Annotated in this window: 858 protein-coding genes, 3 tRNA genes, 1 other RNA gene, 2 pseudogenes, 3 riboswitches and 3 other annotated features (2 of these 870 only partly in view); of the genes and pseudogenes, 155 read left to right on the top strand and 709 right to left on the bottom strand. The window is 45.3% G+C overall.

Features of this window, described 5'->3' with window-relative positions:
- From ACKTT9_RS20055 to ACKTT9_RS20065, 3 genes are all read right to left on the bottom strand, one after another.
- Nucleotides 1-438: the 5' portion of a DUF1003 domain-containing protein gene (locus ACKTT9_RS20055; RefSeq protein ID WP_127458603.1), read on the bottom strand. The gene continues 75 nt to the left of window position 1, outside the view; the window shows 438 of its 513 coding nt (coding positions 1-438); its start codon is at nucleotides 436-438; the stop codon falls past the left edge of the window.
- 582 nt (nucleotides 439-1,020) lie between these two features.
- Nucleotides 1,021-1,788, bottom strand: a complete 768-nt coding sequence (locus ACKTT9_RS20060; protein ID WP_407867283.1) for a nucleotidyltransferase domain-containing protein — start codon at nucleotides 1,786-1,788, stop codon at nucleotides 1,021-1,023.
- 294 nt (nucleotides 1,789-2,082) lie between these two features.
- Nucleotides 2,083-2,406, bottom strand: coding sequence for a hypothetical protein (locus tag ACKTT9_RS20065; protein WP_407867284.1), 324 nt, complete (start codon nucleotides 2,404-2,406; stop codon nucleotides 2,083-2,085).
- Between the two features lie 296 nt (nucleotides 2,407-2,702).
- Between ACKTT9_RS20065 and ACKTT9_RS20070 the strand changes: the two genes are divergently transcribed.
- Nucleotides 2,703-3,491 (top strand): alpha/beta fold hydrolase, encoded by a 789-nt coding sequence (locus ACKTT9_RS20070; RefSeq protein WP_407867285.1) that lies wholly within the window; start codon nucleotides 2,703-2,705, stop codon nucleotides 3,489-3,491.
- A gap of 680 nt (nucleotides 3,492-4,171) precedes the next feature.
- On the opposite strand, the gene ACKTT9_RS20075 is transcribed toward ACKTT9_RS20070, so the two are convergent.
- The 3 genes from ACKTT9_RS20075 to ACKTT9_RS20085 all read right to left on the bottom strand — a co-directional run bounded on the left by ACKTT9_RS20075 (nucleotide 4,172) and on the right by ACKTT9_RS20085 (nucleotide 7,067).
- Nucleotides 4,172-4,903 (bottom strand): CAP domain-containing protein, encoded by a 732-nt coding sequence (locus ACKTT9_RS20075; RefSeq protein ID WP_407867286.1) that lies wholly within the window; start codon nucleotides 4,901-4,903, stop codon nucleotides 4,172-4,174.
- A gap of 576 nt (nucleotides 4,904-5,479) precedes the next feature.
- Nucleotides 5,480-6,187, bottom strand: a complete 708-nt coding sequence (locus ACKTT9_RS20080; RefSeq protein WP_407867287.1) for a class I SAM-dependent methyltransferase — start codon at nucleotides 6,185-6,187, stop codon at nucleotides 5,480-5,482.
- An 82-nt stretch (nucleotides 6,188-6,269) separates the two neighbouring features.
- Nucleotides 6,270-7,067 carry a Cof-type HAD-IIB family hydrolase gene (locus ACKTT9_RS20085; RefSeq protein WP_407867288.1) on the bottom strand — a complete coding sequence of 266 codons (798 nt, stop codon included), beginning with the start codon at nucleotides 7,065-7,067 and terminating at the stop codon, nucleotides 6,270-6,272.
- A gap of 293 nt (nucleotides 7,068-7,360) precedes the next feature.
- Here ACKTT9_RS20085 and ACKTT9_RS20090 point away from each other — a divergent pair, with 293 nt between their 5' ends.
- Entirely contained in the window at nucleotides 7,361-7,684 is a 324-nt protein-coding gene (locus ACKTT9_RS20090) for an NIPSNAP family protein (RefSeq protein WP_407867289.1), read from the top strand.
- 17 nt (nucleotides 7,685-7,701) lie between these two features.
- A complete protein-coding gene (locus ACKTT9_RS20095) occupies nucleotides 7,702-7,920 on the top strand; it encodes a nitroreductase family protein (RefSeq protein WP_407873082.1) in 219 nt (72 codons plus the stop codon).
- Between the two features lie 280 nt (nucleotides 7,921-8,200).
- Here ACKTT9_RS20095 and ACKTT9_RS20100 read toward each other — a convergent pair whose 3' ends face one another.
- The 8 genes from ACKTT9_RS20100 to ACKTT9_RS20135 all read right to left on the bottom strand — a co-directional run bounded on the left by ACKTT9_RS20100 (nucleotide 8,201) and on the right by ACKTT9_RS20135 (nucleotide 17,884).
- A complete protein-coding gene (locus ACKTT9_RS20100) occupies nucleotides 8,201-8,578 on the bottom strand; it encodes a hypothetical protein (protein ID WP_407867290.1) in 378 nt (125 codons plus the stop codon).
- A gap of 134 nt (nucleotides 8,579-8,712) precedes the next feature.
- Nucleotides 8,713-9,381: an HAD family hydrolase gene (locus tag ACKTT9_RS20105; RefSeq protein WP_407867291.1), complete on the bottom strand. Its 669-nt coding sequence runs from the start codon at nucleotides 9,379-9,381 to the stop codon at nucleotides 8,713-8,715.
- A 412-nt stretch (nucleotides 9,382-9,793) separates the two neighbouring features.
- Complete coding sequence (locus ACKTT9_RS20110; RefSeq protein ID WP_407867292.1) at nucleotides 9,794-10,597, bottom strand: carbohydrate ABC transporter permease; 804 nt, start codon at nucleotides 10,595-10,597, stop codon at nucleotides 9,794-9,796.
- Nucleotides 10,594-11,544: a carbohydrate ABC transporter permease gene (locus ACKTT9_RS20115; protein WP_407867293.1), complete on the bottom strand. Its 951-nt coding sequence runs from the start codon at nucleotides 11,542-11,544 to the stop codon at nucleotides 10,594-10,596. Before ACKTT9_RS20115 ends, ACKTT9_RS20110 begins: the two co-directional genes overlap by 4 nt.
- Nucleotides 11,545-11,629: 85 nt before the next feature.
- Nucleotides 11,630-12,997: an ABC transporter substrate-binding protein gene (locus ACKTT9_RS20120; protein WP_407867294.1), complete on the bottom strand. Its 1,368-nt coding sequence runs from the start codon at nucleotides 12,995-12,997 to the stop codon at nucleotides 11,630-11,632.
- Nucleotides 12,998-13,127: 130 nt separating this feature from the next.
- Entirely contained in the window at nucleotides 13,128-14,828 is a 1,701-nt protein-coding gene (locus ACKTT9_RS20125; RefSeq protein ID WP_407867295.1) for a sensor histidine kinase, read from the bottom strand.
- Complete coding sequence (locus ACKTT9_RS20130) at nucleotides 14,825-16,396, bottom strand: response regulator (protein WP_407867296.1); 1,572 nt, start codon at nucleotides 16,394-16,396, stop codon at nucleotides 14,825-14,827. The genes ACKTT9_RS20125 and ACKTT9_RS20130 overlap by 4 nt, the downstream gene beginning before the upstream one ends.
- 348 nt (nucleotides 16,397-16,744) lie before the next feature.
- Nucleotides 16,745-17,884: an aldo/keto reductase gene (locus tag ACKTT9_RS20135; RefSeq protein ID WP_407867297.1), complete on the bottom strand. Its 1,140-nt coding sequence runs from the start codon at nucleotides 17,882-17,884 to the stop codon at nucleotides 16,745-16,747.
- A 109-nt stretch (nucleotides 17,885-17,993) separates the two neighbouring features.
- Here ACKTT9_RS20135 and ACKTT9_RS20140 point away from each other — a divergent pair, with 109 nt between their 5' ends.
- A complete protein-coding gene (locus tag ACKTT9_RS20140; RefSeq protein ID WP_407867298.1) occupies nucleotides 17,994-19,778 on the top strand; it encodes an ABC transporter substrate-binding protein in 1,785 nt (594 codons plus the stop codon).
- 49 nt (nucleotides 19,779-19,827) lie between these two features.
- On the opposite strand, the gene ACKTT9_RS20145 is transcribed toward ACKTT9_RS20140, so the two are convergent.
- The 3 genes from ACKTT9_RS20145 to ACKTT9_RS20155 all read right to left on the bottom strand — a co-directional run bounded on the left by ACKTT9_RS20145 (nucleotide 19,828) and on the right by ACKTT9_RS20155 (nucleotide 22,873).
- Nucleotides 19,828-20,223, bottom strand: a complete 396-nt coding sequence (locus tag ACKTT9_RS20145; RefSeq protein ID WP_407867299.1) for a VOC family protein — start codon at nucleotides 20,221-20,223, stop codon at nucleotides 19,828-19,830.
- Between the two features lie 108 nt (nucleotides 20,224-20,331).
- Entirely contained in the window at nucleotides 20,332-22,188 is a 1,857-nt protein-coding gene (locus tag ACKTT9_RS20150) for a histidine kinase (protein ID WP_407867300.1), read from the bottom strand.
- Nucleotides 22,115-22,873: a response regulator gene (locus ACKTT9_RS20155; protein ID WP_407867301.1), complete on the bottom strand. Its 759-nt coding sequence runs from the start codon at nucleotides 22,871-22,873 to the stop codon at nucleotides 22,115-22,117. Before ACKTT9_RS20155 ends, ACKTT9_RS20150 begins: the two co-directional genes overlap by 74 nt.
- A 222-nt stretch (nucleotides 22,874-23,095) precedes the next feature.
- Between ACKTT9_RS20155 and ACKTT9_RS20160 the strand changes: the two genes are divergently transcribed.
- From ACKTT9_RS20160 to ACKTT9_RS20175, 4 genes are all read left to right on the top strand, one after another.
- Nucleotides 23,096-24,454: an ABC transporter substrate-binding protein gene (locus tag ACKTT9_RS20160; protein ID WP_407867302.1), complete on the top strand. Its 1,359-nt coding sequence runs from the start codon at nucleotides 23,096-23,098 to the stop codon at nucleotides 24,452-24,454.
- Nucleotides 24,455-24,542: 88 nt separating this feature from the next.
- The gene (locus ACKTT9_RS20165) at nucleotides 24,543-25,424 is read left to right on the top strand and encodes a carbohydrate ABC transporter permease (RefSeq protein WP_407873083.1); all 882 of its coding nucleotides are present in this window, start codon (nucleotides 24,543-24,545) and stop codon (nucleotides 25,422-25,424) included.
- 1 nt (nucleotide 25,425) lies between these two features.
- Nucleotides 25,426-26,319 (top strand): carbohydrate ABC transporter permease, encoded by an 894-nt coding sequence (locus tag ACKTT9_RS20170; RefSeq protein ID WP_407867303.1) that lies wholly within the window; start codon nucleotides 25,426-25,428, stop codon nucleotides 26,317-26,319.
- An 18-nt stretch (nucleotides 26,320-26,337) separates the two neighbouring features.
- Nucleotides 26,338-27,711 carry a sulfatase-like hydrolase/transferase gene (locus ACKTT9_RS20175; protein WP_407867304.1) on the top strand — a complete coding sequence of 458 codons (1,374 nt, stop codon included), beginning with the start codon at nucleotides 26,338-26,340 and terminating at the stop codon, nucleotides 27,709-27,711.
- Nucleotides 27,712-27,756: 45 nt separating this feature from the next.
- Here ACKTT9_RS20175 and ACKTT9_RS20180 read toward each other — a convergent pair whose 3' ends face one another.
- The 10 genes from ACKTT9_RS20180 to ACKTT9_RS20225 form a co-directional block, all read right to left on the bottom strand.
- Nucleotides 27,757-28,380, bottom strand: a complete 624-nt coding sequence (locus ACKTT9_RS20180; RefSeq protein ID WP_407867305.1) for a DedA family protein — start codon at nucleotides 28,378-28,380, stop codon at nucleotides 27,757-27,759.
- A 30-nt stretch (nucleotides 28,381-28,410) separates the two neighbouring features.
- Nucleotides 28,411-28,938 (bottom strand): phosphatase PAP2 family protein, encoded by a 528-nt coding sequence (locus ACKTT9_RS20185; protein ID WP_407867306.1) that lies wholly within the window; start codon nucleotides 28,936-28,938, stop codon nucleotides 28,411-28,413.
- 397 nt (nucleotides 28,939-29,335) lie between these two features.
- On the bottom strand, nucleotides 29,336-29,800 hold the full coding sequence (locus ACKTT9_RS20190; RefSeq protein WP_127456198.1) for a phage tail protein: 465 nt from the start codon (nucleotides 29,798-29,800) through the stop codon (nucleotides 29,336-29,338).
- Nucleotides 29,801-29,864: 64 nt separating this feature from the next.
- On the bottom strand, nucleotides 29,865-30,287 hold the full coding sequence (locus ACKTT9_RS20195; protein ID WP_407867307.1) for a DoxX family protein: 423 nt from the start codon (nucleotides 30,285-30,287) through the stop codon (nucleotides 29,865-29,867).
- A 184-nt stretch (nucleotides 30,288-30,471) separates the two neighbouring features.
- The gene (locus ACKTT9_RS20200; protein ID WP_407867308.1) at nucleotides 30,472-30,726 is read right to left on the bottom strand and encodes a hypothetical protein; all 255 of its coding nucleotides are present in this window, start codon (nucleotides 30,724-30,726) and stop codon (nucleotides 30,472-30,474) included.
- On the bottom strand, nucleotides 30,723-30,989 hold the full coding sequence (locus ACKTT9_RS20205) for a hypothetical protein (protein ID WP_407867309.1): 267 nt from the start codon (nucleotides 30,987-30,989) through the stop codon (nucleotides 30,723-30,725). The genes ACKTT9_RS20200 and ACKTT9_RS20205 overlap by 4 nt, the downstream gene beginning before the upstream one ends.
- Nucleotides 30,986-31,882: a DUF2167 domain-containing protein gene (locus ACKTT9_RS20210; protein ID WP_407867310.1), complete on the bottom strand. Its 897-nt coding sequence runs from the start codon at nucleotides 31,880-31,882 to the stop codon at nucleotides 30,986-30,988. The genes ACKTT9_RS20205 and ACKTT9_RS20210 overlap by 4 nt, the downstream gene beginning before the upstream one ends.
- 157 nt (nucleotides 31,883-32,039) lie before the next feature.
- Nucleotides 32,040-33,953, bottom strand: a complete 1,914-nt coding sequence (thrS, locus tag ACKTT9_RS20215; protein WP_407867311.1) for a threonine--tRNA ligase — start codon at nucleotides 33,951-33,953, stop codon at nucleotides 32,040-32,042.
- A 442-nt stretch (nucleotides 33,954-34,395) separates the two neighbouring features.
- Nucleotides 34,396-36,072, bottom strand: coding sequence for an ABC1 kinase family protein (locus ACKTT9_RS20220; RefSeq protein ID WP_407867312.1), 1,677 nt, complete (start codon nucleotides 36,070-36,072; stop codon nucleotides 34,396-34,398).
- A 6-nt stretch (nucleotides 36,073-36,078) separates the two neighbouring features.
- Nucleotides 36,079-36,375 (bottom strand): phasin family protein, encoded by a 297-nt coding sequence (locus tag ACKTT9_RS20225; RefSeq protein ID WP_407867313.1) that lies wholly within the window; start codon nucleotides 36,373-36,375, stop codon nucleotides 36,079-36,081.
- Nucleotides 36,376-36,527: 152 nt separating this feature from the next.
- On the opposite strand from ACKTT9_RS20225, the gene ACKTT9_RS20230 reads away from it, so the two are divergent.
- The 3 genes from ACKTT9_RS20230 to ACKTT9_RS20240 are packed head-to-tail and all read left to right on the top strand — an operon-like array spanning nucleotide 36,528 to nucleotide 40,202.
- A complete protein-coding gene (locus ACKTT9_RS20230) occupies nucleotides 36,528-37,952 on the top strand; it encodes a spore germination protein (RefSeq protein ID WP_407867314.1) in 1,425 nt (474 codons plus the stop codon).
- A 15-nt stretch (nucleotides 37,953-37,967) separates the two neighbouring features.
- Nucleotides 37,968-39,068, top strand: a complete 1,101-nt coding sequence (locus ACKTT9_RS20235; protein WP_407867315.1) for a GerAB/ArcD/ProY family transporter — start codon at nucleotides 37,968-37,970, stop codon at nucleotides 39,066-39,068.
- A gap of 15 nt (nucleotides 39,069-39,083) precedes the next feature.
- Complete coding sequence (locus tag ACKTT9_RS20240) at nucleotides 39,084-40,202, top strand: Ger(x)C family spore germination protein (protein WP_407867316.1); 1,119 nt, start codon at nucleotides 39,084-39,086, stop codon at nucleotides 40,200-40,202.
- Nucleotides 40,203-40,299: 97 nt separating this feature from the next.
- Here ACKTT9_RS20240 and ACKTT9_RS20245 read toward each other — a convergent pair whose 3' ends face one another.
- The 21 genes from ACKTT9_RS20245 to ACKTT9_RS20345 form a co-directional block, all read right to left on the bottom strand.
- Complete coding sequence (locus ACKTT9_RS20245; protein WP_407867317.1) at nucleotides 40,300-42,231, bottom strand: fructose-1,6-bisphosphatase; 1,932 nt, start codon at nucleotides 42,229-42,231, stop codon at nucleotides 40,300-40,302.
- Between the two features lie 180 nt (nucleotides 42,232-42,411).
- Nucleotides 42,412-42,831, bottom strand: coding sequence for a GNAT family N-acetyltransferase (locus ACKTT9_RS20250; protein ID WP_407867318.1), 420 nt, complete (start codon nucleotides 42,829-42,831; stop codon nucleotides 42,412-42,414).
- 344 nt (nucleotides 42,832-43,175) lie between these two features.
- On the bottom strand, nucleotides 43,176-43,886 hold the full coding sequence (locus tag ACKTT9_RS20255; protein ID WP_407867319.1) for an MOSC domain-containing protein: 711 nt from the start codon (nucleotides 43,884-43,886) through the stop codon (nucleotides 43,176-43,178).
- Nucleotides 43,887-43,992: 106 nt separating this feature from the next.
- On the bottom strand, nucleotides 43,993-45,117 hold the full coding sequence (locus tag ACKTT9_RS20260; RefSeq protein WP_407867320.1) for a hypothetical protein: 1,125 nt from the start codon (nucleotides 45,115-45,117) through the stop codon (nucleotides 43,993-43,995).
- Nucleotides 45,118-45,291: 174 nt separating this feature from the next.
- The gene (locus ACKTT9_RS20265) at nucleotides 45,292-46,101 is read right to left on the bottom strand and encodes an ElyC/SanA/YdcF family protein (RefSeq protein WP_407867321.1); all 810 of its coding nucleotides are present in this window, start codon (nucleotides 46,099-46,101) and stop codon (nucleotides 45,292-45,294) included.
- Nucleotides 46,102-46,438: 337 nt separating this feature from the next.
- On the bottom strand, nucleotides 46,439-46,867 hold the full coding sequence (locus ACKTT9_RS20270; protein WP_407867322.1) for an NUDIX hydrolase: 429 nt from the start codon (nucleotides 46,865-46,867) through the stop codon (nucleotides 46,439-46,441).
- Nucleotides 46,868-47,025: 158 nt separating this feature from the next.
- A complete protein-coding gene (locus ACKTT9_RS20275) occupies nucleotides 47,026-47,904 on the bottom strand; it encodes an NAD-dependent epimerase/dehydratase family protein (protein WP_407867323.1) in 879 nt (292 codons plus the stop codon).
- A 730-nt stretch (nucleotides 47,905-48,634) separates the two neighbouring features.
- Complete coding sequence (gcvPB, locus tag ACKTT9_RS20280) at nucleotides 48,635-50,194, bottom strand: aminomethyl-transferring glycine dehydrogenase subunit GcvPB (protein WP_407867324.1); 1,560 nt, start codon at nucleotides 50,192-50,194, stop codon at nucleotides 48,635-48,637.
- A 28-nt stretch (nucleotides 50,195-50,222) separates the two neighbouring features.
- The gene (gene gcvPA, locus ACKTT9_RS20285; protein ID WP_407867325.1) at nucleotides 50,223-51,623 is read right to left on the bottom strand and encodes an aminomethyl-transferring glycine dehydrogenase subunit GcvPA; all 1,401 of its coding nucleotides are present in this window, start codon (nucleotides 51,621-51,623) and stop codon (nucleotides 50,223-50,225) included.
- A gap of 95 nt (nucleotides 51,624-51,718) precedes the next feature.
- Nucleotides 51,719-52,501, bottom strand: coding sequence for an SDR family NAD(P)-dependent oxidoreductase (locus ACKTT9_RS20290; RefSeq protein ID WP_407867326.1), 783 nt, complete (start codon nucleotides 52,499-52,501; stop codon nucleotides 51,719-51,721).
- A 22-nt stretch (nucleotides 52,502-52,523) separates the two neighbouring features.
- The gene (locus tag ACKTT9_RS20295; RefSeq protein WP_407867327.1) at nucleotides 52,524-55,667 is read right to left on the bottom strand and encodes a glycoside hydrolase family 2 TIM barrel-domain containing protein; all 3,144 of its coding nucleotides are present in this window, start codon (nucleotides 55,665-55,667) and stop codon (nucleotides 52,524-52,526) included.
- Between the two features lie 20 nt (nucleotides 55,668-55,687).
- Complete coding sequence (locus ACKTT9_RS20300) at nucleotides 55,688-56,500, bottom strand: carbohydrate ABC transporter permease (RefSeq protein ID WP_407867328.1); 813 nt, start codon at nucleotides 56,498-56,500, stop codon at nucleotides 55,688-55,690.
- Entirely contained in the window at nucleotides 56,497-57,450 is a 954-nt protein-coding gene (locus ACKTT9_RS20305) for a carbohydrate ABC transporter permease (protein ID WP_407873084.1), read from the bottom strand. Before ACKTT9_RS20305 ends, ACKTT9_RS20300 begins: the two co-directional genes overlap by 4 nt.
- A 69-nt stretch (nucleotides 57,451-57,519) precedes the next feature.
- Nucleotides 57,520-58,800, bottom strand: a complete 1,281-nt coding sequence (locus ACKTT9_RS20310; protein WP_407867329.1) for an ABC transporter substrate-binding protein — start codon at nucleotides 58,798-58,800, stop codon at nucleotides 57,520-57,522.
- A gap of 118 nt (nucleotides 58,801-58,918) precedes the next feature.
- Entirely contained in the window at nucleotides 58,919-60,142 is a 1,224-nt protein-coding gene (locus ACKTT9_RS20315; RefSeq protein ID WP_407867330.1) for a response regulator, read from the bottom strand.
- On the bottom strand, nucleotides 60,120-61,808 hold the full coding sequence (locus tag ACKTT9_RS20320; protein WP_407867331.1) for a sensor histidine kinase: 1,689 nt from the start codon (nucleotides 61,806-61,808) through the stop codon (nucleotides 60,120-60,122). Before ACKTT9_RS20320 ends, ACKTT9_RS20315 begins: the two co-directional genes overlap by 23 nt.
- Before the next feature lie 225 nt (nucleotides 61,809-62,033).
- A complete protein-coding gene (locus ACKTT9_RS20325) occupies nucleotides 62,034-63,737 on the bottom strand; it encodes an amylo-alpha-1,6-glucosidase (RefSeq protein WP_407873085.1) in 1,704 nt (567 codons plus the stop codon).
- Between the two features lie 171 nt (nucleotides 63,738-63,908).
- Nucleotides 63,909-65,774 carry an ABC transporter ATP-binding protein gene (locus tag ACKTT9_RS20330; RefSeq protein ID WP_407867332.1) on the bottom strand — a complete coding sequence of 622 codons (1,866 nt, stop codon included), beginning with the start codon at nucleotides 65,772-65,774 and terminating at the stop codon, nucleotides 63,909-63,911.
- Nucleotides 65,771-67,531: an ABC transporter ATP-binding protein gene (locus tag ACKTT9_RS20335; protein WP_407867333.1), complete on the bottom strand. Its 1,761-nt coding sequence runs from the start codon at nucleotides 67,529-67,531 to the stop codon at nucleotides 65,771-65,773. Before ACKTT9_RS20335 ends, ACKTT9_RS20330 begins: the two co-directional genes overlap by 4 nt.
- Nucleotides 67,532-67,760: 229 nt before the next feature.
- On the bottom strand, nucleotides 67,761-68,321 hold the full coding sequence (locus tag ACKTT9_RS20340; protein WP_407867334.1) for a hypothetical protein: 561 nt from the start codon (nucleotides 68,319-68,321) through the stop codon (nucleotides 67,761-67,763).
- Between the two features lie 36 nt (nucleotides 68,322-68,357).
- Entirely contained in the window at nucleotides 68,358-69,326 is a 969-nt protein-coding gene (locus ACKTT9_RS20345) for a helix-turn-helix transcriptional regulator (protein ID WP_407867335.1), read from the bottom strand.
- Between the two features lie 146 nt (nucleotides 69,327-69,472).
- Between ACKTT9_RS20345 and ACKTT9_RS20350 the strand changes: the two genes are divergently transcribed.
- Nucleotides 69,473-69,952: a hypothetical protein gene (locus ACKTT9_RS20350; RefSeq protein ID WP_407867336.1), complete on the top strand. Its 480-nt coding sequence runs from the start codon at nucleotides 69,473-69,475 to the stop codon at nucleotides 69,950-69,952.
- A gap of 77 nt (nucleotides 69,953-70,029) precedes the next feature.
- A complete protein-coding gene (locus ACKTT9_RS20355) occupies nucleotides 70,030-70,506 on the top strand; it encodes a GyrI-like domain-containing protein (RefSeq protein ID WP_157320383.1) in 477 nt (158 codons plus the stop codon).
- Between the two features lie 49 nt (nucleotides 70,507-70,555).
- Here ACKTT9_RS20355 and ilvD read toward each other — a convergent pair whose 3' ends face one another.
- From ilvD to ACKTT9_RS20405, 10 genes are all read right to left on the bottom strand, one after another.
- Nucleotides 70,556-72,238, bottom strand: a complete 1,683-nt coding sequence (gene ilvD, locus ACKTT9_RS20360) for a dihydroxy-acid dehydratase (RefSeq protein WP_407867337.1) — start codon at nucleotides 72,236-72,238, stop codon at nucleotides 70,556-70,558.
- 14 nt (nucleotides 72,239-72,252) lie between these two features.
- Nucleotides 72,253-72,924 (bottom strand): GntR family transcriptional regulator, encoded by a 672-nt coding sequence (locus ACKTT9_RS20365; protein ID WP_407873086.1) that lies wholly within the window; start codon nucleotides 72,922-72,924, stop codon nucleotides 72,253-72,255.
- Nucleotides 72,925-73,080: 156 nt separating this feature from the next.
- Complete coding sequence (locus tag ACKTT9_RS20370) at nucleotides 73,081-74,709, bottom strand: P-loop domain-containing protein (RefSeq protein WP_407867338.1); 1,629 nt, start codon at nucleotides 74,707-74,709, stop codon at nucleotides 73,081-73,083.
- 280 nt (nucleotides 74,710-74,989) lie between these two features.
- Nucleotides 74,990-75,739, bottom strand: coding sequence for a LamG-like jellyroll fold domain-containing protein (locus ACKTT9_RS20375; protein ID WP_407867339.1), 750 nt, complete (start codon nucleotides 75,737-75,739; stop codon nucleotides 74,990-74,992).
- Between the two features lie 25 nt (nucleotides 75,740-75,764).
- Complete coding sequence (locus ACKTT9_RS20380; protein ID WP_407867340.1) at nucleotides 75,765-77,276, bottom strand: extracellular solute-binding protein; 1,512 nt, start codon at nucleotides 77,274-77,276, stop codon at nucleotides 75,765-75,767.
- Nucleotides 77,277-77,340: 64 nt separating this feature from the next.
- Nucleotides 77,341-78,207, bottom strand: a complete 867-nt coding sequence (locus ACKTT9_RS20385; RefSeq protein WP_407867341.1) for a carbohydrate ABC transporter permease — start codon at nucleotides 78,205-78,207, stop codon at nucleotides 77,341-77,343.
- Nucleotides 78,208-78,226: 19 nt separating this feature from the next.
- Nucleotides 78,227-79,177 carry an ABC transporter permease gene (locus ACKTT9_RS20390; protein ID WP_407867342.1) on the bottom strand — a complete coding sequence of 317 codons (951 nt, stop codon included), beginning with the start codon at nucleotides 79,175-79,177 and terminating at the stop codon, nucleotides 78,227-78,229.
- A 165-nt stretch (nucleotides 79,178-79,342) separates the two neighbouring features.
- Complete coding sequence (locus ACKTT9_RS20395) at nucleotides 79,343-80,941, bottom strand: response regulator (RefSeq protein WP_407867343.1); 1,599 nt, start codon at nucleotides 80,939-80,941, stop codon at nucleotides 79,343-79,345.
- Nucleotides 80,938-82,677, bottom strand: a complete 1,740-nt coding sequence (locus ACKTT9_RS20400) for a sensor histidine kinase (protein WP_407867344.1) — start codon at nucleotides 82,675-82,677, stop codon at nucleotides 80,938-80,940. The genes ACKTT9_RS20395 and ACKTT9_RS20400 overlap by 4 nt, the downstream gene beginning before the upstream one ends.
- Nucleotides 82,674-83,453: a helix-turn-helix transcriptional regulator gene (locus ACKTT9_RS20405; protein WP_407867345.1), complete on the bottom strand. Its 780-nt coding sequence runs from the start codon at nucleotides 83,451-83,453 to the stop codon at nucleotides 82,674-82,676. Before ACKTT9_RS20405 ends, ACKTT9_RS20400 begins: the two co-directional genes overlap by 4 nt.
- 145 nt (nucleotides 83,454-83,598) lie before the next feature.
- Here ACKTT9_RS20405 and ACKTT9_RS20410 point away from each other — a divergent pair, with 145 nt between their 5' ends.
- Together ACKTT9_RS20410 and ACKTT9_RS20415 are read left to right on the top strand one after the other, a co-directional pair.
- Nucleotides 83,599-83,982 carry a Rieske (2Fe-2S) protein gene (locus ACKTT9_RS20410; RefSeq protein ID WP_407867346.1) on the top strand — a complete coding sequence of 128 codons (384 nt, stop codon included), beginning with the start codon at nucleotides 83,599-83,601 and terminating at the stop codon, nucleotides 83,980-83,982.
- The gene (locus tag ACKTT9_RS20415; protein WP_407867347.1) at nucleotides 83,979-85,046 is read left to right on the top strand and encodes an amidohydrolase family protein; all 1,068 of its coding nucleotides are present in this window, start codon (nucleotides 83,979-83,981) and stop codon (nucleotides 85,044-85,046) included. Before ACKTT9_RS20410 ends, ACKTT9_RS20415 begins: the two co-directional genes overlap by 4 nt.
- 78 nt (nucleotides 85,047-85,124) lie before the next feature.
- Here ACKTT9_RS20415 and ACKTT9_RS20420 read toward each other — a convergent pair whose 3' ends face one another.
- Both ACKTT9_RS20420 and ACKTT9_RS20425 read right to left on the bottom strand, forming a co-directional pair.
- Nucleotides 85,125-86,810 (bottom strand): hypothetical protein, encoded by a 1,686-nt coding sequence (locus tag ACKTT9_RS20420; RefSeq protein ID WP_407867348.1) that lies wholly within the window; start codon nucleotides 86,808-86,810, stop codon nucleotides 85,125-85,127.
- A 214-nt stretch (nucleotides 86,811-87,024) separates the two neighbouring features.
- A complete protein-coding gene (locus ACKTT9_RS20425) occupies nucleotides 87,025-87,855 on the bottom strand; it encodes an SDR family oxidoreductase (RefSeq protein ID WP_407867349.1) in 831 nt (276 codons plus the stop codon).
- Between the two features lie 96 nt (nucleotides 87,856-87,951).
- Between ACKTT9_RS20425 and ACKTT9_RS20430 the strand changes: the two genes are divergently transcribed.
- Nucleotides 87,952-88,365, top strand: coding sequence for a MerR family transcriptional regulator (locus tag ACKTT9_RS20430; protein ID WP_407867350.1), 414 nt, complete (start codon nucleotides 87,952-87,954; stop codon nucleotides 88,363-88,365).
- 49 nt (nucleotides 88,366-88,414) lie between these two features.
- On the opposite strand, the gene ACKTT9_RS20435 is transcribed toward ACKTT9_RS20430, so the two are convergent.
- The 3 genes from ACKTT9_RS20435 to ACKTT9_RS20445 form a co-directional block, all read right to left on the bottom strand.
- Nucleotides 88,415-90,280: an S-layer homology domain-containing protein gene (locus ACKTT9_RS20435; protein ID WP_407867351.1), complete on the bottom strand. Its 1,866-nt coding sequence runs from the start codon at nucleotides 90,278-90,280 to the stop codon at nucleotides 88,415-88,417.
- Between the two features lie 116 nt (nucleotides 90,281-90,396).
- The gene (locus tag ACKTT9_RS20440) at nucleotides 90,397-90,849 is read right to left on the bottom strand and encodes a VOC family protein (RefSeq protein WP_407867352.1); all 453 of its coding nucleotides are present in this window, start codon (nucleotides 90,847-90,849) and stop codon (nucleotides 90,397-90,399) included.
- A gap of 55 nt (nucleotides 90,850-90,904) precedes the next feature.
- Complete coding sequence (locus tag ACKTT9_RS20445; protein ID WP_407867353.1) at nucleotides 90,905-91,252, bottom strand: hypothetical protein; 348 nt, start codon at nucleotides 91,250-91,252, stop codon at nucleotides 90,905-90,907.
- Nucleotides 91,253-91,459: 207 nt separating this feature from the next.
- On the opposite strand from ACKTT9_RS20445, the gene ACKTT9_RS20450 reads away from it, so the two are divergent.
- Nucleotides 91,460-92,917 carry a hypothetical protein gene (locus ACKTT9_RS20450; protein ID WP_407867354.1) on the top strand — a complete coding sequence of 486 codons (1,458 nt, stop codon included), beginning with the start codon at nucleotides 91,460-91,462 and terminating at the stop codon, nucleotides 92,915-92,917.
- A gap of 13 nt (nucleotides 92,918-92,930) precedes the next feature.
- Here ACKTT9_RS20450 and ACKTT9_RS20455 read toward each other — a convergent pair whose 3' ends face one another.
- The 8 genes from ACKTT9_RS20455 to ACKTT9_RS20490 all read right to left on the bottom strand — a co-directional run bounded on the left by ACKTT9_RS20455 (nucleotide 92,931) and on the right by ACKTT9_RS20490 (nucleotide 105,417).
- Nucleotides 92,931-93,938 (bottom strand): hypothetical protein, encoded by a 1,008-nt coding sequence (locus ACKTT9_RS20455; protein WP_407867355.1) that lies wholly within the window; start codon nucleotides 93,936-93,938, stop codon nucleotides 92,931-92,933.
- Nucleotides 93,939-94,017: 79 nt separating this feature from the next.
- On the bottom strand, nucleotides 94,018-95,997 hold the full coding sequence (locus tag ACKTT9_RS20460; RefSeq protein ID WP_407867356.1) for an RICIN domain-containing protein: 1,980 nt from the start codon (nucleotides 95,995-95,997) through the stop codon (nucleotides 94,018-94,020).
- Between the two features lie 48 nt (nucleotides 95,998-96,045).
- Entirely contained in the window at nucleotides 96,046-98,457 is a 2,412-nt protein-coding gene (locus ACKTT9_RS20465) for an RICIN domain-containing protein (RefSeq protein WP_407867357.1), read from the bottom strand.
- A 79-nt stretch (nucleotides 98,458-98,536) separates the two neighbouring features.
- Nucleotides 98,537-100,144: an extracellular solute-binding protein gene (locus ACKTT9_RS20470; protein WP_407873087.1), complete on the bottom strand. Its 1,608-nt coding sequence runs from the start codon at nucleotides 100,142-100,144 to the stop codon at nucleotides 98,537-98,539.
- A 64-nt stretch (nucleotides 100,145-100,208) separates the two neighbouring features.
- Nucleotides 100,209-101,081 carry a carbohydrate ABC transporter permease gene (locus ACKTT9_RS20475; protein WP_407867358.1) on the bottom strand — a complete coding sequence of 291 codons (873 nt, stop codon included), beginning with the start codon at nucleotides 101,079-101,081 and terminating at the stop codon, nucleotides 100,209-100,211.
- Entirely contained in the window at nucleotides 101,078-102,052 is a 975-nt protein-coding gene (locus tag ACKTT9_RS20480; RefSeq protein WP_407867359.1) for an ABC transporter permease, read from the bottom strand. Before ACKTT9_RS20480 ends, ACKTT9_RS20475 begins: the two co-directional genes overlap by 4 nt.
- 189 nt (nucleotides 102,053-102,241) lie before the next feature.
- The gene (locus ACKTT9_RS20485; protein ID WP_407867360.1) at nucleotides 102,242-103,657 is read right to left on the bottom strand and encodes a response regulator; all 1,416 of its coding nucleotides are present in this window, start codon (nucleotides 103,655-103,657) and stop codon (nucleotides 102,242-102,244) included.
- A complete protein-coding gene (locus ACKTT9_RS20490; RefSeq protein WP_407867361.1) occupies nucleotides 103,657-105,417 on the bottom strand; it encodes a sensor histidine kinase in 1,761 nt (586 codons plus the stop codon). Before ACKTT9_RS20490 ends, ACKTT9_RS20485 begins: the two co-directional genes overlap by 1 nt.
- Nucleotides 105,418-105,635: 218 nt before the next feature.
- Here ACKTT9_RS20490 and ACKTT9_RS20495 point away from each other — a divergent pair, with 218 nt between their 5' ends.
- The gene (locus tag ACKTT9_RS20495; RefSeq protein ID WP_407867362.1) at nucleotides 105,636-106,922 is read left to right on the top strand and encodes a galactokinase; all 1,287 of its coding nucleotides are present in this window, start codon (nucleotides 105,636-105,638) and stop codon (nucleotides 106,920-106,922) included.
- 167 nt (nucleotides 106,923-107,089) lie between these two features.
- Here the strand turns inward: ACKTT9_RS20495 and ACKTT9_RS20500 are convergent, their stop codons facing one another.
- The 3 genes from ACKTT9_RS20500 to ACKTT9_RS20510 form a co-directional block, all read right to left on the bottom strand.
- Entirely contained in the window at nucleotides 107,090-107,545 is a 456-nt protein-coding gene (locus ACKTT9_RS20500; RefSeq protein ID WP_407867363.1) for a DinB family protein, read from the bottom strand.
- Between the two features lie 64 nt (nucleotides 107,546-107,609).
- Nucleotides 107,610-108,164: a hypothetical protein gene (locus ACKTT9_RS20505; protein WP_407867364.1), complete on the bottom strand. Its 555-nt coding sequence runs from the start codon at nucleotides 108,162-108,164 to the stop codon at nucleotides 107,610-107,612.
- Between the two features lie 193 nt (nucleotides 108,165-108,357).
- Nucleotides 108,358-108,987, bottom strand: coding sequence for a 2OG-Fe(II) oxygenase (locus tag ACKTT9_RS20510; RefSeq protein ID WP_407867365.1), 630 nt, complete (start codon nucleotides 108,985-108,987; stop codon nucleotides 108,358-108,360).
- A gap of 172 nt (nucleotides 108,988-109,159) precedes the next feature.
- Here ACKTT9_RS20510 and ACKTT9_RS20515 point away from each other — a divergent pair, with 172 nt between their 5' ends.
- Nucleotides 109,160-109,645: a heme-degrading domain-containing protein gene (locus ACKTT9_RS20515; protein WP_407867366.1), complete on the top strand. Its 486-nt coding sequence runs from the start codon at nucleotides 109,160-109,162 to the stop codon at nucleotides 109,643-109,645.
- 198 nt (nucleotides 109,646-109,843) lie between these two features.
- On the opposite strand, the gene ACKTT9_RS20520 is transcribed toward ACKTT9_RS20515, so the two are convergent.
- From ACKTT9_RS20520 to ACKTT9_RS20590, 15 genes are all read right to left on the bottom strand, one after another.
- Nucleotides 109,844-112,408, bottom strand: a complete 2,565-nt coding sequence (locus ACKTT9_RS20520) for a BclA C-terminal domain-containing protein (protein ID WP_407867367.1) — start codon at nucleotides 112,406-112,408, stop codon at nucleotides 109,844-109,846.
- 21 nt (nucleotides 112,409-112,429) lie between these two features.
- Nucleotides 112,430-112,774, bottom strand: coding sequence for a hypothetical protein (locus tag ACKTT9_RS20525; RefSeq protein ID WP_407867368.1), 345 nt, complete (start codon nucleotides 112,772-112,774; stop codon nucleotides 112,430-112,432).
- Between the two features lie 291 nt (nucleotides 112,775-113,065).
- Nucleotides 113,066-113,527, bottom strand: a complete 462-nt coding sequence (locus tag ACKTT9_RS20530) for an SMI1/KNR4 family protein (RefSeq protein ID WP_407867369.1) — start codon at nucleotides 113,525-113,527, stop codon at nucleotides 113,066-113,068.
- A gap of 27 nt (nucleotides 113,528-113,554) precedes the next feature.
- Nucleotides 113,555-114,160 (bottom strand): DUF1349 domain-containing protein, encoded by a 606-nt coding sequence (locus ACKTT9_RS20535; protein WP_407867370.1) that lies wholly within the window; start codon nucleotides 114,158-114,160, stop codon nucleotides 113,555-113,557.
- 38 nt (nucleotides 114,161-114,198) lie between these two features.
- The gene (locus ACKTT9_RS20540; RefSeq protein ID WP_407867371.1) at nucleotides 114,199-114,549 is read right to left on the bottom strand and encodes a hypothetical protein; all 351 of its coding nucleotides are present in this window, start codon (nucleotides 114,547-114,549) and stop codon (nucleotides 114,199-114,201) included.
- A 143-nt stretch (nucleotides 114,550-114,692) separates the two neighbouring features.
- Complete coding sequence (locus ACKTT9_RS20545; RefSeq protein WP_407867372.1) at nucleotides 114,693-114,878, bottom strand: hypothetical protein; 186 nt, start codon at nucleotides 114,876-114,878, stop codon at nucleotides 114,693-114,695.
- A 113-nt stretch (nucleotides 114,879-114,991) separates the two neighbouring features.
- The gene (locus ACKTT9_RS20550; protein ID WP_407867373.1) at nucleotides 114,992-115,474 is read right to left on the bottom strand and encodes a GyrI-like domain-containing protein; all 483 of its coding nucleotides are present in this window, start codon (nucleotides 115,472-115,474) and stop codon (nucleotides 114,992-114,994) included.
- A 56-nt stretch (nucleotides 115,475-115,530) separates the two neighbouring features.
- Entirely contained in the window at nucleotides 115,531-116,478 is a 948-nt protein-coding gene (locus ACKTT9_RS20555) for a helix-turn-helix transcriptional regulator (protein WP_407867374.1), read from the bottom strand.
- A gap of 54 nt (nucleotides 116,479-116,532) precedes the next feature.
- On the bottom strand, nucleotides 116,533-117,912 hold the full coding sequence (locus ACKTT9_RS20560) for an FAD-binding oxidoreductase (RefSeq protein ID WP_407867375.1): 1,380 nt from the start codon (nucleotides 117,910-117,912) through the stop codon (nucleotides 116,533-116,535).
- Nucleotides 117,913-118,092: 180 nt separating this feature from the next.
- Nucleotides 118,093-118,512, bottom strand: a complete 420-nt coding sequence (locus ACKTT9_RS20565; RefSeq protein WP_407867376.1) for an HIT family protein — start codon at nucleotides 118,510-118,512, stop codon at nucleotides 118,093-118,095.
- Between the two features lie 124 nt (nucleotides 118,513-118,636).
- The gene (locus ACKTT9_RS20570) at nucleotides 118,637-119,431 is read right to left on the bottom strand and encodes an SDR family NAD(P)-dependent oxidoreductase (RefSeq protein ID WP_407867377.1); all 795 of its coding nucleotides are present in this window, start codon (nucleotides 119,429-119,431) and stop codon (nucleotides 118,637-118,639) included.
- A 50-nt stretch (nucleotides 119,432-119,481) separates the two neighbouring features.
- Nucleotides 119,482-120,510 carry an AraC family transcriptional regulator ligand-binding domain-containing protein gene (locus ACKTT9_RS20575; protein ID WP_407867378.1) on the bottom strand — a complete coding sequence of 343 codons (1,029 nt, stop codon included), beginning with the start codon at nucleotides 120,508-120,510 and terminating at the stop codon, nucleotides 119,482-119,484.
- Nucleotides 120,511-120,591: 81 nt separating this feature from the next.
- Nucleotides 120,592-121,107 carry a nucleoside deaminase gene (locus ACKTT9_RS20580; protein WP_407867379.1) on the bottom strand — a complete coding sequence of 172 codons (516 nt, stop codon included), beginning with the start codon at nucleotides 121,105-121,107 and terminating at the stop codon, nucleotides 120,592-120,594.
- Between the two features lie 23 nt (nucleotides 121,108-121,130).
- Complete coding sequence (locus tag ACKTT9_RS20585; protein WP_407867380.1) at nucleotides 121,131-122,117, bottom strand: zinc-dependent alcohol dehydrogenase family protein; 987 nt, start codon at nucleotides 122,115-122,117, stop codon at nucleotides 121,131-121,133.
- A 104-nt stretch (nucleotides 122,118-122,221) separates the two neighbouring features.
- Complete coding sequence (locus ACKTT9_RS20590; RefSeq protein WP_407867381.1) at nucleotides 122,222-123,160, bottom strand: aldo/keto reductase family protein; 939 nt, start codon at nucleotides 123,158-123,160, stop codon at nucleotides 122,222-122,224.
- Nucleotides 123,161-123,360: 200 nt separating this feature from the next.
- Between ACKTT9_RS20590 and ACKTT9_RS20595 the strand changes: the two genes are divergently transcribed.
- A complete protein-coding gene (locus ACKTT9_RS20595) occupies nucleotides 123,361-123,978 on the top strand; it encodes a TVP38/TMEM64 family protein (protein ID WP_407867382.1) in 618 nt (205 codons plus the stop codon).
- 28 nt (nucleotides 123,979-124,006) lie between these two features.
- Here ACKTT9_RS20595 and ACKTT9_RS20600 read toward each other — a convergent pair whose 3' ends face one another.
- From ACKTT9_RS20600 to ACKTT9_RS20615, 4 genes are all read right to left on the bottom strand, one after another.
- On the bottom strand, nucleotides 124,007-124,219 hold the full coding sequence (locus ACKTT9_RS20600) for a helix-turn-helix domain-containing protein (protein ID WP_407867383.1): 213 nt from the start codon (nucleotides 124,217-124,219) through the stop codon (nucleotides 124,007-124,009).
- Nucleotides 124,220-124,229: 10 nt separating this feature from the next.
- A complete protein-coding gene (locus tag ACKTT9_RS20605) occupies nucleotides 124,230-124,712 on the bottom strand; it encodes a DUF2975 domain-containing protein (RefSeq protein WP_407867384.1) in 483 nt (160 codons plus the stop codon).
- 188 nt (nucleotides 124,713-124,900) lie between these two features.
- Nucleotides 124,901-125,899: an aldo/keto reductase gene (locus ACKTT9_RS20610; RefSeq protein ID WP_407867385.1), complete on the bottom strand. Its 999-nt coding sequence runs from the start codon at nucleotides 125,897-125,899 to the stop codon at nucleotides 124,901-124,903.
- A 323-nt stretch (nucleotides 125,900-126,222) separates the two neighbouring features.
- A complete protein-coding gene (locus ACKTT9_RS20615) occupies nucleotides 126,223-127,122 on the bottom strand; it encodes an SDR family oxidoreductase (protein WP_407867386.1) in 900 nt (299 codons plus the stop codon).
- A gap of 206 nt (nucleotides 127,123-127,328) precedes the next feature.
- On the opposite strand from ACKTT9_RS20615, the gene ACKTT9_RS20620 reads away from it, so the two are divergent.
- From ACKTT9_RS20620 to ACKTT9_RS20630, 3 genes are read left to right on the top strand one after another with little or no spacing between them, the layout of a single operon-like run.
- Nucleotides 127,329-128,672 (top strand): spore germination protein, encoded by a 1,344-nt coding sequence (locus tag ACKTT9_RS20620; protein ID WP_407867387.1) that lies wholly within the window; start codon nucleotides 127,329-127,331, stop codon nucleotides 128,670-128,672.
- A 17-nt stretch (nucleotides 128,673-128,689) separates the two neighbouring features.
- Entirely contained in the window at nucleotides 128,690-129,814 is a 1,125-nt protein-coding gene (locus tag ACKTT9_RS20625; RefSeq protein ID WP_407867388.1) for a Ger(x)C family spore germination protein, read from the top strand.
- A gap of 16 nt (nucleotides 129,815-129,830) precedes the next feature.
- Complete coding sequence (locus ACKTT9_RS20630) at nucleotides 129,831-130,934, top strand: endospore germination permease (RefSeq protein ID WP_407867389.1); 1,104 nt, start codon at nucleotides 129,831-129,833, stop codon at nucleotides 130,932-130,934.
- Nucleotides 130,935-131,004: 70 nt separating this feature from the next.
- Here ACKTT9_RS20630 and ACKTT9_RS20635 read toward each other — a convergent pair whose 3' ends face one another.
- Entirely contained in the window at nucleotides 131,005-132,285 is a 1,281-nt protein-coding gene (locus ACKTT9_RS20635) for an adenylosuccinate synthase (protein WP_407867390.1), read from the bottom strand.
- Between the two features lie 110 nt (nucleotides 132,286-132,395).
- Here ACKTT9_RS20635 and ACKTT9_RS20640 point away from each other — a divergent pair, with 110 nt between their 5' ends.
- A complete protein-coding gene (locus ACKTT9_RS20640; RefSeq protein ID WP_407867391.1) occupies nucleotides 132,396-133,274 on the top strand; it encodes a LysR family transcriptional regulator in 879 nt (292 codons plus the stop codon).
- A 53-nt stretch (nucleotides 133,275-133,327) separates the two neighbouring features.
- Here ACKTT9_RS20640 and ACKTT9_RS20645 read toward each other — a convergent pair whose 3' ends face one another.
- Nucleotides 133,328-133,687, bottom strand: coding sequence for a hypothetical protein (locus ACKTT9_RS20645; protein WP_157320470.1), 360 nt, complete (start codon nucleotides 133,685-133,687; stop codon nucleotides 133,328-133,330).
- Between the two features lie 36 nt (nucleotides 133,688-133,723).
- Entirely contained in the window at nucleotides 133,724-134,230 is a 507-nt protein-coding gene (locus ACKTT9_RS20650; RefSeq protein WP_407867392.1) for a VanZ family protein, read from the bottom strand.
- Between the two features lie 262 nt (nucleotides 134,231-134,492).
- Between ACKTT9_RS20650 and ACKTT9_RS20655 the strand changes: the two genes are divergently transcribed.
- Nucleotides 134,493-135,176 carry a FadR/GntR family transcriptional regulator gene (locus ACKTT9_RS20655; RefSeq protein WP_407867393.1) on the top strand — a complete coding sequence of 228 codons (684 nt, stop codon included), beginning with the start codon at nucleotides 134,493-134,495 and terminating at the stop codon, nucleotides 135,174-135,176.
- A 6-nt stretch (nucleotides 135,177-135,182) separates the two neighbouring features.
- Complete coding sequence (locus ACKTT9_RS20660) at nucleotides 135,183-136,424, top strand: CynX/NimT family MFS transporter (RefSeq protein ID WP_407867394.1); 1,242 nt, start codon at nucleotides 135,183-135,185, stop codon at nucleotides 136,422-136,424.
- A 129-nt stretch (nucleotides 136,425-136,553) separates the two neighbouring features.
- Here the strand turns inward: ACKTT9_RS20660 and ACKTT9_RS20665 are convergent, their stop codons facing one another.
- From ACKTT9_RS20665 to ACKTT9_RS20695, 7 genes are all read right to left on the bottom strand, one after another.
- Entirely contained in the window at nucleotides 136,554-137,654 is a 1,101-nt protein-coding gene (locus tag ACKTT9_RS20665; protein WP_407867395.1) for an FAD-dependent monooxygenase, read from the bottom strand.
- A 223-nt stretch (nucleotides 137,655-137,877) separates the two neighbouring features.
- Nucleotides 137,878-138,927 carry a DUF4362 domain-containing protein gene (locus tag ACKTT9_RS20670; protein WP_407867396.1) on the bottom strand — a complete coding sequence of 350 codons (1,050 nt, stop codon included), beginning with the start codon at nucleotides 138,925-138,927 and terminating at the stop codon, nucleotides 137,878-137,880.
- A 184-nt stretch (nucleotides 138,928-139,111) separates the two neighbouring features.
- Nucleotides 139,112-140,242, bottom strand: coding sequence for an alpha-hydroxy-acid oxidizing protein (locus ACKTT9_RS20675; RefSeq protein WP_407867397.1), 1,131 nt, complete (start codon nucleotides 140,240-140,242; stop codon nucleotides 139,112-139,114).
- Between the two features lie 741 nt (nucleotides 140,243-140,983).
- The gene (locus ACKTT9_RS20680) at nucleotides 140,984-141,319 is read right to left on the bottom strand and encodes a cupin domain-containing protein (RefSeq protein ID WP_407867398.1); all 336 of its coding nucleotides are present in this window, start codon (nucleotides 141,317-141,319) and stop codon (nucleotides 140,984-140,986) included.
- Nucleotides 141,320-141,427: 108 nt separating this feature from the next.
- Nucleotides 141,428-142,120 carry an RDD family protein gene (locus tag ACKTT9_RS20685; RefSeq protein WP_407867399.1) on the bottom strand — a complete coding sequence of 231 codons (693 nt, stop codon included), beginning with the start codon at nucleotides 142,118-142,120 and terminating at the stop codon, nucleotides 141,428-141,430.
- Between the two features lie 223 nt (nucleotides 142,121-142,343).
- Complete coding sequence (locus ACKTT9_RS20690) at nucleotides 142,344-143,138, bottom strand: class I SAM-dependent methyltransferase (protein WP_407867400.1); 795 nt, start codon at nucleotides 143,136-143,138, stop codon at nucleotides 142,344-142,346.
- A gap of 42 nt (nucleotides 143,139-143,180) precedes the next feature.
- Nucleotides 143,181-143,930: a class I SAM-dependent methyltransferase gene (locus ACKTT9_RS20695; RefSeq protein ID WP_407867401.1), complete on the bottom strand. Its 750-nt coding sequence runs from the start codon at nucleotides 143,928-143,930 to the stop codon at nucleotides 143,181-143,183.
- A 745-nt stretch (nucleotides 143,931-144,675) separates the two neighbouring features.
- On the opposite strand from ACKTT9_RS20695, the gene ACKTT9_RS20700 reads away from it, so the two are divergent.
- Complete coding sequence (locus ACKTT9_RS20700; protein ID WP_407867402.1) at nucleotides 144,676-144,939, top strand: hypothetical protein; 264 nt, start codon at nucleotides 144,676-144,678, stop codon at nucleotides 144,937-144,939.
- Between the two features lie 69 nt (nucleotides 144,940-145,008).
- Here ACKTT9_RS20700 and ACKTT9_RS20705 read toward each other — a convergent pair whose 3' ends face one another.
- Both ACKTT9_RS20705 and ACKTT9_RS20710 read right to left on the bottom strand, forming a co-directional pair.
- On the bottom strand, nucleotides 145,009-145,203 hold the full coding sequence (locus ACKTT9_RS20705; protein WP_407867403.1) for a DUF5808 domain-containing protein: 195 nt from the start codon (nucleotides 145,201-145,203) through the stop codon (nucleotides 145,009-145,011).
- A 26-nt stretch (nucleotides 145,204-145,229) separates the two neighbouring features.
- On the bottom strand, nucleotides 145,230-146,312 hold the full coding sequence (locus tag ACKTT9_RS20710) for a DUF4037 domain-containing protein (protein ID WP_407867404.1): 1,083 nt from the start codon (nucleotides 146,310-146,312) through the stop codon (nucleotides 145,230-145,232).
- A gap of 199 nt (nucleotides 146,313-146,511) precedes the next feature.
- Between ACKTT9_RS20710 and ACKTT9_RS20715 the strand changes: the two genes are divergently transcribed.
- Nucleotides 146,512-146,718 carry a helix-turn-helix transcriptional regulator gene (locus ACKTT9_RS20715; RefSeq protein WP_407873088.1) on the top strand — a complete coding sequence of 69 codons (207 nt, stop codon included), beginning with the start codon at nucleotides 146,512-146,514 and terminating at the stop codon, nucleotides 146,716-146,718.
- Complete coding sequence (locus ACKTT9_RS20720; RefSeq protein WP_407867405.1) at nucleotides 146,715-147,146, top strand: hypothetical protein; 432 nt, start codon at nucleotides 146,715-146,717, stop codon at nucleotides 147,144-147,146. Before ACKTT9_RS20715 ends, ACKTT9_RS20720 begins: the two co-directional genes overlap by 4 nt.
- Before the next feature lie 47 nt (nucleotides 147,147-147,193).
- Here ACKTT9_RS20720 and ACKTT9_RS20725 read toward each other — a convergent pair whose 3' ends face one another.
- The 27 genes from ACKTT9_RS20725 to ACKTT9_RS20855 form a co-directional block, all read right to left on the bottom strand.
- A complete protein-coding gene (locus ACKTT9_RS20725) occupies nucleotides 147,194-147,568 on the bottom strand; it encodes a YciI family protein (RefSeq protein WP_407867406.1) in 375 nt (124 codons plus the stop codon).
- Nucleotides 147,569-147,666: 98 nt separating this feature from the next.
- Entirely contained in the window at nucleotides 147,667-148,047 is a 381-nt protein-coding gene (locus ACKTT9_RS20730; RefSeq protein ID WP_407867407.1) for an NUDIX hydrolase, read from the bottom strand.
- A gap of 52 nt (nucleotides 148,048-148,099) precedes the next feature.
- Complete coding sequence (locus ACKTT9_RS20735) at nucleotides 148,100-148,453, bottom strand: VOC family protein (RefSeq protein ID WP_407867408.1); 354 nt, start codon at nucleotides 148,451-148,453, stop codon at nucleotides 148,100-148,102.
- A 180-nt stretch (nucleotides 148,454-148,633) separates the two neighbouring features.
- Nucleotides 148,634-149,077, bottom strand: coding sequence for a cell wall hydrolase (locus tag ACKTT9_RS20740; protein ID WP_127456950.1), 444 nt, complete (start codon nucleotides 149,075-149,077; stop codon nucleotides 148,634-148,636).
- Between the two features lie 134 nt (nucleotides 149,078-149,211).
- Entirely contained in the window at nucleotides 149,212-150,207 is a 996-nt protein-coding gene (locus ACKTT9_RS20745) for a Gfo/Idh/MocA family protein (protein WP_407867409.1), read from the bottom strand.
- Between the two features lie 52 nt (nucleotides 150,208-150,259).
- Nucleotides 150,260-151,333, bottom strand: a complete 1,074-nt coding sequence (locus ACKTT9_RS20750) for a lactonase family protein (protein WP_407867410.1) — start codon at nucleotides 151,331-151,333, stop codon at nucleotides 150,260-150,262.
- Between the two features lie 25 nt (nucleotides 151,334-151,358).
- On the bottom strand, nucleotides 151,359-152,186 hold the full coding sequence (locus ACKTT9_RS20755) for an SDR family NAD(P)-dependent oxidoreductase (RefSeq protein ID WP_407867411.1): 828 nt from the start codon (nucleotides 152,184-152,186) through the stop codon (nucleotides 151,359-151,361).
- Nucleotides 152,187-152,236: 50 nt separating this feature from the next.
- Nucleotides 152,237-153,763: an extracellular solute-binding protein gene (locus ACKTT9_RS20760; RefSeq protein ID WP_407867412.1), complete on the bottom strand. Its 1,527-nt coding sequence runs from the start codon at nucleotides 153,761-153,763 to the stop codon at nucleotides 152,237-152,239.
- Nucleotides 153,764-153,788: 25 nt separating this feature from the next.
- A complete protein-coding gene (locus ACKTT9_RS20765; protein WP_407867413.1) occupies nucleotides 153,789-154,670 on the bottom strand; it encodes a carbohydrate ABC transporter permease in 882 nt (293 codons plus the stop codon).
- Nucleotides 154,670-155,671 (bottom strand): ABC transporter permease, encoded by a 1,002-nt coding sequence (locus ACKTT9_RS20770; protein WP_407867414.1) that lies wholly within the window; start codon nucleotides 155,669-155,671, stop codon nucleotides 154,670-154,672. The genes ACKTT9_RS20765 and ACKTT9_RS20770 overlap by 1 nt, the downstream gene beginning before the upstream one ends.
- 250 nt (nucleotides 155,672-155,921) lie before the next feature.
- Nucleotides 155,922-158,261: an AraC family transcriptional regulator gene (locus ACKTT9_RS20775; protein WP_407867415.1), complete on the bottom strand. Its 2,340-nt coding sequence runs from the start codon at nucleotides 158,259-158,261 to the stop codon at nucleotides 155,922-155,924.
- 14 nt (nucleotides 158,262-158,275) lie between these two features.
- A complete protein-coding gene (locus ACKTT9_RS20780; RefSeq protein ID WP_407867416.1) occupies nucleotides 158,276-158,671 on the bottom strand; it encodes a Rieske (2Fe-2S) protein in 396 nt (131 codons plus the stop codon).
- Nucleotides 158,672-158,688: 17 nt separating this feature from the next.
- Nucleotides 158,689-159,747, bottom strand: coding sequence for an amidohydrolase family protein (locus ACKTT9_RS20785; protein ID WP_407867417.1), 1,059 nt, complete (start codon nucleotides 159,745-159,747; stop codon nucleotides 158,689-158,691).
- 91 nt (nucleotides 159,748-159,838) lie between these two features.
- Nucleotides 159,839-162,490, bottom strand: a complete 2,652-nt coding sequence (locus ACKTT9_RS20790; RefSeq protein WP_407867418.1) for a hypothetical protein — start codon at nucleotides 162,488-162,490, stop codon at nucleotides 159,839-159,841.
- A gap of 46 nt (nucleotides 162,491-162,536) precedes the next feature.
- Nucleotides 162,537-163,367, bottom strand: a complete 831-nt coding sequence (locus ACKTT9_RS20795) for a carbohydrate ABC transporter permease (RefSeq protein ID WP_407867419.1) — start codon at nucleotides 163,365-163,367, stop codon at nucleotides 162,537-162,539.
- Between the two features lie 18 nt (nucleotides 163,368-163,385).
- Complete coding sequence (locus tag ACKTT9_RS20800; RefSeq protein WP_407867420.1) at nucleotides 163,386-164,327, bottom strand: carbohydrate ABC transporter permease; 942 nt, start codon at nucleotides 164,325-164,327, stop codon at nucleotides 163,386-163,388.
- A 22-nt stretch (nucleotides 164,328-164,349) separates the two neighbouring features.
- A complete protein-coding gene (locus tag ACKTT9_RS20805) occupies nucleotides 164,350-165,729 on the bottom strand; it encodes an ABC transporter substrate-binding protein (RefSeq protein WP_407867421.1) in 1,380 nt (459 codons plus the stop codon).
- 249 nt (nucleotides 165,730-165,978) lie between these two features.
- Complete coding sequence (locus tag ACKTT9_RS20810) at nucleotides 165,979-167,289, bottom strand: response regulator (RefSeq protein ID WP_407867422.1); 1,311 nt, start codon at nucleotides 167,287-167,289, stop codon at nucleotides 165,979-165,981.
- Nucleotides 167,286-169,094 carry a sensor histidine kinase gene (locus ACKTT9_RS20815; protein WP_407867423.1) on the bottom strand — a complete coding sequence of 603 codons (1,809 nt, stop codon included), beginning with the start codon at nucleotides 169,092-169,094 and terminating at the stop codon, nucleotides 167,286-167,288. Before ACKTT9_RS20815 ends, ACKTT9_RS20810 begins: the two co-directional genes overlap by 4 nt.
- Nucleotides 169,095-169,152: 58 nt before the next feature.
- Nucleotides 169,153-170,529 carry an ABC transporter substrate-binding protein gene (locus tag ACKTT9_RS20820; protein ID WP_407867424.1) on the bottom strand — a complete coding sequence of 459 codons (1,377 nt, stop codon included), beginning with the start codon at nucleotides 170,527-170,529 and terminating at the stop codon, nucleotides 169,153-169,155.
- 60 nt (nucleotides 170,530-170,589) lie between these two features.
- Nucleotides 170,590-171,822, bottom strand: coding sequence for a mandelate racemase/muconate lactonizing enzyme family protein (locus ACKTT9_RS20825; RefSeq protein ID WP_407867425.1), 1,233 nt, complete (start codon nucleotides 171,820-171,822; stop codon nucleotides 170,590-170,592).
- Between the two features lie 161 nt (nucleotides 171,823-171,983).
- On the bottom strand, nucleotides 171,984-173,747 hold the full coding sequence (locus tag ACKTT9_RS20830; RefSeq protein WP_407867426.1) for a glycoside hydrolase family 2 protein: 1,764 nt from the start codon (nucleotides 173,745-173,747) through the stop codon (nucleotides 171,984-171,986).
- 172 nt (nucleotides 173,748-173,919) lie between these two features.
- Nucleotides 173,920-174,660 (bottom strand): GNAT family N-acetyltransferase, encoded by a 741-nt coding sequence (locus ACKTT9_RS20835; protein WP_407867427.1) that lies wholly within the window; start codon nucleotides 174,658-174,660, stop codon nucleotides 173,920-173,922.
- A gap of 2 nt (nucleotides 174,661-174,662) precedes the next feature.
- Entirely contained in the window at nucleotides 174,663-175,010 is a 348-nt protein-coding gene (locus tag ACKTT9_RS20840) for a YrdB family protein (protein ID WP_407867428.1), read from the bottom strand.
- 192 nt (nucleotides 175,011-175,202) lie between these two features.
- Nucleotides 175,203-176,024 (bottom strand): SDR family oxidoreductase, encoded by an 822-nt coding sequence (locus ACKTT9_RS20845; protein WP_407867429.1) that lies wholly within the window; start codon nucleotides 176,022-176,024, stop codon nucleotides 175,203-175,205.
- A 416-nt stretch (nucleotides 176,025-176,440) separates the two neighbouring features.
- A complete protein-coding gene (locus ACKTT9_RS20850) occupies nucleotides 176,441-177,094 on the bottom strand; it encodes a response regulator (protein ID WP_407867430.1) in 654 nt (217 codons plus the stop codon).
- The gene (locus ACKTT9_RS20855; protein WP_407867431.1) at nucleotides 177,091-179,229 is read right to left on the bottom strand and encodes a sensor histidine kinase; all 2,139 of its coding nucleotides are present in this window, start codon (nucleotides 179,227-179,229) and stop codon (nucleotides 177,091-177,093) included. Before ACKTT9_RS20855 ends, ACKTT9_RS20850 begins: the two co-directional genes overlap by 4 nt.
- A gap of 216 nt (nucleotides 179,230-179,445) precedes the next feature.
- On the opposite strand from ACKTT9_RS20855, the gene ACKTT9_RS20860 reads away from it, so the two are divergent.
- Complete coding sequence (locus ACKTT9_RS20860; RefSeq protein ID WP_407867432.1) at nucleotides 179,446-180,009, top strand: hypothetical protein; 564 nt, start codon at nucleotides 179,446-179,448, stop codon at nucleotides 180,007-180,009.
- A gap of 120 nt (nucleotides 180,010-180,129) precedes the next feature.
- Here ACKTT9_RS20860 and ACKTT9_RS20865 read toward each other — a convergent pair whose 3' ends face one another.
- Entirely contained in the window at nucleotides 180,130-181,884 is a 1,755-nt protein-coding gene (locus ACKTT9_RS20865) for a copper amine oxidase N-terminal domain-containing protein (RefSeq protein ID WP_407867433.1), read from the bottom strand.
- 244 nt (nucleotides 181,885-182,128) lie between these two features.
- The gene (locus ACKTT9_RS20870) at nucleotides 182,129-182,971 is read right to left on the bottom strand and encodes a metallophosphoesterase (protein ID WP_407867434.1); all 843 of its coding nucleotides are present in this window, start codon (nucleotides 182,969-182,971) and stop codon (nucleotides 182,129-182,131) included.
- A 116-nt stretch (nucleotides 182,972-183,087) separates the two neighbouring features.
- Here ACKTT9_RS20870 and ACKTT9_RS20875 point away from each other — a divergent pair, with 116 nt between their 5' ends.
- Both ACKTT9_RS20875 and ACKTT9_RS20880 read left to right on the top strand, forming a co-directional pair.
- Nucleotides 183,088-184,308 (top strand): MFS transporter, encoded by a 1,221-nt coding sequence (locus ACKTT9_RS20875; protein ID WP_407867435.1) that lies wholly within the window; start codon nucleotides 183,088-183,090, stop codon nucleotides 184,306-184,308.
- Nucleotides 184,309-184,385: 77 nt separating this feature from the next.
- The gene (locus tag ACKTT9_RS20880) at nucleotides 184,386-184,787 is read left to right on the top strand and encodes a VOC family protein (protein WP_157320562.1); all 402 of its coding nucleotides are present in this window, start codon (nucleotides 184,386-184,388) and stop codon (nucleotides 184,785-184,787) included.
- A 56-nt stretch (nucleotides 184,788-184,843) separates the two neighbouring features.
- Here the strand turns inward: ACKTT9_RS20880 and ACKTT9_RS20885 are convergent, their stop codons facing one another.
- Complete coding sequence (locus ACKTT9_RS20885; protein WP_407867436.1) at nucleotides 184,844-185,422, bottom strand: TetR/AcrR family transcriptional regulator; 579 nt, start codon at nucleotides 185,420-185,422, stop codon at nucleotides 184,844-184,846.
- Between the two features lie 155 nt (nucleotides 185,423-185,577).
- Here ACKTT9_RS20885 and ACKTT9_RS20890 point away from each other — a divergent pair, with 155 nt between their 5' ends.
- Entirely contained in the window at nucleotides 185,578-186,303 is a 726-nt protein-coding gene (locus tag ACKTT9_RS20890; RefSeq protein WP_407867437.1) for an MBL fold metallo-hydrolase, read from the top strand.
- A gap of 177 nt (nucleotides 186,304-186,480) precedes the next feature.
- Nucleotides 186,481-186,885, top strand: a complete 405-nt coding sequence (locus tag ACKTT9_RS20895) for a VOC family protein (RefSeq protein WP_407867438.1) — start codon at nucleotides 186,481-186,483, stop codon at nucleotides 186,883-186,885.
- 213 nt (nucleotides 186,886-187,098) lie between these two features.
- On the opposite strand, the gene ACKTT9_RS20900 is transcribed toward ACKTT9_RS20895, so the two are convergent.
- The 4 genes and pseudogenes from ACKTT9_RS20900 to ACKTT9_RS20915 all read right to left on the bottom strand — a co-directional run bounded on the left by ACKTT9_RS20900 (nucleotide 187,099) and on the right by ACKTT9_RS20915 (nucleotide 189,508).
- Nucleotides 187,099-187,911, bottom strand: a complete 813-nt coding sequence (locus ACKTT9_RS20900) for a hypothetical protein (RefSeq protein ID WP_407867439.1) — start codon at nucleotides 187,909-187,911, stop codon at nucleotides 187,099-187,101.
- 96 nt (nucleotides 187,912-188,007) lie between these two features.
- A pseudogene (locus ACKTT9_RS20905) lies at nucleotides 188,008-188,529 on the bottom strand (SMI1/KNR4 family protein); the annotation flags it as partial.
- A gap of 58 nt (nucleotides 188,530-188,587) precedes the next feature.
- Nucleotides 188,588-189,061, bottom strand: a complete 474-nt coding sequence (locus tag ACKTT9_RS20910) for a hypothetical protein (RefSeq protein ID WP_407867440.1) — start codon at nucleotides 189,059-189,061, stop codon at nucleotides 188,588-188,590.
- Between the two features lie 123 nt (nucleotides 189,062-189,184).
- Entirely contained in the window at nucleotides 189,185-189,508 is a 324-nt protein-coding gene (locus ACKTT9_RS20915; protein WP_407867441.1) for a hypothetical protein, read from the bottom strand.
- A 206-nt stretch (nucleotides 189,509-189,714) separates the two neighbouring features.
- Here ACKTT9_RS20915 and ACKTT9_RS20920 point away from each other — a divergent pair, with 206 nt between their 5' ends.
- A complete protein-coding gene (locus tag ACKTT9_RS20920) occupies nucleotides 189,715-191,376 on the top strand; it encodes a diguanylate cyclase (RefSeq protein ID WP_407867442.1) in 1,662 nt (553 codons plus the stop codon).
- Between the two features lie 47 nt (nucleotides 191,377-191,423).
- Here ACKTT9_RS20920 and ACKTT9_RS20925 read toward each other — a convergent pair whose 3' ends face one another.
- The 12 genes from ACKTT9_RS20925 to ACKTT9_RS20980 all read right to left on the bottom strand — a co-directional run bounded on the left by ACKTT9_RS20925 (nucleotide 191,424) and on the right by ACKTT9_RS20980 (nucleotide 206,390).
- Nucleotides 191,424-191,969, bottom strand: a complete 546-nt coding sequence (locus tag ACKTT9_RS20925; RefSeq protein WP_407867443.1) for a GrpB family protein — start codon at nucleotides 191,967-191,969, stop codon at nucleotides 191,424-191,426.
- Between the two features lie 46 nt (nucleotides 191,970-192,015).
- The gene (locus tag ACKTT9_RS20930; protein ID WP_407867444.1) at nucleotides 192,016-194,310 is read right to left on the bottom strand and encodes a helix-turn-helix domain-containing protein; all 2,295 of its coding nucleotides are present in this window, start codon (nucleotides 194,308-194,310) and stop codon (nucleotides 192,016-192,018) included.
- 78 nt (nucleotides 194,311-194,388) lie between these two features.
- Entirely contained in the window at nucleotides 194,389-195,891 is a 1,503-nt protein-coding gene (locus tag ACKTT9_RS20935) for an extracellular solute-binding protein (RefSeq protein ID WP_407867445.1), read from the bottom strand.
- A gap of 47 nt (nucleotides 195,892-195,938) precedes the next feature.
- Nucleotides 195,939-197,027 (bottom strand): mandelate racemase/muconate lactonizing enzyme family protein, encoded by a 1,089-nt coding sequence (locus tag ACKTT9_RS20940; protein ID WP_157320584.1) that lies wholly within the window; start codon nucleotides 197,025-197,027, stop codon nucleotides 195,939-195,941.
- A 60-nt stretch (nucleotides 197,028-197,087) separates the two neighbouring features.
- Entirely contained in the window at nucleotides 197,088-197,966 is an 879-nt protein-coding gene (locus ACKTT9_RS20945; RefSeq protein WP_407867446.1) for a carbohydrate ABC transporter permease, read from the bottom strand.
- Nucleotides 197,967-197,986: 20 nt separating this feature from the next.
- Entirely contained in the window at nucleotides 197,987-198,844 is an 858-nt protein-coding gene (locus ACKTT9_RS20950; RefSeq protein WP_407873089.1) for an ABC transporter permease, read from the bottom strand.
- 128 nt (nucleotides 198,845-198,972) lie between these two features.
- Nucleotides 198,973-200,262 carry a Gfo/Idh/MocA family protein gene (locus ACKTT9_RS20955; RefSeq protein WP_407867447.1) on the bottom strand — a complete coding sequence of 430 codons (1,290 nt, stop codon included), beginning with the start codon at nucleotides 200,260-200,262 and terminating at the stop codon, nucleotides 198,973-198,975.
- 266 nt (nucleotides 200,263-200,528) lie between these two features.
- Nucleotides 200,529-201,902, bottom strand: a complete 1,374-nt coding sequence (locus tag ACKTT9_RS20960) for a TrkH family potassium uptake protein (protein WP_407867448.1) — start codon at nucleotides 201,900-201,902, stop codon at nucleotides 200,529-200,531.
- A gap of 145 nt (nucleotides 201,903-202,047) precedes the next feature.
- Nucleotides 202,048-203,154 (bottom strand): acetylxylan esterase, encoded by a 1,107-nt coding sequence (locus tag ACKTT9_RS20965; protein ID WP_407867449.1) that lies wholly within the window; start codon nucleotides 203,152-203,154, stop codon nucleotides 202,048-202,050.
- Nucleotides 203,155-203,175: 21 nt separating this feature from the next.
- Nucleotides 203,176-204,525 carry an ABC transporter substrate-binding protein gene (locus ACKTT9_RS20970; protein ID WP_407867450.1) on the bottom strand — a complete coding sequence of 450 codons (1,350 nt, stop codon included), beginning with the start codon at nucleotides 204,523-204,525 and terminating at the stop codon, nucleotides 203,176-203,178.
- 379 nt (nucleotides 204,526-204,904) lie between these two features.
- Complete coding sequence (locus ACKTT9_RS20975; RefSeq protein WP_407867451.1) at nucleotides 204,905-205,507, bottom strand: histidine phosphatase family protein; 603 nt, start codon at nucleotides 205,505-205,507, stop codon at nucleotides 204,905-204,907.
- 175 nt (nucleotides 205,508-205,682) lie between these two features.
- Nucleotides 205,683-206,390, bottom strand: coding sequence for an SDR family NAD(P)-dependent oxidoreductase (locus ACKTT9_RS20980; protein WP_407867452.1), 708 nt, complete (start codon nucleotides 206,388-206,390; stop codon nucleotides 205,683-205,685).
- Between the two features lie 143 nt (nucleotides 206,391-206,533).
- Here ACKTT9_RS20980 and ACKTT9_RS20985 point away from each other — a divergent pair, with 143 nt between their 5' ends.
- Complete coding sequence (locus ACKTT9_RS20985; RefSeq protein WP_407867453.1) at nucleotides 206,534-207,430, top strand: LysR family transcriptional regulator; 897 nt, start codon at nucleotides 206,534-206,536, stop codon at nucleotides 207,428-207,430.
- A 471-nt stretch (nucleotides 207,431-207,901) separates the two neighbouring features.
- Here ACKTT9_RS20985 and ACKTT9_RS20990 read toward each other — a convergent pair whose 3' ends face one another.
- From ACKTT9_RS20990 to ACKTT9_RS21005, 4 genes are all read right to left on the bottom strand, one after another.
- Nucleotides 207,902-208,387, bottom strand: a complete 486-nt coding sequence (locus tag ACKTT9_RS20990; protein ID WP_407867454.1) for a DUF1572 family protein — start codon at nucleotides 208,385-208,387, stop codon at nucleotides 207,902-207,904.
- A 40-nt stretch (nucleotides 208,388-208,427) separates the two neighbouring features.
- The gene (locus ACKTT9_RS20995) at nucleotides 208,428-209,429 is read right to left on the bottom strand and encodes an aldo/keto reductase (RefSeq protein ID WP_407867455.1); all 1,002 of its coding nucleotides are present in this window, start codon (nucleotides 209,427-209,429) and stop codon (nucleotides 208,428-208,430) included.
- Nucleotides 209,430-209,618: 189 nt separating this feature from the next.
- Nucleotides 209,619-211,133 carry an MDR family MFS transporter gene (locus tag ACKTT9_RS21000; protein ID WP_407867456.1) on the bottom strand — a complete coding sequence of 505 codons (1,515 nt, stop codon included), beginning with the start codon at nucleotides 211,131-211,133 and terminating at the stop codon, nucleotides 209,619-209,621.
- A 38-nt stretch (nucleotides 211,134-211,171) separates the two neighbouring features.
- Nucleotides 211,172-212,155 carry an oxidoreductase gene (locus ACKTT9_RS21005; RefSeq protein WP_407867457.1) on the bottom strand — a complete coding sequence of 328 codons (984 nt, stop codon included), beginning with the start codon at nucleotides 212,153-212,155 and terminating at the stop codon, nucleotides 211,172-211,174.
- Nucleotides 212,156-212,346: 191 nt separating this feature from the next.
- Between ACKTT9_RS21005 and ACKTT9_RS21010 the strand changes: the two genes are divergently transcribed.
- Together ACKTT9_RS21010 and ACKTT9_RS21015 are read left to right on the top strand one after the other, a co-directional pair.
- Nucleotides 212,347-213,252, top strand: a complete 906-nt coding sequence (locus ACKTT9_RS21010; RefSeq protein WP_407867458.1) for an AraC family transcriptional regulator N-terminal domain-containing protein — start codon at nucleotides 212,347-212,349, stop codon at nucleotides 213,250-213,252.
- Between the two features lie 98 nt (nucleotides 213,253-213,350).
- The gene (locus tag ACKTT9_RS21015) at nucleotides 213,351-214,439 is read left to right on the top strand and encodes a M24 family metallopeptidase (RefSeq protein WP_407867459.1); all 1,089 of its coding nucleotides are present in this window, start codon (nucleotides 213,351-213,353) and stop codon (nucleotides 214,437-214,439) included.
- A gap of 108 nt (nucleotides 214,440-214,547) precedes the next feature.
- On the opposite strand, the gene ACKTT9_RS21020 is transcribed toward ACKTT9_RS21015, so the two are convergent.
- Complete coding sequence (locus ACKTT9_RS21020) at nucleotides 214,548-215,258, bottom strand: SDR family NAD(P)-dependent oxidoreductase (protein WP_407867460.1); 711 nt, start codon at nucleotides 215,256-215,258, stop codon at nucleotides 214,548-214,550.
- Nucleotides 215,259-215,362: 104 nt separating this feature from the next.
- On the opposite strand from ACKTT9_RS21020, the gene ACKTT9_RS21025 reads away from it, so the two are divergent.
- Entirely contained in the window at nucleotides 215,363-215,722 is a 360-nt protein-coding gene (locus ACKTT9_RS21025; RefSeq protein WP_157320622.1) for a MerR family transcriptional regulator, read from the top strand.
- Between the two features lie 83 nt (nucleotides 215,723-215,805).
- On the opposite strand, the gene bshB2 is transcribed toward ACKTT9_RS21025, so the two are convergent.
- The 10 genes from bshB2 to ACKTT9_RS21075 form a co-directional block, all read right to left on the bottom strand.
- Complete coding sequence (gene bshB2, locus ACKTT9_RS21030; protein WP_407867461.1) at nucleotides 215,806-216,462, bottom strand: bacillithiol biosynthesis deacetylase BshB2; 657 nt, start codon at nucleotides 216,460-216,462, stop codon at nucleotides 215,806-215,808.
- A 21-nt stretch (nucleotides 216,463-216,483) separates the two neighbouring features.
- Nucleotides 216,484-216,828, bottom strand: a complete 345-nt coding sequence (locus tag ACKTT9_RS21035) for a YojF family protein (protein ID WP_407867462.1) — start codon at nucleotides 216,826-216,828, stop codon at nucleotides 216,484-216,486.
- A 163-nt stretch (nucleotides 216,829-216,991) separates the two neighbouring features.
- Nucleotides 216,992-217,336, bottom strand: coding sequence for a hypothetical protein (locus ACKTT9_RS21040; RefSeq protein ID WP_407867463.1), 345 nt, complete (start codon nucleotides 217,334-217,336; stop codon nucleotides 216,992-216,994).
- A gap of 5 nt (nucleotides 217,337-217,341) precedes the next feature.
- Nucleotides 217,342-217,773, bottom strand: a complete 432-nt coding sequence (locus tag ACKTT9_RS21045; RefSeq protein ID WP_407867464.1) for a hypothetical protein — start codon at nucleotides 217,771-217,773, stop codon at nucleotides 217,342-217,344.
- Between the two features lie 12 nt (nucleotides 217,774-217,785).
- Nucleotides 217,786-218,151, bottom strand: coding sequence for a DUF2089 domain-containing protein (locus ACKTT9_RS21050; protein WP_127450574.1), 366 nt, complete (start codon nucleotides 218,149-218,151; stop codon nucleotides 217,786-217,788).
- 217 nt (nucleotides 218,152-218,368) lie between these two features.
- Nucleotides 218,369-219,130, bottom strand: coding sequence for an SDR family oxidoreductase (locus ACKTT9_RS21055; RefSeq protein WP_407867465.1), 762 nt, complete (start codon nucleotides 219,128-219,130; stop codon nucleotides 218,369-218,371).
- Between the two features lie 97 nt (nucleotides 219,131-219,227).
- Entirely contained in the window at nucleotides 219,228-219,953 is a 726-nt protein-coding gene (locus tag ACKTT9_RS21060) for a PIG-L family deacetylase (RefSeq protein ID WP_407867466.1), read from the bottom strand.
- Entirely contained in the window at nucleotides 219,950-220,261 is a 312-nt protein-coding gene (locus ACKTT9_RS21065) for a DUF1806 family protein (protein ID WP_407867467.1), read from the bottom strand. The genes ACKTT9_RS21060 and ACKTT9_RS21065 overlap by 4 nt, the downstream gene beginning before the upstream one ends.
- Nucleotides 220,262-220,360: 99 nt before the next feature.
- Nucleotides 220,361-221,530, bottom strand: coding sequence for an MFS transporter (locus ACKTT9_RS21070; protein ID WP_407867468.1), 1,170 nt, complete (start codon nucleotides 221,528-221,530; stop codon nucleotides 220,361-220,363).
- Between the two features lie 38 nt (nucleotides 221,531-221,568).
- On the bottom strand, nucleotides 221,569-221,907 hold the full coding sequence (locus ACKTT9_RS21075; protein ID WP_407867469.1) for a hypothetical protein: 339 nt from the start codon (nucleotides 221,905-221,907) through the stop codon (nucleotides 221,569-221,571).
- 196 nt (nucleotides 221,908-222,103) lie between these two features.
- On the opposite strand from ACKTT9_RS21075, the gene ACKTT9_RS21080 reads away from it, so the two are divergent.
- Complete coding sequence (locus tag ACKTT9_RS21080) at nucleotides 222,104-222,988, top strand: AraC family transcriptional regulator (RefSeq protein ID WP_407867470.1); 885 nt, start codon at nucleotides 222,104-222,106, stop codon at nucleotides 222,986-222,988.
- A gap of 66 nt (nucleotides 222,989-223,054) precedes the next feature.
- Here the strand turns inward: ACKTT9_RS21080 and ACKTT9_RS21085 are convergent, their stop codons facing one another.
- The 21 genes from ACKTT9_RS21085 to ACKTT9_RS21185 all read right to left on the bottom strand — a co-directional run bounded on the left by ACKTT9_RS21085 (nucleotide 223,055) and on the right by ACKTT9_RS21185 (nucleotide 248,232).
- Entirely contained in the window at nucleotides 223,055-224,287 is a 1,233-nt protein-coding gene (locus ACKTT9_RS21085) for an RNA polymerase sigma factor (protein WP_407867471.1), read from the bottom strand.
- Nucleotides 224,284-224,634: a YciI family protein gene (locus ACKTT9_RS21090; protein WP_407867472.1), complete on the bottom strand. Its 351-nt coding sequence runs from the start codon at nucleotides 224,632-224,634 to the stop codon at nucleotides 224,284-224,286. The genes ACKTT9_RS21085 and ACKTT9_RS21090 overlap by 4 nt, the downstream gene beginning before the upstream one ends.
- Nucleotides 224,635-224,747: 113 nt before the next feature.
- Nucleotides 224,748-225,263, bottom strand: a complete 516-nt coding sequence (locus ACKTT9_RS21095) for a DinB family protein (RefSeq protein WP_407867473.1) — start codon at nucleotides 225,261-225,263, stop codon at nucleotides 224,748-224,750.
- Between the two features lie 163 nt (nucleotides 225,264-225,426).
- Nucleotides 225,427-227,616: a catalase/peroxidase HPI gene (katG, locus tag ACKTT9_RS21100; protein WP_407867474.1), complete on the bottom strand. Its 2,190-nt coding sequence runs from the start codon at nucleotides 227,614-227,616 to the stop codon at nucleotides 225,427-225,429.
- Nucleotides 227,617-227,894: 278 nt separating this feature from the next.
- A complete protein-coding gene (locus ACKTT9_RS21105; protein WP_407867475.1) occupies nucleotides 227,895-229,589 on the bottom strand; it encodes a peptidase G2 autoproteolytic cleavage domain-containing protein in 1,695 nt (564 codons plus the stop codon).
- A gap of 188 nt (nucleotides 229,590-229,777) precedes the next feature.
- Complete coding sequence (locus tag ACKTT9_RS21110; protein WP_407867476.1) at nucleotides 229,778-230,533, bottom strand: cyclase family protein; 756 nt, start codon at nucleotides 230,531-230,533, stop codon at nucleotides 229,778-229,780.
- Between the two features lie 39 nt (nucleotides 230,534-230,572).
- Complete coding sequence (locus ACKTT9_RS21115; protein ID WP_407867477.1) at nucleotides 230,573-231,817, bottom strand: serine hydrolase domain-containing protein; 1,245 nt, start codon at nucleotides 231,815-231,817, stop codon at nucleotides 230,573-230,575.
- A gap of 12 nt (nucleotides 231,818-231,829) precedes the next feature.
- A complete protein-coding gene (locus ACKTT9_RS21120; protein WP_407873090.1) occupies nucleotides 231,830-232,696 on the bottom strand; it encodes a pentapeptide repeat-containing protein in 867 nt (288 codons plus the stop codon).
- Between the two features lie 16 nt (nucleotides 232,697-232,712).
- Nucleotides 232,713-233,042 (bottom strand): PadR family transcriptional regulator, encoded by a 330-nt coding sequence (locus ACKTT9_RS21125; protein WP_157320653.1) that lies wholly within the window; start codon nucleotides 233,040-233,042, stop codon nucleotides 232,713-232,715.
- A 182-nt stretch (nucleotides 233,043-233,224) separates the two neighbouring features.
- Nucleotides 233,225-234,445 carry a mandelate racemase/muconate lactonizing enzyme family protein gene (locus ACKTT9_RS21130; protein ID WP_407867478.1) on the bottom strand — a complete coding sequence of 407 codons (1,221 nt, stop codon included), beginning with the start codon at nucleotides 234,443-234,445 and terminating at the stop codon, nucleotides 233,225-233,227.
- Nucleotides 234,446-234,505: 60 nt separating this feature from the next.
- A complete protein-coding gene (locus ACKTT9_RS21135; RefSeq protein ID WP_407867479.1) occupies nucleotides 234,506-235,561 on the bottom strand; it encodes a tartrate dehydrogenase in 1,056 nt (351 codons plus the stop codon).
- 20 nt (nucleotides 235,562-235,581) lie between these two features.
- Complete coding sequence (locus tag ACKTT9_RS21140) at nucleotides 235,582-237,879, bottom strand: helix-turn-helix domain-containing protein (RefSeq protein ID WP_407867480.1); 2,298 nt, start codon at nucleotides 237,877-237,879, stop codon at nucleotides 235,582-235,584.
- A gap of 100 nt (nucleotides 237,880-237,979) precedes the next feature.
- The gene (locus ACKTT9_RS21145) at nucleotides 237,980-238,891 is read right to left on the bottom strand and encodes a hypothetical protein (protein ID WP_407867481.1); all 912 of its coding nucleotides are present in this window, start codon (nucleotides 238,889-238,891) and stop codon (nucleotides 237,980-237,982) included.
- Between the two features lie 22 nt (nucleotides 238,892-238,913).
- Entirely contained in the window at nucleotides 238,914-240,476 is a 1,563-nt protein-coding gene (locus ACKTT9_RS21150) for an extracellular solute-binding protein (RefSeq protein ID WP_407867482.1), read from the bottom strand.
- 33 nt (nucleotides 240,477-240,509) lie between these two features.
- Nucleotides 240,510-241,334: a hypothetical protein gene (locus ACKTT9_RS21155; protein ID WP_407867483.1), complete on the bottom strand. Its 825-nt coding sequence runs from the start codon at nucleotides 241,332-241,334 to the stop codon at nucleotides 240,510-240,512.
- 109 nt (nucleotides 241,335-241,443) lie between these two features.
- The gene (locus ACKTT9_RS21160) at nucleotides 241,444-242,319 is read right to left on the bottom strand and encodes a carbohydrate ABC transporter permease (protein ID WP_407867484.1); all 876 of its coding nucleotides are present in this window, start codon (nucleotides 242,317-242,319) and stop codon (nucleotides 241,444-241,446) included.
- 18 nt (nucleotides 242,320-242,337) lie between these two features.
- Nucleotides 242,338-243,294, bottom strand: coding sequence for an ABC transporter permease (locus ACKTT9_RS21165; protein ID WP_407867485.1), 957 nt, complete (start codon nucleotides 243,292-243,294; stop codon nucleotides 242,338-242,340).
- A gap of 224 nt (nucleotides 243,295-243,518) precedes the next feature.
- Entirely contained in the window at nucleotides 243,519-243,944 is a 426-nt protein-coding gene (locus ACKTT9_RS21170; RefSeq protein ID WP_407867486.1) for an NUDIX hydrolase, read from the bottom strand.
- Between the two features lie 13 nt (nucleotides 243,945-243,957).
- Entirely contained in the window at nucleotides 243,958-246,645 is a 2,688-nt protein-coding gene (locus ACKTT9_RS21175) for a phosphoenolpyruvate synthase (RefSeq protein ID WP_407867487.1), read from the bottom strand.
- A 17-nt stretch (nucleotides 246,646-246,662) separates the two neighbouring features.
- Complete coding sequence (locus tag ACKTT9_RS21180; RefSeq protein ID WP_407867488.1) at nucleotides 246,663-247,235, bottom strand: TetR/AcrR family transcriptional regulator; 573 nt, start codon at nucleotides 247,233-247,235, stop codon at nucleotides 246,663-246,665.
- Between the two features lie 97 nt (nucleotides 247,236-247,332).
- Nucleotides 247,333-248,232, bottom strand: a complete 900-nt coding sequence (locus tag ACKTT9_RS21185; RefSeq protein WP_407867489.1) for an AEC family transporter — start codon at nucleotides 248,230-248,232, stop codon at nucleotides 247,333-247,335.
- Nucleotides 248,233-248,484: 252 nt separating this feature from the next.
- Between ACKTT9_RS21185 and ACKTT9_RS21190 the strand changes: the two genes are divergently transcribed.
- Nucleotides 248,485-248,757: a hypothetical protein gene (locus tag ACKTT9_RS21190; protein ID WP_407867490.1), complete on the top strand. Its 273-nt coding sequence runs from the start codon at nucleotides 248,485-248,487 to the stop codon at nucleotides 248,755-248,757.
- 80 nt (nucleotides 248,758-248,837) lie between these two features.
- Here the strand turns inward: ACKTT9_RS21190 and ACKTT9_RS21195 are convergent, their stop codons facing one another.
- Entirely contained in the window at nucleotides 248,838-249,527 is a 690-nt protein-coding gene (locus tag ACKTT9_RS21195) for a DUF4309 domain-containing protein (RefSeq protein ID WP_407867491.1), read from the bottom strand.
- A gap of 130 nt (nucleotides 249,528-249,657) precedes the next feature.
- On the bottom strand, nucleotides 249,658-250,419 hold the full coding sequence (locus ACKTT9_RS21200; protein WP_407867492.1) for an SDR family oxidoreductase: 762 nt from the start codon (nucleotides 250,417-250,419) through the stop codon (nucleotides 249,658-249,660).
- Nucleotides 250,420-250,530: 111 nt separating this feature from the next.
- On the opposite strand from ACKTT9_RS21200, the gene ACKTT9_RS21205 reads away from it, so the two are divergent.
- Nucleotides 250,531-251,961 carry a hypothetical protein gene (locus tag ACKTT9_RS21205; protein ID WP_407867493.1) on the top strand — a complete coding sequence of 477 codons (1,431 nt, stop codon included), beginning with the start codon at nucleotides 250,531-250,533 and terminating at the stop codon, nucleotides 251,959-251,961.
- Between the two features lie 20 nt (nucleotides 251,962-251,981).
- On the opposite strand, the gene ACKTT9_RS21210 is transcribed toward ACKTT9_RS21205, so the two are convergent.
- The gene (locus ACKTT9_RS21210) at nucleotides 251,982-252,569 is read right to left on the bottom strand and encodes an NAD(P)H-dependent oxidoreductase (protein WP_407867494.1); all 588 of its coding nucleotides are present in this window, start codon (nucleotides 252,567-252,569) and stop codon (nucleotides 251,982-251,984) included.
- A gap of 120 nt (nucleotides 252,570-252,689) precedes the next feature.
- Here ACKTT9_RS21210 and ACKTT9_RS21215 point away from each other — a divergent pair, with 120 nt between their 5' ends.
- Nucleotides 252,690-253,118 (top strand): MarR family winged helix-turn-helix transcriptional regulator, encoded by a 429-nt coding sequence (locus ACKTT9_RS21215; RefSeq protein WP_407867495.1) that lies wholly within the window; start codon nucleotides 252,690-252,692, stop codon nucleotides 253,116-253,118.
- Between the two features lie 66 nt (nucleotides 253,119-253,184).
- On the opposite strand, the gene ACKTT9_RS21220 is transcribed toward ACKTT9_RS21215, so the two are convergent.
- Nucleotides 253,185-253,547, bottom strand: coding sequence for a winged helix-turn-helix transcriptional regulator (locus ACKTT9_RS21220; RefSeq protein ID WP_407867496.1), 363 nt, complete (start codon nucleotides 253,545-253,547; stop codon nucleotides 253,185-253,187).
- A gap of 249 nt (nucleotides 253,548-253,796) precedes the next feature.
- Between ACKTT9_RS21220 and ACKTT9_RS21225 the strand changes: the two genes are divergently transcribed.
- Nucleotides 253,797-254,339: an NAD(P)H-dependent oxidoreductase gene (locus tag ACKTT9_RS21225; protein ID WP_407867497.1), complete on the top strand. Its 543-nt coding sequence runs from the start codon at nucleotides 253,797-253,799 to the stop codon at nucleotides 254,337-254,339.
- On the opposite strand, the gene ACKTT9_RS21230 is transcribed toward ACKTT9_RS21225, so the two are convergent.
- The 12 genes from ACKTT9_RS21230 to ACKTT9_RS21285 all read right to left on the bottom strand — a co-directional run bounded on the left by ACKTT9_RS21230 (nucleotide 254,336) and on the right by ACKTT9_RS21285 (nucleotide 267,235).
- Complete coding sequence (locus ACKTT9_RS21230) at nucleotides 254,336-255,910, bottom strand: hypothetical protein (RefSeq protein ID WP_407867498.1); 1,575 nt, start codon at nucleotides 255,908-255,910, stop codon at nucleotides 254,336-254,338. The two genes, ACKTT9_RS21225 and ACKTT9_RS21230, sit on opposite strands and share 4 nt — an antisense overlap.
- A gap of 78 nt (nucleotides 255,911-255,988) precedes the next feature.
- Nucleotides 255,989-256,507, bottom strand: coding sequence for a GNAT family N-acetyltransferase (locus ACKTT9_RS21235; protein ID WP_407867499.1), 519 nt, complete (start codon nucleotides 256,505-256,507; stop codon nucleotides 255,989-255,991).
- A gap of 25 nt (nucleotides 256,508-256,532) precedes the next feature.
- Nucleotides 256,533-256,985 (bottom strand): MarR family winged helix-turn-helix transcriptional regulator, encoded by a 453-nt coding sequence (locus tag ACKTT9_RS21240; RefSeq protein WP_407867500.1) that lies wholly within the window; start codon nucleotides 256,983-256,985, stop codon nucleotides 256,533-256,535.
- A gap of 155 nt (nucleotides 256,986-257,140) precedes the next feature.
- Nucleotides 257,141-258,433, bottom strand: coding sequence for a UDP-N-acetylglucosamine 1-carboxyvinyltransferase (gene murA / locus ACKTT9_RS21245; protein WP_407867501.1), 1,293 nt, complete (start codon nucleotides 258,431-258,433; stop codon nucleotides 257,141-257,143).
- An 18-nt stretch (nucleotides 258,434-258,451) separates the two neighbouring features.
- Nucleotides 258,452-259,210 carry an FHA domain-containing protein gene (locus ACKTT9_RS21250; RefSeq protein ID WP_407867502.1) on the bottom strand — a complete coding sequence of 253 codons (759 nt, stop codon included), beginning with the start codon at nucleotides 259,208-259,210 and terminating at the stop codon, nucleotides 258,452-258,454.
- Between the two features lie 73 nt (nucleotides 259,211-259,283).
- The gene (locus tag ACKTT9_RS21255) at nucleotides 259,284-259,673 is read right to left on the bottom strand and encodes a zinc ribbon domain-containing protein (RefSeq protein ID WP_407867503.1); all 390 of its coding nucleotides are present in this window, start codon (nucleotides 259,671-259,673) and stop codon (nucleotides 259,284-259,286) included.
- A 161-nt stretch (nucleotides 259,674-259,834) separates the two neighbouring features.
- Nucleotides 259,835-261,286, bottom strand: a complete 1,452-nt coding sequence (locus ACKTT9_RS21260; protein ID WP_407867504.1) for an MDR family MFS transporter — start codon at nucleotides 261,284-261,286, stop codon at nucleotides 259,835-259,837.
- 117 nt (nucleotides 261,287-261,403) lie between these two features.
- Nucleotides 261,404-262,471 (bottom strand): ABC transporter substrate-binding protein, encoded by a 1,068-nt coding sequence (locus ACKTT9_RS21265; protein WP_407867505.1) that lies wholly within the window; start codon nucleotides 262,469-262,471, stop codon nucleotides 261,404-261,406.
- A gap of 141 nt (nucleotides 262,472-262,612) precedes the next feature.
- Nucleotides 262,613-263,584: a galactofuranose ABC transporter, permease protein YjfF gene (yjfF, locus tag ACKTT9_RS21270; protein WP_407867506.1), complete on the bottom strand. Its 972-nt coding sequence runs from the start codon at nucleotides 263,582-263,584 to the stop codon at nucleotides 262,613-262,615.
- Complete coding sequence (locus tag ACKTT9_RS21275) at nucleotides 263,574-264,605, bottom strand: ABC transporter permease (RefSeq protein ID WP_407867507.1); 1,032 nt, start codon at nucleotides 264,603-264,605, stop codon at nucleotides 263,574-263,576. Before ACKTT9_RS21275 ends, yjfF begins: the two co-directional genes overlap by 11 nt.
- A 5-nt stretch (nucleotides 264,606-264,610) precedes the next feature.
- Nucleotides 264,611-266,119 (bottom strand): sugar ABC transporter ATP-binding protein, encoded by a 1,509-nt coding sequence (locus ACKTT9_RS21280; protein ID WP_407867508.1) that lies wholly within the window; start codon nucleotides 266,117-266,119, stop codon nucleotides 264,611-264,613.
- 81 nt (nucleotides 266,120-266,200) lie between these two features.
- The gene (locus ACKTT9_RS21285) at nucleotides 266,201-267,235 is read right to left on the bottom strand and encodes an ABC transporter substrate-binding protein (RefSeq protein WP_407867509.1); all 1,035 of its coding nucleotides are present in this window, start codon (nucleotides 267,233-267,235) and stop codon (nucleotides 266,201-266,203) included.
- Between the two features lie 264 nt (nucleotides 267,236-267,499).
- On the opposite strand from ACKTT9_RS21285, the gene ACKTT9_RS21290 reads away from it, so the two are divergent.
- Genes ACKTT9_RS21290 through ACKTT9_RS21300 form a run of 3 tightly spaced genes read left to right on the top strand, consistent with a single transcriptional unit; the run spans nucleotide 267,500 to nucleotide 271,915 of the window.
- Entirely contained in the window at nucleotides 267,500-269,311 is a 1,812-nt protein-coding gene (locus ACKTT9_RS21290) for a sensor histidine kinase (RefSeq protein WP_407867510.1), read from the top strand.
- The gene (locus tag ACKTT9_RS21295) at nucleotides 269,308-270,957 is read left to right on the top strand and encodes a response regulator (RefSeq protein ID WP_407867511.1); all 1,650 of its coding nucleotides are present in this window, start codon (nucleotides 269,308-269,310) and stop codon (nucleotides 270,955-270,957) included. Before ACKTT9_RS21290 ends, ACKTT9_RS21295 begins: the two co-directional genes overlap by 4 nt.
- Nucleotides 270,941-271,915, top strand: coding sequence for a sugar ABC transporter substrate-binding protein (locus ACKTT9_RS21300; RefSeq protein WP_407867512.1), 975 nt, complete (start codon nucleotides 270,941-270,943; stop codon nucleotides 271,913-271,915). Before ACKTT9_RS21295 ends, ACKTT9_RS21300 begins: the two co-directional genes overlap by 17 nt.
- A gap of 121 nt (nucleotides 271,916-272,036) precedes the next feature.
- Here ACKTT9_RS21300 and ACKTT9_RS21305 read toward each other — a convergent pair whose 3' ends face one another.
- The 6 genes from ACKTT9_RS21305 to ACKTT9_RS21330 all read right to left on the bottom strand — a co-directional run bounded on the left by ACKTT9_RS21305 (nucleotide 272,037) and on the right by ACKTT9_RS21330 (nucleotide 281,235).
- Nucleotides 272,037-273,539: a cohesin domain-containing protein gene (locus ACKTT9_RS21305; RefSeq protein ID WP_407867513.1), complete on the bottom strand. Its 1,503-nt coding sequence runs from the start codon at nucleotides 273,537-273,539 to the stop codon at nucleotides 272,037-272,039.
- A gap of 26 nt (nucleotides 273,540-273,565) precedes the next feature.
- On the bottom strand, nucleotides 273,566-277,540 hold the full coding sequence (locus ACKTT9_RS21310) for a beta-L-arabinofuranosidase domain-containing protein (protein ID WP_407867514.1): 3,975 nt from the start codon (nucleotides 277,538-277,540) through the stop codon (nucleotides 273,566-273,568).
- A 6-nt stretch (nucleotides 277,541-277,546) separates the two neighbouring features.
- Nucleotides 277,547-278,200 carry a hypothetical protein gene (locus ACKTT9_RS21315; RefSeq protein WP_157320717.1) on the bottom strand — a complete coding sequence of 218 codons (654 nt, stop codon included), beginning with the start codon at nucleotides 278,198-278,200 and terminating at the stop codon, nucleotides 277,547-277,549.
- Between the two features lie 533 nt (nucleotides 278,201-278,733).
- Nucleotides 278,734-279,387, bottom strand: a complete 654-nt coding sequence (locus tag ACKTT9_RS21320; protein ID WP_407867515.1) for an MBL fold metallo-hydrolase — start codon at nucleotides 279,385-279,387, stop codon at nucleotides 278,734-278,736.
- A gap of 22 nt (nucleotides 279,388-279,409) precedes the next feature.
- Nucleotides 279,410-280,618: a multidrug efflux MFS transporter gene (locus tag ACKTT9_RS21325; RefSeq protein ID WP_407867516.1), complete on the bottom strand. Its 1,209-nt coding sequence runs from the start codon at nucleotides 280,616-280,618 to the stop codon at nucleotides 279,410-279,412.
- 50 nt (nucleotides 280,619-280,668) lie between these two features.
- Nucleotides 280,669-281,235 carry a cysteine hydrolase family protein gene (locus tag ACKTT9_RS21330; RefSeq protein WP_407867517.1) on the bottom strand — a complete coding sequence of 189 codons (567 nt, stop codon included), beginning with the start codon at nucleotides 281,233-281,235 and terminating at the stop codon, nucleotides 280,669-280,671.
- A 121-nt stretch (nucleotides 281,236-281,356) separates the two neighbouring features.
- Between ACKTT9_RS21330 and ACKTT9_RS21335 the strand changes: the two genes are divergently transcribed.
- A complete protein-coding gene (locus ACKTT9_RS21335) occupies nucleotides 281,357-281,965 on the top strand; it encodes a TetR/AcrR family transcriptional regulator (protein WP_407867518.1) in 609 nt (202 codons plus the stop codon).
- Between the two features lie 57 nt (nucleotides 281,966-282,022).
- On the opposite strand, the gene ACKTT9_RS21340 is transcribed toward ACKTT9_RS21335, so the two are convergent.
- The 9 genes from ACKTT9_RS21340 to ACKTT9_RS21380 all read right to left on the bottom strand — a co-directional run bounded on the left by ACKTT9_RS21340 (nucleotide 282,023) and on the right by ACKTT9_RS21380 (nucleotide 291,191).
- Entirely contained in the window at nucleotides 282,023-282,610 is a 588-nt protein-coding gene (locus tag ACKTT9_RS21340) for a TetR/AcrR family transcriptional regulator (protein ID WP_407867519.1), read from the bottom strand.
- Nucleotides 282,570-283,538 carry an SDR family oxidoreductase gene (locus tag ACKTT9_RS21345; RefSeq protein WP_407867520.1) on the bottom strand — a complete coding sequence of 323 codons (969 nt, stop codon included), beginning with the start codon at nucleotides 283,536-283,538 and terminating at the stop codon, nucleotides 282,570-282,572. Before ACKTT9_RS21345 ends, ACKTT9_RS21340 begins: the two co-directional genes overlap by 41 nt.
- A gap of 162 nt (nucleotides 283,539-283,700) precedes the next feature.
- Nucleotides 283,701-284,648, bottom strand: a complete 948-nt coding sequence (locus ACKTT9_RS21350; protein WP_407867521.1) for a 5,10-methylenetetrahydrofolate reductase — start codon at nucleotides 284,646-284,648, stop codon at nucleotides 283,701-283,703.
- Nucleotides 284,649-284,805: 157 nt separating this feature from the next.
- Nucleotides 284,806-285,801, bottom strand: a complete 996-nt coding sequence (locus ACKTT9_RS21355) for a zinc-binding alcohol dehydrogenase family protein (RefSeq protein ID WP_407867522.1) — start codon at nucleotides 285,799-285,801, stop codon at nucleotides 284,806-284,808.
- A gap of 105 nt (nucleotides 285,802-285,906) precedes the next feature.
- Nucleotides 285,907-286,746 carry a helix-turn-helix transcriptional regulator gene (locus tag ACKTT9_RS21360; protein ID WP_407867523.1) on the bottom strand — a complete coding sequence of 280 codons (840 nt, stop codon included), beginning with the start codon at nucleotides 286,744-286,746 and terminating at the stop codon, nucleotides 285,907-285,909.
- 51 nt (nucleotides 286,747-286,797) lie between these two features.
- Nucleotides 286,798-288,474 carry a glutamine--tRNA ligase/YqeY domain fusion protein gene (locus tag ACKTT9_RS21365; RefSeq protein ID WP_407867524.1) on the bottom strand — a complete coding sequence of 559 codons (1,677 nt, stop codon included), beginning with the start codon at nucleotides 288,472-288,474 and terminating at the stop codon, nucleotides 286,798-286,800.
- 69 nt (nucleotides 288,475-288,543) lie between these two features.
- Nucleotides 288,544-288,797, bottom strand: a binding site (T-box leader).
- Nucleotides 288,798-288,893: 96 nt separating this feature from the next.
- Nucleotides 288,894-289,226 carry an ArsR/SmtB family transcription factor gene (locus tag ACKTT9_RS21370; protein ID WP_407867525.1) on the bottom strand — a complete coding sequence of 111 codons (333 nt, stop codon included), beginning with the start codon at nucleotides 289,224-289,226 and terminating at the stop codon, nucleotides 288,894-288,896.
- Nucleotides 289,227-289,251: 25 nt separating this feature from the next.
- Complete coding sequence (locus tag ACKTT9_RS21375) at nucleotides 289,252-290,160, bottom strand: hypothetical protein (protein WP_407867526.1); 909 nt, start codon at nucleotides 290,158-290,160, stop codon at nucleotides 289,252-289,254.
- Nucleotides 290,161-290,207: 47 nt separating this feature from the next.
- A complete protein-coding gene (locus ACKTT9_RS21380; protein ID WP_407867527.1) occupies nucleotides 290,208-291,191 on the bottom strand; it encodes an SLAC1 anion channel family protein in 984 nt (327 codons plus the stop codon).
- 275 nt (nucleotides 291,192-291,466) lie between these two features.
- On the opposite strand from ACKTT9_RS21380, the gene ACKTT9_RS21385 reads away from it, so the two are divergent.
- Entirely contained in the window at nucleotides 291,467-292,378 is a 912-nt protein-coding gene (locus tag ACKTT9_RS21385) for a LysR family transcriptional regulator (RefSeq protein ID WP_407867528.1), read from the top strand.
- 56 nt (nucleotides 292,379-292,434) lie between these two features.
- Here the strand turns inward: ACKTT9_RS21385 and ACKTT9_RS21390 are convergent, their stop codons facing one another.
- From ACKTT9_RS21390 to ilvB, 3 genes are read right to left on the bottom strand one after another with little or no spacing between them, the layout of a single operon-like run.
- Nucleotides 292,435-292,635 (bottom strand): hypothetical protein, encoded by a 201-nt coding sequence (locus ACKTT9_RS21390; RefSeq protein WP_407867529.1) that lies wholly within the window; start codon nucleotides 292,633-292,635, stop codon nucleotides 292,435-292,437.
- Nucleotides 292,632-292,916, bottom strand: coding sequence for an acetolactate synthase small subunit (gene ilvN, locus ACKTT9_RS21395; protein WP_407867530.1), 285 nt, complete (start codon nucleotides 292,914-292,916; stop codon nucleotides 292,632-292,634). The genes ACKTT9_RS21390 and ilvN overlap by 4 nt, the downstream gene beginning before the upstream one ends.
- On the bottom strand, nucleotides 292,913-294,658 hold the full coding sequence (ilvB, locus tag ACKTT9_RS21400; RefSeq protein ID WP_407867531.1) for a biosynthetic-type acetolactate synthase large subunit: 1,746 nt from the start codon (nucleotides 294,656-294,658) through the stop codon (nucleotides 292,913-292,915). The genes ilvN and ilvB overlap by 4 nt, the downstream gene beginning before the upstream one ends.
- Nucleotides 294,659-294,809: 151 nt before the next feature.
- Between ilvB and ACKTT9_RS21405 the strand changes: the two genes are divergently transcribed.
- Nucleotides 294,810-295,718 carry a LysR family transcriptional regulator gene (locus ACKTT9_RS21405; protein ID WP_407867532.1) on the top strand — a complete coding sequence of 303 codons (909 nt, stop codon included), beginning with the start codon at nucleotides 294,810-294,812 and terminating at the stop codon, nucleotides 295,716-295,718.
- 54 nt (nucleotides 295,719-295,772) lie between these two features.
- On the opposite strand, the gene ACKTT9_RS21410 is transcribed toward ACKTT9_RS21405, so the two are convergent.
- Entirely contained in the window at nucleotides 295,773-296,612 is an 840-nt protein-coding gene (locus ACKTT9_RS21410) for a phosphotransferase family protein (RefSeq protein WP_407867533.1), read from the bottom strand.
- A gap of 101 nt (nucleotides 296,613-296,713) precedes the next feature.
- Here ACKTT9_RS21410 and ACKTT9_RS21415 point away from each other — a divergent pair, with 101 nt between their 5' ends.
- A complete protein-coding gene (locus tag ACKTT9_RS21415) occupies nucleotides 296,714-297,517 on the top strand; it encodes a hypothetical protein (protein ID WP_407867534.1) in 804 nt (267 codons plus the stop codon).
- An 11-nt stretch (nucleotides 297,518-297,528) separates the two neighbouring features.
- On the opposite strand, the gene ACKTT9_RS21420 is transcribed toward ACKTT9_RS21415, so the two are convergent.
- From ACKTT9_RS21420 to ACKTT9_RS21430, 3 genes are all read right to left on the bottom strand, one after another.
- Nucleotides 297,529-298,101: a DinB family protein gene (locus ACKTT9_RS21420; protein WP_407867535.1), complete on the bottom strand. Its 573-nt coding sequence runs from the start codon at nucleotides 298,099-298,101 to the stop codon at nucleotides 297,529-297,531.
- Between the two features lie 703 nt (nucleotides 298,102-298,804).
- The gene (gene ppsA / locus ACKTT9_RS21425) at nucleotides 298,805-301,408 is read right to left on the bottom strand and encodes a phosphoenolpyruvate synthase (RefSeq protein ID WP_407867536.1); all 2,604 of its coding nucleotides are present in this window, start codon (nucleotides 301,406-301,408) and stop codon (nucleotides 298,805-298,807) included.
- Nucleotides 301,409-301,627: 219 nt separating this feature from the next.
- Nucleotides 301,628-302,593 (bottom strand): zinc-binding alcohol dehydrogenase family protein, encoded by a 966-nt coding sequence (locus ACKTT9_RS21430; RefSeq protein WP_407867537.1) that lies wholly within the window; start codon nucleotides 302,591-302,593, stop codon nucleotides 301,628-301,630.
- Nucleotides 302,594-302,759: 166 nt separating this feature from the next.
- Here ACKTT9_RS21430 and ACKTT9_RS21435 point away from each other — a divergent pair, with 166 nt between their 5' ends.
- Nucleotides 302,760-303,191 (top strand): MarR family winged helix-turn-helix transcriptional regulator, encoded by a 432-nt coding sequence (locus ACKTT9_RS21435; RefSeq protein WP_407867538.1) that lies wholly within the window; start codon nucleotides 302,760-302,762, stop codon nucleotides 303,189-303,191.
- Nucleotides 303,192-303,263: 72 nt separating this feature from the next.
- Here ACKTT9_RS21435 and ACKTT9_RS21440 read toward each other — a convergent pair whose 3' ends face one another.
- The 15 genes from ACKTT9_RS21440 to ACKTT9_RS21510 all read right to left on the bottom strand — a co-directional run bounded on the left by ACKTT9_RS21440 (nucleotide 303,264) and on the right by ACKTT9_RS21510 (nucleotide 318,729).
- Complete coding sequence (locus ACKTT9_RS21440) at nucleotides 303,264-303,854, bottom strand: TetR/AcrR family transcriptional regulator (protein ID WP_407867539.1); 591 nt, start codon at nucleotides 303,852-303,854, stop codon at nucleotides 303,264-303,266.
- A gap of 122 nt (nucleotides 303,855-303,976) precedes the next feature.
- A complete protein-coding gene (locus ACKTT9_RS21445) occupies nucleotides 303,977-305,068 on the bottom strand; it encodes an endospore germination permease (protein ID WP_407867540.1) in 1,092 nt (363 codons plus the stop codon).
- Nucleotides 305,065-306,225, bottom strand: coding sequence for a Ger(x)C family spore germination protein (locus tag ACKTT9_RS21450; protein WP_407867541.1), 1,161 nt, complete (start codon nucleotides 306,223-306,225; stop codon nucleotides 305,065-305,067). The genes ACKTT9_RS21445 and ACKTT9_RS21450 overlap by 4 nt, the downstream gene beginning before the upstream one ends.
- Nucleotides 306,222-307,619 (bottom strand): spore germination protein, encoded by a 1,398-nt coding sequence (locus ACKTT9_RS21455; RefSeq protein WP_407867542.1) that lies wholly within the window; start codon nucleotides 307,617-307,619, stop codon nucleotides 306,222-306,224. The genes ACKTT9_RS21450 and ACKTT9_RS21455 overlap by 4 nt, the downstream gene beginning before the upstream one ends.
- Before the next feature lie 123 nt (nucleotides 307,620-307,742).
- Complete coding sequence (locus ACKTT9_RS21460; RefSeq protein ID WP_407867543.1) at nucleotides 307,743-308,765, bottom strand: ROK family protein; 1,023 nt, start codon at nucleotides 308,763-308,765, stop codon at nucleotides 307,743-307,745.
- A gap of 103 nt (nucleotides 308,766-308,868) precedes the next feature.
- Nucleotides 308,869-309,945, bottom strand: a complete 1,077-nt coding sequence (locus ACKTT9_RS21465) for a metallophosphoesterase family protein (protein WP_407867544.1) — start codon at nucleotides 309,943-309,945, stop codon at nucleotides 308,869-308,871.
- 223 nt (nucleotides 309,946-310,168) lie between these two features.
- Nucleotides 310,169-310,975, bottom strand: a complete 807-nt coding sequence (locus ACKTT9_RS21470) for a class I SAM-dependent methyltransferase (protein WP_407867545.1) — start codon at nucleotides 310,973-310,975, stop codon at nucleotides 310,169-310,171.
- A 118-nt stretch (nucleotides 310,976-311,093) separates the two neighbouring features.
- Complete coding sequence (locus ACKTT9_RS21475; protein ID WP_407867546.1) at nucleotides 311,094-312,191, bottom strand: Gfo/Idh/MocA family protein; 1,098 nt, start codon at nucleotides 312,189-312,191, stop codon at nucleotides 311,094-311,096.
- A 74-nt stretch (nucleotides 312,192-312,265) separates the two neighbouring features.
- The gene (locus tag ACKTT9_RS21480) at nucleotides 312,266-313,342 is read right to left on the bottom strand and encodes a GNAT family N-acetyltransferase (protein ID WP_407867547.1); all 1,077 of its coding nucleotides are present in this window, start codon (nucleotides 313,340-313,342) and stop codon (nucleotides 312,266-312,268) included.
- 49 nt (nucleotides 313,343-313,391) lie between these two features.
- Nucleotides 313,392-313,471: riboswitch (ZMP/ZTP riboswitch) on the bottom strand.
- A gap of 72 nt (nucleotides 313,472-313,543) precedes the next feature.
- Nucleotides 313,544-314,044, bottom strand: coding sequence for a CBO0543 family protein (locus ACKTT9_RS21485; RefSeq protein WP_407867548.1), 501 nt, complete (start codon nucleotides 314,042-314,044; stop codon nucleotides 313,544-313,546).
- An 83-nt stretch (nucleotides 314,045-314,127) separates the two neighbouring features.
- A complete protein-coding gene (locus tag ACKTT9_RS21490; protein ID WP_407867549.1) occupies nucleotides 314,128-315,087 on the bottom strand; it encodes an alpha/beta hydrolase in 960 nt (319 codons plus the stop codon).
- Nucleotides 315,088-315,174: 87 nt separating this feature from the next.
- Nucleotides 315,175-315,762: a DUF2441 domain-containing protein gene (locus ACKTT9_RS21495; RefSeq protein WP_407867550.1), complete on the bottom strand. Its 588-nt coding sequence runs from the start codon at nucleotides 315,760-315,762 to the stop codon at nucleotides 315,175-315,177.
- A gap of 4 nt (nucleotides 315,763-315,766) precedes the next feature.
- Entirely contained in the window at nucleotides 315,767-316,444 is a 678-nt protein-coding gene (locus tag ACKTT9_RS21500) for a dienelactone hydrolase family protein (RefSeq protein ID WP_407867551.1), read from the bottom strand.
- 133 nt (nucleotides 316,445-316,577) lie between these two features.
- A complete protein-coding gene (locus ACKTT9_RS21505; protein ID WP_407867552.1) occupies nucleotides 316,578-317,477 on the bottom strand; it encodes an SDR family oxidoreductase in 900 nt (299 codons plus the stop codon).
- A gap of 46 nt (nucleotides 317,478-317,523) precedes the next feature.
- Nucleotides 317,524-318,729, bottom strand: coding sequence for an MFS transporter (locus ACKTT9_RS21510; RefSeq protein ID WP_407867553.1), 1,206 nt, complete (start codon nucleotides 318,727-318,729; stop codon nucleotides 317,524-317,526).
- A 130-nt stretch (nucleotides 318,730-318,859) separates the two neighbouring features.
- Here ACKTT9_RS21510 and ACKTT9_RS21515 point away from each other — a divergent pair, with 130 nt between their 5' ends.
- Nucleotides 318,860-319,462 carry a TetR/AcrR family transcriptional regulator gene (locus ACKTT9_RS21515; RefSeq protein ID WP_407867554.1) on the top strand — a complete coding sequence of 201 codons (603 nt, stop codon included), beginning with the start codon at nucleotides 318,860-318,862 and terminating at the stop codon, nucleotides 319,460-319,462.
- A gap of 125 nt (nucleotides 319,463-319,587) precedes the next feature.
- Entirely contained in the window at nucleotides 319,588-320,250 is a 663-nt protein-coding gene (locus ACKTT9_RS21520) for a class I SAM-dependent methyltransferase (protein ID WP_407867555.1), read from the top strand.
- Here the strand turns inward: ACKTT9_RS21520 and ACKTT9_RS21525 are convergent.
- Both ACKTT9_RS21525 and ACKTT9_RS21530 read right to left on the bottom strand, forming a co-directional pair.
- A complete protein-coding gene (locus ACKTT9_RS21525) occupies nucleotides 320,227-321,621 on the bottom strand; it encodes a sensor histidine kinase (RefSeq protein WP_407867556.1) in 1,395 nt (464 codons plus the stop codon). The genes ACKTT9_RS21520 and ACKTT9_RS21525 overlap by 24 nt on opposite strands.
- The gene (locus ACKTT9_RS21530; RefSeq protein ID WP_407867557.1) at nucleotides 321,614-322,261 is read right to left on the bottom strand and encodes a response regulator transcription factor; all 648 of its coding nucleotides are present in this window, start codon (nucleotides 322,259-322,261) and stop codon (nucleotides 321,614-321,616) included. Before ACKTT9_RS21530 ends, ACKTT9_RS21525 begins: the two co-directional genes overlap by 8 nt.
- A 169-nt stretch (nucleotides 322,262-322,430) precedes the next feature.
- On the opposite strand from ACKTT9_RS21530, the gene ACKTT9_RS21535 reads away from it, so the two are divergent.
- Nucleotides 322,431-324,776, top strand: a complete 2,346-nt coding sequence (locus ACKTT9_RS21535; protein ID WP_407867558.1) for a glycoside hydrolase — start codon at nucleotides 322,431-322,433, stop codon at nucleotides 324,774-324,776.
- Between the two features lie 53 nt (nucleotides 324,777-324,829).
- On the opposite strand, the gene ACKTT9_RS21540 is transcribed toward ACKTT9_RS21535, so the two are convergent.
- The 3 genes from ACKTT9_RS21540 to ACKTT9_RS21550 all read right to left on the bottom strand — a co-directional run bounded on the left by ACKTT9_RS21540 (nucleotide 324,830) and on the right by ACKTT9_RS21550 (nucleotide 332,888).
- Nucleotides 324,830-325,381, bottom strand: coding sequence for a dihydrofolate reductase family protein (locus ACKTT9_RS21540; RefSeq protein WP_407867559.1), 552 nt, complete (start codon nucleotides 325,379-325,381; stop codon nucleotides 324,830-324,832).
- A gap of 73 nt (nucleotides 325,382-325,454) precedes the next feature.
- Nucleotides 325,455-325,892, bottom strand: coding sequence for a GNAT family N-acetyltransferase (locus tag ACKTT9_RS21545; protein ID WP_407867560.1), 438 nt, complete (start codon nucleotides 325,890-325,892; stop codon nucleotides 325,455-325,457).
- Between the two features lie 84 nt (nucleotides 325,893-325,976).
- Nucleotides 325,977-332,888, bottom strand: coding sequence for an S-layer homology domain-containing protein (locus tag ACKTT9_RS21550; RefSeq protein WP_407867561.1), 6,912 nt, complete (start codon nucleotides 332,886-332,888; stop codon nucleotides 325,977-325,979).
- 386 nt (nucleotides 332,889-333,274) lie between these two features.
- Here ACKTT9_RS21550 and ACKTT9_RS21555 point away from each other — a divergent pair, with 386 nt between their 5' ends.
- The 3 genes from ACKTT9_RS21555 (at nucleotide 333,275) to ACKTT9_RS21565 (ending at nucleotide 335,469) form a co-directional block, all read left to right on the top strand.
- A complete protein-coding gene (locus ACKTT9_RS21555; RefSeq protein WP_407867562.1) occupies nucleotides 333,275-334,039 on the top strand; it encodes a class I SAM-dependent methyltransferase in 765 nt (254 codons plus the stop codon).
- Nucleotides 334,040-334,306: 267 nt separating this feature from the next.
- Nucleotides 334,307-334,603, top strand: a complete 297-nt coding sequence (locus tag ACKTT9_RS21560) for a transposase (protein WP_407867563.1) — start codon at nucleotides 334,307-334,309, stop codon at nucleotides 334,601-334,603.
- Nucleotides 334,604-334,614: 11 nt separating this feature from the next.
- Nucleotides 334,615-335,469, top strand: coding sequence for an IS3 family transposase (locus tag ACKTT9_RS21565; protein ID WP_407872978.1), 855 nt, complete (start codon nucleotides 334,615-334,617; stop codon nucleotides 335,467-335,469).
- A gap of 264 nt (nucleotides 335,470-335,733) precedes the next feature.
- Here the strand turns inward: ACKTT9_RS21565 and ACKTT9_RS21570 are convergent, their stop codons facing one another.
- The 3 genes from ACKTT9_RS21570 to ACKTT9_RS21580 form a co-directional block, all read right to left on the bottom strand.
- Nucleotides 335,734-337,437, bottom strand: a complete 1,704-nt coding sequence (locus ACKTT9_RS21570) for an S-layer homology domain-containing protein (protein WP_407867564.1) — start codon at nucleotides 337,435-337,437, stop codon at nucleotides 335,734-335,736.
- A gap of 183 nt (nucleotides 337,438-337,620) precedes the next feature.
- Nucleotides 337,621-338,214 (bottom strand): TetR/AcrR family transcriptional regulator, encoded by a 594-nt coding sequence (locus tag ACKTT9_RS21575; protein ID WP_407867565.1) that lies wholly within the window; start codon nucleotides 338,212-338,214, stop codon nucleotides 337,621-337,623.
- A gap of 14 nt (nucleotides 338,215-338,228) precedes the next feature.
- On the bottom strand, nucleotides 338,229-339,674 hold the full coding sequence (locus ACKTT9_RS21580; RefSeq protein ID WP_407867566.1) for an FAD-dependent oxidoreductase: 1,446 nt from the start codon (nucleotides 339,672-339,674) through the stop codon (nucleotides 338,229-338,231).
- Between the two features lie 195 nt (nucleotides 339,675-339,869).
- On the opposite strand from ACKTT9_RS21580, the gene ACKTT9_RS21585 reads away from it, so the two are divergent.
- From ACKTT9_RS21585 to ACKTT9_RS21610, 6 genes are all read left to right on the top strand, one after another.
- Nucleotides 339,870-341,624 (top strand): sulfatase-like hydrolase/transferase, encoded by a 1,755-nt coding sequence (locus tag ACKTT9_RS21585; RefSeq protein ID WP_407867567.1) that lies wholly within the window; start codon nucleotides 339,870-339,872, stop codon nucleotides 341,622-341,624.
- An 83-nt stretch (nucleotides 341,625-341,707) separates the two neighbouring features.
- Nucleotides 341,708-342,370 (top strand): class I SAM-dependent methyltransferase, encoded by a 663-nt coding sequence (locus ACKTT9_RS21590; RefSeq protein WP_407867568.1) that lies wholly within the window; start codon nucleotides 341,708-341,710, stop codon nucleotides 342,368-342,370.
- Nucleotides 342,371-342,382: 12 nt separating this feature from the next.
- Complete coding sequence (locus ACKTT9_RS21595) at nucleotides 342,383-342,988, top strand: class I SAM-dependent methyltransferase (protein WP_407867569.1); 606 nt, start codon at nucleotides 342,383-342,385, stop codon at nucleotides 342,986-342,988.
- A 132-nt stretch (nucleotides 342,989-343,120) separates the two neighbouring features.
- Entirely contained in the window at nucleotides 343,121-344,617 is a 1,497-nt protein-coding gene (locus ACKTT9_RS21600; protein WP_407867570.1) for a spore germination protein, read from the top strand.
- A gap of 1 nt (nucleotide 344,618) precedes the next feature.
- The gene (locus tag ACKTT9_RS21605) at nucleotides 344,619-345,776 is read left to right on the top strand and encodes a Ger(x)C family spore germination protein (protein WP_407867571.1); all 1,158 of its coding nucleotides are present in this window, start codon (nucleotides 344,619-344,621) and stop codon (nucleotides 345,774-345,776) included.
- Nucleotides 345,777-345,792: 16 nt separating this feature from the next.
- A complete protein-coding gene (locus ACKTT9_RS21610; protein ID WP_407867572.1) occupies nucleotides 345,793-346,896 on the top strand; it encodes an endospore germination permease in 1,104 nt (367 codons plus the stop codon).
- A gap of 48 nt (nucleotides 346,897-346,944) precedes the next feature.
- Here the strand turns inward: ACKTT9_RS21610 and ACKTT9_RS21615 are convergent, their stop codons facing one another.
- The 6 genes from ACKTT9_RS21615 to ACKTT9_RS21640 form a co-directional block, all read right to left on the bottom strand.
- Nucleotides 346,945-347,841, bottom strand: coding sequence for a family 43 glycosylhydrolase (locus ACKTT9_RS21615; protein ID WP_407867573.1), 897 nt, complete (start codon nucleotides 347,839-347,841; stop codon nucleotides 346,945-346,947).
- Between the two features lie 12 nt (nucleotides 347,842-347,853).
- Nucleotides 347,854-349,479 carry an extracellular solute-binding protein gene (locus ACKTT9_RS21620; protein ID WP_407867574.1) on the bottom strand — a complete coding sequence of 542 codons (1,626 nt, stop codon included), beginning with the start codon at nucleotides 349,477-349,479 and terminating at the stop codon, nucleotides 347,854-347,856.
- Between the two features lie 30 nt (nucleotides 349,480-349,509).
- Complete coding sequence (locus ACKTT9_RS21625; protein ID WP_407867575.1) at nucleotides 349,510-350,385, bottom strand: carbohydrate ABC transporter permease; 876 nt, start codon at nucleotides 350,383-350,385, stop codon at nucleotides 349,510-349,512.
- A gap of 12 nt (nucleotides 350,386-350,397) precedes the next feature.
- Nucleotides 350,398-351,252: a sugar ABC transporter permease gene (locus ACKTT9_RS21630; RefSeq protein ID WP_157322206.1), complete on the bottom strand. Its 855-nt coding sequence runs from the start codon at nucleotides 351,250-351,252 to the stop codon at nucleotides 350,398-350,400.
- A 246-nt stretch (nucleotides 351,253-351,498) separates the two neighbouring features.
- Entirely contained in the window at nucleotides 351,499-353,748 is a 2,250-nt protein-coding gene (locus ACKTT9_RS21635; RefSeq protein WP_407867576.1) for a helix-turn-helix domain-containing protein, read from the bottom strand.
- Nucleotides 353,749-353,826: 78 nt separating this feature from the next.
- Nucleotides 353,827-354,543: a metallophosphoesterase family protein gene (locus ACKTT9_RS21640; protein ID WP_407867577.1), complete on the bottom strand. Its 717-nt coding sequence runs from the start codon at nucleotides 354,541-354,543 to the stop codon at nucleotides 353,827-353,829.
- A 298-nt stretch (nucleotides 354,544-354,841) separates the two neighbouring features.
- Here ACKTT9_RS21640 and ACKTT9_RS21645 point away from each other — a divergent pair, with 298 nt between their 5' ends.
- Entirely contained in the window at nucleotides 354,842-357,331 is a 2,490-nt protein-coding gene (locus ACKTT9_RS21645; protein WP_407867578.1) for an S-layer homology domain-containing protein, read from the top strand.
- 406 nt (nucleotides 357,332-357,737) lie between these two features.
- Here ACKTT9_RS21645 and ACKTT9_RS21650 read toward each other — a convergent pair whose 3' ends face one another.
- Both ACKTT9_RS21650 and ACKTT9_RS21655 read right to left on the bottom strand, forming a co-directional pair.
- Nucleotides 357,738-358,505 carry an SDR family NAD(P)-dependent oxidoreductase gene (locus ACKTT9_RS21650; protein ID WP_407867579.1) on the bottom strand — a complete coding sequence of 256 codons (768 nt, stop codon included), beginning with the start codon at nucleotides 358,503-358,505 and terminating at the stop codon, nucleotides 357,738-357,740.
- A gap of 66 nt (nucleotides 358,506-358,571) precedes the next feature.
- Nucleotides 358,572-359,354 (bottom strand): SDR family NAD(P)-dependent oxidoreductase, encoded by a 783-nt coding sequence (locus tag ACKTT9_RS21655; RefSeq protein ID WP_407867580.1) that lies wholly within the window; start codon nucleotides 359,352-359,354, stop codon nucleotides 358,572-358,574.
- A 218-nt stretch (nucleotides 359,355-359,572) separates the two neighbouring features.
- Between ACKTT9_RS21655 and ACKTT9_RS21660 the strand changes: the two genes are divergently transcribed.
- The 9 genes from ACKTT9_RS21660 to ACKTT9_RS21700 all read left to right on the top strand — a co-directional run bounded on the left by ACKTT9_RS21660 (nucleotide 359,573) and on the right by ACKTT9_RS21700 (nucleotide 375,325).
- Complete coding sequence (locus ACKTT9_RS21660; RefSeq protein ID WP_407867581.1) at nucleotides 359,573-361,789, top strand: helix-turn-helix domain-containing protein; 2,217 nt, start codon at nucleotides 359,573-359,575, stop codon at nucleotides 361,787-361,789.
- A 261-nt stretch (nucleotides 361,790-362,050) separates the two neighbouring features.
- Nucleotides 362,051-362,989, top strand: coding sequence for an ABC transporter permease (locus ACKTT9_RS21665; RefSeq protein ID WP_407873091.1), 939 nt, complete (start codon nucleotides 362,051-362,053; stop codon nucleotides 362,987-362,989).
- A 17-nt stretch (nucleotides 362,990-363,006) separates the two neighbouring features.
- The gene (locus ACKTT9_RS21670) at nucleotides 363,007-363,882 is read left to right on the top strand and encodes a carbohydrate ABC transporter permease (RefSeq protein ID WP_407867582.1); all 876 of its coding nucleotides are present in this window, start codon (nucleotides 363,007-363,009) and stop codon (nucleotides 363,880-363,882) included.
- A 42-nt stretch (nucleotides 363,883-363,924) separates the two neighbouring features.
- Nucleotides 363,925-365,598, top strand: coding sequence for an extracellular solute-binding protein (locus ACKTT9_RS21675; protein ID WP_407867583.1), 1,674 nt, complete (start codon nucleotides 363,925-363,927; stop codon nucleotides 365,596-365,598).
- 117 nt (nucleotides 365,599-365,715) lie between these two features.
- Nucleotides 365,716-370,773 carry an OmpL47-type beta-barrel domain-containing protein gene (locus tag ACKTT9_RS21680; RefSeq protein ID WP_407867584.1) on the top strand — a complete coding sequence of 1,686 codons (5,058 nt, stop codon included), beginning with the start codon at nucleotides 365,716-365,718 and terminating at the stop codon, nucleotides 370,771-370,773.
- 128 nt (nucleotides 370,774-370,901) lie between these two features.
- Nucleotides 370,902-372,218, top strand: coding sequence for a spore germination protein (locus tag ACKTT9_RS21685; protein WP_407867585.1), 1,317 nt, complete (start codon nucleotides 370,902-370,904; stop codon nucleotides 372,216-372,218).
- A gap of 26 nt (nucleotides 372,219-372,244) precedes the next feature.
- A complete protein-coding gene (locus tag ACKTT9_RS21690) occupies nucleotides 372,245-373,345 on the top strand; it encodes a GerAB/ArcD/ProY family transporter (protein ID WP_407867586.1) in 1,101 nt (366 codons plus the stop codon).
- Nucleotides 373,335-374,402, top strand: a complete 1,068-nt coding sequence (locus ACKTT9_RS21695; protein WP_407867587.1) for a Ger(x)C family spore germination protein — start codon at nucleotides 373,335-373,337, stop codon at nucleotides 374,400-374,402. Before ACKTT9_RS21690 ends, ACKTT9_RS21695 begins: the two co-directional genes overlap by 11 nt.
- Nucleotides 374,403-374,785: 383 nt before the next feature.
- Nucleotides 374,786-375,325 carry a cupin domain-containing protein gene (locus tag ACKTT9_RS21700; protein ID WP_407867588.1) on the top strand — a complete coding sequence of 180 codons (540 nt, stop codon included), beginning with the start codon at nucleotides 374,786-374,788 and terminating at the stop codon, nucleotides 375,323-375,325.
- 6 nt (nucleotides 375,326-375,331) lie between these two features.
- Here ACKTT9_RS21700 and ACKTT9_RS21705 read toward each other — a convergent pair whose 3' ends face one another.
- Complete coding sequence (locus tag ACKTT9_RS21705) at nucleotides 375,332-376,675, bottom strand: hypothetical protein (RefSeq protein WP_407867589.1); 1,344 nt, start codon at nucleotides 376,673-376,675, stop codon at nucleotides 375,332-375,334.
- Nucleotides 376,676-376,808: 133 nt separating this feature from the next.
- Nucleotides 376,809-377,606: a class I SAM-dependent methyltransferase gene (locus ACKTT9_RS21710; RefSeq protein WP_407867590.1), complete on the bottom strand. Its 798-nt coding sequence runs from the start codon at nucleotides 377,604-377,606 to the stop codon at nucleotides 376,809-376,811.
- A 188-nt stretch (nucleotides 377,607-377,794) separates the two neighbouring features.
- On the opposite strand from ACKTT9_RS21710, the gene ACKTT9_RS21715 reads away from it, so the two are divergent.
- Nucleotides 377,795-379,048 (top strand): esterase-like activity of phytase family protein, encoded by a 1,254-nt coding sequence (locus tag ACKTT9_RS21715; protein WP_407867591.1) that lies wholly within the window; start codon nucleotides 377,795-377,797, stop codon nucleotides 379,046-379,048.
- 45 nt (nucleotides 379,049-379,093) lie between these two features.
- Here the strand turns inward: ACKTT9_RS21715 and ACKTT9_RS21720 are convergent, their stop codons facing one another.
- The 11 genes from ACKTT9_RS21720 to ACKTT9_RS21770 form a co-directional block, all read right to left on the bottom strand.
- Nucleotides 379,094-380,410 carry a hypothetical protein gene (locus tag ACKTT9_RS21720; protein WP_407867592.1) on the bottom strand — a complete coding sequence of 439 codons (1,317 nt, stop codon included), beginning with the start codon at nucleotides 380,408-380,410 and terminating at the stop codon, nucleotides 379,094-379,096.
- A 112-nt stretch (nucleotides 380,411-380,522) separates the two neighbouring features.
- Nucleotides 380,523-380,732, bottom strand: a complete 210-nt coding sequence (locus tag ACKTT9_RS21725) for a hypothetical protein (protein ID WP_407867593.1) — start codon at nucleotides 380,730-380,732, stop codon at nucleotides 380,523-380,525.
- Nucleotides 380,729-381,820, bottom strand: a complete 1,092-nt coding sequence (locus ACKTT9_RS21730; RefSeq protein ID WP_407867594.1) for an endospore germination permease — start codon at nucleotides 381,818-381,820, stop codon at nucleotides 380,729-380,731. The genes ACKTT9_RS21725 and ACKTT9_RS21730 overlap by 4 nt, the downstream gene beginning before the upstream one ends.
- A 10-nt stretch (nucleotides 381,821-381,830) precedes the next feature.
- On the bottom strand, nucleotides 381,831-382,949 hold the full coding sequence (locus ACKTT9_RS21735; protein ID WP_407867595.1) for a Ger(x)C family spore germination protein: 1,119 nt from the start codon (nucleotides 382,947-382,949) through the stop codon (nucleotides 381,831-381,833).
- 11 nt (nucleotides 382,950-382,960) lie between these two features.
- Nucleotides 382,961-384,385, bottom strand: coding sequence for a spore germination protein (locus ACKTT9_RS21740; protein ID WP_407867596.1), 1,425 nt, complete (start codon nucleotides 384,383-384,385; stop codon nucleotides 382,961-382,963).
- A gap of 130 nt (nucleotides 384,386-384,515) precedes the next feature.
- Nucleotides 384,516-385,658 (bottom strand): acyltransferase domain-containing protein, encoded by a 1,143-nt coding sequence (locus ACKTT9_RS21745; RefSeq protein WP_407867597.1) that lies wholly within the window; start codon nucleotides 385,656-385,658, stop codon nucleotides 384,516-384,518.
- A 43-nt stretch (nucleotides 385,659-385,701) separates the two neighbouring features.
- Entirely contained in the window at nucleotides 385,702-387,960 is a 2,259-nt protein-coding gene (locus ACKTT9_RS21750; protein ID WP_407867598.1) for an ATP-binding cassette domain-containing protein, read from the bottom strand.
- Nucleotides 387,961-388,013: 53 nt separating this feature from the next.
- The gene (locus ACKTT9_RS21755) at nucleotides 388,014-389,258 is read right to left on the bottom strand and encodes a DUF4153 domain-containing protein (RefSeq protein WP_407867599.1); all 1,245 of its coding nucleotides are present in this window, start codon (nucleotides 389,256-389,258) and stop codon (nucleotides 388,014-388,016) included.
- Nucleotides 389,248-389,487 carry a helix-turn-helix domain-containing protein gene (locus ACKTT9_RS21760; RefSeq protein WP_407867600.1) on the bottom strand — a complete coding sequence of 80 codons (240 nt, stop codon included), beginning with the start codon at nucleotides 389,485-389,487 and terminating at the stop codon, nucleotides 389,248-389,250. The genes ACKTT9_RS21755 and ACKTT9_RS21760 overlap by 11 nt, the downstream gene beginning before the upstream one ends.
- A gap of 10 nt (nucleotides 389,488-389,497) precedes the next feature.
- A complete protein-coding gene (locus ACKTT9_RS21765) occupies nucleotides 389,498-389,980 on the bottom strand; it encodes a DUF2975 domain-containing protein (protein ID WP_407867601.1) in 483 nt (160 codons plus the stop codon).
- A 188-nt stretch (nucleotides 389,981-390,168) separates the two neighbouring features.
- Nucleotides 390,169-391,149, bottom strand: coding sequence for a hypothetical protein (locus ACKTT9_RS21770; protein ID WP_407867602.1), 981 nt, complete (start codon nucleotides 391,147-391,149; stop codon nucleotides 390,169-390,171).
- Between the two features lie 130 nt (nucleotides 391,150-391,279).
- Between ACKTT9_RS21770 and ACKTT9_RS21775 the strand changes: the two genes are divergently transcribed.
- Complete coding sequence (locus tag ACKTT9_RS21775) at nucleotides 391,280-392,380, top strand: endospore germination permease (RefSeq protein ID WP_407867603.1); 1,101 nt, start codon at nucleotides 391,280-391,282, stop codon at nucleotides 392,378-392,380.
- Between the two features lie 3 nt (nucleotides 392,381-392,383).
- On the opposite strand, the gene ACKTT9_RS21780 is transcribed toward ACKTT9_RS21775, so the two are convergent.
- The 16 genes from ACKTT9_RS21780 to ACKTT9_RS21855 form a co-directional block, all read right to left on the bottom strand.
- Nucleotides 392,384-392,614, bottom strand: a complete 231-nt coding sequence (locus ACKTT9_RS21780) for a hypothetical protein (protein ID WP_407867604.1) — start codon at nucleotides 392,612-392,614, stop codon at nucleotides 392,384-392,386.
- A gap of 12 nt (nucleotides 392,615-392,626) precedes the next feature.
- Nucleotides 392,627-393,775 carry a Ger(x)C family spore germination protein gene (locus ACKTT9_RS21785; protein ID WP_407867605.1) on the bottom strand — a complete coding sequence of 383 codons (1,149 nt, stop codon included), beginning with the start codon at nucleotides 393,773-393,775 and terminating at the stop codon, nucleotides 392,627-392,629.
- Nucleotides 393,776-393,817: 42 nt separating this feature from the next.
- Nucleotides 393,818-395,350: a spore germination protein gene (locus ACKTT9_RS21790; protein WP_407867606.1), complete on the bottom strand. Its 1,533-nt coding sequence runs from the start codon at nucleotides 395,348-395,350 to the stop codon at nucleotides 393,818-393,820.
- A 132-nt stretch (nucleotides 395,351-395,482) separates the two neighbouring features.
- Nucleotides 395,483-396,256 (bottom strand): pirin family protein, encoded by a 774-nt coding sequence (locus ACKTT9_RS21795; RefSeq protein ID WP_407867607.1) that lies wholly within the window; start codon nucleotides 396,254-396,256, stop codon nucleotides 395,483-395,485.
- A 129-nt stretch (nucleotides 396,257-396,385) separates the two neighbouring features.
- Nucleotides 396,386-396,874: a MarR family winged helix-turn-helix transcriptional regulator gene (locus tag ACKTT9_RS21800; protein WP_407867608.1), complete on the bottom strand. Its 489-nt coding sequence runs from the start codon at nucleotides 396,872-396,874 to the stop codon at nucleotides 396,386-396,388.
- 89 nt (nucleotides 396,875-396,963) lie between these two features.
- Entirely contained in the window at nucleotides 396,964-397,305 is a 342-nt protein-coding gene (locus tag ACKTT9_RS21805; RefSeq protein ID WP_407867609.1) for a DoxX family protein, read from the bottom strand.
- 135 nt (nucleotides 397,306-397,440) lie between these two features.
- Nucleotides 397,441-398,112, bottom strand: coding sequence for a thiaminase II (gene tenA / locus ACKTT9_RS21810; RefSeq protein ID WP_407867610.1), 672 nt, complete (start codon nucleotides 398,110-398,112; stop codon nucleotides 397,441-397,443).
- A gap of 84 nt (nucleotides 398,113-398,196) precedes the next feature.
- Nucleotides 398,197-398,297: riboswitch (TPP riboswitch) on the bottom strand.
- A gap of 37 nt (nucleotides 398,298-398,334) precedes the next feature.
- Entirely contained in the window at nucleotides 398,335-400,323 is a 1,989-nt protein-coding gene (locus ACKTT9_RS21815) for a right-handed parallel beta-helix repeat-containing protein (RefSeq protein ID WP_407867611.1), read from the bottom strand.
- A 55-nt stretch (nucleotides 400,324-400,378) separates the two neighbouring features.
- On the bottom strand, nucleotides 400,379-401,209 hold the full coding sequence (locus ACKTT9_RS21820) for a carbohydrate ABC transporter permease (RefSeq protein ID WP_407867612.1): 831 nt from the start codon (nucleotides 401,207-401,209) through the stop codon (nucleotides 400,379-400,381).
- On the bottom strand, nucleotides 401,202-402,080 hold the full coding sequence (locus tag ACKTT9_RS21825; protein ID WP_127450759.1) for a carbohydrate ABC transporter permease: 879 nt from the start codon (nucleotides 402,078-402,080) through the stop codon (nucleotides 401,202-401,204). Before ACKTT9_RS21825 ends, ACKTT9_RS21820 begins: the two co-directional genes overlap by 8 nt.
- 30 nt (nucleotides 402,081-402,110) lie before the next feature.
- Nucleotides 402,111-403,421 (bottom strand): ABC transporter substrate-binding protein, encoded by a 1,311-nt coding sequence (locus ACKTT9_RS21830; RefSeq protein ID WP_407867613.1) that lies wholly within the window; start codon nucleotides 403,419-403,421, stop codon nucleotides 402,111-402,113.
- Nucleotides 403,422-403,469: 48 nt separating this feature from the next.
- Nucleotides 403,470-405,026: an FAD-dependent oxidoreductase gene (locus tag ACKTT9_RS21835; protein WP_407867614.1), complete on the bottom strand. Its 1,557-nt coding sequence runs from the start codon at nucleotides 405,024-405,026 to the stop codon at nucleotides 403,470-403,472.
- Nucleotides 405,023-406,159: a hypothetical protein gene (locus tag ACKTT9_RS21840; protein ID WP_407867615.1), complete on the bottom strand. Its 1,137-nt coding sequence runs from the start codon at nucleotides 406,157-406,159 to the stop codon at nucleotides 405,023-405,025. Before ACKTT9_RS21840 ends, ACKTT9_RS21835 begins: the two co-directional genes overlap by 4 nt.
- Nucleotides 406,159-406,944, bottom strand: a complete 786-nt coding sequence (locus tag ACKTT9_RS21845; protein ID WP_407867616.1) for a creatininase family protein — start codon at nucleotides 406,942-406,944, stop codon at nucleotides 406,159-406,161. Before ACKTT9_RS21845 ends, ACKTT9_RS21840 begins: the two co-directional genes overlap by 1 nt.
- Nucleotides 406,941-407,699: an SDR family NAD(P)-dependent oxidoreductase gene (locus ACKTT9_RS21850; protein WP_407867617.1), complete on the bottom strand. Its 759-nt coding sequence runs from the start codon at nucleotides 407,697-407,699 to the stop codon at nucleotides 406,941-406,943. Before ACKTT9_RS21850 ends, ACKTT9_RS21845 begins: the two co-directional genes overlap by 4 nt.
- Before the next feature lie 11 nt (nucleotides 407,700-407,710).
- The gene (locus ACKTT9_RS21855) at nucleotides 407,711-409,432 is read right to left on the bottom strand and encodes an amylo-alpha-1,6-glucosidase (protein ID WP_407867618.1); all 1,722 of its coding nucleotides are present in this window, start codon (nucleotides 409,430-409,432) and stop codon (nucleotides 407,711-407,713) included.
- 230 nt (nucleotides 409,433-409,662) lie between these two features.
- On the opposite strand from ACKTT9_RS21855, the gene ACKTT9_RS21860 reads away from it, so the two are divergent.
- Entirely contained in the window at nucleotides 409,663-410,481 is an 819-nt protein-coding gene (locus tag ACKTT9_RS21860; protein WP_127450771.1) for an AraC family transcriptional regulator, read from the top strand.
- On the opposite strand, the gene ACKTT9_RS21865 is transcribed toward ACKTT9_RS21860, so the two are convergent.
- The 5 genes from ACKTT9_RS21865 to ACKTT9_RS21885 are packed head-to-tail and all read right to left on the bottom strand — an operon-like array spanning nucleotide 410,478 to nucleotide 415,334.
- The gene (locus ACKTT9_RS21865; RefSeq protein WP_407867619.1) at nucleotides 410,478-411,263 is read right to left on the bottom strand and encodes an IclR family transcriptional regulator; all 786 of its coding nucleotides are present in this window, start codon (nucleotides 411,261-411,263) and stop codon (nucleotides 410,478-410,480) included. The two genes, ACKTT9_RS21860 and ACKTT9_RS21865, sit on opposite strands and share 4 nt — an antisense overlap.
- Complete coding sequence (locus tag ACKTT9_RS21870) at nucleotides 411,260-411,649, bottom strand: RidA family protein (protein ID WP_407867620.1); 390 nt, start codon at nucleotides 411,647-411,649, stop codon at nucleotides 411,260-411,262. Before ACKTT9_RS21870 ends, ACKTT9_RS21865 begins: the two co-directional genes overlap by 4 nt.
- A complete protein-coding gene (locus ACKTT9_RS21875; RefSeq protein ID WP_407867621.1) occupies nucleotides 411,646-412,497 on the bottom strand; it encodes an SMP-30/gluconolactonase/LRE family protein in 852 nt (283 codons plus the stop codon). Before ACKTT9_RS21875 ends, ACKTT9_RS21870 begins: the two co-directional genes overlap by 4 nt.
- A 30-nt stretch (nucleotides 412,498-412,527) precedes the next feature.
- The gene (locus ACKTT9_RS21880) at nucleotides 412,528-413,853 is read right to left on the bottom strand and encodes an aspartate aminotransferase family protein (protein WP_407867622.1); all 1,326 of its coding nucleotides are present in this window, start codon (nucleotides 413,851-413,853) and stop codon (nucleotides 412,528-412,530) included.
- Nucleotides 413,850-415,334 carry a M81 family metallopeptidase gene (locus ACKTT9_RS21885; RefSeq protein WP_407867623.1) on the bottom strand — a complete coding sequence of 495 codons (1,485 nt, stop codon included), beginning with the start codon at nucleotides 415,332-415,334 and terminating at the stop codon, nucleotides 413,850-413,852. Before ACKTT9_RS21885 ends, ACKTT9_RS21880 begins: the two co-directional genes overlap by 4 nt.
- A 215-nt stretch (nucleotides 415,335-415,549) precedes the next feature.
- On the opposite strand from ACKTT9_RS21885, the gene ACKTT9_RS21890 reads away from it, so the two are divergent.
- A complete protein-coding gene (locus tag ACKTT9_RS21890) occupies nucleotides 415,550-415,759 on the top strand; it encodes an alpha/beta-type small acid-soluble spore protein (RefSeq protein WP_127450781.1) in 210 nt (69 codons plus the stop codon).
- 94 nt (nucleotides 415,760-415,853) lie between these two features.
- Here ACKTT9_RS21890 and ACKTT9_RS21895 read toward each other — a convergent pair whose 3' ends face one another.
- Nucleotides 415,854-416,636 carry a squalene/phytoene synthase family protein gene (locus ACKTT9_RS21895; RefSeq protein ID WP_407867624.1) on the bottom strand — a complete coding sequence of 261 codons (783 nt, stop codon included), beginning with the start codon at nucleotides 416,634-416,636 and terminating at the stop codon, nucleotides 415,854-415,856.
- Nucleotides 416,637-416,853: 217 nt separating this feature from the next.
- Between ACKTT9_RS21895 and ACKTT9_RS21900 the strand changes: the two genes are divergently transcribed.
- On the top strand, nucleotides 416,854-417,525 hold the full coding sequence (locus ACKTT9_RS21900; RefSeq protein WP_407867625.1) for an SIMPL domain-containing protein: 672 nt from the start codon (nucleotides 416,854-416,856) through the stop codon (nucleotides 417,523-417,525).
- Between the two features lie 16 nt (nucleotides 417,526-417,541).
- On the opposite strand, the gene ACKTT9_RS21905 is transcribed toward ACKTT9_RS21900, so the two are convergent.
- The gene (locus ACKTT9_RS21905; RefSeq protein WP_407867626.1) at nucleotides 417,542-418,417 is read right to left on the bottom strand and encodes a cation diffusion facilitator family transporter; all 876 of its coding nucleotides are present in this window, start codon (nucleotides 418,415-418,417) and stop codon (nucleotides 417,542-417,544) included.
- Between the two features lie 254 nt (nucleotides 418,418-418,671).
- Between ACKTT9_RS21905 and ACKTT9_RS21910 the strand changes: the two genes are divergently transcribed.
- From ACKTT9_RS21910 to ACKTT9_RS21925, 4 genes are all read left to right on the top strand, one after another.
- Nucleotides 418,672-419,145 (top strand): MarR family transcriptional regulator, encoded by a 474-nt coding sequence (locus ACKTT9_RS21910; protein WP_407867627.1) that lies wholly within the window; start codon nucleotides 418,672-418,674, stop codon nucleotides 419,143-419,145.
- 148 nt (nucleotides 419,146-419,293) lie between these two features.
- Nucleotides 419,294-420,535: an MFS transporter gene (locus tag ACKTT9_RS21915; RefSeq protein ID WP_407867628.1), complete on the top strand. Its 1,242-nt coding sequence runs from the start codon at nucleotides 419,294-419,296 to the stop codon at nucleotides 420,533-420,535.
- 68 nt (nucleotides 420,536-420,603) lie between these two features.
- Nucleotides 420,604-420,972 (top strand): hypothetical protein, encoded by a 369-nt coding sequence (locus tag ACKTT9_RS21920; protein ID WP_407867629.1) that lies wholly within the window; start codon nucleotides 420,604-420,606, stop codon nucleotides 420,970-420,972.
- An 89-nt stretch (nucleotides 420,973-421,061) separates the two neighbouring features.
- The gene (locus ACKTT9_RS21925) at nucleotides 421,062-421,688 is read left to right on the top strand and encodes a nitroreductase family protein (RefSeq protein WP_407867630.1); all 627 of its coding nucleotides are present in this window, start codon (nucleotides 421,062-421,064) and stop codon (nucleotides 421,686-421,688) included.
- A 354-nt stretch (nucleotides 421,689-422,042) separates the two neighbouring features.
- Here ACKTT9_RS21925 and ACKTT9_RS21930 read toward each other — a convergent pair whose 3' ends face one another.
- The 7 genes from ACKTT9_RS21930 to ACKTT9_RS21960 form a co-directional block, all read right to left on the bottom strand.
- Nucleotides 422,043-424,286, bottom strand: coding sequence for a glycosyl hydrolase family 95 catalytic domain-containing protein (locus ACKTT9_RS21930; protein ID WP_407867631.1), 2,244 nt, complete (start codon nucleotides 424,284-424,286; stop codon nucleotides 422,043-422,045).
- Between the two features lie 15 nt (nucleotides 424,287-424,301).
- Complete coding sequence (locus ACKTT9_RS21935) at nucleotides 424,302-425,180, bottom strand: carbohydrate ABC transporter permease (protein ID WP_407867632.1); 879 nt, start codon at nucleotides 425,178-425,180, stop codon at nucleotides 424,302-424,304.
- Between the two features lie 19 nt (nucleotides 425,181-425,199).
- Nucleotides 425,200-426,132 (bottom strand): sugar ABC transporter permease, encoded by a 933-nt coding sequence (locus ACKTT9_RS21940; RefSeq protein ID WP_246239323.1) that lies wholly within the window; start codon nucleotides 426,130-426,132, stop codon nucleotides 425,200-425,202.
- 115 nt (nucleotides 426,133-426,247) lie between these two features.
- A complete protein-coding gene (locus tag ACKTT9_RS21945) occupies nucleotides 426,248-427,888 on the bottom strand; it encodes an ABC transporter substrate-binding protein (RefSeq protein WP_407867633.1) in 1,641 nt (546 codons plus the stop codon).
- A 202-nt stretch (nucleotides 427,889-428,090) separates the two neighbouring features.
- Entirely contained in the window at nucleotides 428,091-430,415 is a 2,325-nt protein-coding gene (locus ACKTT9_RS21950) for a helix-turn-helix domain-containing protein (protein WP_407867634.1), read from the bottom strand.
- Between the two features lie 85 nt (nucleotides 430,416-430,500).
- Nucleotides 430,501-431,628, bottom strand: a complete 1,128-nt coding sequence (locus ACKTT9_RS21955) for an alginate lyase family protein (RefSeq protein WP_407867635.1) — start codon at nucleotides 431,626-431,628, stop codon at nucleotides 430,501-430,503.
- Between the two features lie 119 nt (nucleotides 431,629-431,747).
- Nucleotides 431,748-436,682 (bottom strand): chondroitinase-B domain-containing protein, encoded by a 4,935-nt coding sequence (locus ACKTT9_RS21960; RefSeq protein WP_407867636.1) that lies wholly within the window; start codon nucleotides 436,680-436,682, stop codon nucleotides 431,748-431,750.
- A gap of 538 nt (nucleotides 436,683-437,220) precedes the next feature.
- On the opposite strand from ACKTT9_RS21960, the gene ACKTT9_RS21965 reads away from it, so the two are divergent.
- Entirely contained in the window at nucleotides 437,221-437,874 is a 654-nt protein-coding gene (locus tag ACKTT9_RS21965; RefSeq protein ID WP_407867637.1) for a FusB/FusC family EF-G-binding protein, read from the top strand.
- A 60-nt stretch (nucleotides 437,875-437,934) separates the two neighbouring features.
- Here ACKTT9_RS21965 and ACKTT9_RS21970 read toward each other — a convergent pair whose 3' ends face one another.
- The 15 genes from ACKTT9_RS21970 to ACKTT9_RS22040 form a co-directional block, all read right to left on the bottom strand.
- Nucleotides 437,935-438,807 (bottom strand): NAD-dependent epimerase/dehydratase family protein, encoded by an 873-nt coding sequence (locus ACKTT9_RS21970; RefSeq protein WP_407867638.1) that lies wholly within the window; start codon nucleotides 438,805-438,807, stop codon nucleotides 437,935-437,937.
- 186 nt (nucleotides 438,808-438,993) lie between these two features.
- Nucleotides 438,994-439,137 carry a hypothetical protein gene (locus ACKTT9_RS21975; RefSeq protein ID WP_407867639.1) on the bottom strand — a complete coding sequence of 48 codons (144 nt, stop codon included), beginning with the start codon at nucleotides 439,135-439,137 and terminating at the stop codon, nucleotides 438,994-438,996.
- A 142-nt stretch (nucleotides 439,138-439,279) separates the two neighbouring features.
- Nucleotides 439,280-439,768 (bottom strand): cupin domain-containing protein, encoded by a 489-nt coding sequence (locus ACKTT9_RS21980; protein WP_407867640.1) that lies wholly within the window; start codon nucleotides 439,766-439,768, stop codon nucleotides 439,280-439,282.
- Between the two features lie 17 nt (nucleotides 439,769-439,785).
- Nucleotides 439,786-440,022, bottom strand: a complete 237-nt coding sequence (locus ACKTT9_RS21985; protein ID WP_127450801.1) for a 4-oxalocrotonate tautomerase family protein — start codon at nucleotides 440,020-440,022, stop codon at nucleotides 439,786-439,788.
- Between the two features lie 49 nt (nucleotides 440,023-440,071).
- Nucleotides 440,072-440,812: an SDR family NAD(P)-dependent oxidoreductase gene (locus ACKTT9_RS21990; protein ID WP_407867641.1), complete on the bottom strand. Its 741-nt coding sequence runs from the start codon at nucleotides 440,810-440,812 to the stop codon at nucleotides 440,072-440,074.
- Nucleotides 440,813-440,863: 51 nt separating this feature from the next.
- Nucleotides 440,864-441,493, bottom strand: a complete 630-nt coding sequence (locus ACKTT9_RS21995) for a DsbA family oxidoreductase (RefSeq protein ID WP_407867642.1) — start codon at nucleotides 441,491-441,493, stop codon at nucleotides 440,864-440,866.
- On the bottom strand, nucleotides 441,490-442,035 hold the full coding sequence (locus ACKTT9_RS22000; protein ID WP_407867643.1) for an NAD(P)H-dependent oxidoreductase: 546 nt from the start codon (nucleotides 442,033-442,035) through the stop codon (nucleotides 441,490-441,492). The genes ACKTT9_RS21995 and ACKTT9_RS22000 overlap by 4 nt, the downstream gene beginning before the upstream one ends.
- Before the next feature lie 31 nt (nucleotides 442,036-442,066).
- Nucleotides 442,067-442,390: an NIPSNAP family protein gene (locus ACKTT9_RS22005; RefSeq protein ID WP_315950893.1), complete on the bottom strand. Its 324-nt coding sequence runs from the start codon at nucleotides 442,388-442,390 to the stop codon at nucleotides 442,067-442,069.
- Between the two features lie 90 nt (nucleotides 442,391-442,480).
- Complete coding sequence (locus tag ACKTT9_RS22010) at nucleotides 442,481-443,050, bottom strand: TetR/AcrR family transcriptional regulator (RefSeq protein WP_407867644.1); 570 nt, start codon at nucleotides 443,048-443,050, stop codon at nucleotides 442,481-442,483.
- A gap of 228 nt (nucleotides 443,051-443,278) precedes the next feature.
- Entirely contained in the window at nucleotides 443,279-444,127 is an 849-nt protein-coding gene (locus tag ACKTT9_RS22015) for a DUF6454 family protein (RefSeq protein ID WP_407867645.1), read from the bottom strand.
- A gap of 37 nt (nucleotides 444,128-444,164) precedes the next feature.
- Nucleotides 444,165-445,010 carry an ABC transporter permease gene (locus tag ACKTT9_RS22020; protein ID WP_127450813.1) on the bottom strand — a complete coding sequence of 282 codons (846 nt, stop codon included), beginning with the start codon at nucleotides 445,008-445,010 and terminating at the stop codon, nucleotides 444,165-444,167.
- Nucleotides 445,007-446,188 (bottom strand): extracellular solute-binding protein, encoded by a 1,182-nt coding sequence (locus ACKTT9_RS22025; RefSeq protein ID WP_407867646.1) that lies wholly within the window; start codon nucleotides 446,186-446,188, stop codon nucleotides 445,007-445,009. The genes ACKTT9_RS22020 and ACKTT9_RS22025 overlap by 4 nt, the downstream gene beginning before the upstream one ends.
- A 24-nt stretch (nucleotides 446,189-446,212) precedes the next feature.
- A complete protein-coding gene (locus tag ACKTT9_RS22030) occupies nucleotides 446,213-447,244 on the bottom strand; it encodes an ABC transporter ATP-binding protein (protein WP_407867647.1) in 1,032 nt (343 codons plus the stop codon).
- Nucleotides 447,245-447,279: 35 nt separating this feature from the next.
- Nucleotides 447,280-448,104 carry an ABC transporter permease gene (locus ACKTT9_RS22035; protein ID WP_127450819.1) on the bottom strand — a complete coding sequence of 275 codons (825 nt, stop codon included), beginning with the start codon at nucleotides 448,102-448,104 and terminating at the stop codon, nucleotides 447,280-447,282.
- A 5-nt stretch (nucleotides 448,105-448,109) separates the two neighbouring features.
- The gene (locus ACKTT9_RS22040) at nucleotides 448,110-449,141 is read right to left on the bottom strand and encodes a LacI family DNA-binding transcriptional regulator (protein ID WP_407867648.1); all 1,032 of its coding nucleotides are present in this window, start codon (nucleotides 449,139-449,141) and stop codon (nucleotides 448,110-448,112) included.
- Nucleotides 449,142-449,472: 331 nt separating this feature from the next.
- Here ACKTT9_RS22040 and ACKTT9_RS22045 point away from each other — a divergent pair, with 331 nt between their 5' ends.
- Nucleotides 449,473-450,978, top strand: coding sequence for a glycoside hydrolase family 26 protein (locus ACKTT9_RS22045; protein ID WP_407867649.1), 1,506 nt, complete (start codon nucleotides 449,473-449,475; stop codon nucleotides 450,976-450,978).
- Nucleotides 450,979-451,054: 76 nt separating this feature from the next.
- Here the strand turns inward: ACKTT9_RS22045 and gudD are convergent, their stop codons facing one another.
- On the bottom strand, nucleotides 451,055-452,422 hold the full coding sequence (gudD, locus tag ACKTT9_RS22050) for a glucarate dehydratase (RefSeq protein ID WP_407867650.1): 1,368 nt from the start codon (nucleotides 452,420-452,422) through the stop codon (nucleotides 451,055-451,057).
- Between the two features lie 174 nt (nucleotides 452,423-452,596).
- Between gudD and ACKTT9_RS22055 the strand changes: the two genes are divergently transcribed.
- A complete protein-coding gene (locus ACKTT9_RS22055) occupies nucleotides 452,597-453,454 on the top strand; it encodes an alpha/beta fold hydrolase (protein ID WP_407867651.1) in 858 nt (285 codons plus the stop codon).
- A 56-nt stretch (nucleotides 453,455-453,510) separates the two neighbouring features.
- Here the strand turns inward: ACKTT9_RS22055 and ACKTT9_RS22060 are convergent, their stop codons facing one another.
- From ACKTT9_RS22060 to ACKTT9_RS22175, 24 genes are all read right to left on the bottom strand, one after another.
- Nucleotides 453,511-453,894 carry a hypothetical protein gene (locus tag ACKTT9_RS22060; protein WP_407867652.1) on the bottom strand — a complete coding sequence of 128 codons (384 nt, stop codon included), beginning with the start codon at nucleotides 453,892-453,894 and terminating at the stop codon, nucleotides 453,511-453,513.
- 84 nt (nucleotides 453,895-453,978) lie between these two features.
- Nucleotides 453,979-454,117: riboswitch (cyclic di-AMP (ydaO/yuaA leader) on the bottom strand.
- Nucleotides 454,118-454,175: 58 nt separating this feature from the next.
- Nucleotides 454,176-455,006 carry an alpha/beta hydrolase gene (locus ACKTT9_RS22065; RefSeq protein WP_407867653.1) on the bottom strand — a complete coding sequence of 277 codons (831 nt, stop codon included), beginning with the start codon at nucleotides 455,004-455,006 and terminating at the stop codon, nucleotides 454,176-454,178.
- A 54-nt stretch (nucleotides 455,007-455,060) separates the two neighbouring features.
- Nucleotides 455,061-455,522, bottom strand: a complete 462-nt coding sequence (locus tag ACKTT9_RS22070; protein WP_407867654.1) for a MarR family winged helix-turn-helix transcriptional regulator — start codon at nucleotides 455,520-455,522, stop codon at nucleotides 455,061-455,063.
- Between the two features lie 45 nt (nucleotides 455,523-455,567).
- Nucleotides 455,568-456,680, bottom strand: a complete 1,113-nt coding sequence (locus ACKTT9_RS22075) for an oligogalacturonate lyase family protein (RefSeq protein WP_407867655.1) — start codon at nucleotides 456,678-456,680, stop codon at nucleotides 455,568-455,570.
- 25 nt (nucleotides 456,681-456,705) lie between these two features.
- Entirely contained in the window at nucleotides 456,706-458,418 is a 1,713-nt protein-coding gene (locus tag ACKTT9_RS22080; RefSeq protein ID WP_407867656.1) for a hypothetical protein, read from the bottom strand.
- 82 nt (nucleotides 458,419-458,500) lie between these two features.
- On the bottom strand, nucleotides 458,501-460,054 hold the full coding sequence (locus tag ACKTT9_RS22085; protein ID WP_407867657.1) for an extracellular solute-binding protein: 1,554 nt from the start codon (nucleotides 460,052-460,054) through the stop codon (nucleotides 458,501-458,503).
- Between the two features lie 46 nt (nucleotides 460,055-460,100).
- Nucleotides 460,101-460,997 (bottom strand): carbohydrate ABC transporter permease, encoded by an 897-nt coding sequence (locus ACKTT9_RS22090; protein ID WP_407867658.1) that lies wholly within the window; start codon nucleotides 460,995-460,997, stop codon nucleotides 460,101-460,103.
- A gap of 12 nt (nucleotides 460,998-461,009) precedes the next feature.
- Entirely contained in the window at nucleotides 461,010-461,987 is a 978-nt protein-coding gene (locus ACKTT9_RS22095; protein WP_127450834.1) for a sugar ABC transporter permease, read from the bottom strand.
- Nucleotides 461,988-462,083: 96 nt separating this feature from the next.
- On the bottom strand, nucleotides 462,084-464,420 hold the full coding sequence (locus tag ACKTT9_RS22100) for a helix-turn-helix domain-containing protein (protein ID WP_407867659.1): 2,337 nt from the start codon (nucleotides 464,418-464,420) through the stop codon (nucleotides 462,084-462,086).
- A 219-nt stretch (nucleotides 464,421-464,639) separates the two neighbouring features.
- Nucleotides 464,640-466,049, bottom strand: a complete 1,410-nt coding sequence (locus tag ACKTT9_RS22105) for a PAS domain S-box protein (RefSeq protein WP_407867660.1) — start codon at nucleotides 466,047-466,049, stop codon at nucleotides 464,640-464,642.
- A gap of 77 nt (nucleotides 466,050-466,126) precedes the next feature.
- Nucleotides 466,127-466,759, bottom strand: a complete 633-nt coding sequence (locus ACKTT9_RS22110; RefSeq protein ID WP_407867661.1) for a class I SAM-dependent methyltransferase — start codon at nucleotides 466,757-466,759, stop codon at nucleotides 466,127-466,129.
- Between the two features lie 450 nt (nucleotides 466,760-467,209).
- Entirely contained in the window at nucleotides 467,210-468,610 is a 1,401-nt protein-coding gene (locus tag ACKTT9_RS22115; RefSeq protein WP_407867662.1) for a sulfatase family protein, read from the bottom strand.
- A 68-nt stretch (nucleotides 468,611-468,678) separates the two neighbouring features.
- Nucleotides 468,679-470,349 carry an ABC transporter substrate-binding protein gene (locus ACKTT9_RS22120; protein WP_407867663.1) on the bottom strand — a complete coding sequence of 557 codons (1,671 nt, stop codon included), beginning with the start codon at nucleotides 470,347-470,349 and terminating at the stop codon, nucleotides 468,679-468,681.
- Between the two features lie 22 nt (nucleotides 470,350-470,371).
- Complete coding sequence (locus tag ACKTT9_RS22125; protein WP_407867664.1) at nucleotides 470,372-471,283, bottom strand: carbohydrate ABC transporter permease; 912 nt, start codon at nucleotides 471,281-471,283, stop codon at nucleotides 470,372-470,374.
- Between the two features lie 28 nt (nucleotides 471,284-471,311).
- Nucleotides 471,312-472,127 carry an ABC transporter permease gene (locus tag ACKTT9_RS22130; protein WP_397369014.1) on the bottom strand — a complete coding sequence of 272 codons (816 nt, stop codon included), beginning with the start codon at nucleotides 472,125-472,127 and terminating at the stop codon, nucleotides 471,312-471,314.
- A 296-nt stretch (nucleotides 472,128-472,423) separates the two neighbouring features.
- Nucleotides 472,424-474,751 (bottom strand): helix-turn-helix domain-containing protein, encoded by a 2,328-nt coding sequence (locus ACKTT9_RS22135; protein WP_407867665.1) that lies wholly within the window; start codon nucleotides 474,749-474,751, stop codon nucleotides 472,424-472,426.
- A 173-nt stretch (nucleotides 474,752-474,924) separates the two neighbouring features.
- Nucleotides 474,925-475,956 carry a zinc-binding dehydrogenase gene (locus tag ACKTT9_RS22140; protein WP_407867666.1) on the bottom strand — a complete coding sequence of 344 codons (1,032 nt, stop codon included), beginning with the start codon at nucleotides 475,954-475,956 and terminating at the stop codon, nucleotides 474,925-474,927.
- 44 nt (nucleotides 475,957-476,000) lie between these two features.
- On the bottom strand, nucleotides 476,001-476,993 hold the full coding sequence (locus ACKTT9_RS22145; RefSeq protein ID WP_407867667.1) for a hydroxyacid dehydrogenase: 993 nt from the start codon (nucleotides 476,991-476,993) through the stop codon (nucleotides 476,001-476,003).
- A gap of 43 nt (nucleotides 476,994-477,036) precedes the next feature.
- A complete protein-coding gene (locus ACKTT9_RS22150) occupies nucleotides 477,037-478,065 on the bottom strand; it encodes a Gfo/Idh/MocA family protein (RefSeq protein WP_407867668.1) in 1,029 nt (342 codons plus the stop codon).
- Between the two features lie 23 nt (nucleotides 478,066-478,088).
- Nucleotides 478,089-479,621 (bottom strand): ABC transporter substrate-binding protein, encoded by a 1,533-nt coding sequence (locus tag ACKTT9_RS22155; protein WP_407867669.1) that lies wholly within the window; start codon nucleotides 479,619-479,621, stop codon nucleotides 478,089-478,091.
- 29 nt (nucleotides 479,622-479,650) lie between these two features.
- Nucleotides 479,651-480,532: a carbohydrate ABC transporter permease gene (locus ACKTT9_RS22160; protein ID WP_407873092.1), complete on the bottom strand. Its 882-nt coding sequence runs from the start codon at nucleotides 480,530-480,532 to the stop codon at nucleotides 479,651-479,653.
- A gap of 32 nt (nucleotides 480,533-480,564) precedes the next feature.
- Complete coding sequence (locus ACKTT9_RS22165; protein WP_407867670.1) at nucleotides 480,565-481,530, bottom strand: ABC transporter permease; 966 nt, start codon at nucleotides 481,528-481,530, stop codon at nucleotides 480,565-480,567.
- 18 nt (nucleotides 481,531-481,548) lie between these two features.
- Complete coding sequence (locus tag ACKTT9_RS22170; RefSeq protein ID WP_407867671.1) at nucleotides 481,549-482,352, bottom strand: sugar phosphate isomerase/epimerase family protein; 804 nt, start codon at nucleotides 482,350-482,352, stop codon at nucleotides 481,549-481,551.
- A gap of 34 nt (nucleotides 482,353-482,386) precedes the next feature.
- Complete coding sequence (locus tag ACKTT9_RS22175; RefSeq protein ID WP_407867672.1) at nucleotides 482,387-483,325, bottom strand: sugar phosphate isomerase/epimerase family protein; 939 nt, start codon at nucleotides 483,323-483,325, stop codon at nucleotides 482,387-482,389.
- A 234-nt stretch (nucleotides 483,326-483,559) separates the two neighbouring features.
- Here ACKTT9_RS22175 and ACKTT9_RS22180 point away from each other — a divergent pair, with 234 nt between their 5' ends.
- On the top strand, nucleotides 483,560-484,765 hold the full coding sequence (locus tag ACKTT9_RS22180) for an ROK family protein (protein ID WP_157321048.1): 1,206 nt from the start codon (nucleotides 483,560-483,562) through the stop codon (nucleotides 484,763-484,765).
- A 107-nt stretch (nucleotides 484,766-484,872) separates the two neighbouring features.
- Here ACKTT9_RS22180 and ACKTT9_RS22185 read toward each other — a convergent pair whose 3' ends face one another.
- The 3 genes from ACKTT9_RS22185 to ACKTT9_RS22195 form a co-directional block, all read right to left on the bottom strand.
- Nucleotides 484,873-485,835, bottom strand: a complete 963-nt coding sequence (locus tag ACKTT9_RS22185; protein ID WP_407867673.1) for a bile acid:sodium symporter family protein — start codon at nucleotides 485,833-485,835, stop codon at nucleotides 484,873-484,875.
- Nucleotides 485,836-485,971: 136 nt separating this feature from the next.
- Nucleotides 485,972-486,508, bottom strand: coding sequence for an NAD(P)H-dependent oxidoreductase (locus tag ACKTT9_RS22190; RefSeq protein WP_407867674.1), 537 nt, complete (start codon nucleotides 486,506-486,508; stop codon nucleotides 485,972-485,974).
- 168 nt (nucleotides 486,509-486,676) lie between these two features.
- Complete coding sequence (locus ACKTT9_RS22195; RefSeq protein ID WP_407867675.1) at nucleotides 486,677-487,249, bottom strand: TetR/AcrR family transcriptional regulator; 573 nt, start codon at nucleotides 487,247-487,249, stop codon at nucleotides 486,677-486,679.
- Nucleotides 487,250-487,386: 137 nt separating this feature from the next.
- Here ACKTT9_RS22195 and ACKTT9_RS22200 point away from each other — a divergent pair, with 137 nt between their 5' ends.
- The 3 genes from ACKTT9_RS22200 to ACKTT9_RS22210 all read left to right on the top strand — a co-directional run bounded on the left by ACKTT9_RS22200 (nucleotide 487,387) and on the right by ACKTT9_RS22210 (nucleotide 489,438).
- A complete protein-coding gene (locus ACKTT9_RS22200) occupies nucleotides 487,387-488,268 on the top strand; it encodes a LysR family transcriptional regulator (RefSeq protein ID WP_407867676.1) in 882 nt (293 codons plus the stop codon).
- A 70-nt stretch (nucleotides 488,269-488,338) separates the two neighbouring features.
- Nucleotides 488,339-488,806, top strand: a complete 468-nt coding sequence (locus ACKTT9_RS22205) for a GerAB/ArcD/ProY family transporter (RefSeq protein ID WP_407867677.1) — start codon at nucleotides 488,339-488,341, stop codon at nucleotides 488,804-488,806.
- Nucleotides 488,803-489,438, top strand: coding sequence for a GerAB/ArcD/ProY family transporter (locus ACKTT9_RS22210; RefSeq protein WP_407867678.1), 636 nt, complete (start codon nucleotides 488,803-488,805; stop codon nucleotides 489,436-489,438). Before ACKTT9_RS22205 ends, ACKTT9_RS22210 begins: the two co-directional genes overlap by 4 nt.
- On the opposite strand, the gene ACKTT9_RS22215 is transcribed toward ACKTT9_RS22210, so the two are convergent.
- From ACKTT9_RS22215 to ACKTT9_RS22265, 11 genes are all read right to left on the bottom strand, one after another.
- The gene (locus ACKTT9_RS22215; RefSeq protein WP_407867679.1) at nucleotides 489,427-489,657 is read right to left on the bottom strand and encodes a hypothetical protein; all 231 of its coding nucleotides are present in this window, start codon (nucleotides 489,655-489,657) and stop codon (nucleotides 489,427-489,429) included. The two genes, ACKTT9_RS22210 and ACKTT9_RS22215, sit on opposite strands and share 12 nt — an antisense overlap.
- Complete coding sequence (locus ACKTT9_RS22220) at nucleotides 489,654-490,826, bottom strand: Ger(x)C family spore germination protein (protein WP_407867680.1); 1,173 nt, start codon at nucleotides 490,824-490,826, stop codon at nucleotides 489,654-489,656. The genes ACKTT9_RS22215 and ACKTT9_RS22220 overlap by 4 nt, the downstream gene beginning before the upstream one ends.
- Complete coding sequence (locus ACKTT9_RS22225) at nucleotides 490,823-492,424, bottom strand: spore germination protein (protein WP_407867681.1); 1,602 nt, start codon at nucleotides 492,422-492,424, stop codon at nucleotides 490,823-490,825. The genes ACKTT9_RS22220 and ACKTT9_RS22225 overlap by 4 nt, the downstream gene beginning before the upstream one ends.
- 222 nt (nucleotides 492,425-492,646) lie before the next feature.
- The gene (locus ACKTT9_RS22230) at nucleotides 492,647-493,390 is read right to left on the bottom strand and encodes an SDR family NAD(P)-dependent oxidoreductase (RefSeq protein ID WP_407867682.1); all 744 of its coding nucleotides are present in this window, start codon (nucleotides 493,388-493,390) and stop codon (nucleotides 492,647-492,649) included.
- A 189-nt stretch (nucleotides 493,391-493,579) separates the two neighbouring features.
- The gene (locus tag ACKTT9_RS22235; protein WP_407867683.1) at nucleotides 493,580-494,077 is read right to left on the bottom strand and encodes a hypothetical protein; all 498 of its coding nucleotides are present in this window, start codon (nucleotides 494,075-494,077) and stop codon (nucleotides 493,580-493,582) included.
- 173 nt (nucleotides 494,078-494,250) lie between these two features.
- Nucleotides 494,251-494,922, bottom strand: a complete 672-nt coding sequence (locus ACKTT9_RS22240) for a succinate dehydrogenase cytochrome b558 subunit (RefSeq protein ID WP_407867684.1) — start codon at nucleotides 494,920-494,922, stop codon at nucleotides 494,251-494,253.
- A gap of 163 nt (nucleotides 494,923-495,085) precedes the next feature.
- A complete protein-coding gene (locus ACKTT9_RS22245) occupies nucleotides 495,086-496,081 on the bottom strand; it encodes an oxidoreductase (RefSeq protein WP_407867685.1) in 996 nt (331 codons plus the stop codon).
- Between the two features lie 189 nt (nucleotides 496,082-496,270).
- Nucleotides 496,271-497,020 (bottom strand): SDR family oxidoreductase, encoded by a 750-nt coding sequence (locus tag ACKTT9_RS22250; RefSeq protein ID WP_407867686.1) that lies wholly within the window; start codon nucleotides 497,018-497,020, stop codon nucleotides 496,271-496,273.
- 193 nt (nucleotides 497,021-497,213) lie between these two features.
- The gene (locus tag ACKTT9_RS22255; protein WP_407867687.1) at nucleotides 497,214-498,533 is read right to left on the bottom strand and encodes an FAD-dependent oxidoreductase; all 1,320 of its coding nucleotides are present in this window, start codon (nucleotides 498,531-498,533) and stop codon (nucleotides 497,214-497,216) included.
- Nucleotides 498,534-498,696: 163 nt separating this feature from the next.
- Nucleotides 498,697-499,446 (bottom strand): SDR family oxidoreductase, encoded by a 750-nt coding sequence (locus ACKTT9_RS22260; RefSeq protein ID WP_407867688.1) that lies wholly within the window; start codon nucleotides 499,444-499,446, stop codon nucleotides 498,697-498,699.
- 72 nt (nucleotides 499,447-499,518) lie between these two features.
- Complete coding sequence (locus ACKTT9_RS22265; RefSeq protein WP_157321082.1) at nucleotides 499,519-499,998, bottom strand: carboxymuconolactone decarboxylase family protein; 480 nt, start codon at nucleotides 499,996-499,998, stop codon at nucleotides 499,519-499,521.
- Nucleotides 499,999-500,142: 144 nt separating this feature from the next.
- Between ACKTT9_RS22265 and ACKTT9_RS22270 the strand changes: the two genes are divergently transcribed.
- The 3 genes from ACKTT9_RS22270 to ACKTT9_RS22280 are packed head-to-tail and all read left to right on the top strand — an operon-like array spanning nucleotide 500,143 to nucleotide 503,874.
- On the top strand, nucleotides 500,143-501,591 hold the full coding sequence (locus ACKTT9_RS22270) for a spore germination protein (protein ID WP_407867689.1): 1,449 nt from the start codon (nucleotides 500,143-500,145) through the stop codon (nucleotides 501,589-501,591).
- Nucleotides 501,588-502,760, top strand: coding sequence for a Ger(x)C family spore germination protein (locus ACKTT9_RS22275; protein ID WP_407867690.1), 1,173 nt, complete (start codon nucleotides 501,588-501,590; stop codon nucleotides 502,758-502,760). The genes ACKTT9_RS22270 and ACKTT9_RS22275 overlap by 4 nt, the downstream gene beginning before the upstream one ends.
- Nucleotides 502,761-502,776: 16 nt before the next feature.
- On the top strand, nucleotides 502,777-503,874 hold the full coding sequence (locus tag ACKTT9_RS22280; protein WP_407867691.1) for an endospore germination permease: 1,098 nt from the start codon (nucleotides 502,777-502,779) through the stop codon (nucleotides 503,872-503,874).
- Nucleotides 503,875-503,917: 43 nt separating this feature from the next.
- On the opposite strand, the gene ACKTT9_RS22285 is transcribed toward ACKTT9_RS22280, so the two are convergent.
- From ACKTT9_RS22285 to ACKTT9_RS22320, 8 genes are all read right to left on the bottom strand, one after another.
- Nucleotides 503,918-504,829, bottom strand: coding sequence for an RNA polymerase sigma-70 factor (locus ACKTT9_RS22285; RefSeq protein ID WP_407867692.1), 912 nt, complete (start codon nucleotides 504,827-504,829; stop codon nucleotides 503,918-503,920).
- A 219-nt stretch (nucleotides 504,830-505,048) separates the two neighbouring features.
- Entirely contained in the window at nucleotides 505,049-505,639 is a 591-nt protein-coding gene (locus ACKTT9_RS22290) for a DUF3892 domain-containing protein (RefSeq protein WP_407867693.1), read from the bottom strand.
- Nucleotides 505,640-505,716: 77 nt separating this feature from the next.
- Nucleotides 505,717-506,562, bottom strand: a complete 846-nt coding sequence (locus ACKTT9_RS22295; RefSeq protein WP_407867694.1) for an ABC transporter permease — start codon at nucleotides 506,560-506,562, stop codon at nucleotides 505,717-505,719.
- The gene (locus ACKTT9_RS22300) at nucleotides 506,546-507,349 is read right to left on the bottom strand and encodes an ABC transporter permease (protein ID WP_407867695.1); all 804 of its coding nucleotides are present in this window, start codon (nucleotides 507,347-507,349) and stop codon (nucleotides 506,546-506,548) included. The genes ACKTT9_RS22295 and ACKTT9_RS22300 overlap by 17 nt, the downstream gene beginning before the upstream one ends.
- Nucleotides 507,324-508,343 (bottom strand): ATP-binding cassette domain-containing protein, encoded by a 1,020-nt coding sequence (locus ACKTT9_RS22305; RefSeq protein ID WP_407867696.1) that lies wholly within the window; start codon nucleotides 508,341-508,343, stop codon nucleotides 507,324-507,326. The genes ACKTT9_RS22300 and ACKTT9_RS22305 overlap by 26 nt, the downstream gene beginning before the upstream one ends.
- Nucleotides 508,344-508,572: 229 nt before the next feature.
- Complete coding sequence (locus ACKTT9_RS22310) at nucleotides 508,573-508,830, bottom strand: hypothetical protein (protein ID WP_157321097.1); 258 nt, start codon at nucleotides 508,828-508,830, stop codon at nucleotides 508,573-508,575.
- Between the two features lie 87 nt (nucleotides 508,831-508,917).
- Nucleotides 508,918-509,802 carry a DUF3298 domain-containing protein gene (locus ACKTT9_RS22315; protein ID WP_407867697.1) on the bottom strand — a complete coding sequence of 295 codons (885 nt, stop codon included), beginning with the start codon at nucleotides 509,800-509,802 and terminating at the stop codon, nucleotides 508,918-508,920.
- A 1-nt stretch (nucleotide 509,803) separates the two neighbouring features.
- Complete coding sequence (locus ACKTT9_RS22320; RefSeq protein WP_407867698.1) at nucleotides 509,804-510,313, bottom strand: RNA polymerase sigma factor; 510 nt, start codon at nucleotides 510,311-510,313, stop codon at nucleotides 509,804-509,806.
- A 196-nt stretch (nucleotides 510,314-510,509) separates the two neighbouring features.
- Here ACKTT9_RS22320 and xerS point away from each other — a divergent pair, with 196 nt between their 5' ends.
- Nucleotides 510,510-511,592: a tyrosine recombinase XerS gene (gene xerS, locus ACKTT9_RS22325; RefSeq protein WP_407867699.1), complete on the top strand. Its 1,083-nt coding sequence runs from the start codon at nucleotides 510,510-510,512 to the stop codon at nucleotides 511,590-511,592.
- Between the two features lie 3 nt (nucleotides 511,593-511,595).
- On the opposite strand, the gene mgrA is transcribed toward xerS, so the two are convergent.
- From mgrA to ACKTT9_RS22370, 9 genes are all read right to left on the bottom strand, one after another.
- Nucleotides 511,596-512,585: an L-glyceraldehyde 3-phosphate reductase gene (mgrA, locus tag ACKTT9_RS22330; RefSeq protein WP_407867700.1), complete on the bottom strand. Its 990-nt coding sequence runs from the start codon at nucleotides 512,583-512,585 to the stop codon at nucleotides 511,596-511,598.
- 521 nt (nucleotides 512,586-513,106) lie between these two features.
- Entirely contained in the window at nucleotides 513,107-514,147 is a 1,041-nt protein-coding gene (locus ACKTT9_RS22335; protein WP_407867701.1) for a phosphotransferase enzyme family protein, read from the bottom strand.
- A gap of 24 nt (nucleotides 514,148-514,171) precedes the next feature.
- Entirely contained in the window at nucleotides 514,172-514,678 is a 507-nt protein-coding gene (locus ACKTT9_RS22340; RefSeq protein WP_407867702.1) for an ADP-heptose synthase, read from the bottom strand.
- A gap of 170 nt (nucleotides 514,679-514,848) precedes the next feature.
- A complete protein-coding gene (locus ACKTT9_RS22345) occupies nucleotides 514,849-515,442 on the bottom strand; it encodes a ribonuclease H-like YkuK family protein (RefSeq protein WP_246239259.1) in 594 nt (197 codons plus the stop codon).
- Between the two features lie 108 nt (nucleotides 515,443-515,550).
- Nucleotides 515,551-516,504: a C40 family peptidase gene (locus tag ACKTT9_RS22350; RefSeq protein WP_407867703.1), complete on the bottom strand. Its 954-nt coding sequence runs from the start codon at nucleotides 516,502-516,504 to the stop codon at nucleotides 515,551-515,553.
- 148 nt (nucleotides 516,505-516,652) lie between these two features.
- Nucleotides 516,653-516,961 (bottom strand): hypothetical protein, encoded by a 309-nt coding sequence (locus ACKTT9_RS22355; protein WP_407867704.1) that lies wholly within the window; start codon nucleotides 516,959-516,961, stop codon nucleotides 516,653-516,655.
- Between the two features lie 55 nt (nucleotides 516,962-517,016).
- On the bottom strand, nucleotides 517,017-519,320 hold the full coding sequence (locus ACKTT9_RS22360) for a thiamine pyrophosphate-dependent enzyme (protein WP_127450909.1): 2,304 nt from the start codon (nucleotides 519,318-519,320) through the stop codon (nucleotides 517,017-517,019).
- Between the two features lie 35 nt (nucleotides 519,321-519,355).
- Entirely contained in the window at nucleotides 519,356-520,366 is a 1,011-nt protein-coding gene (locus ACKTT9_RS22365) for a 2-oxoacid:acceptor oxidoreductase family protein (protein WP_127450910.1), read from the bottom strand.
- 115 nt (nucleotides 520,367-520,481) lie between these two features.
- Complete coding sequence (locus tag ACKTT9_RS22370) at nucleotides 520,482-520,661, bottom strand: hypothetical protein (protein WP_157321118.1); 180 nt, start codon at nucleotides 520,659-520,661, stop codon at nucleotides 520,482-520,484.
- A gap of 225 nt (nucleotides 520,662-520,886) precedes the next feature.
- Between ACKTT9_RS22370 and ACKTT9_RS22375 the strand changes: the two genes are divergently transcribed.
- Nucleotides 520,887-522,134, top strand: a complete 1,248-nt coding sequence (locus ACKTT9_RS22375; protein WP_407867705.1) for an ATP-binding protein — start codon at nucleotides 520,887-520,889, stop codon at nucleotides 522,132-522,134.
- Nucleotides 522,135-522,224: 90 nt separating this feature from the next.
- Nucleotides 522,225-522,623 carry a hypothetical protein gene (locus ACKTT9_RS22380; RefSeq protein WP_407867706.1) on the top strand — a complete coding sequence of 133 codons (399 nt, stop codon included), beginning with the start codon at nucleotides 522,225-522,227 and terminating at the stop codon, nucleotides 522,621-522,623.
- Nucleotides 522,624-522,672: 49 nt separating this feature from the next.
- Here the strand turns inward: ACKTT9_RS22380 and ACKTT9_RS22385 are convergent, their stop codons facing one another.
- From ACKTT9_RS22385 to ACKTT9_RS22905, 105 genes are all read right to left on the bottom strand, one after another.
- Entirely contained in the window at nucleotides 522,673-527,619 is a 4,947-nt protein-coding gene (locus ACKTT9_RS22385; RefSeq protein WP_407867707.1) for a family 43 glycosylhydrolase, read from the bottom strand.
- A 197-nt stretch (nucleotides 527,620-527,816) separates the two neighbouring features.
- The gene (locus ACKTT9_RS22390) at nucleotides 527,817-528,302 is read right to left on the bottom strand and encodes a low molecular weight protein-tyrosine-phosphatase (RefSeq protein ID WP_407867708.1); all 486 of its coding nucleotides are present in this window, start codon (nucleotides 528,300-528,302) and stop codon (nucleotides 527,817-527,819) included.
- A complete protein-coding gene (locus ACKTT9_RS22395; protein ID WP_407867709.1) occupies nucleotides 528,299-529,033 on the bottom strand; it encodes a phosphonate ABC transporter ATP-binding protein in 735 nt (244 codons plus the stop codon). The genes ACKTT9_RS22390 and ACKTT9_RS22395 overlap by 4 nt, the downstream gene beginning before the upstream one ends.
- 116 nt (nucleotides 529,034-529,149) lie before the next feature.
- Nucleotides 529,150-529,617: a RicAFT regulatory complex protein RicA family protein gene (locus ACKTT9_RS22400; protein ID WP_127450930.1), complete on the bottom strand. Its 468-nt coding sequence runs from the start codon at nucleotides 529,615-529,617 to the stop codon at nucleotides 529,150-529,152.
- A 29-nt stretch (nucleotides 529,618-529,646) separates the two neighbouring features.
- Complete coding sequence (miaB, locus tag ACKTT9_RS22405; protein WP_407873093.1) at nucleotides 529,647-531,116, bottom strand: tRNA (N6-isopentenyl adenosine(37)-C2)-methylthiotransferase MiaB; 1,470 nt, start codon at nucleotides 531,114-531,116, stop codon at nucleotides 529,647-529,649.
- Nucleotides 531,117-531,263: 147 nt separating this feature from the next.
- Entirely contained in the window at nucleotides 531,264-531,833 is a 570-nt protein-coding gene (pduL, locus tag ACKTT9_RS22410) for a phosphate propanoyltransferase (protein WP_407867710.1), read from the bottom strand.
- Nucleotides 531,834-531,928: 95 nt separating this feature from the next.
- Nucleotides 531,929-532,795 carry a 2-oxoacid:ferredoxin oxidoreductase subunit beta gene (locus ACKTT9_RS22415; protein ID WP_127450936.1) on the bottom strand — a complete coding sequence of 289 codons (867 nt, stop codon included), beginning with the start codon at nucleotides 532,793-532,795 and terminating at the stop codon, nucleotides 531,929-531,931.
- Nucleotides 532,783-534,531 (bottom strand): 2-oxoacid:acceptor oxidoreductase subunit alpha, encoded by a 1,749-nt coding sequence (locus tag ACKTT9_RS22420; RefSeq protein WP_181646149.1) that lies wholly within the window; start codon nucleotides 534,529-534,531, stop codon nucleotides 532,783-532,785. Before ACKTT9_RS22420 ends, ACKTT9_RS22415 begins: the two co-directional genes overlap by 13 nt.
- A gap of 205 nt (nucleotides 534,532-534,736) precedes the next feature.
- Nucleotides 534,737-535,678 carry a dipeptidase gene (locus ACKTT9_RS22425; RefSeq protein WP_407867711.1) on the bottom strand — a complete coding sequence of 314 codons (942 nt, stop codon included), beginning with the start codon at nucleotides 535,676-535,678 and terminating at the stop codon, nucleotides 534,737-534,739.
- A 125-nt stretch (nucleotides 535,679-535,803) separates the two neighbouring features.
- On the bottom strand, nucleotides 535,804-536,064 hold the full coding sequence (locus ACKTT9_RS22430) for a stage V sporulation protein S (protein ID WP_028558349.1): 261 nt from the start codon (nucleotides 536,062-536,064) through the stop codon (nucleotides 535,804-535,806).
- Nucleotides 536,065-536,177: 113 nt separating this feature from the next.
- Entirely contained in the window at nucleotides 536,178-536,972 is a 795-nt protein-coding gene (locus ACKTT9_RS22435; RefSeq protein ID WP_127450942.1) for a TIGR00282 family metallophosphoesterase, read from the bottom strand.
- A gap of 117 nt (nucleotides 536,973-537,089) precedes the next feature.
- The gene (gene rny / locus ACKTT9_RS22440) at nucleotides 537,090-538,628 is read right to left on the bottom strand and encodes a ribonuclease Y (protein ID WP_145656332.1); all 1,539 of its coding nucleotides are present in this window, start codon (nucleotides 538,626-538,628) and stop codon (nucleotides 537,090-537,092) included.
- A gap of 387 nt (nucleotides 538,629-539,015) precedes the next feature.
- Nucleotides 539,016-539,705 (bottom strand): regulatory protein RecX, encoded by a 690-nt coding sequence (locus tag ACKTT9_RS22445; protein ID WP_407867712.1) that lies wholly within the window; start codon nucleotides 539,703-539,705, stop codon nucleotides 539,016-539,018.
- A gap of 80 nt (nucleotides 539,706-539,785) precedes the next feature.
- Nucleotides 539,786-540,829 (bottom strand): recombinase RecA, encoded by a 1,044-nt coding sequence (gene recA / locus ACKTT9_RS22450; RefSeq protein WP_315951015.1) that lies wholly within the window; start codon nucleotides 540,827-540,829, stop codon nucleotides 539,786-539,788.
- Between the two features lie 172 nt (nucleotides 540,830-541,001).
- On the bottom strand, nucleotides 541,002-542,252 hold the full coding sequence (locus tag ACKTT9_RS22455) for a competence/damage-inducible protein A (RefSeq protein WP_407867713.1): 1,251 nt from the start codon (nucleotides 542,250-542,252) through the stop codon (nucleotides 541,002-541,004).
- A 41-nt stretch (nucleotides 542,253-542,293) separates the two neighbouring features.
- Nucleotides 542,294-542,881, bottom strand: a complete 588-nt coding sequence (gene pgsA, locus ACKTT9_RS22460; protein WP_127450952.1) for a CDP-diacylglycerol--glycerol-3-phosphate 3-phosphatidyltransferase — start codon at nucleotides 542,879-542,881, stop codon at nucleotides 542,294-542,296.
- The gene (rimO, locus tag ACKTT9_RS22465) at nucleotides 542,878-544,206 is read right to left on the bottom strand and encodes a 30S ribosomal protein S12 methylthiotransferase RimO (protein WP_407867714.1); all 1,329 of its coding nucleotides are present in this window, start codon (nucleotides 544,204-544,206) and stop codon (nucleotides 542,878-542,880) included. The genes pgsA and rimO overlap by 4 nt, the downstream gene beginning before the upstream one ends.
- A 127-nt stretch (nucleotides 544,207-544,333) precedes the next feature.
- Nucleotides 544,334-544,825 carry a YajQ family cyclic di-GMP-binding protein gene (locus tag ACKTT9_RS22470; protein ID WP_127450956.1) on the bottom strand — a complete coding sequence of 164 codons (492 nt, stop codon included), beginning with the start codon at nucleotides 544,823-544,825 and terminating at the stop codon, nucleotides 544,334-544,336.
- 146 nt (nucleotides 544,826-544,971) lie between these two features.
- Nucleotides 544,972-545,850 (bottom strand): helix-turn-helix domain-containing protein, encoded by an 879-nt coding sequence (locus tag ACKTT9_RS22475; RefSeq protein ID WP_127450958.1) that lies wholly within the window; start codon nucleotides 545,848-545,850, stop codon nucleotides 544,972-544,974.
- Nucleotides 545,851-545,899: 49 nt separating this feature from the next.
- A complete protein-coding gene (locus ACKTT9_RS22480) occupies nucleotides 545,900-546,643 on the bottom strand; it encodes a DUF3388 domain-containing protein (protein WP_379171917.1) in 744 nt (247 codons plus the stop codon).
- Between the two features lie 120 nt (nucleotides 546,644-546,763).
- A complete protein-coding gene (locus tag ACKTT9_RS22485) occupies nucleotides 546,764-547,615 on the bottom strand; it encodes a hypothetical protein (protein ID WP_407867715.1) in 852 nt (283 codons plus the stop codon).
- Nucleotides 547,616-547,707: 92 nt separating this feature from the next.
- The gene (locus ACKTT9_RS22490; protein WP_127450964.1) at nucleotides 547,708-547,959 is read right to left on the bottom strand and encodes a DUF3243 domain-containing protein; all 252 of its coding nucleotides are present in this window, start codon (nucleotides 547,957-547,959) and stop codon (nucleotides 547,708-547,710) included.
- Nucleotides 547,960-548,052: 93 nt separating this feature from the next.
- On the bottom strand, nucleotides 548,053-548,808 hold the full coding sequence (ymfI, locus tag ACKTT9_RS22495) for an elongation factor P 5-aminopentanone reductase (protein WP_127450966.1): 756 nt from the start codon (nucleotides 548,806-548,808) through the stop codon (nucleotides 548,053-548,055).
- Nucleotides 548,805-550,094, bottom strand: a complete 1,290-nt coding sequence (gene yfmH, locus ACKTT9_RS22500; RefSeq protein WP_407867716.1) for an EF-P 5-aminopentanol modification-associated protein YfmH — start codon at nucleotides 550,092-550,094, stop codon at nucleotides 548,805-548,807. The genes ymfI and yfmH overlap by 4 nt, the downstream gene beginning before the upstream one ends.
- A 3-nt stretch (nucleotides 550,095-550,097) precedes the next feature.
- Nucleotides 550,098-551,378, bottom strand: coding sequence for an EF-P 5-aminopentanol modification-associated protein YfmF (gene yfmF / locus ACKTT9_RS22505; protein ID WP_407867717.1), 1,281 nt, complete (start codon nucleotides 551,376-551,378; stop codon nucleotides 550,098-550,100).
- Between the two features lie 99 nt (nucleotides 551,379-551,477).
- Nucleotides 551,478-552,281, bottom strand: coding sequence for a spore cortex-lytic enzyme (sleB, locus tag ACKTT9_RS22510; RefSeq protein ID WP_407867718.1), 804 nt, complete (start codon nucleotides 552,279-552,281; stop codon nucleotides 551,478-551,480).
- A 139-nt stretch (nucleotides 552,282-552,420) separates the two neighbouring features.
- Complete coding sequence (locus ACKTT9_RS22515; protein WP_407867719.1) at nucleotides 552,421-554,985, bottom strand: DNA translocase FtsK; 2,565 nt, start codon at nucleotides 554,983-554,985, stop codon at nucleotides 552,421-552,423.
- 64 nt (nucleotides 554,986-555,049) lie between these two features.
- Nucleotides 555,050-555,286: a YlzJ-like family protein gene (locus tag ACKTT9_RS22520; protein WP_407867720.1), complete on the bottom strand. Its 237-nt coding sequence runs from the start codon at nucleotides 555,284-555,286 to the stop codon at nucleotides 555,050-555,052.
- Nucleotides 555,283-556,023, bottom strand: coding sequence for an ATP-dependent Clp protease proteolytic subunit (locus ACKTT9_RS22525; protein ID WP_127451156.1), 741 nt, complete (start codon nucleotides 556,021-556,023; stop codon nucleotides 555,283-555,285). Before ACKTT9_RS22525 ends, ACKTT9_RS22520 begins: the two co-directional genes overlap by 4 nt.
- 177 nt (nucleotides 556,024-556,200) lie before the next feature.
- On the bottom strand, nucleotides 556,201-557,877 hold the full coding sequence (locus ACKTT9_RS22530; protein ID WP_127450978.1) for a ribonuclease J: 1,677 nt from the start codon (nucleotides 557,875-557,877) through the stop codon (nucleotides 556,201-556,203).
- A 168-nt stretch (nucleotides 557,878-558,045) separates the two neighbouring features.
- Entirely contained in the window at nucleotides 558,046-558,909 is an 864-nt protein-coding gene (dapA, locus tag ACKTT9_RS22535; protein ID WP_407867721.1) for a 4-hydroxy-tetrahydrodipicolinate synthase, read from the bottom strand.
- A 25-nt stretch (nucleotides 558,910-558,934) separates the two neighbouring features.
- On the bottom strand, nucleotides 558,935-560,152 hold the full coding sequence (gene dapG, locus ACKTT9_RS22540) for an aspartate kinase (RefSeq protein WP_407867722.1): 1,218 nt from the start codon (nucleotides 560,150-560,152) through the stop codon (nucleotides 558,935-558,937).
- Nucleotides 560,153-560,196: 44 nt separating this feature from the next.
- Nucleotides 560,197-561,234, bottom strand: a complete 1,038-nt coding sequence (locus ACKTT9_RS22545) for an aspartate-semialdehyde dehydrogenase (protein ID WP_407867723.1) — start codon at nucleotides 561,232-561,234, stop codon at nucleotides 560,197-560,199.
- Between the two features lie 36 nt (nucleotides 561,235-561,270).
- Nucleotides 561,271-561,864, bottom strand: a complete 594-nt coding sequence (locus ACKTT9_RS22550; protein WP_127450986.1) for a dipicolinate synthase subunit B — start codon at nucleotides 561,862-561,864, stop codon at nucleotides 561,271-561,273.
- Nucleotides 561,861-562,760, bottom strand: coding sequence for a dipicolinate synthase subunit DpsA (gene dpsA, locus ACKTT9_RS22555; RefSeq protein ID WP_157321166.1), 900 nt, complete (start codon nucleotides 562,758-562,760; stop codon nucleotides 561,861-561,863). The genes ACKTT9_RS22550 and dpsA overlap by 4 nt, the downstream gene beginning before the upstream one ends.
- A gap of 126 nt (nucleotides 562,761-562,886) precedes the next feature.
- A complete protein-coding gene (dut, locus tag ACKTT9_RS22560) occupies nucleotides 562,887-563,342 on the bottom strand; it encodes a dUTP diphosphatase (protein WP_258567515.1) in 456 nt (151 codons plus the stop codon).
- Entirely contained in the window at nucleotides 563,329-564,585 is a 1,257-nt protein-coding gene (locus tag ACKTT9_RS22565; protein WP_181646151.1) for a pitrilysin family protein, read from the bottom strand. Before ACKTT9_RS22565 ends, dut begins: the two co-directional genes overlap by 14 nt.
- A 106-nt stretch (nucleotides 564,586-564,691) precedes the next feature.
- The gene (locus tag ACKTT9_RS22570; RefSeq protein WP_407867724.1) at nucleotides 564,692-565,747 is read right to left on the bottom strand and encodes a polysaccharide deacetylase family protein; all 1,056 of its coding nucleotides are present in this window, start codon (nucleotides 565,745-565,747) and stop codon (nucleotides 564,692-564,694) included.
- A 162-nt stretch (nucleotides 565,748-565,909) separates the two neighbouring features.
- Nucleotides 565,910-568,012, bottom strand: a complete 2,103-nt coding sequence (gene pnp, locus ACKTT9_RS22575) for a polyribonucleotide nucleotidyltransferase (protein ID WP_157321169.1) — start codon at nucleotides 568,010-568,012, stop codon at nucleotides 565,910-565,912.
- Between the two features lie 263 nt (nucleotides 568,013-568,275).
- Nucleotides 568,276-568,545, bottom strand: a complete 270-nt coding sequence (gene rpsO, locus ACKTT9_RS22580) for a 30S ribosomal protein S15 (RefSeq protein WP_029195252.1) — start codon at nucleotides 568,543-568,545, stop codon at nucleotides 568,276-568,278.
- 163 nt (nucleotides 568,546-568,708) lie between these two features.
- Complete coding sequence (locus ACKTT9_RS22585) at nucleotides 568,709-569,647, bottom strand: bifunctional riboflavin kinase/FAD synthetase (protein WP_407867725.1); 939 nt, start codon at nucleotides 569,645-569,647, stop codon at nucleotides 568,709-568,711.
- Between the two features lie 49 nt (nucleotides 569,648-569,696).
- Nucleotides 569,697-570,614: a tRNA pseudouridine(55) synthase TruB gene (gene truB, locus ACKTT9_RS22590; protein ID WP_407867726.1), complete on the bottom strand. Its 918-nt coding sequence runs from the start codon at nucleotides 570,612-570,614 to the stop codon at nucleotides 569,697-569,699.
- Nucleotides 570,611-571,612, bottom strand: a complete 1,002-nt coding sequence (locus ACKTT9_RS22595) for a DHH family phosphoesterase (protein WP_407867727.1) — start codon at nucleotides 571,610-571,612, stop codon at nucleotides 570,611-570,613. The genes truB and ACKTT9_RS22595 overlap by 4 nt, the downstream gene beginning before the upstream one ends.
- Nucleotides 571,609-571,968, bottom strand: a complete 360-nt coding sequence (rbfA, locus tag ACKTT9_RS22600) for a 30S ribosome-binding factor RbfA (RefSeq protein ID WP_407867728.1) — start codon at nucleotides 571,966-571,968, stop codon at nucleotides 571,609-571,611. Before rbfA ends, ACKTT9_RS22595 begins: the two co-directional genes overlap by 4 nt.
- A gap of 6 nt (nucleotides 571,969-571,974) precedes the next feature.
- Nucleotides 571,975-574,851 (bottom strand): translation initiation factor IF-2, encoded by a 2,877-nt coding sequence (gene infB / locus ACKTT9_RS22605; protein WP_407873094.1) that lies wholly within the window; start codon nucleotides 574,849-574,851, stop codon nucleotides 571,975-571,977.
- Nucleotides 574,852-574,906: 55 nt separating this feature from the next.
- Nucleotides 574,907-575,236 carry a ribosomal L7Ae/L30e/S12e/Gadd45 family protein gene (locus ACKTT9_RS22610; protein WP_157321181.1) on the bottom strand — a complete coding sequence of 110 codons (330 nt, stop codon included), beginning with the start codon at nucleotides 575,234-575,236 and terminating at the stop codon, nucleotides 574,907-574,909.
- A complete protein-coding gene (rnpM, locus tag ACKTT9_RS22615; RefSeq protein WP_127451004.1) occupies nucleotides 575,226-575,540 on the bottom strand; it encodes an RNase P modulator RnpM in 315 nt (104 codons plus the stop codon). The genes ACKTT9_RS22610 and rnpM overlap by 11 nt, the downstream gene beginning before the upstream one ends.
- A 30-nt stretch (nucleotides 575,541-575,570) precedes the next feature.
- Nucleotides 575,571-576,668 (bottom strand): transcription termination factor NusA, encoded by a 1,098-nt coding sequence (gene nusA / locus ACKTT9_RS22620; protein ID WP_157321183.1) that lies wholly within the window; start codon nucleotides 576,666-576,668, stop codon nucleotides 575,571-575,573.
- Nucleotides 576,669-576,704: 36 nt separating this feature from the next.
- Nucleotides 576,705-577,169, bottom strand: a complete 465-nt coding sequence (rimP, locus tag ACKTT9_RS22625) for a ribosome maturation factor RimP (RefSeq protein WP_309491758.1) — start codon at nucleotides 577,167-577,169, stop codon at nucleotides 576,705-576,707.
- Between the two features lie 219 nt (nucleotides 577,170-577,388).
- Complete coding sequence (locus ACKTT9_RS22630) at nucleotides 577,389-581,699, bottom strand: PolC-type DNA polymerase III (protein WP_407867729.1); 4,311 nt, start codon at nucleotides 581,697-581,699, stop codon at nucleotides 577,389-577,391.
- A 68-nt stretch (nucleotides 581,700-581,767) separates the two neighbouring features.
- A complete protein-coding gene (gene proS, locus ACKTT9_RS22635; RefSeq protein ID WP_407867730.1) occupies nucleotides 581,768-583,216 on the bottom strand; it encodes a proline--tRNA ligase in 1,449 nt (482 codons plus the stop codon).
- Between the two features lie 22 nt (nucleotides 583,217-583,238).
- A complete protein-coding gene (gene rseP, locus ACKTT9_RS22640; RefSeq protein ID WP_407867731.1) occupies nucleotides 583,239-584,498 on the bottom strand; it encodes an RIP metalloprotease RseP in 1,260 nt (419 codons plus the stop codon).
- A gap of 172 nt (nucleotides 584,499-584,670) precedes the next feature.
- On the bottom strand, nucleotides 584,671-585,816 hold the full coding sequence (locus ACKTT9_RS22645; protein WP_407867732.1) for a 1-deoxy-D-xylulose-5-phosphate reductoisomerase: 1,146 nt from the start codon (nucleotides 585,814-585,816) through the stop codon (nucleotides 584,671-584,673).
- A 24-nt stretch (nucleotides 585,817-585,840) separates the two neighbouring features.
- The gene (locus tag ACKTT9_RS22650) at nucleotides 585,841-586,635 is read right to left on the bottom strand and encodes a phosphatidate cytidylyltransferase (protein ID WP_407867733.1); all 795 of its coding nucleotides are present in this window, start codon (nucleotides 586,633-586,635) and stop codon (nucleotides 585,841-585,843) included.
- An 86-nt stretch (nucleotides 586,636-586,721) separates the two neighbouring features.
- Nucleotides 586,722-587,465: an isoprenyl transferase gene (locus tag ACKTT9_RS22655; protein ID WP_157322242.1), complete on the bottom strand. Its 744-nt coding sequence runs from the start codon at nucleotides 587,463-587,465 to the stop codon at nucleotides 586,722-586,724.
- Nucleotides 587,466-587,559: 94 nt separating this feature from the next.
- A complete protein-coding gene (gene frr / locus ACKTT9_RS22660; RefSeq protein ID WP_407867734.1) occupies nucleotides 587,560-588,114 on the bottom strand; it encodes a ribosome recycling factor in 555 nt (184 codons plus the stop codon).
- A 3-nt stretch (nucleotides 588,115-588,117) separates the two neighbouring features.
- The gene (gene pyrH / locus ACKTT9_RS22665; protein ID WP_127451020.1) at nucleotides 588,118-588,843 is read right to left on the bottom strand and encodes a UMP kinase; all 726 of its coding nucleotides are present in this window, start codon (nucleotides 588,841-588,843) and stop codon (nucleotides 588,118-588,120) included.
- Between the two features lie 87 nt (nucleotides 588,844-588,930).
- Complete coding sequence (gene tsf / locus ACKTT9_RS22670) at nucleotides 588,931-589,581, bottom strand: translation elongation factor Ts (RefSeq protein ID WP_157321198.1); 651 nt, start codon at nucleotides 589,579-589,581, stop codon at nucleotides 588,931-588,933.
- Nucleotides 589,582-589,690: 109 nt separating this feature from the next.
- Nucleotides 589,691-590,389 carry a 30S ribosomal protein S2 gene (gene rpsB / locus ACKTT9_RS22675; RefSeq protein WP_127451023.1) on the bottom strand — a complete coding sequence of 233 codons (699 nt, stop codon included), beginning with the start codon at nucleotides 590,387-590,389 and terminating at the stop codon, nucleotides 589,691-589,693.
- A gap of 235 nt (nucleotides 590,390-590,624) precedes the next feature.
- Nucleotides 590,625-591,134: a hypothetical protein gene (locus ACKTT9_RS22680; RefSeq protein ID WP_407867735.1), complete on the bottom strand. Its 510-nt coding sequence runs from the start codon at nucleotides 591,132-591,134 to the stop codon at nucleotides 590,625-590,627.
- Nucleotides 591,127-591,696 (bottom strand): hypothetical protein, encoded by a 570-nt coding sequence (locus ACKTT9_RS22685; RefSeq protein WP_407873095.1) that lies wholly within the window; start codon nucleotides 591,694-591,696, stop codon nucleotides 591,127-591,129. The genes ACKTT9_RS22680 and ACKTT9_RS22685 overlap by 8 nt, the downstream gene beginning before the upstream one ends.
- A gap of 41 nt (nucleotides 591,697-591,737) precedes the next feature.
- Nucleotides 591,738-592,064 (bottom strand): hypothetical protein, encoded by a 327-nt coding sequence (locus ACKTT9_RS22690; RefSeq protein WP_407867736.1) that lies wholly within the window; start codon nucleotides 592,062-592,064, stop codon nucleotides 591,738-591,740.
- A 19-nt stretch (nucleotides 592,065-592,083) separates the two neighbouring features.
- Entirely contained in the window at nucleotides 592,084-593,493 is a 1,410-nt protein-coding gene (locus ACKTT9_RS22695) for a DUF342 domain-containing protein (RefSeq protein WP_407867737.1), read from the bottom strand.
- Nucleotides 593,494-593,526: 33 nt separating this feature from the next.
- Nucleotides 593,527-594,315, bottom strand: a complete 789-nt coding sequence (locus ACKTT9_RS22700) for a FliA/WhiG family RNA polymerase sigma factor (RefSeq protein WP_157321209.1) — start codon at nucleotides 594,313-594,315, stop codon at nucleotides 593,527-593,529.
- A gap of 19 nt (nucleotides 594,316-594,334) precedes the next feature.
- Nucleotides 594,335-594,769 carry a hypothetical protein gene (locus ACKTT9_RS22705; RefSeq protein WP_407867738.1) on the bottom strand — a complete coding sequence of 145 codons (435 nt, stop codon included), beginning with the start codon at nucleotides 594,767-594,769 and terminating at the stop codon, nucleotides 594,335-594,337.
- Nucleotides 594,769-595,263, bottom strand: coding sequence for a chemotaxis protein CheD (locus tag ACKTT9_RS22710; protein WP_407867739.1), 495 nt, complete (start codon nucleotides 595,261-595,263; stop codon nucleotides 594,769-594,771). Before ACKTT9_RS22710 ends, ACKTT9_RS22705 begins: the two co-directional genes overlap by 1 nt.
- Nucleotides 595,260-595,847, bottom strand: a complete 588-nt coding sequence (locus tag ACKTT9_RS22715) for a chemotaxis protein CheC (protein WP_157322246.1) — start codon at nucleotides 595,845-595,847, stop codon at nucleotides 595,260-595,262. Before ACKTT9_RS22715 ends, ACKTT9_RS22710 begins: the two co-directional genes overlap by 4 nt.
- Before the next feature lie 36 nt (nucleotides 595,848-595,883).
- Complete coding sequence (locus ACKTT9_RS22720) at nucleotides 595,884-596,345, bottom strand: chemotaxis protein CheW (RefSeq protein WP_407867740.1); 462 nt, start codon at nucleotides 596,343-596,345, stop codon at nucleotides 595,884-595,886.
- A 27-nt stretch (nucleotides 596,346-596,372) separates the two neighbouring features.
- Entirely contained in the window at nucleotides 596,373-598,448 is a 2,076-nt protein-coding gene (locus ACKTT9_RS22725) for a chemotaxis protein CheW (RefSeq protein ID WP_407867741.1), read from the bottom strand.
- A gap of 54 nt (nucleotides 598,449-598,502) precedes the next feature.
- Nucleotides 598,503-599,615, bottom strand: a complete 1,113-nt coding sequence (locus ACKTT9_RS22730; protein ID WP_407867742.1) for a chemotaxis response regulator protein-glutamate methylesterase — start codon at nucleotides 599,613-599,615, stop codon at nucleotides 598,503-598,505.
- A 48-nt stretch (nucleotides 599,616-599,663) separates the two neighbouring features.
- Nucleotides 599,664-600,533 (bottom strand): MinD/ParA family protein, encoded by an 870-nt coding sequence (locus ACKTT9_RS22735; protein ID WP_407867743.1) that lies wholly within the window; start codon nucleotides 600,531-600,533, stop codon nucleotides 599,664-599,666.
- Nucleotides 600,530-601,846 (bottom strand): flagellar biosynthesis protein FlhF, encoded by a 1,317-nt coding sequence (gene flhF / locus ACKTT9_RS22740; protein WP_407867744.1) that lies wholly within the window; start codon nucleotides 601,844-601,846, stop codon nucleotides 600,530-600,532. Before flhF ends, ACKTT9_RS22735 begins: the two co-directional genes overlap by 4 nt.
- Nucleotides 601,843-603,876 (bottom strand): flagellar biosynthesis protein FlhA, encoded by a 2,034-nt coding sequence (gene flhA / locus ACKTT9_RS22745; RefSeq protein WP_407867745.1) that lies wholly within the window; start codon nucleotides 603,874-603,876, stop codon nucleotides 601,843-601,845. Before flhA ends, flhF begins: the two co-directional genes overlap by 4 nt.
- A gap of 21 nt (nucleotides 603,877-603,897) precedes the next feature.
- Complete coding sequence (flhB, locus tag ACKTT9_RS22750) at nucleotides 603,898-604,992, bottom strand: flagellar biosynthesis protein FlhB (protein WP_407867746.1); 1,095 nt, start codon at nucleotides 604,990-604,992, stop codon at nucleotides 603,898-603,900.
- A gap of 14 nt (nucleotides 604,993-605,006) precedes the next feature.
- Nucleotides 605,007-605,804, bottom strand: coding sequence for a flagellar biosynthetic protein FliR (gene fliR / locus ACKTT9_RS22755; RefSeq protein ID WP_407867747.1), 798 nt, complete (start codon nucleotides 605,802-605,804; stop codon nucleotides 605,007-605,009).
- Between the two features lie 12 nt (nucleotides 605,805-605,816).
- Nucleotides 605,817-606,086 carry a flagellar biosynthesis protein FliQ gene (fliQ, locus tag ACKTT9_RS22760; protein ID WP_127451055.1) on the bottom strand — a complete coding sequence of 90 codons (270 nt, stop codon included), beginning with the start codon at nucleotides 606,084-606,086 and terminating at the stop codon, nucleotides 605,817-605,819.
- 26 nt (nucleotides 606,087-606,112) lie between these two features.
- Nucleotides 606,113-606,886, bottom strand: coding sequence for a flagellar type III secretion system pore protein FliP (fliP, locus tag ACKTT9_RS22765; protein WP_157321232.1), 774 nt, complete (start codon nucleotides 606,884-606,886; stop codon nucleotides 606,113-606,115).
- Nucleotides 606,883-607,512, bottom strand: a complete 630-nt coding sequence (locus tag ACKTT9_RS22770) for a flagellar biosynthetic protein FliO (protein WP_407867748.1) — start codon at nucleotides 607,510-607,512, stop codon at nucleotides 606,883-606,885. The genes fliP and ACKTT9_RS22770 overlap by 4 nt, the downstream gene beginning before the upstream one ends.
- A gap of 48 nt (nucleotides 607,513-607,560) precedes the next feature.
- On the bottom strand, nucleotides 607,561-607,923 hold the full coding sequence (locus tag ACKTT9_RS22775) for a response regulator (RefSeq protein ID WP_127451060.1): 363 nt from the start codon (nucleotides 607,921-607,923) through the stop codon (nucleotides 607,561-607,563).
- Nucleotides 607,924-607,947: 24 nt separating this feature from the next.
- A complete protein-coding gene (gene fliY / locus ACKTT9_RS22780; protein ID WP_407867749.1) occupies nucleotides 607,948-609,228 on the bottom strand; it encodes a flagellar motor switch phosphatase FliY in 1,281 nt (426 codons plus the stop codon).
- Entirely contained in the window at nucleotides 609,218-610,216 is a 999-nt protein-coding gene (fliM, locus tag ACKTT9_RS22785) for a flagellar motor switch protein FliM (RefSeq protein ID WP_127451064.1), read from the bottom strand. The genes fliY and fliM overlap by 11 nt, the downstream gene beginning before the upstream one ends.
- Nucleotides 610,217-610,252: 36 nt before the next feature.
- A complete protein-coding gene (locus ACKTT9_RS22790; protein ID WP_127451066.1) occupies nucleotides 610,253-610,738 on the bottom strand; it encodes a flagellar basal body-associated FliL family protein in 486 nt (161 codons plus the stop codon).
- On the bottom strand, nucleotides 610,739-610,960 hold the full coding sequence (locus ACKTT9_RS22795) for a flagellar FlbD family protein (protein ID WP_407867750.1): 222 nt from the start codon (nucleotides 610,958-610,960) through the stop codon (nucleotides 610,739-610,741). It lies immediately after the preceding gene.
- A gap of 60 nt (nucleotides 610,961-611,020) precedes the next feature.
- Complete coding sequence (gene flgG, locus ACKTT9_RS22800; RefSeq protein ID WP_407867751.1) at nucleotides 611,021-611,842, bottom strand: flagellar basal body rod protein FlgG; 822 nt, start codon at nucleotides 611,840-611,842, stop codon at nucleotides 611,021-611,023.
- 92 nt (nucleotides 611,843-611,934) lie between these two features.
- Nucleotides 611,935-612,330 (bottom strand): TIGR02530 family flagellar biosynthesis protein, encoded by a 396-nt coding sequence (locus ACKTT9_RS22805; RefSeq protein WP_407867752.1) that lies wholly within the window; start codon nucleotides 612,328-612,330, stop codon nucleotides 611,935-611,937.
- Nucleotides 612,327-612,770, bottom strand: coding sequence for a flagellar hook capping FlgD N-terminal domain-containing protein (locus tag ACKTT9_RS22810; RefSeq protein ID WP_407867753.1), 444 nt, complete (start codon nucleotides 612,768-612,770; stop codon nucleotides 612,327-612,329). The genes ACKTT9_RS22805 and ACKTT9_RS22810 overlap by 4 nt, the downstream gene beginning before the upstream one ends.
- A 35-nt stretch (nucleotides 612,771-612,805) precedes the next feature.
- Nucleotides 612,806-614,272 carry a flagellar hook-length control protein FliK gene (locus ACKTT9_RS22815; RefSeq protein ID WP_407867754.1) on the bottom strand — a complete coding sequence of 489 codons (1,467 nt, stop codon included), beginning with the start codon at nucleotides 614,270-614,272 and terminating at the stop codon, nucleotides 612,806-612,808.
- Nucleotides 614,273-614,308: 36 nt separating this feature from the next.
- Entirely contained in the window at nucleotides 614,309-615,223 is a 915-nt protein-coding gene (locus ACKTT9_RS22820; RefSeq protein ID WP_407867755.1) for a MotE family protein, read from the bottom strand.
- A gap of 24 nt (nucleotides 615,224-615,247) precedes the next feature.
- On the bottom strand, nucleotides 615,248-615,691 hold the full coding sequence (gene fliJ, locus ACKTT9_RS22825) for a flagellar export protein FliJ (RefSeq protein WP_127451080.1): 444 nt from the start codon (nucleotides 615,689-615,691) through the stop codon (nucleotides 615,248-615,250).
- 9 nt (nucleotides 615,692-615,700) lie between these two features.
- On the bottom strand, nucleotides 615,701-617,026 hold the full coding sequence (gene fliI / locus ACKTT9_RS22830; RefSeq protein ID WP_127451082.1) for a flagellar protein export ATPase FliI: 1,326 nt from the start codon (nucleotides 617,024-617,026) through the stop codon (nucleotides 615,701-615,703).
- On the bottom strand, nucleotides 617,023-617,847 hold the full coding sequence (locus tag ACKTT9_RS22835) for a FliH/SctL family protein (protein WP_407867756.1): 825 nt from the start codon (nucleotides 617,845-617,847) through the stop codon (nucleotides 617,023-617,025). Before ACKTT9_RS22835 ends, fliI begins: the two co-directional genes overlap by 4 nt.
- A complete protein-coding gene (fliG, locus tag ACKTT9_RS22840; RefSeq protein WP_127451086.1) occupies nucleotides 617,840-618,856 on the bottom strand; it encodes a flagellar motor switch protein FliG in 1,017 nt (338 codons plus the stop codon). Before fliG ends, ACKTT9_RS22835 begins: the two co-directional genes overlap by 8 nt.
- A gap of 12 nt (nucleotides 618,857-618,868) precedes the next feature.
- Complete coding sequence (gene fliF, locus ACKTT9_RS22845; protein WP_407867757.1) at nucleotides 618,869-620,452, bottom strand: flagellar basal-body MS-ring/collar protein FliF; 1,584 nt, start codon at nucleotides 620,450-620,452, stop codon at nucleotides 618,869-618,871.
- 43 nt (nucleotides 620,453-620,495) lie between these two features.
- A complete protein-coding gene (fliE, locus tag ACKTT9_RS22850) occupies nucleotides 620,496-620,804 on the bottom strand; it encodes a flagellar hook-basal body complex protein FliE (protein ID WP_127451090.1) in 309 nt (102 codons plus the stop codon).
- 19 nt (nucleotides 620,805-620,823) lie between these two features.
- The gene (gene flgC / locus ACKTT9_RS22855) at nucleotides 620,824-621,273 is read right to left on the bottom strand and encodes a flagellar basal body rod protein FlgC (RefSeq protein ID WP_407867758.1); all 450 of its coding nucleotides are present in this window, start codon (nucleotides 621,271-621,273) and stop codon (nucleotides 620,824-620,826) included.
- 6 nt (nucleotides 621,274-621,279) lie between these two features.
- The gene (flgB, locus tag ACKTT9_RS22860; protein WP_407867759.1) at nucleotides 621,280-621,687 is read right to left on the bottom strand and encodes a flagellar basal body rod protein FlgB; all 408 of its coding nucleotides are present in this window, start codon (nucleotides 621,685-621,687) and stop codon (nucleotides 621,280-621,282) included.
- Nucleotides 621,688-621,912: 225 nt separating this feature from the next.
- The gene (gene codY, locus ACKTT9_RS22865) at nucleotides 621,913-622,698 is read right to left on the bottom strand and encodes a GTP-sensing pleiotropic transcriptional regulator CodY (protein WP_127451096.1); all 786 of its coding nucleotides are present in this window, start codon (nucleotides 622,696-622,698) and stop codon (nucleotides 621,913-621,915) included.
- A 38-nt stretch (nucleotides 622,699-622,736) separates the two neighbouring features.
- Entirely contained in the window at nucleotides 622,737-624,134 is a 1,398-nt protein-coding gene (gene hslU / locus ACKTT9_RS22870) for an ATP-dependent protease ATPase subunit HslU (RefSeq protein WP_127451098.1), read from the bottom strand.
- A 39-nt stretch (nucleotides 624,135-624,173) separates the two neighbouring features.
- Nucleotides 624,174-624,728, bottom strand: a complete 555-nt coding sequence (gene hslV, locus ACKTT9_RS22875) for an ATP-dependent protease subunit HslV (RefSeq protein WP_127451100.1) — start codon at nucleotides 624,726-624,728, stop codon at nucleotides 624,174-624,176.
- 197 nt (nucleotides 624,729-624,925) lie between these two features.
- Entirely contained in the window at nucleotides 624,926-626,242 is a 1,317-nt protein-coding gene (trmFO, locus tag ACKTT9_RS22880) for an FADH(2)-oxidizing methylenetetrahydrofolate--tRNA-(uracil(54)-C(5))-methyltransferase TrmFO (protein WP_407867760.1), read from the bottom strand.
- A gap of 12 nt (nucleotides 626,243-626,254) precedes the next feature.
- Nucleotides 626,255-628,357 carry a type I DNA topoisomerase gene (gene topA, locus ACKTT9_RS22885; protein WP_157321263.1) on the bottom strand — a complete coding sequence of 701 codons (2,103 nt, stop codon included), beginning with the start codon at nucleotides 628,355-628,357 and terminating at the stop codon, nucleotides 626,255-626,257.
- Nucleotides 628,358-628,426: 69 nt separating this feature from the next.
- Nucleotides 628,427-629,518, bottom strand: coding sequence for a DNA-processing protein DprA (gene dprA, locus ACKTT9_RS22890; RefSeq protein ID WP_407867761.1), 1,092 nt, complete (start codon nucleotides 629,516-629,518; stop codon nucleotides 628,427-628,429).
- 115 nt (nucleotides 629,519-629,633) lie between these two features.
- Nucleotides 629,634-630,566 (bottom strand): succinate--CoA ligase subunit alpha, encoded by a 933-nt coding sequence (sucD, locus tag ACKTT9_RS22895; protein WP_127451108.1) that lies wholly within the window; start codon nucleotides 630,564-630,566, stop codon nucleotides 629,634-629,636.
- A gap of 49 nt (nucleotides 630,567-630,615) precedes the next feature.
- The gene (sucC, locus tag ACKTT9_RS22900; RefSeq protein ID WP_407867762.1) at nucleotides 630,616-631,776 is read right to left on the bottom strand and encodes an ADP-forming succinate--CoA ligase subunit beta; all 1,161 of its coding nucleotides are present in this window, start codon (nucleotides 631,774-631,776) and stop codon (nucleotides 630,616-630,618) included.
- Nucleotides 631,777-632,098: 322 nt separating this feature from the next.
- Complete coding sequence (locus tag ACKTT9_RS22905) at nucleotides 632,099-632,356, bottom strand: hypothetical protein (protein WP_127451112.1); 258 nt, start codon at nucleotides 632,354-632,356, stop codon at nucleotides 632,099-632,101.
- 192 nt (nucleotides 632,357-632,548) lie between these two features.
- Between ACKTT9_RS22905 and ACKTT9_RS22910 the strand changes: the two genes are divergently transcribed.
- Nucleotides 632,549-634,120 carry a YifB family Mg chelatase-like AAA ATPase gene (locus ACKTT9_RS22910; RefSeq protein ID WP_407867763.1) on the top strand — a complete coding sequence of 524 codons (1,572 nt, stop codon included), beginning with the start codon at nucleotides 632,549-632,551 and terminating at the stop codon, nucleotides 634,118-634,120.
- Nucleotides 634,121-634,168: 48 nt separating this feature from the next.
- On the opposite strand, the gene ACKTT9_RS22915 is transcribed toward ACKTT9_RS22910, so the two are convergent.
- The 26 genes from ACKTT9_RS22915 to ACKTT9_RS23040 form a co-directional block, all read right to left on the bottom strand.
- The gene (locus ACKTT9_RS22915; protein WP_407867764.1) at nucleotides 634,169-634,546 is read right to left on the bottom strand and encodes a YraN family protein; all 378 of its coding nucleotides are present in this window, start codon (nucleotides 634,544-634,546) and stop codon (nucleotides 634,169-634,171) included.
- The gene (locus tag ACKTT9_RS22920) at nucleotides 634,546-634,860 is read right to left on the bottom strand and encodes an EscU/YscU/HrcU family type III secretion system export apparatus switch protein (RefSeq protein ID WP_157321275.1); all 315 of its coding nucleotides are present in this window, start codon (nucleotides 634,858-634,860) and stop codon (nucleotides 634,546-634,548) included. Before ACKTT9_RS22920 ends, ACKTT9_RS22915 begins: the two co-directional genes overlap by 1 nt.
- Complete coding sequence (locus ACKTT9_RS22925; protein ID WP_407867765.1) at nucleotides 634,857-636,653, bottom strand: hypothetical protein; 1,797 nt, start codon at nucleotides 636,651-636,653, stop codon at nucleotides 634,857-634,859. Before ACKTT9_RS22925 ends, ACKTT9_RS22920 begins: the two co-directional genes overlap by 4 nt.
- A 74-nt stretch (nucleotides 636,654-636,727) precedes the next feature.
- On the bottom strand, nucleotides 636,728-637,375 hold the full coding sequence (locus ACKTT9_RS22930; RefSeq protein WP_407867766.1) for a ribonuclease HII: 648 nt from the start codon (nucleotides 637,373-637,375) through the stop codon (nucleotides 636,728-636,730).
- A gap of 136 nt (nucleotides 637,376-637,511) precedes the next feature.
- The gene (ylqF, locus tag ACKTT9_RS22935) at nucleotides 637,512-638,375 is read right to left on the bottom strand and encodes a ribosome biogenesis GTPase YlqF (protein ID WP_407867767.1); all 864 of its coding nucleotides are present in this window, start codon (nucleotides 638,373-638,375) and stop codon (nucleotides 637,512-637,514) included.
- Nucleotides 638,376-638,386: 11 nt separating this feature from the next.
- Nucleotides 638,387-639,013: a signal peptidase I gene (gene lepB, locus ACKTT9_RS22940; RefSeq protein ID WP_407867768.1), complete on the bottom strand. Its 627-nt coding sequence runs from the start codon at nucleotides 639,011-639,013 to the stop codon at nucleotides 638,387-638,389.
- 93 nt (nucleotides 639,014-639,106) lie between these two features.
- Entirely contained in the window at nucleotides 639,107-639,448 is a 342-nt protein-coding gene (gene rplS / locus ACKTT9_RS22945; protein ID WP_127458434.1) for a 50S ribosomal protein L19, read from the bottom strand.
- A gap of 168 nt (nucleotides 639,449-639,616) precedes the next feature.
- A complete protein-coding gene (gene trmD, locus ACKTT9_RS22950; RefSeq protein ID WP_157321282.1) occupies nucleotides 639,617-640,369 on the bottom strand; it encodes a tRNA (guanosine(37)-N1)-methyltransferase TrmD in 753 nt (250 codons plus the stop codon).
- Nucleotides 640,366-640,881, bottom strand: a complete 516-nt coding sequence (gene rimM / locus ACKTT9_RS22955; RefSeq protein ID WP_157321284.1) for a ribosome maturation factor RimM — start codon at nucleotides 640,879-640,881, stop codon at nucleotides 640,366-640,368. The genes trmD and rimM overlap by 4 nt, the downstream gene beginning before the upstream one ends.
- A gap of 83 nt (nucleotides 640,882-640,964) precedes the next feature.
- The gene (locus tag ACKTT9_RS22960) at nucleotides 640,965-641,195 is read right to left on the bottom strand and encodes a KH domain-containing protein (RefSeq protein ID WP_047672782.1); all 231 of its coding nucleotides are present in this window, start codon (nucleotides 641,193-641,195) and stop codon (nucleotides 640,965-640,967) included.
- A gap of 26 nt (nucleotides 641,196-641,221) precedes the next feature.
- Nucleotides 641,222-641,494 (bottom strand): 30S ribosomal protein S16, encoded by a 273-nt coding sequence (gene rpsP / locus ACKTT9_RS22965; RefSeq protein ID WP_127458431.1) that lies wholly within the window; start codon nucleotides 641,492-641,494, stop codon nucleotides 641,222-641,224.
- 36 nt (nucleotides 641,495-641,530) lie between these two features.
- On the bottom strand, nucleotides 641,531-642,889 hold the full coding sequence (gene ffh, locus ACKTT9_RS22970) for a signal recognition particle protein (RefSeq protein ID WP_407867769.1): 1,359 nt from the start codon (nucleotides 642,887-642,889) through the stop codon (nucleotides 641,531-641,533).
- 25 nt (nucleotides 642,890-642,914) lie between these two features.
- Nucleotides 642,915-643,265, bottom strand: coding sequence for a putative DNA-binding protein (locus tag ACKTT9_RS22975; protein ID WP_127458429.1), 351 nt, complete (start codon nucleotides 643,263-643,265; stop codon nucleotides 642,915-642,917).
- 154 nt (nucleotides 643,266-643,419) lie between these two features.
- Nucleotides 643,420-644,406: a signal recognition particle-docking protein FtsY gene (gene ftsY / locus ACKTT9_RS22980; protein ID WP_127458428.1), complete on the bottom strand. Its 987-nt coding sequence runs from the start codon at nucleotides 644,404-644,406 to the stop codon at nucleotides 643,420-643,422.
- 70 nt (nucleotides 644,407-644,476) lie between these two features.
- Nucleotides 644,477-648,052 carry a chromosome segregation protein SMC gene (gene smc, locus ACKTT9_RS22985; protein ID WP_407867770.1) on the bottom strand — a complete coding sequence of 1,192 codons (3,576 nt, stop codon included), beginning with the start codon at nucleotides 648,050-648,052 and terminating at the stop codon, nucleotides 644,477-644,479.
- A 95-nt stretch (nucleotides 648,053-648,147) separates the two neighbouring features.
- Nucleotides 648,148-648,849 carry a ribonuclease III gene (gene rnc, locus ACKTT9_RS22990; protein ID WP_127458426.1) on the bottom strand — a complete coding sequence of 234 codons (702 nt, stop codon included), beginning with the start codon at nucleotides 648,847-648,849 and terminating at the stop codon, nucleotides 648,148-648,150.
- Nucleotides 648,850-648,909: 60 nt separating this feature from the next.
- Nucleotides 648,910-650,145 (bottom strand): beta-ketoacyl-ACP synthase II, encoded by a 1,236-nt coding sequence (fabF, locus tag ACKTT9_RS22995; protein ID WP_407867771.1) that lies wholly within the window; start codon nucleotides 650,143-650,145, stop codon nucleotides 648,910-648,912.
- A gap of 94 nt (nucleotides 650,146-650,239) precedes the next feature.
- Nucleotides 650,240-650,473: an acyl carrier protein gene (acpP, locus tag ACKTT9_RS23000; RefSeq protein ID WP_028558238.1), complete on the bottom strand. Its 234-nt coding sequence runs from the start codon at nucleotides 650,471-650,473 to the stop codon at nucleotides 650,240-650,242.
- A gap of 84 nt (nucleotides 650,474-650,557) precedes the next feature.
- A complete protein-coding gene (gene fabG, locus ACKTT9_RS23005; protein WP_315951141.1) occupies nucleotides 650,558-651,298 on the bottom strand; it encodes a 3-oxoacyl-[acyl-carrier-protein] reductase in 741 nt (246 codons plus the stop codon).
- A gap of 1 nt (nucleotide 651,299) precedes the next feature.
- Entirely contained in the window at nucleotides 651,300-652,235 is a 936-nt protein-coding gene (gene fabD, locus ACKTT9_RS23010; protein ID WP_407867772.1) for an ACP S-malonyltransferase, read from the bottom strand.
- A gap of 72 nt (nucleotides 652,236-652,307) precedes the next feature.
- A complete protein-coding gene (locus ACKTT9_RS23015) occupies nucleotides 652,308-653,294 on the bottom strand; it encodes a beta-ketoacyl-ACP synthase III (protein WP_407867773.1) in 987 nt (328 codons plus the stop codon).
- Entirely contained in the window at nucleotides 653,291-654,295 is a 1,005-nt protein-coding gene (gene plsX, locus ACKTT9_RS23020; RefSeq protein WP_407867774.1) for a phosphate acyltransferase PlsX, read from the bottom strand. Before plsX ends, ACKTT9_RS23015 begins: the two co-directional genes overlap by 4 nt.
- Nucleotides 654,279-654,893, bottom strand: a complete 615-nt coding sequence (fapR, locus tag ACKTT9_RS23025) for a transcription factor FapR (protein WP_164819829.1) — start codon at nucleotides 654,891-654,893, stop codon at nucleotides 654,279-654,281. The genes plsX and fapR overlap by 17 nt, the downstream gene beginning before the upstream one ends.
- A 119-nt stretch (nucleotides 654,894-655,012) precedes the next feature.
- Nucleotides 655,013-655,186: a 50S ribosomal protein L32 gene (rpmF, locus tag ACKTT9_RS23030; RefSeq protein ID WP_029195321.1), complete on the bottom strand. Its 174-nt coding sequence runs from the start codon at nucleotides 655,184-655,186 to the stop codon at nucleotides 655,013-655,015.
- Between the two features lie 38 nt (nucleotides 655,187-655,224).
- A complete protein-coding gene (locus tag ACKTT9_RS23035; RefSeq protein WP_127458419.1) occupies nucleotides 655,225-655,734 on the bottom strand; it encodes a DUF177 domain-containing protein in 510 nt (169 codons plus the stop codon).
- Between the two features lie 90 nt (nucleotides 655,735-655,824).
- Nucleotides 655,825-656,949, bottom strand: coding sequence for a SepM family pheromone-processing serine protease (locus ACKTT9_RS23040; RefSeq protein WP_407867775.1), 1,125 nt, complete (start codon nucleotides 656,947-656,949; stop codon nucleotides 655,825-655,827).
- 126 nt (nucleotides 656,950-657,075) lie between these two features.
- Between ACKTT9_RS23040 and ACKTT9_RS23045 the strand changes: the two genes are divergently transcribed.
- On the top strand, nucleotides 657,076-658,356 hold the full coding sequence (locus ACKTT9_RS23045; RefSeq protein WP_407867776.1) for a nucleoside recognition domain-containing protein: 1,281 nt from the start codon (nucleotides 657,076-657,078) through the stop codon (nucleotides 658,354-658,356).
- Nucleotides 658,357-658,368: 12 nt separating this feature from the next.
- Here the strand turns inward: ACKTT9_RS23045 and coaD are convergent, their stop codons facing one another.
- The 9 genes from coaD to ACKTT9_RS23090 all read right to left on the bottom strand — a co-directional run bounded on the left by coaD (nucleotide 658,369) and on the right by ACKTT9_RS23090 (nucleotide 665,019).
- Nucleotides 658,369-658,872: a pantetheine-phosphate adenylyltransferase gene (gene coaD / locus ACKTT9_RS23050; RefSeq protein WP_407867777.1), complete on the bottom strand. Its 504-nt coding sequence runs from the start codon at nucleotides 658,870-658,872 to the stop codon at nucleotides 658,369-658,371.
- Between the two features lie 22 nt (nucleotides 658,873-658,894).
- Entirely contained in the window at nucleotides 658,895-659,458 is a 564-nt protein-coding gene (rsmD, locus tag ACKTT9_RS23055; protein ID WP_407867778.1) for a 16S rRNA (guanine(966)-N(2))-methyltransferase RsmD, read from the bottom strand.
- A 963-nt stretch (nucleotides 659,459-660,421) separates the two neighbouring features.
- Nucleotides 660,422-660,844 (bottom strand): type II toxin-antitoxin system HicB family antitoxin, encoded by a 423-nt coding sequence (locus ACKTT9_RS23060; protein ID WP_407867779.1) that lies wholly within the window; start codon nucleotides 660,842-660,844, stop codon nucleotides 660,422-660,424.
- 97 nt (nucleotides 660,845-660,941) lie between these two features.
- Nucleotides 660,942-661,133: a type II toxin-antitoxin system HicA family toxin gene (locus ACKTT9_RS23065; RefSeq protein ID WP_407867780.1), complete on the bottom strand. Its 192-nt coding sequence runs from the start codon at nucleotides 661,131-661,133 to the stop codon at nucleotides 660,942-660,944.
- A 436-nt stretch (nucleotides 661,134-661,569) separates the two neighbouring features.
- A complete protein-coding gene (locus ACKTT9_RS23070) occupies nucleotides 661,570-662,208 on the bottom strand; it encodes a hypothetical protein (protein ID WP_407867781.1) in 639 nt (212 codons plus the stop codon).
- Nucleotides 662,209-662,253: 45 nt separating this feature from the next.
- Nucleotides 662,254-662,838 (bottom strand): hypothetical protein, encoded by a 585-nt coding sequence (locus tag ACKTT9_RS23075; RefSeq protein WP_407867782.1) that lies wholly within the window; start codon nucleotides 662,836-662,838, stop codon nucleotides 662,254-662,256.
- Nucleotides 662,839-663,010: 172 nt separating this feature from the next.
- The gene (locus ACKTT9_RS23080) at nucleotides 663,011-663,376 is read right to left on the bottom strand and encodes a YolD-like family protein (protein WP_407867783.1); all 366 of its coding nucleotides are present in this window, start codon (nucleotides 663,374-663,376) and stop codon (nucleotides 663,011-663,013) included.
- Nucleotides 663,373-664,644: a DNA polymerase IV gene (locus tag ACKTT9_RS23085; protein ID WP_407873096.1), complete on the bottom strand. Its 1,272-nt coding sequence runs from the start codon at nucleotides 664,642-664,644 to the stop codon at nucleotides 663,373-663,375. Before ACKTT9_RS23085 ends, ACKTT9_RS23080 begins: the two co-directional genes overlap by 4 nt.
- Before the next feature lie 6 nt (nucleotides 664,645-664,650).
- Nucleotides 664,651-665,019, bottom strand: coding sequence for a hypothetical protein (locus ACKTT9_RS23090; RefSeq protein ID WP_407867784.1), 369 nt, complete (start codon nucleotides 665,017-665,019; stop codon nucleotides 664,651-664,653).
- Nucleotides 665,020-665,422: 403 nt separating this feature from the next.
- Here ACKTT9_RS23090 and ACKTT9_RS23095 point away from each other — a divergent pair, with 403 nt between their 5' ends.
- The 3 genes from ACKTT9_RS23095 (at nucleotide 665,423) to ACKTT9_RS23105 (ending at nucleotide 667,957) form a co-directional block, all read left to right on the top strand.
- The gene (locus tag ACKTT9_RS23095) at nucleotides 665,423-666,784 is read left to right on the top strand and encodes a hypothetical protein (RefSeq protein ID WP_407867785.1); all 1,362 of its coding nucleotides are present in this window, start codon (nucleotides 665,423-665,425) and stop codon (nucleotides 666,782-666,784) included.
- A gap of 436 nt (nucleotides 666,785-667,220) precedes the next feature.
- On the top strand, nucleotides 667,221-667,559 hold the full coding sequence (locus ACKTT9_RS23100) for a hypothetical protein (RefSeq protein WP_407873097.1): 339 nt from the start codon (nucleotides 667,221-667,223) through the stop codon (nucleotides 667,557-667,559).
- Nucleotides 667,560-667,675: 116 nt separating this feature from the next.
- Nucleotides 667,676-667,957 carry a tyrosine-type recombinase/integrase gene (locus tag ACKTT9_RS23105; protein WP_407867786.1) on the top strand — a complete coding sequence of 94 codons (282 nt, stop codon included), beginning with the start codon at nucleotides 667,676-667,678 and terminating at the stop codon, nucleotides 667,955-667,957.
- A gap of 246 nt (nucleotides 667,958-668,203) precedes the next feature.
- On the opposite strand, the gene ACKTT9_RS23110 is transcribed toward ACKTT9_RS23105, so the two are convergent.
- Nucleotides 668,204-668,893, bottom strand: a complete 690-nt coding sequence (locus ACKTT9_RS23110; RefSeq protein WP_407867787.1) for a hypothetical protein — start codon at nucleotides 668,891-668,893, stop codon at nucleotides 668,204-668,206.
- 60 nt (nucleotides 668,894-668,953) lie between these two features.
- Here ACKTT9_RS23110 and ACKTT9_RS23115 point away from each other — a divergent pair, with 60 nt between their 5' ends.
- Entirely contained in the window at nucleotides 668,954-669,127 is a 174-nt protein-coding gene (locus ACKTT9_RS23115) for a hypothetical protein (RefSeq protein ID WP_407867788.1), read from the top strand.
- Between the two features lie 637 nt (nucleotides 669,128-669,764).
- Here the strand turns inward: ACKTT9_RS23115 and ACKTT9_RS23120 are convergent.
- The gene (locus ACKTT9_RS23120) at nucleotides 669,765-670,025 is read right to left on the bottom strand and encodes a hypothetical protein (RefSeq protein WP_407867789.1); all 261 of its coding nucleotides are present in this window, start codon (nucleotides 670,023-670,025) and stop codon (nucleotides 669,765-669,767) included.
- A gap of 386 nt (nucleotides 670,026-670,411) precedes the next feature.
- On the opposite strand from ACKTT9_RS23120, the gene ACKTT9_RS23125 reads away from it, so the two are divergent.
- The gene (locus ACKTT9_RS23125) at nucleotides 670,412-670,597 is read left to right on the top strand and encodes a hypothetical protein (protein WP_407867790.1); all 186 of its coding nucleotides are present in this window, start codon (nucleotides 670,412-670,414) and stop codon (nucleotides 670,595-670,597) included.
- A gap of 130 nt (nucleotides 670,598-670,727) precedes the next feature.
- Here ACKTT9_RS23125 and ACKTT9_RS23130 read toward each other — a convergent pair whose 3' ends face one another.
- On the bottom strand, nucleotides 670,728-671,945 hold the full coding sequence (locus ACKTT9_RS23130) for a Ger(x)C family spore germination protein (protein ID WP_407867791.1): 1,218 nt from the start codon (nucleotides 671,943-671,945) through the stop codon (nucleotides 670,728-670,730).
- Between the two features lie 218 nt (nucleotides 671,946-672,163).
- Here ACKTT9_RS23130 and ACKTT9_RS23135 point away from each other — a divergent pair, with 218 nt between their 5' ends.
- The gene (locus ACKTT9_RS23135) at nucleotides 672,164-672,652 is read left to right on the top strand and encodes a hypothetical protein (RefSeq protein ID WP_407867792.1); all 489 of its coding nucleotides are present in this window, start codon (nucleotides 672,164-672,166) and stop codon (nucleotides 672,650-672,652) included.
- 118 nt (nucleotides 672,653-672,770) lie between these two features.
- Here the strand turns inward: ACKTT9_RS23135 and ACKTT9_RS23140 are convergent, their stop codons facing one another.
- Nucleotides 672,771-674,216, bottom strand: coding sequence for a PAS domain S-box protein (locus tag ACKTT9_RS23140; RefSeq protein ID WP_407867793.1), 1,446 nt, complete (start codon nucleotides 674,214-674,216; stop codon nucleotides 672,771-672,773).
- A 209-nt stretch (nucleotides 674,217-674,425) separates the two neighbouring features.
- Here ACKTT9_RS23140 and ACKTT9_RS23145 point away from each other — a divergent pair, with 209 nt between their 5' ends.
- Together ACKTT9_RS23145 and ACKTT9_RS23150 are read left to right on the top strand one after the other, a co-directional pair.
- On the top strand, nucleotides 674,426-674,635 hold the full coding sequence (locus ACKTT9_RS23145) for an alpha/beta-type small acid-soluble spore protein (protein WP_127452259.1): 210 nt from the start codon (nucleotides 674,426-674,428) through the stop codon (nucleotides 674,633-674,635).
- Nucleotides 674,636-674,751: 116 nt separating this feature from the next.
- Nucleotides 674,752-674,916 carry a hypothetical protein gene (locus ACKTT9_RS23150; protein ID WP_407867794.1) on the top strand — a complete coding sequence of 55 codons (165 nt, stop codon included), beginning with the start codon at nucleotides 674,752-674,754 and terminating at the stop codon, nucleotides 674,914-674,916.
- 63 nt (nucleotides 674,917-674,979) lie between these two features.
- Here the strand turns inward: ACKTT9_RS23150 and ACKTT9_RS23155 are convergent, their stop codons facing one another.
- The 3 genes from ACKTT9_RS23155 to ACKTT9_RS23165 form a co-directional block, all read right to left on the bottom strand.
- A complete protein-coding gene (locus ACKTT9_RS23155; RefSeq protein ID WP_407867795.1) occupies nucleotides 674,980-676,068 on the bottom strand; it encodes a hypothetical protein in 1,089 nt (362 codons plus the stop codon).
- Nucleotides 676,069-676,358: 290 nt separating this feature from the next.
- On the bottom strand, nucleotides 676,359-677,078 hold the full coding sequence (locus tag ACKTT9_RS23160) for a metallophosphoesterase family protein (protein ID WP_407867796.1): 720 nt from the start codon (nucleotides 677,076-677,078) through the stop codon (nucleotides 676,359-676,361).
- Nucleotides 677,079-677,201: 123 nt separating this feature from the next.
- Nucleotides 677,202-677,465, bottom strand: coding sequence for a hypothetical protein (locus ACKTT9_RS23165; protein WP_127452254.1), 264 nt, complete (start codon nucleotides 677,463-677,465; stop codon nucleotides 677,202-677,204).
- 231 nt (nucleotides 677,466-677,696) lie between these two features.
- On the opposite strand from ACKTT9_RS23165, the gene ACKTT9_RS23170 reads away from it, so the two are divergent.
- Nucleotides 677,697-677,867, top strand: a complete 171-nt coding sequence (locus ACKTT9_RS23170) for a hypothetical protein (protein WP_157321339.1) — start codon at nucleotides 677,697-677,699, stop codon at nucleotides 677,865-677,867.
- Nucleotides 677,868-677,932: 65 nt separating this feature from the next.
- On the opposite strand, the gene ACKTT9_RS23175 is transcribed toward ACKTT9_RS23170, so the two are convergent.
- Nucleotides 677,933-678,217: a hypothetical protein gene (locus tag ACKTT9_RS23175; protein WP_127452252.1), complete on the bottom strand. Its 285-nt coding sequence runs from the start codon at nucleotides 678,215-678,217 to the stop codon at nucleotides 677,933-677,935.
- A 117-nt stretch (nucleotides 678,218-678,334) separates the two neighbouring features.
- Here ACKTT9_RS23175 and ACKTT9_RS23180 point away from each other — a divergent pair, with 117 nt between their 5' ends.
- Nucleotides 678,335-678,829: an N-acetyltransferase family protein gene (locus ACKTT9_RS23180; RefSeq protein WP_407867797.1), complete on the top strand. Its 495-nt coding sequence runs from the start codon at nucleotides 678,335-678,337 to the stop codon at nucleotides 678,827-678,829.
- A 4-nt stretch (nucleotides 678,830-678,833) separates the two neighbouring features.
- On the opposite strand, the gene ACKTT9_RS23185 is transcribed toward ACKTT9_RS23180, so the two are convergent.
- On the bottom strand, nucleotides 678,834-679,889 hold the full coding sequence (locus tag ACKTT9_RS23185; protein WP_407867798.1) for a hypothetical protein: 1,056 nt from the start codon (nucleotides 679,887-679,889) through the stop codon (nucleotides 678,834-678,836).
- A gap of 174 nt (nucleotides 679,890-680,063) precedes the next feature.
- On the opposite strand from ACKTT9_RS23185, the gene ACKTT9_RS23190 reads away from it, so the two are divergent.
- Nucleotides 680,064-681,104, top strand: coding sequence for a polysaccharide deacetylase family protein (locus ACKTT9_RS23190; protein ID WP_407867799.1), 1,041 nt, complete (start codon nucleotides 680,064-680,066; stop codon nucleotides 681,102-681,104).
- 175 nt (nucleotides 681,105-681,279) lie between these two features.
- Here ACKTT9_RS23190 and ACKTT9_RS23195 read toward each other — a convergent pair whose 3' ends face one another.
- From ACKTT9_RS23195 to ACKTT9_RS23265, 15 genes are all read right to left on the bottom strand, one after another.
- Nucleotides 681,280-681,741: a Fur family transcriptional regulator gene (locus ACKTT9_RS23195; RefSeq protein ID WP_407867800.1), complete on the bottom strand. Its 462-nt coding sequence runs from the start codon at nucleotides 681,739-681,741 to the stop codon at nucleotides 681,280-681,282.
- Between the two features lie 212 nt (nucleotides 681,742-681,953).
- Nucleotides 681,954-682,991 (bottom strand): CobW family GTP-binding protein, encoded by a 1,038-nt coding sequence (locus ACKTT9_RS23200; protein WP_407867801.1) that lies wholly within the window; start codon nucleotides 682,989-682,991, stop codon nucleotides 681,954-681,956.
- 5 nt (nucleotides 682,992-682,996) lie between these two features.
- Nucleotides 682,997-683,548 carry a hypothetical protein gene (locus ACKTT9_RS23205; protein WP_407867802.1) on the bottom strand — a complete coding sequence of 184 codons (552 nt, stop codon included), beginning with the start codon at nucleotides 683,546-683,548 and terminating at the stop codon, nucleotides 682,997-682,999.
- A 6-nt stretch (nucleotides 683,549-683,554) separates the two neighbouring features.
- Nucleotides 683,555-684,718 carry a metallophosphoesterase gene (locus ACKTT9_RS23210; protein WP_407867803.1) on the bottom strand — a complete coding sequence of 388 codons (1,164 nt, stop codon included), beginning with the start codon at nucleotides 684,716-684,718 and terminating at the stop codon, nucleotides 683,555-683,557.
- A gap of 27 nt (nucleotides 684,719-684,745) precedes the next feature.
- A complete protein-coding gene (locus tag ACKTT9_RS23215) occupies nucleotides 684,746-685,426 on the bottom strand; it encodes an SOS response-associated peptidase (RefSeq protein ID WP_407867804.1) in 681 nt (226 codons plus the stop codon).
- Nucleotides 685,427-685,623: 197 nt separating this feature from the next.
- Nucleotides 685,624-686,121, bottom strand: coding sequence for a hypothetical protein (locus ACKTT9_RS23220; RefSeq protein WP_407867805.1), 498 nt, complete (start codon nucleotides 686,119-686,121; stop codon nucleotides 685,624-685,626).
- Nucleotides 686,118-687,386, bottom strand: a complete 1,269-nt coding sequence (locus tag ACKTT9_RS23225) for a DNA polymerase IV (protein ID WP_407867806.1) — start codon at nucleotides 687,384-687,386, stop codon at nucleotides 686,118-686,120. Before ACKTT9_RS23225 ends, ACKTT9_RS23220 begins: the two co-directional genes overlap by 4 nt.
- Nucleotides 687,383-687,754 carry a hypothetical protein gene (locus tag ACKTT9_RS23230; protein ID WP_127452234.1) on the bottom strand — a complete coding sequence of 124 codons (372 nt, stop codon included), beginning with the start codon at nucleotides 687,752-687,754 and terminating at the stop codon, nucleotides 687,383-687,385. Before ACKTT9_RS23230 ends, ACKTT9_RS23225 begins: the two co-directional genes overlap by 4 nt.
- Nucleotides 687,755-687,901: 147 nt before the next feature.
- The gene (locus ACKTT9_RS23235; RefSeq protein ID WP_407867807.1) at nucleotides 687,902-688,189 is read right to left on the bottom strand and encodes a stage VI sporulation protein F; all 288 of its coding nucleotides are present in this window, start codon (nucleotides 688,187-688,189) and stop codon (nucleotides 687,902-687,904) included.
- Nucleotides 688,190-688,249: 60 nt separating this feature from the next.
- Nucleotides 688,250-688,516 carry a DUF1294 domain-containing protein gene (locus ACKTT9_RS23240; protein ID WP_127452230.1) on the bottom strand — a complete coding sequence of 89 codons (267 nt, stop codon included), beginning with the start codon at nucleotides 688,514-688,516 and terminating at the stop codon, nucleotides 688,250-688,252.
- An 87-nt stretch (nucleotides 688,517-688,603) separates the two neighbouring features.
- The gene (locus ACKTT9_RS23245) at nucleotides 688,604-689,917 is read right to left on the bottom strand and encodes an alpha-L-fucosidase (protein WP_407867808.1); all 1,314 of its coding nucleotides are present in this window, start codon (nucleotides 689,915-689,917) and stop codon (nucleotides 688,604-688,606) included.
- 214 nt (nucleotides 689,918-690,131) lie between these two features.
- On the bottom strand, nucleotides 690,132-692,177 hold the full coding sequence (gene recG / locus ACKTT9_RS23250) for an ATP-dependent DNA helicase RecG (protein ID WP_407867809.1): 2,046 nt from the start codon (nucleotides 692,175-692,177) through the stop codon (nucleotides 690,132-690,134).
- Nucleotides 692,178-692,180: 3 nt separating this feature from the next.
- Complete coding sequence (locus tag ACKTT9_RS23255; RefSeq protein WP_407867810.1) at nucleotides 692,181-693,038, bottom strand: DegV family protein; 858 nt, start codon at nucleotides 693,036-693,038, stop codon at nucleotides 692,181-692,183.
- A 49-nt stretch (nucleotides 693,039-693,087) separates the two neighbouring features.
- The gene (locus ACKTT9_RS23260) at nucleotides 693,088-694,821 is read right to left on the bottom strand and encodes a DAK2 domain-containing protein (RefSeq protein WP_407867811.1); all 1,734 of its coding nucleotides are present in this window, start codon (nucleotides 694,819-694,821) and stop codon (nucleotides 693,088-693,090) included.
- A gap of 29 nt (nucleotides 694,822-694,850) precedes the next feature.
- On the bottom strand, nucleotides 694,851-695,210 hold the full coding sequence (locus ACKTT9_RS23265) for an Asp23/Gls24 family envelope stress response protein (protein WP_315951234.1): 360 nt from the start codon (nucleotides 695,208-695,210) through the stop codon (nucleotides 694,851-694,853).
- Between the two features lie 339 nt (nucleotides 695,211-695,549).
- Between ACKTT9_RS23265 and rpmB the strand changes: the two genes are divergently transcribed.
- On the top strand, nucleotides 695,550-695,738 hold the full coding sequence (gene rpmB / locus ACKTT9_RS23270; protein WP_127452218.1) for a 50S ribosomal protein L28: 189 nt from the start codon (nucleotides 695,550-695,552) through the stop codon (nucleotides 695,736-695,738).
- Between the two features lie 97 nt (nucleotides 695,739-695,835).
- Here rpmB and spoVM read toward each other — a convergent pair whose 3' ends face one another.
- The 19 genes from spoVM to ACKTT9_RS23365 all read right to left on the bottom strand — a co-directional run bounded on the left by spoVM (nucleotide 695,836) and on the right by ACKTT9_RS23365 (nucleotide 716,629).
- Nucleotides 695,836-695,916 carry a stage V sporulation protein SpoVM gene (spoVM, locus tag ACKTT9_RS23275; protein WP_014652194.1) on the bottom strand — a complete coding sequence of 27 codons (81 nt, stop codon included), beginning with the start codon at nucleotides 695,914-695,916 and terminating at the stop codon, nucleotides 695,836-695,838.
- Between the two features lie 203 nt (nucleotides 695,917-696,119).
- The gene (locus tag ACKTT9_RS23280) at nucleotides 696,120-696,365 is read right to left on the bottom strand and encodes a hypothetical protein (protein ID WP_157321363.1); all 246 of its coding nucleotides are present in this window, start codon (nucleotides 696,363-696,365) and stop codon (nucleotides 696,120-696,122) included.
- A gap of 14 nt (nucleotides 696,366-696,379) precedes the next feature.
- A complete protein-coding gene (gene rpe, locus ACKTT9_RS23285; protein WP_127452215.1) occupies nucleotides 696,380-697,030 on the bottom strand; it encodes a ribulose-phosphate 3-epimerase in 651 nt (216 codons plus the stop codon).
- 6 nt (nucleotides 697,031-697,036) lie between these two features.
- A complete protein-coding gene (gene rsgA / locus ACKTT9_RS23290; RefSeq protein WP_157321367.1) occupies nucleotides 697,037-697,966 on the bottom strand; it encodes a ribosome small subunit-dependent GTPase A in 930 nt (309 codons plus the stop codon).
- Nucleotides 697,966-700,083, bottom strand: coding sequence for a Stk1 family PASTA domain-containing Ser/Thr kinase (gene pknB, locus ACKTT9_RS23295; RefSeq protein WP_407867812.1), 2,118 nt, complete (start codon nucleotides 700,081-700,083; stop codon nucleotides 697,966-697,968). Before pknB ends, rsgA begins: the two co-directional genes overlap by 1 nt.
- Nucleotides 700,080-700,844 carry a Stp1/IreP family PP2C-type Ser/Thr phosphatase gene (locus ACKTT9_RS23300; protein WP_407867813.1) on the bottom strand — a complete coding sequence of 255 codons (765 nt, stop codon included), beginning with the start codon at nucleotides 700,842-700,844 and terminating at the stop codon, nucleotides 700,080-700,082. The genes pknB and ACKTT9_RS23300 overlap by 4 nt, the downstream gene beginning before the upstream one ends.
- A 12-nt stretch (nucleotides 700,845-700,856) precedes the next feature.
- On the bottom strand, nucleotides 700,857-701,927 hold the full coding sequence (gene rlmN / locus ACKTT9_RS23305) for a 23S rRNA (adenine(2503)-C(2))-methyltransferase RlmN (RefSeq protein ID WP_181646158.1): 1,071 nt from the start codon (nucleotides 701,925-701,927) through the stop codon (nucleotides 700,857-700,859).
- Nucleotides 701,928-702,034: 107 nt separating this feature from the next.
- A complete protein-coding gene (gene rsmB, locus ACKTT9_RS23310) occupies nucleotides 702,035-703,426 on the bottom strand; it encodes a 16S rRNA (cytosine(967)-C(5))-methyltransferase RsmB (RefSeq protein WP_407867814.1) in 1,392 nt (463 codons plus the stop codon).
- Nucleotides 703,427-703,516: 90 nt separating this feature from the next.
- The gene (fmt, locus tag ACKTT9_RS23315; protein WP_407873098.1) at nucleotides 703,517-704,470 is read right to left on the bottom strand and encodes a methionyl-tRNA formyltransferase; all 954 of its coding nucleotides are present in this window, start codon (nucleotides 704,468-704,470) and stop codon (nucleotides 703,517-703,519) included.
- Nucleotides 704,471-704,481: 11 nt separating this feature from the next.
- Nucleotides 704,482-704,964, bottom strand: coding sequence for a peptide deformylase (def, locus tag ACKTT9_RS23320; protein WP_127452205.1), 483 nt, complete (start codon nucleotides 704,962-704,964; stop codon nucleotides 704,482-704,484).
- Between the two features lie 40 nt (nucleotides 704,965-705,004).
- The gene (gene priA, locus ACKTT9_RS23325) at nucleotides 705,005-707,518 is read right to left on the bottom strand and encodes a primosomal protein N' (RefSeq protein WP_407867815.1); all 2,514 of its coding nucleotides are present in this window, start codon (nucleotides 707,516-707,518) and stop codon (nucleotides 705,005-705,007) included.
- Complete coding sequence (coaBC, locus tag ACKTT9_RS23330) at nucleotides 707,518-708,738, bottom strand: bifunctional phosphopantothenoylcysteine decarboxylase/phosphopantothenate--cysteine ligase CoaBC (protein ID WP_407867816.1); 1,221 nt, start codon at nucleotides 708,736-708,738, stop codon at nucleotides 707,518-707,520. Before coaBC ends, priA begins: the two co-directional genes overlap by 1 nt.
- 70 nt (nucleotides 708,739-708,808) lie before the next feature.
- Nucleotides 708,809-709,042, bottom strand: coding sequence for a DNA-directed RNA polymerase subunit omega (rpoZ, locus tag ACKTT9_RS23335; RefSeq protein WP_157321378.1), 234 nt, complete (start codon nucleotides 709,040-709,042; stop codon nucleotides 708,809-708,811).
- 1 nt (nucleotide 709,043) lies between these two features.
- The gene (gmk, locus tag ACKTT9_RS23340) at nucleotides 709,044-709,682 is read right to left on the bottom strand and encodes a guanylate kinase (RefSeq protein ID WP_127452198.1); all 639 of its coding nucleotides are present in this window, start codon (nucleotides 709,680-709,682) and stop codon (nucleotides 709,044-709,046) included.
- Nucleotides 709,672-709,932 (bottom strand): extracellular matrix/biofilm regulator RemA, encoded by a 261-nt coding sequence (gene remA, locus ACKTT9_RS23345; protein WP_009672664.1) that lies wholly within the window; start codon nucleotides 709,930-709,932, stop codon nucleotides 709,672-709,674. The genes gmk and remA overlap by 11 nt, the downstream gene beginning before the upstream one ends.
- Nucleotides 709,933-709,966: 34 nt before the next feature.
- Entirely contained in the window at nucleotides 709,967-710,851 is an 885-nt protein-coding gene (locus ACKTT9_RS23350) for a YicC/YloC family endoribonuclease (protein WP_157321380.1), read from the bottom strand.
- 29 nt (nucleotides 710,852-710,880) lie between these two features.
- Nucleotides 710,881-712,755 carry a bifunctional homocysteine S-methyltransferase/methylenetetrahydrofolate reductase gene (locus ACKTT9_RS23355; RefSeq protein WP_407873099.1) on the bottom strand — a complete coding sequence of 625 codons (1,875 nt, stop codon included), beginning with the start codon at nucleotides 712,753-712,755 and terminating at the stop codon, nucleotides 710,881-710,883.
- A gap of 96 nt (nucleotides 712,756-712,851) precedes the next feature.
- A complete protein-coding gene (gene dapF, locus ACKTT9_RS23360; RefSeq protein ID WP_407867817.1) occupies nucleotides 712,852-713,685 on the bottom strand; it encodes a diaminopimelate epimerase in 834 nt (277 codons plus the stop codon).
- Nucleotides 713,686-713,836: 151 nt separating this feature from the next.
- Entirely contained in the window at nucleotides 713,837-716,629 is a 2,793-nt protein-coding gene (locus tag ACKTT9_RS23365) for a calcium-translocating P-type ATPase, SERCA-type (protein WP_407867818.1), read from the bottom strand.
- 182 nt (nucleotides 716,630-716,811) lie between these two features.
- On the opposite strand from ACKTT9_RS23365, the gene ACKTT9_RS23370 reads away from it, so the two are divergent.
- On the top strand, nucleotides 716,812-718,575 hold the full coding sequence (locus tag ACKTT9_RS23370) for an NFACT family protein (protein WP_407867819.1): 1,764 nt from the start codon (nucleotides 716,812-716,814) through the stop codon (nucleotides 718,573-718,575).
- 47 nt (nucleotides 718,576-718,622) lie between these two features.
- Here the strand turns inward: ACKTT9_RS23370 and galU are convergent, their stop codons facing one another.
- The 5 genes from galU to ACKTT9_RS23395 all read right to left on the bottom strand — a co-directional run bounded on the left by galU (nucleotide 718,623) and on the right by ACKTT9_RS23395 (nucleotide 722,350).
- On the bottom strand, nucleotides 718,623-719,504 hold the full coding sequence (gene galU, locus ACKTT9_RS23375) for a UTP--glucose-1-phosphate uridylyltransferase GalU (protein WP_407867820.1): 882 nt from the start codon (nucleotides 719,502-719,504) through the stop codon (nucleotides 718,623-718,625).
- The gene (locus ACKTT9_RS23380; RefSeq protein WP_407867821.1) at nucleotides 719,504-720,370 is read right to left on the bottom strand and encodes a PHP domain-containing protein; all 867 of its coding nucleotides are present in this window, start codon (nucleotides 720,368-720,370) and stop codon (nucleotides 719,504-719,506) included. The genes galU and ACKTT9_RS23380 overlap by 1 nt, the downstream gene beginning before the upstream one ends.
- Nucleotides 720,371-720,414: 44 nt before the next feature.
- Entirely contained in the window at nucleotides 720,415-721,326 is a 912-nt protein-coding gene (locus ACKTT9_RS23385) for a selenium metabolism-associated LysR family transcriptional regulator (RefSeq protein ID WP_127452186.1), read from the bottom strand.
- Nucleotides 721,327-721,437: 111 nt separating this feature from the next.
- Nucleotides 721,438-721,875 carry a hypothetical protein gene (locus ACKTT9_RS23390; RefSeq protein WP_127452184.1) on the bottom strand — a complete coding sequence of 146 codons (438 nt, stop codon included), beginning with the start codon at nucleotides 721,873-721,875 and terminating at the stop codon, nucleotides 721,438-721,440.
- A 211-nt stretch (nucleotides 721,876-722,086) separates the two neighbouring features.
- Entirely contained in the window at nucleotides 722,087-722,350 is a 264-nt protein-coding gene (locus ACKTT9_RS23395; protein ID WP_127452182.1) for a YlbG family protein, read from the bottom strand.
- A gap of 47 nt (nucleotides 722,351-722,397) precedes the next feature.
- Here ACKTT9_RS23395 and ACKTT9_RS23400 point away from each other — a divergent pair, with 47 nt between their 5' ends.
- Nucleotides 722,398-723,402: an asparaginase gene (locus ACKTT9_RS23400; protein ID WP_407867822.1), complete on the top strand. Its 1,005-nt coding sequence runs from the start codon at nucleotides 722,398-722,400 to the stop codon at nucleotides 723,400-723,402.
- Nucleotides 723,403-723,408: 6 nt separating this feature from the next.
- Here the strand turns inward: ACKTT9_RS23400 and ACKTT9_RS23405 are convergent, their stop codons facing one another.
- The 7 genes from ACKTT9_RS23405 to ACKTT9_RS23435 all read right to left on the bottom strand — a co-directional run bounded on the left by ACKTT9_RS23405 (nucleotide 723,409) and on the right by ACKTT9_RS23435 (nucleotide 731,965).
- Nucleotides 723,409-723,858 carry a YlbF family regulator gene (locus ACKTT9_RS23405; RefSeq protein ID WP_127452411.1) on the bottom strand — a complete coding sequence of 150 codons (450 nt, stop codon included), beginning with the start codon at nucleotides 723,856-723,858 and terminating at the stop codon, nucleotides 723,409-723,411.
- Between the two features lie 82 nt (nucleotides 723,859-723,940).
- On the bottom strand, nucleotides 723,941-725,974 hold the full coding sequence (locus ACKTT9_RS23410; RefSeq protein ID WP_407867823.1) for a helicase-associated domain-containing protein: 2,034 nt from the start codon (nucleotides 725,972-725,974) through the stop codon (nucleotides 723,941-723,943).
- Nucleotides 725,964-727,670 (bottom strand): DNA repair helicase XPB, encoded by a 1,707-nt coding sequence (locus tag ACKTT9_RS23415; protein WP_407867824.1) that lies wholly within the window; start codon nucleotides 727,668-727,670, stop codon nucleotides 725,964-725,966. The genes ACKTT9_RS23410 and ACKTT9_RS23415 overlap by 11 nt, the downstream gene beginning before the upstream one ends.
- Nucleotides 727,671-727,804: 134 nt before the next feature.
- Nucleotides 727,805-728,878, bottom strand: a complete 1,074-nt coding sequence (locus tag ACKTT9_RS23420) for a Gfo/Idh/MocA family protein (RefSeq protein ID WP_407867825.1) — start codon at nucleotides 728,876-728,878, stop codon at nucleotides 727,805-727,807.
- Nucleotides 728,879-728,936: 58 nt separating this feature from the next.
- Entirely contained in the window at nucleotides 728,937-730,097 is a 1,161-nt protein-coding gene (locus ACKTT9_RS23425; RefSeq protein WP_407867826.1) for a Gfo/Idh/MocA family protein, read from the bottom strand.
- Nucleotides 730,098-730,291: 194 nt separating this feature from the next.
- Nucleotides 730,292-730,732 carry a CBS domain-containing protein gene (locus tag ACKTT9_RS23430; RefSeq protein WP_407867827.1) on the bottom strand — a complete coding sequence of 147 codons (441 nt, stop codon included), beginning with the start codon at nucleotides 730,730-730,732 and terminating at the stop codon, nucleotides 730,292-730,294.
- Nucleotides 730,733-730,795: 63 nt separating this feature from the next.
- Entirely contained in the window at nucleotides 730,796-731,965 is a 1,170-nt protein-coding gene (locus ACKTT9_RS23435) for a M20 family metallopeptidase (protein WP_407867828.1), read from the bottom strand.
- Nucleotides 731,966-732,170: 205 nt separating this feature from the next.
- Between ACKTT9_RS23435 and ACKTT9_RS23440 the strand changes: the two genes are divergently transcribed.
- Both ACKTT9_RS23440 and ftsW read left to right on the top strand, forming a co-directional pair.
- The gene (locus ACKTT9_RS23440; RefSeq protein WP_181646160.1) at nucleotides 732,171-732,518 is read left to right on the top strand and encodes a YugN family protein; all 348 of its coding nucleotides are present in this window, start codon (nucleotides 732,171-732,173) and stop codon (nucleotides 732,516-732,518) included.
- Between the two features lie 13 nt (nucleotides 732,519-732,531).
- Nucleotides 732,532-733,680, top strand: a complete 1,149-nt coding sequence (gene ftsW / locus ACKTT9_RS23445) for a putative lipid II flippase FtsW (protein ID WP_407867829.1) — start codon at nucleotides 732,532-732,534, stop codon at nucleotides 733,678-733,680.
- 29 nt (nucleotides 733,681-733,709) lie between these two features.
- On the opposite strand, the gene ACKTT9_RS23450 is transcribed toward ftsW, so the two are convergent.
- Nucleotides 733,710-734,090, bottom strand: coding sequence for an Asp23/Gls24 family envelope stress response protein (locus tag ACKTT9_RS23450; protein WP_127452164.1), 381 nt, complete (start codon nucleotides 734,088-734,090; stop codon nucleotides 733,710-733,712).
- A 199-nt stretch (nucleotides 734,091-734,289) separates the two neighbouring features.
- Between ACKTT9_RS23450 and cax the strand changes: the two genes are divergently transcribed.
- Nucleotides 734,290-735,336, top strand: coding sequence for a calcium/proton exchanger (cax, locus tag ACKTT9_RS23455; RefSeq protein WP_407867830.1), 1,047 nt, complete (start codon nucleotides 734,290-734,292; stop codon nucleotides 735,334-735,336).
- A 55-nt stretch (nucleotides 735,337-735,391) separates the two neighbouring features.
- Here cax and ACKTT9_RS23460 read toward each other — a convergent pair whose 3' ends face one another.
- The 4 genes from ACKTT9_RS23460 to ACKTT9_RS23475 all read right to left on the bottom strand — a co-directional run bounded on the left by ACKTT9_RS23460 (nucleotide 735,392) and on the right by ACKTT9_RS23475 (nucleotide 739,001).
- Nucleotides 735,392-735,679 (bottom strand): YlaN family protein, encoded by a 288-nt coding sequence (locus ACKTT9_RS23460; protein WP_056833125.1) that lies wholly within the window; start codon nucleotides 735,677-735,679, stop codon nucleotides 735,392-735,394.
- 122 nt (nucleotides 735,680-735,801) lie between these two features.
- Complete coding sequence (locus ACKTT9_RS23465; RefSeq protein WP_127452161.1) at nucleotides 735,802-736,050, bottom strand: HPr family phosphocarrier protein; 249 nt, start codon at nucleotides 736,048-736,050, stop codon at nucleotides 735,802-735,804.
- Between the two features lie 111 nt (nucleotides 736,051-736,161).
- On the bottom strand, nucleotides 736,162-736,707 hold the full coding sequence (locus ACKTT9_RS23470; protein WP_268597379.1) for a TVP38/TMEM64 family protein: 546 nt from the start codon (nucleotides 736,705-736,707) through the stop codon (nucleotides 736,162-736,164).
- A gap of 305 nt (nucleotides 736,708-737,012) precedes the next feature.
- Nucleotides 737,013-739,001: a diguanylate cyclase gene (locus ACKTT9_RS23475; RefSeq protein ID WP_407867831.1), complete on the bottom strand. Its 1,989-nt coding sequence runs from the start codon at nucleotides 738,999-739,001 to the stop codon at nucleotides 737,013-737,015.
- A 352-nt stretch (nucleotides 739,002-739,353) separates the two neighbouring features.
- Between ACKTT9_RS23475 and rpsD the strand changes: the two genes are divergently transcribed.
- A complete protein-coding gene (gene rpsD / locus ACKTT9_RS23480) occupies nucleotides 739,354-739,953 on the top strand; it encodes a 30S ribosomal protein S4 (RefSeq protein WP_127452159.1) in 600 nt (199 codons plus the stop codon).
- A 40-nt stretch (nucleotides 739,954-739,993) separates the two neighbouring features.
- Here the strand turns inward: rpsD and tyrS are convergent, their stop codons facing one another.
- Entirely contained in the window at nucleotides 739,994-741,253 is a 1,260-nt protein-coding gene (tyrS, locus tag ACKTT9_RS23485) for a tyrosine--tRNA ligase (protein WP_127452157.1), read from the bottom strand.
- Nucleotides 741,254-741,303: 50 nt separating this feature from the next.
- Nucleotides 741,304-741,582 (bottom strand) — a binding site (T-box leader).
- Between the two features lie 128 nt (nucleotides 741,583-741,710).
- Between tyrS and ACKTT9_RS23490 the strand changes: the two genes are divergently transcribed.
- Nucleotides 741,711-744,821 carry a transglycosylase domain-containing protein gene (locus ACKTT9_RS23490; RefSeq protein WP_407867832.1) on the top strand — a complete coding sequence of 1,037 codons (3,111 nt, stop codon included), beginning with the start codon at nucleotides 741,711-741,713 and terminating at the stop codon, nucleotides 744,819-744,821.
- 62 nt (nucleotides 744,822-744,883) lie between these two features.
- Here ACKTT9_RS23490 and acsA read toward each other — a convergent pair whose 3' ends face one another.
- On the bottom strand, nucleotides 744,884-746,608 hold the full coding sequence (acsA, locus tag ACKTT9_RS23495) for an acetate--CoA ligase (RefSeq protein ID WP_407867833.1): 1,725 nt from the start codon (nucleotides 746,606-746,608) through the stop codon (nucleotides 744,884-744,886).
- 224 nt (nucleotides 746,609-746,832) lie between these two features.
- Between acsA and ACKTT9_RS23500 the strand changes: the two genes are divergently transcribed.
- Nucleotides 746,833-747,471 (top strand): GNAT family N-acetyltransferase, encoded by a 639-nt coding sequence (locus tag ACKTT9_RS23500; RefSeq protein ID WP_157321418.1) that lies wholly within the window; start codon nucleotides 746,833-746,835, stop codon nucleotides 747,469-747,471.
- Nucleotides 747,472-747,567: 96 nt separating this feature from the next.
- Nucleotides 747,568-748,746: an acetoin utilization protein AcuC gene (locus ACKTT9_RS23505; RefSeq protein WP_407873100.1), complete on the top strand. Its 1,179-nt coding sequence runs from the start codon at nucleotides 747,568-747,570 to the stop codon at nucleotides 748,744-748,746.
- A gap of 62 nt (nucleotides 748,747-748,808) precedes the next feature.
- Here ACKTT9_RS23505 and ACKTT9_RS23510 read toward each other — a convergent pair whose 3' ends face one another.
- From ACKTT9_RS23510 to ACKTT9_RS23540, 7 genes are all read right to left on the bottom strand, one after another.
- Nucleotides 748,809-749,510, bottom strand: coding sequence for a 5'-methylthioadenosine/adenosylhomocysteine nucleosidase (locus tag ACKTT9_RS23510; protein ID WP_407867834.1), 702 nt, complete (start codon nucleotides 749,508-749,510; stop codon nucleotides 748,809-748,811).
- 92 nt (nucleotides 749,511-749,602) lie between these two features.
- Complete coding sequence (ccpA, locus tag ACKTT9_RS23515; RefSeq protein WP_407867835.1) at nucleotides 749,603-750,607, bottom strand: catabolite control protein A; 1,005 nt, start codon at nucleotides 750,605-750,607, stop codon at nucleotides 749,603-749,605.
- A 179-nt stretch (nucleotides 750,608-750,786) separates the two neighbouring features.
- Nucleotides 750,787-751,194 (bottom strand): hypothetical protein, encoded by a 408-nt coding sequence (locus tag ACKTT9_RS23520; protein ID WP_127452144.1) that lies wholly within the window; start codon nucleotides 751,192-751,194, stop codon nucleotides 750,787-750,789.
- 125 nt (nucleotides 751,195-751,319) lie between these two features.
- Complete coding sequence (locus tag ACKTT9_RS23525; protein WP_407867836.1) at nucleotides 751,320-751,862, bottom strand: type 1 glutamine amidotransferase domain-containing protein; 543 nt, start codon at nucleotides 751,860-751,862, stop codon at nucleotides 751,320-751,322.
- Between the two features lies 1 nt (nucleotide 751,863).
- A complete protein-coding gene (gene ptsP / locus ACKTT9_RS23530) occupies nucleotides 751,864-753,603 on the bottom strand; it encodes a phosphoenolpyruvate--protein phosphotransferase (protein ID WP_127452140.1) in 1,740 nt (579 codons plus the stop codon).
- On the bottom strand, nucleotides 753,600-755,489 hold the full coding sequence (locus tag ACKTT9_RS23535; protein WP_407867837.1) for a glucose PTS transporter subunit IIA: 1,890 nt from the start codon (nucleotides 755,487-755,489) through the stop codon (nucleotides 753,600-753,602). The genes ptsP and ACKTT9_RS23535 overlap by 4 nt, the downstream gene beginning before the upstream one ends.
- Nucleotides 755,490-755,683: 194 nt before the next feature.
- Nucleotides 755,684-756,496, bottom strand: a complete 813-nt coding sequence (locus ACKTT9_RS23540; RefSeq protein WP_407867838.1) for a hypothetical protein — start codon at nucleotides 756,494-756,496, stop codon at nucleotides 755,684-755,686.
- A 218-nt stretch (nucleotides 756,497-756,714) separates the two neighbouring features.
- Here ACKTT9_RS23540 and ACKTT9_RS23545 point away from each other — a divergent pair, with 218 nt between their 5' ends.
- Nucleotides 756,715-757,281, top strand: a complete 567-nt coding sequence (locus ACKTT9_RS23545) for an FAD-dependent oxidoreductase (protein ID WP_407867839.1) — start codon at nucleotides 756,715-756,717, stop codon at nucleotides 757,279-757,281.
- Nucleotides 757,282-757,352: 71 nt separating this feature from the next.
- On the opposite strand, the gene ACKTT9_RS23550 is transcribed toward ACKTT9_RS23545, so the two are convergent.
- Genes ACKTT9_RS23550 through ACKTT9_RS23565 form a run of 4 tightly spaced genes read right to left on the bottom strand, consistent with a single transcriptional unit; the run spans nucleotide 757,353 to nucleotide 760,219 of the window.
- Nucleotides 757,353-757,778: a CoA-binding protein gene (locus ACKTT9_RS23550; protein WP_407867840.1), complete on the bottom strand. Its 426-nt coding sequence runs from the start codon at nucleotides 757,776-757,778 to the stop codon at nucleotides 757,353-757,355.
- A 12-nt stretch (nucleotides 757,779-757,790) separates the two neighbouring features.
- A complete protein-coding gene (locus tag ACKTT9_RS23555) occupies nucleotides 757,791-758,609 on the bottom strand; it encodes a C39 family peptidase (protein WP_407867841.1) in 819 nt (272 codons plus the stop codon).
- A gap of 34 nt (nucleotides 758,610-758,643) precedes the next feature.
- The gene (gene aroA / locus ACKTT9_RS23560; protein ID WP_157321428.1) at nucleotides 758,644-759,939 is read right to left on the bottom strand and encodes a 3-phosphoshikimate 1-carboxyvinyltransferase; all 1,296 of its coding nucleotides are present in this window, start codon (nucleotides 759,937-759,939) and stop codon (nucleotides 758,644-758,646) included.
- Nucleotides 759,940-759,988: 49 nt separating this feature from the next.
- Nucleotides 759,989-760,219 (bottom strand): fluoride efflux transporter FluC, encoded by a 231-nt coding sequence (locus ACKTT9_RS23565; protein WP_407867842.1) that lies wholly within the window; start codon nucleotides 760,217-760,219, stop codon nucleotides 759,989-759,991.
- 860 nt (nucleotides 760,220-761,079) lie between these two features.
- On the opposite strand from ACKTT9_RS23565, the gene ACKTT9_RS23570 reads away from it, so the two are divergent.
- The gene (locus ACKTT9_RS23570) at nucleotides 761,080-761,370 is read left to right on the top strand and encodes a rhodanese-like domain-containing protein (RefSeq protein ID WP_407867843.1); all 291 of its coding nucleotides are present in this window, start codon (nucleotides 761,080-761,082) and stop codon (nucleotides 761,368-761,370) included.
- A 21-nt stretch (nucleotides 761,371-761,391) separates the two neighbouring features.
- Here the strand turns inward: ACKTT9_RS23570 and ACKTT9_RS23575 are convergent, their stop codons facing one another.
- Entirely contained in the window at nucleotides 761,392-761,898 is a 507-nt protein-coding gene (locus ACKTT9_RS23575) for a shikimate kinase (RefSeq protein WP_407867844.1), read from the bottom strand.
- Between the two features lie 171 nt (nucleotides 761,899-762,069).
- Between ACKTT9_RS23575 and ACKTT9_RS23580 the strand changes: the two genes are divergently transcribed.
- The gene (locus ACKTT9_RS23580) at nucleotides 762,070-762,369 is read left to right on the top strand and encodes a hypothetical protein (protein WP_157321432.1); all 300 of its coding nucleotides are present in this window, start codon (nucleotides 762,070-762,072) and stop codon (nucleotides 762,367-762,369) included.
- Between the two features lie 13 nt (nucleotides 762,370-762,382).
- Here the strand turns inward: ACKTT9_RS23580 and gndA are convergent, their stop codons facing one another.
- From gndA to ACKTT9_RS23615, 7 genes are all read right to left on the bottom strand, one after another.
- On the bottom strand, nucleotides 762,383-763,795 hold the full coding sequence (gene gndA, locus ACKTT9_RS23585) for an NADP-dependent phosphogluconate dehydrogenase (protein WP_127452124.1): 1,413 nt from the start codon (nucleotides 763,793-763,795) through the stop codon (nucleotides 762,383-762,385).
- A gap of 32 nt (nucleotides 763,796-763,827) precedes the next feature.
- On the bottom strand, nucleotides 763,828-764,595 hold the full coding sequence (locus tag ACKTT9_RS23590) for an SDR family oxidoreductase (protein WP_407867845.1): 768 nt from the start codon (nucleotides 764,593-764,595) through the stop codon (nucleotides 763,828-763,830).
- Between the two features lie 40 nt (nucleotides 764,596-764,635).
- Entirely contained in the window at nucleotides 764,636-766,207 is a 1,572-nt protein-coding gene (gene gntK / locus ACKTT9_RS23595; RefSeq protein ID WP_407867846.1) for a gluconokinase, read from the bottom strand.
- Nucleotides 766,204-767,475 (bottom strand): lactate racemase domain-containing protein, encoded by a 1,272-nt coding sequence (locus ACKTT9_RS23600; RefSeq protein ID WP_127452119.1) that lies wholly within the window; start codon nucleotides 767,473-767,475, stop codon nucleotides 766,204-766,206. The genes gntK and ACKTT9_RS23600 overlap by 4 nt, the downstream gene beginning before the upstream one ends.
- Before the next feature lie 18 nt (nucleotides 767,476-767,493).
- Nucleotides 767,494-768,498: a LacI family DNA-binding transcriptional regulator gene (locus tag ACKTT9_RS23605; protein WP_407867847.1), complete on the bottom strand. Its 1,005-nt coding sequence runs from the start codon at nucleotides 768,496-768,498 to the stop codon at nucleotides 767,494-767,496.
- A gap of 215 nt (nucleotides 768,499-768,713) precedes the next feature.
- Nucleotides 768,714-769,310, bottom strand: coding sequence for a hypothetical protein (locus ACKTT9_RS23610; RefSeq protein WP_127452115.1), 597 nt, complete (start codon nucleotides 769,308-769,310; stop codon nucleotides 768,714-768,716).
- A 216-nt stretch (nucleotides 769,311-769,526) separates the two neighbouring features.
- Entirely contained in the window at nucleotides 769,527-769,763 is a 237-nt protein-coding gene (locus ACKTT9_RS23615) for a DUF6953 family protein (RefSeq protein ID WP_127452406.1), read from the bottom strand.
- A 227-nt stretch (nucleotides 769,764-769,990) separates the two neighbouring features.
- On the opposite strand from ACKTT9_RS23615, the gene ACKTT9_RS23620 reads away from it, so the two are divergent.
- Entirely contained in the window at nucleotides 769,991-770,089 is a 99-nt protein-coding gene (locus tag ACKTT9_RS23620) for a YjcZ family sporulation protein (protein ID WP_127452113.1), read from the top strand.
- 74 nt (nucleotides 770,090-770,163) lie between these two features.
- Here the strand turns inward: ACKTT9_RS23620 and ACKTT9_RS23625 are convergent, their stop codons facing one another.
- The 3 genes from ACKTT9_RS23625 to ACKTT9_RS23635 are packed head-to-tail and all read right to left on the bottom strand — an operon-like array spanning nucleotide 770,164 to nucleotide 773,440.
- Nucleotides 770,164-771,318: an ABC transporter permease gene (locus tag ACKTT9_RS23625; protein ID WP_407867848.1), complete on the bottom strand. Its 1,155-nt coding sequence runs from the start codon at nucleotides 771,316-771,318 to the stop codon at nucleotides 770,164-770,166.
- Nucleotides 771,311-772,492, bottom strand: coding sequence for an ABC transporter permease (locus ACKTT9_RS23630; RefSeq protein WP_407867849.1), 1,182 nt, complete (start codon nucleotides 772,490-772,492; stop codon nucleotides 771,311-771,313). The genes ACKTT9_RS23625 and ACKTT9_RS23630 overlap by 8 nt, the downstream gene beginning before the upstream one ends.
- Before the next feature lie 12 nt (nucleotides 772,493-772,504).
- Nucleotides 772,505-773,440 (bottom strand): ABC transporter ATP-binding protein, encoded by a 936-nt coding sequence (locus ACKTT9_RS23635; protein ID WP_407867850.1) that lies wholly within the window; start codon nucleotides 773,438-773,440, stop codon nucleotides 772,505-772,507.
- Between the two features lie 183 nt (nucleotides 773,441-773,623).
- Between ACKTT9_RS23635 and ACKTT9_RS23640 the strand changes: the two genes are divergently transcribed.
- Together ACKTT9_RS23640 and ACKTT9_RS23645 are read left to right on the top strand one after the other, a co-directional pair.
- Nucleotides 773,624-774,745: a sensor histidine kinase gene (locus ACKTT9_RS23640; RefSeq protein WP_407867851.1), complete on the top strand. Its 1,122-nt coding sequence runs from the start codon at nucleotides 773,624-773,626 to the stop codon at nucleotides 774,743-774,745.
- A gap of 42 nt (nucleotides 774,746-774,787) precedes the next feature.
- A complete protein-coding gene (locus ACKTT9_RS23645; RefSeq protein ID WP_407867852.1) occupies nucleotides 774,788-775,450 on the top strand; it encodes a response regulator in 663 nt (220 codons plus the stop codon).
- 5 nt (nucleotides 775,451-775,455) lie between these two features.
- Here ACKTT9_RS23645 and ACKTT9_RS23650 read toward each other — a convergent pair whose 3' ends face one another.
- Complete coding sequence (locus ACKTT9_RS23650) at nucleotides 775,456-776,313, bottom strand: stalk domain-containing protein (protein ID WP_407867853.1); 858 nt, start codon at nucleotides 776,311-776,313, stop codon at nucleotides 775,456-775,458.
- Between the two features lie 189 nt (nucleotides 776,314-776,502).
- On the opposite strand from ACKTT9_RS23650, the gene ACKTT9_RS23655 reads away from it, so the two are divergent.
- Together ACKTT9_RS23655 and ACKTT9_RS23660 are read left to right on the top strand one after the other, a co-directional pair.
- Complete coding sequence (locus ACKTT9_RS23655; protein WP_407867854.1) at nucleotides 776,503-777,135, top strand: YktB family protein; 633 nt, start codon at nucleotides 776,503-776,505, stop codon at nucleotides 777,133-777,135.
- 113 nt (nucleotides 777,136-777,248) lie between these two features.
- Nucleotides 777,249-777,938 carry a hypothetical protein gene (locus ACKTT9_RS23660; RefSeq protein WP_407867855.1) on the top strand — a complete coding sequence of 230 codons (690 nt, stop codon included), beginning with the start codon at nucleotides 777,249-777,251 and terminating at the stop codon, nucleotides 777,936-777,938.
- A gap of 340 nt (nucleotides 777,939-778,278) precedes the next feature.
- On the opposite strand, the gene ACKTT9_RS23665 is transcribed toward ACKTT9_RS23660, so the two are convergent.
- Together ACKTT9_RS23665 and ACKTT9_RS23670 are read right to left on the bottom strand one after the other, a co-directional pair.
- Nucleotides 778,279-779,451 carry an MFS transporter gene (locus ACKTT9_RS23665; RefSeq protein ID WP_157321459.1) on the bottom strand — a complete coding sequence of 391 codons (1,173 nt, stop codon included), beginning with the start codon at nucleotides 779,449-779,451 and terminating at the stop codon, nucleotides 778,279-778,281.
- A gap of 34 nt (nucleotides 779,452-779,485) precedes the next feature.
- Complete coding sequence (locus tag ACKTT9_RS23670; RefSeq protein WP_407867856.1) at nucleotides 779,486-780,736, bottom strand: MFS transporter; 1,251 nt, start codon at nucleotides 780,734-780,736, stop codon at nucleotides 779,486-779,488.
- Between the two features lie 170 nt (nucleotides 780,737-780,906).
- Between ACKTT9_RS23670 and ACKTT9_RS23675 the strand changes: the two genes are divergently transcribed.
- A complete protein-coding gene (locus tag ACKTT9_RS23675; RefSeq protein WP_127452094.1) occupies nucleotides 780,907-782,376 on the top strand; it encodes an aminotransferase class I/II-fold pyridoxal phosphate-dependent enzyme in 1,470 nt (489 codons plus the stop codon).
- Between the two features lie 85 nt (nucleotides 782,377-782,461).
- Nucleotides 782,462-782,881: a DUF1885 family protein gene (locus ACKTT9_RS23680; protein WP_407867857.1), complete on the top strand. Its 420-nt coding sequence runs from the start codon at nucleotides 782,462-782,464 to the stop codon at nucleotides 782,879-782,881.
- A gap of 135 nt (nucleotides 782,882-783,016) precedes the next feature.
- On the opposite strand, the gene ACKTT9_RS23685 is transcribed toward ACKTT9_RS23680, so the two are convergent.
- From ACKTT9_RS23685 to ACKTT9_RS23695, 3 genes are all read right to left on the bottom strand, one after another.
- Nucleotides 783,017-783,328, bottom strand: a complete 312-nt coding sequence (locus ACKTT9_RS23685; protein WP_127452090.1) for a DUF1292 domain-containing protein — start codon at nucleotides 783,326-783,328, stop codon at nucleotides 783,017-783,019.
- A gap of 91 nt (nucleotides 783,329-783,419) precedes the next feature.
- Complete coding sequence (locus ACKTT9_RS23690) at nucleotides 783,420-784,040, bottom strand: stalk domain-containing protein (protein ID WP_315951327.1); 621 nt, start codon at nucleotides 784,038-784,040, stop codon at nucleotides 783,420-783,422.
- Between the two features lie 81 nt (nucleotides 784,041-784,121).
- Nucleotides 784,122-785,015, bottom strand: a complete 894-nt coding sequence (locus tag ACKTT9_RS23695) for an alpha/beta hydrolase (RefSeq protein ID WP_407867858.1) — start codon at nucleotides 785,013-785,015, stop codon at nucleotides 784,122-784,124.
- A 145-nt stretch (nucleotides 785,016-785,160) separates the two neighbouring features.
- Here ACKTT9_RS23695 and ACKTT9_RS23700 point away from each other — a divergent pair, with 145 nt between their 5' ends.
- Nucleotides 785,161-785,913 (top strand): MBL fold metallo-hydrolase, encoded by a 753-nt coding sequence (locus ACKTT9_RS23700; RefSeq protein WP_407867859.1) that lies wholly within the window; start codon nucleotides 785,161-785,163, stop codon nucleotides 785,911-785,913.
- Nucleotides 785,914-786,080: 167 nt separating this feature from the next.
- Entirely contained in the window at nucleotides 786,081-787,658 is a 1,578-nt protein-coding gene (locus tag ACKTT9_RS23705; RefSeq protein WP_407867860.1) for an ATP-binding protein, read from the top strand.
- Nucleotides 787,659-787,687: 29 nt separating this feature from the next.
- Here the strand turns inward: ACKTT9_RS23705 and ACKTT9_RS23710 are convergent, their stop codons facing one another.
- Nucleotides 787,688-788,125: a GNAT family N-acetyltransferase gene (locus ACKTT9_RS23710; protein WP_157321469.1), complete on the bottom strand. Its 438-nt coding sequence runs from the start codon at nucleotides 788,123-788,125 to the stop codon at nucleotides 787,688-787,690.
- 75 nt (nucleotides 788,126-788,200) lie between these two features.
- Entirely contained in the window at nucleotides 788,201-788,662 is a 462-nt protein-coding gene (locus ACKTT9_RS23715; protein ID WP_407867861.1) for a divergent PAP2 family protein, read from the bottom strand.
- Between the two features lie 161 nt (nucleotides 788,663-788,823).
- On the opposite strand from ACKTT9_RS23715, the gene ACKTT9_RS23720 reads away from it, so the two are divergent.
- From ACKTT9_RS23720 to ACKTT9_RS23735, 4 genes are all read left to right on the top strand, one after another.
- On the top strand, nucleotides 788,824-789,255 hold the full coding sequence (locus tag ACKTT9_RS23720) for a CBS domain-containing protein (RefSeq protein ID WP_161405984.1): 432 nt from the start codon (nucleotides 788,824-788,826) through the stop codon (nucleotides 789,253-789,255).
- Between the two features lie 364 nt (nucleotides 789,256-789,619).
- Nucleotides 789,620-790,930, top strand: a complete 1,311-nt coding sequence (locus ACKTT9_RS23725; RefSeq protein ID WP_407873101.1) for a spore germination protein — start codon at nucleotides 789,620-789,622, stop codon at nucleotides 790,928-790,930.
- A 42-nt stretch (nucleotides 790,931-790,972) separates the two neighbouring features.
- Complete coding sequence (locus tag ACKTT9_RS23730) at nucleotides 790,973-792,049, top strand: GerAB/ArcD/ProY family transporter (RefSeq protein WP_407867862.1); 1,077 nt, start codon at nucleotides 790,973-790,975, stop codon at nucleotides 792,047-792,049.
- Nucleotides 792,046-793,137, top strand: a complete 1,092-nt coding sequence (locus ACKTT9_RS23735) for a Ger(x)C family spore germination protein (RefSeq protein ID WP_407867863.1) — start codon at nucleotides 792,046-792,048, stop codon at nucleotides 793,135-793,137. The genes ACKTT9_RS23730 and ACKTT9_RS23735 overlap by 4 nt, the downstream gene beginning before the upstream one ends.
- Before the next feature lie 338 nt (nucleotides 793,138-793,475).
- On the opposite strand, the gene ACKTT9_RS23740 is transcribed toward ACKTT9_RS23735, so the two are convergent.
- The 3 genes from ACKTT9_RS23740 to ACKTT9_RS23750 all read right to left on the bottom strand — a co-directional run bounded on the left by ACKTT9_RS23740 (nucleotide 793,476) and on the right by ACKTT9_RS23750 (nucleotide 795,085).
- Complete coding sequence (locus tag ACKTT9_RS23740; RefSeq protein ID WP_407867864.1) at nucleotides 793,476-794,018, bottom strand: hypothetical protein; 543 nt, start codon at nucleotides 794,016-794,018, stop codon at nucleotides 793,476-793,478.
- 22 nt (nucleotides 794,019-794,040) lie between these two features.
- Nucleotides 794,041-794,589 carry a superoxide dismutase family protein gene (locus ACKTT9_RS23745; protein ID WP_407867865.1) on the bottom strand — a complete coding sequence of 183 codons (549 nt, stop codon included), beginning with the start codon at nucleotides 794,587-794,589 and terminating at the stop codon, nucleotides 794,041-794,043.
- 169 nt (nucleotides 794,590-794,758) lie between these two features.
- Complete coding sequence (locus ACKTT9_RS23750) at nucleotides 794,759-795,085, bottom strand: hypothetical protein (RefSeq protein WP_127452074.1); 327 nt, start codon at nucleotides 795,083-795,085, stop codon at nucleotides 794,759-794,761.
- A gap of 306 nt (nucleotides 795,086-795,391) precedes the next feature.
- Here ACKTT9_RS23750 and ACKTT9_RS23755 point away from each other — a divergent pair, with 306 nt between their 5' ends.
- The 3 genes from ACKTT9_RS23755 to ACKTT9_RS23765 all read left to right on the top strand — a co-directional run bounded on the left by ACKTT9_RS23755 (nucleotide 795,392) and on the right by ACKTT9_RS23765 (nucleotide 796,392).
- Nucleotides 795,392-795,547 carry a hypothetical protein gene (locus ACKTT9_RS23755; protein ID WP_157321483.1) on the top strand — a complete coding sequence of 52 codons (156 nt, stop codon included), beginning with the start codon at nucleotides 795,392-795,394 and terminating at the stop codon, nucleotides 795,545-795,547.
- Nucleotides 795,548-795,690: 143 nt separating this feature from the next.
- Entirely contained in the window at nucleotides 795,691-795,900 is a 210-nt protein-coding gene (locus ACKTT9_RS23760; RefSeq protein WP_127452072.1) for an alpha/beta-type small acid-soluble spore protein, read from the top strand.
- 198 nt (nucleotides 795,901-796,098) lie between these two features.
- Nucleotides 796,099-796,392, top strand: coding sequence for a hypothetical protein (locus ACKTT9_RS23765; RefSeq protein ID WP_157321486.1), 294 nt, complete (start codon nucleotides 796,099-796,101; stop codon nucleotides 796,390-796,392).
- 97 nt (nucleotides 796,393-796,489) lie between these two features.
- Here the strand turns inward: ACKTT9_RS23765 and ACKTT9_RS23770 are convergent, their stop codons facing one another.
- Nucleotides 796,490-796,684 carry a hypothetical protein gene (locus ACKTT9_RS23770; protein ID WP_079420361.1) on the bottom strand — a complete coding sequence of 65 codons (195 nt, stop codon included), beginning with the start codon at nucleotides 796,682-796,684 and terminating at the stop codon, nucleotides 796,490-796,492.
- 372 nt (nucleotides 796,685-797,056) lie between these two features.
- Here ACKTT9_RS23770 and ACKTT9_RS23775 point away from each other — a divergent pair.
- Nucleotides 797,057-797,129, top strand: a tRNA-Val gene (locus ACKTT9_RS23775).
- Nucleotides 797,130-797,196: 67 nt separating this feature from the next.
- On the opposite strand, the gene ACKTT9_RS23780 is transcribed toward ACKTT9_RS23775, so the two are convergent.
- The 6 genes from ACKTT9_RS23780 to ACKTT9_RS23805 all read right to left on the bottom strand — a co-directional run bounded on the left by ACKTT9_RS23780 (nucleotide 797,197) and on the right by ACKTT9_RS23805 (nucleotide 801,352).
- Entirely contained in the window at nucleotides 797,197-797,703 is a 507-nt protein-coding gene (locus ACKTT9_RS23780; protein ID WP_407867866.1) for a hypothetical protein, read from the bottom strand.
- Nucleotides 797,704-797,855: 152 nt separating this feature from the next.
- Nucleotides 797,856-798,173, bottom strand: a complete 318-nt coding sequence (locus tag ACKTT9_RS23785; protein ID WP_127452066.1) for a hypothetical protein — start codon at nucleotides 798,171-798,173, stop codon at nucleotides 797,856-797,858.
- A gap of 196 nt (nucleotides 798,174-798,369) precedes the next feature.
- The gene (locus tag ACKTT9_RS23790; RefSeq protein WP_157321493.1) at nucleotides 798,370-798,543 is read right to left on the bottom strand and encodes a hypothetical protein; all 174 of its coding nucleotides are present in this window, start codon (nucleotides 798,541-798,543) and stop codon (nucleotides 798,370-798,372) included.
- A gap of 76 nt (nucleotides 798,544-798,619) precedes the next feature.
- Nucleotides 798,620-799,132, bottom strand: coding sequence for a metallophosphoesterase (locus tag ACKTT9_RS23795; RefSeq protein ID WP_407867867.1), 513 nt, complete (start codon nucleotides 799,130-799,132; stop codon nucleotides 798,620-798,622).
- A 19-nt stretch (nucleotides 799,133-799,151) separates the two neighbouring features.
- Entirely contained in the window at nucleotides 799,152-800,492 is a 1,341-nt protein-coding gene (locus ACKTT9_RS23800) for a Na+/H+ antiporter NhaC family protein (protein WP_407867868.1), read from the bottom strand.
- A gap of 8 nt (nucleotides 800,493-800,500) precedes the next feature.
- The gene (locus ACKTT9_RS23805; protein WP_407867869.1) at nucleotides 800,501-801,352 is read right to left on the bottom strand and encodes an alpha/beta hydrolase family protein; all 852 of its coding nucleotides are present in this window, start codon (nucleotides 801,350-801,352) and stop codon (nucleotides 800,501-800,503) included.
- 87 nt (nucleotides 801,353-801,439) lie between these two features.
- Here ACKTT9_RS23805 and ACKTT9_RS23810 point away from each other — a divergent pair, with 87 nt between their 5' ends.
- Nucleotides 801,440-802,669 carry a hypothetical protein gene (locus ACKTT9_RS23810; RefSeq protein ID WP_407867870.1) on the top strand — a complete coding sequence of 410 codons (1,230 nt, stop codon included), beginning with the start codon at nucleotides 801,440-801,442 and terminating at the stop codon, nucleotides 802,667-802,669.
- Nucleotides 802,670-802,716: 47 nt separating this feature from the next.
- Here the strand turns inward: ACKTT9_RS23810 and ACKTT9_RS23815 are convergent, their stop codons facing one another.
- The 16 genes from ACKTT9_RS23815 to ACKTT9_RS23890 form a co-directional block, all read right to left on the bottom strand.
- A complete protein-coding gene (locus tag ACKTT9_RS23815; RefSeq protein ID WP_407867871.1) occupies nucleotides 802,717-803,451 on the bottom strand; it encodes a DUF1906 domain-containing protein in 735 nt (244 codons plus the stop codon).
- 132 nt (nucleotides 803,452-803,583) lie between these two features.
- Nucleotides 803,584-803,871, bottom strand: coding sequence for a DUF2277 domain-containing protein (locus tag ACKTT9_RS23820; RefSeq protein ID WP_127452054.1), 288 nt, complete (start codon nucleotides 803,869-803,871; stop codon nucleotides 803,584-803,586).
- 55 nt (nucleotides 803,872-803,926) lie between these two features.
- The gene (locus ACKTT9_RS23825; protein WP_407867872.1) at nucleotides 803,927-805,468 is read right to left on the bottom strand and encodes a copper amine oxidase N-terminal domain-containing protein; all 1,542 of its coding nucleotides are present in this window, start codon (nucleotides 805,466-805,468) and stop codon (nucleotides 803,927-803,929) included.
- Nucleotides 805,469-805,664: 196 nt separating this feature from the next.
- A tRNA-Ile gene (locus tag ACKTT9_RS23830) sits at nucleotides 805,665-805,738 on the bottom strand.
- A 10-nt stretch (nucleotides 805,739-805,748) separates the two neighbouring features.
- Nucleotides 805,749-805,825: transfer RNA gene (locus ACKTT9_RS23835), tRNA-Met, on the bottom strand.
- An 89-nt stretch (nucleotides 805,826-805,914) separates the two neighbouring features.
- On the bottom strand, nucleotides 805,915-806,079 hold the full coding sequence (locus tag ACKTT9_RS23840) for a hypothetical protein (protein WP_164484139.1): 165 nt from the start codon (nucleotides 806,077-806,079) through the stop codon (nucleotides 805,915-805,917).
- Nucleotides 806,080-806,236: 157 nt separating this feature from the next.
- The gene (locus ACKTT9_RS23845; RefSeq protein ID WP_407867873.1) at nucleotides 806,237-807,988 is read right to left on the bottom strand and encodes a hypothetical protein; all 1,752 of its coding nucleotides are present in this window, start codon (nucleotides 807,986-807,988) and stop codon (nucleotides 806,237-806,239) included.
- A 24-nt stretch (nucleotides 807,989-808,012) separates the two neighbouring features.
- Nucleotides 808,013-809,272, bottom strand: a complete 1,260-nt coding sequence (locus ACKTT9_RS23850; protein WP_407867874.1) for an efflux RND transporter periplasmic adaptor subunit — start codon at nucleotides 809,270-809,272, stop codon at nucleotides 808,013-808,015.
- Nucleotides 809,273-809,301: 29 nt separating this feature from the next.
- On the bottom strand, nucleotides 809,302-812,412 hold the full coding sequence (locus ACKTT9_RS23855) for an efflux RND transporter permease subunit (RefSeq protein WP_407867875.1): 3,111 nt from the start codon (nucleotides 812,410-812,412) through the stop codon (nucleotides 809,302-809,304).
- A gap of 288 nt (nucleotides 812,413-812,700) precedes the next feature.
- Nucleotides 812,701-814,851, bottom strand: coding sequence for a hypothetical protein (locus ACKTT9_RS23860; RefSeq protein ID WP_407867876.1), 2,151 nt, complete (start codon nucleotides 814,849-814,851; stop codon nucleotides 812,701-812,703).
- A 53-nt stretch (nucleotides 814,852-814,904) separates the two neighbouring features.
- Nucleotides 814,905-816,377 carry an ABC transporter substrate-binding protein gene (locus ACKTT9_RS23865; protein ID WP_407867877.1) on the bottom strand — a complete coding sequence of 491 codons (1,473 nt, stop codon included), beginning with the start codon at nucleotides 816,375-816,377 and terminating at the stop codon, nucleotides 814,905-814,907.
- Nucleotides 816,374-817,297, bottom strand: coding sequence for an ABC transporter ATP-binding protein (locus tag ACKTT9_RS23870; protein WP_407867878.1), 924 nt, complete (start codon nucleotides 817,295-817,297; stop codon nucleotides 816,374-816,376). Before ACKTT9_RS23870 ends, ACKTT9_RS23865 begins: the two co-directional genes overlap by 4 nt.
- A 1-nt stretch (nucleotide 817,298) precedes the next feature.
- Nucleotides 817,299-820,244 carry an ABC transporter permease gene (locus ACKTT9_RS23875; protein WP_407867879.1) on the bottom strand — a complete coding sequence of 982 codons (2,946 nt, stop codon included), beginning with the start codon at nucleotides 820,242-820,244 and terminating at the stop codon, nucleotides 817,299-817,301.
- Nucleotides 820,244-821,338, bottom strand: a complete 1,095-nt coding sequence (locus ACKTT9_RS23880; RefSeq protein WP_157321517.1) for an efflux RND transporter periplasmic adaptor subunit — start codon at nucleotides 821,336-821,338, stop codon at nucleotides 820,244-820,246. Before ACKTT9_RS23880 ends, ACKTT9_RS23875 begins: the two co-directional genes overlap by 1 nt.
- Nucleotides 821,301-822,071 (bottom strand): ABC transporter ATP-binding protein, encoded by a 771-nt coding sequence (locus tag ACKTT9_RS23885; protein WP_407867880.1) that lies wholly within the window; start codon nucleotides 822,069-822,071, stop codon nucleotides 821,301-821,303. Before ACKTT9_RS23885 ends, ACKTT9_RS23880 begins: the two co-directional genes overlap by 38 nt.
- Nucleotides 822,072-822,325: 254 nt before the next feature.
- Complete coding sequence (locus ACKTT9_RS23890; RefSeq protein ID WP_407867881.1) at nucleotides 822,326-822,871, bottom strand: GNAT family N-acetyltransferase; 546 nt, start codon at nucleotides 822,869-822,871, stop codon at nucleotides 822,326-822,328.
- Nucleotides 822,872-823,060: 189 nt separating this feature from the next.
- On the opposite strand from ACKTT9_RS23890, the gene ACKTT9_RS23895 reads away from it, so the two are divergent.
- Together ACKTT9_RS23895 and ACKTT9_RS23900 are read left to right on the top strand one after the other, a co-directional pair.
- A complete protein-coding gene (locus tag ACKTT9_RS23895; RefSeq protein WP_407867882.1) occupies nucleotides 823,061-824,443 on the top strand; it encodes a dipeptidase in 1,383 nt (460 codons plus the stop codon).
- A gap of 18 nt (nucleotides 824,444-824,461) precedes the next feature.
- Nucleotides 824,462-824,968: an N-acetyltransferase family protein gene (locus tag ACKTT9_RS23900; RefSeq protein ID WP_407867883.1), complete on the top strand. Its 507-nt coding sequence runs from the start codon at nucleotides 824,462-824,464 to the stop codon at nucleotides 824,966-824,968.
- Nucleotides 824,969-825,065: 97 nt separating this feature from the next.
- On the opposite strand, the gene ACKTT9_RS23905 is transcribed toward ACKTT9_RS23900, so the two are convergent.
- Together ACKTT9_RS23905 and dapA (ACKTT9_RS23910) are read right to left on the bottom strand one after the other, a co-directional pair.
- Nucleotides 825,066-825,455 (bottom strand): RidA family protein, encoded by a 390-nt coding sequence (locus ACKTT9_RS23905; protein ID WP_407873102.1) that lies wholly within the window; start codon nucleotides 825,453-825,455, stop codon nucleotides 825,066-825,068.
- A gap of 19 nt (nucleotides 825,456-825,474) precedes the next feature.
- Nucleotides 825,475-826,350: a 4-hydroxy-tetrahydrodipicolinate synthase gene (gene dapA / locus ACKTT9_RS23910; protein ID WP_407867884.1), complete on the bottom strand. Its 876-nt coding sequence runs from the start codon at nucleotides 826,348-826,350 to the stop codon at nucleotides 825,475-825,477.
- A 123-nt stretch (nucleotides 826,351-826,473) separates the two neighbouring features.
- On the opposite strand from dapA (ACKTT9_RS23910), the gene ACKTT9_RS23915 reads away from it, so the two are divergent.
- On the top strand, nucleotides 826,474-827,358 hold the full coding sequence (locus ACKTT9_RS23915; protein WP_407867885.1) for a LysR family transcriptional regulator: 885 nt from the start codon (nucleotides 826,474-826,476) through the stop codon (nucleotides 827,356-827,358).
- A 130-nt stretch (nucleotides 827,359-827,488) separates the two neighbouring features.
- Here the strand turns inward: ACKTT9_RS23915 and pyrE are convergent, their stop codons facing one another.
- The 7 genes from pyrE to pyrR form a co-directional block, all read right to left on the bottom strand.
- The gene (pyrE, locus tag ACKTT9_RS23920; protein WP_127452026.1) at nucleotides 827,489-828,130 is read right to left on the bottom strand and encodes an orotate phosphoribosyltransferase; all 642 of its coding nucleotides are present in this window, start codon (nucleotides 828,128-828,130) and stop codon (nucleotides 827,489-827,491) included.
- A 32-nt stretch (nucleotides 828,131-828,162) separates the two neighbouring features.
- Nucleotides 828,163-828,852 carry an orotidine-5'-phosphate decarboxylase gene (gene pyrF, locus ACKTT9_RS23925; RefSeq protein WP_258567537.1) on the bottom strand — a complete coding sequence of 230 codons (690 nt, stop codon included), beginning with the start codon at nucleotides 828,850-828,852 and terminating at the stop codon, nucleotides 828,163-828,165.
- Nucleotides 828,853-828,907: 55 nt separating this feature from the next.
- Entirely contained in the window at nucleotides 828,908-832,117 is a 3,210-nt protein-coding gene (carB, locus tag ACKTT9_RS23930) for a carbamoyl-phosphate synthase large subunit (RefSeq protein WP_407867886.1), read from the bottom strand.
- A gap of 14 nt (nucleotides 832,118-832,131) precedes the next feature.
- Nucleotides 832,132-833,316 (bottom strand): carbamoyl phosphate synthase small subunit, encoded by a 1,185-nt coding sequence (locus ACKTT9_RS23935; RefSeq protein ID WP_127452021.1) that lies wholly within the window; start codon nucleotides 833,314-833,316, stop codon nucleotides 832,132-832,134.
- Between the two features lie 158 nt (nucleotides 833,317-833,474).
- On the bottom strand, nucleotides 833,475-834,758 hold the full coding sequence (locus ACKTT9_RS23940; RefSeq protein ID WP_407867887.1) for a dihydroorotase: 1,284 nt from the start codon (nucleotides 834,756-834,758) through the stop codon (nucleotides 833,475-833,477).
- 19 nt (nucleotides 834,759-834,777) lie between these two features.
- Nucleotides 834,778-835,677: an aspartate carbamoyltransferase catalytic subunit gene (locus tag ACKTT9_RS23945; RefSeq protein ID WP_157322282.1), complete on the bottom strand. Its 900-nt coding sequence runs from the start codon at nucleotides 835,675-835,677 to the stop codon at nucleotides 834,778-834,780.
- Between the two features lie 2 nt (nucleotides 835,678-835,679).
- The gene (pyrR, locus tag ACKTT9_RS23950) at nucleotides 835,680-836,234 is read right to left on the bottom strand and encodes a bifunctional pyr operon transcriptional regulator/uracil phosphoribosyltransferase PyrR (RefSeq protein WP_127452017.1); all 555 of its coding nucleotides are present in this window, start codon (nucleotides 836,232-836,234) and stop codon (nucleotides 835,680-835,682) included.
- A gap of 444 nt (nucleotides 836,235-836,678) precedes the next feature.
- Here pyrR and ACKTT9_RS23955 point away from each other — a divergent pair, with 444 nt between their 5' ends.
- From ACKTT9_RS23955 to ACKTT9_RS23970, 4 genes are all read left to right on the top strand, one after another.
- Nucleotides 836,679-838,403 (top strand): ABC transporter ATP-binding protein, encoded by a 1,725-nt coding sequence (locus tag ACKTT9_RS23955; protein ID WP_407867888.1) that lies wholly within the window; start codon nucleotides 836,679-836,681, stop codon nucleotides 838,401-838,403.
- Entirely contained in the window at nucleotides 838,400-840,286 is a 1,887-nt protein-coding gene (locus tag ACKTT9_RS23960) for an ABC transporter ATP-binding protein (protein ID WP_407867889.1), read from the top strand. Before ACKTT9_RS23955 ends, ACKTT9_RS23960 begins: the two co-directional genes overlap by 4 nt.
- A 107-nt stretch (nucleotides 840,287-840,393) precedes the next feature.
- Nucleotides 840,394-841,104, top strand: coding sequence for a 2,3,4,5-tetrahydropyridine-2,6-dicarboxylate N-acetyltransferase (dapD, locus tag ACKTT9_RS23965; protein ID WP_127452012.1), 711 nt, complete (start codon nucleotides 840,394-840,396; stop codon nucleotides 841,102-841,104).
- 20 nt (nucleotides 841,105-841,124) lie between these two features.
- Nucleotides 841,125-842,246, top strand: a complete 1,122-nt coding sequence (locus ACKTT9_RS23970) for an N-acetyldiaminopimelate deacetylase (RefSeq protein WP_407867890.1) — start codon at nucleotides 841,125-841,127, stop codon at nucleotides 842,244-842,246.
- Nucleotides 842,247-842,297: 51 nt separating this feature from the next.
- Here the strand turns inward: ACKTT9_RS23970 and ACKTT9_RS23975 are convergent, their stop codons facing one another.
- The 3 genes from ACKTT9_RS23975 to lspA are packed head-to-tail and all read right to left on the bottom strand — an operon-like array spanning nucleotide 842,298 to nucleotide 844,927.
- Nucleotides 842,298-843,452, bottom strand: a complete 1,155-nt coding sequence (locus tag ACKTT9_RS23975) for an aminotransferase A (RefSeq protein WP_407867891.1) — start codon at nucleotides 843,450-843,452, stop codon at nucleotides 842,298-842,300.
- Nucleotides 843,453-843,483: 31 nt separating this feature from the next.
- Complete coding sequence (locus ACKTT9_RS23980) at nucleotides 843,484-844,434, bottom strand: RluA family pseudouridine synthase (protein ID WP_407867892.1); 951 nt, start codon at nucleotides 844,432-844,434, stop codon at nucleotides 843,484-843,486.
- Nucleotides 844,409-844,927 carry a signal peptidase II gene (lspA, locus tag ACKTT9_RS23985; protein WP_127452400.1) on the bottom strand — a complete coding sequence of 173 codons (519 nt, stop codon included), beginning with the start codon at nucleotides 844,925-844,927 and terminating at the stop codon, nucleotides 844,409-844,411. Before lspA ends, ACKTT9_RS23980 begins: the two co-directional genes overlap by 26 nt.
- Nucleotides 844,928-845,106: 179 nt before the next feature.
- Between lspA and ACKTT9_RS23990 the strand changes: the two genes are divergently transcribed.
- Nucleotides 845,107-845,847, top strand: coding sequence for a TraR/DksA C4-type zinc finger protein (locus ACKTT9_RS23990; protein WP_127452004.1), 741 nt, complete (start codon nucleotides 845,107-845,109; stop codon nucleotides 845,845-845,847).
- A 55-nt stretch (nucleotides 845,848-845,902) separates the two neighbouring features.
- On the opposite strand, the gene ileS is transcribed toward ACKTT9_RS23990, so the two are convergent.
- From ileS to ACKTT9_RS24180, 38 genes are all read right to left on the bottom strand, one after another.
- A complete protein-coding gene (gene ileS / locus ACKTT9_RS23995) occupies nucleotides 845,903-848,671 on the bottom strand; it encodes an isoleucine--tRNA ligase (RefSeq protein WP_407873103.1) in 2,769 nt (922 codons plus the stop codon).
- Between the two features lie 69 nt (nucleotides 848,672-848,740).
- Nucleotides 848,741-848,987: a binding site (T-box leader), on the bottom strand.
- A gap of 73 nt (nucleotides 848,988-849,060) precedes the next feature.
- On the bottom strand, nucleotides 849,061-849,540 hold the full coding sequence (locus ACKTT9_RS24000) for a DivIVA domain-containing protein (protein WP_127452003.1): 480 nt from the start codon (nucleotides 849,538-849,540) through the stop codon (nucleotides 849,061-849,063).
- Nucleotides 849,541-849,656: 116 nt separating this feature from the next.
- The gene (locus tag ACKTT9_RS24005; RefSeq protein ID WP_407867893.1) at nucleotides 849,657-850,439 is read right to left on the bottom strand and encodes an RNA-binding protein; all 783 of its coding nucleotides are present in this window, start codon (nucleotides 850,437-850,439) and stop codon (nucleotides 849,657-849,659) included.
- 2 nt (nucleotides 850,440-850,441) lie between these two features.
- Nucleotides 850,442-850,681: a YggT family protein gene (locus tag ACKTT9_RS24010; RefSeq protein ID WP_157322286.1), complete on the bottom strand. Its 240-nt coding sequence runs from the start codon at nucleotides 850,679-850,681 to the stop codon at nucleotides 850,442-850,444.
- Nucleotides 850,682-850,746: 65 nt separating this feature from the next.
- On the bottom strand, nucleotides 850,747-851,169 hold the full coding sequence (locus tag ACKTT9_RS24015; RefSeq protein WP_127451999.1) for a cell division protein SepF: 423 nt from the start codon (nucleotides 851,167-851,169) through the stop codon (nucleotides 850,747-850,749).
- Between the two features lie 41 nt (nucleotides 851,170-851,210).
- Complete coding sequence (locus ACKTT9_RS24020) at nucleotides 851,211-851,897, bottom strand: YggS family pyridoxal phosphate-dependent enzyme (protein WP_407867894.1); 687 nt, start codon at nucleotides 851,895-851,897, stop codon at nucleotides 851,211-851,213.
- A 45-nt stretch (nucleotides 851,898-851,942) separates the two neighbouring features.
- Nucleotides 851,943-852,794: a peptidoglycan editing factor PgeF gene (gene pgeF, locus ACKTT9_RS24025; RefSeq protein ID WP_407867895.1), complete on the bottom strand. Its 852-nt coding sequence runs from the start codon at nucleotides 852,792-852,794 to the stop codon at nucleotides 851,943-851,945.
- A 107-nt stretch (nucleotides 852,795-852,901) separates the two neighbouring features.
- Nucleotides 852,902-853,201: a YlmC/YmxH family sporulation protein gene (locus tag ACKTT9_RS24030; protein ID WP_127451993.1), complete on the bottom strand. Its 300-nt coding sequence runs from the start codon at nucleotides 853,199-853,201 to the stop codon at nucleotides 852,902-852,904.
- Nucleotides 853,202-853,337: 136 nt separating this feature from the next.
- Complete coding sequence (gene sigG / locus ACKTT9_RS24035) at nucleotides 853,338-854,120, bottom strand: RNA polymerase sporulation sigma factor SigG (protein ID WP_127451991.1); 783 nt, start codon at nucleotides 854,118-854,120, stop codon at nucleotides 853,338-853,340.
- A gap of 215 nt (nucleotides 854,121-854,335) precedes the next feature.
- Nucleotides 854,336-855,058: an RNA polymerase sporulation sigma factor SigE gene (sigE, locus tag ACKTT9_RS24040; protein ID WP_090816111.1), complete on the bottom strand. Its 723-nt coding sequence runs from the start codon at nucleotides 855,056-855,058 to the stop codon at nucleotides 854,336-854,338.
- A 139-nt stretch (nucleotides 855,059-855,197) separates the two neighbouring features.
- The gene (spoIIGA, locus tag ACKTT9_RS24045) at nucleotides 855,198-856,121 is read right to left on the bottom strand and encodes a sigma-E processing peptidase SpoIIGA (RefSeq protein ID WP_407867896.1); all 924 of its coding nucleotides are present in this window, start codon (nucleotides 856,119-856,121) and stop codon (nucleotides 855,198-855,200) included.
- 234 nt (nucleotides 856,122-856,355) lie between these two features.
- Nucleotides 856,356-857,492, bottom strand: a complete 1,137-nt coding sequence (gene ftsZ, locus ACKTT9_RS24050; RefSeq protein WP_407867897.1) for a cell division protein FtsZ — start codon at nucleotides 857,490-857,492, stop codon at nucleotides 856,356-856,358.
- A gap of 30 nt (nucleotides 857,493-857,522) precedes the next feature.
- On the bottom strand, nucleotides 857,523-858,770 hold the full coding sequence (gene ftsA / locus ACKTT9_RS24055) for a cell division protein FtsA (protein WP_127451985.1): 1,248 nt from the start codon (nucleotides 858,768-858,770) through the stop codon (nucleotides 857,523-857,525).
- Between the two features lie 302 nt (nucleotides 858,771-859,072).
- Nucleotides 859,073-859,963, bottom strand: a complete 891-nt coding sequence (locus ACKTT9_RS24060) for a cell division protein FtsQ/DivIB (protein ID WP_407867898.1) — start codon at nucleotides 859,961-859,963, stop codon at nucleotides 859,073-859,075.
- A 115-nt stretch (nucleotides 859,964-860,078) separates the two neighbouring features.
- A complete protein-coding gene (murA, locus tag ACKTT9_RS24065) occupies nucleotides 860,079-861,359 on the bottom strand; it encodes a UDP-N-acetylglucosamine 1-carboxyvinyltransferase (RefSeq protein ID WP_407867899.1) in 1,281 nt (426 codons plus the stop codon).
- A 15-nt stretch (nucleotides 861,360-861,374) separates the two neighbouring features.
- Nucleotides 861,375-862,280, bottom strand: a complete 906-nt coding sequence (gene murB / locus ACKTT9_RS24070) for a UDP-N-acetylmuramate dehydrogenase (protein ID WP_407867900.1) — start codon at nucleotides 862,278-862,280, stop codon at nucleotides 861,375-861,377.
- A gap of 200 nt (nucleotides 862,281-862,480) precedes the next feature.
- Entirely contained in the window at nucleotides 862,481-863,551 is a 1,071-nt protein-coding gene (locus tag ACKTT9_RS24075; RefSeq protein WP_407867901.1) for an undecaprenyldiphospho-muramoylpentapeptide beta-N-acetylglucosaminyltransferase, read from the bottom strand.
- Nucleotides 863,552-863,558: 7 nt separating this feature from the next.
- Nucleotides 863,559-864,656, bottom strand: coding sequence for a stage V sporulation protein E (gene spoVE, locus ACKTT9_RS24080; RefSeq protein ID WP_315951389.1), 1,098 nt, complete (start codon nucleotides 864,654-864,656; stop codon nucleotides 863,559-863,561).
- A gap of 101 nt (nucleotides 864,657-864,757) precedes the next feature.
- Nucleotides 864,758-866,152: a UDP-N-acetylmuramoyl-L-alanine--D-glutamate ligase gene (gene murD, locus ACKTT9_RS24085; protein WP_407867902.1), complete on the bottom strand. Its 1,395-nt coding sequence runs from the start codon at nucleotides 866,150-866,152 to the stop codon at nucleotides 864,758-864,760.
- A 3-nt stretch (nucleotides 866,153-866,155) separates the two neighbouring features.
- Nucleotides 866,156-867,091, bottom strand: coding sequence for a phospho-N-acetylmuramoyl-pentapeptide-transferase (gene mraY, locus ACKTT9_RS24090; RefSeq protein WP_407873104.1), 936 nt, complete (start codon nucleotides 867,089-867,091; stop codon nucleotides 866,156-866,158).
- Nucleotides 867,092-867,187: 96 nt separating this feature from the next.
- Complete coding sequence (gene murF, locus ACKTT9_RS24095; RefSeq protein WP_407867903.1) at nucleotides 867,188-868,570, bottom strand: UDP-N-acetylmuramoyl-tripeptide--D-alanyl-D-alanine ligase; 1,383 nt, start codon at nucleotides 868,568-868,570, stop codon at nucleotides 867,188-867,190.
- Nucleotides 868,567-870,054 (bottom strand): UDP-N-acetylmuramoyl-L-alanyl-D-glutamate--2,6-diaminopimelate ligase, encoded by a 1,488-nt coding sequence (locus ACKTT9_RS24100; protein WP_407867904.1) that lies wholly within the window; start codon nucleotides 870,052-870,054, stop codon nucleotides 868,567-868,569. Before ACKTT9_RS24100 ends, murF begins: the two co-directional genes overlap by 4 nt.
- 111 nt (nucleotides 870,055-870,165) lie before the next feature.
- The gene (locus ACKTT9_RS24105) at nucleotides 870,166-872,094 is read right to left on the bottom strand and encodes a stage V sporulation protein D (RefSeq protein ID WP_127451966.1); all 1,929 of its coding nucleotides are present in this window, start codon (nucleotides 872,092-872,094) and stop codon (nucleotides 870,166-870,168) included.
- A 94-nt stretch (nucleotides 872,095-872,188) separates the two neighbouring features.
- The gene (locus ACKTT9_RS24110) at nucleotides 872,189-874,396 is read right to left on the bottom strand and encodes a penicillin-binding transpeptidase domain-containing protein (RefSeq protein WP_407867905.1); all 2,208 of its coding nucleotides are present in this window, start codon (nucleotides 874,394-874,396) and stop codon (nucleotides 872,189-872,191) included.
- A 15-nt stretch (nucleotides 874,397-874,411) separates the two neighbouring features.
- The gene (ftsL, locus tag ACKTT9_RS24115) at nucleotides 874,412-874,846 is read right to left on the bottom strand and encodes a cell division protein FtsL (RefSeq protein ID WP_407867906.1); all 435 of its coding nucleotides are present in this window, start codon (nucleotides 874,844-874,846) and stop codon (nucleotides 874,412-874,414) included.
- A 20-nt stretch (nucleotides 874,847-874,866) separates the two neighbouring features.
- Complete coding sequence (gene rsmH, locus ACKTT9_RS24120; protein WP_407867907.1) at nucleotides 874,867-875,817, bottom strand: 16S rRNA (cytosine(1402)-N(4))-methyltransferase RsmH; 951 nt, start codon at nucleotides 875,815-875,817, stop codon at nucleotides 874,867-874,869.
- 27 nt (nucleotides 875,818-875,844) lie between these two features.
- Nucleotides 875,845-876,282 (bottom strand): division/cell wall cluster transcriptional repressor MraZ, encoded by a 438-nt coding sequence (gene mraZ, locus ACKTT9_RS24125; RefSeq protein WP_157321586.1) that lies wholly within the window; start codon nucleotides 876,280-876,282, stop codon nucleotides 875,845-875,847.
- Between the two features lie 125 nt (nucleotides 876,283-876,407).
- Nucleotides 876,408-877,493, bottom strand: a complete 1,086-nt coding sequence (locus ACKTT9_RS24130) for a DUF4349 domain-containing protein (RefSeq protein ID WP_407867908.1) — start codon at nucleotides 877,491-877,493, stop codon at nucleotides 876,408-876,410.
- A gap of 136 nt (nucleotides 877,494-877,629) precedes the next feature.
- On the bottom strand, nucleotides 877,630-878,892 hold the full coding sequence (locus ACKTT9_RS24135; protein WP_407867909.1) for an adenosylhomocysteinase: 1,263 nt from the start codon (nucleotides 878,890-878,892) through the stop codon (nucleotides 877,630-877,632).
- 12 nt (nucleotides 878,893-878,904) lie between these two features.
- A complete protein-coding gene (bshC, locus tag ACKTT9_RS24140) occupies nucleotides 878,905-880,539 on the bottom strand; it encodes a bacillithiol biosynthesis cysteine-adding enzyme BshC (protein ID WP_407867910.1) in 1,635 nt (544 codons plus the stop codon).
- 152 nt (nucleotides 880,540-880,691) lie between these two features.
- Nucleotides 880,692-881,654: an ABC transporter ATP-binding protein gene (locus tag ACKTT9_RS24145; RefSeq protein WP_157321594.1), complete on the bottom strand. Its 963-nt coding sequence runs from the start codon at nucleotides 881,652-881,654 to the stop codon at nucleotides 880,692-880,694.
- The gene (locus tag ACKTT9_RS24150) at nucleotides 881,647-882,684 is read right to left on the bottom strand and encodes an ABC transporter ATP-binding protein (protein ID WP_407867911.1); all 1,038 of its coding nucleotides are present in this window, start codon (nucleotides 882,682-882,684) and stop codon (nucleotides 881,647-881,649) included. The genes ACKTT9_RS24145 and ACKTT9_RS24150 overlap by 8 nt, the downstream gene beginning before the upstream one ends.
- 13 nt (nucleotides 882,685-882,697) lie before the next feature.
- A complete protein-coding gene (locus tag ACKTT9_RS24155; protein ID WP_157321598.1) occupies nucleotides 882,698-883,630 on the bottom strand; it encodes an ABC transporter permease in 933 nt (310 codons plus the stop codon).
- A gap of 3 nt (nucleotides 883,631-883,633) precedes the next feature.
- Complete coding sequence (locus tag ACKTT9_RS24160) at nucleotides 883,634-884,566, bottom strand: ABC transporter permease (RefSeq protein ID WP_407867912.1); 933 nt, start codon at nucleotides 884,564-884,566, stop codon at nucleotides 883,634-883,636.
- Between the two features lie 106 nt (nucleotides 884,567-884,672).
- Nucleotides 884,673-886,355, bottom strand: coding sequence for a peptide ABC transporter substrate-binding protein (locus ACKTT9_RS24165; RefSeq protein ID WP_407867913.1), 1,683 nt, complete (start codon nucleotides 886,353-886,355; stop codon nucleotides 884,673-884,675).
- Nucleotides 886,356-886,756: 401 nt separating this feature from the next.
- The gene (locus ACKTT9_RS24170; protein ID WP_407867914.1) at nucleotides 886,757-887,158 is read right to left on the bottom strand and encodes a DUF3397 domain-containing protein; all 402 of its coding nucleotides are present in this window, start codon (nucleotides 887,156-887,158) and stop codon (nucleotides 886,757-886,759) included.
- Between the two features lie 15 nt (nucleotides 887,159-887,173).
- Nucleotides 887,174-888,133: a ketopantoate reductase family protein gene (locus ACKTT9_RS24175; protein WP_407867915.1), complete on the bottom strand. Its 960-nt coding sequence runs from the start codon at nucleotides 888,131-888,133 to the stop codon at nucleotides 887,174-887,176.
- A gap of 109 nt (nucleotides 888,134-888,242) precedes the next feature.
- The gene (locus tag ACKTT9_RS24180) at nucleotides 888,243-888,896 is read right to left on the bottom strand and encodes an RsfA family transcriptional regulator (protein ID WP_157321609.1); all 654 of its coding nucleotides are present in this window, start codon (nucleotides 888,894-888,896) and stop codon (nucleotides 888,243-888,245) included.
- A 367-nt stretch (nucleotides 888,897-889,263) separates the two neighbouring features.
- On the opposite strand from ACKTT9_RS24180, the gene ACKTT9_RS24185 reads away from it, so the two are divergent.
- Entirely contained in the window at nucleotides 889,264-889,494 is a 231-nt protein-coding gene (locus tag ACKTT9_RS24185; protein WP_028558057.1) for a DUF2626 domain-containing protein, read from the top strand.
- 59 nt (nucleotides 889,495-889,553) lie between these two features.
- On the opposite strand, the gene ACKTT9_RS24190 is transcribed toward ACKTT9_RS24185, so the two are convergent.
- On the bottom strand, nucleotides 889,554-890,675 hold the full coding sequence (locus ACKTT9_RS24190) for a class I SAM-dependent methyltransferase (protein WP_407867916.1): 1,122 nt from the start codon (nucleotides 890,673-890,675) through the stop codon (nucleotides 889,554-889,556).
- 90 nt (nucleotides 890,676-890,765) lie between these two features.
- Here ACKTT9_RS24190 and ACKTT9_RS24195 point away from each other — a divergent pair, with 90 nt between their 5' ends.
- The 3 genes from ACKTT9_RS24195 (at nucleotide 890,766) to ACKTT9_RS24205 (ending at nucleotide 893,455) form a co-directional block, all read left to right on the top strand.
- Entirely contained in the window at nucleotides 890,766-891,731 is a 966-nt protein-coding gene (locus ACKTT9_RS24195) for a hypothetical protein (RefSeq protein ID WP_407867917.1), read from the top strand.
- 103 nt (nucleotides 891,732-891,834) lie between these two features.
- Complete coding sequence (locus ACKTT9_RS24200) at nucleotides 891,835-892,929, top strand: coiled-coil domain-containing protein (RefSeq protein ID WP_407867918.1); 1,095 nt, start codon at nucleotides 891,835-891,837, stop codon at nucleotides 892,927-892,929.
- Between the two features lie 37 nt (nucleotides 892,930-892,966).
- Complete coding sequence (locus ACKTT9_RS24205; RefSeq protein WP_127451918.1) at nucleotides 892,967-893,455, top strand: hypothetical protein; 489 nt, start codon at nucleotides 892,967-892,969, stop codon at nucleotides 893,453-893,455.
- A 54-nt stretch (nucleotides 893,456-893,509) separates the two neighbouring features.
- Here ACKTT9_RS24205 and ACKTT9_RS24210 read toward each other — a convergent pair whose 3' ends face one another.
- Nucleotides 893,510-894,841, bottom strand: coding sequence for a PhoH family protein (locus ACKTT9_RS24210; protein ID WP_127451916.1), 1,332 nt, complete (start codon nucleotides 894,839-894,841; stop codon nucleotides 893,510-893,512).
- Between the two features lie 110 nt (nucleotides 894,842-894,951).
- Between ACKTT9_RS24210 and ACKTT9_RS24215 the strand changes: the two genes are divergently transcribed.
- Nucleotides 894,952-895,497: a YhcN/YlaJ family sporulation lipoprotein gene (locus ACKTT9_RS24215; protein WP_127451914.1), complete on the top strand. Its 546-nt coding sequence runs from the start codon at nucleotides 894,952-894,954 to the stop codon at nucleotides 895,495-895,497.
- Between the two features lie 42 nt (nucleotides 895,498-895,539).
- Here the strand turns inward: ACKTT9_RS24215 and ACKTT9_RS24220 are convergent, their stop codons facing one another.
- From ACKTT9_RS24220 to ACKTT9_RS24245, 6 genes are all read right to left on the bottom strand, one after another.
- The gene (locus ACKTT9_RS24220; RefSeq protein WP_157321620.1) at nucleotides 895,540-895,683 is read right to left on the bottom strand and encodes a hypothetical protein; all 144 of its coding nucleotides are present in this window, start codon (nucleotides 895,681-895,683) and stop codon (nucleotides 895,540-895,542) included.
- Nucleotides 895,684-895,862: 179 nt separating this feature from the next.
- Nucleotides 895,863-896,144: a hypothetical protein gene (locus ACKTT9_RS24225; RefSeq protein WP_407867919.1), complete on the bottom strand. Its 282-nt coding sequence runs from the start codon at nucleotides 896,142-896,144 to the stop codon at nucleotides 895,863-895,865.
- Nucleotide 896,145: 1 nt separating this feature from the next.
- Nucleotides 896,146-896,574 (bottom strand): hypothetical protein, encoded by a 429-nt coding sequence (locus tag ACKTT9_RS24230; protein WP_407867920.1) that lies wholly within the window; start codon nucleotides 896,572-896,574, stop codon nucleotides 896,146-896,148.
- On the bottom strand, nucleotides 896,571-896,849 hold the full coding sequence (locus ACKTT9_RS24235; protein ID WP_127452393.1) for a YlaH-like family protein: 279 nt from the start codon (nucleotides 896,847-896,849) through the stop codon (nucleotides 896,571-896,573). Before ACKTT9_RS24235 ends, ACKTT9_RS24230 begins: the two co-directional genes overlap by 4 nt.
- Nucleotides 896,850-896,984: 135 nt before the next feature.
- Complete coding sequence (gene typA / locus ACKTT9_RS24240) at nucleotides 896,985-898,826, bottom strand: translational GTPase TypA (RefSeq protein ID WP_157321625.1); 1,842 nt, start codon at nucleotides 898,824-898,826, stop codon at nucleotides 896,985-896,987.
- Between the two features lie 164 nt (nucleotides 898,827-898,990).
- Nucleotides 898,991-899,473, bottom strand: a complete 483-nt coding sequence (locus tag ACKTT9_RS24245; RefSeq protein ID WP_326060565.1) for a LiaI-LiaF-like domain-containing protein — start codon at nucleotides 899,471-899,473, stop codon at nucleotides 898,991-898,993.
- 217 nt (nucleotides 899,474-899,690) lie between these two features.
- Here ACKTT9_RS24245 and ACKTT9_RS24250 point away from each other — a divergent pair, with 217 nt between their 5' ends.
- Nucleotides 899,691-900,899, top strand: coding sequence for an MFS transporter (locus ACKTT9_RS24250; RefSeq protein WP_407867921.1), 1,209 nt, complete (start codon nucleotides 899,691-899,693; stop codon nucleotides 900,897-900,899).
- A 92-nt stretch (nucleotides 900,900-900,991) separates the two neighbouring features.
- Here the strand turns inward: ACKTT9_RS24250 and ACKTT9_RS24255 are convergent, their stop codons facing one another.
- The 9 genes from ACKTT9_RS24255 to ACKTT9_RS24295 form a co-directional block, all read right to left on the bottom strand.
- Entirely contained in the window at nucleotides 900,992-901,672 is a 681-nt protein-coding gene (locus ACKTT9_RS24255; RefSeq protein WP_127451904.1) for a TerC family protein, read from the bottom strand.
- A gap of 82 nt (nucleotides 901,673-901,754) precedes the next feature.
- Nucleotides 901,755-902,963, bottom strand: a complete 1,209-nt coding sequence (gene thiI, locus ACKTT9_RS24260) for a tRNA uracil 4-sulfurtransferase ThiI (RefSeq protein ID WP_407867922.1) — start codon at nucleotides 902,961-902,963, stop codon at nucleotides 901,755-901,757.
- Complete coding sequence (locus ACKTT9_RS24265) at nucleotides 902,960-904,186, bottom strand: cysteine desulfurase family protein (protein WP_407867923.1); 1,227 nt, start codon at nucleotides 904,184-904,186, stop codon at nucleotides 902,960-902,962. The genes thiI and ACKTT9_RS24265 overlap by 4 nt, the downstream gene beginning before the upstream one ends.
- 116 nt (nucleotides 904,187-904,302) lie before the next feature.
- Nucleotides 904,303-905,001 (bottom strand): lytic transglycosylase domain-containing protein, encoded by a 699-nt coding sequence (locus ACKTT9_RS24270; RefSeq protein WP_407867924.1) that lies wholly within the window; start codon nucleotides 904,999-905,001, stop codon nucleotides 904,303-904,305.
- 143 nt (nucleotides 905,002-905,144) lie between these two features.
- On the bottom strand, nucleotides 905,145-906,437 hold the full coding sequence (locus ACKTT9_RS24275) for a hemolysin family protein (protein WP_157322301.1): 1,293 nt from the start codon (nucleotides 906,435-906,437) through the stop codon (nucleotides 905,145-905,147).
- Between the two features lie 350 nt (nucleotides 906,438-906,787).
- A complete protein-coding gene (locus ACKTT9_RS24280) occupies nucleotides 906,788-907,213 on the bottom strand; it encodes a hypothetical protein (protein WP_407867925.1) in 426 nt (141 codons plus the stop codon).
- 2 nt (nucleotides 907,214-907,215) lie between these two features.
- Entirely contained in the window at nucleotides 907,216-907,431 is a 216-nt protein-coding gene (locus ACKTT9_RS24285) for a DUF1540 domain-containing protein (protein WP_274469359.1), read from the bottom strand.
- A gap of 47 nt (nucleotides 907,432-907,478) precedes the next feature.
- Nucleotides 907,479-908,573: a glycoside hydrolase family 15 protein gene (locus tag ACKTT9_RS24290; protein ID WP_407867926.1), complete on the bottom strand. Its 1,095-nt coding sequence runs from the start codon at nucleotides 908,571-908,573 to the stop codon at nucleotides 907,479-907,481.
- A gap of 78 nt (nucleotides 908,574-908,651) precedes the next feature.
- A complete protein-coding gene (locus ACKTT9_RS24295) occupies nucleotides 908,652-909,152 on the bottom strand; it encodes a YpuI family protein (RefSeq protein WP_127451891.1) in 501 nt (166 codons plus the stop codon).
- A 173-nt stretch (nucleotides 909,153-909,325) separates the two neighbouring features.
- On the opposite strand from ACKTT9_RS24295, the gene ACKTT9_RS24300 reads away from it, so the two are divergent.
- A complete protein-coding gene (locus ACKTT9_RS24300; RefSeq protein ID WP_407867927.1) occupies nucleotides 909,326-911,266 on the top strand; it encodes a S8 family peptidase in 1,941 nt (646 codons plus the stop codon).
- Nucleotides 911,267-911,372: 106 nt separating this feature from the next.
- On the opposite strand, the gene rnpB is transcribed toward ACKTT9_RS24300, so the two are convergent.
- The 14 genes and pseudogenes from rnpB to ybeY all read right to left on the bottom strand — a co-directional run.
- An RNA gene (gene rnpB / locus ACKTT9_RS24305) (RNase P RNA component class A) lies at nucleotides 911,373-911,790 on the bottom strand.
- Between the two features lie 89 nt (nucleotides 911,791-911,879).
- Nucleotides 911,880-912,989 carry a Nif3-like dinuclear metal center hexameric protein gene (locus ACKTT9_RS24310; RefSeq protein ID WP_407867928.1) on the bottom strand — a complete coding sequence of 370 codons (1,110 nt, stop codon included), beginning with the start codon at nucleotides 912,987-912,989 and terminating at the stop codon, nucleotides 911,880-911,882.
- Complete coding sequence (locus tag ACKTT9_RS24315; RefSeq protein ID WP_407867929.1) at nucleotides 912,965-913,729, bottom strand: tRNA (adenine(22)-N(1))-methyltransferase; 765 nt, start codon at nucleotides 913,727-913,729, stop codon at nucleotides 912,965-912,967. The genes ACKTT9_RS24310 and ACKTT9_RS24315 overlap by 25 nt, the downstream gene beginning before the upstream one ends.
- A 3-nt stretch (nucleotides 913,730-913,732) precedes the next feature.
- Nucleotides 913,733-914,563: a hypothetical protein gene (locus ACKTT9_RS24320; RefSeq protein WP_127451883.1), complete on the bottom strand. Its 831-nt coding sequence runs from the start codon at nucleotides 914,561-914,563 to the stop codon at nucleotides 913,733-913,735.
- A gap of 112 nt (nucleotides 914,564-914,675) precedes the next feature.
- On the bottom strand, nucleotides 914,676-915,791 hold the full coding sequence (gene rpoD / locus ACKTT9_RS24325; RefSeq protein ID WP_127451881.1) for an RNA polymerase sigma factor RpoD: 1,116 nt from the start codon (nucleotides 915,789-915,791) through the stop codon (nucleotides 914,676-914,678).
- Between the two features lie 37 nt (nucleotides 915,792-915,828).
- A complete protein-coding gene (gene dnaG / locus ACKTT9_RS24330) occupies nucleotides 915,829-917,676 on the bottom strand; it encodes a DNA primase (RefSeq protein WP_407867930.1) in 1,848 nt (615 codons plus the stop codon).
- Between the two features lie 49 nt (nucleotides 917,677-917,725).
- Nucleotides 917,726-918,190 (bottom strand): YaiI/YqxD family protein, encoded by a 465-nt coding sequence (locus tag ACKTT9_RS24335; RefSeq protein ID WP_127451877.1) that lies wholly within the window; start codon nucleotides 918,188-918,190, stop codon nucleotides 917,726-917,728.
- A 93-nt stretch (nucleotides 918,191-918,283) separates the two neighbouring features.
- Nucleotides 918,284-919,099: a pyruvate, water dikinase regulatory protein gene (locus ACKTT9_RS24340; RefSeq protein ID WP_127451875.1), complete on the bottom strand. Its 816-nt coding sequence runs from the start codon at nucleotides 919,097-919,099 to the stop codon at nucleotides 918,284-918,286.
- A 183-nt stretch (nucleotides 919,100-919,282) separates the two neighbouring features.
- Nucleotides 919,283-920,032, bottom strand: coding sequence for a DNA repair protein RecO (gene recO / locus ACKTT9_RS24345; RefSeq protein WP_407867931.1), 750 nt, complete (start codon nucleotides 920,030-920,032; stop codon nucleotides 919,283-919,285).
- Nucleotides 920,033-920,077: 45 nt separating this feature from the next.
- Nucleotides 920,078-920,230 carry a YqzL family protein gene (locus ACKTT9_RS24350; protein WP_127451872.1) on the bottom strand — a complete coding sequence of 51 codons (153 nt, stop codon included), beginning with the start codon at nucleotides 920,228-920,230 and terminating at the stop codon, nucleotides 920,078-920,080.
- 96 nt (nucleotides 920,231-920,326) lie between these two features.
- On the bottom strand, nucleotides 920,327-921,226 hold the full coding sequence (gene era / locus ACKTT9_RS24355; protein ID WP_315951450.1) for a GTPase Era: 900 nt from the start codon (nucleotides 921,224-921,226) through the stop codon (nucleotides 920,327-920,329).
- A gap of 6 nt (nucleotides 921,227-921,232) precedes the next feature.
- A pseudogene (locus tag ACKTT9_RS24360) lies at nucleotides 921,233-921,661 on the bottom strand (cytidine deaminase); the annotation flags it as partial.
- A 16-nt stretch (nucleotides 921,662-921,677) separates the two neighbouring features.
- On the bottom strand, nucleotides 921,678-922,382 hold the full coding sequence (locus tag ACKTT9_RS24365) for a diacylglycerol kinase family protein (RefSeq protein ID WP_407867932.1): 705 nt from the start codon (nucleotides 922,380-922,382) through the stop codon (nucleotides 921,678-921,680).
- Nucleotides 922,382-922,746 carry the 3' portion of an rRNA maturation RNase YbeY gene (gene ybeY, locus ACKTT9_RS24370; protein ID WP_127452390.1) on the bottom strand. The gene runs 163 nt beyond the window's last position, so the window shows 365 of its 528 coding nt (coding positions 164-528); the start codon falls outside the window, past its right edge — the gene reads right to left on this strand; the stop codon is at nucleotides 922,382-922,384. The genes ACKTT9_RS24365 and ybeY overlap by 1 nt, the downstream gene beginning before the upstream one ends.

A 922,746-nucleotide genomic window follows, 5' to 3' on the forward strand; every position in this document is an offset into this window, starting at 1 on the left:
CTCAAGTCTATGCAGATGACCCTGCATATCATCAATTTCTTGCTCCGCTTTATAATTGATTGCAAAATCAATTATAGCTTCTTGTTTGTCTCTTGCTGACTGTCTATTCTGACTCATCATGATAATTGGAGCTTGAAATCCAGCAAGAAAGGATAATAAAAGATTTAATAAAATAAAAGGTGGTTCATCAAAATGAATGACCTTAGTGATCGCCAATGTGTTTAAGATAACCCAAGCTGCCAAAAATACAATGAAGATATTAATAAATTTCCAACTTCCAACAAACTCCGCTACATTATCAGCAAGTTTATCTGACCATTTTGTTGATTTTGCATAATCTTCATTTAAATGGTCATGTATATTGCTTTGAAAATTTTCAACCAATTGTTGAATTCGTCCTGCGTATTCTTTTAAATCCTTTGTGTTTTCCTTCTCCATGTTATCACCATTCCCATTGTATTTGTTTAATTCATCCTTTACTAATTAATATTAGGCTCATAGCCCTTATCATTGTCCTTTCAAATTCAGGCTTAATCGAGTTCGCAATATCTTTATCTTTAAAAATAATAAATACCAATGGATTTCATACAAAGATCGATTCTCCTAGAAAGCAAGTAAATAGCTGCAGCATACTTAATATAGGGATGCTGATGATTAAGCATTCCATATAATCTCTAAATTTCCCCCTACCCAATCCAAAAGATATTATCAACAATATTTTAACACAATCTATTCCACTAACGGTTACTAAAAAACGTAAAAAGGAGCTGCCGCGTTGCACGCTCCTCAACTATCGTTTCTCATTAGACGTATTGAAAAATAGTGCAGTTGACGCGGCAAACTACTCCAATATCCGTTCAACTAACGTATCTGTTAGCTCAATAGTCTTATGTTTTTATTAAAGTAGCTGCCTATAGTTGTGAGGCTTGCCGAACACTTAGCCCAGTGACGTCCCGACGGGTTTAGGAGGCTGGATATGGTCACTCGCTTCTCAGAGTGACCCAGAGCGTCAATATGGTGTTAGTCGAAGGAAGTTCTGGAAGCAGCCATTGCATTTAAGGCGTTCTCAAAATAGCTATATACTTCATCTGCAATTTCCAGAAACTCTTCAACAAGTACATTACTATCCAAGTAACAAGCATACAAATAATCAACGAAAGCAGAGTCAATCTCACAATAGTTTAATATAGCATTCTTCATTTTAATAATATCATCTTGCCATACACCTGTATCTTCTAAAACCAAAGAGTATAATGCACGAATTAATCTCTTAGAGTAACCTTTAATATATCTAGTTTTCATTGTGTTATCACTGGTATTAGAAAGTAAACTATGTATACGATCTACTTCCTCCTTGGTCTCTGTATTTAAGTCTAAAATGAACTCTGGAGAAATAATTATCGGTGGTACTTTTTCACCAACGTCATGACCATATATGCAAACACAAATTATCTTTACCCAAAAACCCCACTCATTTGGTTTACTTAATACATCGTCAATCGAGCAAATTATCGTATCAATTTTAGTTACTACTGGATACTCTTCCAAAAGCCTGTCTTTAATATTTGACAATCTTTCGTAATCAATATCTTTGGGATTTACACATACAATAGTAAAGTCTGCATCTGACTTAAAAGGTTTAGCAGTTCCTTTTGGAATCGAGCCACACATATAAATGCTATGAATCTTACCTTTAAATTCGGTAAGTATATTATTTATATACTTATCAACAAAATCCTTGTATTCACTTTGTATTACAATTCTATTTATAACTTTTTCTAAAATCATATAGAATCCTCCTAAACTAAAAAATTCGTTATGACTTAAGTTATTCGCGAAATCATTCAACTATCCGTTACTTTAGTGAAAAAGCAGCCGATCTTGTTAGTCAGCTGCTGCGTGTGTCTACTCAGCTATCGTCCTTCGTTCATTAAATTACTACAAAATCTAATTCACAACACTAAATTGTACCTGTAGCATTCATTTCCATCGTCATCGATAAAACATTCGATCATGTTGAAGCCAAGGCTTTCAAAAAGACGACGAGATCGTTTCTTCCAAGCTCCCTAGCATGACTAATAATCAATTGGATAACTCGTTACCTATCCCACTTGAACGATACGCTGAATTTCCAATAACAATTAGAACACCAGATTCTTGAAAAAGGGATACGTCACCAATTGGAAGCCAACCATCAATTGTATTAATTTCAATAATATATATTTCGGCCTTATTCGATAAAAAACTATACATTACTTCAACTCTTTCGAAATCATATGGAGTGGATGCTTCTCCACCTTCAGAATAATAAAGAACTTCAGGGTTTTGGTACCACGAAACAGCAGTTTCAATATCATTAGGTATGATTATAGGACGTAACCACAAGTCATTATCCATTAAGATCATAATCATCCATCCTTTACCAAATGAGTTTATGCCCATTTTAACACATTACTGGAGATAATCTTTACTGATTTCCTGAGTGTTACTTCAACGAACAACGGCAGCGGATTGCGTGCCGACTGCCGTCATGTAGTGAGTGATTGAACTATCGTACATAACTCAACTTCTAGAGAATGAAAATAAAATCCACGTAAAGCACCTCCTTCGTCAGCAAGAATTACTGTCTTTTTCAGATCACGTTTTGGGCGCATGTCGCGTATTTTATCGGGAAAGGATTATGACTCGTGGAGGCAAAGACAGTGGGATATTACGTAACGGTAGAGCCAGATGTAAATCTCTACGTAGAGGACATCAACCCGGAAGGAAGCAAGACGATCGTGTTTCTACATGGATGGCCGTTCAGCCATGACCAGTTCGAGTATCAGTTCGATGTACTGCCTAGCTTAGGATTTCGCTGCATCGGTATTGACTGGCGTGGCTTCGGTAAGTCAGATCGTCCCTATAGCGGTTATACTTTAGAGCGACTTGCGGACGATATCCGCATAGTCGTTGACACGTTACAGTTGCAAAATTTCGTGCTCGCCGGACATTCGACCGGAGGCGCGATAGCTATCAAATACGTGGTGCGTTACAATGGTGGAGGCGTATCCAAGCTCGTGCTAATAGACGCAGCAGCGCCAAGGGGCTTCACTAAGGAGACTGCAGCGCAGTTGCTAAAACAAACGTTGAACGACCGGGCAAATATGATGCAAGGCGTAACTGACATTTTCTTCTTCCAGTACATCACCAAGCCACTCTCGGACTGGTTTAATAAGATGGGCATGCAAGCTGCCGGTTGGTCAACGGCCGCGATCATCATTATGCTGCGCGACTTCGATCTGAATGCCGACCTGCCTAGCATCCAAGTGCCGACACTGATCGTGCATGGGATTCACGACAAGGTTATTCCATTCAGCCAAGCTGAGGAGATGCATCGAAAAATACCCTATTCACAGCTCGTTCCGTTCATGTACAGCGGCCATGGTTCGTTCTACGAAGAGCGCGACAAGTTGAATGAGTTACTTCAAGAATTCACTGTAATGAACTAAATGAAGAGAACGGCAACTTTTTTGTGATATTCATAATCGTCTAATCCCATTCAAAATCGCCTCAGATAATAAGAAAGACGAGTTCGTCAACAGTTATGTTACATTAACTAGCCTGCCCTTTACTTCAATGAAGCAAGGGACAACTGCCTGTCGCGGCAATCTGTCCCTTGTTTTTGCACTATCGTCTCCCGTTAGACCATTGTTCGTTTTGAACTAACGTTTGTCTTTAGATTAACTACAACTGCCGTATTTGTAATCTTTTCCATTCTTGAGGAACATGGAGCCATATAGCGGGCACAAAACATGGACTATAACGTTCATCTTCTTTAAACTGATTTTTATATTTGCCCATTATTTCAATGGATAATGGCAGCCGGTCGTAATGCGTTTTCGGTAATTCAGAAGCAACAAACTAACTAGTTTTATTTTTGGGATTGGTGCCAGTTTTCTTCACCTTGTACAGTATAGTGAGAAGAAACTATCCTCTCATTACTTAAATGATGAAATGAAAAAGAGCTGCTTCAATGCAGCTCTAGTTTGTTTATGTTTAAAGGTTACTTGCCTCCAAATCGTATACACAGGCTGAATTTGTCTTATTTTCCATATGGTGCAGTATGTTTTTGTGTGTCAGATTACAAGAACTTCAACCCCGCGGCGCGTTCGTTGAAGTCCTTGATCTACTAGCCTATAAATTCCTGAACCCACTCGCCATTATAGTAAGCTATCCCGATTTGGGTGTAGCTGCTATTCAGGATGTTGGCACGATGACCAGGACTATTCATCCATTGGTTCATGACTTCCGTCGGGCTACTCTGGCCTTTGGCGATGTTTTCCCCTGCAGAGTTATATGTGACCCCGAATGCAGACATCATATCAAACGGGGATCCATAAGTCGGAGATTGATGATCGAAATAATTATTGTTGTACATATCCTGAGCCTTAGCCATGGCAACTTTCGTGAGACTGCTATTCATGCTAAGAGAATTCAGGCCTGCTTTCGTTCTTTCTTGATTCACCAGATCCAAAACTTGCTGCGCAGATTGGGATGGATTTACGGACTCTTGTGGATTGACAGACACTTGCGGATTTATGGGCTGTTGTGGATTGACAGACACTTGCGGATTAATGGGCTGTTGTGGATTTACGGTTTGATTCGCTGGGCTTTCTGCCGGTCCATAGTTACTTTGGAACCAATCCAGCCAATTTGAAGCTTCATTGGGTACTTGTTTAATCGTAATAGATGATTTTCCTGCACCCTCAGTAGAAATGGATGATGCTTGAGTTAAGGTTGACGTTGAAGCAGCATTAGGAGCATGAGTTTCAATCTTCGTTTGTTTAGCATTCAATTGATTGTTTGTCGAATTATTACTCGAACAACCCGTAACTAATAGCAACGCTGCTATTATGACCAATGGTTTAATAACAATCCCTCCTGAACCGTTAATGTGTAACGATATCAAATAAAGGTTTTGTAAAGTCCCATTGTTTTATTCAGACCTTAATTAAATTAGACTCAAATAAAATATAACTTAGCCGCCGGCTTCTTTTTCTTCCGGGTATGTGTTTGATACTCCATTACAGAAAGAGCAGCTGCACAATGGGCAAGTGCTCTATCTTTTGTGTTGCTTTTTGGTGTCTAATGTCAGACATATGTATGAAACCGGATAAAAACGTTCAGCTCGACAGCATGAATCAATCGGATTTAGAACAAAATACGAAGACATCATCTACTAACAAAAAGATCGTATAACCAGTCGACATTGCTGAGAATGCACTGAGTAGAGCGAGCGAACTCGCTGTGATTCCAACAATTGCTCTAAATCCACTTATTTATCAGGTAGTCGATGGACTTAATAGCAATTTAAGCGAGCCCACTAGAGTGTAACAACTACCGTATCATCGAGGATGACGCTTAGCAAATATCCAGTTAAGGCAGTTCTTTTTACCGATTTCCGTCTACTATTTTCATTAAACTATCCTTCACTCGCTTAATCTCTTGCCTGAGCTACAAATGTAATCCAATTGCTTCTAAAAATAATTTCTCTACCATCTATTTGTTCCTTAATTTCTTGTGGCACACTTTTCTCTATTGTTATGTTCCAGTCATCGTACACCTCTCTAAGATAAGCGAATACTTTTTCAGTTGAAAGGTTTAATTCAATCATACCCTCCCGTTCCTCTCCAGTAAGTAGGTCAATTTCTTTTACTTCTGTGCTCATTAATATGCAATTAATCCCGCCGACTGTGGTTCCTGCTTTCATTTCTTTAAGTTTATCTTGAAAAGCTGCTTCTGAACTAACATGCTCTAAACAAGAACAGGCGACAATATAGTCGAATGTATTTTTATTAATCAGGAAATTCTCCACATCAATTACTTGTGAAATGATTGTATCTGTAACTACATACTGTTCCGCATTTTGCTTTAATAATTGAATAGCCGAAGGCAACAGATCAATACAATATATCTTTCCTCTATACGCCTGAATACTTTGTGCAATGGGGATACTATTTCTTCCGACTCCACAACCAAGGTCTAGGACCTGTATATTGTCTTTTTCGATTTGCGTCAAATTATCGAGAACAACTTTCACAGGGCGCGAAAGCCAGCTGCCGGGTTGAAATAGTTCTGTTTCTGCATAAAACTTATCATGATATTCGATTTCTTTATGTCGTGCTCGATTGAATAATTCATTCACTGCATCATCTTCTCCTCAAAATACCTTTTTATGTCTAACCTTATATTCAGAATCCATTAGATGAATCATTTTCTGCAATTGATTACACCACAAATTTCTCCAGAGCAACAGCAACACCATCGTTATCATTTGATTGGGTAATGTGTTTTGCACAATTTTTCAACTCAATTATCGCGTTTTCCATAGCGATCGGAAATCCGCACTTATGGAATAGTCCTAAATCGTTAAAGTCATCCCCGAATACCATTACATTTTCTGACTTTACCCCGATATCATTAAGCACGCATTGCACGGCTTCTTCCTTTGAGGCTGATTTATGCATGATTTGAACCAATGCTTCTCCATCGGTTGCGATTACGTTCACATGGTCACCGAACTGATCGATAACATCCCTCCATCTGCTGTAACCATGAACCAATATTTTGGTTGGGGATATTGAACTAATGAAATCCTTATCAACAACAGAAGGTTTAGGATCATTTGAACGGATACCGAAATGGCCAAGTTTCGAATCGGGAATTGGTGTACACGTATACCATGAGTCATTAACCTCGTATGAAATTATCGATTGAGATGCTGCATGTAACTCGATGAAACTGCTAATTTGTTGACTAATCTCCATTGGGACACTAATGTGCCGCTGAGTTTGCTTAGACTTGCATGTTATAAGAGCACCATTGTAATAAACCATGTGGTCTACAAAAGGAAAATTCTTTACGTATTGATTTGCCGCTCTAGGTGGTCGCGCTGTAGCAACAATAATATGAATTCCAGAATCATAACATCTTTTAACAGTCTGATAATTTCTAGGTGATATGGATTTGTCACTTCCTAGCAATGTTCCGTCCAAGTCAAATACAATTGCGTGTATGTCCGACATCTAGATCTCTCCTTATAAATAATTCTTCCAAAAATAACCCAGTTTCAGGAGACACCGTAAAAAACTACGATCAATAATAGTCGAATATCACTGAGAAAAATAATTGTTTATCTATGTCCTCCTTTAAGGACTCACAAGAACGGCCATACCCAAATATAATTCGCAATAAATTTGATAAGAACAGGCAAACAATTGAGAATATCGTTATAACTATAGCTGAGTGTTCTATTGCATAATGAGGAGGCACAAGCCAAAATATTATGTCATCACGAAAAAACGGAGGAGGTGAAGCAATGTTTTACGAGCTGCGAGTGTGCCATGTGAATCCTAGCAAGATGCAGGCAATTCAAGATAGGTTCAGAGATTATGGTATTGAGTTCTTTATGAAGCATGGTATGAAAGTGACGCAATTTTGGGTAGATATTGATGAGGCGAGCAATCGTCTTTATTTCATTGTCGAGCATGCCAATTTGGAAAAACGCAACTTCAACTATGATCGTTTCCACAACGATCTTGAATGGATTGAAATAAAACGTATTACTGAATTTGACGGACCTCTAGTAAGCAAAATAGAGTGTTTTTTAATGAAAGATGTATCATTTTTCCAGAATAAGTAATTTGGACTGCTGTTTATATAAAAATGAATTATATGCAGCTGATGATCAAGGTAAAAGCGATGGGCTATGACACATGCCCAATGGGTAGCTTCGATAAAACACAATTTGTTGAAGCATTCAATGTTCCAGCACGTTATGCACCAGTGATGTTAATAACCATTGGACTTGCCACTAAGCCTGGATATCCATCCAATCGACTTGCTTTGGATCAATTTACAGTATCTAATTCATTTTAAATAGACATAAGGCTGTTACCTCATAGAGATTATGTAATCATTGGAGATGATCGTTATAACCATCAATACATCATCTATTACATAATGAAGAGGCGCTTCTTTTTCAGACCGATCGCCATACACCATAAAGCGGATGAAATGAAGTAAGCGTCGTAAGACCGCCTATTGTTTATAACAAGTAAACTATTTCAAATAGCAAAGAACTCCAGCGTCTGTGTCAAGACGTTGGGTTTCTTTGTTCTGTATTTATCAAGTGATTAAGGTATCGTTCTCGGTTAGCTCAAGATTGTGTAGTTATAAAAAATCCATCAGGGTAGTTTGTATCATCTTCAGCCTCTACGTCAGGGTAACGATTGAATACCGTTTGAAATTTATCTTGTCTCATCAAATGGTCGACAAGTTCTTCGATTCTTTCCCTGCTTAATAGATCAATTAGAACCATGTCACTAGTCCAGAAAAACGAACCATTCATACATTCACCGGATTGTATATTCTTTTGCCTCAACGTCTCGATATTTTTGTAAGTGAAAAAACTTGCGATCCATTTTGAGCGATCCGGAAATACAACAATAACATCGGTATTTACATCGTTACAATCCCATGAACCTAAAGGCCATAGTTCAGCTTCTATCCATATATGATGCCTTGAATCGTTCATCCTTGTCTCCTCTATATATGAAGAATTTAAGCTAAAGTTTTCCGTTAGCTTCTTAGTAATTCAACGAAAGAGCAACCGATCAACCTAGCCGGTTGCAGTGGTTATCGAATTGAACTAACGTTTGCCGCTTAACATTACTTACCAGATAAACGATTTATTATTTTCGGTATTTCCATTAGGCTGTCGCAAATTGCGTCAGGTTCTTTATAAGAAACATCTTTGCTTTTAAGAATCGCATACATCCCAAGTTCTTTAGCAGGTATGACATCAGACTTGAGACTATCTCCAATGAATACTGAACGTTCACTCAAAGATTCTAAATTCTTTAAAGCGATTTGAAATATTGTGTGGTCCGGTTTTTTTATACTAATTGCACCTGAAGTAACGATTTCACTGAAATAATCAGATATTCCTAAAGCGGAAATTTTATTCCGTTGATAGAAATCCCTACCATTAGTGATTATGCCTAATTTATACCCTTCACACTTTAATGAATTAAGCATCTCATGTAATCCAGGAAATCCAACACTGTGCAAATGAAAATTGTTATTCAAATCATCAAGTAACTCAGTGTAAAGGTTCTTCTCTATATTGAAGATATCTAACAGCTTCTCATAAACTTCCTCTTTCGGCATTACGATATTGTTTAATTTCGAGAATTTTTCTATAAACTGTTGTTTATCTGGAATAAATCTACCTAAAGAAAACTTTTCATATTGGTAATTTGCAAAGCTTAAAAGTGACTGATTTTTATCAAGCAAAGTTTGGTCAAGGTCAAAAATGACAGTATCGATTTTCTTCAAAATAGTCCTCTTCCCCTACTTAAGATATATCCATCATTTTACCATGGCTTTTTCAATGAACAAACTCTGATAGTTTAAAGTCGGATCTCTGCCGTAAGGCGAGATTATCATCGCGTAGCTATCATATCGGTATAACTCCTATTTTACCGGATCCGCACAACCGTGCAGCTATAAAAGCTTTCATGCTAGCCGAGTTTCTTCAATTCGCAATTCTTCACCTGGGAGCAGTGTCCACGTATTAAACGGAGGAGTATCGTCCCGTAATAGCTCTTGGAACAGCTCCGCCTCTGCCAAGAAGCTTCGACTTTGCTGATACTCCCAGAAAGTGAAGATAATATGTGATATCCCTTCGCCTGCTTGAATAGCTCAAGCAGGCATGCCCGTCCAGCTAATTTTCCTCCCTACTACTCCCCTATCCCTTAACCGCCCCAGCGGTCAACCCTTTAATAAAAGTACGGCTTCCAAGAAGGAAGATCAGTAATACCGGAAGCGTCGCAATGCAAAGTGCGGCCATCCTGGCACCATAGTCCGTCCGATGCACGATGCCAAGCGTCGAGATGAAAACTGGCAGCGTAAACCATTTTGAATTATTGATGGTGACTAGCGGAAGCAGGTAATTGTTCCATGACCAGAGAAACACGAGTGTTGATAAGGTGGAAATGCCCGGCTTAATCAACTGAAGCACAATTCGAAATAAGATGCCAGGCTCTGATGCCCCATCAATTCTCGCGCACTCGATAATCTCACTTGGAACCGTATCCCGGATGAACTGTATCATGAAGAATGCCCCGAAGGACCAGGCACTCCAGGTCAGAATGACAGGCATTAGCGTATTACCAAAACCCATATGTCTCATTTCAATAATGTAGCCAATCAGCCCTACCTGAGCAGGCACCATCATGGTAATGATAATGAAATAGGTCAATATACGGCGCAGCTTGAAGTGGAATTTGGCGATAGCATAGCCGATCAGGGTACTGGTAAATACGCCGAGCAGCACCGAAGCGAGCGAAACGATGAGACTGTTGGCATATACCTTTAGGAAATTCGTCTTGAAGACGGTCTCCAGATTGTTAAATACATAACTCGAAGGTAGAAGCGGAAGCTGCTTGAAAATATCCTCTGAGTAATAAGTGGACATCATAACCATCACATAAAAGGGAAACAACGAGACGACAGTTAACAAACCGATAAACAGCCATTTGAAAGCCTTCATGCCTTCTCCTCCTTCCCGGCGGTAAGTCTGTAGCTGAGCACAGAAAAGATAGCGATGACGACAAACAACGTGTACGCTATCGCTGAACCATACCCAAACCGAGTACCAGTAACGAAGGAATCATTCACAAATTTCCAGATCACCGTTAATGCAGCATTATCAGGTCCGCCTACCTGAGACGCAGACCACCCGCCGTACAGTAACTTAGGTTCGTCAAATAGTTGAAGACCGCCGATCACCGAGGTCACGATGAGAAACACCGTGATATTACGCAGGAGGGGCAAAGTAATCCTTGTAAACGTATGAAAGGAGGAGGATCCGTCTACACGAGCCGCTTCGTATATATCCTGTGGAATTGCCGTCATCCCCGCCAAATAAATGGCCATGAAATAGCCCAAATTGCGCCAGATGATCATGATTGCAATAATCACTCGAGACATCCAGGGGTCCTGCAGCCAGTAAACTCCTTCCTTCAGCCAACCAAGCTTGATGAGCAGCATATTTATAATCCCTGTCTGCCAGTCAAACATGAACGAAAAGATGAATCCAATTGCGACAGGGGTGGTAATGTACGGAAGAAAGTTAACCGTTTGAAAAAACATTCTACCGCGTGTCAAATGAAAGATCAGATGTGCGACGACCATTCCTAACAGGATCATGAACGGTGTAGACATGAGCATAATGACAATAGTATTGAACAGCGACTTAAAAAACAACGGATCTTTGGTCAGCAGTGTGACATAGTTTCTCAAGCCGACAAACGTTTTGTCGCCAATCCCATTCCAATCGTGCAGACTTAAATAAAAGGAATATAAGATTGGATAGAAATGAAAAATCAGATAGCACATGACAAACGGAAGCGAAAACAAATATGGCCATACACGCACGCCAGATTTTATTTTACTTTTGGTTGCTTGTGTGACAGCAGCAGCATTCAAAATCTCCATGCTTCATTCCTCCTCTAGGCAAGGAAGCAACCGCTGCAATTAATGATGCGAGCTACAGCGATTGCTTCCAAAGCTGGATCACGGATTACTTGATTGAAACCTCAGGCGCCAGGTTTTTGACCTCTCCCTTCAACTTTTCGAGAGCAGCCGCCGCACTGATGCTATTGTCTTTCATCCAAAGAGGATAAAGTGAGCTATAAGCGGTTTGAACAATCGCATTGTATTTCGTTTGCGGATCTGCTTTCACGGTTGGAACGATTTTCTCGAAGAACGTCTTGCTAAGGTTCTGATTTTTGAAGTATTTATCAAATTCGATTCCCGCATCCAGCCAATCCTTATGTTTCTCGAAGAATGATTTGATTCCCGGCATATTGCCGAACTCCTTATAGCTGATGGCAAGCCCTTCATCGGACAAATAGCAGAAATAAATGTATGCCCACGCTGCTTCCTTGTTCTTGCTGTCCTTAAAGACTCCGATAGAGGTCCCGCCATAGGTATAGCTTCCGCCTGGCGCCGCAATTAGTCCCCATCGTCCAATGCCGTCCTTGTCGTTAGCCGAAATGTTCCACTTTGCACCCCAAGGAGCCATCGGATAAAAGATATTATCTCCCTTGGCAAAGGACGCATTCCAACCAGGCGTATAGGATTCATATTTACCAAGAATACCTGCATCTCGCATACTGAATACTGTCTCAATTGGCTGCTTAAAGCGTTCTGTTATGTTGATATTCGTGCCTGTCACATATGGCTTGGAGGCTTGTTCGCGAATGACTCGGTACGCATCATCAAAGCTTGCGAACATCGTAACCGTGCCACCGCTTTTCTCCTTTACTTCTTTCCCTTTCTCGATAAATGCTTTCCAATCGGGTAATAAGGCAGCTACAGCAGTTGGGTCCTCCGTACCCAAATATTTCAGCGCTAAATCCCTACGAAACGCTAATCCTGCCGGTGTAATCGATTGATCGACACCGACCAGCTCGCCCTTGGCATTGGAGAGAATCGCAGGCAGGTAGTCCAGTAATTCGCTCTTTGCAAAGTTATATGGTGCTTTTTCCAGATTATCGAGGATTCCCAGATCGAACAGCTGACCGCGATAGTTCATCTCTCCAAGAATGACATCCGGCACATCCGAGCCGGAAGCGATACCGCTCTGCAACTTCTGCATGAAATCGCCATTGTTGACAACGGTATATTCCACTTTCACGTTCGGGAACACTTTATTAAACTCTGGCACCATTCGCTTCAGGAATGCCTCATCCCAGTCCCACACCTTGATTGTGCCCTTCAAATCAGTGGAAACTCCACCAAACTTGGCTGCAGTTGATGCGCTGTTTCCTGTTGCAGGCGTAGTGTTCGTTGTTGGTGTGTCCGAGCTGCTGCATCCCGACAAAACAACCATTGTGATTGACGCTACAGCCGTAAGGACGATCCACGTTTTATTCAACTGTTTCATGACAACCCCTCCAATCATTTTTTTGTAATCGTTTACACCAATAAGAATATCGTCTTTATAGGGGCTTTCCTATGCAACAATCCGGCTATTTATGGACCGATCCGGTTTCACTCGTTTCATCGCTCTTTCCTTACATTTGAACAGGTAATCGAAGTACAACCGTTGTTCCTTGACCCTGTGTACTTGCCAGTTCCACACCATAAGGGGAACCATAGTGAAACTCGATTCGTTCCATAATATTGGCAAGACCGATGCCTTTCGTCTGATTAGACAAATCTGAGCTCCTGCTTTTTGTGAACAGCGTACTCATCTTCTCTCCACTCATGCCGCATCCATTGTCTTGAATCACGATTTGAAGTTCTTCACCGACTAGAGATATTTCGATTTGAATGATGCCAATATCCTCATTTGCAAACACGCCGTGGAATAGAGCATTCTCAACGATGGGCTGTATGATCATTCTTGGGATGATGCATTCCATCGTTCCCTCTCCGAACGACCACTGCAGCCGAAACCGATTTGGGTAGCGATATTGCTGAATCGCCGCATATTTAGTTATGATATCCGCCTCTGCACGAACCGTCGTAAAATAGGCATCTTCCCCTGTCTTGATCGTATCCTGAAGAATATCAATAAGCGCTTTCGTTATGGTGATGACATCCTTGTTTTTCTCCGATTGCGATAAATAGATAACGGTATTCAGGGTGTTATACAGAAAGTGCGGGTTGATTTCCGAAAGCAGCAGGTTGATTTGGATACTCCTCTTCAGCTCCTGTTCTCGCATGGCGGATTCCATCCAGATCTGCAAATCCTTCGCCATCCGGTTAAAACCATTCCCTAGAAGCTCCATCTCGTCGCCACTGCGAATGGTTACGGCCGTGTTCAACTCGCCCGCCGACAATCGCCGCATCGCTCTAGTCATTACAATAATCGGCTTGGTAATACGGATCATACTGGGTAACATTACAAGCAGAATGAAAGCCAGACTCGCCATGCCGATCAGCAGATAAAACAACAGAATAGGCCGAATTTTCTCATACAGCTGTTCCTCAGAGATGTACGCTTCTTGCCGCCATCCAGCCAACATGGATACGTCTTCCATGGGAATCATTCGCGCAGTCGACGGTACCTCTTTCATTGCACTTCCCATCGCTCGACTATCATAAATAGTCTGATCCTGACCGTTCAACAGCCTCAACCAGGCGAAATCTTTGCTGCTATTTTCAAATATGCGTTCAAATTCATCCAGCCTGCTTTCTAGAATTAAGAAGTAAGGCTTAGTTTCTCCCGTATCTTGCATATTCAGATATGGACTTACATAACTGATGACCGAGTAAGTCCCGTTAGAGTATTGAAGCTTGTGAGGCACTGAATAGACAGCCGGTTCGGCATGCTGAAAGAAGGGTCTGATCCAATCCTCCGTCAAATATTCCCGAAAATAGCTTTCATAGCCGATGTTATTGGAGAATATCTCGCCATCCGGCCGGACAATCATAATGTTAAGAAGGGAAGAATTGAGCGCACGGAAGCGCTGCAGCATCTGCTGCACATCATATTTGCGGAAATATTGCTGTTCGTTCGTTAAGCTCTCATTGGGAACCATCTTTCCATTGATCCCTGGGTCGACAATAATGATCTCAGCGGTTTTAGCCAATCGCTCCTGTACTCTGGTTATGGAAGAAGAGATTTGAGCGAGCTTGGTTTGATTATCCCTGACAGATTGTTCTCGTATGATGCGGGCTACGTAGGTGTAAGTAATAAAGCTGCTAACGAGTAAAGAAATGGTGACAATGGCCGCAGTGCTTACGATGATTTTGGTTCTTATCTTCATCTGAATCTTCCTTCTTTCGATTGTTCAACGAAGGCATGGGGATGGAAGCCGGTCTGCTTGCGGAACGTTTTTGTAAAATAATAGCTACTTCGATACCCGACTAGTTCTGCAACCTCATAGAGCTTGTAATGTCCGCTTCGCAGCAGCTTCTTGGCATTGTTCATCCGAATGTTCGTTATCGCATCCAGCACTGTATGTCCCGTCTCCTCTTTAAATATATGCCGGAAATGCTCACCGCTTAAGCCGATCTGCATGGCAATCTCTTCTGTGCTTATTTCTTTGCTAAAGTGACAATTCATGAACTCAAGGGCCTCACGTACTTTCCGCGAAAAGGGCTGTTGCTCAAGTTGAAACGTCATCTTTACCATCTCCTTTAACCATAGCTGGATTCCGTGTAAAGTGCGCCATTGCTCTGTCCAGATCTCTCCTTGCTGACAAAGCTGCTTAAGTACCGGTAGCTTACGCTCAGCACGATGCCTGTCAATCCAGCCTATTAACACCGAACACAGCTCAGATAGTCGCTCAGTCGAATAGGCCTCTTGAATGTCCTGGAATGTCTTATCCAGCGCTTCGAGCAGCGGGTCCAATCCATGGAGGGAATAAAGCTGCTCCCATTCGCCCGCGTTGATGTCTGGCAAGTTTGGCCGCCGATTTGAATTCACCCGCTTTAGTTGATCCTCGATAGATGAAATTAAACCGCTTCCTATCATAAATCGGACGGATTGAGCTTCCTGCGCTTGCCGGTGGATATCCGGCAAATCTTCCAGTTTGCGAAATAAGCCCGAATATACTATGGAAACGGTTTCAAAGGGGTGCAGTCGCAAAAATGCGTTTTGAATAGCACGGGCAGTGAAGAACTGCAGCTCTGCCGCAGCTTTCATGCTTCTACCCGACTCAAGAATGACCACAAACCCCAATCGGCTGCTTTCTTTGTAAGCAATCCCTAAAACATCCTCCCGCTCACGAAGCAGATCTTCTTCCAATTCGACTAGGGATTTGCTGTCAGTCAGATATCCAGGTATTACTGGAAAGGGAGTATCTTTCTCAATCAGAATGTACATGAAGACTTGACCTGCATCCAATTTATGGCTCGGAACTAACGATAGAAGCTCAAACGAAGACACATTCCCTGCTGTCAACTCTCTTAATGCCTGCTTGATCATGATGACTTGTTTATTGTGATCATCCTGAATCGCCTTTCGCACGGCTTCCAGCTCTTTGGTCAAGCTTACATGGTCCAGCTCGTGCTTCACCAAATAGTTGAAAACTCCCAGTCGAATCGCCTCTTTGGCATATTCAAATTCCTTATAGGATGATAATAAAATGAGCTTCACTGTCGGATTTAGCGCCAAGGCTTCCTTGCAGAATGTCAGACCATCCATTTGTGGCATGCGGATATCGACAAAAATAAGATCCGGCTTGAGTTGTTCTATCATCGACAATGCTTGCTTAGGACGTGCCGATTCTCCTGCCAGGGTGAAGCCATGCTCCTCCCAATCGACCAACTGCTTAAGATGTTGAATGGCAAGTACCTCGTCATCAACGATCATTACATGAAACCGTGCCATTTCTCATCAGCCCCCGTTTGGAAGTTAAAAACCCGGTCCGTCTTGGCCGGTTTCCTGTTCATTCATCTGCGTTAGTTGATATTTTGTTGAAGTTTATCCAAATAGTATCACTGAACTGGAAGATTTTAAATGGGTGTTCGAAACTTTACTGTCCGTTAGCTGAATGCCCTCATTTTGGCGGAAATTAATCGGATTATATTGTTGTCACTCGACAGGCAGCTTCTGGTCCGAGAGGGGTAGAGTTACATTTCGGATCATTCAATAACAAAGGCAACCATTTTTTAAATGGCTGCCCTTGTTTAGTTGGTATAATACTTTTTCACTTATTGTAAACCTAGAAAAATATACCTATTCCTCGATGATCGCCACAGGTCTTGAGCAACCGGCACTTTCTTTTTCCACCTTGATCGGGAAACAATTTGCTTTGTAACCGAACGACTTCGGAATTTGATCCAAATTGGCGAGCTTCTCGATCTGGCAATATTCACGATTCGCATACAAATTACGCCTAAACCTCTCCTGCATTCGAAGTGGATACTCACTTGGCAGGCTGCTGACGTTATCCAAATACTTCCACTGATCTGCAGTAAGCGACCAGCCGACCGCTCCCATGTTATCTTCGAACTGAGTGTAGCTGCTGGCACCAATGATTGGTGCTGTGATTCCCTTTTTACCCAGAAGCCAGTTCAGTGCAACTTGAGAATGCTTCTTCCCGGTTTGCTCTGAGATTTCTTTAACCGCATTGACAATCTCGAAGTTTTTCGATGTGAACTTGTTGTCATAATCAAACTCTCCCTTTAATCCCAAGGAGAACCGGCCGAAATCTGGCTTTTCCATTGAGTTGTACTTGCCCGATAATAAACCTCCCCCAAGCGGTCCCCAAGGGATAATGCCAATCGTCTCCTCCTGGCATAACGACATATGCTCGCGATCCATATCGCGGCTGACCAAGCTATATTGCTGTTGAATCGCGACAATACGGGCATAGTCCTTAGCGTCGCTATAAGCTAAGGATTTCATTAATTGCCAGGCGAGAAAATTGCAGACTCCGATATATCTAACTTTTCCGGATGAGACGAGGTCTTCCATCGCTTTCAAAGTTTCCTCGATTGGCGTCAAATGATCCCATATATGCAGATAGTACAAATCGATATAGTCGGTCTTCAATCGGCGAAGGCTCGCGTTGACACTGTCCATAATATGTTTGCGAGAACCTCCCCTATCATTCGGATGAGGACCGACGCTTATCCCTGTCTTTGTAGCCACAATGACCTCAGATCTGCGCGCTCCAATGGCTTTGCCGACAATCTCCTCGGATACCCCTTCTGTGTAAATATCCGCCGTATCAATGAAATTCCCGCCAGCATCCAAGAACTGTTGCACCATCCGCATCGACTCTGCTTCATCAGTCGAACTCCCAAACAACATCGTTCCAAGACACAACTCAGATACGAGTAGCCCACTGTTTCCTAATTTCCTGTATTCCATGTTCATTCCCCCCTTGGTATAGTTCTATTTTATCTTGTAAAAGTAGAAGAAAAAGAGTAATATCAAAACCAAAACTTCACCTTTTATGAAAAGGAGGCCAGATAGAGCGATGAAATCCACCCAGCACTATCTAAATATTCTGCTGTCGCTCCCACCTCATTTGGACAAAGGAGAAACCGTTTCTATTACAACGAGGGAGTTAACGAAAGTTCTAAACTGTACCCCCCGTAACGTCAAGCTAATTTTGCATAAGCTCTTGGAAGAGGGATTTATCAAATGGCAGGCCGGGATTGGCCGAGGTAACTCGTCCCAAATGACTCTCCTGAGGGATCTAGGGGATGTGGCGGAAGAATACTTTCATGACCAACTGGCAAAAGACAAGATCAAAGAAGTTATGGATCTGCTCTATCATAAAAACTTACCCCTTCCCCTATGCAATAAGCTTCGAGATCAGCTCAGCGCCCGGTTCGGTTTTCAGGTGGAACAGACACAATCCGCCATCGTGGATGTTCTGCGGGTAACCATGGACCGGAGGCCCATATCTCTTGATCCTGCTTTCGTGTCGACTTCGACCGAGGCTTTTTTTCTACAGCAATTTTGCGATACGTTGGTATCTTTCGATCCCAATACTAAGACCTACCTTCCAGCTCTTGCCCACAACTGGGAAAGTAATGAGGACGGGAGCAGCTGGACTTTTTATCTGAGAAAAGGAGTCCGCTTTCACCACGGAAGGCCGTTTACGGCAAAGGATGTGCTATTTACATTGCAGCGGCTAAAGACTGTCCATTCTCCTTCACGTTGGCAGTATGAAGAGATTGAGCATGCCGACATCGTGTCTGACCATATCATCACCTTTTATCTGAAACAGCCTAATCGGTTATTCCTGCACTTTTTCGGCTCTTTCTATATGTCCATCCTTCCCCATGACACGCCATTTTCGGAAAAAAAGATGATTGGAACGGGACCGTTTCGCATGGCCGAGTTCACAGACCAGGTGTTGGTTTTGGAGGCTTTCGAAGACTTTTACCGGGAGAGAGCGCTATTGGATCGGGTTGAATTGTGGTTCATTCCGGATGACATCCAGAACGGTCAGTACCAGCTCCCTAATTGGAACGATGCAATACAAGAAGAGGAAAGCCCTTCAACGGAAATAGAATCGTTGGACGGCTGCCAGTATGTGGCTTTCAATTTTAGAAAAAAAGGCGTTCATCATCATCCTTCCTTCCGCCTGGCGATGAGGATTATGTACGATCGCACAGCGATTATTGGGGACTTGAAGGGGAATCGCATGGCTCCGGCCAGCAGCTTTTTGCCTGATAAGAGCAAGTATGTCAACGATGGCGACCTGACCCTTAAAGAAGCTCAGGCTTATCTTCGGGAAAGCGGATACTCGGGGGAAACGTTAACACTTTATTACTGGGACAAAAAAGAATTTTTGAAGGACGCCAAGTGGCTGCAGCTGCGCTGCCATTCTATCGGATTGCATATCGAGCTTCATTCGATCTCCGTTACTGACTACTATTCGACGGATGCTGACCAACAGGCGGATCTGCTGCTCATCTGCGAAATGCTCGAGGACGATACGGAGTGGGGATACCTTCGATTATTTCAGGATGAATCGAGCTTTTTGCACCGTTTTTTTAATCGCGAGCAACACGCATGGTTGGGTAAGTATTTCCGGAGATTCAAGCAACTTACTGCTCCGAAAGCGCGGGGTGAGATCATTGATAAGATCGAGCAGAGAATGAGGGACGAAAACTGGATCATGTTTGGTTATCACCTGAATAAGGTATCCAAGTTTCATTCAGCGCTCAAAGGTGCCTCGATGGAATCCTTCGGTTGGGTCGATTTCTCGAAATTATGGATTAAACCCTATCTCTACACAAAAAAATAAAAGCTTGATTTCTCAAGCTTTTTCGCGCTGATTTTCTTCTCCCCATTCATTACAGCACCTGGGCAATCTCCCACAGATGACCATCTGGATCAGCAAAACAAGCCGTCCTCCGCCCCCAAGGGCGCGTTATCGGTCCGTTCAATAACTGAACACCATGCACTTTCAGTTCATCGCATACCCGGTCAACGTCCGGCACTTGAATCGTGAACTGAAAACGCGCGCCATCTCCGCTGCGACCAACCTGAGCCGGTTTTATCAACTCTCCGGCATTTGATTGTTTTAACAGATTGATACTTGTGTTGCCATAATCGAAAACCGCACAGCTTTCATCCTCATAGAGGATTGCAAGTTTGAATGTCTCTTGGTAGAATGCCTTCGACCGATACAAATCCTCCACAAATAATGTGATTTCGGTAATTTTGTTCGCCCAATCAGCTGTTGCCATCAGCATTCGACCCCATTTGCATTTTTTTACAATCCTATTTGGATCATACGAATTGCCCGTTCAATTGTCAATGCGAATACAGAGACTATTCGTCCCTCCTGCCATTCACTATTGCGGAAAAATCAACGTAATAGCCGTACCCTTCCCCTCCTTGCTGAGAATACGCATCCATTTCCCTACGCCGTAATGAAGCACAAGCCTTTTGCTTGTATTAAAAAGTCCAAGATGTTTGCCTTGCATCGTATCGGAGTCGAATGATGCGCGGATTTGCTCAAGCCGATCGCGCGATATGCCCGGTCCGTTATCAATAATGGTAACATGCAGGCTTGAACCATTCATACGGCACTTGACTTTAACGGTCAGCTGATCATGAGCAGCGAGACCGATATGAATACTGTTCTCGATTAGCGGCTGCATGCTGATTTTCACGACACGGCAGTTCTCCAACTCTACCTTCGCATCCCAAATCACCTTCAAGCGATCTGAAAACCGCGTTTTTTGCAGTTGTATATAGCCTCGTACATTGGCAAGCTCATCCTGCAGCGTTACCGCATCATCCGTCCCACGCAGAGCGTATTCCAATAAATCACTCAACTGTCCGATCATGACACAGGCATCATTCGGTGAACGAGTCAGCTGGAAGGTCTTCCAATAAATCGAATGCAGCGTGTTGGACATAAAATGAGGATTCATCTGGGACTGAAGCGCTTTAAGCTCCAGTAACTCCATCTTCGCCTGCCGTTCGGAAAGCTGGATACGCAAATACTTTTGCTTTAGAAACGTATCGAGAATGTTCTTAACGATCAGCTCGTACACGTCCTGAATCCTTTCCGGCATGGCAGGAATGGCATCCTCATGACGGTCGGCATGCTCCAGCACATGTACGATTTGCGAGACCTGACGGTAATTTTTCCTTGTGATCCATAAAGCATATAACATGCTCAGCAGCAAGGAGAACACGGATAGAGCCAGGGTGATATAAACGATCATCCGAGGAAGACTGTACAGCGCTTTCGTTGGAATAACGGATACGGCAATCCAAGCCAAGCGCCGAGATTGTTTCATCGTGACCAAAGCGCCGTCAAGAGAAGAGCGAAGTGATTGGCCGTTTGATAACTGCTCAGACGCCGGAAGCGGGATGCTGCCTCCGAAGCTCTCAGAGGTGATTATCGGATCTCCTTTTGGATCTGCGATATACGAATAACTGCCCTGCCAATCGTTAAATAAATTCAGCGATTTGGCGAAGTAGGAAGGCAGGATATTCATGACAATGAGACCACGGGGATGCCCCTTCACATCCAGATCGCCGAACGGCTGATACACTGTAAGCACCTGTGTGGTGCCGTTAGGATCAGAACTGGCTACTAGCTCGCGAGGCTGAGTTATCAAACCATCATCCCCCCTGAATGCTTCCGATTGATAAAAAGAGTACCAGCTTGTATCCAGTGTCGAATCCACCTGCGCAATACCGTCACGCGAGCTAAGAAATCGTCCTTGCGAATTTTCATAATAAATATAAATGGAATGAATATAGGACTTGGAATTTGCCGGAACATCAATGACATTGCGTAAATAGAACAACGCTTCCACATCCTCAAAGGAAAAGGAGGTCGCATTCAAGATGTTCATCAGCCGGATTTTAATCTTCGGGTCCTTATCGAAGGAGAGGCTTAAGGAATCAAGCTCTGCCGGAATGACCTCTGTGAGCTGATTGATCTGATTTAGCCGATTTTCGCTATTCTGCTCAATAGAGCCCCGGATGTACCGAACTGTAATGAAGATGGACAGGGAACCTAATATGGTTAGAGGGATGAGTGACAGCACGATAACTCTTCGCAAATTTTCGGAGAAAAATTTTCGCGCCAACGCCGCATCACTCTGTTTGACATATTTAATGCTCGTGTTTGAACTGCCCGGGCGTTTTCCCGTAATACTGCTTAAAAGCGCGTATAAAATTTTTCGCATTTGCATATCCCACCATTTCACTGACCTCAAGCGCTTTCCAACGATGCTCCCGCAAAAGCTCGGCCGCTTTTTTCATTCGCACTGCGAGCACATAATCCGAAAATTTATGACCGGTAAGCTTACGAAAATATGAGCTCACATAGCTGGGATTCATATGCACAATCCGCGCGACATCCTCCAGCGTTACATTGCGGTATTCGGCTTCGACATAGTGATGAATGCGTTGAATCACAGGATGATCCGAGAACGTTGCGTTCGCTTCTACCTGGATCGACTCGTTGGAGTCTGATCCCCCTACGCTTCCCTTTTTTTCATCTAATTCCTGCTTAAGGTGCATGAGAACATCATGCAAATTCTGGAATTTAGCCGGCTTCATCATGTAATGCCTCACTCCGTAGCTGATAGCCTGCCGTGCCAACTCAAAATCCCTCAATCCGCTCAGCAGGATGACCTGTATAGGCAATTTACGTTCATGAATTTCCCTTGATAATTCGATCCCGTTCATGACAGGCATCTTAATGTCGCAAAGTATGGCGTCCAGATCATGCTGGAGCATATATTTAAGCGCTTCCATGCCATTTCCAAACTGTGCCACAATCTCAAATCCTGCCTTCTCCCATGGAAAACAGCTGCAAAGCGTGTCCCGAGTCGTCGTTTCATCGTCAACAAATGCTAATTTGTACATGATCGATCCCCCCTTATTGATTATATCCTTTCATGAATAGTAAAAGGAATGCGCATAGAAATTGGCACAATATAAGCGAACAATCTAAAGATATGATACCTAATCCAAAACAAACGGGCAATCATTCAAACATATTCAAAAATGAAACCCCTTTCTGTGAAAACGGATTCATGTTAACTTGAAGTTGGGCCCGAAATTTATTTTAAGACAGGGGGAAGTACTTTGTTTTATCGAAACCTTTATCAACTATCCAAAATGTTTGTCCTAATGCTTAGCATCCTTTGCATTTTATCCGCATGCAGCTTTGGCTCCAACCAAGCCTCTACGGCTTCCAACAATTCCGCAGGAACCGGGACAGGTACGGCAGCAAGTGATAATAAACCCGTTACGCTGCGCTTTGCATGGTGGGGCAACGACGCCAGACATAAAGCAACGCTTGCTGCCATCGACGCTTATACGAAGCAGCACCCAAATGTAAAAATCGAAGCGGAATATATGGGCTTTGACGGTTTTAACAAAAAGCTCGCAACTCAATTCGCCGGCAAAACGGCCCCGGACATATTCCAATTTACTTATGAATGGTCCGTGGAGATGAGCGACTTCATGTTGGACCTGAACCCCCTAAGCAACCTGATTGATATGAAACAAATTCCGGATGCCGCTCTCAAGGATTACGGTGCCTACAAGGGCAAGCAAATTATGATTCCGTCTGGCATGTTCGCAGCGACCACCGTTATAAACGAAGATTTTATGCAGAAGCATGGAATTCCTGCCGACACCGCGTGGACCTGGGATAAATTGGTCGATGAAGGTAAAAAGGTTCATGAACAAGATAAAAACGCCTATCTGTTAACTGCTGATATCGACGTGGTCAACAAGCTAATCTTGCAACCGTATATCATGCAAAAAACAGGCAAGGGTTGGGTGAATGATGACTTCACCCCTGGCTTCGATAAGGCTCAGTTGAAAGATGGTCTTACCTACTTGTCCAATTTATATCAAAGCGGAGCGATTGAACCATTCGGTGACAGCACCGCGTTTGTCGGTAAGATGGAGCAAAATCCGAAATGGGTAAAAGGCGAAATCGGTCTGCTGCTTGACTACGTTCAAGCCATCGATAAGTATAAGCAAGCTGTTCCTACTGCGAAAATCGGTGTAAGTGCATTCCCAGAGAATGCAGGTGCCGTTCAATCGGGCAACCCTACAGTTGCAGGCACAGGTTTTGCCATCTCGCAGGACTCAGCTAACAAAGAGGAAGCAGCCAAATTTATTAATTACTTGACCAATGACAAAGAAGCTGCTCTGCTTCTGACCACACAGCGCGGAATTCCTGCTTCTACAGTGGCACGCAAAGCGCTGGAGGAATCAGGTAAACTGGACGCTAGCATTTCCAAAGGCTTGGAACTCGCTTCTGCCAAGAAGACGATTTCACCAAACGTAATTAGCACCAATGCAGAGCTTGCGCAAGTCGTAAAAGATTCGATCCAGAAGTTGATCTACAATAAGCTCACACCGGAACAAGCAGCTGACGAAATTTACAGTGGCTTTACCTCCAAACTTCAAGAGATGAAAGCAAAATAAGGGAAGCTCGATGGCGTGCTGTCCACTCGGACAGCACCCTTCTTAACACTAAGCCCGTATATGGAAAGGAACAACTGACTTGAAAAGCATGCGCATGCGCAACGTCCTCTGGGGCCTGTTATTCGTATCGCCTTGGGTTATCGGATTTTTCTGGTTTCAGCTTTATCCGCTGCTCTTATCATTTTATTACTCATTCACAGATTCCACGCTTGTAAAGCCGGGCAAGTTCATTGGATTGGATAATTACGTGAAAATGTTGACGGTCGATAAAGATTTCTTCCCCTCCATTAAGGTCACGATCATATATGCGCTGATTGCGGTACCTGCGAAGCTGGCTTTTGCCCTGCTCATTGCTTTGATTCTGAATATCAAAGGAAAAGCGGTCAATTGGTACCGCACGGTCTACTATCTGCCTTCCATCCTGGGCGGTAGCGTCGCGATCTCCATTCTATGGAGATTCCTGTTTATGAAGGAAGGTGTTGTGAATCAAGCCTTGTCCTTTTTGCATATTCCGCCGGTTAACTGGTTGGGAAGCCCGCATGTGGCTTTAGGGACAATCAGTATGCTCGTGGTGTGGCAATTCGGCTCATCCATGGTGCTTTTCCTTGCAGGGCTCAAGCAAATTCCATCTGAGCTGTACGAAGCTGCCATGGTTGATGGTGCCGGCCGTCTGCGAATGCTCAGAACAATTACCATCCCGCTGCTTACACCAATCATTTTCTTTAATCTGGTCATGCAGACTATCAATGCTCTACAGGAGTTTACAGCTGCGTTTGTCGTCACCAACGGCGGACCGGTGAAATCGACGTACTTATTTGGTTTGAAAATCTATGATGAAGCCTTTCAGAATATGAAAATGGGATACGCCTCTTCCCTTTCCTGGTTTTTGTTCGCCATGATTCTCATCTTGACCCTCTTCATCTTCCGATCGGCTAGATCATGGGTCCACTATGAAGACGGAGGTAAATAATATGCCGCATCCAACAACATCCGTGGCTCAACCGCGAAGCGCAGCCTCCAGAGCGCAAAGCGCCATGCTGCGCAAAGCCATCAAACATATCGCTTTGCTGCTTCTTGGCTGGCTGATGATCTATCCTCTCATTTGGCTGTTTATGAGCTCTTTTAAGACGAACGCCGACTTATTCGGTACGCTCAACCTTTGGCCCAGTAAATTTGTATGGGATTCTTACGTTAAGGGGTGGGCAGGCACAGGCCAGTATACCTATACAACGTTTTTCTACAATACCTTCTTGTTAGTGATTCCTACGGTAGTTCTCACCGTGCTATCCAGTGTATTGGTCGCCTACGGCTTTGCACGATTCAAATTTCCACTTCGTAACCTGATGTTTGTTTTGATGATCTCCACCTTGATGCTGCCGCATACCGTCATTATCATTCCGCGCTATCTCATTTTTCGCAATATGGGATGGTTGGATAGCTTTTTCCCGTTCATCGTTCCGGCTGCCTTCGGCTGCTTTCCATTCTTCATTTTTATGATGGTCCAATTTATCCGGGGACTTCCCAAAGAGCTGGATGAATCTGCGGTTATGGACGGTTGCAATCCACCGACAATTCTATTCCGCATCCTCCTGCCGTTATGTATGCCTGCTATGATTTCAGCTGCTATCTTTCAATTTATCTGGACCTGGAACGATTTCTTCAATCCGCTTATTTTCATTAATAGTGTTAAAAAGTTTCCAATCTCCCTCGCGCTGCGCATGACCATTGATTCGACAGGCGGTACGATCGAGTGGAACCAGATTATGGCGATGGCTGTGTTGGCTATTTTGCCACCTGTCTTGGTGTTCTTCTTCTCGCAAAAGTATTTTGTAGAAGGCATTGCTACGACAGGTATCAAAGGATAATTGAGGAGGCCAGAACCCATGAAACAGTCCGCAGAAAAGCGGCCGAATATCATCGTATTTTTCACCGATCAGCAGCGATGGGATACAACCGGAGCTCATGGCAACCCGCTGGAGTTGACCCTGAATTTTGATCGGATGGCTGCTTACGGCACGCATGCCGTCAATACTTTTACCTGTCAGCCCGTTTGCGGCCCATCCCGCTCCACCTTGCAAACCGGACTTTATCCGACCGTGTCCGGCTGTTTCAAGAACAGCATCCCGCTGCCGGAAGGGACTCGGACGGTTGCGCACTATTTCAAAGAAGCCGGATACGATACGGGTTATATCGGCAAATGGCACCTGGCCGGGACCCGCACCAACCCGGTGCCTGTCGATAAAAGAGGCGGCTACGACTACTGGCTTGCCGCAGATTCCCTTGAGCATACGTCCGATGCCTACCGGACCATGCTCTATAATGGCGATAACGAGCCTGTCGAGCTGCCCGGCTATCGCGTCGACGCTTTGACAGATGCCGCCATCCGTTATATTGCAGACCGCCGGACCGCTGAGAAGCCGTTTTATCTGTTCCTCTCGTATCTGGAGCCGCACCATCAAAATCATCGGGACGATTATCCTTCACCAGATGTATACCGTGGAAGGTACTCATCCCGTTATGTACCGGCAGATCTCGCTGCGCTGAACGGAACCGCGAATCAACATTTGGACGGATACTACGGCATGGTCAAAAGGCTCGACGAGGCGCTAGGGAGGTTAAACGACGCACTCAAAAGTCTTAATCTGACGGACAATACGGTTATTGCGTTTACATCCGACCATGGCTGCCATTTCAAAACTCGCAACGAAGAATATAAACGTTCCTGCCACGAAAGCTCCATCCGGGTACCACTTGCATTCAGCGGCCCCGGCTTTAACGGTGGCGGTGCCGTGCGCGAGTTGATCAGCCTGATCGATCTGCCGCCAACATTGCTTGATGCTGCCGGAATCGAAGTTCCGGATCACATGCAGGGACGCTCCTTAATGCCGTTGATTGGTGGCAACCGTATGGGGGTCACATGGCAACAGGAGATATTCGTGCAGATCAGCGAATCTGAGGTTGGGCGGGCTATTCGTACCCGTCGCTGGAAATATGCCGTGACAGCACCGTCAGGGGATCCGATTCGCGACAGCGGAGCTTCCGAATATGTCGAGTCCAGCCTATATGACCTGGAGGCGGATCCTTATGAGTTGAACAACCTTGTCGATAAACAATCGCACGAGGAAGTTCGGGCGCATTTGCGCGAGTTGCTCATCAAGCGAATGGTCTCATCTGGAGAATCGGCACCCACGATTCATTCACTCCCTGCTAAAGCCTCGGGACAGTTGAATGTATCGAAGTCTGAGATTTATCAATAAAAAAAAGCGTTCACCCAAAATTGATGAGTGAACGCTTTTTCTTTATCATTTAAGCCAGTTTAATGTTCGAATCCAATCTAAAATTGCATGTTTATAATGCTTAATATGAAATCCTATCACCACTCCAACCACCAATACAATAATTGCTGCTAGGGAGTATTGAGAAATGAGGTGAAGCATTTGCTCTATTTTTATACCAAAAGTTTTCCCGATCATAACATAAACCAATACCCAAATGAGTCCACCCGTGAAGTTGTAGAAGATAAAGGTGCTTAAACGAACCCTCAGAATACCTGACATGTAGCCAGTGAAGTGCCGTAAACCTGGGATAAAGTAGCTGACAAGGATGAGTTTGTTACCATATTTATGAAACCATTTCGTGATCGTAATGATTCGTTCCTGGTTCAGAAAAAAGAACCTTCCATATTTTTCAAAGAATGGTGTACCAAGTTTATAACCCAAATAATAAGTTACCGTTGTACCAGCTATAGCTCCAAAATAAGAAAAAAAGATCACTATTAAAATATTTAAACTTCCAACAGTAGACATGTGTCCAGCGATTGCCATTGCCAATTCTCCAGGGAAAGGCAGTGCCAATGATTCGGCAAACAATCCAAAAATTAATACAAAATACCCATACTGCTCAAAGAGATATCTAATCCACTCCATATTTACGCTCCTCGAGTGTTTATAATTTACTTATCCTGTTATATTCGTCAAATAAACCACCAGCAAAGCAGAACCCATTCCGATCGTACCTCCTGCCGCGCAATCCGATGGGTAGTGATATCCCCAATAAACACGTGAAAAGGCAACCAAGCCTGCAAAGATAATCAATAACAGAGCAACTCCTTGTGAAGATAGGAAAAGAAAAGGAGTCACAAATGCAAAAATGGCGGTGGTATGTCCAGATGGAAACGAGTAATCCTTAAGAGGAAATCTTCCTACTCTCACTTGCTGCAGAACGCGAAATGGACGAATTCTGCGCATCTTTTTCTTAATAATAACGGCAATCACATGACTGAAAGTCAATGCGGCTAAAATTTGTAGACCTACCGATCCCCAATCATTAGGTGCAAGCCATATAATTAATATGGTACATAGAATCGTAAACGACGCGCCGCCCATGTGGGTAATCAGTCCGAACAACCAATCTAGAACAAAGTGATTTACCCTTTGATTGCACCAGACAAATATATTGTGATCGACCTTCCTTAACCATTGCATGTTTCTCTTCCTCGTAAATTCATTAGTCCTATATTGTCTGTTCATTGTTCCTCCATCTGGACTGCCGCCCGTCCTTACATCTTTCATTTTTGAATCCAGGCAAAAACAAAAAAACTGATTCTCGAGTTGTTGTCTACGACATTAAGATTAGCAAATAAGTAAGGTGGCGATAACTGTCTGAGGTTTAGTTTAGTACTGGACTTTGGTCTTGGTACATTATTCCTGCAGAAGGCGCTATTTCTGATACGGTTGATCGCGTTAAATCTTCAACCATGCTCGTGAAAGATTAATGAGGCTACCACTCGTTTTCACAGCGGTAGCCTCAATGTGTAGTTTGTCTATGTCATGTAATGTATCATTTTTGCTGAATAAAATGGGTTCGTTACGCTTTTCTTGCTTAGTATTGTCCTTTAATTACAAAAAACGAGCCCCGAATTGTGCCAGCTAGTTTAGACTTCTGTCTGGCAAACTTAAACTTCTTCTCTTCTAGCTCCTTTGGTACCTCCATCCCCTCAGAGAGCTTAAACCCAACAGCCCGCTTCTTAGGGTCATCAACCGTATACATGACATTGATCCCAAGACCATCCTCATAAAAGACGTAGGTAAACTGGATATTTTCTACCTGAAAACGCGACGTTTCTAAAGGTTTGGCCGCAAATGAAATATCGCGTTCTTTCAAAATGCGGTTCACATAATCAATGTTCTCCTGACTTTCACTAGCGGGTACGACCGTAAATTCATGTTTGTATTTGTTCATAAAGTAACGTGCTTCATTAGCACGTAAACCAGTGAGCGCTTCTGCTACAGGTGAAGACTCTAAACCGACTGAAGATAGATTTTTGAAATCAACGATATAAGACATTTTCAACACTCCTTTTTATGAATAGATCAAATAATTTATTTTCAATTGTGTCTAATAAATACCATTAGAGCTTACGGTTTTTTGGACGAAGCGCCCAGGAGGCGATGCCAAGCACAGCATAGAAAAGTGGGAGAATGATATGGAAGCCGTAATCACCGTAATCGTTAACGAACGCATGAGAAAGGGCCGCCCCTGTCATTAGAAAAAAGATACCACTATAAGCCCACTCCTTAAGCCGAGGAAAACCTGGAATTACGATTGCCATAACTCCAAGCAATTTCCATCCTCCAAGAATGTACGTGATATACAGCGGGAAACCAATAGAAGTCACTAGATCGACATTCCCCCCATATCGCATCAGTTGTCCAATCCCACTTAATGCAATTGAGAATGTGAGTATAATTGTCACAGCCCAATAAGCAACCATCCTTCCAATAGGACGAGGTACTACATTCGCGATATTTTCATCTCCGATAACTGTACTCATTTTCAATCCTCCAATCAATTGTTTTCTCTTGATATATTTATACTAACTATAAAATGTATCAAAAAGTGATACTGTTTAGATGATCACCGTGGCACGAAAAACGGCAGCCAATGCTGGCTGCCGTCATGACTTAATTAAACTATCGTTTTCCGTTAACGTATGATGTTTCACATGAGTTTACGTATTATGAATCGAACCATTCCAATCGATCTGCGCGAACCCAACTCATCTCTTCGATACCAAGAATTGATTTGAAGTCTTCCACCATAGCGTGCCGGCGCTCGAGTTGTCCGATGGTCTCCGCCTCGAACAGGTGCCGAAGTTGCTCCATCTCTACGGCACCGAGCTCAAAAAGTTCAAAAGCTTCCACATCCAAGTGCCTCAGCATTGCCTGCACCTGGTCGATCCCGCTCCGCTGCAGCACCATCTCCGTCATCATGGACGCCCTAACGCAGAAACGGCTTCGCCTTGATGAAGAAGAGTGAAGCCCCAGCCATGATCCTCAAAATTGTAGAAATACAGCACCGGCAGATGCTTCGAGATCTCCATAACATCTGTAGGAGCCATCTCGCTGATGCCTGTCCCTGAGGTGATAAACACGCTCCACTGTTCATTCAGTTCTTTGACAATCAGAGGATTATGTTGTTGTACTGTATCGAGATATGAATTTCGAATCAAGCTTCCTGCGGTGAATTCACTCATATTTGTTCCTCACTGAATTCTGAACTACTTGCGTTCGGATTTCTTTTTCTAGCAGCAATTAAATTTTTTATCCATTTCCAGCTTCCCACTAAAGCAATAGCAATAACTACCCCAAACTTTTTCAGTAACAATAAAACACCTGCAAGGAGACCAACCTTTTTAGCTACAGCAAGGCCGGCTCCTCCCAATATCAGGGCGGATAAACCGAATTTAGATACTTTGTCTGTGCTGCTGTTAAAATCTTCATATTTTTGACCATTAACCATCGAAATTTTAGGAAGGATTTGAGAAGCCAAGACTTGTTTATCATGTTCACGGCTCACAGGATCCGATATGAGGATAGCTGAGATATAACCTGTGCGTGTTAAAAGCCTTACATCATAGTTGATGAGTGCTTGCTTTTTAGCGTCTTCCGCGCCCATCGACCATGTTAAATCATGTGTTTTCTCATCGTAAAATGGTTTTACATCCCATCCTGTTACATGAAGTTGACGGTCTATCGGAAGCTTTTCATTCGCCTTTTCCGTACTATCACTATAACTTTTCAATATGCCAGCATCATCGATCGATTTCTTTTCGTCATCATTTATATGCCCCGACTCATCATACTCAAAAATTACCGACCATTGCTCCTTGGGATCATTCGGAAATACACTGCCAATCTCTCTTCCTGAAGGGATGTCCTTGTAGTCCGTCATCATTTTTTTTGTATCATCACCATTTAGAAAAACAAAATCCTGACCAAGATCCAAGTTAGCTATTTTTCCAAGCTCTACATTCTTTCCACCTGAAACCCAATTGTAGTTATGTTTGGATTGTTCTTCTTCTGCAAAAACACTCGTTTGGGTGCTAAGCAAGAGTACGACAAGGATGCTGAATACACGTATTTTCAAAAAGTACGCCTCCAATATACATAAATGTGTTGTCTTTATCATACAAAATAAACCAAAATATGAAAAATTAAATTTTCATAAAGGTCCTTCATTTTAAGAGACTACAAATTAAAGAGAGGCTGTTCAATTAGAACAGCCCCCAAACACCAATACTTACTTATTTTTTGGCTCGAATTTCTTCATTGATCTGACCAATAACTTCAAGGATGGTTTTTGTTCCAAGGTCTCCTTCCCCCCGTTTTCGTACAGAAACACTATCGGAATTCTTCTCGTTCTCACCAATAATGAGCATATACGGTACTTTTTCGAGTTGGGCTTGACGAATCTTATACCCGAGTTTTTCATTCCTCACATCTACTTCAATCCGAATGCCTGTCTCTTCTAGTGCTTTCTTCACTTTCAAGGCATAATCGATATAGTTCTCCGAAACCGGCAATAACTTCACCTGGATGGGTGCAAGCCATAGCGGGAATGCTCCAGCGAAATGTTCGGTTAACATGCCGATGAATCGCTCTATAGATCCATAGATAGCACGATGTATAACGACAGGCCGGTGTTTCTGGTTATCCTCTCCGATGTAAGAAAGATCGAATTTCTCGGGCATCTGGAAATCCAGTTGGATGGTCCCGCACTGCCAGCTCCTTTTAAGCGCATCTAAAATGTGAAAGTCGATCTTTGGTCCATAGAATGCCCCATCGCCTTCATTGACATGATAGTCGATGCCAAGTTTATCTAGGACATTTTGTAAAGATTGTTCAGCCTGCTGCCATAGCTCTTCTGAACCCATTGAATCTTCAGGCCGGGTAGATAGCTCGACCTTATACTTAAAGCCGAGTACTTGATATACGTGATCAATCAAGGCAATGACACGGCTGATTTCATCCTCAATTTGTTCAGGCAAAACGAATAGGTGTGCGTCATCCTGACAGAATGTACGGACCCGCATCATCCCGTTAAGCGCCCCGGAAAGTTCATGGCGGTGAACTTGGCCAAATTCGGAAAGACGTATAGGCAATTCCCGGTAAGAATGTAAGCTGTTTTTAAAAATAAGCATGTGTCCCGGGCAGTTCATCGGTTTAAGCGCAAATATTGTTTCATCTACATTCGTGAAGTACATGTTATCTTTGTAATGATCCCAGTGTCCCGATTGCTCCCAAACTCGATTGTTCATCATAAGCGGTGTACGTACTTCAGCGTAGTCGCGCTGCCGCTGTAATTCACGCGCAAAGTTCTCAAGCTCATTACGAATGCTCATCCCTTTCGGAAGAAAGAATGGCATGCCAGGTGCTTCTTCAGAGAACATAAACAATTCCAGCTCTTTACCAAGCTTGCGGTGGTCACGTTTTTTGGCTTCTTCAAGAACATGCAAATGCTCTTCAAGCTGGGTCTTCTTTGGAAATGAAGTCCCATAAATACGCTGCAGCATCTTATTATTGGAATCTCCACGCCAATAGGCTCCCGCCACGTTCATCAGTTTAAAAGCTTTTATCCGGCCAGTAGATGGAAGGTGCGGTCCCCGACATAGATCAAAAAACTCACCCTGATCATAAATGGTAATGAGGGCATCTTCCGGCAGGTCGCGAATGAGTTCTAATTTTAACGGTTCTTCGAGCTCCTCGAATGTCATAACCGCTTCTCTGCGGCTGACAACCCGGCGGACAATGGGCAGGTTTTCTTGGATAACTTTCTCCATCTCTTTTTCAATAGCTGCAAGATCATCAATAGAAAGAGGTTTTTCTATATCAATATCATAATAAAATCCATCTTCAATGACCGGTCCAATTCCGAGCTTGACTGCCTTATCTCCATATAGGCGTTTAATGGATTGAGCCATTACATGGGCCGTAGTGTGCCTGTATATCTCTAGGCCCTCTTTACTGTCAAGAGTAACGATTTCGACAAGGCTATCAGGCTCGATCAGTTGATCAAGGTCAACGAGTTTGCCATTGATTTTTCCAGCTACAGCACTTTTCTTCAAACCTGTACTTATAGATTCTGCCACTTCTCCAATTATCGTTCCTTGGGGATACCTCCTAATTGTTCCATCTGGCAATGTTACATTGATCTCCATGATTTAGCCTCCATTTCTAGTTTTTTCATTATTTTTGAACGCAAAAAAACGCATCTCTCCCACAAAGGGACGAGTGCGTTCAGCTCGTGGTTCCACCCTAATTTGACCTGCAACGTATCCTTCTTTGGCTGTTCTCCAAAGTAGCAGATGCAAGGTCCTTATTGGTATCCAGTAACGGGGATAAGACGGTGACGCTTACTGCCGCGACGAACAGATCGACGGGTTCAACGACACGGCTACAAAGGGGTAATTTCACATCCGGTAACAGGAGAAGCTTTCAGCCTAAACTTCTCTCTCTGGACAGTTCGTGAAGGAAATCATGTCTTTGATCAATGCCTTATTATTGTTGTGTTTACCTTTATCATATTACTTAGTCGCGCTCCTGAAGGTCAAGGGAAAGAATGATTATATAAAAGTTTCAAACTCTGAAGAAGTTCTTAATCTAGAATCTGCCCGATTTAAAAATCGAAAATAGCAGCCAGAGACTCATTAAGGATGCCAGTACAAATCCAACTTCAATCGTTGGCACGTTCAGCAAAAAATAATGCTTCCGACCAACAATGGATGAACCGATGATGAGTCCCATCATAATGAGACTGAAAGACAAGAGAACGATGCCGAATGTGATCCTATTGCCAATGCGATCCAGCTTGCGCAGGAAATCGTAGGCATCAGTGACACTAATATTCACATGCAGTTTCCCTTTTTTTATCTGTGAAAAGAACTCTCGGGACTGTCTTGGAAAATCAATCAGCAAGGACCCATAATCCGTGACATCTCTAAGTAAACTTGATGTCAGATTTTTCGGGCGTAGTCGTTCCAACAGCAGCTGGAGGCCGAATGGTTCCGCTATCTTTACGATACTGATTGTAGGATCTAGCTTTGTGACAACCCCTTCAATCGTTAACAGCGTTTTCCCTAATAAGATAAAATCCGCCGGAACACGAATATGGTACTTGTACGCCACCTCAAACAGATCGTTGACAATTCCCCCCAGGCTTACACGACTAAGAGGAACTCCGAAATATCGTTCTCTAAGCTCTTCAATATCAAACCGAAGTTCCTCCATATCGAGTTCCTCGTCAATAAGTCCAATCCGGTAGATCGCCTTAATCACCCCATCGGTGTTCTGGCGCATGAGAGCAATAATCAGGGAGGAAAAATGGAATTTTGACTCCGAAGTGAGCCTGCCCACCATGCCAAAGTCAAGTAAAGCGATCACTTCGCCCGGCTGTATGACGATGTTCCCAGGATGAGGATCGGCATGAAACAAACCTTCAATGAATATCTGATGAAACAATGTTTGAATGAGCCGATTAGCAATTCGCGCTCGGTTATACCCATGTGCGTCGAGTTGATCCTCTTGGTACAGCCGAACACCTTCGATATACTGCATCGTCATGACCTTTTTCGAGCAGTAGTCGCTATAAATCAGCGGCACATTGATATGAGCAACATCTTTGAATTGATCAGCTATTTTCTCCGCATTCCTAGCCTCTTTGGTATAATCCAGCTCATTTAAGAGCGATTTGCCGAATTCCGCAATGAGGACCTCCATTTGAATCCGGCGAGCCCACGCAAAGCGTCGCTCAGCCATCGCAGCCAAATCCGCTAGAATTTCGAGATCAATCCGAATGGATTCTCCGGCTTGAGGCCGTTGGATTTTGATAGCCACACGTTCTCCGGTGTGGAGCACGCCAAGGTGCACTTGCCCAATAGAAGCCGCTGCCAGTGACTGCTCTTCGAAGCGGTCATAAATCGCGTCGATGCTTTGACCTAGTTCAGCCTCAATGATTTCCTGCACCTGTTTGTAAGGGATGGGTTTCACATCGTCCTGAAGTTTCTCCAACTCCTTTACAATGTCTTCCGGAAGGAGATCCATACGGGTGCTGGCGATCTGCCCCAGTTTGATAAAGGTGGGTCCGAGCTCTTCAACGACATCCCTGATTCGTAATCCCAGCGATTTACGGTCTGCATCGTCATGCACTTGAAATCTTCTAATCGGAATACGAAGACGCTGCAGCAGATCTGACTCTTCTACCAAGAAGCCGAAACCATGGCGAACCAAAGCTATAACAATATCCCGGTATCGTTGTAACTGCCGTATCCTTTTCCGCATAATGGGCTATGCCTGTAGCTTGTGTTCCATTTGGTCGATGCGTTGTTCTAGCCGCTTGATATCTTCCTCAGTTGCCAGGTGCAAATCAACCAGCAGCTTTTGAAGCTGTACGCGTACGATTTCTTTAAGAGCGTCCTGCTGCTCCTCACCTTTCTTGATTAACTTTGCCACTAGCGCCTTCGACTCTTCAGGGGCAACTTCTCCTTTTACCACAAGCTCTTTAACGTAGGTTTCCAGCTTTTCTTTGGTTACAATCGTGATTCCCAGACCAAGCGAAACTGCATTCTTGATTAAATCATTCATCTAAAGCACTCCTCTACAAACAATAATTAAGCATTATGATTTCCATTAGATGCCAATGATATGTATGCGGAGCAGAAATCGAATTTTGATGAATAAATTTCCATCTTTTAGTCACAATAAAGACCAACCAAGACTAAAGCGGGTACTTCACTATGATGATGAATGACTTTTTAATAACCGAACAATCGTTTTCAACAGCCGTCGCAGAGAATCAATCGTTACTTGGCTCATCTTTCAAGCATACAGAAGACTTTACGAGCATGGATTTATCTCTAGCGGGTAATCGATGCCTTGTTTGCTTCTTGGCAACCGCCGTCGACATGGAGTTAGTGAACAGCCAACTTGTTAGAATGATGCTGGTATCTGAAGATCTGGAAGAATTCTGCGAAGCCTTGATGCTCGGTGGTGCAGAGTCAAAAGCAACGATTGGCGAGGGCAAGCAAGCGCTTTTAGAGGGTAACGTGTTGCTTCTGTTCGAAGGGCAAACAACCGGAATCGCTGCATCCGTTCGTTTTAACAAGGATCTACCGCCAGAAGACCCCAAGAGTGAGAAAGGCTTATTTGGGAATCACCTTGGCTTCGTTAGCTCTCTGGACACAAATTTAAGTTTAATTCGACGGCAGAATGCAAGTGATGATCTTACAATTAAGTATGCAAAGACAGGCGTCATTCAACCTTCGCAAGTCGGCCTCATTTATCTGGACAACCTGGCAGACAAGCAGATGATTGCAAGCGTACAGTCCATCGTCGCACAGCTCGCCAATTATGAGATCAATACGGTACAGCAAATTCGTCCACTTATTATGAAATCTGCCTTCTCGCCCTTCCCTCAAATCCTAATTACGGAACGGCTGGATAAAGCGATTCATTATTTAAACCAAGGGAAATTAATCCTAATCATGGATGGCAGTTCATCCGTTGCTATTCTTCCCGTTACTTTTTTTAATTTTTTTGAAACGGCGGATGACTTACTGAATAACGCTTTTGTCGGCAGTTTTTTTTACCATTTACGGATTCTGGGATTTCTCATTGCGCTTCTTCTTCCCTCTGTATACATATCGCTGGTCTCGTTTCACTCCGATATTTTACCCACAAGTATCCTGTATACATTTAAATTAGGGACCGAATATGTACCTTTGAATCCTCTTGTTGAAGCCATACTTATGCAATTGATTCTGGAACTGTTGAGGGAAGCCTCGGCAAGATTACCCTCGAGTATAGCAAATACAATTGGTGTTGTAGGGGGGCTAGTCATCGGGAATGCGATTGTGGAAGTGAATTTTGTCTCTAAACCTATGATCATTGTCATCGCCTTAACCGCTATAGCTGCGTTTACGAATCCTATAGCTGAAATGAGCAGCGTCGCCCGCATCATGGGACTTTCATTCGTATGCGCTTCAGCCTTATTTGGATTTCTAGGATTATCCATTGTATTTCTAATCATGTTAATGCATTTGTGCGATATCGAGATTGCGGGTCTGCCTTACTTTTCATTAAGGAGTATGATAAACGCACCCGTTTGGAGTCATCAAAAAAAACTAGATACTATTAAACGTTCTCTCCATAAAAAAAATTAGTACAAAGGGGCCGCCATGAGTAATTCAAAGCTGATTACGCAACGTCAATTGCTTCTGCTCATCATGGGTTGCCAATTAAGACTGGGAATATATACGCTTCCTAACCGTCTAATTGCAATAGCTAAAGGCTCGGCTTGGCTCACGCTTCTAGCTGCAGGAGTGTTAATTTGGCTTAGCACTGGAATTATGTATGTGTTGCAGAAACGGTTCCCCAACCTTATATTGTACGATACGATTTACAAAGTATTGGGAAAATGGCTCGGCCCATTAGTCACCTTTGGGTATATTTGCTTCTTTTTAATCTATGGCACTTCTATTTTGATGGCCTTTCGAGATATCTTGCACGTATGGATGCTCATAGAAACACCAGAATGGGTGCTTTCCCTTATTCTTGTCATCGCCAGCTATTTTCTCGGCACCAAGCCTCTGCCATCCATTGCGAGATTCACGACAATTGTAATGAGCTTTTCACTCTTACTCTTTGTCATATTCGTCGTTTTGGTTTTGCTGAATTACTCGGACCATATTGTAGATCCTCTGCGGTTTCTGCCTTTTATTCAAACGGATGTAAAGGGGTTCCTTGCTGCCACACACAACGGTTATATTTATATGTTGGGCTTCCATATCATTATGTTTGCACTTCCATTCGTTGAAAAAGGCAAAAGAAGTCATTTCACCATTGTAACTTTAGGCATTGTGGGCACCCTAGTCTTTTATATTCTTTTTATCGGTATCATTACGCTTTACCTCGGTACTATGGAAGTAACGTTAATTGAGTATCCCTGGCTTTACCTCCTCAAGGGGACTTATTGGAACATGGTAGACCGGATGGATTTACTGTTTATTCCATTATGGCTTGGCGTTATCATTATTTCGCTTGGAATTACGCTGAATATGGCTTCCAAAGGCGTTCAGAAATTATGGCAAGCTGCACCACCGAAATTCGTTTCACTCTTCTTAGCGGTTACGTTTTTTTTGTTAACCTTGCTGCCCCTTAGCCGATATAATCAACAACAATTCAACCTTATTTTTTCGTTTGTATCTTATGCATTTGTCTTTGCGCTTCCTTTATTCCTGCTTTTGACAGCCATCATTAGAAAAAAACAATTGTCTTAAAGAGGAAGTTATAACATGCGAACTATAAAAACAATTCTTCTGCCTTTGCTTCTAATCGCTCTATTAACCGGGTGTTGGGATCAAAACTTATTGGTTGAAAATAAAATTATTAACAATATCTCGTTTGATTTAGAAAAGGAAAACACCATACAATCGGCTGTAACTGCACTGAACCTATCCGCTAAAGGTGGAGGTCAGTTTGCTATTAAGCCATCGGTCTATACTGCGCAGGCTTCCAATTTAGCTGATATTGTTGACAGATTGAGTAAACAAGGAACCGGTAAGATGGATATTAGTAAAACCTCCATGATTTTTTTAGGTGAGAGTCTAGCGGCTGAGGATATTTATCCTTTTTTAGAACGTATTTTTCGTACACCCACTAGTAATTTAGGAGCTAAGGTCACCGTAATCAAAGGAAAAGCTATTGATGCTTTACAAGCACACAAACAACAGCAACTCGATATTTACTCCGATTCCATTTTGCGTCTTATTAATGAATCGGAGCGAAGAGACGGCCTTCCTAGAGAAACAGTGTCTACACTTCTGACTCACATGACCGAACCTGGTGATGATTTCATTCTCCCCTATTCCGCATTGGAGGAAGACAAGCTCATTCACATTCATGGTGGCGCTTTATTTCATCATCGCATCATGACTGGTAAAATTTCATTACGCCAAATCAAGGTACTGTCCTATTTACTCCCTCATCGGTATGCGATTAACTACAGCGTTCAAATGACTGAACTCGATCCAAATAAAATTAAGCAATTCGTTAACGTTAAATTGGACAGCATTAGGCGTAATATGAATCTCCGAGTGGTGGACAAAACCGCTCAAGCTTCGATTCAAGTATCAATAAAAGCGGAGATTCTGCAATACCCATTTTTTTCACCTCCAACCGAACAACGAATCCACGATATCGAAGAAGCAATGGAAGATCAGCTTGTGAATGAGATGAAAGAAGTCATAGCTGTCGTACAGAAAGCCAACAACGACTGTCTCAACATAGCCGAACGATTAGCAGCCTTTTATCCTGACTTCTGGAAAAGCGTAAACTGGGATGAGCTTTACCCCAAAATTGAGATTGAACCAACGGTGACTGTCAAAATTATGAGCAACGGGATTATGAAATAATGCTGCATAATCTGCGCTGTTACTGCTACTTCAATAAATAAAAAGTGACCCACAGCATGAACTGTGGGTCACAAGCAACGCGGCTGTAATCGTTCTTTCATTTCATATAGCGATATTCCAGGAGATTTTTCAAATTCGAGATCCTCTGCAGCAGCTTCTCCCCCACGTTGGTTTCCCTCACCAGCTTCCGCTCCAGTTCTTTGTCCACCAGCCTTTTTACAGACAATACGTCCGCTCCGTTACATAATACATCTTCTTTTGATTTAAATTTCTGATGGGCAACGAGCTGCATGCCAAAGGAATTGTACAACAAGGTGTATCCGGCGATGCCCGTTGTGGATTGATAGGCTTTGGAAAAACCGCCGTCAATGACTACCATTTTTCCGTTTGCTTTAACGGGGCTCTCTCCACGAATTTCTTTAACTGGCGTATGGCCGTTGATGATATGTCCATGATCCGGATTCAATTCAAACTCCAGCAGAATTTTCCGGCAGATCTCCTCATTTTCACGCAAATGATAATAAGGATTTTTTCTCTCTTTATAGCTTTCTTTATCTTGGATAAAGTATCGTTCAAAGGTGGTCATTTCTCTCTTTCCAAAGAGCGAGGAACTTTCCCCTGTCCAGATGTACCATACCATATCCGTTGCTAAATCATCCGTTTCTTCCGGATGCGCGAAGGCGTAACGTAAATAATATTCAAAAACATCGAGCAGCTTACGGCCCGAATACGTCTTGTTTTCAATCTGCATTTCTTCCATGTTTCCTTCTTCATCCAAAGGAATACAGCCGTGAAATAACAAATTCCCGTTATATTTCAGATAAAGGCTGCCCTGTTTCATAAAAAAATTCATATGCCGGGCCAGTTTTTCGGAATGCTGAACGGAGAAGAGCAGCTTTTCCAGCACCTGCTGTTCTTCCTCCAGCAATTTTTCAGGCTGCTGCGGATTTACAGTTGCGAAACAGGTATTTTCCAGTTGGTACGTTTTACCACCGATTTTGATTTCATTTTTGTCGTAATCGATTTGTTCGAGCAAAAGCCTTTCAGACATATTAAAGAAAGGACGTCGCTTGATAATAGGGATCTCAAGTTTGAACTGAATCATGGCAATGGCTTGATGAATTTTCGTAATCTGCAGGATTTCCTGCTCCGAACCGTTATGGTCAGTCTGCAGCTTCGGTCGAAAGGCCGGATTGTCATCATAGTATTTCTCCGCCAAGTTCAGCAGTGGGCGAAGATTGATGCCATAGACATCTTCGATGATGTCCAGATTGTCATATCGGGCACAGATCCGGATAATGTTCGCAAGGCAGACCAGGGAGCCCGCATAGGCGCCAATCCATAGGACATCATGGTTCCCCCACTGAATATCGACAGAATGGTAGTTGATCAGCGTGTCCATAATTTTATCGGGGTCCGGCCCGCGGTCATATATATCTCCGACCACATGAAGATGGTCAACCACCAAGCGCTGGGTCGTATAAGCAAGGCCGATAATGAGCTTATCCGCCTGGCCCAAAGATATAATTTGCCGGTATATTTCCTCATAATAAGGGTCCTTATTGTTGGTGGAATCCGTCTTGTATAAAAGTTCTTCTACGATATATACAAACTGCTCCGGCAAAGCTCTGCGCAATTTTGATCGAGTATACTTGGAAGAGGAATTAGAAATGAGCATCAGCATTTGTTCAATCGTTTGCCTGTACCATCGGTTCAAGGCTTGATGATTGCACAGATCACCTTTGACCAACTGTATTTTTTCTTCCGGATAATAAACTAACACCGTAAAATCATTGATTTCTTGCTCCGTCCAAACCTCACGAAATAAGGCTTTTATTTTTTCTTTTACGGTACCCGAACCATTTCTTAATACATGCTGAAAAGCCTGGTACTCCCCATGCAAATCACTGACAAAGTGCTCAGTTCCCTTGGGAAGATTGGAAATTGCTTCAAGGTTAATGATTTCTGTTACAACTTTTTCTTCCGTATCATATTCCAGGGCTAATAAATCTAGAAACTGCGCATCCAAAACAGTAATCCCCTTTCAAGAAAATATGGTTATGTATTATGTTTACTGTAAACAGTAATGGGAAAATATTTGGTATTAGATTTCCCTGAAATGAGTTGAACAATAAGTTTCTATTTGATTAAATCCAAATTTACTTCATAATGGAGCTTCTCAGCCTCATTTTTAGCTATGTACAGGACCTTAAATGTCTTTTTTCAAATAATAATGCGTATGTCCACCAACATTTTCTAAGGTTCCAAAGACTTCAAAGCCTTGTTTTTTATAAAAATCTAACGCTTGAAAGCTTAAGGTATCTAACTTAATAAATTCACAAGAATTTTCTTTAGCTAATTTTTCAGCTTCTGCTAGCAGTTTTAATCCATATCCTAATTTTCGAAATTCTTCTTCCACTAAAAGATACTTCACCTCTAAGTAATTCAAAAATATTTCACCAATAAGCCCACCGTATGTTTTATTGTCAGCACTTTTTAAGAATAGATTTACCGCCTGATATCTACCCTTCAAGTCATCGGGGAAGTGCCTCGAATTAAATTCAATCAACTTGTTAACTACATAGGACTTGTCGTCATTATTTGTCTCATTAGAAATATGCATTTCCACTTGATTCACTCCAGTTCAAAATATTAAGGTTTAATAAAGTACTTTAATAGATCCATACTTTTGTCGTGAACCTGACCATATTCCTCTCTACTGTTTCTACTTAGTTCAACTATCGTTCTTCGTGGATTGGTGATGGCATTTTTCTTCCATTAATTGAATAATTCTTTCGTTTTGGTCAATTTGAGTAATGATATTTGAGTTGAGCTTTTGAATAGCAACAAATATGCCAAATAATGCCCCTAAAATTAAGAATCCCACAAGAACATCCATAATCTAATCCTTTCAGTTATCAAAAATGGTTTCACAGAATGAACACTAGCAATTCACTCTATAAAATTTGTAATTCAATCAGATAAATAAACTTTCTGACCAATACGAATTTGCCCTGGGTTAATAACAGAGGCATATAAGCCGAAGCATAAATTCATTTGCTCATTTACTTTCTTTAGCAGAGTAACATCCCTTTCTAAGGTATCGGGATCAAGCGTAATGATTGAGCATCGCTCACAATTTGATTCTACTTTTAATTTTACATCGCCAAATGATAATTGTTTTCCTATCCAAGCAGTTTCATCCATCGTGTCTTCATCTAATGACAAGATAATGTTAGCTCTAAACCGACGTTTATCTAATGGCTTTCCCCATATCGATTCAAGTCTACGCAACGAAGCATCTGTAACGATAAGAATGTTAGCAGTATCAACAGACATAAGTTTGGGGTCTTCAGGATTTGGTGCTCTATAGTCCCCCTTAGATATTTCTCTATTGGTGTATCTTTGAATTTCTTTTAAAAGATCTTCATTCCAGCTAAAAATTTCTCCGTTTGGAGATGTCACACTTATTTCGTTATTAATTAATCTAGCCGAATAACCGAGCATTTTAGGGATATCCCTAGCCGTAATAAAACGATTCCACCCCTCTTTTGATTCATCCAAAAAAGCGCAAAAACGATCACCAAACAACCCATATGGATCTACTCTACAAGTGTCCAAGCTTTCTCCCGCAAATGATTTTACAGGATATCGTGTTATTTCACTGATTTCACCGACAAGCAAAAGATATTCGCCTCCATAACTTAATAATTCTGATTTTATAGTACATTTTTATCTTGAATCTCCCTCTGTTGGAAGATCATACTGGCAAAAATCAACAACCAGAGGATCATTTAAATTCATAAATAATCGTTTCCGGTTGCGATTCCAAAGTTGAATTGGATCGGTCAACTGTGAACATCATTAGTCTACTGTTTGGACTCCAGTACATTTCGCTGCTCGCCATTCGGTTAGTACTTTTGTAGATCATCTTATTTTCGCCACTCTTCGTATCGACCACATGGACCTCATATTGATTTGGGTATTGTTTCGTCACTACATAAGTCAATTTCGATTGATCTAATGACCAAGATACACTGTTGAAATATTCCCCCGATTCCAAATGATTGCCTAAAGAATTGCCATCGGGATCAAGTAGTAGAAGCTCTCTTTTCGTCCTGCTGAATTGGCTACCCTCTGTCGTTACAACAGCAATTTGATGTTCGTCTGGTGCGGGATAAAATCGATTTACACTCTTTTCATATATCCTATGAATTACGGGATTATCCAGTTGTGACATCTCGATATAACTAAATCCACTACCTTCTATAAAATACAAGCGTTCACCTATTCTCGCTACTTGCTCTATGTTTCTGGTATCCGTATCGTTATGTTCCATCAATTGATTTAATGCAGGCATAGGCGTAATCTTCCCCTGCAAATCAATCTGCACGACGCCCCCATCACCAATTCCCCCCCTATATAATACATGCTCATTATCCAGCCATATGGCGCTGCCAGCAATCGCCTGATTGGCTATTTCTTTCGTCTCTCCACCATCTCGGCTGAGCATCCGGTGCTCAGCAACCAGCTTCTCGCCTTCCATATGATTTAGCTTCACGTAGACATGCCTGTCGTCGGGAGATACCGAATATATATCGTAGGAAATGTCAGGTTTTTCTCCTCTTACTTCTCCAGAAATGATATCCTTAAATCCCATCGTATTATTGTATATGGGCTCATGATGTTCGTCTGTCCCGATTTTCACCGATTGGACAAACTCAATCTCATGATCAGAGATCCAACCGACACCATGGATTCCCTTAAATCGACTGGTTGTCCAGCTATTCGATGAATCCAAGACAATACTTGCGTTTTCTTCCAATTCGTACTTAGTCGAAACCAGCGATTTTTCAGTCATACAAGAACTCAGCAGTACTGCCATAACCTCCACACATATAAGCTGCTTCATCATCTATTATTTTACTCCTTCTATACCTCTTCCCCATTTACATTCCATTGAACGCTATTCCCCAATGTTACTTGAGAAAAAAGCAACCAACTCAACCTGGGCTTGCAGCCTTTTGTGAACTACATCGTAATTCTTTTCGCTCTATGCGCCTGTCACCGTAATGGAGCATTGTTTCCCTTATTCAAGCGTTTTTGAAGCATACAGAGGATTTGCAACTCTCACTAAATCTCCATATTCTACTTTTAACTCTTCAAATGCTTTCAATACATCGTTAGGAATATCGACGTGTGCAATATAATTTTTCCCATTAGGTCCATATCCATTACTATCATCTAACAATCTCGGAATTTCTCCCATCAATAATGAAATATATCTTTCTAGTTCCCACATACCCCAAATATCTGACGGCTCAATTACCAATTTTTCATTTTTGATGACAACCCTAACCTTATACGAAGCAAAATTTATTACTTCAACTTCTGAATCGTGGAGATATTTACGAAAACCAGCATCCATTCTACACTGCATTGTCGCGTCTTGAACAATAATAATATTGTTTAGGCTAAGATTATTTTGTTTTATAATATCTAATGCGTAAGTGATGTTATTTCCACAATTCGTTGAATTACGCTCAATCAGTATGTTGTCAATATCATACTTTCGTTTCATATACTCGCTCATAATATCTGCTTCCATTTTTCCCGTAGTTACTATTTCGGGTAAAATACTATGAATAGCTCTACGTAAACTTTCTGTGGTGTGTCCTTCTCCACCAACAATCATAAAATTTTTGGCAATATTGTTAGATATGGCTTTACCTACTACGTCACAACCATAGGCTATACTAGCACCGAATAATATGAGTAAATCCGCTTGTGAAAATTTATATTTTTCTTCTAGAGCATCACTGGTTAATGTGTCTATATCTCTTATTCCAAGAAAGTCACTTATTAAATTTATGTTATCTGCTATTTTATATAGTTCCATTTATTGACCTCCATAAGTAAACGACAATCTTTTGTTTCTATTGTAACATTTTCATCAAACTGCCCAATAACAATTAAAAATCATACCTACTGTCTTAATCTTTTTTATCAAGTATCTTTTGCAAAGTTGAGTTAATGTTCAATAAAGCCATGAATACGAATCCGAGCATAATAAAAGTTACGATTTCCCCTGTGAAAATAGATACTACGGCTAATAATACAGCATATAATCCATTTAAATATCCGTTATTCAAAAATCTCAATTTCACACTCTCCTCAAAAGATAGATAAACATTTCGTTTGTTTTGAACCAACATTCTTCATAGTCGAACAATCCGTTATTCAATCCACTGTCTTGGTCCCACAGTATGGAAAAGATGCTGTCTTTCATGATTTAACGCATCTTCAATGCGCTTACAAGTGAAATCACTAATCGGTTTAGGAAGTTCATCTCTAAAAAAGAATTTGCATTCTAAAATTTCAGGCGAGCTTGGCTGAGGTATTTGAATAGCATCGTTATTCGCAATAAAAACAAAATGATGCATGTCATAGTTTGGGTCGTAGTATATGCCAGTTAATTGCCCAATCCCGACTTCTAACCCTACTTCTTCGTGAACTTCTCTTTTGGCAGTTTCCTGCGCTGATTCATTTTCCTCAGCTTTTCCTCCAGGCAAATCCCAATTATTTTTGCCATAGCTATGTTTTACCAATAATACATTCCCCTCAGAATTTAAAATAACTGCTGCTGCGCCAATTAATTTAGGCAATGTGATGCCCCCTTATGAATAGTGACTACTCAATTATAGACTGAAAAAAGTGGAAATAGTTTTAAATTGACTACGCTAATCTCCCTTTCATCAACGAAACAAAGGAGCAGCTGCCATGTGGCGCTCTGCTCCCTCGTTAATTAAATTAACATTCCTCATTAATCTAACATTGAATTGTTTTCGTCAGCCAGACTAGTGCTAAAGCCAGTCCGCCAAGTCGGGTATAGCGGTTTCCAACCGTATTCCTGCCGGGCCTTCCTATTCGATGCCCCTCGCTCCCAAGCGTTGCTATTTGAAATAGTTTCAGGGGTAGGTGCTCCTAAAGCTTGTGCCAAAACCGGAAGCCAGTCAGATCCTCTTGCTGGTTCGTCGTCCACAATGTTTACTGGTCCTGAAGGCCATTGCAAGGCCAAAAGTGCTGCCTCAGCGGCATCTTCCACATGAAGAAATGAAGTGACCCCTTCAGTAGCAGGAACCTGTCTTTGATGTATTTGCTTTGCCATAAATCCATTACGCTCGTACCAAGTGCCCGGGCCGTAGAACATTCCATAGCGTAAGATTACATTTTGCGGTATTTTTGATACAGCATTTTCCAAAGCTAATATGCCATCAATCGTTGATTTACGGGGTTCCTCGGCCACTACATGTAAGGATTCTTCTTCAGTTGCCGGTTTCTCTCCTGGTTCATATGCCCAAGAGATGCTTTGAGCGATGATGCGTTTGATACCAACTGAAATAGCAGCATCTACCAAATTTTGTGTACCATCTTTACGTATCCTTGTATTATCAGAAAAATTACGATTACTCAAAGAAGTCAATTGATGAATGACAACCTCGGGTTGAGATTCTTCTAATGCGGACCGTATTGACTCACGATCAAAGACATCAGCAATTAATGCTTTTGCTCCCGTATTCTCGATGATAGCTTTCTTACTCTCACTTTGCGTGATTCCAATGACTTCATGACCTGCATGAATCAATTTCGGAAGCAAGATACGTCCGACAGCTCCAGTAGCTCCGGCAACTAAAATTTTCATGAATGTCCCCTCCCAATAAACGTGCTTTGTCTTCTACCTGTATTCGAGAAAATATTGAACAAACCTGCTCATTCGGTCAACAAAAAAAGCAGCCGGCTGCCACTTCAAATGAAATAGAGCCCAGTAGTTCCTCGTAGAGGAGAAGGGAATCGTTGGAGGAGTTAATTTCCCTCCGTAGTTTAGCTTGTTAAGAGCCCCGAGGGAGCGAATTTTGGCGGTGGAGAACACCTAACGCCGCTAAAAATTTAGCGTTACTGAGACATTTGGCGAGAGGGCATCCTCATTGGGAGGTAAGCTGGCTGGCCAACTTGGAGGAACTGCAGGGCGTTATTCTAACAAATTAAGCCCGTTTCCGCGTTCAAGCGGAACTACAGGGCCTTATTTGACCGGCTAACCCGATTTTTTTAAGAAAACGGACAAATAGAGGACGTCAGTCCCCCTCAACGTGAAGAGGGCCCTATTTCGATGAAATAGGGCCCTCTAGTTCCCCTCAGGTAGGAACCGCTGGAGCGATAACAGCGACTGTAACAGCTACGTTGTATTTTGCGCAACCATTTGTCCGTAAATGGGCCTCACTTTGTCTCTATATTGCACTTCATACAACGATTGTTGCATTTAAACCGCTTACAATTCACCATTTGCAGTAATTGGTTGTATGATGTGCAACGAAAGACCGCAATCGCGGTCTAACCAAAAAAATTCAAGAAAAGGCCCCTCGCGGAGCCTTTCTTTATACCAGTTGAGTCTTTTTCAAATACGCCCGCCAAGTAATGCACCATTGTTTCGGATCGTCAAGCGACGACTCATCATTCCGATGGACCGTACTGTTATGCGGAGCTGTCCGAACAATATCCGGTTGTGTGTAAGCCTCATTTGAAATATGCTCCAGCGCATGAATGTATTCGTCGAGATCCTCTTTGGAATACGATTCTGTCGGTTCCAAGGTAAACGGCTGCTTCACGATATACGGGTGATGGGACGTCCAGTAGTGCAGGCCGAAATCACACATGCGGCGAGTGATATCTTCTGTCGTGACACCTGTCTCATCAGTAAGCTGCTTCCAGCTGTAGCGAACCTGCTCGAGGCGGCGTCCTTTGATATAAGGTGCGCTTGCTCCGCGGATTTGCAGGATTTTGTGATACAGATAATTGTTGTTCAGAACCGCGATTTCGGCAACTTCCTTCAGTCCATCTGGACCGAGGCTCAGAATCCAAGCGTAGGAACGCAGAACAGTCTGTGCCACCCCGTGGAAGCTGCGGACTTTGCCGATGCTGTCTGCCGTCTGATTCTTCAAAACATAACGACCATCGACACAATCGACAAGCGGTCCAGGTAAAAAGCGTTTCAATTCTTCACTAACGCCTAGTGCACCAGTCGCTGGCCCACCGCACATATGAGGAGCTGCGAAAGTCTTATGCAGATTGAAAAAGCACATGTCGAAGCCCGCTTCCTTCGCTCTCGTGATGCCAAGCAAGCCATTGGCGTTGGCTTGATCGTAGAAGCAGATTCCGCCCGCTTCGTGGACTATGTCGGTAAACTCGCGGATTCGGTGGTTATAGATGCCCGTATCCTCCGGGTTCGCAACGACAAAACCAGCTGTTCGCTCGGATATAACACTCTTCAGCTTCTCGATGTCTGGGAAGCCATCTTCATCAGGATGCAATGTGATGATTTTGTAGCCTTTAACTGCTGCTGTCGCTGCTTGAGAAGGGTGAGAGAAAATCGTTGTAATAATCTCATCCCGCTGATCCCCTTCTCCCCGTGAGTCATGATAAGCACGAACGATGGAAGCCATCGCTAGCAAGGCTTGCGTTCCGCTGCTCGGTTGGAACGAGAAGGCATCCATCCCGCTGATCTCCCGCATGGCAAGGTCCAGCTTATAGAAAATCTCCAGCATGCCTTGAACGGAATCGGCCTCCTGCAAGGGATGCAGCTCCATGAGATGTGGCGTACGGATAAGCATTTCGTTGATGCGAGGAATATACTTCATCGTACAAGTGCCTTGTCCGATCTCAACATTCAAATCGGAACCAAGTGTCTCTTGCGATAGGCGTAAATAATGCCGAAGGACCTTCGCTTGGCCGATTTCGGGTAAAGCCGGCGCAGTTCTACGCTTCATGGAAGAAGGAATACGTCCTATTCCATTCCCCACCTCAGCTGTAATACCAGCCTCCGTTCCCGGCGGAATGACCCCACGCTCACCTTGTCGGTGAAGTTCAAATATAACTGGCTCATCCCATTTGGCTTGATGAAAATTACGGACTTTATGGTCTCTGCGAATTCGTTTCATGGCGTTCCATCCTTTCTATTTATGTGGATCACGAATGGCGAACAATGGTTTGAATGGTGTCAGCAAGACGATCAAGATCAGCTTGCGAATGAATTTCAGTAACGCAATAGAGGGCACATTGTCCCCAAGCCGGGAAAGAACCGGACAAATCTTTACCTCCGAATATTCCCGCTTCAGATAGGCGCGCATTAATTTCAGCAACGGTTAGGCCCGTATCGTTGAAATCAACAACAAACTCCTTGAAAAAGGTTGTTTCTGCGAACCGCAGGGAAACACCTGGAATGCCGGAGAGTTTCTTGGCCGCATATTGCGACTTCTGCATGATGGTTTCGCCGACTTCTTGCATACCGGTTGGCCCTAGCAAGGATAGATAAACACCTGCTGTTATGCCCCATAATGCGGTCTGGGTACCGACGGATTCCTTCCCTTTCTCACGAAGCGCGAAGGATGTACGCTCATAGGCTACATCGCCGAAGCCATATTCGCCTTCAACCTCTGTTGGCACGATGCCGAACAGACGAGAAGGATATTCCATCACATACGTCTCTTCGTCGCGCGTCGCGATAAATCCGGCTTGCCCACCGCCGTAATTCATATGCATCCCGAGCGGTTGCAAATCGCCACAGACGATATCTGCACCATACTGGCTTGGAGGTTGAAGAACGCCGAGCGAGATGGGGTCCACGCCAACAATAGAGATGGCCTTCACGGCATGAGCAAGACTCGAAATCTCTTGTCCTTGGTCTTCGATGATCCCAAGGTAACCGGGATTCTCGAAGTATACTGCAGCAACCTCGCTGGATAGCTTGCTGCGTAAATCATTTAAGTCCATTTTGCCGGTTGCTTCATCAATTTCAATAAAGCGCAGCTCCATCACAGGCGTGCAGTAGTTGTTAATGATCATAACCTTGTCGGGGTCGACCGATTTGGGAAGTAGTGCAACACTGCGGCCGGTAATGCGGCCCGCCATTCGAATCGCGGTTGATGCCGCTTGTGCCCAATCAAAAGTAGGAACATTCACGACGTCCATATCAACCAATTCAGCCATTAAACTTTGGTATTCGAACAGAGTTTGAAAACGTCCGTGATCTTCATAAGGTTCACCGGCATACGCAGTAACGAACTCAGAACGTTGGTTGATTTCATCACAGACAGCCGGAATGAAATGCTGCCAGCAGCCTGCTCCGAGGAAGTTCAAATAAGCAGCGCCATGCTTGTTTTTGGCGAGCAGGCCATCGATATGGCGGCGCAGCTCATATTCCGTCATGGCTGGCGGGAGGTTCATCTCCCGATTCAGCTTCAAGCTGTCCGGAATGGCGTCATGAAGTTGTTCGATCCGGGTCAGGCCTATTTCCTTCAGCATCGCATCACGAACCTCAGGTACGGTATTCGGTATATAAGGATGGGCATAAGTTCTGTTATTAGGCATAGATAACGCCTCCATTCGTCATACTTTTAAAAGTAGATTAAAAAACTCGATTTCATAGATTTTTAACAGCCATTCTTGCCGGATGCGAATCGCCCTTAGGCAATGCCCCCGCCATCCACAACAAGCACGCTTCCCGTTACCCAGGCAGACATGTCACTCGCCAGAAATAGGACCGCATTCGCGATATCTCGCGGTGTGCCAAGTCTCTCCAGCGGGCGGCCGCCGGCCGAGGCGATTAGGAATTCGGCCTCATTTCGCTGCAGCTGCTTCGCCTCATCACGCAGCAGCGGTGTGTCCGTATCGCCTGGCGATACACAGTTCACACGAATGTTGGCGACGCCATGATCGATAGCCATAGCCCGCGTTAAATTCACAACGCCAGCTTTGGCAGCACAGTAGGCAGCAGCTCGGTCGCCGCCTTTCAGTCCCCAACCGGAACCGGAGTTAATGATGCTGCCTCCGCCATTACGTTCCATAATCGGAATGATAGATTTGGACAGCAGATAAACGCCTTTTAAAGAGACATCTATGACTAAATCCCAGTCGCGTTCTTCCAGTTCAACGACCGTTTTACGGCGAATAATCCCAGCATTATTGAATAAAATATCAATTCGTCCGTGTGCGGCATCAATCTCTGCTGCAACACGCTGGCAATCTGCGGAGGAAGACACATCACAGCGGTAGAAACTCGCTTGTCCTCCTTGCTGTCTGATGCCATTAACAGCCTGTTCGCCTTGCGCATCGTTAATATCCAGAATAACGGAATACGCGCCAAAGCTGGCCAGCAGTTCAGCAGTCGCAAGGCCGATCCCTGAGGCACCGCCGGTCACAACCGCTATTTTTCCCGATAAGTTTAAAATGTCATGTGTATGAAGCATGGTTTGTATCCTCCTCTTATAGCTAATTCACTTCAGATTTCATTAGATGGCTCAACCGCTCTGGTGAGGTATCTTCGGATAAATAGGGTTTAAGCAAAATCCTGAAACGGAATTCTTCTGATGTGACTGTGTTTTCCGGGGACTGAGCGGGTCCACAGCTGTTGCTGCCTAGACCATTCTGCCTGTAATCCAAGTTGAGTGTAATGTAATCCCGTGGAACAAGTTCACTAGCATGCTTGGCTGCTTCTATGTCAGCGTCGGTATAACGCCGTGCACTGAATTCAAGTGTTGGTGCTCCTACCGCGAGTAGACCGATTCCGGCACCGTCAGTGATGGATACCCACCTTACATCGGTCCGATTGCCATTTTCCTGCGGATAAATATAGGGGGTGAAAAGTTCATCTACGGACCCCGTATACACACCAAACCGCCCTGCTTCTTTGCTGTCGGAGTAGCTCTCGCCTGGACCACGTCCATACCATTTCACAGCATCCATGTCACCCGGTATCTCCATTTGGAGTCCAATCTTCGGGAGCATGGCCGGCGGCTTGCCTTCTGGAACACCGTGCACGTCGATTACAATAAGACCTGAGCCGGTTATTGTGTAGGTCGTTTCACATTGGAAGCCCCAATCGAAAACAGGCGGTGCAATGCGGGATTTCCAAGTGATACGAATCGTCCCTTCGTCCAACCGCTCCCAGCGGCAATCATCGAATCGTTCGGTGAGTCTATTGAGATGCGCCTTGTACCAGTCAGGGAGGACATACATATCGTTATCAATCGGCGCACGCCAAAAATGAAGACGCGGCCCCGAGTTCAATAACTCATGCCCGTTCATTCGCAGCGAACCTATTCCTGCACGCCGGGTATCGAATGCGATTCGGAATGAATCGTTTGCAAGTATGAGCTTGAACCCTTGCTCTGCGCAGGATAAGCTCCGTTTAGTCGGACTAGCTGCCTCATAAGCAGACAAACTAGTGTTAGCTCCGATATTTCTCGCTTGTTCACTGTCACCAACTGCTGCTAAAGCAAACTGCGCCCAAGCTACCTCATGTCCTCGCTCACCCCAGAGACAATCTGCCGCAAGCGTGAAGCCGATATTCAACCAGCGCTCCGCATATTGCTCCAATAAAACGAGTTGCAGATCTGCCTTGACAGGAACATGGATCTCTGCACTTTCACCTGGGCCAATTCTTGGCAGAACAAGCATGCCGCTTTGGACTGTCCGCCCCTCTACCGTCACACTCCAATCAGCACAGAGGTGATCTAATGTAATAAAATCATAGCGATTTATAATGCGTATGCGATTATCTTTTATATACTCAACCCTAACAGGCTCAATAATTTTCTTATATTCTATTAAACCTGGAGAAGGTGTTCGATCAGGACGAACAAGACCATCGATGACGAAATTGCTGTTGTTCGGCACATCGCCGTAGTCCCCGCCGTAAGCGTAGTCGACTTTGCCATCCGCCGTTTTTCTGCGGATCCCGTGGTCGATCCATTCCCAAACGAAACCTCCTTGCAGTCTTCGATAAGCATCGAAGATATCGAAATACGGCTTGAGTCCGCCTGGACCATTCCCCATGGCATGGGCGAATTCGCATAAGATATGCGGTTTAGGATGATCCACCAGCTGACCGAAGCCAATCATTTTTTCAACCGAAGAATACATGGTGCTCACAATATCGCACACTTCCGCTTCGCGGTCTTCTTCATAATGGATGAGCCGGGTAGGATCCGCTTGTTTGCACCAGGCCGACATCGCACGGAAGTTGCAGCCGAAGCCGGACTCATTGCCTAGTGACCAGAACAGGACAGAAGGATGATTCTTATCCCGTTCCACCATACGGCGCATGCGATCGACATAAGCTTCCTGCCAGGCGAGATCATCGCTTAACCGTGATATATTGCCCAAAGGCTCGAAGCCATGCGTTTCCAAGTCGGTTTCTTCCATGACATATAAGCCATATTCGTCACAAATATCGTAGAACCGCGGATCATTCGGATAATGAGCGGTTCTGACCGCATTGATATTATGCTGTTTCATCATCTTCACATCTTGAATCATGGTCGACACCGTCACTGTGCGCCCCGTATCTGGATGGTGGTCGTGCCGGTTTACGCCTTTTAACATGATGGCCTTGCCGTTCACCAAAAACTGGCCGTCCTTCACTTCGATCTTGCGGAATCCAACCCGCTGGGCCACTGCCTCCACGACTTTATCGTTCTGATCTATGAGACAAATCGTCAAATGATAGAGTGTTGGAGCTTCAGCGTTCCAAAGCACAGGCTTCGTAACTGGGATCGAAAACGATATAATCGAATGATCCACACCGCCGACTTTGATATGCTCTACAGCCGAAACAACAAATGCGCCTACATGATCTAGCAGTTGGAGCTGGAGTGCCGCCCCCTGCAGACCATCGCCATGCAGTTCAACTTGAACAGATAAAGTTGCAACGCTATAGCTCGCGTCCAATTCGGTTACGATACGATAGTCCACGATCCGCATCGAAGATGGCTCCGAAATCAAATACACATCCCGGAAAATACCACTCATATACCACATATCTTGGTCTTCCAAATAGCTGCCGTCTGACCACTGATAGACGCGAACTGCCATACGATTAATTCCCTGCTTAACATATGGCGTCAAATCAAACTCTGACGTCAATCGGCTTCCTTGGCTATAACCAACGAATGTCCCATTGACCCATACGTGAAAGGCACTATCCACGCCGTCGAACTTCACGGCCAGTTTTCTACCGTCCCAATGCGGTGGGAGTTCAAACTCTCGCACATAGCTGCCTGTCGGATTATCGTTAGGCACATGCGGAGGATCAACCGGGAACGGATAATATAAGTCCGTATAATGCGGATTTCCATATCCTTTCAGCTGCCAATGGCTTGGTACTTGAATCTCATCCCAGCCCGACATGTCATAATTTTCTAGGTAAAAATCTTCCGGCGCCCATTCAGGCCCCTTCGCATAATGAAACTTCCAGCGGCCATTCAATGAAATGAACCAAGGGGAACTCCCTCGGTCATAGCTCAAAGCTCCTGCCGGGTTGGAATGTGGGATGAAATACGCACGGCTCTTCGCGCGATTGCGCTCCAGTACCGCAAGATTATCCCAATCACGTGCTGCTTTCTCGTTGCGCATCGTTGTCTCTCCTCTCAAATCTACCCCTTAATCCCCGTACCCGCGATGCCGCCAACAATGTAGCGCTGCGCGAAGAAGAATACAGCGAGCGGCGGAATGGATATCAGGCAAGTTATTGCCATAATAGACTGCATATCAACGCCAAACATTCCTTTGAACTGCGACAGTCCAAGTGTCAGCGTATATTTTGATTGATCATTAAGGAAAATGAGCGGTCCCAGATAATCGTTCCAACAGCTCATAACTTGGAAGACACCGACTAAAATGAGCGATGGTCCCATAAGCGGAACAATGATTCTCATAAGAATGGCAAACTTATTTGCCCCGTCAATCGTTGCTGCCTCATCCAGTTCGCGAGGAAGCGTTAGAATGAACTGTCTCAGCAAGAAGATAAAGTAAGCCGAACCGAACCAGGACGGAACAATAAGCGGTTTAAGCGTATTGATCCAGCCCAGGTAGTTAAACTCCATATACTGCGGGATCATGGTTACTTCCCAAGGGATCATCATCGTAGCAAGCACTATTAGAAACAACAGATCGCGCCCTTTAAATTGGAATCTTGCAAACCCATAGGCTACGAGCGTACAGGAGATCAGTTGGCCTAGCGTTGACATCAACGTCACGATAACGGTATTTTTCAGAAATAGATTAAAAGGCTGTATCGTCCATGCATCGGCGAAATTGCTGAACTTCCATACGGAAGGAATCCATTTGGGTGGGAAAAGGTACAGCTCAGCAGGTGATTTCACTGCCGTTGTCACCGCCCAGAACAGCGGAGCGACGAATAACAGCGAGCAGATAATCAACATCGTGTAGACGATGATCCGTTTCATGCTGACCGCCTCCTTCCGCCGGATTTCACTTTCTTCTGTGATTTTTGCTTCATTTCGCCTTCATAGAACACCCAAGCCTCGGATGACTTAAATACAAGGAATGTCAGACTTAGGACAATAAGGAACATGAACCATGCGTTAGCCGCGGAATAACCCATTTTAAAAAACTTAAAAGCATTCTCGTACATATACATCGCATAGAAATACGTTGATTTCAGCGGACCGCCTCCGGTGAGCAGGAGCGCAAGGGTCAACTGTTGAAACGCCGCGATAATGGACGTAATCAGATTAAATATAATGGTCGGGCTGAGCATCGGAATCGTCACGCTGAAGAATTGTCTGAGCTTACCCGCCCCATCGATGGAAACAGATTCGTATAGATCCTTCGGTATCCCCTTGAGTCCTGCTAGAAAAATGAGCATCATCGAGCCTTGCCCCCATAGACTGGCAACAACCATCGCTACAAGTGACCATTGTTTGCTATTCAACCAGTCTGGGCCATTGACACCGATGATCGACAGAAAATAATTCAGAATGCCATAATCGCCGCTGTATACCCAAGACCAGATCATAGCTAGAGCCACGCCTGAGATCACGGAGGGCAGGTAGAAGGCAGTTCGAAATATTGCACTGCCGCGAATTTTCTGATTGAGTAGAATCGCTAATCCAAGAGCAACTGCTATATTTAGCGGAACAAACAACGCTGCGAACTTAATCGTCACCCAGAACGATTTCCAGAAGAGCGGGTCTTTTGTAAACATATCCACATAATTGCCTAAACCGATAAAGCGAACTTTACCTACAATCGGCCAATCGAAAAACGAAATAATTAGCGAGAATAACAATGGCCCTAAAGTGAACACCAGGAACCCGAAGATCCATGGGAAAATGAAGAGGTAGGGAGCTACCCCACCCCAACGTGGTTTTCTTCTAGGCTTGAGGCTGGCCATTGGTTTCCCTGCGTTTACTTGCTGTGGGTAGGTTTGAGCCATCTCCCTAACCTTCTTTCTGTAGAAATCTTATTTCAAATAACGCTCGCTGTCTTTGACAGCTTGATCCAGCGCATCCTGTGCATTGCTGCCAAGCACGATAGCTTCTACGGCTGAAGATAGCTGACGGTTTACTTCATTCCACTTTGGATTAAGCAGGAAAGCCGGCGAATTATCCGAACGCTGCAGCATCGTGTAGAATGGCTTGTACAGAGGATCCTGATCCTTCTTAAGCTCATTGACAACACTTACTCTGACCGGTAAATCCGCTACGCGCATTTTGATCGCTTCATTGGAAACATAATACTTAATAAATTCCCAAGCGAGATCCTTCTGTTTCGAATCCTTCGCGATGGATAGGGCAGATTCAGCAATCACGCCTTTGACTGGTTGACCTGGAAATGCCGGCATCTCTACTGTGCCTACATCAATCCCTGCTTCCTTGAACGACTCCAACGGCCAAATTCCGCTTTCCCACATGGCAATTTTGCCGCCTTTGAAAATGTCCTCGCCACTTTGCTGTCCTTTACCTCCGGTCAAAACGGCCGAACCGTTCTTGATCATATCGCCGAACATTTGAATGGCTCCGGCTGTTGCTTTACTGTTCATAAACCCATTTATCGTCTTGCCGTCATTAGATATATAAGAGCCACCGTTACTCCATACAAACCCTTGTAGATCGTACGTATCGTTATCCGCTCGAATACCGAAACCATACTGTTTCTTGGCTTTATCCGTCAGTTTCTTGGAGATTTCCTGGAAATCGTCCCATGTCCATCCGTCCTTCGGATAAGGAATTTTGGCCTCATCAAACATCTTCTTGTTGTAATACACAACCCGAGTCGTGAAACCAGCCGGGATTCCATAGAGCTTGTTATCAATCGTTGCGTAATTGAACAACCCTTTGTAGAAATCATCCTTCTTCAAGTCCTTGTCCCCGTCCGCGTAGCTGCCCAGCGGTTCAAGCGATTGATGATAAGTTGGGAAATCCCACATGTACATCACATCCGGAGGATTCGTAGCGCCGAAGCCCGCAGCCAGCTTCTGGTCGAAACCGTCGGCGTATGCTTCTACCTGAACCTTCGTCCCGGGATGGTTGACTTCGAACTTCTTCGCTATATCCTGCTCGATCTTCAAAGCATCCCCGGTATCCCATGTAGCGAATCGCAGCGTCTTCTCTGTGGCAGCATCGTTACTTTTCGCCGGTTGTGTCGCTTGGCTAGTCGTACCCTCATTAGTACTGCTGCATGCTGAAAGCGTCGTTACGGCCATTGCCGTTGTAAGAACAATAAGTGAAAGTTTCTTGTTCATTTTGTCAGCTCCCCTCTCTGTGAATGAGTAGATAATAATTGAACCGCTTTCATCATAACTAAAATGAAAGCGGTTCAAAACCGATAACTATTCGAATGTTTGAGCGTTTTTGTTCGATTCACCGAGATGGGTGTCCAGATGTTCGGAGTGTGCCGTCCTTATGTTCGGCGCGGTACTGGCTTGGCGTTTGGCCTGTGCAGCGTTTGAACCATTTGCTGAAATATTTGCTGTCTCCAAGCCCCGTACGCTCTGCAATCTCCTGCATCGTAAGGGGCGTATCCTTTAATAATCCGTAAGCAAGCTTAAGCTTGCGTTTGTACTGAAATGCCACGAAACTATCTCCCAGCGTCTTCTTAAAAATAATAGAGAAGTGACTTCGGCTGAGCCCAACCTGACTCGCCACATCGCTGACTGACCACTCAGCCGCTGGGTTGTCATGCAAAAGCTTAACAGCTTTCCAAATCGGCTCCGGCCAATCTTCAGCCGTTACGCCATAGATTTTCTCTATTTCCGCTGCTTTATGCAGCGACAAGAACGCATCAAGACGTTCCTCAGCGTTTATAAGCGGTCCTTTTTTAGCCCACTGCAGCTTCGCGTTCTCGCTTTTTTTCTCCACAAGCAAGCTCTTCGTTGCATTCAGATGAGATTCGGGCACCAAATAGTAGCAGCGCTCATCCCCATAAGGAATGACTGCTCCTTTGCAAAGCTGGCGATCTTCTTCCAGCGATTCCTTTAACAGTTGAAGCCACGACGCTTCACATCCGGAAATCTTGATTAAATAGACATAAACCGGTTCACCCTGGAAAAACCACGCATCATGCGTTCGTTTCTCCATCTCCTGAGCAAATTTGTCATTGTGTCCATTCAGCCAGGCATAGAGCAGGGTACCCAGACGCTCATCATCAACGTCACTGCCAACTGACTGGGCAGACGCCGTTGCCGAAGGAGTCATCGCAAGATCATGTTGAAACTTCGCCAGCATGCCTTCCAGCTCTTCATCCTCGAAGGCGGTTTTGAGCAGATAACCAGCTGCTCCAAGCTTTATTCCCTGCTGCGCATACTCGAAATCCCTGTGACAGCTGAGCAGAATGATCTTCGTGTCGGGAGCTGTTTCCTTGACGCGTCGTGATAGTTCTATTCCGTCCATTTCGGGCATCACAATGTCGGTAATAACAACTTGAGGCCGATGCTCCAGGAAAGCCTCCCAAGCTTTGCGGCCATTCGAGGCGTCCGCCACCACTTCCATGCCGTATTTCCCCCAAGGAACCGTGGAACGAAGTCCTTTACGGACGATGCTCTCGTCATCTACGATCATTACCTTAATGGTCTTGATTGTTTCCATGCGGACTCTCCTCCTTCTTAGGCCATTCTATGATTATCGTTGTCCCTTCACCTTGGATAGATTGCACGGTCAGCCCATGCTGCAGGCCAAAATGCAGCTTGAACTTCTGGTCTGCATTTTGCAGACCAAGTCCTCCCCTGCCCTTGCGTTTCGTCTCGTTTGGCCGAAGCAGCTGCTTGAGCTTTTCCGCAGGAATACCTGCTCCATTATCGGTTAATGAAAGGTGTAAATAAGTGCCTTCATCCCAAACGGTTAAACGGATCACGCCTTTGCCGTCTTCAAAGCCATGGAAGAAAATATTCTCGAACAACGGCTGCAAAGTCATGCGGGGAATTAGATAGCTCTCAAGCTTCTCATCACAAGATAGTTCATATTCGAATTCGGGGCCATAACGGACCTCTTGGATTTTCAGAAAATGCTCAATCATCCGCAGCTCGCGGCCAAGCGGTATCAGCTCCTGCGAGATATCCAGATTGCCTTCGAGCACCATCGTTAGATGGTACAGCATTTGGCGGATATCCTCCGCTCCCTGAAGCCTGGCTTTCCATTGGATGGAATTGAGTGTATTGAAAAGCAGATGCGGGTTAATTTGATAATGAAAAGCCTTCAACTCCGCTTCCTTCTTGAGCCGCTCGCTCCTTTCAACCTCGCCGATCAAAGTCTGGATGCCGCCGACCATATTGTTAAAGCTTGTATCCAAAATGCCCAGCTCATCCTTCGCTTCAACCGGAGTCCTCGTATGCAGCTTCCCGAAGCTGACCTTCTGCATCGCGTCCTTCAGACGACGTATCCTCGCGGTTAATCGGGTAGAGAATAGATACGCAAGCCCGAAGGCCAGCAAACATGAAGCAACAGCCACCATAATCGTATTCGATCTTATAATGCTGGAGGAACGATAAAACGACTGGGCAGGCAATCTCGCCTCGATCGTCCATTGATTTGCCGCAAGTGTTTTGTTCCATACAATATCACTGGTTTGCGACGTGAAGGCAGCTGTCGTCTCATAGATAATGCGACCCTGCGGATCTGCTATGCGGAGATGAGCCTTCGTATCATTTTCGAACAGTCTGAACATATGAAGCAAATCTTCCGCATTTTCCTCGATAAGAATTTTGCTGCCCCGGAGCGCGCCGTATGGATTGTTAATCGGCACAGCTAGGCCTAGAACCGTCATCCCGGAATCTTCGGATTCCTTCATTCCATGATTCTGAGCATAGAATCCCAGCCAGTACTTGCCTTTATTGGCGTCCGACATGGATTGCCAAGCTGGAATGCGGCTCAGCTTCGTCACATCAAGATTATTTTCTCCATAATAGTAGCCGGAGCTGGTGATAATGTAGATGCCTGTCGTCCGATCGGTTTTAAGCGCTTTCAGAAGGACTTCGAAATCATTCTTATCCATAATTTCTTTATAGGTTGTCGGAACCTGATCCCCTAGATCAACCCTCGCAGGATCAAGTAAATAGGAATAAACGGTCTCTGTCGTCTGATTCATCCGGTTCAAATAAGAGCTCATCTGCTGATCCAACTGCGCCACAGCATTCTCTCCGTATTTGCCAAATTGAGAATTAATAACCTTCGCAGATTGATAATAAGACAATGCCCCAAGCGAGAGCAGCGGAATAATCGTCACAATAAGAAAGCAGAAAAGCAGCTTGGTTAGCATGCTTCGATAATAGCTAGACAAAAGGCGGAAGTTGAATCGCTTATGCAAATAACCTTTGATGATTGCACCCTCCTTCCAGCTTCTCTGAAAAAACTTACTCTTAAGTGTAGCATGGAACAGTTTCAGCGAACAATGTATCTTCCATCCATGAAATTCGGATCCCCCGAAACTGGAAAAGCACCTCCCCTCTGTTCATTTTGTAACAGGAAGAAGTGCAGGTTGTATTTAATTTGTGTACTCATTACCCAGAATTAAGAATACGCTGGATGTCCATGTAAAAGCCCGATCACGCAAGCCTTGTCCCGTAATCGCGTCAAAATTCTCGGCCATTCCGCTGCGATCCAACATGCGGCAGAATCGTTGCGCCACTTCTTCTGCCAGTTCACGATCACCCGCTGCAGCTGCTCCTTCTACGAGCAGCATCGTGGACGGCGCCCAGATCGGACCACGCCAATAGCCGTCCGGATGATAGAAAGGGCTTTTCACGCTTTCTGTCGCCCAGCCATTGCGGGTTAAGAAACGGTCTTCCTCCCGTAACCCCTTCAGCAAAGCTGTGCGAATTGGCTCAGGCAGACGTTTGCCCAGAAGAATGGGAACAAACAAGAGAAGGCTGTCCCCTTCTGATAATTCGTGCGTGCCGGAACGGCAGGCGGTGAAGCGGTCATCCTTCCAGAAATGACGAATCATCTTATCAAGTGTGCCCTCTGCAAGTTGTCGCCATTCTTTTGCGTCCTCTGCATGTCCGAGCAGACTCGCAATCTCCGCGAGCAGTTCTGCTTGAAGAACAAGAAAGGCTGCTAAATCCGGGCTTTCTACTGGAATGCCATTATTGAAAGCTGTGCTGTTGTCCCAGCCAGAGTCATTCCCGTGATTGTACTGCGGAATGCCGTCTCCATCGCCGTCGCGATAGCGGAACCACCATTTCGTCCATTTGGAAAGTGGTTCATAGACCTCACGAAGCTGCGCTTCCTTAATATAATCCGTTCTGGCCATCATCCAAGATAGCGTCCAACCGTGTATCGGCGGCTTGTTGCAGTTCCACAGTTCATATTTATTATTGATAAAATCCGGGAGCAAACCGCTCTCATCCTGGCGGTCAAAGAAAATCATGAATTGATCCCATGCCAGCTTCGGATCATGGCGAACAAGCGCCATTGCGTTGAAACAGTGGTCCCAGCTCCAAATATTCGTCATCCAGTTCTTCGACATATACATCGCCGGCCTGGTTAGACACCCCTCTGCCGGAACGATGCAAGACCAAGTAATGTAAGCCGCAAGTTCCCGGCTTTCATTCCAGCGCTCAGGCAGAGGTAGAGAGCGATCCAACCATTGGCTAAACTCTTCTTTTACTTGCTTTACGGCGTCATCGAAGGGCTTCCAAACCATGCGCGGCTCCCACACAGTGCGGAATTCCTCAACAGCAAACTCGGCAATGCCCGATTTTCTGTCAGGCATGAAGTCTGCGATGACGTAGGAGCTTTTGATTTTGTCCCATGGCACTTCCATCTTCAAATCGCCTACTAACGCTGTCAGCATGAACCTGCATTCATGCGTGAAACTGTTTACTTCCCAGCTGCCGGAAGCTGCTTGATACGCGTAATCGTAGGCAGCCGTGCGGAAAGTTAAGCGAATTCCACAGCCATTCGAGCGAATCCGAAATGTTTGGCGATCGGAGATACAGATCTCAGCGGTTAAGCCGGTTGTCGATTTAAGCCGAATAAGTTCGGGGCAAGCTACAGCCTCGAATGATACGGGTTGGCCGCTTTCATCCAGCATATCGATATGAAATGCCTCGCCGAATTTATCGTCGCCTCCACGAACGGTGCGCAGATACAGGCCTTGTTGTCTATCTTGGGCTTCAGGCAGAATCGAAATCGCTAGAAAGGATTCTCTCCGGCTGAAAGGTACAACGTTCAGGTCAAAGTTCATGTTCAATTCTCCTTTGCGGAAAGCAGTATGCGCTTTCATTGTACCGAATGGAGAACTGACGGGAAAACCGACAGTTGTTTGTAATGGATAGGTCATTTGTTGCCTGCTGAGACTTGCAAGAGTTCAAGGTGGCATTTTGTTCGGTCTGATTAGTCCTATTGTTCGAATTAACTATGCCAGCTGTTCAAATTGGCTGTTATAGAGTTCGGCGTAGACTCCACCTTTCGACAACAAATCCTCATGATTGCCGCTTTCGATGATGTCGCCGCCTTTCATGACCAGAATCAGATCGGAGTTTTTGATGGTCGAAAGCCTATGAGCGATCACGAATGAGGTTCTACCTTCCGTTAATTTTTCCATTGCTGTTTGCACGATGCGTTCGGTTCGGGTATCTACTGAGCTGGTTGCTTCGTCCAAAATGAGCAGCGGAGCATTTTGAATCATAGCGCGCGCAATGGTAATAAGCTGCTTTTGCCCTTCAGACAGACTTGCTTTGTCATTAAAAACGGTATTGTATGTATCTGGTAAAGCTTTAATGAAATGGTGTAAGCCTACGGTCTTACAGGCATTGACGACTTGCTCATCCGTAACGCCTTCCTTGCTGTAAACGATATTTTCTTTGATTGTGCCTTCAAACAGCCAAGAATCCTGCAATACAATACCAAATTGCTGATGGACATTTTCCCTCGTCACCTGATCAGTCGGCGTGCCATCCAGCAGGATTTCACCGCCGTCCAACTCATAAAACCGCATGAGCAAATTGATGATCGTGGTCTTCCCTGCGCCAGTCGGGCCGACAATAGCTACCTTTTGCCCTGCCTTTATCTGAATCGAGAAATCATGGATAATTATTTTTTCAGGCTCATACCCAAATTTAACGTTCTTAAACTCAACATTGCCTTTCACGTTTTGCAAGGTTTTTACCTTTTGGCTCTCGTCAGTAAGCTCTTGCTCGTCCAAAAATTCAAAGACACGCTCTCCTGCCGCTGCTGTCCGTTGCAGGTTGTTCATTGCCTGTGCCATCTGTGAAAGCGGCTGTGTAAAGAGGCGGATATACAACATGAATGCGACAATGACGCCAAAAGAAATGCTTCCATTCATCGCTAAAACTGCGCCTACTACGCAAACGGCTACATACCCGATATTTCCGATGAAGCCCATCAGCGGCATCATCAAGCCCGATAAAAACTGCGACTTCCATGCGCTTTGGTACAGATCTCCATTAAATTTTTCAAAGGTTTTCTTTGCCTCTATGCCGCCGTTATAAACCTTCACAACATGGTGTCCAGAGTAAATTTCCTCAATGTGTCCGTTGATGCTTCCGAGCCCCGCTTGCTGAGCGATAAAGAATTTTTGTGATATTTTTGCGATGATCATCATCAAAGCAAAACCTATTAGACTGGAACCTACAGCGGTCAAGGCCAGAATCCAACTGTTATAAAACATCATAATAAGCGAGCCAACAAACATCGCAATTGCGGTCACCAACTGTCCGATGCTCTGGTTCATGGTTTGCCCAATGGCATCAACATCGTTTGTGACGCGGCTGAGGATATCGCCATTGCTCGTCCTATCGAAATATTTGAGGGGCAAGCGGTTGATTTTTTGAGAAATGTCAGTCCGCATTGATTTTGATATTCTTTGTGTTACGGTCGCCATGATATAACTCTGCGCAAAACTCAGGATCGTTGAGCCTGCATAGAAAAACACAAGAAGCCAGGCAATGTTTACAACCGCGGGTATGTCAATACTGCCCTGCACCGTCTCACCTTTGATCATGGCCGGAAGCCCTTTGGCAATCTCGTTCGTCATGTCCTTGATTTTGTTGGGTCCAATAATCTGCAGCACAGTACCGGCGGCAGCCATTACAAGTGCAATCAGGATAGCTGGAAGATAAGACTTGCAATATCGAATCAATTTTATCCAAGTCGCTTTGAAATTTTTCGATTTCTCAACCGGAGCCCCCATCCTGCCTTGGCCTCCCATACCGCCGGGGCCCCCCATTGCTGCGGGTCTTTTGTGTGTGTTTTCACTCATGATACAAGCTCCTCCTCACTAAGTTGAGACATGGCAATTTCCTTGTAAACCTCGCAAGTCGTGAGTAGCTCTTTATGCGTCCCTTTCCCGACCACTTTACCATCGTCGAGTACAATAATCTGGTCAGCGTCCATAATGGTACCGATACGCTGCGCGACAATCATGCTTGTAACTCCTGCCGTTTCTTTCTTTAGTGCGCTACGCAGCACGCGGTCTGTTTTGTAATCCAGTGCGGAGAAACTATCGTCAAAGATATATATTTCCGGGTTTCTACTGACGGCGCGGGCAATAGATAACCTTTGTTTCTGCCCTCCTGACAAGTTCGTACCGCCTTGTGAAATGGCCGCATCATATTGCCCCTCCATCGCTTCAATAAAATCCGTACCCTGAGCAATGGAAATAGCTTTTTTTATTTGATCCGCCGTAGTGGTATCTTTTCCATTTTCACCGTAACCCACATTTGAACTGACCGTGCCTCTGAACAGCACCGCCTTTTGCGGAACATAACCTATTTTATTGTATAACGCTTCTTCGACATACTCCTTTACATTCACACCGTCAATGAGCACCTCGCCCTCCGTGGCGTCAAAAAAGCGTGGAACCAGATTGACGAGCGTGGATTTGCCGCTGCCAGTTGAACCGATAAAGGCCACGGTTTCACCTTGCTTTACGGAGAAACTGACATTATGTAAAACATAATCCGCTGCTCCAGGATATTTAAAACTAACATTTCTGAACTCGACCTCACCGATCACCCCTGGCTTTCCTTCGGTTTGCGAACCTTCGGCAATGATCGGCCGTGTATCTAGCACTTCATTAATACGCTTAGCTGACACGGCTGCTCTCGGCAGCAGGACAAACATCATGGCCAACATCATAAATGACATCACGACCTGCATGGCGTAGGATGAAAATACAACCATATTGGAAAATATGGTCAACTTATCAGCCACTTGTGCGGAATCAATTAGATACGCGCCAATCCAATAAATTGAAAGAGATAAGCCGCTCATAATCATGCTCATCACTGGCAGCATAAAAGCCAAACCACGAGTCGTGAAGAGTTGAGTCTCCGTCAATTCCACATTTGCTTTTTCAAACTTTGCCTCTTGGTAATCATCAGCATTATAGGCGCGAACAACACGAATTCCAGTGAGGTTTTCTCGGGTAACCTTGTTCATATTATCTGTAAAGGTCTGCATTTTTCGGAATTTCGGTAATACAAAAATCATAATAAACGCGATGACAATAACCAGAATCAACACCGCGCATCCGGTTGCCAGTGACCATTCATAACCCTTGCCAGCGATTTTTGTAACCGCCCATACCGCCATAATAGGTGCTTTAATAATTAGTTGTAATCCCATAGTTACAAGCAATTGAATTTGCGTGATATCGTTTGTAGAACGTGTGATTAAGCTGGAGGTAGAAAATCGATTGATTTCTTCCATAGAAAAAGAATCTACCTTGTTGAACAGCAAAGTACGTAGCTGCCGTGAGAACGACGCCGCGATAAGGGAGGCAAAGAATCCTACAATGACGGCAGACAGCAAACTACCAAGCGCGCAGAGCAGCATATACGCTCCATGAATCCAGATGTTGCTCATTTCGCTGCCTGGTGTCTGTACCAGCCGGGTAATCTCAGACATATAATCCGGCAACTTCAAGTCGAGATAAACCTGTGCGACGATAAACACGAGGCTGATCACGACTTGAATCCATTCTTTTAGTCTTAGTTTGCTAAAGATTCTTAACATGAGTAAAGCAATCCCCCCGCTGTATATAATGAAGTACTCAGCATTTGTCTTTGTTTCAATTGCGGTATGGTTCCGTTTTCTGGCAATAACCCATATTATGTTGCAGCCATCGTAGAATTATTCCAATCAGCTATGTGCATGCATGCTTCTCAAAAGTAGATATTTGGAGGTTTTATCTGCAATTGGAGCATAAAAAAAACCGCCATTACGGCGGATATAGTTCGGATTATCATGTACCTAGTCTAAGTTCAAAAAAATACTGTACAATTGGATGTTTTAACTTCATCTTCTCGGTCATGTTCATTATTCGCTTTTTTCCAACTCTTCGGTCAACTAAAGCTAAAATATTCAATAAGATATCGTTGCTTTCTAAGCTTTCCTCTATAGAACTGGATAAAAATTTATTCGCAATAACGTTAAAATTTGATTTACTTAAAGTTGACTGTGCTGACAACAAATCTTTTGCAAATTCCGATATTTTTCTACTTCTTGCTATAACTTTTAAACGATCCTCCGGAACATTCCCTTTGGTTTCTTTTCTGATCGCTTCGATTTCATCATGGCTGATAGGAATCTGGATATTTGAATCATTTTTAATCTCCAATTCCGTCTGATACCATTTGATTAACGTATCACTCATGTTGAGTACGTTTTTTTTATCAACTGCAATATAACAAAGCCCTGCTTTATCCGGTAAATAGCGGTAGCTGGTTGAAAGGTATTCGACCCTTCCGTGCAACGCAGGACTGAGAAAACTCTCCAGTTGTTGTTTCAATTTACTCCAGGCCATTTCATCCTCCTAAAAATACAAAACACTAGTTAAATCTCAAATAAATCTCAAAGCAGCTAAACGCTCTTCCAAAATCACACGCAGTTCATCAGGAATCCGCACATACTCGACCCCTTTACCCAAAAACAAAAGCCAATCCGCATAATACGCAAGCGACTCGCTATCAGCCACATCCAATTGAACATTGAAAATCCCGCTCGACTGGAACATCCCGGTTAAGGACAAAATGATCCCAGGCGGGTGCATACGCTTATAGCGCTGAATGCCAATGTTATCAAGTTTCACAACAAGATTGGCTTCGCGGGCACGAAGCCGTTTCTTGTCCAAAATCTCTTGTTCAGTCCACTTCATCTCCTGCTTAGAAATGGCCGAGTCCCGCAGCATCTCAACAGGCAAATAACGAAACTCATCCGTATCAAAATCATAAACCTCAACCAACCACGTAGCGTTCGAATTAAATATATGTAACAAAAAAACGTCCAGCAACTGCGGCCAGCCCAGATTCAGTTCATAAGTCACGCGTAAATGTTTATCTTGCACAGCAAGCGAAATCAATTGGTTTAGTTCCGGAGGCGCTGCATCATCAAGCTCCAAAAGATTCGGATTGGCAGGATTCGTATTTTCGAAAAGTAAGATATTATTGAGCTCGATCAGCTCATCTTGCTGAGTTTGCGACGCGATGCCGATCAGTTTTTCAGTGATTGAACGACGATTGTGGAGATAAGGCAGCTGCGAATTTTTTGAGGCGATAAAGCTGATAAAAATCGCTTTCAGCTCTTCCGGTGTGAAGCGGGCGGCGGGCAGATACTGATTTTGCAGCACAAAGTATCCGCCACCGCGACCAAGCTCGGAGGTCAACGGAAACCCCATCGCCTGTATCTCGTTGATGTCGCGGATCGCCGTCGCGCGGGAAATCTTGAACTCTTGCTGAATCTCAGCAATTGTAAAGTGCGCGCGGTTATTGATGTAACGCATGATCAGGTTCACTCGTTCTGTTTTCTTCATGATTGTATTATATCAAAAATGTAGCATTAAATGTCAGCACTAACGTATTAACATTTTCGGATCCAATTAAAAGTATCATTTTTTGATACATTTGACCAATAGAATCAGTCTTGTAAACAATAACCCCCTCAAAGGAGAGAATAAAAATGACTAACTACTCGATTAAAACGATCTCAGAAAACTACAAAATGACTGCTTTCGGTGTTACATTTGATGACTACAACGACTGGGCAGGAAATGCAGCAAAAACTGCAGCGAAAAAAGCTGAAATCACGGAAAACGGCAAGCTTGCTGAACTTCTCGCACTCGCTGATGGGCAAGAATATCAAATCAATTACAACCTCGATCGCAAGCCTTGGCGCGGATTTGGTGTCATGGGTGAGTTCAACGTGGAAGGTGCAGTTGTTCTCGATTTCCTCGCTGGCGATTACCTTGTCGTGCCAGGAACAGGTGCTGACAAAGACCGACTTGCTGACGAAATCACAGGCAAAGTTTTTGGCGGCTTGCTCCAGGAAATCACAGAATACAAATACGTTGGCCCTGGTAACTCAACATTCGTTAAAGCAAATGAGACAGGTGAATTCTACGGCGAAATGTGGCTTCGTGTAATGAAAGTTGAAAAATAATCCTTGTCAAATCTTTCAAAATCACTACAATGGAGCCTGACCTACCAAAAATTATACTGGATAAAAGGAGCATTCACATGGCAGAATACACACTTGAACACAAAAAATCATTCACATTGACCGCTTATGGTTTTTCAATCCAGTCGAATTTTCAAGATATGCCGGCTATGCAAAAGGAAAAAACCGAGTTTTGGGACAAACTCAAGGCTGATGGGCGTTTTACTAAGCTCAAAGACGCTGCAAAAGATGATCGCGAATGGTCTGTCAATGAGGTGTATCAAGGAAAACCGTGGAATTATTTCGCGGTAGAAGCTGGCAAATCCGTGACTGACGCAACGCGCATCATCGAGTTTCCAGAGAGTGAGTACATCGTGGTCGCAGGAAATGGCGAAAAGGAATCTTTATTTGATCAGCTGACTTACCGTGCATTTGGCGAAGTCTTGTCCCAAATCACGGATTATGCTTACATCGGTGGTCCAAATGCAACTTATCGCAAAGATAACCGTGACGGCACTTTTTACGGCGAATTTTGGGTACCTGTCGTTAAAAAATAATCAGCATGACAAAGGCAGCCATTTTGGCTGCCTTTTGCGCTGTATTCAACTAATCTGTAACGGCCCCTTTGGCAGCAGATGAAACTAATCTGGCGTATTTACTGAGAACACCTCGACTAAATTTAAATGCCGGCTGAACCCATTCGCGCTCGCGTTTTGCTAACTCTTCTTCTGAAACTTCAAAAGAAATTTCTTGCGTTTCACTATCGATAGTTATGATATCACCTTCTTGCAGAAGTGCAATGGGTCCGCCAACCTGCGCTTCTGGCGCAACATGACCTACTACAAATCCATGTGAGCCGCCTGAAAATCTGCCATCCGTAATGAGTGCAACTTCCCCACCAAACCCTTTCCCGACAATTAAAGCGGTAACGGAAAGCATCTCTGGCATACCGGGTCCACCCTTCGGCCCGCAATACCGTATAACCAACACATCACCCTTATGGATCTGGTTTTGCATAATAGCTTCAGTAGCCTCAGCCTCGCTATCATATACGCGTGCAGGACCAGTAAAACGAGATTTTTTCATTCCTGACATTTTCGCAATTGCGCCTTCCGGCGCCAAATTCCCCTTAAGAACGACCAACGGTCCACTAGTCTTTAAAGGATTATGTAACGGTCGAATAATATTTTGATTTTCATGCAAAGGTGCTGACGCTGCCAGATTCTCTGCTAACGTTTTACCGGTAATTGTCATACAATCACCATGTAGAAGGCCTTGTTCAAGAAGAAGTTTCATCACGCCAGGTACACCCCCAACATCACTTAAGTCCTGCATGACATACTTTCCACTCGGCTTAAGATCTGCGATGTGCGGCACTTTTACGCGAATACGTTCGAAATCATCATAGGTCAACTCCACTTGTACGGAGTGCGCAATCGCAATGAGGTGCAAGAACGCATTCGTAGAGCCACCGAGTGCCATTACAAGCGTTATCGCATTCTCAAAAGCTTTCTTTGTCATAATATCACGGGGATAAATCCCCTTCTCAAGTAGTTCGAGTACTTGCTCTCCGGCTTTTTCGCATTCCAACGCTTTATGAGATGATACCGCTGAGGTGGAAGATGAGCCTGGAAGACTCATCCCTAATGCTTCTGCCGCAGATGCCATTGTGTTAGCTGTATACATGCCTCCGCAAGCACCAGCCCCAGGACAAGCGTTGCACTCTACTTTGTGAAGCTCTTCATCCGTCATTTTTCCATCATGATATAATCCTACTGCTTCAAAAGCACTGACTATATCTACGTCTTTCCCATCTAACTTTCCAGGTTGAATGGTTCCCCCATACACATAAACCGCAGGCAAATTCAGTCGGCCAATGGCCATTAAACATGCTGGTGTATTTTTATCGCATCCGCCTATAGCAACAAGCGCATCGAAGCGCTCAGCGCTCGTAACAATCTCAATAGAGTCTGCTATAGCTTCACGGCTTGGTAAGGAATATAACATCCCGTCATGCCCCATCGAAATTCCGTCTGAAACCGTGATGGTGTTAAAAATCAGAGGAGCGCCGCCATGAAGCTGAACTCCCTTTTTCGCTGCAAGCGCTAATGAATCAATGTGCATATTACATGGGGTTACTTCACTCCACGTACTGGCTACCCCAATCATCGGCTTCTTGAAATCATCGTCTTTAAAACCTACAGCCCTAAGCATAGCGCGATTAGGAACACGATTGACTCCTTCACTGATAACTTTGCTTCGAATTCTTAAATCTTTTTGATCAGACATCCTCATCAATCCTTTCAATAGTCGATTAGGGCATACAGTTCATGCATAGGTCTTATTAAGTTTTGTTTCATATGTGCGGCAGCTGTTTCAGCATCTTTCTGCTCCAAAGCTAAAATGATAGACGCATGTTCTTCCACTGAGGCAAGTGTTCCCGTGATTGGTTGTTTAAGAAAAACATACTTAAATCTTCTAATATGGATTTGTAATGATGCACTGAATGACGCGATATATCCATTATCCCCTACATCAACAATTAAATTATGAAACTGCTCATCAAGTTCCATAGCTTGGTAAGTCTGTCCACTGTGAATGGCTTGGGCGAATTGCTGATTTATTTCTTTTAAAACCTCAATCTGTTCAAGAGTAATTAGCTTCGCTGCATATTCGGCAGCCAAAGAATAGAGCGCAGCGAGTGTTGGATAAAGCTTAAGAATATCATCTTTTTCTATATTCGTTACTCTTGTCTCTTTGCCAGGAAACAGCGAGACAAGACCTTGCATTTCCAAAAGCTGAAAAGCCTCCCTGATTGGAGTTCTGCTAACGGCTAAAGATTCTGCAAGTTCAGCATCAATTAATTTCTCGCCAGGCACGAGTGTCCCCTCAATGATCCATCTCTGGATTTGAGTTAAAGCACGTTCTTTCGCTGATATTCGGTTAGGGGAAGAAAAATTGTGGGGTATTGGCATGAGAATCTCCTTATAAATACTATATGTATATGCAATATATCGCATTTCGCGGTTGGATGCAATGAGATTATTATTTTCCAGAAGGAACGGGAGAAAACGATCCACCAGTTTCTTCAACCCGTCTCCTTGCTGGATAAACGTATATTTATGTCTTACTTAGCACTGCTCAGAAGGTTCATGCTGAACAAAGTTCAAATGTTTCATTCGGTTAATGACAGATAAAACTTCATGAAATCTTGGTAATTCAAGCCATCTTTCGAAACCAGGGAAAAAGGTAGAAAATACAATATCCACTCCTTCTCTTTCCATATCATGGAGGGCTTTATTAATCTTTTCATGAAGAAGGATGAGATGATCCTGATTACTTACAGCGAGTTTTCGAATTAAAAAAGCGATAGCTGCCAGCTGGGCTTGTGAGGTGATATTGTAAAGTCCTCTGATATCAATTTGTTCCTCACCTATCATGAGGTAACCCATGGGTGAAACCATCAGCTTTTCTGTTCCACTCCCCTGTGGATAGCTCGAAAAGTGATCGGTGGTTATTTTTCTCTCTATATCCCAATTTGTAGGGGTAATTCGTTCGCGAGGTTTTTCGTGTTTACATAAATTTTTTGCTTCCTGAGTGACGTTTTTTGGCACAAAATTGTCCATCAGAATAATTTGATCGGCAACGGATAGAAACTCACCGCTACCTCCAATCACAAGAACGGAAGATACGTGAGCAACCTCATAAAGCTCTCTGACTCGTTCTGTAAAAGGGGTAATGGGTTCAGACTTGATTAATAAACGCATCTTGTTGTCTTGAATCATAAAATTCGTCGCACTTCTGTCTTCATCTATTAGAAGAAGCTTGCAGCCGACATTAATTGCTTCCATAATATTTGCGGCTTGCGAGGTTGAACCTGAGGCGTAGTCCGTCGAAAACTGTTCAGCCGAACCATTGGGTACCCATTTTATAAAGGGGGTAATATTGATGTTTTTTATGGAACGGCCTTCTTCAGCAGATATTTCCATGGCACTTTGATCTGTAATTACCAATTCTCGCCCATCCCCTGAGATGTGATTGTAAATCGCCGAATTCAGCGCATCCAGCAAAGTACTTTTACCCGAATAACCGCCACCGGTGATGACCGTAACACCTTGCTTTATACCCATTCCTCGCACACCACAGATTTCAATTTCAAGATCTTTCGGGGATGTAAAAGGCAACGCACCTTCCAATGGGCCGCTGTTTTCTTTATTTCTTGGCAGCATGCTGCCATTCCCTATAAACGCACAATAAGGACTGGTTTTCAGCCATTCGCGAATCCTATTTTGTTTTTCGGCCAATGTATAGGCAGCCTTCAACTTAGTGAGATCCCAATTGCCAATAAACGACTCCACTTCTTTTGGGAGCATTTTGCAGAGCATACGCATAGCCTTATCATGATTCTGGAATGGAAGTTGAACGGTAATCATCAAGCATAGATACCATTTTTCCGAGATGACTTCGACAAAAGATGCATTACGCTGCAACACCACATTGGTTGGACGAAAACAATAAAAAGCGCCATTTTCTTTATCCGAACGTGACCGGTTATAGATCAATTTATTTAATGCCTCGATATGATTAATCCAACCTCTTAATGCAAAATCGGAGAGAACAACTTGATCTCTATTTTCATCTAGGCCGAGACGGTCAAAAGGTATTTTTATGGTGATACAAGGTTTATCGAGTGTGAGTTTATGTGTCCGTTCAATGCAGTAAGCAACATCATCATTCCAATAAGTTGGGTCAGAAATCATCCCCCCTTGATCATAGTAGGAACCTTCATAAATCAGATTGTAAGATGACTGTCCGGATTGTAAGGAGCGAAAATATTGAGCGAGTCTTTTAATAAAACATCTTCCTTTCGTATAACGACCACTTCTGCCTAAAAATAAAAGCCCTGAGAGTAAATCCTACCCTCAGAGCCAAATGATTTACTTTTACAATAACAAAATCATAGCATTATGATCATCTACATTATAGGGAAAGTTTTATTATAATGAACTGAAACCTAGGACCGCGCCTCGCCAGCAGCGTCTACACCAACTGCGCCAGCTCGTTATCGTCTAGCGCGCTGTTGAACACCGCTAGCCCGCCGAGGCAGCCGGCGAAGAAGTTGCCCATGGTGCCGGAGCGGTACACGGCGCCAACGGTAAAGTCGGCGCCGGCAGCGCCGCCATCGTACAATCCCTCCGGATACGCGTAGGGATTATAGGTCTCGCGTACGTCCAAGCGGCCGTCCAGGTATGTGCGCGCATAGGCGCCGTCGTAGGTGAAAGCCACGGTGTGCCATTCGTCCTTTGTAACCGGCGTAGCGCCGATGGCCGTGGTCATGCACCACGGATGGCCCGGCGTCGGCCCGCCGGTGGAAGAGACGTGGCCGCACACCTGTTCGGCGCTGTCCCAGATTCCGAGATCGAGGAACAAGCAATACTGCCGCTTCTTCTCGGTTTCATTCCACATGCCGGCGATAGCTTGGCACTCACGGTTGTCCCGCTGCTCTCGTTTGACCCAAGCAATGATTGTCAGAGCTGCGTCTTTTCCATGAAAATCGAGCGCAGGACACGCCTCTCTCGGCAGATTGAACCACTGCCCGAAGTTCAGCTTCGCGGAATAAGAACCGAATACGCCTTCCCCCACTCGCTCAATCGGCCCTTCTTGTTCTTCCAGCGCATAACCGAATGGCCCTTGAGCCTGCCGCAGCTCCCCCGCCGCCTCCTGGAAATCCCAGAAGGCGACAAGCGACGGATGCTGTGTAAGTACATTTTTCACTTGTTGTTTGTTCATGACAACCTCCATCACGTTTGAGGCGTTATTTCTTCTTCGTGTACCACTCATTCATCGCATCGATAGCCGCTTTGCCGCCTTTGGCATTAAACTCCTGAACGAATTTATCGAACTCGCCGAGATCACGTTTGCCCATAATAAATTTCAGGGCATTCTCTTCCGTAAAATTTCGCAGCTCTGTAAATTTCGTATCGTACGCATCAACAGCTGGCGCATAAGAAGTTTCCTCGCGGTTTTGCTTGAATTTCAGCAGCGGCTCGTAATACGGCAGGAACCCTTTCGCTTTCAAACGGGCGTTGAAGCTCGCGTCGGTATCACCAAAGAAATAGAGCGTCCGCCATGCGATATTGTTACTCTGCTCCAGCGTCTGCACAGGTTCGCCGTTTTCGACCTTGTAATCTTCGCCTTCAAGGCCGTAGGTCAAAAATTTGTCCGTATCGCCGCTCAAAATGTAGTTGATGTACGCTGCAGCGCCTTCCTTATTTTTCGCCTGCTTCGGAATGACAATATAGCTGCCAGGAATGCCTTCCTCTTGGAAGCCTGATTGCCCGTTTTTGCCGGTAACCGGAGGAATGTATTGAAGCGTACCGCCAGTTTTCTTATCGGCGATGGACTTGTCAATAGTATAGGCATCCGCCCAATACAGTGTTCCGAAAGCTGCGGTGCCGTTGATCATTTTATCTTTAATATCTTTATTAATGGCAAATTCCTGATCAATCAGCCCTTCCGTGTACCACTTTCTCATTTCGACGAGAAATTCCTTATACTCCGGCTGCACCCAAGAGAAGGCCAGCTTGCCGTCTCTCACCACAGTTGCGTTGCCTACACCGTACGCTGCCGCATATGGAAGGAATGAACCCATGAACGAACCGGGATTGCCGCCGGTAGCGGTGAGCGGAGCGATGTTTTTCTTCTCTTTAATCGTTTTCAGCGTCGAATACATGTCATCCATGGTTACAGGATCTTTCAGGCCGAGCTCCTTCAGAATGTCAGAGCGCTCAAGCATGCCATTGCCGACTTTTTGCGCTACACGGCTTGGAATGCCGTAGATTTTGCCATCGAAGCGGGCTGCATCTGTAAGCTCCTGGTTCAGGTAAGATGACATATTCGGGATATACTTTTTAATCAGATCGTCCAGGGGTTCGAAAGCACCTTGCTGGGCCAGCTTGAAATAATTCGACTTGCCGCTGACCCAAAGAATATCGGGCACATCGCCAGAGGCCAGGATGATCGACACCTTTTGATCAGAATTATCTTTCGGCAGCGATTCATACTTGACGTTGAAACCGGATTTCTCTTTCAAAACGTTAACAAGCTTATTGTTGTTGATGTTGTCGTTGCCTTTGAACTGCTCCATCGACGCGTGGTATGATCGCATGACCGTTACGTCTTTGTTCTTCACGCTGCCGGTACCGGTCGACGTGTTCGAAGCTGGTGACGCGCTTGCGCCGCCGCTATCATTACCGCCGCATCCAGCCGCAACCCCGGCCAACAGGATCGTTGATAATCCAAGGAATGCCATTTTCTTCATACTCATGAATATATACCCTCCCTTTTTCATCTCGTGCTTATGTTAATCCTCGCTAAGCTCCAGGGCAGCGCTACCCTTTCACCGCGCCAATCATAACCCCTTTGACAAAATAACGCTGAATAAATGGATACACGAACAAAATCGGCAGCACCGCACATAAAATCGCCGCAGCACGAACAGTCTCGGGCGTCACTTCGCGAAAAACATCGCTAACAACCATATCCGCCGACCTCTCGTCCGTGACCAGTTGGAGCAGAAACATTTGAAGGGGCATCCAACTGCGATCGGTAATATACATCATGGCCTGGAAAAATTGATTCCAGTACCCAACGGCATAGAACATCCCCACAGTTGCAAGGGACGGAACCGAAAGCGGCAGGTAAATCGAAAACAGGATGCGAAAGTTCGAAGCGCCGTCCATCCGGGCCGATTCCTCCAACGCGTCTGGTACGCCAAGGAAAAAATTGCGAATAAGAATTAAATTAAACGGCGCCAGCGCACCGGGTAAAATCAATGCCCACAGCGAGTTGAGCAGCCCGACTCCTTTTACAACCAAATACGTCGGAATGAGTCCTCCACTGAAAAACATCGTAATGACGAACAATAGCATCATGAAGCGCGTGTAGGGCAGTCCTTTACGTGAAAGCGGATATGCCGCCAGCACCGTCAGCGCCATGGAGATGGCCGTGCCGACCACAGTGATAAAGATCGAATTGCCAAATGACGTGTAGAACTGCTTGTTGGACAGAACATAATCATATGAAATCGTTGTAAAACCTCGCGGCCACAGTAAAATATCTTTTGCCAGCACATGCGCCTCGCTGCTCAACGACTTGGCCGCAATATGGATAAATGGCAGAATCATCGTTAATGACAATAGTGTGAGCAGCCCCACGTTGATATAACTGAAGATGGTTTCTCCTTTTGAGCGGAGCATCTTTCCTCCCCCTTTCACTTTAATAGATCCCTTGCTCGCCCATGCGTCTGGCAATCGTATTCGCAAGTACAAGCAGGATACAGCCGATCACTGATTTGAACAAGCCTGCGGCCGTCGTCAAACCGAATTGCATCGTTCCAAGGCCTACACGGAATACATAGGTATCGATAATATCTCCGACATCATAGACGGTCGGATTGTACATAACCAGCACCTGCTCGAAGCCTGCATCCAGCACGTGCCCGATCCGCAGCAGGAGCAGAATGACGATGGTCGAGCGAATCCCCGGCAGCGAAATGTGCCAGATTTGCCGCAACCGGCCCGCGCCGTCCACCGCCGCTGCCTGAAATAATTCTTCATTGATGCCAAGAAGCGCCGCCAAGTAAATGATGGCTCCCCAGCCAATTTCCTTCCACGTATCGGAGAGGACCAGAATCCAGCGGAACATCTTCTCGTCCGACAAGAAGAAGATGGGCTCGAATCCCAAGGCTTGAATCAGTTTGTTCACGATGCCGCTGTTCGGCGACAGCAGATCGACGGCAATGCCTCCGATGACGACCCAGGAGATAAAATGCGGTAAATAGGTAACCGTCTGCACGGAGCGCTTGAATTTCTCCAGCCGGAGCTCGTTCAGCAGCAGCGCCAGCGCGATCGGTGCGGGGAACCCCACGATTAGCTTCATGAGACTGATTAGCAGCGTATTGCGGATAACACGCGGAAATTCATCGAACGTAAACAGCTCGCGAAAATATTGCAGGCCCACCCATTTGCTATGAAACACGCCCTGGATCAAGTTGTAGTCCTTGAAGGCGATAACAACGCCGTACATCGGTACATATTTGAAGACGATTAAGAAAATAAGTGCGGGAAGTACCATCAGATACAAATCCCAATACCTCAGCAGCGGATGTCTTTGAGCGCGTTTCTCCCGCTGCCGGGCTCGAATGGATGTCAGCGGTGCAGCCTTCATGTTGTCTCTCCTCTCTTGCAAGCGTTTTAATTAGGGATGAGACTATCATAGCCGCTTTTTCGATCTTTTCGTATTCACCTTCTTTTACTATCGTTGCAACTTTTTTTACTTATTCGTCCATGCCCAGCAAAAAGAAAGAAGCCGACGCCCGGCTCCTCTCCTCTGCTACTTATTCATCTCACTTGGCTTGACGCCCCAAAATTTCTGAAAGCTCTTGGAAAAATAATTCACGTGCTTGTACCCGACCTGCTGGGCCACATCGTAGACTTTCAGCCCTTTCGCCAACAGTTCCTTCGCCTGCTCCATACGCAAGCGCAGCACATAGTCGGAGAACGATTCGCCGGTTACTTCCTTGAACGTCCGGCTCAAATACGAGTAATTGACATAGAGCTGACCGGCAACTGCGTACAAGCTGAGTTCATCCTCATGCAGCCGTTCTCGCGTATACCGAATCACTTCTTCGATGGTCAGCTGTGCGCCGGATTTGCGCTGACCGGTGATCGCTTCACTGATGCGCGCCGACATGCGGAGCAGCCATTCCTCAATTTGCTCTCGCGCAATCAACGCGCCAAAACTTTCGAAATACGCGTAATCCTCCCGTAGTGTCTCGTTCAGCGTCCAACCTTGTCCGTGTACGATGCCCGCAAGCAGGCACATCAAGCGCAGCAGTTGTTCTTTCGCCTCCGAGAGCGGCTTGTCCACTGCGAAGCCTTCTTCCATCAGACGAGCGACGATCGCCTGTCTGCGCTCCGCTTGACCGGACAAAATCGCGAGCTCCAGCTCTTTTTCCCACTGGCCGAGCTCGGCTTGCCGCTTCGCGCCGATGCTTGCGCCACGGTAAGGAATAGCCACATCGTGCCCAAGTACCATCCGCTCGAGCAACGCGGCGCGGCTATGCTTATACGCTAACGGCAACAGCTGAGACGTTGTCGCGATGGAACCGATGCCTGCGCTGGCCGTTAATTTCAAGCAATCCTTGACAGTGCCAATGAGCTGGGCTATGAGCTGATTAACCAGGCTATTCAGCTCATCTTCGCCGTAAGCCGGCGGTTTCATGAACAGGGCGACCACCATGCCGTCATCATCCTGAATGACCGCGCAATCTTCCCCTTCAAGTAAATCCCTCGCTATGGTATAAAGTGAGAACTGCACAAGCCCTCGGTCGTCCGCCTTAAACCGTTCATTGTGTCCAAGAATGGGGTCCATATCCACCGTCACCGGCAGCATGAAACTGCTCTGCCCCTCCAGCTTCAGATCGCGGCGGTGTCTATCGACTTCCCATTCCGCATAACGGCCATTGAGCCAGCCCTTGTAGAACATCATTTTCAGATGCGGCATATGCTCCTGCCACCGGCTTTCCAATTGTGCAAGATGGTAGGCTTCTCCCAGCTCCTTCTCGCGCTGTGCCTTCGCTTCCAACACCGCACCCGCAATCTCCTCATTGTCCGCCGGCTTGACTAAATATTTCAGCACACCGTGCTCGATCCCTTGCCGTGCGTATTCGAAATCATCGTAGCCGGTCAGGATGATTAACTTAATGGATGGCATTTGCCGCCTCACTTCACCGGCAAGTTCAAGGCCGCTCATTTCCGGCATTTGAATGTCCGTCAAGATAATGTCGACATGGTCGCTGCGCACAACAGCCAGCGCTTCTCCGCCCGTCGATACGGCATCGACCAGCTCCACCCCCAGTTCCTGCCAGTCTATTCCCTCAGCTAAACGCTCTCGAACATGCGGTTCATCTTCCACAATTAGCAGCCTCATAGCTTCTCCTCCTGTTTCACCGGAATGGTCAGAGAGACGGTCGTCCCTTGACCGAATACACTTTCAACCGTGACTTCAGCCTGCTCGCCATAATACAGCTTTAGACGGGATTTAACGTTTTTCAGTCCAAAATACGTCTTCGTCGGGCTTGCCTCTGCTTGCCGGTAGGACTGGCTCGTGATTAGACTCAGGGCTGCCTGGAGATCTGCTAGCTTCTCCGGTGGTATACCCTGCCCCGTATCCTTGACCTTTATGATCAGTCTGTCTGCCTCAAGTGAAGATTGAATGGACAATTCGCCGCCCTGACGATTGCGTTCAAGTCCATGCACGATCGCATTTTCCACAACGGGCTGCAAAATCAACTTGAGCAAAACAAGCGGCTTCGTTCGTTCATCAAGCTGAATGTGTACCGAGAAATGATCCGATCGCAGCTGCTGAACCCGAATGTAATACATGAGATGCTGAATCGTCTCCTCCAGGGTAAACGTCTCTCTCCCCTTACCCAAGCTGACGCGGAAAAATCGAGCCAGATTAATGACCATATCGCTAATCACATGCACTTTATGCTTCAGGGCGACCGAGTAGATGGAATCCAGCGTGTTATATAGAAAATGCGGATTAATCTGCGATTGCAGCAGACTGAATTCCGTCTTGGCAAGCCGCAGCTCTTTGGCATAATCCTCCTCAATCATTTGCCGTTGTGCTTCCGCCATGCGATTAAAGCCGTTCATCACATAGCCGAACTCATCCTTGCGACGATGTTTCACGCGGGCCGACAAGTTCCCCCCGCTGAACTGCTTGAACGCGCCGGACAGCTCGCGCAAAGGCTTCGCAATCGCGGCATAGACGAGCCACGCCGTCCAAACGGCCAGCACAATGCTAACGGCGATAATCCAGTAGGTGATTTGCTGGAGCTGATGCGAAAGCTTGAACAATTCCGCACGCGGCTGCTGCAGTTGAATCGACCAGAAGCCATCGCCTTCTTGAATGGACAGATCTTTTTTCTCCACACCGGAAGCAGCCGTCGACTGCTGCATATTTGTGTCCAGCACGAACTCCTCATTGTAATACAGCGTGATGTTCATATTTTCGGATGTTTGCAAGTGCTGAATAATTTGCCGAAAAGAGGACTTGTCCACGGCAAGAACGAGTACGTTGGGCTCCTTGTTGCGACTGAGCACATCGAGCAGCCTGGCAAAATAAATCGTATCCCGCGTCAAATAGTTGGATGCGCCCGAATTAGAGGCAGTAGGCACATATACGACCAGACCACCATTGGCGTCCAACGTCCTTTTGAACCACGTCTCCTGATTCACCCCTGGCCATTTAATGCCACCGGTAGCTGTGGAGAGACCATTTTCGCTGCTGCCATGCAAAATGAAGGCCTCCTTGATTGCGCCGTTCACATTGGTCAAGGCGGACAACTGCTGCTGCACCGTGTGAAGCTCATACAAGTGTGCGGGACTTAACGGATCGTCGATGTTGTTCCATACGTCCACAATCGTCGGATTCGAGCCGATCAGCAGCGTCTGTTGATCCATATTTTGCGTCAACTGCCCGATATATTCGAGCGTCGTCAGCAGCGCCCCCCGCGTTCGGTCGTTAATCTGTCCGTTCAAAATCCGCTGTGAGTAATCATTCGCAAAGAGGCTGACAAAAACAAGCGGCAGCAAAATGAGCAAAAACGTGCCGGTCAACTTAAATTGAATCGAATGCAATCGATTGAATATCATCATGGCCGTCGCTGCACCTCCCGTATGAGAGACGAGGGCGGGTAACCCATCATTTTTTTGAAAACACGGTTAAAATGCGCCTGGTCGCTGTAGCCAAGAAAGTCGGAAACCTCACGAATGGTCATTCGGGTATTGAGAATGAGGTCCCGAGCCGCATGAACACGCACCTGGTGCATGTAGCTGATTGGCGTCAAGCCGGTCACTTCTTTGAACGACTGTGTCACATAATTTGGCGCTCGGTCCACGAGCTGCGCCAACTCCTCTATGCGAATCGGCTCCCGGTAATGCGCAGCGATATAGTTCTGTACCTCACTCATGAGCCGCAGCTTGACCGAAGTGAACCGGCTCTCGACCGTTTCTTGCAAGAAACCGCCCAGCAATTCATGCGCAATGCCGGTGCAGATCACATCCGCGTACATGCGCTGTCCGAACCACTGTTGCGTCAAAATAGCAAACCGCTGCTTCATATAGTCATAGCTGCGGGCTTTCAGCTTTAAATGCGTGCCTGCGTCCGCAAAAAGCTTGTGACCCTGCTCATTCAAATGGAAGTGGGCGGAATATTTCTGATGCGCGCCTTCCAGCGCGTTCTCTCCGGCGCGCATCACACCTTTGCGGATCAGGAGCAGATCACCTTTTTCCACCGTCAGCGTCTCGCCGTTCAACGTATAGTGCACGCGACCGTGCGTCATCAAGATCAAAATATCGGTTAATGTGCCCTCCTCCTCTTTATGCCATTTGGGGTCCATATCGTCCAAATACACGGATACCAGCTCCAGCATACCTTCTCTTCCTCCTGCCCTGAAAATGGAAGAAAGCCCTTCCATATTTTCTTAGAATCATTCAAATAGAAGTGGTTTCCTCAATGGTTTTCGCACGCAATTGCCTCTACAATGAAATCATAAACCAAGAAGGGATCTGAAGCAAATGACTTTATTCCCCGTCTCAGCAGTAGAAGCGCTGCCTGAGGGAAGCTTTAAAATTGTACAAGTCGGCAAGCGATCCGTCGGCGTGTATAACGTGAAAGGTGATTATTATGCGGTGCTCAACTACTGCCCTCATCAAGGTGCGGAATTGTGCAAAGGGCCTGTGTGCGGGACGACGCTGGAGTCGAATGTTTTTGAATTTATTTACGGGCGGGATCAGGAAATTGTCCGATGTCCGTGGCATGGCTGGGAGTTCGATCTCAAAACAGGAACCTCGCTGTTTAGCGAAAAAGTCCGGACCCGCAGCTATCCGGTGGTCGTGGAGAATGGAACGGTGCACCTTGTCATCGGTACAGAAACGAATATGGAGGAAACACGCGTATGAAGACGATAAATAGAATGCCAGTTATTGATTGCGATGTTCATAACCAGTTCCGCAGCGGCAAAGATCTCGTTCCTTATCTGGATGAACCGTGGCGCAGCCATGCCGCCAAATTTGGCATTCCTGGCGCAGGACTACCATACTCATCACCGATCGGCAATAAACGGAAAGATGCCGATCCGCCGAATGGCGGCCCCGTCGGTTCCGATCCTCTATATATGTTGGAGCATTATGTCGAACCGTTTAACGTTGAGTATGCGCTGCTGTGCTCGGATTCCGTCATTGGCGCATCAGGCTTTGCCGACGCTGACTATACCGCTGCCATCTGCCGCGCTTATAACGATTACTTAATTGCGGAATGGCTCCCGCAAAGTCCGAAATACAAGGGCTACATGTGCATCGGCACGCAAGACCCGCAGCAAGCGGCACGGGAAATTGACCGCATAGGCCCACATCCGGGCATTGTTGCGGTCAGCGTCACCGGCGGCTCGCAGATGCCATATGGACAGCGCTTCTTTCATCCGATCTATGAAGCTTGCGAGCGGCATGTCCTGCCGCTGGTTATCCATCCCGGTTCGGAAGGCGCCGGAATATTCAACGCTCCGACCTCCGTCGGTTACGTCTCCAACTATTTGCAGTGGCACACTTGCCTCTCCCAGACGTTCATGGCGCATCTCGTCAGCTTCGTCTGCGAAGGCGTGTTCGAGAAGTATCCGAACTTCAAAGTCGTGCTGTGCGAAGGCGGGGTTACATGGCTGCCGCCGCTGTTATGGCGACTAGACAAAAACTACAAGGCGCTTCGCTCTTCCGTTCCTTGGCTGAAGCGGCTGCCTAGCGAATATGTCCGCGACCATTGCTTCATCACTACGCAGCCAATCGAAGAACCGGACAATCCGAAACATCTGGCAGCGATGTTCGAGATGTTCGACGCCGAGAACATGCTGCTTTTCTCGAGCGACTATCCGCATTGGGATTTCGATGATCCGACGAAAATTCTGCGTTGGTTACCCGAGGATAAGCAGCGCAAAATTTTCAGCGAGAATGCGCGGAAGTTGTTCCGACTGTAGTGCCTGCATCTATGAAGCACTTATGACAAAAAAACGGGCAATCCGTCATCGCGGATTGCCCGTCACTTCTATTTTAACTTAGTTTGCACTAAGGTATTTTACAGCCCAAACGCCATAATCCGCTTTGAGCTTTGCTGCATCTTCCAGACTGATGGCACCAGCAGCGGCAAAACCGTTAATCTGTTGGTTAGCTTTTTTCAGCAGGTTATACAAGAGCGAATCCGGATCCTGATTGGCTGCTTGGGCTATACTTTGCCCTCCATCCAGATTCTTAAGCAAGTCATCGGTCTCGATGCCGGAGACTGAAGCCACATCATCGATAATCCGATCCGCGCGGTTCGCCAAATATTGCTTCGCATCCACTTGATCTTTGTAGCCCTTACGATTTATCGCATCCTGCACGAGGCTATCGGCATCCGACTCAGTTGCCGCTTGATCAGCAGCGTTGAGCCAGCCTTTCTGCACCGCCTGCTCGATATAAGCATGTGTATTCTGCTGCAAATAGCTGCTCAAGTCACTCTCATCCTTACCTGTTGCTTCTACTAGCGTATGATCATCTGCCAAGGACTGGCGCAGATCGGCTACAGCTGCTTCCGCATAATTCGCACTGTCTTCGACAAGAGCTTGAATGCTTTCCTCTGCAATCGCATGATTGCTGCTGCCATTAGCCGCTTGGCCGTATCCGTCTTGGTCAATGGCTTTGTCAATCGCCTCAGCCGCACTCTTCTTCAACTGATCTCGCAATTGAACGGAGAGATTGCCCGCATTCCATTCATTGTCCAAATCTCGGCTTACTGCATCCAAAAGCTGCGCGGATAAATCTGCGGATGCGAGGCCGGAAGCCGTCACCAAGCTTTGGCCTGCGGTTAATCCGTCCATGATATCCTGATAGTCTTTGCCTGCAAAAGCAGCTGCAGCTTGAATCATCATGTCAGGATCCAGCTTCTTGTTCAACAGCGCCTGGCCGTACTTCTCCATCCATGGCGTTGTTTGCTCGTCGTAGCCCTTCTTCTCAATGGTCTGCCAGATCTGATCCGCCCCGGAAATCGCAAGTTGGTCGCGTTGATCGGCTTTCAAGGTTCCCGCACTAACAGCCGCATCCAAATCTCCACCCAGCAAGGTGTTCAAAGTGCTGTCTAACGCTTGCGCATCCATCCCGGTTGCCGCAGCAATCGAATCTCCGGATTGAAGCGCCTGCCGAATATCAGTTTCCGCAACAGCCGACGCCGTAGCAGCATCTGAGATGATATGGTTCAAGCGATTTTGGATTATGCTTTTTCCATCTTTAGGCAGGTACGAAGCCGCATTAGCTCCAGGCCAAGATTGCTGGACCCAGCTCGCTATACCCTCTTTGAACTGCTGCTGAAGATTAGCAGCTTCTTCGTCCGTAAGAGTCCCTTGCTTAACCTCATTACTAATATCAATCCCAAACTGCTCAATAAGCGACGATGATAGCTCTGATAAGGCAAGACCTGAAGCGGTCGCCAAGCTTGATCCATTATGTAACAAATCGCTAAAATCACTCGTATTTATCTTGGCAGCTTCTGCTGTATGCACATCGAGCTTGCTTAACCAGTTGTTCAAGAACATGCTGCTAAAATCTATAGTTGCCGCCTGCGCATCAGGTTTCTCTGTAGTCGTCTGCGCCGTTGAATTTGCACCAGTCACTGCTTCATCCGCATATGCTCCCCGCGGAAGCACGATTCCACTTGCGGATGCGGCCAAAATGGCAGCACCCATTAATACCATCAGTTGTTTTCTCATCCTACTCTTCACCTCTCCGATCATTTCGGTATGTCACTTGCTTTCGACATAATGAAGTATAGGCGTGTTTCCTGAACTTTACATGAACCAATCCTTAAACTGGAATAATTTCCCGGTTAAAATCAGCTTAATTTCTGCAAGTCCATGCTAAAAATAAGCTGAAATTTCTTCCTTCACAGCGACTTGATGAGTTGAAGACGATTTTGCAGGATCGCTATGTTGTGAAATAATGTCCTTGCTCCAGATCTGCGAGAAGTCCCTGTTGGACAGGCTTCCAGCCGAGCAGTCCCTTCGTCTCTTCACTTGATCTTGCTAAGTCAAGCGACGCGACCATACCTAGAAAACCGAAGATCGCTTGTGCCTCTTCCCGCGGGATGCTGACTACCGGCACACCCAGGTAGCGGCCTATAACGCCGGCAATGTCACGGAACGGAATGCCTTCGTCGTCCACGCCATCCAGTCGTGAGCCAGCGGGCGCAGTTTCTACCGCGAGGCGGAACAAAACTGCCGCATCCAAACGATGAATCGCTGGCCAACGGTTTGTGCCGTCTCCAATGTAAGCAGAAGAGCCTCTTTCTTTGGCGATCCGAATTAATTGCGGCACGAAGCCTTTATCTCCTTCTCCATGAACGGACGGTGCAAGCGAAACGATCGATGCTCGCACGCCTTTTTCTATAAACGAAAGTGCTGCATCCTCCGATGCTTTACCATTCGCATGAGCTGTGATAATAAGTGGTTTATTAGAGCCTGCAAGAGCCTCTCCCATTGCTTCAATAGCGCGAAGATCCGTTGCCAGTGATGCGGTGAAATTAGTGAAATCGTGGTTAAAAGCCAGATGAATAACTCCGTCTGAAGTTGCTGCACGGCTGCGCAGTAAATCCAGATCCTCTAAAACACCGTGAGCTACTTCAGCTCCCATGTTTTCTAATACTTGAGCACCACTCTCTGAACGGGTCAGACCAACTACCTGATGTCCCGCACCGATGAGTTCGCGAACAACAGCTGTACCAATATAACCTGCTGCACCTGTAACAAATATACGCATAATCGTTTACGCCTCCTTAAGTAATTGACGAAGATATGTCTCTAGTCTAAACTATGAAGTGAACTCTAAGGCAAGCGTTTGGAGGTAGAATTATTTGTGAAAATTCAAGAATTAGCTGACTTGATGGGTTTAACCCCCCACACCATTCGTTTTTATGAGAAAGAAGGCTTGCTTGACAGTAGGCATATTCAGCGAGAAAAGAATAATTACCGCAACTACTCGGACGAAGCCATTGAACGATTAAGGTTGATTAAGAAATTTCAAGGTATCGGCTGTTCGTTGGCTGAGCTGAAGACGATTTTGCAGGATCACGATACGAACACACGCACGAACCAAGAAGTAATAGAATGGATTCTTCAGAAAATCAATGAAATCGAACGCAAGAAGGAAGAATATGATCATATGCTTGTAACGCTGAATTGGATGCTGACATACAGGAAGCTGCTGAATGATGATCCACAGCAAGCCGAAGCTATGATGGCGGAATTACGTCTTCGGATGAATATCTAACATGCATATTTCAAAAAGAAAAGGGCTGCCACTTGGCAGCCCTTCTGTTTTATTTCACAACGATCGAAGTGACGAGATTATTCGAGCCGATCAATTCAACGAGATGGCCTTCACTGAATAAGCCCAAATTCCCTGACAAGCTGACACTCGGCGATACATTATAGAGCGTGTTTTGATCAGTGCCGTTAAGGTTTTGGGAAATCGTAATCGTCGCAATCACGCCTTGCGCGTTAACCGTTGTGCTTTTCAGATATCCATAAATATCAAATGACTGGTCAACGCCTGCGTTGCGCGTAACCTCAATGTAAATCACTTGATTGTTCGAAGTGCGCAGGTTCACAACATCACCGGCACGAAGATCGGACAAAGTGGCGCGCACGCCGTTGCGGTAAACAACCACATCAGGATGAACCGTGTAGTATGCAGGACTGCTGCTGCTTGTCGAAGTCACTTGCAGCACATTGTTGGAAACCGCAGCGTTCAGTGTTGCACTAGTGCTTAGCGTTTGTGCCATCTGTGTCACCTGAACATAAGTGACCAAGTTATTGGAAGTGCTGATGTTCACCACGTCCCCGATTTGCAGCGCGGAGCGGCTAGATTGAACGCCGTTGCGGTAAATGACAGCATTGGTATCCAGCGTATACGTCGTGTTCACTCCTGCTTTCATCAGCTGCAGTACGTTATCGTTCACAATTGCGCTGACTGTACCGCTGCTTGTTACAGGTGTCGCGGAAGTCGTTACGGAGATGTAGGTCACTTGGTTGTTCGCAATGCTCAGGCTGACCACATCCCCCACCCTGAGGTCGTAAGTGGTGATTCTAGTACCATCTCTGTACACAACAACGTTCGGATCAAGCGTCAACGAAGAAGATTGCGTGCCATTTGTAATCGTCAATGTATTATTTGTAACCGGCACACTAACTGAACCGTTATATAGAACTGTGCTCGGGTTCGAGTTCACCGGAGTCGTTACTTCAATGAACACAACCTGATTGTTAAAAAGGCTGAGTTTCACTTGGTCGCCTACTTGAATCGCAGATACGTTGACTTTAGCCCCATTCCGGTAAACAAAAACTTCCGGATGCAGCGCATACGAATACGTGCTGCCCGAACGCGTCAGGTTCAGTGTGCTGCCAGTTACAGCTGCATTCACTGTGCCTGTTAACGAGTTATTGTCCTGATCCGGCAGCTGTCCACCAACACGATCCAACAGTGCGGCAAGTTGTGCACGTGTTACCGGTTGGTTCGGTTTAAAGGTATTGTCTTCGAAGCCATCGACAAGCCCCCGCTCCCGCGCGACAGCGACATAACCAACTGATCCTGCAGGGATTTGCTTAGCGTCTGTAAACGGCAGCACCGTATTCATCTTGGCTTTGGCATCGGCGTCCAGCTTCAATGCTTTCACAAGCAGTGTCGTTGCCCACAGCCGGTCGCTGACTTTTTGAGGGTTGACCATGTCATCGCTTTCAGAGAACAGGTCATTCTCCAGTGCGACGGCAACGTAGCCGACAGCCCATGCAGGAATTTGATTAGCATCCTTAAAATTCAGCTTCGTACTCATCTTAGCCGGCGATTCCGCCTGATCGCGCAGCCCCATTAAACGAACAGCTGCTGTGATGGCCTCGATGCGGGATACCGTGTTTTGCGGCTTAAATGTGCCGTCGTCATAGCCCTCAAACACCCGCTTGGAAGCAAGGCTAGCAATATAACGCATCGCCCACTCCGAATTTTTCAAATCGTTGAACGTCAAATGCAGTTCAATTTTGTTATTACCTTTCCGGTCATCATCGTGTTTGCCTTTGTTTTTGTTATTGTTATTGTTATTGTTATAGCCTTCTGCCATTGCTGCCGTGCCGCTGCCTAGCATCATGACGAGTACAAGTCCTGCTGCGACTACCTTTTTCGAATGCAACATCCCGTTCCCTCTCCCTTATCATTGATATGATTCATGATAACTAATGATCAATCAAATGAATTCGGCAGGGTGGATAATTATGAGAGGGTGCGATTGAGTTTCTCGCGAGATTTTTTCTAATTTTTGAGTTGTTCCGCCAAACCGATTAAAAGTCCATCATTTCCACGAATGTAGCAGAGCCGATACGAGTCCCCGTACTGAACCACTTCACCAACGAGCTGAGCACCATGTTTAGTGACAAGTCTGGATACCACTTCCTCAAGATCTTCAACGGCGAACATGACGCGTAGATAACCGAGGGCATTTACTGGAGCAGTTCGGTGATCTGAAATCGTAGGTGGGGTGAGAAATCGCGAAAGTTCGATTCGGCTGTGCCCATCTGGAGTAATCATCATAGCAATCTCTACACACTGTGAACCCAGTCCAGTCACGCGACCAGCCCATTCACCTTCGACTGTAGCTCGTCCTTCGAGCTTCAAGCCAATCTCCTCGAAGAAAGAAATTGCGTCATCAAGTGATTCTACAACGATGCCGACATTGTCCATTCTTAGTAATTTGCTTTTCGCCATGGTTATCTCCTTGTATGTATAAATTTATTTTCTTATCAACTGCATATTTATTCTATCAAAAATTAGATCCATTAGAGGTACTGTCCTCATATCCCCAAAATTCTAGAAGGCGCTTATTTTCTTTAATATCATCGTTGGTTAAACGGCCCAATTTCAGTTTTGCTAGTAATAGAACGTGATGACTATCTGTGTAATTAAAGTCTTTGTAGATCTCCTGATTTTTCTTATGGAATAAATGTATTTGTTCAGTTAATTCAAAGTATGGCAATGTGCCTGATTTCCAATCCAAAAAAGATTGGTACAAGGGCTCCAATGCTTGTTCACTTACCAATTTGTGATATTCGTCAATAATTTCACGCTCTTGCTGTCGTTTTTGTTGCTTAGGAGTTAGTTTGTTCTCCAAGTTACTTCCCCCTACTCTTTCTTGAAATAATGAGAAATTGTACATGTTCAATAGATAGTCACTCGATATTTACATTCACAGTATACCAAATAGGAGTAATAACTAAATACAACCAATGGCAATTCATCGCCGAAACATTTCATCCCCACATGCGTTAATGTATATATCCTGTAATTCGACTCTGAAGAGCATTGGAGGAAACCTTGTATGCGAAAACAAACGCTTACCTTGCTATCCGCAATCCTGCTTAGCGGATTGGTCTTCAACAAAGGCGTGCATGCCGCTGATTCGAACTCCACACTGCTTCCATTACCTATCGAACTCGTTTTAAACGAACAACTTACGCCTGTGTATGATTCAATCGAAGGTCAGCAGCTATATTTCGCCTCACCTCAAGTTGTGAAGGTCGGTGGAGCGGAACCGGGCTGGGATCGTAAACTGATTCAAAATCATGAGGCTGTCTGGTTCGAAATTCAGACATCTGACGGTGATCGCTGGGTCCACCTGCAAAACCCCGAGTTTCGGGAAGACTTCTATCAACATATCCTGCTGACCGAGAAGGAGAGCTTCTATAATGACCAAACTCTTGGCTCTCGTAGCGCGGGGTCCGTTTCTCCTCAACTGCTGCGCGTCCTATATGGTGTTGATGGCAATTATTTGATCCAAACCTGGCTCGGTTATCGGTGGATGCGTCCACAGCACCCTATCATTGACGACGTGCAAACGTATGGTGCGAACAGCTCAGGCATGTCGTTTGAATTAACGACGACTTCACCAATGTTCGATTCGCCGGACACCGGCAGTCATGTACTAGGCTGGCTTGCCCCTCAGTGGTTCACATCGAAAATCGTATGGAACGATTGGTACTATGTGGATACTTGGGATGGCCCTCACTGGGTTAACCCAAAAGTCGGGTATCCTGCGGATTTGCGCAGCGAAGAAACGACGCTTAGATTAGACGAACCGGCGATTGTTTACGAACATCCTAATAAAGCGGCCCGCGTTCTTGGCTCTCTTGCTCCTCAGACCATTAACACTTTCGAGCATGGTGGCGGCTGGCATCATATTCATAGCTCGTGGCTCGGCGATTCATGGGTATACGCTGTGAAGCAGGACCAGGATCCCGATGCTTACGTTCCCCCGACCAAGGTAGAGGTAAAACCGATTACAGTTGTCAATTCCTCTAAAATGATGACCGAACTCGGGTCCGGTGTGCGAAATTATCCGTTTGATTTGACGGTTCTTGTTAAGAACGAGGCCGGCAATATTTCTAGCGAGGCTTTTCAACCTTATGGAAAAAATGTCGGCATTCAATTCACAATTCGAAATGTCAGTGAGGAATCCCTTACGTTACAGTCCACGACCTCGTTCAAAATCGATATCTCCCGCCGGAACACGATAGATGGATCGTTGACGCTAGTTTGGTCCGGTCAAATCGATTCTCTGGATGGAAAATTGGCAAGTGGCGAAATACATTCGCTAGACTTTCTCTGGGACCAGAAAGATTCCGCCGGGAAGCAAGTTCCTTTTGGCGAATATTCCGTTGAAATCAAATTGCCGATGAGCATCAGCTATACAAAAGATGGAGAAAAGGGCACGCTTCAGCGCGAAGACGCCGAGAGTGCGATGCTTACAAGCTTTCCGCTACGAATTCGCGCTGAGTGAGGACAATAAACTTTTAATAGGATGCCTGTTTGGCAAGCTCAGCCGCGTTCACCTGAACCGTTGCCGATTCTCGAAGCTGATCCCAGCGTTCTTGAAATTTTTGCTCAACGAGCTTGCGGTATACCTCATCCCGCACCATTGTGAAGGCTTTGACTCCTTCCTCGACCCGACTTTCGCAATAAATCATGACATAGCTGCCCTGATCGATAAGAATTGGGCTGTACTCGCCAGGCTGCAATTGGTTCGCCTGCTCGAATACGGCCTCCCGATATTTCAAAAAGCTGCGCTTATTCTCCTCATTTATCATCTCGTCAATAACTTGTATCGGTGCAGTTTCCGCTTGATTGGCAATTGCCTCAAGTTTGGCGCCGGAGACTGCTTCCTTGTATAGCGCCTGCATGCGTTTCAAGTCGCTTCCTGCCTCTGAGCTGATCGGCAGTTTCCACACTTTCAACCGGATGGTTGGCTGGATCGTATATGCTGCCAAGTCCAGCTGATAGGCTTGTTGTAGAGCAGCATCCGACGAATCCAACGTTTGAGCTGCCATTCTTTTTAACCCATTTTCCAATCGGGCGAACTCATCGGCGTAGAACGTTTGGTCCGAATATCGTTTGGGGCCATAGATAACCGCCTTCTCTTCTACAGCTTGCGCTCTCCGCTTGTTTTCCTTATCAAGATGGGCTTGAAAATCTGCAAACGAAGCGGAGGGGAGCAGTCCCTGCTTCACCCCTTCCAACTGCAAGACCTTGACTTGAATCGCCGTCTCGAGTTCATTGGTCTTCCGTCCAATCTGCGCTCCGGATTGAGAAACGGATAACTGTCCCGCAAGGCGATATTCTTCCAAGGTCATGGGCTCGCCGTTGACGGTTGCTACAATTCGGGCTTCCGATTGCTCTAGGCCTGCCTGCGGCGGCGTTACAATATGCTCATCAGGTACACGGGTACTGCAAGACGTGAGAACAAGCAAACCGAGAATAATCCGGCTGATTTGCACCGATACATTTCGCTTTCTATCCTTCATGTCTGAACCACTTCCCCTTCTTTAGAGAAACAGGACCCCCCGCCATACTGATCGGAGGGTCCTTATGTGCTGGCTTGCGTTATGGCACAGGCACAAGCTCCCATTGCTGATTGTAGCTGCCGCTAAACGGCCACTGAATAATCGGCGTACCGTCGGCTGTCGAGCCTCCCGAAATATCGACGGCTTTACCGCTTAGCTTACTAATGAGTTTGTAATAGCCTTCAGGGGAAGCGGCGGAAAGTTTCCACAGCTGATTGTCTCCGCCACTAAACGGCCACTGAATTATAGAAGCACCGTCAGTGGTGGAATACCCTGATAGATCGATCGCTTTACTGTTTAACTTACTGACGATTTTATAATTACCGCCACCCACATACACAATTTGCCACTGCTGATTATCCCCTCCGGTATAAGCCAGCTGCTGTAATTGAACGCCATCGGTATTGGAACTTCCCGGAATGCTTAAAGCTTTGCCGCTGTTTCTGCTAATGATTTTGTAATAAGAAGACGTGAATCCGCTGGCAATGCCTACGCCATTGTAGGCACCTCGATTCGTCGAACCGCTGGACGCCACGTTGTTGCCCCAGAAATCTTTGCCACCGTTATTGTTGACGAACACACCGGAGCCGATCGCCGGAGAGTCCTGCAGCAGTTTATACCCGTTTAATGAAGCCCGCCCGAGGTTCCCTGATCCCACATTTACAAATGCAGGGTCGGAGGTAAGTTTGTGTGACTCATTGGGTTCGGAAGAAGGATGATTGCCATAATAAAGATTATAATCCGAATTAATGCCTCTTAAATTGTAGCCGCCTGAACCCAGGTTATAGATAATATTGTTATACATCCACCAGCTGTTGGTTCCCCAATCGGCCGTGACAACGTCCGTCCACATGCCGCTGCCAATATAGAAATCGTTATTATAGGCTTGGAAATTCGTTGGATTACCCTGGCTGAATACTAGCAGTCCCCGCTTGTCATTTTGGGAAATATTATAACGAGCCGTCGTCTGATCGTTTTTGCCCGTTCCTGTCCCCATAATGAGCAGGAATCCGCCATCATTGTCATGGCTGTAGTTGTATTGAATAATCGTGTTTGTACAGCCGTAGTCGGCGTCGAAACCCGTTCCATCCAGCTCGGAATGCCCATTGTAAGACTCGTTATATTGAATCACGGTATTGTCGGCATCCCATGGCCAGATTCCTGCATTATAGCTGTTCGATCGCAAGTTAAACCCATTTACGGTGTTATATTGGACTATCGCTCCATCCGTCTGCTGGGGAACAATACCGTCGCCGCCGATCCCTTGTACGTAATTGTTAGAAATGACGACATTCGTACTCGGATACCAATTTGGTGAAGCCGTGCAGTTGACGTCTGTGCGGCACCAGAACGTTGACACGATGACGATGCCGGTGCGATCGACATCCGGTCCCACCGTATTTCCATCTATAAGCACATCATTGAATTTGGAAGGCGTCGTACCTTTAGATACAACCATGATTCCTGCGCTCCCATCCGCATCCTTGGTGTTATCACCCCAAACATCATGCACGTTATTATTCTTGATATAGATATGATTAAGCGTTCCTGCGCCATCGTTAACAACAAAGATGCCCCTGCGTTTCGAGTTGATTCCGTTGTAATTTTTCACTTCCAAATTGGTAATCTCCCAATAGCTCTGATTGTAGAGATACACCGTGGAATCGCCGCCATTGCCGTCAATTAACGGGTTGGAAGCGCTGCCATATTTGTCGATTACAATAGGCGCTCCGCTTGTTCCTGATCCAAGAGGGTGCAGTTGCCCGCTCCAGCTCCCACCGGCCTTGAACAGGATCCGATCCCCTGCTCCGAACGTTGTCGCATTGACCTTCGTCAATGTTTTCCAAGGCGTACTCGCCGACGTTCCGTTATTGGCGTCGTTCCCCGCCGGATCGACATAGTAGGTCGTATTAGCTGCATGTGCACGCCCCGCGCTCGCTACGCTTATACCAAGAAGCACAGCAAAGAGAATGATAAAGTAAACAATGGGGATGAACCTAAACCGAATTCCAGTCATCATGGATAATTCCCCCTAAATAAGTTTTTTCAAAAAAAGAATGCTGTCTGTTCAAGGAACGGGTATAATTTGCCACTGCTGATTACTGCTGCCGGAATACGGCCATTGCAGAACAGGAGCACCATTTGCTGTGGAACTGCCTGATACATCAAGCGCTTCACCGCTGTTACGATTGACAATTTTAAAATACCCTCCGCCAACATCCTGAATGCTCCACTGCTGATTATTGCCGCCATTGTATGGCCATTGGATTATGGATGCTCCGTTCGCCGTCGAGCTTCCGGCAACGTCAACCGCTTTGCCATTTTCATCGCTCACGATCTGGAAGTATCCGTCACCGGCATTTAGAATTTTCCACAGTTGATTTGTCGCTCCCGCGTAGGTCCATTGATCAAGCTGCGTTCCGTCAACAGTGGAGTGACTCGGAATATCCAAGGCCTTGCCGCTGTTACGATTCACTATTTTATAATGGGAAGATGTATTCGCAACCGACAGATTATCGAATTGAGCAGGGTTCCATCCGCTGCCGAGCCCCGCCATGCCGCTTCTGGAATGACTATCCGTGACCGAGGCGATTTGAACATTGTCGACATAGGCCGTGATCGAAGTTCCGACAAAAGACAGCTTGAGATTATGCCAACTATTGGCCGAAAAGCCGGAAACCGTTCCCGAAGCAAGCACACTATCTGCGCCTGATTCATAGCTGTACGGATCTCCGTAGCAGAGATACCAACTGCCGTTATCATAGATGCTTAACCGATAACCTTTGTAATCATTGATGTTACCACCTGCCAAAGGCCGGCCTACTCGACCGTAAATATTGACAGATCCTGCATTCTCAATCAAAACGTCTGCACTATAGTCATAATTCTGCCAACTCATATCTCCGAATTCCGTGAATGTGCTTGGGTTGGCAAAGTCTCCCCAACTGTTCCAAGGCAGCTGCGGCTTGAGAATCACTTGACGCAGCGCTTTGCCTGTACCTCCGCCATATTTGCCGCTGACCTCAAAAGCACCTTCAATATCATACAAATACTTAGGCGTCTGTCCTGCCGAGTAGCTGTCGAAGTTCTCCGTGTAGCTGCTGCCAAAAGGTTGATTGGCAGGAATGGCATGCGGCGAAGCGCCTTTCTGCTGACCTGTTGTGGTCGTAAAGGAATAAATCGCATTTGCTTCCAGAGGGATTGTGAACGAGCCGCCACTCGTCTGAATATCGGTCTGCTGCACAAATTGATCTGTACTATTGGATTTCCAGACATGAACAGTTCCCGTAGAAAGCCCGCCCGTCAGGTTAAAGGTCATCGTTTCCGACGTACCACCCGTCACGATCACAATGCTGTAATCATTGCTGTTCGGCTTTTTGAGCGTGACATACGAGCTGCCACCTTGCGTAATTCCGCTACCACTGTCCAAATACTGCCAACCTGGCTGCGCAAACTGCGTCGTATGTGCGGCCGCCCAGATCGCTGGCTTCACCATATAGTAGCCAGACCATGGCGTATTCGCCTCCATGATGCCGGAGTGAGCCCAATTCGTGTTGTCGTATTGTGAAGCAATGGCATGCCATACGTCTGTTTTTGTGATTTTGGCATTGATATAATTAAGATTTAACTCCTTGGCTAGCGCATAAGCACCGTTCCAATCCCCGATTCCTGTCCAGCCTTCGCTCTCCCAAATCGGCAGCCCGCTGTTCTGCGCTGTGCTTGTGGACGAACTGTTCACATAATGATAGCCGATGGCGGCGACGGCGTTTTTGAGTGCTGTGTCGCTTCCAAGTTGGTTTGCAAACGCCCAATCCGTACTCAGGATATCCGGAGCGATGATTTTAACATTGGATAACCCGTTCGCATTGAGCGTCGGCCGTAAAATATTGACGATATAGTCCCTAGCCTGCTGTGAAGTGCCGTTAAAGCTCTCGTTCTGGCTCCCGCCGATGTAATCCATATCATAGCCCCAGACGCTCTTCAGCCCTTTCAAATAACTGACCAAATAGTCGGCATTGTCTTGCGACCACAAGCTGCCTACCCAGCCGGGCGCTCCCCACTCCAGGCCGTACAGCTTGATGTTCGGATTCCTCTTTTTGGCTTCGTTAATCAACCAAGTTTCATATCCCCTTGTCATATTCGGATTTGCGTTCTCGGCTCTGGTCCTCGCATGACTAGGTTCCGTTCCACTTGTGGAATTGATATCCCCGCCGATTTCGACCTTCAGTTCCTGATAAGAGGCTCCGAAGTTCGGCTTGAAGAGGTAATCCAAAATTTCACTGCGATAAGGCTCCGGGTAATCAATGAGCAGCTTGGTGTTGCCTCCACCACCGCTAAGTACACCTTCACCTTCAAAAATCCTCCCCGCCCCGGCTCCATTAATCGTGACGGTTGTGCTGCCTGCTGCGTTCGCCCCTGTGCTGAAACAGATCGAAGACAGCAATAACCCGCAAGCCAGCATACATTTAAGCGCTTTCATTTTCATTGTCTCCCCTTTCAGGAAATGAATTATGAGTATAGAGCGCATTCCGACATATTCGGAACGCGCTCTGAACTACCTACTTTATCCCTCTCTTCGTTACTTCATCATTTACTTCTTGAATCGCACTTTGTACGCCTTTGGCATTGTAGCCTTTGACCATTTCCTTCCATTGGGTAACCGGATCATCTTTGCCCAAAATCACCTTCACAATATCATCTGGCACGTTTAGCGAGCCGAGTTTATTTTTCGCCGGTGTAGAGAGCAGCATCACATCGAAATTAATCGGCGCAGGGGAATCCTCGTTTTTGAATTTATTGAAAGACGCAACTAGATCGTCTTGAATCGCATTCATTTCACTGTCGGAGCTCACGACAACTTTCCCCGTCAGACGCAAGCCATTGTTCCACGCGCCCAGAAAGGCCATATTTTTCGTAATCGGGTATTTATCCGCAATCTTTTCGTTCTCTTTCAACAAGGAAACGGACTTTCCGTTCTCTGTTTTATAATCGACATTCTCTACCCCATTGGTCGCTTTGAACAAATACGCGTCAGAAACCATATAATCCAGCAGTTTCAGCGCGCGGGCAAATTTCTCGTCACTCAGCGAGTTGGGGAAGTAGGCTTCCGACCAATATGGCGTCTCCACGAAGGAATAACGCTTACCGTCCGGGGATTTCCAGATATTCATAAAGCCTACGGATTTCGATGGGCTGACACCTGGGTTGGCCTTTTTAAACTGCTCCACTTTATCACTGGAGAAATCCTGCATACCGTATAACGCAAAGCTTTGTCCGGCTAAAAATTTGGAGACGCCATCCGCATCCTTTTGAATCGCAAAATCCTTGTCAAGCAAGCCGTCTGTGTAGAGCGTGCGAAGCTGCTGAATGCCTGTGTAAGCTTTCTCGGAAACGAATGAAGGAATCCATTTCCCTTCTTCCTTCACCCAAGATTTCACATTCGTCATTTCCGGAAAACTGCCAAGAAACTGTGTCAGCAAATAGGCCTTATTCTGAATGGTGATACCTGTAACACCAGGGTGCTTGGCCATCACCGCCTTCGTCATCGCCATGAACTCATCGAAACTGGCCGGATCTTTCGTATAACCGGCTTCTGTAGCCCAATCCTTCCTATAACGGATCGGGCGATCCAAGATCCAGTCTCCGGAATCCGCATATGTCATGCGTGGAATCATATAAAATTTCCCATTGATTTTGAGCGGCTGCACCGAAGGATGCGATAAGATTTTTTTCAGATTCGGATAGGCGCTCAAATCGTCAGGGATTGGCTTAATGACGCCTTGCTTAGCCCATGTCTCATATAGGCCTGGGTTGTCGGTGGCAAGTGCATTCACAAAAATATCCGGAAGCTGATTGGATGCCGCCCATACTTTGATTTTATCCTGCCAGTCGTTCCAAGTGATTTGCACCGGTTTGACAGTCATGTTGAATTGCTTGGCCAAATCGGTATACACCGTATCGTTCTTGGCATTCGCATCGTCGAATCCGGTTTGAATATCCCAGATGGCGACGCTTAAATCCAGCTGTTTGTCCCCTCCTGCATCCACATTTGCAGCTACGGTAGGCGAGGGATTTGTCTCGACTTTGTTCTCCCCACCTTTGCTGCAACCCGACAATGCCGCTACAACCGTTAGAACGGTCGCCCCCATAATTAGTTCCTTTCTCATTTTCACGTTGTAAGCCTCCTCCACTTCATTAACTAATACATCTATAATAAAGGAAAATCCTCTATTAACCTTTCACAGAGCCAATCATAATACCGGCATTGAAGTACTTCTGGATAAAAGGATAGATCATAAAGATCGGTACGGCAGAAATAATGATCATCGCCGCTTTCGCCGATTCCATGTACACGTTCTGAACGCCTGCTGCGAGCTGTGCCCCTGTCGTATTGGAGATCACTTGGCTGAGATTCGTAATCGCATCCCGCAGAACAAGCTGCAAGGGCTGTAAGCCTGTATCATTTATAAACAACATCGGCAGCCACCATTCATTCCAGCGGTCAACCGCGTAGAACAAAGTAATTGTCGCTATGATCGGCAAGGACACGGGGACGACGATTTGAACCAGGATGCGCAGGTCGTTCGCGCCATCGATTTTGGCTGACTCTTCAAGCGCCGGACTAATCGTACCGAAGAAATTTTTCATCAGAATTAAATTGAACGAATTAACGGCGGCAGGCAAAATCATAACCAGCAAGTTATTTTGCAAATGAAGGCCTTGAATCGTTAAGTAATAAGGAATGAGGCCACCTGAGAAAAACATAGTCAAAATTACTCCCGTAAAAATAAAATTGCGCCCCGGCATCGACGATTTAGAAAGCGCGTAGGCGCCGGCTGCCGTAACGATCATGCTTACGCACGTACCAAGCACGGTTACGACAATCGAAATCATTAAGGCGTGAGTGATTTTCCCCTGCATGAAAATAAATCGATAGGCTGAAATATCCAGCGTCTTGGGGAACAAGAGCACACTGCCGCTTTTGGCATCCAGAATGGTTGAAAAGGAAAGTACCAGCGTCTGATAAAAGGGAAACAAGGTCACGATTGCGCCCAAGCCTAATAATAATGTGATGAGAATATGTGAAGCCTTCGCCCGATTCAATATAACCCCTCCTCTTTCAGGACATGCTTGACAATGAAATTCGCCCCGAATAATAACAAAAAGTTGATGACAGATTTCAAGAGTCCTACCGTCGTTGAAAACCCGAAGCCTGTTGCATCCGTAAAAGCGCTCCGATACACAAAGGTATCGAGAATATCAGAACGTTCATATACGGCCGGATTATACATATTAAAGATTTGATCGAATCCGCCATTCATAATGCCGCCGACGGCGAGAATCAGCAGAATTGCTGCCGTAGAGCGAAGCACAGGCCAAGTAATCGCCTTTAACTGTTGAAACCGGTTGGCACCATCGATGGCTGAAGCTTCATAAAGCTCCGGATTAATACCCGAGATCGCTGCGAGATAAATAATGGAAGACCAACCTGCTTCCTTCCAAACGTTGGAGGCGAACACCAAACCCAGAAACGATCCATTTGATGTAAGTACGTTGTTTTTTTCCATCCCCAGCAATTGAAGAAGTTGATTCACTACGCCCTGATCGCTGAGCAGACTGGTGATAATGCCGCTGAGCACAACCCAGCTTATGAAATGGGGAAACGTAAAGACCGTTTGATACACTCTTTTCAGCCTGCCGTTTCTGATTTCGTTCAGCATAATGGCGAGCACAATTGGAATGGGAAATTCAATGATCAATCGTCCAAGGTTGATGAACAACGTGTTTCTAAATGCTTTCACAAAATCCGGGTTATGAAACACATCCTTGAAATTTTGAAAATTGTTCCAGGGACTCCCCAGAATGCCTAGTGAGTAATTGAAATCCTTGAACGCCAAGGTGACACCGTACATTGGAATGTAGGCAAAAATGACGTAAAAGAGGATAAGCGGGAATACCATCAAGTAAAAATACTTGTGCCTGATGATCTCTCGCATCTTGATCTTGCGGTATCCTGCTTGCTGAACGACGCGGCTTTTTCCGCTAACCTGATTGACCATGTTATGTTGCTGCAATCCTCTCGCCTCCCGTTTGGTTCATGTCTCTATCTATGGCTTAATCATAAAGTAAGCGCTTTCTATTAGACATGGAATACCGTTAGGCTTTTAGCGAATAATCGTCCAAGGGGTTAACCAATTGGGGGTCATTCTGCTGTACCTATTGAACTCCAGTACAAGTGGGGGCGCAAAAAAGACCCCTGAGGTTTAGGGGCCGGCGAGGCGCGGGGGCTGTGTATGTACATTACGGTAGCTTGTAGGAGATACGCCTGTCGTTTTTTTGAAAAGCTTGCTAAAGTAAAAATAGTCCGGATACCCGACTTGATCGGCAACTTCGTTAATTGGAACCATCGTCGCTCTTAGCAAAGCTGCGGCTCGTTCGATTCTAAGACCGGTCAAATATTCGGTAAACGTTTTGTCCAATTCTTTTCTAAACATCTGAGAAATATAGTTGGCGTTGACATTAAACATCGTGCTCATGCTTTGAATGGAAATATTTTGGCAGTAGTGCTCGTTCATATAATTCAGAAGCGCTTTGAACGTCGGATTGCGTCCCGCGTGTATCGAATAGGCTTGATCGCATTTCTCTTCTTTGTATAAACGTTTGAGATCAACAATCATTTCATGCACATCGTCAAACCGTTCGACCAATTGCTCGTAGGAGTATAAAAATAAATCCGACGCTTCCTTTCCCGTGCGGCTGAACTGCGATACGCTGTCGTTAAAAAGGAGCAACGCATGGCGAATATCTCGTTGCCCGCTTAGAAATAGCGGCAGCATCGCATCCAACCGTGTGAGAGCAACATTCCCTTCCTCTGCAGGGATCACTTTGGCGTTTCCCTCCAGAACGGCTGAAGTTATGGTGTCCCCCTTCCCCATTAGACGGCTGGAAAGCGTAAAATAGTGATAGGCATACACTTCGGCCTGTTGAATGGCATGGGATAACGCGGAAACGTCAGTAAACGAGGAGCTGAAGCCAATTCCTCTTGACAACTGCGGCTCCATCGTCGACGCTAATGCGTTCGCTTCCGTCTCCGGCAGGACATAGATGAATTTACGATACCCGATCTTTAGCGACAAGCATGGTGCTTTCAGCTGTATTCTCTCTTTGCGGACTGTCAGCATAAGCTTCAGTGTCGACCCATGCGGAATGCCCGCTTTCAATAGTTCCTCCTTCAAGCTGTGGTGCGCCTCTGCCGTTCCGCTTTCGATCAGATCCAATATATCGCCTTCACTCAACTGCTCGTGGCGATTTAACTCTTGTTTGATTTTATTCAAATAAGCACTTATTTCCTCTTCATCAAACGGCTTCAAGCAATATCCGAATACGCCTTGCTTCATGGCTTTCTGCGCCAGAGCAAATTCTGCAAGTCCGCTGACAATCATAAATTTCGCAGAGATGCCGGTATCGCTAAGATGCTTTATTAATTCGAGACCGCTCATGCCGGGCATTCGAATATCGGAGAACACCACATGGGGGCGAACTTGCGGAATGACCGCCAAAGCTTCCTCCCCGCTAAGGGCATAGCCGGCTACCTCAAAGCCGCAGGCGGCCCAGTTTACGCTGGCTTTCAAGCTTTTCACAACGAGCTCCTCGTCGTCAACAATGAACACCTTGTACATTAGCTTTCCCTCCTAAGCGGCATGTTCAACACGATCCGCGTTCCTTCCATGGGACGGCTTGTTAACTGAAGTCCATACGCCTCGCCGAACATGAGGCGAATACGGTCGTGGACATTGAGCAGACCAATGCTAGGTTCCGAAGCCGAGTCAGGCGCAAGCTGATCGGACTGATTTGCAATGGAGGCTCGTATCTGAGCCAGTCGGTCAACACCGATCCCTGCCCCATTGTCTTGGACAGAAAGGGACAAGTCCTTCCCGTCCATGCTTGCTGTAATCACCAGACGCCCATTGCGCTGAAGCGGTTCCAGCCCGTGATAGATCGCATTTTCCACGATGGGTTGGAGAATCATTTTGGGAATGTAGCATGGAAGACAGTTCTCCGCAACATCATATTCTACCTGTAAACGATCACCGAATCGAATTTGATGTATATAGATGTAGTTTCTAATAATGGTGAGTTCTCTGTCGAGCGTAACCATCTCAGGACCTTTAATGCTGAATCGCAAAAATAGCGCAAGCGCTTTCGTAAGCTCGAACACACGAGATGCTCCTTCGTCGACAGCCGTTCCTTTAATGGATTCCAACGTATTATAGAGGAAATGAGGATTGATTTGGCTTTGCAGGTAAGACAGCTCCGCTCTGCGTTTCACCAATTCAGACTCATACAGCAAACGTTTGCCCTCCACCAAATGTTCGGTTAACTCCTCAATCTCCGCCATCATTTCATTAAAACGCGTCGTCATCACCGTCATTTCCGCGTAGCCGTCCACTTGAATATGCTTGCTTAAATGACTTTTCTGCCCCATTCGCATCTCGTTTATCAAGCGCATCATTTTTTTTAGCGGCTGCAGGATGTTATTAATGACAAAAAGAAGCGGCACGATTAACAAAAGAAGCGCTACTGCGACCAGAATCAACTGCTGCTTGCGGATATCATTGATTCCCCTGAGCAAAATCTCGTTGGGTATTTCGACAACAATTTCCCCTCCCAGATCCGGAATGCTATCTTTCTGAACGAGATATTTCCGGTTCGAACCCGCCAATACCTGTTCGGGAATAGGACTGCCAAGCCGCGTCGATGCATCATTGGTAAAAAAAACATGCCCCTCACGATCCGACATATACACCTTCGCCCCGGTGAATAGTTTGTCTGGGAAATTCACATCAAACAACGACTTAATCGAAATTGTCATCAACACCGTACCTAGACGGTTGTTGCCTTCACTAAATTCAGTTGTTGAATACACGGGTGCTCCGACAACAAGTACTGGCATTGTTTTTGCCACCAAATTAATCTCATTGTAGCCCACATAATAAAATAATGTTTGGTCCGGGATTTCATCGACAATTGGCATCAGGTCATTCAGATTACCTTGAATGTTGACTTTCGTGTTATTTCTCCCCACAAGCATGATATCGAGCAAACCATCCTTCATGCCCATCATATCCGACAAGTAATTCCTCAATTGCGTATACGCTTCAAACTTCTCAACCGGATCTGACACGTAAAAATAGTTCTGAACCGTCTGTCCATTGTAAGCAACCGTATCCAAAATACGAATAATGTGTTCACTATTGGCCGCAATAGTCTGCTTCAACTGGGAGATGCCCCCCTGCACATAATTGCTGTTATCACGCTTGACCACCTCGACAGAGCGGAAATAATTCGTGACCATAATTAGAAGCATAGGGATGACAATGAGTGAAGTCAGCAAGGTCAATTGCCAAGCAATGGGAAGCTTCTTCAAACTGCCTTTCATCCAGCACTTCCCTTTCTACTAGGTGGTAAGAGCAAAAACCTTTCAGAGAATTTTATCGAAAAATTTCAGACCTGTCCATGGATTCCGATTAGATATGAAGCTAAGAAATTTATAAAGAGCGATTTCTTTCATAAATATCTATCTGAGAGCGCTGTCTTTCGGTACAATGGGTATGATAATTATTACTTAAACAGTTAGAACCAGGAGGAACATTCAAGATGAACAATCCATTCGAGCAGTTTTTTAATTCTCTTCAGACACAACAGCTCTTGGACCAAATGTATGGAAGCGAAGAACGAGAGAAACAAATTGACAGATACCGGAAGTGTATGAAAGGATACCAAGCGCAATATGGAGAAACGGAGTCGTTGAAATACTTCAGTGCTCCGGGTCGTACAGAGATAGGCGGTAATCATACAGATCATAACAATGGAAAGGTGCTGGCCGCTAGTATCCAGTTAGATACGATTGCGGCTGCATCAGCCGTAGACACCGGAATTATTTCGGTCATTTCCGAGGGATATCCTGGCATGTCCGTCATCCATCTGGATGATCTAGAACCTAAATCAGGCGAGGGTGGGACGGCTGCTTTGATCCGCGGTATTGCACACGGTTTCCAGCAGCACGGGTATCAAATTGGAGGATTTAATGCTAGCATCAGCAGCAACGTGCTTCCAGCGTCAGGACTCAGCTCCTCTGCCTCTTTCGAAATTCTGATCTGCCAAATTTTAAGTACGTTTTATAATAACGGAGATCTGGATGCGGTCATGATGTCGCGAATTGGCAAATATGCCGAAAATCTTTATTGGAACAAGCCCTCTGGCATGTTAGATCAGATGGCCTGTTCGCACGGCGGCATGATCACAATCGACTTCAAAAATCCGGCAGAACCTCAGATCGAGCGTGTTCCAGGTACCTTTGAAGCAGCAGGTTACAGCCTTGTCATCGTTAGTACCGGCGGTAATCATGCTGATCTAACGAAGGATTATGCATCAATTCCCAACGAGATGCGGGCGGTGGCACAAGCCTTTGGCGTAGAGGTATGCCGTGATTTGACGGCAGAGATGATCTATGGCCGGCTCGCGGAACTCCGCGAAACTGCCGGAGATCGAGCGGTGCTGCGCGTCCTCCATTATCTGGATGAAAATGACCGTGTCGGGCGGCAGGTAGAGGCTATTAAAGCGGGCGAATGGCAGAATGTGCTGAAGTATATTACTGCTTCAGGAAACTCTTCGTGGAAATGGCTGCAGAACATCTACCAAGAATCCGTATCACGTGAACAAGGGATTGCCCTTACACTCGCCATCACTGAGCGTTTCATCGACCGGTTGGGCGATGGTGCCTGCCGAGTACACGGAGGTGGTTTCGCCGGAGTCATTCTCGCCGTTCTGCCACATGCAGCGGTAGCGGAATATAAGGAGCTAATCGGGCGTACGACTGGGACGGAGCTGTTCAAAATCGGCGTACGTGAAATCGGAGCGGTCTGCTTGAATTCACTTGTGTAGGTTTGATGGCAAAATCGTCAATTGCATGCTTCCCTTATAAGTAAGGGGAGCATGCAATGACTATCGTTTGGCACTACACTTTTAGTACACTCTAAGGTAGACATCCTTACAATTAATAGTAAAGATACTGCTTTCGCTCAATGGCTTCACCCCTGTGTTAGGCACTGTTAAAGCCTCGCAAACGTGATGTAATCGACTTGGGCAGGCTCTGCTGATTCGATCCGAAGTGCCCGGTTGATTTGTCCTCGATGATATTGCCCATGTAAAAGGACTTGTAACAAGATGTCCCGGATGGACGTTCGGAACGGAACCCCGCTCTGGTTCGCATAGTCAATCATCTCATCCAACATGGACTCCTCTAGTTCTTCAATATAGACACGATATTGCTCGGCGTTTTCTTCGAACATCGTACGGATCGCATTCAGGTCTTCCGTTTCCTCCCATAGCGTATATTGCGCGGTACCCTTACCTTGCAATCGAGACAGCCAAACGCGTTCCGCGACCGCGACGTGCCGAACCAGCTTCAACAACTCCTTATTCTTCGTCTCACTCTCCTCGAGAGCGTTCAAAATACGTTCGTCCGCCCAATACAGATGATCCATCATGCACTTAATTGTCTTCATATTTGTTTTCTCCTCTTCGTTTTATTGATTATTTGAACCTTTTGGTCTCCGTTAGCGCAACGCCTTATACTTGTAATCCTCTGTGTCTTAATTCTTTAATGAATTGATCAACAATTAAATGAACAGGTAATAATCCGCTAATTTCAATGTCAGAATTAGGTTTTACGTTTTTTTGCATTTCTAAGTAAGCATCTCTTCCACGGACTAGGTAGTTGTTTAAGTCACTATTCAAATTATAAACCAAGTTCTCGCTTTGATCTCGTAAAATCCTTCTCGCCATCGCAATATCCAATGGTGTATCAATAAATACTGTTAAATCAATGTATCCACCAGTAGCATCATTCAAATATGCAAATGGATAATCCAAAAGGATATATTCAAGAGATTCATTCTTAAGATATTCTTCGATGTCTTTAATTAAAGGGGCCAGATTCCATTCGTTATAATTTGCACCTCTACTAACCCAATCACAAATATCGTCAGGGCAATCTTTAAAATCATATTCATCAAAATACAATGCTTTTGAATTATTCAATTTACCTAGCAAATGATTGGTTACGGTGGTTTTCCCACCTCCTGATACAGCAGCAATTGAAATTACATAAGGCTTCACGCTCAAAATGGACCTCCAAAAGGCATTCTACAATCATTACTAAATTATACCAAAATTTATGATGACAAGTGATAAAGTTCTAGGCTAAACTACTGCCCAATACATAGTAGGTTTGTATTAAAAGCATTCCACTCTTCACAAGGTATTTCAACGTGCCACAATTAAAAAAGGAGCTGCATCGCTGCAAACTCCACTTTTTTTAAATATTGCGATATCTCTGTCTTCTCATCCACTGGGTCGCTACCCATTTTTCCCCGATATCTACGGGTTTTCCTGCATGTAAGGTTAGTTCATTTAAGCGATTATCGTTATAAAAATACTCAAAATAGACAGCACTGCCTTTTTTCGGTGTTACTGAAAATCGAAGAGAGGGGAAATGCGTTTCACCGCCTTTTTCCACGTCATTTAAATACATCACCAATGTACTGATCCGGTTGTTAGCAACATTTTCGGATGTAAAATAGTCGAAATGAGGATGATACTGCTCCCCTACTTTATAATGTAAAATTTGCAGCGGTTCTGCATGTGAGATCGGTATACGCATGAGTTCAGAAATTCTGGTCTCGATTTTTTGAACCATTTCATTTTCGCTTTCCTCAAAAAACATGTTGCTGCTAGTTCTAAAATTGCTTACTACGTGAGACTTGCTGATTTTAGCTCGTTGCATTCGATTATTAGCTAAGTCTATCAAAGCATCACACTCTGAGTAGCTTAATACATTATCCAAGATTAAAATAAGCGGTTCATCCATTCTAGCGACAATAGGAATTTCTCTATCCTTTGTAATAATTTTGTTTCCAATTGAACTGAAAATCGTCTGCTCTATCATGCGCTGCAACCTCCATTATCAGAAGTTCCTCGTATTCTATAAAATTATTCTATTGCGCCTTTTTTTAGAACAAACGAAGTTTCCTATTACTCTTTTAAATTCCGTATTACTTCTAGTTTAAAAGCATCATTTGCGTGTATAATATCAAGCAGGAAATGCTAATTTATTTGAAATGGATGTGCTCACTCTGGATAAATACGACGATTTATTAATGACTCTGCAACAGGAAGAAAAAGATCTCCAGTTTTCCGTCTTTACGAATGAGACAGCTTACAGGGTTGGGAACAGAATTATAGAAAAAGCAATGAAAGAGAATAAAGCAATTGTCGTCAATATTCGTAAAAACAATGAGCTGTTATTTTATAGCAGAATGGTCGGTACTTCTTCTAATAACGACGAATGGGTGACATGGAAAAATAACGTCGTTAATCATTTTGGGCATAGTTCCTATTATATGCACGTATTACTGAAATCGACCGCTTCAACGGTGGAAGCCTCCGGCCTCAATCCGAATGATTACAAAGCTGAGGGCGGCGCTTTTCCATTAATTTTGAAGGATGAAGGCATTGTAGGCACAATTTCGGTATCAGGGCTACCTGGTGAAGAAGATCACAACATGATTACTTCTGTATTAAAGGAATTGCTTTTAGGGAAATAATCTTTGAAAAAGATTCAACTCACAAAAGCTTCAGCTGAAAAAGTAAAACTATAAAAGGTCAGTTTGCCATGGCAGATTGGCCTTTTCAAAATGAAAAATGGCTCTTCCGTTTTCCCAAAGGGAAGCGAAAGAGCCTAGAAAGTTACTTCAAGTCCTAAATGCTATTTGGTCGAAAAAGTGCTTCTAAGTGACTCGCAATTAAGAGACTTTAATGATGGTCAGAGCAGCGCCGGCAGCTCCACTAAGCAGCGTCGCGGCACCGAGTAATCCGAATAATTGGAGTGTAATCGTGCTACCTGCAGTTAGATTCAATATGACCAAGTTATTAAACTCTGATATAGAGATTACTGGTGAAATAATGGAAGGAGTAGATGGTGTTCCATTAATAAGCAATCGTGTGCTGACTAACAAAGCGGCAGTTACATTAACTTGATAAGAAATCATATAGTCTCCGGCTGACGGCACCGTAAACGTATCGTTTAAGCCGTTGACAGTAATGCCGCCATTAAGCAGTTGATTGTTAGGGAGTGGAACGTTAGTTCCGCCAAGGACAACGGCGATGACGGAGCCGGCCGTATTCGCGGCAAAGCTGTTTGTGTTCGTGAAAGCCGTACCTGTTGCGCCAGTAGCACCGGTGGCGCCGGTAACTCCTGTTACACCTGTGGCACCTGTTGCTCCGTTTGTTCCTGCTGCGCCAGTAGCACCCGTTGCACCGTCAACTCCTGTTGCACCAGTAGCCCCTGTTGCTCCGTTTGTTCCTGCTGCGCCCGTAGCTCCGGTTGCACCGTCAACTCCTGTTGCACCTGTAGCTCCTGTTACTCCGTTTGTTCCTGTTGCGCCCGTAGCTCCGGTTGCTCCGTTTGTTCCTGCTGCACCTGTAGCCCCTGTTGCACCGTTAGTTCCTGCTGCTCCCGTTGCTCCGGTTGCACCGTCAACTCCTGTTGCACCTGTAGCTCCTGTTACTCCGTTTGTTCCTGTTGCGCCCGTAGCTCCGGTTGCTCCGTTTGTTCCTGCTGCACCTGTAGCCCCTGTTGCACCGTTAGTTCCTGCTGCTCCCGTTGCTCCGGTTACACCGTCAACTCCTGTTGCACCTGTAGCCCCAGTTACTCCGTTTGTTCCTGCTGCGCCCGTAGCTCCGGTTGCACCGTCAACTCCTGTTGCACCCGTAGCCCCTGTCGCTCCGTTTGTTCCTGCTGCACCCGTTGCTCCGGTTGCTCCGTTTGTTCCTGCTGCACCCGTTGCTCCTGTCGCACCGTTTGTTCCTGCTGCACCCGTTGCTCCGGTTACACCGTCAACTCCTGTTGCACCCGTAGCCCCTGTCGCTCCGTTTGTTCCTGCTGCACCTGTTGCTCCTGTCGCACCGTTTGTCCCTGCTGCGCCCGTTGCTCCCGTTGCTCCGTTTGCTCCTGCTGCGCCCGTTGCTCCTGTCGCACCGTTTGTCCCTGCTGCGCCCGTTGCTCCTGTCGCACCGTTTGTCCCTGCTGCACCCGTTGCTCCTGTCGCACCGTTTGTCCCTGCTGCGCCCGTTGCTCCTGTCGCACCGTTTGTCCCTGCTGCGCCCGTTGCTCCTGTCGCACCGTTTGTCCCTGCTGCGCCCGTTGCTCCTGTCGCACCGTTTGTCCCTGCTGCGCCCGTTGCTCCCGTTGCTCCGTTTGTTCCTGCTGCACCCGTTGCTCCCGTTGCTCCGTTTGTTCCTGCTGCGCCAGTTGCTCCTGTCGCACCGTTTGTCCCTGCTGCGCCCGTTGCTCCTGTCGCACCGTTTGTCCCTGCTGCGCCCGTTGCTCCTGTCGCACCGTTTGTCCCTGCTGCGCCCGTTGCACCCGTCGCACCGTTTGCTCCTGCTGCGCCCGTTGCACCTGTCGCACCGTTTGTCCCTGCTGCGCCCGTTGCACCTGTCGCACCGTTTGTCCCTGCTGCGCCAGTTGCTCCTGTCGCACCGTTTGTCCCTGCTGCGCCCGTTGCACCCGTCGCACCGTTTGCTCCTGCTGCGCCCGTTGCACCTGTCGCACCGTTTGCTCCTGCTGCGCCCGTTGCTCCCGTTGCTCCGTTTGTTCCTGCTGCACCTGTAACACCTGTTGCACCTCTAGCCCCAGTTGCGCCGGCAACTCCTGCTGCACCCGTAGCCCCTGTTGCACCGTTAGTTCCTGCTGCGCCCGTAGCACCCGTTGCTCCGTTAGTCCCTGCTGCGCCCGTAGCACCCGTTGCTCCGTTAGTTCCTGCTGCACCCGTAGCACCGGTTGCACCTCTAGCCCCAGTTGCACCAATAGTCCCTGCTGATCCAGTAGCCCCAGTTGCGCCAGCAACTCCTGCTGCACCAGTAGCACCAGTTGCTCCGATAGTGCCTGTAGCGCCAGTAGTCCCTGTTGCCCCGGTTGCACCTGTAGTTCCAGCAGGTCCTGTAGCTCCAGTGTTATCTCCAAAGAGTTCAGAAGAAACAAGACGATGCGCTGTTACTAATTCTCCTGTGGCTGATTTTCCCCAAACGGAAATTTGGATCTGTTTTGCAGCAGTACCTCCAGTTGTAAATACGAATTCGAAACTATCAAAATTAGCAAAGTAACTTCTAGTTACCTCTTGATTTGGTAAAAGATCCAATACATCAAGAACATATAATGTTCTTGTGCCTTCTAAAACATAACCTTGAATGACTACAGAAGCAGAATTGACGGTATCCCGATTATCAATAATGAGCGTTACTTGCTGAGTTGGTCTAACTCCGCTGACAGCACTATTTTCAATAGGCCCAGTCGACAAAATAGCCATATAATATAAAACCTCCTATTATTAAAGTTCAGATGTTACAAGCCGATGAGCTGTAACTAACTGCCCGGATGCATTTTTTCCCCATAAGGAGACTTCAGTCTGATCTGCAGCGGTGCCTCCTGTTGTAAAAAGGAATTCAAATCTATCGAAATTAGCAAAGTAATTTTTGGTCAGAACTTGATTTGGAAAGACATCCAAAACATCAAGAACATATAATGTTCTTGTACCATTTAAGATATATCCTTGTATGATAAGAGATGCAGAATTAACAGTATCTCTATTATCTATTAGTATTGTTATCTGTTGAGTGGACCTCGTACCACTGATAGCATTGTTTTCTATCGGACCGCTTGATAAGACAGCCATTTATGTTTTTCCCTCCTATTCATATAGTTGATAATTGCTCTGGTTTGCAAAATATATTTACTAGTTAGTAAATACTACTTCTAAAGTATGTAAGTTTTTAAGAGATTGCTTGGACTTAAAAGATACAACCTAATTATTTCCACAAAGTGGTAAATTCCAAAACAGCGCAAAAAAGCTGCCCGTTCTCGCGGCAGCCCTCTTGTTTCTGACTTTGGTATTTTGGTATTTTGGTATTTTGGTACTTTGATACTTTGATATATGTTTAATTATTACTCTCTATTTCCCCTAAGACTAATCAAGCCACTTTATAACTGTATGCTGATATATCGAATCGGTAAGAAACTCTTCAAATGAATCGTAGAGCTTAACTATTCCTTTCATGCTTCCCTCATACCATTCCATGACCGGAGGATTCTCCCCTTCAGTTAAATCAAAAAATCTAATTTCATAGCCCTGATGAATGGAGAATACAAAAGTGCCAGCTGGCAGCACGACTGGGTTATTATTCTCTCGCAATAATTTATTTGCCTCATCCTGAAGTTCTTTTAGCTGTAAGAATTGCATATCGGTGCCTTGAAACAATCTTCCCGAATAATGGCCGACTGCAAGTAAATATTGACGATAAGACTCGGGGAACCTGATTCCCATTTCTTGCTCCAGCAGCTTTATCTCTGCTTCGCTACACCCATCGAATGGACGGTCCGTATGCAATTCCTTCTCTTGCAGGAGCTTTAATAAATGTTCACTTCTCACTAACAAACCTACTTCCTTAAGGAATGATCAAATATTTCTTACATCTTTATTCGAATTGGGAAAGAGATGCAAGTCATCGAACTTCACTACACATCCTTCACCAACTGGGCTCTGTGCAACCACACCAACTTTTAAACTTTGACTATTCTTCATTCCAAAATATCGCACTAATGCCCATTCTTTACCATCAAGAGAATAATGAAAAGCGAAGCAATTCTCATATCGAGATACTCTTAAGAAAGGATTCACATTCCCAACATAGTCACCGATACAATCATCCGAAATATCTTTCGTTACAACACTAATAATGGAAGGTCGGCCTCTAAAATCTTCATAACATAACTTGGCCCAGTTATTCTCGTCTGCCATGACCATAAGGCATGCGGAATCATTCCGCTCACATATGTCTACGCTGACCCGACTGGTTAAAATGAAATTCTCATTTGTTGTCGTGTAAAGGAATGGAGCAGAATTTTTTCTTGTTTCCTCTGTTGGGTTATGGAAAAAGTCTGCTCGAGGTGGCGCAGTAATCATAAGTTCACTTTGTTCAGAAAATTCCCATTCATGTGGTTCATTCATCCATTGAAGGGAAGTAGGTAGACTTCTCCCTACACAGTTTTTAAAAAGATCCATACCCAACCATCTCCATCCATCAAAAATTGAAATAACTTCTAACGTTGGCATTTATTTGTTTCGCTTAGACGGATGATCTCGTCAACGACTTGTGCAATCGATGCAGTGGCGTCGATTATTATCCCGTTTTGCGGAATGTCTTCTTTCGTACGGTGCAATCGCACAATGAGTTCCCGCTCTGCTTTCTTACCGCCCCTTACTTTATCTACATGCCATATGTGGTGCTCGTGCGTGACGCCATCCGTTCGTGCACCTGTTTCAGGATCGCCTTGATAAGCTAATTCTCGGTCACCATGAATGGGCTGGTAGCCTCGCCGCTGCAATTCATTGCAGACCGAAGTTTTACCGGTTCCGGAAACGCCTTCAATCAGATAATTCCTAATGCCCAAGGTTAGCTCCTTCGCAAGTATGGTCTATGTAATTGTAGCACAAATCGGGATTAGAAAGCGCTTTCCTATACATTCAATCCGATTTCCCACTCTATGGAACATGCGTGTTTTTTTCGTTAAAAAAGCCGCTTCGTATGAGCGGCTTAACATTCCGGACTTATTAAACCTACTTTCACTTCTGTAACGCCTTCTTTTTCCATAACGATTTCTTTTGCTTTTTGTATGATCTCCGACTCCACGTCACTTTCAATGTCAACTTCAATTGACCCTTTGTGTATTTGCATCCCCTGATCAGGCTTGGTAAATTGATAATCAACCATGTATTTCATTCCTATTGGACCTCCTAAAATTTGGTGTTTTTCCATTATCGCATTCTAAACAAAGAGAAGCAAACTGTATCATTAAACAATAGAAAAAGCGCCTACATTAGGCGCATTTTCAGCTATTTAATTGCTATAAAAATCTGTAATTGTGTTTGCTCAGGATCTAAATTTCCGGCGTCATACAGCTCGTAATCTCCTGTATATGCCCTTACTTCCTTTGATTCCTTAAAATAAGCCCATATGTTTCCCCACGCCTGTGCGACCACTTCATAAACAGGGCCCTTTTCCGTTGTAAATACCATGTATTTGCTTGCTGGCACTTCCACGGTATGGAACTTGTCCTCGTCTAGCAACTTATCGCCGGCTACTTGGTGCCCGATCAGTGTGGTGTACGCGCCTGAAGCATCACTTTCATAATTCGTATAGAGCGCATAGATCAGATGGGAATTGATTGTCGGGGTCTGTGAGGTGATTTGACTTTGAAAATACGTTTCCCACAGCTTCGGCAGCCGCCGATTCGGACCCGCTTCCTCTGCGTTTGTTGTTCGCACATGAACTCCTGTTAGTGTGATTGCTGGTTGCTCGGTTATATATGTACGCATAATTTCATCCTCATCTCCTTGTATTTAACATCAGTATACTAGGAGAACGTGGACACCTATCTGTCCAGTTTCTGATATCGCTCCATAATTTTTCGTGCCCGATTCACCATTTCTTCAACTACGTGACTCGGTGCTTCGACTCTGACATGTTCACCGTAACTCAGCAGCATGCTGTAAAGCCATTCATCTTCGGTGAAGCGTCCTTTTACCTGTAAAGAACCATCGTCCTTACTTCTAACTTGCTCCGGATCGAAGGAATCCCCAACACGATGCCGAACTTTCGAATCAAATAGAAATGTCATCTCTTGCAAATTCGCACTTGACCAATCCGACTCCCACGCATAACCCTCTAGCGAAGGGGCTTGTTTTCTAACAAAAGTTTGCTCCAACACCCGCAGCTCTTGTATACGAGATAATCGAAACACTCGAAATTCACTGCGAAGCGTGCAATAAGCCTGCACGTACCACAGGTATCCTTTTAAAATTAAAACGGTAGGCTCAACAATTCGCTCGCTCTCCGTACCGTTCATGTTCAAGTACTTGAAACTTACTTTTCTTGTATGCTCAATCGCTTGCCTCAAGCTATTCACTTTATCCCTCGCTGCAGGTCCTTGCCCCCACGGATTGAAATCGAAAACAAGTCCCGCTCCCTGCTGATCCAGTTGATGGCGATCTACACGACTGAGCAGGGCCTTTACCTTATCCAATAGAGTGCCAAACACGCGGTCATCCACGGCGGTATGTATTCCTTTTACCGCCGCGACGATGGCTTCAATTTCACTGAGCGTTAAGAATTGCCGAGCCATGGCGTAGGGTTCCATGATTTCAAATCCTCCGGATATGCCCTGATGAGCCACAATCGGAATACCCGATTGATTCAGGGTCTCCATATCCCGATAGATCGTCTTCGTCGAAACTTCAAAACGGTCAGCCAATTCTTTGGCACTGACACGCCCGCGATTCAACAGCAGCACCGTCATGGCCAGCAAGCGGTCAATTTTCATACGAAAAGCTGATCTTACAAAACAAAGTCACAGATTTCACACCTCACTAGACTATTATTTTTTTGCCTTTTTACCTACTGGAATACTCTGAGCAAAACGAAACACATTATAGGGGTCATACTTTCGTTTCACCTGCTTCAATCTGCCAAAGTTCACACCGTAATACGCCTTGGGCCAGTTTTTAATCTGCAAATCGGGAAAGTTCACATAATCCCCCTTAACAAAGGGACGTAACGCTCTGCGGAACCTTTCTACCCACTGGATATTCCGCTCTTGCTCACGGTTGTTCCTCCAACGTGCTGACAGTTCGTAAATGGTCTCAGCTTTCCGATGAGGATAGGCCATTGCAGTGGGAGATACTCGGCTTACTGCGCTTCCTGTACCACCTAAGCTTTGACTCCACACGGTAGAATGCCTGTTGGGTGCTTTGGATAAAAAGACACGAATGATTCGGATTCCTTCTCGTGGTAAAGGTTGAAACACGTAAGCGCCGCTTATTTTAAATTTCGGTTCCAAATGTAAGTCCGATTCGGCAAAAAATTTGGTTGCTACAATAAATGGTACCGTCTTCACCAGCACCTTCACCGGAGTGCCTGCCAGCAAGAGCGGTCTAATCAAACGACGCAGCTCCTCTGCACCGCCAAGCAATTGGCCGGTAGATACAATAGTCCCTACCTGTTTGGCAGAAACCTCGATTGTAGAAGTTAAGCGGTTCGTGACGGACGGAGCCCAGCGCTGCCAAACTGGCAACACCTTCTCCAAATCACTCCATTTCCATGTGACACTAAATATTGACACCGTTGAAATGGGTCTAACCCGAAACGTATAGGCTGTAGCAATGCCAAAGTTTCCTCCCCCGCCGCCTCTTGATGCCCACAACAAATCGGCATGCTGCCTCCTGTTTGCCACAATTGTTTTTGCTCCATACCGACCTGATGCTACGACCATCTTCACTTGTTTCAAGTTATCGCATGTAAGTCCATATTTCCGGGACAAGAGTCCAATCCCGCCTCCCAGTGTAAGCCCAGCTACACCTACGTCAGGGGCAGTCCCAGCCGGCAGTGCCATACGCTTATTCCACAGTTTTTTATAGACACGAGCAAGTGGATTACCCGTTTGAACAATGGCCACCCTGTTTTTCCGGTCAACCTTAACTTTATCCATCTCGCTTACATCGATAATAATTCCGCCATTTACAGCCGAAAAAGCTTCATAGCTATGCCGCCCGCTGCGCACTCTCAGTCGTACACCCCGCTCACGAGCCCATTTGACTGCGTTAATCACATCCTGAGTTCGCCTGCAAAAAACAATGACCTTTGGAAATTTGGAAAAGCGTCTATTGAACTCCATTCTGGCTGCATGGTAAGTCGGAATATCCGGAAATACGATTCTTCCGGTTAATCGTGTACCTGCTTTTGTCCGGTTTTGGGCCATCTATTTTACACCATCCCTGTTCATGGCATATGCCTTTCTCATCAGCATATGTCTATGTAGGGACACCTGTCCTAGTAACGGCAAACGCCTTGTTTAAATCTTAAAAAATAATCAGGATGATACGGTAATTTGTTCCGAAAAAATAAAAGATCCGCAATTTCTGCGGATGCTTATCTTTCTTTATAGATGGCTCTTGATTTGATCAATAAGTGCCCCGTATTGTTCCTCAGTTAAAAGAAGATTTGCCGCTGGGTTCATTTCAAACATTTTTCCCCAGGTGTAGCCATCTTTATATTTCGGTACGATGTGAAAATGTACATGCGGCATTGTATCGCCAAATGCACCGTAGTTAATTTTATCCGGTTGGAACGCTTTTTCAATGGCTGCTGCCACTTGTGCTACATCGCGCATATAAGCGTCTTGCTTCTCTTGCGACAGATGAAAAAACTCCGTTTCGTGCTCGTTTAGCGCGACAATACAGCGCCCCTTATACGTCTGTTCCTTAAACAAATACAAGGTTGATACGCGTAACTGGCCGATTTCGATCATAAGATTGTTCAGTGCTTCGTTTTTACTGCAATAATTGCAAATTGAACTCATGTCTGACACTCCTGTTCGATAGAAATGGAATAATAGGATCAACGATATTATACCAATCATATTTTCCCATGTATATAAAATCCATTTCTTCGATTGACTTGTCTACTGACATCATATTAGTTCATTAAAAAATTGTCGGTACCATTCCGCCATCCATACGGATAGGCGAGCCTTTGAACGCGGAGGCATATGGGCTGCAGATAAATGCGGCTAGCCGACCGATCTCCATAGGTCGTATGAAGCGTTGGATTTCAGATTGCGGCAAGTTCTTCGCCATAAAATCCTTTTCTTTCGCCTCGAAGGTCATCTCTTCATTCGAATACATGCTTTCAATAATCATTTGCACATTCTCGGAAAGTGTTGGCCCGGGCATGATTGTATTTACGGTGACTTCCGATCCTTTGGTCAGTTTAGACAAACTTTTGGATAACGAGAGGAGCATCGATTTAGTCACGGCGTATTGAGGCATCAGTCCCGAAGGCATAATGGCTTCCTCACTCGCGATAAAGAGTACGCGTCCAACATCTATGCTCAACATGGAAGGCAGATAGAACTTCGTCAAACTGTTCGCGACAAGCACGTTCGTGCGGAAGTACTTTTCCCATTCGGCATCATCAATATCATCATAGGACATGATTTCGTAGATACCCATATTATTGACCAGAATATCGACTTGAGGGAACTTCACGAATAAAGCTTCTCTTTGCTGCGCATCTACGAGATCGGCTGTCGCGCTTTTGGGCTGAGTATCAGGAAATTTCGCCTGAATCTCCCTCACGGTAAGTTCAACCTCTTCATTGCTCCTACCATTTATGAGAACATGAACGCCTTCTCTGGCAAGTTCCAAGGCAATCGCCTTACCGATTCCCTTAGTAGAACCCGTCACTAATGCCGTTTTATTTTTTAAACCCATATCCATCTGTCTACACTCCTTATGTTGAGGATACAGATAATGATAGCTGGATTCGACTATTCGGTAACTAGCGAAGAACGCCAATGTTCTTGCGCAAGGCGCCAATTAGCTGGAGTCTCCCCTTCCCACGAGCGGAATGCCCGGTAGAATGAGTTCTGATCCTCGTAGCCGACGAGAAAAGCGATTTCTTTGATCTCCAGTGACGGGTCTGCCAAATAGGAGAGCGCCTGCTCATGCCTGGTTTGCACCAACAACTGCTTAAAGCTTGCTCTTTCTTCCGTCAAGCGCCGCTGCAAGGTGCGATCACTCATTCCCAGCTCTTTGGCAACGGTTTGAATGTCGATACTCCCGCGCGAAAGGCAGCGTGACAGAATCCATTTCACTTTATTGCTGATCTTGCCTCTGCTCTGATGTTCATCCAAATGACGATCCAAGGTAGGCGTTAGAATATCCAGGAGTTCTTCATTATAAGAAATAAACGGACGCTCCAGATCACTAACGTACAGCGTAAGCCGGTTACCAGAAGCACCTACTCGAACCGAGCAGCCAAAAAAATCTTCGAGAACTTTCGAGTTTCCAATATCGTGGACGAGCTCAACAGAATGAGCTTTGAGAGGGCGACCTGTTCCTCGTCGTCCGAGTTCCAGGAGATAAGCTAGTGTAATGCCTACCAGTACAGGTGGTCCAGGCTCAACGGCATGCTGCCAACCCAGTTCAACGACAACATGCTCTCCTTCTTGACGCAAAAACAAGCTTTCTGGCGGGCACATTTGTTTATAACGAGACATTCGCATAAGAGCATCTCGGAAATCTCGGGCATGAAAGGTTGCTAAGGCGGCCGGCGGATATTGCGCTGTCTCGAATGCGATGGCCAATTTGACGATTGCCGTGGCAGTATCGCCAACAAGTTCGGCATAAGCCTGCCAGATCGCATAGTATTGGGCCGTCGTAACGACCGGGTCGTTGATAACAGTCAGGGATAGACGGGCATGACGCGCTACTTCTTGTGGGGATATCCCTAGTAAGCGCAAACTGGACCAGAACCCTGGCGCGAGCTTAACTCGATCGGTTGCTGAAATTTTCATAACGGTTGACCTCCAGGGTGGTATGCATTATGCGGCTTTTCCTCCTATAATAAAATAGGGTTAAAATAATTACCATGACTTCTAATCATCATTATGATGCTGCCAGTGAGTATCTACAAACCCTCGTTTTATAGACCATTCAGCAAGCATTTTCCTCTGACGAATCTCTAAATCCCTGTAAGGGGCTGCTTCAATAGAAATCTTACTAAAACGATCTTGAAAATGCGGTCCTTCGATAAACTTTCTCATCGCTCCCATGTCGCGATCGTTTGCAGCCCAAACAACCCGAGTAATACTGAAAGATAATAGAATTGTGCAACTGCACATCGGGCAAGGTTCGCATGTTGTGTATAAAGTATAACCTTTTTTAAGAAATTTCTTGGTCTCAGCATCAAGCATTTTTGCACCGGCGTTTCTAATGGCATCGACCTCAGCGTGTGCGGTTGTATCTATTTGCGTAAAGACCTTGTTATGTCCCCTGCTAATCATCTTACCGTCGGAATCCACGATAACTGCTCCAATCGGATAGGTACCTGCCTCTTGGGCTTTCTCAGCTTCAATAAATGCCTCCAATAAAAATTTACGATCATCCAGCATGAGCTAGTCTCCTTTTGAAAATATTAACTTGTTAAAAAGACCTTCCCACTGCCGTGTTTAGAAGTTTCAACTACACTGACAGCTTCTTTTACATTTGACAAATCGTAATGCGAACCCTCCACCATGAGTTTTAATTTTTTCTCATCTAATAACGTAAGCAAACAATTGAAGGTATCTTTCCAAGTTTCTATCGATACTTTCTGGTTCCAATGTCGCAAATGAAATAATTTCGTATTCACTTGTGCTTTAGCAATTTCCGCCCAATTTACTTGAATACCGGATAAAAGCCCAATGGTCAAAAACGTTCCCTTGTTATGAACGCACAATGCTAATTCTGTTCCTGAGGTCCCTCCCACAGAATCAATGGCGGCATCTGCACCCTGTCCGTTCGTTAGATCCATTAAGGTCATCTGTAAGGAGACTTCAGAGGTATTAATGACAAAATCGGCGCCAAGTCTAAGTAAATCTTCCGTATATTTATGATTTCTCGTAACCGCTATAAGCCGAAATCCCAGAACCTTTGATAATTGTGCAAAAATTTGCCCGATCGCTGAGCCGCACGCATTGACTACCAATACATCGTCTGGACCTAGTGCAAACACTTCCGTACAAATGACCCACGCTGTAATTGGATTTATATAGAGCTGGGCCGCAGTAAAATCATCTATAGAGTTAGGAATAGGAACGGCAAAGTCAGCGGTTGTTTTAACAAATTCTTGCCACGTCCCTTCTCCCCGTAAAGGTAATACACGCTTACCAATGAGGCTTTGAGAGACGGAGGATCCAACCTCTTCAACGATGCCAACCCCTTCATAACCCGGAATATGAGGTAAAGAAATTCGGTGTGAATAAGAACCTCTAATCGGTATCAAATCAGATGGATTGATCGGTCGTACCAACATTCGCACAAGGACTTCATTATCCTCTGGGGGCTGAATAGTTTTATAAGCGACTTTCAACACGTCTTTAGGGTCGCCAAATTCATTGCATATAATATATTTTGCTTTCAAAGCTATGCTTCTCCTCGGAATAAAAGATCAAATATAAACAAAAAGCCGGCCATTAAGGCCGGTTTCAAGTTCTATCACATTTTACCGAAAGTTTAGATCTTTTTTCAAGCCAAAATGGCTTCAATTTTATTAAGTACATCCGATGAAAGCTCGATACCAGACGCCTTCGCATTTTCCTCTACCTGCGCTGGACGGCTTGCGCCTACGAGCGCACTCGCAACATTAGGCTGTCTCAAAATCCATGCTAGGGCTAGTTGAGCTACAGTAATTCCCAGCTCCTTAGCGATAACATTGAGCTGTCCGACTTTAGCGATTTTCTCCTCTGTGATCCCGTTTCTCATACCTTCCAGTTTAGCTGCACGGCTATCTGCTGGAATTTCGGAGATTGATGTGTACTTCCCACTGAGAAGACCCTGAGCAAGTGGCGAGAAAACGACTTGGCCGATGCCTTTCTGTTCGCCGAGCGGAATCACCTCTTTTTCGATATAGCGGTTGAACATGTTATAGACCGGTTGACTGACGACGATGCGATCAAGCAAGTATTTATCAGCTACTGCCAGTGCTTCCGCCATTTGTGCAGCGGTCCACTCGCTGACTCCAGCATACAAAATTTTGCCTTGTCTCACCATATCATCAATCGTGCGAAGCGTTTCCTCTACAGGTGTTTCAGGATCGAAGCGGTGGCAATAATAAATATCAACATAGTCCGTATTCAGACGCTTAAGACTGGCATGTAACTGTTCGAAAACATGTTTACGGGATAATCCCCGGTCATTGGGCCCCGTCCCCATAGGCCAAAACACTTTCGTTGCAAGTACATAAGAATCGCGGGAGTATCCGCTAAGCGCCTCTCCAACCACTTTCTCAGCTTCTCCGCGTTCATATACGTTTGCTGTATCGAAAAAGTTAATTCCGAGTTCATAGGCATTGTGAATTGAATCTACTGCATTTTTCTTTTCAACGTAACCGCCATATGTAAGCCAACTGCCTAAGCTAATCTCACTAACCTTTAGTCCCGATTTTCCTAATTTCCGGTATTTCATGTGCTCCATTCCCTCCATTTTGATCTGCGAACTTGTCTATCTAATGATAAAACACTAAGGATTCTTTTAAAAGTACTGAAATTTTATTTACATACTTTACGAGAGTATAGTAAGTTAACTCTTTGAATAATGATTGTGTTACACTAAATATGACTAACAAGGCTAGATGAACGATTCAGACCAAGGAGACAATTTACCAAATGAAGAAATGGTTCACCATCTGCATATATCTCGTGCTCATAATTACTGTCTATGTATTCAAGGATGAAATTTTGAAATGGATGCAGCACGGGGACGCACCCCTTCTGCTTATTTTTTTGGCCGCGCTCGGATTTATTATTGTGCCAGTCATTCCCTATAAAATAGTTATCGGCATGCTCGGGTTTATGTACGGTCCCTTGATGGGTGCTTTGATTAGTTGGACTGCTGCTTCAATCGCGTCTGTCATTGTTTTTTGGCTTGCTCGCTACTTATTTCAAAAACAGGGCCGTGCTTACTTGTCCAAATATGAAAAGCTGGAAAAGCTCCAAGCTGCGATTGAAAAAAATCCGTTCCTGACTATTTTATTAGCTCGACTAATCCCCGTTATCCCTCAGGCTGTCGTTAATGTCATTCCTGCCATTACTTCTGTTCCTGTCGTTACATTCGCCGTTGCTTCTGCATTGGGTAAAATACCTGCTATGCTTCTGTTTGCGTTCATTGGCAGCAATCTGTTTGCTGGCACCAGCAAGCTAGTTTTGTCGGTCGGTGTGTATATCCTTTTTTTGGCCTCCGTCTATATCGTTTACCGCGTCTGGCTCAAGAAGCGATGGGTTTAATAAAACTTGGTCTCCATTAAAATCTCCTTTATTTTTCGTCGCTTCTGTACTCCAAAATATCACCTGGCTGACAATCCAAAGTCTTACATATCGCTTCTAACGTTGAAAAACGAACAGCTTTTGCTTTCCCATTTTTCAGAATGGAGAGATTCGCCATCGTAATTCCGACCCTCTCCGCAAGCTCCGTGACACTCATTTTCCGTTTTGCTAACATCACATCAATATTGATGATAATCGCCATGTACATCACCTCAGATCGTTAAATCATTTTCTGATTTTATTTGGATTGCTTCCTGTAAAAGTCTTTGGAGAACAGCGGCAAAAACGGCGATCACGATAGAAGCGAAAATAATGACCCATCCAGTGACGGTGATAAATGGAGGATCCACTCTCCTCGCCATGAGATAGTAAAGCGGCATACCTAGCAGGTACAAGCCACTGATTGTAATGGCGCAGTATTTTATCTTCTTTAGGCCCCTTACGGATAATTCCGAGAACGCTTGGTTCTTATCAATGTTGCTCAAAAGTTTAAAAGCTTGATACAAAGCAATGTAAAAAGGTACCGCTGCCGCGTACATATCGATTAATACGAGAGATTTCATATAAGTGATTTCTGGATATAACCCACCAGCAAAATCCCCGAACTTTGGCACTAAAAATATGCACAAAGCAAGAATTGGAATTCCAATAACAATAACGGCCATCTTCAAAAAAAGTGTTGTTCCCCGTTTCATATAGAGCACCTCGCTAATTTATTAATAAAATGACTTTAACATAATATTTATTGTTTATCAATAAATTAATATCGTTTATTGCTACATTATTATTGTTAATTTAATCAAAAAAACTGCACCCCACTTGTTAGTTGTATCTAACAAATGGGGTGCAGTTCGGTATTAGCTGCGTTTTCTTTGCTCTTTTATTAAGCTAAAGGAGCATCCTCTGCGACCAGATGTTCCTTCCTCATCTCTTCCCAAAACTCAGCAGGTATTTTTTCGTTAAGCGCAACTTTATCTTCAACAATTCTATCTGGTTTACTAGCACCAGGAATAGCAGCTGCAACAGCTGGATTGGCTAACGAAAACTGAAGGGCAGCTGCTTTAATGCTGATTCCATACCGAGTTGCAAGGCTTTTAATTTTTTCGACCTTAGCGATAATCTCAGGTGAAGCTTTTTGATACTCAAAGTGATTGCCACCAGCCAAAATACCTGAGCTATATGGCCCCCCAACGACCACTTCCATTCCCTCTTTCAAAGCATTAGGCATCAAGCGTTGAAGTGCTTTCTCGTGGTCAAGTAACGTATATCTGCCTGCCAATAAACTAATGTCCGGTTTGGCCTCACCTAATTCGAGGGTAATTTCGATCGGTTCAACTCGATTAACACCAAGCCCCCAACCTTTAATTACCCCTTCCTCTTTTAATTTTGTCAAAGCTTTAAAGGCACCTTTTCTAGCCGTCTCAAAATGGATAAGCCATTCATCGCCATAGAAATCCTGTGCAATATCATGAATGTAAACAATATCAAGCCGATCTGTATTTAATCTTTTTAAGCTTTGTTCAATGGAACGCAAAGTCCCATCCGCGGAATAGTCTACGATCATTTTATTTTTGTTCCCGAATTCAAACAGGCCACCTTTTTCACCAAGATCTCGAGTAGTGGGATCTTCAAGTTCGTCAGATATGATTCGGCCAATCTTTGTGCTTAGAACATAGTCATCTCTATTATGATTTGCCAGCATTTTACCTAAACGAGTTTCAGCCAATCCTGCACCATAGAACGGAGCAGTATCAAAATAGCGAATACCTTGTTCCCATGCAGCATCTAATGTTGCCATAACTTCTTCTTCAGGGATATTACGGAACATATTTCCTAATGGAGCCGTACCAAATCCTAATTTATCTTTAAACAACTTACCCATGCTAATAATTCCTCCCGATATATGTGAATGTGTGTATTCTACACTTTGTGCTTGGTGCCTGAGTGCTATTATAGGAGCATTCAATTCTTTTGATAAGTACGCACTTTGGAGTGCTATAGATACTTAAAAGTGCCCTATAGCCTCTCTTTTTTGATTTATTGCAGCAGATTCAATCCCCACTGTACACATCGATTACTTTTTTATTTTCCCTAGTTTTCAACCTATGTATTCAAAAACAAGCCACTTGCAAAGATAGCAAGATAAGTGCAGAAAAAAAAGACTTCAAAGAAGTCTCTGCATAGAAATCAACTGTTTTGCGGTGTTTATGACTCTGTATTTTCACCGCCATTTACATGCAACACTTGCCCTGTAACGTAGGAAGAATCGTCTGAAGCTAAGTATACGTAAGCTGGAGCTAATTCAAACGGTTGACCGGCACGTTTCATTGGCGTTTCAAGACCGAAAGATTTAACCCTCTCACTGGAAAAACCAGACACGATTAGCGGCGTCCATATTGGCCCTGGTGCAACAGCATTAACCCGAATTCCTTTACTAACTAACTGCAAGGCTAGCGAACGTGTAAAAGAAACAACGGCTCCTTTTGTAGAGGAATACTCAACCATTGTTGGTTCACCTTGATAGGCTGTTACTGACGCCGTGCTGACGATCGCACTTCCAGGTTTCAAATAAGGAAGTGCAGCTTTTGCCATATAAAAGTGGGGAAATATATTGGTACGAAAAATGTCATCCAATTTTTCATCTGAAATATCTGTAATTGAATTGGATTCAAACATCGAGCCCTGATTAAGAATCAAAATATCAAGCTTTCCATAGTGCTGAATCGTTTGATGCAGGACATGACTTGAAAAAGCCGGGTTCCGAAGGTCACCTTGTATACACAAACACCGGCGTCCATAGCGCTCCACCATCATGGATGTCGTGTTGGCATCCTGTTCTTCATTCAGATAGACGATTGCGACGTCTGCCCCTTCTTTTGCAAAAGCAATAGCAACAGCACGCCCTATTCCACTATCTCCACCTGTAATAATTGCGACTTTGCCTGCTAATTTACCACTGCCTAGATATGCCGGATTATCGGAAATAGGAATCGGGTTCATGATCGCCTCAATTCCTGGTTGAACATCTTGATGTTGAGGCGGAAATACCACGGGAACAATGTCACATTTCATTTCGTGGCCATAATAAGCGAAAACTGGAATCAACAAAAAAACCTCCCAAGTTATATAGGCTAACACATCCTATTCGATAAAACGTTCCTAGGTGAATAAACAACTATTGGCAAGGAAATTATATACAACTAGGAACTTACAGGGGGGATATCGTCGTGCATATCGAAGCGGATATTATCGCACAGCAAATTGCGCGAGATTTGGGGAATCCACCGGATCTTATTTGCTTGTAGTTGACGATGCAGGACAATTCGACTGTCCATTGCGTGTACATTGCCTCCATCACAATGGCTAATCAAGTCGATGAACTGATCCTCAAACCACTTATTTCTGCGAATCAACAAGGCAATCATGTAACAAACCTTGCATGGTTGATGAGTTCTATTCCAATTGGGCAAAGGCAAGCGCTGGACGATTTCAGTCAAGCGATCCATCAACTGCTTGATGGACATTGCTTGCTCATCCCTTCTACTGATAGCAAGTACCTGAGCTTTGACGTCTCGAAGTCCTCCTACAGAAGTATTGAAGAACCGAGCTCGGAGGTCGCCATTCGCGGGCCTAGGGAAGGATTCGTCGAGGATATTTCGCAGAATGTGCCCTTGATTCGCAAAAGGCTAAAAAGCAAAAATTTGATTTTCGAAAAAATTGTACTCGGCTCCCAGACACAAACTACGATTTACATATCCTATTTGCGTGATGTAGCTTCTCCACAGGTTGTCGATGAATTTCGTCGTCGCATCTCTTCCATACGAACCGACGGAATCATCGAGAGTGCTTATATAGAGGAATGGATTCAGGATAAAACACTCTCTCCCTTCCCACAGCTAATAACAACAGAGCGTCCGGATTCTGTCGTAGCGAAGCTGCTTGAAGGACAGGTTGCCGTACTGACGGATGGTACACCCATGGTGCTGCTAGGGCCGGTCACTTTTTTTCAGTTCTTCACTTCCCCCGAGGACCATTACCAACGAGCGGATATTGCAACACTAATTCGGTGGCTTCGTATGTTTACATTCCTGCTTGCCATCTTCATACCTGCCTTATACGTATCCATTGTCAGTTATCATCAAGAACTTTTGCCAACGTCCCTGCTTATTAATTTATCGGCTCAGCGCGAACAAGTTCCCTTCCCTGCTTTTGTCGAAGCGACAATTATGATGGTAACGTTTGAAATTTTACGTGAAGCAGGCTTACGGATGCCGCGCATCGCCGGCCAAGCGATTTCCATTGTTGGAGCGCTTGTTCTAGGGCAAGCAGCTGTTGAGGCTGGACTTATTTCAGCCGCAATGGTGATCGTCGTTTCTCTAACGGCTATATCCAACTTCATTTCACCGAGTTATAGCTTCGGTATTGCTCAACGTATTGTCCAATTTGCATTTCTTGGACTATCCAGTGTGTTAGGTTTATACGGGTTACTCATAGGCGTATATATCATGCTAGTTCACTTGGCTTCCTTACGTTCTTTCGGAGTCCATTATTTGTCGCCTGTAGCCCCACTGCACCTATCGGCTTGGAAAGATATGATCATTCGAGTCCCGAGATTCCTGATGAATCGACTCCCTCGTTGGTCTCATGACAAGTAGCAGGAAAGGAGTAAATAATGAGGGTCTTCATAGTTTTACTCCTTCTCTATATCTGTACAGGCTGCTGGGACAAAAGGGAAATTAATCAATTAGCCATTGTGAATATAGCTGGCGCGGATAAAGACCCCAAGACAGGTGAACTCACAGCTTACTATCAAGTTATAAACCCTACAGGTATTGCGTCTAAGCAAGGAGGCACTTCGAGTGCGCCAGTCTACACTTTTAAAATCAATGAAATGAATTTCGGCCGTCTTGCAGGACGTACGAGCATGATTATGCCCAGACAATTTTTCACACCGCATATCCAGTGCTACATTGTCTCCGAAAGCTTTGCCAAACAAGGCATATTGGAGTTTATCAATTTCATTGAGCGAGATCCTGATCGGCGAACAAACGTTGATTTTGTTGTCGCTGATTCCCCTCTCGCAGATATTATGTACAGTTATACGGCTCTGGAAAGAGTGCCCGGCAAATATATTCGCTCCGTGATGGACATGCATGCGCGGACATTTCATAAACATTTATTTCCTAGTCGGTTAAGAGACGTGGCTAGGGGTGTTTCCATGAACCAACCAATCATCATTCCGATTCTCCATTATTCCGGAGTACAGTCCTCTTCCAAAACAGAACGATTGGAAAGTATTCAAGCCAGTAAAAACTCTTTGACTTTCACAGACGGAGCTGTATTTCAGCACGCTAAAATGGTAGGTCGCGTAGATGAGAGTACGAAAAGACTGAATTATCTTTTAAACGGCCAACTCAAAGTTACTTCAAACACGCTTGAAGTAAATGGCTCCTCTGTTGTAGTTGAAGCGCAAGATATCCGAGTACATCGGAAATATGAACTGTCTGACTCGCCTCCGCGTCTCGTTATGAACATCAAAGCCGTGCTTAGAGTCGTAGAAAATAATCAAACTGTTCCCATGAGTTTGGAAAATCTCGGTGAAATAGAAGCTGCTTACAATAAAGAATTGAAGGAAAAAATAGACCGGTTTATTAAGTTAACACACGAAAAATCTTGGGATCTTTTAGGAATTCAAGATGAAGGCATCGGCGAGGAACATTGGAAAAACATCAAAATTGATGTGTTGATTCAATCTACCGTTGAAGGAATCGGCAATACAAGTACTACTTATCAATAGCATGGGAGGAAGTCAGTTGGAAAATGCGCGTTTAAGTGGCTGGCAGATGTTTACAGTGACCTACAGCTTAGTAATCGGAACGACTTACATCCTCCTTCCTGGTAAACTAATGGCGGATGCCAAGCAATATGCTTGGTTAATTGTCGTATGGTCAACCTTATATGGGTTGCTATTAGCAGGCGTATGGCTATACTTAGCCAAACATTATCCTGGAAAAGGAATTATCGAAATAGCAAATGAAGTTTTAGGTAAATGGGCAGGCGGAGCTGTTTCCATCTTGTATATCCTTTTCTTTATACAAATGGCTTCTTGGGTGACCCGCAATCTTGGCGATTTTATGCATAGCACCCTCATGCCCCGAACGCCAGTGCCCATGTTCGTTATTTTAACTCTGTTTGCTTGCGCATATGCAGTCGTCAAAGGGATAGAAACGATAGCCATCGTTTGCGAACTGATAACTCCCTACATGGTATTAGCATTTTGGCTGCCTTTCTCTTTCATGCTTCGGGAATGGGATTGGACATATTTCAAAGTGCCGTTTGATTTTCAAATTATGCCGATGATGATCAAAACGAACTATGTATTTGCCTTTCCTTACATGGAAACGGTGGCATTGATGATGCTGTTTCCTTTTGTAGGTCAAAGGCTTAAAACTTCCTACTTATTAGGCATCGGAATTGGCGGATGCATTCTTACTTTATGTATGTTTTTCACGATTGGTATCCTTGGCACTAGCCGCGGTTCTGCGCTCGTCTATCCGATCTTCACGATATTTCGCGAGATGCAATTTTCTCGATTCATTGAACATTTAGAGGCTGTCATTTCCATCAATATATTGCTTCTGGTCTGTCTCAAATTAAGCATTTTATTTTATTGCGCCGTGTTGGGAATCTGCCAACTCTTTAAGGTTGAAAAACGTGCTGCTGTCGCTTATCCGTTAGTCTGGTTTATGTCTGCCTATTCCCTGTTATTTGCCAATATCTTAGAAAATATCGTTTGGATACAAAAATATTTATTCCCCTATTACATGTTATTTGCCATCATCATACCGGTGCTCCTGATTTTCCTCACATGGATACGGAATAAACCCAAACTGCTAAGGAATCAATCTCCAGCGTGATCACACATTAGCATGATACCATAACAAAGGCTGCCAAACATGAATGTCGGCAGCCCTGGGCTAGATTTTATTAAATGCCTATTAGTTGTTCGCGTCTAGGCCCTACTGAAACATACTTTATTGGCACATTGATGGCAGATTCAATGAACGCGACGTATTGTTGAGCAGCGATAGGCAGCTCGTCGAAAGAGCGCGCTTTTGAAATATCGCATTTCCAACCCTTATGCTGCTGCAAGATGGGTTTGGCCTTATCGATCTTGGCGCTTACTGGAAAATCCGCAGTTATCGTCCCATCCTGTAGTTCATATCCAACGCAAACGGGAATCGTATCCAAGTATCCAAGCACATCTAGATTCGTCAACGCGACTTCCGTCGCACCTTGTATCATACAGCCATAACGTGTAGCCACAACATCGAACCAACCAACACGGCGAGGTCGACCCGTCGTTGCACCAAACTCTCCCGCATCGCCTCCTAAACGTCGCAGTTCGTCCGCTTCTATTCCATCCAACTCGGATACAAACGGCCCTGTTCCCACACAGCTTGAATAAGATTTGACAACTGCCATGACCTTCTCAATAGCATAAGGAGGTAAGCCGGCACCAACAGGAGCAAATCCCGCAAGCGTTGAAGATGACGTGGAATAAGGATAAATGCCATGATCTGGATCACGAAGTGCTCCGAGTTGGCCTTCTAATAATATTGACTCACCGTTCACATACGCGTTGTGGAGCATGGTAGTGGTATCGCAAACAAATGGACGGAGTTTCTCGCCTTGCTCTAATAATTCCGCTAGCAAACTCTCAGGTTGAATCGGTTCGCGCCCATACAAATTCTCAAGCAGGACATTTTTTGCCTCTAGTGATTGTTCTAATCGTAAAAGTAGCCTCTGTTTATCGTACAAATCCGAAACTTGAATGCCAAGCTTTGCATATTTATCCATGTAAAAGGGCGCAATTCCCCGTTTGGTCGATCCAAAGCTACGAGCACCTAACCGCTCCTCTTCCAACTCATCTAATAAACGGTGTATTGGAAGTACGATTTGCGCACGGTCCGACACGCATAACCGCGGCTCAGGAACCCCTCTTTCAAGCAACTCTTTCCGCTCTCTAGCGAAAGCATCCACATCTAACGCAACTCCAGGACCAATCACATTCATCACATTTGGATAAAAAACTCCTGAAGGGAGCATATGTAGCGCAAATTTTCCGTAATTGTTAATAATCGTATGCCCCGCGTTGCTTCCGCCTTGATAACGCACAACATAAGACGATTTTGCAGAAAGGACATCCGTCATTTTACCCTTTCCTTCATCTCCCCAATTTGCTCCTACGATAGCCGTAACCGTCAAATTCCTCGCCTCCGTCACTTGTATTGGTCTACTTCAATGATTATAATTGGCGGTAATAACATTAGTAAAATTGATATAAATAATACTCATCATAAACTGAGGTAATGACTATGGAATTCAATATGGAATGGTATCGAGTTTTTTATTGGACGGCTAAATTCGGCAGTTTGACGAAAGCCGCAGAAAGGCTTCACATCACTCAACCAGCGGTTAGTCACACACTAAAGCAACTAGAAGCGAGCCTTGGCGGATTGCTTTTTTTTCGAACTACCAAAGGCGTAACGTTAACAACCGAAGGTGAAGTACTCTTCAAATTCGTAGAGCAAGCGATCCATTTTTTAGAAATTGGCGAGAAAAAAATAGCTGAAATGCAAGAACTTATGTACGGTGAAATTAACATAGGGGCAAGCGACACACTCTGCAAGCATTATCTGCTAAGGCATTTGGAACAATTCCACAAAGAGTTCCCTGACATTAAGATTCGTGTGACCAATCGAACAACACCAGAAACAATCACACTTCTAAAGGAGGGGAAAATTGACTTTGGCATCGTGAACTTACCTACGAGTGACCCGAACATCAACTTCCGTATAAGCTCACCTCAACAGGACTGTCTTGTCGGAAATCACGATTATGCCGCGCTAGCGGAAAAGCCATTCCCTTTGGAGGAGCTTCATCAATACCCTTTGCTGCTCCTTGAACCGGGAGGCAGTACACGAAATTTTCTAGACGAGTTTGCCATATCTCACGGTGTACGTCTGAAGCCGGAATTTGAATTAGGCAGCCTTGATCTTCTTGTACAGTTTGCACAAAGCGGTTTTGGCCTTACTTTTATTGTGCGCAATTATGTAACGGTGGAATTATCATCAGGCAAACTGGTTGAAATACCTCTGACCCCTCCAGTTCCGGAGCGCCACGTTGGAATTGCTACACTTAAGGGCGTGCCGCTTTCAGCAGCTTCAAAACGTCTTCTTGAGTTTTTACCGTAAGTTATTTCGAAATCAATAAAAAAAGCAGGCCGCTATTACGCCTGCTTTTTTTATTATTTCCGCTGAAGTAACAGGCGCCAGCTGTCGGAACGACTCAAAGATCTGGTGTTATTGGCCATATTTACAGCGCTAATAAGCAAGAAGATCGTCACTTCCGATCCACTTGTATTGTTAACCAGTACTTTATTGGGGTTTAAGTCGCCAGCCCCGCCTCTCGCGATAAATACACCAGGAGAGGGTTCAGCCTCAATCTTGATAGCAAAGGCTTCGTTATTAAACAAAAAATTCAGGTTTTTCAAAATGAGCTTTTGGCGATTTTTCACTCGAATCACGATCTGCTGGAGGAGTACCGTTTTTCGGGCTCCCACTGCAATTGGAGCTTTTCCACCTACGATTCCGTTTAGTTGAATCAATATTTTCACCCCCAAGGAACTTGTACTTTAACATATTCAGTAATTTCTCTTAGGGGAGGGCTTTTGACGGAACAACCTAAAAAAACAGTACCCGAGTAGGCCTCCAGAAGTATTCAGGATGATATCATCGACATCAAAATTCCCCATGGAAAAAAAGATCTGTAAAAGTTCCAAGAGTAAGCTCATTCCCAGTGATCGGATAATTACTCCAGTATGCGTAATCGACTTGCTTTTAAACTTAAACAATAACAAAAGAAAGATCCCAAACGGCATGAATGCCAAGATATTTCCAACCAAATTGATGACTTCATGACTTGTCGGACTTAGTACGGTATCGGAAATCGTTTTGAGCGGAATAAAGTTACCAAACTGCATGCGGCTCATACTAAACTCAGGATTTTCTACATTTTTCTGCATTCGATACCAAAGAAAGTCTATATCAATCGATCCGTATTTAAATAAAATGACTCTAAATAAGGTAATCATGTATACAGCAAACAATACTGGCACTACAAGGCGTTTTATTCGTTTCGTGCGATTCATTGTTTTCGTCCCCGCTTCTCCATATCTCTTCTGATAAGGATAAGGGAAACACTTTAATAATTAATAGGTTATTTATAAAATATTCCTTAAATTTTGTACGATTCAATCAAGAAGCTTACCTTTATTCTCAATGAAAAAAAGATTCCGGCGCGGCAAGCTGATCTTTTATTTTTCAGTTCCGCTTCCCTGGTCTTGTCATCACCCTCACGAAGTGATATTCTATAAACGACCAATCATCCTACGTTTAAGAGGAGCGGACGTTATGTTGAATAAAACTAACCGCCTGTCACTTGCCGAGCAGGCATCCATGCAAATTGAACAATTAATTGAAAGTGGTGTGTGGCAGGTTGGGATGAAGATTCCTACTGAGCCTGAGCTCATGGAAGAGCTGCAGGTCAGTCGCAATACGTTGAGAGAAGCTATGCGCGCTTTAACTCATGCAGGATTATTAAAGACAAGGCAAGGTGATGGAACTTACGTATCCTCATCAAGCGCTCTTGGCCCTGTTTTAAAGAAACGGATTCAAAGGAGTGATATATTGCAGACGCTAGAGGTTCGCCATGCGCTAGAGCGTGAAGCGGCCATTTTAGCTGCAACGCGGCGAACAGAACAAGATCTGGAGGAAATTCAGCAGCACATAGAGTCTTGCAAGCTTGCTGTACATAGCCGCGACCACGCAGCTTATGCCATAGCAGACATTGCATTCCACCGCTCGATCATCGCAGCTTCTCATAACCCCTTACTTATGGAACTTTATAACCATATGACCGAAGGCGTTCGCGAAACCATTTCGGATGTTATGGAATTAAGCTCTCACAGTTATTATTTGCAAAATCATGAGATGCTTTTACTTGCTATCCAACAAAATGACAGTTCACAAGCTGCGGAAACCGTACGAATCTACATCGAACATTCCAAAGAACATTTTCAACAACAGAGAGGTTAAAACAAAATGAACCACTTACAAGCATCAACTCAAATAAAGAACTCTACAAACTTGACACTAGGATGGTTAGTTGTCCTTGGCATTATTCTGGTTGCTGCCAATCAGCGGGCGCCAATTACTTCGGTTGGTCCTCTAATCAGCTATATTCGGGAATCAACGGGAATTTCAAATACGGTTGCAGGTATGCTAACGACGGTCCCTTTACTCGCATTTGCTTTCATGTCGCCATTCGCTCCCAAACTCGCAAGGCGTTATGGCATGGAGCGTGTCGTTTTTAGTGCATTGGTCGTCCTGTTCCTCGGAACGGTATGCCGCTCACTTCACGGCGCCGGAACCTTATTTGCAGGAACAATCTTGATTGGACTTGCCATTTCCGTCTGCAATGTGCTTATACCCAGTCTCGTAAAAAGGGATTTCTCCCATCAAGTTGGGTTAATGACAGGCGTTTACTCCGTTTCTATGAATCTGTGCGGAGCACTGGCATCCGGAATCAGCATTCCCCTCGCGCGTGATGCGGGCTTTGGCTGGCAAGGTGCTTTAATTTGTTGGTGCATGTTGACGATCCTGGCCATGATTAGCTGGTTCCCCCGCCTGCGCAACACAAAACCAGCGACTGCTGAAGTTTCTACTGTTGTCAATGATAAAAAGTCGAGCTTGTGGCATTCTAAACTTGCATGGCAAGTAACAGCATTCATGGGTTTGCAATCAATCATTTTTTACATGTTAGCTGCTTGGCTTCCGGAAATATTAGTCAGCCGAGGAATGTCGGAAAGTGCAGGCGGTTGGATGCTCTCACTACTTCAATTTTCCATGCTACCGTTCACGCTCCTTGTACCAATCATCGCAGGCCGCATGCGCAACCAAAGACCACTGGTCCTATTAACGGCTGTACTTTATCTGCTTGGTATAGGTGGCTTATTTATGAATACCAATGCACTAGTACCTCTGTGTGCGGTCATTATTGGCATTGCCGGTGCATTTTCATTTACCTTAGCTATGATTTTCTTCAGTCTACGAACTCGCACTGTTCAAGAAGCAGCGGAATTGTCCGGTATGGCTCAAACCGTTGGTTATATCATGGCCGCCATTGGCCCAATGTTGTTCGGTTTGCTCCATGACATGTCCGGGACTTGGAATCTACCATTAACGTTACTAATAGTCGCCAGCTTTTTAATATTTGTATTTGGTATGGGGGCAGCCCGCAACCGCTTTGTGAATTCACAGGAGTCTGAACAGGTACAAGTTTAAACAAAACAAAATGGCAGCCGATTAAACGATCAGCTGCCATTTCCATATCCAAGAGCTTTTTCCTCAAGCCACTATCAAAAAACAAGAGATTTTTCAATATATGCCTTCCCTTCGTTCCGAAAACATGACCTAAACGAATGGTCCTTGCGAATTTCTTGTGCGAATGGCTTCTTCCGTTCGTGGGACAAGAAACTCTACCGACATCTCCGCGGCGGCTTGCACTTCCTCGATAAAAGGACGGAAACTCTTATTGTATTCCTCGAAGGCAAGTTCATAATTTCCATGACACTTTTGAAAAGCTTCGGCCAAAGCGCCCGCCCCATCTATTGCCAGTGATCCACCCATGCCAGCAGCCGGAGAAGCGCAGAAACCAGCATCACCAACTAGCGCTATCCTGCCTTTTGTCCATGATGGCATTTTCATTTGGCACAGCTTGTCAAAGTAAAAAGTTTTTGAGTTCTTCACTTCTTCCAGCAATTCAGGTGTTCGCCAGCCTAATCCAGAAAACTGATCCAAAATGATATTCCGCTGCTGTTCTTCATTTCTGTAGTCGTAAGGGATTTCTTTATCTGAAGAAAAACAGAGAACAATATCGGTTTTATTGTTGTAGGTGTTCAGCATGATCGCCTTGCCCGGCTCGTTGTAAATCTGAGTCGTATTCTCACGGATCAACAAGCTATTCACGATCGTAATTGAGAAATAAGTTTTAAGGAAATGCGAAAATTCAGCCTCTTCGCCGAAGCACAATTTTCTAACGATCGAATGAATACCATCGCAGCCGAATATCAGGTCAAACGAACGGTTTTGGCCGGATTTGAAAGCAACGTTGACCGCACCATTTTCTTCTTTCAACGACACAATACTATCGCTGAAAATAAACTCGACATCCTCTTTTACAGCCTCGAACATGATATTCAGCAAAACATCTCGCTCAATTTCATATTCATCTTCTGCATGCTCCTCACGTAACTCCTTTCTTTCAGTGACATCATCTGAATTTTTAAATTCCATCAATTCCATGTTTATATTATTCAACTTGATTTGTTCGAGCAGCCCCATACGTTTTACAATATCGACGGTATTTTTGCCGATATTTACTGGCGTACCGCCTTTTTTAAGACCTTTAGAAATCTCAACAACGGTGACCTTATAACCCATTTTATTCATCCAATAGGCTGTGGAGAGGCCTGCGAAACTAGCTCCACTAACTAAGATCGTTTTTTCCATCATAGTTCCTCCTGTAATCCTCAATATGATTAATGACTTTTGTATAGAATAAAATAGCTTTATAAACTGAATATATACAACTATTCCAGAGCCAGCGTTGATAGTCAGGAGGAAAAAAAGGCAACCAATCCACTTGAACTGGCTGCCTTTTCATGTATATTAAATAACTCATGTTACCTCTCTCTGATTTTACAATTATTGGATTGTGAAATTTTATATAATATTGCTAGTTATTAGCCTCCATTTCTGCCATCATAATTTGGTTTCCTGAATAAGCATCAAAGTCTACAATCATTTTATTTCCTAATGGATAAATCGCTTCAACCACCCATACTGTATGTTTTTCTTTTTGGTTATTGATATCATATTCTTTTTTTTCAACCAACGTCGCACTCCATTTAGCTTTATCAGCAAAATCTAAATCCAACTTTTTTCCTAAATCTAACGCCTGTTCTTTGCTCATCATTTTCGTATTCGACATAACATAAATTTGATTCGAATTAACAATCTCAATAATTGTATTAGCCAAATCAGTCATTAATTTATCATCCTCATTACTTGTGCAATCTGACCAGTTATATTCACGAACCGCATTATTAATTTTAACTTTTAAATAGAAGTCTGGCTTTTCCGTGCATGTTGCAAATTTCTTTTCACTTAAGAAATTGGATAATACCATTTTTTTATAGATTTTTTGCCGTTCTTCATTACTCAGCTGAAAATCATTCACTGATATAATCTGCCCGCTTTTTAGGTTTTTCACAAATTTCATATCTATTGTATTAATCTCATTTGCTTGATTATCTCCATATTTAAGTTGGAATTGGAAAAGATCTTGCTTTGATACGTCATATGAAATGTATAAAACATCGATGTTTTTCACATCACTCGAACAACCAATTAAAGTATATTTCATTTCTGTATTCGTTTCCGTTTTTTCAAAGTTTTCACAGGAATATGTTGTTACTTTGCCTGCTCCAAATTTATCTTGAGTAGTATCATATTGAAGCTCGAATTTACCATCGCTGTACTTGATGTTCTGATAAATAGGGTCGCCTTCAATCGTATAATGAGAAATACGAATAGAGACGTTTTCTTTTTCATTAACTTTTTTTACAAAGTCGTCCATTTTGAAAAGGTTAGAAACACTTCCGTGAATATCAATCACATCAGCATTATTTTTTAATGTTCCTTTTGACTGGTCAAAGCCATTAATATTTGAACAACCTGACAATATGCTCATAGCAAAGGCAAATATGATTAACTTTTTGATCAATTTAATACCTCCCATAAACGTATACATTATTGACGAGTCAAACTTACATTTTGTTCCAGATATATAGAAGGGAAAATGGCTTTTTCTGCTCACAAGCATAAAAAAGCAACCAATCGTCATGATCGGATGCCGCGGTGTCTTTCAACTATCGGTTTTTTACGAAATTGAGCCACTAGCAAGACAACTATTGCTTGGATAATGCACTGGGAAGCAGCTCACTTAAGTTTTTTAAACCGGCCATCCCAAGATTCAAATCAAAATCGGCTACTAAATTTTCAGTAAGTTGTCGTACTCCAGTTTCCCCAGCAATAGTCAGTCCATAGAGATATGGACGTCCGATAAATACCATTTTTGCCCCTAAGGCCAGAGCTTTGAAGATATCCGCCCCGCAGCGAATACCACTGTCGAACATAACAGGAACGCGTGCTCCAATAATGTCCACAATGGAAGGTAATGCATCTAATGCCGAGATGGCTCCGTCCAAATGTCGACCACCATGGTTGGATACGATAATTCCGTCTGCCCCGTAATTTATTAACATTTTTGCGTCTTCCGAATGGAGAACCCCTTTAACTATTATTGGAAGTTTCGTGATAGAGCGTAGATAACGGATATCCTCAGCAGATATATGGGGTTTGCTTGTCAAATAACGCATTGTTTGAGGTGTCAGTGAAAGGCCATACTTTTGCTTCACGACCGGGTCTGAGATAAAGTTGCCAACCCCGTATTGGAACATAAATGGAGAAACGCACAACGATAAATTCTGCGCTCTCCACCCTTCCTCCGGCCGGTCAAGAGTTGGAACAATGGCGGTAAAACCAGCTCTTTCCGCGCGTAGTACTAAACTTTTTAATACGTCACGATCTTGCCCGAAAAACAAGTGGAACCAACTGGCTGGATGAGCGACGGCAACTTGTTCCAAGGAATACGTAGAAACCATGCTTTGAATAAAAGGAATACCCAAAATCGCGGCCGCCCTTGCAGATGCCACTTCCCCCAGCTGGTGAAACATCGCTTGCCTTCCGATAGGAGCAAAACCAATAGGGAAAGGAAAAATCTTCCCAAAAAGCTTTACCGAAAGGTCTCGATTGGCTACGTCCCTTAATACCCTTGGAACAATTCGCCAACGTTGAAACGATTCCTGGTTTGCCCGAATTGTTGTCCCCTCACCGGCGCCACTTGCTGCATATGAAAAAGACCGCGGATCAAGAAGCCTGCGCGCTTCCTCTTCCCATTGCTCAAACGTAATAAGCATCCGCCGTGTTTGATTACATTCTTGAATGCGTGCCGATTGAATGTAGGTTCCAAAATTCATGCAATCCCCTCCTCCTTCCTACTATATGATGTAACGACAACGGGTATCCGATATTGGTGAGTTGAAGGGATACTACTTGTTTCAAAGTAGAAGTCGCACAAGGAACAATTTGGATGGAGATCAATGGAGTGGAACCATACGTGTTTGTTTAATTCAATTGCTGGATGTTATCATATATAACTCCCGTTACTACAACAAAAAAGGAACAGTTACCTGCCGAGGCAATCTGCTTCATATTTGAATCAATAATTAATGTATTAACTTTTATAGTTACTATCCTTCTTCATGCCTCTATAAAGACTTATTGGCAGCACGATTATTAAGAAAATTAATGTCGGGATCATTAACCATAATATTGCGCCTCCTTCAGTTAATAAGCTAAACCAAAATCCGAAGTAAACATTTACAATAAATAATGGATAATTTAAGCTCCTCAAAAAAGTGGTCTTTCGTATGATAATTGTAAAAAACAGAATATAAGTAATTAAGATAGGGACACACAAAAGGATATACTTAATAGCTTCTTCTTTATTCGGTATTTCGTTTTCATTAAAAAAACCATTTTTATCTGCATATGGCACAATAAAAAAGAACAAGTATAATGCCACCAAGAAAGATACACATAATACAAGAAAATTTAATTTATGGTTTAATACAATCGACTTAATTCTACTAGTTGAAAAGATAACGGAACCCCCCAGTGCTCCTAAGAGCAATCTCTAAAAAAATTTAAAACATTAGCTATTTATTAGAGTGTTCTGCTGGTGAAAAAAAGACAAAAGTAGTTAGGTCCTCTGTTATATCATAGAATCTATGCTCTTTGTTTGCTTCTACGAATAGGACGTCCCCTTTACTAATTTCACTATGTGTATCTCCATTCTGAAACGAAGATTTCCCTTCAATTACCAAATATATCTCATCTTCTGTATGAGGCTTTTGGTTATCTTTTTCGCCTTTATTCAGTTTATAAAGCCCTACACTCATCGAGGGTACATTCAGAAATTCATAATATGAAGTATTTTCTAAATTTTTTAGCTGGTTTAGATGATTATTCAATTCAACTAAGTTAAAATTCAAAGCATAAGCTCCTCTCGCTCCCAAATATTTCATGTTTGCCTTATTTCTAATCTAATCATTTTGTAATAAATTGAATGCTGCCTGTTCGTTGTGTCTCAGTAAACCTTATCAGGGCAAAAAGCTAATAATTCTAAAATAAATGATAAGAACAGCAGCTAACCAGACTAATAGCTCCCCCCACCAACTCTTTGTCCGATAAGATACCACAACTTCCGAATCCCGATCCCATGTTGTCATACCCAAATCATATTTCAATTGTTGGTAACCTCTCAAATGAAAAATTAGCGAGACAATCGGTAAGCCCGCCCCTTGCCCTCTCCACCATACGAGCACACTTCGTTGAAAGGCCTTTCTTAATTTCGGTTTCTGACCCTCCAAATCCCGAATGCTGATACCAAGGATCCATTTTCCGGGGGTGGTTCCCCACAATCTTAAAAGGCAAGCTTCAAATGGAATGGCTAGAATTAGAGTCGCAATTCCCAGAAAAAATCCATAAAAACGAGTATTGAAAGAAATCGTCGGTAAAATGCTCATAAGAATGCCCATTAGGAATCCTAGGATTAACATGTCTAGTCCTCGTGCCCAATAGCGGGACCAGGGACGTGCAATGCTATTTTCTAATTTTTCGAAATGCAGCTCTTTGAATGATTCCGCAGCATTCCATTCTTGTCCAATTCGCTTAACACTTGTAACGAGCTTCAATTCTCCTTTTTGAATCAAGTTATTCATTTCTTCCGTCGTGAAAGGGCCATTTTCTTGAACACCCTGCTTATAAAACCATTTCTCATCGTCCTGTACCATTCGTTCCCCCATTTATATAGATTAAACCCCATATATCTCACCTAAAAAATAACATACCATATGTTGGTTATTTATAGGAGGTATTTGTATAAAATTCAACCAATCTTTATGAAGCTATCCGCACTTAGTACTTAGTACTTAAAATCCATATCTTTCTTTTCCATTAACCCTTCCTATAGTTTAACAGGCAGCCAATGTTGTCGGCTGCCTGTTCGTCATGGTGCTATAGTTTTCTTGCTTTAAATACAAATGTTACAGGAAGCATCTTTGCTTTTTTTGCAAAATCTCCATCATTGTCTTGTGTATCAGATTCCTCGATCATTTGCTCAATGGCAAATCCCGCTTTTGCCAATGCATTCACATAGGTTGATAGTGTACGGTCTGATAATGATAGCGTACTCTCATTAATAGATGACGAGTACCATGATTCATCAAAATAACATTTTTTAAAGACAAGCATATTATTTTCTAAAACAACACATTTGTGTATTGGGTGAGACCAACTGAAAATAAAAACACCGTCTTTTTTTAAGTAAGAAGCAACCCTGCAAAAAGTCCCCTCAAGGTCAGTTGTCCAACCTATGGCATAAATCGAATAAACAAAATCAAAATAATCCTCTGGTAAACCGCACTGTTCTTCCATAGGAGAACAAATTAATTTCACTGAAAGACCACTCGCTGTCAAAAGTTCCCTTGTTTTTTCAATTTGGTTTTCTGATATATCCATACCCCATAGTTCAGATGCTTTGCGTTCCCCTAGATATTGCAAAGATTGACCACTTCCACAGCCTATCTCCAGCATCTTTTTTCCTGAGACATCGCCAAAAAGCTGGTATTTTTCTTCTGAGACAAATGCTCGATATTTAGGTAATGCAGTTGCTCCCAAAACATCATTTCCTTTTGTGTCCCAAAATAGGCTGTTTGTTTTATGAATAACACTCTTATCCATATCCACAGCGATGGCACCAACCTGACTACCACCTACAACATTTGTTCTAAAAACAGAATTCTTGTCCATCCCGATGACCTCCCAAAATAGGACTAAACTAACTACAAACCATTATTTCCTTGCCATTATCATAAAGCGTTTTGTATTAGTTTTGATTCCCTTCTCCGTTTGATTTGCTTCAATAAACTTTTGAAGTATTTCGAAATCATAATCAGTTTGCCCAAAGCTAGGGATAACAGGAGTAAACTTCAAGAAAAAGACCAAATCCTCATATGTTTGGAAATACTGCGATGCATCATATTCAAACGATTGAATATCGGTAAAACCAGCTTCAGCTAGCTCTGTAAGATATTTCTCTTTTAAAATCCCGTCATTAGTTCCAAAACCCTGTCCTCTGCCAAAAGCTTGTTTAATGTTTAGTTTATCTCCTTCACTTACTTGCTGCGTTAAGAATATGCCATCATTCGCTAACACTTTTGAAATTTCATTTGCATAAAATTCACTATGCCGACAGGAAACCACATTAAAAAAGGACATAGGAAAAGCAATATCTTCCGCTTCCATTTGTAAAAAACGAATATTACCCTTATTTGATTTTTTTAAGTTTTCAGTAGCTGACTCTATCATTCCTTCTGAACGATCAATGCCAACAAGAAGTAATGCAGCACCGGCAATAGATATTAAAGCTTCTCCACCACCTGTACCAATATCAAGCAATAAATTGGACGTATTGCATCTCAGAGTAACTTCCTGAAGAAAATCCCATTGTTCCCCTTCAGAAGTAGTTCTCAATTTACTAAAGTCCCAACCATTTAATTTTCCAACCTTATCGTAAAAATCCTTGTACTCAGACCTGTTCATACTAGATCCTCCATCTTAAAATGAGATAATAAAAAAACCAAAAGCTGGTTGTGATTGAATAGGAGCAAACGAAAATTCATTTGTTCCGTCATTCAATCATTTCAAGTGCCCTTGGCTTAAATATTTTGGATATCCGCCCGACACCGTTCAAGCATTAGCTTCATAAGACCAAAAGGACAGAAAATCCCCTTTGGTAGCTGGTACGCGTTTTACCCAGCCCGCAAACTAATTACTTCGAACGATACAGAATGTCATCCAATTCACCTCATTAGGAAGATAATTCAACTGTAAATGTTGTTCGCCCTTTTTTCAAGCATGCATTTAACAAATCAGACCGTTAGTTTAACTCCCTATGTCTTTATCAACTCTTTCACGTTAATCATCTGCTTTACTCTCTCGACGTAAAATATATATTAAGAATCCGAGACCAACCGTAGCAAAAACTGCGAATATACAACCAAATATTAGCATGAAATAGTCCATGTCCATGAATTTATACCTCTATTTGTTTAGACCTTAGATTTCCAATAATAAATTATCGCAACATATAAAACAACACATTCACATTGTGATGGCTTCAGCATTCACGTACAATGACTATAAACCAACCCAAAATCTTTATCGGAAGGCCCGATCGCTATGCAACTGAAGCTCATAATTATCATGCTCAGCCTGTAAAAGATCTATTTGTCTTATCCTTGGTGTCTTTTGCAGGCTGAGCCTCTAACCAAGGGGACGTGATAATTTGAAACCGACACGAAAAAATCGAAATCAAGCATTCGTTCGTCATCAACGAAGGGTAGCAATTGCGCGTAAAAATAAGATCGCTAAACAAACACACTGGTTTGTAAATGATGAGCAATACGTACGTTTGTCCAAAAACAAAGTGCATTGTTCTTGTCCACTTTGCAGCGAAAAAACATCTTTAATTGGGTTTCCAAAATCCCAAATTATCCGACTGCAAAACCAAGCCGAACAAATAAGGGATTGTCACAAGGGAGAGCATTAGTGTTCTCCCTTTTTGTGTAAAAAGCTCTGGACTACCGCTTCATATCAGTTAACGTTCCCCGTTATTCTACTATTGAGTTGATTTCGTCACCCACACTTTGAATATTACGAAACCGAGTATAGCAAGAATAATAATCCAACTAATCGGACGAGCAAAGTTTATTGTCCAACCTAACCCCAATCGTTTAGGAACAAAAATCGATTTATTATCTGGGTTGTAATAAAATATTCCAAGTTTATAATGTTTTCGGTCTTTATCATCCATTTTCTATATCTCCAGTTTCTCTAAATTCATTGGTCCCTTTTATTTCCCAAGCGGTCGAAGAAAGCTCTAAGCGGGTTTATCTCACCAGTCGCTGCTTGAAAACGTTCGGAGATAGCACGAAAATCGGTGTTATCACTGATCTGATCAATGCCGCCGAACCCAAAGGCAGCAAGCTTGCGGAGCGTTGAGTCCTCAATTTTACTCGACAGTGCTTCCGCAAAACGGCCTCCGCCAATGACAGAAAAAGGCCTATCATAAAATAGTTTCACAGTCGTATCAAGCGGTTCGGTCAACTGTAGTTCATTATGCATCTGCGCGACGATCTGATAGGCTTTTGCTAACGCTTGCTCGCGCTCTCTCCACTCGCCTGTGTTTTGTGCCTTTTGCAGATAAGGTTGCAATTCGGAGGAAGTAGTAAGCAGCCTGAAGGCAGTGCCGAACCATTTCGGATAAGGGGTATAGCGACGTTCGATAAGGAAACAAAGACTCATTACGTCCCTTACTAAACGGGATGCAATAAGAGAAGACCCTAGTTCATCCCCTACGAAGCCAGCTCTAGGCATCAAATGCTCCTCTTGTCCAATTCTGTTCCATACGGATGCCATTAAGAAAAGCCATACGTCCTTGGGATAATATCGTAAACTCTCATGAACAGTCGTTAACTCAATGATATCATCTCGGTAGATGGCTCCACCCGAAAGCTCCGCCAAAGTCTGGGAAGAAAATGTCAGCCAGTCGACCAGATCAAGTCCTTCAAACAATTTAGTAGGGCTGACACCGAGTCTACTACCGTAGTAACTCGATACTGTCGTCACAATTGTCTGATTGATTTCGACGGGATAGTTATAAAACGATGCCGGAACCTCATGCTGAAGCGCTGCGAGAATTGCTTCTTTTTGAGTAACATCGGACTCGCGGATGAAAATTAGTACACGAGGCCCCCAATCATGATCACATGACATTGATGTATCGAAGCCAAGTACTTCACTACCAGGACCAACAAGCGCTGAAGCGTATAAAAGAGTTGGCATAGCGGCCGATAGGCACGGAGCGACATAATGCTCATGAAACAATCGGCTTAACTGAATTCCGGGGATATGGTCACTCACTTCATGTTTCTCCTGTCTATATTTGTTTATTCTTTTTAATTGCTAGCGTAGTAGTTATCGAGAGATTACACTACACGTATCATTTTCTAATATTCAACTTGTTAAAATTCATCAAAATGGAAAGTTCGCTTGACATCAATTGCCGTGCACAATATACTTCAATTATGGAAAGTTAACTTTCCACAAGGGGGTACACGCTCTGAAGAACCGTTTAGAAGAAATCCGTAAGCAAAGCGGAATTAAGCAAGAAGAATTAGCATTAGCTCTTGAAGTTTCAAGACAAACCATAGGCTCGTTGGAAAACGGGCGTTATAACCCATCGATCCTTTTAGCGTTCAAAATTGCTCGTTATTTCGGTATGAGTATTGAAGAAATCTTTATTTATGAGGAGGATGAAAGTGTATGAAAAATCCGATTTCGTATTATTTTCTTTCCTTTGCAGGCGTAGCACTACTGTCAATTGGTATAATCTTCATCAAAACGATTGAAGATCCACATGGTATACTGAGAGTGTTGCCTTATATCTGTGTGGGGCTTGGCTGTGGGATTTTCGGTCACGGTATGGGAGAAATAATTAACCGACACCTTATGAAAAATAATCCTGCCGCTGCAAAGCAGATGGAGATTGAAAAGAATGATGAGCGTAATTTGGCAATCGCGAATCGGGCAAAAGCTAAAGCCTATGACATGATTGTTTTTCTTTTTGGAGCTTTGCTATTAGCTTTTGCCTTGATGGGCATAGATAAAATAACGGTATTTATATTGGCTTTTGCCTATATGTTTATCCTCGGATATAATGTTTATTACCGTGTTAAGTACTACAAAGAGATGTGAGAATATATATGAAAGATGGGGCCTCTGATGAGCCCCTATTCTTGATTCTACTCTCTCGATTCGAAATAATGGATTGGACGAATCTCAATCCCCCATCCGAATTGCTCACCCGAAGCAACCTGTACGGTAGGATGTAAGGAAGCAATTCGGATGGCTTCCTCCATGTCTTGTGCTTCAATGAGAAAAGCGCTACCAATCATCTCCTTCGTTTCGATAAAAGGACCATCGGTTACTCTCACTTTTCCATTCGCTCTCCGCAAGCATTTCGTTTCGGATGAGAGACCGGCGTCGATAACAACTTGGCCGCTACTATAGAAATTTTCCAGTTGATGCGAACATTCGCTCATAATGACATCAATCTCATGCTTTGGGCGGGCATCCATTTTCTCGGGTTCCAAGTATCCTAAACATAGGAATTTCATGATCAAAGTCTCCTCTACCATAAAATTGAAGCATTCTTTCTAGCCTCTAATTAGTCGACGAACGGTATACATATAAATCGACATATCCAAATCATATTTTAAGAAACGTTAAATGGGACTCGCTGTTTAGCTAACTCAAGCATGGGCAAGGTGATGAAATCAAATTTTTCAAGCTCGGTTAGAGGTATCCATGCAACTTCAATGATATCCAGGTTATCTTGATTGTCGGTATCGAGGAATAAATTTCCTCCAACTACCTCACCAATGAAACTATATTTATTGTTTCTTTCCTTCAACAACCCTTTCAGCTGAATATCAATTCCCGTCTCTTCTCTCACTTCTCTGATACATGCTTGCTCTGGACTTTCCCCTTCTTGAATGCCACCTCCTGGAAAATTCCAAACAATATCTCCCCGTTCAACATATTGCTTTACCATTAGTACACAGCCATTTTGTATAATAATTGCTTCGGCAATCAATCTTATAACCACCTTTTTTACCAGTGTCTATTTCAATTTGGCTATTGATGAATCAATCTTCATGAGCAAGTATGTTGATAAGCTTACCAAATGGGTCGCGAACATAGAATCGTCTTACACCCCAAGGTTCATCAACAGGCCCGTATTCAATCGGAAATCCAGCTTTCTTCATGCCTTCTAATGCAGCATTGACATCATCAACTTCAATCGATAGATCAGGCGTAGGCGTTTCTGAGCCACCCTGTGAGGCAAAGCTAATTTGAATGCTCATCTCCTCGTCTAAACCATAAGTTCTAATCCAACCATGATCCATCATGATCTCAAGGCCGAGCACATCCTGGTAAAAGCATTTAGCTGCCGAGATATCCTGAGCATTTATATTGGCGACGATACGTTTGACCTTCATTTCAGACCTCCCAGTCATAAAGAGCATGTCCATCCATATAGTATACTTCGACGTATAATAGTTAAATCTTTCCTCATGTAAACAAAATTCTCTCTTGTAACGGCAAACACAAAGACCATCCTTGCAGGATGGCCTTGTCTGTTCAACTTCAACTTCAACGATCGTTCCCCAACCATAAGATTAAAACGTATTATAAACATTTTCACATTCTTTGGCTGTTGGCTCATAAAAACAGTGCTTCTTCCATCGTCCTGCCAATGGTTGATTATACCAAGTTGCCGGACACGGACCTGGATTTTCGAACGAACCTGGGCGGAAGTACCATAACGAGAATTTGCCCGGCCAATTTCGCTCCCCATTCACGGAACGTTGTGCCAGACGGCGTTCTCTCTCTCTAGCGTTTTGATAGTACAAACCATGTTGCAACGCTTCGAACGCATGCGGCTGGTTAATCATTTGAGGAATTGTTCGGATTCCTTTAAAATCGGAGCAATTCGCTCTTATACGGTTAATACCAACATTTCCAACAAGAAGCATGCCCATTTCGCCTTCAGTCTCAGCTTCCGCACGCAGCAACCTTGCCAACATATCAATATCCTGTTTCCTGGCTTTTACGACTGCCATTAGATCACCTCTTTATCTTTCTAAACTCATCATATTGTAGGCAAAGCGGAAGTGTTACGCTCGCACAATATTTAGAAAGCCACGTCTCGATCTCAAAGCGAAAAACCCGCCGAAGCGGGTATTTATACCTTCATTCATTTGGTTTGCGATAAAAATTGAGTATGCACCAACAGTTTTACCGTATGAATGGTATCCTCCATGTTAGGTTCGGGAGCCTTCTGCTTCTGAATACTGTCGATGAATTCATACAGTTGTTGCTCAAAACCATAATAGGAATAATTGCTCAAGTTGCCGTGATTCAGATTCCACATCAATGTGTCTCCGCCATCAGCTAACTTGGCAAATTGAAAGCCTTCCCGCTTGGGAGCAGGCCGGTTATACGCAATATGCCGGATATTGTCCACAATAATGTTCGTGCCGACTCCGGTGATCTCCACCCGCTCCATCGGATATTCGATCTTTTGCAGGGAGCCTGATTGGATAACACCAATAGCACCGGACTCTGCGACGAATGAAATATTGTATCCGACTCTGTGCGCGTCGAGGTTGATTTGATCGACATGCAGCGATTTTATCTCGCCAAGCAGAAATCTAGCCAAATCGAGATGATGGCTCACATGATTGAACAGGAACAGCTCATTCGATGCGCTTTCCGAGCCTTGAAATTTGGACAGAAACATCGTAACCCTGCCAAATTCCTCCCTTTGGATGATTTCCTTCGCCATCATATAGGCTGTAGTAAACCGTTTGTTATAGCGTGACACCACATATTTCCCCGTACGCCGCTGCAGCACAAGGAGACGTTCAGCCTGCTCGAACGAAAAACAAACCGGCCTTTCCATAAACACATGAACGTTAGCTTGCAGGCATTCTTCAGCTATTCGAAAATGAGCGTATTCGTCGTCCGTGAAGCAAATAACAGCATCCAGTTGCTCCTGTTCCAGCATTTCCCGATAATCCGTATACGCCTTCGGAACCCGGTATCGGTTCGTAAATCGTGTCAGCTCCTCTTCATCTTCATGACTGGCAGCGATTAAGTTGAACGGAATCCGTTTCAGGCAATCGTATACAAAATGATACATCAAGCTTCCGCATCCGATTATAGCTATTTTTACTAATGAGTCCATCATGCAAGGTCCTCTCATTCGTTGATCATCGCTAGGCTCATACCTATTAACGCAGCTAAATCGAAATCATCTTGATGCATACCGGCATCGGCACCTTAATGCTGTGACCTACCGGACGCAGCTTACCGGTCTGACGATCCAGGCTAAATGCAACGACATTATCCGTATCTTGGTGCGCCGCATACAAGTATTGACCGGTCGGATCGATGATAAAACTTCGCGGTGCTCTCCCCAGAGTCGGCTCATGGCCAACAAGCTGGAGCCTTCCCGTTTCAGGCTCAACCGCATAAATGACAATGCTGTTATGCCCGCGATTCGAACCGTAGACATAACTGCCGTCCGGATGAACATGCACATCGGCGCAAAAACTCGGGTCGGCATACCCTTCCGGCAGCGTGGCATGCGTTTCCCTAAGATGAAGGATGCCTTGGGTCGGATCATAATCATAGCTCATCAGCGTATTGCCTAGCTCATTAATTACGTAAGCCCAACGTCCATTGGGATGAAAGGCAGCATGACGAGGCCCCGAACCCGCTGCAACGGAAATGGACGGGACGGCTGCAGGAAGCAGCTTCCCGCGTTCCGCATCCAGCCGATAAACCCGCAGCTCATCGGCCCCGTATTCAGCGGCAACCGCATATCGGCCGGCCGGGTCGAGCGTGACGGAATGAACGCGAGGTCCCTGCTGACGCGTCGGATGGACGCTGGAGCCGGAATGACGGATGAAATCCGTCATCGCACCAAGGCTGCCGTCCGCTTGGATCGGCAGAACAGACACGCTGCCGTCGCCGAAATTACCGGCAAGCACGAATTTGCCCTTCCCGTCAACAAGCACATGAACAGGCTTAGAGCCCCCGGAGGGCTGACTGTTCATGAACGTCAGCCTCCCCGTTAGGGGATCAATGGAGAAGGCGCTGATCAGGCCTTCGCCTTCAATTGTGTTGGCTGCATAAAGGTACCGTTTCGATGGGTGGATTGCCAAGTAAGTCGGATTGATTCCCGCCGCAGCCGTGCTCGAATACTCCAATTCACCGTTCAACGGATTCATCCGATAAACATAAATACCTTCACTAATGCTGCCGTCCGTTTGCGTGCCGATATATGCAAAAATTGCTGCCTGCTTATCCATAGATATTCTCCCTATATCTGCTCATTTATTTGGAGCCGGCAAGGCCGAGACCGAGACCTTCCTCAAGCGGCTCGGAAACACTATCCGCCAGCTGAGCGGTCAAGCCGCCGTCTACGACCAGAGCATGGCCCGTGACGAAAGAAGAATCGTCCGATGCCAGGAACAGTGCGGCCAAAGCAGCTTCGCGCATAGTTCCCGGCCGCCCTAGCAGGTAAACCGCTTGCTGCCGGCGCACCTCCTCTGGATATTTCTCCAGGAAATCAATCTTCCCTTCCGTCACAATGCGGCCCGGACAAATGGAATTTAACCGAATGCCGTGTTTCCCGTAATCAACCGCCATCTGGCGAGTTAGATTAATGATTGCTGCTTTGGCAGCATCATAGGAGGAATGTCTTCTTCCCCCGAGCAGCCCGTGGACCGAAGCGGTATTAATGATGGAGCCGCCTCCCGCATTGATCATACCGGGCAGCGCATATTTACTGCCCAGAAATACGGCTTTAACCGAAGAAGCGAATACCCGGTCCCAATCCGCTTCCTCTTGATCCAATACGGAATCGGTGTGCCCTCTGTAGGCATTGTTCATCAAAATATCCAATTTGCCGAATTTTTCATAAGCATAATCAATCAACCGCTTCAATTCTTCGCTTTTAAATACGTCCGCCTGAACATAAACGGCCGAACCTCCTTGCGCGATGATGCCATCGGCGACCTGCTGCCCCAAACCTTCGCGTCCGCCATCGTCATTGACAATGACATGCGCTCCTTCTTCAGCGAACACCTCGGCGCTCGCTCTTCCGATGCCAGATGACGAGCCTGTAATAACGGCTACCTTGCCCTGTAATCTTGTTCCCATATCGATAGGCCTCCTGAAATTTTGGAATAAATAGTCCCTAGATATTTTCCTTATTTTTTTGCTGTTTTTTCCTTGTACAAGTCATTCAGTTCCTTTAAATGCTTCTGATACGAAGGATCGTCTTTAAAGCTTTGGACAAATTTATCAAAATCTTCAAAGCTGTTTTTGCCTATAATGACATTCGTAATCATATCGTTGATTTTTTTATTCCAATCCGCACTCTTCTCTAAGGCCGTCGGAGTGACAAGCCCGAGGCCCGGGTTCGGGACGGACACCGTTGAAATTGTATCCACCAATTTGTGATTGTAGGCCTTCGTTTCCGGCGTCATTCCCGGTAAATCCGCTTTTACGTATTTATCGTAATAGCTTGATACCCATTGCGCCGAAGTATCGAAAGCATAGCCCTTCTTTTTACCCTCGTCTGTCTGGGTGATGTCCCCTGCTTCGTTCTCGTTGTAATCAACACCCTTTATACCGTAAGCAACCAGATTGTACGTTTCTCTCGTTGCCGTATAGTTGTAAACTTCGAGAATTTTTTTCATTTTTTGTTCGCTGACTTTTTTATTGATCATGAAAATACCAAACGAGCCCGGTGCCGCCTCCATATAAACTTTGCCGTCTGGCGCCGCCGGGAACAAGTACGGCTTGATAACCGCGTTCGGATTAACCTTCTTCAAATCATCCGTATACAAATGACCGTCATACACGTTGCTAAAACCCATACCGACTTTGCCTTGCGTCATGAAATCGCGGGTTTGGCTCGTTTGCAGCAAAGGAAGATCCGGCACCATAATGCCCGCTTTGTTTACTTTATTCCAAAAGGCCATCGCATCCTTGATTTTGGGATTGAAGAAGCTAGGCTGCACCTGGCCGTTTTCATCCACATAATGCTGCAGACCCGCACCAAACATCGATAAGAAATAATTGGATAACGTTGGTGTTCCTTGACCAACAAATCCATACGTATCGTTTTTGCCGTTACCGTCAGGATCATTCTTTGTAAAGGCTTCCATAACCTGATAAAATTCATCCATCGTCGTTGGCGCTTTCAATCCTAATTTATCCAGCCAATCCTGCCGGATGAGCAGCGACTGATGCCCGTCAATAGGACGAACACGTGGAATGCCCATGGTTTTCCCTTTAAAGGAGACGTTCTTATAAATTTGCTCCGGATATGCTGCCAAATTAGGATAATCCTTGATATACGGCGTTAAGTCCCAGAATGCTCCTTGGTTTGCCGCGTTGGCAAATGCCTGCGTATTGATGTCCCAAACCAAACTCACATCAGGTAGATCGCCCGAAGCCAGCATGACGTTCAATTTGTCCTGGTAGTTATTAGCCGGAACGTAGGTCACATTGATTTTCACATTAAATTTCTCGTTGTTTTGCTTCAAACTGTCCAGATCATTACCGGGAGCCGAGTTGTAGGTTGTGGTCAGTATATTGATCTCCGTCGGTTCCTGATTGCCCGCAGCACCGCCCGCCGAATTGGATGCTCCTTCCGGAGAGCCGCAGCCAGCAAGCAGCACAACCGTCGATGCGGCTCCAAGGTACATTCTTTTTAACCATCTGTTCATCTGTTTGACCTCCTTCAAATTTAACTTAACCCTTCACAGAGCCGACCATCATGCCTTTGGTAAAATATTTTTGCAGGAACGGGTACACGATGATAATCGGTAAGGAAGCCACAACGACCGCCGACATTTTGATCGTCTCCGGTGGGAGCATCTGATCGCTCTGCAGCATTTGCGCAACAGACGGATCGCCTACCTGTGTTGATGCTTGAATGAGCAGCACTTGCAGCACGACCTGCATAGGGCGAAGCGTATCTTTGTTAATGTACAGCACCGCATTAAAATACGTATTCCAATAAGCGACGGCGAAAAATAAGCCGAAAGCGACAAGCGCCGTTACAGAAACAGGCAGCATAATCCGGAAAAATACGCCGATGTCCGTACATCCGTCCATTTTGGCCGACTCTTCCAGCTCCTCAGGAATTTCCTGATAAAAACTTTTCATCAGAATGACATACCAGGCGCTGCTCAGTACCGGAAGAATAAGCGACCATATCGTATTGACCAGCCCCAACTCCTTGACCAGCAAATAGTTCGGAATCATCCCCGGATTGAACAACATGGTGAACAAAATACCAATCATGAACACCCGCTTCAGTCTGAACTTTTTGCGAGACAGGGTATACGCAAGTCCGCTTGTCAATATGAGACTGCACGCCGTACCCACAATTGCCAGAATTGCGCTTACGCTAAGCGAATTCAAAAAGGTCCGTGTTGACAGAATGAACTCATACGAAGCCAAGCTCCAATGTTTGGGAAAGATGACAATCGGACTGGTCTGATACTCGACAGGATCGGTAAACGAAACGAGAATAACATAAATAAACGGCAGCAAGGTCGATAACCCAATCAGTCCAAGAATCACATAATTAAAAATATCAAACACACGCGAGCCCCAGCGCAGTTTCATCAGTACACGCCCTCCTCTCCCAGCTTCTTAGCCGCTCGGTCTGCCAATAGAACAAGGATCAAGCCGACCACCGATTTGAAAATGCCGACAGCGGTGGCAAAGCTGAATCGCCCGTTTTGAATCCCTACCCGATATGCGTAAGTGTCGAAGACATCCGCAACCTCCGTCACGGCCGAGCTGGACATCAAGTAAATATGCTCGAAGCCGATATCCAATACTTGACCCAAACGAAGTATTAATAAGATAATTACCGTTCCTTTAATGCCCGGAATCGTCACATGCAGCATTTGCTTCCATCGGTTCGCCCCGTCAATCTTCGCCGCTTCGTATAGCTCGGGATTAATACTGGCTAAAGCGGCCAAAAATATAATCGTTCCCCAGCCGGTTTCTTTCCAAATCGTCTGCGCGGTCAGCATGCCCCAAAAGGTTTCGGGATTTGTTAAAAAATTAATGGCCTGCCCTCCCGATTCGACGATCAGCTTATTGATAATTCCACTGCCGCTCAAGGTCAGAAAGCAGATACCCACGATAACGACCCAAGATAAAAAATGAGGCAAATAAATCGAGGTTTGCACCCATTTTTTGAAGGTCGCGTTCTTCAGTTCGTTCAGAAGCAAAGCAATAATGATGGGCATCGGAAAAAATAAAAAGATATTTAGGAAGCTGATCGCTAAGGTATTGCGAAATAGCAGCCAAAAATCAGGATTGGCAAAAAAACTTTGGAAATGCTTAAATCCGACCCACTCGCTTTTGAGCAATCCCAGATAAGGAGAATACTCGGTAAAGGCAAGTGACAGCCCCCATAACGGGATGTACTTGAAAATAAGGAAATACAACAGTCCCGGCAGCGCGAGAACATACAGATACTTTTCTTGCTTCCATGTCGGCTTCCAACTTTTCAGCCAATTTAGAAAACGGTTACTTGCCTGTTTCGTTTGAAGTGGTCTCTTTAAATCATCGGCGGATACCGCGCTTCTAGATTGATCTGGCAATACGCTCATCCTTTCTCCATAAATTTGAATGTCACCCTACCATCGCTTCCTCCATGCTTGTTGAATTTCCATGCCGGCAATCTGTATTCTAGGGATGGCTCCGGTAATTCTCAATAAGCCATTTGTGCATGCTCATTCTGTGACAGCCCAGACCCGAGTCACACAACGAGCATTCGTTCAATGTAAGCAAAAACCCCCTATTCAGCGGAGTTTTTCTGGTCTCCAGCTGCATAGAGGGTCATTCGACACGGCAGCTTTGCTACCCGCGTTCCTCACGGAATTGTCCGGGAGTGATCCCTTCCATCTTTTTAAAAACACGGATAAAGTTCTGCGTATGGAGATAACCTACCTTCTCGGAAATGTCAGCGACGGGAATATCGGTTTCACAAAGCAGCTCTTTGGCCTTCTCAATCCGAACGTGCGTTAAATAATCGCTAAAGGCGATCTGTTTGAATTTTTTGAAAAGCTTGCTGAGATGGGTACGGCTAACTCCGAAATTGCGCGCGCACTGATCCTGAGAAATATCCTGATGATAGTTCTCATGGATATAAGCGGTCACTTTGACGATAATTTGCTCATGTTCTATATTCGTTTTATTTCGTACGAACTGTACGATTGGTGTTATCAAATGCTGAAGAAACCAACGGTTTAAATCATCCATGTTTTGAAACTTACGCAAGTAGTCGTAGGGCTCTTCTCCTTTGAAGACAGTATCGGGTTCAATGCCAAGCAAATACATGGTGCGTATCGTCGTGCCCAGGAGCTGCGTATACGACATTTGAATCACCTTGGCAACATGGGTCGCACCGATGACATATTTCGAAAACTCATGAAGCATCCGTTCCGCTTCCTGGAGATCTCCCTGCTTCAAAGACTCCTCATAGTGCCGTTCCAGCTCAATGGGATAGCGGTACTCCTCATTCGACTTGATGAAGTCGTTATCCGGAGCAATAACTTGCTCTCCTCCAACGACGAGACGCGAAGTAAGAGCTGAGAGCGCTTGCCGATAAACCAATGGGAGATGGCCGATCTCGCTCGTTCCTACTCCGAGCCCTGCCGTTACCGGCAGCCGTAAGTAATTGGCTAATACATTTCGGAGCTCCTCAACGAATGCCTTCACAGAATTCTCCCATGTCTCTAACGTTTCTTGAGCGATTTGATGATCTGCTTCCTCATGCTGCCAGAGAAGCACAGCCAGCTGATCGTTTAGACAATTAACAGTAACCCCAAGAATCGGGCGAACATTCGTTTGTACCATATCCATAATAATATTTTTCATAGCAAAAATAACAAGGTCCCGGTCCTGATCAAAAAACCTCCCATTAGCTGGACCGCTTCTGTCATAAGTCATAATAAAAACCGCGAATCGGGTTTGGTGAGGAAGCCCGTACCGCATGAACAACTGTTCCAGCTCGCTTTGCGAGTAATGCAAATAATGCCCGTGCAGCATCTGCATGACAAATGATTCCCGCAGCATAGGCAGTTGCATTGATAGCTGGTGCTGGAGTTGACTCGTCTCATGCTTTAAAGCCTGCCAGCTTTGTTTCATAAAACCCATTTCGTCTTCTCCTTCATTATTGCCTAAGGAAGCTTCACGATTGAGGTAATTCATAAGGTTGGCAATGGGCCGGTAAATCCATTGCGTTCCAAGAAGGGTGAGAACAAACGCCAACAGAAGCACGACAACCAGGACTATGGCTGTGATGACACCGATTCCCGCCGATTTGGCATTTAATTCTTGCGTCGGGATCAGATCAATATACTGCCAGCCGGTATAGCGTGACGTTAACGTTGTGACCAGATAATTACGGTTGTTCCAATTATAATTGAGCTTATGATCAGATATATTCCTATGACGAATCGTATTGAGCAGTTCGGAAGGAAGCGTAAAAGCGGAAGAGGCGGCAACGGTTTTTCCTTCTTGGTCGACAATCACTGTCATCTGGCCTGGATACACAGTCGAGCGCTGAAGCGAATCCTGAAACACCTTCTGATCCATACGGACCAGCATGAGACCGATTGGATTAGGTGCTTGAAGAGGCAGCTTGCAAATAAAGGTAACGCCACTAGCTTCATCGTTCTCCCGAATGCGAAAGACGGAATTGGTCCACTCCAGCTCTTTCGGGGAAACCATCGCATCATTTAGCCTGTTGTGGTCGTACACCGGGGCAATTTTAAATAAACCGTAAGAGGAAGAAAGCAGATAGTTGTCTTTAATGTACATGGATATATCAAGAATTTGCTTATGGTTGTACTGAAAAGTTGAAAAAAACTGCGAGACCTGCAAGTTAAACTCAAATTCATTTCCCTTGATACCCCGCTGCAAAGCTTCATTCGCGAAAAGAGGATGAAATAACATCTGCAATGTGCTATCTTGCATATTTTGTAAATCCCGATCAATGGTTGCCGAAGTATTCTCCAGCAGTTGAACATGGGCGCGGTTGACTTCATTTTGCAGCGTCGAAGTCGAGAAGAGATAACTGCTGATGCCTACAAGTAAAGTCGGCAGAATAGAAGCAGCCAAGGTCAGCATGATCATGCGATGAAGCAATGCTGCCCGGCTGCTGAATACTCGCCTCCCGGAGAGGTTAAATCCCATGTTCCTCCTCCTTTTTAGGCATATAGAACAACATGTTCCTCTTCTACAGAAACCGGAAAGGTTTCAAGACTATCCTCTAACGGCTCTACAGCCACATCGTATTTTTTGACCAAGCACTGATGGGGATTGAATAGCGATTTGCCCGTCGTGACATCAAACTCCCATCCGTGCCAAGGGCAGGCCAGTATTTCGCCTTCCCTACCGTATCGGTGGTTGCCAGGCATCGACGGCAGCGTCGTCCCCGTCAATCTGCCCACACACAAAGGTGCTCCCTGATGTGGACAACTGTTGCGCAAGGCGTAATACTCCCCGTTTGCGTTAAATACGCCAATCGACCTTCCGCCAACTTGAACGATTTTCCGCTCTCCCGGCTGCATTTCAGCCGTTTTACATACTACGAATCGCTCCATGTTCAGCAGCCTCCTCTTTAAAGGTTGTAAAACTCCTTCGCATTCTCATAAAAGATTCGCCGATGAAGCTCAGCCGGAAGCTTCGGAAACGCTCTTCTCGGCGAGTCGAAGTCCCAGTGCGGGTAGTCGCTGGCAAACATAAGAAGATGTTCGGCATCCATCGCTTCCAGCATCGTCAACAAATATTTGTCGTCATCTGGCCGCTCGATTGGCTGGCTCGTAATACGCACGTGGTCTCGTAAAAATTCACTCGGCCGCTTTTCAAGCCAAGGCACTTCATAGCGGAGTCCTTTATATTCCGCATCCAACCGCCACATTAAGGGTGCAAGCCAGGAAACGCCACCCTCGACAAGCGCAATTTTGAATTTAGGATACTTCACGAAAACTCCTTCGGTCAGAAAACTGACCAGATGTGCCTGGAAGGCAAGCGATAAGCACGTATGAAACTCAATGTAGCGGGTAGGATGACCTGGCGTGGGCTGATGGTTAATGCCCATTCCATCCGTACCGGGATGTATCGCCAGAGGAAAACCATATTTTTCACAGGCTTCATAGATCGGATGATATTGCCGCTGACCGAAGGGCGCTGTTGCCCCTGAATCGGTCATTACCTGAACGAAATGAGGATGTCCGGCCCATCGCTCAATCTCTTTGGCCGCTCCGATAGGGTCTTGGGTAGCGATATACAGTGAGCCTTTGAACACGCCGTCATGATTATATTTATCCAGCCATGTATCGGCAAGCCAATCGTTATAGGCAGCGGCTACTGCGGAAGCCATATCGGGATCCGGCAAATTGTTCAGCATCGCGCGGGGCAGTAGAATCGCGTAATCGATTCCGTACTCGTTGATCAATTGCTCCCGCAAAAAATCAGGATCGGTTCCCGCCCCACCACCGTTTGGCGGCTTGGCATCCACACGATTTCCCTGAATGTTGCCGTAAGCTCGGTTCAACGGACGATACCAGTCTCTCCAAGGTTGTGGCAAATACTTATTGAGCTCTTCCCTGGATTTAAGGTAGACGTGAACATCGCAATCAATAATGCCGTTTTTTCCAGTCGTTTGCTTTGAACTCACCTGAATCCCTCCCATTATGCGTTAATGTGGTGCATGGATTGTGATGAAAAGCTTCGCAGCACCGTCCTGCTGCGAAGCTCATAGACATGAATTAGCGGCTTTGGACGAAATAATAAGGCTGATTCGAAATGTCCTCGTTCAAGCCGGGATACAGCCGGGCTCCGCTATCGCTCTCAACGACCTCAAAGAAATAGAGGATGCCGAAAGGCGACTTGGTGTACGCTGCCGGAATCTCGGCAGCAAAGCTCGCACCGTCCCGACTCATCTCTGTGACGACATAATGCTCGCTTTGGTTGGCGTGCCGATAGTGCAGCACCACTTTCAGGCCATCGGAGGCGCCTGGCAGCTCTAGCAGCACACTAAGCTTTTCACCTTTAGTGAAATGCGACGGCGCCTGATGCTCGAACAGCTGCCTACGGTCAACAGGTGAAGCGGTCAGCACTTTCATAGCAGCTTGCAGCTTTCCGGAATCTACCGTTCGACTGTTGTCTGCCCGAGCTGTCTGCAGTTGGCGTTCCATTGCCTGAATATCCGCTTCAATTGCAGGAAGCCGGTCCGCCCAGTGTCCTCTAACCGCCCCTGAATTACCAAATGCGATATCCGCCTTATATGTATCCTGCGAAATCTCAATGACCTTGACCCAATGCTCTTTGGCCAACTTATAGAAATTCAACCCTCTTTCCAGCTCAACCGTATCCCCGGTTCGCTCGGACAAAGCATAGCTTAACGCCGCCCGGAACTTATTCGCGAAGAACTGGCCGATATGGACCAACATTCGGGTATCCTTTACAAACCGCTGAAAATTCGCAGCTTGTGTATCTACGGCCAGCTCTTCGGCTTTTGACAAATGTTGAGCGGCCGATGTCGCCATGGACTCCAGACGATCTGCTGTTTCAAGCGGAGAATACTTACCGTGACGGAAACCTTGAATAATATCGTCGGCAAAATCATCGATTCGATAAAATAAGGCAGTGTCCAGAGGGCTAGCTGCCCCGAACGTTCCCGGCTTTGGCGTATCGAAGCCAAACGGCGACGGCAATTCGGAATCGGCAATCGGCTGGTTGGTATGCATTTCTGGCCAATAAACAAAGTTTGCAGCGGAAGGGCAGTAGGCTGCAGTAACCAAAGGCAGGATGCGGCTTGCATGCGCAAGCGCCGATTCATAGCTGTCTGCCGCCTCTCCGAATTCGTGGCGCAAGTATCTGCGCCATACGTCAGGAGTCGCTTCCGGGTTATAGAGCAGTCGTCCCCACAGCCGGTACGTATATTTATACTTCTGCCAATCGCGGTTCGGCAGTTTCAGCTCTTCGGCGAGATATGGCTCCCTTCCGCCCTCCGTACCCGTACCTTTGCGTCCCTTGAAAGTCAACGGTTCGCACAGCTCGATACCTTGCGTTCCGCTGAAATGGGAATGCCGTCCATAGCCTGCTGCCAGCGCGGGGTCTCCCCACATGAGAAGCTTCTGAGTTCCGGGCCATAACCGGAATAAAATGCCTATTTTGCGATCATCTTGCAAGTAATCGGCATATCCATACCGCGTAAAACGGCGCGACCATGCAGTAATGGCCTGCATATCCATCGTCTGGTTTTTCGGCAAAGAGAATTCGTTATCTCGGATAGCCGCCTGATGATAACTTGGTCCCATATGCTCCGCCCAATATTTCGGCGAAATAAATATCGGCTGACGGGTGTCAAGCGCAATCTGAATCAACTCGTCATTAATGCCCTTCGCATGCATATCGATTTCTACCCTGCGACCTATGTCTTTCGTTCCTGCCAAAGCAACACGCCAAAATTCGTATGCAGGCTCTGGAATACCGCCTTCATAATGTACACGGAAAGTCAAACCGTCGATCTCTTTAAACTCGTTCAGCAGCTTGCTAATCGCATCACGGCAATAAGTTGCATGATTATTCGCGTCGATACCGTCAATCGTATAGTCCATGTTCGGACTTTCCGTAAACATGTAAGAGTGATTCCAGAGTCCAAGCTGAAAATGCATCCCCCGCCGTTTGGTTTCCTGACCGATGTAATGGAGCGTTTCGAAATTTAGCCTTCTCTCCGCTTCCGACAGTTCAAGCACTTTCACTTCGTAGCCCGGCACATCAAACAAAAACGGGTATGCAAAACAAAAGTAGTTGTCCCGTACATTCAGATCGTGGCCGTAATCGTACCCCATACCTAAAGATAGGGTGAACCGGTTAAACCGCTGTGTCGCCAGTTCCGTCAAATACTCATCCCAAAATGACTTATCATAAAACCAAGGCTTATCTTCCGGTTCGCAAGCGAATAAGCGAGTTACACTCCGAATCTCATTGGCCGGCTTGTCGATAAGCGTTCTAACGTCTAGCAATTCCCCGGTTATATCGCCGTAAGCATGCTGAATGCGATCTGTCAGTTCAAGGAGAGCGTACACGAGCCCACGTCCATCAGGTGCTGTAAGTACGATATTCCCTTGTGTGGCAAGGATTGCAAGCGATTCCGCTTCCTCCGGTAAAGCAACGCCGTGCTCACTACTTGCAGCGATGGCAGCCGGGGAATCATTACCGGAGATGATTATTTGCACCTTAGCAGATTGCTCGGCACTCAACTGTTCAAGTGCAACAACCATTCCGCGACTTTCCAGCGTGTCGATTAAGGTTTGCTTCGCCCACTGGACGGAAGGCTCTGAACTTAGCGCTGTTTGATGATCCTGTACAATAATGATGTCAGGCAACTTATTCGATTGATTTACTTGTGACACGGACAATCTCCTCCAATTCGGTATATACAGGTATAGGTGTTTATCATTATCCTTTTAAACCAGCTGTAGCAATTCCTTCAATAAAATATTTTTGCAGGCTCAAAAAAATAACAAAGATCGGCAGCAGCGACAAGACGGATGCCGCCATGATGGCGCCGTAATTCGTCTGCTCCTCAGTTTGAAACTGCAGCAGACCAAGCGGAATGGTGAATTTATCTTTGTTGCTTAAAAAGACCAGCGCATTTTCGTAATTGTTCCACGAACCGACGAACGAAAAAATAACAAGCGTTGAAACAACTGGCAAAGATAACGGGAGTATGATTCTTGTAAACGTTTTAAAGTGATTGCAGCCATCTAATTTAGCAGCTTCCATCAGTTCATCCGGTATCGTGGTGAAAAACTGCCGAAATAAGAAGGTACCGAAAGCACTGAAAATGCCGGGAAGCATCAACGCCCACAAGCTGTTGTACAAGCCCATCAAACGATACAAAACGAATCTTGGAACCAATAACATCTGGTGCGGAAACATCAGGGTGGCGATATACATGACGAAGGCAGGCTCTCTGCCTTTAAACTTGATTTTCGCGAAAGCATACCCCGCAAGTGCACTTGTAATTACCTCTCCGATGACACTGACCACGGAAACCTTAACCGAGTTTAAAAAATAGGTTTGAAAACGAGCGAACCATACGGTTACATAGTTATCCCAAATAAACGTTTTCGGGATCCATCGGATCGGAAATTCGAATACTTCCGCAGTTGGCTTGAAGGATGCGGATAACATCCAGAAAAAAGGCATGACGGATAGGAGCGAAAGTAGGAGCATAACTACGGTTAAAACCGTTTTTTGCGTTAATTTAAAAGATCTCGCACTCATCTGGATCCTCCTCTCCCTCTAGTTTACATGCGAGTCTTTATTGGAAAATTTCCATTGCAGCGTCGTAAAAATGAAGACCAAGATAAACAATACCCATCCGATCGCATTGGCGTATCCAATCTTGTTGTACGTAAAGGCAGCTTTATAAATATAGTAGACTAGCACTGACGTCGAAGTACCTGGCCCTCCCTGCGTCATGACATTTACCTGCGTGAATACCTGAAACGAGCCAATAATGGAGATCACCGTTACGAAAAACAAAGTTGGCGACAGCATGGGAATCGTAATCTGAAAAAATTTGCGCAGCGGGCCGGCTCCATCGATTTCCGCCGATTCGTACAAGGTTCCAGGGACACTCTGCAGCCCAGCCAGCAAAATTACGGCGTTGTACCCAACGGCCTGCCAAACGCTCATGATGATAATCGAGATCAGCGCCCACTGTGACGAAGACAGCCAGCCCGGCGGGTGTTCGATCCCAATTGAAATCAAGAACTGATTGATTGGACCGAAGGTGGGCATGTACAAAATACTCCACACCACGGAAATCGCAACCATGGAAGCAATATTGGGTAAATAAAATCCTAAACGGACTAAGCTTTTAAAGAAGATTTTATCGTTTAGTACCACTGCAAGAATCAAGGCAAGAAACACAGAGCACGGAACCGTAACAGCTGCATAAACAATGGTGTTTACCAAGGACTTAATGAATACGTCGTCCGTCAACAAATTGATATAATTTTTTAATCCGATAAATTTAATTCCTTTTAAACCGGATACCAAGTTCCAATCACACAAGCTGAAAATCAGCGAAAGGATAATCGGGATTAATTTGAAAATAATGTAACCGATTAAATTAAGGGAAAGAAACAGCCATCCCGCTATATTTTCATGCAGGATATCCTTACGTATCTTCTTTTTGCGTTTAGGTGCTATGAGTGAATTCTTCTTTGCCAGTTCCATCTAGCATTCCTCCGCACATCTCCTATTTCCCTGCTTTTTTGATTAAATCGTCGGACTGTTTTTTCAATTTGGCTATGGTCTCCGCTGGGGTTTGATTGCCCATTAAGCACGAAGTAATTTCCGCTTTCACCATATCCATCATTTCAGCTTTTGCCGTATTAATTGTCGTTAAGTAGGGGGTGAGCTTCATCTTATTCGTAATAAATGTTTTCATGCCTGTTGGCTGGTCAAAATGCGGGTAATCAAAAATGATTTTACCTACCTTCTCATTGACGGAAGCATCCATAGATGAAAGATTGGCAGGCGTCATCGCTTTGGATTGGGCGAAAATTTCCGGTGCTTCCAAGCAGTAAAACTTTAGGAACGTCCAGGCCGCTTCTTTATTAGGTGCACTCGCTGGAATGCTGAAATCGCTTATATAATATACATTGCTCAAGCTGTCTTCTTTTTTCACTTTGGGCAGATTGACAACGCCGTAATCAAAATTGGTAAAGCCATAGGACTCCTGCGAGCTGTACTTGACGATAAATGAAGGCTGAATATACATCGCAGCTTTCCCCTGCATAAAAATGGTATGCGGATTGGTATCAATTTTGAGCGCTTTGTATTCCGAAATCGGCCACGCTGATTTATCCTTCATTTCCATATCGTAAAAAAATTGCAAGGCGTTCAAGAAGGCAGGATTGTCCCAATTCGATTCCTGTCCGTTATTCTTATAGACATAGTTGAGACCAAGCTGTTGAATAGCGGGGAAAGCCCATTGGCCGGTATAGTCCGGTAAAAAGCCATAGATTTTATTAGCTCCACTGCCTGAAGTCAATTTGAGCGCTGCCGCCCTGAGATCATCCCATGTCCAGTCGTCGGTTGGATACGGTACACCTGCTTTATCAAACATGGCTTTATTGTAGTAAAGACCGTAGGTCGCCATACTGTATGGAAGTGCATAATGGTTGCCATTTACCGTTTCCAATTCATTAATGGAATCTCCGAAAATTTGCTTGTAGTCCATTTTGTCTTTTTTCAGGTACTCATCCAAAGGCTCGTACATCCCGCTTGTAGCCCTGACACGCATATCATCAACCGAGGCTTGCGGAATGACGTCAATCGCTTCACCTGAAGTCAGTAGCGAATTCGCCGTCGTCGGATTGGAATCCGCCATTTTTGTATACTTTACTTTGATATTCGGATATTTCTTCTCAAAAGCTTCGAAAAATGGCTTCATGCTATCCTCAACCGTCCAGCTGTAGACATTCAGCACCGTCTGTCCCGGCGCTGCATCGGCTGGCTTGGCGGCCGTGCCCGCACTTTGACTTTGGCAACCCATTGCTGCAATCGTGCTTCCGATAAGCATCAGAGGTACTAAATAACGCTTTACTCTTCTGAAAGCTGAATTTCTCAACATGCTCACTCCCCTATTCGCAAAGTTATGTGTTCATGTCTTCATTATAGAAAGCCGAAAAGGAAGTTGAAATGTGATATCTAAAGGCATCCATTGTTTTATTTTACTAAATTAGCCGTCCAGTTAAGCAAAATCCAAAGGTGCCTATCAAGTAAATTTCGGACATTGTCTTTATTCACGATCCATTGTTTTATTTAACGCATGACCTGCATTCATTATAAAAAAACAACCCGCAAGCGGGCTGTTTCACTTCTAACAATTTCTATATTCCTGAGGCGTTAAACCCGTCACTTTTTTGAAAATTTTACTGAAATAATAGGCGTCCGGATAGCCGACTTTTATACCGATTTCATAGATCTTGCTACTGCTGTTTTTAAGCAAATACTGAGCTTGCTCGATCCGAACATGAATGAGAAAATCAATAAAGTTTTCGTTCGTTGTTCTTTTGAACAGAGAGCTCAAGTAATTCGGGGAAATGTTATGATACTGGGAAACTGTCTTTAAGGAGATATCCTCATCGTAATGTTTCAACATATATTTTTTGGCGCGGGCTACGATACTTCTCCCATCATCAACTGGTTTAAACTCCTCTTCAAAACTAACCGTTTGCCCGGTATCTAAGTGCCGCTGATAATGATGAATGGTACGCTTCTGCTCCGAAAAGCCTTGATCAAGCGCTGTGCTGGCCTCGCGATAGGCTGACTTCAGTTTTCCAAGGCGGCTGCATGACTCGCTAATCCCGATTCGGCATTTGAAGTTAAAATATGTTTTTAAAGCGCTTTCCACATGAACGGCTAATTTCTCGGCAGCAGATTTCGGTTCAGTCTCTGAATCGGCCTTAAATGAATGAATAATGGCAAACTCCATGGAATTGGTTGAGGTGACGTAAGCCGGAGGATAATTTTGCAAAATTTCTTCAATCATATTCGTGACGCCATAGGTTAGCACATATCTGTCGTCTACACCGTATTTCTCATATAACTCCCTGTTCTCCACTCGAACTAACAAACATACCAGATTTTCGGGATGCAGTTTGATATCCAGATAATTGAATTGCTCTTGAATCTCATCTTCATTGATATAGTAGCTGAATAACAGATTCTGGAACAATTTTTCCCGTAATGCAGGTAAATTCCGCCTTTTGTTCCATTCGTCTGCGCGCTCCTCCTTATGCCTGCTTCGCTCGGCTTCAATCTTCCCTTTAACTTTGTTAAGCAGCTCGGCAAACGGCTCTGGTTCCATTTCTAGTTTCAATATGTAATCCTCGGCACCGATCTGCATCGCTTCTTTCACATAATCAAAGTCGCCGTAAGAGCTCAGAACGATAAATTTCGTATCCTTTAACTGCTCACGTAATGCAGAGATTAGCTCAACTCCATTTAATAACGGCATCTTGATATCGGTGATAATAATATCCGGCTTTAATTGCAGGGCTAAATCCAAGGCTACTTTGCCATTCTCGGCCTCCGCCACTAAATGAAACCCATATTTCTCCCAGGGAATCATCGTTTTCAATCCAACTCTGGCCAACGTTTCGTCATCTGCAATCATCACACTGATCATTGGAGTCCTCCTGCCTCGAAATCTGCATCCACAGGAAATCGAATCGTTACGGACGTAAATTGCTCTTTTACACTTTGTATGGTTACGCCGTATGTATCCCCATATGTCAACCGCAGCCGTTCGTCAACATTCTTAATCCCGATGCCATTGAAGCGTCTACCGTTACCTTTATCGTGTTCCTCAAACATGATTTGATCTACATCCATACCAACGCCATCGTCAAAAACGGTAATTTCCACTATATTGCCACTCAACTGTAACTGAATCCGAATACTCCCGATACCGTTTTTAGGCTCTATCCCATGGAAAATTGCGTTTTCTATAAACGGCTGTAAAATAAACTTCACGCATTTGACCTTAAGCAGTTTTGGATCGATGTCAAATGCAACGCGAAACTTATCCGAGTATTTGACCTCTTGGATTTTGATGTAGTCCTTGACGATCGCCAGTTCCTCTTCAATTGTAATCATGGCTTCGCTTTTGCTGGTGCTATTCGCGAGCAGCCGGCCCAGCGCCTCCACCATCTCTTTAATGTTGTCCGCCTTTTGAATCATCGCCATCCAGCGGATGGAATTAAGCGTGTTATATAGAAAATGGGGGTTAATTTGGGCTTGCAGCGATTGGTACTCCATATCCTTTTTCTTGGCTTGCTCCTCAACCATCCTGGAGATCAGCTCTTGAATTTTCTCAATCATATAATTAAAACTCGAACTTAACAGGCCAATTTCGTCCTTGCCCGTATATTCGGATTTAACGGCCAATCCGTCTTCTTTCACGCTTCGCATGACAAATGCCAGCTTCTTGATCGGGTGGACAATACCGGACGCCACAAAATACCAAATAATTCCTGATAATAGGAAGCAAATCAATACAACGGCGATCGTAATATTAAAAATATTTTTGTTGTCTTTCAGAAGCTCGCTGAGAGGGATGCTGTCTGTTAACCACCAACCGTAGCGTTCAATGTGGTAATACACCATTAACTGACCGTCCTGGGTAATAAATGAACCGTGGTCTCCCTGCTGCTCTCTCAATTTATCCACGCCTGGAAACGCCTTTAGCAGCATACTTTTGTCGGGATGGTACACGACTTGCCCGTTATCATCCAGGATTACAAATTTCCCGGCTTTCTTCATATTGCTGTCTTCAAACAAGTTGTCGAACAAATCTCTTCTGATTTTAATGTAAATTACACCAAGTTTCTCTAATGTGGCGCTATTGCGAAAGGTCTTGATCATGGAAGGACTGTACATGTTCCCTGATCCAGCCGATCCGTCAGACTCTTCGTTCAGCGTACCGAATCTAAACTGGGGCTGATCTGTCTGAACCGCTTGCTGGTACCAGATTTTCTCCTTGAACTTCTTATCGTCCGGATAAATATCACTTGAAGCTCCGGTAAAAAGAATGATGCCGTTATCGCCAAAAATCTGGATAGAGGCCACATTGGAAACAGCAAATGCCTGCATAGTAAAATTATTGAGCGATTGCTGCGCGCTTTGCAGATCATAATAGCCCTGTATGGAAGGCGATTTGAAACCGGGAGAAAGCACCTTCTGAATATCCGAATTATAGGGAATATAATCAGCGATTTGTTCGAATTGCTTAAATTCCATACCGATGATGTTCTTGTTGTAAGCAAGATTATCCAGAAAGGACTCGCTGACTTTGCGCTTCAGCAAATCGATGGAGAAATAATAGGTACTTACACTAATTAACGTCGTCGGCAATAACATAACTAACATAAAAGAGATAAAAATTTTACGATGAATGCTGCTTTTTATCCCTAGCCAATCTATTGATTTCATGTGAATCACCGAATTTCTGCGCAATAAGATCTGAGAGCGCATTCATAAAATGCTAATTTTACTGCTGATTTTTGGAAGCAATCCATGCGTCGGATCTCTGTTTCATATCCTTTAATGCCTCATCGACACTCCATTCTCCGAGAAATGCCTTGGTGATATCTTCACTGACCACCTGCAATATCTCTTTCTTGGCGACAGTAATGGTTGTCTCTGGAGTCACATAACGCGTATTTGGATCTTCAAATACTTGCTTGGCTTCTTGCTCATCAACCCCGGGCGCACTGTAAATCAACTGATTGACCGATTGGATGACTTGGGGGTCAGAGAGTGCAGCCGCAGGCATCATTCCTTTCGGAGCCACCGTTTCATCAGGGCGCGTCAAACAATAAAATTGAATGAACGCAAATGCTTCCTTCGGATGCTTGCTGCTTCTCGGAATACTCATGTCACTAAAGGTGATTGGGGAAACCGTAGGAGCATTAGCATCAATTCTTGGCATCTGCACGACCCCCATTTGGAAATCATGTTTATATTCCGGAAGACGACTTCTCCAAATATTATAAATAGGCTCAATAAACATCGCGAACTTCCCTTTGAAAAACAAACTGGTCCGATTCGTCCCTATGTCCAGCTTTTGCCCCGGAAATTCGGTGAGTGGCATAATGGATTGATCTCTATTTTGCATATCGATAAATAACTGAAGGCTTCGCTTGTAACTGGGATGATCGAAATTCGTTTCGTGATCGTTTTTATACATGCCGTTTAAGCCAAGTGTTTGAATAGCTAGCGTACTCCAGCCGATGTTATTGTCGAGCGGATAGATGACGGAACCATATATTTTATCCGCACCCTCTCCTTTCGTTAAAAGCTTGGCTGTTTTCATGAAATCCTGCCACGTCCAATCCGCTTTAGGGTAAGGAACGTGCGCTTCATCGAACAATTGTTTATTATAAAACACGGCAAATTTATTGACCCCGTAAGGAACACTATAATAATGCCCATTGATCTTGGTTAAATCGTTTATCGCTTTGCCGAAGGTTTGTTCATAATCGATATGGTTTTCTTCTAGAAATTCGTCGAGAGGTAAATACAAGTTATTTTTCACCCTCTCCCTCAGGTCATCCGGGCTGAACTGGGCAGTGACATCAATGGCTTCGCCGGAAATCAGAAAAGAATTAATTTGGGATGGAATGTTCGAGGTGCTGGGAAACTGATGGAAGATGGCTTCAATATTGGCCTGCGACTTATTAAACGCATCAAATGCCGGTTTCATTCCCGGCTCTGCTGTCCAATGCCAAATATCAATTTTAACCTTTTGGCGAGCAGCTGACGTATCCTGCTTGTCAGCCAGCTGCTCGTCCGAGGAGCATGCGGTTTCGAAAAGGAACATTGTCAGAACACTTGCTGCCAGAATCATGACTGGTTTAAGGTTCATGGTCATAAACTCCCTTCCATTTCTAAAAAATGGTACGTACAACTTTATCAGCCGCTGCTTTTATTCTTCATCCTTATAAATTCGAATGATATGATATTTAGAATCGTCAAGCGCCGGCCCTACTCCGGGATCTAACGGCACAGTCAAAATCCCGTTCACCGGTTCCGGTGCATAGGTAAAATAACGATTTCGATCGGGAATGACCTGATATAAATATTCCGTAAACGGAGATAAGGCCTCAGACTGTGCTGCTACAATTTGTGACGCTGCCAAAATCATATGGCCGTGCGGTACTACACGGACATTCGGGTAAGAGGTTTCAACCATCTTGCAGATCGCGATTGCTTCGGAGATGCCGCCACACCATTCCGGATCACATTGCACATAATCCAGTAGTCCTTTATCCAGATATGGCTTCAGGCTCCAACGCGTATAAAGATGCTCCCCGCCAGCCAGCACCGCCGAAGGATTGGCTTGTTTGATCGTCATGTATCCCTCAATGTCATCCGGGGAAACAGGCTCTTCGATCCAAACCGGGCGGTAATTCTGCATTTCTTTGACCATCTCGTTAACCCAAGACAGCCTTTGGCTCCTGGTGGATGGATCGTCCAGCTGATCGCTTAAACGGCTCAAGTCATACATCACCTGCGCATCCTGCGGCAACGTTTGATGGAGCGCTTCCATAATGTGAAGATTGTTCTTGACTCCTGCTGCTTCTACTGGTCTGTGGGGAAGGAAGCATTTATGACGTTTGAAACCTTTGTCATACCAATTGGTCGCCTTTTCGACCGCTTCTTGCGGTGTCTTGCTGCCCATGCAGCTGACGTAAGCCTCAAGTTCGGTGCGTCCGCCATGCAGTAGCTGATGTACAGGTTTGGCGCTCGCCTTACCTCGCAAATCCCAAATGGCAATATCGATTGCGCTGAAAGCCGTAATGATTTCCCCTGTTGCGGAATGTCTCGATGTACGGTGCGAACGCCAGATATTGTCACCGTTTATCGGATCTTTCCCATGTTCATAAGATGAAAGTGGATGTTCCGGATAGACAGCCTCCCATAGGGATGCAAACTCAATTTCGGGATCAAAAATATCGCGTTTCGCAAGAAATTTGTTAAAAACATGAAGCCTATTTTTGACGGCAAGAAACTGATATTGCCCGTCCAACGGTCCGGCATGCCCCGTTAATCCTCCATAGCAAACAATTTCCACGTACCTATGCTCATTTTGCAGGTTATGATCGGCTATTTCGATGATTCTGACTTCCTGAATGGTCGATTCAGCATCTAATCTCATATGAAAGCGCCTCCGTTTATCCTTAAAATTTGTTCATCATTTTGAACCAAGTTTATCAAACTGAACTGTATTGTCAATAGTTAATTGGAATCATCATTGGGAAATAAAAAAAGAAGCCTGCTTACAACACGTAGCAGATCTTCTTCAGGATATTACAACTTCTATTTCAAGTTGATTTTTTTGATTTTCTCCATCTCAATTTTCGGTTCACGCTGAATCGTTAATAACCCATTCACTTCTTGCTGCACATCGGTCAGCTGTGTGTAACAGAAGCCGCTAACATAATCCAAGTTTTTGATAGCCTGCGTAATACTCTCATAACGCGCCAAAAACTCTTCTTCATTCTTGACTTGGTTGCCGTAGCCCCAACCTTCCTCACTCTTGAATGCGATGCCGCCATATTCACTGATAATCACCGGCTGCCCCTTATAGCTGTATCCATTAGCAAAAGGATATCGATGTTTGTCATGCGGTACTTTATTGCTAAGCAGTACTTCTTGATCCTTATACCGATCTTCGAAGACTGAGCCTAGCTCCTCGTAGTCATGCAGCGTTATAATATCCGAAATCGTGTGCTCCCAACCGTCATTCACAATAACAGGACGCATTTGGTCATACGATTTGGTCAAATGATAGATCGATTCAGTAAACTGCTGCTGCTTCCGGTCCGTAGAAATGCTCGAAACTCCCCACGATTCATTGAACGGAACCCATGTGACAATGCTCGGATGATTGTAATGCTGGCGCACAACTTCGATCCATTCCTTCATGAACCGATGTACCGCATCATCTCCAAACTCATACGTGGATCCAAATTCCGACCATACCAAAAGCCCTTTGCGGTCCGCCCAGTACAAGAACCGAGGATCTTCCAGCTTCTGATGCTTACGAACACCGTTAAATCCGAGGGCTAATGTTTTCTCGATATCTTCAATAAGAGCTTCTTCAGACGGTGGCGTCAAATGAGTATCTTCCCAATACCCTTGATCGAGCAGCAGACGTTGATAATACGGATGATTATTAAGTAGTACCTTATTGCCCTTAATCTGAATGCGGCGCATGCCGAAATAAGTGTAGACCGTGTCGACCGGCTGTCCGTCCTTCTTCAGAACAACTTCCACATCGTACAAATTCGGATGATTCGGATGCCACGCGTAGACCTTCCATTCACCAACATCGTTCATGACGCTTAAATCCACCTTCACGAACTTCCTATCTACATTCGTTTCGGTCGAGCGAATCAGCTTGCCGTCGTAACGAACAATCGTCTGGAGTGACAATCCTTCGAAAGATCGAACGGTGCTTCCCAGCTCGTATTCGAACGAAACGGACGCTTCCTCCAGCTTCGGCGTAATTTTTGCATGGCTTACATAGCAAGCATCGACGTATTCCAACCATACAGACTGCCAGATGCCTGTCGTCTGCACATACCAGCAGCCATAGTTCTTGTCAGTCCAACGCTGCTTGCCGCGCGGCTGCATCGTACTGTTTCCATCCTCAATCCGGACGGAAATGCGGTTATTACTGCCTTGCTCCACAGCATCCGTAATATCAAATGAAAACGCGGAATATCCACCCTCATGCGAGCCGATATAACTGCCATTCACCCACAGCTTAGTTAAATAGTCCACGGCTTGAAAATGAAGTATTACTCGCTTATCTTTCGTTTCTTCCGGAATTGCTACGATCCGTTCGTACCAAACGCATGGATGGAACTTCTCCTCGCCGATTCCGCTTGCCTTAGTCTCATATGTAAAAGGAACTTGAATGGTGCGATCCGCATGAAGATCGCTGTACCAGTTGTTACGCTCTCCTTCGAATGAATCATCAAAGCGAAAGTTCCATTCTCCATTTAACAATTGCCATTCATCGCGAATCCATTGTGGGCGCGGGTAATTTTTAACATACTTATGCGTGCTGGTCATTTTCTGGCAACTCTCCTTTAGGTTAACTTATTAATTAACTAAATAATATTTAAAAGAACCATTGGTCACATTATGCTAAATTGCTAGCATATTGTCAACAATAAGTTTATTAATTAACTAATAAGTTACGCAATGAAGGTTTGCTGTATATTGAACTAGCGTTCTCCAGTTTCTATTCAAGTCCTTCAAAATTGCATCGCCAATCAGACACCCACGCGGGGAAATACCCTAATTGATAGGCTACTCTCTGGGAAGCGATATTACTGCTTATTACGTCATAACTTGGTATCTCTCCCTGTTCCAATATTTCAAAAGTCAATCTGTTTACAAGATAACTAGCCAATCCCAAATTACGATAATCGGGTAATACTTCTATCCCAATTTGCCATAGTTTTGAACAGGTTTTGCTTGCCCCTGCCACACCGACAATTTTCCCATCTTTTTTTGCAAGCATAGCTAGGTCAGTCTGCCAGGGAAGATTCGAATCATATATGATAGCTTCATTGAATCTTGTATCATCAAATAAACGGACCACTTCTTCTCGCTTCATCATTTCAAATGAAAAAAAATCCGGTGGCGATATAGGCTTTATTCTTTTTACATCAGGCAGAAAGTGCAAGTACAAACCTCGGATAAACGGTAAGGAAAATACGGCATCCCTGCTTTTGTCCTGCATCTGTTTTTTGGCAATGAGCAACCGCTCCGGTGTAGCTGAGACTACAATTGACTTGCCCATTGATAGAATTTCGAAATAACGTCCTTTCCTCGGAAACGGCCTGCGTCCAGGATTTTCTTTGGCTTCTACAAAAATTATTCTATCCTTCTCACCGTTCAAGTCATCGATTGAGCAATTTAAATCAAGGGCAAGCTGTGATTGCACGATGAACATCATTTCTTTTTGGGTCATAATCATCGTTACCCGTCCTTTCTCTTGTGTAAGAAAATGCTGAGCAGAAGACGATTTCCAATATGAGCAACTGTGTAGATTACGGCGGTAATAAAATAGCCTGACCAAATTAATCCATAAGCTGCTGCTCCCACAAGCAAAAATTCGATGAAGACAACTAAGGGTGTTGGTAGAGAGAACCTGGCTTTTGGAGAAATAAATAGTCCCCAGATGATTGCGGCTGCTACTGGAAGCCCACCCGAAAAGATGAATCTTGCAAAAGTTCCAGCTCCAAGGTGATATCCCCAGACACCTAAAGAACTGAGAAGGAACAGTTCCAGTAAGAATCGAGTTACTAGATTGAAAGATACAAACATGGTTGTACTCCTTTCTGTTATTTTCGTCTATCAAGTATTTTAAATTTATCATTTCAAGTTCTTTTAATCCATAAATTCCCACGCATAAGAAACAAGTAGAGTCCTCTTACAATCCGTCGAAAATAAAATAAGGTTCTTGTCATTTAGCTTTTGACAAGAACCTTACTTTTTAACTAATATTTAAATTTCGACTTATTTATAGTTCGACGCAATCGTCTCCAAATATTGCTCGATCGGAACGGAGTTACGAAGAGCCATCAGGCCTTTTCCTGCTTCACCAACGAGCGTACGGAATTGATTGCTTTCCCCGGTTGCTTGAGCAGCAATAGCATCAACAATCGTTTGCGGATCATCGAGTTGATCTTCAGGTGTACTTGCCATCATATTGCCTACTTTATTTTCTAAATCATTGTAGGCTTTGATGTTCTCATTTTTATTCCAGATGACGCTATGGACGAAATTATTACCCTTGGAACCGCCTTGCTCGATAAGACGAAGTTCGATGTTAAGCTGCTTAAGCTCGTAATAAAGACCTTCCGTCAAACCTTCCAAAGCAAACTTGGACATATTGTACAGGGAACCTAACGGTACTGCTGTAGTTACACCCATGAAAGAACTAATATTGATAAACATCCCGCCGCCAACCTCTCTGAAATGAGGCAGGAATTTACGAATAACGTTAATCGGGCCGCGGACATTCACGGCAAACTGCCAATCGATGGTGCTCTCTTCGGCTAATTCCAGAGCCCCGTACGATCCCATCCCCGCATTGTTAACTACAACGTCGATTTTCCCGAAGGTTGCTATCGCATCGTTAACAGCAGAATTGACTTGTTCCACATTCGTAACGTCCAGCTTAAAGATTTTAATATTATCGTATGCAGTAAGCTCAGTTTCCTTCTCTGGCGTACGCATCGTCGCGGCCACATTCCAACCAAGCTTTGCAAAATGAATCGCCGTCAGTTTTCCCAATCCTGAGCTTGTTCCTGTAATAAAAATAGTCTTCTTATTCATAATTGAATCTCCTCCAAATATTATTTGTACAAATGATTTTTTTCAGTCATTGATGACCAATTTTCTATCGAACGTTCAATCTATAAATGACAAGACAATGGGAGGCCTCATAACCACCTACGCTCTTTCTTAGATCGAATGTTCATTCTAATATTAACTTAAGACACAACTGCTGTCAATCCATTATGGGATTTGCACACAGCGTGAATTCTTGTTAATGCATTCCCTGATATTCAGCTGATTATGGGTAGAAATCTGAAAAACGTTAACTACAGACTACACAATCCAAAATAATTAGATTAAATTACTCATCGTTATGGACACAATACTTTCTAAGTAGGAGGCTTCAGGCTTGACACAGAAAAGACCCTGTCGTAATGACAAAGTCTTTCCTGATACGGTAGCCACAAACAACATTACCTTTCAAAATCCGCTGCATCATGAAAGTTCCTCAGCACCTTTTTAGCTTCGTGACGGTCTTGAACTTGAAGCTTGTTTAATATATTGGTGACATGGTTGGCGACCGTTTTCGCGCTCAATTGTAAGCGGCTTGCAATCTGTCCATTGGAGTATCCGTCCGCGATCAGCTCAAGCACCTCCGTCTCTCGGCCCGTCAGTTCGGAAAGCGCCGGATTTAACGGCTGTGACGGCTTCGGCATCGTAAAATAATGCATCATGCGTGAAGCGATGTCTGAGCTGAATACAGCACCACCGCCACCCACAATTCGAATGGACTGCAGCAGCTCCATCTCCCCCGCATCTTTAAGTACATAACCTCGTGCTCCCATTTGCATAGCCATAAAAACGGACTTGTCGTCTTTTAACATCGTTACGATAAGTATTTTTTGTTCAGCTTGCTTCTCCCTAATCATTCTCGTCGCTTCAATCCCATTAATACCCGGCATCCGAATGTCCATAACAATGACGTCAGGTGATAAGGTGAGAGCCAACTGCACCGCTTCTTCCCCGTTCGAAGCTTCCCCTATTACTTGTAGATCTTCTGTAGTACCAATTAAGTTGCGCACGCCTCCGCGAAATAGCGGATGATCGTCTGCGAGCAAAATTCTCACTTTATTTCCTCCCCACGCAATAGCGGCAGCAGCGCCATTACACGCGTACCACCTGTTTCCAATCTTTCAAATAGGCATTGACCGCCAATTTCTCCCGCTCTCTCGCGAATTGAGGTCAGCCCAATGCCTCCATTTACGGATGGCTTTATAGGAATTGGAATGCCCTTCCCGTTATCAATAACTTCGACTTGCAACTCTTGCGCCGCAATCAACCGTATATGTACATCGCAAATTGTTGCCTCCGCATGCCTTATGACGTTAACTAAAGACTCTGTTACGATGCGATACACCGCTACCTCCACCGCTGCCGGTAAAATTGGAAGCTCCTCCAGCACGTGTAGTTTCACACGAATTGCGTCATGATCCCGTGTAGCTGCCATTTGAGCGGACGTCTTCAAGATCTCTTCAATACGTGCCTCAATTGAACCAAGCAGCCCGAATTCATCCAACGTTGGTGGACGCAAATCGTGTACCATTGTACGGATATCGTTAACCGTAGTACGGATTTCCTGCCTTAGCTCTCCCAGTAGTCCAATCGCGGTATCCGGACTTTTGCGAATATACTGCTCCGCAGCCGCTACGTTAAACGCGAGCGACATCAAGCGCGGAGCAAGCTCATCGTGAAGATTTCTGCGGATTTGCCTTCTCTCCTCCTCACGAGCAAGCACCAGACGTTCGCGCGATTCCTGCAAATCTTTGGCCAGTAGCTTCATACCAGCGGTCATTTTTATGTTTTTAGCGATTGGCACAGCTTGACGAAGCAGTACATCCAACAACCTGCTATCTTCCGAGCTGAACGCCTCTCCTGGCGAACGACTCGACAACCAGAGCGTACCGAGCTCTTCACCGCTGTGAATAAGAGGAAAAGCATGCAACTCATATTTCTTTTCACCGACGGATATCACCATCGTTTCCTGACCGTTCATTCCAATCGAGATACTGACATGGGGAAGGCGAAGCGCATCTTGAATGGTTCGAGCGACGGCATCTAGCACCTTTTCTGGCGCCATCGGTTTTATCAGACTATCTCCCAATTCGACAAGCACAGCAAACGGATCATCGTGCCTGCCTTTCATCAAGCGATTCACGATACGCTGAAGCCATTGCTTAAGCGGTGCGAAAAGAATAGCGACGATGGAAGTTGCGATCAGTGAGATAATATAGCTTTTATCCGTTCGGAACACACTGCTTAAATATAGGACAGAGGCAGAATAAACGATCACAATGGCAAGGGACAACACACCATAGACAATGGTCCGATTAACGAGCGGATCGATATCCCATAAGCGATGGCGAAGGGTGGCAAATGCAAGCGTCAAGGGAATGATAGAAACAAAAACATGTAAAGCGATCGTTAAATAAATATAAGAGAGCGGGCTGAACGCCGCATCAGCAACAAAAAAGGCACCTATTCCAAAAAAACCAAGAAACGAAATGGTAACGCCATAGACAACCCATTTTGTCTGCTGCTTCTGCTCGGCATTAGAAACCTTTCGATATCGATAAATTTGCGAATAAATCATACTGCCGATGGCAGATAAATAATACAAAATCCTCGCAGTTGGGGACCATTGTTGCAAATCTATAACGGTTTCCGGAAATAAAAAGCTCAAAATTTGTACCAAACTAAACGGGATCCAAACAAAGAGTGTCCAATAGGGCGTTAGCTTTCCGCTCGGAAATAATAAAAAAAACAAAAATAGCGTTATCCAACCGATTGTACTGATGCCATCCGGCCATCTCTGAAATGTCTCGCTCCCTTCAGAAGCAATATAGACGAGCGAGGGAAACGTAGTCCCATATGCAACGAGCGCGAGCATGGCAAGCTTTCCAATCTTCTCTCGCCTGCTCTTCCAGAGGATGATACCGGCACCCGTATAGAAAAGAAATGCAAGCCCGCTGTCAATCGCGACTAAAGCCGCCGCATACGAATCAACCGTTAAGCTGATCTGATTCAGTGCCTCAAGCGTGGTCGGTGGAACTGGAGCCGATGAACCGCATGACTGCAAGAGGCATTGATCGCGCAGCGTTTCATAATAACCTGAGATACTGCTTATGAAGAAAATAACCATAATCGCGCTGATTGCAATCATAAGCACCTGCAATAGCCACTCCATTTGACTACTCAGTTTCATTCTTAAGAGCCTCATCTCTCCTCCTAATTAGCCAATGAAAGCTATATGGAAATTATAACTGCTGCCCCTGAATCTGTATATGACTTGTGGATTGCTTCCCGGATCTACCCATAAATCTTCCTGTCTTCACTAGGTAGGGGATACTCTCGTTGACAGGAACTATCCGTTGGTACAATTAGTAACATGGAAGTCAATAAATATAGGAGGTTATTCAAAATGACCGTAGACAAAGTTGTGAAATCACTTGGATTTATCTGTTTCTTAGCTGGAATCATTCGAATCGGAATGACACCATCTTCGCTCATCTGGGGAGATGATAGCACGCCAGAAGTGATTTGCGGGTTTATCGCTTGTATCCTGATGGCGATCAGTTCTATTGCGCTATATATGGCACAGTCAAAGGAGACCGGCGTGTTGGGCTTCATTTCTACACTGCTTATCATGGTTGGCAATTTGCTTGTTGCCTCTAACTTTTACGGTTTGTTTGCATACGGCGAATATGCGAAAAAAGGGCAGCTGTTCGTTGATCTCACCGGAGCTGTCTCCGGTATGGGGATGCTGCTTGGAACTATAATTTTAATGATTGTTACTTTTAGAGGTAAAGTATTTCCCCGCTGGACGATTATTCTTTTTATTCTCATGCTCATCTCGTTCGGTATGCCGGGGCTTGAGAAATGGTTTGCCTTCTTCTGGGGCTTGGTGTATGTGGGAATGGGCTATATGATATGGACGGGAAATTTTTTCACCAAGGTAAAAAATTCAAAAGAATTAACCGTATAAGTTGCAGCAAGGAACTCCGGCCGTGTGGTCGGTTTTTTTGCGTATAGGAAGGTTTAAATATACAGCATGCAAAAAAGACTGCCATTCGGCAGCCTAATCGCTTGTTGTTTGAATGTCGATTTAAGGTATTTTAACGTTAAGTTCTGCGAGATAATTAGTTGTAGATACGCCTACAGGAGGACCGAATTCAAATTCGACAGAAGCTGCGTATTTGCCGGTTGAGTCACTAATCTGTAAGGAAATTGGCGCATGCCCCTCTGGCACCCATCTGGCGGTAGCCTTGTAACGGCCAATCGGTATTTGATCAATGCCCGCTCCATTTGAAATCGGACCTCCGCGTTTCGTTATCGTACGACCGGCACTACCATCGAGCAGTGGGCCGGCAGGAGTCAGCGTGATTTCCAGATCGCTCATATCGAACTCCGGCAGTGAATCGTCCGATGATGTGAAATTCGGATATATATAAATCATTCCATCAAATTTGCTCCAAGTAAAATTGCGGACGGCTCCAGTGCTTCCCGAAAACGGAAGATCTTTATCAACGTTTAAATGGAAGGTATAATCCATTTCGTTAAATGATTTCGTTATATCAGCGCCCATATGCCATGATGTAGCTATCTGAGGCAGCTCGATCCGATAGTGTCCCGATTCATCGGTAACGCCAAGAATATTGCTGTCGTAAAGCATTGTGTCATCGGCGAATACAACAATATCAGAGAGAGGCTGGCCTTTTGCATCACGCACATAACCTTTAACGACATAAGGCTCAGCCACCTCTTTTACCGGATCCGGGATTGGAGCAGGAGAAGGGGTTGGTGATGGTGTTGGTGTGTTTGGAGCTTCATCAGTTTCATCAATCCGAACTGTCGCCTCGTTACCATTTCTAGAGTACGACACCTTGTATCCGCTGTTTTCCGCTACAAAGCGAAGCGGGACTAAGGTGCTCCCATTCAGGATTTGGGCAGGGACATCCAAGCTTACGTTTTTACCATTCACGAATGCGGTGGTACTGTTAATTGTCAATTCAATCTTGAGTCCATCTTTGATTCCGATTGCTTTCTGGGACCCGTCAGTCTCCTTCCACTGAACCTCGAAGCCCAGCGTTTCAAATAATTTACGGAACGGGACAAGTGTTGAACCATCTTTCAGCATAGGAGTGACTTGATCGAACTGAAGCTCTTGACCATTAAAAAGCACATGAATTAGCGGACTATCTGATGTTGGCGCTGGGGTTGGGGGCTGAGGTGTTGGTACAGGTTGCGGAGTCGGGCTTGTAGAGCCAGTACTCTCCCCTGTTGTCATCGGACTTTTGTACTTTATCGGTTTGGAAACTACGGTCCCTTGAGGAGTCAAAATTTCTAAAACATAATATTGCGTTTCCTTGATCGTGCCGTTATCGCTGGCGTAGAGGTCCAAGTTAAGCTCTCCCTCAAATTCACCGACGGGCTCTTTTACATCCTTTCGAAACCCTGGATTAATGACGATGCTTTCATGTGATGTACCACTTGACGATGTAACCGTTTTATCTTGCACAATGCCGAGTAGCCACCCCGTTGTTACATGGTTGGTTCTCCATACCCCTTGGTAATTATCCTTACCATAAGCATCCGTGGAACGTAATACGACGGAATTGATAACCGTATTCTGAGCTAGACTCAGCCGTAGCTTGAAGTGACCGTCCTTGTTGCCCTCAGGTGTAAAATCAGCTGCACCTACGATGTCAGATGACGTATCAAGCAGGCTAAACTCCTTGATCTGCACGCTTGCAGGAGGCGTTTCGCCAAAAGCACCGGCGATGCTGCCGAATCCCAAACACCCCGCCAGTAAAAATGTGATGACTGAGGTTTGTTTTCGTTTGCTGAACTTCAATGTCATAGATTCCATTCTCTCCCTTTGTCAAATGAATTGTATTTAAGTGCTGGAATTAGCATACAACACGTGCAATTCACTTTTCTTGAGACACCGCTGGGAAATGTTTGGGATAAATCCGGGAAACAACTGGGAAATAACCGGGGAAGTTTTCGGGAGTATAAATTCGGTTGCGTCATTACCTCGCCATCAGCCTGCTAAAAAAAAGCGTTCACCCGGTTGAGTGAACGCTTTGGAAAATTCATTTAGCTCACATTTTACCTGGCGTTACCTTGGAAAGAGTAACCTGGTTGCCTTGTAGGGTGAGCGACGCTTGGTAATACCCCCTCCCGCATGACGATCTGTTGCATCGACAGTTATAGGCGCCGGAACAGCCGCAAACATAGAACCTTGTTTCAGCAAATCCCGTGTAGATGGTTGAGGTATTTTCAAAGAACGTGTGCGCATGATGCGTAAAAATGCCGAGCACTTTATCCCGGACGCTTACCGGAATCGACCTGAAGAAATGCCCTGTCTCCTCTGTGCTCAGCACATGCGAGGAGTCCACCGTAATGCCGTTCACACGTAGCGGCCAGTGGCAATCGATAATATAGTAGTAGTTAGCGCTGAGCGATTTCAGCAGGGATATGCTGTCATAGCTGAACTTACCCGGTGCGTTATCAAGCCAGACATACTTCACCCTGCCACCTGTCCCCGGAAAATTCATCATACCAAGCACCGGATTCAAATATTTCCGGAATTGCTCCCGCGTATCGTCCTCCCAATTCCCGATGGATGCCTTGTATGGAATGCTGGTCCCGAGCTCGCTCGTAACAGCATCCTTGAACGCCTGGTAATCGCTATCCGCCTGCGCGCCTTTCGACCCATGTTTGTTATCACCGCCAAAAATAACAAACCTCGTACTCCCAGGACGAACGGCCTTGGGCAGTATGCTTTTAAAAATACTCAAGCTGTTCGAATAGCCGACATGACAATCGCCTATGATCGAAAAATTGACGGTCTGGGCAGCTGTTGTATTGTGGTTCTGCCAAAGGACCTGACCTGGAAACGGATACAAGCGGGGCTTAGACTTGCGGACTTCCCCTGCTCTCATAAGTGATCACCCTTTCGGAGACGCCGTTAACAAAACAATATGGCTATAGACTTCTTTTTTGAGTAAGGCATATAATACAATTTATGAGTTATTAGACGAAAGGATGTGTCATACAATTGGCCTCATCAAGCAGTTCAATTCAACAAATCCCCTATTATAAGAACTATTGGATATCACGAATGTTATCCTCAATTGCCTTCCAGATGCTTTCTGTAGCGATCGGTTGGCAAATGTATGAGTTAACCCATGATGCCTTCAGTCTCGGTCTTGTTGGACTAGCCCAATTTCTCCCCATGGTTCTGCTGACCTTGGTCGTTGGGCATTTCGCTGACCGCTATGATCGGCGATATATCGTCTTTCTCTGCCAAATCGTAGAGGGCGTTATCGCCTTATTGCTTTTATCAGGTAGTCTTACAAATTCGTTAGGTCAGAATCATATCCTAGTAATGGCGGCCATTTTAGGAGCATGCCGAGCATTCGAAGGTCCTTCCTCTTCAGCTTTGCTGCCTCAATTGGTACCAAAGGAATTCCTTCAACAGGCGATATCGTGGAACACCTCGGTCGGACAATTATCACAGATACTTGGACCCTCCATGGGGGGATTACTATATTGGGCAGGCTCATCTTTTGTTTATACAGCTGCCTCGCTCGCTCTTTTAACCGCGGGCATCCTAACCTTCTTCATCCGTTCAACGCCTATCGTGCGCAAATCTGAGCCGGTGTCTCTACGTTCCCTCTTCTTTGGCATCATGTTTGTTTACCGCCAACCGATCATCCTTGGGACGATATCACTTGACCTTTTTGCTGTGCTGTTGGGTGGTGCAACTGCTTTATTGCCAATTTTTTCACAGGATATTCTTCATACAGGACCATGGGGACTAGGCTTAATGAGGACTGCACCAGCCATCGGTGCCTTGTTAATGTCAATTGTCTTGGTCTATTATCCACTGAAAAAAGCTGTTGGCTACATTCTGTTTGCAGCCCTCGCCGTCTTCGGATTAGCAACTATGCTTTTCGCAGTTTCGAGCCATTTATTCGTTTCCCTTGTGGCATTATTCTTCATTGGTGCTTCAGATGTGATTAGTGTCATCATTCGGTCATCTCTCGTACAACTGCAAACTCCGGATGAAATGCGGGGGCGGGTCAATGCCGTTAACTCCCTCTTTATCGGTACCTCTAATCAGTTGGGAGAGTTTGAGTCGGGGACTTTAGCCGGATTTATTGGAGCAGTTCCTGCGGTATTCGTCGGTGGTCTTGGTACGCTTGCAATCGCGGGGCTTTGGATGTATCTATTCCCATCACTTCGAAAAATGCGAACCCTTTCTGAGCAGTCGTAAATGATGCAATTCGCTTCTGCGGCCTGAAATAGAGTATAGTTGAAGTAGTTGAAAATATATTCCAGGAGGCTATAGCCATGTCACAAGAGATTTGGATTAACTTGCCGGTCAAAGATGTTGAGAGGTCAACCGCCTTTTTTAATGAGATTGGGTTCCAAGCAGTGAGTATGGGTAACGAGAGAGCCAAGCTTGCCATAGGCCAAACAACGATTTTACTGTTCCCGGATACGGTGTTTGAGAAATTTACAGGTTCAAAAATCGCAGATACTTCCCATAGCGCAGAAGTCATATTTTCCATAGGCGCTAAGAGCAGAGAAGAAGTTGATACCTTTATTCAAAAAGTAGAGTTTGCCGGAGGAAGCATCTTTGGCAAGCCGAGTGAAACGGACGGTTGGATGTACGGTGCAGGTTTTGCCGACTTGGACGGTCACCGCTGGAACCTGTTGTACATGGATGAGAGCAAAATGCCTAAACGCTAATAGAAAACACCGGTCACCTGCTTAAGGTATCCGGTGTTTTTTTCATTTTAAACTTGTTATACAATTCTTTCCTCGGAAAGCTGATATCCTCCTATTACTAATAATGAGACTCTCCTCGCTATTTCCTCTTGATTCATTGTAACTTTGCCAGAAGCCCATTGAAGTGCACCTTCATTGATGATGTTTGCAAATATAGGCACATAAAAATTCCTTTCAGTTTCTGTTTGCATACTCTCTAAACTTTTCATCAAATAGATTTTCAACTCATTTATCATTTTTTCTTTCAGTTGTGGTACGACTAAACCTATATAGCTGCTGCGGCATTTCATTTTCGGTTGTTGATAAAAATAACATGCTCCTAAAACGAGCTGAAAGATGCTATCCTGATCGAATGTCACAGTTCCTGAAGTAAATTCCACAATTGCAGCAGAAGCGGAGTCTCCAATCATATAGTCCAATAACTCGTACTTATCATTGAAATGTGCATAAAAAGTAGCCCTATTCACGTGTGCTCTTTGGGAAATATCTGCTATTCTTATTTTTTCAAAATCCTTTTCAGAAACTAACTGCAAAAATGCGTTGATTAGTGACTGTTTTGTTTGTGTATTTCGTACGTTCAATACTTTTGTCCCCATTTTCATCATACCTTCCCCGACAATTTATCTACTTTATCGCTATAGCAACATTCCTGCTACGATTGTTGGTTGTTTCCATTCATTCGACGGTTGTATATTTCTCATTAAGGCAACATCTGTTACTTTAATATACCATACATAATGGAGGCTGAGAGATGCGGATTGCAGACGGTATTGAAATGTTAGAGCTAAATTGGGGGATGATGACGATCTGCCCGACTGTATTATTCGACAAACAGGAGTCGATACTGATTGACACAGGGATGCCTGGCTCTGCCCCAGCAATTTTGGAGCTAATTCAGCGAGCGGGCATTAAACAACGTCTTAGCACCATCCTTTTAACCCATCAAGATATTGATCATATCGGGGGCCTTCCAACCTTTATAGCAGATAATCCGGGGCTACTTGTTTATGCTCATGAAAAGGATCAGGCAGTTATTAATGGGAAACAGCCGATGCTTAAAATACCATTGGAAAGACTATTCGGTCTGTTGGCTACACTTCCGAAGAAGATACAAAGTGATTTTGAAGCAGCTTACGTTAAGCCCACGAGTGCAAATGTTAATCGTACATTGGTAGACGGCGAAACACTGCCATTTGCTGGCGGGATCAAAGTGATTCACACGCCTGGCCATACACCTGGACATGTCTGTTTCTATCATCAGCCCAGCAAGACGTTAATTGCGGGAGATGCTATGGTAATCGAAAATGGAGAACTCAAAGGCCCAATTGTAGCCTTAACACCGAATTTGAGAGCTGCGCTTCAATCATTGAAGAAGCTCAACATGTATGACATTGAAACTGTCATCTGCTATCATGGCGGGCGATTACGTGGCAATATGAATGAGAGGATTGCCGCGTTGACGGACAGGACTTCATAATTAAAATTTGGGGATTTCAAATTGCATGGTTAAATGCTACTGACACACTGTTGTCAGTAACGTTTTTATATAATCGGAGTAAGTAAATGAAAGGAGTGGGAATTAAATGCGAAGAATTTTGGCCCAAAAAGATATGATACTGAGTGGTATCATCTATTATAGGAAGGATGGTATCTCATGAATTTTGCATCTGTACGCATCATTACCGACGACGTGGATCGTCTCGTCGATTTCTATGAGAAAGTCTTGGGAGTCTCGGCGGAACGCCCCGCGCCCGTCTTTGCCGAACTTGTTGTGCCATCGTGCACCCTGGCGATCGGCCACTCCCAGACGGTACAATTGTTCGGCGCTGGTTCCGCTGTGGCGGCTAACAATCGGACAGTCATCATCGAGTTTCACGTCCAAGATGTCGATGCCGAATACGAGCGCTTGAAGCCGTTTGTCGACGAGTGGGTAAACGAACCAACCACGATGCCGTGGGGGAACCGTGCTGTGCTGTTTCGCGATCCGGACGGTAACCTGATTAACCTCTTCACACCGGTGACCGAGGAAGCGATCAAACGGTTCAGTGGTAGATCTTGAGAGTTTGACTGACCACTTCATAGGAAGAGACCATAACAATGAGCTATGGTCTCTACTTTTTTTCTAGATTCTTCATTACTTATTCTCGAGGAATATAACGTTTAGATTGAATCTATTGATACTACGCGGATTACTTATTTGTAAAGCGTCAGAATCCGGATATTAGAATTATCACATTGTTAGACGTATTTTGGTACTAGTAATAAACTTTCTTTATATGAATCTAACTGGTTCTGGTCTAAGCAGCTTTATTTTATGATTATGAAAAATTTCTTTTACTTCAGTGCTTATGATTAACAAACGATTCTGATAAGCGTTCAAGTACTCAAAAGTTAAATTAAAGTCCTGGAACTTCTCCACTTCTTCTTCTCTGTAAACAAATTCTGACCGAGGAAAGCCTCTCAAACTGCAAATATCGCAATCACTAGCAGGATAATGTTCATACGGGTCACAACGTACATGATTATCAAATGGTGGCAAAATACTCTTAATAACCAGATGATATACCTTTTGATCATACCGAGTCTTATAATCACTGGCGGGAAGGATTTCGTATCCGCTTAGCTGACTGCTCTCAATAACCTCTTTAGCATATTCGCTAATAATTAGTTCAGGTCTAATATGAATTAAATGATGCTTACCAATTTTCTTCACATCCAACTTTAATTCAGAAGTCTGAACCTTACCACAGTGTTCACAGTGATGGTCCTGGACGTACTTTGTCCCATAATATTCAGCATTCTTGAGGGCATCCTGCTCCCATGGATAGAAAACTCCTACATGAAAAAACTTTGCTTCCTTCAATTCTTTCTTTGTGTACTCTCTGGTTTCTGTAATAGAATATTTAATACCTTCTCTGTTGATCATTAACATTAATTCTTGATATTCTCGTTTCTCTTCATCTATTACTATTTGGAGACCGCTTGGTTCTAATTTTAACTGATCCAGCCTACCTTCAAATTGACTACAAATTTTATTATATAAACTGCTGTTTCCTCGAATCAGGATATCAGCTGTGCGTTTCATCAAATTTCCTCCAAATTAACTACTATTGATATCAAGAAAACGTTATTCCATAGTTTGTAAGAGCACTTACCGTAATTCATCTATTGCTCTACATTAATCGAATTCTTCATCATTGACTAATCCCATAATAAAAGTTTCAAAATCTTTCGCCAGAAACGTAATATGATAATCACATTCTTGATCGACGTGAACTACTTCCGGCTCTCCGTCTTTGCCGCACTTTCGATAATCAAGCATGATTACATCATGACCAGCAGAGGGACAGTCGCATATTACTATTCCAATCGCTGGATATTGCCAATCATCAATCATAAACTGACTCCCGAGATTTCCGCATAACGAGTAACTTTTAGTACGTCCAATACCCATAATACCTGTAATTGCGATGTGGTCTTCCGCCCATGATGTTGGACTGGTAGTGGGAAAACAAGTATTTTTCGGTATTCCGCCATTCTGTACTTTCATTAGACTTACATAAGAAGTCGGTAATTTGTAATTCAATTCTTTTTCGATTGATTTAATAAGTTCATCTGATGGATAATCTTCCACATATGCCTTTAATGCATATTCACTTTTCTTCCAAAAATCGGTGAGATTGAAATTTTCAAAAAATCTCATGATTTCGATACCCTCCCTTAGTTTTTAGCTAAAAATTCACTTATAAAATGGTATAATATCAATTTCGGAAACCGATGGTGATTTCCCCCTCATGATAACATTCAATTACGAATCTAGATGGTGATAGAATAAAGATATCCGAGCTAACAGACCTTAAATCATCTATTACCTCTAAAGCTTTTTGAAGTTGAGTCTTTAACACAGGGAAATCTCCATAGCTCCAGAGGATGAATACATTTTCATCACTCTCATCAAGTTCTTTGCTAAGATACTTCTCAAGTTCTTTCGCATTATCAACGACCATTTTGGAGCTTACATGCTCCCAATCAATCCTTGACCAAGGTGAAAATGGATAGGTTTTTTGGAGACAATCGTAAGCTTCTTCTCCATCTACTTTGGACAAGATGGAAACTTCATTTCCCAAAACATTCATACATTCCTCAAAGAGTACCCCATACTCTTTTTTATGTTTTAACTTTTGTTTGCTTATTAGCTGTTGCATTCTCCAATTCCTATCCAAGTTCTTTTCCATGTAAACTCCTACAAAGCATTATTTTGGATTCATTTCCTTATCTACCCCATCAATCGAGAAAAGGCAGCCAACCGGCTGCCTATGCTTCATTTTCAAACAAGTAATCATCTTCTAATTGGTGTCCTACTCAAATAAGAACCAAACCAAAAGCAACACAAAAACCAAGACCAAATGATAAAGTGGAATGGCCGAAATCAGTAAAAATCCTTGCTTCCGCTTGACGATCGCGAGAATCAAACATACCAAATACGTAATCAAATACAAGCTGGACACGATCACGAATGCGTATACGACAAATAATAACAGAGCGCTATCGCCTTCCGACCGAACCCCGGCAATCTGCATGATGTTTGCAATCATCAAGAAAGGATATGGCAGTAACGCAAGCCCGCCTATGATAAAGAATATAATGCTTAACGCTTTTTTATTGATGATGATACACCTCACTTTTATTCCAAAAATTATTATATCACAGTCCAACACGACGAAATGAAAAAATCTGTCAATCCTGAACGATGAACGTTTCCGGCATATGTCATTTAACGAAAAGTTGAGATATTTTCACTTAAATAATATATTCGTACAATGAAGCAGGACTTTTAACCTAAAGCTAGTAATTATATGAATATTATTATTACTTTAGAGGGTGTAACATGGATTTTTTGTCGTTTACTGACTTGACCTTGTTTTTACTTTTGTTTGCATTATTTGTCTATGTATTTGCTTCCGTAACCATCACGATTCTGCACAAAGTTTATTTAACGTTCCATTTTTGTATGATGTTCTGGCCTATCTGCCAATTTGCCATTAAAGCAGTGGACACTCCCCAAGTTCAATTATTTTATTTAAAACTATCTTTTATTGATATGTGCCTGATAGCCGTCGGTTGGCTTCTTTTCACCATATTTCTCACTGGACATGCACGATTTCTGAGAAAAAAAATGTCAGTATTTCTTTTTGTTCCGGCTATATTAGTAGCAATTTGCGTGATTGTGAATCCAAATGGGAAGTTCGTTCTACCTTTGCAGGGTAATTACATCCACAGGACTTATGGTCCCCTGTTTTGGGTTCTCATTACTGTTTTGATCGGCTATATGATAGTTTCGCTTTATCTGATGAGTCGGGCATTAATATCCGACAAGTCACTACGTATCAAAACGCAGGTCAAGCAAGTGTTTAAAGGAATTACGGTAATGACCGTATTTATATGTTTAGATATATTCTTAAATGTTGTCCTTCATTTACCTTTACCCGCCATTCCAGGGTTGACATCCTTAGGCATATTACTTTCTGCTATTTTCTTTGTCATAGCCATTCATCGCGATAAAGCATTTGATATTGTAAAAATAGCTCATCAAGATATTATAGACACTATCGATCATGGGATTCTGGTACTCAATGATAATGAAGTAGTTGTAGAAATAAATCGCACTCTACTTCCTCATATTAGTTTTCGTATAGGTTCCCGTTTTGATATGGCCAATCTACTCTCTAAAGGGCAATCTAAGAGCAATATTCATTTGTTCCTTCAAACGTATCAAATGCACCCTTTGAAGCGAACTCAAATCGAAATACAGTTCCCTAATGAACGGTATGTGAATATTCAAACAGCACCTATCCGTGTGGATAGTGAAATGGTGGGACGTGTTATCACTTTTCAAGATGTGAGTGAATTTTATCGCCTCATTCATGAAACGAATTCTCAGAACGAAATCCTGCATGAACGCAACCAATCGTTAATTATTAAACAAGATGAACTCTCACTAACAAACCGGAAACTCGAAAAGATGGCCATAACCGATGGGCTAACAGGTATTTATAACCGCCGTTACCTGACACAAAAGTTAGAGTATGAAGTAATGAATAATATCAAACACCAAATCCCATTCTCAGTCATTTTATTAGATATCGACTATTTTAAGTTAATTAACGACAGTTACGGCCATTTAGTCGGTGATCAAATGATACTTAGCACGGTGGCAGCAATTCGACAAACCCTCCGTCAAACAGACCTTTTGGCTCGTTATGGCGGGGAGGAGTTTATGATCTATTTACCGCGAACGAGTCAATTACAGGCAAATTTCTTAGCTGAGCGAGTCAAATCCACCGTTGAATCCAATAAGATGATCGTGAAAGATATACCACATTCTTTATCGATTACGATAAGTATTGGATTGCTAACGATTAATAATTTCACCATGGAAAGTCTAAAGAGTCCCCATTCCTATCTAAATGAATTGCTTGAATCTGTAGATAAAGCTTTGTATAAAGCAAAAGAAGAAGGCCGAAATCGGATCGTCAGTGTCGTAAGATAAAAAAAGATTGAACTAACGTTCACCCGTTAGTACAATCTTTTTTGCTTTCATATCGTTCCGCACCAAGCTCGCGCACGTTCTTTCATTTCCTCTATAAAATAGCGCTTATAGTTCTGATATCCCAGTAAGCTATTGGGTGATGTTTGCGCCGCTGCTTTTTTAATTGCAGCATAGCGACGAACTTCATCGGGATGAGCACGCAAATAATCACGCAATACGACATTATCTCTCCACAAGTCTCCATCAACTGGTACGAAACTTACATTAAAGTTATTCAACCCTCTTTTTCGGAAGAAAAATCGACCAGCTCTTCGCCCATCCTCGCCTAAAAATTCATAATCTAACTCTGCGAGAGCTTCAATATGAGCTTCCGTCAGACTAACATCAGATTGTATCCCAACCAGAATATCTACAATAGGCTTAGCATCCAGCCCTTCTACGGAAGTACTTCCGAAATGTTCAATTGAATGAACGATATCGTTTATTGCATTTCTTAAGCTGCGTGCTTCCTCGGTATATAAAACGAACCAATTTGGGTCAAAAGGAACTACGCTAACTTCGTTTTCTTCGACCTCGTACCGTTTGTTTGACATCTCGTATCAGCACCTTCCATAATAGCGCATACATCTTCCCCTACAGTTACTCCCCATCGTTGTCATTTAGAATCTTTTCCCTGTATTGCCCCGGTGTTAATCCAGTCGTTTTCTTGAAATAGCGAATAAAGTTTTGCGCATTATTATATTGAAGCTTTTGCGACATATCGGCTATTTTCATATCTGTTTCCAACAGCCATTTTTTGGCGATTTCCATCCGATATGAAAGCAAATAGTCGGTAAAATTAATATTCAAGCTTTTTTTCAATGCACGCCGGATATAGCTGGAGTGATAATTAAGTCGCGAAGCGCACTCCTCGAGCGTTAATTCCCGGTCATATTCACTTTGAATAATCCGGATGACCTCATTTGATATTTTCTGATGCGGCGCTTCCTTGTTCTGATCCTCCGTATGGATAATCGGCATGATAATTTGCACCATAAACCAATCCTCAATCTCCTGAATCGTGTTAAAACGCTTCAATTGTTCATACAACGGTGTCGCGTTCGTATCCAGCGAGAAAGAAGGCCGTTCCTGCCGCTCCGGGATGTACAACAAATCCAGCAGAAGCTTCATAAGCCAGTTATACATCTGGTTATGTTTGAGCTCGCGATTCGACAATATTTGCAGAAACTCCTTTAATAAGGCATGGGCTCGCTTCTCATCCGTGAACTTCACGGCTTCCACCAGCTGCTTCTCCAGATGATCGGGAAAAAACACCATTTGCTTTTCCGGTTCTTCATTTTCGATAAAAAGGATCGTCTCGGTAACTTTCGTTATTCGATACTTCAGCGCATCAAGCCCCTCTTCATAGGCTTTCGGAGTATCCTTATACATTTGGAAAGGTCGGCTGATGCCTGCACTGATAGGAAGATCAAGAAATGTTAGCACGTTAGCCTGGACTTGCTTGATCGTTTCATATAGAAACTCCTTAAATGCTTCCGGTGAATCGTGATTACCATGGATGACGGTAACCTGTGATTGCTTGATAACTACAGGATTCAGACGATACTCGGTTGGCACCAGCTCCTCTACAATGTTGCTGACCGCAAACAATAACAGGTCACGGTCGCTTTCTTGATAGCGAGTAGGTTCAAGTGTTTCCATCTGAATCACCACGACGGCGAGCCATCGGAATTCCGAGTTATAACCAAACAGCCTAATCTGCTCTTCAATCTCTTTGGCCGACAGTTCCCCCTGCACTAATTTATATATCATAAAAGGCTTTAATTGATTCCTTAAACTTTGTACATGGCTAGTCATATGTCTATAATTTTGCGACATTTTTTCTATACGGCTTTCGATTACCTTAAACTCATCCTTCGGATCCTGAGATTCAGAAGCTTCCCCCGGTTGTGCGGTTCTCTGATATAAGCCTCGGACAGGCAAATACAGCTTATTTGCTCCCTTCAGCGAGAGAACTGAAATCAACACAATGATGACGAAACAGGCCCATATTGTAGCCCAACCGATGGATTGTGATTCCCGTGTCAGGCTGTCCAACGACACGACAGACAGGTACGTCCATCCGTTATAGGAAGATTTGCGGTAGGTGAAGCCGTACTCTTCTTTCCCCATTTTTTGAATTCGGTAACCATTCGGAGCGGAAGCTTCGGTCATCTCCTTCAAAAGCGGCGTATTTCGAACAAGCGCATCCAATGAAGAAGCCATATCGGTCGCGATAATATTGGCTTTGTCATCTAGAATGATCAAGGATCCCAGCTCACTGCTTTTGGGAAGTACTTTGAACAGCTCCTGATTGGACATTTGGGTCACCAGGAAAGCACTGGGATTCGCCGAAAGATTCGGAAATTGTTTGAACAAAAAGACATTCGTTTGTGATGGCTTTCCTGCTTTTCCCTCCACCGTTTGTGTCATCCATTTGAACTGCCTGTTGAGTGGAGAAGATGAACGAAATAGCTGAAGATCCTCCGATTCTTTCAACTTCGTGTAACCCTTATCATTAATCTCCCACTGCTGATCAATATTAATCAGTCGAATATCGAGAATTCCTAGTTCGTAAATTTGAATGCGTTGCATCGTTTCTAACAATCTGTCCACCAACGGGAAATCGTTAGCCTTGATTTGTATAGGCAGAAGATCTGTAACCGCTTGCGAATTCCCAAGTTGAAAGATGGAGAAATCAATAATTTTCAGCGTGTTCTCAATTTGGATTTGCGTCTGCTGAAGAAGCTGCTCATTTCCTTTCAACACTTTGTTTTCAATGATGCTCGATGATTTCATATACGAAAAAATGCCTAGCACCATAACAGGTATGGCGCCAAGCAGTAGGCATAATGCGAACAGTTTCACTTGATAACGGGGCAAATTCAGCTTCATGACAATCTCACTTTCTTTATGCCATTTATAAGATTCGATTGCGTACATTATCGCATGAAGTGGGTGCCATCGCACCCATTATTTTTTCATTGTTTTCTCATACTCGCTTTTGTACTCGGACATGACTTGGTCTCCGCCTAGCTTTTGCCAGTTAGCAATGGCTTGTTGAAAGCCATTTTCGTCCAGTTCACCCAAGATAAATTTGGTTCTAGCATCCGTAATGACCTGATCCAGCTGTTTTCCTTTTTCCATATAAGTTTTGGAAAGAAGCGGCAAGGCCGGATTCGGAACTGCGTATTGTTCGTTGTTCTGAATAAGCTTGTTATACTTATCAACGCTAGGGTCCTGCTTACCGGGAAGCGCCTTGCTGCCATCAAACACCATTAATTGGAACAAATTATTATAGATTTCGTCGGTGAATACTTGCTCGTCAATCCGCACGGCTTGGCCATTCTCCACCTTATAGTGTTTGCCTTCAATCCCCCACGCCATTAGGTTCTGTACCTTTTCATCACCGAGCTTATCGATATAGGTAAGAACTTTTTTGAGATCATCCTCGGTTTTTACGCTAGTTTTCGGGATCATATATACGCTGTTGTAGCCGGTACCTCCCTGTACTTTCATTCCCCCAGGTCCGCTCAAAGTAGCAACGGTATCCAATTCAGCCTTTGGATTCGCTTTCAATAAGTCAGTGAACCGGGAGTTTAAATCATCATAAGCCCCAATGTATACGCCTGCTTTACCTTGATTCACCAATACAGTTCGGTCTTTGACCACTGGAAAGTCACTGTTAAACAATTTATCCTTGAACATTTGCTGCAGTAATTTCATCGTATCCATATAAGGCTTCGTCATGAAATCCGGCGACATTTTACCATCTTTGTATTCCCACGTATTCGGAGCGCCCATCATAGCAAGGAGGTGAAAAATTTGCGCGCTGCTTGAATCAAATGAGATGCCGTACGTGTCATTTTTACCATTTTTGTCAGGGTCGTTATAGGTAAAAGCTTTGAAAATATTCATCAGGTCGTCGAGGTTTTTTGGTTCCTGTAGACCCAAATTATTTAACCAGTCTTTGCGAATAATGACGCCGTTACGAGCCATCGGTCTCCAACGGAAAATGCTGTACACTTTACCGTCAATTGACGTATTGGTTAGACGTGTAGCATCCAATGTTTTCAGATTCGGATAATCCTTCAGATACGGCCCCAGTTCCCAGAACAAGCCTGCTCGTGCAGCTTCGATAATCGCAGGGTTACGGTCGTCTTTCACGAGAAGGATCTGTGGCAGATCCCCGGCAACAGCGATCGAGGCGGTAACCTTCTCGCTATAACTTGAGCTGGGAACCCAAGTAATGTTTAATTTCGTGTTGGTGTACTCCTGAAGCAGTTTCATCGCTTCGCTATCCATTTTTGGAGGCTCTGGCGTCAAATACAGATTCATCATGGTAAGTTCTGTTGGTTTCGTAGATTCCGATGCACTAGGTTTGGTTCCCTCGCCATTGGAACATGCCGAAGCGAGAATAATCGATAATGCTCCTGTAACGAGTAGTCCACGCTTAAAAATATGATTCGTTTTCATGGATACGTTAGCCCCCTAATTACGAACTTTTAATAGTCTAAATAATCTTATCGAATAACTTCAAGTGTAGCTTCCATTAGTTCCTCATCCAATTCGATCCCCAGCCCTGGTCCATGCGGTACAAGGACATGTCCATCTTTCACTTCGAAAGGCTGTTTCAAATAACGTTCTCTCGTACTGTTTGATTCGATGTTGTATTCGTAAAAGCTGCTGCATTCCGGCGAACTGGCCGCCAAATGAATGGCTGCGGCGAAGCCGATGCCCTTGGTGGTGTTGTGCGGCACATAGTGAATGCCGAACGCACGGCATAAAGCAGCAGCGCGCTTCGCGCTAGATATTCCCCCGCATTTGACAGGATCAGCTGCGTACAGATGACAAGCGCCCTTGCTAATAAAGTCACGGAAAGTGAATATATTCCAATCCTGTTCGCCCACATGGATGGGGACAGGTAGCGTGTTCGCCAGCTTCACGTAAGTGTCCACATCGTAATACGGGCAAGGCTCTTCAAAATGATGAATGTTGTATTCCTTAATACGATCGAAAAGTTGTACGGCTTGAATGTACGTATAAGAGCTGTTGCCGTCAATCATCAGCTTGCAATCGGGTCCAATCGCTTCTCGAGCCGCCTTGACCTTAAGCACATCATCGTTCAAATCAACCGGGAGCCCTGTCCCGAAACGAGGTCCTACCTTGATTTTGACGGCTTTGACCTTAAGACGTTCGATCGCATCACGAATTTTATCCGCTTCTTCCGCATGGGTTAGATCGCGACTCATACTGGATGCATACAGCGGAATGTGATCACGATAGAGACCTCCGATTAAATTATACACCGGCTGGTTCAAATAGCGACCCTTCAGATCCCATAACGCGATTTCGAGACCGCTGTACGCCGAGGCAAGCAATTGACCTGATATTTTGTAGTTTCTCCGCAGCACCACCTCTTCGATCAATTCCGTTTGAAAAGGATCCATCCCAATGACAGCCGGCTTGATCACCGTGTTCATGATTTGCATTAGCACATCCGGCCGCATCGGGCTTGATTCGCCGAAACCATAAACTCCTTCGTCGGTTTCTACTTTTACATAAAACAATCCCATCGTTTGCTTGTAACAAGTAATGCTCGTAATTTTCATGTTAGCCTCCTAGTGTCGTTACAAAAATAATCGGTTCGTAATCCGCAGCCTGCTGTATGACTAGCCTTTCACGGAACCGAGCAAAACCCCTTTGGCAAAATGCTTTTGCAAAAACGGATAAACAAGCAGAATCGGCACGGTCGATACAACAATAACCGCCATCTTGATCACTTCGCCGGGAGGCGCTACATAATCGCTTCCCATTTGTTGTGAATCCCCGACCCCTCCTTGTGACAAGATGACAATTTGGCGAAGCCATACTTGAATCGGCCATTTCGTCGTATCATTGATATATAGAATGGCATTAAAAAACGTGTTCCAGTGACCCACCGCATAAAATAAGGCAAAGGTTGCCATGGCCGGAAGAGAGAGTGGCAGCACAATGCGGATCAAAATTTGAAAATCGTTGCATCCGTCGATTTTCGCAGACTCCTCCAGCCCGTCGGGCAGCTGTTGGAAGAAATTTCTGATGATAATCAAGTTAAATGCACTGATGGCGCCTGGAATAAGCAATGATCCATAACTGTTGAGTAGTCCAAGCGATTTCACAACCAGAAATGTTGGAATCATCCCTCCACTGAACAACATGGTGAACAAAATGAGCAGCATAATCGGACGTCGTCCCATAAACTCGTTTCTCGCGAGCGGATAAGCTGTCAGCGTGGTAAAAAACAGGTTGATTAACGTGCCTGCAATGGTTATGAAAGCGGTTACACTTAAACTCCACAAAATCGTTTTTGTCGAAAAAATATATTTGTAACCATCCAGCGATAATTTCGTTGGAATCAGGACGACACCGCGGAGAATCAGCTCTTCAGAAGCCGTTAACGAGCCTGACAATACAAACACGAACGGAATCAAAGTAATTAAGGCAATGGCAATTAGCACGACGACATTTACAATATCAAAAATACGTGAACCGAGTGATTGACGAATCATGGCAGCAGCTCCTTTCTACTTTAATAAACACCTTGTTCCCCGAATTTCTTTGCAATCTTGTTAGCCGCTAATACCAGGCATAAGCCTACTAATGATTTGAACAAACCAACAGCCGTGCTGAAGCTGAACTGTCCCTGCTGAACGCCGTTAGAATAGACATAAGTGTCGAACACCTCTCCTACCTCACGGTTGGTCGAATTAAGCATGAGAAAAATTTGTTCAAAGCCAGTATCCAAAAAGTTACCTAGCCTCAATATGAACAAGATGACAATTGTACTCCGAATTGCTGGCAAAGTGATATGCCACATCTGTTTGAAGCGTCCTGCACCATCGATTTTAGCTGCCTCGTATAGCGTAGGATCAACACCTGACAACGCTGCCAGGAAGATGATCGTCCCCCATCCGGATTCCTTCCAAATGACTTCCAGAATGATCATCGGCCGGAACCATGTATTAGACATGAGAAAATTGGTTTTTTCCATGCCCGCTTGGACAAGCATGTTCGTAAAGATACCGTTCTCCAATGAGAAAAAGGTGTAAGCCATTCCAACAACGACAACCCAGGATACAAAGTGCGGAATATAGATGGCCGTCTGAATAGAGCGTTTAAACCATTCCAGACGCAGTTCGTTGAGCATCAACGCAATGAGTATCGGGATTGGGAAGAAAAAGACGATATTGTAGATAGCCAATATGAACGTGTTTTTAAACAGCAGCCAAAACACAGGATCGTGGAAAAAGCGATCAAAGTGCTTGAAACCGACCCAAGGACTGTTCCAAAAACCGCGAAATGGTAAGTAGTCCTTAAAGGCAATCAGTACTCCCCACATCGGCCAATATTTAAAAAGGCCAAAATAAAGCAGTCCCGGTGTAACCATGATATACAAATAACGGCTTTTAACGAGTCTTCTCCAGAAAAGACTCCCGCTACGCCCCCAGCCAACCGTTGACTTCCTCACGGACACATCCGTTTTCAAGGCTAACGCCTCCTTTCTGCTGCGTGTAATTAAGTCAAAGTAAGTACATCCTTGATACGGACAGGCCGGTTCTCTTTAACGGAGATCCAAACAGCTTCGCCAGTCCCTACGGAATTAGCGCCGTCCATCGAGCCGGACAATATATCATAGGGCCGAGTCGGATCCGGACCGAGAAAAATGTCTTCCAAAAGTGTAGGATCGCCGCCACCATGTCCACCTTGTCGATGAACAACATGAATTGTTTCCTTAGAGCCGAAGAGCGGGAAGTATTCGATCGTCTGCTCGGGAACCGGGAACGGAACCCTGCTGGGAGAATGATATTCCATCGTTTCGATGCGGCCTTTCGTACCGTTGATCGCAAGCCGATAACCCTCGTAAGGAAGGGAAAAGTTAACGGAATACGTTAGTAATGCACCGCCGTCATATTTAACGGTAGCGGAATACGTATCTTCGATATTGATATCAGAATCGAATATGCAAGCATCGGCCCGGTAAGCGCTGTACGGCGCCTGGACTTCAGCTGATCCCACGTCGACATGATCATCTTTCACATGGACTTCCTTGCTTCGCGATGACCAACGCATGAAATAATGGCAATCTCCTTTATCCGCGCAAGTTCCGCAGTAACGACCTTCCACCTTCTTCGGATTCAGCTCGCCATCCGGGCCGTAGTAGTTCAGCGCGCCATAGGCGAAGACTTCCAGCGGACTCTGACCGATCCACCAGTTGACCAAATCGAAGTGATGGGAGCTTTTATGAATGGAAAGTCCACCGGAATGCTCACGAATACGGTTCCAACGTTTAAAATAACTAGCTCCATGGTAGGTATCAATGTACCAATTCAGGTCAATGGAAGTCACTCTGCCAACCTTTCCTTCCAATACCATTTCTTTAATCCGGCTGTGAATGGGCGTGTATCGGTAATTAAAGGTAACCGTCACTTTGCCATTGCTTTTTTTCTCTGCTTCGATAATACGGCGGCAATCCGCCCCTGTCGTTGCCATGGGTTTCTCGGATAACACATCCAAGTCATGTTCCAGCGCTCTAATGATATACGTCACGTGCGTATCATCACGCCCTGTTACAATAATCACATCCGGCTTTGTTTGTTCGACCATTTTATCGAAATCATCAGCCCCATATTCCGGAACGTCGGAAAGCTCTGGATATTTGGACTTACATACGTCAAACCGCCTTGTGTCGACATCGAGTAATCCGACAATCTCAGCCTGCTTCGAAAAAGTTTGCAGCATCGGACCGATATACATTTTCACGCTTCGATTGCTGACACCGCATATCGCGTATCTTCGTCGTTTCATGATGCACCTCTTTTTGTGATTAAGTTTTCGTCATGCAGTAAAACTTATCTCATTATTTCTTAGAACCGAATAAATGGATACAATCTTTAAAGCGACTTTTTCTCAAATCGTTTATCATCGGGGCTTTCCGTGTGCTAGGAGTCCGTTTTTATTAACGAATAATCATTAGCATCCCGTTTAATAATCTTTATAGATACACGAACGGTTTGCGATAATGGGTTTTGAAACGCAAAAAACCAGCAAACTAGTGTTTGCTGGTTTCTTCACTATCCTGTCATGATCCGTTCGACGGGATAACGATATTTGGCGTCGTCTTGCTTGCCTCGAAGGAAGAAGAAGCAGGTGGTTAAGCCGATTCTTCCGAGAAACATGAGCACCATAAGAATGCATTGAGAGAACACGCCAAGATCCGGTGTTACACCGAGAGATAAGCCTACAGTACCGAAAGCAGAACATACCTCAAGTATGATCGAGATTAGCGGCAGATCATGATTCACATTGCAGATGGCAATAACCGATATCACGCATAGCACAGTGGCGAGTAGAAAAATGGCGAGCGCTTTCAGTATATCTTCCTGATGCACCTCTCTTCGGAATAACTTGATGGAGCGATAGCCTCTCGAAAACTGATAAATGAAAAGCATATTCAAAGCAAACGTTGTGGTACGAATTCCTCCACCTACGGAATTGGGAGATCCGCCGATAAACATATAAAAGCTCATTAAGAGAAGGCTTGGTACGGATAAATGATTAATGTCCATCGTTGTAAGCCCTGCGCTTCTCGTTGTTGCGGTTTGGAAAAAGGCATAGAAAAACCTTTCCATCAAGGGCATGTCTTTTAAAAAATGATCGCTCTCAAACAGCAGCATGAGGATCGTCCCGAGTACAAGAAGAAATCCATAAGTAACCGTCGTTATTTTTGTAAAAAGCGAAAAGCGAAAGATCTCTTTAGATCGTTTTCTTAGATGAGTTAGAAACGCCTTGACTTCAATTAACACGGGAAAACCAATAGCTCCGAAAATGATTAAAGCAACTGTAAGCAACTGTACAAAGTAATCGTTCGCATACGGAATCAGGGATTGTCCGGTAATATCCATTCCGGCATTCGTCGTTGCACTAACGGAGGCAAATAATCCTTGAAGAAAGGCATCCTGCCAACGATCATAATACGCTAAGAAGCGGATTCCGAAAATAAGTCCTCCAATAAGCTCTGTAAGAAGGGTAATCACTAATATTTCTCTCATCATAGTTACGAGACCTGACATTTCAAACTGATTATTATCTGCCATGATGAGGCGGCGTTGGGTTAAGCCTATTCGTCGGTCAAGAAGAAGCCAAAAAAACGTGCTCATCGCCATAATACCGATTCCCCCAAATTGCAAAACCAGCATGATGACGAAATAACCGAAGACACTGTAGGTTTCTGCAACATTAAGAACAGCAAGTCCCGTGTCGCTTGCAACACTTACAGCGGTAAAGATGGTTTGGAAGAAAGAAACATGGATGCCAGGCTTATGCACAGCAGGGATACTAAATAATGCCACGGAAATGATCATTGCCAAAAAGTAATAACCCGTAATCACTTGGGCGGGTGATCGTTTTTCTATCCAATTTCTTAATCTGGACCGTCCGGAGCGCATGTTCCTCCTCCTTAATCACATGTTGACGCAGAATATTACTACCATTTTTTGCCCAAATATCGGTTGTATTATTCTTATCATCAACAATTAACCGTGGAGTCTGCTCCCTTTTCGTCAAAAATGCACCAGCGCCCCCATATTCATGCTATAGTCTTCTATCCGCAAAATCCATAAAGCACATCCAGTCATAGCGGGTAATGTCGTGTTTTCCTTCTCTGAGATGATAGCCCACTCTATCGCTGCATACAGGAGAATTCACAGGAGGCATATGGTGTGCATCTAGAGCGTTGAATCCATAAAGCATATAGACCGATTGCGCCAGAAGTAAACCTAAAAACTCAGATTTAGGATCGGCCCAATTGTCCTCTGATGCACTGGCTACATAAAGAGGCCTGGGAGCAATGAGCGATAGCAATAGATGTTGATCGATCGGCAGCTCCTCCTCCCGTTCATTAAACTTCTTATAGTTATCGTTAAACCAGTGTGGATTTCCACGGTTAATGTTTATAAGCCTCTCCCCTGCCTTACCTCGCGAAATGGCTGCTCCCGAACAACCGGAATCATTACTGACAACTAAGGCAAAACGTTCGTCCAAAGCACCAGCCCACAAACAGGCTTTACCGCTTCTGGAAAAACCAACAATAGCTACCCGCTCTGAATCAATTCGGGAATCCGTCTCCAAATAGTCCATCACACGGCTTGCGCCCCATGCCCATGCGGACATAGCTCCCCAGGCATCCGGCGAACGTGATTCACTTGGCGAATCAAATACGCCGTGGACGCCATTCCGGTAACTTTCATCATAGAAATCCGGGTCCAAATCTTCCACATGATAAGAAACAGCCGCATAACCTCGGGAAACGATATCCTCCACTGGCCAATAAGCCGAACACTCCTCTAATTCCACTTCGGACACACGTTGACCTTTGATTGCCGCGTAGATAAAAGTAGGTACCTGAGACTCAGTTATTGGGATATAGAGCTGCAAACGAATACGCCCTTCGCCGCCTTGCCCTGTAAAATTGATGTCGATCTGTTTATGTATAACTGTTCCCTGCATAACCGGCGTTTCCAACACAACATGAAATCGTAAGGAATCAGGACGTCCCACGGGCTCTCTTCCATAGACATATTCACGATATAATTCTATAATTTCAGGTCGTCTGAAATTTCTCCAATCTTCTACGCTCTTAACACGGCGGCCATTGCTGCTTTCAAAAACCTCTGGAAGTGATCTCTTTCTTTCCTCCATCCTATCCCCTCTCCTTCGTACTTATTTCTTCGCTTCAGCAGCCGTATCGGTGTTCACTTTCGCAGCTTTGGCAGTTGCAATTGCTTTCGTCGATTGTTCCTCGATCATACGTAGTGCCGTAACGGTGTCTTTCGATTCTTTGAAAATGAGAGGCGCAAATACGTTCTGCATTGGAACGTCATACCACATTAAACCATTGGCACGTGCAGCAGGCGGCATGGCTGTTTTACCGTAAAAGATTGCGCTTGTATTCTTGCCCCTCATCTGTGACAAGTTTTGCCCGAATGCCTCTTGCACGGCTTTGGACTCCGTCGGTACGATAACGCCCTCTTTCGCAAGATCCACTTGATGCTCCTCGGAAAGCAGTGCCGCCATGGCCTGGAAAGCAAGATCCTTCTTCTGTGATTGTTTCGTAATATACATGGAATACACATTAGGCTGATACCTCGTATCCATAGCCTCTTTAAAAGAAGGAACGGATACAATATCAAAGTTCAAATTCTTATTTTGCTCATAGTACGTAACTAAATGATCAACTGTCGCTACGGCCATCGCAATGTTAGCTTTCGTCGCAAAAGTCTCAACCGTGTCAAACTGGTTAGCTGGAATATCATAGAACCGGCGTAAGTTATCTACGATATTTTTCCACTCGGGAGAGTTCATGCTCGCCTTGTCCTCCGTTAAGCTTAGAGGCGACAATGAAAGCTGATTATAATTCATATAATGACCTGGATTTTGAGAAAATCCTTTGTACGTGATTTCGCCATCTACGCGGGTTAGCTTCTTGGCGATTTCATAGATCTCATCATAAGTCATCCCGTTCTTCGGATAATCGACACCGAACTTGTCAAAGATGTCCTTGTTATAAAAAAGTACAAAATCGTTATTGTTATAAGGCAAACCATAGATACTGCCATCCGTTTTCAGATTGGTCATCTGAGCCATCAGGGACGGATTTAATTTGGTTGTATCAAAATTATACTTTTTGATAAGATCCCGGATATCATACTGCAGATCATTGTCAAAAATCCAACGTTGAACATTCATGCGCGTATTATCAATGATAAGGTCTGGAATTGTTCCGGCTGCAATAAGATCCTTGTACTGTCTACCAGGGTTATCCCAATGAACATGCTTAATCTTCACGTCTGGGAATTTCTTTTTGAGGAAATCGCCGATTTGTTTATCAAAATTTTCTTCCTTGGCGAAATAGGGCGGATTGACGGTATAGATAAACAACTCATTACTCGGTGTGGCAGATGTTGTTTTGCTTGTTCCGTCTCCTTCCCCTGCAACCGGAGCTGAGCTCCCTCCCTGTTCACAGCCTGCAATAAACGTAAGTACAGCAACTACGGCCAGAAACTTTTTCATGAATTATATCCCTCCACATTTGGAATTCATCCTATGTTGTAAACGCTTTAATAACCATATTACGAATCCACTTCGTATGAATTAGGGGGCTATTTCATTTTTATAGGTTATTAATTCCATCTTTTTTTAGCCGGGCTTTATTCTGTGCCAAATAGCAAAAAGACCCGCCGCGGCGGATCCTTCGTTCTAGCTAATTCATGGTTCGTTAAAGTATGCCTTTGCGATTGAAATCAATCAAATCAGGATCTAACTCCTCAAGCTTATCTTCAAACTTATCCCACCCATTTAACTTTATAAAATTTGCTTCACTGTACCCAGATGCCTTTCTAAAAATCGTATGAAATCGTTCATGTTCCCTCCAATTTCCTTATATCAGTGTCTAACATGATAAGTGGGCAATGTTTGCAAACTCATATAAACAAAATGCTTTACCATCACAACTAATTTTAGTTATAGAGCATTCTGCAATCAAGTTGCTTTGTTCATTTATGAAATTTGAGTGCGTATTATTAAGTTCATCTTGAGAAAATTCATTTAACATAAAGTCTGTTATCAATCCGCCGTGAGTAACAATAACAATACTTTCATTTGGATATTGAACTGATAATTCTATCAAGCATGAAGATAATCGCTCACCAGCCCTTCTTGCAGAATCTCCGATAGGCGGCAAAAAGTCTCTTTCCCTCGTACATTGGTTCCACATAGCTACAAATTCTTCAAAAGTTTGTCCTGGCAGGTCCCCCCAATTGGCACGCTCTCGCAAACGAATATCCTCAACAATTGGTATTTTGGCCGCTTTTCCGATGATCTGTGCTGTTAGTTTTGCTCTTTTCAGCGGACTGCTGAATATTCTTGATATGGGAAAATTTTCGAGATATTTTGCTGTTATATTTGCTTGCTCAAAGCCTTCAACTGAGATGGAGACATCACCAACCTCTTTTTCTTTAATCGCGTGTCTAACAAGGTAAAAATCAGTGCTCATTTTATCACTCCTTAAAACAACTTTGACAGATATCTAATTAGTCTAACGTCTAATTAGATGATACAACATTTCTAGATCATCATAAAGATACAAAAGACAGCCATTAGTTGGCTGCCCACTATGATTGAAATATTCGAGATGTAATTAAACTCTCTTTCTCGTTAACCATAAAAGCTCATTTATCCATATATTGCTCGTCTGGCTCATTTAGGGCTGCAATCAAAATTCTCTCTGCGACCATTTCAGGAGTATCTTTTGGAGAAGAAGATCCTTGGGGTTGTTGCTCATGAGTCCCTAGAGCGTTTTTGCCAAAATCCGTTGCGGTTGAGCGCGGATAAACGGTTATCACACGGATATGATCTGAGGCTAACTCATCTCGTGCCGTATTGGAAATCATGTTCAAAGCGGCTTTGGTTGCAGCATAAGCACCCAATCCAGCAATATGCATCTTAGATACCACAGAGCTTATATTGATGATCAGACCTCCCCCTTGCCTTCGCATGACAGGGATCGCAGATTGCATTGCCGCTATCGCTCCTAGTACATTGAGTTCGAAGATCTTGCGGAAGTCAATAAGATTTAGATCAGCGACCTTGCCAACTACAGCTTGTCCTACATTATTGATGATCACATCCAGACGGCCAAAGTGGAGCACTGTTTCCTCGATGGCTCGTTGTACTTGCCTGGGATCACTCACGTCAGCAGAAATAGCGACAGCATCAATACCCTGGTTCTGTAATTCTTTGGCGAGATGATTTAATACATCGGCAGATCGGGCTACCAGTGCTAATTTAGCACCAGCGGCAGCAAATTCACGTACTGTAGCTAACCCGATACCAGCGGATGCTCCAGTTATAAAAACAACCTTGTCACGAATTTCCATAATAAATGTTCCTTTCTTGGAGGAGATTAGCCAAAGTGCTTTGCTCTTTTCATCTCTAATGTTACAGTTGGAGAACTTGATACGGAAGTTCAAATAAGTTAGCATGGTATCAACTATTGGTTTATGCAACAGGGGGTCATAGAATGCTAGAACAATTGAATACTTTTATTCAGGTCGTAGAGTCCGGTAGCTTTTCAAAAGCAGCTGAAAAACTTTTCATTTCTCCTACCGCTGTGATGAAGCAAATGAATCTATTGGAAAAACATGTAGGTATGCCTCTTTTGATCCGCACTAACCATGGAATTGACCTGACCAACGCGGGAAAATCCTTTGTCAAGGATGCGGCATTTATGGTGCAATTTTTCGAAGAAGCTCTGCTGCGTATGCGTCAATTCGCACAGGCAAATCAGCTCGTAATTCGCGTGGGAACTTCTATGCTTAATCCCTGCAAGGTTTTGCTGGATATGTGGAATGAAGTCAGCAACCAATTTCCGCAATTCAAAATCAATATCGTGCATTTTGAGGATGATTCACATACACTCCCAACTACTTATCGTACTATTGGCAAAAACTATGATTTCATTGTAGGGCCTATCCTTACAGAAAATTTAAAGGAGTATTTCCAAGTGCTTGAGTTGGGAAGTAATCGTTTCTGCTTTGCTTTATCTCGCAACCATCGGCTGGCATCTAAAAAAACTATTTCTGTGAAAGATTTGTATGGAGAGGAGTTGGCTGTAGTAAATGGCGGAGGTAGCGCAGTAATTGATGAGATTCGTACTTTTATGATAAAGAACCACCCTAAAATCCGAATCAAAGATATTCCGCGTCTTTATGATATTGATATATTCAATCGATGTGAAGAAAGTGGTGTTGTCTTACTAACACTGGATGTATGGGCAGATATTCATCCGTCCCTAGTAACAATTCCTAGTGACTTGGACTTCGCAATCCCCTATGGTTTGCTATATCCCTTACATCCTTCTGAAGATGCCAATCAGTTTCTAGAAATCATTAAGAAAATACAATTTCAGCAGGGTTAACCGGTACATAGCTGTACCGGTTTTCAAAGCCTCAAGACCCCTTTATTAGCAATTTTAATAGCTTTATTGTACAGTTCTTTAAATTCTTCTTCATCTAGCTTATATTTGTTCCCTGTTAAAACACCAGAATAAGCTTTGAGTAGATCATACAATCCTAAATGAACCCATTCCCATAACATTGATGTAATACTTCACGAATTTCTTCAATATGTAGTGTTCCCTGATTTGAAATTAATGCAGCCGAAAAGGGATATTCTGAAAATTCAATATGGTTTTTATAGAACTTAATCATAAGATCTCCCATCTTCCTCAAAATATTTTTTGTTATATTCTACCACATTCTCTGTATGTCCAATAGATAAAAAAAGACTGCCAAATGGCAGCCTCAAATAAGAATTACCCTTGTGTAGGGCTTCTCTAATGACAATGAATTGGGGGATATTGGGGACCCCTATTCCTTTCAGATATCATTTAGACCCGTTTCTTCTTTGGTACAGTTGTAGTCAAATATTCTTCATCTTTCAATATCTTTGCTATATATAAAATCTGGCCCATATGTTCCGAGAAATGAGTTGCACTCTGAATAAAAATCTCTAAATTTGTTTGTTCACGATTGCCCGTTTTTTGAGTTTCCAATAATCCTTCGCTATTCATGGCCATTAATGTCACTTTAACTTCACGAAGTGATGTTTTAATAATCTCAATTAAATCATTCTTCGTTATAAAATGCTCTTCAAACTCCCCATCACGGTCTCTCGTGAACGGTTTCTTGTTCATTCCTTTGCCAATACGATCATTTATATTGCCGCTAATGTGAACGATTAAATTGGATATGCTATTACTGGACTCGTTAGGACGCCAGTTTACTTGTTGATCGTCTAACTGCTCCAAAACCAAAACGATCCTTCGCTCAATAGCCTCAAATCTTTCATTTAACATGTTTTTTATCTCGTTCATATATAAACACCTCATTTGAGATTATAATAAGATACATTTCTTAAATGTTCACATACGACATATTGGCCTTGGTATAACGCTCACCAGCGGTGATGCCTATTGGCGCAACTTCGTTAATTTTCGTTAACTCATCTTGTGTCAGTACAATATCTGCAGCTGCGACGTTTTCCTCCAGGTAAGAAATTCGACGAGTTCCAGGAATCGGGACACACCCTTGAGCGATCGTCCAAGCCAATGCCAACTGTGAAGGTTTGACTCCTCTAGCATCAGCAATCCGAGTTAAAGCTTCAACGATACGCATATTAGATGCCAGGTTATCGCCGCTAAGTCGAGGATCCGTTTTGCGAAAATCTGTTTGATGAAGTTGGTCCGTCTTAAACTGACCTGTCAAGAATCCACGTCCTAATGGGGAGTACGGTACAAATCCGATGCCTAATTCTCGGACAGTATCAAGCACACCGTTAGCTTCAACCCCACGCTCGAACAATGAATACTCCGTTTGAACAGCCGTTATTGGATGAACAGCGTGAGCGCGGCGGATTGTACCTGCTGCAGCTTCGGACAAACCGATATGGCCGATTTTACCTTCGGCTACTAGCTTACTCATCGCCATGATTGTCTCTTCAATGGGCACTGTTGGATCAATACGGTGAAGGTAAACAAGGTCGATATAATCCATTTGCAGACGACGTAGTGATCCTTCTATTGCTCTAACAACATTTTGGGAACTGCCATCTACGACACGTTTGCCATCGACAACTTTGATCTGGCCCTCGTCCGTGAAACCAAATCCAATCTTGGTTGCGACAACAACATTCTCACGTATCCCTGTGAGAGCTTTGCCGACCAATTCTTCGTTATGACCCATCCCATAGGTCTCCGCGGTGTCGAAGAACGTAATACCAAGTTCGACTGCTCGCCGAAGCGTCGCCATGCTTTCTTTATCGTCGCTTGGGCCATAAATATAAGTACTCATTCCCATACAACCCAAACCTTCTTGGCTGACCTTCAATCCCTGCGTTCCTAACTCAACAATTTTCATCGTATATCCCTTCCTCTCAAATTTTTTTACACTATATATCTATTAAAAGGTAGGACATCTATCTATACGCAAGCACAATTAATTTTCTTATGTTCTAAAGCATTCTTATACTATACATTGAAACTAGAAATCATTCATAATACAGATTTGAGATCTTGTACATCTAAAAAAATGATAGCTAGAATTTCATCATGCCGTATTTCGAGTTTTAGGTAAAAATAATGTGCCAACCATCGTAATTACAGCGAGTACTAAGATCCCCCAATAGACACTGTGAAGTGCAATTGTCAAACCTTGTTGAATGAGATGCAGTTCCCTTGCCGAGATTTGATGCGTTTTTGAAGAGTCTAATACTTGGTTAATGGAATCTATTGAAACGGTATTTCCCAACGGATTGTCAGCGCTTAATATAAATCTTTTAAATCTAAAATTCAATATTCCGCCTAGCAATGCCGCGCCAACTGAATTACCTAATAGTCGCATGAACATATTCGAAGCAGTGGCTACGCCTCGCATCTGCCGTTGTACACTATTTTGAATCGAAATCATAAACGCCGAGTTGGAGAATCCCATGCCGATTCCAACCATAAACGATCCAGCCCCCGCCCATAAGGCGCCTCTTGAAGGATCCAAAGTGATGAAAAATAGCGACCCGATGAAGATGAAAATACCACCAATGACGGCCGTAGGGCGGATGCCGATTTTCAAAATCAAATGCCCTGCCGCCCAGGCCGCGATAGGCCATCCTACTGTCATTACGGTTAGCGTAAAACCAGCTATGAACGCTGAGCCTCCCGTAACACCTTGGATATACGCGGGTATAAAACTCGTCAGGCCAATAACAATGGCACCAGATGTAAACGTTGCGGTGTTTCCAACTGCGATATAACGATTTTTCCAGAGTTGCAACGGCATCATCGGTTCTGAAGCACGTCGCTCCTGTTTTAAGAACATCCAGATTCCCAAAATAAACACCAACAACAAACAGAACATTTGGGGCGATATCCAGCTCCATGCTACGCCGCCTTGAATCAAGGCAATCATTAGCGAGGATATGGTGATGACAAATAGAATGGAGCCGGTGTAATCAATGGTGTGTTTTTGCTTATCGATACCTTCATGAAAAAAGAAAACGACGCCGATAATGGATAATATACCAAGAGGTACATTCATCCAAAATATCCAGGACCAATGGGAATATTGCACGATCAACCCACCAACAATTGGCCCGATAACCGATGATATCCCAAATACGCTTGAGAAGTATCCTTGAATTTTTGCGCGTTCTTCAACGGTGAACATATCGCCCACGATGGTCATTGCAATAGGTTGGACGGCGCCGGCGCCAAGTCCTTGAATTAATCTGAAAATAACGAGCATCATCATCGTTTTCAAAAGCCCGCACAATATGGAGCCTACCAGAAAAATAACAATACCGGTAATAAAAATAGGCTTGCGGCCGAACAAGTCGGATAGTTTCCCATATATCGGTGTTGTTACTGCCTGCATTAACGAAAAGGCAGAAAATACCCAGCTATAGAGAGTGAATCCGCCCATTTCTCCAACAATACTAGGCATGGCCGTTGAAATAATCGTCATCTCAATGGCGGCCATGAACATGGATATAACTAGAGTGGCTAATACTAAAGGGCGATGAGTTTTTTTCACATTAGATTTATTTTCAAAAACAACAGACTGGTTCATTTTTTCTATCTTCCTATCCATATCATCTGAAAGCTAGCTTATACAGGCATGATTTTTGTGCCAGTGAGCTGCTCACTAAGCTGCCATAGTCGGCCAGCGGCAACTGGATCGATCGCGCGAGGTCGTACGCCAAATCTTTCCATAGACTCATCGTTCGGTAACAATGGAGCAATCTCGCAATTTACACAATAAACGCCTCCCATGCCGTCCAATTGAGGACTAGTCGCACACCATACGCTTGTTGCCGCACCCTGCTGTGGAGTTTTCCTATCTGCACCTTCAGGATCGATAATTGGCTTACCGTTTTCATCAAAAAGCTTAACAGCATCTAATTCCGTCTGTGACAAATGTCTCTGCAGATCCGTTGCAATGCCACCAGGATGGACCGAGAAAGCTCGTACGCCTTGACTTTGCCCTATCGAGTCTAGTGCGACAGCGAACAAGGCGTTTGCACTTTTCGCCTGACCATAAGCAGTCCAAGGATGGTATTCCCGGTGTTCGAAATGAGGATCTTCAAAGTTGACTTCACCTCTTATATAGCCATATGAAGATAGGGCTACAACACGCGCACCTTCCGCACGAATCAGTGCCGGCCAGAGACGTACGGTCAGCTGAAAATGTCCAAGATGGTTAGCTGCGAACTGCGATTCATATCCCCGCTCGTCACGAACTAGCGGCGCAGCCATGACGCCGGCATTGTTGACAAGAATGTGCAGCTTGTCAAATTGTCTAAGAAAACGATCTGCAAAAGCATCGATGGACGCTGGTTGAAGCAAATCCATGAACTCTATAAGCACATCCGGCATTTCAGCGAGAGCAGCCTTAGCCTTATTTATATCACGAGCGGGCACGATGACTTTAGCCCCTGCGGAGTGGAATGCACGAACGGTTTCTAACCCGATGCCGGAATAGCCGCCAGTAACCACAATCGTTTTATCAGTTAAATCGATCTCTTGGATGACCTCGGCTGCTGTAGATGTAGCTCCAAAACCAGAGCCAATAGGAGTTTGTGTAGTTGTCATAAGGATATCTCCTCCGTTTGTTGTTTTAGCATGAAAGCCTTGGCTTCAGCTTCTACATTATGCAACGGATATTGGACCCATCGGTATAACATTTATATCAATTGATTGCCTATTCCTATCACATCCATTGCCGTTGCTAGTGACTGTATATTATGATTGGAACAACTATCGGGTATGTTAAGGAGGATAACATGATGGATCGACAACTCGAACTACGTGAACATATAGCTAATTTAATAGAACGTCATTCACGCCAAAGTAATGGCTCGCACCCCACTTCAATTCCATCTTTGTTTCTCTTTCGCCAGAATAAAATGACAGTTCCCACGCACGGGGTACATGATCGTTCAATCTGTTTTGTTTTTCAAGGCCAGAAGGAAGTCATGCTTGCGTCGGAGCTTTATCGCTACGAGTCAGCTGAATATATTGCCGCCTCTGTGGATTTGCCTGTTATCAGCCAAGTTGTCGAAGCTTCCCCCGAGGCTCCGTATCTCGCCCTCAAGCTGAAATTTACCCCAGAACAAATACTCGAGGTTATCCAGGAGTCCAAAATCCCGACACATTCACAAGAACATGCAAAGCGAGGCTTATTTGTCGGCAAAATGGAAGAACCATTAATGGATGCAGTTAAACGATTGATGCAATTGTTGGATCACCCAGAAGAAATCCCTCTACTTGCACCTCTTATTACAAAAGAAATTCTGTTTCGTATTATGCAAGGGAAACACGGGATGGCATTGGAGCAGATTGTCAAAGATGGAGGCGGTGCATACCGAATCATCGATGCCATCGAACATATTAAACAAAATTTCGAAAAACCATTGCGTATTGATGATCTTGCGGAAATAGCCAATATGAGCGTTCCGTCATTGTATCGGCATTTTAAAGATGTAACCGCTATGAGCCCTATTCAATTTCAAAAACACCTGCGTTTGCAAGCAGCTCGAAGTCTTTTATTAACCGAACCTACTGAGGCCGCTGAAGCCGCGTTCCGGGTAGGTTACGAGAGCCCTTCTCAATTCAGCCGAGAATATACGAGAATGTTCGGTCTTTCACCCATTCAAGATATCAAACGATTGCGAGCTCTGAATGCGTGACGACCTTGTCACCCGACGCTTATTGACATTATAATAAGTTCATTATGTATTAATTTACCCAGTGTCAGTAAACGCCGAAAGGACGGTTGATTTATCTCATGAATACTCGTATTGAACAACTAATTGCCTATATGGATCAGCGAGAGATTGATGCTATGCTGATTACGATGCCGAAACATGTGTACTATTTGACCGGGTTTGCGAGCGACCCACATGAACGTTTTCTCGGGTTGTTAATTCCGCGCGGAGCTGAACCGCTGCTAATCGTACCCGCTTTGGACCTTGAAGCAGCACAAGCCGCATCGACAGTAAAGGCAATCCATACTCATACGGATACCGATAATCCCTACGAAATTCTCCGTAAGCTTCTGCCATCAGGCATCCGGACGCTGGGGCTGGAGAAAGACTATATGACGGTTAGCCGATTTGAAGCAATAAGCCGAGCGGTAGGTGCAGCCGTTTATGCGGATATCGACGAGCCGCTGCGGGAGATGCGCGTCATTAAGACTCCGGATGAAGTTATTCGCATGAAGCATGCGGTTCGGATCATCGAAGATGTGCTCCAAGCCGGTATCGCTCAAGTGAAACCAGGCGTTACGGAGATTGAACTTGTGGCGGAGCTGGAGTACCAGATGAAGAAGCTCGGTGCTAGCGGACCTTCCTTCGCGACGATGGTACTTGCTGGCGAGAAATCAGCGATGCCGCACGGCGTTCCGGGCTCACGGGCCGTCCGCGAAGGAGAGCTGCTCTTGTTCGACCTCGGCGTTTATGCAGACGGATATGCATCCGATATTACGCGAACGTTCGCTGTAGGCGATATTTCGGAAGAACAAGCGAAAATTTATCAGACTGTGCTGCAGGCGAACTTGCTGGCCATTGAAGCAACTCGCCCTGGCGCTACGCTCGCCAGCCTGGACCACGCGGCGCGCGAGCACATCACAAACGCTGGTTACGGAGCGTATTTCATGCACCGGCTCGGGCATGGTCTTGGCATGGATGTGCATGAATATCCATCCGTGCACGGCCAAAACCAAGAGCTGCTGCGCAGCGGCATGGTCTTCACGATTGAGCCGGGCATTTACGTTCCCGGCGTCGGCGGTGTCCGGATCGAAGATGATGTGCTCGTCACGGACAGCGGCGTCGAGGTGTTGACCTCTTTTCAAAAGGGACTTACGGTCATTGGATAAGGTTTCAAGCATAGCCGGGTGATGCCGGCTTGTGATTTATGTACGCAAAAAAACTCTTGTCCGCCATGTATAGGCGTCAAGAGTTTTTTTGCTTTCGATAGCTGAGAGTTACCAGGCGTAAACGCCCTTCTCATCCAAGAATTCGGCGTTATGACGTTTGCCATCCGTCGCATAACCCACAATAATCGCTGCGGCGGCTTCTTTCGATTTACCACCTGCAGCATTGCCGTTAAGATCTGTTGATGTGAACCCAGGCGTTACCGCGAATACTTGCGCTTTGCTGTTTCTGACTTCATAGGCCATTGAAAGTGTCATGGCATTGTTGGCCGTTTTCGATGAGTTATAATCGAATGCATTTAAAGTAAACTCAGCATTTTGCATATGGTCCAGCGAAGCCATATCGGTCGAAACATTGACGATTGTACCTTCGTTATCTTTGATTAAAGGGAACAATCGTTGGTTCAAACGGAAGGTCCCGAAAAAGTTAACTTCGAACGCATTCCGCAAATCTTCCTCCTTGGTATCCATAAAGGAGCGTGAGAAAGCGCCAGGCATACCAGCGTTATTAATTAGAAGCTTCAAGTCCGGATAACGCTTGCTGATCGTTTCAGCTGCCTGTTCGATGGTTTTCAAATCACCCATGTCAATTTGTATAAATTCTATGTCTAACCCCTTGGCAGTTAACTCGGAAACGGCAGCTTCACCGCGTTCGACACTTCGTGCTCCAAGGATGACTTTCCAACCTGCTTCTCCTAACTGCTTAACGATTTCAATTCCGATTCCTTTATTTGCTCCGGTCACTAAAGCGATCTTTTTCATGCGAATCCTTCTTTCTTCATTTGAATTTTCATTAACAATTTAAAAGTTACTATGCTACACTTAGTGTAGGTCAACAATTAATTTTTCATAAAAAGAGGGTTCGTATGTTAACAATTGGAGAAGTGGCGAAGAAAGTCGGGATCAATATTGGAGCGATCCGATTTTACGAAAGAAAGGGACTGTTGGAGCCTGCTGCCCGCAACGAGCAGAATAACCGTCTCTATACGGATAATGATCTGAACTGGCTAATTTTTATCAAATGCCTTCGTGAAACCGGGATGAGTGTGGAGGACATCAAAACGTATTATGATAAAGTAAACGAAGGAACCTCAACCTTGCCGGAGCGAATCCAACTAATTGAAGGTCAAAAGGAAAAGTTGTTGCAAGATATTGCGGAGAAAGAAGCGCAGCTCGTTCATTTGGAAGAAAAGCTGAAGCGCTATTATCGCGGGGAAAATTATTAATTGCAAATTTAACTGTTCACCTGTAAAAAAATAAAGACAGCCGACTTGTGCCGGCTGCCTTCATCGCTTCATTCAACAATGTTTCATGAGAATCGATACGTCCAAAACCGTTCCGTCCCGAAACGCACCTGAATTTCCGGATCCGATAATTTCTTGCTGCCCAATAATTCAGCGGCTTGGAATTGAGACTTATGGGACTGAATAGATGCCATCTTCTGTTTCAAGAAACTTTTAACATCATTAACGATATCGGGTTTGCCGATTTCTTGTTCATGATTTTTGGCGAATGCCATGCAATGCACAGTCGGCCTTCGGTCGGCAGGCATTCTGCCAATGGTTCGGATTACCGCCGCTCCACATGCTTCGTGATCGGGATGAACACTTAGTGTGGGATGGAAAGTAAGGACTAACGAAGGATTAAGCTCTTTGATAAGTTCTTCGATGCTTCCATCCAATTTGGCTTTATCCTCGAATTCGATCATTTTATCGTGAAAGCCGAGCAACCTAAGATCTCGAATGCCGATAGCGCGGCACGAAGCTTCAAGTTCCTGTTTGCGAATGACAGGCAATGTGACCCGATTGGCGAATGGCGGTATGCCCATGTTACGGCCCATTTCACCTAAAGTTAAACAAGCGTAAGTGACTTCTGATCCTTGGCTGAGATGCATGGCAAGCGTTCCTGACGCGCTGAATGCCTCATCGTCCGGATGTGGAAGCACAACTAGAATGTGTCGTTCCATATATGTTGATCCTCCTTTACCTTAGAACGGTTCCCGGCTCAATTGCAGCGCCACGACAAGTTTACCCGCCGTATCATGCCCCGCAAGGATAAGCCTTTCGGAATCCGTCTCTTCATAATGAGTTAGCCCCTCGGAATATACCCAACCTTGCTCCGTTTTCAAGCCGACGCGATAAGGGCCATTACCCGAAATAGAGCCGTGAGAATAACGAATAACGGCATTCGAAATAAAGGTCGCAGCCGGATGTTTCGTAGAATCCAGATGCGCAGCATAAGCCCCCGTTGTCATCTCGAGATGGATATATAAATCCTGATCAATAAGGATATCGATAAACTGCTGGACTATTGCTTTGTCGATAAGCTGCATGTATTTTCCTCCAATTGCCTTAATAATATCGTTCTTCAAAGAGATTAAACCGATATGTCATTATTTTAGCATATCTTGCCTGCGAATCCATATCGACATGAAAATGAAAACATAAAAAAAATGCCGCATCCTATGCGGCATTCATTGAGATTAAAAACCTCGCTTACAGTTTAATCAACACTTCCGTGCCGTCCTGAGCTTTGACATCGACCAGAACCGTCCCTTTGTAACGCTGCAACTCCTTGATGAGTTGCCTGATCGCTTGCTTCGTGCTTCGGCTTTGGAGAATCGACAGTACCAGCTCGATCCCGAATTGACTGCTGTCCGAATCGAAATCATGCTTCCGGTTCAAATGCCCATCCGACTTTCCGTCGAATTTGTTCAACCAATCCTTCAATATGCGGTGAATGAAATTGGAAGTCAGAATACCGCTCCCCATGTGCAGTACGGTATAAGGGACAGGAATCGTAAAGGCGTGCTCCTTACTCTTAACCTTCACAATCATCATGACTGTCACTCAATCACGACGGTGACTGTGTCCGATACACCGGAGCGGATGTCAATGATTTGTCCGTCAAGCTCGTTCTCTATGGCATCGATGAGAAGGTCAATATCGATATCCTTCACATATTTCGCAGCCTGCGGAATATTGGATGCGATGCTGTGTCCAGCTGCGAGTACAGCTTTCACAAGTTTAATCGGCAAATTAATGTTCACATTATCATTTTCGTGGGAAGTGACCCGTATTTTTAATGTTTTATCTAAATAACCACCGGATGCTGAAGACGGTTTCTTCGAGAAGTTAGGTTTCCCCAGCATCTGTACGGCATGCGAAGCAGGAGCTGTTTGTTTCTCCTTAAGTGCGTCAATTAACTCAGAAGCCTTGACGGAATCAATTTTACCCTCCTGCATCATGGACAATACTTTGCTGATTTCTTCTTTCATCGTGATACCTCCTTATTCATCCTTCAGCATTTTGACCGCTTCATCTGCAGTGATTTCGCCGTTCTCCAGCATGGAAATGACCTTCTTCTCATCGACTTCTGGCTTCTTCCGCGTATCGTATCCGAGGGCCGAAATGATATCATTCAGCTTACCGCGCACCGTCGGGTATGATATTCCGAGCTCTTTCTCCACTTCCTTGATGTTGCCCCTGTTCACTAGAAAGGTGATCACAAAATGGAGTTGTTCGGGCGAGAGCAGAGCCAGATTGGATAATTCAAATGTGTTCTCAATCGTTGTTCGACAATGTCCGCATTCCAGCTTGACAGCGTGCAAATGATGGTCGCATACAGGACACTGTGTGATGATGGGATATTTCATACTCCGCCCCTTTCTTTTCCTACATTATAATCCTCTATTTTTAAAATGTAAATCAATAATTATTATTTTTTTCAGTTTAAAAATTAATTTATTTAATTATCTTATTAATTTATTGAATTCGCTGGAAATCGATTAAAAAACAAATAATCCGGATATTGCACATAAGCAATACCCGGATCCAAAGATTATTTACATATAAGATTTCTAGGATGCTTCCTCAGAAGCCGGCCGTCCAACCTGCGTCCGCAGCGATCACTGCGCCATTAACAAAACTTGATTCGTCGGATGCCAGGAATAGAGCTACTTGCGCAATTTCTTCCGGTTGACCGGCACGCGGAATCACACCTTGGGTAACCTTGGTTCGAGAAGCACCGAACTCGTTCACGTTAGTCATGGTTGATGCGATATTCGTAATCGTCGCCCCTGGCGCAATCGCGTTGCAACGAATCCCTTTTTGAGCATACATAAAACCGGTATTTTTCGTGATCCCGATAACAGCATGCTTAGATGCCGTATAAGCAACGCCTGCATGTGCACCACTAAATCCGCCTGTTGAAGCTGTATTTATGATGACACCTTTTCCTTTTTCGAGGAAAATGGGAAGAGCTTTTCTGATCGCGCGCATAACGCCCTTCGTATTAATTTCGAAAATTTGATCCCATTTTTCATCGGTTACGTCGCCGACAGGTGCCATGTTATCCATAATGCCGGCATTATTAACTAAAATATCTAGCGTTCCGTATTCATTCACAGCTGTATCTATCATCATATTGATATCATCCAAGTTGGCAACATTCGTTTTGACAGCGATGGCCTCGCCACCAGTGGCTTTAATGCTTTCGGCAACCGCATTCGAGCCTTCCAAATTCAAGTCTGATATGACGACCTTAGCGCCCTCTTGCGCAAATAACACAGCAATGGCTTTGCCCATGCCCGATGCAGCACCGGTAACGACCGCAACTTTACCTTCCAAACGCATGACAGATACCTCCAAATTGTTTTTGTACACTTGGGTTTCAGAAAAACATTCGAGCTTTTGCTAATTTCTCCGTATATACTTGCCATAACTTAATGTTTTATCCAAGTGTAGGAATAAATAAATCATCATAATTCAATGTGGTAGACGCCCTATCTGCTTTCAAAAAGTATTCATAGTTACCGAATCTGGCTTTTGCATCTTGGTCGGGCAGCCATACCCATTCGTCTATTTCAGTCTGGCACCGATGGTCACGAAACGCGGCAAGCTTGGCGTCCAAGTGAGCATGCACATCGATTTTGACGACATCTTTACGGGAATACCCATATCGCTCAGGACGCTCCATCGCATCGCCAAACGTAATAAAATACAGGGCTCCTCGTCGATCTAATTGTTGAAAAGCAGCTGTCGTCGCTTTCCCTATAGCACAATGATCGGGATGACCACCCAGTTTTTCGTGAAAAGTAAGCACGACATCAGGGTCAATTTCTTGGATAATAGCCGCAATGCGAGTTGTCAAGCTATTCTCATCGACAAACTCAACGGTTTTATCACGGATATCCAAAAATTGCAACTTCCGGATTCCCAAGCTATCGCAGGCATTCCTCAGTTCCATTTCACGAGCATCTGCCATCGTTTCACGATTGAGGTAAGGCGGATTGCCCATACGTCGTCCCATTTCTCCGCGCGTTGCGCTCACAAGAGTAATGTCGACCTGTTCACTGGCGTATTTGGCAAGCGTACCACCACAAATAAACGACTCATCGTCGGGATGTGCAAACACCGCTAACAGCTTTTTCGATGATGTATGTTGTGTCATATTCATTCTGGAAACGGCTCCTTTCCTACATGCAGCGCAACATTCATCCGACCTCTGTCATCATAACCGGCCAATAAAAGACGACCATTTGCATCCTTCTCATAATGCGTGAGCGCTTCCATTCGGAGCCAGCCATGCCCGTCAAATCGGAGAGCGGCACGAAATGGACCTTCCCCCGCTATAAACGCATGGGTAACCTTGACCTTGAAATTGCGTACAAATACAAAGGACGTTGCTTCACTGTGAATATAAACATCATGACCAATGAAGGCTTGAAGCTCATCTTCTACTTTTGATCGGTTTATTGTAATCATTGCTTAGACTCTCTTTTCTGAAAGAATTTATAATCTATACCATCTCATCGTATCACAGCTCATTATTTAAATAAAATGCCGGTACGCCAGTCTTGTATCTCAGGCAGACACTTCCATTTCCAGTTTCTCCCCATCATTTGGCCGATAATAATACCAAAATAAAGCCACTGCTGCGATACAAATGATAGAACTGACCATAAATCCTGAGCGGATACCGAACCAACCGGCGTACAGTCCGCCTAACAGCGAGCCTAATGTACGGCTTATGGCGTTCATCGTTAATGAATTCATCATTTGTCCGCTTGCTTTCAACTCTTTGGGCACATGTGTACTCACATACTCAGCCAGACATAAGTAAAAGAGCATGAACGTCCCGCCATGCAGCACCCACGTCGCCAAATAGACGGCAGGGCTTAGTGTACCGCTGAACAACAACCATCGTACGGCGAGAATAATTCCGGAGCAGAGCAATATTTTAAAAATCCCAAACCTCCGATAAAGCGGTTGAAAAAACAGCATGAATGGAAACTGGCTGATCGAACCGATACTGACCCCAATGCCAATCAGCGCTGTGCTCATTCCCTGTTCTTTACTATAAACGGCTTGAAATGTCGTAAAAAAGCCCAACGTACAATTGACCACAAGTGTGTATAAGTAAATCAGAACAAGCTTCCTGCTGGTGAACAGCTGTTTCAGTTGGACCTTCGCCTTGTGCTGATGGCCTTCCACCTTAGGGATGCCCCAAGCCAGCAGGAAGGCGACGAATACGAGCCCGGAGAACAACGGGAACATATAATGCAGATTACGGTCCAGCAGCCAGCCGGCAATAACCGCCATCAAAGCATAACCGACGGATCCCGCTGTGCGAATACGCGAAAAGTTAAATCCCGACTTGCGGGAAATCTCCAGTGTAATTGTGTCACCCAGCGGGTTAATCACGCATTGGACGGCCCCGAACACAACTGTGCACGCAAATAACACCCAGAATTGGCTGCCTGCCGCCGGTAACGTCCAGACGAGAATTGAGGTGAGCAGCAGCGATATAAGCAGCAGACGGTTTTTCGATGCCGCTCTGTCGGCGGCCAATCCCCATCGCGGTTGAGCGATCATTGCGGTAATCGCTCCCGCTGTCGAGAGCAAACCAATCTGAAAATGATCAAGATTGATGTCGTTGTAATAAATAGGAATATAATTACTGAAAGCGCCTAGCGCCATAAAGACAAGTGAGTAATACATAGACATATATACATAGGTTGTTTTTCTTGCCATCTGATTTTCGCCTTCCTCATATGTAGTCGAAATCGCCGTTACACGGTAGTTACCGTGCTTTTATAGTAACATCTCACAGATTCAAACGCGTGCCAGGCAGCTGCTTCATAAATCATTTTATTTGGCAATTCTTGTTCCTGGAATACTAGATTCATATGATTTTCCAGTGTGTCCCTAATGCCACAAATCGTTTTATGAATGGAATCTATGTAAGGCAAATAATCTTTTAACAACTCTTGCGCTTTTTCATTACCCTCATGAATGACTAACATCGCCTCGTATTCTGTCACTTGATAGCATTCCTTCAAAATATCTTTAATTCCATCCAGTAACTCGTTGTATTCGTCCTCCTTTAGAGTCGATAAAGGGAAAGTCATTCTATGTCCACCTCCGTAGGTTATTGAGTCATAATCTTTGCAAGCCTCATTGCCACCCATAATGGCTACAACGTATAATTAGATGGTCTCGACATTCCTATCATAGCTTATTTTTTGGCTAAAATAGTTATCTTCTTCCGTCACAAAATAGCACTCAAATGATAATTTTGAAAAGCGGGTTGGATGGTGATCATCATTGAAAAACACAAAACATGTGGATGAACGTGCACAAGTATTTCATGTACTTAACAACCGGGGGGTAAGACTTAAATATAGGGCCGTGTCCTATGAATATCCCCCTATTACTTACCATTATCATAAAGGGATTGAGGTTTTGTTTGTCCATCAAGGAAAGGGAACCTTGACCCTTAACCGAAAGATTTACAATTTAGAGTCCGGCTGTGTCGTGATATTACAACCCTTCCAGCTGCATCGCATTCAATTTGATGCCACTCCTCAAAATCCATATGTACGAACCGTCCTAACCTTTGAACCCTCAATCGTTGCCCCTCATCTCAAAAACTTTACTGTACTGTCTCGTTTTTTTGATCAGGTGTGGAAAGAACAAATGACCAATCAGGTATTTCGTGAGGATCGGGATTCGACTTATATGATAGGCATTCTGGAAAGATTCAACGACCTGGTTACGGGGTGGAACGAAAAAGATGAAGACCACGAGACAGCGTCGATGTTGATTCTCAACATTTTAGACTATCTTAGCTCCTTGCACATTGGAGGATTTGGGGGCGTCGCACGTCAGGAAAGCCATGCTGAAAAAATAATGAATTGGGTCGAAGAGCATTTTACAGAGCCTTTTGACTTAATTGAATTAGCAAAGGAACTCCATCTCTCCAAGAATCATGTATCGCGGTTATTTCGGACCGAAACAGGGGGAAGCATCACTGAATACGTCATAGCACGTAGAGTGCGACAGGCTTGTTGGTTGTTGAAAACGGAATCAAAATCTATTGAACAAATTGGTTCAATGGTTGGCATACCTAATTTTCCTTACTTTTGTCGGATTTTTAAAAAGATTACAGGCTTTACGCCCATTCAGTATCGTAAAAGCCAGTTAAATTAAAAACAACAGGGAGCAGCTGCCATTGCGGCAATCTACTCCCTGCTTTCATTTCCACCGTAAAATCAATTAACATTCATTGGATTGCTTCTCCAGAAATGCTCGAATGGATGGATCCATGCACAGCCCGATAGCACGGCCGTAAAAGGCACGGGCTTCCTCGTATCTCTTCATCCTTTTGAACAAATGAGCGCGCAGCGCCCAATAAGGCTGATAACTCTTAACCGCTTCTGCCGGTATAGCATCCAACAGCGCTTTTCCCGCTTCTGCGCCGAACGCTTCAGCAACCGCTGCTGCGCGACCTACGATTGCGCCAATCGTTGGAGCAATGCTAACCAGCCCCTCGTACAGCAGCGCAATCTCTCCCCATTCCGTGCGGTTCGTCCAAGCTCGCTGAGCATGCACGGATTGAATTGCCGCCTCAAGCTGGAATCGCCCGATGCGGCTACCATTGGCGGCAGTGCGGAGGCAATGTTCAGCCTCCTCGATCATTCCGAACGACCAGCGAGAATGATCCTGATCGGATATAGGCACATAACCGCCTGCCTCATCGCGGCGCGCATAACGGCGCGCTTCGCAGTGCAGCATGAAAGCCAGTAATCCCAGTGCTTCGGGTTCCCCTGGCATGAATCGTACAATCAGCCTTCCCAGAAATATCGCTTCTTCGGCAAGCCCCTTCCTACGAGGATCAACGCCGGCTATATCCTCCCAACCGCTTCCATAAGCTGCATAGACAGCTTCAAGTACGGCTCCAAGGCGCTCCGGCCATTCATCCTCACCCGGCAAATCGAATTTGATCTCATCGCTCTTTATTTTTGCTTTAGCACGAGTGAGCCGCTGACCCATCGTTGCCGGTTTAACGATGAAAGCAGATGCAATGCGGGCCGCGTCAAGGCCAAGCACAAACTGGAGCATAAGCGGCGTGCGCACAGCAGGATCGATTTCGGGATGCGCGCAAATAAACAGCATCTTCAGACGTTCGTCAGGGAAAGGCATCTCGTTTTCGACTCGCTGCCGAGCATCTTCTGCTAGGGATAGCAAAGCATGCTCGGCGCCGGCTTGCACGCGGGCATGTCGGCTGCCATCGATCAACCGACGTCTCGCAGCCGTAAGCAGCCATGCTTCAGGCTTGTCCGGCACTCCGCTCGCCGGCCATTTCACCAACGCGGACAGAAATGCGTCCGCAAGTGCATCCTCCGCTGCCGCCAGGTCACGCCAACGGACAGCAAGGAATGCAACCAGACGGCCGTAGGATTCTCTGGCCGTCTGTTCAATTATTTGATGAGCTTGCCTATCGCTCATTTTGTAATCGGTTTGAGGTTGGGACGAACCTCAACTGAGCTGCCGGGACAACGCGCCGCCCATTCCAATGCATGGTCCATATCCGGCACGTCTATGATGATCAGACCGCCGATTTGCTCCTTCGTTTCCGTGATCGGGCCATCCTGAACAAGCAATTCGCCGCCGTTACGGCTTAGTGTAGTCCCCGTCTCAGGGGATTGGAGACCTGCGCTGCTTACAACAATGCCGGATTCACGTAAAGCTGTGACATAATGAGCCCAGCTTGCTGTATAAGCCTCCTTGTGTATCGGGTCGGTACGTTTGGCGAAATCCTCTGTTGTTTCATACATGATCAGTGTGTAATTCATAGTTACTGCTCCTCTCAACGTTCATCTTGGAATAGCTTCTTACCGTCTTCACCATAATGACGAGCCAGATCACACAATTTCTACATCAAATGAAAAAAAATTATTATTTCGGGCTATCTTATCCCTGCCTCCGCCAGTTTCTCGTCCAGTATTTCTTTTTGGCGCAGATGATGCCTGCTGTGCATCCCAACCATCTCAAACCAATCACGTGCGTTCAGCCAGCCAAACCAGCCGTGGCGAACTTTGCATGCTGGATTCGCTTCCTCTACGCGGCTTGTCCAGTTGGCCAACATCACTAGCACTTGCTCTAGTCCGGCTACGATTTCATCTTTAGTGTCGGGATTTCTTGTCTCATTCGGCGGTTGGTCAAGTTTCACACGGATGTTTGGCCACTCTTTTTCCGCAAACGCTTTCAATCCATCCCCTGTCTTATCTTCAGGCTCTTCCCTTGTTGCCTTCGTGCACGTTTCAATATGTCCGATATATTCTTTTGCCACTTCAATTACATGGATATACATTTGCCCGATTGACCACACGTTTTCCTCACTTTTATATCGCAACTGCTCTATCGAATATTTGTCCAAATTCTCCATGTATTGTTGGATAATAGCCGCACAACTGTTCAACATCCGGATCCACTCCCCACTATTCACATTTTTTTACAATCTACTTGGATCATACGAACAGACCGTTCCGTTGTCAATGCAAATATGAAGCCCGGCTCCTCGGTAAATTAAAATAGAAAAAGACCCAACCAAGTTAGTAGAAAACTTGGTTGAGTCTTTTAACTCATTACTGAGTATTAGCTAGCTCATAACGATCTGCATTCATTACTTTTACCCAAGCTGCAATAAATTCACGTACGAACTTCTCTTTGTTATCATCTTGAGCGTAAACTTCAGCAATGGCACGTAGAATAGAGTTTGATCCGAATACAAGATCTACGATCGTCGCCGTACGCACGACTTTACCTGTCTGACGATCAGATCCTTCATAAATGCCTCCACTAACAGGCTTCCATTGTACTCTCATGTCAAGCAAATTAACGAAGAAGTCGTTCGTCAGTTTGCCTACCTGCTCGGTGAATACGCCATGTTTTGTCCCATCGAAGTTTGTACCAAGAACACGCATACCGCCTACAAGCGCAGTCATTTCTGGCGCAGTAAGGTTAAGCAGATGTGCCTTGTCTATTAGGAGTTCAGCAGCATTTACACTGTAATTCTTCTTCTGATAGTTGCGGAAACCATCGGCCGCCGGCTCTAGTACGGCGAAGCTTTCTACATCCGTTTGTTCTTGAGTGGCATCGCCGCGGCCAGGTGTGAAAGGAACCGTTACATCATAACCTGCATCACGTGCAGCTTTTTCAACGGCAGCGCTACCACCTAATACAATCAAGTCAGCCAAACTTACTTTCTTCTCAAGTTCAACCTGGATCGTTTCCAAAATAGCAAGCACTTTACTAAGTTGTGTAGGCTGATTTACTTCCCAATCCTTCTGAGGAGCAAGTCGAATACGGGAGCCATTCGCACCGCCGCGCATATCCGTACCCCGGAAAGTGCTTGCCGAAGCCCACGCCGTTGTTACCAGTTCGCTGATTGTAAGACCGGAGTTTAGGATCTTTGTTTTAAGATCTTGAACTTCCGCATCCGTTAATTCGATGTTGACTGCATCTACAGGATCCTGCCAAAGCAGTACTTCTTCAGGAACTTCCGGACCTAGGTATCTTACACGAGGACCCATGTCTCTGTGAGTGAGTTTGAACCACGCGCGAGCAAAAGCATCTGCAAATTCTTCCGGATTCTCATGGTAACGGCGAGAAATCTTCTCATATGCCGGATCTTCGCGCAATGCTAAATCCGCTGTCGTCATGATCGTCGGAACGCGAATCGATGAATCTTCCGCATCCGGTGCGAGGTGCTCTTGATCAGGATTTATCGGAGCCCACTGATAAGCGCCTGCCGGGCTTTTCGTAAGCTGCCATTCATATCCAAAGAGCATATCGAAGAAGCCATTATCCCACTGCGTCGGATTCGCAGTCCAAGCACCTTCAATACCGCTGGTAATGGTGTCACGACCTCTACCAGAGCCGTGCGTATTGATCCAACCTAAGCCCAGAGCTTCAACTGGAGCCCCTTCCGGTTCTGCCCCCACTTTGGCAGCATCTCCTGCACCGTGCGCCTTCCCGAATGTATGACCGCCCGCTACGAGTGCAACGGTTTCTTCATCATTCATTCCCATGCGTTTGAACGTTTCACGAATGTCGCGTGCACTTGCAACTGGATCCGGTTTGCCGTTCGGTCCCTCAGGATTCACATAGATCAGACCCATCTGAACAGCGGCAAGCGGATTCTCAAGCTCACGATCGCCCGTGTAACGTTTGTCCCCCAGCCATTCTGTCTCAACACCCCAGTAAATATCTTCTTCAGGATGCCAAACGTCTACTCGTCCGCCACCGAAACCAAAGGTTTTGCCCCCCATAGATTCAATTGCGACATTACCTGTTAAAACGAATAAATCCGCCCACGAGATCTTATTGCCATACTTTTGCTTAATCGGCCAAAGCAATCGACGGGCTTTATCGAGGTTTCCATTGTCTGGCCAGCTATTCAGAGGAGCAAAACGCTGGTTTCCGGTTCCGGCACCGCCGCGACCATCACCCGTACGGTAAGTACCTGCAGCATGCCAAGCCATACGTATGAAAAATGGACCATAATGTCCATAGTCAGCAGGCCACCAATCTTGACTGTCTGTCATTAGATTCTTAAGATCCTGCTTAACCGCTTGGAAATCTAACTTTGCAAACTCTTCTGCGTAATTAAAATCCGCACCCATCGGGTTTGATTTCTGATCATGTTGATGAAGTATGTACAAATTGAGCTGATTGGGCCACCAATTTCTATTCGTCGTACCGCTTGATTTGTGACTAGTTGCGCTGCCGTGCGGAAACGGGCATTTGCCTTCGCTGCCGGAAGTCAAATCCATGATATCACCCCTACAATAATTAATTTTAAATAATAATTGTTCTAAATACAGTTATAAAGCTAATTGGAATAAAAATCAACTTTTTTTTGCTAATCGATCCCTATTCTTGTCCTAATTCATACATATGAAGCACGTGTGAAAATTAGTATCTCATCACCTGTTCATCAGCTTTACTTTCCACACGAATCTCCTCGCCTAGGAAGTACAAAAAAGCTGCAGCACCTTGTCCACAGCTTAGGAATCTTTAGATCCGAATCTGAAAGGCAATACTTTACGTTTCATCCCAATTGAACTGGTTGAACCATTACTAATATTTGATTTGGTCCCGTGCGCTTCATAACTCGATATCCTGCGGATGAAGAGGTAGCAATCCCTTCATCATTAGGTTTGCAATACCCCTTGGGAAGGCATGTCCCGTCGTCTCGAACAAGAATTTGTCCTAATAGGCCTACGGCAACCCATTCCAGCCTCTGCGACCTTGCTTTGTAGCTTTGCGCAGCATTATATCGGGGATTAATCCGCGGCCGGCTTTCTATTCGTTCGGGAATGATAACTTTACCTTTGTTATCGACCACTGCAGGAACGAGAACATTTTGCAGTAGAATCCTGCCCCATTCATCCGTCATAAATTTGTCCTTCCATCTCAATTCACCGCTATTTGCCAAGAAAGAAGGATTTGCACTCGTTATGCCTAACAAATAATGATCATTTGATTTCGCTTTTCGTATTCGATCGCCTTCTCCATCCAAGGTCACCATGTATCCGACATCGATTGGCTGACCATCCATGGTTTCAAACATCTCAGCGAAGTCAGCACCGCCTCCAAACCAACCGACATCCGCAAAACCTTTCCCATTATTTAAGCCTGAACCAATAATTTTGGCCGCCAAATTGTTTCCGGTTCCATCATCATTAAATCCATTGGCTAAAAACCAGGAGAAATCACTGTCTGCTTTACCGGTTGTTCCCATAATATGGGCACCTATATGTCCATTAGTGCTTGTCTGTATTCCTTCCGAATGAGAGGCCGTACCACTGGACGTTGTTAGTATCCCCTCTGCATGAGAATTTAGTCCACTTGCTATCGTACCGGCACCTTCGGCATGGGAGACAGGTCCACTGGCTTGCGTCCCATTCCCTTCCGCATGTGACGCAACACCGCTTGCTATCGTAGAACTTCCTTCCGCATGCGATGCTTCTCCGCTTGCCGTAGCTCCTTCTCCTTCTGCATGAGAAGCCACTCCGCCAGCCGTTGTACCTTGACCTTCCGCATGTGAGGCAATTCCACTTGCTGTTGTTGTAAAACCTTCGGCATGCGATGACCGCCCACTTGACGTTGTTAACCGCCCTTCGGAATGTGAAGCTTGTCCGCTTGCCGTTGTATTAAAACCTTCTGCATGGGACGCATCACCAATGGCTCTAGCGATTTGTCCTTCGGCATGTCCAGCGAAACCACTTGCTGTTGACTCCGCACCTTCGGCATGGGCACCATCCCCGCTTGCTATGGCAACTATCCCTTCCACGTGTGCAGCCAAGCCACTTGCTATATTGCCAAGACCTTCTGCATGGGAAGAATTTCCGCTTGCCAGATTAGGGAAAGGTCTGCCGATCGAATCCACACCTCCACCTTCTACATGGGAAGCTCTTCCACTCGCTGTATTCCCTTCACCTTCCGCATGCGCATTTATCCCATCGACCGTTGTTTTGGTTTGCGTACCCTCCGTGTGTGAGGCTAAGCCATAGGCAACTGTTTTGGATCCCTCGGCATGGGAAGCGAACCCGATCGATTTCGTGGAAGAACCCTCGGCCAATGAACACGGACCTAAAGATTGCGCATTACAACCGGGAGCAAACGCCGGTCCAGGGGGGCCTTGTGGTCCACGAGGTCCCGGAATTCCACGAGGCCCTCGAGGTCCTGCTGGCCCTGGAGGACAGGGGCGGCATTTATTTTTTTCTTTATCTTTATGCGACATAAGCCACCTCCAAAAACTACTAAATAATACATTCTATTTTCTAGCAGCAAAGGACGCATCCATCACTTGCAGGTGGCGACTAGTGGAATTTCCTGAATTTCTTGCCTATCTTTCAAAAAATAATAGACCCACAGCAGTAGCTGAGGGCCTAACTAGAACGCACGGTGCTTTACACGCGGCATGGTATTTTATTCAAAAATTGCAACTGGCCTTGCCCATCCGGCACTTGCTCGCTCGATCTTCACTGGAAAGCAGGACACTTTGAAACCATAAGGCTTCGGCAGTTGATCCAGGTTTGCAAGTTTTTCGATCTGGCAATACTCCCGATCCTTACCTAAATAGTGGGCTGCCCACAGGACACCGTCTCTTGGTTGATTTCGGTAATCCTCGGCTTGCAGGTTCAATGGAATATCCCAGCCCCAGCCATCCGTCCCAACAACCTTAATTCCGCATTCGAGCAGCCAAAGTGTCGCTTCAGCTGAAACACCAGCATGCAGGAACGCATAATGCTCGTGGTACAATCGTTTATCTGCATCACTGCGAATGAGTACAATATCGAATGGTTTTAAAGTATAGTTAATCCGCTTCAACTCTGTGATGAGATCATCTTTCGTGATTTCATAACCCGGCGGCTTACTGCTGAAATCAAGCAGCACGCCATCTGAGTAAAACCACTCCAACGGAAGCTCGTCAATTGTTCTGGAGGGTTTACCTTCCGATGTAGGCCAGTAATGCCATGGCGCGTCCACATGCGTCCCCGAATGCGTATTTAATGTTACTGTCTCTGTAGCCCATGCCTTCTTTTCTGGAAAATTCTCAGGTGAGAGCCCGAGCGCCGCAGCTGCTTGGATTGCTCCCTCTTCATGGGTGGAGTATTCAATTTTAGCTGGAAGTGGTTCACGAATTTGGGGACTGATAGGAACACTTAAATCATAAAGTTTCATTATACTTCACACCTCATATTGTTCAATGAATTTAAACTATCAATCCTCAATGGCCTGATATACCGTGGTCCAGAAATCATGGATAACCCTCGCTGAATCCGGAGTTGACATGCCCACCTGAGTGAGCAGGATTCCGGTGAGTTGGTTGACTGGATCAGCGTAAGTCGAGGTACCGCTTCCGCCGTCCCAGCCAAATTGGCCGATGGGCGCGTAGTCGCCACGATAAGTGCGTACCGCCATCCCAAACCCCCAGCCGCCATGCTGCCCTTGCCCGAATGACAAATGGACATTGTTGGTCGCCATGGCGTTACGGACGGCTTGTTGCTCAGGTGTGAGCCGGTTGGTGGTCATCAACTGGACGGCAGGCCGGGATAGAATCCGTTCGGTCCCGTGTTTCCCTTGATTCAGCAGCATCCGGAAGTAGGCGTGAAAATCGTCGACGGTTGAGGTCAATCCGCCTCCGCCACCCTGGAACGCTGGATTCTGGCTGTAGCGTCCGCCTTTGGCTTCGTCCCACACATTGAACTTGCCAGTTTGCGGATTGGGCGCGTAGAGGGGCGGCATCCGATCGATTTTATCGGCAGGCACGTGGAAGCCGGTATCTTTCATGCCAAGCGGATCAAAAATGCGTTCGCGCAGGAATGACTCAAACGATTGCCCCGTGACCCTGGCGACGAGCACGCCGAGCAGATCGTTGCTGATGTGGTACTGCCAGCGCTCTCCTGGCTGATACATCAACGGAAGTGCGCCGAGACGGCGCATCCACTCATCCGGTTCGGGCATCGGCGTCGGCAGATCGGGCGTAAGCCCCTGCTCGAAGATCGCACTCAGAATCGGTGTGCCCAGCAGCGTAATATCCATGCCGAGCCCGAATGTGGAGGTCAACAGATCCCTTACCGTGATCGGCCGTCTCGCCGGCACCGTATCGTCCAGCGGGCCGTCGACTCGTTTCAGTACCTGTCGGTTGGCGAGTTCAGGCAGCCAGGCATCTACCGGATCATCCAGCCGCAGCCTGCACTCGTCAAGCAGGATCATCACCGGTGCGACTGCAACCGGCTTGGAAGTGGATGCCATCCGGAATATCGTGTCCCGGTTCATCGGTGCTCCACCGTCATGGCGCATCGTACCGAGTGCTTCGACGTGTGTCTCACCATTCCGGCTGACGAGAGCGACAATCCCTGGAATCTTCCCGGAGTCAACATGCCGTGCCAGTACATCGTGCAATCTAATTAGTCCTGCCTTGGAGAAGCCGCTGTTACTTTGTCCCGTTATGATCCTGTTCATTTGGTTCCCTCCTTATCGAATAGTAACCTTGGATACATCCGCTCCCATACCTTTAAGCGCCGCATACGTCAGTTTATCCATCGTTGCGCCGTCGAAAATAACGGTTTTGATCATCCGATAGTATTTATTCGTGAGACTAAACCCGGGCTGGAATGAAACATTGTTAAATGTAGCGCCCCTGAATGAAACTTCGGTTAAAGCTGCTTTGTCAAACTTAACCCCGATAAACGTCTGACCGTCAAAACGCTGCCGGGTGAGATCGGTATATTTGAAATCAACTCCCTCAAATCGACAGCCTTCAAAAATCGTCTTTCGAAGATCGGTCATCGATAACGTCACATCGATTAGTCTCACGCCTGTGAACTTGGCACCGTCAAGCCCTGACTTGCTAAAATTGGTTCGTTCAAGAATCGTCTTATCAAAGCTTGCATTTGACAGGTCCAGCGCGTCCAAACTGCAATCCGTTAAATTCGCGCCGTCAAAATTGGCTTCGCGCACATCACTGGCCTTAAACGAACTGCCCGTTAAATCGGCGCCGGAAAAGTCGGAACCGTGCAGTGAGCTGCCTTTAAACTGTCCTTTATGCGCCTTAACGCCTGCAAAATCGCTTTCCGCCAAGTTGCTTCCATTAAAGTTTGTCAGCACTTGCCGTTCCAGCGAACGGGAGAGGTTGGCGACCTCCAGAATCGTTTGCTCGATGTCGCCGATACTTTCAATGGTCATCGTAAACGCTGTTTCATCGTCCTTGCCATCCGCTTTGAGTTCACGGTATCGTTCTTGCAAATCGGTATGCAGGTCGTCTTTTAATTCGGAGACGCTTTTTACACCATCGTATGGCGTAAAAACGCTGTTCAGATAATCCGTCAATTTGGGATTCATCATATCAAATCTCTCCTCATACTAAGTTTTCTAACACGCGTTTGGCATACTCCCAGTTGCTTTTGTTGCGATCATAAGTGTTCTTGCCCTTTTCCGTTATCCTAAAATATTTACGCCGTCCGCCCTGTGACTCATCGCCCCAATACCACTCGATGTCACCATCTGCTTCTAGCCGCCGGAAGCTGGAATACATCGTAGCTTCCTTCAGTTCATACTCGCCGCTCGAACGCTCGGCGATCAGCTTGACAATCTCGTAACCGTAACGATCAGCTTCGGACAAGAGCCGTAAAATCATCGTATCCGTATGTCCGCGTAACAGGTCGGATGTGATCTTGTTCTCGCTCATACAATCACCTCCATGACTGTATAATAAATCATATTACTATGTCTGTCTAGGTACTATTTTGATTGCACTACAAATGTCCCTTCCTCTTACATGTCACATCACAAAAAAAGGCCACCCGATAAATCCCGGATGGCCTTTTTTTCACTTATAGACGCTGCCAGTATGGGTAACCAGCGACTCAATCAAATCTGTAAAGCTCTGCGCAGCAAGGCATTCACCGTCGCCACGTCCATACCGAGCCCGGGGCCTTTCGGCGCATAGATGACACCGTTTTTGGACTCCTTCGGCGGAGAGAACAGAAATCCGGTCGTCTTAACGCCTGATTTGTCTTCCTGGAACTTCCCAATGTTCGGGATGTATGACGCATAGTGCAGCACGTACACATAACCGAACCCTCCGGAAATATGCGGGGTAACCGGAATGCCTTTCAGCGCTGCCATTCGAGCGATACGCGTATTGCGGATAAAGCCGCCGTTGTACTGCAAATCCGGCTGGATAACCTGAGCGGCATCGTTGTCGATGATCCAGCGGAAGCGACGCATGCTCGTCTCCTGCTCGCCAAAAGCTAGCGGAATCGCCAGATTGTCGGCGACTTCCTTCGTGTCCTCCAGATGCTCGAACGGACACGGTTCTTCATAGAAGAAGGCATCGATCTCTTCGAGCATCTTGCCGTATTCAATCGCGACCGGAGGATCGTATGAGCCATTGCCGTCGGCATGGATGGCGATGTCATCGCCAAATTCACGGCGCGCCATATAGATTAGTCCCTCCGAGCGGCCTGCGAGGGAGTCGGCATTTTTGCTCATACGGCCGCCAACCTTAAATTTGACCGCCTTCGCCCCTGTTTCAGCCATCCGTCGCTGCAGCACCTCGATCTCTTCTTCCGGTGTTGTGCCTCGGTTACCGCTAGCCACATAAATCGGCACTTCTGAGCGAATAACGCCGCCCAGCAAATCTCCGATCGGCTTGTTGGCAATGCGTCCCAACATATCAAGCAGACTCGCCTCCACCCAGGAGATACAGCACCATAACGCAAGACCCGATAGCTTGTAATTGCTCTCATAAACGTAGACGCCGTCTAGCAACTTCTCTAAGTCGCGCGCATCCTTGCCGATAAAATACGGGATGATCAGCTGCTTCAGCAGCGGATACAAATATGCAGCCCGCTCACTGGCTACCGCTACCCCCTCGGAACCGTCCTTGGAACGTGTACGCAGAAAATACAGCCCATTGTTAAACAGCAGCTCCAAGGATTCGATGATCACAGGACTTGTAATCTCATCCACATTCAATACCTTGGAATTTGCCGCTTCTTCCAGTTCCGCAGTGGAAACACGGCTGCCAACCTGTCGCTCCGCACTGTCGAGATACAAATAAGATAAATTACGATAGGGTTTGCCCATAAGAGATTACCTCCTGAATTGATTTTGAAAATGCGTTTCAAAAATTACTATTAATCTTCGTCACTTTTTTAATCGGCGAATAATCTCCGATGTCACTTCTCGCGTAGTAGCCGTACCGCCGATATCCTTCGTTTTAATCCCGGCATCCGTTACGTTCTCGACAACATCCAGCAGATGCTGCCCAAGCTCCTGATAGCCGAAATGGTCCAGCATCATTTTGGCTGTCCAGATCTGACCGATCGGATTGGCAATGCCTAGTCCGTAAATGTCCGGTGCAGAACCATGAACCGGTTCGAACATCGACGGATATTTACCGTTCAGATTAATGTTGGCGGCCGGGGCAATGCCGATGCTCCCCATAATGGCAGCTCCAATATCGGTTAAAATGTCACCGAAAAGATTACTCGCCACGACAACGTCAAACACCTGCGGCTTTGTAACAAAAAAAGCTGCCAACGCATCAATATGCGTTGAAGTTGTCTGAATGTCGGGATAATCTTTGCGCACATCCTTAAACACTTCGTCCCAGAACGGCATCGAGTAGACGATACCGTTAGACTTGGTGGCGCTGGTTACATGTCCTCGACGTTTACGGGCAAGTTCGAACGCATACCTCATCGCCCGCTCCGTGCCCTTGCGTGTAAACACAGCGTTCTGGATGGCAATTTCATCATCGCCTTTGTGGATGCGACCACCGATTTCACTGTATTCTCCTTCACTGTTTTCCCTTACGACAAGAAGATCAAATTCTTTTGGATGAAGCAACGGTGAAGAAAGACCGAGGAAATATTTGGCTGGACGGATGTTAATCACCTGCTGAAATTCTCTGCGGATTTTAATGAGCAAGCCCCATAAAGAGATATGATCAGGCACTCGCGTTGGGTCCCCAACAGCTCCGAGAAACACAGCTTCGAAGTTTTGAAGCGTTTGCAATCCATCGTCAGGCATCATTTTGCCATGCTGTTCATAATAATCGCAGCTCCATGGGAAGGACTCAAACTGAAACGAGATTCCGCCATGAACCTCTGCAACCGCATTTAGTACCTCCAGAGCCGCGGGAACAACCTCCTTACCGATACCATCTCCCGGAATAACCGCAATTTCAAACCGTTTCATAGCTTAATCCCCTTCGCTGTTTATTGCTTGAATGTTCGATATTGCATGTTAGTAAGCCGTTCCTCCCGGTAAGCCCCCGGGGTGATCCCAACCAACTTGCGGAAGGATCGGATGAAGTTCTGAGAATTATTATATTGAAGCTTCAGGGCAATTTCCGATACTTTCATGTCAGTCTCTTCCAGCATTTCTTTTGCCTTCAACAGACGATATTGCAGCAGATAGTCGCTGAAGCTGATCCCAAGCTCCTGTCGCAGAACCTTGCTGATGTAGCTCGGATGATAGTTAAGCAGGGTGGAACACGACTCCAAGCTGATTTCACTGTCGAAGTTGCTATGAATCAGCTGAGTGACCTCTTCGGAGATCGATTTATGCTTCGTCCGTCTCTGCTCGTCATAGACGAGAATCATCGGCTCGATCAACTTGTTTCTGAACCAATGCCGCACTTCATCCACGGATGATAGCGCATTCAATTGCTCAAGAAGCGGAGGCTCCCCTTCGGGAAGATCGATCGTCGCACCTCCACTCTCCTGCTGCAACCAGATCAAGTTGACGAATAACCTCGTGACGGCAATTTGATAATCATTATAGTTATGATACTGACGGGAAATTTCCTCGAAAAACTCGTTTAACAGTTCCTGTGACTTGTCCCGATCCGCCATTTTGACCGAATCGCGAATTTGCCGCTCCAGATCCTTCGGATATATTGTCGTCACATGATGGGCCGGTTGGACGTCATCGATGTGCAGGATCGTCTTTTGTCCATACATCACCCGGTATTTCAACGCATCTATCGCTTCCTTATAGGCTTGGTTGGCATACCTCAACCCGTCATAAGACCTGCTGATTCCAATACTAATCCGCAGCTTTAAATATTGCTCGAGGGTATCCTGTACATGTTTAGCTAGCGAATAGATATAAGTTCGGAAATCCTCAGTCGAGCCCGGTTCCTCAAAAACAAGCGTTACTTGCGACGACTGCAGCACAATCGGCAGCAACCGCTGAGCAGACGGGATGAGATCGCTGACCATGTTGTTGATTGCAAATAACAGCAGCTCACTGTCCCGCTCCTCGTAACGTGTACCTTTCAGCGTATCCATCTGAATCGTTAGCACCGCCATGCGCCGACCGGCTACGTTCATGCCGCCAAGCTTTTCTTGAATTTCGGACGGTTTGAAATCTCCGCGAACGAGCTTTAACACATAATATTCCTCAAGCTGGCGCGTATGGCTTCTGAGTTGATCGGCCATTTGCACTTGATCACTGCGCATTTTCATGAACCTTTCATTGATGATACGAAATTCATCTACGCGTTTACGTTCCGGATCCTGCTGTGAAAACAACGATAGATAAAGCCTATGTATGGGCGCATACATCCGCTGTGAGCCAGCCAATGAGATCAACACGGCAAGCAGCAGCATCGTGAAGCAAGTAGCTAAGATAATCCATCCTGTCCTTCGCGACTCGAACTTGATCTGTTCAATTGGAATCAAGGAAATATAGATCCAACCGTTAAATGAAGATCGTTGAAACGCCACACCGACCTGGGCGCCTCCGACCAACGACTCAAACAGGCCGGACTTTTCCTGATTTCCACGCAGTTTCCCGACAATCGTCTGTAAAGTTGCCGTATCGACCTTACTATTTTCACTTTGAGTCGTCAGTACAGCGTAATCTTCATCCAGGATCATCACTTCACCGAGCGTATTATTGTTGGCCAGGAAATGGCGAAGCTGCCCGCCGTTGATTTCGACGATCAGCATCCCAAGCGGTTTTTCGATAAAAGCGGGAACCTTTTTGACCAGACTGAATGTCAGGGTATTATCCGCATTTCGACTGCGAAGCAAGCTTGTTTTTTCCACGTTCCAAAACTTGTTTCGGTCGATGTGCAAATAATGGTCGATAATAGATGCCTTCTCGGGAGACAGCGGATTATAGCCTTCCGAATTTAAAATCCATCCCCGGCTAACATCAACCAGATGAACGTCCCTGACACCAACATCGAAAGTTTGCACTTGGGACATCGATCTTAACAAATTTTGGACAAGGGTAAATTGGGACGGAGTAATGCCAGTTTCCAGTGCCTCAGTCACAAAGGAGCTCTCCGAAAGTCGTTCGATTTGCAAATCCAGCGCACCAAGCACCTGCTCGATTCGCAGACGCGTCTGCTCTAGCACCAGCACATTACCGTCGTTGACTTTCTGTTGAATCGTACTAGACGTTTTCACATAAAAGAATAGTCCGAGCAGGATGATAGGCAGTGTGCTCACGCCTATCGAGAACACAATCATCTTTGTAAGGTACCGGTTGATTCTGAACATAATCCGCCCCCTCAGCCTTCTTCTCTTGTTGCACGCCATCATTATACTACACCGGACCGCCTTATGGGCCGAGCCGGTGCAGCATAATTTCAGGGAGAAGTTAAACCGCCAGACCGTCTCTGCCTTTTTTGCCAACATCGAGTTGGTCCTTCAGCGTCTCTTCATCTATTGCTCCAGTAAAATAGCTGCTGGCGCTCATGAGATAACCAAACCCCATTCGAACGGCATGGCCATAGTGGCTCGTCGGCTCCGCCTCGAAGGCTTCATCGATCTCCTTCTGAGACGGTACCGCACCTTTGCGCAGCTCCTCGCACAACCGCAAGATGGCATCTTCATTGCTGTAAAAGTTCGTATCCGTAATAAAACGTTGAGTCTTGGTGGATACCGGCGTGACAACCGCTTCGGCATAGCGGTCCAGATGGATGACTTGCTCCTGATGTTTGGCGTGCAGCTTGCTTAACCACCCGTCCCGATCCTTCGTCTGCGAAATGAACGTCTGGAGTCCCAACAGGGACTGCTGCCAGATCGAGCGGTAGGCATCCGTAACTCCGCCTATATCGATCACACCCGCTGCGGACAAGCTCTCCAGCTGCTTTTCGAAATGAGCTGTCCGATAAGGGAATGGCGTATTCCCATTGCCGTCGTACAATTTGCGAAAAATAAATGCATCATGATAGATGCTGCAATCGGTCGGGAATTCGCGTGACTCTGGCTCCGCTTCGCGAAAAACGACCTTCATTTGCCGATCAGCTGCGCGATGGCACAGCCAACCCAGTACAAACGCGAGCTTATATCCGAGCCGGTCATTTTCATTGCGAGCAGGCCAGATCGTTCGGTATTTATCCAACAGGTTGACTGTAAATTTATCACCTGAACGCGTTACGCTGCCGAATTGGATAAATCGGATATGATCCTTGCCAGCCTCCTTAAAAGCGCTGCAAATACGTTCCGATGCGAGCATAAGGTTAAAGCAATCTTCCACGACTGCGGTATGGGTTACATTCTCCGACATCGCTCATCCTCCGTATATTGGTTTATTTCCCTTTGTTAGGGTCAGCTTGATAATCCTTGTTCAACTCTTCCAGCACTTTATCGCCTCCGGACTTACGCCAATTATCAAGCGCAGCCTTCCAGCCAGCTATGTCGATCTCCCCCATAATGTACTTAACACGGGCATCGTTAATAATTTTATCAAGCTGCGTACGCTTCGAATCGAATGTCGGCGAATTATAAGCTGCTGCCGGGTTTGTTACAAATATACCTGGTACGGCGCTTGCTTCTTTTTTGGCTGCTTTATATTTGCCTGTATATTTATCGTACGTTCCTTCCATCGCGAGCGAGCCGTCTGAGACCTGCATAGCTTGCTGCAGCTGAATGACCTCTGCTGCATACTTTGCCGATTGTTCCGGCGTCCGGTCTGCTTTACCGTCTTTCACGGTATAATGAATGCCTTCCGCGCCCCATTCGAAAATGTTCTGTCCTTCCGGAGTGGACAACTTATCAAAATATTGCAGAATCCGCTTCAAATCGGCTTCGCTTTTCACCGTCTGCTTCGGAATGACGAAGCTGCCCGAAAGTCCGCTGTCCATCAGCAGCTTGGTGCCATTTACTCCTTTCAGAATACTGGAGGTATCCATTTCTGCCTTTGGATTGATCTTGAATAGCTCCGAGTGACGGGAGATAAAGTCATTGTCCCCGAGGCGGAAGCCGAACAATCCTTTGTTGCCGTTATCAATGTTCTGCACTCGCTCGGCAATGGCGAAGTCTTGATTGATCAACTTCTCCTGGTAGAGACGTTTGTACCAGTTCATTGCATCTACAAAAGCTTGGCTTTCATGTGCGGGGACAACCTGGTCGTTTTTAATCTCCCACACGTTACCTCCACCAGTCGCTGCCAAGATGAGCTTGAATCCGCGTATGCTCTTCTCTTCAGCGAGGCCGATCGTATCATTTTTTCCATTGCCGTCCGGATCCTTTGTAGCAAACGCCTTGATGACTTCATACATCTCATCTAGGTTTGTCGGAGGTTTCATACCAAGCTTATCCAGCCAATCCGTGCGATAGATCATGCCGTCCCCGACCAGGGAACGAGCCCGGTTAATTTGATAGTATTTTCCGCCAACCGCTGTGCTCTTAAGCACTTCCGGATTTAACGCCTTTTGCAAGTTCGGGTAGTCTTTGAGGTAAGGTCCGATTTCCCAGAACTGGCCGGCTCTCATGGCATTTTTGATATTGGATTGCACCGGGGTTCCGATTAGCAGGACCATCGGCAGCTGCCCGGAAGCAATCGTGGCGTTAACCTTCTCTTCGTACGTACCGTTCGGCACCCACTGAATCTGCAGATCCGTATTGGTGAGCTTCTCGACCGCTGTAATAATGGGGTCATTCTCTTTCGGCGGCTCTGACAGGACGGACAGATTCATCATCGTAATGACAAAAGGCTTATCCTCTTTCGCTGGTGTCGTGCTCTCAGCAGTGCCCTGCTGGCTCGTTTCTGACGCCTTCGGAGGAGTGCTGCTGCAGCCGGTAAGAGCGGCAGTAACGAACAAACTCCCTACAATCCCCATTATGCTGGACTTCCTGATAAGATTAGCCATGAAAGATCCCCCTTAACTTATTGTGGTTTATTTTTAAACCGCCAGGAATTCGTCGAACGACCTTAAATCGCTGGAACCGGTAAAAAATGCATTTGCACGGTGCAGGCTGTTAATCGCCTGATTCAAACCTCGTGCATACTTGCTCCGTGGTTCGGCGGAAAGCGCCGCTTCAATTTCGCCCTGAGAAGGCCGCACACCGCTGCGAATAGATTCAGCCAACCGGATCAACGCATCCTCTTCGTCATAGATTCTCAATGTATCGACATTCCGCTGTACCTTCTCTGAATCGGAAGCGACTACCGCGCTAGCCAACTGCGCCATGTGCCCCTCCCATTCATGCATCATCTCATCCAGCCGATCAAACCATCCCTCGATGTCATCAACATCCGGGACGAATGTGTGCATCTCAATAAAAAAGCGCTGCTGCATGACGCTGAACAACTCGGTGAGCTCCTCACGACTGATGCCTGTGCCGCCTACATATCGCTTGCGGAACAGCTCAGCGTCCTGATACAACCCTGCCTCCGCTGATTCCGGAGTCAAATGCGCCCTCGCTGTACGATGAGCGATCCATCCAAGCGCTAAAGCAAGGGAAGACTCAGCCTCTGTCTTGGGGACAAGCGGCGCCGAGCGAAAGCCAACCTCCTCCTTCACGGTGCGATGGGACTCCCAATCGTCCCTAAAGCGAGCCAGAAGTTCGATTGCAATCCGATCATCCGAACGTGTCAGGCTGCCGAATTGGGCAAACGTTCGGTGCGTCGTACTCACTTCTTTAAAGGCTTCGCAAATATCCTCCGAAGCGTTCATAATATTCAAGCAATCATCCACAAAGGCAGTCCGGATTAAGCTCTCTAGCATGATTCATCCTCCATTAGTTCATATTGGAATTCCTGTTTATGGTAACAAGTCCCCATCAGGTGGTGAGCGTTCCAACACTCGTCCATTCAGCATGAGCCCCTCCTTGAATTTAGCCTTTGACCGATCCGATTAATGCCCCTTTGGCAAAATGCTTTTGCAAAAATGGATATACACAGAGAATCGGAACAGTGGAGATGACAATCACAGCCATTTTGATTATTTGTCCTGGCGGTACGATGTAGTTGGAGTCGAACGTCGCAGAATCACCGAGTCCTCCGGATGAAAGAATGACGATCTGCCGCAGCCATACCTGGATCGGCCATTTGTAGTTATCGTTAATATACAGAATGGCTGAGAAAAACGAATTCCAATGATTAACCGCATAGAACAGCGAGAACGTTGCGATAGCCGGCAATGACAGCGGCAGTACGATTTGCCATAGAATGCGTAGATCGTTGCAGCCATCTATTTTGGCGGCTTCCTCAAGACCGTCCGGCATCTGCTGGAAGAAATTTTTGATTACGATCAGATTGAACGCACTGATGGCTCCGGGAAGCAGCAGCGACCAGAAGGAATCGATCATACCCAGCGATTTCACAACAAGAAATGTCGGAATCATGCCCCCGCTGAACAGCATCGAGAAAACGACGCCGAGCAAAATGACTTTGCGTCCGTCCAAATCTTTGCGAGACAACGGGTACGCCATCAGGCATGTGAAAATCAAATTGATTAACGTGCCGGCAATCGTAATAAAGATCGTAACGCTCAAGCTCGTCAGCAGCACCGGTGTTGAGAAGATGTATTTGAATCCCTCCAGGGATAATGTATGGGGAAACAAGACCAGCTTACGGCTGATATATTCCTGTGGCGAGGTAAACGCACCACCGACCACATAAATGAATGGCAGGATGGTCACTAAGCCAAACAAGCCCAGAAAGGTGTAATTGAAGAAGTCAAACAATTTGCCGCCAAGCGATTCCTTCATATCGATTCCTCCTTCTTCCTAATAGATGCCTTCCTCGCCTGCTTTTTTGGCAAAGTGGTTGGCGCCAACCACCAATACAATGCCGATGACCGATTTGAACAAGTTCACCGCTGTTGAGTAGCTGAAGTCCCCTTGCTGTATACCTCGCTCGTACACATAAGTCTCGAAGACTTCGCCAACCTCGCGGTTCATCGGGTTTAACATGAGGAATATTTGCTCGAAGCCAACATCCAGAAATGAACCAAGCCTTAAAATTAGCAGTACAACAATCGTGCTGCGGATGGCCGGTAACGTTACGTGGATCATCTGTTTCCACCTTCCGGCACCATCGATCTTTGCAGCTTCATACAGCTGCGTGTCGACGCCCGCAAGTGCTGCAAGAAACAGAATCGTTCCCCAACCGGTTTCTTTCCATATCATTTCGCCAATGATAAACGGCCTAAACCAGTTTTTGTCCAACAGCATGTTCAACTTCTCTCCACCAAACGATGCGATCATTTCGTTAAGAATACCGCCTTCTGTTGTAAACAAAATATGGACCAATCCGACCACGACGACCCAAGAAATGAAATGTGGGATATAGATGAGACTTTGTACGGTTCGTTTGAACACTTCCTTACGAATCTCATTGAGCATAAGGGCAATAATGATAGGTAGCGGGAAGAAGAAAAAGATGTTGTAGATTGCGAGAATAAACGTATTCTTGAATAACAGCGCAAACTCGGGCTCGCTGAAAAATGTCCGAAAGTGCTCGAAACCGATCCAATCACTCCCCCAGAACCCGGTAAAAGGCGAATAATCCTGAAATGCGATCAGCACCCCCCACATCGGCGCGTATTTAAAGATAAGGAAATACAGGACACCCGGAGTAAGCATGTAATAGAGCCAGCGATTTTTGAGCAGTCTTTTTTTTAGCACGGTTGAGGTTAAAAGAGATTCTCGTTTGATGCCGGCGTCCACTGTCGTTGCCTTCATGAGAGACGACCTTCCTTTCTGCATGGTGCGTTTGAATAAAATGATCATAGCATCGTATGGAGTAACCGGATACAATCATCAGAAAGCCATTTGTATACGCTTACAATACAGGTGTTTTTAGCAGCCAATAATCATTAGATAACATCGGATAATCATTAGAAGACATTTTTTATTAGCAAAAAAAGACCCCCAGCACTTGGCTGCGGATCACATTTCTATTGGGTTTAACAATCCTTAAGTGGAATAGAGAATTCAACATAAAATGGATGATGTTCTTCATTCAAGCAATACTCAATTCGTTGTCTGAAATTCCCCCACGTTACCATCTCTAATGCTGTTTCAACTGGAAAAAATCCCACTTCTAAAGACTCGGCTGTAGTGGTTAATTCTCCTCCGGTTGGTCTTCCTAAAAATAACGTATTACAAATGCTAGCGTTCACATTTTGAAAAACGCCGCAAAATTTGGTTATCTCAATATCGATTCCGCTCTCTTCCTTTGTTTCCCTTATTGCCGCATCCTTCAGGGATTCACCCTCTTCAACTTGGCCTCCCGGCATTTCCCATCCTCGTCTCGGTCCTTTTATCAATAGAATTTCGTTGCGTTCATTTATGACAATGGTTGCTGCTGATACGATATGTTTTGGAACCATTTGATTAACCTCCTCAGTCAAGTTTCATGAAATCGTTTCGCTCCAACACAAGTACATAGCCGCGAGTTCCGTCCAACCGAATTCGGTCTCCGTCGCGAATGAGGGTCGTCGCTCCATCGATGCCAACAACCGCCGGCAGCCCATATTCCCTGGCTACTACGGCGCCATGTGTCATCAAACCGCCGACCTCCATAACCAGCCCGACGGCGGAATGGAACAGAGGCGTCCAGCCTGGGTCCGTAAATGGGGCGATCATAATCTCACCCTTGTTCAGCTTCGCCTCCTCAGGCCGCAGCACCACACGGGCGATGCCCTCGATGACACCGGCGGATACCGGTGTTCCGACGAAGGCTCCCTCGGGAGCATCCTGCAATTTACGCCGGCCTATAACGATTTCTCCTTCGCTCGTCATCAATCTTGGTGGCGTCATGCCGCGGAATCGCTTCAGTTCTTCCGTCCGCTGCTCGAGCAGCGCCGCAACTCCGGATGGACGTTCGCCTTCGGCCAATTTCAGCAGCTCGTCGAGAGACAAATAAAACACATCATCCGCCCGCTTTAGCACACCCTTCTTGACCAACGAGTTGCCTTCATCAAGCAGCCCTTTGCGCACGAGGTAGAAATGCTGCATCATTAAATATTTGGGATGCTCCCGCAGCCCCATCAATCCCCTGAACACGCGCACAAGCCGTGACATGAGCTTCGCCTTCAACCTGCCAAACGGTTGAGCACGCAGCCGCTTTAACAAGTCGGTTGCCGCGGCCTCCGCTTGTAGCCTGCCTTCGGCGAACTTGGCTCGATGCTCCCCAGGTGCCATGCTCCGCATATGGCTGCCAATCGATGGCAGCAGTGTGCTTGGATCCTCACGCCACCGGGGGCGTGTAATGTCGATTTCGCCTGGGCACCTCATGCCGTAGAGCTCCATGAACCGATCCCATTGCTGCCCGAATACACTGCCTCCCTCTACCTGCTGCAGATTATCCCTAAATTGAAGCGGATCGCCGTGCAGGATCAAGTCTATCACTTGCGGGTAGGGTCTGGCCGCATCGGCTAAATCGCCGATCATGAGTCCCATCTCACTCGTAATGTTACCTGACAGTCCTCGGTTCAGCACATGCACGATCTCTGTATCGCCCAACCATTTTATTGACAGTGCATTCAAGAGCCGCGACGAAATAATTCCAGCCAGCGGATAGGGGAGCAACTGTGGGAAAATGGTCAGTAGCAGCGAGCCAATATGCTCTTGAATTCGGACAATTCGTTCTGGACCATAGACTCCGGAAAGCTGACTTTCTCCCTTATGAATCGATCCCTCGATGTACGCGTTGACCTCAGGATGTGCATCGGAAACAGGAGCATAGAGCAGCTTGCGCATCACTTTCAGCAGCACGGGACGAATAAAGCCAATAACGCCTTTTCTCACGCCAGGTGCTGAAGGCAGGTGTCGAACGAACGATTCCTGCTTCACAATCTCCGCCACACCAAGGCCCATCATCTCGTCGATGTTGGTCAACACCTTCGGTAAAAGAACACGGGCCTGCTTCAGAGTCAGCACCTTTGTAATATCAATATAGACCCTTCCGCCAATCGACGCCGTATGCTCGTTCATCTCCCGAATGCCTGTTTTCCCGAAAGGAAACAACGTTCGAAGCACAGATATGCCCATTGGCTTCATTGCATCCGTCATCATCTGCTGATGGCCGAAGGATAGGAGCAAATGCGGACTTTCCCCTGGCGGAATGCTTAACTCCGGCAGCGGATACAACGAGGTGATCGGTCGACTCTGAACGATGTAAAAGTTTCCTTGCGCAAAACACCATTCGATGTCCTGCTCTGAGCCGTAGTACCTCTTAATCTTCTCTCCGATGTCAGCTAGTTCCAGGATCTGTGGATCCTCCAATGCTTGCATGACTTGCTCTGCCTCCGGCAGTTCCTTCGTAACTGTGCCACCCTCTGCCAACGCGAAGATAGCGAGCTTCTTGCGGGAGACCGTCTTCGTGAGCAGCTTGCCAGACCACACCTGATACAGGTCAGCGGAGACCAACCCAGACACAAGCGCCTCCCCTAAGCCGAAGCTGGCGTCAATTGACACCGTGTTTCGGTTGCCCGTTATCGGATCGGCGGTGAACATGATGCCGGACACCTCCGGGAAAACCATGCGTTGCACGACGACGGATAGATGCACAGCACGATGATCGAAGCCGTTGCGAGTCCTGTACGATATCGCCCGATCGGTGAATAATGACGCCCAGCACTTGCGAACGGCATGTAGCAGCGCTTCTTCCCCACGTACATTCAGATACGTATCCTGCTGACCGGCGAATGAAGCTGACGGCAAATCTTCCGCCGTGGCACTCGATCGCACTGCATAGGCTTGATCCGCTCCGGACTGCTTCCACGCCTGAACAATAGAGGTCCGAATGTCATCAGGAACCGCCATGCTTACCAGATGCTCACGAATGGACTGCCCCAACACCGTAATTTCCGCTAGCTGATCTGCCTCAACGCCATTTAATCGTTGGAAAAATTCGTCCATAACCTCACTCTGCTTCAGAAAAGACAAGAAAGCTTCCGTCGTGACACAAAAGCCTGCGGGGACGGGAAACCCCGCCTTCGTCATTTCGCCTAAATTAGCGCCCTTGCCTCCTACGAGTGGAAGGCTGTTTTTATCCAATTGGCTAAAATCAAGCACATAATCGTTCATGGGTACTCGCTCCTCCCTTAGCATGAGTCCGTGCGAAGACCGTGCATAAACAGGCCGAACAATGTTTCGCCCATCTCTACCATCGTAACTCCGTACTTGGCAGCCACGTCCGGGCGGGCCATGCGTTCAATGCTTTCCAGCATGATCGCGGTTAACAGTTTGGGATTAATGTTTCGAATATGCCCCTCCTGCATGGCTCGCTTGAGCAGCTGTTCGATGAATGTGAGCTGAGCACTGCGAAATGCCTCCAGTTTCGCCCATAAATCGGGGATATAGGTTTGGATATCGTTTAAAAATAACGGATGCAGCTTGGCGATCTCCCCCCTAATCCCCATAAAGACACGTTCAAAAATATCTAGCGGATGGTCTGAAGACTGCATTTGCTCCTTCACAAGAAGTGTAATCGCTTTCAAAACAGTTTCCAGCACAGCTTCGGCAATCTCTTCTTTTCCGCTAAAATACAAATACAGCGTCTTCTTGCTCATCCTAAGACGTGTCGCCAGCTCGCTTAGCGTTACGCCGCGATAACCATTGGCATTAAACAGATCCGCTGCCTCCTGAACGATGCGCAACCGGATCGAATCCTTCATACACACGATTCCTCCTGTCCACAATGGAAACCAATTTTGTTTTTATGGTTTCCATTGTACCTAACGGGATTACAAATCGCAAGCAGAAAAGCTCCACTCAGAAGCCGCCTGACCAATAGATCAGCACAGGCAGATACAGAAAGCTGGCTGCCGTCGTCATCGCTACATTGACGGAAACAAGTTCCTTATCGCCCCCGTATTTCTCCATAAGCACGACAGAATTAATAGCGGAAGGCATGGAGGATTGTACGAATAAAACGGAAGCTTCAAGACCATGAAGTCCAAGCAATTTAATGGTCAGCAAAGATAAAAGCGGCACACCCACAATTCGCATGAGGATAGAAATCCACAGTTCGCGTCGCATGCTCGCGCGCCAGTTTGTTTTTTTGAGCTGCATCCCTAGCATAAGCAAAACGATGGCAGCGTAAGCCCCGCCAATCAGCTCCAAACCGGCATGCAAGCTTTTGGGCAGCGGAATTTTGAATATATACAGGACTAGTCCTACAACAGCTGCATAAATGAGTGGGTTCTGCAGCATTTTGGCACCGGCTTGCCGCGGACTAAAGGAACTTCGTGAGGCAATGTACATACCAAGAGTATTCACAAGGACGATATGTAGGATGACATTCGTGACGCCAATGGCGAAGCCAGCATTTCCAAATGCAAGAAGCAGCAAGGGCAACCCGTAATTATTCGAATTGGCAAAGATCGTCGTCAGTTCCATGGCCCGTAAGGATGGCGCATTAAATCGAAATAATTTTCCAATAACAAGGGAAGCCGCCCAACAGAGAACAGTCTGAATAACGGTAAATATGGCGATATGAGCAAAAGAGGAGCTATTTAACTCGCTGCTCGATACGGCACTTACAATCAGACATGGTGAAAGCACAAACAGGCTTAAATCTGCCAGCACCTTCGTATCGGGCGACTTGAACTTCTGATACAGATAACCGAGTAAGCAAGCTAACAGAATCGGTACACTTACGGTTCCAAACAAAGTTACATAACTGCTAATGACAATGACCTCCTTTGGTCGACTATTTCTGAATGGCTTTGTTTCACTAATTCATACATCATATATCCAAACGTTTTATTGGTCTAATATATAATTGGAATTAACTTTATAGGTAAAAGTAATAAATAAATCATTTCCAAAAAATTCTTCTTCAGGTGTTTCAAATAGTTCCCAAATGGTTTACAGATGAATTATAGCGTTTAAATAAATCATACCGTTGGGAGAGTGCACAATATGAGTTCATTCAAAACAAAATTGATTCTGCTTCTTGCAAGTTCGAGTTTAATGGTTCCAAGTGTCATTAGTGCTGCTACTGAGACTACAGATACGCCACCTTATACTTACAGTAATGGCTTTATCCAAACGTATGTACATGGTACTTATGTTCCTGGCTATTATTTAAATATTGATGATAATACGGTAGCTGCCTATATCCCCGGAGGGGTAGGATTAGTCGCCGTTGATAAGGATGCTGTTTTACCCGAGGGTTCTAGATTCTTGGAATAGCATATTCCAAGCTGCATTTGAGGGTCGAGTCTCAGATAAAATAAAAACCAAAGGGGCAGCACGCCCCTTTGGTTTTTTGTTTAACCTGCCATGTTATTGACCGAATGTTTGGTATCAAACACGGAAATATGGTCTACTTTCCCGCTTGATTTAGGAATAATAAATTTTAATTGAAACATATCCGATGCTTTATAAATATAAATCGTGTCATCCCCGTTTACTTTCGTATCCGATGGCTTTCCTAGCGCTTGTTCAATTTGTTTCAACGTTAATGTTTGCAGCTTTGGATCACTGGAACGAATATCGATAATTTGATCGCCTTTATTGTAGCCAATAACTGCATTTTTCTTAGCGTAGGTTGCATATATATTGCTCGCCACAACATCGGTATGATCCGCTTTCCCCCAAGCTTTCTCCACATCGTCAATCAATTTCGTTTCTGCAGCAAACTCAATACCGGCCACCTTGCCTGACTTCGCCAATTCTAGCATATCTTTTATTTGCTTAGTAACGGATGTCGTTTCTGACGAAACCGGCGTTACATTCACGTTACCACTTGGCGTAGATGCCGGCTTGGAAGAAACCGCCGGTGTTGCGCTAGGTGCAGTTGAAGGTGTTGATGAAGGTTCTACAACTGGGCTTGGAGATGAGCTAGCTATTGGATCAGCGGCACTCGCTGCTGGTTTTTCATTTGATGTGCATGCCGTGAACATCAGCATACTCGCTATTAACATTGGATAAACAGCTGCTTTTTTGCGATAAATTTTCATAAGTTGCCTTCTCTCTTATATGTTTGAATCACTACAAATAATCAGACGATAAAAGGATTAAAATTGTTGCAAAAAAAAATGGCAGCCGGGATCCGGCTGCCGTTTTGTAATTCACTTTGTAAAGCACTCCTTATTCAATCATACCTCTTGTAGCATTCCAAAGGGCTTCAGTAGCCTTATCAATATCGTCTCGTGACATGCGCAAACGAGCGACAGCGCTACCGTATGAAATTTCCTGCTTGCCCTCTTTCAGCCCTTCGAAAATGCCATCAGCAAAAGCATCCAGCGGTTCCCCTGTTGTATGCAACCCCGCGCCGCCTAAATTTGTATTCACCGCGGGAGGTGCAACCTCGATGACTTCAATGGATGTATCCGACAACTGTTGTCTCAAGCTCATCGTAAATGAATGAAGCGCCGCTTTCGTAGCCGAATAAATCGGAGCAATCGCGAAAGGGGTAAAAGCAAGTCCTGAAGTAACATTAATAATTGCTGCCTTTTCTTTTGAGGCAAAAAACGGAGCAAATAGTAAGGCTAGATGGATCGGCGCATCCAAATTACTGGTGATTTCTTTGTTGAAATAGCCCCAATTGCTCCTTGCATCCACTTTTAAAACGTTAAAACGCTGCTGGACTCCTGCATTGTTCACAAGCACATTCACTTCAGGGTAGTTTGAGGTTACCCAATCAAATAAGGCCACACGATCGGATTCGCTATCCAAATCACATACGCGAGTAATAAGATCAGGGATCTGTTCTTTTGCTTGTTGAAGGGCCTCCTCACGTCTTCCGCAGACAATCACTTGATTGCCTAATTTGGCGAATCGCTCAGCGAAAGCTAATCCAATTCCACCGCTTCCGCCTGTAATAAGTATCACATTGCCTGAAAGCTTCATCCTATTCCCTCTTTCAATGTTTAATCTTCAATTCTTTCCAGACCACATTTTGTATTTTCACCCTAAGCGGGGAATATTACATATCATAATTTGAAATGTGGGGGGTTAGAAGTGGAGAACCGTGTAGCGATAACTGATAAAAGCATGCAAGTGGCTTTGCATCAATTTATCTTCCCTTTTTCCATCAAACTAAATTCTCAAAATCGTTTTAAGGAACAATTGCTCAAAGATGAATTTATTCCTTTTTTTATTGACGAGACAATGCAAGAAGATAAGTATTATGGACCCGAAAACCGTGTGTCTCACAGGGAAATGGAGCATTATTATCTGCCTTTCACAAGCAGCTTCCTATTTCCTCATGAGGAGGATAATGAACAGGGGTTTAGACGTTATTCCAAACAGCTGGATATTGTGAGTTCTCTTCACTCGCCGTATTACAATTTAGCTTTTACCATTCATTCTATTGACGTTATACTTTGCCCCTTTGATCTCGGATTCATTACGATTCGCACAGAACTGAAATGCGAGGAGATCAATTATTCGCTGGCACTGGAATTCGCAAAGCGATTCAGAGTACTTCAAAATATGAACAAACAGGATGACGAATCTTACATTCAATATAACGAGAAAACTTTTAAACAAAGTGAATCGTTTATTTTTCATATTCTAGGGCCAAATACTTCGGCATTTTTAGACCAAGGACGAGTGGACGAAGTCATCTTTGAGAAGCTGCCTTTTTTTCTGGATGAATGCATGTATGTGGCATGTTTTTACTCGCTGGATGAAGGCTCAGAAATTTCTTTAGTGGACATTTATCGAGCTGCACGAATTGACGGATTGGATAAAGAGGGCAAGCCTTTCATTGGTGCAACAAATTTGAACTATATAAAATCCTATAGCGAGCTGCACTCTTATGACAGGTGGGGTCCGGATACTTACTTTATCACGGATGACAATGCTTTTTCTTGTATCACAAAACAATCTCATGCTGTCGCGGTCAAAATAGCCAATAAAATGTACGGTGAGTATTATTATGGACTGCTGCTTAATTTGTTTCACAAAATCGTACTTCTCAAAATTTCCAACCAATACTCACAAGTCCGTTTGGAGCAGAACCAGGGAAAAATTGAAGAACTGATTCGTTCCATTACTGATTTTTCCGCCAAATATTATTTTATTGAAGTTGTTTCCCAATCCCAAGGAAAAGAAATCTTCCTTCAGCTGCGCAAGTTCTATGGGAACGATGAGCTGTTTGTTGAAGTTAAACGGACGCTAACCGATCTGTTTGAATATCAATCCAATTATACGAATAAACGTGCCAGTTATTTGCTGCGCATTTTGACAATCTATACGGTGATTAGTGGCATATACGGAATGAATCAGGTCATTGAAGATTTAAAAGGACCTTTGAATTGGAGAAAAATGCAAGATTATTCGGTCTTTCAGTATTTTGCTCTCTTAGTCGCTCTCTCAGGAATCCTTATCGGAATAAGTTTGGCCTTTGATTCTTTGCGGCAATTAATTAAAAAACGCAAATATTGAAACAGCGGCAGCCACTACGGTTAACGGTCTACGGTTTTGAAATAATCATAAACCTTCTCTAATTTCATCTGCTGTTTGCCTCGTGGACTCTCCATGCTGCCAAATTCAAAAAACTTTACTTTTTTAATCCCTACATAGTTAAAAAGTGCTTTTTTCATTAAAACTTTGTGCGCATTATTAAGCCAATATAATGGATATAAGACCGGTCCCTTCATACTTGAAATACACACCACCGACTTCCCTTTCAGAAGCCCTTCCGGCAACATGCCTCCCTTATCCTTATAGGCAAAACCGGAAGCAAACATCTGGTCGATATAGCCCATAAGCATGGCTGGAGGCCGCCCCCACCAGATCGGATAGACAAACACAATTTTGTCCGCCCAGCTGAGTTGCTCCCTGTAGATAGCAAGATCAGGGTCGGCGTGCATATCCCTCCTACGCTTCTGTTCATTAAAGACCAGGACCGGATTAAATCCCACCTCGTATAGATCCAGGACCCTCACTTCACTAATTTTCGGATTTTCACTGCTTCCTTGGACGACTTTCTGTAAAAAGGCATAACTTAAACTGCGATGATTGGGATGCGTGTAAATAATCAGCGTTTTCATTACAACACTCCTTTACTTGTCTTTTGATAAGTAAATCGTAGCACACTCCGTTTTTTGTTGTCAAATGATAATTGTTTATTGATAATTATTTTGTTATTATTTTTTATACGAGGTGATCATGTGGAGAACAATGTCCTATTTCAGAAATTCGTGTCCTTCACGGCCGCAGTCCACCAAGTAACGCATGAGATGACCAAAGATGTGAGATCAGAGTCGCTAACTCCCGTTCAATATAAGATTCTAGAATACATTTCCGTCAGCCAGCCCGTTACACTCAGTGAAATCAGTGACTGCATGCATATGTCCATGCCTAACACGAGCCGTGAGCTTAGAAAACTAAGTGAAAAACAATTGTGCGAGAAGGTTACCGATGCCGAAGACCGTCGCAAACAATCGATCCGGCTCTCGCAAGAAGGAAGTGCGATGATGGGCGACATTTTTCAGCGAGTTGAAGCTCAGTTCGTACAGAAAATCGGAAACATATCCAAAGAAGAATTGAAAGAGATCGAACATGCGCTGGATGTTTTGATGAGCAGGGTATTTTCTTAAATGAAATGCGCAAAAAGCCGCTTACGGGAAATTAGCTTCCGCAAGCGGCTTTTCGTTTTGAATTATTCAGTGCGTTTTCGTATCTTGGACGTCATTCGTTTTGTTTATAAAATCGATGTGGTGAAACCCCCACCCGCACATATCGGTCAGAATAGCGCTTAATGTTCTTCCATGGTCAGAAAGAGAATATTCGACTTTTGGAGGAATCGTCTGAAACACTTCCCGAACGATGAGCTTATCTTTCTCCAATTCACGGAGCTGGTTCGTAAGCATCCCTTGCGTGACTTCGGGGAGCAAACGTCTCAATTCACCGAACCGTTTGGTCCCTCCTTTCATCAAAATAAACAGGATCAAAGGCTTCCATTTCCCACCTATCATTTGTAAAGTGGTCACTATGCCCTGTGTTCGATAAGATTGATCTACATCCATGATTTTAACTCCTTTGACCGCAAAATCCTAAGCTATTACTCCGACTTTACCAAAGTATCCTGAATTTCGTAAGTACTATATTTTTTCGTACTTAGTATGGTTAAACGTACTATTCCCTAGTCCTCTAGATCCTAATTGTACGGTTTTCCAGACTTAGTATGAAAAAAGAGCGTACTTTTCAAATATTTCATTCGACTCAATAATGGAGGTGTAGTAAAACTAACTTGTTGGATCCAGGAGGATTAAGAAATGAAAACTATGGTGATCGTAGCCCACCCGAATTTAGAGACATCCCGTGCCAATCGAGCATTGATGCTTGAACTTCGTAAACATCCGAACATACATGTTCGAAACTTATATCAGGAGTATCCAAATTGGAAGTTTGACGTTGAGAAGGAGCATCAATTACTTTTAGCCTATGATCGAATTGTTTTACAATTTCCATTGTACTGGTACAGTTGTCCGCCCCTTTTAAAAAAATGGTTCGATGATGTATTCACGTATGGCTGGGCTTATGGACCGGACGGTGATAATTTGCTGGGTAAAGAATTTATTGTCGCAACAACAACAGGGGGTACGGAGAACTGTTATCGAGCAGGTGGGGACAATTGGTTCACAATCAGCGAGTTTTTAAAACCAATCCAACGAACGATTACAAAATGTAATGGAACTTATCTCCCGGCTTTTGTAACCTATCAAGCCACTGCTCAAGATAACGATAGCTACCTCTCTCAAGAAGCTAAAAGATATGTTGAACATATTCAAACTTATTCAAACTTGCTAATGCATTAAGGCTGCAACAACATGACATAGAAATACCCTTCGTTGCTGTAACCCGGCCCCCGCGGTGTGGCTACCGGACGGTATAACTGCACTTGATACAAACCGTTGCCATTGCTTAAAGTAAGCGGGATCTGGAACTTGCCGTCCTTCACTTCCACCTGTACCGGTGATGATGCTCTGGTAACAAAGCCTTGACCCTCTTCAAACTTGGAAATTCCAAACGCAAAGCTCGAGTCTGCCTTTCCAGTAAACGTATTCGTCGAGGCATCCGTTTTGATATACCCCACTTCGGTCTGATCCAGCTTGAAACCGGGGATACCCACCTTCAGGGGAATGGTTTCATAGCTGGTTTTTACCGGGTAGGAAGCCGAATATAAGATGCGATCACCTTGAGCTAACTCTGTAGTAATCCGATTATCTCCTAGATGTAGTCGAATCGGTGCCTCCATCCAGGAGACTCTTTCACCAGCAGTAACTGTCTTCAGCAATGCCGTATTGAGATTGCCGAAGATATTGTCGTTATCCAGCTTCAGAGCCATCCCTCCGTTTAACGGGAAGTCCCGCGGCGGATCCGTCACAACTGCCTTGACGGCCAACTGGTCGCTGGGCTCTTGTGTCGGGAGGCCGTAATCCTTCACATCGTAGCTCGTATAACGAATCACAAGATTCCGGGTATCTTGATTCCATTCACCGATATATCCGAACAAACGTTCCAAATCTATGCTATACAAATAAATGTCTCCATCCTTCATACGCGGAGGGAAAATCAACTCAGACGTACGCACAGTCTCCCCGCCCCAATACGTGATCGCCTGTTTGTTCCCCGGTTGAATGGAAAAAGAATAGAGTCCGTCGCTTAGCTCAATGCTCTTCCGGTCTTTATGCGTCGCGAACCCCAATTTATCAGCAAAAAAATTCAGCTTCATATACGGTAAGCCATTTTCTCCGAACCCTACCTGCTCATCCTCATAAAACTGTCCCTCTTCCCTGAAATCCAGGGAAAAGTCGACATCCTTCACAGAATGGAGTTCAAGATTTACTCCCGCTTCCCGCCAGGCTTCCAGCGTCCCCTCCTCCGCAATTGGCTTCGATTGGAACCGGATTGTGCGCTCCACCTCGTTCCACGTTACGGTACCGAAGGCATCGAGATCGTTCAGGACGATGGCAGTCCGCCCATCAATATTGAAAGAACGAAGCGGCGTATCGCCATAATAGGCTTGGATATCTGTGTACAGCACATCCTTCAGGTGCGTTCCGATTGGAATCGTGGCGGATTCTCTCCTCGGCGTCGTTTCCGCTGCAGCCTTCTCCCCTACCGCCTTAGGATCAATCCGCAGCGTCCTCGCGCGCGGCGACCACGAAACATCAAAGCCGCTCTCGCGCAAATCCTCTACGGCTATTGCCGTTTCACCTGCGATATTCATGGATTGTATCTGCTTCCCATTGACATAAGCGGCGATATCGGTGGATACCACCTCACCAACCCGATCGCCAACAGAACTGGCCTTCGCCAGCGACCCGCCATCCCAAATTACGAAGCAGCAAGCCAATAACATCACAGCAACCTTGCGATTTCTCATGATCTTTGCCTCCATCTTCTCCATCATTCTAAGACATTAGACTATGGAAATCGGAAAAGGTTGCTTATTTTTCCAATCTTAGCTAAGTACCTTGGTCATGATCAAATCGATTTGTTCATCATCACCCATATAAAAGGAGTGGGCTCCTGTTTTTACAAAATCCATTTTTTGATAAAAAGCTATTGCATTCTCATTGTGTTCCCAGACCCCTAACCAGATCTTCTTTTTATTCCGTTGCTTCGCAATTTCAATGGCTTTATTTAATAAATATTTGCCAAGCCCTTGTTTGTGAAAATTTTTGCGTATATAAATCCTTTCCACTTCCAGAGCATCATTTCCCATTAATTCCGTCTGTGCATCATGGATGTTAATCTTTAAATAGCCTGCCATTTCCTCATTTGAATAAATGATATAAAACTCCGAAGAGATATTTGACAATTCTTTTTCTAATTGGTTCAAATGAAATGCTTTCTCGAGGTACGCTCTCATATTTTCAGGTGAATTCTGATGCTTGAAAGTCTCAGTAAATGTTTCAATGCTAATCTCTTGCAGTAATCCTAGTTCCTCGAGAGTACACTGCTTTATATGTATAGTCATGATAGTAATCCTCCAATTTTCCATATCAATAAATTCGCTTGTTTCCTTTTTTTACAAACTCCCAGTCTTTTTCAACATTTTTTCTGACTCTTTGCAGGAGGTTAAAAATCGATTCTATTTCACCATCGGAAAATCCGGCAAGTGCGACGTTATTGGAATAATCGTTCTCGCTTTTTATATATGGATAAACCGTTCTCCCTTTCTCTGTAGGAAAAAGCTTTTTGATTTTTTGGTTATTTTGATCATCCGTCTTTTCAATAAATCCATTCATCTCCAGCTTTTGAATCGCACGGGCAGCAGTCGTTCGGTCAACTTTTATCATTTCAGCTAACTTTTCTTGAATAATTCCCGGATTTTCATAGATTCGGACAAGATACAAATATTGGCCTTTTGTAAGATCATATTTTTTAAACTCAATATTACTAATAGAATCTAACGCCCGAGCAATCATTCCAACTTCACGTAAAATTTCTTTCATATTCACAGCTCCACTAATCATGTATTTTTCACAGGCGGTGTAAAAATAGTACATTAATTTTGTTGTATTTGCAACATAATACAAACCATTAGTTCAAATAAAAAAACACCGCCAGTTTCGATGGCGATGTTTGTGAATTGCTGTTTGTATCTATTTCATTGAGATTCACGAATCTGGTCAAGGTGCTCTTGCACGCTCAGCTCGTGCATCGAAAGTTTGGCCCCTATGGATCTGAAGCTGCCAATAACATCTTCATAGCCGCGCTCGATATGCTCAACGCCGGTTATATACGTATAACCCTCTGCCGCTAGCCCCGCCATCAGCAAACAAGTGCCTGCACGCACATCAGTGGCATGCACCCATCCGCCTTGCAGGGGACGTCCACCTGTAATAAAGGCACTTTCCTGCCGCAACTCGATCTCGGCGCCGAGCCGTCGTAGCTGAGCAACATGAGCTAGCCGTTTAGGATAGATACGGTCTGTCACTATGCTCTTACCCTTGGCTTGCAGTAGAAGCGCGGTCATAGGTTGCTGTAAATCCGTAGCGAAACTCGGGTACATCCCCGTGCGAATACGTGTCGCTTTCAGCGAATTCGTTCCATATGCCGTAATATGATTATCGCCGCATTCCACGTGTATCCCTATTTCCTGCAATTTGGCTAAACACGAGCCCAGATGCTCCGGAATGACGTCCATGACCGTAACCTGTCCCCCCTGGAGTCCGGCTGCCATCAGAAAAGCCCCGGCAATCAGCCTGTCTGGAATAACCGTGTGTGTTCCCCCATCCAAATAGGAGACACCCTCTATTCGGATATGTTCCGTTCCCGCACCATAGATGCGCGCACCTAATCGATTCAGGAAATTTGCCGTATCGCAAACTTCAGGGTCCATAGCTGCGTTATGCAAATTTGTCCGTCCCTTGGCCCGTACAGCGGCTAACATGGCATTAATCGTAGCACCGGAAGTAATGGTATCGAAAAAAATGTCGGCCCCCTTCAGTTCGGCAGCTTCGACGACGTAATAATCTTTGAAAAGATGGACTTGCGCCCCAAGCGCTTTGAAGACCTTAATGTGTTGGTCAATGGGCCGTGAAACGAAATCATCCCCACCAGGCAACCCGATCGTGACTTTGCCGAATTTGGATAATAGAGATCCTGCAAAATAATAAGACGCCCGATAGCTCGAAGCTTTGCCTGGATCAATCACAGAACTGTGAATCCAACGCGGGTCAATAATAACTTGTCCGCCATCCTGCTGGAGCTTCAATCCGATATCACGGCCAATTTCCGCAATGATTCGGACATCATCGATGAATGGAATGCCCTCTAATGTGACGATGTTGTCTGCCAGACAAGCAGCAGCAAGTAAAGCAAGGGAGCTGTTCTTCGCTCCTGGGATATGTACGCTTCCGTTAAGTGGGCCAGAATACTCAGCCTGTATATATTTCAAGAAGTGTCCCTTCTTTCCTTATGACGATTTCAGTTCCGTTTCGAGCATGTAGCCGCTACCGCGTACTGCGCTAATCAAGAAGGTAGCTTTCCCGTATTTTTTTCGCACCCGATAGATCAGGGCATTCAGTTCGTCCAGTGTCACATCAGAGAAGCCTTCTGCACCCGTTGACCTTTCCGGCCATACCTTGGATTTAATTTCCTCGAGCGGAACGAGCCGGTTGGCATGATCATGCAGTACGCGAATCAGTAAATATTCTTTCTCGGACATAAGGATTCGCTTGCCCTCCACGACACATTCTCTTCTTTCCCAATGAATCGTAAGCGGCAGTTCAGGAACTTCCAGATGACTGGAGATGCTGAGCGGTTCGAATTCTAAGGTTTGATCGGCAAACATATAAGAAAAGTGGATGACGGTCATCCCCTTAGAGAGCTTTATAATATCGAAATTTTTCAGCGTGTATGGCGTGTGTGGCGTTAGCAGTACGCCGTTGATCTCCGTTCCGTGGCGACTCCCTAAATCATATAGCACAGCCTTGTCCTGCTCCTTACGGATGACGAAATGCTCACGGGAAATAAAAGCGTTCGTAAAGGCTAAATCCGGAGTTAACTGATTAGATACCCGGCCGACCAGTGTTTCGTCCTCACTTAGATTCACGCAGGTGCCCGGTCGATAAGGTTCGCCGCGTACGATGTATAAGCATGCAAAGTTTTCCAGTGTACTTCCCTCCATTTGCTGATGCAGCTTTACTTCTTCTAGTGAAAAATATCCCAACAATTATCGTAACTCAAAATGAGACGGATTAAAACCTCTTGACACTGACGCCTCGCTCACATTTCAGTAACATAAACTAACCTCCGAATAAAATATCCATAATGGTTCCTAACTTACCTGACTTATGTCCTTTTAATACATCCGGGTTATAAACTTCTACAAAGCCGCAGTTCAAGCAAGAAACAAATAAAAAGTGATTATATTCGATATCCAAAATCTTGCTAAGACCCGTGCCGTTCATCGCAATTTCTTTGACAGAACATTCCTGCGTTCCACACTTGACACATTTATATTTATTCGCAATCGCATCCTCAACACTAAGCTCTTCAAGATCAACGCTCTTACTCTCTTCTATAGAACGCGGTTCGTCTTCTAAATGCTCAGGAAGAACTTCTTGCATACAATTCGGGCAAACATTATCTCTCAAATGAACGAGCTGATTACACCAAGGGCATTCAATCATCATTCTCCATCCCTTCAAAAGTTTCACTTGCTACTTTACATGCAACATCATTTTAACACATATTGGAAAAAACTTGCTTTATCTTTGATTTTCAAATAGAAAAAGAACGCAATGGTTTCCCATGCGTCCTTTTTATTAAAGTATCATTACCAAGGTAAAATCGATTACTCCTGAAGAACCGCCTGCTGCGGCTTATTACGCTTCTCTTTCAGAACGAAAGTAAGCGGAATTGCCACGATACAAATAAATACGGCAATCAGGAACACGTCCTGAACCGCCAGTGTCATGCTCTGATCACGGATGAACGAGGTGCTTACCGACGAAGCTCCACTCAGCTCTTTCTGGTGAACGAGCGACCTCGCAGCAAGCAAGGAGCTGAACACGCCAATTGAAAGCGCCCCTGTTGCTTGCCTGACCCAGTTCGTCACAGACGAGGCATGCCCCGACCTCTCTTTTGAAATGGACGACATCCCCGCATTCATAACCGGCATGAAGGCCAGCGAAATCCCGACATAACGAAGGGTCATCCAGCCTGCGACATACACGTGCGAAGCTTGCAAACTGATATGGCTCAACTCCCAATTGGAAGCGATAAGCAGCAATACACCGCCCATGATGAGCGGAAAAGGCCCTGTTCGGCTGTAGAGCTTGCCAACTACAGGGGAACAAAGCGCCATGACGAGCGAACCGGGCAGCAGTACGAGAGCAGTAACCAGCGGGGTCGAATGCTGGACGTCCTGCACAAATACGGGAATCAATAGAGTACCCGAGTATAGCGAAGCCGTAATGATACAGTTAATGATCAAACTGTACGTAAAACGGCTCGTTCGAAACACGCTAAGATTAAGCAGTGGATTAGCCAATCCCAGCTCCCTGCGGATAAAATAAATTAGCGTTGCTATCCCGATAAGCAAACAGATGAGCGTTTTCCAATTGGTCCATCCCCAGCCGTTCCCTTCGGTAAACGAGAGAATAATAAAGGAGCTGCTGAGCAGCACGGTAATAAATCCAGGAAAATCAAACGTCTTCGACGTGTTGATACTCTGATAAGGCAGGCATTTAAACGCCACAACGACAGCTGCAATTCCGAGAGGCAAATTCAGCAGAAATAACGACTGCCAGCCGAAATATTCCGTTAGCAAGCCTCCCAAGGTCGGTCCGAATGCCGGCGCCAGCATGGAGGATAAGCTCCATAAGCTCATCGCGAACGGTTGTCTGTCTTTTTCGATAAATTGATAAATCATCGTTAGCGTCGTTGGAATAATTAAACCGCTGAATACACCTTGCAGGATTCGAAAAAGGATGAGTGTATCAATGCTCCAGGCTACCGTGCAAAGTGCGGAAAACAGCGTAAACCCCGACAAGGCGAAAATATACAACCGTTTATAGCTGAATCGGTCACCGAAATACCCCACAATCGGAGCGACAACCCCCGTTGCGAGTAAAAAACCGGTAATCATCCACTGAACCTTGCCCAGCTCAGCGCCAAAGTCTTTCATAAATATCGGGAATGCCACGTTGATTGTGGTCGAGCTGAGAATAGACATAAAGTTCCCGAAAAAGATAGCTAAAATAATGAACCAGAACGCCGATTTGCCGGATGAGCTGCTCGTCACTTCGTCTCCCCTTTTCACTGTTTACGAATGGTTATTTTGGATATGATTGTATCATGCAATCATTGTTAATATATGTATTATACAACTACATACCCATTAGTCAATATATGTATGAGGTCAGTATTTCCTTTTGCCAACCTCTTCCAAAGCCATCGTCTCCGTAAACACGCTCTCGGGGGTTACAATTCTTTTCGGCAAGCTCCGTCCTTGCATAAGTTCGTTGACAGCTTGCATCAAGTTAGGACCTAGCAAAGGGTTGCATTCCACGACACTGTTAATTTTGCCCTCAGCCATTTTCTCAAATGCTTTGTTCGTGCCGTCTACAGAAATAATGATAATATCCTTTCCGGGACGAAGTCCAAACTCCTCGATCGCCTCAATGGCACCTAAAGCCATATCGTCATTATGTGAATACAGAACATTTATTTCATGACTCATCGTATTAAGAATGGACTTCATGACTTGCTTCCCCTGCGCAAACGTAAAATCGGCCGATTCACTTTTTAAAATCTTAAAGTTCTCATGTTCCTTGATGACATCGCGAAATCCTTTCCCTCTGGCAATGGAGGGGGTCGACCCTTCCGTTCCCACAAGCTCAACGATGCCGACGGTATCTTTTCGGTTGTTCATTTTATCAATCACGTATTTCCCGGCTTTGCGGCCCTCTTCGTAAAAATCTGAGCCGATATATGTAACATATAAGGATGGATCACTGACATTCACTAATCGGTCCAGAATAATCAACGGGATGCCAGCTTGTTTGATCTCTTTCAAGATCGGTTCCCAGCCTGACTCGATCACCGGTGCGATCGCGATCACATCTACTTTTTGTTTGATAAAATTCCGAATCGCTTCAAATTGCTTGGATTGTGATTGATCCGCATCCTCAAAATGCAGCTCGATGCCTGCTTCCTCCGCCGCCTCTCGAATGGATATCGTGTTCGCATTCCGCCATGCACTTTCCGACCCCAACTGCGAGAATCCCAATACGATCGGACGAACGAGACCTTGATCTTGATCATTGTGATTTACCACGTTTTTAGCGGCGGCTTTCTCCTCGCTAGATGGTAATCCAGTGGAGGAATTATGCACAGAATCAAACATATATAGAATTGAAATCATGCCCAAAAACAGGATAATCAACAATTTACTTTTCATTAATGAGCGGAATGATCTTCCCAGCATCGGCGTCCCCTTTTAACAAAAATTTCCTTCCAATTCCTTAGTTTGTATTATAAAACGCTTTCAATAAAGGTACAATATGCAGGCAAAAAGACTTTGCTAGACAATTGTTTATTGCCCTTCAAAGCCTTCGGGTTAAACCGATTACATGCTTTTTCTGGTAAACCAGTTCCGTTCACTTAATGCCTTCTGAAGTAAAATGAATAAACAAAGGAGCATGCCGATCGCAATTTTCGTCCACCACGAGCTAAGTGTTCCCTCGAAACTTACGATGGTTTGAATCACGCCTTGGATCAGAACCCCAAAGAAAGTGCCAGCCATATAACCAACTCCGCCCGTCAGAAGCGTACCGCCGATCACAACAGCAGCGATGGTATCCAGCTCCATTCCCATGGCGTGCAAGCCATAGCCAGAAAGCATATAGAACGTGAATACAACACCCGCTAGCGCTGAACAGAAACCACTGAACGCATACACACCCATTTTCGTTCTAGCAACAGGCAATCCCATCAGAATCGTCGACTGCTCACTCCCTCCAATGGCATACGCATTGCGTCCGAAGCGCGTATAATGGGCCATATACATGCCTACTGCAACAACAACCAAAGCAATGATGACGCTAATCGAAATGAAGTTGCCGCCAGGCAGCGGAATTTTAGTCTGGGCTATGCTCGTGTATATCGGATTATCGATGGTAATCGTATTAATGCTGATTACATAACATAACCCTCGCGCTAGGAACATGCCGGCCAACGTGACGATGAAAGGTTGGATTTTGAAATAGTAGATGATAGCTCCCATTCCCCACCCGAATAGCGCGCCTAAGATGAGAACGAGCGGGATAACAAGGAAGGGCGACCAGCCTGCCTGCACCAGCGAAGCTGAAATCATGGTTGTTAAGGCAATCACCGAACCGACCGATAGATCGATTCCGCCAGAGACAATGACGAAGGTCATCCCCACAGCCGTTATCAACAAGAAGGCGTTATCGATGAGCAGATTTAGCAGTACCTGCAAGGAGAAAAAGCCTGCGTAACGGAAAGAACCTGCGATAAACATTAAAGCGAATAAACAGATCGTCACATAGATCGGAATATATTTACGATTAAGCAACATGGCGCTTGACCTCCCGTTCGGCCGGATAATGGCGGCTCTTCCAGCGGGCAACGATGGATTGGCGGAAGGCCTCGGATTGAATCAAGCAGACCGCCAGCACGACAAAAGCTTTTACGACCAGCGTAATTTCAGGCGGAACTCCGATCATGTATATCGTAGTAGTCAGTGTTTGAATAATGAGTGCGCCGATCAGCGTGCCGGTTAAGTAAAATCTTCCCCCATTCAGCGAGGTACCGCCGATGACGACGGCAAGAATCGCGTCCAGCTCGTACCACAAGCCGGCATTGTTGCCGTCAGCGCTGGATACGTTCGAGCTCAAGATCAAGCCGGCAATTCCCGCACATACGCCGCAGAACATATAGACAGCGAGCATAACTGTACGAGAGCGAATGCCCGCTAATCGGCTAGCTGTCGGTTTGCAGCCGACCGATTCAATGAACAGGCCAAGTGCAGTTTTACGCGTCAGCAAAGCTGCTGCAGCAAACACGATTGCGACCAGAAAGATGGAGAACGGCAGAGTGGCTAGCGAACCTGCGCCGATATATTTGTATGTCGAGCTCGTGATGGTAATAATTTGCCCTCCCGTGATTAGCTGGGCAATCCCTCGTCCAGCGACCATGAGAATCAAAGTCGCAATGATTGGTTGAATGCCCGCATTGGCAACCAGGAAGCCGTTCCACAAACCGAGTAACAGCGACAACACAAGTGAAATCGCAATCGATAGCAGAAGTACGCCTACGGCGTTCTGATCACTGCTTTTGCTAATCGTTAGACAAGATAGCGCGCCGGAAATGGCCACCACCGAGCCAACGGAAAGATCAATGCCTTTCGTCGCAATGACCAAGGTCATTCCAATCGCCACGAGAATGAGCGGAGATCCGAAATTCAAAATATCAATTAAACTGCCATATAAATGCCCATCCTTCATTTGAATGGAGAAGAAACTGGGCGAATAAATGAAATTGAACACCAGCAGCACAGCTAACATGCTTACCGGCCAAAACAAATGATGCTTAACCATGTTCCTCATCCCCCCGCTATCGCTTTCATGACATTACGCTGACTTATTTCTTCGCCGGACATCTCCATCACTTTCTTACGGTCCCGCAGTACGGCAATGCGCTCACTGACACGAAGTACTTCTTCAAGCTCGGACGAAATGAAGAGCACCGACATGCCCTTTTGAGACAGCGAAAGGACAAGCTTTTGAATTTCCGCCTTGGCCCCGATATCGATCCCCCGAGTTGGCTCATCTAAGATTAGCAGCTTAGGATCCATGAGCAGCCATCTCGCCAGGAGCACTTTCTGCTGATTGCCTCCACTTAAATTTTTGATAAGATGCTCCGGATTCGGCGGGTTAATATTCAAGGTGCGGATATATTCATCCGCAATTTCATTCTGCCGTTTACGGGGAATCGCATTGAACCAGCCACGTGTTGCCTGCAGAGCGAGGATGATATTCTCCCGAATGGTCAGATCATCAATGATGCCTTCCGTTTTGCGGTTCTCGGAGCAGAAGGCGATGCCCTGGTCAATCGCTTGTCTCGGTGAGTGGATTGGCTCATCCGAATCCGTGAACTTCAGCTTACCGGAATCTGCTCGATCCGCTGCAAAGAGCAACCTCGCAAACTCCGTTCTTCCGGATCCCAGAAGCCCTGCCAAACCAATAATTTCCCCCTTATGAATGGTCAAATCGGTGGCTTCAATGGAACCCTTTTTCCCCAGTGAATAGGCTTCTAGTAATGCATCCGCTTTCATTCTTTGAACGTTCGCGCTCTTCGGAAGTTCTTCCAGCAGATGCAGGTCTTTGCCAATCATCTTGGAAACCAAATCTATGCGAGAGAGCTTCTCAGCCATATACTCTCCAACAAATTCTCCATTACGAAGAATGGTTATTCGATCTGAAATTTCATACACTTGATCAATAAAATGTGTCACAAACAGAATCGCTAAGCCTTCCTGTTTCAGTCTCGTCATGACAGTAAACAGCTGCATGACTTCTCCTCGGTCCAGACTGGACGTAGGCTCATCCAAGATAAGCACTTTCGCGGAAATACTGACAGCTCTCGCAATCGCAATTAATTGCTGTACAGCAACCGAATAATGATGCAAAGGCAGTGTCACATCAATTTCCAAGTTCATTCTTTTCTTCAACAGCTCCGCAGCTTCCAGATTCATTTTTTTCCATAAAATACGACCGAAGCGCCTTGGCTCGCGGCCGATAAACATATTTTCCGCTACAGAAAGGTTCGGACACAAGTTGACTTCCTGGTACACCGTGCTGATTCCCGCTTGCTGGGCATCCAAAGGACTATTGATCTTGATTGGATTCTGATCCATTTCTACGTAACCTTGGTCAATGGCATAAACACCGGTGAGAACCTTAATCAAGGTTGATTTTCCAGCCCCGTTCTCACCCATCAGAGCGTGAACTTCACCAGGGAACAACTGGAAGTTAACACCTGACAGCGCTTTGACACCTGGAAATTGTTTGTGAATATTTTTCATTTGCAAGATCGGCTGACGTTCACTCATCGAATGACTCCTCTCCATATAGAGAAAAGCCACTCCACCTGCTACTTGTATGGAGTGGCTTTCTTCTTTTCTCTTTAGTTATTAATACTGGCGGTCTGCTAGAACCTTCTTCGCGTCTTCCGAAGTAAACACGCCTTCTTTCGTTACAATACGTTTCTCAATTTGCTTGCCGGCAATCACATCATTGACAGCTTGCATCAATTGAGGTCCAAGCAATGGATTACACTCTACGATAAAGTTGATTTTACCTTCGCTTGCAGCTGTCATACCATCTTTAACCGCATCTACGGAAATAATGGTGATGTCTTGACCTGGTTTGAGGCCAGCAGCTTCAATCGCTTGAATGGCTCCAAGCGCCATATCGTCATTATGGGCATATAGCACATCGATATCTTTATGAGCTTTCAGGAACGCCTGCATCACTTCTTTTCCTTTTGCCCGAGTGAAATCTCCTGTTTGAGAGGCAATGACCTTCAAGTGAGAGTTTCCTTTGATCTCTTCAGCAAAACCGGCTTTGCGATCGTTAGCCGGAGCAGAACCTGTTGTTCCTTGAAGCTCAACAATGTTCACATCTTCTTTCGCATCCTTGTACTTATCCGCGACCCATTTGCCTGCTTTCTTGCCTTCTTCTACGAAATCAGAACCAATAAAAGTTACATACAAAGAGGTATCCTTGGAATCAACTGCACGGTCTGTCAAAATGACCGGGATTTTCGCATCTTTCGCTTCTTTCAGTACCGTATCCCAACCGGATTCAACAACCGGCGAGAAAGCAATAACGTCCACTTTTTGTTGAATGTAAGTACGAATTGCTTTGATTTGATTCTCTTGTTTTTGCTGGGCATCGGAGAATTTCAAATCAAAACCGGCGTCTTTGGCTGAATCCTGAATCGACTTCGTATTCGCTGTTCGCCATCCGCTTTCCGCTCCAACCTGAGCAAAACCAAGCGAGATTTTCTTCCCTGCTGCCGGTGCTGCTGGAGCTGCCGTAGCTCCCGCGTTTGTTGCTGGAGCCGTTGTGCTTGATCCTGTGGTAGCGCTGTTCCCACAAGCTGCCGAGAGCAGCATGAGACAGGAAGCCACAACGAGAACCCCCATTTTTTTCGTAATAATCATGTTTTTTCCTCCCCATCGTTCACCTCTTGTTCGGTGTGACCTCATTATAAAACGCTTTCACGTGCCTTTTATACGGAGTTTCACGCTCATTTCTTGTAAATTTTTTAGTGATTTCCCATGACTTTTTCGAGAAAAGTTTGTTTTTATAAGAGTAAATTGTTATTTGTGGTTGTATGTATACGTTACCATTTCCGCATGCAGCACAATTTGATATAGTAAGATGGAGGCAACTATCTCCGCATTCGAAAGGTTACTTAACCATTTATGAGATTAATCCAATGGATTTCCTCGAGCTTGCAAACCAAATTGCTCACCATGTTTATTATTCTGACATGCATTCCTCTAATTGCGGTTGGACTCATCTCTTACCAGAAATCATTTAAAACGGTTTTCAATAACAGTAAAGCTGCCGCCATGCTTTCTGCAGATCAGCTTGCCCGTGATCTGGATACACAATTTATTGATACGAGAAAGCTGCTTGAGATTAGCAAGAACACACAAGTGCTTCGATTCTTATTCTCCCAAGAAGATACTTATGAGGATACCAAACAAATCCTAAGAACCATGGACTCTTACAGGCAAACGTACCAATATGATAGCGTTCTCAATATAACCATGGTTAACTTGTATGGCCGAGGCATTAGTGAAAGAAAGGGGTTGTTTCAGCTTGAGAAAAATCCACTGCGCAACCAACACTTGACGCATTTGACCAAAAATCCGGATGAGGTTTTAATTGTCCCTCCTTCCGAGGCCTCAACGCTGGACAGAATCGACGGTTTTCAGTATAACAACACGAATGTCATCTCCATTATGGCCGCCGTGAAACAACAAATTACACACGAAGTCATTGGATTTATCGTCATCGACGTCGATGATCAAGTGGTCACTCAATTTTGCGATAACGTTAAGATTGGTCAGACAGGGTTCTACTTTGTTGTCGATTCAACCGGCACCCCTATCTTTAAGCCATCAATGTTAAAAGCAACTGTCAAACTCCCGCTCCCCTCAGATTTAACACACATTCTTAACGGAACTGACACGAATTACATCGATTCAACCGAAGGCAAGCCGAAATTCGTCTACGTAGCTCCTTCGTTGATGACGGGCTGGAGTATCGTTGGTTACGTGCCCCTTCAAGAGATTGTTGAAGAAGCGAATTCCATTCGACAGCTCATCATCATTACAGTTGTGTTAAGTTTTATCTTTGCCGTATCCCTTCATTTTTTCATTTCAAACCGCTTGATTCACCCTCTTCACCTTTTAAAAAGTAAAATGCAGCTTGCCGCTTCCGGATACCTGGAAGCCAAAGTTATTCCAAAAGGCAATGATGAGGTTGCCTTATTGGGCAAAAGTTTTAACATCATGCTTAGTAAAATCCGCAAACTGCTCGAACAAAGCATTAAGGAGCAAGAGGAAATTAAAAAGGCGGAATTACGAGCTTTGCAAGCGCAAATTAATCCCCACTTCTTGTACAACACACTGGATTCCATCGTCTGGATGGCAGAAGCGGGCAAAAATAATCAAGTCATTCAGTTGGTTCAATCGCTATCCAAGCTGTTCCGAATCTCTTTAAGCAAAGGCCGTGACTGGATTATCATTACGAAAGAAGTTGAGCATGTGCATAGTTATTTAGTCATTCAACAAATGCGCTACCGCGATATTTTGGATTATGAGATTCAGATTGACTCCCGCTTAAACCCGTATCCGATCTTGAAAATGATTCTGCAGCCCATTGTAGAAAACGCTTTATATCACGGATTAAAAAACAAGCGAAGAAAAGGCATGATTCGAATCACTGGCCTGATCGAGAACGAAGAAGACATTGTACTGACGGTGGAAGATGACGGGATCGGAATGTCGCCGGAGAAGCTTGAGCAGATGCGTGAGTATTTAGCGAACGAGCAACTTCCTGAACAAACCGGCAATGAAGTATCCGGAGGGTTCGGCCTGCATAATGTACAACAAAGAATTAAACTTTATTACGGGGACAAATACGGTGTAAGCATCGACAGCATTCAAAACGAGGGAACGAAAGTTTCCATTCGAATCCCTATGACTGGAGGCAACATGCCATGAAAAAAGTGCTGCTAGTTGACGATGAAATTTTAATTCGCGAAACGATTCGTGATACGATCCAATGGGAAAAAGAAGGATTTATTTATTGTGGAGATGCTTCCGATGGTGAAGTTGCGCTGCCGATGATTGAACAGTATCAACCTGATATTCTCATTACCGACATTAAGATGCCCTTCATGGATGGCTTGGAGCTCAGTTCCTTTGTTAGGAAAAATTCACCGGATATCAAGATTGTCATCTTGAGCGGGCATGGGGATTTCGAATATGCGCGAACAGCCCTGCGTCTGGGTGTAGAGGAATATTGCACGAAGCCGATCAGCTCAGCGGATTTGCTCCAAACCCTACGTCAAGTTAGCGACAAGATCGATGCAGCGCGTCTGGAGAAATTGGAGATCGAGCAATTAAAACAGGAAGAAAAAAGGCAAGCCGGTTTCACGCAAAGTAAGCTGCTGAATGATTTATGCAGTGGATTTATAACAACGTCGGAAGCTCTTCATTTGAGTTCTAAATTGAACTTGAATTTACTCTCGCGTTATTATGTTGTTGTAACTGCTGACTTCCGCAAACTTGCTCCTTCCGACTCATCTTCGGAAGACATCACTGAGGAAATGAAGCATGGCGAGCATATGCTGAATCTTAAGCTTGATGGCAACAACCACTTGGTGTTCAAGCGAAGTAAGACGGAATGCGTATGGATACTGAAGTATGAAACGCAAGAACAAATCAAACAAGCACTAGAAACGGTTCAACAGGTGCAAAATCAGTCCATGGAACATCTCTCCTACTCGATTTCCGTTGGCATCGGAAGCGTTCAAGACCGGATGCAGGGCATTCATGTTTCTTTCCTGGAAGCGATGGAAGACATGCACTGGCGCCGTTTATCGCGTCAGAATCGCCATGCGATGCTGGAATCCAGAAACGGTTCTTTCGAACAATCTGTTTTCTTAGACCGGGCAAAGTTTGTGGAATTTCTGAAGATCGGCTCACCTGCCCATGCAGAAACCTTTATCCATTCTTTCGCTTCTATTCTTCAGCATACGGATTGGCAATCTTCGCTTATTGGATACTATATATTAAACGATTTGACGTTGGAAGTATTCCGATCAGCGAGGGATTCTTACCCCAATATAGCCAACTTCGACATGACCCTTCAGGAATTACAGAAAGCTATAGAATTAATAAGAACTTTGAATGAGTCGCGTGCCTATTTGATTAGACTGGCTGAACAATATTGGCAGTGGCGTTCGGAAGCTTCCGATAAGCATGGGGATATGCTGATTAAAGTGAAAAAATACATTCACGAGCATTATGATAAAGATTACTTTTCTCTGCAAGACGCTGCTGACCATGTTAATTTAAGCTCAGGTCATTTAAGTAAAGTGTTCAGCCAAGAAAATGGCCAAACCTTCATCGAATACTTAACGCAAACCAGAATTCGCAAAGCGATGGAACTGCTTCAGACGACGCAGGCCAAATCCTATGAGATTGCTTTCCTCGTTGGCTATAACGATGCTCATTACTTTTCAAACCTTTTTAAGCGAGTAACAGGTATGACAACAAGAGAATTTCGCAAAAGCGGCCAGTTGAACAAAGACCTGCTTACATCTGAGAGAGAGGAGCATAAGGGCTTTGTCAGTTACTCTTAAGAAATCGCTTCTCTTGTTCGTGTTTTTCTCACTATTTACAACTGTGGGCTGTTCGGATGCTAATTCTTCACCTGGTTCCTTATTCGCTACCGTAACCCCTTCTCCACAAAAAAGCGAGCGTCCTCCCGCCTATACATTCGGGATTATATATCCAATGGCGCATTCTTTTTATGAAGTTATTACGCAGCTTGCCGAGAAAACGGCAGCCTCCAATTCCGTTCAGTTAATTGTCAAGGCGCCGGAAGAGGTTAGTTTAGAACAACAGATACGTATGATGGAGACCATGATTAAACAAAAGGTAGACGGCATTGCAATTGCTCCTATCGATCCAGATGCACTTGTCCCTGCTATCAATAAAGCTGTGGAAGCCGGTATACCGGTTGTTTGCTTCGAAACCGACGCACCTTTAAGCCGCCGGCTCTCCTACATCGGTCCAGATCATTACAAAGGCGGTGCTTTAATGGGGGAAGTCGTCAGCAAGCTCATGAAAGGCAAAGGCATGGTGCTTGTTGAATCAGGTATGTCTAATACACCTATTCAAAAAAACCGGCTTTCCGGCATGCTCGACTACTTGTCTCGTAATACGGCTATTCAAGTGCTTGAAGTCGGATATAACGAGGGCTCCTCCGATAAGGCACTGTCTGATATGGAGCGTATGATTGATGACCACCCACACTTTGACACGCTCATCACGCTTGATATTTTATCCAGCTCGGCTTCGATCCTGTTATGGAAAGCCAAAGGTTTGAAGCGTAATGCCTTGTCCTTCGGGATGATGCCCAATGTGAAAGAAGCCCTTATCAACGGTCAAATTACCTCCGTTATCTCCCAGAATGAACAAGTATGGGGCGATTATATTATCGGACAATTGCTGCGCGCAGCACGTGGTGAAACGATTCCTGTCTATATGGATACCGGCAATAAAGAAATGACGAAAGATTCTCTTGCATTGAAATAAAAGAACCCTTCCCGTCATGAACGGCTGGAAGGGTTCTTTTCTGTACGAACGAGAAGGCTCGTTGGTTCTAAGAAGAACTACCCCAGCCTACATTACCGCTGGGGCAGTCTCTTATTATTGCTTATTCTTCCGTAAGCCACTCATCGATAATCATTCTAGCAACTGCTGCCAGATCTTGAATGTCAATCGAATTGGAATTGTTGATATCTGCTTTTTCAATTAGACTCCAGTTCGCGTCACTAGAAGTAGTTCCGTAGTACTTAGCGATCAGAGACAAGTCATTAATCGTAATTTTCGTTGCGCCAGGCACCAACGTAATGATGCTGTTCGAGAACACCTGCAGCGCTGAAGCCAATTCATCTTTCGCAGCATCCACTTGCGCTTGTGTTGCGGAAGCGTTATCGAATACAGCTTTTGCACGTGTAACCGCTGCCTGTAGCGTGGCTTTGGATTCGCTTGCATATTGGCCAACCTTCGTACCAATGACAACAGCATCCAGCTTGCTCTGAGCGCTGACCAGCAATGCGCCAAGGGCTTCTTTGTCTGCGTGACCTGGTTCAGGATCGGTTGTAGTGATTACAGAGTTAATGAATGTTCTTAATGCAGCGTCTAAGCTGCTAAGAGCTGATTGCACTTCCGCTTCTGTTGCTGCTGCATTGTCACGAACAACTTTCGCATCGTTGATAGCAAGCTGCAACGTTTGTTTGGAACCGCTTGGATATTGACCGATGTGAGTACCCTCAACAGCCGCATCATTTTGGCTTTGAGCCGATGCAATCAGGGTGCTCAACGCTTCTTTATCCAAAGTATGGATTTGAAGCGACAAGGAAGCTCCATCCAGTTCTACCTTTGCTCCGTTTGAAGAAACGGCGGCATCAGACACATAAACATTCGTAGTGACGGAAGTCGTTACTTGATTAGCCTTCGCATGCAAGCTAAGCAAATCACCGCCAGCTACCTCGTTCCCTGAACCAATACTGGACATCAGGATTAAAACTTGACCTTTTTCCGGCTTAACTCCAGTGACTAGTACCTTGAAGTTTTCTTTCAACGAGCCGATTGACGTCTCCGCCAAGGAGACAAGCCCATTATCCGTCACCGTATCAAAATGCAATAGATTGGGATCATAATTCAATACGACATTCAAAATAGAGAACGTAGAGGATTGATTACTTACTCCCAGCTTCAAGTCGACAGGCTGACCGCCTAGGACAGAAGAAGGTCCAGTCAATGTTGCCGACGGTGATCCCGTACTTGCAAGTTGGAAGCTTCCGGCATATGGAACCGCATCGCCTTCACCGCCGATTTTGAACGTATACGTTCCCCCTAACCAACCGTTTGGCGAGTACGTAAAAGAAAAATGTCCACCCTCTCCACTGCTGGTTTGGTTCAAATACTCGAGTTGTCCCTGAGGATTGTTGACCATCATCGTGACATCCTTGCCCATGCCAAGACTGATTTCTCCATGAAAAGTGACCTTTTGTGTTGTTTGATCTATCGCAGTTTCTACGTGATTGATCTCAGCTGTTGTTCCAGCTGCTGCTGCTTTGGGCGCAGGAACAATTGCCAGCATACAGATGAGCATAGCCAAAGTTGCGACAACAGAAATGATTCTTTTAGACACACGTTCCCCTCCTTCTCGATAACTCATTACTGATTAAGTTTGAAATAAGCATGATAGGCAAAATTATAAGCGGTGTACATTGGCACTAACGTAACTCCGTTCGTTGTAAAATTCAGTGGTGTGCCTGCGACTGGCGTTATAGATTGGGAAAGATCGGATTCGTTCAAACTCAAGTTGATAAATTTCGTGCTGCTGCTCTTGCCAACCATGAGAAGCGGACCATAGAATATGCTGCCCATCGCAGGATCGTCCGGTGTTTTTTCCACACGTAAGCTATACGGCATGGAAATCTCAATTTTATCGTTGTTTGCCCATACTTTACTTAGCGTGACATACGTGCTTGGTGTTGCCGTCACATTTTGCTCAACTCCATTTACCTTGACTGTAAAGCCCTTAACAGCCCAGTAAGGTACGCGAAGCTTAATATCAAGCTGACCGCTGCCTTTTACGGTAAGTGTGCTGCCTTCTTCACTCGGGAAGTTCGTTGTTTGCACAACGGATATTCCTTTTTCAGCCCAATTCAAAGTGGAAGGCATATACAAGTTGACGTATAAAGATTTCTTATCGCTGGAGCGGAAATAAATGGAGTCTTGGTATTTTGTTTGGCTTTCCAGACCCGTTCCTGCACAGCAGGTAAAGCTGGTACGGCCGTATCCCTTCGTGCTGCCAGGACCTAATGGCATGAAGTAAACAACACCACTGTTGGAAGCGCTTTGATCTTTGGAAGCAAGTATACCGTTATACAGACCTCTCTCATAATAGTCCATATATTTGGCATCCGGATTGTGGAAGAATAACTCTCTGGTTAGTTTCAGCATGTTATACGTTGCGCAATCTTCGGCTTGACTGTTTTTGCTGGTTCCACCCTCCAGAATATAGGAGGCAATTTTGTCCGATTCCTTGAACAACTCGCCTACACCACTGCCGCCGTTACTGAATTGGCGATGATTCGTCACCATGCCCCAGAAATTTTGAGCTACTTTATAATAGGAAGCGTCATTCGTTTGATCATATACTTTCAAAGCTCCAATAATTTGTGGAATATGCTGGTTGGCGTGAATACCGTTTAATGTGTCTTGATTATTCGCTGTTGGCGTAAATAACTTCGAATTATCAAACAGTTTGGCTGTTGCTAAATATTTGCTATTGCCTGTAATTGCACTAATCTCCGCTAAAGTTTCGTTCATACCGCCAAACTCGCCGGCAATGTATCTGCCCCACATGCTGTTTAATGTGGATTGCGGCAATTTGCTCAAACGGCCATCCACCCAATCCGACATTTTCACAAGAATGCTCAAAGCTTTTGCATTTCCAGTCGCTTTGTAGCTGTCCAGTAAGCCCGCCATGATTTTGTGTAGCGTATAGTAAGGAGCCCAGATCGTATTAAAATCAGTCTCGGTACCGTTGTACACAGCACCATTCTCTAATAAAATGAATTGCCATTCCCCATAGGCACTAAGAAAACCTGGAGAGTTATTCCCCACGAGCGCAGGATTATTTTTCCCGAGATTCGATTTCTCCATGCCATTAGGTTGAGTTGCCAATGCATCCTGAACTTTCGCTAATTCGTCGATCATGTAGTCAATCTTCGTTTTCCATTTCGCCTCGCCGCTGCTGGCATAAGCCTGAGCAAAAGCCGACAAGAAGTGTCCTGTCGAATGGCCTCTTAATTTCCCCGCTGCCGAATCCCAGCCGCCCATCGCTGTGGCTCCTTTGGTATCAAGCCTCGCAGCTGCCCGGAAGGCAAACAGCAATTTATCCAAATTGTAGCCATCCAAATACAAATATTCACTGTCTCTTAGTTTTGTAAAGATACTGTCTTGCAAAGTCACATCACTTAAGCCAAACGGCTGTACAACAAGGTTGGCCTCGCCTGGCGTTGATGTCACGTCTGCGCTGATGGATTTACTCCATGCACTGACGCCTGACGTGTTCTTAGCTCGCACAGCATAGGTATGTTTGGAACCATACAATAATCCCTGATGGATAAATGGACTTGTGATATTACGAATGGTTGTGCCGTCCACTTCCAGATCATAGCTTGCTGCCTCGGTTGAAGTCTGCCAAGCAATCTCAATTTGAGGAATGCTCGTCGACGGTGTGGCGGTAATGCCACCAGGAATTCCAGGTGCGCTTGTCAATTCCGCTACGCCGCTCAGGGGCTGCAAATGCGAAGTCTGCAAATCCGTGCCATCCCAGACAAGTACTTTGGCTGTATAACCTGTTACATCAGCAGGCAAAGTAAGGTTTGCGGATAGGGTGACAGGAGCTCCTTGCGTCACACTTTTGCTCAATTGTGATTTGTCGACCATTTTACCGGCAGCATCATAAAGCGCCAAAGTTACCAATGAAGAAACAGCTGCACTGCCCTTATTCGTTCCGGTTACAGTCGCCGTAAGCGTTTGATTACCCTGCAAGCTGCTCATATTAAACTCTGAATGAAAGCTCAGTGTTCTCACTTTAATGTGGGCAGCAGCTTTGATGCTCGTTCCTTCAACCGTTCCTTGCACAGTGAAAGAACCTTCAGCCGCATAATTCGACGGGTTCACATCATCCCATTTTACGCTGAGCTGCCTGGACGTTTCTTCGTCATTATAGACCGCAATGACACTACTCGGCAGGACCGGCACCGTTCCAATTACCGTATCAACATTTACGTCTTCAATGCTGCTTAATGTCAATACGAAGGGCTCTTCCAACACCGTCACTGCGAAGGTTTTCGTATCACTCGCGTTTCCGTTTTTGATCGTGGCTGTCAAATTCACGACAGCATTGCCAGACCGAGCCGCCGGTCGAGTGACCGTTCCATCATGACCAATCACGCTGGTATTGCTGGATTGCCAAGTGATCACGGAACCGTTGCGTCCTTCCGTCGGCAAATCCAAATTCTTGGTCACTGCGCTAATACTCCCCAGACTAATAGCATCCTTATCTAGTTGCAGTTTCTGTTGGTCTGATAATTGAGCGAGAACAACAGCTTCGAAAACTTTAGAATCATGCGCTGCTCCTTTTGTCACGGTCGCCGTTAACGTAACGGCTGCGTCAGACTGGCCTGGAGCAGGACGAGTGACTTTGCCATCTGTCGCAATCACATTCGTATTGCTGGATTGCCATGTAATATCGGAACCGTATGGCCCCTTGGTTATTAAGGAAAGGTCTGTGTCTACTGTTCTAAGATTCACACCTGCAAGTAGTGCGGCCAAATCAGCTGCCACGAGTTCGCTGTCCGGCTTATTGATTAACCCGGCAACCTCGGAAGCATCCAGCGCTCTATTATAAATACGAAAATCGGAGAACAAAGCATTGATTGTAGGATCAGCAAACTGACCTTTCCCGATATAGTTCGCCGTCGTTGCGCCCAGACTTGATGGATTCAAAGTCAACGAGGTGTTTTCCCCGACTTTCAACCCATTTTCATAAAGAGTAACCGTATGACCATTTAAAACAACTGTCACATGTTTCCAAACATTTGTCGTTAACGCTGTGCCTTTTTGCGCCTTCTCTTCATTGGACCAGCCGCTCGTCGTAATACCGAAAGCCAGGCCTTTGGCTCCGTCATTATTCCCGGTAGGCGTCAAATACATGTAGCTGGTCGTGTTTCCGGAACCAAAATCGAAAATACGCATGTAACTCGTTGTCGCACGCATATTCACCCAAGTCGATATTGTAAAATTAGTAACGCCATTTAATATCCCGTTTGGCAGCTTGACATTAGCACCCGCAGCACTCGTTCCACCGCTCAAGCTAATCGCTTTCCCCTGATCCCAATCCGTAAAGCTGTACGTTTCTCCTGCTGCTGTTGCATTGTTGCCTTTTCCTGAAGCATCTTTAATCACATTTCCGCTCACATCATCAAACTTATACCACGCAATTAATCCATCCGTAGTTCCAGCAGCATGGGCAGTAGGCGTAATATCCGTAAAACCCAGCAGCAAATTCACAGCAAAAATAACAAGAATATTAACAATAGAAACCGTTCGCTTCAATGAGTAGGTTATCATTGTTGTTTAGCTTCCTCCTTTTGGGGAAATCATTTGGATCCCCGGTAACGAAATCGCAATATTCGCTTTGGACCGGAGTTCTTCAAACCAGGGCTCCATGAGATCAAGAATTTCTTTATTCACCAATTCATCTCGAATTTCAGCAATAACTTGCGCCTCACTTTTGGTATTGGACGCCGGATCATGCGACATGTGCTCTGCATAATGCGCTTTTACTTCATTGTCATCGACCGTTACGCGAGGCTCAAGAATCTTACGAATATACAACTGAGTTCTGAGCTCCGTACGCAGCGATTGCTCCGTATAACCGTCCTTCTTCAGATTTTCCAGAAATTCTTCTTGTGTAGCATAAGAAGTTCTGACTTTATCGAAGGAGGCTTGAAATTCACTTTCGGTCACAACCACCCCCGCCGCTTTAGACTCCTTCATGATTAAATCCTCTAGAATGAGTTTCTCCAGTATTTTCGGACCTTCGTAATCGACAAGCGCTTTATATAGCTGGTCCTGGCTAATTTTTACACCATCTACAGTGGCAACAGGTATGTCGCGCCCTTTATAGAGAAAGACAATCAATAACGTCGTAATAAACAGAACAAACGATACGATCGATAAACCTTTCCACAGAGCCACATGCTGATTTTCTTTCCTGGTCGCAGCCAAAGTAATTTCCCCCTTCTCGAGAGCAGAACCTCCTCTCCTGTAGTAATCATTTAACCTTATTTTAGGAAATATCTTATAAATTACCTTTATTAATGTGATCGATAAGATTTGGGCATAGCTGAATTTTTACATAGCAAACCTCCCATCTCTTGCTACCCGTAGTATATAGAATGCGCTTACATTAAAACATTCAAAAGTTTTTGGTTTTGTGGACTTTTCTTGTCTTACCTTTAAATAGTCCACTCAACTAAAAAATGTCCACCTTACTTGTCCCCGCTAATCGTCTACAAGCAATCGTGCAAGCATTGGAATAACCACGCTCCCTTCTGCTTTTTCGCAACGTATGGCGTCTGTTTTAACCAATTCTAGGAAAAATGAGTTTAAAACTCAATGGAATATTTTATTTCGAAAATTGATTTTTTTTAGAACAAAAAAAGCCGCAACAGTGCGACTTTTAAGTTCATACGCTATAGAGAAAACCATTCGTTCCTGGTAATTATAAACTTTTACTTTTTCAGTTTGTTTTTATGTGGCTACTCTTCATACTGCATCGTTACGATGCCAGCGAATTGAGCGAGGTTTTCCTTTGACACCTGCAATGTCTTCACTTCTGTCCTGCGTGTTCCTGCAACCTCAATGAACTTATCCACCTTTGCAAAAACAAATCTTCCGAGAATGCCTAATGCCTTTGTCCGATAATGCATCGGAATTGCAACAGTCGCCTGCAGTTGGCGCATTACGTGAACAGCCTCGGCACCATCAAGCGTCATTTTTCCTCCAACTGGAACGATGAGAATGTCCACTTTGCCGATTTCTTGAACCTGTTCCTCGGTCAGTAGATGTCCCAGATCACCGCAATGACAGATCGTTAGCCCATCTAATTTAAATCGAAAAATAATATTGGGCCCACGTTTCTTACCATTCACCTTGTCGTGGAACGTCTTGAACCCGTCGATACTTACATCGCCACGGTCATATGATTTCGGCTCATTCACGAGCAAGTAATCGCCAGATGCGGCTTGCACCTTATTGTGATCAGCATGATTGTGCGTAACGACGACGATATCGGATTCAATCGGAACCGGCATGCGATAGCCAAGAAATTTATAGTACGGATCAATAAGAATTCTCGTTCCCGCTTCCGACGTTAGTAAGAATGAAGAATGACCATACCATTTTAGTTTCATAAGCGCGCCCCTCTTTTGTTTACTAAATGATCGTCAGCGTCCTTTTGGACTGGATTTTTTTATACACGTTAAAATAAACCCAACCCGCATTGATCAGCAGCAGCGCACCCGTGACGAGAAATACATATCTGCTGCCGAACCAAGCCGCTACCTGTCCGCCTAAAATAGCACCTGCAAAAACGCCTAAATAACCGGACGACATCGTAAAACCGAAAACTCTTCCGGTTATCGCTGACGGTGTAATTTTCTTGATCAATATATTGACCGTAGGGGTCAAACCAGCCGCCGTGAGCCCTAACAAAAAGCGAAGAATCATCAGCTCCCAAGGATTGGTTACGAAAGCTTGAGGAATGAATATGATGCCCGCCGCAAGAAGCGAAATCAACATCACTTTGTGCGCCCCAATACGATCGGACAGCTTTCCCAGCCTTGGTGCCGCAAAAATATTAGCCAAACCCGATGCTGAAAATGTAAGCCCTGCAATTAAAGCTACATGGTTAAGATGGTCGGTCAGCTGGGTAATATAGACGGTGAGAATCGGTTCAACGGAATAAAGCGCAACGGTTAAAATAAAAAAGGTGACGAACATCGTGATCGTCAGGCTCTTCTCAGGAATAAGCGTCCAAATTTCCTTAGCGCTTTGCACTTGCCTGTCTTCGCGCGTGAATGTTTCTTTCACGAACATGGCCGTCGTAATGAAAGCCAGCAGCATTAACCCGCCTGTGATAAAAAAGACATTTTGCATGCCGAAATTCTCTACCAGAAATCCGCCAATGAGCGGTCCTAGCAATGAACCTGCGATGCTTGCCGTTGACAAGGTAGCTAATGCGTAACCTGCATGGTCCTTCTCTGTTTGCGTAGCAATTAATGTGGTGCAGGCCGTCCCATACCCTGTGATTATGCCCTGCAATAATCGCAGCCCGATCAACACATACACATTGGGGGCAAAACCCATACTGCCAATCACGAGAGCCATCCCTAGACTTGCCCGCAATAACATGGGCTTCCGACCAAATCTGTCCGCCGCTGCCCCCCAAATAGGAGAAAAAATAGCAGATACAATAAAGGTAATCCCAAAGGCAATGCCCGAATATTGGGCGATTAAACTCGATTGACTCACACCTAGATGTTGGATAAAAAGCGGCAAAACTGGCGCGATCTGACTCATTCCCACGCCGGTTACAAACATGCCAAACCAGCAAACGATTAAATTTCTTTTCCAAATTGGCATCGTAACAAGCCTTCTTTCCATCTTCTTGCTGCAGTGTTTGTTCCTTGGTGTTAGTGTGCTCCTAAAGAATGGATCCAAGCCTCTGTCGTCAGAACCTCTGCTTGACGAGGGAAAACCTTCTCCACGAGAACCCGATGAACCTCGGGATCACCATCCAGGCAGGCATCTGCAAGAACCTTCAGCCTATAATCACGATCCGCCGCTTCCCGCAATGTCGACAGAACGACACCACTGGTAGCAATTCCAGTAAGAATCAAGGTGTCGATTTGAAGGGATCGAAGGATGATCTCCAAATCACTGCCGGAGAATGCGCTGACGCGCAGCTTCGTAACGATGGGCTCACCAGGCTCAGGCTTCACAGATTCATGAATTTGCGTCGCCTCATCCGTGGTCGACATGCCGCCGTATTGCGCAATTCTAGCTGCCATATTGTTGCGCGGGTTAAGCTCCGGATAACCTTCGCGAAATGCAATTCGCACATAGATAACCGGGATGTCGTTCTTGCGTGCAGCTTCGATCGCTTTTTGAAACGGGATCAGATCCTCTTCTGCGAAACGAGAGGCGATACCGTTCTGTAAATCCATAATCAACAATGAGCTTTTGTCGTTATTCGACATGTATTGAACACTCCTATTCCTTATGATACTATTAAGCGGAGACCTCTCCATTTATGATAAACGGAGACCTCTCCACTTGTCAATATGACGAATACAATCACAATAGGAAGTGATGATGATCATGTTTGATTCAGAGACACCCCCTCGTACGGAACGCCGCGACGCTGCGGAGAATCGCCAGCGCATCTTGGATGCGGCTTATCGCTTATTCGATCAGAATGGCGTTGAACAAGTTAGTATGAACCAAATTGCCGCAGAAGCACAGATCGGTCCAGGTACGCTTTATCGCCGCTATCGCAACAAGGGTGAGCTGTGTCTGGATTTAATGAAAGAGAACATCGTTCTCCTCTTCGAAAATATTGAAGCGTACATGCAGGAAAACCGCTCCGCTCCGCCAAGCCAAAGATTAAATGGTCTTCTCGAGTTGTTTATGGCTTTCAGGGAGAAGAAATCCCAATTACTTAAAGGCGTCGAGGACTCTGCTTCAACGAATCGAACTCGGGCTCGAACGCAGAGTCCTCTGTATCTTGAATTGCAGCAGCTGTTAGTCGAACTTTTCGACGAAATTGCATTATCCAGCGGGGAGCCCCAGCCTAACCATATTTTCAAGGCGGATATGCTTCTCATGGCTTTAAGCAGTGATTCTTACTCGTTTCAAAAAGAAGAGCGCGGCTATTCATCGGAGTCCTTCTTGGAACAGATCCGATTAACGTTCCATTTGCTTCCATGAGTTGGACCAAGCAAACGAAAAACCCTCACCAGTATTTGGCGAGGGTTTTTCTTACAATCAGGTCAGGAGCTTAATCAACCGATCTACTTCCCGCTGCCAAGATCCCATACTGCCGTGAGTATCTTGGATCATTAAACCTGTGACAACGGAAAAATAAAGGAAGAGCATTTGTCGTGGATCTCCTTCTCCGAATTCACCGAGTTGCTGCCCTTTTTCAAAAATAGGAACTAACAAATCCATCGTATCCTGGGGATGATACCGCGAGATTGCTAACTTTGCTTGCTCCGGCACGCCTTCGGCAGTTTGAGCTTGCTGAATAAGTAAGAAGTAGTGCTTGTTGGTGTCGTCTAGCATGTTCCATGTCAACGCTTTGAACTGTTCTAGTGGAGTTCCGGGAAGCAATGGGACATTACGTATTGCTGTTTGCGCCTCTTCTACAGCTTCCTGAACGAGGAGTGTGAATAGTTCTTCTTTCGACTGAAAATAACGGTAAGTAAGACCTTGGCTGATTCGGGCTTCCTCAGCAATCATGCTGATCTTCGTGCCAGCAATTCCTCTGCTTGCGAACACTTTGAGCGCAGCCTTTTTAATTTGCTCTCTTCTTTCATCGTTCTTGCGATTCGTTGTCTGATTCGTTTCCGACATCCTGGTGACTCTCCTTTATCCTAATTTCAAATTTTTGAGTTTGAAACTCGCTGACTTCCCATAACCTCCGTGCAATTTCCCCGCTAAGGGCAGCAGCCGAAGGAGTCGCTTCCTTCATATCGACATAGTACTTCCCGCTCTCTCTACTAATTTCACTCGAATCCGTAAGCCAGACGAGCGTCTCTGCTCCTTTTTCCACTGGTCGGGAGAATCGTTTCATGACCGCCATCGTCATCCGGGCCAGCAAGCCATTATCCTGATTGAAATTGGTAGCGACAAGCCCCGGATCAAAGCAGTTCGCGACAACTCCAGTTCCCTCAAGAAGACGGGCTAACTCTGTCGTGAACAAAATATTCGCTAACTTCGTTTCTCCGTACCGGAAATTAGCCCCTCCCATTAGGACTTGGGGGAAACTATAGCGCTTCTCAGCGGTTAAATCATCAAAAACTATGCCTGTTTTCGCCATCTTGTGCCCATGGGAAGACGTGGTGATGATCCGCGCTTGGCCGCTCATCTTCAGCCGATCAAGGAGTAACGTCGTTAGCAGGAAAGGTGCGAGATGGTTGACCGCCCAAGTTTGTTCCATACCATCACGAGTGAGGATTCGTTTCACGTACATCGCACCCGCGTTGTTTATTAGCACGTCAATACGGGGACACTGCGTCAAAATTTCGGATGCAACGCTGCGAATCGACCTCTGATCGGTCAGGTCTGCCAGAAAGACGTCTACTTTCGTTTTGCCTCCAGTCAACATCCGGATCTGTTCGACAGTTTCATTCGCCTTAACCTGGCTCCGCGCCACGATTCCCAAGTCTGCTCCTCGAACCGCCAGTTCCTTGGCTGCCGCAAGCCCGATACCGCTAGTTGCTCCTGTAATAAGCACATACTTCCCTGACACACTCCATGGCTTAGTTTTCATTTGCTCCATCACGATCTGACTCCTTTTATTGAATGAATGGTTCATTCATTTTTTATTTATTATATTCCCATAATCAGGAAATGTCAATCGGTGACAAGTAAGATTCTAAATAAAAAGAGCAATCCTGCCGCCGCAGAACTGCTCCCTATTGCGCTACTCTCACACTACCTACTAGATTGAAGTAAGCACGTTTCTATTCAATTTTTTATCCAACATAGCCCTAATGTCTCTAACGAGTTGAACAGAAGCCTCTATTTCCACTTTCCTTGTGGAGACACTTTCCACACTACATCCAATCGGAATCCCTTTTTCCCATGCAAAATCCAAAATCTCTTCAAAAATGCCCAGAGACAATTTTAATGATTTATCGAGCACATCTTGCGAATATTTTAAGTCATTCTCTAGCCATGTCGGAATACTGATTCCTAACCATTTCATGAATTCTAACGTTTTTTCCGAACCGCACGGCGCGAGATTGAACAAAATGGGCACCATTTCCAATCCATTATTTGTATAGTAATAATAGTAATCGGATAAGAAATTTTTCGAGGCCTCAACATTATAAGTGGCTTGCGAGACGAAAAAGGAACAGCCATTTTGCGTCTTATGATTCACTCGTAAGTGCTCATCATTCTTTTTCATGTGTCTTTCAGGGATAACAACTCCCCCAAAAGTTAAATTGTTATTTAATCTCTTGCTTAGATCATAAGCATCAGATAGTTCTAAATTAATCTCTTGTTTACTGGAAGAAGCACCTACATAAACGGAGTATCGATCCTGTTCCATATCGGCTTTTACCCAATTTACGAATTGCTCTTCACTATACCTTCCAACACAACGATAAATGATTTTGGGGACTCGCAATTGATTTAAATACTCATCGCTATAGGTTGCCGGATCCATCGTTGGCAAATACGGGAATGGTCTTTCTTGTTCAACTCGATCCGTTTCTTCCTGAACATCATACAAAATTAATGCATCTATATCGAGGTCATTTATTCTTTCAACCTGTTTGCGTGCAATCTCAGCTACCTTATCTGAGGTATTTGTTATCTTCGGAGGCGTCATGCCATAGGTCAAAATGCCCGCCTCTTTACTTTCTATTTTCTCTTTTAGCATATTCAACATTACCCTCCAGAACTATGATACCCCATGCCTCATTTTCATTATAACTGTAATGATAGCATTGACTATCCACGAAAAGGTAACTTTTTATTCCTATATCCTGTTATAGCTTTAAACTATAACAAGATGCACGCCAAGTCCTACCGACCTTTTATCCTCCGACTTTCAGCAAAAGTTTACCCACCGTGTTCTTCTCCTCCAGAAGCTCATGAGCATCAGATGCTTTCTCCAAAGGAAAGACGCCAAATATTTCCGCCCTGATCTGGCCTTTTGCCAACAGAGATAGCGCCTCTTTCGCCGATTTACCGACTTCAACAGGAGCAGATTGGCTATATGCTCCGATATTAAACCCTTTTATGGATTTGTTCGATAACCAAATATCGTTGGAAGATTGCGGGACATCCTCTGTGCCGCTAGCATTTCCCAGCATGATGATTTGTCCCATTGGACGCAGCAGCTCTTGGCTGAGAATTCGCATATCGCCGCCTACCGGGTCCAGAACGATATCGACTTTGCGTGGGCCTAGCATCTTATTGATTGGCTCAATGAAATCAGATCGAAGCAACAGCTCATCGTAACTTAAAGAAGCGGCTAGCTTTGTTTTTTCGATACTCCCGACTGTGCCGATGACCTTGCTTGCTCCGAAAACTTTGGCCATTTGTCCCAAAAAACTGCCCAGCCCCCCTGCTGCTGCGTGAACTAACACGTTTTCTCCAGCTCGCATCCTGGCTACGTTCTTGATTGTCATATAAGCCGTCGTCAGGTTGACGATAGCTGCGGCCGCCGATGCCAGATCAAGTTCCCCTCCCAATTGATCCAAAGGGACGGTCAACTCCGGCCTTACCTGGGCTACCGATGCATATCCGCCCATTTCCATTAGTGTCATTGCCGCTACCGGCTGCCCGATATAGAAATCTTTCACGCCATCTCCTATTGCTTTCACATACCCCGATACCTCGAGTCCCGGTACAACCGGCATTGGGATTAGAGACCCAAATTCCCCTCGGCGCAGCAGGACATCCACATATCCAACACCTACATAGGCAACATCTATGGTGAGCATGCCTGGTGCTGGCTGGAGGTCCGGCAGTTCCCTCACGACAAGGTCTGCAGCCTCACATGGCCGATCGATCACAATTGCTTTCATATAAAAAACCTCCTTCGGTTGACTATGAACTCAGTATAGTCAACGCAAAAGGAGGTAGCCACAGTATGTTTATACGGGTAACCAGATTACTAGGATACGTTGATCTTATAACACCGCATCAAGAAAATCCTTTAGTCTCTTCTCCGTTGGCGTACCCGTTATCGGTGTAAAAATGCAGAAATGTAGATCCGAGTCGGCATTCATGCTGACAAAGGAGTTGATTTCGAAGGCCAGCTCGCCCGCTCCAGGGTGGTTTAGATGGAATTGGCTCGTCTTTTTCAACTGGATATCATGCATGCGCCAAAGCGAGTCAAACTCAGCACTCTCAGTTGCCAAGCGATCAGCCGTTTCTTTAAACCAAACATCACCATCATTCCGTTCAAAATACGATCGAAAGACCGCTACGGAGTACCGCGCAAATTCGTCCCAATTCATCATCTGATTGCGAAAATAGGGGTCCATGAAAAAAATCCTCATAAGGACACGCTCTGGACTTGACATCGATGAAAAATCGGTAATGATCTCGCAAGCCGCTTGGTTCCAGGCGATGACTTCTGTTCTGTCATTCGCGACATAAGCGGGGAAAGCCATTTGGTCGATAATGCTTTGCCATTCAGGTTTTATACGTTCTTGTCTCTGAGGTGCAGGCGTGTTTTCTGGACTCCACAAACCAAGCAAATGCATCCTTTCATCCGAGGACAATTGCAGTGCTCTTCCAATGCTTTCTATAACTTCCCTGGAAGCCGTCACCTCTCGTCCTTGCTCCAGCCATGTGTAATAGGTTACGCTAACTCCTGCCAGAATTGCGACCTCTTCCCTCCGAAGTCCTGGTGTTCTCCTTCGTCCATATGAATGCTGAATCCCCGCTTGCTCGGGATGCAATCGCTCCCTTCTTGACTTCAGGTAGTCTCCCAAAACCTTCAGCCTGTTGTGATCAGCACCCATGCGATCCCTCCTCGATATTTAGAAGCACTCGGATCGGATGTCATTCTCTGTTCATCTCTCCTTTTTGCTCCAAGCATCTTTTAATGGTACAACACGGTTAAATACAAGTCTATCGCTGGTTTTGGCCTCCAGTGAAAAATAACCATGCCGTAGAAACTGGAATTTTTGTTCAGGCCGTGCTGTCTCAATGTAAGGTTCCATCCATGCATCCTGAATAGTAACCATCGAGTTAGGATTGATTAGTTTCATCCAATCTTCGCTGTCCTTCGGAACTTCCTGATCAAGCAGCAGCTTCTCATAGAGATGGATATCAGCCTTAACTGCGTGCTCGGTTGAAACCCAGTGGATCGTCCCTTTTACCTTACGCCCAGTAAACCCCGTACCGCTTTTGGTCTCCGGATCATAGGTGCAACGAAGTTCTGTAATTTCTCCCGAAGCTTGATCCTTTATAACTTCTTCGCAGCGAATGAAATAGGCTCCCTTCAACCTTACTTCAGTATGAAGACTTAGCCGGTGAAAACCCTTAGAGGGTACTTCCATGAAATCTTCGCGTTCGATATAAATGGTTTTACCGAAAGGAACCTCTCTTTTTCCAAGCTCCTCGTTTTCACTGTTGTTTTCAATCAACAACATTTCTTCGACATCTTCCGGATAGTTGGTAATGACCACCTTCAGGGGTTGCAGCACAGCCATAACCGTGACGGTCTTTTCTTTTAAATCCTGTCTCAGGCAATGATCCAGTAGAGATATGTCCACCGTGCTCTGAGTTCGAATGCTGCCAATTTCCTCAATAAAGGTGCGAATACTTTCTGGAGTAAAGCCTCTTCTGCGCAATCCTCGCAGGGTGGGAAGTCTGGGATCATCCCAACCATCCACATATCCCCCATCTACCAACTGCCTCAAAAACCGTTTACTAGTTACAACACCAGTTAAATTCAACCGGCCGAACTCCCTTTGCCGCGGAGGCTCAGAGATCTCCAACTCATTTAAGACCCACTCATATAAGGGCCTATGATCTTTGAATTCAATAGAACACAAAGAATAAGTAATACCTTCAATGGCATCTTGAATAGGATGAGCAAAATCGTACATGGGATAGATGCACCAGTCATCTCCCGTTCTATAATGCTTCGCATGAATAATACGATAAATAACAGGATCCCTTAAATTCAAATTGGATGAACGCATATCGATTTTGGCTCGAAGCACTTTTGATGAAGTCGGGAATTCGCCATTTTTCATTTTCACCAAAAGCTCTAAATTTTCCTCAATGGTCCGGTTTCTGTAAGGGCTATCTATGCCTGGTTCCGTCAATGTACCTCGATACGCGGTTACTTCCTCTGGCGTTAAATCACAGACATAGGCTTTCCCACGTTTGATCAAAGTAATAGCGGCGTTGTAGATCTCGTTCGAGTAGTCCGAACCATAATAGATATTTTCCCCAGGATCGTAACCAAGCCACTTGATGTCCTCTATAATTGCATTCACATACTTGATATCCTCCTTTAGAGGATTCGTGTCGTCAAAGCGTAAATGAAATGTCCCGTTAAACTTACGGGCTACTGTATAATTCGTGTGTATGGCATAGGCGCTTCCAATATGAAGATAGCCGTTGGGCTCAGGTGGAAATCTTGTGCACATCTCCCTGCCGAATGCTTTTTCACCAATTTCCTCATGAATTAACTTTAAGATAAAATTGTCCGTCAAATGCTCCTGCAAATTGTTCAATTGAGACTCCTCCTAATAAACGCAAAGTGGTTTAAAAATAAAAAAAACTTCACCTCCAAGACCTTCAGTCTTGAGGACGAAATTTTCGTGGTACCACCCCAGGTTCATTAATATGTCGCCATATTAACCTCTTCAAGTACGGCATTGCAGGCAATGCTTATACTCTAGCTCAATAACGGGAGCTCCCGTCATGCCACCCCCCTTGCAGGTTCCGACATGCTGCTCATAGACTTGTTTCGTGGAAAAGCTCTTTGCTCCTTCTCAGCTGCCGGAGCTCTCTGTGCAAGATCATTTTCCATTACTCTTCTAATCATCGCGTTCAATATTGACCTTATAATATCAAATGATTCCCTTTTTTGTAAACAGACATTCTACCCGTGAAATCCACTAAGCATACAATTTCTGTCACCATATAAACCCTATAGTTTCTTAGCTTGCATCCCCGCGGCAAAGTCCTCCAAAAAGTTATCGATAGCTCCCTCATTGCGTCGATAATAGGTCCATTGACCATAACGACGCGATTCCAACAATCCGATTTTCTGCATGGAGGACAAGTAGGTGGAGATAACGGACTGTGCAAGACCGGCTTTTTCCTGAATGTCCGCTACACAAACTCCCCCAGGAAATTCAACCTGAATCTCGCTGGGTAAATCTTTGTGCAGTTTGTCCGGTTCACTTAGCCAGCGGAGAATATTGAGCCGGGTTTCATTCGATAAAGCTTTGAGCACAGCGAGCATATCTTCATTTTTCATGACACGACACTCTCTTCTGGTTTGTTTATTCTTGTACGGCTTGCCTCTTTCTCAACTGTCGGTATGCCGCAGAAATACACATCAACACGCCTGTTGTGGCAAAAACACCTACTGGAAACCCCCAAGTCCCCCATGCCGGGAAGATGAGTGGCATCAGTGAGACACCAAAGGCAACTGGAACAGGTGCTTTAAACCATTTACAGAGAATGAGTGTAATTACAACATTGATAACACCAACCCAAATAATAGAGCCAGCCAATAAATGTAAGACCCCGACGGAAAGAATCGCCGTTGCCGTCAATACAGCTAAACGAGGCGGGATTAATTTCCAATTAAAACCATCTGTATGAAACACCTCAAATATGAGCGCAAATACCGGTGGAACCACAATCACTGTTAGATTCGTTACGAAAGCTAGTCCAATCCAGAGCGCTAAAATAATCGTGATGATGACCGTATCTGTTTTTTTACGAAACTTTTGTGGGCCATCAGGTAACTTTTCCGATTTTCTCATTCTAAAAGCGGCTAACATAATCATAAACGTAAATACAGCTGTTGTTGTTGCAAAAACATAGTCATGCAAGCCTAAAAAAATCGGCAGCAGTGTTGCAGGAATCGTCGGTCCAAAATTGACGCGAAATATGTGCATTAAAATGACAATAATCACAAGACCAAGCAATATTTTCGGCTGCGTATTTAGCGTCAAACCGTTCAATGCAGTGCCAATGAAAGCTCCTATGGTTGGAGCAAGCCACAGATGAACAGGCTTCTTAATCCAGTGAGCGACAGGAAAAACCATAACCCCCATCGCCATACCGGCAATTTCCGGAAACAGTATATCTCTCTGCTTCAGCACTACGGCAGCAGAAAGCATAAGAATAACTAACAGGTATGCTGACAAAAATCCTTTTGATCGTAGAGTATTCCAGATCATTTCTATCGTTCTCCTTTCGACAAATCCGATCAATGACATTTTTATTATTAGCCTTTTAGTAAATTCCCATTAAATAAAGCCTTCAGTGTGCGAATAAATAATACGAGCAGTACGATATTTAGCACGACCAGAATCACCGCGGAAACGGCAATTAACAGCCAGGAATTCACAAACATGGCATATTGCAAAGCGGCATTGCTAAGTGCTGCAAGCGGAAAGCTTACGCCCCACCAAGAAGCTCCAAACGGGATCGATTTTTTGAATACTTTGAAGAACAAAACGATAAACAAAAACAAACCAAAGTAATATAAAATGGACGCGAACTGATCAATTCGTTGCTCGAAGTTCACATACCCGAGAAAACCAACCTCGAACGGCGCAATCATAATAAGCATTGAGGGCGTTAAACCTGTATGCATAGGAGCATGGTGGATCAATCTGGATAAGATCATGGTAAGAAAAATCAGGGCAACAATTCCGCCAATCGCCAGCGAAATCAAATTAACTTCATGTGCCCATGGGAATGGCATTGATCCGCCGGCAACGGCAATATCAAGGGTCCCCACCCCAGGAATCAACCAAGCAGGCACCGCGTGACCATGCTCAATATTCCCGTTCAGCAAGCGTGTCACAATGATAAAACAAAGCACTAATGTCGTTACGGTCCCGATTACCCAAACCACTTGCCCTACGATATGACTGTAAGTACCTATTACGGAAGATAACAATAGAATAGCAATTGTGATCGTACCGAAAAAATTGCCCATAATGGGGTGCGTGAATTCGGCTTTGACTTTGTGCGGGTATAGAACCCATTTCGAAATATAAGCTATACTTAATAGGATAAATGCTAGAACTGCAATGATCCCAATTATATCAGCGATAAGAAGTGAAGCTCCAAATAGCTTACTTGCCTGTCTCCAAGCCAATGCCAGTCCTGATATTCCCATAACCGACGCAAATAGATTAACGGGTAAAAATTGAACGGAACCGATGCTTTTTTGTTTTTGTACGGCAGTTATGGTTTGCATGTAGAATAGTCACTACTTTCTAAAATTTAATTTCATCTCTTTTTTACCTATTAAAAGGTAGATGATTTGATGCCTGTTTCGTTGATCTTGCATTTTAAGGGTATCCGTTGTATAAATGATAAAATTACTCCTTCCTATAACTTAAGTAACATTATTGATGAATTGATGAAAAGGATCAATATGCAATCTTCTATTATTATCATTCGTTAAATGAATCATTTTCACATCGTACATACTAATAATGTCCAGATGAACATCAAAGTGAGGTAACCTAGATGGAGTTTCGACAACTCGAGTATTTCGCGGCCATTTGTGAAGAATTGCATTTCACAAGGGCTGCGGAGAAACTGGGTATGAGCCAGCCGACCCTTAGTCATCAAATTAAGATGCTGGAAGATGAGCTCGGAGTCCCCTTATTTGACCGGATCGGCAAAAAAATTGCCATAACCGAAGCAGGTCACATTCTTTTAAACGAATGCAAAGTCATATTTTCATCCTTGAAAAATGTCAAAGTGCAAATTATGGAGCTCCAAAAGGTCACAAGAGGAACTTTATCCATAGGTGCACTCCCCGGAGAGCTCACGCAGCTCGTTTCATCTTTGTTGATCAATTTTCACCAGATCTATCCTGAAGTACAGATCAAAATCGTTAATTTTGATGATGTTGTGGAAAGAGTCATACAAAATCAGATCGATCTGGCCATCACCATACTTCCTGTCGAAGATGATCGGGTTGTCAAATATCCTTTATACAAGGAAGATATTTATTTGACAGTTTCTAAGGATCATGCTCTGGCTGAGCAAGAAAGCATTAATTTTGACGAAATCAGCAAGCATCCGTTCATCATGTTTCCTCAAACGTACAAATGCCGGCAAATTATTGATCTAACGAGCAGCACTTCTGGCTTTCAAATTGAACCCATCATCGAGACGACCGCCATTGAAACCATTATAAGCCTTGTCAAAGCTGATGCCGGAGTCACTGCCTTGTCCAGAACGTACTTGAATTTGTATAACGATACGCAGTTAAAAGCCATAAAAATCGAAAATCCAACGTTGAGCAGAGAAATTGCCATCATCCACCATAAGGATAAATACCTAAGTCAAGCTGCCCGGTTATTCATGGACCTATTATCCAAGCATATTGTTGAATTAAAGCTCGCGGAAGAAATGATCGTATCAAATTAAGCGAAAAGGGGCCGCTAAGGGTGGTTCCTTATTCAAGTTTTCTTGGGTAAGTATCACTAAATAGAGGCTTGAGGAGCCGGCGCTTCAATAAAGCTCGCATTTTCACGTTCATATAATTTGTTTCCTATTTGTATTTCAATGTCATTATAGGCTTCAATAAGGCCTCCTCCGATCATTTTTCCCTCCTTCATAACCATGACATAGTGATTAAATAACCTAGCATTCTCAAACTCCGTATCATGTTGAAGTGTTTTCATGCTTGATCTACCTCCATTATCTCTGATGAACGGGCTGATGCTGTATCAGCTAATTCATCAATTTGTATAACGTCGATGAGTTTGTTTAACTGCTTTTGAATTTGCTCAAACGTGTGATCATCCCCCGACGTCACAATGATCATGCGTGACAATTCAGGATCTTCTGTTTGACCTACAGCGAGACTCTCAATGTTATAGCCGCGACGTCCGAATAATCCCGCAACTCTCTGTAGAACGCCCGGATGATTGTTTACAAGTACTGAAAGCGTGTGTCGTTTCATTTTTCGTCCCCCATGATCATTTCGTCTATCGTACCGCCTGGGACAACCATCGGATAAACATTCTCTTCTTGATTCACCACAAAATCAATGAGTACAGGGCCTTGAATAGCCATCGCTTTTTTCCACACTTCGCGAGCCTCTTCTTTATTGGTTGCCCTGAGTCCAGTAACTCCATATGCTTCCGCTAATTTTACGAAGTCCGGACTACCAGAGAGCTCCATATGACTAAACCGATTATCGTAAATGATTTCTTGCCATTGCCTGATCATGCCTAGAACTTGATTATTCAGAATGACGATCTTCACGGGTATGTTATGCGTTGCACAAATTGCAAGCTCTTGTGTGCACATCTGAATCCCTCCGTCACCGTTGACGGAAACCACGAGTCGCTCGGGGTTGCCCACTTGTGCCCCTATCGCGGACGGTAAGCCAAACCCCATTGTCCCTAAACCACCTGAGGTAATCAGGGAACGCGGGTGTTTAAATTTATAAAATTGAGCGGCCCACATTTGATGCTGGCCGACATCCGTCGTAACAATTGCTTCACCATCGCTGGTTTCACTGATCATTTCAATAACGAATTGTGGTTTTAAAGTTGTTTCAGAATCTGTGTAGCGAAGCGGAAACTCTCTTTTGTTTTCCTGGATTTCAGTCAACCAAGTCTCTGATTTGGCCGGTTTCGCCTGAATGTTTGCCTGGTGTAGTACCGATTTTACATCACCGATACAAGGGATCGCCGTTTGCATGATTTTCCCGATTTCTGCAGGATCGATATCGATATGTGCGATTACTTTCGCCTTTGGAGCAAATCCGCTAGTTTTCATCGTGACTCTGTCGTCAAAACGTGCGCCAATGCTAATAAGCAGATCGCAATTTTGCAAGGCTTTATTCGCAGTGTATGTTCCATGCATACCCGGCATACCCATCCATAATTCATGTGCACTTGGGAAGGCTCCCAGTCCAAGTAACGTTGTTGTAACTGGGATTCGGGTTTTCTCTACAAATTCGAGCAGCTCCTTGGAAGCATCCGAATAGATAACGCCTCCGCCGGCCAGAATAACAGGACGCTCCGCTTTTTCAATCGCCATGAGCAGTTTTTCGATTTGCGTTTGAGTTGGCTGAACATATGGCTGGTATCCGCGAATTTCAGGCATGTCTAATGGATATTGAAAATCCATTTGTTGACTCGTTACGTCTTTCGGAATATCGATCAAGACCGGACCTTTTCTTCCAGTAGAAGCAATATAAAAGGCTTCATGCAAAATTTTCGGCAGCTCATTCACGTCACGAACTAAAAAGTTATGTTTTGAAATCGGCATGGTGATTCCCGTAATATCCGCTTCCTGAAATGCATCCGTACCAAGTAAAGCTGTAGACACATTGCCTGTAATCACAACTAATGGAACAGAATCCATATTCGCGGTGGCAATTCCCGTAACCAGATTCGTCGCCCCAGGTCCCGATGTTGCAAAACAAACCCCAACTTTTCCTGTAGCACGTGCATAACCGTCCGCTGCATGAATAGCCCCTTGCTCATGGCGGGTTAAAATATGTTTTAATTCCGGGAGATCGTGAAAGACATCGTAAATGTTCAGGACGCTTCCTCCAGGAATCCCAAAGACACACTCCACACCTTCAATAAGCAAACTTCTGACAATCGCCTCTGAACCTGTCACCCTATCGTTCTTCAAAAGCTTGGCAAACCTTTCTTTCTCTGCATGCAGCCCTTCAATCGTCTTCATCCTATCTCCCTCCCATTTTCCCTCCAACAATAAAACTTGTAATCCGTTTGCGTTGCTTAGACGTTATGTTATCATAGGCTCATCTATTTCAGTTATGGAAAGATTCAATATCTGTTATTTCGAAACCTGATAACTAAGGAGAGGTCCACCTATGATTGACTTGCTTGAGGGGAGATTTTTCAAGACATTTATTGCTGTGATGGAGGAAAAAAGCTTTAATCGTGCCTCAGAGAAATTAGGATATGTGCAATCTACAGTTACCAACCATATTCAATTACTTGAGCGGGCATGTGGTCAGAAACTTTTTTACCGCTTATCTAGAGGAGTAAAGCCAACGGAAGCAGGCCTAAAACTGGCTAAGTTTGCTCATCAATTTGTACATTTAGGGCTGACATTAGAGGAAGCCATGAATGAATCAACTCAACCCAAAGGAACCATCCACCTAAGTATGCATGAGTCTTTTTTTGTGACCAGAATGGCTTCGCTCATCGAGAAATTTCGCCTTGATTATCCAATGGTTAAATTTAAGCTGGAAACAGGCTACCATCAAGATGTGATTGACGATGTTTCTCAGCATGTTGTTGATTTTGGCATTGTACCTCGTGATCCTGGGCGAGAAGACGTAATTTTTTACCCTATGCTGCAGGAAGAATTGATTTTTATTGCCTCACACGAATTGACGGGGAAAGTGGAAACGGATGGTTTAAACGTGTTAAACCATGAAGCCGTGATCAGCTTCGGTAACAGTTGCTTATATCATACACATGCCAACATGATCTTAGAGGAGACTGGGGTTGAGACAAGTGGGGCAATCCAATATCCTAGTATCGAAATGATAAAAAAAGCTGTGAAGTGTGGAATTGGTTTTGCCCTGATTCCAAAAATAGCAGCCGAAAAAGAGTTAGAGCAAGGGGACTTCCAATCGTTGCCCTTGCCCACCGGGATTTTTTCCACCCATGGCATTATTGTAAATAAAGATAGGGAATTAAATTTCCCAGCCCAAATGTTCAAGTCATTCGTGCTGGATAGTTATTCTAATGAGACCATTTCTGAAGATTGATCATCTTTGACTGTGTATAGGAAAAGGCTGCCGGTCCTGTGCCGACAGCCTTTCTTAGGAGGTATATAAAATATTTCGTATCATAGATACAAGCTTTGCAACTTGTTCTTCGGCCAATGCTCCCGATGAGATGGAACGAGCAGCAGCCGGTATGTACCAGGCTCGTATTTCTTGCTCAGTAAGCCCCGATAACTTACAGTACTCATCTATAAAAATGTTAAGGGCGACTTGTCGTGAAGTCTCAAAGAAATCTTTGACAGCAGTTGGGGTTGCTGGCGGCAATACAGCAAATTCAATCATTACACAAACCTCCGCAACATCCGCGGCGGGATTTCCGATGGATGCATGCATCCAGTCGACCATATACATTTTATTGTTTTTTATGATGACATTCCCTGGGTTCGTATCGCCATGACAGAATTGCTGTTTTACAGGTAACTGGTCCATGTAGGTATGGATCGCACATAATTCGTCGTTAGTAAACACGGCAGGATGACCAATTATTGATTGTAAGTGCTTAATTTGTTCGGTAACTATGCCTGTGACTGTGACCTGATGAATATCATTCAGAACCGCCGCTAGTTTTCGCAGATCATGATTGGGTTCGTGAAAATCAAGCGGTCGAAGAGCATACAGTTGCTCAAAAATACGATGCAAAAGCGTTTCTCCTTCGATCTTTTCGAAAACGATACCGTGCCTTCCTTCCCAGCTGACTTGTTCAAAGGGACGGGCTGTTGGAAGACCATTCTCCCAGGCAATGGAGCAATTCCGATATTCACGTTGAACGGCTCCTGCTTGCGTGTCCGAATGAAAAAGCTTGACCACTTTATTGCTGTCCATCCATTCGTAGACTTCACAACTCGAACCCAATCCGATCCTTTTACCAAGCAACATCAAGCATCTCCCTCATCCTTATATACATCTATTGCTAGTTCATGATATTGTTGGGACATATTATTGAGACAAACATAGAAGAATTCAATAAGGAGTACCTAGTGAACCTTTCGAGAATCTCTCAATTGTTATTAACAAAATTCAATCGTTTTCACATGATGCTTTTGGCCTTTGCAATTTTGCTTGTTTCATTCATTAGTTACTATCAAAAGGATTTCAACCTACCTCATCATTATCATTATGAAAAGCAAAAAGCTTCTAACGGTGTCGTCTTACATACAATGCGAACTACTCCGGATAATATTCGACTTCAAGCCATCGATACGAATGTAACGAAGACTCCGTTCTATGGTATTAACGGGGGATTTTTCTGGGAAGGGGCTTTGTTGAGCATCGCGGTTATTAACGATCAACCTCTGAAAGGATCACCAGGTGATTACGGCTCTGGCTGGTACAACACGGGTATTGACACGAATTTAAAACGTGGAACACTCGTTTGGGATGACATCACGAAACACTTCTCGATTCAAGTAGTCACACATGCCGGCGAATTGTCCGTCACAGATAAGCTTCATTATTGGGCCCAAGGTGGCGTTAGTATGAGACTTAACGATCCTTTAGGTTGGGAGAACGATATGATTCTAGAGGAGATGCCAGCTTATGACGAAAGTCGTATGCGTTCGGCCATTGTTTATGACAGCCAAGAAAACGTGTACATGATTGTTACCCCTACCAATTGTACAATTGCAGAGTTCCGCGCAGCCATTCTCGAAAAATTAGGCGACCGAAGATTAGTAGACGGCATCTATTTGGATGGTGACGGTTCTTCTCAAATGCAGTGCCGCTATGTCCGGTTGAAAGGTGATCAACGTCAAGTTTATCAGATGCTTACGCTGCTTCAATGAGATATCCTGTTCTATTCAGCAATCTTGAATCTACTATACTCATCTCTTACACTTTCCATTTGAGCAATATGACGTTTGGCATGCTGACATAGGAAATAAATATACTGGTAAACATCAATCTTTCCGAGATTGTTTACTGACATTGTCGTTTTATATAAAATGCCTTCTCCATTCGGGATTTCTTTAAGTATCTCTTTGCACTCATTCATCTGCTCTTCCATTATTCTTTTTATTTCGGATACTGATTTATCGCCAACGGGTTCCATATGTTCGGGTCGTATCCAAACAAATGATTTATGTTTATCAATCAGATCAAGTTCCCCTAAATTGTATTCGTAAATAGAAACTGCATGATCTAGATTTATCGGTATTGCAAGATCTAGAGCTTTTTTCTTTCCTTTACGAATCAAAATTAATAGGAAATAGTTAGTTAAAGTGACATGCTCTAAAATTTGTTCTATACTCCAACCAACCTTAGGTCGAAACCTAAGCAAATCTGAATGAACATCAAACCAAGAATAATAATCATTTAATGTTCTTGTAAGTTCAAGATCGATGTTATGAATGGCTTTCTTTACTGTCACTGTCTCTCCTCCAAAGTACTACGTTTTTTCTCATCCATATTGCACTAAATAAGTAGCAAATTGAAGTAACGATGAACAAATTAAAGAAGCTGGGTGTCATAGCTAAATATAGACTTATAGGAAGTGACCAGATGAATGCTATGAACATTATGATTCGATTTCTAATTATTGAACCTATCAACGCTAAACATGCAGGGGCTAAGAGAAAAAAACCTGATCTCAGTAAAACATTATTACTTACTTGCCCAGAATTGTACGGGTTATAAAAGACAAAAATCAGCCAAAGCGCTATCGATCCTAACGACGCGAGTATGCCCAAATGTGTCGCGTACTTCATCCTTGTCCTCCCTTCAAAATAGGAGCTAATTACTCAACATATTACCACATAATGGAACAGAATGGAGTACATGAATACACGCTTCTACCCCAATTTTCAAATGAAAGGGAACTGGTGTCCTCTATTTTACATAAAACAAGCTGTTCCCCCTTACGAGCGGAACTACAGGGACTTATTTGTCCTCCAAGGCACGATTCCCCAGAGAAATCGGAAAATAGCGAACTGTAGTTCCCCTACAAAAAGAAAACGTACATTTTCACGCAAATAAGGGATCCTAGTTCCCCTCAAGCCCTAAATTGGCATAGAATCAAAAAAAGGACGGTCAAAATGACCGCCCTTCTCTCCCCGACTATTCGCATACAGCTATCACAGTATTTCAATATACCCTTCTGTCCCATGCACACGGATGCGCTGCCCATCTTTTATCAGCTTGGTCGCATCTTCTACGCCGACAACGGCCGGCAAGCCATATTCCCGCGCGATAACAGCGCCATGAGTCATCAGTCCCCCAACTTCGGTGACTAGTCCTTTTATAGATACGAACAAGGGTGTCCAGCCAGGATCAGTAAAGGAAGTAACCAGAATATCCCCCTCTTCAAGATTAGCCTCTTCCATGTTTAAAATGACACGCGCTCTGCCTTCGATAACTCCGGAAGAAACAGGTAGACCTACAATGGCATTGGCTGGCAGATTTTCACGTTTATACTCACCTGCAATGATTTCACCATCAGACGTCATGACACGCGGAGGAGTGAGTTTTTCAAAAAATTTGTAATCGTCCTTCCGTTTGCTGATGATCGAATAATCCAGTTCATTCGTGCGGACGACCTCGTGAAGTTCTTGAAAAGTAAGATAATAGATATCTTCTTTTTCTCGGATAAAATTAGCTTGTACGAGCCGTTCAGCCTCTCGCAGTAAAGCCAGCTTATATACGAAGTAGCGACTAATCATCCCGTATTTGGGGTACTCACGATAACCGATGAAATTTCGGATTAGGCTGATCATTCGCTTAGTCTCTTCGACTTTTTCTTCCCCATCCGGTAATTGTTTCAGACGATCTATTAGCTCTTTCTCTTTTTCCAAAGCTTCCTGTCTCCCTTGCTCAAATTTACGAGAGGCAGCATTCGGTTCAAAATTTTTGATATTCCCGAGAATCAAAGGGACAAGCATACTTGGCTTTTCACTCCAACGCGTTCTCGTCACATCGATTTCTCCGGCGCATCGCATTCCGTATTTATGAAGATAAGATGAGATAGCGTCACGGACTTCCTGCCCACCATTAAATTTAACAAGCTCATCCAAAAAGTTATCCTCTTTTACCCGTTGTAAATAGTCAATGACTTCCGGATAAGGCCGAATGACATCCGCGACATCCATGAGCGCCAAACCCATTTCCGAAGTAATATTGTTTGCTACAGACTGTGAAAGCGTATCTGCAACATTCTTTTCGCCAAACCACTCGTTCATTTTTTCATTGATCCTTGATGAAGCATTCATAGCTGCCATAAAAACAGCCGAACTTTGTGGGTCAAATAAAACCTTCTTTAATTCCTGAAAATCTTCCAGAATAAAATCAAGTAAAGCCACGCCTGATTTCGATTGGATGTTTTCTTTTAACGCGCTTATCGACGTTTGATTTTTTGTAATCAATTCTGAAACGATTGATGGTTCGAAATCGACTTGTGACGGTGATGGTATAACTTTGTTGTTGTTAGCAGGAGTCTGATTTTTTTCTTCTTCAGGAGCCAATTTAATGAAATCACGGTTAATAATCGTCGTTAGCGCGTCTTTAATGAGCGGATCCGAGGGTCCGAGCACATTAATCAAGTGATCTCTTCGAGAAGGTGAAGCCAGATGATTGGTGACATCAACAAACAATCTCCCACCTGCTCTACGCATGGGTGCTGGCGTCGTTAGCAAGTAAAAAGACAATCCCAATGGTTTGATGGGATCGGTCATCATTTGTTGATGCCCGACGGATAAATAAACGTGATTCTCTTCATCATCCGCTTCAGGAATCGGGAATAAGGTTGTGATTGGTCGACTCTGGACAATATAAAATGTACCGTCAGCCAAACACCACTCGATATCTTGTGGAAAACCGAAATAGGCCTCAATTTGTCTTCCGATGCGCGCCAATTGCAATATTTGTGGTTCAGTAAGGGTTTGTGCCTTTTGCTGATCGGGATCGATTGTTCGTGTATCTGTCCCGCCTTCTTTTCGACCATAGATAGCCAATTTTTTGGTTGAGATCCGCTTATCGACGATTTCGTCCTCTTGTACTTTATAACTATCGGCAGATACCAAGCCCGAGACCAACGCTTCGCCAAGCCCAAAACTGGCATCGATGGATAGCTGCTTTCGGTTAGAAGTTATTGGATCAGCCGTAAATAAAATTCCAGAAGCCTGCGGAAAGACCATCCGCTGAATGATAACAGATAAATAAACTTGGCTGTGATCAAATCCATTTTGCATACGGTAGATGACCGCGCGGTCCGTAAATAAGGAGGCCCAACATTTACTGATATGCAGCAAGATGGCTTCCTTGCCGATAATATTTAAGTAGGTATCTTGTTGACCGGCAAAAGAGGCATGTGGTAAATCTTCAGCAGTCGCACTGGAACGCACCGCATAGGCATGCTCTTCGCCAAACTTGGCAAGATAATGAGCGACTTCTTTCTCTACATCACTTGATATCTCCACTTCTATAATAAGTTGTCGGATCTTTCTGCTGATCTCACTTATTTGATCTCGATCTCCAACTTTCAGCGTGTTTAGGCGATCAACCAAAGCATGATAAGACTCGGTTTTCTCAATCGCTTGTTGATATCCCACAGTTGTCACGCAAAATCCTTCTGGTACTTGTATGCCTTGAATTTTGGATAGTTCCCCTAAATTTAAACCTTTTCCGCCAACAAGCGTAAGCTGTGTTTTCTCCATTTCCTGAAAACCGAGAACGAAAGAACTCATTCTACATCTCTCCTAACCATTAAATTGAGAAAACATTTGACAAGGGATTGACGCCATGGTACACTTAGAGTGTAAGGTGAATTATCTATGACCTAAAATCAAATAAAAAACATTCGTGTTCCGATTATAACATCGTGAGCGTCTATATGCAATACAGAAGAACCTGATATTTTATCAGGTTCTTTTTTGATCTTCCTTAGCTGCTTAAAGGCCCTCCACCTACTTCGAAGGTATACATACTACCCGCTGCCCGGCATAAGCAGAATCGTTCCATACATCTTCAATTTTGGAAAGCGGCACTGATACCGAGTTCACTTTAAGTTTGCCTGCCGCAATAACGTCGATTAAAGCTGGCAGCTCGGCCACATAACCTGAGGTTGAGACTGATCCTTGGCCGCTGCCCAACAGAGAAAAGTTGGCTGATCGCAGCGCGACGGAAGGCACAGCAGCCGTAGGTCCTGCAATGGACCCAATCTGAATCCATGACAATGCCCGGCTTCGATCCGATCTATTTTTAAGCAAGGGGTACATCGCAAGCTCTGCCGGCTTTCCCCACAAATAGTCGATGACGACGTCGACTTCAGAGGCAATCTCCCCTAGTCGCTCAGCAGCTTCCTCCGGATCGTCCGCAAGGGAAACTGTCGCGTCTGCTCCCAGATCCTTTAGACCATTAAGGCGATTCTCATCTCGCCCAGCACCGATCACCTGGCTGGCGCCAAGAAGCTTAGCGATCTGCACAGCCATCTGTCCAGAATTCCCCGTTGCACCAAGAACCAGAACCTTTTGTCCCTGCTGAAAATCAATTCTACGACGCATAGCTACCCATGATGACATGGCTGGATTCATTGCTGCAGCAATCAGGATAGGATCGACACCTTCCGGCAAGGCTACACTTCGACGAGGGTCAATGACGGCCTTTTCTGCAAACGTCCCTACGGCTGAGTCAGGTGCAACAAAATAGATGGATTGACCATTAGCCATACGTCCAACGCCATCGATGCCAGGAACTAACGGCAGCTTATCGGAACTTGTATAGTGGGAACCATTAGCTTGTGATCGCACGCGGGGGTGTAAACCTGCAGCAATCACATCTATAAGAACCTCATTTTTTTCAGATGGTACGGGAGTATCGAAAATTTCATATTTCGGAGCAGTATCGAACGAACGCACAACAGCAGCATGCATAGTAAAACCTCCATTCACGTTCACATAAATTTAGTTTGTCACACAAACTAATATAGCTCGTCTGGCATGCAAAATCAACATCTTTTATGATAAAATACAAGATGAATTCACAGCCGCATCAGCTGATAGTCCTTTTAATCTTGTACATTTTTGGAGTGAAATAATAATGAATAATGACCCAACAACTCATACGATTGATCCATCGTTCCTTGATGGACTGGTACAACTCTCTTTCACCGTTCACTCTATTCTTGGCCAAGTCGGAGCAGAGCATGATCTTTCAATCATACAAATTCGCTTGCTTGGCATCCTGCGGGATCGAGAACCTAGCATGATGCAGCTAGCCCAGTACCTTAATCTTGATAAATCCAGCATTACTGGTCTAATCGATCGCGCTGAACGCCGAGGGCTTGTCCAACGGACAATTTCTCCGGTCGACCGACGTGGATTTCATGTAAGTGTAACTCCTGCCGGTAAGCAACTTATTCAAGTAGCGAGTCAGGAGATTAAGAATCAAATCCTTGCCATCACCGCAAATCTAACCCAAGCTGAACGTTCGCAGCTTACCGCTCTTGCCAACAAAATTCTAAATCATTAATTTGTCATAAAAAATAGCCGCGATTCGCGGCTATTTTTGACATTCTATTTTAAAGAGAAGTCCCCTTTGTATTCACAAATCATCCTTAGGAGAAACGGCATTCCAGCAGGAACAGATAGCATCGTTGATACTTTCATTCGTTAACTCGAATATCCCATACAATTGACCTTTTAACATATAGACGAACGACCCATAGTGCATTTGAACCATCATTTGCGCATCCATCGGCACAAACAACTTTTGTTTAATGGCTTCTTCATATAAGTGATTCATGGGATCACACCAACCACCTGTATAAACCTCTCGCTTCACCTCATCATGGATGTAGGGCGAGAACGAATACTGCTCGATAAATTGAAACCCCTGCGGATATTTTTTACCCAAATCAATGACCCTTTTCCAGCCCAGCTCAAACTTCTCACGGATCGTTGTACCCTGTTTTAAACCTTCGCGTACATAATGTCCATTAAAAGTGACAATTGCTTTATAGAGTTCGTTGACAATATCTTCCTTGCTTTTAAAGTAATGATAAATGTTCCCTGTTGATACACCGGATTCTTTGGCTATTAATGCCATGGAAGTCGCTTGTAGTTCCTTCTGAATGATGATATGAAGTGTTGTTTCCAGAACGGCCTGCTGCACCTTGTTGTATTCACCAAACATTCTGCTCCTCCTTTCCCATTATGAATTGAACGATCAATCTATTTTAAAATACACTTCATATTCCTATTAGTCAACTCAGCATCTATCCCCGTTAGCTATCAATAATTCTAAACAATCTCTTGCTATTCATGTGCGAGCGAGCGGCCTCTTAGGAAGCTAATGAACAATAAAAGGATCGGCAAGCCCACAATGAAAATTGGGAAAATGTAAATGATCCATACCAACTTCGCGTAATCCAATAGACCTATGATATTCGCAGGTGTTAAGGAAATAGCAAAAATGACAATCGCAGCAAATCCGATGAGAATACGCCAGTTCTTGACGCCTAGTAATTGCGCAGTTCCATAACTGTTAATAAACAAGTATATGGCTAACTTGACGAAAACGCTGAAAATCCAAATAAACATGATCCAGACATCCATATTTTGAATGAACTCCAGATAATTAATAAATCGAACCATACTAAAATACGGATAAATTAAGGTTGATCCAATATTCGTTCCAAATGTCATAACAACAAAAATTGCCGTAAGAACAGCAACCAAGGATGGAACACAAATTGCTAGCAGTGCGGGTTTCAGCATCTTTTGCGAGTTCACGATAAAAGGCGTTAACATCATGATCATCATAGACTCTCCAAGAAATGATGCGTTCACGAATGAACCCTTCAGAATTGGCACAGCCCCTGAGTCTGCAAATACAGGTAAAATTAGTTCTGGATGCAGATTCGTTACATTTAATCCGAATGTGATGAGAATGCCGATCAGCAGTAAGGGGCCTGCCAATTCACTGAAGCGAGCAATTGCTTCGATGTTTCCCGCATAATTGATGTAGACCATAGCGGAGACCATCAGAATTGCGATGACCCAAATCGGTGTGTCGTGAAAAAGAAATTGCTTAATAAATAAGGAGAATATTCGCAAAATATCCGCAGATACAGAAAACCATACCAGAATGTACAACGCAGCGATTAACTTTCCCACCCACTTTCCACACAGCTTCTGTGCAAACTCGACCAGGGTGTAAGCTGAATGTCGCTGGCTAACGAGGACTAAAATCAATGTCACAGCAATGCCAATTACCCCTGCCAAGAGCAGTGATATCCAAGCATCCTGTCTGGCCGTCTCAATTGTAGGAGATACCGTGAGCCAAATACTCATTGAAATTTCTAATGTTGTGAACATCCAAAACAATTGCCAACGCGTAATTTTCACGTTCTATCTCCTATTCCCGGGATGCGCTTGCCAATATCCCCCGTATTCTGAATTTTCAACTTAACCGACACAGATACTTCAACAGTCGGGAATAGTTGATCCCATTTATCCCGAATTTCCTTCCATTGGTAAGGATGGTCTCTATGAATTTCCTCACCGATCCCAAATACATCTTGACCATGCTGTTGTTGCATTTTCTTAATCGTTGCTTCAACTTTCTTAGCTTTCATTTCATTAAGCTTTCTTTCCAGCGGGATACGTTCTGACGAGACTGAAATATCAATATCCGTGTTATTCTCAAGAACTCTTCCTGTTCCCTCTAACTTGACGTAGGCTTTAATTGTATTGCCGTTTACTTCCGTACGAATGGATTTTTTTAAGTTGGATTCGTATAACGATATGCTGCCTTCCTCGGTTTCTTCTGTAAGGAATTGATCCTTTAACACGCCTTTCACCCAGAACAATTCCAGCGACTCTCTTCCGCTCACTTCTCCGACCATAGCCAAGTTTTTATTAAAAATAGCTACGGATTTCACTTCGATGATTTCATTTTTCTCTTGCTCATTCTTCGGCGTAATTTCAACCATCGGCATGGATGGCCGGATGCCATCTCGCCCTATATCAAGTAAGACGTCTCGTAATGCCGTGTCCCCTAACCGGCAAAACCGGTCTTGATCAACAGCCACAATCGCTGAGAACTGACTAAACGGGCTATTGATTTTCAAAACGTCTTTTCCTTCTCCATTATTTACAACGAAAATATCAGTGCGCATTCGTGTATCGGTATTTCGTGTAAATTGATCCATAATATCAACCAAACCTCTTTTTGCTAGCTTTTCGCCAATAAAAATAGACCTGCGGTGTCCAAGAAAAACTTTCCTGGGAAGCTTGTCTTGAATTTGTTGTGTCAAATCTCCGATGGTGGTTCCGGAAGCTGTGAGGACAATGTTAGCCCTTTGTTCAGATCCCCCTCCACCTTTGCTGCTTTTAAAGTCAGCAGGAACTGCAACCTGAGCGCTTTTGGTAAGTTTACCGTTTTCTGATAGATCTAGGGCCGTCCCTATCCAGAAAGCGTAATCATTAATTTCATTCCTATCCCAACAACCGGAGATGAATAGAGTTACTGTCAAAGACAGAATTAAACACAGTTTCTTCATTGTTTTCGCGATGCTGATACGTATTTTCTATTCATTCGTATAAGCGTGTCCTTCCAGAATTTTTTACCAAATGGCGTTACCGGGCTTAAATAAGGAACACCGAATGACTTCAGTGTCACAAGATGAATCATGACGAACATGATCCCGATGGCAACACCATACAAACCTAAGAATCCGCCCATTATGAGAAGTGGAAATCTTAGTATTCGATACGGCAATGCTAAACTATAGCTCGGAAAAGCAAACGATGCGATTCCTGTACCGGCAACGATCATGACAATCGGAGCTGAGATAAACCCCGCTTGCACGGCAGCCTCCCCGATAACTAGCGCCCCTACGATGCTCACAGCGGAACCTATGGCTTTCGGCAGCCGGAGACCGGCTTCCCGCAATCCCTCAAACATCAGTTCCATTAATAGTGTTTCAATCACGGTTGGAAACGGTATGCCTTCTCTAGATACCGATATACTAAGCATTAAGGCTAGTGGAATCATTTGCGGATGAAACGTCGTAAGCGCAACATACACAGAAGGTAGTAAGCAAGACACAAGGGTTAGCAAGAAACGTATAATTCTGACTGCCGAAACGTATAAGAAGCGTTCATAATGATCTTCTGCTGCTTGAAAGCCAGACCAAAATGTCATAGGCAGCAATAAAGCGTTCGGAGAACCGTCGACGATTATGGCTACTCTGCCTGCTAGCAGACTTGCGGATACGGTGTCTGGACGCTCTGTATTTTGGATTTGCGGAAAAAAAGATAAGGACTTATCCTCGATAAATTCTTCGATATAGCCGGAATCCAGCAGTTGATTCGTTTGAAAAGAATGAAGTCTTCGTCTGACTTCCTGAAGCAACTCCGGTTTCACTTGCTCTTCGATATAGGCCACGACAAAATCGGTATTGGTCAAGTCTCCTGCTTGATGCATTTCGAATTTTAAGGTCGAATGGCTTATTTTTCTTCGAATCATGCTTAAATTCGTTCTAAGATCTTCAGTAAAACCCTCACGCGGTCCACGAATCGAGGCTTCATTCGAGGGTTCATTAATTGCACGTTGTTTGAAGTCAGTTAGGTCCGCTATGTAAGCAAAAGGCTTGCCGTCCAGAAAAATAGCCGTACAGCCCTTCAAAACTTCTGCAACAATTTTAGATAATTGATAAACGGGTGTATACTGTGTCAGCCTTGTGAAATCGCGACTCAACATACACGCCGAAATAATTTGCTCCAATCGATCCGAGTCTGTCATTTCTTCAATATAAACGAGTAGAATATTCGAATGATCCATAAGTTTTAAAGGTCGGAATACGATATCGGAACAATTATGAAAAATATGCTGCAATGCATCATAATTCATCTGTACATTTTCGTATACATCCGCAGGAATGCTCATCTCCATGCTACTTCCCCCTTTCCTCAAGTCTCGGTTTATATCATGCGTGATTTCATGCTGTTTTATTCCATAAAATAGAAAAGAAGCCCTACTCAGCATGACTGTAGCAGCGCTTCTTTCGTTCCGTTCTTAACTATCCGTAATCATCAAATTTAATGCTAAATTCTGCAAGCCGGCCAGGTAGTCCTCTCTCCAATTGCTCCTCAAGAGTTGAGGCAAATGTTCCTGCGGGATGTAGGCCGAGCTTCTAGCTGCAATTTTATCCAAGAGCGCCTCGTCTACTTCATCATCACAGAAAACGACTGTCCGAGGGTTGATAATGGCAGTGAATGTGGCAATTAATCGTGCGATCGCATCAATCTGCCCCTCTTCAGCTAATAACATTCGATGGTTGCTGCCTCCATTTTTCAAGGCTTGCAGGAACGTCTTATTCTCATACTGGGGTACGAATGAAATTTCACCTGAGAAGAAGGTACTGCCCCGCACAACGTCGCCATTGATCATGATGCCGGACCCTGGTCCGTTCTGGCCGAAATACAGATAGATCAACGATTCATTCTCTATCTCATAGTTTGACGCATAACCAAGCACCGATGCATTCATATCATTTTCAACCACGACCGGTATCTGAAATTTGGATTCGAATTCCCCTTTCAGATCATAGTTAAAGTACTGCTGATAAGGAGGGATAAAAATGATTTTGCCATTGTCGACCGCGCCTGGCACTCCAATCGCTATGGAACGAAGCCTTGGATATTTCTCAATCAACGTTTCAATAAGATCTCCCAGCAATTGCGCATCTTGTTGTATGACACTTGGTTTGGTCCCCTGCTCTTTGACCTCCCCAAGACAGTTGAATATCGAATAATTCGTTTCATTTTTCTCGATAAAAATGGCCAGTCCCAGCATGAACTCAGGATCATAGGTATACCGCTTTGCCCTCCTGCCTCCGCTGGAATCATCATCGCCGGAATAACGGATTTCTCCGTCCTTCTCCATCTGAGCAATAAATTTGCTAATCGTCGGAAAGCTGATCCCCAATCTCTGACTGAGCTCCGCTTTTGTTGCGCTTCCTAATAAGATGAGTCCTGCGCGGATACGGTAGATTAACGGTTCGCTTAGCTCTTTCGGCGTCTTGAAGACATTTGTCATATCGATCAGAACCTTTCCTATTAAAAACAATATCACTTATTAAATTCATTTAATAAGTTTAGGTTCATCTTATCAGAAGTTGCAAAAAAGGGCAATACGCATCCTAACCTTTAAGCCAGTCTTTTCCAAGCATGTTTAACCAATGAAATAGTTCCGCTAGCGGCAATCCTTCCGCGATGTGAAAGCGTTCTGGCTCTTTGTCATTTCCCCCCAATGCGACTAAGAATTGTGCCTCTTGAATATAACGGTGACGATAAAAATCACGTCCTTTAATTGCCACTTTATCCTTGTAGACCTCAACATACAGACCTTCGCTTTCTTCCGGGCCTAACGCCACTTCGCCGCCGTTGCCGTTGTTTGTCCATGTCTGTTGGACAGACGATGAATTGACCATGGTGAATCTATCCTTTACAAGTGTATCTGGTGACTTTAATTCCCAATGCGTGTGGCCGGAGAAGAAGATCACTTGCGGGTAACCCGACAATATTTTTTTCAATTCCTCATGTTGAACGATCGCTCTGTTATTCGTACAGCAGAAATGCGTGCCCGCCACACTATTGGGTAAAGGTTGATGCAAAAAAACGAAAACCGGCTTATCGGCATCTACATCATCCCTCAACTTCGTGCTCAACCAGTCCAATTGCTTTTGAGATAAATAAGCATCTTCCAGATTCGCCTCATTGGATTGCCGATATTGCTCGGATCCAAGAAAAATAAAATGATACCCTTGAATGAACCTGTCATAGTAGACTTGTTTCTCACCTGTAAGCTGTAAGAATCGGGATATGGAAGCTTGCTCCGTCTCCTTATTGGGGAATAATTCTGCGCGCCATACTCGGTTTGGATCAAACCATGCTTGATAGAACTCATGATTCCCAATTGTCCAAGCCATGTTCTTCGGATGCGGATTTGACTTCACCAATTCATTTAATGCCTCATAGTCAGCTGACATACCGTTTGTTAAATCTCCATTGATAACAAGCAAATCGGAACTCGGATTCACATCGTTTAAGTCCTGCAGTGCGTCTGCAAACTTATCTTGAGACTGCTTATCCCATGACTGCACGTGGATATCGCTAATAACGGGGAAGGATAGTCTAGGCTTCTCCTCTTCTTTAACATTGAGGGGAGCAGTGAATAAAGCAAGCGATAACCCAACTTTCAATAGTCCTATTTTCACGCCTACCACACTCCATTTCCTTCCATGATGAATTCCGATATGAATTACCATAACGTTGGAATGTCAACAGGGAATTTGGTGCACCTTAAGGTTATATAAACAACCTGAGGTCTCTTTACAACATTTTCACACAACTCGACAAGATCCGACCTGAGCTACAGGGAAACATGACTCTGTAAAAAAACAAAAAAAGCTTGATTTCTCAAGCTTTTTCCCGATGTTTTTATTTTTCGTGCTTCGTGGCTTGCAGCGAGAATGTGAGGGGAATATGGTTAGCGGCGTTTTTCCATCGCCACCATCCGTCCTCGCCTTGTGCCATGAAAGGGAATCGTTGGTTGTTCCCATACGGAAACTCATGGAGATAATCCAATCGCAGGTCGGCAGCAATCAAGGCATTCACTATATTGCTGAAACTGTAGCTCCAGACATATTCAACCCCCTGCTGATTGGCCGCTGGATCAGAATGTGGAACAATTCCCTCGATTCGAAGGGGCTCTTCCGTGTGAAAGTAAGGATAGCGTGTGAGCAATTCGGTCACATCGGCAGCATCATCAAAGACATTGAGAAACGGATGCTCCTCCTGTAAGTACAATATCCCGCCAGGTTTGAGGAAATGCGCGATAATCTTCGCCCACCGATCAAGATCTGAGAGCCAAAACAAGACACCACCCGATGTAAAAACGATATCGAACTTATCCTCGAGCACTTCAGGCAGTTTGTAAATGTCCGAGCAGAGAAAACGCGCATCTAACCCCGTTTCCTTGGTCAAGCGTTCGGCGAGTGCAATCGCATCCTCGGAGAAATCTACCCCAGTAACTTGTGCTCCTAGACGAGCCCAGGAGAGCGTATCTAAACCAAAGTGACACTGAAGGTGTAGTAGCGTCTTAGAAGAAACATCGCCGAGTTCCGCTCGTTCGATTGGGGTCAAGGTAATCTTGCCTGCCTTAAACCCGGCGATATCGTATCTTGCGGCATTGACAGCTGTACGGGTGTTCCAGTGTTCGCGGTTCCGTTCCGTATAATCAGTCATAGCGTCTCGCTCCTCTGACGTCCTGTCTTGTGCTGGCAGCAGCCAGCTTGTATTAAAACAAAGATATACGGGTAGCTCGTTCAAATATGCCTGTTCTTACTTCCTAATAGTTGTTCATTTAGGAGGAAGCATTTACACCGCCTTGCGCCCAAGGCTGCGTTGTTGTCGTTAACTCTTCTCCCGACTCGATGGCCGCCTGCATCATTATAGATAAATAATGATCCTGCATGGCCTCTTCCAACCCATAGCATTCCGGCCCACCTTGTAGATAGTCCGCCATCTTATTTAAACTCGTAGCGATAGCAAGCTCATCGTCAGATAATCGGCTGGGAACAAATGGATTTTCATATACCCATTCATCATTAGCTGTAATGCCTCGGTGATAATAGCCTTCAAGGTTCCCGTTATGGCCAGTATCAATTCTTCGAAGATCACCGTATATCGGTGTTTTGAAATCCCGTAGATACCGGAACGTTTCGTCTGTTAATTCTCCGCGGTTTCCACGAACGAGTATACGATTTTTGCGAACCCAAGAAAAATACTGATCTCCCGTAAAATCAAAAAGTGCCAGCTTATTTCCGAAGGAAAGAGTAACGATATCCTGGACAGAATCAGCCATGATTTCACTTTCGGGAGGTCCATTACGCCCAGGTCCTTTCACTAGATTCGACGTAAATCTCTGTCCCCGGATGACGGCATTCTCGAAATCAATGCCAAGCAGCTTTCGTATCAAACTGATTCCATGATAACCGTGCGCAGCTGAGACTTGCGCTTGAGAAATATCGCCAAGTTTGCCGGATCTCACAAAAGCAATGCGCGCAGCATGCATCGGCTGATACAAGTATTGTTCAGCTACCTGTACGCGTCCTTTCAGCTTTTTCAGCGATTCGTACAAGTCGATCATGGTGGGAATGTCCTTAGCTGGAGGCGTCTCTGTCAATACGGGAATTCCCCGCTCGGCCAGTTCCAGTGTGCAGACGGGCGCTGCCTCCCATGGAACGCATACGACCGCGAACTGAAGTGAGCCGCTTGAAGCGAAAGAATCCATATCCCGATAGGTTTTCACACCCCACTCCTTTTCAATCTCCTTGCCGCGTTCCTCGTCACGGACTAGCATCGCCCGGACGGCGAAATGCTTAGGCAGCGCTTTGGCAATCCGCAAATAAAAATCGGCTCTCCACCCTCTGCCGACAATACCGAATTCGATTAATGACATGACCGTTCTCCTCGCTTTCGTTAAATGCCACTAAGATAATAGGAAAGTTACATGTTTTGCTAGATTTTATTTTACTAAAGGATCTGCCGTTCATACAAGTGCGCGGCCCATCCTTGCGCTTCATACCGTCCACAAAACGCAAATCCTTCACGAGTATAATATCTATTTAGTGCCGCGTTATCAGCCATACAATCAAGGCGTATCCAAGATTTCCCTTGTTCTTTGATATAGCTTTCCGCCCAATTAAGCAACCGCGTGCCAATGCCCATGCCTGGATAGTCCCGAGAGACCGCCAATCGGTGTACATAGCCAGCATTTTCATGGTGCTGATCTCTCCAGATCTCTTCGTCCCTCCATTGAATGGAAAAGCAGCCGACGGGCACTCCATCCATGTGCGCCACAAAAAACTCATCCTGTTGAATCAAATCCAACACATACGATTGTGAAAACCTCTCCTCGCGCCACTGTATAAAGCCCTGCGTCCGCTCAATCCACCTGGCGGCATGTACCAAAAGCTCTCGCACCGACTCTGCATCTGCCAGCTCTGCTCTGCGAATGTCCAGTTTGCTCTGCCAGCGGTACTCCAACCGTGCTGCCGTTTCCATCGCCAATGCTTCACCGGACAACCTGGCTACAACATGTAACGCCGCATCGAACCCTGTAGTTACACCGCCGGACATGACAATTCTTCCGTTATCAACATAGCGAACATTCTTCACAACCGTCGTACCAGGAGAAAGCATGCCTTGTAAAAGGTCGTACGCCATCCGATTCGTTGTCACGCGAAGCCCCTCCAATAAATCCGCTTTCGCCAGCAGCAGGGCTCCAGTACATATTGAAAGAACAATTTCAGCGTTGTTAGCCGCCTCACGCAACCAATTGATCAGTCGTACATTGTTTATTTCTGTGCGAGCTCCCCACCCTCCAGGCACGATGAGAATATCAATGGCAGGGCAAGTATCAAAACTAAATTGTGGCGTGATCGTGATGCCGCTAACGGTTGTCATCGGGGTTTCCTTTTCGGCTACTGTAAAGACCTGGAAATGACTGCCCAAGTATCCAGCTACCCCAAAAACATCATGTGGACCGGTAAAATCCAATGTATCTACCTTATCGTACAGCACAACTCCGACATGCCTTGTCCTCTTCATCGACATCATCTCCTCAGAAATAAAAAGAGCACTTGACCCAATGGATCAAACGCTCTGCCCAGGCGATCGGCTATATGCCATATGCGCTCCCCCGTAGTCCTCTACGTTTCGCCAGTTACGCATACCATAATTTCCCTTTATTATACAAAGGAAAAATAAAGCCGTCTAGATGAATAAAAAGATTATTTTCAGCCAAACCGATCATTGAATTGGAACTTTGAATATGACTAATAATCCAATAGCGAATAGTATGGAAATCGCATACGTAAGTATTGGGCGACTAAAATGTAAACGAAGCATTGGGAACGTGATGATATTGAACACGACGGAATACAGCATGGTCCAGCCATGAAAATGTTTGATCGCTCCTGTAAATATGTAGATGACCTCAATGAGGGAATATATGACGACCCATAATCCTATCCATAATGCTGCCTTTGCAATTCCTTTGGGGTATAAACCAAGAAATATCAGCGTTGTAGCTGCAAATGCAACCAAACAGCATATTTCAGTCCCTATCGTACTATCAATTGGCGGCTTGGGTTGGTGCTGCCATAGCGGGTAATCTTTAGTCAGCAGAACATAAAATACGTCTCCAAGCAAGAAATATAACATTGTTGCATGATATTTTTGCCAATTTCTCCAGTCTCCCCAACGCCATGCCGAAAGGACAGATATAACAGCCATAGCAATGAAAATCATCCGAATACCCCATAACATTGCATCGTTTAACTTTTATAGTCCCCTGATCCAATTATAGGTATTCAGATTTCCTGCACGCCCGATTATAATGCGGTTCTCTCCCTTTCGCGAATCCATGCATTTGCAAGCAGAATAGCCCCTCTAGCTGCAGCTGTATCCGCTAAGTCGTTGAGCATAACGAAATCATGGATAGTGCCTTGGAAGCGAACAGCTGTTACCCGAACCCCGGCTTCTCTCAGTTTATTCGCATAGGCTTCTCCTTCATCCCTTAGTACATCTGCTTCAGCCGTAATGACAAGTGCTTCGGGAAGGCCTTTCAGTTGTTCTATGCAAGCTCTTAATGGTGAGGCGGTTATTTCCGCTCTTTCTCCTGGATCAGTTGTATATTGGTCCCAGAACCATTTCATAGCATCCTGGCGAAGGAAATATCCTGTTGAAAAATCTTTATATGAGTCCGTCTCAAACGATGCATCAGTGACTGGATAAAAGAGCACCTGCTTGCGGATCTGAGGGCCACCGCGCTCCTTGGCCATTAAGGTAATGGCAGCACTCATGTTACCACCGACACTATCCCCTGCAACTGTAATATGGTCTGGATGCAATCCCTTTTCTTTGCCATGTTCGGCAACCCATTTGAGCGCGGTAAATACTTCCTCAATCGCAACAGGGTATCTGGCTTCCGGCGACAGGCTATAGTTTGTAAAAACAACCGCGGACTGAGACCCTACCGCTAATTCTCGAATTAATCGGTCATGCGTATGGACATTTCCGAAGACCCAGCCAGCGCCGTGGGTGTAGAGAATCACAGGTAGAGAACCTGAAATGTTTTGTGGACGAAAAATGGTTAGAGAGATGTCCCCTTTGGGCCCTCCCGGAATGGTTACATTCTCCACGTCAACAGGCGGCTTTGTTATGGGGCCGTCTTGAACTTCGTCAACAGCTTCCCTTCCTTTCTTTGGTCCTAAATCAAAGAGAAATGGTGGATTTGCTGTAGCTTCAACGAAATCTTGAGCAGCTTGTTCAAGTACGATCTTCTTCTTCATTTTGGAACCACCTTTCATTTGGCTTCATTTATGGTCCCAATTTATTAACCAATTTGAGGGGAAATTAATCTGTTTGTTTGTAAATCCTTAAGCGGTGAACTCATCTATTATTTCAATTACTTCAATTTTTCCATTAATCAAAAGCTCCGGAAGTTCGTTGCTCACATTCCCCTTCCAGTATTCTCTAGCTTGTTCAATTTTTAAGGAAAAAGGGATCGCATCCTCCTTAGGCAATAGATTTCCATCGCCCTCAAAGTAACTTCCATTAACCCGAAGCTTAACGATTTGCAAAACTTTCCGATGATAGGATTCAAAAATACTTTTCCATTTCAAAGCATCTCCATAACTTTTCGCAGCATATAAACAAGTTAATCTTGAAGGATATTCAGGGTATTCTTGAAGTCTAACCATCTCAACTAGCGCTTCTCTAATAGCTCTAATTGTTTGCCCTACATACTTAACAGCTACTTCGGCATTTTCTTTATCAAGTTTCAAGCCATCATTCGTGTAATGATCATTGAGAATTTGAATAAAATCTTCGCCTTTGGCATTTAATTGTTCTTTTTCAAAAAAGAAACGGTACAATGTGTTTTTCTGGTCATGATCAAAATAGATCACTTGCCCAAGAGACATCTTATTCCTAGTAACAATGTGATAAACATCCAAAACATTCATGCTCCTATCCTCCGATTGGTTCATTTCTTTTATGTTTCAGAAGCCAAGTATATAATTCTTGATTGTTATACGTTTCTTCCATGACTTTATGGCTGTGACCCAGCTCGGAGTAGTATGTCGCTCTGATGTTTCCACCTATCTTTGTTATCGATCTAACCATATCTTCTGTCCCGGATACTCGAACAACATCATCGTCCACACAATGAAATGCCCAAATGGGTATATCCTTTAGTAAATTAGCCTGCCCCGGCTCAAACCACCCTGAAATTGGCACTACAGCTGAAAAAAGTTCAGGAGCTCTTGAAGCAAAATCCCATGTTCCGTTTCCGCCCATACTAAATCCAGTTAAGTAAACTCTCTCAGCATCTACAGGGTAATTCATGATCATTTCGTCAACCAGAGCCTTCACGCAATGGAATTCTTCTACCCAATTAGAGTCTGTGGGGCACTGCGGCGTAACGATAATAAATGGAAAATCGCTTTTCCCTTCTGCTATCCAGGTAAGTCCATAGTTATCTAATAAACTAATATCTTCACCACGTTTCTTAACACCATGTAAAAACACGATTAAAGGGAATTTTGTGTCTCGGTTTATTCCATCATCATGCGGAAGGTATAATTGATAATTCATATTCGCTTTAAATGGATTCTCTTTGCTAAAAACATGATTGGATACAGACATTGTGAACCCTCCCTACTTTAAAAATCATTTTACAATTAATTCCTTCCTAGTTCATTTATTTCCTGCAACCGAATTTTTTGAAATAAAAAAGCCGCGATATACGCGGCAGTTTTTACAATTATAATTCCAACCCTTACGTTTCCGTCATAATGCCGCCATTCACATGAAGAACCTGCCCCGTCACAAAGGACGAATCGTCTGAAGCCAAATAAATGTAGGTCGGTGCAAGCTCAAAAGGCTGCCCAGCTCGTTTCATCGGTGTTTCCATACCGAAAGTTTTCACATACTCCGCAGAGTAGCTGGATACGATAAGCGGTGTCCAGATTGGGCCTGGAGCTACAGCATTCACACGGACTCCTTTACTCACTAGTTGGAGAGATAACGATCTTGTAAAAGATACGATAGCACCTTTGGTTGAGGAATAATCGACAAGCAGCGGAGCCCCGGCATAAGCAGTAACAGAAGCCGTAGAGATGATCGTACTTCCCGGCTGCAAGGAAGGAAGTGCGGCTTTCGCCATATAAAATAGCGGAAATATATTCGTACGGTACGTGTCTTCCAGCTGTTCATCCGTAATATCCATTATGCTTTCTTGCGGGAATTGAACCCCTTGATTCAATACAAGCGTATCCAACCGCCCATAATGCTCTAAGGTCTGTTTCACAACCGCTTTAGCGGCCAGTGGCTGTCTTAAATCGCATTCAATCAACAAACATCGACCACCGTAATACTCGACCATTTGCTTAGTTGCATGCGCATCTTCTTTTTCATACAAATACACAATGACTACATCTGATCCTTCTTTTGCAAATCCGATTGCCACCGCACGGCCAATACCACTGTCGCCCCCTGTAATGATCGCAACTTTGCCGGCCAACTTACCGCTTCCTTTGTAATGAGGGTTATCGGAAATTGGAATTGGGTTCATCACATACTCTAATCCGGGCTGTACGTTTTGATGTTGAGGTGGAAAGGTTAATGGCTGCAGTCGGCATCGTGTCTCATAACCGAAATAAGGATACATGGGTATCACGGCAAATCCTCCCTGCACTTCTTTGTACGATAGGGTATTCGCCTATTTAACCATTGGTTCCATTTCGAAAAATAGGACCGCTGTCTAGCGCCCCACGTTTCAAACCTATCCATGCCGCGCCAATCAAGACTAATCCTAGAAATGCTAATCCACTGGTCAGGAACAAGGGTTTTAGATCCGTATCCGAATAAAGTCTAGCGCCAATCACAGGGCCTACCGCCATCCCCAAATAGCGAACCAGATTGTATACGCCAATTGCAGTCGCGCGCTCCTCCGGAAATTGTTCGGCTAGAATGGTCACAGGAAGCGACACGGTCAACCCCATTGCGAACCCAAATAAACAGACATCACCAATTAACATTGGCAGAGACAAGTGTGCTGTTAAAGCAAACAAGATGACTGTACATGATTGTAACAAAAATGCGAATACTAAACTCGCTTTATTACCTAGCTGATTCCGCATCCAGCTTCCGATTTTAATACTAATAATGGTGGAAGCGGACATGGCCAACAGGATGGCTCCAATTTTACCTGCGGCCATATGATGAAGATTCCCTAAGATATGCGGCAGAAATACGATATAAACTAAATACACAACGCTTTGTGCAAAACCATATATCAAGACGACTGCGCTAAGATGATTTTGAAATATCACACCGAATGATTTCAAAGCAAAAGGCTTAGCTGTCGCTCCCTGAGGGTTTGTTTCAATCAATAGTTTCATGTTGGCTAACAATAACAATCCTATGATAGCTGTTAAAAAGAGAAACACGCCTTGGTATCCAAATTTCTCTCCGATCACACCACCGAGAAGCGGACCAACGGCAGGCGCAAGGAGCAACATTAGCTGATAAGTCGCCATACCTTTGGCTAATTCATTTCCACGGAACATATCGCCGATAACAGCAGCTCCAACAACGGGAATGGCTGCTGAACCAATACCCTGAAGGACGCGGAACACAAGAAATAAACCGATGGAATGGGAAAAAGCGCATCCTAGGGACGCTGCTGCATAAACAAATAAAGCCGGTATGAGAATTTTTTTTCTGCCTTTTGTATCGGCTAATGAACCAAATATGACCTGCATGACAGCAAGAGCAACCAGGAATAAAGAAACAGTCAAGCTCATCATGTAACTGGTTGTGTGTAAGTTTTTCTGCATTTCGGCCAGTAAGGGTGTATATAAATTTTGCCCAAGAGATCCGGCAAAGGCACTGAATCCGATCACGTACAAGATTAGTCTGAGTTTCATTATAACATCTCCCCCTTTATTTTTTGACTGACAATCAGTCAGTTATTTCATTGCTTTCTCATTATATTTGACTTGCAGTCAGTCAGTCAATACAATAATGATTAGCGATACAACGAGAGGGATGAAATCCGTGGCAAGAGTATCCAAAAAACCGGAAATTCGACGACAAGAAATGATAGATGCATCGCTAGAGCTTTTTAGCAGTAAGGGTTATGAACAAACGGCCGTTAGTGATATCGTCAAAAAATTAGGAGTGGCTCAAGGGACATTTTATTATCATTTCAAGACAAAAAGTGACATTATGGCGGCTATAATTGAAAGCTTGGTCACCGAGAAAGTGAATACGATCAGTGCCCTAACCGATAGCAATCTGACGACGGAAGATAAACTCCATAAGATCATTTGGGGAGAAGAACCTGGTGAGGAAGAAAGTAAGATGCTTGAGTTTCTGCACCACGAGAATAACGCATTTATTCATCAAAAGGTTCTTGTACAGACAGTCCAACAAAGCGTTCCCTACGTAATTCGCATATTGGAGCAAGGGGTGACGGAAGGTATTTTCCGCATACAGCACCTGCAGGAAACCGCGGAAATTTTGCTCATGGGCATTCATTTTATGTTTGATCCCGGCATTTTCACTTGGTCTGAGGATACGCTGAGACATAAGAAGTTGGCGTTTCAACAAGTCGTGGAACGAATGTTAGGAGACTCGTTTGCCTTTTCTCAACGATGAAAACAGCTCCGTCTATAGACGGAGCTGTAACTCATTCGCCGGATGGTTCAGGTATGCCGCGCTCTCCCCTATAATGAAATCAAAGATGCTGCAGGAATCGATTTCATTTAAAAGGAGCGGTTTGTATGATGAAAAACATGCGGAAAAACAAGGACGTCGGCATTTATGGCTTAACGGCAAAATGGTATGATAAAAATTCCCGCAAAAGCCGTTTAACGCAAATGCAAAATTATGCAAATGAAGTGGCCTCTTTCGTTAACACACCTGCAAATGTTTTGGAAATTGCGCCTGGACCGGGTTATTTGGCGATTGCGCTCGCGAAGAAAGGGTTCAACGTAACCGGCGTCGAGCTTAGCCCCGATTTTGTGAAGATTGAGAACAATAACGCAGATGAGGCAAATGTAACGGTCGATTTTAAAGAAGGTAACGCGGATCATTTGCCGTGCGAAGATCATTTTTTTGATTTTGTTATTTGCAGCGCTGCATTCAAGAATTTCAAAGATCCTGTAAAAGCGCTGTGCGAAATGCATCGTGTGCTCAAAAAAGGCGGAACATCCCTCATTATCGATATGAATAAGGATGCCACTTCTGAGGATATCAACAATGAGATTAGGGAGACCGGAATGAAAGGATTTGACAAGCATTTTGTCAAGTTCGCCTTTAAAACTTTCCTAAAACAAGGTGCTTACTCGGAAACAGATTTTGAATCGCTTTTATCAGAAACCCCATTTAAGAACTACACGATCAAAAAAGAGGGAATAAGTTTATTTGTCTATCTTCATAAATAGTGGGATCTGAAACCAAAAGGCGATAACGCCATCCCCTACTTCGAGCCCGAATGGTGCTTGATGCTTTTGTAGAATCGTTCGTGAAATGGATAAGCCTAGACCGGTGCCGCTGAATTTTTTACTCCTAGAACTTTCCATGACATAGAACGGTTCCCATACCAGCTCCCAAGGCCTGTCCTCGCCTAAATCCGTATTATTCGCTATCTCGAATCGGACGGTCCCCTCCTTGATTACCGATGTTACATTCACTCTTGCACCACTTGTGTACTTCATTGCGTTCGTCAGCCAATTATGCAGAACCGATTCCAGTTTTGAACGATCCGCCATCACCCATGTTTCCGCAGGCAAATGAATATTGGCTTCAAGTTCTAAGCCATATTGTTGATAAGGCGTGCGATAATCGCCTATTGTTTCATCAAGCAAGTGCTTAAAATTGATCACTTCAAAACGGTACGTCTCCTCTTGAAGGCGTGACAGTTCAAGCAATCGGTCGATCAGGACGGACATTGCATCGCTCTGCTGTTGAATGACATGGGCATACGTACCGTCATCCAATCCATCCTGCATCCCGCTGGCATAGACGCGGATGAGCGAGAGCGGTGTTTTCAATTCATGCGAAATATCCGCAATAAAGGTTTGCAGATTTGCGTTCTTGGCTTCGAGCGACTTATGTGCCTCTTCCAAATTGTCGCTCATTCGATTAATACTCCGAGCGAGTGATTCAATCTCATCCCCTGTTTGTATATCAACTTTGGTGAAGGATAAATGGGAGATCGCTTCAGCTGTCTCATTCAATTTACCTAGCGGTTTGACAATTCGAGCGGTATAAAGCGCAGAAAGTACGATTAGCAGCAAAAGCATGCCAACCCATATATATAGATTAAATACATTCACGATTTGGATGGTCTCATCTGAATTACTAATCGATTCACCCACTGCGAAAACAGATCCTCCTACCGACAGGAAGTTGACCAGGAAACTTGATTTCAGCTTCGACTGATCATAAATTTTGTTCACCTGTTCCCCTTCGCGCAGCTTCGCGATACTTTCCTCTGTCAGCCAAAATTTACCCAGTGCAATGCCTTTGCGATTAAGTTGAAGCAGCAGCTTATTATTCACATCATCGACGGAATCAGATAATGTCGTATAAGCGATAGTAACCTGGTACTGCTCCTCAATAACTCCAAGTTGCTGTACCAAAGAGCTGTAGGAAATAGAGACAAGTTCGGAAGACAATTCCGCCAATTTATTTTTCTTCTGATACAAGAAGAACTTCGGCAAAAAATACGTATTCACCGCAAAAGAGAGGACAAATACAAGACACAGTACTGCAGTTATCCTGATGATTAACTTGCGGCTTAGTTTACTCATTGTCCTCCACCAGAGAGTAGCCCATCCCGCGGTACGTCTTGATCCGCCTTTCGCCTATCTTTTCTCGAAGCCTACGAACGTGGGTGTCCACTGTCCTCTCCTCACCGTAATAGTCCATTCCCCACACTTGATCGAGCAGCATTTTACGGGTAATAATTTGCCCCTTGTTAAGTGCCAAATACTTCATTAATTCAAATTCCTTATGTGTTGCTTGAACGTCATTACCATTCCGATATACTTTCTGAGCATCCAGATCCACAATTAGATCACCTAACGTCATCTTCGCGCCAAGCTGCAGCAGCTTTTGAGCTCTTAACAACAAAATGCGCGGATCAAACGGTTTGCGAACAAAATCGTCCGCACCCGACTGCAAGGCAAGGAATTCATCATCCACATTCCCTTTCGCCGTCAACAGCAGCACTTTTGTCCGCCCCACTTTCTTAATTTCCCGGCACACTTCGATGCCGCTCCTTTTTGGCATCATCCAATCTAGAATGGCCAAATCAATTTTATGCTGATAAAACAAATTTATTGCTTCTTCGCCATCCTGCGCCAGAAACGTCTGAAAACCTTCTTTTATGAAATATGCCTTTATCACTTGCAGCATAAGCGGTTCATCGTCAGCTAACAACAAATTCACATACCTTCCCCCCTTTTCACGCGGCATTCCTATTATAAATGTCTTTTGTTACATCAGTATGGCAAAATGCTTCAAGACGTAGACCTATCCGAGATCTCCATTTGGCACATTCGTGTAACATTGCCTCCTTATACTGAACATCGAATCAAACAAATTAGGAGGTATTTTTATGAAAAAGCGAAAGCTTGCATTACTTTGTGCAGCTAGTCTCATTACTGTAGCCCTAACCGGGTGCCGCGATCAAGCTGCAAACCAGCTAACACCCACCAGTGGGCAGCAAACCATTTCAACATCCGTTCAACCGGAGGGTGAGCCCTTCGATTACGAAGTCGATCCCGAGACATTCACTCTGACGATTATTAAAAATGGGGTTCGTATGCCGGCTTCGATGGCCCTGCCCAAAACAGCTGTAACTGATCTCGTTAAGGAGAAAGATTCGATAAAATGGACTTATCCGGGACAAGTGAAAATTAGTATCGCCAAAAAAAACGACTATCTCGATATTCATTTCGATTCCATAGGCGCAGAGCAGTTTCAATGGCCTTCAGTAAAAGCACAGAGTTACGTGCTTCCCTTGGGCGAAGGAAAGATCATTCCGGCAGACGACACGAATTGGCGGACTTTCTTGGATGATCAGAGCTACACTTGGAGTGAGTCGTTCTCGATGGACTTTTTTGCTTTGAAAAATGACCCCTTCTCCCTGGTTTATGTCGTTACAAATAAATTCAATGATGAGGTTCATTTCGATACGTCTTCTTCGCTTCAATTTCAATTTACACACGCATTTCCAAGCATCAATAAGGATAAAAGCTATGGATTCCGCCTGTATGTTACGGGCAATGACCCGCAGCAAATGGTTCAACCTTACAAAAGTTATATCGAAGAAAGCGGAAAATACGTGACGCTTGCGGACAAATCGAAAGAGAATCCCAATATTCAAAAACTGTACGGGGCACCACAGATTTACTTATGGAGTGAGTCGATCCTTACCGATCGCGATGTCCAGTGGCCCAAAATCCGACCGTTACTCTCGGGTGCTCTAGGTCAGTGGCTGGTCAAGCTGCTCGCAGGTACAGCCGAAGGTAGCGATGAACTTGCGCAGGTGTTGAAGGACATCGCGAAACAGATCAGCTTCGACGCCTATCAGAAAAGAGTTGTCCTAAGTGCGCTTAATCAAGGAATGAAGCTGAAAGGTTTTTATTCAAAGGCCGTATTTCCGAATCCCGGAAGTGAGGCACAGAAGCTGATGGATCTAGGAATCGATAAATTAAGCGAGCAAAAACTGTACGACCTCAACAAGCTGCTGCTCAAAAGTGTGTTGAAAGACGCCGCGGGGGATATTTCTACTTGGGGACAGGCGGATTCAACAGATCTAATCAACGATATGCAGAAGTCCGGAATTCAAAAAGCATGGATCGGACTTCCCAACTGGGCTGATGGTCTGAGCAATCCCCGTATGGTTGAAGCAGCCAATCAGGCGGGATACTTAATCGCTCCTTATGACTCCTACCATTCCATTCAGGAGCAACCCGATCCTTCATGGAACACGGCGTTTTTCCCTGATCCTTCACTTTATGATCAGGCAACGATCGCCAAAAAGGATGGTACGAAAATTGCCGGCTTTCTTCAAAGAGGGCGAAAATTGAATCCAACTTTAGCTATGCCTAGTGTGAAACAGCGGGTCGAGGGAATCCTTCAAGACGGGATTGGTTACAACTCGTGGTTTGTTGACTCAGACGCGACTGGAGATGTCTACGACGATTACTCCCCCAATCATCCGACAACACAGCTTCAGGACATGATGGCCCGCTTAGATCGGTTTACCTATTTTGCCAAAGACAAACATATGGTAGTTGGCTCGGAGGGTGGAAATGATTACGCGAGTGGAGTTATTGCTTACGCGCAAGGCATTGAGAGTCCCGTCATCGCTTGGGGCGACCCGGACATGCGGGAGAATAAAAACAGCCCCTACTTTGTAGGCGGATATTACGCTGCTTCCGGCATCCCGGAACGTTACGGCAAATCAGTACCGCTTAAACCTCTGTATGAAAAGGTCTACAACGACCCGGTGTACGCCTTGCCTTTATACAAGCTTGTTTATAATAACTCCATTATTACGACTAATCATTGGGAGTGGGGTACTTATAAGATTAAAGGTGATGAAGCGGATAAAATGTTATATGGCCTTTTGTACAATGTACCTCCCTTATATCACTTGAACCGTGCAGCTTGGGAGCAAGAGAAAGCCAGCATCCTGGATTATTTGAAGGTATGGTCCCCTTTCCATCAGCAAGCCGTCACTCAACAAATGAGTAAATTTGCCGTGTTAACCGATGACAGACTTGTTCAAAGTGCACAGTATGGCAACGACCTCAAGGTTATTGCCAACTTTTCCGAACATGAAGTCAAGATAGATAACGATGCTATTCCGGCGATGTCGGCTGTCATTTATGAAGGAAAACAGCGTTCGATTTTCCATGCAGCAGATAATGTTAAGCTTTTTGCCCGTAAGTAGCATGTAAACAAATAGAGAACCAGCCGGCATATCGGTTGGTTCTCTATTTGTTATTACTTATTCATATGATAGATTAGCTGCACAACGCCAGAGGAGAATGTTTTGGTAGTAATCAATTTCAGGTTTAGTCTCTGATTAATATCCGTAAACAACGGCTTTCCTTCTCCAAGAATAACTGGGTGCACAGATAATCTAAACTCATCAACTAGTCCTAAATGGATAAACGTTGTAATAAGACTTGCTCCACCATACAGCCAAATATCTTGGCCTGGCTTATTCTTTATTTTATTTACTTCTTCCAAAATATGGTCATTAATGAAGATGGCTTTATGATCGGTCCCACTTTGTGTTCTTGAAAACACATATTTCTCTTTACTATGAACGAGATCCCAAATTTCATGATCCGTCTCTTCATTTTCAGAATCAGGCGTATATTGCCCCCATAAATCATAGCTTTTTCTACCATAAAGGATGGTATCAATTTGATTTAAGAACTGTGTGAACCCCATCTCGGCGTCCATCACGCACCAATCAACTTCCCCCTTACTTCCTTCAATAAACCCATCTAAAGTTACGGCTAAATCCAAAATGATTTTACGGCTCATGATCGGTTAACTCCTTTCGTTGATCTACAGCCTAGTATAGACATTAACTATGTCAACTTATGTCATAGTCATATCAGATCAGCTTTTTCGTAAAAATAATCTCCATAGCTTGATCATCCAGCAATAAGCATCCTGCATCTTTGTAACCCAATTTTCTATAGAAATGCTGAGCCTCTTCATCTGCTTGTGTGGATGTCATAACCCGTTCAAACCCTTGTTCTTTCATGCGATTTTCCCAAAAATCGACGACTTGCTTCCCCAACCCTTGTTTACGGTAAGGTTCGTCGAACCAAATCATATTCATAAACGGTGTATTATCCCAGAAGTAGCTAAAACGCATCCAACCGATGATTTCATCACGCTCATCTTGGAACAGGAAAATTCCGTTTTCTCTAATTTTAGGTGCAATTAAGTGCTCCTTCAGATGGTGATCTCTGCTTTTTATGAAATCAATGTCTCTTTCTGTCGCTGTTCTAATTCTCACACTTCTCCACCTCCGATATTCATACATACAAATTCCTTCTATCTGTTCAGATTCCTCTTACCCAAACAGCCGCCTTCGAGAAATCGAAGGCGGCTGCTTGTTTAGAAGAATTTAGTTCATAAAGCTCAGGAATTGCAGTGCACGCTTCAAAATCACTGCAGCTTGTGCACGATTTGCAGATTCCTTCGAAGCGAAAACGGTGTCGGACATGCCTTGGATGAGTCCGGCTTTCAAAGCCTGCGAAACGGCTTCTTTCGACCATTCCCCGATATCCGATCGGTCGGCGAATTTGTTCAATACCGAAATATCGCCTTGCATTTCCTTGCCGCCGACTTTCATAGCCCGGATCACCATCGCAACCATTTGTTCGCGAGTAATATTAGCGTTAGGTTGGAAGTTGCCGTCCTCATAGCCATCGATCAATCCAGCTTTTGAGGCCGAGCCTACGGCCCCGGCAAACCAATCCGTGGATTGAACATCGTGAAACACGCTAACTTTTGTTTCTACTAAACCAAGGGAACGAACCAGCATGGCCGCAAACTCAGCTCGCGTCACGTTCGCTTCAGGTGCAAATTGCTCATCGGTCATACCGTTTAAAATGAATTTACTTGCAAGTAGTTCAATATCTGTTTTAGCCCAATGCCCTTGCAAATCACGGAACGTTTTCTCCGATTGAATGACGGTATAAACGCTGTTGTGAGGCGAATGGATCGTTATTTCCGTAGATCCGTCATTAGTCGTTAGGACAGCCGGAACAAAGTGAACCTGCTTGTTCGAATCAACCCATACAGCGGTCAACGTGGCTGGGTCTACGGTCAGTTTACCCAAGTTAAGAGTACGGTTGACATATACGCCACCAAAGTCCGTTAATTCCGAACCGTTAACGGTGATCGTAAATTCGATCGGGTTCGTTATCACTTGCTTCGCATTCAGGTTATTCACGGCAGCATTCACATCGTCTCCAGCTTTTCCCGTTACTTTGGCTATCGAGACGACCACTGTAGAGTCCTTCTGAATATTCGCAAACAGCGTCACAGGCAATTCGTAACGAATCCCGTTTGATTGAATAACCAATTTACTTTGTTTATCCGTCGCACTGAGAAGAGAATTGCCTGGAAGTTCCACTTTCGTAGCCGAGTCGCTGCCTTTCACATCTATTATGACGAGCGGGTTAGCTAAGGCTTTCTCCAACGCTTTCGCATCTACAGTGACTTTTGTTACCGTACTTCCATCAGGCGCCGTTTCTTTCGTAACTTTGGCATCCTTATCAAGATTAAGGATACCCGTATTCGTATTGGAACCACCAGACGTTACTGGAGCAGATCCCGAACCCGTAGAGATTGGAGTATCTGAAGTATCTCTCGATCTAGAATTGGTCCAGAAACTAGCTGCCGGTCCGTACACGCTTTTAACGCCATCCTTATCTACGGCTTGAATCGTGAAAGTGTACTTGCTGCCACTCGTCAGACCCGTCAGCTTATAAGTCAGGACATCACCGACCGAAACGATTTCGGAATACGTGCTGCCGGTAACGGTATAAAGCGTATATCCTGCTATCCCTCTCACGGCTTGCGCCGCTGTCCATCGCAAGGTTGCCGTTGTTTCGCCAATTTCCGAAACAGTTAGAACGGATTGAGCCGGCCATGTGACTGAACCTGAGGTAACGGCAATGTTAGCCAATGCCTTATATACGCTACCAGTAACGGTGCCTTCAACGGTAAAGTTTCCTGGAGCCGCGTATTGGGTAGGAGCAATGGGGTTCCAAGCTACAGGCAGCTTTTGGGTCGAGCTGTCGCTGTATACTGCGCTCACAACAGTCGGCATAACCGGTGCTGTCCCTACTATGGTCACGATATTCTCCGGTGCAATGCTAACAATGACAGGATTGACATCCGTAGGTACCGTAGGCACTGGAAAAGCTGGTGCCGAGATCATAAATTTGCGGGAATATGGATCTGTTCCCTTCGACCTTACCGAGATCGCTGTAGTGTCAAAAGAATTGTTTGGCCATACATAGCTTGTCGCATTTGCCGGCAATTCGGCAACACTTTCTATCCCGTTATAAACCGTGAAGCCTTCGCTCCGCTCATTGGAATCCCATTTTAGAACCGCAGACGAACCATTGGTTGCTATTTTCAGATTCTGAGGAGGCGTCGGTGCGTTGAAAACTTGAACCTGTGTAAGCCTAGGAGGTCCAGTTAAATCAGTGCCTGCGTTGCCGCCCGATGCGTTTTCTACCATTACTTTGATATATCTGGCATGGTAGGTCTTGCCAAGATTTAACGCATAAGATGCATCTGTTAAGTCATCTCCGCCGTTTAGGTTGCCTGTTTCATAGGTGTAACCTTCTTCGGTTTTGAGATCAACTTGTTTGAAAGTCAAGTTGTCCAATTCAGCAGCCGATGAGTGATCACCGAAATCATCGGATACATAAACGGTAGCACCTTTCAATCTGGTGGACTTGGCAAGCAGCCTGATTTGGCTGAAATCCATAGCTTGACCAAGGTCAATTACAAAACTACCTTTTTTAGCTCCATCCGTACCCAACCAAGAATAATTTCCAATTTGGTCCAAGTTGGTCACATTATTGACGTTCCAAATCATAGGATCTTCAAGGACACCGCTTGTCAGTTTGTTGGCATTCCCATAAACATTAGCATTAGCGGATGCAAGCTGCAGCGAGTTGGCACCTGCCGACGAACCAACGTTGTATGCTTTTTTATTCAGCGCCAGGTTCGTAGAAGATACTCCGGTTGCAACTTTGGTAATCGTGATATCAGAAAGCTGCAGCTCGGCGTCGTAAGCTGAATTGGTGCCGCCGTTAGAGCTGCGGTAAATGCCCCACTTCGGACGCAAATATTGGTCAAAAGTCGCCGGATATTCGGTCTCGAAGTTGACATTGGTGCTTCCGACCTTGACGCTTCTTTCCGGTCTTCTCCACAAGTCCTTCACACCGTCGCCTGCCCCTTGTTTTGGAAACGTCTGATACACATCCGGGCTGTCAAACGTATAAACTTTACCGGTAACGGTATCCGTGATTTTAATCGTCAGCCAACCAGAATCGGAGATTAATGCCTGAAGCTCAACTTTAATCCAATGGCTGCCAATATCTTTCAACGGGATTCTCAGAAGGGTCTTATCGCCGTCGTATCGGTTATGGTTGACGATCAGCTCCCTCGTATCCTTGCCGGTAATCGACATAGCCAGAATATACGCCCCATTCTCACCGGCACTGTTGCCTCCTGGAAGGGTATCGGCTGCCTGGGCATTCGTAGCTTTTAATTGGAAAATATGTCTGAAGTTAGACTGGTTCCACTGATTGCCATCCGGAATGTTCCACAGCCATTGATAGGAAACAATATCGCCATTATATGCCGTAAAATCCTTGGTCGAATCTTCGTCCGGACGAATCTCGATCCTTTGTCTGTCATTGATAGCCGCACCGCCGACGACATAACCTTTTTCCCAGTCAAAAACACCTTTGTGTGCATATTCGCCGTCCCGAACTTTGTCTTCGAATTCATTGTTCAAGCCTCTGCCTTGGGCAACAACCTTGAACACGTTTTTCTGAAGGGTGCTGTCCCAGACGCTTTGGACATGGTTGTCAGCTAAGTTCGCTTCAGGACGATCCCCATAATAAGCATGGTAAGCATCTCGAATTCGTTTGGTTACACCTTCAACAGGCTCGTCGGTGCCCATCGCGCCTCCCAGAACATTATATGGAGACACGCCATCAATGGCATTCATTTTGATGGTTTTGCTATTTTCTCCAAACCCGCGTGCTGTCACATCCAAGGCAAAAATAGACGGAGTGCCGTTACTTAGGCGGATAGTGAATTCATTCGTGCCCAGCGGAAGCTTCGCCAGGAATGGAGCTTCGAAGGTGACCTTATTCCCAGTTACTTTGTAATCTGTATTTAAAGCAAGCTCCTTGCCTTCAGCATTCGTGATTCCCATAATCGTCTGACCGCTGGCAAGGCTAACTATGGTGCTGATCGGCTCGCTTTGATCCCAAGTGCTGTAAACAGCTTTGGATGGTGCAAGAGCCGTAGCGTTGGATACCGGATCTTTTCCATAAATCACCAAGCCGGATAACCCCATAGCCGATGTATTCTCATCCGTACGACGATCGCGTGGACCAACCAATACGGTGTTGATCATCACATAACGCGCTGTAAACGGATACAAGAACTTTTTAGTATCAAAGCCCCACTGCTGTCCGTTGTAGGTTACAAAGGACCACATGCCTTCGGTTTCCGTACCTCCGGCCAGCTTCCAGCCGTTGCTTTCCCAATCATAGTTGTTGGCCACATCCGAAGTTGTAGGGCTGCTCGCCCAAGATTGAGGATCATTGGAGTAATAAACTTCGAAACGAGTAGCATTCTTCTGAATATTGGCGATAGCGTTCGGAATTTCAAGATACAGTTTATCCACTGTCTTCGGAGATCCCAAGTCAAGGCTCAACGCCAAGGAAGATGGCGCATAATTCTCCTTATACACATTGGAACTAGAGTTTCTCCAAAAACCAGTCCCGTCCGTCTTCAAGGCGTCTACTCCAGGATGATCAGGTTGCTCGGAGCTAACCTTGAGGTTCACGCCATCTTGCGGCGTAAAACGGGATGGCGCCAACAAATTTACGGAACCGGTCTCTATCGATCGAGAAGGTTGACCGATAATGTTAAATACATTGCTTTTGATGGAGCCAGCACTGTTATCGAGTGTGAGATCGGAAACTAACAGCACATATTGCGCATTTACCGTTTGGCTCAGTGTCAAATCGGCCTTCTCGTTGTTGCTCAGATCCGTCGTTTTTCCCGCTCCGGGGATGAGGATCCAAGAGGAACCATGCTCGGTTAGAAGCGGCTTCCTCGTTGCCGTTGAGGTTGACGAGACAGAGGTGCCTTCCTTCAGCTCGTTATATGCCGCAGCATCGTTCGTATAGTACAGCTGATAATTTTTCAAGAACTTGCTGTTGCTGGTCCATTCAAGCTGAATCCGGCTAACTTCAATCTGTTTTTCCAGTTTAACGGCAGCCCAGTATTGGTACCCATCTGTCTTGGTTAGTGAACTGTTCGCTTGCCAAGCCGTATCCGACTGGTCGTCGATAAAGTTATTTTTGGTGCCTCCACTTTGAGAAACAACTTTAATTTCGGCGGATGGCGTTACTGCCCAGTTTTTAATACCGGAAATATTGACTTCAACATAAGGCTTAATATTCTGGGTATTCGTAATGCCAGTTCCGGAAAATTGACCATAGATTTTGTAATTTCCCGTACTATTCGGATTGTAGCCCTCCGAGCTCCACGTGACATTTACCTTTTCGATCTTGCCTGTGCTCAAGCTTACATCTAGTTGCGCCGGTAAGCCCAAGTTCTCGAATACAGTGCCTGGTGCCGCCGAAACGACTGGCTTCCTATCCCATGCCACGATATCCTTGGGCTGGCTGTTTGGATCCCAACCATCAGGGAAAACATAGGTGCTTGCATCCCTTTTAATTAAGTAAATATCGGATAAATACATCGTTGCAGCCTGATATTCATCGGCATAAACGGATTCATTCACGGTATTGTACATTCCTCGATATAGTCCCCATTTGGAGCGGTTTTGTTGTCCAGGCACTGCGGGCAGATCGACACGTTCCTTTTTCCCCGTATCCGGGTTCAAGACTTCAGGGCGTCTCAAGGTTTCCGCCGTCATGCCGCCTTTCCAGAGTTCTGTATTGCTTGCCACATCAACAAGTTTGCCGTAGACATAGCCTTTATCAGCGCTAAGGATCGTCACTTCCATATCCAGCCAACGGTCAACGACCTGATCTAATGGAATCGTGAACAGCGGCTTAATTCGGTACGCTTCTTGCCCATCCGGATTGTTTCTGAATTCCAAATAGCCTTTGCCATTGACGGAAACAAGCGTAAGCGTCGTTATCGGCTGCCCGGCTTCATCCCCTTCAATCGCCTTTAATTGAAAAATGTGGAAGAAACGTCGCGGAGCAATGAAGTCGCCGGCTTCCTTCTCGGCGGCATCCATCTGATACTTGATCGTTTCCGAAGGAAGCATCAGCTTCCAGTGATGGGTCATAATATCGCCACCCACACTATTGCCATCGCTTTTCGATGCACTGGTATTGCTCTTGATTTCGAGACGCTGACGGTCACTGTTGACCGCTCCCCGGTCACCATCGTCCCTGCTCACCCCTTCAGGGGTTTTGAAAGGTAAAAATTCATGATACCGCAAAATGTCCGTGTTCAGCTTGTCCAGTCCGGCACTAGCTTCAATCCCGTACTTCGTAAGCGCATTCACATCTGTTTTACCGATGGTTTGCAGATACATGTTATCTCCCAGCCAAGCGTCAGGAACGCTTTGAGCCGCCGGGTAGTCTCCGGAACGGTCATAAACCGATTCAAACCAATCCTTTCCGCTGTAAGACGAGGCTTTCCCTGGCCCTTCAATAGACCCTGTTGTGCTGCCAAATCCGATTTTGGAAGCACCAAGTACATCCCATGCATGCTCGCCTGATTTAATATTTAGCGGTAAATATTTGTCATTAGGACCCATAGAGTTGGCTATGGACGCCGGCAGTTCCTTCTCTACAGTTACGGTAATGGTGTATTTCTTCCTGTTGCTGCTGTCATTCTTATCCGTTAACACCAGATAATACGTCGTTATTCCACCCGGTGAAAATTGATCCAACTTGGCATCGCCCATATTGATGCCGCTGGTAGCGAATGGAATTGCTGTTGTTTCATCGCTTCTGAAAACCGTTGGAGTAACGCCCGGATTCGTCATTACGTTCAGCATTTGGTAAGATTCGCCGTAGGGCAACGAAATCCCAATGGTTGATTGAGTAACGTCAACTACTGCGTTTACTGGCTTGCTTACTTCGACTTCAAAAAGGCTTAACATCTCTCCCTGTGCGGCATGCGCCGTCGATGCAGAGAACCCAAAAGGGTTCAAAAGCGTAAGCATCATAGCAATTGTTAGAATAGCGCTTACAACTTTCTTCATAGCTTGTTGCGTGAGCATCCTAGTGCCTCCTTATGATAGCTTCTAAAACATCATCCCAGCAGAACAATCAGTGAAAGTTATCCCCCCCTACTTGTAATCAAAGCAGCCTGTGAGTGAAAACAACAACCTGCTCTAGCCGAAGAACGGAAGCTTGACGACCGAATTAATAACCGTTGTTTGGAAGCACTTACATTCATTCGGATAGCTTCACTCTATTGCTGATAGGGGAAACAGACAATGGAGATTATTATGGTGGTATGTGTTTTTTTGGGTTGGCGGTTGTGCTCCGATCGTCTATGGCGGTAAGTTTCGTTATAATTGTCTTTCACATTGACCAAATTTTTCCAAGTTACTTATAATTGATTTAACTTCTATTTTCATTTCAATCAGGGAGGGAAAAACGTATGTCATTTAGTTATTACGGAGAACTTTGTACCGAAGTCTATAACCACACGAAAAAAATTGGTCAGTCTATTAATGGGGATTTAGAGTATTACCAGGGAAAACTTAAGACTTGTAAAGGTCGTATACTTGAAGCCATGGTAGGCTCTGGTCGTGTAATCATTCCTCTTCTTGAATCAGGTCTTCTTGTAGACGGGGTTGACTATTCTCCCGATATGTTAGCTTCTTGTCGGGGGCGTTGTAAGGAACGGGGTTTAGTTACAAATCTGTATGAGTCAAGCCTGCAAGATCTTTCTTTGCCCGATAAATATGAGGCTATTATTATTCCAGCCGGTTCATTTTTGCTAATTGAAAAAAGAGAAGAATCACTTAAAGCCTTAAAGCGCCTCTACGAACATCTTCAACCTGGTGGCCGCTTAATGCTTGATCTGTTCTTGCCTGACACGAACTTTGAGTGTGGTAAATGGCGTGGCACGTCGACCTTCAACTTGCCTGGTGGGGACATCATCACCATGGAAGGCAAACAAATCGAGGCCGATTTATTCAATCAATATAAAGTTTCCTATATCAAATATGAAAAATGGCGCAATGGCGCGCTAATCCAAACTGAACTGCAGCGGTATGCCTTACGTTGGTATGGTGTCGAGGAATTTAAGCTTGTTCTAGAAAGTTTAGGTTTTACCGATGTGGTTGTGTCAGCGGATTTTGATCCTAACAAAGCCCCGACTCATGCGGAGCAGTCGTATGTATTTGAAGCTGTACGATAGTAAGCATCGTTGCCCTTTGTGACATAAAAAAGCCTGACGGAGCACACTCCGTCAGGCTTAAAGGTTTTCTACTTAACTACCCCCGCCACTCCATCTTCTATTCACTATACAGCCGACTTCACCCTACCCTGCCACCAACAATTTCAATCAACTAGCAGGAACCTGGCTAAAGTATTATTTAAGGGAACAGGTGCGGCTAGAATTAGAAGTGGACACATCGTTAAGTGACCCCAATAATAGACTTAACGAATAGGAGGGTGTCCGCCCATGGGAGAGCAACGCCAACGATATAATGAAGAATTTAAAAAACAGGCAGTAAAATATGTTCAGGAACAAACAAAGACATTGCCGGAGATTGCAGAGGAAATGAACATTCCAGCCGGAACATTAAAGAATTGGATGACAAAATATCGCTCCTTTGAAAACGAGCCTGTAGGTAACCCAGAGAAACTACGGGACATCGAGAAACGCCTGCAGGCCTCTGAGCGGGAGAAAGAGGATCTCCGGGAGGAACTGGCCATTCTAAAAAAGGCACTGCACATCTTCAGCAAAGAAAGGAACTAAGGTTCCAGTTCATCGAAGATCATCGCTCTGAGTTTCGGGTGGCGAAGATGTGCAGGGTCATGCAGGTATCGAGGAGCGGTTTCTACAAGTGGCAACAGGCGCTACCCAGCGAGCAAGAACTGCATAAAGCAGCGGTACTGAAGCGAATTGGTTATCACTTTCATGATTCCGGGGAGCGTTATGGCAGCCCCAAAATTACTCGTATGCTGTGGAAAGAGGGTTTAACCATCTCAGAGCGTACCGTCAGTGTTTACATGAAAGAGCTAGGACTACGTTCCTGTGTATCTCGCAAGTTTAGAGTACAAACGACGGATTCCAATCACAACCTACCAACTGCGCCAAATGTACTTGATCAGAAGTTTGCAACCGATACACCGGAGAAGGTCTGGGTAGCAGACATTACCTATATCCCTTGTCGAGAAGGTCGATTGTATCTAGCAAGTGTTTTGGACTTGTGCACCAAAGAAATCGTAGGCTGGCGGCTTCATGATCGAATGACAACAGAGCTCACTCTGAGCGCTCTAGAAGCCGCTTATCAGGCTAAAAGGCCAGGCAAAGGGCTTATTCATCATTCCGATCGCGGATCACAATACGCCTCCAAAGAATACAGAGAAAAGCTAGCCTCATACTATATGCAAGCAAGCATGAGCCGCAAAGGAAACTGCTACGACAACGCCTGCATAGAGTCGTTCCACAGCATTTTAAAGAAAGAACTCATCTATTGCACGAAATTCAAAACCAAGCAGCAGGCATACGAAGCCATTTTTCGGTATATTGAGTTCTTCTATAACCGCAAAAGAGTTCATAGTGCCCTTGGCTATGTTTCGCCTGTTCAGTTTGCAGCGACCTTTGCAGAAACCGCGTGATCGGCACTTAATGGTGTGTTTACTTTCTTGACAGAAGTCCAAGGAAGCCTCTATTTGGAGTAAATCTAACCGATGCGTCTCTTTGGGGAACTACAGGGTCCTATTCAGACTCCAATACGTGGTTTTCGAGTGAAAACGATGAAATAGGGGATCGTAGTTCCCTCTGCAAGTTGAAGATGTGCTTTTCTAATGAAATAGCGGACCGCAGTTCCCTGAAAAACCTTTAAACAGGCTTCGGAACCAACAATTCAGGCAATTCCTTAATCAATTAGCACTTTTCACCCGAATCTCCGTCGTACGATCCTTAGCATCCGATTCCAGTTTTACAACATAGATGCCCGCTTTGGTCGCCTTGAAAGGAATAGGTCCTGTCAGTTTCTCGTCGACGAGTACTTCTTTACCGTCTAGTCCGAATAACGTCAATTTTCTTTTTACAACTACGGTATTGTCGAGCTCAGGAGTTTCATAAGTTGGAGGAATTAATGAACCCTCGATATAATTCTTGTCAATCATTACTGGCTTCATTTGTTCGCTGACTTCAATTGTATAATCTTTCCCATCCTCCAAGGCAAGTTGATAGAAAACCCCCTCAATCGAATTTCCCTTATATCCCGTCTTCCATTCATTTCTACCCCATCCGATTGCATATGCATTATCTTTGGAATTTCCATCCATTACCTGAAACGATACGGCCGTACTTACCGGTGTTGTCAGCTTTACCACACACTCACAGTTAATTGTATAAGGATCCCCATTCCGAGTAGTGATCGAGAAATCCATATTAATTGCTGCGGGTTCTGGATTAAGCTTTACTAATTTACCGTGGATATAGATGTAGCTGTCACCATAATGCGGAGCAGATTTTGATAAACTCACCTGCAATAGTTGATAACTAATCGCCCCTTTAGCTTGAACCATTATTGGATTGTCATGACTCGCCACGGCTTTTAAATAAAGGTCTTCTTCTATTGGGAAAAGTTGATCAAAGTGCCCTGCCTTAAGGATAATAGGATGATCCGAATCCAGACCAACCTCAGCGATTTTGAGCGTAATCGTTCCCTTCTGCTGTTCCGTTCGTATCTTTGCATAAACGATACCATCAGCCTCTGCCGTAACTTGCATGGAACCGACGTTTCCTTCATTCAAGACCTTTCCTTCTGCATTTGTCAGTTCCATGTTAAAAGAGGACTGACTTTCTCCCTTAGCCTCTAACTCATACGTCTTATATTTCTTTAGCTCCGCTTGGATATAAATCGGCTCATCGGCATTAACATTGACCGTAACTTCTTTCTTTTGAGTAGGATCAAGAATCAAAGCTTGCTCTTTAATCGCGCCATTAGGACTTGCCGATACAGTTCCAGGTTTCCCCAAATCCCCTTGCTCCTTAAAATGCAAAGAAAGGCTAAGCAATGCCGCTGCCTCCCCACGACTTAAAGGTGCCTGTGTATCTTCCAACATGGACTGCAAAGTTGCAGGAAGGATGTCATGCCGGACGAAAGCCAATGCCCCTCCAGCCCAGTCCTGCTCATTTTGCTGCACAACTCCCGGAAAAAGCCTGCTTAACATAACGGCTGCTTCCTGTTTTCTCACATACTGCTTTGGCGAGAAGTTATCCTCGCTTGTCCCTTGAATAATCCCTGCTTTGTAAGCGGTTAAAATGTAAGGAACAGACCAGGCCTCCTGACAGTCCTGAAACGGCATGCTTCCGTCTGCGGCAGGCAAACCAAACACCATAACGACTAGTTTCGCGAATTGTTCTCTGGTGAGTGGTGAATCCGGGGAAAATTGACCGTCCGCTGTTCCTTCCACCAACTTCTTCGCTGACAACTCTTCGATGTAATTTTTATACAGATAACCTTCCGGTACATCCTGATATTTGCCTGTCTCCGCTAGCACCGAATTTCCAAACAGCAACCCAGAACAAATAACCATACCTAACATCCCAATTAGCTTTTGCCTTAGAATCATGTCTCTATCTCCTTATTAACTACCGTATGTATTGGCAAAATCCGGTACAACACAGCAAATTATACCACAATATTTTGAGGGATTCCGTTATTTTTTCATGAAAAAACCACAAAAAAATGGGCTCTCTCAAAGTAGATTCGTCTACTTGAAAATAGCCCTTGCTTCCCTTATCCTATTTATCTACTAAGGAGTAATCATCCTCAGCAGCACGTCAACTTTCGGAAGCTGGTAGCCTCCAATTTTCTGAACATTCAGCACCATCAGACCGGAGAGGACTGATAAGTACGACGAAATCATTTCGTCCAAATCTCGCTCCGCAACCTCACCGACTTCCTGTCCTTCTCGGAATAAGGCCCGCAGCTGCTTGACGTAGTTATCCATGGAATAGCGCTCAATTAACTCCACGACTTTCTCAGGCACTCCGTCTGAGGTTCTCGCTTGATGTATAAGTAGAAAATAGTCCGTCCCGCTCTCATCCATCATGTCTTGCGTTAAAGCTCTTATTTTATGAATCGGCGAGCCCGGCAGCTTGTAAACATTTTGCATAGCTTCATCCGATGCAATCATGGCCTTTTCAACAAGTGTTGTGAAAAGCTCTTCCTTCGACGTAAAGTAATGATAAAGCAGCCCATGGCTAATCTCGGCCTCAGCGGCGATCATGCTCATTTTCGTCCCAATAATCCCCCGTCTTGCAAAAACCTTAAGCGCAGCGCTCATAATTTGCTCTCTGCGTTCATCACGAATCTGAAGCTGTTGCTCTTCATTTAATGGAGGCAAGACATTCTTCACTCCTAACCTGGAATCAATTTGATCAATATTTCTTCTAATGGCAGCTCGTATTCTCTTAACAGATCGGCAAGTAATTGCCGCCCTTCCTCCGAAGACTCAAGAACCGACTTGACCATCTGTGGCTGAAACAACTCATGCAGAGGCAAAGATAATGAATTAACACCCCAGTACAAACCGAATAGTTTGAAATTATGATTCGCCGTACCCTCTCTCAGGATCAAATTCATATATCGGCTGCCAAAAGCAATTCCCTCAAGCGGTTCTGAGCCAGCTTCATATTCGACGCCATCCCACTGCATATCCGCTGCACAATTTAACCACCAAGCAGGTGTAATTGCTTTTTTTTGAAAAGTGCGTAGAACCTTTTGCTCGAAATGTGGCTCAGGATGATTCTGTTGCTCCTGCAGCATGGTGTCCAGCAAATCCGCTTCTATGGCAGCAACTGTCATCCCTTGGCCAAAAATAGGGTCATAAATGCAGTATGCATCCCCTAATACTAACAATCCGTCCGGCCATTTGTCCATTTGGTCATAGTGGTGACGGTACAGTTCAGGAACGCGAAAACCTTTAGGCGGGGTGATTGGTTCAAGCTCACTCAGGATTTCTCCAATCAGGGGGCTAGGAAGCTCAGCGACCTCCCGCTCGAAATCTTCCGGATTCGTTGGTGGATAATGCCCGCCTGGGCGATACAGCAGCATTTCAGCCACCTCATTCTCGATAAAGGAAAATACTCCCGTGAACAATCCCTGTATGGGTTGGCCCATGATGTTAATTACATCCCATTTCTCGATCAGATGCTTCATATGAGCAGGAACCTTATAACGGCGTGTGCTGTAACCGATAGCTGCTTTCATCCGATCAGGGGAAGGCACGTCATAACCAAATGCCTTCAGCCATTGCGTCAATTTGGAGGAGCGTCCACTCGCATCCACGATAAGATCTGCCATGTAATCATACTTAATGCCATCTTCCCGCTGACGAACCTGAATGCCCGTAACCGCCGTATGATTCCGGCTTGTATGCAGCCCAATGACATCATGTTCCTCTAGCAAGTGAACATTGGGAATCTTCCTTACACGGGCACGGATCACCCACTCCAACACGGCACGGCTGAACTTCCTATCATTCCGTTGGTATGGTGCTTCCACGGTTCCATATTGATTCATCATATGAACGGTCTTATGAAGCGAGCTTGGCGAACCAAGCGCCACCAGGTCATCTTCGTAACCAGGAAAAAACTGCTCTGTAATCATTTTACCACGCTGTGTGAACCTGTGGGGATGAAAACCGTGCGGAGCGCCATTCCGATCAGCGGGATGCTGTGGAAATTCGTCCTTATCGATAAGCAGTACTTCTTCATAATACGATGAGAGGACTCTTGCCGTCATTAGACCTGCCATACTGCCACCGATTACGATCGCCTTGCCTGCTTTTTGAACAAAATTCATATCCTTCACCTCTGTATATTATTTGATTGACTCAATCAGTCAACAATAGGTTAAACCATTATTTTCCTGAAGTCAATAAGATATTTGCCTTCCTAAATTCTTCAAAGTGGTGGAAACATCCCCTGGTATTCAGCATGCTGATCGTCATCTCCGCATACAACTAGGTTTAGAACAGGTAAATTCGGAGGTGTATGTATGCGTAAAAAACCGAACTTCCTCCTGATCATTGTCGATGAGGAGCGGTATCCTCCAACCTACGAAAGCCCGGAGATCGGCGCTTGGCGGCTCACGAATCTCCCTGCACATGAACGACTGCGAAAAAATAGCATAGAGCTCCACCGCCATTATATCGGCAGTGCTGCCTGCTCTCCGAGCCGGACTACGATGTTTACCGGACATTATCCGTCCCTCCATGGTGTCTCGCAGACGAACGGTATCGCGAAAGGTGCTTTCGATCCCGATATGTTTTGGCTGCCGCCAAATACAGTGCCTACAATGGGCAACTACTTTCGCGAAGCAGGCTACCAAACCTATTACAAAGGGAAATGGCATATTTCCTATGAAGATATTTTGGTACCTGGAATGCATACGGATGTGCCAAGTTATGACCCAGCAACCGGTGTACCGGATCCACAGCGGGAACAGCTTTATTTGTCCGCCGATCCGCTAAATGCCTTCGGCTTCTCCTCATGGATCGGACCTGAACCACACGGCCGCAATCCACATAATTCTGGTTCATCGTCAGCCACAGGCATGAGCGGCAGGGATGTCGTGTATGGCGCAGAGACTGTTAAGTTGATTGAAGCGCTGGACTATCAAAAAAGTGCCGATCCTGACGCCAAGCCATGGCTTATCGTCGCTTCCTTCGTAAATCCGCATGATATTACACTTTATGGGACGTTAACCGCCAATCTGCCAAACATGTTCCAATTCCATGTTGATCCAATGCCTGAAGTCCCTCCTCCGCCAACGATTCATGAATCGTTACATACGAAGCCAGGTTGTCAAGCCAGCTACAGAGATACTTATCCGAAAGCTTTGCAGCCAATTATTAATGAGTCCTTTTATCGAAAGCTGTATTATCAATTGCAAAAAAATGCCGACCATCAAATCATGAAAGTGTTAGATGCCCTAAGCCGCTCTTCTTTCGACGAGGATACGATCATCATTTTCACTTCGGATCATGGTGATCTGCTAGGTGCCCACGGCCATCTGCGACAGAAAATGTACTGCGCCTATGAAGAAGTTCTGCATGTGCCGTTCTTCATCCACAATAAGCGCCTTTTCCCGCATAAACAAAGTTTTTCAGAGCTAACTTCCCATCTTGACCTTCTGCCTACCATGCTTGGACTTGCAGAGGCAGATATTCCTGCCATTGAAAACAGGCTGAAAAGCAACTTCAGTGAAGTTCGTCCCTTCGTTGGCCATGATTTGACACCATATTTACTCCATCGCCCGGAGCATAAGGGAACTGCTTATACGAAGGAACCGATTTATTTCATGACGGACGACGATATCACGCGAGGCCAACAACAATTTAATCCCTTAGGGCGATCTTACAACTCTGTTATTCAACCAAACCACATTGAGACCGTTATCGTCGATCTGCCTGGGCAGCAGGGACGACCGAATCAAACATGGAAGTTTACCCGATATTTCGATAATGAACAGTTCTGGAGCGATCCCGGTGTACGCGATGTGACAATTCAGCTATTTGGCGAATTGTGTGCAGATTCGAATCAAACTACCAGTCAAGTTACATGCAAAACCGTTCCGGTGCCTGAGGAATATGAATTGTACAACTTAACCGAGGATCCACTCGAAACTCGTAATCTCGCTCATCCAGCTTGGTCCAATTCACAAACGGAATATGTACAGTCTTATATGGCCCAATTATTGGAGGAGCAACGAAGCCGCAAACGATTGAGACCAAAACCATTTAGCCCATAAGGTGACCTTCTATCACCATCCAATTTTGCATACCTATATAGCTTGCGGAGTGATTGCTTTGAGGAAAAAGGAGGTTTTCCAACATGCCTGGTTCCCTGCTTCAAACCCGTTTTTTTATTCAGTCTGATCCTATGAAGCAAGAGTTTCTTTACCGTTTACCTGACACCTGGTGGAGCAGGACCTATGAATACACGTGGTGCGCTTCCTTTATTGAAGATACCGACATTGCGTTGGATGCGGCTTGCGGGATCCCCCACCCTTTTAAATTTGTTCTCGGTCGGAGGTGTAAGCAAGCCTATGCTTGCGATTGGGATGCGCGTGTGCTTTCAACCCAAAGCTTACTTGAGTCCATTCGTTCGGACATTAATGAAGAGGCAGCAGAGATTGTACGAAAGGGAGACTATACAGAAACCATTTTAAGTCAAGCAAGCCTTACCCAACTTCCTTATGCGAATGATTTTTTTGATAAAATCTTCTGTATTTCGGTGCTCGAACATTTAAATCCGAATGATATGCTGCTGAGCATGAAAGAATTCAGTAGAACCTTAAAGGACGATGGACTGTTGATCCTCACACTCGACTATCCGACTGTTGACTTAAACATGTTTCAATCCTTTGTTCACAATTCCGGTCTGGATTTCCTCTCCGAAACAAATTTCACTCTTCCTCCTGATGCTCTCCACACCGATTTATGGGGTGGATTGTATTGTTTCCGCGCTGTCCTGAAGAAGAGAACACCAGCTTGAGGAGGAATCGGGATGAGTTTTGATTATATTGACTTCTGGGACCAGAATTATAGGTTAGGAGGCGATTCCGGCAGCGGCTCTTATGGATTATTGGCTGAATTCAAATCCCAAATCATCAATGATTTGATTCAAAAACATGCGATTTCTACCGTGATTGAATTTGGATGTGGGGATGGCAATCAGCTGCAAACGATGAATTATCCGCAATATTTAGGTTTAGATGTTGCACAATCCTCAATAAGCTTGTGCAAAGAGATGTATAAAGATGACAATAGCAAAAGCTTCATGCTTTATAAACCCGGCTTTCTGATTAACCGCGGATTCTTCCAAGCGGATCTCGTTGTTTGCTTGGATGTGCTCTATCATATAACCGATGAGGAAGATTTTGGTTCAACGTTAAATGATGTGTTTCAAAGTTCCAGCCGGTGGGTCGTCTTGTATACGAAGATCACAACCGGATTAGAGCCTCAGGAGGTTCCTACGATTCTTGACCGGGATATTGGGGCGTATTTATCCAAGCATTCTGATTTTAAAATGACGGAAATCATTCAGCAGCGTTATCCCAAGCTGTCTTCTTCCCATTTCATCATTCTGGAGCGAGTTTCTTGTTCTCTCTGATATTGTGCATCTCAACGCATTCCTCCTGAATGAATTCAGCCACTAATGCAGCTCCAGAATCGCACCTTCATCCAAAACCTTTGCATAGAAAAAACCATAAGAAGGATAATAAGGAAAAATTACTGGAGCTGCATGAGCTTGATATCCTCAAGAAATTCCGTTACCTATCCGCAGGATACCATCAGCACCGACTTGGCTGAGAACGAAGCGTTACTTCACCAAGTATTCGCTCATTGTTTCGACATTGTCTTTCAACGGGTCGTTTTGTCTGACGAATGTACAATTCTCATGGTCTATGTCGATGGAATGATTGATAAGAACGTATTCACATCGCCTTTGTTTCAGTCATGGCTAGTGGAAAAATCCGGCGTCAGCGCCAAAGACACAGTCGACTATCCGATCTTGAAAGAACATTTTGCGGTCGTACGTCCGCTTCGTAACGAATGCCGCCTGAAGGAAATCGCCGAATCGATTCTGCAAGCTTACTTGGCTGTTTTCATCGAAGGTGAACCGGAAGCGATACTTCTGGAAACGGCCGCCTTGGAGCTGCGAGGAGTCGAGGAACCGGCGTCTGAGGTGAGTATTCGCGGTCCCAGAGAGAGTTTTACCGAAACACTTCAAGTCAACACGAGTCTCATTCGACGACGAATTCAAACCCCCGTCCTGAAGTTTGAATCCGTCGTTCTCGGCACATTTTCCAAAACCAAAGTCGTCATCGCGTATGTGGAAGGACGAGCCCGTCCAGACTTGGTTGAGCTGGTTAAACAGCGAATGTCCACCATCCAAATGGATATCGTGCTCGATTCCGGCTATATTGAAGAATTCATTGAAGATAGATCATTCACTCCTTTCCCTCAAGTCATGAATACGGAGCGACCTGATATCGTGGCGGCTAACCTGATGGAGGGAAAAGTAGCGATTTTGACGGACGGATCGCCGCAAGCCCTGCTCGTTCCAATGACGTTCTGGACGGCATTTCAAGCTGTCGAGGATTATTATGAGCGGTTTCTATATTCCTCCCTGGTGAAGTGGTCCCGATTTATCCTGTTCTCCATTTCTTTGTACCTGCCTTCCTTATATGTCGCGATTACGACATTTCACCCGCAGCTGCTACCGTCAAACTTTTTGCTCAGCATAACGTCAGCTCGTGAAGGTGTTCCATTCCCAGCGGTTATTGAAGCGCTCTTAATGGAATTCTTGTTCGAAGGCTTGCGCGAGGCCGGAGTGCGGCTGCCGAAAGCTGTCGGTTCAGCCGTCAGTATCGTAGGTGCCTTGGTAATCGGGGAAGCTGCGGTAAGGGCGGGAATGGTCTCCGCCCCAATGGTCATCATAGTCTCCATAACGGGGATTGCCTCCTTCGCTATCCCCCGCTACAACATGAGCATCCCGTTCCGAATTCTTAGGTTTCCGCTTCTTCTTATTTCCGGAATTCTTGGCTTGTTCGGTGTTGCGATGGGAACGATCATCATCCTAATCCATATGGCTAGGCTTGAGTCGTTCGGAGTCGCTTATCTATCTCCGATCGCTCCTTTTCAGCCCGACCAAATCAAGGACGTTCTTTTGCGCGCTCCATGGCCAAAAATGACTTCACTTAAAGCTTTTATTCACAGAAAGTCTACACGGAGGTAATATGCGGAGCAAACGATATGGCTTGAAGCAAGCTCTCCTCCTCCTGCTGCTGGTCCCGTTAACCGGATGCTGGGATCATAAAGAATTGAACGACCGCTTATTCGAATTAGGTTCTGGTGTTGATCGGCTTGATGAGGAAAAAGTGTTACTGATCGGACAATTCATGAATCCGAAGAAGTCCGAAGAAGCAGGCAACGGTGAGAAACAGTCTTACTTCATCGAGACAGGAACAGGTAAGACTGTGTCCGACTGCTTATTGGACATGCAGTTAAAGTTATCGCGAAGAATAACCCGAGGTCATCGCCAGAACATTTACATTGGCGAAAAAACGGCAATGATCGGCATTTCGAACGATATCGATTCGGTCACTCGGGATCCAGACAGCCGTCTCAAATCGGACATATGGATTGTCAAGGGGGGGACCGCCCTTGAGTTTATGCGAATGTCCTATCAGCTGGAGAAAATGCCCGTCATTGCCCTTTCAAAGTTAAGACAAATTATTGGCAAAAGAACAGGTAATTCCTTACTAGAGTTATTAGTCGAGCAAAACGTTGAAGGAAGCGGTTCGACACTGCCTGCTGTCGAGATGTCATATGATTCGAAGCTCCAAAAAAAAACGTTGCATGTTTACGGCCGCGCGGTTCTTAACCGAAAACTGCAATTAGTCGGTTATTACGAAAGGTTGGAATCGGCTTATCGGTTATGGCTCACAGGTGAAACGGATCGTATGCCTGTCACGGTGTCCATGTCAAACGGAGAAGGATCGTATAGCGTTACGATCAGTCAATTGGGCAGGAAGGTGCACACCGAAATCCACGGCGAGCAAGTGGCAATAGGTGTTGAAGTGAAAGGCAATGCCGTTATAGTGGAGAGCACTGCAGGTGTGGATTTTCGAAATGATGAGATTCTGAGAACTTACGAAACCGAACTGAACAATCATATCGAAAAGGCGCTTTTGGACGTGATGCAGAAAGCACAAAAGCAGTTCAAAGTGGATGTTTTCCATTTTGGAAAAACAATCTCCAGGCAGCATCCTGAAGCATGGGAAGAATTAAATTCCCACTGGGAGCAAGCATTTTCCGATGCCAAACTTACTGTTCATTCGAATGTGATAATCAAGCGAATCGGACTTCAAGGGGCGCCTCCCAATAAAAGTTAACCCTAAGGAGCTTGAGATGAAGCTGACGAAATATCAATTGTTTTGGTTGTTATTTTCAATGGAGATGGGAATGACTTTGCTGATAACGATCAGCCCGACATTCAAAATAGCCAAACAAGGCGCACCTCTGGCAACGCTCCTGGCTGGTGCTGCTTCCCTGATCATCACCTATATCGCGATCAAACTAAGCCTTCTTTACCCGGATCAAACATTTATCGAATATGTACCGAGAATTATCGGCAAATGGCTGGGCAAGGCAATCGTCTTCGCCTATCTGCTTATGTGGATCATCGTAGCTGGTATCATCCTTCGCCAATATGCTGATTTCGTACATTTGACCTTGTTCGTGACGACTCCTTTATGGGTCATCATCTTGTTCATGTTGTTGGTTATTGTTTACGCGGTGCACGGAGGCATTCATATCGTCGGGCGGTGCAGCGAAATCATAGGTCCGATCGTCATTTTTAACGTGTTATTGTACAGGCTCCTATCTATTAAAGATTTGCGCATAGAGCGGCTGTTCCCCCTCTTGCCAACAACGGGTTGGATGCCTGTGTTAAAAGGGAGCATACCGACCATTTCCTTCTTGAGCGAATCGGTCATGATCGTGATGCTGATCGCTTTTCTTACAGAAAAAAAGAAGGCGGTTTCCTCTAGCTTGTGGGGTGTCGGCATTGCAGCTGTCATCATTGTGAGCACCACGATCGATGTGTTGCTGCTTATGGATAACACCCTTCCAGGCAAACTGCAAAACCCCATATATTCTTTCAGTCAATACATTTCCGTCTTGGAATTTATACAGAATCTCGATAGTGTACTCGTCGTTGGCGTGAGCTTCACCGTTTTCGTCAAAGCATGCCTCTACATATTCATGGCCAGTTATGGAACGGCCCAATTGTTCCAGATACGGAAATGGCGTTATCTGCTTTGGGTTGTCGGTACACTCGTCTTCGTCATCGCCATATTCCCACGAAATGTGGACCAAACCGAAGTAGCATTCCCTACTTTCTGGAAAAATGTGATACTTCCATGTTTCTTAATCGCTATCCCAGTGCTCTTATGGATGATCGGGAATGTCAAAAAACTCATGAAACGAATTGAACAGCCGAAAGCCCCCTGACGGGGGCTTTTGATACGAACTATAGGGCTTGGTAGCCGCGGCTATTGCTTATTCGTTTGGCCTTATATAAGGTATACCCTCAGCCCAGCCAACCTCTACTTTGGAGAGATACCACGTTTTTCCTCTGTCGTTATTCCCTTGAAAGAATAGATAGGTGCGGCCATCGTCATCCGCGAAGAAAAAAGGATGCCCGGATTCACTTTCATTCCAACTTCCCGGCTTTCCACTTGGGAGGAGCGGCTCCTGGAACATTCTTTCCCACCGAATGCCATCTTCGCTGATCGCGCAGCCTATCTGTTGAGGCTCGTTATTATAGGCTCCAGCATAAAACATATAAAGCTTTCCATCCCGCTTATGCATGGCAGCAGCCTCAATACATTTCCCTTCCCAATCCAACTCAGGCTTCAAAATAGATTCCGTGCACCTTTGTGTCCAGGTAGATCGGCTGTAATCGGAATCCACCGGAGCCGTCGCCACGCCTTGCATCTGAATTTCGCCCTCCGGATCGCGAGTGGCGAAGTATAGCCATAACTGATCCTCATGCACAAGGACATCGGCATCAATCGCTCTGCCGTTATTCCAGTCTCCGGTAGGCGCGAAGATGGGATTCGTTGCATTCTTGATAAAAGTCAGACCGTCTTCCGATACGGCGTGACAGATGGCATCTTTGGGGAAATTACCATAAGTTTGGTAAAACAAGTGGACACGGCCCTGAAGAACAATCGCCCCAGGAGCACAAATCCCTTTAGCTTCGCATTCTTGTTCGATGGGAACTTCGCCAATTTTGGTCCAATTCTCCAAATCCGTACTCTCCGCAATGCCGATTCCCCATCGGCCGTCAATGAATGGACCTCTGGAATAATACAATAAATATCTTCCTTGATAACGAACTACCGCGGGATCTTTCGCGTACGGGATGCCGGCTGTCAAATCTGCAAATTTCAATGGTTCCACCTCTTAATTTTTAATGAATTTCCACATATCTTTGGCCAAAAAAGCCGTATCTTTCTTCTCGTCATACCATTTCAAGTAGAACTCCTCCAGCTTCGCTCCCCCAGATTTCGCCCACATATCCTTGGCATCTGTGAAAGCCTGATCGACACTGTAGGACGCACCGGAAACAACCGCTTTGCTATAGAAATCCGTTATTTTGGAAACATTCGTATTGACAACCTTGAGGTCCTCTGGCAGCGCCGGCATATGCTCGCTATAGGTAATTGGCGCATACTGTACGTCAGAGCTTAGATTCGCTTCATTATTTTGCTTAATTAGCTCAATGAAATCTTTTTGCATCGGCTGGCTAGCATCTAGTTGACTTGCTACACTAGCACAAGGTTCCATCTCAATCTGCTGAAGCAAAAGCTGGAAGTCGTTATTCCAGGAAACTTCTTTGCTGAACTGCTGAATATCTTTGGGAGCGTAACAGCCATTCGCATTTTTCGCAGAGTCAACCTCCGGCGTTCCATAACGAAGCATTTCCCCCGTTGACTTGGACGCCATAAAATCAATGTATTTCATCACAGCTTCCGGGTCTTTCGCCTTCGCATTGACGACTGTCGTCATCTGTACCGGATTATTCACGCCCACAGCGAAACGGCCATAGGGTGATTTCGGCAGCTTAATGGCTTTCACCTCGGCGCTAGGCACATTCTTTTTCAGCGGTTCATAATACGTAGAATAGTTAAGGGGATCCACGGTGCGTCCGACAAAAATGCCTGTTTTTCCGTTAATCCAATCCTGCAGCGCTTTCTGGCCATTTTTATCCGTCAAAAAGTCCTTATCCGCCAATCCGGCATCAAATAACCGTTTCTTGAACGTTACTGCGGCTTTGGCTCTTTCCCAATCGTGGACAAGCTTGCCGCCTTCAACGACCCATGAAACATCCTGGAACATGGTGCTGATCGAAGATCCGGTCTCACCGCTTAGCGCAATTCCGTAGGTATCCTTTTGGCCGTTGCCATCCGGATCATTTTCCGTAAAAGCTTTTGCGACATTAAACAAGTCTTCCACTGTTTCCGGTTCTTTCAGCCCAAGCTTTTTTAACCAATCTTCGCGAATGAACAAGGCTTGGAAGCCGGTCAATTTCTGCACGCGTCCGAACTCGTATTGTTTGCCGTCTGATTTCGTGCTGGCTTTCTTAAGCTCCGGATATTTCTGCATTAATTCTTTGTACGTCGTACTGTATTTCTGAATCAAGTCATCAACCGGCATGATCTGTTTCTGCTGTACAAGCTGGTCTCTGAAGTTAGCGTCAAATTCTTCAATGACGTCAGGGGCATTGCCGGATGCGAACAAAATGTTCAGCTTCTGAACGGATTCTCCCCGAGGAATCGGCACATATTTCGCTGTAGCCGGCCCTGTTTCATTCAACCATTTGGTCCATCTGTTGTTATCGATCGTCCCCATCCCTTGCGGAATGTTGCCACGGTCATAAATGGTAACCGAAATGTTGCCTTTCTTCTGGGTTGTTGCCGGTGTTTCCCCCTCTTTATTGCCGCTGTTATTTGAACAAGCAACTAATAGGCATCCACAAGCTAATGACAAAGTGACAGTCGTCACCGTTCTTTTTTTCCATGTTTTCATTGACCCCATACCCCTTTACTAGGAATTGAATTATCCTTTAACGGCACCAATCATAACGCCCTTCACAAAATGCTTTTGCAGGAACGGATACACAACCATAATCGGAAGCACCATGACCATGATGGCAGCCGAATTGATTTCCTCCGGTGTTAATCGAATCTGATCCGCTGCATCCGAACTGTTCATTTGGGCAAGCATCGTTTGGCTCTGAATCATTTGCTGCACCAGGACGGATAAGTTGTATTTCGTCGTTTCATTCATATAAATCAGGACACTGAAGAAAGAATTCCAATACCCTACACCATAAAATAGCGCGAGTGTCGTCAAAACCGGCATGGAAAGCGGAAGCACAATTTTGCTCAAATACATCCAATCTCCGCATCCATCTATGCGTGCCGCATCATCGAGCTCACTCGGTATATTTTCCATGAACGATCGGAGCACGAGCAAGTTGAAGGTGCTAACCAATCCTGGCAGCCACAGCGCCCAATAGGTATTTAGCAAACCTAGCTCTTTGACTGTTAAATACGTTGGAATGAGGCCGCCGCCAAAAAGCAGCGTAAACACGATTGCAAACGTATACAATTTGCGCCCGTAAAAATAAGTACGAGTCAGCGGGTAGGCTGCCAGAATCGTGAAGACCATGCTTAGTACGACGCCAACCGCTGTTATCTGGATGCTGTTTAGGAAAGCATTCACAATCGGCGTCCCCATCAAAAGCTGCTTATACGACTCTAATGAGAAGCCTATGGGATATAGCGAGACCCATCCGGAAGCCACAGCATGCGTATCACTAATGGATAAGGACACGATATGGATCAATGGAAACAAGCAAGCCAATCCAGCTATCGTGAGCAACACATAAAATACGAAAATCAAGCTTCGTTCACTTGCTGATAATTGCATGATAATCCTCCTTCACCATAGTCCATTACCGAATTTGCGAGCAATCCGGTTCGTGATGAGGACAAGAATTAGACTAACTAAGGACTCGAACAAGCCAATAGCCGCCGATAAACTAAATTGAGAACCCATTAAGCCAATCTTGTAAATATACGTGCTGATGACTTCCGAAATATTGGATACCGTGGAGTTCTGCAGCATAAAGATCTGATCGAATCCAACCTCCATCACCCGTCCCATCGCTAAGATAAACATTAGCACGACCGTTGAGCTTATACCGGGCAGCGTTACATGCCATATCTGCTTCCATTTATTCGCCCCATCCAAGCTTGCAGCTTCATATAAACTTGCATCGATAGAACTCAATGCCGCTAGATACACAATGGCACTGAAGCCCGCTTCCTTCCATATTCCTGATCCTACAAAAATGGAAAGCCATGAACCTTCATGATACATAAACGCATAAGATTGACCGAATAGATACTTCCATAACAGATTAACCGTTCCGGCTTGTTGAGAAAATACCGTTACGATGATCCCGGCGACAATAATCCATGAAAAGAAATGAGGTAAGAAAATGAGCGTCTGAACGATACGTTTAAACCACATGGCTCTAACTTCATTGAGCATGATGGCAATCAGGATTGGAAATGGAAAGCCGATAAAAATGGATAATAAACTTAGCATGAGCGTGTTTCTAATGATCTGAAGAGTGGCCGGCGTGCTAAATAGCACACGGAAGTTCTCAAGCCCCACCCAAGGGCTGTGCAAAATGCCATCGCCAAAATTATAATGCTTAAAAGCCATTATGCTTCCAAACATGGGCACATATTTAAATGTAATAAAGAAAATGATAATCGGCGCAAACATAAGATATAACGGAATGTTGCGTCTCCAGATGGCGCTGCGAATCCTGCTCACCTCCTTCGTTAGTGATGCCCCAGTATCTCCTGCAGGAACGTTCCTGAGCACTCTTACACTATACGTTAACGCTCGCTGGTGCTTCAATTTCCATTTTTCCTCGATAAACAAAAGTGTTTCCTATACGTAAAACCGCCCTTCTACGCAAGAAGGGCGGCTGCAAGGCAATCTGCAATAAACATTTTTCCTCGATAATCATGTTTGTAAATCGGCTTGATTCAGCTTACGGTACTCACCTGGAGTAATCCCTTCACTCTTCTTGAAAGTACGAATGAACGAAATGACCTGCAGATAACCAACATGTTCGGCAATGGACTGGACGGAGTCGGATGTCTGGACGAGCATTCGTTTGGCTTCCTCCACGCGGATGCGAATCAGGTAGTCCACGAAACGTTCGCCGGTCTCCGCCTTGAATAGCTTGCTCAGCGCCCGGGAAGGCAGTTCGAATTTCTCGCTCAGGAAATGAAGAGATAAATCCGGATTACTATAAGCTTCTAACAGGTATGACTTTATTTCACTGATCAACGAGTGATAATCTTGCGTATTCTGCCATTGCTGCATGGAGGCGACAAGCTCATTGAGAAATGTTGTCAGGCCCTCCTGGATCTCATCGATCAGATCGAACTGCGTTAATTCAGACATCGCTTCCGCAGGAAGCTGCATGGACCTGTTGCCCTCTCCCTGAGCCGGCATATCCTGTTGCAATTTTTCTAATTCGTCAAAAATGTATTGAACGACATCGAGCACTCTCTCTCGTGGAAATTGATCGTTTTTCATCTCCGCAAACATGACATCCAGCACGTCACGCCAACCCGGCTCCGCTGCTCTAACTGCTTTCGCCAAAGTTTTGACGAATTGCAGCTGTCTGTACAAATCACCACGAGCATGTTGCTGCCCTTCTCTGGCATCATAGATATTATTATAGCCATGCACCGTCCGGAATTGCCCGGCTTTCCAAGCATCCTGATAGGAGTGGCTGATCTCTTCCGCATCGTTTGCTTTTGTCCCCACATAAATGGAAGCTGTAAATTGCAAATTCAATGAAATCCAACTTTTCACAGCTTGGGCAATCGTATCAATGGATGAAGTGGACGGATCCCACTGGTTGTACAGGATGGCCACCAATTGGTCGGCTTCCTTCCATTCGAACCAAATGGGCACCTGTTCGCCTTGCGCAATTTCTTGTATCACCCCATGAATCACAAACTTAAGCAGTTTCTGATCCCGAATGGAGTAACGGTTGCGAAAATCCTGATAATTATCGATTTCGACAATCATTACGATGGACGACTCGAATGTCTCCGGCAGCTTCAACTGAGCTGCTTCCAGCATCCATTCATCCGGACTCAATGAGAAATTGCCTTCGAGAAGCTCGTAGAACCAATATTTTTTACGAATCGATAAATCCTCTTGATATCTCTTTTCGTATTGATGTGAATTTTCCACTAAATTATCTAACGCAGAAGAAATGAACTGAAATTCGTCATGGGCCGTTTTTTTCCCCATGGATAAGCTTCTTTTTAGTGTATAGCGATCAATCCGAATCATGATTTCTTCAATTGGCTTATAATTTCTATGAGTAATGTACGTCAAAAACAAAATACCGATAAGCATCAACCCTAAGACAGGCAGCATCCACGCTTCAAAAAAGACCGAAAGCAGACTCGCTTGCTCCAGTGGAGGAACATTCACCTCAAGTGTCCACCCCGTGTAAGGGGATTGCACGCTGCTGCTGCCCCAGGCATCCGGTTTGGAGCTTTTGGCTTGTACATTCCGCTCAAAAAACGATGTGCCATCTGAACCCGCTAAGTTGATAGAATCAGCCGCATTTGCCTTAATCGTTTGCAGCATACTGTTTAGGGAACCTACTTGAATATTAATCACTACGACACCACTCGGAACCGAGGAGGTAATCGGGATTTGCTTGGCAAGTGAGACCACTTGACCTGGGCGCGCTTCACCGAGAAATTGGTTGTAACTGCGTGGGGACGTCCACTTGCTGCCCAAGGTGCCATGAAATGCTTGCTCCACAAAATCGGCATCTGCAAACTGATCGAGCTTAAACATGGAATTATCCGTAATCACTTCATTATTCTCTTTATTGTACAAATACACGTCTCCAGCAAACGGAAACAGTGTTTTGAGCTCATTTAACCTCTGCGTAATTTCATAGGCCGCAAATGGGGACGTCGGTTCATGAGCGTTATAATAATTTCGAATCCACTCATCCGTCAGCATTTGTTGAACAATATAATTTTCGATGGTTTGAAAGGAAGAATCCACGACGTTCATCACATGCGCGGTAAAAACATCATTCGTATTTCGAATCCGTTCTTTCGTTTCTACATTCCATCTGTAATAAAACGCCATGCTGAGTATCAATACGACAAACACGAAAAACGGCATGTACGATAAAAGCAGACGGTAAAACCACTTTCTTTGCATGGTCTTCCCCCTATAGCGGCACTTAGTGTAACTTATAACTAAAATAAATTCTCCATAAGTTACACAAACTCCTCCCTATTACACTTCCTTCACCATGTAAACCTGCTGGCTTGGCAGCTCCAGACCATTTAACTGACCTCCGTAAACGGCGCCGCCATCAATGCCAATAATGCGATTCACACCAAAGTAAACATTAAAGTTCTCAGTATCACCATGCAGCGTATCTGTCGAAGTATGCCCGAAGACCACAATTTTTTTATCGGAATAACCGGTATGAAATTCATCGCGAATCCACATCAAGGTATGCGGGTCCGTTTCGGAAATCGGAGTTCCGGGCTGAACACCGGCATGTACAAAGATATAGTCATCTGTTTCTATATAGTGTTCCAGATTCGCTATGAAAGCCAGGTGTTGCGATAAAATCTCCGATTGCAGCGTTGGTTTAACGAAGGTCTCTGCATTTTCATCGACTGCGAAATCAGCTTCCGTAAACCCATAGCTTCTAAGCGTCATATCGCCGCCGTTAATTTGCGCCCAACGTTTCCAAGCACGTTCTTCTTCCGTCGTTAATGCTTTAATCATTAAGTCTTCGTGGTTACCCTTGAGTACGAGCGCTCCCGCCTCTTTTAAAGCGATCACCTTGTCAATGACTCCTCTAGCGTTCGGCCCACGATCCACATAATCGCCAAGCAGAATCAGTTGATCTTCTTCCGGACGATAGCTCGCAGCTTCCAGCAAACGCTCGAATTTCTCAAGTTCTCCGTGAATATCGCTAATGACAAGCATTCTTTTCATCTCGTTATCCTCCTGATGTCTGGTTTCAATTTTACTAGTATAAAATGAAAAGCTCTTATCTGCAATTACGGAATCTAGGCGCCTTAAGCCCTTAGAAAAGGTTGATTCACCCTACTAACTTAGTTGAAATCGCTTACAAATGCTTGGTCCATCTTACTATAATTTCTATGTAAGCTTGTAACTAACATCAGAAAGGGGCGGATAGGATCGTATATCTAAAAAGTGTACCAAACACGAATTGTCTAAGATCAAGGTTATGCAATCGTATTGAAATTATGGGATAAGAAGGTGTGCGTGAATGAAACGGCTTTTATCATTATTGTCTTTCGTCCTCATTAGCTTAACTTTAATCCCGGTTACCCATGCGGCAAATGACACCGTTCCTGGGAACCGAACTTCAATGGTACAACAATCAGAGAAATTTAACGATTTAAGTGATTTACCGCAGGATATCAAGGACAAATTTGACGTTTTGATTCGAGATCATGTGTTTGATGGCGTCTCGGACCATTCGTTTGGATTAAACGAGAAAATGAATCGGGCTCAGTTTGCCAAGGTTGCTGCGATGATCTTTGCACTACCGATTCCTCCAACGGGCACACAATCGTCGTTTGCCGATGTGCATGCGGATGATCCAGCTAATGGGTATGCCCTTCCCTACATTGAAGCATTAAAAACAGCCGGGCTGACGAACGGAGCCGACGAGAGTGGCAAGCTGTACAACCCAGCGGGTCAAGTAACCCGTCAAGAGTTGGCTGCATTCTTGGTCCGCGGGCTGAAGTGGCAGGATTCCGGGGTCACGCTGGCGACGGACATGACAGTAGACGACTGGGCGAAAGGTTATGTCACGTTGGCGATTCAGAATCAGCTCATGACGAACATCGCCGTCGGAAGCTTTGGAGGTAGCGCCCCCTCTACGCGGAAGACATTAGCGCTAGCAAGCTTTGAAGCGAGACACGCCTTCCAGACGCATGCGATACCTGCCACCGGCAGTCCAACCACTGCGGAGAGCTTACCTCCTGGCATTACCGTGCTGCCAACAAAGATTGAGTTGGATGAAACCGTTCAACTCAGCGTTGGGGATAACTATTATGACGCCAATGGAAAAATCTCGACAACCGGTCAACCGCCGGTGATCGGCCTGAAAGTGACTGGACCGAACAATTACGAGTTTACGCTGAGCCAAATCGAAACGCTATACAGCAGCGGTTATTTGGATATCTCCGCTTCAGGCGGCCTTGTGCTCGATAACCCGGTAATCGGTCAAAGTTATGCCGGACTAGGCAAAATTGTCGTTAAAGAGGTCAAGTCTGAAGGAGATGCTTCCATCACGGCCAGCCTTACGCACATTGGTGATGCAACCGCGAGTCAATCTTATAAGATCTCACCGATGCGCATTCCCACAAGCATTGAAGTTAATACCAAAGATATGGTTGTACTCGCAGAAAATGAGCAGCCTCAAGGGTTTATTTTTACCATTAAAGACCAATTTGGAAAAGCATTTAATGCGGCATCCGCGCTCGATCGTACTCCTTACATGATTCAATATGAACTCGAACGAGTTTCCGGTGAGCCTAGTTTGCAAAGTGCCGGAGGTATTTTTGAAACTCCTTGGGATGAGGTGAGCCCCGACTCCACCAACTCAGACAATCACGTCCTGACTTGGCAGCTGCCTGTAGACAAAAGCGGTGATTTGAACAAATTCATGTTCAAACCAACCCAGAAAGCAGTAAGTCCAGATGGCTCGCATTACACAATTACAGCAAGCGTGATTAATAAAAACACCGCTGAGTCGGTCACCTCGGCAGCTTCTAATTTAGCGATTTACAACTGGAAGGATTACGATCCTTTCATGAAATACGAGCTGGATATGCTGGATGATCATTTTGCTGCAGGTAAATATTTATTCGAGCGGAATTTAATCAGCAGTGCGAGTGATGTTGCAGCTATGAATTCGAAATTTGCTTATTACGGCAAAGAAATCAACATCATCGCAACAGATGACAAGAACAGAAGAATCGATATTACGAAGGTGCTCAAAGACGATAAAGGCAAGCCGATTTCGATCATTCAACAAGTCTCAGCCGATGCAAACGATTCTATCCTGGCCGCCCCTAGCGTGAATACATCAAGTATTCCCGTGTATAAGGCTTACGGTATTCAGCCAACGGAATTATTCAACGTCAACGTAACTTTTTATACCCCAGGCGGATCCAAAACACTGACGAAACAACAAGTGACCGTCGATTTTGCCGAGCCTGTAGCCAAAGCGGTAGCATTGAAAAATACGACGCTTCAATTCAACTTGAATACCGTGTATACCATCCTCAAGGCGGACGGAAAATCGGAACAGATCAAAGGCTCTGACTATCTTGCGAGTAACCCATACGTGTGGGAGTTTTTAAAATTTAGCGACAATAATGGTCAGAGTGTGAAAACCGAAAGCGGCTTCTTTAAATATTTTATCCAGGCAACGGATCAATTCGGCTACAAATATCAGAATACCAGCGATGGTCAACTCGCGGATTTCATCCATAACCTCGATATCCTGAAAGTTCAAATTACCATTGATACGGATAACAAATATCCGCCGAAATGGAGCGTAAAAGACGAGACTTTGAAGGATAAAATCTGGATTGATGACCAGTTCCGGCTTCATTATGAGCCTGCTGCCCGGAATGCTGATGGCTCATTTGACTATTCAAAGAAAAATTTGCAAAGCTTCAGTATCGAGCTCATTACCCCTTCCATGCAGCGGTCATGGTGCACCGTCACATTAAGTAACTAAGGAATATCTGCTGCGTAAAAAGGCTTATTCCATTATGTTAGCTGCTGCGCAGCCAACTGGCTCTGCGGGTGAGGCGCAATCTCACTACTAAGCCCTTCAGTAGCGCTGAATTCGCAGCACGCTGCGGTTTCTCCCTCCGCGAAGGGAACTCCAGGCGCTATTTCTTGGAAATGCGCCCTTTGAAGCGCGGAGGGGAACTGGGGGCTCTTATTTCTTCATATTTGGCTAAAAACCAGCAAAATGTGAAGAAATAAGACCTTGTAGTTCCCCTACATTCTTCAAACCCTCGCTATTCGCCGAAATAGCGGACCGTAGTTCACTAAGTTGGTGATATCGAACCTAACCATTAATTACCGCCAATCATGAAGAAACGGCAGCCTCAACACAGGCCGCCGTTTCTTCTCTTTCAACGATATATCGGAGCCCCCAACGGTGCTGAGCGTGCTCCCCCATCAACGGTAATTTCCGCACCCTGCACGAATGAGGAGTCATCTGAAGCCAGAAACAGTACCGCATTGGCAATCTCCTCTGGATCCCCCATTCGGTTCAGCGGAATGGTACGCGCTTGAGCTCCCTCAAGCTTCGCGGTTTCTTCTGGTGTCGATTTTTTCCAAATCGGAGTGCGAGTTGCCCCAGGCACCACGGTGTTCACGCGAATACCCCGCGGCGACAATTCGGTGACCAACACTCTTGCCATACTGCTGATCGCACCTTTACTCGCCGCATAGGCAGCCCTTCCCGGCGCGCCGTCCGTTGCGCGTGTCGATCCGGTCAAGATAACCGATGCCCCTTCCTTTAAATACGGTAAAGCGCATTGTACCGTGAAGAAGGAGCCTGTTACGTTAATTTTGAGAACCTCTTCAAAGACGGAAAATTCTGTGCTGCCTAATGGTGTGGCCGATGAAATGCCGGCATTCGCATATACGATGTCCAGTCCTCCAAAAGCTGCGACGGCTTGGGACAACGCCTTATCCATGCTTGCAGGGTCCGTTGCATCTGCTTGAAAGGCCAGAACACTCGGGCCAAGCTCTTCGGCCACCTCGTTTAACGTAGTTTGATTTCGGCCCGTAATCACGACCTTTGCACCTTCGGCAATGAACAGTTTTGTGGTTGTCAATCCTATCCCGCTATTGCCTCCTGTAATTAATGCCACTTTGCCATCAAGTTTTCCCATTTCACTTCTCCTTTGTCTACTCCTTTAATCCGGTATGGAAATCGATTCATTATCTTCTATTACCGCTTACCAAGCGGAAGCACCACCGTCGACCGCGTAGTTGACACCTGTGATATAGGCCGCTCGATCAGAAGCAAGAAACGCCGCAAGTTCCACGATCTCTTCGGGTTGACCGAAGCGCTTGAGCAATGTCTTGCTGGTTATCGCGTTCCTGGCTGCTTGGTTGTCCCCAAGGTCACGGTCACTGGCCGGGGTCAAGACAGGCCCGGAGCTGATGGCCACCGCGCGGATGCCATGACGAGCTCCTTCCAGCGCGAGCTGTCGCGTCATGCCGATGACCCCTGCTTTTGCTGCGCAGTGCGCGACCATCGGCGGGGTCTCGCCAGCAATCATGCCGGCTACGGACGCGATGTTGATGATGACTCCCCCACCCTGCTTGACCAGATGCGGCCATGCGAACTTGGACACGAAGAAAGGGATATCGAGTTCGCCGGTTATGGTCGTCCGCCAGTCTTCGATAGAGAAATCCGGCATGGGACCGAAGCGCTGCATCGCTGCGTTATTGTAGACCACATCGAGTCCGCCATAAACGGCTACAGCATTTTCAACAAGTTGCTGAACCTGTTCGGGAATCGTGAGATTAATCGGCGCGATGCCGGTCATCTCACCGCCGGAACGACGCACGAGTTCAACCGTCTCGTTATTCGCATCCACTTGGATATCGCACCCGATGACCTTTGCACCCTCTCGCGCAAAAGTCTGTGCCGCGACGCGGCCCATGCCTCCACTAGTACCTGTGATCAACACGATCTTCTTGTCAAGTATTCCACTTAATTGTTGGCTAGTCATCAAATCTCCTCCTATGTTCGTAACTAATCTGCAGCATTTAATATTGTGTAAAATTCCCCAATTCATTCATTGGACAATCTGTCGATGTCATCAATCGTATTCACGAATACAAGCATGATCCGTGTTGATTTGGCATATAACGTACGACAGTGAGCGCAATACAACGTGGTGGAAGCGTAATTACATGGCATTATGTATTACTTTTGAGGAGCGTTTGTATGACAAAACCATGGTTTTATCGACTTTTATTCTCGTATTTGCCTGTATTTTTTATGATCACCTCCGTCCTTATTGTGCTTATTATTCTATCCATCAGCCACTTGTCCAAAAGAGAAGCTGAAAATGCAAATCAAACCTATGCTTTACATATCATGCAGTCCGTGGATTATACCTTGAAAACGATCGATGAGTATGTCATTAAGGAACTGCAGACTAATCAACGGATCGATCAGTTCTTTGACAACAAATTGGAGGGAAATCCCTATTACTCCGCCTACGAGGTTACAGAATTAATTCGGGGGATGATGAATTACAACAAGTTCATTGATTCCGTTTATTTTTACAGGGCTTCTGATCAAATAGTGATTAGCCCCAACACCATGATAGCGGCAGATCGCTTCGGAGATAAAGCGTTTATCGATGAAATGATCAAAAGTCCTTCGCAATATGAACTTACAAATCAGCGGCAATATAAAGAATTTACCGAGATGGATCAACGCAAGGTCGTCATTTCGCTAGTACGAAAGTTCCCTCTTTTATCCGGGCAAAAAGGCATCATTGTAGTCAACATCAGTATGGACGCTATTGTTGGAATGATTCGTGATATGTCCAATTCAAAAATCAGCTTCATCCAAGTCTATGATCCCGCAGGCAATCAGCTGCTGGCTTCCGGAAATGGGCATGCGATTACAGGGTCTGAATTGACCCGCATCCATTCCAACTATACGAACTGGGAATACCGCAGCGGACTTAATGATCAGTATTTGTATACCTTCACTTCTGTTTTCTCCTATGTGTGGATCGGTTTGGGACTGGTTATGATTGTTCTTGGCGGTATCTGGATGACCTATGTGACCCATCGTAATTACAGGCCCATTCAATTAATAATGTCGCGTATCCATGCCATCTCCGAGCTCCAATCGATGAGTATCGACGGTAAGAAAAAAGATGAATTCCAGTATATTGATCGAGCCATCAGCAATCTCATGGAATTATCCAGCCGTTATGAGAAGCAGCATGAGGAAGATATCGTATTCAGGCGGAGGCATGTTTTCAAAGAGTGGCTGGAGGGCAGCCGGACGGTCGAATATGAGGACTGGAAAGTCGAGATGAATCGACTGCACTTGCCTACCGGCTTCGGTCAGCTAACTGCGGCAGTTATTGAAATGGATAAATATATGGAAATATGCCGAATGTTTTCTCAGAAGGATCAAGAACTGCTCAAATTTGTACTAAGCCGGGTCGTTTATGAAACAGCTGAATCGTTTGGTCTCACCGTTTGGGCCGAATGGATGGCTACACACAGGTTAAGTGTTGTGATATTTACAGATGAGGATGTTAAAAACAGTGAGAAACAGGCAGCCAACTTATGTGAAAACATTCGCGCCTGGGTCGAACAGCATCTGCATTTCCGCATTACGCTCGGTGTCGGGCATGTGGTCGGACAAGTACAGGAACTGGTTCATTCCTATGAGGCTGCCACCCATGTGCTCCGCTTTAAATCAGCCTTGGGGACGAATCGAGTATTATATCATTGGGAAGCTGAAGCTTCCACAGAGAAGGAAATGTATAAACACCTGCCTTTGATCAAATCGCTGGCTCAATCGTTTCGGTTGGGGGACGAGGGTTGGAAACCGGCCTTGGAACAATTTTTCACGGAATTAAAGGTCGGGTTATTATCCTACGATGAGATTCGCAACCTCATGAATTACTTCGCTTATCATTTACATCGGGAGATGATCGAGCTCTCAGCCGAGCTGCAGGAGTCCATACAAATTGCAATTCCTCAGCTCAATGATGCCACTCAACATTTCGATACAATTGAAGAACTATATGCCAGTTGCTTTCATTTGTTAGAACAAGCCTCTCAGCGGATGGCCGATATTCGTGAAGTCAGGAGCAATCATGCCGTCATGCGCCAAATTCGTACTTATGTGGAGACACATTATGCAGATCCGGAGTTGTCACTCACCTCGCTAAGTGAGCAATTTCAGCTGCATGCCTCACACATCAGCCGTGCCTTCAAAGAGGAATTTGGCGAGAAGTTCGTTGATTATCTTGTAAAAATCCGGATGGAACAAGCTCAGCATTTGCTCCAAAGCAGTCGCCACTCCGTGCAGGAGATTGGAGTTCAAGTCGGATACACGCATGCCATTTCATTTATTCGCGCTTTCAAGAAATATACGGGGGTCACGCCTGGCGATTACCGGAAGTAAGCGTTGCAAGACCATTTTATCAAGAAATGTCTATCGTTAATTGTTGTTTATTCACCTTTGCACCAATTCACGAAAGCCTTGTACAGCAAGGGATTCAAAAGAGTTTACTCCCTAATTCATGTATATTGAGAAGGATGGCGCTTCTAGGGTACATTGATTCCATCGACGGCAAGGTAGCATGGGATGGTTCAATAAATACTCGAAAGGAGGTGCCGCACAATGCCGCATACACCGCTGGACAATACGCAAACAGTCCCCATGATGACAGCTCACAGATCTGCCCGCCATAAGGCCAAGTTGCTGCAGCCCCGTCGACGTCTCAAACAAAATATGCCTTTATTCATGATGTTTGTACCAGTCATTGCTTACTTTATTATTTTTCGGTATTTTCCAATTTTAGGTAACCTGATTGCATTCAAAAACTATAATTTGATGGAAGGCATCTGGGGCAGCCCCTGGGTTGGCCTCAAACATTTCAAGACACTATTCACCCAACCGCAGACCCTTACGATTATCCGTAACACGGTCACTTTGAGCTTATTAAGTATTATCGCCGGGTTCCCTTTCCCAATTATTATCGCCATCTTACTGAATGAAGTTCGTGCCATGCGTTTCAAAAAGATTGTGCAGACACTGATCTATATCCCTCACTTCTTTTCATGGGTTATTGTCGGAGGGATTGTCGTTACGATATTCTCCCAGCAATCCGGTATCATTAACAAGCTGCTGGAGCTATGGACGGGTCACACCACGGCTTTCTTGTATCAGGAGCATAGCTGGATAGCGATCTTTCTCGGTTCCGGAATCTGGAAGGAAGCCGGTTGGGGAGCGATCATTTACTTGGCGGCTCTTACCTCCATCGATACACATCTGTATGAAGCCGCTAGCATCGATGGAGCTTCCAAATGGAGGCAGATCTGGCACGTCACCCTGCCCGGTATTCGCAGCACGATCATTCTCATGCTGATTCTGAGTATGGGGAATGTCATGGAAGTCGGGTTTGATCACGTGTATACCCTCCAAAATGCAGCTGTTTCGGATGTCTCAAGTGTCATTAGCACCTATATTTTTATCGTAGGTGTTCAGGGAGGACAGTTCAGTTTGACTACGGCTGTCGGGTTGTTTGAATCTCTGGTCGGCTTCATTTTCGTCGTCCTTGCGAATCAACTGGCCCGTAAATTCGATCAAGGACTCTGGTAAGAAAGGAGCCTCCCTTCATGAAACCAGCTTGGGATGAGAAAATCTTTTATACATGTAACTATCTGTTCCTGGGACTTGCAGCTTTAAGCTGTGTACTTCCCCTACTTCACATCATTTCTCTGTCGCTGAGCAGCTATCAAGCGATTGTATCCGGGCATGTCTCCCTCTGGCCGCAAGGCTGGACCATGGAAGCTTATAAGGCATTATATACGGGCACGAATATGGTAAAAGCTTTCCGCAACAGCATCGTGATTACCGTTGTAGGCGTAGTGCTCAGCATGTGCTTTACGATCATGGCGGCTTATCCGTTAGCCAAGAAATATTTCTACGCGCGTCGTTTTTTCACACTGGCTATTGTATTTACCATGTTGTTCGGGACGCCATTAATTCCACTTTTTTTGATTGTAAAAAGTCTTGGCTTACTGGATACCTACGGCGCCATCTGGATGCCCGGACTGATCAGTGCATTTAATATGCTCGTGCTTCGGACCTTCTTCATGAACGTCCCCGAAGAGCTTGAAGAAGCTGCACGCATGGATGGTTGCGGTGAATGGCGACTTCTCACGCGTATCATTCTCCCTCTATCCCTCCCTGTTTTGGCAACGTTGACTTTATTTTATGGTGTCGGATATTGGAATTCCTTCTTACATGTACTCATGTTTATCAATGACAGTACCCGAATGAACTTGGCGGTTATGATTCAACAAATGGTTGCCAGTCAATCCATTCTGCAAGAGCTAAACTCCGTAAGACCGGACGACCTGCAGCAAATGACACCTGAGTCTATCAAAGCGGCCGGCGTAATCGTACTCATTGTACCTATGCTCATCGTCTATCCTTTCTTGCAGAAGTATTTTGTTAAAGGGGTTATGATCGGCGCGATTAAAGGATAAATCGGAAGACCTTGAAATCGAATTATCTAAGGGGGTATTTCCATGTTCATGGTACCAAAGGGTCATCGGAAAGCCATACTTGCCACACTCGTCTGTGCCGCCGTCTTGGCAGGCTGTTCCACTCCCAAAGTTGACGATCCAGGAGCATCATCAAGTCCGAATGCGACCCCGGGAGCAGAATCTGCGCAAAGAGGAGCGATTAACGTTTCCGTGTATGATCGGGGGAATATCCCTCCGGAGGAAGGCAACTGGGATAAAAACCGTTGGGTGGATTGGATCAACAAGAACGGTCCTGTCGATGTGAAGTATACCCCCGTCCCCCGCTGGGAGTCTTTCCCGAAATTTAATGCCTTGTTTGCCTCAGGAAGCGCACCGGACTTGATTCTGGAGTATGATGCCAATTACAGAAACAGCTGGTATTCGCAGAAACTATTGATGCCGATTGATGAGATGGTTGACAAATACAGCACGACCTACAAACAAATTCTTGAGAAGTATCCTTTGCTGCGCAAGATTGGAACCAAGGAAGACGGCAAATTGTATGAAATTGGACGTTTGAATGTCGTGGCTCCGCATCATCGTCTTTTGATTCGTGAGGATTGGTTAGAGAAACTGAATCTGCAAGTCCCAACGACGACGGAAGAATTATACAATGTGGCCAATGCTTTCGTGAACCAAGACCCGGACGGCAACGGTAAAAAAGATACGTTCGGTATCAACCTGAGCGGTGTCGGCTTCTCCGTGATCAGTCATATTTTCGGGCGTTCGATCGACTGGGCTGAGCAAAATGGCGCTTTCGTCCATGATTGGGACCGTCTCCAAGCTTCTGTCGAATTCCAGAAACGTTTGTTTGACAACGGCTTAGTGGATAAGGACTTTCTTACTGATAAGAACGGACAAAAAGGCATCCAGGATTTCATGAATGGAAAATTGGGGATTTTTGCGATCGACAGTGCCTGGTTTACCATCTCGAACTATGAAACGTTGAAGAAAAACAACCCGACGGCAAAGGTCATTCCCATGGCATTACCGAAAAGCCAGTTCGGCCAGTTCAGCCCGATAATCAGCACACCAGTGCAAATGGTCGGTGTCGTCAACGCCAAAGCCAAAGATCCGAAAGCCATTATGCAGTATATAGACTGGATGGTGGATCCCGAGCACGCCAGCTTGCTGAAAAATGGTATCGAGGGTACGCACTCACAAAAAGGTTCAAATGGCTGTTTGCAGCCTATTGACACGGAGAAAAATAAAAAAGAGCTTTATACGGATGACTTGAACATGATGCGATCCGATCTGCTGCTCGGCAAATGCGCGGAGGTGTATCTCGTGAATCTTCGCCCAGAAGTGCCTACGCAAAAAGAGCTGCTCGATATCAATCTCAAATCCAAAGAAATTTATATCAATAAAGATCGTCCGGTTCCTTCGCTCGGTAACGACTTCCTGCCGGTTTTGCCGGATGACCTGCAAGCGATTGTCAAAAGCACAAGCAAGTCCAACAATATCGACAAAGGTGATATTTGGCTGAAAGCTTTGGTTGGCGGCTCCGGTTACACCGCACAGCAAGCTGTGAAAGATGCCAAAGATGTCTGGGAAAAGGCCGGCGGCAAGCAAGTCGATGATTATTATGCCAAATGGTACGAGAACAACAAAACCAAAATATTTAGTATCGATGATTTGTACAAATTCGCTGAACAATCTCAGAATGAATTGAAATAGAACGAAGGAGTAGCGGTGCTCTTGGGTTTGCAGAGTCGGAGCACCGCCTATACATGACGTGGACCCCGGATAGGATTAGGGAATCCTATTGATCATCTCATTCATTTGGAGGTAATTATGAGATCCCTACACAAGTCAAAACTCCTTGTTTCAATCCTTCTGTCGGCAATCATTGTCTCGCTGCTCCCTCTCTTCCCTGCTTACCGTGCCTTAGCTGCAGGAACAGGTATCACCCAGGATTATTGGAACAATATTCCTGGCGGGAAAGTAGAACAAATTCCGGTAAAAGCGCCCCCTTCGGGTTCCAGGATACTCACCAGCTTTGAGACACCCAATAATACCGGGGATCTGTATGGTTCACGCGTTTATGGTTTTCTGACGCCTCCGATCAGCGGTGGTTACACCTTCTGGATTGCTGCGGATGACAGCTCCGAGTTATGGCTGAGTCCGGATGGCGATCCTGCGCACAAAGAAAAAATCGCATGGAACACGGTTTTCGCCAAGCCCAGAGAATGGAACAAGTCTCCTACTCAGAAATCCGTGATCATTCCGTTAATAGGCGGCAAGAGATATTATATCGAGGCTCTGCACAAGGAAAACACCTCGAATGATAATCTGGCTGTCGCATGGCAAGGTCCGGGAATAACCCAACAAGTGATACCAGGCTCTTACTTGACACCATTTGTGCTGCCTGATGCACCAACAAATCCCGTCCAGGACGACACAGCAAACACATTCGGGTGGACGCCTGTTCCCGGTTATTCGGATCTAGCCGCCTATGAATACAGCACGGATCGCGGCAACTCGTGGCAAACGGTATCCATGAACCCGCTCCAGCTGGAGAATATCAATTATACGACCGGACAAATTCAGGTTCGGTTAAAAGAGACTTCAGCGCAGCCTGCAGGAAAGACTCTGTTTTCAACTACCTTCTACACACAAATTAAAGCTGCAGAGCCAACACCTGCGTATTCGTTGCTTTGGCGGATAGGGCTTGATGATCAGCTCTCTTCTGAATTTAGCGATTACAAATCATCTCCTACGGAATCCATTAATCTCCCTTCCGACTGGGCGACCCGCTCAGATTGGAGTTCGATTTCCAAAGGCTTAAAGCTTAGCCGCAACGGTACGATGGTGATTACTTACAACTTAGACGCAATTCCGGAGTATGGTGTGCAATTCAGCTTCAGGAGCTTAGATGCCTATGTATCCGTTCCGCAGTTAGCTGTCTTTTCCAATGATACAATGGCCGGATTAATCCAGATTGTCGGCCTTAGCGGAGGAAATACGAATCGGAAATTCAAAGAAACTTACGAGCTGTACATTCCTAAGGAAATGTTAAAGGTTGGACCTAATGAGCTGAAGCTCTCATTGGATCGTGGTTTGTATGCCGGAACTGCAGGCGACGAATTCCATTGGTTTGAATGGGATTATGCCAAACTTGAGGCTTTGATTGCTCCAGCAACGGAACCCATTCACGGCCGGTATATTCGTCTGGGAACGGCGTTAGTATCGCATGTGTTGAAGGACCGTGACTTGCAAACGATGGAAGTAACGAAGTGGCTGGGGCTTGCCTACAGTGGAAACGTCATACGCAGCAGCCAATTTTCGCGTGAATGGCTGACTGCCCTGCGCGATTTGAATTTAGCACCTGTGCTGCTGCCATTCGGAACTTACATCAAAGACCCGGAGCTCTCATCTGGCGTTGTTCCGGAGAAGCTGAAAGAGTACTATAACAATCTCATTGCAGATAATGGAGATTTGTTCGAATACCTGGAGCTGGATAATGAACCTGGTGTGTTCAACAATGCCTTTGCCGCTGACTTGGCGCTGGCCAAGTATGTTAGCGAGCAAAAGCCATTGTTAAACCCATGGTTGAAAGCGGTTTCTCCAGGTTGGGCCTACTGGCCTTCCAAAGGCATTCCGGATGGATGGGAGCGAGATCCTGCCTATCGCAGGCAAATCGAAGATTATACCGATATGACCAACGGTCACAGCTATACCTTAAGCGGCATTTCAAGCGGTGAAGGTGGCGCTCTTGTAGAAACACAGAAAACCTTTCCTGAATATCAAGGGGACGGACTCGCGAAACCGATGATGATGAGTGAAACAGGGGCTAATGATTTTCATACGGACAATAACCGGTATGACACTTTCACCCATCGCTTCGCCTCCATCTTCGATCGGGAAACGCGCAGCACGATTGGTTATCTGGATTACATTATGCAGCATGCCGCCTACTTCCGAGAGTACAGCTTGCTGAAAGAAGATATCGAGATGAATGCCGCTGATGATGCGGAAGCATGGATGAATGCGAGCGATCCCGATGAAACGCGATTGAAAATTTTCCGCCGCTTGGCGCTTGCCTACAGCACGCATGGCAAACCGCTCCCTTATGTGTATACCAATCAGAATGAGCTTGCCGGAAAAAAAGCTTACTTCCGTGCGGTGGATACATCAACGCTTAGTGTGAGCAGTACCGGAGCCAAATCCAACAAAATTCTGCTTAACTTTGTTAATTTCGAAACGACTCCGGTCACGATGAATGTGCACGTTACCCTGCCTGCTAACGTTCAGTATGCGGCAGAACGTTTTGGTGCAGGCAACACATATGCAGCTGCTCGCAGTTTTAGCATCGTTGACGCCGCTTTCGGCGCACAGTTATCGGAAACGATTCAGCCCGGTGAAGCCGTTCAATACATCTTGACTCCGTACGAAAATGCCAAACCAAGTACACCTTCGCTGCAAGCGCGGGCCGTTTCATACAAACAAATTAAACTGACATGGCAGCCCTCTACGGATAATGCAGAAGTGGCAGGTTATAAGCTGTATGATAACGGCGTATTGCTTGCAAAGCTTCCTAGAGCAGTCACACGCTACACACATCAAGATGTGAGTCCTGAGAGTGCTCACTCCTATACGCTTATCGCTTATGATGATTCGGGCAATGAATCCGTGCCGAGCTCCCCAATTGCCATATCTTCCTTAACTTTACCTTCCTCCCCTTTTACAACGACATCTACAGGAGCTTTACATGTGGAATCGGAGCAAACGGAGCTGGAAGGTGTGACACATCATGGCACATTTGTCGGGATGTATTACACGCAAGGGAGAATGAATTTGCTGAAACCTCCCGTCAAAGCAAATACCAATTATATTCTTAAGCTCAAATATAGTGCTGCAGCGAATAAAAAGGTCAATCTCACGATCAACAATCAGTTGATTCGCTCCATTGATTTGCCTGGAACGGAGCCTAACGTCTATACGACAATCGAATACAATGTCATGATGCCTGCGGACGTAAGCAATCTTGTGCTTTCCATCGTCAAGAGCACCGATAATGTATTTGCTTACTTCGATTGGTTTGAGCTGACGGAAGGCCTCTTGGATGAAACACCTCAAAACCTGTGGACGAATGTTGTTCATTCCAGTCCCAATACGTATTACTCCTCTGCTACCTTTGCTTTAGGGGCTAATGGAGCGGATCTTCATGAAACGACAACACCTGGCGATTACGCAGCTATGGCTTTTAGAGGCACGGGAATCCGATGGTATTCCGATATTGAGTCTACTTTGGGAGTGGCAGATGTTTATATGGACGATGTCCTGCAAACAACGGTTGATTTGAAAACAGCAAACACACAAGGCGCGAAGAAGCTGGTTTTCGAAAAAACAGGCCTCCCCATGGCAAATCATATCATCAAAGTTGTCGCTAAAAACGGCCGTGTTATTCATCAATCGTTTGAATTTCTGAGCTTGGAACGCCAGCCCCTGACTCCCGGCCCTGATTTGATTGTAACCGACCTTGGAACGGATCCAGCCAGTCCTTATGCCGGGCAAACAGGCGTGCGTTTCTATGTCACCGTGAAAAATGTAGGGCTTCTTCCCACCCCTGCCGGACAGATTACAGGAGCTGTGTTCGGGTTGAACGGTGGTTCGTTCGGCTATACAGATACGTACAATCAATCTATTCCAGTTGGCGGCACTGCTACGCTGTATACGAATGCTGGAGGTGAAAACGGGTATTGGGAAGTGCCCAATGGAGAAGCCACTTACCAATTAAGCGTCAATATTAATGATATCGGGCGATTCACAGAGATGGATCGTAGTAACAACACCAAAGAAATTACGTTTCAGATAACTAAGCGGGATGTCTCCCCTCCTGTGACCACGGCGACAGCGGACGGAGCAACGGGTTCTGGCACATTCAATAAGCAAAATGTGCAGGTTGCCTTTACAGTCGAACATCCGACTGTCGGGGTAGGCATCAAGCGGACCGAGTACCGCATTCTGGGAGGAGCAGAGACTTGGCAGGCTGTCACCAGTCAGCCGGTCACTTTCGCCGATGATGGGATTTACCGAATCCAATACCGCTCCATTGATACAATGAATAACGAAGAAGTGCCCAAAGATTTGATTATAGGCATCGATAAAACGGCTCCAACTACCACCCATACCTCCTTAGAGGGCTGGCAGCGCACACCGCAAACCGTCACATTAGCGGCCTATGATACTTTAAGCGGCGTACAACAGACCTTCTACTCCCTAAACGGTGGAACACCAAGTGCCGGAACATCGGTTACCGTAAGCACTTATGGTGTGAACACGATTTACTACTACAGCACGGATATCGCCGGGAATCAAGAAGCTGGGCACTCTGTCGAAGTTCGTTATGATCCACAAGCTCCTGAAATCAATATAGCCGGTCCGTTAACGGTTTATTGGACGGATCCAATTGTATTAAATGTTGGGATTTCAGATGCTTTAAGTGGAGTAGCCTCATCAAAAGTTAAAATGGACGGCGTCATTGTCAGCCCCAACATAAACCTTCAACCGCTTAATTTATGGTTGGGTCAGCATACAATTGAAGTTACAGCATCCGACCACGCGGGCAATACAATTGTACGTACCTATGTATTGAAGGTCATCATGGATCTGGATCATTTAGACGATCTCCTCCGGTTATTATGGAATCTAGGTTATTTCAAAAACCAAACCGTCTATAACAGCCTGCAGACAGCGGTCGCCGTGCTTCAGAAACTGGTGAACCAAAATCAACTGAAAGATCCGACTTTCTTTGATGCCGCCATTAGAGACAGCAAGTATGTGGACAGCGCGACTGCCAAGATGCTTCAGGATGCCCTGCAATTTTTACAGCAAAAATTTGGGAAGTAAATTGGAAATAAGGGTCATTGTCCAAAGTTGTTTTTGGATGATCGGCCCTTATTTGATTGCTTGCATCATGCACGTGAAGGCTGAATAATTCCCAATTTATAGTAAACACTATCTCAGGGAGGTTAGCCATGAGCAATTTTTTGGAGGTCATAGGAAAAAAAGCAGAGCTACACCGTGATTTGAAAATCGAACGGCTGCAACTCGGAGCGGAATCGATGTGGTTGGTTTACTATGATTCTGTTGTTAATTCGCAGGAAACCATTATGTTTATTTGGACCTCCGGCGTTACGTCCAACGTTTCCTACGAGGATATTTGCATGCGATTGGTTGGCAAGCCATGGAGCCCTCAGGCGATGAGTGAGCTTCAACTGGGACGGGTGGTTTTAATTAACGCCACGGGTGAACAAGCATTCAGTTTTCAAGGAACTCCCACTTCTCTTACCCGATCTATTGAAAAGCCCGAGAACGAATCGATGCCATTCGCTCCGGCCGTCGCCTTCATGGAACCGTTAACCACGAACATTGGACTCATTAGAAAATCACTAAATTCGCCCTATTTAATAGCTGAAGGTTTTACATTTACAGGAGGCGCAACGAAAGAGGCGTCTTTGATTTACCATTCAGAGCTTGTCAATAAGGAACTGCTGCATCAAGTAAAAAGTAACTTGCAGAATGCTTCAAACAGAGATTTACAGACGGGTCAAGACCTGATGGAAATACTCGGCTGCAGCCGTTTTGACTTGTTGTCACCTTTTTATAAAACAGAGATCCCTATGCAAGCAACCTCATCCATGATGAAAGGCCGAGTCATCCTGTTGATAGATGGCGAGCCCGTCGCTTACGTGCTGCCCCTGTTATTTGGCGACTTTATTTCTATTCAGTGGGATAGACAACTTCCCCTGCTCATTATGCTTGCGCTCCGTTCCTTACGTTTAATGAGCCTGCTAATCGCGTTACTGACCCCTGGACTTTATGTAGCTCTAGTCTCCGTAAATCCGGAAACACTGCGGATCGAACTTGCCCTCTCCGTAGCCAGCAGCCGAATCGGCATCCCGCTGCCTACCTTTTTAGAAATGGCTTTTTTATTAATCGTTAGCGAAATCAGTATTGAATCCACACAGCGGTTACCCAAAAGTATTGCAGCCTCCATTACGGTCATCGGGGGTATCGTTCTTGGAACAGCCATTGTCGATGCAAAACTGGTCAGCAGTCTTGTTATCATTGTGTTGTCCATTTCCGTTACGGCCACCTTTGCTTTTCCTAATTACTTAAACACGTTGAATATACGAATTATGAGAGCAGTTATCGTTGTGCTTTCCGGCATTTTTGGTGTGTTCGGTTTGTTCGCCGGTTTTATAGCGATTTGCTTCTACGTGTGTAGAATTGAACACTTTGGTATACCGTTTATGAGTTTTTTCGATTTCAAAAAATTAAGACAAACTTAACAACTGAAAAGGAGTGACGCCAGCCTATGAGTTCTCGATGGATTTCTACGTTAACAATCCCCTTTTTTTTCATCGGATCTCATTGCAGTATCATATTTTTGCTCTTTCCAAGAGCGATGTTACATACGACGAAATATGGACATTGGGAACCAGCCATGATGTACATGCTTATTGAATTGATCCTCATGGTCATTCTCTTGAAAGGTTTGAACAAAGCAGGGAATCTGGATTATGCTGATCTGCTTCTTCCGCTTGGTAGATGGGTTAGTACCGTCCTGCTTCTTCCACTTATTCTCTATATACTCCTTATTGGAGTTATGGCCATTCGCGGCTTTGCTGAACTCATGATTATCGTATTCGTGGTCCGATCGCCGTTAATTTCAATTTTGCTATTACTTTCTTCCATTACGCTACTTGGAGCTTCAATTGGACCACGAGGTATCTTAAGAGCCAGCACTTTATTGTCATTTCTGTATTTCCCAGCTCTTTTATTTGCCCTATTGGGATGTTCCGTTAATGCAAGGTTGACCAACCTATTTCCACTTGTAAATACAAGCTTTGACTTTATGCAGCATTTTGAGTTCCTCGTTCCCTTATTTACGATCTGCCCTTTCCTTCTTCTGGGTATGCTGCCGCCTGTTATTAAAGTACAGTTGAAGCCGCTCTTGATTACAATGATTCCATTGACTGTGCTGTATGTGGTGATCATCTATATTCCCATGCTTGTCTTTGGTGTCAACGCAGCAACATTAATGAATTTCCCACTGGTAACAAGTATTGACACAGTTAATCTTACGTGGACCATATTTCATCGAATTTCATTATTCTATGCCGTCGCTCTGCTTGCTTTCGTGCTAGTCATCACCTCATACGCGCTTTGGGCTTCATCTGTGTTAGTTCGCAAAATGATACCTGGATGGAAGGAGACTTATATTAGGCCCATCCTAGGCTTGCTTGTATTTGTTGCATCCGCGATGATTCCGAATTGGAGTTCCTATGTGAAGATTTACGCATCCGATATCGGGTTTCGTATCTTTGTCTTCTTGGTGATCCCCATTGCTGTGTATCTCCGAGGTGGTTTCATTCAAAGAGCGTATAGAAAGAAGGTTTTCAAAAATGATGCGTAAGCTTCAGACCGGAGCTCTGCTAATCATATGCGCAGTACTGCTAACCGGCTGTTGGGATATTAAAGACGTAAATCATCGGGTATTGCCCATTGTCATGGGGATTTCCTATGGCAAAGTCAGTAAATACAGAATTCATATTCAAATTCCATCACCTCAAAAGCAAGGATTATCGTCCAAGGTTTACTACAAAGAAGCCGACACGATCAGTAAAGCACTTACGGATATTGATACAGATATTGAAGCCGGCATAGATTTTATGCATGTACAATTTATCGTTTTTGATCGTAAGCTTGCGGAAGATGGGATTCAAGAAGCGATAGCCTTCATCACGAGAAGCCAGCAACTCCCTACCAAAGCGCTGGTGGCTATTACCTCGGAGGAAATCGGGGCTTTTCTGGCTCATACAGGTCGTGTCATCCAGACGGACGGAAGCGCACTCATGAATTTTTTCAATAAAAATGCAGGATGGAGTCCTGAAATTAATTTAGCCTATGTTTGGAAAATTTTTGGCGCCATGCACTCAGACACGGAAGATGTCACCATCCCCATTCTACGATCTGGAAAATCAACGATGCTGGAGTTTCAAGGGTCTGCCGTCATGGCCAAGGGGAAAATGAAAGGGGAAATTAAAAAGGAACAATCTCTGTTAATCAACCTATACGAAGAATTGTTTCAAGGTTCTGTTGTTCAAGTAACGAATCGGGCAAGCGTAGCCATTGTCAAATGTAAAAACCGCATACATACCGATTGGCGTGATGAACATCCCGTACTTCATATGAATATGCAGCTTTCCTTGCATCTTATTGAAAACAACGGCAATTTAAATGAAAAACAAATCGAGGAAGCCTTCGCCAAAGATATAAAAAAGCGGTATGAGGAGCTCTTCAGTCAGCTAAAAACGATAGGATCCGATGCTTTAGGAACAGGTCAATATTTCAGGAACAAGCTGCCCTTCGATCAGCTCGCGAACTGGCGTCAAGACTATTATCCTAAATTGGAAACTGATCTGACAATTGGATGCATTATCACGAATAGCGGCGATGTATATGAAAATTAACTGTGTTCAGCAAATACATAATAGAGGCTTCCTAGCCTCTATTTTTTTGTGGCTATCCAGACGGTCCATGAGTCTTTTTCGACAATGGGAAGACCCGATATCCGCCACTCCTTTATTGCGAACATCCATCCTTTTCTCAATGAATCTCATCCATGTATCATCAGCTGTCCTTGTTGTATACGTCCCCTTGTTCTTTTCATCGTGAAAATTGATCGGCATAAAAATTCCTCCCCAATTATTTTAATTTTGTTAATTGGCTGAGCGTATTGACGATACACATTTGGAAGGGATACCATGAAGCTGGGATGCCATCTTTTCTTGGAACTACGACGAGGAATGACTCCCTGTATTAGCTGACTTTGACCATGAATAAGGAGGCTGTCATGACAACTCTTGACAGACAAATAACGAATCCCCGCAGCGGACAAAAAATGATATTCCGTACGACCGGGGAAGAGACGAATGGTGCCTTGTTGGAAATTGAAAGCTTTAATCCGCCCTCGCAAGAAAGAGAACCCGAACATATTCATCCGAAACAAACAAGTTCATTGGAAGTGATTTCCGGTAAAATCCACTTCTATATTAACGGCGAGACCCGTGTTCTAGGACCAGGAGATCTCTTGGAGATTCCTGCGGGAGTTCCTCATTACTTCTGGAATGAAGACGCTGCAGAAGCGCATACGATTCAAAAGTTTACGCCTGCACTGGAGATTGAAGGATTTTTCCGTACCTATTTCGCTCTTGCAAGAGACGGTAAACTTAACGCAAAAGGCACGCCTAACTTAGTCCGTATGTCTCTTCCTATGCTCAATTATCAGAACGAAATTCAAGTGGTAAATCCTCCATGGCCAGTGCAGAAAACCGTCTTCAAAATCCTTTCTCCATTAGCCAGGCTGCTAGGTTATAAAGAGAAATATGAGTGACATCCATTATAGAAAATCAACTGTAAAATACTGTGCTATTTTATTTAGATACCACTGATCCTTCGTAATCCATGAACCGCCGGATGGCATGTAAGCAATGAAATTGGCCAATGTCTGAGAGCGATCCTCGATGTCCAATGCTTCCCTTGCGTCAGAGGAGGACATACTGTTGTCCATATGAAAGGCAACGACACCGTGAATATATAGATCCTTATTGCCATTTTGCATGGAGAAGATCATGCTGGTGCTGTACCCTTCGACATGTGTATGTTTGGCAGGTGTATCACGGGTTGGATTGTTGCGTCCGGCATTCCAGTTATTGTGGACCATGGTGACGTATTTATCGAGCGCTTCATCTGTGGCTTGCTGATGAATGTATACCTCCGGCTTTGGTTCAGCGTTGAAATCCGACTCTAAGCTCTCGATGCGCCTAGAGAGAAACGCTAAGTTGTCCGACACTTCCTTCAAAGGGAAGGCGCCTAAATCCTCAGCTTTTACAAACAGGAACGTATTTAAATAATCTTGAAGCTGAGGAGCCAGTCGGGCAAGCGTTGCATCTTGTGCGATTCGGCTGTTCAACCTTTTCACCTCTTGAAGAATGTTCTTCGAGAAGTCCAGAACGTAAGACTCCATCTCTTCAATGGCGGCCATATCTATAGTCAAAAGCGAATCAGGCTTCGATAAAGAGGCCATCGCATAGTAATTCAGTAGCTTTGTTTTCATATCACCGGGAAAAATGTGCATGTGCGTCCGCAGATCTTCCAAGCGCGGCAGTATATCTTCCTTACTTGTATGTTCCTCAACCGTATCATAAAAAATATCCGTCTCCCCATCGTCATTGGAAACCGTTGGGTCCAAGTACAGCTTTTGCAGGACATTGCTCGCAAGTTGGCTGATTTGGTCTCGGGACTGCTCCCATTTATCTTTCGCTAACTGTACAGTAAAGTCCGCTTCATCTATTTCCTGCTCCAATATCGCATTAAATGTATAAGGATTCACCCGTGCATTTGTTTTCGCCGAAAGGATTTGGCTCTTCATCCCTATCAGCTCGAAAGCTTGCAATAAGTCGCTTGTCGTTGCGCTGCGTTTCAAACTATCGCTGTACTGGGCTACTAATTTTCGTTGAATAACAGGCTGCCCAATCGACGTGGTTGGCGCTGCCAGCTGCTGCGACATCATACGCGCCACTTCTTTATTGCCAATCGTCCTCTGAAGCTGCAGAACAGAGGAGGCATTCATCGGCATTCGCAGGGAAGAAGATGGCTGATCCGCCATTTTTGAAGATGGAGACTGCTTCTCCAACGAGGAATTGCTCGTTCGGGTTGATTTCGAAGATGCATGGGCTTGCATACGGGTTTCGAGCCTCCTTAGTGCTGATTAACAATGAATCTGATATTAATTATAGTACCACAATTTACCACGGTGGAGATTGGTAGAATTGATTGGTAGCCTCGCTGTGTGAAAGATTGGTTTTAAGCGTTGATTACGAAGCTTTTGCTGTTAACAAGTGATAGTAATTAAATACTTTCAGTCCTTGCTTTGTTGCATACTTGTTAAATATTACCTCGACATCTTGCAGACACTCCTGCCATACGATTTCCTTTAGTTTGTGGTTCTGCCCAAAGCATTTTTTGATAAGCACATCTTCAGGCGTAGCAAGGTATTCTATCTCTTCAAGCAGCTCTACATGAATATCCGTTAACCCACTCCCGTGAAGATTAAGATTAGACAATATATCATTTGCTTCAGGTTGAGGCATTGGTGAATAGAGACCTGGAAAACGATCTCTTAAACCTCCATGGCTACCTGCATGATAGAGAGCCATAATCATTCCGCCAGGTTTGACAATGCGATTTCCTTCATGATACCAGTCTCTTGGTCCTTTTTTCGTATAGGCTACATCGAAATAATCATCTGGAAAGGGTAAATGACCATTCCCATCCGTAACCATGAAATTGATGTTCCCCAATGTCTTACTCAGGTTGCCCTTATCAATAAAACCCTCTAGAACATCAATACCGACAATTTCTCTGGCATCTAGGCCAAATTGTAAGGCAAAATCACCGTGTCCGCATCCTACATCCAATAATCGGCCATAATTTAAGTTAGCAGCTATTTTATTACCGAAAATGATTTCAGCTCTCGGCTCTTCGAACTGCGACTTCCACGGGTATCTGTACTCTCCTGTTTCTATGAATAATTGTTCATACCATTCACTGCTATGAGGTGGTATCCATTCTGGGTGTTTCATTGGATCAAAAAGGATCTTGCCATCTGACATCTTAATCCCTCCCATGATCTTAAAAACTCTATTTACAAGTATTCTGGAATTAATTGGATAATCCTTTCTGTCCCAGAATTAAAGCTTATGTAAATTTCCCCATATCCTATTGTCCCGTTCTGACGCATTTCTATATAATGAGAGTGTCCTCGTTACTGATGGATGAATTTGGGAGAGAAGGTGTTGACGTGAAGGTAAGAAAGCTCATATCCGCAAGTGCTGTCGCCGGTTTGTTGCTGGCCTCTGTACCATTCACTGCCGCTTCGGCCGCCACGACGGAACCAGGTGGACAAGCTCCAATGACGGAAGGCCAACAACCGAAAGCAGCGAACCCTCATAAGCAAGCGAAGCATGCTCAAAATCACACGGTCGGACAACTTACGTTTATTGGTGAGCAACGAATCGCAAACGATCTGAAGTTCGAGGAAACGCTTGTTGGCGGATTATCCGGTATTGATTACAACCCAAGAACGCATCAATGGATTCTGATCAGTGACGATCGTTCAGACAACGCTCCTGCTCGTTTTTACACTGCGAAGCTGAAATACGATACCAAAAGCTTTTATGGTGTCGAACTAACCGGTATGACGCAATTCAAACAAGAGGATGGTACAACTTATCCAAACAAAAAAGAGTACACGGCTAATCAGCAAGGCATCGTCCCTGATCTGGAATCGATCCGCTTTGATCCTAACGGCAAATCGATCTGGTATACGAGCGAAGGCGATCGCACGCTGAATTTGAACCCTTTTATCCGCCAAGCGACATTAAAAGGCAAATACTTGTCTTCCATCCTGACTCCTAAAGCATTCCAAATCGACGCCAATAGCGGCAGCTCCACGCAGAAAGGTTTCCGCAACAATCTCGCTCTGGAAGGAAGCAGCTTCTCCCCGGACGGAAAATACTACTTTACATCCATGGAAGCCGCGCTCTACCAGGACGGCGAAATTTCGACGGTGGATGCTGGTTCCTATTCCCGAATAACGAAATATAATCGGAGCGGCGACATCATCGCGCAGTATGCTTATCCGATTGACGCCATCCCGGCTAAACCCGGACAAGGCAAAAGCGCCGATAACGGCGTTTCGGAAATGCTTGCGATCAATGATCACCAGTTCCTCATCTTAGAACGTTCCGGCGTGCAAGCCGCCGACGGCAATTATTCCAATTATATTCGCATCTATGAAGCGGATGCTGCTCAAGCGACGAATGTGAACAACCTTGATTCGTTAACGGCCGGCCAATTTACACCTCTTACAAAGAAGCTGGTGCTGGATCTTAATACATTAGGCCTGCCGAAACTCGACAATGTAGAAGGTATAACATGGGGACCGAAGCTCCAAAACGGGCACGACAGCCTTGTTGTCGTCTCTGACAACAATTTCGGTGCTTCGCAAGTGACGCAGCTTCTAGCCTTCGACGTTTCACCTGAGAAGAAGTGAAAATCGCTATAGAAAAAAGACCGCATCCAGCGGTCTCTTTTTCATTTATAGGCGCTCGAATTTCTTAACTCCCTTCGGAAGTGGGACGTTCGCGGGATTCGGCTCCTCCCTCTTATCCGGGACGATCCGTCCATCCACAAGAATCGCCATATAAATCGTATTCGGATTCAGTTTAGAAGGAGGTTCCGCGGTTTCGGTCTTATTGAAGAATAATTTCCCACCTAATTCCCACAAAGGTAGACCGTCACCTTGCACGGCAGTACCCACCATCTTTGTAAAATCTCCAACCTTGCCATCGGATGCTACATCTACACCTCTAAGCATACTTGACGTAAGCGGCGTATTTTGACCATGCCGCATATTCACCTTGCCGGTCTCCCCAACGGGCATGTCGCCAGTGACATCGACAGTAGCAAAACCGCCTAATGCTGTCTCAAGCATATTGACAATAAACTCCCAATCCTCCTCCGCATCGGGAGGGTAGACCGTAAGAAATTTATCGATAGGCTCAGGAGTTTGGGTAATATCGAATTTATGGTAGACCTTCCAACTTGTAAGTAATGGACTGACCATCTTCGCAATTGCCAGACGCTGGTTGGCATCACCAGAGCCAACATGTGCTTTCCAACTTACGTGTGCAATCGTACCATTCCCCCATGACATATAATTGCGGTCTTGCTTGTACCCACTCTTCTCCAAATATTCGTCCATCGTCTCGGAAGCTTTTATTTCTTTCTTCTCTTCCACGATCTCCTGTTGCTTTGTCAGAGGAGCAATGACTTCTCTTTTGCTAAAAGCTTCTGCCCGACGGCGTCCATCTCGACCATCCGATGGTGCCTCCGCTTCTTGAATGACAGCTCTTCTCTGCTCGATACTCTCCAAAATCTCATTAACTTTAAGCAGTTTTGCCGGATCCTTCTTCTTTAGTTTCTTACTGCTTTCCCTTAGATTGTAGCTTGCACGCCATTCTCCAATAATAAGTTCGAGCTTCGTTAATTGCTCTTTCTGAGCAGCATAATCCGTATTGCCTAACTTCTCGTATGCGACGAGCGCATCGCCAAGATTGCCCCATGAAGTCTTACCGAACCCAAACTTGGTGCCGGCTGTCAGCCCATCTCTCTCCAAATCCTGTTTCGTTGGCAGACCTGGTGCCCTTTGCACGACAATTTCTGTTGGCGCTGCTGAAAGCTGCATGTCTCTTTGCAGCAACTCTCCTACTCTTCGGTTTCCCAGTGTCCGCTGCAGCTGCATCCAATGGCTAGTTGTTGCGCTGCGCTCCACCTTGGGAACAGCTCGTTCGCCGCTTTCGCTATCCTTTTTCTGCACGCCCCGCGTTGGAGCCTGCGAACGCATTCCTGTCATTCAAACCGCCCTTTCAGGATGGGAGTATATGGTAGTGAATATCCTTACTATACCATATCCTGCGAAGACCGTTTCCCCCAGGATCAATATGCAATTGAACATTGTTGGAACTTTATAGGTTTAATTGCAGACTATCAATCATCCAGGCAATTGCTTTGTTCAGATCAAGCGGATGATGCATAATAATGCTTACCCACAGCACGAAGCCTATACACGTGATAATTACGAATGCCCACACCTCTCTGGCTTGCAATCGCAGATAACGTAAGATTACGAATCCCACGACAGAAAAAGCAATAAACGTTCCCAAGAGACCAATCATATGACACGTTCACCTCTTCCTTTGCGCATCCAAGTAAACACTAACATGAGAACGGGGAAACCAATTCCGAACGGCACATAATAAACAAATAAATAATCATGAATCCACAAGGCATTCTCAGCAATGTTGGAGAACAAAAGCGAATACCCGGAGATAATGGCTATCAGAGGAAAAGCAACGACGGCACGACTGCGTATGGTAAACACTTGGCAAATAGCTGTAACAGCAAAGTAATAGATTGCGCTCAATTTTACAAAGACAACTAACAGCATGTTCATGGAAATAATGGATTCAAGATGCTCAATGAAGCTGGAAAACTCCATTTCCCGAAAGATGGTGTACTTCGGATAAATGAGATGGGATGATCTATAGACTCCAAGAATCCCAATTGCAAAAAAAACGGAAAGCGCAATTTGAATCCCTCCAAAGAGCGTCCCGCCTAAAACGGCCGTCTTCAGCTTTGAGCGAACCATTGGAAATATCATCATACAAGCAACGGTCTCCAAGAAAGGAAAACCCAATGCATATTTTGTTTCCACAAGTGTTTGCCAAAAATGAAAATCCGTTGGGATATGAAAATTTCGCCATTCCCATTCGTTTAACATGACGGTATAAGGAAGCCAGAAGGAAATGGATATATAAGGCACGATAAATATGCTAACGAGGGATATCGCTCTGATCCCTTTCATTACTGCATATGCGCACACAACAAGGGTCATTAGATGAAATACCGTTTGAGGTGTCTTGGGCATCATCGTGACATGTAAATAATCACTGACATTCCTCGTCACCCAAGCAGCAATTTGGAGAAAGAAAATAATATAGCAGACGGAGATAAAACCGCCTGCGTATTTGCCGAATAACTGGTTCAATATTTGCACGAGAGAAAGTCCGGGATGTTTTCCAGAAATATAAATCCATAAACATCCCACAAGAACACCGAAAGCCGCCCCCCATATATGAACAAGCCATCCAAATTGCTTTGCATCTGCGATCGTCGCGTTTGGCAGCATGATAAAGGTGGTCCCCACGACAAAACATGTCACAACACAAAACATTTGGAAAGGGGTTAATGAAGTTTGTTCCAACGTTATTCTCCTATTCGTACGGTGTAATGGTGTTTCCTAAAAAAATCAGCTTGGAACGGATTTCAAATTCGACTTGAACCTCTTTCCATCTATCTCGGCCCTGTTCCGTATCACCGATACCAAGCATGTCCCAGTCTTTCTCTAAAGCGAAATGAACGAACTCTTCGCACTTCTTTTGGTAGGTGCGGTTAAAGGCTGTTTCCATTTCTTTAATGTTCTGAATTGTTAATTTCTTATCCTGCTCGTTGTTTATTAAGCCCATTTTGGTATACATTCGAATGTGAAGCTTGTCCTTCGCTAACCATTTCCGCTTGATCTGAATATTGCGCATCTCTACAGCAATCGTATCGCCATTTAGTTTAAACGCTTCTTGTTTACGGGTCGCATATCCGTTCAGCACATAATAATTGTTCTTGATGTCATCGCTGATCTTCCCGACCATCTTGGCCCTAATAAATACGGCTCCACCATTAAATTTCAAACTCTGCTTTGTAGCATTCATATCTTCCAGCCGATCGGACAGAGATGCAGCATTGTCCCCTGTATACTGAATAATGGGCATAACGGTCGGCCTGCTGAAGGGAATACCTGCGACAAGATCTTTCATCCTTGTCGGCAGCTTGTTAATCCCGAACCTTCTAGCATGCCAATCCAGTAATAAACGGATATTTCGCCCTGGAACACGGTCTAATAAAGTGAACGTATTGATCACGTTGGACACGGGATCTTCCGAAACAATGGCGTAAACATTGGTTCGGCGTTCCTTATAATTTTCCAAATAATTGGCCATTTTGAATAAACCTTCTCTTGCCATACGCTCCGATACGACATAACACTGTAGATGTGAGGTGTACAAATTTCTAGACATTACCGCGCCAGTTTGTTCCAATGTACGCCCCATGGTCGGAGATGTCGTCTTGTAGGTATAAACCGCTGCTTTCGCCGGACCTGATCTACGAGCTTCAATACTTGGCGGATTGAGAACTTGATAATAGGCGTTGAACATTCCATTCTCATCCCGGTCTATCGCAATCATGTCGACGATAGCGAGTTGATTAATCTCCTTCATGTCCCAGCAACCTGAACATAGCAGCAAGCCGGATACAAGAACTAAAAGCTTTTTCTTCACATCGAATCACCTTACCCATTCCCCTTACTTCGATGACGATTCATTAATGGCCGATTAATACGGATAAAGGTGTCTCTCCAATTGGATAGCTTTAGAGGCGCCATTGGCGCAAAATACGGAACGTTCATGGATTGAAGCGATACCAAATGGATCAGCAGTACAAACACACCGCACATGATGCCAAAAAAGCCTAAAATGCCGGCTAAAAACATAAATACAAATTGGATGAGCCGCTGAGCGATACCAAATCCATAATTCGGGGCAACGAAATTTGCAATGGCGGTTAACGATACGACAATAACCATCGCTGCCGACACGATTCCTGCCTCTACCGCTGCTTGGCCAAGCACCAGTGCGCCCACAATGGATATCGCTTGGCCGGATATTCTTGGCATGCGCAGTCCGGCTTCCCGAAGGACTTCAAAAATAACCATCATCCCGAAAGCTTCAATCACGCCCGGGAACGGCACGCCCTCCCTTTGTGAGGATAGGTTGGCCAGCATGGATGAAGGAAGCATTTCTTGATGATAACTGGCAAGGGAAATAAATAAAGCAGGTGTAAATACGGATATAACAAAAGCTAACATGCGGAGCCAGCGCAATAAGGTAGCGATATCAGATCTTTGGTAGTAGTCCTCGGATGTAGAGAATGACTGAAAAAAAGTAATAGGCCCTGCTAATACATTAGGAGTCCCGTCCGTAATGACGGCTGCTTGTCCCTCAAGCAACCTGGCAACAATGGCATCAGGCCTTTCTGAGGACATGAACTGGGGAAAAGGCGTCAAGGTCTTGTCTTGGATAAACTCTTCAACATAGGCGCTCTCAAGAATGCTGTCCGTTTGAATCGCTTTCAGCCTCTTGCGAAACTCAAGAATTAAGGCGGGATCAGTAATTCCCCTCATATAGAGCAAACAAACCGTTGTATGGGTTTCGGTTCCAATGACCATCTCCTCAACAACCAATTTTTCGCTCTTCAGCCGTTTGCGAATAAGTGATAGATTGCGCCAGCAATTCTCCACGAAACCTTCTCGTGGTCCTCGGACCACTGATTCTGTTTCTGGCTCAGTTATGCTGCGCGTCTCTTGTCTACAGACAGCTATGGATACGGCATCTTGCCCAGGCAAAGCGACAATACATTGCCCTTTCAGCAATTCTTTAATGCAGGAATCCGCCCCGCTCACTTCCTTAATTTCCGCTTGTTTGAATGCGGATAGTAACCAATGAAAAGGGTCTTGCTCCTCCTTCAACGGGGAATACGGCGTCAGTATACCGGATATAACCAATTCATCTATCAGCTTTTGATCCGTGATCGTATTTAAATACATGCATGTTATTTCGATTCGATCCTGAAGGATATAGGTTTTAATGACAAGATCAGGTGAGTCGTTCAGTCTTCGTCGAATGATGGTCGAGATGTTTTCTATTTGTTGATCCATCCGAAGCCCCCCCTTTCTTAAGCTAAGGTTTCCCTATCCCCAATTCTTCCATTCATAAAATTTCCAGATACGGAAAAAGGAGTACCGACAGTTGTCAGTACTCCTTTTCTATATCTGCTTCTAACAATTTTCATTTATCGTAAGATACGTTGCCAAACTCACCGCATAAATCAAGGTATATCCCATTCATATCAAATATCTCTTTATCTTCCTCTACATATTGAAGAACCTGTTTCCTTAATGAGGTGTCAGGCTTCGCGTCTTTGACCTCCGTCAATTCATTAAACACAAAATTCCATAGGAAACGCACGGATCCCGCTGTCGGATACAGGTAGAATTGCTCTTGGAACTTTAAGATATTGCTCGTAGGCGGCAGCATCTCCCGAAGTTGGGGAGTAAAAAGCCATGTATGACAAACCATGCCTTTATATTTGACTTCTGGAAAGTAGGTCGCAAAAAATTCCTTCGCTTTTAAATAAGTGTCTTTGATAGACTCCATATTAAAAGCAGTATCTCTTGGGATGTGGATTTCAAGTAACGTATCATCTTTGTCCAGCACTTTTTCCCATTCATCTCTGTTAAGCTTAACTTGCTCTTGAAGTCCTTTGCCAATAGGCGTAATGGGATGTCCGATGTAAAACTCTTCCGTTTCCGTATATTCCGTTACAAAACCATCGGTTGTCTTCTCTTTTTTACATACGCCTTGCATATCGCCATTTGCTCGCAGTTCCATTCCTTCACCGCATAAAAGTAAAAATCTTTCTTCCTTTGCATTGTAAAAGCCTTTAACGACTCCGGAAAATTTCGCAGCCAGGAATTGCATGCCGCCAATCCGGAACATTCTGGCTTCGAGATGCCTCCAGATCCAGCTGAAATTTCTAATGGCATAATATCCCACTAGATTATAAGCATTTTGTACCCATACGCCGATATCCCTCAAAGTTTCAACGAATAATTCCTCACTCAGTCCCCATTCGGCATACTTCTTCTCGGCCAGAGGCAGCCTTTGCAACGCGGCATGCAGATAAAACAGGGAAGCTTCATTCCCAAAGGTTTCTTCTACATAAGGGTCAATCGTTAACGGTTCCCAAACCGTTGTCCAGTGACCACTCTCAATTGTATTTTTGTAAAAATCCATATAAATATCTAAAAGTTTGTGATCATTGTTCAGCTTATTGGCGATCTCCACCAATAGTTCGGTAGCCCCTTCAGGCATCAATATTTTCCTGCAGTATTGCTGTGTTAATTCTTTTGATAGTAACAAAAGTTCCATGAATGTACACCTCTCCTAGTAAACAATTGCAAAATAAGCCGTGTTAAGTTCTCAAGTATTTCCCCGTAATCGAGTTCTCCGCATGGATAATCTGCTGAGGGGTTCCTTCGAACACCACTTGACCGCCATTGCTTCCTCCATCCGGCCCCATATCGATGATCCAATCCGCTTGACTGATCACATCCAGATTGTGCTCGATGACGATGACTGTATTACCAGCATCCACTAGTCGGTTCATAATCCCCAGAAGATGACCGATATCGGACATATGCAAGCCGGTTGTAGGCTCGTCCATCACGTAGATGCTACCCTTTTTATGCAGCTCGCTTGCCAGCTTGATCCGTTGACATTCCCCGCCTGAGAGCGTGCTGAGCGGCTGACCGAGTGTAATATAGTTCAACCCCACATCACTCATTGCCTGGAGCTTGCGCACAACCTCTTTTAGCTCAAAAAACTCCAAAGCCTGCTCCACCGTCATCTCCAGCACTTCAGCAATGGACTTACCGTCCAGCTTGTAGGCCAGTACTTCTTCTTTGAATCTTTTCCCTCCGCACACTTCGCATGGCAGCTTCACGCTATCGAGGAAAGCAAGGTCTGTGTACACTACACCTAACCCTTGGCAGTTCTCGCATGCGCCTTTGGAGTTGAAGCTGAACAAGCCTTGGTTCACCTTGTTGGCAGAAGCAAAAGCCTTGCGCACATCATCCATAATCCCCGTATACGTTGCGGGATTCGAGCGGGTTGACACGCCAACGGCCGATTGGTCGATGACGATGGCATCCGAATGTTCGCTGAGAAACACCTCGTTAATCAGCGTGCTCTTGCCTGAACCGGCAACCCCCGTAATGACGTTCAGCACGCCGGTTGGAATATCGACAGACACGTTCTGCAAGTTGTGCAAGGACGCATTTTTGATCGACAGTTGGCCGGATGGCTGCCTGCAATCGTCTTTCAGCTGAAGCGGTCGCTTCATATGCGTACCCGTCAGAGTACCGGACGCTAATAGGCCTTGATAGCTGCCTTCATACATGATCGTACCGCCGCGGCTGCCGGCATGCGGCCCAACGTCAACGATATGATCTGCGATCTTAATCACATCCGGATCGTGTTCCACGACGATCACCGTATTGCCCTTGTCTCGCAGCTTCTGGAGCAATTCATTGAGCCGGTGCACATCGCGGGGATGCAAGCCAACGCTTGGCTCATCGAAGATATACGTGACGTCCACCAGACTACCGCTCAGGTGCTTCACCATCTTCACCCGCTGCGACTCACCGCCGGACAATGTGTCCGTCTCGCGATCCAGCGTCAAGTAGTCAAGTCCGATATCCACCAGGTGCTGCAGCCGCTCCGTGAGCGACTTCACGACCGGTGCGGCAATCGGATCGTCGATCTCCCGAATGACGCGAATAAGCTGTCCGACCTCCATGGAAGCGAGATCGGCAATGTTGTGTCCATTAATTTTGCAATGGAGCGCAGCTTGACTGAGTCTGGCGCCGTGACAACTGTAGCAGATACCCTCTGAGATATACGGGGTTACAGCTTTCTGTGTGCGCTCGGACATCGTTTTCAAATCCCGCTTGATATACTTATTCGTGAACTTCTCGAAGACACCTTCCACTGTAATATTGACAGCCTTGCCGGCGAATTGCATCTCTACTTTCCTTGCTTTGCTGTACAACAGTTGATCCAGTTCCGCTTCCGAGTAGTCGCTCAGCTTCTTGTCGGGATCGAAGGACCCCGTCTGGATAATCATCGACCAATCCATGCTGTTCACGGAATAATCAGGCAGCATAATGGCTCCTTCATTCAATGACTTGGACTTATCCAACGCTTTGCTTACGTCAATACCCAGCCTGCGGCCAATCCCGTTACACTCAGGACACATCCCCTGAGGATCATTAAAAGAGAACATGTTGGATTGTCCAATAGGGGGTTGACCTACTCGAGAGAAAAGAAGTCGGAGTATGGGAGAAATATCGGTAATCGTGCCCATCGTGGAATGAGATCCGCCGCCTAACCGCTTCTGATCCACAATCACGGCCATGCTCAAATTCTCTATTGCATCCGTATCGGGCTGCGGATAGCGTGGGAGGAAATTCCGCACGAACAGGCTGAAATTTTCATTCAGCAATCGTGTGGATTCTGCCGCTATCGTATCGAATACGATGGATGACTTGCCGGATCCGGATACCCCGGTGAAGATCGAGATCTTTCGCTTGGGAATACGCAAGGATACGTTTTTGAGATTATTCTCCCTTGCTCCCGAGATGACAATATACTCCTGGTGGAAATCGCTCATGCTAACATCCTTCCTATAGCAAAATTTTCTACCTATACACACATTGTACCATTCTAAAAAATCAAAGGAAAAGTAAAGGTTACGATAGCCGCCCACAGTCCGTAAATCGGCAAATATTTAGTAACAGCGTCCTGAACGGTCCAAAGCCTTGTTTTATTTTGCAGAAAACGCATATAGGAAACCATAATCCATATTAGATTGGCCCAGACAAGGAGATTTACACCAAGAACAGCAATTCTGTTGGGCGAAATCCCATACGAAGACAGCCTGAACACAATGGCCGATAAAGCCACACTGTCTATGAGAAGCGCGAGAATAATTAGCGCAAAATTCAGGTAATCAGAGATGTTTTTTTTCTCGTCCTTGCCGCTCTCCGTAATGGAAAAAATGGTGACGGCTAATACAGCAAGGAGTATACCGTTGAAGGAAAGGAGAAAATCGCGATCCATGAATGGATTTTTCCCCACGGAAATCACCGTTACGAGATAGGCCACCAAGGTGACCAACACAAGTGGACTAAAGATTTTGGCGATATAAGGTGCAATATTCTTAGCAAGTTTAAGGTTTCTTGACACCAAATAAGCAGCTACGATGGCAAGTGCGGCAGCGCCAAATAAGACAACGTTTTTAAAATAAAACTCCGCTATATCCATGCCCACAAAGCGAAATAACTGCATGGTTAATGCGGTTAGCAGCCCTCCACTGATTGCCATAATGGCGTAGAGAATGCCGAATTCCCCATTAAATTTAAGATAAGCCAATCTTGCATTGCCTTTGCGATAGTCATTTCCTGTAAACGCAAGCCCTACTAAGACCCATAAGAAAATGGGAAGATGGATATATGCCAAGACAATGCTGTCGTTAGTTTCGAGGGGAAGCGTATTCAGATAAATGCCTGAGATCATAAATAGGGCAATAAGGATATACAGAATATTTTTTCTAGGGAAATTATTGTATACGAAATAGGCGGCAACAAAAGGCAGTATGCCAAAAACAAGGTTCAAGTGAGCAATGGCGTGCTGTTCAGCAAACTGGAAAATGAACCTGCTGACCAGTCCGGCCAGAATGGCTAGAATGCCCATGGAGATAAAATCCCTGTGGAACAAGGAAGATTTCTCTGTATTCGCCGACTCCTTGAAATTCAGTCTTTCAAACCATATTGCGAGAACTTGCGAACCAGGGTTTAGTTCCCAAGCCTGTGTGAAAGACTTTCTGAAAGTTTCAGGATCTTTTCGAAACAGACGCTCCAATTCATGAGGGTTAGCCAAATTTTTAATAACCAAATTGCTAATCTCCATATTCGTCCTCCCCTTCCGTGTCGCCGCCGCTTTGGTATTCTAAAATGTCGCCAGGCTGACAGTCCAAAGCTTTGCAAATCGCTTCTAACGTTGAGAATCGAATCGCTTTGGCCTTCCCATTTTTCAGAATGGAGAGATTCGCCATGGTGATGCCAACCCGCTCCGTTAGTTCGGTTACGCTCATCTTTCGTTTCGCCAACATCACATCAATATTGATAATAATTGCCATAGGGTTCACCTCAGACCGTCAAATCATTTTCAGATTTTATATCAATAGCTTCCTTCAAAAGCTTCTGGAGAACTGCTGCGAAAACCGCAATGACGATGGAAGCACCAATCAAAACCAACCCGATCACGATGATGCCTGGCGCATCGTCTTTCTCCGCAATGAGATAAAAAAGTGGCAACCCAATCACATACAAGCCACTGAATGTCATTGCGCAGTATTTGATGATCTTAAGAGCTCGAACAGACAATTCTGAGAAAGCCGTGCCCTTGTCAATGTAGCCCAAAAGTTTAAACGCTTGATACAGTGCCAAGTAAAAAGGTATCGCCGTGGCATACAAATCCATCATAACCAGGGCATCCAAATAACCATGATCTGGATACAATTCTACGGCGTAGTTCGCTATCTTTGGCACCAAATAAATGCACAATGCCAGCACTGGAATACCAATGAGAATTAAGACGATTTTTAAAAATAGGGTTGAGCCTCGTTTCATTACTATGCACCTCACTTCATCATTTTCGATTTTAATTTAACATATAATTTATCGTTTTTCAATAAATAATTACCGATTATAGCTATATTTTTATTCTTAATTCGAATTTCAATGGCGATAAATAGAAAAAGAGCACTCCTCATGACAAGGAAATGCTCTTTCGTATCTTTCGTCCTCCATACTTTCCATCATCCATAGTTAGCTGTGTACACTTCCAAAATTTTCGCATCCAGCGCCGTTCGATTCATTTGTTTAAGTCCCCTATGAATGACTTTGAGAGCTCTATCATTCAACTGTGCGCCATCTCCAATCATGTCGAGATCTCCTTCATACTTCAGTCCCGCCTTGCTATCAATATCCACTTTCATGGAGCTATCGTCGATAAAAGCCGGCATTGATAAAATATGAATAATTTTCGCCGGTTTCTTCAGCGCCATTTTTTCTTTGTATCCATTAGCTTCTGCTTTGCTTTTCGTAATAAAGGAATGGCCTTTGCTCCACTTATTGTAAGTAGCGTTGGCTGCGGCGTTGTCACGGCCATGCGTGCTGATCCCTGATCCTTTTCCACCCTTACTCGCTTTAATGCCTCCGGCAAGAATATCAGCTACATTTTCATCAAACGTTGCGTGGTAGAAAATACACGCTGCCAATACCGCTTGAATCGCGAGTTCAATAGCTCCTCCAGGGTCGGCAATGGTATCATTTTGCTGATTTTTTCTGGGATTCAGAAAGATAGCTTTGAACGGCTCCTGATTGACAATGATTTCTGCTAGCTCCCTCTCGGTATGTTGTGTGTTCACATACTCTGCCATAGCATCCCTTATATTACCCGCATAGTTCGGCATGCCATCTTTCCCTTCGCTTCGATCCCTCATTTTCGTCCATAATGCACTAAGCTTAATATGCGTCCAGGTGACTTTGGTTTCATCATCAAGCGATCGCTGAATGACAGTCCCTTGAGCTGTTTGAGGTGTGATTCGCCTTTGAACCATAGTAGCCACAGCTTGATTGCCAATCGTGCGTTGAAGCAGCATCATTTGCGATAAGCTTGCCATAGATTGTGTCTCATAACTTGGTTGATCGGAAGTTGTTGCAGCGTCCATGGATTTGTTAGTAGGAATAGACGTGCTTGGTTGCCGCACCGTATGTTGGCTTCCCGCTGAACTCATGATTCATCCCCTTTTCACAATAAACATGCCATTTTATAGAAAATTATACCTTACTAATGGATTTTGTTCACTTATTTATTGTAGGTATGAGGGGAATACTGGAAAGATCTGATTTTCAAGGAGAACACCCATGGAGTCCGCAGAAAAAATAACAGGAACGCAAGTAAGTTTATTAATTTTTTCATTTGTAGCGCCTACCGTCATTCTTGTCATACCAGGATTGATGTCTACGATTTCAAAGCAAGATGCATGGATAACGATTCTCCCTGCGTTTTTGATCGGGGCATTAACGATTATAGTGATGACAACCTTATCGAATCGTTATCCGGGTCAGTCGATTATTCAGTACAGCTGTCAAATCATTGGGAAATGGCCTGGGAAATGTTTGGGATGCTATTATATTTATTCCTGGGTCAATTTTGATTTCATCATTCTGAATCAACACGTACAGTTTATCAATACGGTTCTGCTCATGAGAACGCCTTCCATCGTGATTAGCCTAACATTGGCCATTTTATGCGGAATAGCCGTCTATATGGGAATCGAAGCTATCGCAAGAGTGAATGAGTCCCTGTCTTTGCTCATTCTTGTTTTGTTGATTCCTCTCTTGATTCTCATGCTCACGGAATCAGATCCGGAGCGGCTGCGTCCAATTCTAAGCAAAGGAATCGTACCTGTCCTTCAAGGATCTATTTTTCCTACCGCTTACTTAAGTCAATTTTTTATTTTGGGATGGCTTATTCCATTTATGAATCAACCGAATAAAGCAACCAAAGCTTCGTTCATTTCATTGTTTACCATCTCAGGCCTTCTCGCGATTACGATTATCCCGCTCATTATGGTTTTTGGGCCGTTAACGAAAAAATTGACGTTTCCCGTACTTAGCGTGATTCAGTATGTTGGTTTGAAAGGAAGCTTTGAACGTTTAGAGGCATTAGCGGTAGCTATTTGGGTTATGGGATGCTTTATGAAAATATCTCTAACTTTTTTTATCATCTGTTTAAGTTTAGGGCATCTTTTTAACATTAAACGATATAAAGACTTAGTCATCCCAATAACGATTTTGTCCGTGTTTGGTTCGATTTCAATTTTTGTCAATTATTCGACCGATTTGTCAAGTTATTTGAATTACACGTACCCTAGCTATGCCTTATTAACACATCTAGTATTACCGCTAGGCTTGCTCTTGATTGATTCGACAAAAAGGCGTTGGAAGAAATCCGTTCATTAGCATTCAACGGTTTAGAATAAGCTTGCCAAGCGGCTGAAAAATCATATTCAAAGGTGCTGTTGTGCTTGGAATATCAACATGGGCTGCCAATAACGAGCCGAGAATCGTACATATTCCCATCAAGCAGCCATATAAACCAGCCGTTACCGGCTCGTTTTTCTTAAGAAAAATTTGAACTCTATACAACGTCCAACCCAACATTACAATAATAAGAGTTACGATTTGTAAGATCATTTTCTTAATCTCCTATTCATAGAAGGAAGAATGTACCATTCCCGCTCCTTTTAGCGTTAAATGAACTTCAATGGATATCTCCGCCTCTGGAAATTGCGTGTCCCATTGATCTTTCAAAGCCTCCCACTGATCTGGGCTATTTTTATAAACTTCTTGGCCGAAGCCCACGCTGTCAACTTGATATTTCTTTTGGATTTTAGACAGAAAGTCTTGTACTTGCTTTTTGGCCGCATCCTCCAGCGCCTTTTTAATTCGTTTCAAATTGTCCGGATCCGTAATATCCAAATCGGAAGTATTCTCAACCAAACTTCCTTGACCTTCCAGTTTGATTTTGAATTGTACGGAATCTTTCGCAGTTTTCGTAATGATTTTACCTTTCGTATGAATGAGCATCATCCCGACTTCCCCTGAACTTTGAGGGACATTTGCCGTGATTCTGCCGTACTTCAGCTTGTCAGTCACCCACATGAACGCAAAAGCTTCATTGACATCCAATAACCCGGATAATTTGTAACCTTTAAATACACCGGCGCCTGCAACCCTATAAATTTGCCTTTGTGCATGATTAGAGTCGATCTCAGGTTCAATTAACCCGACAACGGGTTGAACCCCCTCACTATCGGATGAAATGAAGAAATCCCGCAAAGTGACGGCAACATCATCTCCCGAAAGTTGCAATTCTTTGGCTACTTCACTTGGTATTTCTTTTAGAAGAGACTCCATCTTCCTCTCGTTCTTCCCATCCCCATCTTTCACTACCATGATATAAGCCTTTAAACGATTCCTGGGGTCGTGCGTAAAGATATCCAATAAATTTTCCGTTCCATGTCTAGCTAAACGCTCACTAATAAATACAACGCTGCGGTGAGAGTAGAACAAGCTATGAGAGCTCTTCTTCTGCAGTTTTTGATGAACCTCGTTGCCCGTTTTTCCTTCAGCAAAAATGACATAAGAATTTGGATTCGTACTGCTCCCTCCGCCGCTGACTGCGCCTTTGGAAGATGCAGGTGCAGCTATTTGCAGATAACAAATGATGTTTCCATTATCCGCAAGATCTAGCGCAGTAGCCGTAACAAAAGCTATATCATTCATTTCCGTACGATCCCAACAACCGCTAAGGAAGAAAAATACAAGAAGAATCGTATATTTGAATAGGCTCATCTCAATCCCCCCAGACCAAGTATCTCCTCAACTTCAGAATGGTTAATTCTGCTCCCCCTCTTGATTCGGCCTTATGGAAGGGCGGAATTTGGCCCAAATCGGAATCCGTATCAGGACATCTTTTAAAGCCGTTAGCTTTAGCGGAGCAACTGGCGAGAAATACAGACTTCCAAATGAACGAAGGTTGGTCACATGCAGCATGATGGCTAGAAGCCCTAGTACAATGCCGTAGAGGCCTAATAACCCTGCTAAAAATAACATGGGAAAACGGAGCAATCGAATCCCATTTGCGAAACTGTAGCGTGGGATCGTAAAAGCTGAGATCCCTGTTATGGACACGATAATAACAACCGGCGCAGAAATGAATCCTGCTTGAACCGCTGCTTGGCCAATGACCAAACCTCCGACAATGCTTATGGCTTGGCCAATCTGTTTCGGCAGACGAATGCCTGCTTCTCTCAGGGCTTCAAAAATAATTTCAATTAATAAAGCCTCAACCATTGCAGGAAAAGGAACGGCATCCCTTGAGGAGGCAATACTTAGCACAAGATTGGTGGGGATCATCTCCTGGTGGAAAGTCGTAATGGCTACGTACATGGGAGGTGCGAATATGGCAAAAATGATAAAGAGAAAGCGAATCCAACGTACAAAAGTAGCGATTGGCCAACGGATATAATAATCTTCGCTTGCTTGGAGACCTGTCCAGAATGTCATCGGGACTACAATAACAAAAGGGGTTGTGTCGACAAGTATGGCTACTTTCCCTTCAAGTAATTCAGCAACCACCACATCCGGGCGTTCTGTACTGTGGACTTGGGGAAATGGTGAATACGGTTGATCCTCAATAAATTCTTCTATATTCCCTGAGTCTAGGACACCCTCGAGCTTGATTGGCTTTAATCTTGCTTTTACTTCGTCAACTACGGTTTCGGAAGCAATCCCTTTCAAATACGTAATGGCTATTCGCGTCTTGGAAAGCTCGCCAAGGGTGATATACTCCATTTTTAACTTGGAAGTTTTGAGTCTGGCACGTATCAGGCTAACGTTGGTTGAAATATGTTCAATAAAACCATCCCTTGGGCCGCGTATTACGGGCTCGGACGATGCTTCATCAATGCTTCGCTTCGATGTACCCGGAATCGAAACTGTCGTCACGATACTGCTGCCCGTTGAAAGAATGGCTGCATGGCCATCTAAGATGTTAGCAACGGCTTCCGACACTTTTGTCGTGCGAATTGTAGTGCCGATGGAGATCATTTCGCTTTTCAAATCTCCAGATTCCTTCGGATAGGTATCACTTGTCAGACTCGTTAACAATGGCTTAATAACATTCTCTTCAAGTGTTGTTTTATCAATTAAACTCTCTATATATACAATGAGCCAATGCACGTTCTGGTTAACATCTATCCTTCTATAAACCAAGTCCGAACAGTCCTCAAACGTTTCTTGCAGCAACTTTTCGTTCTGTTCAATTTCCGCGGTGAATGGAGTAGAACTGTCTTCCTCTAGAAAGGAATTTTTCGTACCAGGAGGATATTTATTTGAACGAAATTTGCCTATTTTTAACCAACTCATGCAAAATCCTCCTAGTCAGCACAATCATTGCTATTATGCCGAATCGAGCGAAACCTATGCGAAAAGTGCTTACGGCACGGCAAGAAGCGCAAAAAAAGACGAAGCAACATCGCTGTTACCCCGTCCTTATTCTTATCTTGCTTTATTATACAAAGGATAATCGACTTTCGTCGGAATTTCTACAATAAACAAACGAAGCTTCTCATCCTCGGCTCGAATGTTCACTTCTACTTCTTCTTCGGTTTGTACAATAGCAAAGTCTTTGTTTGTAAAAGAAACGCGATTCGATTCTGTGGTCCATAGGATACCAGATTTGCCGCGAAACGCTAAAGCTGCGAACGTACGGTTGGGCAATATCCGATGAACGTACGTTGCCCCGGCTTCAACTTCGATATCGTACATGTTTACGTCGGTTACAAGCTTTTGAACCGGAGAACCTTCCCCTACTACCGTTTTCACGTTAACGCCATTGTAGGATATACGAGGGAACTCTTCGTTATCGTAAAAGGTATACACCGGTTCGCGATTCAACGCATCTTGTAAATAGGGTTCCAGCCAGATTTGAAAACCTTCGTAACCTGCAGTGACGGTCTCTGCGTGATGCATGCCCGATCCGGTTTGCATCAACTGTACGTCGCCTGCTTCAAGTGTACTCTCTGTGCCGAGCGTATCCCGGTGAGTTCCTTTTCCGTTGATACCGTAAGTTAGAATTTCAAAGCCTTGATGAGGATGAAAGCCGATGCCGCCTTCCTTCACCGCATGCCCCCATGACCAATAGAAAAGAGGTCCAAGCCGCACGGTAGCGGCTCCTTGGCCTGAAAATCCTAGCGGCTTCTGCGCATATATCCTTCCTCCGTCGAAAGATTCTTTCCCTTGAAACTCTGGGCCTAGGATCTGTATGTTCATTGTAATCTCTCCCATCTATACCAGATATGAATGTTAATAATATATATATTATAATAATAGGATATTTTTATTGATAAAAATGACCCTCTTTGTTTCAGTTAGAGGGTCGTTTTTGCATCATACCAAAGATTATGACTTATTTTCATCTTCCTGTGCAGTTGCATCGCTTTGACGATTCTTAATGCCGTATCCAATTTTCTTAAGCAGGACAATGAGTTCATGCTTCTCTTCATCCGTCACAAAGGACAAATCGTCGGAGATCGCTTGGACATGAGTCGGAAAAATCGTATCAAAATAACTTCGGCCTTCGCCGGTCAATACCACATTCACCTTGCGGCGATCACCTGGAATAGGAAGGCGTTCCACGAATCCTTTCTTCTCAAGCTTATCCACCACATAAGTGATACTCCCGCTTGGAATCGAGAACGTGTCGCTAATTTTCTGTATAGGGTGTGGACCTTTATTGTAAAGAAACTCAAGAATCTGGAATGTCTCGATACTGAGATCAAAGCTATCAATGCTGCGCTCCATGCTGCCAAACAATTCCTTTACCATGTTTCTTATAACGCGTATAAGCCTTAAATCAAGCTCTATACCCTCTTTATCGCGTTCAGTCATACGCCAACCACCTTATCTTGCTTTCTTATACACAAGGATATTCGACTTCCTCAGGAATTTCAATTAGAAAAAATCGAATGTCTTCTGCTTCAGTTCAAAATAATGACAATAACAGCGAGTATGAACAGAATGATGGGCATCAAGGCTTTACCAACTGGATCTTTCACGCGAACCAAGTGGACAAGAGCCGCAACAAACATGGTGATTGCCATAAGAATAGCACCGATTAAGGCATACGGACTAACCCAAATGCCGATAATAATGATAGCGGCCGACAGCACTTCTACTAAACCAGTAAAAATCCTCATTCCCGTCGATAGCCGATAACGCTTGAACTCGTCTACCATCTGCTTGCTGCCGAACTTCATGAAACCAAACAGCAGAAACCCGATCCCTAAAATAATTTGAAGCACGATGGACAAAATATGCATGTGAACCACCCCTATGAATAATTTATATAACGTTAGTTATTCTAATATTAGAATATATATTAGTCAAGACATAATTTTAGAACAGCTTAAATGAAAAAAGGAGAAAGCCATGTGGCTTTCTCCTTGAATTCCTAACTATTCATCAGGCCAACTTTCCATCCGGTAAGCCATCTCCCAGAACAAATATTCATACCGCGTCGTGTTCAGAAAAATCTCTTCCAGCCTATAGAGTTCGGATTCCGGCTTCCCTTCGGCAAGCTGATCGAGCAGGCCGATGCACCACTGCGCTAACCCTCCGAACTCTTCGGAGCTGTACATTTTAATCCAATCCCCATAGTAGGAATGTTCGCTCGCTCCCGGCAATCGGCTTAGTTCTTTGCCAATTTCAGAATAACTCCACATGCAAGGAAGCAGCGCCGCGGTTAACTCGGCTAACGATCCGTTTTGCGCCGTATGCAGCATATAATGCGTATAAGCCAAAGTAATCGGGGAAGGTTTGGCCTGTTCCAACTCCTCCTCCGTGATTCCGAAGCGAGCGGCATATGCCCTGTGAAGGGACATTTCTTCATTTAATGTGGAGTCCAGCAGAGCCGCAAATTTCCCCATAACTGCCAAATCATCCGATTTGACCGCTCCTAATGCAAACAGTTTGGCATAATCTTTTAAATACACATAGTCTTGAATCATATAAAAGCGAAATTTCTCCAATTCTAACGTGCCGTCTCCCATTTGCTGAACAAACGAATGGGCGTGGTTTCTCCGCCATACCGGTTGCAGCCGCTCATATAAACGTTCAGAAAAAGTCATTGTCTTATCCCCTTTTAATTAATCTAGTAGTCAAACAAAAAAACCGCTTTCTGATAGAAAGCGGCCGCGTTATGACAGTACCCAAACGACAAACAACCACTTCCCTTCGCTAGCATTACCTAGATCAGGTGTAAGGGTTAAGACGAACGTCTTTCTCAGCTATAACAGCACCCCTAGTGTTCAATACGATTCAATTGTCTTCTCAAATCTTACCACAACCTGCTATTGCAGCCAATCCCCTACCATGCCTGAAATCTCCCACTGTCCATCTGAGCGGCCCGTCAGCACGATAGAATTTCCTTGCAGGTTGGTTCCAATCAGGGTCTTACCCCCTAAGGGTGTTAGAATCGTCTTCCCCGGTTGTGTTTGCAAATTAAGCTGATACGGAGCTTCCACAAAAAATGTGTACGTGACGCTGGCTTTCGCTGTTGGCAGCAGCAAGGTGACCTCAGCGGATGCGCCAGCGTTGGTGATTTTGAAGCCTATGTAATCAAAAGTGACGGATCCGGAAGAAGGATATGCTTGAATAGGCAGCGGCTGTTTGGAGGCATAGATATCCTCGGCTGAGGGGTCTATGGCATAGAGCTTTTGGCCTCCGCCTTTGACGGAGCAGCCCAAATAGGTAACGTTCCGCAGCAATTCTGCGTTGTTTTTCTTTAACGAGAATCCACGCTTAATCAGCGGAACCTGACGCGTATCTACGGATTCGCAATCCCTATAAACCGCATTTCCGATCGCGGTTCTTACCTGCGACGGTACCGTTGTGAGGATGAACGAGGAGCCGTAACCGTAGGGGTCTTCCGGCTGGTTAACCGTGTTACAGTTCATCGCCCGGCACCGAATATAGGAGCGCTTCGCGCCGTCTGCCGAGAAAGATAAATCCGAGAATCCGGCGTACTGCTCACTTTCCGCGATACAATCAATCAGTTTGATTTCACCCTGTACGGCTTTCGTGCCATCTCCACCATAATTCATGGAGAAACCAAACGAGTTCCCTTTCGTTTTGCATTTATCAAACACGATATCGATGGGTTCACTGGCAGCCGTTGGTTTCAGCAAAGTGACCAGGAAGCCCCGGCCTGTATTTCCATCCGCCACACATTGGATGAAGCGAATATTTTTCAGCAAATCAAGTTGGCCATTCGGTTCAATATCGACTCCACTCTGCGGAGCTGTTCCTTTCGTGCCAGAGAAACGGCATTCCTCCACGGTGAGACCGTCTACGGAGATTACAGAGAGTCCTTGTCTTCGGTTATTATCCGCGCGGCAATTACGGAGCACAATATTCCGGCAGAAACCTACCGTCGATTCGAAATAGCCGATATAAAAGCCATCTCCACCGCTGTCATTTGCGTTGATATTCTCAATAACAATATTCTCCGAACCGCTGATGTCAAAAATATGAGCTTGTTCGCCTGTCGTATACGCCGCCTTGTTCATACGTAACGTCGAGCCGTTTCCGTTGATGTATACGTCTTTAACGGTTTTGATGCGGATCAATCGTTCGTAGACAGGCCCTACTTTGCTCAGTGTATCTACCGCTTGTATGACGGTCCCTGGCTCAAATTCAATCGCAATTTGACTTGGAATGAACAATTGGCCTGTTAAATAAAAGCCCGCCCGCTGTTTGGGAATAAAAAGCTTATGACCAGACGCGGTATTTAGCGCTGTCTGTAAAGCCAGCGTATCGTTCGTCACGCCGTCTCCTTTGGTGCCGAACCAAGAAGCAGTCAGCGTATCCCCGTAAATCCGCTTGAACCGCCTGCCGTTGGAGGACACAAGTACGGTTCCCGTGTTATCTACGGATGTAGTGTCGTTCGGATCATAACGGAAGAAGCCCTCCTGCATCTCGTTCGTTACGTAATAAGCAAGCGTAGGATCAGGTTCGAGCTCGAGCCTCAGGTCCTCCAACTTAACTGCGACGCAGAAATTCGTGTCCAGAATCTCCAGCAGCTCGGTTTTGCGTTTCTTAATCGCCACGCCATATACGGAGTTTGTAACCGATTGGTCGCTGGCAAAGGCGGTAGACTGACCTGCTACCTGCCATAATCCGCTGGAGACAGCAGCAATTCCACCTATCCCTAATGTGGCCAGCAATTTCCTGCGGCTAATTAATGGCTCCTTATGTCCTTGCCCCTCCGCTCCTCCCTCTGCGTTCACCGGAGCAGCCTCTTCTTCCATTTCATGCGATTGGTTAGATTGTTTAGACATAGCTGTAGTCACTCTCCTTTTCCCTATGCGGGCCATTTGTTGGAGTTCCGTAAAGTCAGCCTTTCAATCCAGTTGAAGCGATGCCTTGAACAAAGTATTTTTGCGCAAATAGAAATACGACAAGGACGGGGACAATGGTGATGACGGCACCAGCCATGATCAGGGTCATCCGATTTTGAACTTCGTTTTTCAGGAAAAGGAGCCCAAGCGGCAGGGTAAACATCTGTTTATTTTGCAAGTAAATAAGCGGTTCTAAAGTGTTATTCCAAGCGCTGATGAAAGTGAATACAGCTAGTGCGGACAAGGCCGGTTTGGCTAACGGAAGATAAATCTTATAGAAAATTTTCCAAGGGTTCGCACCATCCACCCAAGCCGCGTCATACAGTTCCTTCGGGAGTGTTTTATAAAATTGGTGCAGCAGGAAGATGCCAAAGGCCCCACCAAGGAAGCTTCTCAGTATAAGCGGATAATACGTATCAAGCGCACCGACGGATTTCCAGATAAAATACGTTGGAATCATCGTAATTTGGGATGGCAGCATCATCGTGCCAAGCATCGACAAAAATATCAGGTTCCTGCCGCGAAATTGAAAAAATGCCAACCCATAAGCTACGATCGCGCAGGAAGCTACGGTTCCAATTAAATCCATGATCGTGACAAAAATGCTGTTCATCGTGTACTGCAGAAAGTTTACTTCGATCCAGACCTGCCGGTAATTTTTCCAGACGAACGGGTCCGGGATCAGTTTGGGCGGCAAGGTTAGTTCCGAGCCTGCTGCTGTCAATGATGTTGAGAGCATGTATAGAAAAGGAACAAGCATAAGAACAGACCCGAGGCCTAATATCGCATAGGCGGTAACTTTCAAGCTGGTGTAGGAATTATTCATAATGCACCCACCTCTTTTCCGTTACCTTCTGTACAATGGTGATAGCTAGAATGACTAGGAACAATCCCCATGCCATTGCGGATGCGCTGCCCATTTTGAAATTCAGGAAGGAATCGCGGTAAATTAAGATGTTAGGCACCATATTCCGATCGGCGACAGAAATGACGTCACCAAGCATGACTAGAAACACATCAAACGCATGGAAAGCAGAGATTGTTGAAAGGATCATGACCATATAGACCATGGGGGACACGATCGGCATCGTTATTTTGGTAAAAAGCGTCCAACCCGTCGCCCCATCCATCCGTGCCGCTTCCAGCATTTCTTGGGAGATATTCTGCATGCCAGCCAAAATGAGGACCATCGAATACCCGGCGCCCTTCCAGATGTTTACAAGTGCAATTGAACCAATGACTAACCACCATTTCCCACTTCGTATCCAATCGACCGGTTGAAGTCCGAGCGTATGCAAAATCCAGTTCAGCAGGCCGTATTCATTGTTGTAAATCCACAGCCAGATCATGCCCCCTGCGACCCATGGCGTGATCACAGGGAGAAAGTAAATCATCCGAAACAAGGATTTTCCTCGAATCTGCTGATTGAGCAAATAAGCAAGAATGAGCGCAGTGAATGTCTGAAGCGGAACGAACAATACGGCAAAATAACCGACGTTGCGCATCGAAAGCCAGAAAACTTTCTGGTGCAGGAATTGGCTCCAATTACGCAGTCCGATCCATTGCGGCGGGTTGAAGAGATCCCACTTCGTAAACGTTAAATAAAGGGAAAATACGAAGGGAAACAAGAAGAAAATCAGCAGTTGCAGGACAAAAGGTACGGTGAAGACGAAACCCCACCAGCCTTGTTTGCGCATCGGAGCACCTCTTTTCAAGTCCAATCCGGTTTATTTGTTTTCGTCGAGTACGCCTTGGACTTTCTGCTGAATTTCTTTGGCGCCATCTTCCGGTGTTCGCTTGCCATCCATAATATCGTTCAGGATCGGACCAGCTGCTGCGCGCCATTCGTTCCAAGATGCGTTCTCATCCAGGGTTCCCCCCGCTTCTTCAATCCCTTTCGTATAAGCCTTCTTGTTCACCGGTTTCGTCGTTGATTTCTCGAGCTCGGCCAACGCTGTTTTCTTCACGGGCAAGCTTGTGCCGCTTTCTGAAAGCAAGCCTTGACCCTCATCGCTCAAATAGTACTTGAGGAATGTCCAGGCTGCCTCTTTCACTTCAGGCTTCGACTTGGAATAAACAATCCATTGGTTCACAACCATCGGAACAAAGCGTTTGCCGTCCATGCCGATCGGCATTTTGACGGTGTCCCAATCAAGGTCCGGCTTATTTTTATTAAGAGAGACTTGCGTCGCATACTGGAAAAAGGTCATGGCCACTTTCCCGTTTTCGAAAAATTTACCGGTGGTTGCCGCTTCTCGCGTAGGGCTAATCTTCAGCTTGTTGATGGTATCGGCCCATGCCGTTAGTCCTTGAATCGACTTGGGATCCGTGAAATTTGATTTCGTTAAGGTCGAATCTAGAGCGGAACCGCCGTATGCCCTCATCCAAGGGAGCCATCCTAGGGTGATATTGTTGCCTGCCTGGAAGCCATAAATATCCGGTTTTCCATCCCCGTTTGTATCTTTCGTCAACTTTTTGGCGGTTTCAATCATATCGTTATAAGTCCAGTCATCGGTCGGGAAAGGAATGTTATTGTCTTTAAAAATTTGTTTATTATAGGCTAGCGCGCCTGGGTTGATGCCATGTGGAATCCCGTATATTTTGCCATCCAGTTTTGCGGAGGTCAGTGCACTCGCATAGTCGTCGGTCTTCAGATCGCGCTTGATATACGGTTCCAGATTCTCCGCTACCCCGCGTTTCCCGTAACCAAGCACAACAGCATTTTCTTGCAGCCAAAGATCAGGGGGATTATTTCCCGCGATACGAGTGACGATTTTCGTGACAAAATCCGCCCACGGCGTTTCCTCGATTTCCAGCTTAATATTCGGATATTTCGCTTGGAAATTTGTGATAATCTTCTGGCTGGTGATGTCATAACCGCCGGGTAAGCCGATTTTCAACGTGACATCTTTCAAGGGAGCTGCTGTTGCCGTTCCTCCTGAATCGTTAGGCGTAGTAGCCGCCGGTTTCCCGGTTGAACAGGCTGTGAGGAGAGATAGAGCTACCATAAATCCAATAACGGTTGTCTTTTTGCTCATGCGTATGACCTCCCATTAAGAACAATTTTGAATCAATGACACCTGTATTTATGAATTCGCATGAAGGATTTGACCATCTAGCAGCAGTTGTTTACGCAGCAGCCCGTAATCCAGGTCTTGCAATGCGCATTGTTGCTGCAGCGCTAATGCGGCTGCCGTAGCTGCGGATTGGCCAAGAATCATAAACACAGGCTCCATTCGAATGGACCCGTAAGCGATATGCGAGGAAGACAAGCACACGGGCACAACGAGATTGGTACATTCCTCCCCTTTTGGAATTATCGCTCGATACGAAATCGGATAAGGTCCATTGGGACTGATTTCAACATTACCTTCGTTGATGCACCGACCGTCCAGCACCAAACGCCGACAGTTGTGCGAGTCCATCGTATAGGCGGCTAACCCGACGGAATCCTCTTCTTCCTTAAAATGGCGGCAATGATGCTCAGTCATCACAACGTCCGATATCATACGCCTCGCTTCGCGGATATAGAGCTGATGCGGCCATCCGCCCGTCGTGGTAAACTCGTCAGCTGGAAGCCCCCACTTTCGAACCTCCGCTCGAATGGCTGCCGGAATCGTGTCATCATTCGCTAGGAAATAAAGCATGCCCATATTATAGTGAAGATGCTGCTGAAAAAGCTGTTCGCGAACTTCATAGCTCGCTTCCGGCCAAGCATAATTACGCCCAATATAATCGGTTGAGACAGCGCCCCAATTATTCAAGTCACTTTTGCCGCCCGGCATCACCTTGTTGAGCTTCAAAGCATCCCAGACACCATTGCGAATATATCTCCCCAGTAAAGCGAATTCGTCGCGGTTGTAATTAGGCGGTTCAGGGTAAGGAAGTTGATTATCCGGGTTGCTGCTCAAACAGATTCGGAAATTGTAGGCCTGCACCGTATTATCGCCCTGACCTTGCACGCCTGGCAGCGCATCGGATATGCCTGGCAGCAGCCCGCTGTCTATCTTTCCTTCGATTACATACGGGTCTACCCAAGCCGTAAAGTTATGTTTGGGATGACCGAAATGGATCCCGTTCAAAATCTCTTTGTACACCTTGTTGGATTCTCTGCCCACATGATAGGAAACGCCGGCACGTGCGAGCAAATCCCCCTCATACGATGCATCAATAAACATTGGGGCTGTATAAATGTTGCCGTCTTCCATTTTGATTTGTATGATGCGACCCGATTGAAGTTCTACAGATTCTAGATGCTGCTCAAAATACACCGGTACCTCGGCTTGCTGCAACCATTCCGTGAAGATACGCTCCGCCACATGGGGCTCTAACGCCCAAGTTCTTCCATCCGGCTCATCGCTGCCGTAGTGCTTTCCCAATGCTTGATAAAACTCGCTGGAAATCCCACCAATCGATGACATGTTACCGACATCCGTACGTCCGAGGCCGCTTGACGTCATTCCGCCTACATGTTGGCTGAATTCGGCAATGACGGCTTTCAAACCCATACGGCTTGCTTGAATGGCTGCTGCTACACTTGCAGGCGTACCTCCATAGATACAAAGATCAGCCTCAATCCGATGAGGTTGACGAGGCAGATCCTGCTTGGACTTATAGTAATATAAATTTGGAAAAACACTCATGTGGATTCCTCCTCGGCTCCATGTGTATAAGAGATAGAACACAGCTGTGGTGAATCTATTTTTTTCCCTAGATGTAAAGATTCCATGGCCAGATTGATCATTCCTGTCGTAATAAAAGTCCGTTCTGTACAGACGGGTGAACGGCCAGTCAGCATCATCTGCTCAATCAGGCTGGTAAGCTTATCAAAATGCTTGTAGGGACGCCCCACTCCGCTATCGCAGCGGGCAGCCGTCACCTCGCCATTCGCTTCACGGAAAGCAAATCCCCACTCTCGAATAAAACGCTGAAGCTGAAGGACGTAACCTTTCAAGCCGTCTGTATAGGTAAGAATGAACAATACAGGAACGTCCACATGATCTCTCGGATTCCCTTGCGGAATATCTCTTAGAGAGCTTAGTGCCTGGATCATCAGATCTTCGGGAACCTCCCCTCGATCCATTGCGGTCCACACCGAACGGCCTTCCAGCGTTTGGATCGTAGCTATTCCCATCTCACCGCCAGCTCTTTGTTCGGCTGCAGCCTGCAGCACCTCCATGCCATGAAAGCCATATGACTCTATACCAAGCCAACTGACCACGAAAATCTCCTTCACCTGTTCTAATCTCTCTGAAGGATAACTGGGAACTTGAGGCGCATGCGGAATAGAGGATCCTCCCAGAAAAGGCAGTCCTCTTTTCGCCAGCTCACGGTATATCCACTCTGTATCCTGCATGCAATAAGACAGATGTTTATCGTTAAAAATAGGCACACTCAACCCTAATAGATCCAGCGCACGGAACGTTTCTTCAAAAAAGTAGCGGCGTGGATACAGCTTTTGACGCTTCTCGTTCCATGGGTAGTCTCCATGCTCGCCTATCAAAAGGACGCCATCAATCGGACTTTCGACATGCGGAGCGGCAATTGCCTCCAAAATGGAACCATAGACGGGAATCCCACGTGCTTGCGCTTCCGACATACCGATATCGTTGGATGGAACCTGATCCAGATATAAGGAAACCACTTCGATCTGTGGCGTATACCCGAACAAGCCCAGCAGCCGTCCGATAATCATTTCCGCATGGGAATCAGGCCGATATTCCGTTACGATGGCAGCCACTTTTTTCCGCTCAGTCCGCTCAGTCCATTCGCTCATCAGGTTGATTCCACTCCTTCATTCATCCAATTACCGACCTGCACAAGCCACTCTGCCGTTGAATCAATGATTGCTTGCAAGTACATGGATCCCTTAATCGCATCAGCGTGATGAGCAGAGTCCGTATAGCCATCCACGCCTGTTAAGAAATTGTGTTTCCCGATAAAAGTACCGGGAGGACCGGCATTAATCCATGCCCGCTGTGGATGCACCCGGCGATCCGTTGGCTGACTCCGTATCAGATCCGGCGCGAGAGAAGCGATAAGTGAGGCTTCAAACCCTCCGGCGTGCCCGGGTACCATCCCCATCTCTTGCGCCCCAAGCTCTGTAAGGGCTGATCTGGATAAACTCCAGTAAGAAGCGGAGGCGGTCCAACAATCTTGTTGTACGGCAAGATCTTGCGCTGCCTGATGCATCAAGGGTTCATTGCCGCCATGGGCGTTCAGAAAGATAATTTTGCGGAACCCGCCTCTAATCAGACTTTCACCTATTTCCTTCAGCATGAGGAGATAAGTAGATGAAGTGAAAGATAACGTACCGCCGAAAGCCAGATGATGCTGCGAACACCCAATAGCAAGCGTTGGGGCTAAGAGAAGCTTCGTAGATACCGCAGCCTTCCTACTGGCCTCAAAAGCGATATGCTCACCGATCATACTGTCGGTAAATACGGGAAGATGAGGCCCATGCTGCTCCGTAGCTGCCAGTGGAACCACGACGGCGTACCCCTCTTGGGCTTGCCGCTTTAACGTTTCACGAGTTCCGTGGTGAAAGAAAAGATCATTCATAGCGCAAATCCCCCGTCAATGGTAAGTAAAGCACCGGTTATATACGAGGCAGAGTCCGATAACAAAAAGGCAGCCAATTCCGAAACTTCATCAGGCGTCCCCGAACGCCCAAGCGGTGTCATCTTGGCAACCGCTTCTTTGAAAGAAAGCGGTAATGCATGCAGCGCCTCTTCCGTCTTGATGTCACCCGGGAGCAAGGCGTTAGCCCGAACACCTTGATGGGCGTAGTCAGCAGCGATGACACGGGTCATCTGGTTAACGCCTGCTTTCGCAGCGCCATAGGCTAGACAAGTTGGTTTCACTTTATGGCTTAAGACAGAAGATGCATTAAGTATAACGCCTCCACCCGATTCAATCAGGAGCGGAAGGGCATATTTATTAATCAGAAATGTACTCGTCAAAGTTCCTAGAAGTACTTGGTTCCATTCCTCTAAAGTGAGCTGCATAGCGGGTTTGGAGATCTGTGTATAGGCATTATGGTATAAACCATCCAAGCGGCCCCAACGACTCTGAACACTCTCTAAGGCAAAGGTGACCTGTTTCTCATCTCGCGCATCGGATTGGATGTACAATAATTCATTTGGAAGAAAAGGAGCGATGGCGGGTTCGTTCAACCTTAGGTTTGCATCCTCAGGCGCAGCAAGATCAGTCGCTGCAACTTTGGCACCACGTTCCAGAAACATCCGAACGGCCGACAACCCCAATTTGCCCAGCGCGCCTGTCACTAGAATTACTTTTCCGCTTAACTGAGCCACAATGGTTCCCCCTATGCCTGTTCCAATAATAGACAAGCTGTCAATGCTGCTGACCAATGAAAATCTCTAACAACGTCCATCTTCTGGCGAATATTATACGTACCTGTCGGTGGACCTTTTCGGTCGCATTCGGGAGGCGGCACGAGGTCCGCAGAATCAAAATACTCAAAAATAACGCCGTATTGTTCATAATATTTTTGCACCATTTGAATACTTTGCTGAGCTAGCTGATTTGCTTCCGTATGTCTCCCATGTTTCTTAAGGCCGGTATAGACGAGATAGTTCATATTCATCCATACAGGACCTCTCCACATGTCTGTGCTGTAGGTTTGTTCAGAGGCGGCTGTTGTTGGAATAGGGAATGCCGTTTGGAAACGATTAGGATCATGCAGCATGGCGATTAGACGATCTGCTCGTTCTTGAGGAAAATGATCCAGCAGCAGAGGCAAAAACCCACTTACTGCCTTCACCCGAGAGAAGTTTCCGTCCATGTCCCGATCATAATAAAAGCCTTCGCTCTCATCCCAGAGCATATGCTGAATCTGATCGTTCAGATCAGCCGACTTTCGCTGCCAATGTTGAGCAATTGCCGTCTCTCCGAGCTCATTCGCGATTAATCCGAGGCAATGAGCATCCTGAGCGGCGAATACAGAGAAATCAACGGCATCCAGTATCGCCGCACGATCAAACCTTGGTGAGTTATCCATCCCTGATTCTCCCGACCGGCAAAGCGGATTGCCTTCAATCATCCATTCCAGGAGTCCATTTCCATTACGGTCGCGGTTCGTGAGATCCCAATTTAAATATCGTTCCAATATTGGGAGCGCATAGCGTAAGTAATTGCTTTGCTTCGTATGCAGGTAGTTCTCCCAGACGCCCCATGCCAGTAAGGGAGGCTGCGTCATGCTAGAACCTGTTCCGTCAACTTTGCAGGTATGAGGAATCATGCCATCTTCACGCTGAGTATCCAAGACAGATTTCAGAAATTCCCAGGATAACTCAGGGTTCAACCTATTCATCGCAAACGAATGAAATACGGAGTCCCACAGCCACATCGCTTGGTGTGGAACTCGATCAGGCGTGGACCAGTGCTGGCGAATGACACCTTCAGGAGCAAGGGTATTGACTTTCATTACGCTGAAACACTTGTTAAGCAGTCGTTCTTTAGGCGGATCTTCGAGGCTGGGAACATGCTGATAAAATTGCAGCCTGGCTTCCGTTTCTTCCCAGACATCGAATGTCAGTCCTTTCATCACCCGGCTGACAGCTTCATCGAGATCGCTTCCGTAAGCTAAAGCCCATCGTTCCTCGTCTCTTAAAAGTACGATGACATCCCTTCCGTTTGCCGACTCCGTTACGATAAGGGCATCTTTTGTCCAAGCTTTACCCCCTTCATCTTCTTCAAAGCTTAAACGGATATCAACGGCCAAAGGGACCAGCCCGATCAATGTATGCCAACTCTGATAAACCGCTAGCAGCGGGCCCTCATCCATTTCGGTTAACAGGACATCTCCTGTGGCGATTCGGATCTCGCCGGAATGGGGAACAAGAAATTCCAACCTTCTACGCTTCGGTGTATGAAATAGCAGGCTGATCTCTTCAGCCCCTACCGTTGCTACGAATTGAGAATTCGAATCCGTTTGTCCGTCATATCCGGAGAAAGCAAACAGTGCTCCCTCTTTCCACAGATCTGGTAAATGCTTCTGAACATGCAGCGCCATCTTGCCCGTCAAATTTGCTCTCTCCTCTATGAACCCTTTTATTGACTTTATTATGGCTTATTTCAGATATCAGGTTCTATAGAAGAAATTGCGCTTTCATTACAAGATTTTGCTCTTTTCTTCGTTTCGGTGCGGATTCGTCTATGGTATACTCAGAATCATCTAATAGATAAGGCGGGTGAGCAGTATTGGATGCTTTGAAGAAAATTGAACCTTTCGAAGGCAGGCGCTTTCCCTTACGAATGACCGAAGTCATTAGCTGTTTTCACTTGGTTAGACCTCATTGGCACGAACACCTAGAGTTTATCCAGCTCATGGAAGGTGAAGCGCAAATTCATATCGATAATCGTTCCTTTGTCGTACGTGCACCGGCTATATTATTTATTAATAGCTGCAAGATTCATTCGATGCAGTCGCTGAATGGCAAGAGCAGCACCATCCATGGGATGATCTTCGATATGTCCTTGTTATCCGGATCTTTTGAGCATTCCGAATTACAGCATCTATACGCCCGCTTCATACAGACTGCTCCCATCCTGGAGCCCATCCTCCCCTCACATCCGTTATGGAACGAACTGACAACCCACTTTGAACTTGCCTATAAAGAGTACGCGGCTCAAGAAATTGGCTGTGAGCTTATCATTAAATCTTCCCTGTATCGCATGATGATTCCAATGCTTCGCAGCTTTCAGCAAGAGCTTTCTCTATCAAAAGACTTGAATAAAAGTTTCGATCAATACAAGCGGCTCAAGCCAGCGATTGATTTCATAGAAACCAGTTATGCTCAAAAGATTTATACCGACACCCTCGGCGGACTGGTCAATTTGAGCCCTTTTCACTTTACCCGTTTATTTAAAAAAGTCACCGGACTTTCCCCGATGAACTATATCAACCGCTATCGGGTAGAGATGGCCAAACGCTTATTGATCGAAAAAGACCTCACCATTACGCAAATTGCAGAGCGCACCGGTTTCTGTAATGTGAATTACTTTGACAAAGTATTTAAGGAAATGAATGGGTTCACGCCGTTGGAGTTGAGGAAACAGTTTACCGATGGTTAAGTAGCCTGATAATAGTGTATCGAAGTCAATTTCTTCGCCCCCTGCACGACCAACTCCGTCATCTGGCTCCATGTTTCTTCCTTCCACCGGGTTGTCGGAATGGAAATGCTCATCGCGGCTATCATTTCTTGATTCGCATTGAAGATGGGAGCGGCTGCACAACGGATGCCGTGTACCGCTTCCCCTTCGCTGAAAGCTACACCATCCCGGCGAATTTCCCGGAGCTGCTCGAATAATTTGTCAAGATCGGAGATCGTCCGATCGGTCAGAAGGCCCAGTTTTTGCTCACTGTACAGCTGAAGGATATCGTCATCAGGCATGGCACTTAAAAATAATTTTCCCATAGCTGTCGTGTGAAGCGGCAGCTTCATCCCCAAATGCGAGACAAAGCGCACATGGTGCGTGCTCTGTTTTTCAGCAATATACAAGATATTCCTATCGCTCCGAATCGCTAAATAAACGGCTTCATTTACTTCCGAGACGATTTGCGAAGCCATATATTGAAACTCTGTCGTTAAGTTTGTCTGCTGTGCATATTTGGCACCGATTTGAAAAATTTTATAACCAAGATGGAACATCTTGCCGTTCTCATCCTTCTCCAAATAACCGCGCTGAACCAGATTCTGCAAAATTTTAAATACACTGCTGGCAGGGAGCTCCAGACGGCGTGTGATGTCCATTAAGCTTAATTCACGTGTGTCCACTTCCCCGAACAATTCAAATATATCCAGTACGCGGTCAGCCGATTTGACGGTTTGGCTCGATTTATCCGTTATACTCATTGCTGATCCACCCTTTTTGGAGAAAGTGCGATGACATCGATTTCGACCAAAATATCAAAATTCAAATCACAATAGATGGTCGTCCTAGCAGGATAGGGATAAGCAAAATAGCTTCCGTACACCTCGTTAAAAGCCTCATAATGGGATCGTTCTTTTAGATAAACGTTCACTTTTACTACATCCTCTAAAGTGGAATGTGCTTCTTGTAAAATGTGTCGAATGTTATCCAGTGTCTGCAGGGTTTGAGCCTTCAAGTCCGTGCTTACGACTCGTCCGGTTGCAGGATCAAGTCCACCTTGGCCGGACACGAACACGAAACCTCCCGCTTGGATCGCGGAAGAAAAAGGCTTGCCGCTTGCTCCATCCGTAGCAATGGGTTGTTTCAATTTGCACCACTCCTTCTATTGTTGTCGTTCCAAAGAGCCCAGCATCTACCCGGTGTGTCTGTTCGGAAGTTCTCAATCGTTCCCGTATCCGCCATAGTGACATAACAGGTACGTCCGTCCACTCCTCCAAATGTTACATTTGTGCATAGGTTGCCGTTTAACGCAATCTCTCTTACCAATTCCCCTTGTGGGGAAAGAACGGCAATGGCGCCCTTTCCGTATCGCGTAACGTACAGATTCCCTTCGATATCGCAGCGCATGCCATCCAGTCCAAAGTCGGGAAACTCGTAAAATAATCGTTTGTTACTGACATCGTACCCTTTCGTAAGATCGTACTGCCAAATCCGCCGCTGAACCGTCTCGTTCACATACAAACTCCGTTCGTCAAAACTGACCTCAATGCCATTTGTAGTTCCCATGCCAGCTTCCAACAGATTAGATTTGCCGTTCTGGTCGATACGCCAAAGCATCCCATTGGATTGCTTCCAGTTCGGGTCACTTGCAAACCACACGCCATTCTTTGAGACAGCAAGGTCATTAGGCTGGTTCATGGCAGGCTGCTCGGCAAAGATCTCAATTTGAAGCGTTTGCATGTCAACGCGTAGAATTCGATGTCCGGTGTAATCGGCGATGAACATATCTCCCTGATGAAAGCGAATCGCATTCCCCGTAGCACCTGCAGGAAGTTCAAGAAATAAACGGCCAACCCCCTCAGGCGTTACTTTCCCGATCGTATGTCTTCGAGCATAGTTCACGGCATACACATTCCCTTGTTTATCACAAGCCGGCCCTTCAATTCCTGAGGTAAATAAATGGGGTTCCGTTAAAGTTTGGCTCACATACAACACTTGCTTCCACCTCCTTCTGCGCCCACTCCATTAGCTACGATGAGCAGCGATTCGTTGTGCAACCTTTTCTACAGCAGCCAGTGTTTCCTGAACTTCCTTCTCCCCATGGGCGGTAGACACATACCACAGTCCATTCGGACGGACGAGGATGCCCTCATCGAGCATTTCTTCAGCAAAACGCGTATACAGCTGTGAATCTCGAAGGTTGAACGTATCGAAATCTGACACCTCGTCTCGATCGATAAACATGAGATGAAAGACAGGCCCCTGTTGATTCACAACCGCTTGGAGTCCGTTTGTTCTAAGAATCGAACGAATTCCCTCAGTCAATAGCGTGGCTGTATATTCCATGTCCTTGAACGCCTGCTTATCCGATTTGGACAACTCTTGGATCACAGCTAATCCCGCGGCTGTAGCTAGGCCATTTCCATTTAATGTCCCGAGATGCATAACCGTCCCTTCTTCAATGAGGCGCATAATGTCTCTTTTACCGGCTACCGCACTTAAGGGAATTCCCCCTGCCATCGCTTTGCCGATCGTCACAAGATCTGGAAGAATGCCGAATCGCTCGTGAGCACCGCCTAAACCCAATCGAAATCCAGTGATGACCTCATCCCAAATTAATACGATGCCGAACTTTGCAGTTAACTCCCTCATTTTCTCCATATACCCCGGTTTAGGGGCGATACATCCGGAATTACACATAACCGGCTCTGTTATAACCGCCGAAATCTCATGCTGATGTTTCGTTAAAGTTTCCTCCAAAGCTTCAGGATCGTTCCATGGCAGCAAAATGAGATCTTTCAGGCTGTTTTGGCTTTGACCCGCAGTTCCCTGGATTATTTCTGATCCAGCAGCTTCTGTATATCCGAGTGATGAAAAATCCGGGCTCGGGAAAGACGTGAAAATCACATCCGACCACCCATGATAATGTCCATAAAAGCGGACCGTTTTGGTCTTGCCCGTATAGGCGCGCGCCAGCCGTAGAGCCAACATCACCGCCTCAGTCCCCGATCCACTGAACGCCACTTGTTCCGCACAGGGCAATATTTCGGTTAAGCGCTGGCCCAATCGAATTTCACCCTCATGCTGCAAACCATATGTACTTCCTTTTTGCATAGCCTCATACAGTTGTTCGTTAAATGCAGGATGAGCATGACCGAGAATTAAAGGCCCATAGGCCAACATATAGTCGATATATTCATGATGGTCCACATCCAGAATTCTGGCGCCATAAGCCTTTTGCACATACAACGGCGTCGGTTTCATAGAGGCTCGAAGACTGCTTGCCACACCTCCCGCCACATAAGCTTTTGCTTCTTGCAATCTCTCTACGGATTGTAAGTATCTGTTCATTGGGCATGCTCCTTTTCAAGGAAATGAAATGGAAAAACGGATCGTGGAACATGATGGTAGGTTAGACGATGAAGTGAGGGGGTACAGCATCCTGGGGTATCTACTTCGATGACTTGCTTGGCGATAGGACCGAATGCGCTTATCCACGCGACGGCTGATTTAACCACAATGAGATGAAAATCTTGCGGATTCAAGCCTATGGATTCGACATGTCCAATATCCCATGGGGGAACACGTTCTTCTGTAAGAACAATTGTAACTTGATTAGTTTCAATGACAGCAGTTTTGCCCATATAAGCCACAGTGCCTTTCATATATGGCCCTCTATGCGTATACTTACCATCAAAAAGCAGCTTGATTTTTCCTTCAATTTCAACCGGATTTCCATGCAAGGTATCGCTTTTTCCACCTATAGCACATGAAATGTCATTGCCCACTCCTCGATCACATGCGATGGATACAGCTTCCCGATCACGAATAACGATCAAACTCCGAAGTGGAAGCTTTAATAGCTCAGGCAACAAATGCGTCCCATCGGCTGGAGCTCCCCCGCCTACATTATCCGACGCTTCAACAAGAAGGATGGGTCCCTCCTTGGCATCCATGGCAAGTCTGATCGCTTGCTCGGCATCAACTTGTTGGACGAGGAATTCATCTCGGTGTGACCAAGCCAGATCAGCCAGCTTCTTCGCGTAATGGTGGGCCAATGCTTCATTCCGATTGGTCGTTACCGCAAACGCCATTCCTGCAAAAGGCACATCACTATAAGGAAAACCACCACAGACAGTCACGTTAAGAACTTCGGGATCTTTCTCCATATCAAAGGCTTCTTCCATGATGGCCTTCATGATCCCTTTTGTCGTAATCATTTTTTGCGGTGCAACGAGCATGTTCGATCTGGCAATGGCCATGACAGGCTCAATCTCGCCGCGAATCTGACGAACCAAGAAATGCAGCGCTTCTTCTCCACGCTCATAGGCGTCAATATGCGGGTAGGTATCGTAGCCTACGAGAAAGTCGCATAATTGAGACATTTTCTCGCCCAAATTGGCATGAAGGTCTACTGTTACCGCTATAGGAATTTGCTCACCTGTAACACGACGGATAGCCTCCAATATGGCAGTTTCCATGTCGAAACAGTGTTCGGAAACCATTGCTCCATGAAGAATAACAACCATGCCATCAAGATCAGATGCAATTGAGCGTGTTAACTGTTCCAGAATCAGCCCGGCTGCTTCTTCCGACACGATGCCACTTGGCGTCGCTGACGTATACAGCCCTGGTACAAGTGTAACTTTCTCTTCTGCCGATGCAGTGACAACGCCTCCCATTGTCGTTCGGGTATGCTCAAATAAGTCGATGAAGGCGTCCCTCCCAAGCGTGAAACAATGTTGAAAATCATTCCAATGTGTCTGTACAGGAGCGAAAGTGTTCGTTTCATGGTAGACACCGACGACTCCAATGCGTAGTTGGCTTGACATGCAAATGTTCACCACCTAACAAATAATGGAATAAAACTGAGATATTCTGGAAATAGTGTAGCATACGAATTTTATTTATATCAAGAAAAATATTTTACATCCAGAAAATTAGTTCCAGGGTAAATTTACCAATCTTATTTGCAAAAAAAGCATGCATAATAGTTCCTCTCCCTCCGCATGATAGGAGTACACCAAAAAAAGGAGTGATTTTTTCCATGGCAAACAATAGTACATTAGTGGTTCCTCAAGCGAAAGCAGCTTTAAATCAAATGAAGTATGAAGTAGCTCAACAATTAGGAATTCCTCTTTCACCAGATGGTTACAATGGGAATCTCGCGACTCGCGACGCAGGCTCTATTGGTGGCAGCATTACAAAAAGATTGGTACAAATGGCTGAACAACAACTGCAAGGTTTCCAACGTTAATATTGCAACTTAGTAGCAAACACAAAAAAGACTCCACTCACCTTTCCTCCTCCTGGTGAATGTAGTCTTTTTTTCTATCTATGTAATGATCCGTTTATCCTGACACACGACTCACAATTTTAAGAACCGCATCTCTTGTCAGTTTATTACCGCCAACCGCGATAAGGTTAACCGTAGCATGAGCAAGCGCCAAGGGGATTTTGCAAAATTTCAATGCCGGACCTTCCTTAAGATCTGCGATATAAGAGTCGGCAAGTTGTAAATTGCGACGCGTGTACTGTTGCATTTCCTTCATTCCCCAACCGTCTGGAAAAAAGTCCACGCCGCGCTTCAGATCTTCTCCTCGATTTCGGAGAATATTTACCGCTTGCAGCCCTCTTCCGAAGCCGATCGCCTTCGTTCGATCGGATGTTGTCCCGTCATGCCACTGCCATAGTTCGGATAGCATTTCGCCGACCATGCCAGCAACGCTGTACGTATAACGGTCCAAATCTTCTTCCGTATGGATGTTCCATCCGCTTTGAACCCAATCGGCCATATCTAAAGACATCTTGGCGATGTAATGAAATACAATGGGAGCGCCAGAAGTTGGACATAGCTGTGCCCACTCATCAAGCTGCATCGTAACGGCAGGCAATACCGCCTTATGTGGTGATAGTAAAGTTTGTATCTCCGCCATCGGGTTAGGAGATTGGAATGCTTGATGTACTCCAACTAGTAACTCAATTTTCAATTTGTCATCTAGATCATCATGATCTTCAATTTCGTCTATAGCCCGCATACATAGATAGGCTGATGTGACAGCCTCTTTCAAGCCTAAATCCAAACTATTTATAGGTATATAAAAAGTACGGCTTGTTTCCTTCAACATGGTCATTGCATCATTCAGGACGACGTTATTAATGAAATTCTCCCTCCAAGTAATCGTTTAGCATATAACTTCTAGATAGCTAGATATAATGATAACACACGTTGTCATTGTCAATCCAAATTTTAATAACATTTCTCTACGAAGCTCCCCGTCAGCCTCCGTTATGTTTCCAAGGAAATCCTCATACATTGAGTAATGACTGCCACTAGAGAGGAGTTCTTCCATGTACGGGTATCCAATTAACAAGACAGCATCTCCTTCGAATTCAGTCCACTCATCTACCATCGAAGTCCTGGGTGAGGGTTCTGTGACCGCAACACCTGACCGGGCTGTGGTTGATCTTGGCGTTGTGACGGAGGGTCCTAACTTGCAGGCCATTCAGGCTGAAAACGCCAAAGCCATATCCAACATCATTCAATCTATAATGAGTCTAAACATCCCCCGAGAAAAGATACAAACGCAAGATTATCGTATAGAAGTCGTTAATGATTATGTAGATGGGAAACAAATCTTTCGAGGTTATAAGGTCACCCATCTGCTGCAAATCACCACGGATCATGTAGGTCAGACAGGAAAACTTGTTGATACAGCCGTTGCGAATGGCGCGAATCAAGTCACGAGCATTCAGTTTACTATAGCACATCCAGAATTTTATGAGAATCAAGCCTTGTCGGTAGCTATTCAACATGCACGTCAAAAAGCTTATACCATCGCAAATACACTAGGTGTGACGCTTGGTGCAATCCCTTCCCAAGTGCAGGAATCTCCGCTGCCGGCAGGGCCAATGCCTTACTTGGCTACGGCCAAGTTTGCTGCAAGCGCGGTTGAAACTCCTATTGAACCTGGACAATTAACGATCAAAGCGGCGGTTCGCGTGTGGTATCTTTTTGCCTAATTCATTTGCAGGCAGCTCATTTAGCAGGTTCGTAATGGACATGAACTTCAAATACTTCTGACGTCTTCTTTAATTCATTTTCCACTTTTGTTGCAATATCATGAGCTTTTTGAAACTCCAAATCTGCTTTTACCGAAAGAACAACATCAACAACCGCATTGCTTCCGTAATTTCTAGCGCGGAGGTCCTTCACACTTTCAACCCCTTCCACCTGCAGCACGGTATCTTTAAAAGCTTGAATTGCCGCTTCATCGAAACCGTCTGATAAATGATGAGAGGCTTCACGGAATATGTCCCATGCTGTTTTACATATAATAAATCCAACCAATACCGCGGTCAAAGGGTCAAGCCAAGGCAAACCGAATTGGGAACCAATGATGCCGATGACGGTACCGATACTTACAAAGGCATCGGACAAATTATCTTTTGCTGCAGCCATGACGGCTTGACTTTTAATTTTTTGGGCAAGTTTTTTATTATAACGATAGACAACATACATAACAACCGCACAGAAAATCCCCGTCCACACAGATATGAGGTCCGGAGCTTGCCCTTTCGCTTGAAAAATGGATTTGACAGCGGTGATAAATACATCCAGTCCTACTGCCATCATGATGAATGATGCGACTAATGAGGCAATCGTTTCTGATTTCCAATGTCCATACGGATGATTTTCATCCGCCGGTTTTTGAGCCAATTTTAATCCGATCAAGACCGCTATGGATGCCACAATATCTGTCGCATTGTTTAATCCATCAGCTTTTAAAGCTTCAGAACCTGAAAAATGTCCTATGATTAACTTCAAGGCGGAAAGACATATGTAGGCAACAATGCTGATGACAGCTCCCCGCTCACCCATTTTTAAATTTTCATATCTCGTTTCTTGTTCCATAGCCCTGTACTCCCCTCGGCTTTTCGCTCAGCTTGTTCATCATATCAACCGAAGTTTGTGTGGGTCTAGAGAAACGTTTTTTCATATGGCTGAAAAAATAGGTAGGGGTAAAGAAAGTTGCCTCATACAAAAAGATTAGGCTTATAGCAATCTATGATGGGTTGTGTATGTTGTATTAAGTTGCTTATAATGAAAATTCAGTAGATAATTAATTTCATATAAAGTTCATGCTCCAACGGCTGGGAGGACAAGCCATGAATAAAGAAGATCAAGTCATCATGAGGTTCAGGGACTTATTCAATAAGATGGTCTGGCTTAATAAATCTAAGATGGAAGTTAGTCTTAAGGGGTATACGTCAACTGAGGTTCATTGCATCGAATACATTGGCAGAAATGAAGATTCCAACGTGACCAAGCTTGCGGAATCCTTTTATATGACAAGCGGTGCCATAAGTAAACTAACGAAAAAGCTCATACAAAAAGGCCTTATCGAAAGCTATCAGAAGCAGGAAAATAAGAAAGAAATTTATTTCAGGCTTACTGAGCAAGGCAAAGAAATTGATAAAGTCCACGAGGAACTCCACAACGAATTTAGAGAGCGGGATAAAGCCGTATTTGAACAGGTAACCGAGAAACAATTTGATAGTATGCTTAAATTTGTAGAAAAGTATAGCAGCCATTTGGATGCTGAGATAAAGAAAATGGGGATGGATCTTAAATCGGAATAAAGTTTACTCATAAAAATGCACAAGCAGCCGGACTCTCTGATGAGTTGGCTGCTTTTTTATTCCCTTATTTTTGTTGACAAGGAAGCAAAATCGTGATAATTTTGTTTCCTAGGAAGCAAAATAAATATATGTTGAAAGGAGACTTTACGTGTCTTCAATACCATCACAAAATAAACAGAACATAGAGCAAACCGTAGATAAGAAGGCATTACTCTTCGGGTTAATGTCTGTGTTTCTTTGCGGAATAGGCTTCAGTATCATAGCACCTGTCGTTCCATTCCTTGTCCAACCTTATACAAGCAGTCCGGGCGAACAAGCCATAGCGGTTACCCTGCTGACCTCAGTTTACGCAGTCTGTGTGTTTTTTGCGGCCCCCGCACTTGGAGCGCTAAGCGACAGATATGGCCGTCGCCCCTTGCTCTTAATATGCCTCACGGGTTCCGCGATCGGGTACTTCGTCTTTGGCTTAGGAGGTGCCCTATGGATACTATTTGTCGGACGTATCATTGAAGGTATTACTGGCGGAAGCATAAGCACGATTTTCGCCTATTTTGCAGACATCATTCCGCCGCAACAAAGAACCAAATACTTCGGATGGGTGAGCGCCGTTGTTGGTGTAGGCACGGTCATAGGCCCAACTTTAGGTGGTTTACTTGCCAAGTTTGGATATGCTGCGCCCATGTATTTTGGAGCTATTATCACCTTATTGAATGTTGGTTTTGGATTGCTATATATGCCTGAGAGCCTCGACAAGAAAAATAGGCTGAAAGAGATTACCCTCGTAAGGTTAAATCCATTTGCGCAACTCACAAACCTGCTTTCCATGAAAAGTTTAAAAAGACTGCTTATCTCCGCGTTCTTACTGTGGATTCCCAACGGATCTTTACAGGCCGTTTTCTCTCAATTTACCATGGATACTTTCAGTTGGAAGCCTGCAGTAATAGGACTTATGTTCTCAATCATCGGATTCCAAGATATCCTTTCACAAGGTTTAATCATGCCGAAGCTTCTGATAAAACTTAAGGATGCACAAATAGCCATCCTTGGGATGGTTTCGGAAATCATAGGTTACATCCTTATTGCGTTATCAGCTTTGTTTACTTTCTACCCTCTTTTTATAGCTGGAATGTTTATATTCGGTTTCGGAGATTCCATCTTTGGGCCTTCGTTCAACGGCATGCTCTCCAAATCTGTCGATGCCAGTGAACAAGGAAGGATTCAAGGTGGCAGCCAGTCTATTCAAGCATTAGCGCGAATGATTGGACCGGTTATTGGAGGACAAATCTACGTCTCGCTTGGCCATGCTGCACCTGCTTTTATGGGGATGATTCTGATCGCTGCGGCGATATTTGTTTTGTATAGGGGGACAATGCGGAAGAGCGTAGTATGATTAAAATTTTCCATAATTGAAACATTATTCATCTATGTTTCGTCTTTGGTTGCGGAGGTAGATCTGCAATGAAGAAACTTATCATATTGATTGCATTAATTATTGAGGTAATACATTCAAATGAAATGATTAATGTAGAAGCCGTTTTGAATAATTCATCTGACCATTCATTTACTATTGATCATGCATCAGGGGTGTTTTATTTTATTGTTAAAGATAAAAACGGCAAACAAGTAAATACTTTTGTGATGCCTTTGGTAGCAAAATCCCAAGTGTTACTTGGTCATGGTAAAATAAAAGAAATTTATACATTCAAAATCAAAAATGCTGAAGCCTATGAGATTTCAGCAACTGCTAAATTCAAGATAAACAATGAGAATATTGAAAAATTATACAATATAGAAACTAATAATATAAAAATTAACATAATTAATTAATTCAATGTAATCATTGACATTCATCCAAATATAGGCATATGATTCGTTTATACTATGAGTCTTGTACATCCTATAGGAGGCATCCATCCATGAGTGATTTTTCAACAATTGTTAAAGAGCGTAGGTCTGCCAATAAATTCATCCCGAATATTGAAATTCCTAATGAAGATTTAACTGATATCCTGAACACGGTAAAATTTGCTCCATCTGCTTTTAACCTGCAACATGCCCACTACATCATCGTAAAAGACCCTGCTATAAAAGATGAAGTTTATCAAGCGGCTTATAAACAATATAAAGTTCAAACGGCATCGGCAGTTATTCTCGTATTAGGAAACCTTGATGCTTATAAAGATGCTGCTAGATTAAATGAGGGATTACTGCAACTCGGGGTGATCTCCAAACAGGAATATGATATGACGGTGGAGGATGTTACGAATTTTTATGAAAATCGAGGCGACGGCTTTAAACGCGACGAAGCGATCCGAAATGCCAGCCTCTCGGCACAACTGTTCATGCTCGCTGCCAAGGAAAAAGGCTGGGATACTTGCCCGATGATCGGTTTTGACGCGGAAATGATGCGTCAAATCCTGCATATACCGGACAATTATGTCCCCGCCCTGCTCCTCACAATAGGGAAAGAAGATTTAGAGAAACGCAGACCGCGTGGCTATCGCAAACCAGTGGGAGAATTCACGAGTTTTGATCGCTTCTAGAATGTTACAAGCAAGCTACTAAAAAAAATCCCGGCGAGGAAGATCTCGCCGGGATTTTTTGCGCTAACGGACTGTAATGACCCTATTCGCTGCTTTTGGCACAGGAATTGCAGCTAACGGACCCACACGCCGCTAATCGCCGAGAAGTTCCCTAAATCAACATCAAATTCAATAGATAACGGCACCTTAGTCCGTTAGCTTCTTAAATTTAGCCAAATAAGCAGAATAACGGCTTGTGGGTCCGTTACAAACCATCCACCTCCATGGGTTGAGGAAGTTGAGCAGGAGCAGCTAGCTCATATCACGGAGCTAAAGGGCCTACCTCCTCTACGGTTAACGGATGGTAACGCTCGGTCACAATCGGCCAGAGGGAAATCCATAAAGCCTCCACGGCTTATGTCCCCCAAAATAACACGATACCTTGTCATTTCCTTGGACAGGCTGCACACGCAGATCGGGTACTGCTTTGCCAACGAAAAGAATAACCTCCTCACCTGCATGCAAATCCAGCGATATTTCATCATCGATGAACGATTCACCAGACACTCGAACAGTATTGTCATTCCCAATAATGTTCCAACGCACAAGCCCCTTCCACCCCGTCTTAACCAAACAGAGTTCTCCTGCCAAACTTTTTACTCGGATCCACTGGGTGGCACCCTCTTTGCGCACAGCGCTGACGAGGAAAGCTCCTTCCGCTCGCAAATCGTGGAACGCCAACTCCCTCCAAGCTTCCGGCACCGCCGGAAGCACACGCAGCTTGCCGCCCCAGCTCTGAAGCAGCATATCGTGTATCGACTCGGCACCGGCCAGCGGTGTTTCGATCACCGGTCCCGCTTCCTTGTACATCGTATTCGGCTTGATGATCAGCAGAAGCGATTGCAGCAATCGCAATGCCTCATCCCCCCAACCAAGAACAGCGGCAATTGAAGCTGCCCCCGTCATGCTGAATCCCCGCAGATCGCCTTCTTTGCCCAGCCAATGGCGCAAAGAAGTTGCGATTAATTCGTGCTCCTCTCCCGTCTCTCCTCCGATGAGATGCAGCGGAAAAATCGCCAGCAAGTGACTGAAATGACGATGCCCGTAAGCAAGCGGCATATCTTTCCCAACCATATACCCTGTCTCATCGACGGGTAGCGGAACCAGCTTCGCCAGGATGCCTTCCCAAACCTGGATCAATGGATCCTTTATCGCCAGCTTTTGATTAATATGAAGCAATGTTTCGCAGCCCCAGCGAAGCAAGGAGAGATCATAATGGCAATCCCGCACGGTGGTGCGCATGAACGAGCCGTATTCCGGTGAAATCGTCGGAGGCAAATGAAGGAAACCGTCCTTCCCCTCCTCTAACAAATGCCGATAATAGTTCACGCTGCGTTTTAAGATCGGGAATAAGACTTCTCCCAGCAGCTTTTCGTCCATGGCATATCGGTAATGCCGCCAAATACTATGACAAATCCAGGTCAAGTTTCCGACCTCATCCTCGACTGGGGCCTTCAAATCAAAGCTGCAACTGCGCCCTAATCCAGCCGAATCATGCCGGCAATCTTCCGGTACATTTAGAATCAAATTATCCCAGTTGTCAGTTAAGGTACGAATCAGCGACTCTCCCATTTGCAAACGATTAGCTGTATATACCGGCGAGTAACTCATCTGTACGTTCATATTGAACCAGACACCTGGCCATGGTGTGGATGTGAGCCATGGTCCTTGATTATCAATCAATGGCTGATCCGGTCTGGTTGCCGATGCCAATTTGTACATTTGAATCCAATAAAAGCTTTCAAGACGGCCATCCGGCAATGAAACAAAGCTTTGGCGATAATACTGATGCCACCAATCACGGTGGGCTTGCACCCATTCTTCAAAATCGGCAGCCGATGCCTGCGCTACAGCCTCTACAGCTTCAGCAATCGCCGATTCATTGTGCCCATTGGCAATGGAAAGCCAGCAGATACGGCGATTCGGAGAAATCTGCACATCCTTCCAAGCGGTCACGCAGCCATCCTCACCCGAATAGCGTTGGGTGCAGACATGTATGCCGTCCGCTAATTCCGAGTGTTCCACTTCTGTCGCAGGTATATATTGATTTAAATTCACACCGTCTGCATTTTTGAGTACGGGATCAACTTCCGGATAGGCATACCAGGCACATCGGGCAGCGCTTTCTCCGGGAGTTGTCTCAATCTCTACAGCTATTACTGGATAGAGACTATGTACAAGCGAGCGAAGCTTGACCTCTCCGCTCGTTGTCGTCAGTGTCGCCTGCAATTCAGCATTCCACAAGCTAACCCGCATATGTGTCGGATGATAGATTCTTCCTGCCAATTCCAGATCCAGCTCGCCGAGAGGAACGCGAGGAGGAAATCCAGGTTTGTCTACCCGATTCGCCGTCACATCCGTGCGGCCGGTAACCATGCGGAGAACATGCCGTTTGCTGGCATGCTCCTCGCCATAAACCATCGTACCCAGTAAACCGTTACCCAGGAATGCCCCTTCATCCCAGCTAACCGGCTTTACTACCCATTCCATATCGTTGGCTGTCATGAAACGCTCCCAATCTACCTCCATATGAATCGCCGAACTGTTGCTTTCTTTCACGCCAAGTCTCCTCCTTTATCCCTTGATGGCACCAATAAGCGCACCTTTGACGAAATATTTCTGCAAAAATGGATAAACGAACAAAATCGGAACCGTAGCAACAATAATTGTCGCATACTTTAACGTAGCGGCAAGCATAGCCGCATCCCCATCTGAAGCGCCTGTGTTCGCATTGGCTTCCCCTTGCAGCAGAATCTCCCTTAGCACTAATTGCAGCGGATAGAGCGAACGCTCCTGCAGAAAAATCATCGCATTGAACCAGGAGTTCCAATGGCTCACACCGTAATACAGCAGCATCACGGCGATCACGGGCATCGAAAGCGGCAGTACGATTCGGAATAAAATGACGAAATCGTTCGCTCCGTCCATTTTGGCCGACTCCTCCAATGCATCGGGAATGGCTTCGAATGCGGTCTTCATCAGAATCAAGTTGAACGTATTAATAGCCTGCGGAACGATAAGTGCCCATAGGGAATCAACGAGCCCAACTCCCTTGACCGTCAAGTAGAGCGGGATCAACCCTCCGCTAAAGAACATGGTAAAGATGATAAACAACATAAGCGGCTTGCGGTATTGCAAGCTTTTGCGCGAAAGAGCGTAAGCTCCGAATGAAGTCAGAGTAATATTAAGCGCCAAGCCCATCAGTACGACAAACAAGGTGTTTCCATAACCTTTTAAGATCATCGGATTGCGGAAGACATTCGTATAGGCATCAAGCGAGAAACCAATGGGACGCCATAAAATGCCTTTGTGCCCCATCAGGCTTCCGGCGTCACTGACGGAAGCAAACGCCACATAAAGCAGCGGATATACGGTAAGGACCATCAACAAGAAAAGCAATACCGTATTGATATAATCAAAGCATTTCTCAGAGAAGCTCGCTTTGTTCAGCATGATGATCTCTCTCTCCTTTTTACCACAAGCTCGTATCGTTAAATTTGCGGCTTAACCAGTTGGATGAAATGAGCAGGACAAAGTTGATGACCGAGTTAAACAAGCCCACCGCTGAACTGAAGCTGTAATTGAAATCTTGCAGACCAACGCGATAGACATAGGAGGAAATCACGTCAGCTGTCTCATAAGTACCCGGGTTATACAGCAAAATGATTTTCTCAAACCCGACATTCATCATACGGCCGATATCGAGGATTAGCAGAATAATGATCGTTGGCATAAGTCCCGGCAAGGTGACGTGTGTCATTTGCTTCCATCGTCCTGCACCGTCGATTTTGGCTGCTTCGTATTGCTCTTGGTCGATCCCGGTTAAAGCGGCTAAGAAAATGATCGTCCCCCAGCCGATATTTTGCCAGATACCTGACGATACATACACCGTGCGGAATAAGCTGGGTTCAAGCAAGAAGGTCACGCGCTCTCCGCCGAAAAAAGCGACAATATCGTTGATAACCCCTTCACTGGAAGTGAAATCCTTGAGAATCCCGCAAATGACAATCAATGAAATAAAATGAGGCATGTACGTTATCGTTTGCACAGTTCTTTTAAACAAAGCATGCTTTAATTCATTCAGCAAAAGTGCTAAGACAATCGGAGCCGGGAATCCGAATAGCAACTGATAGAAACTGATTAGAACCGTATTCTTGATCGTTCTCCAAAAGTAAGGACCCGTAAAAAATTCGCGAAAATGCTCGAATCCGACCCAATCACTGCCCCAAATGCCAAGTCGCGGGGAGAAATCCTTGAATGCGATCATAGCCCCATACATGGGCGCGTAGTGGAACACAACATAGTAAATCAGAACAGGAAGCAGCATCACATAGAGCAGTTTGTTTTTACGAATATCCAGTAAAATGCCGAAGTTCAATTTCCTTTTTTCCTCAAGGGTTGTCATCGGCTTGGTTTTGGAAATCATGGTGTTCATAGCATCACCCTCTCCATCCTTGGCGTTGTTAGGCGGAAGGCCGGAACGCAACATCCCATCCTCCGCCAGCATTGCCGTGGACTATTTATCTCTTATTGTATCGATCCAGAGCGCCTTGATAGATTTGGGTGACCTTGTCGATTCCCATTTCTTTGATCCGCTTCACATAATCATCGAATTTGTCGATCGGTTCTTTGCCCATTACAAATTTGACGAACATCTCTTCTTTGTAACTCGTAATCGCCGTGTTTAATTTGGCGAGTTCCTTACTTTCCTCGGCTGTCGGTGTTAAAAAGAGCGGCATCACGTGCTTGACAGCGTCCGTTTGTTCCCAAATTTTGATCGCTTCATCTTGTTCTTTGAACGTATTGAAACTTTTCCGGCTATCGCCCAGGAATGGACCGTTCGGTTTCGTGTATTGGGTAACCATTTGTTGCAAATTATATTTCGGATCTTTCGTGATTTTTTCAGAAAACTTAGGAACGCCATTATCCATCGTGTAGCTTTCGCCCTCAATCCCGAAGTTGAAGAGCATGCTGCCTTTTGGGCTATAGGCGTAATCCATCCATTTGACGGCCAGTTCCGCATGTTTGGAATCCCCGGAAACCGCCTTGCTTGCAGCAGGGTTATATTTGAAGTCACGTTGGCCGATGAAAGCGCGCTCACCTTTATTCAACGTAGGATATGGAGCGGCAACGAGTTGGAATTTCGGATTTTTCTTCTTACCGGTATCCATCCATCTGCCCATACCTCCGCTCAATAAGCCGACCGTTGCACCAGAAGCATCACTCATCAATTTGGTATCCAGCGACTTGGAGTCCGTGTTAAGCGCAAAGTCTTTATCCAGCAAACCTTCAGCATACCATTTGTGCAGCAAAGCCAGTGCATCCTTGAATTGAGGATCTATAGGACCGTATTTCACTTTGCCCTGATCGTCGATATAGAAGCGATTTGCTGTTTTGTAAGCACCGATAAAGGCGTCTTGAATATTCAATTCATTGCTGTACTGCGCTGAAAATGGTGCGGTTGCCCCTTTTTTCTCCTTGAACGCCTTGAGCACCGTATACCACTCGTCGATTGTCGTAGGCACTTGAAGGTTCAACTCATCCAACCAGTCTTTGCGGATCATCGGTCCCCTGAATACCAATCCGTTGTCTGGCCGAATCATTGGGAATGCGTAATAGGTACCATTGTCAGTCTTGATCATTTTATCCAGCTCTTTATCCTGCTGAAGCAATTTCTTTAAGTTAGGAGCATTTTTATCGATCAAATCGTTTAGAGGTAAAATGACCTTGTCCGTAATGGCCTTCTCCGGTCCGCCCGGATATGCTGCTGCTCCACCGCCGCCCCAATTGTATTCAATGACATCCGGTAAATTATTCGAAGCGATCAACAGGTTGAATTGGTCCTTCGATTGGCCGTCTGCCGGGTGCGTATACTTCACCTTAACACCAGTTTCGCTCTCTAAGCGTTTACCGAATGGCGATTCAGCCAAGTTAGGGACGAATGACGCCAGATTCGTGTCGATCTGTTCCCAAGAAGTTAAAGTATCTTGTGTGCTGATCGGATATTGGCCTGCTGCGGCTGAAGGTGTTGCCGTCGTTTTCGCCGTTCCTGTTTCACTTGGCGCCCCCGTATTCACTTTGGAACAGGCGACGAACATGCTCGAAGCTACTACAACGCTTAGCGCGATGCTAATTGAATTTCTTTTGGAATGTTTCCTCATAGGTAATCCCCCTCGTATCATATAGTGCATCTCGTCTTGCAGCACCATGGCTTAAGTATGGAGGGTAGACCGCCTTTTTGAATATCGTCAAAACTGCAAATCCCCCTTTAAAATCCGTAAAAGGCAATCATCAGAATCCCAAATCGTTATGCAAAAAATGAAAAGCCGCCCAAGCAAGCTTGTACGACTTCCATAAAACAGATCACAATGGTTTCAGTTCTTTGTATTTCCCTGGTGTGATGCCCTCGAATTTCTTAAACGTCCGGTTAAACGTATTGATATCGTTATATCCGACCTTTCGCGCAATTTCCATAATCGATAACGGCTGTTCGGTTAGCAGCTTTTTGGCCTCTTCCAAACGTGTACGGCTTATGAAATCAAGAAGAGCATCACCGGTTTGAGCTTTAAATTGTTTGGATAGATAAGAAGGCGTGATGCCAAATTTCTCTCCAATCATTGAAATGTTCAAATTTTCTTCGGCGTAATTAGCCTTCACATAAGCGCTAACCAGATCACCAAGCGGACTATACTCCTGCTTACGATCGGCTTGAATGGACTCACAGACCTGTTCGAGAATCGAAAGAATTTCTCTTTTCATTTCTTTTATGGTTTCACATTCGGATAATCGTTCCACAGGGTTGAATTGTTCCATGAAGGACTTTTTATTCCCTTGGGAACCGATTTCATTCATTGTTTTCAGCATCGTGCTCGCTAGATCGAACATCAGACATTTGCCCAGCGGCACCGATAAAACGGAATTGGACACATTTGTTTCAATAATTTGATCAATGATCGAGCTCGACTTTTCATAATCGCCAGTCTTGATAAAATTAATCAATTGCTGCTCCACGTGCAGCGGATAATAATAAGTTCCGGCCTGCCGAACAGCCTCGGAGCTTGGTAATTCGTCGTAACGAATGATCGCTCCGCTACCTTTGACAAGTCGATAAGCCATCGCTGACAAAGCTTCTTGATACGCTTCGGCAATACCAAACAATTCCTCATGAATAGCGCTAATCGACACTGTCAAATGCACATGAAAATGATCATGCAGGAATAATTTCACCGAATCAGCAACTCGGCTCAGCTCATCCGTATCCGGCTCTTCGGAGCCAAAATTAAAAATACAGGCTTGCATATCCTCAATTTCCGTCGTGAAGCCCCGGTTCTGAAGGCCAATCACTTCTTCCACGACATTCATTAGAATGAATTGCATCAATTTTATTTTCTGCGGATCAATGGCCACATCTTCCTGAAATTTGCCAAAATGATCGATGTGGAACAATATCACCGCAAAATGCGGAGAATCCAGCCGGATATCATGAGCGGAAAGCGATTCATGTACGGGGATATCCTGTTCCAGGTTACCCTTCAGCAGCCCCTGCAAGAAATGGGAGCGAATGGCGTCACGATGTTGGTGCAACCGGCGGTCCACCTGCTCTTTTTCGGCAAACGTATTATTGAGCGCATCTTGCAAAAAGCCGTATTCGTTCGTCCCCTCCGCAAACGAAATCCCTGCTTTCATCGAGAAACTTCGAATGAGGTGATGAATCGGATTGTAATTTTTGCGCAGGAACAAGAACGTAACCAGCCCTCCCAGAAGAAGACTAAGAATTATGCTTGCATAGACCAAGCTTTTCATATACTTCATCTTATCGTCAAAGCGCTCGGCAGGAATCATCGACATGTATTTCCATCCTGTCCTAGCCGAGGTTGTATACGATACAGCCACTTGTTTAGCCGCTACATCCCCGTAAAAAAGTCCATTTTCCCCTGTGAATTTATCGTAGGTGAGAAAATCAGGGGTTTGCTCAAGACCGCTTGAAGCAACTAATCGATTCTCTTTATCTAGTACCGCTACCGATGTTGCTTCGGACGGCGGGATATTGGCCAGCAGCTTGGAATCTTTCATGACAAACAGGAGCACAGCTCCGGGCTGATCCCGATTCGCCAACGTAACGGATTTGGCAAACAAAACGGCTTTATAGGCATTATCATCCTCCGTTATCGTAACCGGGGTATATTCCTGAATGTAGCGTTGATCCAAATATGTCTTCCACGCCTCATAGCCTTTAAGGGTCTGTCCATCCAACATTTGAAACAGTTGGCGGCTATCTGTCCGATTGCGCGTGGATATCACTGTGTCGCTATTTTTGTAATACAGATAAATTTGTTCAATAAACTCATTGGCTGTCTGGTAGACCCGCAAATCATTGGATATGGTGACTAAATCGTAATAATCGTTATCCGTAAGCGGCTGAGATGTATTGATAAAAGCGTTCACCTGTTTATTCAGCGAAATTTCCAAACTCAATCGCTCGATACCGCCCAGGCTGTTGTCGATTGCCAATTCCATCTGCTTCAGTGCGTTATTGTTGGCGCGATTCACCTCCGATTCAACCACATGCCAGGAAGCCGCATATAAAATTCCGCTAATAATAATCGGAACGAGAAGAACCGAAATATAAGAGGTAAGCCAAGTAACGATGACACTGCGTTTATTGAACCGGATCCGATTAAACTTCATTAGTCCTAACCCCTTATCGCCATGATGTAACTGCTTTCATTTATTATAACGAAAATCTGTGGAACCGTCTTGTCGATCTAACAACTCATAGCCAAAGCAGCGGTTGCCGGATCGCTATATTTCGTCTGACTTCGGCCTGCTGTGGGTTTTGGTCGAGCGTTCTCCATAAAGCAAGCAGCCTTTCAGAACCATTCGCAAGCCCGGTAAATAGGAAGAAAGACATAGCTACCGGCCAATCCTTATCATATTCAACATCAGCTCCGTAAGGCCACAATCGTTTATTTTCCAAATACGGCAGTAGAAAATGGATTCCCTTCTGTACGCCTCGCCCATCAGGAAGTTGGAATTCCCATAGGTTATCTTCCGGTGTGGCGAGGATATGCGTGAGCGTGACAAAATTATCCAACGTGAACAAAGAATACGCATAAGGCTTCGTACGAGACAATTCTCTTGGAAAACTGCCATCGAGATCCATCTGCTCCGCGAGCAATCTACTCTTGTATGCTTCTCTGCAATAATCCAGCATACCAGAATGACCCGTTAACTTTGCGAAAGCTGCTGCCTGTACAAACCAGCAAATCCCGTGGTTGTTGGGCTCATTTCGTTCTTCCACCCCTTGTGGGTGCTCGTTCATCCATTGCAGATATTGTGCGAACCAGTTAGTGACCTCTTGCAAAACCTGTTTATCCGGCAAGGAGATATCTTCACCATTCAGCACGTGTACAGCTGCCGCCACATCAATCAGATGCAGCGTATCGATGACCCCGATCCCTCGTCCGTTGCAAACACCAGGAATCGCTTGTGCATAAAGCAAGTGCGGATTCATTCGAGTGTTCTTGTCTATAAAAAATGCGTTTAACAGCTGTACGGCTTTCGCTGCATATGGCTGCTCCCCCGTTATACGGTAAGCGGAAGTCAAACAGGCGACCAAGGAGCGCATGCGTCTAAGCAAATTTCGATGTTCATGGAAATTATCCGGATTGCTTTCACCGTCACGACGAACATAAGGCAGCCCATCCGGCGTATTGGGATTGGGCCACCAGTAATCTCCATTTGAATAATAATCGTGCGCACTTCCGGGGCTTTGCAGAGCTCTCGCTTCTGTGATATGTATGCTTGGAGAAGCTAGTGCAGCTTCAGCCCCCTGAAGGATCGTCTCCAAATCCAAATATTGACCCCAGTTCTCTTTGTTTACTTGGTAAATACCCTTCATGCTCCCTAGCTCCTTTTTATTCGAATATATAAAGCACTAAATGCAGCAGATCAGCCCCGGAATTCCGGGAGGCCAAATCTGCTGCATACCATGTGGCGTTTATTGCAGAAACTGCTAGACTACTGCCGATCCAACATACGCATGACGACTGTTACGGCTTCCGCCCTTGTAGCGGTTACAAACGGCTCGAAAGTTTGATTCTCCCTACCGTTTATTAGCCCTAAGGAAACCGCTTGCGAAACCGCCGGCAATGCCCAAGCTGGAATCAGAGAACTGTCGCTAAATTTGGTTGAAAGTGCCCCGTCCTCTTTTGGCGAGTAGGCTCTTACAAGCATAACAACCATTTCTGTCCGATTAATGGATGCATTGGGACGTAAAGACTGGTCTTCATATCCCTGCAAAATTCCTGCTGCCAGCGCTGCACCCAGTTCTCCCTCCGCCCATGCTGGAATATCCGCTTGATCGGTGAATGTCCGTTTCGACGGTTCTGACTTCAAACTTAAAGCTCGCACCAGCATAGCAGCGAATTGTAATCTTGTCATCGGCTCGTCAGGCTTAAAGCTTCCGTCCGCGTAACCGTTCACGATGCCTTTGGCCGCAGCGCGAGAGATTTCATCCGATGCCCAATGTTTCGACACATCTGCGAAAGATTCCTGCGACGGCGCAGTTGGCGAAGGAATTACAGGCAGCGGGTTGGCCGGTTCAGGCACTGGATTCGGCACTGGCGCTGGCGTAGGCGCAGGTGTTGAGCTGTTGCCGGATGAGGAGTCCCTCGAAGAGGAACTGCTGCTAGCTGGTCGCTGCACCATGATGCTATACGTTTTATGAGTACCGGTAGGCAACGACACATCGATTAGAACAACACTGCCGGCCCCGGCAATGGCAAGCGGTTCGCTTTCGCTGCCGCTGCGAACGGTTTGCCGCACAGTGCCGTCAACACTTACTTGAATTTCAGCCGCTTGACTTGCCGATGTTGGTGTCACTTTCAAGCTGCTAATTCCCGTTGGGAGCATGACCGTGTAAAAAGTGACTTCCGGTCGGAAGGCAGGCGCAAAGGTTAGATTCGAGTTCATCTGCAAGCTGCTCAAATCTGGTGTCCCTTCTTCCACTGGCAGATTCCGTCCAGCCGCAGGCCCGACATCGGCAGCCGTAAGCGGCCGAAGTGTCAAATCGCTCGCCGGTTCGTACTCATCACTACCCACATCAGCGGTATGTATCCGTCTTTGACCGTCCATATCGTCTGACGCGATATACGGACCTTTTGCCGCATCAATCGCAGGACTTTGCGGCGATATACGTATTAATCCGTCGCTGCTACGAATTAGCTTCAGATCTCCTTTGTACGTTGCGCTTACAACCGTTGCATTCGCAGCCACGCCAGCAGTCCCATCGGCCATATTGCCGACATAGGTTGGCCGGCCTGCATCTGTGATATCTTTTGACTCATTGAAAATAGTCCCTGCGTTACTGAAAATCAAATTGTTATAAATTTGTGTTCCCGTCGGCTGGAACGTGCGCTGCGTAATTTTTACCGCCGATGCTTTATTGCTTAAATTTACGAAGGAATTGTTATAAATTTGTACATTGTATTGTCTCCAATGCCCGCGCAGCAGCTCCTGCTGTCTATCCGGCGTAAGGCTCCTAAGCTCTGCAAAGTCGTTCGCACCCGTGCCCCAACGGATAATCGGATTTGTACCTCCGTCCGGCCCTGCATCTTCCGTTCCGCCATCCAGCTGAACGGCATCATCCGTAAGCCCTTCCATGTAATTATTATAAATTTTGTGGTCATTACCATAAATGCGGAATCCGCTAGTACCTGCTTTCTTGCCATCCGCGATGATGAAGTTGCCATAAAAGCTGTTGCGATGGCCGTGACGGGCAACCATTCCTCCATAAGAATTGAGGACGGTGTTATAGCGGATTGTGTTGTCACTGCTTTTCACCGAGACGATTTCGTCTTCCCCGTTTAATCCGTCGAACAAATTGTATTGAACCGTAACATGCCCGGGGGCCAAAGATAATCCGGAAAGTCCTAGACGGATCGCTTCCAAACCATTGCTCACTCGCGGACCGATATCATGAAAGTGATTGTATTCAATCACATCATACTGCGAAACCGCGTCCTTGCCGTCATACGTAATCACGGCTCCAAAGCCTGTCTTCGGTCCGATGTCATTATATGCGATACGGTTATGGCTGCTCGTCCCCTCAACCCGAATATAATGCCGGTCAGTCCCGCTGTCTGTGAGTAGCGCCGAGTTCGGCGAATGCGATGTTTCACCTGTATATACGGTTCCATTAGGATCATAACTATCGCCGTAACGGCAGCTATTTTCCACACCGATGACACACCAGATTGGTTTGTTGACATTATTTTCAGCCTTCGTAAAACGGTATTTCTGACCTGTTTCATCTAAAGCAAATGTATTTCGCAATATTGAAATATTGCTGGAATCGAAAAGCTGCACCCCTGGATGCACGCCACTCATACTGGCGATTCTTTCATCCGGAACTGCTCTGCTCTTCAGTGTATCCTCCCCATGCTCCGATCCGCCGCCCGAGTGAAAGGTGAGCCCCTCAACTTCGACGTATTCGGAGTTTTCGATATGCATGTAGCTGTCACCGGCTATAACAGCCTTGCCCTGCTCCGCAGCAACAATTCGGATCGGAAGCGCAGCAGTCCCTTTTTTATCCTTCACGACGAACGGACCCATTTGTTGATAAGTACCGTTTTGCAATTCAATCGTCATGCCTTTCGCAGCCTGATCCAGCGCAGCCTGCAAGCCTTCCGAAGTGCTGACTTTCACCACTTGAACAGGAGGCAGCGGTTCCACCGGCTTATCACCTGCCTGCGGCGGCCCACTTGGCACAGTAGGCTCTTCTACATCAGGCGCAGTACCTGTGTAAAGCTCGACTTCCGTTATGCTGTTCCAATTGCCTGAGCTTCCCGAAGCTGTATTGCCATATCCGACCAGCCGCAAATACCTGACGGATGCCGGATTACTCAGCACATAAGGCTGAATGATGTCATCCCCGACCTGAAGAACGCGGCTTGACCGCTTGGGAAGCAAGACGGTCGGATTCTGGAAATCCGCTTGATTTGAACCTATAATCTCAAAATGAGTTTGACGGTCGAGCGCGTTCAAGAAAGCAATATTCAAATAGGTGACCTTCTCGGGTTGCCCTAAATCGAACTGCAGCCACTCCCCTTGACCTGAAGCGGACCAGCGTACATCATTATCCCATATCCCGTCCACCACATTCGCGGGAATATTCGTTGTATTCGGCTGATAGGAACTGGCGGTAACCGTGCTTGCGTTCAACGGTATTTGACCGTTCGTTCCTTTGGCCGATAGCCTATATACCTGGAGCGTATAGGTATTCGTTGCATCTCCATTTGATAAACGAATATTGATTTTATTCACGCCGGGTGCTAGCGGCACATTGGCTAAGTCACTCACCGTCTGATTCGTGCCATTGTTATTCGTCAGAGTCACCGTCGTCGAAACACCTGCGCCAGCTTGCATCTCAAACCGAACAGGACTTGCAACCTGTGGAACAATGACCTCATACCCGCCCATCTTCGATGGTGAAAATGGTGGGTTCATCCCTAACTTTTGACTGCCTGCCCATACATCCAGGCTAGAGAGCTGGATTTCCGGCATTTTCTCGGCAAAGGTGAAAAAGGATCCATCTGTCAACTCCGCATCCATCGCATAGTAGACTCCACCGTGCAATTCCACCGGAGTCAAAGGATGCGGTACCGCGTCATTAAAATCACCGCTTGTACTCGTTAACAGCAATCCGCCTAACGGGAGCATTGCTTCCGGGAAAGCAACTTGCACCGTCCCGACATTGCCGGTATTCTGGACTTTCCACGTCCGCGCCGACTGCTTGAAGCCCGTACCGTAAGGAACCGACGGTGCGGTACTTCCGTTATCTCCCCAGAGAAGATACTGCTTATCCGCTAAAGCTCCTTTCGCACTAACGACGACCTGAGATGCCGCCGGTCCTTCACTGCTCCGGCTTGTCTCTTGAGCCAATGCGCCTTGCTGGTCTCGAACAATCCCTGCGATGTTATGGCCAAAAGCCGCATTGGCCGCTGTGGGCCATACAACCTGATGCGACAAGCCTGCCGAGACATAATCCTTCCCTCTCAGTGGCGTCCCGAACTTGAGGGCCATATACGTCTGCACTTGATCATGCTGGATAGAGTTTAGAGAATCGCCAAAAACGATCATCTCGGCAACTTGTCCATCATAACCAGAGCCCCCCGTGACAGCAGAACCGAGGGACATCGGGTTGCTTCCGTTCCCAACCATCGCAAGTCGAGCCTGAGACGATGTTGCAATCGTTTGCCCATCTAATGAAATGGCTTGATAGACGTTATTTGAAACGGATGGACGCGATTCATACTGAAAGCCCCAGCTGTTGTACGAAAGAGGCGGAACTGAATAACCCGTTGTAAGCCGTGGATTACCGGATGTGACTGCACCCGAATCCCACAGGATTTGTGGGGTGCTTGAGAAGAAAGGGATATATGCTCCAAACCTTCCTGTGCCTTGTAAAGTTTCATAGAAAATTTGCGAGGTCTGATTGGATAATGTGATCCCGCCGGTAACCAAATAAGCACTTGCTCCTGCAACGGTTTCATTCTGAGCAAACAACCCGTCTTTATCCAATAGAAGACTTCCGTTTCCTGAACGTATGAATTGGACCGACGGTTGGAAATTTAATGAGGGATTGGATGCCACATACTTTGGTTTCGTCCGTGGGCTCTTGTCCCCGACTGTCCCGTCGTTGATGAAATCGTTCCCTTGCGGACTGCTATCCTTCCATTTCGTCACTTCACCATTTCCGTTTAGCGTCATGCTCGACAGATCCGCTTTCAACCACAATTTCAGCAAGTTGGCATCGACACCGCCAGGTGTCCCTGTCGTCTCACCTGTGGCATCGGCTTTGGAGAAACCTGCGGGCAGACTTGTGAGAATTAAAGTTGCCGCGAGCATCAAGCTGATCTTTCGCTTCCAAGAAACTTTGAATACTTTGTTCAAACTTACATCACCCCTTCATCATCATGAAACTCTCAGGCATCAATTTGGATGCTGACTAGCGTGAAAGCCAATACACACATCATATGTAAACCCTTACAAACAATAAATCATCAAAACCTAAACTCATCGTCAAAATCTCGAATACCACTGATCAATATCGGAAATGAACCATTAATTTGTGGGATCAACCTGATTTCACTAAGATTCGAAGGGTTTTCTCCATATTCAAAAGAAAGGAGCTGCACGCCGGCAGCCCCTTCATCCTGTTTGTAATTATTAATTATACATAGACTTTCCTTTGAAATACCGTTGTGAGTCTTTTATAATAGATGTTATCGCAAGTATAAGGAGTTGGTATCGATGGCAATAACCGATTGCCAGATTGGCACAGCCTCATGCAAAGCCTGTTTTGGAGGCGATACTTTGCATGGGCGGGAATTGAGCAGTACAAACATCGCCTAATTCAGCATAGATCGGTTCCACGATGTGGCTTTGCACCTTATTCATTTTACGATTCTAAAATAAGGGGCTGTTCCATATGTGTGAACCATTCATTAGAAACCATCAATTCAATTTTATTAAAAAACAAGCTGGGATTCTGGAGCAAGCGCTGAAAACGAACGCAGATCCGAAAGTATTGGAATCCGTTCGATATAGCTCAGAATCGAAGATTTCTGAACTATTTCCAGACGCTACAGACAACCAGAAACAAATGCTGGAAACCATCTTCAAGCTGAAAGCAGCGGAAGATTTTCAAAAACATCTTAAGGCGTTAGAGCCTCATTTGATGGAATTTCCGCCAATTAGCGCAAAGCAGATTCAAAAGCTATTCCCTAAGAACAAAAAGCTTAAACTGCCTGATTTGTCAGCGATCGACTACCGATACGTCACCTATCTTAGTTGGGTCGATATAGCGACGAATAAACTATTCATTGTCTATCATCTGAATGGGCAATTCGTTGGGGTAGAAGGGAAATATACTCCGACTAACAAGAAAGGCTTTTGTTTTTTATGTAATAGATATGAAGAACTTGCTCTATTTACGGCAATCTCCAAGAAAAGGCCGACTCATACTACGCCTGATTATTATAAAGCGGTCGGTAACTATTTATGTATGAATGGTCAAGAATGTAATAAGAACTTGACGGATATTGCTTCGTTAGAAAAGTTTATTGACACTGTGATCGGTTAAATGAAAGACCGGGACCTCTTGCTGCATAAGGTCCCGGTCTTTTTCTGTCTTCTGGCGGCATCACATTGCTGGAATCTCAGAAGGTACCCGCAGATTAATTACATCGATGCCCTTCTCATCGCGAGCTTTCAAGTCTTTTAGAAACTCAAGAAAGTTATATCTAGGTTTCCAACCCAGTATTTCTTCAGCCATAGATAGGTCATGTTGTTCCACTTGCTCCGGCAATTCGATCTCGTACTTGTTCAGTAATTGAATGGCGCCTGGAACTTGTGACTCGCACCACGCAGGACCCTTTTTCTTAAAGTCTTGAATAACATCCATAGGCATACCATGATTCGTATGTACTATTGTGCGAAAAAGCCCCACTTTCTTCTCCAAAACGGCCTTAACAGAAGCAACTGTAGCTTCAGCTACATCCCTTCTATCCACACCATTGCGAAGCAAACGAGTACCGAACTCTAAATAGGGGCGTGGAATAAACTCATGGTAACGCAGCATCGCTATCGAGGCACCTGTCATTTCATGATAAGTTTTACACAAATCTTCACCAATAACTTTACTAACTCCGTAGATTGATCCCCAGCCATAGGCCATTGAAGAAGCATAGACGATAGCTTGAATCCCAGCTTGCTTGCATGCTTCCATTACATGAAAGGTTCCATCCACGTTCACAGCAAAAATCGTTTCATCACTTACAGGCGGCTTATGTGCGCTATGCCAGGCTGCCAGATGAACAACCGCATCCATGCCTTGTACCGCAAGCCGAACATCCCCAGGGCTTCTTGTGTCGCACCTTACAAACTCGAGTTCCTTCAGATCGTCTGCATGTGGAGGCATAATGTCTGCCATCCTAACCGTGTAACCTGCAAGAACTAATGCTCTGCATACGGCTTGTCCGCCATTGCCCGCGGCACCAGTAACAAGAACTTTCATGATCTCACACCACCTAACTTAGTATGTTGGTTATCTATTCGTCATTCTACATGCTACACCTGCCGATGCGATAAAAACTCCTACTCCGCGAGCGCGTATCACAAAGAATAAGCGAATGGAGAAACCAAAAAATCCCGAAGTTAATCCTCCGGGATTATGTAAACGACATAGTTGAGTTTCACTGCATTAACGGATAAAGCTTAAAGGCAGCAATTTGGTGAAAAAGTTAGTTTCGTTTTCTACTTTTACTTTCTCAGGTTTCATTACTTGTTCATTTTTCATCGTATTATGAGACATCAAATTTTCCCATGCGTAGGTGTTGATATTCACTTCATAATCCTCCTTCAAACTCTCAGGTGTACTTCTACATCTTAGCTTTCATTTGTTCACCTGATGTCAAAGAGGATTAGATTTATTGTAAAGAAAAAACACCGCCTAATTTATCGGCGATGTCTTCCTTCTAGATGATATTTTATTTAATAAATTGATCTAATGGGCCTAACGTAACAGCATTATACTTCTCAGAAAGCTCCAAAAGTCTGGGAATATCAATTGGAGCAGGAGGAGGAAGCTCTTTCCTCAGAGCTGGTTCAGCCATTTCCAGGAACATTCCTAAAAATTCTGCACGGCTGAAGAAGTTCAGAAGGCGCGCAGGTTTGCTGCCAACGACCCGCAAACCGTGTGCAATACCTTTCGGCAAGAACACAAATGCGCCAGCTTTAGCTTCGATCTTCTGTCCATCTAGAAAGAAATCAACCTCTCCCTCCAGAATGTAAAAAGATTCGTCTTCCTCATGATGAATATGATAAGGAGGCTCAAAGCCTACCGGTACCAGGTATTCTACCATTCCAAACGAATTGTTGGTAGAAACCGCGTCGGCTTTCACCGTCATCAAAGTTCCTAAATACCAAAAGTCTTTGCCGACTTGGCTTTGTTGCGTATTTATTGCATGACCAGACACTGTAATACGACCTCCGATTACTTCAACTTCTCAGCAAGCTTCTTTCGATATTCCAAGGCAGGCAGTCCACCCCAACCCCAATTATCGGTGTCAACTTCTTCAATAACCACAAAAGTAGATTCTAATGGTTTGTTCAACACATTGAGCAGAACTTCACTAACCCCTTTAATAATCGCGGCTTTCTCTTCTGCGGTAACGGACTGACGATCCGGCGTTGTGCCCTCACGGGTCACTTGGATATTTACGATTGGCATCGAAATTCTCCCCATTTCTATAAAATTAGATGGATCTAATTTGCTAGATTTACATAGTACCCGCGTTTTGCCCACCATCAACATAAAGGATTTCACCAGTAACAAAGTTCGCAGAATCCAGGTATAAAACAGCATCTACGATGTCTTTAGACTCACCCATGCGTCCAACTGGATGTAAACCGGCAAGAACTTCATGTGTCTCAACAGCGTGCATTGGTGTTTTGATGACACCCGGCGAAACGGCATTTACGCGAATACCACTTGCTGCATACTCAATTGCCAAAGATTTGGTAGCTGACTTCAGACCGCCTTTCGTCAATGAAGCAAGCACAGAAGGCACTTTTACCGATGGCTGATCAACCAGACTTGTCGTAATATTCACGATGTGTCCTGAACCTTGTTTCAGCATCTCCGTCACTGCACGTTGAGTAACGTGGAAGAAACCGACCACATTCGTGGATAAATACGTTGCAAAATCTTCTTCGGTATATTCCGTAAATGGTTTAGACATGAAAATCCCGGCGTTATTAACTAGCGTATCAATGCGTCCGAAGTGGGTTAACCCCTCTTCGATTAAGCGCTGTGCCACTTTGGGATCGGCGATATCACCAGCGACGAACCGCACGCTTTTTCCTGTGGGATCTATTTCTTTCGCAACCTCAGCCAATGCCTCTTCGCGGCGTCCATTGATCACGACTTTCGCTCCCTGATTCACCATCTCGATCGCCATCGCTCTTCCGAGACCACTGCTTCCGCCAGTAATCACTACTACTTTGCCTTGTACCGTCATTGGTTATTCTCCTTTATGATGATGTTCTAGATGTTGATTGACTGAATCGACTTACAGTTGTTCAAACAATTTCACAAACTCTGCCGGTGATTGCAGCCCAGACAAGCTGAATTCCTCATTAATCACAAAAAATGGTACGCCTCTGACACCGAGTTTTTGAGCGGTACGCTGTCCCAGTTCTACTTTGTCCAACTCTTCACCCTGAAGAAGGCGCTCTTTGAGCTCCGCGGCTTCACCGACGCCGACTGAAGTTCCTATTTTCACAAGTTCATCCACATCGCCGATATTTACGCCCTCTTCAAAATAAGCTGTATATATTTTCTCAATCAATTGCACTTTTACGTGCTCAGGCGCCATCGATATTAACTGATGTGATAATGTTGTATTAGGCGTATATTGGACGATATCCATATTATATTTAAGCCCGAAACGATTCCCGTTTTCGTGATATTGCTGCTTCCTTGCTTCGAATTGAGGAACTCCGCCTAAGCGGCCGATCATCACTTGACGATAATCTTCGCCCTCAGGACGAATACCTGGGTTAATCTGAAAGGCATTCCAACGGACAGTTGCCTTTTTATCTTCTGGCAATTGCTTTAGAGCGGTTAACAGACTAGTCGTTCCCATACGGCACCAAGGGCAACTAGTATCCATATACACGTCAATCAGCAATTCACTCATTTTGTCAACACCTCAGCTGGTCTTACAGTTTTGATATGGTTGACGAAGTCTTTACTGCTTTGAGCTAATCTTTCATCTGTTACGTCAGAAGTGTCGTTTAGAACAAAGTGAGGCAGATAAGTACCACTAATAAAGCGAGTGAGCGCCTGCATTGGCGTCAAAATTTGTTCGATTGTAAAACGGTTGGAGCCGGTTGCTTGATAAGACTCTTCCGTACCATAGGCCGAAATCGCAAAGCCGAATTCTTTACCCACTGTTTTAGTTGCTTCAGGTCCGTATGCCCAGTTGTAAAGCAAGACATTATCAAACCATTTTTTCAGTAATGGCGGTGTGCTGTACCAAAATAGCGGGTATTGGAAAATAACTCGATCGTGTGCCTCAACCAGTTGCTGCTCTCTTGCGACATCGATATTTTCGTCCGGGTACTCTTTGTGCAGTTCATGAATCGTGATATCGTCATGTTTTTGCAATTCATTGACCCATGATTTGTTCCAATTGGATGCTTCGATATTCGGGTGAGTTACGATAACTAAAATTTTCATTGTATTTGCTCCTATTCAATAGTTGGATTTTTTATTTGTTTTCAAAAAAGGGTACATCTTTCATAAAGATACTTTCCTGTTTCTTAACCAGCGGTCCATCAAGTTCTGAAAGTCGTTTTACTTCAATCCACTCCGGGTCGTTGCGGAATCTATCATAGTTCAGGTTACGATCCTCCATGGAAGCATGTTCAACAATATAATAGAGCCGGTTATTGGATTCATCGAAATCTTCCCAAAAAAGCGTTATTTTCATCTGATGTTTATTAAATAATTGAATAACATGATCCCTGAATCTATCTAAAATAACCTGCATCTTGCCAGGATTAACATCATAAATCCGCAGCTCATATATCATTCTTTACGCCTCCTAATGGAAAGTTTTGCAATTCATTTCATTTACCTATTAAAAGGTAGATTGGCTTTAAAAAATCAATCGCTTATCTCTTTACGTTAAACCGGCAATTAAGCCTTCGGCAATCACTTCGAACCTGCTTCTATCACGAAAACTTCTTGCAAGCAACTGAGCTCCCTGAAGGGAAGCCAGAAATTTATGGGCTTGTACATCCGCGGCACCTTCAAAGTTAATATGCCCTTCCCGACGCCCCTGATCCAATACGCGTTCTAGCCATGTTAAGTTTGTAGTGAAAAACTGTGCTAGCCTGTCGCGTACTTTCGCTGATAAAGTAGCCAGTTCCGTAGAAAGCATGACACTTAAACATGTACAGTAATCCTGTACTGGACCATCGAAGATCAAGATGAATTTGCGCAATTTCTCTAAGTTGTTCTGTGTTTCGATATCGATTTGAGCAATTGCTGACATCGAATGTTTGTGATAGCGAGTGATAAGCGCTTCTCCTAAATCCTCTTTATTTGGAAAATGGTAATGAATGCTGGCTGTCCGTATCCCTACTTTTTCCGCAATATGTGCATAGCTGAATCCGTTAAATCCAACTTCTTGCACCATGTACTGGGCTGTATCCAAAATAATCTCTGCGGTATTTTTATGATTACTCATCGCGTTCTACCTTTTAGTAGATAGAGTTTCAACTCCTCTCTTTCTCGGATATTCAACCGCCCACTCATCATACTATGATCGAAGTCATCCTGCATAATATAGAATCGTGATACTGAATATCTAGATTTCAGATATCAGCTCGTACATTGAATAAGAGCCATCCACATGGCGAATCCTATTGATGAATGAAAAAAGCACTCTAATGAGCGCTTCTTCATTTTGATCGTTTTAAATAGCTGCTTCATAAATCAACATTGATCCGTCATTATCGTCCGGAACAGCATAAAGCCTTATGGTTTCACCAGCAATCTCTAGGAACACTGGATTACGGGTAATTACATGACCTTGCGGGGAAAATTCAGTAATAGGTATTTCGTGAAGGGTTTCTAACGTAAACAGATCTATTAGCGCTAATCCACCCAACTCGTAAGGCTTGGATTTGCTAGAAGGATTGACTAACTCAGAGATGCCGCTCACAATCATTTTTCCGTCACCTACATATTGTCCATCTTGATAGTCGATAAAATGATTCGTATTTTCTTTATCCAGCAGCTGTCGCCCACATGAGTCCCATACATAGAATTTGCGTGATCCCCAGCTGTTGCCGATTAACTTACCATTCTGCCCCTCACGGACCAAGCCTCCGATATGATCTTGAACTCGGAATGATTCTTCTGCTTTTAAAGTGAGAGGATCTATTTTGTAAACGATAGATTGGCTGTGAGGCCGATATTCTGCGACTGACACCCAAATATGGGTACCATCAAAATCAATACCACCAGGATGATACATATCACCCTCACCAAACGATGTCTCCTTCACAAGATTTCCTTGACGATCGAAGACAAATAAATGGCCAACTCCCTTGCCAGGTGTACGATCATAACTTTGATTAGGTTGGTCATATCTGATTGGCCATTCGATAAGTTCAACCGATGACATATAAAAGAAGTCGCCGATTCGAACCATACCTTGGGAGTGGTAATTGTTGAATTGTAGTTCTATTTGGTTTTTCAGCACCCATTTCGTGCTACGTTTTAGATTTCTGAATCCGGCGATGAGATTCTGATCGTCCATGTGCTATTGTCTCCACTTTATCTTCATTTACTTCAAATCATCTAGCCCTAGCACTTTCCTCCGTAATCATACTACGAATATAAAAGTACCCCATAACCGAACAAAGCAAGAAAGTAAAGAACGCAATCGCCGCAGCTAATTGTTTCTCTTGGAACACACCGAAAACCTGCTCCATCGACACCCCTAGCATTTGCGGAGCATTGGGCCCAATGAGAAATGGAGCCGTAAATGAACCGATCACACCCATGAACACAAAAGTAACGGCCACTAGCAATGTTTTATACGTCAGCGGCAAAATGAAACGGACAAAGATTTGCAATTTACGTGCTCCTACGTCCTTCGCGCTTTCAATAATCGAATTAGGAACTGCGGATAAAGCAGAACCAAGCAGCATCGTCGTAAAAGGAATGTTAAACCACAAATTCGCGATAATAATCCCTTTCATATCGAAAATAATACGCGGCATCTCTCCACCGTTTACCAGAAGCAACAGGCGGGCAACCCATCCATGATTGCCAAGCAATTGGATCAATCCATAGGTCGCGATAACAGAAGGGATAAAGATTGGAATCATATACAATTTACGTATCCATTTTACCATCGTACCTGTATTGAATCTCATATAAGCAGCTAAAGCATAGCTGATAATCAGCACGAGAATTACGGAAACAACCGTCACTTCCAGGGTAAAAATAATGTTGGAGCGCATCAGCTTATCGGTGAATAAATACGTGTAATTGGACAAATCATAGCCGCCCGATTTATTCGTCAAGCTTTCCTTAAAGGAAATGATAATAGGAATGACGACAGTGACGAAAAGTAATAAAAAAGAGGGGATAACCAGAAGTAATCCGAATATCCCCATTTTCATTTGTTTACTCATTGTGCAGCAACTTCACTTTGCCAACGCTTCGTCATATCTTTATCCAGTTCACCGATATTGAACGAGCGGAATCCTTCAGAAGCACCTTTGAATGAGTCTTGAATTTCTTTGGACATGTTAGAAAGCTTGATACCTGGGAAGCCATGCATTTTATCGACAACTACGCCTTGTGCCTCAGGTGAAAGAACGAAATCCAAGAATTTGTAGACAGCATCTTTCTTCTCAGACAGCTTAGGCACCATTAAGTATGTTGGTCCGCCGTTAAAACCTGGCGTCAATTGTGTCATTTTCGTTGATTTCGGAAGCTGGCCTTTCGCAACTTGCTCAAGTACCATGTCGGACCAAGCTGGAATCATGTCCACTTCACCATTTGTCAACAAATCAAGAGTCCCTTGGTTTTTCTTCGGATAAATCCCTTTGCCATACACGGATTTACCTAGTTCTTTGAGCAGAGTAAAACCTTGATCCCAACCTTTTTCAACGCTTGGATCGGAATTATGAATCGCTTCTTCCGGCAAGAATTTATACAGAGCAGTTGCTACAAAAGAGTTACCAGCCCCACCTGTGGATGGATCGTTATAAGCGAATTTGGACGGATTTTTCTTGATCCAATCGTACAGTTCATCCAACGTTTTTGGAGGTGTTGCTACTTTATCGCTGTTATAAGCCAATACGACGGCAGATGAACGGTAAGGAATTGCGAGATTGGAGATATCTTTTAACGTTTTTTCATCGACAGCAGCCAGATTCTTAATTTTGTCAGCTGCTAGGGAATCCCACAGATCATCTTTTTGTCCCCGTGTGACATTAGACAAGCCATCTTCGTATAAATCGATATCGCCGGATCCTTTATTCGCTTGTTTGGCAGCAAGAATACGGTCATACGTTGGTTGTGCGCCAGTACCTGAAGGAATGTAAACCGGTTTTACCTTCACATCTGCATTTTGTTTCTCGAACATAGGGATTAACGTATCCCATAGATCTTTAACATTTTGCGATCCCGTAAAATAGAAGGTAAACTCAACAGGTTTTTTGGTATCTGCCGTTGCTTTAACTGGAGCGTTGCTTGGAGCAGCAGATGAACCTGCATTTGTCGCAGAATTACCACAACCGGAGATGAAAGCGGCCGTAGCGGTCATTAAAGTGACTAACGTAATTGCGGATTTCTTGCGTAACATGGTATTGCCTCCTTGGATTTGGGTTTATTTTTCGGAAAATGCAATGATTTTGGCAAAGTTTGCTTTTACATGTTGTCCTGTATGGAGATCCTTGACAGAATCCCTTGGTTGAAACGCCCGGATTGTTCCGTACTGAGGTAAATCAATAGATACTTCCGCATAATGCCCAAGCACCATCACTTGTTTAATTACACCCGAAAGGCCTTGTCCTTCTTCACTTTCTATGATCACATCTTCAGGTCGAACGGCAAGGTGCACATGCCCGGACAGATTTTTTGTATTTGGAAAACTTAGATGCCCGACGGTAACGCGTTCGGCAGCGATCACCCCTTTCAAAAAGTTCATTTTGCCGATAAATTGAGAAACGAACAACGTACTTGGTTCATCATAAATTTCTTGTGGTGAAGCGATTTGCTCGATGTTCCCTTGATTCATAACGACAATACGATCCGAAATCGATAAAGCTTCTTCCTGATCATGAGTGACGAATACCATCGTAAGGCCTGTTTTGGACTGAATTTCCCTTAGCTCTTCCCTCATCTCGTGGCGAAGCTTGGCATCCAGTGCGGAGAAGGGCTCGTCGAGCAATAGAACAGCCGGCTTCAGAAGCAGTGATCTTGCAACCGCTATACGCTGCTGTTGACCACCGGAGAGTTCCCCTGGATATTTCTTTTCGGCTCCAGGCAAGCGAACCAACTGCAGCACTTCGTTTACGGCTTTATCGATTTCCGCCTTTTTGATCTTGCGTATTTTAAGACCGAATGCGAGGTTGTCATACACCGTCATATGCGGCCATAGATTGTAACCTTGAAAAACCATGGATGTCGGACGTTTCTCAGGAGGCGCTTGAAGCACACTTTTACCCTCAATGAGAATGTCGCCGGAATCGGGATCCAGGAAGCCTCCGATGCTGCGAAGAACGGTTGTTTTTCCGCAGCCTGAAGGGCCAAGCAATGTAATTAACTCCCCTTTACGGACATCTAGAGAAATTCCGGTTACGCCTTCTCCGGTTTTATAGCGTTTCGTTAATTGTTGAACTGAAAGCTGAATGTCCATGTGTGCCCCCTTCTATTTTAGGAATGAATCTGTCGTCATTTGAGTTGGAAGCCGCTGGACATAATATCTGCGCTCACAAAGCGCTGTGCAGCCAGCAAGAGAATAATCGTTGGTGCTGTCAAAATGATGGAAAATACAGCTCCCGCATAGGCCGGATAATCGCTGATAATCGAGTACATAACAATCGGCATCGTTTTATAGTTTGGAATGCCCACAAGGAATGTGCCCTGAGCTTCATCCAGTGAATTCAAGAACGTAAAGATAGAAGCTACGATAATTCCCGGCATAGCCATAGGAAGTGTAATACTGCGGAACACGCGGAACGGGCTTGCCCCTACATCCCTTGCCGATTCCTCTTGCGCCATATGCACATTGCGGAAAGCAGCTGTTGGAATCCACGTCATGAACATGAGCACGTTAATCATATGGATTAAAACAACGCCTATTAATGTGTTCATCAGTCCGAGTTTGAAGAAAAGCACAGCAATCGAAACGTAAAGTCCCATTTTCGGAAAAGCATGTGTCAGAAGAAACGAGAACAAGAAAAACTTGCTAAGTGGAAATCGTATGCGTGCAAACGCATAGGCTGCCGGAATGCAAAGCACAATAGAAAGTGCCGTTACGATTGTTGCGATGACAAAAGACAAGCCAATTGATTTTGCAATATCTTCTTGCTGGAACACAAACGTCCACCATTTCAGTGACCACTCATGCGGCAAGATATCGGGATAGGTCCATTTGCCGGTAAAAGCCAGAATAGCGAGATTGAGCAGTGGGCCCAAGAAAAAGATGACGAACACAACAAGGATGAGAAATTCTACGATTTTACGCGGGCCTATTGCTTTTAAATACCAACGCATGCGGACTAACCACTCCTTTCAATAGAAAATGTTTGAGTCGACTGACGGACAATGAGTTTGGGTACTAATTGCTTGGGATGCTCAATGTAGGCTTCCTGACGGATTAACTTGTCTAGCAAACTGAAAGCCTGAATCCCCATCTCTTCCGTATTGACCCTGATCGTTGTCAAAGAGGGTGAAAACATAGCGGCAAAGTCAATATCATCGAAGCCGACAACCGCTACTTGTTCGGGAATACGTACCGACTGTTCCAGCATAAACTTCATAGCGCCAAGCGCGATCATGTCGTTGGTAGCAAATAACGATGTATATCCGCCTGCGCGAAACTGCTCCCAATGGGCACGCATGAGCTCATACCCTTCGCCAAACGTGGACGTCGATGCCTGTAAGATCGAGCTTGACGGGAGCGGAATCCCCAATTCTTTCAAATGATTTTTGAAGCCTTTCAGCCTCAAATTGTGACTGCGATGTGTTTGTGGTCCAGCAATTACGAAGATGCGACGATGCCCCTGATCTGCGAGATGTTCAGCAACCATTCGGCCGCCTTCCTCGTCTTGATTCACAATATGCATGACACCATCGACATCCGTGGAGCCATTGACCATGACATAGGGAACCCCGAAGTTTGCGATGTAATCAATCACATTCTGCTGTAAACGGCTAATCAGGATTAGCCCGTCCACCCTTTTTTCCATCATAAAATCGGCCGAACGCAGCGACATTTCATGATCCGTCGTAACGAAAACAGAATAATTCATGCTTGCCGCTGTCATTAAAATAGCATCTAGAATTTTCCCATAAAACGGATGGGAAGCAATCGGATGATGCCGGCGATAAATCAGAACGCCAATGTTATGTGTTCTTTGTGAAACCATTGCCCTAGCTACGGCATTGGGCTTATATTGCAGTTCTTCAATCAGCTGCAGCACTTTATTGCGTACTTCCAAGCTGGTATAGCCCTTGCCAGATATCACGCGAGACACCGTGGATTTGGATACACCGGCGCGTAGGGCAATTTCCTTAATCGTATGCTCCATGATGCGACCTCATTTCTGTATGTGAGACCGTTCCCACACACTTAATTTAACTTAGAAATATTATTGCTGTGTTAGCAGCAAGATAAGTAATTGTAAAGGCAAAAAAGCTGCCCCCAGGTTCTCGCAACCTTTGGAACAGCTCATTTATAGGTAAACCTTATGAATTATTCGTACAACGGCAGCAGAACTGATCGTTCCATTGACCGTCTCTCAAGTTTAGGCATACAATTAACGTACTGATGAATCTACGTAGATGTCTATATCTTCCTTACGAGAGGAACTTACTTATCCCATGTTTAAAAAGGTTGTCTGGACATTAGGAGCCCTCGGCTTGGCAAGTTGCATCGCGGTCACTTTTTTTGTCATTGATACGGAATTAAATGACCTCGAACAAAGCCGATCAGAACCTGCTGTTGCACTAACGCATCCCACCGTTGCTTCCTCAACTCCCAAGCCCAAACAGCCGGATATTTTAACCTATTGGACGAACCAAGAGAAGAAATCCGCTCAATCCGGTTATTCGGAAGCCGCAGCTGCCTATCGAAATCGAATCACAGCATACTCAGCCGGTCTTCCTTCCATATCGCCGCTAACCTATGATTGGTCCAGCATCCAAAGTCCTTCAGCGGAAATGGAGCTTTATCTCCGCGTTCCAATGACAACGGAATCCACTCATCTTGCCAAACACGAGCCAGCATCAGGGTCTTATATTGGGATGTTAGGGGCAGATCGCAGAGTCGGCTACGATGTTACGAAAATTGAAGACGTGTACGGGCGAAAACACGCCCTTTATTTGGCTTATGTCGGTTGGCGAAAAGTACAGACCGATACGAATACCTATTTCCCGGCGCGAACTGCGGAAAGAGTGAAAGAACTCGGCGGCGCACTCCAGATCGGTTGGGAGCCGCGCTTTGGCTTGGACGACGTGCTGGATGACGAATACGTTCGCCGTTTTGCCCGGGAAGCCAAGGCTTCCGGCATTCCTATTTTCTTACGTTATGCTTCGGAGATGAATGGCGCATGGGTGCCATGGCATGGAACTCCCCAGCAGTATATTGAGAAATTCCGCCTTGTTCACGACATCATGGCCGAAGAAGCGCCTAATGTAGCGATGGTTTGGTCCCCTAATTTCTCACCGTCGAATACGATTGACGACTACTATCCAGGTGACTCTTATGTAGATTGGGTTGGTTTCTCTTTGTATAACACACCCTATTCAGGAGACAAAGAGCAGCTAAAAGGGACCGTAATCGATACTTTCGCTCCTCTCTATGAGCGTTATCGCCATAAGCCCATTATGATTTCAGAGGGCGCTATTGCTCACACCTATTTACCTACAAATCAAACGTACTGGAGTTGGTCAGAAGGCCAGCTGGGGTACATGTACGGTTTACTGCCGCGACTGTTTCCGCAGGTGAAAGCCATCACCTATTTTAACTTCAGTCGAGCTCAAGCAATTCGGACGAATGGAGCTTATGTGTATGATATCGGGGAAAACCCATTCATGGACGGCTTTTATCAACGGTTAATCCAATCCGATTGGTTTATAAGCAAAGTAGAAACAGGTGTTGATCCCATCTCTTATCGCTATACGCCTGTTACCGGTCAATCTCTTCCTACTGGCAAACAAACCGTTCTTGTTTATCCTAAGCTGGAGAACGATCGGGGTGAACCTCCATTTGCTATCGCCATTTACCAAGGTAATCAGCTTCTTGGCGTCAGTTATGAGGCTCCATGGGAAATAGACATTCAAGTGAATGCTGAATCGGCGTCAGAACCTTGGTACGCCATCGCTTACAATGACAAGATGAAGCCCACGGCTGTCAGCAAAAAGTAAATGAAACTTGACCTGTATATATGTAAAAGTAGCCGCTGTTTCCTCTAATCAGGAAACAGCGGCTACTTTTTATCAACTATCTCAAAAGACAAGGACGTTTGTTATCAAATTTCCAATTAGGGATATAAAACTGCATAGCCAGCGCATCATCACGCGCTCCCAAGCCCTCTTGGTTGTACAGCTGATGCGCCTTCTCAATGGCGTCCATATCAAGTTCTACTCCCAGACCCGGCTTGTTCGGAACCTCCACCATGCCTCCAATAATCTGGAACGGCTCCTTGGTCAACTGCTGTCCATCCTGCCAAATCCAGTGCGTATCAATGGCCGTTATTTTTCCCGGCGCTGCTGCTGCCACATGGGTAAACATCGCAAGCGAGATATCAAAATGGTTGTTCGAATGAGATCCCCATGTGAGCCCCCATTCCTGACACATCTGAGCTACTCGAACAGAGCCCTGCATCGTCCAGAAATGTGGGTCGGCTAACGGAATATCGACAGATTGCAGCTGAATCGTATGGCCCATCTGGCGCCAATCGGTAGCAATCATGTTCGTTGCCGTTGGGAGGCCTGTCTCACGCCGGAACTCGGCCATGATTTCACGGCCTGAATAACCGTTTTCTGCTCCGCATGGGTCTTCCGCATAAGCCAATACGTGATGCTGATCACGGCACAGATGAATCGCCTCTGCTAAAGACCATGCCCCGTTAGGGTCAAGGGTAATTCTGGCTTGAGGGAAACGTTCCGCCAGCGCAGTGACCGCTTCAATCTCCTCCTCACCGCGTAGGACGCCACCTTTTAACTTGAAATCATTAAAGCCATATCGTTGATACGCCGCTTCGGCAAGTTTCACGACGGCTTCGGGTGTAAGCGCTTCCTCATGACGCAGTCGAAACCAATCATTCGCAGCATCCTCTGCGCTCAGGTACGGAAGGTTTGTCCGATTCCGATCCCCAACATAGAACAAGTAGCCTAACATCTCTACTTTATCGCGCTGTTGCCCTTCTCCTAGCAGTGCTGCAACCGGAACATCCAGAAATTTGCCTAAGAGATCAAGTAGTGCTGCTTCCAATGCCGTAACGGCGTGTATCGTGATGCGTAAATCAAAAGTCTGCAAACCGCGTCCTCCTTGATCCCGATCAGCGAATTGCTTGCGAACTTTCGTAAGAATGTTATTGTATTGGCCGATCGATTGACCGATAACCAGTGGGCTCGCGTCTTCAAGCGTTTTGCGAATATTCTCGCCGCCCGGTACTTCACCTACGCCCGTATGACCTGCACTGTCTTTGAGAATTACGATGTTACGTGTAAAGAATGGAGCATGCGCTCCACTAAGATTGAAGAGCATGCTATCATGCCCTGCAACTGGAATTACTTTTAGTTCGGTAATGATTGGCGTGCTGGAAGCTTGATTTCGCGATGGCTCATTTAGCAGTTCTTGTTTCATGGCTGATCTCTCCCTTTCATGTGGATGAATACCAGTTTAATGAAGATGACAACTAATTAGCTTTCCTTAAGTTAAATTGTACCACGTCCTCTAGCTCCTAAGTACTTAAATAACTCATATTCACATATTTTTGTTAGGGAATAGTATGCGCTCGCCGGAGAGGAAGTTGAAATTATGGTTCATTATAAAAAAATGAAGATTGACGGTTGGGAGTTATTTTTTCGCCAAGCCGGGAGTCCATACAACCCAACCATCATCCTTCTTCATGGTTTTCCAAGCTCATCCCATATGTTTAGGGATTTAATTCCTCAACTCACAGACCACTTTCATATCATTGCTCCTGACTATCTTGGATACGGAAATAGCAGTATGCCTTCCACAGAAGAATTTGCTTACACCTTTGAGAATCTATCCATTCTGATTGAAAAGTTAATTGATAATCTCGGCATTTCTCAATATATATTGTACACCCATGAGTATGGAGGTCCTATCGGGTTCAGACTGGCCGTACGGAATCCGCACCGTATTCTAGGATTCGTCATTCAGAATGCCGTAGTTAGTGAAAACGGATTAGGGAAGCCGTTCGATCTCTTCAAAGCCCTCTGGGAGGATAGAAATCCTGCAACCGAAGCGGCCTTTGCTCAGCTTGCAACCTTCCATTTTACGAAAATGCAGTATGTTACGGGCGTGTGTCATCCCTACCGGATTAGTCCCGATGGTTATCTAATGGACCAGTTATTTTTGGATCGACCCGGCAATAGCCAAATCCAGTTGGAATTGGGCTACGACTATCGGACCAACGTCGAACAATACCCTGTTTGGCAGCAGTACTTGCGAACTTATCAACCTCCTACGCTCATAACCTGGGGCAAAAACGATTTTATTTTTACGGTGCAAGGGGCACTTGCTTTCGGTGAACTTTTAACGTGTGTGGAAACTCACTTTTTATGCGGGGGCCATTTTGTTCTGGAAGAGCAAAGCCAGCAAGTTGCGGAGCTTATCAAGCGTTTTTTTGGCCGTATCTATTCATGAGAAAAACGAAAAAGGAGCTGCCGCAAGGCAAGCTCCTTCTCTATTGTTGAAGATCGTTAAATGGTATGGCTGATGTACGCTCTGAGGCAAGGATACGGACCACTGAAAATATGCGCCATGGTTACGATAAAGGTGAGGTGTTCCTGTAAAATTTGGAGCGTGGTTCCGACGCGATGGGCTAGCGATTGTTCAACCGCTAATTCCTTTTCTGAACTCAATTGGTTAAGCAGCTCATTGTTTTGAGCAACCGTTTTGCTAATTTCCATTAACGTCTGTGTTTCGACGTCTGATGGCCGGTAAGCCAAATTCGGAAATTGAATGTCGTACGTCTCCAACCGCTGTTTCAAATGAAGTATCTCATGTTGACGCTGTACGGAATCGTTGGCTCTCTTCCATGGAAGAAGATTCTTCCATTCTTTGGTTACTTTCATAAGCAGCATGTCTAGTTCCTCCTATTTTCTCTAGAAGAGAAAAAGGAAGCGAGGGAATAGAACCTCAAATCACATAGTTCCATTGAATGTTTCTATCCATTTCTTTCTACGCTGACGAAGTTAGCTGACGGATTCGGGTTGAAAGTTAACCCTAACACTTTACATGTGTACTCACCCCAGGAAACTTGGTTCCCCCGCTTCTTTAATCTAAAGAATTAAGCGTATTTTATCAATTTACTCCAATGTATAAGGAGAAGCAATAGTAATATTTTCTTATCTATTCTATGTCCTTAGTCATGCATCCCCTGTAACCATAACATGATCCGATCTACTACCTCCAAATATCTTTGCCCAACAAGCAATCCGGTGTGAGTCGTATCCCAAAGTCCTGTATATTCAGCATGGAGATGCTCCGCTGTCGCCTTTCCCCGCCGGTCATTTTCTTCACTATTAATTGCTTTAATAACCAAGGCTGGATGAACCATCAAACTGCTGTCTATCGATATCCCCCCACCTGCCCCCAAAGAGAAATAAAAATCATTAAATGCTTGTAATGACTCCACAGTTATATACTTTCTCTGAAAATCAATGTCATCCGCTGATTCATCTATACTGGAAATCTCTTCTCGGGATGGTGCGGGCATTAAAACGCCTGTTGTCATTGCAGCTATTTCTTTGTAGGGTACAGCTTCATAAACTTCCTTGCTTATGCTTGTATCGATCACCACTAAGCCTGCAAGTTCGTTGGTTTCAGCCAGCTTCTGGCTCAAAATTCCTCCCATGCTAAATCCTATGAGAATCGGTGGAGCCTCACACTCAGCCAAAACCTCTTTGATATCCTCCAAATAATCTTCGAATGTTACATGTGTCAAATCGAGCACTCTACTTTTGTAGTGCCCTCTCAAATTCATAACATAACAATTCCATCCCTTGTTTATAAAGTGTGGGATGTATTTGCTCCACATCCAACTGCCGGTGTAGGCACCGTGTACAAATAAAAGCGGAGGTCTTTTGGAGGCTCCCTTCGGTAGCTCATCTCCCTCGAAAATTTCTATACATAGATCATTTTCTCCAATATATTTCACACGATGATCTGGCAAATCTTTTGTATAATCTTTCATGATAAGTTTCACCTCGTTATATAGTTTGACGTCAAACTATTAGTTTAAAAAAATTTAAAAATTGTTATAAATTTTCGTTAGAATTCTCAGTAATTCTTCCTTCTCTTTATCCGAAATGTCCATGTAAAATACATCTAACATTTTTTCTGAGATGGTTTCAAATATAGGTCTCAGTTCCTCCCCTTTTGGCGTTAAGGCAACATAGACGACCCTTGAATCTACGGTGTCCCTTTCCTTAGTCACGTATCCGAGCCGGACCAATTTGTCGACAAGTGCAGTCACAGTAGACTTATCTTTATCAATTTTCTTGGCAATCTCCGCCATAGTCAATCTAGGCAGCTTAAATAGAGCAAAGATAATATCCCCGTGTGAAATGGCAATATCATCGACCCCATATTTCGTCATCTCGGCTATGATAAACCGATTGGTCTTTTCTCTAATTCTGGAAATAATTGATACAGCGTCTGTTGGTTTCATATTCTCATTATAGTTTGACGTCAAACTAATGTCAATCATCTATTCGAGGCAGCCGATCAAACTAGCCGGCTGCCTCGAACCTTGTCACAAATCCACTTTATATATACAAGGAACGCCCTCCATATCAGAGGTAAAGATGATAAATGTGCCATCTGGAGAAAAAGCCGGATGCGGATGAGCATCCTGTGTGTTGCCGTATGACTTCCAGCTGGTTCCATGGGAGCATAACCGCTCTTCTTCCCTCTGTTCTACATCCACTAAATAGATAAAGTGCTGCTCGGGCAGCTGCCCGTCCCCGACGATCATCGTATGATTGGCATTCGAAATAAAGTGGCAATACTTGGAGCAATTCATCCAGATCTCTTCCTCTAATGTCTCCGAGTCCATGAAACGGATACTTTCGTGATAGAGATCATCTTTATGCCGGTACACATAAGCGAATCTAGAGCCATCAGCAAGCCAATATTCATGCGTGATGAGCTCATCATGCGTCTGTTCCTTCGCACAGCGCAGCCGCGTCCCGTCCTTTTGGACTAGCCAGAGTCTGGCATCAATCAGATGCCCAGGACCTTCATGACAAAATAAAATGGTCGATGGGTCATTGGGACGAATTTGCGGATGTCCAAGCCAACAGTCCAGCTCCTCATGTGCGATATGGCTGGTTCGCTGTTCGATATCCAGGTAGATGATTCGGCAGTGCGGTTTCGCTGCCCATTGCGGCTCGAAATTGGACCAATCCCCTTTGCCTGGTACGACATCCCTTTCATTGATTTCGACCAGTACGAGATACTTGTCATCTGAGCTGAGACCGGGATTGGCATTGGATTTCCAACCTGCAGGTGTCGTATAGAGAACGTCTTCCATCAGCGTCGTCATATCCAATCGCATAATTCGCTGATCTCTGCAATAAATCAAGTAGTTGTCGTCACTCGTCAGACTGCAGCTGAAATCGTGAATATCGGGTCCTTCCGTTAATTGCAGGGCCGTTCCATCGTTCAGATCCATCCGGTAAAGCTGACGGGATCCCTCTCGCTCGCTAGCGTAAATGAGATAGCGATTGTCGTTTGTGATCATTTTATAATAAAAATAAGGATGATGATTCACCTGCTCCGGGGCTGTCAAACGCGTCATAGATCGACCCGTATAGGCATCGGCAAACGGATGGAACTCGTTACGAATCGTAGATCCTTTAGCCATCTGTGATCACTCCATTCTCTTAATGTTAGGGCCGAGGCCGCAGCATCTTCATCTTCTCGGCAGGTTTAAGCGGCAAGGTCAATTGAAGAACCGAGCGGTTTGGAGCACGGAACTCCGCCCGAACCTCTGCGTTCGCTTGTACGACAGAAGCCTCAGCGTTGAGCTCATCTCCCCGTTCACCCAAACGCCATGCAAACAGAAGCAGCGCTTCCTGCATGCTAGCGAAATCAAATCGCTTCCGCTCGCCGGTATAGATGACATAGTCAAGAAACCGTTTATCCGGCTCCTGCCCGAGCTCCCATCTTGGCTGTTCCCCGTCAAAGGCTGCGAATATTTTCTTCACCTGCAGCGTCTGCTCAGCTATGTGTACCAAAGCTGAATCGGCCGCTGGCGAAACAGCTTCTGCCCGAATCTCGTGCTGACTGCCTCCAATCTCAAAGCGAACTCTTAGGTCTGACGATTCGATAGTTCCGTCAATGGGATCGAGCCCAATGTGCGTATTGCCGCCATTCGTGCAAAATCCGATGCCGAACAACACATCCTTCCCCTTTTGAACACTGGAATAAATTCCGGAAGAGTAGTCGTAGCCTTCGTTTAAAAGGCGCAAATGAATGTAGGTGGATGCGTCACCATTGCGTACATAAGCTAGCAAATTGCGGCGCTGATTCCACATCACATCTTTGCTGAAGGTTCCCACACTAACCGGCCCTTCCATATACGTAGTTGCTTGGTTAACAATGTCGCCAGCCTCATCTTTGCTAATCGTCTGTACATGCTCCGTTGTTTCTGTATGTTTGAACGCTGGTATGTACTTCTCAGGACATCCGATATCATTGCCATACCAATCCAGATTGTAGGTTAGCTGATCGTCTGGCATGAAGTTCAACTCCCCTTGGCTGGCAAACTGCAAGAACGATAAAACTTCCGGCGTCATCATCGTATGATAGGCACGACTGTGCGGGCCAGACCATTGCTTGCTGGGGACATGAAAATGCTCAGCCACCATTCCCCATGCAACATCCAGCATCTCCGAGCTGAGCTGTTTCGCTTCCGCAACTTGGGTCGCAGTATGAATACTGGACAATTCCTGTATCGCCACGATCGTATATGTCGGACTGTTAAACTCCTGGAAAGTTCCCAACTGTTTCGTATACTCGCTGAACAGACGTAAACGCTCCAAACCGTAATTCAAGTACTTTTCTTCGCCATAGACTTCGCCGCTAAGCAAAGTAACGAAGGCGCCCATAATGGCAATATTTGTATAGCTAGGACCGACATTTCGTTTAATGATGGCGTCGCATGCACAATAAAGCGCATACCGGATTTGCTCGCGCAGCTCCGGGCTCAGGATATCGGAGTGCCGCTGCTCAGCCAGCACCAGCCGCTTGCCGCAGAAATCCGCCCAATTCCAGTCTGGCGGAGCCATCCTCTCCAGCGGCTCTTCGTAGAACCAAGACCAAATTCCGAAGGTAGCATGCTCCGGATTCTGATCCTGCAGGCTAATCACCTGTTCCAGTATGCCATGTGCTCTTTCTACATGAAGAGGCTGGCGGCTGTCCAGCAACCCCAGAGCATAAACACAAGCTGCCAAGGTAGGGTGAGTAAACGCTACATCTTTTAACGTACTGTGATAACCCGGCGTATGGAAAGGCTTGCGAACCATCCTCAATTCAGGCGTATAGTCTTCGTGCCATTTCTCAAGCTGATTAAGCAGCATCTTATTTGAATTTATTGTCATTGTGAATTACACTCCCTTATCCGTATAAAATAGCCTCCCAACTCCTGTTCGAATCGGGAGGCTGCTTAGCCTTCTATGCCGTTTACTTGCCCTTCACATTTTTCTCATACCAATCTTGCGCTAATTTATCAACGTTATCCCCGCCGAGACGTTTCCATTCCTTGCGAAGCTGTTCCATGCCCCATTGCGGTGAATATTGGGCACCGCCTGTAATGACTTTTGTTTCAATATCATCCGACAATGGACCGAATGACGTAGAAGTTTCGCTCAGTTCTGGGAACGTTGGGTTGAACGGAATATCGCGTCTGTATTTGTTTTTCATAGCCACCTTGAGCGATTCACCCTGCACTTTGGCATATTCTTGAGAGATCGCATCCGTTGCCGCCATCACGGCGAAATCCTCTGGTTTCGGACTCCATTGATCGAGCACGGCATACTCTGGCGCATAGATCGTTTCTTTCTTATTCTTCTCGGCATCAATCGTTTGAGGAACACCATTAACCAGCTTGTAATGAACACCTTCCGTGCCGAATCTGACATCGAACCAGTTTTTGTCTATCCACCAATCTAGCAATTTGATTGCAGCTTCCGGATTTTTCATATCCTTATTAAACACAATCAAACGGTTTGCCGGCGGTTCTTGATACAAGCCGAACTTCCCATACTTCGTTGATACCGGTTCCAACGGTACAAGCTGCGAATTAGGAACATTTTGTTTCAATTCACGGTATTCGGCACTAATGTTCCAACTAGCGAAGTAGATGCCTGCTTTACCTGTCACGAACAGCTGTCTTTCCTTCTGGAAGTTCTTGTCTGTGATATATTCTTTGTCAATCAGCCCTTCATCGAAGAAAAGTTTAAGCTCAGCAAGCACATCGGCATACCGATCCGTTAAGCCACCGTACACGATTTTATCATTATCGAGATACCAGTTACTCTTGTTGGATGCGTACATCGCCTGAATAATACCCGTGTAATTATAGTTAAAAGCAGCACCCAACGTGTCATTTTTACCGTTGCCATCAGGATCTTTATCGCGAAACGCCCGCATTACAGTGACCAACTCATCCATGGTCGTCGGCGCCTTCAGTCCAAGCTTATCGAGCCAGTCTTGGCGGATCCACATGCCGTGATTCGCAATGGCGTCAATGCCCCGTGCGCTGGTCGCCATATAGGTTTTGCCATCAAACATCGTGTATGGCTTTAGTTCCGGATGCGCTTTCAAATAAGCTTTGTAGGAGGTGCTGTATTTCTCGATATATTCGTCGATCGGTTGAATGGCTCCCTGCTCTTTCAATGTCGCCATATAATCTCGCCCGAATTCCCACATCATATCCGGAGCTTCGCCGGCTGCGATGAGCGTGTTTAATTTCTTCGTTGATTCGGTCCGCAAGATCGGAACCCACTTCACATTGATACCCGATTTCTCACTGATGTATTTAGTCGTCCGGTTACTCTCATAAGTCCCTTCGTCACTCGCTACTTGGCCGCGGTCAAGGATGGAAACACTGACTTCCAGTTTCTTATTCTCTCCTGACGATTTTCCAGTATTATCTGAGCTAGTTGGAGAGGAGCAAGCTGCAATTGTGAATAAAGAAGCGACTAGCGTTAAAGCTACGTGCTTTTGTTTCATCATGAAATCTTCGCCTCCTGCAATAAGAATGATAAGCTTGAATTATCAATTAGCCTTTTATAGACCCAATCAAGACGCCTTTGACAAAATACTTCTGTAAGAATGGATAGACACATAAGATCGGAAGCACCGAGATAATGATGGCAGCTGCCCTTAAACCCTCCGGAGTTACCATCGTTTGCATAGAAGCGCCTTCGCTCCCGTTGGTCGCATTCGTATTAAGCAGATTCTGGCTTGTCGTATCGATCATCTGCAGCAGCTTCACCATCAAAGAAAGCTTCCCCGAATTCGTGATATACATGAGCACATTCATATACGAATTCCACCAGGTAACCGAATAAAATAACGTCAGCGCCGCAATAATCGGCATGGACAGCGGAAGAATAATTTTCCAAATAATGAACAAGTCATTAGCTCCGTCAATCGCTGCAGATTCCTCAAGTTCCGAAGGCAATCCTTCAAAAAATGATTTCATGACGAAAAAATTGTAAGTGCTTAGAAGACCAGGCAGCCAAAGTGACCAATACGTGTTCATAATGCCCAGCGTTTTAATGAGAATATAATTGGGAATGATCCCTCCGCCGAACAGCATGGTGAACGTTATGATCATAAGCAGGACATTCCTGCCCTTGAGCCGCTTACGACTTAATGGATAGGCCGCCATGATTGTTGCTACAAGGTTAATGGAAGTTCCCACAACCGTAATGATTAATGTATTTTTCATAGCATTAAACAGCTGGCCGTCTTCAATCAAGTTTTTAAAAGAAGTAAAAGTGATTTCCTTCGGCCATAGGAAGACTTCCCCTGACATAATAGCCCGAGAACTGCTTAGAGAGGTAGATAGCACATGAATGAACGGGAACAACGTCATCATGGCAAGTACCGCCAGAAACACATAGATGACACCATAAACCAGCTTAACTGACGAGCTCTGACTGCCGGACACCGCAATCCCCTCCTACCATAGCCCATTCTCGCCTAAGGCTTTAATTAATCGATTCACGCTGACCACCAGAATCAAGCCAATGACGGATTGAAACAAGCCAAGTGCCGTCGTATAGCTGTACTGCGCGCCTTCAAGACCTACATGATAAACATAGGTGCTGATGACATTCGCCACCTCTGAAACCGCTTTATTTTGCAGCACGAAAATATGCTCGAAGCCCACATCCATCATCTGACCCACACGCAGGATCAGCAGAATCGCGATCGTGGATCGGATGCCCGGCAGTGTAACGTGCCAAATGCGCCGAAGCTTGCTCGCTCCATCAATCTTCGCTGCTTCATACAGCTGAGGATCAATGCCGGCCATGGCGGCCAGGTAGAGAATGGTTCCCCAACCCGCATTCTGCCATATTCCCGACAAGATGAATGTTATCGGCCACCAGAAGGTGCTTGCCATGAAATAGATCGGCTCAATGCCGAACAGCTTCACCAAAGCAAAGTTTACGATCCCCGTGGAAGGAGACAGCAGCGCGATAACAATTCCGCCAAGTACCACCCACGAAATAAAATGCGGAATATAAAGCAGATTTTGAATCGTTCGCTTGTACCATTCCAGTCGGACTTCATTTAAAAGGATGGCCAGCGCAATAGGAACCGGGAAAGCGAAAACGATACTGTACACATTCAAGAGAAGCGTGTTCTTTAATACATTGAAAAAATCCGGACTCGTGAACAATCTGTTGAAATGTTTTAGGCCAACCCACTGACTCCCCCATATCCCATCGGCGAAACGATAATTTTTGAAGGCAATGATCTCACCGAACATCGGCGTGTACTTAAATAGGAAATAGTAAGCAAAGATGGGAAGCAGCAAGAGATACAAATATTTATCCCGCTTCACATACTTCCATGCCCGTTTAAGCTTCGTTGTTTGCTCCTTCTTCCCAATAATGGCTTGTGCGGTCGTGGCCCCGACGGTTCGTGATTTCATGTCCCTACCTCCTTTCAGGTCGATGTCTTACACTTTTATGGTAACGTCCCAGGATCGATTTGGCATATAGACACTTTTTAAAAATACACACCTTTTTTAACCGGAAACGGATTCGCTATTTTTATCATCTTCGCCTTTTTTAAGATTTTCCCTGAATTCACCTGGTGTAAGGCCTGTATATTTCTTAAAAATGCGTATAAAGCTCTGAACATTGTTATAACCAACGCTCTCCGCAATGGTGTTGACTTTCAGCTTTGAACCCAGCAGCAGCTCCTTTGACTTCTCCATGCGGATCTGAATCAGACAATCCATAAAATTAGTTTCCGTCGTTTCTTTAAAAAGCTTGCTTAAATAAGGAACGCTTAGCTCAAATTGCGCCGCCAACAGATTAAGCGAGAGATCGCTATCCATATAATGCTGTTCGAGATACGCCAGAACCTGCTCGATGGTATCGTGATGCCCTTTGGAGAGCCGTTTCTCTTCGGTCCGCACAATGAGCTGATGCAGGAAATCGGACATGTAGCTCTTCAGCTCAGCGACTTTGACACAGCTTTCAATCCGGTCATAGATGTTTTCCTTCGGGTCCAGGAATTCTTTGATTTCGAGACCTTTATCCGATATGACCTTAATGGATTTCATAATCATCTGAATGCACATCTGCTTAATTAACTCGGGAGGAACATTGCTTGCCACGACCTCGCCAAAGATTTTATCCAGCTGTGATCGAAGCTTGTTTTTATCCGTTTCCCGAATCAGGTTGACGACAGCTTCAATTAGCGCTGTAATCCGGTAAAATTTCTCATTATAATTGCTGCCCGCAATATCGTCGATGGACACAACCGTGTTGTCGCCCATAATCAACTTATATTTCAACGCATTCAGCGCTTCTTCATAGGAAATCTGGATGCCTTCCAAATTGGATTGTGGACTGCCTACACCAATGGTTACCGTTTGTTTAAAATGAATCCCTACATAATTCTTCACCAGATCAGCCACTTGTAGAGCTTGAATTTGATTGCCTTGCGAATCCTCCGATTCGAAGCTCATAATGACGGTGACTCTCCCATCGGTCAACTCCACGGAAGTCCCCTTGCATACGCCTGCGATAAGTTCGTCCGCAACATTGCTGATGGCATAAGTAAATAAATACACATCTCGCGGAGTGTGATTCTCTTGGATACGATCCAGTTCAATGATGAGCACGATGAATTGTTTATGATATAAATCTATCCCGAGCGTATGGAAATAAGGCTTCATCCGGCTATAGTTCGTTTTATCCCCCATTAGCAGACTCATGATCAGACGCCATTTCAACGCAGGCAAGCTGTCATTCATTTGTTTCTGCAAAGATTCGTTGTCGGATATCATCTGTTTGAAAAACTGCTCCATATAGGTAAGGTCGCCAGTGCGGACCGATTTCTTACCCGCAACGGAATGAAAGAAAAGCTCAAGAGGACGGAACGTGTAGTTGCTTACTGCAAAGACAAGCACAATAGCTAGCAAGAACATTCCCGCTGTCACAACCAGCAGTAAATTGCGGACAATCATTAAAGGTCGGTTCATTTCGGGATCGGGAACGATACTGATGTATTTCCAGCCATTGTAACTGGAAGTTAAATAAAAGGTTGTGTAGCTTCCGCTTTTCGAGTGCGTCGTGATATAACCGTTATCCTTAAACTCGCTTATCTCGGGGGCGCCGGGAATCGTGCTGAAGGAATGAAACAGATGCTCTTTGTTCTGCGAAGAAATAATCATCCCTTGGTTATTAATAACTAATGTTTGACCTGCCCTTTGCTGGTCTACATCTTGAATGAGATTGGATAGCGTGCTTTCCGCGACATTGACAATAATGGCACCCTTGCGAAACTGCGGCAAGCTGATCAAGGGGTAAGTCCGCACCAAGGTAATCATATTTTTCTCAATTTGCAGTCCTGAGCTGACCTCCGTTACTTTTCTGGTATCGAGCCATTCGCCGTAGCCCTTCATGCTCACATAAGCATCATGCCAAGCCATATCGTAGAAACTGGATTCATCCGAGTATGTCACATCAGTCAACAAGCTCTTGTTCGCTAGAGAATACAAATAAAACGAGGAGATGTTGCTGTTCGTAAACATCAGCGTCTTGAACCTCGTATTCAAAATGCGGAAATAATTGAGCCGCAGTTCATCGCTCGCATATCTGCCATTGAGGAATAACTCGACATCGGGTTCTTGGATGAAATTAATTGTGCTCGTATCAATTTCATGCAGCATCATTTCAATCTTCTGCTGACTGAGATGAAGCAGCGCTGTATTCGTGCGGCGGAGCTGATCTTCCATGCCCCCTTTCGAGCTTAAATAGGACAACCACACGGTGGATGAAATGATGATTAGGAAAAACACACCATAAATTACCTTGAATCTGGCCGATATGTTACCTTGTAAAAATCGCATGGTTATCTCCTTTTCTCCGCATAAAATAGAGGCTTGACAATGTGGCGCACGCATATTGGTAACGCTTACATATCACCATTTGTAAATCCTTTCCTCATATGATAAAGCAAGAATGGGGATTGTTCAACCTGACAAAAGAAGGCAACTTCCGTTCAAATGGAAAATACCCTCCAAGTAAACAGCACTGTTTACCTGAAGGGATATGTTCCTGACACATCTCTATTTTTTTATCGGAAGCTCGATTTGCACCTTCGTTCCGTGGTTAATCTTACTTTGAATCGTCAAATCTCCATGATGTCCATGAATAATTCGTTTGCAAACCATTAGCCCTAAACCGGTGCCATTCGTCTTTGTCGTGAAAAACGGCTCCCCCAACTGAGTCAGCTTATCTTCCGAAATACCTACACCTTGATCTTCAACGCAAATAATCAGTCGTTGATCCAGGACATTTCTTACGGATAACTGTATCAATCCACCATTTCCCATGGACTCAATCGCATTCTTCAAAACATTAATTAAAACTTGTTTAATTTGGTCTGGAATACAATAAATAGACGGGATGTCTTGATCCATGTCCATTTGTATTTGTACGTTATACAGATGAGCATGGGGCTGAAGAAAAGCAATGACACTTCGAACAAGCTCCCGGGGATTACTCTCCAGATAGTAACTCAAGTGTGGTTTCGCCAGCGTCATAAATTCATTCACGACATAATTGATATGCTCGAGTTCTTCCATCATCACATCAACATAGTCGGCATTTTTCGCTTTTAGTAAATGTACGAACCCTTTTAAGGAGGTTAACGGATTACGGATATCATGTGCAATGCCAGCTGCCAATTGACCAATTAACGACAGTTTCTCCGATCGGATAATCGCTTCTTCCGACTTCTTGCGCTCCGTGAGATCGCGAATGACGCTCTGCATGACCGGATTCCCAATATTTTTGTGAACATAAATCGAGGATATTTCCGCATCAAAAAGCGTGCCGTCTTTCTTGCGCATTTTCCGCTCCACAAAATCACTGTAGTTATCCATCTGCATAATCTGTTCTATTCGCTCAATGATCACTGCCTTATCCGTAGGACAGAAATAATCATAAATCGAAGCTCCAATGAATTCATCAGATGAAGTTTCGCCAAAAAGTTTACAACAGGCATCATTCACGAACAGGATGAGTCCGTCTTTATGCAAAACAATAGGTTCAGGATTAAGCTTGAGCAGCCTCCTGTACTGTTTCTCACTTTCAAAAAGCTCCTCTTCCACTCTTTTCTTTTCACTAATGTCTCGTTCCAGCCCGACAAAGCCAACTACGTTTCCGTCCCTATCTTTCAAAGGCGAGACTGACACACTGGCAATAAAAGTCGTTCCGTCTTTTCTAAGTTTTAACGCTTCGAAATCCTTGACTTGCTCGCCATTGATCAATGACTGGTACAATCGAAGAGCATCTTCTTTAAAATCATCCGGTGTCATTGGCAATATTTGACCAATAACCTCTTCCCTCGTCCAGCCATGTAACTCTTCAAATTTCTTATTCACTTCCAGCACAGTTCCATTTATATCGACGATTACAATCCCATCGGATGTTAAATTCATGAAGGAATCAATTAAGTATTCTTTTAAATTCATGAGTAAATATCCCCTAGTTCAATCAAGTGATAGTAAGTGTATTCGTCTCCAATGGTGAAAAACCTTTATTAAACGCCCTATTCAGACGTTTTTTTACATTTTATTATTAGAAATTTAAATGGCGGTTTATTTTCCGCATTTTTATGCGGCTCAACAATTTCCGAAAATTCCAACAGCCCGTATTTCCCAAATTCTTGTGTGACCGAGTCTGCGTCATAGAAAAACATTTTTACACCTGCGGCGGTCTCATAATAGTCTTTACCCAATTGTTTACCCTTTCCAAACATAGGGGCTTCTTTTGAAATCGTCGTAAACACCATATATCCGTTCGGCTTTAACTGGTTGTAACAATCCTTGATAAACTTTGCTCTCTCGTCTTCATTCAATAAATGAATAAGCGCATAGCTGAATATGCCGTCATACAGCTTGTTCTCAAACGGCATGTCCGCCACTGAACCATGAAAAATGTCAATGTGAAGCCCTTCTTGCCGGGCCAGTTCAATCGCTGTTTTCGAGATCTCAATGCCTGTTACATGGATGTCATTATCCATAAAAACCTTTGCGTTTCTACCATACCCGATGCCCGGTATCAAGATATCCTTGACGTTTTTCTCCAGGAAAAAGTCCTTGGTCAAGATGGCTGAGTCTGCAGGTTCAAATCCCCACATTCGTTGATTCTCGATAAAGCTGGATTCCCAAAACTCTGTCATACTACATTCTCCTCTTATATGTGATTTTGGCTTATTATCTATCAGCAAGTTGTATGCCCATTATAGAACGAACGTTCTAAAAAATCAAATTTTCACATTGTCCGATATGAAAAAGCGCGACGCGGAACTACAGTCCACTATTTCGGTGAATAGTGGGGTGGTGGTGACTGGAGGGGAACTACAGGGTCTTATTTCTTCACAGTCGGCTGGTTTTTAGCCAAACATGAAGAAATAAGAGCCCCCAGTTCCCCTCCCTGCGTAAAAGGGCGCATTTCGATGAAATAGCGCCCTGGAGTTCCCTTCGCTGAATGAGTAAGCGCCACGCGCTACGAATTCAGCGGTGAGGCGCGATTACGCGCCATATCGCCAGAACCCTCCCCAAACACTAAAAAAAAGACCGCCAGCGGCGATCTTTTCCCAATCTCAACGAAACGCGGAGAAAACTGCGTGTCATTTCGATGAAACAGCAACGCTTCTCCCCGACTCCTGATATCTTTCGAGGACAAGCTTCATGGCTTGGACGATCTCGGGATACTCGTCAACCAGATTATTCGTTTCACCAATATCTGTACTGAGATCATACAATTGGTACAACGGCGACCCTTCCGGTTCTTCACCTGGCTTTGGATAGCTCCATCCGCCCGAGCCCGGGCATAACTCCAGCTTCCAGTTCCCTTGGCGAATAGAGAACGCCCCCTGAATGGAGTGATGAACTATGGCTTCTCGCAATGGCCGTTCATAAGGCTGATCAGCCCAAACGGGCAGATTGCTGACACTATCCTCACCTGCGTTCGAGGGTAAAGTTACTTCTACTATCTCTGCAACCGTTGCCAGCAAGTCCGTCAAGCAGACGGGTTCATCGCTCATGCGCCCAGCTTGTATGCGCTGCGGCCATTTTACAATCAGCGGTATCCGATGCCCACCTTCATAAATATCCGCTTTATGACCGCGGAAAACATAACTTGGGTTATGCCCAAATGCTGCAAGCTCCTCATAATTTGCTCGAGGCGAGCAGCCATTATCGCTCGTATAGATGACAATCGTATTGTCGGACAGCTGTAATTCATCGAGTTTGTGCATAATTTGGCCGATTACATCGTCACACATAAGTACGAAATCACCATACGCGTTCGTACCGGATTGACCAACGAAGGCCTCCGATGGCAGGATCGGGGTATGCGGAGCAGGTAACGGGAAATAGATGAAAAAAGGCTCATCCTTGCATTGCTCGATCCACTCCAATGTTTTAGCTGTAAGTTTAGGAAGTACTTGCTGGTGTTCGAAATCCGGTGCCGTAGCCCCTTCACGCCAATAAGCCACCGGATCATCGTTGCGCGTGATGCGATCCGGCAGTTGAGTAACCCGGTCGTTTTCGATATAGACATAAGGAGGCATATCCAGCGATGCGCTAATCCCGTAATAATAGTCAAATCCATGCGATATCGGCCCTTTTTGAACAGGCTCTCGATAATCAACTTCACTTTCCGTGTCGCCCACCTTCGCCCATTCCATGCCCAAATGCCATTTGCCGATACAAGCCGTTTTATATCCCTGTTCACGAAGTAAACTGGCGACAGTCATTCGGCCATCCCCAATGAGTGGAGCGGAGAATCCATTCAGAACGCCTTTCTTGAGCGACGAACGCCAATTGTATCTTCCGGTTAAGATACTATATCGAGATGGCGTGCAGACGGCCGATGAAGAATGAGCATCCGTGAAGGCGATCCCTTCTTTAGCCATCCGGTCAAAATGAACCGTTTGAATTTTGGAATTTTTATTCAGATAGGAAATATCGCCATACCCCATATCGTCCGCCAGTATATAAATAATGTTAGGCTGTTTGGATTTCATCAGTTTCTCCTCCTAAATGGATGGCAGTTCGAAAAGCATGGATTCCCTCCATGCTTTTCACTAGAACTTTATTTTTTCATTTTCGCATCATAAGCGGCTTGATAGATGTCTAAATATTTTTTCAGATTCATATCGTTCAATTTCTTCACATAACCATCCCATTCTTTATCAATATTAGCGTCGCCTGTTGTGAAACGAGCGATCATCTGATTGATATAGTCCGTCAAAGTCTTCTCTAGATCAGCAAGCTCTGTAGCTTGGTCGTTGGAGAAGAACAAAGCTGGAAGGACAGACTCGGGCTTTTGCCTATATGGCTCATAATTATTTCTGGTCTCTGTAAAGAGCTTAACTTCCTGTGGATTTTTCGGATCTGCCATCTGCCCAAGCCGGAAATCGTTGGAACGAAGTGACGGTGCGGATTGCCCGCTCCAATTGATATTGTTCGTTGCATTGGTTGGGACGGCGCTAGGTAGTGTTTTCCATATCGCTTGTTTTCCGTTAATGCCTAACTCTCCGCTTGCCGCATAATCCCACTCGGTTCCAGGACGGCCAATCGTTTGACGTAACGTCATCTCGGTATTATAAAGCAAGTCACCTAAACGGAATGCAGCTTCTGGATTTTTCGCTGTGCGTGTTACGACATAATAACCTTGAAGTACGCTTGATTTCCATGGCGTCGTCTGTACACCTGCAGGGCCTTTCAAGGAAGGAACGGATTGCACTTCCAACCACCTGCCGCTCGGACCGTTAAAAGCTGTGAAGATCCCATTGTGCTGCGAAACTTCGCCGCCCAAAATGTTAATATCCGGATTCTCACCCATCGCTTTCGCTTGATCCCGATCTTGTGTAAACGATTGCGGAGCAATCAAGCCCTCAGCGTACAGCTTGTGAAGGTAAGTCAGCCCTTCTTTCCAACCTGGTGTATTAACTGATGTCGTCACCTTGCCATTATCAACATATAACCGAGTCGTAATGCCGGAGTCTAGTACAAATGAGTTCATGATAAAGGAATCGATATTTACGTTCGGCCCAACTGCTGCACCCGACAACGGAATTTCATCCGCTTTACCATTTCCATTGGGATCTTTTGTCTTAAATGCTTTTAGAACGTTATACAAGTCGTCTGTTGTTTTCGGCATTTGAAGACCTAACTTGTCTAACCACGGCTGGTAAAGCCACATTTTCTGCGACATTGAGCAGTGATAGCACTCATTCACTTGAGGCAAAGCATAGATTTTACCGCCAGGAGCTGTTATCTCATCTTTAACCCCTTGAACGATATCGAACATTTTCTTCGTTTCAACGCCGTATTGATTAATATAAGGTGCGAGATCCAGGAAATCTCCTTGCGTGCCATAAATCAACTGTTGGGTTGGCGAGATCCCGAAACCCATGATGACGTCAGGCAGATCACCACTGCCGAGCACAAGGTTCAACTTTTCCACAGCCGACTTTTCGGGAGCAACTGTCCATTCAATATGAATATTCGTTTTCTCCTCCAAATATTTCGTGAACTCGTTGTTCGCGTAATCACTTACGCCTGGAAAACCTTTGACCAATACTTTAATCGTCGTTTTCTCTTTGGTTATCGGCAATTCACCCGCTGCTGTGACGTTGCTGGTTTTCACCGGATCCTTGGCCGCTTCTGCAGGCGCATCTGCTTGTTTATCTGCACACCCTGCAAGGACAACCCCGCTTGCAAGAATAACGCTTAATCCCATACCCCATATTTTTTTCATTCCAAGAACAACCTCCCCTTATTTATCCTTTCAAAGAGCCAATCATAACACCTTTTATGAAATACTTTTGCACAAAGGGATAAACGAGCAGTAATGGCAGTGAGGAAACAACAATTAACGAGTATTTCAAAAGTGCGCGTAACCCTTCTTGAGCAGCGATTTCTTTCATGTCCAGCATGGAAGCATCCACTTCGTTTTGCACCAGAATTTCTCTTAAAACTAATTGCAGCGGATATAACTTCTGATTATCCAGATACAATAAGCCATTAAAATATTGATTCCAATAACCAACCGCAGAATAAAGGGCCACTACAGCGATAATCGGACCTGACAGCTGCAAAACGATTGAAAACACATAGCGGAAATCGTTGCAACCATCGATCTGAGCTGCTTCCAGCATTTCGTCCGGCAATGTCGTTTTGAAATAGGTGCGTGTAATGATAATGTTAAACACACTCATCGCACTTGGAATAATCATGGCCCACGCCGTATTCAGCATTCCCAGATCTTTGACCAATAGATAAGAAGGAATTAGCCCCCCTGAGAACATGGTCGTGAAAACAAACAACAGCATAAACCAATTTTTACCGAATAAATCTCGTCTGGAAAGCGGATATGCAGCAGCAATGGTCAGCACAACACTGAGCAATGTACCTGCTACCGTATAAAAAACGGAATTTCGAAAGGAGCTCCAAATCAATTTGTGCTTAAACACAGCCGCATAGCCATCCAAGGTTGGTTGTACGGGCCACAGCGGTTGTACGGGCCACAGCCAAACTTTCCCCGAGATCACGGCGTCAGGAGAACTGATAGAAGCGCTTACAACAAACACTAACGGGTACAATATAACTACAAGAAACAGACAGATCAGCAGCATATTAACCCAATTAAACCATTTATCACCTCGTGATTCGAGGATATGTGACTCTTTCATGCCTCCTTACACCTCCCCTGCTGCACCGTTACCATAAGCTTTCTTGCTTTGCACGTTTCGCGATTTGATTGACAATAATAAGCATGGCAAGTCCAACAACCGATTTGAACAAGTTAATAGCTGTTGAGTAAGAGTAATTCATCGCTTGTGAGGCTAGACCTACCTTATACACGTAAGTATCAATAACCTCTGACGTCCTCAGGTTTAATTGATTTTGTAGAAGCAGTACCTTCTCGAAGCCAGAATCCATAATATGCCCTGTGTTCAAAATAAGCAAAATGATGACAACAGGCATAATGCCGGGAATATCGATATGCAAAATTCGTTTAAATTTGCTGGCGCCGTCAATCACCGCAGCTTCATGCTGAGACGGGTCAATACCTGAAAGCGCTGCCAAGTAAATGATGCAAGAGAAACCTACGTTTTGCCAGATGCCTGACCAGACAAAGACAGAACTAAAATAGCTTGGCTTCGCCATGAAATGAATGGGTTCAAACCCCAACACCCCAAGCAAAAGATTGACAATCCCCTTTTCTGGATCCAGAAGGACGAGCACAATTCCCGCCATAACGACGACAGAAATGAAATGCGGAGCATACGTAATCATCTGGACTGATTTCTTAAACCACTTGTTTTGAATGTTGTTGATAGCCAGTGCCAGAAGGATTGGGAACGGAATACCTGCAAGTAAGCTGTAGAAATTCAGAACTAATGTGTTTTTTAAAAGGGTGCCAAATTCATACGAATTAAAGAATCTTATGAAATGTTTAAATCCCACCCAACTACTGCCTGTGATTCCTTTTGAAGCAATAAAATTTTTGAAAGCAATTTGCGCACCATACATCGGATAATACTTGAACACGATAATGTAAAGAACAGGCAATGCTAATAAAACGTAGAGCTGCCAACTGCGATGCAGCTTCTTTAGGAATGACATTCGTTTGATCCCCGTATTAGCTTTTGCTATCGTATTTACATTTGCCACCGTTTTCAATGGGGTAACCTCCCTTCGTCGTTGTATAGCTTCAATGTAAGGGTTACCCTCGTTGCATGTATATATGAAAACGTTTAAATCCTGTGCAATTTTTAGGTTTTGAGGATGTGCAATTGCTTTATTCATGTGCAAATATTATTTTCCCGCTAAACATTCACTTCTACAGACCTTTGATAAACCGTTGCGCTAACCCCATGCAGCCGCTTGAACGCTCGGCAGAATGTATTGGATGAGGCGTATCCTACCTTGTCGGCAATTTCTTGAATGGCATAATCCGAATTTCTTAATAAATGCTTCGCTTGTTCCATACGCAATTGCTCCAAATAATCTGAGAAGTTGATACCCGTTTGATCCTTGAAGAACTGTGATAAATACACCTTGGATACACGAAGTCGATCAGCGGCTTCATCCAGACATAACGCCTTGTCGGCAAAGTCTTTCTGAAGCATCGTCCGAATATTATCCAGTAGTTCAATATTACGACTTGATCGCTGCTCCACGACATGCTGGCAAATCGTCGCATAAGCAAGACGAATCGCAGTAAAATGCTGCTGCAAACTCTCATAAGAAGGCTCCGCGCCATCTATACGCTGTATTTGGATATAAACCTCCTCAGCCTGCATGCCTAATTGCCGTAAAAGTTTGACGAGATTCCCCCACAATTCGCCAATAAATAAACGGAGCACGGTTTGTGAGAGGTGCCTGTTCTCAAAATTTTCGGTATATAGTGCCTGCAATAGACGTGTTACCTCCTCCTGTTCACCTGCCAATGCCACATTCATCAGACGTCCTTCCATGTCTTGCGGGTAATGGTAATCATTAAGCGCCGCTGGGAGCTCATCAAACCACTGCAATCCGTCCTTGTCTAATCGAACTAAGGCAAACAATGCCTCTCTAGCCTGCTCATATGAGCGTGAAATTGCGGTTACCCGGTCACAGTAGCCCCCGATGCCACAATCGGATACAATTTGAAACCGCAAGTTAATCGCCTGACAGACTTGTTCCATTAGTTTCGTTATGTTTTCACGATGCTTGTTAGCGTCATGCGAATATACACTTAGTAATACGGCAATTTGGTCTTGTGCCACATCATACGCAAATCCGTCTGCGCCTACAAGTTCCCTGATTAACTCAGCGGATGCAAAGCGAACTCGATCCAGATCTTTGAGCAGCCGTTCATTATAGCCATTGTCATACCCTTGGATGCGAATGAGCGCGACGACATATTGCCGATCTTCATCCTCCATCCCTAACCCTAGATGTTTAAGTAGGACATCCGCATCCCTTGTTGATAAAAATTGTCCTTGCATAAGCCTTCTGAAATAGGATGCGCGTAATAAAGGTACCTGCAGCTCCAGCTCGGATTGCAGTTTACGGTTGGAAAGTGCCAGGCCGGACACAGCTTCACTTATAAAGCCATACACATCGTGCTGTTTCACTCCGCCTCCAACGAGTTCTTTCAGCGACTGGGCAAGAGCTCGAAGCGGTTTGCTATTCCGATATGCAAGGAAATAAGCCATGGAAACACCAATCACTAGAAAAAGTAGCGTTAAGGAGAAAATAATCTTTTGAATATAATGAACTTTTCCTAAAAGAATAACTTTCGGTTGACCAACAACGTATGTCCATCCATTTATCGTTGATTTGGTATACGTCACAATCATGGATTGATTATTCAGTTTTTGCTCAACAATGCCCTGCTGTTCCTTCAGATCAGCCAATCGGACGGGAAGTCCGGTATTTTCACCAGATAACGAGCTCATAATGCGGCCTTGGTCATCCAGAATATACGCCCAGCCGCCTTGCGATAAGTTAAGTCCCTGAAACAGCTTGCGAATCTCAGCTTGATCAATCATAACGGCGATAACCGCCTGCGGATTACCCGGTAGTCCTAACGATTGTAAATACGTCATCATTTGGTACGAGTTATCTCCGATACTCATGTGTTCTGAGGGGAGAAAAGAGCGGGAATGATAGGTCTGCAGCCAATTCTTCCGCATCTTCTCTGTATCTCCGCCATCATAAACGGCAATCCGGCTAAAAAATTCATCCGTGGTATAGCTGGAGCCCGGCGTTAAAACAAGGTCGCTATTCTTAAAAAGAATATAATAGTTATAGACGAAATTATTGGAAAGTTTGAAATCATATAAGCTTTTAATCGTATCCAGAACGGAATACGTGTTGGCACCTTGGAAAGGATCCTTCACCGTCATAAATTGAATGACTTTTGTGTTGGCGGCAACTTGACGTCCAATTGACGTAATCTCATCCATTCTTCGCTCAAGAATATCTCTGCTTTGCTCCAGAACGAGCCTATGATTCTCCGTGGCATCCTTCTCCATCACATGAATGGTTTCTCGGTAGACGATATAACCAATACCTAACAGCATACAAATAAATAAAAGATAAGGGATTAGCATACGAATAAAAACTTTATGTCTGACATTCGTATCCGGTACAAGCCACTTGCGCATGGGGCGTTTCCTCCTTGTTACCTCTAAGCCAATTGGATTCATATACTCTCAGTATAACAAAGTATTGTGAGCGCTTGCATAAAATTTCGCCTAGACGCAATAGCCTGTAACGATGATTCTCATCGTTACAGCAAAAAAAGAGCTAAGCACATACAGCTGCTTAGCCCCTCATTTTATTTCACCTCACAGTCAATCATGACGTGAATGGTATCTCCCTTATGCTCGTTTCTCAATTGGAAAGCCCGGGAAACTTCCGCAAGCGGAACGATATGTGTAATCATTTCCTCCGTATTCACTAATCCGTCGAGAACCAGCCGCAATCCTTCATCAAAGTAACGACGATTATCGATGTCACGTTTGGGTTCCGTTGAAAGGATATCCAGCCGTTTTTTATGCACCTTGAAGAAATCAACCGGATTGTGACAGGTACCAATGCACCCATACATGACAATTCGCCCATTCTGCGCTGCAGCATTTATCGCATCAACCATACCTGCCCCTTCCAGAAGACACGGAATGACAACATCAAAGCCATCCGGGAAATCCGCTCCTACAATATCCATCGTATCCGCATGTTCATGAGGGATTTTGTACGTATGGGTGGCGCCATATTTGCGTGCAAGTGCCAGTTTCTCGTCAAATAAATCGGTGACAACCAAATTTCTGGGACTAAACATATTGATAACCTGCGTCATCACTAGACCGCTCACGCCTTGTCCTGTGATCAATACGTTCTTATTCGGCGAAATATCTCCGAGTTCTGCGGCATGGATAATACCTGGAAGCACTTCAATCAGCGAGCCCTCGATTAACGGCAAATCTTTGGGCAACACCTTGAGAGAAAACGGGGTACAGCATACATACTCGGCAAAAGCTCCCCAAACATAACGTAATGCAACAGGATCGCCAACCTTGACACCTATTACATTAGGGCCGACTTTATCAATGATACCTGCAACTTCATGTCCCAGCCTTGTAGGATACGAAATAAATTCAGGTTCTCGCGCGCCACGGAATACTTCAACATCACTGCCGCATATCCCCACCCACTTGACCTTAACTCTTACTTCGCCATCCTTGGGTTCTGGAATCAAGGCTCTTCTTACGCTAATTTCACCAATGGCGTCCATAACCGCACACATCTGTGTACCAGGACCATCATAATCAACCAATTCCATGGGAGGTACGGACATTTTTCTAACCATTTACATAATTCCCCTTCCATCTACCAAAAGTTTTCTTCCGCCTGTTAAGCCATAACTTCCCACATTTTCTCGTTCACTTCATACATGGTTTTCTCTTCCTGCAAGCATCTAATGATGTCTTCGACGACTTCCTCCATTAAAGCAAGATGTCCTTGTACGGAGGCTCCGGCAATATGAGGTGAGAGAAGCACATTAGGAAGAGAGCGGATAGGATGATCTACAGCAAGAGGCTCCTTTTCAAACACATCCAGAGCAGCAAAAAATCGTCCGCTTTGAAGCTCTTCCATGAATGCCTGTTCATCTACCACAGGACCTCTAGAAGAGTTAATGAAAACAGCACCGTCCGGAATGAGCGCGAGCAATTCTCGGGTCAGCATTCTTTCCGTAGCAGGAAGCTTAGGCGCGTGAACCGAGATAATGGGGCAGCTCATAACCTCTTCTAGTGTAGCCCTCTTAGCGTTCAGCCGAGCCGCTGCATCTTCACTCAAATAGGGATCGTAAATGAGAACATTAACTTGAAAAGGCGCAAGCAGCTTGATAAACGCGCGAGCCGTAGAGCTGGCCGAAATGATACCAACCGTACTACCGGTAAGCTCTCTGCCCTTCAAACCAGCAATCTTCCATTTGCCATCCCGCATGGTTAAGTCAAATTCAGGTAAATGCCGAAGAGTTGTCAACAGCGCTGCCAAGCAATATTCACCCACACTTAAGGCAATTCTTGGAGCCGCCGAGAAAACTTTGACCCCTTGTTCGAAAATTTGTTTGGGAACAAGGTTCTTCACTGTTCCGGCTGCATGCCCAACGGCACGAAGCTTGACGGCTTTCTCCAGCATTTCATCAGTCAAGCTTGGCGAGCCCCAACTCGTAATAATGACTTCCGCCTCAGCAATTCGTTCTGAAAGCTCTTCCTGCGTGTAATCACGTCCTGTCTCATTCCACACAGGTTCGAAGTACTCATTTATCCGTGCACGGCACGCCTCTGAACAGACTTCATCCAATCGAGATTGTGGTGATAACACCAATGTTTTTAACTTCATTGCAGAAAGTCCTCCCTCTGTTTTCCTTAGACAAAACTAAAGCTTAAAGATGCACAACCTGACCGGTCCGCATAGATTCAAAGCAACCATCCATAACCCTCATCACTTGGATGATCTCCCGGCCTGAAGCCAGCGGTTCACGCCCTTCTCGGATCGCATTGGCAAATTCCTCAAGCTGCCATTTGAAATTAGGGAATGTTGACTCACACGTTTCCAGCGTCTCGCCGTTCAGGCTAAGTTCATACTCATCCTTCAGATGGAGTAAGCCGTTCGATCCAATTAAATAGCGCTCATAAATGCTATTCTGCGTCGACCATATCCGCTTCCCAGTAAGCCCATCTTCATCGGTTGGGCGGCAACCGGCGTTAAACGACATCCACACATTCGCCATTTGACCCTCGCCAAAATTCATGGAAATGGCTACTTCATCTTCACCCGACCAATTCGGATTGTTGGAATGTCCCTGCGCATAAACGGACTTCGGAGCTCTTCCATATGCCCACTGAATATAGTCTAGAATATGGCTTCCCCATAATGGAATGATAAATCCACCAATTTTTGATTCGTCCTTCCACCAGTCCGCAGCCGGCTTATCCATATGTGCCAATAACATCGCATTGATGTTGATCAAATCGCCAATGGCTTTCTTTCTCACCTGGCGAATTGATTCCATAACCGGTTGATAGAAACGGCGGCTTTGCCCAATCATTAACGTAACGTTGGCACGTTCCGCTGCCTCCGCCATCTCCTCCGCTTCCTGCACGTTCATCGCCATAGGCTTCTCTACCAGCACATGTTTGCCGGCATGAAGTGCCTTAATCGAATATTCCGCGTGAAGATCATGCGGCAGAAGCAGCAAAAACGCGTCAATATCCGGATCATTTACAGCATCATCGTATGACGTGTAGGTATGTACCCCCTCCCACTTTTCGGCTTCCTGCCGCAGTTTACCTTCATCACGAGAAACTAGGGCAACAAGTTCAATGTGATCGGATAGCTCCCGTATAGCCGGAAGATGGGACTTCGACACACGTCCCAATCCGACAACGGCTAATCGTAATTTACGCAGCATGTTTGCTCGACTCCTTTTTCTCTTTATTTGCTGTTTTTCCTGTCTTGATAGGACTTATTAAATTCATCTATCATCTTCATGTAATTGGCATCCGCTTTATACATTTTTACCATCGCATCCCAGGATTCGATCGGTTCTTTCCCCATAATCACTTTGACCTTCATATCATCCATTTTCTTCTTGAAGTCAGGTCCCATTTTCAAATCAATATCGGACATAAGACCAATGGATACATCCGGTACGCCATAATTTCCTCGTTCATCAATAATTTTTTTATTACGCTCGAAGGTCGCTTTCGGCATACCCACGCGATAAGCCCATAAGTACGGATCAAATCTTTCGAAGATTTTACCGAACGAGCTTTGTGATACACTGTCTTTCACCGCTTGCTCTGTCGCCGTTTTGAAACCGTCTACCACGGTGAAGTGGATATCCTTCAGGCCGTAACAGGCCAATTCGAAACCTTCCTCGGATGCGCCATAATCCATCAAAGCCAGGATTTTCTTCATTTTGGCTTCAGGAACTTTTTTCGGAATCACATACAGCCCTGCGAATCCGGTACCTGTAGGAACCATTTTACCTGCTGCACTTTCCAAATAAGTCATAGCCACAAAATCCGCTTTCGGATCAAGCTTTTGCGCACCTTCCGTCGCCCGGAAAACGCCTTCTGTGGTATCCACTTGAACACCGACTTTACCTGCTTTCGCCATGTTTTCAAAATCGGTTGTTTTCATAGCAACGAAATCTTCAGGCAATATTTTATCCTTGTACATCTTGTTAAGATAAATAAGTCCTTCTCTTGTTCCCTGTTCTAGATCGGTGTCCACCAGTTTGCCGTCTTGCAGTTTCCACTTGCCATTGCTTTTATTGAAAATATCAATGACTTTCTCCCAGTTCTTTCCGTTATAGCCGTACGTGTCAGCTTTCCCGTTTTTGTCGGGATCTTTGTCAACGAAAGCTTTCAAAGCGGCGTAGAACTCATCCATGGTGTGCGGCATCTTCAGCCCAACGTTATCCAACCAGTCTTGGCGGATATTAAAGAAGCTGCTTCCATGCAGCGGTCGTACTGACGGCAGGATATATTGCTTACCGTTTACTTTGACACTGTCCATAATTTCTTGCGGATAAGCAGATAAATTTTTATAATCCTTCAAGTACGGCGTCAAATCCCAAAAAGCGCCTTGCTTGATCATGGTGATCGCTTGCGTTTGCTTCATGTCTTTGATTTTCATCAAATCCGGCATATCGCCTGAAGCTAACATGACGTTCTGTTTCTCTTCCCATGCATTCGGAGATGCCCAAGTAATTGTCAGCTTCGTATTCGTGCGCTTCTCGAATTCCTTGGTCACTGGATTATCGGCTGCTGGTGGTTCCGGTGTGCTAAACTCCGTAAAAATGCTAATTTCCGTTGGTGGACCGCTGTCAGCTGCAGTTCCTGTTCCTGTTGTTGAAGCCGGTGCTCCGCCTGAGCAAGCCGACAGAACCGATGCTGCCATCATGAAAGTTAACGATACAGGCACTACTTTGTTCGTCATTGACCTCTCATTTCTTTTCATAAGAACCCTCCTCATTCATTTTAAAAAGATTATCCTTTCACCGAACCCAGCATAACGCCTTTGGCAAAATGCTTTTGCAGGAACGGATAAACACACAGGATTGGCAGTGTCGCAATGACGACAGCAGCCATTTTTAAAGTTTCGGTAGGGATGCTTTGTTCGGCCATCATCTGTGCTGCAGCAGCCCCTCCTGCTTGCGTCGATGAGTCGATTAACATATTGCGGAGCACCAGCTGAAGCGGCCACTTGGTATAATCATTGATGTACAAAACCGCACTAAAAAATGTGTTCCAATACGCCACTGCGTAGAATAGTCCAAATGCAGCAAGAGCAGGAAGAGATAGAGGAAGGACAATGCGGAAGAATACGCCGATATCCGTGGAGCCGTCAATAATAGCGGATTCTTCTAACTCAACAGGGATGCTGTCGAAAAAGCTTTTCATGAGAATAACGTACCACCCACTTGTCAGCACCGGTAGAATTAAGGACCAGACGCTGTTAATCAATCCCAAGTCGCGAACCAGCAGGTAAGGCGGGATCAGTCCCGGACTGAACAAAAGGGTGATTAGAATCAATAACATGATCAGTCTTCTGCCCTGCAACCGCTTACGGGATAACCCATAAGCCAGTGCAGCTGTTATCACAAGGCTGAGCGCTGTTCCGACAGTTGCCAGAAAACCACTGATCATCGTTGCATTTTGAAAGGCAGACGTAGATAACAAATATTTGTAGGAATCCAGTGTCCATTTCTGCGGAAATAAGAGATAGCCCTGCTTTTGGATGTATTCTGCTGGATCCGTAAATGAAACGACAAACACATAATAAAGCGGAAAAATCGTAATGATCGCTATAATACCGAGCAAGATAATATTCATCATATCAAATAAACGCTCGCTTAAGCTTCGATTCATCATTCTCACCCCGTTTCCTGTATTTGCGGAGATCAGTATACGCCTTCTTCACCAAATCGTTTAGCCAACTTATTGGCTCCAATAGCCAAAATCAATCCAACCACTGATTTGAATAAGCCGACAGCAGTGCTGAAGCTGAATTGCCCTTGCTGAATACCTAGACGATAAGCATAGGTTTCAAAAACATCGGCCACATTGGAAACGGCGCCATTCATCATCAGAAATACTTGCTCGAATCCAACATCCATGATGTGCCCGAGCTTGAGGATGAACAGTACGATAATGACACTTCGAATTGCTGGCAGCGTTACGTGCCAAGCTTGCCGAATACGGCCCGCTCCGTCTATTTTAGCCGCTTCATACAGTCCAGGATCGACCCCCGCGATAGCAGCAAGGAAAATGATCGTTCCCCATCCCGCTTCTTTCCAGACGTTCTGCACCGTAAGAAGGATCCAGAAACTGTTTTCATTCGTTAAAAAGTCGTATTTGGCAGCCCCTAAACTGACTAGCATCTTATTAATAATCCCCGATGATTGCGATAACAACAAGAAAGTAATCCCTGCGATAATAACCCACGAAAGAAAGTGCGGCATGTAGACGATGGATTGGATCCACTTTTTATAAACTTCATTACGTAGTTCATTCAGCAGAAGGGCAAGTAGGATCGGCAGCGGGAAAAAGAATACCAGACTTAACAAGCTGATGGCCATCGTATTTCGAAATAATAAGTAGAAGTCTTGATTCGAGAAGAAGCGGATAAAATGGTCAAAGCCAACCCATGGGCTTCCCGATACCCCCATATATGGGGAGTAATCTTGAAAGGCGATCACGACTCCCCACATCGGGACATATTTGAAGATCAGGAAAAACAACACACCTGGAGCAATTAACAAATATAGAAATTTGTCTCGTCTAAGTCCATGCAGCACATGTTTCCATCTGCTTTGCGGGACAGCTTCCGGGATACTACCCAGATGCCATTCACTCTGAGCTGCCATTTGCCCTGCACCTCCTATTTACTTGAAAAGCGATTTCGCATAAGCAAGATCTTCGGTGATGTAGCGGTCCTTATTGGCCAAATCCGTATACTCTGCAGTCAAACAAATGATACCGGCATAGTTTCGTTCTTTCACATAGCTGGCAATTCTCGGCCAGTGCGCCATGCCGTGCCGTCCGGTCGTGAAATGACGTTTCCACTCCGCTGTTTCAGCCTCAGGTCCATTACTTCGTTGAAAAAAACCATTTTTCAAATTCACCATCGCCAGATGGGACCATACGATGTCCAAACCATATTCAGGCTGCTGCCCAGCGAATGCATCGTGCGCAGCATCCCAGACGACGCCGATATGCTCGGGGTTTATTGGAGACATCAACTGCATAATGCCGTTCGAATCGATGATGTAGTTTCCATAATGCTGCTGAATGCCGACCTTTACGCCATATTTCTCGCAAAGCGGGACAAGCACCTCCAGCTTCCGCTTGGTCCTCTCTTCCGTCGCCTTATATCCGTCCTGATCGATATTAACCATAATTCGGATCAACGGTACACCGGCTTCCGAGCATGCGGCGAAAATCGATTCATCCGTTGAAGCGGCAACGCTATACAGATTGACCCCTTGCTCGTTTAACTGCTTGGCAAATTGCGGCAGTGTTTTCCGAGCTGTTTCTGGTTCTACCTGAAACCCGTCTCGAATCGGAAGCTCGATACCGTCAAATCCAATTCGGCTTACAAAGCTGGCCAGCTCGGGAGCCGATTGATCTTTCCAATGTTTCACAAACAGTGAAAACGAATAAGTTTTTTTCGATTCCGAATGTTCCACAGCCGCCTGTCCTCCCTCTCCCTCAACGCAATTCTTATACATTAACGTTAGATTTTGTGACGCTAAGCAGATGCTGCACATCGTTATAACATTGCTGAGCTAATTCGGTATGTACGGGAAGATCGGAGCCAGGCTTGCTTACACTTTCAACGGTGAGGTAACCGTTGTATCCGATTTGTTCCAGCCCCCGGAACACTTCATACCAATCAATCCCACCTTGATTAATAAGCCGATGGCAGAAATATTGCTCATCTTGCTTACCTTGCTTCGGTATGACTCTATGATAGCGGCCGATATGCGGCACATAATCACTGTATTCGAAAGCCCATGGATACTGGTTGCCTTGCAGCTTCACAATATCCTTAATATGAATGTTGAGGAGATACGGTTTTAAACGTTGAATAGTTGCAATCCCATAATCAGTCGGCACCTGATACAAATTGACCGGATCCAGGATCAGCCCTACATTGCTGCGCCCTACTGCTTCTACAAAAGCGATGGAGGAATCGGCATGATCACAAAGCGTTCCGTGATGCATCTCAATAACCGCCCGAATATTTCGGCTGTTTGCCGCATCGGCGCATTGCTGGAACCACTTGACGGCCTTAGCAAAGTCCTTCTTGGACACCTCATCGGAATGCTGGAACCCTGGGTTCAATCGCATCATGCCGCATCCAATGGTTGAGGCAAAATCGAGATAGCGCTCCCACTTCAGGAATTCCGCATGGTTTTCCTCTTCCGTATTACAAGCAAAATTCCCAACAAAAAGGGATAAATTGATTGGAGTTAACCGATAACCTACGAGCAAACTTTTAATCTGCTCCGCTCGTTCTTGCGAGATATGGCCATCCTTTAATTCACCAACACCGCGAATCTCGACGCCCTCATAACCAACAGCAGCTGCATCTTTTAAAAAATGCTCAATGGTTGAATCATCATACATATTACCGCCTAAAATGATCATTGTTCTCATCCCGCCCTTTCCGTAATAGCGCTTTCAATAGTATGAGGATATCATAAAATAAACCCGTAACTTATGTCAACATTTAAATTAAGTTATTTGTTTATCCGCTTAAATTAAATATTATTGCTAGAAAAACATTGATCTTTGTTCTTATTTTTATTAAAGTAAGCTCATTACCACTATTCGTATGGGTTCAGGTATAATCGGTTTAATTACATAATGATATAGCGACGGTGAAAACACATGATAAGTCCATATAAAAGCGATCAAAAGGGTACCAAAACCAGTATCATTCAAGCTTTGCGGATGCACGGTTCCATGCCTCGGATTAAATTGACCAAAGTTACGGAACTGAGCAGAGCGACCATCTCTTCCACGATTTCCGAACTCATGGATTGTAAGCTGGTCCAAGAAACAGAAAAAGCCCCGTCAACGGGAGGCCGTCCAGCTATTTCACTAGAGCTTGTCCCAGGATCACCAGGCATTATGGGCGCTGATCTGGATAATCAAGTATGGACGTTGGGCGTGTTTGATTTACTTGGGAATGTCATTCATCTTACGAAAATACCTGTCAGCTCTCCCCTGCCCGAGATCGCGATTCAGGAGTTAACGGAGCAAACGGAAAAATTTGTTAAAGAATTGAAAATTGGCGTCATCCAATTGTTCGGTCTGGGAGTGCCTGGTCTTGTCGATACAAGAAGAGGTATTATTAAAAGCGCTTCCGATTTGGGCTGGTCAAACGTGGAGATTGAGGACATGGTAAGTAAAAAGCTTGGTTGGCCCACTGTAGCCATCAACAGGCACCGTGCCCGTGGACTTGCCGAATGCCGCTTCGGTTCAGGCAGCAGCTATAAGCATATGATCTATGTCGGTGTCGGTTCCGGGATTGCTGCCGGAATTTTTAATGACCGACAATTGGTTTCAGGTTCGTTCGGCGGAGCAGGCGAGCTCGGACATATTACAGTTGAGCCGGACGGACCCGTATGTCCATGTGGAAATAACGGTTGCTTACACCTCTATTCAACGGCTTCGGCCATTGAACAGGAAGCGCGCAGGCAGCTCCGTTCCGGACAGGAAGATAGTGTGCTCAACCGTGTGATAGCCGGAAACGATCTGCAAATTCTGCAAGCAAAGGACGTTTGCTTGGCTGCAGACCAAGGTGATGCGTTGGCCTTACGCATCATTAATCGCGCCGCCACGTATCTCGGGATCGCGTTGGCTAATGTGGTCAATTTGCTCAATCCGGAGGCGATCATTCTTGGGGGATCCATCCCCAGTATGTGCAGCACATATGTACAAACCGCTACAAAAGTTATGAAGCAGCGGTCTATGTTAGCCCTCTCTGCCGGGATCGCCGTGGACACGGCCGTTTTACCCGAAATCGGCGGTGCACTCGGCGCGATTAATTTTGCGCTTGATCAACATTTTTCTTTTACCATGATTCAGTAAAGCAAGGAACAAAATTAAAAGCCTCCAGCCCACTTGAGAGTGGTCCTGAAGGCTTTTTTAGTTTCACACGATACCTTATGTATACGTCAAGTGTAATTACATCTCTACTAGGCTGCTTTTGCTGTGTGGCCGTTTACACCGTAGCTTTTAGCCAGACGTTGCCCGAATATTGCCGCCAGAATTTGCTGAAACAGCATGCCTGCGACAACAGGAAGCGCCACTGGCGGCGGAAAAAAGCTGATGGCGAGCACCGCGCCTGCACTTAAATTTCGCATCCCGGAATTAAACGTTAAGGCTATCGTAACTTCGCTTTCCCATTTCATCATCCGTGACACCAGCCACCCTGCCAGGTATCCGATGGTCGCACTCACGAAAGCGATTACAATGATTTTGACCAATTGGCCATTCATGTTCTTCAGATAAGGAGCTATGACTGAGGAATTAATCGCGACGACCACAAAAAGGCCTATTTTTGAAAAAGGCGCAAACCTGGGTCCCCATGTGGTTTTAATTCTCCCTTTTGTCCACTGATTCAGGAACGTGCCGATCAATGAGGGAATCACGACCATTAAAAATAATCCTCTCATAATGTCCCATTGGTCCATATGTACCTTCGCTCCAACGATGAGTGAAAGACTAAGTGGCACAATAAAGGGAGACAGAAGCGTGTCCAGCAAAATCAGCGCCAAAGTAAGCGCTATATTTCCCCCGTAAATAGTGACCCATACCAAGCTAACTACGCCTGTAGGAATAACGAATAGGAGAACAAAACCAGTCTGAGTCAAATCATCTCCCGGGAAAAAAAGCGAGCCGGCCGCCCAACCAAGCAATGGCATGGCAAGATGCAGAATGATAAAGTTAGCGACAATCGGCAGCGGATGCATCATGACCTTCTGTAAATCTTTAAAATTAGAGCCAATACTACCGAAGAACGTCATCAGCGCAAAAATCCATGGCACCAGAAAGCTCAGATTGTGCAGCCAAACACTGCAAATTAGCCCAACAATTACAGCCGTTGGCGTGACAAAAGGCATAGCCTTCTCGAGAACTTTATTCAATCGGATAAGCATATACACCCCTCCTTTCTCTTTTGATAAGGATTCATTTTAATTACGAAACCATTGTAGCACAATTGCGACTCTGGAAACTTACTAAATTAAAAAGACTTCCACCCACGAGGGCGAAAGCCTTTTAACTAAAACGTTCCTAAACCATCACAGCGGGTTTGACCGTTTTGAGATGCTGAACATAATCTTGGGCGCTTTTTGCTACACGATCATCTGTCGCATTCGACGTATCGTTCAGAGCAAAGTGCGGCAAATACGAGGCGCTAATAAAATGAGCAAGCGCTTCTACCGGTCGCAGCATCTCTTCCAAGGTAAAGCGATTGGACCCGCTTTTTGAATACGACTCTTTGGTGCCATACGTCGAGATCGCAGCACCGATTTCTTTTCCTGCCAGTTTACCTTCAGGTCCATAAGCCCACCCGTATAATAATACGGTATCAAACCACTTTTTTAATAATGGCGGAGTGCTGTACCAATAAAACGGGTATTGAAAAATAATGCGGTCATGCGACTCAATTAACTTCTGCTCCTTAGCAACATCGATATTTTCGTCTGGGTACGTTTTGTATAACTCATGGATGGTGTAATCTGTTTGTTCTTGTAGAGCCTTCACCCATGCTTTATTCCAAGTGGATCCTTCCAAGTTCGGATGCGTAACGATGACTAAAGTTTTCATTTTATTTGCCTCATTTCATCATTGATTTCGTTTTAAATTACGATGGACGGCACACTCATTTACCTTCATTATTTTTCTTTATTTCTCAAGAAATGATACGCCATTTAGAATATAATTGTTTTACCTACTAAAAGGTAGTCATAACATAAAAACAATCCGCCTTCTTTTTCAAGTTAAGGCGGATAGCAAACCATCGACAATCATATCAAACTTTTTGACATCGCTAAAACTTCTTGCAAGCAGCTGCGCACCTTGAAGTGAAGCCAAAAATTGATGAGCTCTCACATCTGCGGCACCTTCAAACTTGAGCTGTCCATCACGCCGCCCCTGCTCCAGCACACGTTCCAACCATTCTAAATTTGATGTGAAGAATTGAGCTAACCCATCTCGAACCTTGCCGGATAGTGTAGCTAAATCCGTTGAAAGCATGACACTCAGACAAGTACGATACTCTTGGACTGGACCACTGTAAAGTAAAGTGAATCTGCGCAGTTTCTCCAAACTATGCTGAATATCCAAATCAATTTGTGCGACGTAGGTAATAAAATTTCTTTGATACCGTGTAATCAGTGCTTCTCCCAGATCCTCTTTGTTAGGGAAATAATAATGAATACTAGCATTCCGTATCCCTACTTTGTCTGCAATATGTGAATAGCTAAAACCGTTAAAGCCAAATTGCTGCACAAGCGACTGAGCGGTATCTAAAATAAATTCTGCTGTATTTTTATTATTTTTATCCATAAATAAATTCTAGCTTTCAGTAGATAGCGTGTCAACATGCAAGGCGATCTTTTATCATGTATAATGCAGAATAATGACTTTCATTATCTCAAATACTGATAGCTAATCGCACCAAATACAGGAGGTTTATATTTTATATGGATATACAGTTGCTCAAAGTATTTTTTACCACCGCACATGAAGGCAGCATTTCCAAAGCGGCTAATAAATTAAACTTCGCTCAGTCCAACGTTACTCACAAGATTCAACAGCTTGAGGCCGATTTGCAGACACAGCTCTTCTATCGCCACAACCGGGGGATCACACTTACGCCTTCCGGTCAAATCCTTGTTTCCTATGCGGAGAAAATATTGCATGTGATTCAGGAAGCCCGGCTTGCCGTGGGAGACTCCTCGGAGCCTGCCGGTCCTCTGCATATTGGCTCCATGGAGACAACCGCCTCCGCCCGGCTGCCCATGCTGCTCACCAACTATCATACGGAGTATCCGGCTGTCGATTTCACATTAACAACGGGTCCTACAGAACAGCATATCCATGGCGTACTTCATTATGAGCTTAACGGAGCATTTGTGGCCGGTCCTGTCGAACATCCTGATCTCATTCAAGAAAAAGTCATTGATGAAGAACTGGTCCTCGTCACTTCATCCTCCCACCCGCCCATCCGTTCCATCCATGATGTGCAGGATCGCCCGCTTCTCGTCTTGCGCAGCGGCTGTGCCTACCGGGCAAAGTTAAATCTGCTGCTCAAAGAAGAAGGCTTAATCCCCGTTAAACTCATGGATTTCGGATCACCGGAAACGATTATCGGTTGTGTCGGCGCAGGCTTAGGCATTTCGCTTTTGCCTCGTACAATCGCTGCCGAACCAGAGGAGCAAGGACGAATCCGCACACATGAAATTACGGGCAAGCATGCCATCGTGACAACGGTCTTCATCCGGCGCAAGGACGCTTTGATCACACCTGCATTGTCCGCTTTCTTAACGGCTATGCGTGCGCATTTCGCGGGTCTTAACGTATAATTAGCTACCGATAAGTCAATACTTGGAGCAACCTCTGTGAGGTGAGATGAGGGGTTGAGGGGTTGCTGCCATGCACAATACAGAAAAAATTACAGCTAACCAATTAGGTATACTGCTATTCTCTTTTATCGCTTCCACGATCATCTTAACCATTCCAGGATTGATGGCGATGTTTGCCAAGCAAGATGCTTGGATATCGGTATTACCCTCCACAACAACAGGTTTACTAAGTATTTGGGTGATGACCAAACTCGCGAAACGTTATCCAGGTCTGACCATCATAGCGTACAGTCAAAAAATACTCGGTAAATGGTTAGGAACTTGTTTGGGCCTTTATTATATTTACTTTTGGTTCATGTCTATTTCGATTATGACCATACAACATACCTTTTTCATTAAAACACTGCTATTGCCAAGAAGTCCGTCCATAATAGGAAGTCTGACTTTATTGATCCTTTGCGGATTAGCTGTTTATATGGGAATTGAGGTCATCGGAAGATGTGCTGAGTTTCTTACGCCACTGAAATTGTTTTTTTGATTCCACTTTTGATTCTGACGATTGGTGCAGCAGATCATGAACAGCTTAAACCGGTTTTAGCAGACGGATTTCTGCCGGTATTACAAGGAGCCATCCTTCCGGCAGGAGCTTTTATGAATCAGCTGTTTATTTTGGGCTGGCTGCTTCCCTATTTGAATCAACCCAAAAAAGCGCTCAAGGTCTCCCTTTATGCGCTTTTATGTATTTTTATTTTTGTTTTTTTCGTCGTTTTAACTACGATTTTGGTCCTTGGTTCCTTAACAGGCCAACTAAACTATTCATATTTAAGCGTCATGCAATATATAGGTATTGAAGGTTCATTCGAACGTCTCGAAGCCATAGCTGTCATGGTATGGGTCATTGGCAGTTTCGTAAAAGTTTCGGTGTCATTGTTTATAATAAGTCTGAGCATAAGCGAGATTTTCGGCATCCGGAACTATCGTGATCTCGTGGCGCCAATTACCCTCTTATGCCTCATCGGATCGGTTTGGGTTTTCAAAAATGGTGCTGAACTTCAGACTTATCTTACATTAATTTACCCGAGCGGGGGTTTTGTCACGCAAAGCCTCATACCGTTGTTCCTTCTACTGATAGACACAATCAAAAGAAAAGCTGTGCCCTCAGCGCATTAAAAGCATTTTTCCGATAGGTTCAAAAACAATTTTGAACGGGACAACCATACTTGGCAGCTCAACCCGAGCCATTAATAATGAACCGACTACAGACGATATGAGCATTAAACTGCTGAATACCGCTGCTTCTCTATTTTTCTGTCTCCGCAGCATAGATCGGATTGTAACAAAAGACCATACGATCATGAAACATACAAAAAGAACGATTTTAACGATCATTTTACGATCTCCTGTCTCTTCAAATGTAAAGGAGGACCTGCCATTCCGCTGCCTAATATATTTATCTTAACTTCAAAGGAAACGGCTACCTCCGGAAACTTATTGTCCCATTGGTTTTTCAACGTTTTCCACTGTTTCGGTTCGTCACGGTAGATTTCTCTGCCAAAACCCACACTATCTACTTTGTATTGCTTCTGGATTTTGGATAATGTATCGTGAATTTGTTCCTCCACCGCTTTCTCTAACGCCTCCTCCACAATTTTAAGATTCTCTGGTATTCGAATATCTAAATTGGTGTTATTTTCCCAAATGTTCCCTTCGCCTTGAAGCTGTATGTTAAATTTAATCTTACCCCCGCTGATCTCCGGAGTAATTTTCCGATCCGTTTTTGATAAAATCATCCCAACCGTTCCACCGCTATCTGGTATATTTGCATTCAGACTCCCATGCTTCATTCTATTTGTAACCCATAGAAATCCATTGGTTTCATTCTCGTTTAGGAAGCCAGCTAATTTGAAGTCCTTAAAAATGGCCGAGCCAGCCAGCTTGAATATATGGCTTTCTTTGACTCCTTCTGTTATGCCATCCGGTGTGATGGCTCCCAGTACGGGGCTGATTCCTTCTCCAGACGAGGCTAAAAAGAAGTCTCGCAATGAGATTGCCAGCTCATTTCTTAAAGTTTCCATCTCCTTGATTGCCTCACTGGGCACTTGTTCAAAGGGGTATTTCACTTTCAGAATGTCCCGCCCTTCTCCTCCCTTTACAACCATAATATATGTTTTCAAGCGTTGTTTTGAATCGTGGGTGTAAATATCGAGAATGTCTTGAATTCCGCGTTTAGACAGCTTTTCGCCAATGTAAATAACGACGCGGTGGGCAGTAAACAGTCTGCGCGAACTTTTTTTCTGAAGCCTATAGAAAGCTTCATTCACATTACTACCCTCAGCGGAAATAACGAAAAATTTCTCATTGCTGTTGCCGCCACTACCCGGCCCTCCTTGCGCGGAGGAAGGAATCGCAATTTGGTGGGATAAGATAAAGTTCCCTTCATCGGTTATGTCAAATGCCGTTCCCATAATGAAAGCAAGATCATTTATTTCCGTTCGGTCCCAACAGCCGCTTGTGGTCAATAATGTGACTAGTAAACCCATGTAAAGGAATGGTTTCATTCTGGAGCTTCCTTCCCTTTCGCCGCCGCAGATCCCGGACTTGGTTTCTGACCTGTCGGCTCACGTACCGTATCTTTCATGCTTGTTTCATTAGGACGCCGAGTTTTGGCCCAAATAGGTGCCCGGATGATGACATCCTTTAATTCCGAGAAATTCACCGGTGCTGCCGGGGTAAAGTAAGGGACACCGAACGAACGAAGCGATGAGATATGTAACACGATGCCCAACAACCCGATTACAATGCCATAAAGGCCAAGCGTACCCGCCAGTAATAGCATTGGAAATCGTAGCAATCGGATACCGTTAGCAAAACTGTAACGAGGAATCGTAAACGCTGCAATACCAGTAATGGACACAATAATAACGACCGGTGCCGAGATTATGCCTGCTAATACGGCCGCTTGTCCGATGACTAAAGCGCCGACAATACTAATCGCTTGCCCGATTTGCTTAGGTAATCGAATTCCAGCTTCCCGTAATGCTTCAAATACAATTTCCATTATGAAGGCTTCGATAACGGCAGGGAAAGGAACTGGCTCTCTAGAGGAGGCAATACTCAGCACCAGATTCGTTGGAATCATTTCCTGATTGAAAGTCGAAATCGCGACGTATAGTGGAGGAGCAAATATCGCGATACTAATGAAAAGAAAACGAATCCACCGCACAAATGTGGCAATTGGCCAGCGGATGTAATAATCCTCACTTGCCTGGAGGCCCGTCCAGAAGGTCATAGGAACAATTAAAACAAATGGAGATGTATCTACTAGAATAGCTACTTTTCCTTCCAACAGTTCTGCAGCAACCACATCTGGACGTTCTGTACTGTGCACAAGTGGAAATGGGGAGTAAGGACTGTCTTCAATAAATTCCTCAACATAACCTGAATCAATGATTCCATCAATTTGAATTCGACCAACCCTTTTTCGAACTTCCTCAATGATAGATTCAGATGCAATACCTTCTATGTATGTAATGACAACTGGGGTTTTAGTAAGCTCTCCAATTGTAAAGGATTCCATTTTAAGTCTTGAGGTTTTAATTTTAGCGCGTATTAATCCGATATTCGTTGAGATTTTCTCGATAAATCCAACTCTTGGACCCCGTATAACAGGTTCGGATGACGGTTCGTCCAGGCTTCGTTGTGATTTAGCATTCACTTTGACCAGCATTGCTTCGCAGTTCCCCAAAGTAAGCACAGCTGCATGGCCATTTAACACCTGATTTACTATTTCCTTTACTTCAGATGTCATACTCGTCATCCCTAATGAGATAACTTGATCATCCAGCGATTCTGTATTTATGATAAATAACTCGTCTTGCTTGGTCGATTTAGCTATCATTGGTTCCAAAATATGCTTGTTAATCAGCTCTTCTTCAACAAGAGTCGTAAAGTAAATGATAAGCCAATGATCTTTTCCTGCCGATTGAACTTTTCGAAAAGCGATGTCCGCACTTTTATGGAATATACGTTTAAAAATTAATTCATTTTGCTCTAAATCCAAGTTTAAGTTGGCGGTCTCTTCAGCTTCAGAGTGATGATCCTCAGGTATAATTGGATACCCAGGTTTCTTGTGCATCCATTTCCTAAACCACTTCAATGAAAAGTCCTCCTAGTGAAAAACTGTTAAAGTTAATTTCCCATTTTTTCACCAAAAATATTCTAGGATGAAGCAGCCTTCTTCATCGCGCTCTCCTTGTTATAGTCAGGAGATAACACATATAATCCCAGGCCTGAACGGCACTGGGATTATATAAAGAGATACGACTTTGCTATATTTGTGTTCTAACCCTATTCACGGATTTCTCTAGCTTAGACTTGCTTACCACTGACCTGCATTTTGACCGCCATCGACGTGAAGAATTTCTCCCGTCACAAAATTCGCGGATTCCAGATATACAATCGCATCAACAATCTCTTGCATCTCGCCCATTCTGCCCATCGGGTGTAAGGTAGCCAAATAATTGTGATTCTCAACTGGATGCATCGGCGTTTTGGTAATTCCCGGTGCGACAGCGTTCACCCGAATTCCTTTGTCCGCATATTCAATCGCTAGCGATTTCGTTGCTGCGTTCAAGCCTCCCTTGGTTAAAGCGGGCAATGCAGCAGGAATGGCTTTAATTGGCTGCTCGATGAAGCCACTTGCTGTAATGTTGATGATGTGGCCTGAACCCTCTTTCAACATCTCGATCAGCGCGCGCTGTGTAAGATGGAAGAATCCTGCCACATTGACGGAAAGGATTGAGGCAAAATCTTCTTCCGTGTATTCGGTAAATGGTTTCGCAATAAAAATCCCAGCATTATTAATCAATGTGTCAATGCGGCCAAAACGCGAAAGTCCTTCGCTAATCAACTGTTCAGCTACTTTCGGGTTTGAAATATCTCCTGCAACATAAGCGACATGCGCACCTGTCGGATCGATTTCATTTGCAGCCTTAACTAGCTCTTCCTCACGACGCCCATTGATGACGACATTTGCTCCTCTTTTTACAAGTTCAATAGCTGCTGCTTTCCCAATTCCACTGCTTCCACCTGTAATTACGACAACTTTACCTTGATTACTCATTTTCTCCACTCTCCGTTTCTACCTATTAAAAGGTAGTTAATTTTGTTTAAAAAAAGCGTCCTTTTCTTAGGCGCTAGCTAACTATGTTGTTTCTGTCTGCTTATGTATCTTACAACGGTTCTTCTATCTTGTATAATACGGAAATGAGATATTCGATATCTCATTTCCAGATAACTAATTGCACCTGCCCTATTTGCGCTTCCCCCATGGCTTAAAAACGGAAAGCAGAAACATGGCAACCAAGGAGATCAACTGTAAAGCTATGCCAATGAACAGCGATACCGTGTTTACTACCATAGCCCCTTGATTTGCTCCCTCGACTCCCACGTCCGTTATCAGCGATATGCCTTGAAGCGTCCAAATGTACATGCCAATAGGACCTAGGATAAGCGCGATCAAACTAAGGAATTCTTTTGCTATGATCCAATAATATTTCACCAAACCCCAGTGAGTCCACACGGATAAAAGCAGTCCTGTCACTATTGTTCCAATAAACGAGGCCCTGACAGAAGTTGTAGATAAAACATGCATAGCCTTGTAGCAAGAAAGTATTAATCCAGAATCATTGGTACTCACTGCCGCTATACTCAAAATAAGAAATGTTACACTTGTCCCTAGCATAATGGCTGAAAAAAGGATGTGCAAGCTCAAAAGCCACTTCTTCTGTGTCATATTTAACACTTTCATTGTCCCGCAATCCCCCTGTTATCGTCGTATCTATAAGATAATAAATGGAAATAAACTAGATCTAAACCACATATTAAAAATTCATAAACTGAGAATATGAAACAAAAACGGGATAAAGTTTGCTGTCAAGAACCATGACAACAACTTTATCCCGTTATGAGGTTATTCGACCGTCAGATGCTGCCGACCGCCAAATCTATGCCGATCGCCGCTCCTTTAAATTCCTCGCCAGTGAACGCAATGAGCGAAAGAAGGAACAGCAGTGAAACAAGAACAAATACTCCCATACAAATTTTAGAAGAAACTTTTTGTGCGCGCGGAGATATCGTAATCCCCCAACTAATCATAAAAGCCCATAGACCATTGCTGAAATGGAATACCGCTGACAATACCCCGATCACATAGAGGACAAAATACGTTGGATTCGTAGCAATTTGATGCATCGTAGAACCAAGATCATCATGGGTGATAGTCCCTAGGTAGACTTGAAAGCGCGTATTAAAAAAATGCCAGAAAACGAAAATAAACGTAATTACCCCCGTTATACGTTGTAAGGTAAACGCCCAATTGCGACCGTACGCATATTGTCCTGAGTTCAGATTGGATTGATAAGCCATATAAAGTCCATATACGCCATGGAACAGGATCGGAATATAGATTCCAAAGATCTCGAGTAAAGGTTTCAGCGGCAAGCTGTTGACCAAATGTACACCGTTGCTGAACCCCTCTGGTCCGCGCTCAAACGACTGAAAGTTAATCAATAGATGGACTAGAATGAAACCTCCAAGTGGGATGACTCCGAGTAGTGAATGCAGTTTGCGCCAGTAATAGGAATTTCCTTTCATGTGACACCTCTCTAAGATGATTTTTCCCGATCCGTCTCGTTGTTTCGAATCGGGCAATACTACGTTGTCTTGACTTTAATAAGACAATTGAGAGTGTCAAAGTGTGACAAAAAACCGTCCACACGGTTCGAAAACCTGAGGACGGTTGATAGCTCACTCTTGCTTATACGGGAAACTTGATACCGGTCAGATCTTCACTAAGGTGCCAGAGCTGCTCTGCGAATTCCGGATTCGTCGCCCATGGTTTGACGCCTGGACCGCGAGGGTTATCGGCTGGAACGGCCTGTGCAATATCTACATTTTCACAATAGACGCCTCCCTTGCCTTCCAATTGTTTATTCACAGCACACCAGACAATCGTAGCGGCACCTTCCGAAATTGTTTTAAACTCATCGTTATACTCGCTGAAGACCCGCTGCCCTTGATCGTCCAAAGCCCCCATTGCATGCATTTCATCATCTGACAGGTTACGTGACAAATCGGTCACAATCGAGCCTGGATGAACGGAAAAAGCACGAACACCGTAGGATTTACCTCGCTTATCCAACGCGACGGCAAATAAGGCATTTGCAGTTTTGGATTGTCCATAAGCTGTCCATTTCTCATATGGGCGAGTTTCAAAATGCGGATCGTTGAAGTCCATCCCGCTAATCGCATGACCACGTGATGAAACCGATACAACTCTAGCTCCCCCGGTCTTCACTAAAGCTGGCCACAGTCTTGCTGCAAGTTGAAAATGCCCCAAGTGGTTTGTTGCAAACTGAGCTTCATACCCGCGGTGATCACGCGCCAGTGGCGATGCCATGATCCCGGCACTATCAACTAGGATATGCAACGGACGATTCGAGGCAAGGAATCGCTCGGCGAATGCATCAATGGAATCAGGATCTAGAAGATCCAAAGATTCCAGTTCAACCCCAGGGATATGGGATACGGATGCTTGAGCTTTCCCCGGCGTACGTGCGGGTACAATAACCGTCGCGCCGGCATTCGCAAGCACACGTGCGGTTTCGAAACCTAGACCTGAGTAGCCACCTGTTACAATCGCAACTTTACCGCTCAAATCTTCTCCCCCAAGTGCTTCCTGCGCCGTCGTTCTTGGACCAAATCCAGATTGAATCGGAGCTTGTATCGTTAATTCGTTACTATTTTTTTGCATCTGAATATTCCTCCATAGTCATTGAATTTTTGGGCCTAGGCTGAAGTCACTTCGCCTAGTTCCAAGAATAGTACCTGGAGTATACTCGATGTCAATTTTAAAATTTCATACAAATATTAACTCCGAATTTATACAAAAAGAAGACCCGCAAAATACGGGTCTCCTCCTACTAAAACAGTTCGCAGCCTTTTAATTTGAAGTGCGCTTTAACCAATCTTCGAAAAGTGTCGTAGCGATACGTGCATCCCCAAGAGGGACAAGAGAATGTTGGTTTAATAGCACGCCATAGTAACGTGAATTTTCGTCTGTCACTACCTGCCGAGTGTCCTTTCTAGCGGTCATGAAGCGACGAACGAGTTCATCAAGACCCATGCGTTCTGGACCAGCCAGGTCCACAATACCATTCACCGGCGCCGCAAGCGCATAGTCCGCAACCGCGGCAGCGACATCGTCGGATACAATCGGTTGAATATAGGCGGACGGCATCCGGACGGTTTGCCCTTCCGTAGAAAATTGAGCAATGCTTTCAACGAACTCGAAGAACTGTGTCGCGCGAACGATTGTGTAAGGAACCTTGGATGCTTTAATCATTTCTTCTTGCGCCATTTTTGCCCGGAAATAGCCACTTTCCAGAAGGCCGTCCGTACCAACGACGGATAGAGCAACGTGATGTTTCACGCCAGCAGCAGCTTCAGCTGCAAGAAGATTACGAGTTGATGTTTCAAAGAACTCTAATACGGCTTGGTCTTCCCATGAAGGAGCGTTCGAAACATCGACGACAACTTCCGCACCGCTAATGGCTTCACCTAGTCCTTCACCTGTAACGGAGTTGATACCTAAGGAAGGTGATGCAGCCACTACGTTATGACCAAGCTCACGCAGGTTGTTTACGAGTTTTTTCCCAATTAGCCCACTACCACCAATAACGACGATTTTCATGATGTATTCCTCCTGGTTTTATGTCTGTAATGTTATTAAAAAGATCCGGTGATTGCTGCATATAATTTACACGTTGTGCCATTTTTATATACCTCAATTGTGCTGCTCTTTGATTGTTTTTCTTTACACAATTAAGACAATTGGCTGCTTTGAAGTGTGACATACATTTTGCAGCGTTCGAGTACCAAATTATTCAAACCATTTGTAAAGCATCATGAACTTCGTTAACAATGGACAAAGCCACACTTCGAGCGCTGGAGAAAGCTCTTTCTGCAAGCTCTCCCTTCCCCTCACAGCCGTCTCCACAAAAATAGAACGGAACATGATCGATACGAGTTGGCAGTAACTTATTTGTAATAACGTTTTTCACGCTGGAAACCATGGCTTTTTTGGAAACGCGTTTCACCGCGGTAACGTCGCGCCATCCTGGATAATGCCGATCGAAGAGTGCTTCCATCTGTGAATTCTTATCATCCAAGTAGGTTTTACGCTGCTCCTCATTATCAAAATGATCTTTCAAATAAGCAATTGCCTGCAGCAGTTGTCCACCCTCTGGGACAAGCGTATGGTCCGTTGCCGACACATCCGTGATAAATATTTTATTATCCATATCGCTTATATACGTAAAAGGTCTTGCAACAACCTGACTTAATCCAACATCATAGATCATCACTTCGGTTGCTGTATTGGATTCATATGGAGTAAGGAATGGCTCCCAAGCCGTACCTTTGAGAAATTTGATGACTTGTTGAACCGGCATGGCAAAAACAACTTTATCAAAGGATTGCGTACGATTTTTTGTCTGCAGAACGAATTTTTGATTCTCATATCGAAGTTCTTCAACACTTTCCTGCATGGCGATTTCCCATTGGCCAGAAGTCGTTATTTTCTGCTTCAATTGATTCGTAATAACGGACCAACTTCCTAAGATGTAATTGACTGGTTTCGTCGACAGGAACAAATTATGATAGTACTCGCTGATCACAGCTCCGGAAACATGGCGAGCATCTTCAGGAGCAATGAAAAAGTTGGAGCAAACCAAATGCTCCCATAACTCCTTCACATCATCATCCGCCTTGGAGGCTTCGAAATAGTCGTCTAAGGTGTTGTAATTTTTCAAGTTATGAATATTGGCAATAATCGCCGTAATATCTCCGACAAATCTTACTTTCTGCATGGTGCTTAACAGATCCGTTGTTAAAAGATTAATAGCGTCCAGCGGCGCCGTTGTAAGATGATTACCTTTCGAATAAACGACTTTGCGCTTATCTACCTGCTTTGAGGAAAATGTCAGACGCAATTCGTGTTCCATGGACGACAAGATATGGCGGTCGATGCCATAGATCGCGTGTGCGCCGTAGTTCAATGTGAATCCAGCCTTTTCATAGGTAAAAGCTCGCCCGCCTAATTGCGGACTGCGTTCGAATAAAGTTCCTTCAACCTGTGGATTCTCAGTCAAGTATGCTGCCGCTGTTAATCCGGCTAATCCACCGCCAATAATAGCTATTTTCATTATGATTCCTCCTGGGGGTATGGTATGAGCTATTCGGATCGACACTAATAAGGCAACTGGCGGCAACAATACGTGACATCTTCCGAGGAGCTATTTATTGGATGAAAAAAAAGGAGATCTGCACTCAAGCAGATCCCCTTTTCGGCATTGCAGTCTATTCTTCTTAATTCGTAGAGCGGTTTAACCACTCTTCAAAATGTGTTGGAGCAATACGCGCTTCTCCTAGTGGAACGAGGGATTGCTGCTTCAACAACACGCCATAATAGCGTGAATTTTCGTCTGTGATAAGCTGTCTTGCGTCCTTTTTGGCTTCAAGGAAACGACGCACAAGTTCATTAAGACCCATGCGCTCCGGACCAGCCAGATCAACAGTGCCATTCACTGGAGCCTCGAGTGCATAGTCCACAAGCGCGGCAGCCACATCGTCGGAAACAATCGGTTGAATAAAGGCAGACGGCATCCGAACGGTTTCCCCTTCCGTCGAGAATTGAGCAATACTTTCAACGAACTCGAAGAACTGCGTCGCACGAACGATTGTATATGGTACTTTAGAATCTTTAATCATCTCTTCTTGCGCCATTTTCGCACGGAAATATCCACTTTCAAGCAAGCCATCCGTACCAACGACCGACAACGCAACATGGTGTTGCACGCCTGCAGCAGCTTCTGTATCAAGAAGATTTCGTGTTGACGTTTTAAAGAAGTCTAATACAGCTTGATCTTCCCACGAAGGAGCGTTCGTAACGTCAACGACAACTTGTGCGCCGCTGATTGCCGCAGCAAGCCCCTCACCAGTAACCGAGTTGATGCCTAAGGAAGGTGATGCTGCCACAACTTCATGGCCAAGTTCACGCAGGTTATTTACAAGTTTTTTTCCGATAAGTCCACTACCACCGATTACAACGATTTTCATATGAATTCCTCCTAGTATTTTGATTGAAATGATCTAATCTGTATGCTCCAAATAAATGAAAGTATGAACGAATTACTTCAGTCCAGCTTTCGATAAGCCGAATGCTGCGTCAGCCGAGCCTGGAACTGTTTTGAACCCGACGTTGATTCTGTTCCAAGCATTGATCGCCATGATGGAGAAGCTCAAATCAGACAATTCTTTCTCCGACAACTGGCCGCGAACTCGGTCATACACTTCATCAGGTACGCCATGTTCAGGAAGCTTGGTCAGGATTTCAGTCCATGCTAATGCAGCACGTTCGCGCGGTGAGAACAACGTGGATTCGCGCCAAATTGGAAGGTGATAGAGACGAAGCTCGCTCTCACCATGAATTTTGGCTTGTTTGACGTGCATATCCACGCAGAATCCACAGCCATTCATTTGTGAAGCTCTGATGTGAACCAGATGCAGAATTGTTTCCTCAATGGAGCTATCCTTCTCAGCGTTGCTGAAATCCATCATTTTTTTGGTGAATTCCGGTGATTGCTGCATGTAATTTATACGTTGTGTCATTTTTGTTACCTCCACTGTTTTTTATTTCATAACACTATTAAGACAATTGGCGTCTTCAAAGTGTGACATCCTACATCACCCTGCATAACGAAATAACACTCTGTTAATAATATCCAACATCTATTATGCACGGGGTGATCCTCGATGAGTGAAATAAGCAGGTCAATCGAAGTGAACGAAGCCTATCTTAGAGAACAATTCCGCGATTGCTCGGATGTCGTTATAAGATCTTTTATGTTAAAAGATGAAACCAAACTAATCCTCGTCTATCTCGACGGTATGACTCGCTTGCAAAGTATCGAGGATAACGTACTTAAACCGCTAATTTTCAACGGTCTCCCCCAAGGCATGGATCGGATTCAATCTCTTGCTGACATGTTTACTCAGGAATGGGTTCCATTGACGGATGTCAAGACGGATCGTACGTTAGAAGATCTTGTCCAGCACATCCTGCAAGGCAGTTTGGGATTATTAGTAGATGATGCGGCAACCGCGCTTATTGCACAGGTGCAAGGATACGAGACAAGAGGCATCCAAGAGCCAAAAAAAGAAGCAACCTTACGGGGATCCAAAGAAGGATTCGTCGAAAATCTTCGCACGAATACAACGTTGATTCGGAGAAGAATCGTTCACTCTGATTTGAAAATGGAATCTTTTACGGTCGGCACTTATACGCAAACTGAAGTCGTCCTTGCTTATTTGACGGGACAAGCGGATGAGCAGGTATTGACGGAGGTAAGAGCTAAGCTGAAAGCCATAGAACTTGAGGGTGTTCTTGATTCCGCTTATCTCGAGGAATGTCTTGAGAATAACTCATTCTCCATTTTCTCACAAATTCAGAATACCGAACGGCCAGATATTGTGGCGGCAAGTCTTTTAGAGGGAAAAATCGCAATCATAACAAATGGGACCCCCTTTGTCCTAATTCTCCCCATTACGTTATGGTCGGGTTTGCAATCAGCCGATGACTATTTCGAGAGGTTCATCTTTGTTTTTCTGACACGTCTGGTCCGATATATCTTGACCTTCACTTCCTTTTCTTTGCCCGCGATATACGTGGCCTTATCGACGTTCCACCCGGAAATGATCCCAAGCTCGCTCATGATCGGGATTGCAACGGCAAGGGAAAACAGCCCTTTTCCTACTGTCATCGAAATATTCCTGATGATGTTTATTTTTGACGGCTTGCAGGAAGCAGGCGTCCATCTTCCCAATCAACTCGGACCCGTCGTCAGCATTATTGGCGCCTTGGTCATCGGACAAGCGGCCGTAGAAGCCGGAATTATTTCTACACCGATTATCATCGTGATTTCCTTGACGGGAGTCGCGGCTTACACGATACCGAGGTACAGCGCCACGCTGCCCTTCCGTTTCATCAGATATCTCTTACTGTTCATATCCGGCTGGCTTGGTTTCGTCGGCTTTGCCTATGGCATAATCTTTTTACTGATTCATCTGGTGTCGCTTGAATCATTTGGAACCCCCTTCTTGAGCCCGATTGCTCCGTTTGACGCCAAACGGTTCAAAGATGTCATTATCCGCTTCCCTTTTAGATTCAAGAACCTTTTAAATAAGAAAGGCCGTCAAACATGATCCGTTTTGTTATCGTGATAAGCGCATCCCTTACCCTTCTATTATTTGCCTCGGCCTGCACCGATTTTGTAGAACCCAATCAATTGGCATTTGTGCTGGGTACTGCATTTGATCACGACGAGGATGGGCAAATTGAAATCAGCCATCAGATCTGTATCCCTTCCCAGATCAATGGTTCGTCCAAAGGGGGCGGATCCGGAGATTCAGACGGCTACATTGTCATGACCGCCAAAGGCAGGGATATTCTTGATGCCAGCGAAAAAATACAAAAAAAATTGTCGCGGAGATTATTGACGAATCATCGTGTCATTATTGCGATTAGTGAAGAGTTTTTCAGTAAGAACGAGGTGGACAAACTATTTGACGAACTTGGAAGAGATCCTGCCAACAATCAAAGAGATATTACCGTTATGATAAAAGGAAAAAGCGCGAAAGATTTCCTAATGTCCAAGCACCCCTTGGAGCATCTCTCTAGCATTGCCGCGGGAAAAGAACTGCACATCAATGGCATGAAGAGTTACTCCACCAGGCAATTCATTATCGACAGTAGTGCAGAGGAACACAGAACACTCGTCCCTATTCTGCAAATTCAAAATACGCAAGTAAGCAGAAATAAAAAGGATCCCATGGCCGTACTATCCGGTTACGCGGTTTTAAACAACAAGCTTAAAATAGGTGGGGTTTTGGATGATGTAGAGGGCAGTCAAACAGCCTGGATGTCCGGCAAAGACGGGGTACGGGTTCTGACCATTCCGTGGAAGGACGGCAAGGGGGAGCTATCCTTCCGATTAACCCATCTAAAACGCGAAATTTCATCAGTTGGCGACAATGATCCCAGACAAGTTGTTTTAACTGTAAAAGCGCAAGCCTACTTGCTTGAAAACACCACTCAAATGGACATGTCCGAAGTAAGCAACCTGCTTGAAGTACAGAAACATTTGAATGATCAGCTTAGAGAAGAGTTACAGCCAACATTGAAAAAAGTTCAAAATTGGGGTCCTGACGTTTTCGGAATCGGTGCTTACCTGCACCGCCATTATCCAACATGGTGGAGAACGCATAAAGAAGATTGGGATGGCAACTTTAAACAACTCGATGTGACGATTCAAGCGAATGTCCGACTAAGATCTATCGGAGCAACCGGCGGGCAAATAAAACGAAGAAGCTAAAGAGGGTGAAGGCTGTATGAAAGTAAGTAGTTATCAGATGTTTTGGTTGGTTTGCATCTCTTCTATTATCGTACTTTCTTATCTTCCTCTCCATTTGGCCGCGGAGCAAGCTCATCAGGACTGTTGGATTTCTATCCTGCTTGGCGGCTTGTTAATGATGGCAATTACCTGGGTGATGCTCCGTGTTTGTATGCAAAATAAAGAAAAAACATTAGTGAGCTTTATGAAAGACCTCTTGGGTACTTTTTTGGGCAAAATTATTGTAATCGTCTATTTTCTTCTTTGGTTTTTGCAAATGTCCACGATTGCAGAAGGGAATGCGGAATTTGTGAATTTAGTTTTGCTGCATAATACACCCACGATCATTATCTTGCTCTTTATGTTATTTCTGATTTCGTATGCCGTGTATAAGGGTGGGATTACGACCATCAGTCGATGCGCAGAGGTCATTGGCCCCATCTTCGTATTCATGCTGTTCTTGCAGTTGTTTCTCAATCCTCAGGACATGGATCCAACAAGAATATTTCCCGCCTATGTGGATTCAGGTTGGTTGCAAATACTAAAAGGCACTTTTCATTCGTACTGCTACATGGTGGATCCCTCCATCATATTGATGTTGTTCTTTTTCGCAGAGAACAAGCAAACAGCCGCGCGAGCAATCCTATGGGGAACAGGTATCTCGATGATATGGGGTGTTTTAGCCGCGCTCGTTCTTTTATTCGTCGCCGGTCCCGATGTAGCTTCGCAATTATTAGTTCCTGTCTATTCACTCTCCAAGCTGGTATCCATTCTTAATTTCATTCAAAATATCGATGCTTTTTACATTCCGCTATGGTTATTCGGAGCTTTTATCAAGCTATCGATCTGCTTATTTATTATGAGTTACGGGTTGTCCGAGTGGACAGGCATCAAGAATTGGAAATACATTGCCTGCAGCATTGCGCTTATTTTACTGGCATTTGTCGTCTATAGCTCATACAATATTCGAATTTCTTATACGTTGAAGAACAAGTTTCTTATAAGTATCTTTTATCCGCTCGCGTACATTGCCATCCCTTTAACCTTATGGACAATTGGCAGTATAAAGAAACGGCGCAAGTTGTTCGCACCATAGACAAAACTCCGACCCCCGCTTCAAGGCAGGGACCGGAGTTTTTTTACATGGAACTGGCTAAATGTTTTAACTTATCTGGATTCAAAATGATGAAAATTCGCTGCACAGCCAGCTTATAGGCATCCCATTCAAAAGAAATGACGCCAGTTGGCACGCCATCTTTTGTTAACAATATTCCTTGCTGATCATTAACCTCAACGAGATGAGCGTCCGTTTCCGGAAATTTTGACGAAAGAGCCTGCAATATTTTAAGCACACGTTCTTTCAAGTAAACTGGCACAGCTGCAGCCGACACTTTCCCACCACCATCAGCAACCAAGATGACATCCTCGGTCAGCAAGTCCACGAGGGATTGAACGTTGCCGTTCGAAAGCGCAGAGATAAATCGCGTAACCAGTTCCTTTTCCTCAACGGGATGCATTAGTAAGTAATCATTTTTTTCCGTAGATAAATCAACTTTTTTCTTGACCCGACTATAAATTTTACGGCAATTCACTTCGGTTTTATTAAACATCTCGGCTATTTCGCTATGCTCATACGCAAAAACTTCTCTTAAGATAAATACAGCTCGCTCTAGCGGCGTTAGTTTCTCCATCAGTACAAGAAAGGCATAGGAAATCGTGTCATGACGTTCAATGCTATCGAGCGGATTATCCTCACTCAATTGGACCAATGGTTCCGGAAGCCAATTGCCTACGTAGCTTATGCGTTTTTTTCGCGCCGATTTCAATTCATTCAAACACCGATTGATCATCATTTTGCTTAAATATGATTTCATATTATTGATATTATCATTCAGATAACCGTGCATGCCGATAAACAAATCTTGCACCATATCCTCAGCATCGGAGCTAGACCCAAGCATGCGGTAAGCTATTGCAAACAAATGAGACTTATAGGTTTTATACAAATCTTCGATGTTATGAAGTTGTGGGTCCATGGTATAACTTTGCATAATAGCCTCTTCTCTTTGATTTAAAATTCAATCTGTTTTAAGTATTATGAAACAAACCCAAATAAACCATTCTCTGTGAAAAAACTGCCCAGAACCATCCATTAATAAGACAACTGGCATTGAGTTTGTGTGACATCAGAAATGATGTTTTTCGAGAAAAATCTTGAAAAAGTAAAAAAGCAGCTTGCTTGTCAGCAAACTGCTTGATGTCATCCCTTTTTAAAACCGAGGTAAATTCGATAAGTTGTTGCTTGGATCTCCATCCGGGTACGATCTTAGCGTCTTTTCCCCTTCACGATTTCGCCCCGTATTCACATCTTCAATTAATCCAGCTTCCGTCATCGCTATTGCATCGGCAATATCCACGATTCGGCCATCTTGAAATTGCACGCTGCGAATGCCGCCGTCTCCATAATGAACAGCTTGAATAATCGCTTTATTCGGATCGATCGTATGAGGTCCTGCCCCGTACTGCGTTCCATCTCTCATAAACGTACCATACTGTGTAGGTTGACCATTCGCTCCATACCCCGTATATCCACCTTGGAACCCCACATTACGCGCGTCCGCGTGATTAATACCCGTATTTCGTTGACCATACGGGGCACTCATGTCGCCGGAAGATCCCGGAACAGGCATTCCGCCCTGATAGGTCTGGTACTGATATTGATCATTACGGGCTTGCGGCATAAAATTTTGTTGCATGCTTGGTTGATACGAAGACGTTGCTTGAAACGTTTGCTGCATCATACCGTTAGGTTGGCTTTGCATATTCGGATTCGGTACTGGACCGCGCCGGCGTCTTGACATTCCTATCGACTCCTTTGTTTTACGTAATATGTCTGCCACCTGAGTAGTATGCGCAGCTCATAAGCATGCTATGCTTTCTAACGTCTCAGTCCCATCATGTTACCGGATGAATACCTTCTTAACCCTCCATAAAATAGGCTTATAGCGACAACGCAAAGGAATAGAGCAATACCAATGGCAGCTAAAATAAACGGCAGATCGATTTCACGTAACAATCCAATCGGCAAGTAGCTAATAAATCCCGCTGGCAGCACGGTGAATAAAACGATTTTACCGAACCCTTTAAAAATGCTGGTCGGATAAGTTGTAAAAGTTAAAAGTGCATTATACAACTGCAAACTAAGTCCCTCCGTGCTGCCCAACCAGAAAGCGAGACAATTTACAATGACAGTGAAAAATATAAAAATCAGCGTCGATAATACCATCGCCAGTGTGAATTTAAGTAAACCAAGCCCTGACTTATCTCCAAAAGCGGCGTAAATCAATAGGGCAAATAAGACGTCACCAATGGCGCTAACCGACATCCGGCTAATGAGAACATGCAGCAGTACGGGCTTTGGCTGTGTTAAATAAATATCAAGCTGTCCGGTCGCAATCAGATTCGATATCCGGGTCGCATTGCCAAAGAACGTGGCCATCACCCCGAAACCTCCGGCTGCTACGGCCCACAGCATCATCACATCCTGCATCTCCCATCCATTCAACACATGGAATCGGCCAAAATAAATTCCCCAGAATACGATCCAAACCACATTATTGATGATCATCATGCCGGCGGTAAGCAGAAAACTCAAGCGAAATTCCATGGCTCCCGCCAGATTGAGCTTCCAGCACGCTAGAACAAATCGAAGTAATCGCTTAAACTTCCCGGGCTGCCCGTATTCGCTGATTGTTGGCAAACGCTTGCTATCCACCGTTAACATTGAGTTTTGTCACTCCTTTCCGATACACGAGGAAAACGATAACACCGATCACCAGCATCCAAATTAGCTGTGTGCAAATCGTTCCGGCCAGATTGGAGGCATCGAAAGCCACCGTTGTTTTGGCTGGGAGATAAACAATCGTTTGAAAGGGGAGCCAGCGGCCTACCTGCTGCAGCGCATCAGGGAATAGTTCAAGAGGCATCAGCATGCCGCCGATGGTAAATAGAAATTTATTGTACACAAATTCCAACCCCCGAGTCTCTTCCACCCAGAAAGCGCAAAGGGCTAATACCATATTCAGTAAAAAATTAACCGTGAAACCGCAAAGCGCAATAAACGGAAGCCATAACAACCCATAGCCGAAATGCGGCGGCCCAATGATTAACAGCCCCAAAAGGGTGCCAAGAATAGCGTTTACGATAAAACGGATAGCTGCTTCGCTCATATATTCGACAAAATGGAAAACGACAAAATTGACCGGACGAACGAATTTAAACACAATGTCGCCGCTTTTCACTTCTTCTTCAACCCGCGTGCACAAGCTGGGACTAGCCAAAATCATCGATTCCGTAATGACCAGATACCACATAATCTGTTTAAAACTATAACCGGCAATGGTATCTGTGCCTTCCCCATGGAAAGTCGTCTGCCACAACTGAAGGAATATATATAAGATCAAAAGCAAAAAGATCGATCGAATGAGAAAATCAATCATATAGGCAAATTGATTACGCAGTGTGATTTTGCCGATAAAAACATACTTAACCGATTTGCTCCAGGAGTTCATTTTCCGTCCCTCCCTTGCCATAGTCCCCGTACATGCGAGTAATGATATCCTCCATAGGCGGATCTTCTACCGTGACGTCAACAATTCTATGAGCCGCCATGATCTGAGATAAGGCTGTTTCAATCGTTGTTAGCCCTGTATCCACCGAGAGGGAGAGTCCCACGCCGTTTTTTTCCAGCAACGTCACGCCTTCGAGTTCCATCTCGCCTGGTTCGTCTTCCAGCACAAGGCGTACTGTCTTGTGAGTCATGAAGCGCTGCTTCATCACTTGAACACGATCATCGAACACAATTCGTCCATGATTGATCACAATGGCTCTATCGCATAGCCGTTCAATGTCGCCGGCATCGTGAGAGGTTAGAAAAATCGTTGTCCCCTCTTCCCGCTTCAACTCCAGAATAAGCTCTCGGATGCGCTGCTTTACAACCACGTCTAATCCGATAGTCGGTTCATCCAGGAAGAGCACATGGGGACGATGCAGCAAGGAAGCTGCGATTTCACAGCGCATCCTCTCGCCTAGTGACAGCTTTCGAACGGTGGTCTGCAAGTAGGGACCAAGCTCGAACCGCTCGATGAGATCGTCACGCCGTTTGATATATTCACTTCGCCGCAGCTCATAGATACGGCTCATCAGCTCAAAGGTATCGATCGGCGGCAGATGGTACCAGAGCTGCGATTTTTGGCCGAACACAGAGCCGATCTGATAACTAAGCTTGTTTCGCTCCTTCCAAGGACAACAGCCCAGTACTTCCGCCTCACCTGTGGAGGGATGCAGGATCCCGGTCAGCATCTTGATCGTCGTTGACTTCCCCGCTCCGTTCGGGCCGAGGAAGGCTAGCGTTTCTCCTCCAGCCGCAGAGAACGTAATGCCTTCAACAGCTACTTTCTCGGTGTATTGCGGCCTAATGAGCGCCTTAACACTGCCGATGAATCCTTCCTCTTTCTTCTTCATTTGAAATGACTTCCCTAACTGCTGAACACGAATCGACTCCATCAGGTCCACCGTCCTTTCATTCACTAAAGCAAAAAAGACCTCTCGGTCCGTTTCGCCTATGCAGGCGGAACTTTCCGAAGGTCTTTTATCCCTTACGGTGTAACACGTCTTCATCCGTGTCGGCTTCGCTTGGTTCGCCATCCGTGTGGATTCGGATCCCTAGAAGCCCTTCCGTTTATTTTCCACATCTTAACACATCATGTCATGTACAGACAATACCTTTTTTCAATTAATTCCCAGATTGTTCAAGGGAATCAAGCTCCTGTTTGAGGGTAGCCGATTTCTGCTGCGCATCCTTGATTTGAGACTGCAGCTGCTGAATCTCCTGCTCCGCCTCCGAGAGTGCAGCTGCGGTAGCCTGGGAGTGAAGCTCCTGAGCTACCTGCAGGGTTTGTTCAGCAGCTTGCTCCGCTTTTTGGGCAAACTGTTTAATTTGTTCAATGTTTTGCTTATTGTCATCCTGATCTTGTTGGTTTTGTTGTGGCATAAAAGAACCCCCAGCTCGAATTTTCCATACACGATTAATTTTAGTAAAATGAGCCGATCTTATTCCTCTCATCCATCGCAGCTTTAATTATCGAAGATATTCGTCTTTACTGACCAGAAGATCGGATATCACACCGGTTGGAATGATGAATTCAGGAACGCCCATATAACCTGGCGCAACCTCATACTTTTGAAACGAAATCACAAGTTGACCATCCGAATTGATATAAAAGTTTTGATCTTTTTTAATGGACTTGAAGACTTCGCTCATTTGTACCGGTGCCGGAGAACCTTCCACCCAGTATACTTTTCCCTGATCCGATTTCATCTGCTCCGTCATCTGCGACTTAATATTCTCGCTGATCACCTCGATATACCGCTCATCCTTGAACAAACTGGGCAGTGTAATGAGAATTTCTTTCTTTTTATCAATCGTGTCGAATTGAAAAGTGGTCGAAGACGATCCAACCATGTTTACCACGTATCTTCCTACGGACAAAATGCGATCGGTATCGGTCTTCACGACATAACCGCTGTTTACGCCCAAATGCCCTCCGCTGCCCGCTGCTTTCATGCTATCCATTTCCGCCATGAAATCTTGATACTGCTTTTTCGCTTCTTCCTGATATTTTTGATTCAGAGATTCCTGAAGTTCCTTATTTTTCATGTCCGTAATCACGGGCACTTCCAACTTGGCTTCATAAGTCTGGTCTTTAAACATATATTCTCTAAACGTGAGCACCTTAATCAAGTTCCCCACCAGAGGTACTTCCGACAATGCATGAGCAAAAGCAGGACTTGTGTTGATACCAGCGACAAAAATAATCACCGCGGCTGCAGCAGCTGACAACCATTTGAGACTTCTCTTTTTCTTCGTATGACGTTGGATGGCTTTCGTTACGATAAAATCAAGCTCTTTGGGGATCGGGACATCCATATATTGTTGTTTCATCTCATCTAATTTCCTATCCATCTTAGAGTGCCTCCTCTGGATTTTCATCGGTCATACGAATACGAAGCAGCCTCAGGGCTTGATATAATCGGGTTTTAATTGTCGAAATATTTTCACTCAGCACTTCGGCAATTTCATCGATTTTCAAATCCTCAAAATATCTAAGGGTAATCACGCTGCGATACATCGTCGGCAGTTCATCCAGCGCTATCTCCAGATCCATATTGGCATACACGTCTTCACTGCCAGAGTCCATGGCTTCCAGCATCGTTTCGTCCACGACCTGCATCTTCTTGTGCTTCCGTAAGAAATCCAGCGAAGTGTTCACAACAATACGATAAAACCAACTCTTCATCGACGTTGTATTTTTCAGTGATCCCGCCGAGGCAAACGCTTTATGGATCGCTTCTTGAACAATATCAAGCGCGTCTTCCTGATTTTTCACATAACTGTATGCCAAACGGTAAACGTGATCTTTATGTTCCGTTATACAGGTAATTAACAATTTCTCCAGATTGGGTTGTAGGCTCATGAGTGTAAAAACGCTCCTTTTAATACGCGCGTATTATGTGTCTTCTATGAGGTAGGACGTATAAGTGCGTCATAAAGTTTGGATCTAGCTATCATAACATAGGGTGTGAAGCCTCAGAGCCATCCTTCTTCTACCAATTTCCCTCCCTCACTGCTATACTTACAACATGCATACGTTAAAGAGGTGACTAGAGCCTATGAACATTATTAAAGTCAAAGACCGCCAAGAATTAGAGAAAAGAATCCCCACCATGCCTTGGTATATAGAGAAATTTATTAATTATAAGCTGCCGGATCTCTCACCCTCCTCTTTGCTAGAGTACGTGCGCGATTATGAAATTTTCTTATCCTGGATGCTGGCCGAAGGATTAAGCACGGCGCCATCAATCAATCAAGTGCCTATCGAAGATTTAGAGGTATTACATATGGACAGCGTCGATAATTTCCGTATGTTTCTTGCTGTTCGGAGAGAACACGCGAATGTCAAGACGACGGTGAACCGGAAGCTTTCCGCTCTTCGATCCCTGTTCCATTATTTAAGCCAAATTGCCGAAGACGAGAATTTCTACCCGCTGCTGAAGCGAAATGTCATGGCTAAAGTGGAAATTAAGCGGTCTCACAAGCCCAAGGATAGTGCCGCCAAGCTCGAAGGGAAACTGCTGCAGGAAGAGGAGATTGCTCAATTCATCGACTATGTCCAGAATGGGTACGAGCATGATGTAGCCTCCAACAAGCAGGCTATCTACTCTTATGAACGCAACAAAATTAGAGATATCTGCATCATTACGTTAATTTTGAATTCCGGTTTGCGCGTATCCGAAGTTTTTAATCTGAATGTCGATGATATCGATCTGAAGAAGAAGTTAACGCATGTCTACCGCAAAGGTAAAAATGATGATACGTTCAAAACGCCTGTCTACTTCCGTCAGGATGCCATTGAGGCGCTAACGGATTATCTAGCTATTCGGCAGACCCAATATAAGCCGCTAAAAAAAGAAAAAGCCCTCTTCCTTGCCATTGCGAATGGCAAAAAAGAAGGCGTTCGTATGACCAAACGGGCCATACAAGAGCTCGTTATCAAATATGCGAAGCGTTTTGGCAAACCTTATTTGTCCGTTCATAAGCTGCGGCATTCATTCGCTACAGATTACTACTTGCAAAATGATCTATACAAAACGCAAGAGCAGCTTGGACACGCTTCGCCGGAAACGACGCAAATTTACGCGCATCTGACCGACCGAACCATGTCCGAAGCGATTGATAAACGATTGGAATCCTGAAGCTTACTTCAGGATTTTTTCAATTTGTTCCAGCTCTTCCGGAGCGAACTCCAGGTTTTTCAAAGCTGCAACGTTTTCTTCGATCTGGGATACACGGCTTGCGCCGATCAACGCTGAAGTAACACGTCCGCCGCGCAGCACCCAAGCCAGCGACATTTGCGCCAAACTTTGGCCACGGCTAGCAGCCAGCTCGTTCAGTTGAATAATTTGATTCAACTTCTCTTCCGTAATGTCCTTCGTGTTCAGGAATTGGCTTTTCCCGCCTGCGCGTGAATCACTTGGTACTCCGCTCACATATTTATTCGTCAGCAAGCCTTGAGCAAGCGGACAGAACGCGATGCTGCCCACGCCGAATTCATCCAGCACATCCTGCAGGCCACCTTCGATCCAACGGTTCAGCATGCTGTAAGAAGGTTGGTGGATCAGCAGAGGAGTGCCAAGCCCTTTCAGAATGGTAACCGCTTCTCTTGTTTGTTCTGCCGTGTAGTTGGAAAGACCAACGTACAAAGCTTTACCTTGACGAACAATTTGATCAAGAGCGCCCATTGTTTCTTCGAAAGGCGTGTTTGGATCAGGTCTGTGTGAGTAGAAAATGTCCACATAATCAAGGCCCATGCGTTTCAAGCTTTGATCCAGGGAAGAAATTAGATTCTTCTTGGAACCCCACTCCCCGTATGGTCCTTCCCACATGTGGTAACCAGCTTTTGTAGAGATGATCATCTCATCCCGGTATGCGCCGAGGTCGCTTTTCAATACTTTGCCGAACATTTCTTCAGCAGAGCCTGGAGGCGGGCCGTAGTTATTAGCCAAATCGAAGTGTGTAATCCCCAAGTCAAAAGAACGAAGCAGCATAGCTCGTCCATTCTCGTGAATATCCAATCCCCCGAAATTGTGCCATAGACCTAATGAAATCGCTGGCAGTTTAAGTCCGGATTTTCCGGAACGATTATATTTCATTTCTGCATAACGTGTTGAGCTTGCTTGATAAACCATGTGAGTCCTCCTTCAAAATGTCCATAGAAAACTTACGTTGTAAGTATCTATTAAAGTTTCACCAAAGTTTGGTTTCTTAGTACAGTATAGGCGAACGCTGGCAACAAAAAAAGAACTGAAAAAAACGTGTCTTACTTACCTTTAGGTTAGTAGGCTCTCTCAGACTCGTTCCCGGCAACAAAAAAACTGCCGAGTCGCCTCGACAGTTTCAGAACTTACTTGCATTTACCGCAACCACAGCCGCATTTCCCTTTACCTTTTGGTTTATAGATCTCTTTGTTCATGAGCAGCGCTTTCGACTTCGCAGTTCCTCGAATTCCCGCACAGCGTAAACAGTCTGCGATACATTGATTCCGGCCAACTACAAACAAACGTGTACAAACATTCGTACAAAAACGGCCGCAATTTGGTATTGCACGTACATTTCCCAGATAAGCACCTTTTGGCATACCACCAGCACCACCTTTTCCTTTGGTACTATAAGGTATTCCCGCAATGATGCTTACGGTTGTACAGTTCCTCTAGTCTAATTGCTTATTTTGTAAAGAACGTACAAGCTCTGTGCTATGTTCCTGCAGCCATTTTGTCTTATCACATGTATTCTGGATAATATCAATCAGCACACCTTGCGGATCAACACCATCTGCATATCGTCCCAGGAAGTGAATAAAGACATCCAGCCTCCGCAGCTCAATCAATAACGGCAGCACTTGAATTTCCGCTTCTTTTAACTGGGCGAATTGTTGGTAACCTTGATAGAAAGCGGCACAATTTCGCTTCAACTCCGCTTTCGGCAGCGCAGGATCAATCAAATCGGACAAGCAGACCGCAATTTCCATAACCCGAAGATCGCGCGTGATAAATTCAAAGTCCAGAACGGAGGTAATGTGACCTTCCTCATCCACCAGCATGTTGGAACCGTTAATATCGCCATGCACAAGTTGATGAGGCAGTTTACGCAAGGAGGGAATCGCTTGATATAACGCGGAAAATCGTTCAAAAATATATAGGAGCTCCTCACGCTGCGCGAAAAACGGTTCCGGTGGATGCAGACAGAATTCGCGGATCGCATCCGGCGTGCAGCGGGGATGAATATTTTCAATCTCGTAGTAAGGTGGGTAAACAGGCTTCAAATCGACAGCTATCGTTCCCAAAACAGCAGATAACTGACCAACAGCCTCTCCGTAATGCAGCAATTGCTGAGCATTCACCCAGGTGGGATTTATCCCGTCCGTAAAGGTAAATAACGCCGCGAGTTTTCCTTGGCTATCATCCAGTTGTACAACCGTTCCACCGTCCGGCAGTTCGATTGGCACTGGAATTCGGTAAGGCAGTTGATTTTTTCGTTTGTTCAAAGCAAGCAGAATGCGATGCTCAAAAATGATTTTATCGATATCGCGATGAGTTTCGTACAACCGCAGGACATAGGAAGTACCTGCTACATCAACAAATCTTGTTGTATTATTCATGCCGCCCGCACCTACACGGATGGTCCAAGCTTGACCAGGAAACCAGTATGCAGGCAATAAGGCCAATTGCTCCTCAAAATCTTTAACTCGCATAATTGTATTCACCAGCTCCTTTCACTAAACTTGATTGTCGCCTTCCACCGCGAATTCGAAGTCTTCTACATCAAACGCTTGGACAGGAATTTCGGCTTGAATCAGCCTCTCGATCAGATCGAACTGATCCGTTAAAATGGGTGCTTGCTCCTTCATGGAACTGAGGATTAACTCCGTTTCAATCGGATCAAAATGCTCGCCATAAGCCTCTGTATCGATGGCTAACACAACCATCAAGGTGACGTTCTCGTTGATTGGCAGCGGAGGACTTTTCCGCCATGGTGCAACAAGTGCTTTTTCAATTTTTTTCTTATTAAATGATTCCTCGAAGAACGTGATCAGCTCGCCAATCATTTGTTTGACGAAACCATCATCCTCTTCCTCCAGCATGATCGGCTCGCTGCCTGCCTGTAATTCATATAACTCTTGAATGCTTGTATAAGGGATTATATAGGTAACCGGCTGGCCTGGCAGCATTAACTGACCATGCACAGCGAGCATAACGGCTTCTATGATAAATGTTTTGCTCATAACTTATCCGTCTCCTCTCTCTAAGGGTGTATCAGCATTTATTTCGCTAATCAACTTTGAAAACCCTTTTTTCACCGGACATTTTAACCGAGAGATCAAGATGAGAAAACAAAAAACCGCCGGCTCAAATGATCGTAGTGATCATATAGAACTAACGGTTCAATCTTCTCTTATAAACTGCCATCCTTTACCTCACGATCTTCATACAAGGGAAGATAAGGTTTCTTAGAGAACCGGTTCGCATAGGCCGATGCCACATAACAATCCGGTTTAATGACAGGCACCATGCCGACAGACTCTACTCGCCGCACCATCTCTTGAACGTATTTGGCCGTCCTGTTCTTATTCTCATCGTCACCTGCATCAATATGAATGTACATATCGAAAGAGGCTCCTTGGTACAGATGAGGAAGAACAATATTTTCCATATCCTCTCGTTTAGCCTCGTCAAAGTACGTCGCGATCTCTTCACTGAGTGCTGTTTCCATCGAAAGCTTTTCCTTAATTGAATGCAAAGCCCGATGGACAATCACTTGACGATAGCATGCCCACGCTCCTTTTCCAAGCCGCTGAATCACTACACCTGTGATGAATTTGGTGTGGCCTGAGTGCACCTGACAATCCGTTCCAATGATAAACTTGTAGGTACCTGCCGGCTCAAGACGCATGAAATGCAGGATCCTCTCATGAACCGTATCCAAGTTCAGTCCTCTTTCCGTCGTGTTCCGAAATTCCAGTGGGTGATTTGCTCTCGAAGGTTTCAAAGATAAGGTTCTTCCTTTCTCCTTAGAATCAGGAAGAAGCGGATGCTGGCCAGCTGCATCCGCCCCTATCTATAGTATATAGCAAAACTCCAATGATCGAACCATCACTTATCGTAAAACACTTCCGCCATACAAAAAGCGGTTCTCCCACTGCTTGCCATCGATCGTATCGACACGAACACCGCCGGATTCAACGGAGTACGTATGCAGGATAGATCCATTCCCCAGGTAAAGCCCTACATGGGTAATCGGCTCTTTGAACGGATCGACACCTTCATAATCAGAAGGTTTGCTTCCTTTATAGGAGCTGAAGAACATCAAATCTCCACGGTTTAATTTCGTCCAATCCGTACTAACAGGTCCTAAAGATCGCACGAAAGTGCCTTGTGCAGCGGAATCACTTGGAACCGAGAAACGAAGCGCATCCCAGAACATCGTTTGTACGAAATCAGAGCAGTCAAACGTAGTAGGATCATTTCGAACGGAACCAAACTCATAAGGTGTGCCTAAGTAGGCATTGCCTGCTGAAATCACCGCTTCAATCTCATCCGCAAGTGGCCTATTAGGAACGATCACGGAGAAATCAGTGACCATATATTTGCTGCCTGTGCTTACGTAGCCGATTGTGCCGTTCGCATCCACAATTTTGTACCAGCTGTCATTAATCTTATCTGTAATTAAAACTTCTTCACCTTTATTAAGCATGCGAATCACTTTGGAGCCACTATCTGATGAAGGAAGCGTACGAAAGTTAACGCCATAAATGATTGCTGCATTGCTGACAATTTTTATGTACTTGCTGTTTGTCGATACATAGCCGCTCACGCCTTGAGCATCCTTGACTTTGTACCAATTGGTTGTTACATAATCCGTTACCGTGACGATTTCATTCGTTTTCAGCAACCGGATCACATGGCTTGACGTGTTCGGCTGATCTCGAAAACTTACCCCCGATACGATCTGTGCTTTCGTCGAAGCACCTGCATCCGCTGAAATCGCTGCCGGTAAAACAAAAGTAAGCGCCAAAACAATCAAGCTAACAACCAACGACCATTTTTTCATCGCCTCAACCTCGCTTCATGATGTCATATTTTACTTACATACCCTTATTATAGTTTCAGGGGCTGAAGAGCGAATATAGGCGAAAGGTTGCGATTTTTGTCGTTTTTATGTAAACGTCGCATGGCTGCATACCTATTGACGACAAGGTTTAATTTTCCAATTTTCTAACTTCTGATTTTCTTGTTGGAAGCCAGCAGATCGAGAGGTTAGGGTCATTTTTCAATTTCACGTTGCAGAGTTTCATCTCCCCTTCTTCAAGCTCGATCACCTGCCAATCTTCCGGCACAACTCCCGTTATGGAAAGGAGAAAATCCCGCGAAAGCTCATTCGCCTCCTCCTGCTCCGGCCAAAATTTCACACCATAGTAAGCAAGTCCGTAATGATTGACCAGCATGCAGGTGAATAGCTGCTCAGTGTTTTTATTTTGTAATACATACGGCATTTGATCTTCCTCCATTAAAAAGGCACATTCACCACAACAGGGTGAACGTGCCTCGTTCATATGATTGCTATTACAAATAAGCGTTCTCGTGTTTTGCTTTTAAACGATTCCATCGGCGTTCAACTTCGACTTCGAAAGATTTGAGCGAGCCTTCATATTCCGGCTTCGTCATATGCTTTGTTTTCCCCATCGTCTTAAGCCAATCCGATAAAGGAATTTTCTTGTTTTTATCTTCGGGGTTATACGTGATGCTCGTAATGCCGTGTTCGACTTCATACAGCGGGAAGAAACAGGAATCTACCGCAGCGCCTACAATGTTGGATCCCTCCTGGTCGTCAGACAGCCAGTTGAGCGGGCAAGCAATCAGGATTTTCCCATACACAAGGCCTTCATTCTGAGCGTACCATTGTGCTTTCGCTGCCTTTTTCACGAGATCCTGCGGATAAGCTTCTGATCCTGTGAAGACATATGGAATATGCGTAGCCGCCATAATTTGCGCCGTATCTTTATGGTGGAACACTTTCCCGCCTTGGTGCTTCCCAACGTTCGATGTCGACGTGCGATGCCCCATCGGCGTTGAATAGGACAGCTGCGCGCCTGTATTCATATAACCCTCGTTATCATACTCGAGGATAATCATTTTATGATTGCGCAGCGCAGCGCCAATGGCCGGCCCCATGCCGATATCCATGCCGCCATCGCCTGTAATCATGACGAAGGTGAAATCGTCCTTCAATCCCAAATGATCGAGTTCTCCACGGCGCTTGCGCTCCCAGAACATCTCCACAACCCCTGACAGCGTTGCGGCGCCGTTCTGGAACAGGTTATGAATATACGTCGCTTTATGAGCCGAGTATGGATAACCTGTCGTGACAACCATCGCACAGCCTGTGTGAAAGATCGAAACGATATCGCCTTCGATTCCTTTGAAGAACAGCTCTAAGCCCGAGAAAATGCCGCAGCCCGGACATGCGCCATGGCCAGGAGCAATCCGCTTCGGCTTCTTGGTTAGGGCGCGCAGTGGCGGGATCCGAACATTCAGCTTACCGGAAGCTTCATCTGGTGTAACGGTGATGAGGCCCGTCTTCAAATCCTCATATTTCATCGGTGTCAGTACCCGCTTCGGCGCCTTCGCCGGATCACCTGGCGTGTGACCGTAGTAATCGAAGGGCACTTCCACCTTGCCGTTTTGCACAGCGTCAATGGCAAATTGGAACAGGTTATGCCCGTCTTCGGCATAAAAGTCCTTGCCACCTAAGCCGTATATGCGGCTTATAACAAGCGTATCTCTGTTCCCGTGCGTGAACAGCGCCGCTTTAATTTCGTTGACCATATTGCCGCCATGGCCGCCATAGGAATCCGCGCGATCGCCGACCGTGATCGCCTTCACATGCTGCAAAGCTTCGGCAATTTGCTTGGCAGGGAAAGGACGGATCATATTCGGTGCGATTGATCCGGCTTTAATGCCCTTTTCGCGGAGCTGGTCGACGACGTCCTTGATGATTTCGGAGGCCGAATTCATCAGGAACACCGCGACTTCCGCGTCCTCCATCCGATACAGCTCAAGAATCGGATAGTCACGGCCCGTCAATTCGGCATATTCCTGCCGAATGCGATCATACACCTCTTCGGCATTGTACATCGCCATAGATTGCTGGTAACAGTTATTAATGTAATCCGGTTCATTCATATAAGGGCCAACCGTGATCGGGTTATTCCGATCTAACGTATCAGGGAAGCCTTGCGGCTTTTCGCCGATAAATGCATGCACATCTTCACGATTTGCAAACGTTTGCACTCTGCGTTTCTGGTGGGACGTGAAGTACCCGTCCGAGGCTACCAGAACCGGCAAGCGCACCGCTGGATCTTCAGCCAATTTCAAAGCGAGAATATTCATATCGTAAACCGCTTGCGGATCACGGCACATCACAATCGGCCATCCCGTATTCAAGGCATAATACAGATCCGAATGATCCCCGTGGATGTTCAAGGGACCGGAGACAGATCTACATACCAAGTTCATCACCATGGGAAAGCGTGTGCCGGACTGCACCGGCATTTGTTCCAACATATACAAATAACCGTTGGCGCTAGTCGCGTTAAATACGCGGCCGCCAGCAGTTGAGGCTCCATAACATATACCTGCAGATCCATGCTCTCCGTCTGCCGGAATGAGCACAATATCATGTTGTCCGTTGGACTTCATCAGATCCAGGAATTGGGCCACTTCCGTCGATGGAGAAATCGGAAAATATCCCATAATGTGATAATTAATTTGATGGGCTGCATATGCCGCCATCTCGTTGCCTGACTCATATACAATGCGTTGTTCAACCTTGGCCTGCCCTAATTCCTTCTTAATATCAATGGACATAACGAGTAGTTCCACCCTTCTCCCATAAATACTCTCTAAGAGTTTATAGCTAGATTGAAGCGATGTGGCATACGGTGAATATCGGCATAACCGTCTTCTTCCCGCTCATCAGTGAGCGCTTCGGTCGGACAAGCCTGTACACATTTAAGGCAACCTTTACAGTATTGATAATCAATGCCCTGCAAAAACATCTGCGGACGCCCTTTTTTGTCAGGGAGCTCATCCCATACAAAACAGAAATCCGGGCAAGCGTTATCGCAAGAAGCACAGTGAATGCATTTATCTTCATGGAAATGCGGCATCATGCCGGCCCGTGAAATGCTTAAATCCTTTAGAATGCTGTTCCCAGGATTAGAAATCACTCCGCCGATCGTCTGCGTTTCGTATCCGAGTACAGGGGTGTCGAAGCGCACGAAATCAGGCATTGTCTCCCCTTCTGGAAGCGCATACGTTTGGAACTTAACTTCGTTGTATCCGCGGTCGAACGTTCGTAAGGCTGGTGCAACAGCCTGCGGATACTTCTTCTCCAATGATTTCCGAATAACACCTCTCATAACATCCGGATCAAGGAAATCACATAACCGGAACAAGGCGCCAAGCATCGCCATGTTTACACGATTTTTCTCCTCCAGCGAAATGCCGATGGCATCGATAACCGCAATCGTGCCGCCTCTTAGCTTCATCTTTTCCTTGAGTTCATCAGGCGTTTTCGTTGAGTTTACTAATACTGTACTGTCTTCATAAATGCCACTGATAACGTTTACAGTTTTGGAAAGCGATTCGTGAAAAACACCTACAACATGCGGTCGTTCTACAGGCGAAGTATCCCGTATTTTCGTATCCATGTCACAAAACCTGATGTGCGCTTTCACTGCTGATCCTTTCTTCTCAGAACCATAAGAAGAAAAACTAACCCCGTTCAATCCCACCCCGACTACGCCCGCTTCCGCCAGCATTTTGCCAGCTAGATTAGCGCCGAGACCGCCGATGGATTCCAGTCTTATCTCGAAAAATCCGAGATCGTTCAATTTAGGTAAAGTTACCATGCAAGGTCTCCTTTCAAAAATGAACAGCATAAAGAATAAATAGTATGAATAGTAAATCTACTTACATTGTAACAAGAAATTGCTGCTAATCAACCTTTTTTTAGACAAAGCCTTTTTAGAGCAAATAATCGATAATAAGGCCGCATTTTCCCAAATAGTAACTTGTTTCTTCTAGCCTCTCACTCTCTGTTTCAGATTCAAGCTTCCCGACATGCTCACACTCGTCACAAACGTTCAAATAATCTTCGTCAATCGGATTAAAGACAACACCGCAAACCTGTGAGCACGCCCGCATCCTCATCTCTCCTCGTTTTCAAATCCCATGAATTTGTAAACGCTTGCATTGATGTTAACTCCTATTATACAGCGCTTAATAGCGTAAACACCATAAGTCTTTATTAAATCTTTAGCAAATCTTTAGCATCCAAAATAGACCCTTTCTCTTGATAAGGTCTAATTCTGTGAGATAATGTAGAAATAGCTAAGATAATGTCGTACACATGGAAAGGATGGCAATCGTTTGCTCCATTCAATCATTTCCCATGAACTGCATGGTCTCTTCTACCTCATGAGCGCTACATTAATCCATCAGGTTCTCACACCTTTATTCATCTACAAAGAGCAGCACCGCAATCTGTTATTTGGTATCCTGCTCATCATTCTACTTATCTTTTATTGGAATTATGAAGATATTGATCCCTTCATCTATTCGCTTCACTTTCTCCCTTTGAGTTTAACAACGGTCATTCTGTTTGCTGGATTTATTCCTGCTGCAATGACTTGGATCAGTTTTAATATAGGCTGTATCTTCGTGCTTCATTACTATTGGCAGCCGGCATTGCTAAGCAGTGCTTTTATCTTGCTTGGCAGTTATTATATTAGAAAAAAAGTTAATCAGCTTAATCTTAAGTACAAATTAACATACGCATTGGCCTTACTGGTTGTGTACGAAGTATTGTATGCACTGCTTGCGTCTTACATACAATCTTACTTTTCTATGTATGTTCTATACACCATATTGTTTACTTTTATTTCACTAGTGCTCATTACTTTTTTAATTTTCCATATGAAGAAACATGAATTACATAGACAACGCATTATCGCTATTGAAAAAGACCGCATGATTGGTCAATTGGCTGCTACGATCTCTCATGAAATTCGCAATCCATTAACCTCCATTCGGGGGTTCCTGCAGTTGTTAGATCAGAAGGAGCTGCCACTCCATGATCAGAAGAGATATATTGAGCTAGCGCTATCCGGTGTAGACCAGGCGAATACCATCATCAATGACTATTTGAACTATGCCAAGCCTTCCAACGGGTTGCAGGAGCAGCTGGATATTAAGGAGGAATTGGAAGCCACGCTTCGATTCATTACCCCACTGGCTACCGATCATCAGGTTAACATCGAAATTATTCATGAAACCGATGACCCCCTGTTCATCCTGGGAGAGTCCAAGAAGCTTCGGCAGTGTTTGATGAATTTGGTCAAAAATGCGATTGAGTCCATGCCTGATGGCGGTCACATTGTACTGCGCACCTGCAAGCTGCCGGACGGTGTTCAAATTTCCATTACCGATACAGGGGTTGGGATGAGCAAGTCACAATTAGATTCACTGGGAATGCCGTTTTATACAACCAAAGAACAAGGAACCGGACTTGGGCTTGTCGTCGTTATGAGCATCATCAAAATGATGAACGGGAAAATTTCCTTCAGCAGCGTTTTAAACCAGGGGACACAATGCTCGATCCTTTTCCAGCAAAAATAGAAACCAAGTCCCTCCATTTAACAAGGATGATGATCTGTGTTATTCTGTTAAGACAAGCGATCATCATGACTCGTGAAGGAGGGCTTTGCCATGAGTTCAGATTTCATTCAGATAAAATCGCTGGAAGGCGACTTGAAGATGTCTCATAAGAAGAAGGATTATGGTTTAACCATCACGACCAAAGAACTGATTCTTCACAAGCCACATATGAATTATTATTTTAAATTGGAGAAAATCATCAGTATTGTTCCCTATGAGATTTCTTCAACGAAAGCCATGTCTTTCGTCAATGCTCGATCGGGTAATCAGGAGACTACGCATTTATCTCCGGGCACCGATCACTTCCGTATTTATGTGCAAGGAGCAACAGTCCATAACAGAAGCGGATTGTTTGAACTTGGTCCTATTAACATCGTTATTCCTATTTATCCAGTCATGCTCGGCGCTATCTCCGAATGCCTCACGCGTACAGGGTTAATCTCTTTATAAATTGTAAAAAGGCGTGCAAATGGGTTATCCAATTGCACGCCTTTTTACTTTAATTCAAGATCATCCGAGCTACCTCGGCCAAGTCTTTAATATCAACTGTCCCGTCACCATTCATATCTGCCTTTTTGTACTCGCTCCAATTTGGATCATTGAAGGTTTTTCCATAAGCAGCAGCCACGATAGCCAGATCACCGATTGTAACGTGTCCATCGCTGTTCACATCCGTGGAATGCGCTGTGTTGACCGAATCGATGAACGCTTGAAGCGCCAGGTTAAGCTCTATTGCTGCTTGATCGATCTGTTGTTGGGAAGCATTCAGGTTGTTCAGCACCGATCTTGCTTTCTCGATCGCTGACAGCAATACAGCCTTGGATCCCAACGGATATTGATTCACTTCAGTTCCTTCCACTGCGCTATCATACTTCGCTTGGGCTGTTGCAATAGCGGCGCTAAGATTAGCTCGATCACCTGTTTGGATTTCTACGCTCTTGAACACATTGCCAAGTGCGGTTTCTTCCCCTAGCCCATTGGAAATCACCACATTAGCTAGCCCGATTACAGCCGGTTGAGAGGAAGATTTCGCTTTAAAATGAAGCGTCAGCTGATCGCCGTTAGTATGAACGGCATTGTCCGCTCCTATACTTGCCAGCAGGATGCGCACGCGCCCGGCCATTACGTTTTTACCTGCGATGGTTAGTCCCTTCTGAACAGGCTCTGCATCAACAAACTCTATTTGTGCAGGATCGAACGTGACCGTAATGTCTTGTGCATATATGCTTTGTGTAACACTAAGATGGTCGAGGCCGTACAACAGTTCGAAGGGCTGTCCGGCTTGCACGCTGCTCGCTCCATTTAATGCAGCCGTCGCTTCTGTCGACTGCTCAGCCGAAGGCTTAAGCTGAGGATTAATCGTCGGTCCCCACACTTCCATCGCATCGATACCGCTGGCTTGCGGCACAAAATGAACACGATCAATCGCAAGCTTGCGCGGTTCAGTTGTACCTGCCTTGTAATGAGTATGATACACCATGAACAATTCTGTACCGTCCGGCGAGTAGATTAAGGAATGATGTCCTGCTCCGGGCACAATCGTGTTGGATTTCATAATCGGATTATACGTGTATTTCGTCCAAGGTCCGGTTGGCGTCGGAGCCGTGGCATAACCCACGCCATAATCCGGGCTTTCGAAGTGGTTGCCGGAATAGGTCAAGTAGTAGGTACCCTTATGCTTAATCATAAACGGCCCCTCGTTAATACTTGCAACCGGCTGCTTTTGACTGCGTTCCCATTCTTGGGTGGCCCGGAACACGAATTGCACCGTATCTTCCTTCATGGTCTTCATGTCGTCATTCAACTCGGCCATCCAAAGTTCATTGCCTTGATTGAATCTGACGAAGTAAATGTACCTTTTGCCGTTATCGTCTTTAAAAATATGCGCATCGATTTCCGGCGTATTCAGATGCATCGGTTGCTTGACGTCTTGAACGAACGGCCCTAATGGAGAACTGCTTGTTGCAACCGCAAGCCGCTCGTTGACTACATAGTACATGTAGAAGGTTCCGTCCTTTTCCACGACCTCCGGTGCCCAGAAACCGCTAGTCCCCCAAGAGTCGGACTGCTTTAACGCTAGTTCATTTTGTTCCGACCAAGTCACCAAATCCGTTGAAGTGTATACCTTGAAACCCAATGACGTTTTATTGGGATCCGTATTCGTCCCGTACAGATAATATTTGCCGTCATGCTGCAGTACGAATGGATCCGCAATGTTTGGCAGCACCGAATTGGTATAAGTTGGCCCCGTTATCGGATCACGGTACGAAGATACTTTGATATTGTCGAATTTGGCATCGGCATTCCATGTGCGCAATCCGATTGCTCCGGTCGCCATATGCGATGCATCCAACAAGTCGAATTTCGGATATCCGTTGACATTAAGAGGATTATCGTTCACGTAAACCTGAATGTGATCTTCGTTCGCAACGACCTTAATATGGTATCGCTCATTTACCAGAATCGGCAGCTTTTTGGAAGCAAGCTCTTGCCACTGGCCTTTCGACATATGGCCGAGAACGGCCGATTGTGCGGAAGCGTTAATGCCTACGTAATATCCGTCTAAATTATCGGCGCCACTCGCAACATTCGATGTCCTGAAAATAAACCCAGCTTCGTTCCCGCTCGTTATTTGCACATCGCCCTCAAGCACGAAGTCTGTGAAGCTTTTGCTGTTAAGCACCGCTTTATAGCCGGGACCGCTGTTTACCGCATATTGCCCGTTAGATAAGGTCCAATTTCCTTCGTACGTAGACCATCCTTCCGCTGATGTACCGCTAAAGTCGTTCGTGTACAAGACCTCCGGCACAGGGGCGGAATTCGGAACGGAGACTGTTGCTTGCGAACGGAAATCACCGCTCGTAGATACCGCTTCAATGACCGCTCTGCCTGGCGCTAATGCCGTGACTAATCCGCTGCTGCTGACCGTAGCGATCTCCGGATTGCTGGAAACCCAAGTCACTTCATCTCCGCTTGCTCCCACGTTGTGAAGCTGAGCTGTCTTCCCTGTTTCAAGTGTCAGTTTCTTCTGATCAAGATCAACACCGCCTTGAATGGATCTGACAGCGAAATAGTCAAATCGGGCATCAATCCGATTGTTTGTAGCAACGATATTGTTAGCGTAAAAACCGACTTTAATATTTTTCAAATTCGCAGTGACGGGGTTAGACGCCTGTATCCACGCATATCCATCCCAATAATAGGTCGTATATACATTCCCCATCTTCTTGATTTTGAGTGTCAGTGTATCGCCTCCAGGATGAGCCACCTCATTGCCTGGTTTCTTATAACTGCCGCCAAGTTCATAAGCGGTTTCAATAATTTTTCCATTCGCATATACATGCCCGAGCTTTACGAAATTATCCGCATCCTGCCAGACGAACAGACCGCCTTGCTGGTGATTTAACGTAACAGGTGCCGTAACTTTCGTGACAATTTCAAAATCGCCGTTCGCGGGCACATTTCTCAAGAATACATTGTTTTGGCTATTGTTATCCTGATAAACATCCGTTGGCGTCGTGCGAATCGTCATTGAACCCGGCGTTTGAGTCAAGCTCCAATTGCCTTTGCTTTCCTGGAAAATGGACCATGCCGGGTCGAGCACCTCGCTATCAAAGGAATCAACGGTGAACTTCGATAAATCCGGTTCTCCAGGCGTTTGACGGACAGTGACGTTGCATTCACTAATGACTGCGCCATTATCGGCACTTGCAACTCGAATTGTTGCGCTGCCCGCTTTCAGTCCCTTTACCGTCAGCATCGTGCTTCCTGTAGCTGTATCCTTGCTGTCTTGGGTCACCGTCGCCACTTCAGGCGCTGATGAAGTTACGACGACGTTCTTGTTTGTTCCGACCATCGGTTTCACTGAGGCAATTAAGGATGCAGATTCTCCAACCGCCAATGACATTGCTTGATTATCCAGTGCAATACTATCAGCCGGCACTGAAATGTTACTCTTCTCTAGTGGCTCAAGAACGATGTAATCCAGTTGAGCGAAATTCAGTTTGCTGGTAAAACGGATCTTGTTGATCCCGGCATTCAGGCTAACATCCATCGATACGGGATTAAATCCTTTCCAGCCAAAGTTTTTATAAGTGATCGACTGGCCTGCACCGCCATTTACGGAAACTTCTTGCTGCGCAGAAGCACCTCCGGCAGTTCCGTTGTCAGCCATGGCAAGGAGTGAGTACTCGCCCGCTTCCTTAACGTCAACTGTGAACTCTACATAATCTTTTCCAGGCTGATCCAAATGACCGACTACTCTATCTCCCGATGCATTATCGGATGAAGTGATAGCCGCTGTGCCGCTGATAAAAGCGCTTTCAGCTTCATATTTGTATCTTGTTACACTCGGAGTACCTGAAGGCTCCTCCAAAGAAGCGCCGTAAGCGGCAGGTGTTCCGAAATTCGGGGTACCATCCTCATTCCACGTGAATTTTTGCGCCCGGATACTGCGATTTCCCCAGCTTCCGCCTGAGAATTGATCGGCGTGATAGACAATCCAGTCCTCTTTTCCGTCTGGGGAAGTGGTAAACGTATTATGGCCTGGACCGTAAGCGGTAGGTACCTTGCTGAAAACAGGGCCGGATTTGCTCCAGGAAGCAGGATTCAATACATTGCCATCCGTGTTGCTTAACATCCCAAGCGTATAATCGTCCGTCCAACTGCCGCTTGCCGAATAAACCACAAATATTTTACCATTTTTCTTCAAAATCTCCGGTCCTTCGTTGATGTAAGGCGTACCTTTACGCTCCCAATCTTGGTCCGGCGTAGAGATTTGAACTCTCGGACCGCTGATCGTCCAAGGATTGCTCATTGGAGCGATATAAATGCTTTGCTTCACATTGACATCGCCTTCCCAACCCGACCATACGAAATATTTGGAGTTGTCATCTTTCACCAGAACGGTTCCGTCAATTGCCCATTTGTTGGTGCTGTCCGAAATTTTCCCTTTCAACGTATATGATCCTTGCGGATCCTGCGAGTCCCCTTCCAGTACATACATCCTGTGATTTTCATTCGCCCCGTCATCAGCAGCAAAGTAGATGTACCACTTGCCATCCAGGTATTGAAGCTCAGGCGCCCACAATTCCTTGGAATAGGCTTGGCCGCTTGGCGGCGAATAAACAGTCACTCTGGGGACTGAGCCGATATCCTGCAATCTTTTCGCCTTCGAAATCGAGATGGATGCATCTCTGTTGGATTTTACATAGTAGTAGTAGCCATCTCTAAATACAATGCTTGGGTCGGCTGAACCGCCGCTGCTGTTGGAAACGGCAACGATCGGGTTTTTAAAAGAAGTGGTCTCTTGAACCGTCACATCCTCAGATGCCGTAGCTCCGCCATCCTTCGCGGTTGCTGTGAATGTTAAAACCATGCTGGCAATCAAGGCAGAAGATACGATCGTTTGAATCTTGTTGGATATGCAATTTAACCTTTTCTTCAAGTTTCTTCCTCCAGTCACTACATATATTTCTTCAAACACAAGATACATTATGTAGCAAAAAAGCGGAATTGTATTTGCGTTTTCCCGTCTTTTTGTTTGTTTTTACAATTTATTCGTGCAAATGCGTATACAATTAAGCATTTCAACGACAAAAACGGAGCCTCGCGGGTTTGCGAGCTCCGTTTTCTAATAACGTTTTATGTAAGTTGTTCCTTATCCCTGATATACGTCAATAATCTTGCGCAGCTCTCTTCAACCATCTCGTAAACTTCTTGGAAATTCCCCGTATAATACGGATCCGGCACATTTTTATCCTTGCGCCCGGGGGCAAAATCCAACAATTTATGAATGGATGCGCGCTTCTCACCATCTGCCGGTTCAGGAGCGAACCCTGCTAGATTCTGCACATTACTCTCATCCATCGCGATGATATAGGTAAATTGCACGAAATCATCGGATGTTACCTGTCTAGCTAGCATGCCTTTGTAATCAATCTGATTTTTATCTAAAATGTCCTGTGTTCCTTGGTGCGGCGGATGACCGATATGCCAATCACCCGTGCCTGCGGAATCGATGGCAATGACTTGATCAAGACCGGCTTGTTTGACCTGATGACGGAAAACAGCTTCTGCCATGGGAGAGCGACAAATATTACCTAAACAAACGAATAAGACCTGGATCATACTTCACCAAATACAAGCTTTTTCTCACGCATCGTTAACTGTCTAGCGGGGATGTCGAGTACGATTCTGCCCTCTGAAAGACCCCAAATACGTGTTGCGAATCGCTCTGCTAATTCCACCTTATGCAAGGTTGCGATTACACTCATATTCCTATCTTTGCATAATGACTTCAAATCCTGCAGAATATACTCCGTGGATTTCGGATCTAAACCAGAAACAGGCTCATCCGCAACGAGCACTTTAGGTCCAAGAATTAGAGCCTTTGCGATGGCTACACGCTGCTGCTCACCGCCACTAAGCTGGCCAACTTTCTTCTCCCCTTTATCCAGCAGGCCTACTTTTTCCAAATAATCCATGCTATCTACATGCTCATCCCTGGACGTCATGCCTGTAAGAACTCGTAGTGGCGCTTGAAACACTCTGCCCATCATGACATTCTTGACAGCGCTTTTATTTCGATTCAGCGCAGGTTTCTCTTCTAAGTAAGCGAAATCCTTGCCTAATTTAAAGCGCTCCCAAGGTCCCGGCTGAGAAATATCATTGGAGTTATAAATTAGCTGGCCACTTGTCCACTTTTCTTGATGGCTAATGCAGCGCAGTAAGGTAGTTTTCCCACTCCCGCTACTCCCTATTACGGCGATAAATTCGCCTTGATCCACTTGAAAGCTAACTTGAGAAAGCACTTGATTGTCTGGCGGATATACTTTACTTAGATTACGTACGGTAAGCATGACAATCTCTCCTTCATGTTTCCTATTGGTCCCTTTGGAAAAAATCGCCACTCACATCAAGCTATGGCCTGAATAGAGGGCGATTCTCGCTAACCCACGGGAAGTCATCTTTCATCTTAGTCACAAGATGTCGGTGCTTCTGAAGTTCCTGCTTCTACATTGATTTTATCGGAAATCGTATCACGAATGACCGACATGACCAGTTGTAGCAAATAGTTGATATCGTCTTGTGTTTGTTTAAACTCACTTACAATGGGAATTCCGTCTAATTCATCTTGCAGAACTTCGATTTCATTCTCAATCTTTTGAACCATTTTCTCGTTCTTAAATGTCTGAAATGCAACAATTTCTTTTTGCTTCTTTTTAATGGAGTTAATTAAAACTTGAATATCCGGGTTTGTAGCTATTTGCTTCTCTGCTTTTTGGTAAAATTGCACTTCATTCGAAGTCGTCAGCAAATTCGCCAGTTCTTTGGCTTTGTCTAAAATATCTTCGCGAACGATCATTTCCGTATTCGTAAATTCCTCAACTTTAAAAGCGTGAGGCTGGTTATCATGTTGGTGATCACATTGGGACACTTTCATTCACACTCCTATCTATAATAACAAGCGGATTAAATGGATACTTTCAAGGGTTCCTGAACAATTTCGCCCTTCAAAATCCATGTTTGCGCATGCGTCACTTTGACGTCGATCATTTGACCGATTAGCTCTTTGGAGCCGGTAAAATGGATCAACTTATTCGTTCGTGTGCGCCCGGCAAGTACATCGGCGTTATTTTTACTTTCGCCTTCAACGAGTACTTCGACCGTTTGGCCCAGCAATTTCTCGTTACTCGCTTTACTGTGAGCATTCACAAGCTCATTCAAACGATATAAGCGCTGTTTCTTCACTTCCATCGGAACATTGTCTTCCATTGCAGCAGCAGGTGTACCTTCGCGCGGCGAATAAATGAATGTAAACGCGAAATCGAATCCTACTTCCTCGTATAAAGACATCGTTTCATCGAATTGCTCGTCTGTCTCACCTGGGAAACCAACGATAATATCCGTCGTTAGCACAACATCCGGCATGGTAGCTTTAATTTTGCGGGCAAGTTCCAAATAATGCTCTCTGGAATATTTCCTGCTCATCCGTTTCAGCACTTCGGTATTCCCCGCTTGTACCGGCAGATGAATATGCTCAACCAAATTACCGCGTTTGCCTAAAACTTCAATCAAGTCGTCATCAAAATCCCGTGGATGCGAGGTTGTGAAACGAATCCTCGGAACGTCAATTTTACGGATATCATCCATCAAATTAGCGAAAGAATAAGTAATATCTTCAAAGTCTTTGCCATAAGCATTGACGTTTTGTCCAAGCAGCGTAATTTCTTGAAACCCTTGTCTTGCCAGATCTCTTACTTCAGCAAGCACATCCTGCGGTCTACGGCTTCTCTCTTTGCCGCGCGTATACGGAACGATGCAGTATGTACAGAATTTATCGCATCCGAACATGATGTTTACCCAAGCGCGGATACCTTCCCGCTTCTTCGGTAAATTCTCAACAATGTCGCCTTCTTTGGACCATACTTCAACAACCATTTCTTTGTTATAAAAAGCATCCTTCAACAAACCAGGCAAACGATGAATGTTGTGTGTTCCAAAAATCAAATCAACAAAAGCATGCTTTTGCATAATCCGATTGACGACGGCTTCTTCCTGTGACATGCAGCCACAAACCCCAAGAACAAGTCCTGGTTTCTGTGCTTTAAGCGCCTTCAGGTGTCCAAGCTCACCGAACACTTTATCCTCCGCATTTTCACGGATTGCACAAGTATTCAACAGAATGACATCTGCTTGGTACTTGTCTTCCGTCGACTGATAACCCATTTGTTCAAGCAAGCCCCTCATTACTTCTGTATCATGCTCATTCATCTGACATCCGTAAGTGCGAATCAAATAATATTTATCTTTGCCGAACCCCTGCATATCTTCAGGGATATGGAAATCATAGTGAACGGCGATTTCTTCTTTTCCGCGCTTCTTAGCATCTGACAGTGAAGGAGGCTGAAAATATTGAGAATAATCCTTATCGGATTTCACTTGGTTAGCCACTTTCGTTCCTCCTACGTGTTTGCGTTGGTAAAACTTACGTAATTCACAAATAATTACGCAACTTTTATTATAACATCACATGCCTATATAGTACAAAAAGAAATTGGTATAACGGTGAAAACAGCTCTTTTTGAGCTAGTCAAGAATCTCGGCGATATCTCCTGTTTTAACCCCAGCCGCGTTCCCCTCATCGGTGTCAATATGCATGTCCAAAGCAAATTGTTCGGATACTCGTGCAATCACATTTTCAAAAATCAACGGTCTTTCGCCATTTACTCTGACACGGAGCAATTGTTTATCCTGGATGCCCCATTGATCTGCGTCTGATGTGTGAAAATGAATATGTCTGGCTGCTACAATCACACCTTGATCAAGCTCTACTTCGCCTGCCGGACCTATCACCTTCAAACCTGGTGTTTGGTCGATATGACCTGACTCGCGTACTGGCGGGTTAACTCCCAGAGAAAATGCATCCGTGCGCGAAATTTCGATTTGGGTAAATGGGCGTGCCGGACCCAGAATTCTCACTTTATCCATCCTGGATTTCGGTCCGACGATAGACACTGTTTCTTGAGCTGCAAATTGTCCAGGCTGTGAAAGATCTTTAAATACTTTGAGCTCATACCCTTCTCCAAATAAAATGGCAATATGCGCCTCTGATAAATGAATATGTCTAGCCGAAACGCCAACGGGAACTGTTTTCATTAGGGTATCATCCTTTAATTTAGTATAGTTGTCAGTATTGCCGCTCAGCAAAAAGGGCATACGGATTATCTCCATATGCCCTCAAGGTCAAGCCATTATTTGAATTCAGTGAGCATTTTGTTGAAGTCTGCTTCTGAAATTTGAAGATCTTGTTTCGAAAGTCCTTCTTTTGCGAAGCTAGGGATGGAATCTTCATAGCTCTTTTTGTCTTTGTTTTGGTAAATGATACCCGTCAACATGGAGTTAGTTTCCATAATTTTGGTCATTGCCATTACGCGGTTTGTGTAATCGTAATCCGGAATTTCGTCCAGATCAACAATGTTTTCTTTGAACCAATCATACGTGTTTACTTTGTTGAAAGTTACGCATGGGCTGAATACGTTGATCAAGGAGAATCCTTTGTGATTCAAACCAGCTTCGATAACAGCTGTTAACTGTTTCAAGTTGCTGGAGAAAGATTGTGCTACGAATGTTGCACCAGCAGCCATCGCTACTTCTAACGGAGAAATAGCAGACTCGATTGTACCTAGTGGTGTACTTTTCGTTTTGAAGCCTTCCGCACTACGTGGAGATGCTTGACCTTTTGTCAAACCGTAGATTTGGTTATCCATAACGATATAAGTAACGTCGATGTTACGACGAATCGCATGCACCGTGTGACCCATACCGATTGCGAAGCCGTCTCCGTCACCGCCGGAAGCGATAACTGTGAGGTCGCGGTTAGCCATTTTCACACCTTGTGCGATTGGCAAAGATCTACCATGAATACCGTGGAAACCATAAGCATTGATGTAACCGGAGATACGTCCGGAACAACCGATACCGGATACGATCGCTAAGCCTTCAGGCTCCAAACCAACATTAGCCGCTGCACGTTGAATGGCTGCTTGTACGGAGAAGTCTCCGCAACCTGGACACCAGTTTGGCTTTACATTGTTACGAAAGTCTTTTAATGTTGCCATGCTAAAGTCAACTCCTTACATTTTTGTTCGATTTCTGCTGGAAGGAACGGATTACCGTTGTACTTCAGAACGTTTTTAATTTTATCTGCATGACCAACATGCAGTTTAATTTGATCAGCCAATTGACCAGTCGCGTTGTTCTCAACAACGATAACTGTTTTTGCTTTCTCAACAAGCGGTCTCAGCTGTTCAGCTGGGAACGGATGAATCAAGCGTACAGTCGCGTGGTTCGTTTTGATGCCTTCTTGTTCAACGCGGCGTCTTGCTTCATCAATTGTACCGCCAGTGGATCCCATACCGATGATCAATAGATCCGGGTTCTCATGAGGAGCATCAGCTTTGATCGCGTCTGTAACTTGAATATGTTTCAACTTTTCAAGACGTTTATCCATCATTCTTTGACGATTCTCTGTGCTCTCCGAAGGACGACCTGTTTGGTCATGCTCTACCCCAGTTACATGGTGAAGACCATGTTTAACGCCAGGGATGACACGTGGAGAAACGCCATTTTCTGTGAACTCATAACGTTTGAACAATTGATTTGCTTCTAGCTCAGGAGCTTCTGTTACCAGAGCACCGCGATCGATGACGATACGGTTGTAGTCCAGCATTTCAGCGGATTGTTTACCCAAGGAAAGCTGAAGATCCGTCATCAGAATTACTGGGCATTGGTATTTCTCAGCCAAGTTGAAAGCTTCGATTGTATCATAGAAGCACTCTTCAATTGTGCTTGGGGACAGAACGATTTTCGGGATTTCACCGTGCGTTCCGTAGACCATTGCGTTCAAGTCAGATTGCTCTTGTTTCGTTGGAAGACCTGTACTTGGACCGCCGCGTTGTGTATCAACGATAACAACTGGCGTTTCCGTCATACCTGCGAGACCAATAGCTTCCATCATCAGGGAAAGACCAGGACCAGCGGAAGCTGTCAGTGCACGTGCACCCGCGTAGTTAGCGCCGATTGCCATTGTGCAAGCTGCGATCTCATCTTCTGTTTGGATAACTGTACCGCCGAATTTAGGAAGTGCTTTAATCAAGTACTCCATAACCTCGGAAGCAGGTGTAATCGGGTATGCAGGCATGAAACGGCAGCCAGCAGCTACAGCTCCCAGAGCGATTGCATCGTTACCGATCATGAACAATTTTTGCTTGCCGTCAGCCGGCTCTAATTGGAAGTCAGCGATCGGGCCGCCAGCCAATTCAAGTACGGATTCAGCACCTTTGCGAACAGCTTCGATATTTTTCTCAACGACAGCTGCGCCTTTACGACCGAACTCTTCTTCAACAGCTTTATTAAACACATCAAGCGGCAAACCGAGCAATGCCCAAGAAGCTCCCGATGCGGCCATGTTCTTAAATAGGGATGTTCCTAGTTCTTCTGCAATTGCAGTAATTGGAACTGGAAACAAACGTGCTTTAATTCCTTCAGGTAAAACAGGGTTAAATTTGGCATCTGCAACGATGACCCCATTGTCACGAAGCTCGTGAGCGTTGAAATCGATACTTTCCTGGTCAAATGCAACCAGAATGTCCAAATCATCTGAAATTGCGCGAATCGGCTTGGTGCTGATGCGAATCTTGTTATTTGTATGTCCCCCCTTAATCCGTGAAGAGAAATGACGGTACCCATACAAATAGTAACCGAGACGGTTCAATGCAGTAGAGAAGATACGGTCTGTACTTTCGACCCCTTCACCCTGTTGACCTCCGATTTTCCAAGATAACTGACTAATCACCGTACGTCCACTCCTTTTGATTGTAGCTGCTCGAAGACATTAAAAGCTCAATTGTTTAGTAAGATAAGATAATGCAATAAAAAAAACCTTTCACTGTCAACCAAATTCTATGCCTTTATGAAGCAAAATGCAAGGGGTACCAACGATTCTAAAAGATAGAGTTTTTAGATCGAATCCATATCAATTTTAGATCGATTTTTAATTTTCATTTCGGAAGATTCGTCAACATGAAATTCCGCCAATTTCCAAACAAAAATGCCTCTACTTGTGTTTCCTTATAGTTTTTACAAAGAGCCTCTATTAAATTTTCGTATTGGCCTGCATGTCTTAATCCTTTGATCCATTGTTCAATGCCGTCAAAATCCGATCCAAACCCAATCTGCTTCTCTCCCCCCAACGAGCAAACGTGATCAATGTGTTTAAGTAAACCTGCAATAGGAACAGCCAGATTCACGCTATCAACGAAGTAGGGAACAAACGTAAGGCCAATTTGTCCCTGACATTGAATGATAGCTTTGATTTGATCGTCTGATAAATTTCTTGGATGGGGACATATTTTCTGAGCATTGGAGTGGGAAGCAATAAAAGGTTTGTTATAACCTTCGACCATTTCCCAAAATGCCGCAGTCGATAAATGTGACACATCTGCTATTATACCCATAGTTTCTAATTCTCTTAACATGAGTTTGCCTTTTCTTGTGAAACCGCCTTTTCTAGGCTCCATTACACCGTCTGCGGCCCAATTCGCGTAGTTCCAAGTTAGCCCTATGCTTCGTACACCGAGGTGGTACAGGATTCTTAGGTGGGTCAAATTGCCTGCTAAAGCATCCACACCTTCAAGTGTCAGAATTGCGCCAATTTGATCTCCTGCTTCTACTTCGTGCCAGTCCTGCACATTAAGAATGAATTTCATACCCGAATGACTCACAATTTTCCGATGAAAAATATCAACCATCTGCAAAATATGCTCAAATGTCGGCTGTTGGATAGAGTCGGATAAATAAATGGCAAAACACTGCACTTTAACGCCCGCATGCTTTAGTCTCGGATAACTGACATCCAGTTCCTGATCTTCCATCCCAAAATCGAGCTTTGGGTTCACATACAACTTCGTTAATGCGTCGCAATGGCCATCCATGATCTTCATCCATCCAGCCTCCTTATTTATCGCTACACAAGACAAAAACCCCTTAACAGAGGTTTTGGCGTAGAATAAAAAACCTGTCTACAAGGTAAACAGGCTGCATGCATTCTTATGTATGGTGACGTTCATTACCTCGGCTCAACAATTAATTTAATGGCCGTCCGATCTTCCCCGTCAATCACGATATCTGTGAAGGCTGGTACACAAATTAAGTCAACTCCGCTGGGCGCCACAAATCCTCTTGCGATCGCTACTGCTTTGATGGCTTGGTTCAAGGCGCCTGCACCGATCGCTTGGAGCTCAGCTGCCCCGCGCTCACGCAACACACCTGCCAAAGCACCTGCAACGGAGTTTGGATTGGATTTTGCTGAAACTTTTAATACATCCATGAATAGTACCTCCTCGGGAATGATGGATAGTTCCATTAATCATCATATTCCCAAGGCAGCACAAACATGACTTTCTGTTTCATTCTAATTCTCTAAATTTTCTGAAATAACGATTAATCCATGAAAACTTGGTCTTCATCGTACCGAATAAGCTGTATGGCTTTTGCTTGGCCTGTTTGATCATTCAACTCGATTACGACAGCATGGAAGTGCCATTTCCCTTCATCTGTTACGAATCTCACAGGCAATTGGGTTTTGAATTTCTGAAGCACAGCATTTCGCTCCACACCAAGAATGCCATCACGTGGACCCACCATTCCCACATCTGTCACATAAGCTGTACCCTGCGGCAATACGCGGTTATCATTGGTTTGCACATGGGTATGCGTGCCGACAACTGCCGATACTCTCCCGTCCAAATGCCAACCCATCGCAATTTTCTCAGATGTCGCTTCAGCATGGAAATCAACAAATATAAATTTGTGTTTTTTCTTATCTGCTTCTAGGATCTCATCTACTTTCCGGAATGGACAATCAATTGGCGGCAAGAATGTGCGCCCTTGTAAATTGATGATCAGCAGCTCCTGATCTTTCACTTTAATGACAGTATGTCCCCTACCCGGGGTACCCGGCGGAAAGTTGGCTGGACGAACCATTTTCTCATCCCGATCGATAAAATCGAAAATTTCTTTTTGATCCCATGTATGATTGCCCATTGTAAGCGCCTGAATGCCCATCTCATAGATTTCTTTTGCGATGGCTGATGTTATCCCTTTCCCAGCAGCAGCGTTCTCTCCGTTAGCGATGAACACGGCGTGAGGGTGTGCTTGCTTTAAACGAGGCATAATATTTTTTAGTGCTTTGCGTCCAACGGATCCAACAATATCTCCAATAAATACAATTTTCATAACAATTTTGTAGCTCCTTTATTAGCATAGATGCATGGAGGGTAGTCATACAATGAAGCGTCCCCCTATAAAATAAGGAAAAGTGGCTGTATCAGCCACTTTTCGCATTGGTTACTCTTATTTAGCGTATTCAACAGCTCGTGTTTCACGAATGACGGTAACCTTAATATGTCCCGGATAATCGAGTTCACCCTCGATTTTTTTGGTAATATCGCGGGCCAGACGGAACGCTTCGGTGTCATCCACTTTCTCAGGTTGAACCATAACACGTACTTCACGGCCTGCTTGAATGGCGTATGATTTCTCAACACCTTCAAAAGATTCCGAAATTTCTTCGAGCTTCTCTAGACGCTTAATATATGTTTCGAGCGTTTCCCTGCGTGCTCCAGGTCTCGCCGCGGATAAGGCATCTGCTGCTCCGACTAACATCGCAATAACGGAAGTTGCCTCTACATCACCGTGATGTGATGCAATACTGTTAATGACGACTGGATGCTCCTTGTACTTCTTACCAATCTCAACACCAATCTCGACATGAGATCCTTCAACCTCGTGGTCAAGCGCCTTACCGATGTCATGAAGCAGCCCGGCACGTTTCGCCAAAGTTACGTCTACCCCGAGCTCCCCGGCCATCAGACCAGCCAGATAAGCTACCTCCATGGAATGCTTCAATACGTTCTGACCATAACTTGTTCTAAATTTCAGTCGACCCAAAATCTTGATCAAGTCAGGATGCAATCCGTGAACTCCAACTTCAAACGTGGCTTGCTCCCCATATTCGCGGATGCGTTCATCCACTTCTTTACGGGATTTCTCAACCATCTCTTCAATACGTGCTGGATGAATACGTCCATCGGCAACAAGTTTCTCTAGGGATGTACGAGCAATTTCGCGACGAATTGGATCAAATCCAGATAAAATAACTGCTTCTGGCGTGTCATCAATAATAAGGTCAATACCCGTTAATGTTTCCAGTGCACGGATATTACGTCCCTCACGACCGATAATCCGGCCTTTCATTTCTTCATTTGGCAATGAAACAACTGAAACTGTCGTTTCAGCAACATGATCTGCGGCACAACGTTGAATGGCGAGCGTGATGATCTCACGGGCTTTCTTATCGCCGTCTTCTTTGGCCTGTTGTTCGATTTCTTTAATAAGCTGTGCGGTCTCGTGTCGTACTTCCTGCTCCACATTGGTAAGAATAATGCTTTTCGCTTCTTCCATTGTAAGTCCTGAGATACGCTCTAACTCCGAAACCTGGCTTTTATAAAGCTGATCAATTTGATTTTGGGTATCCTCGATCCGCTTCTCTTTGTTGGCAACTTGCTCTTCTTTACGCTCGAGAGATTCTAATTTTTTATCCAGCGATTCCTCTTTTTGCAACAATCGTCTTTCTTGTCGTTGAATTTCATTCCGACGCTCACGAATGTCTTTTTCAGCTTCGGACCTAAGTTTATGCACTTCGTCCTTTGCTTCCAGAACCGTTTCTTTTTTCAGTGCTTCTGCTTCTTTCTTAGCAGCTTCTCTAATCTGCTCAGCGGCTGTTTCAGCACTGGAAATTTTCGCTTCTGCAAGAGATTTACGGATAAAATAACCAATCCCTAAGCATGCAGCTCCAACAATGAGAATGATCGCGATCCAGATGACAGTCATCTTGTTCACCTCCTCGTTGGTTTCTCCAAGGTGTTAGCCTGGGATTCCGTTCGGTTTTTTAATCCGATTTTTAATTGTTTAACTAGTCATACATACCCTAAAGTAAAAAGAGTATGGCTTTTAAATGAATGCGCACTGTGCGTAAGAGGCACTATAGTGCTAATAATCCATAATCAACAGAGTAAAAATTGGCGGTTTTTACATCTGTCCCCTCAAAATCAATGAAATAAGTATGATTTTGAATACATTATGAAAATATACACTGTTATTTTATCTTTTGTCGAAGAAGCTTGTCAAGCGATAGTCCATGAGAAGATCATCATGCCCAACTGCGTCCCCTTTTATTCATTCATATTGTTAAGTAATTTCAGTTATTATTTTACAACATTAATCATCGAAGGAATCATCATGGATTTCGAAATCATCTTCACTCGGCTCGCTGCTCAATTGCCCAAGTACCTTCGTCACAACGGCACCCGTGTACCCTCTGCGCATTAGAAAAGCTGCCGTCTTTCTCTTCTTATCAAAAACCTCGCCAGAGGTTTGCTTCCATTTCGTTTGAGCAAGTTTCATGGCTCCAGCTATTTCATCTTCTTGATTGATGTTCTCCATTGCATGTTTAACCAACTCTTTATCGATGCCTTTTTGTTGCAGCTCTTGACGAACGAGGTTACGGCCTTTCTTTTGAGAAATAATCCGGCTGTCCGTCCACATTTTAGCAAACTCTTCATCATTCAGATAATTTTGCGAAGCTAACTTCTCAATCACCCATTCGATAATAGGTGGTTCATAACCTGATTCTTTGAGCTTGCGTTTCAACTCGCTCGATGAGTGCGGTCTCCGGCCAATCGCTCGCAAAGCTTTCATGTACGAATTATTCCGTTCTTCATCTTGAATAATTCTCTCAATATCTTGGAGATCTACGCTCTCTCCTTTGACTAGTCGATGCTTAATCAAAATGTCTTCGTGAACGGAAAACGCATACTCTTCATTCAAAAATATGTTATAGCGGTGCTTCCCCCGCTTCTGTTTCTCCACTAATGTGATGATAGACATCTGCTGATCTTCCTGCTCCAAGCTTTCTAGCCCCTTTCATGCACGAAAGCACCCTAACCTAAGGTTTAAGGTGCTTTCACGGTATGATATATAATCGAATCTTACTCGAAAGCCGCTTCTAACTCATCGTCTTCCTCGTCCACATTTGGTCCGACAGCAACAATCAAATTGCTGTTTTCACGGATTTTTTGCTCGATCGTTTCGGCAATTGCTTTGTTATCTTTCAAGAATTGCTTAGCATTTTCACGACCTTGGCCTAAACGTTCGCCCTCATAGGAATACCAAGCTCCGCTTTTATTCACGATATCCATCTCAGTTGCGATATCAATGATACTGCCTTCACGTGAGATTCCTTCACCGTACATAATATCTACTTCCGCTTGTTTGAACGGAGGAGCTACTTTATTCTTAACGACCTTAATCCTCGTGCGGTTACCGACCATATCGTTACCTTGCTTGATGGTTTCTATGCGACGAACATCCAGTCGAACGGAGGAGTAGAACTTCAGTGCACGGCCACCAGGCGTTGTCTCCGGGTTTCCAAACATAACGCCGACCTTCTCACGCAACTGGTTAATGAAAATCGCAATAACCTTGGATTTGTTAATTGCACCAGATAGCTTACGAAGTGCTTGAGACATCAGACGTGCTTGCAGACCCACGTGAGAGTCTCCCATTTCGCCTTCGATCTCTGCTTTAGGTACTAGTGCCGCTACAGAGTCGATAACGATAATATCTACCGCGCCGCTTCTTACAAGCGCTTCTGCGATCTCTAGAGCTTGCTCACCGGTATCAGGTTGAGAGAGCAACAGCTCATCTATGTTAATGCCGAGCTTACTTGCATAAGAAGGATCCAACGCGTGCTCTGCATCGATAAATGCAGCTTGTCCGCCAACCTTCTGGACTTCAGCGATCGCATGTAAAGCTACTGTTGTTTTACCTGAGGATTCAGGTCCGTATACTTCAATAATTCTTCCGCGTGGGAATCCACCTATTCCTAGTGCAATATCAAGGGCTAACGCTCCGCTTGAAATCGTCTCAACTTGCATATGCGTTGATTCTCCAAGCTTCATGATGGAGCCTTTACCGAACTGTTTCTCAATTTGTCGTAATGCATTATCAAGTGCTGCGCGACGGTCTGTCAAAACACTCACTTCCTTCTATCATTATAGGTATATGATAACTTGTTTCGGGGTGTTTGCCAAGTACTTTTTCGAACATACATTCGTTTTTTTTCGCGAACAAACAAAAAACCGCAACAAAGTTATCGCTTTGTTACGGTTCTTCCGTTAACACTTCTTTGATTATATGCGAACTCTAGCTATCTTTCAACTGTTTCCAAAGGTGGTAGAGCGCGCTCTTCGCGGATCTATGCTTAATCGATTCCCGGTTGCCGGAAAGCTGCAGCGTAATGACTTGTGTCTCCGCGTTCTTCTGCGCAAATCCAATATATACAAGTCCGACAGGCTTGCCTTCAGACGAGCCAGGACCGGCTACACCGGTTACGGAAATGCCAAAGTCACTTCCCGTTGTCGTGAGCAAACTCTCTGCTAAGATAACCGCTGTTTCGCTGCTGACAGCACCCGGCGCACCCTCGCCTTCCAACACCTCCATAGGAACACCGAGAAGCTTATGTTTTAGCGCATTGGAATAACAGATAATCCCCCCCAGGAAAGAGCTCGAGCTCCCGGGTATTGAAGTTATTAAATCACTGAGCAAACCGCCTGTGCAGCTCTCAGCAACTGCAAGCGACAGCTTGCGTTCATCCAGCATTTTCAAAACCATCGTTTCAATCGGTACGTCTTGATCCGCGTAAATGTGCTGGCCTAAACGGCTTCTAATCTCTTGTTCTGTCGCAAACAGTTTGCGTTCGCCCTCTTCCGCCGTTTGCGCGCGGGTCGTCAGACGAATCGTCACTTCGCCTTCTTTGGCATATGGAGCGATGGTTGGGTCCGATTGTGCTTGAATCAAATCAATTAATTGATGCTCTAAATTAGACTCACCGATGCCGGCAAATTTGAGCATTTTGGAATAAAGCGGAACTTCATCATGCATAACCGCACGCAGCCAAGGAATCGCATAGTTGGTAAACATGGGTTTCATTTCTTTAGGCGGTCCAGGTAGAAGAATGAAATGAGTTCCTTCAAACGTGAAGGCAACACCTACGGCCAGTCCTGTTTCGTTATGTAATGGATCACTGCCCTCAAGCATTAACGCTTGGCGCCTGTTGCTTTCTACCATATGTATCCCGCGTGATTGAAACATCTGGGTGATTGCATTCATCGATGGCTCATGAATGATTAACTGACGGCCTACGTAAGCCGCTAGGACATCTTTTGTGAGGTCATCCTGCGTAGGACCCAAACCACCTGTGCAGATGACCACATCGGCTCTGGAGGCGGCTAATGTGAGGCTTTCCAGCAATCTCTGCTCATTATCGCCCACTACGGTCTGGAAATATATGTCCACACCAATTGCGGCGCACTCCCTGGAAAGAAATTGAGCGTTCGTATTAACAATTTGGCCAAGCAAGAGCTCTGTTCCAACGGCAACGATTTCTGCTTTCATCCCAGCATCCTCCTAGAATAGAAAAAAACCAATAGGAAGCCCTATTGTGTCTTTTCTGAAAAGTCTATGACATGTTTATTTTTCACAAAATACTCGATACCTGAGTAGACCGTAATGATGGCCGCTGCCCAACTTGCTATGACATCAAAAGGGAAATCCACAAACGTAAACGGAAAATTATTGATAAGTAGCGCTATGATGGCTGTAATCTGAGCTGCAGTCTTTGCTTTTCCCCACTTACTAGCCGCCATCACTGTGCCTTCCAGCAGAGCAATTTGACGAAGACCTGTTACAGCCCATTCTCTACTGATAATGACAATGACGATCCAAGCATCTACTTTACCCATTTCCACTAGTGAAACGAGCACAGCCGTAACAAGCAGCTTATCCGCCAAGGGATCAAGCAGCTTGCCTAAATTGGTTACTAAATTGCGTTTTCTGGCAATATAACCATCTAAACTATCTGTGCTCGCTGCAATAATGAAAATAGTAGCAGCAATAATTTGATTATACGTAATGCTAAATTCCTCAATCCGTATATGAGGGAATTTTACCTTAATCAACAAAAAAAACATGATGATCGGTACTAGTAAAATCCTCGCCACGGTGATGCGGTTGGCCAGGTTCATGCAATTACCTCCCCAGATAAGTCAAACTCATAAGAGTGGGTAATACGAACTTTGGCAAGTTCACCGATTGTCAGTTTACCATTCGAAACGAATACTTCCCCATCGATCTCGGGAGCATCAAATTGAGAACGTCCAATATACACATCGCTTCTGCCATCGTACCGCTCAATCAGTACATCAATTTCTTGACCGATACGGCGTCCGCCGCGGATATTCGAAATTTCTCTTTGGATTTCCATGATTGCATTCGCACGATACTCTTTCACATCATCAGGCACTTGATTCGGCAAACGTGCCGCCGGCGTATCATCTTCTTTGGAATAGGCAAAAACACCAAGGCGGTCGAACTGTACATCACGAACAAATTGTTTCAAGTTCTCGAAATCTTCTTCCGTTTCTCCCGGGAACCCTACAATAAGAGAAGTCCGAAGTGCAACATCCGGGATCGATTCGCGAATTTTGCGAACCAGTTCACGGGTATCCTTTTGACGGCCAGGTCTACGCATACGTTTAAGAATGGAATCTTCGCTGTGTTGAAGCGGCATATCGATGTATTTACACACTTTCGGGTTTGTCGCCATCACTTCAATTAATTCATCACTAAAGAAACCAGGATATGCATAGTGCAGACGTACCCACTCAATGCCTTCTACCTCGCTCACTTTATTCAGAAGAGTAGGCAGCATAAAGCTATCATACAAATCTGTCCCGTAGTTCGTAGAATCCTGTGCAATTAAGCTAATTTCTTTCACGCCTTGGGAAGCCAAGTTAGCTACTTCCGCAACAATGGACTCCATGCTTCTGCTCTTGAAGTTTCCGCGCATGATCGGGATACTACAGAATGTGCACGCATTATCGCAGCCTTCGGCGATTTTTACATACGCTGTATATCTAGGCGTTGTAACAAGCCTCGGCAGGTCCGCATCATAGTTAAATACCGGATTCCCAACAAGAATCGGTCTTTTCCCGCGCAGAGCCTCATCAACGATATCATTGATTTTGTCAAAATCTCCCGTTCCCACGATTCCGTCAATCTCCGGCATTTCATCGAGCAGCTGCTTTTTGTAACGCTGGGTTAAGCAACCTGAAACGATAAGCGCCTTAAGATTCGCTGTTTCTTTGAGTTCTGCCATATCCAAAATTGTATTTACGGATTCTTCTTTCGCTGCATCAATGAACCCGCAAGTGTTCACGATAATGACAGTGGCATCTTCCTTGTTATCTACAAGCTGAAAACCACGCCCATGTATTAATCCAGCCATAATCTCGGAATCGACCATATTCTTCTCGCATCCGAGGGTTACTACTTTAACCTTTTCTGTCATGAAAGAAACAACCTCCAATAGTCCTAAAAACGCTCCCTACAAGTATAATACAAGCCCTATAGGGTGTCAAAATGTAAAAACCCCCTCGCAGCAGGGGGCTTCTCTTTCAATAACAGGGTATGTATGCCTATTTTAAGTTTACAAATTGTAGATCAAGAGGAATATCCGCCTTGCGAAGCAGAGCGATAACAGCCTGCAAATCATCACGGCTCTTGCCCGTTACCCGAATTTGATCTCCTTGTACTTGCGTTTTCACCTTAAGTTTCGAATCACGAATCAGGACGTTGATCTTTTTCGAATTTTCTTGATCGACACCTTGTTTCATGCTGATTTTCTGTCTTACGGTCGAGCTGGCCGCTGGTTCTACCTTGCTGTAATCGAGATTTTTGATCGAAATCCCGCGTTTTGTCATTTTGGCATGCAGGATATCTAGAACATTCTGAAGCTTGAACTCATCATCCGAAGTAACGACTAATTGATCTTTTTCTAATTTAATGCTGCTTTTGCTACCCTTAAAATCAAAGCGGGTTGCAATCTCTTTTTCAGCCTGTTGAATGGCGTTATTTAACTCCTGCATATCTACCTTGGATACAATATCGAACGAACTTTCTGAACTCATCTTAGACCAAACACCCTTTCCATCAAATTACAATAGCATTATAGCAAGAAGTCTAATAAAAAGAAACATCCCGCAGCCCCACGGCCTAGGATGTCTCTTGAGGAAATGATTTCATTACCCGGGAAAGCGCAGGAAATGCCAAAATGCTAGTTTTTTTGCAAGTTCAGCTGTACACGCTTTGGATTAGGCGTATCACCAACAGGTACCACGGTGCCGTTCACAGTAAGCTCTAGCGCACTTGCTGCTCCTACATTCAGATAGGCGGAACTTGTCAAATCAAAGGCGTCAGTATCGCCTGCTTTGTAAAGCTTTTGTCTTAACATGTCTTTACCGCCACCCTCTGTAAGGGCATCAATTCGAATCCAGCAGGAACCGTTTATTTTCATTTGTATGTTTAAATTCGCAGTACCGGTAATCGTGTAGTTATCTACACCTTTTTCGTTGCTGCTAAATTTAACTTGTACCGCTGGTGGCGTTGGTGTCGGTGCCGGCGTTGGAGTCGGAAGAGGCTCCACTTTACCTTCACTGGAGGCATTCGTTGAAGTTGTCGGAGTCGTTCCTGCCCCGGGATTCGTGGTATCCGTAATTCGCGGAGACTGCGTTTGAGAAGGCTTTTCCCCTGCCGGTGTTCCCTTATAGTTCTTATATGTATAATAGTACACAATTCCGAAAATGAGCAAAATGAAACATATAAACATCACACTTGACGCCCAACGGCTCATTTTCTCCGTATTACGAACACTCGTTCGATTTTTACGAATTGTTTCTACTACCGGTTTTTCCACGACTGGAGAAGGATTCGTTGTCTCGTACATATTCAACACTTCAGTTGGATCCAATCCTACCGCTTCGGCATAGCTTTTGATGAAAGCTCGTACATAAAAGCTTCCTGGCAGCACTTTATAGTTTCCTTCTTCAATGGCTTCAAGGTAGCGTTTACGAATTTTTGTAACTTCCTGCAAATCATCTAGCGAAATCTTTCTTTCCAATCGTGTCTTGCGTAAAATGTATCCAAGATCAGACATAATGGTCACCTCCCCACGGGAATCTCATTAGTTAATGACGTTACAAACCTTAAAATGGTTCGGACGTATACGTAAACGAATCATAATTGATTTCTTCATCCGGGCTATTACGAAGCTCAATAATATAATCAAAGTGATTATAAGTGTATTCAGATTCGCGAATAAATATATCCGGATGCTCGATTACCTTCGTAGATGGCATCGCCATGATATCCTGTAAAAGACTATGATGCTTCTCATTCGAACGAATCGTGGAAACGATTCCGTCAATAATGAACACATTGTTAGGAGTCATTTCATCTTCGGATAATTGGCTGCGAACCGTCTGACGAAGCAACGTGGAAGAAACGAAAGTCCAGCGTTTATTTGCACATACACTTCCTGCAATAATCGATTCTGTCTTGCCAACCCGAGGCATGCCGCGAAGCCCGATCACATGATTGCCTTCACGTTTGAAAACCTCGCCAAGGAAGTCAACCAATAACCCTAACTCATCACGGGTAAACCGGAATGTTTTGCGATCATCCGAATCGCGTTCGATATAACGACCATGACGCACAGCCAAAATATCCACAAGCTTAGGTGGACGTAATGCCGTAATAGTAATATTATCTACTTTTTTCAGCATTTTACCCATTAAGTCAATTTTTTCTTCATCGTTAGTTTGAAGAAGCATACCACGCGTACGATCTTCAACCCCATTAATGGTTACAATATTAATATCCAACATCCCCATCAAGGAAGCGATATCCCCTAATAACCCGGGACGGTTTTTGTGAATCTTATACTCCATATACCATTCTTTAACGTCCAATCCTTCCACCTCATCGCTGTATCTGTAACGTTCCTTTTGTTAGCTCTACAAATAAATTCTACAATTTTCGCCAATTTCCTTCTATAAAGAGGCACGAATTTATTTCATTTTGAGTTCAGTAAGCTCTTTTTCATTGTAATTCAAAGCGCCTTTCTGCCATGACTTACTTGTCATTGCAAGAAGCCGGTCATCGAGAATTTGCGGCCAGTTCAGCTCAGCTGATAATGAATTTGAGACATCAATGACAGATGTTCCTAGCGTTTTTGCTTTTTGCAGCTGCGCTTCTGTCGCTGGAGAATAGAATATAATCCAAGTCGCATAGTGCTGTCTCGTTTGGAAAGCTAATTGCTGAAACCATTGCTCATTATTATCAAGCAAAACAATGTGGTCCGCTTCTTCCGAAGGTGCCCATGCAGAAGGAATCGGACGATCGCTTCTCGTCACCCATTCCACTGTAACATTCTGAGCCATGAGATTTTGAATCCACTGATTCTTCAAGTTATCAATTTGTTGAGAATCAATTTGCAATAACGCAGCTTGCTCAAGGGTTGTGCTCGCACTCCCGTTAACATCCAACTGGCTCTGTAATAATGTCCATTTACCCGGATTTAACCCTTGCTGAATCACCCCATTTGCCGATGGGAACAAATCGTTGCCGATAACATATATGTAATCGTACGAGCTTGCTTTCAATTTCGTGAGCACACGATCATCCACTGCACTCAAATCGTTAATCCAATCATAGGCGATAAAATTGGCGTCTCTCCACTTTTGAAGCGCACTCCCAATGGAGTCCTTAGCGGTTTGAGATAAATTAACGCTGGAAAGCATCAAGACAGACAATTTCTTATCCAATAACTCCTGTTTGATAACAGGAATACCTCGATTTCCACACCCTGCAACAATAAAAGATAAGAGCAAAATCATAAGCATAGAACGTTTGATCATCATGAAATTCGATTCCTTTCTACCTAAGAAAGCGTGCAAAAGCCTCCGAAAGAGGAGGCTTTCACATAGTACCCTATTGAATTGTAAAACGGTTATTAACCTTTGTCTACTAATTTTACCATGAGGCGGGCAAGCGTACGTTTATCCTGCTCATCCCCGGCATCCCACAGCTCTTTGAGCACACGTTCCTGCTCATTTTCCGGATCAACTTTATCAGCTAGGAATTCGCCAATTTGAAAAGCGAGCTTCGAGATGGTTTCATCACTCATCCCCGCATGTCCAGCTTGACTAACGCGTTCAGCCAGAAACTCTTTCCATTTGTCAAATACTTTAAGTACTGTAGCCATTGTAAGAAGCCTCCTTTGAGTTATGAGAGATGGTCATTACATAAGTAATATTCGCTTCTCCCACTAGAATTATGCGTGCTTCTTACAATGACATTAAGTTAACCATCCACCATTAGGGCTAATGATTTGACCTGTGATATAGCCGGATTCGGGCAATGCCAGGAAATAAACGAGCGAAGCCACTTCATAAGGCATTGCAAAACGGCCTGCCGGAATTTCACTGGCAATCGCATCCCGCTCCTCCGTTTGAAACCCGGACATCATGTCGGTTTCAACCGCGCCGGGTGCAACGGCGTTTACTGTAACGCCGGATGGAGCAAGTTCTTTAGCTAAAGCCTTAGTGAACGCATTCAGCCCACCTTTTGCCGTGGAATACACCACTTCACAGGATGCCCCTGAGATACCCCAGATCGAGGATACATTGATGATTCTACCATACTTTTGGGAAATCATCGCTTGCATAAAGGTTTGCGAACAAAGAAATGCTCCCTTTAAATTAACGTCCATGACAGAATCCCATTCTTCTTCGCTAACATCTGACAACAGCCCGTAATGAGCGATGCCGGCATTATTCACGATGATATCAGGAACCATATCTTTTTGCTCCAGCTTTTCCTTCATCAAAAGAATTTGTTCTCGGGATTTGACATCCGCAGACACGGTCAGCACCTTCGCACCATGTTTCATGCAAGTTCTGGCAACTTCATTCGCCGCTTCATGAGAATCGCGGTAGTGGATGACTACTTTCATCCCTACCGCGGCAAAGCGCTCAGCAATTGCTGCTCCAATCCCCCGGCTGGCGCCCGTAATGAGAACCGTTTGCTCACTAAATGGCTTGGAAAAGGTCACGACTTCTCACGACTTTGGACAATCGAAATAGCAAGCTTACTCCAATCGAAATGCTCTCTGAAGCGTCGATTAACATCCTCAAGCGTAATTTGCTCGTATACAGGCAAAATGTCAAACAAATCAATGCCTTTAAAGCGGTATTTCGTAAATTCATTCGCAATCGATTCCGGGGAATTCATCATCCGTAAGAAATTGCCGATTTTCTTCTTCCGGCTGCGTTCAAAGGTAACCTCATCAAGTCCTGAGCTCTTCCTTTTCTCTACTTCTTCACGAATACGGGCAATAAGCTGATCAGGATCTTTGGTATCACCGCCAAGGATAGAGAAGGCATATCCATCACTGCAATTATATTCATGTCCGAAATTATCAGAGATTAGCTGTTCATCATAAAGCGATTGATAAATATCCGAGCTTGAGCTGAACAAGACATCCAGCATTAATTTCGTTGTCAGTTCTCTAACAAGCAAATCTTTGCCATTCACAGCCGGTGCTTGCTCCTTGAAGCCAATTAAACACTTCGGCATCGATACTGGAAGCAAGGTAACTCTGCGTGCTTCCTTCACCTCCACCGGCTCTTCCGGGAAAAATCTTTTGATTTCTCCTTGCGGTGGAAATGTTTTGGCAGCTTGGTTCTCCTTGACTAATTTGATTACCTCTTCCGCATTCACCCCGCCTACAACAAACAAGCTCATATTGCTCGGGTGGTAGAAGGTGTTGTAGCACTCATACAAAGTCTCCTTTGTAATTTTGGAAATCGAAGCTACGGTCCCCGCGATATCAATATGAATAGGATGCTTGGCGTATAAGGATTCAATTAAACCGTAATAGCTTCTCCAGTCCGCATTGTCTTCGTACATTTTAATCTCTTGACCGATAATCCCTTTTTCTTTTTCCACATTTTCATCTGTAAAATAAGGATTTTGCACGAAATTAATTAATGTCGTTAAATTAGTTAAATAATTGTCCGTTGACGAGAACAAATACGCGGTCCGGTCAAAACTTGTGAAAGCGTTCGCTGATGCCCCGTTCGAAGCAAAAGTAGCGAAAATATCACCCTCAGGCTCCTCAAACATTTTGTGCTCCAGGAAATGGGCAATACCGTCCGGAACTTGAACAGCCGCTTTCCCTTCAACTTGAAAATCGTTATCGATAGAACCATACTGCGTCGTGAACGTCGCATAGGTTTTCTGGAAACCTTCTTTGGGCAGAACAAACACATGAAGCCCATTATCGAGCACTTCGTGATAAATCGTTTCACCCAGGTGTGGATAAGGAATAACTTTCATGGCCTACTCTCCCTCCCGATCCCGTAAAAAATAAATCGTATCCAGTTGAACTCGCTTAGCAGCTTCAGCAATCGACGGAATGTCGATTTGTTCCACGGACTCGATTAACCCCGCTACTGTGCGCTCTTTACCCGACAAGATCGCATTAAAATCAAAAGAAATTAATTCAAAAGCGGAATCCTGAATTTCGCGGAGCTGATTCGCAATCATCGCTCGCGTCTGGCTTAGTTCGATATCATTAATATCTCCCTGCTCCATCGCCGTTAGCTGCTTGCGGATAATATCAACCGCTTTCTCATAATTAGCCATTTCAATTCCGGATTGGATCGTTAGTATGCCTTTGTGCCCATCAAATCGAGATGATGCATAATAAGCTAAACTTGCTTTCTCACGGACGTTAATAAACAACTTGGAATGCGGATATCCGCCTAGAACCCCATTATACATAAGAGCTACAGGATAAAGCTCATCCCCATAGGAAATATTCGTGCGCAGCCCCATGTTCAATTTACCTTGATTAACGTCTAATCGCTCAACAACCGTTTTCACTTCACCTGAAGCGCCCCGCGGAGCCGAAGTTACGTAACCAACATCTTGCTTGCGTTCAATCTTGAAGGCAGAAGCGACAATTCCTTCAACTTCAGCGAGCGTTGTGTTGCCAACTACATAAATATCTATCGGCTGTGATTGAAGCCACTGTCTATACTGTTCGTAAAGCTGCTCGGAATTAATGCGGTCAAGATCCGCTATTTTACCCAATGGGTGAAGACGATACGGATCGTCACTGCACATTTCTTCGATACAACGCTCAGCGGCATAGCGGATTTTATCATTAATAACGGATTCAATACGCTTCTGAAGCGTTTGCTTCTCGGAATCTACATATTTGCTGCGAAAATGATTACCTTCCAGAGCAGGCCGAGTCAATGTTTCTCCAACAAAATCAAGCCCTTGCTTCAAGAGTGATTGCGCCGACTTTACGAAACGGTCATTAATGATATCCATCCGTAACTGCACAATTTGATAATCGCCTCTTTTGTAAATATCAAAACCAAAACCTGCACCGTAAAGATCATCCAAATACTCTCGAAATTGCTTCGTTTCCGGCCGTAATTCGGTTCCTCTGCGTAATACAAAAGGAGTAAGGGCGGTATTCGTGACCGTATCTTCATCTAAGGGACGGCCTATGTACACGGAAATTGCAAACGTTTTGAACCGATCTGTCGGCAGCACATGCAAACGAATATGATTTAATGTACTGCGCTCAAATTGTATATGCTTCAAAGGTCTGTCTCCCTTCTAAGATCGTAATAGTTCCATTATATTCCTATACGAAGAGGAGAAGCAACCAATGCCGGTTCCTTCTCCTTGTCCATTTCGAAATTATTTACAAAAAATATGCTTGCCAATATTCTTAACTTGTGGTCGGCTCCAAATCCACTTGGATGTTGCGGTTTCCGGGTTAAAATAATAGATACACCCGCCTGTAGGATCCCAGCCGCTTAATGCATCCTTAACCGCTTTTTTCGTTGATTCGCTAGGTGTAAGCCAAATTTGGCCATCCGCTACAGCGGTAAACGCACCTGGTTGAAAGATAACGCCCGAAACCGTGTTGGGAAAGCTCGGGTTTTTGACGCGGTTCAAAATGACTGCGGCTACTGCTACTTGTCCAACATAGGGCTCGCCTCGTGCTTCACCATTCACAGCATTCGCCATCAAGTTAATATCCTGCTCCGAGAGGCCAAGGTTATTTGATGGAGTTAGATTAGCCGGTTTTTGGTCCGAAGCAGCATTGTCCGTGCCACCAGCAGTTCCACCGCCACCACCACCACCTGTGTTTCCTCCAGTGGCTGGTGCAGTTGGTTTCCAATTTTTCGTAGCTTCCCATAGTTTAAGTTTTGTTTTTGGCCCTACAATACCATCTACAGTCATCCCAAATTCGCCTTGGAAACGTTTCACAGCCGTTAATGTCTTATACCCATAATCACCGTCTATATTGCCGCCATAAAAACCGATGAATTTCAAACGTCCTTGCAGTTCATTGACGTCTGCACCCGTAGCTCCATAACGTATCTCATTTTTGCTGAACGTTTCTTCCGCCGGCGGGTTGAACTTTCCTTTCAATTGGAAGGCAACAACCAATACGAAAACAATGCAAAAGGTTAATACAATTAATCGTTTATTCATTCCCCTTCTCAACCTCACTTTTCAAATAAGAGCCTTTTCTTACTTTTCTTAGCTTATTATGAGAAAGGGGGTCTTGGTTTATGCAAACAAAAACACTCTCTAGAAAGAGAGTGTCCATGTAATCATCCTGCATCTGCTATCAACTAATTCGATTGTGTTGGTATTGCTCAATTGACATCAGCACTTCGCGGGGTTTGCTTCCCTCATAAGGGCCGACAACGCCTTTGGCTTCCATGGCGTCAACAAGCCTTGCTGCACGTGTATAGCCAACTCTCATGCGTCTTTGAAGCAAGGAAACGGATGCTTGTTTCGCTTCCAAAACGATTTGAACCGCTTGATCATACAGCTCGTCCTCGAATTCATTTTGTTGTTCCGGCATTTCTTCCACTTGCGGTACCAATTCTTCTTGGTAATTGGCTTGTTCTTGCGTACGGACGAAAGTTACGACATGCTCGACCTCTTGATCAGATAAAAAGGCCCCTTGTACACGTACCGGCTTGGATGCGCCAACAGGTAAATAAAGCATATCGCCTCGGCCTAGCAGCTTCTCGGCGCCAACCATATCCAAAATGGTCCGTGAATCGACTTGGGAAGAAACTCCAAATGCAATACGCGAAGGGATATTGGCTTTGATAACACCCGTAATGACATCAACGGATGGCCTTTGCGTAGCAATAATCAAGTGAATACCAGCTGCGCGAGCCATCTGCGCTAATCGGCAGATTGAATCTTCTACGTCATTAGCTGCGACCATCATTAAATCCGCCAACTCGTCTACAATGACAACGTAGTAAGGCAATGGAGCCGCTGTGCCGCTTTCCGTCAACATAGCATTATAGCCTTCAATGTTTCGCGTTCCGCTCTTCGAAAACAACTCGTAGCGTTTCTCCATCTCGACAACGATTTTCTTAAGAGCCAGAGATGCTCTTCGTGGATCAGTTACAACCGGCGCGAGAAGATGCGGTATTCCATTGTAGACATTTAACTCAACCATCTTGGGGTCGATCATCAGAAACTTAACTTCATTCGGTTTAGCTTTATACAAGATACTCGTAATGATCCCGTTAATACATACGGATTTACCTGAACCTGTAGCACCAGCTACGAGTAAGTGAGGCATTCGAGCCAAATTCCCCACGATAGGTTGTCCAGAGATATCCCTCCCGAGTACAACAGACAGACGAGAACTCGATTCTTGAAAAGCTGATGTTTCCATCACTTCTCGCATCGTTACAACGGAAACCTCAAGATTCGGAACCTCAATCCCAATTGCCGATTTGCCCGGAATCGGAGCTTCCATCCGAATATCCTTTGCGGCAAGCGCTAACGCGATATCGTCCGTTAAGGAAACAATTCGACTTACCTTCACCCCGACGTCAGGCTGAATCTCGTACCGTGTAACAGCAGGTCCCCTGACGACCTCGAGCACTTTGGCACGCACACCGAAGCTTTCCAAGGTGGCCTCCAGCTTTCGCGCATTCGCTTTGTAGTCCGACATCTCACTTCCTTTGCCGACAGCCGGCTTCGCCAGCAGGTCCAGTGCAGGCATCTCATACGGACGGGTTTGAACGGCCGGTACATGATCTTGAAACTCTAAAGTTACAGGTTCATCATCCCCAGTTGCATCACTCGCTGAAGCTGGTTTTGTCTTAGGCATCGCCGTTGTTGATGCAGCCGAAACAGGTTTAACCGATTGTTGGGCTTCTTGAAACACTTGCTCCTGAAAATCGCGGATAATCGGTGTGACAGGCTGATCTTCCGCTGGAATCTCGACAGCAGATCGCACTTCATTCGATTTATAAACCACTTCCTCGGAAGCTTCCGTTTCTTCTGCATTATGTACAAATTCATCTTCATTCTCATCATTTGCCGCTGCAGTTGCTTTCTTTCGCCCTTCTTTAATAGGACGCAGCAACTCCATGAGAAGCGGTGATTTCTTTCGTTTCACTGGCTGGAATACTTCTTCATCGAACTCATCGTCAACAGGGACATAAGCCTGCCTTTTTACTTTCTTGTCGTTTGTACCAGAGACCGTGGCCGTGGCAACCTGCGCGGGTTGTCGCCCTTCTCGATCCTGCAGCCATTCTTTCATTCTGTCTTTGAAATTTTGCCCGACATTGCTGAACCGTCCGCGGATTACGTTCCCGATATCCACATAAGAGATGCCGGTAGCCAGAATAAAACCTATGACAAATAAGGCGTACTGAATTAATCTTGCACCTAAGTAATCAAATAAGAAGTACAAGATACTATACAGCATAGCGCCGATCATGCCGCCGCCAATGCCGTGCTTAAGCGCAGCCTGTCCTGCTTCTGTCGGATGCAGCCCTTCCAACATGGCATTCCATGTCGACGAAATGATTTTGCCTGACGTAAATCCGCCATCCGGGTACAATTGAGCAAATAAATCAATGTGATTTTTTATCAACAGTCCAAGAATAAACAGCAAAATGCCTGCTTTCTTAGGCGTCACCATCTGTGGCCAGGCTCGTTTGATCATGGCATATAAGGCCACATATATGAAAATGAGAGGCACTAACGAATACCACGTTCCAACAAAAAAACGGAAAAGGTAAATCAATGAGTTTCCGACATGTCCTTGATGAGCAAGGGCAATGACGGAAAAAATCAAAATGAGAATCCCGTACAATTCGAATAACAAGCTAGTTTTTAAAGCCTTACCCTTCTTCTTGCGTTTCGCCACGCTTGTCACCCCCAAGTCCACATTATACCATATTTGGCTTGAGGGATGATACAGGAACAGCGCTTTATGTGAGTGAATTCTCCATGATTGGACTGAAAGAAATTATAGTTCCAGGGGCATATTGCTCTTTTAAATAATCCTGCGGGTTACAGCTGTACAGTCTGACAATACGAGCTTGAAAGCCGCTAATTGGCTCAATCTGCATCTTGATTCCGCCTTGTTCAATATCCATGAACTTGGGCTCATACGTATCTGCCCCTTCAAAAATCACATCCATCGGCACCACCGAGTAGTGAATCATTGTACCATGCCACCACCCATAGCTGCCTTCTTCGACTCAATACGCTTGTTAAGCTCCCGAATGGCATCGCCGATCCCGCCGACCTGATTGATTAAGCCGTATTTCACAGCATCCTCGCCAATGACCGTTGTCCCGATATCTCTGGTTAACTCCCCCGTCTTAAACATCAACTCTTTAAACTTTTGTTCCGTTACATTGGAATGTTTCGTTACGAATCGAACGACGCGTTCTTGCATTTTATCCAGATACTCAAAAGTTTGCGGAACCCCGATAATTAAGCCATTTAATCGAATTGGGTGAATCGTCATCGTCGCAGTCTCCGCAATAATGGAGTAATCTGCAGAAACTGCAATAGGAACCCCGATACTGTGTCCTCCCCCTAGAACTAGAGCGATCGAAGGCTTCGAAAGGGTTGACACCATCTCTGCTATCGCTAACCCTGCTTCAACATCTCCGCCCACCGTATTTAAAATAATCATGACGCCTTCAATCTTTGGATTTTGCTCCGCGGCGACCAATTGTGGGATGATATGCTCATATTTCGTTGTTTTATTCTGCGGCGGAAGCACGATATGGCCTTCGACTTGTCCGATGATCGTAAGACAAAAAATGTTCGATTCGCCCGAAATCGTATTGGTTTGGCCTAATTGCTGAATATTTTCGAGGACAGGATTTTTCTTTCCTTCCTCTGTCACTGGTTCCTGCTGCTTCGTCGGTTCTGTAGATGATGCCACAATAAGTCCCCCTTCATGTTTGACTAACAATCCTTACAGACATGGATCATAATCTCCCATAGTATGAATAATCTTGGTACCTTTCATGCATCATTTCTACTTATGGGCCGACTGAAAAAAGCTCCCTCCAGTGATGGAGAGAGCTTTGCTATTTGCATAGGTTCAAGTGACTGTTCGAGCCTAGACTTCCATGATAATTGGAAGGATCATTGGTCTTCTTCTGGTTTGTTCATATAAAAAGCGTCCGAGAACATCTTTTACATTAGTTTTTAAAGATGCCCATTCATTTACATTTTCATTCATTAACTTCGTTAATGTATTGGTAACAATGCGATTGGCTTCTTCCAAGAGGCCCTCTGATTCACGTACATACACGAATCCGCGAGAAATGATATCCGGTCCGGATAAAATTTTGCCATCTTGTTTACTGAGAGTAACAACGACTACAAGAATACCGTCCTGAGACAGTAACTTACGGTCACGCAACACAATGTTGCCTACATCTCCGACGCCCAGTCCATCAATCAGAATGTTGCCGCTTTGAACTTTGGATCCTTTGCGTGCAACTCCATTTTGAATTTCTACCGTGTCACCGATATCACACATGAAAATATCTTCTTTCGCCATACCTACAGACTCAGCAAGGAGTCCATGCTGACGGAGCATGCGATATTCACCGTGAATGGGAATAAAGTATTTCGGCTTCATCAAATTGAGCATAAGCTTCAATTCTTCTTGACTGCCGTGACCTGAAACGTGTACACCGGTTACTGAACCTGGTCCGTAAATAACATTAGCACCGATACGGAACAATTCATCTACGGTACGTCCTACATCACGTTCATTTCCTGGAATCGGCGTAGCTGCAATAATGACCGTATCCCCTGGTAAAATATCAACTTTACGGTGGGTGGAACGTGCCATTCTTGTAAGTGCAGACATCGGCTCGCCTTGGCTTCCTGTGGAAAGAATGACAACCCGGTCAGCAGCAAGCTTGTTCACTTCCTCCGGCTCAATCAACATGCCATCCGGAATGTTCAAGTAACCTAATTCGCTTGCAATCGATACCACGTTAACCATGCTTCGACCAATAACGGTAACTTTACGATTCGTTGCAGCCGCTGCATCAAACACCTGTTGTACACGATGAATGTTAGATGCAAATGTTGCAATAACCACTCTCTGTTTAGCTTTACGGAACACTTCTTCAATCTCAATACCTACACTGCGCTCCGAGCCTGTGTAACCAGGTCGTTCTGCATTGGTACTGTCAGAAAGCAAGGCAAGAACGCCTTTCTTCCCGATCTCTGCCATGCGGTGCAAATCGGCATATTGATCGTTCACAGGAGTTTGATCAAATTTGAAGTCTCCTGTATGCACAACCACGCCTTCCGGTGTATCCAGAGCGACACCTACAGAATCAGGGATACTGTGATTCGTTTTGAAGAATGTTGCTGTAATAGTGCCTAAAGAAAGCACGGAATCCGCGTTAATTAGGATCCGGTTCGTTGTACCGAGCAAGTTCGCTTCCTTCAGCTTCGCTTCAATGAGACCCATTGTAAGTTTAGTAGCATACAGTGGAACATTAAGATGCTTAAGCACATAAGGTAAGCCGCCGATATGATCTTCATGGCCGTGAGTAATGATAATGCCGCGTACTTTATCCCGATTCTCCGTTAAGTATCCGATATCTGGAATGACAATATCAATTCCGAGCATGTCCTGCTCAGGAAATTTCAAACCACTATCAATGACGATGATATCGTTCGCATACTGAACGCAATACATATTTTTTCCGATTTCGCCCACGCCGCCAAGAGCGAAGATCAAAAGTTTATCAATATTTTTTTTGGACAAGAATATACCTCCTTCTAAGATTGGACGACGAATTTTAGATGAAAAACCGAACTAGTCACTTGCAACCATTATACATGAAAAAAAACAACAAATACAAGTTAATACCGATTACAATAGCTTCCCCAAAAAAAGAAAACCGATGCCGGAGCACCGATTCATTAGGCGTTATCATACAAAAAGTGATTGGATGAATTGTCCTTCTTGCTCGGATACGCGAACTAACGGAAGTCTCACGCCCCCTGTTTGGATGCCTTTCAGTGCAAGAGCATGCTTGATTGGAGCAGGACTCGGAACACGGAAAATGCCAATAAACACAGGGTGCAGCTTACGATGAAGCTCTGCCGCTTGCTGAATGTTACCTTCTAAATAATACTTTACCATAGATTGCATTTCTTTTCCAATCACATGGCTCGCAACACTAATAATTCCATAACAACCTACGGATAATGCTGGCAGGGCATTGCTGTCATCCCCGCTGTATACTAGAAAACCAGGGGCTGCATCGTTAAGAATACGGGTTAATTGATCCGTGTTCGCACAATCCTTGGTTGCCACAATATTCGAAATGTGGGAAAGACGAATGGTTGTCTCTGCATCCAAATTAACACCTGTACGGCCCGGTACATTATAAAGCATGATACCGACGTTAACGGATTCAGCAACGGCTTTAAAATGCTGGTACAACCCCTCTTGCGACGGGCGGTTATAGTAAGGAGCGACGATAAGCAAAGCATCGACTCCAAGTTTCTCGACCTTTTGGGAGAAATGAATGGTGTGTGCCGTATCATTGCTTCCAGTGCCTGCAATGATCTTGCAACGACCTCGTGCATAACGAACGGATAGCTCGATCAGCTTCAGCTTCTCCTCGTCAGTTAATGTAGGCGCCTCACCAGTGGTCCCACAAATTACGAGGCTATCAGACTGCTGCTCTTCGATCAAATAATTGATTAGCGGTTCTACTTGGTCCCAGTTGACTTGTAATTGCTCGTCAAACGGAGTGACCATGGCTGTGATTACTCTTCCAAAATCCACCGTTTGCACCTCCTGAATCTCATATTCATTTATTTAAACCAAATTTATGATGTAATGCTTTAACCGATTTGATCATATCTTCACCTTGTACAAGCACCCAGATCGTCGTATTCGAATCGGCTGATTGCAAGATCCGTATGTCTTCTATCGTTAAAGCTTCTACAATTTGCGCCATAATTCCCGGCACGCCGTTCATCCCCCCGCCAATCACGGATACCTTGGCACATCCACTTAAAGCATGGGGTTCGTAACCATGGCTCCTAAGCAGCTTAACTGCGCGTTCAGCTTCGTGGTCGAAAACGGTATAAACAACTGCCGATGGATTCACACTGATAAAATCAACACTGATCTGGTTCTGCGCCATCGTTTTGAATACACGAAGCTGCAGATCGAATTGCCCCTCAACGGCGGCCACATAGATTTGCGTAATGTTCGTAAAATGGGCAATCCCTGTAACAAAGCGGTCTTTCACTTGGTTCATGTCATGCGGGATACTGTCTGAAGCTGTAACCAAAGTGCCTAATTCCTTCGTGAACGTGGATCGCACCCGGATCGGAATATTAGCGTGCATAGCGACTTCTACGGCACGCGGATGAATCACTTTGGCGCCATTGTGCGCCATATTGCAAATTTCAGCAAAGCTGACTCGAATGAGTGGTTTGGCGTCCTCCACGATTCTTGGATCCGCTGTCATTATCCCATTGACGTCTGTGAAAATATCAACAATGTCGGCTTTCAGTGCTGCTCCTAACGCAGTCGCTGATGTATCACTACCTCCGCGTCCCAGCGTAGTCAGTTCATCCTCGCTTGTTTTACCTTGAAAACCTGTAACGATAACAACCATATCTTGTTCCAGTAATTCTAGAATACGGTTAGGCTGCATAGCAACGATCTTAGCGTTACCGTGATCGTCATTTGTTAAAATGCCAGCTTGCCCACCCGTCAAAACTGTTGAGCGGATGCCTCTAGACTGCAATAAACTGCACAAATGTACCGCAGAAATTAATTCTCCGCAGCCCATTAGCATGTCGAGTTCCCGCGCCGGCAGCCCCTCCCCGTTCTTACGAACAAGATCTAAGAGCGTGTCAGTCGCATAGGGTTCCCCTTTACGTCCCATCGCAGAAACAACAACGACTAGTTTGTAATCATCGATTAGTGCATCTTGAATATGTCCAATAACATGTTCTCTGGCTTGTGCGGTGGAAAGCGAGGTACCTCCGAATTTCTGTACAAGGATTCGCATGAGTTTCCCCCATATTCACTGCAACTTAATCGCAGTAATGCTGATTATTGTTCTATAGCAATATATTCAGCAATTTGCACAGCATTCCAAGCAGCGCCTTTGAGCAGGTTGTCAGAAACAATCCACATATTCAGTGCTTTTGGGTTGCTCAAATCGCGGCGCACGCGTCCAACAAAAGTTTCCAGCTTGCCCGCTGCATCTGTTGCTAGTGGATATTGCTGCTCAGCCGGGTTGTCAACTAACACGATACCAGGAGCATTCGCAAGCAATGTTTTCACTTCTTCTACGTCGAAATCTTCCTTCAATTCCACGTAAACAGACTCTGAATGTCCATACACAACAGGAATGCGCACACAAGTGGCAGTCACTTCAATGGACTCGTCACCCATAATTTTTTTCGTTTCAAGAATCATTTTCATCTCTTCATTGGTAAATCCATTGTCGAGAAACTTGTCGATTTGAGGAATTGCATTAAACGCGATTTGGTGTTTCACCGGCAATGAGCCAACTGGCAAAATGTCCGGATTCGCATCGTTACCTGCAAGTACCTCTTGCGATTGTCTCAACATTTCATGAATCGCTTTCGTGCCCGCTCCAGAAACAGCTTGATACGTCGATACGATGATACGGGAAATGCCGTAACGATCGTATAAAGGCTTCAGGGTTGCAACCATCTGAATCGTGGAACAGTTTGGATTTGCAATGATACCTTTGTGCTCGTTGATCTTGTCAACATTCACTTCTGGAACAACCAGAGGTGTGTCTGGATCCATACGGTAGGCACTTGTGTTATCAATACAAATTGCACCTGCATTCACCGCGTGCGGAGCTAACGCTTTAGTCACGTCGCCGCCAGCGCTAAACAAGGCAATATCTACACCCTCAAAGCTGTCAGGGGTAGCTTCTTGAACCGTTACATCTTGACCTTTGAATGAGATCTTGACACCGGCTGAGCGAGCGGAAGAAAGCAATTTTAATTCCTTGATGGGGAAATTCCGTTGTTCTAATAGACGGATGATTTGTTCACCTACTGCGCCTGTTGCTCCGACGACTGCAATGTTGAAAAGCTTCTGGTTGGACATGAGCTGGTCTCTCCCCTTCAAGATTTATATATGAAATTAGTACTGAAATCTCTCAATAATCATGGGTTGCAATTGCTTGCCATCCAACGCAGACTCACAAGCTTCCATAATCAAGTCCATGCGAGCCACCAACGAATTTGGCTTAGCTCCAGGTGCATCTTGACCAAAAGGAACAAAATAAATGTTCTTCGTAATCAGAAGCTTAGCGATATTCATCGCATTCAAACCCAGTCCGTCATTGGTAGAGATAGCTAAAACAAGCGGACGTAAGTTCCGCATTTGCGCTTTGGCAGCCATAAGTACAGGACTTTCTGTCATCGCATTTGCTAGCTTACTAGTTGTATTTCCTGTGCACGGCGCAATAACCATCACATCAAGCAGCTTGGATGGACCTAGTGGTTCTGCATCTACAATTGTCGAAATGATGTTGTTGCCTGTTATGTCCTTTAACTGCTGCTGCCAATCTGCCGATTTCCCGAAACGTGTGTCCGTTGTCATGATCGTATTGGATACAATCGGAATGACACGTGCACCAGCATCTACAAATCTCTGAATTTGAGGCATTACCTCTTCCAGCGTACAGTGAGAACCGGTTAACGCGTAACCGACTGTTTTCCCTTGCCAATTCATTCCACATCGCTCCTGTCTCTGAAGTCTTCCTCGATCAGCTGACTTAGTGTGTTCGCCATGATGCGGCCAGCTGTTTTGGGGGCGACGATGCCAGGTAATCCGGGCGCAAGCATCGCTTTGACACCTCTTCTCTCGGCAAATCGGAAATCCGTTCCACCGGGTTTAGAAGCCAAATCGATGATCAGCGCGCGATGTGGGATATTGGTAATAACTTGCGCTGTGACTATCATAGTCGGAATTGTGTTAAAAAGCAAGTCAATATTCCCCACTTCCGGATACAGATCTTTCGTGTAAAAAGGCTGAAAACCCATCTCCCACGCCCTTGCGAAATGCTCTGGTTTCCTTACCCCTACCTTAACGGTAGCCCCTAAACCTTGCAGTGTTTTGGCCATGGTGAAACCCGTACGGCCAAAACCCAAAACCATACATACAGAACCATGAATCGTAATATCTGTGTTCTGTATCGCCATCATCAGCGCGCCTTCAGCTGTTGGAATGGAGTTGTATATCGCGACATCATCTCGATCAAATAACTCCACAACGCCTATTCCATGTGCGGCACAAAGATTTTTCAAATAACTTTTGGCCATTCCCGTGTATACCTTGGCATGCTTCGGCAGCGAAGAAATATGAACGTCCGTCAATCTCAACTCTTCGCTTGAAAAGATAGATTCCACTTGTCCCGAATCATCCGTACCAACAGCCGGCAAAATTAGAACATCAATCGTTTGAAGCAGCACGGGATCTAGTTTCGCATTGGAAACACTGCTGAATTGCCTCCCGAGATTGTCAAAACCGAATAATGTTACTGATGCGTCAAGCTCGGTAAATTTCTGAATTACTTCTAGCTGCCGGGCGTCTCCACCCATGAAAGCAACCGAAATCCCAGTAAGCATTCTTTGCTTACACCCCTTTCTCGGTCCGTTTCGATACGTTATAGTATGCGTTCGCCTAAAGATGGGTGCCACTGCTTTTTGAAACAAAAAAAAGAACCCCTATACAGAGGTTCTTCCTACTACTTATTATCGTCCTGTGTGACCAAACCCGCCGGAGCCCCGCTCCGTTTCCGTCAACTCATTAACTTCCACTAAATCAATCTGTGGTACCAGCTGAAATACCATCTGGGCAATGCGCTCATTGCGCCCAATTGTGAATGCTTCCTGTCCAAGATTGATCAGCAGCACCTTCACTTCACCACGATAATCAGCATCGATTGTTCCTGGAGAATTTAGTGTCGTAATGCCATATTTGAACGCCAATCCGCTTCTTGGCCGGATCTGTGCTTCAAGTTCCGGCGGCATGCTCAATGCGAATCCAGTGGGAATAAGCCGACGCTCACCCGGAGCAAGAATAACGGGTTCGCTTACAGCAGCGTGAAGGTCAAATCCACTTGCGGCTGCAGACATTTTCTGAGGCAAGAGAATATCTTCCTGCCCGGAAACACGTTTTATTTGGACATCAAACTTAGAGAGAGACAAGCTGATCCCTCCTGAAGCTGCTAATGACATCATCGGAATTCCCTACCATAGACAGAGCGAACGGTGTAGAGAATAATGTTTTGGTTAAAGCTTGAATGTGCTCCATTTGAACGCTGTCAATGCGTTGAAGCATTTCATCCAGGCTGTAGTGCTTGCCGGTCATCAACTCATTTTTCCCGAAACGGTTCATGCGGCTGCTCGTACTCTCAAGACTAAGAATCAGGCTGCCCTTCAACTGTTCTTTCCCTTTTTTCAACTCGGATTCCAGCATCCCTTTTACCGCTATATCATGCAGCAGCTCCATCGTTACCTTCAAGACTTCTTCTGTTTGTTTAGGTGCTGTGCCTGTATAGATCGTAAACATACCGCTATCGATATGGGAAGAATGGTACGAATACACCGAGTAAGCTAAGCCGCGCTTCTCACGGATTTCTTGAAATAGCCTGGAGCTCATGCCCCCGCCGATCGCGTTATTGAGCAGCACCATAGGGTACAGGTTTTCCTCTTGTAAGGAGAGACCTGGCAGTGAGAGACAGATATGATTTTGCTCTGTTTTCTTAGCATGGAAAATCAATTCTCCAAGGAAATCCGGTGCATCATAGCTCGTTTCTGCTCCTGTTAGTGCGAATCCACCAAAATGCTTCTCAATCAATTCACGAACGCTGTCATCAATATTGCCGGCAATGCTTAGCACCGTATTCTCCGTATTATAATGTTTCTTCATATAATTACGAAGATCATCGGACTTCATTTTGGATAAATTCTCCGCCGTCCCGAGAATCGTATAACCTAATGGATGAGTCCCATAAGAAGCTTTCGCTAATAAATCATGGACCAAGTCGTCAGGTGTATCTTCATACATCGAGATCTCTTCATAAATGACTCCCTTTTCTTTCTCCAGCTCCCCTTCATCAAAGGAAGAATGGAAGAACATGTCGGAAAGTACATCCATAGCTAGCGGCAAATGCTCATCGAGTACTTTGGCATAATAGCAAGTGTACTCTTTGGAGGTAAATGCATTGACATTCCCGCCAATTCCGTCAAATATCTCTGCGATATCTTTTGCTGAATGGCGCTCCGTCCCCTTGAACAGCATGTGTTCAATAAAGTGTGAAATGCCGTTTTGTTCTTGAGACTCATTACGTGAGCCAGTCTTTACCCAAATTCCGAACGTGACCGATCGAAAAGTAGGGATTTGTTCCATAACCACTCTCAAGCCATTATGTAAGCGATATTTGATCACTAAGTTTCCTCCTCAAAATGAAGCCCGTAAAGTCCCATTTCCAAATTATACTTCCTCAGTCTAACAAAAATGTGCGAGCGACTCAACTTTGCAAGTTGGCCCTCACTCAGTTGACAATTTGGTTCGCTTCTTCGACCCGTTTGGAGGAAAGCAATTCCGTTACCGTACCCATGGTTAATCCCTTATTCTTAATCATTCGTATCATCCCTGGCAGTGCGTCCCTGGAAGAAGGTGTTGGATGCATCAGAATAAGCGTGCCTGGCTCAACACTGGTGGAAAGCCGCTGCAGAATGCGATCTGCTCCGGGATTTTTCCAATCAATCGTATCAAAAGTCCATAACACCGTCTTTAGTTTAAACTCGGCCGCTACTTGAACCGTTTCTTGGTTAAAATACCCCGAAGGCGGGGCAAATAGTGTGTTATTTACGCCTAACTGCTGCTTCAGCAACTGCTCCGTTTTGGAGATTTCCTCCACAGCCTTACTTCGGCTGACGTTCCTCATATCCTTATGGGAATAAGCATGATTGGACAATTCATGACCTGCATTCTGGATCGTTTTCGCCATCTCAACATTTTTATTCAACCAAGAGCCATCGAGGAAAAATGTAGCGTGCACGTTTTCTTTGCGCAGCGTCTCTAAAATGCTCGGCAAATACTCATTCCCCCAAGCAACATTGATCATAAATGAGACCATAGGCTTTTTGGGATTGCCTTTATAGATGGGGTTTGGTCCCAGATCTTCCAACTGGATACTAGGAGGAACTTCTTTCATGATGTAATTGATTTTGCCAGGCGTCAACTTGTGCTGAGCCAGTTTAAGCGTTTCAGGAATATCGACTTCCAGACCGTTATAACCAGGAATTGCTTTCCACACTGAATCTAATTTCGCATTGATCGGAGCAATTTTACGTTTTTCCGCCTCTTGGGTAATTGTATCTAATAAATTATTGCTTTTAGGCGGTGTCGATTGAATTGGACCAGCAGCCGGCTGCATTGCAAAAACCGGAAGCGCTTCTTCGTCCTCCCAATCGGTCCCGAATACATAGGGACTTTGTCCACTTTTCACGGACTGAATATAAGCACCCACATTAGGGATAGTATCTAAGGCAAGCATAATCATAGCAAAAAAACTTCCAAGTAGAAGCCATTTCTTGTAGCGCATAGACCGATCCCCCTTCTCCTCATGTCCTGAGTGTATGCAGAAAGGGACAAGAGTAGAACCGGGCATGTCCTGTCTTACAAAATAGCAAAAAAGAGACAGATTCATCTGACTCTTTATCCATTACTTCATCTATGAAAAAGGGACTTCACAAGTCACTCGGCTCTAGGTTTGAGCCGGGACTTGCGAAGTTAATGTAGCTTTGCGAGAAAGGTTTACTCTTCCTTGCTGGTCAATTTCCGTTACTTTGACTGTGATTTGATCGCCAACGTTAACGACATCTTCCACTTTTGCGACTCGTTCTGTGGAGATTTGAGAAATATGAACCAGACCTTCTTTACCTGGCAGGATCTCAACGAAAGCTCCGAATTTCTCAACGCGTTTTACCGTACCAAGATACGTTTCACCGACGATAACCTCACGCACAATACCTTCAATAATGGAACGTGCTTTTTCATTCATGGCTTGATTAGAGGAAGCAATGAAGACACGGCCATCTTGCTCGATATCAATTTTCACGCCAGTTTCTTCGATAATCTTGTTGATGATTTTACCGCCTGCTCCGATCACATCACGGATTTTGTCAGGGTTGATGTTCATTGTCAAGATTTTCGGCGCATATTCGGAAAGAGTTTTCTTCGGTTCCGAAATACGTGAAACCATTTTGCCTAAAATGTGCATACGGCCTTCTTTGGCTTGCTGCAAAGACTGCTGCAGGATGCTGCGATCGATACCATCGATTTTGATATCCATTTGAAGCGCTGTAATCCCTTCAGCTGTACCCGCAACTTTGAAGTCCATATCGCCAAGATGATCTTCCATCCCTTGAATATCGGACAAAATGGAGAAATGATCTCCGTCTTTAATCAGACCCATCGCAATACCAGCAACCGGTGCTTTAATTGGAACCCCAGCATCCATAAGCGCCAAAGTACTTGCGCAAATACTTGCTTGGGATGTAGATCCGTTGGATTCAAGTACCTCAGATACAAGACGAATCGTGTAAGGGAAATCGGTTTCGTTAGGTATGATCGGCTCCAAAGCTCTCTCCCCTAGCGCACCATGTCCGATTTCACGACGACCTGGCGGACGAAGCGGTCTTGCTTCACCTACGGAGAACGGAGGGAAATTATAGTGATGCATGAAGCGTTTCGTTTCTGTAAGATCCAAGCCATCTAGAATTTGAACATCGCCTAATGCGCCCAGTGTACAAATACTTAACGCTTGCGTTTGTCCACGTGTGAACAAGCCTGATCCGTGAGTCCGCGGCAGCAAGTCAATATCGCAGTCAATCGCACGAATTTCTTCCAATTTACGTCCATCCGGTCTAACTTTATCATGCGTAATCAAACGGCGAACTTCTTCTTTGACGATATCATAAAGAGTTTCTTTCACATCGCCTAACAACTCCGGTGTTTCCGCATACAAAGCTGTAAAATGTTCTACCGCTTCAGCGTTCACAACGTCAATTGCTTCTTGTCTTGCATGTTTCTCGGAAATTTTGATGGCATCAACTAATCTAGCCTGCGCGAAGTCGCGAACTGCTTTGCTTACATCAGCATCAACCGCATGGAGTTTCACTTCCATTTTCGGCTTGCCTGCGATTTCAACCAATTCTTCAATAACAGCAACAATTTTGCGGATTTCATCATGACCGTACATAATTGCTTCGAGCACAACGTCCTCGGATACTTCGTTGGCGCCTGCTTCAACCATCATGATAGCGTCTTTTGTTCCTGCAACTGTTAAATGAAGATCACTTTTCTCCGCAATTTCACCCGTTGGGTTGATTACGAATTGACCATCCACACGTCCAACAATGACACCGCCAACAGGACCGTTGAAAGGAACATCCGAAATTGCCAGCGCTGCGGAAGTACCGATCATTGCCGCGATTTCCGGTGGACACTCTTGATCCACGCTCATCACCATGGACACGATTTGAACATCGTTACGGAAACCTTCCGGGAAAAGCGGACGAATCGGACGATCCGTCAAACGGCTCGCAAGAATTGCTTTTTCACTTGGGCGACCTTCACGCTTGATAAATCCGCCTGGAATCTTACCTACGGAATAAAGTCTTTCTTCATAATTGACAGTCAACGGGAAAAAATCCAGGTCTTTCGGTCCGCTGGATGCTGTAACTGTACTTAGCACAACCGTGTCACCATAGCGAACGGTAACTGCTGCATTGGCTTGTTTGGCAAGTCGGCCCGTTTCAAGAATGAACGGTTTACCGCCAAGTTCCATTTGTACCCTTTTCTCCATAAAATCCTCCTAAGGAAATTTCTTATTCATTATGTGTCTTGATACGCATTCACAGAAAAGGAGGTTAATACCTCAAACCTTTGACTCCGTATGTATTCAAAAACCTGCCTAGCACCTGAGTCATCCTCTAATTCTGCGTAGTGTCTAGTATTTCCTTCTTTTTCCGTTTTAAAAATACAAGAAAAAGCAACCTCGTTGCCACTCTCTGCGCAAGCTTTATCAAGCCCAGCAAAGGAGCAACAGGTTGCTTCTCATTGTCGGTTTTATCGACGCAAACCAAGCTTCTCGATCAAAGCACTATAACGGCTTACATCTTTGTTCTTCACGTAAGCAAGAAGCTTACGGCGTTGTCCAACCATTTTAAGCAAACCACGACGGGAGTGGTGATCTTTCTTGTGTGTACGAAGGTGGTTCGTAAGGTTTACAATGTTCTCAGTAAGGATTGCTACTTGTACTTCAGGTGAACCTGTGTCGGTATCGTGTACCTTGTGAGTTTGAATCAGTTGTGTTTTGCGCTCTTGTGTTAATGCCATGATTGTTCATCTCCTAAATTCTATTGTATCCCCATAAGCCTAGAAATCGCCGATGATAGCGTCTATCCAAGCTTAGGTTCATGCCAAGGGAATTGTCCTTTGGGCAACGTTAATCAGTATACCATAATCACATAGTAGAAGTAAATGTTTGATTCGGTAGGATCTATTCTAATTTATTTTTTGCAGCTTCCGCATCCACCTTGATCTGCGTAATCAGCTCGTCAATGGACGAGAATTTACGCTCGGGACGAAGGAAAGCAATGAGTTCAACCTTCATTTGTTCGCCATAAATTTGCTCGGAGAAGTCAAATAAATGAGCTTCAAACGATGGCTTCAACTCTCCAGTAGCAAAAGTCGGCTTAACGCCGATATTCATGACGCCTTTATAGGTTTCCCCTTTGATTGAAGCTTTAATCGCATACACGCCATTTGTAGGAACAACATAGGTCTCGTCCAATTGAAGATTAGCTGTTGGAAACCCTAATTGTCTTCCTCGCTTCTCTCCATCTATCACGATGCCGCTAATGCTGTAGGGACGGCCAAGAAGTCTAGTAACTGTGTCAATATCCCCTTGTTGCAACGATTCACGAATGAGTGTAGAACTAACTTTTTCGCCGTCCATTTGAAAAGGTCTCACCACTTCTACAGAAAATTTCCCGTGACTCAATTCGCAAAGCGAATCCGGGTTGCCTTTGCCTTGATAGCCGAAAGTAAAATCAAAACCGCAAATGACGCTGTTCACACCTAGCCGATCCAAGACTTGATCCACGAATAGTTCCGGGGACAATCGCATTAGCGAAGCGTCGAAGGTCACAATATAGGTATGATTGACGCCCAGCGAGGCAAATATCTCCATCTTCTCTTTCATCGGTGTCAAAAGATCAATGTATTTATCCTGCCCCATTACCGATCTGGGATGCGGGTGGAAAGTCATGATGGCTGTCGGAAGATTCAGCTTTTTAGCAGTAAGTATGGCTCGTCCAATGACCTCTCGGTGCCCCAGATGAACACCATCAAAATCACCTATAGCTACTACCTGCTCTCCGACAAAAACGCTCGGAGTATCAAAATCAATGGGATATGATATTGGTATTATTTGCATATAAGTTCAATTCACCTATCCATTTCAACCTGTCCCTGCTTGTAATGGGTTAAAGAAATACTTTTGAAGGGATCAGGATTTGGCCAGCGCTTTTCCATTCATAAAGCCCTAGGAACCTATTATCTGGAGAATAGGCACGAAGCAAGGTTGGAGAACCCGCCGCTGCACCTGTAATGCGACTTTTAGCCACAGTAATGCGTTTTCCTTGCTGCGCATGAGTGGCTTCTTGGTCGGAAAGCTCAACCGAAGGGATATGAGAGATCGCTTGATCCATAGGAATCATACGATTCTGCAATACGCCTTGATCCTTCAATTCTTTGATTTGCTCAAAGGTTAGACACTGTTCCTGACGGATATTGCCTGTGGAAGTTCTGATCAAGCTGCTCATAACCGCAGGATACCCTAAAGCTTTACCAATATCAACACAAAGCGTTCGAATATAGGTTCCTTTTGAGCAAGAAACACGGAAATGTATTTCCGGATGCTTTTGCTGTAAATCCATACGAAGAATGTCTAATTGATGGATCGTTACTTTGCGTGATTTGCGCTCAACTTCCTTGCCTTCGCGGGCCAGCTCATAGAGCCGTTTCCCGTCGATCTTAACAGCCGAGAACATAGGAGGAATCTGTTCGATCTCTCCGACAAAGCGAAGCAAAGCCTCGCGAACAACCGTTTCGTCCAATTGTACGAGAGAAACTTCTTCGAGCACATTGCCAGTCATATCTTCTGTATCTGTTGAAAGGCCAATTCGAAGAACGGCTTCATATTCCTTCGGCAAGTCCTGTATATATTCAACCATCCGGGTTGCTCGACCAATGCAAAGTGGCAGAACTCCTGTCACTTGCGGATCTAACGTTCCGGTATGGCCAATACGTCTAATTCCAAGTATACCTCTGACTTTGGCTACAACATCATGAGATGTGAAGCCTTCCGGTTTCCAAACAGGCAAGATGCCTTCTAGCGTCATATCAGCTTGCTCCCTACTTCCTGAACCATTCTTGCTACGGCTTCTTCAATTGTTCCTTGGATTGTGCAGCCTGATGCACGAACATGACCGCCTCCACCAAGGGATTGAGCGATCGCTGCAACGTCGACAAGTCCTGAAGAGCGAAGACTTACTTTAATTACGCCGGGTGCTTTCTCCTTAAATAGCATCCCCACTTCGACGCCTTCCACGTTACGAGGGTAGTTCACCAGTCCATCTAAATCTTCACTGGAAGCCCCAGTAGACTCCAAATCAGCTAAAGAGACTGCGAGCCACGCCAGTTTGCGGTCATGGGCAAACGAAAGGGTAGATAAGGCCTTTTGAAGAAGAACGATTTGCGAATAGGTCACTCTCTCCAAAACTTGCTCGGCAATTTCGGAGCCCTGCACGCCCAAAGCAAGTAGAGACGCTCCAATTTGCATAACTTCCGGCGAAGTATTCGAATAACGAAAACCGCCTGTATCCGTAAGCAAACCTGTGTAGATGCAGTCACCAATGGCCAAGTTCAAACTCATGTTCATATGTATGGCTAAATCATACAAGATTTGAACAGTCGCGGCCGCATCATGTTTAATCAAATGGCACGAACCAAATCTATCATTGGTTGGATGATGATCAACATTGAGCAGCTGAGCTTGTTCATCAAAAAGAGTGCTGACCCTACCTATTCTGGAGAAATCAGCACAATCAACACTTATTATGGTCTTGTAACGTCTACTCGGTACTTCTTTGCTAAAATCAAGTACCTGATCGCTTCCCCATAGATAGGAGAATTTAGAAGGCATAGGACCATCGTTGATCATGGTAAAGGTCTTCCCTAGCTGGTCCAGAAGCCAACCCATCGCGTATGTAGAGCTGGCGGCATCCCCATCCGGCTGGATGTGAGATACCACCAGGAAATCATCATGCTGCTCGATAAACTTAGCTGCTGCTTCCAGCTGCTGGCTGTATTCGGTGGCATGCATCATTCCATTACTCATACACTTGGATTTCCTTCCTGGTTTAGCTTATGAAGCAAGTTCTCGATATGACTGCCATAATCGATAGACGCATCGAACTTGAACTGTAGTTCCGGGATTTTCCGTAACCGAATTCGTTTGCCAAGCTCAGAACGGATGTAACCGGAACCTGCAGAAAGAGCCTTCAGTGTGGCTTCTTTCTGTTCGTCCGTACCCATCACGCTTAGATACACACGCGCTAAGGAAAGATCGTTTGTTACTTCAACACCCGTAACGGTTAGGAAACCAATTCGCGGGTCTTTTAACTCGGATTGAACGATTTGGCTCAATTCCTTCTTGATTTGCTCGCTTACTCGACCTACACGCACTCTAGCCATTTGTTATCACCTCTCAACGGACTCCATGATGAAGGCTTCAATAATGTCGCCCTCTTTAATATCATGATAACGCTCCAGAGATATACCACATTCATAACCTTGTGCGACTTCTTTTTGGTCATCTTTAAATCGTTTCAAGGAATCAATTTTGCCTTCATGAACGACAATACCGCTGCGGATCAAGCGAGTTTGTGCGTTACGAGCAATTTTACCAGAGATAACCATACAGCCGGCAATTGTTCCTGAACCCGTAATTTTGAACACGTTACGTACTTCCGCTTGACCAAGAACAACTTCTTTGAAGATTGGATCCAGCATGCCTTTCATCGCTTGCTCGATTTCTTCAATAACGTTGTAAATGATATTGTGCAGACGAATATCAACTTTCTCTTGTTCTGCTGTAGATTTCGCAGCAGGCTCCGGACGAACGTTGAAACCGATAATAATCGCATTAGACGCCGAAGCAAGAATAATATCAGACTCCGTAATCGCCCCTACACCGTTATGCAGGATTTTGACGCGAACGCCTTCCACTTCGATCTTCTCAAGCGAGCTTTTCAGCGCTTCAACAGATCCTTGAACGTCACCTTTGATAATGACATTCAAATCCTTGATTTCGCCATCTTTGATATGCTTGAAGAGATCATCCAATGTCACGCGTGAATTTGCCGTCATCTCGGATTGACGCAATGCGATGGAACGACGGTCCGCGATATCTCTCGCTTTACGCTCATCTTCATATACCAAGAATGGATCTCCAGCTTGAGGAACATCAGTTAGACCCGTGATTTCGACTGGCGTAGATGGACCTGCTTCTTTCAAGCGTTTGCCCTTATCATTCACCATCGCTCTGATACGGCCGAAGTGAACGCCAGCAACGAAGCTATCTCCCACTTTAAGCGTACCATGTTGAATCAGGACACGAGCCACTGGGCCTCTTCCTTTATCCAACTCAGCTTCAATAACTGTTCCTCTTGCACGTTTGTTCGGGTTAGCTTTGTACTCTTGTACTTCCGCTACGAGCAGGATCATCTCTAAGAGATTTTCAAGTCCGATACGTTGTTTCGCGGAAATCTCGCAGAAAATTGTATCGCCGCCCCACTCCTCCGGAACCAGTTCATAAGCTGTAAGAGCCTGTTTGATTTGGTCAGGATTAGCGCCTTCTTTATCAATTTTGTTCACAGCAACAATGATTGGAACGCCTGCCGCTTTAGCATGGCTAATCGCTTCTACGGTTTGTGGCATTACGCCGTCATCTGCAGCTACGACAATAATCGTAATATCCGTTACTTGTGCACCGCGGGCACGCATCGTTGTAAATGCTTCGTGACCAGGTGTATCCAAGAACGTGATTTTCTTATGGTTAACTTCAACTTGGTACGCACCGATGTGCTGCGTAATTCCGCCTGCTTCGCCTTCCGTAACGCTTGTTTTACGAATAGCATCAAGAAGTGTTGTTTTACCATGGTCAACGTGCCCCATAATGGTAACAACCGGTGGACGCTCAAGCAGATCTGCCTCATCATCCACTTCTTCAATCGTCTCGAAGTTGTCTTCTTCGACTTTAATTTTAATCTCAACTTCAACGCCGAATTCAGTTGCAATCAATTGAATAGCGTCCAAATCAAGTTCTTGGTTGATTGTCGCCATTGTTCCTAGGAACAACAGTTTTTTGATAACTTCAGAAGCATCTTTGTGGAGCAATTTGGCTGTTTCACCAACCGTCATGCTGCCGCGAACGATGATTTTCTTAGGTGTGTTATCAATTTTTTCTTTCTTAACCGTTTCTTGTTGATATCTGCCACGGTTGTTACCACGTTGGTTGCCACGGTTGTTGCCGGATGGCCCGCGGTTACCGCCAGAGCGATTATCATCAAAACGTTTAGGTGTTGGTTTGGATTTCTTAGTAGTAATTACGCCAGCCTTCGCTGCTGCATCATCCAATTCAGCTGCTGTTGCTCCAACATGGAACTGCGGCTTAGCTTCTTGAATAACAGGTCTTCCGCTTTGGTTATTGTTACGGTTGTCAAAAGGTTTGTTTTGACGATTCGGTCCTGTACTGCGGTTAGGACTTCCGCCTTGCGGACGGCCGCTGTTTGCGCTTTGTCCGCCACCGGCAGATGCGCCTGCACCTTGGTTCGGACGGGATCCCGCATAGTTGCTATTCGTGCGAGGAGCTCCGCCTTGGCCTTGCCCTTGGTAGGAACCTTGACCGCTCGGACGTTGGCTGTTATATCCGCCTGATGATCCACCACTTGGACGCCCATCGTTGGAACGGAATGGAGGTCTGTCACCAGAGCGTTGACCTTGACCCTGTCCTTGGCCTTGATAACCTTGGCCACTTGGACGTTGTCCGCCTTGCGACGATCCTTGATAGCCGGAACGTTGCCCGCCTTGTGATGAACCTTGGCCGCTTGGACGTTGTCCGCCTTGACCTTGGTAACCCGAACGTTGTCCACCTTGGCCTTGACCGCTTGGACGTCCGCCTTGCGAAGAACCTTGACCACTTGGACGGCCATCACGTTGGGGTTGGGAAGGGCGACTTGTCGCACCAGGTGTAGCTTGCGTTGTCGATGGCTGTGGTGTCACTGCACCACTAGTTGTTTGATTGGCTGATTGTTCTGAAGAAGCAACAGGCTTGGAAGCCCCCGTTGCTGCACCTTTATTCTCTTGTGCTGGAGCCTGCGATGCAGGATTCTGATTCGTCGTCGATGAACTCACATTTCCTCCGTCCGTAGCTGCTCGTTTGGCAGCCGCATTAGCTTTTATATCACGGAAAAATTTCTCCACGGAACTAACCGCGTCATTTTCCATTACACTCATATGATTGTTTACAGGTATATTTAAACGTTTGAGAATGGTGATGATTTCTTTACTGCTCATATTGAGCTGTTTGGCGTATTCGTATACGCGGGTTTTATCTTTATTATCTTGTTGTTTATTGGTCAATATGTTCCACCTCCGCAGGATTTTCTTGACTTTTCTGCAGCATCTGCGCGAAGCCTCCGTCCAATACACCTATGGTGACACGCATCTCTTTACCAATGCTGCGGCCCAATTCATACTTCGTTCCAATTTCCATAAGAGTCACCCCATAAAATTGGCATTTATCCTGAAATTTCTTCCGTGTATTAGCCGAAGCATCCTCCGCCATAATGACAAGTTTGGCTTCTCCCGAACGAATGGCTTTAAAGACGCCTTCATCGCCGGTAACAAGCTTTCCTGCCCGCATCGCTAGACCCAACTGGTTAAAAAATTTAGGATTCATCTTCGGAGTCCTCCTCTTTGGAGGAAAGGAATTCATCCTCAACCCGAATAAAATCTTGTTCCAGTTGGTCATAAATATCAGCGCTTACGGCATGCTTAAGTGCTCGATCCAAGGCTTTGCTTTTCTTTGCCAATTTAAAACAAGAAACTTTACCGCATAAGTAGGCACCGCGCCCGGATTTTTTCCCTTTGAGATCAATGAGAATGTCATCTTCAGGCGTTTTGACGACGCGGATCAATTCCCTCTTCGGCATCATCTCCTGGCAGGCCACGCATTTTCTCAGAGGGACTTTTCTCTGCTTCATTCCGATCACCCCTTGCTTCCAAACAAAAACTTAATCGATACTGACTGAATCTTGATGCATTTCTTCTGTATAAGTTTTCACTCGGCCAAATTCTTGTTCCGCTTGTGTTTCACTCTTAATGTCGATTTTCCAGCCTGTCAATTTAGCTGCCAGGCGAGCATTTTGCCCTTTGATACCAATGGCTAATGATAGTTGATAGTCTGGAACAATGACGCGTGCCATCTTTTCATTTTCATGAATTTGAACTTCAAGAACTTTGGAAGGACTTAGCGCATTGGCCACATACTCTTCCACGCTTTCCATCCAACGAACGATGTCGATTTTCTCGCCGCGCAGTTCAGTAACAATCGTTTGAACACGTAACCCTTTGGGTCCAACACAGGAACCTACCGGATCTACTTCAGCATTGCGTGAGTGAACAGCGATTTTGGAACGGAATCCTGCTTCGCGGGCCACGGAACGAATTTCGACGACACCGTCAAAAATTTCAGGAACTTCGAGTTCAAACAGACGTTTAAGCAAACCGGGATGTGTACGGGACAAAATAATTTGCGGCCCCTTAGTCGTATTCTCCACTTTGGTGATATACGCTTTAATCCGATCGCCTTGCTTAAATTTGTCCGTTGGCATAAGTTCTGTTAGAGGCAGCACAGCCTCCACTTTACCTAGATCAACATAAATGTTGCGTTGGTCTTGACGCTGAAGAATACCCGTAACAATATCTTCCTCTTTGTCAATAAAAGCATTGTAAATTAGTCCTCGCTCAGCTTCACGAATACGCTGTGTTACGACCTGTTTTGCTGTTTGAGCAGCAATTCTACCAAAATCGCGAGGCGTAACTTCAATTTCAACAATATCTTCCAGTTGATAATTTGGATTAATTTCACGCGAAGCGTGGAGCGAAATTTCCAATCTTGGATCGAGTACTTCCTCAGTTACGGTTTTGCGTGCAAATACCTTAATGAGACCCGTATGACGATTGATATCTACGCGCACATTTTGCGCGGTGTTGAAATTACGCTTATAACTTGAAATCATCGCTGCTTCAATTGCATCGATAAGTAACTCTTTAGAGATACCCTTCTCACGTTCAATTTCCGACAGCGCTTCGATGAAATCCGTGTTCATTTGAACTGAGTCCCCCCTTTCAATAAGTAACGGTCACTAAAAAACGATAGCCAAACGAGCGCTTGCTACCTTCGTGAACGGAATAGTAACTTTCTTTTTGCCAATTTCAATGATGAGATCTTGTTCGTCAAAGGATACCAGCAATCCTTCAAACTCCTTGGAGCCCTCGATCTGCTCGTAGGTCGTAACAAATACGTGACTGTTCACGGCCTTGTAATAATCTTGTGTCTTCTTCAATGGACGTTCAGCCCCTGGTGAAGAAACCTCCAAGAAATAAGCATCAGCAATCGGATCTTTCTCATCCAATTGAACACTAAGGTATTCACTGATACGGCCGCAATCATCTATATCAATTCCGCCTTCTTTGTCAGCGTAGACACGAAGGAACCAATTGCTGCCCTCTTTGACATATTCAATATCCACGAGTTCAAATCCATTTTGTTCAATGAAATCCTTCAGCATGTCCTCTATGACGGATTTGATGTGTGCTTGTGTAACCACAGATAAATGTACCTCCTAAATTGACTTTCCCCTAGTCATAACCCGAAAAGTCCTATATCAAAATGTAAAGAGTGGGTTTCCCCACTCTTTAATCACAAGATGATATCCTCATTATTGCCAATAAAAATTATACCATAACCAATCTTTGCATTACAATAGCAAACTTGTTAATGATTTTCACTTGACAGCTAACTTCTCTATTACACTATGCAATGAAATTTAGAATAGTGACAACTGATTCGATTCCGGCATACCTCGGAAACATCCCATTGAGGATAGTAACTCAATCACGGTTTTGGAAGCTTTCGAACGATTCTGGAAATCCTCAATGGAGAGGAAATCGCCTTCGTCCTTGGCAGCCGCAATATTTTTGGCTGCGTTCTCGCCGATACCTGACATAGCGGCAAATGGAGGAATCAATGTGTTGCCATCAATCGTAAATCGCGTTGCATGCGAACGGTAGATATCAATTGGCTTGAAGCTGAAACCACGAGACGTCATCTCTAGCGACATCTCCAGGATGGAGACCATGGCCTTTTCTTTTGGTAGCGCCTGGAAACCTTTTTCTTCAATTTCAATCAATCGTTTCAAGATAGCGTCATACCCTTGGCAAAGCAATTCGAGATCGAAATCGGCCGCACGAACACTAAAGTAAGTAGCGTAGTACGCAATTGGATGATATACCTTGAAGAATGCTGTACGAACAGCGGAAATAACGTAAGCAGCAGCATGCGCTTTTGGAAACATATATTCAATCCGTTCACAGGACTCAATATACCAAGCAGGCACATTACACCGCTTCATCTCTTCTTTCCACTCGTCCGTTAAACCTTTACCTTTACGCACACTCTCGGTAATTTTAAAGGCTAAGCCCGCATCCATTCCTGCTTTATAGATTAAGAATAACATGATATCATCCCGACATCCAATTACGGTCTTAATATTGCATATTCCTTTTTTAATCAGCTCTTGAGCGTTGCCTAACCAAACACCTGTTCCGTGCGAGAGTCCGGAAATTTGCAGTAAGTCGGCAAATGAGCTCGGTTGCGTTTCCTGGAGCATCTGGCGCACAAATTTCGTTCCCATTTCCGGAACGCCATATGTAGCAACCGGTGAACGAATCTGATCCGGAGTTACGTTAAGCGCTTCTGTGGAGTTAAAAATACTCATCGCTTTAGGATCATTCATCGGAATGGTCGTCGGATCAATCCCCGTCAAATCCTGCAGCATCCTCATCATCGTCGGGTCGTCGTGTCCCAGAATATCTAGTTTGAGCAAATTAGCGTCGAAGGCGTGGTAGTCAAAATGAGTTGTTTTCCATTCTGAATTCTTATCATCTGCCGGGTATTGGACTGGCGTAATGTCATCAACTTCCATGTAATCAGGGACTACAACAATTCCCCCTGGATGCTGCCCTGTGCTGCGCTTAACCCCAGTACAACCGGCAGCCAACCTATTCAGCTCAGCGCCCCGCCACTTCTGGCCCTGCTCTTCTTCATATTTTTTCACAAATCCGAAGGCTGTCTTCTCCGCAACTGTACCAATGGTGCCCGCACGGAAAACACATCGCTCACCGAAAATTTCTTTCGTGTAATTATGGGCAACCGGCTGATATTCGCCAGAGAAGTTCAAATCGATATCGGGGACTTTATCCCCTTTAAAGCCTAAGAATGTTTCAAAAGGAATGTCGTGTCCGTCTCCTCTAAGGTTCCCACCACAATCGGGGCATATCTTGTTAGGGAGATCGAACCCACTCGGAACGCTACCGTCCAGGAACCACTCACTGTGCTGACAAGAAGCGCAAATATAATGCGGAGGCAGCGGATTTACCTCAGAAATCCCAAGCATCATGGCAACTACGGAAGATCCGACAGATCCCCTTGAACCTACGAGGTAGCCGTCTTTATTCGACTTTTTAACCAACCGTTCGGAGATCAAATAGTTCGCAGAGAAACCGAATTTAATGATTGGAACAAGCTCTTTTTCCAACCGGGCAACGATCACCTCTGGAAGCTCATCGCCATAAATACTTTTCGCCGTAGAGTAACAGGTGTCTCGAATTTCATCGTCCGCACCTTCAATAATTGGTGTAAACAATTTATCCGGGAAGAGCTCAATCGCTTCAAACCGATCTGCCAGTTCATTCGTGCTGCGAACAACAACCTCAAAGGCTTTCTCTTCGCCCAAAAACTTAAACTCTTCCAGCATCTCTTTGGTGGTGCGGAAGTGAGCATCCGGCTTCTTCATCGATTTCAGCGGACTAAACCCAGTAATCCCGTTAATCGTAATGTCCCGGCATACTTTCTCCCGAGGATGCAGGTAATGCACATTGCCTGTCGCAATGACCGGCTTGCCTGTTTTATAACCAATTTCACAGACGCGGCGTACTGCATTCTCAAGGTCCTCAACACTGCCGACAAGCCCTTTTTCAACTAAATGCATATTGTAACTGACCGGCTGGATTTCCAAAATATCATAGAACTCTGAAACTTGTTCAGCTTCTTCAATTGTTTTATTAAGAACAGCCTCAAAAAACTCGCCTTTTTCACAACCGGAAGTGATAAGAAGCCCTTCTCTAAATTGGACCAACACGCTCTTTGGAATCGTAGCGCCTCTTTGTAAATACGTTGTATGAGATAAAGAGATAAGTTTAAATAAGTTCTTTTTGCCAATCGCGTTAAGCGCATAGATGCAGCAATGGAAAGGTCGCTGATTCGACAAATCTTTACCGACGTAATCATTTAGCTTAGCGAGACTCGTTATTTGTCGATCATTAGCTTCATTAATTAAGTGATAGAGCACAAATCCTAAGGCAATGGAGTCATCAATCGCACGGTGATGATTATCTAAGCCCACCTTAAATTTATCGGATAAGGTATTCAATCGGTGATTCTTCATGGATGGAAACAAAAATCTCGCCAGTTCCAGTGTGTCTACTACAGTGTTGGTAACCTCCGGCAAATCCATCCGTTGCAAATTGGCTTGAAGGAAACCCATATCAAAGCGCGCGTTATGAGCTACAAGCACGGAATCGCCGATAAAATCTATAAATTTCGGAAGCTCCACCTCAATATCAGGAGCTCCTACCACCATGTCGTCTGTAATATTCGTTAATTGCTGAATGTTATAAGGGATTTTCTCATGTGGGTTAATGAACGTTGCAAAACGGTCGATTTCCTTGCCATCCTGCATTTTAACTCCGGCAAGCTCGATGATACGGTTATTCGTAACGGATAAACCGGTGGTCTCGACGTCGAAAATGACATATGTCGCTTGCTTCATGTCCAAATCCCTGCCATTCATGACGATTGGCACAGAGTCATTGACTACGTTAGCTTCAACGCCGTAAATCACTTTAATTCCGTGTTTTTTAGCCGCTTTCCCCGCATCAGGGAAACATTGAATATTGCTGTGGTCCGTAACGGCAATGGCTTTGTGACCCCATTTAGCCGCCATTTTCACATATTGATCAATAGGCGTTAAAGCATCCATCGTACTCATCGTCGTATGCAAGTGGAACTCAACACGCTTCTCAGCGGCATCATCCATGCGATCTTTCGGAGCCATCACTTCAGTCAAATCGTTTGGAATCATTACGAGCTCAGGGATTTGCATGAATCGGTCATATTCAACTTTGCCTCTGGCTCTGATCCATGTTCCGTTCTGAAGCAAACTCATAATCTTCACGTCATCTTTGGTTTTCGCGAAAACTTTCATCGCCATTGAATCTGTAAAATCCGTTACGTTAAAACTATACAACGTGTTACCGTTTCTTAATTCCTTAACCTCTAAGCCGAATACCGTTCCTTGAACCGTAATTTTTTTCTCTTCTTCTTTAATATCCTTCAGGGGAGTCGGTACTTCCTTGATCTCATACCCCATTACAAGCTTCAAATCATCCGGTAAAGAAGACTCTTCTTCTTCTTCCATGTCAATCGACATCATGATTTCTTGTGTAATCGTCTTTTCGCTTTGCTCACGCTGCTTGGCAAACTTTTCATATTCCGTTTCGACAGCGGCTGAATCGCTGATCGCATATTTAACCGTCAATTCCGTTTGGAAATAGTTATGGAAAAAGTCTCGGATGAAGGTATCTATATTCTTTTTCTTCGCAAGCTCCAGACCAATCGCATCCAGCATAATGAGGGATAGGGCTTGCCCTTGCACTTCAAATTTAGCTTTAGCCATCCAGCCATTAATGGACGGCACTTCGCGCTGCAGCCATTCCATAAATAAGCTCCAGTATTCATCTACCAAAGCAGCCGGCTCCGCCCCTTCAAACTTCCAAATAAAACGAATCTTCGCGATTTGCGCGAATTTTTCTTGAATCATTTTACAAAAAGAGCGGTAAATGTTCTGAGGCACTAAGTCATTTTTCACCAAATAAAAAGTCCAGTCGCGGTTCTTCCGACTAATCTCTACTTGATCAATATAGCCTTCTGTAAAAAATGATCGCACGATATCGGCAGGAATCTCAGCTTGCTGCATCAAAAGCTCAAAGCGATTCCGTTTATCCGCCAAATTACTCATGAACAGCCTCCCCATAAAAATACGAAGGGCAATGGATGACTTGCCTCCATTTGCCCTTATTGTAGTAATTAGTAACTGCGGCCAAATACGACCGTATGTTTCGCAGCATCGCCGCAAACCAAACATGTTGACTTCGTTTCTGTAGGTGTGAAAGGAATATTGCGGCTTGTCGCACCTGTTTCTTGCTTGACCTGTTCCTCGCATGCATTGGAACCGCACCATCCAGCTAAAGCAAAACCACGTTTTGTTTCCAGGAAAGTTTTGAATTCATCGATAGAATCCACGGCAATGTAGTGCTCGTCACGGAACTGCTTGGCTTTATCATACATCTGCTGATGAATCTCAGCAAGTAAATTTTGAACTTCTTCGACAAAATTCGCTTGTTGCACGGTTTTCTTCTCTCCACTTACTCGGGAGACAAGAACAACCTGCCCGTTCTCCATATCACGTGGTCCTAATTCAACACGAATCGGTACGCCGCGCATTTCATATTCATTGAATTTCCAGCCAGGGCTTTGATCAGCGCGATCGTCCACTTTCACGCGGACACCTGCTTTTTTAAGATCAGCGTACAACTCGTCTACCCGTGCAATGACTTGATCCCGCGTTTTTGGAGGACCAATTGGAATCATGATAACTTGCGTTGGAGCGACTTTTGGCGGAAGAACCAAACCTCTGTCATCTCCATGAACCATGATCAGCGCCCCGATTAAACGTGTACTTACGCCCCATGATGTGGTGTGCGCAAATTGATGCTGATTCTCGCGATCCAGGAATTTGATATCAAAAGCAACAGCGAAATTCGTACCCAGGTAGTGAGAGGTACCCGCTTGTACAGCTTTTCCGTCTTTCATCATCGCTTCAATCGAGAAAGTATCAATTGCCCCAGCGAATTTCTCAGAAGGTGTTTTTTGGCCAACAATGACCGGAATAGCCAAGAAATCTTCCGCAAATTGACGATACACGTCTAACATTTGCATCGTTTCACGACGTGCATCCTGCTCATCCTCATGTGCCGTGTGTCCTTCTTGCCATAGGAATTCAGTTGTACGTAAGAATGGCAACGTACGTTTCTCCCATCGAACCACATTCGCCCATTGATTAATCAGCAAAGGCAGATCGCGATAGGAATTGATCCATTCGGAGTACATATGTCCAATCATCGTTTCCGAAGTAGGGCGGATCGCCAAGCGTTCTTCCAGCTTCTCCCCGCCTGCTTCTGTAACCCATGGCAGTTCCGGATTAAAGCCCTCTACGTGCTCTTTTTCCTTTTGGAAAAAGCTCTCTGGGATAAATAAAGGGAAATAGGCGTTCCGGTGACCTGTTTCTTTGAATTTGCTGTCCAACTCGCGTTGAATGTTTTCCCAGATTTCGTAGCCGTCAGGCTTAAACACGATACATCCGCGTACCGGAGAATAGCTCATCAGATCCGCTTTTTTGATCACATCTATGTACCAACGGGAGAAATCTTCTCCCTGTGGTGTAATCTCTTTAACAAACTGCTTATCGTTTGACATAAACCCTCCTAGATCATTAGAACTATCCCTTAATTAAACGTAAAATATCATTATATGTTACAGCTACCATAAGCAGCATAAGCAGCGCAAACCCAACAAAGTGAACCATACTCTCACGATTCGGATCAATTGGCTTGCCGCGAAGCGCCTCTAGTCCCATGAACAATAATCTGCTTCCATCCAAAGCAGGGATCGGCAGAAGATTAAATATCCCAAGATATAAACTTAATGTAGCCATCCACGAGAGAAAAACAGTGATTCCCATTTGCGCAAATTGGGCAGAAACTTGAGCTGTTCTAACCGGACCGCCTAAATCATCAAGTTTAAATTGCAGCATCACTAGCTTCTGCAGACCCGTAACGATTCCGATTGTTGTCCCAACAACTTGCTCATAGGTTCCAGTTATGACTTCACTAAATGAAGCACTTCTCCGGTCTCCTGAGATCACAACACCCAGTTTGCCTGATCCGGCTTCCGTTTCTGGTGTTACTTGCAGAGTCAGCGGATTCCCTGAACGGTCAATGACCCATGTCATTGGCTTTCCAGCTGATGATTGAATCGTCGTTACCAACTTCTCACGGTCGCTGCCAATCGGCTGATTATCAATCGAAATGATAATATCGCCTTTTTGCAATCCGGCCTTCTCTCCTGCCTTACCCGCAAGCACGGAATCCAGCTTTACATTCGTAAAGACACCGGACATGATGGCAACGATTAAGAATAACACGATCGCCAAAAGAAAGTTCATCACAGGTCCCATTACAATCGCAATCGCTCGCTTACCAACGGTTTTCGATCCGAATTGCCGATCATACGGTGCAATCTGTGTTTCAACTCCCTTGGTAACCATCATCGCTTCTCGGTCGACGGGATAGGTTACTCTTTCTCCATCCACATCGAGTGAAACTTGAAGTGTTCTTTCAAGATCAATATGTTCCACAACACCCAAAATGACATTGGAGCGACGGTCTAATTGATCGAGAAAAAGGGAGGACACTTCATTTTGTTTATTTAATTTAATAGCAATGGTTTGTCCAGGGTTCACTTGAACAATTTCCGGATCTTCTCCGGCCATACGAACAAAACCGCCGATGGGCAGTAAGCGAAGCGTATACCGAGTTTCCCCTTTTTTATATGAGAAAATCTTGGGTCCAAAACCGATGGCAAACTCTCTAACTAAGATGCCTGCGCGTTTTGCAAAGTAAAAATGACCCCATTCATGAATCGATACAAGAATGAAAAACATCAAAATAACTTTCAATCCAACTTCTATGGCTGACAAGTCGTATTTCCTCCTTCATGGACAGCATGTTCTTAGATTACCATTATTGAACCGCTGAATACAAGCTATGCCTGTTTAGCACAGTATACGGCAATGGAGAATGAATTAGACGTACCTGCAACCAGAGAAAAAAAGAGCCGAGCCACACTCACTGACTTAAGCTCTTAATACATTAAAATTGAATAGACTCCGCATACGATCTAGCCCACAGGTCCTGTTCATGTATGAGCTCAAGCGCAGGATTGGCATATGACTCATGCTTCTGAAGAGCTGCTTCAATGACTTGCTCGATTTGTAAAAATGTAATTTCCCCTTTGAGGAAACGAGCTACGGCAATCTCATTGGCAGCATTGAAAACCGTCGGTGTCGTTCCACCTTGTCTTCCGCTCTCATATGCCATTCGCAAACACGGATACCTGGTATAATCCATTTCGCGGAAGTGCAGTTTGCCAATTGCAGCCAGATCAAGCTTCTTGGTCGGTGTCACGAATCTGTCAGGATACGTTAAGGCATATTGAATTGGCACGCGCATGTCCGGATTGCCTAGCTGAGCAATAATGCTGTTGTCAACAAACTCAACATAGGAGTGAATGACACTTTCCGGATGAATCAACACATCAATTTGATCATAGGAAAGGTCGAATAACCAGTGCGCCTCAATGACCTCAAAACCTTTATTCACCATCGTGGCTGAATCGATTGTAATCTTTGCTCCCATCGACCAATTCGGATGCTGTAGAGCTTGTTCAACTGTAACGCCTTCTAACTCTGCGCGAGTACGATCACGGAAAGAACCACCGGATGCTGTTATCGTAATTTTGGAAACCTGCGCAATGTTCTCGCCATTTAAACATTGATAAATCGCTGAATGCTCACTATCAATAGGCAATACAGCAACACCTTTTTTACGTACAGCTTCGGTTACAATGTGCCCTGCACTCACTAAAGTTTCCTTGTTGGCAAGACCGATGTGTTTACCAGCATCAATGGCAGCAAGGGTGGGTTTTAAACCTTGACTTCCTACCAGTGCAGTAACAACTAAATCAGCTTCTGTAGCTGCGGCTACTTCAATTAGGCCATCTTCACCATATACAACCTTCGTCCCTGCCGGCACGTTCAGCTGAACCTCATGCGCCAACTCCTTCGTTGCAACGGAGACGAGTTTCGGTTTAAACTGGTTCACTTGCTCGATCAATAACTTTGTATTATATCCACCAGATATAGCTTCAACTTGAAATTTCTCTGGGGCGTGTTGAATGATGTCTAAGGTCTGTGTACCGATAGACCCCGTTGATCCTAAAATGGCAATCCGTTTCATGACTAAGCACCTCGCCCATGACAATTACATAGGTATTATTCCGATCAAATAAACAAATGGAAACACAATCAGCCAACTATCCATCCGATCCAGCACACCGCCGTGACCGGGGAGTAATGTTCCCGTATCTTTGATTCCTTTAACACGCTTATAGGCAGACTGAATCAAGTCTCCTACTTGTCCAACAACAGCAATAATTAAACCAAGAGCCAGCGCTTTGCCAAAACCGAGCAAATCCGGAGCAAACCAAGCGAATATGAACGCCGCGATCATCGAGATGACAACGCCGCCTATAGCGCCTTCAATTGATTTCTTAGGGCTAATTTGCGGCCAGAGAAGGTTTTTGCCCAGTATGGAGCCAACGAAATAGGCGCCTGAATCGGAGGCCCATATACAAACGAAAACAAGGATTGTCCAAAACAAGCCATGCTCCGCTAAACGTGCTGCAATCATATAATAGAAGCCAAAAGCAATATAAACAACGCCTAACAAAATGACCGAAACCTGATCGATGGTAATTTTATTTTTCGAAGCTACCGTTATAAATAGAAGTACAAACATAGCAAACCAGATGATCGCACTTGTAGAAATTGGAGAAGTGATTCCAACGAATTTCCAAGGTATTGTTATGTACAACAGTGCAATTAATCCAACAGCGCTTGTTAACTTATACTTCATATAGCCATTCATCTGCAAATATTCCCGGTAGCCAAGAATCGAGAGCAATACGATTAATCCGGCGTACCAGTAACCACCTAAAACTAATAAAGTAATAAAAACGAGCCCAGCAATAACGCCTGTGACGATCCTTTGTTTCAAGTTGAATCCTCCTAGATGAACAACTTCAAATCCGGCAGCAATTCGTTAAACAACCGTCACCGTTTAGGAGAAATCGAAAGGATCTCTTACAGTCCTCCGTATCTTCTCCCACGGCGTTGGTATTCCGCGATGGCCTGCAAAAATAAAGATTCTGTAAACTCCGGCCAATAAGCCTCAGTAAACCAAAGCTCTGAATAAGCCAATTGCCACAACAGAAAATTGCTAAGTCTCAACTCACCGCTCGTGCGAATTAACAAATCGGGATCTGGTAGATCTGAAGTAAGCATATACGATGAAAAACGAGTCTCGTCCAGCTCTTCGGTCTGCAGCTTGCCGCTTTGAACATCACGAATCATATCCTGCACACCAGCAATCATTTCTTTACGTCCACCATAGTTTAAGGCAAAGTTCAAAATGAGTCCTGTATTATTTTTCGTCCGTTCGATAGCGCCCTCTATCGCGTTTAGCGTATAGTCAGGCAAACCATCCTTCCAACCTGTCATGCGGATACGGACATTATTCTCGATCAGCTCTTCAATCTCCAAAGGAAAAAACTCTTGGGGAAGCTTCATTAGAAATTCCACTTCTTCCTTGGGTCTCTTCCAATTTTCTGTTGAAAAAGCGTACATCGTCAATACTTTAACACCGATCTCATTAGCTGCCATCGTAATTTTCTTAACATTCTTCATGCCGGAATGGTGCCCGGCTACACGCGGCAAGCCTCTTTGTTTTGCCCAGCGGCCATTTCCGTCCATAATGATAGCGACATGCGCTGGCACTTTGTCCAATTCAATTTCTGGTCTAGCTGTAGATGCTTGCTGATCTTTCATTCCAAACCATTGCTTAAATCGCTTGAGCACTGTTGTTCCTCCCAACTAGGGAAAGATGAAAAACCCCCAGCGACTACCCGGGGGCATATCTATCTTATACTTCCATGATTTCTTTTTCTTTAGCAGCCAAAACTTTTTCAACTTCGGCTACGAATTTATCCGTAAACTTCTGGATGTCTTCCTGATGTTTACGCGACTCATCTTCAGAGATTCCTGCTTTTTCAAGCTTTTTGATCTCATCATTTGCATCGCGGCGAATATTGCGAATCGCCACTTTGGCTTCTTCGCCGAATTTTTTCGTCATTTTAACGAGATCCGTACGACGCTCTTCTGTGAGTGCCGGAATCACAATGCGAATTACGATACCATCATTGGATGGTGTTAAACCCAAATCAGACTTCATAATTGCTTTCTCTATGGAGGAGATGGAGCTTTTGTCCCATGGTTGAATAAGCAAAGTACGTGAATCAGGTGTTGTTAAATTCGCAAGTTGATTCACCGGTGTCATTGCTCCGTAATATTCCACTTGAATACGATCCAATAAAGAAGGCGTAGCACGACCAGCACGTAGAGAAGTCAAGTCTCTTTTAAGTGCGCCGATGGCTTTTTCCATCCGGTCTTCTGCGTTCTTTTTCACTGCTTGTGGCATCGATTAGACACTCCCTTTAACTGTAGTCCCAATTTTCTCGCCAAGGACCACTCGTTTAATATTCCCTTTTTCTGTAATGTTGAACACCACCAACGGGATGTTGTTATCCATACATAGGGAAGAAGCGGTGGAGTCCATGACACCTAAATTATTACTGATAACTTCCATATACGTCAACGTTTCGAATTTCTTAGCTGTTGGATCTTTGAATGGATCTGCGGAGTAAACGCCATCCACTTTATTTTTGGCCATAAGAATGACTTCCGCTTCAATTTCAGCTGCTCTCAAAGCTGCTGTCGTATCTGTTGAGAAGTATGGATTCCCTGTACCTGCTGCGAAAATGACAACTCTCGCCTTTTCCAAGTGACGAATAGCTTTTCTACGAATATAAGGTTCAGCCACTTGCTGCATCGTAATGGAGGACTGAACTCTTGTTGGCACATCAATATTTTCCAAAGCATCCTGTAGTGCCAAAGAATTCATGACGGTCGCAAGCATCCCCATATAGTCCGCTGTTGCACGATCCATGCCTTTTTCACTGCCGGCGATTCCACGCCATATGTTACCGCCACCAACTACGATAGCGACTTCCACGTTCAATTCAACAACGTCTTTCACTTGCTGGGCGATGGAGGTAATGACTTCTGAATCAATGCCGTACCCTTGCTGTCCTGCCAGAGCTTCGCCGCTCAATTTGAGCACTATTCTTTTATAAAAAGGTTGACCCAACTTGTATAACCTCCGTTTCCATGCATAAACAAACTTATTGGCTAAAAAAGAAGGAACACCAAGTGTTCCATCTTTTTGAAAGAGCTATTATAGTTTAACTTGGGACATAACTTCTTCAGCGAAGTTTTCTTGTTTTTTCTCAAGGCCTTCACCAAGACCAAAACGTACGAAACGACGAATCGAGATGTTTTCGCCGATTGCAGCGATTTTCTCGTTCAACAATTGATCGATTGTTTTGTCTGGATCTTTAACGAATTGTTGCTCCATTAAGCAGAACTCTTCGTAGTATTTGCCAATGCGGCCTTCAACCATTTTTTCAATGATTTTTTCTGGTTTGCCTTCATTAAGCGCTTGGTTGCGAAGAATTTCTTTTTCTTTCTCCAAAGCTTCTGTTGGCACTTCTTCACGACGAACATAAGAAGGGTTAGCCGCTGCGATGTGCATTGCGATATCTTTGCAGAAAGTTCTGAATTGCTCTGTTTTACCTACGAAGTCAGTTTCACAGTTGATCTCAACCAGAACACCAACTTTACCTCCAGCGTGAATGTAAGACTCTACTGCGCCTTCAGTAGCGATACGACCTGCTTTGTTAGCTGCCGCGGAAAGACCTTTCTCGCGAAGCAACTCACCAGCTTTTGTGATATCACCATTTGCTTCTTCAAGCGCTTTTTTGCAATCCAACATACCTGCGCCTGTTTTTTCACGTAATTCTTTCACTTGTGCTGCTGTAACTGCCATTGAAAGAAACCTCCCGATATTGGTTAGTATGTAACACTCGTAACTCTTTAAAAAAAGGGTGGTGACAGGCTGTTACACCTTCCAACCACCCTTTTCCCATTGCTATAAATTAAGCTGTTGTTTGTTCGCCTTGGTGTGCTTCGATAACTGCGTCAGCAATTTTCGCTGTAAGCAATTTAACTGCACGAATCGCATCATCGTTACCTGGGATCACGTAGTCGATCTCGTCCGGATCACAGTTTGTATCAACGATACCAACGATTGGGATACCCAATTTACGAGCTTCTGCAACAGCAATACGCTCTTTACGTGGATCGATAATGAATAGTGCGCTAGGCAGGGATTTCATGTTTTTGATTCCGCCCAAGAATTTTTCAAGACGCTCTTTCTCTTTACGGAGAATGATAACTTCTTTCTTAGGTAGAACTTCGAATGTACCGTCCTCTTCCCATCTTTCAAGAGTTTTCAAACGGTCAATACGTTTTTGAATTGTTTGGAAGTTAGTAAGCGTACCACCCAACCAACGTTGGTTGATGAAGTACATTCCGCAACGTTCTGCTTCTTCAGCAACGGAATCTTGAGCTTGTTTTTTAGTTCCTACGAAAAGGATTGTACCATTATCTTCAGATACGGATTTAACGAAGTTGTAAGCTTCCTCAACTTTTTTAACCGTTTTTTGTAGATCGATAATGTAAATTCCGTTTCTTTCTGTGAAAATGTACTTGTCCATTTTCGGGTTCCAACGACGTGTTTGGTGACCGAAATGTACGCCAGCTTCTAAAAGCTGTTTCATGGAGATAACTGCCATCCCCAATCCCTCCTCTAAAATGGTTTATTTGGTATCCGCCGCCTGTCGCATCTTTGTATAAAACTTACCAATGTAAGCACCAATATACAAATTGACTGACGTGAGTTTTTAACACCGTGAATAAATATACCACAACTCAAATCCCTATGCAACCTTTTGTCGATTTCGTATTTTCCCGTGACAATAGGCATGTTTCAATAAAAAAAGACCTCAAAATAAAGATCAATTTGAGCGTCTACTGCTGGGATGTTATGAGATTCGACACAACCTGCTGCATATCCAATTGCCCTTCAAACACATGGAAGCCGACTTGCAATTTGGTGTTTCCGCCTTGCTTTTGGAGTTCAGTGGCAAATGCTTTGCGGTCCGTAATCAGACCGGATTTCACAAGAAGCTCGCTAACAGCGGTTGCATCAAGATTTGGCTGTACATAAACAACCGTTCTAACAACGGTCTCCGTTTTAGGCTGATCTTGAGGCTTAGCTGCAGCTAGCTTGTCCGTTTCTTCTTTCACCTTTTTTTGAACTGAAGCATCCACTTCCGCTTGCGTATACATTTTAGTGCCTAAATCAAAAACTTGATAGTATTTAGCGGCTTCCTCTTTCAATTTCTGAGGATCCATTTCGTCAAGAGCTAAGCCCGATTTACCCGGTGCGCTTGCCCGAACGGACATCACTTGCAGCAATAAGGCCCCGACGATGATCCCAGTCCCAATTCCTAAAAGATACGAACGATTTTTAAGCACGGGTCATCTCCTCCTGTCGGGAAAGCTGTAAAATCAAACTAACCTCACCTTTATTCATCCCTAATTTCTTAGCGATAGCTTCAACACCTTTTCCTTGATCGTGTAGAGAAAATAGCTCTGCATATCGGCTTTTCATGCTCAAGCCTGCGTAAACCGGCTCTGCCTCTTCATAAACGGATTCTTCAACCAGAGTTAGGGGTTCTCCCGCGGCTCCCTGTTGCCCGAGCTCTAAATCAATCGTAGAAATTGCAGCTGAGTTTCCTTGATCTTTGAAATGCACTTTGGTCAATTCTTGAGAAAGCTCATGCTTTTGCTTTTCCAGGGTTTCAAGCCTGCCTGCCAGTTTCGCGAGTTCAACCTCGTAATCTTGTTTGGTCTTCGAAAAAAGATCCAGCAGCGATTGATTTTGCTCATCCATCTCTGCGGCAAAGTGTTCTATCGTTTCCTCAATCTCTTGAACGACTGTCATCTTGCCGGAAGCTGCCATTTGTTCCTTAGGCAGAAAACGTGCATAAACGATCACGACCAATCCTAGAAGTACGACATACATCCACGGCTGCATAGCCACTTATGTTCACCTTTTTCTTTAAATGAGATAACGCCTTATAAGGATAAATCAATATGATGCCCTTTGTACGGATGATTCGGTTGATGTTCATGTTCTATAGATTCTGATGACGACGAAGGCTTTTTGCTCCTGGGCTTCCTTTCAGCCATCTGCTGCTTCTGCCCGCCTTGACCATTGATATCCGTCCTGGCGCTTTCTTCAAGCTTACTGCTGCGTTGACGATCTTTTTCAGTCGATTGTGCCGCCTGATTTTCTAAGATCGTTTCATCTTGCCGCGGTTTCTGCATCAGTTGATTCTGACGAATTCCCGCCTCATCGTTCTTGTGTACAGCGAACTGTAAATCGATGGCTTTAAAACTCATCGCTTACCCACTCCTTCACTCACACATAAGCACTCATTGAAATATCTCCCTCATGCAAACGGAACGTCATTCGATTCGTCGAATCTTTGATGAATTTCGTATAACGCCCAATCACAATCTTAGTGCCCCCGTAAACAGTGGACAAAACTTCAACTTTCGCTTGTTCGGAATCTTCCAATGATTTTTCGATCTCAAGAATACGTTCCTTGATCGTATTTTGCTCTTCGATACCTTGTCTTTTGGTATGATTCAATTTAACACGCATCGCTAGTTTATCCGGAGTGAGTTGACCGGCAGCAGCCAATGAATCCAGCAAAGAAAGGGCTTTTTCTGTTTTGTCCATATTCTCCATAAAAACTCTCAGCTGACTTCGCAAATGAATCATTTCATTACGGAGTTCCGGCAAAACCCCTACTTCAATGACCGTTGTGGTTGACATCGAGTTTCCGATTGTACGTGCTGTCACACGTTCTCCAGCTTGTATGGTGCCTCCAACAATGAGTCCCTTAGCTCCATTACAATTAACTGCTTTACCAGCTCGAATGGTTGAATGCATAATACTCTGAGAAACTTTTAATTCCCCTAATACTTCAACGGTGGCATCTTGAATAAAAGAGCTCTTTACATTTTTCCCAGCTTTAACAAAAGCTTTGTTTTGACCTACAATACCGGCATTTATCTCGATAGAACCATCCGCTTCAAGCTCTGCAGCTTCTACGCCCCCAGTTATACGAATATCGCCGGCAGCACGGATTTTAAAACCTGGCAACACATTGCCGCGGACAACAACGGTGCCGATAAAATCAATATTTCCAATATGATAGTCTACATCACCATTCACTTCATACACAGGAAAAACATTTATCTTATCTCGATCTGTTTTTACAACCATCCCGTCAATCAAGGCATATAGCCCCTTTTGTTCGGCGTCTGCAATCACATTCTTACCAATTTTAAAACGAGCTTCTTTCCCGGCTTTACTAAAAAGCGTCTCACCGGTCACTGCACGTCCCGGGGTACCTTCGGTAGCTAAAAAACGCTGTCCGATCAGCTGGCCTTTTTTCACATTATGTAAGGATACTACTTCTTTATAGTTTACCCTGCCGTCATCCAGCTCTTGAGGTTTTTTGTCATTCTCATCCAAATCAAACGTATAAGAAATATAGCCGTTAGCACCTGGCTCTGCCTTCGTCCCAACAGCGATAACTACTTTTTGTTGATAAAAAGATTTAGAGTTTGCAGCTATTTGAGCTAGTAGTTGTCGATTCAAACCATGTATAATACGGTTTTTCTGAGCTAATTCTTCTAATTCTGCTGCTGTTACTTTAAAAGTATCATCCATATTATTTATAAGTAAAAATGCTGACAATTTATCATCCGAGATGGAAATACTGATGTAATAATCTAAAGGCATGTTCCTCTCAAGCATGGAATTCCACCCTTCAACTTTAGCAAGTTTATGTTATGTATCCTGGAATAGCTGATTCTTAAACCGGCTAAGTACGCCCTTTAAACGAAGAATCGCTTTCGAATGTAGTTGCGAAATGCGTGAAGGAGATAAACTCATAACTTCGGCGATTTCACTTAAAGAGAGTTCCTCGAAATAAAATAACGAAACCACAGTACGTTCCTTCTCTGTCAAACGTTCAATAGCTTTGGCAAGCGAGTCTTTCAAATAAAACTCATTCACTTGAAACTCCGGATTTTTCGCTTTTTCATCGACAAGCAATGAGAGCCGCGTTTCCGAATCTTCTTCTCGAATTGGATCATCGATCGAACACACTGTCGTAATAGAGATATCTTGAAGCATCTGTTGGAAATCCTGCTCACTGACCTGCAAGTATGCGCTAATCTCGGCATCTGTTACAGAACGAAGATACTGTTGTTCAAGCTTTTGATAAGCATCTTCAACCTTTTTGGCCTTTTCTCGAACTGAGCGCGGGACCCAATCTCCTTGCCTAAGGCCATCAATAATGGAGCCACGGATTCGCCAAGATGCGTAAGTTTCAAATTGTAGACCGCGTGCATAATCAAATTTCTCTACGGCATCAATAAGACCCATCACGCCATAGCTGGACAGGTCTTCTTTCGAGACGCTTTTAGGTAGTCCTATGGCGAGACGTCCTGAAACATAATCGACTAAAGGCAAGTAACTCTCAATCAATGCCTGCTTAGCGGGAACCCAGCCTTCCTCTTTCCACTGCTTCCATAAGTCGAAATTCGCTAGTTGTGATTGCTTTTGTTCGATCATGATTTACGTTTCACCATCCTTAGTCTTCTGACATTCGCCTTAAGGCACCAGCCAGTTGTTCAGGGTTCAGATTATTCTTGGTGACTAACTTAGGTGGATTCAGTGGTGAAAATTGCATGTCAGCTGATGACGGCGCATGATTATTGCCCAAGCTAGCTTTTAACAGTTCTCGCGTTTCTTCATCTTCGTCTGGAGTCGTCAGATCCAACGTTTGACCGACGGATGTATCTGATGTCAAATTCGTATGTTGTGGGTGGGCAGCCGCGTGTTCAGCCCCAATCATCAGCCCTAGCACCCAGCGAAAACCAAAAGTAAGAATAAATAATATTAGAAAACTGTATACAGTTTTCAGACAGGAAGTTAGCAATAAATTATTGCCAATCGATAAGCCAAAAGTTAATAAACCTGCCAACCCTGCCACAATAAAATTTAGTCGAATGGTACCCATCATCATTAAATTTCTTTCACTCCTAATTGGACACTTCGAATGACTAGAATACCGGTTTCACTATTAAACTCTATCGTTCGGCCGTAATTCGCTCCCGTATCCTCCGCACGAATTGGTATTCTGTATTTATTCAACATTTCTTTACAGGATTCAACATTTCTCGGGCCAATTCTCATCGTATCATTATTTCCTGCGAATGCAAACATTTGGGCACCGCCGGCAAGCTTAGCCTCAAGCTTACTAACACTAGCTCCGAGCTGCTCCATTCGGGAGATTAACTCAGGAATGGCGGTGTCCGCATATTTCGCAATGTTTAACGAACCTTCGCGGGCGATTTCTGAGGATGGCAACATGACATGTGCCATTCCCGCTACTTTCGCGCGGCTATCATAAAGCGTAACCCCTACGCATGAGCCTAGACCTGTTGTTTTCAACACACCTGTCAGGTGAGCAACATTCAAGTCAGCCATGCCTACTTTAATCAAATTATCTTGGGTCATGAAGAATCTACTCCTAATGCCGAAAATATTTTGCCAAACGATTCCGGATCAGGAATTAGGAAGAAATGCCCTTGTACTTCACTTTCCCCTTCCAAAAATTTGGTGTCAATGAGAAGAGCCTGATCTCCCATTTGACCAAATTGCAATAAACCATAACTTAATATGGCACCTGCCATATCAATCGCTAATGCTGGGACTGTAGGCTGCATGTTCAAGTTAGTAAAATCAGCAAGAGAAGAAAGATAGGATCCGGCAAGGATATTGCCTATTTCGTTTAAAGCAGATAACTCCAGCTCCGAATATTCTTCTTGATCCTCAATTTTCAAGCCAATCAGATCCCGCAGTATATTCTTGGCGGCATCCAAATTAAGGATAAAGAACATATTCCCTGGAGCGTCTCCTTCTACTCGTAAGAAAATGGCCAGAACAACCGTCTCAGCCCCGCCAACACTTTCACAAATTTCTTCAAAAGGAAGCATCCTGACTTTGGGTACAAGCATATCGATCGGTTTGTCCAATAGTGTAGATAGGGCGGTAGCCGCATGCCCCGCACCTATATTGCCAACTTCCTTGAGAACATCCATTTGAAAATCTGCCAACTGACTAAAAACGTCCACAAGTTAGTCCCCTAATCTTTCTAACTGTAAAATTTCGTCGCGATTTAAAACCTGCTCTAAATTAAGCAGCACTAGCAATCTTTCCTCACCAACACGAGCAATTCCATCCAGATATTTCGCTTTGATTCCGCCAACAATTTCTGGTGGAGTATCAATGTTATCCGTATCCAGGTCAATTACGTCATTAGCTGAATCTACGATTAATCCCACTTCAAACTCGCCTGCTGACACGATGATAATCCGAGAAGCATCAGAAATCGCTTCCTCTTCAAGTCCAAAACGTGAGCGCAGATTGATAATCGGAATGACTACACCACGAAGATTAATGACACCTTTAACGAATTCAGGTGCTTTGGGGACACGTGTCATTGGCTGCATTCTTTCAATCGTTCTGACTTTCTCGACTTCCACGCCATACTCTTCCGATCCAAGTGCGAAGACGATTACTTTTTTTTCTTCTCCCATTGTAAGATCCTCCTTAGAATTATGTAGTTATTTAATCAATGCGTTTGGATCAATAATCAAAGCCACTTGCCCATCTCCAAGAATTGTAGCACCAGAGATCGCAAATAGTCCTGTTAAATACTTACCTAATGTTTTGAGAACAATCTCTTGTTGGCCGATAAATTCATCAACCATCAAAGCAACTTGCTTGTCCCCTTTGCGAACAACCACAATTTCGGTTTCCTCTTCCAGATCCTCATTGAAATCCGGCACTTCAAACAATGTGCTCAAAGATACGAGAGGAATAACGGATTTGCGGTAATCCACCATTTTGTTGCCATGGATGTTGCGAATTTGACTCTTCTGAATCGCAGAAGTTTCCACGATAGAGGATAACGGTATCGCATATTTCTCGCTGCCAAGCCGTACTAACATAGCCGAAATAATAGAAAGTGTAAGCGGAAGCTGGACAGAGAATTTACTTCCTACGCCGGGCTTCGAATCCACTTGCACATGTCCGCCAAGCATTTGGATTTTGGTTTTCACGACATCGAGTCCTACGCCGCGACCGGAAATATCAGAAATTTTTTCGGCAGTACTGAAGCCTGAGGCGAACAATAGGTTGTAAACTTCCTTATCCGTCAGCTTTGCAGCTTGCTCAGCAGTAACAAGTCCATTTTTCAGTGCTGTTTTTAATATTTTCTCTCTATAAATACCTCTTCCATCTTCTTCAATTTCGATAAATACATGATTGCCGCTATGGAAGGCACGAAGTTGAATCGTTCCATGTTCGCTTTTCCCTACAGCTAAACGGTCACTGATTGACTCAATACCATGATCTACTGCGTTACGCAGCAAGTGGACAAGCGGGTCGCCAATCTCATCGATAACAGTACGGTCTAACTCCGTCTCAGCACCTGTAATCACTAAATCTACTTTCTTATCTAGTGATTTCGCCAGATCTCTGATCATCCGCGGGAAACGGTTGAATACAGAGTCAACCGGGACCATGCGAAGTTTAAGAACAATATTTTGCAAGTCGCTGCTTACTCTAGACATGTGTTCGACGGTTTCTGTTAAATCATTGCGCTTAACTTCACTCGCCAGTTGTTCCAAACGTACACGGTCAATCAGCAATTCGCTAAAAAGATTCATTAATGCGTCAAGACGCTCAATATCAACGCGAATTGTACGGCTTGCAACAGGTGCTCCGCCAGCTGCCGGTTTAGCTGCTGCTGCCACTGGTTCTGCCGCAATTGGAGTACTCGCAACAGCAACAACCGGAGTTGGCGCCTCTACAGCTGCTACAGCAGCAGCGATTTCTTGCCTTGCTGCCTCAACTTCACTGCGAGGACGTGATAATTCTACTAATGACTCGGAATCAACTGTAATAATTACAGCAGATTCAATCTCTGAAACATTAAGAATTTCTTTTTCTAGGGTTGCGTGATCAACTTTCGATATAAAATAGAGTGAGAATGAACGATCGAATTTCTCTTGCTCGATCTCTTGCACAGATGGCGTCGCTTTGACGATCTCACCCATTCTTTCCAATGCATCAAAAACCATATAAGCACGTGCGGCTTTTAGTACACAGTTCTCATTGACGTTAACTTCTACGTAGAAAACAAGAAAACCCGCATCAATGGATTGCTGAAGAATGGAAAATTGAAATTCGTCTACTTCAATGCCTTTAGCAGGTTCCTTTACTGCCGTAACAACGGTTGTTGAAGCTGTTTTGTATTCTCCAGTCACAATAGACCTCAGAGATACGACAATTGGAGTAACATCCGCTTTTCCTGTGCCACCTTGAATAATGTCTTCTACCATTGATTCTAAGGAGTCTAAACTTTTAAAAATACAGTCAAAAATGAAAGAATTCATTTCGATTTTACTGTTGCGAACCATATCCAAAACGTTTTCCATTTCATGCGTGAGAGATGCAATATCCTCAAATCCCATTGTTGCAGACATGCCCTTCAACGTATGTGCAGAACGAAAAATATTATGTACAATGCTAATATCTTGAGGGTTGCTTTCTAAACTTAGTAAGTTCTCATTCAAAGATTGCAAGTGTTCTTTTGACTCATCGATAAACATGGATAAATATTGACTAAGTTCCAAAACCACACACCTCCAATAGGATCTTTAAGTAACTTGCTTGCATTGTTCCATCAATCAAGGAAGTACACATTGCGTCAAGCGGGCAGCAATACCATGCTGCGGAAGTACATGCATAGCCGCTTGCATCTCTACGGCTGCCCGAGGCATCCCATAAACTACACACGTTTCTTCAGACTCCGCAATGGTTGTTGCTGCACCCGATTGCCTTAAGGAAAGCATTCCCCTGGCGCCATCGCTACCCATCCCCGTCATCAGGACGATGTGCCTCTTCAACTCATTCAGGCCAAGCAAGGACTCAAAAAGGGCATCCACCGAAGGACGGTGGCCAGAACGAGGATCTTCTTTTGTTAATTTAATTTTGTATGTATGATTAAAATCTTTGTATACAATCATATGCCAACCTCCTGGAGCAACATAAGCCGTTGCCGTTTTGAGAACATCCCCCTCTGCTGCTTCTACAACTTGAATCTGAGAGATGTCGTTCAAACGCTGAGCTAATGACTTCGTGAAATTAGGCGGCATATGTTGGACAATCAGGATTGGAGCAGGAAACCCTGCCGGGATATTAGAGATCACTTGGTGCAAGGCTCGTGGCCCGCCCGTAGAAGTTCCAATTGCAATAAGATGCTCAAATTTCGGTGAACACTCTGTAATTGTTTTTTTTGCATCTAATTGCTTCAGCGTACTGACTTTATTAACTTGAAGCGGTGCTAAATTAATTCTAGCTGCCACGGTTGGCTGCTGAATGGGCTGAAATGATCTCAACTTGGTTCGAACAGCCATTTGCAGCTTTTCGTGTAGCAGCTGCTTCACTTTATATAAGTCCAATGAGATCGAACCCGATGGCTTTCGAATAAAGTCGACAGCACCCCATTCAAGCGCTTTAATCGTTTCTGCGGCCCCTTCCTCAGTTAAAGAGCTTATCATGATAACCGGAGTTGGCTGCTCAGCCATAATCCGCTGCAGGGCATCCAACCCGTTCATCACAGGCATTTCTACATCCATTGTGACGGCATCAGGACGTAAAAGCTTCACTTGGTCAATCGCTTCTTGTCCGTTTTTGGCTGTTCCAATGATGTTATACTGAGGATTATCTGAAATCAGATCGCTAATTATTTTTCGCATAAAGACGGAGTCATCTACAACTAGTATGTTATATTGTGCCATGCTGTTCCCCTCCCTTTATGTGCTAATTCGACATAACTCGCGAAATTCCTATTTCAAAAGTCGCATCATTTTATTCAAAAAACCCTTGACACCGGGTGAAGAAGTATCAACGACGTGATAACCTTTGATATAATCGACTACAAGCGACTGTAAGCTTCTAGCTGCGAGCGAGTTTGGGAAAGCAATTGTAAAGGGAACTTGCCTTTTGACAGCTTTTGACACAGAAGCATCATCTTCCACAAAGCCTAGTGTAGGAATCTGGATGCCTAAGAATTGTTTGGCCACCAAAGCGATTTTGTCCGCAGTTTGCTTGCCTTCTTTTCGATCCGTAACCCGGTTTATGATTAACTTAAAGGACACATCGTGTCCCATTGAATTAACCATTTTGATGATGGCATAAGCATCCGTAATGGAAGTTGGTTCTGGGGTCGTTACCACGAAAGTTTCCTCAGCCGCCAGAATGAATTTCAATGTTTCTTTTGACAAACCAGCACCCGTGTCAAAAATGATGAAATCTACATAACCGTTAAGCTGCATGACTTGCTCAGCAAAGTAATCCAGCTCGTCTTCCGTTAAACGAAGCAGATCGTTGAAACCAGAGCCACCTGCAATGAAATCTAAATCATTCGAACCTTTTTGGATGATTTCCCAAATGGTTTTTTCCTTTTTCAACAAATGATACAAATTGTACTTAGAGGAAATGCCCATCAGCACATCAATATTGGCAAGCCCTAAGTCGGCATCAAAAACAAGAACCTTATAACCTTGGGACTGGAGCGCTAAAGCAAAGTTCAGCGTAACATTCGATTTCCCTACGCCGCCCTTTCCACTAGTCACGGTAATAATCCTGGTCGTTTTTGTGCCTTTATCATTCTGAATTTGAACCAGGTTCCGTAACCCTTCTGCTTGATCCTTCATGCTCTAGGTTCCTCCAATAACAAATCAATGATTTGCCGCTCATCCAATTCCGTAATGTCATCCGGTACGCTCTGACCATTGGTCACATACGAGATTTGAAGGGAGAACTCATGAACAATATTAACAATAGCTCCGTAAGAATCCGTTTCATCCATTTTGGTGAAAATGACTTTATCCAGCTTAAATTTGTTAAAGTTGTTCGTAATTGCCTTCATATCTCTGTATTTCGTTGTTAAGCTAAGCACGAGGATCGTCTCGCTGCTGCCTTGTGTCTTGAGCAATGAGTTGAGCTCCGAGACGTACATTTCGTTACGAAAATTGCGACCGGCTGTATCCATGAAAATAACATCACAATCCGCTAGGTTTTGAAATGCTTTTATTAAATCTTGCGGGGAAAACACAACTTCTAATGGAACGTTCAAAATGGTGGCATACGTTTTTAATTGTTCGATAGCCGCAATACGGTAAGTGTCTGAAGTAATAAAACCAACCTTGCGTTGATATTTGAGCACTTGTTCAGCAGCCAACTTCGCAATGGTAGTCGTCTTACCGACTCCGGTCGGCCCCACAAAATGAACAACACGCGTATTCGGTGAAATTTTCTTGCCATGGTCGGACTGAAAAACTTGACCCAGCTTAGCTTTCACCAGTTGTAACGCACTTTCTTCTGTCACCGGTTCATCGGCTAGCTGAAAATCAGCGATAGTCTCATCCATAATTTGACGTATTAGCTTCGAATCTACTTCTTGATCACTTAATCGCTGTTCAAGTTTTTGAAGAGGCTCAGGGAGCGCGTACACATCCGAAGCTTGTGTTAACTTCTTCATCATTTCTTTCATCTGTTTAAGTTCCTCAATAAGCTGCTCATCCTTTTGGTAGCTGATCTTATTAGGCGCATTAACCGATGCCGGTGTATAGGTTTGTTGCGGAGTTTTAGTAAAAGTTGATTGTGCATCTGCACTAAATTTTGCAGCAATAGGTTCATTTACTGCTGAAACATTCACGAGTACATCCGGAACTTCCGGAAAATCGGACTGATGAGGCTGAGACTTTGCGGCATACACGTGAGAAATCACTGGCTGCTGCTTCTGTTGCTGAAGTTGTGGTGTCACCTTGGGTGCAATCGGTGCTGCATTCGAATTCGTATTATCAATAGCCGCTATGACTTCAATCTTTTTCTTGCCAAACATACCAAGAAATCCGCCTGTGCGAATTTCTTTGGTGTTAAGAATCACTGCATCCTTCCCTAAATCAGTGCGAATTTTCTGCAACGCATCAGGCATGGAATCAACAACATATCTTTTTACTCTCATAAATTGACTACCCCCATGCTCTGAATTTCTACGCTAGGCTCTAATTCGCTGTATGATAAAACGGGAATATCTTGCAGCGTTCTTTCAAGCAGTTGTCTCAAGTACATACGAATCGTTGGAGAGGTTAAAATAACAGGCTGTTGCCCGGATTGAATTAATTTGCTTACCTGTTCGCTTACGCGATGATAAATAATTTGGGATGAGGACGGATCAAGCGCCAAATAACTTCCCTGATCGGACTGCTGTACGGAATCTGCAATTTTCTTTTCTACTGACGGACCTACTGTAATGACTTTCAGTGAATCCCCCAGTGACGTGAATTGCTGCGTAATCTGTCTGGATAATGATTGTCTGACATATTCCGTCAAGATCTCAGGGTCTTTCGTGTAAGAGCCATAATCGGCAAGTGTCTCCAAGATTGTAACCAAGTCACGAACGGAGATTTTCTCCTTAAGCAGCTTAGCCAATACTTTTTGAACATCACCAATCGACAATACAGAAGGGATAAGATCATCCACAAGCGCAGGGTAAGATTCGCGAACATTGTCGATGAGCGCTTTTGTTTCTTGGCGTCCAAGAAGCTCATGTGTATGTTTCTTAATAACTTCTGTAAGATGAGTAGCTACTACAGAAGGAGGATCAACAACCGTGTATCCGGATAGCTCGGCTCGCTCTTTGGTCACTTCATCAATCCAGATGGCAGGCAATCCAAAAGCAGGCTCTGTTGTTTCAATACCGGCAATTGAATCATCATCAATTCCCGGGCTCATGGCCAGATAGTGATTAAGGAGTAGTTCGCCGCGTGCCACCGTATTGCCTTTAATTTTGATGATATACTCGTTAGGGCGCAGTTGAATATTGTCACGTATGCGAATGACAGGTACGACTACCCCTAATTCAAGTGCACATTGCCTACGAATTAATATAATCCGGTCAAGTAAATCTCCACCTTGTTGTGTATCCGCGAGTGGAATTAAGCCGTAACCAAATTCAAATTCAATCGGATCGACTTGCAGTAAGGAGATAACACTTTCGGGACTTCGAACTTCCTCAATTTGCTGCTCTTCCACCAATTGTTCTTCTTTGATGGCTTCTCGTTCCAAGTTCTTTTGCATTTTGTATCCGGCGAAAACCAACAATCCGGCAATCGGAAAAGTCGTAAACCAATGAATCGGTGTAAAAATCCCCAACATCACTAGCGTACCTGCAACAATATAAAGTAGTTTAGGTTGTGAAGTTAGCTGCTTGGTCACATCATGACCCAAGTTTCCTTCTGAAGACGCTCTTGTCACGATAATACCAGCAGCCGTTGAAATCAGAAGTGCTGGAATTTGTGAGACAAGTCCATCCCCAATCGTTAGAATTGAGAAGGTTTGAAGGGCTTCGGAGAAATCCATGCCTTTCATCGTCATCCCAATGATAAAGCCACCAATCAAATTGATGACCAAAATGACAATACCAGCAATAGCATCCCCTTTTACGAATTTACTGGCACCATCCATGGCTCCGTAGAAATCTGCTTCTCGCTCAATCTTCTGCCTACGTTCCCTGGCTTGAACCTCATTAATCAACCCGGCATTTAAATCCGCGTCGATACTCATTTGCTTACCCGGCATCGCATCGAGCGTAAATCTAGCCGCAACCTCGGCAACGCGCTCAGAACCTTTGGTAATTACGATGAATTGAACTAAGACAAGGATAAGGAATACAACAAATCCTACGACGATATTTCCTTGCGCTACGAAAGAACCAAAAGTTCTGACCACGTCGCCTGCTTCTGCATGAGACAAAATATTTCGCGTTGTAGACACGTTCAGCGCTAACCGAAACAACGTAGTGATCAAAAGCAGAGAAGGGAAAATAGAAAATTGCAAGGCTTCTTGCGTGTTCATGGCAACCAAGATAATCATTAAAGCAATAGAGATATTAATTATTAGAAGAAAATCCAACAAAGGGATTGGAACTGGTACAATCATCATTAAAACAATACCAATAATGCCTATAAGAACGAACAAATCCTTGACTCTCATTAGATTGTACCCCCCTTCTTATTAATTCGTTTTGCCCTTCATTTTATATACATACGCCAACACTTCTGCGACAGCTTGGAACAGCTCAGCCGGAATTGAGTCTCCTATTTCCACCTGTGCAAAGATCGCACGAGCAAGCGGTTTGTTTTCCATCGTAATAATACCGTTGTTCTTGGCAACTTCTTTGATTTTCAATGCGACGTAATCGGCGCCTTTTGCAATAACGGTAGGGGCTTGCATATTGGAGGAATCATACTTAAGAGCAACTGCAAAGTGAGTTGGATTCGTAATAATAACATCCGCTTTGGGAACTTCCTGCATCATTCGCTGCATCGCCATCTGGCGCTGCTTTGCACGGATCTTTCCTTTAATGAGGGGATCCCCCTCGCTTTTCTTGTACTCATCTTTAATGTCCTGCTTAGACATTTTAAGACTTTTCTCATATTCGTATTTTTGATAAATGTAGTCAAAAATAGCGAGTGCAATTAGAACTGCTCCTATTTTTATCCCCAACTTTAGAGTAAGAGAAGCGATAAACGAGAACGTACTTTCCAATGGAGAATGACCCAAACCCAACAATCTAGCCTTTTCTCCCATTAATGTCGTGTAAACAACATAACCGATAATTGTCATTTTCATTGTAGACTTAAGGAAATCCATCACAGTCCGTAATGAGAAAATACGTTTAAATCCTTCTATAGGATTAATCTTATTAAATTTCATCATCAAGGGCTCACCAATAAACATAAACCCGATTTGCGCATAATTCCCAATAAACGCAATGATCACCACAAGAAGGAAGATTGGCCCTAAAATAAAAAGTCCTTGCATGACCAAGTCTGCGAACAACACCTGAACATTACTAGCCGTAACATCCATTGTTAGTTGATTCTCGTACACATTTCGAAAAATGTTGATCATCTTCTCTTTCATGTATCCGCCAAACATTAGAAACGACAAGAAAGAAAAGAGCAAAATCAGTGCCGCGGGTAAGTCCATACTTTTCGCAACTTGCCCTTTCTTGCGTGCATCCTGCCTTTTCTTCGCCGTAGCTGGCTCCGTCTTTTCCCCAGCAAACCATTGTAAATCAAGCTGCAAACGACGTTGTTGGGACACGGCTTTCCTCCTACTTAGGGAGATGGTTGCTGTGTTCCGCTAATGATTTGGAGCAACTTCTCCATGTTATCGAAAATGGTTGAGAACAAATATTGGAATTGTGAAATTAATTCCGGAAATAAGACAACGAGTAAGAAAAAGCCCAAAATCATTTTGAGTGGTGCACCGATAACAAAAATGTTAAATTGCGGAGCAACCCTCGTTAATAGCCCTAATCCTAGATCCGTTAGAAAAAGCGCTGCTACAATCGGTGCAGCAAGTTGAAACGAAAGATAAAACATTTTGGCCAAAGAATGAAACAAGAAATCAGAAATTTCACCGCTGTATATCCGAGCAAACAACTGATTGTCCAACGGAACCCACTTATAACTATCCATGATCGCTCTAAGAAGGTAATGATGGCCGTCAAATGAAAGAAATAACAGAACGGCGATCATATATTTGAGGTTACCTAACATTGGCGCTGAAGCCCCAGTTAGTGGATCTATTACGCTTGCCATGCTGAAGCCAATTTGCATATCCATAAAAGAACCTGCGGTTTGAACGACCGTAAAAAAGAGATAGGCAAGAAAACCAAGCAAAATGCCGATCAGCATTTCACGAATAATCAAAAGAACATATTCACCATCCATGGGAATCGGTTTGTCCAACCCCATGCTCGCAAAAATAAGGAATGAGATGAATACGGATAGACCGATCTTGAACATCATGGGAACGTTTCTAGAAGATAAAATCGGTACCACGACAAAGAATGATGTAATTCGACAAAAGATAAGCAAAAAAATAGGAATTGCCTGAAAAACTATTGTCATCGCGCTCACAACCTATCCAACGAATTTGTAAAGGTTGTTGAGTAAATTGAACGTAAAATCAACCAATGTGTTCATGATCCAGGGACCAAAGATGAGGATAGACAACAGCACTGCGACGATTTTTGGAACAAAAGCTAGCGTTTGCTCTTGAATCTGGGTTGTTGCCTGAAAAATACTTATGATCAGACCCACGACAAGCCCAATGACAAGCATGGGAGCACTCGCTTTAAGCACCGTATAAACAGCCTCACCAGCAATTCGTATTACAAATTCCGAACCCATTTCAGAAACCTCCGATATCTTGATCCTCAACTATAGCTTAGGAGTAATGATCTCACCACAAGATACCAGCCATCTACCAAGATAAAAAGTAGAATCTTAAACGGCAATGAAATCATAACAGGTGGCAGCATCATCATCCCCATTGCCATCAAGGTACTGGAAACGACCATATCAATGACCAGGAACGGAATGAATATCATGAATCCCATTTGGAAAGCAGATTTCAACTCACTAATCGCATAAGCTGGAACTAATGAAGTTAGCGGAATATCTTCCACACCTGTAGGTGCCTTTGCCTTGGTGTAATCTAGAAATAACTTTAAATCCTTCTGACGCGTATGCTTGAACATAAACTTCTTCATTGGCAATGAAGCCTTCTCGAAAGCCTGGGTTTGATTAATTTCACCCTTCATATAGGGTTGAAGAGCTACTTGATTCACTTCTCCTAAAGTTGGAGACATGATAAAGAAGGTTAAAAACAGAGCGAGTCCGATTAGAACCTGGTTAGGTGGCATCTGCTGGGTTCCTAGAGACGTACGGACGAAACCGAGCACGATGACGATTCGTGTAAAACTAGTCATTAGAATGAGAAAAGATGGTGCAAGACTCAAAACGGTTAACAGCAGCAATAGTGTGACTGTGTTAGATGACCCTCCAGCTGTCCCTCCAGTTCCAATGTTTACGTTTAAACCTGGAATCGGATTGTTAGGATCGGTCTCCGCAGCTGATGCTGTCAAAGAGAGTAGAAACACAGAAATCAACACAATGAGAAGTGTAAAAACTAGTTTATTTCGTTTCATTCATCATTCAACCGATCTTTTTGTTTTTGATCAGAAAGCCATTCTTCTACATTTCGATTACGATTAGATACACGCTGGAGCTTATCATGAAATACTTGCTGAAAGGCTGAATTTATTTCTACTTCTTCTTCGATGTCTTTTTTTCTAGTTGGCAGTTTACTAATCCACTTGCTAACAGATGCGAATCCCATTCGATCATCCTGAGAAGAAATCAGAAGCTCAGTGATGTATGCTACTTCATCGGCGTCATTGATTTTATCCAACAGCTGGATGTTATCTCCGACGCCAACTACGAAGAGCGAATGTCCAATTTCAACGATTTGAATAGATTTATTTTGGCCTAGGGGAACTCCACCTAAAGATCGAATTGAGTTCCCAAACATTGTTCCTCTATTTTTCTTCGCTACGTATCTAATTAACACATAGAAAAGGAGAATAATTAAAATCAAGAAGAATATGACCTTAAAAATCATACCAAACGTCCCCGTTGGATCGGTACTCGGATAATCCGTTGTTGGAAGTCCTTGTCCGGGTTCTGTTTCAGCAAAACCGACGGACCTTGTATACAACATTGCGGTTAAACCGAGTATGCCTGTTAGCAGTCTTTTCGAGCAGAGTCTTTTCATATCCACAATCCTTTCGGTGTATGTAAGACTCGACCGAACGAAGACGGCTTAACCTAGAGTCTTTTTAATAGCTTCAATAACACGGTCTGCTTGGAAAGGCTTTACGATAAAGTCCTTCGCACCAGCTTGAATGGCATCAATGACCATCGCTTGTTGTCCCATCGCTGAGCACATAATTACTTTCGCGCTTGGTTCAATCTTCTTAATTTCTTTCAAAGCTTGAATACCATCCATCTCTGGCATTGTAATATCCATTGTAATCAGATCCGGTTTCAACTCTTTGTATTTTTCGATAGCTTGTGCACCATCATTCGCTTCTCCACAAACCTCGTAACCATTTTTTGTCAAAATATCACGAATCATCATTCTCATAAAAGCTGCATCATCTACAATTAGAATACGGTTAGCCATGAATAAAGTCCCCCTAAGATTAAATTATTGTAACTTTTGAATTCGTTCCCACTGGTTCACAATGTCGGTTACACGAACTCCGAAGTTTTCATCGATGACAACGACTTCGCCCTTGGCAATCAGCTTATTGTTTACTAAGATGTCTACCGGTTCACCTGCCAACTTATCCAATTCGATAATCGATCCCTGGGAGAGTTCCAAGATGTCTTTAATCACCTTGTGTGTTCTGCCTAGTTCTACAGTTACCTTAAGTGGTATATCCAGTAGTAAATTCAGGTTCGTATCATCCGTTTGCCCTAATCCACCTGATTGCAAATTTCCAAACTGAACAGGTTGGACATTGACATTACGATTTGGCATCCCGCCATAAGAAGCAGGTGGCTGCTGGTACATAGGTTGCTGAGGCGGATACATCGGCTGCCCCATTGGCGGCTGCATGGGTGGTTGCATAGGCTGCTGGTACATAGGTTGTTCATACACAGGCTGCTGTTGTTGATACATAGGTTGCTCATACACAGGTTGAGCAGCTGCAGGGGGCGGTGTATGTACTTCCTGCATAGGTGCTGGTGTAGGCGCCGGCGTTTGTGCAGCAGGTGCAACTTCCATCGAAGAATCAGAATCGCCACCCATGAGGATCGATACCATTTCTTTGGCGAAAGGAACAGGTAATAATTGCATGATATTAGAATCAATAAGGTCGCCAATGATAAGTCGGAACGATATCTTTATAAATACGTCCTCGTCGGGTAGTTTTCCTTCTCCTTTCGACAAATTTAATATGTCGATTCCTGGAGGTGAGATATTGACAAATCGATTAAATATGGTAGACATCGATGTTGCCGAAGATCCCATCATTTGATTCATCGCTTCTTGTACGGCACTAATATGAATTTCGCTTAGATGTTCATCCCCGCCAGTACCGTCTCCACCCATCATTAAGTCAGCAATAACTTGGGCATCGCGCGTTTTGATCACTAACAGGTTAATGCCATCGAAGCCATCCACATAGTTTACATGTACAGCCACATGTGGTTTCGGGAATTGCTCTTGCAATTCATCTTTACTGATAATCGATACCTTTGGCGTCGTGATGTCGACTTTTTTACCAAGCAAGGTAGAAAGAGCTGTAGCTGCGCTGCCAAATGTGATGTTACCAATTTCACCTAGTGCGTCTTGTTCTAAGGAAGATAAAAAATCTTCCACTTGAGGAGACCCATGAAAAGAAGAGGCTGAACTATCGTCCGAAGACTGTCTCAACAAAGCATCGATCTCTTCCTGGGACAAATAATCTCTATTATTCGTCATAATCTTCTTCTCCTTCATTTACGATATCTGTAATTTGAACAGCCATCTTTCCTTTTAAGGTACCAGGGCTACCGAGATATTTCAGCTTCTCGCCCACTTTGACTTGAAGCGATTCTTCGACGGATTTTTGCAGTGGGATCACATCGCCGACCGTTAAGCCCAAGAAATCTCGAATGGAAATTTCGGACGAACCCAATTCTGCAATGAGGGGTAGCTTGGTTTTTTCCAAGCGGGATTGAAGTGCTTCCACTTCTTCAGGTGCTCTCGTCTTCTTCTGTGAAACAAACCAATGATGCACAGAAAGTCGAGGCATAATCGGTTCGATGACCACATGCGGTATGCATAAATTGATCATCCCTGTCGTATCACCAATTTTGGTACTCAATGAGATCAATGCGATCGTTTCATTGGGAGAAACAATCTGCATAAACTGTGGATTTGTTTCAAGTGCCTCTAATCTAGGCTGAATATCAATAACAGTTTTCCATGCCTCTTGTAGGCTGTCGAAAGCTCGGCTAAAAATACGTTCCATTACAATGGTTTCAATCTCAGTTAAAGCATTAATCTTCGTAGGCGTTGTACCTGCACCGCCTAACAAACGATCTAACATCGCAAAAGCAACATTGGGATGCACTTCAAGTACCATCCGACCCTCTAAAGGCTCCGCTTCAAAGATGTTCAAAATGGTCATTTTCGGGATCGAACGAATAAATTCATCGTAAGGCAATTGTTCAACCTGAACCACACTAATTTGTACAAACGTACGTAGCTGCGCTGAGAAATAAGTGGTTAGGAACCGCGCAAAGTTTTCGTGAATTCGAGTCAAACTTCGAATATGGTCCTTGGAGAAGCGTACAGCTCTTTTAAAATCATAAGCCCTTACTTTCTTCTGCGTCTCTTCTTTTTTGAGTTCATCCGCATCCATTTCGCCAGAGGACAATGCCGCCAACAAGGCATCGATCTCATTTTGCGACAAAACATCAACCATTAGAGTCACCTCCTTTTAGCAAAATCAATAGCAGATTTATTGAAGCACTTTATCAGTTATCCAAATTTGCTTTATTTTACCTTCGTGCAGCAGTGGGTTTAATTTGTTCATTAACGTAGCCGTTAAACTATCCGACCCTTTGCTTCCTTCAATTTGATCCTTAGTTAAATCTCCCAGAGTTTGAACGATCGTCCCTTTCACCGCGGAGTCTAACAAACTGTCAAATTCCGTCTTGCCTTTTGAGTTTTCCAATTCAAATGCGAAACTAATTTTAATGAAATTTTGGCTGCCTGATAAATTGGTCAAAATATCTTTGATGATTGCCGTGTTCGCCTTCACCGCTTCAGCAGAAGGTGCTTTTGTCGGTTTCACACTTGCTACAGCATCTTGTGCTTGTGCCGCAGGATCTTTGGATTGATTACTTTTCTCCATAAAATTCCATAAAACGAATGCAGCGGTCAAAATTAATGTGATAGCAATTAAAATTGATACGATCAGTATGAAAATTTTATTCTTAAACAATTACGAACCCTCCGCATCCCTTGACATAATCGTCGCTCGTACTGAGCCAATTTCCTGCATGTAGGTCCGCACTAAGCCTACCACGACCTCTGCCTTCTCAAGAACTGTGATCTTCTTCCCTGTCGTCAAAGTAATCATGGTGTCTGGCGTCTCTTCAATCAATTCAATCAAAATAGCATTAAGGATGATGGCTTTACCGTTTAAACGAGTGAGAGAAATCATGGTTCTCCTCCTGCATCAGGATAAGGGGAGACTAGCTCCCCTCTGTCATTTCAATGAAAATTAACGTTTAAGATTTACGACCTCTTGAAGCACTTCATCCGAAGTTGTGATAATACGGGAGTTTGCTTGGAAACCACGCTGAGCGATAATCATCTCTGTGAACTCTCCAGTCAAATCAACGTTGGACATTTCTAGTTGTCCAGAAATCAGTGTTCCTGTTCCGGTTTCTGTGTTACCAGGAGCACCAACCTCAATCGCACCCTCCGGATTAGCATTCGCTGTCATACGGTACAGATTGCCGCCAATTTTCTCAAGACCAGATGGGTTAACAACTTTGATTACACCAATTTTTTGGCCAGTTGCAACGGTAGCGCCTGTGGAATCAACACCGATGATATCACCGTTTTGAGAGATTGAGAACGATACGATATCATCCGGAATCACGATCGGACCAGCACCATCAGCTCCCATGACATGAAGGCCCTCAGCATTCACCAAGTTTCTAGTTGGGTCTAAAGTAAAATTTCCGGATCTCGTCAAATATGGAGCATCAGTTTGATCAGTAGTTCCTACTGCAAAAAATCCATCGCCATTAATACGTAAATCCGTAGGAACGTTCGTTGTCATCGCACTTCCAGCGGTATGTACGGTGTCAATTGCTGCTACGCTTACACCTAAACCAACTTGCTGAGCATTCACACCGCCACGGTTCTCATCAGCTGCACTCACGCCGGAAACAGTTTGGCTAAGAATGTCTTTAAACATAACGCGGCTTCCTTTAAATCCGATGGTGTTTACATTTGCGATATTATTACCGATAACATCTAATTTCGTTTGAAAACCACGCATCCCTGAAACACCAGAGTATAAAGATCTTAACATCTTACTAGCCTCCTAATCGGATTAAAATAACGTAAACTTTGAGCTGCTTCTTTCGCTCCACAGCTCCAGGCCTCCTACGCGGTCGAGCCTGTTTATGTAGATATAATGATTGCACTGTCGATCTGTGTGAAAACATGTTCGTTCATCGCGTTCCCGTCAAGCGCCGTAACAACAGTTCGGTTAGGAACATTGACAATCAATGCATTTCCGCCTAAAACCATCAGTGCATCCTTAGCGCCTTTTGCTGCTACCTTATCGATCGCTTTGCTAAGACTATCCAGTTGCTCCGGCTTCAGTTGAATGCCTCGCTCTTTCAGCCTAACTTCTGCATGATGACTGAAACGAACAAATTGCTCCTGAAGAAGCTTTTGAAATGTAGGATTACCGGATACAGATGTGGATACCGGTTGCTGTACAGGTGTTCGTCTCGTAGACGCAGGAGAAACCGCATTAGGATAAAGCTGCCCTATGGATATTCTCTCTGTCATTTGGTTTCTCCGGCATCCTCAATCTTCTTGAGTTTGTCCAGAGAAATTTCCACTCCCTTCACATTGGCAAATTGATTGCCGTCCTTGAACGTGATGGAGTCAACAACGCCCGAATTCTCGACAGTAGCTCCGGTGGAGTCCGTCTCATCCCAAGTGATCGATTTTCCAATCAAACCTGAAACAAATCCCAAAGATTGACGCATGAGTTTCATCTCACCGGCCATATTGGTCAATTGCTCAACAGAAGTGAACTGTGCCATCTGGGCAATGAACTCTTTATCTTGTAAAGGTTGTGTTGGGTCTTGATTCTGAAGTTGGGTAATTAAGATTTTAAGAAAATCGTCTTTACCTAACGTGTTGTTATCTTTGTCTTTCGTTTTGACATTTTTCCCAGCATTGATTAAATCTGTAACGTTACCTGTGATGGGGTTTGTATCCATACTTTCACCTCCAACTGCATCAAATGGACTCACATTTAGGCAGTTACGTCAAAGGAATTGCCATGTATGGCCGGTCTAACTTGTACGTTAGCATCAATTTCTTGCTCCAAATCAAGGGATTCAACCTCGAATCCGCCAGAATTGTTCTTATTTTGACGTTGAGGCTGAGCAAAAGCTTGCTGCTGACGATGTTCTTGGAACATGCTGGATTGCATGTTTTGACTTTGCGTGACTTCAAGCTTTTCAACTTGCAAACCTTGCGTTAGAAGAGCTTGTCTCAACTGCGGCAGTTGATTTTCCAACAGCTGTTTAGCTGCTGCTGATTCGGCTGCAAACTGCGCAATAAGCTGGCCATCATGCATCGATATTTTCACATCGATATGCCCTAGATTTTTTGGAAACAATGATAACTTAGCTTCAGAGAAGCCGTCTGCGAGAGTTATTTTCATGTTCTTAAGAACATGCTCCGTCATTTCCTCAGCGAAATTAGCTGCATTCATCGTTGGAACAACTGTTTTATCAACAATAGCCTGCTGCGATTGCTGAGTTCGCTGCAAATCAGCGATCGTAACCACTGAGTTAGTAACCGTTTCAGGTTCAGCTGGCAGATCTACAAGATTAGGCAGCGTATCTCCCGATGTAGAAGAAGCTTCTACCTGTGCGGTGAGGAAACCACTTTTTAGGGCAAGAATCTCTAATTTTGACTTTGCAGGTTGGGCGATCGTCACCGAGTTTGTCATATCAACGTTCTGATCTGATGTTTTTTTGCTGCTAATCTTGTGATGAATTGGCTTATCTGTAGAAGTGACTTCTTTCTTACCTGTGTTAGCTGTATTCATCAAACCTTCCATTGTTTCAACAGAGCTCTCCGTTGTAGCAGCCTCCAAAGTTTGACCTTTCAAGTTCGTCATCAACTCCGGTAATAGTGGTTGGATGACGTTCTGTAGATCTTGATTCAGAAACTTCACAATTGGATTGTCAGGCTGCTGCTTTGACAGGGACGCTAATGCTAGCAGCGTATTTTGAGCTTGCAGGCTTGAAACTTCAGTTGCGTGAAGCTTTAGCGTACTTGGAAGAGTAAGCAATGGAGTTGATTGAGCTCCACTTAGCGTTTGTAGAAGTTGCTCTGCTTCTTCAAACCATTGCTGAACCTTTGGATCCTGCAATAATTGCTGAGCAAGCGCTGGATTACTGTTCATAGCCTCCAAGACGACTTCAGAAAGCGGCTGATCTTCTGTCTTTGCATCCTGCGTAGCAGTCCCTTGCAGAGGTGCTACCAAACTCTGAAGCATTTGCAACAGCATGTCCAGAGAAAGTGCTGGATCTGCAGGATTCGTCTCAGTCTTAGTCGTGCTATCTTGAGATAATTGACCATCCAAGACTTGATTGAAACCATCCTTCGAAGTAGTTCCAGCCGATCCTGCAGATCCTGCAGATCCTGCCTTATTCGTCGAAGTTGAAGCAGAGTTTGCAGTAGGTGTTGTCTGTATTTGTACATCCATTTTATTTGTTCACCTCCCTCCTAAGTTCAACGTCGGTTACTGAACAAGCTTAGCTGAAATTGCAGCAGCGATTTCCTTATTCGCATCGGACAAGGCCGACATGACTTTGGAACGGGAAGCATTATCCATGCCACTCAGGATGGCCAATACTTTGTCGGGATTTGATTTATTCATTTCGATTAGCACGTTTGAAGCACTTTTGGGAGTCATGTTAGCAAATGTCTGGCCTAAATCCGACTTGCTGACAGATGTCGTCGCTTTTGCTGTGCTTGCTCCATTCGTTGCTAATCTTTCTTGTAAAGCGGCAATCTCTTTATCTCTTACAGGTGTAACGTCTTTAAGCCCCATGGAAGCTTCTGCTGCTTTCGTTGCATCCATTTTCTCCAGAATTGCCCCGCGGCTGTCCGCTTTCATCATGGAGAAGATCAGTACCATTTCTTTCGGTGTAAGTGCTTCAATGATTGGAGCCGCCTTGCTCGGTGTCATTTTTGCATACATATTGGCAAGCTGAGTTATTTGATTTGTGTACTCTTCTTCTGTTTGCGTCTTGTCTTTCAGCTTTTCCTCAAGTTCCGTTATCTTTGCGCTTGCATCTTTGAGTGATTGATCCTTCATCTCCGTTGTTGATTCAGCTTTCTGCAAAGCGGACTGAAGTTCCGCCAATTTGGCATTCAACTTCGTAATCTCATCATCCTTGGTTTTGATGCTTTGTTCAGGAGTTGTCTCTTTACCAGTTCCGCTTACAACACTTTTTTCTTTGGGCGCAGGAACAATTGATCCAATCACCGGAGTGTTATGCAACGCTTTCTGAATACTGCTCTTGATATCATAATCAAAGATCGACAGTAACACGAAAAGCAAGACAGCCGTAAACACAAAGGGGATGACAAACCATATCAGAAACCGCTCCAGCGCACTATAAGATGCACCTTCCATGCTTGTATCGGCCATCTCCTTGCTCCTCCTTTACCTTCCTCAATACGAGAGTCGTTTGAACCGGTTTGTTGCCATTTCATCCAGAGCGTCCTGCTCTTTTTTGGCGACAAAGGATTGAAATTGGCCGAATGCCTTTTCCCTAGCTTTCGACCACACCTTCTCATCAATCATTCTTTCCGAAAGATGTTCCTGCTTTTTGAGCACGACATGCTTCGCTTGCTGAACATCTTGATGTTTACGCGCAATTTGCTGATCGACATGGTTCATATAAGTTTGCAGCATAAGCATCTTCGAAATAGATACTGAATGGCTTGTAGCTGTCACCATTTCCTGATGCAAGCTCTCTTTTTGTTCAAATAATCCATGTAAATTCGTTTCTTCGTTCCGTAATTGGCCCATTGCCTCAGATAAAATCCATTCCGCCTGTGTTCGTTCATTGTTTTTCAAATCGACAATTTGCTGGAAAGAATAACGAAATTGCATTTAGGACCCTCATCCCTTATAAAATTCGTGAATCAATCGTTCTTGAGCTTCTTCATAGGTTAGTTTTTCACTCGTTTTTTGCTTGGTGAAGTCCCATATGGCTTCAATATGATCCATGGCAACATCAATATTTGGATTAGAACCTTTTTGGTACGCCCCGATATTGATAAGGTCTTCCGAATCTTTATATATAGAGAGAAGTCGCTTTAAGTGATCTGCAGCTTCCATGTGTTCAGAAGGCACAATTTCTTTCATTACACGGCTTACACTGGACAAAACGTCAATGGCGGGATAATGGCCTTTATTGGCAATGCTGCGGTTTAGAACAATATGACCGTCGAGAATCCCTCGAACAGCATCAGCAATTGGCTCGTTCATATCATCACCGTCAACTAGCACCGTATAAAAAGCAGTAATGGATCCTTTCGGCCCGGTACCTGATCGCTCAAGCAGCCGTGGCAGCATAGCAAAGACCGAAGGCGTATAGCCTCGAGTTGCCGGAGGTTCCCCTACAGCAAGGCCAACTTCACGCTGTGCCATTGCAAACCGAGTGACGGAGTCCATCATCATCATCACATTTAGACCGCGATCACGAAAATACTCAGCGATGCTTGTAGCGATCATTGCTCCTTTGATACGGATAAGCGCAGGCTGATCAGATGTTGCAACGATAACGACTGATCTTGCTAATCCTTCGGGACCTAGATCTCTTTCGATAAAGTCCAAGACCTCTCTGCCCCGCTCACCGATAAGTGCAATGACGTTAACATCAGCAGAAGTATTACGGGCAATCATTCCCATTAGCGTACTTTTACCAACACCAGAACCTGCAAAAATACCAACGCGCTGACCTTTGCCAATTGTCAATAATCCATCAATGCATCGAACACCTACAGAGATTGGATTCAGCACTCTCGGCCGAGTTAGTGGATTGCCCGGCGCATTATTCGTAGAATATTGAGCCATTCTTGAAGGCAAGAACGAACCATCCAATGGTTGTCCCAATCCGTCCAGCACTTTACCAAGAAGTTCATGGCCTACTTGAACAGTAAGTGGTTTCCCTGTACCGACAACATCGCAACCAGGCCCAATAGAGTCCAAATCGCCTAATGGCATCAGCACGACTTTATTGCTGCGAAAACCAACGACTTCCGCTTTCAAAGGCTTATTGGATTTATGCGGGTAAATATAGCAGAGATCGCCAATGCTCACATCCGGCCCTTCCGATTCAACCGTCAACCCAATCACTTGTGTTACTTTTCCATTAACACGAATGGGGTCGATGGCATGCAAATGTTCTTTGTACTTATCTACTTTTGGTAATGCACTGCTCATGATCCTGTACCCTCACTTTGAGTGGCCAACTGTTGCAGAGCTGATTTTATTTCTTTCAGCTGCGTATCGATGCGAGCATCAATACTTCCAAATGAAGAGCGAATCACACATCCACGATCTTGCACCGTGGAATCAGGAATGATTTGCAATTCAGCCTGTGAATCAATAGAAGTTAGCAGCTCCTCACGCGCATCTTGAATGTAAGCGAATTGTGATGGAGATACGCATAAAGCAATGATCCCTTTTTCGCGTCTGCGCGACAGAACGGTTTGAATCAACTCAATAACCCATTCTGGATTTAAGGTTAACTGTTTGCCTATGATTTTCTCAGCTATGGATGTGCTTAATTCGATTAAGAATGGCTCAGATTCCTGAATGATCTGCTGCTTAAGTTTGTAGGATTGCTCCAGAATACCTTGAGCTTCCGTTAGCATTTCACTGTATTCCTGTCTAAGCGCATCTTCAGCTTGAGCAATTCCTTGTTGGTAGCCTTCTTCAAAACCAGCCTGCCTGGATTGAGCGACATGCTCTTCATCTTCTGCACGGCGTGTTTGCCACCAAGCATTAATTTCTTCCTGCGTTTGTTCACGAAGAGTCGTACATTCCTGCATAGCCTGATGAATCTGCTCATTGGCAAAAGCTTCAGCATCTTGAAGAATTTGATCTTTCAAATTCGTCGCTTCCGTTATTTCCTGCTGTTGTTCGGGAGTTAGCTGATCACTCGCATCAAGATCTCCATTCAAGTGAAATGGTGAGATCGTTTCAACCAATTTCTTATCATCTACAGCATAATAAGCAAATGATTTAATGATATTAGACAATAATATCGTCTCCTCCACCACGTGCAATGATGATTTCACCCGATTCCTCTAGGCGGCGGATTGTAGCAACAATTCTCGTTTGAGCTTCTTCAACGTCACGCAAACGAACAGGACCCATAAATTCCATTTCTTCCTTGAATGTCTCTGCCATCCGTTTGGACATATTTTTGAATAGAACATCACGCACTTCTTCACTCGCAACTTTGAGTGCCAGTTGTAAATCAGCATTCTCAATATCACGAATAATTCGCTGTATAGAGCGATTATCAATATTAACGATATCTTCGAAGACAAACATCCGTTTCTTGATCTCTTCAGCTAATTCAGGATCTTGAATTTCCAGTGAATCAAGGATGGTACGCTCCGTCCCCCTGTCAACCCCATTCAAAATTTGAACGATAGACGCAATGCCTCCAGCATTTGTGTAATCCTGCGTAACAGTTGACGAAAGTTTTTGTTCCAATACACGTTCTACCTGACTGATCACTTCAGGAGAAGTGCTGTCCATCAAGGCAATACGTTTTGCAACATCGGCTTGTTTTTCTTGCGGCAACGAAGACAAGATGATAGACGCTTGATCCGCCTGTAAATAGGACAAGACTAACGCAATGGTTTGCGAATTTTCATTTTGAATAAAGTTAAGAATTTGAGCAGGATCCGCTTTTCTGGCAAAGTCAAAAGGTCTCACCTGCAATGTAGCTGTCAGACGATTAATGATATCAAGTGCTTTTTGAGAACCAAGCGCTTTCTCCAAGATATCCTTAGCGTAAGCAATACCGCCTTGTGAAATAAATTCTTGTGCAAGACAGATCTGATGAAATTCAGAGAGAATCGCTTCTTTTTCGAAAGAATCTACTTTCCTTACATTTGCAATCTCCAGTGTTAACTGCTCAATCTCTTCTTCTCGTAAATGTTTAAATATTTGAGCAGACACCTCAGGGCCTAAACTGATCAAAAGAATGGCTGCCTTTTGTCGTCCGGTTAACCCGTTTACAGCAGCTTTGGCCATACAAGTGCACCTCTATTCGTCTACTAACCAAGTCCGAAGCAGATTGACAAAGTCTTCTGGTCGCTTTTTCGCAAGAGTTTCTAACTGCTTGCGCACTTGATTGTCATTAGTTACATTTTCAATATCAATCGTCGGAAGTTCCGCTTTATTTGCTGCAATGTTCAGATCTTGTTCCATTAATTGTCGTGCAGCTTTTCTACGTTTTCTAATTGCAAATCCAGCAATCGCACCAATCGCTAGTGCTGCTAGAGCCAATCCAGCATAAGTTAAGTACGTTGTTGTTTTTGAAGCAAATGTATCTGCTGGCCGTGCAAAAGTATGAGCAAGAACTGTAACTTTTTTCTGCAATTCATCGTCAGTATATGTAACCTTATTATCTGCCAGTGCGGTCCTCACAATATTTACCAAAGCGGTTTGCACAGCAGTTTTCGTCTCTGCAGTCAAAGAAGTCGGATCGTCTTTAACCGGTGGTTCGATTCCGACATTAATGCTTAAATCTTTTACCACATACGGTGTTGCCACAATGTCATTCGTAATCCGATTCACTTCGTAGTTTACTGTCTTACTGTTTTTCTCGGTATTCGATTTACCGGAATTTGATGATCCTGGGTAACCGGGCACATCCGTCGTACCAGTACCAGGAACACCGCCTGTATCTGCCCCGTTATTTTGATAAGACTCGGATGCTTCTTGCAGGGAAATTTCCAGTCCTTTTTGATCTACTTGATTTGGCGCGGAGACGAGCTGTTCCTTACTCTTCTTTTGATCAAAGTTCATGGTAGAGAAAACACTCACATTTACTTTGTCGCGGCCAAACATCGTTCCGAGCATGTTCATAATATTTTTCTGCAAATCTTTTTGAAACTTATCGTTAATATCCGACTGGCTTGTAACTAAGCTCGAGGAGGACTGTCCACCTAATTTGGAAGAAACTAAACTTTGTCCATACTGATCTGAGATCGTGATATTCTCAACAGGAAGATTTTTGATACTGTGTGAAACCAAGTTATAGATTGTATCAATTTTACCTTGATCCAGTGTGTAACCTTGTTTCATTTGAAGAACAACGGATGCTGTTGCTTTTTCTTCCTGCTGTTGCAAGAAGGGACCATCCTCAGGAAGTGAAATAAGAACCTTCGAACCGGATATGGCTTGATTCGAGTTAATAAGCTGCTGCAACTCGCCTTGAATCGCATTTAAGTATTTCACTTTAAACTCGTTATCTGTGATACCAAATGAACTACTGTTGCTAAAAGCACCGAATCCTAGGGAACCATTTTTGTTCAAACCTTGTGACTCTACACCGAGTTTCACATTCGCTACTTCATTTGTAGGTACTTCGATGCTTTTACCATCAGCACTAAGTTTGTATGGAATTTTAGCTGTATCCAGGTAACCTTTGATCGCAGCCGCGTCGCTTGGCTGAAGTTCGGTAAATGCTAAGGAATATTCCGTCTTAGATAAATTAACACTGATAATTGCAGCCGTAAGAATCAAAAGGGCAACTGTTGCGATAAATGTTATTTTTGTTGTTCTACTATATCGATTCCAATACTGTTTTACTTTTTCCCAGTACTGGAGGAGATTCTCGTTCACTCCGTCACCCCATCGAACCAAAGTTTTAGCAGCATTTGGTTAATTACAGCTGCATTCTCATCATTTCTTGGTAAGCTTCAAGGACTTTATTTCTAACTTGCACCGTAAGTTCCAGACCTAATGATGCTTTTTCGGATGCAATCGTGAGCTGATGAACGTCTGAAAGCTCTCCTTTAATGAAACTTTGATTCAACTGATCAACTTGTTGTTGTTGGGCATTTAAATTCGTCATCGCTTCATTCAGAAAGGAGCCGAATTGTTTGCCCAGGTCAGCAGCACCTTCACCGGAGTTGTCTTTGGGTTGAACCGAGCTCATGATATTTATTGGACTATAGCTAATTTTGTCAATCATGCTGCAACCTCCCGATTAATTATCTACCGATCTCTAATGCCTTTGTAATCATGGATTTACTTGCATTAAGCGCGGTAACGTTAGCTTCATAAGATCTTGTCGCTGAAATCATATCAACCATCTCTTTAAGCACATCAACATTGGGCATGTAAACAAATCCATTTGCATCTGCATCAGGATGTGAAGGGTTATAAACTTGTTTGAGCGGCGACTGATCCTCGAAGATTTTGTTAACTCGTACTCCTTCGCCTGTTCCATCAGCCATAGCCGATTGCAAAGACTGTGCGAAACTCGGTTGTGATTTTGTTTCAAATGCAACTAACTTCCTCGTGTAGGGTACCCATTTCCCGTCTACAAACTTGGCACGTGTTGTATCCGCATTAGCAATATTCGATGAGACGACATCCATTCTTAAACGTTGCGCTGTCAGTGCTGATGAGCTGATGTCAAAACCGTTAGTAAGCCTCATTTGTTATTACTTCCCCCCTAATACTGTGCGCATTTTTTTAAACTCACTGTTCATTTGCTGAATCATTGTATTGTATTTCAGTTGGTTTTTAGCCATTAAAGACATCTCATAGTCCATATCGACATTGTTCAAGTTGTTGTTAATCGCTGTCGATTCATCGGTTTTAATTTCTGAATTCGGTAAATTTGTCGATTTGCCTATAAAGAAATGCTTAGGGTTTGTCCGATAACCTTCTATAGAGGGCGTTGATGAATTCATTTCACCTTGCAATAACTCTTCAAACAATACGTCTGAACGCTTAAAGTAAGGTGTGTCCACATTGGCAACGTTGTTCGCTACCACTTTTTGTCTGAGAGTCGAAGCATCAAGCGAACGCTCCATCAAGTTCCAACTGGGTTTGTCCAACAAAGACATGCACGTTACCCCCTTTCAATAGAGTATTCGACACTATACTTCCACATAGAAAGTATGTATTCCTTCTTATTTCGACATTATTCTCACAAAATAAATAGAAAAAGTTTCCTGTTGTAGAATTTTGTAAGTTCATTACCTTCCTAATCATCTAAGATATTCGCTTAAGTTACAATAAGAAAAAAGCCCTATCTTTTTTAGCAGACAGGGCTTTTCAATCTTGCCAAGCTATAGTTTCGTTTTTATCTGTTCGATGCTTTGTATTAATTGTTCATTTAAAATTCGGATATAAGTGCCCTTCATACCAAGCGAACGTGTCTCTATAACTCCGGCACTCTCCAGCTTACGAAGTGCATTCACGATTACAGAACGCGTAATCCCAACGCGATCAGCAATTTTACTCGCGACCAATAGCCCTTCTTTGCCATCCAATTCCTCGAAAATATGCTCTACAGCTTCCATTTCGCTAAAGGATAAAGAGCCTATTGCCACTTGAACGACAGCTTTACTTCTTGCTTCTTCTTCGATCTCTTCCGCTCTTTCTCTCAAGATCTCCATAGCGATTACTGTCGAACCATATTCAGCTAATATTAAGTCATCATCAATAAACAGGCTTTCATTACGACTTAAGATTAATGTCCCTAACCGGTCACCACCACCGATAATAGGGACTAGCGTCGTATGTGTGTAAGGAAACATGTCTTTCATTTGTTCTGTATAGTAATAATAGGGGCTGCTCGGTTCCGACGTCGACGTCGTTTCCTCTATCTTCAATAGAAGATTATTGGATTCAGACGGAAATCTGCGTTCAAGCAAAATCGCCTGATTCATTTCAGATGAAACAGGATCATTGGTCGTAGCATAACCTAGAATCTTCCCTTTACGACTGACGACATAGATATTCGCAATAACAATATCACGAAGAACTTCAGCCATATCCATAAAGCTAACCGCATTCCCTGCTTCCTTTTGCAGCAATCGATTTAGCCTTCTTGTTTTGTTTAATAAACTCATGTAACTGCCTCCTACTTACGTAACCCTGCAATCGCTCATTATAAAATGTATTGACTCAAATCTCTATTCTGAACAATACCGCTCAGTTTTTCGCGCACATATTCCGGATTGATGATGAAAGATTCCAATGTAAGCTCAGGGGCTTCAAAGGAAAGATCCTCAAGTAATTTTTCCAAAATTGTATGCAAACGACGTGCTCCGATATTTTCCGTGTTCTGATTGACCTCGACCGCAATTCGAGCAATTTCATGAATAGCTTCCTCAGCAAATTCAACGGTTATTCCTTCTGTTTGCAACAATGCCGTGTACTGTTTCGTCAGCGCATTTTTGGGCTCCTGCAAAATAGAAACAAAATCTTCAAGCGTTAAATCACTCAGTTCTACTCGAATCGGAAAACGCCCTTGAAGCTCTGGAATTAAATCCGAAGGTTTTGCAATATGGAAAGCTCCAGCACCAATAAATAAAACATAATCGGTTTTCACAGGTCCATATTTGGTTACAACGGTAGAACCTTCAACGATCGGGAGGATGTCTCGCTGTACGCCTTCGCGTGAAATATCCGGACCATTTCCGCCGCGGGAGCTGCTTGCTACTTTGTCGATTTCATCAATAAAAATGATGCCTGACTGCTCAGCGCGGTGAATGGATTCTTGAATAACATCGTCCATGTCAATCAATTTCTGTGCTTCCTCTTGCGTCAGAACTTTTCTTGCTTCTTTCACGGGAAGCTTACGTTTCTTCATCTTTTTCGGCATCAAGCTGCCAAACATCTCCTGCATATTCATGCCGGCTTGCTCGTTTCCTTGCCCTGCCAACATATCCAGCATGGAAGGCGATGAATCTTCGACCTCGATCTCGACGATCTCGTTTTCTAATTTACCACTAGTCAATTGTTCGGCGATTTGAGCCCTTTTTGACGAAAGATTTGGATCCGGCGCACTCTCTTCCTGCTCGGGTTGATTTTGGCCCCCAAACAACATTTCAAACGGATTTCGCTGCGATTTGGTGCGTGATGGACTTGGAGCCAGCAAAGAAACAATTCGCTCATTGGCTAATTTCTCTGCGCGGTCTTTGACTGCTTCCATGCGTTCGGATTTAACCATACGAATAGAGGTTTCAATTAAATCCCTTACCATCGATTCGACGTCACGGCCAACGTAACCTACCTCTGTGAATTTGGTTGCCTCCACTTTAATAAAAGGGGCTCCAACCAATTTTGCCAGTCTGCGTGCAATCTCAGTCTTACCTACGCCTGTTGGTCCAATCATCAGAATGTTTTTGGGAACAATCTCATCCCGCATGGCTTCATCCACCAGATTTCTCCGATAACGATTCCGCAAAGCAATAGCAACCGATTTTTTCGCTTTCTTCTGACCTACAATGTATCGATCTAATTCCTGTACAATTTGTTTAGGTGTTAGGGAGCTGTTTGCCATTCGGGTACCCTCCTAAAAAAGTGCGTAATCAATTCTGATTTACTCGATTTCTTCGACAATAATATTATGATTCGTGAACACGCAAATTTCAGCAGCTGTTGTAAGAGCAGCATGGGCAATCTCTTTGGCACTTAGCGATGGTGCATGACGATGTAATGCTCTACCCGCCGCCAATGCGAAACTGCCGCCAGAACCAATCGCCAGAATGCCATCATCCGGTTCAATAATCTCCCCATTGCCTGAGAGAAGCAATAAACCCGTAGCATCCATAACAATCATCATTGCTTCTAATCGACGTAATACGCGGTCTTGCCGCCAATCCTTCGTGAGTTCGACTGCAGCACGTTGTAAATTACCATGGTGTTCTTCGAGCTTGCCTTCAAACTTTTCAAAAAGGGTAATCGCATCAGCTACTGATCCTGCAAAACCTGCGATCACTTTCCCTCTATGTAAACGCCTCACCTTTTTGGCACTGCTCTTCATAATCATACTGTTGCCAAATGTAACCTGGCCATCTCCGGCTATTGCACCTTTACCTTGATGACGAATGGCAAAAATAGTTGTCGCATGGAATTGCGCCTGACTGGCATCCATCTCTTCTCACTCCTCCAATGGAATCTTACACCGGAAAACAAAATCTTGACTTGGTTTCGACCTAATAAAAAGAGATAAACCTCTAGCGAGGTCAATTTCACAATTAAGACCGCATCTAGAGGTAAATGTATGAGAAAACGAATGAATAATAATTCAAAACATAATTATAGTAACACAGTGAATAGTGTGATTACAACCTATTCAGCAATTGTTTTCGAAAAATTCTGAATACTCTCTATTGCACGATTAGCCAGTTTCTCGTATTTTTCTTTTTTATTCCGAATCCGCTCCGGAAGTTGTGGGAGCAATCCGAAATTCGCATTCATCGGTTGAAAATGTTTAAAGTCAGCTGTCGTAATGTAATGAGCCATGCTGCCTAATGTTGTTTCCTCCGGGAGCACCAAGCATGATTGTCCTTTTGCCAATCGACCGGCATTAAGTCCAGCGATTAAACCGGATGCAGCAGATTCCACATAACCTTCAACACCTGTCATTTGTCCTGCAAAAAACAGATTCTCACGACGCTTGTATTGATACGTCGGTTCAAGAAGCTTCGGCGAATTAATAAATGTGTTACGATGCATCACGCCATAACGGACGAATTCCGCTTCTTCCAAACCAGGAATCAAAGAGAGAACACGTTTTTGCTCGCCCCATTTCAAATGGGTTTGGAAACCAACCAAATTGTACAAGGTTCCCGCGGCGTTATCTTGACGAAGCTGTACGACGGCGTGCGGCAGTTTTCCGGTGTGCGGGTTAATCAATCCTACCGGCTTCATTGGCCCGAATAACACCGTCTGTTTACCACGCTTAGCCATGACCTCTAAAGGCATACATCCTTCGAAGTAGATCTCTTTTTCAAATTCCTTAAGTTCAGCTACCTCAGCCGTAATTAAGGCTTCATAGAAAACGTTAAATTCCTCTTCCGTCATCGGGCAATTGAGATAAGCAGCCTCACCTTTGTCGTAACGAGAAGCCAGGTAAACTTTATTCATATCAATGGAATCTTTCTCTACAATCGGTGCTGCCGCATCGTAGAAGTATAAGTATTCCTCACCCATTAGCTCTTTCAGTTGGGCAGACAAATCAGGGGAAGTTAACGGGCCGGAGGCTACCACAGTGATGCCTTCAGGCAAAACCTGCACTTCCTCGTTGATGACTTCAATGAGCGGATGGTTCCGCAGCGTTTGGGTAACGGCTTGGGAGAACCCATCACGGTCAACGGCTAAGGCTCCACCTGCCGGTACGGCGTGCTGGTCAGCGCAGGAGAGAATCAAAGAATCCATTCTTCTCATCTCTTCTTTCAGTACGCCAACTGCATTCGTCAAGCCATTGGATCTAAGGGAATTGCTGCACACCAGTTCCGCGAATTGATCTGTAATGTGAGCTGGTGTTTTACGGACATTACGCATTTCGTATAAAGTAACAGGCACACCTTGACGTGCAATCTGCCAAGCTGCTTCACTTCCAGCGAGTCCTGCACCGATGACTGTTACTCTTGGGTATTCTGGCAAAATCGGACACCTCTAATCTTTCATATCTTCGTTCTGATCTTCGTTTACTTCTTCTTTATGGTCGCAATTCGTACATTGAATGCTGAGGCCGTTCTTACTTCTTTTCTCGATCATCATCGAGCTGCAAACCGGACAAGGCTTGTTAACCGGCTTATCCCATGAGACAAAATCACAAGTAGGATATTGATCACAGCCGTAGAACACTCTGCCCTTCTTACTTCTGCGCTCTACAATCTTGCCTGCATGGCAGCTTGGGCATGTGACACCGATATCTTTGATGATCGGCTTCGTATTCCGGCATTCCGGGAATCCTGAACATGCGAGGAACTTGCCGAAGCGTCCCATTTTATAAACAAGGTGTCTGCCGCATTTTTCGCAAATTTCGTCAGATACTTCATCCTGAATTTCAATTTCCTTCATTTCTTCTTCGGCAAATTCAAGCCGTTTCTCAAAGGACGTATAGAAAGTATCCAGGACTCTTACCCAATCCTCTTTGCCTTCTTCTACAAAATCAAGTTCCTCTTCCATATGGGCTGTGAACTCAATATCGAGAATTTCAGGGAAAAATTCTTGCATCAATTGAATAACAAGCTCGCCCAACTCGGTAGGAACGAATTTTTTCTCCTCGATCGCAACGTAACCGCGCTTCTGAATCGTCTCCAGCGTCGGTGCATACGTACTTGGTCGGCCGATGCCCATTTCCTCGAGAGCTCTCACTAAACGGGCTTCCGTATACCGTGGAGGCGGTTGAGTAAAGTGTTGTTTGGGGTCAATGCTTTGTTTTTCCAAAACATCGCCTTTCGATAATGGTGGAAGCAATTTGTCCTCTTCCGTCGTTCCATCATCATTGCTTTCAACATAAACCTTCATAAAGCCCGCAAACTTCATTTTGGAGCCATTCGCCCGGAATACCGTGTCACCTGCGGTCAAATCGATGGTCATCGTATCCAAGATGGCGGATGACATTTGACTGGCAACAAAACGATCCCATACGAGTTTGTAAAGCCGATATTGGTCTCTGCTGAGGAATTCTTTCAATTGTTCGGGTTCGCGAAGCACGGAGGTAGGCCTGATTCCTTCATGCGCGTCTTGTGCATTTGCATTCTTTTTCGTGTACACACGAGGTGTTTCCGGATAAAATGCTGCACCATATTTCGTTATAATAAACTCTCTGGCTTCTTCCTGGGCAACAGGTGAAATCCGTGTTGAATCCGTACGCATGTACGTGATTAAACCAACCGTACCTTCTTTTCCCAAGTCTATTCCTTCATATAACTGCTGCGCAACAGACATCGTCTTGGACGCCCGGAAGTTCAATTTACGCGCTGCTTCTTGCTGCATGGAGCTCGTAATGAAAGGTGGAGACGGGTTACGCCCGCGCTCTTTCTCTTTCACTTCTTTCACGGTAAACTTCCCATTGCCCATTGCGGCCAAAACTTCGTTAACATCCTCTTGCGAATGCAGTTCCTTTTTCTCGCCGTTCATGCTGTGGTACTTCGCTTCGAATCCCGCTTTTCCCGCATCCAACAGTGCTGTAATGGACCAGTACTCTTCAGGCTCAAAAGCTTTGATCTCATTCTCACGATCTTGAATCAGTTTAACCGCGACGGACTGTACACGGCCCGCCGATAAACCTTTCTTCACTTTTTTCCAAAGTAAAGGGCTGATTTTATAACCTACAAGTCGATCCAATATCCGTCTAGCCTGTTGAGCATTAACAAGATCCTGATTGATGCGGCGAGGTGTTTTGAATGCGTCCTTCACAGCATCCTTCGTAATCTCATTAAATACAACACGGCATAGCTCATCTGAACCAACATCCAAATAATGCGCTAAATGCCAGGCAATCGCTTCACCCTCACGATCCGGGTCAGCCGCCAGATATATTTTTTTCACTTTTTTACTAGCATCTTTTAATTCTTTTAATATAGAACCTTTACCACGGATAGTTATGTATTTAGGCTCAAAGTTACGATCTACTTCTACGCCAATTTGGCTTTTCGGAAGGTCGCGAATATGACCCATCGAGGCTTTTACGATAAATTTGCTGCCTAAATACTTGCCGATGGTTTTGGCTTTAGCTGGTGACTCAACAATGACTAATGAATCTGCCATGATCGTCCTTCCTCCCCTCTTAATTTCAAGGTTAAGTCTATTGGCGAGAAGAAAAACTTCTTGAATAGCCTATGCTTGGATGTAGGTAGAACCTGGAAGCTGTTTAATCGCCTTTTTCAATAGTAAAGATAACAGAACTGCATGCAAATGTCCAAACGTAAATTGTCCGTCCTCCATGAGGGCATCAATTGAAATGGGTTCATTCGACAACTTACGGAAAATTTCGCCTTCCTCTTCCGAAAGTGAAAATAATGTCAACGGCTTATTTAGAGCACGTTTTTCATCTGAACTTATCATATAGTTGTAGTCGTCTACAATCTCTTCCACACGTGTAACTAATTTCGCGCCATCCTTTAAAAGCCTATGAACGCCGCTGCTTACACGCGAGTGAATGGGTCCTGGAATAGCGAACACATCCCGTGACTCATCGAGAGCAAACTCTACCGTTATCAGCGATCCGCTGTCTTCAGCTGCCTCAACGACCGTAATGCCTAATGACAATCCCGCAATAATGCGGTTCCGCTGCGGAAACATACCAGGCTTCATCCCTGTACCAATCGGGTATTCAGAAATGATAACTCCTTCTTGCTCAATATTTCGAAATAATAAAGCATTCTCACGCGGATAAATCTGATTGATAGCGCAACCAAGAACAGCTACCGTCTTTGACTTTCCTTGTAAGGCGCCGATATGAGCTTTGCTGTCAATTCCTCTTGCCAGCCCGCTAACAATACCGAATCCAGCACGTGAAAGCGCTGCTGCCCATTCCTCTGCAATCTTTTTCCCATAAGGCGTTGGCGTACGGGTTCCAACCATTCCCAGGAGTCGCCCATTCAGTATGGCTGATTTGCCTTTCACATATAAAACCCAAGGGGGCTGCGCAATTTCTTTCAATATCTGAGGGTACTCCTCATCCAAAATCGTTAGAATCTGAATGGATTGCTTCATATATAATTGAAGTCTTTCCTCAATGAAAGCATGAGTAAATCGGGAGGAAATTCGCTCAGCTACGGAAGCACGAATACCTTGAGCCGAGATTTCCGCTGCGGAGAGCTCAAATAAAACTTGCAGGTCTGGAAACCGGTTAACGAGCTGAAGCATGGTTTTCCAGCCGACCCCTTCAAGTTCATGAAGGCCAAATAAAATGATTCGATTATCCATTAGTATATACACTCCTTACTCGAATGACAAATCTTTGCAAAGCTAGAAAAACAAAAAACCTTCCAAATCCCTGTTTAAGGGAGTTGGAAGGTTGCTTACCTTCAAAAAGGCGAGACTATTTTTTTGTGATAACTTTGTCAAGCATACCTTTTTCTTCAAGTACGCTAACAAGCGTTGAACCCATTTCAGATGGCGTAGCCGCTACGCGGATTCCGCATCTTTCCATCGTTGCAACTTTCTCAGCTGCGGTACCTTTACCACCGGAAATAATCGCACCGGCATGGCCCATACGTTTTCCTGGAGGCGCAGTTTTACCGCCGATGAAACCAACTACCGGTTTCGTCATGTTGGCAGCAACCCACTCAGCCGCTTCTTCTTCTGCTGTTCCACCGATCTCACCGATCATGATGACAGCATAAGTGTCCGGATCTTCATTGAAACGTTTGAGGATATCGATAAACTCGGAACCTTTAACAGGGTCTCCACCGATACCAACAGCGGAGGATTGTCCAATACCGCGAGTTGTCAATTGGTGAACCGCTTCGTAAGTTAGTGTTCCGGAACGGGAAACAACACCTACGTGACCTGGTGTATGGATGTAACCTGGCATAATACCGATTTTGCACTCGCCTGGCGTGATAACGCCTGGGCAGTTTGGTCCGATTAGAACGGTTCTCTTGCCTTCCATGTAACGTTTCACGTTAACCATGTCAAGTACCGGAATACCTTCTGTGATACAGATAACGAGATCAAGATCAGCGTCAACCGCTTCAATAATGGACTCTGCTGCAAAAGCAGGTGGTACATAAATAACGGATGCTGTTGCACCAGTTGCATTTTTAGCTTCGATAACTGTGTTAAAAACCGGAAGTTGAACAAGCTCACCGTTTTCCAGTGTGATGTCTACTTTTGTTCCGCCTTTACCTGGGGTTACGCCACCAACCATTTGTGTGCCGTATTCAAGACCGCCTTTGGTATGAAACAAACCCGTAGCGCCGGTAATCCCTTGAGTAATGACTTTTGTATGTTTATTGACCAAAATACTCATGATCTTTTGTTCACATCCCCTATATTATTTAAAACCGCACGGGTTTAATTTATTTCACAAGTGCAACGATTTTTTGAGCGCCGTCTGCCATGGAGTCAGCAGCAACAATGTTCAAGCCGGATTCGTTAAGAATCTTTTTACCAAGTTCCACATTTGTTCCTTCAAGACGAACAACAAGCGGACGGGATAGACCTAGTTCTCTAGCTGCAGCAACAACGCCATCAGCAATTACGTCACAACGCATGATTCCGCCGAAGATGTTAACGAAAATCCCTTTAACTTGCTCATCGGACAAAATGATTTTGAATGCTTCTGTAACTTTCTCTTTCGTAGCACCGCCCCCTACGTCAAGGAAGTTAGCAGGGTCTCCGCCGTAGTGCTTGATGATGTCCATAGTAGCCATCGCAAGTCCTGCGCCGTTAACCATACAACCGATATTACCGTCAAGAGCAATGTAGCTCAAATCATATTTGGAAGCTTGAATTTCTTTCGCATCTTCCTCTTCAAGATCGCGAAGTTCAACGATATCTTTGTGACGGAAAAGAGCGTTAGAATCAAAGTTCAATTTAGCGTCAAGAGCCATAACGTCGCCGGAACCTGTAACAACCAATGGGTTAATTTCAGCGATGGAGCAGTCTTTTTCTACGAACGCTTTGTAAAGCGCAAGCATGAATTTAACCGCTTTGTTAACAAGCTCGTTAGGAATGTTGATCGAGTAAGCAAGTCTACGAGCTTGGAAAGATTGAAGACCGATCGCAGGATCTACAACTTCTTTGAAAATTTTCTCCGGAGAATGCTCAGCAACCTCCTCAATTTCCGTACCGCCTTCTTCAGAAGCCATCATAACGACGCTACCTGTCGCACGGTCAACAACAACACCAACATAATATTCTTTTTTAATGTCACAACCTTCTTCGATCAAAAGGCGTTTAACTTCTTTACCTTCAGGACCTGTTTGGTGAGTGACAAGCACTTTGCCAAGAATTTCGCTAGCATATGTACGAACTTCGTCGAGGTTTCTAGCTACCTTAACGCCGCCTGCTTTACCGCGACCTCCGGCATGAATTTGCGCCTTAACTACGACGACGGATGTTCCGAGTTCTTTTGCAGCTGCAACAGCTTCATCTACGGTGAAAGCAACTTTCCCGTTAGGAACGCTGACTCCGTACTGTCTCAGGACTTCTTTGCCTTGGTACTCATGGATATTCATTTCCTAAAATCCTCCTATCAGTATGGACTTTCTATACGTGCTATACAGGGGAAAAAGTGTAATTTCCTATGTGTGTTGTGCACGAAATAAATCTTGCTGCCGGAATTAGTATCACACTTCTTCACAAGCCCTAACCATTGTATCACTAATTTTCGACAGTTTCCTTATTTTTTTCGTTAATCCATTCAAATTTTCCTTTCACGCTGAAAAACTTTCCCTATCACTTACGACCATCAAACGCCCACATCTGTGTTTAAATGACAAAAATGTTCATAAAAAAGACGTATTTTTCACTTGAAAAATACGTCTACCTCTTTATTTGTCAATAATGCGGCGTTGTAGGAGTATTCATTCGCGGTTCGCGCTCCGCTTGTTTAATAAATCTCATCTCATTTCCAGTAAAGCTGCAAACTAGACATTGAATCATCGGTTCTTCCTCAGGAATCGCATCAGGGTCATTGAATTCCGTTATATTGCCGGATAGTGCATCTTTCAGAAACGGCTGCGCATAGCTGGTAATTACACTGAATTTAATACGATTAGAACGGCAGTTTGGACAAAAATACGGCTTCTCCTGCATATCATCACCTCATCTTCCAGTATGTGCATATAGACATTATTTAAAACGTAAAAAAACCATTTATGGATTGCGTAAATTTTCCATTTTCTATACAATAGAGGAAATAAAACGGATCAATAAGGAAGCACCTTTTATCCTCATGAACAGTAGCTGAACCTGCTGCTCTACTAAGGAGAGGAAGGTGTTTATTGTATGTACGGCAAAGTCTGGAGCGCTTGTTTGCAAGGAATTGAAGGAAAAACAATCGAAGTAGAGGTTGATATCTCAAGCGGTTTACCTCAAATGAACTTAGTGGGACTTCCGGATTCCGCCATACGTGAATCTGTGGAGAGAGTTCGTACGTCTATCAAAAATTGCGGATATACGTTTCCTATGGATCGAATCACGGTGAATCTAGCACCAGCAGACTTGCGCAAAGAGGGCTCCTCTTTCGATTTGGCGATTGCGGTTGCTATTTTACTAACGACAGGTCAGGTTAGCAGTGAATTTTTACACAAGACCTTATTCTTAGGCGAATTAGCATTGGACGGATCACTTCGGCCTGTTCCCGGCGTGTTATCTATGACGCATGCAGCAAAAAAGTTAGGCATCAACCGAGTCTGTGTCCCTCTCTCCAATGCCTCTGAAGCCGCACTAATTGACAGCATGGAAGTTTGCGGGATAACCAATCTCTCTGATTTTAGAAATTGGAATCGACAATCTCATCACGAGTATCTATTAAATAGTCATACGAGCAGTCAGAATGGATTTTCGACATTTTCCTCAATAACTCAACAGGATATCGAAGATTATGCCGATGTCAACGGGCAGCACCAAGTCAAACGAGCGATCATGATAGCTGCTGCAGGCATGCATAATATTTTATTAATCGGCCCTCCCGGAACCGGAAAAACCATGTTGGTAAAGCGCATGCCTTCCATTTTACCCCCAATGTCGGATCACGAAGCACTGGAAGTTACCAAAATCTACAGCGCCTCTGGCAAGCTCATAGATCGCTCCTCGCTAATGCGCACTCGATCATTTCGAGCTCCGCACCACACCATATCGGCCGCAGGGCTGGTTGGAGGTGGAACGATACCGAAACCAGGCGAAGTCAGTTTAGCTCACCGTGGAATCCTGTTTCTGGACGAGCTGCCGGAGTTTACACGAAATGCACTCGAAGTTCTTAGACAGCCACTGGAGGAGCGCTCTGTTACAATCGCTAGAGCACGAGCGGTTTATACATTTCCTTCGCAGTTTATTTTAGCTGCTGCCATGAATCCTTGCCCCTGCGGCTATTACGGAGCAGAAAATGAAGCAAATGCCTGTATTTGCTCGCACGCAAAAATCGTTCAGTACCGTTCCAAAATATCCGGTCCTCTCCTTGATCGCATCGATCTCCATGTGGAGGTGCCTAAACCGAGTTATGCTCAGTTAAAAGAGCACACAATCAATAATCCTTTATCATCCTCGGAAATGTTGGAGAAAGTTTTAATTGCCCATCAGCGACAGCAAAAGCGCTATGCAGGCACCGGCATTCAGCATAATAATGAATTAAGCGGTACTCGAATGAGACAAATTTGCCAGCTGACGGCCGAAGGAGAACAGCTGCTGAGCGCATCCTTTGAGGCTCTTGGACTAAGCGCTAGAGCCCATGACCGCATTCTTCGATTAGCTTTAACGATTGCAGACTTAGAGGAAAGTGATCGCATTCTGTCTCATCACTTGGCTGAGGCCATTCAATACCGGAATCTCGATAAGCAGCAAAAAGAGCAAGAAGGATGACACAAATAAGAGCCTTTTGAGCCCGTTCGTTTTATCTACGAATCAGGCTCAAAAGGCTCCTTGAATATGTTCAATTTGAGTCGTTGCCCCATCCAAGGATATTTCAACGGCAATGACATCAAAGCGAATGGAGTTCTCATATTTTTGAAAGCGATGCAAGTAAAATTGCGCCGTTTCTTTCACTTTCATTTGCTTACGGACATCAACGGATTCTTTGGCGGTTCCAAAGCGGCCGGTAGACCGTCTTGTTCTGACCTCAATAAATACGAGCGTACCTGCTTGTTCAGCAACGATATCCAGTTCTCCCGTACGACAGCGCCAGTTCCGCTCCAGAATCCGATAATCCTTGCTGATCAACAATGCCTCCGCCGCATCTTCGCCAAGCTTGCCAAGCTGCTTCCTGTTATCTTTCCCTGGTTCTTTCATTATCTGTCCCTCTGGGTTCGCATCCGGTTATCCGATCGATAGATAAAGCTTAGCACTTCAGCCACCAACTGATAGAGCTCAGGAGGAATTTCCTGATCCAGGTCCAGCTTGGATAATACTTCGACTAAGGAAGAATCTTCTTGAACAGGAATCCCGTTATCCTTGGCCTTTTGTAAAATAGCTTCAGCCACATGGCCTTTACCTTTGGCAATCAGGGTTGGAGCCTTCTGCGCTTCAGGGGAGTAGCGAAGCGCTACGGCCTTCTTGATCGGCGTAGGTTCAGGTGTTCCCGCTGGATTCTTTTGCTTGGTCATGCCCGAAAATCTACCCCCTTATACGTTTTGGGGAGGTAGAGCGAGCGAAGATCTGCCCGACCATCTGTCACACCCTTCACTTTCCCCTCATCCTCGTTGCTTACAGGCTGTGGATAGGGTGAACATTTCAACGAAATAAACTGGTACCCCGCTTTGTTCATCGCTGATGTTATTTCTTCCTTGGACTCCTCCATCATAGGAGCCAAGGCCGGATGATCATTATGAATCGTCAATGAGACGATCTTATTAACAACATGTACGTCCACTAACGTATTCCCCATGACTTTCATTTGTAGATCGAACAATAAGCGACAGTTGCTTGCGTCTACTTCACCGCGTTTCCCTTTGTGGGATTGAATATGAACGGCTGCAGATTGCTGACCTGTTCCATCCATAAAAGGAACAAACAAGGTCATATGGGCAAACATGGCGGTTTTGTCACCAGTCAACATCAGCTGTTGACCCGTGATTTGCCCGACCGCTTGCTGCGCCGCCTCTCTGAGCGGCGCCGGTGTATCGCTAGAAGCTGTGAGCTGCAAAAGCAAGCTCTTCAAGGTCTCAGCAGCTGCGGGCTTGGCCGTATCGTCCTGCTGAGAAGCCATGGCGATCAGGTTCGGCAGCTGATCGTCCTTAGGGAGCCGGCCTCGCTGCATGATCTCTCCGCGCTCATCCAGCTTCGCTGCCAGATGAGCCTCATGCTCCACACCGACGGCTTTGAGCATCCTGCTGATCCAGTTAGGCTCTGGATCAGCCTCGGGCTCCTGAGGCGCACTGCTGCGCGCCTCTAACGGCTCCGCCGCCTTCTGCTTCGCAGGCGGCTCCTGCACTGGCGAACCCGCCACCGGCGGTTCGCCTTCAGCCGGAGGCACAGCGCTTCGCGCCTGTGCCTCCGGCATGGCCGCCCTCGCGGTGCGGGCGGCCTGCGGTTCCGCCGCCGGCTGCGCCGGGGCGGCGACAGGCTCCCCGCCCACTGCATCGGGCGGGGCGGTTACGGCAGCGGCCACAGGCGCGCTGCCGACACGCGGCGGCGGCCCTGCGGGAGCCGCCGTGCCGCTGGCGCCAGCCTGCGCAGCAGCTGGCGGTGCCGGGGCCGCCGGAGTCTCCGGCGGCCGTGCGGGCCACACAGCTGCGGCGGAAGCCCGCAGCTCTCTAAGCAGCGCGACGACCTGCTTCGCGGTGTCGGCTGCGGGATGCTCCGGCTGCTGCTCCAGCAGGTTCGCAGCCAGCTGCTCAAGCTGCTCCAGCACCTTCCCTACTGGAGGGCCGGAAGTAACCTGTCTTAAGGCCCCTACTGTTTCTTGTGTAAGGGGCAAACCCTTTTTGTGGGCTAGTACAGCAGCTTGCGCCCATTCTTCCTTATTCACACCATCAGGAATGTTACTCATCAAAGCTTCAAAAGCTTTTACCGTTTCCTTGGATACAGGAACACCTTCCTGCTGCATGAGCTGAACCATTTGCCGATTGCCGGCCGTATCCTTAACCGAAAAGGCTTTGAGCAGATCACCGAGGGAATCTTCTGTAATCTGTACATCCGACGACGTCAACGGCTTCATCATAATTTGTCCGCCGCTTGATTCCGGTTGAACCTGCAGGTAAGTCACATCTCCTTGCTTAAGAGGAGTTTCCAGTTTGGCTCTGACTTGTACGCCGCTTATATTAAGTAATGCTTCTTGATCGCTAAGCAGTTGAAGAACGACACCTTTGACAACTTGTCCTACTTTTAGTTCAAGCACCTTGCTATCCGAAGCCGTTAAATCACCCACCAAGCTGCGAATCAATCCACTTATGTTCATCCCGTTCACCTCAAATCTTTCTATCTCTTATGTATATTATCGGCTGCTTCTCGCCATTTCTGAATAAGATGAAGTCAGATGAAGTCCAGTTCCAATTGTTCAGACTGCGGCTGCGTTTCTTTCTCTTCCAGCTGCGCCATCACTTTGCGTATAAATAATTTACGGTGGAGCGCCGTCGGACCATAGCGCAATAACATCTCTCTATGGTGCTTTGTGGCATAACCCTTATGTACCGCGAGTCCGTACTCGGGATATTGCTCATCCCAATCAGCGCACATCCGATCCCTCGTCACCTTGGCGATAATCGATGCCGCTGCAATAGATTGACTTAATGCATCTCCATGTATAATAGCCGTTTGTGGAATTTCCAAATCTACTTTCTCTGCATCCACAAGTAAATAATCCGGTACTTGGCTCAACTGCTCGACAGCCTGCTTCATGGCTAATCTAGCTGCTTGTTTAATATTTATCGCTTGTATTTGATCAACATCAACAATGCCAACCCCTACTGCTAGAGCTTCGCTCATAATTTGTTCATAGAGGGCCTCCCGTTTTTTCTCAGAGAGCTTCTTGGAATCATTTACCCCATCCAATACATACCCTTGCGGAAGAATGACAGCTGCCGCAACGACATCTCCGAATAAACATCCTCTTCCTACCTCATCAATCCCGGCAACAAGGCTGAATCCTTGCTCCCATACTTCTTTTTCGTGCTCCAGCAATGGCTTTCGCCCCTTTCCATCTCATCATTATAAGGGATTGCCGCTTCGCCAAGCTATACCCATTTTTTTCAGCAAAAAACCACCTCCGCCCCGCCTTAACAGCTCGGTCCGAAAGTGGCTTTTTATATTTCTCGTATTACTGAGGCTTTTCCAAGGAAATACGCCCCATTTTACCTGCTCGAAGATCACGGATGATAATTAAGGATGCTTTATCCAGATCCACTTTACCACCACTCACAATGGCTCCGCGCTTCCGACCGATTGCCTCCATTACCTTAACCACTTCGTGCACATTCTCCATATCCTCCGGAAGGTCGGTTACTCCGAATCGCTCTTGAAGAGCGGCACTATAATGTTCAACCATATAGCGAACAACAAAAAGGGCAATTTCATCCAAATGCAGCAATTCTTCTTTAATCGCTCCGGTCGCTGCAAGACGCTGACCAACCAATTGATCCTCGAATTTCGGCCACAAAATACCTGGCGTATCCAGCAAGTCCATTTCCGTTCCGACTTTGATCCACTGTTGACCTTTGGTAACACCCGGTTTATCACCGGTTGCTGCGATTTTTTTACCCGCCAACTGATTGATAAGCGTTGACTTCCCAACGTTCGGAATGCCGACGATGAGCGCCCTTACAGCACGAGGATTAATCCCTTTACTAAGTTGACGTTCAATCTTATCTGCCCAAAGCTGTTTCACGCGGGGTAAAATTTCTTTGGTCGCTGTTCCAGTAGCTGCATCAATTGGCAAAGCAGGCAGTCCTTGTTCAGCAAAATACTTCACCCATTGCGCTGTCACTTGGGGATCCGCCAAATCGGTTTTATTCAAAAGGACCAAACGGGGTTTGCCCTTCAAAATTTCATCTACCATCGGGTTCCGGCTGGAGAGCGGTACGCGGGCATCCAAGAGCTCAATGACGACATCAATCAGCTTTAGCTTATCTTCAATCTGCCTTCGAGCTTTGGTCATGTGACCGGGAAACCATTGAATGGTCATTCTATTTCACCTCAAAAATGTATAAAACTAATTTTGTTCAGCGGCCAGAAAATAACTTCCGCACGGCCAACAATTTTTTCGAATGGAACGAAGCCTACACTTTTAGCACGGCTATCTTTCGAGTTCGGACGATTATCTCCCATTGCAAAAAGCTCCCCATCCGGCACTTTCGTTTCCGGGAAATCTGACAATGTGTTATAAGCATGTCCTTCTTTATTCGCTTGTTCGATGGCTTCCTTGATAAATGGCTGATCAATCTCTTGGCCGTTAATAAACACTTTATCGCCTGTTACTTTAACGGTTTCACCTGGGAGTGCAATTACACGCTTAATGTAATCTTTCCCTTCAGGCGCATGGAAAACGATCACTTCTCCCCGTTTCGGTGCGCGAATATCATAGACAATTTTATTGACAATGAGTCGCTCGCCAGTAGAAAAATTCGGACGCATGGAATCACCATCGACAATGAAAGGCGAGAACAGGAACCAGCGAATAATAATAACGAGCACGCCCGCGATTACTAATGCTTTAATCCATTCCCAAGTTTCGCTTTTTGCTGTTTTTACAGGTTTTGCTGATACAGCTTCCGCGGTCGTAACTGAGCTTACTCTAGGCTGATCTTGCTCATTCTGTTCCATCACTGATTGCCTCTTTTCCAGTTTTGGTTTTATGTATATAGTTTGCCCTGTAAAAATGAAAAGGAGACTTGCCTAAACAAGCCCCCCGTTTTCTTATCGAATTTCTTTGATTCTTGCTGCTTTACCACGAAGACCACGCAGATAATAAAGTTTCGCACGACGAACTTTACCACGGCGAGCCACTTCAATCTTCTCAATCTTCGGAGAATGGAATGGGAAAGTTCTTTCCACACCCACACCGTAAGAAATTTTACGAACTGTAAACGTTTCGCTGATTCCACCGCCGTGGCGTTTAATAACAACACCTTCGAACAGCTGAATACGCTCACGTGTACCCTCGATAACTTTTACGTGTACTTTAAGTGTGTCTCCTGGACGGAAATTAGGAATATCCGTACGGAGTTGCTCTTTCGTAATCTCTTGAATAAGATTCATAGTTGACTCCCTCCTTCCACACAGGTGTTCATTCCGCTTATCTACATAGTATGTCTTAGCTGTTATGCGTAGAGGACCACCAGACTCGAACTGTTGAAAAATTCACAACAGAATATATATTATCATAGACAGAAAAGAAATTCAATAGAGAAGTTTTTGGGGGCTACTTCACTTGTTTTTCTCTTGCCATTCCATGATCCAAACCTTTTCTTCTTTGGTCAGCTCTCTACCTTCCAGCAAATCAGGACGGCGCTCAAGCGTACGATGGATGGATTCCTTACGGCGCCAACGCTTCACGTTCTCATGATGTCCTGATAAAAGCATTTCAGGCACTTCCCACTCTCTAAATTTAGCCGGCCTTGTATAGTGCGGGTATTCCAGCAGGCCTGTCGAGAACGAATCGGTCACCGCTGACATCTCATTGCCAAGCACACCTGGCAAAAGCCTCACTACGCTGTCTATAACGACCATAGCAGGCAATTCACCGCCAGTTAATACATAATCACCTATGGACAGCTCATCGGTCACCAGATACTGCCTAATGCGTTCATCGTAGCCCTCATAGTGACCGCAAATAAACACAAGATGCTCTTCACTTGAGAGTTCTTCGGCAATTTTCTGCGAAAACGGCTTACCCTGCGGACACATGAGAATGACGCGCGGTTTAGCAGGTACTTCTCCTGCCTCTTGATGTTTAGGCAAAGCTTCAACTGCGGCAAAGATCGGTTCTGGCTTGAGGACCATTCCACCGCCGCCACCGTAGGGATAATCATCTACCGTATTGTGTTTGTTATTGGAATACTCACGAAAATTCACGGTATTTAGACTAACAATTCCCTTGTCACGAGCTTTCCCCAAAATGCTCGACGAAAATACCCCGTCAAACATTTCCGGAAACAAGGTCAATACATCGATTCTCATTCCATTAGTCCTTCCATCAAATGAATCCGGATTGTTTTAGCAGCAACATCCACATCCAGGATCACATCATCGATCACAGGAAGCAGCAGCTGTTTGCCTTTTGGCAAGTCCACAACCCAAACGTCATTTGCACCAGGCGTCAACACCTCGGAAATTAACCCTAGCTCTTGGCCTTCTTCCGTTATGACCTTGCAGCCAATAATTTCGTGGTAATAGTATTCTCCCTCTTCCAAGGGCTGTTGATTCTTGGCTTCGATTTTTAGCAATGAACCTTTGAATTTCTCAACCTCATTAATATTGCTGAACTGTGTAAATTGGACGATAAAAACATTTTTATGTAAGCGGGAGGTTTGAACCGTCACCGGCGTTTGCTTATTTTGAGGGTCAACAATAATTAAGGCATTTCCTTTGTCAAAGCGTTCTGGAAAATCCGTTTCCGGCACTATTTTCAATTCCCCACGAATCCCGTGGGTATTTGCGATTTTACCAACAGTTATGAGTTTCTCGGTCATTTGCGCTTGCCCAACCTCCACTATAATTTACCTTTCAAGACCATATAAGAAAAAGGTTAGGAACTGAATCCTAACCTGGTTTCTTATGAAACGATTTCAACGGCTACCCGCTTCGTTTCTTTCACTGCTGCTGACGTGACGACTGTGCGGAGCGATTTCGCAATCTTGCCCTGCTTCCCGATCACTTTACCGACATCGTCGGGGTGAACAGACAGCCTGTACTCAATTTTGTCATCCTTCTCCACGACAGCGACACGTACTTCTTCCGGATGATCTACAAGAGCCTTAGCAATAACGGTGATAAGATCCTTCATGAACCCACCCTCCGAAAGTTAACAGATTACTTCTGTAATTTCAGCTCGTGAAACTTAGTCATCAAACCTGCTTTGGAGAACAGACTGCGAACTGTATCGGACGGTTGAGCGCCAGTTTGAAGCCATTTCAGCGCTTTTTCCTCATCAAGGTTTACAGCTGCTGGTTCTGCAATCGGGTTATAAGTTCCGATTTCTTCGATAAAACGACCATCACGTGGGGAACGGGAATCCGAAACCACCACACGGTAGAAAGGAGCTTTATGAGCGCCTACACGTTTAAGACGAATACGTACTGCCATGAAAAATCACCTCCTACTTAGAATAAAAAGCATTATTTAAAAGGGAAATTTAAATCCCTTGCCTAACTTCTTCATGCCTTTGGCGCCCTTCGGCCCCATCATGCCTGAAAATTGCTTCATCATTTTGCGCATATCATCGAACTGCTTAATGAAACGGTTGACCTCTTGTACCGAGTTCCCGCTTCCTAGTGCAATCCGCTTGCGGCGGTTTGCATTTAGCAGCTCAGGCTTGCGTTTCTCTTCCTTGGTCATCGACTTCACAATCGCTTCAACACGCGCCATCTGTTTGTCGTCGACTTTCATATCTTTCATGCCTTTGATCTTGTTCGCGCCTGGCAGCATCTCCAGGATCTGATCAAGCGGCCCCATCTTCTTCACTTGCTCCATTTGATCAAGGAAATCCTCGAAGGTGAATTCGGCGTTGCGCATTTTGCGCTCCATTTCTTTCGCCTTGTCCATATCGATTCCAGCTTGCGCTTTCTCAATCAAAGTAAGCATATCGCCCATGCCAAGAATTCTTGACGCCATGCGATCCGGGAAAAATGGTTCTAATGCATCCATCTTTTCGCCGCTTGCTACGAATTTAATCGGGCAACCTGTTACCGCCTTGACAGATAACGCGGCACCACCACGGGTATCGCCATCCAACTTGGTAAGTACGACACCTGTAAGCTCCAGCTGCTGATGGAAACTCTCCGCGACATTGACAGCATCCTGCCCCGTCATCGCATCTACAACTAGCAAGATTTCATCAGGCTCAACGACGGAACGAACATTTTTCAGCTCATCCATCAAGTTCTCATCAATATGCAGACGACCCGCAGTATCAATGATCACATAATCATTGCCATTATCTTTGGCGTGTTGCAGACCTGCTTTTGCAATTTCAACAGGATTTACTTGATCTCCTAGTGAAAAAACAGGAACTTTTAACTGATCGCCGAGTACTTCCAACTGCTTGATTGCCGCAGGACGATAAATGTCACACGCAACCAACAGCGGTCTATGGTTCTGTTTAAGGAGCATCTTAGCCAGTTTACCTGACGTCGTCGTTTTACCTGCCCCTTGTAAACCTGCCATCATAATGACAGTCGGCGGTCGATTGGATCGAGCTAGCTTACTTTGTGTCCCACCCATCAATGCCGTGAGCTCTTTGTTAACAATATCGATAACGACCATGCCCGGTGTAAAGGACTTCAGCACTTCTTGTCCGATAGCTTGTTCCTTCACCTTAGCAATAAAGTCTTTCACCACTTTAAAGTTAACGTCCGCTTCAAGCAGAGCGAGTCTGACCTCGCGAAGCGCTTCGCCTACATCTTCTTCCGTCAGCTTACCTTTGCTTCTCAGCTTGCCGAATACGTTCTGTAATCGGTTGGCTAATCCTTCAAATGCCATGCGCTTCACCTCCTGCTTACACTTTTTAATCGATCCCTATTATTGTATCAAAAAGCTCCGCTGTTTTCCTCTTTAGCTCAGGTTCACAACCATCCAGCATGTGATCCAGCTCAGTGCGCAGCTTCATGCGTTGTTCATGCTTATGTAACAGATGCAGTTTAGCTTCATATTCCTGTAAAGTTAACTCTGCTCGTTTTATATGTTCATACACCGCTTGGCGGCTTATTTCGAAATTCTCAGCAATCTCTCCGAGAGAGTAATCATCATGAAAATACAATTGAAGGAAAGTTCTCTGCTTCTCGGTTAAAAGTGGTTCATAGAAATCAAATAACAGATTAATGCGATTGGTTTTCGCAAGCATTTGATCGACAGTCATGAACCCACCTCCGTAAAGGTTGCACCCTTGACACCAGCACAACAGAACCTATCATACTGAATTCCAAGATGAATGTCAAGCGTTTTACCTTGTCAGTTCGCAAACAAAAAAATCCCCCTCTAACCGACTGCCGGCAGAGGAGAATTTATTCCGACTATTCTTCTTTTTGCTCGCCGATCCATTTGCCAAATAAGGCATGCACGAACTGCTCAGAGTCGAATGGCTGAAGATCATCCATTTTTTCACCGAGACCGACAAACTTCACAGGCAGGGATAGTTCCTGACGGATCGCTACCACGATGCCACCCTTGGCTGTTCCGTCAAGCTTGGAGAGCACTAGTCCGGTCAATCCGGTTTTGTCACCAAACAGCTTAGCCTGGCTAAGCGCATTTTGACCTGTTGTCGCATCAAGCACAAGGATAACCTCATGAGGAGCATCCGGTACTTCACGCTGGATAACGCGGTAAATTTTGTTCAGCTCTTCCATCAGGTTCACTTTATTTTGCAGGCGTCCTGCCGTGTCACAGAGCAAAATATCCACGCCGCGGGTTTTGGCTGCTTGCACAGCATCATACATAACCGCAGCAGGATCAGCCCCGGACTGCTGCTTAATCACATCAACGCCGACACGCTGTCCCCAAGTCTCCAGCTGCTCAATCGCCCCGGCACGGAATGTATCACCGGCAGCCATGAGCACTTTTTTCCCTTGGGATTTAAACATGTGCGCCATTTTACCAATCGTTGTCGTCTTCCCAACGCCATTGACGCCTACGAACAAGATAACTGACAAACCATTAGGGTTTAAATTCAGGCCTGCATCCGCGTCACCTTTCAGCAGTTCGATCAGTTTTTCCGAAAGAATAGGCTGCAGCTCTGCGGGATCTTCAATCTTGCGTTTTTTCACTTCTGCACGAAGCTGATCAATGAGCTTAAGAACCGTGTTTACGCCTACGTCCGCGCCAATCAGAATTTCTTCCAGCTCTTCATAGAAATCTTCATCAATCTTTTTGCGGCGGCTAAATAAGTCATCGACACGCTCAACGAATACATCTCTCGTTTTGCTTAGTCCCTCTTTGAACTTATTCGTGACCGCTTCGGCCTTGCTCGAAATGCTCTCTTTTAACCGTTTAAAAAAACTCATAGTTCCTCCCAAGAATAAACAACTTCGCCGCCCCAATGGGGCGAGCGCGTTTGTCAAAATTTAAAACTCATTAAGATGCTGACATTTCCGCTTCCTCATCTTCCAATCGAACAGAAACGAGCTTGGAAACGCCGCCCTCTTGCATGGTTACACCGTATAGCACGTCAGCCTCTTCCATCGTTCCTTTGCGGTGGGTGACGACGATAAATTGCGTCATTTCCGAGAATTCACGCAAATATTCCGCAAAACGGGATACGTTCGCCTCGTCCAAGGCAGCTTCTACTTCATCCAGTACGCAGAAAGGAACCGGCTTGACCCGAATGATTGAGAACAACAGCGCAATTGCCGTAAGCGCGCGTTCTCCCCCTGATAAGAGCTGAAGATTTTGCAGCTTTTTGCCAGGCGGCTGGGCGACGATTTCAATCCCCGTATCCAGCATATTTTCCGGCTCTGACAAGATCAAATCCGCGCGTCCTCCACCAAACAATTTGGAGAAAACAACGCCAAAATGCGAACGAATGGCATCAAAAGTTGTCTTGAAGCGCTTGGACATCTCCTGATCCATCTCGCGAATAACCTGATAGAGCGTAGTTTTGGCTTCGATCAAATCATTTTTTTGCGCACTCAAAAACTCATAACGCTCGGAGATCCTCGCAAATTCCTCGATCGCACCGAGGTTGACTTCGCCTAGGGAGGCAATTTCGCGTTTAATCTCACGCACTTTGCTCTGCGTACCCTGGATATCTTCCGGAACCGGATAACGTTCTTTGGCCAGCTCGTAGCTAAGCTCGTATTCTTCGCCAAGCTTTTTCAGCAAATTTTCCAGCTCAACATCCAGACGAGTTACTCTTACTTCGGTTTGATGCAAGCTTTCTTCAACCTGCTTTAACTGTACGCGCTGTGCACGCGTTTCATTCTCTTCCTGCTCAAGCTTTTGCAACCATTCGGTTCGCTCCGCTCGTTTGAAATCAATGCTCTCTGTGCACTGCTGCTTCTTCAGTTTGAGATCGTTAAGCAATTCTACTTGAAGGACCGTTTCCTGTTCAAGAGCGCTCATATCCTGCTCCAGCTGCTGCAGTAGCCCACGGTTCATCTCCATCTCTCGATCGGACTCGCTAAGATCTTGCTGCAACCGCCGCTGCTGATCTTGAAGAGACTGCTTCTCTTGGGAAATGGAAGCCACCTTCACTTTGAGATCCGTCAGCTGCCCTTGCAGCTCTTCTTTCTCGGATTCGCTGGCTTTCCGCGAACTTTCGGCATCACGGATTGCTTGCTGCAAGGAAGCTTCTTCTTCCTGCAGCTCGGCAAGCGCCGCTTCGGACTCTGTTTTCCTGCGTCCAAGATCAGCTTGCTCTTCCAGCAACGCCCCCCTGTCTTGGCTATCCAGGGAAAGCTGCTCCTCCACCGTGCGGTTCTCCGCTTCTAGTGGATTTAATTCCGCGCGGATTTGCTGCTCTTCAATACGCTTTTGCTCGCCTAGTTGGCGAAGCTGCTCCACAGCCATCATCTCATCCGTAATTTCACGTTTCATGACGCTGGTCTGACCACGCAAACCACTTAGCTGCTGCTCCGAATGTTTGATTTCATTATCCAACTCTTCAATTTGGCGCTGACGGCCTAGCAGATTTGTTGACTTTTTCTGCAAACTCCCCCCCGTCATCGATCCTCCGGGATTGACCACATCGCCTTCTAACGTCACAACCCGATAACGATATTGTGCTTTTGCAGCAATATGATTCGCATCTTCTAACGTTTGGGCAACAACCACATTGCCTAGAAGACTAGAGAAAATGTTTTGATAAGTAGAATCAAACGATACTAGATCTACTGCGATACCTACAAAACCTTTTGCCGATCTGAGAGAATTGATCTCGTTGTCCGAAATCGAACGCCCGCGGATAACATTCATCGGCAAGAACGTAGCCCGTCCCATTTGACGGCGTTTCAAGAACGCAATCGCTTCACGCCCATCGGCTTCCGTTTCGACGACGATATTTTGTAAAGCCCCGCCTAAAGCGGTTTCAATCGCGATCTCCACATCTGCCGGCACTTTCACGAGTTCGGCGACAGCACCGCGAATCCCCCGCAAATCCTTGCGGCTTTTCGCTTTAAGCACCTCTTTGACACCTTGCATAAAGCCGTCGTAATCGTTGGCCATTTCTTTCATGGTGTCGCGGCGTGATGTCAGTGCATCCAACTTCTGTTCCCATTTGCGGACCATGCCCAACGCATCATCAAGCAAGCCCTGCTTATTTTTCATACTTTGCGTCAGCTGGACATACTGCTGTCTGGTGTCTTCGATTTCCTTAACCGTTGTTTCCAGTTTTAACGTTAATTCTTGCTTGCGGACGGTGATTTTCTCGCGCTGCTCCGCCCATTTCTGCCGCTCATCGTCAAGCCTTTCCAGCCTGCGCCCGATACTTTCCGTTTGCTGCTCCGCATAACGAATTTCGTTCCGGGCTTGTGCCATCCGGTTTAAGGTCTCTAAGAGCTCACCCTTTAATTGATCTTCCGGCGAAGAGCTAATTCCACCGTTAACCCCTAGCAGCCGTTGTTCTTCAGCCGTCAGCTTGGCTTGAAATTCAAAAAGCTGCGCGCCGATTTGAATGATTTTCTCACGTTGTTCGCTAATCTCAGCTTCCTTGTCTATTTTGCGCTGTTCCTGCAAGGCAATTGTGCTGCTAAGCTGCTGGAAATTGGCAGCGTAATTTTTTTTACGCTCTTTGAGTACCTCGCCGTGCCCTTCGCATTTCTCGAATTCCTCGCTCAGAACAAGCAAACTTTCTTGAAGCTTCTCCAGCTCCTCTTCCAGCCTGCGCGTTTCCCACCGATGCTTCTCCAAATGCGCATCATGCTGATTCACAATGGTTGAAAGCTCTGTCTGCTCCTTTACGAGCTTCTCGAGCTTCTGCAAAGCTTCATTCCATGAGATATAGATTTGATCAATCTGATGAACATACATGGCAATCTCACTGCTTTTGAGCGTTTCACGCAGCTCCTTGTAACGAATCGCTTTCTCCGATTGCTCACGCAGTGGTTCAATTTGATCCTCTAATTCTGAAACCAAATCATGAATCCTGAGCAGATTTTGCTCGGTATCACTTAACTTCTTTTCCGCTTCCTTTTTACGCGATTTATATTTAACAATCCCCGAGGCTTCTTCAAAAATACCACGGCGATCCTCTGATTTCGTACTAAGAATTTCTTCAATACGTCCTTGTCCGATAATCGAATACGCTTCTTTCCCGATTCCCGTATCCATGAACAATTCCGTTATATCTTTCAAGCGGCAGGGCTGCTTATTGATTAAATATTCGCTTTCCCCACTCCTATGTACTCGGCGAGTAACCGTTACTTCATTGAAATCCAGCGGAAGCGATTGTGACGTGTTATCCAGTGTCAGCGATACTTCGCCATAATTGACCGCCCGGCGCGCATCACTACCCGCAAAAATAACATCCTCCATTTTACCGCCACGCAAAGACTTCGCGCTTTGTTCCCCCAGTACCCACCGGATACCGTCGGAAATATTACTTTTTCCGCTCCCATTCGGACCTACAACCGCGGTGATACCGCGCACAAATTCCAGCTCCGTCCGGTCTGCGAAAGACTTAAACCCGGATAATTCAATCCGTTTTAAAAACATGGTCTCACCTCAGAAATTATTGTAACATATCCCTTCTAAAAATAAGAGAAAAAAACAAAAAAGGCAGCCTCAGCTGCCTCTTTATGCTATATGACTTACCGCTGAACGGTCACATTCAATTTCAACAAAGCTTGCGCAGCAGCTTGCTGCTCAGCTTCTTTCTTGGAACGTCCCGCTCCGGTTCCTAGAAGGTCGGCATCCATGTGTACTTCAGCTACAAACTCACGCTCATGCGCAGGTCCCCGTTCATTCACGATCCGGTATTCCAGAGAACCCATTCCATGATGCTGAGTATGCTCTTGCAGCTGAGTCTTGTAATCAATAACGAGCAACTTACCTTCACTGGAGATATTTGCAAATACATATTTCTTCAAAAAACCTTTGACAACATCTATGCCTTGATCCAAATATAAAGCACCAATGAAGGATTCAAAAACATCGGCAAGAAGAGCCGGACGGTTGCGTCCACCAGTCAACTCTTCGCCTTTACCAAGTAATACAAATGCGCCAAAATCCAAATCTTCAGCAAACGTAACGAGTGACGGCTCACAAACAATCGATGCGCGCAGCTTCGTCAACTCGCCCTCCGAACGCCCGGGATAAGAATCATATAAAAATTCCGAAACGGTTAATTCCAATACGGCATCTCCTAAAAATTCCAGACGCTCGTTATCTTTATGTCCGGCAATACGATGCTCATTCACATAAGAAGAATGGGTAAAAGCTTGCTTCAGCAGCTCTGACTTTCGAAATGTGATGCCAATCCGCTGCTGCAATTCCTTAACATTGCGGTTCATTGCTTAATTCACCACCCAGAGAGAATGCTATTTCGTTATCTTTCTTCGCAGGCAGGCAAATTATGCTTGGAACCTTTTCATAATAATCGTTGCATTGTGACCGCCAAAACCAAATGAATTGGACATCGCAATATCAACTTTTGCTTGTCGTGCTTGGTTCGGTACATAATCCAAATCACATTCCGGATCTTGGTTCACCAGATTAATCGTTGGTGCAATCAAGCTGTTAGCGATTGTCAGACCACAGATTACGGCTTCAACGCCTCCGGCAGCTCCAAGCAAGTGCCCTGTCATAGACTTCGTAGAACTAACCGCTACTTTGTACGCATGATCGCCAAGCGCTTTCTTGATCGCTGTTGTTTCCGACTTATCACCAACTGGTGTTGATGTTCCGTGAGCATTAATGTAAGAAATCTCATCTGGCGAAATGCCAGCATCCTTGATCGCTTTCACCATACAACGTGCTGCTCCGTCCGGATCCGGATCTGTCATGTGATAGGCGTCACCGCTCATCCCATATCCGATGACTTCCGCATAGATGCGTGCCCCACGCTGTTCCGCATGTTCAAGTGACTCCAGAATCAGAACGCCTGATCCTTCGCCCATAACGAAACCGTCACGGTCCGTATCAAATGGACGGCTTGCCAAATGCGGCTCATCATTGCGAGTGGACATCGCGCGCAGCGCACAGAAACCAGCCACACCAATCGGCGTAATCGTCGCCTCTGCTCCGCCGCAGATCATTACGTCCGCGTCGCCGCGTTGAATCATTTTGAAGGAATCACCGATGGAATGCGTTCCTGTGGCACAAGCTGTCACCGCTGTGGAGTTCGGTCCTTTAGCCCCTGTAACCATCGAGATGTGGCCCGAAGCCATATTCGCAATCATCATTGGGATAAAGAACGGAGAAACACGTTTTGGACCTTTTTCCAAAAGGATTCTATGCTGCTCTTCCCACGTATTCAAACCGCCGATTCCAGAGCCAACGGAAACCCCGACGCGTTCTGGATCCGTATCCTCTTTCAGGTTCAAATTCGCGTCCTTCAGAGCGTTAAGAGCGCCTGCTACCGCGAACTGTACGAAACGGTCCATCCGACGGGATTCTTTGCGATCCACATAATCCTCAATATTAAAATCTTTCACTTCTGCTGCAATGCGTGTTGGGTATTCGCTTACATCAAAATTCTCGATCAAGCTGACACCGGACTTACCGGCCGTCAAATTGCCCCAAAACGTATCCAACTCTTGACCAAGGGCAGTAACTACGCCCATACCTGTAATTACAACTCTTTTCATCTGTACCACCTTCTATGTAGTGAATCTTCATTTTTTAATTGACTAAGAATGGAGAGAAGTCCCGTCTTGATTAGAAACGGGACTCTGTAGACTATTACGTATGAGATTTTATGTAATTCGTAACTTCTCCTACTGTCGTAATCTTCTCAGCATCTTCATCTGAAATTTCTAAATCGAACTCATCTTCTAATTCCATCACTAATTCAACTACATCGAGAGAATCAGCACCAAGATCTTCTTTGAAAGATGCTTCGAGGGTGACTTCAGCTTCATCAACCCCTAGACGATCGACTACAATTCGTTTAACACGATCCAATACGTCGGACATCCGGTTCACCTCCTCTTTGGTATTATACGAGAATCTTTGACAGATTGCCAGTAGGCAATTTGGAGATTCTCTTTTTGGCGAATCTTACATGTACATGCCACCATCCACGTGAAGTGTTTGGCCTGTCATGTAGGATGCATCGTCGGATGCCAGGAAGCGAACAACCTTTGCGATTTCCTCGGGTTGACCAAGGCGCTCCAACGGAATTTGCTTCAACATTTGCTCGCGCATCTCGGCCGACAGCTTGTCGGTCATATCGGTTTCGATAAAACCTGGCGCCACCGCATTCACGGTAATGCCCCGAGTGGAAAGCTCCTTCGCCGTAGCCTTGGTTAAACCAATCACGCCGGCTTTGGCTGCTACATAGTTAGCCTGTCCCGGATTTCCGAGCACGCCGACTACAGAAGATATATTAATTATTCGACCGAATCTTTGCTTCATCATAGGACGTGTAACAGCTTTCACACAGTTAAATACACCCTTCAGATTCGTAGCAATGACTTGATCAAACTCTTCTTCCTTCATTCGCATGATTAGATTGTCTCTTGTGATACCTGCATTATTCACAAGAATATCAATCTTACCAAATTTTTCAATGGTTTGCTTAACTAATTCCTCGGACTCCTGATAGCTGCTCACGTCAGCACGGAGTTTGATGGCTTTGCGCCCCATTGCTTCAATTGCTGCTACTACTTCTTCAGCAGCGGCTTCACTTCCTGCATAATTTACAGCAACATCTGCGCCATGCTCAGCCAAATGCAAAGCAATCGCTCGGCCGATGCCTCGGGATGCCCCGGTTACCAGTGCTACTTTACCCGTTAGCATGTTATTGCACCTCCTGTAAATACTTCTCCAAAGCTTCGAGGCTGCCAATCGAAACGGTTTTGACCGTTTTATCGACCTTTTTGATCAGACCGGCAAGCACGGTTCCTGATCCTAGTTCAATAAACGTATCTACACCTTCGCTGATCAAGTACGCAATTGTGTCCTCCCATAATACAGGGGAATATACCTGTTCGACAAGCAAACCACGGATTTCTGCTGGAGCTGTAACAGGGCGTGCTGTAACGTTCGCCACAACGGGAACGGCTGCCTCGGTCATCTCGACGAATGCGAGCACGTCAGCGAGACGCTCCGAAGCCGGTTTCATCAGCGATGAGTGGAAAGGTCCGCTCACTTCAAGCGGGATCGCCCGCTTCGCACCCGCTTCTTTGCAGCGTTCGACAACCGCTTGCACACCTTCTTTGCTGCCCGATACGACAATCTGTCCCGGGCAGTTCACATTGGCGAGCTCCACGACGGAGCCGCCGCTAGTGATGGCCTTGCACAGCTCCGCAAGCGCTTCGCGCTCGGCTCCGAGCACGGCCGCCATCGCGCCCAGGCCGCCAGGGACGGCCTGCTCCATAAACTCACCGCGGGCCCGCACTGTGCGGACCGCGTCTTCAAAAGCGAGCACGCCGGCTGCGACGAGCGCGCTGTATTCACCCAGACTATGTCCAGCGACATAGTCTGGGGTGATGCCCGCAGCCTTGAATGCTTCCAAACAAGCGATGCTTGTTGTCAATAAGGCAGGCTGCGTGTGGTACGTGATCTTCAATTGGTCCTCCGGACCTTCGAAGATCAGATCAGACAAGGAAAAGCCCAGCGCTTCATTGGCGCGGTCATAATAAGCTTTGGCAGCCGGATGATTCGTGTATAAATCATGGCCCATCCCAACTGACTGCGAGCCTTGGCCAGGAAAAACAAACGCAATTTTACCCATACGAGAATAGGATCCCCTTTGGCAATAGATTTTAAATAAAATAGATGAATATCAAGTATAAAATGAACTAAACTACCAAACCAACGCGGTTGCGCCCCAAGTTAGACCCCCGCCGAAACCAACCAGCACAAGGCGATCGCCTTCTGTTAGTCTGCCTTGCTCAGCAGCTTCTGCGAGCGCTACGGGAATGGAGGCTGCCGACATATTGCCGTATTTATCGAGATTAATCATACATTTATCTGCGGTCATTTCCAGTCGGTTTAAGGAAGCTTGAATAATCCTCATGTTTGCTTGATGCGGAACTAGCAAATCAATATCCGATTTGTCCCAGCCTGCTTTGTTCAGAACTTCATCTGCTGCGTTCCCCATAATCCGCACCGCGAATTTGAAAACTTCAGCTCCAGCCATGTAGATGTAATGCATACGTTGATCGATCGATGTTTGTGAAGCAGGATTGCGTGATCCCCCGCCCTCAATTTTGAGCAGCGGCCCGCCTGTGCCGTCAGCACCAAGCTCAAAGGACTTGAAGCCTCTTTCTTCTGGTACTTCGCCAATCACAACGGCTCCAGCACCATCACCGAACAAAATGCACGTGTTCCGGTCAGTATAATCTGTAATCTTGGATAAACAATCTGCACCAATGACAAGGGCATATTTATAAGTTCCGGTTGCAATGAAGTTAGATGCATTAGCCAGTCCATATACGAAACCTGAGCATGCCGCGGATAAATCAAATGCCGCTGCTTTTTTGGCTCCCAGCTTCTCTTGTAGGATGCAAGCCGTTGATGGGAAAGCCATATCCGGCGTAATAGTGGAAACGACAATCAGATCAAGTTGGTCTGCCGTAATGCCGGCATTGGCCAGTGCGATCAATGATGCTTCGTAACAAAGATCGGACGTTGCTTGTCCTTCAGCGGCGATCCTTCTTTCACGGATGCCTGTTCTTGTGACGATCCACTCATCGTTCGTCTCAACCATCGTTTCCAATTCTTGATTCGTTAATATGCGTTCAGGTACATATTTCCCTGTACCAAGCACCCCAACTGGTATTAGGTTCATGTTGTAATATCTCTCTTCCCATGGCTTATTTCGGCAGATATCGTGCCAACCAAATCATTTTGCAAAGCTATTCTAGCTTGGCGAACCGCATTTTTAATGGCATTTGCATCGGAGGAACCATGGCTCTTCAGGACCAATCCATCTATCCCCAAGAATGGTGCCGCTCCATGCTCGTTATAGTCCAACTTCTTACGGAAATTGGTAAGACCTGGTTTCAAAACCGCTGCTGCCACCTTGGTAAATATCGACTTCGTAAATTCCTGTTTCAGTGCGGAGAAAATGGCTGATGCCGCACCCTCCAGCGATTTCAGCATAATATTCCCGGCAAACCCGTCGCATACGATAACATCGCATTTAGCGCGGAGAACCTGAGAAGATTCGACATTTCCTACAAAATGAATAGGTCCTTGCTCCATTAAAGGATATGCCGTTTTGGTTAGTTCATTCCCTTTGGCAGCCTCTGTTCCTACGTTCAAAAGGCCTACGCGCGGCTTAGATATGCCATGCACTTTGGAACGGTAAATGCTGCCCATGATTGCATACTGGAGCAATTGCTCCGGCGTAGCATCCATATTCGCACCCAAATCGAGGGCCAGCACACCATTGCCATCCATTGTCGGGATCATAGGGGCCAGAGCCGGACGCTCAATGCCCGGGATTCTTCCAACCACGAGCAAGCCCGTCGTCATCAATGCGCCTGTATTTCCAGCGGAAATCATCGCTTCCGCTTCTTTCTCCCGTACTAGTTTACCCGCTACAACCATGGAGGCATCTTTTTTGCGCCGCACTGCTTTCACAGGCTCATCTTCCGCTTCAATGACTTCCTCCGTGTGACGGATACTTATATTTGCCGGTCTCTCTGTGAGATGGGCTTCAATTACAGCGCTGTTGCCGACCAAAATGATATGTACGTCCTTCCACTCTTTGGCCGCTGCTAAAGCACCCTCCACTACAATTTTCGGGGCATTATCGCCGCCCATGGCATCAATCGCGATCCGCATGCAGCTTGTCCTCCCTCTCTAGATGTTGCTCTTTCTTCGAATGAAAGATCACGAAATTACCTCGGAACACAGCCTCATCGCCAACGTAGGAAGACACTTCAACTCTTGCTTTCCCTTTGGAAACGGAACGCACATAGGCTTTGGCGATACATTTCTCTCCTAGCTTTACAGAACGTATAAACCGGATGTCTGCTGAGGCTGTCAAGGCGATTGGATCGTCGATAACGGCAACGGCCAGGGAGTTTGCTTGTGAGAATATATGATGTCCTCTTGCAATTTTGGTTCTTGAGAAAACATGATCTTCTTTAATTTCAAAAATCGAAATACCGCTTTGGTCCAGCTGTAAATCGATCACTTCACCAATGACTTCATCAATGGACAGTGAACGCACTTGATCGTACGTTTTGACAGCCATGTGTTTCATGCGTTCCCGCAGCTCAGGAATACCTAGTTCCAATCGGTCTAACCGGACGGTTTGGATGCTAACCTGAAACGTTCGCATCAGTTCCTCGTCAGTCATAAAAGGATTCGCTTCAATTGCTTGAAGCAATTGCTGCTGCCTTTGTCGTTTAGGAAGGCGTTCGATGGCTAGCACCACCTTATCTCGTGAGATCTCATCTTATTACCAGATACTAAACTGTAGTATATTAAATTTAGAACCAAAAAGAAAGCAAAAAAAATAGCACCTCACACTAGGATGAAGTACTATGCTTATTCTTATGCTTTTACGATCTCTCTACCTTTGTAAGTTCCGCAAGACTTGCACACGCGGTGTGCCAGCTTCAGTTCTCCACATTGTTCACATTTCACCATGCCTGGAACTTCCAATTTAAAGTGAGTACGGCGCTTGTCGCGACGAGTTTTGGACGTTCTCCTTTGAGGTACTGCCATATTCAAAACACCTCCTTCATCGAATTTCGGGCGTTGCCTTATTCTTTGTTAAAAAAGTCCGCGAGACCTGCAAGCCTAGGATCGATTTTCTCCTGCTTACAGCCGCAATCCTGGAGATTGCGATTTTCTCCACACACAGGACAGAGACCTTTGCACGCTTCGTCACAAAGTGGTATGTACGGTAAACCAACCACTACATTTTCTACAACGTACGGCTCTAAATCGACTTTATCTCCAACGACCAAATGAATGTCCTCGTCAAGTTCCGGGTCTTCTTCCTCTGGCTTTTGCATGAAGACTTCCTCAAAAGGAAGTTCGATTGTTTGATTCGTGTGCGTTAAGCATCGTGAACAGCTTAACTCCAAGTCTAGCGTTAACGTTCCGTTAACTTTGGCTACTCCATCTTCATGCGATGCAAGAAGATCGACACGCACAGGACCATGGCGAAGGATATCTTGACGTCCTTCAAAAGGAGCCGTCAAATTCATCTCTTCCGTCATATGGACCGGGTGTCCTTTCAGAGAAAGCTCTCTAAAACGAATCTGCATGTTATATCACCCCAAACAAACAAAGATTATTATATCCAGTTTGATTGCCTTTTGTCAATTATAAATCTATTTACTTTCATCCCAAAGAGCTTACTTCGGAGGCAGCGCCGCTAGATATTTCAGGGCGTCATCCATCGTGCCAATCTCGACAATTTTCATCTTCGTCTTAATTTGATTCGCTCTTTGGACAGCATCGGAGTAATTCGTAATTTTGGTCCCGTCTTTATACGTCACATCTTTGGGAGCAAAGAAGAAATCCGCCTTTTCCCGATCCGCGGCAATAATCTTATGTTGAATGCCTCCGATCGGACCCACGGTGCCATCTGTTTCAATGGTCCCTGTCCCTGCAATGCGATAGCCCTTAGTGATATCCTCTGGAACCAGTTGATTAAAAATCTCTAACGAGAACATCAAACCAGCCGAGGGCCCTCCGATCTCTCCAGCCTTAATCGACACCTGTTGATCTTCTTGATCTGCTTTGACTGATTGCATATCAGCCGGAACGACGCCAATACCCGCACGAGGTTCACCCGTTTCCCCTTGTTGCAGAGGAAGCGCTCCTAGCGCCAATGTTGCCTGCTGTTCCACCTTATTCCTAGCGTAGGTAACGGTGATGGATTCCCCGGCTTTCTTCCCTTTTAATGAATCAAGTAAATCTTGAGCCACTTTCACATCTTTCTCTCCAGCCTTCAGCAGCACATCACCAGGTTTGAGCACCTTCTCTCCCGACAAGCCTGGCAACGTCTGCAGCACCATAACACCCTCATGATTGATATGAAAAGGAACCTTCGCATGTGTGTACGCTGCTTGAATGGCACTCGCTTGCGAGGTCAGCATGACATATTCTTGGCGCTGTGTGTACTCTTGCTCGGACTCCCCTTTGCGCAAAACACTCGTTTTGGGCTGAATTTCTTCATAAGGGTGAACAAGACCAATGAGATAATTAATCATATTGGCATCGGCTACACGCACTGTCGTGAGCATCAACGTTCCCTTTTCCAAATCAGAGCCTTTAGGTATTGTCACCATCGGTTTAATTTCTTCCGCTGTTCCCGGCATGAAAATAAAGAATGGTAGTCGTACAAAAAACAACAAATAAATAATGACAATTCCGACAAGCGCCGAAACTAAATAACGCCTCGTCGACGATCTTCTCGGATATCCATAGGAATCATTAGACCACGTGTGAATTCGATTCTCTTCTTCGTTTTCCATGCAGGTTCCCCTTCCTGATGCCTACTACATGTAATGATTATCTTCCAATGGACAAGAATGAAAGCTTGGTCTAAACCTCTGTCTTTTAGCGTACAAATGAAGCATGTTAAAGGATGAGGTGAAACCATGCAGCCTTCAAAAGTAAGCTACACTCCCAAGCTGACGACGCTCGTACTGGGCTCTTTGACTGCCCTCGTAGTTGTGTCTATCATACTTTTCCCTGACAAAGCGTTTCAATCTTCGCTCGAGGGGCTTACGATTTGGTGGAAACTCGTCTTTCCTGCCTTGCTGCCATTTCTCATTATGATCGAGCTGTTGATTGGTTTTGGCGTCATTCAAGGGACAGGCGTACTGCTAGACCCACTCATGAGAGTGATATTCCGTTTGCCCGGAGTGGGCGGTTGGGCGTTAGCTTCAGGCCTCATTGTAGGATTTCCTAGCGGAGCCAAAATTACTGCCACCCTCAGCGAAAAAAAACTCATCTCGCGAGATGAGACCGAACGTCTAACCGCTTTATCCCACCTGTGCAGCCCTTTATTCTTAATCATGGTTGTGGGTATCGGCTTTCTGCACAGTGCAAAACTTGGTCTTATCCTTGCCATCGTTCATTATACGACTGCTATTGTCACCGGCTTCTTGATGCGATTTCCTAAAATATCTAAAGTGCCTGAGCAGCCTTCGGATGATCAAATGATTTCTGCGCCTAAATCAGCAGGCTCTATCTGGAAGATGGCCTTGTCAACAATGCGGCAAGCCTATCTGCACGATGGCCGAGCATTTGGCAAACTCCTTGGCGATGCAGTAATTTCCTCTGTTCAAACGTTAATGCTCATCGGCGGATATATGATGATTTTTTCCGTATTGATTAATGTCATTACCATTACCCGTCTTACAGAAGTCCTTGAGCCCTTGATTTCCTTCTTCTTGCGCTTTTTGAATGTCCACACCGATACATCAGCGCAATGGATTACGGGTCTGATGGAGATTCATCTCGGAGCCTATTCCTGGAGCCAAGCCCAAGGTGTCTCCTTACTTCCACAAATGGCGCTCATTAGCGCATTTCTTGGCTGGGGCGGCTTGTCCGCACATGCACAAGTTGCTGGCTTTCACCAAAAAACAGAAGCACGCTACCGCTTTTTCTTCCAGTCCCGTATCTTGCACGCCGTGCTTGCCTTTGTTGGTACCATCTTACTTTGGAAACCTGTACAGTTCCTTCTCATAGATACAGAACCAAGTTTTCTCTGGTTGGATCAAACATCAAACACGAACACACAATTCGCATCTCAGCTGAACGGAGGCTCGATATGGGCTTTATGGGGAGTTAACCTCTTTCAGTTCCTTCTTTTGATCATCACTATGCTTATCATTTCTTCTTTTATAAGCACTTTTCGAAAAAAAGCCCAATAGTTCGCTGCTGCTTTAAGCTTTCGGAAATTTATTTTGCAGCGCTATTTCTACTTCGGGAGGTACTAAATCTACAACCGGGCCATGAAAACGCGCAATTTCTTTGACGATACTGGAGCTCAGGTAGGAGTACTGGGGCTTCGAAGTCATAAAGAAAGTTTCCACATCCGAGTTGAGCTTGTGATTCGTTGACGCCATTTGAAGCTCATATTCAAAATCAGAAACAGCTCGAAGACCGCGCACAATCAACCTCACATTGCGGTGCTTCATATAATTCACCATTAAGTCTCTGAACCCATCCACCTCTACATTCGGGAGATCCTTCGTCACTGTTCGGATTAGCTCCATTCTTTCTTCCAATGTGAAAAGAGGGTTTTTGGACGTGTTATTCAGTACTGCAACAATGAGCTTATCAAACACCTTCGCTGCTCTATGTATAATATCAAGGTGGCCGTACGTCACCGGGTCAAAACTTCCCGGATATACAGCTACAGTAATGCCATGTTCTTGTTTCATCATGCTGTCATCTCCTCTCAAAAGCCTATTCATCCCCTACAGATTGCTTGTAAATCGTAACAGCGGTATCTCCATAGTCCGCTCTTCTTTGTTGCTGGAATCCGCCTATGACGTCGTCTAGAACATCCTTCGCGTCATGCTCCACTACAATCGTGGTGCTCGCCTCAACGATCGCTTGTGTCTCCATCGCATTGATCAGATCCACAATCACTTTCATTTTATATGGCGGGTCTAGAAAAACCAATTGGAACTGCTGCTCCCTTTTCGCTAACGCCTTCAGTGCCCGAGCGGCATCTGTCCGGTAAATCTCGGCTTGGTCCTTGAGCCCGGCTACTTGCAGATTATGCTGGATCGTATCGATGCTCTTCTTCTCAATATCAATGAAGACCGCTTTATCCATCCCGCGGCTCAGAGCCTCGATGCCTAACCCGCCCGTGCCTGCGAACAAATCGAGAACCTGCCCGCCATCAAAATAAGGGCCGATCATACTGAAGATCGCTTCTTTCACTTTATCCGTTGTTGGTCGCGTGCTGATACCGGGTACCGCCTTTAGCGACCTGCCTTTGGCACTGCCTGAAATCACTCTCATCTTGCGCTTTTCCCCTTCTGACTGGTTCATTCTTTTGCTATCGTACCACAAGCCCTATTCTGACACAAAAATTTTGTGCCTGCCATGTATAAATTTCCTGTAAAACGGTCATCCTTGAACTATCGACATCAGAGAATGTCGTAGACAACCGCGGAGAAGACTTACGTTTCCCCATAAGCTCTTCGTCCGGTTTCTCCTCTCCCATGAGACGGCCCGTAAAAGGGCCGTCGTATTAATTTATGGGACATTAATCTCAAACCCTTGTCATATAAAGGATTAGCCCGGATTACTGAAACTTAAAATGATGTATTATAGCATGCTATATTTTCACTTGGCTACCATTTGGCGACCAAATTCAAAAAAGTAAATCATATAACCCCTAAATTAAAGACAAAAGTCCAAGGAAATTATCCTCGGGCTTTTTGTTTCTTCATTATATAGTAGTGTAGTTTTTTTATAATCGGCCATTCCATCTTCTGTCCACTCATTACATAATTCTGTTTTAAGAACATCTCAGTATCCACTCCATTACCATCCCCCTGCTACTAGATTGGATTCTACTTCTTCAAACCAAATTCACCATACTTAGAGCGCATTATAACTCTATTTATGGTCAAAGTCTTGAGCCCGTAATTATTACTTAACACAATGCCAAAATAAAAAGCAAAGCAATTCTCTTGCTTATGACGGCCAGATGGATTAATTTTTGATTTTCTAAGACTTAATGTGTTTCGTCAGCCCAACTACAGCAATGAACTACCTAACGGATATCTACCACCCATCTAATAGCTAGATTTAAAGTCTAACGTAATGCAATATACATAATTAAATCCTTACGAATAAATAAGGAGCTCCGCCAAGTATCGCAGAGCTCCTTATTTATTCTTTTCCATCGAAGGTTTTGATTTGGGTGTAATGTAGTAAGAAGAAATAATTCTCCTATTGCTAAGAGAACCATCCAAATTAGCGGGGACTTTTTCGTCGATCACTGACACCAAGGTGCGTTTTAAGTGCATCTTGGAGAATGTGCGAATAATTTACGTTTTGCTCAGCAGCAAGATCATCAAGCCACTTCGGAATAGTCAGTGTCTTCTTAACGGCCTTATTTGCCATTTCATTACGGAATGGAGGCATCCATACTTCAATTAGTACAACGACTTGGTTCTCCTCAGAAGCGACATTTCGAGCCGATGTTGGTTTCGGAATCTCCTCGTCATCACGTTCCATGCCATAGAGATGCAGTGCTAAACACTCCTTAGACATACTTAGGGCTTCGTTGTCTGTATCGCCGCAAGTGATGGCGCCAGGCAAGTCAGGAAATGTTACGGTAATACCGTCATCTGCATAATCAAAGATCGCCGGAAACACGTACCGGTCTTTGTTCATTATATATAACCCACTCCTAACCTTATTAGTGTAATAACCAATTTATTATCTACTGCCCACTTAAAAAACTATTATATTAAATCCTTATAGGAAGGGGCTATTTAAGCCCCGCCTGCTTTAGGATGCTGTTTACTGTTCCAATAGGTAAATCCTTTTTTGGGTGAGGTACTGTTACTCTACCTTGTTTCGAGGGGTGCTTGAACTGATTATGACTGCCTGTTGTGTTGACCAAGTACCATCCTTCTGATTCGAGTACTTTTATTATATCCCTCGAAGACCAACTTGCCATCGCATCAACTTCCTTTCATAATTTAATTATAATACGTATAATAATACGTGTCAATAATTTTTATACGTATATTTACACGTACTAATAAAGTGTATCCTGAGCCGTTTCTTCCACTGAAATTAGGATATACTGTTGGAATAGAATACTACAAAAGAAAGTGGCAACTATTCTCTGATAGCTACCACTTTCTTTGATGTTATTTGATATGTTCTTTTAAGAAAATTGAAAATTTGTTTTTCTACAAATTGAAATAATATACCAGAAACTTTCCTACCACTAATCCTGTGAAGATCTACGTTCCTAAAAATTTTTGATTAAAACCTGTCACTCCTCCGATTAAAAGTCTGAAAAAGAATCCAGTAAGTTTTTAATAATTCACGTGAATTACCTTTATTCTGATTGACAAAATTGTGTTGTTACTTATCACACAGTAATATTATTTTAATTTTAACATCCCAATAGTTTGGTGATATCCTTCTGTAATTTCTTCAATAATTTTTTCTTCAACATCTTCTCTTTTAAATGCTGCTTGCTTCTTCCTTGAACTATCAAGTCCTTTTTCAGCTTCAGTGGAATTTGCGTTATAGGACTCTTTCACATTTATCGCGAAGCTAAGAATTTCGTACTGGTTAAACAATTCTAATAACTTAGGTCTCATCAAGCCTTTATTAGCATTTCTAAAAATAGTAATGAAGTCTTCAGCATCCAAACCATACTCCATATCTTCCAATTTTTTCAACTCTCTATCCGTTAGGGTCCTCTTCTCAGGATCAGCGTACAATCTTGTATGAATTGCTCCTTTTCTTGCGTGAGCAGCCACTAATGTTATTAACCGATTATGAGGGATTTCTCTTTCAGGGTATAGTTCTGAGTACATTCTTTGTTTAACAATTAATCCAAACAAAGGTGCGTACACTTCATCTAATCTTCTTATATATATTTCTCTATTTTTCTCATACAAGTATTTTCTAATCGCTATGGTGGCACCAATCCCAGCAGCTATAGCTCCAAGTAAAGTGACCCCAACTGTAGCTACTCGCACAACAAGATCAAGGTTCCACTCCCAATTATTCATTATTATTTACCCCCAACATATAATCACATTTTTTAAAACAAATCATCATTTATTTTCTGTATCTTCATCTCTTTCTATTTTTTCAATTATATTTTCCACATTAGTAAGAAGAGTATTAACATTTTCAATATCGGATTTTGCTTCGGTTGTTATGATGTTAAGTTCATTTCTAATACGGTCAATTTCAATAATAATTTTTTCCAATGATTTTTCATTACTACATAAAGCATCAGTCGAAATCTTAAGTACTAAATTCATTTTTTCTTTAGCTTTCAATCCAATCAATAAAATTACTATTCCTATCCCACAAACTCCCAAGAATTCACTTATTTTAATTTTTACACTAGAATCATCTGAAAAAGGTAAGAACGGAATAACAACAAGTGATATAGCAGCAAAGTTCAATGTATTTGCTGAAATAAAAGACCAAAACCTTCTTAACCACTTATTACTATCAACATTCTTATCAAAAATGAAATCGAATAAATCGTACAAAATAAAAAAGAATCCTGAAAACGTTACAGCTAATAAAAATTTCTCATTCAATACAGACAAATCCAATAATCTGTAAAAAGCTAAAATGATTAATGCCATTCCATAATAAATGACAAACCAAGATCCGTTGTTCAAAATAAAACACTCTCCTAATTTTTGTAATATAAGATAATGTATCATATATTATAAAAATAAAAACCTACCCCAAAAGGAATAGGCTTCTCATTTTTGCTTCTTCAATTTTATCCTTAGCTCGTTCCAAAACCTCTCCTATTATTTATTTATTATTTATTTATGCATAAATCATTCAATCATCTGTCCACTCTTTGAATAATTCAGCTTTAAGAACGTCTCTATAAGCAATCCATTCCCACTCCCCCGCTCCGCTAGAAGTCTCAACTATGTCAAATCGAAATTCACCATGCTTACTGCGTGCTACGATGCCGGTAACTGATCGAGTTTTAAATTCTTCATACAATGTTAGTACAAGTGGCTTTTTATACATCTGGGACAAACTCAGCATCTCTGAAATACTTTGAATTTCTTGCTCATCTCGTATAGGCCGCGAAATTCGTTGATTTTCTTTTCGACTTTTAATCGCGGCTTCTTTATGCTGCGGAAGCATCATGCGACTAGACTCCCAAAGTCCGTTAAGTTCTAATTTTTTACTCATTTATAGTGACCTCCAATTTTGCCTACTCTATCAGCTGCTAGTCCGGCTTTCATTAAACTTGAAGCCCTAATAATAGCCGTGTTGCCAAACCGATCTTTGATACCATCCAATACACCATCTAGCTTTCTCAGCTTAATTACGTCCTCAAAGAGGTCCAACTGTGTGATTTCCTCATCATCAAGAGAACCTAGTGTGACACCAACTTTGCGTACTGGATGACCATTCCAATTCCGATGAAATATCTCACGAACTGATCCGAATACTTTCAGTGTATTGTTCGTGGCAAAAGGCATTTTCCTCTGTTGACTAAATCCAGTAGGAGCATCGTACGGTGAGCACATACAGAATACATGAATAGTTCCGCTCGTATAACCCTTTTTTCGTGCATCACGGCACACTTCCTCCGTTAATTCCAGAAGCACAATATCTACCTCTTCTGCTGTAGTATAATCTCTTGGCAAGGTCATTCCGTGACCAATTGATTTCGGAGCTACATTGAATGTTCCTGGCGTGACTGGACTATCATCGAGACCATTAGCTGTACGCCACATGACCTCGGCCTGAATATCTGACTGTTTACCAAAGCGTGCTTGGAACTTCTGCTTGAGAACATGCAACGGCGTCCTTGCAACGTGACCGATTGTGGTCATGCCAAGATTAACAAAATGTCTCGTCATACGCGACCCAACCCCGTACATCTTATCTACACTTAGAGGCCATAACACACGTTCTACATCTTCTTTACCAAGTGTGAAAATGCCATTCTGGTTTTTCTTTGCGAAATTGTCCGTTGCTTGCTTAGCAAGGATTTTAGTAGGGCCGATGCCAACACGAATGCGTACATTCATTGATGCCGCGACCTTTTTTTGAATCATTACTGCCAGTTCTTCTGCATTACAGCGTAAATGATTGAGCGAGCCTGTCACGTCCAGAAACTGCTCATCAATCGAAAATACTTCCACAAGGTCTTTGTACTGTTTGTAAATATCCGTAATCGCAAGAGATACATCAATATAGCGTTGCATGTGGGGCCGCATTACAATTACATTCGGACATAACTGTAGTGCTTCTCCAAGCCTCTGTGCTGTACTAATACCAAAGCTCTTGGCTATTGGACAAGCAGCTAGAATAATTCCTGATCTCCTAGCTGGATCTCCGGCCACCACAACCGGGAGGTTTTCTAAGCCAGGATGAGAAGCTTTTTCGACGCTAGCGTAAAAAGATTGGCAATCCGAGAGGTAAATAGTACGCTCACTTTTTTCTCTCAATACCATTTACAACGACCTCCGCATTCTCATTAATGTAGTCATGAGTTCAGCCTTAATCAAACTTCGTAGCATTGTAAAATGGTGGATGTATCCGCGAACTTTATATTCAACATTTATGCCTAAAGCAGTGGTTGACGTGTTCAACACTTTAATGTCTCGTTTTTTCATTTTACTCTTAATTTTTTGTATTTCAGGATAAATTGTGTGCTCAACCTCTTTTAAATAAAACAGAATATGACTATATACAATTTTATCTTTGTGGACCTTGAGTTCTTCAGAATCTCTTGCCAACATATCCAGCAAAATAGGAAGCAATGTAAATTCTTTGATTAATTGAACATCTTCGTCAGCCTCAACATTTGTCATGACACTCATTTAATCACCTCAAAATAAGAACATTTGTTTGTGTTTTATATTATATATCGAACACGCATTCGCTATTCAAGTTATTTTTAATGAATATTTAAAGACCCCACCAAGCTATAGAGCCCGTGGGAAAACTCATCAAAATCTAGTTCACGATTCGCCTTAGTGAAACCTATATAAACGTATCGGGTTCATCTTAAATTAACTTACTTTTGAGGGTAGTATTCATTGGAAATAGAATAGTGATTGCAGTACTAAAATGAAAAAAGCTGGGATAACTAATTTTCTTTGAGTCTCTAACCTAATACCTTTAATGTATTTTACAATTTTTGTGTCTTTGTTTTATTATTTGGTTATTTTTTTCGAGAAGTTGGTTAATCTAAAATCGAATTAAAACCGGGAGGTTGTTGAAATGGAAGTTGCATTTATTGACGGAATGAATCTTGGAGTCGGATACAATACGGCAACATTAGATATCCATCCAGTTCCTGTATTCGATAACGTTACTACCGCTAGTGAGCTACCTGCTACTGGGCAAAGTGTTTTATTTAGAGCTGAACTTGCAAGTAGTACACTAAGTCTTAGTGAACAATTGAAAGTATCGGCTAGAGCATCCATGAAGTTTGGTTTATTTGCAAGTGGTTCAGTCAGTGCTAACTTTGTTAATTCGTTTAAACAGAACAGTTACACGATTTATGTTATTGTGCAAACCAGCGTGTTAAATGCAACTACCGAATTGGATATGTCTAAAATAAAGTTCCGTCCTGAAATATCTCAACAATATAAAAACGATCCTGATACTTTTATTAGAAATTTTGGAGATTCGTTTGTATATGGGGTGAAAACAGGTGGTGAGTTTATAGGAGTATTAGAGATTGAAAGCGACACAACTGAGCATTTTAATGAGATCAAAACTAAACTAAGTGGAAAAGGAACATCTGGCTGGATAAGTGGAAGTATGAAGGCTTCATTTGAACAGACCCTTAGTGAAATCAAAAGCTCCTATAGTATGAAAGCGACTATATCGAAACTTGGTGGTAATGGTATTGTATTGTCTAAAGTCACACCGGATGAACTTATCAAAGAGGCTTTAGAATTTCCTGAGAAGGTAGCTGGAAATAAAGGATTTCCATTTGGAGCTCTGGTCATACCGTACAATAATATTCCAATTTCACCACTTCCGCCTCTTGATGTGTCAATTCAATTATCTACATTAGAGCAATTAGGTTCTCTAAGACAAAGATTTATTAAATTTCAAAACGATTTAACATTTGCAATCGATCATCCAAATCAATTTGCGAATTTGGATGTCAAATTAATAAATGAACAATTTAATCTTATTAGTAATGAGGTATCAAAAATTAATCAAACCGCATTATCTTGTATTGCAAATAAGACTAGTTGCTTAATACCGCAAATTGACATGTCTTTGTTAACCGAACCACCAAAAATGACTCCGACTGATCCAGATAATTTGGGCACACGATGGGTGCAGGAAGTAGAATCGGGGAATGTAATTTGGATTCGGCGCCCAGGCACAAGTATCTTCGATGCTACTTGGAAATGGATTGGTGATCCTTTCAAAGCGGTTATGACAGTAACTCGCACAGGAAATAAAGTAACGATTGAACGCACACATGCTAGTGATAGTAATAATTGTATTTTGACAGGAACTATATCAGATGATGGAAAAACTGTTGCTGGAAAGTTTCAATGTGACAGACACACAAATGGAGTGCCACATGATTGGAGTGCCACTATTTATTACGACTAAATGACAGATAACAGAATGACCAACCAAACGTATTTTGGATTTGCTTGGAGTTCAAAAAAGGTGAATACTGCATATCTTGGATTGGTTAGCAATCAAAAATGGGAAAGCGCTAGAACTCACTACATTAGAGGATAATGGTACAACTTGTGGGTTTCTTGATGAAAATGAAGTAGTCCACTGATAATATTAAATTTAAAAGCAAAAAATGAAATATGAAATTAGAAAAGGCCTTCGCGATTGCGAGGGCTTTTCTGCTCTTTGTAGATACCGATGCAATTTAGTTTTATACATTAATTCCCGTGCTTCAAATTAGGCATCATTTTGTATGGTAAAAAATACATAGACCTGTTAAACTAAATTACGACAAAATATTTAGCAAAAACTTCAACCGATGGAGAATATTTCTAAGGGTAGGCGGATCATCGTGAGTGTTGTAATGAATGTGAATGCAGGGCAACAAAATGAACAAATAGAACTAAATTCCTATTTCGATGGCGGACTTCTTCAGTACATAGGTTGGAGCATCTTAGGTACTTTGGTAACACTGATAACGTTTGGAATTTGCTACCCTTGGAGTTTGACCATGATTTATAAATGGAAAATTGAACATACCGTTGTGAACGGCAGAAGGCTTCAATTTGACGGTACTGCAATGGGTTTGTTCGGGAATTGGATTAAATGGTGGTTACTGACTTTTATTACGCTTGGCATTTATAGCTTTTGGCTTTTTATTGCTTTGGAGAAGTGGAAGACGAAGCATACAACGTTTAGATAATAAAGGGGTTGATCCTTTGAAATTTGGATTACGAGCGCCTAGTCTAAAGAAACGAATTGCTGCGCGAACAAGCCTGAAGAGACAGGTCGTTCATCGATTGGGCATAAAAATGCCGCGTGGTTACGGATGGGATTCCTTATTATCCTAAAACACTTAGTGATAAATGGGGTGACTTTATTAAGCGAAACCCAAAATTAAAATACATCAGGTTTCACGACCTTCGCCATACCTCCGCCACGCTTCTAATCAATCAGGGTGTTCATCCAAAAATTATTTCTAGCCGATTAGGCCATTCCAAAATTGCAACAACAATGGATGTGTACGGACATGCTATTCAGTCTGCTGACTTTACGGCGGCGAGTAAGTTTGACTCGTTCTTTGATTCCAACATTAAATAATTGCAAGTATCTTCTTAAAATTCTTACCTATTAGTACAATATCGAAATCCCAAGACAACGGTTTATTTACAACAAGAGCCAGTCGAAGAAATACCACAGTTCTAGACTGGTCCTTTATTGTATTGAACTTACTTTCCCCTAGAGCCAAACATCTTTCTCCTTAGTATCGTAAGATCATAATTATTTGCCAACAAAAAGATTTCAGTTAAATAACCCCTTTAGTATGTGAACACTCATTAGCCTTTTCTAGTACCCTAACAATGATCTCAATGGTGGAATTTGATTAACTAGGAAACCTAAAACACCTGCCAATCCTATACTACCTAAAATCAAATTTCTTATACTCCCTTTCATTTTAACTCTCTCAATTCCATCACCAAGTTCAAAAGATGCAACTGGAAATAAAAAACCTTTCATCTTTTCATATAATGAGTAAACAATTATCGAAATAATAATTATCCCCCAAGTATCTATTGACTTATAGATATTTAGTAATACTAAAATATATGTTAGGCACATGAATAATAAGAAGAATCCAATCATTGAGCTGATAAAATTCCCAGCACCAATGAAACTATACCACGGCCTTAAACTCATTAGAAAACTTTCGACTTGACCTGAGTAAAAATCCACATTCCTTTCATCCCCACTAACTCTATAACTTATAGAGCGAAAATCGTAGTTAGAAAACGTAATTGATATGCGGTCTGTCAAATAAGGTGTACTTACTTCAATCCTTTTGTATTGCTTTTCTTTTCGATTGGGGAATTTTAACAAATCATCTAATGATGTGAAAACAATTGAAGTACCATCAATACAATCAACGTCATAAGTTATATCTTCAGATACATTTTTCATTATTGCTTCTAATTCCTTGAATTTTCTCTCATTTATCACATATGCTATTCTTAAATCTTTATTTTTAGTTGTATTCACAAATTCCTCCCGTGTATCAAAAAGTATAAGTGACTTCTTATTATAACAAGGATGAAAAGAATGCAACAAGTAAATTTTGTAAGGTTTTGCCCATTTTATCAGCAAAACCCCAGAGCTAATAAATTCTTAGCGACCATTTGGCGACCAAAAAACAATTTGGCGACAAGAATGGAACAAATAAAAACAAATAATCGTACTAACTTCTTAAATAAATCAGGCTTTTTCAGAGCATAACGGTTATATCAAGAGTGTCGAAACTCCTCTCCCATGAGACGGCCCGTAAAAGGGCCGTCGTATTAATTTACAACGATAAAATAGCTGAAAGCCTTGATATAATGGCTTTCAGCTTTCTTTATTTTCGCGCCATGTTCCTAACAAAGGTTTTTCTGCTACTGTGCACCAATCGTGCACCGATACATTTCCAAGTCAATGCAAACTATATTTAATGAAGCAAAACAAAATTAGTGAAGCAAACCGAAAAAGCCTTCCTGTGATGAGACCACTGAAAAACTTACTATTTTTTCTTCGGCGGTAAGATCAAAATCAAAAAATGGCATCCACTCCATTTCTTTATGGGTATGTAGCACCCCTCTTTCAGCCGACAGTGCTTGTATAACTCAACTGTTCCTTGGCAAGAAGTCGGGTTGGTGGCTAACATTAAATGGCTTTCTAATATTTTATGTATGTCGTAAATCAGTTACTTCATATTTCTGTCTACAGAAACAAAAAAGTGGAAGGCACTTCTTATCGTATTCGTGATATGCATGGCTATAATTTTAATCTCCTCTCTATTACAATAACGTTTATATTGAGAAACAGCCTATCCCGAATGGAATAGGTTGCTTTATTTTGTTTCCTGACTGAAATTGTTCTATTCTTGTAAATAAAGTTTTTCTATTTTACTATCCACAAATAGAGTCACAATCAAACTAACACCAAAAAACGTATAAGCCAAAAAGTTTGAAAAGTTAAACTCTTTTATAATAAATATCGTTAGTCCAAGTATTCCTACCTGCACTAAGGAACTAATTATTAAATATTTTACAGAGATATTTTGAGAGAAAATCTTAGATAGATAATTTCTAGTAAAAATAGCTAAATATATAATTACAAATATCAATAAATAATTCATAATAATCTCCTATTATCAATACCAATTCCTACCTTATATTCATGATTGTAGCATAGAGCGTACATTCATATACTAAAGAAATTAAAAACCTATCATACAAGAAAAAGGCTGTTCTGCAAGTCCTCTGATATTTTTTCTGAGCCCGCATCACATATACCTCTACACTTCCTTTACTAACCCCAAGCATTCCAGCAATCTCACTAAACGAAAAGCACTCGTTGACCCCTCCCTTGGTTGGACTTTCACCAACCAGATAATGCGTGCCTCTGGGCACGCCCAACAAAAAAAGAGAGTCAAATCGACTCTCTCAATTAATCACTACTACTACCGCCTCCGCTATCACCGCCCCCTCCACTGTCGCTTCCTCCTCCGCTGGAGGAATCATTGTGGTGATGGTGATTATGGTGGTGGTCATGATGAGTATGGCTATGGTTGTTATGATGATTATGATGATTGTGGTGATGACGATTAATATCATGATCAGAAGAATTATTATTAAAGAAATTAGAGTTATGATTGTGATGATGGGTAGAGCTACCTCTTCTATTCTTATTGGTAAACATGCCAATTAAACAACAAATAACGAATATAACGATCATAATAACAATAAAATTCATCGAATCAGTCCCTTCAATTATTTGTTACAAATATTTCTATTCTTCACAAATAATTAAAAGTCCTCTAAAATTGATCCTTCTATTGTCACTCCAAATTTCTTGATCGGTTTTTTGTGCCGATTCTCCTGATCTTAACGAAAATATTAACATCTAAGTTTATGTCTGCGTACTGACGCTGCCACGCTTCTTTTGTCTTGACCTGCTTGTTCCAATAACCAGGCTGTGTAGCACGCACATACTCACCGAAACCAAAAATGTCGCTACCATCCATCTGGGTTTGCTGAATGAATTTTTCAAAACCTTGCTTGGCATCTCTTTGGATTTTGACCTCCAACTTTTTAAGAATTTCATCGGTAACGCTGAAGCGTTCGTCTGATTTTTCCTCTAAATCCCCTTCCATTTGACAATTTATTTTGACGTGTACGTTTCCATTTTGGATGGTTGTGGTTATTCTCGATGTCCGATGTGTCGCTTTAAATATAACCCTTGTGCCACCGGGTAATTCATGCATAACACTATACCCGCCAGGGTTAATCTCTTTAATCGACATATAATGGCCGATCTGCAGGGCTGTCGAAGTGCCCACCATTTTATCGTCCCGAAAATAAGCCAATCCAGAGATTTCAATGTTCGATGCTTTCTTTAACTCCAAGTAGGGAATTGATCCTTCCTGCCCTTTCGCTGAGGATTGACTAAAAAATACTCCCAAAAAATTGTTAGGGAGTTTCCCCATTTCTCTGGCATCGTCTAAAGTGGCGAGCAAGTATAGTGCAGGCACCCTTTCCAATTGCGGCATGGCATGCATGATCTCTGCTGCCTCTCCTTTTGAGACAACCATCCAAACAGTTCTTCGAACTTGCGGCTGACGTCGAAAGAAATCATTCTCATTCTGAATCCCTTTTTTGGCGATAGCCTCCGATAGCACGATGACCCTTAAATGACCATAGAACAACTGATCTGCGAGCTGCTGCTGTAAATTCATTAAACAATCCTCAATGGTATATCCAACACTGGATAGTACCCAAATAGGTTTTTCTCTGGAAGGGCTGCTCGCACCGAGCGGAATCCTTCCGGGAACAGCAATCTGGACCGTAATCCGGAGTAATCCCTTATTTGTCCTAGGATTCAGTTTGAGAATATGCGTTGCATTGCTGGTTTCCTTCTCATCGCCAGGTTTTGCTTCATCGATTCCAATCGCTAAAACGACAGCACGATCTTCAATTTCTAGGCGATCCCAGCATCCCGAAAGCAAAGGAACAATCAACAGAAATACAAGAATCTGTTTACTCAGATTTTGCAACAAGTTGATCACCCCGACTTTTTCGAATCATCTCACTTTTCCAAACATTCCCTTCAAAATATTTTTATCCAAATTTATGTTTCTATGCATATTATAAAAAATTGAAAATCAGGCTACCTCTTCTCGTTATAATAGAACTGGCTCTCCCGCAATCATTCATAAAAATCCACTTAAAGGGCAAACTAACGACCATTCCCAGTATGTGAGGTGCGTGGTCTGCTATGAATCAAATCATTCAGAATATGGATTTTAGTAAAGGCTGGTGGTATTCAGCCATTCTTGGTGTTTTCCTGTTATTGTTCATCGTTTTTATGCCCAAAAGATTAAACATGCCAGAGATCTATCTCACTTTTGGTGTAATCGCTGGACTTGTTTGGGTTATCGATACTATATTTTCCGTTTGGCTTGATTTGTTTGACGTTGGTAGCCCTAATAAACGCGGTATCCCTGAGTTCTTCATGTACACTATTATTCCTCCAAGTTTTGCTGTTATTTATCTAAACGTTTATCATGAATACAAAAAACTTCTCTACACCATACTTTTTACAGCTGTATCAGAGCTCGCCGAGTGGCTAGCTGTCGCTGTTGGGATAATGACATTAAAGCATTGGAACCCCTTGTACTCGATACCTGTTTATTTGGTTGTATACTATTTCTATTTGCCTTTTCATTTGCGTGTTATGAAACGAACTTCGAAATCTGAGCATTGATCGTTGATGAAAGCTGTTCATCAGATGAAAAAAGCCCATGGGAATTTACCCTCGGGCTTATTGTTTCTATATATGACTTACGTTCTCGCGGACTGGCTTTTTAAGCACTATTATTCCCTTAAAGAATCCCACTAACAATCGGCAAAACAACTTCCACTATAGTCCCTTTCCCAACTTCACTCTCAATTCGCATAGTCCCGTTATGATTTTGGATGATCCTCATTGAAACCATTAATCCTAACCCTGTTCCTGTTTCTTTGGTCGTAAAAAAAGGATTTCCAATCTTGGATATTTCATTTTGTGGGATTCCATGTCCTGTGTCATGAATTCGAATATGAATTTCATCGTTTTTTTGCTTGGCTTCTATGGTCACTTGTCCGCCTTTAGGCATGGATTCAATAGCATTCTTTAAAACATTGATGAATACTTGATTGATGCTGCGTTGACACTGGATAAGCGGTAAATTGGCATCCAACTCTTTATTGATTTGAACGTTGTAAAGGTTGGCTTGTCCTTCAAATAATCGTGTAACATGATTTAATTCATGTACCACATCCCTTAATTCCGATGCCTCAGTTGAAGGTTTAGCTAACACTAAAAGCTCACTTACAATTTCATTGATTCGATCAATTTCTGATATCATGACTTCATTGCGTAATTTCTTTATGCCTTCAATATCCTCTTTCACGTATAACTGCATAAATCCTCGCAAACTAGTCAAAGGATTTCTAATTTCATGAGCGATTCCAGCTGCAAGCTCGCCTACTAAGGAAAGTTTCTCGGATCTACGGATTAATTCTTCAGACTGTATCCGTTCTGTTATATCACGACCCATACTGATAACATGTTGAATCTCTCCTGCAGCATTTCTTATTCTTTTGGAGTGTGCTTCTTGCCAGATATAATGACCACTCTTATGCCGAACACGATAAACAAATATTCTGCTATCCGAGTTTTCATAATAACCGTACTTTAACCAGTTAGACTTCAAATCTTCTTGATGCCAATAATCATAGGCAAATGTTCCGATAAGTTCATCTGGCTCATATCCGAGTTGGTTACGTATAGCTGGCGAGACATATGAGATCATTCCGTCCGGCGTTAAACGCAAAATAACATCCTGTGAATGTTCGGAAATAAGATTGTGCAGTTCTTCAATCCTCTTGAACTCTTCTTCCTTCTTTTTTTGTTCTGTTATATCTACAACTTGGGAGATGAGTATGCTATTAGCATTGACTCCCTGTTGGTTCTTAACGATAGTAACATGTAGAAGCCCCCACACAATGGCCCCGGATCTATGAATGTACCTTTTTTCTAATTGGTAAGCGTCTCTTTCACCTTGCACCACTTGACGCCACAATTCCTGATCAGCTTCTAAATCTTCAGGATGGGTAACAGATGGAACACCCCGATTTATTAATTCACTTTCGCTATATCCTAACATTTTGCAAAAAGATGAATTAACCTTGAAAAGGCTTCCATCATAAGACAAAAAAGCCACTCCAATTGGAGATTTTTCAAATGCATGTAAGAGAAGACTATGGTCATTGAAGTTAGTTAGCATCCGATCCTCCGTGTAAAGCAGTACGTAAAAAACCTAACAAAGGCATTATAACAGCAATTTTCAATCCGTTGTATAGATGTTTTTACAAAAGTACATCTCTAAGACGCTTTGTGCAATATCTGACGAAAATAATTTTTGATTTTGAATGCATAAGAATTCCTTCCACTCCAAATGATATAAATACACCAAGAAAAGGAGTGATTTTTTCCATGGCAAACAATAGCACATTAGTTGTTCCTCAAGCAAAAGCAGCTTTAAATCAAATGAAATTTGAAGTGGCTCAACAATTGGGAATACCTTTACAACCAGATGGTTACAATGGAAATCTCGCGACTCGCGATGCAGGCTCTATTGGTGGCAGCATTACGAAAAGACTGGTACAAATGGCTGAGCAGCAGCTTCAAGGTTTTCAACGTTAAGTTTTTGATGGAAAAGTAAGCTTGCAAAAAAGACTTCTAGCCACCTAGCCTCCTCCAGGTGTAATGAAGTCTTTTTATTTTGGTACTAACTAACAGTAAATTGGAGATGTTACAGAATGACACAAAAGAGTGAGCACGAATCTAAAGAAGCAACAAATGACCTTAGTCAGAATACTGCAATAGATGGCTTTCATACAACAGATGAAGGTAAAAGTATGAATGACCGCATCAAAGCAGAAACAACGCCTGAGACGTGCCGTGCAAGTTTAGATGGAAATTAATTAGGCACGAACTTCGATAACTAAAATAAAGCTGACTGCTCAGCAGCCAGCTCTACTTATTGCTTAATTTCCGTAACGCACATTTAGCCAGTGTACGCCAGTAGGAACCTGCCTCTCATTCTCGCCCTGTATCTCAATGACATCAACGTTGGATATTTGACTCATTTTCTGTAAATCGCCTACATATGCCGTGCCCTCTAATTCCGTAACTTCGAACTTCTTAAATCCAGACTCTTTCAGGTTCATCAATGAAATTACTTCCATTCCAGTATCATACCAACTCACCGTATACTCTTCCCCATTCTCTTTAATCCCTGAAGCATAAATTTGAGAAAGATTCAAGTTATACTCTTTGGCTAGCAAATCTGGTCTGGTGAATCCGTTATTTTTAAATGTCACAGCAAATTGAACCTTACTCTGGTCAGAAGCAAATTTCAATCTTTGAGCATTTTCGCGTTTATAAGATTCTAGCTTTTCTTTGGAATCAATCAAAGCGTAGCTCTTCACTTTATTAACATCTGCAGCCGCTTCTTCTTCCGCTGTATATTGCTTGAAGGGACTATCAAACGATTCAGGAAGGTAAATTTCCCTATATTTCTTATTGATGGGTTCTGCTTTATCGAACGTAATGCGTGCAATTTCATCGTCGGTTTTAGATAGGTCATTTAGAGTTCCGTTGGGTTGAGAATATCTTTGCATAGAACGTAATGATACTTGAGAATCGCTATCTGCTGTATGCAGCCATGCTGTATAGAATACATATGGTTTATCTGCGACTAAATGAGTAGTGTTTTGAATGGATAATTTAATCTCTTCCCCTTCAGCATAGGTGGCAAGCTTTCTTGTAAATTTTGCACCAGGTGCGTTGGTTAACATAAGCTTCGACCTTAGTTCATCAGAACCGGTTACTTTGTACGATAAGGCAGGAAAAAATTGTTTAGAAGCATTGTTGCTTTGAAACAATTTTAATTGATCAGCACTCCATTGGACCGTGCTCGTAGTCATAAACAGTTTATTCTCGATCTTCTTAGCTTCCACTATTCTACTAGTTGGGTAGTCCCAGTTCGTATCTGAATTAGCATAAACCGATGTACACAACAATACATTAGCAGCAATAATCAAAATTGATACTATCTTGTTCTTTGAAGACATAATTCCCTCCCCTCCCTCTAGCCATACTAACATAATTAACATTTATTTTCCAACATTTAACATTATTTTCTTTCTTTTGCGCTTAGATTTCCGTGCCCAAATGGATTTATTTCTACCCGCTCCACCTAATCACAAGGCAGCCCATTGTTTATATCAAAAGAATAGCCTATCCCCCAAGGAATAGGCTATCCGCAAATCAACCGATATTTTTCTTCTGAAGCCTTGTCATGAACGCTGGCCACATCAACCTCTACTAGCCCCCGAGCGCCCTAGAAATGACACTTGACCACTCAAACTCTAGCGTTTCGAACAATCCCCGACATCATTTCTGCATTAGGATAGCCCACATTCCTGTAAAGTTCGATTACTCTCTCCGTATCAAAATCAACACGCTGTATAGATGTTTTTAATTTACCTTCTTCAATTTCAATCAGACCGTAGGAAGCTTTAGTGATGCCATCAAACGGAAGCCCAACACTTCCAACATTCATAAGCACTTTACCATTCAAGTGTCTTATGTAAGCTTTATGGATGTGCGCGTATACATAGATCTGCGCATCTTGTGAACTCATCAAGCGGTTCTGCAAACCAGCGTCGTCCTCGTTCGGAAGTACGATCTCAAATAAACTATCCGGTGTTGCATGGAAAGCATGTATTCGAATTCCGCTTACCTCACAATTAATTTCTGTTGGGAGTGTTTCCAAATACGCAAGATCAGACGGTTCAAGTTTGGAATAGATCCAATCACGTTCGATGTTCATGAGGTCGATCACTTTTCGCGGAACTTCCCCTTCGCGAACGCCGCGGACTACCCACTCGTCTGCATTGCCTTTAATCACTTCAGTATTCAAAGAACGAATTAAATCCAGAGATCGTTTGGGTTCCGGTCCACGGTAACAAAGATCGCCTAGCACATAAATTTTATCTGCATTATTTTGCTTAATATCGTTTAAAACCGCTTCAAGAGCAATTGCGTTTCCATGTATATCTGAAATAAAAGCTATTTTCATCCGAACTTGACCCCCTAACAATAATGGATAAATTTTACCATTACTTACTTTGCGTGTCCACGAGGTTTAGTCGTTTTTGATCAGCAAAAAACCACCTCACGGTGGTTTTAAATCAGCTTATACTTAACGATTACGCCGCAGCAACACTACACCGCTAATGCTTGACGTATTTTTCTGATACACCACTTTAAAACCGATATCTGCATCCAACAAGCAGGCAAACGCGTTATTCAATAGTCTACCGGGAGCTAACGTAAACGTACATGGCGAGGCATTTCCGATCACACGAGAGGCGGTGATTCTGCGTGCAGAACCTGGACGAAGCGGGTTTCTTACCCAAGTTATCAAAACGAAGTCAGTGTTACGAACTGCTTTTACTCGAGCCATTTGTCTTCACCTCTTTATGGTTAGGTACTCTACATTAAATGCGGAGTTCAGAGGATTGGATCTAAGCGCTTACCTAAAAGAGGTAAACAAAAATAGCCCCACAAGAAGATTCTCATGAAGCAAAAGTTGACTAGCATCTCGAAAACTCATATGCTATAATAGTCAAACAAGAACATATATTCTCCTTTTTTCGCATTTATCTTACAGTCAGAAAAGAAGGTATCCGATCCAATGCAAGATCCAACAATTTTCGAACATCTACGAGACAAGTATGCCGACGAGGACAGAGCGAAGCTTGTTATGCTTCAGTTAAAAACGTTATTAGAACAAAAGAAAAAGAAAAAATGGTACCAGAAGCTGAGACTGCCGACGAAAACACAACCATCAAGCTGGAACGAGTAGTACCCCATAAAAAAGAGACTTTCCTCCAAGTAGCCTGACTACTTAGGAAAGCCTCTCTCCGTTTGTTATTTACCCCTTTTTTTCGAATAGTACAGCACACCAAGGTAGTGAGCCCCTGTAAATAGTGTCAGAATCCCAAAGAAAAGCAAGAATCCGCCCTGCCGATCACGGAAGAACAACTGCAGAACAAACAACGCCAGTGAGATCTCACTCCAGAGAAGCGTTCTTTTTTTGAGTTGGGTCAAGTCCGCGGTGGATTTGCTAATTTTGCGAAGATTCATGAATGTAAGACCTGCAAGTACAATGATTCCAACAACAATCACGAGAATGTAACCCGAACTGCCCGACATGTGACTCCCCCTATTTACGATGTTCAACTTTATCTTCTTTTAATAGTAAGATATTATATCTAAGATACATGGAATGATGCTAGATGTCTATTTGAAAAAGAAGAGAAGGAGTCTTATATGTCTACAGTTATGTTTAAAACAATAGAAGCGTCGGATATTCCGGCTTTAATGGACATTTACAACCATTTCGTCATGAATTCCACCGCCTCTTTTCATACGGAACCTGTTACAATCACCGAATTTACAGAAAGTGTTATTCATCCGAACTCGCGTTTTCAAACTTTTGTGATCACATTGAATGGAGAACTCCAGGGCTATGTGCAAGTAATGCCTCACAAGAAAAAGCAAGCTTATGCCACTACAGGAGAAGTGACCATCTATTTACAGCCTGGGTGCGTAGGCAAAGGAATCGGTTCCGCCGCCATCCAATTTATTGAGACGTTCGCGAAAGAACAAGATTTTCATTCCTTAATCTCTACGATCTGTGCAGATAACAAGCCTAGTATTCATATGTTTTCTAAAAATGGCTACACGCAGTGCGCTCACTTCCGTGAGGTTGGCTTCAAATGGGGCAAGTTCCTTGATATCGTAACCTATCAGAAAATCATTTGACATCCTAAGGCGTTAACAGCTGCCAATTCAAGCCTCCATCTTTCGATTTCCACAAATTCCGGGCATCCCAGAGCCAGCCGTTGCTTGTTGTAACAAAACTCACTTGTAAATTCAGATCAAGCGGCTGGAACGCGGCGGGAAACGTGTGTTGGCTCCATGTTTTGCCGCCGTCGCGGGTCCGAAGCAGCTGTCGCTCTTGCCCTTGAGCACGATTCTGCTGATTCGTCTGGAGCAGCACGAAACCATGTGCTGCATCCACAAAGGACAGTGCCTTCGGTACGAGGGACGTAGATATTTTGCCTGCTTCTTCCCATGATTCCCCGTCTGTCATACGGTATAACGTTACAGCCGCCTTGTTTTTTTCACTTGGACTCGAGAATGAACTCGAGCCAACAAACCAACCCTCTGAAGATGAAAGGAATGTAACCACGCCTTCGCTTGGCATAGGAATACGATTTGAGGCTAACCAAGTAATTCCCCCATCTTGCGTCCGAAGCAATACCAAGTCCTTGCCGTTGCGAACGGCAATCAATCCATTTTGTCGATCAAAGAACCGAAAGAACATGATTTCCTTCTCTGCCTCAAGCACAGGCAAGTCCTGTGCAATTACCTCCCATGTTTGACCTCCGTCCGCGGTTAAGCTAAGCTCCGATTCTTGGTCTTTCGATTCATTTGTCAGCAACCAGCCCGTTTGAGAATCAAGAAAAGACAGCATACTTGGCGCCGCCAAAGCGTCTATTCCTCTCAGAGGCTTCCAAGTGGTCCCACCATCGCCAGTTTGCATGAGAGAAGCTTTTCCTTTTCCAGACGTAATCCCATAACCTTGCAGCTCATTCACGAATGTAATGGCTTTGGTAGGGACATTCGGCTTATGAACATTTTCATCATGTACTTGTATATTTTCTCCTGGAATGACTGATAGTCCACTAATTTGCTTATCTGGTTTGGTCGATTGGGTCGCAGCTGTCGGCAGAGTCGAGGTTTGTTCATGAAAACAGCCTGCGCACAGCACAAAAACGATCAATATCATTAATTTTTTGTTGTTCATCAGAGCTATCATGTCCTTCTCCTCGCTCCTTTCACGTTTTCCGGTTCAAGTATATGTAATGACGCTCTATGACTGGAAATAGTTCATGTCCATGGCTTCCAATAGATGTTATTCCTTTATTTCACAGGATAGGCTGTCCCTTCATTACAAAAGCTAGAGCATATCATAATGCTCGGAGGGATTGCCATGACCACCAAGTGGGTGTGCTCCGCTGCCATCGTTTGCCTGCTAGCTGCTGGGTGCGGTGTGCCTAAAAGCAAGCCATATCAGGATCAGCGCTCAACACAAAATGCACATGTCAATGAGCAAGAAGCAACACTAGAGTCCAGTCTCGATGACAGCGTTTTTGATTTTGAACCTTTGCCGAGCCCAGGGAACATAGAAGCATTAACACCGACGACAACACCTCAAGCTACCGTATCACCTAAATCTGCACCAACGGCTGTTACACCTAGCCCATCGCCTAGAACAAACCCGAAGAAAGCCGCGCATACGGAAGGATCCAGCTCTAAGAAGCCATCCGTTCCCGTTCAAAAAAATTCAGGCCAAGTTCGAATTTCACAGAAAAAACTTACGCTCTCGCAGCTCGTAGTCAAATATCCGGACACCTTCAAGCTGCGCGGATCCAGTCAGGAGAAGAAGGTCGCACTAACCTTCGATGATGGGCCTGATACGCGGTTTACACCCAAGGTGCTTGATGCTCTTAAGGCTAACCAGGTAAAGGCAACCTTTTTCGTGCTCGGTTCACAGGCTAGTAGCCACCCTGATATCGTTAGACGAATTGTTCGCGAAGGCCATGTCATTGGCAATCACTCTTACAGTCACGCGAATCTACCGAAATTATCGGTGGACAAATTCCAAAACCAGATTATGAATACGGAAAATGTCCTGCAAGGCTTAATCGGCTATGCGCCTAGGCTTATCCGCCCACCCTATGGAGCCATTAATGAGGAGCAGGTCAGATGGGTCGCTGACCACCATTATTTGATCGTAAACTGGAATGTCGATTCCCTTGACTGGAAATCGCTGAACTCGGAGCAGGTGCTGAACAATATTATGCAGCAAACGAAACCTGGCTCTATCATTTTGCAGCACTCCGGTGGAGCTGAAACCCAGGATTTGTCGGGGACTGTTCAGGCCATAGGACCATTAATCACAAAACTCAAAGCAGCCGGCTATACCTTTGTCACTGTACCTGAGCTGCTGCACGTGACCAAAAACAAATAAACCCAAGGATAAACGACTTCGTCGTCCATTCAGGACGAGCGCGTTTGTCAAGGTAGAGCGAAGCAAAAGTTAAAACTTATACTCTCTTATCTACGAACAAAAGCACCCCAAGGTACGCTCTCGGCTGTTCTTTCCGCCAAAAAAAAGTCACGGAACGAAGAGTTCCATGACTTTTTTAATGTTCTATTGGTGCAGCAGTGGCTGCCGATGACTTGCATTCTGAGCAATATCCAAATATCTCAAACCGATGACTTTGAATTTCGAAGCTCTCCGGCAAATCCTTAACCAGCTTCATCGGGCAAAATTCGAACGTCACCGTCTTCTCACAGCCCACACAGATCATATGGTGATGATGGTGGGATAAGCAGCTCGCTTTAAATTTCAAGCCATCCGCCAAATGAAACTGCTCCAGCACGCCCATCTCACTCAACAGTCGAAGATTACGATACACCGTATCGAAACTCACACCAGGATATTTGACTTTCATGTATTCATAAACGTCTTTCGGCGATAAATAACTTCCAGATTCCGCAAATAATGTTGCCAAACTCCTGCGCTGCTCTGTAATTCTCCAGCCCTGCTGAGCCATGGCCTTCAGCATCTCGTCAATCGTATGTGTATGAGTGCCCACTTGCATTACCCCTCTGTCAAGAATTGTTCTACTAACATAGTGCAGCAAATTGGCATCCTACGTCAAGTAGCTGACCATCCATGTTTCGACAATCTGGTCCAATTTGCCTCTCACTCATTATAACACATAATAGTAATATTTATTATTAATGACGTATTTACGGACATTAAAAAGAACCCACAGCGCTAGGTTGCCGGGATTCCTTTAATAAATTCCACTTAAGATTTGGAGTCATTATCAGACATGGACTCGAGCTTCAGCAAGGCATCCCGAACGGCATCTCTTGAGAAATTTTCCCCAATAAATACTGCAACATCGGGCACTTCACCTTTTGGCGTAATTTTAACGAAATCCATTTCCCTGTACGCATACTGAAATAAGAACCGGCTTGATGTATCAGAGAAGCTAAGAATTCCTTTAGCGCGATACACCTCTTGAGGAAGCTTACTGACAAACTCTTCAAAAGCATTACTATCTACTGCGCGTTCAAAAAAGTGCGTATACGCCATCACATGGCTATGAGAATGATGATGGTGGCTGCCGTGCTCGTGAGCATGTTCATGTTCTTCGTGTGATGCGGGATTGTCAGACTCATGATCATGTGAAGCAGGTCCGTCCGTCAAATGAGTCGGAGCGTATCCCTCTTCTTCGAGCATTTCAACGAGTCTCATATCAATGTGACTGAAGACTGTAAAATGTGTGGAGGCATATGGATTCCATTCGCGCACAAGGGCATCCACTTCCTCAAGCGCCGTACCCGTGAGCAGATCTGTCTTATTCAAAAGAAGCAAGTTCGCGCACCGGATTTGTTCCTTCATCAGGCGATATGTCTTGCCCCTGCTTGTCCGGTTAAGCTCCAGCAGTTGTGGAGCATCTACAACGGTGATGACGGCTTTGAGCTCCACTGGAATGATAAGCGAAGCGTCTGTTACTTCATCAATGATTTCCATGGGATTTGCGATCCCTGTGGATTCTATGAAAATCAAGTCAGGCTGTTCCCCGGTTACTAGCTCATGAAGAGCTGTTGCCAGATCGCCTCGGCTTGAGCAGCAAATGCAGCCGCCCAGCAGCTCGGACATCGGCACTTCATTTGCCACCAGCTGTCCGTCCAAATTCACTTCACCGATCTCATTCATGATAACTGCCGGCTTTCGACCCGCTTCGGTAAAATGATCAATTGTTTTCGTCAATAACGTCGTTTTCCCGCTCCCAAGGAAGCCGGATAAAATAAACACCGTAACTCTTTTCTGTGCCATCGCCTTTACTGCCTCCGCTCTTGAATGACTTCAAAGTTTGTAGATAAGATCGGCCATTTCCCTACATGCTGGACAAGAAACGGAAACAGCTTCACCCACAACAAGCTGTTCGTCGGGTCAACCGGCTTTAGTGGAAGCTCTAAGCGGTCATATAAAATACTTGCGACCTCTTGAGCGAGCGCCAAAGCCAAATCTGCTGTTGCGGATAGTTCGACAGTTGACAAACGAGGCAGATAGTATTGACTAATCGATTCATATAAACGATGCTCGGACAAATTGCTTGAAGCCATCATTTCTTTCATTCCCGAACTGACCAAGCGAGCAATTTCTGCATCGAAGGCATGAGGAATACAATAAATTTCTAGCGCTAGAGCGGCTATGTAAATCTCTTTTATGAGTTCGTCTTCTTTCTCTTGCGTTAAAACCGGATCTTGTAAATAAGCGGCGACTGCCGGCTTGATCGTATCCCAGCTATTTTCGATGCTTTTCATCGTGAACTGCAGCATAGCTGCAGCTAGTTCATCGGGTGTGATTTGTTTTTTTTCTGCATCTTGCATGGTAATCTATTCCTCTTTTCTCTCGTTGCCTTTAAAATGGATGATTAATTCAATAATTTCGGAACGGCTTCCTAGACGAACCGGCGGCCCCCACGTACCAAAGCCCGAGGAAACGATGGCATGCAGATTCCCCTTTTTTAAGTACCCCCAATCCAGCTCAAAAAGCCTTCCTGTGATGAGGTGATTCGGACTAATCTGTCCCCTGTGCGTGTGCCCTGAAAGCATGACATCAGCGCCCGCAGCTTCCGCTTTATCCAGGTGATAGGGCTGATGGTCCATAACAATAATAGGCTGGCCTAGGTCAGTCCCGTCTAGCAAGGACGCAAGTGCTTTTCGCCCCTCGGCCGTTCGTTCGGCCGCCTTGTCTTTTCGGCCCACCAGATACAACCGATCTTGGATATGGACAGTTTCATCCATGAGTACACGAATACCGATTTTGTCCATTTGTTCGATGAAGGCAGGAATATGCCCCCCAATGTATTCATGATTGCCTAATACGGCATAAATCCCAAGAGGAGCTTGCAGTTCTCGCATCGTCGTACCCATATCATAGCGGATAAACGGTCTAATATCATCATCAATAACGTCACCTGGCAAAAGGATCAAATCCGGCTTTAAGCCATTGACATGCTTCACCAGCTTTCGCAAATGACGATTGCCTACAATGGAGCCCAAATGGATATCCGAAGCCACAGCGATGCGTAACTGCTCCCAGTCGCCTGCTTTTTTCGGAACCGTAATCTCGTACTTCCTTAAAACAGGACTACGTGCATTATAGGAGCCACGTGCCATAAGAAGAATAAGAATCCCTACATCTATCCACCCAAGGATAGGCGTATAAGTAGCAGCAGGCACGGATGCCAAATGAAGCACTCCTGCAACCACATCCGTTAACGGCAGCAGCAGGAAACCGAACTGCATCATGGCAAACCAGTAAGAACCGACGATTTTTAATACCATTTTCATCCCAGCAGGCAGAACTTTGGAACCAGCCCATGCTAATAGATACGACAAGGCAACGATCCAGAAGACAACCCAATATAGGCCTGGATGAAACCAAGAACCCAACTGGTTGGATAGAAAGACCTGACCGTGCCAACCGATGTAACCGTTCAACCCGAAAATAATGGCAAATACAAGGGTGATACTCAGAACCATACGCATTTTCATTTTACCTCTCCCATTCTGTCCATCTGCCTACAGCAGCAGGCTTATCGGTTCTATACATAACTCATCATCATTGCGCACATTGCCCACCCGGCTGGACACCGGATACGCATACATGTCGTCAGACGGGTATGGCTTCAGCAGCGGGCGCAGCGCATCCGCGTTCGTTATGCTGCGGTCCAGCCAAATCGCTTCTGCCTCCCGCGGTAAAATGACCGGCATACGCTCATGAATATCCATCATCAATTCGTTCGCTTCCGTAGTAATGACTGTGCAGGTGGATATGCGAGTGCCGTCTGGAGACGTCCATGTGTCATACAGCCCTGCCATACTAAAGATCTCTTTGCTGCGCAGCATGATTCGCATAGGCTGCTTCTGCTTTCCCGTCCCCTTCCAGTCGTAGAAGGAATCTGCCGGAATCAAGCAGCGTTTGCGCTCAAAGGGCTTGCGAAACGCAGGCTTGTCCGCAAGTGTCTCCGACCTTGCATTCAGCATCGAATATCCTAGCTTTTCGTCCTTCGCCCATTCCGGAACAAGTCCCCAGCGCAGTTCGCCAAGCTTATTTTTCTCACCGTCGTGAACGATCGCCATGACCTGCTGTCCGGGTGCCACATTGTATTTGGGGCTGTATTTCGCAGGATACTTGTAATAAATATCATACCGCAGCATCAGCTCCTCTAACGTTACGGTTATTGTATAGCGTCCGCACATAGCTGCACATCCTTTGCCTTCATATTTCCTAGCGAGGTCTCCACTACCACTTCCGCTTTCCACTTCCCGCTGTCTAACGTTACAATCTCTCCTCTCCATTATGTGAAAAAGAGATACTCACGTCAATTCGCGCAGCCCGAGGAGGGTTCTCCATCGGGCTGGCGGTTGCGTCATATCTTCTTTGTGTACGTCATGGACTACGTTTTGAGTTCGTCACCTTTTTTGTACATGCTTGCGACGAAGTGATCAATGTATCTCGCTGTTCGCACGCTCATTTCAGCCCGCATGTAGTCTTTCGCAATAATCAGCGCGTCTTCGTGCCCGCGGCAAACATAGCGGTAATGAATGGCTCGATCATTTTTCTCTTCTTCGAACATTTGAATGCTTCTGTGCATCATTTTCGTTTTGGTTTCACTGATATCGGCTAAAATTTGGGCCGCCAGCGCGTGGGCAGCGCGCGAATAAAGCTGCCTAAGCGTTTCGGCGGATCTTTCGATCTCAACAGCCTTTCTTTTGATCATCCCATGCATCAAGGGCAGCAGCACGTAGTCCCGCATAATGCCAATGTCCTCCGCTGTAGGACGATTCGCCGGAGCAGCCTTGTCGCTGCGCAAATGTTGCAGCGCTTCGCGGTGCTGAGGCAGCATCATCCTGCTGGACTCCCATAAACCGTTCTTTTCCAGTTTCTTACTCATTTATAGTGCCCCCCGATTTTGAGCGCTCTGTTCTGTGCTTGACCGGCTGTCGTGAGCGAGGAAGCCCGCACAATCGCTGCGTTGCCGAATCGGTCCTTGAGGCTGTCTGTTACTTTCTCAAGTGCCCTCGCCTTGATCTGATCTTCAAAAAGCGTAAGCTGATACGTGTCATCGTCAACGAATTGGCTTAACATCACACCGGCACGGCGGACGGGCATCGTGTCCCAGAATTTGTAGAACAACTTCTTAACAGCTTGAAAAACTGTTCTAGTGTGATTCGTAGGGTCAGGCATCTTCATTTGGCGTGAGAAGCCTGTCGGAGCGTCAAATGGGCTGCACATGCAGCTAACAGTCACAATAGACGCCATATATCCCTTACGTCGGCAATCGCGGCATACCTCTTCAGTAAGCTCAAGCAGGATCGTATCTACCTCAGCTGATTCCGCGTAGTCCCTGGGGAGAGTCATCATATGGCCTATAGATTTCGGAGGCGTATCGAACGTACCGGGCGTCACCGGACTGTCATCCAGACCATTCGCTGTTCGCCACATGACTTCCGCATGAATGTCGGATTGCTTGCCGAATCGTGCACGGAATTTGTCCTTGAGCAGCGGGAGCGGCGTTCTTGCCACATCGCCGATCGTATACATGCCGAGTCTGGCAAAATGCGCGGTCATCCGTGAACCGACACCAAACATTTTGCTTACAGGCTGCGCCCATAAGTACTCCTCAACGGCGGGCGGGCGCAGCGTGAAGATGCCGGTCTCATTCTTTTTGGCCCAAATATCGGTCGCGATCTTCGCCAGAATTTTATTGGAGCTAATCCCTATGCGGACCTTCACGCCCGTTTGCTGCAGCACCTTCCGTTGAAGGGCCATCGCAATCGTATCCGGATCTCCGAAAACAGGCAAACTTGCCGTAATGTCCAGAAACTGCTCATCAATACTGAAAACCTCAACAAGATCGGTAAATTCTTCGTATATTTTAGTAATCATAAGCGAAACATCAATATAATGCTGCATGCGCGGACGCATAACGACCAGTTCCGGGCATTTCTTGAGCGCTTCCCCCAACCGCTCTGCCGTGGAAACGCCAAATGATTTGGCGATGGGACAGGCAGCCAGAATGATGCCAGAACGCAAAGCAGGGTCTCCCGCGACCGCAACCGGTTTATCCCTGACTCCCGGATGATCCGCCTTCTCTACACTTGCGTAGAAGCTCTGGCAATCCGCCAGAAATATCGTCCGTTCCTTTCCTTTGCTCACCGTAATCCCCCCCGCATATTCATCAGCGTCGTCATCAGTTCTGCTTTGACCAAGCTGCGAAGCATCGTGAAGTGATGGATGTAGCCTCGGACTTTGTACTCGACATTAATGCCTAACGCATTCATTTCGGTGTGAATGACTTTAATATCTCTTTTCTTCATAACACTCTTAATGCTTTGTAATTGAGGATAAATGGCGGTCTCCACCTCTCTGAGGTAAAAAAGAATATGATTATACACAATTTTATCCTTATAAACCTTGAGCTCCTCCATATCCCTTGCCAACATATCGAGCAAAATGGGCAGCAGCGTATATTCCTTAATAATTTGAACATCCTCTTCTGTCTCAATTCTTGCATGAACACTCATATTTTTCACCACCATATGCGAACATATATTCGTGTTACTTATTATATACCGAACACGTATTCGTTATGCAAGTGGTTTTTTTGAAAAGTAAAAAAATACCACCTGACCAGGTCGCTTAGACCTTGCAGGCGGCATTTTGGGAATAGCTTATCGAAACATCGTCCACAGTTTGATTAAGTGAAACGTGTTCGAGGGATCGATTTTTTGGGAAAGAATGAACTCCAAAATCTGATTTGCTTGGAAGTTGGTCAGATTCTCGCCGAGAATGCCGGAGGCAATCCCGATGAGCTGCGTGACCTTCAGACGATTTTGCAAATCAGCCTTCGTAACGCTTTGCAGCAGCATGATGAGGCGTTCCTTGATCGCCGGGTTTCTTAATTTGAACTTGACTCGCTCAATCAACGCAGGATCGATGCCATACAGCTGATAACTCATGTTCGTACCTCCGATGTCCCGTCATGCTTTATACATATGAGGAAACGAACATAATCTTGACTACATATAAATGGCGATCAAAATAACACATATACAATTTAGCGCAACAAGCAGAGGCATCCCGATAACGAATGAGGTATGCTTCGTCTTATGCCGCCAAACCCGCATGCCGAGCCAACCACCAATCCCGCCGCCAAGTGCAGCGAACATAAACAGCCGCTTCTCCGGGACTCTGCGCCCGCCTTTTTTGGCTTGCCCCTTGTCGTGCCCCATCTCTATGAAAGTAACGATATTCATCAGCAGTAAATAGACAAGAAAATAAGTCAAATGATTGCACCTTCGTTTCCAAAATAATAATAGAACTACTATTATCTTAAAATCGAATGGGGGCGTGGTCAAATGTTAATTTAAAAGTTACAGCAGCGTAAGCTCCACAACGGTCGCCCTCTTATCCGGCAGCGGATAGCTGGAGTGCTCCGGTCTACCGAAACTAATGAACGCATCATCCGGGTACTGTGCAGCATTCCAAGGACGGCTTAAGAAGACTTCGGAACCGTCCGACAACAGCCTGGCTTTCTTCACTTTACCAGCCAGACCGTTCAAGTTGATGGGACCTACGCTTTCTTCGAACAAGTGGGCGTACAGCAGATTGCCCTTTTGCGTGTACCTGCCCCATTCCGGTTTCGGCCAATCGGCTTGCCCGCAGCCGTAAATGCTGTTCCCATTTTTCTGAACCCAATCGCCAATCTCCGACAAAATATCCAATGACTCCTGCGGAATCTCACCGAGCGCATTAGGACCGACATTCAAGAGCAAATTACCGTTTTTGCTGACGCACTCTACCAGCTTCCGAATGACGGTAGTCGGGGATTTATATTGGAAATCCTGAGCTGCGTAGCCCCAGTTATTATTTAGCGTAATGCAAGCTTCCCATGGAATAGGGTTGCCCTCGTGATCCGTCACACCCTGCGGTGGAATGATTTGTTCCGGTGAAGCAAAGTCGCCCGAATAGCTGAGTGGATTGTTCGTATAAATGCTTCCGCCTTCCTCGCCACTTGCGTCCAGACGGTTATCTACAATGACGTGCGGCTGGAGAGAGCGAATCATCGCCATCAGCTCGGTTGCTTTCCAGGTCTCCCCCTTCATCTGATCATAGGAGAAATCGAACCACATGATGTCCAGCTTGCCATAATTCGTGAGCAGCTCTTTAACTTGCCCATGCATATATTGCAAATATCTGTCGAATGTCTCCGGATTTCTGGTATAGCTCTCGTTACTCCGCATCGGATGGTGACGATCTCCATAAGCCGGATAATCCTCATGATGCCAATCGATTAGCGAATAATAGAGCCCCACCTTCAAGCCTTCCGCCCGAAATGCTTCAATAAATTCCCGCACTAAATCTCGCCCGGCTTTGGTGTTCGTTGATTTATATTCCGTGAGAGCGCTATCAAATAAGCAAAAACCATCATGATGTTTGGCCGTCAATACCGCATATTTCATCCCTGCTTGTTTGGCTGCGCGCGCCCATGCTTTAGGATCATAGCGAACAGGGTCGAATTCATCAAAATACGGCTGATAGTCCTCTACCGAAATGCGCTCCGCATTGCGAACCCATTCCCCTCTGGCTGGAATCGCATACAATCCCCAGTGAATGAACATACCGAATCGATCCTGCAAAAACCACTGCGTGCGCTCTGTTCGTTCTTGAATAATCGGATTTGTCATTTCTACACACCTTTCGCTATTAAAATGCTAGGCGCTCCCAAGGTCCTCTTTCGAGCGGTGAGCCCACTAAGCCCTATAGGTTTATTCTACTAAGACTGATGGGCAATGGACAGGTACGAAACTAACCTCTGTTAGGATATAATTAACATTCTATCTGCAAAAAAACGCTAGGATCATGACTGACATTTATCTTCAGTCTATCCTAGCGTTTCGTTTAATCCAGCACTTCACTATCAAAAATATGGGCACGCTCCAAATAAGCTCTCAGAGGGATGAAGGAAGCGCCTGTCCAGAAGGCGGAATCGCCGACGAGCTCAGCAGCGTCATCACGCGCCTGCTCCATCACTTCGAAGTCCGCCATCATGTCGGCGATGCGGAACTCCGGCAGCCCGCTTTGCTTCGTGCCGAAGAAGTCCCCCGGCCCGCGCAGCTCCAGATCTCGCCTGGCAATCTCGAAGCCGTCGGACGTTTCGGTCATCGCCTTCATGCGCTCCTTGCCGACCTCTGTCTTCGGGTCGGCGATGAGCACGCAGAAGGACTGGTGCTCGCCGCGTCCAACCCGTCCGCGCAGCTGATGCAGCTGCGAAAGGCCGAAGCGGTCGGCGTCGTAGATGACCATCAGCGTGGCGTTAGGCACGTCCACGCCAACCTCGATGACCGTGGTCGACACCAGCGTCTCCATGGTCCCTTCCTTGAATGCGCGCATGATCGCTTCCTTCTCCTGCGCGCTCATCCGCCCGTGCAGCAGGCCGATCCGCATTTGCGGGAAATGCTGCTGCAGCTGAATATGGACGTCGATGGCATTCTGCACGTCCAGCTTGTCCGACTCTTCGATGAGCGGACAAATCACATACGCCTGCCGGCCTGCCGCCACCTCACGCTGAATAAAGCCCAGCACACGCTCCAACATAGCGTGCTGGACGGCATACGTCTTGATCGGCTTACGCCCTTTGGGCAGCTCCCGCAGCGTCGACACATCCATGTCGCCGAAAGCGGTAATCGCCAGCGTTCGCGGAATCGGCGTCGCCGTCATCGTCAGCACGTCGGGGTTCATCCCTTTGCGCCGCAATATGCTGCGCTGATTCACCCCGAAACGGTGCTGCTCATCCGTCACGACCAACCCCAGCTGACGGAAGTAAACGTCCTCTTGAATGAGGGCGTGCGTCCCGACCAACACGTCAATCATGCCCATCTGCAAGGAGGCAAGCAGATCCCGCCGTTGGCGGTCCGTCGAGCTGCCTGTCAGCAGCGCAACCTGCAGCCCGTAGGGCTCAAACAAGCGGTCCAGTGAGCGCTTATGCTGCTCCGCCAGGATCTCCGTCGGCACCATCAGCGCGCCTTGGTAGCCGGCCTTGACCGTCGCGTAGAGGCCTATGGCCGCGACGATCGTCTTCCCTGCACCGACATCGCCTTGCAGCAGCCGGTTCATGCTGTACGGCTCCTGCATATCGTGCAGGATCTCGCCCACGACCTTCTTCTGCGACTCCGTCAGCTGGAAGGGCAGCGCGCGCACGAAGGCGCGTACAGCAGGCAGGTCGACCTGCTGCTTCACCCCGTCCGCGCGGCTTCGCGTCACGGCGCGGTAAGCCTGCAGCTTGAGCTGGAACAGGAACAGCTCCTCATACACCATGCGCTTGCGCGCCTGCTTGCCTTCCTCCACACCGCTCGGCGTGTGGATGACCGCCAGCGCCTTGCTGCGCGGCATAAACCCGTACCTGCCGGTAATTCCCCCCGGCAGCACTTCACTGACCATGGCGCTGTACTGCGTCAGCGCCTGCTGAATCGCTTTACGCATCCACTTTTGCGTAATCGAGCCTGCAACCGAATAGACCGGCTGTATCGTGCCGGTATTCGAATCGCCTTGTCCGGGGAACTCGGAATCGGACACGCTCATTTGCCTCCGCTTGCCATCCCATTTGCCGGTCAGGATAATCTCCTGCTGCGGGCGCAAGCGGTCTTTCAAGAAGTGGCGGTTAAACCACACCGCCGTCAAGAGAAAGTCATCGACCATCACCTTGCAGGAGAGTCGCGATTTGCCGCTGTAGCGCTGCAGCACCGGCTCCCCGATGATATACCCCTTCACGGTGACACGGTCGCCGTCTTTCACACTGGCGATATCGCGCACGGTGTAATCCTCATACCGGAATGGCACATACTCCAGTAAATCCATAACCGTAAAAATGCCCATGGCGTTCAGCTCAAGTGCTTTTTGAGCGCCGACTCCATGGACTTCGCGTACGACAACTTGATTTAAATCCATCCCTTACACCGCACGGACGAACGCAGCGATCGTACCGGGTCCAGCGTGTGCGCCAATAACAGGCCCCAGTGTAATATAGTCCACATGCTGCACCTCGAATTGCTGCGTTATGACTTCTCGCAACAGCTCAGCGCCTTCCAAATTGTTCGCATGAGCAATGTGCAAAGACGGAATGCGCCGATTCGGCACATCCGCAGCCAGCAGCTCTAGAATGCGCGCGATCGCTTTCTTTTGGCCCCGAACCTTATCCGTAGCCGCCACTTCTCCCTCACCATCTATCGAGAGAATAGGCTTAATATTCAGCAACGAACCGAATAATGCCGACGCTTTGCCGATTCTTCCGCCTTTTTGCAGAAATTCAAGCGTATCCACGAGAAAATATATGTAAAAGTTCTCTCTAATCGTTTGTACCAGCTCTATAATCTCAGCTGCACTTTGCCCAGCTTGGGCGGCTTTTGCTGCAGCGACAACAAGAGCGCCAATCCCATAGGACGCGGAACGGGAATCAACCACATGAACCTTGCCGGCAGACTCCTCCAGCATCGTGGAAGCGAGCAAAGCCGACTGGTACGTTCCGCTCAGCGCAGAAGATAAATGAATAGAAATGATTTCCGTATTCGGCTCTTCCAGCAAGCTCTGATATAAGTCTAGAAACTCCGCAGGAGACGGTTGTGAAGTTCTAGGAAAATGAGGTGACGAGGTTAGCTTAGGATAAAACTCCTCGGAACGCAGCGTCACCGCATCCAAAAATTGTTCATCTCCAAAATGAATCTTAAGCGGCACCATTTCAATGTTAAGCTCTTGTCTAAGTGCCAAAGGTATGTCGGCCGTGCTGTCCGTTACAATCCGTATATGTGTCAACAGGGCTTCACTCCATTTCCCGAATTTATTCCACTGTGGGGATGCTCGTTTACTCTACAGAGAACAGGTACGCGTACAATGGCTGCCCGCCAGGGTGAAGCTCGACTTCAATTTCGGGATAAACCGCCTGAATGAAGGCTTCCAGCTCTTCTGTCTCTGCGCTCACGGCATCTTCTCCGGTGAGGATGGTCACGATCTCGCTGCCTTCATCGATCATCTCTTCGAGCAGCTTTTTGCAAGCATCCATCAGACTTGGCTGTGAAGACACAATCCGGCCATCTTGAATACCGATAAAATGCCCCTGCTTGATGTCGATGCCGTCCATATTCGTGTCACGCACCGCGTACGTCACTTGACCGGACTTCACACGGCGAAGGGATTCGTTCATCGCTTCCGTATTCGTTTGGGCATCGGCTTTCTCTTGGAACGCCAGAATGGCTGCAAGACCTTGGGGAATGGATTTGGATGGAATCACGATCAACGTTTTGTCGACCAGATCAGCTGCTTGCTGCGCTGCGAGGATAATGTTGGAGTTGTTCGGCAGCACATAGATCGTTTCCGCATCAATGCTGTTAACCGCATTCACGATATCCTCTGTGCTTGGATTCATGGTCTGTCCGCCGGACAATACGACATCAACGCCTACACTGGACAAAATCTCCGTAATGCCCTCACCCAAAGCGACTGCAACGAATCCATACGCTTTGCCCGGTGCTGCCGCTTCTACAGCAGTCGACACAGGAGTCTCGTAACCTTCCGTGGTCATCTCTTCCAATATATGTGAATGCTGATCGCGCATATTTTCAATTTTGATACGGCTCAGAGCGCCGTAATTCATCGCCTGGTTCATGACTTCGCCTGGGTATTCGGCATGAATATGCACCTTGACCAGTTCGTCATCGGCAACGACGAGTAAAGAATCTCCCAGTTTGCTAAGCTGGTCGCGGAACCTGCCTTCATCGAAAACATGCCCAGCTACCTTGCCAGGTTCAATCGTTAGCATGAATTCCGTACAATAACCGAATTCAATATCTTCCGTAGCCAGATGCGCCTGCGCCGGAAGATGTGCGTGGACTTCTTTGGCAAGATTCAAGCCCGGAACGACGGAAACCGTATCGAGTCTTGTATCCATCATCGCGTAGTCTTCTTCTACCTGAAGCAAACCGCCGTTTAATGCAGTGACAAAGCCTTCATACACGCAGACAAGCCCTTGGCCTCCTGCATCTACCACGCCCACCTGCTTGAGCACAGCAAGCTGCTCAGGTGTTCTAGCGAGGGCTTCGTTCGCCTTGCTCAACACTTCCTGCATCAGTTCGAGCACATCGCCGCCGCGTTTAACCTGCGTGGCATGTTTGGCCGCTTCTTTGGACACTGTCAGAATCGTGCCTTCTACCGGCTTCACGACAGCCTTATACGCTGTCTCAACGCCTTGCTGCAACGCAGACGCGAATTGCTGTGCATTCACATTCTCAAGATCGTGCACATGCTTCGCGAATCCGCGAAACAGCTGTGACAAAATAACCCCGGAGTTACCCCGGGCGCCCATCAGTAACCCTTTGGACAATGCATCAGCTGCTTTCCCAATATGAGAGGATGGCTTCTTTTTCAGTTCCTCACAACCAGCGGTGAGTGTTAAATTCATGTTGGTGCCGGTATCTCCATCGGGTACAGGGAAAACGTTCAAACCATTAACCTTGTCTACATTTCGGCGAAGGTTATCCGCACCCGCCAAGACCATGGCAGTGAAGTCATTTCCATTTATTGAAATAAAGCGCTTACTCAAAGTGATTCCCCTTCCTGGTTATCGGGCTTTTATTTGGCTACACGAACGCCTTGAACAAAAATGTTCACATCGTCCACATGAAGCCCTACAACATCGTTCAAAATATATTTGACTTTCGTTTGGACATTGCCGGCAACGACGGATATTTTGGTTCCATAGCTGACAATAATATAAAGATCAATCTCAAGTCGCCCGTTCTCCCGACGAACTTCGACACCGCGGCTTAAATTGTCCCGTCCCAGCAGTTCTGCTATTCCATCTTTTAATTGCTTTCTAGTGGCCATGCCAACAAGTCCATAACAATCTAACGCAGCGGATCCCGCCAGAGTTGAAATCACTTCATCGGTAATATACACTTTTCCAAACTCGGTTGTGAGTTCAATTGGCATTATCTAACAACTCCTTCATGTTTCACATTAACGACTAATTATGTAAGTATTCCCATTCCAGCTTTGCTTTAGCAAAGTTGACGCCAAAAACGTCATGACTATGTATTCGGAAAGGTGGGCTAATCTTCATTGTACTATAACATACTACATAAATAAACGGCAAAAAAGAAGGTAATTCGTTGACTCTGCTCCTTTTGCTATGCTATTATATTTAAGTGTGTTTTTGCTGGTTATAACAAGAATCGCAAGAAGCAAAGTCTAAATTTGAGGAAAGCTGTCATGTCAAGCTTAGGCTTGCCACCCAGGCTGCTTTGTATACTGCCGAAGGAGGTGTCAAACATGTCCCGCAAATGTTTCGTTACAGGTAAAAGTCCTAAATCAGGAAACCACGTGTCCCACGCTAACAATAAAAATAAGCGTACTTGGGGAGTTAACGTTCAAAAGGTTCGCATCCTCGTTGATGGCAAACCAAAACGGGTTTACGTAAGTGCTCGTGCGTTGAAGTCCGGTAAAGTGGCTCGCGTTTAATTTTCGGATACTTATACTTTATGTAAAAAGACAAAAAGCACCTTCCGGTGCTTTTTTTGCATTTCTGGGGATATGGACTTCATATGTGTTAGCCAACTTAGTTTTTGCTAAACGTATTAAGTACAGCTTTCACGAATCCACCCAAAAATTTTGGTAGCTTGATTGTGTAGAACTTCATTCTCTACCCCTCCTTAGAGTTTAGCCAGTAAACGGACGCATGCCCGAAGACTGACTTCGACTTCGTGAGCACTAACATCATTACAACAGTATATGCCCCGGTCGTGAAAAAGTACCTTCTATTTTACTTTCTCCGATCTATTCGCTTCCAGAAAGCAAAAAAAGCTACAAGAGCGCATCGCTCTTGTAACTATATGTATGCAGCTAGGGTGCAGTTATACCCATCTGCGTGTATAGTGCATAAATTAAGCTGAAGATGAAATAGAAGATCACGGCAATCACGATAAACCAAATCCGAAATCCAAGTCCCTCAAACCGACGGAAGAAACGCATCCCCAGATACAAGGCACCGAGTGAAAAAATATACTTCGTGAAATCGTGTATGTTAGAAAAACACGCAAGAAGCACGGCGCATACCAGACTGTACAGAAACAGCCAGAGAAATCTCATCGTCCCGCTCCCCTCTACCCCCGAATTCGTCTAATTGCATCGGCGCGGTCGGACTGGCCAAATACAGCATTGCCTGCGACGAGCACATCGGCTCCCGCTTCGACCACCTGGCGAGCCGTAACTTCGTTAATACCGCCGTCTACCTCAATGTGAAGACCGCTCAGGCCCTTGGCGTTCGCTTGATCGCGCAATGCGCGGATTTTGCCAAGCATACCCGGAATGAACGCTTGTCCGCCAAAGCCAGGATTGACCGTCATAATAAGCACAAGATCCAGATTCTCATCAAGCACGTGTTCAATAAGCGAAATCGGGGTTGCAGGGTTAAGGACAACCCCTGCTTTGACACCGCTTTGCTTAATCAGATGAAGCGTGCGGTGCAAGTGCGTACAAGCCTCTACGTGCACGGATATGAGGTCTGCGCCCGCTTTAACAAAGTCAGGAATATAGCGGTCAGGCTGCTCAATCATCAAATGCACATCCAGCGGCAGTTTCGTCACCGGACGTATAGCGTCAACAACAAGTGGTCCAATCGTAATATTGGGCACGAAATGGCCATCCATGACATCCACATGGATCCAATCTGCTCCGCCAAGCTCGGCGTCTTTAATCTCTTCACCAAGTTTAGCGAAGTTTGCTGATAAAATTGAAGGTGCTACGTGTACCATTCGTTCCTAATACCTCCTCTTCCGATCCTTGATTTCCCCTAAAAATAACAAGTAATGATCATAACGCGAAGCGGCAATCGTTCCTTCGGCCACCGCATCACGAACCTTGCAATCCGGCTCATGCAGATGCAAACAGCCTCTAAACCGGCAGCCCTCCGCTACCTCTGCGAACTCTTTGAAGCAGCTGCTAAGCCCTTCCGCTTCGACTTCCATAAAATCCAGCTGACTGAATCCCGGTGTATCTGCGACAAGCCCGCCATTATTCAAAGGAAGCAGCTCAACATGGCGGGTGGTATGCTTCCCTCTGCCCAAACGTTGAGAGATCTCATTGGTCTCCAAGTTGCGGCCGCTAATCATTGCATTGAGCAGTGACGACTTGCCTACACCTGACTGCCCTGCGAACACGCTGACCGCGCCTTCCAGATGCTGCAGAATCGATTCCACGCCCACTTTCAGGCGAGAACTCGTCTTCAGCACAGGATAACCGATGCCCTCATACAGCTTTGTAATCCGCTCCAGCTCCGCAACCGTCATTTCTTTCGGTGCGGCAGTGTCAGGATCCGCTGACAATAAGTCACTTTTGGTGAAGCAAAGGACAACTTCGATGCCCGTATGTTCAATATGAACTAGAAATTTATCCAGCAGCTGTAAATTCAGAACAGGCTCTGTAACAGAGAAAACAAGCACGACCACGTTTACATTAGCAATCGGAGGACGGATCAGTTCCGAAGAACGGGGCAGGATTTCCGTAACCGTTCCTTCCCCATTCTCCGTTTCCTCAAAAACGACCCGATCTCCGACAAGCGGCGTTATCTTCCTGTTCTTAAATACGCCTCTGCCGCGACATGTAACCATATTGGCATCCTGTAGCTCCGCCCCTTCGGGCAGAACGTAGTAATAACCGCTCAAAGCTTTAACAATCATTCCTTGCGGCATTAATTTGTGCCTCCAGTTGGTGGTTTAGAGGCAGCCCCGCCTGATTGGCCTTGCCCATTGCCATTGCCGCCTACCGGGATAGCCGGCCCGTTGTTTTGCTGTTTAGGCGATGACGAAGGCGAGACGCTAGGGCTCGGCGAGACGGTCTTGCCGTTCTTTTGATCTAAATAATCTTGATAGGTGCGTGTAATGGAGTTAACCAAGTTGTCTCCTTCTTTAATCAAGATGACAGCTTTCTTATCCGGAGAAACAATGACTTTGACATCCAAGTTTTGAGGCTTCGACACTTTTTCCGTCTTGTATTCGAAGTTCTCGTACTGCGCATCGCTAACGATGATTTTAAACTCGGAATCCTTGCCCTCCGTCGTCGGTTTCACAGGGACACTGACCGTCACTTGTCCGGCATCCTCCGGCAACCCGTCGCTGATGATCAGCGAGATTTCGAAACCGACAGAAACATCCGTATCTTTATCATACGGGAACTGCTTAATGACCTTCCCTTTGGCCACCTTGTAGCTTTTCTCGCGCGTAATGCCGTTCGCAGGAAGCTTAAGATTCAGCTTGGTGATCTGAGCCTTCGCTTCAGCCTCCGTCATGCCGACGAGATCCGGCATCTTGAAGGTTTCCTTCGCTTTGCTTACGACAAAGGTAATCGCTGCTTTATCCAGCTCAAATTCTTCCCCGACCAGCGGCGTTTGCTTCAGGATCGTGTCCGGCGGATCATCCGTCGTCGTTTGCGTGAACGTAATCTGAGAATCGTCAATCCCAAGCGCTTCCAGCTTCAGCTTGGCGTCTTTGAGCTGCTGTCCGATGTAGCTTTCCATCTTGATCTTGGGAGCGCCTTTACTAACGTACAGCGTCACCTTGGTGCCTACGTTCATTCGCATGCCGCTAGGATTTTGACGGATGACCGTATCTTTAGGCGCTTTGCTCTCCTGATCATACTCTACCGTAAAACCGAGTTTGGCGCTGGTCAGTTCGGCTTCCGCCTGCGTTAACGTCTTGTTCACCACGTCCGGCACCTCGACCGTTTCAACGGTGAACATCCCTTTCACATATCCGACTGCATACCACATTGCACCAAGAATCATCAGCAAAATGACGATCCATACAAGCGGCTTAATCCAACCCTTCCCTTTCTTGGGAGCAGCTTCCTCACGCCAAACAGGCTTCTCCGGTTCGTCGTCGTCGTCATCGAAGCTCGCAAGCTGATCCGCACGAATCGCTGGCATAACCAAGGTACGCTCCTCGTCCATGCCGTCGGCATCCCAAAAAGCCACTTTCGCTTCATTCCGGCGATCTGGATTTAGACACGTATCAAGATCCGCCATCATCAGCTTCGCAGACTGGTAGCGTTCATCGGGCTTTTTGCGCATGGCTTTCAGAATGATGTTTTCCACACTCTGAGGAATGAGAGGATTAACTTTACGAGGATCTTCCACATCTTCCTGCAAATGCTTCAAAGCTACGGAAATCGGACTTTCGCCAAGGAAAGGAAGGCGGCCCGTCAGCATTTGATACATCACGATACCGAGGGAGTATAAATCGGATTTTTCGCCGGTATTCGTACCTTTCGCGTGCTCCGGCGAGAAATAATGCACAGAACCGACAACAGCTCCCGTTTGCGTAATTGTGGAAGACGTAGCGGCCCGTGCAATACCGAAATCCGTCACTTTGACACGGCCGTTTTTACCGATCAAAATATTGTGCGGCTTAATATCGCGGTGAATAATTTCATTATGATGAGCGTGGTCGAGCGCATCGGCAATTTGGCTGGCGTAATGAACAGCGTCTTCCACCTGCAGCGGCGCTCTCTCTTTAATTAAATCATTCAAAGTAGTGCCTTCTATGTATTCCATAACAATGTAATGCACATCTTCTTCTTGTCCCACGTCATAAATACTGACGACATTAGGATGAGAAAGGGAAGCGGCTGCTTGAGCTTCTCTGCGGAAACGACGAATGAACTCTTCGTCATGCACATACTGCTGTCGCAGTACTTTTACAGCCACTTTACGATTTAATAAAAGATCATGCCCTTTATAAACTAAAGCCATGCCGCCTCCGCCAATACGGTCTAGAATTTCATAGCGGCCCCCAAGCTTTCTACCGATCAATTCCCATCACCCCTTTTTTCGTCCGAATCAGGATCGTGCGCAAGTAAAACAACCGTTACGTTATCGTCTCCACCTTCATCCAGCGCGCTTTGAATCAATTGTTTCGCAGCCGCATCCAGCTCGGCATGCGACTTGACGATTCGTAGAATATCGCCGGAATCCACTAATCCGCTTAAACCGTCGGTGCAGATCAGAATGGTATCCCCAGGCCGCCACGAATACTCGTATAAATCCACCTCTACGCCAGGCTCTGTGCCTAACGCTCGCGTAATCCAATTACGGCGAGGATGGTGATCGGCTTCTTCAAGGGTGATCTGCCCGTTCTTCACAAGCTCATACACCAGGGAATGATCTTCCGTTAGCTGTGTGATCGACTCCCCGGCAATTTTGTAAGCACGGCTGTCACCAATGTGACCGATGATCAGCAGCTCTTGCGAAGCGATCACGGCGACAACGGTCGTCCCCATGCCATGATAACTTTCTTGTCCGGAGGCAAACTCATAAATTTTCTCATTCGCCTTCTCGATCGCTTCCTTCAGCACTTGCTTGCAAGCGTCAACGGGCATTCCCCAATGAATGGATTGCAGTTCATTACTGATCATATCAATTGCCATTTGGCTGGCAATATCGCCAGCCTGGTGTCCCCCCATACCATCAGCGACAATAGCCAAAGAAAGGCCATTCAGCTCATGCTGTATGGCGGCGCGGTCCTCATTCACTAAACGGACTTTACCGATATCGGTACGGCTTACCATCTTCATCCTGATCTCACCTCATGACTTGCTCTCCATATGCTTCGCGCGCAGTTGTCCGCATGCAGCAGCGATGTCACTGCCTTGTTCACGGCGTATGGTGGCATTAATTTTGGCCTTTTCAAGAATACGTTGGAAGGTGAAAATATCGTCCCTAGGCGTACGTTTGAAATCCCGTTCGGCCACGAAATTCACAGGAATCAGGTTCACGTGGCTAAGCGGCATGTCTTTCAATACCTTCGCCAGTTCTTCTGCATGTTCCGCCTGATCGTTCACTTCCCCCATGAGGGCATATTCGAACGTAATGCGTCTGCCGGTTTTGGCAATATAGTACTTACAAGCTTCGATCAAATCAACGAAAGGAAACCTGCGATTGACCGGCATCAGTTTCGAGCGAAGTGTATCATTCGGAGCATGGATAGAAATCGCCAAGTTGACTTGTAGATTCTCATCTGCGAACTTGTAAATGTTCGGCACAATCCCGCTTGTCGAAACCGTGATGTGACGCTGTCCAATGTTCAAACCTTTCGGATGAATCATAACGCGCAAGAAATTCATCGTCGATTCATAATTCTCAAACGGCTCGCCGATTCCCATGATCACGATGGAAGAAATGCGCTCTCCCGTCTCATCCAGCAGCTTTTGAGCTTTCACGACCTGAGCCACAATTTCCCCTGGTCTCAAATCCCGCTTAAGACCACCCAGCGTAGATGCGCAAAATGTACACCCAACCCGGCAGCCTACTTGCGTAGTGACGCAAATGCTGTTGCCGTAGTTGTGCTTCATGACGACTGTCTCAATCGCATTCTTATCTTCAAGTTCGAATAAGAATTTGACGGTACCGTCCTGGGACTGATATTTAGCGATCTCGGACAGCGTAACGAATTCAAACTGATCCTTCAATTTGTCGCGCAGCGTCTTCGGCAAGTTGGACATTTCGTCAAAGCTGAACACACGCTTGATATACAGCCAGTCGAAAATTTGCCCAGCTCGAAATGAGGACTCGCCGTTTTCTTTCACCCAGCTCTGCCACTCATCCCAGTTTAAATCATATACAAATGGTTTTTCTTTCAAATACGGTTTATTAGACACTATTTATCACAACCTGTTGTTATTTATTCCAGCTTTGTTCCAGCCTTATTGCTAATCCTGTCTATTTTATCACAAAGCGGGGCCGAACACACATCCCCCTCTGTGCACTAAGCACGTTTGCGCAGCCGCGCAATGAAAAAGCCGTCCGAATGGAACTGCTGCGGCAAAATTTGCACCATCCCGGCGGCAGCAGCCGCAGGGTCCACGCTCGCAAAAGCTTCCGCCGGCAGCGGAGCGAGCTCGAAATCGCGATGCTCCGCGAGGAAACGCTCCACCATGCCGGCGTTCTCCGCGTGCTCAATTGTACACGTGCTGTATACCAGCACGCCGCCAGGCTTGAGCAGCCGGTGTACCCGGCTTAAGATCGCGTACTGCAGCTCGCTGATCGCATCGATCTCGGCTTCCTGCTTCGCCCACTTCAAATCCGGCTTGCGGCGAATAACGCCTAAACCGGAGCACGGCGCATCGAGCAGGATGCGGTCAAACGACTCCGCCGCAAAATGCTCGTCCAGCTTCGCAGCATCCATCACCAGCGTTTGAATCGACGTCAATCCCAGACGCTCCGCCTGATCTGCAATCAGCTTCTGCTTGTGCTCGTGCAGATCACAAGCCCAAATCTTGCCGCTATCATCCATTTTCTCGGCGATGTGAGCGGTCTTGCCGCCAGGGGCGGCGCAGCAGTCCAGCACCGTCATGCCTGGACGCGGCTCAAGAGCTTCAGCGACGAGCATCGAGCTCTCGTCTTGGATCGAGAAGTCCCCCTGCAGGAAGCCGGGGGACAAAGCCATGTTCCCGGCCCCCTGCACAAGGATGCCGGCCGGGGCCAGCTCTGACGCTTCCGCGCTGAGGCCGCTGCCCTGGAGCTGCTCCAGCAGCTCCAGACGGCTGCTGCGCCTCGCGTTCGCGCGAATGCTCACGTGCGGCGGCTCATTATTCGCCGCACAGATCTGTTCCGTCAGCTCAGGACCCAGCTGACGGATCCAGCGGCGCACGAGCCACTCCGGATGGGAGTGGCCCAGCGCGATGCGCTTCACGTCGCCGAGCGCCGCCGGAAGCACCAGCTCCGCTTTGCTGCGGATGATTGCGCGCAGCACGCCGTTAACCATGCCCGAGATGCCTTGGTGGCCTCGACGCTTCGCGATATTGACCGCTTCGCTAACGACCGCATGGTCGGGGATGCGGTCCAAATAATGCAGCTGGTAAAAGCTCAGCCGCAGCAAGCATCTGACCCATGGCTCCAGCTTGGCGAGCCCTTTGCTCACAAAACGCTCCAAAAAGAAATCAATCGTATTTTTACGTCCGATGGTCCCATACACAAGTTCTGTCGCCAGCCCCGCATCAGCCCGTTCCAGCGCGTGCTTCTGCAGAACCTGATTGAGCAGAAGATTGCTGTACGATTGATTCTCTTCAACGCGAATCAATACATCCAGCGCCGCTTCGCGGGCAGAATGCTTAACAGCGCTGCTCTTCGCAGCGCCTCCGGATGATTTAGATGACAAGGGCTTCCGAGCCCCTTGTGTTTGGTTAGATCCATGTTGCGGACGGTTAGGTTTTTGCGTTGACAAATCGAATACCTCATTTTTGTTAAGTTATGGCTGATCTTCGCCCACACTGCCGAATGTCGTCCCTGCTGCGATTTGTACGCCGCGAATAAATTCGGAGACGGGCATCGCTTTTTTGCCAGCAGGTTGAATATGGGTCAGCCATAGCGTGCCTTCGCCGGTCATCACTTCAATACCGTGCTCGCTGCTGCCTAGAACCGTTCCGGGAGCAGGAGCTTCTACGAAGCTGCGGCTAGTTGTTTCCTTCGGATTCGCGCTTTCCCAAACCTTCATGACTTCCCCGTTCCACAGGGTGTAAGCCCCAGGAAAAGGATTCAGGCCGCGCACTTGATTCCAAATCTCCACAGCCGAACGAGACCAGTCAATCAGCTCGTCCTCCCTGCGGATATTCGGGGAGTAAATCGCATCAGCCTCATTCTGCGGGACAGCCTGAATACGTCCTGCCAATAAATCCGGCAAGGTGCGTTTCAACAACTCACTGCCGGCAATGCTTAGCTTTTCAAACAAAGTCCCCGTCGTATCGGTATCCTCAATTGGAAGCTCTACACGCGAAATCATGTCGCCCGTATCCAATCCAACGGCCATATACATGATCGTGACGCCTGTCGTTGCTTCGCCGCGCAGCACAGCATGATGGATCGGCGCTCCGCCGCGATACTTGGGCAGCAAGGACGCATGAATGTTAATGCAGCCGTGCTTCGGCAGATCAAGAACAGCCTTGGGCAGAATCTGGCCATAGGCCGCCGTTACAATCAGATCAGGCTTCAGCTGGCGCAAAACCTCCACGGAATCCGCTTGACGCAGCTTCTCGGGCTGCAGCACTGGAATGCCGTGTTTCTCCGCTTCCACCTTCACCAGCGGCGGCGTCAGGACGCGCTTGCGTCCTTTCGGCCGATCCGGCTGCGTGACAACCGTCGTCACGTTATAGCCTTCCTCCAGAAGAGCCTGCAGGGAAGGTACTGCAAAATCCGGTGTCCCCATGAAAATGATATTCACTCAGAATCTTCCTCTTCATCGCTAGTGTATGTTTTGGTTGCCAGGTCCGTAAACAGAATCCCGTTCAAGTGGTCAATTTCATGGAAAATGCAGCGAGCCAGCAGCTCAGTGCCTGTCACTTCGATTGGATTTCCGTTACGGTCTTGGCCTTTGGCCGTGACGTTCATAGCACGTGTGACATCACCACGAAGGCCAGGAATACTTAAGCAGCCTTCCGGTCCGTGCTGTTCGCCGCTGGAAGACACGATTTCCGGATTGACCATTTCGATCAGTCCGCCATGCTCTTCGCCGCAGTCCATCACAATCACGCGTTTGAGAATACCGATTTGCGGAGCAGCAAGGCCTACGCCCTCTGCTTCATACATCGTGTCTGCCATATCGTCGAGCAATTTATGCAGATTGGAATTGAATTTGGTAACTGTGATCGCCTTTTCCCGCAGCACAGGATCTGGATCTTTAACAATAATACGAATAGCCATAACGTGCACCTACCTTTGAGTCTTCTCTATTTGGGATTTCTTACATCAAATATTGCGGGTCAACATCCACACTGATCAGCAGCTTTTCCTTTGATGAGCGCTCTTCAAACCAGGCCACCGTCCGGCCGACAATCTCCGCCGCCTGATCTTCCCCACGATATTTTACCACGCATTGGAATCGATATCTATCTTTGATTCGGGAAATAGGCGATGCGACTGGGCCTAGCACGTCCATTTGGAAGGATTGGTCATGGGACACCGCGTCTGAAAACAGGTCCATTTGTTTCGCCTGATACTCACGCGCGATCTCTTTAAGCCTCGTAACAAAAGCTTCGGCAAAGCGCACCAAAAGCGGCACCTGCTCATGTGAAAAAGTAACCAAAATCAAGCGCTGATAAGGCGGATAGCCTAAATTCGCTCGAACATCCAACTCATGGTTGGCAAAAGCGATAAAGTCATGGTGACTTGCGTATTGCACACTATAATGCTCAGGCGTGTAAGTCTGGACGAACACTTCCCCTTGCTTTTCATGGCGGCCCGCACGCCCGGCTACCTGGGTCAGAAGCTGAAAGGTGCGCTCCGCCGAACGGAAATCAGGAATATTCAGCACGGTATCCGCAGCAATAACCCCCACCAGGGTCACATCGGGAAAATCAAGCCCTTTGGCGACCATCTGCGTCCCCAGCAGCACATCCGCCTGCTTCTCGCGAAACATCGTCAGCCACTTTTCGTGCGAACCCTTCTCTGTCGTCGTATCGACATCCATTCGAATGACGCGAATGCCTGGAAATATTTTGCCCAGTTCCTCTTCGACACGCTGCGTCCCTGTGCCAAAATGGCGGATATGCTTGGACTGACAGCTAGGGCACTCGGTTACCTCGCGTTCCGCATAGCCGCAATAGTGGCAGCGCAGCATGCGTGAGCTCTGATGGTACGTAAGCGAAATATCGCAATGCGGACATGTTGAGACATACCCGCAGGTACGGCACATGACGAACGTCGCATACCCTCGCCGGTTCAGCAGCAAAACAATCTGTTCTTTCTTGTGTAACCGATCTTCAATCGCTTTATACAGCGCCGTGCTGAACATCGAGCGATTTCCGCTTTTCAATTCCTCCCGCATATCGATAATCGCAACTGGCGGCATTGGCCTGCTAGCCACCCGCTCTTTCATCGTCAGCAATCGGTATGGAGGTTCTGCCCGATCTCGGCGCCGCCTCGTTTTCTCCAAGCTCTCCAGCGAAGGAGTCGCTGAACCGAGCACAACGACGGATCCCTGCATGCTTGCACGCTTAACCGCCACATCGCGAGTATGATATTTCGGACTCTCTTCCTGCTTATAAGAAGACTCATGTTCCTCATCAATAATAATAAGTCCTATTTTCGTAAAAGGAGCAAAGATGGCGGAACGTGCGCCGATCACTACTTTCACTTGTTTGCGCGTAATTTTGCGCCATTCATCGTATCGTTCTCCGTTCGACAACCGGCTGTGCAGAACAGCAACCTGATCGCCGAATCTCCCTTTGAATCGTTCGACCATTTGCGGGGTCAGCGATATCTCGGGTACCAGCACGATCGCTTCTTTCCCCATATCCAAGCATTGCTGGATGGATTGTAAATAAACCTCCGTTTTACCGCTGCCTGTCACACCATGCAAAAGGAAGACCTCATGTCGCTCTTCGGCAACAGCATCCCGAATTTCCGCAAACACACGGCTCTGTTCCTCTGTTAACGGAAGCGGCTTCGTCCGCACAAAAGCACGACCCGCATAAGGGTCGCGCATCACTTCGACTTCGCGCAGCTCAATCCATCCGCGATCGGCCAAGCTTTTAACCGTTGATGCGCCTACTTCCACCGTTTCCATCAGCTCCGTCAGCCGAATGGCATGAGGATGCTCCATCAAATAACGCAGCACTTCCTGCTGCTTGTTGGCTCTCGCCGGAAGCTCGGAAAGCGCCTGCTCCAGTCCGCTGCCCCCAGCAGGAGGGAATACCGTCAGCGCCTTCTTCGTGCTCATTCGGTCTTTGACGACCTGCACTTCCGTCAAAATGCCCGCGCCAAGCAATTGCTTGATGAGGGCACCGTCGGTTGCAAAACGTTCCATTAACGCATCCATCGGAATGGATCCTTTGGACTTGACGAAAGCCACAATCGCTTGCAAATCCGGCATGTCCAGCAGCGACTGTTCACCGGATTCATCGCCAACTCCAATCGCCCGCTCATACTTCGCTTTGAGTGCGGCGGGCAGCATGGCTTGCAGCGCTGTGACTTCATGGCACAAATACATGTGGCTGATCCATCTGCCAAGCCTCACAAGCTCATCGGTCAGAGGAGGCACCAGATCCAGGACGTTCTGAATGGGTTTAATCCGTTTCACATCAAGCTGTGTGTCCTCGTGCAATTCCACAACGAAACCTTGCAGCACCCGAGGCCCGAAAGGTACGCCCACACGGCTCCCCACCTCGACCCACTTCTTTAGGGCCGAGGGGACTTCATAATCGAACGCACGGTTCGTTTGTTTCGCAGGAACATCCACAATGACCTTGGCGTACATCAGGACTCCCTCGCCTTGGTGGATAAACGGTCCGCTGTCAATTCGAGCAGCCTGCGCGCTACATCTTTCTTACTCTGAATAGGCAGCGCTTCTACGAGTCCGTTGCGGTCAAAAATGCGCACCACGTTCGTATCTCCGCTAAAGCCCGCCCCTTCCTGCGATACATCGTTCCCGACGATCAAATCACAATTTTTACGCTTCAGCTTGTCCAGCGCATGCTCATCGAGCCGCTCCGTTTCCGCAGCAAAACCAATGACGAACTGATGCTTTTTCAGCGTGCCCAATTCCTGTAAAATATCCGGATTTTTAATCAATTCCAGCGTCATCGAATCCGATTTTTTCTTGATTTTTTGATCAGCGATAACCGCAGAGCGGTAGTCAGCGACCGCAGCAGCTTTGATCACCACATGGCTTTCCTCAAAACGGGACAAGACCGCTTCTCTCATATCCAGCGCGGACTGCACAGGAACCAATTCAACACCGGCAGGCACAGGCAATGCGCTTGGACCTGAGACCAGAGTCACTTTCGCTCCCATACGTACAGCTTCCTCCGCGATGGCATAGCCCATTTTACCGGAAGAATCATTCGTAATATAACGAACCGGGTCAATGCGTTCTACCGTACCTCCAGCCGTCACGAGCACCCGCTGCCCTTCAAGCCGCCGAGGTTCTCCCTTAAAATGGCGCTCAACCGCTGCAAAAATCTCTTCCGGTTCCGCAAGCCGGCCTTTGCCGACATACCCGCAGGCAAGCTGCCCTTCGCCCGGCTCAATGAAACGCACTCCACGGCTAAGCAAAGTCTGCATATTCAGCTGCACGGCTGGATTTGCATACATGTGCACGTTCATCGCTGGCGCAATCCAGACCGGTGCGGTTGTTGCGAGCAGCGTTGTGCTTAGCATGTCATCGCCAAGACCTAGCGCTATTTTACCAATCGTATTCGCTGTGGCTGGCGCAACAAGCACGAGATCCGCGCTATCCGCCAAGTTGATATGGGAAACAACAGAAGGATCCTTCTCATCAAAGGTATCCACGAATACATGATGACGAGAAAGCACTTGAAACGTTAACGGCGCCACGAATTGAACAGCGGATTCTGTCATGATGACGCGCACCACCGCTCCCGCCTGAGTCAGCTTGCTCGTGAGCGCTGCCGCTTTATAAGCAGCAATCCCTCCGCACACGCCAAGTACAATCGTTTTACCCTGCAAAACACTCATGAGTATTCCCCCTTCTATCTGCTATTCTGGGAAAAAAATAACAACCACAAAGGGTTGTTGGGTAAGCGATTTATTTCTCGGTTTCTTTTACTTTCTCGTTCTCTGTCGGCTCGATTTTCTCGTAGCCAATGTAGTGGCCGTAAAGCTCTTCAAGCGCCACACCAACTTGCTTATGAGCTTTGTGGTTTTTCAAGTCTGATTTCGCGCCGTCGCGAAGAGATCTCGCTCTTTTGGATGCAGCGACAACCAAGGAATACTTGCTGTCTACGATATCAAGCAATTTATCAATTGAAGGATATAACATTTTATTTCACCTCATCTATCCATTGTACGATTTTGGGATACACGCGTTCTTTTTTGCAATGTTCAGCCGTTAGAATCGCTTGTATTTTGGAGCATGCTGTTTCCACATGATCATTCACAATTGCATAGTCGTAGTGTTCCATTAAACGAATTTCATCAATCGCTATCGACATGCGGCTGCGAATGACTTCGTCCGTTTCTGTACCACGCGTTACAATGCGATTCTCAAGCTCATCCAGCGAAGGCGGCAGCAAGAAAATAAACACGCCTTCGGAAAACTTTTGTTTCACCTGCAAAGCACCCTGAACTTCAATCTCCAGGATGACATCTTTGCCGGAGCGCAGCGTTTCTTCAACAAAACGTCTCGGCGTCCCGTAGAAATTACCTACGTATTCCGCCCATTCCAACACTTCATCCGAATCAATCATCTGTTGGAATTGTTCCCGTGTTTTGAAGAAATAGTTGACACCGTCGACTTCCCCTTGTCTTGGTGAGCGGGTCGTAGCCGATACGGAATACACGATATCCGGAGAGCACTTGCGCAGCGCGGCGCATACGGTACCTTTACCGACACCGGAAGGTCCGGATAAAACAATCAGAATACCTCTCTCACGCTCAAGAGTGTTCGTATTACTCGTCATGATCATCGTCCTTGTTGGAAAGTCTATGCGCTACCGTCTCTGGTTGTACTGCCGACAAAATCACATGATCGCTGTCCGTGATAATAACGGCACGGGTTCTTCTACCATATGTAGCGTCAATCAGCATGTGACGATCACGCGCCTCTTGAATGATTCTCTTGATCGGAGCCGATTCCGGACTCACAATCGAGATAATGCGGTTCGCCGATACGATGTTGCCGAACCCGATGTTGATTAATTTGATAGCCATTTAGGGCTTCCTCCTCGCGAAGCTCCATGCCGCTTCACTCGATATTCTGTATTTGCTCGCGCATCTTTTCAAGCTCTGCCTTCATTGCAATGACCCTAGCCGTAGGCTCCGAGTGATTGGATTTGGATCCGATCGTGTTCACTTCCCGATTCATTTCTTGAATCAAGAAGTCCAACTTTCGTCCGACAGGCTCTTTCTCTGAAAGCAATTGATCACATTGCCCAAAATGACTCTTCAGACGAGTCAATTCCTCATCCACGTTAGAACGATCTGCAAAAATCGCAATTTCTGTCGCCAGCCTCATCTCATCCACAGGTGTTTGATCCTGCAGGAGAGTCTGAATGCGATTGGTGAGCTTAGCCGCATAATCTTGCACAACCCCGGGCGCTAAAGCTTCCAGCTCCGTATGGATCCGTTTAAGCTCAGCCAGGCGCTCACGAATGTCCTGTTCCAGAAATGCCCCTTCTCGCATCCGCATATCGGATAATTTGGCAACGGCCTCCTGCAAGCAGGCGCACAATTCCTGCTCGATCTCCTCGTCAGGCTCCTTGCGAAGCTCTTTCATCTGAATGAGATCCGGCAGTCTTAATAAATCTTTGAGACCGACCTGCTCGGCGTACCCATAGCGCCCCTTCAACTCCTCGGCAGCCTGCAAATAAGCATCTGCCAAAGCAAAGTCGACCGTCACGCTCTTGGTAGAAGCCGCTTCACGTTCCGCTGTAACGAAGACGTCAACGCGCCCTCTCCTCACAGCTTGCAGCACCGTCTTCTTCAAAGCGTCTTCAAAGACCGCCCATTCCTTAGGCATTCGAATCGACACTTCACTATACCTATGATTGACCGATTTCACATCGATAAACACGTTGTATCCCGCAAAAGAACGATTCGCTTGTCCGAATCCGGTCATACTGCAAATCATCCTCATCACATCCATTACCCTATTTTAATTCATTTTGAAAGTGGGTACAAGTGGAAATCATGACGTTTCGACTTTTCCCACACATACTTTGTCAAGTCAACACACATCTCATACGCTAGAAAAGGGGTCATCAGATAGATGCCATTGAAGTAAGGCATTGCCGCATCCAGCAGCTCTTTGGCAATCTCCACGCCCATCGCGCGGCCTTCTGGACCCTTGAGTCCGCTCATGCGCGCTCTAACTTCATCCGACAACCGGATGCCCGGCACTTCATTATGCAAATACTCCGCGTTCCCTCCGCTCGCGAGCGGCGCAATACCAATAAATACCGGTATATGCAAATGCTTGGTCGCTTCGTAAATTTGTTCAATTAGCCCCGCATCGTATACCGGCTGCGTCATAATGTAATCGGCGCCGGCTTCGATTTTGCGTTCCAAACGCTGCACCGCTTTATCCAAATGCTTGACATTCGGGTTAAAAGCAGCCCCGACCACGAAATTCGCTTTCTGCTTCAGCGGTTTGCCGGAGAACGCAATTCCTTCGTTCAGTTGTTTAATCATCCGGATAATCTCAAAGGATGTCAGGTCATAAACCGAGCTGGACCCCGGGAGATCGCCGAATTTGGCGGGATCGCCGGTCACGGCCAGCACATGGTCGATGCCCAGCGCGTGAAGCCCCATGAGATGGGACTGCGTCCCGATCATGTTGCGGTCGCGGCACGCGATATGAATCAGCGGACGCGCGCCAAGCTTATCCTGCACGAGGTGGCCGAGCGCCAGGTTGCTCATGCGCGTCACCGCGAGTGAATTGTCGGCCATCGTAATGGCGTCGACGTGCGCATCCTGCAGGGCCCTGGAGCCCTGCATAAATTTGTCAATGTCGAGATCCCGCGGGGGATCCAGCTCGACAATGACGGTTTTGCGCTGCTTCACGATCTCCAGCAGCGAAGGTTTGCCTGCCGGCGGCGCAGGTTTCGCCGGCGCCGGTTCCAGCACGCGCACCGCGCGCGCGGACACTGCCGTGCCCGGCTCTGCCGGCACGTAGTCCTGCAGCGCCTTCGCGACTGCGGCGATATGCTCCGGTGTCGTGCCGCAGCAGCCGCCGATGATGCGCGCGCCGAGATCCGCGAAGCGCAGCGCGCTTTCGGCGAAGTACTGAGGCGTCGCCGCATACGTGTACTGCCCGTCGACGTAGTCGGGCAACCCCGCGTTCGGGAACGCGGAGAACGGTACGCCGGCCAGCGGGGTCAGCTTCTCCATCGAGCGGAGAATCCCGTTCGGGCCGACGCGGCAGTTGAAACCGATGACGTCAGCGCCTTCATCGCGCAGACGCAGGAATGCCTCCTGCAGCGGAACGCCATCCTGCGTGCTGCCGGTTCCTTCATTCGCAAACTGGCAGATCACCGGCAAATCACTCATGCTGCGAATGATGCGCAGCGCCAGCTGCAGTTCTTCCAAATCATAGAAGGTTTCGAGCATAAGCCCGTCAACCGGTGAGTCCAGAAGAATGGAGATCTGTTCGCGCAGCGATTCTTCGACATCGGCGGTACGGACATTTTTGCGTTTGCCGGCACGAATCGAACCGATCGCTCCAACAACATAAGCGTCTTTTCCGACAACCTTCCTCGCAAGTTCCACACCTGCACGGTTGATCGCTTCAACATCGCCTTCCAGCCCGTACTTAGATAATTTTTCACGGTTAGCCAAAAAGGTATTCGTTTCAATAAGACGAGCACCAGCCTCAAAATAACGGCGGTGCACTTCAGCGACCGTTTCCGGTCTGAGCAGATTCAGTTCTTCATAAGAAATGCCTACCGGAAATCCCATCTGATATAAATAAGTCCCCATCGCGCCGTCACCGGTCAAAATATCCCGTTGAAGCGCCGCTCGAAGATCCAGTTTCATCATAATCTCCCCGCTTACTAAAAAAATGTAGTTATAATGTATCACAAATGATGGGAGATATTAAGATAAACCTTTATCAATTATTCTGATAGTGTGTTAGTCGAGCGTACCCTGATACACTTCTTCGGCAGGCCCTGTCATATACACGTGATTATCTTCTTCATTCCATTCGATGAACAAATCTCCGCCTTTCAGCGAAACCGTAGCCTGACGGTCGGTAAGCCCATTAAGAACGGAAGATACCAGCGTCGCGCAAGCACCGGTCCCGCAAGCCAGGGTAGGACCTGCGCCCCGCTCCCAGACACGCATATCCGTAAACGCACGATTCTTCACCGTAGCGAATTCCACATTGATTTTACGCGGGAACATCGGATGTACTTCAAGCTTCGGCCCCCAAACGGCAAGGTCGAAATTAACCGCATCCTCCACATAAATGACACAGTGCGGATTCCCCATTGAAACAGCCGTAAACCGAAACTCTCTTCCATCCACCTCAATCGGATGATTGATTACTTTGGCCTCATCTACGGTCGTAGGAACTTCAAGTCCTTGTAAAATCGGCTGCCCCATATCCACCCGGACCGTCGTAACTTTCCCCTCTTGCACATTCAGTTGGACTTTCTGCACACCTGCGCCCAAGGTTTCAACCGTAATCTCTGTTGCATCCGTAAGCTTGTGGTCATAAACATATTTAGACACGCAACGAATCGCATTGCCGCATTGCTCAGCTTCGGATCCGTCGGAGTTAATAATGCGCATTTTGAAATCTGCCTTCTCAGAAGGAAGAATGTATACTAAGCCGTCAGCGCCAATGCCAAAGAAGCGATTGCACAGCCGGATCGCGAGCTGATCTACACCGGCAGGCAGTTCTTTTTCACCAGCTATGACAATAAAATCGTTGCCTAAACCATGCAATTTTGTAAATTTCATTGTATTCAGCACTCCAAATGTGTGTTTTAGCCAATATCATAGCGCAAAAATGATTGAATGCATAGCCCTTTCTCCTGTTTTTCGTTCAGCTGAATGGGAAAAGGCCATCCCCAAGGTCATCAAGACCTCTGAGACAGCCTCATATCTAAACTTATCTGAAACTTGCCTTAGATGATGTATAGGAAGCAGGACGAGAGCCTTTCGTACGCTTCGGTGAGAGCACGCTGCCCAGCCCCATAAGAAAGGTCGGGATCCCTGCGGCGATGAGCACGAGAATCCAATCCTTCCATCCAAGAGGAACGGTTTTGAAGATCGGTTGAAGAGTATCCACATACATAACGGCGAGCATCAAAATAAGAGAGGATAATACCGCAAGAACAAGGTAACGATTTTGTAACGGATTGCGGTGAAAAATCGAACGGGAGCTGCGGCAGTCGAACACATGGATCAGCTGAGCCATGACTAGCGTAGCGAAGGCGACGCTTTGTGCTTTCAATAACGTTGCGGCATCCGAAGGATCCGCCCGCAGTACGAGCCAGAAAGCTGCCAGGGTGCAGACACCGATGAGAATTCCGCGGGAGATGATTTTCCAGCCAAGTCGTCTAGCAAAAATGTTCTCCTTCGAGGAGCGGGGCTTATGCTGCATCAAGTCCTTCTCGGCTTGGTCGACACCCAGCGCCATCGCCGGAAGGCCGTCCGTCACCAGATTCACCCACAGAATTTGGATCGGTACCAGCGGCAGCGGCAAACCTGCCATCATCGCGATAAACATCGTCATAATCTCGCCGACATTGGACGCCAGCAAATACCGGATGAACTTGCGGATATTTTCGTAAATCCCTCGTCCTTCTTCAATGGCTGCAACAATTGTGGAGAAGTTATCGTCACTGAGAATCAAGGAAGAAGCTTCCTTCGAAACGTCCGTCCCCGTAATCCCCATCGCGATTCCGATGTCAGCCGCTTTAATCGCCGGCGCATCGTTCACTCCGTCACCCGTCATAGCGACAACATGTCCTTTACGCTGCAAAGCCTTGACAATACGCAGCTTATGCTCAGGGGATACCCTTGCATACACGTAAGTATCATTCACCTTGGCTTCGAGATCCTCGTCCGACATGGAAGCGAGCTGCTGCCCGCTCAAGCTGACGCCACTGCCTTGAATCATGCCAAGCTGTTTGGCAATCGCTTCTGCCGTCGTCTGATGGTCCCCGGTTATCATAATCGTTTTGATGCCTGCTTTGCGGCACTTGGAGATGGCTTCGCGCACTTCTTTACGAGGCGGATCAATCATGCCGGTTAAGCCGATGAAGACCAAGCCGTTTTCCACCGTTTCATAGTCGTCGTAGCGATCCGTGCTTTTTAGCTCCTTGTAGGCGATGCCAAGCACCCGCAGGGCGGATCTGGCCATGCCTTCATTGGCCGCCATTACTTTTTGCTTCAGCGTAGAAGTGAATGGAATGACTTTGCCATCCCATAGAATGTAGCTGCAGTGCTGGAGCAGAACATCAGGCGCACCCTTGGTGCATGCCATGCGTCCATTTTCTGAAGTCACCAGAACGGACATCCGCTTGCGCTCGGAATCAAAAGGGAATTCGGCGATCCGTTTATACTTATCACTAAGCGACTCTTGCGTAATGCCGCTCTTCGCGCTCAGGACGACCAAGGCTCCTTCCGTCGGATCCCCTTTGATATTCCAGACGGAGACGACGTTCTCTTTGGAATCCTTGCCCTTCTTCCGTTTCAGCTCCTGCTTTTCTTCATATAACGTTGCGTTATTACAAAGCACGGACACATGGAGCAGCCTGCTTAATGAAGGATTTTTGAGCAGATCAGCATTTTGTCCGCCAATTTGAATGTCCCCTACCGGCGTATAGCCGTCCCCCGTCACTTCCAGCACATCGCCGCCAACCCATAAGTGGGTAACGGTCATTTTGTTCTGTGTGAGCGTTCCTGTTTTATCGGAGCAGATCACCGAAGCGCACCCTAATGTTTCAACAGAAGGCAGCTTTCTTACGATCGCTTTGCGTTTAATCATCCGCTGCACGCCAAGCGCCAGAGCTATGGTCACAATAGCAGGCAAGCCTTCTGGAATGGCAGCGACGGCCAAGCTCACTCCTGCCAAGAACATCGCATAAGGCTGTTGTCCGTGCATAATACCGGCAACGACGACGAGAACGGTTAACGCGATTGCAACAATAATCAGTATTTTTCCGAGCTGTTCCAGACGGTGTTGAAGCGGTGTTTCCATGGATTCCGTATTTTGAATCAAATCTGCGATTTTACCCATTTCCGTATTCATTCCGATTCGAACGACCACGGCTTTGGCAGTGCCTCTGGAAACCATCGTCCCCATAAACCCTAGATTCCGCTGATCCCCGAGCGGTACTTCATCATGCGCAATCGCTGCTGTTTGCTTACTGACGGCCACAGACTCGCCTGTGAGCGCTGATTCCTCGATATAGACGCCATTCGTCTCCAAGAATCGCACATCGGCCGGAATCCTGTCCCCACTTTCCAGTAAAATAATATCGCCAGGCACCAAATCACGAGCCGGTATTTGATGAATGGCGCCTTCCCTCCACACGTTCGCATTCGGAGCTGACAATTCCTTAAGTGCGCGTAGCGAACGTTCGGCGCGGAATTCTTGGGTAAAGCCAAGGATGCCGTTCATGACAATAATGACAACAATCGTGATAGCATCTAGATATTCGCCCAGCAAGCCAGAGATCAGAGTTGCCCCCAATAACACCAGCACCATGAAATCTTTGAATTGATTCAATAGCAGCGTAATCGGAGAGACGCGATTGCCTTCAGTCAGCTCATTGCGACCCGCTTCTCCCTGCCGCTTCCAGGCCTCTTCCCAGGGCAATCCTTGCTGCGTGTCCACCTGCTGTAACTGCAGGACTTCTTCCGATGTCAACTGGTACCACTTATTCTGACTCATTCGCCCTTCTCCCTCCCACTTCCCACTTGATCTTGCCTCCCACTCATACGTAAATGTATTCAGACAAGCCGGAAAATATCCCTGAAATCATCTTTCCCGATGGCTAAGGCTTAAGTTTTTGTGAAAAGTATGGCATCATAGAGATTAGCAAAGTTTTCACCTAGAATGGAGTTGTATGTATCATGGCTTTAGACGGACTAGTCCTGCACGCGATTGTTCATGAATTACAAACGTGTGTCGGAGGCCGCATTAATAAAATTCACCAGCCCAGCGAAAATGACGTCATCCTGCAAATCCGGGCGCAAGGGCAAAATCTCAAGCTACTTCTTTCAGCGAATCCCACGTTCCCACGCGTCCAGCTCACGGAGCAAACCTCTTTGAATCCGATGGATGCCCCAATGTTCTGCATGCTCTTACGCAAGCACTGTGAGAACGGAGTTATTGAAGCCGTGGAACAAATCGGCATGGAACGTGTCATCCGGCTGCAAATCCGCCACCGAGATGAATTAGGCGATATGAGCACCAAAGAAATCCTCGTGGAAATTATGGGGAGGCACAGCAATATCATTCTGCTGGATCCGGCAACGGACACCATTTTGGATGGTATTCATCACGTAACCCCTGCCATTTCTTCCTACCGGGTTGTCATGCCAGGAAGCAAATATGTCACACCGCCTGTGCAGGATAAGCAAAATCCACTTAACGTGGATAAACCAACCTTCCTTGATGCGATGGCTCAAATGCCCGGGGAAGATACCTCTGGTTCGGATAAACCCGAACATCGGCTTGTTGCCGCCTTCAGCGGGTTAAGCCCATTAATTTCCAAAGAGATCGTATACCGCGGCCGCAAGAGCGATGGAAGCGAACAAACGGTCGATCTCGACGCTTTATGGCATGCTTTTGACCATGTCATGTCGGCTGTGCGTCAGAACCACTACGAACCCATCATTACCGAGCAGACAAGTACCGGCAAATTGTTCTTCGCCATGACACCGCTCACGCACATTGAAGGTACGTCCACGACGTACCCAACGCCTAGCGCGTGCTTGGAGATGTTTTATGGAGACAAAGCCGAAAGAGATACAGTTAAACAGCGCGTGGCGGATTTGCTCCGTTTTTTACAAAATGAATCGAACAAAAATGTTAAAAAACTGGAAAAACTGCAAGAGACCGTCGAAGACTCCAAAGATGCCGACAAATTTCGAATACTTGGCGAGCTGCTGACAGCTTCCCTGCATGCCGTTAACAAAGGGGATCGCGAGCTTGAGACCATCAACTACTATGATGAAGATCAGGCTATGATCAAAATTCCGTTGGATCCGCTGTTGACTCCGTCAGAGAATGCACAGCGCTATTTTAAAAAATACACAAAAATGAAAAACAGTACCGCCATTGTCGAGGAACAAATCGAACAAACGCATCAGGAAATTACGTATCTGAATTCCTTGCTGCAGCAGCTGGGCGTAGCTTCCTTGACCGACATCGAAGAAATCCGCGATGAGCTTATGGAACAGGGCTACATACGCGACCGCAATAAAAAGCAGCGCAAAAAGAAGAAAAAGGATAAGCCTGCCTTGGCATGTTATATGTCTAGTGAGCAAATTCCGATCTACGTCGGCAAAAACAATACGCAAAACGAATTTTTAACCAACCGGCTTGCTTCCTCCTCCGATACTTGGCTGCATACGAAGGATATCCCAGGCTCCCATGTCGTGATCCGAAGCGACAACTATTCCGAGGCAACTCTGCGAGAAGCAGCGCAATTAGCTGCATATTTCAGCCAAGCCAAGCACTCCAGCCAAGTGCCTGTTGACTATACAGCGATCAAACATGTCCATAAGCCGAATGGCTCCAAGCCTGGATTCGTGATCTATGTGAATCAGAAAACACTATTCGTAACGCCGGATGAACAGGAAATTAAACAAATGAAAGTAACTGTAAAATAGAGAAAGAACCTAGCGCATCTTCCTGCACTAGGTTCTTTTACTTATGTTTATTCCGCTTCTAGCTTTCTAGCCAAATTGAGAAGATACGCTTTCACCTGCTGCTGCAAATCCGGCCGTTGGAGGGCAAGCTCGATGGTCGCTTCAATATAGCCGAATTTGTCGCCAACGTCGTAACGATTCGCCTGCATCAAATAAGCGGCCATTTGCTGCTCTCTATTAAGGACACGGAGAGCATCCGTTAATTGAATTTCTCCGCCGCGGCCAGGCTCTTGCCGTTCCAAGATGCCAAATATTTCAGGCATGATCAAGTAGCGGCCGATCACAGCCAAATTCGAAGGTGCTTGGTCACGGTCAGGTTTCTCGACCAAATCTTCAATCAAACGATAGCTGCCATAGCTCGCCGCCGGGGAAACGATCCCATATTTGCTCACATCTTCCCATGGCACTTCTTGTACAGCGATAACGGACGTTTCTGTCTGTTCATAAACATCCAGCATCTGTTTGAGTCCAGGTGGAGATGATTGCAGAATGTCATCGCCTAAAAGCACGGCAAACGGCTCATCGCCAATAAATTTGCGTGCGCAAAGGATGGCATGGCCGAGGCCTAAGGGCTGCTTTTGCCGAATATAATGAACGTCAGCCAGATTAGAGACAGACTGCACAATATTCAACAATTGCGTGTTGCCTTTTTCCTCGAGCATCATTTCAAGTTCAACGGATTTATCAAAATGATCCTCAATCGCCCGCTTGTTGCGGCCGGTTACAATGATGATATCCTCAATCCCAGACTCAATTGCTTCTTCTACGATGTATTGGATGGCAGGCTTGTCCACAATGGGCAGCATTTCTTTGGGCTGCGCTTTCGTGGCTGGCAGGAAGCGGGTTCCTAAACCAGCCGCAGGAATGATCGCTTTGCGAATCTTTTTCATTAACGCGGCTCCTTCTCGGTTTGTAGATATTGCAAAACTTCAGTCCCAATTCGTTTGGAACCGATAGGCGCATGAAAAACAACTCCGCCCCGTTCTCCGTGGAAATCTGAACCTGCGGTAATGAGAAGGCCTGTGCGCTCGGCAAGCTCAAGATATCTCGCTTCATCTTCCGGCGTATGGTCGGAATGGTAGACCTCAATGCCGTCTAATCCTTGCTGCGTAATAGCCTCAACGAGCGCATCGTCATGATAAATGCCCGGATGAGCAAGTACGGCCTTTCCACCCGCTTCATGTATCCACTGGATGGCCGTTTCCGGTTTGATGCGCGGCGGGTTGGCATAAGCCGCAGCGCCTGTAGCCAAATACTTGTCAAAGGCCTCGCTAATGGAGGAAACATAACCTTTGTTCAGAAGCACAGCAGCAATATGGGGTCTTCCGACAGTATCGCCCTTACGCTTAATATTCGCTACTTCTTTGAGCACATCATCCATCGTAATTTCCATGCCCAACTGCTGCAAACGCTCAATAATCATGTCGTTCCGAGCATTTCGGGTGTCACGCAAAGAGGCCAATCTTTCCAGAAACTGACTATCGTCGATTTGAATATAATACCCTAGCACATGGATGTCTTGGCCACCTGCGACGGTCGAGATCTCAACCCCAGGTACAACTTCAATGCCGAGCTTCACTCCCTCTGCAAGCGCCTCAGCCACTCCTGAAACCGTATCATGATCCGTGATCGCAATTGCCGCCAATCCGGCATCGTGGGCCATTTGCACATTAGCCGCAGGACGCTGCGTCCCGTCCGAAGCCGTTGTATGTGTATGTAAATCCGCTTCCATTTTGGCTGTCACATTGGCTGTCATTTCCGCGTCCCCCTTCTTCTTATCCCTTACAGGTGCTGCGCATTTTAAAGAAAACGGCTTAATTCTTCCTGCTGTAAAAAGGTCATAAAACTGACTGCGGATATAGGAAGCAGTGTGGAATTTAAATAAATCGCATAGAAGCTGCGTTCAAACCTAATATTCTCAATCGTCTTCACTTTAAACAATCCTAATGTCACTTCATGCTTAACCGAAGACTGCGATAGGATCGAAATACCAAGTCCAGCTTCAACGGCTGATTTAATAGCGCCAGTGCTGCCTAATTCCATGACAATCTTCATCGTGGAGCAATCCATGTTGCAGCGGGCGAATTCCTCTTCCATTACCCTTCGAGTTCCGGACCCCTGCTCACGAAGCACGAATGGATATTTCAACACTTCTTCGAGTGTAACAACCTCCAGGTCTGCTAAAGGGTGGTCCGTCGGCACAATAAGCTTCAGCTCATCGCTTAGAATCGCTTCCGTATGAACATCCGGGTGATGAATCGGCGCCTCAACAAGCCCGAAATTCAGCTGATGACCCAGAACCTCATCGAGAATTTGTGTCGTATTCATTACCTTCATGGAAACGGAGATGTTCGGGTAATCTTTGCTGAAGGGACCAAGGAGACGAGGTAAAATGTATTCGCCCATCGTCAAGCTTGCGCCAAGTTGGAGACGCCCTTCAATCATTTTGGTGAACTTGGACATCGCCACGTCCGTCTCCCGAATCAGCTCAATGCTATTTTTCGCAAACGGCATGAGCGCTCTTCCCGCTTCAGAAAGCTCAATCTTCTTGGTGCTGCGGTGAAATAGCTTCACGCCGAAATAATCCTCGAGGGATTGAACCTGCATCGTAACGGCAGGCTGGGTCATATGGAGCGCCCCGGCGGCATGTGAGAAACTTCCTTTTTCCGCGACGGTATAAAAAATGTGAAGTTGATGAAAATTAAGTGCCATGAAACCCCGCCTCTCTTTGCTACCATTATATGAAATTGCGCGCGCGCAGTCCATTCAGACGTAAAAAAGAGCATGCCCGATGGACACGCCCTTGATCCAGCTATTATCCAGTTACCGGCGCTTGCGGCTGTTCTTGATCAACGTCATGCGCCTTGAATGCCTAAGCCAAGAATAATATGATTTCAAATCGCGAAGCTCCATGGTTTCGGACATTCTCCCGAGGAAGGTGACGATGATCATCTTATGCAGCGGATTGCCCACCAGATCCGTTTCATTCTCCAAGTGAGAAAACTCAGCAACGACGACAAGGTCATCATCAATCAGATAAACATCTTCTTCATTTCGATAATAAGGGACGATGTCACCATTTTTAAGCTTTTCCCATAGAAAAGCACAGATTTCCTCCAGTGAGTTGTTTTCACTAGAAACACGATCACTCCATCTCAGCTTCGCATGATTCGTGATCACGACATCCGCTACTTTCTTGTCACCCAGCTGCACGAAGAATGGTTCGTAAGTACTCCATCTCCCCATTACTTTGTCTTTCATGATCACACCCCCTTTCCTACAAAAATGAGTCCGCGTACCTATTCCATGAATGTATGTAAGTTATAGTTTACTTGATTATAACTTTTTTTCCCATGTAAGAATATATAAAATTATTAATAAATATTTGTGAATTCATGAAAAAATGCTTATTATCTAAAAATTCAAAAAATAAAAAAAGCTTCTTCCGAAGCTTTCGTTTTGCACTACAGCCTCAAAGGGTGTAAAATCTAGTTTTGTCCGGTACTTCACTACTGTATTCGGTTTTGATTTCGTTGCGATACGACTTCTCTACTTTTTTGACGTAGGGCAGCTTAAGCAAGCTGCGAGTCGTTTCTTCAACTTTGCTTGCATGTATATAAAGAACCGCATAATTCATTTTCTTGGATATGTAATGAAGCGAACCGAATCTTTCCAAGTTTCTGGCGGCTTTAACATCATTAACCCAAATGATTAACCCGCTACGCTCAATCATCATGATTGCAACCTCTTTTCAATAATCCTAGTATGGAGTGATACCCTTACATGAAGCCTTCTAACACCATCGTCCGCGTGTACCGCGGGAACATAACGGAAAGTATTCACCGCGTTCATCTCGCGGTCGTTAATACCAAGGGCTCGCTGCTGCACGGCGCAGGCGACCCACAGCTCCTTACCTTCGCCCGTTCGACGGCGAAGCTCATTCAAGCGCTGCCGGTCATCGAGTCCGGCGCGGCGGATCATTTCGGCCTTGGTGAGGCCGAAATCGCTTTGTGCTGCGCTTCCCACAACGGGGAAGCTGAGCACGTGAGCGCTGCCCAAGGCATCTTGGGCAAGCTCGGTTTCCACCACGAGCACCTGCAGTGCGGTGCTCATGAGCCCTACCACGCGCCAACCGCACAGGCGATGCGCGAGCGGGGAGAAGCGCCGACCACGCTGCATAACAACTGCTCGGGCAAGCATTCAGGCATGCTGGCACTTTGTGCACACCTCGGTGCATCGCCGGATACATACATGAGCCTGCAGCATCCTGTGCAGCAGCTTATGCTCGAGGCGGTGTGCGCCATGTCGGACATTCCCAAATCGCAGATGGAGCTGGGGATCGACGGCTGCGGCGTGCCCGTATTCGGAATGCCCATCCATCATCTAGCCCTTGCATTCGCCCGCCTTGGAAGCCCGGAAGCGGTGCCTGAAGTCCGTGCAAACGCTTGCCAGAGAATCGTCGCCGCGGTGCGAAAATATCCTCAATTCCTAGCAGGCAGCGATCGCTTCGATACGCAGTTAATCGAAGCCACGCAAGGCCGAATCATCGGCAAAATGGGCGCTGAGGGTATTTTCGCACTAACGGTTCCCGATAAGGGGTTGGGTTTTGTGCTGAAGATTGAAGACGGTAATCAGCGAGCGTTATATCCTGCTGTCGTTGAAGCTCTGAAGCAATTAGATCTGCTTTCGGCATCCGAAGTCAGCAAGCTTGCTGCATTTCACACGCCTACCGTTCATAACTGGCAAGGAACCGAGGTCGGAATCATCCGCCCCGATTTCCAGTTGTAACATGGGTTAACCGCAATTGCCGCTGCAGCTTCCGCCGGAGGAACATCCTTTGCCGGTTGGCAGCGGGTTATTACTCGGAACTTTGATAGAATCAGATACGGCGTGAGCGATCGTCGTGGACACGGTGAACAGTAAATCGTCCAAGCGATCCTCCGCTTCTTTGAATCTGCGAACAGCCTCGACCTGATGCAACTTGTCCTGAACCTCGTTCACAGCAGCCAATGCTTCGTGATAGCTCGGGTGATAATGCCCGAAACGCTCGCATTCTTCGAAAGCATCTTTTTTCCTTGCAAAGACGGCTTTCAGCTCTTTCACTTCCGCACTGTTCTCAACAGCGTTCTTCCAATATAAATAATCTGCCACTTCAGCAGAGGAATTAATCATGTCACCCATGTCATAGGCCTGCATAAGGACGGCCGACATATCAATCGTTTCTGTTTCCATCGTCTGTAACATACCTATGTTCAACTTCCTTCCTCTTAAAGAGTATCTAACATCTCTACTATACCACAGTTCCTCAAGAGTTTCTTCCTTTTCTCTAGATATCCTTATCATTAATCCCCGGTAAAATCAATTTCATTTCCTCCCAATCCTCGCCAGACCATGCAATCTCTTGCAATTCTTCAAGTCCCTCCAGAATCCAACCTGTACGTTCTTCGCGCAAACTTCTAGGAATGATGAAGCGGTTCTGCCCTTCTTTACGCAGCTGTAAGCAGCTCTTCCATTCAATGGCCTTGCGAATCATTTCTTTACGCGTGGAACCATGGTAAGAACGAAAGTCTTGCAGCCAACTGGATGGGATATCCCTCATATCCGGGTACAAGTCATTTCTTTCAGGAAGCTCAGCATCCATCTCATATAGCTGGATGGAATCTCTGGAATAACATAAACCAGGCGTCTGATTACCATATGCACCCTTGGCGGCGTTGCTTCCCTGATCCTCCTCGTCTTTACGGCTGCTTTTAGGGTTATAGCCCATATTCTCTAAACATTTCGTAAGCTGAGGGAGCTGCGCTTTGGGCACGACAAAATCAGCCGCGCCGACACGTTCCCGAAGAAACGGCTGGCACTTCTCATTTCTAAGCAGGGCATCTGCAATGTCGTTCGATCGGCAGCGAAGCAGCGTTACCTCTTCAAAATGCACTTTGCCGGTCTGCTCGCCCCATTGCCGCAGCGTTACGGTTATTGGCTCAGGAATTTCATAATACGCATTCTCTTGCAGCATAGAGATGATCTCTTCACTACTTTGCCCCATTTCCCAGGCGCGATAAAAGCCTTCTTTTGTCATCCGATAAGTACGAACGTAATCCGTTTGCTTAAGGTCGGCAAACACCGCGATCTCCCATTCCGTTCGAAGCGTAGCATCTGGGAGCAGCAGAATTTCAAAATCGGGCTGCACATAAAGTGAAGAAGACTTCGATTGTTTTTCCGCAACATTGGATGAATCATCGCTGATTCCTGCTTCTGATTCCCATTCCTCCCTCCGTGAAATCAGCCAGCGAAACCATATACCGCCTTCTTTATCGGCAGCAAGCTCTATAAAACGGAAGATGGACAACGGCGCAATCCAACAAGAGAGGAGCGCACGCGAAAGAGAATCAGCTTCTTTCAGCTGATCGCATTCGGAGCAGCAGGCCATAATCGCTCCAACGATAGCATTCAGCTCAACCCAATGGCCTGTTTCCGCCCTCTCCATCCATGCTAAGCCATGTTGAAGCCAGACAGGTGCAGGAAGCTGCAGCTGCCGCCAAACGCCGTAAAGCGCCTTCTGTTGGCTCTCATAGCTGTCATCCAGCCATTTCAGGAAAACATCCTTGCACACAACTAGCTGATCACCCTGCCCCGAAATGAATCCCATCCGAATAGCCATTTCTAACATCAGTGCTGCACCATCATCGTAAATATCCCTGAATGCGTAGGTAATTCCCGCGGTGCGCAGCAGGTCATTCGGAAGCGTGAGATGCTGGGTAAGCTTTAAGATTTGCTTTTTATGTAATGTCCCTTTGTTCGTCAAGGGAAGTGAAGACTGCTGCGAACACGCTACCATAAAGTGAAAAAGCTGCTGGGCAAGACCTCGCGGATGCACGGTTGCTTCTTCCTCCTGCGAGCCAGTCGCTTGGGTAGCCCCCGCCGGCATTAATTCAAGCTTGCTATCATCCACCATAGTCTTAAGCTTTACGGAAGGAAAAAGCAGTCCCTGCCATGCCTCAAAAGCATCCTCAGGCAGCACAAAAAGCTGCTCCCCCCAGGCTTTGCGGAAAGCGGCAATAACGCCTGCCCGTCTAAGGCCTACCAGGCCAATGGCGACTTGCGCGCCGGCCATACGGAGACCCGCTTGCTTTTCAAGCGCAGCGTTTGTGAACGACTCGCAGCCGAATGCGCTAAGAATAAGACGGAGGGTATTTTTCTCATCTACTGACAATTGAGACAGCAGTCTTAAGAGATATTTCCGGTCCGTCAGCAGATCAGGCAGTGAAACTCCCTCTTTGATGTAAGATGAGCACCAGGTTTGGCTGGAAATAAGCTTCTTCAGGGCTTCCGGCATTCGACTTACGACATGCTCATATCTCATACTGTTCTCCTTTACAAACTTTCGTTTCAGGACTCCAACGCGTAATGCAATATTCATAACCTTGTTCAACCAGAAACAATTGACGCTTCATGGCAAAGTCCTGCTCTTTCGTATCCTCGCTGATGATGGAATAAAAGACGGCTGCATTCGCGCCGCTGCTTTTGGGGCGAAGAATGCGCCCCAGGCGCTGCGCTTCCTCTTGGCGTGACCCATAGCTGCCAGAAACCTGGATAGCCACCGCGGCATCCGGCAAATCAACGGCAAAATTAGCCACTTTGGAGACAATAAGCAGCGGCAGCTGCCCCTTTTTAAATTGATCATACAGCTCCTCTCTGTTTTCATAGGCCATTGAACCGCTGATCATCGGCGCGCCGGTGTGAGCTGAAATCTGCTCTAATTGATCAATATATTGGCCAATAATCAAAGTCGGTTCATCGGCATGGAGCCGCAGCAAATGGTCAATTACCTGTTGCTTGGCGCTATTTTCCCCGGCAATTCGGAATTGCTGTCTGGCGCTGGAAGCGCCGTACAGATCACGATCACTTTCGGAGAGCGGAACGCGCACTTCCTGACAGGTAACCTTAGCGATCCAACCTTGGGACTCCAATTCTTTCCATGCCATATCAAACTTCTTAGGCCCCACTAAAGAGAATACATCTTCCTCTCGGCCATCTTCTCTGATTAGCGTAGCGGTCAACCCGAGTCTGCGGGTCGCCTGAATGTCCGCTGTAGCGCGGAAAACAGGAGCAGGGAGAAGATGCACCTCATCATAAATAATAAGCCCCCATTCTCTCTCGCTGAACAAACGCATATGAGCGAAGTCGTCTTCTTTTTTTCCACGATGTGTCAGGATTTGATACGTTGCAATAGTGACTGGCCTTACGTCCTTTGTTGTTCCGTTATATTCGCCGACTTGGTCTTCGCCCAGCCCTGTTTTGCTCAAAATTTCCCGCTTCCACTGCTTTACGGATGTGACATTCGACGTAAGAATCAACGTGGCACAGCTGCATCTTGCCATAGCGGCGATACCAATCACCGTTTTACCTGCCCCGCAAGGCAGCACAAGAACACCGCTTCCCCCTTCTCCGATGCGATGGAAGGCATCCACGGCACTCTTTTGATAGTCGCGCAGCTGAAAAGGCTCTTCCACTGTTTCTTCGTCACGCAGCTGGATCGGAAGAAATTCACCGCTCCGGTATGCGGCCAAATCTTCAACCGGAAAGCCGAGTTTGGTTAATTCCTGCTTCAACACGCCGCGATATGCCGGCGAAATAGCAATAGCCCGCTCGCCGCGGGTATCTTCTAAATATTTTTTCAGCGAATCGTACGTTAGAATTTCTCTTAGTATGACTGTATCATCACTGACGAGATAGAGCTCGTTGCCGACGTCTTCCATGCGTAACAAGCCATAGCGATTTGCATATTTACGAATCCCGCTTAGCACAGAGGACGGTACGCCGAATTTCGCATTTTGCTGCAAACAAGCTGACATTTGTTCGATCGGCATCCCGGCAGCCGTTGCATTCCACAGCGATAACGGTGTAATCCGGTACATATGGAGATGCTCAGGGCTTTTGATGAGATCCGCAAAACGGGATAGAACCCCCCGAACGGACTCGAATTCGGGATGATGCGTCTCCAATAAGACTGACAAATCGCTTTGTACGATCAGAGGACGAGTAGGATCTACTTTCACTGGTTGCCATCTCCTTTCACACTAGTATGAAAGGAAAGGACTGGATTTAAACCTATCTGGCCTGTCTGTTTTATTCATAAAAAAGCAAAACGGGCAGCCCGGCGACGATCGCCGGACTACCCGTTTGATAATTTCTATTCAACACGAACTGCTTTCTCCTGTGCAAGCAAGCAGAGCTCTGCTGCTTTGAACGTATGCGCCTGCGTCATCGCATTCTCCGTGCGATTGATGCAATCAAGGATCAATTGGCCAAAGAAAGGAAACCCTACTTGTCCATGAAGACTATAGTGTTTCTCGCCTTGCTGATTGACCAGGTACAACTGATCTCCTTGCGGGTCGCGCGCGATGTCAATATATTTACGAAGCTCAATATACCCTTCTGTTCCCAGAATCAGCGTACGTCCGTCGCCCCATGTTCCAAGACCGCTCGGTGTCAGCCAGTCCACACGGAAATAGTTGGTCGCGCCGTTATCCCCAACAAGTGTAGCGTCACCGAAATCCTCCAGCTCCGGATAATCCTTCGCATGGTAGTTCGCGACTTTACTGCTTACCACGGTAGCATCTTTGCATCCCGCATAATGCAGAAATTGCTCAATTTGATGAGAGCCGATATCACACAGAATACCGCCGTACTTATCTTTTTTGAAAAACCAATCCGGTCGGCCAGCAGCACCCAATCGGTGCGGCCCAAGCCCGATTACCTGAACAACGCGCCCGATAGCGCCTTCTTCGATCAATTGGCCGGCAAACACAGCGCTTTCTACATGCAAACGTTCGCTGAAGTAAACCGCATACTTACGGCCAGTCTCTTCTACCTTAGCTTTGGCAGCAGCAAGTTGATCCAACGAAGTGAATGGCGTTTTGTCTGTAAAGTAGTCTTTACCATTCTCCATCGCCCGGATACCTAACGGTCCACGCTCGGATGGAATTGCAGCCGCAGCAATCAGCTTAACTTCCGCGTCATCGAAAATTTCTTGCTCCGAAGAGGCTGCTTTAGCCTGCGGGTATTTCGCAATAAAAGCTGCTACTTTCGCAGGATCTTGGTCGTAGACCCATTTCAGTTCTGCTCCAGCTTCCAATAAACCATTACACATCCCATAGATATGACCATGATCTAAGGCAATTGCTGCGAAGACGAACTCACCTTTTTGCACGACGATGTTCGGTTTACCTTTTGGTGCATAATTCATTCCATCGCTTTTTTGCATATCCGAATTCCTCCACGATCGTACCCATGTATCGATAGGGTCAAATGGTTAGTCTTATTTATCTTGAAGCGGAAACATCGAAAGTCTTATAGCCAGCTTCCTTGTTAACGGTGGAATTTTTGATTTTGTCCTGCAAATGTTGTTCGAACAGGTCTTCGTTAATCGGCAGATCCACCCAGTTGTCTGTCCACGTGGACAACAGCATCGCATTGGAAAGCATTAAGCCTTTGATGCCTTCTTCTCCTGGAGCGACAAGCGGTGTGCCGTGAAGGATCGCATCAACGAAGTTTTGAGTAATTCCCATGTGGCTTGTTTCTTTGCCTTCGATTGGGATATCGATTTTCCAGCATTCCGGTTGACCGAATCCGCCTTTGAATGTTTCGTTAAATTCTCTTTCGGAAACGCGCAAACGCCAGAATGTCAGCTTGCCGTCTTCAATAACAATTTTGCCGCGATCACCGGAAATTTCAAAACGATTTGTTCCCGGAGCTTCCCCTGTTGTCGTAACGAACAACCCTGTCGCGCCGTTCTCGTACTCAACGAATGCTGTTACATCATCTTCTACCTCGATATTGCGGTGTTTCCCGAAGTAACAGAACGCGCGAACACGCTTCGGCATCATGTCAATCGTCCACTGCCACAAATCAAGCTGATGCGGATCCTGGTTAATTAGAACACCGCCGCCTTCGCCAGCCCATGTTGCGCGCCAGCCGCCTGAATCGTAATAGCTTTGGGATCTGTACCAGTTCGTAATGATCCAGTTCGTTCTGCGGATTTCACCAAGTTCACCGGATTCCACCAGATCTTTGAGCTTTTTATATAAAGGATTTGTACGTTGGTTGTACATCATGCTGAAGATTTTGCCTGACTCTTTAGCCGCTTCATTCATTTGGCGTACTTGTTTCGTATATACGCCTGCCGGTTTCTCACACAGAACATGAAGTCCAGCTTTAAAAGCTTTTATCGCTACTTCGGGATGATCATAGTGTGGAGTCGCAATCAGTACGCTATCAATAGCGCCTGAGTTCAGAAATGCGTCTAGATTGTCGAATAATTGGATGTCCTGACCTAGGTTTTCTTTCGCCCATTCCAAGCGATCCGCTCTGAATTCACATATAGCTGTCAATTCAGCGCCTTTTACTTCGTTTTTCACCAAATATTTGGCATGTCCAGTTCCCATGTTGCCCAGACCGATAATACCAATCCTAACTTTCTCCATATGTACTCACCTTTTTCTTGTCAGATTCACAATTAATTGAACACGTTACCAATGTAGCATATTTCAGCAGTTCGCATCTTGTCGCAGATTGACCACCTTATTGCGAACTTTGACAGATCCGTGCTTTCGCCAAGTAAAAAGGACCGGATGCCCGGTCCAAAATACGCAGATTACTCCTTTATCTTGTTAATCCTTTATCTTGCTCCAACCGGCGTTTTGTCGGAAGAGATTTTGCCGAGTGCTTGGCCGGCTTCATCTTCGAAGCTGCCGCGCACAGCCAGATCTCCGATGGCTACGATGCCAACGAGCTCGCCGTTCTCAACAACCGGCAGCCGCCGGATTTGATTTTTCGCCATAATCTTGGCTGCTTCTTCAATAGAAGTATTCGGATCTATCGTCGCAATATCCTTCGTAATTACCTTCTCAACGGCTGTAGAACCTGAATGTTTTTCCGCATATCCGCGGACGACCAAATCACGGTCGGTTACAACACCAATGAGCTTTTTACCGTCAACAACGGCAACAAATCCGATATCGTGTTGTTTCATTTTCAAAGCAATTTCAAATACATTATCCTGCAAAGTCACTGTCACGCAATCTTTACTCATAATATCCCGAACTGTTTTCCCAGCCATGTCCACGATCCCTCCCTTAGAGTTGTCTTACAGACATAGCATTCTCCAAAGGATGGACGGCATTCATGCCATATAATCCAAAGCCATTCCAAGCAGCAAATTAGCCGAATTCAGCATAGACTTCTCATCGATATCAAATTTGGGATGATGATGCGGATGGATAATCCCCGCTTCGACATTGCCCGCTCCAACAAACATGTAACAGCCCGGCCGATGATGCAAATAATAAGAGAAGTCTTCTCCGGCCATAATAAGTGGAGATTCCTGTGTAGCTTCTGCCCCAAATAATGCAGCACCTACCTTAAAGAATCGACTAGCTTCATTCGCGTCATTCACTACCGTTGGATAGCCCAGCTTGTAATCAATTTCGTAAGCAGCTCCATACATTTCGCAAGTGGACTGCACGATCCGTTCGATGCGCTGCTTGACATCTTGTCGAAGCTCTGCATTAAAAGTTCTAACAGTCCCGCTTAACGCACTTGTTTCTGCAATGACGTTGAAGCTCGTCCCTCCGTGAAAGGAGCCGATACTCACAACGCATGGTTCAATCGGATCCACTTGACGGCTTACAATCGATTGCAGGTTCACAACTAATTGTGAAGCAACATAGATGCTGTCAATGGTTTGATGCGGCAAGCCGCCGTGGCCGCCTTTCCCTTGAATCTGGATGGTAAATTCATCGGGAGCTGCCATTAATGGACCCGCTTTGGAATAAACATGGCCGACTGGGAACGGTGTCCACAAATGTACGCCAAACACAGCATCAACACCTTCAAGCGCTCCATCTTGGATCATGGCATCCGCCCCGCCAGGGGTGATTTCTTCAGCGTGCTGGAACAGGAAAACCAAATTGCCCTTCAGCTCCGCCCGGCGCTTACTTGCAACCTTGGCAATCCCGAGCAGCGTAGAGGTGTGGGCATCATGGCCGCATGCATGCATAACCCCTTTGGTCAGCGATGCATATGTGCAGTTTTTCTCATCTTGAATAGGAAGAGCATCCATATCGGCTCGCAGAGCAACGGTTGGTCCGGCTTCGCCGCCGCGAAGAAGCCCGACAACGCCATTGCCGCCAACGCCTTGACGGACTTCAATGTCCCAACTGCGAAGGTGGGTTGCTACGAAATCAGCCGTCTGGTACTCATGGAAGGAGAGTTCAGGGTTTTGATGCAGATAGCGCCTCCAACCAACCATTTCTTCATAAATGGCTTGTAAGTCCGCTTGAAAATCAATCATAGATAACTCCTCCGCTCATCCTTATATGTAGGTATTTCATATTGTGCCTAAGTGATTGAACCTATTCTACCAAATTAATGCGCCAGTTTCATCTCCAAAGTGCCATCAAATATTAGAAATTAGACAAAGCTATCGACTTGCAGAACCATTGGAAACATACTATCATGAATAAAGAATGCATACGTACAATATGGAGGCGTTATAAGTGATTATTGAAGCAACTGGCTTAAAAGGCTTAAAAAGCGATCTGGCTCACCTCGATGAAGTAACGACGAAGCTAGGTTTCGTGCGCTGGCAGTGGGAATACACTCGTGCTACTTATGATTTCAAAATGGAAGATAAAGCAAGTAAATCCGTGTACTTCTTGCGTGTAAATGCACGTGTAGAATCCGGCAAACTGGAATCCCCTTACGCTATTTTGTTTCTAGAGGATGCATACATAGGCAGAGAAACATTCCCGCATGGTTTGGACTACGATTCACCAATTCCTGAATCCGTGCTCAAACTTTCCAAGCAAAAATTGGATCAGTTGAAGCAAGCATTAGCGGACTAGGCGAGGATACAGCATGAATCCACCTCGAAGAGGAACGCCGGATTTTCTGCTGCTTCTATTAACCTTTGTGCTTGTATGCTTCGGTCTGGCCATGGTTTTCAGTGCAAGCTCGATGACAAGCGCTTATTATGGAGATCCCTGGGCATTCACGAAAAAACAGTTAATCGCAGTCGGGATTGGAACCATCGGCATGCTCTTTTGCATGAATCTCCATTACACGAAGCTCAAAAAGCTTGTCATCCCAGCGTTCTTCTTTATCGTGATTGCCCTAATCTTCGTTATCTTCACAACCAAAGCAAACGGAGCCAGCAGTTGGTACACGCTTGGTAAATTCGGAATTCAGCCCACAGAGTTCGCCAAGTTGATTGTCATTCTGTATTTGGCTTCGTTAATCAGCAATAAGGAGGAGAATTTCCGCAATTTCAAAAAGGGGCTTCTCCCCGCCTTGATTGTTGTCGGATTCGTCTGTTTCCTGATCATGCTTCAGCCGGATCTTGGTTCATGCATGATTCTTTTTATTTGTTCGGCCATCGTGATTATGGTTGGCGGCTCCAATTTGAAGCACATTTTCATGTTGGGGACAAGCTTCCTTACCCTTGGTGCAATCGGCGTAGCCCTTTATATGTTAAAAGGCGGCTCCGATGGCAACAACTATCGAATTGACCGTTTGACTTCGTTTATGGATCCTTTCTCGGACCCCCAAGGTGCCGGACATCAAGTGGTCCAGTCCTTATACGCATTTGGACACGGCGGCTTTCGAGGGGCTGGCTTCGGACAAGGCATCCAGAAACTGCACTACTTGCCTGAGGCCCATAACGATTTTATTTTTGCCATTATCGGTGAGGAATTAGGATTTATAGGAAGCTCTCTATTTATTCTTCTTTTCATTTTCTTCATTTGGCGGGGTATCCTTGTTGCCGTTCGCAGTCCGGATATGTTCGGCATGCTAGCAGGGGTAGGAATTATGGTGATGTTCGGCTTTCAAGCCTTTGTTAATATCGGAGGCGTCACAGGAACCATTCCCCTAACCGGGGTAACCCTCCCCTTTATATCAGCCGGAGGATCTTCCATGATGGTCTCTCTGATCAGTATGGGCATTATACTTAGCATATCTCGAGAACAAATACGCAAAGAAGAACCAGCTACCAAAAAAAGACCCTAATCGACACGAAATTCGATTGGGTCTTTTTTTTATTTTACACGAAGAGGATCGTCTGCAAGTTCTTCTTCTCTGAAAGCAACGCCTTCTACTTTAACGTTCACTTCAACCACATTTAAACCTGTCATATTCTCGACAGCTTCCCGAACGTTCTCTTGGAGATCCCTGCATACATCCTGAATACGGGAACCGTAATTGACGATAACGCGTAAATCGATGGCAGCTTCCACTTGACCTACCTCTACTGATACGCCTCGTTGCACGTTTTTACCGCTCAAGCGCTTAGCTAAGCCTTCTGAAATGCCGCCAGACATTCCTGCTATGCCAGCCGTTTCAAGAGCTGCTAGACCTGCTATTGTGGATACTACATCATCAGAAATACGAATTAAACCGGTTTGATTGTCTTCGGACATATGGATCAACTCCTAATATAGGGTTCTTTGAATGGAATGCCAAACTTCTCCACTCTGGTATAAATCTATTGTAATAAGTTCAATAGATGAAAGCAAGAACTGCCGCAAATGTCCAAATCGAATTTACTTTATCAGGCAAAGTGGGTATAGTAAAAAGAAGTAAAAAAGTTCCAATATTTGAAGAGTCGGAGGGTGTACATTGAAAGGTAAATTGTTTTATGCGGGTTTAATCATTTCTTTTGTATTGACAGGGATTGCACACTACATGCATATGGATACAACCCTGCAATTCGTCATTGCCTGTATCGCGATTATTTTTGTCGCCGGGTTCCTAGGCAAAGCGACTGAAAGTGTGGCCCATTATGCTGGCGAACGGGTAGGTGGATTTCTTAACGCCACGTTTGGCAACGCAGCAGAGCTAATCATCGCCATCTTCCTTGTGAAGGACGGCTTGTACGATATCGTGAAGGCCAGCCTTACCGGGGCTATCATCGGGAATCTCCTGCTGGTGCTCGGGCTTAGTATTTTTGCAGGAGGACTTAAGTTCAAAGAGCAGTCGTTTAACGTAAAGCTGGCTTCCCACAACTCGTCTTTGATGATTCTCGGCGTCGTGGCGCTTTTCATTCCAGCGATTTTTACGGGAGGATTAACGTCTAAAGAAACTTCGACGATGAGCATGATCGTAGCGATTTTACTCATAGTCGCCTACTTGCTCTGGCTGTTGTTCTCCATGGTTACCCACAAAAGCATACTTTCCGATGCATCCATTGAGCACGGCGAGGCTGCTTGGTCCAAAACTACATCTATTCTCTTCCTGGTGCTATCCACCGTCATGGTTGCTTTCACGAGTGAATGGCTGGTTGGCACCTTGGAGGAAGTGACACATAAATTCGGATTCTCGGAGCTCTTTGTCGGGGCCTTCCTCGTAGCGATTATCGGGAACGCAGCTGAACACAGCGCAGCCGTTATGATGGCCATGAAAAATAAAATGGGTGCAGCCGTTGAAATTGCCATCGGCAGCTCCTTGCAAATTGCGCTATTCGTAGCTCCAGTGCTAGTGTTGGTCAGCTTCTTCATGAGCGGCACGCCAATGAATATCGTCTTCACAACCTATGAAATCGCCGCCATCGGGGTCGCCGTCTTCATCACCAAATCCATCACACAGGATGGTTCAACCAATTGGTATGAAGGTCTCCTCCTGCTCTTTGTCTACATCATCCTGGGCGTCGTATTCTTCCTCGTCTAACATTCGTGTATCACCTCTACATATGCCAAACAAAAAAAGTAACCCGAATGATGGGTTACTTTTTGTTATTCAGCGCTTCATATAGCTGAGCAAGGTTACGTTCAAGCTTGCTGAGAATTTGCTTGCCAGGCATCTCGGAAATAAGTCCCGCACGAATGGCAAAATCAATTTCTCTAGACAGACCGTACATTTGCGTATCTAGAACCTCTTCATACAACGGGCATTGACGTGTTGTCAAATTTTCCATTTGTACTTCGATCAGCTTTTCGATTTTATCTGCATCTTCTTGAAGAAGATTAAGCGCTTTTTGATTCATGTCCAACAACAGATCAGATGAAGACATTCCACTTCCCCCTATACGCATAGTCATCCGTCCTTATATGTATCTATATTAAGCGAAATTGCTCCAATATACAAGAGAAGGTACCCTCAGAGATTCTGAGAGTACCTTCATCAGGCATTCATCTAGTCTTCTACAACATTAACCCCTAGATCATGCTTAGCGAAAACTTCGGCCATAGCGACTTTCGCTTCTTGCTCATCTGGACCGTGAACGTGCAAATCATATTTGCTGGAGCTAAGCAGAGTTGTGAACAACCCCAAAATACTTTTCACATCGATATACTTATTATCATATTGGAGAACGATGGATGATCTAAATTTATTAGCTGTTTGTGAAATTTCAACAATTGCGGCGTTATTAGCACTTGGCATATTTCATTCCTCCATTTATTTGCATATGAGTTGGTCGCCTTGCTTTCTATATGATAACTTGGATAGGTGACAAAGCGCAACTAGAAAATTTCCTTCATTCTCCAACAATTTTTATTTCGATTTGGGTGCCAGCACCTTCTTCACACCATTACCAACAAGAATTAAGACGACAAAGATTCCGAGCAGAAGGAGAAGTCTTCCTTTATATTTGTGAAAATGAAATAAATCGTGAGCAATCATGGATTCTAAAAAAACGATGGGAAGTTTCCCAATGACAGTGCCCCATAGAAATTGAGTGAATCGTACTCGAGTGAGTCCTGCAGCAAAGTTAATTGCCGATGACGGTAAAATCGGAATCAATCTCCCTAAAAGTACATAGACAAATCCACGCTGCTCCATGCGGCGGCTGAACTGAGTAACAAGCGGAAATCGTTCTAATTTCTTCTCTACCCAAGCATGTCCATAATAACGAGCAAAATAAAAAGAGGCAATTGCTCCTAGGCAAGACATGATATAGTTGACCAAAAACCCTACTTTAATCCCAAAAAGCGCAACATTCGTCCCGGCTACCAGCACAAAAGGAATAAACGGGAAAAAAGTTTGAGCAAATATCAAAGCCATGCCGATGATTTTGCCGGGCCAACCAAGATCATTCAAATGATCTGACAGCTGCCTCATATTGCTGTGAGCAAGTTTAATGCCTATGTGGTTAAAGAAGAAAAAATAAACCAAAAAACCGACTAAAATGATAATAAGTAGAATTGAAAGTATCCGCTTTCTGTTAGCCACTGACAAATTTCGACCATCCTTCCCTTAACCAAACCATTGTATCATGTTACCGTTAGTTCAGGAAGAGAAAAGTAGGGTAAAAGCATGCGTGTCTGAAGCTAGTCTACCCTTTTTTTGCAACGTTATGAAAAGCAAAAACCACCTATCTATGGATAAGTGGTTTTTGTGAAAAGCTAGCCGACTTTAATTTGATTACGCCCACTGTTTTTAGCTTGATACAGCGCCATGTCGGCCCGATAGAACAAGGATTCAACGCTAATCTTATCCTCTTCCCAGTTCCAATCGGATACCCCGCAGGAAACAGTCACTTGCGGACTGGTTTCCTTAAGAACTCTTGTACGTATGCGCTCTGCAATGCGAATCGTCTGATCTTTGGCGACTTGAGGCAAGTATACAGCGAGCTCTTCACCGCCCCATCTGGCCGCGATGTCGCTCTCGCGAATACAAGTCTTAATTATTTGACTCACCTGAATCAATATTTTGTCGCCAATTTGATGGCCATGCGTATCATTAATACGTTTGAAATTATCGATATCAACAACGATTAGCGAACCGCAGAAGTCCTTCTTTTGCAGCAAATTCGCTTGCTCATCCAAATAGTGACGCGCATAAAGGCCGGTTAAATTGTCCGTGATAACCATCCGTTTCACTTCCGCATGCAAAGAGGCATTCGTCATGGCTAAACCGATATGTCCGGAAAGCACTTGCAATAATTTATAGTTATCGTAGGAAAAGAAATTCGGCTTGTTATGCGCCACGAGAATGACACCCTCTACACGGCCATTCACTAAAATAGGTGATCCGATGAGCGATCTGGCGTTGCTTAACTGCATGAATTTCGACTTCACCTTATTGGTTGCCAGATAATCTGAAATGATAACAGCTTCTTTCGTCCTCCAAATTTGCCCGGAGAAGCCTTGGTCCATCGTAAAAGTCTCATGGAACAACGCAGGCAAGTTCGTGGCTTGCAGAATTAATTTGTCCGAATCTTGATCCGTTTGCAAAATGCAGCAAAAATCGGCTCCAAAGATGCTTAAAATCTCACTGGAAGCCGAGCTGAAAATTTCGTTCAACCGCAAGCTCTGGTTAAGTTGCTTGGTAATTTCATTAATTAAGCGAAGCTCATTAATCATGACGTTCGACTGCTCATACAGTTTCGCATTCTCGAAAGCCGAACCTGCCGTATCGGCGAGCATTGAAATAAATTGCAAATCGGTGGCATGAATCAAATCATGCTCAAATTGCATATATAAAACGCCATACACGCCCTGCTTACCGGATAATGGCGCCGCTACTTTCCCTGTACTTGGCCCTTCGCTGCCCTTCGACGGCTCAAAGACCACAGTGCTTTCCATAAAGGCGCGCGTACAAATGTCATTCTCAATACTTTGAAAATTCAAGGGCTTAACGGACAGATTCGTTGAATCATTATCTTGCGAGAGCAGCAGATCGACTTGAATATGCGGGTACACGCGGTACATGCATTCAATTGCCTCCGTCAGTACCGAGTCAACATCAATTTTGGCATGCAGCTTTTTAGAGGCTTCAAACAAGATGTCATGCTTTTTAAAATCAAGTTCTCTTTGCTGATTTTGCAGCAACAGTTGGTCATATCGTCGACGATCCTCAATGCTTTGTACACAGCTATGAAAGGATATCGACAAGGTGTAAAGCAATTGAATAAGTCCGTTAGTCTCTGTAAGAAAATGGGAGAATAGTCCCAGATAGGCAATGGGTTGTTTTTGTGAGTCCAAGACCGGAATGGCGGCAGCATACATCGAACTCTGCCTTGAAACATCCAGTTCTTCGCCAGACATCACATGTAATCGAGGAATGGCTAAACACCTGGATAGAGGATTCTCCTCTCGTTCAGCAAAGTTCCAAGACACTCCTGTCTGCGAGTATTCCTCCATAAACGGGGCGTTATTTAAACAAGCGTTAATGACACGAAGATCCCTATTTACGCACAACAATGCGGTTTGATGCGGTAGCATCGCTTGTCCAAATTGATAAACCCAATACTCAAATGCATCTTGCAGCGCTTGATCCGTATTGAATTCTCCATTGGAAAAGTTGCTAGGAAGAACAAGTCCTTGCCGAAGAAACTCTTCGAAGTGCTCTGCCGAACTATGTTGTTTCATACTACGAAGCGGTTCACTCATAGGCTCTCCTCACTAACAAACTATAGTTCTTTTGATCCAGGCTAACATGTTACCTCATTTATCATACTATTTTTCGACTGTTATTGCACGATATTTTAGATTTGTTCTGACGGATTGAGACTTGACACTTGCCCCGCTTTTTAATAAAATTAGAAGTCGAGTAACAACATGATTTCGGTGAATGCCATTTGTGATCACCCTCACTGCTTTTGCTCCTGCCAAGACAGCGGCTGAACTACTCTTGTCAGGGAATCACATTATGATTCGTAAGCAAAACCAGGCACTTGTCTTCACCCTGACATCTAGATGCTATCTACTAAACTATTTGTTAAAAAGAAGGAGTTTTTCCTAAATGTCACGTTATACAGGACCTAAGTTCAAATTAAGCCGCCGCGTTGGTATCTCTTTAAGTGGTAACGGCAAAGACATGAAACGCCCATTCCCTCCAGGTCAACACGGCCCAGGACAACGTAAAAAAATGAGCGGTTACGGCGTTCAATTAAATGAAAAACAAAAACTTCGTCACATGTACGGCTTGAACGAGAAGCAATTCCGCAACTTGTTCGACAAAGCGTCCAAACTTAAAGGTATCGCCGGTGAGAACTTCATGATCTTGCTTGAGAGCCGTTTGGACAACTTGGTTTACCGTCTTGGTCTTTCCAACTCCCGTGCAGGCGCGCGTCAACTCGTTTCTCACGGTCACGTAACTGTAAATGGCAAAAAAGTAGATATCGCTTCTTACATCGTATCCACTGGTGACGTTATCGCCCTTCGCGAAAGAAGCAAAGGCCTTTCCGCTGTGAAAGAAGCTCTTGCTAACCGTAACCACCTGCCAACTTACCTTGAGTTCAACGATGCAGCAGTAGAAGGCAAATACATCCGTTTGCCAGAGCGCGCTGAGCTTCCTCAAGAAATTGACGAGAAACAAATCGTCGAGTTCTACAGCCGTTAATAAAAGCAAACCCCTTAGGGAATTCCCTAAGGGGTTTATTTTATTTAAACTGAGCCAGATAGTAGTTCTTTTTGCCGCGGCGAATAACGATGTAAGACTCTCCGAGTCTGCCCAAGTCCTTGGCAACCGCATCAAGCTCTGTTATTTTGACCCCGTTAACCGTCACAGCTCCGCTTTCAATATCTTGACGAGCTTGACGTTTGGACGGTGCAGCCCCTACAGCAATAAGCAGATCCACCAAAGGCATATCCTCTTGTTCTAGTGTCGAGGACGGAACATCCTTAAAGGCTTCCTCGATCTCTGTACGAGATAGTTCCTGGATATTACCACTGAATAATGCCGCTGTAATATTAAGCGCGCTCTCCAGGGCGTCTCCCCCGTGCACAAGCTTCGTAACTTCACGAGCAAGCAATTTCTGCGCTTCTCTTTTCTCCGGCTGAGTTTGGACCTCGACTTCCAATTGCTCAATTTCCTCGTGGCTGATAAATGTGAAATACTTCAGGAAGCGAATAACATCGTTGTCCGCCGTACCCAACCAGAACTGGTAGAACTGGTAAGGGGATGTTTTGCTTGCATCCAGCCAAATTGCTCCGCCTTCTGTTTTACCGAACTTTTGTCCGTCACTTTTGGTCACAAGCGGCAAGGTTACGCCGTAAGCTCTGCTCTCCGTTGTTTTGCCAATAAGTTCAAGACCGGCTGTGATATTGCCCCACTGGTCACTTCCACCGATCTGCAAGGAACAATTTTTCGTTTCGTTCAGTTTCAAAAAGTCGTAGGATTGCAGAATCATGTAACTGAATTCCGTAAAAGAAATACCTTTTGTGATCCTGGAATCAACGGAATCCTTCGCCAGCATGTAGTTCACTGTGAAGTTTTTACCTACATCGCGCAAGAATTCAATCACATTCAAAGACCCAAGCCAATCATAGTTGTTGACTAACTCCGCGCTATTTTCGATATCCGATGAAAAGTCCAAAAATCTAGATAGCTGACCTTTAATGCTTTGAGACCATGCTTCTACGGTTTCCGGCCCGTTCAGGGTTCTCTCATTCGCTTTACCGCTAGGGTCTCCAATCAACCCAGTGCCTCCCCCTACGAGCGCTAGAGGAATGTGACCCGCTAATTGAAAGCGGCGCAATGTCAAAATAGGCAGCAAACTTCCGATGTGCAGGCTATCCGCTGTCGGGTCAAACCCGCAATACAAAACGACTCGCTCTTCGCTTAACTTCTTGTCCAAGCCCTCGCGGTCTGTAATTTGATGAAGCAATCCACGAAACTCCAAATCCTTCAAAATCGACATGTTCATCCATCTCCTTTGTTATGTGGGCATACAAAAAAGCCTTCTTATCCACAAGGGACGAGAAGACTTGACTCGCGGTACCACCCTAATTAAAACAGCAGTTACGTACATCTATAGGAACAACGCCCGTGTACGGCTAACTATTTTCACTCAAGAACCTGTAACGGGGTTTAATCGGCAAACACTACTAATGCAGCTTCTGTTGCTGCACGTTCCCATTCACTGCTCCAGACCGTAATTCACTAACCTGCAGGTACCGGTTCGCACCCTCCACCGGCTCTCTGAAAGCATCCACAAGCTACCTACTGCTGATCTATCTACGCATTTGATTCAATTTATATCATAGATTTCCGGCCATTGTCAAACCATGCAACCACCTTTCTTCGACACATCATTACCGCTGGGAGGGCAAATATGGTATACTATTAGGGTTCATGTAAGGAGGATATTGGAACTTATGCGCAATTTTTTCGCCAAAATCAATCGCCCTTGGGTAAGAACGACATTCAAAGTAATCGGAATTACGTTAAAATGGACGCTCATTTCTGCCTTTTTAGCAGGAATCGTGGGCGGCTCCGCGGCATTTGGATATGTCAGTGCACTGGTTAAAAAAGATCCTGTCCGCAGCGAGGAAGAAATTCGCCAGCAGATGCAGGAAAACGCAATAACCGGCTTTGCTTACTTCAATGACGACACGGTCATTGGACAATTGCGAACCGAGGAAGACAGGCGTCTCGCTCAATTGGATGATATTCCGCAAGTATTGTTAGATGCTGTTCTTTCCATTGAAGACAAAGACTTTAACGAGCATCACGGAATTGATTTCCGCGGACTTTACCGGGCAGTCACCCAAAAGCTGCTGAATGAAGAAGTCCAAACCGGAGGAAGTACGATTACGCAGCAGCTCGCCAGACGAGTATTTTTAACGTTGGATCGAGATGATGGCCGTAAAGCAAGAGAATTGCTGCTTGCTCTGCGGATGGAACGCCTGATGTCCAAAGATGAGATTTTGCTCGCCTATCTGAACAAAATCCCTTATGGAAACGGCTCAACCGGTTACAACCTATACGGGATTAAAGCGGCTGCCAAAGGTCTGTTCGACATTGATGATCTGAGCAAGCTTAACGTAGCCCAAGCCGCCTATCTGGCTGGACTGCCGCAATCCCCTTCTCAGTACTCAGCATTCACAAGTAAACCGGAGTTTGATGAAGATGGCTTCAAAAAGGCTGTTACCAGGCAACAGCTTGTACTGAAACGTATGCTCGAAGAAAAGAAAATAACGAATGAGCAATATCAAGCCGCTCTCAAGTTTGATCTGAAAGGATCCATGCCGTCTGCCGCTCAAAAAGCGTATACGACTTATCCGTATCTGATGATTGAGACGGAACAGGAAGCAGCCGAGATTTTGCTGAAAATTCAAAAGCCAGACCTTGATCCTACCAAAAATCAAGCCGCTTATAATGAAGCTTTAAAAGGCATACATACTCAGCTGCTGCGCGGTGGTTATCAAATTTACACCACGATCGACAAAACGATTTATGATTCCATGCACGAAATCTCAAGCAACGATAAGAACTTTGCACCAAACGATGAGAAAAAAGGCATTGAGCAAGTCGGCGCAATCATGATTGATTCCAAGTCAGGCGCCATTAAGGGAATGATTGAGGGTCGGAACTTCTTTGATGAACAGCTGAATCACGCTACACAAGCGTATAGACAGCCAGGTTCAACGATGAAGCCTATCGCCGCATACATTCCAGCTTTAGAAAAAGGAGCCATTCAACCGGCAAGTATTGTGGATGATATTCCGATCATTCTCAAAGACGGCGTCAAAGGTTTCCATCTGCCAGAGAACTGGGATCACAAGTTCCATGGGTTGATGACAGCCAGAAAAGCATTGAACCAGTCTTACAACATCCCTGCCATCGATATCTTTTTGAATAAGGTCGGTATTAACGACGCCTGGGATTTTGCGAAAAAGCTGGGGATCACTTCTATTCAAAAAGAAGATTATTACGCCCAAACCGGGGTAATCGGCGGATTAAGCCGCGGTACTTCCGTCAGAGAGCTGACTGGAGCCTACGCTTCTATCCCGAACAAAGGACAATACAATGAAACATTCATGATTCGCGAAATCAAAGATTCGAACGGTCAAACGATTTATTCTCATGATCAGAAGCCAACACAGGTCTACTCCCCACAAAGTGCGTATCTGATTACGGATATGATGAAAACGGTGATTAGCCAGGGTACCGCTACCGATCTAATGAAAAAGTATAAATCTTACGGCAAAATCGAGATTTCAGGTAAAACAGGCTCTACACAAGATGATGCTGATGCATGGTTCATGGGCTTTACACCGGATATTACGGTCGGCGTTTGGATCGGCTATGATCAACCCATCAATAAGCTCTCTTCCAAAACGCTGCAAACGAATCACGCGAAAGACGTCTGGGCCTTAATCATGAATAAAACGATCGAACAGAAGCCGGAGCTCTTCCCTACCAAAACGTTCGCCAAACCTGATGGTATCGTATCGGCAACTGTATCCAGCTTATCCGGTAAGCTGCCAAGCGAATTAACAACAAGCTCGAATCTTCAAGTGACCGATATTTTCAACAAGAAATACGTGCCTACGGAAGTCGACAATGTCATGGTACGGATGAAAATCAGCTCCTACAACGGCTTAAACTACATCGCACAGGATCAAACACCGATCGATTTCGTTCAAGAAAAAACGGTTATTAAACGCCAGAAATCGATTTCCCAATTGCTCAAAGAAGTTCAAGACGCATTGAATAAGCTTCCTGAGAAAAGCAGAAAGCCGATCGATAATTACAAACCGACCGATTATGATGACGATGCGCCTTCCGAAACCGATCCAAGGGTTGATGACGGCAAAGAGCCAAGTGCTCCAACTAATATAACAGCAACAAAGTCCGGAGAAACGGTCTCCATCACCTTCCAGCCAAGCCCGAACCCTGATATAGTCGGTTATCGCATTTATCGTTCGGATAACCGCGGCAAGTTCCAACTATTAGGCGGCAAAGTTGTTTTAGCCGGTGCGGATTCGAAATTTGTTGATACGATCCCTGCATCAAGCTTAATGGGATACTATGTGACGGCTGTTGATGTTGTCGGTAAAGAATCAGCACCAAGCCGTTCGGCCTATACGGACGGAAGCTCGCTTGATTCACTATTTGTCCCATCCGATGATGGCACGCAGATCCCAGGTGCCCCAGGTGCATCCACTCCACCTACTGGAGCAACTGAACCGCCAAACACGACGGCGAAGGATTCACCTGGTGCTCCGACCGGACTTAAAGCCAAAGCAGACGGAGCAGGCATTGTGCTCACTTGGAAAGCAAATGCTGCGAAAGAAAAAGTCAAAAAATATAACGTCTACTATAGCAACAAGGAAAAAGGCACTTACTCCAAACTTGGCACGGTAGAAGGCGGAACAGAGTTTCATTATTATGCAGCAGCTTACAATGGCTTCTACAAAGTAACGGCTGTGAGTGACTCAGGCGAGTCCAAAGCATCTGCTTCTATTGCCTATAATGACTAAAAAAAGAACCTAGTGATGATAATCATCACTAGGTTCTTTTTCTGTTCGTCGTTCAATTCATTCTAATCTTCAATCGTGGATAAGTCGCCTGTTGGGAGATTGAGCTCCCAAGCTTTGAGGACACGGCGCATAATTTTACCGCTGCGCGTCTTCGGCAGCTTGTCTTTGAATTCAATTTCACGAGGTGCAGCATGGGCGGAAAGCCCTTCTTTGACAAATTTGGAAATGTCCGCTTTCAGCTCATCGGATGGTGTGAAACCTTCACGCAGCGCGATAAACGCTTTAATGATTTCCCCGCGCATCGGATCAGGCTTGCCAATGACCCCTGCTTCTGCAACCGCAGGATGCTCAACAAGCTTGCTTTCAACCTCGAATGGACCTACCCGCTCTCCAGCTGTGTTGATAACATCATCAACGCGCCCTTGGAACCAGAAGTACCCTTCTTCATCTTGATAAGCCGAATCACCGGAAACGTACCAGCCTGTTAAACGGAAGTATTCTTCATATTTGGCTGGATTGTTCCAAATTTTGCGCATCATGGAAGGCCAAGGCGTCTTGATCGCCAGGTTGCCCATCCGGTTCGGAGGCAAGACGTTCCCCGCATCGTCGATAATAGCCGCTTCAACACCCGGGATCGGACGTCCCATGGAACCAGGCTTAATCGTCATGGAAGGATAGTTACAGATCAGCTGTCCGCCTGTTTCCGTCATCCACCATGTGTCATGAATGCGTTGGTTGTACACTTTCAATCCCCAACGAACAACTTCAGGGTTTAACGGCTCACCAACGCTCAGCACGTGGCGAAGAGACGAAAGATCAAATCCGGAAACAACATCATCGCCTGCTCCCATTAACATACGGAAAGCTGTCGGTGCACTGTACCAAACGGTTACTTTATATTTTTGCAGCGTGTTGTACCAATCCTGAGGACTGAAGCGTCCACCACGGATGACATTCGTAGCCCCATTCAGCCATGGAGCAAAAATGCCGTAGGAAGTTCCTGTAACCCAACCTGGATCGGCTGTACACCAGTAAATGTCGTCTTCTTGGAGATCCAGAACGATTTTACCTGTATAATAATGTTGAATCATGGCATTCTGTACATGGAAAACACCTTTCGGTTTGCCAGTTGAACCCGATGTATAATGAATAATGAGGCCATCCTCACGATCCAACCACTCGATTTCAAGCTCAGAAGAAGCCGTTTCCATCTCTTTGTAGAAGTCAACATGGCCTTCAGCTGGCTCCACATTTTCACCTACAACAATGATGTGCTTCAGATGAGGAAGTTCGCTCGAAGGAACCCGGGAAAGCAAGCTTGGCGTCGTCACAATTGCAACAGCTTCACTGTCTTCCAGACGATCTTTCACGGCTGTTTCCATAAAAGCTTCAAACAAAGGCCCTACAACAGCCCCTACTTTCAACGTTCCTAGCAACGCATAGTACAGCTCAGGCGTACGTGGCATGAAAATAAATACGCGCTCACCTTTGCCGATGCCAAGACCACGAAGCACATTACCGAACTGATTGGATCTGTCTTTCATCTGTCCAAATGTTACGGCCTCTTCTCTTTGGTTGTCGCTGTAATAGAGCGCAACTTTATCCTTCTTCGACGATTCAGCATGGCGGTCAATAGCTTCATAAGCCATATTCACTTTGCCTGTTTCGCTCCAGGAAAAGCTCTTTTCGATCTCTTTCCAGTCAAAATTGGCGTGTGTTTCCTCATAATTTTTCATGTTAGGATTAGTAGCTACCGCTTCAACGAGTTCAACTTTCATTTGATCCATGTACGTAAAACCCTCCTCACGAGATAAACCGCTTTCATTTTACTGATGTTTTCGAGCAAAATGTGATCGATTTTTGACATATTCTATTATATCACACGGAGAATTTTTCGCCTACGCCTAAGTTCAGCTTTTATTTGCAAATAAAATTTGGTATAAAGGGACTATGACCTAACCGAGAAGGAATCACTCATATCATGCTGTTTTTCAAAAGGAGAGCTAAGGTTATGCAGCATACCAAAATATATCACTCATTTCGCTTGCGAACAGCTCCCGATCAACCAGAAATTATGATAGAAGGTCCTGTTTCTGCTGACAGTTTGCAAAATCTCACGATGCATAGCAAATTAGATGCCTTCCGCAGACCCAAGGAACAACTGGAAGCACTAATTGAAATTGCCGGATTACCGGAAGGTCGGATCATCATTGCCAGAGATGGCGCTACCATTGTCGGCTATGTCACCTTCCATTATCCAGACGAAATCGAGCGGTGGTCACAAGGAAATATGCAGGATTTAATAGAGCTCGGTGCAATAGAAGTTGCGGATGACTATCGCACCATGGGGCTCGGCAAACGTATGATTCGCCTTGCTTTCGAAGACGAGCAGATGGAGAATGTCATATGCTTCACCACGGAGTATTATTGGCATTGGGACTTGGAAAATAGCAAGCTCACCGTCTGGGAGTACAGGCAAATGATGGAGAAGTTGATGAAAAGCGTCGATATGATCTGGTTCGCTACGGATGATCCTGAGATCTGTTCGCACCCTGCCAACTGTCTAATGGTTCGTATAGGCAAGCAAGTGCCTATCTCATCTGTGGAACAGTTTGATCGTATTCGTTTTCAACAGCGCTTCATGTACTAAAGGTAAAAACAAAGGAAAAGGTAAATCCGTCTTTGGATTTCTAGGACTTCAAGCAAGCATGTTAGCTCATTCGGGGGAATGTGGGATATGAACAAGATGGCATCAAATCCTGTCTTTATCTATGATGACGAAGAGATTCACTATAAATTTAATGAAGATCATCCCTTTAATCAAGACCGTCTCGTGATGACAGTCGACTTACTGCGCAAAGCCGGTGCGCTCCCAGACAACGCGCTGTGGGCGCCTCGCTTCGCTACAGACAGCGAACTGCTGCGGGTTCACGCCCCGGCTTACATCGAAGCCGTGAAAGCGCTTAGCGCTTCCGTGCCGGAGGAACGATGGGTCAAAGAAGCGGCACGCTTCGGACTCGATACCGATGACACGCCATTTTTCCCGGGGATGCATGACGTCACGGCGAAAATTGTTGGCGGTTCCATTACCGCAGCAGAGCTGGTGATGTCCGGCCAAGCCCCGCATGCGCTGCATCTGGGCGGCGGGCTGCATCACGCGCTGCAAAGCAAGGGCGCGGGCTTCTGCGTCTACAACGACGCTTCAGCGGCGATTGCGCACGCCAAAGAGACGTACGGCGCGAAGGTGCTGTACGTTGACACGGACGTGCATCATGGGGATGGCGTGCAGTGGAGCTTCTACGCCGATCCCCAGGTATGCACGTTGTCCATTCATGAGACGGGGAAATTTCTGTTCCCCGGCACAGGAGCCGTGAACGAACGCGGAGAAGGCGACGCGTTCGGAACAAGCATTAACGTCCCGGTGGAACCTTACACCGAGGATGAGTCGTGGCTGGAATGCTTCGGCGAGGTGCTGACCGAGACGATCGCCCGCTTCCAGCCGGACGTCATTATCTCGCAGCATGGGTGCGATGCCCATGCTTTCGACCCGCTCGCGCATGTGCACTGCTCCATGCGCGTGTACAAGGCTATGCCCGAGCTGATCCACTCCCTTGCGCACCAATGGTGCGAAGGGCGGTGGGTTGCGCTCGGGGGCGGCGGGTACGACATCTGGCGCGTCGTACCACGGGCTTGGAGCCTGCTCTGGCTCGTGATGAGCGAGCAGGCGGTTATCCCCCAGCTGGCGGCGCAGCCGCAGCTGAGGCTTCCCCAGGCGTGGCTGGACGCCTGGCAGAGCAAAAGCCCGGTCCAGCTCGTAGATACGTGGCTGGACCCTGTGGACGCTTGGGCGCCGATTCCGAGGCGCCAGGTCATTACGGAAAAGAACCGGCAAACGAAGGATCTCTCGATGATGTATTTGAAGTAGGCAGCCTACAAAAAAAGAGTTAAGCATGTTGTACATGCTTAACTCTTTTTTTATGCTCCCATTTACAGCTGCTTCACAATTTCCTCAACCATTTTATAAGAATTCTCAGATGCTTGAACCGTGAATTCCGCAAAGTTCACATGAGCGGAGCCATCTGCTTTATCAGACATCGAGCGAAGCACGACGTATGGAATACCATTCATGGAACAAACCTGGGCAACGGATGCTCCCTCCATTTCCACACAAACGCCGCCAAGCTCTGTGTTTAGCCCAGCTACTACTTCACGGCTAGCAATGAACTGATCGCCCGAGAGCACTCTCCCCTTTTTCACTTTACCTGCAAAAAGCTTCTCGCCTGAAGCAACGGCCAAATCCACCAGCTTGCTATCCGCTTCAAAAATAGATTTCGCTTCATAAGGAATGATACCTCGGGCGAAACCTAGCGGTGTAACATCCATGTCGTGCTGCATGCACTCACTGGAAACTACAAGATCACCGATGTTCAGTTCCGGATCCAACGCACCGGCAACACCTGTGAAAATGACGGCTTCAACACCGAATTTATCGATTAGAATTTGAGTAGTTACGGCAGCGTTAACCTTGCCTACGCCCGTTCGGCATACGACGACTTCCTTGCCAAAATACGTCCCTTCTCTGAAGGTAATTCCCGCTTTCACGGTTTCACGCACATCCGACATATGCGCTACAAGCAGTTCAATTTCTTCATTCATCGCACCGATTAGTGCAAGTTTATTCCATGTCATTTCATCGATCCTCATTTCCATTATGTATAAAGGAGAAAACCTCTAAGCGCGTCATCCTCGAAAGGAAGAGCTCACTTAGAGGCTTAAGTTCACTAGGATTGTGTAACAGAGTTACGGTAAATCACTTCATGCGGCAAAATGACCTGCATATTATCCGTTGATTCCTTGTTCATCAACTTCGTCAGAAGACGCATCGATACCGCTCCGATATCATACATCGGTTGAGCGACTGTCGTAAGCGTCGGTCTTACCATGGAAGCCATGCGAATGTTATCCACACTGATTACGGCGATATCTTGCGGTACTTTGAGTCCGCTATCTTGAATCGTGTGAATGGCGCCAATCGCCATCTCGTCTGTTGCCGAGAAAATGGCAGTTGGACGTGGGGAAAGCTCCAAGAAATATTTGACAGCGTCGACACTGGATTCATAACGATAGTTCCCGATTCGAACGTACTCATCGCGCAGCTCAATTCCTGCTGCATCGAGCGCTTTCTTGTACCCTTGGTAACGGGCGAATCCATTCGCCGGATCTTGCAAGGTTCCGGAAATCATTGCAATGTCGCGGTGTCCCGCTTCGATCAATACATTAACGGCATCGAATGCAGCTTTCTCGTGGTCAATATCGACGGAAGGCATTGTTTGTGCCTCATCCTTCGTTCCACATAAGACAACAGGAACGGAAGACGTACGGAAAGCTTGAATGTGATCTTCTGTCACGACGCCACCCATGAAGAGCAAGCCATCGACTTGTTTTTCCAATAGTGTGTTGATGACGCGAATTTCTTTTTCCTTCTTCTTGTCGGCATTGCACAAAATAATATTGTAGTGATACATATTCGCAATATCTTCAATTCCGCGCGCTACTTCTGCGAAAATTGAGTTTGAAATATCGGGAATGACGACACCAACGGTTGTCGTTTTCTTACTTGCCAAACCTCTTGCCACCGCATTAGGGCGGTAACCGAGTCGTTCAATGGCTTCAAATACTTTCTTACGTGTTTGCGGCTTTACGTTCGGATTGTTGTTTACAACCCGGGAAACGGTTGCCATGGATACGCCTGCTTCTCTTGCTACATCATAAATGGTTACGGTCACGGTTACTCTCTCCATTTTCAAAAGTATTCTGCGAGCCTAGTATATTACCGTTATGATACGACAAATTAATTCATCTTGCAATGAAAAATGAAAATACTTTGAAAATAATTTCATTTTGTTTTCAAAAGGTACACAAATATGTACAAAAGCCAATCCATAAGGGATTGGCCGCATGCTGCTTATGTCGAAATTGCGCTCTGTGTGATTTGAGATAAGCGTTTGCGAATTTCTTCGGTCCACGGCTCGTCACCTAGCGATTGTGCCAGCAGTAAGATGTCCAGAAGCTCATTTATACGTTCTTCAACAATCTTTTCCATGGAATCATTCATATGTTCTTTCTCAGTTACCTTGAGCAGCAAGAAAGCTACTTCCGATAGCTCATGAAAAAACAGCTGCTGCTTCTCAGGCTTACTCCCCAGCTTGCCGATTAAACCGGTAAGCTCGGGTTTAACATGAGGAACAACTTCACTGCGTCCACAAGCCTCACATGAATAAATAGGTACATTTTCAATATCGACTTTACTTTGATAAATAACCGTACGCAGACGAAGGTTCATCGTGCGTCCGCACTTACAAAACTTTTGCATTCTAACACTCCTTCACTGGCAGGCGGCATGAACATGAATTTCTTGTAATAAAGATATTCTACGATTCTATACGATTTCCTGCCGAAAAGAGAGTAGTAGTTTTTGCCACGAATGGAAGTGTCCTGTTACTTTTCCTGATGTTTATGGAATTGCACCAGCTCGTCCACAAAACGTTTGGAAAATGCCGGTAGATCTGGCGGGCGACGCCCTGAGATGATATTGCGGTCGACCACGACCTCTTCATCGACCCAAGTAGCTCCTGCATTTTCAAGATCATCGCGAATGCCTGGCGTGGAGGTCATCGTATAGCCATTTACGATTTTCGCTGAAATAAGCACCCAGCCAGCATGACAGATTTGAGCAATTGGCTTCACCGCGGCATGAAACTCCTGCGTAAGGCGGAGCACATCCGGATAACGGCGTAATTTATCAGGAGCCCAACCTCCTGGCACATAAAGACCGATATAATCCGAGGACTGCACTTCATCAAAGGCAAAATCCGTTGTGATGGGGACGCCATATTTGCCATGATAAACCGTTTTCGCTTTTGGCCCGACGATATCTACGACAACACCCGCCTCACGCAAACGTAAAACGGGATACCACATCTCCAAATCTTCGAACTCTTCATCAACAAATGCCAATACTTTCGTACCCTTCAATTCCATACTAAGTACCTCCCACAATGGATTCTGTCTGTTCGGTTTGTGCTAACAGCTCTATGATTTCATCGCTGGTTTTGCAAACTAAAATTTCATTTACCAACTGCTTGCATTTCTTAGCGTCACTGCTTAATAAGCGGTGTTTGACTTGCAAAATCGTTTGCACAGATATGCTCAATTCTTCAATGCCTAGACCTAACCAAATAGGAAGCGCGCGGACGTCTCCCGCCATTTCTCCGCAGACGCCGACAGGAATGCCAACACTTTTGCCAGCATCAATCACGTGTTTAAGAAGTCTGATAACAGCCGGATGATAAGGATTATATAAGTGCGCAATATTTTCGTTCATCCTGTCTACAGCAAGTACATATTGAACGAGATCGTTGGTGCCGATACTCATAAAATTCACTTCACTGGCAAGGACGTCTGCAATAAGAGCCGCTGCTGGTACTTCTATGGTTAATCCTACTTCAATTTGGGCATTGTAAGGAACCCCTTGGGCACTGAGTTCAGCTTTCGCCTTCTCCAGAAGGGCTTTGGCTTGACGCACCTCACCGAGCGAAGTGACCATTGGATACATGATTTTCACGTTCCCATAATGACTTGCTCTAAGAATAGCTTTTAACTGTGTCATAAAAAGATCTTTACGATCCAATGAGATTCGAATGGCCCTGTATCCAAGGAACGGATTATCTTCTTTGGCAAGCGGCATGTAATCCAGCTTCTTGTCTCCGCCAATATCCAAGGTTCGGATGACAATAGGTCGACCTTTTAATTGTTTGGCAGCGTGACGATAGACTTCAAACTGTTCATCCTCACCAGGCAGTGAATCGCGGTCCATGTATAGATACTCCGTACGGAACAAACCGACTCCAGATGCCCCGTTGCGTAGAACCTGATCAATCTCCATAACCGAGTTAATGTTGGCATGCAGATTCACGTAGCTATTATCCACAGTAACAGGCGCAACATCTGCGATTTCCTGCAAACTCTCTTTGAATTCCAGCCAATTCTTTTTGCGAGCCTGGTAACGCTCAATCGTGATCTTGTCCGGATTGATGTACAAGGTGCCCTCTTGACCGTCAATAATCAAGAAATCGCCGTTTTGAATCGGACGAAGAAGCTTCCCTTCCAAGCCTAAAACATAAGGAACCGACATGGCTCTGGCCATGATCGATACATGCGAGTGCGTGCCTCCAAGAATGGTTAGAAGCCCTAACACTTTAGTCGGATCAAGATGAGCCAATTGCGAAGGTGTAAGCTCTTTAGCGACCAAAATATACGGATGATCGATAGGCGGAACCGTTGAACTGGTATCCCCAAGCAAATGCTTCAGAAGCCTGTTGCCCACATCTTTAATATCCAGCGCGCGTTCCTTCATGTACTCATCATCGATCATATTGAACATACCGACGAATTTATCGATTACTTCTTTCACCGCAACTTCGGCGGCTTTGTACTGAAGCTCAATGATCCCCTGAATTTCATTCATAAAAATGGGATCTTCCAAAATCGCCAAGTGGGCATCAAAAATGTACGCCTGATCTTGCCCGACAACTTCCTTAATTTCCTGCTTGATTAACTCTAATTCATCTTTAGAAGAGCGGATGCCGTCATACAACCGCTCAAATTCATAAGCCAAATCTGTCACATCGATCATTTTCTCAGGAAAATCCCACTCCCACGTAGGAATGACAAAAGCCTGACCCATTGCTATGCCTGAAGACGCGCCTATCCCTCTGATCATCCGTTCATCCCCCCCGTAGATTTAGTAGGCTTTAAGACGACGGACATCACAGAACCTTGGCCTTTTTTAACAGATTTGAACGGAGCAAAGCTCCAAGACTTAACAAGATCCGGATTTGTAATAATCATCGGTGTCGCCAAAGATGAAGCAAACTTTTTAACTTTATTATAATTAAATTTAACTAACAATTGCCCCGCTTCTACACGATCGCCTTCTTTTACCACAGCATTAAAGCACTTGCCCGGTAAACTTGACGTATCGATACCAATGTGCAGCAAGACCTCTAATCCTTCATCCGTCAAAATGCCCAGGGCATGCATGGTCGGATAAATATGCATAATGGTACCTGCAACAGGCGAGACCAGCTCCCCTTTTTCGGGAATAAACGCTACCCCGTTGCCCACCAATCGCGAGGCGAAAATGCGGTCAGGCACTTCCTCAATAGGAATCATGCGCCCTTGCATCGGCGAAGTAAACAAAACTACATGAATATCTTTGCGCAGTACTTTCATAATCTCTTCACGAATTAGCTCTGAGAATGTCCCGAACACGACCTGAACATTGCCTCCTCCAAGACGGATGACGCCTGCAGCTCCTAAATGTCGTAATGCCGTGATGTCAATCAATCGATCATTAACAAGCGTAAGGCGCAATCTGGTAATGCAGGCTTCAATCTTCTTAATATTGTCTTTCCCACCCAAGGCTTGCAAAATTAAAGGTGAGCGATACGGAATATCGCCAGCCCATTCTTCAAGTGAAGAACCTTCTTCCCTGCCTGGCGTCGGGATTTGGAACCGTCTGATCGCCCAGCGAAACATGAAGTAATACACCAGTCCATACACGATTCCAATCGGGATTAGCAGTAGACCGTTATGCGATAAATGCAAATTAATAACATAGTCTATGGCACCTGCCGAGTAAGAAAAACCATGTTGAATATGCAGCTCATAGGCCAACCACATGGCTACACCTGATAAAATAGCGTGAATAATGAACAAATAAGGTGCAACAAACAGGAAAGCAAACTCAATTGGCTCCGTGACACCTGTCAAAAAAGAGGCTAGCGCCGCTGTTAGAAATGTCGCCTTAATCTTCGGCTTCAAATCCTCACGCGCTTCCCCAATGATGGCAAATGCAATGGCAGGAAGCGCAAACATCATGATGGGGTATAGACCGGCCATATACATCCCAGCCGTAGGATCACCGGCAAAAAATCGTGGTAAATCCCCGTAAGCCATCTGCCCTGACGGTGTTTTGTAAGCTCCCACTTGAAACCAAAAAAAGTTATTCAAAATATGATGCAGACCTGACGGCACTAACAATCGATGCGCAATACCGTAAATAAATGCACCAAACCCGCCTAGGCCAAGCAGCCAATTCGAAAGCTTCCCCATCACATCTTCCAAAAACGGTCCTATCACAATCATGATATAGGACACAATGAGCGTGCACATTCCCATGATGAGCGGCACCATGCGGGGGCCACCGAAAAATTGTATGTATTCCGGTAGCTTGATCTCTTTGCAGCGATGATAAATAATGGCTGCAAGCAAGCCGATTAAGATCCCGCCCGGTACACCCAATTGAAAATGGGACCCCAGTGAATGTTCGATGAGCCTCGTAAACATAAAATAGCCCAGCATGGCAGACAGTCCGGCGATTCCGGCACTTTCTGTAAGACCGAGCGCCACGCCAACAGCGAATATGATGGGTATATAGTCAAAGACTGTATTCCCTGCTAACAGCAGCATATCCCCAAAGCCGGATGCATGAATCCCATCCCAAGGTAGATTCCCCAGACTAAGCAGCACAGCAGCAATAGGAAGCGCAATGGTGGGCAGCATTAATGAGCGGCCAAGCTGTTGTAAGTTCCCCATCCAGTTCAAACGTATGCTACCTCCTAAAAGTTTTGCTTTAACAAAACCAACATCGTAAGCCAAAGCCCAGTGTTCTCGAAAAAACTTACATGGTAAGCATAAGCCTCTCTTATCAAATCGTATAGCTTGTTTGCCCGTTTGTCAAAACAAAATAAGCAGGTCGAGGATCGACCCGCTTATACATGTTGGAAAGCATACGGCAATTAGTACGAAGAATTATTTCCGTATTGCTGCCCCATGCCCGTACTGCTGAAACTTTGGATAAACGGTTGTGTGTTTTGCTGTTGGTAGCTTTGATATCCCGCTTGTCCTTGCTGCCCTTGTTGCCCCTGCTGTTGATATCCTTGCTGCGTGCTTTGTTGAAAGGCATAGGTCGGTTGGTAGGAGTAGGATTGCGCAGAAGAATTAGATGAGTCACTGCGCAAATAAGCATCATGACCTGGCTGGTTTCCACGGTAATTAGCCGTATGGTAAGCATTAGGCGAAACATAAGTTTGAGCATTAGGCTGCTGATTCATTTGTGAAGAGCTCGTATAGTGGCTCGTAATCGATGGTTGGCTGTAGGAATAGGTCGACGGTTGAGATTGATTAGAAGTGATGGCATTGCTTTGGTTATTCATCCCGTTGTAGGTAGAATAAGCGCTTTGGAAGCTTGATGGTTGGTAATGCGATGATACGGAAGACTCGCTGCGCGTATAGTTGTCATTGCCCGTCTGGTTCCCCCGGTAATTGGCCATATGAAAAGACTCCGTAGCAGCATGGCCTTGATTATAGCCCTGATTCTGATTGCTGCCTTGATTATAGCCTTGACTAAAGCTTTGAGTAGTACTGCTTGATACCGGTTGGGTGTAAAAGGACTGGACATAACCTACAGGTTGATACTGCTTTTGGTAACCTTGATATTGGGAGGTGTTGCTCTGATAACCTTGTGACGCTTGGTTGTTGTGGGACGCTTGCATACCTTGCGAAGAGTTACCGAACGATAAGGTACCGTTGTTGTTGAAGTTGTTATACATGTGTGTAAATCCTCCTACATACTTCTATATTTTGGGCACCTTTTGGGAGCCTCTTTTATTCTCTCCGCTCCTCCGTTTTTTATTTATTTTATTTTAAGATCCATGCAAAGTGGTTCAAATGAGAAAACATACTTTCTATACACGTAAGTTGACTAATAGGAAATAAATATGCCATAATTTCTTAGTACCCTATACACTTTACAAGGAGGAATACGGACATGGCCTATGACATTATTATTATTGGAGCAGGACCTGCTGGAGCAAGTGCAGCCTTATTCTCAGCCAAAGCTGGCAAATCAACGCTCGTTATCGACAATGATCAAAGCGTGACAAAACGTGCGTGGATTGAAAATCATTATGGTGTAGATGGCATTACCGGTCCTGATTTAGTCGAAATCGGGAAGAAACAAGCCGCTAAATTCGGTGCTGAATTCGTGCAAGGCAAAGCTGCACAATTGAATCAGGCTGGCGACGGCTTTCAAGTAACAACAGAAAATGGTACATATGAAGGTAAGTATGTCATTCTTGCTACAGGTTTATCCGTTGACCTTGCCGAAGCCTCCGGCATTCAGACGAAGCCAGGTACTGAGCCTCGTATCAAAACGGTTGTCGATGCGGATGTACAAGGTAACACCAGCCTCAAAGGGGTATGGGCAGCTGGCACAATCGCCGGTGTTTCCATGCACACCATTGTTACTGCCGGGGATGGCGCCAAAGTGGCTATTAACGTGATTAGTGAGTTGAATGGTACACGTTATGTCGATCACGATGTATTAAAAGCTTAGGCTTTATCGTAAATAAAACCGCTTCTCTCTCACCATAACGGTCAGAGAAAAGCGGTTTTTTGTGTTATACCTTAGTTGTTCCGCGGATTGAGAATGGCGTCCTCAACTTTAATGCAACGGTCCATAATGACTTCTAAGCCACCCTCACTTGCGATGCGGGCTGCTTCTTCATTCACGATTTCAAGCTGCAGCCAGAACACTTTAGCTTTAATTTGCACAGCTTCCTCCGCAACGGGAACGACTTGATCCGCCCGGCGGAAAACATTGACGATATCGACAGGCTCCGGAATGTCGGATAACGAAGCATAGCACTTCTCACCCAAAATTTCCGTTGCATTCGGATTGACGGGAATGATCCGGTATCCTCTGCTCTGCATGGCAGCCGCTACCATATAAGATGTGCGATCAGGCTTGTCGGACAGACCTACGACGGCAATATTGCCTGCATTCGCAAGAATTTCCTTAATGTGCTCTCTGGACGGATTTTCAAAAGTCATGCTTAGTACCTCCTATTTTTTCAAGTAAGTGAGGCCTTGCTTCCCCATAGCGGTCCAACTCTCAATAAACTGAGCTTTGTTTACTTGCAGCTGTTTCTTGCCGCTTAGCGGGTCATTCAAGTATACATTATTCTCATCGAATCCGACCAATAATACAGCGTGCTCCGCATAAGTCGTTTGAATCGGGCCAATCGGCGTGTCCCACGTCACCCATTTGTATGGCAAATTATAATCAATTGTCGTCCATGTAATGACCGGAATACCGCTTGCCACTTGCTGTTCAAATAGCTCAAAGGACTCACCCGTAATATCGATCGCTTCCGGAATGTAGGACTTTAGCTGTGGGAAAAGACCGGCATGGTAAATGCCGAAGCCCCTTTGCTTTCGGGTAACATCACCTACAAAGCCTATGTTCGGGTTCCCCCAATAAGCAGGTGAACCATCTGCATTTAGCTTGATAGGTGTATTATCTTTGGGCATCTCGGATGCAAGTTCCATCTTGCTTTTGGTAATTCCATAGTAATGCAGAAGCATTGTTAAACTCGTTATTTCACAACCTGCAGGCAGTTCAGGCAGTTGAGAAAAAACAGGCGCATCAATCATTGCTGATTTTTTTGTCTGGATTGTCGGTTGTGGCGAAGAAACCTCCGCTGCTTGAACTGGCTCATTTGGCTTAACCGTGGCCACTACAGGATTGGCTGCAAATAATGCCGGCTCTTTCCCGGTAGCTTTGGCATACAGCAGTACAGCAAAAACACTGCTGGCAAACACAAGTCCTGCAACGAGGAAAAATCCAAACGTCACCTTTAACCCCTGCCAAATAATCCTCATGCTGACTCACCCGATCCTTGTTTTTGGAATGAAGTTACTCCTTCACAAGTTCAACCTGAGCACCGATAGAACGCAAATGGTCAAAATATTGCGGATACGATTTGGCCACGTGATGAGCATCACGAATAGTCAAACCCTTCTCGGAACGAAGTCCAACGACGGTCAAAGCCATAATGACGCGATGATCGAAGTGAGCGTTGATCTCGACACCGCCAGTAACTCCTTCCGGCTTGCCGTGGACGATAATCTCACTTTGACGCTCTTCCACATCTGCGCCTGCTTTCCGCAGTTCGTTCAAGTAATCGGTGATTCGGTCGCACTCTTTGTAACGCAAATTTTCAACATTGTAGAAACGCGATGTACCTTCTGCAAATACAGCAGCCGCAACCATAGCTAGTACAGCATCTGTAAAGTGATCGCCATCAAATTCCCCTGCGATCAGTTTTTGATTGCCGCGAACGTGTACAACTCCGTTATCATGAGTTAAATTAACACCCATTGCACGTAAAACATCCACACAAGCTTTCTCGCCTTGCTTGCTGTTTTCTTCCAAACGAAGAACTCGTACGTCCGAGTTCGTCACTGCCGCCGCTGCCAGAATGGCCGCAGAACCCGGATAATCGCCTTGAATCACATACTCTTTGGCTTGGTACGATTGTCTGCCTGGAATCCGGTAGTGCATCAAGTCTTCGCTTGCATGAACGACAATGCCTGCTTGCTCAAGCACTTCGAGCGTTTGGCCCACAATAATTTTGGATTTCAAATCATGAAGCACTTCAATCTCGCTATCTTCTTCAAGCAGAGGTGTCATGAATAAGAGAGAGCTAAGGAACTGCGAGCTGACGTTTCCGGAAACCGTAAGTTTGCCGCCGCGGGGTTTGCCCCCTTTAATTGTTATCGGCAAACGTCCGTTAGAATGTTGTACTTCTACGCCCATTTGCTGCAAAGTTTCGATTAAATCGTCATGTGGACGCTTACCCAAGGATTCAGGATACGTGTTAACGAACGTTACATCCGGGCAAAATGCTGCTGTAGACATTAAAAACCGCAGAACGGCACCGGCATTTCCTACGTTCAACTCAGACACGTGTTTAGGGTTCTTGCCGAAACCTGTAATGACAATCTTCTCATCATCTTCTTCGATGACAGCGCCCAAATCTTGTACACAACGTCTCATTGCATCACTGTCTTCACTGTGAGCCGGGTAATAGATCGTGCTTGTCCCATTCGCAAGTGCACCGATTAGCAAATAACGAGTTGTGTAGTTTTTGGAGGAAAGGGCGTTAATTTCTCCTTGTAGATTTGCAGTAGGTTTCACAATGGCTTTCATGTGGTTAATATCTCCTTCGCATGTGTTTATATGTAATATCCGATGAATGTTAATAGAATTCCACCGGTATAACTGTAGTGAAAGCTCTCATAAAACAGGTACCAATCAATAGTTTCCAATTATCAAACGCAGGATATTTCATCAGAATTCCCAGTAAAAAACAGGCCAAAAGATTTATTGTCAGTGTACCATACGGAATAGAACTTGGGAACCTTCTCGAACATGTATGTGCCACGCAGCCAAACTTCATGTTACTTATGAAAACGGCCGTACTGCGCATACTCCAAGCCCGCCCTTAGGATGTAGCTTGGTAGTCGAGGCTGCTCGGAACTTGTCGCCGGAGCCTTTGCGCTGCGTTAGCGCATCGCAGTGCCAGCGGAGCGTGAAAGCGTATAAGGGGCCACCATTGCCGAGGCTCCTGTAGAGCTAACGGACCTCAGTGCCGTTATTTGCGATAAATGGCTCCTTTTTGCTAACCTAACGGACTCTAGGGCCGTTAATTGGTCAAAAGACAGCCAAATTTCGTGTTAATCATGAAAATAGCGGCTGTGGCGTCCGTTAGAATTTGAAAACGGCCTATTTTCTCTAAATAAGGGCCGCTCGGTCCGTAAGGTTTTCGGACGGCGCGCAAACTACGAGCTCGCTCTGAGGATGTAGCTAGGGAATCGAGGCTACTCGGGACTTGTCGGCGGAGCTTATGGGCCGCGTTACCGGATCGCAGTGCCTGCAGAACGTGAAAGCGTATAAGAGGCCCCCATTGCCGCGGCGCTTGTAGAGCTAACGGACCTCAGTGCCGTTATTTTCAATAAAATGGCCCCTTTTTGCTGACTTAACGGACTCTAGAGCCGTTAATTGGTCATAAGACAGCCAAATTTCATGTTAATCATGAAAATAGCAGCTGTGGCGTCCGTTAGAATTTGAAAACGGCCTATTTTCTCTAAATAAGGGCCGCTCGGTCCGTAAGGTTCTCGTGCGGCGCAAACACCAAGCTCACCCTTAGGATGTAGCTCGGCAATCGAGGCTGCTCGAGACTTATCGCCGGAGCTTATGCGACACGAGGTTTGACATCTTGTCTTAATGTTTCTATCATTACTTCTGATGGGGTTTATCCCCCGCATTTTAAAACAAGGAGGTCCTACGATGGATACGATTTTACCATCCGACGTCAAAGATAGATTAAGCCGTGGCGAGAAGTTGGCAATCATCGACGTTCGAGAAGACGAAGAAGTGGCAGAAGGCATGATTGCCGGTGCAATCCATATTCCACTAGGCCAATTGCCGGAGCGACTAAGCGAGATCCCGCAGGCGGATGAAGTGATTCTTGTTTGCCGCAGCGGCAATCGCAGCGGGCGAGCGCTTGGCTTTTTGGAAGCACAAGGCTATAAAGGCCTTAAAAACATGACCGGCGGTATGTTGGAGTGGGAGGACTAAGCTTAAAGCTTGTCCCTCCTCTCAAAGATTCGCTTGCTGAATAATCAAATCAACAATTTGGTCTGTCGTTAGTTCCGTCGTGTCGATCATGACATGTGCGAAATCGTACGCAGACTTTCTCTGTTCAAGCAGTGTATGAACACGTTCTTCCAAGTTGCCCTGCAGCAGTGGACGATTTATATCCGCGCTCACGCGATGAATGATTGTCTCTGGTGAAGCTTTCAGCGCCACGACAAAGCCATTACGAAGCATACACGCTCTATTCTCCTCTGCTAACACAGCGCCCCCGCCTGTTGCCACAATTTGCCCTCTTTGAGCTAATAAGCTTTCTAGCGTTTTACTCTCTAATGTGCGAAAATGCACTTCCCCATATTGACGAAACAAATCCGCGATGCTCGTCTGCTGCTCATCTTCAAGTACGGCATCCGAGTCTTGAAATTGCCATCCCAAACGCTCAGCGAGCTTCTTCCCGACGGTTGATTTGCCTGTCCCCATGAAACCTACAAGTACAAGATTGCTTGTTGTCACGTTAATCCCCTTTTCTCATATGCTGTTCATACAAACTTTCCCAACATCATACCATAGCCGCATAGTCATGAATACAATCCATTTGAAAAACATATAGTAGTGTGAATAAATTCCAACACAAACAGTTAAGATTTTAAGAGAAACCTAATGCCGACAAGGAGAGATGAAGTTTTGAACCCAATTGTTGCCTATTCCAACCACACGCAAGGCAAACTGGAGCAAATCTTACACCCGAGCTATGTTTTGTGCAAAGAGGATGTTGTTTGGATTTTGGAGTTTATTAAGAAAAAAGTGGCTGAAGAAGACCCGCGCATGCAAGGTCTTGCTCAACCACGATTGTTAAAAAATTTCCGTTATTTTGCCGAAGTCTCCTTGATGCTCATTCACAGACGGAACGGCTTCGATCAAGAAGCCGATCGTTTGAAAATGTGGCTGCGCGAAGCGGCTTACGGTTTACAGGGAGAGGCGTAGCGCCCCTGCCCTCTTAGTTTTCCATCCAGTTGAAGTGGAAGGAACCTTCTTTGTCCACACGTTGGAACGTGTGAGCGCCGAAGTAGTCACGCTGCGCTTGCAGCAGGTTAGCCGGCAGTCTTTCTGTACGGTAGCTATCGTAGTAAGCAAGTGCCGATGCGAAAGAAGGAACCGCGATACCGCGAGTTACAGCTTCTGCAACAACTTGTCTCCACGATTGTTGATAGTTCTCAACCACATCTGTGAAGTAAGAATCAAGCAGCAGGTTTTTCAGTTCCGGATTGCGGTCGTACGCATCCTTGATATTTTGAAGGAATCTAGCGCGAATAATGCAGCCGCCGCGGAAAATCATCGCGATGTTGCCATACTTCAGATCCCATTTATATTCATCAGAAGCTGCTCTCATTTGAGCAAAGCCTTGTGCATAGGAGCAAATTTTACTTGCATACAGAGCTTGACGCACAGCTTCAATAAATGCTTTACGATCGCCTGTGAAAGCTGGAGCATCAGGTCCTTTGAGCACTTTGCTAGCCGCTACGCGTTCTTCCTTCATCGCGGAGATGAAACGGGAGAATACGGATTCCGTAATGATGGAAAGCGGTACGCCAAGGTCCAGAGCACTCTGACTGGTCCATTTTCCTGTTCCTTTTTGACCAGCGGAATCGAGGATAACGTCAACCATCGGTTTGCCGGTTTCAGGGTCGTATTTCGTGAAGATATCACGTGTAATTTCGATCAGGTAGCTGTCAAGCTCGCCGTTGTTCCACTCTGTGAAGATCTCATGAAGTTCTTCAGTGCTTACATTCAGAACATCTTTCAAGAGTTGGTAAGCTTCACAAATCAGCTGCATGTCGCCATACTCGATCCCGTTGTGCACCATTTTTACATAGTGGCCGGCACCGTCTGGTCCGATATACGTACAGCAAGCGTCATCGCCAACTTTGGCAGAGATGGCTGTAAGAATAGGCTCAACCAATTTATACGCGGATTCTTGACCGCCTGGCATAATCGATGGGCCTTTAAGCGCGCCTTCTTCGCCGCCGGAAACACCTGTTCCAACGAAACGAATACCATGCGCTTCCAGTTCTTTGTTACGGCGTTGCGTATCCGGGAAGAATGCGTTGCCCCCATCGATCAGGATATCTCCTTTTTCAAGGTGAGGCAGCAATTGATTAATCGTATCGTCTGTTGGTCCGCCAGCTTTGACCATGATCAAAATTTTGCGCGGAACTTCCAAGGACTGTACGAATTCTTCAACAGAGTATGTACCAACGAGTTGTTTGCCGGCTGCTTCTTCAAGAAGCTCTTTTGTTTTTTCGGCAGAACGGTTAAATACGGATACAGTGAAACCTCTGCTCTCGATGTTTAACGCTAAGTTTTTCCCCATTACCGCTAATCCAACTACACCAATTTGTTGTTTAGACACGTCTCTCATACACCCTTCCGATATATAAATATTTAAATCGTCATCGCGCCAAAACCACCGTCTACTCTTAAAACAGAGCCCGTAACAAAGCTGGAAGCTTGTTCCGAAGCAAGGAACACAGCAGCACCCTGTAGCTCAGATGCCTCACCGAATCGGTTCATTGGCGTATGACGCATAATGGACTCGATACGTTCAGGCGACAAAATCTTACGATTCTGCTCAGCTGGGAAGAAACCAGGAATGATCGCATTCACACGCACACGGCTTGGAGCGAATTCGCGAGCCAAGTTCTGTGTGATGTTATTGACAGCTGCTTTAGAAGCGGAGTAAGTGAATACACGTGAAAGTGGCGGATCAGAAGACACAGACGAGATATTGATAATGCTTCCGCCTTCGCCGCGATCAACCATGTATTTCCCGAACACTTGGCAAGCCAGCACGACGCTTTTCAAATTTACCTCCATAATAGAATCCCATTCTTCCATGGAAATGTCAAAGAAAGGCGTAGCACTATTTTTCCCTGGACAGTTCATTAAAATGTCAGCACGGCCAGACCAAGCGATAACTTCTTTGAGCACAAGCTCCAAATCTTCGCGTTTCGTTGCATCCGCTTGGAAAGTTTGGGCTTCGCCGCCGATCGCTTCGATCTGCTGGCGAACTTGATCGCTTTTCTCTTGGTTGCGTCCAACAATCGCTACTTTCGCGCCATGACCGGCTAATGCAATCGCCATGGAACCTCCAAGTGTACTGTTACCGCCGATAATTACTGCTGTTTTCCCTCTAAGATCGAATAAATTCATTTGTCTTCATCCCCTCTAGCATTTTGCTTGCTTAAGCTATTTATGATTGAGGGCTCCGAAGGTGCTGTCCTTGAAAGGCGGTTATCGCGTCGAATTGATCTTTTAACTGATGATATACGCTTGTATAAATAGATGTCAATTGTTGATATACGCGATAATTGCTTTCATTCACCTCATGAGCCGTTCCAACCTGAATCCAATTGTGTGCATGAGCCAAATCATCAATCTCGCCCATTGCAAGTAAACCAAGCAGCGCTGCACCGATACCAGAGCTTTCGATGGAATCCGGCACCGTAACGGACGTACCCAGCATGTCCGTCATCATCTGACGCCAAAATTCCGATCTGGCGAAACCGCCTGAAGCTCGGATTACTGCCGCTGGCCCCATAATCCGCTCAAGCGACGTTGCGACAGCTTGAATGGAAAACATGACGCCTTCCAGAGCCGCGCGAATCATATGTTTCTTCTCATGGCTAAGGGAAAGCCCGAAATAAACGCCGCGAGCATTCGCATTCCAATACGGAGCGCGTTCTCCCGAAAGCAGCGGCAGGAACAACAACCCGTCAGAGCCCGCTTTCACTTGGGAGGCTAGCTCGGTCAAGTAATCATACGGATCGATCCCTTGACGGCGAGCCTCTTCGGCCTCCGCGGTAGCGATCTGATCTCGTACCCAGCGGAAAACAATACCGCCATTGTTGATAGGTCCGCCAACGACCCAGAACTTCTCTGTAAGCGCATAGCAGAACAGTTTGCCTTCCGGGTCTGTTTGCGGCTTGGTCACTACGCTGCGCACCGCGCCGCTTGTGCCTATCGTGACTGCGACAACGCCAGGCTCAAAAGCGCCAACACCCAGATTGGCCAACACACCATCGGAAGCTCCGACAATAAACGGCGTGTCCTGGGACAATCCCATGGCAGAAGCGTATTCAGCGTTAAGGCCTTCTACGCGATACGTTGTTGGAACTAGCTCGGAGAGCTGAGCTGGCGTAACACCAGCTTGTCCCAGGGCTTCTTCATCCCAATCCAAGTTCTCCAGATTGAATAAGCCTGTTGCACTGGCAAGTGAATGGTCAATCACATAACGATTGAATAGCTTCGCGAAAACATATTCTTTGATACCAATGAACTTATAGGTCTCTTTCATGAGCCCAGGTTCATTATCTCGGAACCACATCAGCTTGAGCAGAGGAGACATCGGATGGATCGGCGTGCCTGTTCGCGAATAAATCTGCTGCCCCAGGCCGCTGCGCTTCAATTCAGCCGCATACATCGCGCTGCGATTGTCCGCCCATGTGATGCAAGCGGTCAGCGGTTTCGTGTTTTGATCGACTGCAATGAGACTATGCATAGCTGAACTGAAGGAGACGCAAAGCACTTGCTCAGGCTTGACGCCCACCTTCCGAACAACTTCGCCAATCCCTTGCACGACAGCATCAAAAATTTGATCCGGGTCTTGCTCGGCGCGATCAGCCGTTGGGGTGAACAGGGGATATTCAATGGAATGTGACCCCAGAACTTTCCCCTCGCGTGAAATAACGAGCGTTTTCGTACTTGTCGTACCAATATCAGCCGCAATGATGTAGGGCTTGAGGGTACTTAATTGGTCAGTCATTTGCTAATATTCCCCTCTGCGTTGAATGAAAGCTCATATGGCTCAGTTAAAATCTCAATATCGGGATGCACGCGCGCAGCGTCGAGCAAATTCACGGAAATTTCAATTTCGCCAAGGTGCAGCGTATCTTGAATCCGAACCAGCTTACACTTCGTGTAGTCCAGAATGTTGCAAGTTTTGACAGCTGCTTTGATCGCATAAAAATCATTCTCCAGCGTTGTTGCGATCTTCGTTGGCGCACATACAGTGGAGGTCAGTCCGTTAGCATACGTGAACTCCAGATTCGTTTTATCTACTAATCGTTGAGTCGTAAAATCAGCAGTTCCTACCCCGTTTGCATTGCCTTTCGTCTCTGGCGTCAAATCCAAAACAACCATTTTGGCAACGTCCGGGCCACCGTGGGCATAAGGAGTCGGATAACGGCCGGTTACGTTCGGATCCATGCCGTCGCCGCTAATATTTTTACCGATATAATCAATGACCAACACGTCAATCTCATCGAACAAAATCTTCGGAAGCCGCGCCTTCGCTTCAATCAGCAGCTGCTCTTCGCGCTCTTCAATCTCGGCTGCAGGAAGCACTTCTACACGGCAAGTCTCATCATAGGCATTCTCGACGAGGGCTACACCGAACACGATGGGCAGCTTCTGGATCATCAGGTTCGCCATGGCCGGCACATTCTCCGCCATATACTTAAAGCCAAGCTGGTGGCAAGCTTCTGCGCCTTTTTGCTTCCCTAACCCGATCGCGATCATCTTCATGATGCCGCTCTCAATACGTCCACGGAACGCCGTATGCGGCTTCACGCGGTTAATGACAACGATAGCATCCGCTTCTGAGGCGATGCGGTCCACATAAACCGGCAAACCGTTAGGAAGCTCGTCAATTTTCACAACTTCCATAGAGGAACGAATCGGAGCGCCCATTGTCGCTTCCGTGATCCCAAAGTGAAGAAGCACTTCCGTTTGTCCTTCTGCTGTTGCGCCACCATGGCTGCCCATGCAAGGCACGATGAACGGGAATGCACCTTTGGCCTTAATGGCATCAATCGTCGTTTTGGTAAATCCGGCGATGTTCGCAATCCCTCTGCTCCCTACGGCGACAGCAACTTGCTGACCTGGAAGAATGGTCTCCATAACGCCGCTGCTCGCAAGCTTATCTGCAAGCTCCTGCTCTGGATTTTCCAGAATCGTACGGTCGAACTTCTGACGAATCTTAACCACTTGCGGGATCGGAATATCATTTAACAGCTCTCTCAAAATGCTCATCGATTATTCCCTCTTTCTTTATGTTGACAGCTTCTTTACGGACTCCCGCACGACGAGCTCTGTCTTCAAAAGCACCTGCTCCGTTTCGTGCTGTTTATTCTCAATATTGCCAAGGAGCCGTACAGCGCCTTCTTTACTAATTTGTTCAATCGGTCTGCGGACGGTTGTCAAGGCGGGCGTTACATAAGCTGCAAACACCGTATCATCGAATCCAACAACGGAAACGTCCGTTGGCACCTGCATGCCGGCTTCCGATATCGCTTTCATTGCACCAAGCGCCATCTCATCATTACAGCTAAAAACGGCGGTAGGCCGCTCTTCCAAGGCAAGAAATTGCTGCATAGCTTTATGACCGCTTTCGAGATCATACAAACCGGGAATTCTGTAAATCGGCGGTACCTTAATGCCATAATGCTTCATGGCTCGTTCGAAGCCGTCTTTCCGATTTTGGGCGGATTTAAATCCTTTGCGCCCCTCAATCAACGCAATGCGCTTGTGGCCTTGCTCGATCAAATAGGAACATGCCAGGAAAGCGCCCTGCTCTTCATCAGACAGAATATTCAACACGCCGGCTGTGGAGACTGGCCGATTGAGAACGACGAGCGGGATACCTTTACTTGCGATATGATCAATAATGGCCTGATCGTCATCGCTTTGAGAAACAATAATAATTCCGTCAAAGCTCTTGCGGGTAATGGATTGAAAGCTCGAATAGTCATCAATCCCCTTGACAATCAGTTGGTATCGGTCCTGAATGACCGAATTGACGCCGCGGATAGCTTCATAGAAAAAACCTGCTGAAGTTCCTTTACTCAGTGTGGTAAAGAACAGCCCCAAATTATACGATCGATCGAGTACTAAGCTCTTTGCACTGTAATTGGGCGTATAATCCAGTTGCTCGGCTATGAGTCGAATACGTTCTTTCGTTTCCTCTTGAATAAGCGGACTGTTATTAAGCGCCCTGGAAACCGTCGTATGGGACACACCCGCAAGCTTGGCAATATCCTTAATCGTTACGCTCATTCCTTCACCTCTATCAGAAGCATATCACATTCATGCACACGTTAACAATAGTCTTTTCAATAAAAAAGCTCCCTTTCCTGGGAGCGGCCTACCTCTAGTTTAAGCAAAAATCCTAGTAAATACGCTTCTTCTTTTTCAGAAACCCTAAGAAACACAAAAGAGAGTCCGTATGTATAAATACAGGCTCTCTTCTTATTCAAATCCACTATTCATTCTCACATCTCCAATAAAAGCATTTCTTGACGCATTTCAAGCAATTTGGTTTTACTCTCCATAATCGCTTTGGCATCCCCGGATGCGATCGCATCATGCAAGGTGGCCAGTTCATAATCGAGCTCCATGCGCAAAATAGGGATTCGCTCATCAGTACGCTTGGATCGCAGCGCTTGCATGACTTCTTCTACTGTCACGGCTGGCTCCTTCTGATACAGCACTTTATGTTCGATGCCGCTAATTTCAACCATGCGAATAATTTCCCCGAACATAATATTCTCAATGAGAATTTGCCGATCCTTAAATCTTTTGACTACGGCATGACCGCGTGTGTCTCCAATCAATTTTTCCATCATTTCCGCGAGCTTCTCGTCTTTGAACGAATAATTACCCACGATTTTATACTTTTCACCAATTCGTTCAAACTTCAGCTTAATCAGCTTGCGTCCTGTCCGAATGGAAATGATGAACTGCAGCTCACTTTCGTTCCAATACAGAGAATAACCTTCTTGAATGAGTGCTTTAATGAAGTTCCGGATTAGCCGGCGATCAAATCGTAACTCTAGGTTGCAGTACTCCACTTCATGACTCTTACTCACGGCAATCCCCTCCATAATTGGTGCGTTTGATTTTATTTAAATATTCAGACAACTTATCTTCTTATCCTTATCTTATTATGAATTCTATGTTTTAGCAACTTGGATTATTGACATTTTTTTAAGGAAAAACGTACAAAAAAAGCCGATGCCTGTATGACCGCGGCGCCAGCCTAGCAAAAAATGGAAGGCTGGTTTTTCTATGCAGAGCGACCCGATTTAATGCCATCCCCAGAAAAATCCGTCGCGCTCCCAAGCTGCTCTGCCGCCATGAAGTTTCTTGAATATTTTTTTGACTTCTTTGGAAATCGCTTGATTGCCATTCTCGTTGACATAAATAAAGGATTCTCCATAATGGCGAATAATATAGTCAACGGCTTCTTTCTGATGCAAAATCCCTGCGGATTTCAGCTGTTCAAGCATCCATTCTGCAACCTCGTTCGCCGTAACGGCCATTCCCGCTCTCTCCTTCGTTTCACTCATTATCTCGAATTGAACCATGTCCAATAAGATGAATCTATCGCTCCATTGTAACACATTTTCTTTACATTTATCGATGGATAGGTACAAAAGCACAATCATCCCCCTACAGGACCATTCGCCCATTCACTCCTAGGGAGATCACCATATGCTATCCCTGTAAGGCAAACGCACAGAATTAACCAACGAAAGGGTGATTTTGAATGGGTTATGAAGCTGGTTTTGGTGGTTACAATTCTGCCGCAGCAATTTTGGTTCTCTTTATTTTGTTAGTTATTATTTCTAGTGCATTCGTTATCTAATCCACTTCAAATACGAAAGGGCTGACTGGCATTTCGCCAGCAGCCCTTTATTCATATTTCTGCTTGAGACCGGATTAACCTACCTCCGCATCCTCGGGTCTCAGAATCACAGTGCCGACACCAAGCAGAATCAGAGCAAATAAGGTCAGCACCCCCATGTGCATCCACATTTGAGACAAAGATTGCCCTGCAGCCATAAGTTGAATGGCTTCAATTACCCATTTCTGGGGAACGAAATCAGCAATTTTCTGCATCCAATCCGGCATCAGTGAAACCGGCCAAAAACAGCCGCCGAGCATGCAAGTAGGCGTAACGATCAAAGAGTTAATCATGCCCATATTGGAGGCATTTTTCACTAAACCTGCAACTGCGCTGGCAATGCCCATACTTGCTAATAAGAAAAACTCCAACATAACAAATTGTGAGAAGAACGGCAGTCCATAATCATACAGAGCTACATACCGTGTAATGATCAAGATCACTAGCACTTGCAAGGTTCCTACAAAAAAGCTGCCGATAAAATTGCCTAGCATAATTTCTATGGAGCGAACCGGAGCAGTGAAGGTTCTTGCCATAGTCCGCATTCTCCGATCCTCCATAATGACGGAAATTGTGTTATTGATAACCCCCATCATGAACATCAGCATAAAGCCAATGACAAGATGCATATTCGGATTTACATACAAGTTCAGATCCGTGACACGCGCCTTAACTTGGTGTTTTTCCAGCTGGATCAATGTCTTATCCACGGCATCCTGAAGCGACTTCTCCTGAAGTCCTAGCTTGAGCAGGGCATCAACAGTTCCTTGATAGCCGGAAAGGATGCTATCCAGCGTTATTTTCAACGTAACCGTCGCTTCACTTACACTTAATTGATACATATCTACTTGCGGTGAGGAGCCCTTTAACAACGTCTCACTGAATCCTTCCGGAATGACGAACGCGCCACCGACACTTTGCTTCGTCACCGCTTCCTTTAAGTCCGCATCGGAAACTTGTTCCTTCAGCCTGTAGTCCGGCAGTCCACTCAACTCTTGCACCAAATGGGCGCCAAGCGGCCCGCGATCCATATTGATATAAGCGATATCAACCCGATGCTCCTGCTGCTGTCCCATCACACCGATGATCAAGGAAACTACGCCCGCCGGAATGAGCAAATACATCAGAAAACCTCTTTTTTGTAAAAGCGTGCGACGAAGCATATTATAGGCGATAAACAAACTATTCATGGTATCCCGCCTTTCGGTAAACAATGAAGGAAACAAGCAGTAATCCTCCGCTAATGCAGCCCAAGACAAGTAAATGATGAGCTAAAACAGAGGTTTCACTGCCTAGCATTATGCGATACATGCTTTGCATCGCCCAGTAATTCAGAGTGAATTCACCAATTTGCCGCAGAAATCCATCCGGTAAAGGTGTAAAGCCCCCGCTTAGAAAAGACATCGTCAGCACCACCATCTGGAAAATGGTTGAGATTCCTTTGGACGATTTCACGATGAGAGCCGTTAATACAGCGAGGCTCATGGACGCTACGACGACGAAAAAACAGATCAGCGCCAATAACCCATACGATTTTCCCCAATCGACATGATAAACAATAACGGTTGTTCCGACGATGACCGCCGCCTGACAAATCGCAATAAAAGCATTTCCGAGCACCTTGCCAAGTAAAATTGTAGATTCATGAATTGGCATGGCATTAAGGCGAGATAGTGTATGTTTATCCTTTTCGCCTTGCAGTGTCATCGCCGTGGAAAGTCCGGAGTATAACAAAAACATGACCAGCATCGATGCCGCATAATATTGCATAGCAGAATACTGGGAATTATTTGTTGCAAGATTGCCTAGCTTGACATGGCTAGCTGCCGGGGCAGCAACATGCTCAGACGAACCCTGATTCTGTGTAGAAGCTGCTGCTTCAGAACCAGTCGCTATCGCGATTGCCTGTCTTTGGTTTACGTTATCCAAGAAGGAACGAAGCACCATTTCGGCGGTCAAATTTTGCTCGTAATTGTTACCGAAAATCATTTCCCATTCGGCTTCCTTCCCCGCCATTACACGGGCACTGAAATCATCAGGGATGATCAGCGCAAATTCAGAGACGCCTGATTTAAGCCTTTTGACAGCTTGGTCGCGTGTCTGAACTGTTGAAGTGTGAATCAAATTCCCGAGGTCGGGAGAATGCAGAAAGCCTTCCATACTTGATTTCAAGGCACCTGAATCTCCCTGCACAACGTCCACTTTCACCGGTTTGATGGTCCGGTCCTCCACTTTGAACGCTCCTGAAAGCGCTGAACCCAAGATGAATATGAGCAAAAGCGGCATAACAAACTGGATGGCCATGACGTAACGCATGCGAAACATTCGCAATACTTCATATTTTGCAATAATCCATAACGACATCGTGCTCTCCCCCTAATCCCGTAAAGTTCTGCCGGTCAACGACAGGAATAATGCTTCAAGATCCGGTTCTACCTGCACGAGCGATTGAATTTTGACGTTATGTTTGGATAAAATGAACAAAATGTCTTGCAAATAGGCTTGCGACGAACCGACCAGCAGTTCAAGCGCTTGCTCCTGAGCGTTGACTTGCTTGATTTTGGGATGATCCCGCAGCTCCTTAACCGCCTCTTCGGATAAATGCGCCACCTGCAGCACAATCTTATTATCCTGCGCGACTTTGCCACGAAGCTCCTCTTGCGTACCGCAAGCGATCAGATGTCCGTGATCCATGATGCCGACACGCGTCGAAATCGCAGCTACCTCTTCCATGTAATGCGATGTGTAAATAATCGTAGAGCCCATGCGGTTCAAGGTTTTGACCGACTCCAGAATGTGATTCCGGGATTGGGGATCGATGCCGACGGTCGGCTCATCCATAATAATCAGCTTGGGATGATGCATAATGGCGCAAGCAATATTCAATCTCCTCTTCATTCCGCCTGAAAAAGCGTTCGGCTTATCGTTAGCCCGATCCGATAATCCGACGAATTCAAGAGCTTCTTTCACACGACTTTGTAAGAGAGGACCTCTTAAGCCATAAAGTCTGGCGAAAAACGTAACATTTTCCCTAGCGCTTAAACTCTCGAAAATGGCAAGCTCCTGCGGAACAAGACCGATAAGGCGTTTGACCTCCAACGGATCCTTGGCAACGGACAAACCGTCTACAATCATTTCTCCCCCATCTATTTTGAGCAAGCCGCTTAGCATTTTGATCGTCGTGCTTTTCCCGGCTCCATTCGGGCCCAGCAAACCGAAAATTTCGCCTTCCTGGATGGATAAATTCAAATGATCAACGGATATTTGCTGGCTGTATTTTTTTACAACATTTTTAATTTGAACAAAACTCATAGGATCCTCTCCCTTTTCTCGACGGCTTGAATTACACTTATTGTACCTCATGGAATTGACATCTACAGGTAGATTAAGTCATTTAACAAGGTGACAAAAGTCATAAGTACGCCATAAAACATGTAGACTCACATGTCAATTATGCTATAATTTTCCTACACGCTTACAAAGGAAGGGAATCGCTTGTTACCTTTATTGCTTATTACCCGCTACACGCTTATTCTCATTCCAGCGATTGCCTCCATGTATCTCGAAAGTTACGCGTCTAACGGCACGTATGTGTTCTTTATTCTTCTATTCTTCTGGGTCGCCGAGCTGCGAAGAACGATTTTCAAGAGAGCTGTATGGATGCTTCTGATCGAAATCGCATTCAGCGGATGGCTAAGCTATACGTTTGACGGCTTATTATTCATGATTTTTTACTCCACAATGCTGACTTATCTTCATTCCTTTCATCGTCATCTCCGAATTTCTATCTTAGGTGTGCAATTGATCGCTTTAAATCTGAGTTTACAAGGCCAATCGAGCAATTCTTATGTGCTGGCCAATCTTCTCTTTTTTATCCTGGCGCTCCTATTGCTGCATATGAGCCAGGTGGAACAAAACAAAGTGGATATCGAACTGCTCTATGATCAGCTGCGGCGGCAGCATTATGAGCTGGATGAAGCACGCATGCAGTTATTGGACTATGCCAAACAGGTTGAAAATATAGCCCAACTGGATGAACGGAACCGGATTTCCCGAGATATTCACGATGATTTGGGGCATCAATTAATTCGTCTCAAAATGATGATGGAAGCCGGTCTGCGGATTTTGCCAATCCAAATGGATAAAGGCATGGAGATGTTAACTTCCGTCAGGGACCAGTTGACTGAAAGTATGGAGCTGCTTCGATCAACGGTGCGCAAGCTGAAACCGGATGACGACTCCATGCAGTCGTTCACGCTTAATCGGCTTATTGAAGGACTGACCAAGGACAAAAGTATCGCGATTGAAGTTGATATTCAGGGAATGCCTTATGTCCTGTATCCAAGTCTCGCCTTCATTTTATACCGCAATGCCCAAGAAGCCATCACGAATGCAATTCGCCACGGCGGAGCAACTTCCGTTCAGATTCAATTAATTTATGAAACCAAACAAATTACAATGAGCGTTTCGAATAACGGGCGACTCCCTGCCGCTCAAACCGTGAAAGGGCTTGGAATGACAGGTATGGAAGAGCGCAGCAAGCTTATTGGCGGTCAGCTTTATGTGGCTATGGACTCCGCTTTTACCGTGACAACCGTCTTGCCCACTTTTCGTTAACACGAACTAATGCAGATGAAGAAAGAAAGGATTGAAACAACAATGATACATGTTCTTATTACTGACGATGATCCGTTTATTCGAGAAAGCTTGCAATTGATTATTGGACTTGACCAAGACATTACGGTTGTCGGTACGTGCAATCATGGCGATGAAGCTTTGGCTTTTATTCAGAGCGGTGTTCAGGTCGATGTAGTCCTTATGGACATTAGAATGCCCATCTGCGATGGCGTCGAAGGAACGTTGAAAATTAAACAAGCATATCCCGCGATTTCCATTCTGATTCTAACAACATTTGACGACGATGAGTTTATCGTTCAGGCGCTTCGCAATGGGGCTAGCGGCTATTTGTTGAAGAACATTTCTCCGGACCGTATCGTTCAAGGAATTAAAACGGTTGAGCAAGGCAATTTGCTTATCCATCCTGACATTGCCAAGAAATTAGCTACCTTCATCAGCCCGGCTCCCGCACCAAGCGCACCTCTGCCTGCCATGCTCCGGGAATACGGACTAACGGCCAGTGAACAAGCTGTGGTTGAGAAAATATCGGAAGGCTTGTCGAACAAAGAAATCGCCCAGGAACTGTTCCTGAGCGAAGGTACGGTCAAAAATTATATCACTGAAATTCTCAGCAAGTTGAATCTCCGCGATCGCACGCAAATTGCCATCTTCTATTTAAAAAAACAATCCGGAGTCATCAGCTAGTGTAGCTATTTGTTTACTTTGACGACCTCGATATTCTCTTTGGAGGAGCTCCCCACCACATATTCAGGCTGATTGTTAGGGTTTGTATTATTACTCTGAGTCAGCCTGAGTGTCGTGCGGAAGTAATGACCGTTCTCGACAAGTAAATAACTGTATGTATTGAGTTCAGGCAGTGCATCAATAATAATCGGGCTTGACATGTACGGTATCTTATCGATTTCATAATATCGGAAGCTCTCCACATAGTCTTTGAGTGCTTTAATTTTAATAGGATCATTCTCACCTGTGACCGTAACACCTTCATTATACATATACGATGATTGCGGAGGCTCGCTCCCCCAAACCTTCTTCAATTCATCCTCTCCGACATAGATCTCTTCCGAATATTTCTCCTTCGCTTTGCGCAATCCGGCTGTAGGCACACCCATTCGCTCCACATCCTTTAATCGATAGTACGTTAGCTCTGTCGTGTTCGTGAGGATCGGATAAGTGGCACCTCGATAATCGAAGTACTGCACATAAGGGTATTGGAACACTATTTCTGTGTAATTGATATTATTCCCCTCAGCGGGTTGTCCTTGATTGATACGCGGATTAATATAGATCGTTTTGGAGCTCTCCTGCCAATTGACAACTGCCCCCAAATAATTTCCCAACTCTTTCACTGGCAAGTAGCTGCTATTGTTATAAATTAACGGAGGGTTCATAAGCGTCACCTGCTGCCCATTCACTACGATCTTGAAATCATTTCTTAAATACGCGTCAACACGTTGCAGCACATCTTGCGCATAGACGCCTGCCGTAAAGCATGTGCCCATCAAAGAGCCCAAAAGAGCGATCGCAGACCATTTCTTCATTCTCATATCCGAATTCTCCTGTCTTTAGCCATAGATTATTCCACATATTTCGGCAAACTCCTATATTTTCCTGCTTTTTTAGACAAATTGGGACCTTTTTCCTACTTGCATTCTACGAAACTCGTAAAACATTGCAGAGCGCACTCATTTATTTTAAAATAATTGAAAAACGTAAGTGAAATGAGGCAACTGACGATGAGCTTTACTGGATTTACACAACATGATTTTGATACGTTTGCTATAGAAGGTCTAGATGGAAGAATGGAAGCCATTCGCGAGCGCATTCAACCTAAATTCAAAGCGTTAGGCGATTCTTTGGCGCAGGATCTCTCGCTTTTGGCCGGAACCGAAATGTTCTTACATATTGCCAAGCATTTAAGACGCAAAATTAATCCGCCGGTGGACACCTGGATGGCGATCTGCCCAAACAAAAGAGGCTATAAGCAAGTCCCTCATTTCCAGGTCGGCCTGTTCGATGACCGCGTGTTTATCTGGCTTGCACTCATTTATGAGCTGCCTAATAAAAGCAACATCGCTACCGCGTATATGAATCAGATCGATCGCCTCCAAAAGGAAATCCCAGCCGATTTCGTCCTGTCCTTCGATCATATGAAAAAGGATGTCACTCCGCTTGCTGAACTGGACCGAAGCGCATGGAATGATGCTTTGATCCGTTTCCGCGATGTCAAAAAAGTTGAGCTGCTGATCGGCAAAAACCTTCATTTCCAAGATCCTGTGCTGACCAAACCTGACGAACTTGAATCCCTGATTAAAGACACGTTCGAAAAGCTGGTTCCCTTGTATCAACTGGCAGTCGACGCGAAATAACTCGAATCTTGGAATTTTTATGTAAAACTAAGGTTATTTTAAACTAAAATTAATCCCTCCTGCACAGACTATGTTCTGTAATTCCTATTATTTGGGAAAGGAGGCGTACACACATGAATCAGCATTATAGAAAAAAGCTTCTGGTAAGCACGATGGCCCTCTCGTTCGTCTTGGGAGCAGCTATGCTCCCATCACTTTCAGCTTCAGCGCAAGCTCCTTCCGAGAATCAGCAGGAGATCGTCTCTTTGCAGCAAGCTGATGAGAAAGGGCACGGGCGCCATAGCCGCAAATGGCCGATTATCGAGGAAGCCGCCCATGTCATAGGCGTTGACAAAGAAGTGCTCGTGAAGTCGCTCAAGAGCGGCAAAAGCATTGTGGAGGCAGCCGCCGACAAAGGTATTAGTGAAGCCGACCTAACGGCCAAACTCGAGCAGCTCCGTACCGGCAAGATCGAAGTGGCCGTGAAGGATGGCAAGCTGACTGCCGACCAGGGCGAGCATATGAAGCAAAAACTTGGCGAGCATCTGAAGTTCATCCTCAACGAGAAGAACCTGCTGGACAGCCATGGCAGAAGCAAGTGGCACCGCTTCGGACTGAAGCCTGACACGGAAAAACTCGCCAAAACGCTTGGACTGAGCAAAGATGAACTGCATGCCCAGCTCCGCTCCGGCAAGTCGCTCGCCGAAATCGCTCAGTCGAAAGGCATTTCCAAGGACAAGCTCGTCGCGTCCATTAAAGATCAGCTAACCCCTTCGATTGAGAAGTGGGTTGATCACAAGAAAGAGAAGAAAGCTAAGGACTAAGGGTATTTAAAAGACTGCTCACTGTCATCTTTGATGGCGTTGGGGCAGTCTTTTTTTATCCAGATCATTCAACCAACGACTCTTTATCGACCCCCAAGCGTTCTTCTCAGGGTTTTTCAGCTTGGGTACGATGATTGTATCCCTACGTTCGATCGGGGTCGTCTTGCCCCTGAAATACGGCGCTGACGAGCTGCGTAATAGGATGCTTCGCGGCGATGGGAGCGTTTCTGGATTGACGTTTTCGTCAAAGATAGCGGACTGTAGTTCCCCCAAGCATCAAAAAAAGCTGTACACCCGCCCTCTCTACCGAGAAAGGCTAGTGTACAGCTTTTCATTTGCTCTAGGCCGTTTGCTGTTGAACGCGCGTCTGGCGGTCTACCAGCACGAAGCGCTGCAGCAGCAGAATCGCCGCCAAGCAAAGCACGCCGCCGATAATAAACGGCAAGGAATGCGCGATGGCGAACACCGCTCCGCCAAGCAATGGGCCGGCGATGCGGCCCAGGCTGTCCATGGAGGAGCTGAGGCCCGTCGCGACGCCTTGACCGACTTTCGTGCGCTGCGTAATCAGCGACGTCACACAAGGCCGTATCAGCGCGTTCCCCGCGCCGAATACGGACAAGTAAATCGCAGCGGTGACTACGCTGCTGGAGTACAGCAGCAGGAAGAAGCCAGCTGCTGAGAGCAATAAGCCGATGCCGATCACTTTCTGCTCGGCACCCTGCTTGACCAGGCGGCGAACGACACCGCCTTGGATCAACGCGCCGACGATGCCGCTGGCAAGGAACATCATGCCGATATCAAATGGCGTTGCGCCGATTTTGTCCATTTGATAATACTGAAGTGTCGCTTCTAAGCCGGCTAGTGTAAACGAAACGAAAAAGGATAAGACATACAGATACTTAGAAGCTCCGGAGAATGCGGTCCATCGAGAAGGGGCTTTCTCCTTCACCGAAGATCGCTTATTTGCCGGCAGCGATTCCGATAGGATCGCAAAAGCAAATAGGAACGAGGCGAACGCCAGGATCGAAGCTGCGAAGAAAGGTACATAAGTGCCCCAGCGGCTTAAAATACCTCCAAGCGCCGGTCCGAAGATAAAACCTAAGCCGATCGACATGCCCACCATGCCCATGCCTTTCGTCCGATTCTCGGCCGTTGTAATGTCCGCCACGTAAGCGACAGCACATGCTGTGGCAGCACCTGAGAATAAGCCCCCCAAGATACGTGACACGTACATGACCCACAGATGCCCATTGGCAAATCCGAAAATCAAAAAGCTGATACTAAAACCTAGCAAGCCAATCAAGATGATAGGTCTGCGTCCAATGCGGTCCGACACGGCGCCCCATATCGGAGACATCAGAAAGGAAGCCGCAGAATAGACCGATAGCAACAACGCGTTATGATACTCAGAGCCGGCTCCTTTGACAACTTCCGGCAGGATGGGAATGATAATGCCAAACCCTACGAAAATGGTCATCAACAACAACATGATGATTCCAATCTGTTTATTCATGATGCTTATGAGCCTCCAAACCAAACATTTTTCCTTATCGTACCATACCTTTTTTGGGGATGGAAATGAACATTTGAAGAACAAGTAACAGTACGAGGACTGAACCGCTCATCAAGAAAGGCGCATGATAGCCATATACATCCCAGAGCTTGCCGGAAACAATCGGGCCGACGATCATACCGAGCCCTTCAATCGTCAGGAAAAACCCCCATACGGCCCCTCTTTTCTCAGGCGGTATCGCCGAAGCAATCAATGCATTCCAGGAAGGTATGATGAACGCATAACCGATTCCAAGCAGGGCTACCAATACATACAGTATGGTCATAGACTTGGCATATGTAAACAGCAGCAGCGCTGCGGCGCTAATCGTAAATCCCGCTATCAAAAACGGACGTATGCCTCGGCGATCCACCCATTTCCCCATCGGAACTAAACAAATGACCGTGACGGCTCCTCCGGCAATCAAAAACATACTGTATTCGAAGGAGGAAAGCTTTAACACCTCTTTGGCATACAGTGTCAAAATCGGTGTCAATATGCCGAGAGCAAACGTCTGTGCGAACATCGCGGGAAACATCAGCGGACTAACAGACAGCGATCGCTTTACTTCACTCAGATAAATTGAAATTCGCTGAGCAATCGGTGCTTTCTGTATTTTAGCGTGGGTCAAGACCTTTTCCGTCGCCACATCCGCAGTTGAACTCTTCCTAGGCAGCATCAGCGCTACCAGCACTACAATCGTCATGCAAGCTATTAATAAGCGAAATGCCGTGCTGTAATGATTTTCGCCTACAAAAAAGTTGATCGCCACCGGACCCAGTCCGACACCTGATAACCATGCCATGTAAACGACGCTCATAATCGTCGCTTTGCCATCCTCTCCCGCCACTTCTGTCGTACCTGTAATTACACAGGGCCACAGCGGGGCTGTCCCAAAGCCAAGCAGCGCACAGCCGACTATCATCCATATATATTGCGACGTCGTCGCCATCAGGATTACGGAAATAAAGGTCAAGAGCACACCTGTAAGCATGGTTGTACGGTAACCGAGTTTATCAATAATCCAGCCAACAGGCGTGCGCAGCACATTATCACCGATATATTGCGCCGCAAGCGTCCACCCGATAATAAACGCGGATGCGCCAAGCCCTGTTTTCATATACACCGGCAATATGGTAATGAGCAGTGCACCCTTCACAAATTCGACGATAAACATAATAATTAACAATTCGATCACAAATGGGGAAAACAACTGGTTTTTCCGCCATTTTTGCCTCAAAATCATGCGATTTCTCCTTATTTGGCCGTATTTTAACAAGTGTTGTTAGTTTTTCCCCAATTTGCACAAACTATTTTCAAAAAATTAGCTTGCATGAAATCTCTAGTTTGATATACTCATTTTGTTTGTTGCAACTTTCGACAAGCAATCCACGATAGAAGGGAAGCGATAATCAGGTGGATCATACCCGTACCCCCCTGTTCAATGCATTGCTCAAGCATGCTGAAAGAAATCCGATTCAATTTCACATTCCTGGCCACAAAAAAGGAGTCGGCATGGACCCGGAGTTTCGTTCCTTTATTGGAGACAACGCCCTGTCCATCGACCTCATCAATATAGCACCGCTGGATGATCTCCATCAACCGATGGGTGTCATTGAGGAAGCCCAGAAGCTGGCTGCGGACGCCTATGGCGCCGACCATACGTTTTTCTCCGTACAAGGAACAAGCGGAGCCATCATGACGATGATTATGACCGTCTGCTCCGAGGGCGATAAAATTATCGTTCCGCGAAACGTACATAAATCCGTACTTGCAGCGATTATATTCGTAGGCGCTAAGCCGGTGTTTATTCAACCAGCTCGTGACAAGAACTTAGGAATCGACCACGGTATTCCGACTCGTTCTGTCCGCAGAGCGCTCGAGAAGCATCCCGACGCCAAAGCCGTCTTGGTCATCAACCCGACTTACTATGGCGTATGCACGAATTTAAAAGAGATCGTTGATCTGGTACACAGCTATAACATGCCGGTCCTTGTTGATGAAGCGCATGGCGTGCTCATTCATTTCCATGACAAACTGCCGATGTCCGCTATGGAAGCAGGCGCCGATATGGCCGCGACTAGCGTTCATAAGCTAGGCGGATCCATGACGCAAAGCTCCGTCTTGAACGTAAAAGGAAATCGCGTAAATCCGAAGCGGATTCAAACGATTATCTCTATGCTTACGACGACTTCAACGTCCTATATCTTACTAGCTTCTCTAGATACAGCCCGCAGGCACTTGGCTTTGAACGGGTATGAAATGGCGGAACGTACGATCGCCCTTGCTCAGTATGCTAGAAAGCAAATTAATGAAATCGAGAACCTCTACTGTTTTGGAGAAGAAATTCTCGGCGAAGAAGCGACTTTCACTTATGATCCGACGAAAATATGTGTCCACGTGCGAAAGCTCGGCGTCACAGGCTTCGAAGTCGAGAACTGGCTGCGCGAGCACTACAATATCGAAGTCGAAATGAGCGATATGTACAACATTCTCTGCCTCATTACGCCTGGTGATACGCCTGAGAACATTGAGACTCTACTAGAAGCTCTGCGCAAACTCTCGCATATGAATGACGATGTTGTTGAAGTCAAAGAGGTTGTCATTAAAGTTCCTGCTATTCCTCAATTAACGTTGACACCGCGTGACGCTTTCTATGGCGAGACCGAAATTCTGCCGTTCAAAGATTCCGCCGACCGGATCATCGCTGAGTTCATCTATGTTTATCCACCGGGGATTCCGATTTTGCTTCCAGGTGAAGTCATCACACAAGAGCTTATTGATTACATCGTCGAGCATGTTGAGGTTGGACTTCCTGTCAAAGGCCCTGAGGACCGCAGCGTTCAAAACGTCAAAGTTATCGTTGAGACACAGGCGATATTCTAAGCCTTTAACTGATAGGTATATATTGTAAAACCGTTTACATGATGCTATGATGTTGGTGATGTTTAGCGAATGAGGTGAACAAGGAATGGCTCAAAGCGCTTATATTAAATTCGTAAATGGCTCCCAAGTACCCGCACTCACCTTGGATGAACTCAAGGACAGGCTTTTGCATTACCGTGAGCAGCTCAGTCTGACAGCCAAGCAGCTTGGCTGGGAATATGACGAGGCCGGATTCCCTTATACCATTGAGACGAAGCCGGAAGGCGAAGGCAAATGGTTCTATCTGAAGGGTATCAATCCTTTATACAAATATATCGTGATTGGTGTCGGCAGCGAGAAGGTTCAAGAGGAAGACCGGCATTATGTTCAAGTCGTATTGCCTGACGACGCCACTCATGGCGACAAGAGCAAAGGCAATGAGTTCTGCAAATACCTTGGCAAACTGTTGAAAGCTGAACTTCATCTATTTAATGGCAGAATCATGTACTTCAATCCTCGAAAATGACATTTTACACGAACGGGGCTGTCCCAAATGGTTCATTCAAACCATTAGGACAGCCCCGTTTCATAATAAATAGTGAAAGGGCTGCCCTTCAGTAGATAAACTACTGACTGGACAGCCCTTTCTTATGTATAGCTCTTATTCTTCGCCTTCTTGAGCTACGATCTCATTGTAAATGGTCACTACGCGTTCCCATTCTTCTTCATCCTCAATGTTGACTAGGAATGCATCGTCGCCGTCTTCCTCAACACGGAAAATGACGCCGTCCGCTTCAGGATCATTGCGATCAAGCAATACCGCATAAGCTTGCTCTTGAGATTGGAAGGTATACACCATGACCATCTCATGCTCTTCACCGTTCTCGTCCGTTACGATAAAAACATCTTCCCCATGCTCGTGATCGTGGTCACAGTCCGGGCCGTGTACATGATCGTGCTTCTCATCGCTCACAGGCAGAACCTCATTTCGTCGAATAATTAGTTACGTCATTATCCTAACATTTTCATATTCAGAGGTCAAACCACTTTCTTGCGAGCTTATCCTATTCGGATTGGATCTGCTTCTCGGATACGACGGAATAATCGCTAGCACCTGTCGCTTGCATCGCAAATTTCACAACATAAGTGCCTGCTTCGTCAAAAGAAACGCCATACAAAGGCACCTTCAGCCAGAAAGACTCTTTGGAATCCGTGATGGCTTTCACAACAGGTGTAACCACACTTTTGCCGCTTGGCGATACGATGGAAACTTTGACAGAGGAAATGCTTGTTTTCAAATTATCCACTTGTGCAAACACAATAAAATCCGCTTGCTTCCCGCGCTCAACGACGCCAAATGGAACGATGGCTGAGTCTTTCCGCACTTCTGTTGTAAAGAACAAGTGTACGTTCGGTTTGTACAAATAGGCCGTCTTATTGGTGTTATCCCATTTCACCAGCGCTTGCAAGGCATCGCTAACCGCACGTAAAGGTAAAACGGTGCTGCCATCAACGATAAGAGGCGGAACATCCGAATCCCCGAACTCCGATGTCGTATCGTTGACGACCAGTCGGGCAATGTTAAATCCCTTATAATCCCCCCATATCGATGAGGCCACCACTGCAGCCGTACTTAGAACAAAAAACACCAGCATCAACGTAAATATCCGCTGAACAACTTTCATTTTGAATAACCTCCAGCTCTCGTTAGTAAACTTTATGTCTGCATCTTTATACTCCGAAGGTTAAAAAGAGTTGCGATGATTTTATAATTTTGATAAAAATGATAGAACGCGTTGGTTGTACGCCTCCGGCTGCATGCTATAAGACCCGACATGCCCCGCTTTTTGTGTGAGCCATAGCTCAAAAACGTCTGGATGCCGACGCCACATCCCTTCACTATTTGACCACGGAATCGCATCGTCATCTTTGCTGTGTATGAAAAGAATCGGCCTCGGATAAATGTGATCAACGGCCGCAAGCGCATCTACATGCCGGGGATTAATCCCTATCAGCCTTGGCAAAATGCCCAAAATCAAAGGCGTGAACGGAAACCTTGGCAGTTTCGACCACACCGGCAAGTTATCTCGCAAGTATGGGCTTAGCTGGCTAAAAGCACTATCTGTAATCACCCCAGCAACGGAGGATTCTTCCGCTGCAGCTAAAAGTGACGTGCTTCCTCCCATCGAGAAGCCCAGCAAGCAAATTTTACTAGGGACATGCTCCCGCACCCACTGAATAGCCCCCAACAAATCTTGCTTCTCCAAATATCCGACAGTCGTCAAGCTGCCTTCCGAATTGCCCGAATTGCGAAAATCAAACATAAGCACATGATAGCCGTCATCAACGATCGCCTTCGTTAAAGCAAGCGCCGGCAGCCCCTTTTCCAGTCGTGTACCCGCATATCCATGCGACATAATGACCGTCGTTGCCAACTCCCCTTGGGGTGCGGAAGGCGATTTGAAAAACCATCCATCCAGTGCAACGTCCTGCGATTGGCTCGGAAATGCAATATCCTGCTTCTGCAAGCCATACTGCTCAGGAAACTCATCGACGATTTTTCGTTTCGGATGTGTTAACTGCCAACCTACATAGGTAGAAATACCCACCATAATCAAGCCAATCGTCACGATCAGCGCTCCAATTAAATACCAAATCATCCCAATATCATCACCTTAAATGAAATAAACTTATGTATACATCGTACTTTAAGCTTATACGCCATACATATAATGGTTGAAATCGAACAACCTCCCATGCTACATTAGAAAAAGATGTTTTTTGTCGAAAAATGGGGGCGGCTGAATGAGTTTGCAAATTCAAATGTTGGGAACCGGCAGTGCTTTTGCCAAAACATTTTATAATACAAGCGCATTAATCCGTTCAAACGAAAGAAATCTACTCATCGACTGTGGCTCAACAACGCCAAGATCGCTTTACGACATACAGCTACAGCCCGATCAAATCGATGGCATCGTGATTTCACACATTCATGCCGATCACGTTGGCGGATTGGAAGAAATGGCTTTCCGCTTATTATATGAAAGCAACCAGAAGAAAACAAAGCTCTACCTGACTCAAGCAATTGCAGATACGTTGTGGGAAAACACTTTGAAAGGCGGCATGTATAATCCGGAAGAGGGCTATCATTCCCTCGAGGATTATTTTGACGTCATTGTGATTGAGGAACAAGTGCCTGTTGCCATAGGCCCTGGTTTAACCATTGAACTTGTGCCCACACTTCATATTTCCAGCAAGCCCAGCTACTCGCTTTTTATCAACGACCGAATCTTCTATAGTGCGGATGTCCGCTTCAGTGAAGAGCTGCTTATTCACGAAGTTGCCGTCAAAAGAAACTGCCATACGATCTTTCATGATTGTCAGTTAAGCGGCCAAGGTTTCATCCATGCTACACTTGACGAATTGCTTACGTTACCTGAGCATATTCAGCAGCGGATCTATCTCATGCATTATGCCGACAATATGAGCGATTACATTGGCAAAACCGGCCATATGCGGTTTGCCGCCCAGCACGAAATTATTGATCTTCCAGAATAATTATCATCATGGAACCTTAGGAATTCAACCCCCTGAAGGTTCTTTTTTCGCGAAAATCCGTGTTTATTTCCTATTCTTTTTGCCTGAAAGCAGGATTTGGGTAAGAGACAGAGAACATGTCACAAGAGTGGTTATTCTGGACATCGTAATTTGCAGGAGATGATACTTTGATAATCAATTGGATTCTTTTTGCTTACGCATTTGTTTTTATGCTATATACGACAGTTCTCCACACTTCCATCAACACTCCTTTACAAATCCTTCTCGTTTTACTGTACTTGATAAGCTTACGTATTCCATTAAAACATGCAGGAATGCCATGGCTTCGACTACTGATCATTGGCTTTTTACATTACATAGGTCATATAAACTTGATCTTCCCTCTATACATACTAACGCTGCTTTACGATATTTATACAGAAGAAAATCGCAAAAAATCGTGGGTCCTGTCCACCTCCTACGCACTTATTTTTTTAGGCAATGTTTATCTTATTAAAGGGCTATATGACTTGCTATGGATTTATGCGATTGAATGCTTGCTGCATTTCACAACGGTTGCATTGCTTACGAAAGCAACCTATTCCACGCTCAAACAAGCTGATCGATTGAAAAAGGAACGTTACTTATTTACGCAGCAAGATTCGCTAACAGGCCTTTACAATTATGAAGAGTCCCATCGCCGTCTTGAGCAGCTCATTCGTCAGAAACAGGGTTTGGTCCTGATTCTGATCGACTGCACGGATTTGAAATCGATGAATACGACCCGCGGTTTTCAGGCTGGAAACTTTATCTTGAAGCAGATGGCGGAGCTTCTCCAAATCTTGTTTAAAGATGCGCTCTTTATAGCGAGATACGGCGGTGATGAATTCGCAGTCGTTATGCCGCTAGTAGCTGACCAATCAGCCACCTCTTCTTTAAAACTAAAGCTGGACTCCGAACTGCCTAAACTGACTGGCATCCAAATTACATACGGGATTGCTTCCTATCCGCTGGATGGCTTGACGAAAGATGATCTGATCTTGTTAGCTGAGAATAATTTATTTACGAAGAAACGGGAGTCTTGGCTAAAACGTGAGGAGCATATGCTTCGATCCGATAAGCTAAGGGTAATCGGCGAATTGGCTTCCGGTATGGCTCACGAAATACGGAACCCGCTTACAACGGTCAAAGGATTTCTGCAAATCTCCAAAGCAAACGGTTACAATATAGAAAATTGGTACAGCTTGATTATGGAAGAAATTGATCGCATGAGTGATTTAACCGGTGAATTCCTGCAATTCTCCAAGCCTCATAGCATCGATTTTCGCATCTACTCCTTGCACGAGTGTGTGCTCAGGGTCATTGCGCTGATGGAGTCGGAAGCAACCCGATTCGGCCATCAAATTCATTACAAAGAAGCGACGGAGCCCGTCCTTGTTTTGATGGATCAGGATAAAATGATTCAATTGCTCCTCAATCTCGTAAAAAATGCCTGCGAAGCCATGGAAGAAAACGGTGTCGTACACATGCAATTAACGTCTGATGCCAAAAGCGTGACTGTGGTCATTGCCGATAATGGTCCAGGGATTCCGAATGAACAGTTGGAGAAGATTTTCCACCCTTTCTTCACGACCAAAGAATCCGGCACAGGGCTTGGTTTATCGATCTGCTACAAAATCGTGCAAGATCACCAAGGAACGCTGGAGGTCGAAAGCGAGCTTGGAACTGGCACACGATTCATCATTACTTTCCCATTAGCGCAATAACATCGTTATAGCAAAAAAAGCCGCTGTAGTTACAGCGGCTTTTTCATTCTTACGTGCAGAATGCCTGCGTCGTAGAATGGTTCTGTCGAGATGACATGATAACCCAATTGACTATAAAAACCTTCAGCCTGACACTGCGCATCTAGAATTGATGACGTGCAGTTCAATTCGCGGGCTTGCTGCTCCATAGCCAGAATGATTTGCTTGCCGAGGGATTGGCCTCTATATTCTTTCAAAACAGCTACACGCTGCAATTTGGCGGTTTGGGGCTGATATTCATACCAACGGGCTGCGGCTACCGGTTGTTCACCGTCTAGAATAAGAAAATGATGGCTGGCTTCCGGCGATTCATCCTTTTCGTCCATCTCCAAATGTTCAGGCACTTGCTGCTCGTCTACAAATACTTTGAAACGAACCTTAAAGCAATCTTTCAGTTGATCATGACTAGTAACGCGAATGATTTCCATGTGGACTTTCTTCCTTTCAATGAATATTCCTTGATCTTATCTCATTCAAGAAAGGATGTCCACACGCGTCAAAGCCTACCTCTTTTTCTCCAACAAATAGCTCGAAGCCCCGATGGCTACCCCCAAAATCGCACCGCCCAAAACTTCCCGCGGCAAATGCCCCAACCTCTCCTTCAAAGCTTTCCGTCTGCGAGCATGATATAAACCCGGATGCTGCTTAGCTAACCGCTCTACCTGCACATCAATTTCATTCACTTCTACGGCAATCTCCCCAGCTGCATGACGAACTCCCATGGCGTCGTACATGACGACAGCGCCAAACACCGAGGTAATGGCAAAATCAACGGCCGAGAGCCCTCTTTTCATAGCGATATAAGTAGCTAAAGCCGACACACCCGCGGAGTGTGAACTGGGCATTCCACCGGTTTGAATGAGTTGCGACCAATCCCACTTCTTCGTTGTCATATAAGTAAGAGGCATTTTTATCGCCTGTGCGGTACCGATTCCTAGCAATGCTGTTATAAGCGCTCTATTCATTCTGCTCACCTCTCTTGTAGCATCCATCACAGGTTTAGATTCTATTCGTAAATTTTGATACAATAGGAGTGTTAGCTTACGAAGAAAGTTTTCCTGCGAAAAACTCCAAGCCTTTGCTAGCGACGTCAGTTTTCTTATGAAAACTCTAAGGAGTGTGAATGATGAATATCGCTTTTTTCCTTTTACCGAAATCCGAGGTTATTACAACAACATTACAAACAACGCTTCGTCAGACACTTGAGCGTATGGAATATCACCGTTATACCGCGGTACCGATATTATCCGACGATGGTCATTATGTAGGGACCGTCACCGAAGGCGATTTGTTATGGTTTTTGAAAAATTCGGAAGGCGTATCGTTTGAGAATGCGCACCGACATTTACTGTCTGAGGTTCCGCTGCGCGTGCAGAATAAACCGGTTCATATCCATGCAGACATGGTGGATCTCATTGATTTAGCCAAAGTGCAAAACTTCGTGCCGATTGTTGATGATTCTGATAAATTCATCGGCATTGTGCGAAGAAGCGAAATCATTGAATATTGTGCGAAGCAAGTTGTGTTCAAATCCCCCTCCGCTGCAGGAGAGAGATAGTCACAGCATTCCTGACTTGCCCTTTTTCCACCCTCATCCATATTATCCAAAATCGCGACACTGTGGTCCTTTGGTCCACGCAATGGAATCTCGGAAGATCGGGTCCGTTCCTCCCAGGAACGGATCACCCTCTTCCCCCGCTGCCATGTCTCATTACGCATTCCCTCCCCTCTAGCTTTTTCTTATTACCCAAGCAGAAACGCTCCTCCCACCAGAAAAAACAGCGCCACCCCCTGTAATTTCAAGTTTATCTTCTTCGTTTCCTGAATCAGCCAGTTTCCCTTAAGTCATGGATAGGGTCAGCCTTCCAGAGACAGACTAAGAGGAAAACTTTGCTTGGAAAGGAAGGGTATCCTTGAATCCAATGAGCCAGGACAAGCAATGGCTGCTAGATAAACTTGGCCCTTCCGACGACTTGGAGCATCGCATGATGCAATCCAATCATATTCAGGCTGAAATTTTATTTATTACCAATATTTGTGACAGCAGCTTGATCCGGGATGAGATCATTCAACCCTTTTTCCAAATGAAACAGGAAGCTGAGTATGAAAATTATTTACTTTCTTTTCCAGGCTGCAATCGACCCGCTTCCAATGTTGATGCATTGAACAAAATTACTTCAGGCCATGTCGCCATTATGCTCAGAGAGCGCATATTGCTCTTCAATGCCGCACAAATAAAAGCAGCCGCACTAAGCGATGCTCAAGTGGAAGCAACGATTCAAGGACCGCAAACGGGCTTTAGCGAGCACATTGATACAAATATCAACCTGATCCGCTTCCGCTATCAGAACAACTCCTTGCGCGTGGAGTGCCTGGAGCTTGGACGGTTGTCCAAATCCAGACTGTGTATCATGTACGATGATTTGCAGGTCGACCATCAGGTGCTTGACCAAGTAAGAAGAAAGATTGATGAAATTAAAGTTGACACTTTGCAATCGACTAGTGAGCTTACCCAACTTTTGAACAAACAAAAGTTTTCGATCTTTCCCACCTTCCTGACGACAGAACGTCCCGACAGAACCATTCTAAATCTCTCACAAGGAAAAATTATCTTAATGCTCGAAGGAACGCCATTCGTTCTGATTCTGCCTGTCGTGTTTTATGATTTCTACTCGGCGATGGATGATAACTATCAGCTTTCTTTAGTTAGTTATTTTCTACTCATCTTACGCTACATTGCCTTATTCCTAAGTTTGATTTTACCTGCAGCCTATGTCGCGCTTACTGCCTATAATCCGGAAATATTCCGGGTCCAGGTTGCGCTGTCCATTGCCGGGAGCCGGGCTTCTGTGCCTTATCCGGCGTATGTCGAAGTCTTGCTCATGTTGATCCTGATGGAGCTATTATTGGAAGCAAGCATCCGTTTGCCGAAGTCCGTAGGGTCCACAGCGACTACCGTTGGCGGATTAATTCTGGGACAAGCCGCTACTTCCGCAGGCTTAATCAGCAACATCATGATCATCATTGTATCGACGGTGGCGATCTCCAATTTTGTCGTCCCCATCAATTCAATGAGCTTCGCCATGAGAATCATGAAATATCCACTTGTCCTGCTGGCATCCATGTTAGGCATCACTGGCGTCGTACTTGGACTCATTGGCATGACAGCCTATTTGTCGAATTTAAGAAGCTTTGGCGTTCCTTATTTACGCTTATTTTTCTACCGAAAATAAAGCGAGTCCTACGAGTCTTACTTGAGTGGGGTGATTGCACCGATGGTCCGTTATTTTTACTATTTGGTTTTATTAAATATGCTGGCGAATATCATCCTTTTCGTGCCTCGCATTCTGCTCTCACACAGATTTGAAGGAAGTATGCTGTCGTTGGTTTTGTCCATACCGATCGGTTTCACCCTCTTGTATATTTTCGTCAAATCAATTGCGAAGTTCCCCGGACAGGGTTTCCCGGAAATATTAAAACAACACGCGCCGCGATGGGTGCGTATTCCTATTTTGATCTATTTCATTGTCATCTGGTATTTGGCCGGGATGATCACGCTGATTGCTTTTAGCGAGATCACAAAAAAGTATATTAATCCCGATATTTCGTCGATGTTAATCGTTCTGGCTTTCGTCATTGTTGTCGGTATGATTGCCCGTTTGAAATCGGAATCCGTTCTTTTTTGCATGGAAATCTTACTGGTTACCAATGTCCCCGTTATTGTATGGGTCTTGTATAAAGCCGTAACGAACGAAGCCATGCATTATGATGCTTGTTTTGAAATTGCCACTCATATTCTGAATAGGCCAACATGGGACTCCATATCCGCTGGCACCTACATTTTCACAGGGTATACGAATTTAGTTATCTTCAACAGGCTTCTTAAACCGAATAAAAAAATCCCTTTACTCTGGACAATCCCGATTGTTGGCACTTGTGTTTTGTTAACGAGCTTTCTGATTCCTGTGGGCTACCATGGAACAATGGCCGTGAATACTTATATTTACCCTTGGATTTCAACCTCAGATTCTATGCGGGTAGAATTTGGTTTAGTCGAAAGGGTCTTATTTATTTTCATGCTGCTGTACACCAATATTAGCTTGGCCGGTTCCTTTATCCATTGGCATGTAGGGATTGAATTTTTTAAAGAGCTGATTCCTAGTCAGAAAGAAAAAAGCTACTTCACTTGGGCTGTAATAGCCCTTATGGGAGGGGCTACGTTTCTCCTCAGCTACTTTTTCAACGACAACTCCTTATTCGATTTTGGCACTGTTTATTTAAATGTAAGGCTGGCTTCTGAAATTGCCTTGGTGATGATCATCGTTATTTTTGCCAGGAGGAAATTGGCGTGAAGAAATGGCTCTTCATCCTGCTGCTCTTGTGCCTGTGCGGAGGGTGCGGCTTCAAGGATATTGACAAACGATTTTTCGTTGTTTCCATTGGCATTGATAAATCTGAACATAAAGATATGAAATATCGGATATCGCTTAAACTAGCCGTTCCTGGAAATAGTCTTGATAATAGTTCCGCGCAATACGAATTGATCGCGCAGGATGCCAACTCCATCACTGAAGCTGTTCGATTGCTGAAGTCTAAGGTCGACAAAGAACTGGATTTCGGTCATGCCAAAATTATTATTTTTGGCTATCCGTTTCTGAAGGAAAATGGCATCAATGAATTGGATTGGCTCAATCGCCGCAGAGATATCCAACTCGTGTCCTGGGTTGCTGTCGGACAACCTTCAGCAGAAGCCGTATTGGGAACAAAAATATCCCATGAGAGGATGCCTGGCAACTCTTTGCTGCTAAGCTTTGGGAAGACGGGGGTAGAATCGGGTTATGTGGTTTCCGAGTACCTATTCAACTTTTATCGCAAAAAAAAAGAACTAGGATTAGATCCCATTCTCTCCATTGTGGAATCGGCTAACAATCATTTTACGATTAACACTGCCGTCCTTTTTGATAAGGAGAATGTAAAGCTTACACTAAACTCGAATGAAACACGACTTTTTAATATTATGAAAGCAAGTATAAACAAAGTTGAAATTGAAGCGCCCTTCCAGGATTCGAAATTTTTCGTTTCGGTGGATAACATTAATTCAAAATATTCCATTCGCATTCCCAAAAATGGACCTCCATATGTCGATATGCACATCAAAATGAGAGGTGTCATTGAAGAGTCGGCATCCGGTCCCCTCGAAATCAATCAGCTTTCGCAATATGAGGCGGCTGTTTGCCAATCCTCTGAAGAAAAAATAGTGCGGCTTTTGAAAAAATTTCGAGACAACAACCTGGATCCTCTTGGCTTCGGATTAAAGTATCGATCGCGTCACTTTGGAACAGTAGAAGAGGAGTGGCGTACATGGCAAGCCCTTTATCCCGAATTGGAGTTCCGCGTCGGGGTCGAAATGAAGCTCGAAGGGGTCGGCGTGATCAAATAATGTTCGGCTCTGCGAGTCCCTTCAACCTTAGCTGTATTCCCTTGATTAGACATCCATTTATGTAATTGATCAGGCTGAATTCCGAGTTGATTCATCAGATGATGAATATCTATTTCTCTCATACACTACACCCCATCTATGGTTTGTCTCTTTACGTTTAACTCTTCTTTACTTTATCGGTCAGACTCGATTATGTAAATAAGTGCATATTGTCGAATCGCCTAAAGAATCAATAAAACGCGTCATTGAAAAAACAAACGAAAAGCGTTTGGTTTCGACAAAAAACCAAAAAGAGCTGCACGGGCAGCTCTTTTTTTGGGGTGATGATCTCTTTTATGTTATTGCAGCTGTCCATTCGAAGAGGCTTTGGATGAGACAAATTCGCTAGCCCAATCGACCATGCCGTTCATTAACGTCAATATCAAATTGACAGCGTCCTTCTCTGTTAATGTCCCGTTGTTGGACTGGCTGCTGACATACTGGGATGTTTTTTGTTCCAGCTTTTCAACCAAATCCTTAATTTTCAATAGTTCATTGGCTAAATCTGAGACTTGCTGGCCGTTAGCGCCATTTTGTCCGGCTTGCTGACCTTGGCCTTGGCCCTGACCTTGAGATTGTCCTTGAGATTGTCCTTGAGCCTGTCCCTGATCTTGTCCTTGTCCTTGGGCCTGACTTTGAGCTTGATCCTGGTTCTGTCCTTGATCTTCACCCTGATCTTGCGATTGACCGGAATTCGAAGCTTGCTGCTGATTTTGGCCACCTTGCGAGCTTTGGGATCCGCCTAACAACATTTTCTTTACCTGTTCGAGCTCAATTAGCACCAAGTCGTTCTGTTTGGTGAGTTCATCCATCTGCAGTTTGAGATCCTGTGTTTTGATCATGTTGTCATGAATGCTCCTTCCTTTATTTCACGGCACCGCAGGCAATTCGTTTACCAGAATTTCCAGATGGATCGGTCTTCAAATCATCCGCTTTCTCATGAATGACGAGAGAGGTTCCACCTGGCTTAAATAGCGAATTTGGCTTGTCAGGAAGCAGCACCACGGATTTGGTGACCGTACTCAAACGGCCATTTCCCTGCTCATCTACGACCAAGTTAGGAAGGTCCCCAGCATGCGCACCTTTGGGATTAAGAAAGCCATGCTCTTTATGCATCGGGTTAAAATGAGCACCTGCCGAATCAAATGTCGGCGCATCGCAAGCCGCTTTTTCATGAATATGAAAACCATGGGCACCAGGCGTTAGTCCGCTTACTTGCAGATCAATTTGTACTCCCTCTGGAGCGGCTGCCAGCTGCGCCTTTCCAACCGTTTGTCCACTTGCCCCAATTAATGTAACCTCTAGAGGTGCCGTAGAGCCAGCTTCTGCTGTCGCCGTACTTTTCACGCTTTGACAGCCTGTCAGCACGAGCAGCCCCAAACTCACAGTCACAACAATTTTTAATGATTTCATGACGTATCTTCGTCCTCCCGAAAACTTAGCATTTTACATAATCTACCCTTAGGATGCACAACTGACTTCTGCTGTAACCGTATAACAAAAATAAAATTTTCATCTATGCTCAGAAATAGTAAAAAACCCGCAATCATCCGATCGCAGGTTTCTCATCATTTATTTCCCCTTATAGAATGGTCATCAGTTTGGCTATAATTTGTAGATTTTCAAGCTTTCGCTTGTAAAAATGGAACTCTACCTTCGTATGCTCGACGGCATCTTCCATTCTTAACACTTGCTGCTGCAAATCTTTCGTATAAGGCCACATTTCAGCTTGGCGCTGCTGTTCATTTTTCCCCGTCACCAATCCGTCACCTATGACCTCACATTCCTTCGTCAATAGTTCGTGTTTGGCCCAACTCAGCTCAGATACGGCATCCACATAGATCGCTTCTGCTTGCTTGAGCAGCTCAGGGACTAACTGTAATTCCAAAATAACATCCGACCGGTTCATTCGGACTCCTCCTAAGAGTTTTCGTAAGAAAACTATCTTTATAGCGTAGCTCAGCTTAGTCAATCATAAACTTTCGCTGCTTGCCTCATGTATATTCATAGAAAAATAAAACATGCTCATTAGAGAAATCCAGCGAAAATAAGTCATTTAGGCACAAAAAACGAGTTTCCTCGCCACTCCATTTTAGCAGGATTTGACAAACGAATTAAGGTTTCATTAAATCTATGCATAGCCCTCTAAACCCTCTTGTAGGGCCTGATAGAAGCGGATAGAATGATATTATACATAACCGAGGAGGTGAAATGCATGAGCCAAGAAGAAGAAGTTGTATCCCAAAATGAAGAAGAAATCGCTGAAGAGTCCACTGAAGAAGTAGTGAACGAAGAGGCGGCTGAAGAAGTTGCAGAGGCTAGTCAAGAAGCTGCAGCGGCTGAAGAAAGCGTGGAATCCGAAGAGGAATAATTGATCCTTATTTTAAAATATATCCTCCCCCAGCCAACCGGTTGGGGGTTTATTGATGATATAGATATTTTTATTTTTTTGCGTATAAATTTTCTGAACATTCAAATAATACTGGTGTACCATAAAAAAGGAGATGATTTTGAATGGCTAGTAACAACACTTTAGTCGTACAACAAGCAAAAGCAGCATTGGATCAACTGAAGTTTGAAGTCGCTCAGGAAATTGGTGTCCCTCTCTCCCCTACTGGCTACAACGGTAACTTGGCAACTCGTGATGCTGGCGCGATCGGCGGAAACATCACGAAGCGTTTGGTACAAATCGCAGAACAACAACTTTCCAGCTTCAAACGTTAATCTTTTGATGTAGACGCAAACTCCAAAAGACTGATTTCACTCGATCCTCCTTAGAGTGACTGTCAGTCTTTTTTCTATTTCTTCAATATTGTCATCTGTTCCTTCGATATCCTCACGAGTTTTCGTTCGCATATTCTATTCAGATTACCTCTCTAGTATGATGGCTTTATCCCTTATACACGAATGGAGAGGTAAACCATGACTGAACAACAATATGAAATTTTCCGTGATCCGTACCGCATGCTTATTCTATTGGCGACATTAGTATCCGAACAAAAAGGTGAAAAAACGCTTCAGTTTGACAACGTACCCTACTTTGAGAATGACACCTTCCTCATCCAACACGGCAAATTTATTTACAAAAAAGCGCAAACAGAAATCACCTGGTTTCAATTCCTGGGAAGAGACATTGCCTGCAACAAAGACTACACCCGCGAGGAATATAACAAAATGTTCGTTGATTGCCTGGCCTCGCTCTACAATCTTGCCTAGTACATACAAAAGCATAGGATTCAGTGTAAGAATCCGTTAAATTAAAAAGCGCTGTTTAGAAGAATGAATCCTCCTAGACAGCGCTTTTTACCATAAGTTACTTCTTCTTCACTTCTTCTACAAACACATCGCTTGCATCGCGATTACTACCGAGCTCAAGAATCGTATATTTCTTATCGCCAATCATAATCACATCTTCCACTTCAGGAAGCGGATCGCCCAAATATACGGTACCTAGATATACATTACTGCTTTTTAAACGCAAATTCCATCGATGCTGCTGCTTCGTCATTCCTGTTCCTCCCAAACTCTAATGACACCAAGTTACCATAAATCCCGCTAATATGAAAGTCCTATATCAAAGCGCTGACTTTTTTGATATATTAATGACATGATTGAGCGGAAAGGTTGACTAATCCATGACAATGCAAGGCGTAACCGACGATGAACTGTCCATCCTGCTGGGGAAAGGTCATACAGCAACTTTAGAAACTTCAACAAACGAATTCTCCTTCATGCCCAGGTCCAAAAAGAAGCGTAAAACTTACCATCTCCTCACCAAGCTTTTTCGATTTTGGCGCAATTAATCCGTTTACAAAATAACCAACTTATATATTGACATGCTTGAGAATTCTTGGTATATTACTAATTGTCTTCACAAAACGACTTGTTAGCTCAGCTGGGAGAGCACTATCTTGACAGGGTAGGGGTCAGTGGTTCGAGCCCACTACAGGTCATACAGAGAAAGTCCTTACATGGTAAGGGCTTTTTTTATGCTTACTAAAACATCTATTACATTTCAATTCATCGACTCACACACTTCTCAATCAAATGCCCAATAATCGCCAAAGAAATCCCCATTACAATACCAGAAAAAACAGGACTTATTAAAAATGCCCAATGCAGCCCGAAAAACATACCAAAAACGAGCCCAGTAAAAAAGCCCATATTATGTGCTAGTTTTTCAGGCTTTGGAACTCCTTCTGCTTCTAGCTTAGCATTCATGACCTTTGCCGTATTATACGCATGCCAGATGTTGAACGCGTAAACGGAGGGATAGAACAACCCCCATCCCATATTGACAATCTCGGAAGACTCTTGCAATTTCCCAGTAAACGAGTAGTAAATAGACCAGTTTAATTTAGACAAAATATTAAAGACAATTTCAGAAGCGAGTAAGATGATACCGATAAAATATTCACGGACATAGAGTTGCCCGAATCCTGGCAAACATAATGACCAAAGTGCAGCAGCGTAAGGGGACTTGTACACGGGTTCTTGATAAAATTTTTGTTGATTTTTATAGAACATCTTGTACCACCTTGTACTTTCTGATATTCAGACAGTATTCCCAAATTATGTGATTGTATAAATTATCTCGAGTAACCCCTATCGCTGATAATCCATTACAACAAAAAAACACTTGAATAAATTCAAGTGCTCTTTCTATAATATTTCAAATATTAACGGACGAACTTTTCAAAAACCTGTTCAAATTCTTCCTTTGTTTGAGCTTGTTTATAGAGAAATACGCCATTTACATCTCGAATCTCTTGTTCATCAAGGCCGATACTTTCATAGAGGTTAACGATATCGCTGGGTGGGCCTTCAACAATGATATCCATGCCCTTCTGTTTCGGAGAGATGATATAGGCCATTTTATTTTTAGGTGAAAACGTATGAAACAATAGATAATTTCCTTTGCGCGTTAAATAATCAAGCTTTTCAGGATAAAATTTCTTAGTTCCACAAGGCAATTTATACGATGACATTTGAGGCATGATCCAAATCTCCTTAAGCATAATTTTATTGGAGCCAGAGGCACGGCTACTTCCGAAAACTTACATGGATTTACTCTTCAAATTATTGTACGACTTACCACCTGCATTTTCAAATGCTTCTTAATCCATTGTAAAAAAAGCACCCGAATGATCAATGATCATTAGTGCTTTTTGTCGATAGAATCGATTGCATGATTCAATGATTTCGTTCCAGTTCCTCCTGCTGTGCGTGAAGCTTGTTTTTTATATCATCGATTTTCGTTTCAAGCCAATCTTTCGTATACACTTTAAGTAGTGCGTCTTTTGAAGTGTCTATGGCCATCAAAATGACTTCGATATCGGCTTCACTCAGCTTGTCATTCGTTAACATAAAATCAACCTCCTCGAACAATTAATCTCATTATTCCCACCTTTTATACACCTTCATACTTGTCCTTCAAGCGCCATTATGCCTGTTCCTCATCCACCACAACCGAATCGCGAATCTGTTCAAAAGACACCGGCGTATAGTCTAATTGTTCTACACTCACATTGTAATATTGACGTCCCTCATATTTCTGACCATGAATATGCCCATGAACATTCAAATATGGCATCTGTTTGTTCATATACATAGGCTCATGGGAAAGGAAGAAGAAATTCATATAAATAAGTGGATACTCACTTACTTCATCAAATCCAGCATCAAGCCACCAGGTCCTCGGTCTACCCCGATCATGATTGCCCAGGATGAGGATTTTATACCCGTTCAGCTGGGAAACAATGGCCTGAGTGCGCTCTTTATTTAAAAAAGAAAAGTCGCCTAAATGAAAAACTTTGTCTTCTTTACGAACGACAGCATTCCACTTTGCTATCATGGCTTCTGTCATTTCGTCAACATCTGCAAAAGGCCTGTTTTCGAAGTCAATGATGTTTTTATGGCCGAAATGGTGATCTGAAATAAAATAAGTTGTAGGCATCTTGCAACTCCCCTTCAATTCAATTTCCGACGGCTCTGCCACGACGCCCCCACCCATATGACCAAATCAAGGTACATAGTGGCAAAGCCCAAAGAAATGGCGCATAACGAATATAATGTTCGACTGGTACTCCTACAATGGTTCCACATACAATAGCGAGCATATTCCAAGGAATCATAGCAGCTAAAATGAGGCTAGAGTCTGCAACAACTCTGGCAAGCTGGCTGCGCGGGAAGCGTTCCTCCCAAAAGGGCAGCAAACTCCTGCCTGTCATCATGATCGGGAGGGTTTGTGTACACGAAACTAGGCCAAGTCCTAGGCCAAATAAGCCGGTTCGAATGGTAGCTGTGAATAAAGATGTGGAGCTTCCTCCCAACAACTTTTGCATATAGGCCTGTAAAACACGATTTTCCTCTAAAATCCCGTTAAACGCTCCCGCGAGTGCAATAAGTACAATTAATTCAACCATACTGGACAATCCTTTGGTTTGCAGCGAATCAAAAGTCATGGAGTGGTAACCAAACCACATCGCATGCAGCCATTCCTCCCAAGTGACTCCTTGAAAAATCAGGCCAATTCCGATTGCACTCGCGATGGAAAGGAGAAATCCGTTTCTTGTTTTAAATCTGAGCAAAATCGAAAACAGTAAAAGCAGCACAGGCACTAACAACCAAATGCTGTAGTTAAAACCGGAGCCAAATTGCTGACTGAGCACATTGTTTTCCTCTTGATGCCACTTCCCTCTCATGTCGCAAAACAAGAAAAATGCGAGGCTAATACCTCCAGCCCCAATCGTAGTTGGCAGCAAGGCTTTAAATAAATCTTTGACAGAAACACCTGTGGAAGATGCCACCAGACGATTCGCACTGGAGAAAGGCGAAGTCCTATCGCCGACAAAAGCGCCCGAAACTAATGCGCCTGCAACCATCGGCAATGGAATTTGAAGCAGCACAGCAAGACCGATTAGCGGGATTCCGACCGAGCTCAGCGTCCCCGTGGAAGTGCCCAGCAGCATGGAAATGCACACGGAAAGAGCAAACGAAAATGTAAGAAAATAGCTGGGATCCACGATGCGAAGTCCTAAATCGATCATATAGGGAATAGTCCCGCTAGCGGTCCATGTAGGGATAACAACGCCAACCAATGCAAGAATCCACATCACTTCTTTGGTATGCTTGACGCCCTCCCCCATGCTTCGCAGAATGCCTCTGAATGCAGCTCCGCTTTGCCATACGATGACGACCAATGTGATGAGTCCAAATGAAAAACCAATCGCCAAGGCGATATGCAGCACATATGCGGCAGCGAGTCCAATAATGGTAATAAGTATCGTTACGCCAAGTTGTCTATTCGTTAACATGTGTCTTTTTATCCTAACATTTCTCGAATGGTTTGAAGAGTCTCTTGAATGGCTTGCTTCAGCGCTTGGGACTCTCCTTGATAAGGATGAACCGAGCCAAAGGTATGATTGCCCTCAGGAATTCGGATCCATTGAATAGATGAGTTTTGCTCGACCATCTGTCGTGAGCCTCGAATAAGCCTTTCGCTATCCTCAGTTCCTTGAATTAAAGCAATTGGAAACGCAGCGCCGCTAATTCTGCCCATTATATTGAATCGCTCGCTGTTACTCTCCATGTCTTCAAGGATTTCAAGATCTAACGGCATATTTTGTTTTGTACGACCGTTCAACGTATACGATCTTCCCGCTGTGCGCATCTCATTTTTATTATCCTCCGTCAACAGATCAACATTCGAAATGCCATTCCAGCTGATAACACCCGCAATTTGATCGGGATGATCAAGCGCATAGATGAGGCATACCCCCGCCCCTCTGCTGTGGCCCAAAAGCAAAATCGGTTTCTCTCCGGCACCAGTACCAGCACCAGCAAGCTGTTCATTTCGCAGAATTTCCTCCACAACGGCTTCCAAATCTTCAAGATCTCTGGAATATGTATCGCGCGCGAACTTCTCCAGCTCTGTAAATTCAAGCAGATCCTCTCCAACACCATTGTGAGAGAAATTGATGGCCATGACATTTACATCCATAGATAATGATTGCGCTGCGTGCGGAAACATCCCCCAGTTTTTAAAACCTTTGTATCCATGACAAATGATCAAGGTCCCCAGAGCCGGCCCAGACGCTGCTTCATAGAAATCACCTCTCACAATCCGATCCTCTGTTATATGAAACTCAAATGCTTTACCTTCACTTGGTTGCATGAGATAACCTCCCTTTCCTAAGTACTGCTATATTTTAACACAGATGCCATTCGGGCAGCAGAGGACGATGAATTTGTTCATAAATTTATGGCAATTAGTAAAAACTTGACTATGGCGTTTCATCCTGCTGTTCAAATGTGGACCGCTACTAAAATCAATTCAGGAGGAAGCTTATCTATGCATCATGCCCGAGCAACCCGCTTGCTCCGAACGATGATCTGCACCTTGTTGCTTTCTGTGATGTCCATTAGTTTGTTTGGTCCATTCGGCCAACATTCCTATGGTCAAGTCCTCAGCTATCAAGAAACGACGAATACGACTACTTTTCAGTTGGTTGTCCAAGCCTCTCCACATGCCGCCTACCGATCAGAATCATCTTTTGAAAATAAAAAATTACAGCGAGAGCTTGAGCAACTACAGACAGGCGCTTCGTACACCGAGCCTTTACCGCCGGATACCACTCTTATTTATCATCAAAAAGGGCAGACGCAACATTACGGCGTCACGGAAAATGGGGAATTGGTTGATCCGATGACCAAATCCATTTATGCAGTGTCGCCGGGCGTGCAAGAAGGGCTTCGCACGCAAGTTCAAGCGCTTAGAGCTCAGCACTATGGCGAAATCCTGACCTGGGAAGACGCAAGCGCCGTCATCCCCAAATATAGTAAATTCACGATAACCGACGTGGAAAGTGGGCTTAGCTTTGAAGGACAGCGCCGCGCGGGTTCCAGCCACGCGGATGTGCAACCGCTGACGAAGACCGACTCTGCGACGCTCAAAACCATCTATGGCGGCGCCTGGAGCTGGGACCGCAAAGCGGTCCTCGTGAAGTTTAACGGCCGCACGCTGGCCGGCTCCATGCACGGCATGCCGCATGGCGGAGACGGGATTCCCGGAAATGACTTCAACGGTCATTTCTGTATTCACTTCCTCGGGAGCGTGACGCATGGCTCCCACTCCTCCGATCCGGCGCACCAGGTCATGGTGCACCGCGCGGCAGGCTTGCTGACATCCTACATCAGCAAGCTTTCGCCTTGGGCGCTGATCGACGTCTGGATCAGCGGCGCCAACCAAGGTGACCTGCAGCTGCTGCAGGTCACCACAGGGCAAGAGCAGGCGGTGCATGTGCGAAGCATGCGCCGCCTGTCCAAGTTCCCGGAGCGGGACGTGTCCCAGCTCCTTGAGTTTGAGGCTGCGGTCGACGTTACGGTTACACCGGCACGTGCTTCCGCGCCTGCGCACAGGCGTGTGCTCTTTCGGCTCGAAAGAGCATCGCTTGATTCGCGCTGGTACATTCGCAGCGCTGTCATGCAATGACAAAAGCCCGCTAACTCTCATTAACGAGAGTTAACGGGCTTTACATTTTACTCCAGCGGCTGGCCAGACGCCTTGCGCAGTTCATTCGCCAAGCGATTGAATTCCGCTCGGGCCGGAAGCGAAGTTGTCGCCATATAACCGGCAGACAGAAAAGGGATGATGACATTGGCATCATGCGTTGTAAGTGGATAGTTCACTGGTGTCAGTGTATTCCACCAGCCTTCACTGCCATAGGATTCGTCATGATCTATTTGGATACCATTCTCGGAAACATCATTCAAATATTGATAAATGTTAATGAATGTGGATTTTTTACCGCCGCTCCATGCGTAGGTCTGCCAAAATCTCGAGCAAGCACCTGCTTGCTTCACAGCTTCCATAACCGCATACGACCCATATACCCCGGTGGTATACTCCGGAGTCGCTTCACTTGCTGCTTGAATGTACGCAATGACCGTAGCCATTTGAGCGCTAGTCGCGTCAAAATCGACAGCAAAATAGATACAGCTTCCTGCGGGCTGTCCCAGCTGATGAGCCACCTGTACCGCGGTAGCGCCGTCAGCCAATCCTGCATTTCTACCACCAAGAGCCCGGTTTGCCGTAGTTTCGAAAACAGATACGATGTCCAAACCTGCTTGGCTGATTCGTTCCGCTTCACTTTTCGTTAAAGCCTTATACCCGCTCGGGACGAGATATCTGGCCACAAACGAGTAGCCATCTCTGACGAAAGCTGCGGCGGTTTGCGCCGTTAAAGGCGTTGAGCAATCAAAACCTTTGGTCACTTTCTATCACCTAATTTCTACTAGTTTGTTACATCATATGCTCGTAGACAATAGATTGCTACCTTCAAATGAGTTGCTAATGAAAGGAAAGCAACAAAAAGGCTCTTACCTAAGAAGGTAAAAGCCTTTTTATTAAGACTCCAGTTTTTTTACGGTTCCGAATCGTTTGGCGTTTCTAGCACGTGCACGCTCGATTTCGATTTCTCGATTGCGCGGCTCCGCAGTAGTGACGAGTGAATCCATTAATTGACGTGCAGCTAGCGCAACTTCAGTAACCGCTCGGTTAAAAGCTTCCTCATTTGCCTTGGATGGCGCGGTAAAACCCGAAATTTTCCTAACAAATTGTAAAGAGGCCGCCTGAATCTCAGCATCTGTAGCAACGGGGTTGAAGTTAAAAAGCGGCTTAATATTTCGGCACATAACAAGCAGCTCCTTTGCAAATTTTTTTGAATTGTTAAACATGATCATATTCTGCTTAATTTTTGAAAACGGTAATTTTCCTAAGAATCAAATTGATATCATCATAAATCAGAATATTACCATCGGCATCAATGACAAATCGCGGAGAAATACCAAGAACCATTTTTTTAGGCTCAAAATCAACATTTGATGCTCCCGAGTAGCCTGGTGGAGTGGGCATCTGATCATAGTTCCCAGTCAAAGGATTAAAAATACCTTTATTATAAATGGCATTATCCATATTCGCGTAGGGTTCAATCTTCCCCTCTACATTGACACGATAAAATTGCTTCGCATCTGTAAGGAAATAATAACCATCATGCGTGATTGCGGTATTTATTTGTTCCATATTTAATGTAGCAACTACCCGTGATCCTACCCCAGGAGTAATCTCTTTTATTTGCTTGCTTTCGCGATCAAGAACATACAAGATCCCATTATTAATAAGTGGAACAAGGTGATGCATGCGATTTCCCTCGACACTCAAGTAGGATGTGAGCCTCTCCCCCTCATGAGCCGTGTACAGGATGTTTTTGAAAGAGTTGCTTATCGCATACGTTTGTCCGTCATTCAAAGGCTGAATAAAGTCCGTATCCGTATCTAATTGTCCACTCGTATCAAACGCAATCATTTTCACGCTAGGCCACACTTGATAAAAAACCGCCATTTTATTATAAAAGTCTCTTCCCATGACAAAAAGTTTATCTGAGGCTTGGTCATAGAATAATGATTTTGGGATGAATTCATAACGTAGAAATTTGCTTGCCGCACCATGCTCGTCTTTATACTCAAAATCAAACTTTGTATCGTTGAACGAAACGATGGTTTCTAAACTTATCTCTTTTCCTTTGCTCAAATTCATCTTCTTGATATAGAAGTTAGACTGATCATTTTGTGAGATGAAGTACAAATCATCCTTACCATCCGAGATCATCTCCATATCATTAAAGAAATAACCTGGAGAAAGTCCAGATGATGGGAGGAATCCAGTTAAAGGAATTTTTATTGAGTTCTGTGAAGTTAGATTATCAACCGTTGGCTTATCCAGCGGCTTTTTGACAGGGAGAGCACCATTCGAGCTTTGGTTGTCAGATGAGGCAATCGTGATAACCCGAGTATGTTCATCGAATGTAACTGTCTGCTGGAAATTTTCTGCAATGAACCGAATCGGCACGAGAGTGTTTTCATTTTCAATAATAGGAGCTTGCTCAAGGTGAATGGGCGTGCCGTCTATATGAGCAGTTGCATTTCCTATCTGCATGGAGAGGAGTTTTGTCCCATATGTCAAGTCAACTCTCTGTGCAGCTCCATCCCACTTAACGGTAGCACCTAAGGCCTCTGTAACAAATCGGAGTGGGACCATCGTTGTATTCTCTACAAGATGCGGAGACATTTGGAGAGTAACGTTCTTGTCGTTAATTGAAGCTTTGGTTTCCCCCAATGTTAACTTGATGTAAGAGGATCCGCTTGTAGATGCAGCAAACACAGCTAATGGTGAATAAGTCCATACAAGTAATGCAGATAAAATGAGGCTTCTTTTAATACAATTTAATGGCATGCAACTTCCTCCATGTAGTAATTTCTTACACAGTTTACCATACCTTTCAAATTCATTCTCTTATTATTTTTTTGTAAACATTGTGTGCAAAACGTGCACAAGCCCCTCATCTTCATCAAAAGATTGATGAAAATAAGAGGCTTGTTTTAATCTTCTAAAAAATAAAAAAACCCTTATTCCAAGGGTTTCACTACTATGGGCCCAGAGGGACTCGAACCCCCGACCAATCGGTTATGAGCCGACCGCTCTAACCAACTGAGCTATAGGCCCAAATAAAATTTGGTTGCGGGGGCAGGATTTGAACCTGCGGCCTTCGGGTTATGAGCCCGACGAGCTACCGAGCTGCTCCACCCCGCGTCATGTTGCCGCTCAACAGCGACAAAAATAAATATACACTAAGCGCGAGTGGTAAGTCAAGCGTTAATTTTTAGATAAAATGCAGGAAATTACGTATTGTAACGAACGCCGAAACGTCCCTTTTTCGACTTGAAAACTTCCACTTCTTGTGGGCATTCATACCCGTAAATCCACCAGTCTTCTTCCATTCTTTTCGCCAGACAGCCCGCTTGAAACTTGGAATCATATAATTTTGCCCAATATATCCAGTTCATCGCAATCACTCCGTTTTAATGAAATCGATAAACCTATCTTATCCAAAACAGATCAGACTTATGAGTCCCACCTCACGAACATCCTGTATGCACGATAAAAACGAAAAACCGCCTAGCAGTGCTTCATGCACCACCAGGCGATTTATCTATTGAACGACTATTGTTTAAACGTTGTAAGGAATCGTTTAACCGTTTCTCCGTATTCGTTCGTAAAGGTCTCGTAAACTTTGACTTGAATCGGGAAGTCCAGTTGACCGGATCTCGCACTTAGGTCAATTGTGTTCGTACCATTGTACAACCTACCTTCGCCTGACAAATCTCTCGTTGTTTTTCCAACGGGATTGCCAACTTTATCAAATAACTCAAAGGAAAGCATATTGTTATACTTATCCGCTGTTACTTGTTTATCCGGTTTGATGTCCAGCTCCAGCTTCAACTTGTAATCATAGGTCAAGGAAGCTTGGTATATCGCTGAGATACTCCAATCCTTAATATTGATCTCATAAGGGTAAACGTTAAGCACTTTACTCGTTGTCTCGTTGGCCTGAACGGGCACTTTCGCAGTTGCTAACAGTGACTTATACACCGTATCTCCACTAACTTGTTGGCTGTATAAGTTCATCTTCAAACCCTCGCCCGTTTCGGAAGCAGGAAGCGCATAGGAATAGCTGACAACATAAGAAGCCTTAGGAACAACACTAAGTGCAGTTGCTAACTGTCTTCTTCCTCCATAAGCAAAGCCGTCTTTACTTACAAGCTCCGTTTGTATCGCTGGAATAGGGACTGGACGATCACTGTTATTCGTTAGTTTAAATTTGGCAACTGCCGTATTGAATCCATCATCTTCATTGTTGGTGACATGCAGTTCAACAAGCGACACATCAACATTGGATGGTACGAATTTATTCGTTGAATCCAGTTTAACAGGTGTTCCCAATGTGTAATCTGGAGCCGGAATGACGCCTTGTGTCGCCGCTCCAACAGGCAGTAAAATGTTCGCGCGTCCTACACGGTAAGTATCTTCTTGCATTTTGCCATCGCCCTGCGAAGCGAAGAAACTCTCCGGCGTCACGACATTCAAACTCGTAAATTCGGTGTCCAAATCGGTTGGGATAACGATATGGATATACTTTTTCTCACCCGGATCAAGCACAACGGAAGCTTCCGCACGATCGCCGGAATAAACCTTGCTCTCCGTCTTGCCGTCGATTCCGAAATTCGGCACGGTTTGACGTTCATTCGTTGGATTGACGACCTGAATTTGCACAACAGTAGACACGCCTTTGGCTGTGATTTCCTTGTGGATATCTACAGGAATGAATCCTACTGATGTCCTAAGTGATGGCAGCGTGAAAGCCTCGCCCCACTTCAGAAGCGCAGAAGCTTTGGTAATTGTGCTGTCACTGCCTTTCCACACGAGCGCCGCGTCAACCGGTACGCTCAGCAGTGTTGTTTCTTTTTTAGGATAAACTTCCATATCCACATCTACAAAGCTAAGCTCACTAAGCTCAGCATCGTCGCTGCGTTCTGCATTCGTTAGATAGCTAAGCTCTTGCTGCGTCTTCGGTAGTATCGACTTTGGATTTTTGGCACTCGGCTGCAGCGTATATTCAATGCCATCCGCCATGCGAACACGCAATTCAAAATCAGGGACACGAGTTATTTTATCGGTCGTATTTTTAATCCGAATGACTGCTCCCAGCTTCGTTGAATCCGATTCATGCTGGTTGAGTATGCTTTTGATTTCCACTTCAACTTTATCTGTCAGCGCATAGCTGGTATTCGTGCTTGTTTGAGCGAAAACTGCCGAGCTCACACCCTCCGCAGCCCATGCAGGAAAAGAAGCGGTAGTTAAAAGTGCAGCGGATAGTACAATAGTGGCCAGTGATCTCTTCATTTTCTTATTCACGTAGTTCTCCTCCTTGAGCCCCTGCTAGTTGCTCACTTTAATTTTATCTTGATCTTTCAGCTGGTGCTGTCCGGAAATTACGAGCATTTCGCCTTCCTTAACACCGGATAATACTTCTTGATTCGTTTCGTTTAAGCGACCAAGTTCAACCTTACGCTTTTGTACGGTTTCCCCGTTCGCGATATACACATAGCTGTCGCCGCCTTCGCGGACGATACTAAGGCTCGGGATAACCGGTACGATTTGTTCATCGTCTTTGGTAAGCTCGACTTGGGCTTTGGAGCCCGGTTTCAACTTGCCATCCGGATTCGGGACCTCTAACTCCAGATCATAGGCCTTGGATTGACCATTGATTACATCAGATAAATAAGTGACTTTAGCGCTCGCTTTATCTGTAACGTCCGGTATGTAGAAAATAAGTTCGTTTTTGCCTCGAACGAGAGCTGCCGATGCTTCGGTCAGTTGGGACTTGATTTTGACCGGGTTAGTCTGCTGTACTTCACCGACACGGCCGCCTGGTGATAAAGTTTCACCAACGGTCACATTAAGATCCGTTAGCACACCGGAAGCAGGCGCTTTTACATCGAGGTTGCTAAGCGTTCTATCAATGCTCCGTGCGCTTACCTGTGCTGACTCCAGACTAGTCTCCACCTGCGCAAGTGAATTCGTCTCTTGCGCAGTTTTCAGCGTTCTACGTGCGCTCTCCAAATCTTTTTTCATATTTGTTAGCGCTGTTTCGGACTGTTCTAACTGCGTTTTCGTTGCTGTACCTAGATCGTATTCATTACGAGCCTTGTTATAGGCCTTCTCAAGATCGCTAACGGCTGTTTCTAATTTGGACACCCCGTCTTTGGCATCAGCAATCCCGTTGGCCGTCTTCTGTTTAGCTTCAACAAGCCCGGCCTGGGCTCCTTTTATACTCACGGTATTCAAGTCTTTTTGAATCAAAACATCGGTCGGATCCAAGCGAAACAGCACATCGCCTTTTTCAACTTTATCTCCGCGTTTTTTAAGAATTTCAATAACTTCCCCGCCTGACTTCGCTACCACATCCAATTGTATAGAAGAGACAACATCCCCTACTTGCTCGATCGGATTACCAATCTTTTGTTTAGTAATTTTAGCCGTTTTTACAACTTTAACTCCTTGCTCGGCAGCAGTTCCCGGCGTTGCGCTCGGGCTTGCAGCAGGTGATGCGGAACATCCTGCGATGATCGCCGCGCTAAGCGCGACGACACCGAATAATTTGGCACTTTGCTTAATCGTGAACAACTGACGTTTCATATTCGATTTCTCCTTTTCCCCAATTCAGCTTATTGAAGCGCAGACGGTGCTTGCTCCGTTTGTATGGTTGACGATTTCCCTTTTCTTTTGAACCAACGACGATCTCTCTTTTTAAATAAAATCTCATACATAATCGGCACAATGACCAGTGTTAACAACGTTGAAGTCGTAAGTCCCCCAATAACAACGACCGCCAATCCTTTGGAGATAATGGTCCCTTTGGATAAACCTAATCCAAGCGGCAGTAAGGCAATAATCGTTGCACCTGCAGTCATAATGATCGGTCTTAAACGGGTAATCCCTGCCTCAATAAGTGCATCACGGATGGAATGACCATGCTCTCTAAGCTGCTGTACACGGTCTACAAGTACAATCGCGTTCGTTACAACGATACCGATCAGCATGAGGAAACCGATGAGTGAAGTAACATTGATGGATTCTCCCGTAATCAGAAGCCCTAGAAGCCCTCCAATAGCCGCAAGCGGCAGTGAGAAAAGAATAGCCAGTGGCGCTCTTGCGTTACCAAATGCGATTACCATGACAATGTAAACAATGAAAATGGATGCAAAGATGGCGACAAACATTTGCATAAAGCTTCTGTTAATATCATCAGAAACCCCTTTGACTTCACGTGAGACCCCAGACGGCAGCTCCAGCTTTGCCAGTTCAGCCGTTATTTTTTGGCTCACGCCACCTTTATCCGTACTGTCAATTTTGGCGCTTACACTTACAATTTGTTCTTCATCTTCACGACTGATGCTGTTGGGCGCGTCAATTTGCGAAATATGAGCGACTTCATTTAACTGGATCGTTTGACCCGTAGGTGTTTTGACCAAGAATGTGCCTAATTTGTCCACGGAATTTTTATAAGTTGGATTAAGCATAACTTTGGTTGCATAGGTCACATTGTTAAACTTCAAATCTCCGAGCTTTTCTTCTGCGATCCAGGAACTAACAGATTGTAGAATTTGCGCTGAAGATAGTCCGTACAATCGCGCCTTATTTTGATCGACCGTAATCTCAACTTCCGTTTTAGAATCACTCAAACTATCTTTGATATCATTTATTTCTGGAAACTCTTTCAGCTTCTCTTCTACCATCTTTGCAGCTTGTTGGAGATATAACTGGTCATCGCCCTTCAGCGAGTAGGCAAAATCAGAGCCTGTTGATGTCGGAGGTCCACCCGTAAACAACTGGACGTTGACATCCGAACCTGGCGGCATCAATTTCAGCATATCTTCTTTGTAGATTTTGACAGCCTCTGTCGCATCTGTGTCTGCGGTTAATTCGAAGAACATCATTGCTCTATAGGCATACCGATCGCTGCTTTGGTTATAACCAACTAGGGATTCAATATACTTGAATGCAGGATTTCCTAATTTATCTTTATGCTGCTTTAATTCTCTTTCGAGTTCTTTGGATTTTTCATTCATCATTTCAATGGATGTTTCGCGAGGCATTTTTATTTCAATGGCTCCTTGTTTGACAGCCTCACTGTTTGGCATGAAGGCCACCGCTAAATTCGGAACCGTAATAACAATAGAAAGAATAAGAGCTACTCCAGCAATCAAAAGCGTTTTGATGCGGTTGTTTAAAGACCAGATAATCGCTTTCTTATACTTCTCACCCATCGGTCCAACATGATTTTCATCGTGGTTGGTAAGCTTATTGGATTTAAGCACCATCAGCTTCGCCAACATGGGAATGACAGTTAACGCAACAATTAATGAAGATAAAAGAGCTACAACCAGCGTTATCGCAAAAGGACGGAAAACTTCGCCGACAACCCCGCTTACGAAGCCGATCGGACCAAATACACCTACGGTTGTAATGGTTGAAGACGTAATTGCACTCGAAACTTGTTTCGTTGCTAATCGAATAACGGATTCGTTACGTTGTTGAGCCACCTGCAGCTGACTATAAATATTTTCGATAACGACGATACTGTCGTCTACTACCCGGCCAACCGCGATTGCCATACCGCCAAGCGTCATGATATTCAGGGAAATGCCCAATGGTCCCATGACTAACAGTGTGACGAGAATCGATAGAGGAATGGAAACGAGTACGATCAGTGTCATCCGTATATTACGGAGGAACAACAAGATCATGACAGATGCCAGGATTGCACCTAAGCCGCCTTCTTGGACCATTCCATGGATAGAATCTTTGATATCGTTCGCTGAGTTATAAATTTTGTGGAACTTCACACCAGGCAAAGTCTGAGCCCAGTCTGTCATTAATTTATCTGCGCTATCTGCAAATTCAACAGCGTTGGCCGCTTTGGTTTTGTACAAAAGCACACCGATCGCCGGTTTATCGTCTAATCTGGCAATAAACTTGGATTCGCTAATGGCTTCAACTTTGGCTATCTGCTTAAGGAGTAGCGTATCACCTGTTTTTGTCGTGATTTTCAAATTGTCCAAATTGTAGATGGTATCCATTTCGCCTTTCACACGAACCATCTGTTGATTACCATTGAAATCCACGGTGCCTGCAGGACTGGAAACCAATGCTGCCTTAATGGATCCAGATACATCCGCTGGAGTTAAACCATAGTTGTTAATCGCAGGCGCATCCAGCTTAATCGTGAGTACTGCGTCCTGGTTGCCGACAGAGTCGACATGGTCAACCCCTTTAAGTCCATTAAAGCCTGGAAGAATTGTATCCTTGTACGCATTATCCAGCTCAGCTTGGTTCATTCCCTCGTCACCGTATACGGCTAAATAATAAACTGGTTCGGAAGCAAAGCCGGCTGTCAACACCTTAGGCTTCTCAGATCCCTGCGGAAGCTTAACATTGGAGATTAAGCTCTCAACGTCCTTCTTCACATCTTCCGGCTTCTTATCCTGTTCAAGCTCCAAAATAATTTGTGAGTAATTATCCTGCGAACTTGAGCTAAGGGTCTTTAAACCGTCTAGTCCTGCAACCGCCTTTTCGAGCGGCTTCGTAACTTCGTCTAGCACATCCTTAGGAGGCGCTACGTATGTAGTACTTACAATGACGACCGGAAAAGTAATGTCTGGAAAGCTTTCTACCTTGAGCGTCGTTGTGGAGTACGTACCACCTACGACTAACAGCAGCATCAGAATGAAAATTGCTGCTACATTTTTCATTGAAAACTCGGTTAACTTGATCATTCTCACTTCTCCCCTATCACCAGCTTTAATACTTTGAAACACTCACTCAACCATCATACTTGGAATTTCTTAACAAAACATAAAATTACATTGGAAAATTTATGTTTTTTTCGGTCTGGGTTTATTATATATCGGGCTATGTATAAAAACAGGTGAGTGAAGTCATATTTCAGTCATATGTTGGTCATATGGCGGGCAATCCTGTTATGACTTCTTATGACTGGACACAAAAAAAGGGCCGCTCATTGGCTTTAGCAGACCATTTGAGACAACCCTTAGATGTATGTTTTAATCCGTAGTAATAAACCAATCTGCTTTCTGAGAAGCAACTAATTTTCGTTGCCCTTGGAATTCGTCGTACACACTAAGTGTATATTTTTGCAGGAATTTTGTATTAAAAATAAGGCCTTCATCGGGAATCGAAATTTTGAAATTCTCTCTTTTCCCAAGTCGCATCTTCGTATCCTCATCTCCCGTGGATTCTCCATTGAAGACGTCAAAGTCTTTGAAATCGAATCTCCTCTCAAAACGTTTAATTCCGCCGCCATCTTCAAATACAAGCAATAAGTTGTGGCCTTCGGTATTAATTTCGGTCAGTTTCTCTTTCGTTAACTCGTAGTTGAATTTGAGTGTAAATACTTTATCCTCAATACTCGTCCCAATTTTATTAATGCTGATCGTATAAGGGAATAAGTCCACATTAGTAAGTGTATCTGCCACTTTCGTAATCTCCGCTGGCAGTGTATAGGCAACTGGATTTACATAAGAATCAGCTACAGCCTTGTCGCCTTCCGACAGTTTGCCTTCCGTTACGGCTTCGCCAAGAAGCAAATTCATGTTCTCCGTTGAAAAGCCTTTTGGCACAGGCGCCCAAACGTTAAGCAGCCCTTTTCCCGATGGAGAAATTTTGTTCTTCACTTCAGCAACAGAAGCCGGGAATACGGTTCCGTCTGGCGACCGGAAATTCGCGACAAGCTTGGTGGCGTTCGTGAATCTTTTCTCCAGGTTAGTCACCTCAACCATAGCGGAATACATGATGCTCGTTTTGTCCTCATAGGTCGATACGCTTCTAACTGCATACTTGGCTTTGCGCCCGACATCTGTCGACGAGTAGGATTCGCCCAATCCAATTAAAGGAACGGCTTGTAGTTCAGCTTGTGTTGAGAACTCCAGAACATCCGTTGTTGTTGTGCTTGTTGTCTCTGTTCCCGTAGCTGGCTCATCTCCCTCATTCTCTTGGAGTACAAGCTTCACGTGAGAGAACTCATACGTATACGGCAATTTGCCGGCAAGCTGCAGGTTAACGCTTGTACCCGCTCCAAGCCCAATCACTTTAGCTGTCTGGATAAGCTTTGCATCGATTTTGACCGCATCATCCAGGAGGAAATATCCGGACAGTTTCGGAATGGGCAGCGACTCATCTCCCTTATTGCTCAGTACTAGATCTGCTGTCAAAAGATCTTGATCCTCCCAAGGAAGACGGTGAAGACCACCTAGCTGAGCTGTGTAAACGCCCGATTTATTCGTGAAAGAATACTCTTTGCCAATGGAACCACCTTCTTGAGATGATACGGCAGGAAGTTGGAAATTGGCTACGGCTACATTAAGCTTCAAATCCGCAATCGTATCCGCAATGGCCAGCTGCCAAGCATCCGCGGCTACCGCTACGGGAATCGAACCGGAGAGCTGAATTTCCTTACTCTCTTTTGGATTAATTTTCAAATCCTTGATCCCTTTGGCTTCCAAAGGATACAAGAGCCCGTCCTGTGTCCTAATTGAGAATAAGTAAGCAGGTACAGTTACAGCATGACTACCTACATTCTCCAGCGTCAGATAAACCGTAGGAACATGATATTTCTCGTTTTTGTTGCTGACGAACTTTTTAATAGAAGCTCGTACTTCCACGCCGCCAATCGAAATAGTACCCGTACCTTCAGAGGGAACGACATCTGTATAATTCTCCGGTACAGCGACCTCTCCAAGCACCCGTTCGAAATTCGTTTGGCTAAAATCCCACTTGATGAATTGGACAACAAGGTCCTGAAGATTCGTGCTTGGATTCACCGTTGCATAGAATGTTAAATCGGTTGTAGAACCGGGGGCTACCCGGTTCTTATCCTTATCAGCAGGCAGCAGGCGCGCTGAGAATTGATTACCTGATTTACTTTTTAATCTAGCCCAGTAATCAATAAATTGCAGTTCACTGCTGCCTTCATTATGAATCGTAATCGTGAACGTTGCGATCTTGCCGCTTTGATCAGGTAAAACATGAATTTGCTTTAATTCAAAATAGCTGCTATTCGTAATCGGTACCTTACCTATCGCCATGGTTACGGCGGCTGGACTGCCATCTGCCCAAACGGGAGTTATGGCGCCAAATGCCATTGTGGCAGACAAAGCAATTGTGGCCGCATATTTGTAGCCGAACTTGATCTTCATGGTGTGAATGGCCTCCTTCATCGTTGTAACTGTCATCTTATCGTTAGTGGTTATTAACCGGCAGGCACGGCTTGCATAGTCATAGGTCTCGGTGGTTCACCTGGATTTTCCTTCATTTGCTTCAGCATTGCATCGCCTTGGGTTTGCCATTCTTTCAGTGCCTCACGAGCCGTCGTTTTTCCTTGTAAAACATTATTAAATAATTGATGGCCAATTTCTTGGACTTGATAAATGTTCGGCTTATCACGATAAATTTTGAAGTTATTATCCGACGGAGCAGGTATAACATTGTAAAATGCTTCCATATGGAAGTCCAAACCGTCTTTCGGCTTCAAATATTTGGAACGAGCAACTAAGTTATAAGAACTGTATGATTTCAGTTTGGCCCAGTCATCGCCATTCACGAATTTAATGAATTTCCAGGCATCATCAGGATTTTGCGCTTTCGCGTTAATCCCCATAATCCCATTCATATAAATGGAACCGCCAACGCCTTTCGCTTCAGGATGGGAAGGAATTGTTACAACATCCCAATCAATCGGTGTAAATCCTTTGTAGCTGGCAGCGTTTTTGTTCGCATTCGTAATTTGTTGAATTTGACCGTAATTAATGATACCCATCGCCAAGCGGTTCGACATGAAATCGTCATAAGCAAAAGGGTTTTCTTGATCGAATTTCCGATTCATCCCCTTTTGTGGATCCATAAGCTCAGGGAACACATTATCTTTTTGCAGCTGTGCCATCTTCGTCCATACTTTTTCCCACTGATCCGTATCCACCGTCATCTTATCTCCAGCATCATCAAACATCTTGATTTGCAGAGGAGCTGTGTACATTTGCATGCCATAGAATAAATCGCCTTGAGCCTGCGTTGAGAATGAGAAGCCGTTCAATCGGTTCTCTCCTTCTCCTTTGGTCAGCCGTTTGGAAAGGTCAAAAACCTCATCCCACGTCATGCCGTCTTTCGGAAAATCAACACCGGCATCCGTGAACATTTTCTTATTATAAATCAATGCCGAGGACGAGAAGGTTGGCGCAAGTGCATACAACTTACCGCTGCCAGCGTTTTTGATGCCATCAATGACAGCAGGCACAATGCCTGTTGTATCGAATTTATCTTTCGTAATCAGCGGATCCAGTTGCGTCAGCATATTGCTTTCAATAATATCCGGCAGCTGTTCGAAGCCGACCATCACGACATCCGGCGGGTTATCTCCCTGCATGACCTCTTTCAGTTTCTCCATCGGATCCGGCATCTTCTCACCAGGCTGCACCCCGCCATAGCGATATTTATCATCCATCGTTGGAATCATTTCAATCTTAATATTCGGGTTGGCGAACTCAAATATTTCGGTAAACTGTTGCCGGAAATACTCATCATCACCAAACCCCATGGATGTGGCGATCTTCAGCACCCGCTCCTGTTTATCGTCCGTTTTCTCACCCTTGGTACAAGCCACTGCAAGGGGTACGACCATGGCCAAGGTCAAAGATGTAGCGACCATTTTACGTGTAATTGATTTCATTTGGATTTACCTCCGTCAGCATGTGAATTCATATCTTTGCCCCCAAAAGCCGGTATGGCTTTTGGCGCTTTAATCATAATTTTCTCGCCGTCAAACTCCATCGTTGCTTTGCCTTCGATTTGCAAAGCGTTCAGATAAGCTTTGGGCACTTGCAAGCGGCCTGCGCGGTCTAATACCACAAACTCTTCATGGTCCTTATTCGCAAGTCCACCCGCAATACCCGTCGTGCCTACAAGTGACGGACTGCGCGCAATAAACTCTGAACTGGTCATTCCATCCCGGATGGCAACGACTCTTCCCACTTTTCCAGCCATGGATAAATCATGGGTAACAATCACAATCGTGACACCCAATTCTTTATTCAGACGCTGAAAAATGTTTAGTATCATATCCGCCGTCTTGGAATCTACGGAACCCGTAGGTTCATCGGCAAGCAGCAGCCTCGGACGGTTAGCAAGCGAAATCGCGATGGCTACACGCTGCTGTTCGCCTCCTGACAGCTCTTGCAGTTTATTGTTCAGCCGATGGCTAAGCCCGACCCACTCCAGCAATTGCTTGGCATAGGCGGGATCATATTTCCCGCTGAGCATCATTGGCATTTCTACATTCTCGAGTGCAGTCAAATAGGAAACAAGATTGCGGGCGTTATTTTGCCAGATGAAGCCAACTGTATGCCGTTTGTATTCGACCAGCTGCTTATCAGTGATTTTCAACAAATCCCAATCGCCGACTTTCACTTGACCTGCGGAAGGACGATCTAGACCTCCCAAGATGTTCAACAAGGTTGACTTGCCGCTTCCGCTGTTCCCGATAATGGCCATGAGCTCGCCGGCATCAACTTGGATGTTCAATCCTTGCAAAGCGACAACTTCTACTTCGTCTGATTTGTAAATTTTGACTAAGCCTTCACAAGTAATCATTCTATTTCTCCTCCCCGAGCTTCACAGCTTGATGAACACGCAGCCTTCTAATGTGCAAGAACAGCAGTAAAGCTCCTGTTGCCATCATGAAAGCTACAACGAAATAGAGCTGATTGGTATCTTTGGAATCGAAAACAACCCGGAAAGGCGGCACTTGAGTCTTCACATTCTGAGAAGTTTGCAAGAAAGGCAAAAAGAAATAACTCGTCAGTTTACCTATTGCAATTCCTAAAGCAATTGATAAACCTGCTGTAAAGCCTTGCTCAAGCAGCAGCATGCCGGTCAATTGCTTGCGGGAAAGCCCCATCGCACGTAGGACCCCAAACTGCACGACACGACTTGAAAGATTAAAGAACCAGTACAACATATAGCCGATTAAAGACACAAGGACAGATACGAGAAACCCTAAGCTTAAAATCCCGAAAACTCCGCCCCTGGCTGGAAGCTTATTCTGGACAATGAGCTCATTGCGAACATCCTTCACAGAAGCTAACTCGATCCCCTTTTCTTGCAAAGCAGTAACAATCGGCGCCACTTTCGCGTCTGGTTTCATTTTCAGCCAAACTTCATAAGGAACCATAGGCGCTTGATCATATACATAATCCAAATTTGTAATGAAAAATGGCGTCTGATCGGGATATTGACTTGGCCAGTACGGAAGAATGCCCACGATGACGAATTCCACAGGCTGCTGGCTAATCGTAATCGAGAGCAGATCCCCGGCTTTCAGCGCATACTTGCTTGCATAATTAGAAGGAATAATAACGGCTTGCTCATAGCTGCCAAGCAAATTCAAATATTGATACGGAGGAGCTGGAAATAAATCTGGCCGGAACCACCCGACTTTGGCAAAATCGACGTTATCGATACCCATGACAAGCCCTTGGCCCGTCGATTTCCCGGAAACCACGACGTTGCCTTTGGTTTGCAGCACTCTTGCCGCCGCCTGAACGCCCTCAAGCTCGCGAAAAACTTGAAATGGCGGCTCGACGTAGCGAATCTTCGATGGTGTTTCCTCTCCGGGATTTCCACCACCCTGACCGCCTTGGCCTCCTTGACCACCGCCAGCACCGTTTCCTCCATTCCCGGAACCACCGTTGCCGCCGTTATTACCTCCTGCGCCACCACCCTGAGAACCTCCAGAATTTCCGCCTGCATTAGGATCTTTAGGCAGATCATCGGAGAAGCCTTCCCATACCGTTTGCAGCACCACATCCGTTCCATATTGATAGAGCGTTCGCTCTGTGGAATTCAGATCAATCGTGCGTGCCGCCGAGGAATTGTATACACCGAGTCCCAGTGTAAGAATCAACAACAGCATTAATGGATAGTAAGCTTTGGCCGACCGGGAAAGCTGCACAAGTGTTAAGTAGAGAGGCACCGGAAGGAATCTCCGCCCAAGCCATCCAAAAAAGCGCAGCAACCACGGGAAAATTCGCAGAAAGAATAATCCCAACGCGAAAATCGAGAGTGCAGGCACAAAAAACAGTAGCGGATGAACTTGCAGCTGATCGGTCGTTAAGCCAGTCTGTACAGACAACACCTGACGCTGATCAAACAGATAAAAGCCATAACCAACCACACCGAGCAGTACTATGTCTATAAACCAACGCTGCCAAAGCGGAGATCGATCAGATCGAGCAAGGAGCTGCTTATAGTTCACGATCGAAGCTTTAGCAAAAAGAACCGCAGGAATCACACTTGCCAGGATGGCGATTAAAACAGCAAGCCCGCCGTACAGCATTGCTTCCTTGGTAAAACTGACTGGAATTGATTTCCGATCAACAAAAGTCAGGAACCCGCTGGAAGAACCGATGCTCTTGGCCATGAACCAACCCATGAACGGTCCAACCACCAACGCTATGATCCCTAGCGATAAACCTTCCAAGAAATAAATGCCAATGATTTGCTTCGTGCTGCCGCCCCTGCTTCGCAGAGTGGCAATAACTCCCCGCTGCCGATCCAGGGATTGTCTGGCATTCATAACAATGTAATAGAAAACCATGGCAATCATAGGTGCTGCTAACGTGAATAATAAAATTTGCATCTGCAAGCTTTGCGCCTTAAATTCAGCAAGCATCGGCTTGAAGGAAACATCAACCTTCGTATTTTTAAGTTTCTGGTACAGGTTGATATCCAACCTCTCCAGACGGTGATCTAGAGGAGACAACTGACTTGTTTGAATATTCCGCAGGTCGAAAGCGTAATACCAATTGGCCAACTGAAGCGGAATTTTCTTTTCCGTTAACAACGTCTTCATAAATACATCATCACTTACGATAAGGGAATTAAGTAACCCCTCTAAACCTTGAAACCAGTACGCATCCGATTCATTTTTGGGCTTGAAAGAGCCGACGATCTTTACCTTCAACAGTTGACTGCCTCCTGCGCCGGAAACCGAGTAATTGAACACATCGCCGATGTGCAAATCATTCCGGTATAGAGCTTCATCCAAAACAACAGCTTCCAGAATACCGTTCTGCACTTGATCCGAAGCCATTTGACCGATGGACCAATCCACGTGATTATTCAGCTCGCTCCATGAGGTAAGCGCCATTTGCCGCCTCTTGCTAGGATCTACTTTCGATGCATCAACAGGGGTTATTTGAGCTGCTTTGATCGTATAGCTTTTGGCAAACGTTGAAACCGGAAATCCAATTTCTTTGGGAATTTCTTCGCCTATGTACACATTGACGTCTTTTAGCTCGTCTAACCCTGCACGTTCCGTCCCAACCGCTTGATATCGCATAAGCACAGATCCAGCAGGAAGTCCGCTGCTCTTCTCTTCGAGCGATTTGGCTACGACGCGCTTCAGCGACCCGTCCGCATACATCGGTATGCTCGTTGTGAACGCAACAGCCATAATCAAACCAAGCAATGTGCTGAGCGTCAGCCAGCGGGTATTCCACATTTTCCGAAATAAAAACCGCAGCATGGGAATAGACATTAGCGACCAACTACTTTCTGTCCGGCGGTAAGACCTTTTACAATCTCTACATCCGTTGACGTCTGTTGACCGATTTCCACATCAACTTCCTTCTTATTTCCCTGATTATCAACCACCTGCACATAATTCCGGCCGGAATAGGATCGAAGCGCCGCAAGCGGTATCGTTGTCGCGTTTTCTTTCCTTTGGGTAATAATTGTCACGCTAAGAGGTGTTCCACGATTCAGGCCTTTTGGAAATTCATCCAACTGAACAACTAAATATTGGTCAATGGAGTCCTGTTTCCCGTCTTGCCCGCCTCCCGGGAAGCCGCCGTTATTATTGCCTGCCGCTTGCGGATTGGGCAGCTGCTTAACCTTTCCTTTGTGCTGTCCGGCAGAGTTAATATCGACTTGGACTTCCATGCCAATGGAGACTTTCTTCGCATCGTCTGCGCTTATACTTGCCGCCACCGTCAATTCATTCAAGTCCGCAAGTGTCGCGACGGACTCCTCTGACTTCACTGTGTCGCCTTTCTTCGCTGTAACCGTGACGATCGTTCCGCTAAACGGTGCAAGAAGCTTCGCTTTACTCACTTGGGTTTCCAGCTTCGTGAGTTCCTCCCGCTTCAGCTCAAAATCAATCTTCGCCTGCTCAATTTGCTCCGGCGTCATTTCGTCCGCTTTTCGCAGCGTTTCGATCATGGTCAGCTCATCTTTGCGGGTTTCAAGCCTCTTCCGCTTCAAATCGCTTTCCATATCCGAAACGTCCAGCTCAGCAACGGGCTGACCTTTCTCAACCGCATCGCCATTTTTCACGAGAATGGCACTGATCCGTTTGGAAGTCATATCTTCGGAGAAGAAAAGCTTTTCTTCCTGCAGCGCCATGAGACGCCCGCTCCCTCTTACTTTCGTCTCAAGTGTTTCTGTTTTCACCGTGTATTCAGGCTTCTTGGATAACTTAGGCGGATTAATGCTTGGAAGCGCCTCTTCTTCCTGTTCCTTTGGCAGCAGCGAGCAGCCGGAAGATAAAATAAGTGTAGTAGAGATAAGTAGTGCAGTTACGGGCTTTCCCCAGTTAGGAGACGAATTTCCCGTCCACCATTTCGTAAACATGATCGGCATCCTCCAAAATCGTAGGGTCATGGGTCGTCATACAAATTGTTACCTGCTCCGTTGCAATCATACTGCGAAAAACGGACATGATTTGCGCTCCCATCTGGGAGTCCAGCTCAGCCGTCGGTTCGTCAGCCAAAATCAAGGAAGGTCGATGCGCAATCGCCTTGGCAATGGCAACACGCTGCTGCTCACCGCCAGACAACTCGAAAGGCCGATGGTACATTCGCTTACCGAGCCCGACGAGTTCAAGACAATACGCAACCCGTTCTTTCCATTCAGACCGAGGAACACCCGCCATGCGCAGCGCAAGCTCCACATTTTCCCATGCTGATAACAACGGCATTAAGGCATACGATTGAAAAATAAAGCCGATCTCCTTTCGGCGAACTAACGTTCGTTCATTATCGCTCCCTAAATGAAAAGCATGATTTAGGAACATGATTTCTCCTTCATTCGGCTGATCAAGCCCCCCAATCAAATTCAAAAGTGTTGTTTTGCCTGAGCCTGAGCGGCCTTTGAGCATCACAAGCTGAAGCGGTCTGAGCTCCATCTCAATCCCTTTCAGTACCTCTAAACGTTCGCCGCCGACTTGAAAAGAGCGATGAACACCCGTTACTGTTAGCAGCGGCGAATTATGTACGTGCGCAGCTGTTTGCAGCTCGTTAGGGATTATCTTATCCTCAGTACCTGCAGGCTCAGCCCTGTTATTTTTGCGAAACCAATTCGCCATATGGTACTTCTTCCTTTCATTTCCAAAATAACCTGTATGATAAATTAGACGATAGATGTTTTCAAAAAGTTCCACGAAACTGAAAATTTCCTGAAAGTTTTTGAGCACGAATGTTCTTATGTATGAATCTATTAAAATATACTATCATTTGTAAAATAATGTTATACTACAAAATACCTAAATTTATCCAAAAAAGGATCATCCTAAAAGTCCTTACAGACTTTTAGGATGATCCTTATCTACATCTACCGCTTCTACTCCATAGCCGTATTTCGCAGGACCATATGAATATGGTCCTCCCAAACACCATGAATTTTCAAATATTTGAGCGCTAAGCCCTCCTCATAGAAACCCAACTTCTCCACAACCCTCATAGAAGCAGCGTTACGTGGCATGATGTTGGCTTCAATTCGGTGCAGCCTCATAACCTCAAAAGCATAATCAATTATTGCCTTGACACCCTCCGTCATAAGCCCTCGATTGACGAGACTTCCATCCATTCGATAGCCCAGATGGCAGGATTGAAAAGCTCCTCTGACAATATTGCTTAGAGCAATTGACCCAATCACGCTGTTTTCATACAACATCCATACTTTCAGCAGCAGGCCGTCCTCGATGAGTTTAACTTCTTTCTCAAGTAAATCAGCTTGATGCGAATTCGTATAATACAGCTCATTGCGCTCAATTTCCCATTCCTTCAAAAAAGCACGATTGCGATTCACATATTCAAGCACCAGCTCAGATGAAGTTGGATCTAAACGGACCAAAGACATTCGTTCTGTTTTACAAACAAGCTGCATGTTTACTCCTCCTTAACCGTTACGGTTCCGTATATTTGGCTTTACAATAATACCCGCTTCCCTTAGCTGCATGCAACTCTCCTACAAAATGTGAAACAGCAGCATTCATTTGCAGGATTTTCCCGCCCTTTGGGGAAGTTAAAAGAAGTAGCTTATTTAGAATTGCTTACAAAGAAGGAGAATACCGACATGATTGAAACAATCAAAACCTATTTGGAAGAGCAAAGAGACCAACACATAGAGGAATTAATGCAATTTTTGCGGATTCCAAGTATTAGTGCTGTTGCCGAACACCAACCGGATATGAAGCGCTGTGCGGAATGGACGGCTGACTCCCTCAGAAAAGCCGGCTTAGAAAATATTGAAATCATGCCTACTGGCGGGCATCCTGTTGTTTACGCTGACTGGCTGCATGCAGAAGGTAAACCAACTGTGCTAATTTATGGACACTATGACGTTCAACCGGCTGACCCTACAGAATTATGGGACACTCCCCCTTTCGAGCCTGTCATTCGCGATGGGAAGCTTTATGCCCGAGGCAGTACAGACGATAAGGGCCAACTCCTGTTATATGTAAAAGTGGTTGAAGCTTTCCTTCGCACACAAGGCACTCTTCCCGTGAATGTGAAATTCTGCATTGAAGGCGAAGAAGAAATTGCCAGTAAAAACCTCCCTCCCTTTGTAGAAAAGTACCAAGACAAATTGCAAGCTGACGCCATTACCCTCTCAGATACTCAGATGCATGGCCCTGGCAAACCGGCGCTTATGTATGGCTTGCGTGGTCTTGCCGGCTTTGAGATTACGATCGATGGAGCGAACAGCGACCTGCATTCCGGACTATTTGGCGGGGCTGTCCAAAATCCGATTCATGCTTTAACCAAGCTGCTAAGCTCTTTTCATGATGCCGATGGCCGGGTAGCCGTTGAAGGCTTCTATGATCGGGTCATTGAGCTTTCAGACAAAGAGCGCGAAGCTTTTAAACAAGTTGAACCGAATGAAAATAAAGTCCGTGCTGATCTAAATGTTGACAAGTTATATGGGGAAAAAGGATTCTCATTCTACGAACAAACAACGTCCAGACCCACTTTGGAAATAACTTCGGTTAGCGGCGGATTTCAAGGTGAAGGGATTAAACCGATTATCCCGAACCGTGCATCGGCCAAAATTGCCTGCCGACTCGTTGCTGCGCAAGTCCCGGATGAGATCATGAATGCCGTTGAAGCGCATATACATGCCCAAGATTTGCCTGGCGTTAAAGTAACGCTCGATCGTCAATTACGCGGCAATCCATTTATTACGCCAATTGACGAGCCTGTCATGGTTGCAGCTGCAGAAGCCTTTGAAGATACGTATGGTGCTTGGCCTGTGTACACACGAAGCGGCGGCTCCATCCCAATCGTGGAAGTATTGGGCCGCGTGCTGGATGCCCCTGTTGTTCTGCTCGGCTTTGGCCTTCCGGGTGAGAACTTGCATGCACCTAATGAGCATTTCCATTTGATCAATTGGGAAAAGGGAACGGAGACAATCAGCCGTTTCTGGCTGAAACTAGCTGCACGAAATGAGAAAGCATGAGAGGAATGAGCGAACATCATGAGCACAACAAATCTATCTCTCCGCGATGCCAATTTGGAAGATCTCGCGGATATTGTACGTATCTATAATTCAACAATCGCTGGGCGTATGGTTACCGCAGATACGGAACCGGTGACGACAGCCAGTCGTGAAGGCTGGTTTCATGAGCACTCCACCGATTTCCGGCCTTTATGGGTACTGGAAAATGGCAGCGGAATCTGCGGCTGGCTTAGTTTTCAATCCTTTTATGGCCGCCCGGCCTATAATGCCACGGCAGAAGTCAGTATTTACATAGACGAAACGTGCCGCGGCCAAGGAATCGGCCGATACCTCATGGAGCAGGCTTTAGAAGCTTGTCCAAAGCTGGGGCTTAAGACTTTGCTGGGCTTTATTTTCGGTCATAATGAACCTAGTTTGCAGCTTTTCCGTAAATTTGGTTTTGAAAATTGGGCGCATCTGCCTGGCATTGCCGAGCTTGACGGCATCGAACGAGACTTGATTATTCTTGGTAAACGGGTCGGATAACAAATAACAACGCAAATAGCGCTTTTTCCTCTTGTCAGCGACATGACATCAACGAAAAACGGAAAAGCGCTATTTATTTTTTAACCTGAACACATCTCTACTCTTCGGTCTTCAACGCCTCAACTTCAATTTCGATCATTAACCTGGGATCAATTAAAGCTTTCACCTCAACCATTGTTGCCACAGGCTGAACATCCCGGAAATATTCCCCATGCGCACGGCCGAATTCCTCCCATAAGGAAATATCCGTCACAAACATGCGCGTTCGTATGACATCCGACATCGTGGCTCCAAGCTCTAAGAGTGCTTTCTCAATCGTTTCCAGCACATAACGAGCTTGCTCATAAGCGCTGCCTTCGCCAACCACTTCGCCATCCCTCATTGCTGTTGTTCCGGCTACCTCAATGCGATTTCCTACTCGGATTGCGCGGCAATAACCTACCGTTGGCTCCCAAGGCGAGCCTGTAAATACTTTTGTTCGAGTCATCATTCACTCAACTCTCCTTTTACAGATAAGATGCAAGCTTAGCGCGCAAACCTTCCGATACTGGCATAAGCGGCAAGCGAAGCGTACCCGTTTCAATGACCCTTTGCTGCTCAAGCAGCCATTTCAATGGAGCTGGATTAGGCTCTTGGAAAAGCAGGCGAATCAGCGGAAGCAATTCTTCAAAAAGCTCTTGGCTTTTCTCCTGCCGCCCTGCCAGAAATTGGCGGTAAAACGCTACAAACCGCTCTGTCTCCACATTCGCAGATGCGCTCATTACACCCTTTGCTCCAGATTGAAGAGCCTCGAAAAGCAACGTATCTTCACCGCACAAAATCGGCTTCGAGCCCAATCTAGTAAGCTCCGAGACTAGCTGAGTGTTGGGCGTACTGTCTTTCATTCCTATCACACCATCCAGCTCGAGAATGCTCCGAACCGTATCCAGCTCTAATTTAACCCCTGTACGATGGGGAACTTCATAGAGAATGACGGGTACACCCACACTCGCAACACGGCGAAAATGCTCAATAATCCCTTGCTGACTAGGCTTATTATAATACGGTACCACGACTAAAGCACTGTCAGCGCCAAGTTTTCCAGCTTCTTCCGTTTTAAGTATCGTTGAACGCGTATCATTCGTACCCGTCCCCACTACTAGCGGGACATGCACATGTGCTGCATCTCGCGCAGCTTGAGCAGTTGCAAACATAACGCCCAGTTCATCACTCGTAATCGTCGGTGATTCCCCTGTCGTACCATTAACGACGAGCCCATCGATTCCGTCTTGAAACAAATTGTAGGCATGATTATAAAAGGAAGCAGCATCCAACTCGCCATCCTCGTCAAAAGGCGTAATGATAGGAACATACACACCATGCAAATCTTTTTCATTTAACATATAAGCCATCTCCCCGTGAATTTGATGTTGTACATCCACTTTAGCATGGAATATCGCATCACAGTTAGCTATAATAAATGATACTACTCATCAAAAATTTTGAAGTAAGAATTGGAGGCAGCCATGGACTTAACGTATTTCCGCACCTTTCGGGAGGTTGCCCGAAGAAAGAGCTTTACCAAGGCCGCCGAAGAATTAGGCTATGCACAATCCAGCATTACGATGCAAATTCAGAAGCTTGAGCGTGAATACGGGGTGCCTCTTTTTGAACGATTTGGTCGGCAGCTGCGGCTGACATCTCCTGGTGAAAGCCTTCTGAAGCTGGCCGTACAGATGCTCGATCTCTATGATCAGTCCAAAGAAATGGTGGCAAGCCAGGTCACGGGTACTTTGACGATTGGCACGATCAACTCGCTTGCCGCTTATTACCTTCCGCCTTATTTACAAGCTTTGAAACAGCTTTATCCCGGCCTCAATATTCAGTTATATCCGGACAGCGAAGCCTCCCTGATGACCAAAGTCAGAGAAGGCGACTACGATCTGGGTCTGCTTTTGGACCGATATCCGGCTGAGCCCCTCTTAACCTGTACGAAAATTAAAGAAGAACCCTTGCTGCTCGTTGCTCCATTAACTCATCCGCTCACACAACTAGACCGCATTGAACTTAGCGACTTGCAACAAACTGAGTTTATCGTGACAGAAGAAAGCTGCATTTATCGGGGCATGTTTGAAAAGCTGCTCAAAGATCACGCCATCCCGCTCCAAATCGGCTTCGAACTAGGCAATTTAGAGGCCATTAAACAATGCGTCATGAACGGGCTTGGGATCGCGCTGCTTCCCAGAATTGTCGTTCAGAGCGAGCTTGAACAAAAAAGGCTTGTTTCCCTGCCTTTTTCGCATGAAGATTTAAAGCTGGATATCCAACTGCTGCTTCATCCGAAAAAGTGGATCTCCCAGCCCTTGCAAACTTTTATCCAACTATTGACCAATAACGAGGAAGACAAATAAAAAAGAAGCCCTCCTTTTCGAAAAGGTAGGGCTTCTTCGCATTTCATTTATATGTGGATGTCGAGAATGTCATCCAAGTGTGGCGCCGCCGGTGCGGTAACCAGCCGAAACTGGCACACTTCAAATCCTTTTACACACCAAAAGCAGCAGGATTCTCTCTCCATGAGCGGAGCAAAGCCATATCCTCAGCTTTGATTGCACCCTTCTCTAAGGCTACTTCAAGCAGCGTAGAGTAGTTGGAAAGCGTGTGAAGCGGCATCTCTGCAGCTTGGAAAGCGTCTGTTGCCTTGTCCAATTGGTAGGAGAAAATGGCTAGTACACCTAACGGGATGGCTCCGGCTTCTTTGACAGCAATCGCTGCTTTCAAAGAGCTTCCGCCTGTTGAAATCAAGTCCTCGATCACGATGACCTTTTGACCTGGCTTCACAGAACCTTCAATCAGGTTCTCCTTGCCGTGACCTTTTGCTTTATCGCGAATGTAAATCATCGGGAGACCCAGCTTCTGAGCGACCCATGCCGCATGAGGGATGCCAGCCGTTGCAGTACCGGCTACAACCTCTGCATCCGGGAACTTCTCTTGGATCAAGCTGACGAAGCCGTCAGCGATAGCTTCGCGAATCGCGGGGTGTGACATCGTCAGACGGTTGTCGCAATAAATCGGGGATTTCAAGCCCGATGTCCATGTAAAAGGTTGCTGCGGTCTTAACGCTACCGCTTGAATATCTAATAAGGAAGCCGCGACATGCTTCGCAATCGTTTCGAGTTGACTCATGTTACTTCCACCGTTCCTTCCGTTGTTAGATGTTACAAGATGGAATCAATAATCGATTCCAATGCAGCCCTAGGGTCCGCCGCGCCTGTGATCGGTCTGCCGATCACGACGTAGTCCGTCCCCTGCGCAAACGCCTCGCCTGGCGTCATAATGCGCGACTGGTCGCCCACATCCGCTCCTGCCGGGCGGATGCCCGGCGTTACGGTGACGAACCCGTCACCGCACGCCGCCTTAATCGCCGTCACCTCTAGCGGTGACGCGACGACGCCCTGAAGCCCCGCGGCATGCGCCAAGCGGGCATAACGAATGACGGCTTGCTCCACCGTACCGGTCAAGCCGATCTCTTCGTTCAGCACCGTTTGCGAGGTGCTGGTCAGCTGCGTCACGCCGATAACGATCGGGCGTGCTGCTCCTGCGGCCAATCCCTTGTCGACACCCTCCAAGGTAGCGACCATCATGTCCTTGCCTCCGGCGGCATGGACGTTGAACACATCCACCCCTAGGCGCGTTACGCTTTCCGCGCCGCCTTTGACCGTGTTCGGAATGTCATGCATCTTCACATCGAGGAACACCTTATAACCGCGATCTTTCAGGCTCGCGACGAAGCTTGGACCTGCAGCATAGAACAGCTGCATGCCCACCTTCACGTAGCAAGGGATGCCCTCGAGCTGCTTCAGCAGCCCTTCGGCGCTTGCCGCATTCGCATAATCGAGCGCGACCATAATGCGTCCTGCAACATCCGTACGAGTTAATACTGACAAGTCCGTCACCTCTTTCTTAGACATGCACTGGCATTGCGCGTGAGGAGAAGTTGATGGCTTCAAGCATATTCACGAGTGCTCTTACTGTATCAAGGGATGTCATACAAACCACACCGTTTTCTACAGCTTCACGACGAATTCGGAAACCATCGCGCTCAGGCGTTTTACCTTTTGTCAGCGTGTTGACAACAAACTGCGCGTCTCCGCTGCGAATCAAGTCCAAAATGTTCGGTGAGCCTTCGCTCAATTTATGCACCGTTGTAACTGGAAGACCAGCTTCTTCAATTGCTGTAGCCGTTCCGCCGGTCGCAATAATTTTATAACCAAGACGGTAGAAGCCTTTCAAGATTTCAATCGCTTCTTCCTTGTCTTTGTCAGCAACCGTTACTACGACTGAACCGGCAGCCGGGATTTTCATACCCGCACCGATTAAACCTTTGTAGAGCGCCTTGGCAAAGTTCGTATCGCGACCCATTACCTCACCTGTGGATTTCATCTCAGGTCCAAGCGTTGTATCGACACGGCGAAGTTTCGCGAAGGAGAATACCGGCACTTTTACAGAGACATAGTTATCTTCCGGCCATAGACCGCTTTGGTAACCCATATCCGCCAGCTTTTGTCCCATAATGACGCGTGTTGCCACGTTAGCCATCGGGATATTCGTTACTTTGCTTAAGAACGGTACCGTTCTGGAGGAACGCGGGTTAACCTCGATCACATACACTTGATCGTTGTGAATAACGAACTGGATGTTGACCAAGCCCACTACGTTAAGTTCCAGACCGATTTTTGTCGTAATCTCGATAACTTGCGCCTTAATTTCGTCAGAGAGCGATTGCGGCGGGTACACCGCGATAGAGTCGCCTGAGTGAACCCCTGCGCGTTCAACGTGTTCCATAATCCCAGGGATTAGAACCGTTTCTCTATCACAAATTGCGTCTACTTCTACCTCTTTGCCCAGCATATAACGGTCGATCAGAACCGGATGCTCAGGGTTGATTTTCACCGCATATTCCATGTAGCTCAGCAATTCTTCATCGGAGTAGACAATTTCCATCGCACGTCCGCCCAAGACATAGGAAGGTCGAACGATAACCGGATAACCGAATTTCGCTGCAGTTCCAACCGCTTCATTCACAGAAGTTACTGTTCCGCCTGGTGGTTGAGCAATGGAAAGCTTGCTTAGCAAAGCTTCAAATTTTTTGCGATCTTCCGCTGTATCGATACTTTCCAGATCGGAACCTAGAATGCGAACTCCTGCTTTGTGTAAAGGAGCTGCCAGGTTGATCGCGGTTTGACCGCCGAATTGTACGATAACTCCGATTGGTTTCTCGCGTTCAATGACGTTCATCACATCTTCGAAGAACAATGGCTCGAAGTACAAGCGATCGGATGTGTTGAAGTCCGTGGATACCGTCTCTGGGTTGTTATTGATAATAACAGCTTCGTAGCCAGCAGCTTGAATCGCCCATACAGCGTGTACTGTTGAGTAATCAAACTCAATCCCTTGTCCGATACGGATTGGACCGGAACCAAGTACAACAACTTTCTCTTTTGTTGTTTCCGTTACTTCATCTTCTTGCTCATAAGTTGAATAGTAGTATGGCGTCGAAGCTTCAAACTCCGCTGCGCAAGTATCAACCATTTTGTAAACAGGTTTAATGTTTTGCTTCAAGCGATAAGCTCTTACATCCGCTTCGTTAATGAATGTTGTGCAGCCAGCAAGCGTACGAATTTCAGCAACAGCGCGGTCTGTGAAACCTTTGCGCTTAATTTCAAAAATCAGATCAGCCGTTAATTCGCTTGCGGCGATTTCTTTCTCGTACTTGATCAAACCTTCAAGTTTGTTCAAGAACCACCAATCAATTTTCGTCAAATTTTGCAATTGTTCTACAGAATAACCCCTGCGGTAAGCTTCTGCTAGCAAGAACAAGCGCTCATCATCAGGTTTTTGCAAACGGGATTCCAATGTTTCTTTATCTAAAAGGTCTGTTTCCTTCAGGAACAAACGATGTACGCCAATTTCCAAGGAGCGAACCGCTTTGTGAATGGACTCTTCGAATGTACGTCCGATCGCCATAACCTCGCCGGTTGCTTTCATTTGTGTACCCAATTTGCGGTTAGCGGCTGTGAATTTATCGAAAGGCCAACGCGGGATCTTGGATACGATGTAGTCAAGTGCTGGCTCGAAGCAAGCATACGTTTGACCCGTAACTGGATTCACAAGCTCATCGAGCGTGTAACCAATCGCGATTTTAGCAGCCATTTTGGCAATCGGATAACCTGTTGCTTTGGATGCAAGCGCCGAAGAGCGGCTTACGCGCGGGTTAACTTCGATCACATAGTACTGGAAGCTGTGCGGGTCAAGCGCATATTGAACGTTACAACCGCCTTCGATGTTCAAAGCGCGAATGATTTTCAGGGATGCGGAACGCAGCATTTGGTACTCACGGTCCGACAATGTTTGGCTTGGCGCTACTACGATACTATCTCCTGTATGTACGCCTACTGGATCAAAATTCTCCATGTTACATACAACGATACAGTTGTCGTTCGCGTCACGCATAACTTCATACTCGACTTCTTTCATACCTGCGATGCTGCGCTCAACCAGACATTGGCCAATTGGGCTGTAACGAATTCCGGAAGCTACGATGTCCGTCAGTTCTTCCATTGTGTTACAGATACCACCGCCAGTACCACCAAGTGTGTAGGCTGGGCGAACGATGATCGGGAAGCCGATTTCATTTGCAAATTCTACCGCTTGCGCGACTGTTGTTACGATAACGCTATCTGGTACAGGCTGTTCCAGCTCTCTCATCAAGTCTCTGAAAAGATCGCGGTCTTCCGCTTTCTCAATCGCAGTAAGCTGCGTACCCAGAAGCTTTACGTTCTCGCTCTCAAGAACACCAGCGCGAGCAAGTTCTACCGCCATGTTCAGACCTGTTTGACCGCCTAAAGTCGGAAGCAAACCGTCTGGACGCTCTTGACGAATGATTTGTGTAACAAATTCAAGCGTAATTGGTTCGATATATACTTTGTCAGCCATGTTCGTATCCGTCATGATCGTAGCCGGGTTGGAGTTGATCAAGATAACTTCCATGCCTTCTTCTTTCAATGCTTGGCAAGCTTGCGTTCCCGCATAATCGAATTCCGCTGCCTGACCAATAACGATCGGACCGGAACCGATAACGAGGATCTTTTTGAGTGTATTATTTTTTGGCATATTACAGTTCCTCCCTAGAGTTTTGCTTCAGCAAAACTTGCTTCGTAAGCTTTACTTACAGATGTCGATGCCGCGGACGCTTTCCATTGAGCAAGCATTTGCGCTTGGCGCGGTTGTTCTGGATTATCTAGTTTGTGCTGACGAATCATCGAGATGAAATCATCGAACAGATAGCTGGAGTCAAACGGTCCAGGTGCAGCTTCCGGATGGTATTGAACCGAGAAAGCTGGGAATTTCTTATGTTTCAAACCTTCAATTGTACGGTCATTATTGTTAATGTGCGTCACTTCAAGATCAGTTCCGGCAACGGACTCATCTTTCACTGTGTAGCCATGGTTTTGCGATGTAATGTAGCAGCGGCCAGAAGCCAAATCTTTCACCGGGTGGTTACCGCCGCGATGTCCGAATTTCAGTTTGTCAGTGTCAGCGCCGCAAGCAAGTGCGAACAGTTGGTGACCCAAGCAAATTCCGAAAAGCGGGATGTCGCCAAGCAATCCTTTGATCATTTCAACAGCGTGTGGAACGTCTTTCGGATCCCCAGGGCCGTTAGACAGCAGGACGCCGTCTGGTGCAAGGCGGCGAATTTGTTCCGCTGTTGCATCTTGAGGCACAACAACAACGTCACAGTCGCGTTTGCTCAAATCGCGGATAATTCCGCTTTTTGCCCCAAAGTCAACCAATACGATACGCTCTTTGTGACCTGGTGCTCCGTACACGCTTTTCGTGGAGACGCGAGCTACTTGATCCGTCATGAGGGAAGTCCCTCTCAGGATTTCAGTTAACTCGGCAACGGATTTATTGGAAGTTGTCAGCAAGCTTTTCATAACGCCGTGGTGACGGATCTTACGAGTCAACATGCGCGTATCGATTCCGCTGATGCCTACGATGCCATACTCTTTAAGCAAGCTGCCAAGTGTGTATTGCGCTCTCCAGTTGCTTGGGATTTCTTCGTGCTCACGAACGACAAAACCATGAATGAATGGGCGTACGGATTCAAAATCATCACGAATCACACCGTAGTTCCCCACCAATGGATAAGTCATCGTTACGATTTGACCGCAGTAGGAAGGGTCGGAAAGAACCTCCTGATACCCTGTAATTCCCGTGTTGAATACTACCTCACCGACGGACTCTCCTTCACTACCGAACGATTTTCCTGTAAAAAGCGTGCCGTCTTCCAGCAACAATCTTGCCTGCATGTATGTTCAGCTCCTTCACTATTGTCAGGCGATTCTAACGAACCGCAGATGTCATGCTTATTTGTTATCATCTTTATGCGTAGACTTGCATAAAAAATGATCAGTTTGTATAAATATACACGATTTTATGGTTTCCGTACAGATCGTTCGTGTCGTTTTTATGAATAAACGATTTTCCCGGAAGCGATGGTAACAACCGGCCACCCCTTCAATTTCCATCCGATAAACGGTGTGTTTTTGCTGCGTGAAACAATCTCTTCTTTAAGAACCTCGCGTTCTGTTTCTAAATCCACGATAGTGATATCCGCGATGCTGCCTACATTCAACGTTCCGTATGGAAGTCCGAATACATCAGCTGGTTTCTTAGTCATACGATCTACCAGGAAGCCAAGTGTCCATTTGCCGGTCAGGACAAATTTCGTGTACAGCAGGTTGAAGGCAGTCTCGAAACCAAGGATACCGAATGGCGCCAGCATCATGCCCTTCTCTTTCTCTTCTTCCGAGTGAGGCGCATGATCCGTCACGATAATGTCGATCGTCCCGTCTTCAAGGCCTTCGATGACAGCTTGCACATCGCGCGGTGTACGCAGTGGCGGGTTCATCTTCCAGTTTGCGTCAAGCCCTGGAATATCTTCATCGGATAGCACAAGGTGATGCGGGCAAACCTCTGCAGTTACTTTAATTCCGAACTGTTTCGCATGACGGATCAATCGAACCGATTGCTCGGTAGAAACATGGCACACGTGGTAGTGAACACCTGTTGCTTCAGCCAGTAGCACGTCGCGGCCAACATGAATCGCTTCGGATTCATTCGGGATGCCTTTCAGGCCGTGCTTCTTGGCGAAGGAGCCTTCGCTGACCGGCGCTCCGACAACAAGCGTATCGTCCTCGCAGTGAGCGATGATGGGCATTCCGATGGATGCGGCCAAGGCCATGGCATCCTTCATCATTTGCGCGCTTTGCACGCCTACGCCGTCATCCGTGTAGCCGATGACGCCCGCTTCTTTCAGCGCGGCAAAGTCAGTCAACTCGCGGCCAAGCTCGTTTTTCGTGATCGTGCCGTAAGGAAGGACACGAACTACGCCTTCTGTAGCTGCTTTGTCCAATATGTAGTTCACCGTCTCTACCGTATCGATGACGGGTCTTGTATTCGGCATACAAGCAATCGTTGTGAATCCGCCTCTTGCAGCGGAACGCGTTCCAGTCGCAATGTTTTCTTTATGTTCAAACCCGGGCTCTCTCAAGTGAACATGCATATCGATAAAGCCAGGTGTTACCAGTTTGCCTGCTGCATCGATAACTTCATGCCCTTCCGTTTGTGGCGCTAAACCTTCGACTGCGTCCAGAACCTGAGCAATTTTATCATTTTCGACTAAAATGTGTTTCTTCGCTTGTACATTATTTGCGTCAACTGTCGTTCCGTTTAGAATCCAAATGCCCATTGTGGTAAGTCCCCCTGTTTTATGATAAAGCTCGTTCGATGACGGCCATACGAATCGGCACGCCGTGAGCAATTTGTGTGAAAATTTTTGATTTCTCATGTTCAACCAGTTCATCGTCCAGTTCCACGTTGCGATTAACCGGAGCCGGATGCATGATGATCGCGTGAGGAGCCATGCGGCTTGCGCGCTCTACCGTTAAACCGTATTGCTCGCGGTATTCCTCTGCGGAGCGAAGCAGCCCTGTATCGTGGCGTTCCAGCTGCACGCGCAGCATCATAACAACGTCTGCCTTCAGCGCTTCATCGAAGGACACATAAGGCGCGAACTCTGCGAGTTCCGGAGCCTGCATGCTGGCCGGTGCGCAGAACTGCACTTTCGCCCCCAGTGCGAGCAGTCCCCACAGATTGGAGCGTGCCACGCGGCTGTGCAGAATGTCTCCGACGATGGAGACGGTCAGCCCTTTGATGGCGCCGAACTGCTTGCGCATCGTGTAGAAGTCGAGCAGCGCTTGCGTTGGATGCTCGTTGTTGCCGTCGCCCGCATTAATCAGCGGGATTTTGATTTTCTCCGCCAGCTCCTGGAGCACGCCGTTCGGCTTTAAGCGGATGACGCCTGCGTCGATCCCCATCGACTCCAGCGTACGGACTGTGTCGTAGATGGACTCGCCTTTCTGTACACTGGACTCCGCTGCTGAGAAGTTCAGAACATCTGCGCCTAGACGCTTTTGCGCCAGTTCGAAGGAAAAGCGGGTTCTTGTGCTATTTTCAAAAAACAAGTTGGAAACGAATTTGCCGTTAAATTGATTAGTCACTTTCGCAGGACTCTGCTCCCAATAAGCCGCGCGATCAAGGATGCTTATGATCTCATCTGCGCTAACTCCTTTTAGTCCTAGAAAATGTTTGGTTTGTGTACTCACCATGCTCACTCCTGTTTCCCCCTCTGTTGAAGTATAATGACGCCGTCTTTGTCGTCGATTTCCGTTAGCAGCACTTCAATGCTTTCACTTTTGGAGGTAGGCACGTTCTTTCCTACGTAATCCGGGCGAATCGGCAGTTCGCGATGCCCTCTGTCCACTAGCACGGCCAACTGAATCATTTGCGGCCTGCCTAAATCGATCAAGGCGTCCATCGCTGCCCGCACGGTGCGTCCCGTAAACAGGACATCGTCGAACAGAATGATTTTCCGGTCTTGAATTTGGATGCGGCCGCCTTCTTGGACGTTCAGGGCTGATTTCACTTTGACGCGGTCGTCTCGATACGAAGTGATATCAATCTCACCGACAGGAACCGGCACGCCTTCGATTTCCATGATTCTCTCAGCGACTCGCTTCGCTAAATAAATGCCTCGTGTCCGAATCCCAATTAGGGTACAATTTTCTACCCCTTTATTCTTTTCAAGTATCTCATGTGCAATCCGCGTAAGAGCACGACGAATTCCCATTTCGTCTATAATCGTGTGCTCGGTTGCTTCGTTCATTTGATTCGCCTCCTGAGAGTTTTGCTTTAGCAAAACTGGCATCGTAAGCATTAGCTGTGTTTTCCGTAGGAAAACTGGCATCGTAAGCATTAGCTGAGTTTTGGCCAGGTTAAAACACACCAAAAAACTCCTTGCCCATTCATTGGCAAGGAGTTAGCGTGCATAAAGATACAGAGCGGGGCATAAGGATGCGCACATCCCCAAGCTTGTTCATAAACTGAATTCACGATTCAATTTATCCCGTCTTTTCTTATCGACTACCTTGCCAGCCTCTCTGGACTGTTTTTAAAGGTACATATGTAATTAAAAGCATTATGCCACTTTCGACAAGATAAGTCAATATGAATCGCGTTGAATTTTTGAACAGAATTTTTATCATGTGTTATAATTTACATATCAAAATCCACTATGGCATTACTCACAATTCCCTAAGGAGGAAAACATTTGTTCAAACTGTTTAGACTTTTGAATCCGTACAAAGTTTCAGTTGTTGCCATCATCGCCTTAATGCTTCTTCAGTCATTGTCTCAACTGTATCTCCCCACTTTGCTCTCGGACATCGTCGATGTCGGAGTCTTGCATGGGGATGTTGCCTATATTCTCCGTTATGGGGCCTACATGCTTTTGGTAGCTATGGGCGCGATGGTTTGCGTTATGGTCGCCAGCTATTTGCTGGCACGGACAGCTACTGGATTCGGCAGGGATTTGCGCCGCAAGCTTTTTAGCCATATCGAGAGCTTTTCCTTAAATGAGTTTGACAAGGTCGGCACCTCCTCGCTGATTACACGAACTACCAATGACATCGCACAAGTACAGCAAGTGATCGTTATGATGCGGATGTTCATCGGTGCGCCGACAATGCTGATCGGCGGTGTAATCATGGCAACCTACAAGGATGCCCATCTGGCTATTGTCCTCATAGCCGTCATTCCGATTCTCGCATTAGCCATCATAGGCATCATGTCCAAAGGGCTTCCTCTATTTAAGGTACTGCAAGTCAAAATAGATGCCATCAATCTCGTACTTCGCGAGAATTTGACCGGTATCCGAGTCATTCGCGCTTTTAACCGTTCCGGTCATGAACAGACGAAGTTTGAAAAAGCGAATATGGATTACACCCAAACGGCCATCAAAGTGAACACGATCATGGCGACGATGATGCCAATCATGATGCTGGTTTTTAATTTGGGGATTGTCGTGATCCTTTGGTATGGGGGAATACGCATTGATAGCCAACAGATGCAAATTGGCGATTTGATGGCTTTCATTCAATATGCAATGCAAATTATGTTTTCGATGTTCATGATGACGATGATTTTCATGATGATCCCTAGAGCATCCGCCTCTTCCGGGCGTATTAATGAAGTTCTGGCTTTGACCTCTACGATACAAAATACCAAAGAGGCACAGGCCCTTCCTTCCGATCAGGCAGCGATTGAATTCAAACATGTGACTTTCAGCTACCCGGGTGCCGAGCAGCCTGCCATCCGTGATATTTCATTCCGCGCAGAGCCGGGTGAGATAACAGCCATTATTGGCGGTACGGGTTCCGGCAAAACAACGCTGATCAATTTGCTGCTGCGCTTTTATGATGTTAATGAAGGCAGCATTACGATTGACGGCCATCCCTTACCCACCTTACAAATAGATAGCCTGAGACAACAAATTGGATATGTTCCACAAAAAGCGGCGCTCTTCTCCGGTACGGTTGCCGACAATATCCGGTTCGGACGTGAGTCTGCAACGGAAGACGAGATCCAACAGGCTGCGCAGACGGCGCAGGCCGCAGATTTCATTGCTGAATTGAAAGACGGCTATCAATCCATCCTGGCTCAGGGAGGCACTAATTTATCCGGCGGTCAAAAGCAGCGGTTAGCCATTGCCCGAGCCCTCGCTCGCAAACCGGAAATCTACGTCTTCGATGACAGCTTCTCTGCCCTTGATTTCAAAACGGACGCGAAGCTGCGGGCGGCACTTAAAGCTGAAACCGCGCAAGCGACGAAAATCATCGTAGCTCAGCGAGTCAGCACCATCATGGATGCCAACCGGATTATCGTGCTAGAAGACGGACGTATTGCCGGGATCGGCACACATGCCGAGCTGATGAGCACCTGCAGTGTTTATCAAGAAATCGTGGCTTCCCAGCTGTCAGAGGAGGAAATTGCATGAGTGATCAACCAAGAAACGGGCAGCGTCCTCCCTCCCAAGGTGTGAATCCAGCTCATTTTGGCCGAGGCGGTATGGGTGCGATGGGCATGCCAGTTCAGAAAGCGAAGGATTTCAAGGGTACCTTGCGTCGGCTGTCCGGCTATATGAAGCCTTTCCGGGTATCTATCATTTCTGTTTTTATAGCAGCCGTGCTCAGTACGGTTTTCAGCATTATTAGTCCCAAACTTATGGGGAATGCAACGACAAAGCTGTATGAAGGCTCCATGGCTAAACTCAAAGGTGTGCCTGGTGCGAAAATTGACTTTGATGCGCTGCTGCAAATTGTTTTGATACTAGCTGCACTTTATGTATTCAGCTCTGTTTTAACTTTTATCCAGCAAAGAATCATGGTTGGCGTCACACAGAAAATTGTGTTTAATCTCCGCAAGGATATTAGCGACAAGCTGACTCGGGTTCCACTTTCTTTCTTTGATTCCCGTAGTCATGGAGATACGATGAGTCGCGCAACCAATGATGTCGATACGATCTCTTCCACCATGCAGCAAAGTTTAACTCAGCTCATTACATCCATCGTCACGCTGCTCGGGATTATCATTATGATGCTTACGATTAGTCCCCTATTGACTTTGGTAACCATCATCACGCTGCCTTTAAGCATTTTGGCAACGAAAATGATTGCTTCCCGCTCGCAGAAATATTTCAAAGGCCAGCAAAAAACACTTGGCGAGCTCAATGGCCACGTCGAGGAAATGTATACGGGACATACGATTGTTAAAGCATTCGGGCGTGAACGCCACTCTATCGAGAAATTCAATGAAATCAATGACCGATTGTATCACTCCGGCTGGAAGGCGCAATTTATTTCCGGGATGATCTTTCCCCTCATGTCATTTATCGGAAATATCGGATATGTGCTCGTCAGTGTCATTGGCGGTATCATGGTGACACAAAGCACGATCAAAATTGGTGATATTTTGGCCTTCATCCAGTACTCCGGGCAATTCGGGATGCCTATCACACAGGTAGCTAATATCGCAAACGTTATTCAGTCCACCATCGCAGCCGCGGAACGTATCTTCGAGCTGCTGGATGAGCCTGAAGAGGTGTTGGAGGATACCGCAAACAAGTCCGTTACGCAGGTGCGCGGGCACGTCCAGTTCAACGAGGTCGCTTTCTCCTATAAAACGGATGAGCCGCTTATTGAGCAGATGAACATCGAAGTCGAGCCAGGTCAAACGGTCGCCATCGTCGGCCCGACGGGTGCTGGGAAAACAACTATTGTTAACCTGCTCATGCGCTTCTATGAGTTAAAAGGCGGAACGATCTCCATCGACGGCGTTGATTCCCGTAAAATGACTCGCAGCCACCTTCGCGGACTGTTCGGTATGGTCCTCCAAGACACGTGGCTGTTCAACGGCACGATTCGGGAGAACATTGCTTACGGACGAGACGGCGCATCCGAGGAAGAGATCGTGAATGCGGCTCGCGCGGCGTACGCCGATCATTTCATTCGAACGCTGCCGGATGGATATAACACCATTTTAAATGAAGAAGCTTCCAATCTTTCCCATGGCCAAAAGCAGCTGCTGACCATTGCTAGAGCGATATTAGCGGATCCTGCGATTTTGATTCTGGATGAGGCGACCAGCTCCGTAGATACTCGCACGGAAGTCTCCATTCAGAGGGCGATGAACAATTTGATGGAGAACCGCACGAGCTTTGTTATCGCCCATCGCTTATCTACCATCCGTGACGCCGATCTCATTCTGGTGATGAATCATGGAACGGTTATTGAACAAGGAACACATGAGCAGCTTTTAGCTCAAAATGGCTTCTATGCCGACCTGTATAACAGCCAATTTGCTTCAAAAGCGATCTCATAATCGATGGACTGCGCATTCGAGTTGTTTCGACTCGTTACGCAGTCCTTTTCACGTCGCCCCCTATCTGATAATATAGGAGAGTCAATTTAATTTAAGGAGATGTCACCATGAGCGAAATGAATACGTTAGAAATCATCCAGTTTATTAAAGAAAGCAAGAAAAAAACTCCCGTTAAAGTATATGTAAAAGGAAACCTTGAAGGTATTGAATTCGGAGAAGGCAGCCAATCCTTCATTTCCGGCGGCAGCGGCGTCGTATTTGGCGAGTGGAGCGAAATCTCCCCTGTGCTTGAAGCCAACAAAGAGCAAATCGTTGATTATGTGGTTGAATCAGACCGCCGTAATTCCGCAATTCCTATGCTTGACCTGAAAGGAATCAACGCTCGTATCGAGCCAGGCGCGGTTATTCGCGATAAAGTACATATCGGAGACAACGCGGTTATCATGATGGGCGCTCTTATTAACATCGGTGCGTCCGTAGGCGACGGCACAATGATCGATATGAACGCTGTTCTCGGCGGCAGAGCGCAAATCGGTAAAATGTGTCACATCGGTGCTGGTGCAGTTGTTGCCGGCGTTATTGAGCCTCCTTCTGCACAACCATGCGTTATTGAAGATGACGTACTTGTAGGTGCTAATGCTGTAATCTTGGAAGGCGTTCGCATTGGTAAAGGTTCCGTAGTAGCCGCTGGCGCTATCGTTACACAAGATGTTGAAGAGTACACGGTTGTTGCAGGCGCTCCTGCTCGTGTAATCAAGAAAGTTGACGATAAAACAAAATCCAAAACAGAAATCTTACAAGATCTGCGTACCCTGTAAGATCATCTGGAGGAACACCTATGTCTAGCCCTTTCATCGCATTGCGTCGTCAGCTTCACCAAATTCCGGAGCCGGGCTTTGAAGAGTTCAAGACGCAAAAGCTGCTCTTAGACGAACTTGCTAAGCTGCCTCAGAATCGAATCAGCATCCGGACTTGGCAGACAGGCATTTTGGTTTATATCAAAGGAACAAATCCGACCAAACGTTTTGGCTATCGCGCGGATATGGACGGGCTGCCGATTACGGAAGAAACTACACTTCCGTTTCCATCGCAGCATCCTGGGTATATGCATGCCTGCGGTCATGATTTTCACATGTCAATCGGGATGGGCGTGATCACCCATTTTGTTAACCAGCCTATGAAGGATGATCTTGTTGTCCTGTTCCAGCCGGCCGAAGAAGGACCTGGGGGCGCACTGCCCATGCTTGCATCGGAAGAACTGCAGGACTGGATGCCGGATCAAATGGTTGCCCTCCATATCGCACCTGAGTACCCGGTTGGCACCATTGCCACACGGCCTGAGATCTTGTTCGCCAACACTTCTGAGTTGTTCATCGACCTTCTAGGTAAAGGTGGACACGCCGCTTACCCGCATCAAGCGAATGATATGATTATCGCGGCGACGCAAATGGTTGGCCAACTGCAAACCATCGTTTCCCGTAATGTGAATCCGCTGGATTCGGCTGTCGTGACCATCGGCAAAATGGAGGCTGGCACCAAACAGAACATCATTGCCGAAAAAGGGCGCCTGGAAGGCACGATTCGCACGCTTTCCGCTGGTTCAATGGACAAGATCAAGAAACGGATTGAAGCCATCGCTGCTGGCATCGAAAGCTCTTTTGAATGCAAGGTAACGATCGATTACGGCTCAAACTACCGTCAAGTTTTTAACGATCCTGCATTGACTGCGGAGTTCATGGCGTGGCTGCGAACAACCGATCAAGTTCAGCTTGTAGAATGTACGGAAGCTATGACCGGCGAAGACTTCGGCTACTTTTTGGAGCAAATTCCCGGCTTCATGTTCTGGTTAGGGGTAGACACTCCTCACGGACTGCACAATGCCAAACTTGACCCGGATGAACGGGCAATTGATGTTGCTATTAACACCATTACTGCTTACTTCCATTTTAAATCTCAATAAATGGATGCAAAAAAACCTCCAAGCCCTTCGGCTTTGGAGGTTTTTTGCATCTTACAATTTGCTGATAAAACGTTCCACACGATTCAGCGACTCTTCCAGTACTTCCTGCGAATACGCATAGGAAATACGGATGAAACCTTCGCCGTAGGAGGTAAAAGCATCCCCAGGCACGACCGCGACATGCTCTTCTTGAAGCAGTCTCATCGTGAACTCTTGAGAGGATAATCCGAATTTGGCGATGGACGGGAACAAATAGAACGCCCCGTCCGGCTTCTCCAGTTCAAAGCCCATGGCCAGCAAACGATTAAAGACGTAATCTCGGCGAGCTTCATATTCTTCGCGCATAGGGAGCGCATCGTCGATCCCTGCTGTCAATGCTTCCAAAGCCGCGTACTGGCTTACGGAGCTGGCACAGGTGACATTATATTGGTGTACCTTGACCATATGCTCGGTTATGTTAGCCGGCGCCAAGGTGAAGCCAATCCGCCATCCTGTCATGGCATGAGATTTGGACAATCCATTGATGACGATCGTTTTTTCTCGCAGGCTGCCAATCGTTGCAATGGATTGATGCGTTTCGCCATATACAAGCTCGCTGTATATTTCATCGGATAAAATGAATAATTCACGGTCTTCCAATAGCTGTGCCAGGTCGTTCAATTCTTGCTTTGATAGCACTTGGCCTGTTGGATTGGACGGATAACATAAGATCACGCAGCGCGTTTTGTCAGTTAAGTATGGCGCTAACAGTTCGGCTGTTAATTTCAAGCCGTTTTTTCTGGTGTCTACATAAACTGGAACCCCGCCGGCAAGTCGTATCAAAGGCTCGTACCCCGGATAAATCGGAGCCGGCAAGATGACTTCCGCACCCGGCGTAAGAATGGTACGCAGCGTGATATCTACCGCTTGGCTTGCGCCGGCAGTCACGATGATTTCGTCTGCTGCACGGTAGGTTTGGCCATATTTCACTTTCACAAAGTGAGATACCGCTTGTCTAAGCTCAAGTAAGCCCGGATTTTGCGTATAGACGGTTTTATTTTCGTCCAGCGCCCTCTGTCCCGCTTCAATAATATGCCGCGGCGTAGGGAAATCTGGTTGTCCGATCGTAAGTGTCAGTGCACCCGGAATGGTGCTGACCAGATTGGAGATTTTACGAATACCCGAAATCTGAATGGCTTTTACCTGTGGATTAATTAAATGCTCCATATGATTCGCTCCTCTCCCCATCAGATGAACCCTAGGATGTTCGTATTGTTTGCAGCAGCTGTTCCATGTCCGATGGAATCGGCGCTTCGAACTGCAGCCATTCCCCTGTCCGAGGATGCTCAAACCCTAGCACTGCGGCATGGAGCGCTTGACCATCCATTAACATCCCTTTGCTCTTGCCGTACATCGGATCTCCGACTAAGGGATGTCCAATAAACTTCATGTGCACGCGAATTTGGTGCGTTCGCCCTGTTTCGAGCTTGAGTTCCACTAAAGTGAAATCGCCGAAACGTTCCAGCACGACGAAATGCGTCACCGCATGCTTGCTGTTTTTCTCCGTCACCGTGTACATCTTGCGATCATGGGAATCGCGCCCGATCGGCGCATCAATCGTGCCTTGATCATGCTGAAGATGTCCGTGGACCAACGCGATATATTTGCGATTAACGGTATGTGCCTTCAATTGCTCAGCCAGACTCGCATGCGCCTTGTCATTCTTAGCAGACATAATCAAGCCGGATGTGTCCTTATCGATGCGGTGTACAATGCCGGGACGCAGCTCGCCGTTGATTCCGGAAAGATCCTTGCAATGATGCATCAAGGCATTCACTAACGTGCCTGAATAATGCCCTGGCGCAGGATGTACAACGAGCCCGCGCTGCTTGTTGATGACGATGACATCCGCATCTTCGTAAACCACATGAAGCGGAATGTCTTCAGCCAGCAGCTCGACACCTTGCGGATCAGGGATTTGCAGCGAAATCGCATCCTGTTGCGAGAGCTTATAGTTCGGTTTGATCGTTTTCTCATTTACCTTAACATGCCCGTCTTTGACCCATTGCTGCACCAAGGTTCTGGACACATCTTCTTCCAACGCTTCGGTGATGAATTTATCGATCCGTTCACCCGCATACTCTTTATCAACTGTCCATTCGATAACATCTTGAGATGCCATTTCAGACGAGGTCTGATTTGTGTTCATGAGCCGCTCCTTTTTTCTCTTTTCTCCACGCAAGAATTGAATCTAAGAAAATGAGGATAACCCCGATCACGATGGCGGAATCAGCGATATTGAAAATCGGATAAATGTAATAAATGTCCTTACCGAACAAGCTGAAATCAAAAGTCACCTGCAGGAAATCCACGACTTCTCCAAATAATGCGCGGTCTACAAAGTTTCCGATAGCTCCTCCGAGGAGTAAGCTAAGCGCGCATGTCAACAACGTTTTACCGTCACGAATTGTCCGGCGCATATACCAAATGATACCGATCAACACAAAAGTCGTAATGATAATGAAAAACCATCGTTGGTTTTGTAAAATGCCGAATGCGGCTCCCCGGTTTCTATGGGAAGTGATCATGAAAAACTCACCAATGACAGATCTTTCTTCGCCGAGTGGTATCCTTTTTACGATGAACCATTTGGACACTTGATCCAAAATAAATACGATTAACGCATAGAAATAATACTTCATATATTTCATTTCTTTTCCTCCTAAGAGCTTTGCCTCTGCAAAAACCCACTTCATAAACATTCACATCTATCCGTAAGCAAGAAGGGTACCTTAATTTCAAGGAATTACCTCACTAAAAAACGCGGCTGCTCGGCATTATAACGGTAAGGATCAGCTGTAAGAAGGGAGCTGTACGACCTATGAGCCATCTAACCGAGGAGCAATCAAATCAATTATACCTGCAATTATTGGAGGAAAAGCTGGGTCTTGAAAAACATTTTGCCACGAACGATCATTTTGGCCTGTCAAACTCATTCAAAGACAGCACAGGTGAGCTCTCCATGTACGATAATCATCCTGCTGACGTGGCCTCTGAAATCTTCGAACGTGAAAAAGATATCTCGCTCAATGAGCATGCTGAGTTTCATTTGAGGCAAGTTGATGAAGCTTTAGCACATATGGAAAAAGGCGATTATGGCCAATGTATCTTCTGCCATAGCCCGATTTCTTTTGAACGATTGCAAGCCATTCCAACCACGCTCTACTGCAAAGAACATGTGCCTGATCCTGAACAGTCCATCAGAAGACCAGTTGAAGAGCAAGTGCTTTATCCGCCATTTGGCCGAACAAGCTTTGACGAGCGTAATGACGAAACCGAATTTGATGGTGAGGACGCTTGGCAAATCGTTGAAAGCTGGGGCACATCCAATACACCTGCATTCGCAGAAGACCCAAACGTTGAAAATTACAACGAAATGTACATTGAAGCTGATGAAAATGTCGGCTATGTTGAATCTTTCGAAAGCTTCGTAGCCACAGACTTATATGGTGAGCATGTCACCATAGTCCGCAGCAAAGCTTACCGGGATTATATGCACAGCGAGGAAGGCGACCCTTTTCTTGAGCCGGAGAACCGCTCCCTTGATGACGAGCCGCTCTAACATAAACAGGACAAACGAGCTTCGCTATAATAGCGCAAGCTCGTTTGCTCCTTTCTTACTCGTGGTAATGAGCAGTAACCACGTCATTACATCTGACGCATAGCGTTGGATGTTCTTTACTTTGCCCAACCTCTGGAGTCACTATCCAGCAGCGCTCGCACTTCTCACCGTTCGCTACTTCAATAGCAATAGCCAAATCCTTCGTTTGATGAGCCCCTTCAGGTGCACTTGTACCTGGCTGATGGACAGTTACAGCGGACACGATGAATAATTGATCTAGCTGTTCAAGCTGGCTAAGCAGAGCAAAAGTCGCTTCGTTCGGATACAGGTGCACAGCAGCCCCTAAGGAGTTACCGATGACTTTCTCTTTACGCGCTTCTTCCAACGCTTTCAGCACTTCATCGCGAATGTCGAGGAAGCTGTTCCATTTATTTTCCAATTCCACATTGTACAAGCTCGAATCCACTTCCGGCAGCTCAGCCAACTGAACACTGCTTAATGTTACGCCAGGGATGTACTTCCACACTTCATCAGCTGTATGAGCCAAAATTGGCGAAATTAGCTTAGTCACAGCGACTAATGAATCATATAACACTGTTTGCGAAGCTTTCCGTGCTGGATCTTGCGGTGCGTTGGCATATAAGCGATCCTTGATAATATCCAAGTAGAACGAGCTCATCTCAACCGCACAGAAATGATGAATCGTTTGATACACAATGTTGAATTCATAAGCATCGTAGGCTTTTATAACCTTATCAATCATCCGGTTCAGACGGATCAATGCATAACGGTCAAGCTCTGACAAATTTTCAACAGCTACGCGATCTGTCTCTGGATTGAAGTGACTCAGGTTCCCGAGCAAGAAACGCATCGTGTTACGGATTTTGCGATAAACTTCCGTCGTTTGATTCAAAATATTGTCCGAAATCCGGTGGTCTGATTGGTAATCTACAGAGGATACCCATAGACGCAGAATGTCAGCTCCTAGCTTGCCACAAACCACATTAGGATCAATCGTGTTCCCAATGGACTTGGACATCTTACGCCCTTCTCCGTCCAGTGTGAAACCGTGACTTAGAATGCCTTTGTAAGGAGATTGCTCTTTCGTCGCAACACCTGTAATCAAGGAAGAGTTAAACCAACCACGGTATTGGTCAGAACCTTCCAGGTACAAATCTGCCGGCCACTGAAGCTCAGGACGGGCCTCAAGCACGGCTACATGGCTGGAACCGGAATCAAACCAAACATCCATGATGTCTGTTTCTTTGCGGAATTCGCCATGACCGCATTTCGAGCAACAAGTTCCCGCAGGAAGCAGGTCCTTCTCTTCTTTAATAAACCAAGCGTTCGATCCTTCTTGCTCGAATAGCTGAGCCACGTGTTCAATCGTTTGTTCATTGACGAGCGGTTCATTACAGCTGCGGCAATAGAAGATTGGAATTGGTACGCCCCATGAACGTTGTCTCGAAATACACCAGTCTCCACGATCGGCGATCATGTTGTGCAGGCGCAATTCTCCCCACTCTGGCGTCCATTTCACTTTCTTGATTTCATCCAACATCTCTTGTCTGAATTTATCAATCGAAGCGAACCATTGCTCCGTAGCACGATAAATAACCGGTTTCTTCGTACGCCAGTCATGCGCATATTGATGCTGAATTTCCCCTGCTTTTAACAATAAGCCTGATTCCTGCAGCTTCTCAATGATCAGCTTGCCGCCTTTTTCATAGAACATGCCTTCAAAGCCAGGAGCCTCCGCTGTAAAATGACCCTGGTCGTCCACTGGACAAAGGACCCCAAGGTTATAGCGTTGACCGATTGCAAAGTCATCTTCCCCGTGACCTGGAGCCGTATGTACACAACCTGTACCGGCTTCAAGCGTAACATGCTCGCCAACCATAACAAGCGATTCGCGATCATAGAAAGGATGCTGGCAAGTCACGTACTCCAACTCTTGGCCTTTCACAGTCGACAAGACTTCATAATCGCTCCAACCGATTTCTTTGGCTGCTGCTTCCAGCAAGCCTTTCGCAAGCACATACTTCTTCCCATTCGCTTGCACCACAGCATAATCAAATTCCGGGTGCAGAGAGATTCCCAAGTTGGCCGGCAGCGTCCAAGCTGTAGTCGTCCAAATGACGATTGCTGCGTCTTGAGGAAGCTTACCTTTTCCGTCTTTAACCGGGAATGCCACATAGATGGAGGAGGACGTTTTTTCTTTGTATTCGATTTCCGCTTCAGCTAGCGCGCTTTCAGAAGACGGAGACCAGTAAACAGGCTTCAACCCTTTATAGACGTAACCCTTTTGCACCATTTTGCCGAATACACGGATTTGTCCCGCTTCATATTCCGGCAGTAAAGTGATATATGGATTCTTCCAGTCGCCTCGAATACCTAGACGTTTGAATTGGCTCTTCTGTTTCTCAACGGATTGCAGCGCGTATTCTTTGCAATATTCACGGAATTCAGGGACCGTCATTTTCTTGCGGTCGACTTTCCCGCTGTTCGTAATCACCTGCTCGATCGGCAAGCCATGTGTATCCCAGCCTGGCACGTAAGGAGCGTCATATCCTTGCAGCGTTTTAAAACGAACAATCACATCTTTCAATACTTTGTTAAGGGCATGTCCAATATGAATGTCCCCATTCGCGTATGGAGGTCCATCATGCAAAATAAATTTTTCTCTGCCTTTGCGACTCTCCTGCACTTTGGCATAGATGTCTTCAGCATCCCAATGTTCTTGAATTTTAGGTTCCGCTTGAGGTAAATTCCCTCTCATCGGAAAATCGGTTTGTAATAAGTTTAATGTTTTGCCATAATCCAACTCAACCACTCCATTCTTACCTTCATACATTTTATCATCCAAAAAAACAAAAAAAGCCTCTCATCCCCTAAAAGGGACGAGAAACTCTACTCGCGGTACCACCCTCGTTAATGAGCCACCGAACATACGCGCTAAACGCGTACAATTCCTCACTCATTCACTCGATCATGTATAACGGCATGACCCGGTTCTCTCTACTTGATTCAAGAGACGCTCCTGGGGGATATTCGGTACGCAACAGAGATTAGGCTCACACCAATACCCTAATTCGCTGACACTGCTTAGGCGACCTACTCGTTCCAGTCATAGCTTTACTGAGATACTAATAACAGGAGTATACCGAATTCACTAGACATAGTCAATATGACAGCTGCCTGGCAGCCGCCATCCTAGGCTTCTTCTTTTTGATCGAACTGCATGCTCTGCCAGCCTTCATTGTTTAAAAGCTCCAGCTGAGCTTCCAGCAGCGTCCGGAAACGCGTGCGGTAAATCGACGCTTGTTTCTTCAGTTCTTCAATCTCGAGAGCTACCTTACGTGAACGTGTCAACGATTCGTTAATAATCCGGTCTGCGTTCTTCTCAGCTTCTTTCAAGATCAGCTGTGCTTCTTTCTTGGCGTTATTTCTAACTTCATCCGCTGCTTCCTGGGCAACAATGATGGTTTTGCTCAACGAGTCTTCGATGTTCGTGAAATGATCCAGACGCTCCTGCAGGGCCACCGTTTGATTAGCTAAGTCTTTATTCTCACGAATCAATGCCTCGTAATCTTTAATAACTTGATCGAGGAATTCATTGACTTGATCTTCATCGTATCCGCGAAAAGAACGGGAAAATTCCTTATTATGTATATCTAACGGTGTTAATGGCATCAGTGCCCCTCCTTTGCGTTTTGCACAGCTTTGCACGGCAATACGCACATCTATACTGAATCAGTTCGACAGAAAATTAGCAATTCCTGCATGGTTCGTGGATAAATTATCCACGCTCACGCAAACTTGCCGATCTTCACACGAATCCTACCTTTTTTCGTTACGCCTTCGACTTCAAGCACCTTGAATCTGCCGAACCCTTGCATAGAAACCATGTCGCCCTCTTTCAGCGGCTTGCTCGGATCTTCTTCCGGCTTCCAGTTGACGCGGCAGCGCCCAGCTTGAATAGGTATCAGCACTTTAGCACGGCTAAGCCTGAATACATCGCTTACAATACCGTCCATCCGCATGGAGGCAACGGATAACGTCAGCTCGTCCAGGTTCACAGCAGCTAGCTCCAGCTTATTCAGTGGCAGCAGCTCTGTCTGAACATGCACTCTGTGAACTTGTGACAGGTTCAAGTGCAAATAATCGGCTGCATCCCGGGTAACCAGGCAATGGCAGCCACCCTCTATAACATGAATATCGCCAACCTTGTCTCGCTTCATGCCGAGTCCAAGAATGGCGCCCATGTAATCCCCATGTTCTAATGTTAGAAATTTACCGTCCCCAGATGAAACGGAGAGAACTGCCATCTCCATATCTTCTTCATCCAAAGTCCGGTAGTCAGGGGCGACTAGCGCCCTTCTGCGTTCCGCATCCGGATAGCCTCCGTCGAACCGGCAGTGCACATCCGGATGCCGATTCACGAGTGAGGTCAGAATGAAAGCTTGTCTGGGATCCAGAAAATCAGTCAGCTTCACGGCGTGGTTCTGTGCCGCCCGCTCCACCCAATCCCAGGCTTTATCTACAAAGTAATGTTCGTCTGAATGAAAATGACTATAGAGTTCTTTAGACAATTTTAAAACATCCCTACAATGAAATCTAGAACGGCAATAATCCCCATGACCACAAATCGCAAAGCGATAAGGGCAACGATTGGCGACAAGTCGATGAACCCGATGCTTGGAATTATTTTTCGGAAAGGACTTAAGTACGGTTCAACTAATTTCCCCAGCAGACCACCGACAAAGCTGTCGCGTGCATTCGGAAACCAGGAAAGAATTAAGTAACCGATAATCATGAAATAATAAATTTCCATCAAAATACTAAGATAATAGTGAACGTAATCCACGTACGCATCCACCTCTGTGTTAGGATATGCGCCTATTCCTCACCCATCATCTCTGAGATGTGGCCATGAATATCAACTGTATCAGGTGTGCAAAGGAAGATATTCGGTCCCAGTTTGGATATAGACCCATTCAAAGCATATACTGTTCCGCTCAAAAAATCTACGATGCGTATGGCTAAATCACCGCGAACTCGCTGTAGATTGACGACCACCGCTCTTCGAGAACGAAGATGATCCGCGATGTCTTGCGTTTCTTCGTACGTTCTAGGCTCGCTCAGCACGACACGCGCGTTCTTCTGAGAGTGAATGCTGACGACATTCGCCTTATTTTTATTACGCAATTCATAGGGATTGGTTTCAGGTTCTTCCGTTGTTTCCACGATTCGCTCACGCTCCACAACTTCTTCCTCTTCTTGTAATCCAAGAAAATTCATAAAACGGTTATAAACTCCCATTATAATTCCCTCCTATCCGCTTCTTCAATCCTTTATAACCTTTATGCTTCTTTTCCAACCAGAACAGTACCCAATCGCACCCATGTAGCTCCCTCTTCAATCGCCACTTCAAAATCCCCGGACATTCCCATCGATAGTTCTTTGATGTCATAGGGGAAGAGGTTGCGCTCATTCAACCGGTCTCTCAGTTCTCTCAAACCGCGAAAGACAGGTCTAGTCGCATCGGCTTCCATCTCATAAGGCGCCATCGTCATTAAACCGGAGATATGTATATGCTGCAGTTTGCTGACTTCTTCAGCAAATTCGAAGAAATGCTCGGGGTCCATGCCATACTTGGATTCTTCTCCGGATATGTTCACTTGCAGCAAACAATTCACTTTCATACCCAGCGCCGCAGCCTGCTTGTCCAGCTCTTTGGCGAGCGACATCCGGTCGAGCGAATGAATGTAAGCGAATTTGCCAATGACATCCTTCACCTTGTTCGTCTGCAAATGGCCTATGAAATGCCACGTTCCTCGATCATGCAGAGCTTCCCACTTAGGCTTCACATCCTGCCAACGATTTTCACCGATATGCAGCAATCCTGTATCCAGTACGCTTCGGGTCGTCTCCAAGGACACATATTTGGTCACAGCAATAATCTTGATCTCATTCTCATTTCGTCCTGACCGCTGGCAAGCTGCGGCAACACGAGCTTCAACTTCTTCTTTACGCGCTAGTAAAGTCATATATGTAAACACCTCAATTTTCAAACGTTGCCTGCTTGTTTCTCCTTACCGAAGACCAATCCAAGCAACCATTCTACCTGTTGATCCGCCCTCTTTGCGATGAGAAAAAAAATCATCTGAGCGGCAACTCGTACATAACTGAGTTACTTCGATATGGGACGACAAAATTCCTGCTTGTACCAACAATTTTCGGTTCAGTTCTTGCAAATTCAGCATGTACTTGCCGTTGTCCTTGCCGGTAATCACTGTAAGACTTTCATCCGGCGTTGCATTCATCTCTTCCAGCACAGCATAAACACGTGTTGCAACGGTATCGTCCACCTCATAACAGCAAACACCAATGGAAGGTCCGATGGCTGCCCTGATGTCCTTAGGCTGACTACCAAAAGTATGTGTCATTAAGGATATTGTAGCCATGGAAATGTTTAGCACGGTCCCTTTCCACCCGGCATGAGAGAGTCCCACAACGTGCTGTACAGGATCGTAGAAAAACAGCGGTACACAGTCTGCAAACTGCGCACAGAGTACAATTCCCTTCTCCTTCGTAATAAAGCCGTCCTTCGCTTGAATGGCTGACTCCCTCGACGTTCTCCCTATCCCTTTCTCCTGAAGCGACACAACCGTCACCTCATTGCCATGCACCTGCTCCGCATAGGTAAAAGCGTCGAATGGCTGACCGATTGCCTCAGCTAGCCGTTCGCGGTTCCTGATCACGTGCTCTGGATTATCCAGCACATGCAGACCACAGTTCAGCGTTGAATAAGGCGCTTCGCTCACTCCGCCATGTCGTGACGTAAAGCCTGCCGTCAGTTCTTCAAATTGGTCCATCCAGCTTTCTATCGTAAAGAGTGCAGGCTGCCCCTCTCTAACTTGTTTCACAAATGGTTCCACGATCATTCCACTCCCTTGCTTTCATACTACCTCTACTTTAGCACAAAACAAAAAGACACACGATTGTCTCTTGGCTGATTGTGCGAATTCAGCCTACATTCGTGTGTCATACGTTAGTTACGGAACTGTCTGTTGAACTCATAGACACCTTCATTTTCATCGGTTTGACGATACGGACGAGCATCTTCAAGCTTCACGAGCACAACGTCTGCGCCGATTTTCACAATATGTTTCCATGGTATGATGACGTCTGTTCCGGTACCAAACAATCCGAAGAATCGGCTTTGGTTCGGCACGACAATCGCTTCGATCCGTCCCTGCAGCAGATCAAGCTCCAGATCGCTGATTTGACCGAGCTTTTTGCCGTCCACGATATTGATGACATCTTTCGTCTGGAAATCAGATATTTTCATGAGGCTATTCACCACGAATCCATAGGATTTTAACTGATTTTGTACTAGTATATGTGCGGTGTGGGCAAAATGTCCTGAATATCAAAAAAAGACCGTCACAGCTTGTCACAGCTGCTCCGGTCTTTATGTATAGAAATTACGATTTCACGTGTTTCTGCATCTGGCAGATGGCTGATTTCTCAAGCCTCGATACTTGTGCTTGGGAAATGCCAATCTCATCAGCAACCTCCATCTGTGTTTTTCCTTCAAAAAAGCGCATGGAGAGAATCATTTTCTCTCTCGCATTCAGCTTGCGCATCGCTTCACGAAGTGCGATTCCCTCAATCCAGGACATGTCCTTATTTCTTTCATCACTGATTTGATCCATGACATAAATCGGATCACCGCCATCATGATAAATCGGTTCAAATAACGATACCGGGTCTTGAATAGCGTCGAGTGCAAACACGACATCCTCTTTGGGCACGTTCAGCGCCTCGGAGATCTCATAAATCGTAGGTTCGCGTGAGTTCGCATTCGTCAGGCTGTCTCTGACTTGCAGCGCTTTGTAAGCAATATCTCTTAAGGAACGAGAAACGCGAATCGGGTTGTTGTCACGTAAGTAGCGGCGTATCTCACCTATAATCATCGGTACAGCATAGGTTGAGAATTTGACATTTTGGCTTAAATCAAAGTTATCAATGGCTTTCATCAGACCGATACAGCCAACTTGGAAGAGATCGTCCACATACTCTCCGCGATTGTTGAACCTCTGGATCACACTTAGAACCAATCTGAGGTTCCCATTCACCAATTTCTCTCTTGCCGTTCGCTCCTGCTTGGTCTGCAAATCAGCGAACAGCTCGCGCATTTCAGCATTGGTCAGAACAGGCAGTTTGGCGGTATCAACACCACATATCTCAACTTTATTTCGGGTCACCGTGATTACCTCCCAAGGAGAAACATTAATGTTAATTATCCCCCTGAGTGAGTGATTTATTCCTGCTTAACCCCCCGTCCAGCCACTTGACAAAAGGCCTCCGACTCGCTCCCCCCTGTGACGCCTGAACAATTTCGATATCACCAGCTCAAAAATATTTTTCACAAAAAAAAGAGAGGTGGGATCGCAACCTCATCCCAAGCTCTCTTTTCACCTTACACCATCTTATTAAACTCCTTACGAAGCCTTTTAATGATTCGCTTTTCCAGCCTGGAGATGTAGGATTGCGAAATACCGAGTAGATCTGCAACATCTTTTTGCGTTTTTTCCTCGCCGTCCTGTAATCCAAAGCGCAGCTCCATAATAATTCGCTCACGCTCACTTAATTTATCCAACGCTTTGTGCAGCAGCTTACGGTCTACTTGTTCTTCAATGTTACGGTAAATGGTATCGTTCTCTGTTCCGAGCACATCGGACAATAGCAGCTCATTGCCATCCCAATCGATATTCAGCGGTTCGTCAAAAGATACTTCCGTACGGATTTTACTATTACGCCGCAGGTACATTAGAATTTCGTTCTCTATACATCTGGAGGCGTATGTAGCAAGTTTAATCTTCTTCTCTGGATCAAACGTATTAACGGCTTTTATTAAGCCAATAGCGCCAATGGAAACCAGATCTTCGATATTGATGCCTGTATTCTCAAATTTCCTGGCTATATAAACAACCAATCGCAGGTTGCGTTCAATCAGCATCGCTCGAATAGCGGCATCCCCGGACGGTAATTTTTCCAATAAGTATTCTTCTTCTTCTCTTGTTAGCGGTGGCGGTAGAGCTTCGCTTCCACCTATGTAATAGATTTCTTCTCCCTTAAGGCCAAGGAGCATCAAAATTCGATAGTACGCTAGTTGAAAAAGCATTTTCCACTTCAAGAGCATGTTAGTTTCCTCCTAAGAGTTTTCCGTAGGAAAACTTACTTCGTAAGCATAAACTGAGTTTTGCGTTAGCAAAACTTGCTTCGTAAGCATACGCTGAGTTTTGCGTATCAGAACAGACTTCGCCAGGGCAATGAAAGCGCTAACCAGCAGATATTAATGCCGGATGAATAATCGCTTGATAGGATCCGTCACTGCAAAGCTTTCCACCGTCGAGTCCGATAAGCACCTTAGATGCTTCAATTTGCGTACTATTATGGGTAATCACCACCTTATCCGGTTTAATGGCCAGCATGAATTGGGTGTTCCGATTAACGCCTCGATAAGGCACTAGACGCAAGCGGTCCTGCCAAACGAACTCTTCTACACCCAAACCGCTTATGATTTGGTCAACATCCGCTGACCGAATCCGCTGCAGCCACTCTACAGGCAAGACATCGCCCCATTCCGACACTTCCATGACCATCACAGGGGTGCGCGTTAGTGGATCATACAATTGATTTCCCGTATCAATCAATCCTTTGCAGGAGGCCGTGTAATCTCCTACATGAATCGTAACTTCCGCAACGTAGGCTGTCAGCACCTCACGTTGCTTCGTGCTTTGCAGCACGGTCCTGAACCACCAGAGCAATGGAATAAGTAACAAAAGAACAAAGAGCACGCTGCCAATTTGGAATTGGAACATGGCCACACCGGATTGGGTGAATACAATACCTTTCATCACCTCAGAGGACGATGCGAGGACGTAATGGATACCAAACATCCCGCCAGCGACAGCAAAATTTACTAAGAGGAACGTTCCGAGGTTTCTCAATAAATTTTGTAAAGACCCGAACCCAAAAGCAGTCATAATCATCCCTATACAAAACATACATTTCACAGAAAATGTAAAAAGAAACACGGGTACCGGCAAGAACATAATGACGACATAGGAGGCTCCTAAGAACGACGAACCTACGATTCTCCACCACTTGAACGATATTTTCCGCGTTTTGGCCGTTACGATCAGCATGGCCGCATCCATCAGAAAGTTCAGTAGGAAAATGAGATCCGCGTAGACGATCACAATGTCCTCACCTCCATGATAGATGCTTTTTCAACCATTTTCCTGACGAAACTTTAAGGTTCTAAATCAGTATAGGGCAATCCTAGTTCAAAGTCTGTCTAAACTTGCTAGTAAGCTACTACTTTTTTTGTCAGTTGACGCGGCCTTTAGCTAGCTAGAAAAGCCTTCAAAATAACAAAAAACCGAAGCCCCTACATGACGTAGGACTTCGGTCTCTTTACACATTCTGTGTAATTATTTGTCGTTATTCCGCCCGCGATTGCGCAGGAACGTCGGAATATCCAATTGATCGTTTGACGGCTGTGAGCCAAAAGGTTTGAGGTTGTTCAATCGGTCGGAAGAAACGGAAGGCGAGGATTGTGGTTGCTCTTGATGTCCGCTGACCGGACGCTTAATTGGTTGAGCCAGCGGTGATGCTCTATGCTCAAAACCGGTAGCAATGACTGTTACCAGAATTTCGTCTTTCAGTTTATCATCAATAACGGCTCCGAAAATCATGTTCACTTCAATATCGGAAGCTGATGCCACGATATCCGCCGCTTCATTGACTTCGTACAAGCTGAGGTTCACACCGCCTGTGATGTTCATCAGCACCCCGCGAGCACCTTCGATCGACGTTTCCAAGAGTGGCGAGGAAATCGCCTTTTTCGCTGCTTCAGCCGCGCGGTTTTCACCTGTTGCCACTCCGATTCCCATCAGGGCGGAGCCGCGTTCTGTCATGATTGTCTTCACATCGGCAAAGTCCAAGTTAATCAGACCAGGAACCGCGATCAAATCGGAGATCCCTTGAACACCTTGGCGAAGTACGTTATCCGCTTCGCGGAAAGCTTCAAGCATAGGCGTCTTCTTATCTACGATTTCCAAGAGACGATCATTAGGAATAATGATAAGCGTATCCACTTTTTCTTTCAATGCAGCAATCCCTTGCTCTGCTTGTAAAGAACGTTTGCGACCTTCAAATGTAAACGGGCGAGTAACAACACCAACGGTTAATGCGCCCACTTCTTTTGCGATTTCAGCAATAACGGGAGCCGCTCCAGTTCCAGTACCGCCACCCATTCCTGCAGTAACGAATACCATGTCTGCGCCGCGAAGCGTGTTCAGAATCATCTCCCTTGACTCTTCTGCCGCTTTCTTCCCAACATCCGGGTTTGCGCCTGCGCCAAGACCACGCGTCAGCTTGTCCCCGATTTGCAATTTATGCACCGATTTGGCAAGGTGTAAAGCTTGAGCATCCGTGTTAACGGTAATAAACTCAACGCCCTTAACGCCGTTCTCGATCATTCGATTTACCGCATTACTACCACCGCCACCAACACCGATGACCTTTATTTGAGCCAACTGTTCCATATCCATATCAAATTCAAACATGTGAGTCATATCCCCCTAACGTTGCGTTCACTATATAAATTCACTGAAAAAACTTTTTACACGTTCCAAAATACCAGGTTTAGAGCTCTCGGAGGATTTTTTTGTTACAGGTTTGGATGCCACTTTTTTGGTGAAAGCGGTATTCCGGTTTTTCATGTACTTGGAAACGAATTGAATGATGCCAACACCACTCGTGTAAGAAGGATCACGCACTCCGATGAAATCAGGAACGGCAATTCGAACAGATGTAGCGAGTTGAGCTTGTGCAATTGCGAGTACACCTGGCATACAAACGGTTCCGCCTGTGAGTACATACCCACCAGCTAGATCGCCATATCCCAGACGGTGCACTTCTGCACGGATCATTTGGAAAATTTCTTCAACGCGGGGTTCAATAATATTCGCGAGATCAACTTGCGAAAACTCTTTTTCCACATTGCTTCCCATTCGTGTAACCTTAAACATTTGATCGGGGGCTGAGTCGTCTACCGATGCGCAACCGTATTTCAGCTTTATTTTCTCTGCGATTTCGAGCTGAGTACGAAGGCCTATCGAGATATCATTGCTGATATACTCACCGCCGATTTGAATCGTTGATGTGGCTGTCAGATTCCCTTGTTCAAACACAGCGATCGTCGCTGCACCTGCACCAACATCAACCAGTACAGTTCCAACTGATTTCTCATCCTTGGAAAGAGCTAACTGTCCGGATGCAAGCGACATCAAGATGAGGCCTGCGACCTTAAGTTCGGATTTTTCCACAACTCGGATCAGATTATGTATCCCAGTCTTCGCGCCTGTGATAATCGTCGCTTCCACTTCTAAGCGAACGCCGATCATGCCGCGAGGATCGTTAATGCCTTCTTGGCCATCAACTAAGTATTGCTTAGGTACGACTCCAATAATTTCACGCTCGGGAGGTAATGCGATGACTCTTGCCGCTTGAATGACACGATCAATATCCTCTTCCCCGATTTCTCGGTCTTCATTGGAAACAGCGACAACACCGTGACTCGATTGAAGAGCAATATGATTCCCTGAAATTCCTACGTAAACCTCGGAAATTTGTACGCCGACCATTCGTTCAGCATGATCAACAGCGCTCCGGATGGAGTTGACCGTTTGGTCAATATCAACGATTGCGCCTTTACGAATACCCTCTGACTCGGCAGATCCCACACCTATTATATTAATGGTTCCATTAACAACTTCCCCAATAATAGCACGAACCTTGGATGTACCGATGTCTAAACTAACAATGATATCATTGTTGCTCAAGCCCCTGGCACCTCCTATAACTTGGATAATATTGTGTTTACATTACAATTACTTAAATACGTATTCCACACAACCGCCATATTCCCTCTTTTTTCAACATTTTTTTTAACGGAAGCAAAGTCGTTTTTTTAAACAGTTAATTTTCAATAGAATAGGGATAAAACAAGTCTAGTAATTGCTTGTACACTTCATAGGGTCAATAGATTTCTATTTAACCATAAAACTAATTTTAACATTAATTTTCATGGTTGAGTAGTCCATTAAACCGTTTTTTTATCAGGAAGGGCGCGCTGTCTCTGGGATTACGGTTTCGGTGTCGCTTTTGGAGTCGGCTTTGGCGTCGACTTGTTCCCATCCTTGTTAGGATCGGGTGATGGGCTTGCTGCTGCGTTGCTTCCACCTTTTTGGCCCGACGTATTATTCGAATCATTTTTTGTATCTTCATTAGGTTCAAAAGGAGCATGATATTCTACTTCTAGCATTTTGATAATGCCGCTAGTAATATGATCCTCTTGTAAGCTTGCTATATAAGCAGGCAGATTGTCAATTTTCTCAGGCAAGTAAGCTATCGTGGTGTACACTTCGAATTGGGATCTCGTGTACAGCTTGATTTTGTCCGGGTACGGCTCCGACGGGTCCGGTTTGATTTCGGAAATGTCCGAGAGCGCACTCTCCGGAATTTCACCAAGCACTTTGCATAGTGCTGCTTTATTCGGATCACCATCCGTCCACCCTGTCAAAATGGGCATATCCAGTGGAATGCTGCTGCCAGCAGGCAGTTCAACGACAGCACCGTCGGCAAGCACGGCTTGCTTCTTGCCATCTGCTGCTATTTGGAAAGCAACCTTCGGATACTCCTGCACGGTAATGAGAACCTTGCCTGGAAAATGCTTCTTCACCGTAGCTGTCTTAATCATGGGTAGAGATGCAATACGTTGTGATATCGTTTGTGAACTGAAGGCAAAGAACCGGTCCCCGACGGCAATCTGGCTGGCTTGTCCGATCGCTTCTGAGGTCATGAGCTCATTTCCTTCAACTTCGATGGCACTTACACGGCTTAGTGAAGATTGAAAAAACAAAATGACTAAAATGATGATAAAAAAAATAAATAAAAAGATGAGCAGTTTTCTATTCGTACGGGCTCGTGGCTTTGGAACGGGCGGCAGAGCGGGCATATTGCGGTCGTCAGACAAGCTGGGCACCACCTAATAGTTTCGAATGAAGGTTAAAATTTACAATCTTGTATGTACCAATCAAATGAAACCGTGAATCCCCGCCTGAATCCAGGAAGGGATGCGCGGAATTCATTCAGTTGTTCGCTTGCTCGCTTGGAACAGGTGATTGTCGATGCACGGATGCACCCAATCTTGAAAGCATATGTTCAATTCTATCATAGCCTCTATCAATATGATGAATTTGCTCAACGATCGTCGTACCATGCGCAGCCAGACCGGCGATAACAAGTGCTGCGCCAGCACGTAAATCCGTCGCCTCCACTGTCGCTCCATACAGCCTGGGAACGCCACGAATAAAGGCTGAACTCATATCTACACGGATATCTGCACCCATACGGGACAATTCATCTACGTGCTTGAATCTACCTTCGAAAATCGTTTCTTTCATTACGCTCATCCCGTCTGCTAATGATAGCAGCACCATAACCTGTGATTGCAAATCAGTAGGAAACGATGGATGCGGCGAAGTCACGATACGTTCGACGGCCTTCGGTCTAGTCGGACAGCTTACATGTATTATATCACCGTCAGAGATGATTTGAACACCTGCACGCTTGAGGACATGGATCACAGAAGTTAAGTGAGCAGGGTTAACCTTCTCTAAAGTAATGCTCCCTTTCGTTGCAGCAGCGGCCACCATAAAGGTTCCAGCCACAATACGGTCAGGGATGATGCGGTAGGTGCAAGGTGACAGAGTTTCCACACCACGAATGGTGATGGTATCTGTTCCTGCTCCGATAATGTCGGCGCCCATGGCGTTCAGGAAGTTTTGCAAATCCTGAATCTCCGGTTCGCGGGCCGCATTATAAATCGTTGTGATGCCTTCTGCTTTCACAGCAGCCATCATAATATTTTCCGTCGCTCCGACGCTCGGGAAATCAAGAACGATTTCACTGCCATGAAGCGATTCGGCTGTGCAAACAATTTTGTTTGCGAATTCTTCGATGTTGGCTCCTAAAGCTTGCAGCCCTTTCAGGTGCAAATCAATTTTACGTTCGCCGATTGCGCAGCCTCCGGGTTGATACACGGTGACACTGCCAAATCTAGCGAGCAGCGGTCCCATTAGAAAGATGGATGAACGCATCTGCCCCATCAATTCTTCTGGAATATGCGAGGAATTAGCTGTGGATGTTGTAATGGATACCGTATCCCCTTGCTGTTCGGCACGGCAGCCCAACGCACGAAGAATGCGCAGCATGGTGTCGATATCGAGCAAATTAGGAACATTATGCAGAGTATGAGTGCCGCTAGCCAGGATGCATGCTGCTAAGATTGGTAATGCGGCGTTTTTAGCGCCGTGTATCTGGATGGCTCCCGTGAGAGGTTTTCCACCTTCGATAACGAGCTTCTCCAAAGTTCCACCTCCGATTTACCTCTCACCCATCACCAAAACTTCAGGTACTAGCGATATGCCGTACTGTTTCTGTACGATTTGCTGTACTTCTGCGATGAGAGTGAGAACGTCCTCGGCTTTAGCATCTCCGGTGTTCACAATGAAATTGGCGTGCAGCGTGGAGATTTGCGCTCCACCGACACGTTTGCCTTTCAGGCCAGCCTCTTCGATGAGCTTTGCGGCGAATCCCCCTGCGGGGTTGCGGAAAACACTTCCAGCACAAGCTAATTGAAGCGGTTGTGTGCGAAGACGCCGATCCCGGTAAGCCGCCATGGCTCCCGCGATTTCTTTGCGTTCTCCAACCTGTAATTCAAAGACAGCTTCTGTTACTATGCCGGGTAGAGTGTGCAGAATCGAATGCCGATAGGCATACTGCAAATCCTCTGCCTGCATCGTGACCAATTCCCCTGTGTCCAGGATGACTTCAGCCTGCTTGAGTATGCGTGACACATCGGACCCGTGAGCCCCTGCATTCATGTAGACGGCGCCTCCCACAGAACCGGGAATGCCCGAAGCAAACTCCAGTCCGGTTAAACCTTCCTTGGCTGCTAGCACAGACAATTTAATGAACGAATAGGAACCGCCTGCATAAACCGTCGCACCTTCAAAGCGCAAAGTTTCCAGCGCAGAGCCAAGTTTGATAACTACCCCTCTAATTCCTTTGTCACTGACAAGCAGGTTAGAGCCACGACCGATAATCGTCCATGGTACTCCACGTTGATGCAGGAAACGGATGACTGCAGCAACCTGCTCCTTCGTGTTCGGGAGGATAAGACAATCGGCCGGACCACCGATTTTCCAAGTCGTATAAGGGGCCAGTCGCTCATTCGTTCGAATCTCGCCAATATTTGCTGCCTTTAAGTCGGATATTAACTGCTGCATGGGAAAACCTCCTTCACAGAACATAGGGCGAAATTATCGAATCAGCTTAAGCTCCATAATTTCAAAAATACGGACCAAGTTGAAGATGGCCGGGCTTCAAACTTTGGCGCCATATCAAGCCTTAGGTGTCTGTCACGGTTATAGTATAGTTTATGTAAAATCGGATAGAGTGTGACAATCGCCCATTCGCTTTCGAAAAACTAACTCGATAAGCTGTAGGATTCAATCAATTTAACGATCGCAGCAACAGCATCGCTGTCATTGCGGGATTGCATAGCTGCTTTATAAGTTTCTCTGTTAGCGTAGAGAGCCTCCAGGCGGGTTTGCAGCGATTCAGCTGTAAGTTCATCCTCCTGCATAACCTCCGCATAGCCGGCTTTCTGAAACGACTTGGCATTCAGAATCTGATCGCCACGGCTCGCTTGCAAAGACAAGGGAATAAGCAGCATTGGTTTTTCCAATACCAAAAACTCATAGATAGATGTAGCGCCAGCCCGGGAAATCACAAGATCTGTCATAGCTAAGACATCCGGGAGCTCCTCATTCAAATATTCGAACTGTTTATAACCGCGCGTCCCGGCAAACTCTGCCGCAATATTGCCCTTGCCGCACAAATGAACAATTTGAAATTGCTCAAGCAAGCGGGGCAGATTGGATCTGACGGCTTGGTTGATGACCTGCGAGCCCAGGCTCCCCCCCATGATCAAAATAACGGGTTTTTGTTTATGAAAATCGCAAAGCTGGTAGCCTTTGAAGGCTTTCCCGCTCCGAATATGTTCGCGAATTGGCAAACCGGTTAGAACTGCTTTCTCTTTGTTGACATGCTGCATGGACTCCGGAAATGTGACACATACTTTCGTTGCCATAGGAATCGATATTTTGTTAGCCAGTCCTGGCGTCATATCGGATTCATGAATAATAACCGGCACTTTGTTCATGCGACTGCCCAAAACGACCGGTACGGAAACGAACCCGCCCTTCGAAAAGACGATGGCGGGCTTCAGACGACGGAGCAATCTATAAGATTCATAAACACCTTTTATTACTCTAAAAGGGTCTTTGAAATTTTTCAGATCAAAATATCGACGCAATTTCCCAGAGGATATCGGGTAAAAAGGAACACCTTCGCGCTCGATGATGTCTTTCTCGATGCCTGTAGCCGAGCCTATGTATTTAATTTCCCAACCTAACTCTTTCAGCTTATGCATAAGAGCAATGTTAGGCGTAACATGTCCTGCGGAGCCTCCTCCGGTAAAGACAATTGTTTTCATTCCTTTGTCACCTCGAATAACGGGATATATTGAGCAGGATGCCGACGGATGTCAGCATAAGCGTCAACGACGAACCACCTGCACTTATGAATGGCAATGTAATACCGGTAACTGGAAACATCCCAATGACGACACCGATATTAATAATTACCTGAACAGCAATCATGCCGATAATGCCAACAGCAATTAAACTTGCAAATGTATCCGGAGCTGTAATAGCCGCCCGCATACCACGCCATACTAAGATGGTAAATAATAGAAGCACTAAAGTGCCGCCAATAAAACCAAGTTCTTCTGCAATGATGGAGAAAATAAAATCGGTTTGCGGCTCAGGCAAATAACTGTATTTCTGACGGCTCATACCAAGTCCTAACCCTACCAAGCCGCCTGGACCAATTGCATAGAGAGATTGAATAGATTGATAGCCTGCACCAAGCGGGTCCTGCCAAGGATCTAAAAAAGCAGTAATCCGCTTCAAGCGGTACGGAGCAGCAATGATGAGTCCAATAAAACCGGCAACCCCTATCATACCCAGATATGAAAGATGAAGCAATCGTGCGCCTGAGATAAAAATAATAAGCAGTGAAGCTCCGACCAGAACAGCGCCGGTTCCAAGGTCAGGCTGCAGCATAATCAACCCGAATGCAAGCCCCATAATCCCTAGCGGAGGCAATAACCCTTTGGTAAATTGGGTAATTTTGGATTGCTGCTCCGATAACAATTTGGATAAATACAGAATCATCCCCATCTTCATAAACTCCGACGGTTGAATACCGAAGGCGCCAATCCCGAGCCAGCTCCTGGCTCCGCCGCGCACAACCCCGATGCCGGGAATCAGCACAATAATCAGCATGAAGAAACATACGATCAGTGTAATGCGCGCTACCTTTTTCCAAACGAGATAATCGACATTCATCGTAAAAAACATCGCAATGATCCCTAAAACAGCAAAAATCAACTGCCGTTTCAGGTAGTACAGGGAATCGCCGAATTCACGAAAGGCCAGTACACTGCTCGCACTGTAAACCATAATAATGCCAATTGTCAAAAGCAGCAAGGTTGGAATAATAATCCAAATATCAGGAGCAGACCGTGATTTACCCATAACAGACACCTCTTTATGTGTTCTGGGCCACATCCAAAGGATGGATAGCCGAGCAGAAGACGACCGTCGCCTGCCAGCAAACACATGTGGATAAGCCCTATTTAAAGGTTATGCACGGACTCCTTAAACATGCGTCCCCTGTCCTCAAAGGAGGGGAACATATCCCAACTTGCACAAGCCGGCGAAAGAAGGACGATATCTCCCTCTTCACACATCTGCCAAGCAAGCTGAACGGCTTGCGAAATTGCATCCGCTGCATCCTTAGCAGTATCGACGGTTTGAATACAGCTAATCCCTGCCAGCTCGGCAATATGTTTAATTTTCTCTTTTGTTTGTCCCAGCGTGACAATCCCTTTCACTCGTTCACGGAATGTAGGCAGCAGCTCCATGTAATCAGAGCCTCGATCCAAGCCTCCTGCAATTAACACTAGCTTCTGGTCGAAGGCTTCAATCGAGCTTATCGTTGCCACAGCGTTTGTTGCTTTCGAGTTATTGTAGAAGGTGATACCCTTCAGTTCTCTCACAAACTCCAGACGGTGTTCTACGCCTTTGAAGCTTTTAAGCACATCTGCGATCGTGTGCGGCTCCACACCTGCTGTGAGAGCCGCTGCCGCTGCCGCCAAAGCGTTCTCAATGTTAAAGCTGCCCGGCATTCCCATTTCCCGTGCCGGCATAATCGGCACAATTTCACCCTGGCCATTCGCATAAACAAGATTATCCGATGACTGGTCATAATAAACACCGTAAGACAATACTTCTTTTCTGGAGAATGGGAAAAGCTTCGCTTTTAGCGTAGGAATAAGCGATTGGCATACCGGATGGTCCCAATTTAATATAGCCGTATCTTCCTCTGTTTGATTGGCAAACAGCTTTGCTTTTGAGGCAATATAGTCATCCATCGAACCATGGTAATCCAGATGAGTTTCGTACAAATTTAAGAACAGCGCAATTTTCGGACGGAACGAAGTTGTCCCTTTGAGTTGAAAGGAGCTTAGCTCTACAACCATCCAATTGTCGGCTGTAACCTCAGGCGCTGCTTCCGTAAGAGCACGCCCGATATTCCCCGCCACGACAGGCGACAAGCCTGCTGAATCCAGCATTAATCCAATCAATGTTGTCGTTGTTGTTTTCCCGTTAGAACCTGTAATCCCGATAATCGGCGCTTCACAGAACTGATAGGCGACTTCTACTTCCGTAACGACTTCAATGCCAAGCTCCAATGCTTTGCGGATCGGCTCAACCGAGTACGGGATGCCCGGGTTTTTCACAACGAGCGCAACACCCTCATGGACCAAGGACTCCGGATGAAACCCGCATACAACAGAAATACCCAGAGCCTCCAATTCGTCGGCTTCAGGGCATGCGCTCCGCTCTTTTTTGTCATTAACGGTGACCAGGGCACCTTGTTGATGAAAAAGCTTAGCCGCAGCGACACCGCTGCGAGCCAAGCCCAAAACAACCACTTCAAGTCCACGATATTCCCGCGGATGCATCATGTTCTACAACACCTCATTCATATATAATCCGAGTGCAGCAAGTACAAGACCTACGACCCAGAATGTGATAACGACACGCCATTCCGACCATCCGACCAGTTCAAAGTGATGATGAATCGGACTCATTTTGAAAACACGCTTGCCCCTGGTCTTGAAGGAAACAACTTGAATTACGACAGATAAAATTTCGATCAGGAACACGCCGCCTACAACCGCCAGCAGCAGCTCCGCTTTAGTCAAAATTGCAACAGCCACTAAGCCGCCGCCGATGCCAAGCGAACCTGTATCTCCCATAAACACTTTCGCCGGATGCGCATTGAAGACGAGAAAACCAAGCACAGCACCGACCATTGCCGCTGAGAAAATCGCCGCTTCCGGCTGTGTGTTGTTCATCGCAATCACCGTGTACGCACCAAATGCAATTGCACTTGTCCCTGCCAGCAAACCATCCAACCCATCGGTGAAATTCACCGCGTTCGACGCGCCTAACATGAGAATCGCCATCAGTGGGAAGTACAACCAACCCGGATTGAAATGGAACTCCACAAAAGGAATATATAATTCCGTGCTATGTCCTTCCCTTACCAGCAGGTAACAAACAATAGCCGAGATCAGCAGCTGACCGAACAGTTTTTGTTTCGCTGTAAGGCCAAGAGAGCGCTTGAAAATAATTTTGATGTAATCATCCAGAAAACCTACGAGGCCGTAGCCTAGTGAAGCAATCAGCAAGATGAGAAGATCGGTATTTTTATCAGCAAAACGAAGGCTTGCCAAAGCCAGGGCAATCAGAATGATGATGCCGCCCATCGTTGGTGTTCCTTGTTTTTTCAAATGTCCCTGTGGGCCATCCTCACGGATTTGTTGGCCAAACTTCATACGCCGCAAAATCGGAATACAAAGCGGCCCCATAATAAGCGCAAGCACAAATGCGACGCCCATCGTTAATAAAATTGCGTTTTCCACGTTGGTTCCCCCTGCTCGTTTCCGTTATCCGAAAACGATCTACTGTTTCATCATAAGTTCATTCTGTTCCTATTAGGTGAGTAAAGCGTTCACGACTTGCTCAAGCCGCATACCGCGCGAGCCCTTCACAAGCACAATATCCTCCGGCTGTGCCAAAGCGGCTAGCTCGCTCGCGAGCAGCTCTTTGTCCTCGAAGGCGCGCACTCGGTCCTTCGAGAGGCGCGCCGCCGCTTCCTCTGCGATGAAGCGGCCCAAACGGCCGAACGTGAAGACGTAGTCTACACGTTCCGGCGATACCATCGCGCCAATTTCGCGATGGAACTGCTCTTCGTGCTCGCCAAGCTCCAGCATGTCGCCGAGCACGAGGAACTTCCGACCGAAGCCGCCCAGCGTCTCGGTCAATGTAATGGCCGCCCGCATGGAGGCCGGGCTGGCATTATACGCATCGTTGAGCACGGTCAGCCCTGAGGCTGCCGTCAGCTTCTCGATGCGCATGCTTGTCATCTCCAGCGAGCGGAGCCCCGCTGCAATGGCTTCCGGCTGAACGCCGAAGGCTTCGCCGATGGCGATGGCCGCTAACGCGTTGATGACGTTATGCGTGCCGAGCAAAGGAATGTACAATTCCGCGTAATCCGGTGAATTGACTTGAAAGTGCGCACCGTCCGCATCCATACGAATCGCGGTCGGGTATTTCGCATTGTCCTGGCCATGTCCGAAGCGGAGACGGTGAAGCCCCTCCGGCAAGCTGCGCTCTGCAAGAGCCATCTCAATGAGCGGCTCGTCACCGTTGTACACTAGCAGGCTGCCGCTTGGCATGCCGCTTACGATCTCCACTTTCGCCCGGGCAATTTCTTCTCTCGAACCCAGCTGAAGCATGTGGGACTCGCCGATCATCGTGATGATCGATGCATCCGGCTCGGCCAAATCGCTTAGCAGCTCGATCTCGCCCCGTCCACTCATCCCCATTTCAACAACGGCAAACTCTGTCGTTTCCTCCAGCTGCAAGAGCGTAACCGGCAATCCGATATGATTATTTAAATTCCCTTTGGTTTTATGCACCTTATACGTATTGCCCAAAACCGCTGCGACCAAATCTTTCGTTGTTGTTTTACCGTTACTGCCAGTTATGCCTATGATACGTACAGGCAGTTGCTTCCGATAAGCCTTGGCTAATTGCTGTAAAGCTGCCAGCGTATCTGTCACGGGGATATAAGGAACACCTGCAGGTGCCTCTCCGCGATCCTCCTGCCATAATACAGCCGCCGCTCCTTTATGATAAGCTTCCTCTGCATAGGCGTGCCCGTCAAACTTTTCTCCAATCAGCGGGACGAATAGACTGCCGGCCGGGATCGAGCGGGTATCAGTCGAGACGCCCGCAACGCTCACGGCAGCTTCAGTCCCTCGAACCTCACTCCCCAACATGTCTGCAATTTGTTCTAATGTACGCTGGATCATCGCTTTCTCCCCTTTATCGCAGCCTTAGCCACCAAACGATCATCGAAATCATGCTTGACCCCCATGATGTCCTGATACGTTTCGTGGCCTTTTCCCGCTATCAATATTACATCTTTGGGGCCTGCCCCATCAATAGCCTTTTGTATCGCTTTTTTTCGATCTGGAATCAATTCATAATTATTTTCGGGATAATTGACCTCCTTCAGACCAGGAACAATGTCTTGAAGGATCGCATCCGGATTCTCGGTGCGAGGATTGTCGGAAGTCACATATAAATAATCGCTATAGGCAGCTGTTACCTTCCCCATCATCGGTCGCTTCGTTCTGTCGCGATCTCCTCCACAACCAAATACGGTAATGATTTTGCCCTCGGCAAATTCACGGACCGTAGAAAGTGCATTCTCAAGTCCATCCGGCGTATGGGCGTAGTCAACCAGAACCAAGTAATCCTGGCCCTCATCCACGACCTCCATCCGTCCATCTACGACAGCAATACTTTCCAAGCTGTTCCGAATCGTCTCTAACGGAATGCCTTCCGCCAATGCGGCTGCGATTGACCCTAGGGCATTATATACATTAAATTTGCCAACCAATTTCATTTCGAAAAACGCTTCTCCGGCAAAAGAGACTAATTGGAAAGCTGTGCCTTTTGCGGTAATCCGAATGTCAGTCGCACGAACATCACATGGCTGCTCTATCCCGTATGTAATCACTTGTGCGGCAGTAAGTCTGTTGAACGTTTCTGATGCCGCATCATCCGCATTTAAGATCGCATACTGACGATCTTGGGGATTGCCTGAGAAACCGTTGCCCAACCTGGAGAACAAAAGCCCTTTTGCCGCTGCATAAGCTTCCATGGTTTTGTGGTAATCCAAATGATCCTGGGACAAGTTCGTAAAAATGCCTGATCGGAAGTGAATCCCCTTCACTCGGCCCATCTCCAAAGCATGGCTTGAAACTTCCATAATGCAGTAATCGGTTCCTGCCTCACACATGCTGCGGAAACTGCGCTGCAGATCAACGGACTCTTGCGTTGTCCGCTCCATCTCGGTGTACGTATCACCGATTTTCATTTGAATCGTGCCCATCAGACCCGTGGTAAAGCCTTGATCGCGCAATATTTTTTCCAGCAAGTAGGTCGATGTTGTTTTGCCGTTGGTTCCTGTAATTCCGATTAACTTTAATTCCTTACTCGGATATCCGTAGAAGTGAGCAGACAGTGCGGCCATCGCGTATCTGGCATCTTTCACCACCAGCTGTGGAACCGGCAAATCCAGCACTCTTTCGGTAACAAGCGCAGAAGCCCCAAGCGCAATCGCTTTTGGGGCGTAATCATGGCCGTCAACCGTCAGTCCTGGGATGCACAAAAATATATCGCCTGGTTTAATTTTACGAGAGTCTGCTTCAATCCCCGTAATCTCCGTATTCGCATTTCCATGTATGTGGGTAATGAGCAGTGCGGAAGCAAGCTCCTGCAGTTTCATGAGCAACCCTCTCCTTAACATTTTTCCTATCTATTATGGACAATTTTATGCATATGGAAAAGCTAAACATGTCTTACTTGCAAATCTTTTTTTGAATCGGAACCTAACTTCCTATTGTGGCGGCTCATTGTTCGATAAAAAAATACGAATCGTTGAACCTTGATCGACCCTTGTGCCTGCTTTCGGCGCTTGGCTGATCACATATTTGCCATTGCCGGACTTCGCCAGCTTAAAATTCATGTTCAGATCTTCTAATATATCATCAACTGACGCTCCAACCAAGTCCGGCACCTCAACAACCGGTGTTTCCCCATATCGGTACTCTTTATCGAGCTGCTGCTTATTCGGCTCAACTTTCATATAGCGCAAAGCGTCAGCCATCATGTTCTTAACTAAAGGTGCTGCGATCAAGCCGCCAAATTGAATGCCTTTGGGGTCATCCACCGCCGCATAAATCACAATTTTCGGGTTATCCGCCGGGGCAAAACCGATAAAGGACACGATATGCTCATCGGGTGAATAGCGGCCGTTGATAACTTTTTGCGCGGTTCCTGTTTTCCCTCCGACCCGGTAGCCATCGATAAAAGCATTGCGCCCTGTACCTAGCGCTACTACGCTTTCGAGCGCTTCTCGAACCTGTTTCGAGGTTCCCTCGGAAATGACATTGCGTACAAGCTCCGGCTCTACGACATCGACGACTTCACCTGTGTCCGGGTTTGAGAACGATTTGGCCACATAAGGCTTAAATAGCTTCCCGCCATTGATTGCTGCAGAAACAGCCGTAATTTGTTGAATCGGCGTTACGGAAACCCCTTGACCGAAAGCGGTCGTTGCAAGTTCCACGGGCCCTACCTGGGAAGGTTTGAACATAATCCCGTTCTCTTCACCGCCGAGGTCGATACCTGTCTTTTTCCCAAAGCCAAATTTGGAAATATAGTCAAACAACTTCTCTTTGCCCAGCCGCTGCCCCATGACGACAAAGCCCGGGTTGCAAGAGTTTTGAACAACTTGGAGCATCGTTTCACTGCCATGGCCGCCACGTTTCCAACAGCGCAGTCTAGCTCCTCCAACTTCAATAAAACCAGGATCATAGAAAGGTTCATTCTTGAGATCCACTTTCTTTTCTTCCAAAGCTGCTGCAAGCGTGATGATTTTAAACGTCGAACCTGGCTCGTATGTTTTCCAAATCGGCAAGTTCCTGTTATACGTTTCTGCTGGAAAATTCTTATAATTGCCCGGCTCATAGGTCGGTCTGCTGCCCATAGCCAATATTTCACCATTATTCGGATCCATCATAATGGCGACGACATTTTGCGCTTGATATTGAACCATGGCTTGGTCCAATTCTCTTTCCATCACGGACTGCAAATGATTATCGATGGTCAGTTTTACGTTGAGCCCGTCTTTCGGGCTTGTATACTTATCCGTCGTCCCTGCCAGAGGCCTGCCTGCTGCATCTGTCATATACGAAATGTTGCCGGGGATTCCCGTCAATTCCTTATCGTATTTTGCTTCAATCCCTGTAAGGCCTTTATCTATGCCTGCAAAGCCCAGGATGTGTGCTGCCAAGCTGCCAAATGGGTAGTATCGTTTATTATCTTCGGCGACTACTACCCCGGGAAGGTGCAGATTGCGGACTTCCTGCGCTTTCTCAATCGTTATTTTCCGACCGGACGGCTTGATGTCGACTTGGGACGTTTTTTTCGTAATTTGCTTATAGATATCATCCGCATTTCCTTGAAGCACTTCCGCCAGTTTGGCTGCCGTACTCTGAGGATCTTGAATTTGAACCGGTATCGCCACGATCGTCGGCGTGCTCATGCTATAAGTCAAAGTGATCCCGTTGCGATCCTGAATCTCTCCTCGTTTCGGCGCAAACTCAATCTGTCTCCTCCAGCTATCCTCCGCTTTATTCGCCAAGTCTTGTCCAATCCATAGCTGGACGTAAGCCAAGCGGAGAATAAGTGCAGTGAAAATAATCGTGCCAATGATGAGCGCAGTAAACAATCTGCGGCGAACAGTAACGTTAGAAGCACGCATGAACGTTCAATCTCCCTTCCCAAATAAGTCAGTCTCATTCCTAACATGACTATTCGGGACAAACAGGGGTTAGAACAAGCCTGCTACTTTCAGGCTACTTTGTACTTGCTACCGCCGGTTTATCGCTTAATGGTTTCAGCGTCAGTGTTGCACTGCGCCCTTCCCCCTCACCTGCACTCGTTTGCTCCGAGACATAACCCTCGCCAGAAGTTTGGCAGTCCACTTTGAAGAAGGAGCAAGCTTCTACAGCATCGCGCAAGGATCGACCCACTAGGTTTGGCAGGGGCATTTCACTAACGTTCTGCATGGCCACATATATTCGTTGCGTGGATAAGATTTCAGTTCCCGGTTTGGGGAATTGATCGACAACTTGATCTCCCTTGCCGAAAACTTCCAATGGTAAATTACTCTCCTTCGCCGCTGCTTTCGCATTGGCCGATGTCATTTCCATGAAATTAGGCACTTTTAATTTGTTCGCTTCTTTGGCAACCATTTGTGTTTGCTTGCTTGATTTAACCCCCATATATTGCAGGGATTCCCCAACAATATCTTTAAAAGCAGGCGCTAAAACTTGTCCGCCCAAATGGTAATTGCCGCCAAGATCAGGTTGATCTGCGATCAGCGTGACGAGGATTTTCGGATCTTCAACGGGTGCATAACCAATAAAAGAGATAACCCAGGTATTGGTTGAGTACGTTTTTTCTCCAGGAAGTACCAAGTTTGCCGTACCTGTTTTGCCGGCTACGCGGTACCCTTCCATGTAGGCCAACTTCCCTGTTCCGATATCTTGATCGGAGACGACTTGTTCCAAGTAGCCGCTGACCGTAGCTGCCGTCTTCTCGCTCACGACTTGACGCACGACTTGCGGCGCGAAGGATTGAATGGGTTTCCCTGTTTTGGGGTCCAAGATGTCCTTCACAATGTGCGGCCACATTAATTTACCACCGTTCGCCATTGCTGCATAAGCGGCCGTTTGCTGAATGGCCGTAACAACGACTTTCCCTTGTCCGTACGTTGCTGTCGCATATTCAGATGGATACTGCATATCGATAAGTCCTTTAACTTCATTTGGCATATCGATGTTCGTTTTTTCATTGAATCCAAATTTTTCAATATAACTCTTGAGCTTAGATTGCGTGAGCTTCTCGATTCCTAATTTGACGAAAGCTACGTTACTAGACCGCTTAAGACCATCCAGATACGAAATTTTGCCCCAACCCACACGGTTGTGGTCATGCAGCTCTCTATCCTGCACACGAATCATACCTGACTGGTACATTTCATTGGGATTGAACAACCCCTCTTCGACCGTACCAGCTAAAGTGACAATCTTGAATGTCGAGCCAGGCTCATATCGGGATGCTACTGCATTATTTTTAAAATCACTTTGATCTTTTATATTCCAGTACGTATTCGGATTAAAGGTCGGTGTATTCGCCATACCCAAAATTTCCATCGTTTGCGGATCGACCGCAATAGCCGTCAAGCTTTTGGGATGCCATTTATCATTTACTTTGGCCAAAGCGCTTTCCAAATAGAACTGAATGTTCTTGTCAATGGTGAGCCGCACATTGTTGCCGTCTTCCGCCGGTTTAAAATCAACTTTGGCATCCGGCAACTCTACGCCTTTGCCGTCTTTTTCATAGCTCAGCATGCCAGGAACGCCTTTCAGCGTGTCGTCCAGCTTCAACTCTAAGCCAAGTGAAGCTTTACCTTCTTTGTTCGTATATCCAAGAATATGCGCAGCTAGCGTTTCCCCTGGATAATATCGTTTCTTTTCTTCAATGATCCCGATTCCGATGTTCGTTTTCGCCGATTTATTCAATCGCGTTTGCATGGTTGTAATGAAGTCACGAACTTGATCCGCTTTCTCCTTGTCAATTTTCCAGCCTTCATTGCGAATTTCGACATTGACCGCGAAATCGCTGCCGTCCGGCTTCTTCCTCGTGGCCAGCTCGCGGATCTTGTTTTCAAGCGTTGCTTTGGTCACATCGGATTCTTTCAAAATATCCGCCAACCCTCTGGCGATATCATCCGCCGCACGCAGACTATCAATCATTTTGGGATTCAGCGTAACGGTGTAGGCGGTTCCTTCTTCAGCGAGCACTTTATTATTTCGATCCAGAATGGTCCCACGAACAGGCGCGATAATTTTGTCCGTCTCCCATTTTTCTTCCGCTTGTTCTAGCAACCAAGAGGCATCTACTACTTGAATCCAATAGACTTTAGCAATAAGGACAACAAAAAGAAGGGTGAAAAACCCTCCAATGAGTAAAGAACGCAGCTTAATTTTTTTTGTCATATCGATACCTGCCCGTTACGGTTTAGAAGCAGCTTTAGTATTTTTACTGCTGCTCGTGCTAGTTTTCGGTTTGGCCGGAGTCACTAAACTTACCTTTTTGTCATCATCTAAATTAAAACCGAGGCGGACAGCTTCCTCTTTGAGACGATCAGGACTTTGCAGTTTCTCTACTTCCTGCTTCAAAGCGCTGTTCTGAGCTTGAATCTCGCGAATTTCTCCTTGCATTTTCAATATGCTTGCATTCATTTGATAGATGGACGCGTATCGCCAAATGATCACACCTGCAACAAGGACACAGAGGAGAACCGTGAACAGATACAGCATTTTTTCTTGGGTCGGCAGCGATTTATTGCGGTAAACAACTTTCGTTGTCTCTTTAATCTTAACCTTAGCTGCTGGAACAGTCCGTTTCCGGTCAAGAGCTAAATTTCCCTGGATGTAAGATGGCATATCAACTTCCTCCTTTTGTGTCAAAGCTTTTCGGCAATACGTAATTTGGCTGATCTTGCTCTTTGGTTCACCTCAAGTTCATTCTCACTAGGTATGATCGGTTTGCGTGTTACTAATTTAAGGTCACCGGATTTATCGCAAACACACATCGGAAACGCCGGCGGGCACGTACATTTCTCCACATTTTTGACGAAAAATTGCTTGCAGATGCGATCCTCCAAAGAATGGAACGTGATAACCGCTACTCTGCCCTCCGGAGCCAAACATCTCACAGATTGCTCCAACGCTTCTTCAAAAGCGCCCAACTCATCGTTTACCGCAATGCGCAGCGCTTGAAAACTTCGCTTAGCCGGGTGGCCGCCTGTTCTTCTTGCGGCTGCAGGAATTCCTTCCTTAATCAGCTCAACAAGCTCACCTGTGGTTTCAATCGGCCCTTTGGTCCGAGCTTCGGCTATGACGCCTGCAATGCGCCGTGAAAATTTCTCTTCCCCGTATTCAAACAAAATCTTCGCAATTCGCTCAGGAGCCCATTCATTGACGATCGTTTTGGCGGTTAATTCCGTCGTACGATCCATTCTCATATCAAGCTCTGCATCTTGATGATAGGAGAAGCCTCTCTCTCCATCATCCAACTGCGGGGACGATACGCCAAGATCGAAGAGAATCCCATCAACCTGCGGTTTTCCATCCCGTAGTGCTCTTGGCTCATTCATGAGCACCTGCTCCAAGTCTCTGAAGTTGCTTTTCACGATTTTCACGCGATCCAGGTATGGAGCTAGTACGGTTTGAGCATTAGCCAGAGCAACATCGTCCTGGTCAAGGGCAATCAGTAACCCATTAGGACCTAATTTAGAAGCTATGAGGGAACTATGCCCCGCACCTCCCATCGTACAATCCACGTATACGCCATCAGGCTTTATATGTAAACCTTCAACTGATTCTTCTTTTAGTACCGTCACATGATGAAACAACTTGGTGTCCTCCTAAATTTCAAGCATCTATAAATCAAAATTAAAGTCGACGAGTTTCTCCGCTATTTCATTGAACGACTGTTCCGATTCATTGGCATAGCTTTCCCAAATTTGCTTACTCCAAATCTCTACTCGATTGGAAACACCGATAACGACGCAATCTTTTTCAAGCTTGGCGTGATCGACGAGATTGCCAGGAATATTCGCCCGACCTTGTTTATCAAGGTCGCATTCGGTTGCGCCCGAGAAGAAAAAGCGGGTGAATGCACGTGCATCTGATTTCATCAGCGGCAATGCCTTCAGTTTTTGTTCGAGAATGGTCCACTCGGAGCGAGGGTACACGAACAAACACTGATCTAGACCGCGAGTGATAACGAAGGATTCGCCAAGGGCTTCACGAAACTTGGCCGGGATGATCATTCGGCCTTTTTCGTCTATGCTATGTTGATATTCCCCCATGAACATAGCATGGCGTCCCCCTTTCCCTCCACTTCGTACCACTTTTCACCACTTTTTAATGTTAATTCGCCAATAACGCAACAAATCCTGCTTTTTGAGCAGGATTTGTGAAAAAATTTTCATTTTTGGGTCTATTCTGCGTCTATTGTTCCTTGTTTCTCATCTTCAAGTGAGTTTAAAGAAGCATTTTGCTCTTTGAGCTGATTTCGCATCGCAGCCAATTGCTTGTTTCTTTTGCGCCTGTATACCCAAATCGGAATACCGATCAACAGTGCAATTACGAGGATTGGGAACGCAGCCGCCAGGAAAACAAGGATCCCTTGCAGCACAGCTACTAGTACATTTAGGCTAGAGTTCCATGCTTTCTCGATCCGCTCGTTTAAGCTAAGTTTGCTTGGATCCGAAAGGAACGGCTTCTTATCCGTTTGTTGATACATCCGAATTTCAATCGTGGAATAAGCAACATTTTGATCCAAATACCTCATTCGACCCTTGATCTGTTCGATTGCCTCTTGCACTTTCGAGAGCTCATTCGAGAAGGCCAGCAAGTCATCCGTCTTTGAAGCTTTTTCCATAAATCCGAGCAATCTCGTTTCAACCAGCTGTTTGGCTTTCAAACGCGAGCTGAGATCAACGTATTCTTCCGTTACATCCTGCCCTTGCACATTCCTTTGCAGAGACGGACTAATCTTCTCCAGGCCATCCAACAAAGAAACAAAGCCATTGGCCGCTACTTTGATGGTATACGTGCCGCCTCTCTCTCCTGTATTGGCGTTCTCCGAAAACTGCAGGATGTAAGCTCCGCTCAAAGTCACAAGGTCTCTAATCGCTGTTTGAGCCTTCCCGTAGTCATCAACGGGCATAACCAAATTAGCCCGGTAAATCAGCTTACGATTAAATCCCGCCGCTTCATCGCTGCCCAATGCCGGCATGACAGTCATCGTCGCATCTTTGCCATCGGCCGGCGTTTGAGCCGTCCCTGACTCTGCCGCTTTGAGATCACTCGTCGTATGTACCTGAACGGCAGGAGCCGCGGCATTTTGACTTTCAGCGCGCGGTGCTTCTTTCGCCATTGCCCCACTGTTTGAACTCATTTTTTGCTCTGAAAATGATCCGGCATCATTTTTGGAAGAGCTGCATCCAGCAACTAGACTGCCTATCAGCATACACACAGCAAGCAGCAATGAAACCTTTTGACCCCACTTTTTGACCCCCATCTTGCCATCCCCTCGCTACCAAATATAGGTTATACACCCTATAAACGGGCAACGAACAAAAAATGTTGCAAAATTTTTACAAATAAAAAAACCTCTCAGACCACTGAAAAGCGGTCCGAAAGGTTCTCTAGTTCTTTTAATGTTCTGCCCAACTGTCAAGGTACAGCTTTTGCTCATCACTTAAAGAATCAATGCTAGTGCCTAACGACTCCAATTTGAATCTGGCCACTTGCTCATCCAGTACATAAGGCACGTTAACAACTGTTTTCCCTAATTTATTATACTCGTCATTCACATATTTGAGAGACATCGCTTGCAGCGCAAACGTCATATCCATGATTTCAGCCGGGTGTCCGTCACCTGCCGCAAGGTTCACAAGGCGACCTTCAGCCAATACATAGATTTTACGGCCATCAGTCAGTTGATATTCTTCAATGTTGCGACGAACCGTACGTTTGGAAACCGATTGTGCTTCAAGCTCAGGTTTGTTGACTTCTACGTCGAAATGGCCTGCATTCGAAAGAATAGCGCCATCCTTCATCACTTTATAGTGTTCGCCGCGGATAACATCCTTGTTGCCCGTTACCGTCACGAAGAAATCACCTAATTTCGCCGCTTCAATCATCGGCATTACCGCAAAACCGTCCATGTAAGCCTCAACGCCTTTGATAGCGTCAATCTCTGTTACGATCACATTAGCGCCAAGTCCTTTAGCCCGCATCGCCACACCTTTACCGCACCAGCCGTAGCCGACAACAACAACTGTTTTACCCGCAACAACCAAGTTCGTTGTACGGTTAATACCGTCCCAAACGGATTGGCCTGTGCCATAGCGGTTGTCAAACAAGTATTTACAGAAGGCATCATTCACAGCAACCATCGGGAATTCCAGTTTCCCTTCTTTTTCCATCGCTTTCAAACGAAGAATACCGGTTGTTGTTTCCTCCGCACCGCCGCGAACTTGAGCAGCGAGATCTTTACGTTCGGAGTGAAGAATGGATACCAGATCCCCTCCGTCGTCAATGATCAGGTCAGGCTTCGTTTCAAGCGCCTTAATCAACAATTCCTTGTATTCTTCCGGGCTAGGGTTGTATTTCGCGAATACCGTAATACCGTCCTCGACAAGCGCAGCACAAACGTCATCCTGTGTAGAAAGTGGATTACTGCCTGTAATCGTAACATCCGCTCCGCCTGCTTTTACCACTTTAGCCAAGTAAGCTGTTTTGGCTTCCAAGTGCAAGGAGATGGTTACTTTTAACCCTTTAAAAGGCTGCTCTTTTTCAAATTGCTCACGAATTCGGTTCAAAACAGGCATATGCGCCTGAACCCAATCAATTTTCAAATGGCCTTCAGGTGCCAACGCCATATCCGTAACAATACTTTTTTCAACAGTTGTCATATCTATTTCCTCCTACAAATAATAAACACGGTGCAAACCGTCCACAGGAATCGGCGTCTCGACAAGCGCACGCAGCCAATCATTCCCATATCGATTCATATAAACACACCCATTATACACTCTTTCTTGCGGCTTTGCTAACGGTATTATGGTTAGTCGAATGCGCTCTAACTGTCTTAACGTCGCATCAAACTGTGTTTTGTACGCATCCGAAGCTTTATTTTGCAGGAATTCGATCTGTTCCAAAATCTTCGTCAAGTTCGTATCTCCGAGCTTTTTAATGCCTGGATTAATTTGGGCCAGTGATTCAACAAGAGGCGCATAGCTGGTCTCAAACTCAGTTTTCACCTTATCGAAACGCTCGCCTAGCCGCATTGTATCTTGCGCATCCAGCCAATTCTGTTTCTTTTGCTCAAAACGATGCAGAACATCCTCAAATGTAAAATCATATTTGTGCATCTGCTTCTGAACGGTGCCTTCAATTAAGGTAAACTCCAAGCGCGGCACAACAATCGGCATTTTCATACCGAACTGCTCAAACCCCTGCTTCGTGAGCGCCCAGTACGCAATTTCACCGGCCCCTAACACGCTGGCCAACACAGGGAACAGAAACTCCTGCATAAGCGGTCTGGACATGACGTTGTTGCTCAACTGCTCGGGGCTTGTTACTGCCAGATCATGCAGCTGCTCTTTCGTGAAGCGATATTCCTTTTTCTTATCTGTAAAATATTCACCTTCTCGATGCAGCAGCAAACGGTGCCCTCCAGCGTAAACGAAAAGATTAGCCGCATCCTCTGCAATTTCCGCTTGACTGCTGTAACCTGCCCGCTGCACTTCGTCTTGACTCTTCATGAGAGATGCAGCGAAGGCTTCATTTTGCAAAACAAACTGCTCGAACATTTCCGTTTCTATCGCACGAAGCGCAGGTTCATCGGAATCAATCAGAACAAGTCCGTATTCGCCAAACAGAACAGCCATCCAACGGGCAAAAGCATCGGATAACGTAGCGCTGCCTTCCGTCGTGCTTTCTAATTTCGCCATCAAGGAAGCTTTGAACTCTGTATCCATCAAGGACTGATCCAAGGCCGCCAGAGCGTCCTTCCATGCTTCAGGCTCCAGCGGAAGCTTGCTGACTGACGTGCGGTGCCCTGTTGGGTGATCCACCTTCATTTTGTCAATCTGCTGCGTATTGGACAGGACGTACATATGATTTACTTCATCAAAATCATGGTCTTCGCCAGCGATCCAAAAAACAGGTACGACTGGACGATTTAATTTGGAGCTCCACTCACGAGCGAGTTGAATAATCGTGATGGCTTTGTACAAAACAAGCAGCGAACCGCCAAACAGCCCTGCTTGCTGTCCTCCAACAATGGCAAGTGCCTCTTGGCTCGCTAGCGCGGTAATTTGATCCAGGGCAGCCCCGGTATTACCAATTCGCTCGTTGTATGTTTTCAGCACTTCCACCAAGCGTCCGCGATCAGCCTTCCGTGCGGAATGCCCTTCATCCAGCCACTTAACGCGAGATTGCCAATCTTCTTGATTTCCAAAATAATATGGAAATAATGGTGCAGCTTCTGCTGACTGTTGAATATAATCTTCAGCTAGCTTCTGACTCTTTTTCCAATGAAAAGTTTCCATTTGCATATGCGACTAGTGTCCCCTCTTCATACCAAATAAAACGACTATTCTTTGATTGTACACGGTAGGCATCCAATCGTCAAAACTGTATTTCAAATCATTACAATTGAATACACGAATGCCAAAAAGCCGCCCCTTTCGGGACGGCAAATGAAGGCTTAGTACAAGTGACAAGCTACGAAGTGATTCGGTTCCACTTCTTTGCTTGGCGGCATGGATTCCGCACATTGCGGCATCGCTTGCGGACAGCGCGTACGGAACGGACAACCGCTAGGCGGGTTGAGCGGGCTTGGTACGTCGCCTTGAAGAATGATGCGCTCGCGTGTACGCTCGATTTCCGGATCTGGAATCGGAATCGCTGAAAGCAGCGATTGCGTATACGGGTGCAGCGGTTTCGCGTAAAGATCATCGGATGTTGTAACTTCAACCAAGTTACCTAGATACATAACACCGATACGGTCAGAAATGTGCTTCACCATCGCCAAATCATGCGCGATAAACAAGTAAGTCAGGCCCATTTCCTTCTGTAATCTCTTAAACAAGTTGACAACTTGAGCTTGTACGGAAACGTCCAATGCCGAGATTGGCTCATCGGCAATAATGAATTTAGGCTCGATCGCAAGCGCGCGGGCAATCCCGATACGCTGACGTTGACCACCGGAGAATTCATGCGGGAAACGGTTCGCATGCTCATCATTCAGACCAACTGCGCGAAGCAGCTCCATAACGCGTTCTTTGCGTTTCGCACCGCTGTACAATCCATGAATATCAATACCTTCGGCAATGATATTCCCAACTGTCATACGTGGATTCAAGGATGCGTAAGGATCTTGGAATACCATTTGCATATTCCGGTTAAATTCTTTCAGCTTTTTGCCTTTCAGCTTATGAACATCTTCGCCGTCGAAAATAACTTCGCCTTCTGTCGCATCATAAAGCTTAATAATCGTTCTACCTGCCGTGGATTTACCACATCCGGATTCTCCTACGAGACCGAATGTTTCACCGCGGTTGATTTCGATGGAAAAATTGTCAACGGCTTTCAACACTTTCCCGTTGCCAAGATTAAAATGCTTCTTCATATTGCGAATTTGCAGAATTGGTTTATTGGCATTAGACATGTTGATGACCTCCCACTCCAACAGGACGTTCAACTTTCGGCGCATCAGGATGCAGCAGCCAGCAAGCAGAACTATGCGTCTCGGATAGCGTAGTGTGTTCCGGATCTACTTCCAAGCAATGATTCATTGCATATGGACATCTAGCTGCAAAGGCACAACCTTTTGGAGGTGCAAATAAATCTGGCGGTGTACCAGGAATCGGTACAAGTTCTTCGTTCGCATTTGTATCCAAACGTGGTACAGAACGAAGCAAACCCCATGTATACGGATGCTGCGGATTGTAGAAAATCTCGTCTACAGTTCCTTGCTCGATAATTTTACCTGCGTACATAACCACGACGCGCTGCGCCATATCAGCTACAACACCGAGGTCATGCGTAATTAAAATAATAGATGAGTCCGTCTTCACGGAAATAGTTTTCATCAAATCGATGATTTGAGCTTGAATCGTAACGTCCAGAGCCGTTGTTGGCTCATCCGCAATTAGAAGCTTAGGGGAACAAGCCAGCGCAATCGCGATCATAACACGTTGACGCATACCACCAGAGAGCTCATGCGGATATTGATGGATACGGCCTTCCGGCGAGTTGATTCCGACTAGCTTTAGAATTTCAATCGCTTTCTCGGTTGCCGCCTTCTTGCTTAATCCTTCATGCTTGATAAGACCTTCTGTAATTTGTTCGCCGATTTTCATCGTCGGATTCAGGGAGGTCATCGGATCCTGGAAAATCATACCGATCTCGGATCCGCGAATTTTTTCCATTTGTTTGTTGGAAAGTTTGGTAATATCCGTTTTTCCGTCAAACATGATAGAGCCGCTTTTTATATAACTAGGCGGAGTAGGAATTAAACGCATGAGCGTTTGTGCCGTAACGGATTTACCGCAACCGGATTCGCCTACAATCGCCAACACTTCACCTTTTTTCAAAGAAAAAGATACGCCGCGAACAGCTTGAACTTCCCCCGCATACGTACGGAAAGAAACTCGTAAATCTTTCACTTCAAGCAAATTGTCTTTGGTGCTCATCATTATTCACCCCTTCTTACTTGCGCATTTTTGGATCCAGCGCATCACGAAGCCCATCGCCGAGCAAATTGAAGCTTAACAAAATTAAGCTGAAAATGATTGTCGGGAAAATGAGGCGATGCGGATATAACCGAATATAGTTGGCGCCGTCAGACAACAAGTTACCCAGTGATGCCAGCGGCGGCTTTACGCCAAGACCGATAAAGCTTAAGAATGCTTCAGTAAAAATCGCTGATGGAACAACGAATGTAATTTGTACGATGATGATCCCAAGCGCATTCGGAATCAAGCTGCGCAAAATGATTCTCATCGGCGATGCGCCAAGTGTGCGAGAAGCAAGTACGAATTCTTGTTCTTTGAGCGTCAACATTTGACCACGTACCAAACGAGCCATAGGAACCCAACCCGTTATTGCCATCGCCAAAATAATAGAGGAAACACCTGATCCAATAACCATGATAAGTAGGATCGCGATCAACAAGAAAGGAATCGCATAAACGATTTCAATCGCACGCTGCATCACTTCATCCACTTTTCCGCCGTAATAAGCAGAAATACCACCATAAATAACACCAATAACCAAGTCAATTAATGCAGCAACAATCCCGATGAATAACGAGATACGAGTTCCCCACCATACACGTGTCCAGAGATCACGACCGAAGTCGTCTGTCCCGAACCAATGTTGGGCGTTAGGAGTTATATTTTTAATTTTAAGATCCTGCGTCTGATAATCGTAGCTTGAAACAAAAGGAACAATAATCGCTAATACGATTAAAGCAACCAATATAATTAAGCCAGCCATAGCCAGTCTATTTTTCTTAAGTCGTCTCCAAGCGTCCTGCCAATAATTAAGCGAAGGTCTTACGATTCTTTCGCCAGTTAATGTTTCTTTTGCAACGGGAGCAAACTTGTAGCTATTCTCTGTTGCGTTATTCGGAGTTTGCATGAATTATTTCCCGCCTTTCCCAAGACGAATTCTAGGGTCTACAAAACCATACACAATGTCTGTGATAAAGATAACCAAAATGAGAATGGCTGAATAGAAAATCGTCAATCCAGAAATCATGGTGTAATCGTTGGAGTAAACCGATGAAACGAAATGTTTACCCAAACCTGGCACTGAGAAAATTTGTTCAACAACAAGGGTACCTGTAATAACGTTTACAAATATTGGGCCGATAATTGTGATAACGGGTAATATCGCATTTCGAATTGTATGCTTCACAACAACCGTCATATTGGATAAACCTTTGGATTTAGCCGTTTTAATGTAATCTTGGTTAAGAACATCTAGCATGGATGTACGCATCAAGCGAGCTAAAATGGCAATGGTTCCGAAAGAGAGCGCAATCGCCGGCAAAACACGATAGCTTGGACCTTTCCACAAACCAGCCGGAAGAATTCCCCATTTAACACCAACATAATACGAAAGCAATGGACCTAGTACAAATGATGGGATCGAAACACCCAAAATCGCGATAAACATAGCGGTGTAATCGCCTGCTTTGTTATGCTTAAGCGCCGCAATAATCCCTAAAGTTAGACCAGCAATAATCGCAATAGCGATTGAGATCAAACCAAGTTCCAATGAAGATGGGAATGCTTGTTTGATAATATCTGTAACTTTGTGCGCAGGGAATTGAAAGGAAGCTCCTAGATCGCCATGGATGATATTGTTCAAGAAAGTCAAATACTGTTCCCATAACGGCTTATCTAGTCCGTATTGCTTAAGCAGCATATCTCTTGTAGCTTTAGGAATCTTTTCGGCGCCTTCTCCTAGTGGATTCCCTGGTAAGTTTTTCATCAATACGAAAGTAAATGATGAGATCAGCCATAACGTGATAAGCGCATATAAGAGACGGCGAAGAATAAACTTGACCATATTGCTCCTCCTTTAATAATTTACAGCTCTAAGAAATTTAGAAGAGGCCGCTCCCACGAGGTGCGAACGGCCCCTTCCTTTGATTCAAAACCTTATAGTTCAAAAATTACTTAACAGAAGCCCATTTCAATTCCCACTCTTGACCGAAGGAAGGAAGGATCAAACCATCGATATTCGGCTTTTTCAAGTAAGCGCGAGTACGGAAGTAAATTGGAGCTACACCTTGATCATCCATTAGGATTTTCTCAGCATCAACCAAGTTTTTCGCGCGTTTGGAAGGGTCAATTTCCGTTTGAGCCGCTTTAATTAGTTTGTCATACTCTGGGTTGCTGTAATCACCTTCGTCAAACTCTCCGCCAGTTACCCACATATCCAAGAATGTCATTGGATCGTTGTAATCTGCGCCCCATAGGGAAAGAGCGATGTCGAAGTCATGTTTGGACGACAATTCGATACGAAGTGCGTGTGGAACCGGGTTAGCTTCTGCTTCGTATCCAAGGTTTTGTTTCCATTGTGCAAGGATGAACTCAAGTGATTTTTTAGCAGTTTCAGTATCATCTGCATTCACTTTCATTTTTGGAAGAGCTGTCAAGCCAGCTTCTTTCAAACCTTCAGCAAGCAATTCTTTTGCTTTTGCAGCATCGAATTTTGGTTGTGTATCGCCAGCAGACTTACGGAAGTCGCCGCCTGCACCGTCGGAAGTACCACCTGGTACTAGACCTGTGGATTGAACGGAACCATTCGCAAGAACGGTATCAACAAAAGCTTGACGATCAATTGCCATGCCTAGTGCTTGACGAATTTTCTTGTTAGCCAAGGCTGGAACTTTTTTCGTTTGGTACATCAAGTATGTGTTAGTCAACTCTGGTTTAGGCAGGTTGTCCGGTTTGCCAGCGTAAAGTTTCAATTGATCGCGGTTGATTTCAGTCAAATCAGCAGCATCAGTTTCATACAGGTTAAGACCTGTATTCGGATCTTTTACAATGTTAATTGTTGCTTTAGTAATTTTTACGTTAGCAGCATCCCAGTACTTCTCATTTTTAACAAGTTCAAGCGTTTGGCCGTGATCCCATTTGCTAAGGATGAACGGACCTGCACCGATAACTTTATCAGCTTCCGCGCCGTATTTATCGCCAGCTTTTGTTACGAAATCTTCACGTTGTGGCAAGAAAGTTCCGAACGCAAGCATTTGTGTAAAGAAAGTAACTGGTTTCTCAAGTGTGATTTCAAGTTGTTTGTCGCTGATCGCTTTAACACCAAGAGCATCTTGAGCTTTTTTAACTTCTTCAGGCGTTGTAGCTTTAGTAACAGCTTCTCCACCTTTAATCCAAGCTACTACGAAACTATATTGCCCTTTTGTAGCAGGATCTAATGTACGTTTGAAGGAATAAACGAAATCTTGTGCTTTAACCGGTTGTCCATCCGACCAGTTCGCATTGTCACGAATGTCGATTGTGTAAGTCAAACCGTCAGCAGAGATTTTCGGCATGTCTTTAGCAAGACCAGCAACGGCTTTACCGTCTTTGTCCGTACGATAAAGACCTTCGTTAAATGCGCTGATAAATGTAAAAGCGGCATTTGCTGTTGCTTTGGAGCTATCCATGATCGGTGGCTCTGCACTAAAGTTAATTTTAATTTCTTGCGGTTTGTTGGAAGCTGGTGCTGAAGTACCTTTCGTATCTCCAGATGGGGACGTAGAAGGAGTTTCCTCATTCTTCGCGCAACCAATCGCTACGCTACCCATAAGTGTTAATGCTACTGCTGTTGTAACCCACTTTGTCGCTTTCATAAAACGCCTCCTCTAAAATTATGTATGTCTAGAATATCTATGGTTAGGTGCATTTGATAGTTTTATTAACATCAACCTCACACCTCAGACCCGAAAATAAATGAAACCGCTTCAGACATGTCATAATATATCACGTAAACCTCTGGTAAAAAATTTTACTAGACTCTACGCAAGGAATTATAACATATAACCACGCTTTGTCCAGACTTAATTTACCTAAGTAAGAATAAATGTTAGAAACATTGGAATTTATAGTGTCTTCCGGATTCTAATTATACAACCATCGGTCAATAAAATCTACACGATTTTCATTGTTATTTTCTACAAATCTCAAATAAATATTACAAAGAACAGAAGAAAAGTCTCTTTTTTCGTGTAATTTCAACAAAAGAGACTTTCGTTTATGTCGAAAAAATGTAATTTTTGCCAATATGGACGAAAAAAAGCAAAATGTAAAGCATCGAAAGCCCTAAAAAGCTAAGCCTCCAAACCACTCTGCTTACTTTAAGCAAGTCTGTTTTCCCTTTCAAATGCGTTTGATAACCACCAATAATGCCAAAAGCAATAAGCAGAACAAGCGCGATCATCCAGAACCCAAAATTTGTATGAAACAATCGATTCCACATTAACGAAACCGAACCCAGGAGAAAAAAGGTCGTAACATCCATGGTCAGTCTAGTCGTCATCTTCTTATCACGAAGGAAGTAAAACACTAAAAACCATAATAAAACAAAAGTAATAAACGGTGCAACAGCCAGGACTGCATAAAGTGTGGAAATCCAATTCATCAATACATCCATCATCTTCAACCACCTATTTTATTCTAGTGCTTTCACTAATCGGTACATCGTACGATGTGTAGGAAGTTCGAGGTTCAGCTCATCAGCCATCTGCAATAAACTTCCGTTTATTCGGTCTATTTCTGTGGGCCTGGACTGCTCGATGTCCTGTAGCATAGATGAATGGTTCCTACTTGTAGCCTCACAAACAGTTAAAATGGTTTGCCATAACGTATCAGGCAGCTTGATATCTTTGGCCTCAGCCACGAAACAAGCCTCTCGGTAAAGATCAAACATCAATTCCTTTGTCCAAGTTGACTCCAATAACTCCCCATTTTTCACATGCAAAATAGCTGTAAGAGGATTAATCACGGCATTAATAATCAATTTACTCCAAATTCTTACTTCCATGTTCTTCGACATCTCTGCCCGAAATCCTGCCTCTTCCAGCAAGTTCACTAACAAAAAGTGCGTGGATTTTTTATGATCAGGATCCGTGCACTTAGACACACCTATGTAGGTAACGCCATGACCTGTATGAGAGACTTCAGTTGGACTTTCACGTCTAGCTCCCTCTGTTGTCACAGCAAGCAGCAGCTTATTTTCTCCGTCGTTTTCACTCAGATCAGCCTCATGTCCGATTCCGTTCTGGAAACTAACTAGATATGTATTCTCTGAGCGCCGAGAATCTATATATTGCGCGAGTTTTTTCGTAATTGCGGGCTGCTTGACCATGAGAAATATATAATCATAAGGAAGTACAGGACCAGTTGAACTAGCCAAAGACTCCTTGTCTTCTTGATAATGACTAAATTCTATGAAACCCCCGCGAGTTGTCCTATGGCGCTCGGTCGTTCCGCCTAGCATTATGCCTTCTTGAGCAAGCTGATCAGCTTGTTCTTTCGTTCGTGCAATTACGGTCAAATGCTCACACAAAGCCGACAGCTTGGCAGCAAATAAAAGACCTAACGAGCCTGCTCCAATTATCATAATTCGCATTCTAGTTCCTCCACTCATAGCATTCGTCATCATTATACAACAAAAAAGCCTCAGTCCAAGGATTCACCTTGATCTGAAGCTTTTCTCTCGACTAGAACAGCAGACTGGTTTACTCTACTCTCTCTAAATTGCCGTTCGCATCCATTTTGAAACGCGGCTTCTCTTCTTCCTCTTCTTCCACCAAAAAGGCCATTTTCCTCGCACGGTCCATAATTTGAATCAGCGCTTTGTAATCATCGTTGACAACCCGATAATCTGTTTCAACTTCGTTCACTTGTTTATTGAGCTTATTATTTTCTCTGCCCAGTCTATCTAGTTCGTCTTCTTTGTCCTGCAGTTCTTTTTCCAAGTTTTTAATATGACGATTCATATCTTGATACGTATTTCTCCATTGTCTCAAGAACCTGATCACGGCATCAATAGATAACGTTTCTTCTGTAAAAGCTTCCGTTTTGCCCGTTGACAGTTCCGGAGCATCCAGTAATCCAATGGAAGATGATCCGGAAATGGATACAGCCGCATGTTTCTTAAGCTGCGTCCTTTTTTGACGTTGAGCTTTCGCAATTTGGATGGCCGCCTCGTATTTTTTTCTTACAAAGCTGTTCCATCGAAATCCGCATGCTGCCGCCGTACGTCCAATTCGCTCCCCAACTTCTTCAAACGCAGATAATTGCGTACTTCCCTCTCTAATGTGACGCAAAGTCACTTCCGCTAAGATCAAATCGTCTTCATCGCTCCAAGCATCTTGTCTTATAGCCGACATAAGGTTAAACCTCCTAACATAATGTACAGATGCAACGAACTGAAAGAGGTAAACCCATGATTCAGTGGGCCATCTTTCAGTATGAATAAAGAAGAATCAATTCGTGAGTACCCGTGTATAAATTGATTCGTGCCATTATTACTATTTCTATGCCCGTACTAGAGTTCATAGAATCTATTTGATACTAAATGGTATTGCCAAATTTTTTGACACTCATACATGGGATTCCGATAAAAAGACATACTACATCTATATGATGAAATGTTTGCAATTTCGTCACCGTTTGACGGTTTACACTCTTCAGTTCAAAAGGTATAATGTGTTGTAGTTAAAGTGCAACGTGGTACGAGAGGGGGATGTAACGAGAATGGATCGCATGTTTCGGGTTCTAGGTTTTTGGACACTTGTTATCGCACTGATGAGTTTAGCAGGCGATATGATACCTATGTCTCTGATTTTCTTTTTCCAAACAGCTGTATTCGTCATTCTAGGCTATATGCGCTTGTCAGAACGAACTTACATATTGTTGTTCTGGGGATATATGATTATTTCCTTCAGTGGGTTTACGTACTGGTCATTTTTCAAAATGTCCATCTAGTACAAGGACAACAACAAACAAAAAGGTGAGCCGATGGTTGTCCATCGGTTCACCTTTTTTCATTTCGCGGCAATTAGCACCTTGAACAGTTCGCTCATTTGATCACTAAGGAGCAATTGCCTTATAGCCCTGTTGCGCTTAGAAACTTCACTAAAGGGATTGGGATCGTAATGATTTTGCAATTTTTCCAAAATACCACGTTCCACCAGAAAATCTCTCTGCGTCAGAAGTCGGCAATTGGCAAAACCGTTCTGTCGGGCGGCTGCTTCCACTGCACTAAAGTTTACATGGGAAGTTAGATCCTGTTCACCCTGATAGATCCATGGATTCTCATGCGCTTGATGCTTCCGGTAACACATCAATGTGCCCAAGTGCCTGTGAGCCGCGAACAACTCTTCTTCGGTGTCGCCATAGTCAATAATAAGACAACTGCCGCTAGTCATCCGTTTGGAAATTCGGGATATCCAAGCCTCACTCTCAAGATTAAGCTCACCGATTTGGCCATCTAACCAATGAACCTTTAGGCGATCTATGGTGTCTAATAGAGGCTTGGACTTAATAGGCAGCCAAATTTCACTAAAAGTCCGATCTCGCTCCTGCCACGTAACATAAGATTCTTGAAAAGTCCCGTCTACATATCGGATTCGATGGACCGGAAAAGCATCCAACAGTTCATTTGCCAAAATAAACATATTCGCTTGAGGTTCCTCGTCCAACCATTCCTTCTCACTTGTAAACCGAAGAAGCTGCTCGTGCATATTCAGAGCAGTGCGCTGAAGTCCACGGTGAAAAGCGCTAGTTTCAATGATTGTATAGGTCACGCGTTCGTAAATTGACGGCGCACTTCTTTTTAATTCATCCAAGAGATGCAGGGCCATGCGACCGTTTCCCCCGCCCCACTCAACGAAATGCAGCGTTTCCGAACCGAGAAGTTCCCGTCTTTGAAGCTCATCTCCAATAAAAGAGGCTATCATTTCCCCCATCACAGATCCGATGGAAGAACTGGTATAAAAATCGCCTTCTTTTCCGATTTTGAGGCTCTCATTTCGATAATACCCGTAAGGTTCGCTATAGAGGCATAGCTCCATATAGTCTCGAAACGAAATCGCCTGGTTTTCTGAGGAATGTATAACGTGAATGATCGTTGAAACCAATTCCGGATGTCCGAGCTTAAGATCCAATTAAAGCCACCTCCATTTCTTTACTTAAAGACAAAGCAGCTGGAAACCATTATAATGAATAAGGATCATGGAAGGAGAGACAAAACACGCATGTCAAAGAAGTGGATAACCCTTACAGCGGTAACAGCCATCAGCTTGCTATCGTTGACAGCTTGTACAGACAATACAAAAGTAAAAGAAGCTTTGGAACAATCTCTCAATAAACAGAAGGAAATGAAGTCTTACACCTTTGAAGGAAGCACAACACTCGCCATCAGTGATGCTTTGTTGAAAACATCCAACCCTTTGACGAATAGCCTTTTATCTCTGGTCAAAGACAGCACGATAGATTGGAAAGGCATCAGCAATGTAGAACCGCTTCAATTCCAAACGGATTTGAAAATTACCCCTAAGGGCTCTACGTCACCTTTCGAGATACCAATTCTCATTAAAGATAGCAAAATGTATTTTAATATGCCAGCATTAAATAAGACGGCTGACGAGTATTATGCGATTGATTTGCAGCAAATGAGCCAAACCAGCAAGAGCCCATTAACGTTGGATACGTTGAAAAATACTTCTCAGCTCTCCACTTCATTAGGCAATCTAGTATTTAGCGGCATTGATCCAAAATGGTACAAAGAAGCCAAGGAGCCTGTCAAGTTAAAGGACGGATCATCGGCCAAGTCCATCAGTGTTGAGCTCACAAGCAAAAATGAAAAAGACATTAATACTGTATTTCAAACTAAGCTGCCTGAGTTTATCGGGACGCTTCAAAATAACGGCTTTATACCGGCCGACAAAGCGGAACAGCTAAAGAAATCACAGTCTGGTGCCATCCAGCTGAAAGCTCCGAGCAAAATGGTTGTCGCGATTGACGACAGCGGTTTTATCCGGGACCAATCCATCAATGTTGTGTTTCAGATGACCGTGGATGGCAAGCCCCAAGAGAACCACATCGTCGTTCATCAAACGTATGACGCTATCAACCAAGCAACTGCTTTAACGAAGGAAGTACCGAAGAATGTCAAAAGTTTTGATGAGATTCTGAAGCTAATAGCACCTGTCAAGAAATAAGAAACCTATAGGAAATACTTACTTCGTCCCCCGAGGTAAGTATTTTTTTGTGCTTCATTTAATAGAAATATGATAATCTGTTCATAGGGGGAGAATGCGTTCAATGAGATATAAATGCCTATCAATCATGATGTCCATCCTGCTGATGATGCAGCTTACGCTTCCGCTCCATCCTGCATTTGCTGAAGAGAATAAGCCAGCAGTCGACGAAGCCAAGGAACTCGTCCAGAAAGGACTTACCATTTTTGAAATCGATAAAGAAGTAAGCCGGCTTAATGAACAAGACGCCAAAATCGTCCTGCAAATCAAGCAAAATGAACAAGATATCACGAAACAAAACAGTCATGTTGACAGCACACGCAAACACGCCGGCAATGTGATGAGGGCTTATTACACAGGGGATCGAGATTCGATTTGGATGCTGCTGTTTTCCGTTCATTCTTTCGCAGATGCCTTGCGGATGTTCGAGTATTTGCAAATGATCATATCAAACGATCACCGCGCGTTAGCCGCTTTTACAGATTCGTTCAATAAATTGAAAAGCTTACAAAAAGATCTGGAAACATCCCGTACTGACCTGCAAAAGACAAAAGATACCTATCTGGAACAGCGGGAAAGGCTCGTCAAACTCCAAGATGAATTGGACAAACAGCTTGCTGTCAGCGCTCAAGCCGGGGTCATCCAGGAACAAATAAAGAGTTTAAACGATCAGTGGAAATCAGAAGGCATCCCTTTGTTCCGCGAGTATTTGAAAAATCTGTCCGCGGCGTTTCGGGAGCTTCCGCAATATGTAACGAAAGAAAGCAAATTTATGGACTTATCTTCCATCAAAAATCCAGTCATTACGATCAGTGATACGGATTTCAACGCCTATCTGCACGGCAAAAATGAGTCGCTGCAAAATTTGAATTTTCAATTTACCGACGGTTCCATTATTGCCAAAGGCCAAAAGGATCAAATTCAGATGATCATAGAAGGACGATTCTTGTTGAAGGAAAATCCCGACATGAATGAAGTACGGTTTGTCGTGGATAAGCTTGAATTCAACGGCTTTCAGCTGCCTGATACGACAATTGAAGATTTTTCGAAGGAATTTCAGCTTGGCTTCATCCCGAAAAAGATCGTCAGTTACCTGGATGTCGTCAGTGTAGAAACGAAAAACGGCACCGCAGTTGTGAAACTTAAATTATCCCTGTAAACTAGCTATGGATAATTAAATAAAGTGAGGACCTAGCATGGAAGCAAAAATTGGACTTTTAATGGATGTACCTGATGGCAAGCTGGTCGATTTCTATACGCAAATTGAAAAAGCTCTGGCAGGCAAAGCAAACATCTTCGATCAAGACAACGAAATGATCATTGTCAGCTCGGAGGCCGAGAAATTCGCCGTTATCGAGGTGATGGCAGGACTCAACGTCAATACGGATCAAATGAAATTGCTGCTGCTGCCATCAGATGCTGAATTAACGGATCTTTTCAGCGATTATGGATTTACTAGCGAAGGGGAGAACAACTACTTGTACGAGAAGCTGGTCGTCTCCTTCCGGTTCACAGAAGACAGTAAGGAAGCGGATGTCGATCAAGCCTCGCTGCAAATCGAAGAACATCTCCTCGCTCTTTATAAGGATCATGGGCGTGATATTTACGTTGTCGATCGTCAGCTCGAAGAGCTGATGCAAGGTATCGCCAAAGCTTATCGATGCCGCATCGAAATGCTCGCTTAATACACAAATAAACCCCTCTTTCCCAGATTACCTGGGAGGAGGGGTTTATTTGTGTTAGAGTAAATCAGCCGCTAACTGCGCTAGATGCGAACGTTCGCCTCGCTCCAGCGTAATATGACCGCTGATGCCTTCTTGCTTGAATCGTTCGACCACATAGGTTAATCCGTTGCTCGAAGCATCCAGATAAGGATGGTCAATTTGATCCGGATCGCCTAATAGAACGATTTTACTGCCCTCACCCACACGAGATACGATTGTTTTGATCTCATGCTTGGATAAGTTTTGCGCCTCATCAATAATGATAAATTGTCCCGGGATGGAACGCCCACGAATGTAAGTGAGCGCCTCGACTTGAATGCTGCCGAGACCAGCCAGTACCTTCTCAATATCTCCGGGTTTCTTCGTATCAAACAAATACTCGAGATTATCATAGATCGGCTGCATCCATGGGCGCAGCTTCTCTTCTTTTTCACCAGGCAGATAACCAATATCCTTGCCCATAGGAACAACTGGTCGAGCAATAAGCAGCTTTTTGTATTTGCGGTCATCTTCAATTTTCATGAGACCCGCAGCAAGCGTTAATAGCGTCTTACCAGTTCCCGCTTTCCCAGTCAGGGTGACGAGCGGGATATCGTCATTGAGCAAAAGCTCAAGAGCCATGCGCTGCTGCGCATTTCGCGCGGCAATTCCCCAGATGGGATCGTTACTCATAAAGAGCGGCTCAAGTTTTTTGGCATCTGTCGTCACTTTCAGCAGAGCGGATTTCGAAGAACCCAGCTCATCCCGTAAGATAACAAATTCATGCGGGTGAAGCATATAACCCAAATTCAATGATGTCACGGTTAAGAAGCGATATGAGTAAAATTCGTCAATCACAGACGGATGAACATATAAGGTGATGCAGCCAGTGTACATATCTGTTTGAGCTACGATGCGATCGGTTAAATAGTCTTGTGCAGGAATGCCCAGCACATCAGCTTTGATCCGCACCAGCGTATCTTTACTAACGATGATAACGGGTCTCGGAATATCATTCGCCTGCTCTTCCAGATGATAGTTGAGCGCCACGGCAAGTATGCGGTTATCATTCGTTAATTCGGAGAAAGTATCCTGCAATTTCGCAAAACTTCGATGATTAAGCTCCACTTTAATGCTTCCGCCTCGTTCAAGGCTAATGCCGTCAGATAAGGTACCTTTGGTCCTTAACCCATCGAGTAATCGGGAGACATGTCTCGCATTTCGGCCTATTTCATCCGCATTTCGTTTCTTAGAATCGATTTCCTCCAACACCACGGCGGGTATGACTACTTCATTATCTTCGAACGCGAATAATGCATTAGGGTCCTGAAGCAGTACATTGGTATCTAACACGTAAATTTTTTTCATTGGTGTGTCCCCTCCCAGATTTGGCGTCAGATCATTGGTTATATTTCATACATACAACCTAGCTGTGCAGGACAAACTAAACGCGAGATTCAAGGAAAGGATCGATTCAAGTGAGACTATTGTGCGTATTATCGTTGGTACTGACCCTCGCGGTTGGCTGTAGTCAAGCGCCGAAAAGCGGTGCCCCCTCTCAAGATACAAATCAAAGACAGGTAAAGGTACAGCAAATTGCTCCACAAAAGCTGGAGATTAAAGATTCTAAAGCTGTTGCGGAACGATTGGAAAGCCTAGCCACCAGTATCCCGCAAGTTGAAAGTGCGCATTGTGTTGTATTCGGCAATACCGCCGTCGTTGGCATCAACCTCAGAAAAGATATGGATCGTTCGAGAGTGGGCACCGTCAAATATTCGGTAGCGGAAGCTCTCAAAAAAGATCCCTATGGTGTGAATGCCATCGTAACAGCAGATCTTGATCTAGATCAACGGCTGCGCAACATTCGGGATAACGTTAGAGCAGGAAGGCCGATTACCGGGTTCGCTGAGCAAATGGCGGATATCATGGGCCGGGCTATGCCGCAACTGCCGCGTGATATACGCAATCCCCAAGACAATACAGGACCTAATGACGCGAACCAGGCCGGGAATCCAAATCCATAATTCGCGGAAAGATAACAAAAAGCCTGACTGCACACAGCAGATCTAGGCTTTTTTTATCGCATCAAAAACTTGGCCGGGTGGCTTGACAGATACTCGGCACGCAAAAGTTTTCTCATATTCAACTGTTGTCATCATTGGGGCGCGATCAATTAATTGCTCCGGTAAAGCTGTGATGTGTTCAGCCATATCGCTTGCGCCTCCTACTAGGTGGTTGAAAACGCTACTTACACTAACAGTATAGCATAGCTGGTGGCAAGCGTTCCACCATTATGTATCTATTTTCAGGTCATGCGAACACTCCTTTTTAACCCAGATATACCTTATTGTACGTTGGATTAAAAAAGTTATGTCGCCAAAATTGCTGTCTATTGATTATTGTAAATAGGATTGGCATTAATATCATCCAATAGCTTCTCAGCGGATTCGCGATCAAAGCTCTGTCTACTCTTGATTCCTTCGCGTTCATAGGAAATGTGAATTTTCATTGGATCCGTTACATCAACGAGTTCAATATGGCTGACTCCATGATCCTCATGAAGTATCATTGCGAAAAAATCCAGTGTTTCTTTGGCAGCCTCGTCGTTTGGTCTTGCTTCACTGACGATCTGCATCTGCAGCCAATTGAAAAAAGTATCTTGGAGATTCATCTTAATGCCCATCCTCTCTGAGTAAAATGACATCATAACCCGACTCCAACCAACGAAGCCATTGATTGATCCAATTGCTATGTTCAGAATCTACATCACACTTCAAGGAAGAGACAAGCTCCAGAGCCTCTTTACGCGTAAGCAAACGGTCAAGAAAGGCTTCTGCACAATGCGAGAGATGAAAGGGCTTACCATCGAAGCTGATCACCTCAAACTGCTCGAGATCCAGCTCTACAAGTTCTGAACCGCATAGCTCCTCGTCGTCGCTTAAGAGCAGACTGGATTTAAACATCGCAAGCAATCTGGGATGCTTCCCATTTGCCAATTCTCGGAACGACTCCAACGCTTTCAGCGGCGTACAATGGATTCGGTCTGCCCCAAGAACTAAGGGCGAATCATTCACAATTGGAGTTAGCCAGTATCTCGTCATTCCGGGCTGCTGCTCCCGCTTCTTTTTTCGATAAAATAACGTATTCGAACTAGAAACATGAGCGAAATCGCCACGGTCAAGCAAAGTACAATTGGCAGTCCTACCAGCTGAAAACCGAGCAGCATAATGGACCCGATCGCCATAAGCAAGTAAACAACGGCTGTTTTAAGAACCGGTAATTTGCGAGTCCGAAAAACTTTGTTATACACATAAGACATAAATATGAAGATTAACAAATAAGTGATGTAAATGTGATTTCCAAACCATTCATTCAACGCTGTCAATACCATACACTCCATTTCGCTTAAAAAGTAAAGTCAACTTATTGTATTATCGCTCAATTGCGCAAATAAATAAAGGGAAATGCCGCCGGAAGGCTGACATTTCCCCTATTAAGAACACTTTGTGAACTAGACGTTCGCTTCAGCCACTTTACGTTGTTTCTCAGCACGTTCACGTTCGCTTTTGTTCAAGATCTTTTTACGGATACGAACGGATTTTGGCGTGATTTCGCAGTACTCATCATCGTTCAAATACTCAAGAGCTTGCTCCAAAGAGTATACGCGAGGAGTTTTCATTTTCACCGTTTCTTCTTTGTTTGCGGAACGGATGTTGTTTACCGCTTTTTCTTTACAAATGTTCACGATGATGTCGTTGTCGCGTGTGTGCTCACCAACGATCATGCCTTCATAAACTTCCGTTTGCGGGTGAACGAACAGGATACCGCGATCTTCGACGGAAAGAATACCGTACAGCGTGGAAACGCCTGTTTCACTGGATACAAGTACGCCTTCATGACGTCCGCCAACGTTAGCCCCTTGGTATGGACCATAGCTGTCGAAAGCGTGGTTCATAATTCCATAACCACGAGTCAATGTTAGGAAGTTTGTTCTGTAACCGATCAAACCACGCGCTGGAATCAGGAACTCAAGGCGAACGTTGCCGCTGCCGTTGTTGATCATGTTAACCATTTCCGCTTTACGTGAACCTAAGCTCTCCATAACGGAACCCATGCTGTCTTCTGGAACGTCGATGATCAAACGCTCGATCGGCTCCATTTTTTGACCTTCAACTTGACGAATGATAACTTCCGGTTTGGAAACTTGCAATTCAAAACCTTCACGACGCATGTTTTCGATCAAAATACCCAAGTGAAGCTCACCGCGGCCAGATACGATGAAAGCATCTGGGCTGTCTGTATCTTCAACGCGTAAACTTACATCTGTTTCAAGCTCTTTGTACAGACGCTCACGAATTTTACGGGAAGTAACCCATTTACCTTCACGACCTGCGAAAGGTGAGTTATTCACGACAAATGTCATTTGTAGTGTAGGCTCATCAATTTTCAATACCGGCAAAGCTTCTGGGTTCGCTGGATCTGCTACCGTTTCACCAATGTTGATATCTTTGATACCGGCAATGGCAATGATGTCCCCTGCAGCTGCTTCTTCAATCTCAATACGTTTCAAACCATTGAAGCCGAATAGCTTCTCGATTCTTGCTTGCTTTTGTCCGCCTTCACGAGTCATTACCGCAACGGTTTGGCCTTGACGAATTTTACCGCGGTTTACGCGGCCAACGCCGATACGACCAAGGTATTCGTTGTAATCCATCAGTGTAACGAGGAATTGCAGTGGTTGATCTACATCTTCAGTTGGAGAAGGAATGTGTGTAACGATCGTTTCATAGATAGCTTCCATGTTCTGATCTTGTTTATCAGGGTCAAGACTGGAAGTACCTTGCAATGCGGAAGCATAAACCACGTGGAAATCAAGCTGCTCATCCGTAGCACCAAGCTCGATGAACAAGTCAAGAACTTCGTCCACAACTTCAGCTGGACGAGCGTTCGGACGGTCAATCTTGTTAACGACAACAACTGGCTTTAGGTTGCTTTCAAGAGCTTTACGAAGAACGAACTTTGTTTGCGGCATTGTACCTTCGAAGGCATCAACAACGAGCAAAACGCCGTCAACCATCTTCATGATACGTTCTACTTCACCGCCAAAGTCGGCGTGTCCAGGTGTATCTACGATATTAATAAGGAAATCTTTATAATTAATCGCTGTATTTTTTGCAAGAATGGTAATACCGCGTTCTCTTTCGAGATCGTTTGAGTCCATCGCTCTTTCTTGGACAGCTTCATTGTCACGGAATGTACCGGATTGTTGAAGTAATTTATCAACGAGTGTTGTTTTGCCGTGGTCAACGTGAGCGATAATTGCAATATTGCGGATCTTTTCTCTTGCTTGCATGAATGTCAAACCCTCTCTACCCTATAATTTTCGTCTCTGTTCATAAAACAAGCGTCGGACAAAAGCGCCGACGCTTGACATTTATGTTTATTATACGCAGTTTCTCGACATTATGCAAGATAATTGACGAGCAACATAAAACTTTTACATAAAACACATACGGTTTACCACACATTTTTCCTGCGGAAAATCATAAGAAGCCCAGCTGCAACAAGGATCAAAGCGATTACATATATCCCTAATTTGACAAGCAGCGTAATTCCGAAAAGCACTGCTGAAAGGATACCAAGCACTAGTGCGCCGATCCACACTCCACGGTCACTTCCACGATCAAACAGATGCAACTCATATAATCCGATGGCTACGCCGAGTATGAATCCTGGCCAGAGATAGCTCATTGAACCCCAACCAAATATATTGCAGAAAAAGAACATCAAGCCATATGTCGTCAAAATACCTCCAGGGACGAGTACGCCTGCCGGCCAAGTGCGATTAAAGAACAAAATGTGAAAAAGCAGTCCGGGTGCAAGCAAAACAAGAGGCCAGAAGAAGGAAAAAATAAAGTGAATAACGCCTAATTTTCCAAGAAGCAATAATACGGCCAGGCCAATTAACAGGATACCGATGGAGTAGCTATTTCTAGCCATTACAATTCCCTCCTATTTCACTTGTCAATTCGATGTCACTTTCGACACCATTCAACAAGTAGTTTATCGTACCTTGCTCAAAATTGCTAGCCTGCAACCTATTTGCGGGCACGCCGTTTTTTTGCGTTCATTTACCTTCCTTGGGGCATACTGAAAGGCGTGCTGCCTGATTTCCCTCGATCAAGCAGGTTGGCATACGTTCAACACGGGAGGCCACATGAAATCTTTATCTGAAAATGAACAGAAAAAACGAAAACCGCTCTGGACCAAAGCTTTTCTCGTCACCTCATTGTCCAATTTACTGCTTTTTTTCAGTTTTCAAATGCTGATCCCAACCATCCCTACACATATATCACAGTTAGGGGGGGATGACTTTCAAGTCGGACTCGTAATCGGAATTTTTACAATTTCATCGCTTCTAACTCGTCCATTTGCCGGCAGGGCGCTCGACCTGCTAGGTAGAAAGCACGTGCTGCTTGTTGGATTAACGATCTGTGCGCTTACGATAGCCGGTTATTCGTATATGGCTGTCATTACACTCATCCTTGCCGCGCGGTTCGTTCACGGGATTGGTTGGGGCATATCTACGACGTCCTTAGGAACGGTCATCGCTGATATCATTCCGCCAGAACGTCGTGGGGAAGGTATGGGATATTACGGATTATCCAATACCTTTGCCATGGCGCTTGCTCCGCTTACCGGATTATGGATCATGCAAACGTACAGTTTCCATCGCGTTCTTTTGATTTCTACCCTGCTGGCCGTGCTCTCCTTATTTAGTTCACTTTTTATTTCCTACGCCAAACCTGTGCCTGTCGAAAAGTCGGTTCAAAAGCCTAAGCTTATTGATCGCTTATGGGAACGTACGGCATTGCTCCCCTCGATTTTACTGCTGTGTACAGCCATTTGTTATGGAGGGATCGTGACTTTCATTACTTTGTTCGGCCTCGAAGCCGGCATTTCTAATGTAGGCTGGTTTTTTCTGTGCAATGCTTCCATGGTGCTTATTGTACGGCCTATAACAGGCGTGCTTTTTGATCGAAAAGGTCCTGAATGGGTGCTGCTGCCTGGAGCACTTTTCACGATAACCGGACTGCTTCTGCTTTCATACGCCCACACAGAACTCAGCTTGGCAATTGCGGCACTTTGCTATGGGATCGGCTTTGGTTCCATTCAGCCTGCCTTGCAGGCGTGGACGATTGCTCGTGCAGCCCCTGATCGCCGCGGCGCAGCCAACGGAACCTTCTTCTCCGCCAACGACTTAGGCATCGGACTTGGTGCCATGGTGCTTGGCGCCTTAGCGAACTTAAGCGGCAGCTATGCGCTCATGTACCGCTTCTCAAGCGTACTAATCATTGTTTTTCTGCTTATATACGGATGGAGCTTTTGGCACGTTTGGCGCAGCGTACAGCTTCCACAGCGATAAGGATGTAACCTACTGAGCCGCTCCGCCGAGGTTCTCCCAACAACAATAAAACCGCTTCGCTGGATAAGACCAGCTTGGCGGCTTCTTGTTCCCTATTCGTTTCTTGTTTTTAATTGCAGCAATCTCAACCATTTCACGGATACCCCAATCACGATAACAAGCGCGGATGCTACAATCGGAATCCAGACATGTAGAAATTCGTAATCATGAAGGAACCAATCGATCATTTTCTCGTCTTTTACGAACATTTCTCCAGCTGTATATCCAAGAATGCCTGCCCCTAACAAAACAAGAACCGGATATTTATGCAGCAAATTCATAACAAGTGTGCTTCCCCAAATAATGATCGGAATACTAAGTCCAATCCCCAGTATGATGACCGTATTGTTACCGTTACCTTTGGCTGCTATTGCCAGCACGTTGTCAAGACTCATCACGAAATCCGCGACGATAATGGTCCAGATCGCTTTGCCCAACGTTGAAGCCTCTTTCACATTCGCATGACTGTCATCATCGGTCAGTAGTTTGATGGCAATCCAGAACAATAAGATCGAACCACCCGCTTGAATATAGGGAATATCGAGCAGGCTTACAGCGACTAACGTCAGCACAAGCCGCAACGCTATGGCTCCGAAAGCCCCCCACCACACGGCCAGCTTACGCTGTTCGACGGGAAGATTTTTGCTCGCCAGCGCAATAACAACCGCATTATCGCCGCTGAGCACAATATTGATCAACATAATTTGTAAAAACAAAATGAGCGCGTCAATCATGCTTTATCTTCCTCCCGGGATACATGGCGAGCTGGTGAAGAGTGGTGATGAAGTCACCTACCGTTCGGCGCCGTAGAAGCATTTAGAAGAAATGCTGATCGGGCACCTTCTTCATTTGACCATGTACGATTTCAATTGTTTCGGTTTGTTCCACGGCTTTCTGGATTAATTCCGGCAAAAAGTTCATGCCGTTCTCGATTCGCTCGACCATTTGCAGATTCGGATTCGTACTCGGAGAAGGAGGAAGAAATAAGGAGCAGCAATCTTCATAAGGTAAAATGGAAATCGGGAACGTGCCGATGGTTTCGGCAATTCGAATAATTTCTTGCTTGTCCATCATCATCAGCGGCTGCAAAATCGGCAAGGTGACGACGCGGCCGATCACATTCAGGCTTGGCAGCGTTTGACTGGCCACCTGTCCCAAGCTTTCTCCAGTTACCAACGCGCTTAGACCTTCACGATCGGCAATTTGCTCCGCAATGCGATACATAGCTCTTCGGATCAGCGTGACTAATAAGTTATCCTTATATTCACGGTGTATGGACGTCTGCACTTCCGTAAATGGCACGAGGTGCAGCCTGATAGAATCTGTATACCCTGAAAGCTGGTGAGCCAGATCTATCACTTTATCCTTTGCCCGTTCACTTGTGTAAGGATAACTGTGAAAGTGTATCGCTTCGAGAGTTAGCCCTTTTCGCATCCCTAACCATCCTGCTACAGGACTGTCAATCCCTCCGGAAAGCATCAGCAGCGCCTTGCCGCTCGTGCCTGCCGGGAATCCTCCCGCTCCCTCAATCACTTCTGCATACAAAAGTACTTGATCTTCACGAATTTCCACACGAAGTTCGATTTCTGGATGACGAACGTCCACTTGCAAACCAGGCATTGCTTCAAGAATGTAGCCGCCGATGAGATAATTCATTTCCTGGGAGTCTAACGGAAAAGCTTTATTGACCCTCCGGACATTCACCTTAAAGGTACTTGGCGGTTTAGGAAGATTTTGCATAATACGCAGTGCCACTTCTTTAATGGCCTCTGGCTCCATAGGAGCATGGTAGGCCGGGCTGAACGATGCCAGTCCAAATACGCGTTGCAAGGCCTCCGAAGCTTCTTCATACGCTGCTCCCCCTAGCTCCACATATACGCGCCCGTACTCCGGAATATACCTCAAATCTGGAAATGCCCCTAAAACTTTACGAATTTGCTTGATGACACTGTTCTCAAAACGCTTACGATTCCTGCCTTTCAGTGTTAATTCACCAAAACGCAAGATTAAACAATCCGGTTTCATTTTTGCTGCCCCTTTCTGGCTGTTGATTTGCTTAACATGGGAGAAAGTTCGTTCACAACTTCCCTAAGTGCTAGCAAAAATTGGTCCATATCCTCTATTTGATGCTCATCGGAAAAACTCACTCTTAGCCCGCTGACCGCTTGCTCACGCGTACAACCTAACGCCAGCATAACTTCACTGGGATCAGTGGCATCTGAAGCACAAGCTGATTTCGTTGAAATATAGATTTGTCTTTGCTCTAACGCATGAACGACAACTTCCGCTTTCATTCCGGTAAAAGCAAAATGGACAATGTGCGGAGCCATCTCCTCATGACGCTCGGATCCCATTAAGGTTAACTCCGGAATCCTTAGGATACCGTCTACAAGATGGCGTCTAAGACGGTATTTATGCTCCAGCTTCGCTGGCAAGTTTTGCATGGATAGGCGCAGCGCCTTGGCCATCCCAACGATGAGCGGAACGTTCTCCGTTCCTGAACGAAGCCCGTCTTCTTGGCCCCCGCCAACGAGCTGCGGCTTTAGTTGTACTCCCTCTCTGCGATACAAAAAGCCCACCCCTTTGGGTCCGCGAAACTTGTGCGCAGAAACGCTGCATATATCTATGCCCCATTCTTTCATCGATAAGGGAAGTTTTGCGATGCCTTGCACGGCGTCTACATGAAACATCACTTTCGGGTACTTGGTAAGTAATTGTCCGATTGCCTGAATCGGCTGAATTGTGCCGACTTCATTATTGACATACATGACGCTGACCAATATGGTATCTTCACAAAGGGCTTCGCGAAGCGTCTCTACTTCCAGACAACCGTTTCGATTAACGGGCAAATAGGTGACGCGAAATCCCTCTCGCTCTAAACTAAGGAAAACTTCCTTCACAGAAGGATGCTCAATTTGTGTAGTGATTAGATGCTTGCCTCGATTCTGATATTGATAGGCAGCACCCCGGATTGCTAGATTGTTACTCTCCGTTCCTCCAGATGTGCAGATAATACTAGCCGGCATCACGTCTAAAGCTCCTGCTATCACTTCTTTAGCGCTCTGCAGCAGCTTCTCTGCTTGGACACCTAATCCATGAATGGAGGATGGGTTTCCATAATGCAATTTCATAACTTCTGCGATCGTATCGACGACTTCGTTATATGGCGGCGTGGTTGCCGCGTTATCCAAATATAGCATGTTCTTGCTGATTCCCCTTTTTTCCATGCCCTGCAGTTGCGCAATCAAAATAATTTCCTTCCATCATTAAAACTTAAAACCGCTCATAACTCAAGCATGCCTATGAACGCAAAAAGCCGATCTCCGCATGATTCATGCGAAAATCAGCTTCTTGAAATTGCCGCTTAGAGTGAAAATTTCATCTTATGCCCTAATACCTGAGAAACATAGGCTTGCGTTTCCTTGGGTAATTGGTGCAATTTATTAGATAGGTCCTGGTCATTCTTGATGCCTAAACGATCCACACGACCTGGACCGGCATTATAAGCAGCAAGAGCAACTCCTTCATTGCCATTGTACTTCTGGATCAGATTGCTTAAGAAATGCGTACCGGCATCCACGTTCTGCTTAGGATCAAACGGATTCGTCACGCCATAGCCGCGTCCGGTGCCGTCCATAAGCTGCATTAGACCTTTAGCGCCAGCCGGGGAAACCGCCTGATGATTGAAATCGGATTCCTGTTGAATGACCGCTTTCACGAGCGATTCATCGACGCCATATTTCGCACTGGCCTCTTTAATTAAATCATCAAACTGGGAAGTAGACGTCGTGCGACTCCAACTTTGGAGAGGGCTATAGGCTTTATTCAAAGCGCCCAAGGAGCTAGGTATGTTATTCCCCGTCATCGGATTGAGCAAGGATTGACCGTCAAGATCAGAACCGGAAGCTTGTCCCATTAACGTATTCAGCAGCGTGCTGAAGTCACTGGAATCATCCGTGCTGGATGTATCTGTATCCCCTGATAACAAATTAATTCTTCCCATCACCTGAAGCTGCAGCAGCTCTTTCAGAACTCTTGGATCAATGCTGTTCGTGCCGTTCATCCGTCAGACCTCGTTTCGTATATCATTCGTTGTTTTTATTGTACACGTTTTGTGCCCTCCCGACTATCCTAAAATTTCCGTTTCCTCCCTGCGAGCCCCGAAAAATAAAAAAAGGACAGTCATTCGACTGTCCCTCTATCCGTTCAAGATATGTTCTGTTGCAGAAACTCATCTTGCTCCGTCATTTTTCTAACAATTAATCTCGAAATTCGCAAATGATCCGTTTCTTCCACGATGAACAAGAATTCATCGTTATAGGTTACTTGTTGATTCTTGCTAGGCGGAATCTCTGTCTGGGAGTAGATCCAGCCGCCAATTGTATCATAATCATCGGACTCGATATCCAGCCCGAAGTAATCATTCACTTCATCGATCAAAAGCAGACCGTCAATGGAAAACGTGTTCTCGTCTTTGATTTCGATCGTTGGACGTTCCTCGTCAAACTCATCCTGAATTTCACCAACGATTTCTTCCATGATGTCTTCCAGTGTGACAAGCCCTGAAGTTCCGCCGTACTCATCAATAAGCAAGGCCATCTGGCTTTTTCTTTTTTGCATCATTTTCAGCAAGTCACTGATATGAATGGAATCCGGTACCGTCGTAATCGGACGGATAATTTTCTTAATGCCTTTCAGGTTAGCATCCGGCTTGAGCAAATCCTTGATGTGAACGAAGCCGATAATGTTGTCTTTGTCTGGATCACATACCGGATAACGTGTTCTCATTTCCTTAATCGCTATCGCTAGATTCTCCGAATAGGAAAGCCCAGCATACAAACATTCCATCTCCGTTCTTGGAATCATGATTTCTCTAGCTGTTGTCTCGGCGAATCCGAATATATTATCAACAAGCGTAAGCTCTGTATTATCTATAAGTCCATTTTTGTGGCTTTCTTTCATGAGGACGCGAATTTCATCCTCCGTATGCGCTGATTCATGTTCCGTTGTCGGTTCAATGCCGGCGCGGCGAAGCATCCAATTGGAGATCCCGTTTAGCAACCAAATAAATGGATACATGATTTTGTAAAATAAGACCATCGGTCCCGAGGAGAGCAACGTGATCTGTTCAGCTTTACGAATGGCATAGGTTTTGGGGAATTGCTCGCCCAGTGTAATATGCAAAGTAGTCATCAATGAAAAGGCAATAATAAAGGTAATCGTGTGGAACACCGAATCTGGTAAATTCAGCGGAGCGAATAGTGGTTCCAAAATTTTTGCAAAGGTCGGCTCCCCGACATAACCAAGTCCCAACGAAGTAAGTGTAATCCCGAGCTGACAAGCACCTAAGTACGCATCGAGATTGTTCATAATTCCTTGCGCAAATTTCGCATTACGGCGACCTTCATCTACAAGGGAATCAATTCGACTACCTCTTACTTTCACCATCGCGAATTCAGCTGCGACAAAAAAACCATTCAGTAACACCAGTCCAAACATTAATAAGAAGCTAATTAACGTTTCGGGCAAAGGATCTTCCAATACCTTACCTATCCCCTGTCAAGCGCGGTTAGACGCACCAAGGAGAGTAGGTACACCTCCCTTAATTTTAATTTAAAGTTGAATTATCACTTTTCATTATATAATAATACTGTAATCATTCAAAGGTGCGAATATGACTCTTGAAGCCAAATAGTACGAGCAAACGGGAGTATAGGGTTTAAAATGATGCCATAATGAGTCTTTACCCGCTAATTATCCCCCTAAAACACGAATATACCCGATTTTCCTTCTGAAAAAGAAAAACAAGCCGATGTCTCGGCTTGCTTTTCCACCATGTTTATCCAACACTAAGAGTAAAAAGGAAACAGTAAAAAATAGGCAGCAACAGCTATAAATCCAAGCACGACTGACCAGGTACCGATTCCCTTATTGCCCATCAGGAATGCGATAACCCCTAAAATAATGCCCGATACGCCAAGCAGTACAGGCCACACAAAAAGGGAAGCCAATGCGACGAACAAAGCGATGTATCCTACCGCTTTATTTCGCGTAACAGCTTCAACTAAATCATCGATTTCCTCATCGGAAACTTCCGACTTCTCAACCTCTGCATGTTTCGCTTGATAGGGCTCGGCATAATGGATTCTCCGCGAGGGCGCTGTTATCTCGGCTGCATATTCTTCTTTGTTGTTCAAACCACTTTCAGTCCGAAGCTGCTCCCTCTGGAACCGCTCCTTGGTGGTTTTATCCAAATTGCCTCCATGCTGGCGCATGATTACTGCTTCTTCTTTGCTTGAAAGGTGTGGCAGCAAGTGTTCGCGGCTTTGCTCGCTGCATCTTGATGATCGGTATCGAATGATTCCCCTGCAAATTCTTCATTGTAACTGGCGTTGGCATGCTGATCTACTTCAATCATGATAGTTCCTGCGTTGCAGTTGTTACCTTGCGTCCAATATTCGCAGTTGGCAACTGAACATTTAACATCTGGCATAGTCATCACCCCACTAACAATTTGCCCGCTATCAGGGCGAGCTATGCTCAGGCCAGACTGTCAGATAGCACCAAGAACATCGCGTGAGACCATAGCAGCGGCAGTGCAGGTTCCCCCCATTTGCCCAACCACTCTGAATACGCGGAAGGCTCTCTAAGCTCATCGGGAACTTGTTCGGGAAGACGCCCGAGGTGATCGGCTTTGCTTATGATCCATTCCAGACAGCGCTGCGCCTCTTCACGGTTCCCAAGCTCTTTCTGATACCATCCATACCAAGCCGTTAGCAGAAGCCATTCACCGCCGCCATAGTAACGGTCTTCTACGTAGCGCTGAATACCCTCGTGTTTCAGTTCACTTTCAATCATTTGCACCGTTTTCCGCATAATAGGGTCGTCCGCTTCGCATACGCCAAAAGGAACGGCAAGCCACAGCAGACTTGCATCTACGCCTATCAAGGCCGGCTTCCATATTTCATCCAGACAGTGAACAGACTTCACGAAACGGCCCTCGTAGACGCAATTGCTAAGGATGAAGTTCTTAATCATAGACGCCTTCTCCAACAGCTGAGGACGCTGCTCTAATTCTCCCAATGCCTTCAAACCGCCATACACACAGGCTAGCGTTGCAGGATGCACATAATCTGGAAACTCTTCCCAACAATCAAAGTTCGGATAATGCCAGAACGTCATCAAATAATCAACCGTAATCTCAATACTTTCCCGGAGTTCATTCAGCATTTCTTTGTTCCCGGTTGTTTTCACATGCTCCGTAAGTCCCCACAGCCAAGCCCCGTAACCATCCAATTGAAAGTGGCCCCATTCAGAAACATCGTCTCGGCCATCCAGATGATAACGCGTCCCCAAAAACTCGGAACGATCGATCCACACTTTGTTATTATGTTTATGTATAAGCGCATCGACATGCGAACGTTTGTTCTTCAGCACTCCGGCAACCCATCGATGGAAAAGCGCTGAGCTGTCTGTCTCCCCCGTACGATCCATTGCATGAGCTATAAATGTACCGTCTCGCAGCCAACTATATGCATAAGGCGGGAAAAGTGGAGATGCGATGTACCCTCCGCGAGGATGCTGATTGCCTTTAATAATCGAGATCGAATGGTTGATTAACTGTTCACGTTGCATGCACCATGTCCCCTTTTAAAAGAAAAGAGATGCGCTGCTAGCCGCATCCCTTATATCTTTTGTAATTTTGCATCACAATTATACTTTTTCACCTTGCATACGGCGCTGCGTGATGTAATCTGTCTCATAATAAGCCAGATCTTCGCGAAGCTCTTCGAATACTTTGGACAATTCAATGGTTAAATCTCTCACATCACGGGAAGGCTTTTTGCGGAAACGAATAGCATCTTGTCCGGTATAAGCGTAACGGCCATCCTCGGAATAGCACTCATTCTTAGGATAGAAAAATGTATTCACGCAAGTATGATATACCTCATACAATACTTTTTCCGAAAAATCAACATTAAAAGTTGGTCGTCTCAAACTTACGCCCAATTTCTCATAGGCCACTTCACAGAAAACTAATAGATGACGTGTATCTTGGAGATAACCACGATAAAATTCATCCATAGCGGGATCATTCTCTACATTGAGTTGTGAAAGCGAATGTTGATTCAGAAACAGCTCCATTTTAGCGGTTGTTTCTTTTAACTTCGTACGTGTTGAATCACAAATATTTTTGACATTAAAAACAGCCATTTATGAAGACCTCCTCTAATTGCGCTATTCCTATCCTACCATAAATTAACCTGAAAAGGTATATGTAAAACTCCCGATTCCATGCATAAAAGAATCCCTCGAACCTCACTCTAATTAAAGACACTGCATTTGCTGACAGAAGCGGAGAAACGAGTTAAGAAGGAGGACTATCGATGTGGCGTTATCTATCTTCTATTAGTCTAGTTCTTGGATTAGGTTTCGTTCTATTTCCCCACCACTCGAATAACGAGAATACACCCGGTCCTGAGGTTTACAGCGCGAAGTATGAGACGGAACAGAAGCTTTCCTTACTGCAGCAAGATGTAAAGTTAACTGATGATTTATGCCGCTCCCAGTGCTCCATTGATTACTCCAAGATGATCTCCCAGATTGAATCAGGTGAGTCCGCAGCCAAAGTGCTTGGGGATATGAAGACACAGCATGAAAAAATGGATGTTCTGATTTGGTCAAAAAACAAACAAGCTTTGGATCAAGGAATAAAAGTTGGAGAAATTCCTGCCTCCTATAAGGATCAAGCAAGCAAGTATTTAGCGGAAGCCAAAGCAGCTACAGAATCAGGCAAGCATTATCAGTCACCGAAATTCGGAGCCGCGCAGCAGGTGTTTTTTGTCCAGGGGACGCCATCTACTGATGGTAACTCTTCCCTCATAGGCGTTATTCATCAGGACATTCTTCACCATGTAACTGACCATCAGATGAAAAATTTACGTCTAGAGCCTTATCCAAACGAAAATCGTTGGAAAGTCGAGTCGGTAGATACCGACACTTTAAAAGACAAAGTGGTGGATCACCCAGAGGATAATCAAGGCACAAGCCACTATCATCAGAACGAAGTTGTCGTTAAGTTCAAGAAAGACCCTACCGAGGCTCAATTGTCTCAAATAAAGTCAGAAATCAAAGCCAATTCGATGCAAAAATTGGGCTACACCTATGTTTTCCGCACGGAAGGCATGGAAGCTAAAGCTTTAATGGCCTATTTTAAAAAATGGGATGTTGCTTATGTGGAGCCTCATTTCTTATATTTGACCAATGATTATTATGATGATCAAGAAGCTTCCGATGAAAAGGATTCAAGCGACTATACCGATAGCACTGACAGCACAACAAGCCCTGGTGAAACAACGAGCATTGCCCCGAACTTCAAGCCTAATGACAATTTGTACAGCCGGTATCAATGGAATTTGCCGCTGATTGAAACCGAACAAGGTTGGCAGTTGAACCGAGGCACCAAAGATGTGATTGTGGCCGTTGTAGACACGGGCGTTGACTTGCAGCATCCAGATTTAAAAGATAAGCTCCTGCCTGGCTATAACGTAATTAGCGGGGATGATCAACCACAGGATGATGTTGGACACGGAACTCACGTAACAGGAGTTATCGCGGCACTCGTTAACAATAATTTAGGCGTAGCTGGAATCAGCTGGTATAACAAAGTACTGCCGGTTAAAGTCTTGGATCAAACCGGGGCAGGCAGCACCTATTCCGTGGCTCAAGGCATTATCTGGGCTGCTGATCATGGCGCCAAAGTAATGAATTTAAGCCTAGGTAACTACGCGGATTCCGGATTTCTGCATGATGCTATTAAATATGCGTACGACAAAGACGTGGCCTTGATCGCGGCTAGCGGAAATGATAATACGGAACGGCCAGGTTACCCGGCCGCTTATCCGGAGGTGTTCGCTGTCGCAGCCAGCGATTCAGAGAACAACAAAGCACCTTTTTCCAATTACGGTGATTATATCGATGTAACGGCGCCAGGCGTAAGTATTGCCAGCACGTACCCAAATAATCAATATGCCGCATTGTCAGGCACTTCCATGGCGAGCCCCCATGTGACGGCATTAGCAGCATTAATCCGTTCTACAAATCCTAATTTGAAAAACACGGAAGTTTATCAAATCATGAGAGACACTGCGCAAGATATTGGCACCCCAGGTCATGATAAATACTTCGGGTATGGTCTGATCGACGTTGTCAAAGCCGTGCAAAAAGCGGAAGAACAACCGAATATCGGCTTCGACTGGCCTTCCCGCTGGTTTCGGCAGATGAACCTTGTGTCCAAGAAATATGCAGGAGTTACCTTGTACAAATAAAAAAAGGCTGCCCTATGGTTTCGATTTATTCGATACCTAGGGTGGCCTTTTTGCTTGCAAAAAATGAAATACCCGCAAAGCCGAAGCCTTGCGGGTAACCGACAGTATGGAAAGTTTGCCGTAAGCCGGGTTCTGTACTTCCGGTGGTCATAACGGGCGTCTGTCCCCTGCCACCATTGAAGCGACAATCATCTATCTAGGCCATACATTGCTGCACAGCTCAAGCGACCAACCCGAACGCGTCTCAGGCGAAGACTGCTGTCTCGAAGACAGCTAGCGTTCCTCTAGGTCTTGCTCCAAGTGGGGTTTACCAGGATCTATGTCACCATAGAACCTCGTGGTCTCTTACACCACGGTTCCACCCTTGCCTGATCTCATCCGAAGATGAGCCATCGGCGGTCCATTTCTGTGGCCCTATCCTTCAACTCGCGCTGACTGGACGTTATCCAGCACCCTGCCTTATGGAGCCCGGACTTTCCTCTCGCTGTGGCTTACCCACAGCCAGCGATTGTCTGTCAAACTTTCCGACGCATTTGCTAGTATACTAGGAATGTCTCCGAAATACAACTATTGTTCGTTTCCTCGGCTGCCATCGACATCCTTCAGGAGTATCCTACAGGAACTGGAAAGGTTCCGTGTTCACCTCGGAGGCCAGCACTTGCGTATCCGTTTTGGTTAATTGCGCGGCGAGATAGTCCGCTACGCCGCGTTTCATGATCTTCTCGACGTTATGCCCCACGTCGATCAAAGTCAGCCCTGCCGCGAGCGCATCGTGCGCGGTATGGTAGTCAATGTCGCCGGTGACCAGCACATCGGCGCCGGCAAACATGGCGTGCCGCATATAGCGGCCGCCGGAACCACCCAGCACGGCCACCTTGCGGATGGGCCGTGATAGATCGCCTACGACGCGCACCATCGGCACGTCGAACGCCGTTTTCGCGAGCTCCGTCAGCTCGCGAAGCGTCATCGGCGCGGGCAGCTTGCCCACGCGCCCGAGACCGAACACTCTACCCTTGAGGTCCATCGGGTAGAGGTCATAGGCCACCTCCTCATAGGGGTGGGCCTTCAACATCGCCTGTACAGCCTTGCGCTGGACGCTGGCGGTTACGATCGTCTCAACGCGTACTTCCTGTACGCGTTCAAGCTTTCCTGCTTCCCCGATATACGGGTGAGTCCCTTCCTGTGGAAGGAACGTCCCCGTTCCGGGGATGTTGAAGCTGCAGTGGCTGTACTGCCCGATCCACCCCGCTCCCGCGGTGAAGAGGGCATCCAGCACAGCCTGGTGGTGCGTCTCCGGCACGAAGACGACCAGCTTTTGCAGCTTCTCTGTATGCACATCCTCCAGATGCGTGAGCTCTTTGAGGCCGAGTTTATCCGCCATCATGTCATTGACGCCGCCTTCGGCTACATCCAAATTCGTATGTGCGATATAGACGGCGATGTCGTTTTTGATTAATTTTTCATAGAGTCTGCCTGCCGGCGTATCCGTTTGAAGATGGGCAAGCGGCCTGAAAATAATCGCATGATGAGCAATAATAAGATTAGCGCCTAGTCGAATCGCTTCGTCCACCACTTCATCATTGACATCCAGAGCAACTAGCACCTTGTGAATCTCCTTCTGCAAAGAGCCCAGCTGCAAGCCAATTTTATCATCAGGCATCGCATAATGCTTAGGCGCCAGCTGTTCAAACAGCTGAATTACGGTTTGACCTTTTGCAAACAAGCGAGTACCTCCTTTATTTCCTTGATCTCTTGCGCGATTTGCTCTGCTTTCACGGCTGATGCTTCCGCAGTTGAAAGTTTCAACTGGCCTTCAATCATCGCCAATTTCTTCAATTCGCTATCCCACTTGATGAACCATACCTCAGGAGCTTCTTCTAATAAGTAAGGTCCCATTTGGAGCAGCCGCTCCTTGCTCACAACGATTCCGCCAGACAATGTACGTTCGGCATAAAGAGCTTCCTGCGAGTTCTTGTCCTGAGCACTTCCTGCTGTTGCCGTCAAAATCTCATAGATCTTCCCGTCTTCTTCAAGGATCGCTTCCGCGTCCAGGTTCCACCCCTCTGCAAGCAGCCACTTGCGGACCTGATCTTCGCCGACATTCGGCTGTAAAATCAGATGCGTAACACCTTCGAGCTTTTGCTTGCCTGCTTCTAAAATACTCGCCATTAAACTGCCGCCCATACCGGCAATCGTGATGACATTCACTTCACCTGGTTCAATGACCGCCAGACCGTCACCGGATCTAACGCTTATTTTTTTAGACAAACCGCTCTCAAGCACTTGACGTGTTGCCGCCTCGAAAGGACCAGGATTCACCTCACCTGCAACGGCAAACACAATCACGCCTTGTTGCGCTAAATAGGTCGGCAGCAAAGCATGGTCGGAACCAATGTCCGCCACTTTAGAACCTGCTGGTACACGATCTGCGATCATTTGCAATCTCTTCGATAATTTTACCATCTCTTAAACGACCCACTCTACCCATTTTTTACGCAGCAAGAAAAACGCCGCGCCCGCCGAAACCAACTTCCCTGTAAACGATAATTGAATGACGCGGGAACTCATATCAACATCTGTAAGAAATGTCATCGCTTCAGGGATAAACCAAACCAACACGCCGATAACTAAAAGCACACTCGCTGCTTGCTTATTGGTATGATGCGCAAGCCAAGCAATCCATATAAGTACAATACTAACCGGAATCCAACTAATTTCAAGAGAGAACCAACCTGGATTGCTCAGCTTTTGCAAAAGCAACCAGCCATAAGTTCCAACCAACCCTAACCAACCGCAAAATTGGAAAATCCCCATTTTTCCTATTACGCCGTTGATTAACCACACTACACTGCAAAACGCTAAATAACCAATATACGTATAAGGAGAATTCACTTGATACATATCCATTAAATATAGCCCCAGCAACAGCAAAGCTATTGAAGAAACACCGCAAAGCAGATAAGAAATCACGGGGGATTTAGGAAATTGACGATACGCAAACGCATAGCAAACGATGACAAAAAGTGCGGAAATTCCAATTTGCATTGGCATTCCAAAAGAGTTAAAATTAAGAGCAGATAAGGCCAGAGCGGCTATGACCGCCATTATGCCTAACCATATTTTCCAAGAACTGTTTGCAATTGAAGATGCTGAAACCCCCATGATGGATGCAGGTTTCGGAGTTGTTTCATCCATGTACAAATTCAACAGAAAATCACAATAGTGTTCAGGAAGCAGTTTGCTTCTCCGCCAGTGATCGATTTCTTTAACTATTACTTTTCTTTTCTCTGTATCCATATCATCGCTCACCTTCCTACTACTTTATCGGTGATTTCATGCTTAGGTTTTAGTAGTACTTTTGTAATAAAAAAAGACCCCGCCGAAACTGGCAGGGCCCTCTCACAGCGATTTATTCCAAGAAATCCTTCAAGCGTTTGCTACGGCTAGGATGTCTCAATTTACGCAAAGCTTTTGCTTCAATTTGACGAATCCGTTCACGTGTAACACCGAATACTTTACCTACTTCTTCTAATGTGCGTGTACGACCATCATCCAGACCGAAACGTAAGCGAAGCACATTCTCTTCTCTCTCAGTCAACGTATCCAATACGTCCTCTAGTTGTTCTTTCAGAAGTTCATAAGCAGCAGCATCTGCCGGCGCCAGCGCTTCTTGGTCTTCAATGAAATCTCCCAAATGCGAGTCATCTTCTTCACCAATTGGTGTTTCCAATGATACAGGCTCTTGAGCAATTTTCATGATTTCACGTACTTTATCCGTACTTAGGTCCATCTCTTTTGCAATTTCTTCAGGAGTAGGTTCGCGCCCCAGCTCTTGCAGCAATTGACGGGAAACACGAATTAATTTGTTGATGGTTTCGACCATATGTACAGGAATACGAATCGTTCTCGCTTGGTCTGCAATTGCGCGGGTGATGGCTTGACGAATCCACCAAGTTGCATACGTAGAGAACTTGTAACCTTTCGTGTGGTCAAACTTTTCAACCGCTTTAATAAGCCCCATATTCCCTTCTTGGATCAAGTCCAAGAACAACATGCCGCGGCCTACATATCTTTTGGCGATACTTACAACGAGTCTTAGGTTCGCTTCTGCCAGGCGTCGCTTCGCCTCTTCGTCCCCGTTCTCAATCCGTTTGGCTAAACCCACTTCATCTTCCGCAGAAAGAAGCGGTACACGACCAATTTCTTTCAAATACATCCGAACTGGATCATTAATCTTAATCCCTGGCGGCAAAGCCAGATCATCATCGAAGTTAAATTCATCGCGATCGTTTTCTTCAGGATTCATGGAATCGTCATCCGATTCATTCCCAACATCGATACCTTGCTCCGATAGCTGCTCAAAAAACTCATCGATTTGCTCAGGATCCTGATCGAAGGGAGCTAATTTTTCCATAATATCCTTGTAAGTTAGTGAGGACCGCTTTTTCCCTTGCTCGATAAGCTGGTCTTTCACCTGGTCCAAGGTCAACTCTGTCTCTAGTTCTGTACGCTGATCATTCGCCATAGTACGGACTCCCTCCTCCCTAGTCAATACAGTAGTTCTACGTTGACTTCAATCGTTTTTCTAGGGCGATAATTTCAATTGCAATTTGTGCTGCTCGAAGATGGTCGCCCTCGCGCTCAGCGCGAACACGTTCTTCTTTCTTACGTTCAATTTCTTCTTGCATTGGAACTTTACGAATTTGGCGAATATAGTCGTCAATCACTTGTTCGTTCATTCCATGACCCGCTCCCATCATAACGATGGAACTGGCCAAGCTCTCCAGCTGTTCGTCTTGCAGCATGGCAATGTATCGGCTTGCATCCGGCTCAGCATTCTGAGCGTAGTAAGCATATAAATAAGCAGCTAAGACTGCGTGAGCTTCAACGTTGAATTGATCTCCCAACTGTTCTTCCACATGCGCGCAAACATCACGATCATGCATCATAACAGCCAAAATCAATCGTTCAGCATTGTGATAAGCTGGCAAAAGCGAAGGCGTTTTCTTGCGTGTTCGTTCCGCTGTTCTCCCATTATTCATAACATTATTCCACAGAATTGGTTTATTATCCCCATCCGGTCGGTTTTTTTCCGATTGCAGCAAGATTTCGTGAAGGTCTAACTTCATCGCCTCATACGAAGAATCCGGGAACTCAGAAGCCAACTGCTTTAGATAATGTTCTCTTTCCATCGGAGAATGTAGTTCACTAATTAACTTCACAGCGGATTGCAGATAACGAAGTCGGTCACCGTCCTCATGCAACTTAAAATTTTTGCGGATGTACAAAAGCTTATATTTCATCGACGGTACGGCAGGTTCAATAATCTCCCGTACGAATCGGTCAAAACCATATTGTTTTACATAATCATCGGGGTCCTTGCCATCTGGCAGCATCGCTACGGTAACTCGGCTTCCCGTCTCTTCCAGGAGCGGAATGCTTTTGAAAGCAGCTGATTGTCCTGCGTTATCCCCGTCGTAACATACGACGATTTGATCGGCGTTACGGTTCAGCAGCGCCGCGTGTTCTTTCGTCAGTGCAGTTCCCATCGTGGCGACACCGTTGCTAATACCTGCTTCCCAAGCTTTAATAACATCTACATAGCCTTCAAAAAGGACCGCTTGTTGCAGTTTTCGCATATTGGGTCTAGCCAAATGAAGATTATACATGGTCCTGCTTTTATTAAAAAGAGCAGACTCAGGACTATTTAGATACTTGGGCTGAGCATCGCCCATTGACCTTCCGCCAAATGCAATGACCTTACCGGCAGCATCGCAAATGGGGAACATAATGCGCTCCCTGAATTTATCCACGTAGCCGGTTCCTTCGTGTTTGGCCGAAATTAATCCGCCCTTCTCCATTAGGGAGAGATCAAATTCACGCTTCACTAGTTGCTGGACTAACGTATCCCACATTGCAGGGGCATAACCGATTTGAAACGTATCGATCAGCTTATCCGAAATACCCCTTGAAGCCAAGTACCCTTTTGCCACTTTGCCTTGCTCTGTGTTGCCTAAAATATAATGATAAAGTTTAGCAGCAAAGTCACAGGCTTTCAGCAAAATTGCTTTCTCTTGCTGCTGCTCGGTCTGCTCCTCGGACGCTTCCTCCCACGTAATTGGGATATCCGCTTCTTCCGCCAGCTTCGTAACGGCTTCTGAGAAACTAAGGCCTTCTATTTCCATAACGAAACGAATTAAATTCCCACCAACATTGCACCCGAAACAACGATAAATTTGTTTTTCCGGCGTGACCGTGAAGGAAGGGCTCTTTTCTGAATGGAAAGGACATAGCCCTTTCATATAATGCCCTTGTTTGCTCAAATGTACGTGCCTGCCAATCACATCAACGATGTCATGGCGCTTCAGTACAGCCTCAATGACCTCTTCAGGTATGCGTCCGTACCTCATGTTATTTCCACCCACAATTCAGGTCGCTTTTCCGACTAAGTACTATTCGCTACTCTTTTTCGATTTCCTGCAATTTTTTTAAAAGTTTTGTCAAACCATGTAGAAAATATTTACGATCCTCATCCGTAAAGGGTTTTGGCCCCTTTGAATGCTTGCCCGCTCTTCGCATTTTTGCTGAAGTATGACGGCGATCCAATAAGAAATCAATCGAGCTGTCCGTATATTCCTGACCCCGATTCGTCAAACAATACGAGCCTTTCGCTAAACCAAGCGCTGCGAGACCGAAATCCTGCGTAACCAAAATATCACCAGACTTTATTTGATTGGCGATGTACAAATCAACGGATTGATCGGAGCGATCCACTTGTACGACCCTAACACCAGGGTTCGTCTTCATCCGATGATCAAACGAAGCAACTAGAACAACTTGTACACCGAACTGCCTGCCTGCTTCTTCTATTTCGGACTTCACGGGACAAGCATCGGCATCAACGATTATACTTCTCGCACCCATACGGTTCAGCCCACGCCCTTTTTTGACGAAATCTCACCGTACTATTATATACGATGAACTTCTAAAAAATCCTGCAAGTAGAAACATAAAACCTTACTGGACATGTTCAATATGATCCATAACCAGACTTGCCGTTTCTTCTACGGCGCGATTCGAGACATCGAAAATGACACAACCGATTTTGCTCATAATTTTGTCAGCAAAAGCCAGTTCTATTTTAATACGTTCTACATTCGCGTAGGTTGCATTTTCTGCAAGTCCAAGTGTGCGAAGCCGCTCTTGGCGAATAACATTCAGCTTATCCGGATCAATCCGAAGGCCGATAATTTTATCCTTTGAAACCGTATAGATAGCAGCAGGAGGCTGCATTTCAGGCACTAAGGGTACGTTAGCCACTTTAAATCTCTTGTGTGCTAAATACATGGATAAAGGCGTTTTGGACGTGCGGGACACGCCGAGAAGGATGATATCTGCTTTTTGAATACCGCTAAAATCTCGCCCATCATCATATTTAACCGCAAACTCAACCGCTTCAACCTTTTTAAAATAATCTTCATCGAGCGGGTGAATCATACCTGGCTGTCTACGCGGCTCTTGGCGCAGGGCCTGCCCCAAGGTGTTCACCACGGGCCCAAGAAGATCGATATGCGGGATGCCGTGCTCTTTGGCTTTGGCAATCAGATCGTCACGAAGTTCCGGTATGACCAAGGTAAAAACAACGATACCGCCATGAATGCGAATCGCATTAATGACTTTATCGATGCCTTCGATATCATGAATAAACGGCGCCCTAACAATCTCCACAGGAACGGGATGAAATTGCATGGCAGCTGCGCGTACAACAGACTCCCCTGTTTCCCCGACAGAGTCAGAAACGACATAAACTCGAGTAGGTAATGGATGATCCATTTTCCTATAGCCCCTTTCAACCTTATCAGCAGGGACCAGGCCCTACATTAGCATTTGTATGTGAAGTAGATTCGAACAGAACATAAGCATAAAAAAACTCACCGATATGCGGACAGCACAAAGGCGAGGTGTTTTCCACCACATCATATCAAAGCGATCAACACATGTCAAATAAGACCAAGTTTATATATTGTATTTTTCCATTTGTTCGATAAAGTCTCTTGATTTCCATTTCACACCGATATGTATATCCATATAAGTCCTCATGCATGTCTTGAGCTGTGCCTTCGTTTCTTCCTTGACCTGAACGGCGCCAAGTCTGCGCATATCCATGCGCGGGAATAATTTAAGCAGCTTGAGCGCGCCTTCTCCAACACGAATTGCAACCGTATCTTTATAACGACATCTACTGCATAGTGTGCCGCCCATGGAAGGGCTGAAGTGCGTGATGTCTGAGGTTTCACCGCAAGAAACACAAGCGTCAGTGACAGGCAAATAACCGGCCAACTCAAACATTTTCATTTCATAGAGGTGGACAACGATTTGCATATCCTTGCCCTCTTCGATCGCCATTAAACCCGCTTTCAGCTGCTCAAACAGATACGTGCTGCCTTCTTCATCGCCAAGCATGCGATCCGTCATTTCAGCCAAATATGAGGCATGTGCAGACATGTGCAAATCCTCTCTCAAAGCGTGATGCGCTTCAATGATTTCCGCAGAATTCAAAGATCCCATTTGGCCGCGCGTTTTAAAAAAAACAAAATCGCCGTACGTAAAAAGCTGCGTAACGGCGGCATGTCTACTTTTCACTTTCTTCGCACCCCGAGCCATGACTCCAACCTTACCCAGCTCGGGGGTGAACAGACTAATGATCTTGTTCCCCTCTCCATAGTCCATACTACGGAGTACGATCCCCTGTACACTACGCAGCAAATGATTTCCCCCATGTGTGCCGCTCTGGGTTTACGAATCGTTCACCTACAAATTCAGACCTTCAAGCGGCTCTTCATTACTTTGATCCTCTTCCTGTACATCCGTGTCCATGCCGGGTTGCCCGGTAACTTGTTTGTACAAAAGATAGGCATCTACATCACCGGTCTTTGAAAAATACGTCCACGAAAAATCTTTCATGTTCAGCATCCTCCCCATCGAACGTGATGTTCATAGGATGTGCAGAGAAAGCTTCTCTATGCGGACAATGTACTGGAACACTTAGGTAATTGCAAATTAATCGTGGCGGAAACCGAGATCCTTCAGTACTCTGTCTTGGTTTCTCCAGTCTTTTTTGACTTTTACCCAAAGCTCTAAAAAGGTTTTGGAGCCAAGCAGCGTTTCGATATCTCTACGCGCCTGCCGGCCGATTTCTTTGAGCAAGCTGCCTTGTTTCCCGATAACGATGCCTTTTTGAGAATCGCGTTCCACAAAGATAACCGCGGAAATATGCACGACACCGTTGGATTCAACACGCATGTCCTCGATTTGGACAGCAATGGAATGCGGGATTTCTTCGCGGGTCAAATGCAATATTTTCTCGCGAACAAGCTCTGCGCACACGAACTGCTCCGGATGGTCAGTGATCTGATCAGCTGGGTAGTATTGTGGTCCTTCCGGTAAATACTTAATAATTTGCTCTAAAAGGGTCGTTACATTATTGCCTTTGAGTGCCGAAACCGGCACAATTTCTGCAAAGTTATATAGATCTTTGTACTGTGTGATGATGGCAAGCAATGCTTCCGGTTGCACAAGATCAATTTTGTTTAAGACCAAAATAACCGGCGTTTCAACATGCTTTAACTGTTCAATAATATATCTGTCTCCGCCGCCAATTCCGTCAACTACATCAACAAGGAAAAGAACAGCATCTACCTCTCCAAGGGTGCCATGAGCCACTTTACTCATATAATCACCTAATTTGGAAGTCGGCTTATGAATACCCGGAGTATCCAAGAAGACAATCTGTCCATTGGCTGATGTATATACACCATGAATCTTGTTTCTTGTCGTTTGAGGCTTGTCTGACATGATGGCGATTTTTTGTCCGATGATTTGATTCATCAACGTTGATTTCCCAACGTTCGGACGTCCGATGATTGCGACAAAGCCTGATTTAAATTCTTTTTTAGCCACTTCTAATTATCCTCCATTTGAATGCAAATCTTTCGTTGTAAAAGCGCCCGGCAATAAAGCGGAAACGGTTGTTTCAGCAAAGTCGCCTTTGAGATTACCTAGATAAACGGGCATATCCGGCCCGCATAACTCAACTAGTACCTGTCGGCATACGCCACAAGGCGAAATCGGATCTTCGGTGTCGCCCATGACAGCAATGGCCCGAAAGGAGCCTGCTTTGTGCCCGTCTGCAATTGCGCGGAAAAGCGCAGTCCGCTCAGCGCAGTTCGTAGGCCCGTATGCGGCATTCTCTACATTACAGCCGTAATGAACATGGCCATCCGCATCCAGAAGAGCCGCGCCTACATTAAAATGAGAATATGGCGTATAAGCTCTCTTCATCGCTTCTTTCGCGTGTTGAATGAGTTCTTGGTGATTCATGGCCATCATCCTTCTTTCTGTATTAGTAACGTTATAACATGTTTAGACAAGATAAAGCTAGGATCGTGACAACTGTACCAATAAGCGCACCAAGAAAAAGCGCAGGAAATGGACGTGTCTTTTTGTCGTATAGCATAATAAATATAAGTGCAGCAAGCGTATACGCAAGCAACGCAACAATCGTCTGTGAGACGAATATGACAATAACCGTGGAGATCGAGAAAGCAATTGCCGTCAATAAACTTGGACGGACTAATTTCCCTTTGTCCGAGAAACGCGTTTCGATGACTATGACGGTCAGAATGACCAAGGCGATGAGTACCCAAATTGTCCCTGCGGATATCTGCGTATCTTGCGTCCTGGATGCACGCAATAGCTGATCAATCGGTTCATAGAACACAATCATCCCAACGATGACTGCAAAACCAGCAGACACCAAGACGGACGCCGCGGCGACGTCCTTTGCGATCTTGGCTAACGGATGGCGATCCGGCATCGCCAGATCCACCGTCTTTTCCACAGCCGTATTAATCAATTCTGTTACTATCATTAAGGTTACGGCCAGTAAGATAAACAGAATATCCGTTTTGGGCAATCGTGCAAACAAAGCAGCCAACAAAACAAGAAAAGCAACGCAAAAATGGAACTTCATATTGCGCTGCGTATCTAAGGCATATTTGATTCCTTCATAGGCATATCGGAAGCTTCTGCGCCATTTACGGAAGCCGTCGGACATTAGCGGGTTAAACCTGCTTTCTGCAAAATGTCCTCCTGCTTGCCAAACATAATCTTTTCTTCCTCTTCACTTTGGTGATCATAGCCGATCAAATGCAAGAAACCATGTACGAACAAGAAGCCGAGTTCGCGTTCTACGGAATGTCCATAGTCTTCTGCTTGAGCAATTGCACGCGGAACCGAAATAATAATATCCCCCAGCGGTTCAATGAATGCTTCGGACACCGTCTCATCATCTTCGGATCCTTCTCCGCTATCCTGCTCATTATCTTCATAGTTAATTTGAATCTCATCTTCACCAAACTCGCTCATGGCAAAAGACAGCACATCGGTAGGCTTATCCAGATCGCGATACTGTTTATTTA

The sequence above is a fragment of the Paenibacillus sp. P36 genome (assembly GCF_045866505.1).
GTDB classification, from domain to species: domain Bacteria; phylum Bacillota; class Bacilli; order Paenibacillales; family NBRC-103111; genus Paenibacillus_E; species Paenibacillus_E chondroitinus.

What these genes read in the sequence shown, in the direction of transcription:
- ACKTT9_RS20060 (WP_407867283.1), bottom strand. Translation starts at nt 1,788, where the DNA reads ATGATTTTAGAAAAAGTTATAAATAGAATTGTAATACAAAGTGAATAC.
- ACKTT9_RS20065 (WP_407867284.1), bottom strand. Translation starts at nt 2,406, where the DNA reads ATGATCTTAATGGATAATGACTTGTGGTTACGTCCTATAATCATACCT.
- ACKTT9_RS20085 (WP_407867288.1), bottom strand. Translation starts at nt 7,067, where the DNA reads ATGTCGGACATACACGCAATTGTATTTGACTTGGACGGAACATTGCTA.
- ACKTT9_RS20090 (WP_407867289.1), top strand. Translation starts at nt 7,361, where the DNA reads ATGTTTTACGAGCTGCGAGTGTGCCATGTGAATCCTAGCAAGATGCAG.
- ACKTT9_RS20100 (WP_407867290.1), bottom strand. Translation starts at nt 8,578, where the DNA reads ATGAACGATTCAAGGCATCATATATGGATAGAAGCTGAACTATGGCCT.
- ACKTT9_RS20110 (WP_407867292.1), bottom strand. Translation starts at nt 10,597, where the DNA reads ATGAAGGCTTTCAAATGGCTGTTTATCGGTTTGTTAACTGTCGTCTCG.
- ACKTT9_RS20115 (WP_407867293.1), bottom strand. Translation starts at nt 11,544, where the DNA reads ATGGAGATTTTGAATGCTGCTGCTGTCACACAAGCAACCAAAAGTAAA.
- ACKTT9_RS20120 (WP_407867294.1), bottom strand. Translation starts at nt 12,997, where the DNA reads ATGAAACAGTTGAATAAAACGTGGATCGTCCTTACGGCTGTAGCGTCA.
- ACKTT9_RS20125 (WP_407867295.1), bottom strand. Translation starts at nt 14,828, where the DNA reads ATGAAGATAAGAACCAAAATCATCGTAAGCACTGCGGCCATTGTCACC.
- ACKTT9_RS20130 (WP_407867296.1), bottom strand. Translation starts at nt 16,396, where the DNA reads ATGGCACGGTTTCATGTAATGATCGTTGATGACGAGGTACTTGCCATT.
- ACKTT9_RS20135 (WP_407867297.1), bottom strand. Translation starts at nt 17,884, where the DNA reads ATGGAATACAGGAAATTAGGAAACAGTGGGCTACTCGTATCTGAGTTG.
- ACKTT9_RS20140 (WP_407867298.1), top strand. Translation starts at nt 17,994, where the DNA reads ATGAAATCCACCCAGCACTATCTAAATATTCTGCTGTCGCTCCCACCT.
- ACKTT9_RS20145 (WP_407867299.1), bottom strand. Translation starts at nt 20,223, where the DNA reads ATGGCAACAGCTGATTGGGCGAACAAAATTACCGAAATCACATTATTT.
- ACKTT9_RS20150 (WP_407867300.1), bottom strand. Translation starts at nt 22,188, where the DNA reads ATGCGAAAAATTTTATACGCGCTTTTAAGCAGTATTACGGGAAAACGC.
- ACKTT9_RS20155 (WP_407867301.1), bottom strand. Translation starts at nt 22,873, where the DNA reads ATGTACAAATTAGCATTTGTTGACGATGAAACGACGACTCGGGACACG.
- ACKTT9_RS20165 (WP_407873083.1), top strand. Translation starts at nt 24,543, where the DNA reads ATGCGCATGCGCAACGTCCTCTGGGGCCTGTTATTCGTATCGCCTTGG.
- ACKTT9_RS20170 (WP_407867303.1), top strand. Translation starts at nt 25,426, where the DNA reads ATGCCGCATCCAACAACATCCGTGGCTCAACCGCGAAGCGCAGCCTCC.
- ACKTT9_RS20175 (WP_407867304.1), top strand. Translation starts at nt 26,338, where the DNA reads ATGAAACAGTCCGCAGAAAAGCGGCCGAATATCATCGTATTTTTCACC.
- ACKTT9_RS20180 (WP_407867305.1), bottom strand. Translation starts at nt 28,380, where the DNA reads ATGGAGTGGATTAGATATCTCTTTGAGCAGTATGGGTATTTTGTATTA.
- ACKTT9_RS20185 (WP_407867306.1), bottom strand. Translation starts at nt 28,938, where the DNA reads ATGCAATGGTTAAGGAAGGTCGATCACAATATATTTGTCTGGTGCAAT.
- ACKTT9_RS20190 (WP_127456198.1), bottom strand. Translation starts at nt 29,800, where the DNA reads ATGTCTTATATCGTTGATTTCAAAAATCTATCTTCAGTCGGTTTAGAG.
- ACKTT9_RS20195 (WP_407867307.1), bottom strand. Translation starts at nt 30,287, where the DNA reads ATGAGTACAGTTATCGGAGATGAAAATATCGCGAATGTAGTACCTCGT.
- ACKTT9_RS20200 (WP_407867308.1), bottom strand. Translation starts at nt 30,726, where the DNA reads ATGATGACGGAGATGGTGCTGCAGCGGAGCGGGATCGACCAGGTGCAG.
- ACKTT9_RS20205 (WP_407867309.1), bottom strand. Translation starts at nt 30,989, where the DNA reads ATGAGTGAATTCACCGCAGGAAGCTTGATTCGAAATTCATATCTCGAT.
- thrS (WP_407867311.1), bottom strand. Translation starts at nt 33,953, where the DNA reads ATGGAGATCAATGTAACATTGCCAGATGGAACAATTAGGAGGTATCCC.
- ACKTT9_RS20220 (WP_407867312.1), bottom strand. Translation starts at nt 36,072, where the DNA reads ATGCGGAAAAGGATACGGCAGTTACAACGATACCGGGATATTGTTATA.
- ACKTT9_RS20225 (WP_407867313.1), bottom strand. Translation starts at nt 36,375, where the DNA reads ATGAATGATTTAATCAAGAATGCAGTTTCGCTTGGTCTGGGAATCACG.
- ACKTT9_RS20230 (WP_407867314.1), top strand. Translation starts at nt 36,528, where the DNA reads ATGATGATGAATGACTTTTTAATAACCGAACAATCGTTTTCAACAGCC.
- ACKTT9_RS20235 (WP_407867315.1), top strand. Translation starts at nt 37,968, where the DNA reads ATGAGTAATTCAAAGCTGATTACGCAACGTCAATTGCTTCTGCTCATC.
- ACKTT9_RS20240 (WP_407867316.1), top strand. Translation starts at nt 39,084, where the DNA reads ATGCGAACTATAAAAACAATTCTTCTGCCTTTGCTTCTAATCGCTCTA.
- ACKTT9_RS20260 (WP_407867320.1), bottom strand. Translation starts at nt 45,117, where the DNA reads ATGATGAAGCAGCTTATATGTGTGGAGGTTATGGCAGTACTGCTGAGT.
- ACKTT9_RS20265 (WP_407867321.1), bottom strand. Translation starts at nt 46,101, where the DNA reads ATGGAACTATATAAAATAGCAGATAACATAAATTTAATAAGTGACTTT.
- ACKTT9_RS20275 (WP_407867323.1), bottom strand. Translation starts at nt 47,904, where the DNA reads ATGAAAATTTTAGTTGCCGGAGCTACTGGAGCTGTCGGACGTATCTTG.
- gcvPB (WP_407867324.1), bottom strand. Translation starts at nt 50,194, where the DNA reads ATGAAACGAATTCGCAGAGACCATAAAGTCCGTAATTTTCATCAAGCC.
- gcvPA (WP_407867325.1), bottom strand. Translation starts at nt 51,623, where the DNA reads ATGCCTAATAACAGAACTTATGCCCATCCTTATATACCGAATACCGTA.
- ACKTT9_RS20290 (WP_407867326.1), bottom strand. Translation starts at nt 52,501, where the DNA reads ATGCTTCATACACATGACATTTTAAACTTATCGGGAAAAATAGCGGTT.
- ACKTT9_RS20295 (WP_407867327.1), bottom strand. Translation starts at nt 55,667, where the DNA reads ATGCGCAACGAGAAAGCAGCACGTGATTGGGATAATCTTGCGGTACTG.
- ACKTT9_RS20300 (WP_407867328.1), bottom strand. Translation starts at nt 56,500, where the DNA reads ATGAAACGGATCATCGTCTACACGATGTTGATTATCTGCTCGCTGTTA.
- ACKTT9_RS20305 (WP_407873084.1), bottom strand. Translation starts at nt 57,450, where the DNA reads ATGGCCAGCCTCAAGCCTAGAAGAAAACCACGTTGGGGTGGGGTAGCT.
- ACKTT9_RS20310 (WP_407867329.1), bottom strand. Translation starts at nt 58,800, where the DNA reads ATGAACAAGAAACTTTCACTTATTGTTCTTACAACGGCAATGGCCGTA.
- ACKTT9_RS20315 (WP_407867330.1), bottom strand. Translation starts at nt 60,142, where the DNA reads ATGGAAACAATCAAGACCATTAAGGTAATGATCGTAGATGACGAGAGC.
- ACKTT9_RS20320 (WP_407867331.1), bottom strand. Translation starts at nt 61,808, where the DNA reads ATGCTAACCAAGCTGCTTTTCTGCTTTCTTATTGTGACGATTATTCCG.
- ACKTT9_RS20325 (WP_407873085.1), bottom strand. Translation starts at nt 63,737, where the DNA reads ATGAACTTTGACCTGAACGTTGTACCTTTCAGCCGGAGAGAATCCTTT.
- ACKTT9_RS20330 (WP_407867332.1), bottom strand. Translation starts at nt 65,774, where the DNA reads ATGAGTGAAAACACACACAAAAGACCCGCAGCAATGGGGGGCCCCGGC.
- ACKTT9_RS20335 (WP_407867333.1), bottom strand. Translation starts at nt 67,531, where the DNA reads ATGTTAAGAATCTTTAGCAAACTAAGACTAAAAGAATGGATTCAAGTC.
- ACKTT9_RS20340 (WP_407867334.1), bottom strand. Translation starts at nt 68,321, where the DNA reads ATGGCCTGGAGTAAATTGAAACAACAACTGGAGAGTTTTCTCAGTCCT.
- ACKTT9_RS20345 (WP_407867335.1), bottom strand. Translation starts at nt 69,326, where the DNA reads ATGAAGAAAACAGAACGAGTGAACCTGATCATGCGTTACATCAATAAC.
- ACKTT9_RS20350 (WP_407867336.1), top strand. Translation starts at nt 69,473, where the DNA reads ATGACTAACTACTCGATTAAAACGATCTCAGAAAACTACAAAATGACT.
- ACKTT9_RS20355 (WP_157320383.1), top strand. Translation starts at nt 70,030, where the DNA reads ATGGCAGAATACACACTTGAACACAAAAAATCATTCACATTGACCGCT.
- ilvD (WP_407867337.1), bottom strand. Translation starts at nt 72,238, where the DNA reads ATGTCTGATCAAAAAGATTTAAGAATTCGAAGCAAAGTTATCAGTGAA.
- ACKTT9_RS20365 (WP_407873086.1), bottom strand. Translation starts at nt 72,924, where the DNA reads ATGCCAATACCCCACAATTTTTCTTCCCCTAACCGAATATCAGCGAAA.
- ACKTT9_RS20370 (WP_407867338.1), bottom strand. Translation starts at nt 74,709, where the DNA reads ATGATTTCTGACCCAACTTATTGGAATGATGATGTTGCTTACTGCATT.
- ACKTT9_RS20375 (WP_407867339.1), bottom strand. Translation starts at nt 75,739, where the DNA reads ATGAACAAACAACAAGTGAAAAATGTACTTACACAGCATCCGTCGCTT.
- ACKTT9_RS20380 (WP_407867340.1), bottom strand. Translation starts at nt 77,276, where the DNA reads ATGAGTATGAAGAAAATGGCATTCCTTGGATTATCAACGATCCTGTTG.
- ACKTT9_RS20385 (WP_407867341.1), bottom strand. Translation starts at nt 78,207, where the DNA reads ATGCTCCGCTCAAAAGGAGAAACCATCTTCAGTTATATCAACGTGGGG.
- ACKTT9_RS20390 (WP_407867342.1), bottom strand. Translation starts at nt 79,177, where the DNA reads ATGAAGGCTGCACCGCTGACATCCATTCGAGCCCGGCAGCGGGAGAAA.
- ACKTT9_RS20395 (WP_407867343.1), bottom strand. Translation starts at nt 80,941, where the DNA reads ATGAGGCTGCTAATTGTGGAAGATGAACCGCATGTTCGAGAGCGTTTA.
- ACKTT9_RS20400 (WP_407867344.1), bottom strand. Translation starts at nt 82,677, where the DNA reads ATGATGATATTCAATCGATTGCATTCGATTCAATTTAAGTTGACCGGC.
- ACKTT9_RS20405 (WP_407867345.1), bottom strand. Translation starts at nt 83,453, where the DNA reads ATGCTGGAGCTGGTATCCGTGTATTTGGACGATATGGACCCCAAATGG.
- ACKTT9_RS20410 (WP_407867346.1), top strand. Translation starts at nt 83,599, where the DNA reads ATGACTTTATTCCCCGTCTCAGCAGTAGAAGCGCTGCCTGAGGGAAGC.
- ACKTT9_RS20415 (WP_407867347.1), top strand. Translation starts at nt 83,979, where the DNA reads ATGAAGACGATAAATAGAATGCCAGTTATTGATTGCGATGTTCATAAC.
- ACKTT9_RS20420 (WP_407867348.1), bottom strand. Translation starts at nt 86,810, where the DNA reads ATGAGAAAACAACTGATGGTATTAATGGGTGCTGCCATTTTGGCCGCA.
- ACKTT9_RS20425 (WP_407867349.1), bottom strand. Translation starts at nt 87,855, where the DNA reads ATGCGTATATTTGTTACAGGTGCAGCAGGTTATATTGGTACAGCTGTT.
- ACKTT9_RS20435 (WP_407867351.1), bottom strand. Translation starts at nt 90,280, where the DNA reads ATGTTGCATTCGAAAAAGGTAGTCGCAGCAGGACTTGTACTCGTCATG.
- ACKTT9_RS20440 (WP_407867352.1), bottom strand. Translation starts at nt 90,849, where the DNA reads ATGGCGAAAAGCAAATTACTAAGAATGGACAATGTCGGCATCGTTGTA.
- ACKTT9_RS20450 (WP_407867354.1), top strand. Translation starts at nt 91,460, where the DNA reads ATGCGAAAACAAACGCTTACCTTGCTATCCGCAATCCTGCTTAGCGGA.
- ACKTT9_RS20455 (WP_407867355.1), bottom strand. Translation starts at nt 93,938, where the DNA reads ATGAAGGATAGAAAGCGAAATGTATCGGTGCAAATCAGCCGGATTATT.
- ACKTT9_RS20460 (WP_407867356.1), bottom strand. Translation starts at nt 95,997, where the DNA reads ATGATGACTGGAATTCGGTTTAGGTTCATCCCCATTGTTTACTTTATC.
- ACKTT9_RS20465 (WP_407867357.1), bottom strand. Translation starts at nt 98,457, where the DNA reads ATGAAAGCGCTTAAATGTATGCTGGCTTGCGGGTTATTGCTGTCTTCG.
- ACKTT9_RS20470 (WP_407873087.1), bottom strand. Translation starts at nt 100,144, where the DNA reads ATGAGAAAGGAACTAATTATGGGGGCGACCGTTCTAACGGTTGTAGCG.
- ACKTT9_RS20485 (WP_407867360.1), bottom strand. Translation starts at nt 103,657, where the DNA reads ATGTACAAGGTGTTCATTGTTGACGACGAGGAGCTCGTTGTGAAAAGC.
- ACKTT9_RS20490 (WP_407867361.1), bottom strand. Translation starts at nt 105,417, where the DNA reads ATGAAAGGCAGTTTGAAGAAGCTTCCCATTGCTTGGCAATTGACCTTG.
- ACKTT9_RS20495 (WP_407867362.1), top strand. Translation starts at nt 105,636, where the DNA reads ATGAACAATCCATTCGAGCAGTTTTTTAATTCTCTTCAGACACAACAG.
- ACKTT9_RS20500 (WP_407867363.1), bottom strand. Translation starts at nt 107,545, where the DNA reads ATGAAGACAATTAAGTGCATGATGGATCATCTGTATTGGGCGGACGAA.
- ACKTT9_RS20510 (WP_407867365.1), bottom strand. Translation starts at nt 108,987, where the DNA reads ATGATAGAGCAGACGATTTTCAGTTCAATTGGAAACAAAATTATTACA.
- ACKTT9_RS20515 (WP_407867366.1), top strand. Translation starts at nt 109,160, where the DNA reads ATGGATGTGCTCACTCTGGATAAATACGACGATTTATTAATGACTCTG.
- ACKTT9_RS20520 (WP_407867367.1), bottom strand. Translation starts at nt 112,408, where the DNA reads ATGGCTATTTTGTCGACTGGGCCTATTGAAAATAGTGCTGTCAGCGGA.
- ACKTT9_RS20525 (WP_407867368.1), bottom strand. Translation starts at nt 112,774, where the DNA reads ATGGCTGTCTTATCAAGCGGTCCGATAGAAAACAATGCTATCAGTGGT.
- ACKTT9_RS20535 (WP_407867370.1), bottom strand. Translation starts at nt 114,160, where the DNA reads ATGGATCTTTTTAAAAACTGTGTAGGGAGAAGTCTACCTACTTCCCTT.
- ACKTT9_RS20545 (WP_407867372.1), bottom strand. Translation starts at nt 114,878, where the DNA reads ATGAAATACATGGTTGATTATCAATTTACCAAGCCTGATCAGGGGATG.
- ACKTT9_RS20550 (WP_407867373.1), bottom strand. Translation starts at nt 115,474, where the DNA reads ATGCGTACATATATAACCGAGCAACCAGCAATCACACTAACAGGAGTT.
- ACKTT9_RS20555 (WP_407867374.1), bottom strand. Translation starts at nt 116,478, where the DNA reads ATGAAAATTGACCGCTTGCTGGCCATGACGGTGCTGCTGTTGAATCGC.
- ACKTT9_RS20560 (WP_407867375.1), bottom strand. Translation starts at nt 117,912, where the DNA reads ATGGCCCAAAACCGGACAAAAGCAGGTACACGATTAACCGGAAGAATC.
- ACKTT9_RS20565 (WP_407867376.1), bottom strand. Translation starts at nt 118,512, where the DNA reads ATGAGTTCAATTTGCAATTATTGCAGTAAAAACGAAGCACTGAACAAT.
- ACKTT9_RS20570 (WP_407867377.1), bottom strand. Translation starts at nt 119,431, where the DNA reads ATGGATATGGGTTTAAAAAATAAAACGGCATTAGTGACGGGTTCTACT.
- ACKTT9_RS20575 (WP_407867378.1), bottom strand. Translation starts at nt 120,510, where the DNA reads ATGAAAATTTCAGCAACCGATCGAGTTAAGCTCGCGCCAGGGTTCTGG.
- ACKTT9_RS20580 (WP_407867379.1), bottom strand. Translation starts at nt 121,107, where the DNA reads ATGCTGGATGATCGTAAATTTTTATTGGAGGCATTTATTGAAGCTGAG.
- ACKTT9_RS20590 (WP_407867381.1), bottom strand. Translation starts at nt 123,160, where the DNA reads ATGAAATACCGGAAATTAGGAAAATCGGGACTAAAGGTTAGTGAGATT.
- ACKTT9_RS20595 (WP_407867382.1), top strand. Translation starts at nt 123,361, where the DNA reads ATGAAGAAATGGTTCACCATCTGCATATATCTCGTGCTCATAATTACT.
- ACKTT9_RS20600 (WP_407867383.1), bottom strand. Translation starts at nt 124,219, where the DNA reads ATGGCGATTATCATCAATATTGATGTGATGTTAGCAAAACGGAAAATG.
- ACKTT9_RS20605 (WP_407867384.1), bottom strand. Translation starts at nt 124,712, where the DNA reads ATGAAACGGGGAACAACACTTTTTTTGAAGATGGCCGTTATTGTTATT.
- ACKTT9_RS20610 (WP_407867385.1), bottom strand. Translation starts at nt 125,899, where the DNA reads ATGGGTAAGTTGTTTAAAGATAAATTAGGATTTGGTACGGCTCCATTA.
- ACKTT9_RS20620 (WP_407867387.1), top strand. Translation starts at nt 127,329, where the DNA reads ATGCAGGACAATTCGACTGTCCATTGCGTGTACATTGCCTCCATCACA.
- ACKTT9_RS20625 (WP_407867388.1), top strand. Translation starts at nt 128,690, where the DNA reads ATGAGGGTCTTCATAGTTTTACTCCTTCTCTATATCTGTACAGGCTGC.
- ACKTT9_RS20640 (WP_407867391.1), top strand. Translation starts at nt 132,396, where the DNA reads ATGGAATTCAATATGGAATGGTATCGAGTTTTTTATTGGACGGCTAAA.
- ACKTT9_RS20650 (WP_407867392.1), bottom strand. Translation starts at nt 134,230, where the DNA reads ATGAATCGCACGAAACGAATAAAACGCCTTGTAGTGCCAGTATTGTTT.
- ACKTT9_RS20655 (WP_407867393.1), top strand. Translation starts at nt 134,493, where the DNA reads ATGTTGAATAAAACTAACCGCCTGTCACTTGCCGAGCAGGCATCCATG.
- ACKTT9_RS20660 (WP_407867394.1), top strand. Translation starts at nt 135,183, where the DNA reads ATGAACCACTTACAAGCATCAACTCAAATAAAGAACTCTACAAACTTG.
- ACKTT9_RS20665 (WP_407867395.1), bottom strand. Translation starts at nt 137,654, where the DNA reads ATGATGGAAAAAACGATCTTAGTTAGTGGAGCTAGTTTCGCAGGCCTC.
- ACKTT9_RS20675 (WP_407867397.1), bottom strand. Translation starts at nt 140,242, where the DNA reads ATGAATTTTGGAACCTACATTCAATCGGCACGCATTCAAGAATGTAAT.
- ACKTT9_RS20685 (WP_407867399.1), bottom strand. Translation starts at nt 142,120, where the DNA reads ATGGTACAGGACGATGAGAAATGGTTTTATAAGCAGGGTGTTCAAGAA.
- ACKTT9_RS20690 (WP_407867400.1), bottom strand. Translation starts at nt 143,138, where the DNA reads ATGGACAAGAATTCTGTTTTTAGAACAAATGTTGTAGGTGGTAGTCAG.
- ACKTT9_RS20695 (WP_407867401.1), bottom strand. Translation starts at nt 143,930, where the DNA reads ATGAACAGGTCTGAGTACAAGGATTTTTACGATAAGGTTGGAAAATTA.
- ACKTT9_RS20705 (WP_407867403.1), bottom strand. Translation starts at nt 145,203, where the DNA reads ATGGATGATAAAGACCGAAAACATTATAAACTTGGAATATTTTATTAC.
- ACKTT9_RS20720 (WP_407867405.1), top strand. Translation starts at nt 146,715, where the DNA reads ATGAAAAATCCGATTTCGTATTATTTTCTTTCCTTTGCAGGCGTAGCA.
- ACKTT9_RS20725 (WP_407867406.1), bottom strand. Translation starts at nt 147,568, where the DNA reads ATGAAATTCCTATGTTTAGGATACTTGGAACCCGAGAAAATGGATGCC.
- ACKTT9_RS20735 (WP_407867408.1), bottom strand. Translation starts at nt 148,453, where the DNA reads ATGAAGGTCAAACGTATCGTCGCCAATATAAATGCTCAGGATATCTCG.
- ACKTT9_RS20740 (WP_127456950.1), bottom strand. Translation starts at nt 149,077, where the DNA reads ATGGCAGTCGTAAAAGCCAGGAAACAGGATATTGATATGTTGGCAAGG.
- ACKTT9_RS20745 (WP_407867409.1), bottom strand. Translation starts at nt 150,207, where the DNA reads ATGATGGACTCATTAGTAAAAATAGCTATAATCGGATGCGGAAGCTTG.
- ACKTT9_RS20750 (WP_407867410.1), bottom strand. Translation starts at nt 151,333, where the DNA reads ATGGATAAGCAGGCAGCAATTTTTGCATATATCGGCACGCAAACGGAC.
- ACKTT9_RS20755 (WP_407867411.1), bottom strand. Translation starts at nt 152,186, where the DNA reads ATGGGAACAAGATTACAGGGCAAGGTAGCCGTTATTACAGGCTCGTCA.
- ACKTT9_RS20760 (WP_407867412.1), bottom strand. Translation starts at nt 153,763, where the DNA reads ATGAACAGATGGTTAAAAAGAATGTACCTTGGAGCCGCATCGACGGTT.
- ACKTT9_RS20765 (WP_407867413.1), bottom strand. Translation starts at nt 154,670, where the DNA reads ATGAAACTGCGCTGGGGCTCGCGTGTGTTTGATATTTTTAATTATGTG.
- ACKTT9_RS20770 (WP_407867414.1), bottom strand. Translation starts at nt 155,671, where the DNA reads ATGAGCGTATTGCCAGATCAATCTAGAAGCGCGGTATCCGCCGATGAT.
- ACKTT9_RS20775 (WP_407867415.1), bottom strand. Translation starts at nt 158,261, where the DNA reads ATGGGATTTAACCTCTCCGGGAGGCGAGTATTCAGCAGCCGGGCAGCA.
- ACKTT9_RS20780 (WP_407867416.1), bottom strand. Translation starts at nt 158,671, where the DNA reads ATGGAGCGATTCGTAGTATGTAAAACGGCTGAAATGCAGCCGGGAGAG.
- ACKTT9_RS20795 (WP_407867419.1), bottom strand. Translation starts at nt 163,367, where the DNA reads ATGAGTGCGAGATCTTTTAAATTAACGCAAAAAACGGTTTTAACCGTA.
- ACKTT9_RS20800 (WP_407867420.1), bottom strand. Translation starts at nt 164,327, where the DNA reads ATGGAACTGGCAAAGAAGAATTCACTCATAGCACCTAAACGCAAAAAG.
- ACKTT9_RS20805 (WP_407867421.1), bottom strand. Translation starts at nt 165,729, where the DNA reads ATGTTGAGAAATTCAGCTTTCAGAAGAGTAAAGCGTTATTTAGTACCT.
- ACKTT9_RS20810 (WP_407867422.1), bottom strand. Translation starts at nt 167,289, where the DNA reads ATGATCAGTGTGATGATTGCAGATGACGAAACGTTGGCCAGAGTTGGA.
- ACKTT9_RS20815 (WP_407867423.1), bottom strand. Translation starts at nt 169,094, where the DNA reads ATGAAATCAATAGATTGGCTAGGGATAAAAAGCAGCATTCATCGTAAA.
- ACKTT9_RS20820 (WP_407867424.1), bottom strand. Translation starts at nt 170,529, where the DNA reads ATGAACCTTAAACCAGTCATGATTCTGGCAGCAAGTGTTCTGACAATG.
- ACKTT9_RS20825 (WP_407867425.1), bottom strand. Translation starts at nt 171,822, where the DNA reads ATGAGATTAGATGCTGAATCGACCATTCAGGAAGTCAGAATCATCGAA.
- ACKTT9_RS20830 (WP_407867426.1), bottom strand. Translation starts at nt 173,747, where the DNA reads ATGACCAGCACGCATAAGTATGTTAAAAATTACCCGCGCCCACAATGG.
- ACKTT9_RS20835 (WP_407867427.1), bottom strand. Translation starts at nt 174,660, where the DNA reads ATGATTATGACCCAAAAAGAAATGATGTTCATCGTGCAATCACAGCTT.
- ACKTT9_RS20840 (WP_407867428.1), bottom strand. Translation starts at nt 175,010, where the DNA reads ATGTTTGTATCTTTCAATCTAGTAACTCGATTCTTACTGGAACTGTTC.
- ACKTT9_RS20845 (WP_407867429.1), bottom strand. Translation starts at nt 176,024, where the DNA reads ATGAATAAGAAGACTATTTTTATTACAGGAACAAGCTCAGGATTGGGA.
- ACKTT9_RS20855 (WP_407867431.1), bottom strand. Translation starts at nt 179,229, where the DNA reads ATGAAACTGAGTAGTCAAATGGAGTGGCTATTGCAGGTGCTTATGATT.
- ACKTT9_RS20860 (WP_407867432.1), top strand. Translation starts at nt 179,446, where the DNA reads ATGACCGTAGACAAAGTTGTGAAATCACTTGGATTTATCTGTTTCTTA.
- ACKTT9_RS20865 (WP_407867433.1), bottom strand. Translation starts at nt 181,884, where the DNA reads ATGACATTGAAGTTCAGCAAACGAAAACAAACCTCAGTCATCACATTT.
- ACKTT9_RS20870 (WP_407867434.1), bottom strand. Translation starts at nt 182,971, where the DNA reads ATGAGAGCAGGGGAAGTCCGCAAGTCTAAGCCCCGCTTGTATCCGTTT.
- ACKTT9_RS20880 (WP_157320562.1), top strand. Translation starts at nt 184,386, where the DNA reads ATGTCACAAGAGATTTGGATTAACTTGCCGGTCAAAGATGTTGAGAGG.
- ACKTT9_RS20885 (WP_407867436.1), bottom strand. Translation starts at nt 185,422, where the DNA reads ATGGGGACAAAAGTATTGAACGTACGAAATACACAAACAAAACAGTCA.
- ACKTT9_RS20890 (WP_407867437.1), top strand. Translation starts at nt 185,578, where the DNA reads ATGCGGATTGCAGACGGTATTGAAATGTTAGAGCTAAATTGGGGGATG.
- ACKTT9_RS20895 (WP_407867438.1), top strand. Translation starts at nt 186,481, where the DNA reads ATGAATTTTGCATCTGTACGCATCATTACCGACGACGTGGATCGTCTC.
- ACKTT9_RS20900 (WP_407867439.1), bottom strand. Translation starts at nt 187,911, where the DNA reads ATGAAACGCACAGCTGATATCCTGATTCGAGGAAACAGCAGTTTATAT.
- ACKTT9_RS20910 (WP_407867440.1), bottom strand. Translation starts at nt 189,061, where the DNA reads ATGGAAAAGAACTTGGATAGGAATTGGAGAATGCAACAGCTAATAAGC.
- ACKTT9_RS20920 (WP_407867442.1), top strand. Translation starts at nt 189,715, where the DNA reads ATGGATTTTTTGTCGTTTACTGACTTGACCTTGTTTTTACTTTTGTTT.
- ACKTT9_RS20925 (WP_407867443.1), bottom strand. Translation starts at nt 191,969, where the DNA reads ATGTCAAACAAACGGTACGAGGTCGAAGAAAACGAAGTTAGCGTAGTT.
- ACKTT9_RS20930 (WP_407867444.1), bottom strand. Translation starts at nt 194,310, where the DNA reads ATGAAGCTGAATTTGCCCCGTTATCAAGTGAAACTGTTCGCATTATGC.
- ACKTT9_RS20935 (WP_407867445.1), bottom strand. Translation starts at nt 195,891, where the DNA reads ATGAAAACGAATCATATTTTTAAGCGTGGACTACTCGTTACAGGAGCA.
- ACKTT9_RS20940 (WP_157320584.1), bottom strand. Translation starts at nt 197,027, where the DNA reads ATGAAAATTACGAGCATTACTTGTTACAAGCAAACGATGGGATTGTTT.
- ACKTT9_RS20945 (WP_407867446.1), bottom strand. Translation starts at nt 197,966, where the DNA reads ATGATTCGTCAATCACTCGGTTCACGTATTTTTGATATTGTAAATGTC.
- ACKTT9_RS20950 (WP_407873089.1), bottom strand. Translation starts at nt 198,844, where the DNA reads ATGGTTACACCGGGACTGCTTTATTTTGGCCTTTTTAAATATTGGCCG.
- ACKTT9_RS20955 (WP_407867447.1), bottom strand. Translation starts at nt 200,262, where the DNA reads ATGAAACGACGAAGATACGCGATATGCGGTGTCAGCAATCGAAGCGTG.
- ACKTT9_RS20960 (WP_407867448.1), bottom strand. Translation starts at nt 201,902, where the DNA reads ATGCGCTCCGGACGGTCCAGATTAAGAAATTGGATAGAAAAACGATCA.
- ACKTT9_RS20965 (WP_407867449.1), bottom strand. Translation starts at nt 203,154, where the DNA reads ATGGAGGAAAGAAAGAGATCACTTCCAGAGGTTTTTGAAAGCAGCAAT.
- ACKTT9_RS20970 (WP_407867450.1), bottom strand. Translation starts at nt 204,525, where the DNA reads ATGAAAAAGTTTCTGGCCGTAGTTGCTGTACTTACGTTTATTGCAGGC.
- ACKTT9_RS20975 (WP_407867451.1), bottom strand. Translation starts at nt 205,507, where the DNA reads ATGAGCACTGATTTTTACCTTGTTAGACACGCGATTAAAGAAAAAGAG.
- ACKTT9_RS20980 (WP_407867452.1), bottom strand. Translation starts at nt 206,390, where the DNA reads ATGGAAATTCGTGACAAGGTTGTTTTTATAACTGGAGCATCCGCTGGT.
- ACKTT9_RS20985 (WP_407867453.1), top strand. Translation starts at nt 206,534, where the DNA reads ATGCTAGAACAATTGAATACTTTTATTCAGGTCGTAGAGTCCGGTAGC.
- ACKTT9_RS20990 (WP_407867454.1), bottom strand. Translation starts at nt 208,387, where the DNA reads ATGAACGAGATAAAAAACATGTTAAATGAAAGATTTGAGGCTATTGAG.
- ACKTT9_RS20995 (WP_407867455.1), bottom strand. Translation starts at nt 209,429, where the DNA reads ATGAAAATTGTTGAGTTAGGAACGCAGGGATTGAAGGTCAGCCAAGAA.
- ACKTT9_RS21000 (WP_407867456.1), bottom strand. Translation starts at nt 211,133, where the DNA reads ATGAACCAGTCTGTTGTTTTTGAAAATAAATCTAATGTGAAAAAAACT.
- ACKTT9_RS21005 (WP_407867457.1), bottom strand. Translation starts at nt 212,155, where the DNA reads ATGACAACTACACAAACTCCTATTGGCTCTGGTTTTGGAGCTACATCT.
- ACKTT9_RS21010 (WP_407867458.1), top strand. Translation starts at nt 212,347, where the DNA reads ATGATGGATCGACAACTCGAACTACGTGAACATATAGCTAATTTAATA.
- ACKTT9_RS21015 (WP_407867459.1), top strand. Translation starts at nt 213,351, where the DNA reads ATGAATACTCGTATTGAACAACTAATTGCCTATATGGATCAGCGAGAG.
- ACKTT9_RS21020 (WP_407867460.1), bottom strand. Translation starts at nt 215,258, where the DNA reads ATGAAAAAGATCGCTTTAGTGACCGGAGCAAATAAAGGAATCGGAATT.
- ACKTT9_RS21025 (WP_157320622.1), top strand. Translation starts at nt 215,363, where the DNA reads ATGTTAACAATTGGAGAAGTGGCGAAGAAAGTCGGGATCAATATTGGA.
- bshB2 (WP_407867461.1), bottom strand. Translation starts at nt 216,462, where the DNA reads ATGGAACGACACATTCTAGTTGTGCTTCCACATCCGGACGATGAGGCA.
- ACKTT9_RS21035 (WP_407867462.1), bottom strand. Translation starts at nt 216,828, where the DNA reads ATGCAGCTTATCGACAAAGCAATAGTCCAGCAGTTTATCGATATCCTT.
- ACKTT9_RS21040 (WP_407867463.1), bottom strand. Translation starts at nt 217,336, where the DNA reads ATGATGATTGTGAAGGTTAAGAGTAAGGAGCACGCCTTTACGATTCCT.
- ACKTT9_RS21045 (WP_407867464.1), bottom strand. Translation starts at nt 217,773, where the DNA reads ATGAAAGAAGAAATCAGCAAAGTATTGTCCATGATGCAGGAGGGTAAA.
- ACKTT9_RS21050 (WP_127450574.1), bottom strand. Translation starts at nt 218,151, where the DNA reads ATGAAATATCCCATCATCACACAGTGTCCTGTATGCGACCATCATTTG.
- ACKTT9_RS21055 (WP_407867465.1), bottom strand. Translation starts at nt 219,130, where the DNA reads ATGCGTTTGGAAGGTAAAGTTGCGGTCGTTACCGGTGCTGCATCGGGC.
- ACKTT9_RS21060 (WP_407867466.1), bottom strand. Translation starts at nt 219,953, where the DNA reads ATGAATATGACACAACATACATCATCGAAAAAGCTGTTAGCGGTGTTT.
- ACKTT9_RS21065 (WP_407867467.1), bottom strand. Translation starts at nt 220,261, where the DNA reads ATGATTACAATAAACCGATCAAAAGTAGAAGATGAGCTTCAAGCCTTC.
- ACKTT9_RS21070 (WP_407867468.1), bottom strand. Translation starts at nt 221,530, where the DNA reads ATGGCAAGAAAAACAACCTATGTATATATGTCTATGTATTACTCACTT.
- ACKTT9_RS21075 (WP_407867469.1), bottom strand. Translation starts at nt 221,907, where the DNA reads ATGACTTTCCCTTTATCGACTCTAAAGGAGGACGAATACAACGAGTTA.
- ACKTT9_RS21085 (WP_407867471.1), bottom strand. Translation starts at nt 224,287, where the DNA reads ATGAGCGATAGGCAAGCTCATCAAATAATTGAACAGACGGCCAGAGAA.
- ACKTT9_RS21090 (WP_407867472.1), bottom strand. Translation starts at nt 224,634, where the DNA reads ATGAATTACACACTGATCATGTATGAAACAACAGAGGATTTCGCCAAA.
- ACKTT9_RS21095 (WP_407867473.1), bottom strand. Translation starts at nt 225,263, where the DNA reads ATGTTGAACAGTTGTGCGGCTATTATCCAACAATACATGGAGAATTTG.
- katG (WP_407867474.1), bottom strand. Translation starts at nt 227,616, where the DNA reads ATGGATTTGACTTCCGGCAGCGAAGGCAAATGCCCGTTTCCGCACGGC.
- ACKTT9_RS21105 (WP_407867475.1), bottom strand. Translation starts at nt 229,589, where the DNA reads ATGTCGCATAAAGATAAAGAAAAAAATAAATGCCGCCCCTGTCCTCCA.
- ACKTT9_RS21110 (WP_407867476.1), bottom strand. Translation starts at nt 230,533, where the DNA reads ATGAAACTTTATGATTTAAGTGTTCCTATCAGTCCCCAAATTCGTGAA.
- ACKTT9_RS21115 (WP_407867477.1), bottom strand. Translation starts at nt 231,817, where the DNA reads ATGAACAGGATCATAACGGGACAAAGTAACAGCGGCTTCTCCAAGGCA.
- ACKTT9_RS21120 (WP_407873090.1), bottom strand. Translation starts at nt 232,696, where the DNA reads ATGAATCCCAAATTGACGGATTATCTGAACAGCGTTTTTACGCCATAC.
- ACKTT9_RS21125 (WP_157320653.1), bottom strand. Translation starts at nt 233,042, where the DNA reads ATGAGCGAGAACAAGATCACATCCGACCTGTTACGCGGACATACGGAT.
- ACKTT9_RS21130 (WP_407867478.1), bottom strand. Translation starts at nt 234,445, where the DNA reads ATGGGCAAACCCTATCGTAATTTATCTTATTTGTATCTCGACAGTGCG.
- ACKTT9_RS21135 (WP_407867479.1), bottom strand. Translation starts at nt 235,561, where the DNA reads ATGAAACGGTTTGAAATTGCGGTTATTCCGGGAGATGGTATCGGTAAG.
- ACKTT9_RS21140 (WP_407867480.1), bottom strand. Translation starts at nt 237,879, where the DNA reads ATGTTCAGAATCAACCGGTACCTTACAAAGATGATTGTGTTCTCGATA.
- ACKTT9_RS21145 (WP_407867481.1), bottom strand. Translation starts at nt 238,891, where the DNA reads ATGTCGGAGAATGTAACCCATACCGCAGTCGTGGAAGATTGCTTTAAC.
- ACKTT9_RS21150 (WP_407867482.1), bottom strand. Translation starts at nt 240,476, where the DNA reads ATGGCTAATCTTATCAGGAAGTCCAGCATAATGGGGATTGTAGGGAGT.
- ACKTT9_RS21155 (WP_407867483.1), bottom strand. Translation starts at nt 241,334, where the DNA reads ATGCTAGAGAGCTTAATCCGGACTGCCTTTGTGGATGATTGCTTGAAT.
- ACKTT9_RS21160 (WP_407867484.1), bottom strand. Translation starts at nt 242,319, where the DNA reads ATGAAGGAATCGCTTGGCGGCAAATTGTTTGACTTCTTCAATTACACC.
- ACKTT9_RS21165 (WP_407867485.1), bottom strand. Translation starts at nt 243,294, where the DNA reads ATGAAGGCAACGACAGTGGACGCCGGCATCAAACGAGAATCTCTTTTA.
- ACKTT9_RS21170 (WP_407867486.1), bottom strand. Translation starts at nt 243,944, where the DNA reads ATGGTTCCAAAACATATCGTATCAGCAGCAACCATTGTCATAAATGAA.
- ACKTT9_RS21175 (WP_407867487.1), bottom strand. Translation starts at nt 246,645, where the DNA reads ATGAACGATTATGTGCTTGATTTTAGCCAATTGGATAAAAACAGCCTT.
- ACKTT9_RS21180 (WP_407867488.1), bottom strand. Translation starts at nt 247,235, where the DNA reads ATGAAGGATTCGATCCGGTTGCGCATCGTTCAGGAGGCAGCGGATCTG.
- ACKTT9_RS21190 (WP_407867490.1), top strand. Translation starts at nt 248,485, where the DNA reads ATGAGTTCATTCAAAACAAAATTGATTCTGCTTCTTGCAAGTTCGAGT.
- ACKTT9_RS21195 (WP_407867491.1), bottom strand. Translation starts at nt 249,527, where the DNA reads ATGAAAATTTATCGCAAAAAAGCAGCTGTTTATCCAATGTTAATAGCG.
- ACKTT9_RS21200 (WP_407867492.1), bottom strand. Translation starts at nt 250,419, where the DNA reads ATGAAGCTTTCAGGCAATGTGATACTTATTACAGGCGGAAGCGGTGGA.
- ACKTT9_RS21210 (WP_407867494.1), bottom strand. Translation starts at nt 252,569, where the DNA reads ATGAAAACGCTGATTATTTACACGCATCCCAATCATCGCAGTTTAAGT.
- ACKTT9_RS21220 (WP_407867496.1), bottom strand. Translation starts at nt 253,547, where the DNA reads ATGGATGTAGATCAATCTTATCGAACACAGGGCATAGTGACCACTTTA.
- ACKTT9_RS21225 (WP_407867497.1), top strand. Translation starts at nt 253,797, where the DNA reads ATGAAAACTATGGTGATCGTAGCCCACCCGAATTTAGAGACATCCCGT.
- ACKTT9_RS21230 (WP_407867498.1), bottom strand. Translation starts at nt 255,910, where the DNA reads ATGAGAAATCGCAAGGTTGCTGTGATGTTATTGGCTTGCTGCTTCGTA.
- ACKTT9_RS21235 (WP_407867499.1), bottom strand. Translation starts at nt 256,507, where the DNA reads ATGACTATACATATAAAGCAGTGTACTCTCGAGGAACTAGGATTACTG.
- ACKTT9_RS21240 (WP_407867500.1), bottom strand. Translation starts at nt 256,985, where the DNA reads ATGAAAGAAATTTTACGTGAAGTTGGAATGATTGCTCGGGCGTTAGAT.
- ACKTT9_RS21255 (WP_407867503.1), bottom strand. Translation starts at nt 259,673, where the DNA reads ATGATGATTGAATGCCCTTGGTGTAATCAGCTCGTTCATTTGAGAGAT.
- ACKTT9_RS21265 (WP_407867505.1), bottom strand. Translation starts at nt 262,471, where the DNA reads ATGCTGGGAAGATCATTCCGCTCATTAATGAAAAGTAAATTGTTGATT.
- yjfF (WP_407867506.1), bottom strand. Translation starts at nt 263,584, where the DNA reads ATGTTGCTTAATCGTAAATATATTCCGATCTATGTGACGATCTGTTTA.
- ACKTT9_RS21275 (WP_407867507.1), bottom strand. Translation starts at nt 264,605, where the DNA reads ATGGTTAAGCATCATTTGTTTTGGCCGGTAAGCATGTTAGCTGTGCTG.
- ACKTT9_RS21280 (WP_407867508.1), bottom strand. Translation starts at nt 266,119, where the DNA reads ATGAGTGAACGTCAGCCGATCTTGCAAATGAAAAATATTCACAAACAA.
- ACKTT9_RS21285 (WP_407867509.1), bottom strand. Translation starts at nt 267,235, where the DNA reads ATGATTATTACGAAAAAAATGGGGGTTCTCGTTGTGGCTTCCTGTCTC.
- ACKTT9_RS21290 (WP_407867510.1), top strand. Translation starts at nt 267,500, where the DNA reads ATGAGATTAATCCAATGGATTTCCTCGAGCTTGCAAACCAAATTGCTC.
- ACKTT9_RS21295 (WP_407867511.1), top strand. Translation starts at nt 269,308, where the DNA reads ATGAAAAAAGTGCTGCTAGTTGACGATGAAATTTTAATTCGCGAAACG.
- ACKTT9_RS21310 (WP_407867514.1), bottom strand. Translation starts at nt 277,540, where the DNA reads ATGATAACCTACTCATTGAAGCGAACGGTTTCTATTGTTAATATTCTT.
- ACKTT9_RS21320 (WP_407867515.1), bottom strand. Translation starts at nt 279,387, where the DNA reads ATGAAACTAAAATGGTATGGTCATTCTTCATTCTTACTAACGTCGGAA.
- ACKTT9_RS21325 (WP_407867516.1), bottom strand. Translation starts at nt 280,618, where the DNA reads ATGCCAATTTGGAAAAGAAATTTAATCGTTTGCTGGTTTGGCATGTTT.
- ACKTT9_RS21330 (WP_407867517.1), bottom strand. Translation starts at nt 281,235, where the DNA reads ATGTCGAATAACGACAAAAGCTCATTGTTGATTATGGATTTACAGAAC.
- ACKTT9_RS21335 (WP_407867518.1), top strand. Translation starts at nt 281,357, where the DNA reads ATGTTTGATTCAGAGACACCCCCTCGTACGGAACGCCGCGACGCTGCG.
- ACKTT9_RS21340 (WP_407867519.1), bottom strand. Translation starts at nt 282,610, where the DNA reads ATGTCGGAAACGAATCAGACAACGAATCGCAAGAACGATGAAAGAAGA.
- ACKTT9_RS21345 (WP_407867520.1), bottom strand. Translation starts at nt 283,538, where the DNA reads ATGGAGCAAATGAAAACTAAGCCATGGAGTGTGTCAGGGAAGTATGTG.
- ACKTT9_RS21350 (WP_407867521.1), bottom strand. Translation starts at nt 284,648, where the DNA reads ATGCTAAAAGAGAAAATAGAAAGTAAAGAGGCGGGCATTTTGACCTAT.
- ACKTT9_RS21355 (WP_407867522.1), bottom strand. Translation starts at nt 285,801, where the DNA reads ATGAAAGCAATTGTGATCGATCGGCCATGTGAGGCTGCAGACCTTGTC.
- ACKTT9_RS21360 (WP_407867523.1), bottom strand. Translation starts at nt 286,746, where the DNA reads ATGGGTGCTGATCACAACAGGCTGAAGGTTTTGGGAGACTACCTGAAG.
- ACKTT9_RS21370 (WP_407867525.1), bottom strand. Translation starts at nt 289,226, where the DNA reads ATGAAAAATGAAGATATGCTCGCTGTGCTCAAAGCTTTATCGAATGAA.
- ACKTT9_RS21375 (WP_407867526.1), bottom strand. Translation starts at nt 290,160, where the DNA reads ATGATCTGGAATACTCTACGATCAAAAGGATTTTTGTCAGCATACCTG.
- ACKTT9_RS21380 (WP_407867527.1), bottom strand. Translation starts at nt 291,191, where the DNA reads ATGCAAACCATAACTGCCGTACAAAAACAAAAAAGCATCGGTTCCGTT.
- ACKTT9_RS21385 (WP_407867528.1), top strand. Translation starts at nt 291,467, where the DNA reads ATGGAGTTTCGACAACTCGAGTATTTCGCGGCCATTTGTGAAGAATTG.
- ACKTT9_RS21390 (WP_407867529.1), bottom strand. Translation starts at nt 292,635, where the DNA reads ATGAAAACACTTCAACATGATACGGAGTTTGAGAATGCTAGGTTATTT.
- ilvN (WP_407867530.1), bottom strand. Translation starts at nt 292,916, where the DNA reads ATGAAACGACACACGCTTTCAGTACTTGTAAACAATCATCCGGGCGTT.
- ilvB (WP_407867531.1), bottom strand. Translation starts at nt 294,658, where the DNA reads ATGAAGACGATTGAAGGGCTGCATGCAGAGAAAGAAAGGTTTGCCAAG.
- ACKTT9_RS21405 (WP_407867532.1), top strand. Translation starts at nt 294,810, where the DNA reads ATGATTGACTTGCTTGAGGGGAGATTTTTCAAGACATTTATTGCTGTG.
- ACKTT9_RS21410 (WP_407867533.1), bottom strand. Translation starts at nt 296,612, where the DNA reads ATGTTGCTTGGTAAAAGGATCGGATTGGGTTCGAGTTGTGAAGTCTAC.
- ppsA (WP_407867536.1), bottom strand. Translation starts at nt 301,408, where the DNA reads ATGAGTTCTTTCGTTCTCGGTTTTCAGGAAATGGAGAAAACACAGCTT.
- ACKTT9_RS21430 (WP_407867537.1), bottom strand. Translation starts at nt 302,593, where the DNA reads ATGCATGCTGCTGTTGTGCGTTCGTTCGATACTGCTCCGAAATATGAA.
- ACKTT9_RS21435 (WP_407867538.1), top strand. Translation starts at nt 302,760, where the DNA reads ATGAATAATGACCCAACAACTCATACGATTGATCCATCGTTCCTTGAT.
- ACKTT9_RS21440 (WP_407867539.1), bottom strand. Translation starts at nt 303,854, where the DNA reads ATGTTTGGTGAATACAACAAGGTGCAGCAGGCCGTTCTGGAAACAACA.
- ACKTT9_RS21450 (WP_407867541.1), bottom strand. Translation starts at nt 306,225, where the DNA reads ATGAAGAAACTGTGTTTAATTCTGTCTTTGACAGTAACTCTATTCATC.
- ACKTT9_RS21455 (WP_407867542.1), bottom strand. Translation starts at nt 307,619, where the DNA reads ATGGAGATGAGCATTCCTGCGGATGTATACGAAAATGTACAGATGAAT.
- ACKTT9_RS21460 (WP_407867543.1), bottom strand. Translation starts at nt 308,765, where the DNA reads ATGACAAATGTCTTCAAGACGCCGAAAGAGCTAAGCGAACCGTTAATC.
- ACKTT9_RS21470 (WP_407867545.1), bottom strand. Translation starts at nt 310,975, where the DNA reads ATGACTGATTATACGGAACGGAACCGCGAACACTGGAACACCCGTACA.
- ACKTT9_RS21475 (WP_407867546.1), bottom strand. Translation starts at nt 312,191, where the DNA reads ATGTCATTAATCGAATTCGGTATTGTCGGCAGAGGGTGGAGAGCCGAT.
- ACKTT9_RS21480 (WP_407867547.1), bottom strand. Translation starts at nt 313,342, where the DNA reads ATGAAGAGGACAAGGCATGTCGGAGTTGTGCTGTACGATAAGGTAGAT.
- ACKTT9_RS21485 (WP_407867548.1), bottom strand. Translation starts at nt 314,044, where the DNA reads ATGATTTTCATTGCTATGGCTGTTATATCTGTCCTTTCGGCATGGCGT.
- ACKTT9_RS21490 (WP_407867549.1), bottom strand. Translation starts at nt 315,087, where the DNA reads ATGAAGAAGAAGATCGTACTTGAACAAGCTGCTCAAGATTTCGTTGAA.
- ACKTT9_RS21495 (WP_407867550.1), bottom strand. Translation starts at nt 315,762, where the DNA reads ATGAATGTTTTGGATGTTTATCACATTGTTACTAGGAATAAGATGTCT.
- ACKTT9_RS21500 (WP_407867551.1), bottom strand. Translation starts at nt 316,444, where the DNA reads ATGTCTGTATCCAATCATGTTTTTAGCAAAGAGAATCCATTTAAAGCG.
- ACKTT9_RS21510 (WP_407867553.1), bottom strand. Translation starts at nt 318,729, where the DNA reads ATGAAACTCAGACTAATCTTGTACGTGATCGGATTCAGTGCCTTTGCC.
- ACKTT9_RS21520 (WP_407867555.1), top strand. Translation starts at nt 319,588, where the DNA reads ATGATGAAAAACATGCGGAAAAACAAGGACGTCGGCATTTATGGCTTA.
- ACKTT9_RS21525 (WP_407867556.1), bottom strand. Translation starts at nt 321,621, where the DNA reads ATGAGTAAACTAAGCCGCAAGTTAATCATCAGGATAACTGCAGTACTG.
- ACKTT9_RS21535 (WP_407867558.1), top strand. Translation starts at nt 322,431, where the DNA reads ATGAAAAAGCGAAAGCTTGCATTACTTTGTGCAGCTAGTCTCATTACT.
- ACKTT9_RS21540 (WP_407867559.1), bottom strand. Translation starts at nt 325,381, where the DNA reads ATGAGCCGTAAAATCATTTTGGATTTAGCCGTAACTTTAGATGGGTTT.
- ACKTT9_RS21545 (WP_407867560.1), bottom strand. Translation starts at nt 325,892, where the DNA reads ATGTATGAATATCGGAGGTGGAGAAGTGTGAGAATTAGAACAGCGACA.
- ACKTT9_RS21550 (WP_407867561.1), bottom strand. Translation starts at nt 332,888, where the DNA reads ATGCTCACGCAACAAGCTATGAAGAAAGTTGTAAGCGCTATTCTAACA.
- ACKTT9_RS21555 (WP_407867562.1), top strand. Translation starts at nt 333,275, where the DNA reads ATGTCATTTAGTTATTACGGAGAACTTTGTACCGAAGTCTATAACCAC.
- ACKTT9_RS21560 (WP_407867563.1), top strand. Translation starts at nt 334,307, where the DNA reads ATGGGAGAGCAACGCCAACGATATAATGAAGAATTTAAAAAACAGGCA.
- ACKTT9_RS21570 (WP_407867564.1), bottom strand. Translation starts at nt 337,437, where the DNA reads ATGATTCTAAGGCAAAAGCTAATTGGGATGTTAGGTATGGTTATTTGT.
- ACKTT9_RS21580 (WP_407867566.1), bottom strand. Translation starts at nt 339,674, where the DNA reads ATGAATTTTGTTCAAAAAGCAGGCAAGGCGATCGTAATCGGTGGCAGT.
- ACKTT9_RS21585 (WP_407867567.1), top strand. Translation starts at nt 339,870, where the DNA reads ATGCGTAAAAAACCGAACTTCCTCCTGATCATTGTCGATGAGGAGCGG.
- ACKTT9_RS21590 (WP_407867568.1), top strand. Translation starts at nt 341,708, where the DNA reads ATGCCTGGTTCCCTGCTTCAAACCCGTTTTTTTATTCAGTCTGATCCT.
- ACKTT9_RS21595 (WP_407867569.1), top strand. Translation starts at nt 342,383, where the DNA reads ATGAGTTTTGATTATATTGACTTCTGGGACCAGAATTATAGGTTAGGA.
- ACKTT9_RS21600 (WP_407867570.1), top strand. Translation starts at nt 343,121, where the DNA reads ATGAGCTTGATATCCTCAAGAAATTCCGTTACCTATCCGCAGGATACC.
- ACKTT9_RS21605 (WP_407867571.1), top strand. Translation starts at nt 344,619, where the DNA reads ATGCGGAGCAAACGATATGGCTTGAAGCAAGCTCTCCTCCTCCTGCTG.
- ACKTT9_RS21610 (WP_407867572.1), top strand. Translation starts at nt 345,793, where the DNA reads ATGAAGCTGACGAAATATCAATTGTTTTGGTTGTTATTTTCAATGGAG.
- ACKTT9_RS21620 (WP_407867574.1), bottom strand. Translation starts at nt 349,479, where the DNA reads ATGAAAACATGGAAAAAAAGAACGGTGACGACTGTCACTTTGTCATTA.
- ACKTT9_RS21625 (WP_407867575.1), bottom strand. Translation starts at nt 350,385, where the DNA reads ATGCAATTATCAGCAAGTGAACGAAGCTTGATTTTCGTATTTTATGTG.
- ACKTT9_RS21630 (WP_157322206.1), bottom strand. Translation starts at nt 351,252, where the DNA reads ATGTTTGCGCCGATTATCATTTTCTTTATTACATTTAAATATGTGCCC.
- ACKTT9_RS21635 (WP_407867576.1), bottom strand. Translation starts at nt 353,748, where the DNA reads ATGCAAAGAAAGTGGTTTTACCGTCTGCTTTTATCGTACATGCCGTTT.
- ACKTT9_RS21640 (WP_407867577.1), bottom strand. Translation starts at nt 354,543, where the DNA reads ATGAAAAGAATGCTTGTCATTAGCGATATTCACGGAGAACTTGAGAAA.
- ACKTT9_RS21645 (WP_407867578.1), top strand. Translation starts at nt 354,842, where the DNA reads ATGAAACGGCTTTTATCATTATTGTCTTTCGTCCTCATTAGCTTAACT.
- ACKTT9_RS21650 (WP_407867579.1), bottom strand. Translation starts at nt 358,505, where the DNA reads ATGGGAAAACTTGATGGCAAAGTGGCATTAATTACAGGAGGCAATAGC.
- ACKTT9_RS21655 (WP_407867580.1), bottom strand. Translation starts at nt 359,354, where the DNA reads ATGACTAGCCAACAATTAAGTGGAATACTTGACAAGAAGATCGTGTTG.
- ACKTT9_RS21660 (WP_407867581.1), top strand. Translation starts at nt 359,573, where the DNA reads ATGACAAAACCATGGTTTTATCGACTTTTATTCTCGTATTTGCCTGTA.
- ACKTT9_RS21665 (WP_407873091.1), top strand. Translation starts at nt 362,051, where the DNA reads ATGACAGCTCACAGATCTGCCCGCCATAAGGCCAAGTTGCTGCAGCCC.
- ACKTT9_RS21670 (WP_407867582.1), top strand. Translation starts at nt 363,007, where the DNA reads ATGAAACCAGCTTGGGATGAGAAAATCTTTTATACATGTAACTATCTG.
- ACKTT9_RS21675 (WP_407867583.1), top strand. Translation starts at nt 363,925, where the DNA reads ATGTTCATGGTACCAAAGGGTCATCGGAAAGCCATACTTGCCACACTC.
- ACKTT9_RS21680 (WP_407867584.1), top strand. Translation starts at nt 365,716, where the DNA reads ATGAGATCCCTACACAAGTCAAAACTCCTTGTTTCAATCCTTCTGTCG.
- ACKTT9_RS21685 (WP_407867585.1), top strand. Translation starts at nt 370,902, where the DNA reads ATGAGCAATTTTTTGGAGGTCATAGGAAAAAAAGCAGAGCTACACCGT.
- ACKTT9_RS21690 (WP_407867586.1), top strand. Translation starts at nt 372,245, where the DNA reads ATGAGTTCTCGATGGATTTCTACGTTAACAATCCCCTTTTTTTTCATC.
- ACKTT9_RS21695 (WP_407867587.1), top strand. Translation starts at nt 373,335, where the DNA reads ATGATGCGTAAGCTTCAGACCGGAGCTCTGCTAATCATATGCGCAGTA.
- ACKTT9_RS21700 (WP_407867588.1), top strand. Translation starts at nt 374,786, where the DNA reads ATGACAACTCTTGACAGACAAATAACGAATCCCCGCAGCGGACAAAAA.
- ACKTT9_RS21705 (WP_407867589.1), bottom strand. Translation starts at nt 376,675, where the DNA reads ATGCAAGCCCATGCATCTTCGAAATCAACCCGAACGAGCAATTCCTCG.
- ACKTT9_RS21710 (WP_407867590.1), bottom strand. Translation starts at nt 377,606, where the DNA reads ATGTCAGATGGCAAGATCCTTTTTGATCCAATGAAACACCCAGAATGG.
- ACKTT9_RS21720 (WP_407867592.1), bottom strand. Translation starts at nt 380,410, where the DNA reads ATGACAGGAATGCGTTCGCAGGCTCCAACGCGGGGCGTGCAGAAAAAG.
- ACKTT9_RS21725 (WP_407867593.1), bottom strand. Translation starts at nt 380,732, where the DNA reads ATGATTGGTCTCTTGGGAACGTTTATTGCTTTTTCTGTCGTGGGATTC.
- ACKTT9_RS21740 (WP_407867596.1), bottom strand. Translation starts at nt 384,385, where the DNA reads ATGGATCAACAAATAGAAAACATCTCGACCATCATTCGACGAAGACTG.
- ACKTT9_RS21745 (WP_407867597.1), bottom strand. Translation starts at nt 385,658, where the DNA reads ATGGAACTTTTGTTACTATCAAAAGAATTAACACAGCAATACTGCAGG.
- ACKTT9_RS21750 (WP_407867598.1), bottom strand. Translation starts at nt 387,960, where the DNA reads ATGAGCGATTTCCACCAGGAGTATATTGTCATCTCGGGAGCAAGGGAG.
- ACKTT9_RS21755 (WP_407867599.1), bottom strand. Translation starts at nt 389,258, where the DNA reads ATGGAGATTAGCAATTTGGTTATTAAAAATTTGGCTAACCCTCATGAA.
- ACKTT9_RS21760 (WP_407867600.1), bottom strand. Translation starts at nt 389,487, where the DNA reads ATGGCAATTATTATCAATATTGATGTGATGTTGGCGAAACGAAAGATG.
- ACKTT9_RS21765 (WP_407867601.1), bottom strand. Translation starts at nt 389,980, where the DNA reads ATGAAACGAGGCTCAACCCTATTTTTAAAAATCGTCTTAATTCTCATT.
- ACKTT9_RS21770 (WP_407867602.1), bottom strand. Translation starts at nt 391,149, where the DNA reads ATGAGTTCAGCGGGAAGCCAACATACGGTGCGGCAACCAAGCACGTCT.
- ACKTT9_RS21775 (WP_407867603.1), top strand. Translation starts at nt 391,280, where the DNA reads ATGGAGTCCGCAGAAAAAATAACAGGAACGCAAGTAAGTTTATTAATT.
- ACKTT9_RS21780 (WP_407867604.1), bottom strand. Translation starts at nt 392,614, where the DNA reads ATGATCTTACAAATCGTAACTCTTATTATTGTAATGTTGGGTTGGACG.
- ACKTT9_RS21785 (WP_407867605.1), bottom strand. Translation starts at nt 393,775, where the DNA reads ATGAGCCTATTCAAATATACGATTCTTCTTGTATTTTTCTTCCTTAGC.
- ACKTT9_RS21790 (WP_407867606.1), bottom strand. Translation starts at nt 395,350, where the DNA reads ATGAGTTGGTTAAAAATAGGCAAATTTCGTTCAAATAAATATCCTCCT.
- ACKTT9_RS21795 (WP_407867607.1), bottom strand. Translation starts at nt 396,256, where the DNA reads ATGAACATACAGATCCTAGGCCCAGAGTTTCAAGGGAAAGAATCTTTC.
- ACKTT9_RS21800 (WP_407867608.1), bottom strand. Translation starts at nt 396,874, where the DNA reads ATGACTGAACGCGATAAAGAGGGTATAGAGCTTGATTTAAGGCTTATA.
- ACKTT9_RS21805 (WP_407867609.1), bottom strand. Translation starts at nt 397,305, where the DNA reads ATGCATATTTTGTCCATCGTGCTTCAAATTATTTTAGGGATCGGGTTT.
- tenA (WP_407867610.1), bottom strand. Translation starts at nt 398,112, where the DNA reads ATGACTTTTTCTGAACGTTTATATGAGCGGCTGCAACCGGTATGGCGG.
- ACKTT9_RS21815 (WP_407867611.1), bottom strand. Translation starts at nt 400,323, where the DNA reads ATGTCTAAACAATCTAACCAATCGCATGAAATGGAAGAAGAGGCTGCT.
- ACKTT9_RS21820 (WP_407867612.1), bottom strand. Translation starts at nt 401,209, where the DNA reads ATGAATAATTCCTACACCAGCTTGAAAGTTACCGCCTATGCGATATTA.
- ACKTT9_RS21825 (WP_127450759.1), bottom strand. Translation starts at nt 402,080, where the DNA reads ATGCGCAAACAAGGCTGGTGGGGTTTCGTCTTCACCGTACCTTTTGTC.
- ACKTT9_RS21830 (WP_407867613.1), bottom strand. Translation starts at nt 403,421, where the DNA reads ATGAGCAAAAAGACAACCGTTATTGGATTTATGGTAGCTCTATCTCTC.
- ACKTT9_RS21835 (WP_407867614.1), bottom strand. Translation starts at nt 405,026, where the DNA reads ATGAGTGTTTTTCCAAATTTATATTACTATAAGTCCAAGCAGGATCTG.
- ACKTT9_RS21840 (WP_407867615.1), bottom strand. Translation starts at nt 406,159, where the DNA reads ATGAGCGAATGGACTGAGCGGACTGAGCGGAAAAAAGTGGCTGCCATC.
- ACKTT9_RS21845 (WP_407867616.1), bottom strand. Translation starts at nt 406,944, where the DNA reads ATGAATGATCTTTTCTTTCACCACGGAACTCGTGAAACGTTAAAGCGG.
- ACKTT9_RS21860 (WP_127450771.1), top strand. Translation starts at nt 409,663, where the DNA reads ATGACCGAAGTCATTAGCTGTTTTCACTTGGTTAGACCTCATTGGCAC.
- ACKTT9_RS21865 (WP_407867619.1), bottom strand. Translation starts at nt 411,263, where the DNA reads ATGAGTATAACGGATAAATCGAGCCAAACCGTCAAATCGGCTGACCGC.
- ACKTT9_RS21880 (WP_407867622.1), bottom strand. Translation starts at nt 413,853, where the DNA reads ATGAACAGATACTTACAATCCGTAGAGAGATTGCAAGAAGCAAAAGCT.
- ACKTT9_RS21885 (WP_407867623.1), bottom strand. Translation starts at nt 415,334, where the DNA reads ATGTCAAGCCAACTACGCATTGGAGTCGTCGGTGTCTACCATGAAACG.
- ACKTT9_RS21890 (WP_127450781.1), top strand. Translation starts at nt 415,550, where the DNA reads ATGGCAAACAATAGTACATTAGTGGTTCCTCAAGCGAAAGCAGCTTTA.
- ACKTT9_RS21895 (WP_407867624.1), bottom strand. Translation starts at nt 416,636, where the DNA reads ATGACCATGTTGAAGGAAACAAGCCGTACTTTTTATATACCTATAAAT.
- ACKTT9_RS21900 (WP_407867625.1), top strand. Translation starts at nt 416,854, where the DNA reads ATGTACGGGTATCCAATTAACAAGACAGCATCTCCTTCGAATTCAGTC.
- ACKTT9_RS21905 (WP_407867626.1), bottom strand. Translation starts at nt 418,417, where the DNA reads ATGGAACAAGAAACGAGATATGAAAATTTAAAAATGGGTGAGCGGGGA.
- ACKTT9_RS21910 (WP_407867627.1), top strand. Translation starts at nt 418,672, where the DNA reads ATGAATAAAGAAGATCAAGTCATCATGAGGTTCAGGGACTTATTCAAT.
- ACKTT9_RS21920 (WP_407867629.1), top strand. Translation starts at nt 420,604, where the DNA reads ATGAAGAAACTTATCATATTGATTGCATTAATTATTGAGGTAATACAT.
- ACKTT9_RS21925 (WP_407867630.1), top strand. Translation starts at nt 421,062, where the DNA reads ATGAGTGATTTTTCAACAATTGTTAAAGAGCGTAGGTCTGCCAATAAA.
- ACKTT9_RS21935 (WP_407867632.1), bottom strand. Translation starts at nt 425,180, where the DNA reads ATGCTGAACAAAGCGAGCTTCTCTGAGAAATGCTTTGATTATATCAAT.
- ACKTT9_RS21940 (WP_246239323.1), bottom strand. Translation starts at nt 426,132, where the DNA reads ATGACAACCCTTGAGGAAAAAAGGAAATTGAACTTCGGCATTTTACTG.
- ACKTT9_RS21945 (WP_407867633.1), bottom strand. Translation starts at nt 427,888, where the DNA reads ATGAGGAAACATTCCAAAAGAAATTCAATTAGCATCGCGCTAAGCGTT.
- ACKTT9_RS21950 (WP_407867634.1), bottom strand. Translation starts at nt 430,415, where the DNA reads ATGAAGTTTAATCGGATCCGGTTCAATAAACGCAGTGTCATCGTTACT.
- ACKTT9_RS21955 (WP_407867635.1), bottom strand. Translation starts at nt 431,628, where the DNA reads ATGAAGGGTATTTACCAAGTAAACAAAGAGAACTGGGGTCAATATTTG.
- ACKTT9_RS21965 (WP_407867637.1), top strand. Translation starts at nt 437,221, where the DNA reads ATGTGTGAACCATTCATTAGAAACCATCAATTCAATTTTATTAAAAAA.
- ACKTT9_RS21970 (WP_407867638.1), bottom strand. Translation starts at nt 438,807, where the DNA reads ATGAAAGTTCTTGTTACTGGTGCCGCGGGCAATGGCGGACAAGCCGTA.
- ACKTT9_RS21985 (WP_127450801.1), bottom strand. Translation starts at nt 440,022, where the DNA reads ATGCCAATCGTAAATATCCAAGTGACCCGTGAGGGCACAACGCCGGAT.
- ACKTT9_RS21990 (WP_407867641.1), bottom strand. Translation starts at nt 440,812, where the DNA reads ATGACGGTACAAGGCAAAGTAGTAGTGATTACTGGCGGAAGCAGTGGT.
- ACKTT9_RS21995 (WP_407867642.1), bottom strand. Translation starts at nt 441,493, where the DNA reads ATGAGTGAATTGCTGATTGACGTGTATATGGATACTAGTTGCCCTTGG.
- ACKTT9_RS22000 (WP_407867643.1), bottom strand. Translation starts at nt 442,035, where the DNA reads ATGAAAATTTTAGTTATCGTAACTCACCCGAATATCGAAGCATCCAAT.
- ACKTT9_RS22005 (WP_315950893.1), bottom strand. Translation starts at nt 442,390, where the DNA reads ATGATATATGAGCTGCGGATTTATGATGTTAATCCTGGCAAGATGCAG.
- ACKTT9_RS22010 (WP_407867644.1), bottom strand. Translation starts at nt 443,050, where the DNA reads ATGAGTAATCATAAAAATACCGCAGAGATTATTTTGGATACAGCCCAG.
- ACKTT9_RS22015 (WP_407867645.1), bottom strand. Translation starts at nt 444,127, where the DNA reads ATGGACGATCAGAATCTCATCGCCGGATTCAGAAATCTAAAACGTAGC.
- ACKTT9_RS22020 (WP_127450813.1), bottom strand. Translation starts at nt 445,010, where the DNA reads ATGAGTAAACAAATGAAAATGGGGATATTCGGATTACTTCTGGTTATC.
- ACKTT9_RS22025 (WP_407867646.1), bottom strand. Translation starts at nt 446,188, where the DNA reads ATGTTACGCAAGAAATCCGCAATTACGTTAGTCACTTTAATGACCGCT.
- ACKTT9_RS22030 (WP_407867647.1), bottom strand. Translation starts at nt 447,244, where the DNA reads ATGGACATTCAGCTTTCAGTTCAACAATTAACGAAACGCTATAAAACC.
- ACKTT9_RS22035 (WP_127450819.1), bottom strand. Translation starts at nt 448,104, where the DNA reads ATGCGTTGGTATTTAAAAGCAATAGGCCCGCGTAAAATCGTAGAATTT.
- ACKTT9_RS22040 (WP_407867648.1), bottom strand. Translation starts at nt 449,141, where the DNA reads ATGGAGCATACGATTAAGGAAATTGCCCTACGCGCCGGTGTATCCAAA.
- gudD (WP_407867650.1), bottom strand. Translation starts at nt 452,422, where the DNA reads ATGAAACAAGAACTGCTAAATGAGCCATCGCGAAATCAAGCTTCCAGC.
- ACKTT9_RS22055 (WP_407867651.1), top strand. Translation starts at nt 452,597, where the DNA reads ATGGTTCATTATAAAAAAATGAAGATTGACGGTTGGGAGTTATTTTTT.
- ACKTT9_RS22060 (WP_407867652.1), bottom strand. Translation starts at nt 453,894, where the DNA reads ATGCTGCTTATGAAAGTAACCAAAGAATGGAAGAATCTTCTTCCATGG.
- ACKTT9_RS22065 (WP_407867653.1), bottom strand. Translation starts at nt 455,006, where the DNA reads ATGAAAGATTATACAAAAGATTTGCCAGATCATCGTGTGAAATATATT.
- ACKTT9_RS22070 (WP_407867654.1), bottom strand. Translation starts at nt 455,522, where the DNA reads ATGATTGACATTAGTTTGACGTCAAACTATAATGAGAATATGAAACCA.
- ACKTT9_RS22075 (WP_407867655.1), bottom strand. Translation starts at nt 456,680, where the DNA reads ATGGCTAAAGGATCTACGATTCGTAACGAGTTCCATCCGTTTGCCGAT.
- ACKTT9_RS22080 (WP_407867656.1), bottom strand. Translation starts at nt 458,418, where the DNA reads ATGACAATAAATTCAAATAAGATGCTGCTTAATCAGCTTGAGAAATGG.
- ACKTT9_RS22085 (WP_407867657.1), bottom strand. Translation starts at nt 460,054, where the DNA reads ATGATGAAACAAAAGCACGTAGCTTTAACGCTAGTCGCTTCTTTATTC.
- ACKTT9_RS22095 (WP_127450834.1), bottom strand. Translation starts at nt 461,987, where the DNA reads ATGAAATCACGAACCGTCGGGGCCACGACCGCACAAGCCATTATTGGG.
- ACKTT9_RS22100 (WP_407867659.1), bottom strand. Translation starts at nt 464,420, where the DNA reads ATGCGATTTTTACAAGGTAACATATCGGCCAGATTCAAGGTAATTTAT.
- ACKTT9_RS22105 (WP_407867660.1), bottom strand. Translation starts at nt 466,049, where the DNA reads ATGAATTTAAAAGAATACTTAATTGATTCCTTCATGAATTTAACATCC.
- ACKTT9_RS22110 (WP_407867661.1), bottom strand. Translation starts at nt 466,759, where the DNA reads ATGACAGAGTTTTGGGAATCCAGCTTTATCGAGAATCAACGAATGTGG.
- ACKTT9_RS22115 (WP_407867662.1), bottom strand. Translation starts at nt 468,610, where the DNA reads ATGAAATCCAAACAGCCTAACATTATTTATATACTGGCGGACGATATG.
- ACKTT9_RS22120 (WP_407867663.1), bottom strand. Translation starts at nt 470,349, where the DNA reads ATGAAAAAAATATGGGGTATGGGATTAAGCGTTATTCTTGCAAGCGGG.
- ACKTT9_RS22125 (WP_407867664.1), bottom strand. Translation starts at nt 471,283, where the DNA reads ATGAAAGAGTCACATATCCTCGAATCACGAGGTGATAAATGGTTTAAT.
- ACKTT9_RS22130 (WP_397369014.1), bottom strand. Translation starts at nt 472,127, where the DNA reads ATGTATGGTGCGCAAATTGCTTTCAAAAATTTTATTGCTTCAAAAGGA.
- ACKTT9_RS22135 (WP_407867665.1), bottom strand. Translation starts at nt 474,751, where the DNA reads ATGCGCAAGTGGCTTGTACCGGATACGAATGTCAGACATAAAGTTTTT.
- ACKTT9_RS22140 (WP_407867666.1), bottom strand. Translation starts at nt 475,956, where the DNA reads ATGGTTAGAAAAATGTCCGTACCTCCCATGGAATTGGTTGATTATGAT.
- ACKTT9_RS22145 (WP_407867667.1), bottom strand. Translation starts at nt 476,993, where the DNA reads ATGAAGTTAAAAACATTGGTGTTATCACCACAATCTCGATTGGATGAA.
- ACKTT9_RS22150 (WP_407867668.1), bottom strand. Translation starts at nt 478,065, where the DNA reads ATGCTGCGTAAATTACGATTAGCCGTTGTCGGATTGGGACGTGTGTCG.
- ACKTT9_RS22155 (WP_407867669.1), bottom strand. Translation starts at nt 479,621, where the DNA reads ATGAAAAGAAATGAGAGGTCAATGACGAACAAAGTAGTGCCTGTATCG.
- ACKTT9_RS22160 (WP_407873092.1), bottom strand. Translation starts at nt 480,532, where the DNA reads ATGAATCGAAGCTTAAGCGAGCGTTTATTTGATATGATGAATATTATC.
- ACKTT9_RS22165 (WP_407867670.1), bottom strand. Translation starts at nt 481,530, where the DNA reads ATGGCAGCTCAGAGTGAATGGCATCTGGGTAGTATCCCGGAAGCTGTC.
- ACKTT9_RS22175 (WP_407867672.1), bottom strand. Translation starts at nt 483,325, where the DNA reads ATGAGAACAATGATCATTTTAGGCGGTAATATGTATGATGATTCAACC.
- ACKTT9_RS22180 (WP_157321048.1), top strand. Translation starts at nt 483,560, where the DNA reads ATGATAAGTCCATATAAAAGCGATCAAAAGGGTACCAAAACCAGTATC.
- ACKTT9_RS22185 (WP_407867673.1), bottom strand. Translation starts at nt 485,835, where the DNA reads ATGCTTATCCGATTGAATAAAGTTCTCGAGAAGGCTATGCCTTTTGTC.
- ACKTT9_RS22190 (WP_407867674.1), bottom strand. Translation starts at nt 486,508, where the DNA reads ATGAAAACTTTAGTCATCGTTACGCATCCGAACTTGGAAGGATCCACT.
- ACKTT9_RS22195 (WP_407867675.1), bottom strand. Translation starts at nt 487,249, where the DNA reads ATGGATAAAAATAATAAAAATACAGCAGAATTTATTTTAGATACCGCT.
- ACKTT9_RS22200 (WP_407867676.1), top strand. Translation starts at nt 487,387, where the DNA reads ATGGATATACAGTTGCTCAAAGTATTTTTTACCACCGCACATGAAGGC.
- ACKTT9_RS22205 (WP_407867677.1), top strand. Translation starts at nt 488,339, where the DNA reads ATGCACAATACAGAAAAAATTACAGCTAACCAATTAGGTATACTGCTA.
- ACKTT9_RS22215 (WP_407867679.1), bottom strand. Translation starts at nt 489,657, where the DNA reads ATGATCGTTAAAATCGTTCTTTTTGTATGTTTCATGATCGTATGGTCT.
- ACKTT9_RS22220 (WP_407867680.1), bottom strand. Translation starts at nt 490,826, where the DNA reads ATGAAACCATTCCTTTACATGGGTTTACTAGTCACATTATTGACCACA.
- ACKTT9_RS22230 (WP_407867682.1), bottom strand. Translation starts at nt 493,390, where the DNA reads ATGAGTAATCAAGGTAAAGTTGTCGTAATTACAGGTGGAAGCAGTGGA.
- ACKTT9_RS22235 (WP_407867683.1), bottom strand. Translation starts at nt 494,077, where the DNA reads ATGAAAGTGTTAAATATGACACAGAAGAAGTGGCTTTTGAGCTTGCAC.
- ACKTT9_RS22240 (WP_407867684.1), bottom strand. Translation starts at nt 494,922, where the DNA reads ATGAAAGGAAATTCCTATTACTGGCGCAAACTGCATTCACTACTCGGA.
- ACKTT9_RS22245 (WP_407867685.1), bottom strand. Translation starts at nt 496,081, where the DNA reads ATGCAAAAAAATAGTAACGAATTAACGATACAAGCTCCGATTCAATCT.
- ACKTT9_RS22250 (WP_407867686.1), bottom strand. Translation starts at nt 497,020, where the DNA reads ATGAAAATCGTCGTTATTGGTGGTAGTGGGCTAATTGGGAAAAAACTC.
- ACKTT9_RS22255 (WP_407867687.1), bottom strand. Translation starts at nt 498,533, where the DNA reads ATGAAAATAGCTATTATTGGCGGTGGATTAGCCGGATTAACAGCGGCA.
- ACKTT9_RS22260 (WP_407867688.1), bottom strand. Translation starts at nt 499,446, where the DNA reads ATGAAAATCGTTGTAATCGGTGGTAGTGGACTTATCGGAAAAAAACTT.
- ACKTT9_RS22265 (WP_157321082.1), bottom strand. Translation starts at nt 499,998, where the DNA reads ATGACACAACGTATAAATTACATGCAGCAATCACCGGAATTCACCAAA.
- ACKTT9_RS22270 (WP_407867689.1), top strand. Translation starts at nt 500,143, where the DNA reads ATGAGTGAAATAAGCAGGTCAATCGAAGTGAACGAAGCCTATCTTAGA.
- ACKTT9_RS22275 (WP_407867690.1), top strand. Translation starts at nt 501,588, where the DNA reads ATGATCCGTTTTGTTATCGTGATAAGCGCATCCCTTACCCTTCTATTA.
- ACKTT9_RS22280 (WP_407867691.1), top strand. Translation starts at nt 502,777, where the DNA reads ATGAAAGTAAGTAGTTATCAGATGTTTTGGTTGGTTTGCATCTCTTCT.
- ACKTT9_RS22285 (WP_407867692.1), bottom strand. Translation starts at nt 504,829, where the DNA reads ATGCAAAGTTATACCATGGACCCACAACTTCATAACATCGAAGATTTG.
- ACKTT9_RS22290 (WP_407867693.1), bottom strand. Translation starts at nt 505,639, where the DNA reads ATGTCAAGACGCCGGCGCGGTCCAGTACCGAATCCGAATATGCAAAGC.
- ACKTT9_RS22295 (WP_407867694.1), bottom strand. Translation starts at nt 506,562, where the DNA reads ATGTTAACGGTGGATAGCAAGCGTTTGCCAACAATCAGCGAATACGGG.
- ACKTT9_RS22300 (WP_407867695.1), bottom strand. Translation starts at nt 507,349, where the DNA reads ATGAACTCCTGGAGCAAATCGGTTAAGTATGTTTTTATCGGCAAAATC.
- ACKTT9_RS22305 (WP_407867696.1), bottom strand. Translation starts at nt 508,343, where the DNA reads ATGGAGTCGATTCGTGTTCAGCAGTTAGGGAAGTCATTTCAAATGAAG.
- ACKTT9_RS22310 (WP_157321097.1), bottom strand. Translation starts at nt 508,830, where the DNA reads ATGCCACAACAAAACCAACAAGATCAGGATGACAATAAGCAAAACATT.
- ACKTT9_RS22315 (WP_407867697.1), bottom strand. Translation starts at nt 509,802, where the DNA reads ATGGATAGGAAATTAGATGAGATGAAACAACAATATATGGATGTCCCG.
- ACKTT9_RS22320 (WP_407867698.1), bottom strand. Translation starts at nt 510,313, where the DNA reads ATGAGCCTACAACCCAATCTGGAGAAATTGTTAATTACCTGTATAACG.
- xerS (WP_407867699.1), top strand. Translation starts at nt 510,510, where the DNA reads ATGAACATTATTAAAGTCAAAGACCGCCAAGAATTAGAGAAAAGAATC.
- mgrA (WP_407867700.1), bottom strand. Translation starts at nt 512,585, where the DNA reads ATGGTTTATCAAGCAAGCTCAACACGTTATGCAGAAATGAAATATAAT.
- ACKTT9_RS22335 (WP_407867701.1), bottom strand. Translation starts at nt 514,147, where the DNA reads ATGCGAGTTAAAGATTTTGAGGAGCAATTGGCCTTATTGCCTGCATAC.
- ACKTT9_RS22340 (WP_407867702.1), bottom strand. Translation starts at nt 514,678, where the DNA reads ATGAGCAAAACATTTATCATAGAAGCCGTTATGCTCGCTGTGCATGGT.
- ACKTT9_RS22350 (WP_407867703.1), bottom strand. Translation starts at nt 516,504, where the DNA reads ATGAAAAAATGGTCGTTGGTTGTTAGCTTGATTGTTTTGGCGCTTACT.
- ACKTT9_RS22355 (WP_407867704.1), bottom strand. Translation starts at nt 516,961, where the DNA reads ATGGAGGAAGATCAAATGCCGTATGTATTACAAAATAAAAACACTGAG.
- ACKTT9_RS22360 (WP_127450909.1), bottom strand. Translation starts at nt 519,320, where the DNA reads ATGTCCATTGATATTAAGAAGGAATTAGGGCAGGCCAAGGTTGAACAA.
- ACKTT9_RS22365 (WP_127450910.1), bottom strand. Translation starts at nt 520,366, where the DNA reads ATGGTAACTTTACCTAAATTGAACGATCTCGGATTTTTCGAGATAAGA.
- ACKTT9_RS22370 (WP_157321118.1), bottom strand. Translation starts at nt 520,661, where the DNA reads ATGCGGGCGTGCTCACAGGTTTGCGGTGTTGTCTTTAATCCGATTGAC.
- ACKTT9_RS22380 (WP_407867706.1), top strand. Translation starts at nt 522,225, where the DNA reads ATGAGTTCAGATTTCATTCAGATAAAATCGCTGGAAGGCGACTTGAAG.
- ACKTT9_RS22390 (WP_407867708.1), bottom strand. Translation starts at nt 528,302, where the DNA reads ATGATCCAGGTCTTATTCGTTTGTTTAGGTAATATTTGTCGCTCTCCC.
- ACKTT9_RS22395 (WP_407867709.1), bottom strand. Translation starts at nt 529,033, where the DNA reads ATGCTTACCGTACGTAATCTAAGTAAAGTATATCCGCCAGACAATCAA.
- ACKTT9_RS22400 (WP_127450930.1), bottom strand. Translation starts at nt 529,617, where the DNA reads ATGAAAGTGTCCCAATGTGATCACCAACATGATAACCAGCCTCACGCT.
- pduL (WP_407867710.1), bottom strand. Translation starts at nt 531,833, where the DNA reads ATGAAAACAGTTCCCGTTGGCGTTTCGGCTAGACATATTCATTTATCA.
- ACKTT9_RS22415 (WP_127450936.1), bottom strand. Translation starts at nt 532,795, where the DNA reads ATGGCAACATTAAAAGACTTTCGTAACAATGTAAAGCCAAACTGGTGT.
- ACKTT9_RS22425 (WP_407867711.1), bottom strand. Translation starts at nt 535,678, where the DNA reads ATGAAGATCATGGATGGCCATTGCGACGCATTAACGAAGTTGTATGTG.
- ACKTT9_RS22430 (WP_028558349.1), bottom strand. Translation starts at nt 536,064, where the DNA reads ATGGATGTATTAAAAGTTTCAGCAAAATCCAATCCAAACTCCGTTGCA.
- ACKTT9_RS22435 (WP_127450942.1), bottom strand. Translation starts at nt 536,972, where the DNA reads ATGAAAATTGTATTTATTGGAGATATTGTTGGATCCGTTGGACGCAAA.
- rny (WP_145656332.1), bottom strand. Translation starts at nt 538,628, where the DNA reads ATGACTGTCATCTGGATCGCGATCATTCTCATTGTTGGAGCTGCATGC.
- ACKTT9_RS22455 (WP_407867713.1), bottom strand. Translation starts at nt 542,252, where the DNA reads ATGAAAGCAGAAATCGTTGCCGTTGGAACAGAGCTCTTGCTTGGCCAA.
- pgsA (WP_127450952.1), bottom strand. Translation starts at nt 542,881, where the DNA reads ATGAACCTGGCCAACCGCATCACCGTGGCGAGGATTTTACTAGTACCG.
- rimO (WP_407867714.1), bottom strand. Translation starts at nt 544,206, where the DNA reads ATGACAGAAAAGGTTAAAGTAGTAACCCTCGGATGCGAGAAGAATATG.
- ACKTT9_RS22470 (WP_127450956.1), bottom strand. Translation starts at nt 544,825, where the DNA reads ATGAGTTCAGAAAGTTCGTTCGATATTGTATCCAAGGTAGATATGCAG.
- ACKTT9_RS22475 (WP_127450958.1), bottom strand. Translation starts at nt 545,850, where the DNA reads ATGTCTGATCTTGGATACATTTTACGCAAGACACGATTGGAAAGAAAG.
- ACKTT9_RS22480 (WP_379171917.1), bottom strand. Translation starts at nt 546,643, where the DNA reads ATGGAGTATAAGATTCACAAAAACCGTCCCGGGTTATTAGGGGATATC.
- ACKTT9_RS22485 (WP_407867715.1), bottom strand. Translation starts at nt 547,615, where the DNA reads ATGATGATCAAACGTTCTATGCTTATGATTTTGCTCTTATCTTTTATT.
- ACKTT9_RS22490 (WP_127450964.1), bottom strand. Translation starts at nt 547,959, where the DNA reads ATGGCTACAGTACTTAAAGTATTTGACAAATGGAAAGAGTTTCTGGCT.
- yfmH (WP_407867716.1), bottom strand. Translation starts at nt 550,094, where the DNA reads ATGAAAGTTATTCCTTATCCACACCTGGGTGAAACGATTTATCACGAA.
- sleB (WP_407867718.1), bottom strand. Translation starts at nt 552,281, where the DNA reads ATGAATAAACGATTAATTGTATTAACCTTTTGCATTGTTTTCGTATTG.
- ACKTT9_RS22520 (WP_407867720.1), bottom strand. Translation starts at nt 555,286, where the DNA reads ATGATTCACTACTCGGTGGTGCCGATGGATGTGATTTTTGAAGGGGCA.
- dapG (WP_407867722.1), bottom strand. Translation starts at nt 560,152, where the DNA reads ATGCGAATCCTTGTACAGAAATTCGGAGGTACCTCGCTTTCCACCGCA.
- ACKTT9_RS22545 (WP_407867723.1), bottom strand. Translation starts at nt 561,234, where the DNA reads ATGTCCAACCAGAAGCTTTTCAACATTGCAGTCGTCGGAGCAACAGGC.
- ACKTT9_RS22550 (WP_127450986.1), bottom strand. Translation starts at nt 561,864, where the DNA reads ATGAATTGGCAAGGGAAAACAGTCGGTTACGCGTTAACCGGTTCTCAC.
- dpsA (WP_157321166.1), bottom strand. Translation starts at nt 562,760, where the DNA reads ATGCTTACTGGGATTTCGGTTGCTTTCATGGGTGGAGACGCCCGGCAG.
- ACKTT9_RS22570 (WP_407867724.1), bottom strand. Translation starts at nt 565,747, where the DNA reads ATGCGCTACAAGAAATGGCTTCTACTTGGAAGTTTTTTTGCTATGATT.
- pnp (WP_157321169.1), bottom strand. Translation starts at nt 568,012, where the DNA reads ATGGAGAAAAGGGTACAAATGGAACTTGGCGGTAAACCGTTCATTCTT.
- rpsO (WP_029195252.1), bottom strand. Translation starts at nt 568,545, where the DNA reads ATGGCATTAACACAAGAGCGCAAAACACAACTGATTCAAACTCACAAG.
- ACKTT9_RS22585 (WP_407867725.1), bottom strand. Translation starts at nt 569,647, where the DNA reads ATGCAAATAATACCAATATCATATCCCATTGATTTTGATACTCCGAGC.
- truB (WP_407867726.1), bottom strand. Translation starts at nt 570,614, where the DNA reads ATGACGCTAGAAGGCATCTTGCCTGTTTGGAAACCGGAAGGCTTCACA.
- ACKTT9_RS22595 (WP_407867727.1), bottom strand. Translation starts at nt 571,612, where the DNA reads ATGAGTAATGGAATGATGCATGCCACCGAATACAGCCAGCAGCTGGAA.
- rbfA (WP_407867728.1), bottom strand. Translation starts at nt 571,968, where the DNA reads ATGGCTAGAGTGCGTGTAGGTCGAGTAAGCGAGCAAATCAAGAAGGAA.
- infB (WP_407873094.1), bottom strand. Translation starts at nt 574,851, where the DNA reads ATGAGCAGTAAAGAAATCATCACCATTCTCAAACGTTTAAATATACCT.
- ACKTT9_RS22610 (WP_157321181.1), bottom strand. Translation starts at nt 575,236, where the DNA reads ATGAATCCTAAATTTTTTAACCAGTTGGGTCTAGCGATGCGGGCAGGA.
- rnpM (WP_127451004.1), bottom strand. Translation starts at nt 575,540, where the DNA reads ATGAAGCAGAGAAAAGTCCCTCTGAGAAAATGCGTGGCCTGCCAGGAG.
- nusA (WP_157321183.1), bottom strand. Translation starts at nt 576,668, where the DNA reads ATGAACACGGATTTCATCGAAGCGCTGTCGGAAATTGAACGTGAGAAG.
- ACKTT9_RS22630 (WP_407867729.1), bottom strand. Translation starts at nt 581,699, where the DNA reads ATGAGTAATTTGGCGGATAAACGGAATCGCTTTGAGCTTTTGATGCAG.
- proS (WP_407867730.1), bottom strand. Translation starts at nt 583,216, where the DNA reads ATGTCAAACGATAAGCAGTTTGTTAAAGAGATTACACCACAGGGAGAA.
- ACKTT9_RS22645 (WP_407867732.1), bottom strand. Translation starts at nt 585,816, where the DNA reads ATGAAACGGATTGCCATTTTAGGATCAACGGGGTCTATCGGTACACAG.
- ACKTT9_RS22655 (WP_157322242.1), bottom strand. Translation starts at nt 587,465, where the DNA reads ATGAAAGATCAGCAAGCATCTACAGCTAGACCAGAAATTGAATTGGAC.
- frr (WP_407867734.1), bottom strand. Translation starts at nt 588,114, where the DNA reads ATGCCACAAGCAGTGAAAAAGAACGCAGAAGACCGGATGGAAAAAGCC.
- tsf (WP_157321198.1), bottom strand. Translation starts at nt 589,581, where the DNA reads ATGGCAGTTACAGCAGCACAAGTGAAAGAATTACGTGAAAAAACAGGC.
- rpsB (WP_127451023.1), bottom strand. Translation starts at nt 590,389, where the DNA reads ATGGCAGTTATCTCCATGAAACAGCTTTTAGAAGCTGGCGTACATTTC.
- ACKTT9_RS22685 (WP_407873095.1), bottom strand. Translation starts at nt 591,696, where the DNA reads ATGCAGCCGTGGATGTATGTCGTACTTCTAGGATTGGTCGTGATCGTT.
- ACKTT9_RS22690 (WP_407867736.1), bottom strand. Translation starts at nt 592,064, where the DNA reads ATGAGTTTTAAAGCCATCGATTTACAGTTCGCTGTACACAAGAACGAT.
- ACKTT9_RS22695 (WP_407867737.1), bottom strand. Translation starts at nt 593,493, where the DNA reads ATGCTTGAGAGGAACATGCCTTTAGATTATTACATCAGTATTTCCATC.
- ACKTT9_RS22700 (WP_157321209.1), bottom strand. Translation starts at nt 594,315, where the DNA reads ATGATCGAACAAAAGCAATCACAACTAGCGAATTTCGACTTATGGAAG.
- ACKTT9_RS22705 (WP_407867738.1), bottom strand. Translation starts at nt 594,769, where the DNA reads ATGATGATGGGTACCATTCGACTAAATTTTATTGTGGCAGGGTTGGCA.
- ACKTT9_RS22710 (WP_407867739.1), bottom strand. Translation starts at nt 595,263, where the DNA reads ATGACCCAAGATAATTTGATTAAAGTAGGCATGGCTGACTTGAATGTT.
- ACKTT9_RS22715 (WP_157322246.1), bottom strand. Translation starts at nt 595,847, where the DNA reads ATGGATGTTCTCAAGGAAGTTGGCAATATAGGTGCGGGGCATGCGGCT.
- ACKTT9_RS22720 (WP_407867740.1), bottom strand. Translation starts at nt 596,345, where the DNA reads ATGGGAGAAGAAAAAAAAGTAATCGTCTTCGCACTTGGATCGGAAGAG.
- ACKTT9_RS22730 (WP_407867742.1), bottom strand. Translation starts at nt 599,615, where the DNA reads ATGGCACAATATAACATACTAGTTGTAGATGACTCCGTCTTTATGCGA.
- ACKTT9_RS22735 (WP_407867743.1), bottom strand. Translation starts at nt 600,533, where the DNA reads ATGAAGGATCAAGCAGAAGGGTTACGGAACCTGGTTCAAATTCAGAAT.
- flhF (WP_407867744.1), bottom strand. Translation starts at nt 601,846, where the DNA reads ATGAGAGTAAAAAGATATGTTGTTGATTCCATGCCTGATGCGTTGCAG.
- flhA (WP_407867745.1), bottom strand. Translation starts at nt 603,876, where the DNA reads ATGAGAGTCAAGGATTTGTTCGTTCTTATAGGCATTATTGGTATTGTT.
- fliR (WP_407867747.1), bottom strand. Translation starts at nt 605,804, where the DNA reads ATGACAATAGTTTTTCAGGCAATTCCTATTTTTTTGCTTATCTTTTGT.
- fliQ (WP_127451055.1), bottom strand. Translation starts at nt 606,086, where the DNA reads ATGGGTTCGGAATTTGTAATACGAATTGCTGGTGAGGCTGTTTATACG.
- fliP (WP_157321232.1), bottom strand. Translation starts at nt 606,886, where the DNA reads ATGAAACGAAATAAACTAGTTTTTACACTTCTCATTGTGTTGATTTCT.
- ACKTT9_RS22770 (WP_407867748.1), bottom strand. Translation starts at nt 607,512, where the DNA reads ATGAAAAGACTCTGCTCGAAAAGACTGCTAACAGGCATACTCGGTTTA.
- ACKTT9_RS22775 (WP_127451060.1), bottom strand. Translation starts at nt 607,923, where the DNA reads ATGGCTAACCGTATTCTAATTGTAGATGATGCAGCTTTTATGAGAATG.
- fliY (WP_407867749.1), bottom strand. Translation starts at nt 609,228, where the DNA reads ATGACGAATAATAGAGATTATTTGTCCCAGGAAGAGATCGATGCTTTG.
- fliM (WP_127451064.1), bottom strand. Translation starts at nt 610,216, where the DNA reads ATGGTTGATGTTTTGTCGCAAAATGAGATCGATGCCTTGTTGGCGGCA.
- ACKTT9_RS22795 (WP_407867750.1), bottom strand. Translation starts at nt 610,960, where the DNA reads ATGATTTCTCTCACTCGTTTAAACGGTAAAGCCATCATCCTTAATGCT.
- flgG (WP_407867751.1), bottom strand. Translation starts at nt 611,842, where the DNA reads ATGTTAAGATCTTTATACTCTGGTGTTTCAGGGATGCGTGGTTTTCAA.
- ACKTT9_RS22805 (WP_407867752.1), bottom strand. Translation starts at nt 612,330, where the DNA reads ATGACAGAGAGAATATCCATAGGGCAGCTTTATCCTAATGCGGTTTCT.
- ACKTT9_RS22810 (WP_407867753.1), bottom strand. Translation starts at nt 612,770, where the DNA reads ATGGATACAAACCCCATCACAGGTAACGTTACAGATTTAATCAATGCT.
- ACKTT9_RS22815 (WP_407867754.1), bottom strand. Translation starts at nt 614,272, where the DNA reads ATGGATGTACAAATACAGACAACACCTACTGCAAACTCTGCTTCAACT.
- ACKTT9_RS22820 (WP_407867755.1), bottom strand. Translation starts at nt 615,223, where the DNA reads ATGGCCGATACAAGCATGGAAGGTGCATCTTATAGTGCGCTGGAGCGG.
- fliJ (WP_127451080.1), bottom strand. Translation starts at nt 615,691, where the DNA reads ATGCAATTTCGTTATTCTTTCCAGCAAATTGTCGATTTGAAAAACAAT.
- fliI (WP_127451082.1), bottom strand. Translation starts at nt 617,026, where the DNA reads ATGAGCAGTGCATTACCAAAAGTAGATAAGTACAAAGAACATTTGCAT.
- fliG (WP_127451086.1), bottom strand. Translation starts at nt 618,856, where the DNA reads ATGGCCAAAGCTGCTGTAAACGGGTTAACCGGACGACAAAAGGCAGCC.
- fliE (WP_127451090.1), bottom strand. Translation starts at nt 620,804, where the DNA reads ATGATTGACAAAATTAGCTATAGTCCAATAAATATCATGAGCTCGGTT.
- flgC (WP_407867758.1), bottom strand. Translation starts at nt 621,273, where the DNA reads ATGAGGCTTACTAACGGTTTTGACATCAGCTCATCAGCACTGACAGCG.
- flgB (WP_407867759.1), bottom strand. Translation starts at nt 621,687, where the DNA reads ATGTCTTTGTTGGACAAACCCAGTTGGAACTTGATGGAGCGTTCGCTT.
- codY (WP_127451096.1), bottom strand. Translation starts at nt 622,698, where the DNA reads ATGAGTTTATTAAACAAAACAAGAAGGCTAAATCGATTGCTGCAAAAG.
- hslU (WP_127451098.1), bottom strand. Translation starts at nt 624,134, where the DNA reads ATGGCAAACAGCTCCCTAACACCTAAACAAATTGTACAGGAATTAGAT.
- hslV (WP_127451100.1), bottom strand. Translation starts at nt 624,728, where the DNA reads ATGGATGCCAGTCAGGCGCAATTCCATGCGACAACTATTTTTGCCATT.
- topA (WP_157321263.1), bottom strand. Translation starts at nt 628,357, where the DNA reads ATGGCAGATTCATTAGTCATTGTTGAGTCACCAGCTAAAGCCAAAACC.
- dprA (WP_407867761.1), bottom strand. Translation starts at nt 629,518, where the DNA reads ATGGATAATCGAATCATTTTATTTGGCCTTCATGAACTTGAAGGGGTC.
- sucD (WP_127451108.1), bottom strand. Translation starts at nt 630,566, where the DNA reads ATGAGTATTTTGGTCAATAAACATACAAAAGTCATTACTCAAGGGATT.
- sucC (WP_407867762.1), bottom strand. Translation starts at nt 631,776, where the DNA reads ATGAATATCCATGAGTACCAAGGCAAAGAAGTCCTGAGACAGTACGGA.
- ACKTT9_RS22905 (WP_127451112.1), bottom strand. Translation starts at nt 632,356, where the DNA reads ATGCAGGAGAAGCCGTATTTTTGTCCAAACTGCCGTTCTAATCGTATT.
- ACKTT9_RS22910 (WP_407867763.1), top strand. Translation starts at nt 632,549, where the DNA reads ATGTACGGCAAAGTCTGGAGCGCTTGTTTGCAAGGAATTGAAGGAAAA.
- ACKTT9_RS22915 (WP_407867764.1), bottom strand. Translation starts at nt 634,546, where the DNA reads ATGAAAGAACCAGGGAAAGATAACAGGAAGCAGCTTGGCAAGCTTGGC.
- ACKTT9_RS22920 (WP_157321275.1), bottom strand. Translation starts at nt 634,860, where the DNA reads ATGACCAAGCAAAAGAATCCAGCGGGAACACCTGAACCTACGCCGATC.
- ACKTT9_RS22925 (WP_407867765.1), bottom strand. Translation starts at nt 636,653, where the DNA reads ATGAACATAAGTGGATTGATTCGCAGCTTGGTGGGTGATTTAACGGCT.
- ylqF (WP_407867767.1), bottom strand. Translation starts at nt 638,375, where the DNA reads ATGACCATTCAATGGTTTCCCGGTCACATGACCAAAGCTCGAAGGCAG.
- lepB (WP_407867768.1), bottom strand. Translation starts at nt 639,013, where the DNA reads ATGGAACAGAATGAGCAAGATCAGCCTAGAGTAAGCTCAGTTACGACC.
- rplS (WP_127458434.1), bottom strand. Translation starts at nt 639,448, where the DNA reads ATGAATCTTATTCAAGAGATTACGAAAGAGCAACTCCGTACGGATATT.
- trmD (WP_157321282.1), bottom strand. Translation starts at nt 640,369, where the DNA reads ATGAGAATCGATGTATTGACCTTGTTTCCGGAAATGTTTGACGGGGTA.
- rimM (WP_157321284.1), bottom strand. Translation starts at nt 640,881, where the DNA reads ATGACCGAGAAACTCATAACTGTTGGTAAAATCGCAAATACCCACGGG.
- ACKTT9_RS22960 (WP_047672782.1), bottom strand. Translation starts at nt 641,195, where the DNA reads ATGAAGGATCTTATCACCGTTATTGCTAAGGCTCTTGTAGATCATCCG.
- rpsP (WP_127458431.1), bottom strand. Translation starts at nt 641,494, where the DNA reads ATGGCAGTACGTATTCGTCTTAAACGTGTAGGCGCTCATAAAGCTCCT.
- ffh (WP_407867769.1), bottom strand. Translation starts at nt 642,889, where the DNA reads ATGGCATTTGAAGGATTAGCCAACCGATTACAGAACGTATTCGGCAAG.
- ACKTT9_RS22975 (WP_127458429.1), bottom strand. Translation starts at nt 643,265, where the DNA reads ATGACTGTCGATCAAATGCTTGCGAAAACCAATCGCATTAATCTGTTA.
- ftsY (WP_127458428.1), bottom strand. Translation starts at nt 644,406, where the DNA reads ATGAGTTTTTTTAAACGGTTAAAAGAGAGCATTTCGAGCAAGGCCGAA.
- smc (WP_407867770.1), bottom strand. Translation starts at nt 648,052, where the DNA reads ATGTTTTTAAAACGGATTGAATTATCCGGGTTTAAGTCTTTCGCAGAC.
- rnc (WP_127458426.1), bottom strand. Translation starts at nt 648,849, where the DNA reads ATGAACCGCAATGTTAAGGAATTGCAGCAGCGGATTGGCATCACATTT.
- fabF (WP_407867771.1), bottom strand. Translation starts at nt 650,145, where the DNA reads ATGAAAAGAGTTGTAATTACAGGTATGGGCGTAGTTACTGCCCTTGGT.
- acpP (WP_028558238.1), bottom strand. Translation starts at nt 650,473, where the DNA reads ATGTCCGACGTATTGGATCGTGTTAAACGAATTGTAGTCGATCGTCTA.
- fabG (WP_315951141.1), bottom strand. Translation starts at nt 651,298, where the DNA reads ATGCTAACGGGTAAAGTAGCACTGGTAACCGGGGCATCCCGAGGCATC.
- fabD (WP_407867772.1), bottom strand. Translation starts at nt 652,235, where the DNA reads ATGGGTAAAATTGCGTTTGTTTTTCCTGGCCAAGGCTCGCAGTCAGTT.
- ACKTT9_RS23015 (WP_407867773.1), bottom strand. Translation starts at nt 653,294, where the DNA reads ATGAACCTAATACCAGTTGGGGTGCTTGGTACAGGGAAATATGTACCT.
- plsX (WP_407867774.1), bottom strand. Translation starts at nt 654,295, where the DNA reads ATGCGGATCGCGATTGATGCCATGGGCGGCGATAATGCCCCGAAAATT.
- rpmF (WP_029195321.1), bottom strand. Translation starts at nt 655,186, where the DNA reads ATGGCAGTACCTCAAAGGAGAACGTCCAAAACTCGTCGCGACAAGCGC.
- ACKTT9_RS23035 (WP_127458419.1), bottom strand. Translation starts at nt 655,734, where the DNA reads ATGCAGATTCGTTTTAGAGAGCTTTCTCTGAAAGGACACCCGGTCCAT.
- ACKTT9_RS23040 (WP_407867775.1), bottom strand. Translation starts at nt 656,949, where the DNA reads ATGGAAAACGAAGAAGAGAATCGAATTCACACGTGGTCTAATGATTCC.
- ACKTT9_RS23045 (WP_407867776.1), top strand. Translation starts at nt 657,076, where the DNA reads ATGCAGCCTTCAAAAGTAAGCTACACTCCCAAGCTGACGACGCTCGTA.
- coaD (WP_407867777.1), bottom strand. Translation starts at nt 658,872, where the DNA reads ATGATGAAACAAGAACATGGCATTACTGTAGCTGTATATCCGGGAAGT.
- rsmD (WP_407867778.1), bottom strand. Translation starts at nt 659,458, where the DNA reads ATGAGAGTGATTTCAGGCAGTGCCAAAGGCAGGTCGCTAAAGGCGGTA.
- ACKTT9_RS23060 (WP_407867779.1), bottom strand. Translation starts at nt 660,844, where the DNA reads ATGAACAAAGACCGGTACGTGTTTCCGGCGATCTTTGATTATGCAGAT.
- ACKTT9_RS23065 (WP_407867780.1), bottom strand. Translation starts at nt 661,133, where the DNA reads ATGGCAAGTTGGTCTTCGAGGGATATAATAAAAGTACTCGAATCAGAA.
- ACKTT9_RS23070 (WP_407867781.1), bottom strand. Translation starts at nt 662,208, where the DNA reads ATGAATAATTGGGAGTGGAACCTTGATCTTGTTGTGCGAGTAGCTACA.
- ACKTT9_RS23080 (WP_407867783.1), bottom strand. Translation starts at nt 663,376, where the DNA reads ATGAGTAAAAAATTAGAACTTAACGGACTTTGGGAGTCTAGTCGCATG.
- ACKTT9_RS23090 (WP_407867784.1), bottom strand. Translation starts at nt 665,019, where the DNA reads ATGAGTGTCATGACAAATGTTGAGGCTGACGAAGATGTTCAATTAATC.
- ACKTT9_RS23095 (WP_407867785.1), top strand. Translation starts at nt 665,423, where the DNA reads ATGGAAGTTGCATTTATTGACGGAATGAATCTTGGAGTCGGATACAAT.
- ACKTT9_RS23100 (WP_407873097.1), top strand. Translation starts at nt 667,221, where the DNA reads ATGAATGTGAATGCAGGGCAACAAAATGAACAAATAGAACTAAATTCC.
- ACKTT9_RS23115 (WP_407867788.1), top strand. Translation starts at nt 668,954, where the DNA reads ATGCAACAAGTAAATTTTGTAAGGTTTTGCCCATTTTATCAGCAAAAC.
- ACKTT9_RS23120 (WP_407867789.1), bottom strand. Translation starts at nt 670,025, where the DNA reads ATGAATTATTTATTGATATTTGTAATTATATATTTAGCTATTTTTACT.
- ACKTT9_RS23135 (WP_407867792.1), top strand. Translation starts at nt 672,164, where the DNA reads ATGAATCAAATCATTCAGAATATGGATTTTAGTAAAGGCTGGTGGTAT.
- ACKTT9_RS23140 (WP_407867793.1), bottom strand. Translation starts at nt 674,216, where the DNA reads ATGCTAACTAACTTCAATGACCATAGTCTTCTCTTACATGCATTTGAA.
- ACKTT9_RS23145 (WP_127452259.1), top strand. Translation starts at nt 674,426, where the DNA reads ATGGCAAACAATAGCACATTAGTTGTTCCTCAAGCAAAAGCAGCTTTA.
- ACKTT9_RS23150 (WP_407867794.1), top strand. Translation starts at nt 674,752, where the DNA reads ATGACACAAAAGAGTGAGCACGAATCTAAAGAAGCAACAAATGACCTT.
- ACKTT9_RS23155 (WP_407867795.1), bottom strand. Translation starts at nt 676,068, where the DNA reads ATGTCTTCAAAGAACAAGATAGTATCAATTTTGATTATTGCTGCTAAT.
- ACKTT9_RS23160 (WP_407867796.1), bottom strand. Translation starts at nt 677,078, where the DNA reads ATGAAAATAGCTTTTATTTCAGATATACATGGAAACGCAATTGCTCTT.
- ACKTT9_RS23165 (WP_127452254.1), bottom strand. Translation starts at nt 677,465, where the DNA reads ATGGCTCGAGTAAAAGCAGTTCGTAACACTGACTTCGTTTTGATAACT.
- ACKTT9_RS23170 (WP_157321339.1), top strand. Translation starts at nt 677,697, where the DNA reads ATGCAAGATCCAACAATTTTCGAACATCTACGAGACAAGTATGCCGAC.
- ACKTT9_RS23175 (WP_127452252.1), bottom strand. Translation starts at nt 678,217, where the DNA reads ATGTCGGGCAGTTCGGGTTACATTCTCGTGATTGTTGTTGGAATCATT.
- ACKTT9_RS23180 (WP_407867797.1), top strand. Translation starts at nt 678,335, where the DNA reads ATGTCTACAGTTATGTTTAAAACAATAGAAGCGTCGGATATTCCGGCT.
- ACKTT9_RS23185 (WP_407867798.1), bottom strand. Translation starts at nt 679,889, where the DNA reads ATGATAGCTCTGATGAACAACAAAAAATTAATGATATTGATCGTTTTT.
- ACKTT9_RS23190 (WP_407867799.1), top strand. Translation starts at nt 680,064, where the DNA reads ATGACCACCAAGTGGGTGTGCTCCGCTGCCATCGTTTGCCTGCTAGCT.
- ACKTT9_RS23195 (WP_407867800.1), bottom strand. Translation starts at nt 681,741, where the DNA reads ATGCAAGTGGGCACTCATACACATACGATTGACGAGATGCTGAAGGCC.
- ACKTT9_RS23200 (WP_407867801.1), bottom strand. Translation starts at nt 682,991, where the DNA reads ATGGCACAGAAAAGAGTTACGGTGTTTATTTTATCCGGCTTCCTTGGG.
- ACKTT9_RS23205 (WP_407867802.1), bottom strand. Translation starts at nt 683,548, where the DNA reads ATGCAAGATGCAGAAAAAAAACAAATCACACCCGATGAACTAGCTGCA.
- ACKTT9_RS23210 (WP_407867803.1), bottom strand. Translation starts at nt 684,718, where the DNA reads ATGAAAATGCGTATGGTTCTGAGTATCACCCTTGTATTTGCCATTATT.
- ACKTT9_RS23215 (WP_407867804.1), bottom strand. Translation starts at nt 685,426, where the DNA reads ATGTGCGGACGCTATACAATAACCGTAACGTTAGAGGAGCTGATGCTG.
- ACKTT9_RS23220 (WP_407867805.1), bottom strand. Translation starts at nt 686,121, where the DNA reads ATGAGTAAGAAACTGGAAAAGAACGGTTTATGGGAGTCCAGCAGGATG.
- ACKTT9_RS23230 (WP_127452234.1), bottom strand. Translation starts at nt 687,754, where the DNA reads ATGAGTGTTCATGCAAGAATTGAGACAGAAGAGGATGTTCAAATTATT.
- ACKTT9_RS23235 (WP_407867807.1), bottom strand. Translation starts at nt 688,189, where the DNA reads ATGAGTTATCAGCTGTATGGCATCGATCCTGCGTTGATTGAGCGAGTC.
- ACKTT9_RS23245 (WP_407867808.1), bottom strand. Translation starts at nt 689,917, where the DNA reads ATGACAAATCCGATTATTCAAGAACGAACAGAGCGCACGCAGTGGTTT.
- recG (WP_407867809.1), bottom strand. Translation starts at nt 692,177, where the DNA reads ATGGATTTAAATCAAGTTGTCGTACGCGAAGTCCATGGAGTCGGCGCT.
- ACKTT9_RS23265 (WP_315951234.1), bottom strand. Translation starts at nt 695,210, where the DNA reads ATGCCAATTGAACTCACAACCGAGTTTGGAAAAGTGTATATTACCGAT.
- rpmB (WP_127452218.1), top strand. Translation starts at nt 695,550, where the DNA reads ATGTCCCGCAAATGTTTCGTTACAGGTAAAAGTCCTAAATCAGGAAAC.
- spoVM (WP_014652194.1), bottom strand. Translation starts at nt 695,916, where the DNA reads ATGAAGTTCTACACAATCAAGCTACCAAAATTTTTGGGTGGATTCGTG.
- ACKTT9_RS23280 (WP_157321363.1), bottom strand. Translation starts at nt 696,365, where the DNA reads ATGAGATTTCTCTGGCTGTTTCTGTACAGTCTGGTATGCGCCGTGCTT.
- rpe (WP_127452215.1), bottom strand. Translation starts at nt 697,030, where the DNA reads ATGGTACACGTAGCACCTTCAATTTTATCAGCAAACTTCGCTAAACTT.
- rsgA (WP_157321367.1), bottom strand. Translation starts at nt 697,966, where the DNA reads ATGCCGCAAGGAATGATTGTTAAAGCTTTGAGCGGTTATTACTACGTT.
- ACKTT9_RS23300 (WP_407867813.1), bottom strand. Translation starts at nt 700,844, where the DNA reads ATGAAGATGGTAAGCCGTACCGATATCGGTAAAGTCCGTTTAGTGAAT.
- fmt (WP_407873098.1), bottom strand. Translation starts at nt 704,470, where the DNA reads ATGGGGACACCGGATTTTGCAGTACCTTCCCTGCAGGCTCTTCTGGAG.
- def (WP_127452205.1), bottom strand. Translation starts at nt 704,964, where the DNA reads ATGGCTATTCGTATTATTGTTAAAGATCCAGATCCTGTGCTGCGGGAA.
- priA (WP_407867815.1), bottom strand. Translation starts at nt 707,518, where the DNA reads ATGTACGCCAAGGTCATTGTGGATGTTCCTGCGAAACAAACGAACCGT.
- coaBC (WP_407867816.1), bottom strand. Translation starts at nt 708,738, where the DNA reads ATGAGTGTTTTGCAGGGTAAAACGATTGTACTTGGCGTGTGCGGAGGG.
- rpoZ (WP_157321378.1), bottom strand. Translation starts at nt 709,042, where the DNA reads ATGTTATATCCTTCAATTGATAAATTGCTTGATATCGTAGACAGCAAG.
- gmk (WP_127452198.1), bottom strand. Translation starts at nt 709,682, where the DNA reads ATGACGAGTAATACGAACACTCTTGAGCGTGAGAGAGGTATTCTGATT.
- remA (WP_009672664.1), bottom strand. Translation starts at nt 709,932, where the DNA reads ATGGCTATCAAATTAATCAACATCGGGTTCGGCAACATCGTATCGGCG.
- ACKTT9_RS23350 (WP_157321380.1), bottom strand. Translation starts at nt 710,851, where the DNA reads ATGATTTGCAGTATGACCGGATTCGGACAAGCGAATCGTTCTTTTGCG.
- ACKTT9_RS23355 (WP_407873099.1), bottom strand. Translation starts at nt 712,755, where the DNA reads ATGAAACTGGATCTTCGAGCGGCGCTTCAACGGGATATTTTGACCGGT.
- dapF (WP_407867817.1), bottom strand. Translation starts at nt 713,685, where the DNA reads ATGAAATTTACAAAATTGCATGGTTTAGGCAACGATTTTATTGTCATA.
- ACKTT9_RS23365 (WP_407867818.1), bottom strand. Translation starts at nt 716,629, where the DNA reads ATGAGTCAGAATAAGTGGTACCAGTTGACATCGGAAGAAGTCCTGCAG.
- ACKTT9_RS23370 (WP_407867819.1), top strand. Translation starts at nt 716,812, where the DNA reads ATGGCTTTAGACGGACTAGTCCTGCACGCGATTGTTCATGAATTACAA.
- galU (WP_407867820.1), bottom strand. Translation starts at nt 719,504, where the DNA reads ATGAAAAAGATTCGCAAAGCGATCATTCCTGCGGCTGGTTTAGGAACC.
- ACKTT9_RS23380 (WP_407867821.1), bottom strand. Translation starts at nt 720,370, where the DNA reads ATGACAGCCAATGTGACAGCCAAAATGGAAGCGGATTTACATACACAT.
- ACKTT9_RS23385 (WP_127452186.1), bottom strand. Translation starts at nt 721,326, where the DNA reads ATGGCACTTAATTTTCATCAACTTCACATTTTTTATACCGTCGCGGAA.
- ACKTT9_RS23390 (WP_127452184.1), bottom strand. Translation starts at nt 721,875, where the DNA reads ATGAAAGACAAAGTAATGGGGAGATGGAGTACTTACGAACCATTCTTC.
- ACKTT9_RS23395 (WP_127452182.1), bottom strand. Translation starts at nt 722,350, where the DNA reads ATGATGATTGAGCGTAGCGGGTTAATCATTTGGGTTAATGATGTTAAA.
- ACKTT9_RS23400 (WP_407867822.1), top strand. Translation starts at nt 722,398, where the DNA reads ATGAAGCCTTCTAACACCATCGTCCGCGTGTACCGCGGGAACATAACG.
- ACKTT9_RS23405 (WP_127452411.1), bottom strand. Translation starts at nt 723,858, where the DNA reads ATGTTACAGACGATGGAAACAGAAACGATTGATATGTCGGCCGTCCTT.
- ACKTT9_RS23410 (WP_407867823.1), bottom strand. Translation starts at nt 725,974, where the DNA reads ATGAGATATGAGCATGTCGTAAGTCGAATGCCGGAAGCCCTGAAGAAG.
- ACKTT9_RS23420 (WP_407867825.1), bottom strand. Translation starts at nt 728,878, where the DNA reads ATGCAAAAAAGCGATGGAATGAATTATGCACCAAAAGGTAAACCGAAC.
- ACKTT9_RS23425 (WP_407867826.1), bottom strand. Translation starts at nt 730,097, where the DNA reads ATGGAGAAAGTTAGGATTGGTATTATCGGTCTGGGCAACATGGGAACT.
- ACKTT9_RS23430 (WP_407867827.1), bottom strand. Translation starts at nt 730,732, where the DNA reads ATGGCTGGGAAAACAGTTCGGGATATTATGAGTAAAGATTGCGTGACA.
- ACKTT9_RS23435 (WP_407867828.1), bottom strand. Translation starts at nt 731,965, where the DNA reads ATGATTGATTTTCAAGCGGACTTACAAGCCATTTATGAAGAAATGGTT.
- ftsW (WP_407867829.1), top strand. Translation starts at nt 732,532, where the DNA reads ATGAATCCACCTCGAAGAGGAACGCCGGATTTTCTGCTGCTTCTATTA.
- ACKTT9_RS23450 (WP_127452164.1), bottom strand. Translation starts at nt 734,090, where the DNA reads ATGTCCGAAGACAATCAAACCGGTTTAATTCGTATTTCTGATGATGTA.
- ACKTT9_RS23460 (WP_056833125.1), bottom strand. Translation starts at nt 735,679, where the DNA reads ATGTCTTCATCTGATCTGTTGTTGGACATGAATCAAAAAGCGCTTAAT.
- ACKTT9_RS23465 (WP_127452161.1), bottom strand. Translation starts at nt 736,050, where the DNA reads ATGCCAAGTGCTAATAACGCCGCAATTGTTGAAATTTCACAAACAGCT.
- ACKTT9_RS23475 (WP_407867831.1), bottom strand. Translation starts at nt 739,001, where the DNA reads ATGAGTGAACCGCTTCGTAGTATGAAACAACATAGTTCGGCAGAGCAC.
- rpsD (WP_127452159.1), top strand. Translation starts at nt 739,354, where the DNA reads ATGTCACGTTATACAGGACCTAAGTTCAAATTAAGCCGCCGCGTTGGT.
- tyrS (WP_127452157.1), bottom strand. Translation starts at nt 741,253, where the DNA reads ATGTCGATTTTGAAGGATTTGGAGTTTCGTGGATTGCTTCATCAAATT.
- ACKTT9_RS23490 (WP_407867832.1), top strand. Translation starts at nt 741,711, where the DNA reads ATGCGCAATTTTTTCGCCAAAATCAATCGCCCTTGGGTAAGAACGACA.
- acsA (WP_407867833.1), bottom strand. Translation starts at nt 746,608, where the DNA reads ATGGATCAAATGAAAGTTGAACTCGTTGAAGCGGTAGCTACTAATCCT.
- ACKTT9_RS23500 (WP_157321418.1), top strand. Translation starts at nt 746,833, where the DNA reads ATGCAGCATACCAAAATATATCACTCATTTCGCTTGCGAACAGCTCCC.
- ACKTT9_RS23505 (WP_407873100.1), top strand. Translation starts at nt 747,568, where the DNA reads ATGGCATCAAATCCTGTCTTTATCTATGATGACGAAGAGATTCACTAT.
- ACKTT9_RS23510 (WP_407867834.1), bottom strand. Translation starts at nt 749,510, where the DNA reads ATGACATGGAATAAACTTGCACTAATCGGTGCGATGAATGAAGAAATT.
- ACKTT9_RS23520 (WP_127452144.1), bottom strand. Translation starts at nt 751,194, where the DNA reads ATGCAAAAGTTTTGTAAGTGCGGACGCACGATGAACCTTCGTCTGCGT.
- ACKTT9_RS23525 (WP_407867836.1), bottom strand. Translation starts at nt 751,862, where the DNA reads ATGGAATTGAAGGGTACGAAAGTATTGGCATTTGTTGATGAAGAGTTC.
- ptsP (WP_127452140.1), bottom strand. Translation starts at nt 753,603, where the DNA reads ATGATCAGAGGGATAGGCGCGTCTTCAGGCATAGCAATGGGTCAGGCT.
- ACKTT9_RS23540 (WP_407867838.1), bottom strand. Translation starts at nt 756,496, where the DNA reads ATGTATAACAACTTCAACAACAACGGTACCTTATCGTTCGGTAACTCT.
- ACKTT9_RS23545 (WP_407867839.1), top strand. Translation starts at nt 756,715, where the DNA reads ATGGCCTATGACATTATTATTATTGGAGCAGGACCTGCTGGAGCAAGT.
- ACKTT9_RS23550 (WP_407867840.1), bottom strand. Translation starts at nt 757,778, where the DNA reads ATGACTTTTGAAAATCCGTCCAGAGAGCACATTAAGGAAATTCTTGCG.
- ACKTT9_RS23555 (WP_407867841.1), bottom strand. Translation starts at nt 758,609, where the DNA reads ATGAGGATTATTTGGCAGGGGTTAAAGGTGACGTTTGGATTTTTCCTC.
- aroA (WP_157321428.1), bottom strand. Translation starts at nt 759,939, where the DNA reads ATGAAAGCCATTGTGAAACCTACTGCAAATCTACAAGGAGAAATTAAC.
- ACKTT9_RS23565 (WP_407867842.1), bottom strand. Translation starts at nt 760,219, where the DNA reads ATGCGCAGTACGGCCGTTTTCATAAGTAACATGAAGTTTGGCTGCGTG.
- ACKTT9_RS23570 (WP_407867843.1), top strand. Translation starts at nt 761,080, where the DNA reads ATGGATACGATTTTACCATCCGACGTCAAAGATAGATTAAGCCGTGGC.
- ACKTT9_RS23590 (WP_407867845.1), bottom strand. Translation starts at nt 764,595, where the DNA reads ATGAATTTATTCGATCTTAGAGGGAAAACAGCAGTAATTATCGGCGGT.
- gntK (WP_407867846.1), bottom strand. Translation starts at nt 766,207, where the DNA reads ATGACTGACCAATTAAGTACCCTCAAGCCCTACATCATTGCGGCTGAT.
- ACKTT9_RS23600 (WP_127452119.1), bottom strand. Translation starts at nt 767,475, where the DNA reads ATGAGCATTTTGAGAGAGCTGTTAAATGATATTCCGATCCCGCAAGTG.
- ACKTT9_RS23605 (WP_407867847.1), bottom strand. Translation starts at nt 768,498, where the DNA reads ATGAGCGTAACGATTAAGGATATTGCCAAGCTTGCGGGTGTGTCCCAT.
- ACKTT9_RS23615 (WP_127452406.1), bottom strand. Translation starts at nt 769,763, where the DNA reads ATGGCCGTTACGGCGAACGAGGTTGCAGAATGGATGCTTGAACAGCTG.
- ACKTT9_RS23620 (WP_127452113.1), top strand. Translation starts at nt 769,991, where the DNA reads ATGGGTTATGAAGCTGGTTTTGGTGGTTACAATTCTGCCGCAGCAATT.
- ACKTT9_RS23625 (WP_407867848.1), bottom strand. Translation starts at nt 771,318, where the DNA reads ATGAATAGTTTGTTTATCGCCTATAATATGCTTCGTCGCACGCTTTTA.
- ACKTT9_RS23630 (WP_407867849.1), bottom strand. Translation starts at nt 772,492, where the DNA reads ATGTCGTTATGGATTATTGCAAAATATGAAGTATTGCGAATGTTTCGC.
- ACKTT9_RS23635 (WP_407867850.1), bottom strand. Translation starts at nt 773,440, where the DNA reads ATGAGTTTTGTTCAAATTAAAAATGTTGTAAAAAAATACAGCCAGCAA.
- ACKTT9_RS23645 (WP_407867852.1), top strand. Translation starts at nt 774,788, where the DNA reads ATGATACATGTTCTTATTACTGACGATGATCCGTTTATTCGAGAAAGC.
- ACKTT9_RS23650 (WP_407867853.1), bottom strand. Translation starts at nt 776,313, where the DNA reads ATGAGAATGAAGAAATGGTCTGCGATCGCTCTTTTGGGCTCTTTGATG.
- ACKTT9_RS23655 (WP_407867854.1), top strand. Translation starts at nt 776,503, where the DNA reads ATGAGCTTTACTGGATTTACACAACATGATTTTGATACGTTTGCTATA.
- ACKTT9_RS23660 (WP_407867855.1), top strand. Translation starts at nt 777,249, where the DNA reads ATGAATCAGCATTATAGAAAAAAGCTTCTGGTAAGCACGATGGCCCTC.
- ACKTT9_RS23665 (WP_157321459.1), bottom strand. Translation starts at nt 779,451, where the DNA reads ATGAATAAACAGATTGGAATCATCATGTTGTTGTTGATGACCATTTTC.
- ACKTT9_RS23670 (WP_407867856.1), bottom strand. Translation starts at nt 780,736, where the DNA reads ATGATTTTGAGGCAAAAATGGCGGAAAAACCAGTTGTTTTCCCCATTT.
- ACKTT9_RS23680 (WP_407867857.1), top strand. Translation starts at nt 782,462, where the DNA reads ATGGCTCAAAGCGCTTATATTAAATTCGTAAATGGCTCCCAAGTACCC.
- ACKTT9_RS23690 (WP_315951327.1), bottom strand. Translation starts at nt 784,040, where the DNA reads ATGAAAGTTGTTCAGCGGATATTTACGTTGATGCTGGTGTTTTTTGTT.
- ACKTT9_RS23695 (WP_407867858.1), bottom strand. Translation starts at nt 785,015, where the DNA reads ATGATTTGGTATTTAATTGGAGCGCTGATCGTGACGATTGGCTTGATT.
- ACKTT9_RS23700 (WP_407867859.1), top strand. Translation starts at nt 785,161, where the DNA reads ATGAGTTTGCAAATTCAAATGTTGGGAACCGGCAGTGCTTTTGCCAAA.
- ACKTT9_RS23710 (WP_157321469.1), bottom strand. Translation starts at nt 788,125, where the DNA reads ATGGAAATCATTCGCGTTACTAGTCATGATCAACTGAAAGATTGCTTT.
- ACKTT9_RS23715 (WP_407867861.1), bottom strand. Translation starts at nt 788,662, where the DNA reads ATGAATAGAGCGCTTATAACAGCATTGCTAGGAATCGGTACCGCACAG.
- ACKTT9_RS23720 (WP_161405984.1), top strand. Translation starts at nt 788,824, where the DNA reads ATGAATATCGCTTTTTTCCTTTTACCGAAATCCGAGGTTATTACAACA.
- ACKTT9_RS23725 (WP_407873101.1), top strand. Translation starts at nt 789,620, where the DNA reads ATGAGCCAGGACAAGCAATGGCTGCTAGATAAACTTGGCCCTTCCGAC.
- ACKTT9_RS23730 (WP_407867862.1), top strand. Translation starts at nt 790,973, where the DNA reads ATGGTCCGTTATTTTTACTATTTGGTTTTATTAAATATGCTGGCGAAT.
- ACKTT9_RS23740 (WP_407867864.1), bottom strand. Translation starts at nt 794,018, where the DNA reads ATGATCAAAACACAGGATCTCAAACTGCAGATGGATGAACTCACCAAA.
- ACKTT9_RS23745 (WP_407867865.1), bottom strand. Translation starts at nt 794,589, where the DNA reads ATGAAATCATTAAAAATTGTTGTGACTGTGAGTTTGGGGCTGCTCGTG.
- ACKTT9_RS23750 (WP_127452074.1), bottom strand. Translation starts at nt 795,085, where the DNA reads ATGAACCGGTCGGATGTTATTTTGGAATTACAGTTAGTCCCTGAGCTG.
- ACKTT9_RS23755 (WP_157321483.1), top strand. Translation starts at nt 795,392, where the DNA reads ATGAGCCAAGAAGAAGAAGTTGTATCCCAAAATGAAGAAGAAATCGCT.
- ACKTT9_RS23760 (WP_127452072.1), top strand. Translation starts at nt 795,691, where the DNA reads ATGGCTAGTAACAACACTTTAGTCGTACAACAAGCAAAAGCAGCATTG.
- ACKTT9_RS23765 (WP_157321486.1), top strand. Translation starts at nt 796,099, where the DNA reads ATGACTGAACAACAATATGAAATTTTCCGTGATCCGTACCGCATGCTT.
- ACKTT9_RS23770 (WP_079420361.1), bottom strand. Translation starts at nt 796,684, where the DNA reads ATGACGAAGCAGCAGCATCGATGGAATTTGCGTTTAAAAAGCAGTAAT.
- ACKTT9_RS23780 (WP_407867866.1), bottom strand. Translation starts at nt 797,703, where the DNA reads ATGTTCTATAAAAATCAACAAAAATTTTATCAAGAACCCGTGTACAAG.
- ACKTT9_RS23785 (WP_127452066.1), bottom strand. Translation starts at nt 798,173, where the DNA reads ATGCCTCAAATGTCATCGTATAAATTGCCTTGTGGAACTAAGAAATTT.
- ACKTT9_RS23790 (WP_157321493.1), bottom strand. Translation starts at nt 798,543, where the DNA reads ATGTTAACGAATGACAAGCTGAGTGAAGCCGATATCGAAGTCATTTTG.
- ACKTT9_RS23795 (WP_407867867.1), bottom strand. Translation starts at nt 799,132, where the DNA reads ATGCCTACAACTTATTTTATTTCAGATCACCATTTCGGCCATAAAAAC.
- ACKTT9_RS23800 (WP_407867868.1), bottom strand. Translation starts at nt 800,492, where the DNA reads ATGTTAACGAATAGACAACTTGGCGTAACGATACTTATTACCATTATT.
- ACKTT9_RS23805 (WP_407867869.1), bottom strand. Translation starts at nt 801,352, where the DNA reads ATGCAACCAAGTGAAGGTAAAGCATTTGAGTTTCATATAACAGAGGAT.
- ACKTT9_RS23810 (WP_407867870.1), top strand. Translation starts at nt 801,440, where the DNA reads ATGGCAATTAGTAAAAACTTGACTATGGCGTTTCATCCTGCTGTTCAA.
- ACKTT9_RS23820 (WP_127452054.1), bottom strand. Translation starts at nt 803,871, where the DNA reads ATGTGCCGAAATATTAAGCCGCTTTTTAACTTCAACCCCGTTGCTACA.
- ACKTT9_RS23825 (WP_407867872.1), bottom strand. Translation starts at nt 805,468, where the DNA reads ATGCCATTAAATTGTATTAAAAGAAGCCTCATTTTATCTGCATTACTT.
- ACKTT9_RS23840 (WP_164484139.1), bottom strand. Translation starts at nt 806,079, where the DNA reads ATGAACTGGATATATTGGGCAAAATTATATGATTCCAAGTTTCAAGCG.
- ACKTT9_RS23850 (WP_407867874.1), bottom strand. Translation starts at nt 809,272, where the DNA reads ATGAAACGTCAGTTGTTCACGATTAAGCAAAGTGCCAAATTATTCGGT.
- ACKTT9_RS23855 (WP_407867875.1), bottom strand. Translation starts at nt 812,412, where the DNA reads ATGATCAAGTTAACCGAGTTTTCAATGAAAAATGTAGCAGCAATTTTC.
- ACKTT9_RS23860 (WP_407867876.1), bottom strand. Translation starts at nt 814,851, where the DNA reads ATGAAGATCAAGTTCGGCTACAAATATGCGGCCACAATTGCTTTGTCT.
- ACKTT9_RS23865 (WP_407867877.1), bottom strand. Translation starts at nt 816,377, where the DNA reads ATGAAATCAATTACACGTAAAATGGTCGCTACATCTTTGACCTTGGCC.
- ACKTT9_RS23870 (WP_407867878.1), bottom strand. Translation starts at nt 817,297, where the DNA reads ATGATTACTTGTGAAGGCTTAGTCAAAATTTACAAATCAGACGAAGTA.
- ACKTT9_RS23875 (WP_407867879.1), bottom strand. Translation starts at nt 820,244, where the DNA reads ATGTCTATTCCCATGCTGCGGTTTTTATTTCGGAAAATGTGGAATACC.
- ACKTT9_RS23880 (WP_157321517.1), bottom strand. Translation starts at nt 821,338, where the DNA reads ATGTTTACGAAATGGTGGACGGGAAATTCGTCTCCTAACTGGGGAAAG.
- ACKTT9_RS23885 (WP_407867880.1), bottom strand. Translation starts at nt 822,071, where the DNA reads ATGGCGAATTGGTTTCGCAAAAATAACAGGGCTGAGCCTGCAGGTACT.
- ACKTT9_RS23890 (WP_407867881.1), bottom strand. Translation starts at nt 822,871, where the DNA reads ATGCAGCTTGTTTGTAAAACAGAACGAATGTCTTTGGTCCGTTTAGAT.
- ACKTT9_RS23895 (WP_407867882.1), top strand. Translation starts at nt 823,061, where the DNA reads ATGATTGAAACAATCAAAACCTATTTGGAAGAGCAAAGAGACCAACAC.
- ACKTT9_RS23900 (WP_407867883.1), top strand. Translation starts at nt 824,462, where the DNA reads ATGAGCACAACAAATCTATCTCTCCGCGATGCCAATTTGGAAGATCTC.
- ACKTT9_RS23905 (WP_407873102.1), bottom strand. Translation starts at nt 825,455, where the DNA reads ATGACTCGAACAAAAGTATTTACAGGCTCGCCTTGGGAGCCAACGGTA.
- dapA (WP_407867884.1), bottom strand. Translation starts at nt 826,350, where the DNA reads ATGTTAAATGAAAAAGATTTGCATGGTGTGTATGTTCCTATCATTACG.
- ACKTT9_RS23915 (WP_407867885.1), top strand. Translation starts at nt 826,474, where the DNA reads ATGGACTTAACGTATTTCCGCACCTTTCGGGAGGTTGCCCGAAGAAAG.
- pyrE (WP_127452026.1), bottom strand. Translation starts at nt 828,130, where the DNA reads ATGAGTCAACTCGAAACGATTGCGAAGCATGTCGCGGCTTCCTTATTA.
- pyrF (WP_258567537.1), bottom strand. Translation starts at nt 828,852, where the DNA reads ATGGTCGCGCTCGATTATGCGAATGCGGCAAGCGCCGAAGGGCTGCTG.
- carB (WP_407867886.1), bottom strand. Translation starts at nt 832,117, where the DNA reads ATGCCAAAAAATAATACACTCAAAAAGATCCTCGTTATCGGTTCCGGT.
- ACKTT9_RS23935 (WP_127452021.1), bottom strand. Translation starts at nt 833,316, where the DNA reads ATGCAGGCAAGATTGTTGCTGGAAGACGGCACGCTTTTTACAGGAAAA.
- ACKTT9_RS23940 (WP_407867887.1), bottom strand. Translation starts at nt 834,758, where the DNA reads ATGGGCATTTGGATTCTAAACGGAACGACAGTTGACGCAAATAATGTA.
- ACKTT9_RS23945 (WP_157322282.1), bottom strand. Translation starts at nt 835,677, where the DNA reads ATGGTGAGTACACAAACCAAACATTTTCTAGGACTAAAAGGAGTTAGC.
- pyrR (WP_127452017.1), bottom strand. Translation starts at nt 836,234, where the DNA reads ATGAACGAAGCAACCGAGCACACGATTATAGACGAAATGGGAATTCGT.
- ACKTT9_RS23960 (WP_407867889.1), top strand. Translation starts at nt 838,400, where the DNA reads ATGAGTGATCAACCAAGAAACGGGCAGCGTCCTCCCTCCCAAGGTGTG.
- dapD (WP_127452012.1), top strand. Translation starts at nt 840,394, where the DNA reads ATGAGCGAAATGAATACGTTAGAAATCATCCAGTTTATTAAAGAAAGC.
- ACKTT9_RS23970 (WP_407867890.1), top strand. Translation starts at nt 841,125, where the DNA reads ATGTCTAGCCCTTTCATCGCATTGCGTCGTCAGCTTCACCAAATTCCG.
- ACKTT9_RS23975 (WP_407867891.1), bottom strand. Translation starts at nt 843,452, where the DNA reads ATGGAGCATTTAATTAATCCACAGGTAAAAGCCATTCAGATTTCGGGT.
- ACKTT9_RS23980 (WP_407867892.1), bottom strand. Translation starts at nt 844,434, where the DNA reads ATGAACACAAATCAGACCTCGTCTGAAATGGCATCTCAAGATGTTATC.
- lspA (WP_127452400.1), bottom strand. Translation starts at nt 844,927, where the DNA reads ATGAAGTATTATTTCTATGCGTTAATCGTATTTATTTTGGATCAAGTG.
- ACKTT9_RS23990 (WP_127452004.1), top strand. Translation starts at nt 845,107, where the DNA reads ATGAGCCATCTAACCGAGGAGCAATCAAATCAATTATACCTGCAATTA.
- ACKTT9_RS24000 (WP_127452003.1), bottom strand. Translation starts at nt 849,540, where the DNA reads ATGCCATTAACACCGTTAGATATACATAATAAGGAATTTTCCCGTTCT.
- ACKTT9_RS24010 (WP_157322286.1), bottom strand. Translation starts at nt 850,681, where the DNA reads ATGGAAATTTATTATTTCATGATTATCGGTTACTTAATTCTTTCCTGG.
- ACKTT9_RS24015 (WP_127451999.1), bottom strand. Translation starts at nt 851,169, where the DNA reads ATGGGAGTTTATAACCGTTTTATGAATTTTCTTGGATTACAAGAAGAG.
- ACKTT9_RS24020 (WP_407867894.1), bottom strand. Translation starts at nt 851,897, where the DNA reads ATGACTTTACTAGCGCGTAAAGAAGAAGTTGAAGCTCGTGTTGCCGCA.
- pgeF (WP_407867895.1), bottom strand. Translation starts at nt 852,794, where the DNA reads ATGATCGTGGAACCATTTGTGAAACAAGTTAGAGAGGGGCAGCCTGCA.
- ACKTT9_RS24030 (WP_127451993.1), bottom strand. Translation starts at nt 853,201, where the DNA reads ATGAAAATATCTGATTTCCAGACGAAAGATGTCATCAATATCGTGGAC.
- sigE (WP_090816111.1), bottom strand. Translation starts at nt 855,058, where the DNA reads ATGCTCTTGAAGTGGAAAATGCTTTTTCAACTAGCGTACTATCGAATT.
- ftsZ (WP_407867897.1), bottom strand. Translation starts at nt 857,492, where the DNA reads ATGTTTGAATTTGATATGGATATGGAACAGTTGGCTCAAATAAAGGTC.
- murB (WP_407867900.1), bottom strand. Translation starts at nt 862,280, where the DNA reads ATGCAGCAGTTAATATCCGACTTAAAGGCAGCAAATATTGGCGAGATT.
- ACKTT9_RS24075 (WP_407867901.1), bottom strand. Translation starts at nt 863,551, where the DNA reads ATGAAAACAATTGTCTTTACCGGAGGAGGCTCCGCAGGACATGTTACG.
- spoVE (WP_315951389.1), bottom strand. Translation starts at nt 864,656, where the DNA reads ATGGGTAAATCACGGTCTGCTCCTGATATTTGGATTATTATTCCAACC.
- murD (WP_407867902.1), bottom strand. Translation starts at nt 866,152, where the DNA reads ATGATGCATCCGCGGGAATATCGTGGACTTGAAGTGGTTGTTTTGGGC.
- mraY (WP_407873104.1), bottom strand. Translation starts at nt 867,091, where the DNA reads ATGGGCGTCGCATTTGTGCTTGCGCTTATTATGGGGCCGCTTTGTATT.
- murF (WP_407867903.1), bottom strand. Translation starts at nt 868,570, where the DNA reads ATGATCCAGCGTACATTAGAACAAATTGCAGACATGTTGGGGAGTGAG.
- ACKTT9_RS24100 (WP_407867904.1), bottom strand. Translation starts at nt 870,054, where the DNA reads ATGAAACTGCAGGAGCTTGCTTCCGCACTGCTCATTACCCACATACAT.
- ACKTT9_RS24105 (WP_127451966.1), bottom strand. Translation starts at nt 872,094, where the DNA reads ATGCGTGCTTCTAACGTTACTGTTCGCCGCAGATTGTTTACTGCGCTC.
- ACKTT9_RS24110 (WP_407867905.1), bottom strand. Translation starts at nt 874,396, where the DNA reads ATGACAAAAAAAATTAAGCTGCGTTCTTTACTCATTGGAGGGTTTTTC.
- ftsL (WP_407867906.1), bottom strand. Translation starts at nt 874,846, where the DNA reads ATGCCATCTTACATCCAGGGAAATTTAGCTCTTGACCGGAAACGGACT.
- mraZ (WP_157321586.1), bottom strand. Translation starts at nt 876,282, where the DNA reads ATGTTCATGGGGGAATATCAACATAGCATAGACGAAAAAGGCCGAATG.
- ACKTT9_RS24130 (WP_407867908.1), bottom strand. Translation starts at nt 877,493, where the DNA reads ATGGGGGTCAAAAAGTGGGGTCAAAAGGTTTCATTGCTGCTTGCTGTG.
- ACKTT9_RS24135 (WP_407867909.1), bottom strand. Translation starts at nt 878,892, where the DNA reads ATGACAACTGTTGAAAAAAGTATTGTTACGGATATGGCGTTGGCACCT.
- bshC (WP_407867910.1), bottom strand. Translation starts at nt 880,539, where the DNA reads ATGCAAATGGAAACTTTTCATTGGAAAAAGAGTCAGAAGCTAGCTGAA.
- ACKTT9_RS24145 (WP_157321594.1), bottom strand. Translation starts at nt 881,654, where the DNA reads ATGTCTAATGCCAATAAACCAATTCTGCAAATTCGCAATATGAAGAAG.
- ACKTT9_RS24150 (WP_407867911.1), bottom strand. Translation starts at nt 882,684, where the DNA reads ATGATGAGCACCAAAGACAATTTGCTTGAAGTGAAAGATTTACGAGTT.
- ACKTT9_RS24155 (WP_157321598.1), bottom strand. Translation starts at nt 883,630, where the DNA reads ATGCAAACTCCGAATAACGCAACAGAGAATAGCTACAAGTTTGCTCCC.
- ACKTT9_RS24160 (WP_407867912.1), bottom strand. Translation starts at nt 884,566, where the DNA reads ATGGTCAAGTTTATTCTTCGCCGTCTCTTATATGCGCTTATCACGTTA.
- ACKTT9_RS24165 (WP_407867913.1), bottom strand. Translation starts at nt 886,355, where the DNA reads ATGAAAGCGACAAAGTGGGTTACAACAGCAGTAGCATTAACACTTATG.
- ACKTT9_RS24170 (WP_407867914.1), bottom strand. Translation starts at nt 887,158, where the DNA reads ATGATGGATGTATTGATGAATTGGATTTCCACACTTTATGCAGTCCTG.
- ACKTT9_RS24175 (WP_407867915.1), bottom strand. Translation starts at nt 888,133, where the DNA reads ATGCGAATTATGATAATTGGAGCAGGCTCGTTAGGTCTTTTATTTGCT.
- ACKTT9_RS24180 (WP_157321609.1), bottom strand. Translation starts at nt 888,896, where the DNA reads ATGTCGGCTATAAGACAAGATGCTTGGAGCGATGAAGACGATTTGATC.
- ACKTT9_RS24185 (WP_028558057.1), top strand. Translation starts at nt 889,264, where the DNA reads ATGGATCGCATGTTTCGGGTTCTAGGTTTTTGGACACTTGTTATCGCA.
- ACKTT9_RS24195 (WP_407867917.1), top strand. Translation starts at nt 890,766, where the DNA reads ATGTCAAAGAAGTGGATAACCCTTACAGCGGTAACAGCCATCAGCTTG.
- ACKTT9_RS24200 (WP_407867918.1), top strand. Translation starts at nt 891,835, where the DNA reads ATGAGATATAAATGCCTATCAATCATGATGTCCATCCTGCTGATGATG.
- ACKTT9_RS24205 (WP_127451918.1), top strand. Translation starts at nt 892,967, where the DNA reads ATGGAAGCAAAAATTGGACTTTTAATGGATGTACCTGATGGCAAGCTG.
- ACKTT9_RS24210 (WP_127451916.1), bottom strand. Translation starts at nt 894,841, where the DNA reads ATGAAAAAAATTTACGTGTTAGATACCAATGTACTGCTTCAGGACCCT.
- ACKTT9_RS24220 (WP_157321620.1), bottom strand. Translation starts at nt 895,683, where the DNA reads ATGGCTGAACACATCACAGCTTTACCGGAGCAATTAATTGATCGCGCC.
- ACKTT9_RS24225 (WP_407867919.1), bottom strand. Translation starts at nt 896,144, where the DNA reads ATGAATCTCCAAGATACTTTTTTCAATTGGCTGCAGATGCAGATCGTC.
- ACKTT9_RS24230 (WP_407867920.1), bottom strand. Translation starts at nt 896,574, where the DNA reads ATGACGAGATACTGGCTAACTCCAATTGTGAATGATTCGCCCTTAGTT.
- typA (WP_157321625.1), bottom strand. Translation starts at nt 898,826, where the DNA reads ATGCAAGCAAGAGAAAAGATCCGCAATATTGCAATTATCGCTCACGTT.
- ACKTT9_RS24245 (WP_326060565.1), bottom strand. Translation starts at nt 899,473, where the DNA reads ATGGCTAGAAATAGCTACTCCATCGGTATCCTGTTAATTGGCCTGGCC.
- ACKTT9_RS24250 (WP_407867921.1), top strand. Translation starts at nt 899,691, where the DNA reads ATGAAATCTTTATCTGAAAATGAACAGAAAAAACGAAAACCGCTCTGG.
- ACKTT9_RS24255 (WP_127451904.1), bottom strand. Translation starts at nt 901,672, where the DNA reads ATGATTGACGCGCTCATTTTGTTTTTACAAATTATGTTGATCAATATT.
- thiI (WP_407867922.1), bottom strand. Translation starts at nt 902,963, where the DNA reads ATGAAACCGGATTGTTTAATCTTGCGTTTTGGTGAATTAACACTGAAA.
- ACKTT9_RS24270 (WP_407867924.1), bottom strand. Translation starts at nt 905,001, where the DNA reads ATGAACGGCACGAACAGCATTGATCCAAGAGTTCTGAAAGAGCTGCTG.
- ACKTT9_RS24275 (WP_157322301.1), bottom strand. Translation starts at nt 906,437, where the DNA reads ATGTTTGGACTGGTGTTACTGAATGGTTTTTTTGTCGCAGCTGAATTC.
- ACKTT9_RS24280 (WP_407867925.1), bottom strand. Translation starts at nt 907,213, where the DNA reads ATGCGCCAGCATGGAGGCAATTTGGATAAAACCACCAAGGAGCGGTTC.
- ACKTT9_RS24285 (WP_274469359.1), bottom strand. Translation starts at nt 907,431, where the DNA reads ATGCCAGATGTTAAATGTTCAGTTGCCAACTGCGAATATTGGACGCAA.
- ACKTT9_RS24290 (WP_407867926.1), bottom strand. Translation starts at nt 908,573, where the DNA reads ATGCAACGTGAACAGTTAATCAACCATTCGATCTCGATTATTAAAGGC.
- ACKTT9_RS24295 (WP_127451891.1), bottom strand. Translation starts at nt 909,152, where the DNA reads ATGGCTGTTTTTAATGTCAAAAATATTTGTGATTCAACACGTACGAAG.
- ACKTT9_RS24300 (WP_407867927.1), top strand. Translation starts at nt 909,326, where the DNA reads ATGTGGCGTTATCTATCTTCTATTAGTCTAGTTCTTGGATTAGGTTTC.
- ACKTT9_RS24315 (WP_407867929.1), bottom strand. Translation starts at nt 913,729, where the DNA reads ATGGTAAAATTATCGAAGAGATTGCAAATGATCGCAGATCGTGTACCA.
- ACKTT9_RS24320 (WP_127451883.1), bottom strand. Translation starts at nt 914,563, where the DNA reads ATGGATACAGAGAAAAGAAAAGTAATAGTTAAAGAAATCGATCACTGG.
- rpoD (WP_127451881.1), bottom strand. Translation starts at nt 915,791, where the DNA reads ATGGCGAATGATCAGCGTACAGAACTAGAGACAGAGTTGACCTTGGAC.
- dnaG (WP_407867930.1), bottom strand. Translation starts at nt 917,676, where the DNA reads ATGAGGTACGGACGCATACCTGAAGAGGTCATTGAGGCTGTACTGAAG.
- ACKTT9_RS24335 (WP_127451877.1), bottom strand. Translation starts at nt 918,190, where the DNA reads ATGGGTGCGAGAAGTATAATCGTTGATGCCGATGCTTGTCCCGTGAAG.
- ACKTT9_RS24340 (WP_127451875.1), bottom strand. Translation starts at nt 919,099, where the DNA reads ATGGATCATCCATTACCTACTCGAGTTTATGTCGTTTCTGACTCTGTC.
- ACKTT9_RS24350 (WP_127451872.1), bottom strand. Translation starts at nt 920,230, where the DNA reads ATGAAAGATTTTTCGTGGACGTATTTTTCAAAGACCGGTGATGTAGAT.
- ACKTT9_RS24365 (WP_407867932.1), bottom strand. Translation starts at nt 922,382, where the DNA reads ATGTCCGACGGCTTCCGTAAATGGCGCAGAAGCTTCCGATATGCCTAT.